This window comes from Vibrio celticus (genome assembly GCF_024347335.1).
GTDB classification, from domain to species: Bacteria; Pseudomonadota; Gammaproteobacteria; order Enterobacterales; family Vibrionaceae; genus Vibrio; species Vibrio celticus.
This window is the reverse complement of record NZ_AP025463.1, coordinates 2,361,829-3,284,574: the sequence shown is the minus strand read 5'-3', so window position 1 is coordinate 3,284,574 and position 922,746 is coordinate 2,361,829. Positions and strand designations below refer to the sequence as shown.

The 922,746-nt window shown below is 44.8% G+C and carries 740 protein-coding genes, 39 tRNA genes, 9 rRNA genes, 3 other RNA genes, 20 pseudogenes, 3 riboswitches and 2 other annotated features (2 of these 816 cut by a window edge); of the genes and pseudogenes, 492 read left to right on the top strand and 319 right to left on the bottom strand.

Going from position 1 to position 922,746, the window contains the following annotated elements:
• The 18 genes and pseudogenes from OCV19_RS14645 to tnpC (OCV19_RS14560) all read left to right on the top strand — a co-directional run.
• Window positions 1-592, top strand: the 3' end of a protein-coding gene (locus tag OCV19_RS14645; protein WP_065677848.1) for an assimilatory sulfite reductase (NADPH) flavoprotein subunit. Its footprint begins 1,274 nt before the window's first position; 592 of the gene's 1,866 nt are visible here — the last part of the coding sequence; its start codon lies off the left edge, out of view; its stop codon occupies window positions 590-592.
• Window positions 592-2,319 carry an assimilatory sulfite reductase (NADPH) hemoprotein subunit gene (gene cysI, locus OCV19_RS14640; protein WP_065677847.1) on the top strand — a complete coding sequence of 576 codons (1,728 nt, stop codon included), beginning with the start codon at window positions 592-594 and terminating at the stop codon, window positions 2,317-2,319. The genes OCV19_RS14645 and cysI overlap by 1 nt, the downstream gene beginning before the upstream one ends.
• Window positions 2,312-3,088, top strand: a complete 777-nt coding sequence (locus OCV19_RS14635) for a phosphoadenylyl-sulfate reductase (RefSeq protein WP_065677846.1) — start codon at window positions 2,312-2,314, stop codon at window positions 3,086-3,088. The genes cysI and OCV19_RS14635 overlap by 8 nt, the downstream gene beginning before the upstream one ends.
• 113 nt (window positions 3,089-3,201) lie before the next feature.
• Window positions 3,202-4,395, top strand: a complete 1,194-nt coding sequence (locus tag OCV19_RS14630; protein ID WP_083994431.1) for an ISL3 family transposase — start codon at window positions 3,202-3,204, stop codon at window positions 4,393-4,395.
• 669 nt (window positions 4,396-5,064) lie between these two features.
• Window positions 5,065-6,618: ribosomal RNA gene (locus OCV19_RS14625) — 16S ribosomal RNA — on the top strand.
• 76 nt (window positions 6,619-6,694) lie between these two features.
• A tRNA-Ala gene (locus OCV19_RS14620) sits at window positions 6,695-6,770 on the top strand.
• Between the two features lie 338 nt (window positions 6,771-7,108).
• Window positions 7,109-9,999 (top strand): 23S ribosomal RNA (locus OCV19_RS14615).
• A 99-nt stretch (window positions 10,000-10,098) separates the two neighbouring features.
• A 5S ribosomal RNA gene (gene rrf / locus OCV19_RS14610) occupies window positions 10,099-10,214 on the top strand.
• A gap of 393 nt (window positions 10,215-10,607) precedes the next feature.
• Window positions 10,608-12,160: ribosomal RNA gene (locus OCV19_RS14605) — 16S ribosomal RNA — on the top strand.
• Window positions 12,161-12,227: 67 nt separating this feature from the next.
• Window positions 12,228-12,304, top strand: a tRNA-Ile gene (locus OCV19_RS14600).
• Window positions 12,305-12,318: 14 nt separating this feature from the next.
• A tRNA-Ala gene (locus OCV19_RS14595) sits at window positions 12,319-12,394 on the top strand.
• Between the two features lie 317 nt (window positions 12,395-12,711).
• Window positions 12,712-15,602 (top strand): 23S ribosomal RNA (locus OCV19_RS14590).
• Between the two features lie 99 nt (window positions 15,603-15,701).
• A 5S ribosomal RNA gene (rrf, locus tag OCV19_RS14585) occupies window positions 15,702-15,817 on the top strand.
• The 16S, 23S and 5S rRNA genes sit together here with 5 tRNA genes alongside, the layout of an rRNA operon.
• Window positions 15,818-15,860: 43 nt before the next feature.
• Window positions 15,861-15,937, top strand: a tRNA-Asp gene (locus tag OCV19_RS14580).
• Window positions 15,938-15,996: 59 nt separating this feature from the next.
• Window positions 15,997-16,073: transfer RNA gene (locus OCV19_RS14575), tRNA-Trp, on the top strand.
• 587 nt (window positions 16,074-16,660) lie between these two features.
• Window positions 16,661-16,960: an IS66 family insertion sequence element accessory protein TnpA gene (tnpA, locus tag OCV19_RS14570; RefSeq protein WP_065677713.1), complete on the top strand. Its 300-nt coding sequence runs from the start codon at window positions 16,661-16,663 to the stop codon at window positions 16,958-16,960.
• Window positions 16,957-17,301, top strand: coding sequence for an IS66 family insertion sequence element accessory protein TnpB (tnpB, locus tag OCV19_RS14565; protein WP_065677712.1), 345 nt, complete (start codon window positions 16,957-16,959; stop codon window positions 17,299-17,301). The genes tnpA (OCV19_RS14570) and tnpB (OCV19_RS14565) overlap by 4 nt, the downstream gene beginning before the upstream one ends.
• 86 nt (window positions 17,302-17,387) lie before the next feature.
• Window positions 17,388-18,916: pseudogene (gene tnpC / locus OCV19_RS14560) on the top strand (IS66 family transposase).
• A 274-nt stretch (window positions 18,917-19,190) separates the two neighbouring features.
• On the opposite strand, the gene OCV19_RS14555 reads toward tnpC (OCV19_RS14560), so the two are convergent.
• Complete coding sequence (locus OCV19_RS14555) at window positions 19,191-20,471, bottom strand: cation:proton antiporter (RefSeq protein ID WP_065676188.1); 1,281 nt, start codon at window positions 20,469-20,471, stop codon at window positions 19,191-19,193.
• Between the two features lie 175 nt (window positions 20,472-20,646).
• On the opposite strand from OCV19_RS14555, the gene metH reads away from it, so the two are divergent.
• Entirely contained in the window at window positions 20,647-24,324 is a 3,678-nt protein-coding gene (gene metH / locus OCV19_RS14550) for a methionine synthase (RefSeq protein WP_065676187.1), read from the top strand.
• A 114-nt stretch (window positions 24,325-24,438) separates the two neighbouring features.
• On the opposite strand, the gene lysC is transcribed toward metH, so the two are convergent.
• Window positions 24,439-25,806, bottom strand: coding sequence for a lysine-sensitive aspartokinase 3 (gene lysC / locus OCV19_RS14545; RefSeq protein WP_065676186.1), 1,368 nt, complete (start codon window positions 25,804-25,806; stop codon window positions 24,439-24,441).
• A gap of 108 nt (window positions 25,807-25,914) precedes the next feature.
• Window positions 25,915-26,092: riboswitch (Lysine riboswitch) on the bottom strand.
• A 176-nt stretch (window positions 26,093-26,268) separates the two neighbouring features.
• Here lysC and OCV19_RS14540 point away from each other — a divergent pair.
• Complete coding sequence (locus OCV19_RS14540) at window positions 26,269-27,408, top strand: pyridoxal-phosphate-dependent aminotransferase family protein (protein ID WP_065676185.1); 1,140 nt, start codon at window positions 26,269-26,271, stop codon at window positions 27,406-27,408.
• A gap of 103 nt (window positions 27,409-27,511) precedes the next feature.
• Here the strand turns inward: OCV19_RS14540 and OCV19_RS14535 are convergent, their stop codons facing one another.
• The 4 genes from OCV19_RS14535 to OCV19_RS14520 all read right to left on the bottom strand — a co-directional run bounded on the left by OCV19_RS14535 (window position 27,512) and on the right by OCV19_RS14520 (window position 34,029).
• The gene (locus tag OCV19_RS14535; protein ID WP_065676184.1) at window positions 27,512-29,275 is read right to left on the bottom strand and encodes a PglL family O-oligosaccharyltransferase; all 1,764 of its coding nucleotides are present in this window, start codon (window positions 29,273-29,275) and stop codon (window positions 27,512-27,514) included.
• Between the two features lie 96 nt (window positions 29,276-29,371).
• Window positions 29,372-32,203 (bottom strand): excinuclease ABC subunit UvrA, encoded by a 2,832-nt coding sequence (gene uvrA, locus OCV19_RS14530; RefSeq protein WP_065676183.1) that lies wholly within the window; start codon window positions 32,201-32,203, stop codon window positions 29,372-29,374.
• 149 nt (window positions 32,204-32,352) lie between these two features.
• Window positions 32,353-33,225, bottom strand: coding sequence for a UTP--glucose-1-phosphate uridylyltransferase GalU (gene galU / locus OCV19_RS14525; RefSeq protein ID WP_065676182.1), 873 nt, complete (start codon window positions 33,223-33,225; stop codon window positions 32,353-32,355).
• 156 nt (window positions 33,226-33,381) lie between these two features.
• Window positions 33,382-34,029: a LuxR C-terminal-related transcriptional regulator gene (locus OCV19_RS14520; protein ID WP_065676193.1), complete on the bottom strand. Its 648-nt coding sequence runs from the start codon at window positions 34,027-34,029 to the stop codon at window positions 33,382-33,384.
• A gap of 278 nt (window positions 34,030-34,307) precedes the next feature.
• On the opposite strand from OCV19_RS14520, the gene OCV19_RS14515 reads away from it, so the two are divergent.
• The 36 genes from OCV19_RS14515 (at window position 34,308) to tldD (ending at window position 77,113) form a co-directional block, all read left to right on the top strand.
• Window positions 34,308-34,865 carry a single-stranded DNA-binding protein gene (locus OCV19_RS14515; RefSeq protein ID WP_017061342.1) on the top strand — a complete coding sequence of 186 codons (558 nt, stop codon included), beginning with the start codon at window positions 34,308-34,310 and terminating at the stop codon, window positions 34,863-34,865.
• A 152-nt stretch (window positions 34,866-35,017) separates the two neighbouring features.
• Window positions 35,018-36,499: a tyrosine-type recombinase/integrase gene (locus OCV19_RS14510; protein ID WP_065676181.1), complete on the top strand. Its 1,482-nt coding sequence runs from the start codon at window positions 35,018-35,020 to the stop codon at window positions 36,497-36,499.
• Window positions 36,499-38,067, top strand: coding sequence for a site-specific integrase (locus OCV19_RS14505; protein WP_083994290.1), 1,569 nt, complete (start codon window positions 36,499-36,501; stop codon window positions 38,065-38,067). The genes OCV19_RS14510 and OCV19_RS14505 overlap by 1 nt, the downstream gene beginning before the upstream one ends.
• Window positions 38,064-40,232, top strand: a complete 2,169-nt coding sequence (locus tag OCV19_RS14500) for a hypothetical protein (protein WP_206377636.1) — start codon at window positions 38,064-38,066, stop codon at window positions 40,230-40,232. Before OCV19_RS14505 ends, OCV19_RS14500 begins: the two co-directional genes overlap by 4 nt.
• Window positions 40,229-40,666 carry a hypothetical protein gene (locus tag OCV19_RS14495; protein WP_065676180.1) on the top strand — a complete coding sequence of 146 codons (438 nt, stop codon included), beginning with the start codon at window positions 40,229-40,231 and terminating at the stop codon, window positions 40,664-40,666. Before OCV19_RS14500 ends, OCV19_RS14495 begins: the two co-directional genes overlap by 4 nt.
• A gap of 11 nt (window positions 40,667-40,677) precedes the next feature.
• Window positions 40,678-41,145: a hypothetical protein gene (locus OCV19_RS14490; protein WP_065676179.1), complete on the top strand. Its 468-nt coding sequence runs from the start codon at window positions 40,678-40,680 to the stop codon at window positions 41,143-41,145.
• Window positions 41,136-43,349: an AAA family ATPase gene (locus OCV19_RS14485; RefSeq protein WP_083994289.1), complete on the top strand. Its 2,214-nt coding sequence runs from the start codon at window positions 41,136-41,138 to the stop codon at window positions 43,347-43,349. The genes OCV19_RS14490 and OCV19_RS14485 overlap by 10 nt, the downstream gene beginning before the upstream one ends.
• 146 nt (window positions 43,350-43,495) lie before the next feature.
• Window positions 43,496-43,714, top strand: a complete 219-nt coding sequence (locus OCV19_RS14480; RefSeq protein ID WP_065676177.1) for a hypothetical protein — start codon at window positions 43,496-43,498, stop codon at window positions 43,712-43,714.
• An 83-nt stretch (window positions 43,715-43,797) separates the two neighbouring features.
• Window positions 43,798-44,358: a hypothetical protein gene (locus OCV19_RS14475; RefSeq protein ID WP_065676176.1), complete on the top strand. Its 561-nt coding sequence runs from the start codon at window positions 43,798-43,800 to the stop codon at window positions 44,356-44,358.
• Between the two features lie 156 nt (window positions 44,359-44,514).
• Window positions 44,515-46,140 carry a DUF4041 domain-containing protein gene (locus OCV19_RS14470; protein WP_065676175.1) on the top strand — a complete coding sequence of 542 codons (1,626 nt, stop codon included), beginning with the start codon at window positions 44,515-44,517 and terminating at the stop codon, window positions 46,138-46,140.
• Complete coding sequence (locus OCV19_RS14465) at window positions 46,133-46,522, top strand: hypothetical protein (RefSeq protein WP_065676174.1); 390 nt, start codon at window positions 46,133-46,135, stop codon at window positions 46,520-46,522. The genes OCV19_RS14470 and OCV19_RS14465 overlap by 8 nt, the downstream gene beginning before the upstream one ends.
• Before the next feature lie 394 nt (window positions 46,523-46,916).
• The gene (csrD, locus tag OCV19_RS14460) at window positions 46,917-48,932 is read left to right on the top strand and encodes an RNase E specificity factor CsrD (protein ID WP_065676173.1); all 2,016 of its coding nucleotides are present in this window, start codon (window positions 46,917-46,919) and stop codon (window positions 48,930-48,932) included.
• Between the two features lie 2 nt (window positions 48,933-48,934).
• Window positions 48,935-50,377, top strand: a complete 1,443-nt coding sequence (locus tag OCV19_RS14455) for an MSHA biogenesis protein MshI (RefSeq protein WP_065676172.1) — start codon at window positions 48,935-48,937, stop codon at window positions 50,375-50,377.
• Window positions 50,377-51,024 carry a type 4a pilus biogenesis protein PilO gene (gene pilO / locus OCV19_RS14450; RefSeq protein ID WP_048614821.1) on the top strand — a complete coding sequence of 216 codons (648 nt, stop codon included), beginning with the start codon at window positions 50,377-50,379 and terminating at the stop codon, window positions 51,022-51,024. The genes OCV19_RS14455 and pilO overlap by 1 nt, the downstream gene beginning before the upstream one ends.
• The gene (locus tag OCV19_RS14445) at window positions 51,017-51,349 is read left to right on the top strand and encodes an MSHA biogenesis protein MshK (RefSeq protein ID WP_065676171.1); all 333 of its coding nucleotides are present in this window, start codon (window positions 51,017-51,019) and stop codon (window positions 51,347-51,349) included. Before pilO ends, OCV19_RS14445 begins: the two co-directional genes overlap by 8 nt.
• 15 nt (window positions 51,350-51,364) lie before the next feature.
• Entirely contained in the window at window positions 51,365-53,002 is a 1,638-nt protein-coding gene (gene mshL / locus OCV19_RS14440; protein WP_065676170.1) for a pilus (MSHA type) biogenesis protein MshL, read from the top strand.
• A gap of 53 nt (window positions 53,003-53,055) precedes the next feature.
• On the top strand, window positions 53,056-53,895 hold the full coding sequence (locus tag OCV19_RS14435) for an ExeA family protein (protein WP_065676169.1): 840 nt from the start codon (window positions 53,056-53,058) through the stop codon (window positions 53,893-53,895).
• 2 nt (window positions 53,896-53,897) lie between these two features.
• Window positions 53,898-55,049, top strand: a complete 1,152-nt coding sequence (locus OCV19_RS14430) for a tetratricopeptide repeat protein (RefSeq protein ID WP_065676168.1) — start codon at window positions 53,898-53,900, stop codon at window positions 55,047-55,049.
• Entirely contained in the window at window positions 55,039-56,763 is a 1,725-nt protein-coding gene (locus tag OCV19_RS14425) for a GspE/PulE family protein (protein ID WP_065676167.1), read from the top strand. Before OCV19_RS14430 ends, OCV19_RS14425 begins: the two co-directional genes overlap by 11 nt.
• Before the next feature lie 12 nt (window positions 56,764-56,775).
• Window positions 56,776-57,999, top strand: coding sequence for a type II secretion system F family protein (locus tag OCV19_RS14420; protein ID WP_048657953.1), 1,224 nt, complete (start codon window positions 56,776-56,778; stop codon window positions 57,997-57,999).
• A gap of 3 nt (window positions 58,000-58,002) precedes the next feature.
• On the top strand, window positions 58,003-58,458 hold the full coding sequence (locus OCV19_RS14415; protein ID WP_065676166.1) for an MSHA biogenesis protein MshF: 456 nt from the start codon (window positions 58,003-58,005) through the stop codon (window positions 58,456-58,458).
• Between the two features lie 79 nt (window positions 58,459-58,537).
• On the top strand, window positions 58,538-59,113 hold the full coding sequence (locus OCV19_RS14410; RefSeq protein ID WP_065676165.1) for a prepilin-type N-terminal cleavage/methylation domain-containing protein: 576 nt from the start codon (window positions 58,538-58,540) through the stop codon (window positions 59,111-59,113).
• A gap of 35 nt (window positions 59,114-59,148) precedes the next feature.
• The gene (locus tag OCV19_RS14405; protein WP_065676164.1) at window positions 59,149-59,616 is read left to right on the top strand and encodes a type II secretion system protein; all 468 of its coding nucleotides are present in this window, start codon (window positions 59,149-59,151) and stop codon (window positions 59,614-59,616) included.
• 144 nt (window positions 59,617-59,760) lie between these two features.
• Window positions 59,761-60,267 carry a prepilin-type N-terminal cleavage/methylation domain-containing protein gene (locus OCV19_RS14400; protein ID WP_065676163.1) on the top strand — a complete coding sequence of 169 codons (507 nt, stop codon included), beginning with the start codon at window positions 59,761-59,763 and terminating at the stop codon, window positions 60,265-60,267.
• Between the two features lie 2 nt (window positions 60,268-60,269).
• A complete protein-coding gene (locus OCV19_RS14395) occupies window positions 60,270-60,656 on the top strand; it encodes a type IV pilus modification PilV family protein (protein ID WP_016797206.1) in 387 nt (128 codons plus the stop codon).
• Window positions 60,656-61,399 (top strand): PilW family protein, encoded by a 744-nt coding sequence (locus OCV19_RS14390; RefSeq protein ID WP_065676162.1) that lies wholly within the window; start codon window positions 60,656-60,658, stop codon window positions 61,397-61,399. The genes OCV19_RS14395 and OCV19_RS14390 overlap by 1 nt, the downstream gene beginning before the upstream one ends.
• Entirely contained in the window at window positions 61,389-61,826 is a 438-nt protein-coding gene (locus OCV19_RS14385; protein WP_065676161.1) for an MSHA biogenesis protein MshP, read from the top strand. Before OCV19_RS14390 ends, OCV19_RS14385 begins: the two co-directional genes overlap by 11 nt.
• Window positions 61,823-66,082 carry a DUF6701 domain-containing protein gene (locus OCV19_RS14380; protein WP_240508198.1) on the top strand — a complete coding sequence of 1,420 codons (4,260 nt, stop codon included), beginning with the start codon at window positions 61,823-61,825 and terminating at the stop codon, window positions 66,080-66,082. Before OCV19_RS14385 ends, OCV19_RS14380 begins: the two co-directional genes overlap by 4 nt.
• Window positions 66,083-66,229: 147 nt before the next feature.
• Window positions 66,230-67,273, top strand: coding sequence for a rod shape-determining protein (locus OCV19_RS14375; protein WP_017068734.1), 1,044 nt, complete (start codon window positions 66,230-66,232; stop codon window positions 67,271-67,273).
• A gap of 94 nt (window positions 67,274-67,367) precedes the next feature.
• Window positions 67,368-68,255 carry a rod shape-determining protein MreC gene (gene mreC / locus OCV19_RS14370; protein WP_065676160.1) on the top strand — a complete coding sequence of 296 codons (888 nt, stop codon included), beginning with the start codon at window positions 67,368-67,370 and terminating at the stop codon, window positions 68,253-68,255.
• Window positions 68,245-68,733 carry a rod shape-determining protein MreD gene (gene mreD, locus OCV19_RS14365; RefSeq protein WP_017061361.1) on the top strand — a complete coding sequence of 163 codons (489 nt, stop codon included), beginning with the start codon at window positions 68,245-68,247 and terminating at the stop codon, window positions 68,731-68,733. Before mreC ends, mreD begins: the two co-directional genes overlap by 11 nt.
• A 7-nt stretch (window positions 68,734-68,740) precedes the next feature.
• Window positions 68,741-69,364 carry a Maf family protein gene (locus OCV19_RS14360; protein WP_065676159.1) on the top strand — a complete coding sequence of 208 codons (624 nt, stop codon included), beginning with the start codon at window positions 68,741-68,743 and terminating at the stop codon, window positions 69,362-69,364.
• A 20-nt stretch (window positions 69,365-69,384) separates the two neighbouring features.
• On the top strand, window positions 69,385-70,854 hold the full coding sequence (gene rng / locus OCV19_RS14355) for a ribonuclease G (protein ID WP_050634998.1): 1,470 nt from the start codon (window positions 69,385-69,387) through the stop codon (window positions 70,852-70,854).
• Between the two features lie 10 nt (window positions 70,855-70,864).
• Window positions 70,865-74,740 carry a YhdP family protein gene (locus OCV19_RS14350; protein ID WP_065676158.1) on the top strand — a complete coding sequence of 1,292 codons (3,876 nt, stop codon included), beginning with the start codon at window positions 70,865-70,867 and terminating at the stop codon, window positions 74,738-74,740.
• A gap of 95 nt (window positions 74,741-74,835) precedes the next feature.
• Window positions 74,836-75,648 carry a carbon-nitrogen hydrolase family protein gene (locus tag OCV19_RS14345; RefSeq protein WP_065676157.1) on the top strand — a complete coding sequence of 271 codons (813 nt, stop codon included), beginning with the start codon at window positions 74,836-74,838 and terminating at the stop codon, window positions 75,646-75,648.
• Window positions 75,649-75,667: 19 nt separating this feature from the next.
• A complete protein-coding gene (gene tldD / locus OCV19_RS14340; protein ID WP_048609636.1) occupies window positions 75,668-77,113 on the top strand; it encodes a metalloprotease TldD in 1,446 nt (481 codons plus the stop codon).
• 108 nt (window positions 77,114-77,221) lie between these two features.
• On the opposite strand, the gene OCV19_RS14335 is transcribed toward tldD, so the two are convergent.
• Window positions 77,222-78,601 carry a PhoH family protein gene (locus OCV19_RS14335; protein WP_017062953.1) on the bottom strand — a complete coding sequence of 460 codons (1,380 nt, stop codon included), beginning with the start codon at window positions 78,599-78,601 and terminating at the stop codon, window positions 77,222-77,224.
• Between the two features lie 467 nt (window positions 78,602-79,068).
• Here OCV19_RS14335 and rapA point away from each other — a divergent pair, with 467 nt between their 5' ends.
• Window positions 79,069-81,978: an RNA polymerase-associated protein RapA gene (gene rapA, locus OCV19_RS14330; protein WP_065676156.1), complete on the top strand. Its 2,910-nt coding sequence runs from the start codon at window positions 79,069-79,071 to the stop codon at window positions 81,976-81,978.
• Between the two features lie 111 nt (window positions 81,979-82,089).
• Here rapA and OCV19_RS14325 read toward each other — a convergent pair whose 3' ends face one another.
• Window positions 82,090-83,367 (bottom strand): NRAMP family divalent metal transporter, encoded by a 1,278-nt coding sequence (locus OCV19_RS14325; RefSeq protein ID WP_065676155.1) that lies wholly within the window; start codon window positions 83,365-83,367, stop codon window positions 82,090-82,092.
• 158 nt (window positions 83,368-83,525) lie between these two features.
• On the opposite strand from OCV19_RS14325, the gene rluA reads away from it, so the two are divergent.
• Together rluA and OCV19_RS14315 are read left to right on the top strand one after the other, a co-directional pair.
• The gene (gene rluA, locus OCV19_RS14320) at window positions 83,526-84,260 is read left to right on the top strand and encodes a bifunctional tRNA pseudouridine(32) synthase/23S rRNA pseudouridine(746) synthase RluA (RefSeq protein ID WP_065676154.1); all 735 of its coding nucleotides are present in this window, start codon (window positions 83,526-83,528) and stop codon (window positions 84,258-84,260) included.
• A 34-nt stretch (window positions 84,261-84,294) separates the two neighbouring features.
• Complete coding sequence (locus tag OCV19_RS14315; RefSeq protein ID WP_050635004.1) at window positions 84,295-85,257, top strand: D-2-hydroxyacid dehydrogenase; 963 nt, start codon at window positions 84,295-84,297, stop codon at window positions 85,255-85,257.
• An 85-nt stretch (window positions 85,258-85,342) separates the two neighbouring features.
• On the opposite strand, the gene OCV19_RS14310 is transcribed toward OCV19_RS14315, so the two are convergent.
• The 4 genes from OCV19_RS14310 to argR all read right to left on the bottom strand — a co-directional run bounded on the left by OCV19_RS14310 (window position 85,343) and on the right by argR (window position 90,504).
• Window positions 85,343-85,780, bottom strand: coding sequence for a universal stress protein (locus OCV19_RS14310; RefSeq protein ID WP_048609641.1), 438 nt, complete (start codon window positions 85,778-85,780; stop codon window positions 85,343-85,345).
• 107 nt (window positions 85,781-85,887) lie between these two features.
• A complete protein-coding gene (locus tag OCV19_RS14305) occupies window positions 85,888-88,467 on the bottom strand; it encodes a TRAP transporter permease (protein ID WP_065676153.1) in 2,580 nt (859 codons plus the stop codon).
• A gap of 255 nt (window positions 88,468-88,722) precedes the next feature.
• On the bottom strand, window positions 88,723-89,691 hold the full coding sequence (locus OCV19_RS14300) for a TAXI family TRAP transporter solute-binding subunit (RefSeq protein WP_017061374.1): 969 nt from the start codon (window positions 89,689-89,691) through the stop codon (window positions 88,723-88,725).
• Between the two features lie 342 nt (window positions 89,692-90,033).
• Complete coding sequence (gene argR, locus OCV19_RS14295) at window positions 90,034-90,504, bottom strand: transcriptional regulator ArgR (RefSeq protein WP_004740827.1); 471 nt, start codon at window positions 90,502-90,504, stop codon at window positions 90,034-90,036.
• Window positions 90,505-90,836: 332 nt separating this feature from the next.
• Between argR and mdh the strand changes: the two genes are divergently transcribed.
• Window positions 90,837-91,772: a malate dehydrogenase gene (gene mdh / locus OCV19_RS14290; protein WP_009847834.1), complete on the top strand. Its 936-nt coding sequence runs from the start codon at window positions 90,837-90,839 to the stop codon at window positions 91,770-91,772.
• A gap of 123 nt (window positions 91,773-91,895) precedes the next feature.
• Window positions 91,896-92,087, top strand: coding sequence for a hypothetical protein (locus OCV19_RS14285; RefSeq protein WP_065676189.1), 192 nt, complete (start codon window positions 91,896-91,898; stop codon window positions 92,085-92,087).
• A gap of 103 nt (window positions 92,088-92,190) precedes the next feature.
• Here the strand turns inward: OCV19_RS14285 and ispB are convergent, their stop codons facing one another.
• Window positions 92,191-93,162: an octaprenyl diphosphate synthase gene (gene ispB, locus OCV19_RS14280; protein ID WP_065676152.1), complete on the bottom strand. Its 972-nt coding sequence runs from the start codon at window positions 93,160-93,162 to the stop codon at window positions 92,191-92,193.
• A 268-nt stretch (window positions 93,163-93,430) separates the two neighbouring features.
• On the opposite strand from ispB, the gene rplU reads away from it, so the two are divergent.
• The 6 genes from rplU to folA all read left to right on the top strand — a co-directional run bounded on the left by rplU (window position 93,431) and on the right by folA (window position 97,600).
• Window positions 93,431-93,742, top strand: a complete 312-nt coding sequence (rplU, locus tag OCV19_RS14275; RefSeq protein ID WP_004740823.1) for a 50S ribosomal protein L21 — start codon at window positions 93,431-93,433, stop codon at window positions 93,740-93,742.
• A 19-nt stretch (window positions 93,743-93,761) separates the two neighbouring features.
• A complete protein-coding gene (rpmA, locus tag OCV19_RS14270) occupies window positions 93,762-94,019 on the top strand; it encodes a 50S ribosomal protein L27 (protein ID WP_004735905.1) in 258 nt (85 codons plus the stop codon).
• Window positions 94,020-94,342: 323 nt separating this feature from the next.
• Entirely contained in the window at window positions 94,343-95,515 is a 1,173-nt protein-coding gene (gene cgtA, locus OCV19_RS14265) for an Obg family GTPase CgtA (RefSeq protein ID WP_017061377.1), read from the top strand.
• Window positions 95,516-95,843: 328 nt separating this feature from the next.
• Complete coding sequence (locus tag OCV19_RS14260) at window positions 95,844-96,611, top strand: threonine/serine exporter family protein (RefSeq protein WP_048657975.1); 768 nt, start codon at window positions 95,844-95,846, stop codon at window positions 96,609-96,611.
• Window positions 96,611-97,084 (top strand): threonine/serine exporter family protein, encoded by a 474-nt coding sequence (locus OCV19_RS14255; protein ID WP_017062945.1) that lies wholly within the window; start codon window positions 96,611-96,613, stop codon window positions 97,082-97,084. Before OCV19_RS14260 ends, OCV19_RS14255 begins: the two co-directional genes overlap by 1 nt.
• A gap of 36 nt (window positions 97,085-97,120) precedes the next feature.
• The gene (gene folA, locus OCV19_RS14250; protein WP_065676151.1) at window positions 97,121-97,600 is read left to right on the top strand and encodes a type 3 dihydrofolate reductase; all 480 of its coding nucleotides are present in this window, start codon (window positions 97,121-97,123) and stop codon (window positions 97,598-97,600) included.
• 56 nt (window positions 97,601-97,656) lie between these two features.
• Here the strand turns inward: folA and OCV19_RS14245 are convergent, their stop codons facing one another.
• The 6 genes from OCV19_RS14245 to lptD all read right to left on the bottom strand — a co-directional run bounded on the left by OCV19_RS14245 (window position 97,657) and on the right by lptD (window position 104,446).
• Window positions 97,657-98,460, bottom strand: coding sequence for a symmetrical bis(5'-nucleosyl)-tetraphosphatase (locus tag OCV19_RS14245; protein ID WP_065676150.1), 804 nt, complete (start codon window positions 98,458-98,460; stop codon window positions 97,657-97,659).
• Between the two features lie 29 nt (window positions 98,461-98,489).
• Entirely contained in the window at window positions 98,490-98,870 is a 381-nt protein-coding gene (gene apaG / locus OCV19_RS14240) for a Co2+/Mg2+ efflux protein ApaG (RefSeq protein WP_004735899.1), read from the bottom strand.
• An 88-nt stretch (window positions 98,871-98,958) separates the two neighbouring features.
• Entirely contained in the window at window positions 98,959-99,774 is an 816-nt protein-coding gene (gene rsmA / locus OCV19_RS14235; protein WP_017062942.1) for a 16S rRNA (adenine(1518)-N(6)/adenine(1519)-N(6))-dimethyltransferase RsmA, read from the bottom strand.
• On the bottom strand, window positions 99,771-100,763 hold the full coding sequence (gene pdxA / locus OCV19_RS14230; protein ID WP_065676149.1) for a 4-hydroxythreonine-4-phosphate dehydrogenase PdxA: 993 nt from the start codon (window positions 100,761-100,763) through the stop codon (window positions 99,771-99,773). Before pdxA ends, rsmA begins: the two co-directional genes overlap by 4 nt.
• Window positions 100,750-102,048: a peptidylprolyl isomerase SurA gene (gene surA / locus OCV19_RS14225; RefSeq protein ID WP_048609649.1), complete on the bottom strand. Its 1,299-nt coding sequence runs from the start codon at window positions 102,046-102,048 to the stop codon at window positions 100,750-100,752. Before surA ends, pdxA begins: the two co-directional genes overlap by 14 nt.
• 43 nt (window positions 102,049-102,091) lie before the next feature.
• Entirely contained in the window at window positions 102,092-104,446 is a 2,355-nt protein-coding gene (gene lptD / locus OCV19_RS14220) for an LPS assembly protein LptD (protein WP_083994288.1), read from the bottom strand.
• A 149-nt stretch (window positions 104,447-104,595) separates the two neighbouring features.
• On the opposite strand from lptD, the gene djlA reads away from it, so the two are divergent.
• Together djlA and OCV19_RS14210 are read left to right on the top strand one after the other, a co-directional pair.
• Complete coding sequence (gene djlA / locus OCV19_RS14215; RefSeq protein ID WP_010434455.1) at window positions 104,596-105,450, top strand: co-chaperone DjlA; 855 nt, start codon at window positions 104,596-104,598, stop codon at window positions 105,448-105,450.
• 57 nt (window positions 105,451-105,507) lie between these two features.
• Window positions 105,508-106,053: a DUF924 family protein gene (locus tag OCV19_RS14210; RefSeq protein WP_065676147.1), complete on the top strand. Its 546-nt coding sequence runs from the start codon at window positions 105,508-105,510 to the stop codon at window positions 106,051-106,053.
• 97 nt (window positions 106,054-106,150) lie between these two features.
• Here OCV19_RS14210 and OCV19_RS14205 read toward each other — a convergent pair whose 3' ends face one another.
• The 5 genes from OCV19_RS14205 to leuA form a co-directional block, all read right to left on the bottom strand.
• On the bottom strand, window positions 106,151-106,933 hold the full coding sequence (locus tag OCV19_RS14205; protein ID WP_065676146.1) for a DUF547 domain-containing protein: 783 nt from the start codon (window positions 106,931-106,933) through the stop codon (window positions 106,151-106,153).
• A 156-nt stretch (window positions 106,934-107,089) separates the two neighbouring features.
• A complete protein-coding gene (gene leuD / locus OCV19_RS14200; protein ID WP_017061388.1) occupies window positions 107,090-107,692 on the bottom strand; it encodes a 3-isopropylmalate dehydratase small subunit in 603 nt (200 codons plus the stop codon).
• A gap of 14 nt (window positions 107,693-107,706) precedes the next feature.
• On the bottom strand, window positions 107,707-109,119 hold the full coding sequence (gene leuC / locus OCV19_RS14195; protein WP_065676145.1) for a 3-isopropylmalate dehydratase large subunit: 1,413 nt from the start codon (window positions 109,117-109,119) through the stop codon (window positions 107,707-107,709).
• A 117-nt stretch (window positions 109,120-109,236) separates the two neighbouring features.
• Entirely contained in the window at window positions 109,237-110,328 is a 1,092-nt protein-coding gene (gene leuB / locus OCV19_RS14190) for a 3-isopropylmalate dehydrogenase (RefSeq protein WP_065676144.1), read from the bottom strand.
• 97 nt (window positions 110,329-110,425) lie between these two features.
• A complete protein-coding gene (gene leuA, locus OCV19_RS14185) occupies window positions 110,426-111,973 on the bottom strand; it encodes a 2-isopropylmalate synthase (RefSeq protein WP_019826902.1) in 1,548 nt (515 codons plus the stop codon).
• Window positions 111,974-112,541: 568 nt separating this feature from the next.
• Between leuA and OCV19_RS14180 the strand changes: the two genes are divergently transcribed.
• From OCV19_RS14180 to OCV19_RS14135, 10 genes are all read left to right on the top strand, one after another.
• Entirely contained in the window at window positions 112,542-113,201 is a 660-nt protein-coding gene (locus tag OCV19_RS14180; protein ID WP_065676143.1) for a TetR/AcrR family transcriptional regulator, read from the top strand.
• Window positions 113,201-114,538, top strand: coding sequence for an efflux RND transporter periplasmic adaptor subunit (locus tag OCV19_RS14175; RefSeq protein ID WP_065676142.1), 1,338 nt, complete (start codon window positions 113,201-113,203; stop codon window positions 114,536-114,538). Before OCV19_RS14180 ends, OCV19_RS14175 begins: the two co-directional genes overlap by 1 nt.
• Window positions 114,535-117,642 carry an efflux RND transporter permease subunit gene (locus OCV19_RS14170; protein ID WP_065676141.1) on the top strand — a complete coding sequence of 1,036 codons (3,108 nt, stop codon included), beginning with the start codon at window positions 114,535-114,537 and terminating at the stop codon, window positions 117,640-117,642. The genes OCV19_RS14175 and OCV19_RS14170 overlap by 4 nt, the downstream gene beginning before the upstream one ends.
• A gap of 294 nt (window positions 117,643-117,936) precedes the next feature.
• Window positions 117,937-118,461, top strand: a complete 525-nt coding sequence (locus tag OCV19_RS14165; protein WP_017068816.1) for a phosphatase PAP2 family protein — start codon at window positions 117,937-117,939, stop codon at window positions 118,459-118,461.
• A 54-nt stretch (window positions 118,462-118,515) separates the two neighbouring features.
• Window positions 118,516-119,571, top strand: a complete 1,056-nt coding sequence (locus OCV19_RS14160; protein ID WP_065676140.1) for an MJ1255/VC2487 family glycosyltransferase — start codon at window positions 118,516-118,518, stop codon at window positions 119,569-119,571.
• Between the two features lie 347 nt (window positions 119,572-119,918).
• Window positions 119,919-120,878, top strand: coding sequence for a transcriptional regulator LeuO (gene leuO, locus OCV19_RS14155; RefSeq protein ID WP_065676139.1), 960 nt, complete (start codon window positions 119,919-119,921; stop codon window positions 120,876-120,878).
• A gap of 202 nt (window positions 120,879-121,080) precedes the next feature.
• Window positions 121,081-122,889 carry an AMP-dependent synthetase/ligase gene (locus OCV19_RS14150; RefSeq protein WP_017066937.1) on the top strand — a complete coding sequence of 603 codons (1,809 nt, stop codon included), beginning with the start codon at window positions 121,081-121,083 and terminating at the stop codon, window positions 122,887-122,889.
• Between the two features lie 460 nt (window positions 122,890-123,349).
• Window positions 123,350-125,107: an acetolactate synthase 3 large subunit gene (locus OCV19_RS14145; RefSeq protein ID WP_019826887.1), complete on the top strand. Its 1,758-nt coding sequence runs from the start codon at window positions 123,350-123,352 to the stop codon at window positions 125,105-125,107.
• A 1-nt stretch (window position 125,108) separates the two neighbouring features.
• Window positions 125,109-125,603 carry an acetolactate synthase small subunit gene (gene ilvN, locus OCV19_RS14140; protein ID WP_008219984.1) on the top strand — a complete coding sequence of 165 codons (495 nt, stop codon included), beginning with the start codon at window positions 125,109-125,111 and terminating at the stop codon, window positions 125,601-125,603.
• A 113-nt stretch (window positions 125,604-125,716) separates the two neighbouring features.
• Window positions 125,717-127,600, top strand: a complete 1,884-nt coding sequence (locus OCV19_RS14135) for a sensor domain-containing diguanylate cyclase (protein ID WP_065676138.1) — start codon at window positions 125,717-125,719, stop codon at window positions 127,598-127,600.
• A gap of 582 nt (window positions 127,601-128,182) precedes the next feature.
• Here OCV19_RS14135 and OCV19_RS14130 read toward each other — a convergent pair.
• A complete protein-coding gene (locus tag OCV19_RS14130) occupies window positions 128,183-128,854 on the bottom strand; it encodes a GntR family transcriptional regulator (RefSeq protein ID WP_080582236.1) in 672 nt (223 codons plus the stop codon).
• A 176-nt stretch (window positions 128,855-129,030) separates the two neighbouring features.
• Complete coding sequence (pykF, locus tag OCV19_RS14125) at window positions 129,031-130,443, bottom strand: pyruvate kinase PykF (protein ID WP_017061403.1); 1,413 nt, start codon at window positions 130,441-130,443, stop codon at window positions 129,031-129,033.
• A 429-nt stretch (window positions 130,444-130,872) separates the two neighbouring features.
• Here pykF and OCV19_RS14120 point away from each other — a divergent pair, with 429 nt between their 5' ends.
• Both OCV19_RS14120 and glmS read left to right on the top strand, forming a co-directional pair.
• On the top strand, window positions 130,873-131,643 hold the full coding sequence (locus OCV19_RS14120) for a DeoR/GlpR family DNA-binding transcription regulator (RefSeq protein ID WP_048614888.1): 771 nt from the start codon (window positions 130,873-130,875) through the stop codon (window positions 131,641-131,643).
• A gap of 107 nt (window positions 131,644-131,750) precedes the next feature.
• Complete coding sequence (gene glmS / locus OCV19_RS14115; protein WP_065676137.1) at window positions 131,751-133,583, top strand: glutamine--fructose-6-phosphate transaminase (isomerizing); 1,833 nt, start codon at window positions 131,751-131,753, stop codon at window positions 133,581-133,583.
• Between the two features lie 102 nt (window positions 133,584-133,685).
• Here glmS and OCV19_RS14110 read toward each other — a convergent pair whose 3' ends face one another.
• The 6 genes from OCV19_RS14110 to rpsU all read right to left on the bottom strand — a co-directional run bounded on the left by OCV19_RS14110 (window position 133,686) and on the right by rpsU (window position 139,896).
• The gene (locus tag OCV19_RS14110) at window positions 133,686-134,954 is read right to left on the bottom strand and encodes an O-acetylhomoserine aminocarboxypropyltransferase/cysteine synthase family protein (protein WP_065676136.1); all 1,269 of its coding nucleotides are present in this window, start codon (window positions 134,952-134,954) and stop codon (window positions 133,686-133,688) included.
• A 203-nt stretch (window positions 134,955-135,157) separates the two neighbouring features.
• Window positions 135,158-135,233: transfer RNA gene (locus OCV19_RS14105), tRNA-Ile, on the bottom strand.
• A gap of 163 nt (window positions 135,234-135,396) precedes the next feature.
• Complete coding sequence (gene rpoD / locus OCV19_RS14100; RefSeq protein WP_048609664.1) at window positions 135,397-137,241, bottom strand: RNA polymerase sigma factor RpoD; 1,845 nt, start codon at window positions 137,239-137,241, stop codon at window positions 135,397-135,399.
• A gap of 99 nt (window positions 137,242-137,340) precedes the next feature.
• Window positions 137,341-139,092 carry a DNA primase gene (gene dnaG / locus OCV19_RS14095; RefSeq protein WP_017069474.1) on the bottom strand — a complete coding sequence of 584 codons (1,752 nt, stop codon included), beginning with the start codon at window positions 139,090-139,092 and terminating at the stop codon, window positions 137,341-137,343.
• A 119-nt stretch (window positions 139,093-139,211) separates the two neighbouring features.
• Complete coding sequence (locus OCV19_RS14090; protein WP_017069475.1) at window positions 139,212-139,655, bottom strand: GatB/YqeY domain-containing protein; 444 nt, start codon at window positions 139,653-139,655, stop codon at window positions 139,212-139,214.
• 25 nt (window positions 139,656-139,680) lie between these two features.
• Window positions 139,681-139,896, bottom strand: coding sequence for a 30S ribosomal protein S21 (gene rpsU, locus OCV19_RS14085; RefSeq protein ID WP_004396009.1), 216 nt, complete (start codon window positions 139,894-139,896; stop codon window positions 139,681-139,683).
• Between the two features lie 258 nt (window positions 139,897-140,154).
• Here rpsU and tsaD point away from each other — a divergent pair, with 258 nt between their 5' ends.
• Entirely contained in the window at window positions 140,155-141,171 is a 1,017-nt protein-coding gene (gene tsaD, locus OCV19_RS14080) for a tRNA (adenosine(37)-N6)-threonylcarbamoyltransferase complex transferase subunit TsaD (protein WP_065676135.1), read from the top strand.
• A 106-nt stretch (window positions 141,172-141,277) separates the two neighbouring features.
• The gene (locus OCV19_RS14075; protein ID WP_065676134.1) at window positions 141,278-142,093 is read left to right on the top strand and encodes an alpha/beta fold hydrolase; all 816 of its coding nucleotides are present in this window, start codon (window positions 141,278-141,280) and stop codon (window positions 142,091-142,093) included.
• Between the two features lie 43 nt (window positions 142,094-142,136).
• On the opposite strand, the gene plsY is transcribed toward OCV19_RS14075, so the two are convergent.
• The gene (gene plsY / locus OCV19_RS14070; protein ID WP_009847793.1) at window positions 142,137-142,733 is read right to left on the bottom strand and encodes a glycerol-3-phosphate 1-O-acyltransferase PlsY; all 597 of its coding nucleotides are present in this window, start codon (window positions 142,731-142,733) and stop codon (window positions 142,137-142,139) included.
• A 138-nt stretch (window positions 142,734-142,871) separates the two neighbouring features.
• Here plsY and folB point away from each other — a divergent pair, with 138 nt between their 5' ends.
• From folB to OCV19_RS14055, 3 genes are read left to right on the top strand one after another with little or no spacing between them, the layout of a single operon-like run.
• Window positions 142,872-143,231, top strand: a complete 360-nt coding sequence (gene folB / locus OCV19_RS14065; RefSeq protein WP_004735969.1) for a dihydroneopterin aldolase — start codon at window positions 142,872-142,874, stop codon at window positions 143,229-143,231.
• Window positions 143,228-143,710, top strand: coding sequence for a 2-amino-4-hydroxy-6-hydroxymethyldihydropteridine diphosphokinase (gene folK / locus OCV19_RS14060; protein WP_048662646.1), 483 nt, complete (start codon window positions 143,228-143,230; stop codon window positions 143,708-143,710). The genes folB and folK overlap by 4 nt, the downstream gene beginning before the upstream one ends.
• A gap of 15 nt (window positions 143,711-143,725) precedes the next feature.
• Complete coding sequence (locus OCV19_RS14055; protein WP_065676133.1) at window positions 143,726-144,529, top strand: undecaprenyl-diphosphate phosphatase; 804 nt, start codon at window positions 143,726-143,728, stop codon at window positions 144,527-144,529.
• Window positions 144,530-144,621: 92 nt separating this feature from the next.
• On the opposite strand, the gene OCV19_RS14050 is transcribed toward OCV19_RS14055, so the two are convergent.
• Window positions 144,622-145,938, bottom strand: coding sequence for a multifunctional CCA addition/repair protein (locus OCV19_RS14050; RefSeq protein WP_065676132.1), 1,317 nt, complete (start codon window positions 145,936-145,938; stop codon window positions 144,622-144,624).
• A 36-nt stretch (window positions 145,939-145,974) separates the two neighbouring features.
• Between OCV19_RS14050 and OCV19_RS14045 the strand changes: the two genes are divergently transcribed.
• Together OCV19_RS14045 and OCV19_RS14040 are read left to right on the top strand one after the other, a co-directional pair.
• The gene (locus OCV19_RS14045; protein ID WP_206377638.1) at window positions 145,975-147,645 is read left to right on the top strand and encodes an ExeA family protein; all 1,671 of its coding nucleotides are present in this window, start codon (window positions 145,975-145,977) and stop codon (window positions 147,643-147,645) included.
• A complete protein-coding gene (locus OCV19_RS14040; protein ID WP_065676130.1) occupies window positions 147,645-148,628 on the top strand; it encodes a general secretion pathway protein GspB in 984 nt (327 codons plus the stop codon). The genes OCV19_RS14045 and OCV19_RS14040 overlap by 1 nt, the downstream gene beginning before the upstream one ends.
• Before the next feature lie 105 nt (window positions 148,629-148,733).
• Here OCV19_RS14040 and OCV19_RS14035 read toward each other — a convergent pair whose 3' ends face one another.
• The 3 genes from OCV19_RS14035 to OCV19_RS14025 form a co-directional block, all read right to left on the bottom strand.
• Entirely contained in the window at window positions 148,734-149,345 is a 612-nt protein-coding gene (locus OCV19_RS14035; RefSeq protein WP_017062917.1) for a TIGR04211 family SH3 domain-containing protein, read from the bottom strand.
• Window positions 149,346-149,550: 205 nt separating this feature from the next.
• Window positions 149,551-150,813, bottom strand: a complete 1,263-nt coding sequence (locus OCV19_RS14030; protein ID WP_048609672.1) for an inorganic phosphate transporter — start codon at window positions 150,811-150,813, stop codon at window positions 149,551-149,553.
• A 128-nt stretch (window positions 150,814-150,941) separates the two neighbouring features.
• Window positions 150,942-151,622: a TIGR00153 family protein gene (locus OCV19_RS14025; protein WP_010434644.1), complete on the bottom strand. Its 681-nt coding sequence runs from the start codon at window positions 151,620-151,622 to the stop codon at window positions 150,942-150,944.
• A 207-nt stretch (window positions 151,623-151,829) separates the two neighbouring features.
• On the opposite strand from OCV19_RS14025, the gene OCV19_RS14020 reads away from it, so the two are divergent.
• Entirely contained in the window at window positions 151,830-153,347 is a 1,518-nt protein-coding gene (locus OCV19_RS14020; RefSeq protein ID WP_065676129.1) for a CYTH and CHAD domain-containing protein, read from the top strand.
• A gap of 51 nt (window positions 153,348-153,398) precedes the next feature.
• On the opposite strand, the gene OCV19_RS14015 is transcribed toward OCV19_RS14020, so the two are convergent.
• Window positions 153,399-154,148: a potassium channel family protein gene (locus tag OCV19_RS14015; RefSeq protein WP_050643150.1), complete on the bottom strand. Its 750-nt coding sequence runs from the start codon at window positions 154,146-154,148 to the stop codon at window positions 153,399-153,401.
• A 97-nt stretch (window positions 154,149-154,245) separates the two neighbouring features.
• On the opposite strand from OCV19_RS14015, the gene OCV19_RS14010 reads away from it, so the two are divergent.
• The 3 genes from OCV19_RS14010 to hldE all read left to right on the top strand — a co-directional run bounded on the left by OCV19_RS14010 (window position 154,246) and on the right by hldE (window position 160,128).
• Window positions 154,246-155,502 carry a methyl-accepting chemotaxis protein gene (locus tag OCV19_RS14010; protein WP_019826853.1) on the top strand — a complete coding sequence of 419 codons (1,257 nt, stop codon included), beginning with the start codon at window positions 154,246-154,248 and terminating at the stop codon, window positions 155,500-155,502.
• Window positions 155,503-155,726: 224 nt separating this feature from the next.
• The gene (gene glnE, locus OCV19_RS14005; protein WP_065676128.1) at window positions 155,727-158,576 is read left to right on the top strand and encodes a bifunctional [glutamate--ammonia ligase]-adenylyl-L-tyrosine phosphorylase/[glutamate--ammonia-ligase] adenylyltransferase; all 2,850 of its coding nucleotides are present in this window, start codon (window positions 155,727-155,729) and stop codon (window positions 158,574-158,576) included.
• Between the two features lie 121 nt (window positions 158,577-158,697).
• Entirely contained in the window at window positions 158,698-160,128 is a 1,431-nt protein-coding gene (gene hldE / locus OCV19_RS14000) for a bifunctional D-glycero-beta-D-manno-heptose-7-phosphate kinase/D-glycero-beta-D-manno-heptose 1-phosphate adenylyltransferase HldE (RefSeq protein ID WP_017061423.1), read from the top strand.
• Between the two features lie 90 nt (window positions 160,129-160,218).
• Here hldE and tolC read toward each other — a convergent pair whose 3' ends face one another.
• Window positions 160,219-161,544, bottom strand: coding sequence for an outer membrane channel protein TolC (tolC, locus tag OCV19_RS13995; RefSeq protein WP_048658014.1), 1,326 nt, complete (start codon window positions 161,542-161,544; stop codon window positions 160,219-160,221).
• Window positions 161,545-161,771: 227 nt separating this feature from the next.
• On the opposite strand from tolC, the gene nudF reads away from it, so the two are divergent.
• The 6 genes from nudF to parC all read left to right on the top strand — a co-directional run bounded on the left by nudF (window position 161,772) and on the right by parC (window position 168,717).
• A complete protein-coding gene (gene nudF, locus OCV19_RS13990) occupies window positions 161,772-162,401 on the top strand; it encodes an ADP-ribose diphosphatase (protein WP_048662651.1) in 630 nt (209 codons plus the stop codon).
• A 4-nt stretch (window positions 162,402-162,405) separates the two neighbouring features.
• Window positions 162,406-162,846 carry a DUF1249 family protein gene (locus tag OCV19_RS13985; RefSeq protein ID WP_004736016.1) on the top strand — a complete coding sequence of 147 codons (441 nt, stop codon included), beginning with the start codon at window positions 162,406-162,408 and terminating at the stop codon, window positions 162,844-162,846.
• Window positions 162,847-162,905: 59 nt separating this feature from the next.
• Window positions 162,906-163,730, top strand: a complete 825-nt coding sequence (gene cpdA / locus OCV19_RS13980) for a 3',5'-cyclic-AMP phosphodiesterase (protein ID WP_065676127.1) — start codon at window positions 162,906-162,908, stop codon at window positions 163,728-163,730.
• On the top strand, window positions 163,730-164,335 hold the full coding sequence (gene yqiA, locus OCV19_RS13975) for an esterase YqiA (RefSeq protein WP_019824174.1): 606 nt from the start codon (window positions 163,730-163,732) through the stop codon (window positions 164,333-164,335). Before cpdA ends, yqiA begins: the two co-directional genes overlap by 1 nt.
• 239 nt (window positions 164,336-164,574) lie before the next feature.
• Window positions 164,575-166,455, top strand: a complete 1,881-nt coding sequence (parE, locus tag OCV19_RS13970) for a DNA topoisomerase IV subunit B (protein ID WP_017061428.1) — start codon at window positions 164,575-164,577, stop codon at window positions 166,453-166,455.
• A gap of 3 nt (window positions 166,456-166,458) precedes the next feature.
• Window positions 166,459-168,717 (top strand): DNA topoisomerase IV subunit A, encoded by a 2,259-nt coding sequence (parC, locus tag OCV19_RS13965; RefSeq protein WP_048658018.1) that lies wholly within the window; start codon window positions 166,459-166,461, stop codon window positions 168,715-168,717.
• A gap of 116 nt (window positions 168,718-168,833) precedes the next feature.
• Here the strand turns inward: parC and degS are convergent, their stop codons facing one another.
• The 3 genes from degS to zapG form a co-directional block, all read right to left on the bottom strand.
• The gene (degS, locus tag OCV19_RS13960; protein WP_065676126.1) at window positions 168,834-169,898 is read right to left on the bottom strand and encodes an outer membrane-stress sensor serine endopeptidase DegS; all 1,065 of its coding nucleotides are present in this window, start codon (window positions 169,896-169,898) and stop codon (window positions 168,834-168,836) included.
• A 158-nt stretch (window positions 169,899-170,056) separates the two neighbouring features.
• On the bottom strand, window positions 170,057-171,412 hold the full coding sequence (locus tag OCV19_RS13955) for a Do family serine endopeptidase (RefSeq protein WP_050053096.1): 1,356 nt from the start codon (window positions 171,410-171,412) through the stop codon (window positions 170,057-170,059).
• 126 nt (window positions 171,413-171,538) lie between these two features.
• Window positions 171,539-171,994, bottom strand: coding sequence for a Z-ring associated protein ZapG (gene zapG, locus OCV19_RS13950; RefSeq protein WP_019824592.1), 456 nt, complete (start codon window positions 171,992-171,994; stop codon window positions 171,539-171,541).
• A 219-nt stretch (window positions 171,995-172,213) separates the two neighbouring features.
• Between zapG and zapE the strand changes: the two genes are divergently transcribed.
• The 8 genes from zapE to sspB all read left to right on the top strand — a co-directional run bounded on the left by zapE (window position 172,214) and on the right by sspB (window position 178,553).
• The gene (zapE, locus tag OCV19_RS13945) at window positions 172,214-173,317 is read left to right on the top strand and encodes a cell division protein ZapE (RefSeq protein ID WP_065676125.1); all 1,104 of its coding nucleotides are present in this window, start codon (window positions 172,214-172,216) and stop codon (window positions 173,315-173,317) included.
• Window positions 173,318-173,564: 247 nt separating this feature from the next.
• Window positions 173,565-173,993, top strand: a complete 429-nt coding sequence (gene rplM, locus OCV19_RS13940) for a 50S ribosomal protein L13 (protein WP_010434689.1) — start codon at window positions 173,565-173,567, stop codon at window positions 173,991-173,993.
• Between the two features lie 13 nt (window positions 173,994-174,006).
• Entirely contained in the window at window positions 174,007-174,399 is a 393-nt protein-coding gene (rpsI, locus tag OCV19_RS13935) for a 30S ribosomal protein S9 (protein WP_004740758.1), read from the top strand.
• Window positions 174,400-174,729: 330 nt separating this feature from the next.
• The gene (gene petA / locus OCV19_RS13930) at window positions 174,730-175,320 is read left to right on the top strand and encodes a ubiquinol-cytochrome c reductase iron-sulfur subunit (RefSeq protein WP_017061434.1); all 591 of its coding nucleotides are present in this window, start codon (window positions 174,730-174,732) and stop codon (window positions 175,318-175,320) included.
• Window positions 175,320-176,585: a cytochrome b gene (locus OCV19_RS13925; protein WP_065676124.1), complete on the top strand. Its 1,266-nt coding sequence runs from the start codon at window positions 175,320-175,322 to the stop codon at window positions 176,583-176,585. Before petA ends, OCV19_RS13925 begins: the two co-directional genes overlap by 1 nt.
• On the top strand, window positions 176,582-177,319 hold the full coding sequence (locus OCV19_RS13920; RefSeq protein ID WP_017061436.1) for a cytochrome c1: 738 nt from the start codon (window positions 176,582-176,584) through the stop codon (window positions 177,317-177,319). Before OCV19_RS13925 ends, OCV19_RS13920 begins: the two co-directional genes overlap by 4 nt.
• 97 nt (window positions 177,320-177,416) lie before the next feature.
• On the top strand, window positions 177,417-178,052 hold the full coding sequence (sspA, locus tag OCV19_RS13915; protein WP_009848943.1) for a stringent starvation protein SspA: 636 nt from the start codon (window positions 177,417-177,419) through the stop codon (window positions 178,050-178,052).
• Window positions 178,053-178,058: 6 nt separating this feature from the next.
• Window positions 178,059-178,553: a ClpXP protease specificity-enhancing factor gene (gene sspB / locus OCV19_RS13910; protein WP_065676123.1), complete on the top strand. Its 495-nt coding sequence runs from the start codon at window positions 178,059-178,061 to the stop codon at window positions 178,551-178,553.
• 77 nt (window positions 178,554-178,630) lie between these two features.
• On the opposite strand, the gene OCV19_RS13905 is transcribed toward sspB, so the two are convergent.
• Genes OCV19_RS13905 through OCV19_RS13890 form a run of 4 tightly spaced genes read right to left on the bottom strand, consistent with a single transcriptional unit; the run spans window position 178,631 to window position 182,048 of the window.
• Window positions 178,631-179,236, bottom strand: a complete 606-nt coding sequence (locus OCV19_RS13905; protein ID WP_065676122.1) for a BON domain-containing protein — start codon at window positions 179,234-179,236, stop codon at window positions 178,631-178,633.
• A 16-nt stretch (window positions 179,237-179,252) separates the two neighbouring features.
• Window positions 179,253-179,843, bottom strand: coding sequence for a phosphoheptose isomerase (locus tag OCV19_RS13900; protein ID WP_004729817.1), 591 nt, complete (start codon window positions 179,841-179,843; stop codon window positions 179,253-179,255).
• Window positions 179,844-179,845: 2 nt separating this feature from the next.
• On the bottom strand, window positions 179,846-180,244 hold the full coding sequence (locus OCV19_RS13895) for a YraN family protein (protein ID WP_050622288.1): 399 nt from the start codon (window positions 180,242-180,244) through the stop codon (window positions 179,846-179,848).
• Window positions 180,231-182,048 (bottom strand): penicillin-binding protein activator, encoded by a 1,818-nt coding sequence (locus tag OCV19_RS13890; RefSeq protein ID WP_050622289.1) that lies wholly within the window; start codon window positions 182,046-182,048, stop codon window positions 180,231-180,233. The genes OCV19_RS13895 and OCV19_RS13890 overlap by 14 nt, the downstream gene beginning before the upstream one ends.
• Before the next feature lie 61 nt (window positions 182,049-182,109).
• Between OCV19_RS13890 and rsmI the strand changes: the two genes are divergently transcribed.
• The 22 genes from rsmI (at window position 182,110) to OCV19_RS13780 (ending at window position 211,094) form a co-directional block, all read left to right on the top strand.
• Window positions 182,110-182,976, top strand: a complete 867-nt coding sequence (rsmI, locus tag OCV19_RS13885; RefSeq protein ID WP_019824587.1) for a 16S rRNA (cytidine(1402)-2'-O)-methyltransferase — start codon at window positions 182,110-182,112, stop codon at window positions 182,974-182,976.
• A gap of 176 nt (window positions 182,977-183,152) precedes the next feature.
• Window positions 183,153-183,592, top strand: an RNA gene (gene rnpB / locus OCV19_RS13880) — RNase P RNA component class A.
• A 228-nt stretch (window positions 183,593-183,820) separates the two neighbouring features.
• A complete protein-coding gene (rsmH, locus tag OCV19_RS13875; protein ID WP_065676121.1) occupies window positions 183,821-184,771 on the top strand; it encodes a 16S rRNA (cytosine(1402)-N(4))-methyltransferase RsmH in 951 nt (316 codons plus the stop codon).
• Window positions 184,772-184,774: 3 nt separating this feature from the next.
• Window positions 184,775-185,092, top strand: a complete 318-nt coding sequence (gene ftsL / locus OCV19_RS13870) for a cell division protein FtsL (RefSeq protein WP_065676120.1) — start codon at window positions 184,775-184,777, stop codon at window positions 185,090-185,092.
• Window positions 185,089-186,846: a penicillin-binding transpeptidase domain-containing protein gene (locus OCV19_RS13865; protein WP_048618225.1), complete on the top strand. Its 1,758-nt coding sequence runs from the start codon at window positions 185,089-185,091 to the stop codon at window positions 186,844-186,846. The genes ftsL and OCV19_RS13865 overlap by 4 nt, the downstream gene beginning before the upstream one ends.
• Window positions 186,847-186,864: 18 nt before the next feature.
• Window positions 186,865-188,349 carry a UDP-N-acetylmuramoyl-L-alanyl-D-glutamate--2,6-diaminopimelate ligase gene (gene murE / locus OCV19_RS13860; RefSeq protein WP_065676119.1) on the top strand — a complete coding sequence of 495 codons (1,485 nt, stop codon included), beginning with the start codon at window positions 186,865-186,867 and terminating at the stop codon, window positions 188,347-188,349.
• The gene (locus tag OCV19_RS13855) at window positions 188,349-189,722 is read left to right on the top strand and encodes a UDP-N-acetylmuramoyl-tripeptide--D-alanyl-D-alanine ligase (RefSeq protein ID WP_065676118.1); all 1,374 of its coding nucleotides are present in this window, start codon (window positions 188,349-188,351) and stop codon (window positions 189,720-189,722) included. The genes murE and OCV19_RS13855 overlap by 1 nt, the downstream gene beginning before the upstream one ends.
• A complete protein-coding gene (gene mraY / locus OCV19_RS13850; RefSeq protein WP_019824581.1) occupies window positions 189,719-190,801 on the top strand; it encodes a phospho-N-acetylmuramoyl-pentapeptide-transferase in 1,083 nt (360 codons plus the stop codon). Before OCV19_RS13855 ends, mraY begins: the two co-directional genes overlap by 4 nt.
• Window positions 190,802-190,858: 57 nt before the next feature.
• On the top strand, window positions 190,859-192,175 hold the full coding sequence (gene murD / locus OCV19_RS13845; protein WP_065676117.1) for a UDP-N-acetylmuramoyl-L-alanine--D-glutamate ligase: 1,317 nt from the start codon (window positions 190,859-190,861) through the stop codon (window positions 192,173-192,175).
• 22 nt (window positions 192,176-192,197) lie between these two features.
• Window positions 192,198-193,394 (top strand): cell division protein FtsW, encoded by a 1,197-nt coding sequence (gene ftsW / locus OCV19_RS13840; protein WP_065676116.1) that lies wholly within the window; start codon window positions 192,198-192,200, stop codon window positions 193,392-193,394.
• Window positions 193,395-193,406: 12 nt separating this feature from the next.
• Window positions 193,407-194,468 (top strand): undecaprenyldiphospho-muramoylpentapeptide beta-N-acetylglucosaminyltransferase, encoded by a 1,062-nt coding sequence (gene murG, locus OCV19_RS13835; protein WP_065676115.1) that lies wholly within the window; start codon window positions 193,407-193,409, stop codon window positions 194,466-194,468.
• Between the two features lie 13 nt (window positions 194,469-194,481).
• Window positions 194,482-195,942, top strand: coding sequence for a UDP-N-acetylmuramate--L-alanine ligase (murC, locus tag OCV19_RS13830; protein ID WP_065676114.1), 1,461 nt, complete (start codon window positions 194,482-194,484; stop codon window positions 195,940-195,942).
• Between the two features lie 278 nt (window positions 195,943-196,220).
• A complete protein-coding gene (locus OCV19_RS13825) occupies window positions 196,221-196,913 on the top strand; it encodes a cell division protein FtsQ/DivIB (RefSeq protein WP_017059290.1) in 693 nt (230 codons plus the stop codon).
• The gene (gene ftsA, locus OCV19_RS13820) at window positions 196,906-198,174 is read left to right on the top strand and encodes a cell division protein FtsA (protein ID WP_010434747.1); all 1,269 of its coding nucleotides are present in this window, start codon (window positions 196,906-196,908) and stop codon (window positions 198,172-198,174) included. Before OCV19_RS13825 ends, ftsA begins: the two co-directional genes overlap by 8 nt.
• Before the next feature lie 31 nt (window positions 198,175-198,205).
• On the top strand, window positions 198,206-199,435 hold the full coding sequence (gene ftsZ, locus OCV19_RS13815; RefSeq protein ID WP_017059291.1) for a cell division protein FtsZ: 1,230 nt from the start codon (window positions 198,206-198,208) through the stop codon (window positions 199,433-199,435).
• A gap of 96 nt (window positions 199,436-199,531) precedes the next feature.
• Window positions 199,532-200,449 carry a UDP-3-O-acyl-N-acetylglucosamine deacetylase gene (lpxC, locus tag OCV19_RS13810; protein WP_010434751.1) on the top strand — a complete coding sequence of 306 codons (918 nt, stop codon included), beginning with the start codon at window positions 199,532-199,534 and terminating at the stop codon, window positions 200,447-200,449.
• Window positions 200,450-200,837: 388 nt separating this feature from the next.
• Window positions 200,838-203,564, top strand: a complete 2,727-nt coding sequence (gene secA, locus OCV19_RS13805; protein WP_065676113.1) for a preprotein translocase subunit SecA — start codon at window positions 200,838-200,840, stop codon at window positions 203,562-203,564.
• 349 nt (window positions 203,565-203,913) lie between these two features.
• Window positions 203,914-204,312, top strand: a complete 399-nt coding sequence (gene mutT, locus OCV19_RS13800) for an 8-oxo-dGTP diphosphatase MutT (RefSeq protein WP_017098312.1) — start codon at window positions 203,914-203,916, stop codon at window positions 204,310-204,312.
• 92 nt (window positions 204,313-204,404) lie between these two features.
• Entirely contained in the window at window positions 204,405-205,229 is an 825-nt protein-coding gene (gene dapB, locus OCV19_RS13795) for a 4-hydroxy-tetrahydrodipicolinate reductase (RefSeq protein ID WP_020628676.1), read from the top strand.
• Window positions 205,230-205,732: 503 nt separating this feature from the next.
• Window positions 205,733-206,872 (top strand): glutamine-hydrolyzing carbamoyl-phosphate synthase small subunit, encoded by a 1,140-nt coding sequence (carA, locus tag OCV19_RS13790; protein ID WP_048609692.1) that lies wholly within the window; start codon window positions 205,733-205,735, stop codon window positions 206,870-206,872.
• Between the two features lie 16 nt (window positions 206,873-206,888).
• The gene (carB, locus tag OCV19_RS13785) at window positions 206,889-210,119 is read left to right on the top strand and encodes a carbamoyl-phosphate synthase large subunit (RefSeq protein ID WP_050622300.1); all 3,231 of its coding nucleotides are present in this window, start codon (window positions 206,889-206,891) and stop codon (window positions 210,117-210,119) included.
• A 195-nt stretch (window positions 210,120-210,314) separates the two neighbouring features.
• Complete coding sequence (locus OCV19_RS13780) at window positions 210,315-211,094, top strand: TSUP family transporter (protein ID WP_065676112.1); 780 nt, start codon at window positions 210,315-210,317, stop codon at window positions 211,092-211,094.
• Here the strand turns inward: OCV19_RS13780 and OCV19_RS13775 are convergent.
• Window positions 211,045-211,890 carry a LysR family transcriptional regulator gene (locus OCV19_RS13775; protein WP_017059296.1) on the bottom strand — a complete coding sequence of 282 codons (846 nt, stop codon included), beginning with the start codon at window positions 211,888-211,890 and terminating at the stop codon, window positions 211,045-211,047. The genes OCV19_RS13780 and OCV19_RS13775 overlap by 50 nt on opposite strands.
• 146 nt (window positions 211,891-212,036) lie before the next feature.
• Between OCV19_RS13775 and OCV19_RS13770 the strand changes: the two genes are divergently transcribed.
• Window positions 212,037-213,060 (top strand): IS630 family transposase gene (locus tag OCV19_RS13770; RefSeq protein WP_139093586.1). Its coding sequence is split into 2 segments (ribosomal slippage): window positions 212,037-212,483 and window positions 212,485-213,060, totalling 1,023 coding nucleotides; the frame shifts between segments, so codons are not numbered across the junction.
• A 111-nt stretch (window positions 213,061-213,171) separates the two neighbouring features.
• On the opposite strand, the gene OCV19_RS13765 is transcribed toward OCV19_RS13770, so the two are convergent.
• The 9 genes from OCV19_RS13765 to gltB (OCV19_RS13725) all read right to left on the bottom strand — a co-directional run bounded on the left by OCV19_RS13765 (window position 213,172) and on the right by gltB (OCV19_RS13725) (window position 229,465).
• The gene (locus OCV19_RS13765; protein ID WP_065676722.1) at window positions 213,172-213,789 is read right to left on the bottom strand and encodes a TRIC cation channel family protein; all 618 of its coding nucleotides are present in this window, start codon (window positions 213,787-213,789) and stop codon (window positions 213,172-213,174) included.
• A 74-nt stretch (window positions 213,790-213,863) separates the two neighbouring features.
• Window positions 213,864-214,733: a vitamin B12 ABC transporter substrate-binding protein BtuF gene (gene btuF / locus OCV19_RS13760; RefSeq protein ID WP_065676723.1), complete on the bottom strand. Its 870-nt coding sequence runs from the start codon at window positions 214,731-214,733 to the stop codon at window positions 213,864-213,866.
• Between the two features lies 1 nt (window position 214,734).
• Complete coding sequence (locus OCV19_RS13755) at window positions 214,735-215,688, bottom strand: cobalamin biosynthesis family protein (RefSeq protein WP_065676724.1); 954 nt, start codon at window positions 215,686-215,688, stop codon at window positions 214,735-214,737.
• A 10-nt stretch (window positions 215,689-215,698) separates the two neighbouring features.
• Window positions 215,699-216,394: a 5'-methylthioadenosine/S-adenosylhomocysteine nucleosidase gene (gene mtnN, locus OCV19_RS13750; protein ID WP_012603226.1), complete on the bottom strand. Its 696-nt coding sequence runs from the start codon at window positions 216,392-216,394 to the stop codon at window positions 215,699-215,701.
• 127 nt (window positions 216,395-216,521) lie between these two features.
• Window positions 216,522-216,950 (bottom strand): DUF1499 domain-containing protein, encoded by a 429-nt coding sequence (locus tag OCV19_RS13745; RefSeq protein ID WP_017059301.1) that lies wholly within the window; start codon window positions 216,948-216,950, stop codon window positions 216,522-216,524.
• 177 nt (window positions 216,951-217,127) lie between these two features.
• Window positions 217,128-218,540, bottom strand: a complete 1,413-nt coding sequence (locus tag OCV19_RS13740; RefSeq protein WP_029405649.1) for an FAD-dependent oxidoreductase — start codon at window positions 218,538-218,540, stop codon at window positions 217,128-217,130.
• A 16-nt stretch (window positions 218,541-218,556) separates the two neighbouring features.
• Window positions 218,557-223,020 (bottom strand): glutamate synthase large subunit, encoded by a 4,464-nt coding sequence (gltB, locus tag OCV19_RS13735; RefSeq protein ID WP_065676725.1) that lies wholly within the window; start codon window positions 223,018-223,020, stop codon window positions 218,557-218,559.
• A gap of 428 nt (window positions 223,021-223,448) precedes the next feature.
• Window positions 223,449-224,918 carry a glutamate synthase subunit beta gene (locus tag OCV19_RS13730; protein ID WP_048606749.1) on the bottom strand — a complete coding sequence of 490 codons (1,470 nt, stop codon included), beginning with the start codon at window positions 224,916-224,918 and terminating at the stop codon, window positions 223,449-223,451.
• Window positions 224,918-229,465: a glutamate synthase large subunit gene (gene gltB, locus OCV19_RS13725; protein ID WP_065676726.1), complete on the bottom strand. Its 4,548-nt coding sequence runs from the start codon at window positions 229,463-229,465 to the stop codon at window positions 224,918-224,920. Before gltB (OCV19_RS13725) ends, OCV19_RS13730 begins: the two co-directional genes overlap by 1 nt.
• A gap of 530 nt (window positions 229,466-229,995) precedes the next feature.
• Between gltB (OCV19_RS13725) and OCV19_RS13720 the strand changes: the two genes are divergently transcribed.
• The 4 genes from OCV19_RS13720 to OCV19_RS13705 all read left to right on the top strand — a co-directional run bounded on the left by OCV19_RS13720 (window position 229,996) and on the right by OCV19_RS13705 (window position 235,787).
• Entirely contained in the window at window positions 229,996-230,949 is a 954-nt protein-coding gene (locus OCV19_RS13720) for a TIGR01212 family radical SAM protein (RefSeq protein WP_017059306.1), read from the top strand.
• 91 nt (window positions 230,950-231,040) lie between these two features.
• Complete coding sequence (locus OCV19_RS13715; protein WP_065676727.1) at window positions 231,041-232,792, top strand: sensor domain-containing diguanylate cyclase; 1,752 nt, start codon at window positions 231,041-231,043, stop codon at window positions 232,790-232,792.
• 174 nt (window positions 232,793-232,966) lie between these two features.
• Window positions 232,967-235,336, top strand: coding sequence for an aerobic respiration two-component sensor histidine kinase ArcB (arcB, locus tag OCV19_RS13710; protein ID WP_048606756.1), 2,370 nt, complete (start codon window positions 232,967-232,969; stop codon window positions 235,334-235,336).
• Window positions 235,337-235,343: 7 nt separating this feature from the next.
• Window positions 235,344-235,787, top strand: coding sequence for a hypothetical protein (locus OCV19_RS13705; protein ID WP_065676728.1), 444 nt, complete (start codon window positions 235,344-235,346; stop codon window positions 235,785-235,787).
• Between the two features lie 136 nt (window positions 235,788-235,923).
• Here OCV19_RS13705 and arcA read toward each other — a convergent pair whose 3' ends face one another.
• Entirely contained in the window at window positions 235,924-236,640 is a 717-nt protein-coding gene (arcA, locus tag OCV19_RS13700; protein ID WP_004741534.1) for a two-component system response regulator ArcA, read from the bottom strand.
• Window positions 236,641-237,069: 429 nt separating this feature from the next.
• Window positions 237,070-237,171: pseudogene (locus OCV19_RS13695) on the bottom strand (ribonuclease activity regulator protein RraA); the annotation flags it as partial.
• A 47-nt stretch (window positions 237,172-237,218) separates the two neighbouring features.
• Between OCV19_RS13695 and OCV19_RS13690 the strand changes: the two are divergent.
• Window positions 237,219-237,704 (top strand): putative 4-hydroxy-4-methyl-2-oxoglutarate aldolase, encoded by a 486-nt coding sequence (locus OCV19_RS13690; protein ID WP_017059310.1) that lies wholly within the window; start codon window positions 237,219-237,221, stop codon window positions 237,702-237,704.
• A gap of 111 nt (window positions 237,705-237,815) precedes the next feature.
• On the opposite strand, the gene OCV19_RS13685 is transcribed toward OCV19_RS13690, so the two are convergent.
• The gene (locus tag OCV19_RS13685) at window positions 237,816-238,274 is read right to left on the bottom strand and encodes a ribonuclease regulator (RefSeq protein WP_065676729.1); all 459 of its coding nucleotides are present in this window, start codon (window positions 238,272-238,274) and stop codon (window positions 237,816-237,818) included.
• 317 nt (window positions 238,275-238,591) lie between these two features.
• Window positions 238,592-238,710, top strand: a sequence feature (Thr leader region).
• Between the two features lie 29 nt (window positions 238,711-238,739).
• Here OCV19_RS13685 and thrA point away from each other — a divergent pair.
• From thrA to thrC, 3 genes are read left to right on the top strand one after another with little or no spacing between them, the layout of a single operon-like run.
• On the top strand, window positions 238,740-241,199 hold the full coding sequence (gene thrA, locus OCV19_RS13680) for a bifunctional aspartate kinase/homoserine dehydrogenase I (RefSeq protein ID WP_065676730.1): 2,460 nt from the start codon (window positions 238,740-238,742) through the stop codon (window positions 241,197-241,199).
• Window positions 241,200-241,216: 17 nt separating this feature from the next.
• On the top strand, window positions 241,217-242,173 hold the full coding sequence (gene thrB / locus OCV19_RS13675; protein ID WP_065676751.1) for a homoserine kinase: 957 nt from the start codon (window positions 241,217-241,219) through the stop codon (window positions 242,171-242,173).
• Window positions 242,170-243,453, top strand: coding sequence for a threonine synthase (gene thrC / locus OCV19_RS13670; RefSeq protein ID WP_017059314.1), 1,284 nt, complete (start codon window positions 242,170-242,172; stop codon window positions 243,451-243,453). Before thrB ends, thrC begins: the two co-directional genes overlap by 4 nt.
• Window positions 243,454-243,530: 77 nt before the next feature.
• On the opposite strand, the gene grcA is transcribed toward thrC, so the two are convergent.
• Complete coding sequence (grcA, locus tag OCV19_RS13665; protein ID WP_017059315.1) at window positions 243,531-243,908, bottom strand: autonomous glycyl radical cofactor GrcA; 378 nt, start codon at window positions 243,906-243,908, stop codon at window positions 243,531-243,533.
• A gap of 324 nt (window positions 243,909-244,232) precedes the next feature.
• Here grcA and nfo point away from each other — a divergent pair, with 324 nt between their 5' ends.
• The 3 genes from nfo to OCV19_RS13650 all read left to right on the top strand — a co-directional run bounded on the left by nfo (window position 244,233) and on the right by OCV19_RS13650 (window position 247,122).
• Window positions 244,233-245,141, top strand: coding sequence for a deoxyribonuclease IV (nfo, locus tag OCV19_RS13660; protein WP_065676731.1), 909 nt, complete (start codon window positions 244,233-244,235; stop codon window positions 245,139-245,141).
• A gap of 662 nt (window positions 245,142-245,803) precedes the next feature.
• Window positions 245,804-246,484, top strand: coding sequence for a uracil-DNA glycosylase (gene ung / locus OCV19_RS13655; protein WP_065676732.1), 681 nt, complete (start codon window positions 245,804-245,806; stop codon window positions 246,482-246,484).
• A gap of 86 nt (window positions 246,485-246,570) precedes the next feature.
• Entirely contained in the window at window positions 246,571-247,122 is a 552-nt protein-coding gene (locus tag OCV19_RS13650; protein WP_050651913.1) for a hemerythrin domain-containing protein, read from the top strand.
• 152 nt (window positions 247,123-247,274) lie between these two features.
• On the opposite strand, the gene OCV19_RS13645 is transcribed toward OCV19_RS13650, so the two are convergent.
• Window positions 247,275-247,463: a DUF3545 family protein gene (locus OCV19_RS13645; RefSeq protein ID WP_017059319.1), complete on the bottom strand. Its 189-nt coding sequence runs from the start codon at window positions 247,461-247,463 to the stop codon at window positions 247,275-247,277.
• Between the two features lie 709 nt (window positions 247,464-248,172).
• Between OCV19_RS13645 and OCV19_RS13640 the strand changes: the two genes are divergently transcribed.
• Together OCV19_RS13640 and yaaA are read left to right on the top strand one after the other, a co-directional pair.
• Complete coding sequence (locus OCV19_RS13640) at window positions 248,173-249,600, top strand: alanine/glycine:cation symporter family protein (protein WP_032545312.1); 1,428 nt, start codon at window positions 248,173-248,175, stop codon at window positions 249,598-249,600.
• 208 nt (window positions 249,601-249,808) lie between these two features.
• Window positions 249,809-250,585, top strand: coding sequence for a peroxide stress protein YaaA (gene yaaA, locus OCV19_RS13635; protein ID WP_048606773.1), 777 nt, complete (start codon window positions 249,809-249,811; stop codon window positions 250,583-250,585).
• 116 nt (window positions 250,586-250,701) lie between these two features.
• Here the strand turns inward: yaaA and srmB are convergent, their stop codons facing one another.
• Complete coding sequence (gene srmB, locus OCV19_RS13630) at window positions 250,702-251,967, bottom strand: ATP-dependent RNA helicase SrmB (protein ID WP_017059323.1); 1,266 nt, start codon at window positions 251,965-251,967, stop codon at window positions 250,702-250,704.
• A 107-nt stretch (window positions 251,968-252,074) separates the two neighbouring features.
• A complete protein-coding gene (locus OCV19_RS13625) occupies window positions 252,075-252,803 on the bottom strand; it encodes a tRNA1(Val) (adenine(37)-N6)-methyltransferase (RefSeq protein WP_065676733.1) in 729 nt (242 codons plus the stop codon).
• Window positions 252,804-253,117: 314 nt separating this feature from the next.
• Here OCV19_RS13625 and brnQ point away from each other — a divergent pair, with 314 nt between their 5' ends.
• Complete coding sequence (brnQ, locus tag OCV19_RS13620) at window positions 253,118-254,431, top strand: branched-chain amino acid transport system II carrier protein (RefSeq protein WP_019820574.1); 1,314 nt, start codon at window positions 253,118-253,120, stop codon at window positions 254,429-254,431.
• A gap of 137 nt (window positions 254,432-254,568) precedes the next feature.
• On the opposite strand, the gene fldB is transcribed toward brnQ, so the two are convergent.
• Window positions 254,569-255,090: a flavodoxin FldB gene (fldB, locus tag OCV19_RS13615; protein WP_048606779.1), complete on the bottom strand. Its 522-nt coding sequence runs from the start codon at window positions 255,088-255,090 to the stop codon at window positions 254,569-254,571.
• A 150-nt stretch (window positions 255,091-255,240) separates the two neighbouring features.
• Here fldB and xerD point away from each other — a divergent pair, with 150 nt between their 5' ends.
• From xerD to OCV19_RS13575, 8 genes are all read left to right on the top strand, one after another.
• Window positions 255,241-256,155, top strand: a complete 915-nt coding sequence (gene xerD / locus OCV19_RS13610; protein WP_017059327.1) for a site-specific tyrosine recombinase XerD — start codon at window positions 255,241-255,243, stop codon at window positions 256,153-256,155.
• 26 nt (window positions 256,156-256,181) lie between these two features.
• Window positions 256,182-256,961, top strand: coding sequence for a thioredoxin fold domain-containing protein (locus OCV19_RS13605; protein WP_017062874.1), 780 nt, complete (start codon window positions 256,182-256,184; stop codon window positions 256,959-256,961).
• A gap of 79 nt (window positions 256,962-257,040) precedes the next feature.
• On the top strand, window positions 257,041-258,777 hold the full coding sequence (recJ, locus tag OCV19_RS13600) for a single-stranded-DNA-specific exonuclease RecJ (protein WP_017059329.1): 1,737 nt from the start codon (window positions 257,041-257,043) through the stop codon (window positions 258,775-258,777).
• Between the two features lie 235 nt (window positions 258,778-259,012).
• Window positions 259,013-260,111 (top strand): peptide chain release factor 2 gene (gene prfB / locus OCV19_RS13595; protein WP_100208942.1). Its coding sequence is split into 2 segments (ribosomal slippage): window positions 259,013-259,087 and window positions 259,089-260,111, totalling 1,098 coding nucleotides; the frame shifts between segments, so codons are not numbered across the junction.
• A gap of 98 nt (window positions 260,112-260,209) precedes the next feature.
• Window positions 260,210-261,742, top strand: coding sequence for a lysine--tRNA ligase (lysS, locus tag OCV19_RS13590; protein WP_017059330.1), 1,533 nt, complete (start codon window positions 260,210-260,212; stop codon window positions 261,740-261,742).
• Window positions 261,743-262,013: 271 nt separating this feature from the next.
• Window positions 262,014-263,348 (top strand): cyclic-di-GMP-binding transcriptional regulator VpsR, encoded by a 1,335-nt coding sequence (gene vpsR / locus OCV19_RS13585; protein ID WP_050053118.1) that lies wholly within the window; start codon window positions 262,014-262,016, stop codon window positions 263,346-263,348.
• Window positions 263,349-263,917: 569 nt separating this feature from the next.
• A complete protein-coding gene (locus OCV19_RS13580; protein ID WP_065676734.1) occupies window positions 263,918-264,169 on the top strand; it encodes a DUF1127 domain-containing protein in 252 nt (83 codons plus the stop codon).
• A gap of 214 nt (window positions 264,170-264,383) precedes the next feature.
• Entirely contained in the window at window positions 264,384-264,695 is a 312-nt protein-coding gene (locus OCV19_RS13575) for a DUF6482 family protein (protein WP_004735016.1), read from the top strand.
• Window positions 264,696-264,783: 88 nt separating this feature from the next.
• On the opposite strand, the gene mutH is transcribed toward OCV19_RS13575, so the two are convergent.
• Complete coding sequence (gene mutH / locus OCV19_RS13570) at window positions 264,784-265,449, bottom strand: DNA mismatch repair endonuclease MutH (RefSeq protein WP_065676752.1); 666 nt, start codon at window positions 265,447-265,449, stop codon at window positions 264,784-264,786.
• 616 nt (window positions 265,450-266,065) lie between these two features.
• On the opposite strand from mutH, the gene rppH reads away from it, so the two are divergent.
• Genes rppH through OCV19_RS13545 form a run of 5 tightly spaced genes read left to right on the top strand, consistent with a single transcriptional unit; the run spans window position 266,066 to window position 271,376 of the window.
• Window positions 266,066-266,584 carry an RNA pyrophosphohydrolase gene (gene rppH, locus OCV19_RS13565; RefSeq protein ID WP_017059335.1) on the top strand — a complete coding sequence of 173 codons (519 nt, stop codon included), beginning with the start codon at window positions 266,066-266,068 and terminating at the stop codon, window positions 266,582-266,584.
• Between the two features lie 2 nt (window positions 266,585-266,586).
• The gene (ptsP, locus tag OCV19_RS13560; protein ID WP_065676735.1) at window positions 266,587-268,836 is read left to right on the top strand and encodes a phosphoenolpyruvate--protein phosphotransferase; all 2,250 of its coding nucleotides are present in this window, start codon (window positions 266,587-266,589) and stop codon (window positions 268,834-268,836) included.
• A gap of 8 nt (window positions 268,837-268,844) precedes the next feature.
• Window positions 268,845-269,636 (top strand): sulfite exporter TauE/SafE family protein, encoded by a 792-nt coding sequence (locus tag OCV19_RS13555; RefSeq protein WP_065676736.1) that lies wholly within the window; start codon window positions 268,845-268,847, stop codon window positions 269,634-269,636.
• Between the two features lie 57 nt (window positions 269,637-269,693).
• A complete protein-coding gene (gene lgt, locus OCV19_RS13550) occupies window positions 269,694-270,515 on the top strand; it encodes a prolipoprotein diacylglyceryl transferase (RefSeq protein WP_017059338.1) in 822 nt (273 codons plus the stop codon).
• 9 nt (window positions 270,516-270,524) lie between these two features.
• Entirely contained in the window at window positions 270,525-271,376 is an 852-nt protein-coding gene (locus tag OCV19_RS13545; protein WP_017056122.1) for a thymidylate synthase, read from the top strand.
• A 429-nt stretch (window positions 271,377-271,805) separates the two neighbouring features.
• Here OCV19_RS13545 and OCV19_RS13540 read toward each other — a convergent pair whose 3' ends face one another.
• Window positions 271,806-272,951, bottom strand: a complete 1,146-nt coding sequence (locus OCV19_RS13540; RefSeq protein WP_017059340.1) for a Na/Pi symporter — start codon at window positions 272,949-272,951, stop codon at window positions 271,806-271,808.
• A 388-nt stretch (window positions 272,952-273,339) separates the two neighbouring features.
• Between OCV19_RS13540 and nhaR the strand changes: the two genes are divergently transcribed.
• Together nhaR and OCV19_RS13530 are read left to right on the top strand one after the other, a co-directional pair.
• Entirely contained in the window at window positions 273,340-274,230 is an 891-nt protein-coding gene (gene nhaR, locus OCV19_RS13535; protein WP_048615016.1) for a transcriptional activator NhaR, read from the top strand.
• A 100-nt stretch (window positions 274,231-274,330) separates the two neighbouring features.
• Entirely contained in the window at window positions 274,331-274,624 is a 294-nt protein-coding gene (locus tag OCV19_RS13530; protein WP_004735028.1) for an ArsR/SmtB family transcription factor, read from the top strand.
• A gap of 320 nt (window positions 274,625-274,944) precedes the next feature.
• Here OCV19_RS13530 and rpsT read toward each other — a convergent pair whose 3' ends face one another.
• The gene (gene rpsT, locus OCV19_RS13525) at window positions 274,945-275,205 is read right to left on the bottom strand and encodes a 30S ribosomal protein S20 (protein WP_004739529.1); all 261 of its coding nucleotides are present in this window, start codon (window positions 275,203-275,205) and stop codon (window positions 274,945-274,947) included.
• Between the two features lie 251 nt (window positions 275,206-275,456).
• Here rpsT and murJ point away from each other — a divergent pair, with 251 nt between their 5' ends.
• The 6 genes from murJ (at window position 275,457) to ispH (ending at window position 283,299) form a co-directional block, all read left to right on the top strand.
• Window positions 275,457-277,019: a murein biosynthesis integral membrane protein MurJ gene (gene murJ / locus OCV19_RS13520; protein WP_065676753.1), complete on the top strand. Its 1,563-nt coding sequence runs from the start codon at window positions 275,457-275,459 to the stop codon at window positions 277,017-277,019.
• A 70-nt stretch (window positions 277,020-277,089) separates the two neighbouring features.
• On the top strand, window positions 277,090-278,025 hold the full coding sequence (gene ribF, locus OCV19_RS13515) for a bifunctional riboflavin kinase/FAD synthetase (protein WP_017088634.1): 936 nt from the start codon (window positions 277,090-277,092) through the stop codon (window positions 278,023-278,025).
• 63 nt (window positions 278,026-278,088) lie between these two features.
• Window positions 278,089-280,947, top strand: a complete 2,859-nt coding sequence (gene ileS / locus OCV19_RS13510) for an isoleucine--tRNA ligase (protein ID WP_065676737.1) — start codon at window positions 278,089-278,091, stop codon at window positions 280,945-280,947.
• Window positions 280,948-281,104: 157 nt separating this feature from the next.
• Window positions 281,105-281,605 (top strand): signal peptidase II, encoded by a 501-nt coding sequence (gene lspA / locus OCV19_RS13505; protein WP_004739521.1) that lies wholly within the window; start codon window positions 281,105-281,107, stop codon window positions 281,603-281,605.
• Window positions 281,606-281,754: 149 nt separating this feature from the next.
• A complete protein-coding gene (gene fkpB, locus OCV19_RS13500; RefSeq protein ID WP_017062866.1) occupies window positions 281,755-282,186 on the top strand; it encodes an FKBP-type peptidyl-prolyl cis-trans isomerase in 432 nt (143 codons plus the stop codon).
• A 156-nt stretch (window positions 282,187-282,342) separates the two neighbouring features.
• Window positions 282,343-283,299 (top strand): 4-hydroxy-3-methylbut-2-enyl diphosphate reductase, encoded by a 957-nt coding sequence (gene ispH, locus OCV19_RS13495; RefSeq protein ID WP_029235087.1) that lies wholly within the window; start codon window positions 282,343-282,345, stop codon window positions 283,297-283,299.
• 156 nt (window positions 283,300-283,455) lie between these two features.
• On the opposite strand, the gene btsR is transcribed toward ispH, so the two are convergent.
• The 3 genes from btsR to OCV19_RS13480 all read right to left on the bottom strand — a co-directional run bounded on the left by btsR (window position 283,456) and on the right by OCV19_RS13480 (window position 287,709).
• On the bottom strand, window positions 283,456-284,187 hold the full coding sequence (btsR, locus tag OCV19_RS13490) for a two-component system response regulator BtsR (RefSeq protein ID WP_017059347.1): 732 nt from the start codon (window positions 284,185-284,187) through the stop codon (window positions 283,456-283,458).
• 105 nt (window positions 284,188-284,292) lie between these two features.
• Window positions 284,293-285,963: a sensor histidine kinase gene (locus OCV19_RS13485; RefSeq protein ID WP_048606801.1), complete on the bottom strand. Its 1,671-nt coding sequence runs from the start codon at window positions 285,961-285,963 to the stop codon at window positions 284,293-284,295.
• Between the two features lie 255 nt (window positions 285,964-286,218).
• A complete protein-coding gene (locus OCV19_RS13480; protein WP_065676738.1) occupies window positions 286,219-287,709 on the bottom strand; it encodes a carbon starvation CstA family protein in 1,491 nt (496 codons plus the stop codon).
• Between the two features lie 332 nt (window positions 287,710-288,041).
• Here OCV19_RS13480 and OCV19_RS13475 point away from each other — a divergent pair, with 332 nt between their 5' ends.
• Window positions 288,042-288,392, top strand: coding sequence for a DUF2799 domain-containing protein (locus OCV19_RS13475; RefSeq protein WP_017098352.1), 351 nt, complete (start codon window positions 288,042-288,044; stop codon window positions 288,390-288,392).
• A gap of 117 nt (window positions 288,393-288,509) precedes the next feature.
• Here OCV19_RS13475 and murQ read toward each other — a convergent pair whose 3' ends face one another.
• Both murQ and OCV19_RS13465 read right to left on the bottom strand, forming a co-directional pair.
• On the bottom strand, window positions 288,510-289,430 hold the full coding sequence (gene murQ / locus OCV19_RS13470) for an N-acetylmuramic acid 6-phosphate etherase (protein ID WP_065676739.1): 921 nt from the start codon (window positions 289,428-289,430) through the stop codon (window positions 288,510-288,512).
• 45 nt (window positions 289,431-289,475) lie between these two features.
• Window positions 289,476-290,591, bottom strand: coding sequence for an anhydro-N-acetylmuramic acid kinase (locus tag OCV19_RS13465; protein ID WP_065676740.1), 1,116 nt, complete (start codon window positions 290,589-290,591; stop codon window positions 289,476-289,478).
• Window positions 290,592-290,712: 121 nt separating this feature from the next.
• On the opposite strand from OCV19_RS13465, the gene nagZ reads away from it, so the two are divergent.
• The 3 genes from nagZ (at window position 290,713) to tyrA (ending at window position 294,267) form a co-directional block, all read left to right on the top strand.
• Complete coding sequence (gene nagZ, locus OCV19_RS13460; protein ID WP_065676741.1) at window positions 290,713-291,702, top strand: beta-N-acetylhexosaminidase; 990 nt, start codon at window positions 290,713-290,715, stop codon at window positions 291,700-291,702.
• 246 nt (window positions 291,703-291,948) lie between these two features.
• On the top strand, window positions 291,949-293,022 hold the full coding sequence (locus tag OCV19_RS13455; protein ID WP_017059354.1) for a 3-deoxy-7-phosphoheptulonate synthase: 1,074 nt from the start codon (window positions 291,949-291,951) through the stop codon (window positions 293,020-293,022).
• 117 nt (window positions 293,023-293,139) lie between these two features.
• A complete protein-coding gene (gene tyrA / locus OCV19_RS13450) occupies window positions 293,140-294,267 on the top strand; it encodes a bifunctional chorismate mutase/prephenate dehydrogenase (protein WP_065676742.1) in 1,128 nt (375 codons plus the stop codon).
• A 161-nt stretch (window positions 294,268-294,428) separates the two neighbouring features.
• Here the strand turns inward: tyrA and OCV19_RS13445 are convergent, their stop codons facing one another.
• From OCV19_RS13445 to ettA, 3 genes are all read right to left on the bottom strand, one after another.
• Window positions 294,429-295,439 carry a M23 family metallopeptidase gene (locus OCV19_RS13445; RefSeq protein WP_048606822.1) on the bottom strand — a complete coding sequence of 337 codons (1,011 nt, stop codon included), beginning with the start codon at window positions 295,437-295,439 and terminating at the stop codon, window positions 294,429-294,431.
• Window positions 295,440-295,488: 49 nt separating this feature from the next.
• Window positions 295,489-295,857 carry a PilZ domain-containing protein gene (locus OCV19_RS13440; RefSeq protein WP_048615035.1) on the bottom strand — a complete coding sequence of 123 codons (369 nt, stop codon included), beginning with the start codon at window positions 295,855-295,857 and terminating at the stop codon, window positions 295,489-295,491.
• Window positions 295,858-295,947: 90 nt separating this feature from the next.
• A complete protein-coding gene (gene ettA / locus OCV19_RS13435) occupies window positions 295,948-297,615 on the bottom strand; it encodes an energy-dependent translational throttle protein EttA (protein WP_017056147.1) in 1,668 nt (555 codons plus the stop codon).
• Between the two features lie 263 nt (window positions 297,616-297,878).
• On the opposite strand from ettA, the gene OCV19_RS13430 reads away from it, so the two are divergent.
• On the top strand, window positions 297,879-299,828 hold the full coding sequence (locus OCV19_RS13430; protein ID WP_065676743.1) for a transglycosylase SLT domain-containing protein: 1,950 nt from the start codon (window positions 297,879-297,881) through the stop codon (window positions 299,826-299,828).
• 172 nt (window positions 299,829-300,000) lie between these two features.
• Window positions 300,001-300,294, top strand: a complete 294-nt coding sequence (gene trpR, locus OCV19_RS13425) for a trp operon repressor (protein WP_048615039.1) — start codon at window positions 300,001-300,003, stop codon at window positions 300,292-300,294.
• Between the two features lie 112 nt (window positions 300,295-300,406).
• On the opposite strand, the gene yjjX is transcribed toward trpR, so the two are convergent.
• The 6 genes from yjjX to OCV19_RS13395 form a co-directional block, all read right to left on the bottom strand.
• Entirely contained in the window at window positions 300,407-300,928 is a 522-nt protein-coding gene (gene yjjX / locus OCV19_RS13420; protein WP_065676744.1) for an inosine/xanthosine triphosphatase, read from the bottom strand.
• Window positions 300,891-303,269 carry a putative bifunctional diguanylate cyclase/phosphodiesterase gene (locus tag OCV19_RS13415; RefSeq protein WP_065676745.1) on the bottom strand — a complete coding sequence of 793 codons (2,379 nt, stop codon included), beginning with the start codon at window positions 303,267-303,269 and terminating at the stop codon, window positions 300,891-300,893. The genes yjjX and OCV19_RS13415 overlap by 38 nt, the downstream gene beginning before the upstream one ends.
• 333 nt (window positions 303,270-303,602) lie before the next feature.
• A complete protein-coding gene (gene pheA / locus OCV19_RS13410) occupies window positions 303,603-304,778 on the bottom strand; it encodes a prephenate dehydratase (protein ID WP_065676746.1) in 1,176 nt (391 codons plus the stop codon).
• Window positions 304,779-304,790: 12 nt separating this feature from the next.
• Window positions 304,791-304,912 (bottom strand) — a sequence feature (Phe leader region).
• Window positions 304,913-305,022: 110 nt separating this feature from the next.
• Entirely contained in the window at window positions 305,023-305,358 is a 336-nt protein-coding gene (hpf, locus tag OCV19_RS13405; protein WP_004735034.1) for a ribosome hibernation-promoting factor, HPF/YfiA family, read from the bottom strand.
• Between the two features lie 414 nt (window positions 305,359-305,772).
• Complete coding sequence (locus OCV19_RS13400) at window positions 305,773-307,197, bottom strand: MltF family protein (RefSeq protein ID WP_311316349.1); 1,425 nt, start codon at window positions 307,195-307,197, stop codon at window positions 305,773-305,775.
• Between the two features lie 138 nt (window positions 307,198-307,335).
• A complete protein-coding gene (locus OCV19_RS13395) occupies window positions 307,336-308,064 on the bottom strand; it encodes an outer membrane protein assembly factor BamD (protein ID WP_065676748.1) in 729 nt (242 codons plus the stop codon).
• Window positions 308,065-308,201: 137 nt separating this feature from the next.
• On the opposite strand from OCV19_RS13395, the gene rluD reads away from it, so the two are divergent.
• The 9 genes from rluD (at window position 308,202) to OCV19_RS13350 (ending at window position 318,685) form a co-directional block, all read left to right on the top strand.
• A complete protein-coding gene (gene rluD / locus OCV19_RS13390) occupies window positions 308,202-309,176 on the top strand; it encodes a 23S rRNA pseudouridine(1911/1915/1917) synthase RluD (RefSeq protein ID WP_065676749.1) in 975 nt (324 codons plus the stop codon).
• Window positions 309,177-309,178: 2 nt separating this feature from the next.
• Entirely contained in the window at window positions 309,179-309,919 is a 741-nt protein-coding gene (gene pgeF / locus OCV19_RS13385; protein ID WP_065676750.1) for a peptidoglycan editing factor PgeF, read from the top strand.
• 142 nt (window positions 309,920-310,061) lie between these two features.
• On the top strand, window positions 310,062-312,635 hold the full coding sequence (clpB, locus tag OCV19_RS13380; RefSeq protein ID WP_048606842.1) for an ATP-dependent chaperone ClpB: 2,574 nt from the start codon (window positions 310,062-310,064) through the stop codon (window positions 312,633-312,635).
• Between the two features lie 586 nt (window positions 312,636-313,221).
• Window positions 313,222-314,773 (top strand): 16S ribosomal RNA (locus tag OCV19_RS13375).
• 65 nt (window positions 314,774-314,838) lie between these two features.
• Window positions 314,839-314,914: transfer RNA gene (locus OCV19_RS13370), tRNA-Glu, on the top strand.
• Between the two features lie 349 nt (window positions 314,915-315,263).
• Window positions 315,264-318,146: ribosomal RNA gene (locus tag OCV19_RS13365) — 23S ribosomal RNA — on the top strand.
• Window positions 318,147-318,313: 167 nt separating this feature from the next.
• Window positions 318,314-318,429, top strand: a 5S ribosomal RNA gene (gene rrf, locus OCV19_RS13360).
• 67 nt (window positions 318,430-318,496) lie between these two features.
• Window positions 318,497-318,573, top strand: a tRNA-Asp gene (locus OCV19_RS13355).
• 35 nt (window positions 318,574-318,608) lie between these two features.
• Window positions 318,609-318,685 (top strand) — tRNA-Trp (locus OCV19_RS13350).
• Between the two features lie 135 nt (window positions 318,686-318,820).
• On the opposite strand, the pseudogene OCV19_RS13345 reads toward OCV19_RS13350, so the two are convergent.
• The 4 genes and pseudogenes from OCV19_RS13345 to OCV19_RS13335 form a co-directional block, all read right to left on the bottom strand.
• A pseudogene (locus tag OCV19_RS13345) lies at window positions 318,821-319,842 on the bottom strand (IS630 family transposase).
• Window positions 319,843-319,870: 28 nt separating this feature from the next.
• Window positions 319,871-320,146, bottom strand: coding sequence for a transposase (locus OCV19_RS24975; RefSeq protein WP_167352298.1), 276 nt, complete (start codon window positions 320,144-320,146; stop codon window positions 319,871-319,873).
• 28 nt (window positions 320,147-320,174) lie between these two features.
• On the bottom strand, window positions 320,175-320,651 hold the full coding sequence (locus OCV19_RS13340; RefSeq protein ID WP_017079558.1) for an IS630 family transposase: 477 nt from the start codon (window positions 320,649-320,651) through the stop codon (window positions 320,175-320,177).
• A gap of 23 nt (window positions 320,652-320,674) precedes the next feature.
• A protein-coding gene (locus tag OCV19_RS13335) for an IS630 family transposase (RefSeq protein ID WP_139093608.1) occupies window positions 320,675-321,737 on the bottom strand; the annotation gives its coding sequence in 2 pieces (ribosomal slippage) (window positions 320,675-321,277 and window positions 321,279-321,737; 1,062 coding nt in all).
• Between the two features lie 157 nt (window positions 321,738-321,894).
• Between OCV19_RS13335 and mepA the strand changes: the two genes are divergently transcribed.
• Both mepA and OCV19_RS13325 read left to right on the top strand, forming a co-directional pair.
• Complete coding sequence (gene mepA, locus OCV19_RS13330; RefSeq protein WP_065677900.1) at window positions 321,895-322,734, top strand: penicillin-insensitive murein endopeptidase; 840 nt, start codon at window positions 321,895-321,897, stop codon at window positions 322,732-322,734.
• Between the two features lie 273 nt (window positions 322,735-323,007).
• Entirely contained in the window at window positions 323,008-323,316 is a 309-nt protein-coding gene (locus tag OCV19_RS13325) for a hypothetical protein (RefSeq protein ID WP_017062536.1), read from the top strand.
• 41 nt (window positions 323,317-323,357) lie between these two features.
• Here OCV19_RS13325 and OCV19_RS13320 read toward each other — a convergent pair whose 3' ends face one another.
• From OCV19_RS13320 to rdgC, 3 genes are all read right to left on the bottom strand, one after another.
• Window positions 323,358-323,612 carry a YfhL family 4Fe-4S dicluster ferredoxin gene (locus OCV19_RS13320; protein ID WP_004735061.1) on the bottom strand — a complete coding sequence of 85 codons (255 nt, stop codon included), beginning with the start codon at window positions 323,610-323,612 and terminating at the stop codon, window positions 323,358-323,360.
• A 34-nt stretch (window positions 323,613-323,646) separates the two neighbouring features.
• Window positions 323,647-325,050 carry a prephenate-dependent tRNA uridine(34) hydroxylase TrhP gene (gene trhP / locus OCV19_RS13315; RefSeq protein ID WP_019823039.1) on the bottom strand — a complete coding sequence of 468 codons (1,404 nt, stop codon included), beginning with the start codon at window positions 325,048-325,050 and terminating at the stop codon, window positions 323,647-323,649.
• Window positions 325,051-325,256: 206 nt separating this feature from the next.
• Window positions 325,257-326,171 (bottom strand): recombination-associated protein RdgC, encoded by a 915-nt coding sequence (gene rdgC, locus OCV19_RS13310; RefSeq protein ID WP_065677899.1) that lies wholly within the window; start codon window positions 326,169-326,171, stop codon window positions 325,257-325,259.
• Window positions 326,172-326,365: 194 nt separating this feature from the next.
• Between rdgC and phoB the strand changes: the two genes are divergently transcribed.
• The 3 genes from phoB to OCV19_RS13295 are packed head-to-tail and all read left to right on the top strand — an operon-like array spanning window position 326,366 to window position 329,361.
• Window positions 326,366-327,055 carry a phosphate regulon transcriptional regulator PhoB gene (phoB, locus tag OCV19_RS13305; RefSeq protein WP_004735064.1) on the top strand — a complete coding sequence of 230 codons (690 nt, stop codon included), beginning with the start codon at window positions 326,366-326,368 and terminating at the stop codon, window positions 327,053-327,055.
• Between the two features lie 33 nt (window positions 327,056-327,088).
• Complete coding sequence (gene phoR, locus OCV19_RS13300) at window positions 327,089-328,387, top strand: phosphate regulon sensor histidine kinase PhoR (protein WP_065677898.1); 1,299 nt, start codon at window positions 327,089-327,091, stop codon at window positions 328,385-328,387.
• Window positions 328,384-329,361, top strand: coding sequence for a PstS family phosphate ABC transporter substrate-binding protein (locus tag OCV19_RS13295; protein ID WP_082153930.1), 978 nt, complete (start codon window positions 328,384-328,386; stop codon window positions 329,359-329,361). Before phoR ends, OCV19_RS13295 begins: the two co-directional genes overlap by 4 nt.
• Before the next feature lie 89 nt (window positions 329,362-329,450).
• On the opposite strand, the gene ppx is transcribed toward OCV19_RS13295, so the two are convergent.
• Both ppx and ppk1 read right to left on the bottom strand, forming a co-directional pair.
• A complete protein-coding gene (ppx, locus tag OCV19_RS13290; RefSeq protein WP_065677897.1) occupies window positions 329,451-330,962 on the bottom strand; it encodes an exopolyphosphatase in 1,512 nt (503 codons plus the stop codon).
• Window positions 330,953-333,049, bottom strand: a complete 2,097-nt coding sequence (gene ppk1 / locus OCV19_RS13285) for a polyphosphate kinase 1 (RefSeq protein WP_065677896.1) — start codon at window positions 333,047-333,049, stop codon at window positions 330,953-330,955. The genes ppx and ppk1 overlap by 10 nt, the downstream gene beginning before the upstream one ends.
• A gap of 200 nt (window positions 333,050-333,249) precedes the next feature.
• Between ppk1 and OCV19_RS13280 the strand changes: the two genes are divergently transcribed.
• From OCV19_RS13280 to phoU, 4 genes are all read left to right on the top strand, one after another.
• Complete coding sequence (locus OCV19_RS13280; RefSeq protein WP_065677895.1) at window positions 333,250-335,466, top strand: ABC transporter permease subunit; 2,217 nt, start codon at window positions 333,250-333,252, stop codon at window positions 335,464-335,466.
• 111 nt (window positions 335,467-335,577) lie between these two features.
• On the top strand, window positions 335,578-337,287 hold the full coding sequence (gene pstA, locus OCV19_RS13275) for a phosphate ABC transporter permease PstA (protein ID WP_065677894.1): 1,710 nt from the start codon (window positions 335,578-335,580) through the stop codon (window positions 337,285-337,287).
• Window positions 337,288-338,106, top strand: coding sequence for a phosphate ABC transporter ATP-binding protein PstB (gene pstB, locus OCV19_RS13270; protein WP_009848269.1), 819 nt, complete (start codon window positions 337,288-337,290; stop codon window positions 338,104-338,106).
• Between the two features lie 74 nt (window positions 338,107-338,180).
• Window positions 338,181-338,879 (top strand): phosphate signaling complex protein PhoU, encoded by a 699-nt coding sequence (gene phoU / locus OCV19_RS13265; protein WP_009848270.1) that lies wholly within the window; start codon window positions 338,181-338,183, stop codon window positions 338,877-338,879.
• Window positions 338,880-338,888: 9 nt separating this feature from the next.
• On the opposite strand, the pseudogene OCV19_RS13260 reads toward phoU, so the two are convergent.
• The 3 genes and pseudogenes from OCV19_RS13260 to OCV19_RS13250 form a co-directional block, all read right to left on the bottom strand.
• Window positions 338,889-339,152 (bottom strand): annotated as a pseudogene (locus tag OCV19_RS13260) (hypothetical protein); the annotation flags it as partial.
• Between the two features lie 141 nt (window positions 339,153-339,293).
• Window positions 339,294-340,037, bottom strand: a complete 744-nt coding sequence (locus OCV19_RS13255) for a copper homeostasis protein CutC (protein WP_065677893.1) — start codon at window positions 340,035-340,037, stop codon at window positions 339,294-339,296.
• 311 nt (window positions 340,038-340,348) lie between these two features.
• Window positions 340,349-340,957 carry a peroxiredoxin C gene (locus OCV19_RS13250; RefSeq protein ID WP_004740353.1) on the bottom strand — a complete coding sequence of 203 codons (609 nt, stop codon included), beginning with the start codon at window positions 340,955-340,957 and terminating at the stop codon, window positions 340,349-340,351.
• Window positions 340,958-341,167: 210 nt separating this feature from the next.
• Here OCV19_RS13250 and OCV19_RS13245 point away from each other — a divergent pair, with 210 nt between their 5' ends.
• Window positions 341,168-342,073 carry a hydrogen peroxide-inducible genes activator gene (locus tag OCV19_RS13245; RefSeq protein ID WP_065677892.1) on the top strand — a complete coding sequence of 302 codons (906 nt, stop codon included), beginning with the start codon at window positions 341,168-341,170 and terminating at the stop codon, window positions 342,071-342,073.
• Between the two features lie 69 nt (window positions 342,074-342,142).
• Here OCV19_RS13245 and OCV19_RS13240 read toward each other — a convergent pair whose 3' ends face one another.
• Window positions 342,143-342,589, bottom strand: coding sequence for a CBS domain-containing protein (locus OCV19_RS13240; RefSeq protein ID WP_017062524.1), 447 nt, complete (start codon window positions 342,587-342,589; stop codon window positions 342,143-342,145).
• Window positions 342,590-342,923: 334 nt separating this feature from the next.
• On the opposite strand from OCV19_RS13240, the gene queA reads away from it, so the two are divergent.
• From queA to secF, 5 genes are all read left to right on the top strand, one after another.
• Window positions 342,924-343,976, top strand: a complete 1,053-nt coding sequence (gene queA, locus OCV19_RS13235) for a tRNA preQ1(34) S-adenosylmethionine ribosyltransferase-isomerase QueA (RefSeq protein WP_048613454.1) — start codon at window positions 342,924-342,926, stop codon at window positions 343,974-343,976.
• 190 nt (window positions 343,977-344,166) lie between these two features.
• Window positions 344,167-345,303 carry a tRNA guanosine(34) transglycosylase Tgt gene (tgt, locus tag OCV19_RS13230; RefSeq protein ID WP_017056177.1) on the top strand — a complete coding sequence of 379 codons (1,137 nt, stop codon included), beginning with the start codon at window positions 344,167-344,169 and terminating at the stop codon, window positions 345,301-345,303.
• Between the two features lie 110 nt (window positions 345,304-345,413).
• Window positions 345,414-345,743 (top strand): preprotein translocase subunit YajC, encoded by a 330-nt coding sequence (yajC, locus tag OCV19_RS13225; RefSeq protein WP_010440492.1) that lies wholly within the window; start codon window positions 345,414-345,416, stop codon window positions 345,741-345,743.
• A gap of 20 nt (window positions 345,744-345,763) precedes the next feature.
• Window positions 345,764-347,620, top strand: a complete 1,857-nt coding sequence (secD, locus tag OCV19_RS13220) for a protein translocase subunit SecD (protein ID WP_081322238.1) — start codon at window positions 345,764-345,766, stop codon at window positions 347,618-347,620.
• A gap of 14 nt (window positions 347,621-347,634) precedes the next feature.
• Window positions 347,635-348,582 carry a protein translocase subunit SecF gene (gene secF / locus OCV19_RS13215; RefSeq protein WP_017062837.1) on the top strand — a complete coding sequence of 316 codons (948 nt, stop codon included), beginning with the start codon at window positions 347,635-347,637 and terminating at the stop codon, window positions 348,580-348,582.
• A 236-nt stretch (window positions 348,583-348,818) separates the two neighbouring features.
• On the opposite strand, the gene suhB is transcribed toward secF, so the two are convergent.
• Window positions 348,819-349,622: an inositol-1-monophosphatase gene (gene suhB, locus OCV19_RS13210; protein WP_017062836.1), complete on the bottom strand. Its 804-nt coding sequence runs from the start codon at window positions 349,620-349,622 to the stop codon at window positions 348,819-348,821.
• A 181-nt stretch (window positions 349,623-349,803) separates the two neighbouring features.
• Here suhB and trmJ point away from each other — a divergent pair, with 181 nt between their 5' ends.
• The 34 genes from trmJ (at window position 349,804) to ureG (ending at window position 381,977) form a co-directional block, all read left to right on the top strand.
• Window positions 349,804-350,532: a tRNA (cytosine(32)/uridine(32)-2'-O)-methyltransferase TrmJ gene (gene trmJ / locus OCV19_RS13205; RefSeq protein ID WP_019822102.1), complete on the top strand. Its 729-nt coding sequence runs from the start codon at window positions 349,804-349,806 to the stop codon at window positions 350,530-350,532.
• Window positions 350,533-350,648: 116 nt separating this feature from the next.
• Window positions 350,649-351,170 carry a Fe-S cluster assembly transcriptional regulator IscR gene (gene iscR / locus OCV19_RS13200; RefSeq protein ID WP_010440512.1) on the top strand — a complete coding sequence of 174 codons (522 nt, stop codon included), beginning with the start codon at window positions 350,649-350,651 and terminating at the stop codon, window positions 351,168-351,170.
• A gap of 27 nt (window positions 351,171-351,197) precedes the next feature.
• On the top strand, window positions 351,198-352,412 hold the full coding sequence (locus tag OCV19_RS13195; RefSeq protein WP_065677891.1) for an IscS subfamily cysteine desulfurase: 1,215 nt from the start codon (window positions 351,198-351,200) through the stop codon (window positions 352,410-352,412).
• Window positions 352,413-352,445: 33 nt separating this feature from the next.
• Window positions 352,446-352,823: a Fe-S cluster assembly scaffold IscU gene (iscU, locus tag OCV19_RS13190; RefSeq protein WP_004740340.1), complete on the top strand. Its 378-nt coding sequence runs from the start codon at window positions 352,446-352,448 to the stop codon at window positions 352,821-352,823.
• 97 nt (window positions 352,824-352,920) lie between these two features.
• Window positions 352,921-353,244: an iron-sulfur cluster assembly protein IscA gene (gene iscA, locus OCV19_RS13185; RefSeq protein ID WP_010440519.1), complete on the top strand. Its 324-nt coding sequence runs from the start codon at window positions 352,921-352,923 to the stop codon at window positions 353,242-353,244.
• Between the two features lie 84 nt (window positions 353,245-353,328).
• Window positions 353,329-353,844 carry a co-chaperone HscB gene (gene hscB, locus OCV19_RS13180; RefSeq protein ID WP_048608145.1) on the top strand — a complete coding sequence of 172 codons (516 nt, stop codon included), beginning with the start codon at window positions 353,329-353,331 and terminating at the stop codon, window positions 353,842-353,844.
• A 22-nt stretch (window positions 353,845-353,866) separates the two neighbouring features.
• Window positions 353,867-355,717, top strand: a complete 1,851-nt coding sequence (hscA, locus tag OCV19_RS13175) for a Fe-S protein assembly chaperone HscA (RefSeq protein ID WP_059021420.1) — start codon at window positions 353,867-353,869, stop codon at window positions 355,715-355,717.
• 20 nt (window positions 355,718-355,737) lie between these two features.
• Complete coding sequence (gene fdx / locus OCV19_RS13170; protein ID WP_017629863.1) at window positions 355,738-356,076, top strand: ISC system 2Fe-2S type ferredoxin; 339 nt, start codon at window positions 355,738-355,740, stop codon at window positions 356,074-356,076.
• Window positions 356,077-356,194: 118 nt separating this feature from the next.
• Entirely contained in the window at window positions 356,195-356,395 is a 201-nt protein-coding gene (gene iscX, locus OCV19_RS13165; protein ID WP_065677890.1) for a Fe-S cluster assembly protein IscX, read from the top strand.
• 206 nt (window positions 356,396-356,601) lie between these two features.
• Window positions 356,602-357,897, top strand: a complete 1,296-nt coding sequence (gene pepB / locus OCV19_RS13160) for an aminopeptidase PepB (protein WP_065677889.1) — start codon at window positions 356,602-356,604, stop codon at window positions 357,895-357,897.
• A 106-nt stretch (window positions 357,898-358,003) separates the two neighbouring features.
• Window positions 358,004-358,438: a nucleoside-diphosphate kinase gene (gene ndk / locus OCV19_RS13155; protein ID WP_016797173.1), complete on the top strand. Its 435-nt coding sequence runs from the start codon at window positions 358,004-358,006 to the stop codon at window positions 358,436-358,438.
• A gap of 290 nt (window positions 358,439-358,728) precedes the next feature.
• Window positions 358,729-359,871 (top strand): bifunctional tRNA (adenosine(37)-C2)-methyltransferase TrmG/ribosomal RNA large subunit methyltransferase RlmN, encoded by a 1,143-nt coding sequence (locus tag OCV19_RS13150; RefSeq protein ID WP_019822113.1) that lies wholly within the window; start codon window positions 358,729-358,731, stop codon window positions 359,869-359,871.
• 440 nt (window positions 359,872-360,311) lie between these two features.
• Window positions 360,312-361,262, top strand: coding sequence for a cytoskeleton protein RodZ (rodZ, locus tag OCV19_RS13145; protein WP_065677888.1), 951 nt, complete (start codon window positions 360,312-360,314; stop codon window positions 361,260-361,262).
• 7 nt (window positions 361,263-361,269) lie between these two features.
• A complete protein-coding gene (ispG, locus tag OCV19_RS13140; RefSeq protein ID WP_009848294.1) occupies window positions 361,270-362,391 on the top strand; it encodes a flavodoxin-dependent (E)-4-hydroxy-3-methylbut-2-enyl-diphosphate synthase in 1,122 nt (373 codons plus the stop codon).
• Window positions 362,392-362,461: 70 nt separating this feature from the next.
• On the top strand, window positions 362,462-363,730 hold the full coding sequence (gene hisS, locus OCV19_RS13135; protein ID WP_017062514.1) for a histidine--tRNA ligase: 1,269 nt from the start codon (window positions 362,462-362,464) through the stop codon (window positions 363,728-363,730).
• Window positions 363,731-363,809: 79 nt separating this feature from the next.
• The gene (locus OCV19_RS13130) at window positions 363,810-364,424 is read left to right on the top strand and encodes a YfgM family protein (RefSeq protein WP_065677887.1); all 615 of its coding nucleotides are present in this window, start codon (window positions 363,810-363,812) and stop codon (window positions 364,422-364,424) included.
• Window positions 364,425-364,434: 10 nt separating this feature from the next.
• The gene (gene bamB, locus OCV19_RS13125; protein WP_048613470.1) at window positions 364,435-365,595 is read left to right on the top strand and encodes an outer membrane protein assembly factor BamB; all 1,161 of its coding nucleotides are present in this window, start codon (window positions 364,435-364,437) and stop codon (window positions 365,593-365,595) included.
• 158 nt (window positions 365,596-365,753) lie between these two features.
• Window positions 365,754-367,235: a ribosome biogenesis GTPase Der gene (gene der / locus OCV19_RS13120; protein WP_017062511.1), complete on the top strand. Its 1,482-nt coding sequence runs from the start codon at window positions 365,754-365,756 to the stop codon at window positions 367,233-367,235.
• A 130-nt stretch (window positions 367,236-367,365) separates the two neighbouring features.
• Window positions 367,366-368,268, top strand: a complete 903-nt coding sequence (locus tag OCV19_RS13115; protein ID WP_065677886.1) for a metal-dependent hydrolase — start codon at window positions 367,366-367,368, stop codon at window positions 368,266-368,268.
• A 289-nt stretch (window positions 368,269-368,557) separates the two neighbouring features.
• Entirely contained in the window at window positions 368,558-369,559 is a 1,002-nt protein-coding gene (locus OCV19_RS13110; protein ID WP_065677885.1) for a sensor domain-containing diguanylate cyclase, read from the top strand.
• A gap of 36 nt (window positions 369,560-369,595) precedes the next feature.
• Window positions 369,596-369,823, top strand: a complete 228-nt coding sequence (locus tag OCV19_RS13105; protein WP_017056199.1) for a zinc ribbon domain-containing protein — start codon at window positions 369,596-369,598, stop codon at window positions 369,821-369,823.
• A gap of 294 nt (window positions 369,824-370,117) precedes the next feature.
• Window positions 370,118-371,404, top strand: a complete 1,287-nt coding sequence (urtA, locus tag OCV19_RS13100) for an urea ABC transporter substrate-binding protein (RefSeq protein ID WP_004735113.1) — start codon at window positions 370,118-370,120, stop codon at window positions 371,402-371,404.
• A gap of 160 nt (window positions 371,405-371,564) precedes the next feature.
• Window positions 371,565-373,193, top strand: coding sequence for an urea ABC transporter permease subunit UrtB (gene urtB / locus OCV19_RS13095; RefSeq protein WP_065677884.1), 1,629 nt, complete (start codon window positions 371,565-371,567; stop codon window positions 373,191-373,193).
• A gap of 10 nt (window positions 373,194-373,203) precedes the next feature.
• Window positions 373,204-374,376, top strand: a complete 1,173-nt coding sequence (gene urtC / locus OCV19_RS13090; RefSeq protein WP_065677883.1) for an urea ABC transporter permease subunit UrtC — start codon at window positions 373,204-373,206, stop codon at window positions 374,374-374,376.
• A complete protein-coding gene (gene urtD, locus OCV19_RS13085; RefSeq protein WP_065677882.1) occupies window positions 374,373-375,215 on the top strand; it encodes an urea ABC transporter ATP-binding protein UrtD in 843 nt (280 codons plus the stop codon). The genes urtC and urtD overlap by 4 nt, the downstream gene beginning before the upstream one ends.
• A gap of 1 nt (window position 375,216) precedes the next feature.
• Window positions 375,217-375,912, top strand: coding sequence for an urea ABC transporter ATP-binding subunit UrtE (gene urtE, locus OCV19_RS13080; RefSeq protein WP_017090946.1), 696 nt, complete (start codon window positions 375,217-375,219; stop codon window positions 375,910-375,912).
• Window positions 375,909-376,856: an urease accessory protein UreD gene (locus tag OCV19_RS13075; RefSeq protein WP_065677881.1), complete on the top strand. Its 948-nt coding sequence runs from the start codon at window positions 375,909-375,911 to the stop codon at window positions 376,854-376,856. Before urtE ends, OCV19_RS13075 begins: the two co-directional genes overlap by 4 nt.
• 132 nt (window positions 376,857-376,988) lie before the next feature.
• On the top strand, window positions 376,989-377,291 hold the full coding sequence (ureA, locus tag OCV19_RS13070) for an urease subunit gamma (protein ID WP_004735119.1): 303 nt from the start codon (window positions 376,989-376,991) through the stop codon (window positions 377,289-377,291).
• Window positions 377,292-377,302: 11 nt separating this feature from the next.
• On the top strand, window positions 377,303-377,638 hold the full coding sequence (locus tag OCV19_RS13065) for an urease subunit beta (protein WP_065677880.1): 336 nt from the start codon (window positions 377,303-377,305) through the stop codon (window positions 377,636-377,638).
• A gap of 39 nt (window positions 377,639-377,677) precedes the next feature.
• Window positions 377,678-379,381 (top strand): urease subunit alpha, encoded by a 1,704-nt coding sequence (ureC, locus tag OCV19_RS13060; RefSeq protein WP_061039913.1) that lies wholly within the window; start codon window positions 377,678-377,680, stop codon window positions 379,379-379,381.
• Between the two features lie 62 nt (window positions 379,382-379,443).
• On the top strand, window positions 379,444-379,896 hold the full coding sequence (gene ureE / locus OCV19_RS13055) for an urease accessory protein UreE (RefSeq protein ID WP_048614367.1): 453 nt from the start codon (window positions 379,444-379,446) through the stop codon (window positions 379,894-379,896).
• 73 nt (window positions 379,897-379,969) lie between these two features.
• A complete protein-coding gene (locus OCV19_RS13050) occupies window positions 379,970-380,566 on the top strand; it encodes a HupE/UreJ family protein (RefSeq protein ID WP_065677879.1) in 597 nt (198 codons plus the stop codon).
• A 42-nt stretch (window positions 380,567-380,608) separates the two neighbouring features.
• Window positions 380,609-381,289, top strand: coding sequence for an urease accessory protein UreF (locus OCV19_RS13045; RefSeq protein WP_065677878.1), 681 nt, complete (start codon window positions 380,609-380,611; stop codon window positions 381,287-381,289).
• A 46-nt stretch (window positions 381,290-381,335) separates the two neighbouring features.
• Window positions 381,336-381,977, top strand: coding sequence for an urease accessory protein UreG (gene ureG / locus OCV19_RS13040; RefSeq protein WP_004735125.1), 642 nt, complete (start codon window positions 381,336-381,338; stop codon window positions 381,975-381,977).
• A 118-nt stretch (window positions 381,978-382,095) separates the two neighbouring features.
• On the opposite strand, the gene xseA is transcribed toward ureG, so the two are convergent.
• On the bottom strand, window positions 382,096-383,442 hold the full coding sequence (gene xseA / locus OCV19_RS13035; RefSeq protein WP_017066420.1) for an exodeoxyribonuclease VII large subunit: 1,347 nt from the start codon (window positions 383,440-383,442) through the stop codon (window positions 382,096-382,098).
• Window positions 383,443-383,711: 269 nt separating this feature from the next.
• On the opposite strand from xseA, the gene guaB reads away from it, so the two are divergent.
• The 5 genes from guaB (at window position 383,712) to OCV19_RS13010 (ending at window position 392,059) form a co-directional block, all read left to right on the top strand.
• The gene (gene guaB, locus OCV19_RS13030) at window positions 383,712-385,175 is read left to right on the top strand and encodes an IMP dehydrogenase (RefSeq protein ID WP_017062496.1); all 1,464 of its coding nucleotides are present in this window, start codon (window positions 383,712-383,714) and stop codon (window positions 385,173-385,175) included.
• Between the two features lie 365 nt (window positions 385,176-385,540).
• Window positions 385,541-387,094, top strand: a complete 1,554-nt coding sequence (guaA, locus tag OCV19_RS13025; protein ID WP_065677877.1) for a glutamine-hydrolyzing GMP synthase — start codon at window positions 385,541-385,543, stop codon at window positions 387,092-387,094.
• 325 nt (window positions 387,095-387,419) lie between these two features.
• Window positions 387,420-389,132: a chitinase gene (locus tag OCV19_RS13020; RefSeq protein WP_065677876.1), complete on the top strand. Its 1,713-nt coding sequence runs from the start codon at window positions 387,420-387,422 to the stop codon at window positions 389,130-389,132.
• Window positions 389,133-389,405: 273 nt separating this feature from the next.
• Complete coding sequence (locus OCV19_RS13015) at window positions 389,406-390,956, top strand: Na+/H+ antiporter NhaC family protein (RefSeq protein WP_065677875.1); 1,551 nt, start codon at window positions 389,406-389,408, stop codon at window positions 390,954-390,956.
• Window positions 390,957-391,465: 509 nt separating this feature from the next.
• Window positions 391,466-392,059: an acetate uptake transporter gene (locus tag OCV19_RS13010; protein ID WP_017056721.1), complete on the top strand. Its 594-nt coding sequence runs from the start codon at window positions 391,466-391,468 to the stop codon at window positions 392,057-392,059.
• Between the two features lie 161 nt (window positions 392,060-392,220).
• Here OCV19_RS13010 and OCV19_RS13005 read toward each other — a convergent pair whose 3' ends face one another.
• The 4 genes and pseudogenes from OCV19_RS13005 to OCV19_RS12990 all read right to left on the bottom strand — a co-directional run bounded on the left by OCV19_RS13005 (window position 392,221) and on the right by OCV19_RS12990 (window position 397,644).
• Complete coding sequence (locus OCV19_RS13005) at window positions 392,221-393,768, bottom strand: alanine/glycine:cation symporter family protein (RefSeq protein WP_017059732.1); 1,548 nt, start codon at window positions 393,766-393,768, stop codon at window positions 392,221-392,223.
• A 455-nt stretch (window positions 393,769-394,223) separates the two neighbouring features.
• A pseudogene (locus OCV19_RS13000) lies at window positions 394,224-395,593 on the bottom strand (MBL fold metallo-hydrolase).
• Between the two features lie 147 nt (window positions 395,594-395,740).
• The gene (locus tag OCV19_RS12995) at window positions 395,741-396,508 is read right to left on the bottom strand and encodes a 1-acylglycerol-3-phosphate O-acyltransferase (RefSeq protein WP_065677874.1); all 768 of its coding nucleotides are present in this window, start codon (window positions 396,506-396,508) and stop codon (window positions 395,741-395,743) included.
• A 197-nt stretch (window positions 396,509-396,705) separates the two neighbouring features.
• Complete coding sequence (locus tag OCV19_RS12990) at window positions 396,706-397,644, bottom strand: hypothetical protein (RefSeq protein WP_065677873.1); 939 nt, start codon at window positions 397,642-397,644, stop codon at window positions 396,706-396,708.
• Between the two features lie 270 nt (window positions 397,645-397,914).
• On the opposite strand from OCV19_RS12990, the pseudogene OCV19_RS12985 reads away from it, so the two are divergent.
• The 4 genes and pseudogenes from OCV19_RS12985 to OCV19_RS12970 all read left to right on the top strand — a co-directional run bounded on the left by OCV19_RS12985 (window position 397,915) and on the right by OCV19_RS12970 (window position 403,505).
• Window positions 397,915-399,622: pseudogene (locus OCV19_RS12985) on the top strand (class I SAM-dependent methyltransferase).
• A gap of 58 nt (window positions 399,623-399,680) precedes the next feature.
• Complete coding sequence (locus OCV19_RS12980; RefSeq protein WP_065677872.1) at window positions 399,681-400,409, top strand: DUF429 domain-containing protein; 729 nt, start codon at window positions 399,681-399,683, stop codon at window positions 400,407-400,409.
• A 100-nt stretch (window positions 400,410-400,509) separates the two neighbouring features.
• Window positions 400,510-401,319 (top strand): M15 family metallopeptidase, encoded by an 810-nt coding sequence (locus OCV19_RS12975; RefSeq protein ID WP_065677871.1) that lies wholly within the window; start codon window positions 400,510-400,512, stop codon window positions 401,317-401,319.
• A gap of 305 nt (window positions 401,320-401,624) precedes the next feature.
• Window positions 401,625-403,505, top strand: a complete 1,881-nt coding sequence (locus tag OCV19_RS12970; RefSeq protein WP_065677870.1) for an ATP-dependent zinc protease family protein — start codon at window positions 401,625-401,627, stop codon at window positions 403,503-403,505.
• A 129-nt stretch (window positions 403,506-403,634) separates the two neighbouring features.
• Here OCV19_RS12970 and OCV19_RS12965 read toward each other — a convergent pair whose 3' ends face one another.
• The 3 genes from OCV19_RS12965 to OCV19_RS12955 all read right to left on the bottom strand — a co-directional run bounded on the left by OCV19_RS12965 (window position 403,635) and on the right by OCV19_RS12955 (window position 406,883).
• Window positions 403,635-404,951, bottom strand: coding sequence for a type II toxin-antitoxin system HipA family toxin (locus OCV19_RS12965; protein ID WP_065677869.1), 1,317 nt, complete (start codon window positions 404,949-404,951; stop codon window positions 403,635-403,637).
• Entirely contained in the window at window positions 404,951-405,199 is a 249-nt protein-coding gene (gene hipB, locus OCV19_RS12960) for a type II toxin-antitoxin system antitoxin HipB (RefSeq protein WP_050651471.1), read from the bottom strand. Before hipB ends, OCV19_RS12965 begins: the two co-directional genes overlap by 1 nt.
• 850 nt (window positions 405,200-406,049) lie before the next feature.
• Window positions 406,050-406,883 carry a hypothetical protein gene (locus OCV19_RS12955; protein WP_065677868.1) on the bottom strand — a complete coding sequence of 278 codons (834 nt, stop codon included), beginning with the start codon at window positions 406,881-406,883 and terminating at the stop codon, window positions 406,050-406,052.
• A gap of 200 nt (window positions 406,884-407,083) precedes the next feature.
• Here OCV19_RS12955 and OCV19_RS12950 point away from each other — a divergent pair, with 200 nt between their 5' ends.
• Complete coding sequence (locus tag OCV19_RS12950) at window positions 407,084-407,419, top strand: hypothetical protein (RefSeq protein WP_065677867.1); 336 nt, start codon at window positions 407,084-407,086, stop codon at window positions 407,417-407,419.
• A 488-nt stretch (window positions 407,420-407,907) separates the two neighbouring features.
• Here OCV19_RS12950 and OCV19_RS12945 read toward each other — a convergent pair.
• Window positions 407,908-408,155: pseudogene (locus OCV19_RS12945) on the bottom strand (transposase); the annotation flags it as partial.
• A gap of 56 nt (window positions 408,156-408,211) precedes the next feature.
• On the opposite strand from OCV19_RS12945, the pseudogene OCV19_RS12940 reads away from it, so the two are divergent.
• Window positions 408,212-408,397 (top strand): annotated as a pseudogene (locus OCV19_RS12940) (IS3 family transposase); the annotation flags it as partial.
• Between the two features lie 108 nt (window positions 408,398-408,505).
• On the opposite strand, the gene OCV19_RS12935 reads toward OCV19_RS12940, so the two are convergent.
• The 10 genes and pseudogenes from OCV19_RS12935 to smpB form a co-directional block, all read right to left on the bottom strand.
• Window positions 408,506-409,684 carry a hypothetical protein gene (locus OCV19_RS12935; protein ID WP_139093607.1) on the bottom strand — a complete coding sequence of 393 codons (1,179 nt, stop codon included), beginning with the start codon at window positions 409,682-409,684 and terminating at the stop codon, window positions 408,506-408,508.
• Between the two features lie 64 nt (window positions 409,685-409,748).
• Window positions 409,749-411,872: a hypothetical protein gene (locus OCV19_RS12930; protein WP_139093606.1), complete on the bottom strand. Its 2,124-nt coding sequence runs from the start codon at window positions 411,870-411,872 to the stop codon at window positions 409,749-409,751.
• On the bottom strand, window positions 411,872-412,495 hold the full coding sequence (locus OCV19_RS12925; protein WP_065677864.1) for a hypothetical protein: 624 nt from the start codon (window positions 412,493-412,495) through the stop codon (window positions 411,872-411,874). The genes OCV19_RS12930 and OCV19_RS12925 overlap by 1 nt, the downstream gene beginning before the upstream one ends.
• A gap of 17 nt (window positions 412,496-412,512) precedes the next feature.
• Window positions 412,513-412,695 (bottom strand): hypothetical protein, encoded by a 183-nt coding sequence (locus tag OCV19_RS12920; protein WP_139093605.1) that lies wholly within the window; start codon window positions 412,693-412,695, stop codon window positions 412,513-412,515.
• A 262-nt stretch (window positions 412,696-412,957) separates the two neighbouring features.
• Window positions 412,958-413,254, bottom strand: a pseudogene (locus OCV19_RS12915) (cytosolic protein).
• Window positions 413,255-413,711: 457 nt separating this feature from the next.
• Window positions 413,712-414,737, bottom strand: coding sequence for a helicase RepA family protein (locus OCV19_RS12910; protein ID WP_240508207.1), 1,026 nt, complete (start codon window positions 414,735-414,737; stop codon window positions 413,712-413,714).
• A gap of 414 nt (window positions 414,738-415,151) precedes the next feature.
• Window positions 415,152-416,396, bottom strand: coding sequence for a site-specific integrase (locus OCV19_RS12905; protein ID WP_065677863.1), 1,245 nt, complete (start codon window positions 416,394-416,396; stop codon window positions 415,152-415,154).
• A gap of 245 nt (window positions 416,397-416,641) precedes the next feature.
• Window positions 416,642-417,931, bottom strand: coding sequence for a site-specific integrase (locus tag OCV19_RS12900; protein ID WP_065677862.1), 1,290 nt, complete (start codon window positions 417,929-417,931; stop codon window positions 416,642-416,644).
• A 96-nt stretch (window positions 417,932-418,027) separates the two neighbouring features.
• Window positions 418,028-418,394: a transfer-messenger RNA gene (gene ssrA, locus OCV19_RS12895) on the bottom strand.
• Window positions 418,395-418,460: 66 nt separating this feature from the next.
• Window positions 418,461-418,946, bottom strand: coding sequence for an SsrA-binding protein SmpB (gene smpB, locus OCV19_RS12890; RefSeq protein WP_004735156.1), 486 nt, complete (start codon window positions 418,944-418,946; stop codon window positions 418,461-418,463).
• 119 nt (window positions 418,947-419,065) lie between these two features.
• On the opposite strand from smpB, the gene OCV19_RS12885 reads away from it, so the two are divergent.
• Both OCV19_RS12885 and OCV19_RS12880 read left to right on the top strand, forming a co-directional pair.
• Entirely contained in the window at window positions 419,066-419,494 is a 429-nt protein-coding gene (locus OCV19_RS12885) for an SRPBCC family protein (protein WP_012603332.1), read from the top strand.
• Window positions 419,495-419,497: 3 nt separating this feature from the next.
• The gene (locus tag OCV19_RS12880) at window positions 419,498-419,809 is read left to right on the top strand and encodes an RnfH family protein (protein ID WP_065677861.1); all 312 of its coding nucleotides are present in this window, start codon (window positions 419,498-419,500) and stop codon (window positions 419,807-419,809) included.
• A gap of 200 nt (window positions 419,810-420,009) precedes the next feature.
• On the opposite strand, the gene bamE is transcribed toward OCV19_RS12880, so the two are convergent.
• The 3 genes from bamE to nadK all read right to left on the bottom strand — a co-directional run bounded on the left by bamE (window position 420,010) and on the right by nadK (window position 423,366).
• A complete protein-coding gene (gene bamE, locus OCV19_RS12875) occupies window positions 420,010-420,369 on the bottom strand; it encodes an outer membrane protein assembly factor BamE (RefSeq protein ID WP_004735159.1) in 360 nt (119 codons plus the stop codon).
• A gap of 167 nt (window positions 420,370-420,536) precedes the next feature.
• Window positions 420,537-422,201, bottom strand: coding sequence for a DNA repair protein RecN (recN, locus tag OCV19_RS12870; RefSeq protein WP_017059862.1), 1,665 nt, complete (start codon window positions 422,199-422,201; stop codon window positions 420,537-420,539).
• A gap of 280 nt (window positions 422,202-422,481) precedes the next feature.
• On the bottom strand, window positions 422,482-423,366 hold the full coding sequence (gene nadK, locus OCV19_RS12865) for an NAD(+) kinase (protein WP_017066747.1): 885 nt from the start codon (window positions 423,364-423,366) through the stop codon (window positions 422,482-422,484).
• Window positions 423,367-423,509: 143 nt separating this feature from the next.
• Between nadK and grpE the strand changes: the two genes are divergently transcribed.
• The 6 genes from grpE to OCV19_RS12835 all read left to right on the top strand — a co-directional run bounded on the left by grpE (window position 423,510) and on the right by OCV19_RS12835 (window position 432,014).
• Entirely contained in the window at window positions 423,510-424,091 is a 582-nt protein-coding gene (gene grpE, locus OCV19_RS12860) for a nucleotide exchange factor GrpE (protein ID WP_048615233.1), read from the top strand.
• A gap of 387 nt (window positions 424,092-424,478) precedes the next feature.
• A complete protein-coding gene (locus tag OCV19_RS12855; RefSeq protein ID WP_017072011.1) occupies window positions 424,479-425,753 on the top strand; it encodes a dicarboxylate/amino acid:cation symporter in 1,275 nt (424 codons plus the stop codon).
• A gap of 258 nt (window positions 425,754-426,011) precedes the next feature.
• Entirely contained in the window at window positions 426,012-427,049 is a 1,038-nt protein-coding gene (locus OCV19_RS12850; protein ID WP_065677860.1) for a polysaccharide lyase family 7 protein, read from the top strand.
• A 389-nt stretch (window positions 427,050-427,438) separates the two neighbouring features.
• Window positions 427,439-429,352 (top strand): molecular chaperone DnaK, encoded by a 1,914-nt coding sequence (gene dnaK / locus OCV19_RS12845; RefSeq protein ID WP_065677859.1) that lies wholly within the window; start codon window positions 427,439-427,441, stop codon window positions 429,350-429,352.
• Between the two features lie 284 nt (window positions 429,353-429,636).
• Window positions 429,637-430,785, top strand: a complete 1,149-nt coding sequence (gene dnaJ, locus OCV19_RS12840) for a molecular chaperone DnaJ (protein WP_048614330.1) — start codon at window positions 429,637-429,639, stop codon at window positions 430,783-430,785.
• 134 nt (window positions 430,786-430,919) lie between these two features.
• Window positions 430,920-432,014, top strand: a complete 1,095-nt coding sequence (locus OCV19_RS12835; protein WP_244499607.1) for an IS4 family transposase — start codon at window positions 430,920-430,922, stop codon at window positions 432,012-432,014.
• Here the strand turns inward: OCV19_RS12835 and OCV19_RS12830 are convergent.
• Window positions 432,004-433,274 (bottom strand): annotated as a pseudogene (locus tag OCV19_RS12830) (IS4 family transposase). The gene OCV19_RS12835 and the pseudogene OCV19_RS12830 overlap by 11 nt on opposite strands.
• Window positions 433,275-433,377: 103 nt before the next feature.
• On the opposite strand from OCV19_RS12830, the pseudogene OCV19_RS12825 reads away from it, so the two are divergent.
• Window positions 433,378-433,659 (top strand): annotated as a pseudogene (locus tag OCV19_RS12825) (IS4 family transposase); the annotation flags it as partial.
• 120 nt (window positions 433,660-433,779) lie between these two features.
• On the opposite strand, the gene OCV19_RS12820 reads toward OCV19_RS12825, so the two are convergent.
• Window positions 433,780-434,262 (bottom strand): type IV pilin protein, encoded by a 483-nt coding sequence (locus OCV19_RS12820; RefSeq protein WP_240508201.1) that lies wholly within the window; start codon window positions 434,260-434,262, stop codon window positions 433,780-433,782.
• 51 nt (window positions 434,263-434,313) lie between these two features.
• On the opposite strand from OCV19_RS12820, the gene OCV19_RS12815 reads away from it, so the two are divergent.
• From OCV19_RS12815 to tadA, 7 genes and pseudogenes are all read left to right on the top strand, one after another.
• Window positions 434,314-434,820, top strand: a complete 507-nt coding sequence (locus OCV19_RS12815) for a GspH/FimT family pseudopilin (RefSeq protein ID WP_065676357.1) — start codon at window positions 434,314-434,316, stop codon at window positions 434,818-434,820.
• Window positions 434,801-435,433, top strand: a complete 633-nt coding sequence (locus OCV19_RS12810; RefSeq protein WP_065676358.1) for a PilW family protein — start codon at window positions 434,801-434,803, stop codon at window positions 435,431-435,433. Before OCV19_RS12815 ends, OCV19_RS12810 begins: the two co-directional genes overlap by 20 nt.
• A complete protein-coding gene (locus OCV19_RS12805; protein WP_065676359.1) occupies window positions 435,430-436,734 on the top strand; it encodes a hypothetical protein in 1,305 nt (434 codons plus the stop codon). Before OCV19_RS12810 ends, OCV19_RS12805 begins: the two co-directional genes overlap by 4 nt.
• The gene (locus OCV19_RS12800; protein WP_065676360.1) at window positions 436,724-437,173 is read left to right on the top strand and encodes a prepilin-type N-terminal cleavage/methylation domain-containing protein; all 450 of its coding nucleotides are present in this window, start codon (window positions 436,724-436,726) and stop codon (window positions 437,171-437,173) included. The genes OCV19_RS12805 and OCV19_RS12800 overlap by 11 nt, the downstream gene beginning before the upstream one ends.
• A 298-nt stretch (window positions 437,174-437,471) precedes the next feature.
• The gene (locus OCV19_RS12795; RefSeq protein ID WP_019823905.1) at window positions 437,472-439,034 is read left to right on the top strand and encodes an AbgT family transporter; all 1,563 of its coding nucleotides are present in this window, start codon (window positions 437,472-437,474) and stop codon (window positions 439,032-439,034) included.
• A 222-nt stretch (window positions 439,035-439,256) separates the two neighbouring features.
• Window positions 439,257-440,546, top strand: coding sequence for a hemolysin family protein (locus OCV19_RS12790; RefSeq protein WP_065676361.1), 1,290 nt, complete (start codon window positions 439,257-439,259; stop codon window positions 440,544-440,546).
• Window positions 440,547-440,636: 90 nt separating this feature from the next.
• Window positions 440,637-441,241, top strand: a pseudogene (gene tadA / locus OCV19_RS12785) (tRNA adenosine(34) deaminase TadA).
• Window positions 441,242-441,302: 61 nt separating this feature from the next.
• On the opposite strand, the gene OCV19_RS12780 reads toward tadA, so the two are convergent.
• Together OCV19_RS12780 and mltF are read right to left on the bottom strand one after the other, a co-directional pair.
• A complete protein-coding gene (locus tag OCV19_RS12780; protein ID WP_017059878.1) occupies window positions 441,303-441,434 on the bottom strand; it encodes a hypothetical protein in 132 nt (43 codons plus the stop codon).
• A 303-nt stretch (window positions 441,435-441,737) separates the two neighbouring features.
• Complete coding sequence (gene mltF, locus OCV19_RS12775) at window positions 441,738-443,306, bottom strand: membrane-bound lytic murein transglycosylase MltF (RefSeq protein ID WP_055318882.1); 1,569 nt, start codon at window positions 443,304-443,306, stop codon at window positions 441,738-441,740.
• Window positions 443,307-443,635: 329 nt separating this feature from the next.
• Here mltF and purL point away from each other — a divergent pair, with 329 nt between their 5' ends.
• Window positions 443,636-447,532 carry a phosphoribosylformylglycinamidine synthase gene (gene purL / locus OCV19_RS12770; RefSeq protein WP_065676363.1) on the top strand — a complete coding sequence of 1,299 codons (3,897 nt, stop codon included), beginning with the start codon at window positions 443,636-443,638 and terminating at the stop codon, window positions 447,530-447,532.
• Window positions 447,533-447,784: 252 nt separating this feature from the next.
• Window positions 447,785-448,318 (top strand): DUF3332 domain-containing protein, encoded by a 534-nt coding sequence (locus OCV19_RS12765; RefSeq protein ID WP_048608024.1) that lies wholly within the window; start codon window positions 447,785-447,787, stop codon window positions 448,316-448,318.
• 104 nt (window positions 448,319-448,422) lie between these two features.
• Here OCV19_RS12765 and dapD read toward each other — a convergent pair whose 3' ends face one another.
• Complete coding sequence (gene dapD, locus OCV19_RS12760; RefSeq protein ID WP_065676364.1) at window positions 448,423-449,454, bottom strand: 2,3,4,5-tetrahydropyridine-2,6-dicarboxylate N-succinyltransferase; 1,032 nt, start codon at window positions 449,452-449,454, stop codon at window positions 448,423-448,425.
• Between the two features lie 504 nt (window positions 449,455-449,958).
• Between dapD and OCV19_RS12755 the strand changes: the two genes are divergently transcribed.
• Window positions 449,959-451,950 carry a bifunctional metallophosphatase/5'-nucleotidase gene (locus OCV19_RS12755; protein WP_065676365.1) on the top strand — a complete coding sequence of 664 codons (1,992 nt, stop codon included), beginning with the start codon at window positions 449,959-449,961 and terminating at the stop codon, window positions 451,948-451,950.
• Between the two features lie 135 nt (window positions 451,951-452,085).
• Here OCV19_RS12755 and OCV19_RS12750 read toward each other — a convergent pair whose 3' ends face one another.
• The 5 genes from OCV19_RS12750 to OCV19_RS12730 all read right to left on the bottom strand — a co-directional run bounded on the left by OCV19_RS12750 (window position 452,086) and on the right by OCV19_RS12730 (window position 456,386).
• Window positions 452,086-452,727, bottom strand: coding sequence for a MarC family protein (locus OCV19_RS12750; protein ID WP_065676366.1), 642 nt, complete (start codon window positions 452,725-452,727; stop codon window positions 452,086-452,088).
• A gap of 242 nt (window positions 452,728-452,969) precedes the next feature.
• The gene (locus OCV19_RS12745; RefSeq protein WP_065676367.1) at window positions 452,970-453,959 is read right to left on the bottom strand and encodes a GGGtGRT protein; all 990 of its coding nucleotides are present in this window, start codon (window positions 453,957-453,959) and stop codon (window positions 452,970-452,972) included.
• Between the two features lie 23 nt (window positions 453,960-453,982).
• The gene (locus OCV19_RS12740; protein WP_065676368.1) at window positions 453,983-454,675 is read right to left on the bottom strand and encodes an iron-sulfur cluster assembly scaffold protein; all 693 of its coding nucleotides are present in this window, start codon (window positions 454,673-454,675) and stop codon (window positions 453,983-453,985) included.
• Between the two features lie 193 nt (window positions 454,676-454,868).
• Window positions 454,869-454,952, bottom strand: a riboswitch (Fluoride riboswitch).
• A gap of 155 nt (window positions 454,953-455,107) precedes the next feature.
• Window positions 455,108-455,401 (bottom strand): YebG family protein, encoded by a 294-nt coding sequence (locus OCV19_RS12735; protein ID WP_008223840.1) that lies wholly within the window; start codon window positions 455,399-455,401, stop codon window positions 455,108-455,110.
• An 88-nt stretch (window positions 455,402-455,489) separates the two neighbouring features.
• Window positions 455,490-456,386, bottom strand: coding sequence for a LysR family transcriptional regulator (locus tag OCV19_RS12730; RefSeq protein WP_050052897.1), 897 nt, complete (start codon window positions 456,384-456,386; stop codon window positions 455,490-455,492).
• A 163-nt stretch (window positions 456,387-456,549) separates the two neighbouring features.
• Between OCV19_RS12730 and OCV19_RS12725 the strand changes: the two genes are divergently transcribed.
• From OCV19_RS12725 to recD, 5 genes are all read left to right on the top strand, one after another.
• Window positions 456,550-457,545 (top strand): TDT family transporter, encoded by a 996-nt coding sequence (locus OCV19_RS12725; protein WP_065676369.1) that lies wholly within the window; start codon window positions 456,550-456,552, stop codon window positions 457,543-457,545.
• Window positions 457,546-457,672: 127 nt separating this feature from the next.
• Window positions 457,673-461,149, top strand: a complete 3,477-nt coding sequence (gene recC / locus OCV19_RS12720) for an exodeoxyribonuclease V subunit gamma (protein ID WP_065676370.1) — start codon at window positions 457,673-457,675, stop codon at window positions 461,147-461,149.
• Window positions 461,150-461,155: 6 nt separating this feature from the next.
• A complete protein-coding gene (locus OCV19_RS12715) occupies window positions 461,156-461,317 on the top strand; it encodes a hypothetical protein (protein ID WP_167352283.1) in 162 nt (53 codons plus the stop codon).
• A 241-nt stretch (window positions 461,318-461,558) separates the two neighbouring features.
• The gene (recB, locus tag OCV19_RS12710; RefSeq protein ID WP_065676371.1) at window positions 461,559-465,248 is read left to right on the top strand and encodes an exodeoxyribonuclease V subunit beta; all 3,690 of its coding nucleotides are present in this window, start codon (window positions 461,559-461,561) and stop codon (window positions 465,246-465,248) included.
• Window positions 465,248-467,458, top strand: a complete 2,211-nt coding sequence (gene recD, locus OCV19_RS12705; protein WP_065676372.1) for an exodeoxyribonuclease V subunit alpha — start codon at window positions 465,248-465,250, stop codon at window positions 467,456-467,458. The genes recB and recD overlap by 1 nt, the downstream gene beginning before the upstream one ends.
• 81 nt (window positions 467,459-467,539) lie before the next feature.
• Here recD and OCV19_RS12700 read toward each other — a convergent pair whose 3' ends face one another.
• Window positions 467,540-467,731 carry a hypothetical protein gene (locus OCV19_RS12700; RefSeq protein ID WP_004735192.1) on the bottom strand — a complete coding sequence of 64 codons (192 nt, stop codon included), beginning with the start codon at window positions 467,729-467,731 and terminating at the stop codon, window positions 467,540-467,542.
• A 283-nt stretch (window positions 467,732-468,014) separates the two neighbouring features.
• Window positions 468,015-469,352, bottom strand: a complete 1,338-nt coding sequence (gene argA / locus OCV19_RS12695; protein ID WP_052879950.1) for an amino-acid N-acetyltransferase — start codon at window positions 469,350-469,352, stop codon at window positions 468,015-468,017.
• A 161-nt stretch (window positions 469,353-469,513) separates the two neighbouring features.
• On the opposite strand from argA, the gene OCV19_RS12690 reads away from it, so the two are divergent.
• From OCV19_RS12690 to csdE, 4 genes are all read left to right on the top strand, one after another.
• Window positions 469,514-469,987 (top strand): DUF2850 domain-containing protein, encoded by a 474-nt coding sequence (locus OCV19_RS12690; protein ID WP_065676373.1) that lies wholly within the window; start codon window positions 469,514-469,516, stop codon window positions 469,985-469,987.
• A gap of 81 nt (window positions 469,988-470,068) precedes the next feature.
• A complete protein-coding gene (mltA, locus tag OCV19_RS12685) occupies window positions 470,069-471,181 on the top strand; it encodes a murein transglycosylase A (RefSeq protein WP_065676374.1) in 1,113 nt (370 codons plus the stop codon).
• 113 nt (window positions 471,182-471,294) lie between these two features.
• Window positions 471,295-472,104, top strand: a complete 810-nt coding sequence (tcdA, locus tag OCV19_RS12680; protein WP_065676375.1) for a tRNA cyclic N6-threonylcarbamoyladenosine(37) synthase TcdA — start codon at window positions 471,295-471,297, stop codon at window positions 472,102-472,104.
• Between the two features lie 37 nt (window positions 472,105-472,141).
• Entirely contained in the window at window positions 472,142-472,570 is a 429-nt protein-coding gene (gene csdE, locus OCV19_RS12675; protein WP_065676376.1) for a cysteine desulfurase sulfur acceptor subunit CsdE, read from the top strand.
• Between the two features lie 69 nt (window positions 472,571-472,639).
• On the opposite strand, the gene csdA is transcribed toward csdE, so the two are convergent.
• The 3 genes from csdA to OCV19_RS12660 form a co-directional block, all read right to left on the bottom strand.
• Window positions 472,640-473,851, bottom strand: a complete 1,212-nt coding sequence (gene csdA / locus OCV19_RS12670) for a cysteine desulfurase CsdA (protein ID WP_065676377.1) — start codon at window positions 473,849-473,851, stop codon at window positions 472,640-472,642.
• An 87-nt stretch (window positions 473,852-473,938) separates the two neighbouring features.
• The gene (gene panE, locus OCV19_RS12665; RefSeq protein WP_065676378.1) at window positions 473,939-474,832 is read right to left on the bottom strand and encodes a 2-dehydropantoate 2-reductase; all 894 of its coding nucleotides are present in this window, start codon (window positions 474,830-474,832) and stop codon (window positions 473,939-473,941) included.
• A gap of 110 nt (window positions 474,833-474,942) precedes the next feature.
• Window positions 474,943-475,770 carry a nucleoside-specific channel-forming Tsx family protein gene (locus tag OCV19_RS12660; RefSeq protein ID WP_065676379.1) on the bottom strand — a complete coding sequence of 276 codons (828 nt, stop codon included), beginning with the start codon at window positions 475,768-475,770 and terminating at the stop codon, window positions 474,943-474,945.
• Window positions 475,771-476,356: 586 nt separating this feature from the next.
• On the opposite strand from OCV19_RS12660, the gene OCV19_RS12655 reads away from it, so the two are divergent.
• The gene (locus tag OCV19_RS12655; protein WP_065676380.1) at window positions 476,357-477,703 is read left to right on the top strand and encodes a DUF4397 domain-containing protein; all 1,347 of its coding nucleotides are present in this window, start codon (window positions 476,357-476,359) and stop codon (window positions 477,701-477,703) included.
• 66 nt (window positions 477,704-477,769) lie between these two features.
• Here the strand turns inward: OCV19_RS12655 and OCV19_RS12650 are convergent, their stop codons facing one another.
• From OCV19_RS12650 to OCV19_RS12635, 4 genes are all read right to left on the bottom strand, one after another.
• The gene (locus OCV19_RS12650; protein WP_050712473.1) at window positions 477,770-479,128 is read right to left on the bottom strand and encodes an AmpG family muropeptide MFS transporter; all 1,359 of its coding nucleotides are present in this window, start codon (window positions 479,126-479,128) and stop codon (window positions 477,770-477,772) included.
• Between the two features lie 53 nt (window positions 479,129-479,181).
• Window positions 479,182-479,730, bottom strand: a complete 549-nt coding sequence (locus OCV19_RS12645) for a peptidylprolyl isomerase (protein WP_019823852.1) — start codon at window positions 479,728-479,730, stop codon at window positions 479,182-479,184.
• Window positions 479,730-480,299: a YajG family lipoprotein gene (locus tag OCV19_RS12640; protein WP_017059907.1), complete on the bottom strand. Its 570-nt coding sequence runs from the start codon at window positions 480,297-480,299 to the stop codon at window positions 479,730-479,732. The genes OCV19_RS12645 and OCV19_RS12640 overlap by 1 nt, the downstream gene beginning before the upstream one ends.
• Window positions 480,300-480,365: 66 nt before the next feature.
• Window positions 480,366-481,517, bottom strand: a complete 1,152-nt coding sequence (locus OCV19_RS12635) for a methyltransferase (RefSeq protein WP_060983357.1) — start codon at window positions 481,515-481,517, stop codon at window positions 480,366-480,368.
• A gap of 174 nt (window positions 481,518-481,691) precedes the next feature.
• On the opposite strand from OCV19_RS12635, the gene bolA reads away from it, so the two are divergent.
• The 9 genes from bolA to nqrM all read left to right on the top strand — a co-directional run bounded on the left by bolA (window position 481,692) and on the right by nqrM (window position 489,811).
• Window positions 481,692-482,000, top strand: a complete 309-nt coding sequence (gene bolA / locus OCV19_RS12630) for a transcriptional regulator BolA (RefSeq protein WP_004737616.1) — start codon at window positions 481,692-481,694, stop codon at window positions 481,998-482,000.
• Window positions 482,001-482,521: 521 nt separating this feature from the next.
• The gene (locus OCV19_RS12625) at window positions 482,522-483,862 is read left to right on the top strand and encodes a Na(+)-translocating NADH-quinone reductase subunit A (protein WP_032545690.1); all 1,341 of its coding nucleotides are present in this window, start codon (window positions 482,522-482,524) and stop codon (window positions 483,860-483,862) included.
• A gap of 5 nt (window positions 483,863-483,867) precedes the next feature.
• Window positions 483,868-485,112, top strand: coding sequence for an NADH:ubiquinone reductase (Na(+)-transporting) subunit B (locus tag OCV19_RS12620; RefSeq protein ID WP_010439046.1), 1,245 nt, complete (start codon window positions 483,868-483,870; stop codon window positions 485,110-485,112).
• A complete protein-coding gene (locus OCV19_RS12615) occupies window positions 485,102-485,869 on the top strand; it encodes a Na(+)-translocating NADH-quinone reductase subunit C (RefSeq protein ID WP_004735209.1) in 768 nt (255 codons plus the stop codon). The genes OCV19_RS12620 and OCV19_RS12615 overlap by 11 nt, the downstream gene beginning before the upstream one ends.
• Complete coding sequence (locus OCV19_RS12610) at window positions 485,869-486,501, top strand: NADH:ubiquinone reductase (Na(+)-transporting) subunit D (protein WP_008223083.1); 633 nt, start codon at window positions 485,869-485,871, stop codon at window positions 486,499-486,501. The genes OCV19_RS12615 and OCV19_RS12610 overlap by 1 nt, the downstream gene beginning before the upstream one ends.
• A gap of 7 nt (window positions 486,502-486,508) precedes the next feature.
• A complete protein-coding gene (gene nqrE, locus OCV19_RS12605) occupies window positions 486,509-487,105 on the top strand; it encodes an NADH:ubiquinone reductase (Na(+)-transporting) subunit E (protein ID WP_009848375.1) in 597 nt (198 codons plus the stop codon).
• A 29-nt stretch (window positions 487,106-487,134) separates the two neighbouring features.
• A complete protein-coding gene (gene nqrF, locus OCV19_RS12600) occupies window positions 487,135-488,361 on the top strand; it encodes an NADH:ubiquinone reductase (Na(+)-transporting) subunit F (RefSeq protein ID WP_010439056.1) in 1,227 nt (408 codons plus the stop codon).
• A 174-nt stretch (window positions 488,362-488,535) separates the two neighbouring features.
• Complete coding sequence (locus OCV19_RS12595) at window positions 488,536-489,540, top strand: FAD:protein FMN transferase (RefSeq protein ID WP_060983358.1); 1,005 nt, start codon at window positions 488,536-488,538, stop codon at window positions 489,538-489,540.
• Between the two features lie 16 nt (window positions 489,541-489,556).
• Window positions 489,557-489,811: a (Na+)-NQR maturation NqrM gene (gene nqrM / locus OCV19_RS12590; protein WP_009848378.1), complete on the top strand. Its 255-nt coding sequence runs from the start codon at window positions 489,557-489,559 to the stop codon at window positions 489,809-489,811.
• Window positions 489,812-489,945: 134 nt separating this feature from the next.
• Here the strand turns inward: nqrM and OCV19_RS12585 are convergent, their stop codons facing one another.
• Window positions 489,946-491,184 carry a GGDEF domain-containing response regulator gene (locus OCV19_RS12585; protein ID WP_065676381.1) on the bottom strand — a complete coding sequence of 413 codons (1,239 nt, stop codon included), beginning with the start codon at window positions 491,182-491,184 and terminating at the stop codon, window positions 489,946-489,948.
• Window positions 491,185-491,348: 164 nt separating this feature from the next.
• Between OCV19_RS12585 and dinB the strand changes: the two genes are divergently transcribed.
• Window positions 491,349-492,425: a DNA polymerase IV gene (gene dinB, locus OCV19_RS12580; protein ID WP_065676382.1), complete on the top strand. Its 1,077-nt coding sequence runs from the start codon at window positions 491,349-491,351 to the stop codon at window positions 492,423-492,425.
• Between the two features lie 108 nt (window positions 492,426-492,533).
• Here dinB and OCV19_RS12575 read toward each other — a convergent pair whose 3' ends face one another.
• Complete coding sequence (locus OCV19_RS12575) at window positions 492,534-494,468, bottom strand: RecQ family ATP-dependent DNA helicase (protein WP_065676383.1); 1,935 nt, start codon at window positions 494,466-494,468, stop codon at window positions 492,534-492,536.
• Window positions 494,469-494,613: 145 nt separating this feature from the next.
• Between OCV19_RS12575 and OCV19_RS12570 the strand changes: the two genes are divergently transcribed.
• The 3 genes from OCV19_RS12570 (at window position 494,614) to OCV19_RS12560 (ending at window position 497,590) form a co-directional block, all read left to right on the top strand.
• Window positions 494,614-495,087 (top strand): GreA/GreB family elongation factor, encoded by a 474-nt coding sequence (locus tag OCV19_RS12570; RefSeq protein ID WP_065676384.1) that lies wholly within the window; start codon window positions 494,614-494,616, stop codon window positions 495,085-495,087.
• Window positions 495,088-495,175: 88 nt separating this feature from the next.
• Window positions 495,176-495,934 carry a YggN family protein gene (locus OCV19_RS12565; protein ID WP_065676385.1) on the top strand — a complete coding sequence of 253 codons (759 nt, stop codon included), beginning with the start codon at window positions 495,176-495,178 and terminating at the stop codon, window positions 495,932-495,934.
• Window positions 495,935-496,228: 294 nt separating this feature from the next.
• Window positions 496,229-497,590, top strand: a complete 1,362-nt coding sequence (locus OCV19_RS12560; protein ID WP_065676386.1) for a sodium-dependent transporter — start codon at window positions 496,229-496,231, stop codon at window positions 497,588-497,590.
• Between the two features lie 159 nt (window positions 497,591-497,749).
• On the opposite strand, the gene lipA is transcribed toward OCV19_RS12560, so the two are convergent.
• The 12 genes from lipA to leuS form a co-directional block, all read right to left on the bottom strand.
• Window positions 497,750-498,715, bottom strand: coding sequence for a lipoyl synthase (lipA, locus tag OCV19_RS12555; protein ID WP_065676387.1), 966 nt, complete (start codon window positions 498,713-498,715; stop codon window positions 497,750-497,752).
• A 4-nt stretch (window positions 498,716-498,719) separates the two neighbouring features.
• Window positions 498,720-499,379: a lipoyl(octanoyl) transferase LipB gene (gene lipB / locus OCV19_RS12550; RefSeq protein ID WP_065676388.1), complete on the bottom strand. Its 660-nt coding sequence runs from the start codon at window positions 499,377-499,379 to the stop codon at window positions 498,720-498,722.
• A gap of 195 nt (window positions 499,380-499,574) precedes the next feature.
• Window positions 499,575-499,853, bottom strand: coding sequence for a DUF493 family protein YbeD (gene ybeD, locus OCV19_RS12545; protein ID WP_026084358.1), 279 nt, complete (start codon window positions 499,851-499,853; stop codon window positions 499,575-499,577).
• Between the two features lie 209 nt (window positions 499,854-500,062).
• Window positions 500,063-501,244 carry a serine hydrolase gene (locus OCV19_RS12540; RefSeq protein WP_017062336.1) on the bottom strand — a complete coding sequence of 394 codons (1,182 nt, stop codon included), beginning with the start codon at window positions 501,242-501,244 and terminating at the stop codon, window positions 500,063-500,065.
• 93 nt (window positions 501,245-501,337) lie between these two features.
• Window positions 501,338-502,177, bottom strand: a complete 840-nt coding sequence (locus tag OCV19_RS12535) for a septal ring lytic transglycosylase RlpA family protein (RefSeq protein ID WP_019820805.1) — start codon at window positions 502,175-502,177, stop codon at window positions 501,338-501,340.
• A gap of 3 nt (window positions 502,178-502,180) precedes the next feature.
• Entirely contained in the window at window positions 502,181-503,302 is a 1,122-nt protein-coding gene (rodA, locus tag OCV19_RS12530) for a rod shape-determining protein RodA (RefSeq protein WP_017062334.1), read from the bottom strand.
• Window positions 503,302-505,194 carry a penicillin-binding protein 2 gene (gene mrdA, locus OCV19_RS12525; protein WP_048607956.1) on the bottom strand — a complete coding sequence of 631 codons (1,893 nt, stop codon included), beginning with the start codon at window positions 505,192-505,194 and terminating at the stop codon, window positions 503,302-503,304. Before mrdA ends, rodA begins: the two co-directional genes overlap by 1 nt.
• Window positions 505,195-505,200: 6 nt before the next feature.
• Window positions 505,201-505,671, bottom strand: a complete 471-nt coding sequence (gene rlmH, locus OCV19_RS12520; RefSeq protein ID WP_004735246.1) for a 23S rRNA (pseudouridine(1915)-N(3))-methyltransferase RlmH — start codon at window positions 505,669-505,671, stop codon at window positions 505,201-505,203.
• A gap of 3 nt (window positions 505,672-505,674) precedes the next feature.
• Window positions 505,675-505,992, bottom strand: coding sequence for a ribosome silencing factor (gene rsfS / locus OCV19_RS12515; RefSeq protein ID WP_004735247.1), 318 nt, complete (start codon window positions 505,990-505,992; stop codon window positions 505,675-505,677).
• Window positions 505,993-506,056: 64 nt separating this feature from the next.
• Window positions 506,057-507,082, bottom strand: coding sequence for a DNA polymerase III subunit delta (holA, locus tag OCV19_RS12510; protein WP_065676389.1), 1,026 nt, complete (start codon window positions 507,080-507,082; stop codon window positions 506,057-506,059).
• A gap of 12 nt (window positions 507,083-507,094) precedes the next feature.
• Entirely contained in the window at window positions 507,095-507,748 is a 654-nt protein-coding gene (locus OCV19_RS12505) for an LPS-assembly lipoprotein LptE (RefSeq protein ID WP_065676390.1), read from the bottom strand.
• 179 nt (window positions 507,749-507,927) lie between these two features.
• Window positions 507,928-510,504, bottom strand: a complete 2,577-nt coding sequence (gene leuS, locus OCV19_RS12500; protein ID WP_065676391.1) for a leucine--tRNA ligase — start codon at window positions 510,502-510,504, stop codon at window positions 507,928-507,930.
• 263 nt (window positions 510,505-510,767) lie between these two features.
• Between leuS and OCV19_RS12495 the strand changes: the two genes are divergently transcribed.
• Window positions 510,768-511,238: a zinc ribbon-containing protein gene (locus tag OCV19_RS12495; RefSeq protein WP_017062329.1), complete on the top strand. Its 471-nt coding sequence runs from the start codon at window positions 510,768-510,770 to the stop codon at window positions 511,236-511,238.
• 88 nt (window positions 511,239-511,326) lie between these two features.
• Here OCV19_RS12495 and lnt read toward each other — a convergent pair whose 3' ends face one another.
• From lnt to miaB, 5 genes are all read right to left on the bottom strand, one after another.
• On the bottom strand, window positions 511,327-512,844 hold the full coding sequence (gene lnt, locus OCV19_RS12490; protein ID WP_065676392.1) for an apolipoprotein N-acyltransferase: 1,518 nt from the start codon (window positions 512,842-512,844) through the stop codon (window positions 511,327-511,329).
• A gap of 32 nt (window positions 512,845-512,876) precedes the next feature.
• Window positions 512,877-513,767 carry a CNNM family magnesium/cobalt transport protein CorC gene (gene corC / locus OCV19_RS12485; RefSeq protein WP_065676393.1) on the bottom strand — a complete coding sequence of 297 codons (891 nt, stop codon included), beginning with the start codon at window positions 513,765-513,767 and terminating at the stop codon, window positions 512,877-512,879.
• A 120-nt stretch (window positions 513,768-513,887) separates the two neighbouring features.
• Entirely contained in the window at window positions 513,888-514,349 is a 462-nt protein-coding gene (ybeY, locus tag OCV19_RS12480; RefSeq protein ID WP_012603383.1) for an rRNA maturation RNase YbeY, read from the bottom strand.
• On the bottom strand, window positions 514,350-515,471 hold the full coding sequence (locus tag OCV19_RS12475) for a PhoH family protein (protein ID WP_017096205.1): 1,122 nt from the start codon (window positions 515,469-515,471) through the stop codon (window positions 514,350-514,352).
• Window positions 515,472-515,634: 163 nt separating this feature from the next.
• Complete coding sequence (gene miaB, locus OCV19_RS12470) at window positions 515,635-517,059, bottom strand: tRNA (N6-isopentenyl adenosine(37)-C2)-methylthiotransferase MiaB (RefSeq protein ID WP_012603385.1); 1,425 nt, start codon at window positions 517,057-517,059, stop codon at window positions 515,635-515,637.
• Between the two features lie 308 nt (window positions 517,060-517,367).
• Between miaB and OCV19_RS12465 the strand changes: the two genes are divergently transcribed.
• Window positions 517,368-518,543 (top strand): 2-octaprenyl-3-methyl-6-methoxy-1,4-benzoquinol hydroxylase, encoded by a 1,176-nt coding sequence (locus tag OCV19_RS12465; protein ID WP_065676394.1) that lies wholly within the window; start codon window positions 517,368-517,370, stop codon window positions 518,541-518,543.
• 77 nt (window positions 518,544-518,620) lie between these two features.
• Here the strand turns inward: OCV19_RS12465 and OCV19_RS12460 are convergent, their stop codons facing one another.
• The 25 genes from OCV19_RS12460 to lolB all read right to left on the bottom strand — a co-directional run bounded on the left by OCV19_RS12460 (window position 518,621) and on the right by lolB (window position 526,969).
• On the bottom strand, window positions 518,621-519,661 hold the full coding sequence (locus tag OCV19_RS12460; RefSeq protein ID WP_065676395.1) for a lactonase family protein: 1,041 nt from the start codon (window positions 519,659-519,661) through the stop codon (window positions 518,621-518,623).
• Between the two features lie 158 nt (window positions 519,662-519,819).
• Window positions 519,820-519,904, bottom strand: a tRNA-Leu gene (locus OCV19_RS12455).
• A 68-nt stretch (window positions 519,905-519,972) separates the two neighbouring features.
• A tRNA-Gln gene (locus OCV19_RS12450) sits at window positions 519,973-520,047 on the bottom strand.
• Window positions 520,048-520,076: 29 nt separating this feature from the next.
• Window positions 520,077-520,161: transfer RNA gene (locus OCV19_RS12445), tRNA-Leu, on the bottom strand.
• Window positions 520,162-520,229: 68 nt separating this feature from the next.
• Window positions 520,230-520,304, bottom strand: a tRNA-Gln gene (locus OCV19_RS12440).
• Between the two features lie 29 nt (window positions 520,305-520,333).
• A tRNA-Leu gene (locus OCV19_RS12435) sits at window positions 520,334-520,418 on the bottom strand.
• Window positions 520,419-520,473: 55 nt separating this feature from the next.
• Window positions 520,474-520,550, bottom strand: a tRNA-Met gene (locus tag OCV19_RS12430).
• A 50-nt stretch (window positions 520,551-520,600) separates the two neighbouring features.
• A tRNA-Leu gene (locus OCV19_RS12425) sits at window positions 520,601-520,685 on the bottom strand.
• Window positions 520,686-520,740: 55 nt separating this feature from the next.
• Window positions 520,741-520,817: transfer RNA gene (locus OCV19_RS12420), tRNA-Met, on the bottom strand.
• Between the two features lie 50 nt (window positions 520,818-520,867).
• Window positions 520,868-520,952, bottom strand: a tRNA-Leu gene (locus tag OCV19_RS12415).
• A 68-nt stretch (window positions 520,953-521,020) separates the two neighbouring features.
• Window positions 521,021-521,095: transfer RNA gene (locus OCV19_RS12410), tRNA-Gln, on the bottom strand.
• Between the two features lie 29 nt (window positions 521,096-521,124).
• Window positions 521,125-521,207, bottom strand: a tRNA-Leu gene (locus tag OCV19_RS12405).
• Between the two features lie 68 nt (window positions 521,208-521,275).
• Window positions 521,276-521,350: transfer RNA gene (locus OCV19_RS12400), tRNA-Gln, on the bottom strand.
• Between the two features lie 29 nt (window positions 521,351-521,379).
• Window positions 521,380-521,464: transfer RNA gene (locus OCV19_RS12395), tRNA-Leu, on the bottom strand.
• Window positions 521,465-521,532: 68 nt separating this feature from the next.
• A tRNA-Gln gene (locus tag OCV19_RS12390) sits at window positions 521,533-521,607 on the bottom strand.
• Between the two features lie 29 nt (window positions 521,608-521,636).
• Window positions 521,637-521,721: transfer RNA gene (locus tag OCV19_RS12385), tRNA-Leu, on the bottom strand.
• Window positions 521,722-521,795: 74 nt separating this feature from the next.
• Window positions 521,796-521,872: transfer RNA gene (locus OCV19_RS12380), tRNA-Met, on the bottom strand.
• A gap of 77 nt (window positions 521,873-521,949) precedes the next feature.
• Window positions 521,950-522,024, bottom strand: a tRNA-Gln gene (locus tag OCV19_RS12375).
• A 29-nt stretch (window positions 522,025-522,053) separates the two neighbouring features.
• Window positions 522,054-522,138: transfer RNA gene (locus tag OCV19_RS12370), tRNA-Leu, on the bottom strand.
• Between the two features lie 67 nt (window positions 522,139-522,205).
• Window positions 522,206-522,282, bottom strand: a tRNA-Met gene (locus tag OCV19_RS12365).
• Between the two features lie 280 nt (window positions 522,283-522,562).
• A complete protein-coding gene (gene ychF / locus OCV19_RS12360) occupies window positions 522,563-523,654 on the bottom strand; it encodes a redox-regulated ATPase YchF (protein WP_010439159.1) in 1,092 nt (363 codons plus the stop codon).
• Window positions 523,655-523,664: 10 nt separating this feature from the next.
• A complete protein-coding gene (pth, locus tag OCV19_RS12355) occupies window positions 523,665-524,255 on the bottom strand; it encodes an aminoacyl-tRNA hydrolase (RefSeq protein ID WP_065675633.1) in 591 nt (196 codons plus the stop codon).
• 222 nt (window positions 524,256-524,477) lie between these two features.
• Complete coding sequence (locus tag OCV19_RS12350; protein ID WP_004739814.1) at window positions 524,478-525,422, bottom strand: ribose-phosphate pyrophosphokinase; 945 nt, start codon at window positions 525,420-525,422, stop codon at window positions 524,478-524,480.
• A gap of 27 nt (window positions 525,423-525,449) precedes the next feature.
• Window positions 525,450-526,325 (bottom strand): 4-(cytidine 5'-diphospho)-2-C-methyl-D-erythritol kinase, encoded by an 876-nt coding sequence (gene ispE, locus OCV19_RS12345; protein ID WP_032545398.1) that lies wholly within the window; start codon window positions 526,323-526,325, stop codon window positions 525,450-525,452.
• Window positions 526,322-526,969, bottom strand: coding sequence for a lipoprotein insertase outer membrane protein LolB (gene lolB, locus OCV19_RS12340; protein ID WP_065675632.1), 648 nt, complete (start codon window positions 526,967-526,969; stop codon window positions 526,322-526,324). The genes ispE and lolB overlap by 4 nt, the downstream gene beginning before the upstream one ends.
• A gap of 160 nt (window positions 526,970-527,129) precedes the next feature.
• On the opposite strand from lolB, the gene hemA reads away from it, so the two are divergent.
• The 8 genes from hemA to ybaK all read left to right on the top strand — a co-directional run bounded on the left by hemA (window position 527,130) and on the right by ybaK (window position 535,373).
• Window positions 527,130-528,389 carry a glutamyl-tRNA reductase gene (gene hemA / locus OCV19_RS12335; RefSeq protein ID WP_019821588.1) on the top strand — a complete coding sequence of 420 codons (1,260 nt, stop codon included), beginning with the start codon at window positions 527,130-527,132 and terminating at the stop codon, window positions 528,387-528,389.
• A 28-nt stretch (window positions 528,390-528,417) separates the two neighbouring features.
• Entirely contained in the window at window positions 528,418-529,506 is a 1,089-nt protein-coding gene (gene prfA / locus OCV19_RS12330) for a peptide chain release factor 1 (protein WP_019821589.1), read from the top strand.
• A gap of 5 nt (window positions 529,507-529,511) precedes the next feature.
• On the top strand, window positions 529,512-530,372 hold the full coding sequence (prmC, locus tag OCV19_RS12325; RefSeq protein WP_065675631.1) for a peptide chain release factor N(5)-glutamine methyltransferase: 861 nt from the start codon (window positions 529,512-529,514) through the stop codon (window positions 530,370-530,372).
• 194 nt (window positions 530,373-530,566) lie between these two features.
• Window positions 530,567-530,950 (top strand): SirB2 family protein, encoded by a 384-nt coding sequence (locus OCV19_RS12320; protein WP_009848726.1) that lies wholly within the window; start codon window positions 530,567-530,569, stop codon window positions 530,948-530,950.
• A gap of 27 nt (window positions 530,951-530,977) precedes the next feature.
• Window positions 530,978-531,787, top strand: coding sequence for a SirB1 family protein (locus tag OCV19_RS12315; RefSeq protein ID WP_017069620.1), 810 nt, complete (start codon window positions 530,978-530,980; stop codon window positions 531,785-531,787).
• A 22-nt stretch (window positions 531,788-531,809) separates the two neighbouring features.
• Complete coding sequence (gene kdsA / locus OCV19_RS12310) at window positions 531,810-532,664, top strand: 3-deoxy-8-phosphooctulonate synthase (RefSeq protein WP_017069619.1); 855 nt, start codon at window positions 531,810-531,812, stop codon at window positions 532,662-532,664.
• Window positions 532,665-533,119: 455 nt separating this feature from the next.
• Window positions 533,120-534,781, top strand: a complete 1,662-nt coding sequence (gene ushA, locus OCV19_RS12305) for a bifunctional UDP-sugar hydrolase/5'-nucleotidase UshA (RefSeq protein WP_017062317.1) — start codon at window positions 533,120-533,122, stop codon at window positions 534,779-534,781.
• 118 nt (window positions 534,782-534,899) lie between these two features.
• Window positions 534,900-535,373, top strand: a complete 474-nt coding sequence (gene ybaK, locus OCV19_RS12300; protein ID WP_065675630.1) for a Cys-tRNA(Pro) deacylase — start codon at window positions 534,900-534,902, stop codon at window positions 535,371-535,373.
• A gap of 107 nt (window positions 535,374-535,480) precedes the next feature.
• Here ybaK and rluF read toward each other — a convergent pair whose 3' ends face one another.
• The 3 genes from rluF to OCV19_RS12285 all read right to left on the bottom strand — a co-directional run bounded on the left by rluF (window position 535,481) and on the right by OCV19_RS12285 (window position 537,683).
• On the bottom strand, window positions 535,481-536,614 hold the full coding sequence (gene rluF, locus OCV19_RS12295; protein WP_065675629.1) for a 23S rRNA pseudouridine(2604) synthase RluF: 1,134 nt from the start codon (window positions 536,612-536,614) through the stop codon (window positions 535,481-535,483).
• 176 nt (window positions 536,615-536,790) lie between these two features.
• The gene (gene smrA / locus OCV19_RS12290; RefSeq protein WP_017062320.1) at window positions 536,791-537,372 is read right to left on the bottom strand and encodes a DNA endonuclease SmrA; all 582 of its coding nucleotides are present in this window, start codon (window positions 537,370-537,372) and stop codon (window positions 536,791-536,793) included.
• 170 nt (window positions 537,373-537,542) lie between these two features.
• Window positions 537,543-537,683 (bottom strand): DUF3149 domain-containing protein, encoded by a 141-nt coding sequence (locus OCV19_RS12285; RefSeq protein WP_017062321.1) that lies wholly within the window; start codon window positions 537,681-537,683, stop codon window positions 537,543-537,545.
• Window positions 537,684-537,938: 255 nt separating this feature from the next.
• Here OCV19_RS12285 and OCV19_RS12280 point away from each other — a divergent pair.
• Window positions 537,939-538,015 (top strand) — tRNA-Pro (locus OCV19_RS12280).
• Between the two features lie 274 nt (window positions 538,016-538,289).
• On the opposite strand, the pseudogene OCV19_RS12275 reads toward OCV19_RS12280, so the two are convergent.
• Together OCV19_RS12275 and OCV19_RS12270 are read right to left on the bottom strand one after the other, a co-directional pair.
• Window positions 538,290-538,711, bottom strand: a pseudogene (locus OCV19_RS12275) (hypothetical protein).
• Between the two features lie 121 nt (window positions 538,712-538,832).
• Entirely contained in the window at window positions 538,833-539,720 is an 888-nt protein-coding gene (locus OCV19_RS12270; protein WP_065675628.1) for a TraB/GumN family protein, read from the bottom strand.
• A 404-nt stretch (window positions 539,721-540,124) separates the two neighbouring features.
• Here OCV19_RS12270 and OCV19_RS12265 point away from each other — a divergent pair, with 404 nt between their 5' ends.
• The gene (locus tag OCV19_RS12265) at window positions 540,125-542,776 is read left to right on the top strand and encodes a beta-N-acetylhexosaminidase (protein WP_065675627.1); all 2,652 of its coding nucleotides are present in this window, start codon (window positions 540,125-540,127) and stop codon (window positions 542,774-542,776) included.
• Window positions 542,777-543,309: 533 nt separating this feature from the next.
• Complete coding sequence (locus OCV19_RS12260; protein ID WP_019824160.1) at window positions 543,310-543,966, top strand: oligogalacturonate-specific porin KdgM family protein; 657 nt, start codon at window positions 543,310-543,312, stop codon at window positions 543,964-543,966.
• Window positions 543,967-544,198: 232 nt separating this feature from the next.
• Here OCV19_RS12260 and OCV19_RS12255 read toward each other — a convergent pair whose 3' ends face one another.
• The gene (locus OCV19_RS12255; RefSeq protein ID WP_065675626.1) at window positions 544,199-544,639 is read right to left on the bottom strand and encodes a DUF411 domain-containing protein; all 441 of its coding nucleotides are present in this window, start codon (window positions 544,637-544,639) and stop codon (window positions 544,199-544,201) included.
• Window positions 544,629-547,442 carry a copper-translocating P-type ATPase gene (locus OCV19_RS12250; protein ID WP_083994266.1) on the bottom strand — a complete coding sequence of 938 codons (2,814 nt, stop codon included), beginning with the start codon at window positions 547,440-547,442 and terminating at the stop codon, window positions 544,629-544,631. The genes OCV19_RS12255 and OCV19_RS12250 overlap by 11 nt, the downstream gene beginning before the upstream one ends.
• A gap of 288 nt (window positions 547,443-547,730) precedes the next feature.
• Here OCV19_RS12250 and gltX point away from each other — a divergent pair, with 288 nt between their 5' ends.
• Window positions 547,731-549,158 carry a glutamate--tRNA ligase gene (gene gltX, locus OCV19_RS12245; protein WP_065675624.1) on the top strand — a complete coding sequence of 476 codons (1,428 nt, stop codon included), beginning with the start codon at window positions 547,731-547,733 and terminating at the stop codon, window positions 549,156-549,158.
• A gap of 89 nt (window positions 549,159-549,247) precedes the next feature.
• Here the strand turns inward: gltX and OCV19_RS12240 are convergent, their stop codons facing one another.
• The 18 genes from OCV19_RS12240 to OCV19_RS12155 form a co-directional block, all read right to left on the bottom strand.
• Window positions 549,248-549,712, bottom strand: coding sequence for an Sbal_3080 family lipoprotein (locus tag OCV19_RS12240; RefSeq protein ID WP_065675623.1), 465 nt, complete (start codon window positions 549,710-549,712; stop codon window positions 549,248-549,250).
• A gap of 8 nt (window positions 549,713-549,720) precedes the next feature.
• Window positions 549,721-550,944, bottom strand: a complete 1,224-nt coding sequence (locus OCV19_RS12235; RefSeq protein ID WP_048611281.1) for a beta-ketoacyl-ACP synthase — start codon at window positions 550,942-550,944, stop codon at window positions 549,721-549,723.
• Window positions 550,941-551,666: a 3-ketoacyl-ACP reductase FabG2 gene (locus OCV19_RS12230; protein ID WP_065675622.1), complete on the bottom strand. Its 726-nt coding sequence runs from the start codon at window positions 551,664-551,666 to the stop codon at window positions 550,941-550,943. Before OCV19_RS12230 ends, OCV19_RS12235 begins: the two co-directional genes overlap by 4 nt.
• On the bottom strand, window positions 551,663-552,127 hold the full coding sequence (locus OCV19_RS12225) for a hotdog family protein (RefSeq protein ID WP_065675621.1): 465 nt from the start codon (window positions 552,125-552,127) through the stop codon (window positions 551,663-551,665). Before OCV19_RS12225 ends, OCV19_RS12230 begins: the two co-directional genes overlap by 4 nt.
• Window positions 552,120-553,319, bottom strand: a complete 1,200-nt coding sequence (locus OCV19_RS12220; protein WP_065675620.1) for a beta-ketoacyl-[acyl-carrier-protein] synthase family protein — start codon at window positions 553,317-553,319, stop codon at window positions 552,120-552,122. The genes OCV19_RS12225 and OCV19_RS12220 overlap by 8 nt, the downstream gene beginning before the upstream one ends.
• A gap of 5 nt (window positions 553,320-553,324) precedes the next feature.
• Window positions 553,325-553,948 carry a DUF3261 domain-containing protein gene (locus OCV19_RS12215; RefSeq protein ID WP_065675619.1) on the bottom strand — a complete coding sequence of 208 codons (624 nt, stop codon included), beginning with the start codon at window positions 553,946-553,948 and terminating at the stop codon, window positions 553,325-553,327.
• Window positions 553,945-556,317: an MMPL family transporter gene (locus OCV19_RS12210; RefSeq protein WP_065675618.1), complete on the bottom strand. Its 2,373-nt coding sequence runs from the start codon at window positions 556,315-556,317 to the stop codon at window positions 553,945-553,947. The genes OCV19_RS12215 and OCV19_RS12210 overlap by 4 nt, the downstream gene beginning before the upstream one ends.
• Entirely contained in the window at window positions 556,289-556,987 is a 699-nt protein-coding gene (locus tag OCV19_RS12205) for a LolA family protein (protein ID WP_065675617.1), read from the bottom strand. Before OCV19_RS12205 ends, OCV19_RS12210 begins: the two co-directional genes overlap by 29 nt.
• Window positions 556,974-557,477, bottom strand: a complete 504-nt coding sequence (locus tag OCV19_RS12200; protein WP_048611296.1) for an acyl-CoA thioesterase — start codon at window positions 557,475-557,477, stop codon at window positions 556,974-556,976. The genes OCV19_RS12205 and OCV19_RS12200 overlap by 14 nt, the downstream gene beginning before the upstream one ends.
• Before the next feature lie 56 nt (window positions 557,478-557,533).
• Window positions 557,534-559,081 carry an HAL/PAL/TAL family ammonia-lyase gene (locus OCV19_RS12195; protein ID WP_065675616.1) on the bottom strand — a complete coding sequence of 516 codons (1,548 nt, stop codon included), beginning with the start codon at window positions 559,079-559,081 and terminating at the stop codon, window positions 557,534-557,536.
• Window positions 559,059-560,864 (bottom strand): glycosyltransferase family 2 protein, encoded by a 1,806-nt coding sequence (locus tag OCV19_RS12190; protein ID WP_065675615.1) that lies wholly within the window; start codon window positions 560,862-560,864, stop codon window positions 559,059-559,061. The genes OCV19_RS12195 and OCV19_RS12190 overlap by 23 nt, the downstream gene beginning before the upstream one ends.
• Window positions 560,857-561,219, bottom strand: a complete 363-nt coding sequence (locus tag OCV19_RS12185) for an ApeI family dehydratase (protein WP_065675614.1) — start codon at window positions 561,217-561,219, stop codon at window positions 560,857-560,859. Before OCV19_RS12185 ends, OCV19_RS12190 begins: the two co-directional genes overlap by 8 nt.
• A gap of 89 nt (window positions 561,220-561,308) precedes the next feature.
• Window positions 561,309-562,691, bottom strand: a complete 1,383-nt coding sequence (locus OCV19_RS12180; RefSeq protein WP_065675613.1) for an AMP-binding protein — start codon at window positions 562,689-562,691, stop codon at window positions 561,309-561,311.
• 6 nt (window positions 562,692-562,697) lie between these two features.
• Entirely contained in the window at window positions 562,698-563,255 is a 558-nt protein-coding gene (locus OCV19_RS12175) for a COG4648 family protein (RefSeq protein WP_065675612.1), read from the bottom strand.
• Complete coding sequence (locus tag OCV19_RS12170; protein ID WP_004739745.1) at window positions 563,255-563,512, bottom strand: acyl carrier protein; 258 nt, start codon at window positions 563,510-563,512, stop codon at window positions 563,255-563,257. Before OCV19_RS12170 ends, OCV19_RS12175 begins: the two co-directional genes overlap by 1 nt.
• 10 nt (window positions 563,513-563,522) lie before the next feature.
• Window positions 563,523-563,783, bottom strand: a complete 261-nt coding sequence (locus tag OCV19_RS12165) for a phosphopantetheine-binding protein (protein ID WP_004736154.1) — start codon at window positions 563,781-563,783, stop codon at window positions 563,523-563,525.
• Between the two features lie 105 nt (window positions 563,784-563,888).
• The gene (locus tag OCV19_RS12160; RefSeq protein WP_065675611.1) at window positions 563,889-564,659 is read right to left on the bottom strand and encodes a lysophospholipid acyltransferase family protein; all 771 of its coding nucleotides are present in this window, start codon (window positions 564,657-564,659) and stop codon (window positions 563,889-563,891) included.
• Complete coding sequence (locus OCV19_RS12155; protein ID WP_170926845.1) at window positions 564,656-565,405, bottom strand: beta-ketoacyl synthase chain length factor; 750 nt, start codon at window positions 565,403-565,405, stop codon at window positions 564,656-564,658. Before OCV19_RS12155 ends, OCV19_RS12160 begins: the two co-directional genes overlap by 4 nt.
• 70 nt (window positions 565,406-565,475) lie before the next feature.
• Between OCV19_RS12155 and OCV19_RS12150 the strand changes: the two genes are divergently transcribed.
• Genes OCV19_RS12150 through OCV19_RS12140 form a run of 3 tightly spaced genes read left to right on the top strand, consistent with a single transcriptional unit; the run spans window position 565,476 to window position 568,232 of the window.
• Entirely contained in the window at window positions 565,476-565,865 is a 390-nt protein-coding gene (locus OCV19_RS12150) for a hypothetical protein (protein WP_048611313.1), read from the top strand.
• Between the two features lie 28 nt (window positions 565,866-565,893).
• Window positions 565,894-566,967 (top strand): methyltransferase, encoded by a 1,074-nt coding sequence (locus OCV19_RS12145; RefSeq protein ID WP_065675609.1) that lies wholly within the window; start codon window positions 565,894-565,896, stop codon window positions 566,965-566,967.
• Between the two features lie 23 nt (window positions 566,968-566,990).
• Window positions 566,991-568,232 (top strand): NAD(P)/FAD-dependent oxidoreductase, encoded by a 1,242-nt coding sequence (locus OCV19_RS12140; protein ID WP_065675608.1) that lies wholly within the window; start codon window positions 566,991-566,993, stop codon window positions 568,230-568,232.
• Between the two features lie 129 nt (window positions 568,233-568,361).
• On the opposite strand, the gene OCV19_RS12135 is transcribed toward OCV19_RS12140, so the two are convergent.
• Both OCV19_RS12135 and OCV19_RS12130 read right to left on the bottom strand, forming a co-directional pair.
• Window positions 568,362-568,868: a hypothetical protein gene (locus tag OCV19_RS12135; RefSeq protein WP_048611319.1), complete on the bottom strand. Its 507-nt coding sequence runs from the start codon at window positions 568,866-568,868 to the stop codon at window positions 568,362-568,364.
• Between the two features lie 139 nt (window positions 568,869-569,007).
• Window positions 569,008-570,141, bottom strand: a complete 1,134-nt coding sequence (locus OCV19_RS12130) for a flagellar assembly protein FlgT (protein WP_065675607.1) — start codon at window positions 570,139-570,141, stop codon at window positions 569,008-569,010.
• 192 nt (window positions 570,142-570,333) lie between these two features.
• Here OCV19_RS12130 and OCV19_RS12125 point away from each other — a divergent pair, with 192 nt between their 5' ends.
• Together OCV19_RS12125 and flgP are read left to right on the top strand one after the other, a co-directional pair.
• Window positions 570,334-570,969: a FlgO family outer membrane protein gene (locus OCV19_RS12125; RefSeq protein WP_017064137.1), complete on the top strand. Its 636-nt coding sequence runs from the start codon at window positions 570,334-570,336 to the stop codon at window positions 570,967-570,969.
• Between the two features lie 9 nt (window positions 570,970-570,978).
• Window positions 570,979-571,410, top strand: coding sequence for a flagellar assembly lipoprotein FlgP (flgP, locus tag OCV19_RS12120; protein ID WP_017062265.1), 432 nt, complete (start codon window positions 570,979-570,981; stop codon window positions 571,408-571,410).
• Between the two features lie 284 nt (window positions 571,411-571,694).
• On the opposite strand, the gene OCV19_RS12115 is transcribed toward flgP, so the two are convergent.
• The 3 genes from OCV19_RS12115 to flgA form a co-directional block, all read right to left on the bottom strand.
• On the bottom strand, window positions 571,695-572,120 hold the full coding sequence (locus tag OCV19_RS12115) for a flagella synthesis protein FlgN (RefSeq protein ID WP_017064136.1): 426 nt from the start codon (window positions 572,118-572,120) through the stop codon (window positions 571,695-571,697).
• 66 nt (window positions 572,121-572,186) lie between these two features.
• The gene (flgM, locus tag OCV19_RS12110) at window positions 572,187-572,504 is read right to left on the bottom strand and encodes a flagellar biosynthesis anti-sigma factor FlgM (protein WP_065675606.1); all 318 of its coding nucleotides are present in this window, start codon (window positions 572,502-572,504) and stop codon (window positions 572,187-572,189) included.
• A 178-nt stretch (window positions 572,505-572,682) separates the two neighbouring features.
• Window positions 572,683-573,429: a flagellar basal body P-ring formation chaperone FlgA gene (gene flgA / locus OCV19_RS12105; RefSeq protein ID WP_065675605.1), complete on the bottom strand. Its 747-nt coding sequence runs from the start codon at window positions 573,427-573,429 to the stop codon at window positions 572,683-572,685.
• Between the two features lie 77 nt (window positions 573,430-573,506).
• On the opposite strand from flgA, the gene OCV19_RS12100 reads away from it, so the two are divergent.
• From OCV19_RS12100 to OCV19_RS11805, 60 genes are all read left to right on the top strand, one after another.
• Window positions 573,507-574,433 (top strand): chemotaxis protein CheV, encoded by a 927-nt coding sequence (locus OCV19_RS12100; RefSeq protein ID WP_019825285.1) that lies wholly within the window; start codon window positions 573,507-573,509, stop codon window positions 574,431-574,433.
• 11 nt (window positions 574,434-574,444) lie between these two features.
• Window positions 574,445-575,272, top strand: coding sequence for a protein-glutamate O-methyltransferase (locus OCV19_RS12095; RefSeq protein WP_065675604.1), 828 nt, complete (start codon window positions 574,445-574,447; stop codon window positions 575,270-575,272).
• 255 nt (window positions 575,273-575,527) lie between these two features.
• Window positions 575,528-575,923, top strand: a complete 396-nt coding sequence (gene flgB / locus OCV19_RS12090) for a flagellar basal body rod protein FlgB (RefSeq protein ID WP_004736175.1) — start codon at window positions 575,528-575,530, stop codon at window positions 575,921-575,923.
• A 4-nt stretch (window positions 575,924-575,927) separates the two neighbouring features.
• Complete coding sequence (gene flgC / locus OCV19_RS12085) at window positions 575,928-576,341, top strand: flagellar basal body rod protein FlgC (protein ID WP_019825280.1); 414 nt, start codon at window positions 575,928-575,930, stop codon at window positions 576,339-576,341.
• A 17-nt stretch (window positions 576,342-576,358) separates the two neighbouring features.
• Window positions 576,359-577,072, top strand: coding sequence for a flagellar hook assembly protein FlgD (gene flgD / locus OCV19_RS12080; protein WP_010439286.1), 714 nt, complete (start codon window positions 576,359-576,361; stop codon window positions 577,070-577,072).
• A gap of 53 nt (window positions 577,073-577,125) precedes the next feature.
• Window positions 577,126-578,430 (top strand): flagellar hook protein FlgE, encoded by a 1,305-nt coding sequence (flgE, locus tag OCV19_RS12075; RefSeq protein WP_065675603.1) that lies wholly within the window; start codon window positions 577,126-577,128, stop codon window positions 578,428-578,430.
• Between the two features lie 253 nt (window positions 578,431-578,683).
• Window positions 578,684-579,433 (top strand): flagellar basal-body rod protein FlgF, encoded by a 750-nt coding sequence (gene flgF, locus OCV19_RS12070; RefSeq protein ID WP_060983620.1) that lies wholly within the window; start codon window positions 578,684-578,686, stop codon window positions 579,431-579,433.
• Window positions 579,434-579,454: 21 nt separating this feature from the next.
• Entirely contained in the window at window positions 579,455-580,243 is a 789-nt protein-coding gene (gene flgG / locus OCV19_RS12065) for a flagellar basal-body rod protein FlgG (RefSeq protein WP_004739713.1), read from the top strand.
• 113 nt (window positions 580,244-580,356) lie between these two features.
• A complete protein-coding gene (gene flgH, locus OCV19_RS12060; RefSeq protein ID WP_065675602.1) occupies window positions 580,357-581,133 on the top strand; it encodes a flagellar basal body L-ring protein FlgH in 777 nt (258 codons plus the stop codon).
• A gap of 94 nt (window positions 581,134-581,227) precedes the next feature.
• On the top strand, window positions 581,228-582,319 hold the full coding sequence (locus OCV19_RS12055; RefSeq protein ID WP_017085296.1) for a flagellar basal body P-ring protein FlgI: 1,092 nt from the start codon (window positions 581,228-581,230) through the stop codon (window positions 582,317-582,319).
• A gap of 10 nt (window positions 582,320-582,329) precedes the next feature.
• On the top strand, window positions 582,330-583,271 hold the full coding sequence (gene flgJ, locus OCV19_RS12050; RefSeq protein WP_065675601.1) for a flagellar assembly peptidoglycan hydrolase FlgJ: 942 nt from the start codon (window positions 582,330-582,332) through the stop codon (window positions 583,269-583,271).
• A 209-nt stretch (window positions 583,272-583,480) separates the two neighbouring features.
• Entirely contained in the window at window positions 583,481-585,361 is a 1,881-nt protein-coding gene (flgK, locus tag OCV19_RS12045) for a flagellar hook-associated protein FlgK (RefSeq protein ID WP_065675600.1), read from the top strand.
• A 10-nt stretch (window positions 585,362-585,371) separates the two neighbouring features.
• Entirely contained in the window at window positions 585,372-586,565 is a 1,194-nt protein-coding gene (flgL, locus tag OCV19_RS12040) for a flagellar hook-associated protein FlgL (protein WP_065675599.1), read from the top strand.
• A 417-nt stretch (window positions 586,566-586,982) separates the two neighbouring features.
• Window positions 586,983-588,119 carry a flagellin gene (locus tag OCV19_RS12035; RefSeq protein ID WP_065675598.1) on the top strand — a complete coding sequence of 379 codons (1,137 nt, stop codon included), beginning with the start codon at window positions 586,983-586,985 and terminating at the stop codon, window positions 588,117-588,119.
• A gap of 648 nt (window positions 588,120-588,767) precedes the next feature.
• A complete protein-coding gene (locus OCV19_RS12030) occupies window positions 588,768-589,901 on the top strand; it encodes a flagellin (protein WP_048611343.1) in 1,134 nt (377 codons plus the stop codon).
• A gap of 600 nt (window positions 589,902-590,501) precedes the next feature.
• Window positions 590,502-591,632 carry a flagellin gene (locus OCV19_RS12025; protein ID WP_048611345.1) on the top strand — a complete coding sequence of 377 codons (1,131 nt, stop codon included), beginning with the start codon at window positions 590,502-590,504 and terminating at the stop codon, window positions 591,630-591,632.
• Window positions 591,633-591,713: 81 nt separating this feature from the next.
• On the top strand, window positions 591,714-592,139 hold the full coding sequence (gene flaG / locus OCV19_RS12020) for a flagellar protein FlaG (RefSeq protein WP_065675597.1): 426 nt from the start codon (window positions 591,714-591,716) through the stop codon (window positions 592,137-592,139).
• A gap of 22 nt (window positions 592,140-592,161) precedes the next feature.
• The gene (fliD, locus tag OCV19_RS12015; RefSeq protein ID WP_065675596.1) at window positions 592,162-594,189 is read left to right on the top strand and encodes a flagellar filament capping protein FliD; all 2,028 of its coding nucleotides are present in this window, start codon (window positions 592,162-592,164) and stop codon (window positions 594,187-594,189) included.
• 3 nt (window positions 594,190-594,192) lie between these two features.
• Window positions 594,193-594,498, top strand: a complete 306-nt coding sequence (locus tag OCV19_RS12010; RefSeq protein ID WP_017060688.1) for a flagellar protein FliT — start codon at window positions 594,193-594,195, stop codon at window positions 594,496-594,498.
• Between the two features lie 12 nt (window positions 594,499-594,510).
• The gene (fliS, locus tag OCV19_RS12005; RefSeq protein WP_004736194.1) at window positions 594,511-594,921 is read left to right on the top strand and encodes a flagellar export chaperone FliS; all 411 of its coding nucleotides are present in this window, start codon (window positions 594,511-594,513) and stop codon (window positions 594,919-594,921) included.
• Between the two features lie 228 nt (window positions 594,922-595,149).
• A complete protein-coding gene (locus tag OCV19_RS12000; RefSeq protein WP_065675595.1) occupies window positions 595,150-596,616 on the top strand; it encodes a sigma-54 dependent transcriptional regulator in 1,467 nt (488 codons plus the stop codon).
• 184 nt (window positions 596,617-596,800) lie between these two features.
• Window positions 596,801-597,841 carry a sensor histidine kinase gene (locus OCV19_RS11995; protein ID WP_065675594.1) on the top strand — a complete coding sequence of 347 codons (1,041 nt, stop codon included), beginning with the start codon at window positions 596,801-596,803 and terminating at the stop codon, window positions 597,839-597,841.
• A 33-nt stretch (window positions 597,842-597,874) separates the two neighbouring features.
• On the top strand, window positions 597,875-599,284 hold the full coding sequence (locus tag OCV19_RS11990; RefSeq protein WP_017064121.1) for a sigma-54-dependent transcriptional regulator: 1,410 nt from the start codon (window positions 597,875-597,877) through the stop codon (window positions 599,282-599,284).
• Between the two features lie 132 nt (window positions 599,285-599,416).
• Entirely contained in the window at window positions 599,417-599,728 is a 312-nt protein-coding gene (gene fliE, locus OCV19_RS11985) for a flagellar hook-basal body complex protein FliE (RefSeq protein WP_017060684.1), read from the top strand.
• Between the two features lie 16 nt (window positions 599,729-599,744).
• A complete protein-coding gene (fliF, locus tag OCV19_RS11980) occupies window positions 599,745-601,487 on the top strand; it encodes a flagellar basal-body MS-ring/collar protein FliF (protein ID WP_065675593.1) in 1,743 nt (580 codons plus the stop codon).
• Window positions 601,480-602,541 carry a flagellar motor switch protein FliG gene (gene fliG, locus OCV19_RS11975; protein ID WP_065675592.1) on the top strand — a complete coding sequence of 354 codons (1,062 nt, stop codon included), beginning with the start codon at window positions 601,480-601,482 and terminating at the stop codon, window positions 602,539-602,541. The genes fliF and fliG overlap by 8 nt, the downstream gene beginning before the upstream one ends.
• Before the next feature lie 125 nt (window positions 602,542-602,666).
• Entirely contained in the window at window positions 602,667-603,467 is an 801-nt protein-coding gene (fliH, locus tag OCV19_RS11970) for a flagellar assembly protein FliH (RefSeq protein WP_017060681.1), read from the top strand.
• Window positions 603,467-604,786, top strand: a complete 1,320-nt coding sequence (gene fliI, locus OCV19_RS11965) for a flagellar protein export ATPase FliI (protein ID WP_065675591.1) — start codon at window positions 603,467-603,469, stop codon at window positions 604,784-604,786. The genes fliH and fliI overlap by 1 nt, the downstream gene beginning before the upstream one ends.
• Window positions 604,787-604,805: 19 nt before the next feature.
• On the top strand, window positions 604,806-605,243 hold the full coding sequence (gene fliJ / locus OCV19_RS11960) for a flagellar export protein FliJ (RefSeq protein WP_017060679.1): 438 nt from the start codon (window positions 604,806-604,808) through the stop codon (window positions 605,241-605,243).
• A 182-nt stretch (window positions 605,244-605,425) separates the two neighbouring features.
• Entirely contained in the window at window positions 605,426-607,555 is a 2,130-nt protein-coding gene (locus OCV19_RS11955; RefSeq protein WP_065675590.1) for a flagellar hook-length control protein FliK, read from the top strand.
• 93 nt (window positions 607,556-607,648) lie between these two features.
• Window positions 607,649-608,137, top strand: a complete 489-nt coding sequence (gene fliL, locus OCV19_RS11950; protein ID WP_065675589.1) for a flagellar basal body-associated protein FliL — start codon at window positions 607,649-607,651, stop codon at window positions 608,135-608,137.
• 7 nt (window positions 608,138-608,144) lie between these two features.
• On the top strand, window positions 608,145-609,188 hold the full coding sequence (gene fliM, locus OCV19_RS11945; RefSeq protein ID WP_065675588.1) for a flagellar motor switch protein FliM: 1,044 nt from the start codon (window positions 608,145-608,147) through the stop codon (window positions 609,186-609,188).
• A 29-nt stretch (window positions 609,189-609,217) separates the two neighbouring features.
• Entirely contained in the window at window positions 609,218-609,628 is a 411-nt protein-coding gene (gene fliN / locus OCV19_RS11940; protein ID WP_065675587.1) for a flagellar motor switch protein FliN, read from the top strand.
• Window positions 609,628-610,068, top strand: a complete 441-nt coding sequence (gene fliO / locus OCV19_RS11935) for a flagellar biosynthetic protein FliO (protein ID WP_065675586.1) — start codon at window positions 609,628-609,630, stop codon at window positions 610,066-610,068. Before fliN ends, fliO begins: the two co-directional genes overlap by 1 nt.
• Window positions 610,055-610,984: a flagellar type III secretion system pore protein FliP gene (fliP, locus tag OCV19_RS11930; protein ID WP_170926846.1), complete on the top strand. Its 930-nt coding sequence runs from the start codon at window positions 610,055-610,057 to the stop codon at window positions 610,982-610,984. The genes fliO and fliP overlap by 14 nt, the downstream gene beginning before the upstream one ends.
• An 11-nt stretch (window positions 610,985-610,995) precedes the next feature.
• On the top strand, window positions 610,996-611,265 hold the full coding sequence (fliQ, locus tag OCV19_RS11925) for a flagellar biosynthesis protein FliQ (protein WP_004736211.1): 270 nt from the start codon (window positions 610,996-610,998) through the stop codon (window positions 611,263-611,265).
• A 6-nt stretch (window positions 611,266-611,271) separates the two neighbouring features.
• A complete protein-coding gene (gene fliR / locus OCV19_RS11920) occupies window positions 611,272-612,054 on the top strand; it encodes a flagellar biosynthetic protein FliR (protein WP_065675585.1) in 783 nt (260 codons plus the stop codon).
• Window positions 612,055-612,063: 9 nt separating this feature from the next.
• Window positions 612,064-613,194 (top strand): flagellar biosynthesis protein FlhB, encoded by a 1,131-nt coding sequence (gene flhB, locus OCV19_RS11915; protein WP_017060671.1) that lies wholly within the window; start codon window positions 612,064-612,066, stop codon window positions 613,192-613,194.
• 210 nt (window positions 613,195-613,404) lie between these two features.
• A complete protein-coding gene (flhA, locus tag OCV19_RS11910; protein ID WP_050635195.1) occupies window positions 613,405-615,504 on the top strand; it encodes a flagellar biosynthesis protein FlhA in 2,100 nt (699 codons plus the stop codon).
• 27 nt (window positions 615,505-615,531) lie between these two features.
• Complete coding sequence (flhF, locus tag OCV19_RS11905) at window positions 615,532-617,094, top strand: flagellar biosynthesis protein FlhF (RefSeq protein WP_048607835.1); 1,563 nt, start codon at window positions 615,532-615,534, stop codon at window positions 617,092-617,094.
• Window positions 617,095-617,107: 13 nt separating this feature from the next.
• Window positions 617,108-617,995 carry a MinD/ParA family protein gene (locus OCV19_RS11900; protein ID WP_017060668.1) on the top strand — a complete coding sequence of 296 codons (888 nt, stop codon included), beginning with the start codon at window positions 617,108-617,110 and terminating at the stop codon, window positions 617,993-617,995.
• Window positions 617,988-618,722: an RNA polymerase sigma factor FliA gene (locus OCV19_RS11895; RefSeq protein ID WP_065675584.1), complete on the top strand. Its 735-nt coding sequence runs from the start codon at window positions 617,988-617,990 to the stop codon at window positions 618,720-618,722. The genes OCV19_RS11900 and OCV19_RS11895 overlap by 8 nt, the downstream gene beginning before the upstream one ends.
• 42 nt (window positions 618,723-618,764) lie before the next feature.
• On the top strand, window positions 618,765-619,133 hold the full coding sequence (gene cheY / locus OCV19_RS11890; RefSeq protein ID WP_016767062.1) for a chemotaxis response regulator CheY: 369 nt from the start codon (window positions 618,765-618,767) through the stop codon (window positions 619,131-619,133).
• 105 nt (window positions 619,134-619,238) lie between these two features.
• Window positions 619,239-619,970 (top strand): protein phosphatase CheZ, encoded by a 732-nt coding sequence (locus OCV19_RS11885; RefSeq protein WP_065675583.1) that lies wholly within the window; start codon window positions 619,239-619,241, stop codon window positions 619,968-619,970.
• A 9-nt stretch (window positions 619,971-619,979) separates the two neighbouring features.
• Window positions 619,980-622,163, top strand: coding sequence for a chemotaxis protein CheA (locus OCV19_RS11880; protein WP_065675582.1), 2,184 nt, complete (start codon window positions 619,980-619,982; stop codon window positions 622,161-622,163).
• A 13-nt stretch (window positions 622,164-622,176) separates the two neighbouring features.
• Window positions 622,177-623,301, top strand: a complete 1,125-nt coding sequence (locus OCV19_RS11875; RefSeq protein ID WP_048607841.1) for a protein-glutamate methylesterase/protein-glutamine glutaminase — start codon at window positions 622,177-622,179, stop codon at window positions 623,299-623,301.
• A 10-nt stretch (window positions 623,302-623,311) separates the two neighbouring features.
• Window positions 623,312-624,094, top strand: coding sequence for a ParA family protein (locus OCV19_RS11870; protein WP_065675581.1), 783 nt, complete (start codon window positions 623,312-623,314; stop codon window positions 624,092-624,094).
• On the top strand, window positions 624,081-625,277 hold the full coding sequence (locus tag OCV19_RS11865; protein ID WP_261875677.1) for a chemotaxis protein CheW: 1,197 nt from the start codon (window positions 624,081-624,083) through the stop codon (window positions 625,275-625,277). Before OCV19_RS11870 ends, OCV19_RS11865 begins: the two co-directional genes overlap by 14 nt.
• 70 nt (window positions 625,278-625,347) lie before the next feature.
• A complete protein-coding gene (locus OCV19_RS11860; protein ID WP_017064109.1) occupies window positions 625,348-625,842 on the top strand; it encodes a chemotaxis protein CheW in 495 nt (164 codons plus the stop codon).
• The gene (locus OCV19_RS11855; protein ID WP_065676650.1) at window positions 625,842-626,354 is read left to right on the top strand and encodes a DUF2802 domain-containing protein; all 513 of its coding nucleotides are present in this window, start codon (window positions 625,842-625,844) and stop codon (window positions 626,352-626,354) included. Before OCV19_RS11860 ends, OCV19_RS11855 begins: the two co-directional genes overlap by 1 nt.
• Window positions 626,355-626,632: 278 nt before the next feature.
• The gene (gene ccmA, locus OCV19_RS11850; protein ID WP_017060659.1) at window positions 626,633-627,250 is read left to right on the top strand and encodes a cytochrome c biogenesis heme-transporting ATPase CcmA; all 618 of its coding nucleotides are present in this window, start codon (window positions 626,633-626,635) and stop codon (window positions 627,248-627,250) included.
• A gap of 1 nt (window position 627,251) precedes the next feature.
• Window positions 627,252-627,920: a heme exporter protein CcmB gene (gene ccmB / locus OCV19_RS11845; protein WP_017060658.1), complete on the top strand. Its 669-nt coding sequence runs from the start codon at window positions 627,252-627,254 to the stop codon at window positions 627,918-627,920.
• Between the two features lie 148 nt (window positions 627,921-628,068).
• Window positions 628,069-628,809: a heme ABC transporter permease gene (locus tag OCV19_RS11840; RefSeq protein ID WP_017064107.1), complete on the top strand. Its 741-nt coding sequence runs from the start codon at window positions 628,069-628,071 to the stop codon at window positions 628,807-628,809.
• 14 nt (window positions 628,810-628,823) lie between these two features.
• Window positions 628,824-629,030 carry a heme exporter protein CcmD gene (ccmD, locus tag OCV19_RS11835; protein ID WP_009848525.1) on the top strand — a complete coding sequence of 69 codons (207 nt, stop codon included), beginning with the start codon at window positions 628,824-628,826 and terminating at the stop codon, window positions 629,028-629,030.
• Window positions 629,027-629,509, top strand: a complete 483-nt coding sequence (gene ccmE / locus OCV19_RS11830) for a cytochrome c maturation protein CcmE (RefSeq protein ID WP_017064106.1) — start codon at window positions 629,027-629,029, stop codon at window positions 629,507-629,509. Before ccmD ends, ccmE begins: the two co-directional genes overlap by 4 nt.
• Entirely contained in the window at window positions 629,506-631,476 is a 1,971-nt protein-coding gene (locus OCV19_RS11825; protein ID WP_017060654.1) for a heme lyase CcmF/NrfE family subunit, read from the top strand. The genes ccmE and OCV19_RS11825 overlap by 4 nt, the downstream gene beginning before the upstream one ends.
• A gap of 5 nt (window positions 631,477-631,481) precedes the next feature.
• Complete coding sequence (locus OCV19_RS11820; protein ID WP_017060653.1) at window positions 631,482-632,033, top strand: DsbE family thiol:disulfide interchange protein; 552 nt, start codon at window positions 631,482-631,484, stop codon at window positions 632,031-632,033.
• Window positions 632,030-632,521 (top strand): cytochrome c-type biogenesis protein, encoded by a 492-nt coding sequence (locus OCV19_RS11815; protein WP_048607850.1) that lies wholly within the window; start codon window positions 632,030-632,032, stop codon window positions 632,519-632,521. Before OCV19_RS11820 ends, OCV19_RS11815 begins: the two co-directional genes overlap by 4 nt.
• Complete coding sequence (ccmI, locus tag OCV19_RS11810; RefSeq protein ID WP_065676651.1) at window positions 632,521-633,741, top strand: c-type cytochrome biogenesis protein CcmI; 1,221 nt, start codon at window positions 632,521-632,523, stop codon at window positions 633,739-633,741. The genes OCV19_RS11815 and ccmI overlap by 1 nt, the downstream gene beginning before the upstream one ends.
• A 118-nt stretch (window positions 633,742-633,859) precedes the next feature.
• Window positions 633,860-634,645 (top strand): MlaA family lipoprotein, encoded by a 786-nt coding sequence (locus OCV19_RS11805; protein WP_065676652.1) that lies wholly within the window; start codon window positions 633,860-633,862, stop codon window positions 634,643-634,645.
• Window positions 634,646-634,738: 93 nt separating this feature from the next.
• On the opposite strand, the gene OCV19_RS11800 is transcribed toward OCV19_RS11805, so the two are convergent.
• From OCV19_RS11800 to OCV19_RS11785, 4 genes are all read right to left on the bottom strand, one after another.
• Window positions 634,739-635,992 carry an outer membrane protein transport protein gene (locus OCV19_RS11800; RefSeq protein WP_065676653.1) on the bottom strand — a complete coding sequence of 418 codons (1,254 nt, stop codon included), beginning with the start codon at window positions 635,990-635,992 and terminating at the stop codon, window positions 634,739-634,741.
• 297 nt (window positions 635,993-636,289) lie between these two features.
• The gene (locus tag OCV19_RS11795) at window positions 636,290-637,546 is read right to left on the bottom strand and encodes an outer membrane protein transport protein (RefSeq protein WP_065676654.1); all 1,257 of its coding nucleotides are present in this window, start codon (window positions 637,544-637,546) and stop codon (window positions 636,290-636,292) included.
• 297 nt (window positions 637,547-637,843) lie between these two features.
• Entirely contained in the window at window positions 637,844-638,572 is a 729-nt protein-coding gene (locus OCV19_RS11790; RefSeq protein WP_065676655.1) for a DUF3379 domain-containing protein, read from the bottom strand.
• A complete protein-coding gene (locus OCV19_RS11785) occupies window positions 638,565-639,113 on the bottom strand; it encodes a sigma-70 family RNA polymerase sigma factor (RefSeq protein WP_017060646.1) in 549 nt (182 codons plus the stop codon). The genes OCV19_RS11790 and OCV19_RS11785 overlap by 8 nt, the downstream gene beginning before the upstream one ends.
• A gap of 552 nt (window positions 639,114-639,665) precedes the next feature.
• Here OCV19_RS11785 and fadI point away from each other — a divergent pair.
• Both fadI and fadJ read left to right on the top strand, forming a co-directional pair.
• Window positions 639,666-640,973 carry an acetyl-CoA C-acyltransferase FadI gene (gene fadI, locus OCV19_RS11780; protein ID WP_048607862.1) on the top strand — a complete coding sequence of 436 codons (1,308 nt, stop codon included), beginning with the start codon at window positions 639,666-639,668 and terminating at the stop codon, window positions 640,971-640,973.
• Complete coding sequence (gene fadJ / locus OCV19_RS11775) at window positions 640,973-643,189, top strand: fatty acid oxidation complex subunit alpha FadJ (RefSeq protein ID WP_065676656.1); 2,217 nt, start codon at window positions 640,973-640,975, stop codon at window positions 643,187-643,189. Before fadI ends, fadJ begins: the two co-directional genes overlap by 1 nt.
• Window positions 643,190-643,490: 301 nt before the next feature.
• On the opposite strand, the gene OCV19_RS11770 is transcribed toward fadJ, so the two are convergent.
• Entirely contained in the window at window positions 643,491-646,268 is a 2,778-nt protein-coding gene (locus tag OCV19_RS11770; RefSeq protein ID WP_065676657.1) for an insulinase family protein, read from the bottom strand.
• 305 nt (window positions 646,269-646,573) lie between these two features.
• Between OCV19_RS11770 and sixA the strand changes: the two genes are divergently transcribed.
• Window positions 646,574-647,038: a phosphohistidine phosphatase SixA gene (sixA, locus tag OCV19_RS11765; RefSeq protein ID WP_017064097.1), complete on the top strand. Its 465-nt coding sequence runs from the start codon at window positions 646,574-646,576 to the stop codon at window positions 647,036-647,038.
• A gap of 111 nt (window positions 647,039-647,149) precedes the next feature.
• Here sixA and smrB read toward each other — a convergent pair whose 3' ends face one another.
• Window positions 647,150-647,680, bottom strand: coding sequence for an endonuclease SmrB (gene smrB, locus OCV19_RS11760; protein ID WP_017064096.1), 531 nt, complete (start codon window positions 647,678-647,680; stop codon window positions 647,150-647,152).
• A gap of 62 nt (window positions 647,681-647,742) precedes the next feature.
• Between smrB and prmB the strand changes: the two genes are divergently transcribed.
• The 10 genes from prmB to hflX all read left to right on the top strand — a co-directional run bounded on the left by prmB (window position 647,743) and on the right by hflX (window position 660,057).
• A complete protein-coding gene (prmB, locus tag OCV19_RS11755) occupies window positions 647,743-648,675 on the top strand; it encodes a 50S ribosomal protein L3 N(5)-glutamine methyltransferase (RefSeq protein ID WP_017060640.1) in 933 nt (310 codons plus the stop codon).
• A 253-nt stretch (window positions 648,676-648,928) separates the two neighbouring features.
• A complete protein-coding gene (locus OCV19_RS11750) occupies window positions 648,929-649,570 on the top strand; it encodes a LysE family translocator (protein WP_065676658.1) in 642 nt (213 codons plus the stop codon).
• A gap of 524 nt (window positions 649,571-650,094) precedes the next feature.
• Entirely contained in the window at window positions 650,095-651,552 is a 1,458-nt protein-coding gene (locus tag OCV19_RS11745; RefSeq protein ID WP_065676659.1) for a protein adenylyltransferase SelO, read from the top strand.
• Window positions 651,553-651,711: 159 nt separating this feature from the next.
• Complete coding sequence (locus tag OCV19_RS11740; protein ID WP_065676660.1) at window positions 651,712-652,440, top strand: response regulator; 729 nt, start codon at window positions 651,712-651,714, stop codon at window positions 652,438-652,440.
• A 72-nt stretch (window positions 652,441-652,512) separates the two neighbouring features.
• The gene (locus OCV19_RS11735) at window positions 652,513-653,958 is read left to right on the top strand and encodes an ATP-binding protein (RefSeq protein ID WP_065676661.1); all 1,446 of its coding nucleotides are present in this window, start codon (window positions 652,513-652,515) and stop codon (window positions 653,956-653,958) included.
• Between the two features lie 111 nt (window positions 653,959-654,069).
• A complete protein-coding gene (locus tag OCV19_RS11730; RefSeq protein WP_048664276.1) occupies window positions 654,070-655,317 on the top strand; it encodes an ABC transporter substrate-binding protein in 1,248 nt (415 codons plus the stop codon).
• Window positions 655,318-655,498: 181 nt separating this feature from the next.
• A complete protein-coding gene (locus OCV19_RS11725) occupies window positions 655,499-656,437 on the top strand; it encodes a carbohydrate ABC transporter permease (RefSeq protein WP_009848503.1) in 939 nt (312 codons plus the stop codon).
• Window positions 656,434-657,291: a carbohydrate ABC transporter permease gene (locus OCV19_RS11720; protein ID WP_017056922.1), complete on the top strand. Its 858-nt coding sequence runs from the start codon at window positions 656,434-656,436 to the stop codon at window positions 657,289-657,291. Before OCV19_RS11725 ends, OCV19_RS11720 begins: the two co-directional genes overlap by 4 nt.
• A gap of 6 nt (window positions 657,292-657,297) precedes the next feature.
• Window positions 657,298-658,410 carry an ABC transporter ATP-binding protein gene (locus OCV19_RS11715; protein ID WP_048616052.1) on the top strand — a complete coding sequence of 371 codons (1,113 nt, stop codon included), beginning with the start codon at window positions 657,298-657,300 and terminating at the stop codon, window positions 658,408-658,410.
• 279 nt (window positions 658,411-658,689) lie between these two features.
• A complete protein-coding gene (gene hflX, locus OCV19_RS11710) occupies window positions 658,690-660,057 on the top strand; it encodes a GTPase HflX (protein ID WP_017056924.1) in 1,368 nt (455 codons plus the stop codon).
• Between the two features lie 98 nt (window positions 660,058-660,155).
• Here hflX and pfaD read toward each other — a convergent pair whose 3' ends face one another.
• The 5 genes from pfaD to OCV19_RS24915 are packed head-to-tail and all read right to left on the bottom strand — an operon-like array spanning window position 660,156 to window position 677,908.
• Window positions 660,156-661,793 carry an eicosapentaenoate synthase subunit PfaD gene (gene pfaD, locus OCV19_RS11705; RefSeq protein WP_065676662.1) on the bottom strand — a complete coding sequence of 546 codons (1,638 nt, stop codon included), beginning with the start codon at window positions 661,791-661,793 and terminating at the stop codon, window positions 660,156-660,158.
• A gap of 38 nt (window positions 661,794-661,831) precedes the next feature.
• Window positions 661,832-667,825, bottom strand: coding sequence for a hotdog fold thioesterase (locus OCV19_RS11700; protein WP_065676663.1), 5,994 nt, complete (start codon window positions 667,823-667,825; stop codon window positions 661,832-661,834).
• The gene (locus OCV19_RS11695; RefSeq protein WP_065676664.1) at window positions 667,822-669,855 is read right to left on the bottom strand and encodes a PfaB family protein; all 2,034 of its coding nucleotides are present in this window, start codon (window positions 669,853-669,855) and stop codon (window positions 667,822-667,824) included. Before OCV19_RS11695 ends, OCV19_RS11700 begins: the two co-directional genes overlap by 4 nt.
• Window positions 669,855-677,717, bottom strand: coding sequence for a type I polyketide synthase (locus tag OCV19_RS11690; protein ID WP_065676665.1), 7,863 nt, complete (start codon window positions 677,715-677,717; stop codon window positions 669,855-669,857). The genes OCV19_RS11695 and OCV19_RS11690 overlap by 1 nt, the downstream gene beginning before the upstream one ends.
• Window positions 677,717-677,908 carry a hypothetical protein gene (locus OCV19_RS24915; RefSeq protein WP_083784101.1) on the bottom strand — a complete coding sequence of 64 codons (192 nt, stop codon included), beginning with the start codon at window positions 677,906-677,908 and terminating at the stop codon, window positions 677,717-677,719. Before OCV19_RS24915 ends, OCV19_RS11690 begins: the two co-directional genes overlap by 1 nt.
• 527 nt (window positions 677,909-678,435) lie before the next feature.
• Between OCV19_RS24915 and OCV19_RS11685 the strand changes: the two genes are divergently transcribed.
• A complete protein-coding gene (locus OCV19_RS11685; RefSeq protein ID WP_065676666.1) occupies window positions 678,436-679,251 on the top strand; it encodes a 4'-phosphopantetheinyl transferase family protein in 816 nt (271 codons plus the stop codon).
• Between the two features lie 29 nt (window positions 679,252-679,280).
• Here OCV19_RS11685 and OCV19_RS11680 read toward each other — a convergent pair whose 3' ends face one another.
• On the bottom strand, window positions 679,281-679,679 hold the full coding sequence (locus tag OCV19_RS11680) for a thioesterase family protein (protein ID WP_065676667.1): 399 nt from the start codon (window positions 679,677-679,679) through the stop codon (window positions 679,281-679,283).
• A gap of 346 nt (window positions 679,680-680,025) precedes the next feature.
• Here OCV19_RS11680 and OCV19_RS11675 point away from each other — a divergent pair, with 346 nt between their 5' ends.
• From OCV19_RS11675 to OCV19_RS11665, 3 genes are all read left to right on the top strand, one after another.
• Window positions 680,026-681,021, top strand: coding sequence for a TRAP transporter substrate-binding protein (locus tag OCV19_RS11675; protein ID WP_065676668.1), 996 nt, complete (start codon window positions 680,026-680,028; stop codon window positions 681,019-681,021).
• Window positions 681,022-681,085: 64 nt separating this feature from the next.
• Window positions 681,086-681,841, top strand: coding sequence for a TRAP transporter small permease (locus OCV19_RS11670; protein WP_065676669.1), 756 nt, complete (start codon window positions 681,086-681,088; stop codon window positions 681,839-681,841).
• Window positions 681,842-681,843: 2 nt separating this feature from the next.
• Complete coding sequence (locus tag OCV19_RS11665; protein ID WP_017060625.1) at window positions 681,844-683,205, top strand: TRAP transporter large permease; 1,362 nt, start codon at window positions 681,844-681,846, stop codon at window positions 683,203-683,205.
• A 45-nt stretch (window positions 683,206-683,250) separates the two neighbouring features.
• Here OCV19_RS11665 and OCV19_RS11660 read toward each other — a convergent pair whose 3' ends face one another.
• The 3 genes from OCV19_RS11660 to OCV19_RS11650 all read right to left on the bottom strand — a co-directional run bounded on the left by OCV19_RS11660 (window position 683,251) and on the right by OCV19_RS11650 (window position 686,702).
• Window positions 683,251-683,424, bottom strand: a complete 174-nt coding sequence (locus tag OCV19_RS11660) for a hypothetical protein (RefSeq protein WP_167352287.1) — start codon at window positions 683,422-683,424, stop codon at window positions 683,251-683,253.
• Between the two features lie 78 nt (window positions 683,425-683,502).
• Entirely contained in the window at window positions 683,503-684,852 is a 1,350-nt protein-coding gene (locus OCV19_RS11655; RefSeq protein ID WP_065676670.1) for a sigma-54-dependent transcriptional regulator, read from the bottom strand.
• Window positions 684,853-684,881: 29 nt separating this feature from the next.
• Window positions 684,882-686,702: a sensor histidine kinase gene (locus tag OCV19_RS11650; protein WP_065676671.1), complete on the bottom strand. Its 1,821-nt coding sequence runs from the start codon at window positions 686,700-686,702 to the stop codon at window positions 684,882-684,884.
• 163 nt (window positions 686,703-686,865) lie between these two features.
• On the opposite strand from OCV19_RS11650, the pseudogene OCV19_RS24910 reads away from it, so the two are divergent.
• The 8 genes and pseudogenes from OCV19_RS24910 to OCV19_RS11615 all read left to right on the top strand — a co-directional run.
• A pseudogene (locus tag OCV19_RS24910) lies at window positions 686,866-687,048 on the top strand (hypothetical protein); the annotation flags it as partial.
• Window positions 687,049-687,342: 294 nt separating this feature from the next.
• Window positions 687,343-688,641, top strand: coding sequence for a trigger factor (tig, locus tag OCV19_RS11645; RefSeq protein ID WP_017106221.1), 1,299 nt, complete (start codon window positions 687,343-687,345; stop codon window positions 688,639-688,641).
• 105 nt (window positions 688,642-688,746) lie between these two features.
• On the top strand, window positions 688,747-689,373 hold the full coding sequence (gene clpP, locus OCV19_RS11640; protein ID WP_004736080.1) for an ATP-dependent Clp endopeptidase proteolytic subunit ClpP: 627 nt from the start codon (window positions 688,747-688,749) through the stop codon (window positions 689,371-689,373).
• Window positions 689,374-689,454: 81 nt separating this feature from the next.
• Entirely contained in the window at window positions 689,455-690,735 is a 1,281-nt protein-coding gene (clpX, locus tag OCV19_RS11635) for an ATP-dependent protease ATP-binding subunit ClpX (protein WP_009847283.1), read from the top strand.
• Window positions 690,736-690,867: 132 nt separating this feature from the next.
• On the top strand, window positions 690,868-693,219 hold the full coding sequence (gene lon, locus OCV19_RS11630) for an endopeptidase La (RefSeq protein ID WP_065676672.1): 2,352 nt from the start codon (window positions 690,868-690,870) through the stop codon (window positions 693,217-693,219).
• 169 nt (window positions 693,220-693,388) lie between these two features.
• Complete coding sequence (locus tag OCV19_RS11625; protein ID WP_012604504.1) at window positions 693,389-693,682, top strand: HU family DNA-binding protein; 294 nt, start codon at window positions 693,389-693,391, stop codon at window positions 693,680-693,682.
• A gap of 219 nt (window positions 693,683-693,901) precedes the next feature.
• Window positions 693,902-695,767 (top strand): peptidylprolyl isomerase, encoded by a 1,866-nt coding sequence (gene ppiD, locus OCV19_RS11620; RefSeq protein ID WP_065676673.1) that lies wholly within the window; start codon window positions 693,902-693,904, stop codon window positions 695,765-695,767.
• A 245-nt stretch (window positions 695,768-696,012) separates the two neighbouring features.
• On the top strand, window positions 696,013-696,312 hold the full coding sequence (locus tag OCV19_RS11615; protein ID WP_048661473.1) for a ComEA family DNA-binding protein: 300 nt from the start codon (window positions 696,013-696,015) through the stop codon (window positions 696,310-696,312).
• Here the strand turns inward: OCV19_RS11615 and rrtA are convergent.
• Entirely contained in the window at window positions 696,303-696,851 is a 549-nt protein-coding gene (rrtA, locus tag OCV19_RS11610) for a rhombosortase (RefSeq protein WP_048664256.1), read from the bottom strand. The genes OCV19_RS11615 and rrtA overlap by 10 nt on opposite strands.
• 9 nt (window positions 696,852-696,860) lie before the next feature.
• Between rrtA and OCV19_RS11605 the strand changes: the two genes are divergently transcribed.
• A complete protein-coding gene (locus tag OCV19_RS11605) occupies window positions 696,861-697,460 on the top strand; it encodes a tRNA-uridine aminocarboxypropyltransferase (protein WP_065676674.1) in 600 nt (199 codons plus the stop codon).
• A gap of 26 nt (window positions 697,461-697,486) precedes the next feature.
• Here OCV19_RS11605 and OCV19_RS11600 read toward each other — a convergent pair whose 3' ends face one another.
• From OCV19_RS11600 to OCV19_RS11590, 3 genes are all read right to left on the bottom strand, one after another.
• A complete protein-coding gene (locus tag OCV19_RS11600; protein WP_065676675.1) occupies window positions 697,487-698,830 on the bottom strand; it encodes an anti-phage deoxyguanosine triphosphatase in 1,344 nt (447 codons plus the stop codon).
• Window positions 698,831-698,885: 55 nt separating this feature from the next.
• Entirely contained in the window at window positions 698,886-699,470 is a 585-nt protein-coding gene (gene yfbR, locus OCV19_RS11595) for a 5'-deoxynucleotidase (protein WP_065676676.1), read from the bottom strand.
• A 169-nt stretch (window positions 699,471-699,639) separates the two neighbouring features.
• Window positions 699,640-700,872: a pyridoxal phosphate-dependent aminotransferase gene (locus OCV19_RS11590; RefSeq protein WP_017060166.1), complete on the bottom strand. Its 1,233-nt coding sequence runs from the start codon at window positions 700,870-700,872 to the stop codon at window positions 699,640-699,642.
• Window positions 700,873-701,168: 296 nt separating this feature from the next.
• Between OCV19_RS11590 and OCV19_RS11585 the strand changes: the two genes are divergently transcribed.
• The 7 genes from OCV19_RS11585 to OCV19_RS11555 all read left to right on the top strand — a co-directional run bounded on the left by OCV19_RS11585 (window position 701,169) and on the right by OCV19_RS11555 (window position 708,878).
• A complete protein-coding gene (locus OCV19_RS11585; protein WP_065676677.1) occupies window positions 701,169-702,476 on the top strand; it encodes an isochorismate synthase in 1,308 nt (435 codons plus the stop codon).
• Window positions 702,473-704,197: a 2-succinyl-5-enolpyruvyl-6-hydroxy-3-cyclohexene-1-carboxylic-acid synthase gene (menD, locus tag OCV19_RS11580; protein WP_065676678.1), complete on the top strand. Its 1,725-nt coding sequence runs from the start codon at window positions 702,473-702,475 to the stop codon at window positions 704,195-704,197. The genes OCV19_RS11585 and menD overlap by 4 nt, the downstream gene beginning before the upstream one ends.
• A gap of 9 nt (window positions 704,198-704,206) precedes the next feature.
• A complete protein-coding gene (menH, locus tag OCV19_RS11575; protein ID WP_065676679.1) occupies window positions 704,207-705,007 on the top strand; it encodes a 2-succinyl-6-hydroxy-2,4-cyclohexadiene-1-carboxylate synthase in 801 nt (266 codons plus the stop codon).
• A 102-nt stretch (window positions 705,008-705,109) separates the two neighbouring features.
• Window positions 705,110-705,976 carry a 1,4-dihydroxy-2-naphthoyl-CoA synthase gene (gene menB / locus OCV19_RS11570; RefSeq protein WP_017060170.1) on the top strand — a complete coding sequence of 289 codons (867 nt, stop codon included), beginning with the start codon at window positions 705,110-705,112 and terminating at the stop codon, window positions 705,974-705,976.
• 75 nt (window positions 705,977-706,051) lie between these two features.
• Entirely contained in the window at window positions 706,052-707,059 is a 1,008-nt protein-coding gene (gene menC, locus OCV19_RS11565; protein ID WP_065676680.1) for an o-succinylbenzoate synthase, read from the top strand.
• Between the two features lie 52 nt (window positions 707,060-707,111).
• On the top strand, window positions 707,112-708,545 hold the full coding sequence (gene menE, locus OCV19_RS11560; protein WP_065676681.1) for an o-succinylbenzoate--CoA ligase: 1,434 nt from the start codon (window positions 707,112-707,114) through the stop codon (window positions 708,543-708,545).
• Window positions 708,546-708,710: 165 nt separating this feature from the next.
• A complete protein-coding gene (locus OCV19_RS11555; protein WP_017056955.1) occupies window positions 708,711-708,878 on the top strand; it encodes a hypothetical protein in 168 nt (55 codons plus the stop codon).
• Window positions 708,879-709,011: 133 nt separating this feature from the next.
• Here OCV19_RS11555 and OCV19_RS11550 read toward each other — a convergent pair whose 3' ends face one another.
• The 3 genes from OCV19_RS11550 to OCV19_RS11540 form a co-directional block, all read right to left on the bottom strand.
• Window positions 709,012-709,932 (bottom strand): YeiH family protein, encoded by a 921-nt coding sequence (locus tag OCV19_RS11550; protein ID WP_048613077.1) that lies wholly within the window; start codon window positions 709,930-709,932, stop codon window positions 709,012-709,014.
• Between the two features lie 146 nt (window positions 709,933-710,078).
• Complete coding sequence (locus OCV19_RS11545; protein ID WP_065676682.1) at window positions 710,079-711,953, bottom strand: MFS transporter; 1,875 nt, start codon at window positions 711,951-711,953, stop codon at window positions 710,079-710,081.
• 17 nt (window positions 711,954-711,970) lie between these two features.
• Complete coding sequence (locus tag OCV19_RS11540) at window positions 711,971-712,561, bottom strand: TetR/AcrR family transcriptional regulator (protein ID WP_017064073.1); 591 nt, start codon at window positions 712,559-712,561, stop codon at window positions 711,971-711,973.
• 200 nt (window positions 712,562-712,761) lie between these two features.
• On the opposite strand from OCV19_RS11540, the gene OCV19_RS11535 reads away from it, so the two are divergent.
• From OCV19_RS11535 to tsgA, 7 genes and pseudogenes are all read left to right on the top strand, one after another.
• The gene (locus OCV19_RS11535) at window positions 712,762-713,670 is read left to right on the top strand and encodes a Tim44 domain-containing protein (RefSeq protein WP_004736112.1); all 909 of its coding nucleotides are present in this window, start codon (window positions 712,762-712,764) and stop codon (window positions 713,668-713,670) included.
• A gap of 267 nt (window positions 713,671-713,937) precedes the next feature.
• A complete protein-coding gene (deoD, locus tag OCV19_RS11530) occupies window positions 713,938-714,645 on the top strand; it encodes a purine-nucleoside phosphorylase (protein WP_061033645.1) in 708 nt (235 codons plus the stop codon).
• Between the two features lie 72 nt (window positions 714,646-714,717).
• Window positions 714,718-714,930 (top strand): annotated as a pseudogene (locus OCV19_RS11525) (MFS transporter TsgA); the annotation flags it as partial.
• 75 nt (window positions 714,931-715,005) lie between these two features.
• Window positions 715,006-715,305 carry an IS66 family insertion sequence element accessory protein TnpA gene (tnpA, locus tag OCV19_RS11520; protein ID WP_065677713.1) on the top strand — a complete coding sequence of 100 codons (300 nt, stop codon included), beginning with the start codon at window positions 715,006-715,008 and terminating at the stop codon, window positions 715,303-715,305.
• Window positions 715,302-715,646: an IS66 family insertion sequence element accessory protein TnpB gene (gene tnpB / locus OCV19_RS11515; RefSeq protein ID WP_065677712.1), complete on the top strand. Its 345-nt coding sequence runs from the start codon at window positions 715,302-715,304 to the stop codon at window positions 715,644-715,646. Before tnpA (OCV19_RS11520) ends, tnpB (OCV19_RS11515) begins: the two co-directional genes overlap by 4 nt.
• An 86-nt stretch (window positions 715,647-715,732) precedes the next feature.
• Window positions 715,733-717,262 carry an IS66 family transposase gene (gene tnpC / locus OCV19_RS11510; protein WP_086738437.1) on the top strand — a complete coding sequence of 510 codons (1,530 nt, stop codon included), beginning with the start codon at window positions 715,733-715,735 and terminating at the stop codon, window positions 717,260-717,262.
• A gap of 11 nt (window positions 717,263-717,273) precedes the next feature.
• A pseudogene (gene tsgA, locus OCV19_RS11505) lies at window positions 717,274-718,257 on the top strand (MFS transporter TsgA); the annotation flags it as partial.
• A gap of 50 nt (window positions 718,258-718,307) precedes the next feature.
• Here tsgA and OCV19_RS11500 read toward each other — a convergent pair.
• The 8 genes from OCV19_RS11500 to OCV19_RS11465 all read right to left on the bottom strand — a co-directional run bounded on the left by OCV19_RS11500 (window position 718,308) and on the right by OCV19_RS11465 (window position 720,353).
• Window positions 718,308-718,982 carry a Crp/Fnr family transcriptional regulator gene (locus OCV19_RS11500; RefSeq protein WP_065677761.1) on the bottom strand — a complete coding sequence of 225 codons (675 nt, stop codon included), beginning with the start codon at window positions 718,980-718,982 and terminating at the stop codon, window positions 718,308-718,310.
• Between the two features lie 163 nt (window positions 718,983-719,145).
• A tRNA-Tyr gene (locus OCV19_RS11495) sits at window positions 719,146-719,230 on the bottom strand.
• Between the two features lie 102 nt (window positions 719,231-719,332).
• Window positions 719,333-719,417, bottom strand: a tRNA-Tyr gene (locus OCV19_RS11490).
• Between the two features lie 102 nt (window positions 719,418-719,519).
• Window positions 719,520-719,604: transfer RNA gene (locus OCV19_RS11485), tRNA-Tyr, on the bottom strand.
• A 102-nt stretch (window positions 719,605-719,706) separates the two neighbouring features.
• Window positions 719,707-719,791, bottom strand: a tRNA-Tyr gene (locus OCV19_RS11480).
• 102 nt (window positions 719,792-719,893) lie between these two features.
• Window positions 719,894-719,978 (bottom strand) — tRNA-Tyr (locus tag OCV19_RS11475).
• A 102-nt stretch (window positions 719,979-720,080) separates the two neighbouring features.
• Window positions 720,081-720,165, bottom strand: a tRNA-Tyr gene (locus OCV19_RS11470).
• A gap of 103 nt (window positions 720,166-720,268) precedes the next feature.
• Window positions 720,269-720,353: transfer RNA gene (locus tag OCV19_RS11465), tRNA-Tyr, on the bottom strand.
• Window positions 720,354-720,904: 551 nt separating this feature from the next.
• Here OCV19_RS11465 and OCV19_RS11460 point away from each other — a divergent pair.
• The 3 genes from OCV19_RS11460 to OCV19_RS11450 all read left to right on the top strand — a co-directional run bounded on the left by OCV19_RS11460 (window position 720,905) and on the right by OCV19_RS11450 (window position 725,555).
• Complete coding sequence (locus tag OCV19_RS11460; RefSeq protein ID WP_065677412.1) at window positions 720,905-721,981, top strand: efflux RND transporter periplasmic adaptor subunit; 1,077 nt, start codon at window positions 720,905-720,907, stop codon at window positions 721,979-721,981.
• Window positions 721,981-725,094, top strand: a complete 3,114-nt coding sequence (gene vexH / locus OCV19_RS11455) for a vibriobactin export RND transporter permease subunit VexH (protein WP_065677411.1) — start codon at window positions 721,981-721,983, stop codon at window positions 725,092-725,094. The genes OCV19_RS11460 and vexH overlap by 1 nt, the downstream gene beginning before the upstream one ends.
• Before the next feature lie 140 nt (window positions 725,095-725,234).
• The gene (locus tag OCV19_RS11450; protein ID WP_004736423.1) at window positions 725,235-725,555 is read left to right on the top strand and encodes a DUF1244 domain-containing protein; all 321 of its coding nucleotides are present in this window, start codon (window positions 725,235-725,237) and stop codon (window positions 725,553-725,555) included.
• A 90-nt stretch (window positions 725,556-725,645) separates the two neighbouring features.
• On the opposite strand, the gene OCV19_RS11445 is transcribed toward OCV19_RS11450, so the two are convergent.
• A complete protein-coding gene (locus tag OCV19_RS11445; protein ID WP_019820402.1) occupies window positions 725,646-726,713 on the bottom strand; it encodes a PLP-dependent cysteine synthase family protein in 1,068 nt (355 codons plus the stop codon).
• A 129-nt stretch (window positions 726,714-726,842) separates the two neighbouring features.
• Here OCV19_RS11445 and OCV19_RS11440 point away from each other — a divergent pair, with 129 nt between their 5' ends.
• Both OCV19_RS11440 and OCV19_RS11435 read left to right on the top strand, forming a co-directional pair.
• The gene (locus tag OCV19_RS11440; RefSeq protein WP_065677410.1) at window positions 726,843-727,316 is read left to right on the top strand and encodes an Lrp/AsnC family transcriptional regulator; all 474 of its coding nucleotides are present in this window, start codon (window positions 726,843-726,845) and stop codon (window positions 727,314-727,316) included.
• An 89-nt stretch (window positions 727,317-727,405) separates the two neighbouring features.
• A complete protein-coding gene (locus OCV19_RS11435) occupies window positions 727,406-728,071 on the top strand; it encodes a hypothetical protein (protein WP_065677409.1) in 666 nt (221 codons plus the stop codon).
• A 133-nt stretch (window positions 728,072-728,204) separates the two neighbouring features.
• On the opposite strand, the gene tesB is transcribed toward OCV19_RS11435, so the two are convergent.
• Window positions 728,205-729,065, bottom strand: a complete 861-nt coding sequence (tesB, locus tag OCV19_RS11430) for an acyl-CoA thioesterase II (RefSeq protein ID WP_065677413.1) — start codon at window positions 729,063-729,065, stop codon at window positions 728,205-728,207.
• A gap of 168 nt (window positions 729,066-729,233) precedes the next feature.
• On the opposite strand from tesB, the gene OCV19_RS11425 reads away from it, so the two are divergent.
• Entirely contained in the window at window positions 729,234-729,674 is a 441-nt protein-coding gene (locus tag OCV19_RS11425) for a YbaY family lipoprotein (RefSeq protein WP_048664235.1), read from the top strand.
• A gap of 59 nt (window positions 729,675-729,733) precedes the next feature.
• On the opposite strand, the gene OCV19_RS11420 is transcribed toward OCV19_RS11425, so the two are convergent.
• Window positions 729,734-730,036, bottom strand: a complete 303-nt coding sequence (locus tag OCV19_RS11420) for an MGMT family protein (RefSeq protein ID WP_048664234.1) — start codon at window positions 730,034-730,036, stop codon at window positions 729,734-729,736.
• Window positions 730,037-730,087: 51 nt separating this feature from the next.
• Between OCV19_RS11420 and OCV19_RS11415 the strand changes: the two genes are divergently transcribed.
• From OCV19_RS11415 to gmtZ, 4 genes are all read left to right on the top strand, one after another.
• A complete protein-coding gene (locus OCV19_RS11415) occupies window positions 730,088-730,831 on the top strand; it encodes a VP0952 family biofilm-associated protein (protein ID WP_017058953.1) in 744 nt (247 codons plus the stop codon).
• A 196-nt stretch (window positions 730,832-731,027) separates the two neighbouring features.
• Window positions 731,028-731,124, top strand: an RNA gene (gene ffs / locus OCV19_RS11410) — signal recognition particle sRNA small type.
• 169 nt (window positions 731,125-731,293) lie between these two features.
• Entirely contained in the window at window positions 731,294-732,769 is a 1,476-nt protein-coding gene (gmtY, locus tag OCV19_RS11405) for a gamma-mobile-trio recombinase GmtY (protein ID WP_065677408.1), read from the top strand.
• Window positions 732,766-734,463 carry a gamma-mobile-trio integrase GmtZ gene (gmtZ, locus tag OCV19_RS11400; RefSeq protein WP_240508231.1) on the top strand — a complete coding sequence of 566 codons (1,698 nt, stop codon included), beginning with the start codon at window positions 732,766-732,768 and terminating at the stop codon, window positions 734,461-734,463. The genes gmtY and gmtZ overlap by 4 nt, the downstream gene beginning before the upstream one ends.
• A gap of 43 nt (window positions 734,464-734,506) precedes the next feature.
• Here gmtZ and OCV19_RS11395 read toward each other — a convergent pair whose 3' ends face one another.
• Window positions 734,507-735,415, bottom strand: a complete 909-nt coding sequence (locus OCV19_RS11395) for an IS5 family transposase (RefSeq protein WP_261875676.1) — start codon at window positions 735,413-735,415, stop codon at window positions 734,507-734,509.
• 164 nt (window positions 735,416-735,579) lie between these two features.
• Here OCV19_RS11395 and OCV19_RS11390 point away from each other — a divergent pair, with 164 nt between their 5' ends.
• Together OCV19_RS11390 and gmtX are read left to right on the top strand one after the other, a co-directional pair.
• Window positions 735,580-736,404, top strand: a complete 825-nt coding sequence (locus tag OCV19_RS11390; RefSeq protein WP_206377707.1) for a hypothetical protein — start codon at window positions 735,580-735,582, stop codon at window positions 736,402-736,404.
• Window positions 736,397-737,035, top strand: coding sequence for a gamma-mobile-trio protein GmtX (gmtX, locus tag OCV19_RS11385; protein WP_065677357.1), 639 nt, complete (start codon window positions 736,397-736,399; stop codon window positions 737,033-737,035). Before OCV19_RS11390 ends, gmtX begins: the two co-directional genes overlap by 8 nt.
• A 285-nt stretch (window positions 737,036-737,320) precedes the next feature.
• Here the strand turns inward: gmtX and OCV19_RS11380 are convergent, their stop codons facing one another.
• Complete coding sequence (locus tag OCV19_RS11380) at window positions 737,321-738,154, bottom strand: AraC family transcriptional regulator (protein ID WP_065677356.1); 834 nt, start codon at window positions 738,152-738,154, stop codon at window positions 737,321-737,323.
• Between the two features lie 223 nt (window positions 738,155-738,377).
• On the opposite strand from OCV19_RS11380, the gene OCV19_RS11375 reads away from it, so the two are divergent.
• The 8 genes from OCV19_RS11375 to OCV19_RS11340 all read left to right on the top strand — a co-directional run bounded on the left by OCV19_RS11375 (window position 738,378) and on the right by OCV19_RS11340 (window position 745,409).
• On the top strand, window positions 738,378-739,517 hold the full coding sequence (locus OCV19_RS11375; protein WP_065677355.1) for a tyramine oxidase subunit B: 1,140 nt from the start codon (window positions 738,378-738,380) through the stop codon (window positions 739,515-739,517).
• 11 nt (window positions 739,518-739,528) lie between these two features.
• Window positions 739,529-739,930: a Rid family hydrolase gene (locus tag OCV19_RS11370; RefSeq protein ID WP_065677354.1), complete on the top strand. Its 402-nt coding sequence runs from the start codon at window positions 739,529-739,531 to the stop codon at window positions 739,928-739,930.
• Window positions 739,931-739,976: 46 nt separating this feature from the next.
• Complete coding sequence (locus OCV19_RS11365; protein WP_065677353.1) at window positions 739,977-740,282, top strand: (2Fe-2S)-binding protein; 306 nt, start codon at window positions 739,977-739,979, stop codon at window positions 740,280-740,282.
• Window positions 740,275-741,669: an FAD-dependent oxidoreductase gene (locus OCV19_RS11360; protein ID WP_065677352.1), complete on the top strand. Its 1,395-nt coding sequence runs from the start codon at window positions 740,275-740,277 to the stop codon at window positions 741,667-741,669. The genes OCV19_RS11365 and OCV19_RS11360 overlap by 8 nt, the downstream gene beginning before the upstream one ends.
• 6 nt (window positions 741,670-741,675) lie before the next feature.
• Window positions 741,676-742,806 (top strand): NAD(P)/FAD-dependent oxidoreductase, encoded by a 1,131-nt coding sequence (locus OCV19_RS11355; RefSeq protein ID WP_065677351.1) that lies wholly within the window; start codon window positions 741,676-741,678, stop codon window positions 742,804-742,806.
• A gap of 217 nt (window positions 742,807-743,023) precedes the next feature.
• Window positions 743,024-744,475, top strand: coding sequence for an APC family permease (locus tag OCV19_RS11350; protein ID WP_065677350.1), 1,452 nt, complete (start codon window positions 743,024-743,026; stop codon window positions 744,473-744,475).
• Window positions 744,476-744,487: 12 nt separating this feature from the next.
• Window positions 744,488-744,835 (top strand): P-II family nitrogen regulator, encoded by a 348-nt coding sequence (locus OCV19_RS11345; protein ID WP_206377705.1) that lies wholly within the window; start codon window positions 744,488-744,490, stop codon window positions 744,833-744,835.
• 25 nt (window positions 744,836-744,860) lie between these two features.
• Complete coding sequence (locus OCV19_RS11340) at window positions 744,861-745,409, top strand: DUF3156 family protein (RefSeq protein WP_065677349.1); 549 nt, start codon at window positions 744,861-744,863, stop codon at window positions 745,407-745,409.
• Between the two features lie 504 nt (window positions 745,410-745,913).
• On the opposite strand, the pseudogene OCV19_RS11335 reads toward OCV19_RS11340, so the two are convergent.
• Window positions 745,914-746,944 (bottom strand): annotated as a pseudogene (locus tag OCV19_RS11335) (IS110 family RNA-guided transposase).
• A 240-nt stretch (window positions 746,945-747,184) separates the two neighbouring features.
• Between OCV19_RS11335 and OCV19_RS11330 the strand changes: the two are divergent.
• The 6 genes and pseudogenes from OCV19_RS11330 to OCV19_RS11305 all read left to right on the top strand — a co-directional run bounded on the left by OCV19_RS11330 (window position 747,185) and on the right by OCV19_RS11305 (window position 755,958).
• Window positions 747,185-747,805, top strand: coding sequence for a hypothetical protein (locus OCV19_RS11330; protein ID WP_065677906.1), 621 nt, complete (start codon window positions 747,185-747,187; stop codon window positions 747,803-747,805).
• Window positions 747,806-747,817: 12 nt separating this feature from the next.
• Window positions 747,818-749,614 carry a hypothetical protein gene (locus tag OCV19_RS11325; protein WP_065677907.1) on the top strand — a complete coding sequence of 599 codons (1,797 nt, stop codon included), beginning with the start codon at window positions 747,818-747,820 and terminating at the stop codon, window positions 749,612-749,614.
• A gap of 452 nt (window positions 749,615-750,066) precedes the next feature.
• Window positions 750,067-751,662, top strand: coding sequence for a site-specific integrase (locus OCV19_RS11320; RefSeq protein WP_065675780.1), 1,596 nt, complete (start codon window positions 750,067-750,069; stop codon window positions 751,660-751,662).
• Window positions 751,659-753,518 carry a hypothetical protein gene (locus OCV19_RS11315; RefSeq protein ID WP_261875674.1) on the top strand — a complete coding sequence of 620 codons (1,860 nt, stop codon included), beginning with the start codon at window positions 751,659-751,661 and terminating at the stop codon, window positions 753,516-753,518. Before OCV19_RS11320 ends, OCV19_RS11315 begins: the two co-directional genes overlap by 4 nt.
• Before the next feature lie 3 nt (window positions 753,519-753,521).
• Window positions 753,522-755,500: pseudogene (locus OCV19_RS11310) on the top strand (hypothetical protein).
• Window positions 755,500-755,958: a hypothetical protein gene (locus OCV19_RS11305; protein ID WP_065675783.1), complete on the top strand. Its 459-nt coding sequence runs from the start codon at window positions 755,500-755,502 to the stop codon at window positions 755,956-755,958. Before OCV19_RS11310 ends, OCV19_RS11305 begins: the two are co-directional and overlap by 1 nt.
• A 295-nt stretch (window positions 755,959-756,253) precedes the next feature.
• Here OCV19_RS11305 and OCV19_RS11300 read toward each other — a convergent pair whose 3' ends face one another.
• The 5 genes and pseudogenes from OCV19_RS11300 to istA all read right to left on the bottom strand — a co-directional run bounded on the left by OCV19_RS11300 (window position 756,254) and on the right by istA (window position 762,051).
• Window positions 756,254-757,306, bottom strand: coding sequence for an IS91 family transposase (locus OCV19_RS11300; RefSeq protein ID WP_065675779.1), 1,053 nt, complete (start codon window positions 757,304-757,306; stop codon window positions 756,254-756,256).
• A complete protein-coding gene (locus OCV19_RS11295) occupies window positions 757,303-758,193 on the bottom strand; it encodes a site-specific integrase (RefSeq protein WP_065675778.1) in 891 nt (296 codons plus the stop codon). The genes OCV19_RS11300 and OCV19_RS11295 overlap by 4 nt, the downstream gene beginning before the upstream one ends.
• 218 nt (window positions 758,194-758,411) lie before the next feature.
• Window positions 758,412-759,395 carry a hypothetical protein gene (locus OCV19_RS11290; protein WP_065677715.1) on the bottom strand — a complete coding sequence of 328 codons (984 nt, stop codon included), beginning with the start codon at window positions 759,393-759,395 and terminating at the stop codon, window positions 758,412-758,414.
• A gap of 375 nt (window positions 759,396-759,770) precedes the next feature.
• Window positions 759,771-760,511 carry an IS21-like element ISVch3 family helper ATPase IstB gene (gene istB / locus OCV19_RS11285; RefSeq protein WP_017102174.1) on the bottom strand — a complete coding sequence of 247 codons (741 nt, stop codon included), beginning with the start codon at window positions 760,509-760,511 and terminating at the stop codon, window positions 759,771-759,773.
• A 10-nt stretch (window positions 760,512-760,521) separates the two neighbouring features.
• Window positions 760,522-762,051 (bottom strand): annotated as a pseudogene (gene istA, locus OCV19_RS11280) (IS21 family transposase).
• A 599-nt stretch (window positions 762,052-762,650) separates the two neighbouring features.
• Here istA and OCV19_RS11275 point away from each other — a divergent pair.
• The 3 genes from OCV19_RS11275 to OCV19_RS11265 all read left to right on the top strand — a co-directional run bounded on the left by OCV19_RS11275 (window position 762,651) and on the right by OCV19_RS11265 (window position 765,321).
• On the top strand, window positions 762,651-764,102 hold the full coding sequence (locus OCV19_RS11275; protein ID WP_261875673.1) for a hypothetical protein: 1,452 nt from the start codon (window positions 762,651-762,653) through the stop codon (window positions 764,100-764,102).
• A gap of 77 nt (window positions 764,103-764,179) precedes the next feature.
• Window positions 764,180-765,064, top strand: coding sequence for a hypothetical protein (locus tag OCV19_RS11270; RefSeq protein ID WP_261875672.1), 885 nt, complete (start codon window positions 764,180-764,182; stop codon window positions 765,062-765,064).
• A gap of 92 nt (window positions 765,065-765,156) precedes the next feature.
• Complete coding sequence (locus OCV19_RS11265) at window positions 765,157-765,321, top strand: hypothetical protein (RefSeq protein ID WP_261875671.1); 165 nt, start codon at window positions 765,157-765,159, stop codon at window positions 765,319-765,321.
• A gap of 644 nt (window positions 765,322-765,965) precedes the next feature.
• On the opposite strand, the gene OCV19_RS11260 is transcribed toward OCV19_RS11265, so the two are convergent.
• The 5 genes from OCV19_RS11260 to rlmA all read right to left on the bottom strand — a co-directional run bounded on the left by OCV19_RS11260 (window position 765,966) and on the right by rlmA (window position 772,223).
• Window positions 765,966-767,543, bottom strand: coding sequence for an alkaline phosphatase (locus OCV19_RS11260; protein WP_065676409.1), 1,578 nt, complete (start codon window positions 767,541-767,543; stop codon window positions 765,966-765,968).
• Between the two features lie 192 nt (window positions 767,544-767,735).
• Window positions 767,736-769,622: a BCCT family transporter gene (locus OCV19_RS11255; protein WP_017063436.1), complete on the bottom strand. Its 1,887-nt coding sequence runs from the start codon at window positions 769,620-769,622 to the stop codon at window positions 767,736-767,738.
• Between the two features lie 128 nt (window positions 769,623-769,750).
• Window positions 769,751-770,104 carry a hypothetical protein gene (locus OCV19_RS11250; RefSeq protein ID WP_048610474.1) on the bottom strand — a complete coding sequence of 118 codons (354 nt, stop codon included), beginning with the start codon at window positions 770,102-770,104 and terminating at the stop codon, window positions 769,751-769,753.
• A 274-nt stretch (window positions 770,105-770,378) separates the two neighbouring features.
• Window positions 770,379-771,332 (bottom strand): ChaN family lipoprotein, encoded by a 954-nt coding sequence (locus OCV19_RS11245; protein WP_065676410.1) that lies wholly within the window; start codon window positions 771,330-771,332, stop codon window positions 770,379-770,381.
• Between the two features lie 75 nt (window positions 771,333-771,407).
• Window positions 771,408-772,223, bottom strand: coding sequence for a 23S rRNA (guanine(745)-N(1))-methyltransferase (gene rlmA / locus OCV19_RS11240; RefSeq protein WP_065676411.1), 816 nt, complete (start codon window positions 772,221-772,223; stop codon window positions 771,408-771,410).
• 204 nt (window positions 772,224-772,427) lie between these two features.
• On the opposite strand from rlmA, the gene OCV19_RS11235 reads away from it, so the two are divergent.
• On the top strand, window positions 772,428-773,396 hold the full coding sequence (locus OCV19_RS11235; protein ID WP_017063437.1) for a nucleoside hydrolase: 969 nt from the start codon (window positions 772,428-772,430) through the stop codon (window positions 773,394-773,396).
• A gap of 86 nt (window positions 773,397-773,482) precedes the next feature.
• Here OCV19_RS11235 and OCV19_RS11230 read toward each other — a convergent pair whose 3' ends face one another.
• Together OCV19_RS11230 and gap are read right to left on the bottom strand one after the other, a co-directional pair.
• Window positions 773,483-774,367: a D-hexose-6-phosphate mutarotase gene (locus tag OCV19_RS11230; protein ID WP_065676412.1), complete on the bottom strand. Its 885-nt coding sequence runs from the start codon at window positions 774,365-774,367 to the stop codon at window positions 773,483-773,485.
• Between the two features lie 242 nt (window positions 774,368-774,609).
• Entirely contained in the window at window positions 774,610-775,605 is a 996-nt protein-coding gene (gene gap / locus OCV19_RS11225) for a type I glyceraldehyde-3-phosphate dehydrogenase (RefSeq protein ID WP_017059382.1), read from the bottom strand.
• A gap of 319 nt (window positions 775,606-775,924) precedes the next feature.
• On the opposite strand from gap, the gene msrB reads away from it, so the two are divergent.
• Complete coding sequence (gene msrB, locus OCV19_RS11220; RefSeq protein ID WP_083994304.1) at window positions 775,925-776,362, top strand: peptide-methionine (R)-S-oxide reductase MsrB; 438 nt, start codon at window positions 775,925-775,927, stop codon at window positions 776,360-776,362.
• A gap of 172 nt (window positions 776,363-776,534) precedes the next feature.
• Here the strand turns inward: msrB and OCV19_RS11215 are convergent, their stop codons facing one another.
• Complete coding sequence (locus OCV19_RS11215; protein WP_029405550.1) at window positions 776,535-777,341, bottom strand: DUF2989 domain-containing protein; 807 nt, start codon at window positions 777,339-777,341, stop codon at window positions 776,535-776,537.
• A 113-nt stretch (window positions 777,342-777,454) separates the two neighbouring features.
• Here OCV19_RS11215 and OCV19_RS11210 point away from each other — a divergent pair, with 113 nt between their 5' ends.
• Window positions 777,455-777,742 carry a YeaC family protein gene (locus OCV19_RS11210; RefSeq protein ID WP_065676414.1) on the top strand — a complete coding sequence of 96 codons (288 nt, stop codon included), beginning with the start codon at window positions 777,455-777,457 and terminating at the stop codon, window positions 777,740-777,742.
• 137 nt (window positions 777,743-777,879) lie between these two features.
• Here OCV19_RS11210 and ansA read toward each other — a convergent pair whose 3' ends face one another.
• Both ansA and sppA read right to left on the bottom strand, forming a co-directional pair.
• The gene (gene ansA / locus OCV19_RS11205; protein WP_019823767.1) at window positions 777,880-778,896 is read right to left on the bottom strand and encodes an asparaginase; all 1,017 of its coding nucleotides are present in this window, start codon (window positions 778,894-778,896) and stop codon (window positions 777,880-777,882) included.
• 118 nt (window positions 778,897-779,014) lie between these two features.
• Window positions 779,015-780,865 carry a signal peptide peptidase SppA gene (gene sppA, locus OCV19_RS11200; RefSeq protein ID WP_065676415.1) on the bottom strand — a complete coding sequence of 617 codons (1,851 nt, stop codon included), beginning with the start codon at window positions 780,863-780,865 and terminating at the stop codon, window positions 779,015-779,017.
• A 279-nt stretch (window positions 780,866-781,144) separates the two neighbouring features.
• On the opposite strand from sppA, the gene OCV19_RS11195 reads away from it, so the two are divergent.
• The 3 genes from OCV19_RS11195 (at window position 781,145) to OCV19_RS11185 (ending at window position 786,020) form a co-directional block, all read left to right on the top strand.
• Window positions 781,145-783,154 carry an NADPH-dependent 2,4-dienoyl-CoA reductase gene (locus OCV19_RS11195; RefSeq protein WP_065676416.1) on the top strand — a complete coding sequence of 670 codons (2,010 nt, stop codon included), beginning with the start codon at window positions 781,145-781,147 and terminating at the stop codon, window positions 783,152-783,154.
• A gap of 207 nt (window positions 783,155-783,361) precedes the next feature.
• Window positions 783,362-783,910: an NAD(P)H nitroreductase gene (locus tag OCV19_RS11190; RefSeq protein WP_065676417.1), complete on the top strand. Its 549-nt coding sequence runs from the start codon at window positions 783,362-783,364 to the stop codon at window positions 783,908-783,910.
• A 115-nt stretch (window positions 783,911-784,025) separates the two neighbouring features.
• On the top strand, window positions 784,026-786,020 hold the full coding sequence (locus tag OCV19_RS11185; protein ID WP_065676418.1) for a DNA topoisomerase III: 1,995 nt from the start codon (window positions 784,026-784,028) through the stop codon (window positions 786,018-786,020).
• Window positions 786,021-786,038: 18 nt separating this feature from the next.
• Here the strand turns inward: OCV19_RS11185 and OCV19_RS11180 are convergent, their stop codons facing one another.
• Together OCV19_RS11180 and OCV19_RS11175 are read right to left on the bottom strand one after the other, a co-directional pair.
• Window positions 786,039-787,040 (bottom strand): DUF3080 domain-containing protein, encoded by a 1,002-nt coding sequence (locus OCV19_RS11180; protein WP_065676419.1) that lies wholly within the window; start codon window positions 787,038-787,040, stop codon window positions 786,039-786,041.
• Between the two features lie 7 nt (window positions 787,041-787,047).
• Window positions 787,048-787,734, bottom strand: coding sequence for an SDR family oxidoreductase (locus OCV19_RS11175; protein ID WP_065676420.1), 687 nt, complete (start codon window positions 787,732-787,734; stop codon window positions 787,048-787,050).
• Between the two features lie 262 nt (window positions 787,735-787,996).
• On the opposite strand from OCV19_RS11175, the gene OCV19_RS11170 reads away from it, so the two are divergent.
• Both OCV19_RS11170 and OCV19_RS11165 read left to right on the top strand, forming a co-directional pair.
• Window positions 787,997-788,917, top strand: a complete 921-nt coding sequence (locus OCV19_RS11170) for a histone deacetylase family protein (RefSeq protein ID WP_065676421.1) — start codon at window positions 787,997-787,999, stop codon at window positions 788,915-788,917.
• A 192-nt stretch (window positions 788,918-789,109) separates the two neighbouring features.
• The gene (locus tag OCV19_RS11165) at window positions 789,110-791,236 is read left to right on the top strand and encodes a methyl-accepting chemotaxis protein (RefSeq protein WP_065676422.1); all 2,127 of its coding nucleotides are present in this window, start codon (window positions 789,110-789,112) and stop codon (window positions 791,234-791,236) included.
• 75 nt (window positions 791,237-791,311) lie between these two features.
• On the opposite strand, the gene OCV19_RS11160 is transcribed toward OCV19_RS11165, so the two are convergent.
• The 4 genes from OCV19_RS11160 to OCV19_RS11145 all read right to left on the bottom strand — a co-directional run bounded on the left by OCV19_RS11160 (window position 791,312) and on the right by OCV19_RS11145 (window position 794,114).
• A tRNA-Ser gene (locus OCV19_RS11160) sits at window positions 791,312-791,402 on the bottom strand.
• 418 nt (window positions 791,403-791,820) lie between these two features.
• A tRNA-Ser gene (locus OCV19_RS11155) sits at window positions 791,821-791,911 on the bottom strand.
• A 138-nt stretch (window positions 791,912-792,049) separates the two neighbouring features.
• Window positions 792,050-793,858 (bottom strand): DUF3413 domain-containing protein, encoded by a 1,809-nt coding sequence (locus OCV19_RS11150; RefSeq protein WP_065676423.1) that lies wholly within the window; start codon window positions 793,856-793,858, stop codon window positions 792,050-792,052.
• A 28-nt stretch (window positions 793,859-793,886) separates the two neighbouring features.
• The gene (locus OCV19_RS11145) at window positions 793,887-794,114 is read right to left on the bottom strand and encodes a YejL family protein (RefSeq protein WP_065676424.1); all 228 of its coding nucleotides are present in this window, start codon (window positions 794,112-794,114) and stop codon (window positions 793,887-793,889) included.
• A gap of 84 nt (window positions 794,115-794,198) precedes the next feature.
• Here OCV19_RS11145 and yejK point away from each other — a divergent pair, with 84 nt between their 5' ends.
• The 3 genes from yejK to OCV19_RS11130 all read left to right on the top strand — a co-directional run bounded on the left by yejK (window position 794,199) and on the right by OCV19_RS11130 (window position 797,967).
• On the top strand, window positions 794,199-795,203 hold the full coding sequence (gene yejK / locus OCV19_RS11140) for a nucleoid-associated protein YejK (RefSeq protein ID WP_017061190.1): 1,005 nt from the start codon (window positions 794,199-794,201) through the stop codon (window positions 795,201-795,203).
• A 105-nt stretch (window positions 795,204-795,308) separates the two neighbouring features.
• Window positions 795,309-796,712, top strand: a complete 1,404-nt coding sequence (locus tag OCV19_RS11135) for an Hpt domain-containing protein (RefSeq protein ID WP_065676425.1) — start codon at window positions 795,309-795,311, stop codon at window positions 796,710-796,712.
• Window positions 796,713-796,788: 76 nt separating this feature from the next.
• Entirely contained in the window at window positions 796,789-797,967 is a 1,179-nt protein-coding gene (locus OCV19_RS11130) for a chemotaxis protein (RefSeq protein ID WP_065676426.1), read from the top strand.
• Window positions 797,968-798,075: 108 nt separating this feature from the next.
• On the opposite strand, the gene nhaC is transcribed toward OCV19_RS11130, so the two are convergent.
• Complete coding sequence (gene nhaC, locus OCV19_RS11125; protein ID WP_065676427.1) at window positions 798,076-799,512, bottom strand: Na+/H+ antiporter NhaC; 1,437 nt, start codon at window positions 799,510-799,512, stop codon at window positions 798,076-798,078.
• Window positions 799,513-800,012: 500 nt separating this feature from the next.
• On the opposite strand from nhaC, the gene asd reads away from it, so the two are divergent.
• Window positions 800,013-801,131: an aspartate-semialdehyde dehydrogenase gene (gene asd, locus OCV19_RS11120; protein ID WP_017629874.1), complete on the top strand. Its 1,119-nt coding sequence runs from the start codon at window positions 800,013-800,015 to the stop codon at window positions 801,129-801,131.
• Between the two features lie 152 nt (window positions 801,132-801,283).
• On the opposite strand, the gene OCV19_RS11115 is transcribed toward asd, so the two are convergent.
• Together OCV19_RS11115 and OCV19_RS11110 are read right to left on the bottom strand one after the other, a co-directional pair.
• The gene (locus OCV19_RS11115) at window positions 801,284-802,126 is read right to left on the bottom strand and encodes an ion transporter (protein WP_065676428.1); all 843 of its coding nucleotides are present in this window, start codon (window positions 802,124-802,126) and stop codon (window positions 801,284-801,286) included.
• Window positions 802,127-802,273: 147 nt separating this feature from the next.
• Window positions 802,274-802,912: a YchE family NAAT transporter gene (locus tag OCV19_RS11110; RefSeq protein ID WP_004734056.1), complete on the bottom strand. Its 639-nt coding sequence runs from the start codon at window positions 802,910-802,912 to the stop codon at window positions 802,274-802,276.
• A 639-nt stretch (window positions 802,913-803,551) separates the two neighbouring features.
• Here OCV19_RS11110 and adhE point away from each other — a divergent pair.
• Window positions 803,552-806,257, top strand: a complete 2,706-nt coding sequence (gene adhE, locus OCV19_RS11105) for a bifunctional acetaldehyde-CoA/alcohol dehydrogenase (RefSeq protein WP_065676429.1) — start codon at window positions 803,552-803,554, stop codon at window positions 806,255-806,257.
• Between the two features lie 190 nt (window positions 806,258-806,447).
• Here the strand turns inward: adhE and OCV19_RS11100 are convergent, their stop codons facing one another.
• The 3 genes from OCV19_RS11100 to sodB all read right to left on the bottom strand — a co-directional run bounded on the left by OCV19_RS11100 (window position 806,448) and on the right by sodB (window position 808,818).
• Window positions 806,448-807,131 carry an SDR family oxidoreductase gene (locus tag OCV19_RS11100; protein ID WP_017080928.1) on the bottom strand — a complete coding sequence of 228 codons (684 nt, stop codon included), beginning with the start codon at window positions 807,129-807,131 and terminating at the stop codon, window positions 806,448-806,450.
• 279 nt (window positions 807,132-807,410) lie between these two features.
• The gene (locus OCV19_RS11095) at window positions 807,411-807,914 is read right to left on the bottom strand and encodes a VC2046/SO_2500 family protein (protein ID WP_004734051.1); all 504 of its coding nucleotides are present in this window, start codon (window positions 807,912-807,914) and stop codon (window positions 807,411-807,413) included.
• Between the two features lie 319 nt (window positions 807,915-808,233).
• Window positions 808,234-808,818 (bottom strand): superoxide dismutase [Fe], encoded by a 585-nt coding sequence (sodB, locus tag OCV19_RS11090; RefSeq protein WP_065676430.1) that lies wholly within the window; start codon window positions 808,816-808,818, stop codon window positions 808,234-808,236.
• Window positions 808,819-809,087: 269 nt separating this feature from the next.
• On the opposite strand from sodB, the gene OCV19_RS11085 reads away from it, so the two are divergent.
• Together OCV19_RS11085 and OCV19_RS11080 are read left to right on the top strand one after the other, a co-directional pair.
• Window positions 809,088-809,426 carry a Grx4 family monothiol glutaredoxin gene (locus OCV19_RS11085; RefSeq protein ID WP_004741702.1) on the top strand — a complete coding sequence of 113 codons (339 nt, stop codon included), beginning with the start codon at window positions 809,088-809,090 and terminating at the stop codon, window positions 809,424-809,426.
• 98 nt (window positions 809,427-809,524) lie between these two features.
• The gene (locus OCV19_RS11080; RefSeq protein ID WP_065676431.1) at window positions 809,525-810,154 is read left to right on the top strand and encodes a DsbA family protein; all 630 of its coding nucleotides are present in this window, start codon (window positions 809,525-809,527) and stop codon (window positions 810,152-810,154) included.
• 193 nt (window positions 810,155-810,347) lie between these two features.
• Here OCV19_RS11080 and OCV19_RS11075 read toward each other — a convergent pair whose 3' ends face one another.
• On the bottom strand, window positions 810,348-811,673 hold the full coding sequence (locus tag OCV19_RS11075) for a Na+/H+ antiporter family protein (RefSeq protein ID WP_065676432.1): 1,326 nt from the start codon (window positions 811,671-811,673) through the stop codon (window positions 810,348-810,350).
• A 65-nt stretch (window positions 811,674-811,738) separates the two neighbouring features.
• The gene (rnt, locus tag OCV19_RS11070) at window positions 811,739-812,383 is read right to left on the bottom strand and encodes a ribonuclease T (protein ID WP_065676442.1); all 645 of its coding nucleotides are present in this window, start codon (window positions 812,381-812,383) and stop codon (window positions 811,739-811,741) included.
• Between the two features lie 188 nt (window positions 812,384-812,571).
• Between rnt and motY the strand changes: the two genes are divergently transcribed.
• Complete coding sequence (gene motY, locus OCV19_RS11065) at window positions 812,572-813,453, top strand: flagellar protein MotY (protein WP_017063457.1); 882 nt, start codon at window positions 812,572-812,574, stop codon at window positions 813,451-813,453.
• A gap of 95 nt (window positions 813,454-813,548) precedes the next feature.
• Here motY and OCV19_RS11060 read toward each other — a convergent pair whose 3' ends face one another.
• The 13 genes from OCV19_RS11060 to OCV19_RS11000 all read right to left on the bottom strand — a co-directional run bounded on the left by OCV19_RS11060 (window position 813,549) and on the right by OCV19_RS11000 (window position 828,832).
• Window positions 813,549-813,983, bottom strand: a complete 435-nt coding sequence (locus tag OCV19_RS11060; protein ID WP_004734047.1) for a DUF2753 domain-containing protein — start codon at window positions 813,981-813,983, stop codon at window positions 813,549-813,551.
• Between the two features lie 200 nt (window positions 813,984-814,183).
• On the bottom strand, window positions 814,184-814,600 hold the full coding sequence (gene gloA / locus OCV19_RS11055) for a lactoylglutathione lyase (protein WP_004734046.1): 417 nt from the start codon (window positions 814,598-814,600) through the stop codon (window positions 814,184-814,186).
• Window positions 814,601-814,725: 125 nt separating this feature from the next.
• The gene (gene nth, locus OCV19_RS11050; protein ID WP_065676433.1) at window positions 814,726-815,361 is read right to left on the bottom strand and encodes an endonuclease III; all 636 of its coding nucleotides are present in this window, start codon (window positions 815,359-815,361) and stop codon (window positions 814,726-814,728) included.
• Between the two features lie 164 nt (window positions 815,362-815,525).
• Complete coding sequence (locus OCV19_RS11045; protein ID WP_012603531.1) at window positions 815,526-816,218, bottom strand: electron transport complex subunit E; 693 nt, start codon at window positions 816,216-816,218, stop codon at window positions 815,526-815,528.
• Window positions 816,218-816,847 (bottom strand): electron transport complex subunit RsxG, encoded by a 630-nt coding sequence (gene rsxG / locus OCV19_RS11040; protein WP_012603532.1) that lies wholly within the window; start codon window positions 816,845-816,847, stop codon window positions 816,218-816,220. Before rsxG ends, OCV19_RS11045 begins: the two co-directional genes overlap by 1 nt.
• Before the next feature lie 13 nt (window positions 816,848-816,860).
• Entirely contained in the window at window positions 816,861-817,907 is a 1,047-nt protein-coding gene (rsxD, locus tag OCV19_RS11035; RefSeq protein ID WP_065676434.1) for an electron transport complex subunit RsxD, read from the bottom strand.
• Window positions 817,907-820,570 carry an electron transport complex subunit RsxC gene (gene rsxC, locus OCV19_RS11030; protein WP_065676435.1) on the bottom strand — a complete coding sequence of 888 codons (2,664 nt, stop codon included), beginning with the start codon at window positions 820,568-820,570 and terminating at the stop codon, window positions 817,907-817,909. The genes rsxD and rsxC overlap by 1 nt, the downstream gene beginning before the upstream one ends.
• A gap of 7 nt (window positions 820,571-820,577) precedes the next feature.
• On the bottom strand, window positions 820,578-821,171 hold the full coding sequence (rsxB, locus tag OCV19_RS11025; RefSeq protein ID WP_004734040.1) for an electron transport complex subunit RsxB: 594 nt from the start codon (window positions 821,169-821,171) through the stop codon (window positions 820,578-820,580).
• Between the two features lie 2 nt (window positions 821,172-821,173).
• Entirely contained in the window at window positions 821,174-821,752 is a 579-nt protein-coding gene (gene rsxA, locus OCV19_RS11020; RefSeq protein ID WP_004734039.1) for an electron transport complex subunit RsxA, read from the bottom strand.
• A 269-nt stretch (window positions 821,753-822,021) separates the two neighbouring features.
• Window positions 822,022-823,026: a substrate-binding domain-containing protein gene (locus OCV19_RS11015; RefSeq protein ID WP_048611573.1), complete on the bottom strand. Its 1,005-nt coding sequence runs from the start codon at window positions 823,024-823,026 to the stop codon at window positions 822,022-822,024.
• A 284-nt stretch (window positions 823,027-823,310) separates the two neighbouring features.
• Entirely contained in the window at window positions 823,311-826,412 is a 3,102-nt protein-coding gene (locus tag OCV19_RS11010) for a beta-galactosidase (RefSeq protein WP_065676436.1), read from the bottom strand.
• Between the two features lie 165 nt (window positions 826,413-826,577).
• Window positions 826,578-827,480, bottom strand: coding sequence for a MalM family protein (locus OCV19_RS11005; RefSeq protein ID WP_065676437.1), 903 nt, complete (start codon window positions 827,478-827,480; stop codon window positions 826,578-826,580).
• Window positions 827,481-827,587: 107 nt separating this feature from the next.
• Complete coding sequence (locus tag OCV19_RS11000) at window positions 827,588-828,832, bottom strand: carbohydrate porin (RefSeq protein WP_065676438.1); 1,245 nt, start codon at window positions 828,830-828,832, stop codon at window positions 827,588-827,590.
• A gap of 846 nt (window positions 828,833-829,678) precedes the next feature.
• Here OCV19_RS11000 and OCV19_RS10995 point away from each other — a divergent pair.
• Both OCV19_RS10995 and melB read left to right on the top strand, forming a co-directional pair.
• Entirely contained in the window at window positions 829,679-831,796 is a 2,118-nt protein-coding gene (locus OCV19_RS10995) for an alpha-galactosidase (RefSeq protein ID WP_065676439.1), read from the top strand.
• Between the two features lie 475 nt (window positions 831,797-832,271).
• Window positions 832,272-833,645 (top strand): melibiose:sodium transporter MelB, encoded by a 1,374-nt coding sequence (melB, locus tag OCV19_RS10990; protein WP_052878989.1) that lies wholly within the window; start codon window positions 832,272-832,274, stop codon window positions 833,643-833,645.
• Window positions 833,646-833,934: 289 nt separating this feature from the next.
• Here melB and OCV19_RS10985 read toward each other — a convergent pair.
• Window positions 833,935-834,010, bottom strand: a tRNA-Asn gene (locus OCV19_RS10985).
• Window positions 834,011-834,519: 509 nt separating this feature from the next.
• Here OCV19_RS10985 and uvrB point away from each other — a divergent pair.
• The 3 genes from uvrB (at window position 834,520) to luxU (ending at window position 838,610) form a co-directional block, all read left to right on the top strand.
• Window positions 834,520-836,550 carry an excinuclease ABC subunit UvrB gene (gene uvrB / locus OCV19_RS10980; RefSeq protein WP_065676440.1) on the top strand — a complete coding sequence of 677 codons (2,031 nt, stop codon included), beginning with the start codon at window positions 834,520-834,522 and terminating at the stop codon, window positions 836,548-836,550.
• 302 nt (window positions 836,551-836,852) lie between these two features.
• Window positions 836,853-838,241, top strand: a complete 1,389-nt coding sequence (luxO, locus tag OCV19_RS10975; protein ID WP_004734031.1) for a quorum-sensing sigma-54 dependent transcriptional regulator LuxO — start codon at window positions 836,853-836,855, stop codon at window positions 838,239-838,241.
• 24 nt (window positions 838,242-838,265) lie between these two features.
• A complete protein-coding gene (gene luxU, locus OCV19_RS10970; RefSeq protein WP_048611583.1) occupies window positions 838,266-838,610 on the top strand; it encodes a quorum-sensing phosphorelay protein LuxU in 345 nt (114 codons plus the stop codon).
• 75 nt (window positions 838,611-838,685) lie between these two features.
• Here luxU and OCV19_RS10965 read toward each other — a convergent pair whose 3' ends face one another.
• Window positions 838,686-839,573, bottom strand: a complete 888-nt coding sequence (locus OCV19_RS10965) for a YvcK family protein (RefSeq protein WP_065676441.1) — start codon at window positions 839,571-839,573, stop codon at window positions 838,686-838,688.
• Window positions 839,574-839,767: 194 nt separating this feature from the next.
• Window positions 839,768-839,920: riboswitch (molybdenum cofactor riboswitch) on the top strand.
• Here OCV19_RS10965 and moaA point away from each other — a divergent pair.
• The 5 genes from moaA (at window position 839,909) to moaE (ending at window position 842,689) form a co-directional block, all read left to right on the top strand.
• Window positions 839,909-840,898 (top strand): GTP 3',8-cyclase MoaA, encoded by a 990-nt coding sequence (gene moaA, locus OCV19_RS10960; RefSeq protein ID WP_026012219.1) that lies wholly within the window; start codon window positions 839,909-839,911, stop codon window positions 840,896-840,898. Its footprint overlaps the riboswitch before it by 12 nt.
• Before the next feature lie 86 nt (window positions 840,899-840,984).
• A complete protein-coding gene (moaB, locus tag OCV19_RS10955; protein WP_010437177.1) occupies window positions 840,985-841,497 on the top strand; it encodes a molybdenum cofactor biosynthesis protein B in 513 nt (170 codons plus the stop codon).
• 12 nt (window positions 841,498-841,509) lie between these two features.
• Window positions 841,510-841,989, top strand: a complete 480-nt coding sequence (gene moaC / locus OCV19_RS10950; protein ID WP_004734026.1) for a cyclic pyranopterin monophosphate synthase MoaC — start codon at window positions 841,510-841,512, stop codon at window positions 841,987-841,989.
• Window positions 841,986-842,231, top strand: a complete 246-nt coding sequence (moaD, locus tag OCV19_RS10945) for a molybdopterin synthase sulfur carrier subunit (protein WP_019823606.1) — start codon at window positions 841,986-841,988, stop codon at window positions 842,229-842,231. The genes moaC and moaD overlap by 4 nt, the downstream gene beginning before the upstream one ends.
• A gap of 2 nt (window positions 842,232-842,233) precedes the next feature.
• Window positions 842,234-842,689 carry a molybdopterin synthase catalytic subunit MoaE gene (moaE, locus tag OCV19_RS10940; RefSeq protein ID WP_017062176.1) on the top strand — a complete coding sequence of 152 codons (456 nt, stop codon included), beginning with the start codon at window positions 842,234-842,236 and terminating at the stop codon, window positions 842,687-842,689.
• A 98-nt stretch (window positions 842,690-842,787) separates the two neighbouring features.
• Here the strand turns inward: moaE and OCV19_RS10935 are convergent, their stop codons facing one another.
• Together OCV19_RS10935 and OCV19_RS10930 are read right to left on the bottom strand one after the other, a co-directional pair.
• Window positions 842,788-843,669 (bottom strand): IS3 family transposase, encoded by an 882-nt coding sequence (locus tag OCV19_RS10935; protein ID WP_261875669.1) that lies wholly within the window; start codon window positions 843,667-843,669, stop codon window positions 842,788-842,790.
• Window positions 843,670-843,781: 112 nt separating this feature from the next.
• The gene (locus OCV19_RS10930; RefSeq protein ID WP_261875670.1) at window positions 843,782-844,132 is read right to left on the bottom strand and encodes a transposase; all 351 of its coding nucleotides are present in this window, start codon (window positions 844,130-844,132) and stop codon (window positions 843,782-843,784) included.
• A gap of 632 nt (window positions 844,133-844,764) precedes the next feature.
• Between OCV19_RS10930 and OCV19_RS10925 the strand changes: the two genes are divergently transcribed.
• The 6 genes from OCV19_RS10925 to OCV19_RS10900 all read left to right on the top strand — a co-directional run bounded on the left by OCV19_RS10925 (window position 844,765) and on the right by OCV19_RS10900 (window position 851,467).
• Window positions 844,765-846,396, top strand: a complete 1,632-nt coding sequence (locus OCV19_RS10925) for an ABC transporter substrate-binding protein (RefSeq protein ID WP_065676818.1) — start codon at window positions 844,765-844,767, stop codon at window positions 846,394-846,396.
• Window positions 846,397-846,510: 114 nt separating this feature from the next.
• On the top strand, window positions 846,511-847,431 hold the full coding sequence (gene oppB, locus OCV19_RS10920; RefSeq protein WP_017062174.1) for an oligopeptide ABC transporter permease OppB: 921 nt from the start codon (window positions 846,511-846,513) through the stop codon (window positions 847,429-847,431).
• Between the two features lie 15 nt (window positions 847,432-847,446).
• Window positions 847,447-848,349, top strand: coding sequence for an oligopeptide ABC transporter permease OppC (gene oppC / locus OCV19_RS10915; RefSeq protein WP_065676819.1), 903 nt, complete (start codon window positions 847,447-847,449; stop codon window positions 848,347-848,349).
• 42 nt (window positions 848,350-848,391) lie between these two features.
• The gene (gene oppD, locus OCV19_RS10910) at window positions 848,392-849,363 is read left to right on the top strand and encodes an ABC transporter ATP-binding protein (protein WP_012603544.1); all 972 of its coding nucleotides are present in this window, start codon (window positions 848,392-848,394) and stop codon (window positions 849,361-849,363) included.
• Window positions 849,360-850,346: a murein tripeptide/oligopeptide ABC transporter ATP binding protein OppF gene (oppF, locus tag OCV19_RS10905; protein ID WP_009848634.1), complete on the top strand. Its 987-nt coding sequence runs from the start codon at window positions 849,360-849,362 to the stop codon at window positions 850,344-850,346. Before oppD ends, oppF begins: the two co-directional genes overlap by 4 nt.
• A gap of 182 nt (window positions 850,347-850,528) precedes the next feature.
• Window positions 850,529-851,467: a glutathione S-transferase family protein gene (locus OCV19_RS10900; protein ID WP_065676820.1), complete on the top strand. Its 939-nt coding sequence runs from the start codon at window positions 850,529-850,531 to the stop codon at window positions 851,465-851,467.
• An 82-nt stretch (window positions 851,468-851,549) separates the two neighbouring features.
• On the opposite strand, the gene pta is transcribed toward OCV19_RS10900, so the two are convergent.
• Both pta and OCV19_RS10890 read right to left on the bottom strand, forming a co-directional pair.
• Entirely contained in the window at window positions 851,550-853,715 is a 2,166-nt protein-coding gene (gene pta / locus OCV19_RS10895; protein ID WP_065676821.1) for a phosphate acetyltransferase, read from the bottom strand.
• A gap of 147 nt (window positions 853,716-853,862) precedes the next feature.
• Window positions 853,863-855,059, bottom strand: a complete 1,197-nt coding sequence (locus OCV19_RS10890) for an acetate kinase (RefSeq protein ID WP_010437209.1) — start codon at window positions 855,057-855,059, stop codon at window positions 853,863-853,865.
• Between the two features lie 341 nt (window positions 855,060-855,400).
• Between OCV19_RS10890 and yfbV the strand changes: the two genes are divergently transcribed.
• The 3 genes from yfbV to OCV19_RS10875 all read left to right on the top strand — a co-directional run bounded on the left by yfbV (window position 855,401) and on the right by OCV19_RS10875 (window position 858,840).
• Complete coding sequence (yfbV, locus tag OCV19_RS10885) at window positions 855,401-855,853, top strand: terminus macrodomain insulation protein YfbV (protein ID WP_017062168.1); 453 nt, start codon at window positions 855,401-855,403, stop codon at window positions 855,851-855,853.
• A gap of 302 nt (window positions 855,854-856,155) precedes the next feature.
• A complete protein-coding gene (locus OCV19_RS10880; protein ID WP_065676822.1) occupies window positions 856,156-857,121 on the top strand; it encodes an ABC transporter substrate-binding protein in 966 nt (321 codons plus the stop codon).
• Window positions 857,122-857,373: 252 nt separating this feature from the next.
• A complete protein-coding gene (locus tag OCV19_RS10875) occupies window positions 857,374-858,840 on the top strand; it encodes a GGDEF domain-containing protein (RefSeq protein ID WP_065676823.1) in 1,467 nt (488 codons plus the stop codon).
• A gap of 125 nt (window positions 858,841-858,965) precedes the next feature.
• On the opposite strand, the gene dusC is transcribed toward OCV19_RS10875, so the two are convergent.
• Entirely contained in the window at window positions 858,966-859,922 is a 957-nt protein-coding gene (dusC, locus tag OCV19_RS10870; RefSeq protein ID WP_083994333.1) for a tRNA dihydrouridine(16) synthase DusC, read from the bottom strand.
• A 176-nt stretch (window positions 859,923-860,098) separates the two neighbouring features.
• Here dusC and OCV19_RS10865 point away from each other — a divergent pair, with 176 nt between their 5' ends.
• Window positions 860,099-860,719 (top strand): YecA/YgfB family protein, encoded by a 621-nt coding sequence (locus OCV19_RS10865; RefSeq protein WP_010437227.1) that lies wholly within the window; start codon window positions 860,099-860,101, stop codon window positions 860,717-860,719.
• Between the two features lie 122 nt (window positions 860,720-860,841).
• On the opposite strand, the gene dsbB is transcribed toward OCV19_RS10865, so the two are convergent.
• Entirely contained in the window at window positions 860,842-861,351 is a 510-nt protein-coding gene (gene dsbB, locus OCV19_RS10860) for a disulfide bond formation protein DsbB (protein WP_016767669.1), read from the bottom strand.
• Between the two features lie 147 nt (window positions 861,352-861,498).
• Window positions 861,499-863,091 (bottom strand): Na(+)/H(+) antiporter NhaB, encoded by a 1,593-nt coding sequence (gene nhaB / locus OCV19_RS10855; RefSeq protein WP_016767668.1) that lies wholly within the window; start codon window positions 863,089-863,091, stop codon window positions 861,499-861,501.
• Between the two features lie 637 nt (window positions 863,092-863,728).
• On the opposite strand from nhaB, the gene fadR reads away from it, so the two are divergent.
• Window positions 863,729-864,568, top strand: coding sequence for a fatty acid metabolism transcriptional regulator FadR (gene fadR / locus OCV19_RS10850; RefSeq protein WP_010437230.1), 840 nt, complete (start codon window positions 863,729-863,731; stop codon window positions 864,566-864,568).
• A 192-nt stretch (window positions 864,569-864,760) separates the two neighbouring features.
• Here the strand turns inward: fadR and OCV19_RS10845 are convergent, their stop codons facing one another.
• Together OCV19_RS10845 and metG are read right to left on the bottom strand one after the other, a co-directional pair.
• Window positions 864,761-865,240, bottom strand: coding sequence for a YehS family protein (locus OCV19_RS10845; RefSeq protein WP_065676825.1), 480 nt, complete (start codon window positions 865,238-865,240; stop codon window positions 864,761-864,763).
• Window positions 865,241-865,460: 220 nt separating this feature from the next.
• A complete protein-coding gene (metG, locus tag OCV19_RS10840; RefSeq protein ID WP_052879003.1) occupies window positions 865,461-867,521 on the bottom strand; it encodes a methionine--tRNA ligase in 2,061 nt (686 codons plus the stop codon).
• 158 nt (window positions 867,522-867,679) lie between these two features.
• Here metG and apbC point away from each other — a divergent pair, with 158 nt between their 5' ends.
• The 3 genes from apbC (at window position 867,680) to OCV19_RS10825 (ending at window position 871,888) form a co-directional block, all read left to right on the top strand.
• Window positions 867,680-868,756, top strand: coding sequence for an iron-sulfur cluster carrier protein ApbC (gene apbC / locus OCV19_RS10835; RefSeq protein WP_065676826.1), 1,077 nt, complete (start codon window positions 867,680-867,682; stop codon window positions 868,754-868,756).
• A 257-nt stretch (window positions 868,757-869,013) separates the two neighbouring features.
• Entirely contained in the window at window positions 869,014-869,655 is a 642-nt protein-coding gene (gene udk, locus OCV19_RS10830) for a uridine kinase (RefSeq protein WP_004734002.1), read from the top strand.
• 106 nt (window positions 869,656-869,761) lie between these two features.
• A complete protein-coding gene (locus OCV19_RS10825) occupies window positions 869,762-871,888 on the top strand; it encodes an AsmA family protein (RefSeq protein WP_065676827.1) in 2,127 nt (708 codons plus the stop codon).
• 220 nt (window positions 871,889-872,108) lie between these two features.
• On the opposite strand, the gene cobO is transcribed toward OCV19_RS10825, so the two are convergent.
• Window positions 872,109-872,714: a cob(I)yrinic acid a,c-diamide adenosyltransferase gene (gene cobO, locus OCV19_RS10820; RefSeq protein WP_048610567.1), complete on the bottom strand. Its 606-nt coding sequence runs from the start codon at window positions 872,712-872,714 to the stop codon at window positions 872,109-872,111.
• An 84-nt stretch (window positions 872,715-872,798) separates the two neighbouring features.
• Here cobO and OCV19_RS10815 point away from each other — a divergent pair, with 84 nt between their 5' ends.
• On the top strand, window positions 872,799-873,248 hold the full coding sequence (locus tag OCV19_RS10815; protein WP_065676828.1) for a low molecular weight protein-tyrosine-phosphatase: 450 nt from the start codon (window positions 872,799-872,801) through the stop codon (window positions 873,246-873,248).
• Between the two features lie 114 nt (window positions 873,249-873,362).
• Here OCV19_RS10815 and OCV19_RS10810 read toward each other — a convergent pair whose 3' ends face one another.
• A complete protein-coding gene (locus OCV19_RS10810) occupies window positions 873,363-874,910 on the bottom strand; it encodes a SulP family inorganic anion transporter (RefSeq protein WP_019823563.1) in 1,548 nt (515 codons plus the stop codon).
• 258 nt (window positions 874,911-875,168) lie between these two features.
• Complete coding sequence (gene rne, locus OCV19_RS10805; protein ID WP_065676829.1) at window positions 875,169-878,318, bottom strand: ribonuclease E; 3,150 nt, start codon at window positions 878,316-878,318, stop codon at window positions 875,169-875,171.
• Window positions 878,319-878,936: 618 nt separating this feature from the next.
• Between rne and rluC the strand changes: the two genes are divergently transcribed.
• The gene (gene rluC, locus OCV19_RS10800; RefSeq protein ID WP_017054981.1) at window positions 878,937-879,881 is read left to right on the top strand and encodes a 23S rRNA pseudouridine(955/2504/2580) synthase RluC; all 945 of its coding nucleotides are present in this window, start codon (window positions 878,937-878,939) and stop codon (window positions 879,879-879,881) included.
• Window positions 879,882-880,132: 251 nt separating this feature from the next.
• Here rluC and OCV19_RS10795 read toward each other — a convergent pair whose 3' ends face one another.
• Window positions 880,133-880,714 carry a Maf family protein gene (locus OCV19_RS10795; RefSeq protein WP_065676830.1) on the bottom strand — a complete coding sequence of 194 codons (582 nt, stop codon included), beginning with the start codon at window positions 880,712-880,714 and terminating at the stop codon, window positions 880,133-880,135.
• A 149-nt stretch (window positions 880,715-880,863) separates the two neighbouring features.
• Between OCV19_RS10795 and yceD the strand changes: the two genes are divergently transcribed.
• The 15 genes from yceD (at window position 880,864) to OCV19_RS10720 (ending at window position 893,969) form a co-directional block, all read left to right on the top strand.
• A complete protein-coding gene (gene yceD, locus OCV19_RS10790; protein ID WP_065676831.1) occupies window positions 880,864-881,391 on the top strand; it encodes a 23S rRNA accumulation protein YceD in 528 nt (175 codons plus the stop codon).
• Window positions 881,392-881,426: 35 nt separating this feature from the next.
• Complete coding sequence (gene rpmF, locus OCV19_RS10785) at window positions 881,427-881,597, top strand: 50S ribosomal protein L32 (protein WP_004737376.1); 171 nt, start codon at window positions 881,427-881,429, stop codon at window positions 881,595-881,597.
• A gap of 9 nt (window positions 881,598-881,606) precedes the next feature.
• A complete protein-coding gene (gene plsX, locus OCV19_RS10780) occupies window positions 881,607-882,632 on the top strand; it encodes a phosphate acyltransferase PlsX (protein ID WP_017062152.1) in 1,026 nt (341 codons plus the stop codon).
• A 5-nt stretch (window positions 882,633-882,637) separates the two neighbouring features.
• Window positions 882,638-883,588, top strand: a complete 951-nt coding sequence (locus OCV19_RS10775) for a beta-ketoacyl-ACP synthase III (RefSeq protein WP_010437276.1) — start codon at window positions 882,638-882,640, stop codon at window positions 883,586-883,588.
• Between the two features lie 80 nt (window positions 883,589-883,668).
• Window positions 883,669-884,592 carry an ACP S-malonyltransferase gene (gene fabD, locus OCV19_RS10770; protein WP_065676832.1) on the top strand — a complete coding sequence of 308 codons (924 nt, stop codon included), beginning with the start codon at window positions 883,669-883,671 and terminating at the stop codon, window positions 884,590-884,592.
• Window positions 884,593-884,617: 25 nt separating this feature from the next.
• Window positions 884,618-885,352 carry a 3-oxoacyl-ACP reductase FabG gene (fabG, locus tag OCV19_RS10765; RefSeq protein ID WP_029235138.1) on the top strand — a complete coding sequence of 245 codons (735 nt, stop codon included), beginning with the start codon at window positions 884,618-884,620 and terminating at the stop codon, window positions 885,350-885,352.
• Window positions 885,353-885,518: 166 nt separating this feature from the next.
• The gene (gene acpP, locus OCV19_RS10760; protein WP_004737381.1) at window positions 885,519-885,752 is read left to right on the top strand and encodes an acyl carrier protein; all 234 of its coding nucleotides are present in this window, start codon (window positions 885,519-885,521) and stop codon (window positions 885,750-885,752) included.
• Between the two features lie 93 nt (window positions 885,753-885,845).
• Window positions 885,846-887,090: a beta-ketoacyl-ACP synthase II gene (gene fabF, locus OCV19_RS10755; RefSeq protein WP_010437291.1), complete on the top strand. Its 1,245-nt coding sequence runs from the start codon at window positions 885,846-885,848 to the stop codon at window positions 887,088-887,090.
• Window positions 887,091-887,194: 104 nt separating this feature from the next.
• Window positions 887,195-888,073, top strand: coding sequence for an aminodeoxychorismate lyase (pabC, locus tag OCV19_RS10750; RefSeq protein WP_065676833.1), 879 nt, complete (start codon window positions 887,195-887,197; stop codon window positions 888,071-888,073).
• Window positions 888,070-889,086 carry an endolytic transglycosylase MltG gene (gene mltG / locus OCV19_RS10745; RefSeq protein WP_017062149.1) on the top strand — a complete coding sequence of 339 codons (1,017 nt, stop codon included), beginning with the start codon at window positions 888,070-888,072 and terminating at the stop codon, window positions 889,084-889,086. Before pabC ends, mltG begins: the two co-directional genes overlap by 4 nt.
• Before the next feature lie 10 nt (window positions 889,087-889,096).
• Entirely contained in the window at window positions 889,097-889,726 is a 630-nt protein-coding gene (gene tmk / locus OCV19_RS10740; RefSeq protein WP_065676834.1) for a dTMP kinase, read from the top strand.
• A 9-nt stretch (window positions 889,727-889,735) separates the two neighbouring features.
• Window positions 889,736-890,701: a DNA polymerase III subunit delta' gene (locus OCV19_RS10735; RefSeq protein ID WP_065676835.1), complete on the top strand. Its 966-nt coding sequence runs from the start codon at window positions 889,736-889,738 to the stop codon at window positions 890,699-890,701.
• Window positions 890,692-891,459, top strand: a complete 768-nt coding sequence (locus OCV19_RS10730) for a TatD family hydrolase (protein WP_065676836.1) — start codon at window positions 890,692-890,694, stop codon at window positions 891,457-891,459. The genes OCV19_RS10735 and OCV19_RS10730 overlap by 10 nt, the downstream gene beginning before the upstream one ends.
• Window positions 891,460-891,903: 444 nt before the next feature.
• Complete coding sequence (ptsG, locus tag OCV19_RS10725; RefSeq protein WP_065676837.1) at window positions 891,904-893,334, top strand: PTS glucose transporter subunit IIBC; 1,431 nt, start codon at window positions 891,904-891,906, stop codon at window positions 893,332-893,334.
• 230 nt (window positions 893,335-893,564) lie between these two features.
• Complete coding sequence (locus OCV19_RS10720) at window positions 893,565-893,969, top strand: hypothetical protein (RefSeq protein WP_048610592.1); 405 nt, start codon at window positions 893,565-893,567, stop codon at window positions 893,967-893,969.
• Between the two features lie 92 nt (window positions 893,970-894,061).
• Here the strand turns inward: OCV19_RS10720 and OCV19_RS10715 are convergent, their stop codons facing one another.
• Complete coding sequence (locus tag OCV19_RS10715) at window positions 894,062-894,655, bottom strand: outer membrane beta-barrel protein (RefSeq protein WP_065676838.1); 594 nt, start codon at window positions 894,653-894,655, stop codon at window positions 894,062-894,064.
• Window positions 894,656-894,800: 145 nt separating this feature from the next.
• Here OCV19_RS10715 and cydH point away from each other — a divergent pair, with 145 nt between their 5' ends.
• Both cydH and OCV19_RS10705 read left to right on the top strand, forming a co-directional pair.
• The gene (gene cydH / locus OCV19_RS10710; RefSeq protein ID WP_100214626.1) at window positions 894,801-894,890 is read left to right on the top strand and encodes a cytochrome bd-I oxidase subunit CydH; all 90 of its coding nucleotides are present in this window, start codon (window positions 894,801-894,803) and stop codon (window positions 894,888-894,890) included.
• Window positions 894,891-894,931: 41 nt separating this feature from the next.
• A complete protein-coding gene (locus OCV19_RS10705; protein ID WP_065676839.1) occupies window positions 894,932-896,131 on the top strand; it encodes a patatin-like phospholipase family protein in 1,200 nt (399 codons plus the stop codon).
• A gap of 159 nt (window positions 896,132-896,290) precedes the next feature.
• Here OCV19_RS10705 and pyk read toward each other — a convergent pair whose 3' ends face one another.
• Window positions 896,291-897,736 (bottom strand): pyruvate kinase, encoded by a 1,446-nt coding sequence (gene pyk, locus OCV19_RS10700; protein WP_065676840.1) that lies wholly within the window; start codon window positions 897,734-897,736, stop codon window positions 896,291-896,293.
• 584 nt (window positions 897,737-898,320) lie between these two features.
• On the opposite strand from pyk, the gene mlc reads away from it, so the two are divergent.
• Both mlc and OCV19_RS10690 read left to right on the top strand, forming a co-directional pair.
• Window positions 898,321-899,538, top strand: a complete 1,218-nt coding sequence (mlc, locus tag OCV19_RS10695; protein WP_048607464.1) for a sugar metabolism global transcriptional regulator Mlc — start codon at window positions 898,321-898,323, stop codon at window positions 899,536-899,538.
• Between the two features lie 167 nt (window positions 899,539-899,705).
• Window positions 899,706-900,647, top strand: coding sequence for a chemotaxis protein CheV (locus OCV19_RS10690; RefSeq protein WP_017062139.1), 942 nt, complete (start codon window positions 899,706-899,708; stop codon window positions 900,645-900,647).
• Window positions 900,648-900,980: 333 nt separating this feature from the next.
• Here the strand turns inward: OCV19_RS10690 and OCV19_RS10685 are convergent, their stop codons facing one another.
• From OCV19_RS10685 to OCV19_RS10670, 4 genes are all read right to left on the bottom strand, one after another.
• Window positions 900,981-904,073 (bottom strand): error-prone DNA polymerase, encoded by a 3,093-nt coding sequence (locus OCV19_RS10685; RefSeq protein WP_065676841.1) that lies wholly within the window; start codon window positions 904,071-904,073, stop codon window positions 900,981-900,983.
• A 73-nt stretch (window positions 904,074-904,146) separates the two neighbouring features.
• Complete coding sequence (locus OCV19_RS10680) at window positions 904,147-905,616, bottom strand: Y-family DNA polymerase (protein ID WP_065676842.1); 1,470 nt, start codon at window positions 905,614-905,616, stop codon at window positions 904,147-904,149.
• Window positions 905,617-905,619: 3 nt separating this feature from the next.
• Window positions 905,620-906,327, bottom strand: a complete 708-nt coding sequence (imuA, locus tag OCV19_RS10675) for a translesion DNA synthesis-associated protein ImuA (protein WP_048659701.1) — start codon at window positions 906,325-906,327, stop codon at window positions 905,620-905,622.
• A 155-nt stretch (window positions 906,328-906,482) separates the two neighbouring features.
• Entirely contained in the window at window positions 906,483-907,223 is a 741-nt protein-coding gene (locus tag OCV19_RS10670) for a YciK family oxidoreductase (protein WP_050621848.1), read from the bottom strand.
• A 137-nt stretch (window positions 907,224-907,360) separates the two neighbouring features.
• Between OCV19_RS10670 and sohB the strand changes: the two genes are divergently transcribed.
• Entirely contained in the window at window positions 907,361-908,428 is a 1,068-nt protein-coding gene (gene sohB / locus OCV19_RS10665; protein WP_170926843.1) for a protease SohB, read from the top strand.
• A gap of 185 nt (window positions 908,429-908,613) precedes the next feature.
• On the opposite strand, the gene OCV19_RS10660 is transcribed toward sohB, so the two are convergent.
• The 3 genes from OCV19_RS10660 to OCV19_RS10650 all read right to left on the bottom strand — a co-directional run bounded on the left by OCV19_RS10660 (window position 908,614) and on the right by OCV19_RS10650 (window position 913,514).
• Window positions 908,614-910,176: a SpoVR family protein gene (locus OCV19_RS10660; RefSeq protein ID WP_065676843.1), complete on the bottom strand. Its 1,563-nt coding sequence runs from the start codon at window positions 910,174-910,176 to the stop codon at window positions 908,614-908,616.
• Between the two features lie 11 nt (window positions 910,177-910,187).
• Window positions 910,188-911,459: a YeaH/YhbH family protein gene (locus OCV19_RS10655; RefSeq protein ID WP_065676844.1), complete on the bottom strand. Its 1,272-nt coding sequence runs from the start codon at window positions 911,457-911,459 to the stop codon at window positions 910,188-910,190.
• 120 nt (window positions 911,460-911,579) lie between these two features.
• A complete protein-coding gene (locus OCV19_RS10650) occupies window positions 911,580-913,514 on the bottom strand; it encodes a PrkA family serine protein kinase (RefSeq protein ID WP_065676845.1) in 1,935 nt (644 codons plus the stop codon).
• Window positions 913,515-913,910: 396 nt separating this feature from the next.
• On the opposite strand from OCV19_RS10650, the gene OCV19_RS10645 reads away from it, so the two are divergent.
• Window positions 913,911-914,624 (top strand): MipA/OmpV family protein, encoded by a 714-nt coding sequence (locus OCV19_RS10645; protein ID WP_086738365.1) that lies wholly within the window; start codon window positions 913,911-913,913, stop codon window positions 914,622-914,624.
• A gap of 144 nt (window positions 914,625-914,768) precedes the next feature.
• On the opposite strand, the gene OCV19_RS10640 is transcribed toward OCV19_RS10645, so the two are convergent.
• The 7 genes and pseudogenes from OCV19_RS10640 to OCV19_RS10610 form a co-directional block, all read right to left on the bottom strand.
• Complete coding sequence (locus OCV19_RS10640) at window positions 914,769-915,338, bottom strand: outer membrane beta-barrel protein (protein ID WP_065676847.1); 570 nt, start codon at window positions 915,336-915,338, stop codon at window positions 914,769-914,771.
• Between the two features lie 161 nt (window positions 915,339-915,499).
• Window positions 915,500-916,769: pseudogene (locus OCV19_RS10635) on the bottom strand (IS4 family transposase).
• Window positions 916,770-917,286: 517 nt separating this feature from the next.
• Window positions 917,287-917,787 carry a YfbU family protein gene (locus OCV19_RS10630; RefSeq protein WP_017066932.1) on the bottom strand — a complete coding sequence of 167 codons (501 nt, stop codon included), beginning with the start codon at window positions 917,785-917,787 and terminating at the stop codon, window positions 917,287-917,289.
• Window positions 917,788-918,007: 220 nt separating this feature from the next.
• Window positions 918,008-918,748, bottom strand: a complete 741-nt coding sequence (gene pflA / locus OCV19_RS10625; protein WP_010437353.1) for a pyruvate formate lyase 1-activating protein — start codon at window positions 918,746-918,748, stop codon at window positions 918,008-918,010.
• A 164-nt stretch (window positions 918,749-918,912) separates the two neighbouring features.
• Window positions 918,913-919,914 carry a lipid A deacylase LpxR family protein gene (locus OCV19_RS10620; protein WP_065677222.1) on the bottom strand — a complete coding sequence of 334 codons (1,002 nt, stop codon included), beginning with the start codon at window positions 919,912-919,914 and terminating at the stop codon, window positions 918,913-918,915.
• Between the two features lie 200 nt (window positions 919,915-920,114).
• Complete coding sequence (pflB, locus tag OCV19_RS10615; protein WP_048607440.1) at window positions 920,115-922,391, bottom strand: formate C-acetyltransferase; 2,277 nt, start codon at window positions 922,389-922,391, stop codon at window positions 920,115-920,117.
• Between the two features lie 307 nt (window positions 922,392-922,698).
• Window positions 922,699-922,746, bottom strand: the 3' end of a protein-coding gene (locus OCV19_RS10610) for a DUF3360 family protein (RefSeq protein ID WP_065677223.1). It continues 1,494 nt past the right edge of the window; the window shows 48 of its 1,542 coding nt (coding positions 1,495-1,542); the start codon falls outside the window, past its right edge; it ends in the stop codon at window positions 922,699-922,701.

Sequence of the window (922,746 nt, the reverse complement as noted above, 5' to 3'; positions counted from 1 at the left end):
AACGGTTGGTCTGGTTGAATATCAAAAAGGCGAAGAGTCTCGCTTAGGTGGAGCTTCTAGTTTCTTAGCTCAACGCCTTGAAGAAGGTGGTGAAGTGAAGGTGTTTGTTGAGAACAACAATAACTTCAAACTCCCACAAGACGACAATACACCAATCATCATGGTCGGCCCGGGTACAGGTATCGCACCTTTCCGCAGTTTCGTTCAAGAGCGTGAAAACAATGATGCTGAAGGCAAAAGCTGGCTGTTCTTTGGTGACCGTACCTTTACTCAAGATTTCTTATACCAAGTTGAATGGCAAAAGTACCTCAAGTCTGGCGCGCTAACTAAGCTAGATGTTGCCTTTAGCCGTGACCAAAAAGAAAAGGTTTATGTTCAGGATCGTTTAATCGAACAAGCAGAGCAGGTGTGGCAATGGCTGCAAGAGGGCGCGTACCTCTATGTCTGTGGCGATGCGACTCGAATGGCGAAAGATGTCCATGAAGCGTTAGTTACTATTGCGGAAAAACATGGCAATCAGAACCGCGAACAAGCTGAACAATATATTAATGATTTACGTAAAGCGAAACGTTACCAAAGGGATGTGTACTAATGAGCAAGCAAGTAATAGAGCAAGAAGTGCTAGGTCAAGTACTTGGACCTTTGGCTGACAATGAGCGTCTGAAGCGTGAAAGTAATAACCTACGCGGTACGATTGAAAAAGATCTCCAAGACCGCATAACCGGTGGCTTTACTGCTGATAACTTCCAGTTGATTCGTTTCCACGGTATGTATCAACAAGACGACCGTGATATTCGTAACGAACGTACCAAGCAAAAGCTCGAACCGTTACACAACGTAATGCTTCGTGCGCGTATGCCTGGTGGCATCATTACCCCTAAGCAGTGGTTGGCGATTGATAAGTTCGCAGACGAAAGCACCTCTTACGGTTCAATTCGTCTAACAACACGTCAAACGTTTCAGTTCCACGGTGTGTTGAAGCCGAACATTAAGTTGATGCACCAAACGCTAAATAACATTGGCATTGATTCCATTGCGACAGCGGGTGATGTAAACCGAAATGTTCTGTGTACGACAAACCCAGTTGAATCTGAACTTCATCAAGAAGCTTACGAGTGGGCGAAAAAGATCAGTGAACATCTATTACCGAAGACTCGCGCTTATGCAGAAATCTGGTTAGATGGTGAAAAACTAGAAACAACGGATGAAGAACCTATCCTTGGTAGTAACTACCTACCGCGTAAGTTCAAGACGACAGTTGTCATTCCTCCACAGAATGACGTAGATGTTCATGCTAACGATCTTAACTTTGTTGCAATTGCTGAAGACGGAAGGCTGGTGGGCTTTAACGTGTTAGTCGGTGGCGGCCTTGCTATGACACACGGTGATACCTCTACTTATGCACGTAAAGCTGACGACTTTGGTTTTGTGCCATTAGATAAAACGTTGGATGTAGCAGCGACGGTGGTAACGACTCAGCGCGACTGGGGTAACCGTTCAAACCGCAAGAATGCCAAAACCAAATACACATTAGACCGTGTTGGTATTGATGTATTCAAAGCAGAAGTAGAAAAGCGTGCCGGCGTTGAGTTCTCTGAAAGCCGTCCTTATGAGTTTACTGGCCGTGGTGATCGCATTGGTTGGGCAGAAGGCATTGATGGTAAGCACCACTTAGCGTTATTCATTGAGAATGGCCGTTTGCTTGATTTTCCTGGGAAGGCTCTGAAAACCGGTGTGGCTGAAATAGCGAAGATTCACAAAGGTGACTTCCGCATGACAGCGAACCAAAATCTAATTGTTGCGGGTGTGTCGACGAGTCAAAAGGCCAAGATTGAAAAACTAGCGCGTCAATATGGCTTGATGGATGATGCTGTTTCAGAGCAACGTAAAAACTCAATGGCGTGTGTGGCTTTCCCAACATGTCCTTTAGCAATGGCAGAAGCTGAGCGCTTTCTTCCTGAGTTTGTAACGGATGTTGAAGACATTCTGAAGAAACATGGATTACCAGAAGAAGATAACATCATCCTTCGAATCACTGGTTGTCCAAACGGTTGTGGTCGTGCAATGTTGGCTGAACTTGGTTTAGTGGGTAAGGCTCCGGGGCGTTACAACATGCACCTAGGTGGCAACAAGGCCGGAACTCGTATCCCTAAAATGTATAAAGAGAACATCACATCAGCTCAGATCTTAGAAGAGATTGATGCGCTGGTGGGACGTTGGGCTACAGAACGCAACGACAATGAAGGGTTCGGTGATTTTACAATCCGAGCTGGCATCATCGAAGAGGTGATCATTTCAAAGAGGGATCTGCATGCATAATTCTGTCGCTTCAAAATTGAAGTTAGCAGAGCTACTCGCATTGACTAAGACGGAGCAAATACTTCGTCTTGGACAAATCAACGCAGAGTTAGAGCAGCTAACCGCATTAGAAAGAGTTAAATGGGCATTAGAAAACTTGGAAGGATCACATGTTGTGTCTTCAAGTTTCGGCATTCAAGCCGCGTTAATGCTGCACTTAGTGACTCAAGCGAAACCAGATATTCCGGTTATTTTGACGGACACCGGGTATCTATTTCCTGAAACATATCGCTTTATCGATGAGTTAAGTCAGAAGTTGACTCTAAACCTTCAAGTCTTTCGCGCCCAACAGAGCCCTAATTGGCAAGAAGCGCAATATGGAAAACTTTGGGATCAAGGTATAGAAGGAATAGAGAAGTACAACAAGCTTAATAAAGTTGAACCGATGAGAAGAGCGCTGGATGAGCTCGAGGCTGGGACGTGGTTTTCCGGTTTAAGAAGAGAGCAATCTCAATCGCGTGCAAACTTGCCAATCTTATCTATCCAAAATGGTGTGTTTAAGTTCTTGCCAGTAATTGATTGGACAAATAAAGATGTTCATTATTACTTAGAAGAGCATGGTCTCAGTTATCACCCACTTCGTGAGCAGGGGTACCTTTCTGTTGGGGATACTCATACGACTAAGAAATGGGAACCGGGTATGACTGAAGAAGAAACTCGTTTTAATGGGCTGAAACGAGAATGTGGTCTCCATGAAGATGATGGAGAGCAATCTGGTTCTGGGATTTAGACTCATTGCCATTTAAAAAGGTTCTTCGCAGATTAGCGGGAACTGAAAACAAAAACGGTAGTTAGTGGTAAGGTTACATCGCCAAACACAACCTTTCACAAACTACCGTTTTCATGCCGAATAATACTTTCCTATCGTCATTCTGGGAAGGCTTTCAGATCGTAAAGTCTTATAAAATTGACTCATTAATCTCTATCACCTTAATTCCTGATACCGCAGCATACTGCTCTTGTGGTCAAGTTTCTGCCTCTATCCATGACACTCAGTGGAGAACGCTTAAGGATGCGATGATGCTAGGCACACCCGTTGAGTTACTCGTTCAGACTCGGCGCATCAAGTGTTCAAATTGTGGTATCAAGACTGAGTCTATTTCTTGGGTTAAGCCATATTCTCGCCTCACTAATCGGCTGATTGATTACATTGATAATCTATTACCATTGCTACCCATCAAACACATTTCAGAGCTTACTGGAGTGCACTGGCACACCGTCAAAGAAATAGACAAGCAACGTCTCAAGCGTGTCGTACCTGAGGTTCCTTGGGGGTGCTTGCGTCAACTGGTCATGGATGAGTTTGCCATATTCAAGGGCCATCGTTACGCCACTGTTATCGCAGATGCACAAACGCATCAAGTACTTTGGATTGGTCTAGGTAGAAGTCGTAAAGACATACGCCCCTTCTTTGAGATGCTTGGAGAGCATGCACAAAATATCGAAGTTGTGGCAATGGATATGAACACCGCTTTTGATCTAGAGGTTCAAGCTCATTGTCCAAATGCCCGTATCGTCTATGATCTCTTTCATGTCGTCGCTAAGTTTGGTCGAGAGGTTATGGATAGAGTTCGAGTAGATCAAGCTAACCAACTTAAAGATGACAAAAGTGCACGACGTTGGGTCAAGCGCTCACGCTGGGTACTACTGAAAAATAGAGAGAATTTAAATACCAAGCAACAAAGCTATCTGGATGAAATACTTGCGATTAACCGTGACTTAATGGTGACCCATTTACTTGGCGCTCAACTCAAGGAACTCTGGTACTGCGAATCGGAAAAACAAGCCCGAGACCTTTGGGAAATATGGTGGCAACAAGTTCATGAAAGCGGAGTAAAGCCACTCATAAACTTTGCTAGAAAGCTGAAACCGTACCTTCATGGGATAGTGTCTTCAGCTTTATATCACTTAAATACATGTAGCTTGGAAGGGATTAATAACAAGATTAAGTTAATCAAAAGAATGGGCTATGGGTATCGAGATACGGATTACTTTTTTATGAAGATAAAAGCGGCCTTCCCCGGAAAGCCGCGATGAACCTTTAAAAAGCTGCCATTAGGCAGCTTTTTTAGTTTCTAGGGGATAAAATTAGAGCGATTGTGGATAAGTCTGTGGTTATTGTGTAGTTACTTTGTAGTTAAAGTTGCATAAATAAGGCTTTGAGTGTTTATTCGTCATGTAATCGTTATTTTTGCATTTTTCTTTAATAAACACTTGCCAATGTGATGAACATCTCTATAATGCCGCCTCACTGACACGGCAGACGCCACAAGGCTTCAGCGTAGAATGTTAGTTAGGCAACTAGCTTTAAGCGATAATTCGCTCCTACTTTTAGAAAGTAGAAATTAATTTTCAAAAGTGTTTGACACTGAGAATTAAATCGCTAGAATGGCCGCCTCTTCCGAAGTGATGTAAGTCACAACGAAGAGAAGCTCTTTAACAATTTAAACCTATCAATCTGTGTGGGCACTCGTTGATGAATATCAAAACGTTTTATCGTTAGATAAAACAGATTCTTCGGAATCAAAATTGATTTCAATGAACTGAGTGACCAATACGTTTAACTACTTGTAGTTATTCGGCACAGTCAATTCATTACCATTCTGTTGGAATGGTAATAGCTTTAGAATTACATGTTTCTGTTCTTTTTCGAAAGAGCGGTAAATATTAGTTTTGAAGTCAGTATTCGTTGAGTCACAAAATCTTAAATTGAAGAGTTTGATCATGGCTCAGATTGAACGCTGGCGGCAGGCCTAACACATGCAAGTCGAGCGGAAACGACACTAACAACCCTTCGGGTGCGTTAATGGGCGTCGAGCGGCGGACGGGTGAGTAATGCCTAGGAAATTGCCTTGATGTGGGGGATAACCATTGGAAACGATGGCTAATACCGCATAATGCCTACGGGCCAAAGAGGGGGACCTTCGGGCCTCTCGCGTCAAGATATGCCTAGGTGGGATTAGCTAGTTGGTGAGGTAATGGCTCACCAAGGCGACGATCCCTAGCTGGTCTGAGAGGATGATCAGCCACACTGGAACTGAGACACGGTCCAGACTCCTACGGGAGGCAGCAGTGGGGAATATTGCACAATGGGCGAAAGCCTGATGCAGCCATGCCGCGTGTATGAAGAAGGCCTTCGGGTTGTAAAGTACTTTCAGTTGTGAGGAAGGGGGTAGTGTTAATAACGCTATCTCTTGACGTTAGCAACAGAAGAAGCACCGGCTAACTCCGTGCCAGCAGCCGCGGTAATACGGAGGGTGCGAGCGTTAATCGGAATTACTGGGCGTAAAGCGCATGCAGGTGGTTCATTAAGTCAGATGTGAAAGCCCGGGGCTCAACCTCGGAACTGCATTTGAAACTGGTGAACTAGAGTACTGTAGAGGGGGGTAGAATTTCAGGTGTAGCGGTGAAATGCGTAGAGATCTGAAGGAATACCAGTGGCGAAGGCGGCCCCCTGGACAGATACTGACACTCAGATGCGAAAGCGTGGGGAGCAAACAGGATTAGATACCCTGGTAGTCCACGCCGTAAACGATGTCTACTTGGAGGTTGTGGCCTTGAGCCGTGGCTTTCGGAGCTAACGCGTTAAGTAGACCGCCTGGGGAGTACGGTCGCAAGATTAAAACTCAAATGAATTGACGGGGGCCCGCACAAGCGGTGGAGCATGTGGTTTAATTCGATGCAACGCGAAGAACCTTACCTACTCTTGACATCCAGAGAAGCCAGTGGAGACACAGGTGTGCCTTCGGGAGCTCTGAGACAGGTGCTGCATGGCTGTCGTCAGCTCGTGTTGTGAAATGTTGGGTTAAGTCCCGCAACGAGCGCAACCCTTATCCTTGTTTGCCAGCGAGTAATGTCGGGAACTCCAGGAGACTGCCGGTGATAAACCGGAGGAAGGTGGGGACGACGTCAAGTCATCATGGCCCTTACGAGTAGGGCTACACACGTGCTACAATGGCGCATACAGAGGGCAGCAAGCTAGCGATAGTGAGCGAATCCCAAAAAGTGCGTCGTAGTCCGGATTGGAGTCTGCAACTCGACTCCATGAAGTCGGAATCGCTAGTAATCGTGAATCAGAATGTCACGGTGAATACGTTCCCGGGCCTTGTACACACCGCCCGTCACACCATGGGAGTGGGCTGCAAAAGAAGTGGGTAGTTTAACCTTTCGGGGAGGACGCTCACCACTTTGTGGTTCATGACTGGGGTGAAGTCGTAACAAGGTAGCCCTAGGGGAACCTGGGGCTGGATCACCTCCTTATACGAAGATACTTACGATGAGTGTCCACACAGATTGATGGTTTAATAAGTTAAGAGTAGGAAATACTTTTCCAGATGGGGCTATAGCTCAGCTGGGAGAGCGCCTCGCTGGCAGCGAGGAGGTCTGCGGTTCGATCCCGCATAGCTCCACCATCTTTAAGTGTTCTTCCTTAAGAATCTTTAAAAATGGTTATTTCTTTTGAAATATCTAGCTCTTTAACAATTTGGAAAGCTGACTGATTGATTACTTACGAGTAATTCAATCAAATTTAAAAGTTCTCAATGTTTATCTTTCATTAGATAAACACAACAAACACATTCAAGTGTCTTGTATTCGATTCAAACCTAGTTTGAATCACAATTGAGTCCGGCAAACAGTTATCAAGAATTAACCCTTCTTGATGACAACCAAAAACCTTGGTTAGTTGCCATACGCTTATTTGTCTTCACTTTTTAAAGTGAAAGCAAATAGAAACCCTTTCGGGTTGTATGGTTAAGTGACTAAGCGTACACGGTGGATGCCTTGGCAGTCAGAGGCGATGAAAGACGTAATAACTTGCGATAAGCCCAGATTAGGTAGTAATAACCTTTTGAGTCTGGGATTTCTGAATGGGGAAACCCACTTACATAAGTAAGTATCCTGTTGTGAATACATAGCAACAGGAGGCAAACCGGGGGAACTGAAACATCTAAGTACCCCGAGGAAGAGAAATCAACCGAGATTCCGAAAGTAGCGGCGAGCGAAATTGGATTAGCCCTTAAGCTTTTAATGAGACAGATGAAGGCTCTGGAAAGTGCCGCAGTAAAGGGTGATAGCCCCGTAATCGACATCTCATCATCAGTGAAAACGAGTAGGGCGGGACACGTGATATCCTGTCTGAATATGGGGACCATCCTCCAAGGCTAAATACTACTGACTGACCGATAGTGAACCAGTACCGTGAGGGAAAGGCGAAAAGAACCCTGTGAGGGGAGTGAAATAGAACCTGAAACCGTGTACGTACAAGCAGTAGGAGCACCTTCGTGGTGTGACTGCGTACCTTTTGTATAATGGGTCAGCGACTTAATTTTAGTAGCAAGGTTAACCGTTTAGGGGAGCCGTAGGGAAACCGAGTCTTAACTGGGCGTACAGTTGCTAGGATTAGACCCGAAACCAGGTGATCTAGCCATGGGCAGGTTGAAGGTTGAGTAACATCAACTGGAGGACCGAACCGACTAATGTTGAAAAATTAGCGGATGACTTGTGGCTAGGGGTGAAAGGCCAATCAAACCTGGAGATAGCTGGTTCTCCCCGAAAGCTATTTAGGTAGCGCCTCGGACGAATACTACTGGGGGTAGAGCACTGTTAAGGCTAGGGGGTCATCCCGACTTACCAACCCTTTGCAAACTCCGAATACCAGTAAGTACTATCCGGGAGACACACGGCGGGTGCTAACGTCCGTCGTGGAGAGGGAAACAACCCAGACCGCCAGCTAAGGTCCCAAAGTATAGCTAAGTGGGAAACGATGTGGGAAGGCTCAGACAGCCAGGATGTTGGCTTAGAAGCAGCCATCATTTAAAGAAAGCGTAATAGCTCACTGGTCGAGTCGGCCTGCGCGGAAGATGTAACGGGGCTAAGCTATACACCGAAGCTGCGGCTACGTACCTTAGGGTATGTGGGGTAGGGGAGCGTTCTGTAAGCCGTTGAAGGTGGTCTGTAAGGACTGCTGGAGGTATCAGAAGTGCGAATGCTGACATGAGTAACGATAAAGGGAGTGAAAAACTCCCTCGCCGGAAGACCAAGGGTTCCTGTCCAACGTTAATCGGGGCAGGGTAAGTCGACTCCTAAGGCGAGGCCGAAAGGCGTAGTCGATGGGAAACAGGTTAATATTCCTGTACTTCTTACAATTGCGATGGGGGGACGGAGAAGGCTAGGTGGGCCTGGCGACGGTTGTCCAGGTTCAAGTACGTAGGCGGGTGGTTTAGGTAAATCCGGACCGCTACTAACGCTGAGATACGATGTCGAGCTACTACGGTAGTGAAGTCATTGATGCCATGCTTCCAGGAAAAGCCTCTAAGCTTCAGATTGTAAGGAATCGTACCCCAAACCGACACAGGTGGTCGGGTAGAGAATACCAAGGCGCTTGAGAGAACTCGGGTGAAGGAACTAGGCAAAATGGTACCGTAACTTCGGGAGAAGGTACGCTCTTATCAGTGAAGTCCCTTGCGGATGGAGCAGACGAGAGTCGCAGATACCAGGTGGCTGCAACTGTTTATTAAAAACACAGCACTGTGCAAAATCGTAAGATGACGTATACGGTGTGACGCCTGCCCGGTGCCGGAAGGTTAATTGATGGGGTTAGACTTCGGTCGAAGCTCTTGATCGAAGCCCCGGTAAACGGCGGCCGTAACTATAACGGTCCTAAGGTAGCGAAATTCCTTGTCGGGTAAGTTCCGACCTGCACGAATGGCGTAATGATGGCCACGCTGTCTCCACCCGAGACTCAGTGAAATTGAAATCGCTGTGAAGATGCAGTGTACCCGCGGCTAGACGGAAAGACCCCGTGAACCTTTACTACAGCTTGGCACTGAACATTGAACCTACATGTGTAGGATAGGTGGGAGACTATGAAACCGCGTCGCTAGATGTGGTGGAGTCGTCCTTGAAATACCACCCTTGTAGTTTTGATGTTCTAACGTTGGTCCCTGAATCGGGATTACGGACAGTGCCTGGTGGGTAGTTTGACTGGGGCGGTCTCCTCCCAAAGAGTAACGGAGGAGCACGAAGGTGGGCTAAACACGGTTGGACATCGTGTGGTTAGTGCAATGGCATAAGCCCGCTTGACTGCGAGAATGACAATTCGAGCAGGTGCGAAAGCAGGTCATAGTGATCCGGTGGTTCTGAATGGAAGGGCCATCGCTCAACGGATAAAAGGTACTCCGGGGATAACAGGCTGATACCGCCCAAGAGTTCATATCGACGGCGGTGTTTGGCACCTCGATGTCGGCTCATCACATCCTGGGGCTGAAGTCGGTCCCAAGGGTATGGCTGTTCGCCATTTAAAGTGGTACGCGAGCTGGGTTTAGAACGTCGTGAGACAGTTCGGTCCCTATCTGCCGTGGGCGTTGGAAAATTGAAAGGGGCTGCTCCTAGTACGAGAGGACCGGAGTGGACGAACCTCTGGTGTTCGGGTTGTCATGCCAATGGCATTGCCCGGTAGCTAAGTTCGGAATCGATAACCGCTGAAAGCATCTAAGCGGGAAGCGAGCCTTGAGATGAGTTTTCCCTGGCGCTATAAGTGTCCTAAAGGGTCGTCGTAGACTACGACGTTGATAGGCAGGGTGTGTAAGTGCTGCGAGGCATTGAGCTAACCTGTACTAATTGCCCGTGAGGCTTAACCATACAACACCCAAGGGGTTTTGTGGACTCAAAGAAAGACCAGACCTTGAATGAGTTTGAAGAGATAGACTTTTAAATCAGTTTTCCGAATTTTAAAATTTGCTTGGCGACCATAGCATTGTGGACCCACCTGATTCCATGCCGAACTCAGAAGTGAAACACAATAGCGCCGATGGTAGTGTGGGGCTTCCCCATGTGAGAGTAGGACATCGCCAGGCTTTAATTTCGACTTTGTCTATTAAATAGACAAGTCACCATAGAGTTCTAAGTTTTCTTAGTATTTTATGTTGACTTTCAAAGTAGAAAGCGTATTATACGCGTCCTGCTTGAGTGCTAAGGCACTGAAAGCAAAGCTCTTTAACAATTTAAACCTATCAATCTGTGTGGGCACTCGTTGATGAATATCAAAACGTTTTATCGTTAGATAAAACAGATTCTTCGGAATCAAAATTGATTTCAATGAACTGAGTGACCAATACGTTTAACTACTTGTAGTTATTCGGCACAGTCAATTCATTACCATTCTGTTGGAATGGTAATAGCTTTAAAATTACACTCTTTATTTATAAAGAATAGTTTTGAAGTCAGTATTCGTTGAGTCACAAAATCTTAAATTGAAGAGTTTGATCATGGCTCAGATTGAACGCTGGCGGCAGGCCTAACACATGCAAGTCGAGCGGAAACGACATTAACAATCCTTCGGGTGCGTTAATGGGTGTCGAGCGGCGGACGGGTGAGTAATGCCTAGGAAATTGCCTTGATGTGGGGGATAACCATTGGAAACGATGGCTAATACCGCATAATGCCTACGGGCCAAAGAGGGGGACCTTCGGGCCTCTCGCGTCAAGATATGCCTAGGTGGGATTAGCTAGTTGGTGAGGTAATGGCTCACCAAGGCGACGATCCCTAGCTGGTCTGAGAGGATGATCAGCCACACTGGAACTGAGACACGGTCCAGACTCCTACGGGAGGCAGCAGTGGGGAATATTGCACAATGGGCGAAAGCCTGATGCAGCCATGCCGCGTGTATGAAGAAGGCCTTCGGGTTGTAAAGTACTTTCAGTTGTGAGGAAGGGGGTAGTGTTAATAGCGCTATCTCTTGACGTTAGCAACAGAAGAAGCACCGGCTAACTCCGTGCCAGCAGCCGCGGTAATACGGAGGGTGCGAGCGTTAATCGGAATTACTGGGCGTAAAGCGCATGCAGGTGGTTCATTAAGTCAGATGTGAAAGCCCGGGGCTCAACCTCGGAACTGCATTTGAAACTGGTGAACTAGAGTACTGTAGAGGGGGGTAGAATTTCAGGTGTAGCGGTGAAATGCGTAGAGATCTGAAGGAATACCAGTGGCGAAGGCGGCCCCCTGGACAGATACTGACACTCAGATGCGAAAGCGTGGGGAGCAAACAGGATTAGATACCCTGGTAGTCCACGCCGTAAACGATGTCTACTTGGAGGTTGTGGCCTTGAGCCGTGGCTTTCGGAGCTAACGCGTTAAGTAGACCGCCTGGGGAGTACGGTCGCAAGATTAAAACTCAAATGAATTGACGGGGGCCCGCACAAGCGGTGGAGCATGTGGTTTAATTCGATGCAACGCGAAGAACCTTACCTACTCTTGACATCCAGAGAAGCCAGTGGAGACACAGGTGTGCCTTCGGGAGCTCTGAGACAGGTGCTGCATGGCTGTCGTCAGCTCGTGTTGTGAAATGTTGGGTTAAGTCCCGCAACGAGCGCAACCCTTATCCTTGTTTGCCAGCGAGTAATGTCGGGAACTCCAGGGAGACTGCCGGTGATAAACCGGAGGAAGGTGGGGACGACGTCAAGTCATCATGGCCCTTACGAGTAGGGCTACACACGTGCTACAATGGCGCATACAGAGGGCAGCAAGCTAGCGATAGTGAGCGAATCCCAAAAAGTGCGTCGTAGTCCGGATTGAGTCTGCAACTCGACTCCATGAAGTCGGAATCGCTAGTAATCGTGAATCAGAATGTCACGGTGAATACGTTCCCGGCCTTGTACACACCGCCCGTCACACCATGGGAGTGGGCTGCAAAAGAAGTGGGTAGTTTAACCTTTCGGGGAGGACGCTCACCACTTTGTGGTTCATGACTGGGGTGAAGTCGTAACAAGGTAGCCCTAGGGGAACCTGGGGCTGGATCACCTCCTTATACGAAGATATGCACGATGAGTACCCACACAGATTGATTAGGTTTAGAAAAGTTAAGAGACGATATTGGGTCTGTAGCTCAGCTGGTTAGAGCGCTCGCCTGATAAGCGGGAGGTCGGTGGTTCAAGTCCACTCAGACCCACCAATATCGACCTAGATGGGGCTATAGCTCAGCTGGGAGAGCGCCTGCCTTGCACGCAGGAGGTCTGCGGTTCGATCCCGCATAGCTCCACCATCTTTAAGCGTTCTTGTTCGATAAAAAGTCTTACGAGAGTCTTTAAAAATGGTTCAATTTATTGAATCAAGCTCTTTAACAATTTGGAAAGCTGACTGATTGATTACTTACGAGTAATTCAATCAAATTTAAAAGTTCTCAATGTTTATCTTTCATTAGATAAACACAACAAACACATTCAAGTGTCTTGTATTCGAATCAATGTTTACATTGATTCACAATTGAGTCCGGCAAACAGTCATTGAGAATTAACCCTTCTTGATGACAACCAAAAACCTTGGTTAGTTGCCATACATTAAGACCCTTTCGGGTTGTATGGTTAAGTGACTAAGCGTACACGGTGGATGCCTTGGCAGTCAGAGGCGATGAAAGGCGTAATAACTTGCGATAAGCCCAGATTAGGTAGTAATAACCTTTTGAGTCTGGGATTCCTGAATGGGGAAACCCACTTACATAAGTAAGTATCCTGTTGTGAATACATAGCAACAGGAGGCAAACCGGGGGAACTGAAACATCTAAGTACCCCGAGGAAGAGAAATCAACCGAGATTCCGAAAGTAGCGGCGAGCGAAATTGGATTAGCCCTTAAGCTTTTAATGAGACAGATGAAGGCTCTGGAAAGTGCCGCAATAAAGGGTGATAGCCCCGTAATCGACATCTCATCATCAGTGAAAACGAGTAGGGCGGGACACGTGATATCCTGTCTGAATATGGGGACCATCCTCCAAGGCTAAATACTACTGACTGACCGATAGTGAACCAGTACCGTGAGGGAAAGGCGAAAAGAACCCTGTGAGGGGAGTGAAATAGAACCTGAAACCGTGTACGTACAAGCAGTAGGAGCACCTTCGTGGTGTGACTGCGTACCTTTTGTATAATGGGTCAGCGACTTAATTTTAGTAGCAAGGTTAACCGTTTAGGGGAGCCGTAGGGAAACCGAGTCTTAACTGGGCGTACAGTTGCTAGGATTAGACCCGAAACCAGGTGATCTAGCCATGGGCAGGTTGAAGGTTGAGTAACATCAACTGGAGGACCGAACCGACTAATGTTGAAAAATTAGCGGATGACTTGTGGCTAGGGGTGAAAGGCCAATCAAACCTGGAGATAGCTGGTTCTCCCCGAAAGCTATTTAGGTAGCGCCTCGGACGAATACTACTGGGGGTAGAGCACTGTTAAGGCTAGGGGGTCATCCCGACTTACCAACCCTTTGCAAACTCCGAATACCAGTAAGTACTATCCGGGAGACACACGGCGGGTGCTAACGTCCGTCGTGGAGAGGGAAACAACCCAGACCGCCAGCTAAGGTCCCAAAGTATAGCTAAGTGGGAAACGATGTGGGAAGGCTCAGACAGCCAGGATGTTGGCTTAGAAGCAGCCATCATTTAAAGAAAGCGTAATAGCTCACTGGTCGAGTCGGCCTGCGCGGAAGATGTAACGGGGCTAAGCTATACACCGAAGCTGCGGCTACGTACCTTAGGGTATGTGGGGTAGGGGAGCGTTCTGTAAGCCGTTGAAGGTGGTCTGTAAGGGCTGCTGGAGGTATCAGAAGTGCGAATGCTGACATGAGTAACGATAAAGGGAGTGAAAAACTCCCTCGCCGGAAGACCAAGGGTTCCTGTCCAACGTTAATCGGGGCAGGGTAAGTCGACTCCTAAGGCGAGGCCGAAAGGCGTAGTCGATGGGAAACGGGTTAATATTCCCGTACTTCTTACAATTGCGATGGGGGGACGGAGAAGGCTAGGTGGGCCTGGCGACGGTTGTCCAGGTTCAAGTACGTAGGCGGGTGGTTTAGGTAAATCCGGACCGCTACTAACGCTGAGATACGATGTCGAGCTACTACGGTAGTGAAGTCATTGATGCCATGCTTCCAGGAAAAGCCTCTAAGCTTCAGATTGTAAGGAATCGTACCCCAAACCGACACAGGTGGTCGGGTAGAGAATACCAAGGCGCTTGAGAGAACTCGGGTGAAGGAACTAGGCAAAATGGTACCGTAACTTCGGGAGAAGGTACGCTCTTATCAGTGAAGTCCCTTGCGGATGGAGCAGACGAGAGTCGCAGATACCAGGTGGCTGCAACTGTTTATTAAAAACACAGCACTGTGCAAAATCGTAAGATGACGTATACGGTGTGACGCCTGCCCGGTGCCGGAAGGTTAATTGATGGGGTTAGACTTCGGTCGAAGCTCTTGATCGAAGCCCCGGTAAACGGCGGCCGTAACTATAACGGTCCTAAGGTAGCGAAATTCCTTGTCGGGTAAGTTCCGACCTGCACGAATGGCGTAATGATGGCCACGCTGTCTCCACCCGAGACTCAGTGAAATTGAAATCGCTGTGAAGATGCAGTGTACCCGCGGCTAGACGGAAAGACCCCGTGAACCTTTACTACAGCTTGGCACTGAACATTGAACCTACATGTGTAGGATAGGTGGGAGACTATGAAACCGCGTCGCTAGATGTGGTGGAGTCGTCCTTGAAATACCACCCTTGTAGTTTTGATGTTCTAACGTTGGTCCCTGAATCGGGATTACGGACAGTGCCTGGTGGGTAGTTTGACTGGGGCGGTCTCCTCCCAAAGAGTAACGGAGGAGCACGAAGGTGGGCTAAACACGGTTGGACATCGTGTGGTTAGTGCAATGGCATAAGCCCGCTTGACTGCGAGAATGACAATTCGAGCAGGTGCGAAAGCAGGTCATAGTGATCCGGTGGTTCTGAATGGAAGGGCCATCGCTCAACGGATAAAAGGTACTCCGGGGATAACAGGCTGATACCGCCCAAGAGTTCATATCGACGGCGGTGTTTGGCACCTCGATGTCGGCTCATCACATCCTGGGGCTGAAGTCGGTCCCAAGGGTATGGCTGTTCGCCATTTAAAGTGGTACGCGAGCTGGGTTTAGAACGTCGTGAGACAGTTCGGTCCCTATCTGCCGTGGGCGTTGGAAAATTGAAAGGGGCTGCTCCTAGTACGAGAGGACCGGAGTGGACGAACCTCTGGTGTTCGGGTTGTCATGCCAATGGCATTGCCCGGTAGCTAAGTTCGGAATCGATAACCGCTGAAAGCATCTAAGCGGGAAGCGAGCCTTGAGATGAGTTTTCCCTGGCACTATAAGTGTCCTAAAGGGTTGTCGTAGACTACGACGTTGATAGGCAGGGTGTGTAAGTGCTGCGAGGCATTGAGCTAACCTGTACTAATTGCCCGTGAGGCTTAACCATACAACACCCAAGGGGTTTTGTGGACTCAAAGAAAGACCAGACCTTGAATGAGTTTGAAGAGATAGACTTTTAAATCAGTTTTCCGAATTTTAAAATTTGCTTGGCGACCATAGCATTGTGGACCCACCTGATTCCATGCCGAACTCAGAAGTGAAACACAATAGCGCCGATGGTAGTGTGGGGCTTCCCCATGTGAGAGTAGGACATCGCCAGGCTTTAAATTTGAACACTTGTCAGCGACGACAAGTATTCCACTGCGGAGTGGTAGTTCAGTTGGTTAGAATACCGGCCTGTCACGCCGGGGGTCGCGGGTTCGAGTCCCGTCCACTCCGCCACTTATTCGATAACCTCGCCTAGTGCGAGGTTTTTTCGAATCTGAAGTAATGAAAGTTTTAGGGGTGTAGCTCCAATTGGCAGAGCAGCGGATTCCAAATCCGCGTGTTGGGAGTTCGAATCTCTCCACCCCTGCCATATTTAAGGCTCTAGCAGAAATGCTAGGGCCTTTTTGCTTTCTGAATCCAATATACGCCATTAGCAAAGCAGCGGATTCCCCGACTTACCAAAACAGCGCGTGCTGGGAGTTCGAATCTCTCCACCCCTGCCATATTTAAGGCTCTAGCAGAAATGCTAGGGCCTTTTTGCTTTCTGAGTCCAATATACGCCATTAGCAAAGCAGCGGATTCTCCGACTTACCAAAACAGCGCGTGTTGGGAGTTGGATCGTCAGCCCGGTCTAATCTCTCCGCCCCTGTCATCTTTAGAAGTAATGCTGAAAGCATCAAGTACTCCTGTAGCTATCTCTACCTACTCAACACTCATTTTACTCTGTAGTTCTGCTAGTTATTAACTAACGCTATTCTAGCGAGAAGTTGAGTCCTGTTATTTTTGTTTCCAGGTGAAAGGTGAAAGGTGAAGCCTTTCGATTGAAGCTTATATAACTTGAGAGCGGGTTATTGGGTAGACTAGCGAGTGTGCAGAAGAACGGTAAGCGTCTAATTAACCACACGTTCTAATTCCAACCAGCCTTTGTCATAGTTTTTCCAACCTAACGGAGGAACTATGACTCAATCTGAAAAACACCAACATTGGACGACCATTGTCTCTAACCAGCAAGAAAGCGGACTTTCTGTTCCGCAGTTTTGCAAAGAGCACGACATCAATTACGCCACTTTTCATTATTGGTTGAAGAAACTCAAACAAACTGATGATGAACAAATCGCCCACCAAGTGGTAATGAATGATCGTCCATCATTAAGTGCAGAGACGGTTGTTGTTCATCTACCGAATGGACTTAAAGCAGAGCTGCCGACCTCGTTATCACTGACACAAATTCAAACTTGGCTTAAGGCGCTGCAATGATCCCAAGTGGTGCCGTTTATCTCGTCTCGGGTATTACCGACATGAGAAAGTCGATTGATGGTCTGTCTCTCATTGTCGCAGACGTGTTAGAAATGGATCCATTAAGCAGCGCGTGGTTCATCTTTTGCAATCGTGGCCGAGATAAAATCAAAATTCTCTTTTGGGACACCAACGGATTTTGGCTCTACTATCGCCGATTAGAGAAAGGCCGCTTTAAATGGCCCAGACCTACAGCAGCGGGTCATATCCATATCTCAACTCAACAACTTAACTGGCTATTATCTGGGCTGAATCTTGAAAACCCTAAGGCTCATCAGCCCCTTTATGGTCGAGAAGTGTGAGCTAGAATACTGATCATCATATTGGGCTTGAACGATCCTTTTTCGCTGTCAGACTAAGTGGAAATGATAGATAACGAGCCCTAACCATGACCGAACTTCCTGATGATGTAGAACAACTCAGAGCGATGCTGCTTAAGCTACAGGAAGAGAACAGTGCACTCAAAAAGACGGTCGACACTCAAGCTGAGGAAGTCGTTGAGTTAGAAAACAAAATGCAGTTGCTCCTTGAGCAGCTTAACTTGAGTAATCCAAACGCTTCTCGGCCAAAAGCGAAAAAGAGCCCAAAGGCACTTTCAACGAAGCCGAGCAGCAGAATGCATTACCAAAACCAGCTCCCAAGCATCATAAGAAGGGCCGAAAAGTGCTCCCTGCAGAGTTAGAGCGTGAAGTACATCAGCACACACTCAATGCCCCTTACTGTGAATGCTGTAATGAACCGCTGCATGAATGCGGTACCGAAGTCTCGGAAGAGCTAAAAATCATCCCTCAGAAAGTCAGCGTCGTGCGCCATGAGCGTACCAAGTACGCTTGCCGTCAGTGTGAAAAGACACAAACCAGCAGCAAAATTATCACAGCGCCTCGACCAGCCAATATGCTCCCGAAAAGCATGGGTAGCCCTGAAGCTTTCGCCGCAGTCGTGACAGCGAAGTATGTTGATGCGCTGCCGCTGTATCGTCAGGTTGAGATTTTAAAACGTTCTGATATTGACTTAAGCCGTGGGACGCTTGCCAACTGGTGTGTGCAACTGGGTAATAAGGTGAATGTCATCGTTGAAGCGATGAAAGCCCATTTACTGAATGAGAAGCTAATCTGCGCCGATGAAACCACCGTTCAAGTACTGCGAGAGCAAGACCGAAGTGCTCAGAGCAAATCTTACATGTGGGTCTATCGTAGCGGCGAGTTCGTCAAACAGCCTGTGGTGATTTACGACTATCAACCAAGTCGAGCGGGACAATGCGTCAAAGACTTCTTAGGTGATTATTCCGGTTACCTGCTTACCGACGGTTATCAAGCTTATAACGGTCTCGACAATGTCAGCCAAGCCGGTTGCTTAGCGCATGTCAGGCGCAAATTTACTGATGCACAAAAAGCCCAACCGAAGAAGAAATCAGGCCGTATTGAAAAGGCAATTAACTTTATCGCCAAGCTTTATGGCATTGAGCAAGAAGCTAAAGGCTTAAGTGCTATCGAAAGGCAGCAGTTACGCCAACAAAAATCAAAACCTATCTTAGACAAGTTCCACGAGTGGTTGCTGGAAAGCCAGGAAAAAGTGCTACCGAAAAGTCAGCTCGGTGGCGCCATCAATTACACGGTCAATCAATGGCCTAAGTTGCTCACCTATCTAGAAGATGGCGACATCAGCATTGATAATAATGTGACTGAGCGAGACATCCGCCCGTTTACAACGGGCCGGAAAAACTGGATGTTCTCAACCTCGGTTGAGGGCGCTACAGCAAGTGCCAACTTGTATAGCTTAGTGATGACGTGTCGGGCGAATAATATCAACCCGTATTACTACTTCGCACACTTGTTCAAAGTGCTACCAACGCGATCCCTTCAAGACGATCTGAACGATCTTATGCCTTGGAACTTAGAAATAGATGAGGTTGAATAAGGCCTCACTGCTTAATTAGACGCTTACGAAGAACGAGTTCTCTGTATTACTTAACCTTCTGAAAGAGTTCTGGCCAAATTTAGTGCTCCTCCCCCCACCACACATTAACGCTTTCGATTACTCAAATACTAGCGGTATCAAATATCGATATAGGCTCTATGTTCACCGCATACCTTTCTGCTAGATCTTCAGTGAGGAAATCGGCGAATCTGACTTTCATTAGGTATAAAAAAGGCCACCTAAATTAGGCAGCCTAGTTTAATATTATGAGATGTTAATCTAGCTCTTTCTCTGCTTGCTTTGCTTTTTCGATCATAGGAGTAATTGTCGAGCCTTGTACTAAAATCGAGAATACAACTACCGCATAGGTCATAACGAGGATAACTTCTTTTACATCGATTAGCTTCTCTTCAATTACCCAAATGCCAGAAGGTATAGAAAGTGCCATAGCGAGTGCTAAGCCGCCACGTAAACCACCCCAAGTTAGAATTTTTATAGACCATGGGTTATAAGTTCTAAAGCGCTTAAACCCGATATAAGACAAGAAGACACTTAGGTAGCGAGCGCTTAGTACTAGAGGAACGGCGAACGCCATTAAGATCCAGTCTTCTTGGTGGAATTTGAATAGCAACATTGACATACCGATTAGTAAAAACAATACACCATTTAAAAACTCGTCTATTAACTCCCAGAAATGGTCTAAGTGGTCTTCACTCTCTTTTGAGAATCCGATAAAGCGAGTCCAATTACCAATCATGATACCTGATACCACCATTGCCAATGGACCTGATACATGTAGAACTTCAGCAAACGCATAACCAGCAGTTGGGATGCCGATGGTTAATAGCAACTCCATAGAGTGGTCATCGGTGTTGCTGATTAGGTAATGGAATACAAGACCTAAAACAAAACCGTAGACGATGCCGCCAATTGCCTCTTGAACGAATAGCATGGTCACACTACCGACGGTTGGCGCTTCTGTGCCGAATGCGATAGTAAATAGGGTTACGAAAATAACTAAGCCAAAACCATCGTTGAATAGAGATTCTCCCTCGATTTGAGTAGAGATTCTTCTAGGCGCGTCGAGCTTTTTTACTATTGCTAAAACGGCAATTGGGTCGGTTGGAGAGATTAGAGAACCAAAGAGTAGGCAGTAAATCAGATCAAATTGAATACCGATGAACTGACAGAACCCGTACAGCACAAAACCGATAAAGAATGTTGAAAACAGCGTAGCACCTAACGCGAGTACTGTTATTTCCCATTTCTGGTCTTTTAGGTTTGGTAATTTGATTCCCAAACCGCCTGCAAATAGTAAGAATCCTAATATCCCTTTTAGAAGGAAATCTTCAAAGTTGATACTGGCAACGGTTTCTGAGGCGATGTCAGCCAGTTGGAACCAATTGTTTTGTCCCGCAATGATAATCAATAGAGATAACATCATTGAGCCAGCTGTGATGGCGATGGTTGTCTGCATTTTACCAATTTTGGTATTAACGAAAGCAATAAGCATGGCTGCAGCGGACAAGAAGCATAAGGTGTAATAGACCGACATTGGGATTCCAACATGTAACAAAGTATGAATATGAATATGAATTTTCGTTGTCTCATGCTCAAATAGCAAACATTTTTTTGTCATGAGTCGGTAATCAATTTCCTTTTTTAGACGTCTAGACTCCTTTTTAATGTGTGATAGGATGGAGGGATAATTAAAGGAATGAGGTTGTACCGTGGGAAGTAATGTAAGGCAAAAGATTGACGCTCTGTTGAAGCAACGAATTTTACTGATTGATGGTGGCATGGGCACCATGATTCAGGATTATAAATTGGAAGAGCAAGACTATCGTGGTGAACGCTTTGCTGATTGGCACAGTGACTTGAAGGGCAACAATGACCTTTTAGTTCTTACACAGCCTAAGCTTATCAAAGATATCCATATGGAGTATTTGGAAGCTGGGGCTGACATCCTCGAAACCAATACCTTTAACGCTACAACCATCGCTATGGCCGATTATGATATGGAAAGCCTTAGTGAAGAAATTAACTTTGCTGCTGCCAAGCTTGCTCGTGAAGCGGCTGATGAATGGACCGCAAAGACCCCAGATAAACCTCGCTTCGTAGCGGGTGTATTAGGCCCTACCAACCGAACTTGTTCTATATCCCCTGATGTAAACGATCCAGGTTACCGTAATGTTAGCTTTGACGAACTGGTTGAAGCTTATTCTGAATCGACTCGCGCGCTCATTAAGGGCGGTTCAGATTTAATTCTTATTGAAACTATCTTTGATACGTTAAACGCGAAAGCGTGTGCTTTTGCGGTTGAATCTGTTTTCGAAGAAGTAGGTATCAGTCTGCCAGTGATGATTTCCGGTACCATCACTGATGCATCAGGTCGTACCCTTTCAGGACAGACGACAGAAGCATTCTACAACGCCCTTCGTCATGTAAAACCAATCTCATTTGGATTGAACTGTGCATTGGGCCCTGATGAACTGCGTGAGTATGTCGGTGAGATGTCTCGTATCTCAGAGTGCAATGTTTCTGCTCACCCTAATGCGGGTTTGCCTAATGCATTTGGCGAGTATGACCTTTCTCCTGAGGATATGGCTGAACATGTTAAAGAGTGGGCTGAAAGTGGCTTCTTGAACCTAATTGGTGGGTGTTGTGGTACTACTCCAGAGCATATCCGTGAAATGGCTGAGGCCGTTGAAGGTATAACGCCGCGTCAATTGCCAGACTTACCAGTTTCTTGTCGTCTTTCGGGACTAGAGCCACTGACGATAGCTAAAGAATCTTTGTTCGTGAATGTAGGTGAGCGGACCAATGTTACCGGCTCTGCACGCTTTAAGCGCCTTATCAAAGAAGAGCTCTACGACGAAGCCTTGAGTGTAGCTCGAGAGCAAGTTGAGAATGGTGCTCAAATTATCGATATCAACATGGATGAAGGGATGCTAGACGCCGAGGCGTGTATGGTTAAATTCCTGAATCTATGTGCTTCAGAACCTGAAATCTCGAAAGTACCTGTTATGGTCGATTCTTCTAAGTGGGAAGTTATCGAAGCTGGTCTAAAGTGTATTCAAGGCAAAGGCATCGTTAACTCCATCTCTCTAAAAGAAGGCAAAGAGAAGTTTGTTGAGCAAGCCAAATTAGTTCGTCGTTATGGTGCTGCTGTCATCGTGATGGCGTTTGATGAAGTAGGGCAGGCTGATACTCGAGAGCGTAAAGTCGAAATCTGTACCAATGCCTACAACATTCTTGTTGATGAAGTCGGTTTCCCACCAGAAGATATTATTTTCGATCCGAACATTTTTGCAGTTGCGACGGGCATTGACGAGCATAACAATTATGCGGTTGATTTTATTGAAGCAGTAGGTGATATCAAACGCGATCTCCCTCATGCAATGATCTCTGGTGGTGTATCGAATGTTTCATTCTCATTCCGCGGTAATAACTACGTCCGTGAGGCTATTCATGCGGTATTCCTATATCACTGTTTTAAAAACGGTATGGATATGGGCATCGTAAATGCGGGGCAATTGGAGATTTACGATAATGTGCCTGAGGATTTACGTGAAGCCGTTGAAGATGTGGTTCTAAACCGCCGAGACGACTCAACTGAGCGCTTACTCGATATCGCGACTGAATATCTAGAGCGTGCTGTTGGAAAAGTTGAAGATAAATCGGCTTTAGAGTGGCGTACCTGGCCAGTAGAAAAGCGCTTAGAACACTCTTTGGTAAAAGGTATTACCGACTTTATTGTTGAAGATACCGAAGAAGCTCGTGTTAATGCCTCTCGTCCTATTGAAGTGATTGAAGGCCCTCTAATGGACGGCATGAACGTTGTTGGTGACCTATTTGGTGAAGGTAAGATGTTCCTTCCTCAAGTGGTGAAATCTGCCCGTGTTATGAAGCAGGCGGTAGCCCATCTAGAGCCATTTATTAATGCAACCAAAGACGTTGGTGCAACTAACGGAAAAATCTTACTTGCGACTGTAAAAGGCGATGTTCACGATATTGGTAAAAATATCGTTGGCGTGGTTTTGCAGTGTAATAACTACGAAATTATCGATTTAGGCGTGATGGTTTCATGTGAAAAAATCCTTAAGGTCGCTAAAGAAGAGAACGTCGATATCATTGGCCTTTCGGGTTTGATCACTCCTTCACTGGATGAGATGGTGCATGTGGCTAAAGAGATGGAGAGACAAGGCTTTAAACTGCCTCTTCTGATTGGCGGCGCAACCACATCTAAAGCTCACACAGCAGTTAAGATTGAGCAGAATTATTCAGAACCTGTTGTATACGTAAATAATGCCTCGCGTGCAGTGGGTGTTTGTACTTCACTACTTTCTGATGAATTGAAACCCGCTTTCGTTGAGAAGCTGGATATCGATTACGATCGCGTTCGAGATCAGCACAATCGTAAGAAACCTCGTACTAAGCCTGTCACGCTTGAAAGAGCTCGTGCCAATAAAGTTGCTATCGATTGGGATGCGTATACACCACCTGCACCCGCTAAGCCGGGAGTTCACATCTTCAATGATTTTGATGTGGCGACTTTGCGTCAGTACATCGATTGGACTCCATTCTTTATGACATGGTCATTGGTTGGTAAATACCCTGCAATCCTTGATCATGAAGAAGTGGGTGAAGAGGCAAAACGTTTATTCAAAGATGCTAATGATTTACTGGATCGCGTAGAGAAAGAGAAGCTGCTTGAAGCGCGTGGTATGTGTGCCATGTTCCCAGCGAACAGTGTTGGTGATGATATTGAGGTGTATACCGATGAATCTCGTACCGAAGTTCTAAAAGTTCTACACAATCTTCGTCAACAAACAGAGAAACCAAAAGGCTTTAACTACTGTTTGTCTGATTACATTGCGCCAAAAGAAAGCGGTAAAGCGGATTGGATTGGTGGCTTTGCGGTTACGGGTGGTATTGGTGAGCGAGAGCTGGCTGATGAATACAAAGCGAAAGGCGATGACTACAACGCGATTATGATTCAGGCGGTTGCTGACCGATTGGCTGAGGCGTTCGCGGAATATCTGCATAAAGAAGTGAGAAAGGATATTTGGGGTTACTCGCCAGATGAGAATTTGTCTAACGACGATTTGATTCGAGAGAAATACCAAGGTATTCGTCCAGCTCCAGGTTACCCTGCTTGCCCAGAGCATACAGAGAAAGGTACGTTGTGGGAGCTGATGGACGTTGAAAAGGCAATCGATATGTCATTAACGACAAGCTACGCGATGTGGCCTGGTGCCTCAGTGTCTGGTATGTATTTCTCACACCCTGATGCTAGATACTTTGCTATTGCACAGATTCAAGAGGATCAAGTGGATAGCTATGCTGACCGCAAAGGTTGGGACATGTTAGAAGCCGAGAAGTGGTTAGGTCCAAACATTAACTAGTTTGAATCTACGACGAGCTTTGATTCGTATAGTAAAAAAGAGAAAGGGTTGCTTAATAGCAACCCTTTTTGTATCTGAGATTTAGTTATTTATCTGTTGGTGATAAACGCATTTTTACTCAAACAATTCTTGGTGCAGTTTTTGAATCGCCAACTTAGAAACAGATTCATCTAGCAAGAAACACAGGTTGTGTGGGCTTGCTCCGTAACAAATCATGCGTAGGTTGAAATCTTCAAGAGTGCCGAATACCTGCTTCGCATAGCCTTTGCTTTCACTCATGTTGTTACCAATAAGTGCAACAAGGCATAGGTCGTGTTCAATATCGACAGAACACAGCTCTTCAAGCTCAAGGCGAGCGGCTTCAGGTAACTCAGGAGCACCACCTGATGTGTCTGTTTGATCCAGAGTAAGTGACACACTGATCTCTGAGGTAGTGATAAGATCGACAGAGATCTTATGTTTAGCAAGGATCTCGAACACTTTTGCTAAGAAGCCATAGGCGTGGAACATGTTAGCACTGCGTAGCGTAACCATGGTTTGGTTGCAGCGTAGGGCAAGCGCTCTAAATAGAGGGGAGCTCTCAACTTCTTGACGAATCCAAGTACCACCTAACTCTGGCGCTTTAGAAGAGCCGACAAATACCGGTATTTGGTGGCGTAGTGCAGGTACTAGAGTCGATGGGTGCAAGATCTTCGCACCAAAGTTTGCCATTTCCGATGCTTCACTAAAGCTGATCTCTGGGATAGGAGAAGCTTTAGGTGCAATACGAGGGTCAGTGGTGTAGATACCCGGAACATCCGTCCAGATTTCTAGACCAATCGCCTGTACAGATTCGGCAATCAGTGCTGCTGAGTAATCACTGCCACCGCGGCCCAAAGTCGTGGTGTTGCCTTCGCTATCAGCGCCGATAAAACCTTGGGTCACGACAACTTGTTGTTGGCAAAGTGGAATAAGTTTCTCTTGCGCTAGAGCGGCAATATCTTCTAATTGAGGTTCGGCTTTACCAAAATCATCATTAGTACGCATCACATCTCTGATGTCAAAACGAACAGCAGGAGTGCCTCGTTCACGGATGATCTGAGCCAAGATATGTGTCGACATCAACTCGCCACATGCGACAAGGTGATCCGTCAGTTTAGTGCTTGTTTGGAATGATGCAGCCTCTGCAGCGCTCGCAATGTCATCAAGAATGCTGTGAACTTCTTTTTCGATGCTGATTGGGTCTGCGAGTTGATCAAGAATTGCGTTATGAATATCCTCTAATTGTGCCATTAGTTCCTGACGACTAGCTTTGTCTTGAACACCATTTGCTAGTTCAACCAGCAAGTTAGTGACACCAGAGCATGCACTACTCACGACCAGTTTCGTGTTTGAGTTGTTTTCAATAATGGCAGCACAACGGCTCATTGCTTCAAAGTTGGCAACACTTGTTCCACCAAACTTAGCGACATTAAAAGAACCAGCTACATTAGATGCACTCACGATATATCTCCCACGACTTCCTAAAATAAAATTACGGTTGGGTAATCCAACGTCCGATGTTTTTCGAAGAGAGTTTTAGAGCAAAAAGAGAGGAATTATTAGAATAGTAACCTCAGAAGCTCTTCACCATATAGAAATGGCGACAGTTGAAGGGATTCAGCCCGCTCAACCGATAATAAAGGTCCTGCATCCTTTTATTATCTCGGCACTGCTCCCCATAAATGTTTTGTATTGGAAATGCGGTTCCACAAAACATCTGCCTGGGCAGTGCTCCTCTTCTGCTAGATAGCCGTTTCATTGAACGTTTTTGTGGTAACAATGTCAATCCGTAACTTGAGATAATTGAAAAATAATTTTAACAATTATGTGACAGTGGTTTGACCTCAATACTTATGGCTAATTGCTGAGGTAATCAATTTGCTTTAGGGTGGATTGTTCACAACATTAACGTAAGGGATGTACATGTCTAATTTAACACTCACTACTGCTATCGATAGCTTTTATCCACCACACCGAACGTTAATGGGACCTGGTCCTTCAGATATCTCACCTCAAGTGTTACAGGCTTTGAGCCGTCCAACCATAGGTCACTTAGATCCGCTGTTTATTGCGATGATGGACGAGCTTAAACAGCTTCTTAAATACGCTTTTCAGACTGAAAACGAATTTACGATTGCCGTTTCTGCACCGGGCAGTGCGGGTATGGAGACCTGTTTTGTTAACTTGATTGAGCCTGGTGAAAAGGTGATTGTTTGTCGTAACGGTGTCTTCGGTGAGCGTATGCGAGAAAACGTGGTGCGTTGTGGTGGCCAAGCCATCCTTGTTGATGACGAATGGGGCAAGCCCGTTTCAGTTGAAAAGGTAGAACAAGCATTGGCAGAAAATCCCGATGCTGTTGCTGTGGCTTTTGTTCATGCAGAGACATCAACCGGAGCGCTATCTGATGCTCAAGCTATCTCAGCTATCGCTCGTCAGTTTGATGCGTTAACGATTGTTGATGCGGTGACATCATTAGGTGGTGTGCCATTGCTGGTTGATGAGTGGCAGCTTGATGCGGTTTATTCTGGCAGCCAAAAATGTCTGTCTTGTGTGCCAGGGCTATCTCCAGTGACTTTCTCTCAGCGTGCGGTTGATAAAATGAAAGCCCGCCAAGCACCAGTACAAAGCTGGTTCTTGGATCAAAGTTTAGTATTGGGTTACTGGAGTGGAGAAGGTAAGCGTAGCTACCACCATACCGCACCTGTGAACAGCCTTTATGCTCTGCATGAGTCGCTGGTTTTGTTGAAAAATGAAGGCCTAGATAATGCGTGGTCTCGTCATCATGCGATGCACCAAGAGCTTAAAGAAGGTGTAGAAGCTCTAGGATTAAAGTTTGTGGTTGATGAAGAGAGCCGCTTGCCGCAGCTGAACGCACTTTATTTCCCAGAAGGAATTGATGAGGCTAAGATCAGAACGCAGCTTTTAGAAGAATATAACCTTGAAATCGGTGCTGGACTTGGCTCTTTGGCTGGTAAGGCATGGCGTATCGGCCTAATGGGCTACGGCGCTCGTAAAGAGAATGTCGCGTTGTGTCTAAAAGCGCTAAAAGATGTTTTGAAATAGCTGTAATAAACTGAAATTAAAAAGAAAAGCGCACGATAGATCGTGCGCTTTTTTGTATCTACCCCAAGCTCCTAAATGATATTTTAGTTTTGAGGTCTAAATATTATTCAGCAGACGAAACGTTATCTTCTGCTTGTGACACTTTCTTATACTGAACCTTTGAAAAGTCTCTGTTAGGGAATAAAAAGTTCGCTTCGCTACGAATTTGTTCGGCTTTACTGTGATCGCCTAGGCCTTGATACGCAAGAATCAGATTGCTGTAGAAAGCCGGTCTTGGTTTGCTCTTTATGATCTCCAGTGACCAATCGATGTAAGGCTGTATAAGGCTCGGGTCGGCTTTGTAGAGACCAATATTAAGGTAAGTGCTGTATATGTCCCAGTCGTAGCGATCTTTCCACACCACTGGGTTCGTTACCTGCTTAAGAATGTCCGGATTTTTAGGTTTAGATAGTTCAAACTTAGTCAGTACATAGTTGGTATGCAGGGCGCTCAACATATAAAAACTGACCAAGATAGGTATCACTAAGCTCGACACTCTAAACAGGGTTTTACTGATGATACTGAACGACTGTTGATAATGTCGGGAAGATCGCTGATCGACCCAGTAAATCAATATAATGAATGTTATCCAGTGAATCGCCGAGTGGTAAAAAGGATACTCAAGTTGAGAGTGCAAAAGGATCGGGATAAATAAAGCGAGCAGGGCTAGACGCGTTCCCTTTGCAGAACTTGCTATGCGTGACATCACCAATATCGCGGCAATCAAGATTCCGATGATTGGCACAATTCCTCCTTCTACTCCCCAAAACAGGAACTCATTGTGCGGGTGATCCATTGAAGGAAGGCCTGGGTGATAGTTCGAATTAAGTTGATGCTGGCGAGCGGTATATAGCGTGTACTCTGATTCAAATTTCCCGTAACCATAACCTGTGAATGGCTTTTCGATCATCATATCCAGAGCTTGTGGGAACGTATAAGCGCGCGGGCTTTCTAGGTTCGCTTTTTTGCTAGCGAGGCTATCAGTCGCACTTAGGCTGATCACCGAAAAAGCGACGACGACACCGACGAGCACTGATGCGCACCATCCGTAGAAGCGTTTCTTGGTCGAGAACTTGTATAGATAGGGCAGAATGCAGATAAAACCAATGACAGCGGCCAACCATCCGGTACGTGATGCAATAATGATCAGCAAAGGTACGGTTAAGGTTGGGGTTAGGTATAGTAAGAATGACTCGCTAATCTTGTGATTATATTTAGCTGGCTGTCTTGCTAAAAGGTAAGCGGACAACACAAAACCAGTAGCAAGAAAGCTTGCCATAACATTCGGTTGTTGGAATATCCCATATGGTCGATTTGCAGCAGTGTTGTAGCCAAATAGGTTGCCAGGCTCTAATAAGAAATATTGCACATAGCCAAATAGTGCTTGTATAACAACAGCAAGCACAATGAACCACAAAATGCGTTGCTTGTGTTTATTGCTGAACTTAAATTGCTGTAGTACGACGAATAAAGCGAAGCCCGCCCACAATCCCAGTAGTCGACCAGATGCGGCTTGAGGAAAGGCGTTACTGTAAAGCGTGGGTAGCGTAAGTATCACGCAACTGATCAGCAAGCCAAGGGTTAACTTGGAATATTTGAGTACTCGGTTAGTCGCGAGTTGGTAGAAGCCAATTGCTAACGTAAAGCTAAGAGCTAACCAAGTGGTTGGGTTAAACGATAAAGCAAGGCCCGAGCCTCCAGGATTAGGCATGAAAAAATGCATGGCTAACAAGAATACAACAGCTAAAGAAGCCAGAAATGCTTTATTGAGTGGTAGCTGAGTGACCTGATTTTCTAGCTGGGTACCGCTAGTGTGTATTGTTGCCATAAATCCCTAACCTTATAAAAACAGAGCTTGTTCCTTCTGAAACAAGCTCTGTTACTTTAACATTTTTCTGTCTGCTCGCAGGGCGCTATTTTACACCTACTTCAAATTTAACATAGGCTTAAGGAAGCGAGCAGTGTGTGAACCTTCGACTAACGCCACATCTTCAGGTGTACCTTCTGCAACAATCTCGCCACCACCTTGACCACCTTCAGGGCCAAGATCTAGGATCCAGTCTGCTGTTTTAACGACATCTAGGTTGTGCTCAATTACGACCACTGTATTACCGTGATCACGCAGTCTATGTAATACCGTCAGTAGCTGCTGGATATCGTGGAAATGAAGTCCTGTTGTTGGTTCATCGAGAATGTATAAAGTTTTTCCCGTGTCTCGTTTAGACAGTTCACGCGCTAATTTAACACGCTGAGCTTCACCACCAGATAAGGTTGTCGCTGCTTGTCCGAGGCGAATGTAGGAAAGGCCAACATCCATCAATGTTTGCAGCTTACGAGCGATAACAGGAACAGGGTTGAAATATTCTCGAGCATCTTCTACGGTCATCTCTAGAACTTCGTCTATGGTTTTTCCTTTGTATCGAACTTCTAGAGTTTCACGGTTATAACGCTTACCTTTACACACATCACAAGGCACATACACATCGGGTAAAAAGTGCATCTCTACCTTGATTACGCCGTCTCCTTGACAAGCCTCACAACGACCACCACGAACGTTAAAGCTGAATCGACCTGGTTTATAACCACGAGATCGTGATTCTTGAGTGCCTGCGAATAACTCTCGGATAGGGGTGAAAATACCGGTGTAGGTTGCAGGGTTTGATCTAGGGGTGCGACCGATAGGGCTTTGATCAATATCGATCACTTTGTCGAAATGCTCTAAGCCTTTTATCTTTTTGTGCTGCGCCGGAACTGCAGTTGTTGCGCCGTTTAATTGAGTGTGGGCGACTTTAAAGAAGGTATCGTTGATAAGCGTTGATTTACCCGAACCTGATACGCCCGTAATACAACTGAACAAGCCAACAGGAATTGTCGCGGTCACATTCTTTAGGTTGTTCCCCGTTGCGCCAACGATCTCGACGACCTTTTTCTTGTCGATAGGTGTTCTCTTTTCAGGTACTGCAATTTCTTTAGCACCGCTCAGGTACTGACCTGTCAATGAGTTCGGGTTGTCGATGATGTCTTGCATGGTACCTTCTGCCACCACGTGACCACCATGAACACCTGCACCTGGGCCGATATCGATAACATGGTCAGCACAACGAATTGCATCTTCGTCATGTTCTACAACAAGTACCGTATTACCTAAGTCTCTGAGGTGTATCAAGGTCTGCAGTAGACGTTCATTATCGCGCTGGTGGAGTCCAATTGATGGCTCATCCAGTACATACATAACGCCCACTAAACCGGCACCGATTTGACTCGCCAAGCGAATACGTTGCGCCTCACCACCAGACAGCGTTTCAGCACTGCGTGATAGGTTGAGGTAGTTCAAACCAACGTTGACTAAGAAATGCAGACGGTCATTGATCTCTTTCATCACTTTATCTGCGATCTGCCCACGCTGACCGTCTAGCTTCAATTCTTGGAAAAATTGTAGTGCGTCAGCAATGCTAAGTTCAACGATTTCTGGCAGTGTGGTATCACCAATGAAAACATTGCGAGCTTCTAATCTCAGGCGAGTGCCATCACAGCTAGAACACGATTTGGTTGAGATATATTTGGCAAGATCTTCACGCACCGTGCTAGATTCAGTATCACGGTACCGGCGCTCTAAGGTATTTAATATTCCCTCGAATGGATGACGCTTAACTCGAATATCACCTCGGTCATTGATGTACTTGAATTCCACTTCAGTACGACCTGATCCTTTTAGAATGATCTCTTGAGTCTTTTTCGGTAGAGAATTAAATGGCGCATACAGATCAAAACCATAATGTTCTGACAGCGACGTTAGCATTTGGAAATAGTAGTAGTTCTTTTGATCCCAACCTTTGATCGCACCTTCAGCAATGCTTAGGTTCTCATCTAAAATCACTCGGCTTGGATCAAAATACTGTTGAACACCAAGACCATCACACGTACCACAGGCTCCTGCCGGGTTATTAAATGAGAACAGGCGAGGCTCAAGCTCTTGCATGCTGTAACCACATTTAGGACAAGCGAAGTTAGCAGAGAATACGATCTCTTCTTGATCCGTTTCGTCCATCCAACCGACGACAGCGATGCCGCCAGATAGCTCTAATGTGGTCTCGAACGATTCAGCCAAACGTTGCTGTAGATCGGGACGTACTTTAAATCGATCAACGACGACCTCAATGGTGTGCTTTTTATGAAGTTCTAAGGCTGGTGGATCGGATAGATCACAGGTCTCACCATCAATGCGCGCACGGATAAAGCCTTGTGCCGCTAAGTTTTCCAGTGTTTTAACATGCTCACCTTTGCGTTCTTTGACGATAGGCGCCAGTAACATCATTTTTGAGCCAGCTGGTAGTTCAAGTACCTTATCCACCATTTGGCTGATAGTTTGTGCAGCTAGAGGGATGTTGTGATCTGGACAACGAGGTTCGCCAACTCGCGCATACAGTAACCTAAGGTAATCATAGACTTCAGTAATCGTGCCGACAGTTGAGCGAGGGTTATGTGAAGTCGACTTTTGTTCTATTGAGATTGCTGGAGACAGGCCTTCAATATGGTCGACATCAGGCTTTTCCATAAGAGATAGAAATTGACGAGCGTAAGCAGACAGAGACTCAACATAACGACGTTGACCTTCTGCGTAGAGTGTGTCAAACGCAAGTGATGACTTACCTGAACCGGATAATCCGGTGATGACAGTCAGTTTGTCACGTGGAATGGTTAGGTTGACGTCTTTGAGGTTATGCGTACGAGCGCCTCTAATTTCTATTTTATCCATCTCAATAGACCATGTAATTTTAAGTGGCTAAAGTATTACATAGAGTGAGATTTGTGCAAAGTTTTACTGGATAAAAAAACAGTAAACAAAAAGGGCAACTCAAAGAGTCGCCCTTCCTAAAATCAGTAACGTTAGTGATAAACCAGTCGTTATGCTTCTTTCTTTGTCGAGTGTTTACCTAGCTCGATTTGCTGCTGGTCTTTCTTGTATAGGTTCTCGAAGCAGTAGTTTGTTGCTTCGATATAGCCTTCAACACTACCACAGTCAAAACGCTGGCCTTTAAATTTGTAAGCCAATACACAGCCTGCTTTTGCCTGTTTTAGCAATGCATCAGTGATCTGGATTTCGCCGCCTTTACCTGGTTCTGTCTGCTCGATTAATTCAAAGATATCTGGAGTCAGAATATAACGACCGATGATCGCTAGGTTGCTTGGCGCAGTGCCTTGCTCTGGCTTTTCTACCATGTCATCCACACGGAAAAGGTCATCTTTGATCATTTCGCCAGAGATAACACCGTACTTGTGAGTCTCTTCTTCTGGAACTTCTTGCACAGCAACAATAGAACAGCGGAACTGTTTGTATAGCGTAACCATCTGAGCTAACACGCCTTGTTGCTCGTTCACACAAAGGTCATCAGCAAGTACTACTGCGAACGGTTCATCACCTACCAGTTCACGACCAGTCAAGATAGCATGACCAAGGCCTTTCATCTCACGTTGACGAATGTAGGTGAAGTTTGCCGCTTCAATCGTTTCACGGATATTAACCAATAGGTCTTCTTTATTGGTGCCGCTAATCTGGTGCTCAAGCTCGTAGTTTTTATCAAAGTGATCCATGATCGAGTGCTTACCACGTCCAGTAACGATGCACATTCCATCCATACCAGCTTCGATAGCTTCCTCTACACCGTATTCAATCAGAGGTTTGTTTACGACAGGCATCATTTCTTTAGGCATTGACTTGGTTGCAGGTAAAAAACGTGTACCGTAGCCAGCTGCCGGGAAAAGGCACTTTTTGATCATGATAAGACCCTTTATCTATAATAATTATTGATTCAACTGAGTTGTTGATATTTCTGAGGGCAACTCTAGCACAAGTTATGTCGAAAATTCAGCAACAATACCTATGGTTTACTAGAGCTTCCCTCAAAATTATCGTCAGATTCAGAGGCCGATCGATTATGCAAGCAGGTTCTGGTTGGCCCAAGCAATGGCTTGAACCCTATTTTTGACCGCCAACTTACGGAATATCTGATAAAGGTGAGATTTAACCGTGAACTCACTAATAAACAAGTCATCAGCGATTTGTGTGTTTGATGACCCTGACTGAAGACAGCGAATTACCTGAATCTCGCGAATGGTTAAATCAACGTTGGTTGGTGTTGTGTTGGTATTGACCATATTACGATAATAAAACAGCAGTTGATTGGTTACCTTCCTCGGTAACCAGTTCTCACCATCGATGACTTCTTGAAGACCACGAGCAATCTTGTCCTTTTGTTCAGTGTTGTAAAAGAGTCCTTTTAGTACCCCATAGGTAAGAAGCTCTGAGGTTGGAAGTTGCTGGGGGACATTGAATAAAATGATTTCGTGATTTTTCCACATAACAGTCAGGTTAGGACAAATAATCCGTAGTTGTGGTACCTCTCTGTAATCGACGAGCAAGATCCGGTTACTCTGCTTTCTATCAACTAGCATTAATTCGTCGGGTGTCATTTTGTAGAGAATAATAGATAAATGCTTTTCTATCTCTTTTACATGTAGATAGGTATCGTTTGGGTCGATGCACAGAAAGTGTAAAGTGCGAGCGTATCTTGATTTTCTCATTGAAACGTCCTGTTTAAGGGGGATTAGATTCCACGTTGTCATGCTGGCTTTAGCTTCTCTAGCGCCTTGATAGTGACTTGCGTTGAATATCAATTATCAAAGTAAATGAGTGGTTTGTAAGTGGAGAAAAAAGCAACATCGCTCTGAATATCATGATTTGTTACGTTTTTATTCTTTGTAGTGAGGAGAGAATAGGAATGCGATTTATCACTGCAGAAAAGCATGCTATTCTTGTGCGCTAAAATTTTCTGAGACTATGAATTTAGACGGAGCAAATCATGGCTAGCCGTGGAGTTAACAAAGTTATATTAGTGGGTAACCTAGGTAATGACCCTGAAATTCGTTACATGCCAAATGGCGGCGCAGTAGCGAACATTACCATTGCAACGTCAGAGTCATGGCGTGATAAAGCAACTGGCGAGCAGCGTGAAAAAACAGAATGGCACCGTGTTGCTCTGTTTGGCAAGCTTGCGGAAGTTGCTGGTGAGTACCTACGTAAAGGTTCTCAAGTTTACATTGAAGGTCAACTTCAAACACGTAAATGGCAAGATCAAAGCGGTCAAGATCGCTACACAACTGAAGTGGTTGTGCAAGGCTTCAATGGTGTAATGCAAATGCTTGGCGGCCGTGCTCAAGGTGGTGCTCCTGCTCAAGGTGGCATGGGTAACAACCAACAGCAAGGTGGTTGGGGTCAGCCACAGCAGCCACAACAACAGCAGCAACAATACAGTGCTCCCGCTCAACAGCAGCCAAAAGCACCTCAACAAGCTCCTCAGCAGGCTCAACCTCAATATAATGAGCCACCAATGGATTTTGATGATGACATCCCATTTTGACACCTCCAATAATGGAAAAACTTGATTTATTATTGAGTGAATAGTTTAAAGCCCCGTTTTTACGGGGCTTTTTTGTTTTCTGCTTAAAAAATAAGCTTGATTTAAAATTGCCACCTTACTACAATAAATTAAGCTTGATTTATGGTGGTGGTATGGAAATTCATCGAGAACAACTCATTTTTCAAAACGGAGAGCGTTTCTCCTGTTTATCGGATGCTAATGGTGTGCCTGATTTCTGGACGACTTTGTTCCTTACAACGCACTATAGAGGGTCAACCCAAGAGACAATGAGGAACATTTCGAATGTTCTCGTTCATTTTCTACTTTGGGATGAAATGCAGGAACAACCTTTCTTTGAAAAGGTTATTGGTATTGCGGATGCAGATGAAGCTGCTCCAGCGAGCCAATTTTCACTACCAGAATTCCTTTCAACGCTTGAAGCTAGATCTCTAGCTCACCATTGCAAACTTCAGACGAAAGCTGTACGGCGTAAGCACACGCAGAAAACTGAAAGCAACGTAATTTCTATGAGAGCACAGTTACCTTCATCTGTGGCTCCAGATGAGGTAGTAGGAGTGAAGCTACACCGTCATCGCCTGAAGGTCGTAGCTGAATTTCTTCACTTTATGGTAGATGTAGGTCTACGCCATTACTCCCATTACGCTTATTACTTAGATGCTGCTGAAAAAGTTAAGCAAGTGATAATTAAACAGCGACCAAAACGACAAGGCGCTCGTGCAAAACGAAATGATCCTGACAAGAAGGCACCACCACCCGAAGTTTTTGAAGAAATTATGCGAATTGCTGAGCCTGAATGTATCGATAACCCCTTTACAGCTTTGGTTCGAGAAAGGAATTATCTAATTATCAGAGTGCTTTATGAAACAGGTATGCGTGTAGGGGAACTACTTCAGTTAAAAGTCGCTGATGTAAATTTCGCGGCGCAAACCATTTCAATCGTTCGTCGGCATGATGATCCTGAGGACATCTGGAGGGGGCTTGAACCAAATGCTAAAACATTGGAGCGCGATCTACCAATATCCCTTGAGCTGACAGATTTGTTGCGCGATTACGTTATAGGAGAAAGGAGGCATATGGTACAAGTACTTCCTGCAAGCCAAAGCCATGGTTTCTTGTTTGTTTCCAGTAAGAATACTGTCGGGCAACCGTTGAGTATCAAGCAATGTTCCAAGCTCCTATTGAAGATTGCTCGTGATAAAGGGCTGGCTTCGTTTATTGAAGCGGAAGGTATTAAGGTGGATAAGTTGGCAAGCGCTCACGCATATCGACATAACCGAAACAATTTAATTTCCAGAATTATCGATATAAATAACCGTTTAGCGCGTGAGGAAGGGCGAATGGATGACATTATATCTGAAAAGAAAGAGATACAAATACGCATGTACATCATGGGACATAGTGATGAGAAGTCTGCTGAAGTTTACAACCTTCGCCATACAAAGGAATCTGCTGAAAAAATCAGTATGACACTTATGAAGGAAGAGTCAGAGAAGATGCGCAAATTCAATGGCAAAGTTAATGAGGTTGCAGAAGACGAGCTTAAGAAGCTTATTCCTAGCGTATTGGGAGTTGCCTATGAGCTTTCTGATAATGCTGAAAAGGAGAATAAATAATGAATGCAGCAGTTGAATTTAAGCTCCCTAAATGTGAACCACTTCATCGAACCTCCAAGGCTGGTTATAAGTTCGATGTACATTCTGAATTTTGGAAACTTGGTCATGATTATACCCTCAATTGGGGACTGTTAAACTATCAGAAGGCTGACTCAGAGCTTTGCCAAGGCTTGAGGTTAACCTTGGCGAGAATGGCTGAGGAAGTATCTGAATCTCATATAAAGGGTTGTTATACCTACATTAGGCGTTATTTTCTTGATACTCCCCATTACACGGGGGGAGAAATTACTGATACACAAATTTTAAATTTGAAAGCGAGTCTAGATAAGGAAAATGAGTATAAGCTAGGTACTATTCGTGCGCTTTTACGTAACTGGATTGACTGGGAATATTCAGGCGTCCAAAAAGGCATGACGCCATTCTTAGATAGTCTCAAGCTTCATGGGAATGTGAAAGGGAAGGCTGTCTTACATAGCTGTCCCCACTCTGGGCCTTGGACTGTTACGGAGCAGCAATTACTTATGAGTTGGGCAGCTAATGCATTCTTAACTGAGCAGCTAACTCTACGTGAATATGCATGGTTCATGATTTGCTATCAGACGGCACGACGTCCGATTCAACTTCGCCAGTTACGGATCTGTGATCTTAATGTTGAAGTCGTCAAAGGAAAACAAATCTACTCAGTTTCTGTGCCTAGAGCCAAAAAACGTGGTGAAGATGGTGGCTTTCGTAAGAGTTTTCGCTCACTCAATATTACTGAAGATTTGTTTCTAATTTTGATTAACTTAGCAGAGCAAGTTCAGAAGCTGGCGAAGAAAAAATTGCCCAAATTGACGAAAGCAGATCTTACAGAATTGCCTCTTTTTGTTGGTAAAGAAGAGCAATTCGATGAGATTTGTACTGTAGATGAGTTTCGTAGCTCCCTAAAAGATGAGCCTGCGAAACTTCACATGAATGTACAGGGTTCATCAGATTTAACTAGAGTTGTTAGCAGAAAATGCAGCGCAATCTCAGAGCGAACTGGTGAAACTATTCATTTTACGCCTACTCGTTGTCGCCGCACGCGTGCAACCAATTTAGTTCGTCATGGTATAAGTGGGGTTCAGCTTGCTTATCTGTTAGATCACGAAGATACCCAGAATATAGGTGTTTATACAGGGTATACCCCAGAACTAGCTCTTCGAATTTTTGCCAAAATGAATGAAGCTATGAGCTTTTTAGCGGCAATGTTTGAAGACCGTCTGATAACTGATGAATCAGGAGCTGTTCGTGGGAGTGATCCTGCGAGTAGACGACACATCAGTGGAATGAAGCATGTCGGAAACTGTGGTGGTAGTGCTTGTGATAGTGGCGTCAAAATCTGTGTGTCATGTGCTCGTTTTCAGCCTCTTTTACATGCGCCATGGGATGAGCTTTTGGTTGATTTAACTGAGGAAATGGAAGACCGTCGAGAGAATGGTGCTAGTGATTTAGTTCTTCAGTCCTATGACCTAGCGATTGTTCATATCGCAGCAATTATGAAAGCTTGTGATAATAAAATTCAAGCGCTGAATGAGGGGGCTGCATGAGTGTCATTCCTTTTAAATCCAGAAAAGAACTCACCTGTGAACAGAACCTCAAAGCTTTTATAGACCGAGCTAAATTCGAGCTAACACTGTATGAAGATCAAGGTGGTTTTAAGTCAGTTAACTGGAAAACAGCTAAGAACCTTGGTATGCAGTTTACAGAATATGAGTCTTCTGCTGGAAAAGGTGATGGCAAACCATTTGAACAGCCTTTCTTAGATTTTTCTCGTGCCTATGTTCGAGAGCAACAGAGTATAAAAGAAATTGCTCCTAGTCATATGATGCGGGCGCTTAAAGCAACATATTGTGGATTGAAGGAAGTTCATGGCATTGCTGACATACTGTTACTTGATGAACCTACAATTACTAAGGCTAGAGAGTCTGTAGAAGCTCGACTGACGCCACAGGCTCGTTATGGCACTGGTGGTCATATGAAGAAGCTTTTTAAGTGGTTAAAAGAAAACAGAATATGTTTGCGCCACACCCCTTGGAAGAAAAGTCCGTGGCCGAGACAGAAAGATCGTTCGGAGGGGACTTCAAAAGATGACAGAGATTGGCAAGAAGAACGCTTGCTTGAAAGCCATGAACTGGCAGCTCTAGCTGATGCTTTTACCAAGGCAAAGACACCTTATGAAGTTTATTGGTCGAGCTGTGCGGTTTTGCTTATGTTTGCACCAAGCCGTGCAGGAGAGCTGTATTTTTTGACTACTAACTGCCTTTTCGAGACAACTGCTATTGAAACCTTTCAAAACTCAGATACGGGTGAAGTCGAAGACAAAGAAACTGAGGTCTTAAACCTACGATGGAAAGCTGCTAAGGGCGGCGGGGTAATCCCCAAACCAGTTCACCCTAAGTTAGAGCATACAGTGAGAGAGGCTGTAAAACGACTAACTAAGCTTGGCTCGTCAGCGCGAGAGGCAGCAGCTTGGGCAATTGAACATCCCAACAAATTCTTTCGTCATTCAGAGTGCATTACCAGTTTGAACCTCGGAGAAAACGAACCTCTGAGTTATGCAGAACTATGTGCGGCCATGGGGCTGACTCTAAGTAATCGGTTTTCATCTGATACGATGGATGTGCAGGAAATGGCACTTGCGCTGAGTAGTCCCAAATGGTTCTTGAACTTGATAAAAGATAAGACCCAAATTACCTATAGCGATCTTGCTGAATATTCCGCGAAAAAGTACTCCAAGCAGTATCCTAGTTGGCCGAACATAGAAGAAGTTGGAGCGCTTGTTAGTACTGCTTTATGTCTTGTGAGAGACAATGAGTTTCATAAAGATTTCTTGGCTAAAGAGTATAGCTGGGTTACTCCGAGCGTAAATGAGTTCAATACTGCTTTGGGATCGTCAGATAGTCGAACAGAAGTTAAAGATTCAATATTTGAACAATTGAATATCCGTAATGAAGATGAATCTCCAATCACTATTTCTACTCACCAAATTAGAACATGGCTATCTACAATGGCTGAGCGCGGAGAAATGGACTCTTTGGATCTCGCGATGTTTGCAGGTCGCACACGAATTCAAGACAACAAAGCATATGATTTGCGTACACCTGAAGAGAGGGAGGCGACAGCTCGTGCTGTTCTCAATATCCCTAAAGCTAGTGTTCTGGGCCTCCCCAAAGATAATGGACTTAGAGCCATTGAAGCAGTGAAAGTAGGTGTGCCAATTACTTATGAAATGTTGGGGAATAAGAATCGTGTTGGAGCAGCGCAGCCTACTGGATGGGGAGTATGCGAGCATGATTGGACGATGGCTCCATGTACAAAAGCGGGTGATTGCGTGGCTTGTAAAGATCATGCCTGCATCAAAGGTCTGCCTAAAAGCTTGGAAAGACTTCGAAATCTGGAAGTGGCTCAAACCAAAGAGTTTGAAATATCGGCAGATGCGTGTCATCGCGGTGAATATGGAGCCGAAGCTTGGCTGAAATTTAATGGTAGACGATTAGCGATCACACGCACGGTGATCAAAATGTATGAAGACGGAAATATTCCTGAAGGAACCGTAATTCGAATTCCGAAAGAGTTAGATCCCACTGAGACACAAATAGCCCTCATCGAAAACGGCTTGAAAGTCGATATTAATGTGCAGGATTCCGTTAGCCAAAGTGTGATTGATCGTACGCAGAACGAGCTATTAGCGCTGTTTGGAGGTGAGGTATGAAAAAGAAGATAATCACAGAAAAAGAGCTTCCAATTGTAGAGGACGTGCTAGCAAAATGGTCGGGTAAACTCACGTGGTTTGCGTTTGCAGAAGCGCTTGCCAAGCGTCTAAATCGCGACTCTATATCGACATTTACTCTTATGGGAGACGATGGGATTAAGCAAGCTTTCAAGCGTCGAAAGAAGACATTGAAAGATAAACCTCAAGTAATGACTGAGACTGGGGACGTCACCATTGACGCTCTTCTTAAAGAAAATGCTGAACTCAAGGGGCAAATTGAGCACCTAAAAGCAGAGCATTCCGTGAAAGAAAAAATCTGGAAAGAGACATTTATTCGCTGGCAATACAACCTATCTCAAATGCCCAATGTAGATATGTCCAAGCTACAGCAAAAGATGAATGAACCGCTACCCCAAACAGATAGGGATGCTTGAGGAAGGCAGCGATGAGTCAATTGAAAGCACAAGAAACAATTAACCGCCTTATAAGTTGGATTGCTGAACGGGATGAGTTGAATGACTTCGGAGAGTACCGCAATGGAGACAAGGTTAACCGAGCAAATCTTATTGATGAAGGTGTGTTGAAACGGTCTCAACTAAGTGTCAATGGAAACCCTAAGCTCAAAGAGCTTCTAGTTGAGGCAGAGATGCGTTGGTATGGGGAGTCTAATGAATCCATTGCTTCTCATAAAGATGCGCGTGAGAGAGCCGAGAGGCGCTCTAATCAGAATTCAGCAGAAATGAGTAGATTAAGGAAAGAATTGGCTGAAGTTAAAGCTGAATTAAGTCCACTTAAATCTGAACTTGCTTCGCTCAGGTCGGAGAACCAAGAGTTACGTCAAGAGCTGGGTATTCAGAAGTCGCGAGAAGCTGCGGTGGTTCGTAATTATGGGGAGTTGTCTGGATGGGATTGATGACAGTCCAAGTAACGAACATTCGTCAATTTCATCAGGCGACAGCGATAGCTGTTTCGCCTGATGGCTCCCAAGTGCCGAGAACTAGAACTTTAGCCATTAGTTTTCCCAAAAACGTTTTTTCTGAGGTGAAAGTTGGCACTCTTTGGGAGGTTCAAGGAGAGTTGACCAGTCAGACGTATGAAATTGAAGGATGGCGTAATACAGAAGATCTGCTAGTCGCTAAAAGTGCTTTGTTTAAAAGGCTTTCTGGAGAAGTATTGGCTTTCTATTTGGCTAAGAATGTCGAAGGTGTAGGTAGTGTCATAGCAAGTAGAGTCGCTCGTACCGAGAATATTGAGCAAATTATCCTCGACAAAGACATCGAGCGGCTTTGTTTGATAAAAGGTGTGGATAAACAACGTGCCTATTCACTTGTCCACTACTGGCCTGATGGTCAAATGATGGAAGCGATTGAATGGGTGCAGAAGTCAAATATGAATCCGCACCTTGGCCGAAGAATGATCGAAGTGTTTGGGCCTAAAGCTATTCAAACCGTCAAACAAAACCCTTTTCTACTACTGGCGCTGGGCGCAACATGGAAAGAAGCTCTGGCTCTGGCGGAGTCGTTGAATATGAGCCTCGATAGCCCCCAAGTGCTTTGTGCTGTAGCTGAACAGGCTGCTGCAAATTTGACTTTTAAAATGGGTGATATTGTCGTTCACGAAGAAGCCTTGTGTGCTGCTGCTTTTAAGCTAATAAGACGCAAGAAAGCGTTGAAGTCCATGGTTGATGTTGCCATAGCACACAACATATTAGTCAGAGTTGGCGATAAAGGGTTAGTTCCGATAGGAAGCGCACTAATCGAAGACAAAGTTGCTCGAACGATCACTGACAAAATCAATAGAAAACGGGGTGAAGGGTCACTCTTAGCGATATGGGAACGATCAGTTACTGAAATAGATGTTCGTGAAGCTTTATCTCAATTTGAGAGTACTCTGCTGTTTGAGCTGACAGAAGAGCAGCGAGAGGCGGTAATTGGTGCAGTCCTTGCTCCAGTTACTTGTATTTCAGGTGGCGCAGGTACTGGAAAAACGACTATTCTTCTGGCTGTTCTGGCTGTTTATCGAGCTGTTGCTAATGGGATAACCATAAAGCAGGTTGCTCTAAGTGGGCGAGCTTCTCAGCGTATGTCCGAGAGCACAGGGTATGAAGCCTGCACTATTGCGAAATTGATTTCTGACCACTTGGGAGAAGGCAAGAAGCGATTGCCAGAGCATATTCTTCTTATTATCGATGAAGCATCAATGATCGATATTTTCTCAATGTATCGGCTGTGTGGAATTTTGCCTGAAGCTACGCGCATTTTATTTGTCGGTGATGTAGCGCAGCTACCACCTATTGGTGCTGGGTTAGTGTTTCATAGTTTAACTAAGCCTAATATGCCCTTGCCAACCTTTAACCTTTCGCAAGTGAAGAGACAGGCTTCGGAGTCAGGAATTTATCGCTTTGCGACCGCTATCAGGAATAGTGAAACCTACCAATTGCCACTGACAAACAGGCTGTTATCAGAGAGTGAAGATGCGAGTCTGGAAACAGAGATGACTCTGGATAGGGCTTATCACCTTTGGTGTCAGGCGGGAGGAAGAGATAATACTGTTTTGTTATCGCCTGTGCGTAAAGGAATACTCGGTGTAGACAGCATTAACTCTGATTTCCAGAAACGTGTAGGTGGGAATCGTAAGTTGGTGAAGAATCCGCTTATTCCTCATTTTGAGTGGCGTAATACGAAGGGACAATGGCTGTTAGAAGGCGATCCTGTGATGGTAAACCAAAATGACTATACATTGGACGTTCGCAATGGAGACTTGGGCTACATTAGTGAGGTGTTTGACTCGGTTTTTGAAGACGGCTCAGTTGGGACTTTGATGTTAGATCGCGGATCGATACCACTCACAATCGAACTCTTAGAAAAGCTTGAATTAGCGTATGCAATTACTGTTCATAAAAGCCAAGGGTCACAGTGGACAACCACGATTATGACCTTACCTGAAGAAGCCAGTCATATGATCGATCAAACTCTCCTCTACACGGGAGCTACTCGTCCAAAGCAACAACTTGTGATTATGGGAACACAGTCTTCAATTGACACAGCGATACGCAAGGGCAATATCGCTTTCAAAAGGAAGGTTTGTTTAGGTGGCTTAATTGCACTGACTACATGAGCAGTTTGAGTTGATTTCGAGTTCATTCTATCAACGTTATTTTAATGTGAAACACAATAGAGAAATAGCATAACCACCTTACACAAGATGTGAGTATTGTGTCATAGTGTTGTGAATGTTAACTCGATGCTATAAAGGAGTGAAATATGGCAGACAAGCCAAGCGCGAAAGAGCTTTCAGACGATGAATTGGTCATTATTAACAATATCTTAGTTAAAGAAATAGTTAGCCTGAAAGCTAAAATAGATGAAGTAGCACCTGAAGATGTAGAGTCAAAAAGCTTAGGTCAGACTTCTTTGAAAGGTTTACTTGCTATGTACAAAGAACATCAAAATGAAATTAGCCAAAGAGGCTTAGGTAAATAGCGATAGTGGTTACTTTCTGCTTACAACTCTATGTGACGTAAGCAGAGAGTTGTTGAGTGCCATTAACCTAAATTGAGGGTGGTATGGATAGGTTACATGTAGCTTTAATATCTCTGTGTTTAGGTTGGGGTCTAGCCCAACTTACTGAGTTTATAAAGAATAAAAGCAAAATAAAAAAGCTAAAGAAGGCTATTTCTACAGAGTTAAGTGATTTAGAAATTCTGCTTACCGAGCGTAAGAGTACAGCTAAGAATTCGGCGTTACAATATGGTCAAAATGGCAATTATTCTTGTTCATTGGGTGCACCCATTTCCTCACCCGTTTTGGATGCTTATTATCATGAAGTAGCGGAATCTTTTACCGCTGAACAGCGTTATAACATTCGGGTTTTTCGAGATCATGTACGTGCCTACAATTCTATTGTGGAGTGGGTCGAGAGACTTGGTTCAAAATCAGCTACTCAGAATGAGGTCGTTTTCAAATTGTTTGAAGCATATAAACAATCCGCTTTTGCCCATGAATATATTAAAGCTGCTAATAGTGTCGGCGGGTATCAGAAAATCGGTGACGATCATGAAGCGCTTGAGACACTCAGGGAGGATTTTAAGAAGTTAACGCCTCAGCTTGCATGGAAGAACAGTTGATTTTTCAAAGTATAAATTTAACGTAGAGATCGCGACTCACCGTACAAGGCTAACACTTTATGGTTTGTTGAATTTTATTACTACGCTATTTAGTGTCTTGGGGAATAGGTTTTTTATCAACGCAATCAATGATTTATATTTTCAGGTTGGAAAGCAATGTTTGGATTAGTCAAAAAGTCCCTCTTGATGGATGCTCAAGCTAACGTTACTGAGCTTGAAAAGCAGTTAAGTGAAGCGAAAGAAGAGTTGTCGAGTATTCAAAAAATTTTAGCCTCCCCTGAATATATGAAGGCTACAGATTTAATGAAGCTCGAAGAGGAGTTGCTCGTACTTAGAGCCACTTGTCATGACGTTAGAGTTCAGTGCGAGAAAGACCGAGAGGCTGCCAAAGAGCACCTTGCTGATATAGAAAAACAGTGTGCACTCGTATTACAAGAGAATGAGAACTCTATAGGACTAGCAAAGTCAGAATTAACTGAAGAAATTGAGAATGCACATAGACAAAAAGACCTAATTCTGACTGAAGCGAAAGCTGAACGTGAAAAAGTTCTTAGTAATGCGGAAGCTGACGCCCAAGCTATCGTTGAGAAAGCAACGGCTCGTGCAGATAGAGCACTAGCGGATGTTGAGAAAAAAATTGAAACAGGAGAAACCCGCGAAAAGGTACTTTCTAGCAGTATTGAGAAGCTCCGAGAAGAGTTGCGTGGCTTGGAGTTAACGAAAGAACATCAGGATCTCCTCTCTACAGTGACGCCATTTGAACACCTTCTTGATGGGCCTACTAGCGATGAAATTAAGGTATCTTTGCAACAAGTAAAAAATAAACAGAAGGAACTGATAAAACAGGGTAACGCATATGACATTCTTCAAGATATTCTTTGGAATGACAATCTTGCCAAAGGAAAGGCAAGGCAAAAGAGACATGGTAAATTTCTGATAACTGCCTTTAATGCAGAAGTAGACAACATTATAGCTAATACTAACGCACGTAACTTCACCGCTAATGCAAAAAAAATAGATAAGTGGTTTCAAAAGGTCAATAAGAGTGGTGATGATAGCTACGTAGAGCTTAATAGAACTCTACTATTTTTGCGTCTGGAAGAGCAGCGCCATGCCTTTGAATATAAGTATAAAAAGGAGATGGAGCTGGAAGAACAACGATTCATGAAAGAGTCTCTGCGTGAAGAAGCCAAAGTTAAAAAAGAGATAGAAAGCTTTGTCACTGCTCGTGAAAAGGAAGAAAAAGCTTTTCAAAAAGATTTGAGTGATGCTCTAGCCAGAGTTCAAACAGCGAACCAAGAAGAAGTAGAAAAGCTCAACTCTCATATCGAAGAGCTGAAGCTTAAGCTAGAACGTGCGACTTCTGAGAAAGAGCGGGCGCTAAGTATGGCTCAGCTCACAAGGTCAGGATATGTTTATGTTATCTCAAATAAGGGATCGTTTGGTGAAAATGTGTACAAGATTGGAATGACACGACGTTTAGAGCCTATGGATCGTGTGAAGGAATTGGGAGATGCATCTGTTCCGTTCTTTTTTGATGTCCATGCTCTTATACCATCAGATGATGCCCCAGCCTTGGAAAACAAACTTCATTCTAAGTTTGCCTCTCGAAGAGTCAACAAAGTCAATCACCGAAGAGAGTTCTTTAACCTGACTTTTGAAGAAGTTGAAGAGGCTTTAAATGAGTTTGTTGAAGGTGACTTTAACTTGGTTCGGGATGTTGTTGCTGCGCAGTATGAAGAGTCCAAGTTTTTAGAGGAAAGGGAAGTGGTTAATGGCTAGTATAATAAATGATCTAAAGCGCATTCAACGAGTATCCTCAGTTGTAACAAGAGCTACTGAGCGCTGCTTTCCTAACGCAGAAGTATCGCGAGTAATGTGCGAATACAGTGATGGAGAGTTTTCCATTGACCTGTCAGCTATAGTTTTGGATTATCACGATATTGATGCGGATATTTGCTGTGTGAATGCTGAGAAATGTACATTAATGTTTATCGAAAGTGTCTTAAACTCGGTAGATAGGATCATTAGAAGACTAGAGAAAGAAGAAAAAGAGTTCCGAAGTGATTTAAATGAGTATGGTGAGGCGTTCTCAGAAAGCCCAGCAGCGCATCTATCTTCTGCACTAATGTTCAAACAGATTGTAACTGGAATTAAACCGTGATGAACTTTGGCTTATACCAGCCAACTCCAAGGCTATGTTTGTAAAAACTTGATTTACTGGATAGATGATTTGATAAAACATGGTATTTCAAGTCTTATTTGGATTTTGCTTGATTTATGTTTTTGATGTTCTGTTTGGGTGCTCGGTGAAAGCTCTATTTAATGGGTCTCTTGAGTTTTTACTCACCCACTCACTCATTGTGGTTGGTTTTTTTGTCGCGGTTTCCATTTTAAGCCCTGTTTTTAATATATTATAAAGATAGTATTAAATTGGAAAAAGCCGCGTTCATCGCGGCTTTTTGTTACCTACAATTCTTAACGCTTTATTTACAACGTCAATTTATAGTATAAGTAGCAATACGGTATAATGTGAGTTGAAAAGGATTTCGTTATTCATGAGATATACCCCGACACTAAAACTGAGCACTCGATTGGTCGCATTTGTCACCGTGATAGTGATCAGCGCGATGTTCATTCTTTTTATTGGTGGCACACTTTCCTTTAAGCGTATTGGACAGGAATATTTAGACCATTATTTGGTTGGCATTGTCGACGTTGTAGATAAAGAGATGGAAGACCCTGATGCCGCGTATTCAATGCAGCGTTGGATGCCTAAGATGTTACAGGCGAGCAATATTGTTGAGATGAAACTCTCGAACAAGACCGGCATCGTTTATCGTTTCAAAGATACCTCCCCACAAATTGATCCCAATCGTCTTTATGAGAAAAGCTTCATTTTAGAGCGTAATGAAGGCTACCGAATCGAATTTAAAGCGCTTCCTCCTTATATTGGCTACAACTACTCAATGGAAGCGATGTGGTCAATTACTTTGGCTGTCGCATTGGTTCTGTTCTGTCTTGCTCGTGGTGTTCGTTGGTTGAAAGAGCAACTCATGGGTTCTGAGATTTTGGAAGAGCGAGGAAGAATGATCTTGGCCGGTCAGGTTGAAGCTCATGCAAAGGGAGATGAGCGAGAGTGGCCTTATACCGCAAGCGAAGCCTTAGATGTCTTGATCGAAGAGCTGCAAGATGCTCGTCAAGAACGAAGTCGCTTTGATACCTTTATTCGTACCCATACTTTCCTAGATAAACTTACAGGAACGGCAAACCGAGTTTTATTCGATAATAAGCTGGAATCGGCACTGCATGAAAGTGGCGCAAGAGGCGGTGTGTTACTGATACGTATCGACGAATGGGAGCAAGTTAATGATGCTAACGACAAGCAAACCACTGACGGCTTTATTATTGAAGTCGGTGAAGTACTGTCGAATATCGTTCAGCGCTATCCCGATGTCATTTTTTCTCGCTATTACGAAGCGGATTTTGCTGTATTTATCCCTCATCAAGGCGCAAAAGATATTGCGACCTTGGCTGCTCAGTGTTTAAGGCAGTTAGATAAGCTAACCCCGCCAGAGCCTTTGGAATCGGATAACTGGTGTCATATCGGTGTGACCATGTATACCGAAGGTGAGCGTCACAGCCAGATCATGGATGAAACGGAAACGGCATTAAAGAGTGCTCAGTTAGAGCGTATTAATAACTGGAGCCGCTACCCTAAACAGAACAAAAATGAGCTTGATAGAGGCAGTGTTCGTTGGAGAACATTACTTGATAAAGCGCTGCTTCCTGAAAATTTAGTAATCTTTGCTCAGCGGTGCTATCTTATGCCGGAGTCTGGTCAAGTTAATGAATTACATAGAGAAATATTTGCTAGGATTCAGGACCCTGATAAAGGTATATTGAAATCGTCTCGATTTATGCCTGCGGTAGAGCAAGTGGGTTATCAAGCTCAAATGGACCAATCGGTTCTAAAGGTTGTGTTGAAATCGCTGAAAGAATCAACTCAACCTATCAACTATTCGGTGAATCTGAATGTTACCCCGTTTGCTAATAAACAGCACTTTAAGTGGTTTAGGAGTGAGTTGTTACAGCTTTCTGCTCAGCACCGCTCTCAGCTTTCTTTTGAGTTTCCAGAAGGGCACTTGATTGCTCATCTTGATTATATGAGACCGGTAGCAAAGATGTTGCGAGGTTTAGGGTGTAAAGTTGTGGTAGGCCAAGCTGGACGAACCATTGTTAGCACCCACTATATAAAGGATTTGAAGGTTAATTATATTAAGCTTCATCGAAGCCTAATAAAGAAAATCGATCAAAGGCATGAAAACCAACTGTTTGTTCGCAGCTTAATTGGGGCGTGCGGTGATTCTCCAACTCAAGTTATTGCCGTTGGAGTCGAGTCAAAACAAGAAAAGAATACCTTGATAGAGTTAGGCATTAACGGCTATCAAGGAAGATATTTCGACGAAGAACAACAAATTATCCCTTTGCCTAATCAAGCAGAAAAGGCCGCGAAAGCGGAATCTGTTGTCAAAGTTGGACGAAGAAATCGATGGCGTAAGAGTAGTAGTTAAGAATGAATTTTAAAGCGATTTTAGACAAGATAAAGCCAACGAATAATAAAGGTAGCTCGCAAGTTGTCATGTTAGGCAACGATGCCATTTATATTTCATCGACAGAGCAAGAGCCTCAAGTAACCAACATTCCCGTGGTTAATGGGGACTGGGAGAGTGCGCTAAAAAAATCGCTTAGCAGTGAGGCGTTTACCAGCAATAGCCTCCAGCTGATTGTCTGTGCGAACTACTACCAAACCTACCAAATTGATAAACCGGACATTCCAGAGAGTGAATGGTCGGTAGCACTGCCTTTTTTACTCAAAGACCTTGTTTCAGAAAGAGTCACGGAAATCACCGCGAGTGCGGTCGCGTTACCGACGTCGAATAAGCTGCAAGTATATGTCCTGCCTAAAAAGCTGTTGGACAAGCTTCTGAATATCACTAATTCGGCTCAGGTTGAATTAATAGGTGTTGCTCCCGAAGATGAAATCTGGGGTTACAGCGCTGGCGAACTGTCTAATTTCATTCTTTTACAGCGCAGCACTAATTCACACTTTAAGTTGGGTGCGTTTGTTGAAAATACCGTTTGTTTTCAAAGAACAATCCGCAGTGTTGTCCCACCGTTAACGGGTGTAGCGTCAAGTGCTCTACAGTTGGATGGTCTCGCTTTAGAGCTTCAACGCTCGATTGATTACCTTTCTTCGCAAATTAAAGGCACCCAGCTTCACCAGCTGAAAATCTGTTGTGACGAAGAAGATGAAGCAGAGTTACAAAGTGCCTTAAACAGTACATTGAGCTCGACAGTTTCATTGTTGGTTGAAGGTGAGCGTGATAATTCAGAGAGTTTACTGGTTAAACTCGCAACTGAAAAAGAGACGTTTAAGGTCAATCTTTACCCTGAACACCTTAAACCTAAAAAAGAATATTTTACGCTGACCAATGTTGTTGCGAGCTGGGGAGTAGTTTGTGTTTTGCTGCTTGGTGGTTACTTCGCAATGCAGTATCAAGTTTCTAATCTAGATAAAGAACTAACAGCCCTGCAACAAGACTCGAATCAACTTAACAAGCAAGTTAACCAATTGAATAGTAAGTTAACTCAGCATAAACCGTCCCCAGAGAAAGTCGCAGCTGTTGCGCGTCTCAAACGTGAGACTGAGGCTAAAAAAGTGGCTTTGAAGGCTGTTGGACAATACGACGAATCCCAACAAGTCGGGTATTCTGGCGTCATGAATTCCTTAGCTAAATTAGGCCGAAATGACATCTCTCTTTCGCACATCTACATGACCCGCGATACTTTAGATCTTAGTGGCCTGGCTCGTAACGCCAATGTCGTTCCGAACTGGATTGGTCAGTTCAAAAGTGAGCTTAATTTAGTTGGACGCACTTTTGAAAAACTAAAAATTGGTCGTAATGATCAGGATGTGGTGACGTTCGAGCTAAGTACTCGTCGGGAGAGTAAATAATGCAGCAGTGGAACCAGCTGAGCGATAAGTTTCTTGCATTAAGTCAAAGAGAAAAATGGCTACTTTTCGTGTGTGGTTTTGTTGGCCTATCGATGTTGTTGTTCACCTTATTGGTTGAGCCAGCGTATCTCGACCTACAAGCTAAAAATGCCAAGGCGACCAGCCTGACCCAATCGAACCAAAGGCAGCAGGGTGAGCTACTTGTTCTGCAAGCTAAGTTAAATAAAGACCCAGACAAAGACATTAATCGAGAGTACAAAAAATTGCTGGTGGAGAGCCAAGATCTCTCACTTCAACTTTCGCAGATTGTCGATGGATTAATCACACCTTCTCAAATGTCGCAGTTATTGGAGAGCGTTCTTAACGCCGGTAATGGGCTAAAGCTTGAATCGCTAGAATCATTAAAACCAGAAGCGATTTCGAACAATAAAGAGACCAGCGAATATTCAGGCTACTTTCTTCATCCCGTAAGAATGGAGCTAACCGGCAGTTACTTTGATATCTCAGCATACCTTCAAGCACTTGAGTCTCTACCTGTGAGTTATTACTGGCGCACATTTGAATACTCAGTAGAAGAATATCCCAAAGCTCGACTGGTGTTCGAGGTTTATACATTAGGTACTAGACAGGAGTTTATCGGTGGTTAGAACTCTATTGTTGGCCTTGCTATTTAGTAGCTCTTTTGTGTGGGCTGAGCAAGATCCCACGGCGCCATTAGGCTGGCTTTCACCTCAACAGAAAACGGCGCCTGCTAAGAAAGCACCAACTCGTTATCGCTTGCCTTCTTTAGAAAGCATCGTGTGCAAGGGAGATACGCCTTGCTATGCGATTATGAATGGTCAGATTCTCGGACAAGGGGAAACGATCAGAGGATACCGAGTTAAGAACATAGATCCAGAATACGTCACTCTGCAGAGAAGCTCTAAGCAGTGGAAGTTAGAGATGTTCTCTTTAGATGTTAAGAATAATTAAGGTTAGAGTGAAGACATGCATAAACTTGTAGTAGCAATCCTAGTGTCATCTTTAGTCGGCTGTTCGATGGGACATCGCGATCCCGTTGAGATAAAAGAGTCTTTGAATGAATCAATCAATGAAGCTAATAGCAGAGCGCTTCATGAGCTCCCTTCATCAGTACAAGATGATCTTATGCCTCAACTCGATTCGGACTCTGCATCACCAGGAATGGAAACGGTTAAGCGTTTTCGTATTCAGGCTAAAGGTGTTGAAGCGAGAACCTTCTTTGCTAGCTTAGTGAAAGGCACAGAATACAGCGCCGCAATTCATCCAAGCGTATCTGGAAACCTTACGCTTAACCTAACCGACGTGACGTTGGATGAAGTGCTGGCTGTTGCTCAAGACATGTATGGCTACGATATCGAAAAGCGTGGCAAGGTGATTCAGGTTTACCCAGCAGGTCTTCGCACTGTAACGATCCCTGTCGATTACCTACAAGTTAAGCGTTCTGGCCGCTCATTAACGACGATAACAACGGGTACGATCTCTAATTCGGATAACAGCTCGTCGAGCTCTTCAAACTCGAACTCAAATTCGTCAAATTCATCTAACTCTTCTAATTCATCAAACTCGACATCGAACGGTGGTACAGAGATTGAAACGACCTCTGAAAGTGATTTTTGGCCACAGCTTGAAGCAGCGGTTGCTCACTTAATTGGTTCGGGTGATGGGCAAAGTGTTGTCGTGACCCCGCAAGCGAGTGTGATTACAGTGCGTGCTTACCCTGACGAAATTCGTGAGGTTCGTGAGTTCTTAGGTATTTCTCAACAACGCCTACAGCGTCAAGTGATCCTAGAAGCAAAAATCATGGAAGTAACCTTGAGTGATGGTTACCAGCAAGGTATTAGCTGGTCTAATTTATCTAAGTCGATTGGTAGTGGTGGTGTGGTTATCGACCGTCCTGCAAGTACATTACCTCCATTAGATGCGATCAGCTCTTTGTTAGGCGGACAAACCAACGTAACGATCTCAGATGGCAGTTTCGAAGCGGTATTGAGCTTTATGGATACTCAAGGTGATCTGAACGTTCTATCAAGCCCACGAGTCACCGCGGCAAACAACCAGAAAGCGGTTATCAAAGTGGGTACCGATGAGTACTACGTAACAGATTTATCAAGTTCGGTAGGCAGTGGTGACAACGCGAATGTGGCGCCTGAGGTTGAACTAACTCCGTTCTTCTCTGGTATTTCTTTAGACGTGACCCCTCAGATAGATGACAAAGGTAGCGTGTTCTTACATGTTCACCCAGCCGTTATTGAAGTAGAGGAAGAAGTAAAAGAGCTCAACCTAGGTTCAACAACGGGCTTGGTGCAACTTCCTTTGGCGAAAAGCTCTATTCGTGAATCTGACTCAGTGATTCGAGCACGAGATGGCGATGTGGTTGTGATTGGCGGATTAATGAAATCCAACACCAGTGATGTGACCTCTAAAGTTCCATTCCTCGGTGATATTCCAGCCTTAGGCCATTTGTTCCGTAATACCAATCAGCTAACGCAAAAAACTGAGCTCGTGATCTTGCTTAAGCCAACGATCGTGGGTGTGAATACTTGGCAAAATGAGTTGGAGCGTTCACGTGATCTTCTTCAACAGTGGTTCCCTGATGAAGAGTAATTGCTTACTTTCTCAATATAGAGTGGCAGTGTCTCACTAAGCTAGGTCGTCGTATGTATCAAGCTCACTTTGGTTTTGAACAACTGCCATTTACCTTAACGCCGAATACCGATTTCTTTTATGGTTTAGCGCCTCATTTCGAAGCGATTCAGACGGTAATCTCGGCGTTGGAAATGGGCGAGGGCGTGATTAAGGTGACCGGTGAAGTCGGCACGGGAAAAACCATGGTTTGTCGGATGCTGGTTAATCATTTAAAGGATTGTACGGCATTAATCTATTTGCCAAATCCTGTGTTGTCTGGCGCTGATTTACGTCACGCTGTCGCTAAAGAACTTGATTTGACCATCGATAATGAAGCCACTTTAGTCGATAACATTCAGCATAAGTTGATTGATTTACACAACTCCGGTTTGAGAGTGGTCGCTATACTGGATGAGGCGCAAGCTCTATCCGATGAGGCTCTTGAAACCTTAAGGCTGTTCGGCAACCTTGAAACAGAAGATAAGAAACTGCTTCAAATAGTGTTACTCGGGCAGCCTGAATTGGACGCTCGATTAGAGGCGTACCACCTAAGACAATTTCGTCAAAGAATTACATTCAGTTCGACACTGAGGCCGCTGACGCTCGATGAGACGGTAGCTTACATTGATAATCGAATTACTAAGTCTGGTGGCAATCCTGAACTGTTCAATTTGAATCAAAAAAAGGCGATTTGCCGTTCTTCATTGGGTATTCCAAGATTGATAAACCAGTTGTGTCATAAGGCTCTTTTGCTCTCGTTTAGTGAAGATAAGAAAAGTATCGACAATCAGCACCTGTTCTCCGCCATGCACGAAACTTACGATGTGTGTAAGCCTAAATTTAAAACGCCAATACTGTGGGGTTGGAATTAATTATGAGCGTCATTAATAACGCCTTGTCTGAATTGGCAAAGAAAAAATCAGCGACTTCAATTGAAGCCGCTGTCGTGCCGAAAGTGAAAACGCGTTCCCCATTGGTTTGGGTAGTTGCAGGCTTTACTTTGAGCTTAGCTATGGGTGGCTGGGCGATCTCACAAGGTCCTGCTGTTGATAGTTCAATATCAACTCGGGACGTTCAAGTTTCTGCTGTTGATAGCACTGAAGGTGAGCCGAAAACGGTAGTGACTCCACTTGTATCGTCACCAACTAAGAAGCTAGTGACGCTAGATTCTGCGAACCTTTCTGCTGACAACACGACGATTGTTAAAAGCACTCAAACTCAGTCTGCTAAGTCCGATTCAGTTGTTGCATCGACTCAGGTAGTGACAAAGCCTCAAGCAACCTCTAAATCTCAAAACGTGCCTAAAGCTGAAGTCGCAAAACCAATCTATGTTGCTAGTGTGGCTAAAAAAGATTCTAAGCCACTCCCTAATGATTCCAAAGCGTCTGGTGATTCAGAAAATAGTGGAATAATGATTGAGCAGGTGGAGTTAACGTCTGAACAACTCTCTGTTAATGCCCAAGGTCGAGCTCAGAAGGCTCTTGATGCGAACGACCTTGCTGGTGCGTTGAAAGGTTATAACGAAGCGCTTCGCTATGCCCCAAGAAATGAAGATGTCCGTCAGAAACTTGCGATTCTCTATTTTGGTAAGGGTGATACGCGTAAAGCCTACGAACTTTATCAGTCTGGTATCAAGCTCAATAACAACAGCGAAAAGCTACGCTTAGGCTTATCAAAACTGTTGGTTAAAGCGGACCAATCAGAAGCGGCTTTGAGTCCATTGATACATTTACCGCCTAATCCAACTCAGGACTATTTAGCGATGCGTGCCGCGCTGAGCCAAAAATCTCAGCAAGAAGAAATTGCATTAGAGAGTTATCAAAAACTGGTCGAAGTTGATTCGGATAACGCTCGTTGGTGGCTAGGTTTGGCTATCCAACAAGAGCGACAGCTTGATTTTACAGCGGCAAAACAATCTTACCAAGGCGCACTAGTCAGAGTCGGCATCTCATCTCAATCGCAAAGCTTTGTGCGAGATCGATTAAAAATAATCAATGCTTTAGAGGAGAGTAGCGATGCAAATTAGATTAAGAAAAAGGCTTGGTGATTTGCTCGTTGAAGAGGGCATTATTACCGAGGCTCAAGTTGAGCAAGCACTGGCCGCTCAGAAAAGTACCGGGCGTAAGCTGGGTGACGCTCTCATTGAGCTTGGCTTCTTGTCAGAACAACAAATGCTGAGCTTTTTGTCGCAGCAGTTAGCGATTCCTCTTATTGATTTAAGTCGCGCTGTTGTCGATGTTGAAGCGGTACAGCTTTTACCCGAAGTACATGCTCGTCGCCTTCGTGCATTGGTTATCGGACGCCAAGGCGATACTTTGCGTGTTGCTATGAGTGATCCAGCCGATCTGTTTGCACAGGAATCTTTACTTGGCCAATTAGGCGATTACGCACTCGAATTCGTTGTTGCTCAAGAGAGGCAATTGGTTGATGGCTTCGATCGCTATTATCGAAGAACCAAAGAGATTGCCTCATTTGCAGAGCAGCTTCACGCTGAACACCAAGTTAATGATGCCTTTGATTTCGATATCGCTGAAGAAGACAGTGATGAAGTTACCGTCGTTAAGCTGATCAACTCGCTATTTGAAGATGCCATTCAAGTTGGTGCTTCGGATATCCATATCGAGCCAGATTCAAACGTACTACGTCTTCGTCAGCGTATTGATGGCGTGCTGCATGAAACTTTGTTGAATGAAGTGAATATTGCTTCTGCACTTGTACTGCGCTTGAAGCTGATGGCAAACCTCGATATTTCAGAGAAACGTCTTCCTCAAGATGGTCGCTTTAATATCCGAGCTAAAGGTCAGTCGGTTGATATTCGTATGTCGACCATGCCAGTACAGCACGGTGAATCAGTGGTTATGCGTCTTCTTAACCAATCAGCAGGCCTACGTAAACTAGAAGAGTCGGGCATACCGAGTGACCTTTTAGTTCGTCTGCGTCAACAACTGCGCCGCCCACATGGCATGATTTTGGTTACCGGCCCAACCGGTTCTGGTAAAACCACAACCTTATACGGCGCGTTAAGTGAGCTAAACGAACCGGGTAAAAAGATCATTACTGCGGAAGATCCGGTGGAATACCGCCTTCCTCGTGTGAATCAAGTTCAGGTAAACCCTAAGATCAACCTCGATTTCTCGACTATCTTGAGAACCTTTCTACGTCAGGATCCCGATATCATTCTTATTGGTGAGATGCGTGACCATGAAACCGTTGAGATTGGTTTGAGAGCTGCACTGACCGGTCACTTAGTATTAAGTACGCTGCATACCAATGATGCGGTAGACAGTGCGTTGCGTATGATGGATATGGGTGCTCCAGGTTACTTGGTCGCGAGCGCGGTTCGAGCAGTAGTTGCACAGCGATTGGTTCGTAAAGTGTGTAACGATTGTAAGGTTGAAGATGAGCTAGATGAACCTCGCAAGCAATGGTTGAGCGTTCGCTTCCCAAATCAGGTGGGCGTGCCATTTATGAAAGGGCGTGGCTGTCAGAACTGTAACCTAACGGGTTATCGTGGGCGTATTGGTGTCTTTGAAATGTTGGAGCTAGAGCAAAACATGATGGATGCACTAAGAGCGAATGATGCGGTAGGTTTTGCTCAAACTGCGAGACAGTCTGAAAACTACAAGCCGCTGTTAGCTTCTGCGATGGAACTGGCCCTGCAAGGTGTCGTGAGTCTTGATGAGATAATGCATCTTGGCGAAGGTGATGCGTCCGGTGCCACTGACCCAATTTATCTGTAGGGGTAGAATGATATGCCAACGTATCGTTATGTAGGTCGCAGCTCTGATGGTAGCCAAGTAAGTGGGCAATTAGACGCGAATAACGAAGATCTTGCTGCTGAAAGCTTGATGAGTAAAGGGATCATTCCAACCTCGATCAAACTGGGTAAAAGTGGTGGTTCAGTCTTAGATATGGATGTATCGAGTCTGTTCTCTCCGAGTGTACCGTTAGAGGTGTTGGTTCTGTTTTGTCGACAGTTATACAGCCTGACCAAAGCGGGTGTACCACTATTAAGATCGATGAAAGGCCTAACTCAAAACTGTGAAAATAAGCAGTTGAAAGCCGCCTTAGAAGAAGTGGTTGCTGAGTTAACTAATGGTCGTGGGCTAGCGGCATCAATGCAGATGCACCCAAAAGTATTCAGTCCGTTGTTCGTCTCGATGATTGGTGTTGGTGAAAACACAGGTCGTCTAGATCAGGCGTTGCTGCAATTGGCTGGATACTACGAACAGGAAGTTGAGACTCGCAAACGAATTAAGACTGCGATGCGTTACCCAACATTCGTGATCAGTTTTATCTTGATCGCAATGTTCATTCTTAACATCAAGGTTATTCCACAGTTCTCAAGCATGTTTGCGCGCTTTGGTGTCGACTTGCCGCTGCCAACTCGTATCTTGATTGGTATGTCTGAGTTCTTTGTGAATTACTGGGGCTTAATGCTTGGCGTGATCTTTGGTCTGATCTTTGCTTTTAAAGCCTGGGTTAAGACAGACAAAGGGCTAGAAAAGTGGGATCGGTTACGCTTAAAAATGCCAGTCATTGGTGGGGTAGTGAATCGAGCACTGCTGTCACGCTTCTCACGTACTTTTGCTTTGATGCTTAAAGCGGGTGTTCCACTGAACCAGTCGCTAGCGTTATCGGCGGAAGCCTTAGATAACCGTTTTCTAGAGTTGCGAGTTCAAGCGATGAAGTCGGCCATTGAAGCCGGTAGTACGGTTTCATCGACCGCGATTAACAGCGAAATCTTCACACCGCTCGTGATACAAATGATCTCCGTCGGTGAAGAGACGGGCCGTATTGATGAGCTCTTACTTGAAGTGGCTGATTTTTATGACCGCGAAGTCGATTACGATCTGAAAACCTTAACCGCCAGAATTGAACCCATTTTGTTAACCATCGTTGCGGGCATGGTGCTGATTTTAGCACTAGGTATATTCTTGCCGATGTGGGGAATGTTGGATGCAATCAAAGGCTAGGGAATGCTAAATAACCTACAACGCTCACGTTTTGTTATTTGGACTGTGGTTATTCTTTTTCTTATTGTCAGTGTGCTTTCGGCATTTAAAACAGTAGAAGAAGAGGCGACTAATACGGCATTTATCGTCGCGAGTAAGCGGATTTTAGAGCAAGCCAATTTGTTCAAACAGCAGTATTTGTTATCGGGTGCAGGGCAAGAAGAAGGCTCAGCACCCCCAAAGATCTACAGTAGAACTGGATGGGTAACACCTATCCAAGGTACGGAGCGAGACTGTAACTATTGGCTAGATCAATTATATCCTCAAGGGAGCATTTTAGGGCTAAGCTCTCCAAGTGTTGAAGATAAAAGTAATAACATACACTTTCATTGTAGTTATCATTATACTGATAAATATCAGCTGGATATATTGCTCGAAAGAGAAAATTTTAGTGTGAAAGCCAATATTTTGGCTTTGTGAAAATATTGACAGTTTTTTTATGGTTTTATACGAACGCGAATGTATAATGCGTGTTAATAATTAGATTAGTAGGTAGAAAATGCTTAAGAATCAAAAGGGTTTCTCCCTTGTCGAATTAGTCATTGTGATCGTAGTCGTTGGTTTATTGGCGGTTGCTGCCCTACCTCGCTTCTTAGATGTGACAGATGAAGCCAAGAAATCAAGCATTGAAGGCGTTGCTGGTGGTTTTGCGACCGCAGTTTTGTCGGCGAGAGCACAGTGGGAAGCAGAAGCTAGGCCATCAGAGAAGATAGGTGTTGAAACATACAATACCGTAAATTATGATGGTGTTGATTTTTGGTTAACAAGATCTAAGAACAGTAGCAACGTCGATACTGATTTTAGAGACGGCTATCCGTGGACTCTGAACAACAATTCGAGCACAGCGCCACAAGATATTTCAGATAAAACATGTTCTGAACTGATGGAAAACTTGCTGCAAAATCCACCTAAAGTGGGTGAGGTTTCAGTTGTTGCTAGTGACTCAAATTACAAATATTCAGCGCAAGCGAATTCTGGCGATGCAACGTGTACTTACGTTCAATTGGAAGGTAGTACAGAGCATGAATTTGTTTACGAAATTAAAACTGGTCGTGTGACCGTAACTTTGCAGTAAGTCTGCGTAAAATTAAACATAGAGAGAGCTAAACTATGAAAAGACAAGGCGGTTTCACCCTAATCGAACTAGTGGTTGTAATTGTTATTCTAGGTATTCTTGCTGTAACTGCGGCACCACGTTTCTTAAACCTTCAAGATGATGCAAAAAATGCAACGCTTGAAGGTCTAGCCGGTGCTATGCAAGGTGCTGCTGGTATTGTTTATGGTAAATCTGCAATTAATGGTACGGAGACAAGCGGTGCATCTTCTATTATTATCGATAACACTACAGTAGCTACAGTTTTTGGTTACCCAGCAGGAACGTCAGCTGCAATTGGTGCTATTGTTCAAGGTGTTGGCGAAGATGAAGATTTTGAATATCTTGGTCAATCCAGTAATGACGACGCGCTGTTTGGTATTGTTGGTTACGTTGATAGTTGTGTTGTATACGAAGAGGCGACCTCTGTTGCTGAAGCAACAGCGAATGCAGTTGTGAGTACTGCTGTTTGTACTACTCCATAAGCTTAAGTACTTAATTTTAAGGCCAGCACCTGCTGGCCTTTTTTCTATCCAAAGCACATAAATATTAAAACTATTCATATACATAAGATAGAAAGCTTCATTATCTTATATAATCAGTATTCGCTAGGTAGTTAGAGGTTCACTATGGATAGCTGTACCATATCTAAAGGCTTTACTCTGGTAGAGCTGATCATCGTTATCATTATCCTCGCCATCGTATCTATTACGGCTGTCTCACGTATGTCGGGTCGAAGTAGCTTTGAACTCTACGCTTTGCAAGATCAAGCCATCTCAGTTGTAAGGCAAGTTCAAGTCAATCGAATGCAATCAAATATTGATTCGTCATCACCTCTAGATCAAGCTAACTTTCAACTATCTGCCAATGGTAATTGCTTGGGCTCTGCTAATGCGTGCTCCTCTGATGAAAATACAGATCCAAGAAGTGATCGTGTGATGGATGACGGATACTCTTTCGAATACCAGCCAAACCTCACCGAGAATATTCTTGAATTTGATCTCCTTGGTAACCCTTTATTTGCAGCTTCCGCCGGAGTAGGCATTGCAATCAGTGAACAAGGAAACACTAGTAACCGTGTTTGGGTATGTATCAATGAACAAGGATTCGTTTCTGCTGAAATAGGAGGGTGTTGATAATGACAACCAATGCCAAAGGATTCACTTTAATAGAATCAGTGATTGTAATCGTCTTACTGGGGTTTGCGGCGCTTACTCTTTCCTCTTTCCTAGCACCGCAGTCAGCTCAATCTGGCGATGCAAGCTACTACAATCGAGCTTCAGCATTAGGTGGTAGTGTTATGTCTAGGTTACTTGCTCAAAGCTATACGGATATTGATACGTTTGATGGTGAAACGGATCTAAGCAACCTGATAAAAGACGCCTCTACTTACTCGAATTTTCAAATAGAGGTATCTATAGAGGCAGTCTCAGGAGCGAGCAATAACCTTAAATCTGTCATTGTTGAAGTTACAGCGAGTACGCAACCAACAGTGAGCTTTAGTGCTTTTAAGGGGAACTACTGATGCGAATCAAAGGTTTTACATTGATCGAACTGATTTTAGCGATCGTTGTATCTAGTATTCTGTTGCTCGGTTTAGCTAATTTCACGGAAGTGGGTGTAAAAGGTTATTTTGGTACGGTAGAACGTTATCGCTTACAAACTGAAGCCAATTTTGTTGTTGAAAAAATATCGCGTGAGATGAGACATGCGGTACCAAATCTATTCCCCTCTGCAGTATCGAGTGGGTGTGTCTCTTTTTACCCAATCGTAGACTCTGGTTTCTATGTGGAGTCTGGGGCAGATATTAATTTTTTAGTAAGCGATTCAGATAGTGATATTCAATCACTGCAAAATTTATCAATGGTTATCAACCCAACGCGCCCTTACGAAGAAATTAATAATATCGATAATGTATTCCCATTAACTAATGTCAGCCAAGCTACAGGTACAAATGTCTCAGGAGCGGCATTTACCTTGGTCGATCAGACAAGTGATTTGGTGGGAGGATCTGTGAGTAATAGGCATTATATTTTTGATGATGCTAACCCTGTTGAATACTGCCTTTCTGGCGATAATTTTTTAACAAGAGCCAATGGTGGAGCGCCAGTTATCATTAGTGATAAATTAAATGTTGCTCAAAGCTCCCTTTTATATTCTCCGGCTACGGTTCAGCAAAACGGAATTGTAGATCTAACCCTTACATTTACTGTTAATGATGAAACCACGACCTTTGAACAAGAAGTGCAGGTGCTAAATGTCCCGTAATTATCAACAGCGTGGTAGTGCACTTGTCATTGTTATTTTTGTGATTGTTATTGTTGGCTTTCTTGCGACAAGTTTAACGCGTACCAGTTGGTCAACCCACGATACCAACACCCGCTCAGTTATGGGAACTCAAGCTTGGCTGTTGAGTCATTCTGTAAATGAGTATGTGATGACTCAGTTCTATCCTGATCCTGCCGCGTCTTCTGCTGTGTCCGCTTCGTGCGCAAAACCAATGCCTGTCGATATTAGTAATTTTGCTGAGAGTTTAGTTGAAAGTGCGACAGTCTCTTGCGAACTATACCGCTTAGAGTGTGAGAATCGTGGCCGGTTAGGTGGTATGAGTTTTTATATTCTTGAGTCCTCGGTTATTTGTGGTTCGGGAGTTAGCCAAGTTCAACGCAATCAAGAAGTGTGGGTGAGAGAATGATCAAGGTGTTCTATGTATGTCTACTTTCATTAATAGTAGTTTTTATACCTCCAACAGCTATGGCAGCATCTTGCACTGTTACTGGACAAAATGATTTTACCATTAGCTTTACTGTTACAGCCTCGCGAACGTGGCAGTATGTTCGTATGTATAAAAATGCTAATCAGCCTAAAGAGTTTATCTGGTATACAAAGACAGAACAGTCGGGAAATAGTTACATATTTAATGAGCCAGAATTAAACGATGGTCATACATATGAAGTGAAAATAACTCACAGTAAAGATACTGGCGCTAGCGATTATTATTTGAGAGAAATTGCACCTACAGTTGGAGGTTGGGAGCATAAAGATACAAGTTACAAAAATATTACTAACGGTTCCCTATATCCTAACGAATCCTCGAATATGACAATTACTAATATTCGCTGCGAATCAATAGTAAATCCTCCACCGATCGAGCCACCTCCAGTCTTTTACCAAGATGCTCGCTTTAAATTTGGTCAAGTACCCGCCGGCGAGTGTTATAACGGTTGTACGATTAACTTTGATGATATTGAATTTCGAACTACGCCGATTGTATTTCTAATGTCATCAATTAACCGTGATAAATTAAGTGATGATAATCCATCTGCTGCGTTTGTTCAGTCTGTAGGAACTGAAAGCGCAACGATTGTACAGAAAATGCCATTAGGGTTTGATAATAATGAATTCGGCATGGAGCCTATATTTTATTTAGTTGCAGAACCTGGTTATGTTCAGTTTGATCCACGTAGCAATCAAAAAGCTTTAGTAAATACTATCGATACTCAACTTTATCAGAAGGCAGGAGGAGGCGATACAGGCTGGGAAAACGTGGTGTTTGACAGTTCATTTGGAAATAATGAAACTCCTATTGTTTTGACTCAAGTGCAAAAGCTTACTCAAAATGATCTATGGGCGACGTCTGCAATTCAAACAAATAGTGTTTCCTCTAGTGGCTTTAAGGCTGCTTTAGAGTTGGGGCGGCGAAATGTATTTCCTTCAGTGTCTCAAACAATTGGTTATATCGCAGCATTGCCGCAAACCGGAACAACAGAAAATAACGAGGCATTTGTCTTTTCGGCGCCAAGTGGAACATTTAGACAACCTAATTTGTTATCTAATTCGTGTAACACTAATTACTTACCATTAGGTGATGATTTTTCATCTTATGGCGTAATCCTAAGTAAACAAAGCCGAACGGGTGGTGATGGTGGTTGGTTGAGGCTGTGTGATTTAACCAAAGATGATCAGTTTAGTTTTATCTTTGAAGAGGATTACACTGATAGAAAGCATGGCAGACCTGAATCTGTAGGGTTCTTTGCTTTTGCAGAGCCAGAGCCTGTCGATTTTGATGTTTGTCAGTACTTCCCCGAGCCCGCGCAAGGGTGGAAGGGGGAAAATAGTACAATAAATATCAATAATAACATGTCTAGGCTATCCAATTGGTCTGATTCATATCGAGAACTATATACTTATAATCATTTAAGCTACGGTGATTTATTAAGATTGGGTTTTGATAATACATCTACTCCTTGGCAATTAAATGCAAATTCCATTTGTGATGGTATAGGTTGTGATGTGGGAAATGATGATAACAAACTGGAACAAAGAAAAGTCGATTCACCAGAAGGTATTAACTATAAAAATATCCTAGAAAATGCGTTAGAGATAGATGCTTATAATTATCAAAACGTATGCTCTATTTACAATCCAACAAGTTCACAAAACGCAAGCTGTAGTTACCTAGGGGATAATATTTATATTCACAAGGATTTTACTAGCTTAACGATAGATGCTTGGAACAAGGATTTTTCAGTTTATCTTGACGGTGAGTTACAAATAAACCACCTCGAACTGAAAGGGAAAGCGACGTTAAATCTAACAAATAACCAAAAGCTTACAGTCGGTGATTTCACGGTTAATGGTAGTGATGTTGTCTCAATCAAGTATGGTGATTTTGCTCGCATAAATGTTGAGAGCTCATTTGGCAACACTAATTTAGTCAAATATATTCAGGCTGACAGTCAAGCTATGTTGGTTCTATATGGGCCGGAAGCTGACTTTTACTTGAAAAGCAGTGATGAATCTTACATGTATGTGTTGGGTCGAAAGGTAACGATGGATAATGGGATGTATATTTATGGTTCTGTGACCAGTAATAACCTTATTTTTCAGTCTGGTAGCGAAAAAATTGAAAAGCCGAATTACTCGTGTGGTTCCACCCTACCTGTTGTTAAGTATATTGAAATTAAGCCTTCCAATCATCATTTGATATGTGAGGGATCGCCACAGAATGAGGTGCAGGTTCATATATTCGATGAGGAAAATAAGTTGATTGGCGGTTACCAACCAACATTGCTTTCTGGTAATTCAGACCTGGATATTACTTTTCTTTCAGAATCTGGAGGGATTGCTAAATATCGAGTTGACAATGCAGTTGATGAGATCGGTAACTTTACTTTAGATGCTTCACTGGTTGTTGATTCAGTACCTATAAATGCAGAGCAAAAGACGATTAGTTACGTACCGTACAAGTTCGATATCAAACCTAGTGACGCGAGTTCTTGGGAACAACAACCTATCAGTATGACAGCAGGAGCTGGACGTAAAATTGATGTGCGCGTGCTTGGTTGTAGTGGCGCTTCTTCAGCGATTGTCTCTAATTACAGGGCGAATTTGGATAACGATAATGTTGAGATAAAAACGGATCCTGTTGGTGGGAATGGTGCACTGAGCGTTGCTGATATGGATTTTTCTGGTGGTAGTGTATCTGATGTCGTGGTTTCTTTTGATAACTCTGGTGAGTTAACTGCAACCATTTTTGACCGAGGGTTTGATTGCTCGACGCAAACTGATGTTGATTGCCCCATTTACAATGGTTATTTGCAGGGCGATTTTACTATTCAAGCACGCCCTTGGAAAATTGCTGTTTGTGATGTTCTAGGAGAGAATGGCGAAACACTGAGTAGTCCTATTTCAGGTTTCGTCTCATCAGGTAAGCCTTTCGATGTTACGTATAAGCCGATTATTTATAGTATTGGTACCCAAGAATGTAGCTACCCTTTAGCGACAAATTATGCGGAAGATAGTGGCCCGCTTTCTGTTGTTAAAGATCTTGTATATCCGGATCCTAAAACGACTAGTGCTATTTTGGGGAGCATAACTCCTGTAACGAGTGAACCAACTAATTTTTCACCAGGAAGACCCACATTAACGGTTAAGTACAATTGGGATGAGGTTGGTACATTGGAGTTTATTACTCCACCGGTGATCTACTTACAATCCGCTATCGAAGGTGAAGGTAGTTCAATGATTGGCCGCTTCTATCCAGACTATTTTCAAGTGATGAGTAACGCATGGAACGATCCAGACAATCAAAGTTTCACCTATATGAATCAAGAGTTCGATAGTGTAAAAGCTGAAGTAGCAGCGCATAGTTTCTTAGAGAATGAGACGACAAACTATGGTGAATTTGCTGCTGGTCACCAAGCTGTCTTTTCTCTAAAAGATAATGATGGCAGATTGGTTAATGCGGATGCGGCGGATCTGGCTATTGCTTCTTCTTACATAGGAAGTCGCTGGCTGTTATCAAGTTCAGTTATTAACTGGTCGAAGAGAGCGGACCTTGTTCCTGATGGTCCATTTAATGTGAACAATGACGAATTCGATGGAAGTAGCGAGCGAATTACTTCTATTGAAGTATTTAAGTCTCTAGCTCAAGACCCAGTTCAGTTCGCTAATGGTGCTGTTATTCAAAAGTTGCCAGATGAACACCCACGAGTTGTATTCGGCCGCGTAAACATGAATGATGTGGGTGGTGTCGAAGGTAGTGATATTACGGTGCCACTGCAAGTCCAATACTGGAATGGTGACGCATTCGTTAATAACGCATCGGATAGTTTTACTGATATTGATTCTGAGATTGATGGAAGCCCCACAGTTATCTGGCCTGAGGGAGCAACAACTTCAGTTACCTTGCAAGGATATGCAGACGTTAAAAGTGGGGTATCAAATGGTTTTACGGCTAAACAAGATCCTAATTTTATAACCAGGGAGCAGGTTGAAATCTGGCAAGAGCTCAATTCTACGACTAACGCCCTGCCTTGGCTTATGTTTGATTGGGATCAAAATGGTACCGATGAAGAAAACCCCTCCACCGTTGTCACATTCGGTATCTACCGCGGTAACGATCGTGTGATCTACCGAGGTGAAAGTGGCTTAACAGGTCAGCAATAATATAATTTTTGCCCCTTAAGTTAGGAATCTGTAAGAAATTGCGGGTTTCAGTCCATGTTTGTACTTCAATGCCTTGCCGTAACAGCAAGGCATTGGTACATTTAAAACAATTTTTGTCTTCTAATTCTTGCAGGATGAGCGAAGAATATGTTTAAAAAACTTCGTGGCATGTTTTCAAACGACCTATCGATTGATTTAGGTACAGCCAATACCCTTATTTATGTAAAAGGCCAAGGCATTGTTCTTGATGAGCCTTCAGTTGTAGCTATTCGCCAAGATCGTGCGGGTTCTGCAAAGAGTGTCGCTGCTGTTGGCCACGCTGCTAAGCAAATGCTTGGTCGTACGCCTGGTAACATCTCAGCGATCCGTCCGATGAAAGATGGTGTAATTGCCGACTTTTACGTAACGGAAAAAATGCTTCAGCACTTCATTAAACAAGTGCATGACAACAGTGTGCTTAAACCAAGTCCTCGTGTTTTGGTTTGTGTACCTTGTGGTTCAACACAAGTTGAGCGTCGTGCTATCCGTGAATCAGCGCTAGGTGCTGGTGCTCGTGAGGTTTACCTAATCGATGAGCCTATGGCTGCTGCGATTGGTGCTGGCCTACGTGTCTCTGAGCCAACAGGTTCAATGGTTGTTGATATCGGTGGTGGTACTACTGAAGTTGCGGTTATCTCACTAAACGGTGTGGTTTACTCGTCTTCTGTACGTATCGGTGGTGACCGTTTTGATGAAGCGATCATCAACTACGTTCGTCGTAACTACGGCAGCTTGATCGGTGAAGCGACAGCAGAGAAGATCAAACACGAAATCGGTTCAGCTTACCCAGGCGATGAAGTCAATGAGATCGAAGTACGTGGTCGTAACCTTGCAGAAGGTGTGCCTCGTAGCTTTAGCCTAAACTCAAACGAAATCCTTGAAGCACTTCAAGAGCCTCTATCTGGCATCGTATCTGCAGTGATGGTTGCACTTGAACAGTGTCCACCAGAGCTGGCTTCTGATATCTCAGAAAACGGTATGGTACTAACAGGTGGTGGTGCACTACTTAAAGACCTTGATCGTCTGTTAACAGAAGAAACAGGTATCCCTGTTGTTGTTGCAGAAGAGCCATTAACGTGTGTTGCTCTAGGTGGCGGTAAAGCTCTAGAGATGATCGACATGCACGGCGGCGATCTGTTCAGCGAAGAATAATATCTAGTGTTAGGCTCTTTTATTATCTAGTTTTATGTAAAGAGCCTAGGACCTTGTCTATAGGATCAAATGTAGCTCTAGGACCAAATATAGAATGAAGCCAATTTTTGGTAGAGGTCCCTCTCTACAATTGCGCCTGTTTTTTGCTGTAATTTTATCAGTCAGCCTTATGCTGGCTGATAGTCGTTTAGATGCTTTCTCAAATGTTCGCTATCTATTAAACAGCATGGTTGCGCCTATTCAATATGCAGCCAACTTGCCTCGCACTATGTTCGATGGTGTTTACGACCGTTTTAGCACTCGCAAAGGGTTAATTGAATCCAACCATAATATTAAACGAGAAGTCTTGCGTCTTAAGAGCGAGCTGATTCTGCTTGAGCAATATCAAGAAGAAAACAAGCGCCTTCGTAAGCTGTTGGGGTCTCCGTTTATCCGTGATGAGAAGAAAGTCGTCACAGAAGTTATGGCGGTAGACACTTCACCCTATCGTCATCAAGTCGTGATCGACAAAGGTCAGATTGATGGAGTGTATGAAGGTCAGCCTGTGATCAATGAAAAAGGCATCGTCGGCCAAGTCACTTTCGTTGCTGCTCATAACAGTCGTGTGTTACTACTCACTGATGCAAACAATGCGATCCCTGTACAGGTTATTCGTAATGACATCCGTGTGATTGCTTCGGGTAATGGCATGATTGATGAGATCCAACTAGAGCACATTCCAACCAGTACCGATATACAAGAAGAAGATCTGTTGGTGACATCGGGTCTTGGTGGTGTATATCCAGAAGGTTATCCAGTCGCCTATGTTACTGCCGTTGATTACGACCCGAAACGTGAATTCGCTGTGATTAAAGCAGAGCCTGTGGTTGAGTTCGATAAGCTCAGATACCTGCTGCTTGTATGGCCTGATGAAAACAAACAGATGCAAGCGGATCAATCGAGCATAGAACAAGCATTGTTAGAGGGCGAAGATGGCCAATAGCGTTTTGAGAAGCAAGGTAGTAATTTTCTGCTCATTTTTAATAGCTCTGATTCTGCAGACGATCCCTTGGCCTGGTAGCTTAGATCTCTTTAGACCATCTTGGTTACTGCTGGTTACGTGTTACTGGGTTTTGGCTCTACCGCATCGTGTTAACGTGGGTAGTGCTTTGATTCTAGGCTTATTGTGGGACCTTTTGATCGGCTCTACTCTGGGTATTCGAGGCATGATGATGGCAATAGTGATGTACATTATTGCGATGAACTTCCTCGTCATTCGTAACATGGCGTTATGGCAGCAAGCGATGATCATTGCCGCGTTAACGGTCTTGTTTGAGGTGTTGATCTTCTTTGGTGAATATTTGATCCAAGATGTTGTTTTCAATCCGTTATCGTTATGGAGCGCATTGATAAACTGTATACTTTGGCCTTGGATGTTTTTATTAATGAGACGCGTGCGTCGTCATTGGCATGTGAGGTAGCGTGACGATGGAAAAGAAACATTTAGTTTTGGCATCCGGTTCTCCGCGCCGCAAAGAATTACTATCTCAACTCGGTTATGAGTTTTCTGTCCTCGTAACCGATGTTGAAGAGTGTAAACACGCTCAAGAAACCGCCGAAGAATATGTTAAGCGACTATCTTTAGATAAAGCTTTAGCTGCGTTGTCTTTATTGAAAGATAACCTTTCTGAAAGGCAGCATGTCGTTCCTAGTTCTGATACTGTAGTTCTTGGCTCTGATATAGTCGTTCTTGGTTCTGACACAGTCGTCGTAAGCCAAGAGCACGTGCTTGAGAAGCCCACCGATTTTGCTGACTCTAAGCGCATGCTTACTCAGTTAGCGAATGAACGTCACCAAGTGATGACTGCGGTTTCTGTGGTTTCAGAAGAAAAACAAAGAACAGAAATCATTATTACCGACGTATGGTTTAAACCCCTCAGTGAAAAAGAAATAGAACAATACTGGCAAACAGGGGAGCCATGCGATAAAGCCGGTAGCTATGGGATCCAAGGTTTGGGTGGACGCTTTGTTACCCGAATCGAAGGTAGTTATTACGCCGTTGTCGGCTTACCTTTATTTGAAACGGACCAGCTACTGCAAGAATTCTTATAATTACTAATCTGAGGTGCACCATGAGTGCTGAATTGTTGCTGAACGTGACCCCGAGTGAAACTCGTGTGGCCATGATTGAAGGGGGGGCTCTTCAAGAGATCCATGTCGAACGAGATGCTCGACGTGGTATCGTAGGAAATATCTATAAAGGACGTGTAAGCCGTGTTCTTCCGGGAATGCAGGCGGCTTTTGTGGATATAGGCCTTGAGAAAGCAGCTTTTTTACACGCCTCTGATATTGTCCCACACACTGAATGTGTCGCTGAAAACGAAAAGAAGCAATTTCAGGTTCGTGATATTTCAGAGCTTGTTCGTCAAGGGCAAGACATTGTGGTGCAAGTGGTCAAAGACCCTCTTGGCACTAAAGGTGCCCGCTTAACCACTGATATTACTCTACCGTCTCGTTATCTGGTATTTATGCCGGGCGCAAGTCATGTTGGTGTATCTCAACGTATCGACAGCGAGTCTGAACGTAACCGTCTTAAAAAAGTCGTGTCTCGTTACTGTGACGAACACGGTGGCTTCATCATCCGCACAGCAGCAGAAGGTGCAGACTCAAATGAGTTGGCACAAGATGCCGCATTCTTGAAGCGATTATGGCTAAAAGTATTAGAGCGTCGTGGTAAACACAAAGCGCGCACTCGTCTTTATGGTGAGCTTTGCCTAAGCCAACGCATCTTACGTGACTTCGTCGGTACTGAGCTGAGCAAGATTCAGGTCGATTCTCGTCTAGAATATGAAAACCTAAAAGAGTTTACCTCTGAATACGTGCCTGAGCTTACAGACAAGCTTGAGCTGTATGAAGGTGATAAGCCTATCTTTGATATGTACGATACCGAGAACGAAATTCAACGTTCATTGGATCGTAAAGTCGAATTAAAGTCTGGTGGATATCTGATTATCGACCAAACTGAAGCGATGACTACTGTTGATATCAACACTGGCGCGTTTGTTGGTCGTCGTAATCTAGAAGAGACGATTTTCAACACCAACGTAGAAGCGACACAAGCAATTGCTCGTCAGCTGCGTTTGCGTAACTTAGGTGGCATCATCATTATCGACTTTATCGATATGTTGTCTGAGGAACATCGTAAGCGAGTACTAACTTCTTTAGAGGCTGCGCTCGACAAAGACCGTGTGAAAACCAATATTAATGGCTTCACACAGCTTGGTTTGGTTGAGATGACTCGTAAACGTACTCGTGAAAGTATTGAGCATATTCTGTGTTCGAGCTGTCCTGCTTGTGAAGGCCGTGGCAGTGTGAAGACAGTTGAAACCGTTTGTTATGAAATTCTTCGAGAGATCACGCGAGTGAACCGTGCGTACGACGCCGATAAATTTGTGGTCTATGCGGCAGCTGCCGTAGCTGAGGCGTTAGAGGGCGAGGAATCTCATGCGCTTGCGGAGCTTGAAGTCTTCATTGGTAAGCAAGTTAAAATCCAGGCTGAGCCTCTGTACATACAAGAGCAGTTTGATGTTGTTATGATGTAATGGAAATTTTGTGAGCTCAAGCGTTACTTTGATTCTACGTGCATGTTTATGGTTAGTGGTTACTCTCTTAGTAACGCTAGCCATTGCCGTTACTACACTGCGTGTAGCCTTACCCAATTTAAACAAGTATCAATCTGAAATTGAGCTTTGGGTAAACCAACATTCCGGTTTTGATTTTTCGATTCAAGACGTGGGCGGTTTTTGGCGTAACACTCACCCCTCTATTGTTCTGCAAGGCGTTAAAGCCAGTCTTCCTAATGCAGAAGATGTGAGCTTTTCTGTCGAGCGTGTTGAAGTCGAGTTTGACTTGATTCAATCGGTTGTGCAGATGCGTCCGGTTGTGGCCGACTTGGTCATGAATCAAATGTATCTTGATATCCGCTCAATTGATCTGTTTGCCGGACAAAACGGAAAAGACGAGCCTAAAGATTCTGGCTCTTCCCTGCGAGCGATGCAAGAGCTCGATAATTTACTGCTAAAAACACTAGTCGATGTAACTGCAAAAGATTCTTCTATTCTTTATCACTCTGTTTCGGGTGAAGAACGTCAGCTCGATATAGAAACCTTAAAATGGCAAAACTCAGACAAACATCACCTTGCGGAAGGTGTGGTGAGTATCAAAGATGCCAATCTAAACTCTCTGTCAGTGAGTGCTAACTTTATTGATGGGGGGTCACTGACTGATGTGACTGGTGAGTTTTATGTCAGTGCCGACAGCATTTCGGTTAAGCCATGGCTTACGCATTATATGCAGGCGGAATCCGGCATTGAAACGGGTACTGTGAGCTTAAATAGCTGGCTTACGCTGCGAAATAGCAAACCAGTAAGCGCTTATGTTGAGGTGTTACCCTCAGAATTGACGTGGAACGAAGATGGCGAGCATGACCTCATGCTTGAGTCCGGTGTCTTTAAGTTATCTCCGACTGATGATGGTTGGCAAGTAAATGGTCACTCACTAAACCTTAGAACGGATGACACACCTTGGCCGGAACTCGACGTAGCGTTCAAGTGGAACCAAGGTCCATGGCAACTCAACGTTTCCGAGTTGGATATTGCGACCATTACTCCGTTGATTAAGCTACTGCCTGACTCTGAACAATCAACCAAAATGATTAACATATTGGCGCCGGGCGGCACTGTTTCTGATATCCGTGTCTCTATGGATTCAGGAATTGACAGTTTACGTTATTCAGCCAGTTTTTCTGATCTTGCTATCGAGCAGTGGGAGTTAGTCCCAGGCTTTAGCCAAGTGTCCGGCAGTGTGTTCGGTTCGACTTCGGAAGCGAAAGCTAGCCTGCACGTTATTGACGATGTGTTTCCTTATGGTGACGTCTTCCAAGCGCCTTTGAATATCAAACAAGGTCAGGTTGATATTGTTTGGCAGCAAGATGAAAACGGCTGGAAGCTTTGGTCGGACAAAATCACAGCGGCAACGCCAGATTTACAAGTACTAGGCGCATTCCGCTTAGACTTCCCAAAAGATGCGAGCCCGTTTTTATCCTTCTACGGCGAAGCGGACGCTTACAATGTCGGTGAAACATGGCGCTACTTACCTACACTGGCTCTTGGGCAAGATCTAACAGACTACCTTTCAACTGCGATTCAAGCCGGTAAAGCGGATACCGTAAAACTGTTGTGGCATGGTGATTTGTCTCAATACCCATACACTAACCACGATGGTATTTTCCAGGTTTGGGTTGGCTTAGAAGATGCGAAATTCAGCTTTGATACCGCGTGGCCATTGATTACTGAGCTTCAGCTTGATCTGTTGTTTGAAAATGATGCGATGCATCTGGATTCTCGTTCAGCTCAACTGATGGATGTGACAGCCGACCGGATCACTGGACGCATTCCTTATTTAGGGGAAGGCGGACATATTGAGATTGAAGCTAAAGCGACGGCGTCAGGCAATGCAGTGCGCGATTACATGACGTCTTCGCCACTGGTGGGTTCAGTAGGCGCAGCGTTAACCGCACTTCAAGTGAGTGGTAATGTCTCTTCTGAGTTTCAGCTGAATATTCCGTTTGATTCTGAAAAAGAAGCAAGAGCGTGGGGTTATGCCGACTTAAGTGGCAACCATGTTGAGATTGAAGCGCCGCCAATGGTGCTTGAGAACACTACGGGTCGCATTGAATTTGATAATGACGTAGTGACGGCAAATGGCCTCGCTGCAGACTTGCTTAACCAAGGTATCTCGCTTGATTTTAAAGGCCTGAATGATGGTCCTGGCTATGCAGTTGATATTGATGTGTTAGGTGATTGGGACGTTAAGCCTCTAGAACCTTACATTGGTGAGCAATGGTTAAGTCGCTTGTCAGGTCATGCGCAATGGCAAAGCCAGATTGATATCCAACTTAATGATATCGGCTTTACTTACCAACTTGATTTACAGTCTGATCTAAAATATCTGGCGAGCGATTACCCGTATCCACTGGCGAAAAAATCACTAGAAAGTGGCTCTGCAAGGCTACAGGCATCGGGCAATCAAGAAGCGATTACCGCGCGTCTGCAATTACCAAACACCAAGTACCAAGCTGAGATTGATATTACAGGTGATGTTCCTGAGTTAACGGCGACCAACTTAGTGCTCGGTCGCGGTGGCTACAAAATTAGCCCGGTTGTTGGCCATCACGCACTGATTCGTACTGACAAATTCAATGCCGATGATTGGTTATCGGTTGTAATTGAACCGGTAAAGCCTTCAACGGCTGTGCTTAGTCAAATGAACACGCCAACCATACCTGCGCCAAGCCGTATTACCTTTGAGAGTAAAGAGCTGATCTTAGGCGGTATTTCTTGGAATGATGTCGATTTTAGTGCTCGTAAGAACAAACAAGCGTGGCAAATGGAAGTGTCTAGCCAAGAGCTGGAAGGGGATATTAACTACCTGCCTCCTTATGATTTGACGGTTTCATTGGATCGTCTGCATCTGTTTGTTCCTGAGTGGAGTGATAAGAACAACCAAGATCAGCAGCTGCTGCAACGTAAAGAACAAGCTGCGCCATTGATCTCCAAATTGGATAGAGAGATCCACGATGCGATGCCAAACCTGACCCTGACGTTGAACGATTTTTGGCTACAAGGCTACAAGGTTGGTAAGGTCGATGTTGAAATGACGAGGAACGAAGACCGTATCGAGTGGAACAAAATCCAGGTTCGAAGCGGCGGCAACAAAGCGGATGTGAGTGGCTGGTGGGAACTGCAAGGTGACAAGAGTCATTCATCGTTAACCGTGGATGTTGAAGGTGAAAACAACAGTGAACTCATGGAGCGCTTCGGTATTACTTCCGGGATTCAAAAGGCGCCATTTGCGTTGGAAGGTCAACTGAATTGGGATGGCTCGCCTTGGGGTATCAAAATGGATACCCTTGATGGCAACGTTAAAACCAAGTTTGGTAAAGGCATTATCTCGGATGTGAGCGGTGCAGCTCGATTGCTTGGTCTGTTTAGTTTAGATTCGATCATCCGTAAGATGCAGCTCGATTTCTCAGACGTGTTTGATAAAGGTATGGCCTTCAATAGCATTACCGGAACGGGCGAGATTCAAAATGGTATCTTTCTGACCAATGATCTGAATATGGATGCGGTCGCCGGTGAGATGAAAATCAAAGGTATCGCTAACCTCAACACGCGTCAGGTTGATGCTGAGGTGAACTTTACCCCAGATATTACCTCGGGTATTCCTGTGTTAACGGCCTTTGCGGTAACCCCTCAAACGGCACTGTACGTATTGGCGGTGACCACAGTTATTTCGCCAGTTGTGGAAGTCTTTACCCAAGTAAATTATTCGGTGAAAGGACCATTGGATTCACCAACGGTGAGTGAGCTTTCTCGTAGCTCTGGCGAGTTCGAGCTACCAGAGAAGCTGAGAAAATTAGCCGAATAAACCTTAAATTAGCCGAAAAGACCTTAGTATCCTAATCAGCTAATATACGGTGAAATGCTGATTTCTGAATCATAATGAATGGAGGAGCGATACACATGGATTGTGTTGGGTTGATTCAAATGACATCTGGCCCTAGCCCTGAGTTGAACTTTGAGTACCTTGCTCAAGAAGTTGCAAAGTGCAAAGGGTTGGGGGCTAAGTGGGTTGTGTGCCCTGAAAACGCGTTAGTCTTTGGCAGTAAAGCCGACTATCACCAGTATGCTGAGCCTTTAAATGATGGTCCACTGCAAAAGAAAATCTCTGAGCTAGCAAAGCTTCACAGAATTTGGATCGTCATTGGTAGCATGCCGATAAGTACAACTAACGGAGTGACGACCACAGCCTTGGTGATTGATGATTTTGGTTGCTTCGTTACTCATTACGACAAGCTACACATGTTTGATGTGGATGTCGCTGACGCCCATAAGTGCTATCGAGAGTCGGATATTTTCACTCCGGGCAACCAAGTTGTGACAGCGGAAACGCCTTTTGGTCGCTTAGGTTTGAGTATTTGTTATGATGTGCGCTTTCCACACTTGTATTCAGAGTTACGTAAGCAAGGTGCACAAATCATTGTGGTGCCTGCGGCTTTTACAGCGGTAACGGGTCAAGCGCACTGGGAAGCATTATTAAGATGCCGCGCGATTGAAACACAGTCGTGGATTGTCGCGGTAGGTCAAGGCGGAAAACACCCTTGCCAAAGAGAGACATGGGGACACTCAATGGTGGTTGATCCATGGGGACGAGTGGTCGCACAGTTAGACCAAGATCCTAAAAGTATGGTGGTTGAGATAGACACATCCAGTTGCGAGTCCATTAGGCAAAATATGCCCATCGCGCAACACTCTCGATTTACCAATCAATTTTAATTACAAACAAGAGCCATCTATGAGCATTAATCAAATTGAAGAAGCGCTACTGAACCCGACAGGGCTTACGGAGCAAAATATCGCAGATACATTGGCGAGCATTGCTACCCGCCAAATTGATTATGCTGATATCTACTTTCAGTCAAGCTGGCACGAATCTTTAGTGCTAGAAGACAGCATTATTAAAGACGGCTCTTTCAATATCGATTGCGGTGTTGGCGTTCGTGCAGTATCTGGTGAAAAAACCGGTTTTGCTTACTCTGACCAAATCCAACTGGATGGTCTTAAGCAGAGCGCAATTGCGGCTCGTGGTATTGCTAAACAAGGTCAAAACGGCAAGGTTCAAGCGTTCAAACGCAACTCTAACCAAGCTTACTATGATGCAGTTAACCCGCTAGCGAGCTGGGAAAAACAGCAGAAAACAGAATTACTAAAATCATTAGATGCTTACATTCGCACTAAAGAACCGATGGTGACTGAAGTATCGGTGAGCCTAAGTGGTGTGCATGAGCAGATGCTGGTTGCTGCTACTGATGGCACTTACGCTGGTGATATTCGTCCGCTGGTTCGCTTGTCTATTAGCGTACTTGCACAGAAGGGTGATCGTCGTGAGCGAGGTAGTGCTGGTGGTGGCGGTCGTTTTGGTTACGACTTCTTCTTAAGTGATGACAAAGGCACTCAAGTTGCTTACCAGTTTGCTGATGAAGCGATTCGCCAAGCATTAGTTAACCTTGAAGCGGTTGCTGCGCCTGCTGGTGCAATGCCTGTGGTTCTTGGTTCTGGTTGGCCGGGCGTTCTGCTGCATGAAGCGGTAGGCCACGGTTTAGAGGGTGACTTCAACCGTAAAGAGTCGTCAGTATTCTCTGGCAAAGTTGGCGAGCAAGTAACCTCAAACCTATGTACGATTGTCGATGACGGCACATTAACTGATCTACGCGGTTCATTGAACGTCGATGATGAAGGTGTTAACGGTCAGTACAATACGCTAATCGAAAACGGCATCCTAAAAGGTTACATGCAAGATAAGCTGAACGCTCGTCTAATGGGTGTAGCACCGACAGGTAATGGTCGTCGTGAGTCTTACGCGCATCTTCCAATGCCACGTATGACGAATACATACATGCTACCGGGCGAACACACGCCGGAAGAGATCATCGCAACGGTTGAGAAAGGTATCTACGCACCGAACTTCGGTGGCGGTCAGGTCGATATCACATCAGGTAAGTTTGTATTCTCAGCTTCTGAAGCGTACATGATTGAAAACGGTAAGATCACTCACCCAGTGAAAGGCGCGACGCTAATCGGTTCTGGTATCGAAGCGATGCAGCAAGTATCTATGGTGGGTAATGACCTAAGCATTGACCGTGGTGTGGGTGTGTGTGGCAAGGCTGGTCAAAGTGTGCCAGTGGGTGTTGGTCAACCAACATTGAAACTAGACTCGCTAACCGTTGGTGGTACTGAGTAATTCAGACTAACCTCTGCTGACTTACTTCAAAATATTAAATTGAAAAGCGCCTCCAATGTGAGGCGCTTTTTGTTTTTAGATTACTGATTCAGTGAGCGTATAGAGTCACTACATGTTCTCTTCCGCAAACTCAGCCAGTCGGCTACGCACCACACCATTGAGGTGGATGTTGGCACTGCCTTCGAAGTTTTTAAAACGCTCAACCATGTAGGTTAAGCCTGAAGTCACAGGGGTTAGGTAGGAAGAATCTATCTGCGCTAGGTTACCTGAGCAGACGATCTTAGTACCTTCACCACAACGGGTGATGATGGTTTTGATTTGTGAAGCTGTGAGGTTCTGACACTCATCCAAGAGCACAAAGGCATTCTGAATCGAGCGGCCACGCATGAAGTTGATTGATTTGAACTGGATATTGGCTTTGTCACAGATGTACTTCATCGAGCCTTCTGTGCAGTGGTCGTTCTTGTGCAGCGCTTCCAGTGTATCGGTCACTGCGGCTAACCAAGGCAACATCTTCTCTTCCTCTGTACCCGGAAGGAAACCTATCGACTCACCAATATCAGGCGTGTTTCGGGTTACGATGATCTTGTCGAATTGCTTACGCTCAATGGTTTGTTCAAGTGCAGCGGCCATGGCTAACAGCGTCTTACCACTACCTGCGGCGCCAGTGAGAATCACAAGATCGATATCAGGGTCTAGCAGTGCATCGATCGCCATGCCTTGATAGACGTTCTTTGGTGTGATGTCCCATGCCCTGCGATTCATCAGCCTTTCGCGGCTGAGGTCTCTCAGGGTAATACTTTCTGGTTCAATCTCCTCGACTCGAGCGGCAAAGTCACTCTCTTCGTCAATCACATATTGGTTGAGGAAGGTCGGTTCGAAAGGTGCTCTTGCGAGGGTGTGCAGCGTCTTTCCGCCTAAACTTCTGCTCTCGACATTGTCGATACCATCCCAAAATGAGCCTTCCAGTTGTTGGAAGCCTTTGGTGAGGTATTGGATATCATCAATCAGTTGGTCGGTTTGATAGTCTTCAACGAAACGGACACCAGCGCCTTTTGCTCGCAAACGCATATTGATGTCTTTGGTGATGAGAACCACTTCGCGTGGTGCGCGTTTATTTTGAAGATAGAGGACAGCGTTGAGGATTCGGTTATCGCCTGCTTTGTCGTCGGCGAAGGCCTTGATGCTTTCTTGAAGTTCGTAATCTGCGAGTATTGAAATACTGCCAGAGGCGTTAATGTCTTTAGAAAATGGAATGCCTTCCGATATTTGGTCTGGTGTGGCTTCCCTGAACAGGTCTTCGAGCGTTCGAATCGCAATTCTTGCATCTCGAGCAACGTCTCTTTTACTGTCTTTGATTCTGTCGAGTTCTTCTAGCACTGTCATGGGGATAACGACATCGTGCTCTTGGAAAGAAAATATAGCGAAGGGTTCGTGAAGTAGGATATTGGTGTCTAAAACAAATAGCTTCCGGTTGGTCTCGCCCATAGCATCTCCTTGCCGACGTGCGGCTTGCCTTGCATTCATTGAACGTAGATAAAGCTCATATAAAGATTAGTATCTGATTCTGGTGATAGTCAACTACTCACCTAAACTTCATCTAGAGGAACAGCGCCATATCGTTACGAGTAAATATCGCGTGTTCGTTTGAGAGCAGCAATCTGCTACCTATAGATTAACCATGAATTTTTGACAGTTTGATTGCACTGGCGAAAACAGAAAAAAAGCATGAAATCATCTCCTTTAGGCGTGACCTAAATCACAGCATCGAGTAAGATTAGCGACCTTTTTCTGCACCATTTTCTCGAGATATTTATTATTGAGAGCGCACTTAAAAAGTGGCTGCAAACTAGACATTTTTGGCTATATTTTTAGTTCAGGAGCGGATAACGTTCTTGTTTGAAACTGCAGTTAAGAAGACCAAATTCCAACTATAAGATTGAGGTAGTCGATTCATGACATTTGCTTTGGGGCAACGCTGGATAAGCGATACGGAGAGCGATTTAGGTTTAGGTACCGTTGTAGCAATGGATGCTCGAACAGTGACAGTAATGTTTGCCGCATCAGAAGAAAACCGTGTTTATGCACGTACTGATGCTCCCGTAACCCGAGTAACGTTTAATGTAGGCGATGTCATTGAATGCCAAGAAGGTTGGTCTCTGTCTGTCGAAGAAGTTATCGAAGACAAAGGGCTGTTAACCTACTTAGGTACTCGCGAAGATACCCAAGAAACAGAAGTGACTCTGCGTGAAATCTTCTTAAGCAACCAGATCCGCTTCAACAAGCCACAAGATAAGCTATACGCAGGTCAAATCGACCGTATGGATAACTTTGTGTTGCGTTACCGCGCGCTGAGCAACCAGTACCAACAACACAAGAGCCCTATGCGTGGCTTGTGTGGTATGCGTGCTGGCTTGATCCCTCACCAGCTATACATCGCTCATGAAGTGGGTCGTCGTCACGCTCCGCGCGTTTTACTGGCTGATGAAGTGGGTCTAGGTAAAACCATCGAAGCGGGCATGATCATCCACCAACAGGTGTTGTCTGGCCGTGCTGAACGTATTCTGATTGTGGTTCCTGAAACTCTACAACACCAATGGTTAGTAGAGATGATGCGCCGTTTCAACCTGCATTTTTCTATCTTCGATGAAGAGCGTTGTATTGAAGCGTTTGCTGAATCGGACAACCCGTTTGATACCCAGCAGTACGTTCTGTGTTCTTTGGACTTCCTACGTAAGAGCCGTAAGCGCTACGAGCAAGCACTTGAAGGCGAGTGGGACTTGTTGGTTGTCGATGAAGCGCATCACCTTGAGTGGAGCCAAGACAAACCAAGTCGTGAATACCAAGTGGTTGAAGGCTTAGCGGAAAATACGTCTGGTGTGCTACTACTAACAGCAACGCCTGAACAACTAGGTCGTGAGAGCCACTTTGCACGTCTGCGTCTGCTTGATCCTGATCGCTTCTACGATTACGAAGCATTCGTTGAAGAAGAAGACCAATACGCACCGGTTGCTGATGCAGTAACGGCATTGTTCTCCGGCGTGAAGCTTGAAAACAGCGCGAAGAACCAGATTACGGAACTGCTTTCTGAGCAAGATGTTGAGCCTCTGTTCCGTGTGATTGAAGGTGATAGCAGCGAAGAAGAGCAAGCGTTAGCTCGCCAAGAATTGATTGATAACCTTATGGATCGCCATGGTACAGGCCGTGTTCTTTTCAGAAATACACGTGCTGCAATCAAAGGCTTCCCTAAGCGTAATGTAAACCTACTGCCGATGGAGATTCCAACGCAGTACACAACCTCAATGCGTGTATCTGGCATGATCGGTGGCAAGATGGCTCCCGAAGCTCGTGCTATGAAGATGCTGTACCCAGAAGAGATCTTCCAAGAGTTTGAAGGTGAAGATTCAAGCTGGTGGCAGTTTGACTCACGCGTTAACTGGTTGATTGAAAAGATCCAAGACAAGCGCAGCGAGAAAATCTTAGTGATCGCCTCTCGTGCAAGTACGGCTCTTCAATTAGAGCAAGCACTGCGTGAGCGTGAAGGTGTACGTGCAACTGTATTCCACGAAGGCATGTCGATTCTAGAGCGTGATAAAGCTGCGGCTTACTTTGCTCAAGAAGAGGGTGGCGCTCAGGTTCTTATCTGTAGTGAAATCGGCTCTGAAGGTCGTAACTTCCAGTTCGCTAACCAATTAGTGATGTTTGATCTACCGTTCAACCCAGATTTGCTTGAGCAACGTATTGGTCGCTTGGACCGTATTGGTCAGCTACGTGATATCGACATTCATGTTCCTTACCTAAAAGGTACATCACAGGCGATTCTTGCGCGTTGGTTTGATGAAGGCCTAAATGCGTTTGCGGAAACTTGTCCAACGGGTCGCACAGTTTACGACAAGTACTCAGATGTTCTTATCGAGATGCTGGCTTCTGGTAACACAGAGCAACTTGATGAAGTGATTGAAGAATCTGCCAAGCTAAACCAAAGCCTGAAATCAGATCTAGAAAAAGGCCGTGATCGCCTACTAGAGATGCACTCAAACGGCGGCGACAAAGCGCATGAAATTGCAGAAAAGATCGCGTCGACTGACGGCGATACTAACCTAGTGACGTTTGCATTGAGCCTGTTCGATACGATTGGCTTGAACCAAGACGACAAGGGTGAAAATGCGCTGGTTGTGACGCCATCTGAGCATATGATGGTACCAAGCTACCCGGGCTTACCATACGAAGGCGCAACCATCACGTTTGATCGTGATACTGCGCTTTCTCGTGAAGACATGAACTTCATTAGTTGGGAACACCCAATGATTCAGGGCGGTATCGATCTGCTACTGAGTGAAGGTGTTGGTGCATCAGCGGTATCGCTACTGAAAAACAAAGCGCTGCCAGTGGGTACTATCCTGCTTGAGTTGGTTTACCTTGTGGATGCGCAAGCACCGAAACGCAGTGGTATCAGCCAGTTCTTACCTAAGACGCCAATTCGTTTGATGATGGATGGCCGTGGTAATGACTTATCAGCTCAGGTTGAGTTCGACAGCTTTAACCGTCAATTAAGCCCTGTAAACCGTCACCTAGCGAGCAAGCTAGTTAACTCGGTACAAGGTGAAATTCACAAGCTAATCGAAGCGGGTGAGACGCACGTACTTCCTAAAGTGGAAGAAGTGCGTGAACAAGCTCAACGAGACATGCAGACTAACCTGAACGGTGAATTAGAGCGCCTACAAGCGCTTAAAGCGGTGAACCCTAACATTCGTGATGAAGAGCTAGAGGTAATCGAAGCTCAAATCAATGAATTGACCGGTTACATCAGCAAAGCTCAGGTTCAGCTAGATTCATTACGCTTGATTGTGGTTTCTCACAACTAGTTTTGAATTAGCGAGATGCTTCAACGAAATAAGGCCTTTATCATGAAGGCCTTATTTTTATCTAGCGTTTGAAAGCTGTTTTCGTTGTTGAAAGATGTATTGGCAGAGGGGTTACATCAACCACTTCCACCAAACAAAGACTGCCAAGAAACCAAACAGGTAAACAAGACCCGCGATAGACAGCCATTTTAGCTTGCTGCCAATGGCTAGGGCTTCTGGAAGCTTAGCCTTGTTCACTAGGATGAAGTTAAGCAGCGCGAAGAATGGCGTAGTCGCAAAGGCAAGCACCATCGCAAAATCAAGCATTGGCATCAGTGCAGCGCTAAAGAACATCACAATCGCTAATGCCGCGAGAGAGACAATGATGATCCAGCCTTGCAGCATTCTTGGGCTTGAATCTTTTTTGAATAATAGACGCTGTGATTCAGCAAGCACGCGTGAGTAGCCGTCGATAACGGTAATCGTGCTACCAAAGATACAGAAGAAAGCGATAAGAGCGATTAATGGGCGAGACCATTCACCAATTGTCGAAGCGTAGATGCCGACCAATTGATGAGTGAAGCCAACACCGGATCGAGACAGTTCAACACCCGAACCGTGAAGTACTAGCGCGCCTAACGCAACAAATACTAAAGCAAGCAATGCAGTACCAATGTAGCCGACATTGAAATCGAACAGTGCTGATTGTGCGGTCACTTCCTGCTTCTCTTTTTGGCTTTTTAGCCACATAGAGGTGATGCTGGATATCTCGATAGGCGCAGGCATCCAACCCATGGTCACCACGATAAAACCAATAGCAGCCAATGACCAAGGCGACGGTGGAACAAAAGCAGCATCAGGTTCGACTGGAGAGCCGATAGCAATGGCGACTGCAGCTAAGGTTGTGATGGTTAAGATCGCCATGATCGCTTTAGATAGTGTATCGAGAGCACGATAGTGGCCAGCAAACAGAATGATCAAACAGGTCGCTAAAACGATCATGCACAAGGTGCTAGTGGCTAAATCGAAAGGAACAAAGTAACTGAGTAGGCTTGCACTGAATAATAGCAGGGCAGCGGTATTCACGACCGCAGATATGGCACTCAAGATCGAAAAGATCACAAGGTATGGTCGGCCTAGGTTAGAGTAACCTTCCACCAAGCTTTGACCCGTTCCTAGCGTGTATTGGATGCCGGCTCTGAAGAATGGGTATTTAAATACGTTAACGAGGATAATAAGCGCAGCAAGCTGCCAACCATAAATCGCACCCGCCTTGGTTGAGGCGACTAAGTGAGAACCACCTACAGCCGCTGCGGCCATCATAATGCCTGGGCCAAGCGACTTGATTAAGCTTGATAGGGGAGCTGAGGCTAGTGTTTTTGTGTTGGTGGTTTTAACCGTACTGTCCATCGTTTTTCCTTTGATGCTGACTTCTTATTATCCGTTACCCTATCAATACCATGTTTTGTAAAGTCGTCAACTTTTATGTACGAAAATGTTGAAAATTGTATTTATTTATAAACGAATCAACCGTAAATTATTTATTCACTAGCAATTAAGAGGCTTCAATGGCGTTAGAACAGTACACACCACCGCGTGAACCGTGGATTGATATTGTTTATCAAGATGACGATATTCTTGTGGTGAACAAGCCTGCGGGTTTGCTTTCTGTTCCGGGTAGGTTGCCAGAACATTACGACAGTATGTGGAGTCGGTTAGTTGTTGAGTTTCCAGAGATTCAAGTCGTGCACCGATTGGACATGTCGACATCGGGCTTGATGCTGCTTGCTAAACACAAACAAGCTGAGCGTCATTTGAAGAAGCAGTTTCAATATCGACTGACACACAAACTCTATTACGCGCGAGTATGGGGTTCAGTAGAAGAAGCAGAAGGTTTGATTGACCTCCCTCTTATTTGCGATTGGCCAAACAGGCCGAAGCAGAAAGTGTGTTTCGAGGGTGGTAAATCATCTCAGACTCGCTATATGGTAGAGCAAGAAGAGGCTCAAACGACATTGTTGAAGCTACTGCCTATCACGGGACGTTCCCATCAGTTGCGAGTGCACTGCATGGAGATGGGGAATCCGATTGTGGGTGATGAGTTTTATGCAACGCCAGATGCTTTTAACTATAGCGATAGGTTGGCTCTGCACGCGTGTGAACTCAGTTTTTATCACCCGGCCAATGATCAGTTATTCAAAGCCTTTGTTCCGTGTGAGTTTTATCCTCAAGCATCGCCACAAATCGAGCAGCACTTTGAAATTGCGCCAGAGCTTCCAGACTACAGTAAGCTAAAAGCTTAGAATGGTCTCATCAATACCAATTCAAGGACGTACAATGCCGAAGTTGAAAGTGGTCTTTCTCGACAGAGCCACCATCCCATCTCAAATCCATTTAAAACCTATTAGCTTTGAACATGAGTGGGTAGAGTATGACTTTACTGCTCCAGAACTCGTTGATGAACGCGTTGCAGGAGCGGATGTTGTTATCACCAATAAGGTTGTGCTCAACGCTGATAATTTAGCTCAAGCACAACAACTCAAGCTGATCGCTGTGTCAGCGACAGGCGTCAATAATGTCGATGTCGACTACTGCAAGAGTAACAATATCGCAGTGGCTAATGTGCAAGGCTATGCGACTCAGTCGGTACCTGAACATGTGATTGCTATGCTGTTTACGCTAAAACGAAATCTTGTTGGCTACCATCAAGACATTGAAGCCGGCGAGTGGCAAAAGGATAAGCAGTTCTGTTTCTTTACTCACCCTATTCAAGATGTGGCTGGTAGTACATTGGGTTTAATTGGTAGTGGCAGTTTAGGGCAAGCGACTGCGATATTGGCTAAAGCGATTGGTATGAAGGTGATTTTTGCAGAGCGAAAAGGAGCGGAGTCTTGTCGAGAGGGGTATATGCCCTTTGATACTGTGTTGCAGCAAGCCGATGCGATCAGCCTGCATTGTCCGCTGACCGAAGCGACTCGAAACCTGATTTCAGAGCGAGAGCTAGCAATGATGAAACCAAGTGCGGTGTTAATCAATGCAGGCCGTGGTGGACTTGTCGATGAACAAGCCTTGGTTGAAGCTTTGAAAAGTAATGAGATCGCAGGCGCGGGCATGGATGTGTTTACACAAGAACCGGCAGACAACTCGAATCCACTATTGGCCAACAGTCACCTACCTAACTTACTGCTGACACCTCATGTGGCGTGGGGCAGTGACAGTTCAATTCAAAAGCTGTCTGATATCTTAATCGATAATATTGATGGGTTTGTCGCGGGTAATCCGCAGAACTTAGTGAGTTGATTGAAGAATTAAATTGCGTGAACGAAAAACAAAAAAGGTTGGCTTTTAGGCCAACCTTTTTAGATCGTTGTGTCGATTAAGTGATTTAGCCTTGCGGCTTAACTACCAATACATTGATTGGTGAGTTCTGTACCACTTTGCTTGCAACAGAACCAAGTACCACTTTGTCGATTTTCGAACGCTTATGGCTAGGCATCACGATAAGGTCAGCGCCCAGTTTTTCTGCGTAATCTAGAATCGTTGTGTAAGTCTTGCCTTCGGCAACGTGAACTTTATACACCACTTCATCGTCAATGTGCTTGTCAGCAAACTCTTTGAGCTGATTTTTCACATCAAGCTTCATTTGGTTCGCTGCATCTTTCGGGAAGTAAGACGCAACCATCGACATGTGAATGCCCGGTAGTACGTTCAGAATGTGGACTTCAGCATTGCTGTGTTTAGCGTGCCATACCGCTAGCTCGACTGCTTTATCAGAAAAGCCTTTGTCGTTAAGATCAACGGGAACAAGGATTTGTCTATACATGTATTCGTCTCTTTTTGAGCAGCGCTTAGTACATACCAAACGCTGTAATTATCTTTTCCATGTAGTAAAAAAGCCAAATAGAGTAGAGCGCTACTTGGCTCTATCCATTACGCGCTAATCTCATCCTTACGAGCACGTCTTCTTTGGTTCATCGCTAAACCAATCAAAATCAGTAGGGCAGGTAAGAATACCCACTCTTTCATTGGTCGTTCTGCGTCTTGGATAACGGATTTAATTTCCCAATCAAAGTCAATGCCAGCGGCTTCTGCAGGGCTACCAAACTCAACCATATCAACTATCATCTTGTCGTCAGCTTGTGTCAGCATTAGGCCCATTGAAGCAATGCGGTCTTCACTTGTTGTCGCAGAATCTTCAAACGGAAGGCGAACTGTTTTCTCAGAATAGTTACCTTCTAAGTTTTCGCCACCTACTCTCAATTCAAGTGATTGTCCCACAGATAGATTTTCTGTGATTTGAGCGATCTCAACTCCAGGTGAAAGAACTTTCTCTGGATAAATCATGTCCCACCAGAAACCTGGGCGGAAGAAAGAGAAGGTCAGAACGATAAGCAGTATAGTTTCCCACCACTTGTTCTTGGTGAACCACCAACCTTGAGTTGCTGCGGCAAAGATAAGTACCGCAGTCACAGAAGAGAAAATCGTTAGTGCTAAGTGCCACCAAGAATCAATGCCCATCAACAGTAGTTGGGTATTGAAGATGAACATGAACGGCAAGATCGCGGTCCGGATATCGTAGGTGAAACCTTGAATACCTGTACGAATTGGGTCTGATTTCGCAATCGCGGCGGCCGCAAAGGCTGCGAGACCAACTGGAGGTGTGTCATCCGCAAGAATACCGAAGTAGAACACAAATAAGTGAACCGCAATCAGTGGAATGATCAAGCCGTGCGCTGCACCTAGGGTCACAATTACCGGTGCCATCAGTGTTGAAACAACGATGTAGTTCGCCGTTGTTGGCAAGCCCATACCTAAGATCAAGCTGATTACCGCAGTGAATAGCAACATAAGAATGATGCTACCGCCTGAGATGAACTCAACGAAATCCGTCATTACAAGGCCGATACCCGTTAGAGTCACCACACCTACAACCGTACCTGCAGCCGCTGTCGCGACGCCGATACCAATCATGTTACGTGCACCTGAAACCAAGCTCTCTGCGAGATCAACGAAGCCAGCTTTAGTTTGCTCTGCAAGATCGTCTGATTTGTTCATCAGAGTCATTAAAGGACGCTGAGTGATCAGAATGAAGATCATGAACACGGTCGCCCAGAATGCCGACAGACCTGGAGAGAAACGCTCGACAGTCAGACACCAAACAAGCACTACGATAGGCAGTAGGAAGTGCAAACCAGATTTAATCGTTGGACCTGGATCCGGAACTTCTTTGAGATCCGCATCGATTTCCATACCACCTTCAGATGCGTATTTTGCTGATACACGAACCAGAGCGACATAAGCGACTAATAGAGCCACCGTTACGATTGGTGTTGCAGCATCGCCAAAGACATCTTTCGTCCAACCGACACCGTAGTAAACAGCTGCACTGATAACACACAGACCTAAAATGGTACCCGTGAAAGACAGTAGGCTCTGTACGATAGTTGGCGTGCGGCGACGAGGTAGGCCAGTCATACCTGCTTTACATGCTTCTAAGTGAACAATGTAAATCAGAGCGATGTAAGAGATAAGAGCAGGCAATAGCGCCGCTTTAATCACTTCTACATACGAGATACCCACATATTCAACCATCAAGAATGCAGCAGCACCCATAATAGGTGGCGTTAATTGACCATTGGTTGAAGCTGCTACTTCTACTGCACCTGCTTTAGTGCCAGGGAAACCAACACGCTTCATAAGCGGGATAGTAAAGGTCCCCGTGGTTACCACGTTAGCGATAGATGAACCTGATACCAAACCAGACAAACCTGATGCGACAACGGCTGCTTTCGCTGGGCCGCCTTTCATGTGACCAAGCAGTGAGAATGCGACCTTAATAAAGTAAGCACCGGCGCCAGCACGTTCTAGCATTGCACCAAACAGTACAAACAAGAATACGAATGACGTTGATACCCCAAGTGCCACACCGAATACACCTTCAGTTGTTAGCCACAGATGCGACATTGCCTTGTTCAGGCTCGCACCTTTGTGGGCAATAACGTCCGGCATGTGAGGGCCGCCAAAGGTATAAAGTAGGAATACTGCTGCCACAACCATAAGAGGTGGACCCAAAGCGCGTCGTGTTGCTTCAAGCAGTAAAACCATACCGAATACAGCCGCAACAATATCGAATGTTGTTGGTGCGCCCGAGCGCTCAGCGAGTTCAGTATAGAAAATATAGATATAAGAAGCTGAAAAGCTACCTACAAGCGCTAATATCCAATCGACAGCGGGGATGCGATCCCTAGGCGAATTCTTCATGGCTGGATAAGCGGTAAAGGCTAGGAAAATAGCAAACGTAAGGTGAATTGCTCGAGCTTCAGTGTCGTTTAAAATTGCGAAGTTAAAAATGAACGGCAGCGGAGATGCATACCAAAGTTGGAACAGTGACCAACATAGAGGCACAAACCATAAAATACGGCCTTGGATACCACGAGGGCTACGCGCACCAGTATCTGATTGTGCCACCATTTCTTGCACATCTGGAGACGGTGATGTTGTCTGCGTCATGTACTTTATCCTTATTATTGATGGTCTGCCTTTTCTTACGAACAACCAAACGTTATTTATTTCCTATCTAGTGTAGTGAATGGATAGGGAAATGCGTTTTTTGTTCGTCTTTGTCTTAGGCTTGATACGAAGGTAAGTCCTCCAAATTGGAGAAACTTAAAGGGCTGTTCTTTTCACTTAAATTATTTTTATAAAACGTGAAAAGCCAATAAGGAGGGCTAGCCTCCTTATTGGTGTAGTAGGCTTAAAGTAGAGTTACTTTAGAAGGCCCACTTCTTTGTAGTATTTTGCTGCGCCTGGGTGAAGAGGGATAGAGATACCCGCTTTAACCATGTCTTCTTTTTTCAGGTTAGCAAATGCTGGGTGTAGGCGTTTGAAAGTGTCAAAGTTTTCAAATACTGCCTTAGCAACGTTGTATGCAACTTCTTCAGAAACGTCTGAAGTTGTTACCATAGTTGCTGCAACACCGAAGCTGTTTACGTCAGCGTCAGTACCACGGTACATACCAGCAGGAACTGTGCTGTAAGCGTAGTATGGGTTTTCAGCTACGATCTTGTCGATCTGTGGACCTGTTGCTGAAACCAGTTTTGCATCACAAGACGTTGTTGCTTCTTTGATTGATCCGTTCGGGTGACCAACCATGTAGATGAATGCATCAATCTTGTTATCACAAAGTGCTTGTGAACGCTCAGAACCTTTAAGTTCAGAAGCAAGCTTGAAGCTGTCGTTAGTCCAGCCCATAGCGTCCATTACAACACCCATCGTTGCACGGTCACCAGAACCTGGGTTACCAATGTTTACACGCTTACCAGCTAGGTCAGAAACATTGTTGATGCCAGCATCAGTACGAGCGATGATGTTGAACGGTTCTGTATGTAGAGAGAACATAGCGCGAAGTTTCTTGTATTCGCCCTGATCTTTGAACTTACTTGTACCGTTGTAGCCGTGGTATTGCCAGTCCGATTGAACAACACCGAAATCTAGTTCACCTGCACGGATGGTGTTAACGTTGTAGATTGAACCACCAGTAGACTCTACAGAACAACGAATATTGTGGTCTTTGCGGCCCTTGTTCACTAGCTTACAAATCGCACCACCAGTTGGGTAGTAAACACCCGTCACTGAACCAGTACCAATCGTGATGAACTCTTGAGCGTTAACAGCGCCAGCGCCCATTACAGCAGCTGCAATAGCACCAACTTTAATAAGTTTGGTAAATGCCATGAATTTCCCTTCCTTTATTCATTATTAACCCTGAAACAAGTGTAGTTGCTTCTGGAGTTTCCTATTTGGAAACGGCACCTTTTTCAATCCATGTGATGAAAAAGTGGCTGAATAATATCAAAAATTGGCAGAAAATTACTCGAATGTTAAAAGATATAGCTAAAAAATCTAACAAATGATGTCTGGATCTCGTGTTTGATTTGCTACTGAGTTTTTTAAAATCAATGATTTAGTGTGATTTTGGAAGAGATATATGGATATTCTAGGATGTGATTTGGATCACGAAGTGAATAGATACTCGTGATCCATTAATAGGGCTGATAATTATGAAGCAGAGATCAATTATCCAGCGTATTCAAACAGTTCGCACACTGAATCAAACAGTTGCTTAGTGGTAACCGATAACGTTGGAGTAATGAAGATAGTGTCATCACCTGCGACTACGCCCAGTATACCTTCCGACTTACCTAGTGAGTCTAATAAACGAGCAATCAGCTGCGCCGCACCAGGGCCTGTGTGTATCACCACCAATGCATTGTTGTGGTCAATATCTAGTACTAATTCTCGTAAAGAGCTAGAAACGGTCGGAACACCAAGTTCAGCAGGAAGACAGTAAACCATCTCCATTTTTGCGTTACGAGTTCGAACGGCACCAAACTTGGTTAACATACGCGAGACTTTAGACTGGTTGATGCTTTCAAAACCTTCGTGTTTTAGGGCATCCACAATTTCGCCTTGTGAGCCAAAACGTTCTTCTTTTAGTAAGGCTTTAAATGCACGAACTAAGTTGTCTTGCTTTTCTGTATTGCGCATATGTCATTCTTATTCATTAACAAAGATGTTTGCATATTCTCGCATACATATTCAATTTTAGCCAAAACATCCCTGTAATTTGTTAGTCATATCACTGTAAATATTTAATAGAATAATGTGTTATTTGTGACGACTTATTTTGTTATTTCAGTCGATTATCGCCATAATGCGAACTTGCTGTGTAGCACGGTTTTATTGACTTGCGCGAAGTCGCAAAGCTAGCGTTAATTGATTGTAATCACTTTGTGATTAATATAGTTTTTTAACTTAGATTTAGCTCAAGAATTACCCTACAAAGAATCTATAAGAGAAAGCTCTCAAGGAGAATAACAATGAAAGTAGCTGTTATTGGTGCCGCTGGTGGCATCGGTCAAGCCCTAGCCCTACTACTTAAGAACCGCCTACCTGCTGGTTCAGATCTTGCACTTTACGACATCGCTCCGGTAACACCGGGTGTTGCTGCCGATCTTAGCCATATCCCAACGCCTGTTTCGATCAAAGGTTACGCGGGTGAAGATCCAACACCAGCACTAGAAGGTGCGGATGTTGTACTTATTTCAGCGGGTGTTGCTCGTAAGCCTGGTATGGATCGTGCGGATCTTTTCAATGTGAACGCTGGCATTGTTAAGTCTCTTGCAGAGAAAATCGCAGTTACTTGTCCTACTGCTTGTGTTGGTATCATTACTAACCCAGTAAACACAACAGTGCCAATCGCGGCTGAAGTACTGAAGAAAGCGGGCGTTTACGACAAGCGTCGTCTATTCGGTATTACGACTCTTGATGTGATTCGTTCTGAAACGTTCGTTGCTGAACTAAAAGACAAAGATCCAGGCGACATCCGTGTTCCTGTTATCGGTGGTCACTCAGGTGTAACGATTCTTCCTCTACTTTCTCAAGTTGAAGGCGTAGAGTTCACTGATGAAGAAATTGCAGCGCTAACGACTCGCATCCAAAATGCAGGTACTGAAGTAGTAGAAGCTAAAGCTGGCGGCGGCAGTGCGACACTGTCTATGGGTCAAGCGGCTTGTCGTTTCGGTCTTGCACTAGTTAAAGCACTTCAAGGTGAAGAAAACGTGATTGAATGTGCATACGTTGAAGGTGAAGGCGAGCACGCTCCATTCTTCGCACAGCCAGTTAAACTAGGCAAAGAGGGCGCTGAAGCGATCCTTAGCTACGGTGAGCTGAGCGACTTCGAACGTAACGCTTTAGATAGCATGCTTGAAACGCTAAATGGCGACATCGAGATTGGTGTTGAATTCGCTAAATAAGCAAAACGCTATTTAACTTAGTCTTAAGCTAATTAATAAGGGCCGGCCATTATGATCGGCTTTTTTGATCCTGAAGTTCAAGCTATTCGTATGTACCTCCAAACCAAGGTGAAGGTAAATGTTATGGCTACTGTTCAGAAAGGTATGAATGTCGAATATATGGGGCACTTAGGAAAAGTATTGGTCATTGATGAGCAAGAGCAGTACGCGTTAGTAGAGACTTACAACGGGCATGATCAATACGCGGTGCCAATGGAAGAGCTTAAAGAGATTGAAGCACAACTGCCGTTATCATTAGAAGCGAGCCGATATTGAATTTGGCGCTCTTACAAATATTTGTTGAAAACCAACAAAAGAGCCCTGAGGCTCTTTTTTGTTATTTATATAGAAGCTAGAAGCGAGTTGTCTATTAACCTGCTTACTTACTGCGTTTAACAGCTAAGTGTGCGAGCGTGGTTAGCGCTTGCTTATATTCTGAGTCAGGAAGTACAGAAAGCTCAGCGATGGCTTTATCGGCCTCTTCGTAGGCTTTATTTGTTGTGTACTCTAAAGAGCCTGTCTCTTTCATTACAGCCATAATATCGTCAAGACGTTCCATGCCGTTCGCTTTCTCAATCGCTTCACGAATCATGCTTGCTTGTTCAGGAGAGCCATTATGCATTGCGTAAAGTAGAGGCAGTGTTGGTTTGCCTTCGGCTAGATCGTCACCAACGTTTTTACCCATCTCTTTACCATCTGCAGTGTAATCCATCACATCGTCAATCAGTTGGAAAGCGGTGCCTAGGTATTTACCATAGTTCTGCATTGCTGTTTCGATCTCTGGTGATGACTCAGTAAGAATCGCACCGATTTGGGTCGCAGCTTCGAACAAACGAGCAGTCTTAGAGTAGATCACCTGCATGTAGCTTTCTTCTGTGGTGTCTGGGTTATTGCAGTTCATTAATTGTTGAACTTCACCCTCGGCAATCACGTTTACCGCTTCACTCATTAGCTCAAGGATCTTTAAAGATCCTAGCGTTGTCATCATTTGGAATGAGCGTGTGTAGATAAAGTCACCCACCAAAACGCTAGCGGCATTACCAAAAGCGGCATTGGCCGTCGCTTTACCGCGTCTCATGTCTGATTCATCGACAACATCGTCGTGAAGCAGGGTTGCGGTGTGAATAAACTCGATAAAGGTTGCAGAGGTGATATGAGCTTCACCTTGATAACCAAGTGCGCGAGCAGATAAAAGAGCAAGCAAAGGGCGTAGGCGTTTGCCACCACCGCTAACGATATAAAAACCAAGCTGGTTGATTAAACTTACGTCAGAATTAAGTTGGGCTTGAATTGTTTCATTCACTTTTGCCATATCATTGGCAGTAAGCGTTTGGATAGCTTTAAAATCCATTGTTCATCCGGCTGAAGTTAGACCCTGTAAGGCTTATACGTTGTATTTAATTGTTGAATAATACACTAAAAAACGTTGATTAATACATCGCTAAAGGGCATGATTGCCGCACTTTTCTTTGGCGAACAGGTTTTCGCCAATTTTTTAAAAATATGGCTTGTCATAGCGCCATGATTCCCGTAGAATCTGCGCCCTATTGATTAGTTTAGCGCACACCCGAGTTGTACAATTAACAACCATAGGCTGTGCGGAAAAAGCGGAGTAAAATATGTACGCTGTTTTCCAATCTGGTGGCAAACAACACCGAGTAAGCGAAGGTCAAACACTTCGTTTAGAGAAATTAGACGTTGAAACTGGTGCAACTGTTGAATTTGATAAAGTTCTTCTTGTTGCTAACGGCGAAGAAATCGCTGTTGGTGCACCTCTTGTTGAAGGTGGCAAGGTTACTGCAGAAGTAGTACAACACGGTCGTGGCGATAAAGTAAAAATCGTTAAGTTCCGTCGTCGTAAGCACTCGCGTAAGCAAGCTGGTCACCGTCAGTGGTTCACTGAAGTGAAAATCACTGGCATTAACGCTTAAGTATTAGGAGAGTTTAACAATGGCACATAAAAAAGCTGGCGGTTCTACTAATAACGGCCGCGATTCAGAAAGCAAACGTCTTGGTGTTAAGCGTTTTGGTGGTGAATCTGTTCTTGCAGGTAACATCATCGTTCGTCAACGTGGTACTAAGTTCCACGCTGGCACAAACGTTGGCATCGGTAAAGACCACACTCTTTTCGCTCTTACTGAAGGTAAAGTGAAATTTGCTGTTAAAGGTCCTAAAAACCGTAAGTTTGTAAGCATCGAAGCTGAGTAATTTAATCTTTAACTAGATTATGTTATTAGCTTTCAAGCTGAATTCAAAAGCCCTGCCGATTCGGCAGGGTTTTTTATTTATAGCAAGAATAAAAAAGCAGACGCTCTTGTTTTGGTTTTGAGAAGCCGTTTTATTTTTGAGAAACAGTTTGGTTTTTAAGAAGCCGTTTGTTTTGTAAAAAATAAGAAGCAAAGAACCTCTCCTTATTTGTTCCTTGGTTGCAGGTCGGCCTAGATCTTAGGTGATCGATCTAAACACGGATCTGCTAGAATTTATATCACTCCTTGATGAGTGGTAACGCAACGTAAGTGCGGAGTTAAAAAATGAAATTCGTTGATGAAGCGGTAGTAAAAATAGAAGCCGGTGATGGCGGTAATGGTACAGTAAGCTTTTGGCGCGAAAAATTCGTCGCTAAAGGTGGCCCTGATGGCGGCGACGGTGGTGACGGCGGTGATGTTTACATCCAAGCGGATGAGAACTTAAACACACTGATCGATTACCGTTTCCAACGTTTTTACAACGCAGAGCGTGGTGAAAATGGTCGCGGTGGTAACTGTACTGGCAAACGTGGTAAAGACATTACGCTGAAAGTACCAGTTGGTACGCGTGCAGTTGATATCCACACCAACGAAATCGTTGCTGAAGTTGCTGAACACGGCAAGAAAGTAATGGTTGGTAAAGGTGGTTGGCACGGTCTTGGTAACACGCGTTTTAAATCGTCTGTTAACCGTGCTCCTCGTCAAAAGACAATGGGTACTAAAGGCGAAGTTCGTGAACTGCGTTTAGAGCTTCTTCTATTAGCTGACGTTGGTATGCTTGGCCTACCAAACGCAGGTAAATCTACTTTTATTCGTTCAGTATCTGCTGCGAAACCAAAAGTGGCTGATTACCCGTTCACTACCTTGATCCCAAGCTTGGGTGTGGTAAGTGTTGTCCCTGAAAAGAGCTTCGTTGTTGCCGATATCCCTGGTCTAATTGAAGGCGCAGCTGATGGCGCTGGCCTTGGCATTCGTTTCCTCAAGCACCTTGAGCGTTGTCGTGTTCTTCTGCATATGATCGACATTATGCCGATCGATCAATCTGATCCTATTCAGAATGCACTAACGATCATCGATGAGCTTGAGCAATACAGTGAAAAAGTTTCACAGAAACCTCGTTGGTTAGTGTTCAACAAAGTTGACCTAATGCCAGAAGACGAAGCAGACGAAAAGATTCAAGAAATCATCGATGCTTTGGGCTGGGAAGGCGAGTACTTCAAGATCTCTGCTGTGAATAAAATCGGCACCAAAGATCTTTGCTTCAAACTAGGTGAGTTTATGGAAAACTTACCTCGTGAAGTTGTAGAAGTTGAAGAAGAAGAAAAAGTAGACTTTATGTGGGATGACTACCATAAAGATGCGATGAGCGGTAAGAATGTTGTTACTGAAGATGACGACGATTGGGACGATTGGGATGACGAAGAAGATGACGGTCATGTTATCTATGTTCGTGACTAATCCCTCTTAACTTCTCATAAATCATCGGTCGCTTTTTCCAAGTACACTGATAGTTTTATTAAACCGCAATGAAAATTGCGGTTTTTTTGTATCTAAATCATTATGTACTGTCGAATTTTAATGCAGACTTTATTTCTAGATAATTAATACCAATCGTAGTAAATAACTGGTCACCCTAGCTTGTTAAAACGCTCGATAACTGCGTTAGAGATTTTGATTGTAGAATAACTACTTATCGAAAATCTCTGCCTTGTTCTCAAGCTTTTTTCCTGCGCTATTTCTGAACACTTACTTACTGTGATGGTATAACGCCTATGGGAAGGAAATCATGGCATCAAAGCAAAGAGCGATCTCAAGACTTGTCGCTCAATCGGGACAAATGTTACTGGCTCACGGGGCTGAGAGCACACTGGTCGGCGATATCATGCGCCGTATCGGCATTGCTTGTGGGGTGAATGAGGTTGAAGTCGCACTGTCAGCCAATGCGCTTGTTGTTACTACTGTGATGGATGATCACTGTATTACCACCACTCGAAGTTGTGCTGATCGTGGCATTAACATGCAGGTTATCACTGACATTCAACGCATTTGCATCATGATGGAGAAGGGAATTCTTGATTATGATTTGGCGTATAAAAAGATTCAAAACATCAGCCCCGAGCGCTACAACCGTTGGCTAGTGGTTGTGATGATAGGATTATCATGTGCCTCTTTTAGCCGTCTTGCGGGCGGAGATTGGCAGGTATTCATGATGACTTTTATTGCTTCAGCCTGTGGCATGATCGTCAGACAAGAAATTGGCCATCGTCATTTCAATCCTTTATTAAATTTTGCGATCACCGCATTCGTTACCACTACCATCTCTGCTCAAGCCGTACTTTACAATATTGGCGGACAGCCCACGATCGTGATGGCTTCATCGGTATTGATGTTAGTACCCGGCTTCCCTCTGATTAACTCTGTCGCTGATATGCTTAAAGGCCATATTAATATGGGGTTAGCGCGCTTTACCATGGCCAGCTTATTAACTTTGGCGACGAGCTTGGGTATTGTGGCAGCGATGAGTTTATCGGATGTTTGGGGATGGGCGAGCTAATGAGTATTTTCGAACTGTTTTTAGGTTTGCTCAATGATATGTTTTTCGCCGCGATTCCTGCGGTTGGATTCGCATTGGTGTTTAACGTCCCGCAACGCGCTTTAATTTATTGTGCACTTGGCGGCTCTATCGGCCATGGTAGCCGTTATCTGATGATGCACTTTGGTATTCCAATCGAATGGGCAACGTTCTTTGCCGCGACGGTGGTTGGCATGATAGGGGTTCATTGGTCACATAAACTGTTAGCGCATCCTAAGGTATTTACGGTTGCAGCCTTGATTCCTATGGTCCCAGGCGTGTTTGCCTTCAAGGCAATGATTGCTATGGTAGAGATTAACAGGGCAGGCTATACGCCTGAGTTACTGGCAATGTTGATGGAGAACTTTTTGAAATCAATGTTTATTATCGCTGGACTGGCGGTTGGCTTAGCTGTACCAGGGCTGTTATTCTACCGACGCAGACCTATCGTCTAGCGTTAATTTTCTTTTTAGGGACAGGACTTTCGATTTATGATCATCAGTATGATTGCAGCAATGGCCAATAACCGTGTAATAGGTAAAGACAACCAGATGCCTTGGCACTTGCCTGCGGATTTTGCATGGTTTAAACGCTCGACTATGGGTAAGCCTGTAGTCATGGGGCGTAAAACCTATGATTCGATCGGGCGTCCTTTACCTGGTCGATTAAACGTTGTGATTAGCCGTGATGCGAGCTTGGAAATTGAAGGGGTGACGACTGTTACTTCGATTGATAAAGCACTAGAGCTGGTCAACGATGTCGATGAAGTGATGATTATCGGTGGTGGTTCAATCTATGAAACTTGCCTACCTAAAGCAGACAAGTTGTATCTGACTTATATCGATTTTGATGTCGATGGTGATACACAATTTCCAGACTGGGGAGAAGGTTGGAAGCAGAGCTTTAACGAGAGCTATCAAGCTGACGAGAAAAACAAACACAACATGGAGTTTGTGATTCTCGAGCGTTAACTCCTAATTTAAAAACACTTGCGCTGCTGCACGAGTAGCGCAAGTGTTTCATATATCTATAACGCTTCTTGAGTAAAAAACTGTTTGTCTTCCCAGCGAAGTGCGGTTAAGTCTCCTCCCCAAACGCAGCCAGTATCAAGTCCAATCACGTCTTTTCCGTTATAGCCTTCAAGTGCAGCCCAGTGTCCAAAAACAACGGTTTTATCGAGCTTTATGCGTTGTGGAAGGTCAAACCACGGTACTAATGGTTCATCGGTAATTTCATTGGGTGGTAGCTTACATGCCATGTCGAGTCGACCGTCTTCAAAACAGAAGCGCATTCTTGTAAAGCTATTGATTGCATAGCGATAGCGCTCAATATCATGTAAATCCTGATGCCATAAATCAGGTGCGTTGCTGTACATGTTTTCGATTAGCCATTGCCACCTGTCCGACTTCAGCAAGGATACGATCTCTCGATTTTCAATACGTGCTCTTTCTATATTCCACTGAGGTGAGATACCCGCATGGCACATCACGAACTCTGGATGTTCCTGAAGCAAAGGCTGTTGTCTTAACCATTCGAGTAGCACTTCACGATCTTCAGCATCAAGAATGGCTTGAGTCTTATCTTTTGGTTTCGCTGGAAATAGCCCTAAGGACACCGCCAAAAGGTGTAAGTCGTGGTTGCCTAATACAACCTTAGCTGCGTCACCAAGGCTACGAATAAAGCGTAGCGTCTCCAATGATTTAGGGCCTCGAGCAACTAAGTCTCCAGCGACCCATAAAGTATCTTGGTGTTTATCAAAGTTGATGGTTTCAAGCAGTAATTGAAGTTCGTCGAAGCACCCTTGGATGTCTCCGACAATATAATTCGACACAATAATTTCCTGTAGATACGGATGTATGGCTAATTAAGAATATTAGGGATTGCGAGTCTGAATGGGTCAACTTCGGTAATAAAATCAATGCCCTTGTTATCGGTCATCACATAGTGACCTTGCATAACGCCAACAGGGGTTTCGATGACAGTGCCACTTGTGTAGGTGTATTCGTCGTTGGCTTCAATCACGGGTTGTTGCCCAACTACACCATCACCCTCAATGGTGAGTTGCTTGCCGTTAGAGTCGGTAATAAGCCAGCGGCGAGACATAAGCTGCACCGTTGTTTTACTGAGGTTTTTGATCGTTATAATGTAGGCGAAGACGTAACGATTCTTGGTAGGCTCAGATTGTTCTTCTATGTACTTAGAGTGAACCTGGCATTTGATACAAGGCGTAGATATATCCATATTCGCACCTTTTGTTGTTGATATACTTAATGTAATTAAAGTATTACATAAAAAAGGCTCCTAACCGAAGTGTAGGAGCCTTTTTTATTTATTTGTCAGCGTTGTGACTGTCGTACAACCAGTTTGCCATGTCGACAAACTGCTCGAGCGTTAAGTTCTCAGGGCGCATGCTTGGGTTGATACCAAGCTCTTCCAGTACTTCCTTATCGATCAAGCTCTTGTAGCAGTTACGAACCGTTTTACGACGCTGGTTAAAGCCTTCACGACATACGCGATCAAGCCATTTCAGATCTTTTGCCGGGTAAGGCAGCACTTCGTATGGCTGTAGGCGAACAACTGCAGAGTCTACTTTCGGTGGCGGAACGAAGGCCGTTGGTGGCACTTCTAGCACAGGTGTCACTTTACAGTAGTACTGAGCCATCACAGTAAGACGGCCGTAAGCTTTGCTGCCTGGGCCAGCGGCTAGACGGTTAACCACTTCTTTTTGAAGCATAAAGTGCATGTCTTGCACGTCTTTATGGAATTCAAAAAGGTGGAACATCAATGGTGTAGAGATGTTGTATGGCAAGTTACCAAAAATACGTAGCTTGTTGTTTGGTTTAACCAGTTCTTGGAAGTCGAACTTCATCGCATCGCCTTCACGGATCGTTAGCTTATCAGCCAGATCCGGATGGTTACGCAGACGTTCTGCAAGGTCTCTATCCAATTCGATAACAGTAAATTTATCGACAAGCTTACCCACAGGCTCAGTAATTGCGCCTAGACCAGGACCGATCTCTACCAAGTTTTGACCAGGTAATGGGTTAATGCTCGATACGATGCCATCAATAATGTATGGATCGTTAAGGAAGTTTTGACCAAAACGTTTACGCGCTTTGTGCCCTAAGTGGACATCATTTCTCATTGCTTTTTCTCTACTAATTCAATGGCGTGCGTGAGCGCTGTTCTAAAGCTCCCTGTATCGGCTTGGCCTTTCCCTGCCAAGTCTAAGGCGGTACCGTGGTCGACTGATGTGCGAATAAACGGTAAGCCAAGCGTGATGTTCACTGAGCGACCAAACCCTTTGTATTTCAATACCGGGAGTACTTGGTCGTGATACATACCTAAAACAGCATCTGCATCTTGCAAATATTTTTCATTAAAGATGGTATCTGCTGGCAATGGGCCAACTAAATTGATGCCATCTTTTTGGCGAATTTTTTCTAGCGTCGGGGTGATGGTTTCAATCTCTTCACGCCCTAAACAACCATCTTCACCAGCATGTGGATTCAAGCCACATACGTAGATAGTTGGTTTCTCAATAGCAAATTTCTCAACCAAATCTTTATTCAGAATAGCAATAATTTGCTCTAATCTGTCTTCGGTCACAGCTTGAGATACATAAGCTAGTGGGATGTGCGTTGTTACTAGCGCAACACGCAGCCCTTCAGTTGCCAACATCATCACCACCAGTGGTGTATTGGACTTCTCTGCAAAGAACTCGGTATGGCCGCTAAAAGCAACGCCAGCTCGGTTAATTACACCCTTGTGAACGGGGCCGGTGACAATAGCATCAAATTCATCATTCATACAGCCAATTGCTGCGGTTTCTAAAGTATTTAATACGTAATGACCATTAGCCTCGTTGAGTTGACCTGCAACTGCCGCTTCAGCAAGTGGAACGTGTTTCACTACCAGCGTGCCAGCGCGTTGCGGTTGCTTAGCTGCGTTTACGTCATAATCTAGCAGATCGACTTCGATACCAAGGATTTTTGCTCGCTCGGATAGCAGTGTTTTATCAGCACAAACCACGAGTTGATGAGGCCAACTTTCTTGAGATAGAGCCAAAGTTAAATCTGGGCCTATCCCTGCTGGTTCACCTGCGGTTATGACAATACGTTTAGTTGTTGTCATCTTGATCGTCCTCAACCATCTCAACAAAGGCACTTGCTCTTACTTCTTGTAGCCAAGCTCCCGCTTCTTCGTTGAATTTACGGTTAAATAGAATTTGGTAAGCCTTGTTTTTCAAAGCCGAATCGGTGCGGTCTACTTCGCGACGGTCTAGTACTTCAACAATGTGCCAACCGTGTACGGTTTTGAATGGCGCACTGATTTTGCCTTCAGGTAGCGTTTCTACTTGGTGTTTGAACTCTGGTACATACAAATCTGGTGTTTGGTAGCCTAGTTCACCATCTTGTACTGCAGAACCTGGATCTTGGCTGTATTGCTGCGCAAGGTCACCAAAGCTAGCTTCACCTGCGTTTACGCGGCGCGTGATCTCTTCAAGTTGCTCCTTCGCGCCATCGTCACTTAGGATCACTGTAGGCTTAATCAAAATATGACGTGCATTCACCTCAGTTACCGCAACAGTTTCTAGGCCTTTCACATCTTCAATTTTCAGGATGTGGAAACCTACACCGCTACGGAAAGGGCCAATGATACTGCCTTTATTTTGCATTTTGATCTGGTCAGCAAAAATGGTTGGCATCTCTTCTTTACGCATCCAGCCCCAATCGCCACCTTGCAGTGCTTTAGGACCCTTAGAGTAAGTATATGCCATGGTGCTGAAATCTTTGCCTGAGTTCAGTTCTTCAACCAATTCGGTAGCTTGCGCTTCTAGCTCTTCTTTGGTTTGGTCATCATTAAAGCGCAGTTGAATGTGGCCAATTTTGTATTGAACGGTCGCATTAGTCTCTTGCGCTAAGATATCCGCTAGGTTGTCTACTTCTGCTGGAAGGATATTAATACGACGACGAACTAAGGCGTTACGAGCTTCACTTGCTGCAATCTCTTTTCTTACTTGCTCACGAAATGCATTGTAGCTAAGGCCTTCTTCCGCAACCGATGCGGTAAGTTGTTCAACTGTTTGGTTGTTGTCTTTCGCGATGCCTTCGATTGCTTGATCAAGTCGAGCATCATCGATACGTACACCAATACGTTCCGCTTCTTGAGTTTGAATAGTATCGATGATCAGTTTTTCTAGTACTTGCTCATTGAGCACATCTTGCGATGGCAATGTTTGCCCGCTTTTCTTAGCGTTTGCACGCAGCGTCTTCATCGAAGCATCGATGTCGCTTTGTAAGATAACGCCTTCGTTAACGATAACTTTTACGCTGTCTAGCTCGACTGGCGCTGCAAAGCTTGTTGATAAAGTACAAGTCGCTGCGATAGCAATTAATGTGCGTTTCCACAATGTCATGTGTAATCCTTTAAATTTACTGATGTTTTATCAATAAAGAAAATTAGTTGTTTAAGAAGAATGGGCGACCGTACTCTAAAGAGTTTCCAGAGCTATCGAAGCCTGAAACGTTTGACCCAGATCCAGCAGATGTACCGAAGCCTACAATACCAAAATTGACACTAAAGTTGTTTTCGTAAACAGGATCAGCATTTATGTCTGAGTAGCCATTACCAGTCCAGCTTCGGAGTTCGTTGCTGTAGGTAACTCCTACATACCAGCAGTCATCTTTGTAGCGTAGGTTTGCTAACCACTCGATAGCGATGTTTTCATTTACATCATGATAGTACTGAGCGCTCGCGTACCATTTTGGAGTGAACTGGTAGCCTGTGACTAAACCTGCTTGTGAGATACCTTCACGTGTTATTTCATCTATATTAGTAATGGTCTCACCGACATTGTCTTCAATGTACTCTTTGGTGACGTAGCGGTAGTTTGCTTGAACAAAACCGTTACTGTCTATTCGATATTCAATTGTACTATTGGCTAGTTGCATTTCTGATGAGTCGATATCGTATTGAACGCCACCATGGTAAAAAAGGTAGTCATCGTAATTAAAGTCGACCTCAACTGCCCAGGATGAATAATTAGATTTATCTGTTGAATCGTTACTGCCAGATGATTGTTTTGTTTCTTTATCGATATAAAAAATTTGACCGAAAGAAATATTAAGACGTTCTTTGTACTCGTCATCAAAGAAGCGAGAAGATGCACCATAGCTTAGCTGATTTGCAGCCGCTATAAAATCAACCCCACTGTATTTCCTACTTCTAAATAAGCCGTAATAATCTGTCTGTAAAAGAGTAGTATCGTAGCGAGCAATGTTATTTTGTTCTTCTTCGGGAACGTAAAGGTATTGAACTTGTGGTTCAAGAGTTTGAGTGTACCCGTTCATTAATGTAGTGTCGCGCTCAAGTACAATACCGGCGTGACTTCTAAATTCGGGTATAACTCTGCTAACACTTTCTTCTAAATCAGCATACTCTGATACCGATGTATCTACACCACTCAGATCTTGGTTGTAGTATGTCCCAAGTAGCCGAGCTTCGGTCGTCCATGTTCCCCAAGTCGTACTTAATGGAACTTTTACCCCTGGCTCTATATGCAAACGTGTTGCTGTCGGTTTTCCTTTTGCATCTGTATCAAATTGAGATATGTGGCTAATCATATCAACTTCTACAGAGTCCCATATAACAGGAGTGTAATAGTTGAACGTTAGCTGTGGCATTAAACGATAGGCTTGGTTATCTCCATCGGTAAGTACTTGGAAGTCACGAACTGCGATGGATGCATCCCAGTTTAGAGATCGGTAAGTAACTTGTCCTGATTGTAAAAGCTGACCATCTTCACGGTTACCGATATTTGAATCTACATCTGAAAAATAATTAACATCACTAACCTTTGAATAGTCGATGTCAAACTTCCATGCTTGTTGATAGATCCCTTCAAAGTTGAACTGCCCGCCCCAACGACTGCCTTGTTCTGGATATTTATCATCACTTTCTAGGAACTCGAACTTTAAGTTACTTTCACCAAAATCACTTAAATGACGGAACTCGTTATTCAGTTGTGTTCCACGTTCTGCCATATATTTAGTTGTGATAAGTAGATCGTAGTTTGGTGCTATATTCCAATAAAATGGCACTTCGGTTTCGAAACCATCACTAGAGCCGTATGAAATCGTTGGGTACAAAAAGCCAGTTTTACGTTTATCACCAACTGGAACGGTGAGATACGGCAGGTAGAAAACAGGAACATCTAGAATTTCAAAGCGCGGATTGTAGAATGTTGCTTCTTCTTCATCTTGATCCAGTTCAATACTAGAGGCTTTTAACCGCCATGATTTATCACCAAGTGGACAGGATGTGATAGACCCGTCTTCCATGGTATAAACCGCTTTGCCAGTGCGAGATATATATTGGGCATCTCCTCGGCCTGGTTCACAAAGAAACTGGTATTGGGTGTTCTCTAGTTCGATTTGATCGGTATTTAGATTATTGGTCGCTCTGTCTGAGATAGATTTGATTTGACCGTCACTAAAGTTTACGTTGCCTTCAGCTACAACGATATTTTCTTGTTGGTGCAGGGTTACGTTATCGGCAAGGATGGTCTTGTTCCCTTGCGTAACGACTACGTCACCTGAATATATTGCCTTGTCACCATTGATAGCTTCTAAGCGATCTGACTCAACATGAGCGGGTAGCTGTGTCTCGTTTTCTGCAGCGGGCTCGATCAAGCATTGATCTATAGAGGGCATTTCCTGCACACTACTATCGGTGATTGTTTCAGCTTGAGTTGTCGACACGTATAACGCCGTACTTATAGACGCGGCTAACAAGGTGCGGGAAAAAGATTGCATGAAGTTGAACTATCCTGTGTCACTAGATGAAGGGTTGATCTAGTATCAATCCAATTAATAAAGCATTCTCCTTATGATAAAGGAAATAATAGCATTCAGCATCATCAGACAGCATTACTCAGATAAAATTCATAGATAGAGAACACATAATGCAAATATTTGGCAAAATTTTGGGCGCGTTTTTTGGCTTTTTATTTGGAGGGCCACTCGGTTTAGTTTTTGGTCTGTTTTTAGGACACCAATTCGATAAAGCTCGCCGATTGAACCAATCAGGCTTCAATAGCTCTGGTTTTGGTCGAGGTCCAAGCCAAGCAGAAAGACAGAACGAGTTTTTTAAATCCGCTTTTGCGGTTATGGGGCACGTTGCTAAAGCGAAAGGGCAGGTAACGCCAGAAGAGATTCAACTCGCTTCTACCATGATGGAGCGTATGAACCTGCATGGCGAACAGCGCAAAGCTGCGCAAGATGCATTCCGTGACGGCAAAGAGAGCGACTTCCCTCTGAGCGACGTACTTGAGCGAGTGAAAATCTCATCGGGTGGTCGTTTTGATCTTCTGCAGTTCTTTTTAGAGCTTCAAGTATCCGCTGCATTTGCGGATGGAAGTTTGCACCCGAGTGAACGTCAAGTTCTGCATAAAATAGCGCAAGGGCTTGGGTTTTCGGCAGAACAACTAGAACGCCGCTTGCAGATGCAAGAAGCTGCGTTCCGTTTCCAACAGCAAGGTGGAAGCTTTGGTGGCCATCAAGGCCATGGGCAATCATCAGGTTGGCAACAGGCTTCGCAACAGAACCAGCTTGGCGACGCATATAAGGTTCTTGGTGTGAGTGAAAGTGCTGACGGTAAAGAGGTGAAGAAAGCCTACCGCAAGCTGATGAATGAACATCACCCAGATAAACTGATGGCGAAGGGCTTACCGCCTGAGATGATGAATGTCGCGAAAGAAAAATCGCAAGAAATTCAAAATGCTTATGACTTAATAAAGAAGGTCAAAGGTTTTAAGTAATCGAACACTAGACCGAGTAATAACAAAGTTACTCGGTTTTTTATTAAAGGGAATTATATGACGGTAATGTATCAGGATGTTCTAGAGTTTTGGTTCGATGAGTTGACGCCTAAAGATTGGTTCACTGGCGGCGCCGAGATTGACACTTTGATAGAGTCTCGATTTTCTGAATTGCATAAAGCAGCCATTCAAGGCGAGCTATTTGAGTGGCGCCAAACTGCGCAAGGGCGATTGGCTGAGATTATCGTACTTGATCAGTTTTCTCGAAATATAGGTAGAAACAGCCCGACAGCATTTTCTTCTGATCCGATGGCGTTGGCTCTAGCCCAAGAGGCGGTAGCGGGTGGTTTTGATCACCAGCTTAACGAGCAACAGAAAAGCTTCCTGTATATGCCTTATATGCACAGTGAATCTTTGTTAGTCCATGAACAAGCCGTGGAACTCTTTTCTCAAACGGGATTAGAACATAATTTGGATTTTGAGTTTAAGCACAAAGTTATCATTGAGCGATTTGGTCGCTACCCTCACCGTAATGAGGTGTTAGGGCGAGCTTCGACTCCTGAAGAAATTGAATTCTTGCAGCAACCGGGCTCAAGCTTTTAATCGTAGAAATACGGTCAAAGAATTGAGAAGAGGTTAGAGGTAAATAAAAAACTCTCGCCTCTTTTTTTTACTTTAGTAATGAATTTTAGCCTTAGAGCTAGTTTGCTTGGTTGAGCGACCAATCGTATTCATAACTGATGTTTTGAGTATTCGTTACAGGTTGAGTTCGATATTGTTCTAAGTGACGAATAAGTTGTTTCTTCGTACCAAAATCCACAGCAAACCATTCGTAAATCGATGATATTTGAAGCTTGTTATTTGTTTCCAGTACGCCTTTGTCACTGCTTACAAACTCAGTTGCAGCTTGCTCTAGCAAGGTTTCAATATTGTCAGAGGTAAAAGCGTCAGGTTGTAAGTTAGGGCAACCTAGGCTGGCACAGTTCACTGCATAATGCGTACGAGGGTCTTGCCAAATCGGTCTGAGGATTCGGTGTTCAATGTCATTGAGTGTCAGTGATTTCCCGTTAACGACTACCACATCATCTCCCCACGGCCCGAAACTAAATAGTCCGCCAAGTTTAGTTATGGATTTGATCGGGTAGGCATCAAGAATCAAATCGACAGTCACGGCGTTATATAGATTAACCCAATAGGCATATTGCTCCGCTTTTGAAAAGTTGAGCGGATTCACCTGTTCGAGTTGCTTGATGTATTGCTTAAGTTTTGTCTTATCGGCAGTGTTCACCGCTTTATAGCGAACTAACGTATTTTGCCCCTGTTTAACCAAGTAGCTATCGAGGAATTGCTGCCAATCTTGATGAGATACCTGTTCTAGATTGGTTTCGTCGCTTTGGTTCCAGTATGGCCAAAGATCGGATTTAGGCGCAGACCAAGCTAAGGTTGAGAAAAGTAGGCTGACAATAAAAAGTAGTTGTTTCATGGCATTCTCCTGATGACTGACTACTAAGACCTTATGGCTTACCATTTTCTTTCAGTGCTCTTCATTTAAATAAACATATGAAGTTAAGTTAAAAGCTTAGACAAATAAAAAAGGTTGGCACTTGGCCAACCTTTAGATTTATTCAGAAACGTCTCATTATTTTAGGAAGCTAGGAATCTTAGCTTCAAACTCTGAAATCTTATCGGCGTGTTGAAGTGTAAGGCCGATATTATCTAAACCATTCAGTAAGCAGTGACGACGGAACTCATCAATTTCAAACGAGTACTCTTTGCCGTTCGCGCTAACTTTCATTGCTTCTAGATCAACCGTAATTTCTGCACCTTCATTCGCTTCAACGAATTGGAATAGCTCATCCACTTCTTGCTCAGTCAATCGAACGGGCACCATTTGGTTGTTGATTGAGTTACCGTAGAAGATGTCAGCAAAGCTTGGCGCAATCATCACTTGGATACCGTAATCGGCAAGCGCCCAAGGTGCGTGTTCACGAGATGAACCACAACCAAAGTTCTCACGAGCCAGTAGAATTGAAGCGCCTTGGTAGCGAGCTTCGTTCATTACAAACTCAGGGTTTGGTTGTTGGCCTGCGTCATCTAGGAAGCGCCAATCGTGGAACAAGTGTTTACCAAAACCGATGCGGTTTACTTTCTGTAGAAACTGCTTTGGAATGATCGCATCAGTATCGATGTTGGCCGTATCTAGAGGAACGACTAATCCGGTGTGTTGTTGAAAACCTGACATGTTAAATCCTCTAATTAAAGTTCACGAATATCGACAAAGTGACCAGCGATTGCCGCTGCGGCTGCCATTGCTGGGCTAACTAGGTGCGTACGACCATCACGGCCTTGGCGACCTTCAAAGTTACGGTTTGATGTAGAAGCACAGCGCTCTTGTGGACCTAGACGGTCGTTGTTCATAGCAAGACACATAGAACAGCCTGGTAAACGCCATTCAAAGCCTGCTTCGATGAAGATCTTATCTAGGCCTTCAGCTTCAGCTTGTGCTTTAACTTGCTCTGAACCCGGAACGATAAGCGCTTGAACATGTTTCGCTACTTGACGGCCTTTCGCTACCGCTGCTGCTGCACGCATGTCTTCGATACGCGAGTTAGTACAAGAACCCACGAACACTTTATCTACGTTGTAATCAGATAGAGATTTACCGGCTTCAAGGCCCATGTAAGCCAGCGCTTTTTCTGCAGATGCTTTTTCAACAGGGTCAGCGAAGCTTTCTGGTGCAGGGATTGGCGTGTCTACCGAGATAACCTGACCTGGGTTAGTACCCCAAGTAACTTGTGGTTTAATGTCTGCTGCTTCTAATGTAACAACCGCATCGAACTCTGCATCAGCATCGGTTTTCAATGTATCCCAGTATTCGATTGCCGCTTCTAAGTCTTGGCCTTGTGGAGAGAACTTACGACCTTTAATGTACTCGTATGTCGTTGCATCAGGGGCAATTAGACCTGCTTTAGCACCAAGCTCGATAGCCATGTTACATACCGTCATACGACCTTCCATCGTAAGGTCTGTAATTGCCTCACCACAGAATTCCACAACGTAGCCAGTACCGCCTGCAGCTGTAGTTTTACCGATGATCGCTAACACGATATCTTTTGCAGTGATGCCTGGAGCAACCTTGCCTTTTACTTCGATCTTCATCGTTTTAGCACGAGCTTGTTTTAGTGTTTGCGTAGCTAGAACGTGCTCAACTTCTGAAGTACCGATACCGAATGCTAGTGAGCCAAATGCACCGTGTGTAGCCGTGTGTGAGTCACCACATACGATGGTCATTCCCGGTAGCGTAATACCTAGCTCAGGGCCCATTACGTGCACAATACCTTGGTATTTGTGGTTTAGATCGTAAAGCGTGACACCAAACTCTTCACAGTTCTTCGATAGCGTTTCCATTTGGATACGAGCCATCTCACCAGAAGCGTTGATGTCTTTAGTTTGTGTCGATACGTTGTGATCCATGGTCGCAAAAGTTTTGCCTACTTGGCGAACTTTACGGCCTTTTTCACGCAGACCATCAAAGGCTTGTGGTGACGTTACTTCGTGGACTAGGTGACGGTCGATGTAAAGGATCGGATTTTCGCCTTCTGCTGCTACTGCAACGTGCGCGTCGTAAACTTTTTCGTATAAGGTTTTTGCTTGCTGGTTTGTCGACATAGCTTTTCTTCCTTGGGAGCATCAGTCCCAGTGTTTGTTTCGAGCCAAGTCATGCGGTTTACGCTGACTTGGCTTGATATTATTCTTATGTACTTGCTTCTAATCGGAGCATTTAGCTTATGAAGCTAAGATGTACTCAGCGATCTTGTCACCCATTTCAGAGGTAGTAAGCGCTTGGTTCTCACCTGCAAGGTCTGCTGTTAGCTCCCCTGCTGAAAGCGCTTTAGATACCGCTGTTTCAATGTCTTGTGCTGCCGCTTCTTCGCCTAGGCTGTAACGAAGCATTAGCGCTGCAGAAAGAATTTGTGCAACTGGGTTTGCGATGTTCTTGCCTGCGATATCTGGAGCACTGCCGCCCGCTGGTTCGTATAGACCGAAGTTACTTTCGTTTAAGCTTGCAGAAGGAAGCATACCCATAGAGCCTGTGATCATTGCGCACTCATCAGAGATGATGTCACCAAAGATGTTTGAACATAGCATTACGTCAAACTGAGATGGGTCTTTGATTAGCTGCATGGTCGCGTTGTCGATGTACATGTGGTTTAGCGTGACATCTGGGTAATCTTTTGCGATTTCTTCAACCACTTCACGCCATAAGATAGAGCTCTGCAGAACGTTTGCTTTGTCGATTGAGTAAACGTTTTTGTTACGTAGACGTGCAGATTCAAACGCAATCTTTGCAATACGTTCGATTTCGTAACGGTGGTAAACCTCTGTATCAAAAGCTTTCTCAGTTGCGCCTTCGCCTTCACGACCTTTAGGTTGGCCGAAGTAGATACCGCCGGTTAGTTCACGAACAACAACGATGTCGAACCCGTTGCCTGAGATATCAGCACGTAGAGGAGAGAAAGACTCTAAACCCTTGTGGATTTGGGCAGGACGTAGGTTACAGAACAGTTGGAAGTGCTTACGTAGAGGAAGTAGGGCACCACGCTCTGGTTGATCGTTTGGTGGAAGGTGTTCCCATTTAGGGCCGCCAACCGAACCAAATAGTACAGCGTCAGATTCTTCACAGCCTGTTACTGTCGCTTCTGGAAGTGGACAGCCGTGGTTATCAATGGCGATACCACCAACATCATACTCTTCACGAGAAAAGCTAATCGCGTGCTTTTTTTCAATCGCGTCTAGCACTTTGTGTGCTTGCTGCATTACTTCTGGGCCAATGCCATCACCAGGTAGTACGGCAATCTTGTATGATTTATCAGTCATGTTAATCCTTTAATTCTTGTTACTGAGCTCTTTCGCTCGTTTTAAATTTTGTCCCTAAAGCCAACAACAGCGGCTCTAGGGCTCTGTTATTGGGTGCTTAAACGGTTGCGATTCTTTGCTGCTTCATTTCAGCGATGGTATCTGCACGTTGAATGCTATTGATAACATGCAATAGCGCTTGACCAGAGGCCTCAACGATATCCGTTGAAACGCCAGTGCCGTGGTACTTGCGGCCTTTATAGTTAGCAATAATATCAGCTTGGCCTAGGCCATCTTCGCCTTCACCTTTCGCGGTAAGGTCGAATTTATCCAATGCAATTTCGTAACCCGTTAAGCGGTAGATACATTGGTATAAAGCATCAACCGGTCCATTACCGACAGCCGCTTCGCATTTCTCTTCATCACCACATTGCAACTTGATGCTGGTGGTAGACATAACACTACCAGATTGTACGCTTAGGTAGTTAAGTTTATAGAAGTCATCTTCGTCACGTAGATTTGCGAAGTGCATTAGTGCTTCTAGATCGTAATCGAATACTTGGCCTTTACGGTCAGCCAGTTTCAAGAAGTCTTCGTACAATGAATCTAGGTTGTACTCATTGTCTTTGTAGCCCATTGCGTCCATGTGGCTCTTAACGGCTGCACGACCACTACGGCTGGTTAGGTTCAAAGCTTTGTTTTTCAAACCAATAGATTCAGGCGTCATGATCTCGTAAGTGTTCTTGTTCTTAAGCATGCCATCTTGGTGGATACCTGAAGAGTGGCTGAATGCGTTAGCACCGACGATTGCCTTGTTGTCTTGAATTGGCATGTGACAAAGCTGGCTAACCAACTTACTGGTACGGTGAATCTCTTTATGATCCAAACCAGTATGAACACCTAATAGCTCTTGACGAGTTTTGATGATCATTGCGATTTCTTCTAAAGAACAGTTACCCGCACGCTCACCAATACCATTAATTGTGCCTTCAATTTGTCGAGCGCCTGCTTGAACGGCAGCAATTGAGTTCGCAACCGACATGCCTAAGTCATCGTGACAGTGAACAGAGATGATCGCCTGATCGATGTTTGGTACGCGATCAAATAGTGTTTGGATAATGCCACCAAACTCATTCGGTACTGTGTAGCCTACGGTGTCTGGAATATTGATGGTTTTTGCGCCAGCGTTGATAGCGGCTTCAACCATGCGACATAGGTTATCGATAGGAGTACGACCGGCATCTTCACAAGAGAATTCAACATCGTCTGTGTAGTTACGAGCGTGTTTAACTGCTTTTACTGCCATCTCGACAACATCGTCGTAGCTGCGGCGTAATTTGTCTTGTACGTGAACCGTCGATGTAGAAATGAAGGTATGAATACGGAACTGATCAGCTACTTTTAGTGCTTCGGCAGCGGCATCGATATCTTTCGCTACTGCGCGAGAAAGCGCACAGATGCGGCTATCTTTAATATTCTTTGCGATGGTTTGTACTGATTCGAAATCGCCTGGCGATGAAACAGGGAAACCCGCTTCAATAACATCTACACCCAGTCGTTCAAGTGCATAAGCGATCTGTAATTTCTCTTTTACCGTAAGGCTTGCTGCCAACGCTTGCTCGCCATCACGTAAGGTCGTGTCAAAAATTATCACTTGATCGTTCATGGGTGCTTCCTTATATCGATAATGAATCGATTGCTATCCAAATTATTATTAAGAATGATGTTCTTTTAAAAGTGCCAGTTACAAAAAAACCCGCTCAGCGCGGGTTTTAATATTTGTGTAGTTCTTGACCCACAACTTACCCGCGCGATTGGTTCACGATAAGGAGAAGTTTCAGCAGTCGAGAAGAAGAAAAAATCATTACACAAATATCCGTAAATAAACTGTTAACACCATATTTACCGCAATTTATTCTGAGCGTCAAACAAGAAAATCCAATATCAGCGTGCTTTGGCGGTGTTTTGGTTTGGTTTGTGCTGCTTGCGTGTTGTTTGTTGGTGTTATCGGCTGAATGAGTATTTCGTACTGGGGGGTTAGTTTATCGTTTGGCTTATGTGTAGGTTAAAACTTTGTAGTAAATCTTTTTGATGGAACGATTCACCAAAAAAATCACAAGCGTGACTAAATTAATTAATCACTTGATTAAATGGTGAGTAATTAATCTTCTACTGTTACGCCTGTTTATCTCTATAATTAATCAGATGATTAATTATAGAGATGGATTTTTGCCATGACGGCACGAAAAGCGGGGCGACCTCAAAAGAACTTAGATGTTCGACAGTTATTGATTGAGCATGCTCGTGATCTGTTTGTCGTTCAGCCATACGACAAGGTCTCGACGCGCCTGATTGCTGAGCGTGCGGGTGTGAACATTGCGATGATCCGTTATTACTTTGGCAGTAAGGCCGGGCTGTTTGAAGCGATGCTGCGTGAAACGCTACGACCTATGCAATTGCAGATGCAGAGGTTGGTTGAAGAAAGCAGTCATGAGAACTTTCTTGATTTAATGCGGACTTACTACAAAGAGATGGTCAAGGTGCCGAAGTTTCCTCGCTTGATAGCCCAAGTGATGAATATGCCTCCTTCTGAAGTGCAAAGAGAGTTGCTCGAAAAGGTTTTCCTCGATGTTGCCAAGCCAGCCCAAGATGTCATTTTTGAAAAGTTGGTTGAACAAGGCATCTTAAAACAGAACATGGATCCAAAATTGTGTCGTGTTTCGTATGTAAGCTTGATGGTGTTTCCTTTCATCGCTCCGCCGCCTTTATTGGCAATCCATGGGATTGAGATTAATGAAGAATTTCTTAATCGTTTAATCGAACACAACATTCAACTGATGACTGAAGGCTTTATCAACGTGCCGAGCCCTTCTTCCGTGCAGGACCAAAGATAATGAAAATAAATAAAAAACTACTCTTCTTTCCAGCACTTGCGGTTGGTGTGATTGGCCTTGTCGCCGCGATTAACTTGAAGCCGGATCTTCCAACCAAACCTGCGGGTGATAGGGCTCGCTTAGTTGATACTGTGAGCCTAGAACAACAACTGATAGCACCGTTAGCGGTTGGCTTTGGCAAAGTGGTGCCTAAAGTTGAATGGAAAGCGATTGCTGAGGTGACAGGACAGATCGTGTATCGACATCCAGATCTTGAAAAAGGCCAGGTGATTCCTGAAGGAACGGTCGTGCTCAAGGTTGATCCATTGGATTATGAATTGAAGCTGATACAAGCAGAGGCGGATCTAAAATCAAGCCAAACTTCATTAGCGAAATTGAATCAAGAAGAAGACAACCTGAATCAGACTCTTAAGATCGAAAAGAATCGTTTGGTGATCAGCAATAAAGAGCTACAGCGTAAACAAGATCTGCGTAAGAAAGGTCTCACTTCTCAGTCTGATGTCGACCTGCAACAACAAAGTGCATTGTCTCAGCAGAAATTGGTATTAGATATTGCGAACCAAATTGCCTTAATGCCAGATGAAAAGCGTGTCGCGGAGGCGGTGATTAAGGTCAACGTGTCTAAGGTAAAAGAGGCGCAGCGCTCTCTCGATAAGACCACTATCACTTTGCCAAGGGCAATGCGAATTGCTCAGGTTGATATCGAACAAAATCAAGTGGTTAATCTTCAACAAGAGATGTTTATTGCTCACGGAATTAATGTCATGGAAGTGGAGGCGCAACTTTCTATTCACGATATGCAAACTTTAGCCTCGAGCTTTAATCAATTCCCTCGCGATGCTGCAGGGATCCCTAATCCTTATGAAGCGCTAATCAAAGCGACGATTCAACTTAACAGCGGCAACCTGAAGCTGAGTTGGCCTGCGAAGGTGGCAAGAATCAGTGAGACGGTTGATGAAAACCAAGCGACAGCCGGAATTATTCTTGAGATCGCTCAAGACTATTCACAACTGCAGCCAAGCAATGCTACCCCTTTGGTCAACGGCATGTTTGTAAAAGCTGAGATTGAAGGTGTCGCGAATCTAAGTTGGGTGGTTCCAGAGCGAGCACTGCACGGTGATAAGGTTTACCTGATGGATGACAATCAGCGCTTGCAAGTGGTGAGTGTTGAAGTGCTTTATCGCAGAGATAACCAAGTGGTTGTGAGTGGCGAGCTACAAACGGGAGATAAATTGGTTCTTAATGACGTCCTGCCAGCTATCGAAGGCATGTTACTGAAAGAGTCGAACTCTACAGAGGTTAAGCTTGAATCGGATACTCAGGAGAGTGCGTCATGATCAAGTTTTTCTCTCGGCACCCTACAGCAGCAAACTTGTTGATGCTTGGGTTGTTGATTTTGGGTATAAGCTCACTATCGACCATCAAACGTGAAACCTTCCCCGCTTACGATCCGCCTTACATTATGGCTGCGATTGTCTATCCCGGAGCTTCTCCACAAGAAGTGGAAGAGAGCTTATGCGTGCGAATGGAAGATGCAGTAGACGGCTTAGCCAACATTGAAGAGACTCAGTGTGAAGCGATCGAAGGCAGTGCTCGTTTAATTCTCAAGTTAAATGAAAAAGCGGACATCGGCCGAATGCTGGTGGATGTGCAAACCCAGATCAACTCGATCAATGATTTTCCGACTGAGATTGAATCGCCTGTTGTTCAAGAGCTAGATTGGAATGAACCGGTTGTTGATATCGCTATAACAGCCGAAACGTCGTGGCCGGAACTTAAGGCCTACGCGGAAGATCTTAAGCGTACCATGAAGCTTGATTACGATGTCTCTTTGGTCGAGGTCAGCGGTTTCTCTGATCATCAATATCGAGTGGAACTGGATACTCAAGCTATTCGTCAGCTGGGCTTGAGTGTCGGTGATATCGCGGATCAAATTAGTCGACAGAATGTAAAACTGCCGAGTGGTAACGTTGAAACACCAGACAAAAACTTCCTGATTCGTTTTGACGAGAGACGAATTACGCCTGTTGAACTGGAAAGCATCGTGGTTGGATCCGCGCCTAATGGCTCGGTGATCCGTTTGAGAGACATAGCCAAAATAACCGACCGCTTTGAGCTTGATGAACAGAAGGTGTTGTTTGATGGCAAGCCATCGGCTCTGTTGAAAATCAGTAAAAACAAAGAAGATGATGCGCTACGAATCAAAGAGAACGTGACGCGTTTCGTTGAAGATCAGAGCGCGATTGCCCCTGATGGCGTGACGCTACAAATGACCAACGATCTCTCCTCTGTGCTGTGGGATCGCCTTACCATGATGGTTCGCAATGGCTGGCAAGGTATTGTGTTGGTATTTGCCACCATGTGGCTGTTCTTCAGCTTACGCTATTCATTCTGGGTTGCAGCTGGCTTACCTGTTGCCTTCCTTGGTGGCTTGTTCTTAATGGCCAACCTGGGTTTGTCGATCAACATTATGTCGTTGGTCGGACTATTGATGGCAATCGGTATTATGATGGATGACGCCATTGTGATCGCCGAATCGATAGCGTCCCATTTAGATAGGGGGCAAAACGTTGATGATGCGGTGTACAACGGCGTTAAGAAAGTGCTTCCCGGAGTGCTGTCTTCTTTCCTAACCACGGTGTGTATTTTCGGTAGTTTACTGTTTCTTGATGGCGAGATGGGCGCGGTGCTTAAGGCTGTTCCTCAAGTTTTGATTTTGGTGCTGTCGTTAAGCTTGATTGAAGCCTTCCTGATCCTACCTAATCACCTATCTCATTCATTACACAAAGAAAAGAATGACAAGCCAGCGCTGCGTTTTAAGGTTGTGTTACTTGAGAAGTTCGAGAACTTTCGTAATACCACTTTGATGAACATGGTTGAGAAAGTCGTGACGTTCCGCTACGCCTTTATGGGCGGAGTGATTACGCTGTTGTTGCTTTCAGTCGCCTTGATTGCTGGTGGCGTTGTTAAGTTTCAACCTTTCCCAGAGCTGGATGGCGATATTGCCGAGGCGCGTATCATTCTTCCGCCGGGCGCATCACTGTCTCAAACCGAGAAAGTGATCGACAAAATTGTCGCGTCTGCTGAGCGCTTGAACAAGCAATGGAGCGAAGAGGTTGAAGAAGGCAATACACTGGTCGAGCACATAACTAGCCAATTCAATGCCAACGCCGATGCCAATGAATCTGGCCCGCACTTAGCCACAGTGCGCTTAGATTTACGCGGAGCAGAGAGCCGTAACACAGTTATTGATGACTTCATTGATGCGTGGCGTGAAGATATTGGCGACTTAGCGGATCCTATTTCATTAGTGTTCAAGCAACCTACCATGGGTCCAGGCGGTCGTGCTATTGAGATCCGAGCCAAACACGATGACCTGAGCGCGTTGAAATCTGCTTCTTTGGATATTCAGGAGTACCTTAATCAGTTTGATGGGGTGCATGGCGTGCTTGATGACATGCGGATGGGTAAAGAAGAGATCTTGGTGAAGCTGCGCCCTGGAGCCGAAACCTACAATGTGAATGGGCAGATGATTGCATCTCAGTTACGGGCGGCTTTCTTTGGGCAAACGGCGGACGAGATTCAAATCGGCGTTGAGAATATCTCGATTGAAGTACGCCTTGATAAGGAGCAAGCGGGCGACATACAGCAGCTAGCTAACTTCCCAATCATTACCGCAGATGGCAGTCAGATCCCGCTAGCAACCTTGGCGACATTAGATTTCCAACGTAACTACGTGCGAATTCAGCGTATTGATGGGTTGAGAACCATCAGTATCTTTGGTGATATTGATAATAAGAAAGCGAGTTCATCCGCGATTCTGGCTCAGTTCCAAAAAGATGAAGCAGCCAAACTTATTCAGAAGTACCCGGGTTTACGCTTTGATTTCGAAGGGGAGGCCAAGGATGCAGCCAAGACGGGCGCTTCGATGGGCAAAGGGTTCTTGCTCGGCTTATTCGGCGTGTTTGCGATTCTTAGTTATCAATTCCGAAGCTACTTAGAGCCTGTGGTCGTGATGTTGGCGATTCCACTCGCCTTTATTGGGGTGGTCGTTGGTCACTGGATACTTGGCCATTCTTTGAGTATGCCAAGCATGATGGGCTTTGTGTCGCTTGCCGGGATTGTGGTTAATGATTCCATCTTGTTGGTGCAGTACATTCGTCACCATGTCGATGAGGGAGATAGCGTGCATGACTCGGTGGTAAAAGCCAGTCGTGAGCGTTTCCGAGCGGTATTCTTGACCTCAATGACGACAGCGGCAGGTTTGCTACCGCTATTGACGGAAACCAGCTTACAGGCACAGGTTATCCAGCCATTGGTTATTTCGATCGTGTTTGGCATATTTGCCTCGACCTTACTGGTGCTGTTTATGATCCCAGCGGCCTACGCGATATTGGCGGATTTCGGTTTGGTGAAAAAGCACGAGCCATTAGCGCTATAGCCTTTAGTGCTATTATCATTTGCGAGTACTACTATTATTAGCGAACGCTATAACCATTAACACGATAGAAGTAGCGTTTGCTTGCTTATATAAAGAAGTGAAAACATAGAAGAATAAAGCGGCCTTGGGTCGCTTTATTTTTATCGGTCGCTTCAATTTCCATCCTGACTTGATCCATTGACCTGCCTATCAAGCATGGGAAATTTCATTTTAGTTCATTCAAAACGTCACTTAACTGTCATTTGTTGAGCATAACTTGAGCCTTAACTGAATAAGGATTGTTAAGGAGATCGTATGCGTACTATCGAACCTATTGTCCGCTGGGATGTGGCATTTTCTGTTTTCTGTTTAAACAACCGCTATGGCGGGCAACATGCAACGCTCAGTAAAGCGGTGTCTCATACTGGAGATGGACACCTTTATGTTTTGATTGCCTTGATTGCACTGCTGGCCGATAGCAACACTGGTCGAGACTTTCTTTTGGTGGGCTTAACCGCCTTCGCAATCGAGTTACCTATTTACTGGTTTGCTAAAAATACCCTCAAGCGCCGTCGACCAGCTGAGTTCTCTTCACTACTTCACTCTCATATTGTGCCATCCGATAAATACAGCCTGCCTTCAGGGCATTCCGCTGCGGCTTTTGTTATGGCGACCCTAATCGGGCATTTCTATCCGAGCTTGTACCTCTTTAGCTTGGTGTGGGCAACTGCGATTGCAGGCTCTCGAATCCTGCTCGGTGTGCACTTTTTAACGGACGTACTGATTGGAGCAGCCTTGGGCATAGCTTGTACCAGCCTCGCTATCAGTTTCATCCTGTAATTATTTTGTTGGCAACCACTGCCGAGCTTAAGTGGTAAATTTAAAGGAACATGCATGAAAATTTTATATGGCGTACAAGGCACAGGAAATGGGCACATCGCTCGAGCGAGAGCAATGGCCGTCGCTTTTCGTCAGCAAAATATTGATGTCGATTTTCTGTTCTCTGGGCGAGATGAGAGCAAATACTTTTCGATGGAAGCGTTTGGCAACTATCAGACCCGCAGCGGCTTAACTTTTTACAGCGAGCAGGGGCAGGTTAAATACGGCAAAACATTCATGAAGAACAACATCTGGCGATTTCTCCGTGAGATTAACCAGATCGATCTTACGCCTTACGACTTAGTGATTAATGATTTTGAGCCTGTCACTGCATGGGCGGCTAAGAGACAAGGTGTGCCATGCATTGGGATAAGCCACCAGAATGCGTTTCGTTATGATGTACCCAAAGAAGGGGGCAACTGGATTGAACATTCAGTGATTCAACATTTAGCCCCAACCGAGCACTCTATTGGCTTGCACTGGTATCACTTTGAACAGCCTATATTACCGCCTATCGTTCACACGCTGGTTGGTGATCAACAAACTAAAACAACACAAGACTTTACGTTGGTCTATTTGCCATTTGAGGATCTTGAGTCGATCTCAGAACTGCTGATGAAGTTCATTTCGCACAACTTTGTCTGTTACCACCCGGATGTTATTGAGCACCGCCGAGTCGAAAATATTGAGTTCAAACCACTCAGTCATGCTGGCTTCCAATTCGACCTCAATCAGTGCTCTGGTGTGGTCGCAAATGGTGGCTTTGAATTGCCATCTGAAGCCCTCACTTTGGGGAAGAAATTGCTTCTCAAACCACTTGAAGGGCAGTTCGAACAACAGAGTAATGTGGCGACGCTAGAGGCTCTTGGGTTAGCTCAAACCATGACCTTTTTAGACGCGGCTATCTTGCGTGCTTGGCTCAGTGAAAAACAGGCCGAAGTGGTCACCTATCCAGACGTGGCAAGTGCACTCGTTGAGTGGGTATTAGCAGGGAATTGGTCTAATCAAGATGATTTAAGAAAGCAACTTTGGGACAAGGTCGACTTTCCAAGTTATGCATCGCTCACCTAACTCATAAGTACTATTTCTGAATTTACCGGTTGAACAATTCACGAGTTCAATAAATTGTAACAAATGTAACCAAACGATAGAACAGCTAAATAAGTCGAAATTAAACTCATAAGTGACGCATTTTATGTTTTTTTATAACTATATAAACAATTGATTTTTTAAATGTTATTTAATCATTAAGGTAAAATAAAATTATTCTTTATCAATCTTGTTGGTAGCTCGAGATGCATTGGTTAATAGTAATATCAATCCGAAAAACATCGGTCTGATAAATATAAGAATTAGTGGTTATCTATTCTCATACCATTACCAATTTAACGCTGTCGAACCGACAAGAGGCAACTTGAATGTTAGATAAGAAAGACGCAATGAGTGCTATTGCAAGCTACAGAATGGAAAGCACACTTCGTGGAGTCGACTTAAATCTTTTGACTGTATTTGATGCAGTTATGCAAGAGCAAAACATTACACGTGCAGCTCACAATCTGGGTATGTCTCAGCCTGCTGTAAGTAACGCTGTTGCTCGTCTAAAAGTGATGTTTAACGACGAACTATTCATGCGTCAAGGTCGTGGTATTCAACCGACTCAACGTGCTCGTCAGTTGTTTGGTCCAATCCGCCAAGCGCTACAATTAGTACGCAACGAACTACCAAGTTCTGTGTTCTCTCCAGAGTCGTCTTCTCGCCTGTTCAAACTTGCGATTTGCAGCCCTTGTGACATGCGTTTTGCTCCTAAGATTATGTCGACAATCAACGACCAAGCACCGAGCGTTAAACTGCACATGGATGCTGAATTCGATCGTCAACTTTCTGAGCGTATGCGCTACCAAGAAATCGACTTCGTTATTGATTACGCTCGTTTTGATGAGCAAGGCTTCTCAAGCACTGAAATCTTCCAAGACGAATTGGTTGTGGTTGCTTCTGCTTCTCACCCACGTATCAACGGTGAAGTTTCTGCGGCAGAGCTGCTTAATGAAAAGCACGCGAAACTGTCTCGCATCCACGGTCAACGTAGCTTCTCTGAGCAAGCTTACCGTGACCTAGATTGCACGCCTTTCTACGAAGGTACGAGCTTGAGCAACGTTCTTTACGTTGTAGGCCAATCTGAACTAGTAACAATTGCTCCTCGTTGGATGGTTGAACATGCAGCAAACAAAGAGCAGCTTCAGATTCTAAATTTCCCATTCGATAATGCGGCGATTTATGGCTTCCTAAGCTGGCACGAATCAAGTGAAAAGGATAAAGGACACATTTGGTTACGAGATCAGTTAATGATGATCTGTGGCGAAGTAGTGGCACTTAACTAGACACTAATCCCTATGATTTATAAGCCCTAAGCTAGGAGACTGGCTTAGGGCTTTTTTATGCGCGCTATTTTAGTGGGTAGAAAACTTAGCGTTAGACGTACTATTACTGATAACTTTGAGCTTCATCAGTTGCCTTTTTCATGATCAGAGGTACACTTGTGCGCTCAAAAAAGCTTACAGGTGTAAGCCTAAAGGTAAAGAGATGGCCAATTTAGATTTTCATATCGTAAAAAGACTTCGTGACCAAATTGCCCAAGGCGGCAACCGTACAGCTTTGAAGCACAAAGTAGACAATGTATGGCAAGGCATTAGCTGGCAGCAGTTTGGACAACAAATCGATACGCTTTCATTAGCACTGTTGGCTCAAGGACTGAGAGTTCAGGATAAGATCGGTATCTATTCGAACAATATGCCTCAATGGACCGTGGCAGATTTTGCATCGTTACAAGCACGCCTTGTGACTGTGCCGATTTATCCAACGAACACAGCAGCACAGTCTTCTTACATCATCCAAAATGCAGATGTGAAGATCTTATTCGTTGGTGAGCAAGTTCAATTCGATGCGGCGGTTAGCCTGTTTGAAGAGTGCGAGCAGCTAGAAGTTGTTGTGGCTATGTCTGATGACATCGACCTACAAGGACACAGCTTTGCCGTCTCTTGGAATGACTTCATGGCGCGTGGCGTTGAAGCACAACAAGCTGAACTTGACGTGCGTCTTGCTGATGCAAGCATGGACGACTTACTGACTCTTATCTATACCTCTGGTACCACAGGTCAGCCAAAAGGCGTAATGCTTGATTACACCAACATTGGCTACCAGTTAGAAGGCCACGATGAGCGCCTTAGCTTAAGCAAAGACGATGTCTCATTGTGTTTCCTACCGTTATCACACGTATTTGAGCGTGCTTGGACGTTCTACGTTCTCTATAAAGGCGCAACCAACTGCTACCTGCAAGATACGATGCAAGTGCGTGATGCGCTAAGCGATGTGAAACCGACCGTAATGTGTGCGGTTCCACGCTTCTACGAGAAGATCTTCTCTGCGATTCACGAGAAGGTATCTAAAGCGCCATTTATTCGTAAAGTGCTATTTACTTGGGCAGTGAACATGGGAGCAAAGCTTTCAGTTTGTCACCAAGAAGGTCGTACTCCATCGTTGATGCTGAAGAAGAGCCATGCGCTAGCCGATAAGCTTGTGCTATCTAAACTGCGCGCTCTACTAGGCGGTAACATCAACTTCATGCCATGTGGTGGCGCGAAACTTGATGAGACGATTGGTCGCTTCTTCCATGCTATCGGCATCAACGTAAAACTTGGCTACGGCATGACAGAAACCACGGCAACAGTATCTTGTTGGGATGACCGCTGTTTTAACCCTGATTCGATTGGTATGTCGATGCCGGGCGCGGAAGTAAAAATTGGTGCTAAGGACGAGATTCTTGTTCGTGGTCCAATGGTGATGCGTGGCTACTACAAGATGCCAGAAGAGACGGCTAAGACATTCGATGAGCACGGTTTCTTGAAAACCGGTGATGCGGGTCATTTTGATGAAAATGGTAACCTGTTCATTACCGATCGTATCAAAGAGCTGATGAAAACCTCTGGCGGTAAGTACATTGCGCCGCAAGTGGTTGAAGGCGCGATTGGTAAAGATCACTTTATCGAACAGATTGCTGTTATCGCTGATACACGCAAATTCGTTTCTGCGCTGATTGTTCCTTGTTATGACTCGCTAGAAGAGTACGCCAAAGAGCTTAATATCAAGTATCACGATCGCGTTGAGCTGGTTAAGCATCACCAAATCGTCGAGATGCTAGAAAAGCGTGTGAATGACCTACAGCAAGAACTGGCTAAGTTTGAGCAAGTAAAGAAATTCAAACTGCTACCAAAAGCATTCTCTATGGATGATGGTGAACTGACACCAACTCAAAAATTGCGTCGTAAAGTTATCAACGATAAGTATCAAGACGAAATCGAAGAAATGTACAACGAAAAGCCTAAAGATAAGTAGTTTTCTGCTTAGATAAATTTTCAGTTGTTTAAAAATCCCCCTACGAATGTGATTGCATTTTTAGGGGGATTTTTTGTATCTAATGACACAGCACAATGTGCGAAAGCGCACACCAGCAAGCTCGCGGTTTATCGATAAATAGCGATCTATTGAAATATTAAGTGCTTTTTTTTATTCGGTAACTAGTGTTTAAACCTAGTATGGTGGGCTGGGTTGGGTTTTATTTAATGCTTTGAGCTAATAGTTGGTTTTTTGGCACAGTTGCCGAATAACAGGTGTTAGACCAGATGATAATAAAGCGTTAAAGTTGTTTCGTATTACTGTTTGTTGTTATCACGACAGACAGCCATAGCCGAAAAAGTGGAAGTATTTCGAATTAGGCTACGAATAAGCCCTAGACTATGAAAAACCAGCCCAACATGTTCACCAAATATGATTGGAAACTGGTGAGGAGAGCAATATGACAACAAAACCTGAAACAGCCATGTCATCCGGCGCTGAAATGTTATCCGGCGCTGAGATGGTGGTGCAGTCTCTAATTGAAGAGGGTGTAGAACAAATCTTTGGTTACCCAGGTGGTTCTGTACTTGATATCTACGATGCGTTGCATGCTAAAACTGCTGAAATTAAACACGTATTAGTGCGACACGAACAAGCCGCTACCCACATGGCAGATGGCTATACTCGTTCTACCGGTAAACCGGGTGTAGTACTTGTGTGTTCTGGTCCAGGTGCGACCAATACCGTTACTGGTATTGCAACAGCCTACATGGACTCAATCCCAATGATTGTTATTTCTGGTAACGTACCAAATAACCTTATAGGTAACGACGCCTTCCAAGAGTGTGACATCGTGGGTGTATCACGCCCGATCGTTAAACACAGCTTCTTAGTTAAGAAAGCGGAAGATATCCCTGAAGTCGTTAAAAAAGCATTCTATATTTCAACGACAGGACGTCCCGGTCCTGTGGTTATTGATCTGCCGAAAGACATCTTAAACCCACAAATCAAGCTTCCTTATGAATACCCAGAAACGATCAAAATGCGTTCGTATAACCCAACGGTTACGGGTCATAAAGGTCAGATCAAAAAGGCATTAAAAGCCCTTCTTGAAGCGAAGAAGCCGGTACTTTATGTCGGTGGTGGTGCGGTTATTTCTGAGGCGGATAAGCCGCTGTTAAAATTAGCAGAGGCACTGAATTTACCTGTGGTAAGCACCCTAATGGGGCTTGGCGCTTTCCCTGGCACCCATAAGAACTCTTTGGGTATGTTGGGCATGCATGGTTTGTATGAAGCCAATATGGCGATGCACAATGCGGATTTGATCTTTGGTATTGGTGTACGTTTCGATGATCGAACGACTAATAACCTAGATAAGTACTGCCCTGATGCGAAGATCATGCACATTGATATCGACCCATCTTCGATCTCTAAGAACGTAAAAGTGGATCTACCGATTGTAGGTTCTGCTGAAAAAGTTCTGGAGAGCATGGTCAACTTGCTCGTTGAGCAAGGCGGCACTAACGATGCAGAAGCGATTGAAAGCTGGTGGAGTGAAATCAAGCAGTGGCAAGAGCGTGACTGCCTAGCTTACGAGAAATCGTCTGAGCGCATTAAACCTCAACAAGTTATTGAAACACTGCATAAAGTAACCAATGGCGATGCTTATGTTGCTTCTGATGTAGGTCAACACCAAATGTTTGCTGCTTTGTACTACCCGTTTAACAAGCCACGTCGTTGGATTAACTCTGGTGGTCTAGGCACGATGGGCTTTGGCCTGCCTGCTGGTATGGGCGTTAAGTTTGCTAAGCCAGATGAAGAGGTGGTTGTGGTAACCGGTGACGGCAGTATTCAAATGAATATCCAAGAGCTGTCGACTGCGCTGCAATACAATATTCCTGTTAAGATTATTAACCTCAACAACCGTTTCCTAGGCATGGTAAAACAGTGGCAAGACATTGTTTATCAAGGCCGTTACTCTAACTCATATATGGACTCTGTTCCTGATTTTGCTGCTATCGCTGAGGCTTATGGCCACGTTGGTATGCGCATTTCATCTCCGGATGAACTGGAATCAGGTTTGGAAAAAGCACTAGCGATGAAAGACCGTTTGGTATTTGTCGATATTAGTGTGGATGACACCGAGCACGTATACCCAATGCAGATCAAAGGCGAGGGTATGGATAACATGTGGCTAAGCAAAACGGAGAGAACATAATATGAGACACATTATTTCACTACTAATGGAAAACCAACCTGGTGCGCTTTCTCGTGTGGTTGGCTTGTTTTCTCAGCGTGGCTACAACATCGAGTCTTTGAACGTATCTCCAACCGATGATCCGACGCTGTCTCGTTTGAACGTCACCACTAACTCGAGCGAAATGCAGCTTGAGCAGATTCAGAAACAGCTACATAAGCTAATCGACGTACTTAAAGTGCAAGAAGTGTCTGAGCTTGAGCACATTGAACGTGAGCTGTTGATGGTTAAAGTTCGTGCGAGCGGCTTTGCTCGTGCAGAAGTGAAGCGCACAGCAGATATCTTCCGTGGTCAGATCGTTGATGTCACGGCTTCTCAATATACGGTTCAAATGGCAGGTACGAGCGAGAAACTGGATGCCTTCATTCAGGCACTGTCTGAAGTGACGGAAGTGCTTGAAGTAGCTCGAAGTGGTGTTGTTGGCATCGCACGAGGCGAACGTGCGTTGAAAGCCTAGACGATAAGTCTTTAAAAAATAACTTTAAAGCCGCTTTTTTAAGCGGCTTTTATTTTGTTAATTTTTTAGAGTGCTATAATCCCGCGCTGCACTTCCATTCATCTGAGTTAGCAATGCGAAATAAAAAATCAATAATTACATTGCTGATTATCTCTATCATATTGTCTTCTGCAGTATGTCTGTATTATTTGCAGCGTTACAAAGAAGTAAAACAGCAGAGTTTTGACTACTCAGCTAAGCAAGCTGTTCATCAGTTGGTGTATGCCAAGCGAGATTATGATCTTCTCAAGACTCAGTTAGTCTCGGTAATGGAGCTACTCAGTCATAGCCAGAGCTTGGTTAACTTTGCTTCTTCTCCCTCAGACCAAACTAAACATCTACTTGAAGAGGTCTGGCAATCTGTTCTCGTGAACCAGAAGTGGTATACACAAATTCATCTGTTAGATGTCACTGGCAAAGAATTGGTGCGTGTTAACTATTCCTCTGATACCGGTAGGGTGACGTTACCCCAGCAACTGCAAGATAGGTCGGATTCTAACTACTTCCAATACGCTCAAAAACTAGAAGGCGAACAGATTGGCGGTTGGGGTATTGAGCTTGAAACGGAGCATGGTGAAGTCACCTTCCCTTATTCGCCGGTAATTCGTGTCTTTACCCCTGTAGAAACCCCTGACAAAAGAGTAGGCTATCTTGTTATCAATCTCGATGTATGGGGCCTATCGTCGCGTCTTAGTTTTTCACCAGATAACGATCTTAGAGCAGAAGTTCTCAATGAAGCGGGCTACTTCATCGCGAGTAACAACAGCGGTAAGTTGTTCGGAGACTCTATTCCTGAAAGAAAAGGCTACAACCTGAAAAATATCGCGCCGAAGACGTGGGATGCGATCTCCAATGATCAGGTGGGATACGTTTTTGAAGATGGTAATTTGTTTGCCTTTAACACGGTTATGCTCGCGAACAGTCAAAAGGTCCATTTACTGATTCAACTTAATCAAAAGCAACTGATGGATCGGGCTGAGCGTGATCTAGGTGATTTGGCCCATGAAGAGATCATTGTTCTGATTACGGTGCTGATATTCGCTTTCCCGTTTGCTTACCTGGTGACGCACTACCGACGCCGAAGCCTAGAGAGTAAATTGGCACGCGCCGCATTGAATGGTATGTCGGCAGTGATGATCTCTGACAAGCAGCACCGCACAATGATGATCAATAACGAATTTGAGAACATGACTGGGTACTGCAAAAAACAAGTGATCGGTCAGAATGCATTGCAGTTGCTGCTTGAGAATACCGACCAAATACTCTCAAGCTCGGCTATCTGGAGTCATTTAGAGCAAGAAGAAGTATGGGAAGGGGAGGTTCAGTGTAAGAACAAACTGCGTATTCCTTTTACTGCGATCATGCGAGTGCATGCGGTCAAAAATAATTCGGGCAAAGTCAGTTACTACATCACCTCGTTGGTTGATATTTCCGTAAGGAAGGAGCTTGAGGTGCGTTTGAGGATCTTAAGTGAACGTGACTCTTTGAGTAACCTCTGGAACCGACGAAAATTCGAAGAGCAGTTGGCCTACTATTCTCGCTTGGTTGAGCGTTATCCGAACGAAGCGACCACTTGCTTAGCCTTAGTCGACATCGATAACTTCAAGCGAATCAATGATGAACTTGGCCACGATGAAGGTGACCGTGTGATTGCTGGTGTTGCTAAGCTTCTGCAAGATAGCCTTCGTGGGACGGACTTTGTTGCACGTGTCGGGGGAGAAGAGTTTGCACTCTTGATGCCACACACCTCACTGCCAGAAGCAAAGCGCGTATTGGATCGCTTACGAATCGAGATTGAGCTAGCCGCCGGAACTAAGGTAACGGTGAGTGTTGGCTTTACGGATTTAACCAGTAACAGTACTCGCTCATACAAGTGTGCGGATGTTGCGCTTTACGAATCTAAATCCTCTGGCCGTAATACGGTATCTATGTGTCCTAGCTATGATGATGTCGCTTAGGTTCGCTTCTATCTAGTCCTGCCTTCTATTTGCTTCACCTCTTCAAGTCGCGCCCCGACTCCTTTTTCCTTTCCCTCTTTTTATTAGGAATCTCACTTTTGAGCGACCTGTGTCACAAAATCTATACAGTTAGACTAAAGTCTAATGTTGGTGGAAATTTGAGCTAAAATGAACGGTAAGTAAACTACTTTGCTTCAGATTACATCGTGTAAAACGATGTAATAAATAGAGTGTTTACCAGATGTAAAAGGATGACACCGTTAACTTAATTCAGCTGGTTAGCTAGCCTTATCAATAACTTGAAAGGCAGCAGTAGAATTAGGTTAGCTGGAGCAAGAGTTTGGGGATCATACAGTCTGGTTAAAAGAGGCGTGGTATGTTTGTCGATTTTTTAGTGAGGTTAACCATAGGCACATTAGCCATTCTTGGCTTTCAGCTTAGTGCATTGTATTTTTTACCTATGGTTGTGCTGCTCAATACTCACCACAAAGAGTTTTTTGGGTGGTAGTTCAGTCGTGGTACTGGAGACAAAAAACGGAGCCGTTGGGCTCCGTTTTTATTTGGTTAGAATCTATCTTGGCATCATGCCGCTTCGATAACTTCTTCAATTCGTTTCATTGAACCTAGTAAGTGTTGATCAAGCAGTTCTGTTGCTTGTTCTACATTCTTAGAGAGTACTAGTTTCATGATCATTTCGTGTTCATCAATATTGAACAGATCATCAGATGCGCTTTCTGCAGACATAGCGAGGAAGCGGTAACGTTTCACTTGGTTAATTAGGTCATCAAAGAACTTAAACATGTTCTCTGAGTCTGCACCTTCAAGTAGTGCGACATGGAATTGCTGGTGGCGCTCTTCCCATTCTACACAATCAAACTCTTCAGATACGTACTGTACTCGCGATAGTTTATGGTAAGACGTTAGTACATCCAGTTCCCAGCTCTCATCACCTGCTGCAATCGCTTTTTTAAGCAGAACCGATGATACAACACGAAGGCTTTCGTATAGGTCATTCAGTTCTTTCTTTGATACAGGAGATACCCAGCAGCCTTTTTGTGGCTCTAGCTTTACGTATTTGCTCCAAGATAACTGTACCAAAGCTTCGCGAATAGGAGATGCGCCGACGTTGTAGCGTGCTTTTAGATCTGCAACAACGAGCTTTTGGCCTGGGGTTAACTCACCATTAAGAATATCTTGGCGAATCATCTTTGATACTTTGTCAGTGAGCGTAGGACTAGACATTACAAACCTCATCTATATATGATTTCTAGTCTGCTATTCCGTCTCTTAGAAAGAGCCAATTGGAAGTTAACAGTACGTAGTTCTATTGTGATTGATAATACAGCGTACTGAAAAGTTAGGCAAGATTTTGTTTCATAAAAAAAGAGGGCCGAAGCCCTCTTTTATATTTTATGCGAATCGGTTCATTCTTATAGAACGTGAACAGATGCCGTGTTTGTAGTACCAGAAGCTACTAGAGCACCAGAAACCATAACTACGATGTCGCCTTTGTTACCTAGGCCAGATTGTAGAGCAATTTCTTTACCGTTGATGTAGAACGCGTCTGTGTTCTCGATAGAGTCAACAAGAACTGGCTTAACACCTTTAGTAAGAACTAGCTGTGCAGCTGTCTTTTCGTTAGTTGTTAGAGCTAGGATGTTTGCAGTTGGGAAGTACTTACGTACTGAACGTGCAGACTTACCGCCTTCAGTTGCAACAACGATTAGAGGAGCAGCTAGCTTCTCTGCTGTGTCTACAGCGCCTTTACATACTGCTTCAGTGATGCGTAGACGTGGGCTGTCTAGACGAGAACCTAGCTCAGCTTTAAGAGCTGAATCAGTACGGTTCGCGATTTGAGCCATGATAGTAACAGCTTCAACTGGGTACTTACCTTTAGCAGTTTCACCAGAAAGCATTACTGCATCAGTACCATCCATGATTGCGTTCGCAACGTCACCCGCTTCTGCACGAGTTGGACGTGGGTTGCTGATCATAGAGTCAAGCATTTGAGTTGCAGTGATAACCATCTTACGTGCACGGTTACACTTCTCGATCATCATCTTCTGAGCGAAGATTACTTCTTCAGCTGGGATTTCAACACCTAGGTCACCACGAGCAACCATGATGCCGTCAGAAGCTTCAAGGATTGAATCGAAGTTATCTACACCTTCTTGGTTTTCAATCTTAGAAATGATGTGGATGTTCTCGCCGCCGTTAGCGTTTAGAAGCTCACGGATTTCTTTAACGTCTTCTTCTTTACGGATGAAAGAAGCAGCAACGAAATCTACGCCTTGCTCACAACCAAACTTAAGGTCAGCTTTGTCTTTCTCAGAAAGAGCTGGAAGTTGAACAGAAACGCCAGGAAGGTTAACACCTTTGTTTTCGCCTAGAGCACCGTTGTTAAGAACTTTACACTTAACTTCAGTTTCTGTTGTTGCGATAACTTCCATTTCGATTAGGCCGTCATCAACAAGGATAGTGTTACCCGCTGTTAGGTCTTTAGCGAAACCTAGGTAAGTTACTGCTACTACGTCTTTGTTACCAACAACTGTTGCGTCAGTTGTGAAAGTGAACTCTTGACCAGCTACTAGATCTACGTCGTTACCATCTTCAAGTTTGATAGTACGGATTTCTGGACCTTTAGTATCTAGAAGGATAGCAAGTTGCTCACCTTTGTTTTCCATTACTTTACGGAAGTTCGCGATACGAGTGCCGTGCTCTGCGAAATCACCGTGAGAGAAGTTAAGACGCATAACGTTCATGCCAGCATCTACTAGTTCAGTTAGCTTCTCTACAGATTCAGTTTTAGGGCCAATCGTACATACGATTTTGGTCTTTTTCATGGAAGGTACTCTCCGGTAAGTATTGTTACAATTTGAAATTTATTTAAGTTCTGAAGATTGGTCCGCTACATCAACATTTTGTGCCTGTTGTGTAAAAGCGCGGGATTTCCAATATGTCCTTCAGAGTTGTAAGTCTTTCATCAATTTTAGTCATTTTATGACTAAAAGATTTTGATTCAATATCGGTTTTCTGTGACTTACCCCACTATATAGGGGGTAAGTTGCAAAAAAATAACAGTCAGTTTTGTAATTTTTTTTCTTTTCGGGTGCGGATTCTACCACCTAATGAGTTCAATATCACTGCTTAACAATTGTCTTAGGACAAGGTTTTATCGCTATTTATTAATTTTTTGGATCAAAATAAATGGACTAAATAGTTTCGTTGTAACTATAATATGTTTCACATCGAAACTTAATGGCCTTTTTTAAATGTCGAAACGAAACACCCAGCTTAGAAGACATGCAATTTCTAACCTAGTGAATGAAAAAGGGGAGGTTAGTGTTGATGAATTATCCGCTAAGTTCGAAACCTCAGAGGTCACTATTAGAAAGGACTTGGCGTCTTTAGAGAAAAACGGTCAGCTTTTACGCCGTTATGGTGGTGCGATTTCGTTACCGAAAGAGGTTGTCAACGAAGAACTGGGTCAACAAGTTTCGACTCGAAAGGTTTCATTGGCAAAAGCCGCTGCAGATTTAATTCGCGACCATAACCGTATCGTGATCGATAGTGGCAGTACTACCGGTGCCCTAATTCAGCAGCTTAATGCTAAGCGTGGTTTGGTTGTGATGACCAACTCATTGCACGTCGCTAATGCGCTTAATGAGCTTGAAAGTGAGCCGACGTTATTAATGACTGGCGGCACTTGGGATACCCATTCGGACTCTTTCCAAGGCAAAGTCGCAGAGTCGGTGCTTCGCGCTTACGATTTTGACCAACTATTTATTGGGGCCGATGGTATCGACCTCGATAGAGGCACAACCACGTTTAACGAACTGGTTGGCCTGAGCAAAGTAATGGCTGAAGTGTCACGAGAAGTGATCGTGATGGTTGAGTCGGAAAAAGTGGGACGAAAGATCCCGAACTTAGAGCTGGCATGGGAACACATTGACATCTTAATTACCGATACAGACTTAGGCGAAGAATCCAAAGCAAGTATCGAATCACATGATGTTCGAGTGATCCTGACCGATCCAGCGTAAAAACAAATTTAAATATTATGCATTTACCTTCCTATAATTGATCTTAATGAAGATCTGGCCTTTGCTTGCTGCCAATAGGAATAAAACAAAATTGATGGAGTGAAACTATGTGTGGAATTGTTGGTGCAGTAGCACAGCGTGATGTAGCTGAAATTTTAGTAGAAGGCCTTCGTCGTCTAGAATACCGTGGCTACGATTCAGCTGGTGTCGCTGTAGTCGATACTGAATCTAACCTAACTCGTGTACGCCGCCTAGGTAAAGTACAAGAGCTAGCTGACGCAGTAGAAGAGCAACAAGTGATTGGCGGTACAGGTATCGCTCATACACGTTGGGCGACACATGGTGAGCCATCTGAAGCGAACGCACACCCACACATGTCTGGTGATATCGCTGTTGTACACAATGGCATTATCGAAAACCACGAAGCACTGCGCGCTATGCTGCAAGAGCGTGGTTACGTATTTACTTCACAAACGGATACAGAAGTTATCGCTCACCTAGTTGAGTGGGAACTTCGCACTTCAGCTTCTTTGGTTGAAGCACTACAGAAAACAGCAAAACAATTAGACGGTGCGTACGGCACGGTTGCGGTTGATCGCAAAGATCCTAGCCGTATTGTTGTGGCTCGTTCTGGTAGCCCAATCGTTATCGGTTTTGGTGTCGGTGAGAACTTCCTTGCTTCTGACCAACTGGCGCTACTGAGCGTAACTCGTCGCTTCATGTACCTAGAAGAAGGTGATGTTGCTGAGGTGACTCGTCGTGATGTTACTGTATTTGATGTCGCGGGCGAGCGTGTTGAGCGTGAAATCGTTGAATCAAACGCTGAACATGACGCTGGTGACAAAGGTCAATACCGCCACTTCATGCAGAAAGAGATCTTCGAGCAGCCAACAGCGCTGATCAATACAATGGAAGGCCGTATCTCTGACACTTCGGTTATCACTAACGCGATCGGCGTTAAAGCTGAAGAGATCCTAAGCAAGGTTGAACACGTGCAGATCATCGCATGTGGTACGTCTTACAACTCAGGCATGGCTGCGCGTTACTGGTTTGAATCTCTAGCTGGCGTAAGCTGTGACGTAGAGATTGCTTCTGAATTCCGTTACCGTGATTTCGTTGTTCGTCCGAACAGCCTATTGGTGACTCTGTCTCAGTCTGGTGAAACGGCTGATACGCTTGCTGCACTTCGTCTTGCAAAAGAGAAGGGTTACATGTCAGCAATGACCATCTGTAACGTTGCAGGTTCTTCGCTGGTTCGTGAATCTGATTTTGCCTTCATGACTCGCGCAGGAACAGAGATCGGTGTTGCTTCTACTAAAGCTTTCACAACTCAACTAGCAGCAATGCTGATGATGGTAACGTCAATTGGTCGTCTACAAGGTCGCATCAATGAAGAGAAAGAAGCGGAAATCGTTCAAGCACTTCACCAACTGCCTGCTGATATCGAGAAAGCATTAGCGTTTGATAAAGAGATCGAAGCGCTAGCACCTGATTTTGCTGATAAGCATCACACACTGTTCTTGGGTCGTGGTGAGTTCTACCCAATCGCGATGGAAGCGTCTCTTAAACTGAAAGAGATCTCTTACATCCACGCAGAAGCATACGCGGCTGGTGAGCTGAAGCACGGTCCTTTGGCTCTTATCGATGCAGATATGCCTGTAGTCGTTATTGCACCAAGCAACGACTTGCTAGAGAAGCTGAAATCGAACGTTGAAGAAGTACGTGCTCGTGGCGGTCTACTTTATGTATTCGCAGACCAAGACGCTGGCTTTGAAAGCGATGAGAACATGAAGATCATCAAGATGCCTCACGTAAATGAAGTAACAGCACCTATCTACTACACAGTACCGATGCAGTTGCTGTCTTACCACGTAGCGCTAATCAAGGGTACCGATGTTGACCAACCTCGTAACCTTGCGAAAGCGGTTACGGTTGAGTAATCGATAGCTTATCTAAGATATAGATAATAAGAAGCCCATCCTGTGATGGGCTTTTTTATGTCTGTTAGTTAACGATCAGTGTTAGAGCTAGCTCTAGCGTCATTAAGCGGTAAGTGCTTGCTCTAGGTCAGCCAAGATATCGTCGATGTGCTCGATACCTACTGATAGGCGAATCATCTCTGGTGACACTCCCGCTTGTTTCTGCTCAGCTTCGCTTAGTTGACGGTGTGTCGTCGAAGCTGGGTGACAAGCGAGAGATTTCGCATCGCCAATGTTAACCAGACGCTTGAAGATTTGCAGTGCATCATAAAAACGAACACCGGCTTCATAACCGTCTTTTAAGCCAAAAGATAGAATAGCCGATGGCTTACCTTGCATGTACTTTTCAGCGAGTGGGTAGAATTCCGAATCAGGCAGGCCAGCGTAACTTACCCAGCTGACTTTCTCGTGTTGTTTTAGGTATTCTGCTACTTTCAAGGCGTTCTCTGTGTGTCGCTCCATACGCAGCGACAACGTCTCCAAACCTTGCATCAACATGAAAGCATTCATTGGTGACAGTGCTGCACCTGTATTACGCAGGGGAACCGTTCTAGCACGACCAATAAACGCAGCCTCACCAAAGGCCTCGGTATAAACCACACCATGGTAAGAGGGTTCTGGCTGATTAAATACAGGGAAGCGGTCTTTGTGTTGTGCCCATGGGAATTTGCCTGAATCGACAATCACGCCACCTAACGTTGTACCGTGACCACCCACGTATTTGGTTAGTGAGTGCACCACTATGTCGGCTCCAAAATCGATAGGTTTACACAGCACAGGCGTCGCCACCGTGTTATCAACAATCACAGGCACACCTTGTGCGTGGGCAAGTTCTGCAACACGTTCTAAGTCGATGATATTGCCAGCAGGGTTACCAATACTTTCACAGTAAACCGCCTTGGTTTTTTCATCGATCAGTGCCGCTAAGCTTTCTGGTTTGTCGTCTTTAGCAAAGCGAACTTCAATCCCTTGGTTTGGTAGCATGTGAGCAAATAGGGTGTATGTGCCACCGTAAAGTTGAGGCGTTGAAACAATGTTGTCCCCGATTTGTGCCAAGGTTTGAATCGCGTAGTTAATCGCAGCACTGCCTGCACTCACGACTAAGCCTGCAATCCCCCCTTCTAAGGCTGCCATGCGTTTTTCTAACACATCATTGGTTGGGTTCATTATGCGAGTGTAGATATTGCCTGGCACCGCAAGGTTGAAGAGGTCGGCGCCGTGTTGTGCGTCATCGAATTCGTACGCGACGGTTTGATAAATAGGAGTGGCAACGGATTTGGTTGTTGGATCAGTGTCGTAACCGAAGTGAATCGAGAGTGTTTCGTCTTTCATGAGTCTTCCCTGAACTATTGAGCGATTTGTGTACTCTCATATTGCCGATTTTTTTATAAAAGAAAAGCATGTTTAGTCACAGAGAGGCAATTGGAATTGTGTGCGGGACAATTCGTTTTGGTTAAGAAGTGTAGGGAGTGATTGGTACTGAACCAGAAAAGCAAAAAGCCAGAGCAGCGTGAACTGTTCTGGCTTTTCTAATTTGGTGGCCCCTCCCAGATTTGAACTGGGGACCGAACGATTATGAGTCGTGCGCTCTAACCACTGAGCTAAGGGGCCGTAGGGCATAGATTATAGGGGAAGCATTCAGTGGTGTCTAGACACTATAAGGGGCAATTCCGCTTACATCTTAGCCACTTAAATCATACGGATAAAAAAAAGGTGAGCCAACGCTCACCTTTTCTTATTTATGCTTAAAAGCTAACCACACTAAAGCGTGTGATTACTCGTCTAGGAAGCTACGCAGAGTTTCTGAGCGGCTTGGGTGACGAAGTTTACGCAGTGCTTTTGCTTCGATCTGACGGATACGTTCACGAGTTACGTCGAACTGCTTGCCCACTTCTTCAAGAGTGTGGTCAGTGTTCATGTCGATACCGAAACGCATACGCAGTACTTTAGCTTCACGAGGCGTTAGGCCAGCAAGAACGTCTTTAGTTGCGCCGCGTAGGCTTGTTGCCGTTGCAGAGTCTAAAGGTAGTTCTAGCGTTGTATCCTCGATGAAATCACCTAGGTGCGAATCTTCGTCGTCACCGATTGGTGTCTCCATTGAGATTGGCTCTTTAGCGATTTTCAGTACTTTACGGATCTTGTCTTCAGGCATTTGCATGCGTTCAGCCAGTTCTTCCGGAAGTGGTTCACGACCCATCTCTTGTAGCATTTGACGAGAGATACGGTTTAGTTTGTTGATCGTTTCGATCATGTGAACCGGAATACGGATAGTACGAGCTTGGTCGGCAATCGAACGAGTGATTGCTTGACGGATCCACCAAGTAGCGTAAGTAGAGAACTTGTAACCACGACGGTATTCAAACTTATCTACCGCTTTCATCAGACCGATGTTACCTTCTTGGATTAGATCCAGGAATTGTAGACCACGGTTTGTGTACTTCTTAGCAATCGAGATTACTAGACGTAAGTTCGCTTCAACCATTTCTTTCTTCGCACGACGAGCTTTCGCTTCACCGATAGACATACGACGGCTGATATCTTTGATGCTTTGAACAGTAAGAGACGTTTCACGTTCGATCATATCCAGTTTTTGGATAGAGCGACGGATGTCGTGCTCGTTACGTTTGATCTTTTCTGCGTATGGCTTGTCTGAAGCAAGAACTTCATCCAACCATGCTTCGCTAGATTCGTTGCCAGTAAATAGAGCAATGAAAGATTTCTTCGGCATTTTGCCGTACTCAACCGTTTGACGCATGATTAGACGTTCTTGAGTACGTACGCGATCCATAGAGTTACGCAGTTCGTTTACTAGGTAATCAAACTGTTTTGGTGTTAGACGGAACTCTTTGAATACGTCTTGCATCATTGTTGTTGCAAGCATTGCTTTCGGGCTTTCATGGCCGTACTCGTTGATCGCTAGCTGACGGTTCTGGTAGCTAGTGCGAAGCGCTGTGAACTTCTCAAGAGCAAGCTCAGGATCGATACCTGTATCTTCTTCTTCCTCTTCCTCGTCGTCTTCAGCTTCTTCTTTGTCTTCGTCTTCCAGATCAGTTTCAGCAAGTTCTGAACCGATGTGAGTCGCCGTTGGCGCAGCTGTGCCATCGTCGTCAGGGTCAACAAAGCCATTGATTAGGTCTGTTAAGCGAATCTCTTCTGCTTGTACGCGGTCAAACTGTTCCAAGATGTATGGAATAGTGCCAGGGTACTCAGCAACCGATAGTTGAACTGTATTGATACCATCTTCAATACGCTTCGCAATGTCGATCTCGCCTTCACGAGTCAGTAGCTCAACTGTGCCCATTTCACGCATGTACATACGAACAGGGTCAGTAGTACGGCCAATCTCGCTCTCTACGCTTGAAAGCGCAGCAGCAGCAGCTTCAGCTGCATCTTCATCTATATTGGCATCGTCATCATTAAGAGCTAGATCATCAGCATCAGGTGCAGTTTCAACTACCTTGATACCCATGTCGTTGATCATTTGAATGATGTCTTCTACCTGTTCAGAATCCACGATTTCTGCAGGTAGGTGGTCGTTTACTTCGGCGTAGGTCAGATAGCCTTGTTCCTTGCCTTTAATAACAAGTAATTTAAGCTGTGACTGCGGATTTTGATCCATAGATGATATCCAACTTCAGGTCTGGTGAAGGACGTTGCATTCTCAAATGCAAACCAATTATGTTAACAAATTTATTAAATGCTGACTAATCAAACAGGGTTACGCTTTTAGATCTAGCATTAAAGCTAGTAGCTCCCTTTTTTCTTCGGCTGATAAACCGACGCTTCTTGCTTTGGCCTGCAGGTTTTCAATTTGTTTTTCAACGCACTGGGCAAGTATATTGTCCAATGAGTCTAAAAATATGTCTTCTTGATTGTCTTCGTCGAGGGGGATTTCCCAGCTCGCGAGACGAGACAGAAGAGCCTCATGTTTATTGTGTCGCCAATGCTCTAATAATTGGCCTGTGTTGATATGGGGATGCGCGTGGCATTTATCAAGTACTTCGACGAATAAACTTAGTCCAGGCAACTGTAAGCCTTTGACACTTGATAAATCCGGTACCATATCAGCATAGCTCGGATTTTGGATAAGCAAAGCGATAACTTCACGCATTGGAGTGCGCTTGAGCTCTTTATGCGGTTGAGGTGTCGGGTTCTGTGTATGAACACGCGCACGTCGCAATTGGTTATCAAATCCAGTTCGCTCATCGAGCAGTTTTTCGAGCAATTCTTGGAAGTAACTGTCAGGGATTTTGTTAATCAAGGCGCTGGCGTGTGCACGCAGTGCTGATTTCCCTTCGGTTGTTCCCAAGTTTAACTTGTGTATTTCAATCAGGTTATCGAACAAATAGGTCGAAAGCGGCGTCGCATTGTGGACTAGCTGTTCAAAAGCGGCTTTGCCATGCTCTCTAATATAGCTGTCTGGGTCTTCACCGTCGGGCAAGAACAGAAACTTAAGCGTGTTACCTGTTTTCAGATACTCAAGTGCGTTTTCTAGTGCGCGCCATGCGGCCTCTTTACCTGCTCGGTCACCATCGTAACAACAAACCACAGTGCTGGTCTGACGGAACAACATTTGAACGTGGTCGCCAGTTGTCGAGGTGCCCAGTGATGCTACTGAGTAATCGACACCATATTGCGCGAGTGCCACGACATCCATGTAACCTTCAACCACAAGAATTTGCGGCGGTTCACGGTAGGCTTGCAGCACTTCATAAAGGCCGTAAAGCTCTTTACCTTTATGGAAGATAGGCGTTTCTGGTGAGTTGAGGTATTTGGGTGTGCCGTCTTCTAATACACGACCACCAAAACCAATCACACGGCCACGACGATCACGAATCGGGAACATTACGCGTCCACGGAATCGGTCGTATCGGTTACCTTTATCGTTCTCAATTAGCATGCCGCCAGTCACGAGCATGTCTTGGGCTTCTTTCTGTTGGCCAAAGTTCTTACGAACTAAGTCCCACTCATCGGCCACATAACCAATACCAAACTTCTGGACAATCTCGCCCGAAAGACCACGATTCTTTAGGTAATCAATCGCAGGTTTGTTGGCTGATATTTTCAGTTGAGAGCGGTAAAAATTACTGATGCCGCCCATCAAATCGTAGAGGTTACGTTTTTGTTCGCTGTTGGCTCTTGGTGCTGTTGATATCTCGCCGCTGCGCTGTTCTCTAGGAACATCGAGGCCTAAGAAAGAGGCTAGCTCTTCAATAGCTTCAACAAAATCGAGACGTTCGAACTCCATAATGAAGTCGATAGCATTACCGTGTACGCCACAACCAAAGCAGTGATAAAACTGTTTTTCTTGGCTTACGCTAAAAGAAGGGGTCTTTTCGTTGTGGAATGGGCAACATGCACCATAGTTTTTGCCTTTTTTCTTAAGTTTCACGCGTGCGTCCACAATGTCGACAATGTCGAGACGCGCTAGGAGATCATCGATGAAACTACGCGGGATGTGTCCTGCCATAAAACCTTAGAAAAATGCACTAACTGAGAGTGTGGATAATAATAGTTTGAATAGGTTACAGATACAAACAAGCCGTGCGTTCCGAAGGATTGCACGGCTTGTTGCAATTTGATTTGGGATTAAGCGAGTTTAGAACGAACTAAACCACTAACTTTACCCATATCTGCACGCCCTTGAATTTGTGGTTTCAAGATAGCCATTACTTTACCCATGTCTTGCATGCCCGCTGGTTGAGCTTCGGCGATTGCGCTATCAAGTAGTGCAATAACTTCTTCATCAGTTAGCGGTTGAGGCATAAAGCCTTCAAGTACCGTAATTTCTGCTTTTTCCACGTCAGCAAGATCTTGACGATTTGCCGATTCATATTGAGCAACAGAATCGCGACGTTGCTTAACCATTTTAACTAATACAGCAAGAATGTCGTCGTCGTTCAGAGTGATCCGTTCGTCAACTTCACGTTGCTTAATTGCTGAAAGAGCTAAGCGGATAGTGCCAAGGCGCGGTTTGTCCTTGGCTTTCATCGCTAATTTTTGCTCTTCTTTGAGTTGTTCAATAAGAGCCATAACTCAGTCCTTATGGATTAAGTTATTAGTACAGGCGAACGCGACGTGCGTTTTCGCGAGCTAGCTTCTTAGCGTGACGCTTTTGAGCTGCTGCTTTAGCGCGTTTGCGAACTGTAGTTGGCTTTTCGTAGTGCTCGCGACGGCGAACTTCAGAAAGGATACCTGCTTTTTCACAAGAGCGCTTGAAACGACGTAGTGCAACGTCGAACGGTTCGTTTTCACGTACTTTAACTATTGGCATATGCCTTTCACCTCAGGGGTTATTCATTATCGCTGGCCACTCAGTACCAAATCAGAGAAGTTACCCATCGAGCTAACTCTCTATTCGCGTTTGGCCATTAACCAGCTTGATCAAAAATGGTGCGGAATTTTAATCCGATCACAGTGGCTTTGTAAAGCACTTTGTCGATTATAGTCTGTACAATATTTGTTTGAAGAGCTTAGGCAGGGTAATATTGCGCTAATTTCCCATTTTAGACGAAAGCGTGCCGAGAAAATTATGCGCATTATTGGTATTGAAACCTCTTGTGATGAAACAGGAATCGCGATTTATGATGATGAGCAAGGGCTGCTTTCTCATCAATTATATAGCCAAGTAAAGCTGCACGCCGATTACGGTGGTGTGGTGCCTGAGCTAGCTTCGCGTGACCACGTGAAAAAAACAATTCCTCTTATTAAAGCGGCATTAGCTGAAGCTAACCTAACGTCGAAAGACATTGATGGTGTGGCTTACACAGCTGGCCCTGGTTTAGTGGGTGCTTTGCTTGTAGGTGCAACGATTGGTCGCAGTATTGCTTATGCGTGGGGCGTGCCTGCTGTGCCTGTTCACCATATGGAAGGTCACCTTCTTGCGCCAATGTTAGAAGACAACCCTCCTCCATTCCCATTTGTGGCTCTGCTGGTTTCTGGCGGCCATACCATGATGGTAGAAGTGAAAGGTATTGGTGAATACCGAATCCTTGGTGAATCGATTGATGATGCAGCGGGTGAAGCGTTTGATAAAACCGCGAAACTGATGGGCTTAGATTACCCTGGTGGTCCACTGCTATCTCGTTTGGCGGAAAAAGGCACTCCGGGCCGTTTTAAGTTCCCGCGCCCAATGACCGATCGTCCGGGTTTAGATATGAGCTTTTCTGGTCTGAAGACGTTCGCAGCGAATACCATTCGTGATAACGATAATGATGACCAAACTCGCGCTGATATCGCTTACGCGTTCCAAGAAGCCGTTTGTGCAACCTTAGTAATCAAGTGTAAGCGTGCCTTGGTTGAAACGGGCATGAAACGTATAGTGATTGCTGGCGGTGTAAGTGCCAACAAACAACTGCGTGTTGAGCTTGAGGCATTGGCTAATAAAATCGGTGGTGAGGTGTACTACCCACGCACTGAGTTCTGTACAGATAACGGTGCGATGATCGCTTATGCGGGCATGCAGCGCCTGAAGAATGGCGAAACGGCGGATTTGTCTGTTCATGCCACACCGCGTTGGCCTATTGACCAGCTAGAGCCAATTGCGTAATTGACTATAGTGTTTCGATAAACGGTCGCCTTGTGCGGCCGTTTTTATATCCTAGCTTACCGACTGTATGTCGATAAATAATTGCTGATAGAGATTAGGGAAGAAAATGAACAAGTTCACAGTAGACAATCAATCGATGGCGTACCTAGATGAAGGTCAAGGCCCTGTTGTTGTACTCGGCCACAGCTACCTTTGGGATAGTGCAATGTGGAAGCCGCAGATCGAAGCGTTAAAAACTCAGTATCGTTGTATTGTTCCAGAGCTTTGGTCTCACGGTGAATCTCAAGCAGCACCCACTTCGATGCGTAACTTGAAAGATTACGCTCAGCACGTTTTGGCTCTGCTTGATCATTTAGAGATCGAAGAATTCTCAGTGGTTGGCTTATCGGTTGGCGGTATGTGGGGGACTGAGTTAGCGGAGCTTGCACCTGCACGTATCAAGTCTCTGGTTCTAATGGATACTTTCGTAGGGCTCGAGCCAGAAGTTGCTCACGCTAAGTACTTCAGCATGTTAGATACCATTACTCAAACCAAAATGGTTCCTCAGCCGATTGTAGAAGCGGTTGTTCCACTGTTCTTCGCCAATGATGCTCAAACTAACTCACCAGCTTTAGTGGAAGGTTTTACTCAGCAGCTATCATCACTTGAGGGTGAGAAAGCAGAAGAAGTGGCACGAATCGGTCGAATGGTGTTTGGGCGTCGCGATATGATTGAAGCGGTAGAGAACTTTGCACTGCCAGTTTTGATTGCTGTAGGACAAGAAGATAAGCCACGTCCGGTACTTGAGTCATACTTAATGCATGATTGTATTACGGGCAGTGAATTAGTGGTGATTCCTGGCGCAGGTCATATTAGCTCGTTAGAGCAACCAGAGTTTGTGAACACAATGCTGAAGACGTTTTTAGATAAACATCTGCTGTAAGGTTTAAATACTAAATATTATGGTTCGGCTTAGACGTGACAGTTTAAGCCGATTTTTTTTGTCCGAGTTTTGGTTCGCTGCCATCGAGTAGGCGGCGGATATTCTGATGGTGACGCAACACGATCAAACAACACAACATGGCTACAGGCAGTGTGTATTGAGGTTTGACTAACCAAGCGTAGAAAGGGGCAAGTAGCACAGTAACCAGTGCCGCTAAAGAAGAGTAACGAAACAAAAACGCGACCACTAACCAAGTCGCCATGATCATTCCTGTTAGATCGAATCCTATTGGGGCGATAGCGCCGAGTGCGGTTGCCACGCCTTTACCACCTTTGAAGTGGAAGAAGATCGGATACATATGGCCCAGACATGCCGCAATTGCCACAACCCCTAGAATGATTGGGTCGATCTTGAGGTAGTAGCCAAGCCAGACAGGGATAGTGCCTTTCAGCATGTCACACAGGAGGACTGCTGCAGCTGCGCCTTTACCGCCAACGCGCAGTACATTAGTGGCACCAGGGTTATTGGAGCCCACCGTTCTTGGATCAGGAAGCCTTAAGACTCGGCATATCAAGACCGCACTAGAGATTGAACCTAGCAAATAGGCTGCAATGATCATGATTAGTGCCAATGGGGTCATGTCTTTCCTTAAACGGTTATAAGCCTAACGATGGGAAAATAATGCTCAATCCAAGAGTAATTGATATCATATCTCGAATTACGCAAATAATACGTTTTTTTCCCCAATATGGGTATCCGACCTCTAAAAGGACAAGTCATGGCACTGGATAAAGTTTTCATTGAACAGCTAGAAGTAATTACAACGATCGGTGTTTACGATTGGGAACAAGAGATTAAACAAAAACTTGTGCTTGATATTGAAATGGCTCATGACAACCGCCCTGCAGGTAAGAGTGATGATGTGGTTGATGCTTTGGATTACTCGACTGTGAGTACTGCCGTGCTTGACCACATTGCGAATGGCCGATTCCTGTTAGTGGAGCGTGTGGCTGAAGAAGTCGCTGAATTGATCATGACTCAATTCTCTGTGCCTTGGATCAAAATCCGCTTGGCTAAACCGGGCGCAGTACCACAAGCAAAAGCTGTTGGCGTGATCATCGAACGAGGCCAAGCATGACAGTAGCCTATGTTGGTGTTGGCACGAACATAGACCGCGACAAGCATGCAAGGGTGGCATGGACAGAGCTTCAATCGTTAGGGACTAACCTTAAATGCTCTAAAATCTATCACTGTGAGCCCGTGGGTTTTAATAGCCATCCGTTTTATAACTTTGTGATAGAGCTCGACACGTCACTCTCATTGACTGAATTTTCACAGCAGCTGCGTAAAATTGAGTTTAAATGGGGTCGCTCTCAAGATGCGCACAAACTTCAAGATCGAAAACTCGATCTTGATATTGTGCTGTTTGGAGAGGTGGTTTCTGAGCGCGAACCAGAATTACCACGCAGTGATATCTACAAATATCCTTTTGTAACACAACCGCTTTATGATCTTTGTCCTGCGAGAGTGATCCCGCAAGACGGAAGAACCGTCAGTGAAATATGGCAGAAGATGCAGCAATTAGACTCGCTCTCTGTCGTAGATATAAAACTATAATTTTTAAGGTAAGTAATGAGTTATTTTGAAGCGTTTATGTTGGCGTTGGTGCAAGGCTTTACTGAGTTTTTACCTATTTCCAGTTCTGCACATTTAATCCTTCCTTCTGCTGTTTTAGGTTGGGAAGATCAAGGCTTGGCTTTTGATGTTGCTGTCCATGTCGGTACTTTAGCCGCCGTCGTTATCTATTTCCGTAAAGAAGTGGTCTCTCTGTTGAGCGCATTCTTTGGTTCAGTGTTTAAAGGCGATCGCAGCAAGGAAGCGAAGTTAGCGTGGATGATCATTCTCGCGACGATTCCAGCGTGTATCTTTGGTTTGTTGATAAAAGATATTGTTGAGCTTTACTTACGCAGTGCGTGGGTGATCGCAACCACAACGATTATCTTCGGTCTGTTGTTATGGTGGGTGGATAAGAATTCAAGCTTGCGTGATGACGAATACCAAGCGGGTTGGAAAAAGGCGCTGTTTATAGGCCTTGCTCAAGCAATGGCGATCATTCCGGGCACGTCTCGTTCTGGTGCAACCATTACCGCGGCGCTGTATCTTGGTTTCACACGCGAAGCAGCAGCTCGATTCTCTTTCTTGATGTCTATCCCAATCATCACTCTGGCTGGTGGTTATTTAGGTCTGAAGTTGGTGACAAGCGGTGACCCAATCCATGTTGGCACTTTGCTAACGGGCGTTGCGGTGTCTTTCATCAGTGCTTACATCTGTATCCACTTCTTCTTGAAGCTTATCTCTCGTATGGGCATGACACCGTTCGTTATCTACCGCCTGATTCTAGGTTGTGGTCTGTTTGCTTTCTTGATGATGCAGTAACAGACACAGGCAACGATCTCGCTGTAAAGATTGAAACAAAAGGCCCGCTTAACTGCGGGCTTTTTAATGCGCTTTAGTTAGTGCGGTGACGATTAACTGCTAGCGAGTTCTGATAGGGCGTTTTCAATTGCGATGGCTCTACGCTTCTCTTGTTCTTCTCGAATATCTTTGCCTTGAAAACCATCGGCAATGATCGCTTTGACTTCGACTTGAAGCGCCGCTTGGTAAGCCACTTCAAAACGCGCTTTTTGAGGATAAGGTTGATCTTCTAATCCTTTTCGGCCAGCGTGATCGGCTTGGCAGCAAAGCAGTATATCGTCGAGCCTATCTGGCTTACGCCAAACATCAAACTTGTTGAGAACCTTGAGAAAGGTGGTTGGCTTTAGTTCACCTGCGCGGTGGATATTAGAATGTTGCTCGCACACTAACAGCGCAAGGTCTCTGAACTCATTGGGTACCCTGACTCGTTCACACAGCTTCTTAATGATTTTTAAGCCTGTATGGCAATGCAATTTGTGGCTTGGCCATTCGCTTTCTGGCGTGACGCCTTTACCTAAGTCATGCACTTGAGCTGCAAATCGTACCGGTAGCGATGGGCTTAATAGTGCGGCTTGCTGAGCAACCATCAGAGTGTGAATACCCGTGTCGATTTCAGGGTGCCATTTTTCAGGTTGAGGGACGCCAAATAGAGCGTCAATCTCAGGTAATACGACTGCCAATGCACCACATTCTTTCAATATAGAGAGGAACACTTCAGGGTGCGGCGTACTAAGAGACTTATGCCACTCTTGCCAAACTCGCTCTGCAGTGAGGTGTGCCAGCTCACCAGATTGGACGATCTCACTCATCATATCCATGGTTTCAGGTGCAACCGTGAAGTTAAGATGGTGAAGCTTGGCGGCGAAGCGAGCCACACGCAGTACACGAAGAGGGTCTTCAACAAAAGCGTCTGAAACGTGTCTTAAGATACGATCTGAGAGATCTTTCTGACCATGATAAGGATCGTGAAGTTGGCCTTTATCATCTTGAGCTATAGCGTTGATGGTCAGATCTCGACGCATCAGATCTTCTTCCAAACTCACGTTTGGAGCGAAGTAGCACTCAAAGCCAGTGTAACCGGAACCGGATTTTCTCTCAGTGCGAGCCAGTGCGTGCTCTTCTTTGGTTTTTGGGTGTAAGAATACGGGGAAATCTTTTCCCACAGCAGTAAAGCCAAGGTTTTCCATCTGTTGAGGGGTACTCCCTACCACGACCCAGTCTCTATCATAACTATCAATATTGAGCAGCTTATCGCGCACTGCTCCACCGACTAGATAGCGTTGTAGCCCGTTGTCTTTTGGTAGGCTATCGTAAATTTGCAACTTATCACCTCGAAATGTTTTATCACTGCTGGACTTTACTGCAAGCAATGGTACTTTCCATTAATCGTAATTATAGGGCAGCACATGTATAAGGAATATTTTGGCTTCGTTGAGATGCCATTTTCGATTGTACCAAATTCTCGCTACTTGTTTTTGAGTCAGCGCCATCAAGAAGCGATGCAGAACCTACAAGCCGGTTTAGGCGAGGGTGGGGGCTTTGCGATGCTTACTGGTGAGGTTGGTACAGGGAAAACAACGGTCGCTAAGGCGATGTTGTCTTCATTGGATAGTCATACTCAGGCTGGCCTTATACTTAACCCTACGTTTTCAAATACGGATTTACTTGAAGCTATCTGCGATGAGTTTGAGGTCGAGTACCCAGAACAGGCATCGTTGAAACAGCTCAGTCAGGCTATTCATTATTTTCTACTGGATAGCCATGCCGAAGGCATTCAAACCCTATTGGTGATCGATGAAGCCCAACACCTCGCTGCCGATGTGTTGGAGCAGTTACGCCTTCTAACAAACTTGGAAACCGACAGTCGCAAGCTGTTAAAAGTACTGTTGGTCGGCCAGCCTGAATTACAACAGCACTTACAAACCACGCAGCTACGTCAGCTAGCACAGCGCATTACTGGTCGTTATCACTTACTGCCTCTTAATACCGAAGAAACGGGCAAGTACATCGCGTTTCGTTTGGAGACGGCGGGTGGCGAGCAGATGTTGTTTTCGAACCGCTCTATCAAGCTGATTGCTCAATATACGCATGGTATACCAAGGCTCATTAACTTGGTGTGTGATAAAGCACTGCAGTTGGCTTTTCATGATGGAGAGCAGCTACCGAGCAATGAAACGGTTAACCGAGCATGTCAGCAGGTTATGTCCTTTCAGGCCGATGTGTATCACGTCGAGAAACCTCGAACTTCTCGTGTTGCGCCCAAGTTATTCCAATACGCAGGGATTGCGACGTTAAGCGTTGGTCTTGCAATTGCGACCTTTAACTTCGCTCCAAGCTATATCAATTCATGGCTATCTGCCGAAACTTCAGGTGAAGCGCAGACTGAAGTGTTAGCACACACTCAGCGTTCATTGGTGGCAGATGTTCCTAAGTTTGTTGCCGAGCCAAAACCTGCCAAGTTTGAATTGCCACAACACATTCAACAACATTTGATGCAGGGGACCAATCGTTCTCTTGCTATCAAAGACTTGTATACGCTGTGGGGATATCAATCTTCACTGCGTGATGGCTTGTGTTTAAGTGAGCCACAAAGTGTCTTTGTATGCGAGCAGCAACAGGCCAATTTGGATACATTGTTAGAACTAGGCGTGCCTGTGGTACTTAATCTCGACATAGACCAAAAGCCAGTGTTTGCTGTGCTGTATGGTGTGTCTGAGGATTCTGTCGAGTTACTGGTGAATGAAAAGTTGTTGGTGATGCCGAAGCAATCCTTAGAGCAAATCTGGCAAGGCGATTATGTCGCTATTTGGAAACAGCCGCTGCGAGAGACCCTCAAAGAGGGCTATCAAGGTGAAGCGGTTGCTTTACTTGATCTACTGCTTTCTGAAGTTTTAGGAGAGGTTGTTTCCGGTAGTGATGTATTTGATTATGAGTTAAAAATGAAAATCGAAGCATTTCAAACGTGGCAGGGTATGTCTGTTGATGGCATTGCAGGTAAGCGCACCTTGGCAAGGTTGCAGAGATTAGCTCAACTCGATTCGCCTAAGCTGATGTCACTAGAAGGGGACGAAAGTTAATGTCACGTATTATGCACGAACTTAAACAGTCGTCTCACAAGCCGTCTTCTATTAATCAGCACTCTCTTAGCAAACTAAACTTCAAAGGCTACCAGAATCATCATGTTCCTAATTCTGCAAAAGGGATGAGCAACAAGCGAGGTTCATCGTTAGCGATGGGGCTACTCTTAATCTTGGTTCCTTCTTTGTTGGTAGGTGGCGTTCTGGCTTATCAATCGTATAGCCAACAACAAGAACCCGTGAACAAAGCTGCCAATGTCGCTCTGCCAGAATTAAAAACTGAATCAGACGTTGAGCCTGAAATTGCGGATGCTGATATAGCAAGCATGGATGCCGTGTTCAGCGTTCGTCCAGCACCGGCGATCCAACCGTTGAAAGCGCTGCCAAGGCAAGAGATGTATGCACAGATTGATTCTGGCGCTAATCGTGCAAACACCGCTGGTGGCTCAGCTGTGATCTTAGCGAATGCTGATAACAACACTCAAATGACAGCCAGCTCTGAGCCATCACCTGTTCAACCAACCGTTCAGTCAAGCGCGAGCGATGAAACGACTGATCGGCAATCAAGCACTGATCAGCAAGCAAATAGTGACTTACAATCGGACAGTGATCTGCTGCAAGGGCTAGACCTCAGTGAGTTGCCTCCTGATTTGGCATTGAAGCTTGAATCCATTATGGGTGAGCAACAAAGCGCTCCTGAGCCAATGGATTCTAGACCCGCAGGGCAAAGAGGCTCTCAGGTTATTGAGTTGGAAACGCACACCAATAGCTTATCAGGAGTCCTTCCTAAGTTAGACCTACAAACCCATATGTACTCGAGTAGCGAGACCAAGCGTTGGGTAAAAGTGAACGGTCAAGAAGTGGCGCAAGGAGATTGGATTGGACAAGACATTCAACTACTGGAGATTAAGCCACAATCGGTGATCATAGAGTTCAATCAACAGAAGATAGAAATCCCGGCTCTGTACGAGTGGAAAGGTTAGCGAGTTCTATACGTATTTAGATAACAGACAAATAAAAAGGAGCACCTCGGTGCTCCTTTTTGATATTCGATACTGAATTTACTGTACCTGATACAAGCGTTAAGTCTACGCCCAACCGTTTGGTGATTTTCTGCGACGAGGCATGATGTGTGGCAGAACAAGGCCTAGAAGTAGACCAATACCCGCAACACCACCACCGTACATGAAGTACTTCAATAGCAGGTCGTCTTTCTGAGTGTCTAGCTTAGCGCGCAGTTCACGGTTCTCTGTTTGAGAACTCGTTAGCTGTTGGCTAATTTCACTGTAGTTCTGTTCTAGTTCAGCAATCTGCTTGTTACGAGAATCTAGAGAGCTTGCTAGGCCAGCTTTTTCGCTGTCAGCACTCTGACGAGCATTCGCTAGCTTGCCTTTAACTTCCGTCAGCTCTTTCTCTAGCTTAGGCATACGCAGTGCCATGCTTTCTTGAGTGCTTACAAACTTGCTTTCAACCCAACCTTTACGGCCACGGTTGTCTTGAATTTGGGTGTAACCCGTACTCTTGTTAGTTTGTAGGAATGTAATCTTTTCACCAGCATCAACACTACCGATGATACGGAATGTGTTGTTTGGGCCAGAATGCATATAAGTAAATAGTTTGTCAGCAATATAACGGTCTTGTGCAAAGGCAGCTGGAGCCGCAAGCATTGCGAACAAAACTAAGCTAATCAGTTTTTTCACAGTAAATCCCTTAACGATTCAAATTGGGTAGGCGTATGAGTCAGCCTCAATCAGCAAATAATATTTAGTTTCTTTATGCGGTGCAACAAAGAAGGGAGGCAAAGCCTCCCTTTCTGTGCGTTTGAGTCAATAATGACATGGCATTTACATATCGCTACTGAAGCTCACACTGTTCTGACGCTAGTATTCACTAACGCAGTCGCGATTACATAGTAAACGCAGCTTGAATTCCGTAGAAGAACACAACAGCAAGTAGAGCACCAGCTGGCAATGTCACAATCCAAGAAGCCACGATATTACGTACAACGCCTAAGTTTAGTGCTGCGATACCACGTGCAAAACCAACACCTAATACTGCACCAACGAGTGTTTGTGTAGTAGAGATTGGAAGGCCAGTACCTGAAGCTAGTACAACCGTACATGCCGTTGCAAGTTGTGCAGCAAAGCCACGGCTTGGTGTTAGTTCTGTAATACCAGTACCAACGGTTGCCATTACTTTATGACCCATTGTTGCAAGACCAACAACGATACCGAAACCACCTAGAGGAAGAATCCACCATGCGATAGTACTCTTACCTGTGATTTCACCCATGTGCTCAACGGTTGATACAACAGCAGACAGTGGACCAATCGCGTTCGCAACGTCGTTTGAACCGTGTGCAAATGCCATTGCACAAGCTGTGATAACCATGAGTACAGAGAAGATGCCTTCAACACCGGCAAAGCCGTGGTCTTCTTCGCGGTTCGCGAATTTCTTCTGGATATATAGGTAACCGCCGACCATAACAAGCGCAGAAACGGCAGCAGCCCAAACCCATGCTTCAGTGTTGCTTAGGTGAAGACCAACGTGCTTAAGACCTTTCTTGATGGTTACAAGTGCAATCACCATCGTTGTGATGAACATGTATACCGGTACAAAGCGTTTCGCGTTGAATAGCGGGTTCTCTGTATCAAAAATCAGTCGTTGAGCACTTACAAATATCACGTAAGCGAAGAAGCCGGAAATAACGGGTGTGATAATCCAACTGCCCACAATACCTTGAACACTGTTCCAGTCTACAGCTTCAGTACCTACAGAAATACACGCAAAACCGATGATTGCACCGATGATTGAGTGAGTCGTAGAAACAGGCCAGCCCATGTAAGAAGCGAGAAGTAGCCATGTACCAGCAGCAAGAAGTGCTGACATCATGCCGTACACAAGTACATCAGGTTGATGAGCGAATAGAGACGTTTCGATAACACCTTTACGGATCGTGTCTGTTACTTCGCCGCCCGCAAGGTAAGCACCTGCGAATTCAAAGATCATTGCGATAATGATCGCTTGTTTAACGGTTAGAGCTTTAGAGCCTACTGAGGTGCCCATTGCGTTCGCAACGTCATTTGCACCAATACCAATAGCCATCAAGAAACCGAAAGCTGCTGCAACAATAATCAGGACAGTGCCGTAGTTAGCAAGGATATCCATCGTAATACCTAGTTGTTTGATAACAAGCGGAACAAATTTAGACGCAAAAAACCGCTCAGCGAGAGAAATACTCAGCGCATAAGTGGTTTGTTCAAAAAATGCTCTTCGTTATATGGTTAACGTATGATTTAAGATCGAGAAAGCATTACTTCAAGACGAGCGCCTACACGCTGTGCTTGATCTGCAATACCACCAACCCATTCAAGAATTTTGTATAAGAACATGATATCAACTGGATTCAGATCGCCTTCAATTGCCATTAGTTGTTGGCGTAGTTCGATCTGCATCGCATCCGTGTCATCTTCAATTACATCTAATTGATGAATCATTTCGGCAACGAGTGTTACTTCACGGCCTTTAAAGCCAGTTTCAAGTAATTCGTCTAATTCATTGATTACGTTTTGTGCTTGGTTCGCTGCATCTAGACAACGTTTAACGTAAGCGATGAAGTTTTCTTGCATTGGAGCAGGAATGACAAGTTGACGACCATATACACGGCCAGCAATGTCTTTCGCTAGGTTTGCGAGTTTGTCTTGTTGCGTTAATAGCTCCAACATATCGGTGCGATCAACTGGCATAAACAAACCACGAGGAAGTTTAAGGCGAATTTCACGTTTTAGTACGTCAGCTTCTTTCTCAAGGTGAGAAATTTGAGCTCGAATTTCTGATGCTTTTTCCCAGTCACCTTTTGAAGAAACTTCAAAGAAATTAACTAGGTGAGAACAACATTCGTTCACGCATACTACGTGACGCTGCAAAGGTTTAATTGGGGACTTTGCAAATAACCCCATAATTGTATTTACTGGCATGGTCATCCAACCTAATAAATAATAACCTTAAAACAACATACACCATATTCATGGTGAAATGTTAAGCGATGGCTACAAAGTCGCGCATGTTAACCTAATCAATCTCTCATTAAAACTGTTTTAGATCATCATAAGGGCGATATTTCTGACTTGCCGACTTTTCAAATTGGCAATATCCTGTCCCTATCTTCACAGAAAGGTATAACTATGGAAACCGAGATAGAACTGAAGTTTTTTGTTTCTCCTGAATTTTCAGAGACTTTACGCAATAAAATTGCTGAAACTAAAGTACTTCAGCACAGTTGTCGTGAGCTAGGTAACATCTACTTTGACACCGCTGACAACTGGCTACGTAAGCACGATACAGGCTTACGCATTCGACGCTTTGATGACGTATTTGTACAAACCGTAAAGACTGCTGGTCGTGTGGTTGCTGGCCTGCACCAAAGGCCTGAATACAATGCAGAGCACTACAGCAACGAACCTAAGCTAGCCTTGCACCCAGAGGATATCTGGCCAGCAGGTAAAGACATCGAAACGCTGCAAGCTGAGCTGACTCCTCTGTTCTCTACTAACTTCACGCGTGAGCAGTGGTTGATTGGTATGCCTGATGGTAGCCAAGTCGAGGTCGCATTCGATCAAGGCTTTGTTGAATCAGGCGACCTGCAAGAACCGATTTGCGAAGTTGAATTGGAACTTAAATCCGGTCAGACGGATGCACTATTTACATTGTCTCGCCAATTCTGCGAACAAGGTGGTATGCGTTTGGGTAACCTAAGCAAAGCAGCTAAGGGTTACCGCCTTGCCCAAGGTTATCAAGGAGATGAAGTCACTCCTTTGACCTTAGTTGATACTGACAAAAGTGATACCGTTGAATCGTGTTTCATTCAATCTTTAGAGCATGCTCTCGCTCATTGGCACTATCACGAGCAGATCTTCACCGAGCGCCAATCGATTGAAGCGCTGCATGAGATCAGTCACTCGCTGAGTTTTATTCGTCAAACCTTCACTATCTACGGTGGCATTGTCCCAAGACGCGCGAGTGCTATTTTACGTCAAGAGTTGAAATGGCTTGAGCAAGAGCTCGACTGGCTGAAAAGCTATGATCACTTCGAAGACTTGCTGGAAGATAAAGGACACGTACTACGTAAACTCGATGCGCGTAAGTTCTTAGTCGCTGAGCTTAAAGAGATGCAAGAGCAACTGCCAGATCGTGAAGATCTGCTTACCTTGCTGAGCTCTGCTCGTTACACCGGTTTATTGTTGGATCTGAGCCGTTGGATCTTGTCTCGTGGCTGGCAGCCTTTCTTAGATGAGAAAGCGCGTGAGCAAATGGGTCGTGGTATTGAATGGTTTTCCGTGCAGCAACTCGATCGCACATGGGCAGACTTGATGGAAGCTTTCCCACCAGAGCGAGTGATGACTAGCCAAGCGTATATTGAGCAGCAATACCGTTTGATGCGAAACCTATATTCTGGTGTTGGTTTCGCGAGTTTGTATGATGACGCTGAGCGAAACAGTTTCCGTTTACCTTGGGCCGATATGGTGCAAGGCATTGATGACTTGCTGGCACTTAAAACATTAGAGCCTTTGACTGAGAAGTTGGAAGGCGATGAGAGGGTTCAGCTAGAGCGTTGGCTGGCTCGTCAAGAAGTGTCCATTCTGCATGCGATGGAACAGACACGCCAAATCAGTGTTGAGGTTGAGCCATACTGGCAAGACTAGATTCAATATCTATATCAATATAAGTATGAATTTGAAAATAGGGCTCCGGCCCTATTTTTTTGTTTGTTGCTCAAGCTTTTCGAGTCGTTCTAAGATCTTCTGTTGTTGCTCGATGATCTTCTCAAGGTGCTTCTCTTTGTTTTCCGCTCGTTGATTCTCATGATGAGTTGGAGAGGTGATCAAAGAAGTAATCAAGCCTGAAATCATACCAAACACACCCACTCCGCAAATGATCACCAGAGAGGCGACTAATTTTCCGGAACTCGTGACTGGATAATGATCGCCATATCCCACCGTACTGATGGTCACAAATGCCCACCATAAAGCATCTTGGCCAGTGGTGATGTTGGCACCGGGATCTTTGTGTTCTAACAGCAATATTGTTCCGGCCCCTATGGTTAGGAGAATGACCAGCAGCAATATAATTGAGGCGAGGGTGGTTTCTTTGCGATTACGAAAGAGCTCTCTGAAAACACGTTTACCCGAGCGAAGCACAAGAATGACACGCAGGATCTGAAAAATGCGAGCGAAACGAAGTGGCTCGATCATTGGGATGCTTGCTAAGAAATCGATCCAGTGTACTTTTAGATATTCTTTTTTGTTTTGTGATCTGAATAGATCAATAGTGAGCTGAAAAAGAAAAACACTACAGATTATAAAATCGAGGCCGATAAGGACTTGTTTCGATTCTTTATCGATCGGTACGAACAATAAGCCTGAGATCACAAATAACGCTAAGAAAGAGAGAATCAGTGACAATAAGCTCATCGGCTTGGTGGCGTCTTTGGTATTATTCAACATTCATACGAGGCTCAAAATAAATCGCGAACTTTGACTGACATAGCCACCTCGCGGATATAGAAGCCATCAATATATAAGAATTAATGGAGAACTGACAATGACTAAACTGTCATTCAAGCCGTGGGAAAGGGTAATCTCTGACGTTCGTCTCGTTCCAAAAATGGTCATGTTGATGATATTCAGCACTATCTTGATCATTTCGAAGCAGCTATGGGACGCAAGTACGTTTTACGATTCATTGCTTGCTGTAACCAATAACGCGCAAGTCGCACAGCAGCATTACGAGACTTACCTTGTTCAAGTGGCTTGGCAAACAGCCTTAATGATCATTGTGTTTGTGGTTCTTCTATTAGCAGCGGCGCGCGTTATGCTGCGTCAGACTCAATACCTTAATGACGCCATTAAAACCATGGCCGACAAGAACTTATCAGTGCCGATTCAAATGGACTGTAAAGATGAATACGGCGATGTGGCACGCGAACTTGAAAAAACTCGCGTTCAACTGAACGATATGATCAAAACTCAGGTGGCCTCTTCTGATGAGCTATTTGCTCTGACGGAAGTGATGACCATCAGCATGTCTGAAACCAAAGATTCAGCTCAAGAAGAGTTCAACGAAATCGATCAGCTGGCAACAGCAATGAGTGAGATGACCTCGACGGTACAAACTGTCGCTGAGCATGCTCAAAGCGCTTCGTCATTGACTGAACAAGCATCAGGCCAAGCTCTGACTGGTCAGAAGTTCGTTCAAGGGTCAGTGTCTAAGATGAGTGAGCTATCCTCAGATATCGCAGCATCTGCAGCAGCAGTAAACCAAGTAGAAGAACGCGTTGACTCAATTGGCAGCGTGGTTGGTACTATCCAAGGCATTTCAGAACAAACAAACCTATTAGCATTGAACGCTGCGATTGAAGCGGCACGTGCCGGCGAAGCGGGTCGTGGTTTTGCGGTTGTTGCCGATGAGGTTCGTAACCTTGCGCAGCGCACTCAGCAAGCGACGGTAGAGATTCAAGACATGATCAGCCACCTACAAAGCAGCGCTAACTCTGCGGTAGAGCTGATGGAGAAAAGTGTTGTTGAAGCGGCAGAAGGTGTTGATCTGGTGACTAACGCGGGAAGTGAGCTTGATGGCATCGTAAGTCAAGTCAATCAAATCAATGATATGAACTTCCAAATCGCGACTGCAGCAGGTCAACAGAGCAGTGTTGCTGAAGAGATGAGTGTCAACCTGACTAATGTACGCGAGCTTGTTGAAGCTTCAGTTGTGGTGGTTGGTGAGCTGCTAGAGACCTCTCAGCTAATGGAAAGCAACGCCCAAGAACTCGACGGTAAGATTAAGCAGTTTAAGGTTTAGTCCAAAGCACCTAATCTTTATCCGTAAAGACTTATTCCCAGACACTTTTTCTCGGTTGTAAGCTCTACCAGATAAGTTAATCGATAAAACGCCCACATTGCTAATGTGGGCGTTTTTTATTGGCGTAACTTTGGTATAACTTATCTTTAGTTATGAAAACTCGTTATTGAAGAACTGAATCGATAAACCGATTGTTCGGCGCGCAGCTTATACAAGGAAGAAACATGCCATTGCCTTCTCAACTCATCACTCACTCCCAATCCGCTTTTGAGCAATTATTAGAGCATCAAAGTGAAGCCATCAATATTTGGTCTGAGCCGCTGACTGAAGATCTTAAACGTGTACTCGGTTTAAGCTGTTTTATTGGTGATTGCCTGCAGCGTGATACGGCTTTATGTACTGACTTACCCGATATGTTGGTAAGTGAAGAGCGTGCTGAAGGGTACCGAAAGCGACTGGCTGAATTACTTTCTGGTTGCATTGATGAAATGAGCGGTCAGCGCTTACTGCGTCAATTCCGTAATCGAGAAATGACCTACATTGCTTGGCGTGATTTTATGGGTTCGTGGGAGCTAGAGCAGAGCCTAAATCATCTATCGATGTTGGCTGAGGCGATGATCTTCGAGATCTATCAATGGCAGTACGATATTTGTTGTAAAGAGTGGGGTACACCTTGTAATGAGCAAGGTGAAGCACAACCGATGCTCATCATTGGTATGGGTAAGCTAGGGGGCGGTGAGCTCAATTTCTCTTCTGATATCGATCTGATCTTTACCTACCCTGAAAATGGCGAAACCCAAGGCGCAAGACGCAGCATTGCCAATGCGCAGTTCTTTACCCGTCTAGGGCAACGTATTATCAAGGCGCTTGATCAGCAAACCTTCGATGGATTCTGTTATCGAGTCGACATGCGCCTACGCCCGTTTGGTGAGAGTGGTCCACTTGTGATGAGCTATGCTGCACTTGAAGACTATTACCAAGAGCAAGGGCGTGATTGGGAACGCTACGCTATGGTTAAAGCGCGCGTGATGGGCAGCGAGATGTATCCTGAGTATCAAGAGCTTCGCCAAATGCTACGTCCGTTTGTATTCCGCCGTTATATTGATTTTAGTGCGATTCAATCTCTGCGCCGAATGAAATCGATGATCAGCAGTGAAGTGCGTCGTCGTGGTCTCTCGAACAACATCAAGCTTGGCTCTGGTGGTATTCGTGAGGTTGAGTTTATCGCGCAAGTATTCCAATTGATTCGTGGTGGACGTGAGCCTAGCTTACGCGGTCGAGGGTTACTGGAAACCCTAACGGCTATCGAGTCATTGCACTTGCTTGAATCAGAAGAGGTAGGGCACCTACGTGAGGCTTATCTGTTTTTGCGTCGCCTTGAGAACCTGTTACAAGCAATGGCTGATAAGCAAACTCAAACCTTACCTGACGGCGAATTCGAACAACTGCAGCTTGCGGTTGCCATGCAATTTTCCGATTGGGATAGCTTGATTGCGGCAACTCGTGCTCATATGGCCAATGTACATACGGTATTTGAAGACTTGATTGGGGTCGATGAAGAAGATGCGAACCCAATCGCGAGTCATTTTAGTGAGCTGTGGGATATGGCCCATAAACCAGACGTGATTGAACATGTACTGGAGCATGATATTGCGGTCGCTAGCCCACCAGAAGCGGCAAAAACCATCATCCAATTTAAAGCTGATCTAGCTAAGAAGACCCTTGGCCCACGTGGGCGTGAAGTCCTCAATCGACTGATGCCAAAAGTCTTTCAAGCACTGTACACAGCTAAGGATGCCGAGTTTGGTTTGTCGCGAGTACTGCATCTACTGCATAAAATCGTTACGCGTACCACTTACCTTGAGCTGCTAGATGAACACCCTGCAGCGTTGACTCAGTTAGTTCGTTTATGTACGGCAAGCCCGATGATTTCGGAGCAGTTGGGTCGTTATCCAATTCTGTTAGATGAACTTATCGACCCTCAGCAACTCTACAATCCAGTGCCTTTAGAGTCTTACAAGACCGAGCTGCGTGATTACCTTGCCCGTATCCCTGAAGATGATATGGAGCAACAGATGGAAGGCCTGCGTCAGTTTAAGCAGACCTGTATCTTGAGAATTGCAGCCGCGGATATTGCGGGTGCTCTACCTGTCATGAAGGTCAGTGATCATTTGACCTATTTAGCCGAAGCGATAGTTGAAGCTGGGGTCAATCAAGCTTGGTTACAAGTATCGGCCAAGTTTGGTGAACCGACCCATGTCAAAGATCGCGAAGGTCGCGGTTTTGCGGTTGTTGGTTATGGCAAAGTCGGTGGTTGGGAGCTTGGTTATAACTCCGATCTCGATATCGTGTTCATGCACGACTGCCCGGTACACATCTATACTGACGGTAAGAAAGAGATTGATGGACGCCAATTCTACTTAAGATTGGCGCAGCGTATTATTCATATTTTCTCGACCAGAACCGCTTCTGGCATTTTGTACGAAGTCGATACTCGCCTACGCCCTTCTGGTGCATCTGGCCTGTTAGTGAGTCCAACCGATGCCTTTGACGAGTATCAGCATAATGACGCGTGGACATGGGAGCACCAAGCCTTGACTCGCGCTCGTATGATTTATGGTGATGAGTTATTGGCTTCGGCATTTAACAAAACGCGCCATGAGGTTTTGTGCTTGGCGCGTGATGAGGCAACACTCAAAAAGTCCGTTGTGGATATGCGTGAAAAAATGCGCGGCCATTTAGGCGGTAAAAAAGCTGATCGATTCATGCTCAAACAAGATGCGGGTGGTATTACTGATATTGAGTTTTTGGCGCAATATTTAGTGCTTCGATACAGCAATGAGAAGCCAAAGCTTACTCGTTGGTGTGACAATGTACGAATCTTCGAAAGCCTGTTGTCACAAGGGATTATGGACGACCAGCAAGGTATGGCATTGACCAATGCGTATACCACATTAAGGGATGAAATCCACCACCGTAATCTACTTAATCTTGATGCGGATGTGGCGATTGAAAAGTTTGAAATGGAAAGAGAACATGTTGTTCAAGCATGGAAGCAGTGGATGGAAGTATAACCCAGTCACACAGTGGTGACGGATGTATCTATCTTGATAGGCTTTTACTCATTTATCTATAGTTTAGCCTCTGTAATCAGTGTGCTAGACTCTAGCCAGATTCGATTTTTGGAGATCCATAATGAAACCAATTCTACCTGACTACAGCCAATCAGGCGTTCTTGTTGTCGGTGACGTAATGCTTGACCGTTACTGGTATGGCCCAACAGGCCGTATTTCACCAGAAGCACCTGTACCCGTTGTAAAAGTAGAAAATAACGAAGAGCGTCCTGGTGGTGCAGCCAACGTAGCAATGAATATTGCTTCTCTTGGTGGCCATGCTCATATCGTTGGTTTGACCGGTAAAGATGAGCCTGCTGAGGTGTTAAAAAATACCTTAGGCGCACTAAAGGTTAAATGTGATTTCGTTGAGTTAGAAGATTACCCAACCATTACTAAACTGCGAGTGATGAGCCGTGGTCAGCAGTTAATTCGCCTTGATTTTGAAGATAAATTTGAGAATACGGATCCTGAGCTTGTTTTGTCTCGCATGGAACAAGCGCTTCCTAATGTACGTTCGGTAATCCTATCTGATTACGCAAAAGGTGCCTTGGAGCATGTGCAAAGTTTTATTCAAAAAGCACGCGCAGCAAAAGTTCCCGTGTTTATCGACCCGAAAGGCGCAGACTTTGAACGCTACCGTGGTGCGACTTTATTGACGCCAAACATGGCTGAGTTCGAGTTGGTTGCTGGCAAAGTAAAATCTGAAGAAGAAATGATCGAAAAAGGACTCGCACTGATCGAAGAGTTTGATTTCGAAGCTTTGTTGGTAACTCGTAGTGAACATGGTATGACACTACTTCGCAAAGGTTTAGAACCATTCCATTTGCCGACTCAAGCGAAAGAAGTGTACGACGTGACGGGTGCCGGCGATACGGTTATCTCGGTGTTGGCGGCTTCGGTTGCTGCTGGTAAGCCACTGGATGAAGCGTGTGCATTAGCGAACGCTGCTGCGGGTGTGGTAGTGGGTAAGCTTGGTACATCTACTCTATCTACGATTGAGTTAGCGGAAGCGATTCATGGTAGCCAAGACACTGACTACGGCGTGATCTCTGAAGCGGCATTGGTTGAAGCGGTGAAACGTGCTCGTGCTAAAGGCGAGAAAGTGGTGATGACCAATGGCTGCTTTGATATTCTGCATGCTGGTCATGTTTCTTACATGAATCATGCGGCTGAGCTAGGCGATCGTTTGATCGTTGCAGTGAATACTGACGAATCAGTGAAACGCTTGAAAGGCCCTGGTCGCCCTGTGAACCCAACTGATCGTCGTATGGCGGTATTGGCTGGCTTAGGTGCGGTTGATTGGGTTGTACCATTCTCTGAAGATACACCTCAACGTTTAATCTCTGAGGTATTGCCAAGCATTCTTGTGAAAGGTGGTGATTACAAACCTGAAGAGATCGCTGGTGGTGCGGAAGTGATTGCCGCTGGTGGTGAAGTGAAAGTACTTAACTTTGAAGATGGTTGCTCTACCACTGAAATCATTAAAGCGATTAAAGGTGGTCGAGGCTAAGTTTTAGCGCTCAATACCAATATTCGACAGAGAATAAAAATGCCGCTCAATGAGCGGCATTTTTGTAACGGCAACTTGAGTAATTAAGAGTTACTTACTTGCTACTTTTAGACCTGCGTTTACATCAACGATGTCTTGTTCGCTTAGCGTACCAACCGCTTGGCGAAGCTGAAGTACACTTAGGATATAGTTGTAGCGAGCATCTGAAAGGTTTTTGTTCGCATCGTATAGACGACGAGTTGAATCTAGTACGTCAACGATAGTACGAGTACCCACATCAAAACCTGCTTCTGTCGCTTCTAGAGCTGATTGAGCAGAAACTACAGATTGTTCGTAAGCGCGTAGCGCACCGATCGAAGCACTGATGTTGTTGTTGAACGCACGTACGTCTTTTACAACGCTACGGTAAGTCGCTTCTAGATCTTCACTTGCTGCAACGTAGTTGTATTCAGCCTGTTTAGTCAATGAAGTTGTGTTGCCACCTGTGTATAGAGGTACAACTAAGTTCAAACCAATGTTTAGGTTGTCTTGGTCGTAATCTTGGGTGCTGTTTGATTGATCTGAAAGAGCGTAGCTACCATCTAGTGTTAAGCTTGGTAGGTGACCAGAGCTTGCTAGAGAGATGTTGTCTTTTGCTACGTCTTGAGAGATACGTGCAGCCAATAAGCTAAGGTTCTTTTGTTCTGCTTGTTCAACAAGCGCAACAGCAGACTCAGAAGATTTGCTTGCTGAGAAACGATCAGTATCTAGGATGCTTAGGTTAGAGTGTTCCTGACCTGTAATCTCACGTAGACCTTCGTAGCTATTCGTTAGGTCGTTCTCTGCAAGAACTTCATCAGCCAAAACGCCATCGTACTGAGCTTGCGCATCATGTACATCGGTGATTGCTGAAAGACCTACTTCAAAACGCTGTTTAGTTTGCTCTAGTTGACGAGCAACTGCTGCTTTCTCTGCACGAACAAATTCTAGGTTATCTTGAGCGCGAAGTACTTCGAAATATGCTGTCGCAACACGAAGAATCAAGGCTTGTTGTTCTGCCGCGTAAGCTGAATCAGATTGACGAGCGGTTTTCTCTGCCGTATCTAGTGTGATCCATGAAGAGCGCTGATAAAGCTCTTGGCTGAAGCCGATAGCAGCTCCCCAAGTGTTGTTATCAATGCTTGAATTACCAACACCTGATGTATCTCGATCACCACGATTAATGTCGTAGTTTGCTGTTAGGTTAATTTGTGGTAGCAAATCACTACGGCTTGACGTTACTGCTTCAAAAGCGGCATCGCGCTGCGCTGCTGAACGAAGAAGTTGTGGATCGTTCTGTTTTGCTTGGTCGTAAACTTCAGCTAGCGTATCAGCAAAAGCTGACGAACTCAGGCTGCCAATTGCTGCACTGATAAATAGTGGAAGCAGTTTTTTCATTTTCCTATTCCTGCCTTTTATGGAATTTTCTTTAAAAGAGTTTAACCCAGTTTGGTGGTAATTTACTCGAAAATTTGCACTTTTTTACAGTTAACTGTCCACTTGTGCAATATTTATTTTTTAAAACTTAACTTTAATGATAAATTTTATATAAAAAGTTGAACCTTATCCTTGGTAGTTAACTCGGACAATGAGTAAACTATAAAGATCACTTAGTGAGGTACCAAATGCAACAGTATGACAATCAACGACATGAGTTTACTCCGCAAGATGTGGAAATAGTCTCAAAAGAGACGCTGTTTCGTGGTTTTTTCAAAATGGTTAAGTACACATTTAGACATAGACTGTTTGAGGGTGGCTGGAGCCAACCAATAGAGCGTGAGATGTTTGAGCGTGGACATGCCGCTGCTTTGCTACCTTATGATCCTGTGCGTGACGAAGTTGTGATCGTCGAACAGATCCGTGTCGGTGCTCTAGAGCATGAGACCCCATGGCAATACGAAATTGTTGCTGGGATCATTGATACCGATGAATCACCACAAGATGTCGCTCGTCGTGAAGCGATGGAAGAAGCTGGAGTCGAAGTCGGATCTGTGTTGCCTATTACTTCGTATTACCCTTCATCTGGTGGTTGCTCAGAAAAGCTCGACGTCTTTGTTGGCTGTGTTGATGCAACGACAGCCAAAGGGGTACACGGATTGGACTACGAAGGTGAAGACATTCGCGTACAAGTGATGAGTCGTGAAACTGCTTATCAGTTGGTAAAAGACGGTGTGTTTGAAAATGGAGCCACGATCATTGCGCTACAGTGGCTACAATTGAACTACCAAGAATTACAGTCAGAGTGGATAGATTAACGTCATGCCAAATATAGCAGTCAAGAAACCGTATCATGTTGATCTTGCTGAATTGATGCGAGTTTACGAGACGAACTATGCCAAACTGAACGCTTTGTTACCGGTTGGACATGAAGTTGGTGACGTTCGCTGTTACCAAGCCGTTAATATGGTGTATCAATTGACAGTGAATGAGGTCACAAAATACACCACATTAATAGATATATGTCAGAGTGACGCGATGCCAGTGTTTCCTTTGCCAAAAATGTCTGTCAGGCTATATCACGACGCTCGAGTTGCAGAAGTGTGCGCTAGCGGGGATTTTTCAAGAGTCAAAGCGAAATATGACTATCCCAACACTAAGCTTCTGCAAAAGGACGAGAAATTTCAATTGAATAAATTTCTTGGGGAATGGTTAACGTTTTGTTTAAAAACGGGTATCAGCCGAACCCCAATTACCTTTTAATTGAGCCTATTTATCAACACTTTTAAAGTCTAAACAGTAACGTATCTGGATTTGTTATTTTGGAATTATCACACACTTCAAAATTTGATGAGAGCACTATTAAGCTTGTGCAGCTAACGGACACGCATTTGTTTGCGCCGAGCAATGGCAGCTTATTAAGCATCAACACTCAAGATAGCTTTCGTGCTGTAGTCGATGGCATTGTTAGTCAGGGTTTTGACTATCAAGCGATTTTAGCAACCGGTGATATCTCTCAAGATCACAGTGCTGAGTCGTACCAGAAATTTGAGTCAGGGATTCAACCTTTGGAAAAGCCATGCTATTGGCTGCCAGGGAACCATGACTTTAAGCCTAATATGGGCAGTGTTTTACCATCACCACAAATACAGTGTGTTGAGCATGTCTTGCTAGGCGATAACTGGCAGATGGTGATGCTAGACTCGCAGGTGGTTGGTGTGCCTCATGGTCGCCTCAGCGATCAACAGCTTGATCTGTTAGAACAGAAGCTGACGGAGTTCCCTGAACGTAATACCTTGGTTCTATTGCACCACCATCCATTGTTGGTTGGCAGCGCATGGTTGGATCAACATAACCTAAAAGACGCCGATCAATTTTGGGATGTGGTTCAACAGCACACCAATGTTAAAGCGGTACTTTGTGGTCATGTTCATCAAGACATGAACCGAGATCATCATGGTGTACAAGTCATGGCAACCCCATCGACTTGTGTGCAATTCAAACCTAACTCAGATGACTTCGCGGTCGATACTTTGTCTCCGGGTTGGAGAGAGATTGAATTACATCAAGACGGAACGGTCAGCACGCAAGTTCGTCGTCTGCCTCATGGGCAGTTCTTGCCTGATTTTAAGGCTTCTGGTTACTAATGCCAGGCTCTGATCAGCAAGCTAATAAGCCATCACTGCTTCTCTATATTCATGGGTTTAACAGTTCATCACGTTCTCATAAAGCGAACGTAATGGCAGATTACTGTGCGGAGCATCGCGCTGATATTAAAGTTGTAACCCCTCAACTGCCGAGTTTCCCTCAGCAAGCGGCACTCCATTTGCAGCAGCTGGTGGAGCAATATAAAGAGCAATATCAAATAGCGTTGGTCGGTAGCTCGCTGGGTGGTTATCTTTCAACATGGCTGAATAGCCACTATGGTTTTAAAGCGGTGGTTGTAAACCCAGCAGTGAAGCCGTATGAGCTTCTTGCTGACTATTTAGGTGAACAAGTAAACCCATACACAGATGAACGGTATGTACTGGAAACAAAACATATTGATGAACTGAAGGCGTTAGAGGTTTCGGCGATCGCTAAGCCGAGCGACTTCTGGTTACTTCAGCAAACGGAAGACGAAGTTCTGGATTACCGACAAGCGGTAGAGAAGTACCAAGGTGCAACACAGACAGTAGAAGAGGGCGGGGATCATAGCTTTGTTGATTTTGAACGCTACCCACAACAAATCATCACCTTTCTAAATCTTTAATCTGTTCCACCAATCAAGTGATTTTCTCTTGTTTGCCTGTTATTTCATCTATCAATGGTGAAATATCATAGTTTGATGTCTTAGTTTTTGAACTAGCTTGACATCATTACTCAGCTTCCAGACTATATTCCCCAATACTTCGCTCGTTCGCTCTACTATGACGGTTCATAGTAATGATTCTGCTTTAGTGAAACTGGAGCCAGCGAACTGACGCAAACTTTTTGAGTAAACTCCGTATTATGACTGAACAATATAATGCAAAAGACCTCGAGGTACTTGAAGGTCTCGATCCTGTGCGACACCGCCCGGGAATGTATACCGAGACAGAAAGACCTAACCACCTTGCCCAAGAAGTCATTGATAACTCGGTCGATGAAGCACTAGCGGGACACGCTAAGAAGATCAAAGTGGTACTTCATGCAGACCAATCGTTAGAAGTTACCGATGACGGCCGTGGTATGCCTGTCGATATTCACCCTGAAAAAGGGATCTCAGGTGTTGAGCTGATTTTAACTAAGCTCCACTCTGGCGGTAAATTCTCGAATAACAACTACAAGTTCTCTGGTGGTCTGCACGGTGTAGGTATCTCGGTCGTAAACGCGCTGTCAAAACGTGTTGAAGTGACTGTACGCCGAGAAGGTCAGGTTCACGAGATCGCACTTGAAGGTGGTCATGCCGTAACAGAGCTTACTGTAACGGGCACTTGTGGTCATCGTAACAGTGGTACATCAGTACATTTCTGGCCTGATCCTAAGTACTTCGATAGCCCTAAATTTTCGACACTTCGTCTGATTAACAACCTACGTGCAAAAGCAGTGCTTTGCCCAGGTTTAGAAATTACCTTTATCGACAAAGTCGGTGGCGAAGAGCATAAATGGTTCTATGAAGATGGCCTAAAAGACTACCTTGCCGAAGGCGTGAAAGGTTACACCTTACTGCCTGAAGAACCGTATGTTGGCGAATTCGTTGCTGAAACAGAAATGGCAAACTGGGCGATCATCTGGCAGCCAGAAGGCGGCGACATGATCACCGAAAGTTACGTGAACTTAGTACCGACTAAGCAAGGTGGTACACACGTAAACGGTCTTCGCCAAGGTCTGCTTGATGCAATGCGTGAGTTCTGTGAATTCCGCAACTTGCTACCACGTGGCGTTAAGCTAACGGGCGACGATATTTTCGATCGCTGTTCGTACGTACTCTCGGTGAAGATGCAAGATCCGCAGTTTGCTGGTCAAACAAAAGAGCGCTTGTCTTCTCGTCAAACCGCTGCGTTTGTTTCTGGTGTAGTAAAAGATGCGTTTAGCCTGTGGTTGAACGAAAAGCCACAATTGGCGGAACAGCTAGCAGAAGCTTGTATTGCGAATGCTCACCGCCGTATGCGCGCAAGCAAAAAGGTTGTGCGTAAGAAAATCGCGTCAGGCCCAGCACTGCCGGGTAAGCTAACTGACTGTTCAGTTCAAGATTTAAGCCGTACCGAAATCTTCTTCGTGGAAGGGGACTCGGCGGGTGGTTCTGCTAAACAAGCACGTGACCGTGAGTTCCAAGCGGTGATGCCACTTCGCGGTAAGATCCTAAATACATGGGAAGTGTCAGCAGACCAAGTATTGGCTTCGCAAGAAGTGCATGACATCTCGGTAGCTCTGGGTATCGACCCGGACAATGATGATTTATCAGGCCTGCGTTACGGTAAGATCTGTATCCTTGCCGATGCGGACTCGGATGGTCTTCATATCGCGACACTGCTATGTGCATTGTTTACTCGTCATTTCCATGCTTTGGTTGAAGCGGGTCATATCTATGTGGCAATGCCTCCTCTGTATCGTATCGATTGCGGTAAAGAAGTGTTCTACGCACTTGATGACGCAGAGAAAGACGGTGTGCTTGAACGACTATCGCAGAAGAAAGCCAAGATCAACGTGCAACGATTTAAAGGTCTGGGTGAGATGAACCCACTTCAGTTGCGTGAAACCACCATGGATCCAAACACTCGTCGTCTTGTGCAGTTAACGATTGATGACAGCGAAGCGACCAACGAGATGATGGACATGTTGCTTGGTAAGAAACGTGCAGATGATCGCCGTACATGGCTACAGACTAACGGTGATATGGCCGAGGTATAATGGATGTCTAACGAAATTACATATGATGGCGTTGAACAGCTGCCAATGCGCAAGTTCACCGAAGATGCCTACTTAAATTACTCAATGTACGTGATTATGGATCGTGCATTGCCGTATATCGGTGATGGCTTGAAGCCAGTACAGCGTCGTATTATCTACGCGATGTCTGAGCTAGGCTTATCGGCTGCATCGAAATACAAAAAATCAGCACGTACCGTTGGTGACGTATTGGGTAAGTATCACCCACACGGTGACTCTGCTTGTTACGAAGCGATGGTATTGATGGCGCAGCCTTTCTCTTACCGCTACCCATTGGTCGATGGTCAAGGTAACTGGGGTGCTCCGGATGACCCAAAATCGTTCGCTGCGATGCGTTATACCGAAGCGAAATTATCTAAGTTTGCTGAGGTTCTTCTAGGTGAACTAGGTCAAGGCACTGTTGACTGGCAACCAAACTTTGATGGCACCATGAAAGAGCCTCAAATGTTGCCAGCTCGTCTGCCTCATATTCTTCTTAACGGTATCACTGGTATCGCGGTAGGTATGGCGACCGATATTCCACCACACAACGTGCGTGAAGTCGCTAATGCAGCCATTCACCTAATTGATACGCCTAAGTCTGAGCTTTCAGACGTGATGGGTTTCATTCAAGGTCCAGATTACCCGACAGAAGCTGAGATTATCTCTCCGAAATCGGACATCGAAAAAATCTACCGTACTGGACGTGGCAGCATCAAGATGCGTGCGGTTTGGCACAAGGAAGGCTCTGATATTGTTATCACGGCTTTACCTCATCAAGTGTCAGGTGCGAAGTTACTTGAGCAAATTGCTAACCAGATGCGCGCTAAGAAGCTGCCAATGGTTGACGACTTGCGTGATGAATCTGATCACGAGAACCCAACGCGTATCGTTGTCGTTCCTCGTTCAAATCGTATCGACTGTGACCAACTGATGAGTCACCTATTTGCTTCGACGGATCTAGAGAAAAACTTCCGCGTTAACTTGAACATGATTGGTTTAGATAACCGTCCTCAAGTGAAAGGCTTAGTTCAAATCCTGAAAGAGTGGATTGAGTTCCGTCGTACAACGGTTCGCCGTCGTTTGCAGTACCGTTTAGATAAAGTACTAGCACGTTTGCACATCTTAGAAGGTTTGCTTGCTGCTTATCTTAATATCGATGAAGTGATTGAGATCATTCGTACAGAAGACGAACCATGTCCTGTCCTAATGAGCCGTTTCAACATTTCTGAAGTTCAAGCTAATGCGATTCTTGATATTAAACTTCGTAACTTAGCTAAGTTAGAAGAGTTTAAAATCCGAGCTGAGCAAGAAGAGCTTGAAGCTGAACGTGAAAAGCTTGAAAAGCTACTCGGTTCAGAGCGTCGCTTGAATACGCTGATCAAGAAAGAAATCCAAGCAGATGCGGATAAATACGGCGATGATCGTCGTTCACCTCTGATTGAGCGTGCTGAAGCGAAAGCGCTAACAGAGCGTGACTTAGTACCAAGCGAACCAATCACAGTTGTGTTGTCTGAAAAAGGTTGGATTCGTCATGCCAAAGGGCATGAGGTTGATGCTGAAGGCTTGAACTATAAATCAGGTGATAAATTCCTAGCGAGCGCTAAGGGTAAGAGTAATCAACAAGCGGTGTTCCTTGGCAGTGATGGCCGAAGCTACTCCCTTGAATCACACTCATTACCGTCGGCACGTAGCCAAGGTGAGCCAATTACAGGCCGCTTGAACGTCAGCCCTGGTACTTCTATTCGCCAAGTGGTGATGGGAGAGAATGAGCAATTATGGTTAGTCGGTTCTGATGCTGGTTATGGCTTTGTTTGTAAGGGTAGCGATCTGCTGTCTAAGAACAAGAGCGGTAAAGCGTTGGTTAACTTGCCACAAGCTTCTGAAGTGATGATGCCAAGCCCTATTGCTGACTTGGACAGTAACCAGATTCTGGCGATTACTAACCAAGGCCGTATGTTGTTGTTCCCTATTAAAGACCTACCTCAGTTGAGCAAGGGTAAAGGCAACAAGATCATCAACATCCCTTCGGCGAAAGCAAAAGAGCGTGAAGAGTTTGTCTCGCACTTGATGGCTATCCCAGAGAATGCGACGCTGACTATCTACGCCGGTAAACGCAAGCTTGGCTTGAAACCAGCAGATCTTGAAAACTTCCGTGGTGAACGTGGTCGCCGTGGTGGCCTACTACCAAGAGGTTTACAGCGAGTGACTCGCATTGATATCGAAGAGCCAAGTGAATCGTAGAGATACCTGATACTATCTTTAGATAAAAGAAAACCCAGCCTGTGAGCTGGGTTTTTTGTATTTGTTTATTAGCAGCTTAAATCTAGCAGCTTGAACCACTGCTAACAGCGTTTGTTCTACAGGCGAGTATCTTCAGCAATTGTCACTTTGAGGGTTTTGTTTTCACCTTGGCGTAAGATTCCCACATCAATCTCGGTACCTGGACGCAAATCAGTAACAGTATCCATCACACTCTGGCGACCACTTACCTGGTTATTATTGATACTGACAATAATGTCTTGAGCTTCAAAACCGGCATCCGCAGCGGGGCCATTTGGATCGATACCTAACACAACAATACCGCCGATATTCTTAGTACCCAACATGCGTGAGGTGACAGAGTTGATGTCTTGTCCATCGATACCGATATAACCACGAATTACACGGCCATCGGCGATGATCTTCTCCATGATTTTATTAGCAAGCGGATAGGGGATAGCGAATGAGATCCCATAGGTTTCCATGTCGGTAGCTTGTTGGAAAGAGGCGGTATTGATACCGACTAGCTCACCTTGTGAATTCACCAGTGCACCACCTGAGTTACCTTCATTGATTGCTGCATCGGTCTGGATAAAGGCTTGATGACCATCAGCACTGATCGAAGAGCGGCCAGTTGCAGAGATGATACCAAAGGTTGTTGTTTGACCTAGGTTATATGGATTACCTATCGCCAGTACCACATCACCAACATTGGCTTTGTAGCTTGGGTTTAATGGGATTACTGGTAGGTTGTCACCGCTGACTCTCAGTATCGCGATATCGGTGCGTTTGTCTGAGCCGACAAGTTGCGCTGCTGCTACTCGGCCATCTTGAAGGGCCACAACTATTTGGTCTGCTTGAGCCACAACATGGAAGTTGGTAATGATGTAGCCTTTCTCGCTAACAATCACCCCAGACCCCAAACCTTGAGTCAGTAGCTTGTTACGATCATTTTCGGCGTATTTACGGCTATAAATATTAACCACAGCAGGTGCCGCGCGGCGTACTGCTTGATTGAATGAAATCTGAAGAGAGCCAATATTGTCGACTTTAGGGTTAGTGACATCTGCAACAATAGCCGGTCTTAAGCTTGGAAAAACGAGAAGAATCAGCGCCGCTGAAACGAGTCCAAGGGAAATAGAACGAAATAGAAAGGACAGCATGTTTCCCTCTTCAACAAGTAAGGTGTGAAGCCTCCATCAATGGATGACTGACTTGATTACAAGTGAAGCATAGCATTTTGATTGATCTAAAGAAAAGGGAGACTGAGTAAGTTTAAAGCAAACTTACTGGGCCTCCCTGTAATTGCGCTGACGTAAGACTATCGAATTACAAGATAGATAGTTCGGTCGCCTCGCTGGATATTAAGCGCCAGTACACCAGGTTGTTTTTCAAGAATCTCTCTAAACTCAGCAAGGTTCTTAACCGTTTGACGGTTTACCCCGATGATGATGTCATCTTTCAGAAGTTGATAGGCTTCGGCTGGTGAGCCTTGAGCAACACTTGAGACCTTGACACCCGTTGCAGAGTCACTCTCTGTTGTGTTGGTTAATTCAGCTCCGGCTAGTCCTTCATGGAGTTTCTCTGCCTGTGTCTTGTTATTGGTGGATTCACCAAGCGTCACATCAAAGGTTTTGCTCTTACCGTCACGAACCACACCCAGCTCAATTTGCTTACCAGCGCCGAGTGTTGCGACCTTAGCTCTTAACTCGCTGAAGGTATCAATGCGTTTGCCATTAATAGAGACAATAATATCGCCCGCTTTCAGTCCGGCTTTATCTGCTGCGCTGTCAGGGACGATTTGGCTAACAAAGGCGCCTTTACTTGATTCATAACCGAGTGCTTCTGCCAATTCGGAGGTCACTTCTCCGCCTTGAACGCCAAGCATGCCGCGTTTTACTTCACCGAAATCGAGAATTTGTTCTGTCAGATTTGTCATCATATTAGAAGGGATTGCAAAGCCGATACCGACATTACCTCCGTTAGGGCCAAGAATGGCGGTGTTGATACCAATCAGCTCACCGTTGAGGTTCACTAGCGCACCACCAGAGTTACCGCTGTTGATTGCTGCATCGGTTTGAATGAAGTTTTCAAAGTTTTCTAGATTCAGGCCGCTACGACCAAGTGCAGAAACAATACCGGATGTCACGGTTTGCCCAAGTCCGAATGGGTTACCGATCGCGACACTAAAATCACCAACTCTTAGTTTGTCTGAGTCTGCGACTTTTATCTGGGTAAGGTTCTTGGCTTCTTCTAATTTTAGCAGTGCGATATCAGACATCTGGTCGCCGCCGATTAGCTCAGCATCGTACTCTCGACCATCATGCAATTTTACTTTGATATCGTCTGCGCCATTAATGACATGGTAATTGGTCACGATATGACCTTTCTTGGCGTCAATGATGACACCAGAGCCTAGCCCGCGGAATGGACGCTCTCGTGTTTGTTCTGGACCAAAAAAGAATTGAAATTGTTCAGGGATTTGCTGACGTTGTACCTGTTTGCCTTCTACGGCAATACTAACCACAGCGGGGGTCACTTGTTCAAGCATAGGAGCAAGGCTCGGTAATTGTTCATTACCCACACTTAATGGCAGTGCGGCTGTTGCTTGAATGGGGGTGATGATTGAACTTAAGCTTAAAGTCAGTACTGATAAAGCAAGCAAAGGTTTTTTCATCATAAACTCCTCTCTAGTTAAGGTCTTAACCCTCTTATACGTTTAATAAGTATGAGAAGTTTCAAATGACCTGAGTGAAAGTTATGACTCAAAAACCTTTGTAAAGTTCACAGAAGTGTTAAATGTTTACGATGCTTTTGCTGTTACAACATCGGGAGCATCCATGATTTCTTTCTTCTGCTCTGTAAATAAACCGGTTGCGCCATTAGCGTAATCTTTCGGTTGTTCCTCAAGTGTCGCCTCTTTTGCTGAAGACTTCTCTTGTGGCTTGTCCGAATGGGCAGCGGCTGTTTTCACAAACGGGTTATCTTGCTCTGGCAGGTTAGGAATCAGCTCTGAGCTTGTTTTTTCCATGTGTTGGTACAGTTTTGTGTAGTCTTTACCTAATGTGTCCAACATTTCTGCTGATTTCGCAAAGTGATCAGCCAGCTCTTGTCGCTGCTGCTCAAGGGCAAACTTTGCGCTATCTAATTCTTTCTGTACGTTCTTTTGTTTTTTGTATTCAGGTGTCATGAGACGAGAAATAGCGACCCCTAAAATAACTCCGACTAGTAAACCGGCAACGGCATACATCCAAGGCATAACAGCTCCTTATTATTGTTTTTTAACATGTTTGTTACTGCTTAGTTACACGTGATACGGCTCCATGGTACTATGAGAAAGCCGCAGTATAAAGAGAAATGCGTGTGCGCTAGTTAGCAGTTTGATGCTGCATTATTCACTACATCACGTTATTCCTCGTACTGTTTGGGCTCATTTTTAGTTGTTGTCTGATATTGCTTTCATTGTGGAAATGTCGTCATGAATCCCATTAAAAAATACGAACAAGATATAAAAGAACATGGATTTCAAAGAGATCCAGCACAAGAGCAAGCCGTTAAATCTTTAGATGAACTCTTTCATCAATTCCAAGATTACATGAATACGCCCATTCCTCAACTGACTCGCTTCCAGAAATTATTGGGCAAAAAGCCAGAGCTGCCACAGCCACCAAAAGGTCTCTATTTCTGGGGTGGCGTAGGGCGAGGAAAAACGTACCTGATGGATACGTTCTATGATGCCTTACCGACCACTAAAAAAATGCGTGTTCACTTTCACCGCTTTATGTATCGAGTCCATGATGAGCTAAAGGCGCTAGGTAATGTGAGTGATCCATTGCCTTTAGTCGCAGACAAGTTGAAGGAAGAAGCGGATATTATCTGTTTCGACGAATTCTTTGTTTCAGACATCACCGATGCGATGATACTAGGAACCTTGTTCCAAGAGTTATTCGCTCGAAACGTTATCTTGGTTGCGACCTCTAATATTCCACCTGCGGATCTGTATCGCAACGGGTTACAGCGAGCGCGTTTCTTACCTGCCATTAAGCTCATTCAAGACAACTGTCATATCCTTAATGTCGATAGTGGCATTGATTATCGTCTACGTACCTTAGAACAGGCTGAGATCTACCATTACCCGCTAGATAGCCAAGCGACTATCAATCTCGAAAAGTATTACGCTCAGCTGGTTGGTGAAGATAAAGAGAAGCTTAAGACAATTGAGGTTAATCACCGCCAGTTAGATGTAGTCGAAGCGAGTGATGGAGTACTGCATGGTACCTTTGCTCAGCTCTGTCAGTCGGCTCGTAGCCAGAACGACTATATTGAGTTGTCTCGGGTTTATCATACGGTTCTATTGGCGGATGTGTTGCAAATGGGTGCGACTTCAGATGACGCTGCGAGGCGCTTCATTGCACTAGTTGATGAGTTCTACGAGCGCAATGTGAAGCTGATTATTTCAGCGGAAGTGGAGCTAGAAAAGCTCTACACCCATGGTCAGTTAGAGTTTGAATTTAGACGTTGCCAGTCACGTTTAATTGAAATGCAGAGTCATGAATATTTGGCAAAAGAACACTTAAGTTAGCTTTGATTATCTCGAATAAGAAATAGAATTAAAAAAATCGTGATTTTGTTCAAAAAGAGGTGATTTTTTCTTCGCTCTTCTCTATAATCCTGCGACCTACCGTTACTGCGGGCCTCTAGCGATGAGTAAAATCACGTTATGCCAAGAGTTTTCCAACACTCGAAGGGGTGATGAATGGTAACTCTTAGACAGTGGGAATACGCGAGTATTCCTTAAGTGTAAATTTTTTAAATAGGTAATTATTAGCATGAAAACTTTCGTTGCTAAACCAGAAACTGTAAAACGCGACTGGTATGTTGTAGACGCTGAAGGCAAAACTCTTGGCCGTCTAGCAAGTGAAATCGCTTCTCGCCTACGCGGCAAGCACAAAGCAGAATACACTCCTCACGTAGACACTGGTGATTACATCATCGTTGTTAACGCTGAGAAAGTTGCTGTAACTGGTAACAAAGCTAAGGGTAAGGTTTACTACCGTCACTCTGAGTTCCCAGGTGGTCTTAAAACTATCACTTTTGAAAAGCTAATTGCTAAGAAACCAGAAATGGTTCTAGAACTAGCAGTTAAAGGTATGCTTCCACGTGGTCCTCTAGGCCGCGCGATGTACCGTAAGCTTAAAGTGTACGCTGGTACTGAGCACAACCATGTTGCTCAACAGCCACAAGTACTAGACATCTAAGGGGATTATGAAAATGGCAGAGAATCAATACTACGGCACTGGTCGTCGCAAAAGCTCAGCAGCTCGTGTTTTCATCAAACCAGGCTCTGGTGAGATCGTAATCAACAAGCGTAGCCTTGATGTTTACTTCGGTCGTCCAACTTCTCGTATGGTTGTTAAGCAACCTCTTGAGCTAGTTGAACTAACTGAGAAACTTGACCTTTACATCACTGTTTCTGGTGGTGGTATTTCTGGTCAAGCTGGCGCAATCCGCCACGGTATCACTCGCGCTCTTATGGAGTACGATGAAACTCTACGTCCTGCTCTACGTGCAGCTGGCTACGTTACTCGTGACGCTCGTTGCGTTGAACGTAAGAAAGTTGGTCTACGTAAAGCACGTCGTAAACCTCAATTCTCTAAGCGTTAATTTTTCTTTACGAAAAAGTACACGCTCCCAGTTTTACGACTGGAATTGTGGTTCAAAGCTCGGCTATATGCCGGGCTTTTTGTTTTTATACCCCCTCTAAACGCTTCCCCTCCCTCGTTTTATTTCCAAATTTTTATATTTTGAAAGCTTTTGTAACCCAATGTGCGCTTTGCCTCATGATTGTTACAAAAAGGTAGCTTTATCTTGTCAAAAAGTAGGGTTTTATTTATCATTTGCCGTCAATAAATAGAACTAAATACATATTTTGTTAGCCATGCTCTTTAATCGGAATTATTTCAATCCACAAGGAGCAAATGGGAGAATGTTTGGATGAGCAACGCGCCTTTAAATAACGGTCGCAGGCGTTTCTTAACCGCAACAACAGCCGTTGTTGGTGGTTTAGGAGCAGCTGCTGTAGCCGTGCCTTTTATTAAATCATGGAATCCGAGTGCCAAGGCGAAAGCTGCGGGCGCGCCGGTGGAAGTGGAAGTCAGTAAGTTAGAACCGGGACAAATGGTTCGTGTCGAGTGGCAAGGTAAACCTGTATGGGTTGTACGCCGTGCTGAGTCGGTACTAGAAAACCTAAAATCGATCGGTGGTCAACTTCGTGACCCTCAATCTGAAGCTGAACAACAACCAGAATACGCACAGAACGAGTTTCGTTCAATTAAGCCGGAATTCTTCGTTGCTGTTGGTTTCTGTACGCACTTAGGTTGTTCTCCAACTTACCTGCCGGATTCTTTTGCAGAACAAGTTCAGGGTGTTAAGTCTGGTTTCTTCTGTCCTTGTCATGGTTCAAAGTTTGATATGGCAGGTCGAGTATTCCAAGGCGTACCAGCCCCATTGAATCTTGTTGTACCAAAGCATATGTATTTGAGTGACACTAAGATCATGATCGGTGTGGACGAGGGAGACGCGTAATGCAAGGATTGCTTGATTGGGTAGAGAAACGTCTACCCGCGATGAATGCTTATAAAAAGCATTTATCTGAATACCCAATGCCTAAGAACTTTAACTTTTGGTACCTTTTCGGTTCTTTGGCAATGTTGGTACTGGTTAACCAAATCCTTACGGGTATTTGGCTAACAATGAACTACGTACCATCAGGTGAGGGTGCATTTGCTTCTGTTGAATACATCATGCGTGATGTGGAATACGGTTGGCTACTACGCTACATGCACTCAACAGGTGCTTCGGCATTCTTCGTGGTTATCTACCTGCACATGTTCCGTGGCCTAATCTACGGCTCTTACCAAAAACCTCGTGAGCTACTTTGGATCTTCGGTATGTTGATCTTCTTAGTGCTTATGGCTGAGGCTTTCATGGGTTACCTACTACCATGGGGTCAAATGTCTTACTGGGGTGCTCAGGTAATCATTTCTCTGTTTGGTGCGATCCCTGTTATCGGTGATGACCTAACGCTTTGGATCCGTGGTGACTACATCATCTCTGGTGCAACGCTGAACCGTTTCTTCGCACTGCACGTTATTGCTCTGCCAATTGTACTTCTGCTGCTTATCGTACTTCACGTACTAGCGCTGCACGAAGTGGGTTCGAACAACCCAGACGGTATCGAAACCAAGCTTCCTAAAGGCACAATGGGCGACGACTACAAAACTCAGTTCCCATTCCACAAGGATTACACTAAGAAATACGACATCATTGACTCTATTCCTTTCCACCCATACGGGACTGTGAAAGATATGGTTGGTGTGGCCGGTTTCCTATTCTTCTTCTGTTATGTGCTGTTCTTTAACCCAGAAATGGGTGGGTTCTTCCTTGAGCCGCCAAACTTTGAAGCTGCTAACCCACTGAAAACACCAGTGCACATCGCTCCGGTATGGTACTTCACGCCGTTTTACGCAATTCTGCGTGCTGTTCCTGATAAGTTGCTAGGTGTTGTAGCAATGGGCGCATCTATTGTTGTGCTATTCCTACTACCATGGTTCGACCGTTGTAAAGTGCGTTCTTACCGTTACCGTAGCAAACTGCATTTGATTAATATCATCCAATTCACAATAAGCTTTATTGCGCTTGGTGTACTTGGTGCGCTTCCAGCAACGCCAACATACACGCTACTGGCTCAAATCTTTAGCTTAGGTTACTTCATGTTCTTCGTTCTACTGTGGTTCTACAGTAAAAATGAAGCGACGAAACCATTACCAGAAAGGGTGACATTCAAATGAAAAAGTGGATTGTAATTTTATTTGCTATGTTGCCGTCACTGGTGATGGCAGCGGGTGCAAACGTACCATTAGACAAAGCGAACAATGATTTAACAGACAAAGCTTCATTGCAAAATGGCGCTAAGATGTTCATGAACTACTGTTTCGCTTGTCACTCAACGCAGTACCAGCGCTATGAACGTGTTGCGAATGATTTAGAGATCCCCGTTGATCTTATGAAGGAAAACCTGATTTTTGACCCTGAAGCGAAAATCGGTGACCTGATGGTTAATGCTATGCCTTCTGATCAAGCGGCAAGTTGGTTTGGTGCTCCGCCACCAGACCTAACATTGGTTGCTCGTGTTCGTGGTGCAGACTGGCTGTACACTTACCTTCGTACTTTCTATGAAGATCCGTCTCGTCCATTTGGCGTGAACAACATTGTTTTCCCAAGCGTTGGTATGCCGCACGTTCTTGAAGAACTGCAAGGTATCCCAACACCTATCTACGATACTCATATGGTAGATGGCGAAGAAGTGACGGTTGTTGTTGGCACTGAGACTGATGGCTCTGGCGAATTAAGTGCTGGTGAATACGACGAAGCAGTTCGTGACCTTGTTAACTTTTTGGTTTACTCGGGCGACCCAGTTCAACTTGAGCGTCACGCTATGGGTTGGTGGGTAATGGCCTTCTTAGTAATCTTCACTATCATCGTGATTTTGCTGAAGAAAGAGTATTGGCGTGATGTGCACTAATTGTGCTATAATACCGTGCTAATTCCCAAATTATGTTAATGTTCAATGGAGGCTTTAGGCCTCCATTGTTTTTATTTAAAGTGTACTGGAGGGCTCCATGGCTGTAGCTGCCAATAAACGTTCTGTAATGACTCTTTTCTCAAGTGCTTCTGATATGTATAGCCATCAGGTGCGCATCGTTCTTGCTGAAAAAGGCGTAAGTGTTGAAGTTGAGTTGGTTGATGAAAAAAATCTACCAGCAGAGCTTGTTGAACTGAACCCGTACAAATCAGTACCGACTCTTGTTGATCGTGAGCTTGCTTTATATGACTCAAAGATCATCATGGAATACCTAGATGAGCGTTTCCCTCATCCACCGTTGATGCCTGTATACCCGGTTGCTCGTGGTAACAGCCGTCTAATGATGTACCGCATTGAGCGTAACTGGTATTCAGTTGCAGAGAAGATCGTTAAAGGCAACGCTGAAGAATCTGAAGCAGCTCGCGTTAAACTGCGCAACGACCTACTGACTCTTGCTCCTATCTTCGCTGAGTATGAATACTTCATGAGCGAAGAGTTTAGCCTAATCGATTGTTACCTAGCTCCGCTATTATGGCGTTTACCTGAGCTTGGTATCGAACTGATTGGTCCTGGTTCTAAAGAGCTTAAGATTTACATGAACCGCGTATTCGAACGTGATTCATTCCTAGCTTCTCTAACTGAAGCTGAGCGTGAGATGCGACTCGTTCGCTAAGCGTTTATGGACATTTCTAATATGACTCCACGCCGACCATACATGCTTCGTGCATTTTATGAGTGGCTGGTTGATAACGAACTAACTCCACACCTTGTTGTTGAAGCAGCATTACCGGGTGTGCGAGTTCCAGAAGAGTTTGTTCAAGATGGTCAGATCATTCTGAACATCGCGCCTCGTGCGGTTGGACAGCTCGAACTGGGTAACGAAGCTGTGACGTTTAGTGCTCGCTTTAGTGGTCGTCCACACTCTGTGATTGTTCCGCTTTACGCAGTACAAGCGATTTATGCTCGTGAAAATGGTGCTGGTACCATGTTTGAACCTGAAGAGGCTTACATGGAAGCGTTTGAAGAAGGGATTGAAGAAAGTCCTTTTGAAGAACCAGAAAAAGGCCCATCTTTGAGCGTAGCAACGGCAGACGTAGATGCTGAAGAGCCTGACTCAGATCCTGAGCCACCTCGTCCAGCGAAAGGTCGCCCAAGCCTTCGTGTTATCAAATAACGAACCAAATAAAAAAGCAGCGACTCGTCGCTGCTTTTTCTTTTCTGCTATATAGCATTTAGTTGACTGGCTTAAGGCTAGTTAACAGCCGTCTCTTCTTCACCGTATTCAAACGCTCGAATAACCTGTTTTACGCCAGAGATATTACGCGCAACTTCTGTCGCGATATCGGCATGCTCTCGAGTTACGAGTCCAAGTAGGAATACTTCAGAATCCTCAGTAATTACTTTTACTTTGATGCCGTTAAGCTCAGCATTCGCAAGCAGAGCTGATTTCACCTTAGTGGTAATCCAGCTGTCTTTACTGATCGCACTCACAGACAATGGCTCTTTCACTCGAACCTGATTGTGGATACTCTCAACGCCAGCCACTTCTTTGGCTTGGTTTTCAAAAGTGCGACGTTCTGAATCTGTGGTCGCTTGGCCCATCAGTACCACCGAACCTCGGTATGAGCTTGCGGTGACACGCACGTTGCCACGGAATGGTTGTTTATTGGTAATCGCAGCAACTTCAAATTCGATGTTGTTGTCGTTCCAAATCTCTTTGGTGGTTCGTGTATCTGTGACTAGGTTTGCTGTGGTTGCAGCACCAGCAATGAAAATGCCAGCACAACCAGACAGAGACAGTGTAAGTAGCGAAACACTAATCAGCTTAAACAGCCTCATAGAGGTTAATGATTTCATTATGATGCTCCGTATATCACTCTTCGTGAGCAGGGAAGAGTACTTGATCGATTAGGTCACATAGGCAGTGTAGTGTCACCATGTGTACTTCATGAATGCGCGCTGTACGGTGTGAAGGGATACGAATCTCTACATCGTGTTCACCAAGCAAGCCAGCCATTTCGCCACCATCTTTACCAGTAAAGGCGATGATTGTCATGTCGCGAGTTACCGCTGCTTCCATTGCCTTAATGATGTTCTTGCTGTTACCGCTAGTCGAGATCGCCAACAGAATATCGCCAGTTTGACCGAATGCACGCACCTGCTTGGAGAAGATCTCTTCATAGTGGTAGTCGTTAGCCACAGCCGTTAGCGTGGTGTTGTCTGCTGTGAGTGCCATTGCTGGAAGGCTAGGGCGCTCTGTTTCAAATCGGTTGAGTAGGCACGATACAAATTGCTGAGCATTCGACGCCGAACCACCATTACCACAACAAAGAATTTTGTTTCCGTTAAGCAAGGTCGCAACCATTGCTTGAGCGGCATGCGTGATTGCGTCAGGCAGAGCTTCTGCAGCCGCAATTTGGATTTGAATACTTTCTGTGAAACTTTCTTTAATGCTGTCTAGCATGTTTATCCTTGGGTAATGGCGTTTTGAATCCAGTCGATAGTGTCATTCGGCCCTTCAATGGCAACAATATCAAACCTGAAATCTGTAGAGTGCACCGACAAGCCTTGCTGCATAAGCCAAACATTGGCTGTTTTGAGCAGTTTCTGTGACTTCTTGGCAGTCACCATTTCAGCGGCATGTCCGTAGCGGGTTTGCTTGCGGTATTTTACCTCAGCAAACACAACCGTATTGTTATGGCGCATTATAAGATCAATCTCGCCACATTTTGCTATGAAGTTTTCTTCTATTAACGATAAACCGTGGTTAATCAGATAAGATTTTGCCACGGTCTCGTATTTATCACCCACTTGCTTGTGGGTGATACTTGGTTTGGATAGGAACTTTCGGCTAAAAAGCCCCATGCTCTGCCCAGCTGATTTCACGTTGAACGACACAGTTGTTATCGATGGTTAGCACACCCGTTTCACCTGGAATGCTGTAACCCTGTACGGCTTTCATCTGTGGCAGTGCATCCATTAGGTAGTATGCATCCATTCCCAGTGCTTGCAGACGCTTTTGGCCGTTTGAGTGTGCAGGCCATAGGTCGTTTAGCTCTTTATTAAGCTCGTTTTTGTTCTCAACCAATAGTGGGATGTCGCTGTAGAACACGCCGGTTAGGTCTTCATACTGCTTATCACCGCTGTTGCTGCGTGAGTTTGAGAAAAGAGCGGGCTGGCTAGCATCAGGGTTAATTGCAACTTCAATGAAGGGTTTGATTAGCGTTAGCTCTGAGTTCTTAGCCACAATGTAAACAGAATCGATATCACGACGGCTGCGTGGCTCTGTTTCTAGGTCTAGGTTCAGTAACCCGTCCATTTGAGCGATACGCTGTTGGCTCTCTTGCAAGCCGAATACCTGATTCACATTACGTTGCAGTTGGCGTTTGTCAGAGAATAAGCTGATAGCAACATCGTTGCTGCTGTATTTTTTCCACTCTTCTTTAAACGCTTGCTCAACACGCTCACCTAAACGTCCTCTTGGCGCAAGGATAAGCGGGTACTTGTAGCCTTGAGCAAATAGGTGTTTCGCTGCCTGAGCAACTTCTTGTTCTGGCGATAGAGCGAGATAACAAATGTTAGTATCAGGTTCTAGTTGTGTTGGAATGTTCAGAGCTAATGCTGGAATCGAGTTTTCGTGGTTTTTCTGTGCTTGCTGAAGTTTAGTGATGTTACTCTTGATCAGCGGGCCAACGATGAAATCAACGTTGTTCTCTTCCAGTGTCGCTTTAATCTCAGCGGCACTTTGCACGTTGGTATCCATTACCGTCAGCGTTGCATCTTCTTCGCGCTCTTTGTCATTCATCATCGCAAAGATGAAACCGTCACGCACAAGTTGTGCCTGCTTGCCGTACTTACCGGTTAGAGGCAGTAATAGTGCAGTGCTGGTTGGCTTGCTGATCTCTAGCGCTAAGATGTCAGTGATCGCTTGAGGTGTGTATGTCGCTGCTGGGTGCTGAGGATTCTCTGCTAGCCAATCAGACAGGGTTTCCTGCAGGTTTGGAAGGTTTGAGTTCAGCGTCTTCATGTAAATCGCCAGCTGTAACCAACCTGCAAGAACGTCTTCTGTAGGCGACGTCTTAAGCTCTAGAATCTCATATTGAGAGTAGCTATTTAGGTTCTGCCAAATACGGTCAGCAGCTTGTTGTTGGAGCTCGTCGTCAGCGTCTAGATACTCTGAATAAAGAACTAACTCACGGCTTGCTTCAAAATACTCGCTTTGCATTTCAGAAATGTTCGCGCGTAGCTCGTGATAATCTTTCCACTGCTCGTTCGGAAGTTTCCACCAAGGCTGGAAGTTCAGTTGGCTATAAGCTTGTTCAGGCTGCGAGTTATTCACCAGCAGTTGAGCGCGCGCTAATTGCCATTCCGCTTGTTGCGTTTCGCTCAGCTCTTGTTTTGCTAAGCGTTTAATAAGCAGAGTTGCTTGATCGGTTTTTCCAGCTTGCACAGAAGCCTTAAGCGCCATGATTAACCAGTCGTTTTGTAGACTTCCTTTGCTACTATCCGCCTGCATCATGTAACTTTCAGTTGATTGCGCTGGATCTAGTGTAATATCAACGCTCGTTGGTGCTTGAGGACCTGAAGAACAAGCCGCCAATGTAATTGCTAATGCAATTGGAGTTAGTAAGCGTGGTACACTGAGTCTCTTATGGTTCATCGTTGCCATGAGTTCTTTAAATTCCGTATAAATTTGTATCTATATTAATCGTTGAAGTGATGGTAAACAAATGACAGATAACAAAACCTTGCTCACAGAGAGCCCAACTCTCTACATTGTGCCAACCCCAATCGGAAATTTGGGAGATATCACTCAAAGAGCAATTGAAATTTTATCAAGTGTCGATGTTATTGCAGCCGAAGACACACGCCACACGGGTAAGCTGCTTGCTCACTTCAATATATCAACCAGAACGTTCGCTTTACATGATCATAATGAACAAACTAAAGCGCAAGTTCTAGTCGAAAGGTTATTAGAAGGTCAGTCTATCGCATTAGTCTCTGATGCGGGTACTCCTTTAATTAGTGACCCAGGTTACCATCTTGTCTCACAATGTCGTCAAGCGGGTGTGAGAGTTGTGCCACTTCCTGGTGCTTGTGCTGTGATTACCGCGTTAAGTGCTTCTGGTTTACCGTCAGATCGTTTCAGCTTTGAAGGCTTCTTACCGCCAAAGAGCAAAGGTCGTAAAGACAAGTTCTTAGAGATCGCAAAGGCAGAGCGCACCTGCATCTTTTATGAATCACCGCACCGTATTTCAGACTCTCTACAAGATATGCTCGAGATTCTTGGCCCTGACCGTGAGGTTGTATTGGCGCGTGAGCTAACCAAAACCTTCGAAACCATCCAAGGGCTGCCACTTGGTGAGCTTATTGAGTGGATTGAAGAAGACGCGAACCGTAAACGCGGTGAGATGGTGTTACTGATTCACGGCCACCGTGAAGAAGCGAGCACAGAATTGCCAGACGAAGCGACTCGCACACTAGGTATTCTAACCAAAGAGCTGCCTCTTAAAAAAGCGGCGGCGATGACGGCAGAAATCTACAATCTGAAAAAGAACGCTTTATACAAATGGGGCCTAGAGCATCTAGACAACTAGAAACCTCTTTATAGAGTAGCTAACCTGTATTGAAAAGCTTGTGAGGAATGATGGTATTGCCGTCATTCCTCTTTTTTTGTCTGAATTGTGTGAATTTCACGCAGTTGCTTAGAGGTTTGCACCATATTTGTGATCTCGCTAGACACTGCCCCCTAATCTCTATACAATCCGCCCTCGGAGTTGAACGGGTAATCGCTGCTTTGCTGATGTCCTTCGGGAGACTGACGTTGAGGTCCTTCGGGAAACTGACGTTGAAGTCCTTCGGGAGACTGGTAGAGGGGAGGAACGTCCGGGCTCCATAGAGCAGGGTGCCAGATAACGTCTGGGGGGCGCGAGCCCACGACAAGTGCAGCAGAGAGAAGACCGCCGATGGCCTCATTTCTTCGGAAGGGGCACAGGTAAGGCTGAAAGGGTGCGGTAAGAGCGCACCGTGCGACTGGCAACAGTTCGTAGCAAGGTAAACTCCACCCGGAGCAAGATCAAATAGGCCCTCACATTGCGTTGCTCGCGTATGGGGGCGGGTAGATTGCTTGAGCCTGTGAGCGATTGCAGGCCTAGACGAATGGTTACCGCCGCGCAAGCGGAACAGAACCCGGCGTATGTGTCAACTCCACCTATATAAAGAACCCATCATTACTTAACGGTAGTGATGGGTTTTTTGCTTTATATTGACGTAAATTATTTAGATTTCCTTAGAATCCTTCACCCTGATATGAGCTTGGGTCAAAAATTCCCAAAGCCTATACACAATATGGTGGAGATACGGCGTGAAATCAGTACACTAAAACGTTAATAGAACAAATTATTGCCGAACTAATGGCTCAATCCACTCACTGAGAAGACTATGACAGAAGCATTCAAACATATTTCAGTATTGCTTAACGAATCTATTGACGGACTTGCGATCAAACCTGACGGTACCTACATCGATGGTACTTTTGGCCGTGGTGGTCACAGCCGTACAATCCTGTCTAAACTGGGCGAGAATGGACGACTCTTTAGTATCGACCGCGATCCACAAGCGATTGCAGAAGCGCAAAAGATTGATGACCCTCGTTTTACGATTATTCACGGCCCGTTCTCAGGTATGGCTGAATATGCAGAGCGTTATGACTTAGTCGGTCAAGTGGATGGCGTGTTACTGGATCTAGGTGTTTCTTCACCACAGCTAGATGACGCTGAGCGTGGCTTTAGCTTCATGAAAGACGGCCCGCTTGATATGCGTATGGATCCAACAACCGGTATTCCTGTTTCTCAGTGGTTAGTTGAAGCGGATCTTGATGATATCACTTGGGTTATTCGTGAGTTCGGTGAAGACAAACACGCTCGTCGTATCGCGAAAGGCATCATCGCTTATCAAGAGAATGAAGAGAACGAACCACTAACGCGCACTGGTCAGTTGGCTAAGCTTATCTCGGATGTAGCTCCAAAAAGCTTCAAAGAGAAAAAGCACCCAGCAACACGTGCTTTCCAAGCCTTCCGTATCTATATCAACAGCGAACTTGAAGAGATCGATACCGCACTGAAAGGTGCAGCAAGCATTCTTGCTCCTCAAGGTCGTATCTCTGTTATCAGCTTCCACTCTCTTGAAGACCGCATGGTGAAGCGCTTTATCCGTAAAGAGAGCCAAGGGCCACAGGTTCCTCATGGTTTACCGCTAACAGAAGATCAAATTAAAGCTTTAGGTAGTGCCGATCTAAAACCAATTGGTAAAGCGATCAAGCCTTCTAAAGGTGAAGTGGATGAGAATACTCGTTCGCGTAGCTCAGTATTACGAATCGCAGAAAAGCTATAGTCAATGAAGACCTCCAAACCGAACTTAGCCAAGATAATATTTTTTGATTTGATCTCCGTGGGCAAGGTCCCATTGATGCTTCTTATCTGTATCTTCGCGAGTGCGATGGGGGTCGTTCTTACGACACATATGTCACGTCAGGCGATCACGCAAAAAGACACGGCGTTGATGGAGCGAGAACAGCTTGATGATGAGTGGCGAAATTTAATGCTTGAAGAGACAGCTCTGGCTGAACATAGTCGCGTTCAAGCATCGGCAAAACGAGAGCTAGACATGAAACGTCCAGACTCTGAAAAAGAAGTTGTGATCACACTGAAATGACCGGTAAAAAGGAAAAAGCACCCGCAAAAACCGTTAAGAAATCAACGAAAGAGCGTGTGACGAGCGAAAAGGATTCGGATCCAATTCTTATTAAATGGCGTTTCAACGTCGTTATTGCTTTCGTGTTTCTTGCCTTTGCTGCGCTGGTTGGTCGTGTGGCTTACATCCAAATTATTGAACCAGATAACTTAATTCGTCAGGGCGACCTTCGCTCAGTACGTGTTAAGGCAATTCCTTCTGCTCGCGGTATTATCTCAGACCGCAATGGCGAGCCGCTTGCTGTGAGTGTTCCAGTTGAAGCGGTATGGGCCGATCCTAAAACGATTTTCGATAAAAACGGCATGGCCCAAATTGATCGTTGGTACGCGTTAGCCGATGTACTTGGCTTAGAGCGACAATCGATGATCGACAAGATCTCTAGCAACAAATCCCGCCGATTTATTTACCTGCAAAGACAAGTTAGCCCTGCAATGGCTAAGTATATCCGTGAGCTTAAGCTGGTGGGTGTTGGTCTGAAAGCGGAATCTCGACGTTACTATCCTGCAGGCGAAGTTAGTGCGCACCTTATCGGTGTTACCGGGATTGATGGACACGGCCTAGAAGGCGTTGAGCGCAGCTATGACAAGTGGCTCACAGGCGAGGCGGGTAAGCGCACGATTCGTAAAGATCGCTACGGACGTGTTGTTGAAAACATTGCTTTGGAAGAGCGTGAAGAAGGCAAACCACTCGAGCTAACGATCGATCAACGATTACAAGCGATCGCCTACCGAGCGATTAAACAGGCGGTGGCCGATCATAAGGCGACTTCTGGCTCTGCTATTTTGTTGGATGTAAAAACCGGCGCTGTGTTGGCGATGGTCAATGCCCCTTCTTATAACCCGAACAATCGTGCCGATTTACAAAGTTTTAAGATGCGTAACCGCGTGCTGACCGATGCGATGGAACCCGGCTCTACCGTGAAACCTTTTGTGGTTTTGGCGGCGCTAGAGAACGGCACGGCAGATCCAGATATCGTTATTGATACTGGCAACGGCATCATGCAGATCGGTGGTAGCCGTGTGCGAGACTCTTCTAAAGTCGGTAAGGCTGATTTAGCGCTGATCCTCAAGAAGTCGAGTAACATCGGTGTGGCGAAGTTGGCACTTAACATGCCTTTAGAAGCTCTGCTTGGGATGTACAGTTCTGTAGGTTTGGGCGAAATGTCCGGGCTGAACTTAATCGGTGAAACGAGCGGTATTTTCCCGAATCGTCGTCGCTGGTCTAAGTTTGAAATTGCAACACTATCATTCGGTTACGGTTTGTCTGTGACACCGATGCAGTTGGCCCATGCGTATGCGACGCTAGCCAACAAAGGCATGTATGAACCGATTCATATTATTAAGAGTAACGACCAAGACTTTTCTAAGCAGATCATCAAGCGCGAGAACGCTGAACTGGTTTTGAATATGCTCGAAGGGGTGACTCAAAAAGGCGGCACAGCAACAAGAGCGGCCGTTCCTGGTTACCGAGTTGCAGCAAAAACGGGTACTTCTCGTAAGGCTGAAGCTGGCGGATACAGTGACGAATACATTGCGATCACCGCAGGTTTTGCCCCGGTTAGTGACCCAAGAGTCGCGCTGGTTGTTGTGGTCAATGAGCCTCAAGGTGACCTTTACTATGGCGGTTCAGTTGCTGCCCCCGTTTTTTCTGAAATCATGAAGGGTGCATTGCAAATACTGAATGTCCCTGCTGATGAAAACAAGTTTCAAGAATAGAGCCAATCAGGATTCAATATGAGTAATAGCCTCACGCTGTCATCTTTACTTTTTCCTTGGGGTGACTTTAGTTCACCTGAGCTGGATGCGATTGCTGTTGAGCAGTTGGAGTTGGATAGTCGTGCCATCAAAGACGGCGATATTTTTGTTGCTGTGGTTGGGCATGCTGTTGATGGCCGTCGTTTCATCGACAAAGCGGTCGCACAGGGAAGCAATGCCGTTATCGCACAAGCTGATGCTGAAAAGGCCCATGGTCTGATTGAGTGGTTGGATGCTGTTCCAGTAATTTACATTAAAGACCTTAACTTGGTGTTATCTGAGTTGGCCGGTCGTGTTTACTCGTCTCAAGCAACTAAGCTGATTGGTGTTACCGGCACCAATGGCAAAACCACCATTACCCAATTGATAGTTCAGTGGCTTGACCTTGTTGGTCAACGCTCTGCGGTAATGGGCACCACGGGTAATGGCTTTTTAGACAATCTAAAAACCGCGGCGAATACCACCGGCAGTGCGATTGAAATACAACGCACACTGAGTGAGTTAGCGGAAGAAAATGCGGCTTACACAGCTATGGAAATATCTTCTCATGGTTTGGTGCAAGGTCGCGTTAAAGCCTTGGACTTTGAAGTCGGTGTATTCACTAATTTGAGCCGTGATCATCTTGATTACCATGGCACGATGGAAGAGTACGCTTTAGCTAAGAAGAGCCTGTTTACTGAGCACAAATGCAAGCACGCTGTCATAAACGTTGATGACGAAGTGGGCAAAGCTTGGATGACAGATTTATCGAATGCGATTGCTGTTTCATTACTTCCATTAACGGGCTACCAACAGTCGGTATGGGCATCTGATGTTGCCTATGCAGAAACTGGGATTAAGCTCTCTTTCGATGGTAATTGGGGGCAAGGCGATCTTTCTGTTCCATTAATTGGTCAGTTCAACGCATCAAACGTACTGGTTGCCTTTGCGACCTTGCTGTCATTAGGTATCGATAAGCAAATCTTGGTCGACACTGCGCCTCAGCTGCAACCTGTGATTGGCCGAATGGAGCTATTCCAAGTGCAGAACAAAGCAAAAGTGGTTGTCGATTACGCACATACGCCAGACGCTTTAGAAAAAGCATTAGCAGCATTGCGAGTTCATTGTTCTGGAAAATTGTGGGCTATCTTTGGCTGCGGCGGTGACCGTGACACTGGTAAGCGTCCTATGATGGCAGTGACCGCAGAGCAGTTCGCCGATAAAATCATTATTTCAGATGACAACCCTCGTAGCGAAGATCCGGCATTGATTGTCAAAGACATGCTGGCAGGCTTAAGCAAACCTGAATCTGCATTTGTGGAACACGATCGCTACCAAGCGGTTAAGTTCGCGCTTGAACAGGCAGACAGCAATGACATTATTCTTTTGGCTGGTAAAGGCCATGAGGATTACCAAGTATTAAAAGACGAAACGATCCATTACTCAGATCGAGAGTCTGCGCTTCAACTTTTAGGTATTTCATAATGATTGATGTATCACTCGAACAGATTTGTTCAGCTGTCAGCGGTGAGTTGATTGAGTCTGGTAACTCAAACAATGCCTTAATTAATGCCGTTTCTACCGACACTCGCACCGTTGAAGAAGGCGCATTGTTTGTGGCTATTGTCGGAGAACGCTTCGATGCGCATGACTTTTGTCATCAAGCGGTTGAGGCAAATGCGAGCGCGTTGTTAGTCGAACGAAAACTTGACCTAAATATTACTCAAGTTGTTGTTGAAGACACTAAACTTGCTTTAGGTCAACTAAGTGCTTGGATCCACAAACAATGTAACGTGCCAACCATGGCGATAACAGGAAGCTGTGGCAAAACGACCGTCAAAGAGATGGTCGCGAGCATTCTGCAGCAACGTGGCAAAGTGCTGTTTACAGCGGGTAACTTCAATAATGATATTGGAGTACCACTAACCTTGCTGCGCAGTGAACCCAATGACGACTATGCCGTGATAGAACTGGGCGCGAACCACATTGGTGAAATTGCCTATACCACGCAGCTTGTGAAACCACAGGTGGCCTTAGTGAATAACGTTGCTGCCGCGCATCTAGAGGGCTTTGGCTCAATTGATGGTGTTAAACAAGCGAAAGGTGAAATCTTTCAGGGGCTTGCTGCTGGTGATACTGCTATTGTTAATTTAGAAAGCAACGGTGGCGACTTTTGGAATGAAGTACTCGCAGATAAAACGGTACTGACATTTTCAGAAAGCGACAGCACGGCAAATTACTTTGCTAAGAATATTCGCATTAATGAGCAGGGCGAAGCGTGCTTTGAGATGCAAACGCCGCAAGGCGCTATGCCGGTTGAGCTTGGCATTATCGGTCAGCATAACGTAGCGAATGCGTTGGCGGCAGCAGCGTTGAGCATTCAGTTTGGTGCCACGCTTGAAGAAGTAAAAAATGGTTTAGCGAATCTTATCTCTGTCAAAGGGCGAGTTGAGGTTCAACAATTAAGTCAGAATATCAAGCTGATAGATGACAGTTATAACGCCAGCGTACCCGCGATGAAGGCGGCAGCCAAACTGCTGTCGAGCTTCAAAGGTCGACGTTGGCTGATTTTAGGCAATATGGCTGAATTAGGCGACGAAAGCCTTGCACTTCACCGTCAAGTCGGTGAATATGCTGCCCCATTCGCTTTTGAGCATGTACTCACTTACGGTGATGATACCAAGGTGATTAGTGAGGTCTGTAATGGTAACCACTTCGCAACGCATCAAGCGATGATCGCGCACATAGAGCAGCACTTATGCTTGCCAGAAAACGCGTCACATACCTTGTTGGTAAAAGGCGCGAATAGTGCAGGAATGAGTAAAATAGCCGCTGCTTTAAAGGAGAACTTTTCATGATAATTTGGCTTGCAGAGCTACTACAGCCACACCTTTCTTTTTTCCGTTTGTTCGAATACCTATCGTTTCGTGCAATCGCGAGTATTTTGACGGCTTTATGCCTGTCGCTGTGGATGGGCCCTCGTTTAATTGAGCGTCTGCAAATGCTACAAATTGGCCAAGTTGTTCGTAATGACGGCCCTGAATCTCACTTTAGCAAACGTGGTACACCAACCATGGGCGGTGTGATGATCCTAGCTGCCATTATTATTACGGTATTAATGTGGGCTGATCTTTCTAACCCTTACGTTTGGGCGGTATTGGTTGTCCTTGGCGGTTACGGTGCGGTTGGCTTTGTTGATGACTACCGTAAAGTGGTTCGTAAAAACACAGATGGCTTGATCGCTCGTTGGAAGTACTTCTGGCAATCGGCTATTGCATTGGTTGTGGCGTTTGCTCTGTATGCTCACGGACACGATACAGCGGCAACCCAACTGGTGGTGCCTTTCTTTAAAGATGTGATGCCACAATTAGGTTTATTGTACATCGTACTGACTTATTTTGTTATTGTGGGTACCAGTAACGCGGTGAACCTAACAGACGGCCTAGATGGTTTGGCGATTATGCCAACAGTGATGGTTGCTGCTGGTTTTGCTGTGATTGCTTGGGCGACAGGTAACGTTAACTTCGCGGCATATCTACACATTCCATACATCCCATACACTTCTGAGCTTGTAGTTGTATGTACTGCTATCGTGGGTGCTGGGCTTGGCTTCTTATGGTTCAACACCTACCCAGCACAAGTATTCATGGGCGATGTTGGCTCACTAGCACTGGGCGGTGCATTGGGTGTGATTGCTGTGTTAGTTCGCCAAGAGTTGGTACTGGTTATCATGGGCGGTGTGTTTGTAATGGAGACCTTGTCAGTTATTCTGCAGGTGGGCTCTTACAAATTGCGTGGTCAGCGTATTTTCCGCATGGCTCCGATTCACCACCACTATGAACTGAAAGGTTGGCCAGAACCGCGCGTAATCGTGCGCTTTTGGATCATCTCAATGGTATTAGTACTGGTTGGCCTAGCGACACTGAAAGTTCGTTAATCTTATGTGAGCCTCTGATTAGAGGCTCTTTAAAACTATTAAGAGCATCTTGTTTAAATGGAACGTTGGCAAAATATTCAAAATGTAGTGGTTGTGGGGCTCGGTATTACCGGGCTCTCTGTCGTTAAACATCTCGTAAAATATCAGCCTCATACTCATGTGAAGGTGATTGATACTCGAGAGCTACCACCAGGAAAGGAATCTTTACCTGAATCGGTAGAACTGCATTCTGGAAGTTGGAATAGCCAATGGTTAGCGGAAGCTGATTTGGTGATTGCTAACCCAGGTATCGCCTTAGCGACGCCTGAAATACAAGATGTTATTCAGGCGGGAACTCCGGTTGTTGGCGATATTGAACTGTTTGGCTGGGCGGTAGACAAACCTGTTGTGGCTATCACAGGTTCCAATGGCAAGAGCACGGTGACCGATCTAACGGGTGTACTTGCAAAGGCTGCTGGTCTTAACGTTGGTGTTGGTGGCAACATCGGTATTCCTGCCTTAGACCTTCTTGAGCTTGATGCTGATTTATATGTCCTTGAGCTTTCAAGCTTTCAGCTAGAGACAACATCCAGTCTAAACCTTGCAGCGGCGGCCTTTTTGAACTTGTCAGAAGATCATATGGATCGCTATCAAGGCATGGCCGATTACCGTGACGCCAAATTAAGAATTTTTAACAACGCTCAGTACGCGATTGTAAACCGCGAAGACAAAGAGACTTATCCTGACCACAGTATGCCATTAGTGACATTCGGACTCGACGAGCAAGAGTTTGGTGTGGCGACGATTGATGGTACTGAATGGCTGGTGGATAACAGCAAGCCAGTACTTGCTACTCAAGATTTAACATTGGTTGGACGTCACAATGTGGCAAATGCGCTAGTCTCGCTAGCACTGCTTAAACAAGTCGGTATTGATTACAGCAAAAGCCTTGAAGCTCTGAAGGCCTACAACGGTTTAACGCATCGTTGCCAAGTGGTGGCTGATAAGCGTTCTATTAAGTGGGTTAACGACTCGAAAGCAACCAATGTAGCCAGTACATTAGCGGCTCTGTCGGGCTTAGAATATCAAGGCACCTTGTATCTTCTGGTGGGTGGTGTAGGTAAGGGCGCTGATTTTAGTGAGCTTGAACCTGTGTTATCACAGCTAGAGCGTGTTCAACTGTGTTGCTTCGGTGAAGATGCCGCGCAATTTATTCCGTTACACCCATCGTCTAAGACGTTTGAAACTATGGGTGACATTATCGAGAGTATCTCGAAGCAGTTAGTGGCTGGTGATATGGTGATGTTGTCTCCGGCGTGTGCCAGCTTCGATCAATTTAATAACTTCATGGCAAGGGGTGATGCGTTCACTGAACTTGCTCATGAGTATGCCTAACGTGTTGAAGGACTAACATTCAGTGCAAAGAGTGAGAGAGATTAATCAATCTATTTGGCAATGGCTTAACCGTGCCACACCAGAGGCGCTTTACGATCGTCAATTGGTATGGATTGCTCTTGGACTGATGCTGACGGGCTTAGTGATGGTAACATCGGCTTCGTTTCCTATCAGTGCTCGTTTAACCGATCAGCCGTTTCACTTTATGTTCCGTCATGCCATCTTCCTTGTATTGGCGTTAGGTGTCTCTAGCGTCACATTGCAAATCCCGATGCAGCGCTGGTTTCAATACAGTATGTATCTACTGGGCTTGTCCTTCTTCTTGCTGATTGTGGTATTAGCCGTCGGTAAGTCGGTTAACGGCGCATCGCGTTGGATCCCATTAGGGCTATTTAACTTACAACCCGCTGAAGTCGCCAAGTTATCGCTGTTTATCTTTATGGCGGGCTACTTGGTTCGTAAACAAGATGAAGTCAGAAAAACCTTCTTCGGTGGTTTTGGTAAGCCTATCATGGTGTTCGGTGCTTTTGCCGTGTTGCTGCTTGGCCAGCCCGATTTAGGTACTGTGGTCGTAATGCTAGTGACCCTGTTCGGCATGCTATTCATTGCGGGTGCCAAGCTTTCACAATTCATCGCCTTGATGGTGGCAGGTATTGCTGCGGTCGTCGGTTTGATTGTTATAGAACCTTATCGTGTTCGACGTGTTACCTCATTCTGGGAACCTTGGAACGACCCGTTCGGCAGTGGTTACCAGTTAACTCAGTCATTGATGGCGTTTGGCCGTGGTGATTGGATGGGACAAGGGCTCGGTAACTCAATTCAGAAACTCGAATACCTACCCGAAGCGCACACCGATTTTGTATTTGCTGTGCTGGCAGAAGAATTGGGTTTTGTTGGCGTGACCTTGGTGTTGATACTCATCTTTAGCTTGGTTTTTAAAGCCATTTTTATTGGCAAAAAGGCCTTTGAAAATGACCAAGTATTCAGTGGCTACCTGGCATTTGGCATCGGTATTTGGTTTGCATTTCAGACGCTTGTTAACGTGGGTGCAGCTTCAGGCATTGTCCCAACCAAAGGTCTAACCTTGCCGCTGATCAGTTATGGTGGTTCAAGTCTTATCGTGATGTCGGTGGCGGTATCTATGCTGCTGCGTATCGATCACGAATGTCGAATGCAACAAAAAGAACAAGCCGATAATCAAAACGAATTAGTAGAATAAGAATATAACGTGATGAAACAAAACAAAAAACTTTTAGTGATGGCTGGTGGTACTGGCGGTCACGTTTTCCCAGGGTTAGCGGTAGCTAAAAAGCTTCAGCAACAAGGCTGGGAAATTCGCTGGTTAGGAACGGCAGACCGAATGGAAGCGGATTTGGTACCAAAGCATGGTATTGAGATCGACTTCATCAAGGTGAAAGGCCTGCGTGGTCAAGGCATTAGCAAGTTAATTAAAGCGCCGTTCCAGATTATTAATGCCATACTTCAAGCAAGACAACACATTAAAGCATGGCAACCTGATGTGGTGCTTGGCATGGGTGGTTACGTGAGTGGCCCGGGTGGTATCGCGGCATGGTTGTCTGGCATTCCAGTGGTTCTGCATGAACAAAATGCAGTGGCAGGTTTAACCAACCAATGGCTGTCTAAGATTGCTAAAAAGGTTTTCCAAGCTTTCCCTGGTGCTTTCCCTACCGCAGAAGTGGTGGGTAACCCAGTACGCGAAGATGTGGTTGCCTTAGCTGAACCCGAGCAACGCATGGCTGAGCGAGATGGTGACATCCGCATCTTGGTTATGGGCGGCAGTCAGGGCGCAAAAATCCTAAACGATACCTTGCCAGTAACAATGGCGCAGCTTGGTGAAGGATTCACTGTGATGCACCAAGCGGGTAAAAACAATCAACAACAAGTTATTGAGCAATACAAATCACATTCTGTTGATAATGTTCAAGTGACTGAATTTATTGATGATGTGGCGCAAGCTTATGAGTGGGCAGATCTATTAGTGTGTCGCTCAGGTGCATTAACCGTATCAGAAGTGTCTGCGGCAGGTGTCGGATCTATCTTCGTTCCGTTTATGCACAAAGACAGACAACAAGCGTTGAATGCCGACCATTTAGTTGAATGTGGCGCAGCGTTAATGATTGAACAGCCTCAACTAACGGCTGATAAGCTAGCGAACACTATCGCGCAGCTTGATAGAAATGAATTAAAAATGATGGCAACAAAAGCTCGTCAAGCCGCCAAGCTTGATGCTGATGTGACCGTCGCTGAAGCGATTAAAGCTTTAGCAAAATAATGAGATTGAATTGATGACGATTGAACATACCCAAGACTTAGCGCAAATCCGTGCAATGGTGCCAGAGATGCGCCGTGTTAAATCTATCCACTTCATTGGTATTGGTGGTGCCGGAATGAGCGGGATTGCTGAAGTCTTGCTAAATGAAGGCTACCAGATCACGGGTTCTGATATTGCTCAAAACCCAGTGACTGATCGTTTAGTTAGCAAGGGTGCGACCGTTTATATCGGTCACCAAGCGAGTAACGTTGCCGACGCAAGTGTGGTGGTGGTTTCAACCGCTATCAACGAAGAAAACCCAGAAATTATTGCAGCTCGTGAAGCGCGCACACCGATCGTTCGTCGTGCAGAAATGCTGGCTGAGCTAATGCGTTTTCGTCACGGCATTGCTGTGGCAGGTACGCACGGTAAGACAACCACGACTGCGCTAGTGACACAGATTTACTCGGAAGCAGGCCTAGATCCAACCTTCGTAAACGGTGGTTTGGTGAAAAGTGCTGGCACTAACGCACGTTTAGGTTCAAGCCGTATTCTTATCGCTGAAGCCGATGAGAGTGATGCTTCATTCTTACATCTGCAACCAATGGTTAGTATCGTAACTAACATTGAAGCGGATCATATGGATACCTACGGCGGCGATTTTGAAACGCTAAAGCAGACGTTTATCGATTTCTTACACAACCTACCATTCTACGGCCAGGCTGTGATGTGTGTTGATGATCCAGTAGTGCGTGAGCTTATTCCTCAGGTAAGTCGCCAGGTGATTACTTACGGTTTCTCAGAAGATGCGGATATTCGTATTGAGAACTACGTACAAGAAGGCCAGCAAGGCAAATTCACGGTGGTACGTGAAGGTAAAGCTAACCTTGATATCACGTTAAACATTCCGGGTCGTCACAATGCATTGAATGCATCCGCGGCGATTGCTGTTGCAACAGAAGATGACATCAGCGATGAAGCGATTCTAAAAGCGATGGCGGGAACCGAAGGCACGGGTCGTCGTTTCGATCACCTAGGTGAGTACGAAACAGGTAAAGGCGTGGCAATGTTGGTCGATGATTACGGTCATCACCCAACCGAAGTTGATGTGACGATTCAAGCTGCTCGTAGTGGCTGGACTGATAAACGTCTTGTTATGATCTTCCAACCGCACCGTTATAGCCGTACTCGTGATCTGTATGATGATTTTGCGAACGTTCTTGAGCAGGTTGATGTCCTAATTCTGTTAGATGTTTATTCTGCAGGTGAGAAACCTATTGCAGGGGCTGACGGACGCTCATTAAGTCGAACTATTCGTGGGCGTGGTAAGATAGATCCAATCTTTGTTGCCGATATCAACGCACTGCCATCGACTTTAGCCAACGTAATTCAAGGCGGTGACCTTGTTTTAACGCAGGGTGCAGGCGATGTTGGTCGAGTAGCGAAGCAGTTGGAATCGTTACAGTTAGACATTAATAAAATGCAGAACGCGTAACAGAATACTGTCTACAGACTGTGGTCAATCGCTCACTTCTTGCGATTGACCTAAAATTGACCAAAAATCTTATTATCAACGTTTGATAGTTTGATTTTGCTCAGTATAATTCATAGGTTAAAGTAAGTGCTTTTACCTCTATTACGAAGATAGGGAATAGAATTGCGAACCAACGACAGGGAATGCGGGCTTTGGTAGAAAGTACTTTTAGCGAAAACCGCCACCTATTCAGTTTACCGTCGCTCAAGAAACACGCCTTAGGCGGGTCTTTTTTTGTCATGGTATTGCTATTCATTGGGTTTCTTTTCTATACCACACTAACTTGGATGTGGGACGATCAGCGATTGCCTCTCTCCAAAATAGTACTTCAGGGCGACTTAACTTACGTAACCGCTGGTGATGTTCAACATGCCTTTAGCGAGCTAGAGCATATTGGAACCTTCATGTCGCAAGACATCGGTGTGTTGCAAGACAGTTTAGAAGCGTTACCTTGGGTTTCAGTGGTCTCCATTCGTAAGCAGTGGCCAGACACAATAAAAGTATTTTTGACTGAGTACCATGCAGCAGCAATCTGGAACGGCAACATGCTGCTGAATGACGATGGTCAGGTGTTTAATGGTGATATCGGCCTGTTGAAGGGTGATAGAGTTAAGCTTTACGGCCCAGACGGCACCAGCCAAGAAGTGATAGAAAAGTGGCGACAGATAACCCCTTTGATTAACAGTCTAGGGTTAACCGTTACCTCTCTCGTTCTCAATGAGCGTCGCGCTTGGCAAATAATCCTAGATAACGGTATCCGTTTAGAACTAGGTAAAGATTCTTTAGATGAGCGTGTTGAACGCTTCATTTCGCTTTACAACGAACTTGGTAGTAAAGCGAATCAAGTGAGCTACATCGACCTCAGGTATGATACGGGAGCCGCTGTAGGCTGGTTTCCAGAGCAAGAGTTAGAAGAGAGCACAGATGACTAAGACCGCAGATGACAACATAATCGTTGGTCTTGATATAGGCACTGCGACCATATCAGCTCTGGTTGGTGAAATATTGCCTGATGGTCAAATCAATATCATTGGTTCTGGGCAAAGCCCATCCAGAGGTATGGATAAAGGTGGTGTAAACGACCTAGAGTCGGTAGTTAAGTCGGTTCAGCGAGCTATTGATCAAGCAGAGTTGATGGCGGAATGCCAAATCAGCAATGTATTTATCTCGCTATCGGGTAAACATATCGCAAGCCGAATTGAAAAAGGCATGGGCACGATCTCTGATGAAGAGGTGTCTCAAGACGATATGGATCGAGCGATCCATACCGCGAAATCAATTAAAATAGGTGATGAGCAGAGAATTCTGCACGTGATCCCACAAGAATTTACCATTGATTATCAAGAAGGGATTAAGAACCCACTTGGCTTATCTGGTGTTCGAATGGAAGTCAGTGTTCACCTAATTTCTTGCCATAGCGACATGGCGAGAAACATTATTAAAGCTGTTGAACGATGTGGTCTCACAGTAGAACAAATCGTGTTTTCAGGACTTGCCTCAAGCAATGCGGTAATTACTGAAGACGAGAGAGAGCTTGGAGTGTGTGTGGTCGATATCGGTGCGGGTACAATGGATATTTCCATTTGGACTGGCGGCGCACTTCGACACACAGAAGTCTTTTCCTACGCAGGAAATGCAGTAACCAGTGATATTGCCTTCGCTTTCGGCACGCCAGTGAGCGATGCTGAAGAGATAAAAGTAAACCATGGTTGCGCTCTGAGTGAACTCGTAAGCAAGGATGATTCTGTTAACGTCCCAAGTGTTGGTGGTCGCCCATCGAGAAGTTTGCAACGACAAACTTTGTCGGAAGTGATTGAACCACGTTACACTGAACTTATGGGTCTCGTTAACCAAACTATTGATACGGTTCAATTACAGCTACGAGATGAAGGTATTAAACACCACCTTGCAGCTGGCGTCGTTCTCACTGGTGGAGCGGCACAAATTGACGGATTGGTAGAGTGTGCGGAACGTGTTTTCCGCAATCAAGTTCGAGTTGGTAAGCCGTTAGAAGTTAGTGGCTTAACTGACTATGTTAAAGAGCCGTATCATTCTACGGCGGTTGGTTTACTTCATTACGCAAGAGATTGTCAGATCAGTGATGAAGGTGATTACAGCGAACCTAAGCGTTCAGCACCTTCTATGTCTGGTTTATTTGGCAAATTGCGTAATTGGATACAAAAAGAGTTTTAACCTGAGTTGCAGGAAAAAACGGAGATAACACATGTTTGAACCGATGATGGAAATGTCTGACGATGCAGTAATTAAAGTCGTTGGAGTTGGTGGCGGTGGCGGTAACGCTGTTGAGCACATGGTACGTGAATCAATCGAAGGCGTAGAATTCATCAGTGTTAACACTGATGCACAAGCACTTCGTAAAACAAGCGTGAGCAGCGTGATCCAAATTGGTGGTGATATCACTAAAGGTTTGGGCGCTGGTGCAAACCCACAAGTAGGCCGTGATGCAGCTCTCGAAGATCGAGAAAGAATTAAAGAAGTTCTAACTGGCGCCGATATGGTATTTATCGCAGCTGGTATGGGCGGTGGTACTGGTACAGGTGCTGCTCCAGTTATTGCTGAAGTTGCGAAAGAGTTGGGTGTGCTAACGGTTGCTGTTGTAACTAAGCCATTTAGCTTTGAAGGCAAAAAGCGTTTAGCGTTTGCTGAGCAAGGTATTGAAGAGCTTTCTAAACATGTGGATTCTTTAATTACGATTCCAAATGAGAAGCTACTTAAAGTACTTGGCCGCGGCGTAACTCTGCTAGAAGCTTTCGCAAGTGCAAATGATGTACTTAAAAACGCTGTACAAGGTATCGCTGAGCTAATTACTCGCCCTGGTATGATTAACGTCGATTTCGCGGATGTTCGCACCGTAATGTCTGAGATGGGTCATGCAATGATGGGTAGCGGTATCGCAAAAGGTGAAGACCGTGCTGAAGAAGCTGCTGAAACGGCAATTTCTAGCCCACTATTAGAAGACATCGACCTAGCTGGCGCGCGTGGCGTTCTTGTGAACATCACTGCAGGCCTAGATATGCGTCTAGATGAGTTCGAAACAGTAGGTAATACAGTTAAGGCATTCGCATCTGATAACGCAACAGTTGTGATCGGTACTTCTCTAGACCCTGATATGACGGATGAGATCCGTGTAACTGTTGTAGCAACAGGTATCGGCACAGAGAAAAAACCAGACATTACTTTAGTTGCTGGTGGTAAAGCTAAGGTTGCACCAACTCCTCAACCACAGGTAGCGGCTCAAACTGCACCAAAAGTGGAAGAGAAAGTGGCACAGCCATTGCAAGAAAAAACTGAGGTTAAACCTCAAGTTAAGCCGCAGCCAACAACGTCACCTGTTTCTTCAGGTACAGGCGCTAGCCAAAGTGCAGCACCTAAGGCTGAGAAAGAGAGTGGATACTTAGATATTCCAGCATTCTTACGACGTCAGGCTGATTAACAAATACCCAAAATTTGACTATCGTCGAATTAATGGTAAAATTCGCGGTCGGTAAATACTGACCGTGATTTGTAGCACTGATAACGAGGCAAGCAGATGATCAGACAACGTACTCTGAAAGAAATTGTGAAAACAACTGGTGTGGGTCTCCACTCTGGTCGTAAAGTCACACTTACTCTTCGCCCGGCAGCTGCAAATACAGGCATTGTTTATCGTCGTACAGATGTAAATCCACCTGTAGATTTCCCAGCTGATCCAGCGTCAGTTCGTGACACTATGCTATGTACAGCTCTTGTTAATGACGAAGGCGTACGTATCTCTACAGTGGAACACCTTAACGCAGCTCTAGCGGGTATGGGCATCGACAACATTATTGTTGAAGTAGATGCTCCTGAGATCCCAATTATGGATGGTAGCGCAAGCCCATTTGTATACTTGCTACAGCAAGCGGGTGTAGAAACACTGAATGCAGCGAAGCGTTTTATTCGTATCAAAAAGCCTATCCGTTTTGAAGATGGCGATAAGTGGGCAGAGTTTGTTCCATTTAACGGCTTCCGTATGGACTTTGAGATCGACTTTAACCACCCAGCAATTGAATCTGATGAGCAACGTTTGTTGTTTGATTTCTCTTCACAAGGCTTTGTGAAAGAAATCTCTCGCGCTCGTACTTTCGGCTTCATGCGCGATATTGAGTATCTACAATCTCAAAACCTAGTACTTGGCGGTAGCTTCGATAACGCTATCGTTCTAGACGAATACCGAATTCTTAATGAAGAAGGTCTACGTTTTGACAATGAGTTCGTAACTCACAAAGTACTGGATGCGATTGGTGACCTTTACATGTGTGGACACGCTATTATTGGTGAGTTCCGTGCATACAAATCAGGTCACGGCCTAAACAACCAACTACTACGTGCAGTACTTGCTGACGCAGAAGCTTGGGAATGGGCAACATTCGAAGAAGAAGTAGGCTCTCCTGTTGCATTTGCTGAGCCAGGAATGGTTCTAGCGTAATTGTTGTTTACAACAATATAAGATTTCGAAAACCAGGTCATTAACCTGGTTTTTTTGTATCTATTTTCCAGATACAGTGTCGTCAACATCCGAAAGTTGACTACCAATGGGCTACAGTCTGGCTAATCCGTCAGCAATTAGAAAGAAAAGTTCCAAGCACATCAAACAAATGGGGTTATAAATGGTCGTTGGTGTGAAAATTACTTACACTAAAGGGCATTAATTTTAACTCAAGCCTTGAAAACTCTACTCTCAAGTACAATATCAAAGATACTAGATTTATCTCAGTATCCTTGGTTAGTAACTGAAGACTAGTTCATAGCTAGTAGAGACTGACGGCATTTAAAATAGATCGCGGACGATCTGAGAACGAAGAGATTCCAAGCACATGATTACTAAGCTGCTGACAAAGGTAATTGGCAGTCGCAATGACAGAACACTGCGCCGCCTTAGAAAAATTGTAAAAGAAATTAATAACTACGAACCAACGTTTGAAGCACTTTCAGACGAAGAGCTAAAAGCAAAAACGGTTGAGTTTCGTGAGCGCTTAGATAAAGGTGAATCGCTAGACCAGCTTCTACCGGAAGCATTTGCTACGGTACGTGAAGCGTCTAAGCGTGTTTACGGCATGCGTCACTTTGACGTGCAAATGATTGGCGGCATGGTTCTAAATGCTGGCCAAATTGCAGAAATGCGTACTGGTGAAGGTAAGACTCTTACAGCAACCTTACCAGCTTATCTTAACGCCCTACCTAGCAAAGGTGTTCACGTAGTAACGGTGAACGACTACCTAGCGAAGCGTGATGCGGAAACAAACCGCCCATTATTTGAATTTCTTGGTATGACGGTTGGCGTGAACGTGCCAAACATGGCTCCGCCAGAGAAAAAAGAAGCGTACCAAGCTGACATCCTATACGGAACAAACAACGAGTTTGGTTTCGATTACCTACGTGACAACATGGCTTTCCGTGCTGAAGATCGTGTTCAACGTGAACGCTTCTTCGCTGTTGTCGATGAAGTTGACTCAATCTTAATCGATGAAGCTCGTACTCCACTTATTATCTCTGGCCCAGCTGAAGATAGTTCAGATCTTTACACGCGTATTAACACGTTGATCCCTAACCTTGAGCGCCAAGATAAAGAAGATTCTGAAGAGTACCGTGGTGAAGGTCATTACACCATGGACGAGAAATCGAAGCAGGTTCACCTGACTGAAAACGGTCAAGAATTTGTAGAAGAGCTAATGGTGAAAAACGGCCTGATGGAAGAGGGTGACACGCTTTACTCTCCAACAAATATCAGCCTATTGCACCATGTTAATGCAGCGCTGCGTGCACACGTATTGTTTGAGAAAGACGTCGACTACATCGTTACTGAAGAAGGCGAAGTGGTTATCGTTGATGAACATACTGGTCGTACTATGCCAGGTCGTCGTTGGTCTGAAGGTTTACACCAAGCTGTTGAAGCTAAAGAAGGTGTGAAGATTCAGAATGAAAACCAGACGCTAGCATCGATTACATTCCAGAACTTCTTCCGTCTATACGAAAAACTGTCAGGTATGACAGGTACTGCCGATACTGAAGCTTTCGAATTCCAGTCTATCTACGGCCTAGAAACTGTGGTTATCCCAACCAACAAACCTATGGTTCGTAACGATATGCCAGATGTGGTTTATCGTACTGAAGAAGACAAGTTCAATGCGATCATTGAAGACATCAAAGACCGTGTAGCAGCTGGTCAGCCATCACTGGTTGGTACGGTTTCTATCGAGAAGTCTGAACTACTGTCTAACGCACTGAAAAAAGCAAAAATTAAGCACAGCGTTCTAAATGCTAAATTCCACGAAATGGAAGCAGAGATCGTTGCACAAGCTGGTATGCCGAGTGCGGTAACTATCGCAACTAACATGGCCGGTCGTGGTACCGATATCGTGTTAGGTGGTAGCTGGCAGGCACAAGTTGAGAAGCTAGAGAATCCAACCAAAGAGCAGATCGAGAAGATCAAAGCTGATTGGAGAGTAATCCACGATAAAGTACTTGAGTCAGGTGGTCTGCACATCATTGGTACTGAACGTCATGAATCTCGCCGTATCGATAACCAGCTACGTGGTCGTTCTGGTCGTCAAGGTGATGCGGGTTCTTCTCGTTTCTACCTATCAATGGAAGATTCTCTGCTACGTATCTTTACATCAGATCGTATGGCTGGTCTTATCCAAAGTGGTATGGACGAAGGCGAAGCGATCGAATCTAAGATGCTTTCTCGCTCAATTGAAAAAGCACAACGTAAAGTTGAAGGTCGTAACTTCGATATCCGTAAGCAGCTTCTTGAGTACGATGATGTAGCCAATGACCAACGTAAAGTGGTTTATGAGCTTCGTGACGAACTGATGAGTTCTGACGACATCAGTGAGATGATCGAACACAACCGTGAAGATGTACTGGCATCAGTCATTGATGAATACATCGCACCTCAGTCTCTTGAAGACATGTGGGATATCGCGGGTCTACAAGATCGTCTGAAGAATGACTTTGATCTAGACTTTGATATTCAAGGTTGGTTAGACGAAGACGACAAGCTTTATGAAGAAGCTTTGCGTGAGCGTATTCTTGGCATGGCGGTTGATTCGTACAAACAGAAAGAAGAAGTGGTTGGTGCTCAAGTACTGCGTAACTTCGAGAAATCTGTGATGCTACAAACGCTAGACGGTCTTTGGAAAGAGCATTTGGCTGCGATGGATCACCTTCGTCAAGGTATCCACCTGCGTGGTTACGCTCAGAAGAACCCGAAACAAGAGTACAAGCGCGAGTCGTTTGAACTGTTTGAAGGCCTACTAGATGTACTAAAAACAGACGTTGTTACCATCCTTTCTAAAGTTCGCGTTCAGCAACAAGAAGAAGTTGAAAAGATGGAAGCTCAACGTCAAGCTCAAGCTGAAGAAGCGGCGCGTCGTGCACAAGCACAACATGCAACGGCTGAAAACCAGCTAGCTGACGATGAAGCTGAAGCGGCATCTCCACAAACGGTAGTACGTGATGAGCGTAAAGTGGGTCGTAACGAACCATGCCCATGTGGAAGTGGCAAGAAGTACAAGCAGTGTCACGGTAAAATCGCGTAAGTTTAATGAATCGTTGTTGTAGCGCATGATAGCTGCGTTGGTGGTACTCACTTACAGTCGTAAGCTCTGTGCCACCGCCTTGCTCTCAAGCACTACAACTTAGCTTCATAAAACTGATAAATAGAATATAAAGAGTCGCCTAGGCGGCTCTTTTTGTATGTAAATTTCGTGGCTTACTTTGTTACGCAAGGAAGTCGTCATTCCCTATAGCGAGGAACGAGCGTAGTAGGGAGTCTCGTTTAGTTAGGCTCACGTTGTTTTATATCCCCAACTCAGTCGTTCCTCCTTCTTGAGGATGACGTATTCAGGGACTATGTGAGTTAAGCGTTTTATTAAGGAACACCAACACATGAAAAGAATCCACATTGTTGCGGGCATTATCTTCAACCAAGATAAGTCACAGGTATTTATCACTAAACGTCCGGACGACAAACACAAAGGCGGTTTCTGGGAATTTCCTGGTGGCAAGGTTGAAGTGGGCGAAACCATTGAACAAGCTATGACTCGTGAGCTTGATGAAGAGATTGGCATCAAGGTGACAGAACAGTCTCTGTTTGAGCACCTTGAGTTTGATTACACCGATAAGTCGCTTAAGTTCGACTTCATCCTTGTGACTGACTTTGAGGAACAACCTTATGGCAAAGAAGGTCAACAAGGTGAATGGGTAAGCCTAGAATCATTGAATCAATACGCCTTCCCAGAGGCAAATGTGCCAATTTTAGAGCGAGTGATAAAAGAGTTTTCGTAATTGCTAGCCTGAGTTTGAGATTGTTGTTAGTTTAAAGAGATTAATCGATTGAACGTTGCTGCAAGAGATAAGCGGCAACCGTAACCAAAACAATGGAGATATTCGCAGTGGTAAGAATTGCAATTGCAGGAGCAGCGGGCCGCATGGGCCGCAACTTGGTGAAAGCCGCTCATCATAATTCAGAAGCAAGTGTTGGAGCCGGTTCAGAGCGTCCAGAGTCATCTTTGGTCGGCGTAGATGTCGGTGAGTTATGCGGTGAAGGTCGTTTTGATGTTGCTCTAGTCGATGACCTGTCTAAAGCCATCGAAGAGTTTGACGTGATCGTCGATTTTACTGCCCCTGTTAGCACATTAGCGAATATTGAACTTTGTAAACGTCACGGTAAAAAACTGATTATCGGTACGACGGGTTTCTCTGAAGAAGAGAAGCAGGTGATTGATGCTGCTTCAAAAGAGATGGCTATCGTAATGGCACCTAACTACAGCGTTGGTGTGAACCTGGTCTTTAAGCTGCTAGAGAAGGCCGCTAAAGTGATGGGCGATTACTGTGATGTCGAGATCGTTGAGGCGCACCACCGCCATAAAGTCGATGCACCTTCTGGTACTGCGATTGGTATGGGCGAAGCGATTGCAGGTGCGATGGGCAACGAGCTGAACGATGTAGCTGTATGGTCACGCGAAGGTATTACTGGCGAGCGTACTAAAGATGAGATTGGTTTCGCGACGATTCGTGCCGGTGACATTATTGGTGAACACACCGCTATGTTTGCTGATATCGGTGAGCGAGTGGAAATTACCCATAAAGCCACTGATCGAATGACTTTCGCTAATGGCGCAATCAAGGCTGCAGTCTGGTTAAATGATAAACCAGCCGGCTTTTATACCATGACTGATGTCCTAGGTTTGAATGACCTGTAAATAGATATTTATGCGCTGGCAATTGCCGGCGCTTTCTTTATTTGATACATTTCCCTTCGTAATATCCCTTTTACAAACCTCCCTATAGTTTCTTCTTATCGTCGATTTTCTCTTATTTAACTGTCTTTTTTAATGCTTATAATGTGTTTTTTGTTTTAGGTCTTTAAATTACGATCTTTTCTCTTTGTATTTATCGATTGCGTTTTGTTGCTGATATTTTTATTACTCTATGGTTGGCTAAAATGAGGGGTGAAAATTAGAAAATCGTAATATTCGGCCGAAATGAGCATGAAAGTTGAACTTTTGAAGCTTTGATGGCATAAATTGAATTAGTCCTTACAAATGTTTAATTTCTTTTGCGTTAAATGTTGACACGTATCACGCACATCACTAAAATACCGCCAATTTGTCTAATTTCCATAAACACGCAGTTTCTGGTGTTGCAGGAAGGTAGATTTGCAAATTAAATCAATTTTAATGCATTTTTATTTCTGGAGGTTGTCTTGAAGAAGTCAGCACTACTCGTCCTAGAAGATGGGACAGTATTTCACGGTGAAGCCATTGGCGCTGTAGGTTCTGCAGTTGGTGAAGTCGTTTTTAATACCTCGATGACGGGGTACCAAGAAATCCTCACTGATCCTTCCTATTCTCAACAAATCGTTACCCTTACTTACCCTCACATTGGCAATACCGGAACCAATTCCGAAGACGAAGAATCTTCTTCAATCCACGCTCAAGGCCTTGTGATTCGCGATCTCCCTCTAATCGCTTCTAACTTCCGTAATGAACAATCCCTTTCTGATTACCTTAAGTCGCAAAACGTTGTTGGTATCGCTGATATCGATACTCGTAAACTGACGCGTATTCTTCGTGAAAAAGGCGCTCAGAACGGTTGTATCGTAGCGGGTAACAATTTAGACGAAGCTTTGGCTCTAGCTAAAGCAAAAGAATTTCCTGGCCTGAAAGGTATGGACCTTGCGAAAGAAGTTACAACAAAAGAAGCGTATCAATGGAAACAAGGTTCGTGGACGCTTACGGGTGGACTTCCTGAAGCGAAAGCAGACTCTGAATTGCCATACCACGTTGTTGCTTATGACTTCGGTGCAAAACGAAACATCCTACGAATGCTTGTTGACCGCGGCTGCCGCCTAACGGTTGTTCCTGCTGAAACTTCTGCTGAAGAAGTACTAGCTCTGAACCCAGACGGTGTTTTCCTTTCAAATGGCCCTGGTGACCCAGAACCATGTACTTACGCAATTGAAGCGACAAAAGTGTTCCTAGAAAAAGGCTTACCAATCTTCGGTATCTGTCTAGGTCACCAGATTCTAGCTCTTGCGTCAGGCGCTAAGACAGTGAAGATGAAGTTTGGTCACCACGGTGCAAACCACCCGGTTAAAGATTTAGATCGTGATGTTGTGATGATTACTTCGCAAAACCACGGCTTTGCTGCTGACGAAGAAACCCTTCCAGAGACACTACGTGCAACGCACAAATCACTATTTGATGGTTCTCTGCAAGGTATTCACCGTACAGACAAACCAGCATTCAGCTTCCAAGGTCACCCTGAAGCAAGCCCAGGTCCAGAAGACGCAGCGCCGTTATTCGACCACTTTATTGAACTAATCAAACAGCACACAGCGTAATTCGGAGTAGTAGACAATGCCAAAACGTACTGACATTAAAAGTATTCTTATTCTAGGTGCTGGCCCGATCGTTATCGGCCAAGCATGTGAGTTCGATTACTCTGGTGCTCAAGCTTGTAAAGCGCTTCGCGAAGAAGGTTACCGAGTTATTCTTGTAAACTCGAACCCAGCGACAATCATGACTGACCCAGACATGGCAGATGCAACTTACATCGAGCCTATTCAATGGGAAGTTGTGCGTAACATCATCGCTAAAGAGAAGCCTGATGCAGTTCTACCTACTATGGGTGGCCAAACTGCATTGAACTGTGCTCTAGACCTAGAAAAGCACGGCGTTCTTGAAGAGTTCGGTGTTGAAATGATTGGTGCAACGGCTGACGCTATCGATAAAGCAGAAGACCGTTCACGCTTCGATAAAGCAATGAAAGCAATTGGCCTTGAGTGTCCAACTGCTGATACAGCGAAAACGATGGAAGAAGCTTACAAAGTTTTAGACATGGTTGGCTTCCCTTGTATCATTCGTCCATCGTTCACGATGGGTGGTACTGGTGGCGGTATCGCTTACAACAAAGAAGAATTTGAAGAAATCTGTCGTCGTGGTTTGGACTTATCTCCAACAAACGAACTTCTTATCGATGAATCACTTATCGGTTGGAAAGAGTACGAGATGGAAGTGGTTCGTGACAAAAACGACAACTGCATCATCGTATGTGCGATTGAAAACTTCGACCCTATGGGTATTCACACAGGTGACTCAATCACCGTGGCTCCAGCTCAAACGCTGACAGACAAAGAATACCAACTAATGCGTAACGCATCTCTAGCAGTACTGCGTGAGATTGGTGTTGAAACAGGTGGTTCAAACGTACAGTTTGGTATCAACCCGAAAGATGGCCGTATGGTTATCATCGAGATGAACCCACGTGTATCTCGCTCTTCTGCACTAGCATCTAAAGCAACAGGTTTCCCAATCGCTAAGATTGCAGCGAAACTGGCTGTTGGCTTCACGCTAGACGAGCTAATGAATGACATCACTGGCGGCGCAACGCCAGCATCATTCGAACCAACAATCGACTACGTAGTAACTAAGATTCCTCGTTTTAACTTCGAGAAATTTGCAGGTGCTAACGACCGTCTAACGACGCAAATGAAGTCTGTTGGTGAAGTTATGGCTATCGGCCGTAACCAACAAGAATCTCTACAAAAAGCACTTCGCGGCCTAGAAGTTGGCGCGACTGGTTTTGACGAAATGGTAGACCTAGATGCACCAGATGCTCTAACGACTATCCGTCACGAACTGAAAGAAGCTGGCGCAGAGCGTATTTGGTACATCGCTGACGCATTCCGTGCTGGTATGTCGGTAGATGGTGTATTCAACCTAACGCAAATCGACCGTTGGTTCCTAGTTCAAATCGAAGACATCGTTAAGCTAGAGCAAGAACTTAAAGCGAAAGGCTTTGCTGGTCTGAACAAAGACGAGCTAAACAAGCTTAAGCGTAAAGGTTTTGCTGATGCGCGCCTATCTAAGATTCTAGGTGTAGCGGAAAGCGAAATCCGTCGTCTGCGTGACCAATACGATATCCACCCAGTGTACAAGCGTGTAGATACATGTGCGGCTGAGTTCTCTTCTGATACAGCTTACATGTACTCATCTTACGATGACGAGTGTGAAGCAAACCCAACAGACAAAGAAAAAATCATGATTCTAGGCGGCGGTCCAAACCGCATCGGCCAAGGTATCGAATTTGACTACTGTTGTGTACACGCATCACTAGCGCTACGTGAAGATGGCTACGAAACTATCATGGTTAACTGTAACCCTGAGACTGTTTCTACAGACTACGATACGTCTGACCGTCTGTACTTCGAACCAGTAACTCTGGAAGACGTACTAGCAATCGCTCGCGTTGAGAAGCCAAAAGGCGTAATCGTTCAGTACGGTGGTCAAACACCACTTAAACTGGCTCGTGCTCTTGAAGCGGCTGGCGTACCAATCATCGGTACTAGCCCTGACGCAATCGACCGTGCAGAAGACCGTGAGCGTTTCCAAGTTGCTGTAGACCGTCTAGGCCTACTTCAGCCAGAAAACGCAACAGTAACAACAATGGAGCAAGCGGTAGAGAAATCTCGTGAAATCGGCTTCCCACTGGTTGTACGTCCTTCTTACGTACTTGGTGGTCGTGCGATGGAAATCGTATACGACGAGCAAGACCTACGTCGCTACTTCAACGAAGCAGTTAGCGTATCAAACGAATCTCCAGTACTACTTGATAGCTTCCTAGATGACGCTGTTGAAGTAGACGTAGATGCGATTTGTGACGGTGAGCGCGTTGTAATCGGTGGTATCATGGAGCACATCGAGCAAGCGGGTGTTCACTCAGGTGACTCAGCATGTTCTCTTCCTGCATACACGCTAAGCCAAGAAATCCAAGACGTAATGCGCGAGCAAGTTGAAAAGCTGGCGTTTGAGTTGGGTGTTCGTGGTCTGATGAACACGCAGTTTGCTGTTAAGAACAATGAAGTGTACCTAATCGAGGTTAACCCTCGCGCAGCACGTACGGTTCCATTCGTATCTAAAGCAACTGGTGCGCCAATCGCTAAGATTGCCGCTCGTGTAATGGCGGGTCAATCTCTAGAGTCTCAAGGCTTTACGAAAGAAATCATCCCACCTTACTACTCAGTGAAAGAAGTTGTACTTCCATTCAACAAGTTCCCTGGTGTTGACCCACTGTTAGGCCCAGAAATGCGCTCTACTGGTGAAGTTATGGGTGTTGGTCCAACGTTTGCTGAAGCATACTCTAAAGCTGAATTGGGTTGTGGCAACATCTACCCAGAAGGCGGTCGTGCACTTCTTTCTGTTCGCGAAGGCGACAAAGAGCGTGTTGTTGACCTAGCATCTAAACTATCTAAGCTTGGTTACCAGCTAGACGCAACTCACGGTACTGCGGTTATCCTTGGCGAAGCGGGCATCAACCCACGTCTAGTAAACAAGGTACACGAAGGTCGTCCTCACATTCTTGACCGTATCAAGAACAACGAGTACACGTACATCGTGAACACTGCAGCTGGCCGTCAAGCGATTGAAGATTCTAAAGTTCTTCGTCGTGGTGCACTTGCTGAGAAAGTTAACTACACGACGACGCTAAACGCTGCATTCGCGACTTGTATGGCGCACACTGCAGACGCGAAAACGTCAGTAACTTCAGTTCAAGAGCTACACGCTCAGGTTAAAGCTTCTCAAGCTTAATCGCCTAAAGTGTATCGTTGATAAGCGGATATAAATGCTCAAAGCCCACTCTTCGGAGTGGGCTTTTTTATGTCTGTTATTCCGCAGTAACTTAATGATGAATATTTGGAATAGGTTAGAATCTTGTGTTTCGTTATTGCTCGTCTGCCGTGAGTGGTAACTTGTCGCTACACAGGACTTTAAGGCGTTGGGTATATGGAAATCACTCTAGAAATATTAGCTATCTTGTTTGTTGTTGCAACGGCAGCAGGCTTTATTGATGCAATGGCTGGCGGCGGTGGGTTACTGACTCTACCTGCATTGCTAGCGGCTGGAGTTCCACCAACGCAGGCATTGGCAACCAACAAACTCCAAAGCTCATTTGGCAGCTTCTCTGCGAGTTGGTATTTCGTGCGCAACGGTATTGTCAGTATCAAAGAGATGCGCCTTGCTATCTTTTGTACCTTTATCGGCTCTGCTATTGGTGCCGAGTTAGTTCAGCACATTGATGCGAGCCTACTGACCAGTGTTATCCCACTGCTGCTTATCGCTATCTCTCTCTATTTTCTGTTGGCACCGCAAACTAGAATATCTGAAGGAAAACAGAAGATCTCTGAGGCGATGTTTGCTCTGTGTATTGGCGGCGGCGTGGGTTTTTATGATGGCTTTTTCGGCCCGGGAACAGGTTCTATCTTTACCGTCTGCTTTGTTGCGATTGGTCACTTCTCGTTAGTCGATGCAACGGCACGTACTAAGGTTCTTAATTTCACTTCGAATATCGCAGCTTTAATCTTCTTTATTTTGGCTGGTTTGCCTATTTGGGAGTTGGGATTAGTGATGGCGGTCGGTGGATTTATGGGCGCTCAGCTTGGCGCTAAAGTGGTGGTGACAAAAGGGCAGAAATGGATTCGCCCCCTTGTGATCGTGATGTCGATGCTAATGGCGTCTAAACTGCTTTGGGAACAGCATCAACAATGGATTCTATCAGTGTTTTAACTCGTGGAGACTGGTAACTATTTGGTCTGACACAGATATGAATCGGCCGAATCAAGCCTGCTAATTCGGTGAAACTATACAGATATTGAGGCTCAATATTGAGTGTTTTTACGATAGAGAGCGGTATTAACGCTGGCCCAGTCCCGCCCAATGCAAGTTGAGCTGCTGCGGTGTAGGCATCCATCTCCATCAAGGGTTTGATACCAAACTTCTCTAATACAGAAAGTTGATAAGAATTGGCAGGATTGGTCATGTCGTTAGTGATGACCATTGGAGGAAGCTCCGTTAGCGGCGACTTGCTCACTATGTAAAACGGTTCATCAAACAGATGGAAGGTCATCAACCCATGATGCGGTGGCAGTAAGCCAGCACACAACCCCAAAGTCGCCTTGCCAGATTGCACTCGCTCTATGATTCTCGGTGTGTGGTTGGTGGTTATGGTGATGTATTTATCTTGCTGGATAAATTGGCCCATCATCTCACCTAAATAACCGGCTATCAGAGACTTAGAGCTGTCTAGGGTGATGAGAGTGGTATCTTCCAACTCTTGCTGTTCATAAATAAGCCCACGAAGTTCATTGAATGTCGGGCCAATACTCTCGATTAATGCTATCGCATCTGGCGTGAGCTTTATCTGTCGGCCACTTGGTTCAATGAGCTTTTTACCTAGCTTCTTTTCTAAATTCGCAATCCGTTTGCTGACCGCTGATTGGCTGATATAAAGCAAACTGCCTGTGCGGCTCATAGTCTTTGCTTTACTCAATACCAGTAGAGTTTCGATTCCTTCGAGTAGCATTGGGTTATATTCATGAAAGTTGGGAATGATTGTTTCAACTTACCTGAAACGCAATCCATTCTCTAGACTTGAAACTAAAGCTTTGAACCAAGTTATACCAATTCCATTAAATTTGTGATCTAATATGGACTCTGAAAGGAGTCTATATGAACTCAGATTTATCAAAACTTATCAGCACAACCTCCAACGCTAGGTTAAGACTAAGATTACTCGCCGCATCTCACTTTATTGATGGTAAAAATCGAACTGAAATCGCTTCATTTCTTAAAGTCAGTCGTCTTAGTGTGAACAAATGGATAAAAGCCTATCTCGATTATGGCGTTGAGGGACTAACAGAAAAACCTCATACGGGAAGGCCTTCCAGACTGACTACTGAGCAAAAAGCACACCTTAAAGAATACGTCACTTCAAATGCGATAAAACCTGAAGGTGGGCGTTTACAAGGGAGTGATATCGCACAATTCATCTTTGATGAATTTGACGTTTCTTACCAACCATCCGGTATATACCGCTTGTTGCATGAACTTAACTTGAGCTGGATAACAACGCGTTCAAAGCACCCAAAACAATCAGAAGAAACCCAAGAGTCTTTTAAAAAAATTCCAAATAGAAACGATCCTTAAGATCCCTGGCCATATCCACTTACAAGAAGTACTTGTTTGGTTTCAAGACGAAGCTAGATTTGGTCAGCGCAATACCACAACCAAGATTTGGGCTGAAAAAGGAACTCGACCTAGAGCCGTTCAACAGCAGCAATTTGAGTACGCTTATTTGTTTGGAGCTATTTGTGTCAATACGGGCGAAGCTGAAGCGATTGTTTCACCGCTAAGCAACATGGAAGCCATGACGAAGCACCTTGAATTGATCTCAACGGCGACACCTATTGGTAAACACTCAGTGATTATTATGGATCAAGCAAGCTGGCATCAAACACACTTAGCCAATCACTTTAAGAACATCACGATAATCCATATCCCGCCCTATTCACCAGAATTAAACCCAATAGAGCAAGTTTGGCAATGGCTTCGTCAGTACAGGTTAGCGAATCGGTGTTTTGAGAACTATAACGATATAGTGAACTCGGTGTGCGAAGCTTGGAACAGTTTTTGTGAAGATAAACGCAGAGTCCAATCTCTCTGCTTTAGAGACTGGACTAGATTGATAAGTTAATTAATGGAATTGGTATTAGGTATTTTTAGCTATGCTCGCACGTGTAACGCGAGAGCATAATAATTGTGTTGGGGAGCTCCTTTGCGGAGCCTTTCACTTTGTAAAGATAGCTTATTTGATGGCGAAGGTCGGCAATGATAAATGCCAACGAATAGCGCCAAGCCTGATCAATAGCGTTGAGAATACGCCGGCCAGAAATGCAGTTTCTGAGTCGTGCCCCATGCTGATCGCCATGGTATGGAAAGCGCCACCAATAATACAAGCGGTCGCGTAGACTTCACTTCTTAAGATCATGGGCACTTCACGAGCAAGTACGTCACGGATAATACCGCCACCGCAACCGGTGATGACACCCATGATGATGGCCACTAATGCTGAATCTTGATAGATAAGCGCTTTTTCTACACCAATGCCAACAAACACCGCTAGGCCAATCGCATCACATACCGGCAATATCCACCAAGCAAGACGTTTCGGGCGTCTTACAATAATCATGGTCAGCAAACAGGTGATGATGATAACCCAAAGGTAGGTGGTATCGATGATCCAAAACACGGGAGTTGCACCCAATGCCATGTCACGAATTGTACCGCCGCCAATCGCGGTTACACTGCCTAGAACGGCGACGCCAAAGGGATCCATCTTAAGACGGCCAGCGACAAATACGCCTGAGACGGCAAAGATGGCAGTGCCAAATAAATCGATAATATAAAGCAGCATGGAGTCCATGATACTGGTGCTCTTATAGTTAAAATTGTAGGGACAGGTCGGTGGCGAATTGTACGAAAAAATGCAGCAAATAGTTAGTGATTTTGCCTAGCTCTATCGAAGAAATCGCACACTTGTTGGATCGCTTTCAAAGTTCTTGTTGTCGGGCGATTAATCCAGTCTGAATTGAGCGACCAAATCTGATTTTGAGCGACTGCTGGGATTTCATCTTCCCATGTTTGCCACATGGTTCCATTCTCAATCGCGTGCTGAGAAGTGAAGATCACTTGCGGTTTTCTTAATACAACTTGTTCAATACCAACTTGCGGATAAGGGGAGGCGCTGTCTTCAAAAATATTGTGTCCACCACAAAACTCAAACACCTCACTTGGCCAGTGTCCTTGAGCAACAGTGATGATCGGCTTTTCACTGAGTTGGTAGAAGTAGTTTACTGGCTCGGCATCTTTGTATTTTAGTCTCAAGGCGTTGAGCTGCTCTCTGTATTGCTGAGCGTTATTTTCGCCAATACTTGGATCGCTAGCGTATTGGCTCAGTTGTTCAATATTGGTTGCGATACTGTCTAGGCTTTTGGTCTTGGAGTAGTAAATATTAAAACCAAATTGCTCTAGTTTCGCGAGCTCTCTGGGCGGGTTCCCCGCTGGCCACGCAAGAATCAAATCAGGTTGCAGTGCGATGATCTTCTCAACCTTGATGCCTTGATAGTTTGCCACTTTTTCAAGCTGGTCTGCTTGTGGTGGGTAATCACTCCGCTCACTTACCGCAACAAGGTTATCACCTAAGCCAGCACTGTACGCGAGTTCAGTGGCGTGAGGAGCAAGGCTTATTACGCGTTGAGCTGGCTGTACTTTTTCTGGAATCAGCGATGTTTCTTGTGCAAATGATAAAGGCAGCCATAAGCTGGAAGACAAAAGAGTAAGGCTTGTAACAAGTGCTGAAGGTTTCACTCTAAATCCCTTGGTGAACAAATAGTAAGACTAGGCTTTGTAAGAATATCCAGATAGCGATGCGGCCAAAAACCAGCTTTTGAACCTGAGACAAATGCAGGGCTGATGGAGCGATTCTGCCGCCTAATTTTGCACGAATGGCTTTGGTATTGTCGTAAATTGCAGGTCCGCCCAATGATAGCTCAAGCTTGTTGCCAACAGCCGTGATCAACCAGGCTGGGCCGGGTAGTGGCCAAGAGCGACTTTGGACTAGCATCATTTTAAATGTGTGCGTTGCTTTATCACCACATACGATCATCAAAGCAAATAAGCGCATGGGTATGAATTCTAGGATAGCGACAATCTTGATTGCCGTTGAGCCGAATGGAGAAAATCGTTTACGGCTTGGTGACCACGCTCGCGCTAATTCGACAATTAGGCGATACATTAAAGCGGCGATTCCACCACCAATGGAGTACCAGAATAAAACACAAACCACATTACGAGCGTAACCCATGATGATAGTTTCAGCAGCGGCTTTGCCAAGCCCAAGTGATGACAGTGATTCAGTTTGACGATTAACAATCGGCGCCAATAACTGGCGAGCCGTGGCTTTATCTTCTCGGCCAAGAGCTTTGATCAACTGATTAGCCAACTTTTCATTGTTACGCCAATCAATCGCCAGTAATAACAGTGCTAATTCAAACAGTTGAGATTGCCAAACCAATGGTTGCAGTGCTAATAGAATTACCAGAGCCGGCAAGACCATTAACCCCCAAGCTAAAGTGCCTGAGATTAAGCTTTGGGAATAATTTTGATTGTTATTAACCTTGCTTGCTAAAAGTTCAGCAAACCTATGCCATAAGGTAGTGGGAAGTGCGGCATGGGGGATAGGTAAAATTAAATGAAAAAGCAGTGCTCCCCACATTACAAGGAGCACGCCATTTGCAAATACCTGATCAAACAGTGTTTGCATGTCTAGTCGCTTACTTTAGTAGGGCAACCATCTTGATAACCATTTCAGAAGAGCTTTGTGCTGCTAGTGGCAGGAACTCTTCGAAGCTCATTGGTGATTCTTTGTCTGCAACGTCAGATATTGCACGAACAACCACGAATGGTACTTGGAATTGGTGACAAGCTTGAGCTATAGCCGATGCTTCCATCTCTACAGCAACCACTGATGGGAAGTGCTTACGGATGAACTCTTGACGTTCTGCTGTGCAAACAAATGCGTCGCCAGTACAGATAAGACCGCGAACAGCGTGCTTATCTTCCATTTGTGCTAGTGCTTGTTCAGCAACAGCCATCAGTTTGTCGTCAGCTTTGAACGCTGCAGGTTGACCTGCCATTTGGCCGATTTCGTAACCGAAAGCTGTAACGTCTGCATCGTGGTGTCGAACTTCAGTTGAGATAACCACATCGCCAAGGTTCAGTGTTGAATCAAAACCGCCAGCAGAGCCCGTGTTGAGAACGACATCTGGTTGGTATTCGCTTAGTAGGATTGAAGTACCAACAGCCGCTGCTACTTTACCAATGCCAGATTGAAGCAAAACAACGTCAACACCATTTAGCTGACCAGAGAAAAAGGTACAACCGCCTTTATTAACTTCAGTAATGTCTGAAATTGCTGCTTTTAGGATCGCAACTTCTTGCTCCATTGCGCCAATGATGCCGATTTTCATGTGTAGTCTCTTAATAAATAATATTTAAACAGTAGAGCGAAATTGTAGCATGGATAAGAAGTGTCGAGCGACTGCCCAGAGGCACTTCTCATCCGAATAGCAGCGATTTATCTGCGTATTCTTTTATCTATTTGATTAGGCCTTCGCTTTTTAAGCTAGCACGAAGTTGTTCAGCTCGTTTTCGGTTTACGCCAAAATCAGAATGGCCAGTACGAGACTCTGAACGCACGATCAATTTGCCATCGGTGATTTTAAGTTCTAAGTCATCGACAAAACGCATGATGCGGGAGGTGCATTCAACACGCAGATAATCTTCTGTTTTACTCGCGGTTTTCGATCCCGGTAAGGTTAGCGCAACCTGCTCAATCGCATCTAAGCTCGCTGAATCTGATAACTCAAACGCGGCCAATGCGTGCTGCTCACGGTCATCTTGAGTTGATACGCAGTTTGGTTTGTCTCCACAAGGTGATGAAGTTCTGTCTTTCATGTCCGTGATTCCTTGGCTGCAAGCGGTTAAAGTCAAAAGAGATAGAGAGAGGAGAGCGGCTTTTTTCATAGTGTTTCCTATGGCGTTGTTTTAGTTTTAATTGTAGTTATAGGTATTGGCTTGTTTGCGATTGTTTTACGTATTTTCGTTATGCTTGTGATAAACGTATCTAATTAAAAAAAGGATCCATCATTGGATCCTTTTTTTATAGTAACGAACTGAGTAATAAAGGAAACCTTAGATTAATCACACTTCTAGGTAATCCAATATCCCTTCTGCGGCTTTACGGCCTTCATCGATAGCGGTCACCACCAAGTCAGATCCTCGAACCGCATCACCACCTGCAAAGATCTTGCTGTTGGTGGTTTGGTATTGAAACTCTTGTTTGTTAGGAGCCTTGATGCGACCCCACTGATCGAGCTCCACACCGAAAGGTTCTAGCCATTCCATCGCATGAGGTTGGAAACCAAATGCCATGATAACGGCATCTGCTTCAAGAACATGCTCACTACCTTCTACAGGTTCCGGGCGACGGCGACCTGCTTCATCAGGTTCACCCAAAGCGGTTTTCACGAATTTAACGCCAACCACATGACCAGCGTTGTTAAGCTCTAAGCCAATAGGTTGGAGGTTGAACTTGAACTTCACACCCTCTTCACGCGCATTCTTCACCTCACGGCGAGAGCCCGGCATATTGGCTTCATCTCGGCGGTAAGCACAGACAACATTAGCTGCATGTTGGCGAATCGAGGTTCGGACACAGTCCATCGCGGTATCACCACCACCGAGCACAACCACTTTTTTGCCTTTCATGTCGATGAATGGTGTTGGGTTATCCAGTTCCATGACCTTGTAGGTATTGGAAACAAGGAATGGCAGTGCATCATAAACGCCCGGTGCGTCTTCGTTATCTAACCCAGCACGCATGTTTTTATAGGTGCCGACACCCAAGAAAACAGCATCATAGTCATCGACCAGTTGTTGTAGTTGAACGTCTTTACCGACTTCGGTATTCATCTTAAATTCGACCCCCATACCGCTAAAGATACGTCGACGGTTTTCCATGATGCCTTTCTCTAGTTTGAACGATGGGATACCAAATGTGAGCAGGCCACCGATCTCCGGGTAGCGATCAAATACTACGGCCTTCACACCGTTTCGAACTAAGATGTCAGCAGCAGCAAGACCGGCAGGGCCTGCGCCAATGATTGCGACCTTTTTGTCGGTCCACTCGACATGCGACATGTCTGGTTTCCAACCCATCTCGAACGCTTTGTCATTGATGTATTTTTCAATGTTGCCGATGGTTACTGCGCCGAAATCGTCGTTGAGGGTACAAGAGCCTTCACACAAACGGTCTTGAGGACAAACTCGTCCGCAAACCTCAGGCAAGCTGTTGGTCTGGTGAGACAGTTCAGCCGCTTCGATAATGCGCCCTTCATTGGCAAGCTTGAGCCACTGAGGGATGTAGTTGTGGACTGGACACTTCCATTCACAGTAAGGGTTACCACAGTCTAAACAGCGATCAGCTTGCGCCTTGGCTTGCTGTTTAGTGAAAGGTTCGTAGATCTCTACAAACTCAATCTTACGTATCTTGATTGGTTTCTTCGCTGGGTCTACGCGATTCACATCAATAAATTGGTATACATTCTGGCTCATTATTGGCTCCTTCCAATTATTGCGCTTGAACACGAAGTTCAGCAGAGCTACGGCTTTGGTGACCGAGCAAGGTGTTAAGATCCGCCGTCTTTGGCTTCACTAGGTAGAACTTCGGAATCCATTCATCAAAGTTCGCCAGAATAGCTTCAGCGTGTACTGAGCCGGTCTCTTCTAAGTGCTCTGCAATCAGGCCGCGTAGATGTTCTTGGTGGATAAATAGATCAGACAGAGAAAGAGCTTCGACCGATTCGTTGTTCACTCGGCCTTGGAAGTCCTCGTTCTTATCCATCACATAAGCAAAACCACCCGTCATACCTGCGCCGAAGTTGACTCCGGTTGCGCCAAGAATCGCCACAATACCGCCCGTCATATACTCACAAGCGTTGTCGCCTGCGCCTTCAATCACAGCGACGGTACCTGAGTTACGTACGCCAAATCGTTCGCCTGCGGTACCTGCTGCAAATAGCTTGCCTCCGGTTGCACCATACAAACAGGTGTTACCGATGATGGTCGCTTCGTTACAAACAAATGCAGTGCCTTGGTGAGGTTTGATCACTACTTTGCCGCCCGCCATGCCTTTGCCGACATAGTCATTGGCATCGCCTGTCAGATATAGCTCGACGCCACCTGCGTTCCAAACTGCAAATGATTGGCCTGCGGTACCATCGAGGTACAATTTAATCGGTGACCCCGCCATACCTTGGTTGCCGTAGAGTTTCGCTATTTCACCTGAGATACGAGCGCCAATTGAGCGATCGGTGTTGATCACGTTGTAGTAGAGGCTGGTGGACTGTCGCTTCTCAATTGCATCGAGTGCATCATCAAGGATCTGCTGGTTGAGCTGAGCCTTATCAAATGGTGCGTTTGGTTCGGTCCAAAACAGTGGGTGACCTTCTGGAGATACCGGAGCTTCGAGTATTGAAGAGAGATCGAGCTTGCTCTGTTTCGCGGTGAGGCCTTGAACGGCTTCAAGTAGATCCGTGCGACCAATCAGGTCTGTGAGTTTTTCGACGCCAAGTTCTGCAAGGTATTGGCGAACTTCATCGGCTAGGCCTGTAAAGTAGTTCACCACCATGTCTGGCAGCCCTTTGAAGTATTCGCGGCGTAGTGTTTCATCTTGAGTCGCAACACCCGTCGCACAGTTGTTTAGGTGACAAATTCGTAAGAACTTACAACCCATTGCGACCATTGGTGCGGTACCGAAACCAAAGCTTTCAGCACCGAGAATCGCGCCCTTGATAACATCGAGTCCGGTTTTTAAACCACCATCGACTTGCAAGCGGATCTTATGACGTAAGCCATTGGCTACCAGTGCTTGTTGAGTTTCCGCTAAGCCAAGCTCCCAAGGGCAACCTGCGTATTTCACTGAAGTCAGCGGGCTTGCCGCGGTACCGCCATCGTAGCCAGAAATGGTGATCAGGTCGGCATAGGCTTTTGCTACACCTGTTGCAATCGTGCCTACACCCGGTTCAGACACTAACTTCACTGAAACCAAGGCTTTAGGGTTCACTTGCTTAAGGTCGAAAATCAGCTGCGCTAGATCCTCGATAGAATAAATATCGTGATGTGGAGGAGGGGAGATCAGTGTTACCCCTTGTACTGAGTATCTCAGTTTAGCGATTTCTGCGGTGACTTTATGACCGGGTAGTTGACCGCCTTCTCCTGGCTTCGCACCTTGTGCGACTTTGATTTGAAGAACATCCGCATTGGTTAAGTAATGTGGTGTCACACCAAAACGACCAGACGCAATCTGTTTAATGCGCGAGTTACGGTCGGTACCAAAGCGTCGAGGGTCTTCACCACCTTCGCCAGAGTTTGAGTACCCCCCCAAGCGGTTCATCGCCATTGCTAATGCTTCATGCGCTTCTGGGCTCAAAGCACCGATCGACATTGCCGCAGAGTCGAAGCGTTTAAACAGATCGCTGTTAGGCTCGACTTTCTCTAGTGGTAGAGGCTGATCGGCTTTTTTGAGGCTCATTAAGTCGCGTAACATCGCAGCTGGTCGGGCATTCACTTGCTTAGCAAAAGAGAGATAATCCGATGTTTCACCTGTTTTTACTGCAGTTTGCAGAGTGCCAACCACATCAGGGTTATAGGCGTGATATTCGCCGCCGTGTACGTATTTGAGTAAACCACCGTGTTCGATCGGCTTGCGCTTAGTCCATGCCTTACGAGATAGGTTATAGATATCTTGTTGGAAATCGCTAAAGCTAGCACCTTGGATTCGAGTGGTAACTCCGCGGAAACAGAGCTCAACTATATCCGAATGTAGGCCAACAGCTTCGAAAAGCTGAGAACAGCGATAAGAGGCAATAGTTGAAATGCCCATCTTCGACATGATCTTGTACAGACCTTTATTGATGCCGTTTTGGTAATTTTGCATTGCGGCACGATAGTCTTTATCTAAAGAGCCATCATCCAACATTTTACCTAACGCTTCATAAGCGAGGTATGGGTAAACTGCGGTAGCACCGAAGCCAAGCAGCACGGCAAATTGGTGTGGGTCGCGTGCAGTTGCGGTTTCAACCACTATGTTGGCATCACAACGTAGGTTGTTGTCAGCAAGTCTGGTTTGCACGGCACCGACAGCCATCGCTGCTGGAACTGGCAGTTTACCTTTTTCTAAACCTTTGTCTGAAAGTACAATCAGCACAGCACCATCACGCACTTCTTCCACCGCACGATCACACAAGTCATTGATGGCTTGTTCGAGATCTTGCTGAGTCGGATCGTAATGTAGGCTTAGAATCGCGTGACCATAATGTTTTTGATTTAACTGCAGAAGTTGCTGCATGTCAGAGTAGAGAAGAACAGGCGAATTAAATGTCACACGGTAGGCGTGACCATCTGTTTCGCAGAACACATTCATCTCTTTACCGATACTGGTCGCTAAAGACATCACGTGTTTTTCACGCAATGGGTCGATCGGCGGGTTGGTGACCTGTGCAAACATTTGACGGAAATAGTCAGTGACGAGACGTTCTTTCGAAGAGAGCACAGCCATCGGCGTATCATCGCCCATCGAGCCTACGGCCTCTTGTCCCATATCACCAAGCACACGCAGTACTTGGTCCGACTCTTCGTTGCTCATCGCAAACTGTTTTTGGTAGGTCTTGAGCGTGTCATCGTCAAAGCTGCGCTTACCGACTTGCTCATCGGGCAGATCGGAAAACGGTGTGAGTTTGTGAACGTTCTTTTCCATCCACTCTTTATAAGGGTGGCGACCTTTAAGGTCATTGTCGATCTCGTTAGATTGCCACAGTTTACCGCGGCGCGTATCTATGACGAGTAGTTCACCCGGGCCGACACGCCCTTTCTCTGCCACTTCGTCTGGCGCGTAATTCCAGATGCCCACTTCAGAGGCCAGAGTGATCAGGTTGTCTTTGGTAATCACATAACGCGCAGGGCGTAAGCCGTTTCTATCTAGGTTACACGCAGCGTAACGACCGTCAGAAAGAACGATACCAGCAGGGCCATCCCACGGTTCCATGTGCTTGGAGTTGAAGTCGTAGAATGCACGCAGATCGGGATCCATGTCTGGATGGTTTTGCCAAGCGGGCGGCACGAGCATACGCATCGCTCGGAATACATCCATACCACCGGCAAGGAACAGGTCGAGCATGTTATCTAAGCTTGATGAATCTGAGCCTGTCTCATTCACAAAGGGTGCTGCGGTTTGTAAGTCTGGCAGCAACGGCGAAGAGAATTTATAGGCACGAGCCTTAGCCCACTGACGGTTACCTTCGATGGTGTTGATCTCACCATTATGTGCCAAATAGCGGAATGGTTGAGCCAGTGGCCAGCGTGGCTGAGTATTGGTTGAAAAGCGCTGATGGAACAGACATATCGCCGATTCCATACGTAAGTCAGCAAGATCGAGGTAAAATCGCGGAAGATCGGCCGGCATACACAGACCTTTGTAGACCATGACTTGTGTCGAAAGGCTACAAATATAGAAATCTTTGTCTTCGGTGATCTGTTTTTCAATTCTACGACGAGCGATATAAAGGCGTCGTTCAATATCGCGTTCACGCCACCCCGCAGGTGCCGAGATAAACACTTGCTGAATATTAGGAACGGAATCTTTGGCAATCGGGCCTAATACGTCGGTGTTGGTCGGTACTACGCGCCAACCTGCAACCGTTAAGGTCTCTTGAGCGAGCTCTTTATTGACGATGTCTTGCGCGGATTGCGCTTTGATTGGATCTTGGCTGAAGAAAATCATGCCGACAGCGTACTGCTTACCGAGCTTGAAGTTATTCTCTTCTGCAATAATTCTGAGATAAGAGTCTGGTTTCTGTAGCAATAAGCCACAGCCATCCCCGGTTTTACCATCCGCAGCGATACCACCACGGTGTGTCATGCGATCTAGGGCTGAAATAGCAGTTCTTACCAACTTATGACTAGGTTGGCCTTCCATTTGCGCTATTAAACCAAATCCACAGTTGTCTTTTTCAAGACTAGGATCATATAGAGCCATTGCAATTCTCCCTTTTGCTTCTCTGTCATCCAGACAGTAAATGACTAACTATTCATATACTTGTTGTTTTTTATAAACTGATAGTTTGCTTTAGCCAGTTAAAACGTTATTGGTTGTGTTAACAAAACCTATTGGTTTTATTTTCACCAGCTTTACAACGTATAGCTAATTGTGTTTAAGGTCAAGTTCATGGTTAATTATCATGCATAAACGCGATTAGCCACTTAATAATCTAAAATAGTCGATGGATATCAATGAGATATATAAGGTGGATGTTAACGAGATTTAACATATACAACAGAATGATTTTGAAAACGACAAATGCCAGATAGAAAAAAGGCTAGCATCGAGTGCTAGCCAAATATAAAAGTTAGGAAGGGTGTTGCTTTTCCTCTAGGTTAACGTCATCGACGTTAGCCCGAGAAATATTATGCGGAAAGCATGAGTGAATCAGCTTTCGCTTCTAAGTTTGAGTTACCCATTAAGAAGTCATCAATGGCAATTGCACATTCACGACCTTCATTAATACAACGTACAACTAGAGATTGACCAGTACGCATATCACCAGCAGCGAAAACGCCTTTCTGGTTCGTTGCAAAACCTTCAGAAGCGACGTTACCGCGCTCGTCCAGTTTAATGTCTAGTTGAGCAAGCACGCCGGTTGGCTCCGGGTGTAAGAAGCCCATTGCGAGGAATGCCATGTCACAAGGAATAACACGTTCAGAGTTCGCTACTTCATCAAAGCCTGGACGCTCACCTGGTTTCGCATCTTGCCAAACGATGTCAGCAATACGTAGACCCGTCACTTGACCTTGCTCGTTACCGATGAACTCTTTGGTTAAGATGTTCCAGTGACGCTCACAACCTTCTTCGTGAGAAGTTGTGGTTTTCATGATCATTGGGTATTGAGGCCAAGGCATGTTTGCAGGGCGCTTCTCTGGTGGGATCGGCATGATCTCAACCTGAGTAATACTTGCTGCCTTATGACGGTTTGATGTGCCCACACAGTCAGAACCAGTATCACCACCACCGATAACCACAATGTGCTTATCTTTAGCGTGAATCTCTTCTGTCTTAAGGTCTAAGTCGTTAGCACGGCGGTTGTTTTGACCAAGAAATTCCATGGCAAAGTGAACGCCTTCTAGCTCACGACCTGGGATTGGTAAGTCGCGTGGAACCGTAGAACCACCCGTTAGCAATACCACATCAAACTCTTGGCGTAACTGTTGAGCATTAACATCAACACCGATGTGTTGGTTAACTTTAAACTCAACGCCTGCTTCAGCCATTAGGTTGATCTTACGATCAATTACGTCCATACCCAGTTTGAAATCTGGGATACCGAAGCGAAGTAGACCACCGACTTTCTCGTCACGTTCAAATACCGTTACAGAGTGACCAGCGCTGTTTAGCTGCTCAGCTGCGGCTAGACCAGCAGGGCCTGAACCGATAATTGCGACAGTTTTACCTGTGCGAGAGCGTGGTGTTTTAGGCTTTGCGTACCCTTCACGGTACGCAGTTTCTACAATCGTTTTCTCGATATTACAGATAGTGATTGGGTCTTGGTTGATACCAAGAACACAGGCACTTTCACAAGGAGCAGGACAAACACGACCTGTAAACTCAGGGAAGTTGTTGGTAGAGCTTAGAATGTTCCAAGCCTCTTCCCAGCTGTCACGGTAAACCGCATCATTGAATTCTGGGATGATGTTACCAATCGGACAGCCGTTGTGACAGAAAGGTACGCCACAGTCCATACAACGAGAGGCTTGAGTATTGATCTTTTCACCAAACTCTTCGTTGAGTACGAACTCTTTGTTGTCTTCAATTCGAACTGACGGGTCGAGCTTCTTTGGAAGCTCACGACCGTGTTCTAAAAATCCAGTAGGCTTACCCATTATACTGCCTCCACTTCTTCCGTTTGTGCCTGTTGTGCTTCAGCTTTACGTTTTTCAAGAACCGCTTTGTAGTCGCGTGGCATTACTTTAACTAGCGATGCAACACTTGCTTCAAAGTTGTCTAGGAAAGACTGAGCAACTTCACTTCCTGTGAATTCAACATGCTTCGTTAGCATATCTAGTAGAAGATCTTTATCTTCTTGTTCAATTGGATCTAGGTCTACAAGTTCAGAGTTAAGCTTGGTTTCGAAATCACCCGCTTTATCCCAAACATAAGCCACACCGCCACTCATACCAGCAGCAAAGTTACGACCTGTTGAGCCAAGGATAATCGCGACACCGCCAGTCATGTATTCACAACCGTGGTCACCAACGCCTTCAACAACAACCTTCGCACCAGAGTTACGAACACAGAAACGTTCGCCAGCCATACCGCGAATGAAAGACTCACCTGAAGTCGCACCGTAGAAACATACGTTACCTACAACGATGTTGTCTTCAGCAACGATAGTAGATTTCGCATCTGGGTACAGTACCAAAGTACCGCCAGACAGACCTTTACCCCAGTAATCGTTCGCGTCGCCTTCTACTTCGAATTTTACGCCTTTCGCAAGGAACGCACCGAACGATTGACCTGCACTACCGTGGAACTTAACGTTCATTGGCTGTGGTAAACCTTGGTCTTTGTAAACCTTCGAGATTTCGTTCGACAGCATGGTACCAGCAGAGCGGTCCGTGTTGATGATAGGGAAGCTCGCATTCACGGCTTCGCCTTTCTCAAGAGCTGGAATCGCAGCTTGAATCAACTTGCGGTCTAGAACGTCTTCTAGGTTGTGGTTTTGTTGCGTCTGGTTGTAGATACCATCTTCTTCACGTGCCTGCTCAATGTGCAGTACAGGTGTTAGATCTAGGTTCTTGTACTTCCAGTGACCGATGTCGTCACGAACTTTAAGTTTGTGCGATTGACCAACCATCTCATCGATAGAGCGGAAGCCAAGTTCAGCCATTACTTCACGCAGACCTTCAGCCATGTATTGGAAGAAAGTGACTACGTCTTCTACGCGGCCGTCGAAACGTTCACGCAAAGTCTTGTTCTGTGTAGCGATACCAACAGGACATGTATTCTTGTGACACTTACGCATCATGATACAGCCTTCAACCACTAGAGCTGCTGTTGCTACGCCCCATTCTTCAGCGCCAAGTAACGTTGCTACTGCAAGATCACGTGGTGTTTTCATCTGACCATCAGATTGAACAACGATACGGTTACGTAGGCCGTTTTTCAGTAGTGTTTGGTGCGTTTCCGCTAGACCCAGCTCCCAAGGCAGACCGGTATGACGGATAGAAGACATCGGAGATGCACCCGTACCACCATCAAAACCTGCGATAAGTACCACGTCAGCTTTCGCTTTCGCTACACCCGATGCAATCGTACCTACGCCAGCTTCTGATACTAGCTTCACGTTGACACGACCGTTACGGTTCGCGTTTTTCAGATCGTAGATCAGCTGAGCCAAATCTTCGATTGAGTAGATATCGTGGTGTGGCGGTGGCGAGATAAGACCTACGCCCGGAGTCGAGTGACGCGTTGCGCCGATCCAGTCATCAACCTTATCACCAGGTAGTTGACCACCTTCGCCCGGTTTCGCACCTTGAGCCATCTTGATTTGTAGCTCATCAGCGTTAGATAGGTAGTAAGACGTTACACCAAAGCGACCAGAAGCCACCTGTTTGATTGCTGAACGTTCCCAGTCGCCGTTTTCTTTACGTTCGAAACGTGCTGGATCTTCACCACCTTCACCTGAGTTTGATTTCGCGCCAATGCGGTTCATCGCAACAGCCAGTGTTGAGTGAGCCTCATGCGAGATTGAACCAAAGCTCATTGCGCCGGTTGCAAAACGCTTAAGGATGTTCTCGATTGGTTCTACTTCTGCTAGAGGAATAGAGCCTGCAGGGTTCTTGATAAAGTCCAGTTGGCTACGTAGCGTTGCTGCGTTGTCGCCTTGGTCATCAACTGCTTTTGCGTACTTCTTGAACTGACCGTAATCTTTGTTACGCGTCGATTCTTGAAGTAGAGAAATCGTTTCTGGGTTGAATAAGTGTTTCTCGCCACGTTGTTTCCATTGGTAAACACCACCAACATCAAGGATCTGAGCTGGGATTTCACGAGCTGGGTAACCAACACGGTGACGAACCAGTACTTCTCGTGCGATATCGTCGATCGTTAGACCTTGGATACGAGAAACAGTACCTGTGAAGTATTTTTCAACCACTGATTTGCTAACACCAAGTGCTTCAAAGATTTGAGCGCCGTGGTAAGACTGCAGCGTAGAAATACCCATCTTCGAGAAGATCTTCAATAGACCGCCGTTAACACCCTTACGGTAGTTATCGAATAACTCACGTGGATGAACGTTTGGATCTAGCTTCTTAGTACGTTGCAGTTCAACAATCGTTTCGATAACTAGGTATGGGTTAACTGCGTTTGCACCGTAACCGATTAAGGTTGCAAAGTGGTGTGTCTCACGAGCATCGCCCGTTTCAACAACGATGTCACACTTAGCGCGTAGCCCTTTACGGATTAGATGGTGGTGAACCGCGCCAACCGCCAACATTGCTGGAATAGCGGCATGGTTAGAGTTAACCGCACGGTCAGTCAGTAGGATGATAGAGTAGCCATCAATAACCGCATCTTCTGCATATTGGCAGATACGTTTAAGTGCGCGCTCTAACTTACCTTGGTCTCCGTTTGCTTGGAATACGATATCCAGCGTCTTCGATTGAAGGTGCTCATTATCGATTGCACGCAGTTTCTCTAACTCTGAGTTAGAAAGAACAGGAGACTCAAGTTCCACTTTTTGACAGTGCTCAGGTGTTTCAGCAAGTAGGTTCTGATCTTTACCTAGGTAAGTGTTCAGAGACATAACCATACGCTCACGAATTGGGTCGATCGGCGGGTTAGTTACTTGTGCAAACAACTGCTTAAAGTAGTTTGAAAGGTGCTGCGATTGATGAGAAAGAATCGCTAGCGGCCAGTCAGCACCCATTGCAGAAAGTGGCTCGTAGCCTGTTTTTGCAAGAGGGAGAATGATTTCGTTTACTTCTTCAGAGCTCACACCAAACGATTGTTGTTTGTGAAGCAGTTTCTCTGGAGAAGGTTGGTTAAATTCGTTGCTCGCATCGGGTAGCTTTTTCAAGCTCAGAAGGTTCTCTTCAACCCATTTTTCGTAGGGTTGCGATTTAGCGATACCGTCTTTCACTTCTTCATCAGAAATGATGCGACCTTGCTCAAGGTCAGCAACGAAGATACGACCAGGCTGTAGACGACCACGATATTCAACGTTTTCAGGTGCGATCTCAACAACACCAGACTCTGACGCCATCACTAGGAAGTCGTCTTTAGTTACTGTGTAGCGAGAAGGACGCAGACCGTTACGGTCAAGAGTTGCACCAACTTGAACACCATCGGTGAAACATACTGACGCTGGGCCATCCCATGGTTCCATTACGTTCGCGTGGTATTGGTAGAACGCACGACGAGTTGGATCCATGTTTTTGTTTTCTTGCCATGCTTCCGGGATCATCATCATCAACGCATGTGGCAGAGTACGACCTGAAAGAACAAGTAGCTCAAGCGCCATATCGAAGTTTGATGAGTCTGAGCTACCTTCTTGACAGATAGGAAGCAGCATGTCGATTTCAGCTTGTGTAAACAGATCCGATTCTAGGATTGCTTCACGTGCTTTCATCCAGTTCAGGTTGCCGCGAACCGTATTGATTTCGCCATTATGCGCGATGTAACGGAAAGGCTGAGCTAGACGCCAACGAGGGAATGTATTGGTAGAGAAGCGAGAGTGTACAAGTGCTAGAGCTGTCACCATAGTTGGGTTTTGCAGGTCTAGGAAGTACTGAGGAACTTGTTCAGTTGTTAGCTGGCCTTTGTACACCAATGTCTTGTAAGACATAGAGTTGATGTAGAAGTCATCACCGATATTTGAAACGCTTTCTAGGCATACACGAACGGTGTAGTTACGTAGAACATACAGTTTACGCTCAAGCTCTTCTGGTGTGATACCAGGGCCGCCAGAAATAAATACGTGTTCAAATTGAGGTTCAGTGCTTAATGGGTCAGCACCAATCATTGAATTGTCAGTTGGAAGTTCACGGTAGCCGATAACTTCTAACTCAAGGCGTTGTGCATTGCGTTCTAGAATGTCACGACACTGTGCACGTTTGTATTCATCTTTAGGGAAAAGTACAACACCAACACCATATTTTTCAAAAGATGGCAGTTTAATTCCAAGCTTTACGGCTTCTTCTAGTAAGAATTCGTGCGGCTTCTGTAGCAGGATACCTGCACCATCACCAGAACACGGATCGCAACCTTGACCGCCACGGTGTTCCATACGTGCAAGCATATCGAGTGCTTGAGTTACTACATCATGAGATTTGCGATTCTTTAGATGCGCAACAAAACCGATACCACAAGCGTCATGCTCCAATTCAGGAGTATACAGACCCTGTGAGTTCTGCTCTTGATCTACCATAGATACATCCTTCCAGTTAAATCTAGGCGCAACTTATTTGTATAAAGTCAGCCTTGTCCTTTTATATTTATGGGTCTAAACCTGCCTATGCTGGCGGTTTGAATCCTTTCCGTATCTCGCAGGAAAAGTATTGCGAGAAAAACAATCCTTAGTGATACCTGTTTATTTTTAACCACAAACTAGTGGTTTATATAGGTAGGAGTTAGATATCACCGACTTATTAGCAAGTTTTCGTTGTAAGTAAATACTCAAAAATAGCCAATATGTGTAAGTATCCTACAATTTTGTCTAGGCGAATTGCAATGAAAGTTGACCCATGTAGACCATTTTTTTCGTTTTATTTTGAATTTAATGCCTAACAAATGTGCAACATTAGGCAAATAGAGCCGATTTTTTGCATGTTTATTGATATTTGTTAGGTTGCTCGCAAAAAGCCTTGAGTAAACTAATTGGTCGAATTTTGCAGGGATGTAATTTTTTTTCAAAAAAAGACTGATATTCATTCTTATTTACTTGAGTGCTTTGAAAATATGCAATTACACGAGTTGGTCAATACTATCGGCCAAGACCTTCAACGCCGTTATGGCGAGAAGGTTCACAAGCTGACGCTTCATGGTGGTTTCAGCTGCCCAAACCGAGACGGGACAATTGGCCGTGGAGGTTGCACGTTTTGTAACGTGGCTTCCTTTGCCGATGAACAAACTCAAATTCAAAGTATTGCTGACCAGCTAAAAGATCGTGCGGGTGAGATTGCTCGTGCCAAGAAGTACCTGGCTTACTTTCAGGCGTACACCAGCACTTATGCTGAGGTGCAAGTGCTCAAGAATATGTATGAAGAGGCGCTAAAAGCACCCGGTGCAGAGATCGTCGGCCTTTGTGTTGGTACGCGACCAGACTGTGTGCCTGATGCGGTGTTGGATCTGTTAGCGGGCTACGTTAAACAAGGCTATGAGATTTGGCTCGAGCTTGGCCTGCAAACCGCCAATGATAAAACCCTCAAGCGAATTAACCGCGGCCACGATTTTGCAGTGTATGAAACGATCACCCAACGCGCACGCGCTTTAGGTATCAAGGTGTGTACTCATCTGATTGTTGGCCTACCAAAAGAAACCAAAGCGGATAACCTTGAAACCTTAGACAAGGTATTAGCCGTTGGCACCGATGGTATTAAGCTGCACGGCCTTCATATAGTAGAGGGCAGTACCATGGCTAAGGCGTGGAAGGCAGGAAAGCTAGAAGCACCAAGCCTTGAAGAGTACATTGATATCGCGAGTGAGATCATTCAACGCACGCCTGCGGACGTGGTTTATCACCGTGTTTCTTCAGCGGCGAGACGCCCAACGTTGCTTTCTCCTTTATGGTGTGAGAATCGCTGGTTAGCGATGACTGAAATAGGTCGTTCGCTCGATAAAACCGGTGCTCAAGGCATCAAAACGGGCTCTGCATTCGAGTACACGTTGCCTGTTTTAAACGCAGCCAATTAATAGAAATGGGTGACTGTAGGTAACAGCAGATAAAACCAACAAATAGTGGTAACATTTCCCTCACAGATTTTATGGTATAGATTGAGAGTAAATGGAACTGGTAATGACTTGGTTGTGGGACAGGGCGTATGGCTACGGTATTTATATCGTTGTTGTATTGCTGATTGCTCTCATCTGCTGGCATCTCTATTCTCGTTATCAGTCGCATATCGAAACGCTTCTACTTGCTACCCCGTCGCCACTCTACTTTGTTGATGTTCGAAGTGGCGAAATACTTTATGCCAATCGCCAAGCCATGCAGTTGCTCGGTATCCGCCAAATCGGTGTTAATTTTCGCTTTCCTACTGTGGAAAGCGAGAACAGCTTTCGTCACTACTTAACCAACCACATCAACTCTCGAGCCTTCGAACAGGTCTCCCTGTGGGCGCTTTCTGAATTTGAGTCGTTCAAGATCAACTTGATCGGTCGTAAGATCCATTTTAGAAATAAGCAGGCTTGGATGATTCACGCCTCACCTTATAAAAACACTAACGAAGAACTGTCCCAAGAAGTTCGAGAACTGAATGTTGCTCGTACCGCTTTGGATTCTTTGTCTGAGCTGATCTACGTGAAAGATCAGAAAGGTCAGTTAGTGACGAGTAATCGCTCGTTTAAAAAGTTTTGGCATGGTCGTGCTGAAGAGGGCACCCTGAGTGTTTCTGGTGGAGTATTAAAAGGTCGTGTAAGTGAACGCTCTTGGACTACAGATCAAGATGGAAAAAGCTGCTTGCTTGAAACCTACCAAAGTGTCTTGCTCTCACAAGACGGATCAACCATAGGTACGCTCTCTATTAGCCATGATGTGACCGATTGGCATGACATGCAGCAGAAGCTGCGTGGCGAAATGGAGAAGCGAAAAGATACCGAAGTGGCACTTGCGCAGCGTGACACCATCTTGCAAAACATCCTGGAGGCCAGCCCAGACTCGATTGGTATCTTTAATGAAAACATGGTTTATCAAGCGTGTAATAAACCATTTGTGGCTGCGCTGGGTATCTCTGAAGTCAGTGACTTGATCGGTAAGCGTTTACAAGATGTGGTGCCACATAGCATCTATACGCGAATATCAGAAACCGATCATCAAGTGCTTCATCAAAGTAAATCGCTGCGTTATATCGACAAAGTGGTCTCAAGTGATGGAGCATTTACTTGGTATGATGTAGTCAAATCACCGTTTAGAGATCCAGCATCGAGCACTAATGGTGTGTTGATCATGGCGCGTGATATTACAGAGCGTTATCTAGCAGAACAAAAGCTTGAAGAAGCCAACCTTGAACTTGAACGCCTCAGCTTTATGGATAGCCTGACTAAAGTTTCTAACCGACGTCGTTTCGATGAACAGCTCTCTACACTGTGGCATTATCATGTGCGTGATAAGCTGCCACTGACGATCATGCTATGTGATATCGACTTCTTTAAAGGCTACAACGACTTTTACGGACACCAACAAGGCGATGATGCTTTGATTCAGGTTTCTCAGGCATTTAAGCAGGTGTTGAATCGTTCATCTGATTGTGTGGCTCGTTATGGTGGTGAAGAGTTCGGCTTTATTCTGCCAAATACAACGACCGAAGGTGCTCAGCTGGTGGCGCAGCGTATTCATGACGAAGTCCTAAAATTGGAACTTGCGCATGAGAAGTCGACAGTCTCTGAATTCATCACGGTGAGTATTGGTATTATCTCTTACATTCCTACACCTGATGATGAAATGGAATCGGCTGTTGCCTTGGCTGATAGTGCGTTGTATCAAGCGAAATCAGACGGTCGCAACCGTTCAATGGTGCATCCATATTCAATTCGCTAACGCTATAAAATTGGCAATTTGATTATCCCCGGCTATTTTTGCTTAGTTAGTATTTGTATTGGTTAATTAACCTTCGAAATTACCGCTGAACACTTGCTGCGTGTGATGTAGCTAGCTTACCTCCCATCTTCAAACAGGGTAGAATGTTGCTAGTCTTATCGCATGGAGCGCTAAATGAAACCCATGAAAAATCTTGCCCAGTATTACGTGGATCTACTCGTAAAACTGGGGATTGTCCGCTTTTCTATCTTACTCGCCCTAGCGCTTGTTGCCCTCGCTGTTGTTGTGCAAGTCGGTATCACCCTCGCACTCAAAGGCAATGTTGATGACATCGACATTGTCCGTTCAGTTTTCTTCGGTTTAGTGATCACGCCTTGGGCGGTTTATTTTCTGTCAGTGGTCGTGGACCAGTTGGAAGAATCACGTCAAAGGTTAGCGAAATTGGTCTCTAAACTTGGCGACATGCGTGAGCGAGACCAAGAACTCAACAATAAAATGCAGCTCAATATCGAGAAGCTTAATCAAGAAATTGAAGAGCGTGAAAAAGCGGAAGAAGCGCGCGCAGAAGCAATGCAAGATCTCGAAAACGAGGTGTTCCAGCGCGAGCGTACTCAGCTTGAACTCGCAGAACGTACTGCACTGTTACGCTCGTTTATCGATGCCTCGCCTGACCTTATTTACTACCGTAATGAAGATGGTGTGTTCTCTGGTTGTAACCGTGCGGTTGAAGAGCTCACTGGTAAAACAGAAAAAGAGCTAGTTGGTTTAACGCCTTGGGATGTTTACAGCAAAGAGGTCGCTCAGCAAGTTGTTGAAACCGATAAGAAAGTATTTGCTGACAACCAAGCACTGACTTATGACCAATGGCTTGAATACCCAGATGGCCGTAAGAGCTACTTCGAACTGCGTAAAGTGCCTTTCTACAGCAAAGATGGTCGTCACTTGGGCTTGGTTGGTTTTGGCCGCGATATCACTGAGCGCAAAGAGCACCAAGAGTCGCTAGAAAAAGCCAGCCGTGATAAGACCACCTTTATCTCAACCATTAGCCACGAATTAAGAACGCCACTCAACGGTATTATTGGCTTGAGTCGCATGTTGCTCGATAGCCAGCTGACCACCGAACAGCGCAAGCAGATGCAAACTATCAAGGTGAGCGCGGTGACACTGGGTAATATTTTCAACGATATTATCGATATGGATAAGTTCGACCGCCGTAAGCTTGAACTCTTCCCTACGCCTATTAACTTTGAAGATTTCGTTGTCGAGATCGAAAGTATCTCAGCATTGATGGCCGAGCAGAAAGGGTTAAGGTTCGATCTAGAAAGGTTGTCTGATCTTCCGGCTGCTGTTGAGGTGGATGGTACTCGTCTTCGACAGGTACTGTGGAATCTTGTTAGTAACGCGATGAAGTTCACCAAAGATGGTGGTGTGGTGATGACAGTCAGCGCCGACATTGATGGTGACTTTGCCAACATTACAATGGAAGTGGAAGATACTGGTATTGGTATCCCTGAAAGTGAAATCGAGAAGATCTTCGCGATGTACTATCAGGTGAAATCGGGCACGGACAACTTGCACGCTGTCGGCACCGGAATTGGTCTTGCTGTCTCTCAACAGCTGATCAATATGATGGATGGCCACATTGAAGTCACCAGTGAAGAGGGCTTTGGTAGTACCTTTACGGTTTCGATTCGAGTTCCAGTGAATCACGATACTCAGGCACTGATCAAAACGCCAAGAAAGCAATCGAATCTTAAGATCTTTATGGTCGAAGACATTGAACTCAATATCACAGTGGCTCGCTCTCTACTTGAAAGCCTTGGCCATGAAGTGACCGTCGTGATGACGGGTAAAGAGGCGCAAATTGCTTTCAACCCTGAAGACTATGACTTGGTACTGCTGGATATCCAATTGCCAGACATGACCGGTTTCGACATTGCGCAATACTACCGCGAGAAATACAGTCAGCTACCACCTTTGGTGGCATTAACTGCGAACGTGTTAAACAACAAGCAAGAGTACTTCCAGAAAGGCATGGACGAAGCGATCAGCAAACCTTTGTCGGTTCGAGCTATTCAAGATGTCATAAGCGAACTTATCGAAGATGCACCAGAGGTAATTGAGAAGGTAGCGGGCACGGATAAGGTTGAGAGCATTGATAAAGTCGACGCGAGTAAGCCTGTTCTTTCAGCAATTGATACCACTTTGCTTGATATTGATATGCTAGAGTCTTATGTTGATATTGTTGGACCTAAACCGGTTTTGGATAGCATCGCGATGTTCGAAGATATGATGCCGGAGTATATGGAAATATTGAACTCCAACATGGTCGCGAAAGATAAAGCCAGTATCGTTTCTGAAGCACATAAGATTAAAGGTGCAGCAGGTTCTATTGGCCTGAAACGCATCCAACAAGTTGCCCAGAAAGCTCAATCTCCAGATATGCCTGCGTGGTGGGAGAACATTTCAGATTGGGTTGATGAGATAAATAACGAATACCAGAATGACATTGAAGTCTTAAAGAGTTGGTTAAACCAAAGGTAGAAGAATAATGAAAAAATTAGCATTCGCCGCATGTGTAGTGGCATTAGCGGGTTGTTCTACGCCACAAGTAGAATGGCAGCAAGATAATCAAGTCGAAGTATCTGCAGCAACAGTTACCATGAAAAGCAACCTTTGGCACAACAAGATGCCAACGATTGGCGAGACTCAAGATAAGACCCTGCATGGTTCTATCTACCTAGAGTCAGACTCACAACTGCCAGCAACGCTTGCGGTTGAGAGTGTTACGGTTAAACAGGGTGCAGACACCTTGTTGGTAACGGCTGACGATCTTGATTTAAGAACACACAGTGAAACTCAATGGGAAGTCGCGTTTGTATGGCAGCTAGAAATCGACAGTGACAAGCTTGTTGATGTAGCGGTGGAACTTAAAGATGGCGAAACCGTGAAGTGGTTAGTAGAGAAAGACGTTAAGGTGGATACGGTTTACTAAAACCTTATCCAATTAAGAACAATAAAAAAGGGAGAATGCGTTGGCATTCTCCCTTTTTAATAACTATTGATGACGCTTCTAATGTTCAAAGTACTTACTGGTGAGTAGTGCTAAATGGTCAGAAGCGCGAATCGAATTAGTCTTCTAGGTCACCACAAAAGCGGTAGCCTTCACCGTGAATCGTTGCAATGATTTCTGGCGTACCAGAAACAGATTCAAAGTGTTTACGAATACGACGGATTGTTACGTCTACAGTACGATCATGTGGCTTAAGCTCACGGCCAGTCATCTTCTTAAGAAGATCTGCACGTGTTTGGATCTTACCTGGGTTCTCACAGAAGTGAAGTAGAGCACGGAACTCTGAACGAGGTAGCTTGTAGCCTTCGCCATCTGGGCTAACCAGAGAACGACTGTTGATATCTAGTACCCAACCGTTGAACTCGTACTTCTCAACGCTACGCTTCTCTTCTTGAACAGAGCTTGTGCTCATTGAACGGTTCAGAAGGTTGCGTGCACGGATAGTCAGTTCACGAGGGTTGAAAGGCTTAGTGATGTAGTCATCAGCGCCGATCTCTAGGCCAAGGATCTTATCAACTTCATTATCACGACCAGTTAAGAACATAAGCGCTACGTTTGCTTGCTCACGTAGTTCACGCGCAAGTAGTAGGCCATTCTTACCTGGAAGGTTGATGTCCATAATTACAAGGTTAACTTGGTTGTCAGACAGCACTTGGTGCATCTCTTCACCGTCGCTAGCCTCAAAAACAGCATATCCCTCTGCTTCAAAAATACTCTTTAGAGTGTTACGAGTTACTTGCTCATCTTCAACGATAAGAATCTGCGGGGTTTGCATTTGGCGGTACCTAAATTTGTGACGAAACTGTGCTAATAGAATAAATTCTAGGCAAAAACATAACATACAGGTAATGTATTTTTGATGATAACTTAAAGTTTTCAAAAAAACACTTACTTCCAGCTATCTGCCTTCCTTGAAGTATTGCCCAATAACGTAGATCCAGTACGCCTTTCAATCATTCTTTTAGTGATTGGAGTGGATTCTATAATGTTAACAGCATGCTAACAACGCGAGAATGTTAATTCCATTCACTTTGTTGATTTACATCAATTGCCGTATCGCAACAAACTTTAATAGTATGGCTACAACTTAACCAATGTTATGGTGACTATTTAGCACCAAAACAAGAATGATTATTCGAGATGCTTCTCACATCTTGCCTGCTAAAGACCGGATTATGAACCAAGGAAGCTGAAAGCTGTCTTAAGAGTCTAGTAGATAAATATGCTCAATCAACTTTTATTGAGTAATAAATTGAGCATAGAACAATGAAAACAAAGGATTAATTTTAATAACATATAAAAGCATAAAGGCTAGCCGGAGATAACCGGTAACGCCTTACTCACGGAGGATATATGCACGATATAACACCCGACTTGTGTGATGAGTTTGAAAGCGAAGTCACCCTACTGAACATGCCATTGCAGAACTTCGGCCAACGTGGTGCGTTCTTTGGAAAAATTGTAACAGTTCGTTGTTATCACGATAATTCCAAGGTTCGCGAGGTTTTAGAGACCGACGGCTGTGGCAAAGTGCTTGTCGTTGACGGAAATGGCTCATGCCAGAAGGCGCTGCTTGGCGATCAACTCGCTATTCTCGCGATAGAAAACGGTTGGGAAGGCGTGATTGTAAACGGTGCGGTGCGTGATGTAGGCATGATGTCGCAAATGGACCTTGGCGTTCAGGCGTTAGGTGCATCGCCATTCAAAACAGAGAAACGCGGTGTTGGCCAAGTGAATGTGACACTCTCTATACATAATCAACTGATTCAGCCTGGTGACTATATTTATGCCGATTGGAATGGCGTGTTAATTTCATCTGAGCTGTTAATTGAATCGTAACTGACTCAAATTGAATGCCGTTGATAGATTAGATCGGGGAATGGTTTGTGATGTGCTGAAAGCTTGGATCTCATCCGCACCAATCAGTTAATAAAGAACAAGCTAAAGACACTAAAAGCGAAACCCTAATCCCACTTCAACACCTTGCTGCCACTCTTCATAATCAAGGGTGGCATGCAAATCTAGGTTATCTGTCAGTTGCACTCGGCTGGAAACCTCTGCGGCTACCGATTTCTCATTGTCTTCGGTTTCGTCTTTATAGGTGTGCAGAGAACTGTTGAAAGAGACTCTTTCTGAGAACTGATAACTGACACCGCTCAAGAATCCACTCTCCTGTTTTAGTGCCGCACTATTGATACGTGTACCGACGTAAAGATCCACATCTGAAAACAAGCTATAAGAGTAGCCACTGTCTATCTTCCAAGTATCGAAGCTTTCACTCGACGCGTTTTGTGTGGAGATAAAGAATCTATGAGAAGAACTATCGATCTGGCTGGGTAGTAGAGGCAAGCTATTCGCTGAACAAACAACAGGCATAGCAAAAGCCAAAAGAATAAGTAATCTCTTCATTTCCCACTCCTGATGTCATTATTATTGTTCTTCGAACGTTATCGTTCAATTAAAGCACAGAACTTGTACGTTCGCTGCACAATCGATATAGCATTTTGTTATGACTATATATGCACCTGATTACTCTTGCTTGTTCAATGAGTAAATCCAGCATCTTAAGTGAAGGTTTATACAGGGTGTTTTATCCCTTAAATGACGGTTTGCTCTGAAAAACGGTGTGAATGTAAAAAAAACGCAACTTTTCATTGACGTCCAGTGGTAAAAATTGATACACGTAGAGTAAAGCACAAGCAGAGAATTTGATATGCAGCACGTAAGCCACCTAGTAATGACCACAACCATTATTATTACCGACATTAACATTGTTGGGGCAGGCTGCTAAGTAACGGATTTTAAAAAAAAGGCCTGTATCCAACAAGATACAGGCCTTTTTTTGTACCATTTTTATGACTTATGGAGAAAGGGATGCGCGTTTTAAAGTTTGGAGGTTCATCATTAGCTGATGCAGATCGTTTTTTACGAGCGGCTGATATCATCGCTAATAATGCCCAGCAAGAAGAGCTAGCCGTTGTACTATCGGCTCCAGGAAAAACAACCAATAAGTTGGTCGCTGTAATTGAAGCTGCACTTAAAAATGGTGAAGCAGACGCACAGATTACAGAGATCGAATCCTCATTCGCTGCACTGTTTGCAGATATTCAAGCCGTTGTTCCTTCTATTGATGGTTCTGCGTTTCAAGAGCAGGTCGATACTTCTCTTGCTCAGCTAAAACAGTTCGTAAACGGCATTAACCTACTGGGTATGTGCCCGAACCATGTTAATGCTCGCATCATCAGTAAAGGTGAGCGAATCTCAATCCAGTTGATGAAAGCGGTACTTGAAGCGAAAGGCCAACCAGCAAGCCTGATTGATCCGGTTCAATACCTATACGCTAAAGGTGATCACCTTGAAGCTATGGTCGATGTGGATGTTTCAACTCAGAACTTCCGTCAGTCGCCACTTCCTAAAGGTCACGTAAATATCATGCCGGGCTTTACAGCTGGTAACGATAAAGGTGAGCTAGTCACACTTGGCCGTAACGGCTCTGATTATTCAGCTGCAGTTCTAGCGGCGTGTCTACGTGCTGATTGCTGTGAGATCTGGACAGATGTAGACGGCGTTTACAACTGTGACCCGCGTTTGGTCGATGATGCTCGTCTTCTTAAGTCATTAAGCTACCAAGAAGCGATGGAGCTTTCTTATTTTGGCGCTTCGGTTCTACACCCGAAAACTATCGCGCCTATCGCACAATTCCATATTCCTTGTCTGATCAAAAACAGCTTCAACCCACAGGGTGCGGGTACTTTGATTGGCCAAGACACTGGCGAAGATAACCTAGCAATTAAAGGTATTACGACGCTAAGCAACCTAACCATGGTTAACGTATCAGGCCCAGGTATGAAGGGTATGGTAGGTATGGCGAGTCGTGTATTCGGCGCGATGTCTTCTGCTGGCGTTTCTATTGTCCTTATTACTCAATCTTCTTCTGAGTACAGCATCAGCTTCTGTATTGAATCCGCTGACAAAGTGAAAGCGAAACAAGTGTTGTCAGACGCGTTTGAACTTGAACTTAAAGATGGCCTGTTAGAGCCGGTTGAGTTCATGGATGACGTTGCGATTGTAACGCTAGTGGGTGACGGTATGCGCACTTCACGTGGCGTAGCATCTCAGTTCTTCTCTTCTTTAGCTGAAGTGAACGTCAACATTGTTGCTATCGCGCAAGGTTCTTCAGAGCGCGCTATCTCAGCGGTTATCCCTGAAGATAAAATCTCTGAAGCCATCAAAGCGTGTCACGAGAACCTATTTAACTCTAAGCACTTCCTTGACGTATTCGTTGTGGGTGTTGGCGGTGTTGGTGGTGAGCTTGTTGACCAAATCCAGCGTCAGCAGGGCAAACTGGCTGAAAAAGGCATCGTGATTCGCGTATGTGGTTTAGCAAACAGTAAAGGCTTGTTGCTAGACAGCGATGGTCTACCGCTAGAGCAGTGGCGTGACCGTATGTCGAGTGCGACTGAAGAATTCAGCCTAGCGCGTTTAGCGGCTTTGGTTCAACGTAACCACATCATCAACCCTGTATTGGTTGATTGTACGTCTAGCGAAGGTATTGCAGCGCAGTACGCTGATTTCCTAGCGGCTGGTTTCCACGTGGTAACACCAAACAAGAAAGCAAACACAGCAAGCATGGCTTACTATCATCAGCTTCGTGAAGTTGCACGTAACTCACGTCGTAAGCTGATGTACGAGACAACAGTAGGTGCTGGTCTACCGGTAATCGAAAACCTACAGAACCTAATCTCTGCAGGTGATGAGCTGGAGAAGTTCAACGGCATTCTTTCAGGTTCACTGTCTTACATCTTCGGCAAGCTTGATGAAGGTATGACACTAAGCCAAGCAACCAATATTGCAAAAGATAACGGTTTCACTGAACCGGATCCTCGTGATGATCTATCTGGTATGGATGTGGCGCGTAAGCTGCTTATTCTTGCTCGTGAAGCAGGCATGGCGCTTGAACTTGAAGATGTTGAAGTAGACCAAGCTCTGCCACCGGGTTTTGATGATTCAGGTACGGTTGAAGAGTTCATGGCTCGCCTACCAGAAGCGGATGCTTACTTCAAAGAGCAGTCAGCTATCGCAGCAGAAGAAGGCAAAGTACTTCGTTATGTTGGCGAAATCGCTGAAGGCAAGTGTAAGGTTCGTATCGCTGCTGTTGATGGCGACGACCCAATGTTCAAGATTAAAGATGGCGAGAACGCATTAGCATTCTACAGCCGTTACTACCAACCAATCCCTCTAGTACTGCGTGGCTACGGCGCGGGTACTGAAGTAACAGCAGCTGGCGTATTCTCTGATGTGATGCGTACTCTTGGTTGGAAATTAGGAGTTTAGGAATGAGTTCAAGTGATATGGATGTTGTCGTTTATGCTCCTGCATCAATCGGTAATGTCAGTGTAGGGTTTGATGTGCTGGGGGCCGCTGTGTCTCCAGTGGATGGCACACTGCTGGGTGACCGAGTTATGGTTAAAGCCGGTGATGAACCATTCTCACTTAAAACAGCAGGCAGCTTTGTTTCTAAGCTGCCAACTGAAGCAAAAGAAAACATCGTCTACGACTGCTGGGTGGTGTTCTCGAGAGAGCTTGATAAAAAAGGCGTTACGCTAAAGCCTTTGGAAATGACGCTAGAAAAGAACATGCCTATCGGTTCAGGTTTGGGCTCTAGTGCATGTTCAATTGTCGCGGCACTGGATGCGCTAAACCGTTTTCACGGTCAGCCACTGAATGAAACTGAACTGCTTGCTCTGATGGGCGAAATGGAAGGTAAGATTTCAGGCGGTATCCACTACGATAACGTTGCGCCATGTTACCTTGGTGGCGTGCAATTAATGCTTGAAGAGCTAGGCATCATTAGCCAAGAAGTCCCATGTTTTGATGACTGGTACTGGGTGATGGCTTATCCGGGGATTAAGGTTTCAACGGCGGAAGCGAGAGAGATCCTACCATCTCAATATCGTCGTCAGGATATCATTGCTCATGGTCGCCACTTAGCGGGCTTTATCCACGCGTGTCATTCAGGTCAACCTGAACTGGCTGCGAAGATGATCAAAGACGTGATCGCTGAACCATATCGTGAGAAACTGCTTCCAGGGTTTGCTGATGCTCGTAAATACGCGCTGTCGGCTGGGGCACTGGCTACTGGTATTTCTGGTAGCGGTCCAACTCTATTTAGCATTTGCAAAGAACTAGATGTCGCCGAGCGTGTTGCACGCTGGTTAGAACAAAATTACGTACAAAATGAAGAAGGATTCGTTCACGTTTGTCGCCTAGATAAGCAGGGTTCGATCGTTACAGGAAGTGAGTTATGAAACTGTACAACATCAAAGAAAATGATGAACAAGTCTCTTTTGGCCAAGCCGTTCGTCAAGGTTTAGGCCGTAATCAAGGTCTATTTTTCCCATCTGAACTGCCAAAGTTTGATGATATCGATGCGCTGCTAGCAGAGGACTTTGTCCCTCGTAGCTCAAAGATTCTGTCAGCATTGATTGGTGATGAATTACCAAAAGAACAGATCGACCAAATGGTGGATGCAGCGTTCCAATTCCCTGCACCAATCAACCAAGTAAAAGATGGCGTTTACGCGCTTGAGCTTTTCCACGGTCCAACACTGGCATTTAAAGATTTCGGCGGCCGCTTTATGGCTCAATCTTTAGCAGCTGTTTCTGATGGTGGTCAAATCACTATCTTAACGGCAACATCAGGTGATACTGGTGCGGCGGTTGCGCATGCTTTCTACGGCATGGAAGACATTAATGTTGTGATTCTTTACCCGAAAGGCAAGATCAGCCCGCTGCAAGAGAAGCTGTTCTGTACGCTTGGTAAGAACATCCACACGGTGGCGATTGATGGCGACTTTGATGCGTGTCAGGCGCTAGTTAAAGACTCATTTGATGACGCTGAACTGCGTAAAGAAATTGGCTTGAACTCAGCAAACTCGATCAACATCAGCCGTTTAATGGCTCAGATCTGTTACTACTTTGAGGCGGCTTCTCAGCTGACTAAAGAGCAACGTGAAAACCTCGTTATCTCTGTACCAAGTGGTAACTTTGGTAACCTAACAGCTGGTCTATTGGCTAAAGCGCTAGGTCTACCTGTTAAGCGTTTCATCGCAGCAACCAATGAAAATGACACGGTTCCTCGTTACCTAGAAACAGGCCAATGGGATCCAAAACCGACTGTTGCGACAACATCGAACGCGATGGACGTAAGCCAACCAAACAACTGGCCTCGTATCGAAGAACTTTGCCAACTGAAAGGTTGGGGCTTAGATACACTAGGCAAAGGTAAAGTATCTGACGAGCAGAGCGCTGAGTCAGTTCGCGACCTAAAAGCACAAGGTTACCTATGTGAACCACATGGTGCGATTGCTTACCGTCTACTGGAAGAGCAACTGCAAGAGAACGAAACTGGCTTGTTCCTGTGTACAGCACACCCAGCGAAATTTAAAGAAGTGGTTGATGACATCTTAGGTTCTGATATCGAACTGCCTGGCCCGCTAGCAAAACACGCGGCGATGGAATTGTTGTCTGAAGATCTTGATAACGATTTTGAAGCGCTAAAAGCTGTGCTTCGTCGAGTTCAACCGTAACGTCCATTTGTTTTTCGAACAAATAAAAACGGCGCTCAATGAGCGCCGTTTTTGTATTCTAATTTAAGCTCTAAAAATTATAGAGACTCAGTGAACGTACGTGCGATAACGTCACGTTGCTGTTCAGTTGTTAGAGAGTTGAAACGTACAGCGTAACCCGATACACGGATAGTTAGCTGTGGGTAGTTCTCTGGGTGAGCAACTGCATCTTCTAGCGTTTCACGCTTAAGAACGTTAACGTTTAGGTGTTGACCACCTTCGATGCGTGGTGCTGCTTCGATAGCAACTTCACGGCTTTCGTACTCGCCTAGGTCTGCAGCTGAGATAACTTGGTCAGCTTCGAAACCTGCAGTAGCAACAACACAACGAGCTTCATTCTTCTCGCTATCTAGTAGCCAGATTGAGTTTAGTAGGTCATCGTTTGCTGCTTTAGTAATTTGAATACCTTGGATCATAACTATCTCCTAGTCCACTGAATGTGGTTTGATTATGGTGTTAACTTTCGATTTTTATTGAGCTGGGTAATATATACCTAATATTAGTAAGGTTAACATTGATTTAAGTCAAAAAAAACCAAAAACCATATTTTTACAAAGGTGATTATATTGAGGTAAATCAATAAAACCTTTGAAAACAAAGTAATTACAAAATATTTTAAAGTATAAAAATATTTAACAGTCATATTTGTTGTAAGTTTACTACATTTGTTGTGTTTTTATTGAACTGCAACCGATACGCCCCTTTATTTATTAAGCATTCTGAAAGTGTAAAGTGATTTAATGACAAACAATAATTCATCCTCAAAACCGGAAACAAATATTAAGTTTATTGGCGCTCATGTGTCGGCTGCTGGTGGTGTTGATCTGGCGCCTATGCGTGCACGTGAAATTGGCGCCAATGCGTTTGCACTGTTTACCAAGAACCAGAGACAGTGGGCGGCAAAACCGCTAGAAGCGAAAACCATTAGTGCCTTTAAAGCTAATTGCAAAATGTTGGGCTTCGGTGCTGAGCACATTCTTCCTCATGACTCCTACCTTATTAACCTAGGAGCACCAGAAGAAGAGAAGCTAGAGAAATCACGCGCGGCTTTTATTGATGAAATGGAGCGTTGTAATCAACTTGGATTAACGCTTTTGAATTTTCATCCTGGGAGTCATTTAAAGAAAATCTCAGAAAGCGAATGTTTGGCGAAGATCGCTGAATCGATCAACCTAGCTCATCAAGCGGTATCTGACGTAATCGCAGTGATTGAGAATACGTCTGGGCAGGGCACTAATCTGGGTTGGAAGTTTGAACATCTAGCAGAGATTATCGAACAGGTAGAAGATAAGTCACGTGTTGGTGTGTGCTTAGACACCTGCCATACGTTTACTGCTGGCTATGACTTACGTACAAAAGAGGCGTGTGAGCATACTTTTGCTGAGTTCGACCGCATCGTGGGTATGCACTATCTAAGAGCAATGCACATCAATGATTCAAAAGCTGAGTTCGCGAGCCGAGTCGATCGACACCATTCTTTAGGAAAAGGCGAAATTGGCTGGGATTGTTTTGAGTATATTGCCTCTGATTCTCGCTTTAATGGTATCCCTCTTATCTTAGAAACCATTGATTCGACCATTTGGAAAGAGGAAATTCAACAACTTAGAATGTTTCATCGCTCAGCAACGCTAGCGAGCGAACAAGCGTAATAATAGAGGGGAAAATTTATTTCCGTCTATTTCTAAAAATTGGCACCTTTCTTTCATAGTATTAAAGTGAATATGTAGTTCACGATGTCTTAGAGGAGGTGCCTTTATGTATTCAATCACCCAAACTTCAACTATTGCTGCCGCACGCCGTTTACCAACACCAAACCGTCACGTGCATAACCACGGCCACCATCGTACACAGCAGAAAAGTGGTTAATCGAGATAAACACAACTTGAACTGATTATTATGATTCATCAACAAGTGAACCCTACACATCATGTTTATTGATAGCTGTATGAGGTATAAATAGGGCGTGTTGATCTTTCGAGCTGATTTTTGCATCGAGTTGCTGGGTATTTATACAAGGCAGAGGCTTTGACGTGTAGCTAGCCTACATGAGAAGCCGCTAACGCAGTAGAAATGACCAGCAAACGCTGCCCGGAGGGTTCGGCTAAAAGCGTTTTACTCTTTGTTGAGGGAGATTTGCTTAGAATGACTATGCTACTTCTCCCTCGCCGCGATTAAAACGCTTTTATCTCGAACGAAATTTAACCACGAAAGGTCAACACGCCCTAAAGCCTTATTTAGGACAGTTAGCCGATACAGCTATTTTTTGTCTGGCGAAAGCCGCTAGAAACCTTGATGATTGGGAAGTAAAACGATGAGCGCACCAAAGACTTGGGAATCCATTATTAATGATGAACGTGATAAAGAGTACTTTCAGAGTGTCCTCGCGTTTGTTGAACAGCAACGTGATAATGGCAAAACCGTCTACCCGCCACAAGATCAGGTGTTCAGTGCCTTTGATATGACGCCTTTCGAATCCGTGCGAGTGGTTATCTTAGGGCAAGATCCTTATCACGGTGCTAACCAAGCTCACGGCTTAGCATTCTCAGTGCTTCCTGGCGTGAAAATCCCACCTTCTCTACGCAATATGTACAAAGAGCTTACACAAGATATAGAGGGCTTTGAGATTCCTAGTCATGGTTACCTCGATTCTTGGGCATCGCAAGGGGTGTTGATGTTGAACACAGTTCTTACAGTAGAAGAGGCAAAAGCACACTCACATGCTAAGTGTGGTTGGGAAACTTTTACCGATGCCATTATTGCTGAGCTTAATCAGCGTTCTGAACCGATCATCTTTTTGTTGTGGGGCGCACACGCCCAGAAGAAAGGCCAAGCGATTGATGAAGGCAAGCATCATGTGTTGGCTGCACCTCACCCATCGCCATTATCGGCGCGCCGTGGCTTCTTCGGCTGTCAGCACTTCTCGACAACCAACAAGCTGCTTTCTTCAATGGATCAACAACCTATAGACTGGCATTTACCAACAGAAGTGTAGGTTGGTGGTTTTCTGAGCAGGGTCAAATCATAAATCAGCATATTCGTATACACTTATAAATAGTAGGTGTAATGGAGTGCAATACTATGATGATTGAAAGGATAAGACGAGAGCATGGCTATATGGCTCGTTTACTCGCGATACTCAACAGTAAGTTAGAGTTTCTGAAACAGGAGCGAGAAATAAACTATAGCCTGATCGCAGAGGTGGTTCATTACTTGATGAACCATTCAGACAAAGTGCATCACCCTAAAGAAGACGTCATTTATCGCTACTATCTTAAGCAATATGGCAGCGAGCAAGCGATTGAAGACTTGGAACTAGAGCATCAATTGCTTTCTGAGAAAACGGCAGACTTTTTAGGTTTGCTTGATATGATTCTCCAAGATGCGGTGGTTCCTCAACAAGTTTTTATTGAGCAACTTGAAGCGTTTGTTAAGGCCCAGCGAAAACACATGGAATATGAAGAGAAGCATGTGCTACCCATGATTATTGAGGCGTTCACGATCAAAGATTGGCAAGAAGTGGAGTCTCAATGGCTTCAACCGGAAGATGACCCTGTCTTTGGAGAGACCATTGCCGATCAATATCGCCAACTCGCGGCTAGGGTTCGACAAAATGAACAAGAGTGCGTTTAGCCTGTTTTAATGTTGAAACGCCCCTATTTTTAGGTGCCCTCTATATTAGAGGGTTGGTTTCCAAATGGCGCTTTGAGCGGATTAACTACCTCAAACAATAAAAAAGGCACCTATATAGGTGCCTTTTGCTATCTGATTTCTTATCGTGCTGATTAAAGCTTTATATCGTCAAGGCTAAAATCAAGACCTAGGTTCATCTCTCTCAGCTCTTTCTCAAGCTGCCTACGATCGTTGATGGCTTCGATTTCACGCCACTTACGCTTGAGTGGTTTCGAGCGTGATTTTTGAGTTACACGAGGCATTTCTAGTTCTGATACTTCATCGAATTGAAAGCTATCCATAAGCCATATCTCCTTCCGTGGGACTAGTTCTTACGAACCAATAAATATCATATTTAGGTTCACAATAACTTTGATTTGTTTCTCATTTGTTTCAAATCCATGAAGCTTTTGTTCTATTTTCTTATGCATGCTCACACATTGTGAGAATTATTATGTATAAAAAACAGGCAAACAAACTTAAGTAAACGATTAAATTGGGGGTTATTGAATGTTAATTCATTGTGCGAATGGAATAGCGTTTTGACTACAATGCATTGAAGTGCACATGGTGCCGTGCGGTATAGGGATCTCATTGGCCTAGAAAAAAACGAAGATCTTCACTATACCTTGTAAAACCTAGGCTGACGTCATTTTTATAGGATGATGTTCTTGTTGGGGTAGTGCCGTGGCTGTTGTTGATATTATGTCCCGATAATGTGACTTTTATTGGGCTGCATTGTTGAAAGTTGTGTTAACAAAAGGTGTGTTATTAGTGAAATGTCATTTTAATATAAGTGCATTTGCATATTGATTTTTAGGCCGTCTCGCTGCATTATCCGCCCGTCAAAAAATACACTGATACGTAAAATGGATGCATGAAGCGACATTTACAGTCTCAATCGCCGCAAGAATATAACAAGAGTGCCGACACAACATTGACAGAGGCATAGGCGATTAAGAGGAAGGCTAGGAAGCATGATCGGTGCTTAAACTCAATTACGAGGTTCACGTGACAGACTTAATCAATTTGATGAACGATCTCCTTTGGGGATCTATCTTAGTTTACTTACTGGTTGGTGTGGGTATCTACTTCACTGTACGACTAGGCTTCATTCAATTCCGCCATTTCGGCCACATGTTCTCTGTTCTTAGAAACAGCCGTAAAGCAGACAGTGCTGGTATCTCTTCTTTCCAAGCTCTTTGTACTAGTCTCGCTGCTCGTGTAGGTACGGGTAACATGGCAGGTGTTGCTGTAGCACTAACCGCTGGTGGCCCTGGTGCTATCTTCTGGATGTGGCTAATCGCAATGCTAGGTATGGCAACATCGTTTGCAGAAAGCACACTGGCACAGCTATACAAAACGCGTGATAACGACGGTAACTACCGCGGCGGTCCTGCATACTACATGGAGAAAGGCCTAGGCATGCGTTGGATGGGGGTTCTATTCTCTATCTTCCTAATCATTGCATTTGGTCTTGTATTTAACGCGGTTCAAGCGAACGCGATTGCAAGCGCAATGAACACAGCATTCGACCTTGAGCGTAGCTACGTTGGTGTTGGTATCGTAATCATCTCTGCATTCGTTATCTTCGGTGGTATCCGTAAGATTGCACGTACAGCAGAAATCATCGTTCCAATCATGGCATTGGCTTACCTAGCGATCGCTATGTACGTGATGTTCGCGAACATCGAGAAAGTGCCTGAAGTACTGGCTCTTATCTTCAAGAGTGCATTCGGTCTGCAAGAAGCAGCAGCGGGTGGCCTAGGTTACGCAATCGCACAAGCGATGATTAACGGTATCAAACGTGGTTTGTTCTCGAACGAAGCGGGTATGGGTTCTGCGCCAAACGCAGCAGCTTCTGCTACGCCTTACCCACCGCACCCAGCATCACAAGGTTACGTGCAAATGCTAGGCGTGTTCATGGACACCATTGTTATCTGTTCAGCAACAGTCGCAATCATCCTGATGTCTGGTGAGTATGTACCACACGGTGAAGTAACGGGTATCGAACTAACGCAACGTGCACTAACAGCACAAGTGGGCGAATGGGGCGGCATCTTTGTAGCGGTAGCGATTTTCTTCTTCGCTTTCACTTCAATCATTGCAAACTACTCGTACGCTGAAACGAACCTTATCTTCCTAGAGCACAACAACAAGAAGGGCCTAGTGCTATTCCGTATCGTTGTTCTGGGTATGGTTATGTTCGGTTCTCTAGCGACGTTACCAACGGTATGGGCACTGGCTGACGTATCAATGGGCCTAATGGCGATTGTTAACTTGGTGGCGATTATCCTGCTATCAGGCATCGTGATTAAGCTAGCGAAAGACTACAACCGCCAACTAGACGCGGGTAAAGTACCAACATTCGATTCGAATGACTTCCCAGAGCTTAAGTCTCAGCTGGAAGACGGTATTTGGGACAACAACAAGAAGTGATCTTGTTGGAGCGATAAACGGTTCATCCTAAAGTGATTAGAAAGGCTAAGGTTTCGACCTTAGCCTTTTTCTTTGCCTGTCATTTGTCTCATTCTGTCTATTGAAGCTCATTCTCCCTATCGAAGTAATAGGAAGAGTCATAAAGACAAGTTGATGTTTTTTCTATACTCTAGCAGCATCCAGTTAGATAACCGATTAGGGTAAAGTTATGTTAGTTGTCGTTTCTCCAGCCAAAACACTTGATTACGAATCACCATTAGCGACGGAACGCTTTAGTCAGCCTGAGTTTGTTGAACACTCTGCTGAGCTGATTGAAGAGTGCCGCAAACTGACGCCAGTCGATATTTCTGCACTGATGAAAGTCAGCGATAAGATCGCAGGGTTGAACGTAGCGCGATTTGAGCAGTGGAGCGAGACCTTTACCCAAGACAACGCACGCCAAGCAATCCTAGCCTTTAAGGGCGATGTATATACAGGTCTAGACGCTGAGACGCTATCGGATGAAGATTTTGATTACGCACAAAACCACCTGCGCATGCTTTCTGGCCTATATGGCTTGCTTAAGCCGTTAGATTTGATGCAGCCGTACCGCCTAGAGATGGGTACACGCTTAGCCAATGCTCGTGGTACTAACTTGTACCAATTCTGGGGCAACATCATCACAGACAAGCTGAATGAAGCATTAAATGCTCAAGGCGACAACGTGTTGATCAACCTAGCGTCTAACGAATACTTTAAGGCCGTGAAGCCGAAGAACTTGGATGGCCAAGTGATTACCCCTGTATTCAAAGACTGCAAGAACGGTCAGTACAAGGTGATCAGTTTCTACGCGAAGAAAGCGCGTGGCATGATGGCTCGCTACATCATCGAGAACAAGATCGACTCGGTTGAGGCGCTGACCCAGTTTGATACGGCGGGCTACTACTTCGTTGAAGAAGAGTCGAACGCGAAAGAGCTTGTCTTTAAGCGCGAAGAGCAAAACTAGTAGTCCTTGGCTAACGAGGAGCTCTCGGTTTTAGCCTAGATAACAGACCAGATAGAGAAAAGCCCCATGCAGCGAACTGCATGGGGCTTTTTTATTGAATCGTTGAAGCTGGTAGATTACTTCTTCTTTGCTGCTTTCTTTTTCTTCGCGATTTTTTTCTTCTTCGCGATTTTTTGTTTCTCTACCGCTTTCTTATCTTCTTTCTTCGGCTTCTTCTTCTTAGTCACGGCCGCTTTCTTATGCGTAGGGCGCATGCCTTCGATGAAGCGCTCTTTGATTGGTTCGTCTGTGTAACGAGCCACACGCTCAATCATTAGTTGATCGTGCGCTTCAATGATAGAAACCGCGTTACCTTTTTTACCAGCACGAGCCGTACGGCCAATGCGGTGTAGGTATACGTCAGCCGTACGTGGCATGTCGTAGTTGATTACGTGGCTTACGTCTGGAAGGTCGATACCACGAGCAGCAACGTCAGTCGCTAGTAGTACGTTTACAGAACCGTCACGGAAACGAGCAATCGCGTTGTTACGACGATCTTGAGGCATTTCACCTTGGATCCACGCACATGGGATTTGCGCGCTTTCAAGTTGAGCTCGTAGATCACCTAGACGATCACGCGTCTTCAAGAACACGATGCTGCGCTCAGCTTGCTCTGTGATGACGTGCTTTAGGATGTTCAGCTTGTGCTCTGCTGTGTCTGCACGGTGGTACCACTGAGTGATCTTCTTACGCTCACGAAGTGATGATTTCGCATCGATCTCCGCTGGGTTTTTCAGTAGATCTTCAGTGAAGCCTTCAATGCCTTTACCTTCTAGCGTTGCTGAGAACAGTAAAGTTTGTTTACGCCAGCGACACTCTGCAGACAGACGGTCAACAACAGGACCAAAGCCCATGTCTAGCATGCGGTCGGCTTCATCTAGAACCAGCCATTCAATCGCACGACAGTCAAAACGCTCGCCTTCAATGTATTCCATCAAACGGCCAGGTGTTGCTACTACGATATCTTGAGTTGTACTTAAGATATCTGCGTGCTCTTGGTACATCACACCGCCCGTGATCGTGAAGATATTTAGGCTGGTGTATTTAGCAAGTTCACGTGCTTGTTCGGTGATCTGCATTGCAAGCTCACGCGTTGGCGTCAGGATAAGCATACGTGCAGGGCCAGATTTCTTACGTGGGAAATCCAGTAGGTATTGCAGTGCTGGCAATACAAATGATGCTGTTTTACCAGTACCTGTTGGCGCAGAAGCCAAAACGTCTCTTCCATCTAACGCTTGTGGGATTGCTTCAGCTTGTATCTGTGTTGGGCGTTCGTAGCCCATTTCGTCAATTGCTTTAAGCAGCTCTTGGTTTAGATCGAGTTCTGCAAAGGTTCTGATCACTGTTGTTTCTCCACAAGCAATAAATGTTTCTGCCTCAAAAAGCAGACGATAAAAAAGAGTAGTCGGACATTATAGAAGCATTAGTGATTAGGATCACATGGTATTTGCTACATCTTGAGATAAAAATCTTTAGTGAGCGCAATAAATGCTTCGCTATAACCACCTTGATGGTGAATTGTAAGCGATTCGCGCTGCAAATCTTGCTCGCAAGCAGGATCTTTAGATAACTCAAATAGAATTCGGCTAGCTGGCTTTTTATCTGTTGTTTTCACATCAAGGCGTTTTGCTAGATACCAACCACATTGCTCGGCAAGCTTGATAAAACCTTCCCCCTCAGGCGTCGGTAGGATGAAACTGGCAGTCGCGGTGTCGGTTGTTATCGCGAAACAACGCTGGGCAAGCGCTAAATGATCCAAGCTGTCGGTGTGCCTGGCGGTGGCTCTTTGGCTTTGCTGCGCCTGTTCTCCAGAGTTGAAGTAGGGCGGGTTACAGATGATCGCATCAAACCTTTGTGGAAAGTCGGCTGTTAACACGCTGCCGTGATCAAGGGAGATACGATTTTGCCAAGGCGACTGCTCAATATTGACAGTGGCAGCATCAATAGCGTGTTGATCAATATCTATCGCAGAGATTGAAGCATCTTCAAAACGCTGCGCAGCCATCAAAGCCAGCAGACCTGTTCCGGTTCCAATATCGAGTACACATGATCTTTGTGGCAGGCTTACCCACGCGCCAAGTAATACGCCATCGGTACTGACTGGCATACCGCTTTTCCCGCCGTAAATTGAGAATTGCTTAAAATTGAAGCTTTTAGTTTGCACTGTTTTGTCTTTCATTAATGTTCTGATTATCGAGATATTTTAAGTGATTAGCTCTAATGTTAACCGCTTGTATGAATCAATGTTCTGCTTGGGAAACTATTGTTGTGAATTATAGTTAGTTTATAATTGCGGCTATTTTTCTATAACTAGTGGAATCCACTGCTTTTTGTTCTCATATGCAAATTTATATGGTGTTTTTGTGTGGTGACTTGCAGCTAGCCAGTTGTTTCGTCATTATGCGCGACTATTTTATAGATTGATTGGCAGCTTTGAGCTGTAACATTCATGTAAGCACAACATAAATTCATAAATATAATTAAGGATTATCTGTGAAACAGAGTCTAAAACTAACAGATATAATGGCATTGGGCTTTATGCTTTTTGCGTTTTTCTTGGGTGCGGGTAACATCATCTTCCCACCTCTAGCTGGCCAATTAGCCGGTGATCACTTCCTTCCAGCGATGTCTGGTTTTCTGCTGACTGCCGTTGGTCTGCCGTTAATCACTATCGTCGCGGTCGCAGTGGCTGGTGGCTCTTGGGGTCACTTAACTAAAGATCTTCCTAAGAAAGCTGCAACCATCATGGCTGTGCTGATCTTTATCATTATCGGTCCTGCATTTGCTGCACCGCGTACCGGCCTTGTTGCCTATGAGATGGCGGTGAAACCGTTCTTCATCGATGCCTCTCAAGCTCACCTAACTCTCTTTTCGATTGCATTTTTTGTCGTAGCGATGTTCTTCTCATGGTCGCAAGGTAAGCTTATTGACGTCATTGGTAAGGTGCTAACACCTGCACTGTTCGTTGGTTTGGTTGTGCTGGCGATTGCTGTATTCGTTAACCCTCAAGGCGATATTCTTGCGGCTCACGGTGAGTACATCACTCAACCACTGACCAAAGGTTTCCTTGAAGGCTACAACACCATGGATACTTTTGCTTCTTTGATGTTTGGTATGCTGATTGTTGATGCGATTCGTAGCAAGGGCATTACTGACCGTGCAGCGACGACTAAGTACCTAATTAGCGCGGGTTGTATTGCCGCAGCGGGTCTAGCGTTTGTTTACATCTCTCTATTCTTCCTAGGTGCAACAAGTGCAACAGTTGCAGCTGGTGCAGACAATGGCGGCGCTATCTTAAGCCTATACGTTCAATCGTTGTTTGGTCCTTCTGGTCAGCTAGTGCTTTCTGTGATCGTACTATTAGCGTGTCTAACTACGGCGATTGGCCTTGTGTCAGCGTGTTCTGATTACTTCAGCTCGCTAACGCCTCTGTCTTACAAGACTTGGGTAATCATCAACGGTGTGGCTTGTGCAACCGTTGCAAACGTTGGCCTTTCTCAACTGATTTCTCTGTCTGTTCCAGTACTGTTTGCACTGTACCCAGTCGCTATCGCGTTGGTTGCTCTGACGTTCTTGCGTAGCCGTTTCCCTAATCCAAAAGCGGCTTACCGCGTAGTGGTATTAGTGTCACTGCTGTTTGCTCTTATTGATGGCGCTAAAGTAGCGGGTGTAGATGTGTCTGCACTTAAGATGCTGCCACTGTTTGAGATTGGTATGGGTTGGTTGCTTCCAACAACGGCTGCAATCATCTGTATGTTCTTCGTTGGTAAATCAACAGAACAAGAGATGGCTGAAGAGACTGTTTAATCTTCCGTTGAGATTCGATTGTCCTTCGAGATGAAATAGAAAAGGCCTCATTACTTCGCAGTAATGAGGCCTTTTTGTATTCTGTGGTCTTTTTATATTCCGCTACTTAGCTAAGTAGCCGGGGCATTTCTGTTTGGTTATAGCTTTTCGCTGTACTCAACTAGTACTTGCTCAACCCAGCTTGCGATACGGTCGTCGCTAAGCTCGTATTGTGAATCTTCATCAAGCGCCAAACCAACGAATTGAGATTTGTCTTCCGTTAACGCTTTAGACGCTTCGAACTCGTAGCTGTCATCGTTTGGCCAGAAGCCAACAAACTCTGCACCCGCGGTTTTCAGTTCATCATGCAATAGACCCATCGCATCTAGGAACCATTCGCCGTAGCCTTCTTGGTCACCTAAACCAAACAGAGCCACAACCTTGCCTTTCATTGGCGTGGTTGCGATGTCTTCCCACAGTTCATTCCAATCTTCTTGGATTTCACCGAAGTCCCAAGTTGAGATGCCTAGCAATAAAAGGTCGTAGTCCGCCATCAATGAAAGAGGGGTTTCTTTCACGTTATGGATATCAACTAGGTCTTCACCAATAATGCCGCGAATTTTCTCTGCTGCCATTTCTGTGTAGCAGGTGGTTGAGCCGTAAAATAATCCAATTTTCATAGCAAACGTTCGATTTTAATTTCAGATGGCGAATTCTAACCATAAATCGACTTCGATTGCAGCGATTATCCGCTCAAGTCGTAATTTTTATGGCATTCATATTTGCTCTGGCATACTCTCAAAACAGTTTCCAATATTGTGAGTAACACTATGCAGTCGCCTCAAGGGCAGAGCGCAGACCACGGTCTCGTTGAGCAGTTTTTAGATGCTATGTGGATGGAGCGAGGATTATCGGAGAATACGCTTGTCTCGTACCGTACCGATTTATCCAAGTTATTAGCGTGGATGGAAAAGAACAATTACCGCCTCGACTTCATTAGCCTTTCAGGTTTACAGGATTATCAAGGCTGGTTAGCCGATGCCGATTTTAAGCAGACCTCTCGTGCCCGTATGTTGTCGGCGATTCGTCGCTTGTTCCAATACTTACACCGCGAGAAAATCAGAGGTGATGATCCAAGTGCCTTGTTGATCAGCCCTAAGCTGCCGCAACGCTTGCCGAAAGATTTGAGCGAAGAGCAGGTTGATGCTTTGCTTGATGCGCCAGATCCGAACGATCCGATTGAGCTTCGCGATAAGGCGATGCTTGAGTTACTTTATGCAACTGGTTTGCGAGTGACAGAACTGGTTAGCTTGACGATGGAAAACATCAGCCTAAGACAAGGCGTGGTGCGTGTTATTGGTAAGGGTGGCAAAGAGCGCTTAGTACCCATGGGCGAAAATGCAGTGGATTGGATAGAGACTTTTATTGAACAAGGTCGTCCACATTTACTTGGCGAAAACAGTTCTGATGTGGTTTTTCCGAGTAAACGCGCCAAGCAAATGACCCGTCAGACGTTTTGGTATCGTATCAAGCACTACTCGGTCGTCGCTGGGATCGACACAGAATTGTTGTCACCCCACGTATTGAGACACGCTTTTGCGACGCATTTACTGAACTATGGCGCAGATCTCAGGGTCGTACAGATGTTACTTGGGCATAGTGACTTATCGACAACCCAAATTTATACTCACGTGGCGACTGAAAGGCTGAAGCAAATTCACGCGCAGCATCACCCACGTGCTTAAATCCATTTATTTTTAAGGTGAACTTAATGAGCGTATTACGCCGTCTTCCTCTACTAGCGCTTCCTCTTATGATTACTGCATGTAATGCATCAGAAGCGAAAGTAGAAACAACATCAACAGCCGTAGAAGCTGCTCCAGCTCAAGCTATTGATACAGCTGCGTTAACTAAGCGTTTTGAAAAAATCGGTATTAAGGTCGATAAGATTGTTCCTTCGGATATCGATGGTTTGTTAGAAGTTCAAACCAACAGCGGCATTATATTTTCTTCTCCAGAGGGCGATCACTTTCTAGCCGGTACACTTTACTCTTTAGATGAAAACGGTAAGTTCAGTGATGTTTTGGCTGAGCGTCAAGCTCCGCTGAATGCTGAAAAAGTCGCAGCGATGTCGGATACGGTTATTGAATACAAAGCCGATAACGAAAAGTATGTTGTGACGGTATTTACTGACATTACGTGTGGCTACTGTGTTCGTCTGCACAGCCAAATGCAGGGCTACAACGATCTGGGTATCACCGTTCGTTACATGGCTTACCCGCGCCAAGGCGCGACAGGGCAAGTTGCCGATCAAATGGCAGCCATCTGGGCTTCAGATGATCCAAAAACAGCGATGCACGATGCTAAAGTAAACCGTCAAATGCCAGCGTCTGGTAAAGACCTAGCAGAGCAAAAGCAGATCATTGCTAAACAGTACCAATTGGGTCGTGAGCTTGGCATCAATGGCACACCGGCTATCGTGCTAGCAAGTGGTGAGTTGGTGAGTGGTTACTTACCGCCAGCGCAACTTCTTCAACGTTTAGAGCAATAATTTCGTTTCTGTATTGCCAATTTATCCCCCATGTTTTTGATTTAAGGAGTGGCCTGATTGATATCGGGCCCATTTTTATATGATAGAGATCCAACGCCGTCCTGAGGTCGACATTTCAGTCTTACCTGCTCACTTACCTGACTTGTTAAAGCGCATTTATGTGAGTCGCGGAATCGACAGTGCCGACCAACTAGAGACAGCTGCGAAAGGCTTGCACTCTTATCAAAAGCTGGGCGGTATTGATGCTGCGGTTGAGCTGTTGTTCAAAGCGATTCAGCAGCAAAAACGCATCATCATTGTTGGTGATTTTGATGCCGATGGTGCGACCAGCTCGGCGTTGTCTGTTTTAGCGTTACGTATGCTCGGCAGCTCTAACGTCGATTATCTAGTACCAAACCGTTTTGAAGATGGCTATGGCTTGAGCCCGGAGGTTGTCGAACAGGCAATCGAGCTTGGTGCTGAAGTGATCATGACGGTCGACAACGGTGTCTCTTCGATTGAAGGTGTTCGCTTTGCTAAAGAGAAGGGGCTAGAGGTTCTGGTTACCGATCATCACTTGCCGGGCAATGAACTGCCAATGGTCGATGCGATGGTTAACCCAAACCTTGAGAGTTGTGCTTTTCCTTCTAAAGCCTTAGCGGGTGTAGGTGTGGCTTTCTATCTGATGATGGCACTGTGTGTTCACATGCGTAAGTTGGGTTGGTTTGCAGAGCGCGGCATGACAGAACCTAAGTTGATGGAACTGATTGACCTTGTGGCGCTGGGTACGGTTGCCGACGTGGTTCCACTCGATGAAAACAACCGAATTTTAGTTCATCAAGGTTTGCAACGCATTCGTGCGGGTAAAGCTCGCCCGGGTATTCAAGCCTTGATCGAAATTGCTAAGCGAGACGCTAAACGTTTGGTGGCGTCTGATTTTGGCTTTGCTCTTGGCCCTCGTATCAATGCAGCCGGCCGACTGGACGACATGTCTTTTGGTGTTGAGCTGCTAATGAGTAACAACATCCATGCGGCGCGTCGAATGGCGAGTGAACTGGATGGTTTGAACCAAACACGTAAAGAGATCGAAGAGGGCATGAAGCAAGAAGCGATGGCTTTTTGTGAACGCCTTGAGTTTGGTAAAGACGACCTACCTTCTGGCTTAGCCCTGTTCCAACGTGATTGGCACCAAGGTGTGATTGGTATTTTGGCTTCGCGTATCAAAGACAAATACCACCGCCCAGTGATTGCTTTTGCTGATGGTGGGGAAGGGAGTATTAAAGGCTCTTGTCGTTCGATCCCGGGTCTGCACATGCGTGATGCATTAGACCGAATTGACACTCAAAACCCAGGCTTGATTCTTAAGTTTGGTGGCCACGCAATGGCGGCTGGCTTAACCATTATGGAAAAGGACTTTGAACGCTTCAGTAAGCTGTTCAATGATGTTGTGAAGAATGAACTTGGAGAAACAGCACTGAAGGGCATTATCTTATCTGATGGTGAGCTGTTACCTGAAGAGTTCTCGATGCACACCGCTGAAACGCTGCGTTCAGGTGGCCCGTGGGGACAAGCTTTCCCTGAGCCAATCTTCGATGGTGAGTTTAAAGTTCTGCACCAAAAGCTGGTGGGTGAAAAACACCTTAAGCTGATGCTCGAGCCGCTCTACAAAGGTCACCCTACCAATGTGATGATTGATGGTATTGCCTTTAACGTCGACCTACGTCGCTGGCCTGATGCCTCGGTGAAAACCGTTCACCTTGCATTTAAGCTCGATATAAACGAATTTCGCGGCAACCAATCGTTGCAGCTAATGATTGATCATATCGAAGCCAAATAGTTATTTTGGGCTCAATAATGCTCATCATATAGCGCTAAATTCAACAAGCTCTGTTCAAAAACAGGGCTTGTTTTCCTTCCTGCCCTTACAAAATTTACGTGTTTTTTCTGCCTGTCAATTTTATATCCCATTAAGTTGTTGAATCTTGGTTCACCACTCTAAAAAATTCTGTATCTCCGTCACACTTTTGAGTACAATTCTTCGGTTAAATTCTACTCATAAATGATGAGCTAAAATGTTTGAAATCAATCCTATAAAAAACCGTCTGCAGGATGTGTCTGAGCGCACAAATATCCTGAGGGGGTATCTTTGACTATGACGCTAAGAAAGAGCGTCTAGAAGAAGTAAACGCAGAATTAGAACAACCGGATGTATGGAACGAACCTGAGCGTGCTCAAGCGCTAGGTAAAGAACGTTCTGCATTGGAAGCGGTAGTAGAAACGATCGACCAACTTGACCAAGGTGTTGAGGATGTTGATGGTCTATTAGAGCTTGCGGTTGAAGAAGAAGATCAAGAAACGTTCGATGAAATTGAACCAGAACTGGCCGAGCTTGAAGCTAAGCTAGAGAAGCTGGAATTCCGTCGTATGTTCTCTGGTGATCACGATGCATCAGATTGCTACATCGATTTACAGTCAGGTTCGGGCGGTACAGAAGCTCAAGACTGGACTTCAATGATGTTGCGTATGTACTTACGTTGGGCAGATTCGAAAGGCTTCAAGACTGAAGTTATCGAAGTGTCGGATGGCGATGTTGCTGGCCTTAAAGGCGCAACGGTACGTATCTCTGGTGAGTATGCTTACGGTTGGTTACGCACAGAGACTGGTGTTCACCGTCTGGTTCGTAAGTCTCCATTTGATTCAAGTGGTCGTCGTCATACTTCATTTGCATCTGCGTTTATCTATCCTGAGATTGATGACAACATTACGATCGACATTAATCCTTCTGACCTACGTATTGACGTATACCGTGCCTCTGGCGCTGGTGGTCAACACGTAAACACCACGGAATCGGCGGTACGTATTACTCACGTTCCGACCAACACTGTGGTTCAGTGTCAGAATGACCGTTCGCAGCATAAGAACAAAGATCAAGCGATGAAGCAGCTACGTGCTAAGCTTTTTGAACTTGAGATTCAAAAACAAAATGCTGAAAAACAAGCGAGCGAAGAAACGAAATCAGACATCGGTTGGGGCAGTCAGATCCGCTCTTACGTACTGGATGATTCTCGTATCAAAGATTTACGCACCGGCATCGAAAACCGTAATACTCAAGCGGTTCTAGACGGTGACTTAGACAAGTTTATTGAAGCTAGCCTGAAATCAGGTCTGTAAGCTTTATCAACTATTAAGCTTTACCAATAATATTGGTAAAAATGCCTATATTTGCAAAAATATAGCGGTCCAAATTTTAAAAGCAGGGTACATCTCTAATGACTGATGCTGTTCAAAACGAAAACGCACAAGAAGCTTCTTCACCTGAAGAGAACAAACTAATCGCTGAGCGCCGCAGCAAGCTGGATCACATCCGCCAAAACTGCAAAGCTAACGGTCACCCAAATGACTTCCGTCGTGAGCACCTAGCTGGCGATCTTCAAGCGGAATTCGGTGAGAAGACTAAGGAAGAGCTAGAAGAGCTTAACCACATCGTTGCGATCGCTGGTCGTGTTATGGCGAAGCGTGGTCCATTCCTTGCGATTCAAGAAACTTCTGGTCGTATCCAAGCATACGCAGCGAAAGACGTACAAAAAGTACTGAAAGAGAAGTACCAAGGCCTAGATATCGGTGACATCATCGGTGTTAAAGGTGCGCTTCACAAATCAGGTAAAGGCGACCTTTACGTGAACATGGAAGAGTTTGAATTGCTGACTAAAGCACTTCGTCCTCTACCAGAGAAGTTCCACGGTCTAACTGACCAAGAGATGCGTTACCGTCAGCGTTACGTTGACCTAATCGTGAACGAAGATTCTCGCAATGCATTTATCGTGCGTTCTAAGCTTGTATCTTCAATCCGTAACTTCATGAGCGCGAAAGGCTACCTAGAAGTTGAAACGCCAATGATGCACGTGATCCCGGGTGGCGCAACTGCACGTCCATTCATCACTCATCACAATGCACTAGACATCGACATGTATCTACGTGTTGCACCAGAGCTTTACCTTAAGCGTCTAGTGGTTGGTGGTTTTGATCGTGTATTCGAGATCAACCGTAACTTCCGTAACGAAGGTCTATCTCCACGTCACAACCCAGAATTCACAATGATGGAATTCTACCAAGCGTACTCTGACTACAAAGACCTTATGGATCTGACAGAAGAGATGCTAAGCACGGCAGCAATGGACGTTCTTGGTTCTACTTCTATGCCTTACGGTGACGAAACGGTTGAGTTCGGTGGCACTTACGCTCGCATGAGCATGTTCGATGCAATCAAACACTACAACCCTGAGCACGCTGAGATTCAAGCGCTAACAGAAGCAGACCTACAAGACCGTGAGAAGATGGTTGCTATCGCAAAATCTGTACACGTAGACGTAGAAACGTTCTGGACATGTGGTCAGCTTCTAGAAGAGATCTTTGGTGAAACGGCTGAGCCTCAGCTAATTCAACCAACGTTCATCACTGGCTACCCAGCGGACATCTCTCCTCTAGCACGTCGTAGCGATGACAACCCATTCTTCACAGACCGTTTTGAGTTCTTCATCGGTGGCCGTGAAGTTGCGAATGGTTTCTCTGAGCTTAACGATGCACAAGACCAAGACGAGCGTTTCAAAGCGCAAGTTAACGCGAAAGACGCGGGTGACGACGAAGCGATGTACTACGATGCAGACTACATTACTGCACTAGAGCACGGCCTACCGCCAACAGCAGGTCAAGGTATCGGTATCGACCGTCTAGCAATGCTATTTACAAACACGCACACAATCCGTGACGTGATCTTGTTCCCGGCAATGCGTCCACAAGCGTAATTCTCGCTTATAGGGCGTAACAGCCTATGTAATTAAAAAGCCACCTTCGGGTGGCTTTTTCTGTTTTTGGGCTTCAAAACCTAGTCTGTACCGCACTCTTGATTCGAAAAATCGTTATTTCTGACATAGTCTTACTATTGAGACATAAAATCTAAGATAGTCTCACTACTATACGCCTCTGCGCTGAATACGATCTCGCGGCATTTTGTCGAACGATGAAGCAGTGACTCGTATTAGCCTGATTTAAATAAAAATAGAATAAGGAAGAAGGATGGGAACTCAATTTAAGATGGATTCCTTACCAGGTTCTCTTATCGTCGTTGGTGGTGCGTACGAACCCTGGTTATCAGTGTTAGAACAAGTGGGTTGGCAGTGTACCCAGTGTGCAGATTTACGAAAAGCCGATGCCTTGATTGCTGATATTGGCCCATGTATTGGTATTGTCGATCTTAGTCATGATGAGTTCAGCCTCAACGGTATTGCTAACCTTGTGAGCAATAACAAGCAGGTGAGATGGCTCGCCTTTATCCGTGAATCTCAATTAAGCTCTGATACGATCTGCCAGTTTATCGTTAACTTCTGTATCGACTTTTTCACGGCGCCAATCCCAGACGCTCAGTTACTGAGTACCATTGGTCACCAATTGGGTATGCTTAAGCTTGAGCAGAAGGTATGGCCAAACTACGGCATCAATAACAACATGGGTCTTCTAGGCGATTCTGTGGCCGTGAAGCGCTTGAGAGACCAAGTGAAGCGTATTGGGCCGACGGATGTCAGTATCTTGATTTATGGCGAGAGTGGGGCTGGTAAAGAGACGATTGCACGCTCGATTCATCAAAATTCGTCGCGAGCACAGAAACCATTTTTAACGGTTAACTGCCGTGCCTTGTCTGAAATGAGAATAGAGGCCGAGGTCTTTGGTATTTCAGCACAGCCAGCGACAGCGCCTTGTATGTTGGAAGAAGCCGATGGCGGAACCATCTTACTTAATGATGTTTTAGCGATGCCACGCAATCAACAACTGAATCTGTTGCGCTTTTTACAAGAGGGTAAGATTGAAACCGCGAATGGACCTAAATCCGTTGATGTGCGTATTTTGGCCGCGAACTCCTCTGATATCGAGAAGGCGTTGATCGAGGGCGATTTTAATGAAGAGCTCTATCACTACATCAATGTTCTGCGTATTCATGTTCCGAGCTTAAAAGAACGTGTGAGTGATATTTCAGTACTGGCTAATCACTTTCTGCGTGAGTACTCGAAAGAGTTTAATGCTCAAGCGAAGAGCTTTTCAGACGATGCTATCCGTTCGATGAATCGCTACCATTGGCCTGGAAATGTGCGTGAGCTGATGAACCAGATTAAGCGTGTTGTGTTAATGTCTGATGCGGTGATCATTGAGGATCACCAACTCGATTTACCAAAACAGAATGATGAACGCCGAAGTTTGAAGAGTATTCGTGAGCGTTCAGAGCGCGATGCACTGCTGATTGTATTGGAGTCTTACGGCGGTCAGGTTTCGTTGGCAGCTAAAGAACTTGGCGTATCACGAGCAACTATGTACCGATTGCTCAATAAACACAGCCTAATCTCTGAGGGGGTTGTTTAGACTCTTTTCTACATGACTTTATTCAGTCACTGTAAACGAAAGGCCACGTATCTACGTGGCTTTTTTGTTTCTGAAGGATAGTCAGTTCTTTTCTAGCTCAGCCCGAAGATAGATATGCTGTGATTTTATATAATCATAGTGAATATGTTATATTTAAATGAATATGCAACTGATATTTTAGGTAAATGCATTGTTTTGAAAATGTTAACCAATTATCGGTTGAATAATATACTCACTTGGTTAGACTTTACCCGTGTGAAAGCAGATATTTAACAAAGACTTGTCTGCTTTACTTCCCCATTTCTTTTTGGATTTTTTAGTTAGTTTGGAGGCGCAAATGAAACATTTCGATTTTATACAGCATATTTGCGCGTCGTTTGATCCGTGTACTGACATGGTGACTGATATGTCACTCACATCAGCCATGGCCGATCGAAACACCCAAGATAAACCTAACTAATAGATCCGTACCCTTATTTGGCTGCGGAAAAATAGCAGCTAAGTGAGAAGCCCTCATACTATCTAACACGCTATTTTTCCTCAGTTGATTCAACAACTGGAGAGTTATTATGCGTCACTCAGTATATTTAAAATTAGCAACAGTCCTTATCCGTGCCGATGTTCGTCGTGAAGAGCGTGAATGGCAACGAAAAGTTCGTCGTAGTTCATATGAGCTGCCATGGAACAATACTCACTTATTAAGAGATATTGGTCTTGAAGCTGACGGTCGACCGATTGGTTTTTCTGAACCAGAAGTCGTCACGATTGAACGTCGAGTACGTCACCTTCGTCGTGTCTTAAGTGCGCGAATACCGACGTAATCTGCGGGGTTGATAGCACCTTTCGACCCCTAAGATAATTAACAGTGATAGTTATGGCGTCGAAAGTGCAAACTTTTGAACTAGAACTGGCCAAAAAAGAGAAGCGCTTGCTTCTCTTTTTTGCTTTTTTAAGCCGAGATTTGTGCTTTTTTAAGTCGTTATCTAGTAAAGGAAAAGAGTTCTACTAAGCTTTATAGAGCAAGGGAGGCCGGCTATGCAAAAGCATCAATTAGACATGTGGTTACATGGAGAGCACAAAGACTCTTATCAAACACCGAAAGTGTACGTTATTGGCTGTTCTGATATTTCAGAATATCTATTGGCGGTGGAGTACAAACACAAGCTAGAACCGGTAAAGCAAGACGGCGAGCCGCTTCACTTTGGATCCTTGGATCAAGTGAAAGAGGAGTTACTCCGACTCGGCTTTGAAAAGGCGTATCTTCGCTTACACAACGCCTATGATGAGTTTGGTAATGAGCCAAGCCAAAGCTACTGCGATATTGAACTGGCGCTCAAACCTCATTAAGAGGCGTTTGTAGCGCGAGATTAATTCTAATTACAGACTGTTTTGTAACGCACTGATAGTTTTGGCTATCGAGGCTAGATTTAACGATCTATGCGTAATGTGTTGTCAGCAATTTGTGGGTGAATTGAGTTCGTAGATAGAAACCGCGTGGTTTGGTTTTGATAGGTTTTCCACTTGCACCGTAAGCTTCCGTTAACACACGACTGTTAGCAGCCTTCGGACGTAAATGCAGTGCTTCACCGTGTCTTGCTGTTATCTGTTCAACATTGCCTAACACGATCAACTCCATCAGTTCTTCCCAATCTCGTTTCAAGAGTTCATCTTCCGCTTGGCTAGGTGTCCATAATAATGGGAATCCTACATGCCTCTCCGCTAGCGGGATCTCTCTTTCTCCCTCGACAGGGATCCACAGTACCTTGGACAGCTTGTTTCGAACGTGACTGGTTTCCCAAGTTATGCCTTGCACACCCATCAAAGGCGCAACACACACAAAGGTGGTTTCGAGTGGCTTGCCAGAGTAGCCAATCGGAATGCTTTTTAGCTCGATCCCGAGCTTGGCAAAATCTTGCTCTGGTTTACTGCCTGCAGGTGCACCCAAGTGCCATTCCAATAGCTGCCCAACCCAGCCTTTATCACGCTTAAGGTCGTTTGGCATCACCATCTCGGCTTCGTCGGCGAGTTCTTTAAAGGTCATTCCGGCGATGGCATACGCGCGCTCTAACAGCTCTTGTTGTGTTTGTGGTTCTGGTTTCATAATAAAAGGTATGATCAAAAAAACGATTTTATCAGAAGTTATCACCAAATGACGACTGGTTAAGAAATGATCTCCTTGCGAGAAAAGGGATCAAACTCAGGGTTATCCACAGGACATAAAGGTAATTAATTGAAATATTAATTTAGTGGATAAATAAACAGGGGTTTATGGTGGATAAAATGCTTGCCAAATGGGGTTCAAAATGAATCTTTCACTTGGTAGTGTGGATAAACATCGGAGTGGTTGATCTTTAACCATGTCGAATTTCTGAAAGATCTTTTACATTTCCAATGTTTTTTAAAACTAAGATATTATTTTAATTGATTGATTTATATGAAGATAAATTAAGTTTTATTGATTTGTCGTTTTTTGTGTTGATGAATCTATGGATTAAAAAAAACGATTGCGGGTAATTCTTCACATAGTTATTCACAGAAAAGGTGAATAAATGTGGTCTATGTCTCACTATTGTGTGGGTAACTAGAATTTGAGCAAAACTTATCCATATCTTTAGTTATTATTCATAAATATAGCGCTTATCACGTCACTAAGTTTGCTCCGATTGGGGATATGTGGAAAAATCAGAGTAATTAAAAATTTAGATAGAGGTTGGCCAGTGATAGATGGCGATGGTTACCGATTAAATGTTGGTATTGTAATCTGTAACAACCATGGTCAGGTCTTCTGGGCTAAACGATACGGGCAACATTCATGGCAATTTCCTCAAGGGGGAATAGATGAAGGTGAGACTCCGGAACAGGCAATGTACCGCGAGTTGTATGAAGAGGTTGGCCTTACTAAAAAGGATGTAAAGATCGTCGCGACAAGTCGTCATTGGTTACGCTATAAGCTACCCAAACGACTGGTTCGGTGGGATTCTAAACCTGTCTGTATTGGACAAAAACAGAAGTGGTTTCTTTTGCGCTTAGATTGCGATGAATCGCATATCAATATGCAGCGTGGAAGTACACCTGAGTTTGATGGTTGGCGTTGGGTGAGTTACTGGTACCCAGTTCGACAAGTTGTTTCTTTCAAGCGAGATGTTTACCGTCGAGCGATGAAAGAGTTCGCATCTTTAGCAATGCCGTTTAAAGAGCGAAAAATAAAAGGAAAGCGCAAATTGCGTAGAGGTTAAGCATGCTCAGTCAACTAAGGGAAATAGTTGAACACGTATCAAGAGTTGAAGATGTGTCGACGGCTCTTGATGTTTTGGTGAAAGAGACATGCAGTGCGATGCAGACGGAATGTTGCACCGTGTATTTGGCAAATAATGATATGCAGCGCCTTGAGTTGATGGCAACTCAAGGCCTGATCTTCAAAGGCAATAGCATTCACATTGGTTTTGACGAAGGTCTGGTTGGCCTTGTTAAAAGAAGTGCTGAACCTATCAACCTTGCACAAGCATCTGCTCACCCTGCTTATAAGTTTTTTCCAGAGCTTGGAGAAAACGTCTATCACTCTTTTCTCGGTACTCCGATTATCCACCGCAAGCAAGTACTCGGTGTATTGGTCATTCAACAGAAGACTCCGCGTTTATTCAGTGAGATGGAAGAATCTTTCCTTGTCACGCTCTCAGCACAACTTGCCGTTATTGTGGCGCACGCCCAAACTCAAGGTCATTGGCTGTTAGAGCAACAGAAGCTACCTGCGACTAAAGGTATTGCAGCTTCATCGGGCGTGGCGATTGGTGATTTATGGTGGGACAACACCCAGCCTGAACTTACCGATGTTTATCCTGCTTCGACGCTCAATGTAGAGAGAGAGCATGAGTTGTTGGCGGTAGCGGTTGAAAATGCCCTCAATGACTTTAAGCGCATGCGAAAGCGCTTAGATAGCGAAATCAATAAAGACGCATTAGCGATCTTTGACCTGTTTACTCACTTACTCAACGATCCTATGTTGCGTAAGGATCTAAAGAGTCAAATTCAGAAAGGCGATAAAGCCGATTGGGCATTAAGACAAGTGGTTGAGAGCTATTCGAACCGCTTTGCTCGTATGTCTGATGTGTACCTTCGTGAGAGAGCACAAGACATCCGAGAGCTCGGACAAAGGTTGCTCTATTTCCTCCATAACTCTGAACATGAACTCCGCACATTAGATAAGCCGATTATTCTAGTGGTTCGTGAGTTAACCGCTTCGGTATTAGCGTCTATTCCAAAAGAAAAGCTATTAGCTGTTATTTCCTTGGAAGGGGCGGCGAACTCGCATGCAGCGATTTTGTCTCGAGCGCTTGGCATACCTTCAGTCATGGGGGTAAATCTCAATCTAGCTCAAGCTAATGGCAAGCAAGCGATTGTAGATGGGTACAGCGGTGAGATCTTTATTGAGCCGACGAAGAACCTACTCAAAGAGTATCAAGGGCTGATTCTGGAAGAGAGTGAGCTCTCTTCTATGGTCAACCGAGAACTGTATCTTCCGGCAAAAACCCAAGACGACAAGCAAGTCGAAATTCTGCTTAATGCGGGTTTGAGTGCAGACACTAACATCGCTATCAACCAAGGTGTTGATGGAGTAGGGCTGTATCGAACTGAAATCTCTTTCTTGTTGCAGCAAAGGTTCCCGTCAGAGGACGAACAATTCAAGCAGTATCGTTCTGTGCTGGCAAGCTACCCAGAGAAACAAGTGGTGATGCGTACACTCGATATCGGTGGTGATAAGGCCTTACCTTATTTTCCTATCGAAGAGGACAATCCATTCCTTGGTTGGCGTGGTATTCGTTTTACGCTCGATCATCCAGACATCTTTATTATTCAGTTACGTGCCATGCTACGTGCGAGTTGTGAAAGCCATAACTTGAGTATTTTGCTGCCGATGATCTCAGGTGCTCAGGAATTGGATGACGCGCTACAGCTGATTGAACAAGCGTATGATGAAGTGCATGAGCTTGATAGCCGAGTGCGTATGCCTCGCGTTGGTATCATGATTGAAGTGCCATCGATGCTTTACATACTGCCGTTGATTGCGGATAAGGTCGATTTCGTTTCAGTCGGTACCAACGACTTAACCCAATATTTATTAGCGGTTGATCGGAACAATTCACGAGTATCCGATGTCTACGAATCCATGCACCCTGCGGTGATCATGGCATTAAAACAAATTCATGATACTTGTAAGCAATATCAATTACCTGTGTGTATTTGTGGCGAGTTAGCCGGTGACCCGATGGGCGCGCTGCTATTGATTGGATTGGGGTATGAGACGCTAAGTATGAATACCTCGAATGTCGCAAGAACCAAATATTTGATTCGTCAATCGAACTTGGCTGAATTACAGGATTTGGCAAATAAGGCACTTTCAAAACCGTATGGTAGTGACATCTATAGTATGATGCTGAACTATTTCGAAGAGCGTGAATTTACAGGCTTCATTCGAGCAGGTAAAAAATAGGATTTAACGTGTCATATGAACTGATAGGCTTGTTAGCAGGCCTTGGTGCTATTGTTGGTGTTTTAGCTGGCTTGCTAGGCATTGGTGGTGGTTTGCTGGTGGTTCCTGCCTTACTGTTTTTGCTTCCTAAAGCGGGTATTCCTCAAGAGTTTGCGATGCAAATGGCATTGGCTACTTCGCTATCAACCATCATAGTTACGTCAGGATCGTCTGCGATTAACCATTTAAAGTTGGGTAACGTAGAGATGTTTGTCGTTAAATGGTTGATGCCAGGTGTGGTGATAGGTGGCTTCCTCGGTTCTTTTGTGGCCGATGTGATTCCAGCTCAATACCTACCAAAAGTCTTTGGTGTGATTGTCTTGGTGTTGGCGTTGCAAATGCTGTTGTCGATTCGCTCTAAGAGCCAAAAGTCGATGCCAGGTTCAGCTAAAACCGTGTTGTGTGGTGGCGGTATTGGTTTGGTATCAAGCTTAGCGGGCATTGGCGGTGGGTCTTTATCGGTACCTTTCCTTAACCATCACGGTGTGGAAATGCGTAAAGCCGTCGGCTCATCTTCGGTATGCGGTTGTGTTATCGCGATTTCGGGAATGCTAGGTTTCATTTGGCATGGAGCTTCTGTCGATGATCTTCCTGCGTATAGCTTAGGTTATGTTTATCTGCCGGCTTTGATCGCGATATCTTGTACCTCAGTTTTGACCACTCGAGTAGGTGCGAAACTGGCCACTCAATTGCCAACCCCTGTGCTGAAGAAATTCTTTGCGGTATTTTTAATGTTTATAGCAGCCACAATGCTGCTGTAGTGTCTTTTCTGTTAGCCATTGAGCTAACCGTTAATCAATTTAGATAGAGAGCCAAGTATGTCTCAGGGTTTTATCGAATTCCCAAATATCGATCCTGTTCTTATTGAACTAGGACCAATCTCAGTTCGTTGGTACGGCCTAATGTACCTTGTCGGTTTTATGTTTGCTCTTTGGTTAGCAAATCGCCGAGCTGATCAACCGGGTAGCGGTTGGACTCGAGAGCAAGTATCAGACTTACTGTTTGCTGGCTTTCTGGGTGTGGTGTTGGGTGGTCGTATTGGCTACGTACTTTTCTACAACTTTGACCTTTTCCTAGCAGACCCACTGTACCTATTTAAGGTATGGACTGGCGGTATGTCTTTCCACGGTGGCTTGCTTGGTGTTATTACTGCCATGTTTTGGTATGCCAAAAAGAACGGTCGAACCTTCTTTGGTGTGGCAGACATGATTGCACCATTGGTGCCATTTGGTTTAGGCATGGGACGCTTAGGTAACTTCATGAACAGCGAGCTTTGGGGCCGTGTGACTGATGTGCCATGGGCGATTGTGTTCCCTAACGGTGGTCCACTTCCTCGTCACCCATCTCAACTTTACGAGATGGCGCTTGAAGGTATTGTGCTGTTCTTCATCTTGAACTGGTTTATCAAAAAGCCGCGTCCTCTTGGTTCTGTATCAGGGTTATTCCTAGCTGGATATGGTACATTCCGCTTCTTAGTAGAATACGTACGTGAACCTGATGCTCACCTAGGTTTGTTCGGTGGATTTATCTCTATGGGACAAATTTTGTCACTGCCAATGGTTATCATCGGTGTGCTGATGATGGTGTGGGCATACAAGCGTGGTCACTACAAAGACGAATTACCACAACAAACGAAGTAAGGAATTGGTGTGAAACAGTATTTAGATCTCTGTCAGCGTATCGTTGATGACGGTACTTGGATTGAAAATGAACGCACGGGCAAGCGCTGCCTAACCGTGATCAATGCTGACCTTGAATATGATGTTGGTAATAACCAATTCCCACTGGTAACAACGCGTAAGAGCTTTTGGAAAGCCGCAGTAGCTGAACTGCTTGGTTATATCCGTGGTTACGACAATGCTGAAGATTTTCGTAAACTAGGAACTAAAACTTGGGATGCGAACTCGAACCTGAACGAAGCATGGCTGAATAACCCTTACCGCAAGGGTGAAGATGACATGGGCCGTGTTTATGGCGTTCAAGGACGTGCATGGGCAAAACCTGACGGCGGTCATATCGACCAATTGAAGAAGATTGTTGATGATCTAACGAACGGTATTGATGACCGTGGCGAGATCTTAAACTTCTATAACCCAGGTGAGTTCCACATGGGTTGTTTGCGTCCGTGTATGTACAGCCATCACTTCTCTCTACTTGGTGATACTCTGTACCTAAACAGCACTCAGCGCTCTTGCGATGTACCACTAGGCCTGAACTTCAACATGGTTCAAGTGTACGTCTTCCTAGCTATCATGGCGCAAATCACGGGCAAGAAAGCTGGCGTGGCTTACCATAAGCTTGTGAATGCTCATATCTACGAAGATCAACTTGCACCTATGCGTGATATCCAGTTAAAGCGTGAGCCGTTAGCTGGCCCAACATTCCACATCAATCCTGAGATTAAGTCTCTAGAAGATCTGGAAACGTGGGTAACGATGGATGACTTCTGGGTTGAAGGTTACGAATGCCACGAAGCGATTAAGTACCCATTCTCGGTTTAATCTCACTCGCTTTGTTTGATTGAAAGGCTGCCTCTGTGCAGCCTTTTTTGTATCTAAGTTACAGTGACGAGTAATCGAGATTCGTCATTCCCTAGACTGACGAAGGAAGGAGTAGGGAATCTCTGGGCGTTGTGCACTAGGTAGATTCCCTATCACGCTCGTGCCTCGCTGTAGGGAATGACGGGTGTTTAGATACGAGTAGACGAGATGCGAGATACGAAGAGCGTTTTTAGATTTGAGTCAGTAAGATACGATATATAGAAACGCAGCTAATGAGAGGAAGTCGCTTTTCGTTACTCGTTTACCCGAATCTCGTATCTGCTTTTGCTCTCGTTACTCGTTCACTCGCATCCCGTACTGCTCTTAAAAAGAAAAAGCCCGCAACCTAGGAGGTAGCGGGCTTTGCTATAAGCGATGTTTATTTTGCTATTAAGCGGTAAGCGCTAACACGCTACCAGGCAGTACAAGGAATACCGCAACAAGGTAACCAGCCACTACAGCTTTGTTCTTCACAGCCATGTCTGAAATCATGTCTGCCGCTTTAACTGGAAGTTCACGTAGGAACGGGATACCGAAGATGAATACCGTTGACATGATGTTGAACACCAAGTGTACTAGAGCAATCTGTAGTGCGAATACTGCGAACTCACCAGATACTGCTGTTGCTGCAAGTAGAGCCGTAATACATGTACCGATGTTTGCACCCAGAGTGAATGGGTAAACGTCACGTACTTTAAGAACACCTGAACCTACTAGTGGAACCATCAAGCTTGTTGTCGTAGAAGAAGACTGAACAAGGATAGTCACGATAGAGCCAGAAGCGATACCGTGGATTGGACCACGACCGATTGCGTTCTTTAGAATCTCACGAGCACGACCAACCATTAGGCTCTTCATCAGCTTACCCATTACAGTGATAGCTACGAAGATAGTTGCGATACCTAGAGCGATAAGCATGATACCGCCAACAGTGTCGCCAAATGTTGATAGAGGCTCTTTAATCGCACTTACTACTGGTTTAGTGATTGGCTTGATGAAGTTAAGACCACCCATGCTCATATCACCTGTTGCTAACATCGGAGATACCAACCAGTGAGAAATCTTCTCTAGAATACCAAACGCCATCTCTAGTGGTAGGAAGATAGCAACGGCTAATAGGTTAAAGAAGTCGTGGATTGTCGCACTTGCGAATGCACGTTTGAACTCTTCTTTACAACGAACGTGACCAAGGCTAACTAGCGTATTGGTTACCGTAGTACCAATGTTAGCACCCATGATCATAGGAATTGCTAGCTCAACAGGTAAACCACCTGCCACAAGGCCAACGATAATTGAAGTAACTGTACTTGATGATTGAATAAGCGCTGTTGCTACTAAACCAATCATTAAGCCTGCAACTGGGTGTGAAGCAAATTCGAAAAGAACCTTTGCTTGCTCGCCTGTTGCCCATTTGAAGCCTGTACCAACCATTGAAACTGAAAGTAATAGTAGGTAAAGCATGAATGCCAAGTTAGCCCAGCGTAGCCAACGAGTAGTGCTCGAGATAGGCGCTGCTGCAGTAGTAGCTTGGTTCATATGTTTTCTCCATTGGACCGTTTAAGTCTGTGTTTGGTCTGTTTGTTTAATCTGAGCGTGATGTTAGAGGGGAAATATTTCAGTAATATTACATTTTGGTTTAGGTCGGACTTTTTTGTGATGATTTACTCTTTAAATATTCTCATAGCTAATGTGGTTGTTTTAACTTTTTGTTTTTGTTTGATTTTTAATGGTAACTCTATAGGTGATATAGATCTTAAAAGTTAGAAAAAAATTGAAAATAATCGCTGAAATATTACATTATGAAATCAGACACTTCGAAAAAATAAGTGATAAATGCATATTTTGTTAGGTTTTTCCGAGTTTGTTGAGTGGCGGTGTCATATTTGATATAAAAGGGTATCTACTCTTTTATTACGGCACATCTATGTCGCATCTCAACTACAACCATCTGTATTACTTCTGGATGGTTTGCAAGCAAGGCTCTGTTACTAAAGCTGCAGAAGCCCTATTTCTAACACCACAAACGGTAACGGGGCAGATAAAAGCCTTGGAAGAGCGCATGGATGGCAAGTTGACCAAGCGTAATGGCCGAAGTGTGGAGCCTACAGAGCTTGGGCAACTGGTCTTTAAATATGCCGATCGTATGTTTGGCCTGAGTTACGAGATGCTGGATATCGTGAATTACAGCCAGCACTCCAATATTCTGTTTGATGTTGGCGTCGCGGATGCGCTCTCTAAAAGACTCGTCAGTAAGATACTGATGTCGACCATTCCTCCAGATAACAGCATTCACTTGCGCTGTTTTGAATCGACCCATGAAATGCTACTTGAGCAACTATCTCAACATAAGCTCGATATGATTTTGTCTGACTGTCCGGTGGACTCTAGTCAAAGCCCGGGCCTGTTCAGTAAAAAGTTGGGTGAGAGTGGAATGAGCTTTTTTAGTTCAGGTCAGGTTGAAGGTGTTAATTTCCCTGCTGTATTGGAGCAAAGAAAGCTTTTGATCCCTGGTAGCCGAACCTCAATGGGGCGTAAAGTGCTGCAATGGTTTGATAGACAAGGGCTAAAGCCTGATATTTTAGGTGAGTTTGATGATGCCGCATTGATGAAGGCTTTTGCTCGTTACCATCATGACGCGATATTCTTAGCACCGACGCTTTATATGTCTGAAGTTGAAGAAGACACATCACTGCAACTATTAGGCGGTATTGAAGAGTTAAAAGAGGAGTACTACGTCATATTTGCTGAGAGGATGATCCAACATCCAGCAGTAAAAAACGTATGTGACGCAGATTTTAGCAAATTGTTCGAATGAGTTAGTTTGTTAATGAATTGATATCGATTATCATAGTTCCACCATATGCCGGAAATACTGATAGCCCGTAGTTGGCGTAAAGGTTGTAGGGAGCCAAACTATGAACTTAAAAGAGATGGAGAAGAACTCAGCACAAGCTGTGATTCTACTTAAAGCCATGGCTAACGAGCGTCGCTTACAGATTTTGTGCCTATTACATGGTACTGAACTGTCGGTTGGGGAGTTGTGTGGCAAGTTGGAACTGAGTCAGTCTGCTTTATCTCAACATCTTGCTTGGTTGAGAAGAGATGGTTTGGTCGAAACTCGCAAAGAAGCTCAAACTGTGTATTACACATTGAGTAGTGAAGAAGTAAAAGCGATGATTAACCTACTGCATGGTATTTACTGCAAGTAGCTTATTGCTGGTGGGAGGGGGATTTCTTATCAGCGATAGAATGACACAAGGAAGTGTTAGTATTTCACATTGAACGTTAATGTTTTCCTACTTTCCTACTTTCCTACTTTCCTACTTTCCTACCTACTTATCTACCTATCTACGTACCAATTTGCTTCTCTATTTATTTTCCTGATTGTTTGTTTTATCTATCTGCTAAATTTTTTATCGGTCAGAAAAACGGCTGTTAGCACGTAAAATAAAAGCGTTACTCAAAATTTAAATATAAAAAAACCGGCCTAGGCCGGTTTTTTTCGTTTTGCGTTGTAATCAAATTTCTATTAAAGAGCTTTGATTGCAGCAGCGAAACGAGACTTATGACGTGCAGCTTTATTCTTATGAATAAGGCCTTTAGTCGCCATACGGTCAAGAAGTGGTGTAACTTCTACAAGAGCAGCAGTTGCAGCTTCTTTATCACCAGCTGCGATAGCTGCGATAGTCTTTTTCATGTAAGTGCGCATCATAGAACGACGGCTAGCATTGTGCTGGCGACGTTTCTCAGCTTGGATAGCGCGCTTCTTAGCAGATTTACTGTTTGCCAAGGGTCTAACTCCCAAAAACTTAGTTCGGTGACAATTTAAGGGCGAGGACTATCCCTCATTAGCGCTTAATTGTCAAATGATTTGTGCAAAAACCAATCGTAGCCAAACAAACTTTGGTATGGAAAGGTCATCGCGGTTAAGATGGCGGGGATTCTAACAGCATTTTTAGACCAATGCTAATAAATATGCTTCTTAGGACAGGATAGTATTTATCCTCGCTTGAAAGTAATCAACCAGTGTCAGAGGTTTCTGTGAGTAAACGACTATTAAAGTCAGGGCTGATTGTCAGCGCAATGACTTTTGTTTCCCGTGTGTTGGGGCTAGTACGTGATGTAGTAGTAGCAAATTTGATGGGGGCAGGAGCGAGTGCCGATGTATTTTTCTTCGCTAATAAAATTCCTAATTTCTTACGTCGACTTTTTGCAGAAGGTGCGTTTTCTCAAGCGTTTGTTCCTGTATTAACGGAATATCACGCCGCAGGCGATAAAGATAAGACACGAGATTTAATTGCTAAGGTGTCGGGTACGCTCGGGGTTTTAGTTTCTATTGTCACCATTGTCGGGGTATTGGGCTCTGGAGTGATCACCGCGATGTTTGGTGCGGGTTGGTTTATCGACTGGCTAAATGATGGCCCATCAGCACCCAAATTTGAGCTAGCGAGCTTTATGCTCAAGATTACCTTTCCTTATTTATGGTTTATCACCTTCGTTGCTTTATCTGGGGCCATTCTTAATACATTAGGTAAGTTTGCGGTCTCTTCTTTTACGCCTGTGTTCTTGAACGTGATGATCATAGGCGCTGCGTGGTTTATCTCTCCTAATTTAGAACAACCAGAAATTGGTTTAGCCATTGGTGTGTTTCTTGGCGGCTTAGTCCAATTCCTTTTCCAAATGCCTTTCTTGATCAAAGCGGGCGTGTTAGTTAAGCCGAAATGGGGCTGGAGAGATCCGGGCGTGGTTAAGATCCGCACATTAATGATCCCTGCTTTGTTCGGTGTATCGGTCAGTCAAATCAACTTATTGTTTGATACCTTTATTGCCAGCTTCCTCGCAACAGGCTCTATCAGTTGGTTGTACTACTCAGACCGACTGCTTGAATTTCCTCTCGGTTTATTCGGTATCGCGATTGCGACCGTGATTCTTCCTGCTTTATCTCGTAAACACGTAGATGCTCAAGGGGAAGGGTTCGCGCATACTATGGATTGGGGCGTACGCATGGTGTTGCTGCTTGGTATTCCTGCGATGTTAGGTCTTATCGTTTTAGCTAAACCAATGCTGATGGTGTTATTCATGCGCGGTGAGTTTTCTCCACATGATGTACAGCAGGCATCGATGTCATTGGTGGCTTACGCGTCAGGCTTGCTTAATTTCATGCTGATTAAAGTTTTAGCTCCGGGCTATTACTCTCGCCAAGATACCAAAACACCGGTTAAGTACGGCATTATCGCTATGGTGACCAATATGGTGTTTAACGCGATCTTTGCTTATTTCTATGGTTATGTGGGTTTGGCGATAGCGACGGCACTGTCTGCCTTTGTGAATATGGCATTGTTATATCGTGGATTACACCTTGCGGGTGTGTATCAATTAACTAAGACAACCTTGTTGTTTAGTGCCAAATTGATTATCTCAGGTGTGGTGATGGTAGCGGCTATTTTATGGCAGCTGGATAATATGCAACATTGGCTTGAATGGAGCTTCAGTCAGAGAGCGCTGACATTAACAGGCTTGATTGGACTTGGTGGCTTTGTTTATATTGTTTCGGTACTGATTTTAGGTATCCGAGTAAAACATTTAAAAGCAGCGACAGATTAATACTGATTAGTATATAATCCGTCGGTTTCACACAATAAATGATGCAAATAACAGGTTTTAGCTGATCATAATGGAACTGATCCGAGGTATACACAATATTAAAGCGCAGCATCATGGCTGTGTATTAACCATAGGTAACTTCGATGGTGTTCATTTAGGACATCAAGAGGTTCTGAGTCAGGTTTCTAAACAAGCTGCAGCATTAGGGCTACCTTCTGTTGTTATGACGTTTGAGCCGCAGCCTATGGAGCTGTTTGCCCGAGATAAAGCGCCAGCACGTTTAACTCGCTTACGAGATAAATACGTGCAACTGAGCAAGCTAGATATCAGTCGCTTATTGTGCGTTAATTTTAATCAGTATTTTGCAAGTTTATCCGCGGAAGCATTCATTAAGGATCTTTTGGTTGATAAGCTTGGTGTGAAGTTCTTGGTGGTTGGTGACGATTTTTGCTTTGGTAAAGGTCGCACTGGCAATTTCGCTATGCTCAAAGAGGCGGGCGAGAAGTACGGTTTTGAGGTGGTAAGCACCCAAAGCTATTGCTTAAACCAATTACGAGTAAGCAGTACTGAGATACGAAATGCATTAGCGGTCGATGACTTGGCTGCAAGTGCTACCATGTTAGGACGTGATTACAGTATTAGTGGTCGAGTGTCCCATGGTCGAAAACTAGGGAGAACTATCGGTTTCCCTACCGCTAATATTCCATTAAAGCGTTGTGTTTCTCCTGTATCGGGAGTGTATGTTGTTGAAGCTTTGGATATCGACGGTGTTCCTGTCGGTGGCGTTGCTAATATTGGACAACGACCAACAGTTAATGGGGTAAGGCAGCAATTAGAAGTGCATTTTTTTGACTTTAAAGCCAATTTATATGGTAAACAGTTAGAAGTACGACTTTTGCACAAACTGCGCGACGAGATAAAATTTGAATCGTTCGACGCACTAAAGAATCAAATAGAATTGGATGCTGAAGCCGCAAGGGTGTGGCTGCTTCAGCTAAAGAATTAATCGGATGATTCCACCGATTAACATAATGTCTAACTTCGCCCAATATAACGGAATTAAGAATCGATGAGTGATTATAAAGATACCCTGAACTTACCAGAAACAGGGTTCCCAATGCGCGGCAATCTGGCAAATCGTGAGCCAGAAATGCTGAAGCGTTGGTACAAAGAAGATCTTTACGGCGAAATCCGTAAGGCAAAGAAAGGTAAAAAATCTTTCGTACTGCATGATGGCCCTCCATACGCGAACGGCGACATTCACATTGGCCACGCGCTGAATAAGATTCTTAAAGACATTATTATCAAATCTAAGACCCTTTCTGGTTTTGATGCACCGTACATCCCTGGTTGGGACTGTCACGGTCTTCCAATCGAGCTAATGGTTGAGAAGAAGAAAGGTAAGCCTGGTCAGAAGATTTCGGCTGCTGAATTCCGCGAAGAGTGTCGTAAGTACGCTGCGGGTCAAGTTGAAGGTCAGAAAGAGAGCTTCAAACGTCTTGGCATCATGGGCGAGTGGGACAAACCTTACCGCACTATGGATTTCGGCACTGAAGCGAACATCATTCGTTCTCTTGGCAAAATCGCAGATAAAGGTCACCTTCTTAAAGGTTTCAAGCCTGTTCACTGGTGCACTGACTGTGGTTCTGCTCTGGCTGAAGCTGAAGTTGAATACAAAGATAAAGTTTCTCCATCTATCGATGTGAAATTTACAGCAGCTGACGAAGCGGCGCTTCTAGAGAAATTCACTCTAGCTGAAGGTCATGCGGGTCAAGGCGAAATTTCTATCGTTATCTGGACGACAACACCATGGACTCTGCCAGCTAACCGCGCAGTATGTCTACGTGATGATCTTGAATACGTGCTTATCCAAGTTGAAGCGAATGGCGACCAGCCTGCTCAACGTATCGTTGTTGCTTCTGAACTAGCAAAAGACGTAATGGATCGTGCAGGTATCGAGCACTTCCACAACCTTGGTTTTGCTACAGGTGCTGATCTTGAGCTTTCTCAGTTCAACCACCCGTTCTACGACTTTACTGTTCCTGCTGTTCTTGGTGACCACGTTACAACGGATTCAGGTACTGGTGTGGTTCACACTGCGCCTGGCCACGGTCAAGAGGATTTCGTGGTTGGTAAAAAGTACAACCTAGAAATCGCTAACCCAGTTGGTTCAAACGGCGTTTACCTGCCAGATACTGAGCTATTTGCCGGTCAGCACGTATTCAAAGCGAACGACTCTGTTTTAGAAGTTCTAAAAGAGAAAGGTGCACTTCTACATCACCACGCTTACGAGCACAGCTACCCACACTGTTGGAGACACAAAACTCCAATCATCTTCCGCGCAACACCACAATGGTTCATCTCTATGGATCAAGCTGGCCTACGTGCTAAAGCACTAGAGTCAATCAAGAGTGTTGAGTGGTTGCCTGAATGGGGTCAAAGCCGTATCGAAGGCATGGTTGAAGGTCGCCCTGAGTGGTGTATTTCTCGTCAACGTACTTGGGGTGTGCCAATTGCTCTGTTCGTTCATAAAGAAACAGCAGAACTTCACCCAGAAAGCCCTGCACTTATTGAAAAAGTAGCGAAGCTAGTTGAAGAGAAAGGCATTCAAGCTTGGTGGGATGTAGACGCTGCTGAACTTATGGGCGCAGAAGACGCTGATAAGTACGAAAAAGTAATGGATACGCTAGACGTATGGTTCGACTCAGGTGTTACGCACTTCTCTGTTGTTGATTCTCGTGAAGAGTACAACTTCCCGAACGAAGAGCGTACTCACAGTGCTGATCTTTACCTTGAAGGTTCAGACCAACACCGTGGCTGGTTCCAGTCTTCTCTAATTTCATCTATCGCGATGAAAGACGAAGCACCGTACAAGCAAGTACTAACACACGGTTTCGTGGTTGATGGTAACGGCCGTAAGATGTCTAAATCTATCGGTAACGTTGTTGCTCCTAAAGACGTAACTAACAAGCTAGGTGCAGATATCCTGCGTCTATGGGTTGCTTCTACAGACTACACGGGTGAAGTTGCGGTTTCTGATGAAATCCTGAAGCGTTCAGCGGATGCTTACCGTCGTATTCGTAACACAGCGCGTTTCTTCCTAGCGAACTTGAACGGTTTCAACCCTGAAACTGACCTAGTTCCTGCTGAAGAGATGGTTGCACTTGATCGCTGGGCTGTTGGCCGTGCTCAAGCTGCACAAGAAGAGATTATTAAAGCATACGGCGAGTACAACACTCACGGTGTGACTCAACGTCTAATGCAGTTCTGTTCTATCGAAATGGGTTCTTTCTACCTAGACGTAATTAAAGACCGTCAGTACACAGCGAAGCAGGGCAGCCATGCTCAACGTAGCTGTCAAACGGCGCTTTACTACATCGTAGAAGCTCTAGTTCGTTGGATGGCACCTATCATGTCGTTCACTGCAGATGAAATCTGGAATGAAATGCCGGGTGAGCGCGACACGTTCGTATTCACAGGTGAGTGGTTCGAAGGTCTATTTGGTCTTGCTGAAGGCGAAGAGCTAAGCAACGAATTCTGGACTGAGATCCAGTCTGTTCGTGGTGCAGTGAACAAGCTTCTTGAAGATGCTCGTAAAGAGAAAACGATCGGTGGTGCACTGCAAGCTGAAGTTACTCTATACGCTGACGATGCACTAGCGGCTAAAATCAATAAGCTAGAAGATGAGCTACGTTTCGTACTTATCACTTCTGCAGCTGTTGTTAAGCCACTGAGCGAGAAGTCTGATACAGCTCAAGCGACAGACGTTGAAGGTCTATACGTTGAAGTTGCAGCAACTGAAGCTGAGAAGTGTGACCGTTGCTGGCACCACACTCCAGATGTAGGCACAATTGAAGGTCACGAGAAAATTTGTGGTCGTTGTGTGTCGAACATCGACGGTGAAGGCGAAGTGCGCAAGTTCGCATAACGACTCAGAGAAAGACTGAACTTTTTGTAAAAATCATAGCCCCAGTATCAACTGGGGTTATTTTTAGTTATAGGAAATGTGTTTAACCAAGTTGGTAATCAAGGTCACTTAAAGTGACTAACAATGAATACCAACTTCGTAAATACTAGGAATAGAAATGAGTGAAGTTTCGTTAAAACAATCTGGTGTACGTTGGTTATGGCTGGCTCTATTGGTCTTCTTGGCTGATATCGGCATTAAACTCTTTGTCATGGACAACATGGGTTATGGTTGGGCAAACCGTATTGAGGTGCTGCCATTCTTTAACTTTCTGTACGTGCATAACTACGGTGCAGCGTTTAGCTTCTTGAGTGATCAAAGTGGTTGGCAGCGTTGGTTATTTACGGGTATCGCATTTGCGGTAACAGGTATGCTGACGTACTGGATGAGCAAACTACCAGCAACAGAGAAGTGGAATAACATTGCTTATGCGATCATCATTGGTGGCGCGGTAGGTAATGTGTTTGACCGAGTCGTACACGGCTTTGTTGTCGATTACTTAGACTTCTACTGGGGCACTTACCACTGGCCTGCATTTAACTTAGCGGATATGGGAATCTGTATCGGTGCTGCGATGATCATCTTAGATGGTTTCCGTAAGAAAGACGAAAGCAAATAGCTTGCCTCAAAGTCAGTCTATGACTCACAGAATAGAATAGCCCTAAGCGCTGTCGGTTGATTCCGACGGCGCTTTTTTTTATGCTTCAGTCAACAAGGAAGCAAAGCATAGCTCATCCTCAAATAATAAAGAAATCTAAGGAAAGTAACGTGGCAGCAATTAAAAATGATTCAGCAGTAACTCTACATTTTACGATTAAAATGAAGGATGGTTCAGTTGCCGATAGTACGGAGAACATGGGCAAACCAGCGAAGTTCGTCATGGGCGATGGCAGCCTAAGTGAGAACTTTGAAGCGTGCTTACTTGGACTTGAAGCCGGCACTGAAAAGTCTATCGAACTGAAAGCGGAAGACGCGTTTGGTATGCCAAACCCAGATCATATTCACTATATGGATCGTGCTAAGTTTGTTGGCGACTCTGAAGTTGAAGTGGGCACTATCATGGCATTCTCTGGTCCTGACGGTATGGAAATTCCAGGTATTATTACTGAGATCGCAGGTGATTCAGTGACGGTTGATTTTAATCACCCACTCGCTGGTCAAGATGTTACCTTTGACGTCAATATCTTAACGGTAGAATAACTCTCTTAACGTTAGAATCGCTGTCGTCACGCTAGAATAAGATAGCCTTACAGCTGTGATCTCACCCAGAGCTTCACTGTCTAGACGCTTCACTGTAGAATGCGAACCTCGCTGACGGCGAACTCTATAGAAACAACCTTAGTACCGCGGTAAATGATGAGCAATGAAATGAAAATAATGTTAGCTAACCCTCGTGGCTTTTGTGCCGGTGTGGATCGTGCGATCAGCATCGTAGAGCGTGCACTCGAAATGTATCAGCCACCGATCTATGTTCGCCATGAAGTGGTACACAACCGCTTTGTTGTTGAGGGGCTCAAGCAGCGTGGTGCTATTTTTGTCGAAGAACTGAGTGAGGTGCCAGACGACAACATCGTGATCTTTTCGGCTCACGGTGTTTCTCAAGCGGTTCGTAAAGAAGCGAAAGAGCGTGAGTTAACGGTATTTGATGCGACGTGTCCTTTGGTGACTAAAGTTCATATGGAGGTTGCTCGTGCGAGCCGCAAACATATGGAAGTGGTACTGATTGGCCACGCAGGTCACCCTGAAGTGGAAGGCACTATGGGTCAGTACGCGAGCCAAACTGGTGGTATGTACTTGGTTGAAAGACCAGAGGACGTACAGAACCTCGTGGTGAACGACCCGAGTAACCTGCACTACGTTAGCCAAACTACGCTATCAGTAGATGAAACTGCTGATGTGATTGAAGAGCTACGTCGAGTGTTCCCTGAGATCCAAGGCCCACGCAAAGACGACATTTGCTACGCAACTCAAAACCGTCAAGACGCAGTGCGTGAGATGGCGAATGACGTTGATGTAGTGATTGTGGTTGGTTCTAAGAACTCATCTAACTCAACTCGTCTAAAAGAGCTGGCTGAGAAGCTAGGCACGCCAGGTTATCTAACAGACTGCCCTGAAGACATTCAAACCGAGTGGGTTGAAGGTAAAAAGAAAATCGGTGTAACAGCCGGTGCTTCTGCTCCTGAAGAGCTGGTAAACCAAATTCTAGATCGTATTCGTGAGCTAGGTGCGACTGACGTTGAAGAGATTCAAGGTCGCGAAGAGAACATGTTCTTCGAAGTACCTAAAGAGCTGCAGATTAAGCAAGTCGACTGATCTCTATTGACTGGTGACACCATCGATTCGTGATATTAGCGATTCGTAACACTATCGATTTGTAAACACTATTGATTTGTAAACAGCAGGAAGCCAACGTTGATACGTTGGCTTTTTTGATCGTGCTTTGGAACAAGGCGTCTAACTTCTAACGCGTTACTGGAGACCGAGCTGTTCTTTTAAAGTCTTTAAGTAACGACGACTGACAGGCACTTCAAAGCCAGTCAGGGTAATGATCTCCGCTAATCCATTCTCTAGCAATTTGATCTCTTGGATCGATTTTATGTTGATCAAATACTGGCGATGACAGCGGATCAAATCGGTTTTTTCTTCTAAGATCTTTAGCGTTAACTGTGAAGTCGCGGTTTGCGATGAGCTACGTACATGCACCCCACTGATATCGGAATAGGCGCACTCGACCGTTTGGCTTGCCATGATCACAATGCGGTTATGACCAATACATGGAATCTGCTCTAAGTGACAGGGAGCAATCGCAGAGATGTCTTGTGCTGGCGCTTTCTGATTTTGTTTGATGACCTTATTCAGGCGGCAAACGCTCTTGTTTAATCGACAAGGCTCGACTGGCTTAAGCAGGTAATCAAAAGCGTTATCTTCAAAGGCTTGAATCGCATATTGGTCGTAGGCGGTGACGAATACCACGTAAGGCATGGTATCTGGGTCAAGCATGCTTAACAGCTCAATCCCGGTAACCTGCGGCATTTGGATATCCAAATACACGACATCAGGCTTGAGTAGGTTGATCTGTTTCAGTCCTTCGATCGCGTTACTCGCTTGGCCTATGATTTCCACTTCTCCGGTTTCGGTCAGCAGCTCAATCAGCTCTTCGCGAGCAAAAAGTTCATCATCGACAACTAATGCTTTTAACATCCTACAATCTTCATCTTGGTTCTATCCCTGCTTGGTTCACGCTTATCTTTTAAATGTCTGTTTCTAAATGTTTCAACTCGGAGCGATCCGTCCCCGAAAATACCATTATTTGAGTATAGGTATGATAAAGCTCATTCGAGTAAATTGCTGTGGTTGAGATTCTATTTTTAGTGCTGAATCTTGTCCAAAGAAATTAGTGAGTCGTTTATCAACAATTTCCATCCCTAAACCTACATGATCTTGAGATGGCTTCTGATAATTACCTGCATTGTCTTCAACGGTTAACTTGAACCCACCCTCGAAAGCCTCGCTAGAGATCTTCACTTTACCGCCTTCCAACATATTAGATATCCCATGTTTGATGGCGTTTTCTACCAGCGGTTGCAGGGTAAAGCTCGGCAATTGTGACTCATAAAGTTGCGGGTCGATATCCCATTCCACTTCTAGTCGATCGGTAAAGCGTGCTTTCTCTATGGTCAGGTAAGCGTTGACGTGTGCCAGTTCGTCTTTGAGTTTCACGGTGTTGATGTTCTGCTTTAGGTTGCTTCTAAAGAAGTGAGATAGGTGCTGAATCAACTCTCGAGCTTTATCTGGGTCACGACGTGTTACTGCGCTGATGGTGTTAAGCGCATTGAACAAGAAGTGTGGATTCACTTGAGCGTGCAGCAATTTGATTTCCGCTTGTGTCAGTAGCGTTTGCTGCTGCTGATAGTTGCTAAATAGGATCTGGCTCGATAATAGCTGAGCGATACCTTCACCCATCGACATATTGATGGTTGAGAACAGCTTTAGTTTTGGCTCATACAGTTTGATGGTGCCGACCACTTCGTTACCCGCGCGGAGTGGAATAATTAGCGCAGAGCCCAATTTACAATCCTGCGATAGGGAGCATTGGTATGGGTTCTCTTTGCCATCAAGATAGATGATGTCGTTCTGTTCCATCGAAGTGAGCGTGCTTTGCGATGAAATCGGGGTATTTGGAATATGGTGTTCATCGCCAATGCCGACGAACGCAAGAATTTTTTCTCGGTCGGTAATCGCTACCGCACCAACATTGGTCTCTTCATAAACGATACGTACGATTTTTTGTGCGTTATCAGAATTGAATCCGCCATGTAAAATACCCACCGAACGCTCGGCGATGGTCAATGCGCGGCGTGAGAAGGTAGCCGAGTACTTTTCGAAGATGGTTTTCCTGTCTTGGATGATGCTCATGAACAGCGCGGCACCGACCGAGTTAGCGATGATCATTGGCGCCGCAATATCGGAGACCAGAGCATAGGATTGTTCGAAGGGTTTTGCGACCGCCAGCAGAATCAGCATCTGAATGATCTCTGCAAACAGGGTTACCGAGAAAACCACCAATGGATTAAACAACTGGCTCGCTTTGTTCTTTCTGACTAAGTAAACGTGCAATAGGCCGCCAATCAAGCCTTCTGCTGTGGTGGAAATAGCACAAGCTAAGTCTGTGAAGCCGCCTAATGAGTAACGGTGAATACCGCCAGTAAAGCCGACGGCAAAGCCAACCACGGGGCCGCCAAACAGACCCCCCATTACCGCACCCATCGCACGAGTGTTGGCTATCGCGTCATTAATCTGCAGTCCAAAATAGGTGCCCATAATACAGAACAGAGAAAACAGAACATAACAGCTGACTTTATGGCTTAAGCGTGAAGAGATGCTCAACAAAGGGAGAATCAATGGCGTTTTACTTAGCATGTAAGCAATCACTAAGTAGACACAGGTTTGTTGCAGCAGAGAGAGAATGAGTTCCATATTTTCACCTATTGAGACGCTTGTTAAGTGTAAAGCTCATTGCGTGGTAACGGTAGCTTTGCTTGTGTTTTCGTTGGTTATATCGAGTGACGATTGCTTCTCAATGCTGAGATACAGTAAAGCCCATCACATAGGACGGGCTTTAGTCTTAATATCCACGAATCACTGGGTGATTACGGGAGCAAGCGAAGTGTGTTTGGCTGTTCTTTTGCCTCTCTATGAAGACGTGCCTCTTTTATTAAGAGTCTGAAAGAACTAGGCAGTTTTGGTTACGCCGTTTGCTTCTTTCTCTTCTTCATCAGCAAGGTCGATATCGCCTTTGCCTTTCGAAATCTTGATAACGTAAGCCGCAACACCAAGTGCACTCACCACACCAATGATGGTTGAGATTTGCATTGGTAGACCGAAGCCTAGCTGGCTGTTGTTCAGAATGAATGTGATACACACAGATGTCATGAACACAGCAGGAACCGTGGTTACCCAGTGCAGCTTGTTGTGACGAAGTAGGTAAGCCGAAGCTGTCCATAGCATCATGACTGCTGTTGATTGGTTAGCAAAACCGAAGTAGCGCCAGATGATACCGAAATCAACTTGAGTCAAGATGCCACCGATAACGAACAGTGGTAGAGCCATCAGCAGGCGGTTACGCAGTGTTTTCTGTTCCATGTTGAAGTATTCAGCAAGGATAAGACGGCTTGAGCGGAATGCAGTGTCACCAGAGGTGATTGGTAGGATAACCACGCCAAGGAAAGCAAGGATACCGCCGAATACACCCAGTAGACCAAATGAAGCGCTGTATACCACGTTACCAGGGCCGCCGTTTGCAATTGCGTCAGATAGAGACTCAACTGAACCGAAGAATGACAGAGCAAGTGCACACCAGATTAGAGCGATGATGCCTTCACCAATCATTGCACCGTAGAATACGAAGCGACCGTTCTTCTCGTTTTCCATACAACGCGCCATTAGTGGAGACTGAGTTGCGTGGAAGCCAGAGATAGCACCACAAGCGATAGTGATGAATAGAGCAGGCCAAAGTGGTAGGTCATTCGGGTTCATGTTGGTGAACATGTCCTTCATCTCGAAGCCACCCATGATTTGGTGCTCGTCAGAAAGACCAATCGCAGTGATTAGGCCAACAGACATGAAGATAAGCAGTGCGCCGAACAGTGGGTAGAAGCGACCAATGATTTTATCGACAGGGACAATCGTTGCGATGATGTAGTAAGCAAAGATGATAACAACCATGGTTGTTGCAGACATCGCGAAATCAGTTTGGTCGTTCACTAGGTTAGTGATCATGCCTGCAGGAGCAGATACGAATACCACACCAACGAGAAGCAGTAGAACAATGGCAAAGATGTTCATAAAGTGTTTTGCGCCATTGCCTAGGTAACGTCCAGTGATGGTTGGAACTGAAGCACCACCATTACGGATAGATAACATACCTGAGAAGTAGTCGTGTACTGCACCTGCGAAGATACAACCTAGCACGATCCAAAGCATCGCTGCTGGGCCGTAAAGGGCACCCATGATAGGGCCGAAGATTGGACCTACACCTGCAATGTTAAGCAGCTGAACTAGGTAAACCTTTGGCGTCGACATTGGAACGTAGTCCACGCCATCTTGTTTGGTGTGAGCAGGTGTTTGACGCTTTTCATTGATACCGAAAATCTTCTCGATAAAGGCACCGTAAATAAAGTAGCCACCAATGAGTGCTGCAACACAGGTAAGAAACCACATCATAATTTGTTATCCCTGAATGTATTAATTAAGTCAGGGTGTATATTAAAGAAGAGTATGAGAAGAAACTCCCGCTATGAGAGTGAGTGGTCGAATAGTCAATTAAGTGGTGTTATAACTGATTGAGTGGTTTGCTACGTTTGTAGAGCGGTTGGTTATTCGTGTTGAGAAGTGTCTTGCTTCTGATAAGTGGTGACTTATCTGCTTTAAGTGGTAACCAATAGATATCAGTGGCAGATAACAGACATAAGTGGACATCAGCCAGTGTTCAGCGGAGAATCAGCACAAAGGCAACGCTTCGTCAGGAAGTGGCTAGGTAAATATAAAGGACTGAAATGAAAAAAATAATCGCACTATTCGCCGTGGCATTTAGCCTTGCAGGATGCAGCGCCAATGTTCAAGATTTAGCAGCTGAAGGCAATTGGCAAGAGATTGGCTATCGTGATGGTATTAAAGGTCACACTCAGCGTTCGTATTCAGAGATGACTGAGCTTGGCGCAGTCGATCAAGCGAGTTACACAGAAGGTTATCACCTAGGTGTGACTGAATATTGTAATCCGAACCATGCTTATCAGATTGGTTTGTCTGGTCAGGTGTATGAAGGCGTGTGTTCTGGTACGGAAGACGCTCAACGTTTCCGTATGGAATGGCAACGCGGCTGGGACGAGTTCTCAAACGACTATTAAGCCCAAGCTAGCCATAAAAAATTAAAACTAAAAAAAGACCAGTACCGCGTGTGTGCTGGTCTTTTTGTATGTCGTTGAAGTAGCTGTCTAAATGAGAAGCTACAAGCCAAATTAAGATTACTGATTATTCTCGACTGCTTTTCTCAAGAAGCCATTTTGCTTATCAAGTTGTGCCTTGGCTAACTCTAAATCTAGCCCTGTTAGAATCATCAAAATAGATAACTTCACATCGTAATCAGTCGTTTTAAGTGTCGAAACTGCCAGAGCTTTGTCGCACTCCGTTGCTTGGATAACGATACGAGCAGCGCGGGCAACCAACTTTTCATTGGTCGCTTTTACGTCGACCATCAGATTTTGGTAGCTCTTACCTATACGAATCATGCTGGCTGTGGTCAGCATATTAAGCACCAACTTTTGCGCCGTACCTGATTTGAGTCGTGTTGAACCTGTTAATGCTTCTGGGCCAACCACCGGGCTAATTGCGATTTGAGCGACTTCAGCAATTGGAGAGTCAGGGTTACAAGACAATGCAACCGTTACTGCGCCAAGCTGATTGGCATAGTTGAGTGCACCAATCACGTAAGGTGTACGACCGCTCGCAGCAATGCCCACCACGACATCATTTTCTGAAAACTGAATCGCTTTCAGATCTTCAATACCGAGAGTCAGCGAGTCTTCTGCACCTTCTTTGGCTTTTAAAATCGCCTCTGGTCCGCCAGCAATTAGGCCGATAACCATCTTGTCTGAGACGCCGAAAGTCGGTGGGCATTCTGAGGCGTCTAACACACCTAATCGACCACTGGTGCCTGCGCCCATATAAATCAGTCGACCACCGTTTTGAAATGCATGAGCAATTTTATCTACCGCTTTCGCGATCTGTGGCAGTTCAGCTTCAATTGCCAGTGGGACTTGCTTGTCTTGTTGGTTAATCTTTTCAACCACTTCGAGAGAGGTGAGCAGATCAATATCCATAGTATCAGGGTTTCTCCCCTCCGAAATGAGGTGCGAGAGCGCTGATATGAGAGCGTCGTTACTCATAATGATCCTTAAATGGTGATTCTAAAATGATGGTTCTAAAGCTGTTTAGTCAGCACGATAGAGAACGCCTAGAGAGGCTGCTCTGCTTGCGCCAGTCACTTCTGGTAAATTGCTTGGCAGTTGGTGAATATGACGTTGAGCAAGCCACGCAAAAGCCATCGCTTCCATGTAATCGGCATCCACGCCTTTACTGGTGGTTGAATCCACATCCCAACTTGGAAGCAGTTCAGACAGTCTCTTCATCAACAATGGATTTCGTGTCCCACCGCCACACACATACAGTGCAGGCTGGTTACCCAAGCGATAAGTCTCCACTTCATTGGCTATCGTCAATGCGGTGTATTCACAAAGCGTGCGCTGAACATCTTCTACTGCAAGATCTTTAAATTCTGTTAATTGTTGCTCTAGCCAAGGTAGGTTGAATAGTTCTCTACCGGTACTTTTCGGTGGCATTTGAGATAGATAAGACTCATTTAACAACTGTTCGAGTAAAGCTTGATTGAGTTGACCTTTAAGCGAAAATTGCGCATCACGGTCAAACTTCTCACCCGTGTGTTTATCAACCCAAGCGTCCATCAACATATTGCCCGGACCTGTATCATAACCAAGCGTTGGCTGATTAGGGCGCAGCACTGAAATATTCGAGATACCACCAATATTCAACACCACAACCGAGCTGTCTTGCGGGTGGAAAATCGTATGGTGGAAGGCTGGGACTAATGGCGCACCTTGTCCGCCTAATGCCATGTCTTTACGTCTAAAATCAGCGACGGTTTGAATCTGTGTTTTAGCGGCAATGATGTTGGCATCACCCAGCTGTATGGTAAATGGAGATTCGCCTGTTGGCTGATGAAACACCGTTTGGCCATGATTACCAATCGCAGTCACAGAAGATGCAGGTGTGTCTGACTTGTCGAGAAGTTGCAGAACCGCATCAGCAAATAGATGGCCAAGCTGGTGGTCGAGTTCTCCAATGGCAATCAAATCGGTTTTCTGACCAATACAAACTTCAAGCAGACGTGCTTTGAGGTCATCGGGCATTGGAAACTCATCATGAGCAAGCAATGTGATGCGCGTATCTTCAATCGACACTAAGGCTGTATCAACGCCGTCCATGCTCGTCCCTGACATCACACCGATATACAGTTCTTTATGATCCATTTCTAAGCTCTTGCACTGCATTCTTAAAGTCTTCCACAGATTGGTTTAAAAACATTGTAAAGCAAATTTAAAGAGAATAATCTCGGGAAGTTTATGAAATTAGGTTTAATAAGGGATAAATATGGGACCGTTGTGGGTTGATGTTGCAGGCTACGAGCTGACAGCTGAAGACAGAGAAATTTTAGAGCACCCAACTGTTGGTGGTCTCATCTTGTTTGCTCGAAACTACCACGATAGCAAACAGCTATCGGCGTTAAACAAAGAGATCCGCAAGGTAGCGAAACGTCCTATTTTGATTGGTGTCGATCAAGAAGGTGGCAGAGTTCAGCGCTTCCGCGATGGCTTTTCAATTATCCCAGCTGCTCAAGAATTCGCGACCAAGAATAATGGCGAACAGCTAGCAGAACAAGCGGGTTGGTTGATGGCGGCAGAATTGATTGCCCATGATATCGATCTGAGCTTTGCACCTGTATTAGATAAAGGTCACGATTGTAAAGCGATTGGTAGCCGAGCGTTTGGTGAAGATGTTGATACCATTGTTCGTCATAGCAGCGCGTTCATCAAAGGCATGAAGTCGGTTGGCATGGCGACAACAGGAAAGCACTTCCCTGGACACGGTGGTGTAATTGCTGACTCTCACTTAGAGACGCCATATGACCCTAGAGACGACATCTTTGAAACCGACATGGCAATCTTCAAGGCTCAAATTGAAGCGGGAATCTTGGATGCCATGATGCCTGCGCACGTGGTTTTCTCTCACTATGATGATCAACCAGCGAGCGGTTCACAGTATTGGCTACAGAAAGTATTGAAGCAGCAGCTTGGTTTTAAAGGTTTAGTGTTCTCTGACGATTTAACGATGGAAGGCGCTGCCATAATGGGCGGACCAGCCGACAGAGCGAAAGCGGCTTTGAATGCAGGTTGTGACATGGTGTTGATGTGTAATAAACGAGATGCACAAATTGAAGCTCTGGATCACTTAGCGATTCAAGAGGTGCCTTTAGCCAACTCATTGCTTAAAAAACACAGCTTTGATTTGTCGACACTTCACTCGGATGCTAGGTGGAAAGAGACCTCGGAGACGATTAAGCGAATGCTAGGCAGTGAGTGATAAATAAACACATAATAATTTTAGATAAGGCGATATGATAAATATCGCCTTTTTTGTATCTGCGATCCGTGGTTTAAACCTATTTATCCCTTAGAGTGAGTTAAAGTTGGTGTGTAAATTAAATTTTACGGTGAATGTTTTTTATTGTTTACACTTGCAATCGTTTTTTTAGCTGTTATTGTGTTTTTAAAGATTGTTAGCCCAAATGGAAATGTTGGGTGTAAAAATAAATATACAGGTTGAGTTATGCAGAAAAGTGAATTAAGCAATGTCAATATCATCGACGAACAGGTACTGATTACTCCTGAAGAGTTAAAAGCAAAACTGCCTTTGAGTGATAATGCTCGTCGTTTCATTCAAGAGTCTCGTCAAACTATCGCAAACATCATTCATAAGAAAGATCATCGCATGCTTGTTGTATGTGGCCCATGTTCTATCCATGACATTGAAGCTGCGAAAGAGTACGCGAAACGCCTAAAAGCCTTATCTGAGCAACTTAGCGACCAACTGTATATTGTTATGCGTGTTTACTTTGAGAAACCTCGTACCACTGTGGGTTGGAAAGGTTTGATCAATGACCCGCATCTAGACGGCACTTTCGATATTGAGCATGGTCTGCATGTTGGCCGTGAGCTACTTGTTGAACTCGCTGAGATGGAAATTCCATTGGCGACAGAAGCGCTAGATCCAATTAGCCCGCAATACCTAGCAGATACCTTCAGCTGGGCGGCGATTGGCGCACGTACTACTGAATCTCAAACTCACCGTGAGATGGCAAGTGGTCTTTCAATGCCAATCGGTTTTAAAAACGGTACCGATGGCAACCTAGGCACTGCAATCAATGCAATGCAGGCGGCTTCTTCTAGCCACCGTTTCATGGGTATCAGCCGCGAAGGCCAAGTTGCACTATTAACTACGCAAGGTAACCCAAATGGTCACGTGATTTTACGTGGCGGTAAGCAGACGAACTACGATTCAGTATCGGTACACGAATGTGAGCAAGAGCTGGGTAAATCTGGCTTAGAGGCAGCGCTAATGGTCGACTGTAGCCACGCTAACTCTCGCAAAGATTTCCGCCGCCAACCTTTAGTTGCAGAAGATGTGATTCACCAAATTCGTGAAGGCAATAAATCGATTATCGGCCTGATGATTGAAAGCCATATTAACGAAGGAAACCAATCTTCGGATATACCTCTCAATGAGATGAAATACGGCGTTTCTATTACCGACGCGTGTATCAATTGGGATTCAACTGAGGCACTATTGAAACATGCACATACGGAATTAGTCCCGTTCTTAGAGAACCGCTTGAAAGGTTAGTTAGAGTTTAAATTTAAGTGCCTCATCTAATGGGGCATTTTAAGATCTGTTGCTAGCGAACCTACGTGATTGTGGGCTGATAGATTGGCACGGGCTTATAGATTAGTAAGGAATAAAATGGCCGTTGAACTGAACGAATTACGCGACCAAATCGATGCTGTCGATAAACAAATGTTGGATTTACTGGCTCAACGCCTTGCTCTAGTAGAGAAAGTAGGCGAAGTAAAAAGTGAACATGGTTTACCTATTTATGTACCAGAACGTGAAGCTGCGATGCTGGCATCTCGTCGTCAAGAAGCCGAGAAAATAGGGGTTCCACCACAGTTAATCGAAGATATTTTGCGTCGTACTATGCGTGAGTCTTATGCCAGTGAGAAAGATTCTGGTTTTAAGTGTCTTAACCCAGAATTACGTTCGGTAGTTATCGTTGGTGGTAATGGTCAACTTGGTGGCTTGTTTGGTCGTATGTTCAAACTGTCTGGCTACGAAGTAAAAATCCTTGGCAGCCAAGATTGGGATAAGGCCGACGAAATCTTAGATAATGCTGGGCTTGTGGTTGTTACGGTTCCAATTCACCTAACAGAAGGTGTGATTGCGAAACTAGGTAATCTACCAAGCGATTGTATTTTATGTGATTTGACGTCAATTAAATCTAAACCTCTACAAGCAATGATGAACATGCACCAAGGCCCAGTGGTTGGATTGCACCCAATGTTTGGTCCTGATGTTCCAAGCCTTGCTAAGCAGGTGATTGTGTACAATGATGGTCGTGGTGCTGAAAGCTACCAATGGTTACTGAATCAATTTGGTATTTGGGGCGCGAGCCTTTGCCAGATGGATGCAGCTGAACACGATCACGGCATGACATTGATTCAAGCACTTCGTCACTTCACCTCTTTTGCTTACGGCTTGCACCTGAGTAAAGAGAACCCGAATATCGATCAGCTTCTGAAGCTAAGCTCACCAATCTACCGACTTGAGATTGCGATGGTTGGTCGTCTGTTTGCTCAAGACCCGAATTTGTACGGTGATATCATTCTGTCTTCGGATGAGAATATAGAGATGATTCGACGCTTCCATAGCTGTTTCGGAGAAGCGTTAGAAATTCTAGATGGCAAAGATAAGGCTAAGTTTGTTGAGAGCTTCAACCAAGTGAGTGATTGGTTTGGTGACTACTCACAACAATTCTTGCAAGAGAGCCAAAGTCTTCTAAAACAAGCACATGACTCGATTCATCGTGGTTAATACTGATTTGAAATCATAAAAAAGAGCGACCATCTGGTCGCTCTTTTTGTTTGTGCTGAACGCTATGAAAGCATTTGGCCTACAGTAGACTAAAAGCAATTAGATCATCATAGGCCAAATCAACAGCTCTTAGCTCTTAACAACTAGCTAGCCAGTAACAACTAGTTAGTCGTAATAGGCTTCTTACTCTCTTCACTCGATACGGTGTCGATGGTCGAGCTAATGTAAGGCACGTTAGTCAGGTTGATCTGCAAGCGAACCACATTATCAATCAGTTGAACCAGTGGGCCCCACTTAACCTTTTTCTCTTTCTCGAACACGTAGTTGAAGTTTTCCGGTGTCCAATCCATCAAGTATTGAGGGTTCAATGAACGACCAAGGAAGCGTACTTCATAATGCAAGTGTGGGCCGGTTGAGTTACCTGAGTTACCACAGCTCGCAATCACATCACCTTTACTCACAAACTGACCGCTACGTACCTTGAACTTCTGTAGGTGCGCATAAGAACTCATGAAACCAAACGAGTGACGCATAGTAATAAAGTTGCCGAAGCCTTTTTTACTTGGGCGTACCGTTTCAATGACTCCATCTGCAGGCGCCACAATATCTTCACCACGCTTACACGTTAGATCGATACCAGTATGTACATGGCGTTTGCCTGAAATAGGGTTAGTGCGGCTACCATAAGAAGAAGAGATACGTTGATAAGCCATCGGACTGTCGTTTGGAATCAAACGGAACATCGTGGCTCTTACTGCTGAATCGACTGCAGCCGCATCAATGCGATCTTCTAAAGAAATATCATCGGTAAGCAGTTCTTCATCAGCAAGACCCAGTACTGATTCCACATCGAATACACGCTTACCAAGTAGCTGAATCGTGCCTTCTTTCTCGGTCAGTGTTTGCGATAGCGAATGGTTGGTTTCTACTTGCTCAGCATAAAGAAACTCAGTTTGTTCTTTTTCAACAATCAGCGTTTCAATCAACTGTTGGGCATCACCCGCTTGTAGCGCGAGTTCTTGTTTACTCTCGAAGTGCATGTACGCCGCTCCGCCAATTAATAGCGGTACTGAAAAAATGGCAGTAGTGCAAATGAGTACAGCCTTACGGCCGAAGTAAAACGTCTGTTCCCCCTGACTGGAGGGAATAGTAATGGATAGTTTTTTAGACATGGTTCTGTATTAACTAAATGCTTCTAATAGAAAAAGGGTAATGGAGATGTCACTCACTACCTAAATCGGTAAGGTGTTCAATCTCTCTATAAAGCAGTTCATCGTCGCCAACATTAAGCTCCACAAGGCGCTTAAGGTGGCTGATACTATCAATATCTAAATGCTCTATGCGTAAACGCATTGAGGTATTGATGGTAGAGACTATCGTTGCTTCTAACTGAATATTGATATCACTGTTTTCGAGTTTAAAGCTCACTTGAACAGGGACATCATGGCTAAGTTGTTTTGATTCATTGCATTGAATGAGTAAACCATGGAGTGATAAGTCTTGCACTGAGCCTGATACATTTACGTGTCCTTGTGAGATCTCAGTCGGAACTTGATAAATAACTCGTGAAAATTGACGTCTTTCAACCATAAGTAATCTCTCTATATCGATGCATTACACGTAAGCCAGATACATCAAAGGCCGCTATTATCGCGGCCTTTGTTCAAAATACAAGCTTATTTACTTAGCGATACGCTTGTACTTGATACGGTGCGGTTCTGCCGCTTGTGCGCCTAGAGTCTGCTTAAGCCACTCAGTGTACTCAGTATAATTACCTTCGTAGAAGTTAACTTGACCTTCATCACGGTAGTCTAAGATATGGGTCGCAATACGGTCAAGGAACCAACGGTCATGCGAGATAACCATTGCACAGCCAGGGAATTCAAGCAGTGCTTCTTCAAGAGCACGTAGCGTTTCAACGTCAAGGTCGTTGGTAGGCTCATCGAGTAGCAGTACGTTACCGCCCGCTTTTAGCAGCTTCGCTAAGTGAACACGGTTACGTTCACCACCAGAAAGCTCACCGATGATCTTCTGTTGGTCGTTGCCTTTAAAGTTGAAACGAGAACAGTAAGCACGCGCAGGGATTTCGAAGTTGTTGATCTTAATGATATCAGCGCCTTCAGAGATCTCTTGGAATACTGTCTTAGTGTCGTCCATGCTGTCACGGAACTGATCAACAGAAGCAAGTTTAACGGTTTCGCCTAGTTCAACTGTACCTGAATCTGGCTGTTCTGCGCCGCTTAGCATCTTGAATAGTGTTGATTTACCTGCACCGTTGGCACCAACGATACCGACGATAGCGCCCTTAGGCATGCTGAACGATAGGTCGTCGATAAGAACGCGATCACCAAACGATTTAGTTAGGTTGTTCACTTCAAGAACTTTGTCACCTAGACGCTCACCTGGCGGGATGAACAGTTCGTTGGTTTCGTTACGCTTCTGGTATTGGCCAGTCGTCAATTCTTCAAAACGAGCCATACGAGCTTTAGACTTAGCTTGACGGCCTTTAGGGTTTTGACGAACCCATTCAAGTTCTTTTTCGATTGTCTTTTGACGTGCGCTTTCGCCCGCTTTTTCTTGCTTAAGACGCTCGTCTTTTTGCTCTAGCCAAGACGTGTAGTTACCTTCCCATGGGATACCTTCACCACGGTCAAGCTCTAGAATCCAGCCTGCAGCGTTGTCTAGGAAGTAACGGTCGTGGGTAATCGCCACAACAGTACCGCTGTAATCGACTAGGAAGTGCTCAAGCCATGCTACTGATTCGGCATCCAAGTGGTTGGTTGGTTCATCAAGAAGCAGCATGTCTGGCTTTTCAAGAAGTAGACGACAGATAGCAACACGACGACGCTCACCACCTGATAGGAATTCAATTTTCGCATCCCACTCAGGAAGACGAAGTGCGTCAGCAGCACGCTCTAGAGCTGTTTCTAGGTTGTGGCCGTCTTTTGCTTGAATCAGCGCTTCTAGTTCGCCTTGCTCTTTTGCAAGTGCATCGAAATCTGCGTCTGGCTCTGCGTAAGCTGCGTAAACCGCATCGATACGCTTAAGTGCGTCAGCAACGTCAGAAACCGCTTCTTCTACGATCTCACGAACGGTTTTTGATTCGTCTAGTACAGGTTCTTGCGGTAGGTAACCTACTTTAAGGCCTTGCTGTGCACGAGCTTCACCATCAATATCAGTATCAATACCAGCCATGATACGTAGTAGGGTAGATTTACCTGAACCATTTAGACCCAAAACACCGATTTTAGCGCCAGGAAAAAAGCTAAGAGAAATGTCTTTAAGAATTTGACGCTTAGGTGGAACAGTTTTGCTCACCCGAGACATGGTATATACGTATTCAGCCATTGCCGATCGATCCTAATTATTGTTCAAAATTGTCTGCTATTTTATACCAATATCCCTAAAGATGTTACTCCTAGGTCAGAAAAGCCATTCTTGAACTAATCCTTACCTATTATTGTCACATTGGTCATTAAAACTATATTTAATAAGCTTCTGAGGCGAAGTGTTAAATATTAATAGTATTTACACTCAAATCCTTTACATTTGATGTGATGTCGGGCGTAAATAGACTTCACGTATTCATACACGCACTAAGGAAAGAGCGAATGTTTTTCCGCATTGGTAATACGAAAATTGCTGTGGCTGCATCAGCAATTTTGTCTTCATTTTCACAGGCTCCGATGGCTATGGCTAGCAACGCCTCTGAGCTTGAAATGCAGCGTGATGTTTATGATAGAGCGCAAGAGGTTTTAGACAACCGTGATCTAAAAGCTTACTCCGCGCTGCGCAACAAAATTCAAACATACCCTTTAACACCTTACACCGATTATCGAGCCTTTCTGATTGGCTTAGGTGATCGCACACCTGCTGAGGTGGATGCTTTCATTGAAGAGAATAGGGCACTGCCATTTTCTAATCGAATGCGCGCACCTTACCTGGATTCATTGGCTTCTCAAAAACAGTGGAAGACCATCCTTGAATTTCAAACTAAAGAGCCTGTCGGTGAAAAATATCAATGCATCTATTATCGAGCGCATTACGAGCAAGGTAACAAAGAGCTCGCCTTTAAAGGGGCGAAACAGCTTTGGTTGAGTGGTAGTGGTGTTGACGACGCTTGTGACCCTCTATTTAAAAGCTGGGATCATGCAGGGTTAAGAACCGATGAGCTGATTCTGGATAGAATGCTGTTAGCGTTCGAGGGTCGTAACGGTAAGTTAATGAGCTATCTGATTAAGCAATTGGATCATGATGAGTCAATTGATCAAGCGAAGCAGATGAAGGCGTTGTACAACAAGCCTGAAAATGTACTCGCGTTTGCTAAGAAACACCCAGCGAATGAATTCTACCAAGCTCAAACCGAGTTTGGTTTTGAGAAACTGGCAAGGAAGTCAGCAAGCAGCGCTCAAGAGATTTTTGATGATGTTGTGAAAGCTCAAAAGTTATCGAAAGAAAAATCTCAAGAGTTAGCGGATTACCTCACGTTCCGTTTGATCAATACTGATTCTGAAGAGCTAATGGCGTGGCGAGACAAAATGCTCGCGAGCTCATCAAAGCAAGTTCTGCTTGAGCGACGTGCTCGTTTAGCGATTCAGCATGCCGATTGGACTGGCTTGAAAGAGTGGATTGCACGCTTAGATGATAAACATCAAGCTTCGCTTCGTTGGCAATATTGGCAGGGCAGAGCTGAAATCGCGACGGGCGATACTGACAAAGGCAATAAGCGACTGTCAGATATCTTGGGTCAGCGTAATTTCTACAGTGTGGCTGCGGCTAAGCAGTTAGGTAAGCCTGTCGAATACCCAACATCGACACTTAAATACAATGCTGAAACAGTGAAGCCATTCGGCACCTCTTTGGTGCGTATTGGTGAGCTAATTGACCGAGATAAAATTGCGGCAGCGAAGAGTGAGTGGCGTTGGTTATTAACTAATGCAGATAAAGAGCAAAAAGCGATGCTTGCCGCTCATGCTGCGACACAGCGATGGAATCACTTTACCGTAACAGCGAGTATCTCTGCGAAGATGTGGGATAACATTGCGCTGCGCTTCCCTGTTGCTCATAAGTGGTGGTTTAACTTCTACGCTGAAAAGCACGATCTCGACCCGATCACCTTGATGTCTTTAGCAAGACAAGAGAGTGCGATGGACTCAGAAGCTCGCTCTCCTGTTGGCGCGCGAGGCATCATGCAAATTATGCCAAAGACGGCGCAATACACGGCGAACAAACATAAGATTAGGTATCAGGGCAGCGATGACCTTTATGATGTCGGCAAGAACATTGAGATTGGCAGTCACTACTTAGATGGTTTACTCGCTCAATATGATGACAACCGTATCTTTGCGTTTGCGGCTTATAATGCTGGACCTAGCCGTGTCAAACAGTGGCGTTCACGTAGCGATGAAAAACTTGATGCCTTCGCTTTTATTGAGATGATTCCATTCAAAGAGACTCGCGGTTACGTTCAGAATATCTTGATGTTTGAGACCTATTATCGAGATATCTTGGGTGAGAAAGGGACGTTTTTAGCGCCCCATGAGGCAAAAACGAAATACTAAGCCTTCGGCATTTTGCCCGAAACTGAGTAAGAATAAAGGCAGTGAGTGCGAACCATTTCCACTTACTGCCTTTTTACATTGGATCGCATCAAGTGTTTCGGTATAAAGTGTTAAACGCTTTCAATCGTTAAGCGACTCTTTAAAGTCAGAATTTAAAAGTAAGTGTAGAGATATGGCATCACAACCTGAATATGATAATTGGCAACAACTGATGGACTTGGTAAAGACGGCTGTCGAAAAAGATCAGCACGAGCTGTTGTTGACCATGATGATGACACCAGACGAGCGAGATGCTCTGGTTGCTCGAATTAATATCTTCTGTGAGCTGATGAAAGGCGATATGTCTCAACGACAGGTGAGTCAAATGCTGGGCGTAGGCGTAGCGACGATCACCAGAGGCTCAAATGAGCTAAAGGCCAAATCTGAACAAGAGAAAGCCGTGATCGCCGACCTATTGCTAAAGTAATAACGGAATTAAGCTATCACGCGAATACGAATTCGATAAAAACGCTAACTGAATGTTAGCGTTTTTTGTTTCTGAAGATTGTTCTTTGAACCTTTCTAAATTTAACGAAGAACTAAATAGGAAAGTGCTCAGGATTCACAAATGGGATCAGCGCTAAAATTAAAGCTTGGTGGTAGACAGAACTGCGCGACAGTTGGTTATGTGTCAGTAGGCCAATGGCACCACCTTTCTGTTTGATATTGTCGGTACCAAACACTTCATCCATCACATCCCCTAACTCGTTTGCATGCTCTAGTTTCTCAAGCACGGCTGGTGGCAGCATCAGGCTTGCTGAACGAGACTCTCCACGTTGACCATTCGCTTCGATCACCATCCAAGCAAAGGTGACGTTTATTTCTATTCCCGCTTCTAGACCAACATAGAAGTCTGCACCGGGCTGAGCTTGAGTTGCGTTGTGAACACGATTCACGGCACCTTGATAGGTTTCATCATTGCTCATCGGTTGTTCGGCGACACCACTAGGGACGCTGATGCCTTTGAAATCAAATTCAGTATCAGGAAAAGCAGATAAGAACGCACTTTTAACGGCGTTAATTTTAGCTGGGTTCAGCGATGCGATGATTACAGATTTCATGTGTCGGATTCTTTTTGTTGTCGATTAGATTGAGTTGATGCTGTCGGTACCATTCACTCAATTCTTCTAGTGGCATGGGTTTACCAAAGTAATAGCCTTGCAGCATATCGCACTGTGCATCCTGTAACCACTGGTGCATGCCTTGAGTTTCAATCCCTTCGGCGGTGACCTTTTTCCCTTGAGCATGACACAACCCGATAACCGGTTTTACGATGTTCTGGTTATTGGTCTCAATCAAGGTATCCAAAAACGCTTTATCCAATTTAATTTTTTGAGTTGGATACTGCACCAGTTGAGTGATAGAGGTATAACCGGAACCAAAGTCATCAATTGCTAATCGATAGCCCATACCCGCCAATTCGTTGAGCAATGGAAAGCCTTCCGAATTCGAATAAAAGGTTTCGGTAATTTCAAAATCAATCAAACTTGGTGGAATATGATTGATTTTTGCGTGTGTTTTAATGAAATCGGCAAGGTGTGTGGTTTCAATCCCAGCAGAAGATAAGTTAATCGACAGCTGAATTGAGTGGTCAAATTGAGCCTGAAGTCGATGGAATGAAGCAAACGCATTCTGTATTACCCAGCGGTCAACATGTTCGAATAGCCCGGTTTGTTCGGCAATTGGAATGAACTCATCGGGTGGAACCAAGCCAAGTTGCTTCGAATTCCAACGTAATAACACCTCAACGCCAATAACATCAGTCCCGGTTGAATCCATGTATGGCATGTAAACGAGTCTAAACTCTTCATCAAAATTCTTGTCTCTAAGCGCACGTTCAATGTTTGCTTGGCGTTGAATCGCTTTGTCTAAATCCCGTGAATAGTCAGCAAATTGGTTTTTGCCTGCACGCTTTGCTTGATACATTGCGGTATCCGCGTTCGACAGTAGCTTCTCGATTGAATCGCCATCATTAGGGTAGGTCGCAATACCAATACTGACCGTGATCGGAAAGCTTCCTGATTCGGTTATAAACCCTTTTTGTAAGGGAGTCAGTAAATCACTCGAAAATCGATGCGCGATATTTCCTCGGTGACTAGGAGCGTTAATGTAAACCACGAATTCGTCACCAGAAAGTCGGGCTGGCATGCAATGAGCATCGAACTCCGTTTGATAGTGGCGACAAATATCTGAAATACGCTGAGCAAAAGAGACCAGAATCGAGTCGCCGATTTGATGCCCATATTTATCGTTCACAAACTTGAAGTTATCCAAATCAAAGTAGAGAACCCAAGTTTCGGTATTTGAACTCGGTTTTGGCAACGATTGCTGAACGAAGGTTTGAAACTGATGCCTGTTGGCGATTTGAGTTAACTGATCATTCTCGGCCAAGAGCTTGGTTTGTTGGTAGGTGTTATCTAGCTCTTGGTACATGTCATAAAAACGCTGTGATAGTCGGCCAAGCTCATCTCGAGTGCCTAAGCGTTCAATGTTCTTCCGTTGTTTTTTTTCTACTTGCTGTAGTTGTCGATCAAGCCGTGTTATCGGAGTAATCACAGTGCGAGACAGAAGTATGAGTAGTAAAGCGACAGTCACAAACGCAGACAGTGCAAACGATAAACTCAGCTTGTTCCATATGGAATCGAGCTTGTTTTCCAACAGGAATTGCGCCGGATCGACCGTGGCGTATAGTTCTGGAGCAAGCTTGACTGAATGGGTGACATCATTTCCCAAAGAAACCGCTATGGATGTGAAAAACAAGCTGGTTTGGTAGTCGAACTCTATCTGTTTTCTAAGCGCATTAAACTTGTCGAGAGAAACAGATACAACAACAAAGAATACATCGCTTGGTTGATTACTTTCGGTTGGAAAAATCGCTTTTCTATCTACCTTTTCATAGTGAACCAACATCCCTTCGCCTTGGGAGTTTTGAATATAGTTGGTACTCGATGTTGCTAGGGTGTCTTGATAGTGCTGGTCAACATACTCCAATATCTTACTGTCAATCTGAGTGCGTGAGTCGTTGCTATTATCTGCGTAGTAACGCAGTTTTCGGTCAGCATTAAGAAGTGCTAAACCCGTATAGCTCTCATCGTCATCTTGCAGGAAATCTATAGCTTCTCGAAGGTTACTAACCAGTTCAAGATCGCGAGATAGATTTTGGTCAGTGAGAAAATAACCTTTCACCATATCGCTTTGAGTCAAGGTGTAAGAGTAGCTATTGAGAAACGAACGAGATTGACGAAAGTATCCGGCTAGTTTTTCCATGTTCAGCTGAAGTGAGTTGTCTTCGCGTTTGATGAAGCTGCTTTTTTGCGTCGAATAAATAATATAGCTAGAAGCCGCGGTACTGATCAGTATCACAGGGGTTATCAGTAGTAAGATTTTAGTACTTAGCTTCATAGTTAATGACAACACTATTTATAATTTAAGCGCGTAAGTTTATGTTACTTAATGCTTACTCGCTATTAATTACACGTAGTTCGATGATTTCCTGTGAAGGGTGTAAGGTTTTGTCTTTATTGATAAAAAAGCCACTAATGAGTTTTTTGTTAGAAATACTTAAGCAGTGGAGGGGATAAGCGTGCCGAATGTGCGAAACAAGTGAATTGTGTTTTAGGCATGCTAGGGTAAGTGCTCTTAAACCGAATGGTATTCGACTAAATGGTGATTTAAGTATTTGGCCTACTGTAGGCCAAATACTTATGTTAGCTAAAAGCTGATACTCGCTCTCAGCTATGACAACTTAACTTGAGTCGCTTTGATATTCTCACTCGGGTAGCAACCTAACACTTTCAGGTGACGAGTAATGGCTGTTAATTCAGTGATTGCTTGCTGCATATTATCTGAATCCAGGTGTGCTTCTAAATCGACATAGAACATCTCTTCCCAAGGGTTACCCATAATAGGACGAGACTCTAGCTTGGTCATGTTGATACCCAAGTGTTGCAGAATCAGTAGTGTCTCGACCAAAGAACCTGCTTCTTGAGAAGTCGACATGATGAGCGTCGTTTTTGCAGGTATTTGAGTGGACACTTCAACAGGCTTACGAGCTACCACGATGAAACGTGTGTGGTTCTCTGTTTGGTTTGCAATGTTGCCCTGAATTGGCTGAAGTCCATAAAGCTTGCCGCTAGACGCATTACCAATTGCAGCAACATCATCACCGTCCAGATCTTTCACCTTCTTCATAGCGTCAGCTGTGCTGGCACAAGACTCAAGGGTTACATCTTTAAGACGGCTCAAGAACTCGCTGCACTGCTGATGTGGTTGTGGGTGCGAGTAAAGTGTTTTGATGTCTTCTAAACGGATATCACTTTTCGCCACTAGGCAGTGTTCGATTGGTTGAGAAAGCTCACCAACGATGTAAAGCGTTGTGTGTTGAAGTAGGTCATACACTTCGTTAATCGAACCTGAGCTGGTGTTCTCAATAGGCAGTACACCGTAGTCGGCATGGCCAGATTCTACCGTAGAGGCTACTTCTTTGAAGTGATTACAGTTTAACTCAATCAACTCCATATTCTTACGACTGAAGTATTCGCGACTCGCAAGGTGAGAGTACGACCCCTTAGAGCCCAAGAATGCAACGCGAGCCAATGGTTTACGACTTTGCGGGTTCGCTAGATTTTGTAAGTATGACTGCTGTAGTAAAACGGAATCTTCGATGATGGTGTGAAACAGCTTGGTAATGTACTGCGCATCAAGTTCGTATTTATCTTTGCCATTGTTGATCAGCTTAACTAATAGTTGTTGCTCTCGTACTGCATCACGAACTGGTTTTGATGTCTCTACCTTGCTTTTAGCAACTTCGATACTTAGCTTGCGACGCTCCGAAAGTAACTTCAGGAGTTCGTCGTCTAAATCATTAAGACGAAGGCGGATATCATCCAGTGAAATTGAGCTGTCAGTCATAAATGTGTCCTTATAAAAAAGCCTCCCTAGTGTGGGAGGCTTCTTGTTCGTTTTTGACTTGTTTTTCTAAAACGACTTAGCCTCCGATTTACGGAAGAAAAAAGAAGTCAAAAATAAACAAAGATTGAGTGTGCATAAAAAGTGATTGTTTTATGAATGTTTAAACACAATAAGCAAGCGAGCTACGAGCGTCAAGCAAAAAAATAGCGCCCTGAGGCGCTATTTTTTAATCTGTTCTCTTTCCTTATTCTACTTCAGCTTCTAGCTCTTCGATTTCAGGCTTTTCAGCGCGGCGCGCTTCTGGTTTATGGCGTAGCTTGTTGAGTTGACGCTCTAGTTTTTGTTCTACTTCGTTGATAGCTACGTAGAGATCATCATGGATTGATGAAGCAACAAGTTGGCCTTTTGGTACGGTTAGTACCGCTTCAAATTTCTTCTTCTTGTTTGGTTCTTCGCTAAAGCTCGCTTGGCAGCCAATGATGTCTACTTGCCATTTATCCAGCTTTTTAAATTTGCTTTCTATGTGATCACGGATTGCAGAGGTAATGTCGATGTTTTTACCAGTGATGTTCATTTTCATAGAAGTTTTCCTCTGTTGTATCCCTCATGGGTTAACTTCAGATTACGACTTTTAGGAATAAAGAATGTGATCTAGAACTTGTTTTGGTTGGGTGGAGTGAGCATTAAAATCAAATGTGATCTCACGCAAGTCTTGATATCTTTTTGGTGAAAAATGCTTGTTATCCTTATGAAAAACGATAACTTGGAGGCAAGGCTTCGCTAAAAATTAAACCAGTTTTTAGGGGCGTCCTACAGCTTATTGAAAGTGCTTGATTGAAAATTGCTCAATAGTGTTTTGTGATATAGGTCTCGTGATATATATCGCTACGTAAGCTTCTTCTGAATTAGATAAGCAAAAGCCGCATAAGTCTTCTTATGCGGCTTTTGTGTTTTTAGACTTAGCTCTCCAACTGTGGGATTGATTGAGGCGATCCTAATCGTTAGCGTTCAGTAATCTCGCTGTACCGTCTTCTCGGATGGCATTGATAGCTTGTAATTGTTTATAGATTACGAAGTAGCGATTGATGTTGGCAACATAGGTTACAGGTTCTTTACTCACGTACTTGCGAGTGATGATTTCTACGTTTTTAAACCAGATGTTTGGGTTGTAGCCTTTCTGCTTAGCAAGGCGCCTCATCTTTCTGATCTTAGCGGGACCTGCGTTGTAAGAAGCCAAGGTAAAGTAGATTTGATTGTCGGGTGATATTGCCGGGTCGTCAAAATATCGGTCTTTGATAAAACGCATGTATTTCACACCCGCATGGATATTGTTATCCACCTTATGGATGTTCTTTATGTTGACGTTTTTATCTTTGGCGGTACTTGGTAATACCTGCATCACACCAATAGCCCCACGATGAGAAACTCTGCTTTGATCCAACCCAGACTCTTGGAAACCTTGTGCAGACATCATCAAAGGGTCGAATTCGTATTTACTCGAATACTTTTCAAAGACATCTGACAGCTTAGCCACTCGGTCTATTTTATTTGGGTTGAGTGCTCTACCTAACCAGCGAGTGTTGTCGATGTATTTCTGATAGATAACATTTCCAAGTAGGGTACCTGTTCGTGCAGTCTTAACGTATTTGTTTATCTCTTTCTTTAACTGAGGGCTGTTTTTTCTCAATGCCCATGCTATTTGGCCATTTTCACGTAAGGGCAAATCATGATGCACTTGAATGTTTTCCATTACGTCGGTCCACAGCTTTGCTTTATGGCTGTCCAGAATTGTGCCCTGAATATAACCTTGGTTGACTAGCTCTATCAGCTCGTAGTCTTGCAGTGATTCTTCAATGAAGTGGACATGCAGTGGTGGTAAACCTAATTCGTTAAGCTCTTTATTGACTCTTTGTACACTCTCGAAGTAACTCGAGCTTGCACGGATCCATACCTCTTTGCCGCTTAATTGCTTGATCTCGGTGATTGGTTCGGCCTTTTTCCCTGTGATAATGAGTTCTTTACCATCTTTAATCATTGGATCTGAAAAATCGATGGTTCGTAATCGTTTGTCAGTGATCGTTAGGTTAGCAACAGCGACGTCACCATAACCAGACTCTAAAGAGGGAAGCAGATCATCTCGCTGCACGGGGATGATTTGAACATTGAGATAGGGATGTTTCTTACGAAGGCTTTTCTCAAAGTGGTAGAGCATTTCTGCCACGATGCCTTTTGGCTTGCCATCCTCGATATAATAGAAACCAAGATCGGCAGATACGAGCACTCTAACCGTTCCTTTGGTTTTGAGCACATCCAAATCACCCATGTAAGGCTTATTGCTTAATGGGGACAGTTCTAATGCGTAGGATAATTGGCTAAATAGCGATATCCAGATAAATAATAACAACCTACTCACATCCACACTCCATGTTGATGTTTTGTTAAAAGTTATCTTTTGAAGATACCGTGTATTATGCGATTCATCAAGTTTGCGATATGTGGTCAAAAAAAACGCGCTAGTAAACTAGCGCGCTTTTTAGGTTGAGATGTAAGAAGTTGATTAAGGTAGTGGGTTTAACTCAATCAACTTTTCAGTTCTTAACACAGCATCATCTAGGCCTAGTTGTTTATAAGCTTCTAGCTGAATCTCTAAAGATTTACGCGCAGCAACGGTATCTGGGTAAGTCTTTTGCAACTCTTGTGTTCTGTTAATAGCAGCAATCCACGCTTCGCGACGTAGGTAGAAGTCCGCAGTTGCTAAGTCATATTCTGCTAGGCGGTTCTTAAGTGCGAAGATGCGTTTTTGTGCATCTTCAGCATAAGGGCTGCTAGGGAAACGTTCGAGTAGTCGCTTGAAATCTGCAAAAGCGAGTTTCACTGGCTCAGGGTCTCGGTCACTACGGTCGATATTGAAAATATCGTGCATGAAGTTTCGGTCTTGCGCCATGTGCGTTAAGCCACGCATGTAAAGAACCCAGTCTTGTTTCTCATGAGTTGGGTTCAAACGTAGGAATCGTGAAATGGTAGCGAGGCCAAGTGCCAAGTCATCATTTTTGTAGTAAGCGTAAATCAGATCGAGCTGTACTTGCTCAGAATAGGCGCCGAATGGGTAACGTGAGTCTAGGGCTTCTAGCTTTTCTATTGCTGAAAGCCAGCTACCGCTCTGCAGTGATTCTTGAGCGTCAGAGTAGAGAACCGATGGTGGTACATCTGGCACTATCTCTTCACTACTTGAACAACCAACCAAGAGTGATACGGCTAATAGACCCGATAAAGTAAGGTGTTTCATGTCAGGCGTCGATTCCTTGAATTAAATATTTCGTAAGCTTCCGTTACTTTCTAACCAGTAACAGATACAATGATGCAATTATTCTATTTTATCCATACTAATGGGTATTAGTCTCACGGTTTTTAAAAAAGTTCGATATGGCTCAGCAGATCACATTAACAGACACAGTAAAAAGCAGCCAGTTAGGTCAACGTTTAGACCAAGCTGTCGCTGAACTATTTACCGATTTTTCTCGCTCTCGCATTAAAGAGTGGCTTCTTGACGGCAAAATCCAAGTGGATGGCGAAGTTATTACTAAGCCGCGCGTTAAGGTTTTGGGCGGTGAAGAGATCATCTTGCAAGCTGAACTTGCAGATGAAGAGCGCTGGGAAGCACAAGATATTCCTCTAGACATTGTCTATGAAGATGATGACTTATTGGTTATCAATAAGCCTCGCGATCTGGTTGTACACCCAGGCGCAGGCACACCGGATGGAACCATACTAAACGCATTGCTTTTCCATTACCCACAGATTGCAGAAGTGCCTCGTGCAGGTATTGTGCACCGTCTGGATAAAGACACAACAGGCCTTATGGTTGTGGCTAAAACGGTTCCAGCTCAAACTCGTCTTGTGCGTGCTCTTGCTAAGCGTCGTATTACTCGTGAATATGAAGCAATTGCAATTGGCAAAATGACCGCTGGTGGAGTGGTAGAGAAAGGCATTAGCCGTCATGCAACTAAGCGTACTTTGATGGACGTAAATGAACTAGGAAAGCCAGCGGTAACTCACTACCGTGTTGCTGAGCACTTCCGCGAGCATACTCGTATTCGTCTACGCCTAGAAACGGGTCGTACTCACCAAATTCGTGTTCACATGTCATACCTTCAGCATCCGCTGCTAGGTGACGTTGCATACGGTGGTCGTGCTCGTATTCCAAAAGGTGCATCTGAAGAACTAACAACAATGATTCGTTCTTTTGATCGCCAAGCACTACACGCAGTTATGCTTAAATTTGTTCACCCAATTACAGGTGAAGAAGTTGAGTTCCACGCTCCTGTGCCAAATGACATGGTTGTGATGGCTGAAGCGTTACGTATTGATGCTCGCGAAAACTTGGAAGACGACATTTAATTATGTCGATGATCATCCCTAACTGGAATGCACCAAAAAACGTGAAAGCATTTGCTTCGACACGTTTTGATGGTTTTTCTACTGGTGCGTATCAAGGGTTAAACCTAGGTACGCATGTTGGGGATGATGCTTCGCTTGTTGAAAACAACAGAGCCTGGCTCAAGCAACACGCTAATATGCCTACAGTTCCGGTATGGCTAAATCAAACTCACTCAACAGATGTCGTTACTGTTTTACAACCTACGGCAGATATTCTTGATGCGGACGGTGCATTTACTACAGCTAAAGGTGTTGTTTGTTCTGCGATGACAGCCGATTGCTTACCTGCAATCCTTACTGATACCAAAGGCACTCAAGTTGCTGCTGTTCATGCTGGTTGGCGTGGTCTTGCTGGTGGAATTCTTGAAAATGCCGTCGCAAAGTTTTCAAACTTAGGTTCAGAGAATAAGATCATTGCTTGGCTTGGTCCTGCAATAGGCAAACAAGCTTTTGAAGTAGGCGATGATGTGTTGGAAGCTTTCGTTAGTTTTGACCCTCAAGCTAAGCTCGCATTTGAAGCCAAAGCTGAACCGGGCAAATGGCTAGCGAATATGTCTCATCTTGCAACGCAACGACTGAACAAAGCTGGCGTGACTTCTGTGACAGACTCTAATCTATGTACCTTCGCTGATGCAGATGCGTTCTATTCTTATCGTCGTGATGGTATTACTGGACGCCAAGCTACTTTTATTTGGTTAGAGTAACCTTTAGCTAGTGCAACCAGTCATCCAGCTCATTTATATTTTTATAACAGCTCTATTCTTCATTCTTATCCCTTGAAAATCCGCATTACCGTATCCATCTTCTAAGCATAAGATAAACATATCTAAGAGTAGGAAGGTTGGCATGCGTCTCGATCGATTCACTAGTAAATTCCAAATTGCGATATCTGATGCTCAGTCGCTCGCATTAGGTCGTGATCACCAATATATAGAACCTGTGCACCTAATGGTGTCTTTGCTTAATCAAGATGGTAGTGCAATTCGTCCATTGCTCACCATGCTGAATATTGATGTGGTTCAATTGCGTTCTAAATTGAGCGAAATATTAGACCGAGTGCCTAAAGTAAGCGGCATTGGTGGTGACGTTCAGCTATCGAATGCGATGGGAACGCTGTTTAACCTATGTGATAAGGTCGCGCAAAAGCGTCAAGACAGTTACATATCTTCAGAAGTATTCCTACTTGCTGCCATTGAAGACAAAGGCCCTTTAGGAAACCTACTTAAAGAGCTAGGTCTTACCGAGCAAAAATTATCTCAAGCAATTGAACAAGTTCGTGGCGGCCAAAAGGTCGATGACCCGAATGCGGAAGACAGACGTCAAGCACTAGAGAAGTTCACTATTGATCTGACCGAAAGAGCAGAGCAAGGCAAGCTGGATCCGGTGATTGGCCGAGATGACGAAATTCGTCGCACTATCCAAGTACTTCAACGCCGTACTAAGAATAACCCTGTCATTATCGGTGAACCTGGTGTCGGTAAAACAGCGATAGTCGAAGGTTTAGCGCAGCGTATTATCAATAATGAAGTACCGGAAGGTTTGAGAGGCCGGCGTGTACTTTCGTTAGATATGGGCTCTTTGATTGCCGGTGCTAAATATCGTGGTGAATTTGAAGAACGTTTGAAATCAGTTCTTAACGAATTATCAAAAGAAGAGGGCAACATCATTCTCTTCATCGATGAAATTCACACCATGGTAGGTGCGGGCAAGGGTGAAGGCTCTATGGATGCGGGTAATATGCTGAAACCAGCATTGGCTCGTGGTGAACTTCACTGTGTAGGTGCAACGACACTCGATGAATATCGCCAGTATATAGAGAAAGATCCTGCGTTAGAGCGTCGATTCCAAAAAGTGATAGTCGATGAGCCAACTGTGGAAGACACAGTCGCAATTCTCCGCGGTTTGAAAGAGCGCTATGAACTTCACCATCATGTAGAAATTACCGACCCAGCGATTGTCGCAGCGGCAACCTTATCTCATCGATACGTTTCTGACCGTCAGCTGCCAGATAAGGCGATTGATCTGATTGATGAAGCGGCTTCGAGTATTCGTATGCAGATCGACTCAAAACCTGAGTCACTAGATAAGCTCGAGCGTAAGATCATTCAGTTAAAGATCGAGCAGCAAGCTCTTACTAATGAGAATGACGAAGCCAGTGAAAAACGCCTTCGAACATTACAAGAAGAGCTTTCTGACAAAGAACGAGATTTCGCAGAGCTCGAAGAAGTGTGGAATGCAGAGAAAGCCGCACTTTCTGGCACACAACACATCAAGTCCGAGTTAGAACAAGCTCGTATGGATATGGATTTTGCAAGACGTGCTGGTGATCTTAACCGAATGTCTGAATTGCAATATGGTCGAATCCCAGAATTAGAGAAGCAGTTAGATCTTGCGACTCAAGCTGAGATGCAAGAGATGACCTTACTACGTAATAAGGTCACGGATGCAGAAATTGCAGACGTACTATCGAAGCAAACAGGTATCCCTGTTTCTAAAATGCTAGAGGCTGAGAAAGAGAAGCTTCTTAAAATGGAAGGTGTTCTGCACAAGCGTGTTATTGGTCAAGCGGAAGCAGTAGAAGTGGTATCGAACGCGATTCGTCGTAGCCGTGCTGGTTTATCTGATCCGAACAAGCCGATTGGCTCCTTCTTATTCCTTGGCCCAACTGGTGTTGGTAAAACCGAGTTATGTAAAACACTCGCAAACTTCATGTTTGATAGTGACGATGCAATGGTGCGTATCGATATGTCTGAGTTTATGGAGAAACACTCTGTTGCTCGTTTGGTTGGTGCTCCTCCAGGTTACGTTGGATATGAAGAAGGTGGCTACTTAACAGAAGCGGTACGCCGCAAGCCCTATTCGGTGATTTTGCTAGATGAAGTAGAGAAAGCGCATCCTGATGTATTCAATATATTATTGCAGGTGCTTGATGATGGACGCTTAACTGATGGACAAGGTCGGACCGTCGACTTTAGAAACACGGTAGTGATCATGACTTCGAACCTTGGCTCTTCGAGAATTCAAGAGAACTTCAATACGCTCGATTACCAAGGAATAAAGAATGAGGTGATGGAAGTAGTAGGCAAACATTTCCGTCCTGAGTTTTTGAATCGAGTTGATGAAAGCGTTGTGTTCCACCCATTAGGTCAAGAGCACATTCAATCGATAGCCGCTATTCAGCTTGAGCACCTCAAGAAGCGAATGGAAGACAATGGTTATGAGCTTGAAGTCTCGGATAAAGCACTCAAGTTAATTTCTCAAGTCGGTTTTGACCCAGTATATGGTGCACGACCTTTGAAAAGAGCGATTCAACAAAGTGTCGAGAACCCTTTAGCGAAAGCAATATTGGCAGGAAAAATTAATCCAGATAAAAAAGTACAACTATTAGTAAACAACGACCGCATTATTGCTCACCAGTAGTTTAAGTAAGAATTGTAGGTACGATTGGCCAAAATCAAGGTGTAATCGTACCTATTTTGAACGCTTTGTGTGAATAGTGTTCGAACGGTCGCCTGTGGCGGTTTTTTTTCGTTTTTGGCCTTGTGCAAAGGATTATTCTCTCTATAATGCGCCTCCGTTGCCAAGGATAACCAAGCGGTTTGAACTGAATGACGAGACGGTGATAAGCATTTAAGATGCTTTGAAAAAATAGCTGGAAAAAGTGTTTGACACTGGAACCCAATTCGCTAGAATAGCCGTCCACTTCGAGAGGCTCCTTATTAAAAGGAACGCTCAACAAGTAAAGCTCTTTAACAATTTAAACCTATCAATCTGTGTGGGCACTCGTTGATGAATATCAAAACGTTTTATCGTTAGATAAAACAGATTCTTCGGAATCAAAATTGATTTCAATGAACTGAGTGACCAATACGTTTAACTACTTGTAGTTATTCGGCACAGTCAATTCATTATCATTCTGTTGGAATGATAATAGCTTTAGAATTACATGTTCATTTTCGAATGAATATTAGTTTTGAAGTCAGTATTCGTTGAGTCACAAAATCTTAAATTGAAGAGTTTGATCATGGCTCAGATTGAACGCTGGCGGCAGGCCTAACACATGCAAGTCGAGCGGAAACGACACTAACAATCCTTCGGGTGCGTTAATGGGCGTCGAGCGGCGGACGGGTGAGTAATGCCTAGGAAATTGCCTTGATGTGGGGGATAACCATTGGAAACGATGGCTAATACCGCATAATGCCTACGGGCCAAAGAGGGGGACCTTCGGGCCTCTCGCGTCAAGATATGCCTAGGTGGGATTAGCTAGTTGGTGAGGTAATGGCTCACCAAGGCGACGATCCCTAGCTGGTCTGAGAGGATGATCAGCCACACTGGAACTGAGACACGGTCCAGACTCCTACGGGAGGCAGCAGTGGGGAATATTGCACAATGGGCGAAAGCCTGATGCAGCCATGCCGCGTGTATGAAGAAGGCCTTCGGGTTGTAAAGTACTTTCAGTTGTGAGGAAGGGGGTAGCGTTAATAGCGCTATCTCTTGACGTTAGCAACAGAAGAAGCACCGGCTAACTCCGTGCCAGCAGCCGCGGTAATACGGAGGGTGCGAGCGTTAATCGGAATTACTGGGCGTAAAGCGCATGCAGGTGGTTCATTAAGTCAGATGTGAAAGCCCGGGCTCAACCTCGGAACTGCATTTGAAACTGGTGAACTAGAGTACTGTAGAGGGGTAGAATTTCAGGTGTAGCGGTGAAATGCGTAGAGATCTGAAGGAATACCAGTGGCGAAGGCGGCCCCCTGGACAGATACTGACACTCAGATGCGAAAGCGTGGGGAGCAAACAGGATTAGATACCCTGGTAGTCCACGCCGTAAACGATGTCTACTTGGAGGTTGTGGCCTTGAGCCGTGGCTTTCGGAGCTAACGCGTTAAGTAGACCGCCTGGGGAGTACGGTCGCAAGATTAAAACTCAAATGAATTGACGGGGGCCCGCACAAGCGGTGGAGCATGTGGTTTAATTCGATGCAACGCGAAGAACCTTACCTACTCTTGACATCCAGAGAAGCCAGCGGAGACGCAGGTGTGCCTTCGGGAGCTCTGAGACAGGTGCTGCATGGCTGTCGTCAGCTCGTGTTGTGAAATGTTGGGTTAAGTCCCGCAACGAGCGCAACCCTTATCCTTGTTTGCCAGCGAGTAATGTCGGGAACTCCAGGGAGACTGCCGGTGATAAACCGGAGGAAGGTGGGGACGACGTCAAGTCATCATGGCCCTTACGAGTAGGGCTACACACGTGCTACAATGGCGCATACAGAGGGCAGCAAGCTAGCGATAGTGAGCGAATCCCAAAAAGTGCGTCGTAGTCCGGATTGGAGTCTGCAACTCGACTCCATGAAGTCGGAATCGCTAGTAATCGTGAATCAGAATGTCACGGTGAATACGTTCCCGGGCCTTGTACACACCGCCCGTCACACCATGGGAGTGGGCTGCAAAAGAAGTGGGTAGTTTAACCTTTCGGGGAGGACGCTCACCACTTTGTGGTTCATGACTGGGGTGAAGTCGTAACAAGGTAGCCCTAGGGGAACCTGGGGCTGGATCACCTCCTTATACGAAGATATTTACGATGAGTACCCACACAGATTGATATGTTTAAACAGTTAAGAGTAACCTATGTCCCGTTCGTCTAGAGGCCTAGGACACCGCCCTTTCACGGCGGTAACAGGGGTTCGACTCCCCTACGGGATACCATCTTTAAGCGCATTTATTTAAGTGTTTTTAAAAATGGTTCATTTTATTGAATCAAGCTCTTTAACAATTTGGAAAGCTGACTGATTGATTTACTTACGAGTAATTCAATCAAATTTAAAAGTTCTCAATGTTTATCTGCTCTTAGTTAATAAGAACGGTATAAACACAACAAACACATTCAAGTGTCTTGTATTCGATTCAAATTCGTTTGAATCACAATTGAGTCCGGCAAACAGTTATCAAGAATTAACCCTTCTTGATGACAACCAAAAACCTTGGTTAGTTGCCATACGCTTATTTGTCTTCACTTTTTAAAGTGAAAGTAAATAGAAACCCTTTCGGGTTGTATGGTTAAGTGACTAAGCGTACACGGTGGATGCCTTGGCAGTCAGAGGCGATGAAAGGCGTAATAACTTGCGATAAGCCCAGATTAGGTAGTAATAACCTTTTGAGTCTGGGATTCCTGAATGGGGAAACCCACGTGCATAAGCACGTATCCTGTTGTGAATACATAGCAACAGGAGGCAAACCGGGGGAACTGAAACATCTAAGTACCCCGAGGAAGAGAAATCAACCGAGATTCCGAAAGTAGCGGCGAGCGAAATTGGATTAGCCCTTAAGCTTTTAATGATGCAGGTGAAGAGTCTGGAAAGTCTCGCAATAAAGGGTGATAGCCCCGTAACCGACACATCATAATCAGTGAAATCGAGTAGGGCGGGACACGTGATATCCTGTCTGAATATGGGGGGACCATCCTCCAAGGCTAAATACTACTGACTGACCGATAGTGAACCAGTACCGTGAGGGAAAGGCGAAAAGAACCCCTGTGAGGGGAGTGAAATAGAACCTGAAACCGTGTACGTACAAGCAGTAGGAGCACCTTCGTGGTGTGACTGCGTACCTTTTGTATAATGGGTCAGCGACTTAATTTTAGTAGCAAGGTTAACCGTTTAGGGGAGCCGTAGGGAAACCGAGTCTTAACTGGGCGTACAGTTGCTAGGATTAGACCCGAAACCAGGTGATCTAGCCATGGGCAGGTTGAAGGTTGAGTAACATCAACTGGAGGACCGAACCGACTAATGTTGAAAAATTAGCGGATGACTTGTGGCTAGGGTGAAAGGCCAATCAAACCTGGAGATAGCTGGTTCTCCCGAAAGCTATTTAGGTAGCGCCTCGGACGAATACTACTGGGGTAGAGCACTGTTAAGGCTAGGGGTCATCCCGACTTACCAACCCTTTGCAAACCCGAATACCAGTAAGTACTATCCGGGAGACACACGGCGGGTGCTAACGTCCGTCGTGAGGGAAACAACCCAGACCGCCAGCTAAGGTCCCAAAGTATAGCTAAGTGGGAAACGATGTGGGAAGGCTCAGACAGCCAGGATGTTGGCTTAGAAGCAGCCATCATTTAAAGAAAGCGTAATAGCTCACTGGTCGAGTCGGCCTGCGCGGAAGATGTAACGGGGCTAAGCTATACACCGAAGCTGCGGCTACGTACCTTAGGGTATGTGGGGTAGGGAGCGTTCTGTAAGCCGTTGAAGGTGGTCTGTAAGGGCTGCTGGAGGTATCAGAAGTGCGAATGCTGACATGAGTAACGATAAAGGGAGTGAAAAACTCCCTCGCCGGAAGACCAAGGGTTCCTGTCCAACGTTAATCGGGCAGGGTAAGTCGACCCTAAGGCGAGGCCGAAAGGCGTAGTCGATGGGAAACGGGTTAATATTCCCGTACTTCTTACAATTGCGATGGGGGGACGGAGAAGGCTAGGTGGGCCTGGCGACGGTTGTCCAGGTTCAAGTACGTAGGCGGGTGGTTTAGGTAAATCCGGACCGCTACTAACGCTGAGATACGATGTCGAGCTACTACGGTAGTGAAGTCATTGATGCCATGCTTCCAGGAAAAGCCTCTAAGCTTCAGATTGTAAGGAATCGTACCCCAAACCGACACAGGTGGTCGGGTAGAGAATACCAAGGCGCTTGAGAGAACTCGGGTGAAGGAACTAGGCAAAATGGTACCGTAACTTCGGGAGAAGGTACGCTCTTATCAGTGAAGTCCCTTGCGGATGGAGCAGACGAGAGTCGCAGATACCAGGTGGCTGCAACTGTTTATTAAAAACACAGCACTGTGCAAAATCGTAAGATGACGTATACGGTGTGACGCCTGCCCGGTGCCGGAAGGTTAATTGATGGGGTTAGACTTCGGTCGAAGCTCTTGATCGAAGCCCCGGTAAACGGCGGCCGTAACTATAACGGTCCTAAGGTAGCGAAATTCCTTGTCGGGTAAGTTCCGACCTGCACGAATGGCGTAATGATGGCCACGCTGTCTCCACCCGAGACTCAGTGAAATTGAAATCGCTGTGAAGATGCAGTGTACCCGCGGCTAGACGGAAAGACCCCGTGAACCTTTACTACAGCTTGGCACTGAACATTGAACCTACATGTGTAGGATAGGTGGGAGACTTTGAAACCGCGTCGCTAGATGTGGTGGAGTCGTCCTTGAAATACCACCCTTGTAGTTTTGATGTTCTAACGTTGGCCCCTGAATCGGGGTTACGGACAGTGCCTGGTGGGTAGTTTGACTGGGGCGGTCTCCTCCCAAAGAGTAACGGAGGAGCACGAAGGTGGGCTAAACACGGTTGGACATCGTGTGGTTAGTGCAATGGCATAAGCCCGCTTGACTGCGAGAATGACAATTCGAGCAGGTGCGAAAGCAGGTCATAGTGATCCGGTGGTTCTGAATGGAAGGGCCATCGCTCAACGGATAAAAGGTACTCCGGGGATAACAGGCTGATACCGCCCAAGAGTTCATATCGACGGCGGTGTTTGGCACCTCGATGTCGGCTCATCACATCCTGGGGCTGAAGTCGGTCCCAAGGGTATGGCTGTTCGCCATTTAAAGTGGTACGCGAGCTGGGTTTAGAACGTCGTGAGACAGTTCGGTCCCTATCTGCCGTGGGCGTTGGAAAATTGAAAGGGGCTGCTCCTAGTACGAGAGGACCGGAGTGGACGAACCTCTGGTGTTCGGGTTGTCATGCCAATGGCATTGCCCGGTAGCTAAGTTCGGAATCGATAACCGCTGAAAGCATCTAAGCGGGAAGCGAGCCTTGAGATGAGTTTTCCCTGGCACTATAAGTGTCCTAAAGGGTTGTCGTAGACTACGACGTTGATAGGCAGGGTGTGTAAGTGCTGCGAGGCATTGAGCTAACCTGTACTAATTGCCCGTGAGGCTTAACCATACAACACCCAAGGGGTTTTGTGGACTCAAAACTATTTGTCTCCGCTTTTTAAAAGCAGAAACAAAGTACAAACGCTTGAATGAGTTTGAAGAGATAGACTTTTAAATCAGTTTTCCAGATTATTTTGCCTTCAGTTTTTAAAAAACTGAAAGTAAAAGCAAAATTTGCTTGGCGACCATAGCATTGTGGACCCACCTGATTCCATGCCGAACTCAGAAGTGAAACACAATAGCGCCGATTGTAGTGTGGGGCTTCCCCATGTGAGAGTAGGACATCGCCAGGCTTTAAATTAAATCTTTAGGTTGACCGACCTGGGGATATGGACGCTCACTTAGTGAGTTGACCACTGCGGAGTGGTAGTTCAGTTGGTTAGAATACCGGCCTGTCACGCCGGGGGTCGCGGGTTCGAGTCCCGTCCACTCCGCCACTTATTCAGAGTTTCAGCTCTTTAAAACTGAAAATAGGGGTGTAGCTCCAATTGGCAGAGCAGCGGATTCCAAATCCGCGTGTTGGGAGTTCGAATCTCTCCACCCCTGCCATATTTAAGGCTCTAGTCGAAAGACTAGAGCCTTTTTGATTTCCTGGAGTTTGATAAATTACAGAAAGTAGTTTGGTATAAACAGCCCATTACGCTTTATCATACCAATCCGGAAAATTAATACCAATTCCATTAATTAACTTATCAATCTAGTCCAGTCTCTAAAGCAGAGAGATTGGACTCTGCGTTTATCTTCACAAAAACTGTTCCAAGCTTCGCACACCGAGTTCACTATATCGTTATAGTTCTCAAAACACCGATTCGCTAACCTGTACTGACGAAGCCATTGCCAAACTTGCTCTATTGGGTTTAATTCTGGTGAATAGGGCGGGATATGGATTATCGTGATGTTCTTAAAGTGATTGGCTAAGTGTGTTTGATGCCAGCTTGCTTGATCCATAATAATCACTGAGTGTTTACCAATAGGTGTCGCCGTTGAGATCAATTCAAGGTGCTTCGTCATGGCTTCCATGTTGCTTAGCGGTGAAACAATCGCTTCAGCTTCGCCCGTATTGACACAAATAGCTCCAAACAAATAAGCGTACTCAAATTGCTGCTGTTGAACGGCTCTAGGTCGAGTTCCTTTTTCAGCCCAAATCTTGGTTGTGGTATTGCGCTGACCAAATCTAGCTTCGTCTTGAAACCAAACAAGTACTTCTTGTAAGTGGATATGGCCAGGGATCTTAAGGATCGTTTCTATTTGGAATTTTTTTAAAAGACTCTTGGGTTTCTTCTGATTGTTTTGGGTGCTTTGAACGCGTTGTTATCCAGCTCAAGTTAAGTTCATGCAACAAGCGGTATATACCGGATGGTTGGTAAGAAACGTCAAATTCATCAAAGATGAATTGTGCGATATCACTCCCTTGTAAACGCCCACCTTCAGGTTTTATCGCATTTGAAGTGACGTATTCTTTAAGGTGTGCTTTTGCTCAGTAGTCAGTCTGGAAGGCCTTCCCGTATGAGGTTTTCTGTTAGTCCCTCAACGCCATAATCGAGATAGGCTTTTATCCATTTGTTCACACTAAGACGACTGACTTTAAGAAATGAAGCGATTTCAGTTCGATTTTTACCATCAATAAAGTGAGATGCGGCGAGTAATCTTAGTCTTAACCTAGCGTTGGAGGTTGTGCTGATAAGTTTTGATAAATCTGAGTTCATATAGACTCCTTTCAGAGTCCATATTAGATCACAAATTTAATGGAATTGGTATAACCACGGAATGTTTACCTCTAGGGGTCGCCGTTGAGATTAATTCAAGATGCTTCGTCATTGCTTCCATGTTGCTTAACGGTGAAACAATAGCTTCAGCTTCGCCTGTATTGATACAAACGGCTCCAAACAAATAAGCGTACTCAAATTGTTGCTGTTGAACGGCTCTAGGTCGAGTTCCTTTTTCTGCCCAAATCTTGGTTGTGGTATTGCGTTGACCAAATCTAGCTTCATCTTGAAACCAAACAAGCACTTCTTTTAAGTGAATATGCCCAGGGATCTTAAGGATCGTTTCTATTGGGAATTTTTTTAAAAGATTCTTGAGCTTCTTCTGATTGTTTTGGGTGCTTTGAACGTGTCGTTATCCAACTCAAATTAAGTTCATGCAGCAAGCGGTATACACCCGATGGTTGGTAAGATATATCAAATTCATCAAGGATGAATTGTGTGATGTCACTCCCTTGTAAGCGCCCACCCTCAGGTTTTATTGCATTTGAAGTGACGTATTCTTTAAGATGTTTTTTTTGCTCAATAGTGAGTCTGGAAGGTCTTCCTGTATGAGGTTTTTCTACTAACCCTTCAACACCAAAATCAAGATAGGCCTTGATCCATTTATTCACACTGAGACGACTGACTTTAAGAAATGACGCGATTTCAGTTCGATTTTTACCATCGATAAAGTGAGAGACAGCGAGTAATCTTAGCCTCAACCTCGCGTTGGAGGTTGCGCCGATAAGTTTTGATAAATCTGAGTTCATATAGGCTCCTTTCAGAGTCTATATTAGATCATGAATTTAATGGAATTGGTATAACTGATCAGGTCAATCCAATCTCTTGTACACATTTTTGTGACGCGATCTTTGCACTCAAGAAATCCATTCCAGGCGCTACAGACCTTCGAAACAATATCGTTATAATCAATGAAGTTTTGGTTTGCTAGATAGTGTTGCCTTAACCAACTCCACACTTGCTCTATAGGGTTAAGCTCTGGTGAGTATGGCGGCAATTTGATAATACTGACATTATCAAATGGGTTAGCAATATCATCGGTATGCCATCCTGCTCCATCCATTATTACCACTGAATGACGGTCTTTTTCTGTGACTTTAGATATCTGCTCTAGATGGTTTATCATGATGTCTTTGTTAACCCAAGGGACGACCATTGCCTCACCAATCCCTCTCGATGGGCACACTGAGCCAAACAAATAAGCGTATTCAAATTGCTGCTGTTTTACTACGCGAGGTCTCGTTCCACGAGTAGCCCAAAGACGTGTTGTTGTGTTCTGCTGACCAAACCTAGCTTCGTCTTGAAACCAGACATCAACACTCTCTAGCCCAATATGCCCGGGGATCTTAAGGATCGTTTCGATTTGGAATTTTTTTAAAATCGTCTTGTATTTGCTGTGATTGTTTAGGGTGTTTGGAACGAGAAGTTATCCAAGAAAAACCCATGTGGTCGAGGAGATAATAGATGGAATTAGGGTGGTAGTGCTTGTCAAAGTGTTTAACGATGTAGTCATGAATATCGCTTCCAACAAGGCGGCCACCAGAAGGTGATTCAGCTTCTTTTTTTATGAAGGCACTGAGTTGAGCCCGCTGCTCATCGGTGAGGTATGCAGGCCTACCAGTCCGAGGTTTTTCTTGAAGTCCTTCTAGGCCTTCTTCAAAAAAAATCCGAACCCATTTATTGACACTGATTCGACTGACTTTGAGAGATTTTGCAATTTGTGTACGAGAGAGGCCGTCTTTAAAGTGTGCGAGCGCAAGTAAACGCATCTTCATCTGAATGGTTTTTTGCTGGCTCGCAAGCTTTTTGAAGTCAGTGTTATTAAGGCTATCCATGGCTAAATTTCACAATAATTCATCAATCTTAATTAGATCACATTTTTACTTTAATTGGTATAATTCACTAGCTACCACCAAAAACTTAAGTACGATATGCACCTAATCCTAAATGGCGACTAATATAATGAGTAAGCGTCAGTAATTTGGGATTATTATGAGGTTCTTTTTTGCACTGGTTGTATTCTTTTGTTCATTTTCTCTATCAGCAACTTCGTGGGAAAAAGAGAGTCACCCTACTAAAAATTCACCCTCATCAATTGGAAGCTATGCCAATGGCTGTCTAGACGGCGCGCAGGCTTTGCCTATTAATGGTTTGGGGTATCAGATCATTCGCCCTCAAAGAGAGCGCTACTATGGCCATACAGAAGCTATAAAGTTTATTGAGAGGTTAGGTGTCACGACCAGCGAGAAACTCAATACTAATTTATTGATCGGTGATATTTCTCTTCCTAGAGGAGGGCGCTTTTCTTCGGGTCATTCAAGTCATCAAACAGGGTTAGATATCGATATATGGTTAAGGTTAACCAGTAAGAGGTTGTCAGAGAACGAGTTAGCTGTGCCTAAACCTGTGAGCGTTGTGGATCTTACCAACTACAAATTGCGTGAATCGAATTGGAGCGATGATCATTTTCAAGTTATTCGTTATGCAGCGAAAGATGAAAAAGTGGTGCGTATTTTTGTTCATCCAGTGATTAAGCAAACCCTTTGTGAACAAGAAAAACCTGAAACTAATGATAGAGCTTGGTTAGGTAAAATAAGACCTTGGTGGGGACATCATTCCCACTTTCACGTTCGTTTAAAGTGTCCTGAAGGCAGCTCAAACTGCATAGCTCAAGCGAGCCCTCCTAAAGGTGATGGTTGCGGAGATGAACTTGCAAGTTGGGCTCCACAGACTGTTCCAGTTCCACCTCCTAAAAAAGTAGCGAAAACTAAGAAAAAGAAAAAAGTTAAAGTGATGCCAAGTCAATGTTTTTCCTTGATATCTGAGAAGTAACCCTATTTATCGAGGCTTTTTACAGTGGTACTGCCACTGGTTTTTTCGATTCTAAAACTGGAGAAACATCACACTTTTGTCTAGAGTTTATAAACACGAGATTAAGAACATCGTTTGATATTAATAAAAGCAATAACGGTATCAGTAAGGGCGATGGCGAATTTGACAAGGTTTGGTCAGGGATTGAGTGTTTTGGGGTGAAAGATGCGGCTTATATGCAGTATGCGAAATCAGAGTCTGATACCCGTCGATAGATAATTCAAGGATAAGACTATGACTATGATTTGTGCGAAGGAATTTTCAGAATGGTTAAGACATAGGTTCAACGCTGAAAGCTCGGGTATTTCAATTTCAAGAGATGACATCAATCAGCTAACAGGCAGACAACGTTTAGATCCTAGTTTCGTCAACGATGTTCACTATGAATTGATGCAGTATGGAATGGCATTTGTGACCGATACCAGCAGGGAAAACTTTTATCTTGTTCCGATAGCTCAATCAATAAACTGGCGAGAACGACTCGAATATCAATTTGAAAAAGAGCTCTTCTGCAATATTTATCCAATCGGAAAATCAGGATGAAAAAAAGGTTCAACTTATGGTTAAGTTGAACCTTTCTTCTTTTAGGTCAAGCCTTGAATGATAACAAACTTCTCGAGTAGCTCGTCATCAGTTTCAATATGGTTTGGGTCAGTGATTATGCATTTTGTAATCGGGCACACTGACTGACATGTCGGCTTTTCATAGTGACCTTTACACTCTGTACATAAATCTGGATCGATCTCGAAGATACTGTCACCCATAGTGATTGCACCATTTGGGCATTCAGGATCACACATATCGCAGTTTATGCACTTGTCAGTAATTAACAGAGCCATTGTTTTCTTCTCAAGTAAGTCGCTTAAGTGAAAATTATTTGCCTGATGCGTTACGTGTATCTTGGCCTTCGCTCAAGTTGCGCATCAGCAAGCCGTACTCTAGATCTAGATCTGCTGGTACAGGAATAAATACAAAGTGACCGTTACCTTTCGCATCATCTACCGCTTCAGATTTGCGGTTTTCCATAACTTCCAGTTTGAAAACAACGTTACCTTTCGGTGTCATCATCTCTAAGCTATCGCCTACTAGGAACTTGTTCTTCACCTCTACTTCCGCTAGATCGCCACGGCGTTTACCTGTGAATTCACCAACAAATTGTTGAGTGTCAGAGATAGAGTAACCGTACTCGTAGTTTTGGTAAGTATCGTGAGTATGACGACGTAAGAAGCCCTCAGTGTAACCACGGTGAGCTAGGCTCTCTAGTGTACCCATTAGGCTTTCATCGAATGGTTTGCCTGCCACTGCATCGTCAATAGCTTTACGGTAAACCTGAGCAGTACGTGCACAATAGTAGAAAGACTTAGTACGACCTTCAATCTTCAGAGAGTGAACACCCATCTTCGTTAGGCGCTCAACGTGTTGGATTGCACGAAGGTCTTTTGAGTTCATTATGTAAGTACCATGCTCATCTTCAAACGCTGCCATTTTCTCTTCTGGCTTGTGTGATTCAGAAAGCAGAACCACTTCGTCTGTTGGTTTACCAAGACCTAGAGTGTTGTCTGGACGTTCATCTTGAACTTCAACTTCTTGAATAGCGACACCAGTTGGATTAGCTTCAACGATCTGACCGTTTTCGTCTTCTTTCGCTGCTTCTGTTTTGTATTCCCAACGACAAGCGTTAGTGCAAGTACCTTGGTTTGGATCGCGTTTGTTCATGTAACCAGAAAGCAGACAACGGCCTGAGTAAGCCATGCAAAGAGCACCGTGAACAAAGATCTCTAGCTCTGTTTCTGGGCAGTGTTCGCGAATCTCTTCGATCTCTTCAAGCGATAGCTCACGAGATAGGATTACACGCTCAACGCCTTGGGTTGACCAGAACTTAACGGTCGCCCAGTTTACTGCGTTTGCTTGAACCGAAAGGTGGATTGGCATTTCAGGGAAGGCTTCACGAACCATCATGATAAGACCAGGATCTGACATGATAAGCGCGTCAGGGCCCATATCTACAACTGGTTTAAGGTCGCGAATGAATGTTTTTAATTTAGAGTTGTGCGGCTGAATGTTACATACAACATATAACTTTTTGCCTTGAGCATGAGCTTCATCGATACCAATTTGTAGGTTTTCGTGATTGAACTCGTTGTTACGAACGCGAAGGCTGTAACGTGGCTGGCCTGCGTATACTGCATCTGCGCCGTAGGCGAATGCGTAACGCATGTTTTTGAGGCTTCCTGCCGGTGATAATAGTTCAGGTACAAATGGTTTTTGTGTAGTCATTGCTTCGTTCTCTAATCTGATCTCAAGTCAGGTTGATACCACCAAGTGATATCAAAGGGGCGCAAATTTTACGCTAAAATGAGTTTGGTTGATAGCCCTAAAGATAGCAATGACATTAACAAGAGGGTAGAGAGGCCGATATAAGTGAGAACTTAGTGAGAAATAAGCCCAGATACCGTTAGCACCTGAGCTTATAGTTTGACTGATTAAGCGTTAGGTTGAGTTAACCCGCCTAATGATTCAAATAGGTTTGGAAGGAAAACACTGAACTCACCACAAAGTAGAGAGAAGTCTGCATCAAAACGCGCAGCTTGATCTTCACGAGGAATATCGTCGTTTTCGTCTTTGAGCTCATCACTGAATTTTAGGCGTTTGATGCTGCCATCTTCTGCAAGAATGAACTCAATACGGTCTTGCCAGTTGATAAGAAGTTTCGTCACCATCTTATTGGCTTCGATGTGGTTTTTAATCTCATCAGCTTCTAGTTCTTGTTTCTTAACTCGAACAATACCGCCGTCTTCTTGAATAGATTTTAGTTCTGCTTCATCAAGCATAGTGATGCCTTGAGGCGTATCACCTGATTTCACCCATTCTGTAAGAGTCGTTTCGATCGCTTGCTCTGGAATAGCTGGCACTACGGGCAGGCTACCCATTGTCTTACGTAGCAATGCTAATACATCTTCTGCTTTTTTGTAGCTGCTCGCATCAATCACAATGAAACCTTCTTTTGGCATGATCAGCGCGTAAGTGAAGTTGCTGCGGCTAAATGCACGAGGAAGTAGGTCAATGATGATGTCTTCTTTTAGGCTGTCTTTCTCTTTCTTTTTCAGAGGTGTACCAGACTCTGCCTCAAGCGTTTCTACTTTTGTGTTCAATGATTCTTTGATCACAGAAGCGGGTAGCATTTTCTCTTCTTTCTTTGCACAGATAAGAATGCGGTTTTCTGATACGTGCGTCATCATATCGCCATGTCTACCCATTGCGTGTACCCAACCAAACTTCTGTTTGTCTTGGCTACCACAAGGAGTAAAACGGAATTCTTCAAGTTGTTTCTCTAGCTGATCTGCGTTGAAATCAATATCACGGTTGAAGCGATAGACTAGGCAATTTTTAAACCACATAAATTTTTCTCATACCTTTTTAGAAGTGCTTCATGATATGAGATCTAATTCGATTTGTCCCTAGCTCTGTATCAAAAGTTATAAAGTGAAATGTTTGAGACAGTTATATGAAAATTTGTTTTCAAAGGTCACAAAAGTGTCATAATTAACTCAGATAATGCAATGCGTTGATTAAATACAAAGGCTATTCAATTATGTCGAGAAGGATTCTGGTCGTTGAAGATGAAGCACCTATTCGTGAGATGCTGTGTTTCGTGCTTGAACAAAAAGGCTACCAAGCAGTAGAGGCTGAAGATTACGATACAGCGGTAAACAAGCTATGTGAACCTTTCCCAGATCTAGTATTACTAGATTGGATGCTACCTGGTGGTAGCGGGATAAACTTTATCAAGCACATGAAGCGTGAAGAGTTAACTCGCAACATCCCAGTGGTGATGCTAACGGCTCGTGGAGAAGAAGAAGATAAGGTTCGTGGTTTAGAAGTAGGCGCTGATGACTACATCACCAAGCCATTTTCTCCAAAAGAGCTTGTCGCTCGCCTGAAAGCGGTTATTCGCCGTGTAACGCCTACCGCACTGGAAGACGTGATTGATGTGCAAGGCCTTAAGTTAGACCCTGTTTCTCACCGCGTTACTGCAAGCGAAGGTCCGGTTGATATGGGACCAACAGAGTTCAAAATGTTGCACTTCTTTATGACACACCAAGAGCGTGTGTACAGCCGAGAGCAACTGCTGAATAACGTTTGGGGCACCAACGTTTACGTTGAAGACCGTACCGTTGACGTACATATTCGACGCCTGCGTAAAGCACTTGAATCTGCAGGTCACGACAAGCTAATCCAAACGGTTCGCGGCGCGGGCTACCGTTTTTCTACAAAGGCTTAGTGTGGCTTCGCTACCCAGTTTACGGAGTCCTGAATGGTTGAAAAGTTAACCTGGAAAAAGCTGGCTTGGGAGCTGGCTTTTTTTTACGCACCTTGGATTTTAGTTGGATGGATATTCGGCTACCTACCTTGGTTACTGCTGGCTGCTACGGTGTTGCAGCTCGGCTGGCATCTACATAATCAAATGCGTTTGTCCGCATGGTTGTGGGATGAGAAGCGTCTAACGCCACCATCAGGTTCTGGGAACTGGGAATCTTTGTTCAACGGTATTTATCGTATGCAGCAGAGACAGCGTCGCAAACGTAAAGAGCTGACCAACCTAATCCGCCGTTTCAGAAACGGTGCAGAATCCCTTCCCGATGCCGTTGTGGTATTTCGTGGAGAAGGGAATATTGTTTGGTGTAACAAGCTAGCTCAGTACTTACTTGGGTTTCGCTGGCCAGACGATTCAGGGCAACCGATTTCTAACTTGATCCGCACGCCGGACTTCATCAAGTATCTTAATAAACAAGATTTTTCAGAACCGTTAGAGATGCCTTCGCCACTTAACGTGGAACGTATGCTTGAGCTTCGTATCGTGCCATATACTGAAGGTGAACACCTAATGGTGGTACGTGATGTTACTCAGCTAAAGCAGCTAGAAGGCATGCGTCGTAACTTCTTTGCTAACGTTTCTCACGAGCTACGTACTCCAATGACCGTACTTCAGGGTTACCTTGAAATGACGGAAGATCCAGACATGGTCGTTGGCCCTATGTGGCCTAAGGCTCATGGTGTGATGACCGAGCAATTGAATCGTATGAACAGTCTGGTCAATCAGCTATTAACACTTTCAAAAATCGAAGCGGCGCCGATGCATGAGCTCGATGAAGTGGTGAACGTTCCGGCGATGCTTGAGGTTCTTGAAAAAGAAGCGGCAAGCCTAAGTGGTGAGCGAGAGCATAAGCTTGAGTTTGATATCGATAAGAGCCTACGCGTTCTCGCTGATGAAGATCAGTTGAGAAGTGCGATATCGAATCTGGTTTACAACGCAGTGAAATACACACCACCGGGCGCGACGGTGAAAGTGCGTTGGTACCAGACCAGTCAAGGTGCGTGTTTGGATGTGTCAGACACCGGAGACGGTATCGAACCACAACACTTACATCGACTCACAGAGCGTTTCTATCGTGTAGATAAAGCACGCTCACGTGATACAGGTGGTAGTGGTCTTGGATTGGCGATTGTGAAACATGCGCTTAGTCACCATGACTCACATTTAGAAATTCAAAGTGAGGTGGGTGTCGGTAGTCGATTTCATTTCACATTGCCAAATCGACTGACAGTGTCATGAGTTGTTTGACACGCAGGATGCGTTTGCCAGTCAGCTCATTATTAGCGTTTGCTTTGGTTAACCCTGCTCATGCAGAACAGAGTGTCGATTCTCTTCCTGATTATTCTAAGGTTCCGGGGATTTCTGGGAGCTTATTATCGGTAGGTTCGGATACCTTAGCGGGTATGACGACGTTATGGGTGGAAGAGTTTAAATCTTACTATCCAAATGTTAACGCTCAAGTCCAAGCATCCGGTTCTTCTACTGCGCCTCCAGCCTTAACAGAAGGTACTGCTCATCTGGGGCCTATGAGTCGTCCGATGCGCTTGCGAGAAATTGAAGCGTTTGAAAGAGAGCATGGTTATAAGCCGACAGCACTGCGAGTGGCGATCGATGCGATTGGGCTTTTTGTGCACCGAGATAACCCTATTGAGGGGCTCAATTTTCGCCAGATTGATGGCATCTTTTCAGAGACATTACGCTGTGGTGCGACTAAACCACTGAACGATTGGCAAGATCTAGGCGTCGACCAACCTTGGGCGAAACATCGATTCCAACTGTTTGGACGTAACTCCGTTTCGGGAACCTATGGCTATTTCAAACAAAACGCATTATGCGGTGGTGACTTTAAAAACCGAGTCAATGAGCAGCCAGGTTCCGCATCGGTTGTACAGTCGGTCGCATCATCAATCAGCGGCATAGGTTACTCAGGCATTGGTTATCGTGTCGCTGGCGTTAAGCTAATTCCTATTGCTGAGTATGGCTCTGATTATGTAGAGCCGACTCGAGCGAATATCTTAAGCGGTGATTATCCTCTTTCGCGCTTTCTTTACGTATACGTGAATAAGCACCCAGATAAACCACTTTCTCCTGTTGAGAGAGAGTTCCTCACTTTTGTGTTCTCAAAGCAAGGGCAAGAACTGGTAGAGAAAGATGGTTATTTAGCGATACCGTCTGAGTTCGCTGAGCAAGAACTGGCAAAAATCGGACTTTGATTTAGGTACTATGAACGTAGAAATTTAACGCAGAAACCTAACGTATGAACAGCTTGCTAGCCGCAGGCTGTTTTTATTTTGTCGGCGCATTATTCAAGCTTCAACGACCATCCAGTATCTTGCCAGCGTCGTTGTTCTTCTTTGAGTTCATAATCAAGCAGTTGATTTTCAGCTAACCAGTCGATTGTGTCTCCTTCTAAACACCAATTCTCATCTTGCTCAATGGTTAACTTTACATTCGGTATTGGCGATTGGCTTCGCTGTCGATTGAGTAGGATTGCTATCCTCAGTATTCGAATTAACAACGCTATCTGCCCTGAATTGAATAGCATGAAATCCGGTAAGTCATTAAGCTTTATAGTTTTTCTTTGATAGCGAACTAATGTTGAGATCAGACGCTGCTGCTCAGTATTGAAGCCTGGCATTGTCGTATGCTTAAGCAGATAGGCCGAATGGCGGTGATAGCCTTGAAATGCAATGCTTTGTCCAACCTCATGAAGCAATGCTGTCCAACCAACCAGATCATACAGCTCATTAGTGACTGTAGTAGTCACTTGAGGCTGCACTTGTTTCAATAATGCAAGTGCGAGTACTTTGACTTTCTGGCCATGAACTACGTCAACATGGTATCGAGAGACAAGCGTTTCGGCGGTTCTTGTTCGAACATCAATATCTTTAAACCGATCTTCCATGTCATAAAGCACCCCTTCTCTTAAGGCGCTATCGGAGAAATGCAATTCATTGATGTTTAGCATATCCATAGCTGCTGAAAGAATCGTGACTCCAGCGGCAAACACCGGCTTTCTTTCATCGCTTAAACCTGAAAGGTCTAATCCCTTAGATGATGGAAATTCACATAAGTGGTTCTTCAAATAGGATAGGCGTTGCGGCGTAATGAGACCATCGGTGAACCCTAAGCCAATGAGTACCTCTTTTATTGATTTGGCGGTACCTGATGAACCAAAGGCAACTTCCCAAGAGATTTGTTTGTATTCTTCAATTAATGGCATCAACAGGCGAGTAGCAGAGACATAAGCATCGGAGAAGTGCTGTGATGTCAGCCCTCCATCGGCAAAGAAGTGCTGAGTAAAACTGACGCATCCCATCGGTAAGCTACGCATTATTTGGGGTGTAAAGCCTTGCCCTGCGACGAGTTCGGTACTCCCTCCACCGATATCAATAACTAATTTGGATTCGGAAGCGGCTTGAGTGTGCTCTACGCCGTTATAGATAATTCGAGCTTCTTCTTGACCTGAGATGATCTCTATTGGAAAAGGAAACAATGGTTTAGCTTGCTCTAAGAAGTCTTTGGTATTTTTGGCCTTTCTTAGGGTATGAGTCGCGACGACTCTGACATCATCAAGTTCAAAATCCGCTAGTCGTTCTGCGAATACCTTGAGGCACTCCAAACCTCGCTCGATAGCGCTTTCGGATAAGAAGTTACGCTCATCCAACCCATCGCCTAATCTCACTTTCTGTTTATGTCTGCTGACTAATTGCAGGTGTTGATCGAATACTCGGGCAACCACCATGTGAAAGCTGTTCGAACCCAAGTCGATAGCGGCAATACATCGAGAATGTTTGTTATCAATTAGCGGCATGATTTCTTCTCTTGTTTGTACTTCTTGCGAGCAAGTTTCTCCATACGTTTAATATAGTGGTAAGTGGAGAGTTGTGACGTCGGGTAATCAAGTGGGTTTGCTGGTGGTTGTATGTAAGGGTTGCTCATCGCTTGGTCTAGCACTCGAGCTTTGTTGCTGTCATCAAAATGAAACTCAGTGATATCGATAATGGTTTGCTTGATCTTTGGATCTAAAATTGGAGTGGCGACTTCGATCCGATGATCGAAGTTTCGCGTCATCCAGTCAGCGGAAGATATATAGACTTTCGGCTTTCCAGCGTTACCAAAGATCATCACTCTTGGGTGTTCGAGAAAACGATCGACCACACTGACAATCTCAATATGGTCACTGATGTTGGGTATGCCAAGGACAAGAGAGCACATGCCACGAATGACCATTCTCACTTTTACATTGGCTTGGCTGGCCTGATAGAGCTTCTCAATGATCTCTCGGTCGACCAAATTGTTGAGTTTTAGAGTGATGCTTGCAGGCTTGCTCTCCATCGCGTTTTGTACTTCATTATCTATCAACTGATACAGACGTTTTCTTGTATTCTTCGGTGACACAATCAGTTGTTTGAACTGTGATTTTTGATAAGGGTTTTCAATATACTTAAAGACTTGTCTCACCTCTTGGGTCAAATCTTCATTCGCAGTGAGCAGAGAAAAATCGGTATACACGCGCGCTGTTACTTCATGAAAGTTACCGGTGCCAATATGGGCGTAATGCGCCGTATGCTTGCCTTCTTTCCGTTTAACGAGCAGCAGTTTGGAGTGGACTTTCAAACTTGGGATGCCATGGATGACTTTTATACCGGCTTCTTGAAGTTTCTTTGTCCACTGAATATTGGCTTGTTCATCAAAGCGAGCTTGCAGCTCGACAACCACTGTGACCTTTTTTCCATTGTGCGCCGCATCGATGATTGAGCTAAGGAGTTTTGAGCCCTCTGCAACACGATAAACGTTTATTTTGATGGAGGTTACCTTCGGGTCAAAGGAGGCTTGCCTAACCAGTTCAGTGATGTGACTAAAGGTGTGATAAGGGTAATGGAGTAAAATGTCACGAGCTTTGATCGCTTCGAAATAGTTTGGGTAATGGCTGAAATGCGCGCACTTAATCGCGGGTAGCGAGCGATTAACTAAATCACGTCGGTTAAGACTTGGGAACTCAGAGAAATGTTTGAAGTTGTGGTAGCGACCTCCGGCGATAACACTGTCGTAGTCAGATAGTTTTAGTCTGACTTGTAAGAAACTGAGCATTTCAGCTGGCATCTCTGACTCATAGATCAGACGTATCGGCAGTGCCGTTAAGCGCTGTTCTAAACCTAAAGACATCGATTCTAATAGGTTATTTTCATTGTCCTCTTGCAGATCATAATCGGCATCACGTGTCATTTTTATCGCAAAACAACGCAATGAGTCATACTCAAAGAATCCTTTAAGCAAGTCATCCAAACAAAATCGAACTATATTATCTAACAAGATCAGAGTTGTACGCTGCGAACCCGAAGCTTCCGGTAACTTAACAAATCGAGGGAGTGTCTCTGATGGGATTTCGAGTAAGACATATTGAGATGATGTCTCACGCTCGATGTCGATGGCTAAGTAACTTTGTTCATCTTTGAGAATATTGAGTAACGGGCTATCTTCGTTCAAGAGAAGAGGAGTTAAGTGTGGCAGCACTTTTTTCTTAAAGTACTTTTTTATCCAGCCACTTTGTTCTTCACTTATTTGCTTTTCGTTGACCAGAAAAATACGATTGCGTGCCAATTCCAGTAGCAAGTCGTTATACAGTTCATGGAATTGAGCATCGAGCTTGCTCGCTTTACTCTGCATTTGAGTAAGTAAGGTTTTTGGCGAGTTGGAGGTTAGTTGTGGATCTTGGAGTAAGATCTTTCGCTTCACATCAGCAAATCGGACTTTGTAAAACTCATCGAGGTTTTTCGAGTAAATACCTAAAAAACGAACTCTTTCGATTAAGGGAACTGACTTGTCTGCCGCTTCTTGGAGAACTCTTTCGTTGAAGGATAACCAGCTAAGTTCTTTTGTGACATAGTCTTTTTTCATCGAGATGAGAATCCTTGAGTACTGGCTATAGAGCTGATTACTTTAAATTAGAATGGCAAAATGCACAAAATCTATGATCTTACTTTAGGAAATATGGCTAACAAACTTGTTATTAGTTTCAGTTGTTTAACGTAACTTGTAATATAATTGTCATCTAACGTACATATTATGTCAGTAGCTAAAAAAAGGTAGATAAACAGATGGCTTCAGCCCAATTTTCATTGAAAGAGCGCGACAAAAAAAGATGGTTGAAAGATCGTCTCGTCCGTTTTTCGGTGACATGCGGCGCGGTCAGTGTTCTAGCTGCCCTAGTATTGATCTTTGTTTACTTGGCAATGGTCATTTTACCGGTATTTTCAGATACTGGTTTAGAGACAGACCAAGCCGTGAAGAGCGTTGCCGTAGAAAAGCCTATCGTCTTATCGGTTGATGAATATGGTCAGCATGCATTTACTATCGAAAAATCTGGCTTGGTACAGTTTTGGGACTTAGAGTCTCAAAATACACACTCTTACTTTGAGCGTGATATTGTAGCCAACCCCATCGCCTTTTCTCGAAATACCCCATCTGAAAATTGGTTTGCCTTTGCCGACAGCGCAAGCAATCTTACTTTTTTCTATCCTGAGTATAGTGCGCCTGTGCTGAAAAAGGGCAGCGAAGCCGAGCCTAAAATTGAGCAAATCACTCTCCCTGAACCGTTTTTAAATGATGAGTCATCAAATGAGGCAACGATCGACAAATTCGCGTTCTCTAAAAATGGACGTGGAATTACGGTTGTCGCTCAGTTAAGTGACCAACGAGTCTTGGTTAAGTGGTATCAGAGTGACCTTACTGGTCAGTATGTTTTTCAGAAGAGCCAATGGCTTTCGGATAAACTGGGTTTGCAACAGCAACTGCTTGTCACACCTGATGGGCAAACTTTATACCTACGAGCACAATCGGACTTGGTTGTTTTGAAACTATCAGATAACGGTTTTGATGTTCGTGAAGTGATTGATCTTAGCTTAAATGATGCAAAGCATTCTGTGAAAAGTATCGATTTACTGTCTGGAGCTTATTCGTTGTTGGTTACGCATGAGGACGGACAGGTTTCTCAATGGTTCGATGTACTCAAAGATGAAAAACGTAGCCTGACCCATATTCGAGACTTCCAACTTGCAGAACAAGTGCAATTTATTCTTCCTGATACTTATAGAAAGGGTTTTTATAGTTTCTATAAGAACGGCACATTACAAAGCCACTATACGACCAGTGAAAAGCTGTCGTTGTTTGAACGAGCCTTTGATAAATCACCACAATTAGCCGCTATGTCTGCTAATGAACTGCATCTGGCGACCTTGATTGATGGCACCATCAGTGTGGCTAAAGTCGACAATGAATATCCACAGATCTCATTCTCATCGCTTTGGCAAAAGGTCTGGTATGAAAGTTACCCGGAACCGCAATACGTTTGGCAATCAACGTCGGCGAACGATGACTTTGAAGAGAAATTCAGTTTAGTCCCTATCACGTTCGGTACTATCAAAGCCGCTCTGTTTGCGATGATGTTTGCTGTGCCAGTTGCTGTGCTCGGAGCTATTTACACCGCTTACTTTATGTCTCCACGCATGCGAAGAGTGGTGAAGCCTTCGATAGAGTTGATGGAAGCACTTCCAACTGTGATCATCGGATTCTTGGCCGGGCTTTGGTTTGCTCCAATCGTCGAGACACATTTAACAGCTGTCTTCTCATTAATGGTGCTATTGCCACTTAGCACACTGTTGACTGGACTTGTTTGGTTCTGTTTACCGAAGATGGTAACGGGTCGCTTCTCTAATGGTTGGCACGCGCTGATATTGATTCCAGTATTGGTGATTACAGTGGTTGCCGTGTTTGCTGGTGGAAGCAACATTGAAGCCTTATTATTCGGTGGTGATATTCGTACCTTCTTGGCCAGCTATGGCATCGACTTTGACCAACGCAATGCGCTGGTGGTTGGTTTTGCTATGGGCTTTGCGGTCATCCCTACGATTTTCACTATTGCGGAAGATGCTATTTTCTCTGTACCTAAACACTTATCTGATGGCTCATTAGCGTTGGGTGCGACGGCGTGGCAGACGCTTATTTATGTGGTGTTATTGACGGCGAGTCCAGGTATCTTTTCTGCAGTTATGATGGGCCTAGGGCGAGCAGTTGGTGAAACCATGATCGTCTTGATGGCGACAGGTAACACTCCAATTCTTGACTGGAATATTTTGGAAGGGATGAGAACGTTATCGGCAACGATTGCTGTCGAACTACCAGAATCAGAGGTGGGTGGTTCTCACTTCCGCTTGTTGTTCTTAGCGGCACTCTTGTTGTTTATTTTCACGTTCGCGGTGAACTCAGTCGCAGAGTGGGTTAGACAAAGATTGAGAGATAAATATCGTGCGCTGTAGTTTTCAAGGTTTACCTCAATGTGTATCAATGGCTTTTAGTCGCTTGACTAGCGTGTCCCGTGATCTTTGCTGCTCCTTGATTTCAGCACGCCAAGAGCAAGGTCGATCATGATGAATAAACTGAAGTCATTATTATCTTGGGTTAAATCGGGCTCTCCGTGGATCTGGCTTACGGGCGGGGCGGTGAGCATCAGTATGCTTTCTGTTCTTGGCCTAATGCTGCTGATTGGTTGGAAGGGCTTAACCTATTTTTGGCCCGCACCTTTGTATCAATGGCAAGTTGACTCCAAAGACTTATCGCTAGTGGTCGATCTTGACGAAACCGTATCAAAACAAGATGTATTGGTTGGTCAGTTATATGAACGAAAATACATCCCGATAGAGCAAGTTCCACAAGTCCATGATCTCTTGTCACCTCAAAATTTGTCTACTGGGCTAATACAGCGCTTAAGCATTAAAGTTGCCAACAGAGAGCTGTACCCTGCGGACTTTGTTTCCATACTGGATGTTAACTTACGTGAACCAACCACCCCGCTTGATTGGGTTGTGATTGAACGAAGTCGAGGTGGCTATTTCTTTGGTAAGCCGGTGGGTTTTAAAACTGCTTCTGGCACTTTTGACTCGAACATAGACCAAAAGCTCTCACAAGGTTTGGCGTTCGCTGATACATTACGTAAAGAAACGTCGCGTGTTGTGAACCAAGAAATTCGCAATATCAGCTGGCAATTGGAAAACCTGCGCTTAGAAAAGCGTAAGCTTGAACTCAATGAATCAGTGAGCGATGAATACCTTACAACCTATACTCAAACTAAACTGGAATTAAACCGCCAGTTAGGTGAAGCCGAAGTTAAGCTTGAGCACCTTAGAACGCAGCTTAATGTCGAAAGCTTGCTGGTTGAGGATATGACAGGCGAGCTGGTCGAGATTTCGCTCAGTCACATTCTGGATTATTGGTACCCAAATAATATGTCTTACCTAGAAAAGGTTGGGCATTGGGGCAAACAAGTTTGGAAGTTCTTATCAGAGAACCCTCGAGACTCAAACTCTGAAGGCGGTGTGTTTCCTGCGATCTTCGGCACTGTTCTGTTGGTTATTCTCATGTCGATCGTCGTGATGCCTCTTGGCGTGGTCGCTGCGATATATCTTCATGAGTACGCAAAAAACAACGCACTAACACGTTTGATTCGTATTGCTGTTATCAACCTAGCCGGTGTACCGTCGATTGTGTATGGCGTTTTTGGTTTAGGCTTTTTCGTTTATACCATTGGTGGCTCGATTGATACGTTGTTTTATGCAGAGCGATTACCCGCTCCGACATTTGGCACACCGGGTCTACTTTGGTCAGCACTAACCTTAGCGGTATTGACGCTTCCAGTGGTTATCGTAACTACTGAAGAGGGCTTAACGCGCATTCCTAGTGCAGTGAGGCACGGTTCATTAGCGCTTGGTGCGACTCAATTTGAGACGCTTTGGCGCATCGTTTTACCGATGGCAAGCCCAGCGATTATCACTGGTTTAATTTTGGCAATCGCGAGAGCCGCGGGGGAAGTTGCTCCACTCATGCTGGTGGGCGTTGTGAAATTAGCATCCAGCTTGCCAGTCGATGGTCAGTTCCCGTATCTACACTTAGACAGAAAGTTCATGCATTTAGGCTTCCATATCTATGATGTTGGTTTTCAAACTTCTAATATTGAAGCAGCACGACCTTTAGTGTATGCGACTTCATTTTTACTGGTTACGGTGATTGTTGGGTTGAACTTAACCGCTATCAATATCCGTAATAACTTGCGTGAAAAATACCGAACCTTAGGACAAGATTAGATGTTCTCGATTAATGAAACCTTGGGTTACCAAGCACCACTTGATGTACACAACCTGAAGGATGAGCAAATCGCTATCTCGATTGAAGGGCTGAATCTTTATTATAAAGAGAGCCAAGCACTCGATGATATTTCAATGCAGATCCCTAAGGGGCAGGTGACCGCGTTTATCGGCCCATCAGGGTGTGGTAAGTCGACTCTTCTGCGCTGCATTAATCGCATGAATGATCTTGTTGAAGGCTGTAAGGTTTCCGGGAAAGTGAAGCTTCATGGCAAGAATGTGTATCACCCTAAGGTGGATGTCGCGACTTTAAGACGCCGTGTCGGCATGGTATTCCAGCGACCGAACCCTTTTCCTAAATCTATCTATGAGAATGTGGTTTATGGTTTGAGGCTACAAGGCGTGAGTAACAGTCGAGACCTTGATGATGCGGTTGAGCGCTCTCTGCGTGCTGCTGCATTATGGGATGAAGTGAAAGACCGTTTGCATGAGAACGCCTTTGGTTTATCGGGTGGTCAACAGCAGCGTTTGGTTATCGCTCGTGCGGTTGCGATTGAACCTGAAGTGCTGTTGTTAGATGAGCCGACATCGGCACTGGATCCTATTTCTACTTTGACGATTGAAGAGTTGATCAACGATCTCAAAACCCAATACACAGTGGTGATTGTTACTCATAACATGCAGCAGGCAGCTCGCGTGAGTGACCATACTGCCTTTATTCATATGGGAAAATTGATCGAGTACTCAGATACGGACTCAATTTTTACGTCTCCATTGAAAAACCAGACAGAAGACTACATTACTGGTAGATATGGTTAACCTCTGCAAAGGTGTCATATAGAGCTAAGTCACTCTACAAAAATGGCTTTCTTCATTTCTTTAAAGGAGCAAGTATGCATTTCGGTCGCCACATTTCAGGGCAATTCAATGTCGAGTTAGAATCGATCCGTACTCATGTATTGACCATGGGCGGGTTAGTGGAGCAGCAACTCTCGTTTGCAATGCAGGCGCTTCATAAAGACGATGTTGAACTGGCTAAAAAAGTGATTCGTGATGACCATAAAGTGAATGCGATGGAAGTGTCGATTGATGAGGCCTGTACTCGAATCATTGCAAAGCGTCAGCCGACCGCAAAAGATCTGCGTTTGATTATGGCGATCATCAAAACGATTACCGACTTAGAACGTATTGGCGATGTTGCCTCTAAAATTGCGCAAGGTGCTATTGAGATCCCTTCAACCAAAGAGCAGAAATTCCACGTTTCGTTAGAGCCTCTTTGCCGTCAGGCTATCACCATGCTTCACCAAGTATTAGATGCTTTTGCTCGTATGGATGTAGATGCGGCAGCAGAAGTTCACAAACTTGATGACAAGTTGGATGCGGAGTACGAGGCTGTTATTCGTCAGTTAATGACGTATATGATGGAAGACCCTAAGAACATCCCTAATATTTTGCAGGTGATGTGGTCAGCGCGTGCGATTGAGCGAGTGGGAGACCGCTGCCAAAATATCTGCGAATACATTATTTACTTTGTGAAGGGTAAAGATGTACGCCACCTAGGCGATCAAAGCCTTGATGACGCACTCAAATAGAGCTTATCTTTAGAAGCTTATAATGGCACCAAGATTGAAATTGACCGTTGTGTCGTAAGGCACAAAGGTTTTATTGTGATCAAAAATATTCATATCAACACCAGCACGTAATCCAAGCATGGGTGTCGCTTGATAAACGTAGGCACCGCCTAGGCTTATACCATGTGTTGTTTTCTCTTCTACTTCGCCTGAGCGAGTTTTTGTACCGTCATAACTTGCCACACCAATCTCAGCTTGAAAGCCGTGGATTTGGTTTCTTCCAAACAAGTTTTGGTTCGTAACAGGTTTAAATCAAGAGAGCTGAATAAGTCTTTAGCCATATCTATCCATGAAAGTTATCTGCGCTATTAAATCTAATATACGTCAGTTAGATTAGTCAGCGAGGTTCTCTGGATTTATGTTAGTGGCTACCCCCTAGGCGATAAGGGCGGTTCTCACATCAGATATCTTACTCGTATCTGTCACTGGGATCTGATAATCATCAATATCATCACTGCCCATTTGAGCACTCGAGTTATTTTCCATTAGGCTCGGTCTTGTTGATTTACCTGAAAGGTGAAGTGCAGGTACTTGGGTAGCGCTTTGAATCATTTTGGCATTCGCAGCGTTAACGCCTGCCCCCGCCATGATATCAATTCGTCCATCGGCTTGTTTGACCATTGCTGCTAATACATCGATGCCTTGTTCGGCATTCACAGCAAGCCCTGATGTCAGGACTCTTTCGCATCCAAATGTAATCACCTGCTCTAATGCTGCTTGGTAATCAGAGCTTTGATCGATGGCTCTGTGGAAGGTAATCCCAAGCTTTAACGAGTGCGCTTTGTCAGCCAGTTGTTGCATTTTTGGCATATCGATACTTCCGTTAGGCGCTAACACACCAAGTACGACCCCATCCAATCCTGCATTTGCACAAGCTTCAATATCTTCAAGCATACAGAGCATATCGTCATCATCGAAAATGAAGTCGCCTTGTCTTGGGCGTATCATAGCGTAGACCGGAACCGACGAAATTCTTGCCGCTTGCTTCATCATTCCGAAGCTTGGAGTTAATCCGCCAAGTGCCAATGAAGAGCAAAGCTCAATTCGATTCGCGCCACCAGATAGTGCGTTATGAAGAGATTCTAAGTTATCGATACAGACTTCAATTTCGGTGTTCATCGTGTTTATCCGTTCAAAAAGATACTGATGAAATAATAGCAATCTAGATACGGACATGAATAGGCAGTACTAGAGGAAAATAGGGGTAAAGTTTGGGTTTAGAGCTACCTCAATTATGTATCACAAGAGACAGCTTACGGTGAAGGCTAGTGAGAAAACAAAAAGCCCGAAGCGTTAACGTCGGGCTTTTAATAGGACTTTACTTCTTAACTGATTGGCGGTGCGCTTTGCGCTATTAGCTTATGCTTTATGTCTCTTTATAGAGAGTCTTCCAACCATTAACCCGCGTTGAGTTCGGGCTTAAGAGGTAATTACTTGCTTAGGTCGTCAGCGTGCTCAGATAGGAATGCTGCAACACCTTTTGGAGATGCGTCCATACCTGATTTACCTTCTTCCCATTGTGCAGGACAAACTTCACCGTTCTTCTCGTGGAAGTTTAGTGCGTCTACCATGCGTAGCATTTCGTCGATGTTACGACCTAGTGGAAGATCGTTAACTACTTGGTGACGTACAAGACCGTCAGCGTCAATTAGGAAAGAACCACGGAAAGCAACGCCTGCTTCTGGGTGCTCAACATCGTATGCTTTGCAGATCTCGTGCTTAACGTCAGCAACTAGAGGGTATTTAACTTGACCGATACCGCCATCAGCGATAGCAGTGTTACGCCATGCGTTGTGAGAGAATTGAGAATCGATAGAAACACCGATTACTTCAACGCCTTTAGCTTGGAAATCTTCAAGACGGTTGTCGAAAGCGATTAGCTCTGAAGGACAAACGAAAGTGAAGTCTAGTGGGTAGAAGAAAACTACAGCTTTCTTACCTTTAGTGAATTCTGCGAAGTTGAAGTTATCAACGATCTCACCGTTACCTAGAACAGCTGCTGCAGTAAAGTCAGGGGCTTGACGACCTACTAGTACCATTTTGGAATCTCCTAAAAAATTAGTTGGCCCAACACATCTTTGTTTGGGCTCCGTTTCTACGGGACAAACTATAGTACAATCGGTACTATAGAAAAAAGCGAATTAAATAGATTAAGTTAATCGAAAAAAGCGATAAGCTTATTCTTTGTCCTGCCCTTAGGTCTTATGACCTTTACGTAACTTATCCTACTCATATTACAAAGTAATTTCATGAATAAATGGCCAAGTCTTAAGCAACTTCACTATCTTGTTACTCTTCACGAAACTCGTCATTTCAGTGATGCCGCAGATCGCTGCTTCGTCAGTCAATCTACGCTAAGTAAAGGCATTCAAAATCTGGAAGAACTCATCGGTTGCCCGCTTTATGAGAAGAAAGATAAAAAGAGCCCGCTGGTTTTCACGCAAGCCGGTGAGCTGGTGGTAAAGCACGGTCGAGAGCTACTAGCGAAAGGACAAGATCTCGTAGAGCTTGGAAATCTATGTAACGGGGATGCGATGCAAGGGCAGTTGCGAGTTGGGTGTATCCCTACTATTGCTCCTTTTCTTTTGTGCGATTTGGTACAAGAAGCGAACCAGCGCTTTCCACAATTAAATTTGCTGTTACGTGAGGATACAACAATCAACCTATTGGCTGCGCTGCGTCATGGAGACTTAGATGTGCTGATTCTGGCTTTGCCTGTTGATATCGACAATATGGAAAGCCAAGTTGTTGGGCAAGATCCGTTTAGAATGGTGATCAGTCGTAATCAAGCTGATGGTATTCGTGTTCCGATTAAATACGATGACCTGCCAGACGAATCTGTATTTTTGTTGGAGAACGAGCATTGCTTAACCGAGCATGCTGTGTCAGCTTGTAAGTTAACGGACAAAGAGAAGATAAACCCGTTCACAGCGACGAGCCTTCACACATTGGTGCAAATGGTCGCCAATGGCTTAGGAACCACCTTTATTCCTCAGATGGCGATCGACCATGGTTTATTGGAAAACCAAAATCTCGTTGTGATCGATCCTCCTGGTCAACAGGCCTACCGAGATATTGGCCTTGTCTGGCGACCAAGCTCTTCGCGTCGTGAGACATTCCATCAATTAGCGGATGTGGTGTCTGAGCTTTTATAATAACTCGCTTCGACAACAATCCCTCTGAGCGGCTGAATTGGCCGCTCTTCTTTATATCACTTCCGAGCGTTACTCTACTTCCGCTTCTTCTGGCTCGACTTCTTCTTGCAGCTCCAACAAATTGATCGCTATCGTGACAAAATCGCTGTCTGTAATAATGCCTACTAGTTCGTGGTTTTCTACGACAGGTAAACAGCCCACTTTATGTTTCTGCATATAGATAGCCGATTCTTTTAATCCTGCACGTGGCTCTACCGACATAACACTTTTGTGCATGATGTCGTTGAGGGGAGTAGCAAGAGTAAAAGATTGAGCTTGTGGGATGTTTTGTAGGCTGGATTCTTGAGCGGCTAGAACGTCTCGTTGTGTGACGACACCTAGTAGTTGCCTGTCGGAATCGACGACCGGAATATGGCGGATATCAAGTGCTTCCATCATGTGCTTAGCATCGGCCAGTGAGTGTGAGCGCAATAGGGTATGAGGGTTGCGAGTCATCATATCTTCAACCTTGATCATACGAACCTCCTTCTTTTTTATTTGTTGCTATTACTATAGTTTTTTATCCAAAAAATAACTGAGATCTGACGCATTCTTGGGTGAGTTTTATGCAACTAATTCTTTAGCTTGAGGAGGTGAATCAGTCGCATTATTTTACGCCTCTTTACAATAATCCAGTGCTGTAAACCTTGCTATTGCGGCTCGTGTGCCTATACTAACCCACTGCGAAATTTTTAGTCGTGTTTGCGATGTGTTTCTGGTAACGATTGACTTACCGTAACGATTATCCAGCAACTACGATTTATGATTCGTCAACGGCACAAATCTCATCAACTAAGACAAGACTAGACAAATGCAAGTTTCAGATTTTCACTTTGACCTACCAGATGAACTCATTGCTCGCTACCCTCAAGAGGAGCGCACAGCAAGCCGCCTGCTTAAATTAGATGGCAACAGCGGTAACCTAGCTGATGGTTCGTTTAAAGACGTTTTAGACTTGGTTGAGCCAGGCGATCTTGTTGTTTTCAATAACACTCGAGTGATTCCAGCTCGTGTATTTGGTCGCAAGGCATCAGGCGGTAAGCTTGAAGTGCTGGTTGAGCGTATGCTTGATGAGAAAAGCATTCTTGCGCATGTTCGTTGTTCTAAATCACCAAAGCCGGGTACTAAGTTGTTCCTTGGTGAGAACGATGAATATGAAGCTGAAATGGTGGCGCGTCACGATGCGTTATTCGAAATCCATTTCACATCCGATCAAAGCGTTTTAGAGATTCTTAACAGTGTTGGTCACATGCCACTGCCTCCTTACATCGATCGTCCTGATGAAGATGCAGATAAAGAGCGCTACCAGACTGTCTATAATGAAAAGCCGGGTGCGGTTGCAGCGCCAACAGCAGGCCTTCACTTTGATGACAAGCTAATGGCTGACATGAAAGAAAAAGGTGTTGAGTTTGCTTACGTAACGCTTCACGTTGGTGCTGGTACGTTCCAGCCAGTAAAAGTTGATAATATTAACGATCACCACATGCATGCTGAGTACGTTGAAGTGCCGCAAGAAGTGGTTGACGCCGTAGCTGCAGCAAAAGCTCGTGGCGGCCGTATTATTGCTGTTGGTACAACATCAGTACGCTCACTAGAAAGTGCAGCGCAAGATGCAGTGAAGAAAGGCACCGAACTCGTTCCTTTCTTTGGTGATACAGAAATCTTCATCTTCCCTGGCTATGAATACCAGTTGGTGGATTGCTTGATTACCAATTTTCACTTGCCAGAATCAACGCTGATTATGTTGGTGAGTGCATTTGCTGGCTACGACAATGTGATGGGCGCATACGATCACGCCGTGAAGAGCGAATACCGTTTCTTCAGCTACGGCGATGCTATGTTCATCAATAAGAAAACGAGCTAAGTTAAGCTGGTTTAAGCGATACAAAAATTTACGGGTGCTAGCAGTAAGCTAGGAGTCGGGCAGGGTGTCTGTCTAATCTCTCGCAAGGAATACGCGACCGCTCCTCATAGAACCCACTAGACTGAACTTTTGTTTGGCCTAAGGTTCTGAATTAACAGTCAGATTGTTTCTCTGGCATATTGGAGGCTTCGTGAAATTAAAATACGAACTTAAAAAAACTAATAGCGGCGCACGTCGTGGTCAACTTCAGTTTGAACGCGGTACCGTTGAAACCCCAGCATTCATGCCTGTAGGTACTTACGGTACTGTTAAAGGTATGACACCTGAAGAAGTAAAAGACACAGGTGCTGAAATCCTATTAGGTAACACATTCCACCTATGGCTACGTCCTGGCCAAGAAATCATGAAAATGCACGGTGACCTGCACGATTTCATGAACTGGCACGGTCCTATCCTAACTGATTCAGGCGGCTTCCAAGTATTCAGCCTAGGTGCAATGCGTAAAATCACTGAAGAGGGTGTTCATTTCCGTAACCCTGTAAACGGTGACAAGATCTTCATGGACGCTGAGAAGTCTATGGAAATCCAAAAAGATTTAGGTTCAGACATTGTAATGATCTTCGATGAGTGTACGCCTTACCCTGCGACACACAAAGAAGCAAAAGACTCAATGGAGATGTCTCTTCGTTGGGCTGAGCGTTCACGTAACCACTTCGACAAACTTGAAAACCCGAACTCACTGTTCGGTATCGTTCAAGGTGGCGTGTACGAAGACCTTCGTGATGTATCCGTTAAAGGCCTAACTGAAATTGGTTTTGACGGTTACGCAGTAGGCGGCCTAGCAGTAGGCGAACCAAAAGAAGATATGCACCGCATTCTTGAGCACACATGTCCTCAACTGCCAGAAGATAAGCCACGTTACCTAATGGGCGTAGGCAAACCGGAAGACTTAGTTGAAGGTGTTCGTCGTGGTATCGACATGTTTGACTGTGTAATGCCAACGCGAAATGCACGTAACGGCCACCTGTTTGTGACTGAAGGTGTGATCAAGATCCGTAATGCGAAGCATAAAACCGATACAACACCACTAGATTCAGAGTGTGACTGTTACACTTGTAAGAACTACAGCAAGTCGTACTTACACCATTTGGATCGTTGTAACGAAATCCTAGGTGCTCGACTGAACACGATTCATAACCTGCGTTTCTACCAACGAGTAATGTCAGACATTCGTCAGTCTATCGATGAAGACCGCTTTGAAGAGTTCGTTGCAGAGTTCTACGCAAGAATGGGGCGTGAAGTGCCACCACTAGGTAAAGAATCTTAGTATTTCTTTTTTGCGAGCCCTATCTCTCTTCCGAGTGATGGGGCTTGAAAATAAAGGGATGCGACCCAATTAGACAAACAATTACGAAAATATAATAGAGGATGTTTTAAATGTTTATTTCTCAAGCTCACGCAGCAGCAGAAGGTGCACCAGCAGGCGGCGGTTTCGAAATGCTTATCATGCTAGGTATGTTCGCTGTGATCTTCTACTTCATGATCTACCGTCCACAAGCTAAGCGTGTTAAAGAGCACAAGAACCTTATGTCTTCTATGGGCAAAGGCGATGAAGTTCTTACAAGCGGCGGCCTAATCGGCAAGATCACTAAGATTGCTGAAGACAGCGACTACGTTGCTATCGAACTGAACGCAAACAACGAAGTAGTTATCAAGAAAGACTTCGTTACAGCAGTGCTACCAAAAGGTACTCTGAAATCTCTATAAACAGCTAGAGGATCCTCGCTGTGCTAAACCGTTACCCGTTATGGAAGTATTTGATGGTGGTGTTTGCCATCGCTATCGCTGCGTTGTACGCACTTCCAAATATATACGGTGAAGATCCGGCAGTTCAAGTTACAGGGGCGCGCGGCGCCTCTGTAGATATGTCTACGCTGGATGCTGTCACCAATGCTCTTGAAGCAGAAAACCTTTCTACTAAATCCGTTGCTCTCGAAGACGGTTCCATTCTTGTTCGCTTTAACGACACAGATACGCAAATTAGTGCCCGTGATATCATCACAGAAGCACTAGGCGATGACGTTATCGTTGCTTTAAACCTAGCGGCTTCAACTCCTAATTGGCTTGAATCTATTGGTGCTGCACCAATGAAACTTGGTCTTGACCTACGTGGTGGTGTTCACTTCTTAATGGAAGTGGATATGGACGCTGCGATGGAAAAGCTGGTTGGCCAACAAGAAGAAGCATTCCGTAGTGAACTTCGTGAAGAGAAAATCCGTTACCGTGCGATTCGCCCATCTGGTAAAGATGCGGTTGAAGTTATTCTACGTAACGAAGAGCAGCTTGCTGAAGCGAAATCGCTACTGCAATCTAAGCACCAAGATATGACGTTTGTAGATTCTGAATCTAACGGCCGTTTCTCTTTGGTTGCAAGCTTTACAGAGGCTCGTCTTCAAGAAATCCGTAACTACGCGGTTGAGCAAAACATTACCATTCTACGTAACCGTGTTAACGAACTTGGTGTTGCTGAACCTTTGGTTCAACGTCAAGGCTCTAGCCGTATCGTAGTGGAATTGCCTGGTGTTCAAGACACGGCTCGCGCTAAAGAAATACTTGGTGCTACCGCGACGCTTGAGTTCCGTGAAGTGGATAGCAGTGCTGACTTAGCCGCTGCCGCTTCTGGTCGTGCCCCTGCGGGCAGCGAAATCAAGCAAGATCGTGATGGTCGTCCTGTGGTACTTAAGAAGCGCGTTATTCTAGGCGGTTCAAGTATTACTGATGCAAGCTCAAGTGTTGATGAATATGGTCGTCCTCAAGTTAACATCTCGCTAGACAGCGAAGGTGGTAGCAAGATGTCTGCATTCTCTCGTCAGAATATCGGTAAGCTAATGGCAACGGTATTTGCAGAGTACAAAGACAGCGGTCGTAAAACACCGGAAGGTCGAGTTATCTTAAGTAAGCACGAAGAAGTGATTAACCAAGCGACGATTCAATCTGCGCTAGGCCGTAACTTCCGTATTACTGGTATCGATTCAACGGCTGAAGCTCATAACTTGGCACTTCTACTGCGTGCTGGTGCATTGATTGCGCCTATCTCGATTGTAGAAGAACGTACCATTGGTCCATCTATGGGGCAGCAAAACATCGATATGGGTATCATGGCGATGGTTTGGGGTATGGCTGCTGTAATGCTGTTTACGCTGCTTTACTACCGTAGCTTTGGTCTGATTGCGAACGTTGCGCTAATGGCTAACTTGGTGTTGATTATCGGTGTTATGTCGATGATTCCGGGGGCTACCATGACCCTACCAGGTATTGCCGGTATCGTATTAACGGTTGGTATGGCGGTTGATGCGAACGTTCTGATCTTTGAGCGTATACGTGAAGAGCTTCGAGATGGACGCAGTCCACAACAAGCGATTCACCAAGGTTACGCGAACGCATTCAGCACAATCGCCGATGCCAACATCACCACACTACTAACAGCAATCATTCTATTTGCTGTGGGTACGGGTGCTATCAAAGGCTTCGCGGTAACGCTGTCTATCGGTATCTTGACTTCAATGTTTACAGCTATTATCGGAACACGTTGTATCGTGAACCTGATGTATGGCGGCAAACGCGTTAAAAAACTGTCGATCTAAGGCTAGGAATTAATATGTTTCAGATTCTAAAAGCAGACAAAATGATCGACTTTATGCGTTGGTCAAAGGTTGCCTTTGTTTTTTCTATCTTGATGATTGGTACTGCTATCTTCACCCTAACAACGAAATCGTTGAACTGGGGTCTAGATTTTACTGGCGGTACTCTGATTGAAGTTGGTTTTGAACAACCGGCACACCTTCCTGATATTCGTAGTGCACTAGAAGCCGAAGGCTTTGGTGATGCAACGGTACAGAACTTCGGTTCAGCTCGTGATGTGATGGTTCGTTTACGTCCACGTGATGGCGTAGCGGGCGAAACGCTTGGTAACCAAATCCTTTCTGCTATTGAGAATGGTACTGGTGAGCAAGTTGAAATGCGTCGTATCGAGTTCGTTGGTCCTAACGTGGGTGACGAATTAACAGAAGCGGGTGGCCTTGCTATCCTTGTTTCTCTTATCTGTATCTTGATCTACGTATCAGTGCGATTCGAATGGCGTTTGGCTGCGGGTGCAGTATTGGCACTGGCGCACGACGTTATCATCACTCTGGGTGTGTTCTCTCTAATGCAAATTGAGGTCGACCTTACAATCGTAGCAGCCTTGCTAACGGTCGTCGGTTACTCCCTCAACGATACCATTGTTGTATTCGACCGTATTCGTGAGAACTTCCGTAAGATGCGTAAGGGTGAAGCACCTGAAGTACTGAACAGCTCAATCACACAAACATTGAGCCGTACATTGATCACTTCTGGTACCACGTTATTCGTAGTTATCGCACTGTTCGTTCAGGGCGGCGCTATGATCCACGGCTTCGCGACTGCACTTCTATTGGGTATTACGGTTGGTACTTACTCTTCTATCTACGTTGCATCTGCACTAGCTATGAAGTTGGGTATTACGCGTGAACACCTAATGCCACCACAAGTGGACAAAGAAGGTGAAGAGTTTGACGAGATGCCTTAGGCCTTAGCTTAATACGTTTCGCTAAACCAAAAAACCGCTAGGCAACTAGCGGTTTTTTTACGTCTGTATCTTGTCGATAAGCTCAACACAATTTATTGGCGAATTGAGTTGCACATACTGTTAAGAGTCATATCTCGTATCTCTCAAATCGCAGATACAAAAAAGCCTCGCTATATAGCGAGGCTTTGGAATTTCTACTCTCCCTTGAAACAGGGAGCGTTAACGTAAGGTCTGAATTACTTCAGCATACCTTCGTTAGCGTTCTCACGAACGTGCTTAAGAATAGACTTAACACCACGTGCGCTTGAAGCAACAACATTACCAGAAGTCATGTAATCAGTACCGCCAGCAAAGTCAGTCATGATAGCACCAGCTTCACGAGCGATTAGATCGCCAGCCGCTAGATCCCATGGCTTAAGGCCAAGTTCTAGGTAACCATCAACACGGCCAGCTGCTAGGTAACATAGGTCAAGAGCAGGAGAACCTGTACGACGGAAATCAGCACAGTCGATGAATAGACCAGAGATGATCTTCATGAAAGATTCAGAGTGTTGTTTTTGCTTGAATGGGAAACCAGTCGCTAGAACAGTACCTTGAAGGTCTTTTAGTTGAGTAACACGCATACGAGCGTTGTTAAGTTGAGCGCCAGCGCCACGTTGAGCTGTGAATAGCTCGTTTAGCATTGGGTCATAAACACAAGCAACTTCTGTACGACCGTTCATGCGAACAGCGATAGATACAGAGAAGTGAGGGAAACCTTTTACAAAGTTGTTGGTGCCATCTAGTGGGTCAACGATCCATTGTACATCAGAGTCTTTACCTTCAGTCAGGCCTTTCTCTTCAGAAATAATGCTGTGCTCTGGGTAAGATGCTTTGATTGTCTCAATGATCATGTACTCAGCTTCTTGAGCAATGTTAGTAACGTAATCGTTGTTACCTTTTAGAGACGATTCGATCTTATCAGTTGTTTCTAGAGATTTAGCAATATGGTTGCCAGCTTTACGCGCAGCGCGTATCGCAATGTTTAGCATTGGATGCATATGGTTTTTCCCACAAGATGTTAAAGAACAATTTAAAGCGGCGGCGAGTATACCAAAGTTTCCGTAAAAGGGAAGTGGTTATTTTTTGAACTCTTGGTTTCACATTCCGTTAAGGGTCTGACCATTTTACTTTGCTATGTGTTAATATCTCGCGATTATTTTTAAAGTGGTGTCATATAGCATGTTAGACAATGTAAAAGTCGTTCTGGTTGGTACGTCTCATTCGGGAAATATCGGATCAGCAGCTCGCGCAATGAAAGTGATGGGTTTGAGTCAATTAGTTCTTGTAGACCCTCAATGTGAAGTTGACGAGCAGACCTTAGCACTGGCTGCGGGTGCAGGTGACATCGCAGAAAACGCGACCATCGTTTCTACATTAGACGAAGCCGTAAAAGACTGTGGTTTAGTGGTTGGTTCGAGTGCACGTTCACGTACGCTTGAATGGCCAATGCTTGAGCCTCGTGAGTGTGGACAAAAGTTTGCGATTGAAGGCCAAAAGCACCCAGTCGCATTAGTGTTCGGCCGTGAACGTACTGGCTTGACTAACGATGAGCTTCAGAAGTGCCACTTCCATGTATGTATCCCAGCTAACCCTGAATACAGCTCGCTAAACCTAGCAATGGCAGTGCAGACTCTGAGCTACGAAGTGCGTGTAGCTCACCTTGATATGGTCGCTAGCCAATATCAGCCACAGCAACAAGATGAGTACCCTCGTCACGAAGAACTAGAAATGTTCTATGAGCACCTTGAAAAAGTGATCATTGATACCCAATTTATCTCTAAGGATAAGCCGGGTCAGGTGATGAATAAACTACGTCGTCTGTTCAGTCGAGCTCGTCCAGAGTTGCAAGAGATCAACACTCTACGCGGCATTTTGACTTCAATTGAGAAGAGCAAAAGCGACAAATAAAGCCCGCACAAACAATAAGGGTGAATACCTGACTAAAATAGTCAACTAAATACTTGACCAATTTAGTCGGGTATGGGAAGATTCCAACCACATAAACAATGTGGATACGGTGTGATATGAAACTTACATCTAAAGGAAGATATGCGGTAACAGCTATGCTAGATGTAGCACTGCATTCGCAAAAAAGCCCAGTTCCTCTGGCTGATATTTCAGAGCGACAAGGCATCTCGTTATCTTACTTAGAACAGCTATTTTCTAAGTTACGTAAAGCTGGCTTAGTTGCTAGTGTTCGTGGTCCTGGCGGTGGTTACCGTTTAGGTGCTGAAGCGAGCGACATCGCTGTCGGAACTGTAATTGCTGCAGTAGACGAATCAGTTGATGCAACTAAGTGTCACGGTCGAGCAGATTGCCAAGGTGGCAGTCGTTGTTTAACTCACACTTTATGGCGTGATTTAAGCTCCCGAATCAGCAGCTTCTTAAACGACATTACGCTCGGTGAGCTAATGAAAGATAACGAAGTTTTAGAGATTTCTGATCGTCAAGATATCGATCTTGCGGTTAATAATGGTTTTGCACATAAAAATACGAGCACTACAACGATTAGTGCAGCACCTCACGGTGTTAATGCCCGCTCTTAGCGGTCAGTTTTTACATTGGAGTAGAAAATGAAACTGCCTATTTACTTTGACTATTCAGCTACATGCCCAGTCGATCCACGTGTTGCTGAAAAAATGGTTCAGTGCATGACGATGGACGGTAACTTCGGTAACCCTGCATCTCGTTCACACCGTTACGGCTGGCAGGCAGAAGAATCAGTAGATAATGCTCGTGAGCAAATTGCCGATCTACTAAATGCAGACCCACGTGAGATTGTTTTTACGTCAGGTGCTACAGAGTCAGATAACCTTGCTATCAAAGGTGCAGCGCACTTTTACGAGAAGAAAGGTAAGCACGTAATCACGTGCAAAACAGAACACAAAGCGGTTCTTGATCCATGTCGCCAACTAGAGCGTGAAGGTTTTGAGGTTACATACCTTGAGCCAGAAGCTAACGGCATCATCTATCTAGACAAGCTACAAGCTGCAATGCGTGAAGATACTGTTCTAGTTTCTATCATGCACGTAAACAACGAGATTGGTGTAATCCAAGATATCTCTGCAATCGGCGAATTATGTCGTGCACGTAAGATCATCTTCCACGTTGATGCGGCGCAGTCTGCGGGTAAAATCCCACTAGACGTAAAAGAGATGAAAGTAGACCTTATCTCTATGTCTGCACACAAAGCATACGGCCCTAAAGGCATCGGCGCTTTGTACGTTCGTCGTAAGCCACGTATTCGCCTAGAAGCGCAAATGCACGGTGGCGGTCATGAACGTGGTTTCCGTTCTGGTACTCTTGCTACTCACCAAATCGTGGGTATGGGCGAAGCTTTTGCCATCGCTAAACAAGACATGCAGAAAGATTACGATCACGCACTAGCACTTCGTGAGCGCCTATTGAAAGGTGTTCAAGATCTAGAAGCGGTAACAGTAAACGGCGACCTAGACCAACGTGTACCACACAACCTAAACGTGAGCTTCGCTTTCGTTGAAGGTGAGTCTCTGCTTATGTCTCTAAAAGACCTAGCAGTATCATCAGGTTCTGCATGTACATCAGCAAGCCTAGAGCCTTCATACGTTCTACGTGCTCTTGGTCTGAACGATGAACTGGCACACAGCTCAGTACGTTTCTCATTCGGCCGTTTCACAACGGAAGAAGAAATCGACTACGCGATTGCACAAATTCGTGTAGCGGTAAACAAATTACGCGACATGTCTCCTCTATGGGATATGTATAAAGAAGGGATTGATTTGAACACTGTTGAGTGGGCTCATCACTAATCTCACGGAAATAGAGGATTCGAGGTAACTATCATGGCATATAGCGAAAAAGTAATTGATCACTACGAAAACCCACGTAACGTAGGTTCGTTTGATAAAGAAGACCCAAGTGTAGGTAGCGGCATGGTTGGCGCACCAGCTTGTGGTGACGTAATGAAACTGCAAATCAAGGTAACGCCAGAAGGCATTATCGAAGATGCAAAATTCAAAACTTACGGCTGCGGTAGCGCAATCGCTTCTAGCTCACTAGTAACTGAGTGGGTTAAAGGTAAAAGTATTGATGAAGCAGCAGCTATCAAAAACTCTGAAATCGCAGAAGAGCTAGAGTTGCCACCAGTGAAAGTGCACTGTTCAATTCTTGCTGAAGATGCAATCAAAGCAGCAGTTGCGGATTACAAAAAGAAGCGTTAATCGTTTCATTAAGTAATCACAAAAAATAAGCAATATTTGGGAGCATCCTTTGTGCTCCCCCTGAGTTCTCAATTTATATAAAACACAAGGTTGTAGTATGGCCATCACCATGACAGATACGGCAGCAAGCCGAGTTCAAGCTTTCCTAGATAACCGAGGTAAAGGTATCGGGTTGCGCTTAGCGGTAAAAACTACTGGCTGTTCGGGTATGGCGTATGTACTGGAATTCGTTGACGAGCTTAACGAAGAAGACGAAGTGTTTGAGCATTCAGGTGTTAAGGTCATCATTGATCCAAAGAGCCTAGTTTACCTAGACGGTACTGAGCTTGATTACGTAAAAGAAGGCCTAAACGAAGGTTTTGAATTCAACAACCCTAACGCGAAAGGCGAATGTGGTTGTGGTGAGAGCTTCAACGTATAAACGCTTCAATCGTTAAGCGTTTATAGTGAGCGAAGAATAAAATTAGGCTCTGATTGAAGAGCCTAAACTTAGGACCACCGTTACATGAATCATTTCGAATTATTTGGGCTACCACTTCAGTTTCAACTGGATGGTAGCCTTCTTTCTTCTCAGTTTAGAGATCTGCAACGCCAATTCCACCCTGATAAATTTGCTACAGCTTCTGAGCGTGATCGCCTATTAGCCGTGCAAAAAGCTGCGCAAATTAACGATGCGTACCAGGTGTTGAAGAATCCAATCAGCCGAGCTGAATACCTGTTAGTGCAACATGGTGAGGATATTCGTGGTGAGCAGCAGACCCTGCAAGATCCTATGTTCCTAATGGAGCAAATGGAATTGCGTGAAGAGCTTGAAGACATCGCCGACAGTTCTGATCCTGAAGATGCTTTGTTTGCATTTGAAGGAAAGGTTAGCAAAATGTATAAACAACAATTAAGCGCTATCCAACAAGAACTAGACAGTGAGGCTTGGTTAGAAGCTGCAGACCGAGTAAGAAAGCTTAAGTTTATTGCAAAATTAAAGAATGAAATCGAGTTAGTTGAAGATCGTCTGATCGGCTAGTTCGTATAACAAGGACACATCCATGGCACTACTTCAGATTGCAGAACCAGGGCAAAGCGCCGCTCCTCACCAGCACAAGCTTGCTGTGGGTATTGATTTAGGTACAACAAACTCATTGGTTGCGGCAGTGCGCAGTGGTGAGGCGAGCACACTGGTTGATCAACAAGGTCGCAGTATTCTTCCTTCCGTTGTTCACTATACGTCAGAGTCGTACACGACTGGTGATGAAGCTCGTGCAAATGCACAGACAGATCCTAAAAATACCATTATCTCAGTTAAGCGACTAATCGGTCGTTCACTGTCAGATATTCAACAGCGATACCCATCTCTGCCATATCAATTTGAAGAAAGTGATAATGGTTTGCCTGTGATTCGCACAGAGCAAGGTAACAAGAACCCAATTCAAGTATCTGCAGACATTCTGCGAGCGCTAGGTCAACGTGCTGAGTCAACACTCGGTGGTGAGCTGTCTGGTGCTGTTATTACCGTTCCTGCTTACTTTGATGATGCACAGCGTGCTGGTACTAAAGACGCGGCGCAACTTGCTGGTCTTCACGTGTTACGTCTTCTTAATGAACCGACTGCTGCTGCGATTGCTTACGGCCTGGATTCAGGTAAAGAAGGAGTAATTGCTGTTTATGACTTAGGTGGTGGTACATTTGATATCTCTATCCTACGCCTATCGAAAGGCGTCTTCGAAGTTTTAGCAACAGGTGGTGACTCTGCATTAGGTGGCGACGACTTTGACCATTTAGTTGCGGATCATTTCCAAGAACAAATGGGCTTATCTGAGCTAACAGCAGAGCAGAATCGTATTCTTCTAGACGCCGCAACGGAAGCGAAGATTGGCTTATCTGAAGCGGAAAGCGTTGATGTTGACGTACTAGGTTGGTCTGGTTCATTAACTCGTGAAGAGTTTGAAGAGATCATCAAACCGCTGGTTAAGAAAACACTGCTTTCATGCCGTCGTGCACTAAAAGATGCGGAAGTAGACGCGGATGAAGTACTAGAAGTCGTGATGGTTGGCGGTTCAACTCGCACATTACTTGTACGTGAAATGGTCGGTGACTTCTTTGGTCGTACGCCACTAACCAGCATTAACCCTGATGAAGTGGTTGCGATTGGTGCATCGATTCAAGCGGATATCTTAGTCGGTAATAAGCCTGACTCAGAAATGCTACTACTTGACGTTATCCCTCTGTCTCTAGGTATCGAAACCATGGGCGGCTTGGTAGAAAAGATCATCCCTCGTAATACCACGATTCCAGTTGCTCGCGCACAAGAATTTACCACGTTCAAAGACGGTCAAACTGCAATGACAGTACACACCGTTCAAGGTGAACGTGAGATGGTTGACGACTGTCGTTCACTGGCTCGATTTGCTTTGAAAGGCATTCCGCCGATGACTGCAGGGGCAGCTCATATTCGTGTTACTTACCAAGTAGATGCTGATGGCCTGCTATCGGTTACCGCAATGGAGAAGAGCACTGGCGTTCAAGCTGAAATCCAAGTTAAGCCTTCTTACGGTCTAAGCGACAACGAAGTGGCTAGCATGCTGAAAGACTCGATGACGTTTGCAAAAGAAGACATGCAAGCGCGTGCTCTTGCTGAGCAACGCGTAGAAGCGGATCGCGTGATCGAAGGCCTTATCGCTGCAATGCAAGCCGACGGTGACGAGCTGCTTGATGAGCAAGGCAAACAACAACTTGTTCAAGCGATTGAAGCACTGATTGAAGTGCGTAATGGCGACAACGCTGATGCCATTGAACTAGAAATTAAGAATACCGACAAAGCGAGCCAAGACTTTGCTTCTCGTCGTATGGATAAATCAATTCGTGCTGCACTGTCAGGTCAGTCAGTCGATAATATTTAATAGTTAGAGAATAGATAAACATGCCAAAGATTATTGTTTTACCTCACGAAGATCTATGTCCAGAAGGCGCTGTTTTAGAAGCAAAAACTGGTGAGACGGTTCTTGATGTTGCATTGAAGGCCGGTATTGGTATTGAACACGCATGTGAAAAATCGTGTGCATGTACAACATGTCACGTCGTGATTCGTGAAGGCTTCGATTCTTTAGAAGAGAGTGATGACCTAGAAGACGACATGCTAGATAAGGCATGGGGCTTAGAGATGGAATCTCGCCTTGGTTGCCAAGCAAAAGTGGCTAACGAAGATCTTGTAGTAGAGATTCCAAAGTACACATTGAACCTAGCGTCTGAAGATCACTAAGAACTTCTCTACAGTCATGGTGGTTTCGCCATGACTGAGATAACGGTTTAAAAAAACTGGCCTAGAATATAGATCATAAAAGGTGACAGAGCGTCGCTAATAAATATAAGGAAGTGTTATGAACTTGAAGTGGATTGATTCGCGAGACATCGCAATTGAGCTATGTGATTTGTACCCTGATACTGATCCTAAAACGGTACGTTTTACCGATCTGCATCAATGGGTGCTAGACCTTGAAGAGTTTGATGACGAGCCTAACCACTCGAATGAAAAAATCTTAGAGGCTATTATTTTGTGCTGGATGGATGAGATGGATTAATCCTCTTATCTGATGATTTGGTCGCGGGTTGGCATCAGTCCAATATAAAACGCAGCCAAGTTAACAATTCTTACTAAAAAAAGCGGACCTTATGGTCCGTTTTTTTATCAAAATGACATTTTCCTCCTACATAATGCTAACATCAGTGCACTAATAAAAAATAATCAGAATCACACTCTCGAAGTGGTTCATGACAAGGAGAAATCATGTCTACACAGATGTCAGTATTTTTAAGTCAAGAAGCTGCCCAGCCTCAGTGGGGAGTAAGAGCTATTTTATCGTTCTCAGAAGCGGGAGCGACAATTCACATTGGTGAAGGCCACGATCTAGGCGCAGTTCAACGTGCGGGTCGTACGCTTGACGGACAAGGTATCGCATTCGTTTCACTTCGTGGTGAAGGTTGGGATCTAGAAAGCGTTTGGGCTTTCTACCAAGGCTACCGTGGACCAAAGAAAAAGAATGCATTGGAATGGGATGCACTTTCAGAAGCCGATCAAACAGAGCTTGAAGCTCGTATTCGCGCAACTGACTGGACGCGTGACATTATCAATAAAACCGCTGAAGAAGTGGCACCTCGCCAACTTGCGACCATGGCTGCTGAATACATCAAGTCAGTGGCGCCAGCGGGCACTGTTAAAGCGAAGATCGTTAAAGACAAAGATCTACTAACAGAAGGTTGGGAAGGCATCTACGCGGTCGGCCGCGGCTCTGAGCGTACATCAGCAATGCTGCAACTGGACTTCAACCCAACTGGCGACGAAAACGCACCTGTATTTGCTTGTTTAGTCGGTAAAGGTATTACGTTCGATTCGGGCGGTTACAGCATCAAACCAGGCCAATTCATGACAGCAATGAAAGCTGACATGGGTGGTGCAGCAACGATTACGGGTGGTTTAGGTCTTGCGATTGAACGTGGTCTGAACAAGCGCATCAAGCTTATCTTATGTTGTGCAGAGAACATGATCTCTGGTCGCGCATTGAAGCTTGGCGATATCATTACCTACAAAAACGGTAAGACAGTTGAGATCATGAACACCGATGCGGAAGGTCGCTTGGTGCTGGCTGATGGCCTAATGTACGCAAGTGCACAAAGCCCAGAGCTGATCATCGATTGTGCAACACTAACAGGCGCGGCTAAAAACGCACTAGGTAACGACTACCATGCACTATTAAGCTTTGATGATGAGTTATCTCACCAAGCGCTAACGGCGGCAAACCAAGAGAAAGAAGGCTTATGGCCGCTGCCTCTTGCTGATTTCCACCGTGGTATGTTGCCTTCAAACTTTGCTGATCTTTCAAACATCAGCACGGGTGATTACACACCGGGTGCAAGTACAGCAGCGGCATTCCTTTCTTACTTTGTAGATGATTACAAAAAAGGTTGGATTCATATGGATTGCGCGGGTACTTACCGTAAGTCAGCAAGTGACAAGTGGGCGGCAGGCGCAACGGGTATGGGCGTTCGCACACTGGCTCGTCTTCTTATCGACCAAGCAAAATAATAATAAGGATGAGCGGTATTTTGTGCCGCTCATTCATAAAGCTCAGATCGAAAGATCTCAGTAATTTCAGTATTTAATAACAAAAAAATGAAGTGAAGGAATCCCTATGGCTCTAGAAAGAACGTTCTCAATTGTTAAGCCGGATGCAGTTAAGCGTAACCTTGTTGGTGAAATCTACCACCGTATCGAAAAAGCAGGCCTAGAAATTATTGCTGCTAAGATGGTTCGTCTAACTGAAGAGCAAGCGAGTGGCTTCTACGCTGAACACGAAGGTAAAGAGTTCTTCCCGGCTCTTAAAGAGTTTATGACTTCTGGTCCTATCATGGTTCAAGTGCTTGAAGGCGAAAACGCTATCGCTCGTTACCGTGAGCTTATGGGTAAAACAAACCCAGAAGAAGCGGCATGTGGCACTATCCGTGCTGACTACGCAATCAGCATGCGTTACAACTCAGTACACGGCAGCGACAGCCCTGAGTCTGCAGCTCGCGAAATCGAATTCTTCTTCCCAGAATCTGAAATTTGCCCACGCCCAGCTCAATAATCGGCACAGCAAATGATTCTAAAGGCTTCACTTCGGTGAGGCCTTTTTTGTAAGTGGATTTACGCTCTCGATAATCAATTTGGTCGTCATTCCCGAAAGCGACGAAGGAGCGTAAACGGGAATCTTTTGTTTAAATTGGCTAATATCAGGCCGATAAGCACAATTGTTCAAGTTTTAATCGCTTAAGTTTGAATGTCTTAATAAACACAGGGTTTTACAATGCTTGTTGAAGTTGCGTAAAGCCTGTACAATTCGCGCCCTTAATTATTGTTCCGTCATTGAGAGGCATCATGACCACAGCTAAAGTCAATCTACTCGATTTTGATCGTAAAGGTCTTCGTAAATTTTTCACAGAAGAACTGAATGAGAAAGCGTTTCGAGCAGAGCAAGTGATGAAGTGGATTTATCACTTCGGTGTCGATGACTTCGAACAAATGAACAACATCAACAAAAAGTTACGTGAGAAACTTCAACGTCGCTGTGAAATTGTGGCACCTGTTGTTTCTGAAGCTCAACACTCTTCAGATGGCACAATTAAATGGGCGATGAGCGTTGGCGACCAAGACGTTGAAACGGTATACATCCCAGATGGTGACCGTGCGACGCTGTGTGTATCTTCACAGGTTGGTTGTGCTCTTGAATGTAAGTTCTGCTCTACAGCTCAACAAGGCTTTAACCGTAACCTAAAAGTTTCAGAGATTGTTGGCCAAATCTGGCGTGCATCTCGCGAAATCGGCTTAGAAAAAGAAACCGGTCGCCGTCCAATTACTAACGTTGTAATGATGGGTATGGGCGAACCTCTATTGAACATGAAGAACCTAATGCCATCATTAGAAATCATGCTTGATGATCTAGGTTTCGCACTGTCTAAGCGTCGTGTAACCGTATCAACTTCTGGTGTTGTTTCTGGCCTTGACCAAATGACAGACAACATCGATGTCGCATTGGCTATTTCTCTACATGCGCCAAACGATGCACTACGTAGCCAAATCATGCCGATCAACGACCGTTGGGATATCCAAGACTTCCTAGCATCTGTTCGTCGTTACATTGCATCTTCAAATGCTAACCGCGGTAAAGTAACGGTTGAGTACGTGCTATTGGATCATGTGAATGACGACATGGACCACGCACGTGAACTTGCAGAGCTAATGAAAGAGACGCCTTGTAAGATCAACTTGATTCCATTCAACCCTTACCCGGGTTCGCCTTATAAGAAGCCAAGCAACTCTCGTATTGATCGCTTCCAAAAAACGCTGATGGAATACAACTACACAGTAACCGTTCGTAAGACTCGTGGTGATGATATTGATGCCGCGTGTGGTCAGTTAGTCGGTGATGTGATTGATAGAACCAAACGCACCAAAATGATCAAAGCAGCCTCTGAAGCGAACTTGATTGCCGGTGGTGTGATTGAAGTAAAAGCGGTATAAAACGCGATTAGAACCTAAACAAGCCAGAAGTCTTACTTCTGGCTTGTTGCTTTTCTGGGGTACAGTTTTTGATTTTTTGGACTTCTTGCCCACGCTTTCTTACATTTTTCGTCAAATTTTGGACAAAACCATGAGCTGACGGTAAATTTTGTTTAAAGTGTTTTTGCCTTGTAATGGCATTAGCTTATGATTAACTAATCTTAAATTAATTTAAGTGCTCGCTTGCTACTGATCATCAATATGTCTATTTAGGTTGGCTACTTGATAAACTAGCTTCCTGAGAAGGTCATCCATAACAAATGAATGATGTTCGCCTTTAAGGGTTGATGATTTAGATAGCAGGAAAAATTCCACATAACGTGGGTTGTTAGATTGAGCTTAAACGACAATAAGAAAACGCTCTCCTCAACCTGCGATAATACTTTAGAAGTTCACTCTCTATGAACACAGAACAAGATACACAAACGCAAGAAACCGTAGCTCCAGCTTTGGAAGCGGGAACGCTGCTTAAGAACAAACGAGAATCTCTTGGTTTAACGCAAAAGCAGATTTCTGATCGCTTAAAACTTCGCGTTACGCTGATCCAACAAATTGAAGAAAACCAATTCGAGTCAGATCAAGTGGCGACGTTTATGCGTGGCTACATTCGTTCATACGCGAAATACGTCAATCTTGACGAAAAAGTCGTATTGAGTGCGCTGCATCATGCCGGTGATGCTCAGCATCAAGAGCAAGAAATGCTGAGTTTTTCTCGTAAGACCAAAACCGAGAAGCACAACAGCCGTATTATGATCCTGACTTGGAGTATTTTTGCGGTCATTGCGGGTATCTCCTCACTTTGGTGGTGGCAGAACCAACAGCAAGACACCCTATCTCAATCTTTAGCGAATACTGAAAGCTCAGAAGAGCTAGCGGTAGAAGAATCACTTGCCCCTGAATTCACCTCTTTGGAAGTGATTGAAGCTGAACAAAACGAAGCGGGTGCTTCTGTTGTTGAAGGTGCAGAAGGCCTTGCTGCGATAAGCGATGCGGAAGAAAATTCAGATGCTGTTACTCCAGCTGACGAAACTCCTGCACAACAAGCAACAGAGACAACTGCTGAAGTTGCTGCGAATGCAGAAGCAGCTGAAGCTAGCACGGCTCCTGAAGCTGTGGCCAACGAACTAGTGATGCAGTTCTCTGCTGATTGCTGGATCCAAGTTAAAGATGCAACGGGTAAAACCTTGTCGACTGGCATCAAAAAAGCAGGTCAGTCGTTAAATCTATCAGGAACTGCGCCATATAAAGTGATTCTAGGTGCGCCAGAAGGCGTATCAATGACATTTGCAAGTGAACCTGTCGACCTTTCTGGGTATACTTCAGGCAAAGTAGCTAGAATAACCTTACCTTAGAGTTAATATGCAACACGAATCTCCTATTATTCGTCGCAAATCAACCCGTATTTATGTGGGTGATGTGCCGATCGGTGATGGTGCACCAATTGCTGTGCAATCCATGACCAACACAAGAACAACAGATGTAGCCGCGACCGTTGCTCAAATTAGAGCTCTGGAAAAAGTTGGCGCTGATATCGTTCGCGTATCTGTACCGACTATGGATGCCGCTGAAGCCTTTAAGCTAATCAAGCAGCAGGTCTCTGTTCCTTTGGTTGCTGATATTCACTTCGACTACCGTATCGCACTTAAAGTGGCGGAATACGGCGTTGACTGTCTGCGTATCAACCCAGGTAACATCGGTAACGAAAGCCGTATCCGCTCAGTTGTTGATTGTGCACGCGATATGAATATTCCGATTCGTATTGGTGTTAACGGCGGTTCTCTTGAGAAAGAGATCCAAGAGAAATACACAGAACCTACAGCTGAAGCGCTTGTTGAATCAGCAATGCGCCACGTCGATATCCTAGATCGTCTGAACTTTGATCAATTCAAAGTTAGCGTTAAGGCGTCTGATGTCTTCCTTGCTGTCGGTTCTTACCGTTTGCTGGCTAAGCAGATTGATCAACCTCTTCACCTTGGCATTACCGAAGCGGGTGGTGCGCGTGCAGGCTCTGTGAAGTCAGCGGTAGGTTTAGGTATGCTTCTTTCTGAAGGTATCGGCGATACGCTGCGTATCTCGCTAGCGGCAGATCCTGTTGAAGAGATCAAAGTTGGCTTTGATATTCTTAAATCTTTGCGCATTCGTTCGCGTGGCATCAACTTCATTGCGTGCCCGAGCTGTTCTCGTCAAGAATTCGATGTTATTAACACCGTTAATGCCCTTGAAGAACGCCTAGAAGACGTGATTACTCCAATGGATGTATCTATCATCGGTTGTGTGGTTAACGGCCCTGGTGAAGCTGAAGTGTCTCACTTAGGTTTAGCTGGTAGTGCTCGTAAGAGTGCCTTCTACGAAGACGGTAAGCGTCAGAAAGAGCGCTTCGACAACGATGACCTTGTCGACAAACTTGAAGCTAAGATTCGTGCAAAAGCGTCAGTGCTTGATAAAGCAAATCGCATAGATGTAGAAAACTTAGAAGATTAATACAACGCGATGGGGTGTGATTGTCTATTCGCACTAACACCTGGTCGTGAGAAATTACGGAATAAATACTGTGGCTAAAAATATCCAAGCAATTCGAGGCATGAACGACTGCCTTCCAACTCAATCACCACTGTGGCAGAAAGTAGAAAGCGCAGTTAAAAACGTGGTGAGCGCATACGGTTACAACGAAGTACGTATGCCTATCGTTGAAGAAACAAACCTATTTAGCCGTGCAGTTGGTGAAGAGACAGACGTTGTTTCTAAAGAGATGTACACCTTTGACGACCGCAATGGCGATAGCCTAACGCTGCGTCCAGAAGGCACAGCAGGTTGTGTACGTTCATGTATTCAAAACAGCCTTATCAACCGTGATGAACAGCGCCTATGGTACATGGGCCCTATGTTCCGTCACGAGCGCCCTCAAAAAGGTCGTTACCGTCAATTCCACCAATGTGGTGTTGAAGTGTTTGGCCTAGACGGTCCAGACGTTGACGCAGAACTTATCATGATGACAGCACGTCTATGGCGTGAGCTAGGCATCGATAAGCACGTTCGCCTAGAGCTGAACTCAATCGGTTCTCAAGAAGATCGCGTAAGTTACCGCACTGCGTTAGTGGCTTTCCTTGAGCAACACATTGATGTGCTTGACGAAGACTGCAAACGTCGCATGCACACTAACCCACTACGTGTTCTTGATACTAAGAACCCTGATGTTCAAGCTATCTTAGGTGACGCACCTCGACTATCTGAATATCTAGGTGAAGAATCGAAGCAACATTTTGCTGGTTTGTGTGAACTTCTTGACGCTGTTGGTATCGAATACCAAGTTAATGAGCGTCTAGTACGTGGCCTAGATTACTACAACCGCACTGTATTTGAGTGGATCACAGACAGCCTTGGTGCTCAAGGTACAGTATGTGGCGGCGGTCGTTACGATGGTCTTGTTGAGCAACTAGGCGGCAAAGCAACCAATGCAGTTGGCTTCGCAATGGGTCTAGAGCGTCTGGTTCTGATGATGGAAACGCTAGAGCTAACAGAAGTTCGCCGTAGCGTTGATGTATATGTAGTTGCTGCTGGCGAAGGCACAATGATCGCGGGCATGCAGTTAGCGAATCAATTACGCGACACCGTTGAAGGCGTGCGTGTAATGAACCACTTCGGTGGTGGTAACTTCAAGAAGCAATTCAAACGTGCTGACAAAGTAGGTGCTGTTGTGGCGCTGGTACTTGGTGAGAACGAAGTTGCTGACAATACAGTTGTGCTAAAAGATCTGGTTGGCGGCGAGCAAGAAACCGTGTCTCAAACGGAAGTTGCAGAGAAAGTTGCTGCGCTAATCTAATTAGCCATTGAGCAAACGCTCATAATGAATACTAACGTCAGCACTATGCTGGCGTTTAAAGAATTAAAGAGGACAGGAAGTGGAACTTTACGATAGCGAAGAGCAACAAGTTGAAGCCATTAAAGATTGGTGGAAAGAGAACGGTAAAGCCGTAATCTTTGGTGCGGTTATTGGTTTAGGTGGTCTATTTGGCTGGCGCTATTACCAAGATTCAGTAGTTGAAGCGCGTGAAGCAGCTTCAGAAGGCTACACCTCTGTAATTTCAGCTCTTGATACTAAGGGCGTTGATGCTCAATCTGATATTCAAGCTTTCATCGACGCAAACAAAGACGCTGAGTACTCAGTACTTGCAGCTATGCAATTAGCAAAAGTACAAGTGCAAGCGGGTGAGCTAGCAGCAGCACTTGAACAGCTAGAGTGGGCAAAATCGGCAACTAAGGATGCGGCACTTGCGCCACTACTTACTTACCGTGTTGCACGCATTAAAGCTGAGCAAGGTGAATTTGACGCAGCATTGATTGATCTTACTGCTATGACTGATGAATCTTGGAAAGGCCGTGTTGCTGAACTGCGTGGTGATATCTCACTTCGTAAAGGCGACACTGACGCAGCATACAGTGCTTACACAGAAGCACAGCAAGCTGTTGACGCTAGCCAAACGCTTCAAATCAAACTTGACGACCTAGCTAAATAAGGCGCTTTGAATGAAGAAGATGTTTCCAAAAGCGGCGTTGTGTGCGATTGCTCTTGGCCTACTAGCTGGCTGTGCGGGTGAAGAAGACACCGTAATCATGGCTCCAGTACCAACGGTAAACAGCGAGTTCACTCCTAGTCAGGAATGGTCTACGTCGGTTGGTGATGGTGTTGGTCACTACTTTTCAAAACTAACGCCAGAATTGGCTTACGACAAAGTGTTTGTTGCAAGCCGTGAAGGTATGGTTAAAGCGCTTGATCCTGATACAGGTAAAGAGCTGTGGAAAGTCGATCTTGAGAAAGACGTACTGGCTCGTTTATCGGGTGGCTTAACGGCGGCTTACGGTAAAGTATTTGTTGGTTCTGAAAATGGCGAAGTGATCGCACTGGAAGAATCGACCGGTGAAGAGCTGTGGCGTGTATCAGTGAATGGCGAGGTGCTTGCATCCCCAGCAACTGATAGCAACATGGTCATTGTTCATACCAGTCGCGGTATGTTGATCGCGTTAGATCAAGCAAGTGGCGAACAAAAATGGACCATCAGTACTGAAGTACCAAGCCTAACACTCCGTGGCGATAGCTCACCGGTTGCGGTTTCTGGTGGTGTATTCTGGGGTACAGCAAATGGTCGTCTAGCTGCAGCTATCGTTGACCGTGGTCAGCTTATTTGGCAACAGCCAGTAGGCACACCAAAAGGTGCAACGGAAATTGATCGTTTGGTTGATGTTGATGCATCTCCAATTGTTCTTGGTGGCACCCTGTATACCGTAGGTATCAATGGTCAGCTGATTGCTATCGACCTTCGTTCTGGTAAGCCAATTTGGAAACGTAACTACTCATCAGCGATTGATTTAGCAAGTGATGGTAGCCGTTTGTTCGTTGTTACCGACAAAGACCATGTGGTTGCGGTTGATGCGCGCAGTGGTACTGAACTGTGGAGCACTCCATTGTTAGAAAACCGCTTACTGACAGCACCTGCTATTATTAATGGTTATGTAGTCGTGGGTGATACAGAAGGTTATCTGCACTGGTTAGATCGTTCATCGGGTGAGTTTGTTGCTCAACAGCTTGTCGATGATAGCGGCTTTGCGGTTGCACCAATTGAACTGCCTGAAGGCTACTTAGTGACGACTCGCAATGGCGATGTAAAGAAACTAACGATTAGCCAATAAAAGCGTGATATAATTCACAGTCGGCTCCTGGTTGGTAACAGCCAGGAGCCGTTTTGTTGTTAAAAATTAATAAACCGTGTGGTTATAGGTAAGAGTTTAAACTTGCGAACAAGTGCTTACCTATAACTACATTTAGAGAAGAAATTGTAGAGGTTGTTATGGTACCTGTTGTTGCTCTAGTAGGGCGTCCGAACGTAGGTAAATCTACGTTATTTAACCGATTGACTCGAACTCGTGATGCATTGGTTGCGGATTTCCCTGGCTTAACGCGTGACCGTAAATACGGTCATGCTCATTTTAGCGAGCATGACTTTATTGTTATTGACACTGGCGGTATCGACGGTACTGAAGAAGGTGTTGAAACTAAAATGGCTGAGCAGTCGCTAGCGGCGATTGATGAAGCTGATGTCGTTCTATTTATGGTAGATGGCCGTGCGGGTCTAACACCTTCAGACGTGGCGATTGCTAAGCACCTACGTCAACTAGAAAAGCCTTCAATGCTAGTAGTAAACAAGGTTGATGGTATCGACCCTGATGCTGCAAGTGCTGACTTCTGGCAACTAGGTGTAGAAGACATGTACCAAATCGCTGCGGCGCATGGTCGTGGTGTTACTGCACTTATTGACCTTGCTCTTAACCCATTCGCAGAAGCGTTAAAAGCTGAGAATGGCGAAGTAAGCGATTTAACTGAGTTTGAAGACGAAGAAGAAGAGCAGGTTGAATTTACAGAAGAAGAAGCTGAAGCAGAATTCAAGCGTCTTCAAGATCAACCGATCAAGCTAGCGATCATTGGCCGTCCTAACGTAGGTAAATCAACGCTAACTAACCGTATTCTTGGTGAAGAGCGTGTGGTTGTTTACGATATGCCAGGTACGACTCGTGACTCTATCTACATCCCAATGCAGCGTGATGAGCGTGAATACGTTCTAATCGATACTGCGGGTGTTCGTCGTCGTAAAAACATCAACGAAACGGTAGAGAAGTTCTCAGTGGTTAAAACACTGAAAGCGATTGAAGATGCTAACGTTGTATTGCTGCTTATCGATGCTCGCGAAAACATCTCTGATCAAGATCTAAGCTTGCTAGGCTTTGCGTTGAACGCTGGTCGTTCAATTGTTATTGCCGTAAACAAGTGGGATGGCCTAGATAACGACGTTAAAGAACGCGTTAAGAAAGAGCTAGACCGTCGCTTAGGTTTCGTTGACTTCGCACGTATTCACTTTATCTCTGCACTTCACGGTACAGGTGTTGGCCACTTGTTTGAGTCTGTACAAGAAGCTTACAAGTCAGCGACGACTCGTGTTGGTACTTCTGTTCTAACTCGTATCATGAAGATGGCGACTGATGATCACCAACCGCCTATGGTTCGTGGCCGTCGTGTGAAACTGAAATACGCGCACGCTGGTGGCTACAACCCACCGATTATCGTTATCCACGGTAACCAAGTTCGTAACTTGCCAGATTCATACAAACGATTCTTGATGAACTACTACCGTCGTTCACTAGAAATTATGGGTACACCTATTCGCATTCAATTCCAGAACAGCGAGAACCCATTTGAAGCTAAGACAAACAAGCTGACAATTTCTCAAGAACGTAAACGTAAGCGTATGATGAGCATGGTTAAAGGTCGTAAGTAAACCTTTCCAATAGATTTGATACCCGAGCCTGTCTCGGGTATTTTTTTAAGCAAAATTCACGTTAAGCCATAGCAATAGTTTTTATCATCATGGCTTAACGAATCAGACTAGATTCCAAAAGAAGAATGATATGACTACTAGCGATTTGATTACACCTGCGTCAGCAATCACACCAACCATCACTCAATTTTGTCATCAGGCTTGGCAGCTCAACGCAAAGGCGCTGCATGTTGAAAGTGACGACAGCAAAACTTACCTGATCACCGAAGTAACACCTTTCCACCCTGTGAGTCATATTTGGCCAGATCACCCTGCAGACCAAGGCTTTGTGAATGTCGGTGACGTGCAATATCCCGTTGAAGACTGTCTTGTTGGTACAATAGAACAATCTACTGGCAAGCTTCATATCGCAGCAGATATCCCTGTTAAGCGTGATACAGAAGGGTGGGCGTTTGTGGTTGTCCACCAGCTACCCGCATCTGCTTCTATGATTAAGGTTAGCGACGAAGTGGTGTTGTCGGTTGATAAAGAGTATCAAGCCAGTTTGAGCCGTGGTCACAGTGCTGGCCACATCGCTTTTCTAGCCCTGAATAAAGCATTGGCTGAAAGCTACTGGCGTAAAGATGCGGACAGAAAAGATCCGCTTGGCAGCTACGATTTCAATAGCTATGCACAGGTGACGAGCTTTGTGACTCCAGAGCTGTGTACCGATAAGTATCGTTTAGGCAAAACCCTGAAGAAGCGCGGTTTGAACGTTGCAGACATGCTAGCAAACCTAGATGGCATTGAAGCTGACATCAACCAGATGATTGCGGGCTGGCTTGCAGAGCCGACACCAGTTGCGATGCGACTGGAAGGCGAGACATTAACAGACTCTCGCTATTGGGAATGGCAGTTGGATGCCGACACTTTAGTGTCTATTCCGTGTGGTGGTACTCACATTGAGAACACCTCAGAGCTTAAGGCATTATCCGTTAAGTTAACCCAGTTAGATGACCAGCATATTGAAATGCTGACGCATGTAATTCGATGATTTAGACTACAGATCGAAATGACTTGTGCTGTTTATTTTGTTTTTGTATGTCACTTTTAATATAAATGACTATTTAAAATTGAAATGCAGCACATGTAACTTATGCTTTCGGTGTGTGGTGATATAAATATTCTTTTTGGGGTAGATCGCTGATCAAAATAGATAAAGCGAAAGATCAACCTATGATCTTCGATTGTGTGTCGTACTAATTTAGTGTGTTATTATTAATCAACAACAAGCTTGCATAAGAACAGGCTGTACCCGATTACACAATTGAAAGCCTTAGTGAATGGAACAACAATTTTTATTAGAAGGCCATCGAGCCGTCAATAGTTTGCTGCGGAAGCTTGCGCTTGGGATGGATCGCAAAGATTTAAATCACAAGATTATTCAGCTTACCGAGCAGCTTTTTGGGCAGCGCATGGCTTCAATTTTACTGCTCAACTCAGAGTCTAAAACGTTACACCTTGAGTATGCCCCAAACCTGCCTGATTTTTACAATCAACAGATTGAAGGGATAGGTATTGGTGCGGGGATAGGCTCTTGTGGCGAGGCAGCTGCGCTTAAGAAAGCAGTGATGGTCTCCAACATAAATGCACACCCAAACTGGGCACCTTTTCTGGTCTTAACCAATCAAGCGAATTTACATGCCTGTTGGTCGGTCCCCATTATCTCGTCGCGCGGTAATGTGTTGGGTACCTTCGCTATTTATAGCCAGTACATCTCTGAACCACATGAATTTGAGCTCGAGATCTTAGAGCTACTGGCTTCCCTGTATTCGGTAGCACTAGAGAAGTTTGAGCTGGAGAACCAGCTAAACTTTTTCGCTAATCGAGATTCTTTAACCCATTGCTTGAATCGTCGCGCATTGTTTAATGAAGCGGAGAAAGTGTTGGCCAAGCGATGCTTTTCTGAAAAGGTGATGGCGTGTTTGTTTGTTGATGTCGATAAGTTCAAATCGATAAATGATACCTATGGCCATAGTTTTGGTGATGATGTGCTGTTGGCGGTTGCCGAAGTTCTTGATGAGGCAACCACAGCATGTGCCAAGATAGGCCGTTATGGTGGCGATGAGTTTGTGGTGTTCTCATGTTTTGATGATCAAGAAAGCGTTGTTAGCTTCTACCACAGCTTAGAGAAAGCACTGCAACAAGCGCTTTATATCAATGATGTGCAGTTCTCAGTGAGTGTCGGGCTATCTTGTGACAAAGATCCTCAAGGATTAGACCAGTTGATCGCACAAGCTGATAAGAACATGTATCAAATCAAGCAAGCCAAGTCTCAGCAGTAGTAGATTGTAAAAATAGTCGTAAATTAGGAAGTGCTAATGAGTGAAAATATCTGCCCTAAGTGCCAGTCTGAGCTAGCTTGGGATGGCAAGTATCACTGTGAAAGTTGTCAGGCTCACTTTACTAAAGTTGGGTTTTGCCCTGAGTGCAGCAGCCAACTTGAGAAGCTTCAAGCTTGTGGTGCGGCGAGCTATTTTTGCAACGGTGATTGCAACGAGTTGAAATCAAAGTCGAGAGTAAAATTCGAATTTCAACCTGCGGAATAGCCTTAAACTACATGGTTTGAACGACCATCGGTGATGTTATACCAGAGACTCAATACTAAAGTGTTGGGTCTTTTTTGTATCTGAAGAACAGGAATGTGTCATCTTGGTTCATTCCCACCGTCACTGCACCAGTATGAAACATAGTTACGTGATTGCTATGCACTCTATTGGTGTGAGTTTCTTTTAAACTCTATTAATACAATTACTTATAAATAATTTCGTTGGTTTGTAAGTTTGGCACTCTTCTTGTAACTCTGTAATTGAATAACAAAAATACAATTATGGAGTAATATCATGAACAAGGTGTTCAATTTATCGCTAGCTGCACTGTGCACAACACTTTCATTTTCTTCTGCAACGGTGTTTGCTGCTGATGAGACCATCAAGGTCGGTGTTCTACACTCACTCTCTGGCACCATGGCGATCAGTGAGACAACGCTAAAAGATACCGTGCTAATGCTCATCGAAGAGCAGAACAAAAAGGGCGGTTTGCTTGGTAAAAAGCTAGAGCCTGTCGTGGTTGACCCTGCGTCAAACTGGCCGCTATTTGCTGAGAAAGCGCGTGAGCTTATCGAAAAAGAGAAAGTGGATGTGGTGTTCGGTGGTTGGACGTCGGTATCACGTAAATCCATGCTACCTGTCTTTGAAGAACTCAACAGCATCCTTTTCTACCCAGTACAGTATGAAGGTGAAGAGTCTTCTAAAAACGTTTTCTACACCGGTGCCGCGCCAAACCAACAAGCGATCCCAGCAGTGGATTACTTGATGGAAGAGCTTGAAGTTGAGCGTTGGGTACTTGCAGGTACCGATTACGTTTACCCACGTACTACCAATAAGATCTTAGAAGCCTACTTAAAAGATAAAGGTGTCGCAGAAGAAGACATCATGATCAACTACACGCCATTTGGTCACTCTGATTGGCAATCTATCGTTTCAGACATCAAAAAGTTCGGCGAAGCAGGCAAGAAAACCGCTGTGGTTTCTACTGTAAACGGCGATGCGAACGTACCTTTCTATAAAGAGCTAGGCGCTCAAGGCATTTCATCTGAAGACATCCCAGTTATTGCATTCTCTGTTGGTGAAGAAGAACTGTCAGGCATGGACACAGAACCATTGGTTGGTCATCTAGCGGCATGGAACTACTTCATGAGTGTTGATACTGAAGCTAATGAAGAGTTCGTTGAAACGTGGCAGTCGTTCATCAAGAGTGAAAAGCGTGTCACCAATGACCCAATGGAAGCGCACTATGTTGGCTTCAATATGTGGGCTCAAGCGGTTACTAATGCGGGCACAACCGATCCTGAATCTGTGCAAGATGCCTTGATTGGCGTGTCTGTACCTAACCTTTCTGGCGGCTACTCTACCATGCTGCCAAACCACCACATTACTAAACCAGTCCTGATCGGTGAAATCCAAGACGATGGTCAATTCGATATCGTTTGGGAAACCACTGGACTAGTGGCGGGTGATGCTTGGTCGAGTTACTTACCTGAATCGGCAAAACTGTTCTCTAGCTGGTCGAAGCCATTCTCATGTGGTGCGTTTAACGTCGAAACGAAGAAGTGTTCTGGCGGTAACTAGATCGTCAATTCAGGAATATTGAGCCTTCCGGTTTGGGAAGAACGCGTCTGTTTAACGGGCGAAGCGAACGGAAGGCTCATCGTTTCAGGTAACAACCACTATCCACACATCCTCCAAGTAAAAATAACAATATCTAACTTGGTTGGTTAAGGAAGCAGGGATGAAAAACGTATTAAACGTATTTAAAGCGCTGTTGCTCATGGCAGTCAGTGCTCAGTTGGCTTTTGCTGGAATAACGGATGAAGCTAGCTTTACCAAGGCGCTAGTTGGTAAGAAAACATCGGATAAAGAATTAGCTATCGATTGGGTGATTGAAACGCAAACGGAAGATGTGTCGAAACCTATTTTAGATGGCTGGTTAAACGGAAACCTTTACTACTTCAATGAGAAACAGAGCGAGCAGTACAAACAGCTCTACCTCATTCAAAGCATCAAAACAGCGACGTCAGCTCAGTCAGTATGGGGTGATTCAACGCTTAATATCGAGAATGCGAGACAGTTTAAAAAGGTTCGTGTGAATAACAAACTTCGCGGGATATTAAGCGGTGAAATAGCCTCGATTGGACTGAACAGCGGCAACCCTGATGTGCGTTATAAGGCGGTTTTGGATTTGTTAGGAACCAAAGACACTGACATTATCGAACGACTAACTGAACTCAGAGCCAATGAATCAGATGGCAAAGTAGCTGAGCTAATGGATTTGTCGTTAGCGATTGCCACTTCTCTTAATAACAGTGCCACCATTGAAGATCGTGTGGCTTCAATTGAACGAGTTGGCGACTTCAAACACTCGGTCGTTCTGCAAACACTGAATCAACTGTTAAACACTGAGCAAGATCCAAGCATTACCGCTGCAGCAGAACGTGCGATGGATAGCTATCAACAAAGCCAAGCACTCTATTCGGGTGTAGAAACAGTATTCTTCGGTTTGAGCTTAGGCTCGGTATTGGTACTGGCAGGCATTGGCTTAGCGATTACCTTTGGTGTGATGGGCGTTATCAACATGGCTCATGGCGAGCTGATCATGATTGGCGCTTATACCACCTACGTATTGCAGTTGTTGATGCCGAATCATATTGGCCTAGCGCTGATACTTTCCATTCCAGCGGCATTCATTGTTTCTGGCTTAGTGGGCATTGCGATTGAGCGAAGTGTGATTCGTCATCTTTATGGTCGCCCATTGGAAACCTTACTCGCCACCTTTGGTATTAGCTTGATCTTGCAGCAAGCCGTTCGTTCTATTTTCTCTCCTTTGAATCGCTCAGTGAGCACGCCTGAATGGATGTCTGGCGCACTTCAATTGAACCCAATGTTGTCTCTGACTTACAACCGACTTTACATCATTCTCTTCTGTGGTTTGGTGTTTATGGGCTTATTGATGGTTCTGAAAAAGACACCACTAGGCTTGCAGGTTCGTGCGGTTTCTCAAAACCGTGGCATGGCTCGTGCGATGGGTATTCGTTCAGAGCGAGTTGATGCGATGACCTTCGGTTTAGGCTCTGGCGTTGCGGGTGTTGCAGGCGTGGCACTGTCTCAACTGACCAACGTTGGCCCTAATATGGGACAGGCGTACATCATCGATTCGTTCATGGTGGTGGTGTTCGGTGGGGTTGGCAACTTGTGGGGCACGCTAGTCGCAGGCTTAAGCCTTGGTCTGTTCAATAAGATTTTAGAACCATGGGCTGGTGCGGTTCTCGCCAAGATTCTGGTACTGGTTTTCATCATTCTATTTATTCAAAAACGCCCACGCGGACTCTTCCCGCAACGTGGTCGTGCGGCTGAAGGTTAAGGACAACATCATGCAGTCAAAATCATTTGTACTTTCGGCAATGCGTGGTGACAAAGGTGGCCAACTGACCATCCTTGCCATTCTAGCGGCCGTTATTCTTATCCCACTGGCTAACACCATGTTACCAAGTGGGCACCCGCTCCATGTAGAGACTTTTACTATCTCGCTGATGGGCAAATATCTGAGCTACGCAATGTTGGCGTTGGCGCTCGATCTGGTGTGGGGCTATCTCGGAATCTTGAGCCTTGGCCACGGTGCTTTCTTTGCGCTTGGTGGTTATGCGATGGGCATGTACTTGATGCGTCAGATTGGTGACCGTGGGGTTTATGGTGATCCAGTCTTACCAGATTTCATGGTGTTCCTTGATTGGTCTGCGTTGCCGTGGTTCTGGCAGGGCTTTGATCAGTTCTGGTTTGCTTGCCTGATGGTGGTGCTAGTGCCGGGCGCATTGGCTTACTTGTTCGGTTATTTAGCTTTCCGCTCTCGTGTGTCCGGGGTGTATCTTTCTATCATGACTCAGGCGTTAACTTACGCATTGATGCTGGCATTTTTCCGCAACGAAATGGGCTTTGGTGGCAACAACGGACTGACAGATTTCAAAGACATCATTGGCCTGAGCTTGCAGAGTGATGCGGTCAAGATAGGCCTGTTTGTCGCGACTGGTATCTCGGTCATCCTCAGCTACATCGCTTGTCGTATGGTGGTGACCAGTCGACTAGGTCGTGTGGCATTAGCGATTCGTGATACGGAATCACGCACTCGCTTTATGGGCTACGACGTCGATGGCATCAAGCTGTGGGTCTTTGTTCTTTCTGCGGTTATCGCTGGTATTGCTGGGGCTTTATATGTTCCTCAAGTTGGCATCATTAACCCGGGAGAATTTGCTCCGCTCAACTCGATTGAGATTGTGGTTTGGGTTGCCTTAGGCGGACGTGCCACTCTGTTTGGTGCCATTGTCGGTGCATTGATCATCAACTACGCCAAGAGCTGGTTTACGGTTGAGTTCCCAGAGGTATGGTTATTTGCTCTGGGTGGACTATTCGTACTCTCAACCATGTACTTCCCACAAGGTGTGATTGGCTTTGTTAGTGAAAAGTGGCGGCAGCTGCGCAAGGCATCAAATGGGAAAAACCAAGATAAAGATAAGGATGATCAGCATAAGGCCAAGGAGGTGATCGCATGACCACATTTAATAGCGTAAAGGAATCGGTTCAGGCGTTCACTCGTCGAGACGAAGTCTTTGATTACCTCAAACCCGATATTCATCCTGCCATCGATACTCGACATAACGTGCTGTTGTATGTCGAAGGCGTCAACAAAAGCTTTGATGGTTTCCAAGCGATAAACGACCTCAACCTCTACATCAAAGAGGGAGAGCTACGCTGCATTATCGGTCCTAATGGCGCAGGTAAAACCACCATGATGGACATCATCACAGGTAAAACTAAGCCGGACACTGGCGAGGTGTGGTTGGGTTCGAACATCAACTTATTGAAGAAGAATGAGGCTGAAATTGCCAATGCAGGCGTTGGGCGTAAATTCCAAAAACCGACCGTGATTGAGTGTTTAACTGTGTGGCAGAACCTTGAATTAGCCATGGCCGGTGACCGTTCAGTGCGGGCAACTTTCACTGCTGTGATGTCTGGTGAACAGAAAGACAAACTGACCTCTGTGCTTGAGTTGATTCATTTAAAAGACGAAGCGGCGAATTTGGCAGGTAACCTGTCTCACGGACAAAAGCAGTGGTTAGAGATAGGCATGTTATTGATGCAAAACCCTAGGCTATTGCTGGTGGATGAACCCGTTGCAGGGATGACTCACCAAGAGATGGACCGTACTTCTGAGTTACTTAACTCACTGGCAGGCAAGCACTCAGTGGTAGTGGTTGAACACGATATGGATTTCGTTCGTTCAATTGCCAGCCATGTCACCGTGCTTCATCAAGGTCATGTGTTGGCTGAAGGCACGATGGATCAAGTGCAGGCTCACCCTGAAGTTAAACAAGTTTATCTCGGAGAATAGGATGCTAGAGGTTAAATCAGTTAATCAATATTACGGTGAGAGCCATACGCTGTGGGATTTGGATATGCAGATCCCAGAAGGAAAATGCACAGTGCTAATGGGGCGAAATGGCGTCGGTAAAACCACGTTGCTGCAATGCATCATGGGGTTGGTTAAGGTCGAAAGCGGTGACATCTCATTGTCGGGCGAGTCGCTTTTGAAAACCGATGCTGAAGATCGTGCTCGCCAGGGAATCGGTTATGTGCCGCAAGGTCGTCAGATCTTTCCGATGCTCACGGTTCAAGAAAACCTAGAAGTAGGCTTGCCGATTCGAGAAAAGGGCGACCGTAAGATCCCAGAGTTCATCTTCGATATATTCCCAGTGTTAAAAGAGATGCTGCATCGTCGCGGTGGTGACTTATCTGGAGGTCAACAGCAGCAACTCGCGATTGGGCGTGCGTTGGTGGTTAATCCAAAGCTATTGATCTTGGATGAACCTACAGAAGGTATTCAGCCCAATATCGTGCAAGAGATTGGTGACATCATTCGTATGCTCAACGAGAAGATGGGACTCACAGTACTGCTTGTTGAGCAGAAGCTGCCATTTGCGAGAAAGGTCGGTGACCGATTTTGCATTCTCGACCGTGGTCGTCAGGTAGCAGAAGGTGAAATGAAAGGGCTCAATGAGTCTTTGATTAAGGAGTACCTAACCGTATGAGCTCTCTATATTCTTCGAGTGAAGCAATAAACCCTTCTTTAGCGGGAGTGTTGTCTCTGAATGAGACCATCGAGCAAGATATCCGAGACGGTTGGCAAGCGAGTTTAAACCTCACTTTTGTCGACCGCGGTGATAAAACCGTATTAAAGAATCGTCAGCAGTCTGGTCCGCTTGCGGTGCAACGCCCCTTGTATCCTGATGGGGAAACGTGTCACACCTACTTACTCCATCCCCCCGGCGGAGTGGTAGGTGGTGACACTCTCAATATTGAAGCGACCATCGAAAGCGGTGCGCATGCGTTGATCACTACACCCGGTGCGACCAAGTTTTATCGCTCAAACAACAAGTACGCCAAGCAGAAGCAGACCTTACGAGTGAAGAAAGATGCTCGCTTGGAATGGATGCCGCAAGAGAACATCTTTTTCCCGAATGCACACGTTCGTTTAGACACTGAAATTCGCCTAGAAAAGGGTGCACAATTTTGGGGTTGGGAGATGCACTGTTTTGGACGCCCTGCACAGAATGAGGGATTCGAGCATGGTCACCTCGTTGGGAAAACAGAAATCTATCTTGATGATCAAAGGCTTCTGACTGAAGGTTTTAATTTTCACGGTGGCGATAAGTTAATGATAAATATGGGGTTACTTGATTATTCAATGATGGGAACCTTTTATATTACCTCAAATGAGAAGCAAGATTTAGAGTTGGTACAGAGCTTGCTCTTATCTATTACACAGCAAGCTTCACAGCAATCAGTTCCATCAAAAACGTCGAGTGAACCCACATTAATATTGGGCGCGACTCAGATAGAAGGATTGATTGTGGTGCGAGCCTTGGGTAATTGGAGTGAAGATATCCTCCAAGCCTTTGGTCAGATTTGGCAAGCAACTCGCTCTCATTTATGTGGTACGACTCCTGATTTACCAAGGATTTGGGCGACTTAGCGATTAGCCCTTTTTGTACCTAGGGTGACTTCCGACCCTAGGTACATTTTTTAAGCTTGCTGTGATTGAATCCCACTTACTGCTCATGCGTTTTTGAGCAATAAGAAAACAACACTAACAGCGGGCGGCTAAATGGAATTAACACCAAGAGAAAAAGATAAGCTACTTATCTTCTGCGCAGGAATGCTGGCACAGCAGCGCAAACAAAAAGGCTTAAAACTCAACTACCCAGAATCTATCGCACTGATCAGCAGTGCCATTCTCGAAGGTGCCCGCGAGGGTAAAACCGTTTCAGAATTAATGGATTTTGGACGCACACTTCTTACTGTCGATGACGTTATGGAGGGGATCCCTTCCATGATCCCTGATGTACAAGTCGAAGCCACTTTTCCTGATGGCACCAAGCTGGTGACCGTTCATGAACCTATCGTGTAGGGAGAAGTAATATGGCTGGTTCCACAAAACAATACTCAGGATTCGTTCCCGGAAAAGTCGAAACCGCTCCCGGTGACATCATTCTCAATGAAGGTCGCGACACAACGTCCGTTAAGGTGCAAAACATTGGCGATCGTCCTGTCCAAATTGGCTCTCATTACCACTTCTATGAAGCAAACCCTTCGCTGATCTTTGACCGAGAAGCCACTAAAGGCTTTCGACTCAATATCCCTGCGGGTACTGCAACCCGCTTTGAGCCGGGTCAGTCGCGCAGCGTTGAGTTAGTGCGTTACGCCGGTAAGTTAGAGATCTATGGCTTCCAAGGAAAGGTGATGGGCAAGCTCTAAGCGCTCCCACGGAATAATGAAAATAACAAAGGATTGAACATGGCGACGATATCCAGACAGGCTTATGCCGAAATGTTTGGGCCAACAGTCGGTGACCGAGTGCGTCTTGCTGACACTGATTTATGGCTAGAAGTTGAAAAAGATTACACCGTATACGGCGACGAAGTGAAATTTGGCGGCGGCAAAGTTATCCGTGATGGACAAGGGCAAAGCCAACGTCCAAGTGCCGAAACTCCAGATTTGGTGATCACTAATGCGATTGTGTTGGATTACTGGGGCATCGTAAAAGCCGATGTCGCCATCAAAGATGGTCGAGTTCAGGCATTGGGTAAAGCGGGCAACCCAGATGTTCAACCGGGCGTTGATATTGTGATCGGCCCGGGCACGGAGATTTTAGCAGGTGAAGGTTCAATCTTGACTGCTGGTGGCATTGATTCACACATCCACTTTATTTGCCCACAACAGATTGAAGAAGCACTGGCGTCGGGTGTGACAACCATGATCGGCGGCGGCACGGGGCCAAATACCGGCACCAACGCAACCACATGTACGCCGGGGCCTTGGAACATGCACCGCATGCTAGAGTCACTCGATCAATTCCCGATGAACTTTGGTTTGTTAGGCAAAGGCAATGCAAGTCAGCCTGAAGCATTGCGTGAACAAGTAGCTGCAGGCGCAGTGGGTTTGAAGTTGCACGAAGACTGGGGAACCACACCTGCTTCCATCGATACTTGTTTAAGTGTTGCTGACGAGATGGACGTACAAGTCGCGATTCATACCGATACCTTGAATGAATCTGGTTTTGTTGAATCAACACTTGGCGCAATCGGTGATCGCGTGATTCATACCTATCACACCGAAGGTGCGGGCGGTGGTCATGCTCCCGACATTATCCGTGCGGCAGGCGAACCAAACGTTCTGCCTTCTTCGACTAACCCAACACGACCTTACACGGTCAATACGGTCGATGAACATTTAGACATGTTGATGGTCTGTCATCACCTTTCACCATCGATTGCTGAAGATGTCGCGTTTGCTGAATCACGTATCCGCCGTGAAACCATTGCCGCAGAAGATATTCTTCATGACTTAGGTGCGTTTTCGATGATCGCCTCGGATTCTCAAGCGATGGGGCGAGTGGGTGAAGTAATAACTCGAACTTGGCAAACCGCACACAAGATGAAAGTTCAGCGCGGCAGCCTAAAAGAAGATTCAGACTACAGCGATAACTTCCGATTAAGACGCTATGTCGCTAAGTACACCATCAACCCAGCGATCACTCATGGTATGTCTCATGAAATCGGCTCTATTGAAGCAGGAAAGCTGGCGGATTTAGTGTTGTGGAAGCCCGCTTTCTTTGGTGTGAAACCAAGCGTGATTTTGAAAGGCGGCATGATCGCCATGGCGCCGATGGGTGACCCAAATGCTTCAATCCCAACACCTCAGCCAGTTCACTACCGTTCAATGTTTGGTAGCTACGGCAAGGCATGTCAAAACACATCAATGTTGTTTGTTTCTAAGGAAGCCAAAGCGCAGAACATCGATAAGCAATTGGGTTTGCAGAGCTTGATTGGTGTTGTGAGCAACTGCCGGAACATCAGTAAAGCCGACATGAAGCTGAACGATTGGATGCCAAAAATTGAGGTCGATTCTCAGACGTATCAAGTGCGCGCCGATGGTGAATTACTCACGTGTGAGCCTGCTGAAGAGCTGCCAATGGCTCAAAGATACTTTTTGTTTTAACTGTGAGCTGAAGGCTCTTATTTTGAACGTTATAAATCTCACAAGGAGATTGAGGTAATAGCATGATTGAACTGACTCAACTGAATACTCAAATACAAAATGCACCGGACGGCTATTTAAGCCTGCCGATTGATAGCCGCATCAAAAGCCGCCTTAAGGTGATGCTAGATGACGGGCGCAATGCAGGGCTGTTTCTACCACGAGGTCATATCTTGCGTGGTGGCGAACAACTCTCAAGTGAATGCGGTTTAGTCGTAGAAGTGAAAGCAGCACCAGAAACCGTTTCGACTGTTTATTGTGAAGACCCACACTTGCTAACGCGAGTGGCGTATCACCTTGGCAACCGTCATGTTCCGCTGCAAGTGGAAGCTGGTTGGGTTCGTTACCAACACGACCATGTTTTAGATGAAATGGTTGAAGGCTTAGGCGCGAAGGTGACCACCGAGAAACAACCGTTTGAACCTGAAGGTGGCGCTTATGGCGGTCGCTCAGGTGGACATCATCACCATCATTAATCGAGTCATTTGAGACTCACCCATTAATAGATACAACCACGATATTAATAATTATAAACGCAAGGAACTCGCGATGAACTTTAAAACAGCTGCAGGCTTATGCACTTTCACACTGGCTTCTCTAACAACATCGACATTGGCATTGGCTCACCCGGGGCACGGTTCGCATTCGGTTCATGAGTCTCACTCATTTATGTCTGGCTTAACTCACCCAGTGACAGGTATGGATCACCTGATCATGCTGATCGCTTTCGGTCTGTTAATTGGCGCACTTTCATTTTCCACCAAGACAAAAGCCGCTCTGATTGGCGGCGGGCTGGCGTCTTTGGTGGTAGGACTTATTGCAGGCCAAGCCTTAGGTTTCTCTGTAATTGTTGAACCTGCAATCATCGCTTCTCTATTCGTTGTCAGCTTATGCTTATGGCACGTGTTCTCACCATCGACTAAGCGTGTGAACAGCGTATTAGTCGCTTCGATTGCTATGTTGTTTTTCCATGGTTACGCACACGGCGTTGAAGCCGCGAGCAACCTGATTCAGTTCGCAACCGGTATGAGCATCAGTGCCTTAGCGCTAATGGTTGTCGGTACATTGGTTGGTCGCGCAGTTTACTCTAAATGGTTGTCAGTCGGCGTGGCTTCAGCAAGCGCACTATTACTGCTAGGCGCATAAGCTCTCGAACTTTTTCGATTCTAGAAAGTTGAGGGCACGATTATGACCACAACAGAAAATGTCGCCATCTATCGTCTGTTTCAATTGATCAGTCCGTCATTGCCAATTGGTGGGTTCACATATTCGCAAGGCTTAGAGTTGGCGGTTGAAGCGGGTTGGGTGACCGATCGCAACAGCATGGAACAGTGGCTCAATACCATCGTCAACTCCAGTGTCGCGACCTTGGAATTGCCCATCTTAGAGCGTCTTTATCACGCTCTAGAAAAGGGTGAACTCGATGAGATTGAGCACTGGTGTAATTACCTGTACTCAAGCCGTGAAACCAGTGAATTACGAGCCGAAGAGAAGCAACGTGGGCAGGCATTAAATACTTTGTTGAAGCGCTTAGATATCGATATTTCGCTGGTGGACTCTGTTGATAGTCACCCAAACCAATTGTTGGGCATGTGTATGGCAGCCCAGCATTGGGGCATTGATTTAGAAAGTCTCAAGCAGGGTTATTTATGGAGTTGGCTTGAAAATATCGTTACCGCAGGCGTGAAACTGGTGCCTTTAGGGCAAACCGACGGGCAGTTGGCATTGATCAATATCACCAACACCTTTCCTGAGGTGATCGAAAAGGCCCGCGTGATAGAAGATTGGATGGTAGGCAGCTTTTCGCCATCAATGGCATTAGCAAGCTCACTGCACGAAACACAATACACGAGACTATTTCGTTCGTAGCGGTCAGCTCGAACGATGTAGTGAAAAGAATATAAGGAAGTAGACAATGGAAAGTTATAAGCAACCCCTTCGAATTGGTATTGGCGGCCCAGTAGGGTCTGGTAAAACAGCGCTGTTAGAGGTGCTATGTAAAGCTATTCGCGACAAGCTCAACATTGCTGTGGTAACCAACGACATCTACACCCAAGAAGATGCCAAGATACTCACGCGAGCAGAAGCGCTAGAACCGGATCGTATCATTGGTGTTGAAACGGGTGGCTGTCCGCACACGGCGATCCGTGAAGATGCATCGATGAACTTAGCTGCGGTAGAAGAGCTGGCTAAGCTGCACAAAAACCTCGATGTGGTATTCGTCGAAAGCGGTGGTGATAACTTGAGTGCGACGTTCAGCCCTGAGTTAGCCGACCTGACCATCTACGTGATTGATGTAGCGGAAGGGGAGAAGATCCCACGTAAAGGCGGGCCGGGTATTACGCGTTCTGATCTGCTGGTTATCAACAAGATCGATTTAGCACCGTATGTGGGTGCGTCACTTGAGGTGATGGAGCAAGACACACAACGCATGCGACCAACCAAGCCATACGTGTTCACCAACCTCAAAGAGAGCCAAGGTTTAGATTTCATCATTAACTTTATTGTGACGGAAGGGATGCTGACCATGAAGGAGCCTTCTACGACTGAGTCGTGAGTAGGGAGTAAGGTTTGAATCCGTTCGTTTGCTTTTGAAGCCAATAGACACAAAAAAGCCCTGTCGATTATCGATAGGGCTTTCTGGTTTTAAATGATTTTTAACGTTTTAGTCGAACCTAAAGCTCGCTCTTAGCGACTCTTGTTGTCACTTGCGATTCAATCACACCATCTTCTACTTGAGTGGTGATCACTTCGCCCACCTCAACATCGTTAATCGATGACACCGTTTTGCTCGATGCGGAATGGGTAATGCTGTAACCACGCTTTAGCGTTGCCAGCGGGCTCACTGTTTCTAACTTCTCGGCAGCCATGGCTAGCTGGTGGCGAGTGGTCAGTAATGTCTTATCCATCGCATCCAATAGTTTTTGCTCTGAACGTTGTAGATGCAGTTTTTGTTCACCAAGGCGTTTCACTGGCGAGTTCAGCTGAAGCTGGTGCTGTTTGCGTTCAACACGCTGCGCATGTTGCTTTAGGTATTGAGTCATACCACGACGCAAACGCATGTCTAGGTCATCAAGCTGCTGACTCTGCTTTTGCAGTTGGTAGCTCGGGTGTTGTTTCTCTAAGCGGTATTTCAACGTCTGAGTTGATTGCGCTTGTTTGATTAACACATGACGAATCGCACTCACTAAACGAGCACGTTTAGAGGCATAAGCTTGCTCTTTATGACTGTTGTCACGGCTAACCAATTCTGCAGCTGCTGACGGCGTTGGAGCTCGCATATCTGCGACGAAATCGGCGATAGTGACATCAACTTCATGGCCAACGGCGCTGATAATCGGGATTTGGCTTGCAGCGATTGTGCGAGCTACGATCTCGTTATTGAAGCACCATAAGTCTTCTAACGAACCGCCGCCACGACCCACGATCAACACATCACACTCATTGCGTTCGTTAGCTCGTCCAATCGCTTGAGCAATCTGAATTGCCGCCTCTTCGCCTTGAACCATGGTCGGGTAAACCACAACAGGTAATGAAGGATCGCGTCTTTTCAGTACATCAAGAATATCAAACAGTGCTGCGCCTGTTTTCGAGGTGATAACGCCAACACGCTTTGGGTGTTCAGGAAGCGGTTGCTTACTCGATTGAGCAAACAGGCCTTCAGCTGCAAGGTTCATCTTCAGCTTTTCAAACTCTTGCTGAAGCTTACCGTCACCTTCTGGCTGCATGCTTTCGATGATCAGTTGATAGTCACCGCGTGGCTCATAAAGAGACAAACGTGCTTTGACTAAAACTTGATTACCGTTCTGAGGCTTGAAAGTCACACGGCGGTTATTGCCACGAAACATGGCACACTTAACTTGAGCGCGAGAGTCTTTAAGCGTGAGGTACCAGTGACCAGATACAGGTGCAGAGAAGTTTGAGATTTCACCAACGAGCCAGACTATTCCCATTTCGTTTTCTAATAGGAGACGAACCTCTGAGTTGAGGCGAGAAACAGTAAAGATGTTTGGATTAGTCATAGAAGCACTATCTTTCCTTGAAGGAAGGTCTTTCTTGGAATCTCACAGGGCGTGAGTATGGAAGATAGCGGCAATATAATACATAGCAAGGGGGTAAATGCAAATTAAAAATACAAAAATGTGTAGCCAAGCGATTTCGTTGGCCGTATAATCCGTCCGCAATATCTAATCCAAATGCAGTTTGATTTTCCTTAATTGGCTGCCCTCATTAGGCGAAACGATGAGATTGGATTGTTTCTTTTTACTCCTATTATTGTGAGATATTGCAAATGCTAAGAATTGCCAAAGAAGCGCTGACATTCGACGACGTACTGCTAGTGCCAGCACACTCCACCGTTCTCCCTAATACAGCTGATCTTCGCACTCAGCTGACGAAGAATATTTCCCTAAACATCCCAATGATATCTGCATCTATGGATACTGTGACAGAAGCTCGCCTAGCGATTGCACTGGCACAAGAAGGCGGAATAGGCTTCATTCACAAGAACATGTCTATTGAACAGCAAGCTGAAATGGTTCGCCAGGTTAAAATTTACGAAGCTGGTGTGGTTTCTCACCCAGTAACTGTAAGCCCTGACGCGACAATCGCTGATGTTGTAGCCCTTACCCAAAAACACGGCTTTGCCGGTTTCCCTGTTGTTACTGAAACAAACGAACTTGTTGGTATTATTACTGGCCGTGACGTTCGCTTTGTTACTGACCTTTCTAAGAAAGTTGATGTAGTAATGACGCCTAAAGCTCGCCTTGCTTCTGTTAAAGAAGGTGCAACTCGTGAAGAAGTTCAAGAGAAAATGCACGAAGCGCGTGTTGAAAAAGTTCTTGTTGTAAATGATGACTTCCAACTTACTGGAATGATCACTGCAAAAGATTTCCACAAAGCAGAACGTAAACCAAACGCTTGTAAAGATGAGCGCGGCAGCCTACGTGTAGGTGCAGCTGTTGGTGCTGGCGCTGGTAACGAAGAGCGCGTTGCTGCTCTAGTTGAAGCTGGCGTAGACGTTCTACTTATTGACTCTTCACACGGTCACTCTGAAGGCGTACTTAACCGTATCCGCGAAACTCGCGCTGCATACCCTGATCTACAAATCATCGGTGGTAACGTAGCAACTGGCGCTGGCGCTCGTGCTCTTATCGAAGCAGGTGTTAGTGCGGTTAAAGTAGGCATCGGCCCGGGTTCAATCTGTACGACTCGTATCGTTACTGGTGTTGGTGTTCCTCAAGTAACAGCAATCGCAGACGCAGCTGAAGTAGCTAACGAATACGGTATTCCAGTAATCGCAGATGGCGGTATCCGCTTCTCTGGCGATATCTGTAAAGCTATCGTTGCTGGCGCATCTTGTGTGATGGTTGGTTCAATGTTCGCTGGTACTGAAGAAGCACCGGGTGAAGTTATTCTTTACAACGGTCGTTCTTACAAGTCTTACCGTGGTATGGGTTCTCTTGGCGCTATGTCTCAAGGTTCTTCTGACCGCTACTTCCAATCTGACAACGCTGCAGACAAGCTTGTTCCAGAAGGTATTGAAGGTCGTATCGCATACAAAGGTCGTCTAAAAGAGATCGTTCACCAACAGATGGGCGGTCTACGCTCAAGCATGGGCCTAACGGGTTCTGCAACTGTTGAAGACATGCGTACTAAAGCTGAGTTTGTTCGTATCTCTGGTGCGGGCATGAAAGAATCTCACGTACACGATGTTCAAATCACGAAAGAAGCACCTAACTACCGTTTAGGTTAATAATACGTCCAAACGTTTGAATAATGTGCTGATTTAGTCGGCACATTAATATACCAATCGTAGTAAATAACTGGTCATCCTAGCTTGTTAAAAACCTCGATAACTTCGTTAGAATTTTTGATTGTAGAATAACTACTTATCAGAAAATCCTGCCTTGTTTTCAAGCTTTTTTCCTGCGCTATTCCTGAACACTTACTTACTGTGATTGGTATTATATCTAAAGCCTGTTTTGTTGAACGTATGAATTTTGCAAAACATCGCCTTACAGATAACCAACGAAAACGTTTGCTTTATTTCTTGAAGAGTTAATCAGAGGTGAGTAAACTCGCCTCCGTTTTATCACATAGCCAATAAGACTGCTTAAAATGACTAAAAATATTCATGACCAACGTATTCTAATTCTGGACTTCGGTTCTCAATACACACAGCTAGTAGCTCGTCGTATTCGTGAGATCGGTGTTTACTGTGAACTTTGGAGCTGGGACGTAGAAGAAGCGGATATTCGTGAATTCAATCCAGACGGCATCATCCTATCTGGTGGCCCTGAAAGTGTAACGGAGAAGAACTCTCCACGTGCACCTCAGTACGTATTTGATTCAGGTGTTCCTGTCTTCGGTATCTGCTACGGCATGCAAACTATGGCTGAACAACTTGGCGGTAAAGTAGCAACGTCTACTGAGCGTGAGTTCGGCTACGCAGCGGTACAAGTGACTGGCGAATCTGCACTTTTCGCAGACCTTGAGTCTACTCAAGATGTTTGGATGAGCCACGGTGACAAAGTGGTTGAGATCCCAGCTGATTTCACAAAGATCGCTGAAACAGACACTTGCCCATACGCTGCAATGGCAAACGAAGAGAAGAAGTACTACGGCGTACAATTCCACCCAGAGGTAACACACACTAAGAACGGCCTAAAAATGCTTGAGAACTTCGTTCTTAATGCATGTGGTTGTGAAGGTCTGTGGACTTCAGCTTCAATCATTGAAGATGCAGTTGCACGTATTAAAGAGCAAGTAGGTGACGATGAAGTTATCCTTGGTCTTTCTGGTGGTGTTGATTCATCTGTAGTTGCGATGCTTGCTCACCGCGCTATCGGCGACAAACTAACATGTGTATTTGTAGATAACGGCCTTCTTCGTTTAAACGAAGGTGAGCAGGTTATGGAGATGTTCGGTAACAAGTTTGGCCTAAACATCATCAAAGTAGATGCTGAGCAACGTTTCCTTGATGCTCTTGAAGGCGAAGCTGAACCAGAAGCTAAGCGCAAGATCATCGGTCACGTATTCGTAGATATCTTCGATGAAGAGTCTAAGAAACTGAAGAATGCTAAATGGCTTGCTCAGGGTACTATCTACCCAGATGTAATCGAGTCTGCAGCATCTAAGACAGGTAAAGCACACGTAATCAAATCTCACCACAACGTTGGTGGTCTTCCTGATGATATGGAAATGGGCCTTGTTGAGCCTCTACGTGAGTTATTCAAAGATGAAGTACGTAAGATCGGTCTAGAGCTTGGTCTTCCATACAACATGCTTTACCGCCACCCGTTCCCGGGTCCAGGTCTAGGTGTTCGTGTACTTGGCGAAGTGAAGAAAGAGTACTGTGATCTACTGCGTCGCGCAGATGCTATCTTCATTGAAGAGCTTCACGCTGCTGACCTTTACCACAAAGTATCTCAAGCATTCACGGTATTCCTACCAGTACGTTCAGTTGGCGTAATGGGCGATGGCCGTAAGTACGATTGGGTTGTATCTCTACGTGCAGTAGAAACTATCGACTTCATGACTGCTCACTGGGCACACCTACCATACGACTTCCTAGGTAAGGTTTCTAACCGTATTATCAACGAAGTTAACGGCATTTCACGTGTTGTTTACGATATTTCTGGTAAGCCACCAGCAACTATCGAGTGGGAATAATCTCGTAGAGATTTAACCAGCTTTGATTAAGATCTTAAGCCTCGAACTCAGTTCGGGGCTTTTTTCTTTGTCGATTCATTATATTGATTCATTGCATTAAAGGCTTATGAGCAATACCTCGAAATCAAATGAACAATACCTAGAAACCAAATGAGTTGGAAACTAGATATCAGCTCAAGAAACCATGAGACGCTTTGTTGTGTTGAGCCATATATCAAAAAGATCACTCGCACTTTTTATAAATTCACACAGCTACAGCTAGGCCATTTAACATGTGAAGCATACTCTTTGATGGACTTATTAAGGACAGATAAGAGAATCCATCATGTTAAAAATCAAATATTTGGCGACAGTACTGGGCTGCACATTAGCAGCGCAAAGTCATGCGTCTTTGAACATTCAACCTGATCCGCAAAATCCGAATGGTTACCTTGTTGAAAAGTCGGCCCTACAAGCTGCTGAACAAGCGAAAACATCCGATCCTATGTATGCGATCTGGTCACAGGCCCTTCAAACTCGCCCGAACACCATCGTTGAAGCGATTGACCCCGGTTCACCTTCGAATCCTGAAAACGTAAAGCGTGTAGAGCGCGTGTTCCCTCAATCTGAATGGGATTTCCTCACTCAGATGGCAGCGCCAGAATACACCTACACTCGCTTCTTACGTGCGATCGGTAAATTCCCAGCGTTCTGTGGAGAGTACACAGATGGCCGTGACTCAGACGCCATCTGTAAGAAATCCATCATCACGGCCTTTGCTCATTTCTCACAAGAGACGGGCGGTCATATCGCGATAGACAATACTTCTGACAATCCATTAGCTCTCGAAGAATGGCAGCAAGCGTTGGTGCATGTTCGTGAAATGGGCTGGTCTGAAGGCCAAGAAGGTTACACCACAGGTTGTGGCCAGAACGATTGGCTGAATGCCCGTTGGCCATGTGCCGCGGGGCAGGGTTACTTCGGACGTGGTGCTAAACAGCTTTCTTACCATTTTAATTACGGCGCGTTCTCGGAAGTGATGTTCGATGGCGATGCGACGGTGCTTCTCAACAATCCGGGCTTAGTAGCGGACTCTTGGTTGAACTTAGCTTCTGCTATCTGGTTCTTCTTAACACCACAAGCGCCTAAACCAGCCATGCTGCATGTGATTGACCGTACATGGACACCCTCTCAGCGCGAATTGGATGCAGGAATTGGCTATGGATTTGGTACCACGATCAACGTGATTAATGGCGGTATCGAGTGTGGTGAGCAAAATAAAGACAAAGGCCAGCCAGTTAACCGTATTCGTTATTGGGAAGGGTTAGCAGCGCATTATGAAATTCCTGTAGAGGCGGATGAAGCTAATACATGTTGGCAACAAACGCCTTATGGAAGTTTGAATCTCAACGGAGCAACGGATGTGTTGTACACCAACTGGGATGGCAACTGGAAATACTACGCAGACCGTCCTGAAGGATACTCATTTGAATGTGAGCTTGTTGGTTTCCAAACTGCATACTCAGCCTTGGTTGCTGGAGATTACGAGAAGTGTGTGACCAACTTTTATGGGTCTCATGCGAGCTGGCCTGAAGTAAAAGTGGTCGATAAGCTTGATCCGGTAGACCCTGGGACAGATCCGGGTGGTAACGGTTGGAGTGCGACTAAGGTTTACAACGCTGGTGACCAAGTTACTCACAACGGTGCAACCTACGAAGCGAAATGGTGGACACAAGGGGATGACCCTGCCAATGGCGGCCCTTGGAAATTAGTAGCAGGTGAGCCAACCCCACCCGTAGTGACAGATCCATCGCCAGTTGACCCTGCACCGGTTGATCCTGCTCCGGTAGACCCAACCCCAGTTGAACCACCAGTAACCGAGCCACCTGTCGTTGTTGACCCATCGGTATTTACTACGTGGCAAGCGGGTGTTAGCCAAGTGAGTAACGGTGACAAAGTGACGCATAACGGCAAGTGCTTCGTGGCTAAAAACGGCCCGGGCGTATGGGAAAGCCCTGTTCAATCGAATTGGTTCTGGGATGAAATCAGTTGTAATTGATAGTCTGAATACTGAAGAGGTGGCCTAAGTTACGAGCTCAGTAGTACGACCATAGTGATATAAATAATCAAAAGCCGAAATTTCTACTTTCGGCTTTTTTCCGTTTCGAACTTGGCTATTTAAGCAGGGCGATTGGTCTATTTGGCTATGTTGAAGCGCATTTAAAGACTAATTATCCAGTTAGAGGATAAAGTTCTGTACAAATGCTTGATGTGAATTTATATTCAAATTTAATTTATATTTATTCTTTTATTTTAGGGTTAAGGTGTACCTATAGAACAGACAGATATCACGTCACTCATCCCCATTGTGATTACTTTGGTGTTGTCGTTGGCGACAAGGAATGTAGTGATAGGCCTATTTGCAGGCGTGCTGAGTGGTGTGGCAATGCTCACTGGTATGTTTAGCGAACTTAACCCGCTTGATACGTTTGGTACCATGGTGAAAGGTTACTTAGTCCCTCAACTTACCGACAGTTATAACGCTGGTGTGATCATGCTGTTGGTATTCATTGGTGGCTTTGTCGCATTGATGGAAAAGTCCGGTGGTGGCGTTGCATTTGCTAAGCGTGTTACCCAATGGGTAAGCAATAAATGCCAAGCTCAATTGTCAGCATGGTTGGGTGGAATGGTTATATTTTTCTCAGATTTAGGTACTCCGTTAATTGTTGGCCCTGTTTTTCGTCCTCTTTTCGATAAACTGAAACTCTCAAGACAGAAGCTAGCATTCATCATTGATTCAACCTCGTCGCCTGTCGCTATTCTTATCCCTTTCATTGGGTGGGGAGTTTACATCATGAGCCTGATCCAAAAAGAGTTTACGGCGTTGAATGTCAACATGTCTGACTGGGATGCGTTCATTGGTGCAATTCCTTTTCAGTTCTACGCATTCCTCGCGATTTTCATCGTTCCGTTAGTGTCCGTTAAAGGTTTAGACTTTGGACCAATGGCAAAAGCCGAGCGTGATTGCCAAGCGGGAATTAACTCTGGCGTGAATAACGAATCACTAAATCCGTTCTCGCATAAAAATGCAAAGGCATCTTTTGTCTGGGCACCGCTGTTAGTGATGCTGGTGGTGTTGTGCGCCATGTTGGTTCCACAAGGCTTCCCGTTCCAAAAGGTCGCAGGTTCATCATTTAGAGCGGCATTATCATCGGCTTATTTCTTTGCGGCGATTACCTTAATTTCGCTAATGGCTTACTACGGTGTAAGAAAGTTGTCTGATGGTGTTTCTGTGTACTTAAAAGGTATGGGAAACATGATGCCAGTCGCGATCATCTTAGTATTGGCTTGGGCATTAAGCACCGTTGGCAAAGAGTTGGGTGCAGCTGCTTATATTGCTGAGCAAGCACAGAGTGGTTTTCCATACTGGTTAGTACCTGCGGTCGCGTTCTTGCTGTCTGCCATTATTTCATTCGCTACGGGCTCATCGTGGGGAACCTTCGCGATAATGATGCCATTGGTTATTCCAACCGCGATTGCGATAGATGCACCGCTACTCGTCGCAATTGGCGCTGTGTTGTCTGGTGGCTTGTTTGGTGATCACTGCTCACCGATCTCTGAAACCACAATTCTTTCTTCAACCGGGGCAGGGTGTGATCAGTTTGAACACTTTAAGACGCAGCTCCCTTACGCATTAATGAACGGCTCTATCGCTTTGGTTAGTTTTGTAGTCGCAGGCTTTACTGGAAGTGCATTGGTTGTGTTGGGCGCTCTTGTTGTTCAGTTGATTATCGTGACGTTGTTAGCCAAGCGCGACGCGAGTAAAAACGCTTCTTCAGAAGTTCAATCTCAAGTGCCTGAATCTAAACCACAACAAGCGTAATTTAAGATTACAAATGAGAGAATAGATACGGGATGCGAGTAAACGAGTAAACGAGTAGCGAAAAGCTCGCTCCTTATTGTTCTTCAGTTCATATCTCTCATCTCACTAACTTCAATCTAAACATGCTCTTCGTATCCCGTATCTCGTTTACTCGCATATGTCTAAGGGCGAGATTCCTGATATCTCGTTCCTCGATTCTGGAATGACGACTGAGTGAGTAGATGCGGGATGCGAGTGAACGAGTAACGAAAAGCTCGCCCTATGTTGCCTGCGTTTGCTATTAAGGGGGCGCTTACTCGCATCTTTTTTATAACGTGATAGGGAACCTGCTTACTTATAGTTTCTGTGAATTGATTGGTATTGTTATGAAACTAATTTTCCATAAGATCATTTACAAAATCTTAGTTTTCGATAACTGGATTACCTAGTTGTACGATTTATAGATTAAAATTTTCTGATAATTCTTATCGTTTTTTTTTAATCAACCACTTTAATAAGGTAAATTCGCAATGTCGACCAAACTAGCTAACCCAGCGCCACTAGGCTTAATGGGTTTCGGTATGACCACTATTCTTCTTAATATCCACAACGCAGGTTTCTTTCCAATCGATTCAATGATTCTTGCTATGGGTATTTTTTACGGTGGTTTGAGCCAAGTTATCGTGGGCACAATGTGTTTCAAACGTGGTGACACGTTCGGTACAACTGCATTTACTTCTTACGGCCTGTTCTGGTTGTCTTTGGTTGGTTTGATTGTAATGCCTTACATGGGGCTACCAGCAAGCCCTGCTGCATTCATGGGTTGGTACCTACTTCTATGGGGCATCTTCACTGGCTTCATGTTCATCGGTTCTCTATGCTACCCAGTAGCGAAGCAAGTAGTATTCGGTTCACTAACTATCTTGTTCTTCCTACTTGCAGCTCGTGATTTCACTGGTAGCGAACTCATCGGCACTATCGCTGGTTTTGAAGGTATCTTCTGTGGCGCTTCAGCTATCTACTTTGCAATGGCACAAGTAATCAACAACGAATACGGCCGCACAGTTCTGCCTATCGGTGAGAAGAAAGCACCTCAACTGGCAACACAAGAAATCGCTGCTTAATACTCTAACTCGGGAACAGTTAGTTTGTTATAAGCCGTTTATTGGTTATGAATAAAACAAAAGGGGTTAGCCGAAATGGCTAACCCCTTTTTTATGCGTTATTAATAGCGCGAGTTAAAGCGAGCTACTTGCTAAAGCAATCCATTTGTTAAGGCACAAGCTTAAGCTGAAGGTTGCTCTACAGGTTTAGTGTCTGCAGCTTCTGCTTCAGGAGACTTGCCTGTTTTACGCTTGTACTTTTCTTCCCAGTAAGTAGCACCTTTAATGCCTAGTTTTACAGGGTTGAATGTGTACTCAGTTACGCCTTGTTTCTGCTGTTCTTCGTAGTCAGCTAGAGCTTTAAGCGCAGGCTTAGACATGAAGAATATGATCAGAATACCAACGATGTTTAACCATGCCATCAAGCCAACACCAACATCACCCATTGCCCATGCAAGGTTCGCTGTTTTAACTGTGCCATAGAAAACTGCAGTGATAAGAACAAGCTTAAGTACGAACATCATGCCAGGGATCTTGATGGTACGACGTAGGTAAGCAATATTCGTTTCTGCGATGTAGTAGTAAGCAAGAATCGTTGTAAATGCGAAGAAGAACAGAGCAAATGCGATGAATGGCTTACCAATGCCTGGTAATGCGCTTTCAATAGCAAGCTGTGTAAATACAGGACCATTCGCACCGATGTTTGCTGCTAGGTTCTGAACAAGGAACACGCCTTCAGCGCCGCCGTGAACGTTGTAAGCACCAGTGATGATGATCATGAACGCTGTAGCAGAACATACTAGAAGTGTATCGATGTAGATAGAGAACGCTTGTACCAAACCTTGTTGAGCTGGGTGATCAACACTTGCAGCCGCTGCCGCGTGAGGACCGGTACCTTGGCCCGCTTCGTTTGAGTAAACACCACGCTTAACACCCCAACCAATTGCAGCGCCGAAGCCTGCCATAGGTGTGAATGCATCGCCGATGATCATTGCGAAAACAGTTGGCACTTGGCTGATGTTTAACAGAATGATAACGAACGCGATGATGATGTACGCCAATGCCATGAAAGGAACAACGATTTGTGTGAAGTTCGCAATACGTTTAACACCACCAAAGATGATGAAAGCAAGGATGATAGCAACAACAGTACCGGTGAAAATTTTAGCGAAACTGAATGTACCGACAGCTGTTTCAATCATATCACCTGAGCCAAATGCAGCTTCTACAGCATTACCAATACTGTTTGACTGAACACCTGGAAGCAAAATGCCACATGCAAAAATAGTCGCGATAGCGAAGATCCATGCGTACCACTTCTGACCCATTGCTTTTTCAATGTAGTAAGCCGGACCACCACGGAACTGGCCTTCGTCTTCTTCTTTGTAGATTTGCGCTAGCGTAGATTCTGCGTAAGCAGTTGCGGCGCCAAAGAAGGCTACAACCCACATCCAGAATACTGCACCTGGGCCACCGAAACCGATAGCGGCAGCAACACCAGCAATGTTACCTGTACCTACACGGCCAGATAGCGAAACGGCTAGAGCTTGGAAAGACGAGATGCCTTTTGATGAGCTTTTACCTGATAGTAGCAAGCGCCACATTTCAAAGAAGTGACGGATTTGAACAAATCGAGTCATGATGGAGTAGAACAAACCTGCACCTAAACATAGGTAGATAAGTACTGGGCTCCAGATTATTCCATTCAAAAAATCAACGAATGACTGCATGAGTATTTTCCCTGTTAGTTTTGCTTATGATTGTTTTTCGAACAACACAATACTTCACTTGTAACCCAAGTGTTAAATTATTTAACTGCGCATTAGGATTACTGTGATATAAAGCAAGTTATAGAGAGGGTTTGTTAATGCTTAGTGCTAATTTGATGATCGTCCTATTTAACCTGATATGCAACTGGTTTTGTTTTCTGGTGTTTTGCAAAGTGAATAAATAGTGATTAATACAAAAAGGGGGATTTGAGATGCGAATAAAATACGAAATTAATAAAGAGCAGCGGTTAAAGCCGCTAGCATAAACGGCTGATATAGGAGTTGTGGGATAAGTAGATTGGAATCTATCACCTGCATCGTGTGAACTAGCAGATATAAGAAACTGTGTTTTTTGAAGATTCGATAATTGCGGCTTTAAGAATTACTTAGTGAAAGTTGTTAGTTTGATGACTGTTTCAAACAACTACGAACCCTCGCTCTTGTAATTCTTGAGCGAACTCCGACTGAGTATTTGGCTCGCCGTGAATCAAATGCACCTCTTTCGGTGGAGTCGCGATACCCTCTATAAATCGGTAGAGCTCCTCTTTATCAGCATGAGCAGAATAGCCAGACATGCCATGAATTTGAGCATTAACCTCAACGTCTTTGTTATCAATAGAAACCTGCATTTCGCCTTGTTGCAGCTCTCGTCAGAGCGTTCCGTGCGCTTGATAGCCAGCTAAAATTACATCAGTTCGTTTATCGGGAAGCAAGGCGGATAAGTAGTTCATGATCCTGCCGCCCTGACACATTCCAGAAGCTGCGACCACAATCGCGGGTTCACCTGTCGACTTAAGGCGATTAACGATTTTCTTGTGCATTCTATGCCCATCAACAGTAATGCACTGCTCAAATGCAAGCGGGTGACGTTTCAGTTCTAGCCGTTGCTTTGCTTCTTGTCCCCTGAGTTCTTTAAAGCGTCGATAGGAACGTGTCACTTTCTCTGCCATAGGAGAATCGAGGATGATAGGAATATCGGCGCTGAGCTGATGCTCAAAGATCAGGTGTTCGATATCAAATAGCAACTCTTGTGTTCGACCGATACTGAAGGCCGAAATTAGGATAACACCCCCATCAAGTAGCGAACGATCTATGATGCTTTTGAGGAGCTCTGCTCGTGTCGCAATATCATCATGTGTACTGGTGCCATAAGTGGATTCGATAAACAGATAGTCGGCTTGTTGTGGTGGCTTAGGATCGGGCAGTAGTGGTGTGTTACTTGGGCCCAAATCGCCAGAGAAGACTACCACCTCTTGGTGGGTAATTTAATCTCGATATAGGCAGAACCTAAGATGTGCCCAGCGGGTTGAAAGCGGGCATGCAAAGTATTTGGCCTATGAGGATCCTTTCCGTTTTTTTGCTGTTTAGACTTGATTGGAAACCATTCCCCGTAAGGATTGGGAGCAATTAACGAATGAATCTTTTTGAGTATCAGCTTCGACTGTTTATTACTGAGTCCTTGCAGCTTTAAGCCATCCTCAATCATTAAAGGGGCGAGTTCAGCGGTGGCTTGCGTGCAATAAATCGGTTGGTTAAACCCACTGGCGAGTAACCAAGGTAATCGGCCAATATGATCAATGTGAGTATGAGTCAGCAGCAGAGCGTTGAGGTGGGATGTTTCAAATTCAATATCAAGAGGGTGGGTGTCCGCACCTTGAAGCTTTTTACCTTGAAGATCTAAACCTTGAAACAGGCCACAATCGATGAGCACCGCTTGGCCTGAATCTCTTAGCTCGTGACAAGATCCTGTGACAGTATGTTTGCCACCATGGTGAATCACTTCCATCGTTTACTCCCATTGCTCTATAAAGCCGATAACGCCGGTTTTTATTTTGCGGATAAGCGCCAGCAAGTAAAACAAGAACAATGAGAGTTGCGATCGTTGAGTGTCTTTTTAAGTAACTGAGCGATGACTCAGTGGTTTCGTTGCGAGTTAGTTCGTAGAAGAACGATCTGAATCCAACTCTGGTTTTTGCTGCGCCTCTAAACGAGCCACTTCGGCATCAAGCTCTGCAATTTTCTCTGCCATGAGTGCGTGACAGCGATTGGCCAGCTCCCTTACATCACTAAGCTTGTATTCAGACACATCGATAGGTTCCAGCATCTCGGTGATCACAATGCCATTATTGACACGATTAAAGTCGATCTTATTGTGTGTGGTGCTGGTACACATCGGGGTGATAGGCACGCCAGCTTCAATCGCCATTCGGAAAGCGCCCGTTTTGAATGGCAGTAGTCCACGCCCTTTACTTCGGGTTCCTTCTGGGTAAACCCAAACAGACAGATCTCTCTGATGAATCGCTTCCGCCACTTGCTTGATGGTATCGCGTGCTTTGGACTTGTCTTCGCGGTTAATCATGATGTTACCGGTGATCCAATACAGCAGGCCAAAGAAAGGCACGTACAACAAATCGCGCTTGCCCAATGAAACGGTGCGCGGTCTTAGCATTCCTGGGTCAGTTACAAAGTCTAATATGCTTTGGTGGTTAGAGATGTAGACGCTGTTTTCTGGTGTAGGCGCATTATCTAGGCCGCGCTGCACCAGTTTTACACCGATGATCTTTTGGAGTTGGTTGAACCAACGACAGAAAACGTACACATGCTTGGGGTTCTTGGGGCTAAACAAGCAGTAAACAAAAGCACATAGAGTGGTGAAAATAATAAACACCGTAGCCAAAATAATACGAAGAACAGCCAGCACAATTCACTCCTTACTCACCGCAAGATTGCAGTGATTAAATAGTTTTAGATGCTTGAAGTTTTCACTCTATTTAACCGAATTGCAACAATTAACTGTGATAGGGGGCTGTTTTTAGATCTTTATATAAAACAATGACTAACAATGGGTGTTTGACACGATCATCGAGCTTACACGTGTTCACCAGTAGGTAGGTATGTTCACCAATACTGTTTATTTGGATCCGATTTTTCTACCCATTCAGGATCTTGACGAGATTCTAAGTAGAGTTGTAGGCCGTTATAAGACATGAAAGCTGCAGGTCCGCCGAGGTGCTCGAAATAGTCAAAATACTCATCTTCGAGAGCACAAAGGTGGGCTAAATCTTTAACCTTGTTAGCCAGCGCCCACTGAATGGCAAATACAGGCGCTATTGAGCCTGAAATATTCACCTCTTCGACGTTTGGGTTAAACATTGAATTAACTTGCTCAAGCAATATCTCTTCTTGTTCAGACTCTTGCTGTAACACCTCTTCGATGATCTCTGAGCGTTTGGTATTCGAGACATTCTTGTTTAGCTTGGAGATTCGCAGTGCGTAGCTAAATCGGTCTGATGAAACGATGTCGACAAGCTGCGACAACAGCTCTTTGTCTACGCCTGCTGCTTTGGTGAAATAGTCGATACATGAATTGATTGAGGTATAACGAGTACCGTCAAACTCAAAGCCACTGGTTTCGTCGTATACCTCAAGTGGGATGTCATCAACCGACAAAGGCCAACCTTTATAATCGACGCGTTGCTTGGCGATTTGATACATCTTCCAAGCGCTGCGCCCAAACCCGCCAAGTGTCGAGCCCGAGAAATCAGAATCAATAAGCTCTTGCTCCGTCCAGTTCTCACCGATGCCAAGGTGCTTAGCGTACTTGTCTATGAGCGTGTGTTTTATCTGATCGCGCACAGACCAAATTGAGGTCAGATTCTTTGAATAGTTAATTCTCGCACACTCATTACAAGCCGGCAGTGCTATCGGTGAATGGCCTATCTTGGCAACAGGCTGCGCTGTCTTAGGAAATTCAACAACATCATTGGAAGGTTCACCACAAAACCAACAGGTGTGGCGCAGGTTGAATGGGGTATCTATGTGTGAGTATGTGTTCATTAGTCTTTATCAGCTAGGTGCTTGAGGCGAGTTAATCATCTTCAAACAATTATCTCTGTTCGCACGTCAGCTTGCACCTTGTTTGTTTTTATTTTGCTGACGAAACTGATTCGTGATGTGACTCGCCTGATGAACTCATTAGGTGGATATTGATATAAAACAGTCACTAACGATAAATACTGCTCGGTGTGGCTGAACTTGCATGAGCTGCTAGCAATCGCCTAAGCTCCCCATTACTATTGAGATAGGCTCCTTACCCTAATAACGCATATGTCCTCATCGATTCCTTTTTACGATAAAAATGCTCACATACTTTGCCAGCAGTACAACTCAGTGACGTTCGAGACGGTGCATAAAAGCTGGCAAGCTTATTGGCCTTTAGTGGGCGATAAAGTACTAGATGTTGGTGCTGGATGCGGTCGTGATGCTCTATGGATGCACAAAGCCGGAGCTGATGTTATTGCGATAGAACCAAGTGTTTCATTACGCGAACAAGGCTCGAAATATACAGGCCCAAGTGTTACCTGGATTGATGATTCACTTCCCTCACTTAGCCGCACTGAAAACCTCGGAATGCGTTTTGACTTGATATTGGTCAGTGCTGTTTGGATGCACTTAGCCCCGTCTCATCGAGAACGAGCATTTAGAAAGTTGTCTAACTTGCTGGCTCCAAATGGCAAGCTGGTGATCACTCTGCGTCATGGGGAGTTTCAAGACAGTCGACAAGGGTACGAAGTCTCGGTTGAAGAGCTTGAGCGTTTATCAAAAAACAGCGCCTTGTTGGTTCGTCATGTTGATGATAGCCAAGATACATTGAACCGCAGTGAAGTGTGGTGGCAAACCGTGGTGATGACACTGCCAGACGATGGCTCCGGTGACTTGAACAAGGTGCGCCACATTATTGTGAATGACAACAAGTCGGCCACATACAAGTTGGCTTTATTGAGAACTCTACTGAGAATTGCTGATGCGCATTCAGGCGCTGTGATTGAACGAACTGATGGGAAATCTACCAGTGGGCTTGGTCGCGCTGTATTGGGTTAGGCAGTTTAAGCGACTGATTGATATCGACATAGAAGGCGCTGGGATTCAGCAAAATAGCAACACAACGAAGGGACTTGGGTTTGTAAAAGAGGATGGGTGGAATAAACTCAAACACCTAAGTGCTGATGATCTAGCGATAGGCGCTATGTTTCTCGGCGATGAAGCCAAGGCTCTACAAAAGCTAATTTCACAAACGATCAGTACCATTAAATCAGGGCCTGTGACTTTTATTTATCAAGGCTCGAAAGACAACCGACTATTCGATATATACCCACCACAAAAACGACGGAAGAGCCGAGAATCACTGGTCATTGATAGTGAGTTCTTAGAAAGCTTTGGTTATTTTACTCTCGATGAAAGCCTGTGGGAGTGCTTTAGAATCTACCACTCTTGGATTGAACCGCTGGTGGTGAATCAATGGGTCATGGAGATGCAGCGTTTCGAGTTGAACCGACAGCGAAGTATCTCACTACAGACGTACCACGACTGCTTGGTATGGATCGATCAAAACCACGATACTCGCGATGTGCGTAAACGTGTCGAGCAACTTAGATCTGATCGTGCCGACATTGTCAGCGTCTGGAGTCGAAAAACATTGAAAAATGAGTATCACGTTGATCATTGTTTGCCTTTCGCTTTCTGGCCAAACAACGATAAGTGGAATCTTTTTCCAACTACAAGCAAAGAAAACTTAAGTAAAAGTGACAAAGTTCCTACGGCTGAAAAGCTGCGCTCGTCTAAGTCGCGGATTCTAGAGTGGTGGCAACTCGCTTGGAACGATTCGGCTCATTTTGAACAACAATTCTTTTCAGAAGCCGCGCTTTCGTTACCTAACATCCCAGCGCAGTGTCGAGACTTTGAAGAGGTGTTCGATGCAATGAGCTTGCAGGTACGTGGTGTAAAAAGCAGACTGCTGATTAGTGAGTGGTACTGATCATTAAGTGGGCTAGTTATCCCAAATAACCCTCAACAAACCAATCATCGAGAACATAATGAAATACATCGGAATTGATGGCTGCAAGGCAGGTTGGATCGCTTGGGTTGTCTCTGGCAATGAGCCACCTACGTTTAAAGTGGTAAACACGCTCGATGAGTTGGTTGATGATCTTACGGGAGCAACAACGTTAATCGACATGCCGATTGGCTTTAGCGATTCGCTTACTCCAGATAGATTATGCGATAAAGCGGCAAGACGTTTTCTAACCAGCAAGCGTGGTTCCTCCGTGTTTCCAGTGCCGTGCCGAGAGGCGGTTTACCAAACCGATTACGTTGCAGCGTGCAGTGCCAATGTGGAGCAGCTTGATAAGAAGTTTTCTAAACAGACTTGGGGAATTGTGCCCAAGATCCGTGAGCTTGATGAGCTCATTGAAACTCATCCCAATCTTTCTATCAGGGAATCACATCCTGAGGTGGTGTTTGCAGCTTTGAAAGGCGAACCGCTGACCTTTTCCAAACGAACTCAAGAGGGCAAAGAAGAACGGCTTTCTATTATTCAGCAACTCGCCCCTCAATGGTGTGAAGGCTTGTCGTTGGCCATTTCAAACACTAAACGTAAAGACGTTGCGATAGACGACATCTATGATGCGTTTGTGCTTATGTTAGTTGCCTATTACGCTCCGCAATTATCGACCTTACCAGAGCCTTTTGATGTTGGTGGAGAAGCGGATGTCGACCAGAACGGACGAGTTCGAGAGATTGTTTATTGGAACAAAACGCGCTAACAAAGCGTGCGCTCAACTTGGCTTAATATGTTACTTTCCAACTTATGCTATTTTCCAACATCTGCTACTTTTCACTCTTACTATTTTTTGAGTCTTTGATATGAAACGTTTTATTGTCGGCTGGCTGGTCACTGTGCTCAGTGCTGCTAGTTATGCCCAAGTTGCTCCTATATCTCAATGGCAATGCGACATGATGAAAAAGAACAATGTCTTGAGCAGTGGTGCGCCTGTTGGTTGTGAGCGATTATCCAAAGTGGACTTCGATTTCATCAATTTCAAAGGGGAAACGCAACAGGGCAATATGATCGTGCTTGATGTGGTTGCACCTGCGGTTGAACAAATCTTTTCAGAACTCAAACAGCGTAATTTTCCTCTTCATTCTGCTCGCCTTATGCGTGAATTCAGAGGTGACGATAACGCCTCAATGGACGCGAACAACAGCAGCGCGTTTAATGCTCGTCCTATTACCGGCGGAGGTGGTTGGTCGAAACATGCTTATGGCGTGGCGATAGACATCAACCCAGTTCAAAACCCTTTCTTAGAGTTCGATAGCAACGGCAGAATCACGGTAAAGCCTTCACAATCTGCGACTCGCTATGTGAACCGTACTCGCTTTCGGGCGCGTGATGAAATAGAACGCCGCGGCATGGCAGAAGATGTGGTGGAGCTGTTTGCCCATCACGGATTTATGATTTGGGGAGGGGACTGGAACTCTCCAATTGATACTCAGCATTTTGAGGTCGGCTCAAGAAAGTTTGTTAACCAACTGCTCTCTAAACCACAACCTGAAGCCGAGGTGTTATTTGAGCGCTACGTCGAATCTTATCGACAGTGCTATCTCAAAAATAAAGGTGAGGACGCAGAAAAAGCTCGAGCTGTCTGCGCAAAGAAAACAGTCGGGACTTTTTAGTGCTATGTTTATCTAGAACCGTTTGTGTTTTAGCAAGTTAAACTCGCTTCAGGTGTGTTTTGAATCGCTAAGGTCAGCGCTCGTCGTTGGCCTTTTTTGTATTCATTTCTTCAATAGAACACCGAGTATTGAAAAGGTTATTGGGTGTCCATTAGTCAATAATCGATAAGCGAATGCAGCGTAAAGTCATCGGTTTGTCATTTAAAAACTCATAGCGTTAACGTTATGTGAGAACCATTGCTGGTGGGGGAACTCTTTGCGGAAACGCCAGTATTATTAGTGAACTGATCACAACGGACCAACTAATGAAAAAGATACCTTTGGCTCTAACTCTTTTAAGCACTCTACTTTTTTCACAATACACTTTGGCTACTGACACTTCACCTACCACTCAAAATCCCACTTACGAACTCGATGGTAAGTCGGTACTTGGTCGCACTGAGAACGTGTACCTATCAAGCGTTAAAGGGCTAAAAGACGTTCCTTTCATTGGTAAAATTGATACCGGTGCGGAAACCACTTCTATGCATGCTGAAGACATTCATGTGAAGAGCTCTAATCCCGACTACCAAAACCTCAAAGACAAAGAGTTGATGGCGGCGTTAACCGAAGACCTGTTGAACAATTCTGATGTTGATTACGATGATTGGGATGGCAGCACCTTTGCGAAATATGAAGCTGTGGTGTCTTTTAAGGTTCAAAATCCACGCACGGGAGACATGGTATTAATCGAAGCGCCTTTAGAGCGTGTCAGCATGATACGCAGCCGCACTAGCAGCACGCCTTTACTTCGTCCTACCGTGAAAATGTCGCTTACCATTGCAGACCAAGAGCTAAAAACAGACGTTAACCTGACTGACAGAAGCCATTTCTCTGCACCAGTATTGATCGGCAAAACCTTCCTTGCGGATAACGCGCTGGTGTTTGCGGGTTATGACTACTTGCAAGAGCAAGAGAACGCAACGGTGGTAGGCCGTAAAGAGGTGGTATTTATCTCGGGAATGGCGATGAATGCAACCTTCTCTTTAAAGAATCGCTACAGCATTTTGCATGCAAAAGACATCGACATAGACAAAAAGAACAAAGAAGTGACGTTTGATATGTTCGACAACGACGGTAAGCAAAAAGAGATGACGTTGCCGTTGGTTCGTATGTTAAGCGTGAGCGGTAAGAAGAGACCTTTGGTGTATGTGCCTGTTCAACTCGATGAAAACACAACTAAAGACGTTCTGGTGTACCTACGTGAGCGCTCGAGTAGTGAATCGCAGTTGAGATTTGGAACCAACACAGCCAGCGAACTCTTCATGATTGATACCAGTGCTGAGAATATTTTATCCGAAGGTTCAGAGAACTTTAGTGATGTGGTTGAGTCTGGTGAGCCTATGATTATCTCGCCGGAAGAGGACATCACCCTAGATGACTTCCCGCTTAAGGCGGTGGCTTCTTTCACTGTCAATACGCCTTTGTTGAAGGTCGACAGTTTTGAAATGACAGGTAAAGGCAAAGATGCTTCCGTTGAATTTTATCTTACGGATGTAAATGGTGAGAAGCAGAAGGTGACCAAGCCAATTATTAAGAAGCTTAAAGTCGGGGATGATACTCGTCCGGTTGTAAGTGGTGAGTTTGCGGTGTCTGGAAAAGTGCGTACGCAAGAGTTTGCCATCGACGTGCTCAATACAAATGAGAAAGAAGCGTACTTTATTTTAGGTAAGAAGATGGCAAAAGAAGGCGTTTACGTTAATACACGTTCTGATTACCTTCTGAAAGCTGAGCCACTGTTTAAAGTTGGGCACATCGAAGTCGTTGAAGTGAACGGCATGAAGTTCCCGGCCAAGCTCGACACTGGTGCGGATGTAAGCTCAATGAACGCAGTCAACATCAAACGATTTAAGAAAGATGGTCAAGACATGGTGAGCTTTACCTATCAAAACAACCAAGGCGATAAGCAAGATTTCACCAAGCCAGTGATTGATGTAATGCGCATTAAAGCCAAGAAAGGTGAGAAGGTGAACATTCGCCCTGTGGTAGAAATGAAGGTTAAGCTTGGAGACCTAGAGAAAGAGGTGAGGGTAAACCTTCAAGACCGCTCTCGTTTTGAATACAGCATGATCCTAGGTAAGAACTTCTTGAAGCACGGCGCAGTAGTCAGCAGCGATGAAGATTACTTGCTGGGTGATATGGAGTAACACCTAAACTTATCTAAGTTCGTATCAGAACAGCTCTAAACAGCCACACATTTCAGTATTGGGATGTGTGGCTTTTTGTTGAGTGCTCTATAAAGCACATCAAGTTCTATCTTCTCTAAGGGGGTTGGTCTAGTTCTTGCCCAAATTCAATTTGTTAAGCATGGCAATAGAGTTATCAAAGATAGCTTCGGTTATGTGTTTTGGGAAACCTTCAGGTAAGCGTGCGGCGAGGCGCTCAATTGCTTTGGGTAATTCAGTTTGCATGTCATCCAATATGCTTTGCATGCTATCAGAATTAAAGCCAACTGAATGGGCTGTATCAAGAAAGTGGCGGGAGTAGATCTTGCTTATCTGGTATTTCTTACCACGGCTTGCTTTTAACCCCATTGCTAACTTTAACTTTCTGATGTTTAGTCCTTTTTTTTCGGTGATAGGGTAAGCAGACAAAATGTCATAAAATGGTGTTAAGCGGTAACTACCTTGCTTTTCAATAAATATTGAATAGTTCTTTGCATGCCCATCAATAGCGCCTATAGCCCATTGGAAAACTTGAAACTTCATGAAGTTATATCTGTCTTCCAGTGCATTTGATGAGCCTTCAAGTAGCTTCATGATATCGGCGATTCCGGGGCCTCCATCACTTTCGTATTTTATCGATGAAGGGATTCCTTTGGCTTGACAGATATCTTCCTGAGGAAGGCGCAGTAGGTGTGTACGATCCTTAATCCAACGTCTATCAAAACGCTCAACAGCAATGGCTTTATAATTATGGGTTGTGATGATCTCGACTGTCGGAACATCAAACCCCAACTCTCTAGCTAACTCAATACATATGAACTCATTCTCGACACTTTCAGTCAGATCTAGAATAGAGGTGGGCTGCTTAATCTCACCAATAGGTAGCTTAATGATATGGCTTGTAGGTGTATTCCCTTTAGGCAAACACCAATCTCCATTCAACCTTAGTAATGCTGTTTTTTCTTGAGCGCCAGCAACCGATATTCGGAAATCATCTTCTTCCTTAATCATACCTAATGGAATATCGGAATGATGGGCTGCTAAGATTTTTTCAAGCCGAGATTCATCAAGAAGTTCGTATGACAGTTTGTTCTCGATATAGGGTTGACTTGGAGGGAGCAGAGCAATGGCACCAACGCTGTCTTTGCCAATTTCTTTTAGAAGATCAAAAGGTTGATTTGAAGCCGTTTGATAGCGTGCAACAATCCTATTACGTATAGCAATATTGTCTGGTAGCAGGTTGTCAAAGTAGTTGATAACGGCATCAGAAGTTATCGTAGGTATTTGTAGTTTAAGGGATAAAGACAATGGGCGAGATTTGTCGCTACTTAGCCAAGACTCATTATATTTAAATTCATGAGAGCCATTGTTTTGCTTTGTTAGAGTACCGACCAACTCACCATTCATATAGGCATTAAGTAGTTGCATTACCAATCTTCCTCATCAACAGTGCTTTGACTATTTTTTACATCTTTGGGTTCTATTTTAAGGGTGAGATCTAATGCTTGTATGAGCTTGAACATTGTTGAAATAGTGGCCTTTTCTGGTCTATTTTCAAAGTTCGAAATGGTTGCTTGTTTTATCCCTACTTTTTTTGCCAGCTCAGACTGAGTCCATCTATTCTTTTGGCGTATTAGCAGTAAAGTATTAGCTAATTGTTGTGGGCTATAAATCACAAGTTGTCACTCCTTACTATGAGGTTTCATCCCCATGAGAGGATATTGGTCATGCTATCCCAACAAAGGGATATATGTAACTTTATACCTTATAGGAGATATTGCAAGCTATATACCTTGTAGAGGATAAAGTAGGATTATTAAAGCCTTTAGCTTAAAGAGGTATTGCAAGAAGGTGGATACCAGCCTTTGTTGGACTTTTCGCTAAGCTCTTCTGTCGACTAGCGATTATCCGTGCGGGTAAGGTGAGATGATGGTTACACGTAAGTAGATCAAATATGCCACACAAAGTTGATTAGAAATACTGACTTTGAAGCGCAATGAGATGGTTCGAAACTAAAGTTATGGCAATCAAAAGCACTTACACTGTGAGTGAAAGCACAGGTGATTAAGAAATAAATAATGGTGACGCAAGGCATTATCATCATCCAAGCTGGATGTGCGGAGGTTGCGTTTGATTTATTTACGACTTTTGAAGGTGTGTTGAAAGCGAGAGGGAGCTTGAAAGCGAAAGTGCAAGGTACCTTTTACCGGGAGTGAAAGGTGGCGCGTTTAGTACCTGCTTTTAGTACTAATAGCATAATTAATGATTATAAATACAAAAAGGGCGATAACTCAATGAGATGTCCCGTTCCAAACGTTTGGTGGAGCTGGCGGGAGTCGCCTTCAAGTCCCTTAAAAATCAGTGACTTCAATATGTTAGGGTGTTTGTGTTTTTTGAGAATAACCCTTTAGTACCGCATCTTAGTACCATATGAAGTTAGTATCAACATCTAAGCGCATATTCAAAAATATGGATGCCAGTTCAGCTCCTCACTTGGGGGTTGAACCGATATCTATACTCAGCTAATCATTTAATCTGACTCTTAACGATGTTAATCCTTTCCAACTGCGATGTACTGAGTGAGCGCTGTTTCAATTGTTCATAGTTTTTTAATAGTCTGTTTTGTTGACGTCGAATCTGTCGCTCATTTGATTCTTTTTTTGCGTTTGACCACTTTTCAAACTGCGTTTGCATTTGCTTGATGAGTTTTTCAATTTCGAGTGCTTCAGTGGCTTTTTGGTGTTGGTATTGCCAAGTTGATAGCCTGCGTCCTTTTTCTTTTTCAATTGGCTCATAGCTCCGGTAGTCTATGCCGACATGTTGCAGCACTGCACTGTTGAATGTTTGTTTAATGACTTTTGTAGCTTTTTTCTGTTGTAGCTCAGTGAGGACACGATTACCGACAACTTTACCAATCATTAAATGCACATGGTCGCCACTACCTTTGTTTCCTTGTTGCTCCTGCTGATGCAATACTGCTCGAATTTGTTGTCTGTATTGGGCAAATTCAGATTTGTTGAGTTGACACAGTTTTGCTAAAGCTAATGCGCACTCTTTGACAATGGATTGCCACTGACTTTTAGTAGGTCGGTAGCCTTTTGGTAGTGTGAGGCAATATTCCATTGCATAGGTCGCTAGAGGTCGTCCTCCACGATGATTGTAGAGTTGTTGGTTGAGTCGAAATTGCTCACCAGCAATTGCAACTCGATTTGATGTTTCGGCACAACCGAAAAGGGATATGAGTGCTTCAGTGTGTTTGTGGTTCACGTGCTTCGGGTTTAAATAATAACGTTCTCTGATTAACACGCCGTCACAAGCGAGGCGCACGGGTTGTGTCGTTACAGTCCAGTTTTTAAGCATATTGATATGTTTTCCATAAGCTTAAAAACTAAATTCAGTGATTTCAAACAACCAGCATCTAACCTGTATACCCGATGGTTGGTTCCAGATAGGACAACCCACTTCGTTCCTTCGTTGTCCACTGGTAAGAAGGGGATTCCCTTCTTAACTACCCTTCATTTGTAGTTGATGATTTATGTTATTACACTTGAAGAAAAACTATGAATCATAATTCTCCAATAGCACTGGCTGTAAAGCTTGAAGAATGCCGACAAACAACGATAGACGATTTAGTTATCAACTTGTGCATCAAAGCTGCGTTCTTAACTAATCAAGATATCAAAAAAAACTCAAGCCGATACCAATGGGTTGTCAAACTTACAGAGCACTGTAAAGATGCGATGGCGTTGGAAGACGTGATAGAGGGGGAAGTTAGTGAGCCTCTTAACCCCTCAAATTGGGATTCTATTATGGCAAGTAAGAAGAAACAGGCTGATGAAATCGTCGAGATAATAGCTAAGCAGGTTATGTTAGCAATCCCTAATTATAGAGACTAATAGGTTGGTTGATGCAATAGTTTGCAGTGACTCATACCCGATCTGACGATGTGGATGGTGTAATTCGACCTGAGCTAGCCGTTACCGCCTTCAGAAGCGTTAAAGTGGCCGCTTTGGTTTGTCGGTCGAAATCTACCTATCGGCGAACTTTCCTCAGTCTGAACAGTAATGCGGCACCACTTATCAAGGTGTCGCAGATGGAAACTTTTGAATATAATGTATGATACGCCCCGATTTTAAAGCTGATAACTCAAAAATAACGGAGCTGATTTGCGCCAATGTATTCAGAGTCTGATAGAGGCCGTTCATCAGGCTCAGCTCTACGATGAGACCTGCGCCAGATTGTCCTCAAAAGCGTGAAAGCACTGTGGATGCTGTTATGTCCATAAGGTCTTCAATTTGGCGGTTTAACCGTTTTGTCATCTTTAAATATCATTTGCAAATCTAGACTAGGTTCTTATTTCAAAGGCCTTGTGGGATACTATAAATTACCAAGCTATCCTAGCGAGCTTTTTTGCCAAAGATACAAGCGCTACATTAAATGGTTTTCGCTGTTTTAGTTCGAGCAGCCAAGAGCCAAAGTACTTTTCTGCTGATACATCTCGCCACATGACAGCTCTCGAAGCTCTTTGTTCCCGTACTTGGATATTCCGAGCATGCGCGGCTATTCTCCCGTAGAGTACTGGTATGGAAGCAAGCCTAGCCAAGCGGCAAAGTTGCGACCATTTTTAAATTCACCGCATAAGACCTATTTGCGTGAAATCATCCACGGTATTAAGTAAGGGTTTGACAGTCAATGGCATTCTCAAGCAAGATTTCTTGCTCTATCTATGCAAGAACAGAGGGGAGTTGTCAGACTTGGTAAAGGAGAGTGTCGATATTTACAACACACTAAGGCCGCACCTTAGTCTAGGAATGAAAACCCTAAATGAGATGCATAAAAAAGCCAGTAGGCAGTACCCACTGGCTGCTGTTTAAAACCGTCAACGTATTTAGGATGGGTCACATTCGCAATGAACATCAGATCATAATTAAACCCATTTTTGTATCTAAATGGTTATTTAGTTCTTAAGAACTTGTATTTTATTAGAAGTTCATTGTACCCCAAACCACGAATAGAGTCGGTGCGATGTAAATCAGTGGCTTTAAACCTCGCGCAATACCAAAACGGCCCTCTTGAACTTCTTCAAAAGAAATATTGGCAATCACCGCACAAATGGTTTGCACTGCGATAGCTGCAACAGCAAATGACAAAATGGCGGCAATGGCACTGTCAAATGAAATTCCCATCATTTGCCACGCCACATACGTCATTGCGCCCACATTTGCTCCACAAACAAAAAACGACACCTTAAGCTGTTCTTTCACAGCCGCAATTTCTTCGGCTGACATTTTTTCAAAGACAGTGACTTCTTTTGTCGACGTGAAAAACAACCCCTTTACCGTTCGCGTGCGTCTTTTCGGGTTGGTGAAATGCAGAAGATAGAAAAGCACAACCGCACACAAACAAGTTATGCTATATCCCGTCATGATGTTTTGCTGTTGCCTATTCGGATCAATACCAAACTTCACAGCTTCAATCGCGCAACCCAACCAAAACAGAGCACAAATTCCTAGTAGAACTTTCCCCCCCAAGTTCGAAGTAATCTTGGGGTCAATGTGCTTTTCTAGCGAAGTCTTAGAGTTTGACAACGAAGAACGCGCAAAACCAATTACTCCAAAGAGCACTGTAACCAGCGTTGTGTAAAAAGGCACAACAAAGAACGCATATAAAGCTGTCAGGAAACAGAACATTTCCAAACCCTTGTCAACTCTAATACTAAAAGACATCAGGGCTAAGAATATAAAGGCTAAAGGCAGCGCCACAATTGTGCATACCGCATAGTAAGTCGTGTTACGTTCGGCGGAACCATCAAGAATGGCCTTTACGTATGGTGAGTAACATCGGATACAAACACCTATCACAGCCAAAAATAACCAAACGCCAACTCCACCAATAACTTGAGCCGGAAGCCATGCAATAATCTCATAGGCGCTGGCGTTTGAAAAATCTATGTAGTCCCAGCCTCTGGGTAAGCGGATCTTGAACAGTTCCTCGACAAGGAATGGATTCATCGCTGTATAGGAGGTTGTGAGCGCTACAAGCACTAGCCCAATAATGCCGGACAACATATTGCCTCGCGTCATTGATTTCCTTGCCATGTTGAAAACTTCCCCAACGATTGGGATTCCTGAAAAAATGGTAAAACGTTTTGAGTAGAACACGATGAAAGCCCCTTTGTTCTTTGATGAAAATCTTTTGGCCGCCACTTGAAATTAGAATCAACGGCTACTCTGGCCAAAAGTAAGAGTCGAATGCTTTTAGAGGCGCACTGATTGAATCAACAAGATGTGGTAAATGAGCAATGTCATTTAAAAACTGCCCCTGTAAATAAACCACAGGCTGAACGCTAAGCAGCCACTTGTAGGTCCCATAAGCGATCACTGCCGCCTGCGTATCACTCGGTTGACCGAGTAGATAGAAGATTGGTACAAACATTAATGCGGCAAACCATATTGTCTTGATTGACGTTCGTAACAGTAAGTCTCGATTAGCCCAAGGCCAACCGTCGAAAGAAGAAGCCTTATGCGCGAATCCAAACTCGGTTAAACGTATCAATACAGCCCATCCCAATAACCAGTACAAATAATTATCAAGAAGATTAAGAAGTACTTCTACTGAAGGCGACACCGCGTTAACGAAGTTAATCGCAATAGATGTATTTGCAGGCACCATTGGCAGAACCTCAGCATGCCAGCCCAACAAACGAGGCGCGTTTAAGACTAGAAGCAGAATAGCTAACAAAATTAATGTGTTCAGAATAAATTTAGATTCAAGCGCAAATGCCCTTTGGACCATGAAGCCGTTTAACTTGGCTCGGTAAACAGCCTTAATCCCTTTTGATATTGGCGCTTCTCCGCCACCTTGAATTGGACCACGAACTAGGACCATAGACAGTAGTTTCACAACTGAGAACACCGAAAGCACAACCGACAAAACGAGTGCGATACACGGAATCAAAATGGCGCGAAGTGCATTTTTTCCGATCGTTTCAAGCTCTCCTCCGTCTTCGAATGAGGACAACTGCCCCTTAATATTGTCATTCATATGATCGACTTCGGTTTCAATAAAAGCGTCTCTTAACGCAGCATAAAGTTCAGCATCGCCCCAATTGAAGCTAAAGCCAGTGACATAGTAATCCCCCATCGCAGCTTTAGCTTTCTTTTGTATGTCGGCATGCCTTTCGAAGGTTGAGAAACGACGAATGTTTGGCTTCATTGATTTAATGCCAACATCAGATAGCTGATTTCGTAGTGTTTTTTCAAACTCAATTATCGTCAGGTGTTCTAGCCATGCATGCGCCTTAGCTGCTGGGTAAAGTTGAAAAGATCCTTTAGGAAGATCCATTTCTTTTTGCATGCTACGGTTAAGGTCTGAATATCGATTTCTTGCTTGCTCAATGAATCTTTTAGCTGAACCGCGAGTCAAAGCACTGCGACCATTTGTCGTTAGATAGCGTCTGAGTTCTACGAGGCTTCGCTCTACATTTGCTTCGTACTCTCGTTTCACGCGGCGATTGCGCAGCGAATACCCAGCCTTTTCTACCTGAGCTTCAACATCTTTTCTGACATATTCAGTACTTGCTTGTTCATAGAGTTCGCGCCACTTATCATCAATAACAAAGTGCCTTAGGTTACGATCTCGCTCTTTATGTGCTTCTGCGTACTGGCTAAAGGCCTGCTCGATATCTTGCTTGCTACGGTAAAACGTTGGGAGGACGTCTGAATAGAAAATAACGTTGTAACTGTTGCTCGCAATCGATAATAAAATGGATTGAAGCTGATCCATCGCACCTTGTTTGAAGTCTTGATTGTAAAGGAATCCTGCAGAGAGCAGCGATAACATCACTTTCTGCTCAATTTGCTCATCCACAGATTCACTAAACGAAAATGACTTGCTCGCCAGATCTTGGTTATACAGTCCTTTCTTTACGGTGTTGACCAGCACGGCGTCTCTTCGAACTTCTGCGGAACTCGGCTCAATTAGCAATCGTTCGATAGCGGCCTTTTGGCCAAAATAGACCGTAGAAAACACCAATAGGAAAGTAACACTTTGGCCACTCCAACTAATGGGCTTTCTCAATTTGTTCGATAAAATAGAAACAAGGAGTTTTGTAAACAACAAACCTGAACCAAATCCGGATATCAAACGCCCGTAGATTTCTACTCGATGAATGTCGTCCATGTTTGAGGAGGGGTCGATCACCGTTGACGTTAATATTGCATGGAAGCTCGATTCGAAACCGAGATAAGCCAGTAGTGCTAGAACAAATAGCGTTTGCTTGGTCGCAATGTGATTTTTTAGTTTTCCTGTAATCGACTTAAGGGTTGAGTGCGGCATTGTATTTGTCATTACTCACCCGGAAAAACCAAGATAACTTGAGATTTTTGCGCTTCTATCACACCACCTCTTTCGGTTTTCACCCCTTCTTCAACATGGTATGTGCCTTTACTCGACCTAGGTATTAGCCCTTCGGTCCTTTGTTTTGGCGCTTCATTGCTGGGATTACCGCGTTTGTTTGAGCTTGGTGGCTTGGCCTTCGACATCAGGTCATCAAGCCTCTTCTTATTAATGTACTCACGCTCATAACCTTGAATAATAGGAATGTATTTCCCGGCATCGATCGCCCTCATGTAATCCCAGAATGAGTATTCATAAGGAAAAACCTGATCATTGTTGGCTGTATCCGTCGTTTGGTATGCATACATAAAGCAGTATCCTGCTACCTGCTCTTTCATTTCTCTACAGGTTTCAAAGCGCTGTTTTCCGCTTGTATTCAGTTCCGGGATCAGCTCCGCCAAGGTTTTATCGGCAAAGTTCTCAGGAAGATGTTCATACCATTTAGACTGGCTAGGTTGTGTGCTTGCACAACCTGTAAATAAGAATGTGAGAGCCAGAGCTGAATAAAAACGTAGATGTTGACCCAGCGAACACAATTGCGTAATCGCTTTGAACTCAATTGAAGATAAAGTCATTAGAACCCTGCTTGTTACTACCAGCTATTCGGGCTGATAAGATCAGACGCTGTGCCGCCACCCAATGCGTAGAATATCGAGAAAAACGACCACACAACCCCCAACCCGCAACATATGACGACGATGTTCATTATGTCAGTTAATAAAATCCAAGGGTTATCGATAACATCTCGGATGTAGTTTGAAAGTTTACTGATCATCTTACCTCTTACTTATACGTGACTGCTACGTGTAGTCATGGAGTGTGTTGGATTGCATATACTAATGGCTGGCCAAAGAAAATCAAGGGTAAACTGATGATAAATAGCGAATTTTTAACAGTAAGAATGGTCTTTGTTAATGTTATTACACAAGCGTCTAGTGGGGCGTTCAATCCGATCAATTCATTGCCCCGATTGCAAACCATAATGAAGGTTTAGATATCGTAAATATCGGAACAGACACTTGTAAACTGAATAATTTTCACTCCATTCGGGTGATAAAGGTTTGCTCGTCATCCACAAAACCCACCGTAATAGATAAACACTCGACCACGCCCCTCAGCTAGGCAGGTAAACTATGGATTCAAATCTTCTTCGTTATCCGGGCTTTGAAAAGTGCCAGTATAGGTACTTACGCCGTTGAGTGTAGGCAAATATCCATAGGTGCGCTTGGCTTGAACAATCAGGCTCAACTCGTTGGCGTTAGAGAAGCAAGAGGGGATCGCACCAGTTTCTTCGATAAACATAGTTTTCAGGTCTTCAAAGCTGTAATCACCAGCTAGTCGATGCCGTTAACATGATGGATAACAAAGAGTTTCTCGGTAATTCTAATGCGGAGATTTTATCACTATCAGGAGTCATGAAAATCATCCGCAGACATTATTGCCACGCAGCGTGTTGGCAATGTTCTAGAGCTGTTTTTGTAATTCTTGTTGGTGTTGTTGAACCATTATGTGCCTACGGATTTGGTTATGATATTAATTGCCCATATCTTGCCCAAAATCTAGGTTTTTGTCTTTTATCACCTAGCATAATCGCAGTGTGAAAACGCTCTGGATCAGAGAGTTATAAGTAGTTGTGATAGATTGTTAGGAGTAGGGAAGCGGAAGAGTTGAAAGGAATGGTATTTTTGGGGAGAAGGTGAGCCAGTCTTTATCGCTGGCTCAAGCTCTAGGACATTCCGTTCTTTCAGTTTATTGAATAAACGTAAAAAACGGAATCAACGGATACTAAAGTTAGGCTTTGGTGATAAGAGAGTAGACTTTTTTCCGCCCAGTTTTTCCGCCCACCTTAAAATCAATGAGCTTGCCTGAAAGTTTATCAATGATTTCAATGCACTTGTCACGACCGTAGTCGGTATTTTTGACTAAATAGTCTCTTAGCTCGGTCTTGTCTGTTTCGGTACTGCATAATAGTTTTGTAATGAGTGAAACGGCATCTTGATACTGATTGATAAAGTTATAGAACTTGCTCTCTTCGTCACGCAAAAACTTCTCTTTAGAGTAGGTATCAGAGTCGACATTATAGACAGAGTTAACCATGTCGACGTAAGACATACTCTCAGACTTATCATAGGCGTAAGTGAGTTCTAATGCGTTATTACCTCGGAGCTTTTGGTTAGTGAGTTTGATGTACTTCGTTTGTTGTCCAGAGTGATCCATTTTTTCATCTTCAATGTCCATCATGTAGATACAATCGACATCTTCCATGAGATCTGATGTTCCAGAGTAGACAAGATTGTTATTCATATCTCGATTTTTGTTGGTATGGCCTAGGCCGATAAATGTGCCACCTTTGAGAATGAATTCGCTCACTTTGATACCAAATGTACGCATGTTCTTTTTATCCATGGTATCGGCAAACTTTTTCAGTGTATCGACAATGATAACGACATTCTTTGCGTCATTATCGGCAGCCAATCCATCCAAAACACCAAGTAGTGAATGCGATTTGAAGCCGTTGTAGCCGGGAACGAGCGAGTGAACCCCAATACTTGCTAAGATTTCGGTTTTCTCAATAATGCCAGTCTGAGAATCATCAGCATTGACGTAGAAGACAGATAATTTTTTAAGAAGACCAGCGCAATGGGCCTGTTTTAGGTGATGGATTATCAGCAGGGTTTTGCCAGCATTCGGCGGTGCAAACAGGATATTTGATTGCCCCTTGAGGACGAATCGATCAAAAACAAAGGAGCTTTCAGCTACTTCTTGTTTGATTTGTGCTAGGTCTTCGTTAATAGAAAACGCCGTAAGCAATTCCATTGTGTTTGTTTGGATGTTTTTCATTTTAGCTATATGTAATATCAATCTTTAAGAAATGGGCAGCCTCTGAATGAGACCGTTTTTGTGAGGTAGGAAGTAATTTGCTGTATCTCAAACTAAGCCGAGTTCAGCGACTCACCATATCTCTCTGATAATTCCGGACTAGCGAACTTTGTGTGGGAAATCTTTGAAGCCGTTCTCCATCACAAATACCTTGTCTTCACTGTTGATGCTCCACTGAGAGGATAAAAGAAAGGTAGTTGCCATTACGGTCTGTGTAAGCACGTTCTAGCGGGTATTTGGTGCGGATATTGCCGTGAGTGCTGTATGTATACATATTATTTTCCTTTACTTAGGTAATAGTGATCCCTCCCCAGTTTGGGGATAGGATCAAATAGGTTTTTAAATTAAGAATTAAGCGGTGTTTTTTTGCTGCGAATAAGGAAGTACAGAAGCTGTATGTGATGTATCGATCATATTCACAATAGGTGCAAGTAGGCCAGGGTTATATTGGTAGCTATAGGTATCGAATGACTCTGAGTTGTGCTCTAGGCCAATGACAGACTTAACCAGTTCGTTTGATACTTTTGCTAGTTTTTCTGCGTTTTCATGCCCAACGATAGACTCGACAAGTTCCATCGAGACCAACTTTTGTTTCAATTCATTCACAAAATTATGACGAAATGAGTGAGCAGTAAACCCTGTATGTGCTTGGATACCGATCTTTTCACGACGGCGTGAAAACCACTTTGAGGCGTCATGTGAAAAATACCCACTAGTGGGTTTCAGCTCAGAAAACAACTGACCACTCTTTTTCGAATTAACAAATTCAATAAAACCTTTCTTTAACAGTTCATCATGTATAGGGACAAGTCTAGTTACACCTGTTTTTACGCTCTGATCTTCATAGGTTTCACGAATGATGATGCAATAGAACCCGTCAGCGATAACGATATCTTCGACTTCAATCTGGCATAGCTCATTGAGCCTTGCTCCTGTATATCTGAGTAGCAGAGGAATCCAATAGTAATATGGATGTAGGTACTTATGGTTCGTGTAGTCAGAAATTGAAAAAATATCTAGTAAGTGCTGTTCTGTGAAAGGGAAGCGCTTTTTTTCCTTACTGAGCTTTTTAGTCTCCAGCTTGTAAAAAACATTATCAGAAACATAGCCTCGAGCCTTTGCCCAGCTCAAAAAGGTCGACATTTTTTGGAAGTGACCTTTAGCAGTAGCTAATGAAATATAGGCTTTTGGCTCTAATAGAGATTCGTTTTTTGCGATTAGATCAAAACCATCTAACCCACTAAACTCTTTATACTTTTTGGGGTTTTTAGGTCTGTAGCAATAGGCGTGGGCAATTTGTTCTGCGCCCAAGCGATCAAGCTCATTGAGATCTAGAAACCCCATAAAATGGAGAATAATCTTGATTACACTACTATCTTGGTGGATGTTTTTAGGCTTTGATTTTTTGAGCTTAAGACGGTACTTAGTGTATTCATCCAGAATCTCAAAGCATGTCTTACGTTTCACCACCCTTTGAGTTTTGCGAGTTGGACGCTCGAATGTTACCGATTCAGTTCCTGAATTGGTCATGATGTTGTAGTTGTGGACTACTTGCTGTGAAGCATCACTAGCCGAAGATGAAGTCGCTAAATACATTGCTTATCCTTGAATTTACTTAATTAATGTGTCTCCAATTAATGTAAAGATAAGGGATGTAAGCTGTAAATAGGCTAATTGGTGTGTTTAAATTGTTGATTTTAAAGTGTTTTTAAAAATCAATAATTATCTTTCTTATTGTCCTGTTGCAAGTATGTGTTTTACATAGACTCTGTAAAAAACGTTGGGCGTGAATTCACGCCCGAAATTTGAATAAAAATATTATTTGTTGAAATTTCTTAGGTTTATGTCGTTTTATTAACCAATTTTGCTACTGCTTCTGTTTCGATTAAGTCAATCACCTCTTTAAGTTGACTTAGGTCGAGTTCTTTTCCGTAGCGATCGTACGTGATGTTATTCAAGGTATGTCCCAAGATCGCACCTGCGGCAACATGAGAAACTTGTTGGCGTTTGAACTGTGTGGCAACGGTATGACGGAAGGAATGAAAGTCATGGCCTTTTCCAAAACCGAGCTTGGTCTTAAATCGGGCATACCATTTTGAAGCAGCACTACCAAAGCCGTCCCTTGAATCCTTCAGCTCAGGGAATACTCTGTCGTGTTTAACGGAATGAAGGTACTCAATGAAACCGAGTTCTAGTAGTTGTTGGTGAATAGGTATAATTCGACGGCTTGTTAAGTTTTTGAGTTTCTGCCCCTTATATCTGTCATCGATTTGAATAACCCAGATTCCCTCCAGTTGGTAAATGTCTGCTTTGTAGAGCTGGCAAAGCTCATTTTGTCTAGCTCCTGTAAAGTAAGCTAAGAGAGGGAGCCAATAATAGTAGGCGTGTTTGAACTGTCGCTTAGTATGAATCTCGGTACAAAAGATTCTCTGTAAGTCTGTTTTTGTGTATGCGTTTTTTGCTTCACTGTCTCTACGCTGTTTGCGAAAGCGGATTGCCTTAAATGGGTTGATGTCAGTGAATTCGTTCAAGTGGCACCACTCAAAGAATCCCGACGTCTTCTGACAATAGTCTTTTACTGACTCTTCACTGAGAGTGGGCATTTTGAGTTTGTCATTGAGTTTAACTGCCTGCTTGGCTGTCATCCCTTTGAACTGAGGTTTTTTCTTCATATTGACAGGGTACTGTCGTAATAGCTGCACTGCATCTTCAGCATCACGTCTGCGAATTTCCGGAAGATCGGGTTTCCCAAGCAAATCAAGAACGGTTTGACACTTGGCTCTCAGCATTTCAACGGCCTTTGGCGATATATGTTGCGCTTTATAGAGGCAAAAACGCTCTAGCAGTTTTTCTGGGAGAAGTGCCTTTGTTTGTTTTGGTTGTGCTGATAGATGCTGTTTTTTATGGTGAACAGGTTTTACTTGCCTTGAATTGGCGGTGGTAGTTGGAGATGAAATGGTGCGACGAACTTCTATCTCTAGTTCTAATGCTAAGAGAATCGCCTTATCTTTGTTTGATGTTTTCAGCGAACGTTTGACTTCACGAAGTCCATTGAATAGGTGTCGATGTTCAGAGGGGATCTGATATCGGAACTGCCAAATGCCAGATTTGGATATAGATAAATAGCGCATGCTTTAGTACCAAAACGTAGTACAAACAGCCTAATATCGAAGCTTTAGATACAAAAAGGGCGGTAAATCAGTGACTTACCGCCCTTTCCAAACGTTTGGTGGAGCTGGCGGGAGTTGAACCCGCGTCCAAAAATCATTCATCATTGGTACTACATGCTTAGTCGATCTTTAATTTCACCAGCAACCTGCGAACCGACACGCTAGTTAAAGGCTAACCTGAATTATAATTCGCGCTTTTCCTCTCAGGTGGGAGAAGCCACGCTAGCTAGTTTGGGTTTGATCTCTTATTGGTCCCCGTCTTACGAGCGGAAGCTAGGGTAAGAGAGCTCTGAGCAGGTTATTAAGCTGCTAGTGCGTAGTTTTCGTCGTTTGCGACTATTTTTTTGCGGCTTTTAACGTGGCCAACCGCCCCACGGCATGCACCTCAGACTTCAAAATTCCTGTCGAATCCTAAATCAGCCCCAAGTGTTATTTGCATAGTACCAGAAAAGCTTACCCTGTCTAGCACTGTGCGTTTAAGTGCTTAAAATTAACGCAAATTACTCTTCATAATTCGTGCTTTATCTCTCGCCCAATCTTTTTCTTTCATATCAGTACGTTTATCGTGCAGCTTTTTACCTTTCGCTACGCCAACTTTAATCTTCGCCCAAGAGCGAGACCAGTAAAGTGCGGTTGCGACAAGTGTCATGCCTTCACGGTTAATACGACCGATAAGGTTATCGAGTTCTTTTCTCGACATCAGGAGTTTACGGATACGTGTTGGGTTCGCCACGATATGAGTACTCGCTTGAGTAAGCGGAGTGATCGTCATACCACTGATGAATGCTTCGCCATCTCGGATGTAAACGTAGCTTTCTGCGATATTGGTTTTGCCTTCACGTAGGGATTTTACTTCCCAGCCTTGTAGCTCAAGCCCCGCTTCTATCTCATCATCGATGAAATATTCGTGGCGAGCTTTCTTATTAAGCGCAATGGTATTACTACCGGCTTTTGATTTTGATTTATTCTTTGCCATAATGGCCTCATTATACGGATTGCGCCCTAGTTGGGGAATCCTTTTTATTTGCGCTCTGGCCCAATACAATTAAAATTGCAGTTTGTGTTAATGTAACGCTGTCTTTAACAGGAGTCTATATGCCAAAGGTTACTCGTTCAGCATTAGTGTCGTTTAGTGCCGACCAGATGTTCAGCTTGGTCAATGATGTTGCTCGTTATCATGAGTTTTTGCCAGGGTGTTCTGGTTCACGTGTGATCGAATCTTCAGATTCAGCTATGGTGGCTTCGGTTGATGTATCTAAAGCCGGTATCAGCAAAACATTTACTACGTCTAACCGCTTAGCGGATGGCGCTGAGATCTTGATGGAGCTGGTGGATGGCCCATTTAAGAAACTGCAGGGTGGTTGGTATTTCACTCCGCTCGACGATCAAGCGTGTAAGGTTGAGCTTAAGTTGGAGTTTGAATTCTCTAGCCGAATGATCGAAATGGCATTTGGTAAGGTTTTCAATGAGCTGACGAGCAATATGGTCAGTGCTTTTACTCAACGCGCGAAACAGGTTTACTAAGCCATGACTATTGAATCAGATATGATCCACGTAGAGGTTGTGTTTGCACTTCCGCACGAGCAGCGTGTGTTTACCTTGATAGTGAACAAGAACGCAACCGTTGAAGAGATTATTGCGCAGTCTGGCGTTTTGGATCTGTATCCAGAGATCGACTTAGCGAAAAATAAGGTTGGCGTGTTCAGTCGTAACGTTAAGCTTGATGCGACGGTTCGCGATAAAGATCGTATCGAAATCTACCGCGCATTGTTGGCTGATCCAAAAGAGATTCGTCGTAAGCGCGCTGAACAAGCAAAAGCGGCCGCAGCTAAATCGTAATGCTAAACAAGTTTGACTAAGAAGAGAGCTCGCTATATTGGCGAGCTTTTTTGTGCCTGCGGATTAGACAACGGACCTAATTTGTTAGCAGATATTAAAAAGCCTGCTCATTTGAGCAGGCTTTTGCGATTCTGGCTCTGTCGACCGATAGCTTTATCGGCTGAGAGCTTTGTTGACTGGAAAGCTTTGTTGGTAGAAAGCTAGCGAAGGCTTTCGAAGAACTCATCACTGGCTTCAAAATCACCATTGATCGTTACTAGAGTGCCAGTGGCATCAAAGTTCACGACTAGGTTTTTCTGAATCGGGTCTTCATGGCCTTTTTGGTGGTGGTAAATGTAGTACCACGTATCTGGGTAGCCATTTTCGATAAGCATAGGTGAGCCCATAACGTAACGAACTTGTGTTTTTGTCATGCCAAACTTGAGCTGATCGACAGCTTCCTGTTCAACATAGTTACCCTGATTGATGTCAATTCGATAAACCAACTTCTCTAATAGAGAGCAACCGGTCAACATTGTTAGTGCAAGTGGAACTGCAACTAACCACTTTTTAATTCGCATAGTTTGAGATCTTTCTTCGCTAAAATACTGCCTGATAATAAACAAGCTCCAGCAAGAAGTAAAAAGCTCCTTGCGCTTTGAGCTTGTTATGACTGGCAATTTTGAATTAAGTTGCAAAATTGCCAAGATTCTTCGGTAAATTATCAGAAAGTTGCTGAATATGTAACCTAAGCTGCGATTAATAACTCTTTTGCGTTGGCAAGCGTCGATTCGGTAATCTGGCTGCCACCAAGCAGTCGAGCAAGCTCTGAAACGCGTTGTTGCTCATCAAGCGTGTGCATTTGAGTTTCGGTTTTACCTGATTTCGTGTTCTTCGCTACAAAAAGTTGTTGGTGACCGCAACCGGCAACTTGAGGTAAGTGAGTCACACACATCACCTGCGTAGATTCCCCCAGCTTACGTAGCATTTTTCCGACAACCGCAGCGGTTGGTCCACTGATACCTACATCGACTTCATCGAAAATCAGGCTTGGTGTGTCCACTTTTTGCGCTGTGATCACCTGAATCGCTAATGAAATTCGTGATAACTCACCACCAGAGGCCACTTTCGCAATCGGCTGCATTGGTTGGCCTGGGTTGGTCGAAACAATGAAGGTCACGTTATCCATACCCAATGGAGAAGGGTGTGTGTTGGTGTTGTTCACTTCAATGGCAAACTGCGCTTTTTCCATGCTCAGTTCGTGCATGCTTTGCGTGATCAGCTTGTTGAGCTCTTTTGCGTAACGAGTTCGAGATTTATGAAGCTTCTCGGATTTCGCAACGAACGACTGGTATTGGTTTTCTACCTCGTTTGCCAGTTCTTCCAATTTTTCATCAGAGCAATCAAGCGCTTCAACTTGTTGTAGCAAGTCTTGATGGTGCTTATACAGTTCTTCAGGTAACACGTGGTGTTTACGAGACATCGACATCACTTTAGAGAAGCGCTCCTCAACGTAAGCCATACGACCGGGATCAACATCAATGCTGTCTAGGTATGTTCTTAACTCGTTGTTGGTCTCTTCAATCTGAATAATGGCTTCAGAAAGTAAATTCGGTAACTCAGCCAGTCTTTCATCTAGCTCAGCTAACTGAATTAAGGAGTTATTGGCCGATTGCAGAATACCAAGCGCATTAACTTCTTCGCCTTCATAAATAAGCTCGATAGCTTGCTGACAGGTTGTGGCCAGTTCTCCGCTATTGGAGAGGCGCTTATGCTCTTGTTCGAGGTCTTCATATTCTTCCTCCCCAATAGACAGCTCATTTAACTCTTTGATTTGGTATTCAAGAAGTTGTTTTTGAGCTTGGTTTTGCTGGCTATTTTCACGTAACTCTTTTAAGTGGTTATCCGCTTGTCGCCACGCTTGATAAGCATTACGTGTCGATTTCAATAGGTTCAAGTGGCCTGCGTATTGATCAAGCATGGCCATTTGGTAATCGCTTTTCATCAACTGGTGATGCGCGTGTTGACCATGGATGTTGATCAGCAGTTGTCCTAGCGATTTCAATTGCGAAAGAGGGACAGGGCTACCGTTGATGAATGCACGAGAACGACCTTCTTTTGAGATGGTTCTGCGCAGGATGCACTCACTGCCATCAAGTAGTTCGTTGTCTTCTAACCAGCGGGTAGCATGCAGATTGTTCTCAAGTAAAAAAGCGGCACTGACTTCGGTTTTTTCTTCACCTTGTCGAACCATTCCTGCATCGGATCTTCCTCCAAGGCATAAGCCTAAAGCATCGATAGCGATAGATTTACCCGCACCAGTTTCCCCGGTGATTGTTGTCATGCCTTTAGAGAGTTCTAGCTGTAAAGACTTAACAATAGCGAAATTATTAACACTTAAATGAGCCAGCATTTTTATTTACCTGTATAACTGAATAATACTGTATATAAGCTCAGTATATACTGTTTCTTTATACAGTAAAGTCGACAGGTGAAAATTTTTTGTGACAGCTCTCAGAATTGAGCTTGTCTGTAGATCACTGAAACCGCTATAGATTCCCAACTCAGTCGTCCCTCCCTCTTGGGAATGACGGTGTGGTGGATTGGTATAAAGGTAGAGATTGTGGGCTTCTAATCGGCAATAAAAAAGGCTGACGAATGTCGTCAGCCTTTTAAAATAGTTCGCTTTTCACTTAGAACAGCTTACTCGACCAGCCTAGCTTGTTACGTAGGACGTGGTAGTAGTTGTAGTCTTTAGGGTGGATCAGTTTGAGCACATTTGGGCTTTGGTAAATGTGGATCTCATCGCCAGGAGAAACAGGCAGTGAGATTTGACCATCGCAGCTTACTTCCTGAGTTCCGCGGTTATCAGGCGATACGATAAGCTTAATACGACGCTTGCCATCCACCACAAGTGGGCGGCTTGAAAGGGTGTGCGGGAACATTGGCACGAGTGAAATTGCATTTAGACTTGATGACAGGATAGGGCCGCCGCCAGAAAGCGAGTAGGCGGTAGAACCTGTCGGTGTTGAGACGATTAAGCCATCAGAGCGCTGTGAGAAGGCGAAGCTGTCATCGATATACACTTCGAACTCGATCATGTGAGCAACTTGTCCGGGGTGCAGTACAGCCTCATTAAGGGCTGCATTGTGGCTTTTTATCTGGCCGTGACGATGAATTTCCGTTTCAAGTAGGAAGCGCTCTTCTTCCATGAACTCGCCTTTGAGTACATCAGTAAGCGCGCTCTGGAAGTTTTCAGGGTTAAGATCTGTGAGGAAACCAAGGTTGCCTCGGTTAACACCAATCACTGAAATGTCGAAACGTGACAAGATTCTAGCGGCACCGAGCATATTTCCGTCACCACCGACCACAATAGCGAGATCGGCGCGTTTACCTAATTCAATCAGGCTAGAAAAATGTTCTTTTGGTATGTCGTCCAAAATAGTGGCGAGTCTGTCATCAACAAACACTTGATAACCCTCAGCACTTAACCACTGATAGAGCTCTCTATGAGTCTGAATTGCTTGCTGATCTCGAGGTTTACCGATAATGGCGATGACTTCAAATGGCTTTTTCATAACGTTTCCAAACGAATTAGGCTTGAATCAAAATTCTTCATCCCCATAATAAAGGCAAGTTGAACGTCTATGCGAGTGTTTTATATCAATTTGGGGCGCAAACACGCCTGTCACTTGTATTGAAAACGAATTCTGGAGATATCATGAGCAACGAAGAAAACAAAGTAACCGAAGCAGAGCTAGATCAGATCATCGCTGAAGCTGAGAAAGTTGAAGAAGCTGAACTGAATGAAGACGCTGCTGATGAGCAGGAAGCAAAAATCGCTCAACTGGAAGCTGCACTGCTTTCTAGTGAATCTAAAGTGAAAGAGCAGCAAGATTCTGTTCTTCGCGCGAAAGCTGAAGTTGAAAACATGCGTCGCCGTAGCGAACAAGAAATTGATAAAGCGCGTAAATTCGCTTTGAACAAGTTTGCTGAAGGTCTGCTTCCTGTAATCGACAACCTAGAGCGTGCAATGCAAGCGGCGGACGCTGAAAACGAAGTGGTTAAGCCACTGTTTGAAGGTGTTGAGCTAACGCACAAAACGTTCGTAGACACAGTTGCTAAGTTTGGTCTTAAAGAGATCAACCCTGAAGGTGAAGCGTTCAACCCTGAATTCCACCAAGCGATGTCTATTCAAGAAAGCCCAGATCACGAATCAAACACGGTTATGTTTGTGATGCAAAAAGGCTATGAACTAAACGGTCGTGTGGTTCGCCCAGCGATGGTTATGGTTGCTAAGTAATGACGAATTACGTTGCCAAGTGATTGACTGGCGCATTGACTGAGTTGGTCACAGCGACAAAATAAATCACTGGTTTACGTAAAATAAAAAGAGAGGCATAGGCCTCTCTTTTTTGTGCCTATAACTTGAGAGTCCACGTAAATAAGCATCAAAACCGCATTAAGAATGTCGTTCTTTTTATTTCATTCAGATCAGCAATTTAGAGTTTTGTGTTATGAAACTTGTTGTGATTGAGTAAATGTTTTGATGTCACATTTGTGATGTTTTTGTAAATAAATACTTTTAATTGTTATCTTTGTATGTAAAATCCACTGCCATATAGCGATTTTGGTCGCATATATAACTATAAAAGTACAAATTTTAAACACAACAAACTGGAGAAGAACGATGGATAAATCGCTCTCAAGTAAAATTTTTGTAGGCTTGTTCGCCGGTCTACTTATTGGTACTGCTATTCAGTACCTATTCAGCGGTATTGCTATTTTTGATACGTATCTACTTGGCGCTGCCGAAGGTGCTGGTGGTATGTTCGTATCACTTATCAAATTGCTTGTAGTTCCTCTTGTGTACGTATCTATTGTTTGCGGTATTGTTGAGCTAAAAGATATTCGTTCATTTGGTCGTCTTGGTGGTAAAACCTTTGGTCTTTACATTATTAACACCATCATCGCGATTTCAGCAGCGCTAACGATTGGTCTTATTTTCCAACCAGGTGCAGGTGCGAACCTTGCGGGTACGGTTTCTGAGACAATTGCGCTTACAACAACTGAAACACCAGACATCTTCTCTCTTGTTGTTAACATCGTTCCTAGCAACCCTGTAGAAGCGTTTGCAAGCGGCGACATGCTACAAATTATCTTCATGGCAATTTTGACAGGTCTTGCTATTCAAGCGCTTGATTCTCGTGGTGGCCCAGCTATCAAGACATTCAAGATGGCTAACGAAATCATGATGAAGCTTATCGGCCTTGTAATGAGCTTGGCGCCTTACGGTGTATTTGCTCTGATGATTCAACTGGGCGCAACACTGGATGCAGACACGCTAATGTCAGTTGCTGGCTATGTGGCGCTTGTGGTTGCAATGCTTGTGTTCTGGATTTTCTTCTTCTACCCAATGATGGTGGGTTCATTCACTGGTATTTCTCCAAAGCAGTTCCTACGTGCAACGCGTGAGCAAGTTCTATTCTCACTATCTACAGCAAGTTCGAATGCAACAATCCCAGTAACAATGCGTACTCTTACTGACAAACTAAACGTATCTAAGTCAGTAGCTGGTTTCGGTGTACCACTGGGTGCAACAATGAACATGTCTGGTGTATCTATCTACATCGCACTAGCAACTATGTTCGTAGCAAACGCATTCGGTCAGCCAATCAACACTGCTGACATCTTCACTCTAGGTCTAACTATCTTGCTACTGTCTATCGGTGCTGGTGGTGTTCCTGGTGGCGGTGTTGTGATGGTAGGTGTTCTATTGCACCAACTAGGTTTGCCACCAGAAGGTCTAGCGATTGTTGCTGCTGTTGACCGTATCTGTGACATGTTCTGTACCTCTTCAAATGTAGTCGGTGATACAGCGGTGAACACTATCGTTGCTAAATCTGAAAACGAAATTGGCGTTGAAGCTAACGAAGAAGCTGAGCTAAAGAAAGCAGAAGCTTAATTCTTAATTAAGACTCGATAATTGCGAAGCCCCGCTCAACCAGAGCGGGGCTTTTTTATTTCTGCTGTTCGGTACTTTCGGCTGTCTGCTGCTGAGTTAAAAGAGGGGGCTGTGTTGGTGCGAAGTCTCATTTTTTCTTTTTACTCGCGCTGAATTGGTCATCAGTTTTCAATATTTAATATAGATCACATATAATAATACAATATTATTTTATTGTTCTGGCAACCTACATTATGACGACATAAAGGAAACCAAATAATGAAGTTGTCTTACCTTAGCCTACTGACTGCTAGCCTCTTAGCGGCTCCCGCTCTTGCTTCTAATCACGATATTGGTCAACAGTTCAATCTTGATCCAGCAAAAGCACCTGCACAAAACTTCGATTTATCTAAATGGAAAATTAACCTACCGGAGCTAACAACAGAAGGCTCTAGAAAAGGCAAAACATTGGAGATCGGTAAGCAAGAATTGTCGAATGTAGACACGCCTTACGTTCATCCTAAATGGTTCTACACCGATGCAGGATCTGGTGCGATGGTGTTTGTGGCTCCGAATACGGCACCAACGACACCAAATAGTAAGAATACGCGTAGTGAGCTAAGAGCGATGCTGGCAGACAGCTACTCGGCGCCGAGCAACAACTTCGCGATTTCAAGCCATAAGAACGCAGAAGAGTTTGGTTCTATCGGTGGTCAAATGACGGCAACACTTTCTGTTGATCAGGTGAGTACCAGCGGTAGCTACAAAAAAACAGGCGCATTCTCGGTAGTGATCGGCCAAATTCATGGTTCAGACAATGAGCCACTGAAAATTGTTTACCGCAAGTTGCCAGAACATGAGCATGGTTCGTTAACGTGGAACTATGAGTTAAACCCGCCGACAGAGATGAAAAACGCGAAGGATGAAAACGGAAAGAAACTTCGTAAAGACATTCGCCATGATGTATTTGGTCAATACAATCTGAAAAAAGGCAGCTCGGATCCTGCTGATGGTATCAAGCTAGGTGAAGTGTTCTCATACGATGTGAATATCAAAGATAACATCATGCACTTAACATTTACTAAGAATCCAAACTCAGCCGATCCTATTGTGAAGACGTATGATGTTGATTTGGCTAAGGGTAAATATCAGGGGCATGATATCGACCTTGGTTATGGACAGGACTGGATGTACTTCAAGGCGGGCGCATACAATCAATGCAACACTAAGAAATCGAGCTCAGCCTGTGAATGGCGTGGTATGGAAGCGGGTGATTACACTCAAGCGAGCTTCTACCAGTTAGTGCTTAATCAATAACATGGCTGAATCAGTAATCATTTGAATAATATTTAACTGATTAATATCTATTTGAAAAAGACCTTCTACATGAAGGTCTTTTTTTATGGCATCTGGAATAGGGTTGAGGTTTCAATGTGGGGACAAATGCGAGACTTTCTCAACATCGGAGCCTTAATTGGCAAGGGATCGGTCACTTTTTACCTTTATGTAAAAAGATACGGGAAAAAATAGATTTTTTTTACTTATTCCCTTGAAAACCAGTTTGCAGCCCTTATCTATGGTGCATACGAAAGCAAATTACATTTGCACTTAAATTTTGTGTATTAGGGTTGAATCCCTGATTACCGCCCCCCACATATGTGGGTATAGCAAAAAACTAATATAGATTATATTTCGGAGATAGCCTGATGGGTCGAATCATTGGTATTGATTTAGGTACTACTAACTCTTGTGTTGCTGTTTTAGACGGCGACAAACCACGCGTACTAGAAAATGCTGAAGGCGAACGCACAACAGCATCGGTAATCGCATACACTGACGGCGAGACGCTAGTTGGTCAACCTGCGAAACGTCAAGCAGTTACTAACCCTCAAAACACGCTATACGCAATTAAGCGTCTAATTGGTCGTCGTTTTGAAGATGAAGAAGTTCAACGCGATATCGAAATCATGCCTTTTAACATTGTTAAAGCTGATAACGGTGATGCATGGGTTGAAGCGCAAGGCCAAAAAATGGCTGCTCCTCAAGTATCTGCTGAAGTTCTTAAGAAAATGAAGAAAACAGCTGAAGACTTCCTAGGCGAAGAAGTAACTGGCGCAGTTGTTACTGTTCCTGCTTACTTCAACGATGCTCAACGTCAAGCAACGAAAGATGCTGGCCGTATCGCTGGTCTAGATGTTAAACGTATCATCAACGAACCAACTGCTGCTGCTCTAGCTTACGGCCTAGACAAGCAAGGTGGTGATCGCACTATCGCTGTATACGACCTTGGTGGTGGTACATTCGATATCTCTATCATCGAAATCGATGAAGTAGAAGGCGAGAAGACTTTCGAAGTTCTTTCAACTAACGGTGACACTCACCTTGGTGGTGAAGATTTCGATAACCGCATGATCAACTACCTAGTAGATGAGTTCAAGAAAGAGCAAGGTATCGACCTTAAAGCTGATCCACTAGCAATGCAGCGTGTTAAAGAAGCAGCAGAAAAAGCGAAAATCGAGCTTTCTTCTACTACTCAAACTGACGTAAACCTACCTTACGTTACTGCTGATGCGACTGGTCCTAAGCACATGAACATCAAAGTGACTCGTGCGAAGCTTGAGTCTCTAGTTGAAGACCTAGTTCAACGTTCTCTTGAGCCACTAAAAGTTGCTCTAGCAGATGCTGACCTATCTGTAGGCGAAATCACTGACGTTATCCTAGTTGGTGGTCAAACTCGTATGCCTATGGTTCAAGCTAAAGTAACTGAATTCTTCGGTAAAGAGCCACGTAAAGACGTGAACCCTGACGAAGCTGTTGCAATGGGTGCTGCTGTTCAAGGTGGTGTACTAGCTGGTGACGTTAAAGACGTTCTACTACTAGACGTTACTCCTCTATCTTTCGGTATCGAAACGATGGGCGGCGTGATGACTAAGCTTATCGAGAAAAACACAACTATCCCTACTAAAGCGGATCAAGTGTTCTCTACAGCTGAAGACAACCAAAACGCAGTAACTATCCACGTTCTTCAAGGTGAGCGTAAGCAAGCGACTTACAACAAGTCTCTTGGTCAGTTCAACCTAGAAGGTATCCAACCAGCACCACGTGGCATGCCACAAATCGAAGTAACATTCGACCTAGATGCTGATGGTATCCTGAACGTATCTGCTAAAGATAAAGCAACAGGTAAAGAGCAGAAGATCACTATCCAAGCATCAGGCGGTCTGTCTGAGGAAGAGATCGAAGCAATGGTACAAGAAGCAGAAGCTAACAAAGAAGCGGACAAAAAGTTCGAAGAGCTAGTAACTGCACGTAACCAAGCTGACCAAATGATTCACGGCACTAAGAAGCAAGTAGAAGAAGCTGGTGAAGCTCTACCTGCAGACGAGAAAGCTAAAATCGAAGCAGCTATCGAAGCGCTAGAATCAGTTAAGTCTGGTGACGACAAAGAAGCTATCGACGCTAAAGTTCAAGAACTTATGCAAGCAGCTCAAAAGCTAATGGAAATCGCTCAACAGAAAGCTCAAGCTGAACAAGCTGGTGCTGACGCTGGTGAACAGCCTAAGCAAGACGACGATGTTGTAGACGCTGAGTTTGAAGAAGTTAAAGAAGACAAAAAATAATTTCGTTGCAGAGTAGCCTGATTTCGTTGTCGGAAGTGCTCACCTACTAACGTAGGCTCCGCGCTTCCTCCTATAACTCAAGCTATCTGCTTAGAAATTTGTCTCAAAGACTTATTATTGCGGGCGTCAGAGGTAACTCTCACGCCCGTAAATTTGTATTTAGACTTGTCGATCTAGATAATAGCTTTATTCGGCATTTCAGCAGGCAGAACTTTTATCTAGATTGATACACAGACTACTGAAGTGATCATTCGGTAGTAGCAATTATTTTGGTGACCTAGAACATGTCAAAACGTGATTTTTACGAAGTATTAGGCGTAAGCCGCGATGCATCAGAGCGCGATATTAAAAAAGCGTACAAACGCTTAGCGATGAAATTCCACCCGGACCGTAACCAGGGTGACGAGACCGCAGCAGATAAGTTTAAAGAAGTAAAAGTAGCGTACGAGATCCTAACCGATGCTCAAAAGAAAGCAGCTTACGACCAATACGGTCACGCAGCCTTTGAACAAGGTGGCATGGGCGGCGGCGGCGGTTTCGGCGGCGGTGGCCAAGGTGACTTCGGCGATATCTTCGGTGACGTATTTGGCGACATCTTCGGCGGCGGTCGTCGTGGTGGCGGTCAACAGCGTGCACAACGTGGTTCAGATCTACGTTACAACATGGAACTTTCTCTAGAAGAAGCGGTTCGTGGTGTTTCTAAAGAAATCGAAGTACCAACACTTGTAGAGTGTGATACTTGTGACGGCAGCGGCGCGAAAGCGGGTTCTTCTGCACAAACGTGTGGCACTTGTCATGGCCACGGCCAAGTACAAATGCGCCAAGGTTTCTTTGCGGTTCAACAGACTTGTCCTACTTGTAACGGTAAAGGCAAGATCATCAAAGACCCATGTAACTCATGTCATGGTCAAGGTCGCAAACAGAAGACGAAAACACTTAACGTTAAGATCCCTGCTGGTGTTGATACTGGCGATCGTATTCGTCTATCAGGCGAAGGCGAAGCGGGAGAGCAAGGCGCTCCGGCTGGCGACCTGTACGTACAAGTACACGTAAAAGAGCACAACATCTTTGAGCGTGACGGCAATAACCTTTACTGTGAAGTTCCAGTAAGCTTCTCTATGGCTGCTTTAGGCGGTGAAGTTGAAGTTCCAACACTGGATGGTCGTGTAAACCTTAAAGTGCCAGAAGAAACACAAACGGGCCGTATGTTCCGTATGCGTGGCAAAGGCGTGAAAGGCGTTCGTGGCGGCGGTGTGGGTGACCTAATCGTTAAGCTAGTGGTTGAGACTCCAGTTAAGCTAAGCTCTCGTCAGAAAGAACTACTGCGTGAATTCGAAGAAACATGTTGTGGCGAAGCGGCAAGCAAGCACAAGCCAAAGTCTGAAGGTTTCTTCAGTGGCGTTAAAAACTTCTTCGATGACCTAACTAAGTAATTAGGTTGTTGATAAAATTAGAAAAGCCTGCTCATGTAGCTAACACTGATCATTTAAGCATTTTCCTGATCAGTTGAACGATCCTACAGATGGTTAACAATACCCTTAAGCACTTTTGTTTAAGGGTATTTTTTATGCTGTCACACTGGTTAATCGATGTTGACGACTTTGCTAATCCAGAATCTCTTTCTTTGTTCCAAAAAGACCTTCCGTTAGATTGGATAAACCAAGCTTTATCTGAAACGAACAAAGCGAGTATGCGGCGTAGAAAATTACCTGCCGAACTTGTTGTATGGTTAGTCGTTGGTATTGGTCTATATCGAGATAGACCGATTACCGATGTACTCGATAAACTCGACCTCAAATTATCTAATTCATTGGGTGAAACGATTGCACCTAGTGCAATTCCTCAGGCAAGAAAACGCCTCACTGCTAAGCCTTTAAAGTCATTATTCTCAATCACAGCAAAGCACTGGACCCAGTCGGAAGATGCGGGTGATAAATGGAATGGTTTGAGCCTATTTTCAATCGATGGCACACAGTTTAGAACTCACGATAACCCAAGCTTAGCTGAGCATTATCAATATGTTTACTATCGAAAAGACAGGCACACTGAGTACCCAATCGTTCGAATGTGCGCGCTCACATCACTACGGAGTCGACTTATTCATGATGTGGCTTTTGGGGAAAGTTCTAAAGGAGAAATCAGCTATGCAAAAGATTTAATTTCATCAGCAGTTCCGAATTCATTGACCATTTTTGACTGTTGCTACTTGAGCGCAGAACTTATGCTTAACTGGCAACAAGAGCATGGAACAAGCCACTGGATGACGCCAATAAAATCGAATGTGAAATATGAAATCATCGAGCAGCTCGATGATGAGGGGCGAGATCTGATTGTGGAGATGAAAGTCTCTCTCCAGGCTAGAAAACAAGACCCGAGTCTCCCTGAAACGTGGAAAGCTAGGTTAGCTCTATATCCCGATGACGTTGAACAACAACCAAATCATATACAAGGACTGCTGACTTCTCTTACCGATAGAAAATACAGTTTAAAATCATTATTAGATGTGTACTTCGAAAGGTGGGAAATCGAGAATAGCTATGGCGAGATTAAGCATGACATGCTTGAAGATGAAATCCTGCTCCGCAGTCAATCTGTAGAAGGTGTAGAGCAAGAGATATGGGGTATCCTTATCGCGTATCATAGACTGAACCTTAAGCATTAAGACCAGCATAAATCCCGTCTAACGTGATGTTTTTCTTTGACTTCCTCTGGGCGGACTTTTGTGCGTTCTTAAATATATAGCTAGAGGCCCATTCCAGTTTATTACCTATTTCTGACCATGCCTTGTGGCTGATACATTCAAATATGGGCAACAGCCACACATCCACATTTTTTGCCGCCTTAAACAGCGAGACCGATGGCATTATCTGAAGCGCAGTACTGCGCCTGATGATCAGCGAGAGTAAACTGGCCCAGATAAGCCCATCAACGATGGCCTTTTGTGCGGTGACAAATCGTTGCCAGTTTGTGTGAGATTTTAATTCTTTAAAAAGCAACTCCACCTGCCATCGACAGCGGTAGATCGCCATTATGTCATCAGCAGTATAGGTACCTGAAGGCAAGTTAGTTAACCAAATACAGAATCGCTTTTCTTCGACAAACCAACGTCTTACCACTCTAAATTCTTGCTTACCACTACGAACTTTAAGGTCGAGTACCTGTGAGCGATTAGTACCTCGAGTGATGTCTTTGAGCTTCTTTCCTTCTAGTTTAGATAAATGCCGGCCCTGACCGTTTCTCGCTTCTATAACATGAGGATTCAGGGACTTTGCTCCTCGAAAAAATATAGAAACCACCATACAGTTCAAGCTCAGTAAAGAATTGGAAGTCAGGGTACCCTGCGTCAGCCAACAACAATTTGTTACTCATTGTTTTGGGGGCGGGCAAAAAGTCTCTTTCTGATGCTGTATCAGCGCTGATGCTCATTGCGACTGGAGAAAAGCTTTTTTAAAGACATTGTCATATGGCATTCAACTGCGGCTGGATTGCGTTTAAATCGGCTCGGGTAAACGTTCGAAAGGTCACGATGAATGTGGAAAGAGCTACCATCTTGAAGCAGCACATCATCAAAGGTGGCGAGTTTATCTGGTAGGTTGGCACTCTGCTGGCGAGCAAACTGAGCTATCGCTCGCATGGCCAATTGGCGCATGAATATCGGAAATTCTTCTTTTCTTAACTGGTTATGGTAGGGCTTATAAGCCACAGTATCTTTAGCGCTTAAGCACATCCCATTGAATTGCCTTAGTAAATCGGCAATAGATGAGCAGTTTCCTTTGCTCAAAGCGGCCACTAGGCTTACTACTAGCTGGTCGGGTAAGATAGCCCGACATCGCTTCATAAGTCCTGTACTTTTCGCCATTTTTTGAAGGCTATCAGCATTAAAGAATTGCTTAAACTGTTTTTGTAGGGAGATAATCGTCATCGGCTTCACGGTTGATATGGGTGGTTTGTTTGGCGACGATTATCTGATCATAAATGAAGCCTTTTTTCTATCTAAATAAATAGCTTAGAGCTTAAGAGCCTGTCTATGTATCGCGTATAACTTAATCCGTCTGGAGATTAGCCGAATAGCAAAAGAGGCTGAAGTCTCGCCACTAAGGATAAGCTTTACGATGGCACTTCGAGATATTCAAGATGAGTTAATGTGGTGTGCTATTGCCTCCCCAGGTTCGGTTCCCAAGAAGCTACGAGCTATGAGAGAGCGAGTGAAACGTTATATTTTGCCCGAAAAACAAAAACGGCCCAAAGATAGGACCGTTCGTTTTAGTAAGACTCGCTACACTGTGAAATCTAAACACCTTAAATGATAGGTGTTGGCTCATGTAGCAGGCTTTTTTGTATCTGTAGATTAGGGGGAAAAGAATCTCGAGAAGAAAGAGAACGAGGTTTCTCAGATAAATTCTAGAGCCCTTTGGCGGTTGCTCTTGCTACTTCCAACACGCTTCTGGTTCTGAAACCCCTGAGTGGTGTAATTCCAAGATATCGGTCGTTGAATCTAAGCACTCATCGTTTGTTTGTGGTGAAAGTGGTTCAGCCTGAATCGAATAGGTGGTGCTACTCGCAGAGATCGCTAGCGTGTACCGGCTAGTATCGGTATCGCAAAACAAGCATGTCCCTCCTGAAATAATACTCTCCGCTGCCGACGCGTAGTTTCCCGTGTATAGCGTTTCTATCTCCAATTGTATCTTGGTCATATCAGCCATCGCTGTGACTCGATGCGCCTTGATTACATGGTTTGTATAACTTGGATAGGCAATAGCACCGAGTATCCCCACGATGGCGACAGCGATCAATAATTCGATCAATGTCATTCCTTTAATGCTTAAGTTGTTGCTGTTGCATATATTTCTTCGAATCATCGCGAGTAGTTTCCTTTCATAGCTCTGCCCATTTTTCTCTGGTGGTAGCATCGGCGCAAGATTAAATACGGTTACGCATCAGATTACATAGGAATTTGGGAAATGACTCGCGGGTTTACTTTATTAGAGCTGTTAATAACAGTATCGGTTTTGTCGATACTGATAGCGACGGCTGCCCCGAGTTTTAGCTCGGTGACTCAAACCGTCAAGATGCAGCGACTCGCTAGTGAGTTGAATGGTTTTTTAATTCAAGCTAAGTCTGAATCGGTGAAAAGGAATCAAGATCTTTGGGTTCATTTCTCCATGGATAAAAATGAAGAGCAATCTACAGGGGAGTGGAGTTTGTTGCTGAAGCCGTCCGAAGATCTCTCCGGCGAAACGCTGATGATGTTATCGGGTCAACCGTTTCGAGATGTCTCGTTTTCTCATAACTACACAGGCGCAAGAATTAGCTTTGAGAGTGTGAGAGGGCGGCCAGCCAGAGGGACGATTTATCTTTCTCCAAACACAGCGTCCACAGACAGATTGTTGGTTAAATTATCCAGCCCTCCTGGGCGAATTAAGGTGTGCGGTGAGTCGAGTGCGCAGTATGGCTATGATGCGTGTTAGACCGATTGTGGTAGCGCCTAGTAAACAGCAAGGCACATCATTAATTGAGTTAATGGTGGCGTCTGTGATTGGTGTGTTTGCGATTTCGATTATTGGCAGTGTCTTTATAACAGGGCAGAGAATTGCCAAAGACAAAGGCATTGAATTATTGCTGCTACAAAATCTAACAAGCACCATGCAGGTCATGAAAGAGGATATCCAACGAGCGGGTTACGATGGTTCAAACGGTTACTCAATCAAGTTATCTGGCGCGAGTGACACCATTCAAGTCAGTGGCGGTGTGGCGGTGGGTTTTGTTTATTTCCGAGAAGGGTCGAGTAGCGATAAAGATCATCGACATATCGTTTACCGCAAGGATGGGACTCGGCTACAAATATGTGAAAAAGGCATGCTTGTTTCAGATGACCTCCTTTCGTTCAATGAAGTCACATCGTGTTATTCATTGTTCGATGACAGTCTTATCGAAGTGGACGAGTTCAAGATTAATTCTCAGGCATTAGGGCAAAACTCTATCAAGACCATGCTCACTGATATCAATATCACAGCTTCAATTCCAACCGCGGGTGTTTCTAAATCGCTTTCGGTCTCCATTAAACAAAGGAACTGGCAATGATGATGTTGAGAAACCAGCGTGGTGTGGTGACCTTGTTGATTACATCTGTGCTTTTAATTGGTGCGCTGGTGGTGACGCTAGGTTCATACCGCAGTGTTTTTCATCAGATCAAAGTGGCTCAAAATGAGGTCGAAGGTCGCAAAGCCCACTGGCGCTCGGAAGGTGGCTTGGAGTGTGGCTTCACTTACATCGCTGAAAATGATCTGACTGCTATTCCCAATGATTTAATGGATTATTGTCAGCAGTCGAAAGTCGTTACGTTGGGATCAGAAGCACTCACGCCGAATATATTGGTGTCGAGTTCTGAGTCTTTATCGCTGAACAAAGAGATTAGTTTTGAAGACGCTTCGGGATTAGGAGTAATGCAAACAAATTCGAGTTTAGAATTTATTTCTGATCACAATATCGATATTAATCCTGATATTGGTCTTACTGCTGTTGATGGTATTAACGAGTGTGTCTCGGTTCGATTTTTAGATAGTGTCATCTATAAGCAAAATGGAGGAGGACGTTTGAAGACCATTACTCCAGAGTCACCTCCTTTTCCTACGTTTGAGTCTTGCCAACAAACCACCAATATTAGCAATGATGCAACCATCGACTCCGTTGGGGCGCTGCCTTCAAACTCTTTTCAATCAGATTTCAAATTCGATCCGGATATCGATACGTTCTCTAATTACTTTGGAGTGCCAAAGACGTCGGAGAACATTGACCAAATTAAGCTTGATTATCATGTTATAGACCTTATTGATCGGACAGTTGCCCCCCCTAAGCATATTGATTTGGTTGATGGTGAATATGAAGGAAATAAGTGTAGCAAAGCCATTAATGATGCCTTTTCAAGTGGGGAGAATAAGGTATGGGTTATAGGTGATTGTGTCGTTTATTCACCTGCGATTAATGTAGTTGAACCTATCCCAGGGGTTATTACGCCTCGCTCTTTAGTGATTCAGGACGGCATCGTTGCGAATGGTAACGCGAGCGTATTTGACGGGTCTTTCTATCATCTAAATGATATGACCGTATTCGATAACACTAACTCTCCCGATACTGATACCGACCTACTGAGTGGTTTATGGGCTAAAGTTCCAGATACAATTCCTATTACTGATTTAGTTCAGAGTAATTCGGTTTATATTGGATTTGCTTCTTTTTTCCCTAAAGGAGGGATGTTCTTTGATTCCGTTGGTGGGTTATCGACAATTCAGGGTTCAATCAATTTGGATTATACCGGTGAATACAATCCTCATAGTGCTCCTTTGAAAGCGAAGTGGAAGCGAGGATCATGGAATGATTTCTAAGAACTCAGGTTTTAGCTTGATAGAGGCTCTTATCTCTTTTCTGTTGATTGGTGTTGCCTCACTAGGGCTGGTTAAATTGCAGGTCTACGCTGAACAAAAATCGGATTTTGCGCTCCACAGCGTAGAGGCGCTGCATTTTGCTGAAAGGCAGATGGAGTATTATCGAACTCGGGCGTCTAATGTGAGTGGGGCGGTAGGTCTAATTCCTTTCTCGGAACTAAATCAGGCGAGTCATTGTCTCAACACAGCAAGTTCAGAACCTTTATCTGGTTTGTCGGGTTCTGCCTATGCCATGACTTGTGAAGTGACTAATGCAAACGGTGCTCTGTCTAGCGCATTAAAAAGCATTACTGTCACAATTGCATGGCAAGATCGTATGAACCACGCACAAAGTATTTACCTCGAAACTATGCTCTCCAAATACAGTGAGTTTGATTGACCCTCAAGCAAACGTTTACTGCATGCCAAGGCTCATGCCACCCCTTTTACTGATAATTTTCACTCCTCGGACATTGTTTACGTGCTAGTTAAAACTCTGTATATGGAATGGTGTTTTTTGTGTTTTTATATTGTTGTGGTTGTATGGTATTTTTGCAAAATATGTCTCCATTTATGGAAAATTAGGTGGAATCTTGTGCTTTTTAATAACGACTTTAATAGAATATATGCTGTACCAATAGGCCGTGGTCAAAACTTATATTAGGCCTAAACAAAACAACATCACATATGGAGTTACCATGAGTAACCAAGCCGTAAAAAAAGCACCATCGACTGACAAGATCAGTGGTATGGACCGCTTTCTAAACTTCATTGAACGCGCCGGCAACAAAATTCCAGATCCAGCAATCCTGTTCTTCTGGGCTCTAGTTATTGTATGGGTAGCATCTGCACTTTTATCGAATCTTTCATTCGACTTAATCAACCCTCAAACGGGTGCTGCTCTTGAAGTAAACAACCTACTAACTGGTGAAGCGCTTGCTAGCTTCCTAGCGAATATGGTTACCACGTTCACAGGCTTCGCACCTCTAGGCATCGTACTTGTTGCTATGCTAGGTGTGGGCGTTGCTGACTCTTCAGGCTTCATTACGACTGGCCTTAAGAAGATGCTTAACTTCACGCCAGCTAAGCTACTAACGCCAATGCTAATCCTCGTTGCTATCGTGTCTCACACAGCAGCAGATGCAGGTTACGTTCTAGTAATCCCTCTTGGCGGTATCATCTTCCACGCTGCGGGTCGTCACCCTCTTGCGGGTATTGCAGCAGCGTTTGCTGGTGTATCAGGTGGTTTCTCTGCAAACTTCATCCCTTCAGGTATTGACCCGCTACTAGCTGGTTTCACTCAAACAGCGGCAAACGTTCTTGACCCTGCATATGTGATCAACCCTCTAGCGAACATCTTCTTTACTGGTTTGTCTTCAATTCTAATTGTGGCAATTGGTTGGTACGTTACAGAGAAAATTATCGAGCCTCGTCTTGCTAATACGCCTGTAGATGAAGATGCAGAACAAGCACCTGATCTAGGTACGTTCACAGCCATTGAATCTAAAGCATTCAAATTCGCTGGTTGGGCAATGGTTGCCGGTATTGGTCTGCTTATCGCGGCTCTAATGCCTGAAAACTCAGCACTTCGTTCACCTGAAGGCGAACTAACGGCGTTCTCAGCACCAGTGATGAAGTCTATTGTTCCTCTGATCTTCATCCTGTTTATTATTCCGGGTATCGTCTACGGCCGTGTAGCGGGTACATTCAAGAATAGTAATGATGTTATCAAAGCAATGTCTGAGACGATGGCAACGATGGGCGCATACATTGTAATGTCGTTCTTCTGTGCTCAGTTCCTATCTGCATTCGCTCAATCAAACATCGGTACTATGCTGGCACTTTACGGTGCTGAAGGCTTGAAAGCGATGGACCTTCCAGGTGAAGCAACGGTTGTTGGTATGATTCTACTAACGGCTGCAGTTAACCTTCTTGTTGGTTCTGCTTCAGCTAAGTGGGCACTGATTGGTCCTATCCTAGTTCCAATGCTAATGGTTGTGGGTATCTCTCCTGAGCTATCTCAAGCGGCTTACCGTGTAGGTGACTCAGTGTCTAACATCATCTCTCCACTAATGGTGTTCTTCCCACTGGTTGTTGTTTACTGTCAGCGCTACGTTAAGTCGACAGGTATCGGTACTCTAGCTTCTCTAATGATGCCATTCTCGATTGCTATGCTAATCGGTTGGTCTATCTTCTTGCTAGCTTACTGGGCTCTTGGTATCCCACTAGGTATCCAAGCACCTTACACTTACACAATGTAAGCGAAGTAAGAAAAGCAAAAGTAAGTAACATAAAAATCATCGAAGCCCGCACCGAAATGTGCGGGCTTTTTTTTCGCTATTTTTTCCGTTTTTTTATATCCAAGGTTTTTATATCCAAAACTTTCTATATCCAAAAATTTTTATATTCAAAATAATGGCACTCAGCTTATACTCCGGATTACGGCTAATTGTTGGCCGGTAAATTTAGGAAATCCAAGCCACATGAAGATTCTGCTTTTAGTAGGGTTAATTGTTTTAAATGGTCTGTTTGCCATGTCAGAGATTGCATTGGTAGCAGCAAAAAATAGTCGGCTGAAACGCTTAGCCGAAAAACACCGCTCCGCTCAGGTTGCTCTAGAGCTCAAAGAAAACCCAACCCGCTTCCTTTCTACAATCCAAATCGGTATCACGGTAATCGGCCTACTCAGCGGTATTGTTGGCGAGGCGACGCTATCGGCTCCACTGGCCGCTCAACTTGAATTGTGGGGATTAGACCCAACACAAGCGAACATATTGTCTACTGCGGTTGTGGTGGTGGGTATTACTTATTTCGCCATCGTTGTCGGTGAGTTGGTACCAAAGCGTTTTGCTCAGTCTCAAGCTGAAAACATTGCTGTGTTAGTCGCGCTGCCAATCTTCTGGTTATCTAAAATCGCGACGCCGTTTGTGTTTGCGTTGTCGGCTTCAACGGAAGGTATTCTTAAGTTGATGGGCCGAGGCGGTGAAGAAGATAGCGTTACTGAAGATGATATCCATGCACTTGTGAAAGAGGGCTCTGAATCGGGTGTGATTGAACGCGGCGAACAAGAAATGATTCGTAATATCTTGCAGCTTGATGATCGCCTTGTGAGCTCATTGATGACTCCGCGTCGAGACATCGATTTTCTGGATGTCGACCAACCCGTTGAGCAAATCTTAAAGAAACTGCGTTCATCAAAACACAGTGTGTTTCCATTGTGCCAAGATCACCTCAATAAAGTGGTGGGTACAGTATCAGCTAAAGCTTTGCTGAATCAGGCGGGCAATTTGAGCATTCAAGTGATCATGGGGCTGTCTCGCTCGCCGATCTATGTTCCAGAATCGATGAAAGCTCTGCGTTTACTTGGCTACTTTAAAGAGTCGGGTACCGAGATGGCTTTCATTGTCGACGAGTATGGTGATGTTCAAGGTCTTGTTACTCACTACGATATTCTTGAGGCGATTGCTGGCGAGTTATCGAATAACCCGAACGATCTTTGGACCGAGCAAGTGGAAGACGGTTTGTTGGTGGATGGATTGATTCCTATCAGTGAACTGAAGAACCGTTTAGAGCTGTCGGATTTTGAGGGTGAAAGCGAGAGCTTCCAAACGTTGAATGGCCTTGTGACTTGGTTAATAGGGCGTTTACCTGATGCAGGCGAAGTTGTTCAATACCAGCAGTGGCAGTTTGAAATCATCTCTGTTGAGAACAATCGCATTGTGAGTATCAAAGCGACGCCAATAGTCGATGACACAGAAGACGCTAATAGCTAACAGTTCGACCAACCAACCAGCAAGCGGCAATGGTTCATTGTCTCTTGTTGTTTATTATCTCTTTATTGTTCATTATCACGAAGATTAGGTATGCTTCACCGCATACCTATTTTCGTTTTTATCCTTTGTTTCTGGAGTTCCCTTTGTCAAACCATCAATTCACCCCTCAAGATGAAATCTTCATGCGACGCGCCATTGAGGTAGCTAAGCAAGCAGAGAGTGAGGGAGAGGTTCCTGTGGGTGCTGTATTAGTGAAAGATGAGGAGATTATCTCTGAAGGATGGAACCGTTCGATTGGCAGCCATGATGCAACGGCACACGCAGAAATTGAAACCTTGCGTAAAGCCGGTCAAACCTTAGAAAACTATCGGCTACTCGATACCACTTTATACGTTACGCTAGAACCTTGCCCAATGTGCGCAGGTGCCTTGCTACACAGCCGAGTAAAGCGAATTGTGTTTGGTGCTCCAGACTTAAAAGCGGGCGCTGCAGGTACAGTGTTGAATTTGTTTGAAAGCCAAGCCTCATACCACTATGCCGACGTTGAACATGGTTTGTTAGAGGAAGAGTGCCGTGAGCAATTACAAGCGTTTTTCAAGCGTCGTAGAAAAGAGATAAAAGAGAAGCGAAAGCAAGAACGTCTGTTGGAAGAGCAGCGTTTAGAAGCGGAGATGAAGGCTGGCAATAAGAAATAGCAGCGTGCTTTCGGCACTCTCAATCGCAAGAGTGCCAAGCAAACTGACTTGGTAATTACATTTACTCAGCAATCATCTGCATGAAAGCGCGATTGCGCCAAATGATCTTCTTCTTATTATTTGAAAGCATACGCTTACGACGGTTTGCAGCAACGGTCTTATCAAGGCGTTTCGATTTCAGTTTCTTCATCATTTCAATGATTTCCTATTTGTCGTCTGACTTTTTAGTTTGGACTAACGATTTAATTATAGTGTTATTCGTTTGTTTGGCTTGTCGTACGCTTGGCTTAAATAGAAGAGCAGTTCTAGTCTAAAGCCAGCACTGATGTGCAACAGAACGTAATTTTTGATTATGGTGTGCCGTTATAAAGTTCGATTGTTACTGCAATATGACACATCGAGTTTCATGGCCTTTTGTCGAGCTTGTTCTTTTTCGCGCAGTTATAAAAAGCACAATAAAAAAGAGCAATGCTTAATGGCATTGCTCTTTTAGTATCTACTGCGAAGGTTCCGAACTGCTTACTGTCGATTGAGCAGCACTAATGCTTGATTCAGCACCTGAGGTTTCTAAAGGCGGGATCACCACCAAACCTTCAAGGCTCGCTTCTTGCTCTTTATTGCGCTTATTGACATGGCCAATGATGCTCTGGTAATAACGGCGAATGTTCTCAACGTAATTCCTTGCTTCATCACCACGCGCATACCCATAACGAGTCTTACTGTAGTACTTCTTCTGTCTCAATAGAGGCAACCGGTCTTTTACATCGCCCCAAGCATCAGGATCTCCGCCTTGTGCCTTCGTGAGACGACGCGCGTCCATCATGTGCCCGTAACCGACATTGTATGAAGCAAGGGCGAACCAGATCTTTTCATGTTGTGTGATTGAATCTGGTACTCGGTTCACGATACGACGCAGGTATTCAACACCGCCTTGTACTGACTGTTTCGGGTCAAGACGGTTGGTTACACCAACACTCTTCGCAGTAGGCAGTGTTAGCATCATCATGCCTCGCACTCCAGTTGGCGAGCGCGCAACAGGGTTCCAGTGTGACTCTTGGTATGCCAATGCAGCAATCAAACGCCAATCAAACTCTTGTGAGTACTTCTGAAACAACGGCGACCATTTTGGTAGTTTGCTGTCCAGTGCGCGGATAAAGGCGCGAGTATCAACGTAGTCAAAAGTACCGATGTGGCCGATGTATTTCTCTTCCAGTGAAGCGAGTTCACCAGACTGTTTTAGGTTACCGAAGAACTCAATCAACAGAGCATAAAGGCTTTCATCTTCAGACTTCTGCAAATACCAAGAGATAGGTTGGTCTTCTGTCAGTTCAAAAGCCAAAGCTACGTCTGGGTATAAACGTTGTGCCAGTGACAGCTCAATTGAGTCAGCCACAGTGAATAAGCGCTCCCCAGTCGAGACTTCTTTAAGCAGGTCATTGATATCAGCATTGCCGACCGCATCATAGATAAAGTCATCGTGTGTTTTTTGCAGCTGCTTTAGTGTTGGCTCAAAGTGTGAGTCTTTCACTACAACCAAAGATGGCGTTAATGTGTCAGTAGACGCCGCCTCTTCTGATTCAGTTTGCGCTTTTACAAACTCAGCCTGACGCTCATTCTCAAACTTGATCAGTTGTTCAAGGTTTCTTGGTCGCCACTGGCCTTTTTTGTATACGACCTGTTGGCTTACATAATAATAAGCAGGTGCGGCGCGATAAGCGCGTGTCAGTTTATTGTTTTGCGTTAAGCCGGTTGCGATAAGATCGATTTCGCCTTTCTGCAGGGCAGGGAACAGGCCAGATAAACGGTAAGCGGGTTTAACCTCAAGCTTTACACCAAGCTCCTGCGCAAATTCACGAGCTAATTCGTAATCCAAGCCAGCAGGACCATCAGGACCGATGTAATAAGAGAGTTGGTTATTTAGGGTGCCGACACGAAGAACGCCACGATCTCGTATCTGCTCAAGGACACTTTTAGGTTCAGATTCAATCTGACATCCAGCCAACCCAAATAGGGCGATGGCGAGCAGAAGGAACTTAGACGAAAAGATGAGCGTAAATTTAGGCATCAAAATGAAATCTCGAAAAGTGGAAGCCCCTTTATACCAAACCCCGCAAGGCTGGCAAAGCAGGTTTAATTAAACAGTTGTAAAAGTGGTGATAAATGCAGCAAAAGTACCATTTACGCAGAAAGATAAAAAAAATCACGCAAACGGTTGCTTTTGGTGTTACGTCACAAAAAGAAATGCTTTATAATGCGCTCGCATTGAAGAGGTGGAATCGGCATAGGTTTGGCAACCTTCGGGAATAGCTTCGAAGAAAACAGTTAGGTTGTTCCTATAACCCACTGAATTTATTCCAATACTACCTTAATCAACTGCATAAGAGACGTAAGCACATGAGAATTTTGCGTGGCTCCCCAGCTCTATCTGAGTTTCGTGTTAACAAGCTTTTAGAGCTTTGTCGTGAATTAAGCTTACCTGTAACAGGTATTTACGCTGAGTTTGCCCACTTTGCTGATCTAACGGCAGACCTAGATGAGTCTGAAGTTGAGAAGCTAGAAAAGCTACTGACTTACGGTCCAACGATTGAAGAGCATGAACCTGAAGGTTTACTGCTGCTTGCAACGCCACGCCCGGGCACTATCTCGCCTTGGTCTTCAAAATCAACAGATATCGCACACAACTGCGGACTGGCTAAAGTGTCACGTCTAGAGCGCGGTACTGCTTTCTACATTGAAACCTCTGCTGAACTTTCTGAGCTTCAACTTGTTGAGCTGAAAGCAATCCTGCACGACCGTATGATGGAAGTGGTTTTCACTGACTTCGAATCAGCGGCGGCACTATTTACCGTTGCTGAGCCTGCTCCTTATGCGGAAGTTGACCTACTAACTGGCGGACGTAAAGCGCTTGAAAAAGCAAACGTTACCCTAGGTCTTGCACTTGCAGAAGATGAGATTGATTACCTTCTTGAAAGCTTCACTGAGAAGCTAGGTCGTAACCCGACTGACATCGAGCTAATGATGTTTGCACAAGCGAACTCAGAGCACTGTCGTCACAAGATCTTTAACGCTGATTGGACTATCGATGGCGTTAAACAAGAAAAATCATTGTTCAAGATGATTAAGAACACCTTTGAAACGACACCAGAGCACGTTCTGTCTGCTTATAAAGATAACGCAGCGGTAATGACTGGTTCTGAAGTCGGTCGTTTCTTCCCAGATCCAGAAACTCGCCAGTACAGCTACCACCAAGAGAAAACACACATCTTGATGAAAGTTGAAACGCACAACCACCCAACGGCAATCTCTCCGTGGCCGGGCGCATCGACAGGTTCAGGCGGTGAAATCCGTGATGAAGGCGCAACCGGTATTGGTGGTAAGCCAAAAGCGGGTCTTGTTGCTTTCTCTGTATCTAACCTTAAGATCCCGAACTTCGTTCAACCTTGGGAAACTGACTTTGGTAAGCCAAGCCGTATCGTTACTGCTCTGGATATCATGCTTGAAGGTCCTCTTGGTGGCGCGGCATTCAACAACGAATTTGGTCGTCCAAACCTACTTGGCTACTTCCGTACTTACGAAGAGAAAGTAAACTCTCACGCAGGTGAAGAAGTGCGTGGTTACCACAAACCAATCATGCTAGCTGGTGGTCTTGGCAACATCCGTGATGAGCACGTTCAGAAGAAAGAGATCCCGGTAGGTGCAAGCCTAATCGTTCTTGGTGGTCCTGCGATGAACATCGGCCTTGGCGGCGGTGCGGCATCTTCAATGGATTCTGGTTCTTCTTCTGAAGATCTTGATTTCGCTTCTGTACAACGTGAAAACCCAGAGATGGAGCGTCGTTGTCAGGAAGTTATTGACCGTTGTTGGCAGCTAGGTGATGCGAACCCAATCGCATTCATCCACGATGTGGGCGCGGGCGGTATCTCGAACGCACTTCCTGAGCTAGTAGACGACGGTGAGCGTGGCGGTATCTTCAACCTACGTGACGTACCAAACGATGAGCCGGGTATGAGCCCACTTGAGATCTGGTGTAACGAATCTCAAGAGCGTTACGTAATGGCGGTTGCTGATAAAGACATGGCAACATTCGACGCGATTTGTAAGCGTGAGCGTGCACCATACGCAGTCGTAGGTAAAGCAACGGAAGAGCGTGAACTTAAACTAGAAGATTCACACTTCGACAACACGCCAATCGACATGCCAATGGACATCCTATTAGGTAAAACACCTAAGATGCACCGTGATGCGAAAACGCTAAAAGCGAACAACCCTGCGATTGACCGTTCTGGCATCGAGATGAACGAAGCGGTTGACCGTGTTCTTCGCTTGCCAACCGTCGCTGAGAAAACATTCCTTATCACCATCGGTGACCGCTCGGTAACAGGCCTTGTAGCTCGTGACCAAATGGTTGGCCCATGGCAGGTTCCTGTTGCTAACTGTGCTGTAACAGCGGCAAGCTACGACTCTTACCACGGTGAGGCTATGTCTCTTGGTGAGCGTACGCCAGTTGCACTTCTAGACTTCGGTGCATCGGCTCGTCTAGCGGTTGGTGAAGCAATTACTAACATCGCAGCGACTAACATTGGCGATATCAAACACATTAAACTGTCGGCTAACTGGATGTCTCCAGCGGGTCACCCAGGTGAAGATGCAGGTCTTTACGAAGCGGTTAAAGCGGTGGGTGAAGAACTATGTCCAGCACTAGGTCTAACTATCCCTGTGGGTAAAGACTCAATGTCGATGAAGACTAAGTGGGAAGAGAACGGCGAGCAGAAAGAAGTAACCTCTCCGCTATCTCTTGTTATCACAGCGTTTGCACGTGTTGAAGACGTTCGTAAGACGATTACTCCTCAGCTTCGCACTGACAAAGGTGACACTTCACTGGTTCTTATCGACCTAGGTAACGGCAAAAACCGTATGGGTGCGACAGCACTTGCACAGGTTTACAAGCAGCTTGGTGATAAGCCAGCAGACGTAGACAACGCAGCGCAACTAAAAGGTTTCTACGAAGGCGTTCAAGCACTTGTAGCGAACGACCAAGTTGTCGCTTACCACGATAAAGGCGATGGTGGTCTATTCGTAACGCTAGCAGAAATGGCGTTCGCAGGTCACTGTGGTGTTAACGCTGATATTGCGGCGTTAGGCGAAGATACGCTTGCGGTACTATTCAACGAAGAGCTGGGTGCTGTAATCCAAGTTCGCAACGATGACCTAGACGCAGTACTTGCTACTCTTACAGAAAACGGTCTAGAAACGTGTTCACATGTCATTGGTTCTGTTGAAGCTTCTGATGAGCTAGTGATTAAGTCTGGTGAGTCTGTAGTAATTGAACGTAACCGTACTGAACTACGTACTATCTGGGCTGAGACAACGCACAAGATGCAAGGTCTACGTGATAACCCAGTGTGTGCTGACCAAGAACACGAAGCGAAGAAAGACAACTCAGACCCAGGTCTGAACGTGAAACTAAGCTTTGACGTAAACGAAGACATTGCTGCTCCTTACATCAACACGGGCGCTAAGCCTAAAATGGCGATTCTACGTGAGCAGGGTGTTAACTCTCACGTTGAAATGGCAGCCGCATTTGACCGTGCAGGCTTCGAAGCAACTGACATTCACATGAGCGACATCCTAACGGGTCAAGCGGTACTTGAAGAGTACAACGGCCTTGTGGCTTGTGGTGGTTTCTCTTACGGTGACGTACTAGGCGCTGGTGAAGGTTGGGCTAAGTCGGTTCTGTTTAACGACTCTACGCGTGACCAGTTTGAAAACTTCTTCAAGCGTGAAGATACCTTCTCTCTAGGTGTGTGTAACGGTTGTCAGATGCTGTCTAACCTGCGCGAGCTAATCCCTGGTGCTGAGTACTGGCCACGTTTCGTTCGCAACGAATCTGAGCGTTTTGAAGCACGTTTCAGCCTCGTTGAAGTTCAGAAGTCAGATTCTGTGTTCTTCAACGGTATGGAAGGTTCTCGTATGCCAATCGCTGTTTCTCATGGTGAAGGCCGCGTAGAAGTTCGTGACAACGACCACCTAAACGCGATTGAAAACTCAGGTACAGTTGCACTACGTTACGTTGACAACAACGGTAACCAAACGCAGCAATACCCGAATAACCCGAACGGTTCGCCAAACGCTATCACAGGTCTAACGACTACTGATGGTCGCGTAACTATTATGATGCCTCACCCAGAGCGTGTATTCCGTACGGTTGCTAACTCTTGGTCTCCAGAAGGTTGGGGCGAGAATGGCGCTTGGATGCGTATGTTCCAAAACGCACGTAAGAATGTGGGTTAATCTGGTACACAAAACCGAATAGTTTTAAAAACTAATAAAAGCGCAGATCGAAAGGTCTGCGCTTTTTTATTGGCAACTCTTTAGGAACCAGAGCGAAACAATTAACGTTTGCAGTTTGCTGTTCTAAAAAACTCCACTACGCTAAATGTTATGGAATCAATTTGTTAGGCCATGAATTTCTGTACGTGAACAGGAAGACTGCTGTTTGGCTATGCAAAAACCGAATCAATCATCGTGGCATAAGAGGGATCTATGAAAACAACAATCACAAAAGCAGTTGCAGTGGCAGCGATTGTCATGTCGTTAGCTGGGTGTGTCGGTAGTAATGCCGTTACTGGGAAATTAATGAAGTTCAACGTTGAGGTTGTAGATAACCGTTACGCTCGTGCTGGGGTCAACTTCTTACTTGCTCCGGTTTATGCACTAACAACCGCAGCCGATTACATCGTATTCAACTCGATCGAATTCTGGGCGGGTAAAAACCCACTGACTGGTGCGCCTCACATCTTCGATAGTAAAGTCGATACCATGATTGATGTGAACGACAGCCTTGATGATTCACTGAAAGATGCGCCACTTGGCTTCAACAATCGTCAGATTGAATGGGGTGAGATGCAGCAAATCGACGAGAACACCATTCGTATGGACATTACTTACAACGATGGTCAAAAAGCAGTACTTACAGGCGTTCGTGATGGTGACAAGGTCAGCTACTACATGGATGGCACACTAGTTTCAGAGACTTCTATTCAAGCTCTTGAGCAGCTAGCCGCAGAGAAAGCATAACCCACTCTGATCTGCAGATATAAAAGAAAAGCCGTTGGATTTAACCCCAACGGCTTCGTACTTTTTAGCATTTAGCATTTAGCATTTAGCATTTAGCGCTTAGATTAGTTGTTGCTGTGTAGCTCGCTGTTTAGCTCAACAGCAGACTTGTTCGCAAGACATTCAATTTGGCCAGTGATTGAGTTACGACGGAACAGAAGATCCGAAACGCCAGCTAGATCGCGAGCTTTAATGATTTCTACTTCGTTGCCTTCTTTATCTAGCATGCGAACCTTAGTACCCGCAGTCACGTAAAGACCAGATTCAACCGTGCAACGGTCGCCCATAGGGAAGCCAAGACCAGCGTTTGCGCCTAGTAGGCAGTTTTCGCCGATAGAGATAACCATAGTACCGCCACCAGACAGAGTACCCATGATAGAAGCGCCGCCGCCGATGTCTGAACCGTTACCTACAACAACACCCGCAGAGATACGACCTTCAACCATACTCACGCCAGTTGTACCAGCATTGAAGTTGATGAAACCTTCGTGCATTACTGTTGTGCCTTCGCCTACGTGTGCGCCAAGACGAACACGAGAAGTGTCAGCAATACGAATACCTGTTGGTACTACGTAGTCCACCATTTTAGGGAACTTGTCTACGCAATCTACAGACAGAGCACGACCTGCAAGGCGAGCTTCGATTTGACGCTCAGCCAGCTCTGGTAGGTCGATAGGGCCTTCGTTTGTCCATGCGATGTTGTGCAGTAGACCGAAGATGCCGTCCAGTACCGTACCGTGTGGTTGTACTAGGCGGTTAGAGATAAGTTGTAGCTTTAGGAAGCCTTCAGCAACCGATGTTGGTTTCTCGTCAGTAGCAAGAACAACAAGAACAAGTGGCTGTTCAGACGCTGCCGCTTTTTCTGCGAAAGATGCGTTAGCTGCATCATCGTTTGCTGCGAATGCCTTCGCCAGTTCTGCGCTTTGTGCAGCAGAGATTTCGATAGCTTGGTTGTCTTCAGAGTAACCTGATACTTCTGCCACAGCCGCTACAAGAGCGTCGCTTGGGTTTAGAAGTGGGTTAGGGAAGAACGCTTCAATGATTTTATTGTCGCGATTTTTGGTTGCCGTACCGAAGGCTAGTGAAAAGTAAGCCATGTTGAATCTCCATGTGTTGAGTCTTGATTTTACTATTCCCAAACAGCGGCTCGAATAACTAGCGCTGCCGTTAGCAAAGTTAATTTAATTGCGTTCATCATAAAGAGAGCGCCCTCGTTATGAAAGGGCGTATCGGGATAAAGTCTGTAAAATGATATTGCTTGTCTTTCTAGCGATAGTTTTCATTATCCGGATACTGCACCATGTTCTTAATCTTACGGCGTTTTATTTAACTAATCAGTATGCTTTCATTTCCATATCTGTCATTCATATCTAACTCACCTTCTTGTTAGCAGTATCAATAGAGTGAGTCACACTTTCTCTATAAATTCATGTTTATTATCAGAATTATTCGACTTCTGTTGATTAATCGCTTGTGCCTACAGTTAGGGTAAATACTCAACTTTCCAGACATGTAATTAAGAGAACGATCACTAAAACCCTGCAAGATGTCAGTATATTGCCTGCCATAACGACATTAAAACGATTAATAAAGGATCTTCTATGAATTTTACTAAGTCTTTACTGGTGTTATCTATCGGCGTAGCGATGGTTGGTTGTGGCTCGGACAGTGACGATATTATTGTTCCCGATATGACATTACGCATTGCACATGTGAATGACACTCACTCAAACTTTGATCCTGTAAAATCAAGTTTTACTATGGGTGATGATGGCAAGAAGGTTTATAACGAATTTGGCGGTTATCCTCGCCTATTGAAAGCCGCTGATGATATCAAAGCGGGTGCTAAAGCTGACAAAGAACCTTTGTTATTCTTGCATGGTGGTGACGCATGGCAAGGTACCGCTTACTTTAAGCTAAATGAAGGTGCCGCAAACGCAGACTTGTTGTCACAGATGGGGTTAGATGCAATGGTACTTGGGAACCATGAATTCGATTTAGATACTGACAAGCTCGCATCGTTCATCAATACAGTTAGTTTTCCCGTGCTAGCAAATAATATGGATACATCAAAAGATCAGTCTTTAAGTAATGTAGATAATTTATACCCTTATCAATTGTTCGCATTTGAAGGCTCAGAAAAAAGAGCAATTACCTCTGTTTCTGATGCAAATGATGATGAGAAAGTTGTCGCTGTAATCGGTGTTGTTTTGGGGGATATGCCAACGATAGCTACCGGAACTGGTGATGTGACATTTAGTGACCAAATTACAGCAACTCAAGCCACTATAAATGATTTAAAAACCAAGGGTGTGAATAAAATCATTGTTCTATCACACATAGGGAATGCTGCCGATAAGGAGCTTGCTGCCAATACAACGGGTATCGATATTATTGTTGGCGGTCACTCTCATACTTTACTAGGTGACTTTACCGACCTTGATCAAGGTAATAATGGTATTTATGCCGAAATGATTCCACAAAAAGACAAGGTACAAAAGACTTGTGTGGTTCAAGCTGGTCAGTATGCGGAAGCTATCGGAGACGTTGATGTATCATTTGACATAAATGGTAATCTTCTCTCCTGCGTTGGGAACAATACTCTATTATCAAATGATGAGTTTTATCACGATTCTCATCGAGAACATCAAATGATTAGTTCTGATAAAGATGATGTAACTTCGTTTATTGATAATAACGACAAAATTACGATAAAAGATGAAGATATAGATTTAAGAACCCGTATCGACGCAACTTATAAGCCAGCTCTTGAAGCTGCGTATGGTGATGTTGTTGCAGCTGCACCGACTGAAATCGGTCATGAGCGTCGTCCTGGTGACGCTGGAACTGATAAGCACGGTTCAGATGTTGCTCCGATGATTGCTCAAAGTATGATTTATTGGGCAAATCAACCGTCGGTAACAGCGGTTACCGGTAAAAATGTTCAGATTGGTTTGGTGGGAGCTGGTGGTGTTCGAACGGATATCGCGTCAGGTGATTTCAGGGAAGGAAATGCGACGTTAGAATTATTACCATTCTCGAACTACTTGTCTATTTTAACCGTTAAAGGCGAAGTGATTCGAAATCTTATCGACACCACAATTGAGCCGACACTTGCGGAAGGTGCTCATGCTGGTAAGTTCCCATATGTATCGGGTATGCGTTACACGTTTACAGAAGATGTGAAAGGTGTATCAGGTACAGTGACGAGCCTGGAGGTTAATACTGGAACTGAAGAAAACCCAGTATGGACGACAATGAACGATGCTGATAACTACACTGTTATCGTTAATAACTATAATGCAAGTGGTAGTGATGGTTGGAATGTATTAGGCGATGCTCAGTTAACATCAACAGATCGTCAAGATATTGTGATTTCAGGCAATGGTTTTAAAACTTACAAAGTTAATAACCTGACATACGATGGAAGTACCGAGAAATATAGCGTCAACTATGATGGTGGTATTAAACCATGTGCGGAAGGCTCAGGTGACGTATGTAATACTGATGCAGAATCATTTATTTCTTGGGCTGAGCATAAGAAAGTATTAGAGCCACTAGGATTTGAAACAACAACGATTGAATATAAATAGTATTGATACGCTCTTATCGGAGTGTCATGTATTGTTAATTAAAGCCTTCAAATACAAGGTTATAGATTAACAATAAAATAAAAATAGCCAGCGAATCGCTGGCTATTTTTGTATCAGAAATTTGTTGTTCTGAGCTTAAACAAACAGCGCTTTATGAGCTTGCTCGATCCCTTCAATCAGCATCTGCATACCGATAACTGCGAGTATTAAGCCCATCATTCGAGTAATCACGTTCAGTGCACTTGGTCCGACCGCTTTAACGAAGCGTTCGCCGAATACAAATAATACATAGGTTAAAGTACACAGTAGACCAAAGGCGACGATGGTGATGATGGTTTCGTAGATGCCTTCGGTGCTGGCAAAGTTCATCGCGGTGGCTATAGTGCCGGGGCCGGCCAGTATTGGCATAGCTAAAGGTGAAACTGCGATACTTAGCGCCGCGTCTCGTTGGGCATCTGAGTTGACTTTCTCTTTCGCTTTGGCGTGTGTTGAGTCGCCTTGTAGCATGTGAAAGCCAATCAAAAAGACCAGAATACCGCCCGTGATACGCAGTGCGTAAAGCGTGATACCAAAGAGGTCAAAGATCAGTTTGCCAGAGAGTGCAAACGTACTGACGATGACGAATGCGATAAACACTGAACGGAAGGCGATGGACTTGACCGTTTCCCTGTCATTGTCACCAGTTAATCCAAGAAAGATTGGGGTGTTGGCGATTGGGTTCATGATGGCAAAAAATCCCATGAACACGGTAATGGTATGAATGATGAGCTCTTTCATATTATTCCTTTGAAAGTATGCAGTTAAATACCAATGGTTGGTGTATTTAACCTTAGATACAAATAATTATTAGAAATAGATAGTAGAGCAAGTATGAATAAAAAACAGCCAGCACAAGGCTGACTGTTTGATTTTAGTGATAGGTGTAGAGTTTTGGTCGCGCGTTATTGCGAGTTTCTCAATTATTAAGCTCGACACAACGGCCTCTATATAACAGGCCGACGGTGGAGCTCGTTTTGGCGCTATGCGTTTTGAGATTCACTCACTGCGACAGCCAATGCAACTGTAGCACCGACCATTGGATTGTTGCCCATGCCGATGAAGCCCATCATCGCCACGTGAGCAGGAACAGAAGAGCTACCTGCGAACTGGGCGTCAGCGTGCATTCTGCCCATGGTATCTGTCATGCCGTAAGACGCTGGGCCTGCTGCTACGTTATCTGGGTGTAATGTTCGACCTGTACCGCCGCCTGAAGCTACTGAGAAGTATGGCAAACCTTGGCGAGTACGTTCTGCTTTGTAGATACCCGCTACAGGGTGTTGGAAGCGAGTAGGGTTGGTTGAGTTACCCGTAATACTGACATCCACTTCTTCTCTGTGCATGATAGCCACACCTTCACGTACATCATCAGCGCCGTAACACAAGATGTCGCCGCGAGGGCCTTGTGAGAAACGGCGACGTTCAGTTTCAACAAGTTCACCTGTTTGGTAATCGTATTGAGTGCGCACGTAAGTGAAGCCGTTGATGCGCGAGATAAGATAAGCCGCATCTTTACCTAGGCCATTTAAGATCACTTTCAATGGGTTTTTGCGTGATTTGTTGACGTTCAGTGCGATTTTAATTGCGCCCTCAGCGGCAGCAAAAGACTCGTGACCCGCAAGAAAAGCAAAGCAGTGACTCTCTTCATTCAGAAGACGAGCAGCAAGCGCACCGTGGCCGATCCCCACTTGGCGTTGCTCAGCAACACTGCCAGGTTTGGTGAATGCTTGAAGGCCTTCACCAATGATATTTGCTGCTTGTTCTGCGCTGGTGGCTTTGCGAAATAGCGCCAGTGCTGAGCCAAGGATATAAGCATCGGCAGCGCTTTCAAAAGCAATAGGTTGGGTATCCATCACTAACGCTTTTGGGTCGACATTGTGTGATAGACAGTATTGGTTCGCTTGCTCTAAAGAGTCGAAGTTCATTTCTGCCAATACGCGAGTTACTGATTCATTAAATTGAGTGTTCATCATATCTTTCCTCTAAATTGGCAAAATTACTGTTGGCGTGGGTTAATAGTGGTCACGGCTTCATCGAAGCGGCCATAGGTCCCTGTCGCAAGGTCGGCCGCTTCATTCGCTGGCACACCTTGGTTAATCGCCTTCATCATTTTGCCGAGGTTGATATACTCGTAGCCAATCACTTCGCTGTGATCATTAAGCGCTAGCTTGGTCACATAACCTTCTGCAAGCTCTAGGTAACGTACGCCTTTTGCTGCGGTTGAGTAACTGGTACCCACTTGGCTGCGCTGTGTTTGACCTAAGTCTTCTAATGCAGCGCCAATTTCTAGACCGCCTTCAGAGAAAGCTGATTGAGTTCGACCGTAAACAAACTGCAGGAAGATTTCACGCATGGCTACGTTAATAGCGTTACACACTAAGTCAGTATTTAGGGCTTCAAGAATGGTTCTTCCGGTGAGGATTTCTGCTGCCATCGCGGCTGATTGAGTCATGCCTGAACAACCAATCGTTTCGATTAGTGCTTCTTCGATGATGCCGTTTTTTACGTTCAGCGTTAGTTTTGCTGCACCTTGTTGTGGTGCACAAGTGCCGACGCCATGGCTTAAGCCAGAAATAGCGATGACATCTTTTGGACTAACCATAGCGCCTTCAACTGGAATTGGTGCTGAAGTGTGTAGATCACCCCTTTGAATAGGGCACATTGATTGAATTTCTGAAGAGTAGTGCATAATGTTTTCTCACAGTTAGAGTCGTTGAAGACCTAGGGCGTTGAGAAAACAGGACGTGTTGGAAGAGGTGCGGCTAATTCACTACAGATCTTGAGTATCGATAATCCAAAGGTGTCATGGAACTTGGTCTTATAGACTAAGTCCATTTCAAAATGGAGGAATAGCGATACATCCAACAGTATTACCTGTTTTCGATTCTGTAGGAGTCATTAGCACTGTTCGGAAGAACGGGCGGTTGAAGCAAAAGCTTAGGTGGAACCCCATCACCTGATGGCTATAAATTAGATCTTTATCACACTTTCATGCAAGCGAATGTTTAGAGCAATTTCGACTATAAACAAGCTTCATTATATTTCGATAAGTATAAAAAAACGCCAATAACGAACTCTGATTAGAGGCGTCATTGGCGTTTTTTAGAAAGCGATCAGCTAGTTACGCTGCATCTTCTTCTGCGTCTTCAACAGCTTCAAGCTTCTTAGCTTTTTTCGGAGCTGGTTTACGCTTAGCACCTAATGCGTAAAGAACTTCTTCTTTGTTCTTCGCTAGGTACATTGCAAGTTCTTCTTGCTTGCCTTCATCTTCAACTAAATCGCTTTTGCCTAAAAGTTCAAAAAGCTCATCAGCCATATCCAGCATTTTGTCGTATGCGTCGGCTTCGGCTTTAGAGGTAAAAGTCATTTTCTCTTCTCCGTTGCGTTCCACCACGTACTTGACGATAACAGCCATGGTTAATCCTCTAAGTTTGATAAATTTTACTGGCTTTTTATACAGTTTCTGATGTTAAAAGTCCAGTTGGAGCCCTAACAATGCGGCCTCAATCTTGATGTGTAGCCCAGTCTTCACAATAACTCATGAAAGATTTCAGCAGCGGGCTCTGGTATTTGTCTTTGTGTACCAGCATCCAGAAACGTCGTTTCATGTCGAGTGGCACATCGAGCGCTTTTACTCGGCCTGAATCAATCGCTCGTTGTGCCGCCAGTCGTGATAGACATGCGAATCCAAGATTGGCGGAAACTGAATTGATGATCGCCTCTGTGGTGTTGAGTTCAAAAGATTCATACCAATGTTCGATGCGCGGTGCGACGGCACGAAGGAAAAACTCGCGAGTCCCTGAGCCTGATTCACGTAAAATCCAATGGCTGTCTTCTAAATCGCTTAAAATCACTTTTTCTTTGGCAACGAGAGGATGTTGATTACTAACAATAATGCACATTTCATCGCTGCTAAACTGACTCGAAATGAGTTCAGGGTGTAATGTTTTTCCTTCAATTAGCGCGATATCAAGTTCATAATCCACCAACTTTTGGCAGATCAGTGCACTGTTTGAAATGAACAAGCTTTGATCCTGATGCTGTGTTCGTTCGCGAAAGCCTGACAAAATAAACGGTGCGACCTGATTACCAATCGTGTCACTCGCGCCGACCTTTAGATTGCCACTTAAAGGCTGATCATCACGGAACAAAACATCAATACCAGCAGCACGATGTAATATTTCATCCGCCAATGGAAGTAACTTATGTCCCTCTTGGTTGAGAATTAATCGGTTGTTGACCCGGTCAAATAGAGAGTGGCCGAGTTGTTTCTCCATTTCGCCTAGTGCCATGCTGACCGCAGCTTTAGACAGAAACAGAGCCTCAGAGGCAGCAGTCAATGTCGAGTGCTGAGTAATAGTGACGAACACTTTGAGCTGTTTTATTGAAATATTAGCCATCAGATTCCTAGTTTTGCTCTGCTGGTGAAAATGGGTTCTGTTCAGTATTGATGAACACTTGTCATATATAATTGGATATTGTTTAACGAAGCGCAAGCGTATTATGGCTTCAACAAGCTGATGAGTTCACAAGTTTAGTGAATTAAGTTTAAGAGAGGCTGACATGATTCAACGTATTAAATATAGATTAACAGGAGCCCCAACACCCATTGCAGGGTTAGCACTAGCAATCGCAAGCTTAGGCTGGTGCTGGGATGGTGTTTTAGTCGCACAAGGTATTTTGCACACCCCAGGCTTAGTCCAGTGGTTCAGTGCAGCTATTGCAGCGGTATTGCTTCTTGTTTTAGCTGTGAAATTTTTGATTCATGGTCACCTATTGCGCGCAGATCTTGCTCACCCTGTTGTCGGCAGTGTGGTACCAACATTTGCAATGGGGTGTATGGTGGTGTCAGCGTCTTTGGCGCCAATCTCTCAGTTCTTACAAGAAGCTATGTGGTTGGCTTCTGTGGCTTTGCACGTTGTGTTTCTAATGAGCTTTTTGTACCACAGAGCTAAAAACTTTGAGATTCACCACATGGTGCCAAGCTGGTTTGTGCCACCGATCGGTATTATCGTCGCTGACGTCTCTTTCTCAGGTAATCCAGTTTTAGAGCCAGTAGCTAACGCGACTTTGGTATTCGGCTTATTGGTTTACGCAGTAATGCTACCAATCATGGTTTACCGTTTGATCTTCTCTCACGAAGTGCCAGATGCTGCAAAACCAACCATTGCGATTATGGCAGCACCGGCAAGCTTATCTCTGGCGGGTTACTTAACCGTTACTGCTAGCCCTTCACCTGTGATCATTGGTTTACTATTTGGTATTGCAGTGTTGATGACGTTTATTATCTATATGGCGTTTTTCAAACTACTTCGTCTTCCATTTAGCCCTGGTTATGCAGCGTTTACCTTCCCAATCGTGATTGGTGCAACAGCCTTGTTCAAACTGGCTGCGTGGATGCAAGCACAAGGTATTGAAGCGCATTACATCAATCAAGTGTTTGGCTTAGCGTATCTAGAATTGATTGTGGCAACGTTTGTAGTGGGTTATGTGGCGGTTCGTTATTACATGAATTACAAACCTCACCGTGTTCTAAGCGCGGTAGGCAGTAGATTGTAAGAAGCAATAGTTCAAAAGATAAACGGACCTTAAGTTTTCAGTATTTCATAAGCTTATATTCCTAATCCAAACACGGCACTTATGCTAATCTGGCTTTATATTTTGGCAAGATTAGCGTGAGTGCACTTTGTTTACTGTTTACCATTCCAATAAAGTTGATACTTTAAAAATCCTTCTCGTTCACTTAATCAAAAGTGATCCTTTAGCCAATCCTTTCGAAAAAGAGCAGATCTTGGTTCAGAGCCCAGGTATGTCTCAATGGCTTAAGATGGAACTCGCCAAAGAGTTTGGTGTAGCAGCAAATATAGACTTTCCTCTTCCAGCAACCTTCATTTGGGATATGTTTACCCAAGTGCTTCCTGATGTGCCTAAACGCAGTGCTTTTAACAAAGAAGCGATGACGTGGAAGCTGATGAGTTTGTTACCCGCTAAGCTTGACCACCCTGATTTTTTACCTCTACAACGCTACCTTGAAAACGACGAAGATGATTCGAAGTTGTACCAATTGGCAGAAAAAATTGCCGATATCTTCGATGGTTACTTGGTGTATCGACCTGAATGGATGGCGATGTGGGAAGCGGGAGAGCCCGTTGCAGAACTTATCGATGATGAGGGACAACAAGAGCACCCTTGGCAACCGATTTTGTGGCAAGCACTCTATGAGCAAACCCTGTCTCAAGGCCAATCAAAATACCACCGTGGCAATTTGTACCACGACTTCATTGAAGCGCTAGCTAATCAACAAGGTAAATTGCAACATCTGCCTAAACGCTTATTTGTGTTTGGTATCTCTTCGTTGCCTCCTCGTTACATGGATGCGTTGAAAGCACTCGGTGAGCAGATTGATGTGCACTTGATGTTTACCAACCCTTGCCAACATTACTGGGGCGATATTCGCGACCGTAAATATTTGGCAAGAGTTGAAGCCCAGCGTCGTAAGCAGTTTGCGTTGGTTGATGGTTTACCTAAATTGGAGGGTGAAGCTTCACCATTGAAAGATGGCATTGAAGCTAATATTGAAGACGAACTGCATACCAGCCAAGCCGTGGGTAATAGTTTACTTGCGTCTATGGGGAAACTGGGCAGAGATAACCTGTTTTTACTATCTCAATCAGACTGCGAAGAGCATGAGTTCTTTATTGATGTTGAGAGAGATAACCTATTGCATCAACTGCAAGCCGATATTCTCCAGTTAGAAGAACATCAAGACGACCACATATTAGATTCCAGTAACCATAAACAGGTTGTTGAACTTGGCGATCGCTCTCTGACCGTACATGCGTGTCACAGCCCAATGCGTGAGGTTGAAGTCCTTCATGATCAGCTGTTGGCGATGTTTGATGCCAACCCGACCCTGAAACCACGCGATATCATCGTGATGGTGTCTGACATCAATGCCTATAGCCCAGCGATTCAGGCAGTATTTGGTAATGCCCCGGGTGAGCGTTATATCCCTTACTCGATCTCAGATAGAACCGCCGACCAAGAAAGCCCAATCCTGACCGCCTTCATGCAGTTGGTCGCACTGCCGAATACGCGTTGTTTAGCGTCTGAGTTGCTAGAGTTGTTAGAAATCCCTGCAATGATGGCACGCTTTGGTATTGATGAATTTCAATTTGAGCAAGCCAAGCAGTGGGTTGAAGAAGCGGGTATCCGTTGGGGCGTCGATTCTTCTACGGCAACCGAGTTTGATTTGCCTGCCACGGAGCAAAATACTTGGCTGTTTGGTATCCAGCGCATGCTATTGGGCTACGCGATGTCGGATTCTGCAGGTTTGTTTGAAACTGAACACTCTCCAATTGCTGCTTATAACGAAGTTCAGGGCATTAACGCCGAACTTGCAGGTAAGTTAGCGCACTTTATCGATCGTATCGCTCATTACCGTCAACGCCTTACTGAGACCCAATCTATCGACATGTGGCGTGAAACCTTGCTGCAAATGATTGATGATTTCTTTGCGGTTGAGTTAGAAGGTGAGGTGGTGCTTAAGTCGATTCGCGATGCACTTTCTCAACTGAATGAACAGCTTGATGATGCCTTGTACGAACAAGAGCTATCGCCAAGCATTATCTATCAGTACTTGAATAATAAACTGTCGGGCGCGCGTATTAGTCAGCGTTTCTTAGCGGGACAAGTTAACTTCTGTACCCTGATGCCGATGCGTTCTATTCCGTTCAAAACCGTTTGTCTATTAGGCATGAATGATGGTGTTTACCCGCGCTCAATGCCACCAGAAGGGTTTGATTTGATGAACGGGCGCACTCGTCCCGGAGACCGTTCTCGTCGTGATGATGACCGCTACCTATTCTTAGAGGCGATGTTGTCAGCGCAAGAATGTTTGTACATAAGCTATGTCGGCCGTTCGATTCAAGATAATACTGAGCGAGTGCCGTCGGTATTGGTTTCAGAGTTGATTGAGTACTGCCAGCAGAACTATTGCCTAAGTGCAGATCAAGCGCTACCAAGTGATGATTCTGGTATCAAGCTGACTCAAGCGATCAGTTTTGAACACACCATGACGCCATTTAGCCCGGCTGCCTTTACTCAAGGTGATTCAAGCCATGTGCTGAGTTACGCCAAAGAATGGCTTCCTGCGGCTAACCGTTCCGGTGAACGCAGTGGTGAATTCAATCGTGCCTTGGATGACTATTTGCTTGGTGCGACCTATCCATTGGAATTGGATTTGGTTGAGCTGCAGCGTTTCTGGCGCTTGCCAGTGCAATACTTCTTTAATCGCCGCCTAAAAGTGGTGTTTGAGCCCCCGCTTCCGGTAATGGAAGACGATGAACCGTTCGTGCTTAATGGTTTAGAAAGTTTCCAACTAAAAGACGCTTTGCTTCAAGTATTACTCGATCATCCTGAAGGGGCGGATGAAGCGGTTCGCTTGTTTGTCTCTGAGCAAAAAGCTCAAGGTCGATTACCGGTTGGCGCTTTTGGTGATATCGAATTTGAAACCAACCGCGTTCAAGCAGAAGACTTAGCCAAAGAGATTCGATTTGTAAGTGGGCAGCCACAACAAGATCTCGAGGTAAATATTGAATTTGACGTACTAGGTGAGGGCAAACCGGTTCGTTTGATGGGTTGGCTGACTCAAAACTATCAATCGGGTTTAGTGCGTTTCCGTAGTGGCAAAATTCGCTCGCAAGATTACTTGGCTGCGTGGGTCGATCACTTGTGTTGTGCGGTGATGGGGCACGGCAAAACGACTCATATTATTGGCTATGACAGAAAAGAAGGCGTGGTTCACCAAACGCTACAACCTATCGGCGATGCGCAGCAGGCGAAGAGTTTATTAGCTGAGTTAGTGCGACTGTTCTATCAAGGTATGACTGCACCACTGCCGTATTTCCCGAAAACCGCCTTAGCCGGCGTTGAAGCGGGCTTTAGCCGTGGTAAATGGGTCGATGATGAAGAGAAGTCGCTCAAGAAAATGGCCGATACTTTTAATGATAGCTTCGCTTTCACGGGCGAGGGTCGAGATACCTACATCTCGCGTATTTGGCCTAAGTGGGACGAGGAGCTGGCGGCTGAGTCGCGTATGTATTCAACGCTTGTGTTACAGGCGGCTAGGTTGGCGGCTGCCGATCTGGAAGATCAGGAGTAAGTGGCTGTGATCGACAAGATCAGTAGCGTGTGCGCTGAATTAATGAAAAACGAAAGAGAGTCGCTGGTAAGCATTTGGGATGCTTACTTTCCTGGTGAAGGGAATCAAAGTGAAGAGAAGCAAGGTACAGGAAATAAAGTGGCCGCCAGTAAATCATTATTAGTGTAGGGCGTTCGCTGTACGGCCACAGGTCAGAGGGACCATTATTCTGTGGTTCAAAGTAACGCCATAAAGTACAAAACTCGTACGCGCTCCTGAACTCGTGGGCGCATAGTAGCGAGGCGATCTGAATTGATCCGTGAGAGAGATCGCACAAACTATTAACAAATTAGCGTAGGACGTAAATTGAATGACGTTTTCCACGCTAGGTCACATTTGTAACAACATATCTATCAGAAGGCAGTAAGGCATGACGACCACAAGCAGTGTTCAGGTAATTGCTCCACAGACACTCAATACCATGACGTTTCCACTTCATGGCGCGCGTTTAATTGAAGCATCGGCGGGTACAGGTAAAACATTTACCATTGCTGGCTTGTACTTACGCCTACTGCTTGGGCACGGCACGGCTGCACCACAAGGTGAGCTTACAGAAGCTACCCGACACCACGAGCCGTTAACCGTAGACCAAATTCTGGTGGTGACCTTTACCGAAGCGGCAACTGCAGAGCTCAAAGACCGCATAAGGAAAAAAATACGCGCTGCATATATATCATTTCGTAGAGGCGTTTGCGTTGACTCTAAAGATCAATTTATCAAAGACTTACTTGAAGAATACGATGATGCCAAGAGAGCATCCGCAGCCATAACATTGCTTAATGCCGAAAGGCAAATGGACGAAGCCGCGGTATACACCATTCACGGCTTCTGTCAGAGAATGTTGACTCAAAATGCCTTCGAGTCTGGAAGCCGTTTTGATAATGAATTTGTGACCGATGAAAGTCATTTGAAAGCGCAAGTGGTTGCTGACTACTGGCGTAAGCAGTTTTACCCGCTGCCGATTCAACTGGCAGGTGAGGTTCGTAATATTTGGGGCTCACCGGCTGCGTTATTAGCTGACGTAAATCGTTATCTGACGGGTTCTCCATTGAAGCTAACCGTAGAAGCGATGTCGGGTGACTTACAAACTCTGCACAAGCAGAACCTAGACAAAGTGAAGCAACTCAAAGCGCTGTGGTGTGAGTCTGCTGCGGACTTTTTGGCTTTGATCTCAAGTTCAGATGTGAACAAGCGCAGTTACACCAAGAAGTCTCTGCCAACATGGTTAGAAGCGGTCACAGCATGGGCGCAGAGCGACACCCATGATTACCAGTTCCCAGATAAACTAGAGAAGTTCTCTCAAGCTACTCTAATTGAAAAAACACCGAAAGGCACTGTACCTCAGCACGCAGTTTTCGAAGCGATTGAGGACTTCTTAAATTCTCCTGCAAACCTGAAAGCCCCGTTATTGGCGCATGCGATTACTCACTGTCGAACTATTCTAGCCAAGGCTAAACAGCAGAAGCAGTGGTTATCATTTGATGATTTGCTGACTCAGTTATCTGCATCGATTGATGTCGATGAGCAATCCTTGCTGGTGGAAAGAATTCGCACCTTATACCCGGTGGCGATGATCGATGAATTCCAAGATACCGATCCGCTGCAATACAGTATTTTTAGCCGAATCTACCTCGATAACCCGCAGTGTGGTCTGTTTATGATCGGTGACCCGAAACAGGCTATCTACGGTTTCCGTGGCGCGGATATCTTTACTTACATCAAGGCAAGAAACCAAGTTAGTGCTCACTATACGTTAGGGACTAACTGGCGTTCGAGTGCTGATATGGTCAGCGCGGTAAACCAAGTGTTTATGAATTCGGACAGTCCGTTTATCTACGACCAAGACATTCCATTCTTACCCGTTGCTGCCAGTCCATCGGCTGATAAGCGCCAATGGGTAATGAATGGTGAAACTCAGCATGCACTCACCTTTTGGCTACAAGAGGCTGAGGGCAAGCCGTTACCAAAGGGCGAATATCACAAGGCAATGGCTGAGGCGACGGCGAGTCAAATTCAAACCATTCTGACCGCTTCTCAAAACCAGCAAGCCTATTTTGATAACGGCAAAAAACAGCATGCCGTGAATGCGGGTGATATTGCTGTCTTGGTTCGAACCGGCAGTGAAGGTCGTCTGATCAAGAACGCGCTGTCTGAGCAAGGCATTGCAAGTGTGTATTTGTCTAACCGAGACAGTGTATTCACCAGCTTGGTTGCGCAAGATATTCAACGCTTGCTGCAAGCGGTGCTGACACCTGAAAATGACCGTGCATTGCGCGCGAGTCTAGCCTTCGAGTTATTTGCTCTAGATGCGGCTTCATTGGATGAGCTTAATAACGATGAAGTGGTGTGGGAAAACGTGGTTAACGAATTTCGAGAATATCGTAAGTTGTGGCTGCAGCGTGGCGTGCTACCAATGCTTCGTAGCGTCATCAGCAAGCGACATCTCGCGGAACGTTTACTGGAAGAAGAAAATGGTGAGCGCTCACTTACCGATTTAATGCACATTGGCGAATTGCTGCAACAAGCAAGACAAGAGCTCGATAGTGATTATGGTTTGTTGCGTTGGTTAGCAGAAGCGATTTCCGATGCTCAAAATGGTTTAGGCGGCAGTGAGGATGACATTCAGCGTCTTGAGTCAGAGAGAAACTTGGTTCAAATCGTTACTATTCACAAATCGAAAGGTTTGGAATATGACTTAGTATTCCTCCCATTTGTCGCGAGTTACCGAGAAGCGAGCGAAGGCAAATTCTACGATCATGATTCAGATACCACAGTACTGGATATTACAGGTAGTGATAGTGCTTTAGCGCAAGCCGACAAAGAGCGACTGGCGGAAGATTTACGTTTGATTTATGTAGCGTTGACTCGTGCGGTTTATGGCTGTTTCATTGGTATGGCGCCACTGCGTAAAGGGCGTTCAACCAAAGAGCCGACCGGCGTGCATTTGAGTGCGATGGGCTATTTGGTTCAAAACGGTCAAGAGCAAGGTATTGCCGAATTGCATCAGGCTCTTGCAGCCATTGAGGACAAGAACTCCAGTGTGCTGCTAGCCGAAACTCCAACCGCTCACGAGCAAGTGTTTGTACAAACCGAGCAAGTGAGCGAAGACTTACATGCGAACGAGCTCAAGGCTTCAATCGACAGGGCTTGGCGTATCACCAGTTACTCGGGGCTTGTAAAGCAAGGCAGTCACGGTGCGAGTCATGACGCGACCATTGAGGTGTCTGGCTTTGATATTGATTCGGCTGATGAGCAGGATGAGTCTGAGTTGATTGAGCCTGAACGCTCTATATTTACGTTCCCTCGTGGTGCTCGTCCGGGTACTTTCTTGCACACCTTGTTTGAGGAGGTTGAATTTACCGAGCCAGCAACCAGTGAACATAACACGCAAGTAATCACTCACTTATTAGAATCAGAGCAATATGAATTAGAGTGGCTACCTGTGCTTCAGCAACTGGTCGATACAGTGCTGAACACCGCATTAGACGGCAAGAACTTAAAACTAAGCGAGAAAGACTCAACACAACGCTTAGTTGAGATGGAGTTCTTACTGCCAATTGAAGTATTGGCCTCATCAGAGTTGAATCAAACCATTCAATATCATGATCCATTGTCAGCCAAAGCGGGCGACCTAGGTTTTCAAACCGTGCAAGGTATGTTGAAAGGCTTCATCGATTTGGTGTTTGAGCACCAAGGTAAATACTATGTACTCGACTGGAAATCGAATCACTTAGGAGATGATGTTGCTGTCTACCATGGCGAGGCATTGAAATCGGCGATGGCCGACCATCGCTATGATTTGCAATATCAAATTTATGCATTGGCGTTGCACCGTTTCTTACGCAGCCGCGTTGCCAATTACAGCTACGAACAACATTTTGGCGGCGTGTACTACTTGTTCTTACGAGGAATAGACGGCCAATCTCAGCAAGGTATTTTCTCGGCGAAACCAACACTGGCGTTACTTGATGAAATGGATCAATTGATTGACGGTAAAGTGATAGACAGACGTTCAGCACAATTGAATGACGATGAAACTGGTCAGATGGGGCTTTTATAATGACAACAACGACCACTAATACCAGCATAGAAACAGCGAACACAACGAAGCCAGTTTCACTTATTCCTGAGCAACTTATGGATGTACTCAAGTTTCTTGCAGATAAGGGTTCGATTCGTCAGTTGGATTATCAGTTTGCCCGTTTTATTGCTCAGCAAGCCACGAGTTACTCTCAAGAAATCGGTTTTCTCGCTGGGGTAGTGAGCCATGAATTAGGCAAAGGGCACATTTGTTCTCAGCTTATACAGCAGCATACGATAGGCCCTGCACAAACGGCAGATCTAGCCCAGTTACTTGGGTTGTATGGTGAAACGGCGCTGCAATTGAATCAAAAGCTGTTAGGTATTGATTGGTTGGCGGTACTTCAATCGTCCAATTTAGTTGGAGCAACCAATGACTGTGTTAAGCCGCTGATGTTTGATGGACAGCGTGTCTACTTACAGCGTTACTGGAACTACGAGGTTGTACTGGCAGACACGTTAAACCGTTTAAGTAAGCCAGTAGAGTTCAATATTGAACAGAAAAAGGCGCTGACGGAAACACTCAATCAGCTCTTTGCACGCAGCTATCACTTCCTGTTTAACGCCTTAGCCAAGGCTGAAGCAAGCCAACAAACGTCTCAGGTGTTACGCCAACAATTGGTGTGTGATCATCTTGATATTGTGAATGAGCAGGCTCTAGATTGGGGAGCAATCGACCAAGCGATTGTGCAAGCTAAGCAAGTGACAGACTTAGATGTGCTAGATAGCTTGGTATCGTTATCGGCATGTTTGAACTGGCAAAAAGTGGCGGCAGCGGTGGCGTTAAGTCGACGTTTTGCGGTTATTTCTGGCGGACCGGGCACCGGTAAAACGACCACGGTAACTAAGTTACTTTCGGCGATGGTCGAGCAATCGCTAAGCCAAGGTAAAACACCGACGATCAAGCTGGTGGCACCGACAGGTAAAGCGGCGGCACGTTTAACTGAGTCGATTGGTAAAGCGATTGAGCAGCTACCATTAACACCTGAAGTAAAGGCCAACATACCGACTGAATCCAGTACTTTACATAGGTTACTCGGCGCGATTCCTAACCGTGCTGAGTTTAGACATAACCGACGTAATCCACTTCACCTTGATATATTGGTAGTGGATGAAGCATCGATGGTTGATCTGTCGATGATGTATAAGCTGGTGGATGCACTTCCTGAGCACGCAAGGCTCATCTTATTGGGTGATAAAGACCAACTCGCTTCAGTAGAGGCAGGTGCTGTGCTCGGTGATATATGTTCATTCAACTCTGCAGGGTACAGCACAGCGCAAGGCAATTTGGTTGCGGAGATGACAGGTTTTGATGCGATAGCTAAACCAAGACAAGTCAAAGCTGGATCGGTGAATCCTCCTGCGATTGCAGACAGCTTGTGTATGCTGCAGAAGAGTTACCGTTTCGATGCGCGTTCTGGTATTGGTCAGCTGGCAAAAGCAATCAATAATGGTTCTGCGAATCAAGTAGACCAAGTGTTTGCCAAAGGTTTTGGCGATATCGAAAATCATCCTCTATCGAGCGACAGCTATAACTTGATGCTGCGTACCTTGGTTAATGAGTATGGCGCGTATCTCAATCGAATGAATGTGCCATTGGAAGAGTTAGAAACTCAAGAAGCGAGAGCCAAATCGGTACTCGATTTGTTCAGCCAATGCCGACTGTTGTGTTCTATTCGTGAAGGGGACTTTGGTGTTAAAGGTCTCAACCATAGAATTGAAAGGGCGCTTGCCGCAAGACGTTTGGTGAGCCCTCATAATGATGAACTGTGGTATCACGGGCGTCCTGTAATGGTGACGCGAAATGATCATGGCTTGGGTTTGTATAATGGTGATATTGGTATCTGTATGCTTGAGGTGGATTCAAGCCAACCTGATTCAGTACCTCGCTTGAAGGTCTATTTTGAGTTGCCGGATGGTAGCGTGAAAGCTGTGTTACCAAGCAGAGTGCCCGATCATGAAACGGCTTATGCAATGACGATACACAAATCTCAGGGTAGTGAGTTTGATCTGACCTTAATGATCTTGCCGCCGGATTTCAGCCCTATTTTAACGCGGGAGCTTATCTATACCGGTATTACACGTGCCAAGAAACGACTGATGATGTTCAGTGATACCAACGTGTTGAAGCGTGGGATTAAGGTGAAAACAGAGCGAGTGAGTGGTTTAGGCAGTCGTTTAACGAATTAGTCGATAATGGACGCTAGAGAAGGGCTTGCACTTAGAGCTAGATAAACACAAAGCAACCATCCCTGGTTGCTTTGAACGTTATTAAGACTCTTTGCTTAAAAACGCTCGAGTAAACGATATGTGGTTTATCTTGTACTTTGCTTGGCAATTCAAAATAAACTCTTTTAGATTCTCGCTCACAGGGAACACGCAGTGTACGTCTAGCCCTTCTAAGAATTGGTTATCAGCCATATCCCAAAAACTTTGCAGCGAGTTACAAACAATGGTTCTCATATCAATGTTGCTCTTTTTGCTGTTTATATTAACGAGCAGAGCTAATGTTAGCGTGCTGACCGTCAACGGGTATAGCAATCCGTGCAGTGACCACCTCAATGCATGTGATATGACAACCGAGATGGTAATTCCAATAAAAACATTTGTTATTTTGTTAAAGCGACTAAATTCTATACAATTTCACGTGTGAGTTAAAGTGCATAGTTAATAAATCTCATATAGAAAACGATTACGTTTGCAAATATTTTTATTTTGAAGTGAGATTCCGCTCCAAAAACTTTATTTATACGTTGAGCGCCAGGATCTTTGAGTTTCTCTGATAGTTGTATAGCCCTTGTTTTTCCATCGGTAACTCATCAACTGCTATCTCGTAAAAACCTTGTTCACGAAACCAATGAAGGCTGTGTGTCGTTAGGACAAATATTTGGTCGATATCGCGAGATTTTGATTGGTGGCGCATGTAATCCAGCAGTAATTGCCCACGATTTCCATCACGATAATCAGGGTGGATTGCAACACACGCCATCTCTGCCATGTGATCTTCCGGGTAGGCGTATAGCGCCGCGCAACCAATGATCAGTCCGTCTTTTTCGATAATGGTAAAGCGGTGGATCTCCTGCTCTAATTGCTCTCTTGAACGACGAACCAAGATGCCTTGTTCTTCTAAAGGACGAATGAGATCAAATATGCCACCAATATCGTCAATCTGAGCTTGTCTTACTTGCTCTGCACTCGCCATGACCACTTGGGTGCCAATACCATCAAAAGAGAACAATTCTTGGATTAATGCTCCATCCACTTTGTAACTGATTAGATGACAACGAGGCACACCAGCACGACAAGCGGAGATCGCTCCTTTCAAGAAGCGCAGTGTTCCTGTGCTCATGTCTTCGGCCGGGTTTTGAGATTCCGTTAAGCGTTCTAGAATTTGCTTGGCATCTTTAGGGAAGAGTTCGGCGAGCACGTTACCGCGTTCATCTGTTACCCCTTGTTCGGAGCAAAAGCCAATCAGCTTGTCGGCCTTTAGACGAATAGCTACTTGGGTAGCGACCTCTTCAGAAAGTAGGTTAAAGCTTTCGCCTGTCACGGAGCTGGCAATAGGGCCAAGCAGTACAATTGAACCTTGGTCAAGCGTGCGATTGATTCCTTCGATATCGATTCGACGAATACGCCCGCTGTGGCAATAATCCGTACCGTCATCCACGCCAAGCGGTTGAGCCGTAATGAAATTGCCGCTCATAACATTGAGTTGAGTGCCTGCCATCGGGGTGTTGTTCAAACTCATCGAAAGTCGAGCTGTGATGGCAAGTTGTAGTTGGCCTGCAGCCTGCATAGCGACGCCCAAAGAATATTCATCAGTGACCCTAATATTCTTGTGATAAGGCGTATGGCAATCTTGCTTGGCGAGCAATTGGTTGATCTGCGGTCTTGCCCCGTGAACGAGAACAATCTTTACTCCAAGGCTGTGGAGCAAGGCTATATCACTAATAATGTTACCAAAGTTTTTATCGGCAACTGCTTCACCTCCCAGCATAATGACCATGGTTTTGCCACGGTGAGCATTTACGTATGGGGTTGATTGTCTGAAACCTTTTACTAGCGCTGTACTTCTTAATTTCACAGAACAAGTCCGTTTTGTTTATTTATTCGATAATTTAGCATTTAAATTCAAATGTAAACAACACCTTTTTGGAATAAAGCGCAAACTATTATTATCTAGGCTTCAATATATAAACTGTCTCAGTGTAGAATGCGCATAGCATCCTTATGAGTAGTCACCGAATGCAACAAGCTCCAGCAACAAAGAACAAAATCGATGAGATAACCAAAGGTCTCTACAGCGAAGCTGATCAGCGCAATCAATCTAAGTTGAAGCGTAAGATCATTGAACGTTGTTTAATGGTTCTAGCCTTAGTGGGTTCGTTTGCGGTGGTTTCTTTGTTCGGCGATGTGCTTTCCCGAGTGCAAGATGCGGCGACACCCAACAATCTGATATACGGCACTTGGATAGAGCAAGATGTTGCACATTATGCGACCGATGAGTTTGTTCTGAATGCTAATGGTGTGTCAGTTCGTGGATCTGTTGTTTCGACGAGCTTTGACTTTGATGGTAACTACTTTGAATACAAGGCGGGTGATAAAACCTATCGCTTCCGCATGACCAATTCTGACAATACAGAAATGGTGCTCGATTCTGACAGTCACTACAATCCCATCTTCCGCCTTAAGGGCCATATCGATAACTCCGTCCGATAGGTTATCTTCTTGTAAACTCTTACAATCTAAGATTGTGTTATCTGACTGTTTTTGTCATCCTCGATGCATAGAATTTTTAGGATGACTCTTGTGATTAAAAAATGGCTTCCCCTTGTCGCTGCCTCTTTGTTATTTGGCTGTGCTCAACCCACTGATCTTGCTCAGCAACACCTTGATGACGAATTTCCTCGCACCTTGAATAAGGTCGATCAGGTTGAATCCAATAAACCAAGAGACTACACCGCATTTGCAGAACAAGCTGAGATGGTGGTTTCTAAATCCCCTTCGATGGCTAAAATCTATGAGCCGCTTTATCAACAACTCAATGAGTGGGCGATGCTGAGTGGAGATCCAAGCGAGCTAGCGAATTTTGGCGTTCAAACCGCTCAACTAGGTGGTGGTGATAAACAAGGCAATGTTTTGTTCACGGGCTACTTTTCTCCTGTGATGGAGCTGCGCCACGAAGCGAATGAAGAATATCGTTATCCTGTTTACGGGCTTCCTGAGTGTGGTAAAGAGTGTCCAACACGCCAAGAGATTTACAACGGCGCACTAGAAGGTCAGGGCCTTGAGTTAGGTTACTCAGCAAACCGTATCGACCCATTTATGATGGAAGTACAGGGCAGTGGATTTGTACACTTCGGTGATGATGACACGCTGCAGTATTTCGCCTACGCGGGTAAGAACAATAAAGCTTATGTGAGCATTGGCCGTGTTCTGATTGAACGAGGCTTAGTTCCACGCGAAAAAATGTCGCTAAAATCAATCAAAGAGTGGGTATTGGCAAACGATCCTGAAGTGGTCAAAGAGCTGCTTGAGCAAAACCCATCTTTCGTGTTTTTTGAAGCGAGAGACGACCTATCTGTGATGGGTAGCGCGGGCATTCCTCTATTACCTATGGCGGCGGTTGCGGGCGATCGCTCTATCTTGCCTATGGGGACGCCGATTCTTGCTGAGGTTCCATTATTGAATGCTGATGGTACTTGGAGCGGCGCTCATCAACTAAGACTGCTATTGGTTTTGGATACGGGCGGCGCGGTTAAGCAAAACCATTTGGACCTTTACCACGGTATGGGCCCACGTGCAGGCACTGAAGCGGGTCATTACAAGCATTTTGGTCGTGTGTGGAAGCTTGGCTTAGATGGCAGCGCAACCGAAGCGCCTTGGGCTTTGCCTCCTGAAAAGGTTGAGTAAGCGACAATAAAATAGGGCATTGAAAGCGAATCGCTAATCCCCTAGACTTTTTATTCAAGAGTGCGTATAAAACGCACTCTTTTCTTTTTCTCAGAAATAAATTGGCGGCAACAATGCGTGAATTGACCACTCCAGCTTCAGAAAACTATGACCAACGATTTGGTGGCACCCGTCGCCTATATGGCAATAGTGAAGTCGACATACTTAGAGCAGCACACGTGTGTGTGATCGGTATTGGTGGTGTCGGTTCATGGGCGGTTGAAGCGCTTGCTCGTACTGGTTTAGGTGAGCTGACTTTGATCGATATGGATGATGTGTGTGTGACCAACATCAACCGTCAGATCCACGCAATGTCGGGTACCGTTGGTAAAAGCAAAATTGAAGTGATGGCAGAGCGCGTTAAGCTGATTAACCCTGAGTGTAAAGTTAACCTGGTTGACGACTTCATCGGCCCAGACAATCAGGCTGAATACCTATCGAAAGAGTTCGATTTTGTGTTAGATGCGATTGACAGCATGAAAGCTAAGGCTTCACTGTTGGCATATTGTCGTAGCAACAAAATCAAAGTGATCACTACCGGTGGTGCGGGTGGTCAAATCGATCCGACTCAAATCAAAGTGGCTGATCTGACTAAGACGATTCAAGATCCGCTAGCGAAGAAGCTAAAAGATACCCTTCGTCGTCATCATAATTTCCCTAAGAACCCTGCGCGTAAGTTTGGTATCGATTGTGTGTTCTCAACTGAACAGCTGAAATACCCTCAAGCTGACGGCAGCGTATGTGCTGCGAAAGCGACAGCAGAAGGTCCAAAACGCATGGATTGTGCGACGGGTTTTGGTGCGGCAACCGTGGTAACGGCGACGTTTGGTTTTGTGGCTGTTTCGCGTATCGTTGAAAAGCTGATTCAAAAGCACGCTAAGTAACGTCTTCTATTCAATTAATAATCGACTGGATATTAAAATGACCACATTCCCAAGCTCTCCATTCGGCACTGAAATTACCAGTGATGATATCGTCGCGAAAATGCAGACGTTCAGCGGCTGGGAAGATCGTTATCGCCAAGTCATTCAATGGGGTAAGAAGCTACCAACTATGCCTGACGAACTGAAAAGTGAGCTGGTGATTGTCTCTGGCTGTGAAAGCCAAGTGTGGTTGGTTTCTCAAAATATCGATGGTATTTGGCACTTTTGTGCTGATTCTGATGCGCGTATCGTTCGCGGTCTGATTGCATTAGTGATGGCTGCGTATGATGGAAAAACATCAGAGCAGGTTCAAGCGTTCAATATTGATGGTTACTTTGAACAAATCGGTCTAATTACCCACCTTAGCCCATCTCGCGGTAATGGATTAAAAGCGATTGTTGCTCAAATCCAAGAGCTAAGTGCTTAACATCTCTTAGGTACACAGAAGCAAAAAGGGTTGACGTTAAACGCCAACCCTAAATAATTTCGCTACACGCTAAAGCATATCAACAGCTTTTTCTATCGCCGCTCCGAGCTTTACAACATCATCCATGTTGTTGTAAATACCAAATGAAATTCGAACCGTTCCTTTCACATTAAGTGCATCCATTAATGGGTGAGCACAATGATGTCCTGCACGTACTGCGATACCTTGCTGATCCAGTAGAGTCGCTATATCTTGATGGTGAACACCATTCATCACAAAAGTAATCACACTTGCGTTAGGTTGATACCCTAAAATCTGAATGTCATCCAGTTTACTGAGCGCAAGATAAGTCTCGTGCTGTAGCTGGTGGATATGATTTTCGACATCTTGTTGTACAAAACCACTTGACCATTCTATTGCGGTGCTTAGTGCTATGGCTCCCGCCACATTTGGCGTGCCCGCTTCGAATTTACCAGGCAGTTCTGAAAAAGTAGTGCCAGAGAAAGAGACGCGCTCAACCATTTTGCCGCCGCCATGCCAAGGTGGCATCGCTTCTAAAAGTTCAAGTTTACCGTAAAGCACACCGATACCCGCAGGGGCATAGAGTTTATGGCCTGAGAAAACGTAGAAATCAGCGCCTAAAGCAGCAACATCAACCGATTCATGAACGATCCCTTGCGCGCCATCAACCACCACAACCGCATTCATCTTGTGTGCTTTCTCGATGACGGCTTCAATCGGCTGACGAGAACCTGTCACATTGGTTATCTGAGCCAATGCAACAATCTTGGTTCGTTCATTTAAAAGTGTATCAAACGCAGTGAGGTCAAACTCGCAATCTGATGTCATCGGTACTTTAACGACTTTAGCGCCGGTTTGTTCTGCCACAATTTGCCAAGGCACAATGTTGGCGTGATGCTCCATTTCGCTAACCAAGATCTCATCGCCAGTCTGAAGGGTACTTCTTGCGTAGGTTTGAGCGATCAGGTTAAGTGCTTCGGTGGCACCGCGAGTCCAGATGATCTCTTTTGAAGAGCTTGCACCAATAAACTGAGCGACCTTATCTCTGGCAGCTTCAAACTGACTGGTCGCGTTCGCTGTTAAGCTGTGGCTACCACGGTGAACATTGGCATTTTGTTTGGAGTAATATTGGCTAATGGCATCAATAACTACCTGAGGTTTTTGTGTGGTTGCCGCGCTGTCTAAGTAAATCAATGGTTGTTGATTGATGGTTTGTGATAGCGCAGGAAACTGCTCTCGGATGTGATTGATATCAAGCATCTATTCTTACCTAAAATCTTGGAAATTGGTGCCAGCGTTATGCTTAGCGGTATTGTTATTTTATCGCGACTTGTTGACCGTTGCTGACTAATCTTGATGATTCCAGCTATTTTCTTGCTCTTTGACCTGATCGAACAGCTTTTGGTTAACGGGAACTTCTATCTGATGCTTAAGCGCTGTTTTTATTAGGTGTCCAGTGATGAAGTCGATCTCTGTCTTACGTTGGTAAAACATATCCTGCTTCATGGATGAGTTGTTTTGAGCTGTGGCTTGGATGACCTGTTTGACGCTTGCTTCTAACTCGTCGAGTGAACAAGCGATCTCTTCGGCCTGCATAACTTGTGTGAGCTCTTCAACGATAGAACTTAAAATACCCTCAAACTTTTGGTCTGCAAGTTCACCATTCTTGATTTGTTCCAACCCAGTAAGTGGGTTGATAGCACAATTGATGGCGAGCTTAGTCCAAAGCGCAGTTTTTATTTGTGGGTTCCAATTCACAGTCGGTAGGGCGTGTTCCAATACATCAACTAAAAACGTGCACTGCTGACCCGTTTGGTTAAAAGCACCCAATTGAGTTTGGCCCAATCCAGTATGAGACACATTGTTTCGGTTGGGTTTGAATGCTGCTTGAGTTGTCGTCGCCAATACTATCGGGTGAGCATTAATTTGAGTGATAATGTTATCGACCGCACCCATTCCGTTGTGCATGAACATGAGAATGGTGTCAGAGTCGAGATATTGAAGTAACGGAATAGTGGCTTCTTCTACTTGCCAAGCCTTGACTGTGAAGATAACCAAATCACTCGTTGATAGCTTGTCGATATTGTTATTGTTGAAGGAAAGTGAAGTTTGCTCATCAAGTGTTAGGTCAATTGAGGTTTCAGGGGAGCGACTCCACAAAGAGACATTATGACCCGCTTGAAGCAATTTAATCGCCCATAAAGAGCCGATAGCTCCAGGTCCAACAATAGTGATGTTCACAGCAATACCGAGATAAGAAAGTGATGCTGCAAGGATAGCGAGGCATTAAATGAAAGCAATAAAAAATGGCACCCGAGGGTGCCATTTTGGAAACTTTCTTAGGAGTTCTATTAGAACTTGTAAGTTACTGCTAGGTAGTGACCTACACCTGAAGTACGACCAGCGAAACCGCCATCTTCTAAGCCGTAAATAGTTTCGTATGCTTTTAGGCCGTAACCTACAGCGTAACGATCTGAGTGCCAGTAGATACCGTTATACATAGCACCGCCACTGCTTTCTGCACTGTATTCATCTTTCATACCAAATTGCCAATCGATGTAACCTTGGTAAGAGATGAATGAACCATTTTCGAAGAAGTAGAATGGTTTGAACCAGTTTGCAGAAACTTGGTAGCCGTTCCAGTCTTTAATGTTTGAATCGTAGTTACCATAAAGGTTTAGGCCAATTTTACCTAACCAAGGAACCATTACGTCAGAACCTAGACCGATTTTTTGTTGGTTAACACCAAATGTACCATTGTCACCATTTGCATCCGGTGCAATTGTATTCACACCATCCCACGTAATTTCAGATGCAACGTAAAGCTCTTGTACTGGACCAAATGAAAGGTCTTTACCTGTTAACCCGTCAAGAGACATACGTGGAGCAAATTTCATGAACATTTTTGCTTGTTCGTCTGCTTTATCGCTGCCTGGATCTGAAAGTAGGTTAAACACATCAACATAGCCATATAGGTCGAAGATTCCTGAACGACCGCCAAATTCCATTTCCATGTAATCATGGCTAGAGTTACCAGGCTTCTCGTTGAATGCACCCATAAGGTTGAACTGCATCCACTTGTAATCGTTTTTGTGGATGTCGCCGTCAGAATAATCCGCTGCCATTACAGGAGCAGAAGTTGCTGCAAGTAGGCCAAGAGTTAAAAGTGATTTACGCATAATGGAACTCTCTATGTTTGAAATAAGTAACCCGCTAATCCGTGCGTGTTTATGATGTCCGAATGCCGAGCATAATAGCGATTTTGTTCTCAAATAAAAGTGAGACAGAGTGAAAACTACAATTATTAAGGTGAGGTTGATCACACTAATGATCTAAATGATGGAACTTTAAGGTGGCAATGCATCTTGATGCACCTCTAATTCTATTGATTTTGTGAAATTCGATTATTTTGTGGATAAATAGGTGAAATACTGCGCTAAGCAAACGATTCTACTAATTAGAGTGACATGCATATCAAAATCAACAGTATTCCTTTCTAAGCGTTTTCTCTTAAAAAATGACTCATTCAAACCACCTCTTAATCTTGTCTTTGATCTATTTTTGACCAGCAGCGTAATGGAGTTGGAATCAATTGATGGACAACTCATGTGATGACTGCCTAGGGATTTGAACCTAGCTACTTTTTGAATCACGGAGAATTAAAGACAGTTCACTGCACTAGATTTTGAAATACTTTTTAAAGATTAGTTATTGGACTAATCATTTGTGTGACGAGCTGGTCTAACTTTTTTGGAGAGAAGACCAATGAAATATTCACCTATACTCGCTGTAGCAATTTCAGCCCTATTTATTGTTGGGTGTGATGACGACGATGAATCAACAACTCAACTACAAGCTGTACATGCATCGCCAAATGCTCCTTTAGCTAACGTTCTAGTCAATAGTCAGGCTCGTTGGAGCGATGTCGATTATGCTCAAGCATCCGGATACGCCTCCGTAGGTCAAGGACAGACAACTCTTCAAGTCGATGTCCAACTCCCAGGTGACGAAGTGGCCACTGTTATCCCTCAAAGCCAATTCGATTTAAGCGGTGACTTAGATTACACCGTGATGGTTGTAGGCGACGCCGATGGATCCAACAATCCTGTAGAGGCTTTGGTTGTTACTCGCCCTGCTGCAGGAACGGCAACAAGTTCAAGCCTAGATGTGCAAGTAGTACACGCGGCAACAGGTGTTGGCGATGTAAACCTATATGTGACAGGGCCGAGTGATCCATTGGGCGCACCGTTAGGGACTTTAGCTTATAAAGATTTTACTGACGTACTCAATATCCCTGCAGGACAATATCGTGTGAGATTAGAAACCGTGAGCGGCAGTGCTATTGCTTTTGATTCTGGAGAAATCACTCTGTCTGGCGGCAGCGAACTGACGATTGCGGCTGTGCCAAGAGCTGACTCCAATAGCGCTTCTCCAGTAAAATTGATGGTGATGGACGGTAGTGGATCATCGTTAATCTATGACATGGCAGAAACAGCAGAAGTAAGAGTCGGTCATCTTGTTGATGGCGCCCCGGACGTAGATCCATTTGTGAACGGAGCTGCATTTGCACCTCTTGCTGATTTGATGTTCAAGGAAATCCGTGGATTTATCGATTTAGCTGCAGGAAGTTATGACATTGACATCTTTGCTGACGGCACCACAACTAATGCATTAATTGATGCGGATGGTGTCGCGGTATTTGCCGGTATGGATTACAGCATCTATGCGGTAGGGACAGTAAGTCCGCTCAACTTGGAACCTTTGGTTGTTCCTGAAAACCGTCGCCCGGTTGCGACCAGTGCAGTGTTAAACATTACCCACGCGGCGGCTAATCCAATTGCGGCTTCGGTTGATATCTACTTAACAGAAAACGCGGGGATCTCTGGTAGCACTCCAGCATTAAGTGATGTGAAATTCAAAGATTATGCGAATGGCATTTATGTTGCGGCGGGGTCTTACTTTGTGACGATTACTGTAGCGGGTCAGCCTTCAGTTGTGGCTATCGACTCTGCGCCCGCAACCTTAGCTGATGGTGTGGTGTATCAAGTCGTGGCGATTGATGATTCGATGGGTACGGGGTTTAACCTAATTGTCAGTGAAACAACAGACTAGATCTGAAGACAGAACGTAGAAGAGGGTAGATCAATGCTACCCTCTTCTTATTTGTTTTCTTTGACTCTATTCTTGGTTAGTTTTGGCTTTCTCTAATAAATCCGTGAAAAAGTGGCGTAACGAGTAGAGCATGATCAAACTTGGAATCACCATAAGTGCGGTCAGTATAAAGAAGGTTGACCAATCATTGAGGTAATCGACCAATTCACCACTAAATGAAGCCAGTGTTGTTCGACCGAAGTTACCCAAGGATGCGAGTAATGCATATTGGGTTGCAGAGAAGGCCTGCCCAGTTAATAACGTTAAGAAAGAGACAAAAGCTACTGTTGAAAAGGCGGTCGTGAAGTTATCGACAATAATCGTTGCCAAGAACAGTGTTTCACTTGGGCCTGCTTGAGCGATCCATGCAAACATTAGATTACTGGCTGCCATGGCAACACCGCCAATCATCAGTCCGCGTACAATGCCGAATTTTACATTGAAGACGCTGCCTACCAAAGTGAAGAATATGGTTGCGCCCCAACCAATTAACTTCGAATAGTGGCCGATCTGTTCGTTACTGAAACCTATCTCTTTATAGAAGGTGATCGACATGCGACCTAGGAAGGCTTCACCTATCTTAAATAGGAATACGAACAGCAGTAGTGTAATGGCAACTTGAACTCCGTTTCGTTTGAAGAAGTCATAAAACGGTTCTAACACGGTAACACTGAACCAAGCCACGATTTTCGAACCGACAACCTTATTGTGACGTTGCTGAGCCTGTTCTTGCAGGGCTTCGCGTTGTGTATTTGGCTCTCCGACAAAAAGAGTAAACAGCATTAGTACGACAACGACGCCTGCCATTCCGTAATACACGCCATTCCAACCGATTGAGTCTGCGTTAATAAAGGCAAGGTAGCCTGGTAGAGAATACCCCGTCCACCAACCAATTACGGCCATTGCAGAAGCTTGCGGCAGTTTTGATGCTTCGGATTTTGGGAAGGTATCAATACGAAATGCATCAATCGCGATGTCTTGCGTGGCTGAGGCAATGGCAATAGCGAGCGCCAACATTGAAGTAAACGCCAAGTTCTCTGCGGGATTGACGCCTGCGATGAATAAGGTACCGATTAAAACAATGGTTTGGCAGAAAAAGATCCAACTGCGTCGCTGGCCGAGTATTGCGTGAAGCACCGGCAGTTTTACTCGGTCGACCAATGGTGCCCATAGAAAGTTAATCGCATACACGGCAAACACACTACCAAAGTAGCCGATGGCAGCACGCGTTAAACCTGCATCTTTTAGCCAACCAGACATATTGGATCCAATAAGAACCCATGGGAAGCCACTCGAACAGCCGAGCATAAACACCCAAAGTAGGCGTTTATCTAGGTAGCTGCGGAAAGTCTGCATCCAAGAAAGAGAGGGAGTGCCTGATGACATAGGGCGTCCTTGTATAGAAAAACGCCCTTAAGAAATAAGGGCGTTAGATTGGATTACTTAAGAAGGGTCACTTTAGTGATGACGATTGGGTCGACTGGGATGTCTGACATGCGGCCCATTCGCTTGGTTGGAATCGTTGCCATCTTTTGAACAACATCAAAACCTTCAGTTACTTTGCCGAATACAGCGTAGCCTGGGTTGCCACCTTTGGCGTTCAAGAAATCATTATCAGAGAAGTTAATGAAGAACTGACGAGTTGCAGAATCTGGCGCATTAGTACGAGCCATCGCGATTGTTGCTGTATCGTTCTTCAAGCCATTGCTGCCTTCATTCTTGATAGGAGCGTAAGTTGCTTGTTGATTCATCTCTTGATCGAAGCCGCCACCTTGCGCCATAAAGCCAGGAATAACACGGTGGAAGATAGTGCCTTCGTAGCTGCCGTCAGCAACGTATTTTAGGAAGTTCTCCGCACTAACCGGTGCTTGTTCTTGGTTAAGCTCAATAGTGAAGTCGCCTAATGTTGTTTCCACGTTTACTTTAGGACCAGCCCAAACGCTTACGCTCACTAGCATTAATGCGATAGAAGATAAAATACGACCCATTAGAAACGTTCCTTCATGTAAGTTTGTAGCTCTTGGTCGTTAGCGATCTCAGTAAGAACCAAGTTGATCACGTCATTAAGAACCATAGAGATGTCGTCGTTAGATGCACTCAATGCACCAGTGCGTGTTGCAGTGCCGTTGAATGTTTTAACTAGTTTGCCTTCAGGCGTTTCAGCGGTAACTTCAAGCGTTACTTTACCGTCCATTTTGTTTTCCATAATGGTATGCTCTACGGTAACGAGTGCTTCTTGAATCTCTAAAACAATCGAGTTTTCACTGTTTACGCTCGCACGAAAACCTTGAGACTCTAACTGCTGTGCAACAGCATTTTCTAGAGAAATACGCATGTTTTGCTTAGCGTGAATTGGCTGAATGTTTGAACGGCCACTATCAACCAATGCAACATATTGAGCGGCACGAACATCTTTACTGGTTAGTGTGTATGTTTTGCCTTGTACAAGGTTGCTTGAGCTTAGTGAAGCTTCTGGCATTACATTGATTTGTTCTTGCTGAGGGGCTGAACATGCTGTCAAAGCCATAATAGAAGCAGCCAAAATCAGTTTTTTCATTCCTTTATCCTTTCTAAATTCACACCAGAAGCTCGGTATCTTAAATTCTTGTGAAGTCGTTTCTGCTTATTTATTAAAATTCGCAGGCTCTCTTGTTGCTTGTAATATCTCAAATTTTTGGTTTAGTTCAAGCGTTTCAACGTTAGCTTCACCAAATAGTCTTGCTAGTTTGACATCGTATCCGAGGTGTCGGTTGCCAATAACAATTAATTTGCCTCCATTGCTAAGAACATGCTTTGCATCACAGAACATTTGCCATGCAATGTGATCAGTAATCGCTTGTTGCTGATGGAATGGAGGATTACACATCACTAAGTAGGTGCTGTTTTTCTTAAAGCCATCTAAACAGTTGTTGGCGATGAACTGGAAGTTGCCGTCTTCACCAAGGTTATCCTTGACGTTTTGGCGTGCTGACTCCACAGCCATAAAGCTTTCATCCACACAGGTAATACGAGCTTGTGGGTTCAATTGCCCTGCTTTTACGCTCAATACACCGTTGCCACAGCCTAGGTCGATGATATGACGAAGCTCTGGATCTTGAGGAATATGCTCTAGCATATAGCGAGCGCCTTGATCGAGTGCTTCCCCTGAGTAAACATTTGGTAAATTTTTCAGGCGGATATCTTCACCGTCTACATCCCACTCAACAAAAGGCTCTACCGTTTGAACAGGCTGGCAATTTGGAGAAGAGAATACTAAGCGGTGTTTTTTCTTCGCTAGTGATGTTTTGGTTTCGCCTAGGTACTTTTCGAAAAGGTTAAGCGTAGATGTGTGAATCTCTTTTACCTTGTTGACGCCGATCACTTGGCAGCTTTCAGGCAAAGCTTGGCGCAGTTGGCTCAATTGCCAAATTAGGTGACGATTTGTTTTTGGCAACTGCATGATCACAAGATCGATACCGTGTGGGATATCATCCATTGTGTTCAAGAAGTTTACTCGGTTACTTTGATTGCGCTGTAAGTTTTTCAGGGCACCACGGTGAGAGATAAATGAGTCACTCATCATTGTGACATCATGATCTTTCGAGAACCAAGCCGATAGAGCACCAAAACTATCGTTCATGATCAGAATGTGTTTACCAGGTTCAAGGTTCATCTCTTCAACGTGACTAATGATGTATTCGTCGCCCGCATCCCAAGCTTGAAGGGTTTCATTTGAACGTTTTGGGAAACGATGTAAGGTCAAAGTTCTGTCGTGAAGGGTAAGTTCGGTTTTCATTGCTTGAGATACTTATATAAGAAATAACAAAGATATTGTCTCAAATGCAGCCTGAACAAGATAGAAAAAACTCAACCAAACCTATGCCGTTCGCTATTAAATACTCAGACACTCGACCTATTAGGGTTTATACTCACCCCACGGATAATGCCAATACGTTATTAAGGAATCACAATGATCCAAGAAGTTATCGAAACAAAATTGCACAATGAGTTTTCACCAAGTCATTTAAACGTGATCAATGAGAGCTATATGCACAATGTTCCGGCTGGTTCTGAGAGTCATTTTAAAGTGATTGTTGTCAGTGATGCGTTTGAAGGTTTACGCCTTATTGCTCGTCATCGAGCGGTAAATAAAGCTCTTTCAGAAGAGCTTGCGAACAATATTCACGCACTGTCCATTCACACTTATACAAAAGATGAATGGTTGAAGCAGCTAGATAACGTGCCAGATAGCCCAATGTGTATGGGCGGTGGGAAATAGTAGAGTAATCGAATATAGAAGAGGTGGCGATGCCACCTTTTTTGTTGCCAAATACATCTGTTTTTCGTTGTTATATCACTCAAACTGATGGTAAATCGAGCGGTTGAAAATACCCACAACGAGTAGTGTTTTTATTAACAGTGTTTCAACATAACTCGAAAAATATGAGTTTGTGACAGAGTATTAATCTCTTGTTTAAAACACGATTCAAAAGCCATTTTATCTGTGCGGCTCGTCAAATTTATACATATTTTAGAGTCCATATGCTTCAAATCTCACCAAATATAGGCCGTATTCAAGTTATTGGTCATGGCATCAAGTTGTCAAAAAATGCTAGAATACGGCACCTGATAAATCTCACATAATCTTTGTGGTGAATTTATTAATGTAATGTTGCGATTTTGGTATCTCAAATTTACCAAAACCGGACACTGTAATGTCGTGTCTAAGGGCGATTTTAAAACGTCCTGAATTTACGCAATTAAAAGAATCTTTTTCCCGATAAAGTAGTGCAAGTGCGTATGATTACAATAAAGAAGGGTTTGGATCTTCCTATCGCAGGAACTCCATCCCAGGTGATTAATGATGGTAAGTCCATCACTAAAGTCGCCTTGCTTGGCGAAGAGTACGTTGGTATGCGTCCTACGATGCATGCTCGCGTTGGTGATGAAGTGAAGAAAGGCCAAGTTCTTTTTGCAGATAAAAAGAACCCAGGTGTTGTATTTACTTCTCCAGCAAGCGGTAAAGTTATTGAAGTGAACCGTGGTGCTAAGCGTGTTCTTCAATCAGTAGTGATTGAAGTAGCAGGCAATGAGCAAATCACGTTCAATAGCTATGAAGCTAACCAACTAGCAAGTCTTGACCGTGAAACGGTTAAAGCTCAGTTAGTTGAGTCTGGCGCATGGACCGCTTTGCGAACTCGTCCGTTCAGCAAGGTTCCAGCAGTTGATTCTGAAACTCAGGCTATTTTCGTTACTGCTATGGATACTAATCCGCTAGCAGCTGAGCCAGAATTAATCATTAACGAGCAGTCTGATGCTTTCGTTGCTGGTTTAGATCTTCTTTCAACTCTGACTAACGGTAAAGTGTACGTTTGTAAAAAAGGTACTAGCTTACCTCGTTCAGCTCAGTCTAATGTTGAAGAACATGTTTTTGATGGCCCACACCCTGCAGGTCTTGCAGGCACGCATATGCATTACCTATACCCGGTAAATGCACAAAATGTAGCGTGGAGCATTAACTACCAAGACGTTATCGCATTCGGTAAGTTGTTCCTTACTGGTGAGATTTACTCTGAGCGTGTTGTTTCTCTGGCTGGTCCAGTAGTTAATAACCCACGTCTAGTTCGTACTCAAATTGGTGCTAGCCTTGAAGAGTTGACGGACAGCGAGTTGATGCCAGGTGAAGTTCGCCTGATCTCAGGTTCAGTATTATCTGGTGTTCACGCTTCAGGTCCACATGCTTACCTTGGCCGTTACCATCAACAGGTTTCGGTTCTTCGTGAAGGTCGTGATAAAGAGCTATTTGGCTGGGCTATGCCTGGTAAGAACAAGTTCTCTGTTACTCGTTCATTCCTTGGTCACGTGTTTAAAGGTCAGTTGTTCAACATGACAACGACAACAAACGGTAGTGATCGCTCTATGGTTCCAATTGGTAACTACGAGAAAGTAATGCCATTAGATATGGAGCCTACTTTGCTGCTTCGCGATCTATGTGCTGGCGACGTTGATAGTGCACAAGCACTTGGTGCGCTAGAGCTAGATGAAGAAGATTTAGCACTGTGTACCTTTGTATGTCCTGGTAAGTACGAGTACGGTCAGTTACTTCGTGAATGCCTAGATACAATTGTGAAGGAAGGGTAATTTTCATGGGCCTTAAAAAGTTTATTGAAGACATCGAGCATCATTTTGAGCCAGGTGGTAAACACGAAACGTGGTTTGCGCTTTACGAAGCTGCAGCAACACTTTTCTACACACCAGGTACAGTTACAAAGAAAAGCTCGCATGTCCGTGATAGCGTTGACTTAAAACGTATCATGATCATGGTTTGGCTTGCGGTATTCCCAGCAATGTTCTGGGGTATGTACAACGCAGGTGGTCAAGCTATTGCAGCACTAAACCACATGTATTCAGGTGCAGAACTAGTTTCTATCATTGATGGTAACTGGCACTACTGGCTAACCGAAATGCTTGGAGCCTCCTTAGGAGCCGATGCAGGTTGGGGCAGTAAGATGCTCTTGGGTGCGACTTACTTCTTACCTATCTACGCGACGGTCTTTATCGTTGGTGGTTTCTGGGAAGTACTGTTCTGTATGGTGCGTAAGCACGAAGTTAACGAAGGTTTCTTTGTTACTTCCATCTTATTCGCGCTTATCGTTCCGCCAACACTTCCTCTATGGCAAGCTGCACTAGGTATTACCTTCGGTGTTGTTGTTGCTAAAGAGATCTTTGGTGGTACGGGTCGTAACTTCCTAAACCCTGCACTTGCTGGTCGTGCGTTCCTATTCTTTGCATACCCTGCTCAGATTTCTGGTGACGTAGTTTGGACTGCAGCTGACGGTTTCTCTGGTGCAACAGCGCTTAGCCAATGGGCTCAAGGCGGTGGTAGCGCGCTAATGAACACGGTATCTGGTGAGACGATCACTTGGATGGACGCATTCATTGGTAACATTCCAGGTTCTATCGGTGAAGTATCAACGCTTGCACTTATGATCGGTGCTGCAATGATCGTATACATGGGCATTGCTTCATGGCGCATCATTGCTGGTGTTATGATCGGTATGATTGCTGTATCAACATTGTTTAATGTGATCGGTTCTGACACGAACGCAATGTTCAGCATGCCTTGGCACTGGCACCTAGTTCTAGGTGGCTTCGCGTTTGGTATGTTCTTCATGGCAACAGACCCTGTATCAGCGTCATTTACCAATGGTGGTAAGTGGTGGTACGGCATCCTAATCGGCGCAATGTGTGTAATGATTCGTGTAGTTAACCCTGCATACCCAGAAGGCATGATGCTTGCGATCCTATTCGCAAACTTATTTGCTCCTCTGTTTGACCACGTTGTAATCGAGAAGAACATTAAGCGGAGACTAGCGCGCTATGGCAAGTAATAACGATAGCATTAAAAAGACGCTGTTTGTTGTTATCGCATTGAGCTTAGTGTGCTCAATCATCGTTTCAACAGCTGCAGTTGTTCTTAAACCTAAGCAACAAGCTAACGCAGTTTTGGATCAGCAAACTAAGATCCTTGAAGTTGCGGGCATTGAGCTTGCGGGTAATATTCCAGCACTGTACGCAGAGAACATTGAACCTCGTCTAGTTGATTTCGCTACTGGCGATTTCGTTGACGGCGACGCTGCTGCATACGACCAACGTAAAGCGGCAAAAGATCCAGCTCAGTCAATCAAGCTTTCAGCTGAAGATGACATCGCTAAGATCATTCGTCGTGCTAACACGGGTACGGTATACCTAGTGAAAGATGGCGCTGAAACTTCTAAAGTTATCATCCCTGTTCACGGTAACGGTCTATGGTCAATGATGTACGCATTCGTTGCGGTAGAAACTGATGGCAACACAGTTTCTGGTATCACTTACTACGAGCAAGGTGAAACTCCTGGACTTGGTGGGGAAGTTGAGAACCCAACTTGGCGTGCTCAATTCGTTGGTAAGAAATTATTCGACGAAAACCACAAACCTGCTATTCAGGTTGTTAAAGGTGGCGCTCCTCAAGGTTCTGAGCACGGTGTAGATGGCCTTTCTGGTGCGACACTGACTAGCGTTGGTGTTCAACATACATTTGACTTCTGGTTAGGTGATATGGGCTTTGGTCCGTTCCTAGCAAAAGTTCGTGACGGAGGTCTGAACTAATGTCTAGTGCAAAAGAAATTAAAAAGAGCATCTTAGCGCCGGTGTTGGACAACAACCCAATCGCGCTACAGGTTCTTGGTGTGTGTTCTGCTCTTGCGGTAACCACTAAGCTAGAAACAGCATTTGTTATGACTATCGCGGTAATGTTTGTTACTGCTCTGTCTAACTTCTTCGTTTCTTTGATCCGTAACCACATTCCTAACAGTGTGCGTATCATCGTTCAGATGGCAATTATCGCATCACTAGTAATCGTGGTAGACCAAGTGCTTAAAGCATACCTATACGATATCTCTAAGCAGCTATCTGTATTCGTTGGCCTAATCATTACTAACTGTATTGTAATGGGTCGTGCTGAAGCATTCGCAATGAAGTCTGCGCCAATCCCGTCTTTAATCGATGGTCTTGGTAACGGTCTTGGTTACGGTTTCGTTCTTATCACTGTTGGTTTCTTCCGTGAGCTTCTAGGCTCTGGCAAACTATTTGGTATGGAAGTACTACCTCTAGTGAGCAACGGTGGTTGGTATCAGCCAAACGGCTTGATGCTTCTAGCACCTTCTGCATTCTTCCTAATTGGTTTCTTGATTTGGGCAATTCGTGTGTTCAAACCAGAACAAGTAGAAGCGAAGGGGTAAGGTAGTCATGGAACATTATATTAGTCTGCTAGTTAAATCGATTTTCATCGAAAACATGGCGCTTTCTTTCTTCCTAGGTATGTGTACATTCCTAGCGGTATCTAAGAAAGTTAAAACTTCTTTTGGTCTTGGTGTTGCGGTAGTTGTAGTACTTACAATCGCTGTTCCTGTAAACAACCTTGTTTACACACATATCCTGAAAGAAAACGCGCTTGTTGAAGGTGTCGATTTAAGTTTCCTTAACTTCATCGCATTCATCGGTGTTATCGCGGCACTTGTACAAATCCTAGAGATGGTTCTAGACCGTTTCTTCCCACCTTTGTACAACGCACTAGGTATCTTCCTTCCACTGATCACAGTTAACTGTGCAATCTTTGGTGGTGTATCTTTCATGGTAACTCGTGACTACAACTTTGCTGAATCTGTTGTTTACGGCTTTGGTTCTGGTGTGGGTTGGATGTTAGCTATCGTTGCTCTTGCGGGTATCCGTGAGAAGATGAAGTACTCTGACGTACCTCCAGGTCTACGTGGCCTTGGTATCACGTTCATTACTGTTGGTCTGATGGCGTTAGGCTTTATGTCTTTCTCTGGTGTTCAACTGTAGGGTAAGCACCCAGTAATAAGGAATAACAAATGCAAAGCATTATTCTTGGCGTAGCGATGTTTACCATTATTGTATTGGCTCTAGTACTAGTGATTCTTTTCGCTAAGTCTAAGCTGGTACCATCAGGTGACATCACTATTTCAGTAAACGGCGACCCTGAAAAGGCGATCGTTACTCAACCTGGTAGCAAGCTACTTGGTGCCCTAGCTGGCGCTGGTATCTTCGTATCTTCTGCTTGTGGTGGCGGTGGCTCTTGTGGTCAGTGTCGTGTAAAAGTTAAGTCTGGTGGTGGCGACATCCTACCAACTGAACTTGATCACATCACAAAAGGTGAAGCTCGCGAAGGCGAACGTCTTGCATGTCAAGTTGCTATGAAAACTGACATGGAGATTGAACTAGACGAAGATATCTTTGGTGTTAAAAAGTGGGAATGTACTGTTATCTCGAATAACAACGAAGCTACTTTCATCAAAGAACTTGCTCTAGCAATCCCTGAAGGTGAAGAAGTACCGTTCCGCGCGGGTGGTTACATTCAGATTGAAGCTGAACCACATCACGTGAAATACGCAGATTACGATATTCCTGAGGAATACCGTGGTGACTGGGATAAGTTCAACTTGTTCCGTTACGAGTCTATCGTTAAAGAGCATTCGATCCGTGCTTACTCTATGGCTTCATACCCAGAAGAGAAAGGCATCATCAAGCTTAACGTGCGTATCGCAACTCCGCCGCCAAACAACCCTGACGTAGCTCCTGGTGTGATGTCTTCATACATCTGGTCTCTTAAAGAAGGCGACAAATGTACTATTTCTGGTCCATTTGGTGAGTTCTTTGCTAAAGACACAGACAATGAAATGGTATTCATCGGTGGTGGTGCAGGTATGGCGCCAATGCGTTCACATATCTTCGACCAACTTAAGCGTCTTAACTCTACTCGTAAGATGTCTTACTGGTATGGTGCACGTTCTAAGCGTGAGATGTTCTACATTGAAGATTTCGATGGCCTAGCGGCTGCAAACGAGAACTTCGTGTGGCACTGTGCACTGTCTGATCCTCAACCTGAGGACAACTGGGACGGTTACACAGGTTTCATCCACAACGTATTGTACGAGAACTACCTGAAGGATCACGAAGCTCCTGAAGACTGTGAGTACTACATGTGTGGTCCACCAATGATGAACGCGGCTGTTATCGGCATGCTAAAAGATCTTGGTGTAGAAGATGAAAACATCCTACTAGATGACTTCGGTGGTTAATCCATTTAAGTGATTGATATTATGGCTGACTCTCACGAGTCAGCCATTTGTTTTTCTAAGACTGTTTTTGACAACATACTGGCTTATATAAGAAAGAGTAAGGCATTCAAAATACCTATTTTTTACTCTTATTTTTCCTTATATAAATCCTCAACATTAGACAGGAGTAAGCAAGTGAGAATTTGGCTTGTTGCATTAACTTCTTTAATTTTTCTTGCTGGCTGTGAACAGCCAAGAGAGCAAGTGCATTTAAGTGGCCCGACAATGGGCACCAGTTACAATATTAAATACATCAATGGTGATGAATTTCCGGAGTCTAACGAAGTTCATACTGAGATCGATCGTCTACTTGAAGAAGTGAATGATCAAATGTCGACTTACCGTGAAGACTCAGAGCTGAGCCGTTTCAACCAACACAAAGGTGCGGAAGCATTCGAAGTCTCTGAGCAAACCGCTATCGTTGTGAAAGAAGCCATTCGTTTGAACGGTCTTACTGAAGGTGCGCTGGATGTTACTGTTGGTCCATTAGTTAACCTTTGGGGTTTTGGACCCGAAGCTCGCCCAGAAGTGGTTCCATCAGATGAAGAGCTTGCTGCTCGTAAAGCTAAAGTTGGTATTCATCACTTGAGCGTTGAAGGCAACAAGTTAACTAAAGACTTGCCTAATCTGTACGTCGACTTGTCAACCATTGCAAAAGGTTGGGGCGTTGATGTTGTTGCTGATTACCTTGATTCAATTGGTATTCACAACTACATGGTAGAAGTAGGCGGTGAAATCCGTTTGAAAGGCCTAAACCGAGAAAATGTAGGCTGGCGTATTGCCATCGAGAAGCCAAGTGTTGATGAACGCAACATTCAAGAGATCATTGAACCTGGTGATATGGCGATTGCAACGTCTGGTGACTACCGCAACTATTTTGAGCGTGATGGTGTTCGTTACTCACACATTATCAACCCAGAAACAGGAAAGCCTCTTCATCATAAAGTGGTTTCTGTGACTGTTTTAAACCCGTCTTCAATGACTGCAGACGGCTTATCTACTGGCCTTATGGTCTTAGGTGAGGAAAAAGGAATGGAAGTCGCAAACCAACATAACATTCCAGTGTTCATGGTGGTAAAAACAGCAGATGGCTTTAAAGAAATTGCTTCTGAAGCATTTAAGCCATACTTAGGTAAATAAGGTAAGCGAGATAATTATGAATACATTTCTGATTACATTTGGTGTTTTTCTTGCAGTAATCGCAGCGATGTCAATTGGCTACATTATCCAAAAGAAAGTTGTGAAAGGTAGCTGTGGTGGCTTAGGTGCTGTTGGTATTGATAAAGTATGTAACTGCCCTGAACCTTGTGACGCGCGTAAGAAGCGTGAAGCTCGTGAAGCTTACCGTGAAGAGAAGCTGGCTGAGCGTCAACAAAAAGAAGCGGCTTGGAGTAAAGACCGTATCGCCTAATTGGTGACAGTCATAGGGATAGAGTTATCTGTGCCCTTAAATTGAAAAGCTCAAGATTCTCGTCTTGAGCTTTTTTGGTTTTGGGGCTTAGTCATTTATCTTGGCAGATTAACGATGGAAACAAAAACGAATGACTATTGTTCGATTTGCATGCTGTTACGCGCAAACACTAGCTGGTTTCTACCTTGCTCTTTTGCCGTATAAAGAAGCTCATCAGCGGCTTTGATCTGTTCATCTAACTTCGCGTCTAAATCGGTTACGCCGATACTGATACTGACCTTGATTTTTTGAGAGTCATGCTCAACTACATGGCTTTCAATGGCTTCTCTCATGGACTCTAAGTTGTCAACGAAGCTCTCAAACGCGCCGCACGACTGAATACAAAACTCTTCGCCGCCGAAGCGCACAGCGACATCGTCTTTGAAATGATCTTTGATGATTTTCCCTACATCGATCAGCACGGCATCACCACCATCGTGGCCAAAGGTATCATTCACTTTCTTAAAGAAGTCGATATCCATCATCGCGATGTTTCGTTGATCGCAGCCCTTACAAGTATGATTGAATAGGTAGCGACGATTCCATAAGCCAGTAAGAGCATCCTCGTTAGCATGTCGAAATAGCTCATTGGTCGCTTCTTTCATATCAAGCAGTTGATGGATACGGCAGAAAAATTCTTCTTGGTTAAAAGGTTTGTAAAGGAAGTCGTTAGCCCCCGCTTTAAGGAATCGAGCTGTCATGGTGCGATCATCGCTGCCTGATAACCCGAGAATAGCCAACTGGTTTCTGTCGTGATCGCGTCGAATCTCCCGGATCATCGCTATACCGTCTTTCTTCGGCATATCATGGTCTGTAACAACGAATGTAATATCGGGGTCGTTATGAAGAAGCTTTAATGCTTGTTCGCCATCTTCGGCTTGAGTAGTTTGGATATATTGGTGTTCTAGAAGTTGAACTATGTAACGGCGAACGACCGCTGAATCATCGACAACCAATGCTTTGTGGTAGCGATTATTCGAAATTCTTTGAACCAGAGGGAGTAGGTAGCTGACTGATGACATACTGTCTTTAAGTATGTAATCGATAACACCTTTGGCTAGGACTTGTTCTCGCAGTTGATTGTCGAACATCCCGGTCAGAACAATTATTTTCTGTTGATAGCCTAAGACGAGATCAATGATCTCACCGTCTTGCCCGTCAGGTAAGCAGTAATCCAATACGGCACACAAGAAATCCGTCTCTTGTTCCAAGATGTTTTTTGCTTCTGCAATAGATTCAGCAAGTGCGACCTCATAACCGCTATTTTTAAGCTGTTGGTACAGGTAGTTGCGGAATGCTCGACTATCTTCCACCACTAGTATTTTTTCACTCACAAGCGATCCCTACTTATAGACTAAATACTCGTTAACAATAGTATCAGAAGAGCTTATGACTATTGAAGCGAAACCTTTTTAGCTGGACTCGAGATCGTTTTAAATCTGATAAAATTTGGATTATACTGTTTATTGATACAGTTGTAAGGTCGAGTCATTCCTAGATGTGTAGCGCAGGCGAAGAGAAAATAAGAAAAATAATTCATGTCGATATGGATTGTTTTTATGCGGCTGTAGAAATGCGTGATAACCCTGCTTACCGAAATCGCCCGTTAGCTGTTGGTGGGCATGAAAAGCAACGCGGTGTTTTGAGTACCTGTAATTACGAAGCCCGCAAGTTTGGTGTTCGCTCTGCAATGCCGACCGGAAAAGCCCTACAGCTTTGTCCTAATCTATTGGTTGTGCCGGGAAGAATGTCGGTCTATGTCGAGATATCTAAAAAGATCCGCGAAATCTTCTCTCGATACACATCAATCATTGAACCTCTTTCCTTGGATGAAGCTTTCCTTGATGTCACCGATTCTAAGCAGTGCCATGGTTCGGCCACTCTGATTGCCGAGTCGATTCGCCGTGATATCTGGAATGAGCTTAACCTGACCGCTTCCGCAGGAATTGCGCCGATTAAATTCTTGGCGAAAGTGGCCTCAGATCTGAATAAGCCAAATGGTCAGTTTGTTATCCCTCCACAGGACGTGCAATCAGTGATTGATGAGCTACCACTTGAAAAGATTCCCGGTGTCGGCAAGGTGAGCATTGAAAAGCTGCATCAAGCGGGTTTCTTTACTTGTAAGGATATCAAAGAGTCTGATTATCGAGACTTGCTAACCAAGTTTGGCCGTCAAGGCGCATCACTCTGGAAGCGCAGTCATGGCATTGATGATAGAGAAGTTATCATCGAGCGCGAGCGAAAATCGGTAGGCGTAGAGCGCACCTTCACCCAAAACATTTCAACCTACGCAGAATGTTGGCAGGTAATCGAAGACAAGCTGTTTCCTGAACTTGAAACTCGCTTAGAAAAAGCCAGCCCAAGTAAAGCGATCATCAAGCAGGGTATTAAGCTCAAATTCGCCGACTTTCAACAAACCACGATTGAACACATCCATGCCTCTCTCGATCGTGAACACTTCAAAGAACTGCTCAGTGAAATACTGAAAAGACAACAGGGGCGAGAAATACGCCTGCTTGGTTTAAGCGTAATGCTGCAACCTAAAGACCAAATGCGTCAGCTGAGTTTCTTTTAGGGAAAGGCGCTGAGAATTTAGGCTCAGAGGTGTTACTGGAAGTGTTGGTGTTTGAATACCGACTAGGTTTGATAACCTAGTCGGTTTTTTCTAAACAAGGAAGTTGGGTTACCTAGGAAGCTGTTTAACTCGCGCTAAGGTATCACTGAATGGTTGTTGCTCTAGCTTACCGTAGCCAACCATTTTACTGGCTTTCAGTTTTGTTGAAAGCGGGGTGGCGATTCCACATAAGAAGCGAGTAATTGCCTCGTCGGTAATCAATTGTTGACTAGCAGAAATGAACTCATGTATCCATGTCATCACCGTCTCATCATCGACAGGTTCAACATCAACGGTTGGTAAGATTGCCACTTCTCCTCGACATACAGAGCAATGACCGCAGTTTGTTGGCGCTTTATCATCGGCAAAGTAACTCGCAAGGCGTGAACTTAGGCAAGTATCCGCCTCAAAGAAGTTCAGCATCTGGTTAAGACGGTTTATCTCGCTGTTTTCTTTTGCTTTAAACAACTCAGTTAGACGCTCTGACAGTTGCATCATATCTTCAGAAGTATTGTGGATCGCGTAGACATCGGTGATCTGCTTGCTTTCTAGTTCAATCCAACCTTGTTCATTGAAGTAGTCGATAGCCGCAATCACACGCTGACGATCGGCTTGGAAGTGAGTCCAAAGTGCATCGAAGTCGACTTGGCACCACACTCTTGCTTGAGGAGAGCATTGGAAAATAGCTTCGACAAATTGACGACGTTCACTTTGGAACTGTTCGGTGATTTGTTGTTTTGGACGAATGAACTTAAATTTGTAGTCTGCGAAGTAGCTGTACTTAGGCTCGATCACGCCTTCAATTTCCAGATACACCAGCAGTGTTTTTAGCGGTAACTGACGAATGTTGGATTCACGTGATAGTTGGTTAAGCATGATCTCCCATTGGTTCCAACCAGAAGCGCCAATGTTTTGATTTTCGTAGATCTCTTTTAATACTGCCTGGATCGATATGTTGTCTGGAGTATCGCCAAATACAAAGTTCTCTAGTGTGCTCAAGCCGTGTTTGTTCGCGAGTAGAATACATTCAGACGCTTGCCCATCTCGACCAGCTCTGCCGATCTCTTGTGAGTAGTTCTCTATCGATTTTGGTAAGTCAAAGTGAATCACTCGGCGAATGTTGGACTTATCTACGCCCATACCAAATGCAATGGTTGCCACGATACAACTCACTTCATCACTCATGAATTGATGTTGAATTGCATCTCGGTTTTCAGGCTTAAGACCCGCATGGTAAGCCACGGCATTAACGCCAGCGTTACGAAGTTGCTGAGCTACCATCTCTGCTGTTTGCTGAAGAGTGACATAAACAATAGTAGGAGCGAGAGAGGCTTGGTTAACCACATTGCACAAGGTTTCTAACTTGCTGGTTTGTTCACAAGGTTGAATCGACAGATCGAGGTTTTGACGATAGAAGCCCGTCACCACAACGCGCTCCTCATCAATTTCAAACTTTGACTTCATATCTTGGATAACCGATGTGGTCGCAGTGGCTGTCAGTAGCAGAACCTGAGGAATATTGAGCTGCTTTTGGTATTGAGGAAGCTTCAGGTAATCGGGTCTGAAGTTGTGCCCCCATTCTGAAATACAGTGCGCTTCATCGACCACAAGCAGTGAGATCGGCACTTGGGAGATAAACTGGCGAAAGCGTTCGTTCTTCAAGCGCTCAACGGAGATCATGAGGATCTTGGTGTCTCCGTTACGTACAGACTGCATCACCTGTTGAGTGGTTTGTCTGTCTTGGCTAGATTCTATCGCAGCGGCGCTGATCCCTTTACTGTGTAAGAAGCTTAATTGGTCTTTCATTAAGGCTAACAGTGGAGAAATAACCAAGGTTAAATGAGGAAGTTCTAACGCGGGTAACTGGTAGCACAGCGATTTACCCGAGCCCGTTGGGAATATCGCGGCAGTCGAGTGACCAGATAGAACGTTATCAATGACTTGCTTTTGCCCATTACGCAGTGAGTCGAATCCGAATACTTGTTTTAGCTTCTGCTCAATCATTTATGTTCTACCTGAGTTATTAAGTGTCGTATTGATGCTAAAGCGGGCGCCTATTCATGATAGCGTCGCTTGATGAATCAAATGTCTTGCACCTGATTGTACCTAATTCTATTCTGTAGCTCCTATAGAAAAGCACCCCAATAGTATGAATAAGTCTGAGCTTCGCCAAATAATCATAGAGCAACTCGAATCCCGATTACGTATCGCACAATCTGCGACTCAGCGTGCGATTGATGCTGCGACCGATGAAGAGACTGTGCCTGAACATAAGTACGATACATTGGCATTAGAAGCTTCGTATCTTGCTCATGGCCAAGCCGTAAGAGTGCAAGAGTGTGAAGACGACATTCAGTGTTATCGTAACTTAGTGCTGCGCGACAGTGAGCGAATTACGGTGAGCAGCTACGTTGTGGTCATTGACGAGCATGATAAATATAAACACTTTTTTATGGGGCCGAGAGTCGGGGGACTTTCTGTCACGTGGAATGACAAGGAAGTGGCTATTGTGACGGCAAATGCACCTTTTGGTCAGGCTCTAATGGGTAAAGAAGTCGGTGATGAGATTGAGTTTAAGGTCGCAGATAAACAGTTTTGCTACGAAGTTATCTCTATCGACTAACTAACTGACTAATAGATATAAAACGTTTCTTTGACAAAGAAGCATAATCCAAGGGTATAGTAATCTGTCAGATTGATGAGAGGATGTTATGAAAAACAATGTATTAATTGCATCACTAACAGCGGTTATCGCAGTTGTGAGCCTGCCAACGTTTGCTGCTCAGTGTCGAGTTGATTTGAAAAATGAGCTACGAATCGATGACCAAAAAGTCGAAATCCATCAAGTGAATGGTGATACGGCCGTTTTTGATGATAACAACGAGCTCTATATCCATGGTGAGAAGGTTGAGCTTGATGCCGACCAACAAGCGGCGATTGAGAAATACCGCGAAAACATGAGTGAGTATTTACCTCGAGCGAAACAAATGGCGAACGATAGCTTAGCGCTAGCTAATGACGTGATTGATGATATCGCGGCTAGCCTAGATTCACCTGAGTCATTTGATAATGTAAAAGAATCAATGAAAACCTACTTTGCAGAACTGGAAGCGCGTTACTACAAAGATGGCGAATTAGTGTTGCCTGCAGAAAGCTTTGATTCGATGGCCAATGGCTGGTCTGAAGATTTCGAGAAGGCGAAAGAAATCTTTAACCAAGAATTTATCTCTAGCGCTTTTAATGCGATGTCAGAAAAAATGAAACAAGACGGTGGCCTAAACCTGACTGAATTGGCTGACAGCATGGCTGAATTAAAGCTGAAAGTTGAAGAGCGAATGAAAGAACACTCTCAACAAGTACAAGAAGAAGCGAATGAGTTCTGTGATTCACTTGATGAGATGGCAGAACAAGAGCAAGAACTGCATGAAATCATTCCGAACTTAAAAGATTACCAAGTATTCACAATTTAATTCGAGTCTAGTGATTAATAGCAAGAGCACCGGTTGGTGCTCTTTTTGTTTGTATAAATGGAACCACACGGCGAGTATTTATCTCAATTCAATTCAATCCATTTCCTTCTTAAGCCTACTACTTCGCTTTGTTGATTGTAATTGAACGATAAGACTGGTTGTTTGTTAATTTTGTGGTTCCAAATAGCGCATTGATTGTAAAAATCAGAGAATTGTTCATTTATTAGTTGTGCCTATCATTGCTTTTTATTACTGTACTTCTCAACTAGTTCACTGATTTTTAATGCGGGCGATATGGACCAACAATCTTCCTCTTCAAGAGAGCACTTTAGCTCTCGTTTAGGCTTTATTTTAGCAGCGGCTGGTGCAGCGGTTGGCTTGGGTAATATTTGGGGTTTCCCGACTCAAGTTGCCAGCAACGGTGGCGGTGCTTTCCTTTTAGTCTATTTGATCATGATCTTCGTGGTTGCTTTTCCTATGCTGGTGGTTGAGATGGCTATAGGCCGTCACGGCCAAGCAAACCCAGTTGATAGCATGCGATCTTTGACGACAAACCCTTTGGGTAAGAAAGTCGGTGAGTTTATCGGTTGGATTGGACTGAGTGTACCAAGCGCTGTGTTGGCGTTTTACAGTATTGTTGGTGGCTGGTTAATCTGCTTCCTAATTGGTGCCGTCGCTGATCTTATCGGCCTAGAAGCGATTGCTGATTGGTTTAAAGGTTTCAGTGTTGAGCGCAACGTATTTGGTACCGTCGCGTTCTATGTACTGACTATCTTGATTGTGCAGGGTGGTGTTAAGCAAGGCATTGAGAAGTGGTCGACTCGTTTGATGCCTGCGCTGTTTGTTTTATTTGGCTTATTGTTTGTTTACATCATGACGCAATCTGGCGCGATGGAAGGCCTAAAACATTACCTAGTTCCGGACTTTGAGAAAGTGTGGGATAGAAAACTGATTCTGGCGGCAATGGGACAGGGCTTCTTCTCACTCACCATTGGTGGTTGCTCGATGTTGGTTTATGGCTCTTACTTAAGCAAGAAAGAGAACCTGCCCAAAATGGCGATGAACGTGACTCTGGTGGATACTGCTGTCGCTTTTATTGCTGGCCTAGTGGTGATGCCAGCCATGTTTGTTGCGATGCAAAAAGGCGTACAAATCTATGCGGAAGACGGTTCACTATTAAGCTCTGACACGCTCGTATTCACGGTTTTGCCGTTGATGTTTGATAGTTTAGGTGTGCTTGGTCAGATCTTTGCGATTGTGTTCTTCTTACTACTAACGATTGCGGCGCTGACTTCGTCGATTTCGATGCTCGAAGGCCCAGTGGCGCTAGTGAGTGAGCGTTTCAATACTAGACGAACGCCAACAAGCTGGGTGATTGGTGGTGCTATCGCGCTGTTTAGTGTAGTGATTGTTTACAACTTTTCTGCGATGTTTGGCATGGTTGCGATGATTGCGACTCAGTACCTTCAACCAGTCGCTGCACTGATGTTCTGTGTGTTTGGTGGTTGGGTATGGAGCCGAGCTTCAAAAGTGAAAGAACTTGAGCAAGGTTGTCCTGACTTTCAGCTTGGTTGGTTTGGTAAAGTGTGGCCAATGTATGTGAAGTTCGTGTGCCCAATCTTGGTGGCAACAGTTATCTGGGCTTCATTTGGTTAGTAGACCATTTAGCATCTAGATGATTAGATTTGTAGTTCAAGGTCACTCTTAATGAGTGGCCTTGTTGTTTTTGTATCGAATAAGCTTGTTTTACTCGATAGAAAAAAGGCGCTGAACATAAAGTTCAGCGCCTTTTCAATTTTGGCTTAAGCAATGTGGTTACTTAATTTCCATACCTTGAGCTTGTAGATCTGCATGGTAAGAAGAACGTACAAACGGGCCACAAGCTGCATGAGTGAAGCCTAGTTCAAGAGCAATCTCTTTCAGCTCATCAAACTCTGAAGGCGGCACGTAGCGTTCTACTGGTAAGTGGTGACGGCTTGGTGCTAGGTATTGACCTAGTGTCAGCATCGTTACGCCATGTTCGCGAAGATCTTTCAATACTTGAACGATCTCTTCTTTCGTTTCACCAAGACCCATCATCACACCTGATTTCGTTGGGATGTCTGGGTGTTGCTCTTTGAATTTTCTCAACAGATCAAGAGACCACTTGTAGTTCGCGCCTGGGCGAGCTTTACGGTATAGACGTGGCGCTGTCTCTAGGTTGTGGTTGAAAACATCTGGCGGGTTGTCTTTCATTAGATCAAGTGCAACGTCCATACGACCGCGGAAGTCTGGAACCAGTGTTTCGATACGAATATTTGGGTTTAGTTCGCGAATCTCACGGTTACAGTCAGCAAAGTGCTGAGCACCGCCGTCACGCAAGTCATCACGGTCAACTGAAGTGATTACAACGTACTTCAGTTTCATGTCTTTAATCGTCTTAGCCAGTTTCTTCGGCTCTTCAGCTTCAGGAGCAACAGGACGACCATGGGCAACATCACAGAACGGGCAGCGACGAGTACAGATAGCGCCAAGAATCATAAACGTTGCCGTACCGTGGTTGAAACACTCGGCTAGGTTAGGGCAAGACGCTTCTTCACAAACTGAGTGCAGGTTGTTTTTACGCATTGCTGATTTGATTTCTTGAATACGATGACTGTCTGAAGGAAGTTTAATCTTCATCCATTCAGGCTTACGTAGAACTTCTTTCTGTTCAGCAGGCATATTCTTTACGGGAATTAATGCCATTTTGTCAGCGTCACGATATTTAACGCCTTTTTCCATTTGGATTGGTTTGCTCATGATTTTATGCTTCTGCTGTAATGTTACTGGTGGCTTGAATGTCTACTTGGTCATAGCCGAGTAGCTCTACGAGCTCTTGTATTAACTGTTGCTCAACGTTTTCTAGTTCACTTGGTCCGCCGAGTTGGCTTACCTGCGCCATTTCCATACCTTGGTAACCACATGGGTTAATACGTAGGAATGGAGACAGGTCCATATCGACGTTGAGTGCTAGCCCGTGGAACGAGCAGCCACGTCGAATACGTAATCCGAGTGAACAGATTTTCTTGCCATCGACATAAACACCAGGAGCGTCAGGTCGGGCAGTTGAATCTATATTGTAAGCTTTCAGAGTATTGATTACGAGGTTCTCGATATGAGTCACCAAATCACGCACTCCGAATTTCTTGCGGCGGATGTTAATCAGAAAGTAAGCCACTAATTGGCCTGGGCCGTGGTAAGTCACTTGGCCACCACGATCGCTTTGTATTACAGGGATATCACCGGCATTTAATACATGCTCGGCTTTACCTGCTTGTCCTTGAGTGAAGACAGGGTTGTGTTCAACCAACCAAATTTGGTCTACGTCTTCTTCCGTGCGTTCGTCTGTGAACTTATGCATGGCTTTCCATACAGGTTCGTAATCCTGACGGCCTAATTTTTTTACGATTAGCTTATTTTGCAAAGCTGCACTCCCTCAAGGATTAATAAAGTGAACGCATTATAAACGCGAAACATGATTCTAACTACAGACGGACTGCAAGGTTTTTCAACTTTCTTTGTATTTATTGAAAATTAAGTTGAATGAATTTGAGCTAGATAGGGTGCTTTAAACAAAAACAGCGGCAATAAGCCGCTGTTTTTCATGTGTAATCGGAGATTACAGAACCATACGAACGATTTCGATCTCGCCCAGTTCTTTATAAAGAGTTTCTACTTGTTCAATTGAAGTCGCAGTAATATTGATAGAAACAGAGTGGTAGTTACCTTTCGCACTCGGTTTTAACGTTGGGCTGTAGTCACCAGGAGCATGACGCTGGATCACTTCTAGTACTAGCTCAGTCAGTTCTGGCTTAGCGTGGCCCATTACTTTGTAAGTGAATGAACAAGGGAACTCTAAGAGGTCTTTTAGTTTTGCATCAGAATTGATGTTCATGATTAGCTCCAAAAGGCTAGACTCTCGCAAATTGGCGAAATGTCGATAAAAGCGTGTTCGGTCAACAGACACGAGTAATAAGGCAGAATATTACGTGTAAATATCACCGAACTCAAGATCAACAAAAGCCGCACATGGCGGCTTTTGGTTCGCTAATAAGTAAATCATGAATTTACTCATTAGGTTAGCTATACAACAAGCTTAGGTTTTACCTAGAACAAACCCTTGAATAGAAGAACTAGGTAGTCCCATAGACGGCTAAATAGGCTGCCTTGGTCTACATCTTCAAGTGCTAGTAGTGGGTATTCAGCAACGTCTTCACCGTCTACTTGGTAGAATAGTTTACCAACCACATCGCCTTTGCTGATTGGCGCTTCTAGTTCTTTCTCAAGAACGAAGCTTGCCTTCAGGTTCTTAGCTTGACCACGAGGTAGCGTTACGAACGTATCTTCGTCGACACCTAGTGCAACTGTGTCCTTGCTACCCATCCAGATCTTCTCTTCTACGAAGGTTTCACCGGCTGTGTGTGGTGCCACTGTTTCAAAGAAGCGGAAGCCGTAGCTAAGCAGCTTTTTGCTTTCTGTTTTACGAGCATTCGCATTCTTGGTGCCCATTACTACGGCAACTAGGCGCATTTTGCCTTCTGTCGCTGAGCTTACTAGGCTGTAACCTGCATTGCTTGTGTGACCCGTTTTGATGCCATCAACGTTCATGCTCTTATCCCATAACAGACCGTTACGGTTGTATTGGGTGATGCCGTTGTATGTAAATTTCTTCTGTGAGTAGATACGGTACTCGTCTGGTACGTCGCGAATCAGCGCCTGACCAAGTAGTGCCATATCGTAAGGCGTTGAGTATAGGTTCGGGTTGTCTAGACCGTGCACGTTAGCAAAGTGCGTGTCTTTCATGCCGATAGAGCTTGCCCAAGCGTTCATTAGGTCAACGAATGCATCTTCAGAGCCAGCGATGTGTTCAGCCATAGCAACACATGCGTCGTTACCTGATTGAATGATGATACCGCGGTTCAGTTCTTCAACTTTAACCGTAGTGCCAACTTCAACGAACATCTTAGATGAATCTGGGAAGTTTTTAGCCCAAGCATTTTCACTGATTACAACATCGTCGTTTAGGTTGATGTTGCCACGATCAAGCTCTTGGCCGATCACGTAGCTCGTCATCATCTTGGTTAAACTTGCTGGAGAAAGTTGAGTATTCATCTCTTTCTCTGCTAGTACTTTGCCTGAATGGTAATCCATCAGAACAAAACCTTTAGCGGCGATTTGAGGTGCATCAGGAACAACAATAGGAGCGGCGAATGACGATGTAGCTATCGTTGCAGAAAGAGCAACAGAAGTAGCAAAAATCGATTTAACAAGTTTATTAGATTTAATCATTTTGAATGCAATTATTTGGTGAACTATTCATATATTAACAGAATCACTCTGTCACACCAGAGCGCTGATTACCAGAAGTAACTGTTAGATTAATTAGCGAGTTAGGGTGTGTTTTTTTATATAAGCTGACGGGTAACCCATTAGCTTAACTTGTTCTAATTTCTCTTGAGTCAGAGCATAGTCATGAAATGGCCCAATCATCAGACGGTAGTTGTCATCATTTGGCTGCAAGAACGTTGCTACTTCTAGCTTTTCGGCTAGATCTTTCGCTAACTTCTCTGTTCTATCTTCATGCGGAGATGTCGCGACTTGAATAATAAATTGCGGTAAAGCAGCCTTTTTATTTGCGTCGGTTGGCATAGCCACAGTAATGACTTCAATCTCAACATTTGCTGTGCCGGTTCTCAACACATCGAGCTTGTAAGCTGCCGCATAACTAAGGTCAATGATTCGGCCTTCATGGAATGGACCGCGGTCATTGATACGAACAATTGTCGTTTTGTTGTTGTCAGTATTCGTCACTTTTACATAGCTTGGAATTGGCAATGTTTTGTGCGCCGCAGACATCGAATACATGTCGTAGATCTCGCCGTTCGACGTTAAGTGGCCATGAAATTTCTTACCGTACCAAGAGGCTTTGCCTTTCTCAGTAAACCCTTCGGTCTTCTTTACGATCTTGTAGTCTTCGCCACGCAAAGTGTAATCCGTGTTACCACCTAAACTATAAGGTTCATATTGAGGGTGAGCATCCTCGAGATGCTCTACTGAGATAGGTGCATCTGGTGCTATATCTGAATCAATATCGTAGCGGCCTGTTGGCTGTTTTGAAGAACAACCATTGATTAAAATCGCTAGCCCCAAGATAGAGACTATTTTTTTGATTGGCAGCTCTTCAACCAAGGATGCTTTTTTTGGAAACGTTGTAATAGACATCGATTAGGTCGCCTTTGAGAATGCTTTTCTGTGTGTATGGATCGACATTAAAATACCAAAACCAGCCATAAGGGTAACCATTGAAGTACCGCCATAACTGACTAGAGGAAGAGGAACACCAACCACAGGTAGAATGCCACTTACCATGCCAATGTTTACAAAAATATAAACGAAGAAGCTCAGGACAATACTGCCGCCCATCATTCGACCGAATGCGGTTTGAGCTTGGCTCGCAAGCACCAAGCCACGTCCAATAATAAACAGGTAGATAGCAAGCAAGAACAAGATACCAATCATGCCCCACTCTTCGGCGATGACCGCAAAAATGAAGTCGGTATGACGCTCAGGGATGAACTCTAGTTGAGATTGAGTGCCTTGCAGCCAACCTTTTCCTGATATACCACCCGAACCTATCGCAATCTTACTTTGAATGATGTGGTAACCCGCACCTAATGGATCTGATTCAGGATCAAAAAGGGTTCTTACACGTACTTTTTGATATTCACGCATCAGGAAGAACCATAAGATTGGAATAAATGCCCCCAACGCGATTGCCGCGCTAGCAATGATTTTCCAACTGATACCTGCCAGGAATATCACGAAGATACCGGATGCGGCGATAAGGATAGATGTACCTAAGTCGGGTTGCTTTGCGATTAGAATTGTCGGTACAAACACCATCACTAGCGAGATCGCTAATGTTTGGAAGGTGGGCGGAAGTGAGCGCTTACCGATAAATCGTGCCAGCATCAAAGGCACCGCCAGCTTTAACAGCTCGGAGGGTTGGAATCGAACAAAGCCGAAGTTTAACCAACGCTGTGCACCTTTAGAGGCTTCACCAAAGAACAACACGCCCAATAGCAAGATGACGCCACCTACAAATAGCAGTGGTGCCAAGGTTTCATAAGTACGAGGTGAGATCTGCGCTAGGAAGATCATCACACCTAAAGACAGAGCCATGCGCATCGCCTGGCGATCCATCATCGCAAGGCTTTGTCCGCTTGCGCTGTACATGATCAGTAGGGCAAAGCCCATTAAAACCAGAATGCCAAGCAATAGCGGCAGGTCGATATGCAGCCTTTCGAATAGGGCTCTATTTCGTCCCGTTGAAGGATCAAGTTTCATTATTTAATTGGCTCACTTTGATAATCTTCTGCAAGGATAATATGGTCTAAAATCCTTCTTACTACTGGTCCGCCGTTAGAAGAGCCACCACCTGCGTTTTCTAGAACGATAGTCACGACGGCTTCAGGATCTTCAAAAGGCGCGTAACCCGTAAAGAGAGCGTGATCGCGTAAGTGCTCTGCGATTTCATCCGCGTTGTACTCTTCATCTTCTTTTAAGCCGAATACCTGCGCGGTACCCGATTTCCCCGCGGTTTGGTAAGACATCTTCTGGAATGAACGTCTTGCGGTGCCTTTCTTACCGTGGTTAGCCAGTCTCATACCTTCTTGAGCGATATCCCAATACTTCTTCTTAACCCCGGTTAGCGGTGGGTAAGTTTCAATGTCCGACATGATTTGTTCATCGAATGGACGACCGTTATCAATGGTTGAACGAAGTAGGTGAGGTGCTGTTACTTCCCCTTCATTGACCAAAACTGATGTGGCTTTTGCAATCTGCATGGGTGTTGCAGTCCAGTAGCCTTGGCCAATGCCAACTGGAATGGTGTCACCTTGGTACCAAGGCACACGGTGTCTTGCCATCTTCCAATCACGAGTTGGCATATTGGCTTTGCTTTCTTCATAAATATCGATGCCAGTATAGTCACCAAAGCCGAACATCATCATCCATTTGGATATGCGATCAATGCCGAGATCATAAGCAATTTGGTAAAAGAAAGTATCCACTGACTCTTCAATCGCTTTCTCTATATCAACGACGCCGTGTCCCCAACGCAACCAGTCACGAAATGGTCTCGTTTTTGAATTAGGGATCTTCCAATAACCTGGGTCATTACGCGTTGTATTAGGTGTAATCACACCTTCTTGCAGAGCCGCAACCGCAATGAATGGCTTGATCGTCGATGCTGGTGGATAAATACCTAGCGTTGCACGGTTAACCAAAGGGCGGTCTTTGTCTTGAAGCAGGGCGTTATAACCTTTAGACGAAATACCATGTACGAATGCATTTGGGTCGTAGCTTGGGCTAGATACCATCGCTAACACGCCATTGTCTTTCGGGTCGAGAACGATAGCTGAACCGCGGCGGCCATCAAGCAACTTATGTACGTATAGTTGTAGCTTGATATCTAAGTTGAGCACGATATCTTTGCCCGGAACCGACGGTACAAACTTAAGGGTACGGATCACTCGTCCACGGCTGTTAACTTCGACTTCTTGATAGCCAGCGGTACCGTGAAGCATGTCTTCGTAGTAGCGCTCAATACCAAGTTTACCGATGTCGCGAGTGGCTTGGTAATTGGCGTCTTTCTCTTCGCGAACCAAGCGCTGCATATCACGGTCATTGATGCGCGATACGTAGCCAATCACGTGAGTTAACACATCACCATAAGGGTAGAAACGTTTTAGCGTACCTGTAACTTCAACACCTGGGAACTTATGTTGATTTACAGAAAAGATCGCAACTTGTTCTTCGGTAAGCTGATTCAGGATAGGTACTGACTTGAAGCGTCGTGAATTGCGACGATCACGATCAAATCGTTCAATACGCTCAGGCGGAATTTCGATTAATTCTTGTAGACGGACGAGCGTGTCATCCATATCTTTGATTTTTTCTGGCGTGATTTCTAGGTTGAAAACCGGGCGATTTTCGGCAAGAAGTACACCGTTGCGATCGTAAATCAAACCACGGTTAGGGGCGATTGGAACGACCTTGATGCGGTTATCGTTAGAGCGAGTTTTATAGTCTTGATATTGATTGACCTGAATGTTGTACAGGTTAACAACCAACATCGATATCATGACTATGATCCCCGCAAACGCAACAAAAGCACGATTAGTAAATAGTCGTGCTTCTGCTTTGTAATCACGGATTTGGCTACGTTTACGTAACATTAACGCTTATTCTCGATGATAAGGGTGGTTAGCAGTGATGCTCCAAGCTCGATACAAGCTTTCAGCCATGATAACGCGTACTAATGGGTGAGGGAGAGTAAGCGCAGACAGAGACCAACTTTGGTCTGCAGCCGCTTTACATGCAGGTGCTAATCCTTCAGGCCCGCCGATAAGGATAGAAACGTCGCGTCCATCCAACTTCCAACTTTCCAATTGCTCTGCCAGTTGTGGGGTGTCCCACTTTTTACCTGGGATATCAAGCGTGACAATGCGGTTGCCTTTTGGAACCGCTGCCAACATTGCTTCGCCTTCTTTTTGAAGAATGCGTGCAATATCCGCATTTTTACCGCGCTTTCCCGCAGTGATTTCAATGAGCTCTAATGGCATATCATGAGGGAAGCGGCGTTTATATTCTTTAAAGCCTTCTTCAACCCACTTCGGCATTTTTGTGCCAACTGCGATTAATTGGATCTTCAAAGCTTAGCCCCAAAGTTTTTCTAGTTGGTACAGTTCACGGTGTTCTTCTTGCATAACGTGAAGCATGCTTGTGCCCATATCTAGAACAACCCATTCACCTTCTTGCTGGCCGTCCATGCCTAATGGCTGCATACCTGCTTTACGTACTTCATCAGCAACATGCTGTGCAATAGAAGCAACATGGCGCTTAGAGGTACCAGTACAAACAATCATGTAATCAGTAACGCTTGATTTGCCTTCTACATCGATGGTCACAATCGATTCTGCTTTCATGTCGTCGGCTTTGTCTGCAAGAAAATCTTTTAGTTCTTCACGTAACACGGGGTGTTCCTTTAATCTGAATTTAGCTTTTTAGGGGCTGTCGACCCTAGAATATACCACGCTTTTATGCGTGAAATGGTATTGAAGCTGAAGGGATACAAAACTCTACGCTTAACTGATGAATTAGTGGCCAAGGCGACTGCTCATATTGAGTTTTTGTCATCAATTCAGCTTGAGTGAGTAACGCGAACAAAGAGTGTAATTGAGAAATCGAAAATCTTGTTAGCGCGGCGTTATAAAGAGGCTTTTTAGATTGCCAGATACGGTGTTTCTCGAAGACCTGACCAATCGGCATTTGTTTCATTTGTTGCTGCATCTGTAACAGCAGAGCAAGCTCACGTTGTATGCTACGCAATAAAATGACGGGTTCGATACCTTCGGCTTCTAGTTGACGTAGGATTCGTTGTGCACGGTTTCCTTTGCCTGCCAATAACGCATCACTCCAATGGAATGGAGTAAAATGGTTGTGACGACTCAGCGATTCTTCTAAGCGTACTAATGTGAGCTTTCCATCTGGGTATTGGAGAGCCAGTTTTTCTAGGCTTTGGGTGAGAGCAAATAGATTACCCTCATGCCATTGCGCCAGCATTTGAATCGCTTCAGGATCTGGTGTTAAACCGATTTGACGGCAGCGTGCTTGGACAAACTGAGGTAATCGGCTGACATCTGGCGTTAGGCAGCTGACCCAGTGACCCTGATTCGAAAGTGCCTTAAACCACTTAGCGCTTTCTTGAGCTTTAGTGAGCTTAGTACCTACTAAAATCAACAAGATATCACTGTGGATATGCTCGGAGATTGCGAGTAGCTCTTTCGCTATTGCGGCATTGACGCCTGACTCTGGCAGCTCAAGCTCGATGACCTGACGGCTAGAGAATAGGCTCAGTGCTTGAGTGCAGTCGTAGACTTGATTCCAGTCGAGACTGCTATCAATCGCAAAGCGATGACGTTCTTCAAAGCCTTGCTGTTTTGCAGCCTTTTGAATCGCTTCTCGGCTCTCTTGCAGCAGTAGAGGTTCGTTACCAAAAATTAGGTAAACACTACTCAACTGTTTAGCCAGTTGCTCTGATAAGCGGTCAGCAAAAATACGCATCAAATAAACCTATTACTCAGCCGAATTACTAAGTGTTGGTTGTTCTTCTGAAGCTGGTACGGTCTCAACGTCGTCAATTTGAACATTCTTGATGTTGTATTGCTTTTCAAGTTCTTTTACTTGAACGTGCTCTAGTTCTTCTAGGTTCATGTTACCAGCGGCAATAGTCGCTTTAAGGCGAGCCATTTGGCGAAGAATTTGGCTTGTTGCCAGCTTACGCATTTCATCTTCGATCATGTCGCGTTCAACCGATTTCGCAAGTGCTGTTAACGGGTTATCTAAATAGCTACGGGTTACGCTAGTAGAGAATGTCTTGGAGCCAATTTCAGGGATAGTTACACGATAAGAAGAGCGGAATGTCAGCTCTTTTTCTGCTGCACGAGTATTTTGGTATAGAGATAGAGTTCGCTCACCAACACTCTCACTAATAATGTGCAGGTTAGGTGTATTCTCAGCCGGTGGCACAATTTCTACATCATTCATACGCAGTTGACCTTTCATCATACGTGTAAACGTACTGTATTGGTCGTAGCTGGTTACGGAGATCTTGTTAAGTTCTTCTGGTACGGAGTAATCACCACGCAGGTGGAAACCACAGGCACTTAAGAGGCTGACGGTTAAAACAACAACAGTAACTTTCAATGAAGATAGTGAAATCAGGCGCATTATTTGATGGCTCTCATGAAGGTAGAATACTTATTTAAAGGCTTTAGTTCGTTTGAGTGGTTAGGCTCAAGTCTAAAGCGCTTAAATAAGTAGACAGGGCAATTCGCTACCCTGTCTACAGACTGCTTTTGATGAATTAAGTTCGTTAATTCTTTAGCAATTGCATTGTGCTAACGAAATTAGTTAGCAACGATGTTTAGAAGCTTACCTGGTACGAAGATAACTTTACGGATAGTTAAGCCATCTAGGAACTTCTTAGCATTCTCATCGTTTAGACCAAGCTCACGAACTTGCTCTTCTGTTGCATCAGCAGCAACGGTTAGTTTCGCACGTAGCTTACCGTTGATCATGACAACGATAGTTTTCTCGTCTTCAACTAGCGCTTTCTCATCGAAAGTTGGCCATGTTGCTGAGTCTACGTTTGATTCACCAAGTGCAATCCACATTTCGTAAGAGATGTGCGGAGTCATTGGGTAAAGCATACGTACTACCGCTTTTAGTGCTTCATCAAGGATTGCACGATCTTGTACAGATTCTTGAGGTGCTTTCGCTAGCTTGTTCATCAGTTCCATGATTGCAGCGATTGCCGTGTTGAACGTTTGGCGGCGGCCAATATCGTCCGTTACTTTCGCGATAGTCTTGTGGATATCACGACGAAGTGCTTTTTGGTCGCCAGATAGCACAGAAGCATCAACAGATTCAGCAGCACCCTTAGAAGAGTGAGTGTGAACCAGTTTCCAAACACGTTTAAGGAAGCGGTTAGCACCTTCAACGCCAGACTCTTGCCACTCAAGCGTCATGTCTGCAGGTGATGCAAACATCATGAATAGACGTACTGTATCAGCGCCGTACTTGTCTACCATCTCTTGTGGATCGATACCGTTGTTCTTAGACTTAGACATTTTGATCATGCCTGAGTGTTCAACTTCACGGCCTTGATCGTCGACTGCTTTTTCGATGCGACCTTTACCGTCACGTTCAACCGTTACGTCAGTCGGTGCAATCCACTCTTTGGTGCCTTTTTCGTTTTCGTGATAGAACGCGTCAGCTAGAACCATGCCTTGACATAGTAGTTGCTTGAACGGTTCATCAGACGTCACGTAACCAGCATCACGTAGCAGTTTGTGGAAGAAACGAGAGTAAAGCAGGTGCATACAAGCGTGCTCGATACCACCAACGTATTGGTCAACTGGCAACCAGTAGTTTGCTTTCTCTGGATCTAGAATGTCGTCTGCTTGCGGTGAACAGTAACGTGCGTAGTACCAAGAAGACTCCATAAACGTATCGAACGTGTCAGTCTCACGTAGAGCTGGTTCGCCGTTGAATGTTGTTTCAGCCCAAGACTTGTCTGCTTTGATTGGGCTAGTTACGCCATCCATTACTACATCTTCAGGAAGAATGACTGGCAGTTGGTCTGCTGGTACTGGGTGAACTTCACCATCTTCAGTGGTTACCATTGGGATTGGAGCGCCCCAGTAACGTTGACGAGATACACCCCAGTCACGTAGACGGAAGTTTACTGTCTTCTTACCTTTGCCTTCAGCTTCAAGCTTCGCAGCAATTGCATCGAATGCTTCTTGGAACGCAAGACCATCGAATTCACCGGAGTCAAACAGTACACCTTTTTCAGTGTAAGCCGCTTCAGACACGTCTAGTTCAGAACCATCTTCAGGTTTGATTACTGGGATGATATCGATGCCGTACTTAGTTGCGAACTCGTAGTCACGTTGATCGTGAGCAGGAACCGCCATTACCGCACCTGTGCCGTAATCCATAAGTACGAAGTTTGCTACGTATACAGGAACAACACGACCGTTAAGAGGGTGGATAGCCGTTAGGCCAGTATCCATACCTTTCTTTTCCATCGTTGCGAGTTCAGCTTCAGCAACTTTAGTGTTACGACACTCTTCAACGAATGCAGCAAGCTCTGGGTTGTTCTTCGATGCTTTCTCTGCAAGAGGGTGACCTGCAGCGATACCAACGTAAGAAACACCCATTAGAGTATCTGGACGTGTTGTGTACACTTCTAGTGGTGCTTCTTCGCCGTTAACAGCGAAAGATAGCTCAACACCTTCAGAGCGGCCGATCCAGTTGCGCTGCATGGTCTTAACCATTTCAGGCCAACCTTCAAGGTTGTCTAGGTCGTCGAGTAGCTCTTGAGCGTACTCAGTGATTTTAATAAACCACTGTGGAATTTTCTTTTGCTCTACTGGAGTGTCACAACGCCAGCAACAACCGTCTTCTACTTGCTCATTTGCCAGTACTGTTTGGTCGTTTGGACACCAGTTCACTGAAGACGTCTTCTTGTAAACCAGGCCTTTTTCGTAAAGCTTAGTGAAGAACTCTTGTTCCCAACGGTAGTACTCTGGAGTACATGTTGCGAATTCACGGTTCCAGTCGTAACCAAAGCCTAGAAGTTTAAGCTGGTTCTTCATGTACTCAATGTTTTCGTAAGTCCATGGTGCAGGCGCTGTATTGTTTTTAACAGCGGCGTTTTCTGCTGGTAGGCCGAATGCATCCCAACCAATGGGCTGCATTACGTTTTTGCCTTGTAGACGTTGGAAACGAGATACCACATCACCGATGGTGTAGTTACGCACGTGACCCATGTGCAGTCGGCCACTTGGGTAAGGGAACATAGAAAGACAGTAGAATTTTTCTTTGTTTGGATCTTCACTTACAACGAAAGTCTCGCTGTTATCCCAGTGTTGTTGAACCTTTTGTTCAATCTCTTGCGGGTTATATTGTTCTTGCATCGATGGTATCCGGTTATCTTGGAATTTGTGAGTTCGGTTAGAACAGAATCTTACAGATCGTCATAGAATACCTAAAGGAGCTGAGTACAACAATAGTTATACCCTTCATACTTGCAGTTGCTGCCTAGTAGATTGTGTAATTTTTACTGAATTTCGCAGGGCAACTATACTTAAGAGTATGAATTGCATTTGTTTGTAAGCGGGAGTGCATTGCAGCGCATCCGTTTGCTCACTAATAGGTTGGTTATCTTAAGGAGGTTGTTATGCCGAAGAAAAAAGCGCTCTATGAAGAAGTCGTCGAAGAGGTGATTGAAACGCTGAAGCATAGCCCTGAAGAGCTCAACAACAAAATCGAAACGTCGGGCAAGTTTGCGAAAGCAGCCAATGATATGACTAAAGATGAGCTTTCATTAATCTCTGCCTACGTGAAGTCGGACTTAAAAGAGTTTTCCGAAAGCTATGAAGAGAGTAAAAGCGGTCCATTCTATTTGATGATTGCAGACTCTATTTGGCAAGGGCTGTTGGATATTACTGATCGTACTAAGGTGGAGTGGGTTGAACTGTTCCAAGACTTAGAACACCAAGGCTTGTATCAAGCGGGTGAAGTCATTGGCCTAGGAACTCTAGTATGTGACGAGTGTGGTCATCAAACCGAATATAACCACCCAACCAATATCATTCCATGTATTAAATGTGGTTCTAAAGGGTTTAGTCGTAAAGCCCTTAAACCGTAAGCTCTGAACCATAACGTATCAACGTAAACCGTAGCAACGAAAAAGGGTTGACCCAATCAGTCAACCCTCAAATCACTTTTCGTCGAATCTAGCTTTTTGGCTTTCTAATTACCCAACCAATCACCAAGCTGAGCATCGCCCAGATATACAGTGGCCAAGTACCTACTGTGTGATAAGGCGTTTGACCATCCGTTGAAATGAGTTCAGCTTTTAATACGGCCGTTTCAAACTGAGGCACTTGTTTGATGATGTTGCCTTTGTAATCGGTAACTGCGGTCACACCATTGTTGGTCGAGCGAATAACCGGCTTACCAAGCTCCAGAGCACGCATCTGTGCAATTTCCATATGTTGCAGAGGGCCAATCGAACGACCAAACCACGCATCGTTAGAGAGCGTTAAAATAAAGTCAGTCTCGTCGGTTACGTTCTGTCTAACTTGATCATTAAAGATGATCTCATAACACAGTGCCGGCGCTAAGTGACGACCATTTGCCACTATGTTTGGTTGAACAAAGTCGCCACGGCTAAATGATGACATTGGCAAGTTAAAGAAAGGTGCTAATGGACGCAAGATATCTTCAAACGGCACAAACTCACCAAATGGTAACAGGTGGTGTTTATGGTAGCGTTCGTCTGGATCGTAGCTGTACTCACCGTATGGATTCACACCGAGAGAAAGAACACTGTTGTAGTATTTCTTATCTTCAGACTGATTCAGCACACCGGTAATGATCGAACTGTTGTTCATCTTCGCTGCGCTATCCAAGTTACGTAGGAAAGATGGGATCTCAACTTCGAATGCGGGAATAGCAGCTTCAGGCCAGATGATGATATCCGCTCCCCAGTTTTCTCTGCTTAGGTCGGTGTACTTCATCATGGTTGGCCAGCGATGACTCGGTAGCCATTTACTGTCTTGATCGACGTTGCCTTGTATCAAGACGACTGACGTGGTTTTTTCAGGGTTCGGCGTGACCCAGTCGATGTTGCGAATACCAAAGCCTGCGCTAAATACGACAGCGGGAATGATAGCGATGCTCCAAGCCCGGTTAACAATCGCATAAGTGAATGCAGAGGCTGAAACAATGATCGCTAAAGTTACTAGCTCTACGCCGCTAATCGGTGCAAATGAACCCAATGGCGAATCGATTTGGCTGTAGCCTAACCAAAGCCAAGGGAAGCCCGTCATTACCCAGCCACGCAGCCAATCACAGACTAGCCAGAATGCAGGAGCTGCAAGGAAAAAGCGGCTTAGGTTATTGGCAGGGAAGAATTTATTCAAACCCCAGGTAAATAGCCCTGAATAAACGGCTAGGTAGCCAACAAGCAATGCCATCAAAAATAGGTTGGCTGCCAGTGGCATGCCGCCAAAACCATCAATGCTGACGTATACCCAGCTGATACCTGTGGTGAATTGACCTAAACCCCATGCGTAGCCAATCCAAAGCGCACTTTTAGGAGAGCGGTTGTGGATCAGTAACAGCAACAAAGCTGGGCTGAGAATAGCAAGAGGCCATATAGAGTATGGAGCGAATGAAAGTGTGGTTATAGCGCCAACAAAAACGGCCGCAAGCGGCCGTAATAGGCGATGAATAAATGTCTTAGTCATCTAATTTCTGTCATCTCTTTAGAGAGAAGTTGTTATTCTTCGATAGTCGGAATAGGCTGTTCGTCAGGAATGGTTACCTGTAGCTGAATCACACGACGGTTATCTGCTGATGTTATTTTGAAATGGTAGTTTTCGATTTCTACAATTTCGCCACGAACCGGCAGGTGACCGAGTGCTGTCATAACCATGCCGCCTACCGTATCCACTTCATCGTCACTAAAGGCAGTGTTAAACGTATCGTTGAACTCTTCAATAGTGGTTAAAGCTTTTACAGAGAAGGTATGCTTACTCAGCTTACGAATATCTAGCTCTTCTTCATCGTCGAACTCGTCTTCAATTTCACCAACGATTTCTTCGAGGATATCTTCAATGGTTACCAGGCCAGAAACTCCGCCAAACTCATCGACAACGATAGACATGTGGTAACGCTCTTCTTGGAACTCCTTAAGCAGGCGATCAACTCGCTTACTTTCAGGAACAACCACGACAGGGCGAATCACTTGTTCGATATCAAATGGGGCACTTTCTGAACCCAAATACTTAAGTAGGTCCTTCGCTAATAGAATGCCTTCAACATGGTCTTTATCTTCACTGATCACTGGGTAGCGAGAGTGTTGAGCATCAGTAATGAGCGCAATCAATGTATCTAGATCATCGGTGCGTTCAACTGTAACCATTTGAGAGCGAGGCAGCATGATATCGCGTACTCGCATCTCTGAAATTTCCATAACACCCTCGAGCATGTCCCGTGTGTCGTGGTCAATTAGGTCATTAATTTCTGAGTCGCGGATTACATCTACGAGCTCTTGGCGATCTTTTACTTCACCTTGAAATAGTTGGCCTAGGCGTTCAAAGAAGGACTTTCTACTCGGACCTTCAGATTTTTTACTTCCCTCAGAAGTGGGGGGGTTACCTTCGTTCATGATTTCTCAAAAAATAACGCTATCAGAAGTGTGATAGCACACGTTACAACTCAGATTCCTGCGAAAATCACAGGTTCGATGAGTTATTGTTTCTCTGCAACCTACTTTACTAGAATCAATTTACTTTTCTAGAATGTAAGGGTCTTCAAACCCCATAGATTGCATGATTTCTGTCTCGAGTGACTCCATCTCTTCAGCTTCATCATCTTCGATATGATCATAACCTAGCAGATGCAGACTGCCATGTACAACCATATGAGCCCAGTGTGCTAGCAGAGGCTTACTTTGTTCTTCTGCTTCTTTTTCGACAACTTGGCGGCAGATAATGAGGTCGCCCAGTAGATCTAACTCGATCCCTGGAGGAGCCTCGAATGGAAAAGACAACACGTTAGTTGGCTTGTCTTTGCCACGATATTCATGATTGAGCTGGTGGCTTTCTTGCGTATCAACGATACGAACCGTCAACTCAGCATTCTCTTGAAACTGAGGAATGGTCTTGTCCAACCAAAGCTGAATATCTTGCTCAGTTGGAAGACCTTGCTCATTTTCGACCGCTAATTGTAGGTCTAGTTCAATAGACATCTATTTATCACCTTGTTCTGCAATTACAGAACTATTTTGTGTTGCTAATTGTGTCGTAACTGCCTGCTGAGCCTCAAGAAGTTTGGCTTCGCGCTCTTCACGTTTACGCTTTTCAAACTCTTTGCGCTCTTTCTGGTCTTTTGCTTCCCACTTCTCGTACGCGTTGACGATACGGGCTACCACAGGGTGACGAACGACGTCTTCAGACATAAAGAAGTTGAAGCTAATGTCGTCGACTTCATTGAGCACTTCAGTCGCATGGCGTAAGCCTGATTTTGCACCACGAGGTAAATCGATTTGCGTAATATCACCAGTGATCACAGCGCGTGAGTTAAAACCGATACGAGTTAAGAACATCTTCATCTGTTCTACCGTGGTGTTTTGGCTTTCATCAAGAATGATAAACGCATCATTCAATGTACGACCACGCATGTAAGCCAGTGGCGCAACTTCAATTACGTTACGTTCAATCAGCTTCTCAACTCGCTCAAAGCCAAGCATCTCAAACAGCGCATCGTAAAGTGGACGCAAATATGGGTCTACTTTCTGGCTTAAATCACCCGGTAGGAAACCAAGCTTCTCACCGGCTTCAACAGCAGGACGAGTCAGTAGGATTCGGCGAACCTCTTGGCGTTCAAGTGCATCAACTGCTGCCGCAACGGCTAAGTAGGTTTTACCTGTACCTGCTGGCCCAATACCAAAGGTGATGTCATGAGTCACCATGTTCATTAGGTACTGTGCTTGGTTTGGCGTTCGAGGTTTGATAACGCCTTTTTTAGTTTTAATGGTCACTTCTTTGCCGTAGTCAATTTCAGACTCGACGTGTTGATCCAAAATGCCAGATTCGGTGATCGCCAGATGTATTTGCTCTGGTTCGATATCGATTATGTTGCCTTTAACTGGAGCCGTTTCAACATAGAGGTGTTTGATGATGTCTAAAGCTGCGGCTGTAGTGTGAGGCTTACCGACAATGGTGAAAAAGTTGCTACGGTAATTAATCTCAACGCCCAGACGACGCTCAAGATGCTTGATGTTGTCGTCAAATGGTCCGCATAAACTTGCCAAGCGCTTGTTGTCTGCTGGCTCTAGATTTATCTCTAAGGTAACGATTTTATTGCTCAAATTAGCCTCTCATTTTGTGCCACTCACTCTTAAATAAAACAAAGAGCAAAAAGCCCGATTTAGACCGGGCTTCTGATGGTGATATCCCTATTTCTAAGATGGTCACTTAGTTAGGTAATTTCAAGCTTTGTGTTTGCGCTTTGTGCTCAAACAGTTGTATTGCCTATGGCGTAAATGTTGCTACACCTAGCTCGTCTTCACGTTTAGTTTTTTCCATCATTTCTGCTGGAGTCATAACAACGCGTAGACCCATGTCTTTTTCTGTGCGAACTAGCTCACCACGTAGTGAGTTGGTGTAAACCTCAGTGATCTTCACATCTACGAACTGGCCGATTAGGTCTGCAGAACCTTCGAAGTTCACAACACGGCTGTTTTCTGTACGGCCGCGAAGTTCCATTAGGTTCTTTCTTGATGGACCTTCAACAAGGATACGTTGCTCTGTGCCTAACATTAGACGAGAGAAACGCATAGCTTGTGTGTTTACCGTTTGCTGCAGTTCGTACAGACGATCTTTCTTCTCTTGTGCTGGTACATCACATGGGTAATCTGCCGCTGGCGTACCTGGACGTGGAGAGAAAACAAAGCTGAAGCTCATATCGAAATCAACTTCTTTAATTAGCTTCATTGTATCTTGGAAGTCTTGCTTAGACTCACCAGGGAAACCAACAATAAAGTCAGAGCTGATTTGAATGTCAGGACGAGCTTTACGCAGTTTACGGATAATAGATTTGTACTCGATAGCCGTATGCGGACGCTTCATCATCGTAAGAATACGGTCACTACCACTTTGTACTGGTAGGTGAAGGAAGCTCACTAGTTCTGGTGTATCTTTGTAAACTTCAATGATGTCGTCACCAAACTCAAGCGGGTGGCTTGTTGTGAAACGAATACGGTCGATACCGTCGATAGAAGCAACAAGACGAAGCAGTTCTGCGAATGAACAGATATCACCTTCGTGAGTTGGACCGCGGTATGCGTTTACGTTTTGACCTAGCAGGTTAACTTCACGTACGCCTTGCTCTGCAAGTTGAGCAACTTCGAAAAGTACATCATCCATTGGACGGCTAACTTCTTCACCACGTGTGTATGGTACAACGCAGTAAGTACAGTATTTAGAACAACCTTCCATGATAGAAACGAACGCCGTCGCGCCTTCAGCTTTTGGCTCGGGCAGGTTATCGAACTTTTCGATCTCTGGGAAAGAGATGTCCATTACTGGCTTTTCGTTAGACAGTGATGACTTAATCATCTCTGGCAAACGGTGCAATGTTTGTGGGCCAAAGATAACGTCTACGTATGGTGCACGTTGACGAATGTGATCACCTTCTTGAGTCGCTACGCAGCCACCCACACCGATCACCACACCTTCTTTTTTATCTTTAAGCGTTTTCCAACGACCAAGCTGGTGGAATACTTTTTCTTGCGCTTTTTCGCGGATAGAACAAGTATTCAATAGTAGTACGTCTGCTTCCTCAGGTACTTCAGTTAGCTCATAGCCATTTGCAGCGTTAAGCAGGTCGGCCATTTTTGATGAATCATATTCATTCATCTGACAGCCCCAAGTTTTAATTAGCAGTTTCTTACTCATTATATGTTCGCTCGATCGTTAGTTTAATTTAAGGGAGCAAATCGCCCATTATTCATCCGCTAGCCCCGTTTGTCATAATTCGGTATTCAATTTTATGACAGGCTCTAGCGGCAAGCGGCGTATTGTACTGGTTTCAAAACCGACTGACTAGTAGTCTGAACAAATCTCTTATGTAGTGGTTTTTATTATCGTTAACGCCATATGCCATAAGGGATAACCCTTTTTTCGAATAAGGTTTTTGGTTACAAGTTAGTTATGAAAAAGTACAATCAAAAACAGTCAAAGAATCAAACTGATAAGTACAAAATATGAACAGTTACGATATTGTAGTAGTCGGTGGTGGCATGGTTGGCGCAGCAACAGCAATCGGTTTTGCAAAGCAAGGTCTGAGTGTTGCGGTGATCGAAGGTTTTGCCCCACAAGCTTTTGATGAGTCGCAAGCGATGGACATTCGTGTGTCAGCGATTTCTCAAGCATCGGTCGATTTGCTTGAAGATCTTGGCGCATGGCAAAGTATTGCAGCAATGCGAGTGTGTTCTTATAAGCGTTTAGAGACGTGGGAGCACCCAGAGTGTCGTACTCGATTTGATGCTGTATCACTAGACCTTCCTCGTTTGGGCTATATCGTTGAGAACAGACTCATTCAATTAGGTTTATGGTCTCAATTTGATGCCTACGACAATCTCGAACTGTTATGCCCAGAAAAGCTCGATAAGATTGAGTTTGGTGAAACCAATATCGTAAAGCTTCAATCAGGGGCTGAGTTATCTGCGAAGTGGGTAGTTGGTGCTGATGGCGCTAATTCAACCGTCCGTCAACAAGCTGGAATTGGCATCACGGCTTGGGATTATCGACAGCACTGTATGCTGATCAATGTGGAAACTGAGCTCCCTCAGCAAGACATTACCTGGCAACAGTTTCTACCAAGTGGTCCTCGTTCGTTTCTGCCTCTGTGTTCTCTAACCTCTGACGATCAACAAGTCGGGCAGGGCTCGTTAGTTTGGTATGATTCTCCGCTGCGTATTAAGCAACTGTCAGCAATGACCCCTGAAAAACTACGTAACGAAGTGCTTACTCACTTTCCTAAAGAGTTAGGTGATATCAAAGTCTTGAATTCGGGTTCTTTTCCTCTGACACGACGTCATGCTCAATCATACTCGAAGAACAACTGTATTTTAGTCGGGGACTCTGCGCATACGATTAACCCTTTGGCTGGACAGGGTGTTAACTTAGGCTTCAAAGATGTATCAGTACTGTTGAATGTCACCAAAGAAAAGGGTGAATTAAATCAGTCTGTAGCAAGACACTATGAAGTGATGAGAAGAGGCGACAACCTAATGATGCAGAGTGGTATGGATTTCTTCTACAAGACATTCAGCAACGACATTGGCCCGCTTAAGTTTGTACGTAATGCCGCACTAAAACTCGCAGAGAACTCTGGGCCGATTAAAACTCAAGTCTTGAAATACGCCTTGGGTCTTTAATTCTCACTAGTTCCGGTTGCTTATATAGAAAAGGAGAGCAGATGCTCTCCTTTTTTGTATGGTGTTGAATGCTATAACTACTGCATAACGCAAACCGGTGCATCGATCTCTAAAGAGTACCCTGTATAAACCAAAGACCCATCCTCATTATTTCGCTTGAATGAGGTGATGTTGTTGGAGTGCTGGTTTGCGACGATAAGCCATTTCCCATCGTTCGTTATGTGGAAGTCTCTTGGGAATTTGCCTTTAGTGTCGTAGCTATCAATGAAAGTCAGCCTTTGAGTCTCAGAGTCGATTTTGAAGCTGCTGATTCTTGATTGGTGTCGACATGACACATAAAGGAATTGCTCATCAGGCGATAGCTTAATCGCAGCTGCGGCTTCTCCCTTCTCCATATTAGGCAATGCATCGATCTCTTCCACTGCATTCCAAATGCCTAAAACCTTTTCCAAAATCAGTAATGTTTCAGAGAGTTCACAGACCACATAGGCTCTGTCTTCAACTTTGTTAAAGATTAAATGGCGAGGTCCATTGCCGGCGGGCACCTTAATAGACTGCATTGGCTCATCAAGGAACTCTTCTTGCTCTTCATCAAAGCAATAGAAGTTGATGCGATCGGTGCCGAGATCGACAGTCACAAACTGTGGTGAGTTTTGTAGGAACAGACATTGATGGGTGTGTGGGCTTGTTTGTCTCTCTTTGTTTGGTCCGGAACCAACCATCTTGATTGTTTTGAGTCGTTTATCGATGCTGCCGTTGATACTTAAGCTAAAAATATCGAATGTGCCTGATGAGTATTGCGACGTGATAGCAAACTTATTGTGTGGATCTATTGCGACGTGACAAGGGTGATCTCCCGAGATGAGGCTTGTATTGGGTGTTAGCTGTGAATCAACATTAGGTATATGAATGAGCTGGGGCTGTTTTTGCTGGTCAACTTCTGATGCAGTATAGATCCCAGTCTTTGTTACAGTAACAAAAGAGGGGTTAGTACATTTGATGATCAGCTCTAGAGGTAATAGTTTTCCTGTTTCTAGATCTAACTGAGTTTGATAAACACCTTGGCTTTTACTTGGCGTATCTGTGTAGCAACCGATCGTTAAGGGGAGGGTTTTCATAGGCTAGTCATACTCAATTAGAAAATGGAGCTGACATTGTCTTATAAAATCGTATTAAAAGTGAGGTTATAGAAGAGAATACTTGGTGACTTGGCTAGCAGATTTGCATATTCCAGATAAAACAAAACCCAGCTAAAAAGCTGGGTTCTATTTAATGATGGTGCGGTCGGAGAGACTTGAACTCTCACACCTCTCGGCGCCAGAACCTAAATCTGGTGCGTCTACCAATTCCGCCACGACCGCAGCAAAGCTTTTACTCTAGCGAAGAGTATAGTTAAGAAGACTTATGGTTTGTCTAAGTAACGTTGTAATGGCTGGGCTACCTGGATTCGAACCAGGGAATGCTGGCATCAAAAGCCAGTGCCTTACCGCTTGGCGATAGCCCAACAGGATATCATTTAAGATATCTAAATAATGGTGCGGTCGGAGAGACTTGAACTCTCACACCTCTCGGCGCCAGAACCTAAATCTGGTGCGTCTACCAATTCCGCCACGACCGCAGCAAAGCTTTTACTCTAGCGAAGAGTATAGTTAAGAAGACTTATGGTTTGTCTAAGTAACGTTGTAATGGCTGGGCTACCTGGATTCGAACCAGGGAATGCTGGCATCAAAAGCCAGTGCCTTACCGCTTGGCGATAGCCCAACAGGATATCATTTAAGATATCTAAATAATGGTGCGGTCGGAGAGACTTGAACTCTCACACCTCTCGGCGCCAGAACCTAAATCTGGTGCGTCTACCAATTCCGCCACGACCGCAGCAAATCTTTATAGTCATATCGAATATTGGTGCTTCAATAAGACGTTGTATAAGTGGTGGCTACTGCGGGATTTGAACCTGCGACCCCATCATTATGAGTGATGTGCTCTAACCAACTGAGCTAAGTAGCCATAATAAATCTCATAGATTCACTATTTGTTCTCTAATGAAAGAGAAATAATGGTGCGGTCGGAGAGACTTGAACTCTCACACCTCTCGGCGCCAGAACCTAAATCTGGTGCGTCTACCAATTCCGCCACGACCGCAGCAAATCTTTATAGTCATATCGAATATTGGTGCTTCAATAAGACGTTGTATAAGTGGTGGCTACTGCGGGATTTGAACCTGCGACCCCATCATTATGAGTGATGTGCTCTAACCAACTGAGCTAAGTAGCCATAATAAATCTCATAGATTCACTATTTGTTCTCTAATGAAAGAGAAATAATGGTGCGGTCGGAGAGACTTGAACTCTCACACCTCTCGGCGCCAGAACCTAAATCTGGTGCGTCTACCAATTCCGCCACGACCGCAGCAAAGCTTTTACTCTAGCGAAGAGTATAGTTAAGAAGACTTATGGTTTGTCTAAGTAACGTTGTAATGGCTGGGCTACCTGGATTCGAACCAGGGAATGCTGGCATCAAAAGCCAGTGCCTTACCGCTTGGCGATAGCCCAACAGGATATCATTTAAGATATCTAAATAATGGTGCGGTCGGAGAGACTTGAACTCTCACACCTCGGCGCCAGAACCTAAATCTGGTGCGTCTACCAATTCCGCCACGACCGCAGCAAAGCTTTTACTCTAGCGAAGAGTATAGTTAAGAAGACTTATGGTTTGTCTAAGTAACGTTGTAATGGCTGGGCTACCTGGATTCGAACCAGGGAATGCTGGCATCAAAAGCCAGTGCCTTACCGCTTGGCGATAGCCCAACAGGATATCATTTAAGATATCTAAATAATGGTGCGGTCGGAGAGACTTGAACTCTCACACCTCTCGGCGCCAGAACCTAAATCTGGTGCGTCTACCAATTCCGCCACGACCGCAGCAAAGCTTTTACTCTAGCGAAGAGTATAGTTAAGAAGACTTATGGTTTGTCTAAGTAACGTTGTAATGGCTGGGCTACCTGGATTCGAACCAGGGAATGCTGGCATCAAAAGCCAGTGCCTTACCGCTTGGCGATAGCCCAACAGGATATCATTTAAGATATCTAAATAATGGTGCGGTCGGAGAGACTTGAACTCTCACACCTCTCGGCGCCAGAACCTAAATCTGGTGCGTCTACCAATTCCGCCACGACCGCAGCAAATCTTTATAGTTATATCGACATTGGTAATTCAATATAACGTTGTTTGTTCTTCTTTCATAAAGAAAGAATGGTGGCTACTGCGGGATTTGAACCTGCGACCCCATCATTATGAGTGATGTGCTCTAACCAACTGAGCTAAGTAGCCATCTGAGAGCGAAGTAATATAATATAATCTCGCTTCCAATGCCATTATCTTTTTAAAGATAATTACACTTTAAATTGTGGCTGGGCTACCTGGATTCGAACCAGGGAATGCTGGCATCAAAAGCCAGTGCCTTACCGCTTGGCGATAGCCCAACAATGATATCAATTAAGATATCTCAATATGGTGCGGTCGGAGAGACTTGAACTCTCACACCTCTCGGCGCCAGAACCTAAATCTGGTGCGTCTACCAATTCCGCCACGACCGCTTTACTTTCCTAAAAACTCTTGTCGTTAATAAACATGTGTTTAATAACAAACAAAGTGCTTAGGAAATGGTGGCTACTGCGGGATTTGAACCTGCGACCCCATCATTATGAGTGATGTGCTCTAACCAACTGAGCTAAGTAGCCATTTCCAAATTGTCGTTCATTTCGAGACGTTGCCGCTTCGTTGTGAACGGGGCGCATTATGCGTAGTTGAGCGAAACCCGTCAACTTTTTTTTTGAATAAATCGCGAATAAACATCTGTTCGGTTTCTTTTTAGGCAAAGAGGCGTATTTGTCGACAAAAAATAGCTCTAAAAGGCGATATATATAGGAAGTTAAGTTTCTGATGAGGGGCAATTTAGAAACGAGAAAAACAAAAAGGCCAGTGAATTCACTGGCCTTTTTTCTAGATGTTTAATCAGAATTATACGTTGAAGCGGAAGTGAACAACGTCACCATCTTTAACGATGTATTCTTTACCTTCAAGGCGCCATTTACCTGCGTCTTTCGCACCGCTCTCACCGTTAAATTCGATGAAGTGATCGAATCCAACAACTTCAGCACGGATGAAACCTTTCTCGAAGTCTGTGTGGATCTTACCCGCTGCTTGTGGCGCAGTTGCACCTACAGGGATTGTCCAAGCGCGAACTTCTTTAACGCCCGCTGTGAAGTAAGTTTGAAGAGTCAGTAGTTCGTAACCAGAGCGGATCACTCGGTTAAGACCTGGCTCTTCGATACCCATATCCGCTAGGAACTCTTCGCGATCTTCGTCGTCAAGTTCAGAAAGCTCAGATTCGATTGCTGCACAAACAGCAACAACTACGTTGTTTTCGTTTTCAGCGTATTCACGAACAGCGTCTAGATATGGGTTATTTTCAAAACCATCTTCTGCAACGTTTGCGATGTACATTGTTGGCTTAAGTGTTAGGAAGTTTAGGTAGCCGATTGCTGCCGCTTCTTCTTTGCCAAGTTCAACAGTACGCGCCATACCACCTTCAGTGAGAACTGGAAGTAGCTTTTCTAGTACAGTGATTTCGAATTTAGCGTCTTTGTCGCCGCCTTTCGCTTTCTTCGCGTTACGTTGAATTGCACGCTCACAGCTGTCTAAGTCAGCTAGTGCAAGTTCAAGGTTGATCACTTCGATATCTTCGATTGGAGATACTTTGCCAGCAACGTGAACAATGTTTTCATTTTCAAAGCAGCGTACAACGTGACCGATAGCGTCAGTTTCACGGATGTTAGCTAGGAATTTGTTACCAAGACCTTCACCTTTAGATGCGCCAGCAACTAGGCCCGCGATATCTACGAATTCCATTGTCGTTGGAAGGATCTTCTGTGGATTAACAATTTTTGCTAATGCATCTAAGCGTAGATCTGGAACCGGAACGATACCTGTGTTTGGTTCGATCGTACAAAATGGAAAGTTTGCTGCTTCGATGCCTGCTTTAGTCAGTGCGTTAAACAGAGTTGACTTACCAACGTTTGGTAGACCAACGATGCCACATTTAAAACCCATGATATAAACCTTATTCTGCTTTGAACGTATGTAAGCGATTTTGTGCTTTTGGTAGGCCATCTTTTAATAAGATGTCTAGGCTGCGAACCGATTCGTCAACGACGGCCTCGATACACTCTTGCTCTTTTTGAGGAGCTTTGCCTAATACATAACCTGCAACTTTATCTTTGTGTCCTGGATGGCCAATGCCTAATCTAAGACGATAGAATTCTTTATTGTTACCCTGCTTGCTGATGATGTCTTTCAGACCATTGTGTCCACCATGACCACCACCTTTTTTAAACTTTCCAATACCAGGAGGCAGATCTAACTCATCGTGAGCGACCATGATCTCTTCTGGTTTAATTTGGTAGAACTTTGCTATGGCTGCAACTGCTTTGCCTGACAAGTTCATAAAAGTCGTTGGGATCAGCAAACGAAGATCTTCACCGTGAACCATGATACGACCCGTTAGGCCAAAGAACTTTGGTTCGTTCTTTAGTGTCACGTTATGTACACGCGCTAATTCTTCAACTACCCAAGCACCCGCATTGTGGCGAGTTTTGGCGTATTCTGGACCTGGATTAGCCAGTCCAACGAGAAGTTTTATTTGTTGGCTCAAGGTATGGATCTCTCTTGGGATTTCAAAAAGCGCCGTATGATATCACAGTTTATGAAAAAGGTGCGAGCTAGCTGATAGCTGCGCGATTATTCCTGTTTGTGATAACTAGCAGTGCAATATTACTCAGACATAAAAAAAGCACTTCATTGACTGAAGTGCTTAATATCTTTCTCTCGCGTGTTTCTAAAACCAAGCTTTTGTAAAAAAGCTATTGGGCTTTGATTAATTGAACATCGCTGAGATTGATTCTTCGTTGCTGATACGACGAATCGCTTCAGCAAGCATGCGAGAAAGGCTAAGTGTTGTCACTTTACCAGTCGCAGCCATCTCTGGAGATAGAGAGATAGAATCCGTTACGATAACTTGGTCTAGAACAGAGTTCTTGATGTTGTTCGCAGCAGTACCAGAGAAAACAGCGTGAGTTGCGTAAGCGAATACACGCTTAGCACCGCGCTCTTTAAGCGCTTCAGCTGCTTTACATAGTGTGCCACCCGTATCGATCATGTCATCAACGATAACACAGTCACGGCCTTCAACATCACCGATTAGGTTCATTACTTCAGAAACGTTAGCACGTGGACGACGCTTATCAACGATAGCGATGTCAACATCACCTAGCGCTTTAGCCGTTGCACGAGCACGTACAACACCACCAAGGTCTGGAGAAACCACAACTGGGTTTTCTAGGCCACGGTTAGCCATGTCTTCTAGAAGAACTGGAGTGCCGAAGATGTTATCAACAGGTACATCGAAGAAGCCTTGGATTTGCTCTGCGTGTAGGTCGATAGTAAGAACGCGGTCAACGCCAACGTTAGAAAGGAAGTCTGCAACAACTTTTGCAGTAATTGGCACACGAGCAGAACGTACACGACGATCTTGACGGGCATAACCGAAGTAAGGGATTACAGCAGTAATACGGCCAGCAGAAGCACGGCGCATTGCGTCAATCATTACCACCAATTCCATAAGGTTGTCATTGGTTGGTGCACAAGTTGATTGAATCAGGAATACATCGCTACCACGAACGTTTTCATTGATTTGAACAGCGACTTCGCCATCAGAAAAACGGTCTACAGTAGCATCGCCAAGAGAGATGTATAGACGATCAGCAATACGTTGGGCTAGTTCAGGTGTTGCGTTACCAGCAAATAGCTTCATATCAGGCACGGTGGAAACCTCGGGTTGCGTCCAGTTTTAAATAGATTGTGGGTGGGCTGATTGGTATTCAGCCAGAGTTTCTTTTAAAGGAGAAATGTTTCTTCCTTTCGCTACGAAAGCGGAAACTGTGTCAGGCAGTTGTTCTCGCACCAATTCGGCTTCTTTTTTGCTGTTAAATTCAGCAAAAACGCACGAACCTGTGCCAGTCAATCTCGACGGCGCGTATTGTAGCAGCCATGAAAGTTGCTTATCAACCTCTGGGTACAGCATTCGCACAATTTTTTCGCAATCGTTTACGTATTCTTGCTCTAGAAGCGTTGATAGCGCTCGCTTTGGCGTGTTTCGAGTTAATTCTGAATGTGTGAATATGTCTACAGTTGCTATGCTCACTTGAGGCTTAACCACAAGATACCATTTTTCATCCGGATTAGCGGGCTGTAGCTGTTCTCCAACCCCTTCAGCAAAGGCGGCGTGGCCTCGAACGAAGACAGGAACGTCAGCACCAAGCTTCAAACCGATCTCGGCGAGTTGATCGTCTGACAGGTTGAGTTGCCATAAATAATTCAGAGCGACCAATACGGTTGCTGCATTTGAAGAGCCTCCGCCAATACCGCCACCCATAGGCAGTACTTTCTTGAGTTCAATATCGGCACCGAAACAGGTTGAGGTATATTGCTGTAGCGCAGTAGCGGCTTTCCAGATCAGGTTGTCTTCAAGTGCTACCCCAGGAATTTCTGGTGTGATTGTTATTGAGTTAGTTTCTGAGTTTGCGGTCACCGTCAGTTCATCACCAAAATCGACAAACTGAAATAAAGTTTGAAGTTCGTGATAGCCATTGTCACGTCGACCAGTGATATAGAGAAATAAATTCAGTTTAGCCGGAGAAGGCCAATGGGTTGGCGTTGTTATCATTTTTTCAGTGTCCACTTCGAAACTACAATGTTAATTTTGTTATTGTCTTGCTTGAATGACAATCGAGTAGGGAGTGGGATTGTCTCTACCTTAGTGTTGTCTTCATCCGATAGTTGCTTATTCGGAATCTCTGTATTGCGATAGTTAGCAAAACTCAGTGTCCATAGTTGGTTGCTGACTTGTTTGGTGAGAGATTCAAGCGTGTTGGTGGTGTTCAATTGGTAGTTATCGGCTTGGTCTGGAATGCCAAGGAACCATTGTGGTAGATGATCAATAGGGATCTGTAAGCCTGTCAGCTGCTCAACCAAGACTGAAGCGCTCGCATGAGTAAATACTTGATCATCATAGGTCACGACTTTTGCACCCGATGGATCTATGGTTAGGTTCAATGCAGTTTGACCGAGAAAAGTCGTAAGCCTTAATTGACTTTGATTTGGTGAATGCTTCCAAATGAAATTTAGGCTTTGGCGTTGCTCTGGGGAAATGTAAGCGAGCTTGCCTGAGGCTTGATAGTTGTCTATCTGTAAAAGCCGATCTTGATGACTTTGCCATTCAACGCTGGTTGGTTGTTCAGGGATAGACGAGCAACCCACCATAATTATGGCCATAAAAATAAGAGACGCGATTTTGAGAAGCTTGCTCATATTTGCTCACAACTTGTTCAAATTTATCTAAAAAACGCTTCAACTATAGCATTGAATTCACGAAGTCAGGAAAACAAATCCCGCTTGCTCTTTAAATAGAGCCATGCATCAAGTAAAATTCGCCCCTTGTTTCCATTCCCTGATCGAGAACTTCTGATACATGTCTTTGCTTGCCGTAGGTATCAATCACAATACAGCGTCGGTTGAATTGCGAGAAAAAGTCGCTTTTGGTCCAGATAAATTATCTGAGGCACTCAAGCAACTTAACGCAAATGCACACGTAAATGGAAGTGTCATACTTTCTACCTGTAATCGAACTGAATTGTATTGTGACGTCAAAGGCGTGGCAAAAAACAAGCTCATCGATTGGTTGTCAGTTTTCCATCAAGTGAGCCCTGAAGAGCTAAAACCGAGCATTTATGTCCATGAAGAGCAGGCGGCGATTAAACATTTAATGCGCGTAGCTTGTGGCTTGGACTCTTTGGTATTGGGTGAACCACAGATCTTAGGTCAGGTGAAGCAAGCTTATACAGACTCGCGAGAGAACAAATCTGTTGATGCTTCAATGGAAAAGCTGTTCCAGAAATCATTCTCTGTCGCGAAGCGTGTTCGAACTGAAACAGAGATCGGCGGAAGCGCAGTTTCGGTTGCTTACGCAGCTTGCACGTTAGCCAAGCACATCTTTGAGTCGATTGCCGATTCAACTGTGTTATTGGTGGGTGCGGGTGAAACCATTGAGTTGGTGGCTAAGCATCTCTCAGCGAATGGCTGTACCAAGATGATTGTGGCTAACCGAACTCGTGAGCGTGCTTTAGGGCTGGCTGAAGAGTTTGGTGCTGAAGTGATCAGCCTCAATGAGATCCCTGATCATCTGCATCGAGCGGATATCGTAATCAGTTCAACCGCAAGTCCGTTACCTATTATTGGTAAAGGCATGGTTGAAACTGCACTGAAGACAAGAAAACATCAACCTATGTTGTTGGTTGATATTGCGGTTCCGCGTGATGTGGAATCTCAGGTTGGTGAGTTGAATGACGCCTACCTTTATTCAGTGGATGATCTGCAGTCGATTGTTGATGGCAACATTGAACAGCGCAAAGTGGAAGCGATTCAAGCGGAAGCAATAGTTAGCGAAGAAAGTGCGGCATTCATGAGTTGGATGCGTTCACTGCAAGCTGTAGACAGTATTCGTGACTACCGTAAATCGGCTAACGAAATCCGAGAAGAATTATTAAGTAAGAGTTTACAATCACTTGCCGCTGGCGGTGACCCTGAGAAAGTCTTACTTGAGCTAAGTAATAAGCTCACAAACAAATTGATCCATGCTCCAACGCGCGCACTTCAAAGTGCAGCTGAGCAAGGAGAACCTGCAAAATTAATGGTCATTAGACAGAGTTTGGGCTTAGAAAACCCTCAATAATATTAGACCTCCAACAGAATAAGACATTATGAAAGCCTCGATTCTAGTAAAGCTTGAAACACTTGTTGAACGCTATGAAGAAGTTCAACATCTACTTGGTGATCCAGATGTAATCGGGAATCAAGACAAATTCCGTGCACTTTCTAAAGAGTACTCTCAACTAGAAGAAGTGACGGCTTGCTTCCAGTCATACCAGCAAGCTCAAGAAGATTTAGAAGCTGCTGAAGAGATGGCAAACGAAGATGACGCTGAAATGCGTGAAATGGCTCAAGACGAAATCAAAGACGCAAAAGCGGCGATTGAACGTTTGACTGATGAGCTACAGATCCTTCTGATTCCAAAAGATCCAAACGATGAGCGTAACTGTTTCCTTGAAATCCGCGCAGGCGCGGGTGGTGATGAAGCGGGTATCTTCGCGGGCAACCTGTTCCGTATGTACTCTAAGTTTGCTGAGAAGAAAGGTTGGCGCGTTGAAATCATGAGCAGCAATGCTTCTGAACAAGGCGGCTACAAAGAGATGATCGCTAAGGTTAGTGGCGACGCTGTTTACGGCACAATGAAGTTTGAGTCGGGCGGTCACCGTGTACAACGTGTACCTGAAACCGAGTCTCAAGGCCGTGTTCACACGTCAGCATGTACGGTTGCGGTTATGCCTGAGATCCCAGAAGCGGATCTTCCAGAAATCAAAGCGGGCGACCTTAAAATTGATACTTTCCGTGCATCAGGCGCAGGTGGTCAGCACGTTAACACCACGGATTCAGCAATCCGTATTACTCACTTACCAACGGGTACAGTAGTAGAGTGTCAGGACGAGCGTTCTCAGCATAAAAATAAAGCGAAAGCGATGGCTGTTCTTGCTGCTCGTATTGTTCAAGCAGAAGAAGAGCGCCGTGCAGCAGCGGTTTCTGATACACGTCGTAACCTTCTAGGTTCGGGTGACCGTAGTGACCGTATTCGCACGTACAACTACCCACAAGGTCGTGTTTCTGATCACCGTATCAACCTTACAATTTACCGTCTTAACGAAGTACTTGAAGGTGACATGCAAAGCTTGCTTGATCCTGTACTTCAAGAGCACCAAGCCGATCAGCTTGCTGCACTTGCAGAGAACAACTAACCCGTATGCAGTCAGCATATACGGTTGAAAGTGCTTTAAAAGCAGCAATCGTAAAGCTTCAAGAGGGTGATAACACATCACCCTCCATTGATGCAGCGGTACTGCTTTGTCACGCCTTAGATAAACCAAGATCTTACCTACTGACTTGGCCTGAGAAGCACCTCACCTCAGAGCAAGAGTCTGAATTCAACGCCCTTCTAAAACGTCGCTTAACCGGTGAGCCTGTGGCTTACATTATCGGTGAGCGTGAGTTTTGGTCACTGCCGTTAAAAGTTTCCCCTTCTACATTAATCCCACGCCCAGATACCGAGCGTTTGGTTGAAGTAGCGTTGGATAAAACCTATGGCAAGCAAGGCGCGATTCTCGATTTAGGGACAGGTACAGGTGCTATCGCGTTAGCATTGGCGTCTGAGATGCCGAATCGACAGGTAACGGGTATTGATCTTCGCCCTGAAGCGCAGCAGCTTGCTACAGAGAATGCACAACGTCTCAATATCACCAATGCGACTTTTTTGCACGGCAGTTGGTTTGAGCCTTTGAGCTCTGAAGAAACTGTGAAGTTCTCTCTGATTGTTTCTAACCCGCCATACATTGAGAAGAATGATCCTCATTTGTCTCAAGGCGATGTGCGTTTTGAGCCAATCACAGCACTGGTTGCTGAGGAGAAAGGGCTTGCAGATATCCGATACATTTCTGAAAACGCTCGCGGCTTTTTGGAAAATGAAGGTTGGTTAGCATTTGAACACGGCTATGACCAAGGTTTGGCAGTTCGTGAGATTATGCAGGCGCTCGGTTATCTCGATGTTGTCACAGAGAAAGATTACGGTGGTAATGACCGAGTGACATTGGGTCGTTACTGTTCATAGTTAGTGATTGTTAATCGTCTTGTGAGCAATGGATGATGAACTTGCTAAATTGATACCTTTAACTCGACAATACATTTAACTCGGTAATGCATTTAACGCAGAAATACAGAGATTTTATGCGGAACTACAGAGCATTAACGGGTATTGTGAGGCTCGTGTTAACGAAAGCACATATAAAAATATAAAGGAATACCATGTACGAAGGTCTAAAACATTTTCACCTATTAACGATTGCTATAAGTGCGCTACTTCTTTCGATTCGTTTCGCTCTTATGATGGCTAACTCACCTAAGCTTAAGCATCCTTTCTTGCAGCGTTTCCCTCATATCAATGACTCGTTGCTATTGCTATCGGGTATTGGTTTGATTTTCATCACTGGCTTTATTCCATTCACACCAGCAGCACCATGGTTAACCGAAAAACTAACTTGTGTTATGGCTTACATCGCATTAGGTTTCTTTGCGCTTAAGCTAGGTAAAAACAAGCTACTGAGAGTATTCTCTTTCTTTGGTGCGCTTGGCTGGTTAGCGATGGCAGGCAAAATCGCAATGACCAAGACACCAACATTTTTCGGTTAATTCTCTCCTTATTTCGGTTAACTATCTATGTACGAATTTTTTGATGAAGACTTTGACCAGCTAGAATTAGCTGAAGGTGCATTGATCTTAAATAAAGCGATTAACCCAGAAACTCAAGACAGTTGGGCTGAGCAAGAGCTGGCAAGATTGTTTAAAGAAGCTGAGTTTGCTTTGGTTCATGAAACCGACGAACAGCAGAAGTTTGAGTCTTTTATTCGACTATTCTTCTACGAGTGGGGTTTTGCTGGCGATAAGGACGCGTACTTCTCTTCAGAAAACGCATTCATTGATAAAGTGCTTGAGAGAAAGAAAGGCATTCCAGTGAGTCTGGGGGCGATCTTTCTTTTTCTAGGTCGCAAGCTAGGCTTTCCTGTAGAGGGCGTCTCTTTCCCGACTCAATTCTTACTTAAAGTAAGCTGGTACGGGCAAGCTGCAGCCTATATTAACCCTTATAACGGCGAGTACGTTGGCGAACAAACGCTGCGAGCATGGTTAATTGGCCATGATGGCCCATTAGCTAAGGTGAAACCTGAGCACTTAGAAGTTGCCGACCACCCAACAATTATTGGTAAGTGGTTAGCACTGCTCAAGAGTGCACTGCTGCGAGAAGAGCGTTATACACTTGCATTGAAGTGTACTGACCTTGCTTTGACGTTTGTGCCGGATGACCCGTATGAAATCCGTGACCGCGGTTTTATCTATCAGCAGCTAGACTGTCATCAAGTGGCTGCAACGGATTATCAATACTTTATCGACCAATGCCCAGATGACCCGGCATCTGAGTTACTGAAATCTCAAGTGAACGTCATGAACGAAAAGACAGTGGTTGTTCACTAATTAATAATTATTTAGAGAGAATATGATGGAACAGAAAACAGTTCACATTGGCGATATGCCAATTGCTAACGACAAGCCATTTACGCTATTTGCAGGCATGAACGTTCTTGAATCTCGCGATCTCGCTATGCAGATCTGTGAGCACTATGTAAAAGTAACAGAGAAGCTGGGCATCCCTTACGTATTTAAGGCGTCTTTCGATAAAGCGAACCGAAGCTCAGTTCATTCATACCGTGGCCCAGGCATGGAAGAAGGTCTTAAAATCTTCCAAGAGCTGAAAGACACTTTCGGCGTGAAGATCATTACTGATATTCACACAGAAGCTCAAGCTCAGCCTGTTGCGGATGTGGTTGATGTAATCCAACTACCTGCATTCCTAGCTCGTCAAACTGATCTTGTTGAAGCAATGGCTAAGACTGGCGCGGTAATCAACGTGAAGAAGCCTCAGTTCATGAGCCCGAACCAAGTTGGCAACATCGTTGATAAGTTCGCTGAGTGCGGTAACGACAACATCATCCTTTGTGAGCGTGGCGCTTGCATGGGTTACGATAACCTAGTCGTTGATATGCTTGGCTTTGGCGTAATGAAGAAGTCTTCAAACGGCAGCCCAATCATCTTCGACGTGACGCACTCTCTACAAATGCGTGACCCATCGGGTGCTGCATCTGGCGGTCGCCGTGAGCAAACGGTTGAACTTGCTAAAGCTGGCCTGGCGACAGGTATTGCGGGTCTGTTCATTGAAGCTCACCCGAATCCAGACCAAGCTCGTTGTGATGGCCCATCTGCGCTACCTCTAGACAAACTAGAGCCGTTCTTGAAGCAGATGAAAGCACTTGATGACCTTATCAAAGGCTTTGAGCATATTGATATTAAATAATTGAGATGGATGTGAAGTAACGGAAACGTTATTTAACAAAGTTGATCTAAGAAAGCCCAGTTCTCTGAATTGGGCTTTTTTTAATCTCGTAAAAGCAGCCGAATATAAACCGTTCATTTAAAGAATTGTTAACGTGGCGGGTTATTACCTAAGAAACTCGTATATGAGTGTGAGGTCAGTCCTGTTTGCAGTAAATTACTGATGTTTATCACACTTTGTAAGTAAACGATTGCTTGTGATGCAGGGGAAGTTTGAGTGTAATCTCATAATTTTGTTACACTTAACTGTTGATCTATGCGTGACCAATTCGACATAAATATGAAATCGTCGTGTTACATCTAGAATGTTAATTTAAGATTAGTCATGTTGAAGTCTTATTGTTCGAACTCCAAGAAAGGGGTCGCAATAGATTATAAAAAGCAGTGGATTCCCCTAAAAAGTTCAAAGGTATGACAATGAAGCAACGCCTTATTCTAAAGACAGCACTAAGTGCTGCAATCCTAGCTACTCTAGCTGGGTGTGCGTCTCAATCAGCTCATGATTGGAACCAAGATGAAACTTACAAGCTAACGATTCTTCACACAAACGATAACCATGGTCGTTTCTGGCAGAATAAATACGGCGAATACGGCATGTCTGCGCGTAAAACGCTAGTTGACCAACTTCGTTCAGAAGTTGAAGCAGAAGGCGGTAGCGTGTTGCTTCTATCTGGCGGTGACATCAACACGGGTGTCCCAGAGTCAGACCTTCAGGACGCAGAACCTGATTTTAAAGGTATGAACAAAATTGGTTACGATGCAATGGCATTGGGTAACCACGAGTTTGATAACTCTTTAGACGTACTACAAAAGCAGATCGACTGGGCTAACTTCCCAATGCTATCTGCAAACATCTACGATAAAGCGACAGGCGAACGTAAGTTCCAAGCTTACGAGATGTTCGAAAAGCAAGGCATCAAGATTGCGGTTATTGGTTTAACAACGGAAGATACCCAAAAGATTGGTAACCCTGAATTTATCGCGGGCATCGACTTCCGTGATCCAAAAGAAGAAGCGAAGAAGCTAATCGCTGAACTTAAAGAAACAGAAAAACCGGATCTAATCTTTGCTGTGACTCACATGGGTCACTACGAAAATGGCCAACGTGGTGTTAACGCTCCGGGTGATGTCGCACTTGCTCGTTACCTAAACGAAGGCGATCTAGACATGATCGTTGGTGGTCACTCTCAAGAGCCTGTATGTATGGAAGGCCCTAACGTTGCGAAGAAAAACTTCAAGCCGGGTGATGAGTGTAAGCCTGACGTACAGAACGGTACCTACATCGTTCAAGCTCACGAGTGGGGCAAGTACGTAGGTCGTGCTGATTACGAATTCCGTAATGGCGAGCTAGAGATGGTGAGCTACGACCTGATTCCAGTTAACCTTAAGAAGAAAGTTAAGATTGACGGTAAGAAGCAACGTGTTCTTATTCAAGATGAAATCGCACAAGACCCAGAGCTACTTGAATTCCTACGTCCTTTCCAAGAGCAAGGTCAGGCACAGCTAGAAGTTCAAATCGCAGAGACAAATGGTAAGCTTGAAGGCGATCGTAACGTCGTTCGCTTCCAACAGACCAACCTAGGTCGTTTAATTGCGACTTCTCACATGGAGCGTGCAAAAGCAGACTTCGCAGTGATGAACTCTGGTGGTGTACGTGACTCAATTGAAGCCGGCAATGTTACTTACAAAGACGTGCTAACAGTACAACCTTTTGCGAACATCCTGACTTACACAGACATGACGGGTAAAGAAGTTCTAGATTACCTAAATGTAGTGGCGACTAAACCAATCGATTCTGGTGCTTACGCTCAATTCGCTGGCATTTCAATGACAGTAGCGAACGGTGAAGTATCGAATGTATTCATCGGTGGCAAGCAGCTTCGTTTAGACGAAACATACCGTTTCACGGTTCCAAGCTTTAACGCTGCTGGTGGTGACGGTTACCCTAAACTGTCTGACCACCCAGGTTACGTAAATACTGGTTTTGTTGATGCTGAAGTACTGAAAGAGTACCTAGAAGCAAACAGCCCGGTTGATGTGAACAAGTACGCGCCTTCAGGCCAAATGGTTTACAAGTAATTGAATCTACGCAATTGTATCAATAGGTGCTAAATTAGATTGACTCTAGCACCATGATAAATTTAACTAAAGCGACGCCTCGGCGTCGCTTTTTGTTTATCTATCGTTTGGATTTGTTATGACCCCTGCAATCAATCTTGCCAAGAAAAAGAAAATCGCTCATAGCGTGCATCAGTACCATCATGATGCCAATAATACCAACTATGGTTTAGAAGCCGTTGAAGCGCTTGGTCAAGATCCCAAACGTGTATTCAAAACGCTGTTATTCTGCTTGAATGGTGTGGCGAAAGATTTGGCGGTTGCCGTTATTCCTGTCGACCAGAAGCTAAATCTAAAGCTGGCAGCAAAAGCGGCGAAAGGCAAAAAAGCAGAGATGGCTGATCCTGAGATTGCACAGAAAACCACGGGTTATGTTGTTGGTGGAATTAGTCCGCTTGGTCAGAAGAAAGCACTGCCTACTTTTGTTCATTCGAGCGCTACCGATTTTAAAACGATATGTGTGAGTGCAGGAAAGCGCGGGCTAGAAATTGAATTAGACCCAAAAGACTTAACACTGCTCACTCGCGGCCAGTTTGCTGATCTATGTTTATAGATTGTCGTTGTCATGAATGATAAAACTATCGAATGACAAACAAAAACGCCCGCTAGACTAATCTAGCGGGCGTTTTTATATCGAGTGTCTCGTCTTACTGATTCAGACTACTTCTTCAGACCTAAAGTACCACTAACACGCTTTGGTGCAGGTTTGTTCGGTCTGTTTGAATCTTGGCTGCGGTTTGCCGGCTTACCGCTTCTACGATCGTTATTGTCGCGATTTGTGCGATTGCGATCAGAACGGTTTCTATCTGAATTAGAACGCTCTGAACGAGAGCTCGATTTCCAGTTCTCGGTATTACCACCGCTTTCACCGTTCGATGAATTGCGGCCACGCTTTGAGTTAGGTGCATGACGGAATTCATCCGCATTGTTACCGCGGTAAGTGCGAGTACGGTTCTCGTTTTGATTACGGCGCGCTGTTGAAGCTTGGTTCTCTTCACGGCTATCAAAAAGTTTCGCGTCAGTCGCTTTGCGAATGCGTTGACCTTTCGCGTTCATTTTTGACGCATCTTCCGTACTTACTGAGCCTTCACACATCGCTAAAATTTCAGTGATCTCTTCGTCGCTCAGGTAGCGCCATTTGCCGTTAGGAATACCGTCTAGTGAGATGTTCATGATACGAACACGACGCAGTTTAAATACTTCATAACCGAGCGCTTCACACATACGGCGAATTTGGCGGTTAAGGCCTTGTGTTAGCGTAATTCGGAATGAGAACTTAGTCTCTTTCTCAACCTTACATGGCAAGGTGACTGTATCAAGGATATGAACGCCAGCGCCCATTTGCTTCAAGAATTCCGTCGTAATCGGCTTATCTACACGCACCACGTATTCTTTCTCGTGGTTGTTACCTGCACGTAGGATCTTGTTTACGATGTCGCCATCGTTGGTCAAGAAGATAAGACCATCAGAAGGCTTATCTAGACGACCAATCGGGAAAATACGTTTGTGGTGGCCGATAAAGTCGACGATGTTGCCAGGAATATCACGCTCAGTCGTACAGGTGATACCTGTTGGTTTATTAAGAGCAATGTAAATCGGCTTCTCTTTTGAGCGAACAGGCTTATTGTCGATCTCAACATCATCACCTGGCAAGACTTTAGTACCCATTTCAGGGATCTTACCGTTAATAGTAACTCGGCCTGCATCAATGAGCTTATCGGCTTCGCGGCGTGAGCAAAAACCAGTTTCACTGATGTATTTATTAAGGCGTTTAGCTTGGGATTCTTGTGACATGATATTCTCTTAGCGTTTCACAACGGAAATATAGATAAACAAAAAGCAACCTTTGGATAGTTGCTTTGAGTTGGGATTCGTTAACTGAGGACAATTTTAGCACTTGGTGTGAGTCTAGGCACGAAATATCGATCTTGATGCAATTCGCTATCAGTGTACTTGTCTGCTTCAACCAGTTAACTGGTGCGTTTTTGATGGCGCTCTCTGTTCTCTAGCTTTTTCTCATTACTCTTTCTGAGCATAACGTAGACTGCGCCAGTACCACCATGAAATTGCTGAGCAGAATGAACACATTGAACGTCGTTAATTTGCGTGAGCCAATTCGCCACGTAGCTTTTCATCATTGCTGGTGGGTTCGAACGCTCACCCTTACCGTGAACAATGATGACGGTACGAACATCCATTCTTAAACACTGACGCAAGAATGAAAGCACTTCGTTACGTGCGTCTTTCAGTGTTTTCCTATGAAGGTCGAGCTTGGCTTGAATAGGGTATTTGCCTAGGCGCAGCTTTTTGTATACGCCTTCTTGTACGCCGTCTTTTTTATAAGCAACGACATCATCTGGCTTGATCATTGGCGAGTAATCTAATGATAAGTAGTCTTTCTCGTCGTCAGACAGCCACATAGCAGCTTCACGCTTAGCAAGGTGAGATTCGGTGACTCGGTGTACTTTCTGGTGTTCAGCGGTGTCATGGTCGATACGTTTAACATCGCCCATCATTTCTTGGAATAGATCTAAGTCGTCATCATGAGACATAGTGTGTATCTCAAGTTGGAGAAGGATAGGGTAAGTATACCTAAGTTGAGGCTGGGTTTAAAAATGAAAAAACCGGAGAAGACAATAAGTCTGCTCCGGTGCAAAGCGTTTTGACACTTACTTATACAATAAAAGAATACTTAAAAGTAAATGATGTAGGCTGAGCGATTCTAGTGAGGAGATTTTTCAGTCATAACTTTGTAGATGAAGAAGCCTCCATAAAACATCATGAGACCCAGAGCCCCGAAGATTACTATCATTGAAGATAGTCCCACCGCATTACCAAATAGGAGATCTAGCCAAAAGTCCATGTGTATACCTCAAAGTTATATGACACGGGTTAGTGTATTAACTGGTGTTATCAATTTACTGATCTGGATCAATCCTGTTTTATAAGTTAAATACTTGTTGGTAACTGTGTGTTTTTCGTCACATCAAGCGTGTTGTTGTATGTCTTTTGTTCGAACGATTCGAATTCACAATAAATATGAGAAAAAGCGCTTGCGGATAAATTCAGAATCCGTATTATACGCTCCATCGACAGGCAATCAGTCAGTTAGATATCTCGGTGAATAGCGCAGCTTGGTAGCGCATCTGGTTTGGGACCAGAGGGTCGGGGGTTCGAATCCCTCTTCACCGACCACATTAAGAAAGCCTGCTCATTGAGCAGGCTTTCGTCGTTTCAGGGGAAGGAAAATGGGATTTGAACCTAGGTGGGGTTCGCCTGATGTTCAAAATAGCTCTTCACCGACCACATAAAAGAAAGCCGTAGCACTCTTTGTAGTAGAAGGTGCTACGGCTTTTTTTGCTTTCCGGTATGTACGTCATTCCCTAGAGCGAGTCGGGAATCTCTTGTTGTTCTAAATGCCCTTTATAGAGACAAGGGTTGACCCAATAGCCAGTAGCCCCAAACCTGTTTACTTGACATCACAGGTGATGTTTTTGATTGGAGTCTCTGAAGTGACAAAGCAAACATACGCTTCAACAGGGTTATTTGGACCAATTCGAATGTAACCTGCTTGTACTTCATCTTCGTTAAAAGTCACCGAGTGAGAGTTACCCGTCTTGCCATCGTAAAGCTTGCTTCAAAATTACTATTCATTTGGCTTGCGATACGGTTGCGTGTTGTAGACGTCGTGAACGTAATGTTCGCGCATCGCATTGGTGGCTTCTCAGTAATCAAGAACTGTCCGCTTTCTTTATCTAAGACACCGCCTTTAGCATCTGGTTGAATATCTATAGCCTGAAACTGTTCAATGGTGCACGTTTCTTTGGCTGAGGCTATTGAGGGCATCAGCATCGTGAGGGCTAAAGGGAAAGCAAAAAGTACTGGTTTCATTCGAACAACGCCGTAGGTAGAAAGAGCGAAAGATAATAGCACCCCAATGGTGCTATTAAATGTAATGATTCTGTTATTAGATAATGCTTATATTAGGAGAAGGTCATGGCTTCGAGTTGAACTAGCTGTCGTCACTAATCTCAAATTGACACTGAGCCTGTTGGCTTTGTGATTGTTGTGTGACATTAAAACCTTTCTCTTTTAACAACTGCAAAAGGTTACCTTCGCCAACTAGGTGCAAGGCACCAACCACAATCAAGTAGTTCCCTTTTGAGTCGAGTTTCCAATCATTGGCTGCTAGTTTGTTTGCCCAGTCTATGTTTCGATCGGCTAAAAATGCTTTCTCTAGTTCAGGCGACATCTCAGAGAGCTTTGCGAAGGCTTCCAGTTTTGCTAAATCACCCGCCTTCCAGCTTTCTATTAGGCAATGAACCACACGATCAGTTTGGTCAAATTCCTCAAGGCTACTGACTAACCACTCCTTACCGTCGTCCTTCTGTTTTGTCATCAAGTCTAATTGGAATTGAAGAGGCTCTAAGCTGATCACCGGGACATCTTGGATAGTCGCTTTGTAAGCTAGCGTCGCATCAACGCCTCCTGCGGACCCATAACCAAGATTTTTTAACTGCTGCATCTGTATGGAAAGAGATGTCGCCCAAGGCGGTGAGCTAAGCAGTTGTTGCGTCGGCATATCCAATGATTTTGAGATGTCGATTAATAATTGCAGCTGTTCTTCATTGAGTACATCGGCTGTAGTGAGTTTGTTGCGGGGATATACAACGCCATCAGATTTTCTGATATCCGTTTCGATAACTAACCCATCACTGTTTTTTAGCGTGTCGGTGATCGCTGAAGGAAGTGGGTACATACTCTCGTCCCCAACGTGCACAGAACCTAAGATAGTGAGTGTCAGTTCATCCTTTTTTGCTTGCCAATAAAGAGGCTCGGCGAGCGCTTGCCTTGCTGAAAAAGTGAAAACGAATAAAACCATGTACCAGAGTGGGCGCAAAGGGAGCTCCTTTAGGAAGTATTAAACTCGTTAAAATCGATTTTGACGGTGTTTTTTAACGGTTTTTTTTGAGAACGATGTCACGTTGTTTGTACGAAAAGTATAACAATACGCTGAAACTCTAAATCCTTTCTGACTACCAATGACACGATTTTATGAAATCGGTAAAAAAGATTGTGATTCATTTCTCAAATTTTACGTCAAAATTAAAATGACGGAAGTGTCGATGCTTGTAACTTGATGATTTTATTTAAATTAAATTTTTCAATATTTTTGAGATTTGAAGCCGATCACTTTATTAGCTCGATTTAATTCACGGTAAAAAATAAGCCCATATAGTTTATCTAACTTTCGAAGCGCTCCATTTTGCTTCTTACTCAATTTTTAATTTATGGGTGAATACGATGTTGAAGAGAAACTTACTATCTGTAGCGGTATTGGCTGGCCTAACAGGTTGTGCAGTAACGCAAGCACCAGAACAAAAAGTAGTGAATGCACTGGCTGATAATCTTGATGTTCAGTACGAAATTCTAACTAACCATGGTGCGAATGAAGGCTTGGCTTGCCAGGACCTAGGTGCTGAATGGGCGTCATGTAATAAAGTGAACATGACGCTAACCAATGACGGTGAAGCGATTGACTCTAAAGATTGGAGCATCTACTTCCACAGTATTCGTCTTATTTTAGATGTTGATAATGAGCAATTTAAGATCACTCGCGTTACTGGTGACCTTCACAAGCTAGAACCTACTGAAAAATTTGACGGCTTTGCGGCTGGTGAAGAAGTGGTTCTTCCGTTAACGAGTGAATACTGGCAACTGTTTGAAACTGACTTTATGCCAGGTGCATTCGTGACGGCGCCAAACGCAGAACCTAAGATGATTGCATCATTGAATACAGAAGATGTTGCATCGTTCGTAACCGGCCTTGAGGGTAATAATCTTAAGCGTACGCCTGATGATAATAACGTAATGGCGACAGCGGTGACGCGTTTTGAAAAGAATGCTGATCTAGCAACTCAAGATGTATCAACAACGCTATTGCCAACGCCAATGTCGGTAGAAGCGGGTGAAGGTTCAGTAAGTATTGCTGGTGGTATTGCTTTACCAAAAGAGGCATTCGACGCTGATCAGTTCGCTGCAATTGAAGAACGTGCAGATGTGGTAAACGTAGATGTGAGTGGTGACCTTCCTGTAAGTGTTGCCGTTGTTCCTACTCAGTTTACGGGTGATTTAGCAAAATCTGGCGCTTATGAACTAAGCATCTCGGAAGAGGGGATTGCGATTAAAGCGTTTGATAAAACGGGTGCTTTCTACGCAGTTCAGTCTATTTTTGGCCTAATAGATAGTCAGAACGCTGAATCATTACCACAACTGTCAATTAAAGATGCGCCGCGCTTTGATTATCGTGGTGTGATGGTGGATGTTGCTCGAAACTTCCACTCAAAAGATGCCATCCTAGCAACGCTAGATCAAATGGCGGCATACAAGATGAATAAACTGCACCTTCACCTAACGGATGATGAAGGTTGGCGTTTAGAAATTCCAGGTTTACCAGAGCTAACGGATGTAGGGTCTAATCGTTGTTTTGATTTGGATGAACAAAGCTGCTTACTGCCTCAGCTAGGTTCTGGTCCAACAACAGACAACTTTGGCTCTGGTTTCTTTAGTAAAGCGGATTACGTCGAGATCCTAAGCTACGCTAAAGCGCGCAGCATCGAAGTTATCCCTGAAATTGATATGCCAGCACACGCTCGTTCAGCTGTGGTATCAATGGAAGCGCGTTACACGCGTCTCATGGCGGAAGGCAAAGAAGCAGAAGCGAACGAATACCGCTTGATAGATCCACAAGATACATCGAACGTAACCACGGTTCAGTTCTACGATAAGCAAAGCTTCATTAACCCATGTATGGAGTCATCAACTCACTTCGTCGATAAAGTAATCTCTGAAGTGGCGGCAATGCACCAAGAAGCGGGCGTTCCGCTAACGACTTGGCACTTTGGTGGCGATGAGGCGAAAAACATCAAGTTAGGTGCAGGCTTACAAGATATTAATGCAGAAGATAAAGTGGCTTGGAAAGGCAATATCGATTTGTCTAAGCAAGATAAGCCGTTCCAACAATCACCACAATGCCAGTCATTGATCGCTGATGGTACTGTAAGCGATTTCGGTCATCTACCAAGCCACTTCGCAGAACAGGTTTCTAAGATTGTTGCTGAGAAGGGTATTCCACACTTCCAAGCATGGCAAGATGGTCTGAAATACAGCGAAGGTGAAGAAGCATTTGCAACCGACAGCACTCGCGTGAACTTCTGGGACGTTCTTTACTGGGGCGGAACTTCATCAGTATACGATTGGTCAGCAAAAGGGTATGACGTGATTGTCTCTAACCCAGACTACGTATACATGGATATGCCATACGAAGTTGATGCAGCTGAGCGCGGTTACTACTGGGCAACACGTGCAACCGATACTCGTAAGATGTTTGGCTTCGCACCAGAGAACATGCCACAAAACGCAGAAACATCATTAGACCGTGATGGTAATGGCTTCTCAGGTAAAGGTGAGATTGAAGCGAAACCTTTCTACGGTCTGTCAGCTCAACTTTGGTCTGAGACAGTACGTAACGATGAGCAATATGAATACATGGTGTTCCCTCGCGTACTAGCAGCAGCAGAGCGCGCATGGCACCGAGCAGATTGGGAAAACGACTACAAGGTTGGCGTTGAATACTCTCAAGAAACTAACCTAGTGAATAAGCAAGCGCTAAACAGCGACTTCAATCGCTTCGCCAATATCGTGGGTCAACGTGAACTGGCTAAGCTTGAAAAAGCGGGCATTGATTACCGACTACCCGTGCCGGGCGCTCAGGTTGTGGATGGTAAGTTAGCGATGAACGTTCAATTCCCAGGTGTAGAGCTTCAATACTCAGCAGATGGTGAAAAGTGGCTAACGTATGATGAGCAACAACGTCCATCGGTCTCTGGTGAAACTTACATCCGCTCTATTTCAGAAAGTGGTGAGAAAGTAAGTCGAGTTACCTCAGTTAAATAATCGATAAGCACTATTAGTAAAAGAGCTTCTGACCTTTATCTTATTCAAGATAAAACGGGAGCTCTTTTTGTTTGATGCGAATTAGGTGTTTATCCAAAACTGAAACATATAGAAATCGCCTTTGTTTATATCGTCAACAATGCACATAAGGTGACTTTAATCCCAAAAGTGACGCGCTTCTCATTATTCTCTTCAAAAAATAAGTCCCCTGTAAAAAACTCTAAATCAGATGTGATTCAACTATCTGAATCTAATTTTTCTTCATGAAATAACGTGATCCCGATCTGTATATTTTTCCATCTTGAGTTTTTTATCAATTTTTATGTTTTTAAATTATTGATTTTAAAGAGTTAAATAACTTGTCTTTTTTTGATAGTGAGAGGGATCACTCTGTCGCCCCTTTTATTTTGAAACGCAAATTAATTCGAGCAACATAGATTTCATGCCAGGGAGGCGACCAACTACTCAAGCGGTGAAGGTGAATGATGTACCGAAGATATGCCGCTGAAAAAATCAAACTAAGGCAGTTTACTATGAAAAAAATTATCGCTCTAAGTGCTCTTTCTCTTGCTTTCGCTTCTAGTGCTTTTGCTGGTTCTTCTTACGTTACAGGTAACGTTCAATTTCACTCTGATTTCCAACCAAACGCTACGTCTACGCTAGAAGCGGGCCACACGTTTGATTCAGGTACAACGCTACTAACAGAGTTTGATGGTATCTCTCTTGGTAAGTACGACAACGACGCAATCCAAGATAGCGGTCTAGGTAACTCTCCATACATCACTCTTGGTGTTGAGCAGATGTACAACATCAACGACAACCTATGGGTTGCTGCTGGTTACCACCACCTACTAAACAACGGCGAAACGGTTCAGTATCGTCCATTAGTTAAGATCGGTTATAACTTCGACAACGGTATCTCTATCAGCAACCGTACTCGTTACCACGCAATGGAAGACAGCAAAGCTGACGACCAAACTCGTTTTGATAACCGTATCGGCTATGCAGTAAATGCTGAACTAGCGCTTAGCTACAACAACGTATACGTAATCAGCGATGCTGACAACACAATGGACCACGAGCTTCGTGCTACATGGACTCGTCAAGGTGTTCAACCTTACTTTGAGTACCGTAACCAAGCTGATAATGCTAACAACGCATTCGTATTCGGTGCTTCTTACGGCTTCTAAGCTGATTCGCTTAGCTGCTTAAGCTGAGTGAACTTCTTTGTTAAATAGCTTGCTAGCTAATTAGCGAGGGGAACATAGCGGCACTAACAGCCCGGTTAGTGCCGCGACAAGATTTGCTTTACTGTCCAAAAGCAAAGAGCCTAGCAAGTAAACCACAGTCTTGGGTTTACTGAATGCTAGGCTCTATTTTTATGACTTCTTTTTTATAGTTGTGTGTTGGTCTGTTTAGGTTCTATTTCCCGTTGTAGTGACGGTATTCAAACACCTGACCTTTTTCATTAAACGCATACACAGAATACTCGTCTTTCTTATCGCCATACTCCATGCCCGGTGAGCCCATTGGCATACCCGGAACCGCTAAACCAATCGCATTACGTGGTGGGTTTTCTAAAAAGGCTTTTACGTCTTCTGCTGGAATGTGACCTTCAAATACATAACCGTCGATCTCTGCGGTGTGGCAAGAAGCCAGCTCTTGTGTTACGCCTAACTTTTGCTTGATAGGGTTCATATCATCGTGGAGCTTCTCTGTTACATCGAACCCGGAATCACGCATATGCTCTGTCCATTCAGTGCAGCAGCCGCAATATGGAGATTTATGGTTTAGCACATCAGTAGCCAAAGCCTGTCCTGAAATTGCAGCAAGTGCAGTAAGAGTCATAACTTTACGAATCATAGTTAACCTCATGAATATGGTTATTATTGATATTAGAATGAGTGGGTTTGAACAATCTCAGCCTGTTGGCGTTGCTTACCACAGTAATTGACGACATCGCCATTGCTGCACCTGCAACTACTGGGCTAAGCAAAAATCCAAAAAACGGGTAGAGCAGACCGGCCGCAATAGGAATGCCAAGCGAGTTGTAGATGAAGGCACCAAATAGGTTTTGCTTCATGTTTCTCACGGTCGCTTGGGACAGTTCTATCGCGTTACTTACAGACAGTGGCGACGAGTTGAGGAGTGTCATTTGTGCACTTTCAATCGCAACATCACTGCCACTGCCCATTGCGATACCTATGTCGGCCTGAGCAAGCGCTGGTGCATCGTTAATGCCATCTCCAACCATAGCCACACTCTTATATTGTTGTTGAAGCTGAACAATATGCTGAGCTTTCTGCTCTGGTAGTACTTCCGAGATAACCTCATCAATACCGACGCTTTTGCCAATCGCTTGAGCAACAGAATCGTTGTCGCCTGTTAATAGCACAGTGTGAATTCCGGCGGATTTTAGTTGAGCAATGGCTTGTGTGCTATCTATTTTTAATGCGTCTGAAATGCCTAATATGCCTACCAGTTTTTGGTCGATGACTACGAAGATTGGCGTCCATGCTTGTGTACGGCAAAGTTCGATAAAGTCACGGCCTATTTGAGTATCAATACCAAGTTGGGTTAGGTATTTAAGAGAGCCGACTTGGACGTGTTTTCCGTTAATGTTGGCTTGTACTCCAAGGCCTCGGCGGTTTTCAAAGTCGCTGTGTGGGAGTGCTGAAACTTCTAGGTTTTCGGCATACTGACAAACGGCTTTCGCAAGTGGGTGTTCTGAACCGACTTCAACCGAATAGGCGTAAGCCAGCAGTTCTTGTTCTGATAGGTTGTGATAAAACGCCTGCTGAACGCTTGGTTTGCCTTGGGTTAGAGTGCCTGTTTTATCAAACACGACAGCATCGATTTTGCTGGCTGATTGCAACACATCGGCGTCTTTGATTAGAACACCAAGCTCAGCGGCTTTACCTACGCCGACGGTAATAGAAAGCGGAGTCGCTAGGCCTAAGGCACACGGACAAGCGATGATCAGCACGGTAGTCGATACCACAAGCATATAACTTGCACTTGGTTGTGGGCCAACAAAAAACCAAACTAGGGCGGCAACAGCTGCGATCGCGACCACAACGGGTACGAACACGGCAGAAATAGAGTCGGCTAGTTTCGCAATCGCAGGTTTGCTGCTTTGTGCTTGGCGAACCATTTGAATGATGCGTGCCAACATAGTGCTTGAGCCAATTCCTGTCGCTTCAATAACTAAGCTGCCATCACCATTAATAGTGCCCGCTGAAACGCCATCACTCATCGATTTAACGTTGGGAAGTGGTTCACCGGTCAACATGGATTCATCGATGTAAGACTCACCCGATACCACAACACCATCAACTGGCACTTTCTCACCCGGTTTGACGCGTACTTGCATGCCTACTTGGATAGCTTCTACAGCAATAGTTTGTTCTTTGCCATCGACAATCACCACCGCTTTTTGAGGTTGTAGGTTAATCAAAGCTTGTAGTGATTTTGTGGTGCGAGCTTTGGCTTTGGCTTCAATGTAGTGACCCAAAGAAATTAGACCAACGATCATCGCACTCGCCTCAAAGTAGACATGGCGAGAGGCCTCAGGGAACCATGACGGAATCAACACAACTAGCATGGAGTAGAACCATGCTGCGCCTGTACCCAAAGCAACTAACGTATCCATGGTCGCGCGCTTGTGCATCAGTGATTGCCAAGCATTGGTGAAGAAGCTACGACCTGAAGTGGCTAGCAGTACCAAACAGACGACACCGATTAAGCCCCAAGCCAATTGGTCGTTAAATGTAGCAATAGTCATGCTGCCACCAAACAGACCCCACGCCATCAGCGGAGCACCGATAAGCAGCGCGCTTACCGAATTTTTTAGGAAAGCTTTTTGGGTACGAAGTTGTTGTTCTTGCTGTTTTTGTTGTTGAGTCGCCGCGTCATCAACGAACTCTGCACCATAACCTGCGGTTTTTACGGATTCTATTAGCGCGCTTTCGATGACGTCTCGTGTTTTAGAGGTGAAAACTAAGGCTGTCTGTTCTGCGAGATTGATCTGAGCTTGGTCGACGAACTCATTCTTTTTCAGTGCTTTCTCTACCGAAGAAACACAACTCGCACACGTCATACCTTCAAGAACAAGGTGATAGGTATATTGGCTAGCTGTGGTTTTATCTTCAGTATCTGCAATCTTTTTATCTGCTTGTTCGTTTTCTGAATCTGAACTAGATAAAAGGTTATCGGCTTCAGAGTAGGGAGCTGCGTGATAACCCACATTTTCGACCAGCTCAATAAGCTCTGATTCTTCAATCAGAGTAACCAACGACAATTCATCTTTGGTGACTTCTAGATTTGAGGCTTGCTCGGTTTGTTCAAGCGCTTGAGTCAGTTTGTTCACGCACTTGCCGCAGTTAAGGCCGGATAGCGAAAGGTGCAGCTTGTTACCCATGCTGTAGCCAAGTGTCGCTAACTGTTCATTGAGCTCAACATAACTAAAAGGCGTCGAAATATCGATGTACGTCGGCGATATGTCATTGATCGTCGTATTGTCGAGATCATCAAACAGTGTGCGAACTTTCTTCGCACACCCCATGCAATTTAGGCCGTTGAGCGCAGTTGTGTAATGGTTCATATCGATACTCCAATTCTCATCTAGCCTTAACATAAACCTTCCCGTAAGGGTAAGGTCAAACATAAATTCAAGAATTTAATATTTGTTGGAATATTGAGTGATGTAATGGATGAGGTTTATCGCGAGCGTGACGAGAATTTGCCTTTTTAGAGCGTATGACATGTACTTGAGCTATTGGTTTTCTCCTTCTACGATAGCTTTCGTACAAGATCAGCACATTAATCATTCACTACTGATTGTAGATTTAAGCGGTGGTGATAAAATAGCGCCCAAAATTTAGTGATATTTGTCCGTTACAGGCTTTGTAATGGCGAGCACTAAAAGAATCACCTACATAATCAAGGTATTTAAATGACGGTTAAAACTCGTTTTGCTCCTAGCCCAACTGGCTATCTTCACGTTGGTGGTGCACGTACTGCACTTTACTCTTGGCTATTCGCTAAGAACCAAGGTGGTGAATTCGTTCTACGTATCGAAGACACGGACCTTGAGCGTAACTCTCAAGAAGCAGTTGATGCAATTCTAGAAGGCATGAAATGGATGGGTATGGAATGGGATGAAGGTCCTTACTACCAATCTAAGCGTTTTGACCGTTACAACGAAATGGTTGATAAGCTACTTGCTGAAGACAAAGCATTCAAATGCTACGCGTCTAAAGAACTGCTTGATGAAATTCGTGCAGAGCAAGAAGAAAACAAAGAAATGGCTCGTTACGATGCTAACCACCCTAAAATTGTTGCAGCAAACGAAGCAGCAAAAGAAGGCGATGCATGTGTTATCCGTTTCCGTAACCCTAAAGAAGGCAGCGTAGTATTTGATGACCAAATCCGTGGTCGCATTGAAATCGCGAACAGCCAACTTGATGACCTAATCATTCGTCGTACAGACGGTGCACCAACATACAACTTCGTAGTTGTAGTGGATGACTGGGATATGGGTATTACACACGTTGTTCGTGGTGAAGACCACATCAACAACACACCTCGTCAAATCAACATCTATGAAGCACTAGGCGCGCCAGTTCCAACTTTCGCTCACTGTGCAATGATTCTTGGTGATGACGGTGCGAAACTTTCTAAGCGTCACGGTGCTGTTTCAGTAATGCAATACCGCGACGAAGGTTACCTACCAAATGCGCTAAACAACTACCTAGTTCGTTTAGGTTGGTCTCACGGTGACCAAGAGATCTTCTCTCAAGAAGAGATGATTGAATTCTTCAGCCTGAACGCTATCAGCAAGTCTGCTTCTGCATTCAACACTGATAAACTGCTTTGGTTGAACAACCACTACATCAAGACTTCTGAGCCTGAGTACGTTGCTAAATACCTGCAATGGCACCTAGACGCACAGAAGATCGATACAACAAACGGCCCAGCGATCACTGAAGTGATCAAGCTAGTTGGCGAGCGTTGTAATACGCTTATCGAACTTGCTGAGCAATCTCGCTACTTCTACGAAGATTTCTCTGAGTTTGAAGCCGGCGCAGCTAAGAAGCACCTACGTGGTGTTGCTAAAGGCCCACTAGAGCTTGCTCTTGCTAAGGTTGAAGCACTTGATGATTTCACTACTGCAAACATCAAAGATGGTGTAATTGCAGCAGTATGTGAAGAGCTAGAGATCGGCATGGGTAAAATCGGTATGCCACTTCGCGTAGCAGTAACAGGCGGCGGTCAGTCTCCTTCTGTTGATGCAGTGATGGAGCTTGTTGGTAAAGAGCGCGTAATCGCTCGTATCAAGATGGCTCTTGAGTTCATCGCTGAGCGCGAAGCTAACGCTTAATTGAGCGATTGCTAGAATCAAAAAAGGGTCAGTAACTTGGTTACTGACCCTTTTTATTTGTCTCGATTTTTACTATCTGAACGATTTCGTTAGAGCTTGTCGTCGGCAATCATTTGAGTCGCTTGCGCGGCTGTTTTCTTATCGAACAAGATATCCATCATCGCTTTGATGCGTTCCATATCGTCACCAAACTTAGAAAAGTTTCCGCTGTTTGGCGCTTTAAATTCGACATTGCCTACGCGCTGTTGATCTTGATAAGCCGAGATCTTAGCGTCTGCCACAAAGGTTCTGAAATCCCAACTCCAACGAGAGATATAATCCAACGTGATGTCCTCTGGATTATGTTCTGAGCCGTCGGCAACGACTTTACATTTAACCTGATTATTCAGGCACCAGTCGAGCATGGAATCGAGGAAAACCGCACGAGTTTTCTCGTCTTCAACAATCGTTACTTGTTCGATTGTATTTGCTTCTGGTAGTGCGTTTCCTGAATATTTCGGAGCACTACAACCTGCGAGTAAAACGACAACAGCAGCAACTAACCAGTTTTTCATTATCTATCCTAGATTTTTTTGAAGATGATTGAGGTGTTGATTCCGCCAAAAGCGAAGTTGTTGCTCATCAGATATTCAACGTCCAATTCGCGACCTGAACCTGTGATGTAATCGAGCTTGCCGCACTGTTCGTCGATATTCTCAAGATTCAATGTTGGGCTGAACCAGCCTGAATGCATCATCTCTAGGCTCAACCAAGCTTCAATCGCACCACACGCACCAAGCGTATGGCCAAAGTAGCTTTTCAACGAACTGATTGGCACTTCACCAAAAATGTTCGCGGTCGCGTTACTTTCCGCAATATCGCCTTTTTCAGTCGCCGTTCCGTGCGCAGAAACATAACCGATTTTTTCAGCCGGAAGTTGCGCATCTTTCAGCGCTTTTTCCATACAAATTTGCATGGTTTCCATCTGAGGTTGGGTAACATGAGCGGCATCGCAGTTACTGGCAAAGCCGATGATCTCTGCGTAGATCTTTGCGCCACGAGCCACAGCATGTTCATACTCTTCAAGAACAAGCGTGCCAGCGCCTTCACCGATAACAAGGCCATCGCGCCCACTGTCGTAAGGGCTAGGAGATTTTTTTGGTGTGTCGTTTTTTAAACTGGTAGCAAAAAGGGTATCGAAAACGGCAGACTCAGTTGGGCATAGCTCTTCACCACCACCGGCAACCATCACGGTTTGGTAGCCGTGCTTAATCGCTTCATAGGCATAACCAATCGCTTGGCTTCCTGAAGTACACGCACTGCTGGTGGGAATCACACGGCCGCGCAAACCGAAGAACAGACCCACGTTTACCGCGGCTGTGTGTGGCATCATTTGAACGTAAGTGGTTGCTGTGATTGCTCGTGTCGACTTCTCGTTCAGCATCACGCCGAACGCACCAACGGCATCGGTACTGCCGGTTGAAGAGCCGTAAGCAATACCGGTTTCACCATTGGTTAAAATATCGTGGCCGATCAGCCCTGCTTGCTCTAATGCATTTTCTGTCGCAACGGTGGCTAGGCGGGATACCCTTCCCATGCCACGCACTTGTTTACGCTTATAGTGTTTTGGCAATTGGAAGTCATCAATAGGTGCAGCAAGCTTAGTGTTGAGACCATCGTACTGCTCAAAGCTTGGCATATATTGAGTCGCATTTTCACAGGCTTTTAGTTTCGGCTCGATCTGCTGCCAGTCATTACCAAAGGCAGTAACACCAGACATGCCAGTTACAACAACGCGGCGGGTCATACTAAGCCTCCATTAACTGAAATTACTTGGCGCGTCACGTAAGCCGCAATATCAGACATGAGATAGCTGACTAAGCCTGCCACTTCTTCTGGTTCACCCATGCGACGTAGCGGGACTTGAGGAAGCGCATGTTCTTTTACGTGCTCGTCGACCATGCCGGTATCAATTAAACCTGGAGCGACACAGTTTACCGTGATCTTGCGTTTCGCTAACTCTAAAGCTAGAGACTTAGTTGCGCCAATCACGCCGGCTTTTGCTGCTGCGTAGTTGGTTTGACCGCGGTTACCCATGATGCCTGATACAGACGCTAGAGTGACGATACGACCGCCTTTGCGTTTCTGAACCATTGGCATCACGCACGGGTGAAGTACGTTGTAGAAGCTGTCGAGGTTGGTATGGATAACGCCATCCCACTCTTCTTCCGTCATGGCTGGGAATGCTGTATCACGAGTAATACCGGCATTATTTACAACACCATAGTAAGCGCCGTACTCCGCAATATCAGACTCAAGCTTTTCGCGACATTCGCTGCGATTGCTGATATCAAATTGGATAAGACGACCTGCGCCACCCTGTTCGGTGATCGATTGCAGCGTCTCTTCTGCACCTTGCTTGTCACCCATGTAATGAACGGCGATTTCAAATCCGTCTTTCGCGAGTTGAATAGCGATCGCTTTACCAATGCCTTTGCTGGCACCAGTGACTAAAACCTGACGGCTCATGATGGGCTCCTAGTTTTCATTTCTTGTAATTTTTGTTCGGTCGGCACGTAGACATTGAGTTGGCATTGAGCCACTAACTCGCCTTGGTCTTCGACTCTAGCGGTAAACACGGCCATGCCACTGTCTTCCATCAGTTGCTCGGCATAGATATCAAGGGTCTGACCTTGAGTAAATTTATCACACAATGATTTGTAGCGACGAGAACCGAGTAAGAAACCGATTGGAGGAGTGGTGCCATTTTTCAGTGCATGGTATCCAGACCAAGCAGCAACAGACTGCGCCATAAACTCGATACCAACATAAGAAGGTACGGTTCGAGATTGGGCGTCAAAGAACAGATTATGGTCACCAATATCGACCTGACAGTGGATCGACAACGCCTCTACGCTGATCGCACGATCGATTAATATCATCGGATCATCGTGAGGGAGGAGTTGGTCTACAGAAGGGATATCAGTCATTTACTACACCAAAAATCAGGCTAATGTTGTTACCACCAAAAGCAAACGAGTTGCTTAAGATGTTCTTTACTTTAAGTTTCTGGGTACAGTTTACCAAATCAATCTCAATATCTTCAGCTTTATCCTGACATTTTTGTAAGGGAAGCGGTAAGTCATATTTTAAAATATGCCATGCAATCGCCGCCTCAATCGCACTTGCAGCTCCTAGAGTATGCCCGGTAAGCGGCTTGGTTGAGCTAACGGGAACCTTGTTTGCAAAAATACGATGGATGGCTTTGCTTTCCATTGAATCGTTGAGTGGCGTTGCTGTGCCATGGGCATTGATATAACCGATGTCCTCTGCTTGTAACTGTGCAGAATATAACGCTTTTTTCATCGCTTGCTCGGCGCCATTGCCTTCAGGGTGGGGCGCTGAAATATGGTGTGCATCAGAGCTATCACCACAGCCTAATAAGGCAATGTTTGACGTGTCTTGTGCTGCATTAACACCGGCTAGTTTTGTTCTGCTGAGCAACATAAATGCCGCCGCTTCGCCGATATTGATACCATCACGAGAGGCGCTAAACGGCTTACAATGTGTCGTTGAGAGTGCTTCTAGGCCATGAAAACCGCTGAGTGTCAGCTTACATAAGGTGTCCACACCACCGACTAACACAGCATCAGCCATGCCTGAATCTAGCAAACGTTGCGCAGTGAGAAACACACGACCACTGGATGAGCAAGCCGTTGAGACCGCATAGCTTGGCCCGGTTAATGAGCAGTATTGGCTAACGAACTCGGAAGTGTTTCCTAGCTCTTGTTTTGAGTAGTGGTAATGTTCGGGAAAAGAACCTTGATCGAGTTTGTGCTTAAAAGCGGCCTCACCGTCCGAAATTCCCGAAGTACTGGTGCCTATAACCACTGCAATTCTATCTGCGCCAAACTGAGATTTGGCTTGCTCGATAGAGTCTTCAATTTGATTTAGAGCCGACAGCGCCAGTTGATTGTTACGAGTGGTGTATTGCGTAAGATCTGAAGGAATCGGTGGCAGTTCACCCGCGATTTGACCAACGACAGTATGTTTACCATCGTTCAGCATATCGTTCACTTCGACCATATTTGATTCACGCTCGTCTTTCAGGCAGCCATGAATGTCCGCAATCTCTGAACCTAGCGCTGAGTGGAAACCACAGTCTTGGATGTAAATAGGCATAGTGTTCAACTCTTACTTGGGGTGTCGACAATCGTTGAGTTCAACGTTTGTATGGTGATGGTGTAGCCTTGGATTAGATGCTTGAAAACAATCTCTCCAGATGTCTTTGGTTCGCCGACTTTTGCTTGGTATTCAATACTAATGATGGCTTGTTGGTTGTCGTCAAAAACGGTTCTTGTTTTGTCTGTATCGACCAAATGCCAACCGATGCCTTGCAGAGGCTGAGCCCATGCTTCAATTGGCCATAGAGTCAGCATTAAATTAAATAACACCTGCTCAGGTTGTGGCAGGGTTGCGCCAAGACCGGATAGAACTTGAGTCTCAATGGCTTGATTCTGATATTGCAGCGATAAGATGCGCGTTCCCCAAGAGGAAAAGCCCGCTAACACGACTTTATCTGGTGTGACTTCGACTTGAACAGGCAGTTGCTGCGTATCGTCCTGCCATGTTGCGCTGATCAGCTGGCTCGCCGTAAATGAGTACCCCAGTTCAGCAGGCAGCGGCAAGGCTAGCTCGGTATCTTTGTCGATTGCGACAATTGCGCCTGTAGGCTGTTGAGACACCATCGAACAAGCGCTAAGTAATAAGCTCAATCCAACGGTGAGCGCTATCTTGATTGTTTTGTTCATCTAAAAGCCTCTCGAGAGTTTGATTTTTCCGCTGCTTGTTGGTTGTTAATCGCGAGTGGTGAAAGTAACCATGCTACGAAAATACCAGTCAGGACGGTAACACCGAAGCTATGAATGGCATGAGTCTGACTCAGTGACAGAAGGCCAAATGAAAGCAGCGTTGTGAGACCAGACAAGGTGATCGCCAATAACGTACTCAGTGACTTCTTCTGCTCAGCAAAGAACAAGGTATAGTCGATACCAATCCCTAAAATCAGAATCAAGCCTAGCAGATTAAACAGGTTTAACGTTGAGCCTAAAATGCCCGTTATCGCTAAACCAGCGACTCCGGCAATTAATGAAGGCAACAGCATTAACAGGCTTTGCTTCACACCGTAGCGCCAACCTAACACCATCCCAATAGCGGCTAACGCTATCAATAATAGTTCGGTGATCTTGACTCTGTATTCCGCAAAGAGAGCGGAGATTTCATCGGCTTTATTTAGGTATTTAACACCTTGTTGCTGAGCAAAGCTTGAATCGAGCCATTGAGAGAACTGTTCTGAATCTGTGACGTCTTTGATCAAAATGACCGACGCGGCTTGCCCATCGATCGGTTTTAACCAAAGTGGTCGAACAGGTTCTGACACTGGTGATTCTAAAAATCCAGATACCGTGATTGCCTCGAACTTAGGTAGCTCTGGAAAGCTAGGCCAACCAAGAGTGTTCTGTAAGATATGGCTTTGCTGGCTATAAAGTTGTTCAACCAATTGATAGTTATCATGCTGTTGTTGTTTGCTTAACAATTGTTGATTAATGCTGCGATATCCGGAGATACCTTGGTTATCGACCAAAGAATCTAAGCTCGTGGTGATCTCTGCCAGTTTATTTAGCAGTTTTTGGTCGCTCTTGGCGGTCACCAGCAGCATATTTTGACCACTGCCTAATCCTGATATCTCAGTAATGGCTTGTTCTTGCTGTTTGAGTTGATCAGGCATCGCTTGAAGTTGACGAATATCGTCGTCGTAGCGAATTTGGCTGAGTGATATCAAACTAACGACAGTCACTATTAATGGTAAGCCAATTCTAAATTTTTGGTTGCTCCAGAGGCTTAGCCAAGTATGCCAAAGCTTCGACAAGGGAAGAGGGCGTTCTTGGCTTGGTTTTGCCGCTAAAATCGGATACCAACACACCACACTGGCGTAAGCTGCGATCAGTCCAATCGACGAAAACAGAGCAAGTTGCTGCAATCCCGGGAAAGGTGCCACCAACAGACCTAGGTAGCCAATCAAGCTAGTGATCAGACCCAAGGTGATCGCAACGATAATATGTTTCAACCCTTTGTCGCTTTGCCATTGATTACCAGCCGCCAAACGATCGGTTAGGTAATGGAAAGAGTAGTCGATGGATACGCCAATTAAGCTGGCACCGAATACCAAACTAAACAGGTGAATCTTGCCGAAGATAGCGACGGTGCTTGCCAGCGCAACCAATAATCCGGTACTGATTGAAAGCAAAGACAAGGCAAGTGGGAGGGCGCTACGAAATGTCAGCCACACCAATAAAATTACACCGGCCAATGAGCCCAAACCAATGGTACTGATTTCTGATTTCGCGCTTTCGGTACCGTAATTGGCGTAGAACACCACACCGGTATGCTGCACTTTGACGTTAAATTGTTTTTCGACTTCGCGCTCAATTGAATCAAGATCGGGAAGTTGCTCTTGAATGGCCAAGCTATAAGGTGAACCCGCCAAAGTCGCCGTGACCAAAATATGAGTTTGGTCATTAGATTGAGCGGTGAGGTATCCCTCTTTCAGAACAAAGTTACTTGATTGAACGCCAACAGCGCTGATGTAGTCGCGAAATAACAAAAATGGGTCGAGAGATAGCTCTGCGGCAGTGACGCCTGAGAACGGATTGTACAGAGACTGAATGACATATTGAGCTCGCGAATCTGGCGAGTGTGTCAGCGTCTCTTTTTGTTGTTGGGTTAGAAGTTGAGCTCGGTGACGAAAATAGAAATCGCTCCACTGGCTTTGAGTACTGGCGTTGATTTTGCCTTGAACTTGCTTAAATAGAGTTGGCTGATTTGAGAAAGCTCTTTGGTTAAGTTTTTTTTCAAAAGCGTCAGTCGCTGTCATGGCTTGTTCGACGTCGGAGGCACTTATGATAAACACCACTTGCTCGCTCATCGAGCTGGATATCTGCTGAAAGGCTTGCTCTACCATGGGATCTTGCTGGTTTTCTGGCAGCAATTTCATGATGTTGCTTTCAATGGGTACCGACGAAGAAAAAGCGAATTGTTTGATCAACAATCCGCTAAATAGCATTACGACAACAAGCCAAGCAAGGGCTAGGCTAGAATTGGAATTGTTGCGCTTCAGCATCTGATAATACTTCCGGTAGATGGCTTAACTGGCTAAATTCGATCACTGTGCTGTCCCCACGAACTTCTCTAAGTTCGATGCGTTCAATGTCACCTTGTCCTTGCAGTATGATGGCTTCAAACACCGCGTTCATTGGCGCATTCTTTGGCTTTAGAGTGAGTGTCCATCGTGTGTATTCTGAACTTGAGTTTGCACTTTCATCAGAATTTTTCGCAGTCGCTGGTTCAAATGACAGTGAGAATTGCTCTTGAAGTTTTTGCGTGTCGCCGTGAAACACTGACAAGAAGATATGGCTGAAATAAAACGCCATTGGGTTTTCTTTGTCGGTGATGATTTTAGCGGGTTGATCGGCAAACCTTTGGCTCAGTTTGTTATCCGTGAGCACCAAGCTTACAGGAAAGGGGGTAGCTTGTGTCCAAAGCAAACCATTCGACTTGTCTAACAGGAAAGTACCTTGTGATGTTAGAGGCTGAGCGAACATTTCCATGTTACGTGTTTGAGTGAACTCTCCACGAACGATACTATTTTCGCTTAACACGGTTTGTAGATCTGAAATAGAACCGACAGCAATCGTGTTCTCGCTAGCGCCAGAAAAGTGACTCGCCATCATTGAGGCAAGCCCTAGCAGTGCGATGCTAATGTGTTTGCGGCTGCGTTTAAACAGATTCATGATTCACCTGCTGTGGGCTAGTGGCCTGAGATTGATGCCCATCGGCTAGAGGTAAGCAACCAAACTGGTGCCAGTGCTCGACTTTATCGGTAAACACTTTCGGCGAAGCGAAGCACATCTCTTGCTCTTCAATGGTTACCGCAACCTGCATGGTGTGGGCGCGCGTCATACGAGCACCTGTGTTGGCGTCGTGAATTTCGTAGTCAACACGCAAGCGGTTTTCCCATTCAGTTAACTTAGCGGATACCTTGATCTGATGATTAAACGGTATCGCTTTGATGTACTTTACGCGCGTGTCGATGATCGGCCACATGTAGCCAGAATCCTTCATCTCATGGTAGTTGTACTCAATCTTATCCATCATTATGCGCCTAACTTCTTCAAAAAATCGGAAGTAGTTGCCATGGTAGATCACGCCCATTGGATCGGCGTCTTGGAATGAGGTGATAAGCGTCACCTCAGATTGTAATGGATGAAGGATTTCAGACATAAATCGCTCTCAACAATATTGCGTAAAGGGTTGGCTACTTTATGAAGTTAGCTACTCTATGAGTAAAGTGACCAGTGCTGACTTTGAATACGAGCCATGAAGTGGCGTAGATCGCCTTCAAGTGGTCGATCTTCTACGATAAATTCAAACTCTTTAAGTACTTCATCGCGAATGTGCTTTAGGTTTTCACTCATGTGGTGCTCATCAAGCTCATTGTGGCGTTTACGAAGCTCAAGCGCTTGTGTACCCGCCAGAAGTGACGCTGCCGCTACTTGTTCAGTCAGTTCAAGAACACGCAGACAATCACGAGCCGCAATGGTGCCCATGCTGACTTTGTCTTGGTTGTGACACTCGGTTGAACGAGAGAACACGCTTGCTGGCATGGTGTGTTTCAATGCCTCTGCTGTCCAAGCTGAAACGCCAATCTGTACCGCTTTGAAACCGTGGTTGATTGGTTTACGTTCGCCTTCAACACCCGTTAGGTTAAATGGTAAGCCGTTGTTGAACTTGTAATCCATCAACTGCGCCATTTGGCGATCAAGCAGGTCAGCAAGGTTGGCTACCGCTGTTTTTAGTGTATCCATTGCCATTGCGATATGGCCACCGTAGAAGTGTCCACCGTGCAGTACGCGTTCATTGTCGCCATCGATAATCGGGTTATCGTTAGCGCTGTTTAGCTCGTTCTCAATCATTTGGCGTAGCCAAGGTAGTGAGTCTTGAACGACACCGATAACGTGCGGTGCACAACGCAGTGAGTAACGATCTTGTAGGCGATCACTGTTGCGTGGCGGGCGATCCGCTTGCAGGTCATCACGCAGCCATGCCGCAACTTGCTGTTGACCTGGATGAGGCTTAACAGCAAATAGCGCTTCATCGAAGTGGAAATCGTTACCTTGCATACCCACAGATACCATAGCGGTGATCTTAGTTGATAGCTGCGCTAGATATTCCGCACGTTTGTAGGCGATACAAGCCAAAGCCGTCATTACTGACGTGCCATTCATCAATGCTAAGCCTTCTTTTGGCTTAAGCTTGATAGGGCTAATTCCTAGTTCTTTGTAGACGTCACTTGTAGGGCGAACTTCGCCTTTGTAGATAACATCGCGCTCACCAATCAGTGCAGCCGCTAAGTAAGACAGCGGCGTTAAATCGCCACTGGCGCCAACCGATCCTTCTTGAGGAATACGCGGTGATATATCTTGGTTGATCAGAGTAACGATCTGGTTGAGCAAATCGTGAGTCACACCAGAGACACCTTGCGATAAAGAACAAAGGCGCGTTGCTAATACCGCACGAGATTGTCCGTGAGACAGTATTTCGCCTAAACCACAGCCGTGAAAACGTGTTAAATGCAGTGGTAGTTCATCAACTAGGTTTGGCGGAATCGCAACGGTACATGAGTCACCGTAGCCCGTTGTCACACCATAGATCACGCCTTCTTCTTTCAATAGGCGTTCTAAAAAAGCGACACCACGGTCGATTTTTGATGTGAATGCTTCACTTGAGTTCATCGAGGCTTTTGCGCCTTGTGAGATAGCGACAACATCCTCAATCGTGAGGCGTTCGGCACCAAAGGTGATGCTATTTGGATTCTTTTTCGTCATGGTGCTTGCTCAATGTCCAAAAATTAAAAAAGTTGTACCACTGAAGCGGTGCTTTCAGTGTGTAGTGCTCAAGTCGATTTGCGTATTTTTGCACGACTTGCTGTAAAGATTGTTCGCGTGTCTTTCTTGGTAGCTCGATCTTGTCGCTAAAATGCTCGAAATAGACATTAAAGTGCGGTTTAGATTGTGAGTCGTCACGTAGCCCAAATAATAGGAATACTGGCGCTTTGAGAACCGAGGCTAACATAAATGGCCCTTGAGGGAAGGGTGCTTCCTTACCCAAGAACTCAGCCCATACTGAACGGCTCTCTTTGCTGGTGGAAGTTCTATCACCAACAATCACAATCCACTCGCCTTGCTCTAACTTTTGTTGCAATAAGATGGCGGTGTCTGGCCCCATTGAAGTTACTTGAATCAGGTTTAAATCAGACTGCGGGTTGACCGCTTTCATCACTGAATTAAAACGTTCAGCGTGCTCTGTGAATACCAGCGCATTGATTTTGATGTTCGAGTGTCTGCGGCCTAAGGCGCGGCACAGTTCGATATTGCCAAGGTGAGATCCTAGAATCAGCACACCTTGTTGGTTTTCCACCATGCTTTCGAATTGGTCTTGGCCATGAATCGTCAAATTATCTACCGAGAAATCACCTTTCCATGCCGCTAACTTATCTAGCATCGTATGACCAAACGAGAGCAGATGGTTATAACTGGTTAATTCAGCGGGTAACTCAATATTCTGTTGCTCTGCGTACGCCTTAAGTTGAAATAGGTACTGTTCTGAGGCGTTTCGCGCACGCTTACCCGTTAGATGGTAGTAACGCATCACACCGCGCAAAATAAGATTAAATACGCCTCGGCCTAACAAGGTATAAACAGCCAATAACAGTTTGATGCCCAGTACAGTGCCGCGTTCTTGAGTGCGAGACCAATGGGGTTGTTCTGACTCGCTCTTGTTTGATTCAGCCAAGGAATCTTGGTTTTGCCCACTTTTAACTGAATCTGTCTTGAAATGGCGAGCAATCAATTTTGGTGCTCTCGGCAGCATGCCGAAAAACAGTCTCGTGTGCATCCAGCTGATTTTCACGTTATCCCAAAGCGCATCGAAATGAGATATGCCGTTTTCAGGATAGATGACTCGCGTTTCAACGAAGTCGATGTCACAGCCTTCCCAATACAAGCGAACCAGAATCTCGATATCGAAGTCCATTCTCGAACCTACATCGTATTTATTCAGTACGGTTTGCGTCTTATCGATTGGATACGCTCTGAAGCCACACATGCTGTCTTTAATCGATAGAGATAGAGTTTCTATCCATACCCAGATGTGCGTCGCGTAGCGCCCGTAGAGCCTTGCTTTAGGCACGCTCTCGTCGTAGACAGGCTGGCCTGATATCAGACGTTGTGGCTTAGCTTGTGAGGCCTCAACTAATGCTGGCAAGGCTTCAAGGTCGTGTTGCCCGTCAGCATCAATTTGAATGGCATGACTAAAGCCGAGCTCTTGTGCTCGCTTGATGCCAGCCTTTACTGCGCCGCCTTTGCCTTGGTTTTGTTCAAGTGTCACCAAGGTTACGTTTGAGTTCTCTGCAAGGGGAGCCAGAAACTGTTTTGTGGTGAGTTCACTGCCATCGTCGACGATGATGATCGGCAACTCAAAGTGATGGAGTGACGACACCACAGCAGGCATGGTTGCACCGTGATTAAAGCACGGGATTAGGAAGCAAGCGTTGTAGTTGCTTTCTTTTAGAGTTGGTTGAGAAACAGCCTCGATGGGAGCGCTATTCACTTTTCTCTCCCAGCTTCATTTTGCCTGAAGAGTGAATCTGTTCGCCGTTGTTTGAGGTGTAACTAAAGCTCAGTTTGTCTTTGTCAGCGTCCCACTTTAATGACAACTGAATGGTCGAGTCTGGCAGGATCGGTTCTTGGAATTTGATGACTTCCATGCCTTTAAAGAAACCAGGGACACTCAGTTCTTGGACTGCATAGTAAAGCGCCCAATCAATCTGTGTAACACCCGGAAGAATAGGGAAGCTTTTGAAGTGCCCCTTAAAATCGGTGATGTCTCCAGTTACATGGAGGGTCAGGGTCGATTCATTCTCTGCAGTGTCAACAGCAATGATGTTTGGCTTTCTCTTATCCATAGCGTGTGCTTAGAATCCTTGGGCTGAAAATAGGTGTTTTGACAAAAATATAAAAAGATAAACTCAGTGTAAAACACGATAAGCGATTTCTATGATTTTATTAGCTGTTCGATATGAGAGGTTAATCGCTTGCCTTGGCTGTTGAGGGAAATCTCATCAACCACACGATACTTTCTCGGGATGGCGATTGGCTCTAACCATTTTCTGAGTTCTGAACGCAGCATCAACCAGAACTTGCCTCTGCTCATGGTCGCGAGTGTCGCTTGGCCTTCGTCTGATAATACCAAAACCGACGCTAAGATTAAGCGCTCAGGTTCTTCAAATGGAATCACCACGCATTCACTTACCCAAGGCAGTTGCTCTAGTCGTTTTTCGACTTCAACCAGAGATACTCGTTTTTCTTCTATCTTGATCACTCGGTCGGTTCGGCCTTTCAATATAAATTGATTCTCCGAGACCATTTCGCACTCATCGGCGGTTTGGTACCAGTTATTGTTATCGATGTAGGGCGACAATAACTTAATGCAATTCTCACTGTTGAGACTTGCCTCAATACAGTCAAAAAGTTGCCAAGGTGTTTGAGCGCTCTCTTGCTGGCGAAATGCGATACCACCAGTTTCTGTGCTGCCAAAAACCTCGATAGGTAAATGACCAAGCAGATTCTGTGATTGGTGAGCCGATTCAGTCGGTAATGGGCCACCTGAAGAGAACACACCAGCAAGCTGCGCGGTATTGGTCTCATGCTTTAATCGTTTGAGTAGAGCTGGGCTGCTGATCAGCACACAGTTTTTATTGGCGTGAGAAAGGATCTGCTCAGGGTACTCAAGGTTGTTTCTCGCAAATGGAACGCCAGAACAGAGCGGCCATAAGATTCTAAACAGCAAACCATAGATATGTTGATGCGAAACCGTGCTGTGAACTCGATTGCCTTTGATCAACTCTCCCCAGTTCTTATCTAGCTGAGCTGTTTCAATATCTAGGTGTTCTAGTGTTTTATTGATTGCCTTCGGCGTACCGCTTGAACCTGAAGTAAATAGGGTCAATTGGATTGCTGCTAACACAATGGCGGGAAGATTATCGGTTAGAGGATCGCGGGTTTCGGTGTCTAATAAGGTTTGGATATTGCGAACTTCACTTACTTCCACTGCACCAATCGCTTCATCAACCAACAGACAGTCAAAATGTTCACTCAGCTCGGCAAGCGCACAAGGTTGATAGTTACCTGGCAAAATGATGTGTTTGCGGCTGACGGCACATGCCAAAAAGGTCACCGAAAATAGGTAGCTGTCTTGGGTACAAATCGCAACTCGTTGAAAAGGGGATGAAGATAAAAGGTGCACGAGTTGAGATAAGTCGGCGTTAAAGGTTTGCCACGTAATCTCGCTATTGTCGTCAAAGCAGACAATCGATTCAGGGGCTCTTGTTTGGCTGAGAAGTTCAGACAACGAGATGTAAGATACGGTTTGTGTCATAACAATTTAACTCTGACGAATGCGCTGTCTTACTACCCACTCTCCTGCAAAGAGTAACCCTGCGAATAAATAGCTGAGTAAGCCATTGTATAGGGTCCATATTTCAAGAGGTTGGAAGCAGGTATAAAGGGCAATAGAGCCATTAACAACAAAGAACAAACACCAAACTTTGGTGACTTTTCGTGTGTAATCAATGCCACTTTGCGGAAGTTCAGGCTCTTGGAGTCGAGCAAGACGCTCGATAATCGTTTGCGGTTGCCAAAGGCTTGAAGCGAACACAACCAACATACAAACGTTAACGATGACGGGGTAATAAGTTAACCAGCCATGCTGCTTGAAGGTTAATCCTAATGCCAGCAGAACAATCCCGGCACTACCACTGATCCAAGCTAAGTGTTTTAGCTCTTTGATTTTAGCCTGACCGCCAGTGAAAATACGGACAGCAAAGATAACGGCCAAGACGATACCAACGGTTTGTAGGCCAAACTTGTTGAGTCCAAAGTAAACCGCTATTGGATAAGTGAAAAGTATGATTGCCGACAGTAAAGTCAGCAGAGGACGCATTATGCGTCCTTCAATAGTTCAACCACAGACTCTACAACGTCATTAACGGTGCGTACTGCTTTGAACTCTTCAGGTTTGATCTTCTTACCTGTTACGTTCTGTAGGTGAACGACCAAATCAACCGCATCAATGCTGTCTAGGTCTAGATCAAGATAAAGGTGTGCTTCAGGCGTGATATCTTCAGCATCAAGCTCGAACAGCTCAATCAGCGCATCTTTAACCTGGTTGTATACTTCTTGTTGGTTAGCTTGTGTCATAAAGATCTGTCTAGTTGTTCGTTTGAGATGAGATGTAATTTGCTAGGTTTTCAACGGATGCAAAGTGCTGGCGAGTGTTTGAATCGTCGGCATCGATAACGATGTTGTACTTCTTCTTGATAGCAAGACCAAGCTCTAGCGCATCAATAGAGTCTAATCCAAGTCCATCACCAAATAGTGGAGCTTCCGTTTCAATCTCATCAATACTCATGTCTTCAAGGTTCAATGCGTCGATGATCAGTTGTTTCAGTTCGTTGTGTAATGTTTCCACTTTGGCCTACTTAATGCTTTATCTGAATGCTGCTTTAAGGGGGCGATTCTACATTATGCGATGTATTTTCGAAATGCTGATATCGCCAGTTGCTTTATTGATGAGCTAAATACTTTCTTCGGAAGGGAAAATAGAGTGTGCAAGGTGATGATTAAGGCGCCTTGCTGCCGAAGTTAAGTTATTTGAATTATCAATAAATGGTGCGACTTCTATTTTACCTTTCACCGCGATATGAAAAAAGGGTTTCGTCGCAGGAACTTGATACCATTTTTTCTCTTTCGTTAAGAATGTCGGAGAAACCGTAATATGAATCACGCGTAAATCGGTCTGTGTTCGCGTGGCTATTTGCGCCGCACCACGTTGTAAGGATGGTTCAATTCCTGGCGTTGTGCGAGTGCCTTCGGGAAAAACCAGCAGCACATTGCCACGTGAGAAACGTTCTTCACAGCGCTCTAAAAGATCGTCAGGGGCTTGGTTGGGGATATAACCCGCCGCTTTGACAATCCTTTTCATAAAAGGGTTTTCCCAAATAGCGGCCTTAACGAGGCAATCACATTGAGGAAGTTGAGAAGCGATCAGCACATAGTCGATCAAGCTAGGGTGATTAGCGACGATTATGCAGTTACGATCTTCACGTAATAGATCCGCGCCATCAATTCGGTAATCAATCGCGCCGGTGAACTTCATGATTTGGCAAAAGGCGTTGAATGAGAAACGAATCAATCGCTGCGCTTTAAGCTCTCTTTTGATGATATTGGGAGTCGTTAGCGCGATAGTGGGTAAGATTAAGAAGCTCAATACTAGGCCACCAAAACCAAAGATGGTAAAGCACAACCCTGTCGCGAATACTCGCCAATATTGGTCCACTTTACTCATGACTGTGGGCCTGTCTCGGTGTTATTTACCCATGACCAAGTTTGGTGCTTGCCAGCTATAGCCCACTTATTTGTACCCAATAAGATATGTTGGAGCGTTTGTAGCCCTTGTGGTAACACGGAAGCTGCTTGGTTGGCTTCTACTGTTCTAGTAATAGAGTATTCACTGCCAGCGGTAAGCACGAAGCCCAGAGCGTAATCAGCATAGTGTTGTGTTTCGTATTCTTGGTAAAGCTCAGGCAAAGGCTGGTCGAAGTCAATGACGAGTACACGATGTGACGGGTACTGATGTAGGTAAAGATAAGCTTCGATTAGAGCATTGTGGAAAGTATCTTGCCCTGCGGCGATTGAAGTCAGTGGAATCGGCGCTTTGGCGGCAATTGTGGTTAGACCGGCAGCGGTATTATGTACCGACTGTGAGAACGCCATCGGCGAGGCATCGTCACCTTCTAATATCGACTGAATCAAAGTGGCGGTTCGGTGCAGCTCACCATGTCGGCTAGCAAAAACCAGATAATCAATCGCGGTGTCTTTTAATAGGGTTAACGCGGTTTGGACGGCAAGTTTGCTTTGCACACTCATTCGGCGACGCATCATTGGAGGAATAGCTTTAAATTCAGTCGAACCATCTTGTGGCCAATCTAAATTAGTGCTCCACGTTTGCCATTGGGCAACAGAATTGAGACCAGCCGAATTTGCAGACCATTTCTCAATATTAAACGACATTAATTGGGATTGATTTGACATAGAGTATTGATTTGCTTTGGGTCTAACTAAATACTATGCGCTTATAAATAAACACAGATAAGGAATTTAAATGAAATTACTAAAAATAGCGGTTTCAATGTTATTCATATTCGTTCTTGCAGGATGTGGACGCGTCCAACCTGTAATGAATGTTGAGGATACTCCAGTTGCACTGAATCTTCAAAGTAAACAGGTTAAATCAGCTATTTATGAATCCGCTGAAAATCGAGGCTGGTTGGTTTCAGAAATAAAGCCTGGCTTGATACGTGCTGAGTTGTATGTTCGTTCGCACCACGCTGTGGTTGAAATTCCTTATAGTAATAAGTTTTACTCTATTCTTTACGTTGAGTCAGAGAATTTGAAGTACGACGATGGTGAAATACACCGTAATTACAACCGTTGGGTTAATAACTTAAACGTTGATATTAAACGTAAGCTTGCACAAATGGCAGCTGAGTAACTCTCTATTATTTAAAGTTAGGTTTTTCGTGTCGGAATATAAATTAGATCCATTCAACGCATTAGAAGCAAAAACAGAAGCGCAGAAATTGTCTTTCGCTCCTATTGTTTTTCATACTGCTCGTACACTTCGTGATTTAGGCATCTTGAAAGCGTTAGATGACGCGGACAACGAGGGTTTGCCAGCAGGGTGCATCTCTGAATCAACCGGTGTCTCTGAGTACGGCGTGAAAGTTCTGCTCGATATGGCGTTAAGTGCGCATATTGTTACTTGGGACAAACCTAACTACAAAATGGCCAATCTTGGGTTCTACCTTCTGCACGATGGCATGACCAACGCAAACATGGATTTTACGGCCGATGTTTGTTACGCCGCGATGATGCATCTAACCGAAGCGATTGAAGAGGGCACACCTGCTGGTTTGAAAGAGCTTGGAGATTGGGAAACCATTTATCAAGGTTTGTCTCAACTGCCAGAAAAAGCCAAAGAGAGTTGGTTCAAGTTCGATCACTTCTATTCTGATCGCTCGTTCCCAGTATTACTTGAAAAAGTCTTCAGCAAGAAACCTAAATCGCTGGTGGATATTGGCGGCAATACAGGCAAGTGGGCAATGCAGTGTTGCAACCACAATTCTGATGTTGAAGTGACGATTGTTGATTTGCCACAGCAGTTAGAAATGGCAATGGCAAACGCAACGCAGCATGGTCATCAAGACCGAGTAACGCCATTCCCAGCGAATATGTTGGATAAGCAGCAAGCGCTGCCAATGGGCGCGGATGTGTGGTGGATGAGCCAGTTCCTTGATTGCTTCTCGCCAATGGAGATTCTGAGTATATTAAAGCGTGTTCGCTCTCATATGTCAGAAGACGCGACTGTCTATATCCTTGAACTGTTTTGGGATGCACAGAAATACGATGCGGCTTCTTATAGCTTAAACGCGACGTCTCTCTACTTTACCTGCTTGGCAAATGGCAACAGCCGTTTTTACCGCAGTGAAGATTTCTTAGAGATCGTTGAAGAAGCGGGCTTTGAAGTGGTAACTCGCACCGACGATATCGGTCTTGGTCACACGCTTCTTGAATTGAAAGCTGGCGCGCAATAAAAATAACAAACATGGCTTAAATAATGAAAAAACTATCAACTCAAGTGGTGATTATCGGAGCTGGGCCGTCAGGTTCAATTGCAGCGTCTTTGCTTCATAAAAAAGGCATCGATGTTCGAGTGATTGAAAAGAGCGTATTCCCTCGCTTTTCTATTGGTGAAAGCCTATTACCCGCTTGCATGGAAGTGATTGAACAGGCTGGGATGACTGACGCAGTAATCAACGCCAACTTCCAATACAAAGATGGCGCAGCCTTTCGCAAAGATGGTGTTTATACGGCGTTCAATTTTGAAGACAAGTTCTCTTCTGGTCCAGGAACCACGTTTCAGGTTCAGCGAGGTGCCTTTGATAAGGTTTTGGCAGATACGGCTGAGTCGCAGGGTGTCAGCATCGATTACCAACATGAGTTGATGGGTATTACTTTCACCGACGACAGCACCATCTTAGATGTGCAAGTGTTGGATGGAGAGCGCTATCAGCTAGAAGCGCAATACGTTTTAGATGGCAGTGGTTTTGGCCGAGTGCTACCGAAAATGCTTAACTTGGAAGAGCCGTCATCACTTCCTCCACGCAAAGCTATTTTTACGCACATTAACGATCATATTGCAGAGGTTGATACCGACCTTGAATATGACCGCAATAAAATCTTGATCTCAGTGCACCCAACTAATCCTGATGTTTGGTATTGGTTGATCCCGTTTAGTAACGGTGTTTCTTCGTTTGGTATTGTCGGGGAGCCTAAGTTCTTTGAATCATACCCACAAGATAAGATTGCCGCGATTAAGCAACTGGCAACAGAAGAGCCGGGTTTGGCTGAGATACTGGCAAATGCAGAGTATCCGAACCCTGCGGGCGAAATCGGTGGTTATTCTGCCAACGTAAAGCACCTGGCAACAGACAAGTATGCGCTGCTGGGTAATGCCGGTGAGTTTCTTGACCCCGTATTTTCATCCGGCGTGACGATTGCGATGAAGTCAGCTCAGTTTGCGGTTGAGTGTGTTGAAAAGCAGCTTAACGGTGAACACGTCGATTGGGAGCGCGATTATGCCGATCCGTTGATGGTTGGCGTAAACACCTTTAGAACGTATGTTGAGGGGTGGTACTCAGGTACTTTGCAGGATGTGATTTTTTATCAAGATCCAAACCCAAAGATTAAGCAGATGGTGTGCTCAATTCTGGCGGGTTACGCATGGGATCAAGCCAACCCTTATGTGAAAGAGTCTAAGCGCAGACTTAAGACATTGGCAGAGATATGCCGAAGCTAGATGGTCTATTTAGTGTGTGGACAACACGCTAAAGCGCCAGGATGCCTAGCCTAAAAATAAAAACAGCCGCAATGTGCGGCTGTTTTTGTATGTGAACAATACAGGTAATCAACCTAATTGCATTCTAGATTACTTCAGATCGATGCTGTTCAATCGTCCCATAAAGACAAGTAGATCAATCACGTCTTTGTGGGCATCAAGCAGGGCGCGTTTGGTTTGGCTATAAGCGGCAAGTCTGCCGTGCTTTCTAATGGAGCACACCTTGGTTTTGTATTTGTAGTCGCCGTTTTCTGAGAATACACGCCACTTAGCGATGTAACACTCGTCGCGGTGTTCAGGATCACTCTGAGTTGGATTTGGCTTAAATACAATTTTGGGTTCTAGACTATGAGGTAGACGCGTCATCAGGTAGGGCTCTTTGAGGACTTTGGGCCAAAACTTACCCCAAAGCTGTCTGCCTAGTTCATCTCTTAATTTAATGGTTTTCTTCAGTGCTTTGTCTTCACCCATACGAACAAAACCGACCGACCGATGCAACACCGTATCTTCGGGAGTATGGATGTGGATCTTAAAAGCGGTTTTACCTTTCGAGATAAAGCGGTAACCGGTAGCACCAATTAGATTATTCTGACTCATAGTTTGCTAAGTGATGATTATGTTATTAATAAGATTACGCCAAATACTGCAAAACCGAAACTAATACCCATGAAAAAAATAAAGCCTTAACAAAAGTGCTAAGGCTTTATTAGAAACTATGAGACGGGCGTGTCGCTAACTACATGATTTTCTGCATCACATCACCAATTTGAATGCTTCCTGCAAGGCTTGGTTGGTCGATAGTTAGTTCTGCTTCGTTTTCATAAACGCGAGAAACCGTCAGCGTGATATCGCTTTGAGATACCTTATTACGTGGTAAACCGCGTTGGTCAATAAACGAACCGGTGTGCCATAGCTGCAGCTTGTCACCTTGTTGAACACCATGCATTCGACCTAAATCAATGGTCACAGTGTTACCAAATACTGCAGCCACCTCTGGAAGTGTGATCTTACATGACACTTCAGATTCTAAGTCCAACATAATATTGCGGCTAACACGCAGCATCATACTGCCGTAGGTTGATGCCCAGAAACGAGCACTGCGGGTGTCCACTTCACTGGTCTTAGCAAATGGCCACTTTGCCACTTCACGATAGCTACGGTTGTAAACCTGATGTCCTGTTTTGCCATCGAAGACTTGCATCTCTAACGCAAACTGACGATTGATGATGTCATCTTTCAAAAGCTTGGATTCGATGGTCGCGGTTAAATCGGTAATGTCGCCACCAATGATGTACTGCGCGCCAGTATCTTGGGCGATCATCTTGATCACCTCTGGTCGACGCTTGTCGATATCGTAATTGGTCGTGCCAACGGAAACAAAGCTGCGAGATTCTTGCGCCAGCTGTCGATCCACGACATGGCCAAAATCATCACCAATGTTATAGATTCTGCCCATCACTGCTTGTTGAGGGGAGGTCACATCAATGTTGCCGACCAAAAATGTCTTCTTGTATTGGCTCTCATGGCAAGCATTTGCCGAAGGATAGATGTCGATCCTTGCAGTGATCATTATATTGCCACTGCGCTTTTTCTCTTTTTCTACCAAGATGTAGCGCACTTCATGATTGGTAAATTGAAATTCTTTCTTGTTTGCGTCGAGGTACGGCGTGAGGTTGGAGATACTACCAATATCAGCACCTGAGAACTGGATCGCTTTATATACCGCGTCTTCTAGAGCATGGACCCTTGCCGTTTCTTCTGACGATACGATGGCTGCGGTACCGGTAACTTCATACCAAGAGGCATGAGCACTGAAGCATATGGTTATCAGTGAACTTATTGAAAATAAGTAAGAAATTATTTTTTTCATCTATTCGTTACCAGTTGGGTATAAATATTGCTTAACAAATAACTATAAGCTTGAAGCTGACTTAAGTGCGTTTTTCTTAATCTGAACCATTAATGAAAAGCAAAGACTGTTCCAACATTGTAATCCATTGAAAAGAATAATGGTGAGAACATATTGGAACAGGAAGCACTAAAACTATCTGGAGATAAGAGAATGAAAAAATGGCTCGTAGTAATGAGTGTCATGTTATTGACCTCATGTGCTTATTCGCCAATCTATAACGGCAAGTCTGAGTATTCAGGCAGTCAGTTTATGTTGATGGATAGCCCTCGTCATACCATGGATTTCTTCGTGGAAAGCATGACCGAAGATCTGATCATTTCGAATACGAGTATCTCAGCAAGAACTCCGATAGCGATTACTTCGTTTGTTGACCTACAACACATGGACACAACGAACTGGCTAGGAAACTCGGTATCAGAAGGTTTCATTCATCAGTTTCAGCGTCGTGGCTTCAAGGTTGTTGATTTCAAAACAACAGGTTCTATTCAAGTGACTCACCAAGGTGACTTCGCGTTAAGCCGCGATTGGAAAGACTTAGCTCAAGAGCAAGACGTACAGTACGTACTAACAGGCACTATGCTTCGCCAAGAAGGCGGTGTGTTAGTCAATGCTCGTGTTGTTGGCATGCAAACTCGGATTGTCGTGGCGACGGCACAAGGCTTCTTGCCTGCAGACCGTATTGGTCGTGACCTAGATACTCTAAACAGTATTCGAACTCAAGATGGCGTTATTATTCGTTCTGACCCAACGATCAGCCAGCCTTATACTGTTATTCTTCGCCCTTAGGAGTTCGAGATGAAGAAGTTAATATTTGTTGTTGCCGCTTTACTGCTCGTTGGCTGTCAGCCACTGCAAAACATGAGGCCAGACGACTACTTAGTTGCCGTTGGCTACGCGAGTATCAGCGAGCAGAAGGGACGTAACGACGAAGAAAGACGTATCCGTGCGATGAGAGCTTCCAAGATCGACGCCTATCGTGAACTTGCAGAACAAGTTTACGGTATGCGAGTGAGTGGTCGAGCAGAGCTTGAAGATCAACGCCTTGGTACGGAACGTACTTCTGGTGCGGTTGATGGCGTAATCCGCGGTGCAGAAGTGGTACGCAGCTACCCAGTGGGTGATAGCTATGTAACAGAGCTTCAGCTTGATATCCGTAAGATGGAGCAGCTACGTAATTACGGTGAAGTACAACCCGTACCTGAAAAGAGACAACAAACGTTGTTCTAGCCTAAGGGGCGTCTAGCTATAGGACTATCCAGTTATATTGGCTGCTTTCGTTTTCCAGATGGCGTATCGGCAACCAATAACTAATATGAATGTAAAAGCGGCAAGTATGAAAATACTTGCCGCTTTTTTGTGTCTGTCGATTTGTTCGGCGCATTTACCGATCTAGTGGGAGCTTTGACGGATGTCATGTTAAGGATAGGCTGAGATACAGATACAGATACAGATACAGATACAGATACGAGCAGGAAGGTGACTAAAGATATTATTGAATAGAGGGAGTTTAACTATGCTTTTACGTTGGTTCCCAGCGTAGAGATAGTATGCGTTTGACCACCGGCATTGTAGGTCATGCCAATTTTTCCGTGGCTTTGCTGCATCATATTGCTGAGTTTTTTGAAGCTAAGGTGTGCTCGATTCAAGGCTTCGCCATTAACAAGGTTCGCTTGCTGGCAATCGTGCACTATCGACTGGATCTTAGTGACTAACTGAGCAAGTTCAGGATTCTCGGTCAGCTCTGAGATATTGGTATGGGCTGCGATTCGCTGATCGGTTGATCTTAGTTGTTCAACTAGGACCACTTTTTCTTTGGCGATTCGCTCAATATCGTTTGATTGTCGGCTCGTAATAGCGGTTTTCTCTGAACTTAATAATTCAGATAAGGCTTTGGCATTTTGAAGTTGGAAATTAACTAAATCTGCTAGTGCCGCCATAACGTAAACCTATTTATAACCTCGTGTGCTTTAAGACAATCACTTCAATCAAAAGTGAGTGCTGACTTAAAGACCTTTTAATTCATCTTCGAACTTGATCATGTTGTCTGCCAGTTTTTCTGGATCGACAGTGTATGAACCGTTCGCAATTGCTTCTTTGATCGCTGCTACTTTCACAGAATCAAAGCTTGGCTGTGCTGCCATATCTTGGTGGAGCTGACCAATCGCTTTGCCTTGTTGGCTAAGTGAAACCGCATCTTTGCTTGCTGGTGATTTAGTTGATACATCAGAGCGTGATGCCTCAGAACTAGAATCAGAGCGTACTGCTGATCGGTTAGTGGTCGTTAGGGGTTGCCCTGAACGAATATTATCAATGCCTGCCATAGTTAAGCCTTTTTCTTCAAAAATGGGAACCTGTACAGTCAATATCGACCAAGGGTTCGAATACTTTAGCAATTTTTAGCTCAATAGTCGAAAAGGGACCAAACACCGCAGCCGTTATATTTGGCGTTAGAGTTGAGGCTGAAATCGCTAACGATACCGTCAATTTAGAAGTAAAGAGTTAAAAGTAAACCGTGACTTCAGACATGCTGGTAACAATCCCTTCAATTATACGCTGTGATTTATCATTTTTCACTCTTACTTGATCACCCATAGAGCCATCGGTAAGCGCAGTTCCTTTGGTGGTAATGGTCATGCCACCTTTTACTGCCTGTATGATAACCTTCTCGTTTCGGCACACGACACAGATATCACCTCTTTCTACAACATCGCCCGGTCTTAGGTTCTTTTTTACCTTAGCGCCGATGACCTGATGTGGAGCTGTGAAACCTTGGCGACGAAACTTGTTAAGAGAAATCATAGCGGTGGTGACATCGTATTGACCGACGATTTCGCCTCTCGCGAGTGAGCGAGTGGTGGTGACAAGAGGCACCGACATCGAAAGGCGAACGGGTACATAAACTCGCCACTCATCAGGAACACATTGCACTAAAACCGTAATACTGCTGCGGGTATTGGTGGTCGTTGAAGCGCTGGTCTCTAAAGGCACTGGGCAGTCTGTCGCTTTGATTCTTGAGTCAACATTTGCTGAATTAACAAAGAGTTCGCCACCTTGTGGCTGCTCAACCGTATCAAGGATATGTTGCTCCGCTGCAGACTGAATCATCTCAATTTGTTCTGGGGTCGCAGCTTGTACAAAAAAACTAAACAATATTGATAAAATGCCGATAAACTTAGCGACAGTTTTAAAAGTAGCTCTACACATTGCTATGGAAAGAGGTGGCAAATTTATTTTATAATACGTCATTCCGTTTCTCTGGTGGTTCGTAGCCTGCAGTAGACTAACACTTTTTATACAAAAAAGTTTGATATGGAGATGAGCTCATGACGGGTATTCTTGATTCGGTGAATCAGCGTACGCAACTCGTCGGTCAAAACCGATTAGAATTACTAACCTTTCGCCTAATGGGGCGTCAGCGTTACGGCATTAATGTCTTTAAAGTAAAAGAAGTGCTTCAATGCCCTAAGCTGACAAAGATGCCAAACTTGAACCCACTGGTTAAAGGTGTAGCACACATTCGTGGCCAAACGATCTCTGTGATCGACTTGAGCTTAGCGATCGGTGGCCGTCCTACAACGGATGTTGAAAAGTGTTTTGTGGTTATCTCTGAGTTTAACCGAACCATTCAAGGTTTCTTGGTAAGTTCAGTAGAGCGCATTATTAACATGCACTGGGAATCGATTCTTCCGCCGCCAGATGGCGCAGGTCGGGCTAACTACCTGACAGCGGTAACCAACATTGATAATGAATTGGTAGAAATTCTTGATGTTGAGAAGATCCTTGCAGAAATTTCTCCTGTTGATGAAACAATGGACAGCAAGATTGCTGAAGATATTGCGAAAGTAGAACAAGAGAAAGAATTGGTTCGCCGCATCTTGATTGCTGATGACTCGACCGTTGCTCGTAAGCAGGTTCAGCGTGCTATTGAGTCGATTGGTTTTGAAGTTATCTCGGTGAAGGATGGTAAAGAAGCCTATGAGAAGCTGATGCAGATGTCATCAGAAGGCAGTATTTACGATCAGATTTCATTGGTGATTTCTGATATCGAAATGCCAGAAATGGATGGATACACGCTGACTGCTGAGATTCGTCGTCACGCCGAACTTAAAGATTTATACGTAATTTTACACTCATCGTTGAGTGGTGTATTTAACCAAGCCATGGTTGAGCGTGTTGGAGCTAACTCCTTCATCGCTAAATTCAACCCGGATGAGCTTGGTGCAGCGGTAAAAGCTGCGTTAACTAACTAAAAGAGACATTAATGACTGCTATAACAATAAGTGATCAAGAGTATCGCGATTTCAGCCGTTTCTTAGAATCTCAATGTGGCATTGTATTAGGTGACAGCAAGCAGTATTTAGTGCGCAGTCGTCTAAGCCCATTAGTAACGAAGTTTAAGTTAGCTTCGTTGTCTGATTTGTTGAGAGACGTAGTAACAGGTCGAAACCGTGAGCTGCGTGTGGCTGCTGTCGATGCCATGACGACGAACGAGACACTTTGGTTCCGTGATACTTACCCGTTTGCTGTGCTGGCGGATAAGCTTCTACCGGAAATAGCGGCAAATAAACGTCCTATTAAGATTTGGTCTGCGGCAAGCTCTTCAGGCCAAGAAGCATACTCAATGGCAATGACGATTCTTGAAACTCAAGCTCGCAAGCCAGGTTTGCTGCCAAATGTATCGATTACCGCAACTGACATCTCAGCAAGTATGTTGGATATGTGCCGTACTGGCGCTTACGACAACCTTGCATTGGGACGTGGACTTTCTCCAGAGCGCCGTCGTACTTTCTTTGAAGATGCGGGCGATGGCCGTATGAAAGTGAAAGATAACGTCAAGCGCATGGTGAACTTCCGCCCTCAGAATTTGATGGACAGCTATGCATTGTTAGGCAAGTTCGACATCATTTTCTGTCGTAACGTGCTGATTTACTTCTCGCCGGATATGAAGTCAAAGGTACTTAACCAGATGGCAAATAGCCTGAACCCTGGTGGTTACTTACTATTGGGTGCGTCTGAATCGTTAACAGGCTTAACCGATCGTTTTGAAATGGTTCGCTGTAATCCAGGCATCATCTACAAATTAAAGTAACGAGCGGCACCCATATTAGGTGTAACGTTACCGTCTAAATTTAAAACCCAGCCAAGTGCTGGGTTTTCTTTTTCCTGCTTAAGCTATATCTTTAAGTCAGAGTGACATTCCAATTTACTCTATTTTTTGGCTTGTATATTGCAAGTTTACCCACGAGTAACCTGTAAAAGCATTGATAGACCGCCTTGTTTCAAAAGTTGGTATATATATTGCTTTGGTTATTTCATAACAGTCAGTTCTTGAGTTGAGGTTTACATGGCTATTTCTTTTGACAATGCTTTGGGCATTCACCAGCACACAGTTGGTGTACGTGAGCGTAACGCTGAGGTGCTTTCCACCAATATCGCGCAAGCAAACACGCCTGGGTATAAAGCAAAGGGACTAGACTTTAAGAAATCATTGCAAGCGGCAAGTTCTGGGGCAAGCATTGGTCTTAGCCGTACAGATGGTCGGCACATTTCTGCCTCAACAACGGTGAACGGGGAAACGAAGTATCGAATTCCTACACAACCTGATACAGGAGATGGCAACACGGTTGATTTGGATTTGGAAAGAAACCTTTTCATGCAAAACCAAATTAGGCATCAAGCCTCTCTCGACTTCCTAGGAAGTAAGTTCAAGAATTTAACTAAAGCGATTAAAGGGGAATAATTAGATGAGCTTATTTAATGTATTCAATGTGACTGGTTCTGCGATGAGTGCTGAATCTGTTCGTCTAAATACGACCTCGAGCAACCTTGCAAACGCGGACAGTGTAAGTAGTTCTGCTGAAGAAACTTACAAGGCTCGCCACGCAGTGTTCGGCGCTGAGTTAAATAAAGCACGCAACAGTGACCACACTGTGCCTGTGAAAGTACTAGGTATTGTAGAAAGCGATAAACCGCTGAGCGCGGAGTACAACCCGGATCACCCATTAGCGAACAACGAAGGCTACATCTACAAGCCTAACGTGAACGTTATGGAAGAGATGGCAAACATGATTTCGGCATCACGTGCGTACCAAACGAACGTACAGGTTGCTGACTCGAGTAAACAAATGCTGCTGCGTACGCTGCAGATGGGTCAATAAGGATAAGGAGGTAGCACATGGCTGGAATCAACAACAATGTTGGTCAAAGCGGCTTGTCCTATGTTGACCAGCTGAAGAGTCTTCAAGATGGCGCTAAGAAGCCCGACGAAACAACAGGTAAGCAGGATCTTAAACAAGAAGACTTCTTATCTTTGTTGACTAAGCAACTAGCACAACAAGACCCTTTCAAGCCGGTTAGCAATGACCAGATGATTGCGCAAATGGCTTCATTTGCGACCGTAGATGGCATTGGCAAAATGAATACACAGTTTGAAAGCTTGAATTCATCAATGACCTCTAACCAAGCACTTCAGGCATCCTCTTTGGTTGGCCGTGATGTATTGGTTCCTGGTGCGGCAGGTGTAAAACCCGGTGATGGCGGTATGGCGGCAATGGTTAAGCTTCCTCAGGCAATGGACAATGTAATGGTCCGTGTTGAGAACGAAGTTGGCCAATTAGTTCGCACATTTGATATCGGCTCTAAACCATCTGGTGATACACGTGTTGAATGGGACGGAAAAGACGAAGACGGTAACCCATTGCCGGCCGGTAAATACAACGTGAAAGCGTCAGGTTTGCTGGATGGCGAGAACACAGAGTTCCAAGTTTCCAGTTATGCGAACGTGAACAGTGTGCTTCTTGGTAAGGGCGATGGCAACGTACTACTCAATCTGGCTGGTTTCACATCGCCAGTACGACTTGCTGAAGTACTAGAAGTTGGTAAAGCGTAGCTCTTTATTGAGTGACTATGCTAGCTAGCTAGATAGATTAGGAGAATAATGGAATGTCATATGTAGCTTTAAGCGGCCTATCCGCTGCACAATTAGACCTGAATACAACCAGTAACAACATTGCGAACGCAAACACATTTGGTTTTAAAGAGTCTCGTGCCGAGTTTGGTGATGTTTATTCAAGCTCGTTGTTCACTAACGGAAAAACCACCCCTGGTGGTGGTGCGCAAGCTAGCCAAGTGGCGCAACAGTTCCACGAAGGTTCAAGTATTTATACGAACAACCCAATGGATTTGCGTGTAAGTGGTACAGGTTTCTTTGCAGTATCGAAAGATCGCATGGTGCCAGAGATTAACGAACTAACGCGTAATGGTGCATTTCACCTAAACAAAGACAACTACATGGTTACGGCTAATGATGAGTTTCTTTTAGGTTACGATGTGGATCCAAACTCGGGTGAAGTTCTTTCTTACGCGCCAAAGCCTCTCGACATTCCTGCTGAGTTTGGTAAGCCAAAACAGACAGAAAACATTGAAGTAGGGGTCAACCTTCCTGCAAATGGTGATCTTAAAGACCCGGCTGCATTTAACTACCAAGATGCTGATACTTATAACCGTGCAACGTCTTCGACGGTATACGATTCTATGGGTCAGTCTTACAAGTTAACGACTTACTACCTCAAAGATCAGACTCAACCAAACACTTGGCAAACGTACTACACCATGTCAGATGAGAATGGTGAGAAGCCATTGAACATTACTGGCGGTGATGCGACGAATGCAACAGGTCATGTTGGTCACACAATGAAGTTCAACAATGATGGTACGTTAGCAAGCCTAAACAGTGGTCAGCCAATTAACTCTGATCCTCTAGGGGCAGGTGCGAACCCAATTGACTTGAACGGTGCCGATCCAACACAGGTGCTTAAGTTTGGTCTGGATTCTTCAACTCAGTTTGCTGCTCCGTTTGAATTGACTAAGTTTGATGAAGATGGTGCGACAACAGGTTTCTTAACTAAAATCGATTTCGATGAGTACGGCAGTGTTCTAGGTACTTACTCAAATGGTGAAAACGTGATGCTTGGCCGTGTAGGCTTAGTTCGTGTACCAAATGAGCAAGGTCTAGATAAGAAAGGTGGCACTCAATGGGATTCTACTAATGACTCAGGTGACAAGATCTGGGGTGAATCGAACAAAGGTTCATTTGGTAGTATCAACAACGGCTCTCTAGAGCAATCGAACATCGATATGACTCAAGAATTGGTTGATTTGATTTCTGCTCAACGTAACTTCCAAGCGAACTCGCGTTCTCTAGAAGTACACAACCAACTGCAACAAAATATTCTTCAGATTCGTTAATCGTTTCGAACGTTTGAATCATCTGCGAATACCCAATTCAATGTTATTGAATTGGGTATTGTTGTTTGCTTTTTTGTTTGCCGCCTTTATTGCCGCCCGGTAATGCCTCTGGCAACAATGACTCCTCAATGATCCTTTAATGATCACCCCTCTTTGTTCTTTTTCTATTTAAGTTTCTGATAAATAACAGTTAAAAATATTGGCACAGTGTTTGCTTTATAAGCTCTAGAAAATGATTTTTTGGAGCAAAATTATGGATCGCGCACTGTTTCTTGCCATGAGTGGCGCTAAGCAAAATATGCAGGCTTTGCAGCTACGTGCAAACAACCTTGCCAACGTGAGTACAACGGGTTTCCGTGCTGATTTAGCACAAGCACGTTCAATGCAAGCGTATGGTGAAGGCATGCCTACTCGTGTTTTCAGTATGACAGAGCGTCCGGGCCATAATTTCTCGCAAGGTAGTGTGGTTACCACTGGCCGAGATCTCGATGTTACCGTTCAAGGTGATGGTTGGATTTCAGTTATGGATAACACAGGCCGCGAAGGTTTAACACGTAACGGCAACCTTAAGGTTGACCAAAATGGTTTGCTAACTAATGCAAGTGGCCATTTGGTGCTGGGTGAAAACGATGCGCCAATCACACTGCCCATCCCAATCAGTAAAGTAGAAATTGGTACTGACGGTACGATTTCGGTGATTCCTCAAGGCGCTCCAGCTGAAGAATTGGCCGTAGTTGATCGTATTAAGCTTGTACGTCCAGACAACCAAACTTTGTTTAAAGATACGAATGGTCTATTCCGTTCGAAAAACCCAGATCAGGCATACGAAGCAGATGCAGCGGTAACGTTGCTAAAAGGTGCTATCGAAGGCAGTAACGTAAATGCCGTAGGTGAAATGACCAGCTTAATTGACTTACAACGTCAGTTTGAAATGCAGGTCAAGATGATGAGCACAGCAGAGGAAATGGACAAGTCGTCTGATTCACTGCTTCGTATGAGCTAATAGAATTTAAAGGAAATTGCTATGCATCCAGCACTATGGGTAAGTAAAACAGGTTTAGACGCCCAACAAACCAATATCTCAACGATTTCGAACAACCTTGCCAACGCCTCGACCATTGGTTTTAAAAAGAGCCGCGCGGTATTTGAAGATCTGTTCTACCAGAACATCAACCAACCGGGTGGTCAATCGTCTCAGAACACTGAGCTGCCAAGTGGTTTGATGTTGGGTGCTGGTTCTAAAGTTGTTGCTACTCAGAAAGTGCACACGCACGGTAACGCACAAACAACGTCGAACAGCCTAGATATGATGATCGAAGGTGACGGCTTCTTCCAAGTTGAGATGCCAGACGGGGAAACGGGTTACAGCCGTAATGGTCAGTTTACTCTGAACGGTGACGGCGCAATCGTAACATCGGGCCAAGGTTACCCTCTACAACCAGAAATCGTGATTCCTGAAGACGCGATCTCAGTAACGGTTGGTAACGACGGTGAAGTATCGGTTCGTCTACGTGGTGAGCAAAACAACGTCGTAGTTGGCCAAATCACGATTACAGACTTCGTAAACCCAGGCGGTTTAGAGCCAGTCGGTCAAAACCTTTACTTACCGACTGGTGCGAGTGGTGACCCGCAAGAAGGTGTACCGGGCTTCGATGGCCTAGGTAACATTCGCCAGTCGATGCTAGAAACATCGAACGTAAACGTAACCGAAGAGCTGGTAAACATGATTGAAGCTCAACGTGTATACGAAATGAACTCAAAAGTTATCTCGTCAGTAGACAAGATGATGAGCTTTGTTAACCAACAGCTGTAATTGGTTTATTAGCCGTTTACTTATTCGAATTCATCAACGTGTTTCTACTAATTGATCCATTGATCCATTGATCCATTGATCCATTGACCACTGCCTGCTGAGAGTATATCGCCATGAAACGTATTTTTTGTTTAGCTCTGTTTATGTCTATGACGGGTTGTGCTGTGTTGGACCCGATAGAGACTCCAGCAGAAGAAAACGCAACCACAGTAGTTGATGCAGTGGAAGGTGATAAGTCGGCTGAAGAGAGCTCAGGCATTATCGACACGCTTCGTGGTAGAACCGATCCAATTGCAGGTGACCCTGCATGGGCGCCAATCAATCCAAAGCAGAAACCAGAGCATTACGCAGCGGCAACGGGTTCACTATTCAATGTTAATCATATTGGCAGCATGTACGATGACTCAAAACCGCGTGGTATTGGTGACATCATTACTGTGGCGCTAGATGAGAATACTCGAGCGACCAAAAAAGCCAACGCAGACATGTTTAAGTCGAACGATGCATCGATGGAGCCTTTGGCAGTTGGTGGTCAAGAGCTAACGATCGATAAGTACAACTTCTCTTACGATCTGAGCAACACCAATACCTTCGCTGGTGACGCATCAGCCAACCAAAGTAACAGCATCAGCGGCTACATTACCGTAGAAGTTATTGAAGTATTAGCCAACGGTAACCTAGTGGTTCGTGGTGAAAAGTGGATGACATTGAACACAGGCGATGAGTATATCCGCCTGAGTGGCACTATCCGTCCAGACGATATTGATTTCGAAAATACCATCGCTTCAAACCGTGTTTCTAACGCAAGAATTCAGTACTCGGGTACGGGCGTGCAGAAAGATATGCAAGAGCCTGGATTCTTGGCACGATTCTTTAATGTATCTCTGTAGGGCTTGAGAGGGTGTCGACATACTGATAGCCTCTATCACTCAGCCATATTTAGCTAAGCTATTATAAATTACAGCAATACAGACAGGTTACTCAATGAAAAAACTAACACTCGTACTATTCGGCATGCTATTTCTTGCCACCAGTGCCCATGCTGCGCGTATTAAAGACGTGGCAAAAGTGGCGGGTGTTCGTAGTAACCAACTTGTTGGCTACGGTTTGGTGACAGGTTTGCCGGGTACAGGTGAGACAACTCCCTTTACCGATCAAACGTTTAACGCAATGCTGCAAAATTTTGGCATCCAATTGCCGCCCGGCACTAAGCCAAAAACCAAAAACGTAGCGGCTGTTATTGTGACTGCTGAACTACCAGCTTTCTCTAAGCAAGGTCAGGAAGTTGACGTAACCGTGTCTTCTATCGGTTCGGCAAAAAGCCTACGTGGTGGTACGCTGCTACAAACCTTTTTAAAAGGTCTTGATGGCCAGGTGTATGCCGTAGCGCAAGGTAACTTGGTAGTAAGTGGTTTTAGCGCGCAGGGTAACGACGGTTCTAAGATTGTCGGTAACAACCCTAACGTTGGCATCATCTCTAGCGGTGCAACGGTTGAACAAGAGATTCCAACCCCATTCGGTCGCGGTGACTATATTACCTTCAACCTAATCCAATCAGATTTTACAACGGCTCAGCGTTTGGCTGATGCGGTTAACAACTTCTTAGGCCCACAAATGGCGTCTGCGGTAGACGCGACGTCAGTAAAAGTTCGTGCACCTCGAGAAATCAGCCAACGTGTGGCTTTCCTGTCTGCAATTGAAAATATCGAATTCGACCCTGCAGAAGGTTCTGCAAAAATCATTGTTAACTCTCGTACCGGTACGATCGTGGTTGGTAAGCACGTTCGCTTAAAAGCGGCGGCGGTAACGCACGGTGGTATGACGGTTGCAATCAAAGAAAATCTCAACGTAAGCCAACCTAATGCGTTCTCTGGTGGCCAAACGGTAGTGGTCCCTGATTCAGATATCGAAATCACGGAAGGCGATGGCAAGATGTTCAAATTTGAACCTGGCCTAACGCTGGACGATTTGGTCCGCGCAGTCAACGAAGTGGGCGCTGCACCTTCTGATTTAATGGCAATCCTTCAAGCACTGAAACAAGCGGGTGCGATTGAAGGCCAGTTGATCATTATCTAAGGGGTAAAGCATGATTAAGAATAACAATGACATCGGCTTTATTCACGATATCGGCAGCCTAGACCGCCTTCGTCAACAAGCAGTAAACGGTGAAGAAGGCAGCGAGAAAGAAGCATTAACCGCTGCGGCAAAACAGTTTGAATCGATTTTTACCTCGATGTTGTTTAAGTCGATGCGCGATGCTAACTCGAGCTTTAAGTCAGATATGCTGAACAGCCAGAATGAGCAGTTCTATCGTCAGATGCAAGATGACCAAATGGCGAGTGAATTGAGCGCTTCAGGTTCGTTAGGTCTTGCGGATATGATCGTGGTACAGCTAAGCGCAGGCCAAGCAAGCGATGCGTCTGAAGAGAAAGTTCGCAGTGAAGGCTTTGATGCTTCATTGCAACGACCTCAATACTCAGGCCGTTCGGAAGAGCGAGCGTCAGACGTTCAATCAGCGCAAGCTATGTCAGCAACAAATGTGCAAGCAGCAAAACAGCCAGTATCCTTTGATTCTCCAGAATCGTTTGTGACCTCAATGAAGCCTTACGCAGAAAAAGCAGCAAGCGCGCTTGGTGTCGATTCATCTCTACTATTGGCACAAGCGGCACTGGAGACAGGTTGGGGTTCTAAAATGGTTAAGAACTCATTGGGCAACAGTAATAACCTATTTAACATCAAAGCAGACAGAAGTTGGAAGGGCGATAAGGTTGCTACGCAGACTCTTGAGTTCCATGGTAAAACTGCGGTTAAAGAGTCGGCTTCTTTCCGTTCTTACTCAAACTTTGAAGATAGCTTTAACGACTATGTGAAGTTCTTGAACGAAAACCCAAGATACGAAACAGCATTACAGCATCAAGGCAACTCAGAGAATTTCATCAAAGGTATTCACCAAGCAGGTTACGCAACCGACCCTAACTATGCAGACAAGGTTTTGCGAGTGAAAGCCAAGATTGACGAGATGAACTAACGTTATTCAATATACTCGGGAGCTTGCCATTGGCAGGCTCTTTCTTATCTATCCTTCTCAATGTTTGTAGCGAAGCCCTTAGTTATCTCCTTACACTTCAATAAATTATTGTCTTTTAGCTCTCGCTTATCCCTATTGGCACATATATTGCTTTTTAAACTGGTAGTTAATCAGTTTATCCTGATTTTGTTAAGTTTTTTGGGGGCATTATGGCGTCGGATCTTCTGAATGTAGGGGCACAAAGTGTTCTTACTGCTCAGAGACAGCTAAACACCACAGGTCATAACATTTCTAACGCCAACACAGAGGGCTATAGCCGCCAATCTGTGATTCAAGGTGTGAATGACCCGCGTCAGTACGGTGGCCAAAGCTACGGTATGGGTGTGCATGTGGAAAATGTTCGCCGCTCTTGGGACCAATTTGCCGTCAACGAACTTAACTTATCGACAACCAATGCCGCCAATAAAGGCGACACTGAAGCGAACCTCGATATGCTGTCGAGTATGCTGTCATCGGTTGCTTCGAAGAAGATTCCAGAAAACCTTAATGAATGGTTTGATTCGGTTAAAACATTAGCCGATACACCGAATGATGTCGGTGCTCGAAAAGTTGTACTAGAAAAGGCTGGACTACTCAGCAAGACGTTAAATGAATTCCATGAAACGGTTCGTCAACAGTCTGACTCTACGAATAAAAAACTAGATATGGGTATCGAGCGAGTTAACCAACTTGCGTACGAGATCCGTGATGTTCAGCGTTTAATGATGCGAACTCCTGGGCCTCACAATGACCTACGAGATCAGCATGAAAAGTTGATTAATGAGCTTTCTGGTTACACCAAAGTAACGGTGACACCACGCTCAAATGCCGAAGGGTTTAATGTCCATATTGGTAATGGCCACACCTTGGTCTCAGGTAGTGAAGCGAGCCAATTAAAAATGGTTGATGGTTTACCTGATGCACATCAGCGCCGCCTAGCGATTGTTGAAGGTAAGTCTTTAAAACCGATCACCAGCAGTGATATCGACGGAAAAATCGGCGCCATGCTAGACATGCGTGACGAACATATCCCGGCAATCATGGATGAGCTTGGTCGTTTGGCGACCGCGTTTTCATATGAGGTAAATAGTCTTCAAGAACAAGGTTTGGATCTTAACGGCAACGTGGGTAAGAACCTGTTTACCGATGTGAACTCAGAGCTGGTGGCAAAATCTCGTGTCACGGCTAGCGGGCAATCGAAAGCCGATGTTGCTGTATACATTGATGATACTTCTGCCTTAAAAGGCGGTGAGTATGGCCTGAAATACGATGGCAGTGATTATGTCGTGACTAAGCCGAACGGTGAGACCGTTAAGATGGCGACCGACTCTAGCGGTAGTGCTTTTTATCTTGATGGCATGCGAGTGGAAGTACGTACCCCTCCTGAACTGGGAGAGAAACTGTTACTGCGTCCAACGCGTAATTTTGCTGCTCAAATGCAGATGGAAACCAAAGACCCGAAAGACATTGCTGCGCAAAGTTATGAGGCGTCGACCACGTTTGCCAAGGGTACAGCGGGATTCAAAATCCTAGAAGCAGGTCAATTGCGTGAGTTTGAAGTGATTGTCTCACCAAAAGGTGAGCAGTTTGCTGTGACGGATCCGAAGGGTAACATTTTAATGCAGCCTCAACCGTATCCGCCACAAGGGCCAGTGACCATCAACGGTACAACGTTTGAGCTCACACCCGGCGCGGTGGCAAACGATAAGTTTACGGCAAACCTTGTCCCATCAGAAGGTGATAACGGTAACCTGCGTAAGCTGCAAGATCTTCAAACAGGAAAGCTGTTGAATGAGGGTGAGTCTACGATTTTAGACCTTTACCACAACTTGAATACTAATACGGGTTTGAAGTCTTCAACGGCAAATCGCTTGAGTGATATTGCGACGTTAGAAAAACAGTCGGCTCAAGAACGTATAGCTTCTATCTCGGGAGTAAACCTCGATGAAGAAGCGGCAAATATGATGAAATTTCAGCAAGCGTATATGGCTTCTTCACGCATCATGCAAGCAGCCAACGATACGTTTAACACGATTTTGGCTCTGAGATAGGAAGGTATAAATGTTGAATCGTATCTCTAGCTTCCATAATTATCAGTCAGTACAAAATGACTTGCGCCGCCAAGAGAACAAGGTGCATCACAACCAAGCGCAACTTGCTTCCGGTAAGAAGTTACAGTCGCCAAGTGATGACCCATTGGCGACGCACTATTTGCAGAACATCGGTCAGCAGTCAGAACAACTAAAGCAATATAGCGACGCAATAGTCTTGGTTCGTAATCGATTAGAACATCAAGAAGTTATGATTTCTAATTCAGAGGATTTTGCTGATGAAGCAAAACGTACCGTGATGGAAATGGTTAACGGTTCATTATCTCCAGAAGACCGCCTTGCAAAGAGACGTGAAATTCAAGAGTTAGCTAGTAATTTTTTGCATATGTCTAACTCCCAAGATGAGTCAGGTAACTATACATTTGCAGGTACAAAACCTAAGAATCAGCCATTTTTCCGAGATAACAAGGGCCATGTCAGTTATGCCGGAGACGATTATCAACGCAAGATGCGTGTGGCAAGCAGTTTTGAAATGGCGATGAATGATCCGGGCAGCAAGTTGTTTATGGAGATCGATAATCCATTCGGTGATTATGAACCTCAATATGATTTGCAGCCAGCCTCCGCCTTGCTACTTGAAAGAGCAACAAATGAATCTTTTCAAGACGAATCAACCTACAAAATTACTTTTGTAGATATGCAAAATGGCAAATTTGCTTATCAACTCGAAAAAGATGGCAGCACGGTGTCTGTAGAAGATTTTGAACCATCTAAAGGTATTGAATATGAAGGTTTGAGTATTCAAATCAAAGGCCAAATAACCAAAGGTGATTCGATTACTTTGGAGCCAAGAAGCTCATTTTCAATATTTGACACCTTCCAAGATGCAGCAGAACTTGCAGAATCATCAGTGTCTGACGCATCAGCGACGGCAAAGTTGCAACAAGCAACTGAAGAGTTCCATGCTGCGTTTATTCATTTGACCAAAGCGAGAACGGATGTCGGTGCGCGATTGAATACGCTCGATATCCAAGAGCAGCAGCATGAAGATTTTAAGCTGTCTTTAGCGAAAGCAAAAAGCAACTTTGAAGACTTGGATTACTCGAAAGCGATCATTGAGTTCAATGAAAACTCTCGAGCATTACAAGCTTCTCAACAAGCGTTTGGCAAAACCAAAGACCTGACCTTGTTTAACTATATTTAATGTTCAATCGACATTTAATGGTGACTTGTCGATCACCATGGCGTTGATTCCTTGCCGTATGTGCTATGCCATACGAGCGAATGACGCCACATTTTGCCGCTTTTTTGTACGGAGCGTGATGTTTCTAAAATAGCGGCAAAAAACGGCAATAAGGAAGGTGAATATTTTTCGCTTTCTAATAGAAAAAAGTAATAATTGCACAGTGTCGTGTGTAAGTTTTTGATTTTTAGATAATTAAAAAATTATTTATAGGAGATTAAACTTGGCATATAACTTGTAACTGTGTTGGTTGTAAATGATTAATACAGATCTTAAACCTTGTATAGGTTTATCGAGTAATACACGGTCAGTGCTTATCCATATGAGAGTAAAGCTGGCCGCTTCGCAGAAACTTTGCGGACTCATAAGGAGAGCAAAATGGCTATCAATGTAAGCACTAACGTTTCTGCTATGACAGCACAACGTTACCTGAATAAAGCGTCTAATGATTTAGCGACCTCTATGGAACGTTTGTCATCAGGGCATAAAATCAACAGCGCGAAAGACGATGCAGCCGGTCTGCAAATCTCTAACCGTTTAACGGCGCAATCACGTGGTTTAGACGTTGCAATGCGTAATGCCAATGATGGTATTTCAATTGCACAAACTGCTGAAGGCGCGATGAATGAATCAACCAACGTACTGCAACGTATGCGTGATCTGGCGATTCAATCATCAAACGGAACTAACACCGCAGCTGAACGTACCGCGCTCAATGAAGAGTCTTCGGCACTTCAAGATGAGCTTAACCGTATCGCAGAGACAACCTCATTTGGTGGTCGTCGTCTTTTGAATGGATCATTTGGTGAAGCATCATTCCAGATTGGTTCTAGCTCTGGTGAAGCGATGATTATGAGCCTTACTAGTGTTCGTGCTGATGATTTCCGTATGGGTGGTACAACGTTTGATTCTGAAAATGGTAAAGATAAGAGTTGGGAAGTGCCTGCTCAAGCTAGCGATCTTAAGCTCGAATTCAAAACTAAAGCGGGTGAAGACATCGTTTTAGATATCAATACCAAAGCGGGTGATGATATCGAAGAGCTTGCTACTTACATTAATGGTCAATCTGATCTTGTGAACGCATCGGTTACCGATGATGGCCGCATTCAACTGTTCGTTGCTGAACCTGACCTTGAAGGGGCTATGTCTATTTCTGGTGGCTTAGCTTCTGAGTTAGGAATCAAGAGTGAAGGTCGTGCAACATCGGTTCAAGATATTAGTTTGATGAGCGTAGCAGGATCACAGAATGCTATTAGCGTGATTGATTCTGCAATGAAATACGTAGATTCACAACGTGCTGATTTGGGTGCAAAACAGAACCGTCTAAGCCACAGTATTAATAACTTGGCAAACGTACAAGAGAACGTAGACGCTTCAAACAGCCGAATCAAAGATACGGACTTTGCGAAAGAGACGACGCAAATGACCAAATCACAAATTCTGCAACAAGCAGGTACTTCAATACTTGCTCAAGCAAAACAGTTGCCTAACTCTGCGATGTCACTATTGCAATAGTTATTGGTTGAACTTGCTGCTCGTGTTCAGACGTGAGCCATGCAGCAAGGGAAACTGGCAAGCATACTTACTATTGAATGTTTAGCTCTCTCATCTCTCACCTGCTATCCATTTTTACAGTAAGAATGCAACGGCAAGTCGGAAATGTGTTCATTTCTCGATGATCTCCACACAGGCTCTGACGCGCCAACTAGCCCCGGTTCTCTCAAAGGAAAAGGGGCTTTTTCCTTTCTGTGTTTCTTGTTTTTTCTATTTACTTTCCTGTGAATTTTCTCGAGCTACCTTTCTCAAATCTCTATTTGACGGTTCTTCTTCACGATAAATAATTTCATCTATTACACAAGATCTGCCTAAGTCAGAGATCTTTGGCAATTGATCATTTCTCCACCTTGAGCAATTTAGATGGCGATTCGTACGTTTTTCAAACAGGTTAAGATCTTTTCTCAATTGAAATCTATCGCTGCATTAGAAAATGATGAAAATTAAGCTGTTGATAAATATTAAATTAATAAATTTTTTGTGGTTTTTTAAAAGTTTTTCTAAAGCTTCTGATTTTCGCGCCGTTATTAAAAGTAACTTTGAGAGAACTACTTGGTTTTCCGAGACGTCGGAAACCGCTATACCGGAAAATCAATTGGAGAAATCACCATGGCAGTGAATGTAAATACAAACGTTTCAGCGATGACAGCGCAACGTTACCTAAACAACGCAAACAGCGCACAACAAACATCAATGGAGCGTCTAGCTTCAGGCTCAAAAATCAACAGCGCAAAAGATGACGCTGCGGGCCTACAAATCTCGAACCGTTTGAACGTTCAAAGCCGCGGCCTTGACGTTGCTGTACGTAACGCGAACGACGGTATCTCTATTGCACAAACTGCTGAAGGTGCAATGAACGAGACAACGAACATCCTGCAACGTATGCGTGATTTGTCTCTACAATCTTCAAACGGCTCAAACTCAAAATCTGAGCGTGTAGCGATTCAAGAAGAAGTAACAGCACTGAACGACGAACTAAACCGTATCGCGGAAACGACGTCTTTTGGTGGTAACAAACTGCTTAACGGTACTCACGGTACTAAATCATTCCAAATCGGTGCGGATAACGGTGAAGCGGTAATGCTTCAACTGAAAGACATGCGCTCTGATAACGCTCAGATGGGTGGTAAGAGCTACCAAACTGAGAACGCGAAAGACAAAGACTGGAACGTTCAAGCAGGCTCTAACGACCTGAAAATGACGTTTACAGACAACTTTGGTCAAGCTCAAGAAGTCGACATCAGCGCAAAAGCAGGTGACGATATCGAAGAGCTAGCAACTTACATCAACGGTCAACAAGATTCTGTTAAAGCGTCGGTAACTGAAGATGGCAAGCTACAAATGTTTGCAGGTAACAACAAAGTTGAAGGTAGTGTTGAATTCTCTGGTGCACTTGCTGGCGAACTAGGCATGCAAGCTGGTAAAGAAGTGACGGTTGATACTATCGACGTTACTTCCGTAGGTGGCGCACAAGAGTCTGTAGCTATTATCGATGCGGCACTTAAGTATGTAGATAGCCACCGTGCTGAGCTAGGTGCTTTCCAAAACCGTTTCGACCACGCTATCAGTAACTTAGACAACATTAACGAGAACGTTAACGCATCTAAGAGTCGTATTAAAGATACCGATTTCGCGAAAGAAACGACTCAGATGACTAAGTCTCAGATTCTTTCTCAAGCTTCAAGCTCGATCCTTGCTCAAGCGAAGCAAGCGCCGAACTCGGCACTTAGCCTACTAGGTTAATCGATTAAAAAGCCACGTTGACTATAATCTTTGTTGATCATAAGCGTTAACGTAGGGCCTCCACAAATTAGCTCGTGGTGAGAGATGAGCGCTAAACAAACCCAGCTTCGGCTGGGTTTTTTATTGCCTGCAATTTGGCAAAGCGGAGAATTTAGGACAGTGGGAAAGGCAAAAAGCGAGATTCTCTATCATATACGTTCCTCACTGTAGGGAATGACGGGAATTGGGAAATGATGATTTCCTCGCTTACTACATCGAAGCAGTCTTTCGTAATCCCAGAATCGAGTAGAACGAGATATCAGGGATCTCTTTTGATTTCATATTCACACAATGCTCAATAATCAAAGAAACGGGGAACTTTAACGAATGCTGCTCTATTAATTGAAGCCCGATCACACTTTTCTTTGTTGTTGAAAAGAATACGAAAAAAATCGCATTTTTTATTAAAGCTTCTAATTAAGGGGCCGTTAAAGGGATTGAGAGAAATGATATGTACCAATGTAAGGTGAGAGAGACACTGGTGCATAAACAAATTGACATGTATTTGTGTGAGGTGAGAGTCACATAAATGCATTAAAAAATGCCTAAAGGAGATCAACTATGGCGATTAATGTAAACACTAATGTGTCTGCAATGACGGCTCAGCGCTACCTGAATAGCGCGGCTGAAGGTACTCAAAAATCAATGGAGCGTTTGTCTTCTGGCTATAAAATCAATAGCGCAAAAGATGATGCTGCGGGCCTACAAATCTCTAACCGCTTAACGTCGCAAAGCCGTGGCCTAGACATGGCTGTGAAAAACGCGAATGACGGTATCTCTATTGCACAGACAGCTGAAGGTGCAATGAATGAGTCAACCAACATTCTGCAACGTATGCGTGACCTTTCTCTTCAATCTTCAAATGGTTCAAACAGCAAATCTGAACGTGTTGCGATCCAAGAAGAAGTCTCTGCTCTAAACACAGAACTTAACCGTATTGCTGAAACGACCTCTTTTGGTGGTAACAGGCTTCTTAACGGTACTTACGGTAGCCAATCTTTCCAAATTGGCGCAGACTCTGGTGAGGCGGTAATGCTCTCTATGGGGAACATGCGCACTGACACTAAAGACATGGGCGGCAAAAGCTATGGCGTAGAAGAAGGCAAAGATGCTTCTTGGCGTGTAGGTGCTGGTTCTGATCTAACGATTAAGTACAATGATAAGTTTGGTGAAGCTCAAGAATTGTCCATTTCTGCGAAAGAAGGCAACGATATTGAAGAGCTAGCAACTTACATCAATGGTCAAAGCCAAGACGTTAAAGCGTCTGTAGGTGAAGGCGGCAAACTGCAACTTTTCGCTTCAAGCCAAAAAGTTGAAGGTGATGTTGAGTTTGGCGGCAGCCTTGCGGGCGAACTAGGTATCGGTGCTGGTAAAGACGTTACTGTTAACGATATCGACGTAACTTCTGTTGCAGGTGCAAACGAAGCAGTATCTATCATTGATGGTGCTCTAAAATCAGTGGATAGCCAACGTGCTTCTCTAGGTGCTTTCCAAAACCGTTTTGACCACGCAATCAGTAACTTAGACAACATCAACGAAAACGTTAATGCGTCTAAGAGCCGTATCAAAGATACCGATTACGCGAAAGAAACAACAGCTATGACGAAGTCTCAAATCCTACAACAGGCGAGTACTTCTATCCTAGCTCAAGCAAAACAGTCACCATCAGCAGCTCTAAGCTTATTGGGCTAAACTTACCTCGGTAAGTAGCGGTAAACTCTACTCTGGGTAGAGTTTTACTGTTTGGCTCATAAAGGAGGGAGGGAGAGTGTTATGGAAATATCATCCAACGCATCGAACATCCAGCCTTATGGCTCACCTAATGGCATTAAAATTGCAAGCGATGAAGGTAGTAGTGCGTCGAGTATTTCGCGACTAAAAGAAGCAACATCTTATGCCAAGGTAGAGAAATCGAAAGAGGAAGCTACCGAAGCGGCGATTCAATTAGCTCAACATAGACAAGAGTTAAATGATGAAGAGCGAGTCAAAATGGTGGAGAAGGTCAACGAGTTTGTCTCCTCTCTCAATAAGGGTGTGGCTTTTAAGGTCGATGAAGAATCTGGGAGAGATGTGGTTACCATTTATGAGACCACAACTGGTGATATTATTCGCCAGATCCCTGATGAAGAAATGCTTGAAATTCTAAGACGCCTAGCAGCCCAAAACTCGAATAGTCGAATATTTGAGGTGAAGGTTTAAGTCGTATTATTGAGGTGATTTAATGAGTTTTGGCCCAATGGGGATTTCGTCTGGCATGGATATTAATTCCATGGTCAGCAAAATTGTTGATTCGGAGCGTGTACCTAAACAGCAACGAATCGACAATGAACGAACGCGAATCGATACCAGCATTAGTGCCTATGGAAGACTCAGAGAATCCCTTGATTCGATGAAAAACCTGATGACAAACTTTCGTCAGGAAAAAGCTTTTGCTGTGCGAACAGTCGAAAGTACCGATGAAGGTCTTGTCTCTGCAACCGCGACTACCGAAGCGATCGCTGGCAAATATGCCATAGATGTGTTGCAGCTTGCCCAAAGCCATAAAGTGGCTTCTGATGTACTGTCAGAGGACATGAAATTTGGCCCAGGTAAGCTGCAGGTTTCGCTTGGTGATGACAGCTTTGACGTGCAAGTTGGCGACAGATCGAGACTTATCGAAGTTGTTCGTGGTATCAACGGTGCAGATAGCAACCCAGGCGTTCGTGCCTCTATTATCAATGATGTCGAAGGTCCAAGACTTATCATTGCCTCGAACCAGTCTGGTTCAGACCAGCAGATCAGCATTAGTGTTGAATCAGATGCTGCCAATCCCTTAAAAAAACTCGAATACAAAACGCTTGAAGAACGTGTTAAAGCGCTAGAGAAAGCACGCGTTGCTGCTCAAGATATTATAGCTCTAACCCCTGCAGGAAAAGCCGCCGAACTCATCGATGAAGTGATCGCTAGCGATGACCCAAATGCGAATGAAACACTCGATAAAGATGGCAATATCATCCCTGCAGCCCAAACTGATTCTACTTCAGATGTTGACGGCAACTCTCAAAGTCTCAGCTACGGTGAGCAAGCCGCAGCCGACGGCCAAGCTGCCCTAGACGTAGCTCAAGCGGCAAAGTCGGTGATGCCTGAAGACAATATCCCTGGCTGGACTGAAACCGCGTCAGGTACGCTTTTAGATTCTTACTACACACCAGAACTTGAGCTTGATGAAAAAGCGATAGAGAAGGCACCCAATGTGCCGGGGTGGTCAAATGCTGCCTCAGGTACTCTGACCGATTCATACGTGACACCGAAAGAAGCCCAACAAAAGCTTGAGGCTGAGCAAGCGCGTATCGAAGAGAAGATCTCACAAGAAAAAGCAGAGTTGGCTGAGAAAGTTCAAAAAGGCGAACTCACCGCAGAACAAGCGAAGAAAATTGAGCGTGCTAAATTAGAACCTGAAGAGCGTGAGCTTTTAGAGAAGGTCGATAAAGCGCAAGCAGACCTCGAACAAGCACAACAATCTTTTGATACCTATAGTGGTATGACCGAAGTTCAGGCTGGCCAAGATTCTATGGTTGTCCTAGATGGTGTTGCTCAGCTTTCTAGTAATAACAATGTGATTGAAGATGCCGTTGAAGGTATTGATATTACGGTGAAAGGAAAAACGCCAAAAGATAAGCCGCCGGCAGAAATTGGTGTGGAGTACGACCGTAACAGTGTTCGCCAAGATATCGAATCTTTTGTGAGCTCTTATAACCAATTCTATCAAGTGTCGAAAGACCTCGCGGGTGTTGATCCAACAACAGGCCAAAAGGGACCGCTTTCTGGTGACAGTACAGTGCGTAACGCCGACTCTAGACTGAAAGGGGTGTTCTCATCAAGTATCGAAGGTGCGCCAGACAACCTTAAGTCTTTGACTGAATTCGGCATCACCACCACAAGACAAGGCTCGCTAGAAATCAACTACGACATGCTTGATCGTCAACTCAACAACAACTTCGATAAGTTGGGAGAGTTCTTTGGTGGCAACAATGGTTTCGCCAAAAAAGTGGAAGATGCGATTCAAGGTATCACAGGTATCACGGGTTCAATCCGTACTAGAGAGAAGAGCTTGGTCGAGCAAAACTACCGTTTGGTTGATGACCAAAGCGCGCTCGACCGCCGCATGGACAGCCTAGAGAGCCGTACCCACTCTAAGTTCACAGCCATGCAAGATGCGACCAGTAAGATGCAATCTCAGCTGGGCAGTATGATGAATGCGTTGGGCTAATAGATGAATAGCCAACTACAAGAGCTTTGTGAACTCGATCAACTAATTATCTCTAAACTGGAATTTAGTGAAATTAATGCTGAAGAAATAACGCAGCTTGTCGATAACAGAGAACAGTTATTGCAAAACGTGCTTCAAATAATCGACTCACATCCCGACGTTAAGCAAAGTTCTGAATGGTTTGAAGCCATTACCAGAACCAGAAAATTAGTCGAATTGATGCAGTCTGAGACGAGTCGAGTAGGTAAGACCCTACATAAATACCGTCACGGCGCTAAATCAGTTCAACAATACAAAAAGTTTTTATAGAAGAGGTTTACTATGCGCGGTTCTTTACAGGCATATAAAAAGGTATCAGTGGATAGTCAGCTAACGGCTGCCTCACCGCATAAGATTGTACAAATGCTAATGGCCGGTGCTATCGAGCGTTTGATTCAAGGCAAAGCGGCAATGCAAGCAGGCAACATCCCAGTGAAAGGTGAGCGACTTGGTAAGGCTCTAGATATCATTATTAGCCTACGTAGTTGCCTATCTATGGACGATGGTGGCGATATTGCGAAAAACCTAGATCAACTTTATGAGTTCATGATCACGCAAATTTCTGCGGCAAATCACAAAAATGACCCACAGCCTATTGATGATGTTATCGATATTATTCGCGAAATTAAGAGCGCTTGGGACCAAATTCCGAACGAATATCACAACTTGACGTCCGCTGACGTAGGTATTTAAAGAAAAATTGCAGTTTTAACCAATCTCATATCCCTTAATTGGTTGGTTGCCTTATTTTTTTAATCAAATAAAATAGAAGCCATTAGATAGCCTAATGGCTTTTTTCGTTGCTGATTTCCTAAATTTGTCCACGTAGACCATAATCATTGATACATCTCACTGTTTTATAGACTACGTTGCTCACCGTTTTTCCGCATCGCACCAAAATAAAGGCAATAATTCCTACTTATGCAAGGTTTGGCAAAACTGCTTGTCGTCGACGATAACGCTCAAGATCGTCACAATTTAAGCACAATATTAGAGTTTGTAGGAGAGAGCTGCGAAGTAATCAGCTCTGAACAAGCACGTAAAGTTGACTGGTCACTACAGTGGGCCGGCTGCATTATTGGTACCATTAAAGGTAAAGGCTTCAACGCATTACTGAATGAGAAGCTTGTTCACGCCAATCACATCCCTTTACTGGTGATTGGCAAAAACAATCACCCGGTTGAAGAGTTGACTAACTATGTTGGTGAGCTTGAACTTCCTCTTAACTACCCGCAATTAAGTGATGCATTAAGACACTGTAAAGATTTCTTAGGCCGCAAAGGTGTTCAAGTTGTGTCTTCGGCACGCAAGAACACACTGTTTCGCAGCCTAGTAGGACAAAGTGCTGGCATTCAAGAAGTACGTCACTTAATTGAACAAGTCTCTTCTACGGAAGCGAACGTGCTGATTCTTGGTGAATCTGGTACAGGCAAAGAAGTCGTAGCGCGTAACATTCACTATCACTCTAAACGTCGTTCAGGGCCTTTTGTTCCTGTAAACTGTGGCGCGATTCCACCTGATTTGCTTGAAAGTGAACTGTTTGGTCATGAGAAGGGTGCATTTACTGGGGCGATTACCGCACGTAAAGGCCGTTTTGAATTGGCTGAAGGTGGCACACTGTTTCTTGATGAAATTGGCGATATGCCGATGGCTATGCAAGTTAAACTGCTACGAGTACTTCAAGAGCGATGCTTTGAGCGTGTAGGTGGCAACAGCACCATACAAGCTGATGTTCGAGTGATTGCGGCAACGCACCGCAACCTTGAAGATATGATCGACGATGATTCGTTCCGTGAAGACCTTTACTACCGCTTGAATGTATTCCCGATTGAAATGCCGGCGCTTCAAGATCGCAAAGAAGACATTCCACTGTTGCTTCAAGAGCTGATGACTCGAATGGAAGCGGAAGGCAGCATGCCTATCTGTTTCACGGCTCGTGCTATCAACTCTTTGATGGAGCATTACTGGCCGGGCAACGTTCGTGAACTGGCGAACCTGGTTGAACGAATGGTTATCTTGTATCCAAACAGCTTGGTTGATGTGAATCACCTGCCAACTAAATATCGATACAGCGATATCCCTGAGTTCCAGCCAGAGTTTAATAGCTTTGGATCTGAAGAGGAGCAAGAGCGTGATGCACTTGCTGACTTGTTCTCAGAAGATTTCAGCTTTGATCAGCAAGATGATATTGCCGACAATGCCAATGCTCCTCAAGAGTTACCGCCAGAAGGGGTTAACTTGAAAGAGCTCCTCGCGGATATGGAAGTGAATATGATCAATCAAGCGTTGGAAGCGCAGGGCGGCATTGTTGCTCGTGCTGCTGACATGCTTGGAATGCGTAGAACCACTCTGGTTGAAAAAATGCGGAAATATAACTTGCAGCGATAGTATCCAGTTTTCGATGAAAACGAAAAACTAGCACACACTTTTTAGCTATTTGGTAACTCTAGCTAAGTGAACAGATAAACCATAGTCGAGTTGTTGCTTGCTTAACTATGTGATAAATATAGCAAATAGCCTGACTCGTGTTGTACGTCTCAGGCTGTTTTAGTATTTGAGGCAAATTTTTGACATGCACGTATCTAACGAACCAGAAAATCAATCACACCTAGATTCTGTTGAACAGCAGGTTGAGCGCTATAAGCAAGTACTCGACGTGATGCCAGCAGGGGTCATCTTGTTAGATACACACGGCGAAGTGAGAGAAGCGAACCCTGAAGCACACCGTATTCTGGGTGTTGAGTTAGTTGGCGAGAAGTGGTTTTCAGTGATTCAAAGTGCCTTTGACCCAAAAGACGATGACGGTCATGAGATCTCATTGAAGAACGGGCGAAAAGTACGTTTGGCGATTTCAGCCTCTACCACGGGTCAGCTGATTTTGATTACCGATTTGACCGAGACCCGACTATTGCAGTCTCGCGTAAGTGATCTTCAGCGTCTGTCTTCATTAGGCAGAATGGTGGCCTCGCTTGCCCATCAGGTTCGTACGCCACTTTCAAGTGCGATGCTGTATGCATCAAACCTTGCCGCGCCAAACCTGCCGCTGGCAACAAAGACACGTTTTCAATCTAAGCTTATGGATAGATTGCATGACTTAGAGAAGCAAGTGAACGACATGTTGTTGTTTGCCAAAGGTGGTGACAACAAAGTCGTTAAGCCATTTACTGTGGCTGAATTGATCACCGAATTTCACCCTATGGTGGAAGCGGCATTGAAAACTAACCAGATTGATTATTGCCAAGAAGTTGAGGGCGAACAGACTCAAATGTTCGGCAACGCCAATGCTATCGCCTCAGCGTTAAGCAACCTAGTGTTGAATGCGGTTCAAATTGCGGGCAAGGAATCGCAGATTGATGTGTTTTTTAGGCCCGTAAACGGCGAGCTTAAGATATCAGTGCAAGACAGTGGTCCCGGCGTACCGAAAGAGCTTCAAGGTAAAATTATGGAACCCTTCTTTACCACTCGTTCACAAGGTACAGGTCTGGGCTTAGCGGTTGTACAAATGGTCTGTCGAGCACATGAAGGCCGACTGGAATTGATATCAGAAGAAGGCGACGGCGCATGCTTTACTATGTGTCTACCGCTTGAAAGAAGTCCTTCTTCTGAAGACTAATAAGTTTTAACTGAATTTACACTGGAGAATCCTATGGCTCAAAGCAAAGTGTTAATCGTCGAAGATGATGAAGGTCTACGCGAAGCCCTTGTCGACACTCTCGCGCTTGCTGGCTATGAATGGCTGGAAGCGGATTGTGCGGAAGATGCTCTGGTCAAATTAAAATCAAACTCCGTTGATATTGTCGTATCTGACGTGCAGATGGCGGGCATGGGAGGCTTGGCGCTATTGAGAAACATCAAACAGCATTGGCCAAATTTGCCGGTATTGCTAATGACAGCGTACGCCAACATCGAAGATGCCGTTGCTGCTATGAAAGAGGGCGCTATCGACTATATGGCAAAACCATTTGCGCCAGAAGTACTGCTCAACATGGTCAGCCGTTATGCGCCTGTAAAGTCGGACGACAATGGTGACGCTATCGTTGCTGATGAAAAAAGTATCAAGCTAATGATGCTGGCTGATAAAGTTGCGAAAACCGATGCCAACGTCATGGTGTTAGGCCCGAGTGGTTCTGGTAAAGAGGTGATGTCTCGCTACATTCACAATGCTTCTAGCCGAAAAGATGGCCCGTTTGTCGCAATTAACTGCGCGGCGATCCCAGACAACATGTTAGAAGCGACCCTGTTTGGTTATGAAAAAGGCGCATTTACTGGCGCTATTCAAGCTTGCCCGGGGAAATTCGAGCAAGCGCAGGGCGGTACGATTCTGTTGGATGAGATCAGTGAGATGGATCTTAGCCTACAAGCCAAACTACTGCGTGTTTTGCAAGAGCGCGAAGTTGAGCGATTAGGTAGTCGTAAGAGCATCAAATTGGATGTTCGTGTATTAGCGACCAGTAACCGAGACCTTAAACAGTATGTTTCTGAAGGGAATTTCCGTGAGGATTTATACTACCGCTTGAATGTATTCCCAATTTCTTGGCCACCACTGTGTGAGCGAAAAGGTGATATTGAGCCTTTAGCCAAGCACTTAGTTGAGCGTCATTGCACCAAACTTGGTATGCCTGTACCGGTTATGTCAGCGCAAGCAATCAGCAAACTCGTCAATTATCCGTGGCCGGGCAATGTTCGCGAATTAGACAATGTGGTACAGCGTGCGTTAATATTGAGCGAACAAGAGAACATCTCTGGTGAGCACATTCTTCTTGAAGGTGTCGATTGGCAAGACGCAAGCAGCCTACAACAAATCGTCGAAGGCACTGACGTCGCTGCGCCAGAGATCAAGCCGATTGCCGAAGCAAACCCAATCAATAAAATCGCGGCTAGCAGCGAAGGGTTAGGTAATGAGCTTAGAGATCAAGAGTATGCGATCATTCTTGAAACCCTGATTGCATGTAATGGTCGACGCAAAGACATGGCTGAAAAACTGGGCATTAGCCCTCGTACACTGCGTTACAAGTTGGCTAAAATGCGCGATGCTGGAATAGATATCCCAAACTGAGGATAGATTAGTAGTGTCAGCTTTCTGACTAGTGTAATACGATATCTAGTCAATTTAATGTGTGGCACGCTAATTGCTCTGTCAATAATATAGCTAAATAGATGGTCATAATTTTGACTCCTGAGGTAGTAGATGAGAATAGATGGTTTACAAGGCGAAATGCAGGCAATGATGGTCGAAGCTGCCAGCGCTCGTCCCGCAGCAACGGGGCAAGCGGTCGGTGCAGATTTTGGCAACATGCTGACTAATGCCATCAATAATGTGAACTCATTACAAAAGACCTCAGGTGATCTTCAAGCTCGTTTTGATAGTGGCGACCAAAGCGTATCCCTATCGGACGTGATGATTGCTCGTAATAAATCTAGTGTGGCTTTTGAGGCGACGATCCAAATTAGAAATAAATTGGTCGAATCGTACAAAGAGCTGATGAATATGCCGGTATAAGTTGGGTAGTTAAATAGTGGCAGATAATAGTCAAACAACAGATTTAACCGTAAGCGATAGCAACGATCATGCACTGATTGCAGGCTCAGAGCTAGACGGAGAAGGGCAAAATCCCGATCTAGGTGAACGCAGTTCATCGAAGTTCGATATGGCTGTCGGTGATCTTGATTTACTTCGTCAGGTCGTCTTAGTCCTTTCTATCTCTATCTGTGTAGCGCTGATTGTGATGCTGTTTTTCTGGGTAAAAGAGCCAGAAATGCGTCCATTAGGGGCTTACGAAACAGAAGAATTGATCCCCGTTCTTGATTACTTAGATCTGCAAAAGATCGATTACACGCTTGAAGGCAATACCATCTCAGTACCGGCGAGTGAGTACAACTCATTAAAGCTTAATATGGTACGAGCGGGTTTGAATCAAGAGCGAAACGCGGGTGATGACATCCTCATGCAAGACATGGGTTTTGGTGTATCACAACGTTTAGAACAAGAACGCCTTAAATTAAGCCGCGAAAGACAACTTGCCAAAGCCATTGAGCAGATGAAACAGGTGCGTAAAGCTCAGGTTTTATTGGCCCTGCCGAAGCAGAGTGTTTTTGTACGTCATAATCAAGAAGCCTCTGCTTCTGTATTCCTAACTCTAAAAACAGGCACTAACCTCAAGCAGCAAGAAGTTGATTCTGTTGTGGATATGGTGGCAAGTGCCGTTCCGGGAATGAAAACCTCACGTATTACGGTGACCGATCAGCATGGCCGATTGTTGAGCTCAGGCTCTCAAGACCCTATGTCAGCGGCGCGTCGTAAAGAACACGAGTTAGAGCGCAATCAAGAACAAGCGCTGCGTGAAAAAATTGACTCCATCCTGATTCCTATTCTTGGGTTTGGTAACTACACCGCTCAGGTTGATATCCAGCTCGATTTCAGTGCTGTGGAGCAAACCAGAAAACGTTTTGATCCGAATACACCGGCGACTCGAAGTGAATACACCTTAGAAGATTACAACAATGGAAATACGGTGGTGGGTATTCCGGGTGCGTTGAGTAACCAGCCTCCAGCGGATGCCTCAATTCCACAAGATGTGGCTCAGATGAAAGACGGCGCGATGACAGGTCAAGGCTCTGTTCACAAAGAAGCGACTCGAAACTTTGAGCTAGACACCACCATCAGTCATGAACGTAAACAGAGCGGCACGGTTAATCGTCAGACGGTTTCTGTTGCGATCAAAGACCGCCAATCCTTGAACCCAGATACGGGTGAAGTGGTTCATACGCCAATCCCGGCGAGCGAAATCAATGCGATTCGCCAAGTACTGATTGGTACGGTGGGCTTTGATGAAACTCGTGGTGATTTGCTCAACGTATTAAGCATGCAGTTTGCACCTCAAGTAACAGATGTTGTTGCTGATGTGCCAATCTGGGAGCATCCAAACTTCAATGATTGGGTTCGTTGGTTTGCAAGTGCCTTGGTTATCATTGTGGTGGTGTTAGTACTTGTTCGCCCTGCAATGAAGAAACTGCTTAACCCAGCAGCAGACAACGATGAACAGATGTACGGACCTGATGGCATGCCAATTGGTGCCGACGGTGAAACCAGCTTAATTGGTGGTGATATTGAAGGTGGTGAGCTGTTTGAATTTGGTTCAAGTATCGACTTACCAAACCTTCATAAAGACGAGGACGTGCTGAAAGCAGTACGTGCACTTGTAGCGAATGAACCAGAGCTAGCAGCTCAAGTAGTTAAGAATTGGATGGTAGATGGCTAACGAAATAGTTCCACAACAAACTGAAGGCGGTGAAGTGCTTGATGTCTCTAGCGTGGATATCGGCTCTATCTCAGGCGATGAGCGCGCTGCGATCTTGTTGCTCAGTTTAAATGAAGAAGACGCTGCTGGTATTATTCGTCACCTAGAGCCAAAGCAGGTTCAGCGTGTGGGTAGTGCGATGGCGCGAGCTACAGACCTATCCCAAGAGAAAGTAGGCGCTGTGCACCGTGCTTTCTTAGATGATATTCAGAAGTACACCAACATTGGTATGGGCAGCGAAGACTTCATGCGTAATGCGTTAGTTGCTGCTCTGGGTGAAGACAAGGCGAATAACCTTGTTGACCAAATCCTTCTCGGCACAGGTTCGAAAGGTTTGGATTCGCTTAAGTGGATGGATCCTCGTCAGGTGGCGAGCATTATCATCAACGAGCACCCTCAAATTCAAACTATTGTGTTGTCGTACCTCGATGCCGATCAATCGGCTGAGATCTTGTCTCAGTTCCCAGAGCGAGTTCGTCTGGATCTGATGATGCGTATTGCCAACCTTGAAGAAGTTCAACCTTCGGCGCTTGCTGAGCTGAACGAAATCATGGAGAAACAGTTCGCTGGTCAAGCGGGTGCTCAAGCTGCCAAAATTGGTGGCCTGAAAGCCGCGGCTGAGATCATGAACTACATGGATAACAACGTGGAAGGTGTCTTGATGGATCAAATCCGTGACCAAGACGAAGACATGGCAACACAGATTCAAGATCTGATGTTTGTCTTTGAAAACCTTATTGAAGTTGATGACCAAGGTGTTCAACGACTACTACGTGATGTTCCACAAGATATTCTACAGAAAGCACTTAAAGGTGCCGATGAAGGTCTACGTGAGAAGATCTTCAAGAACATGTCTAAACGTGCTTCCGATATGATGAGAGACGATATTGAGGCGATGCCGCCAGTCAAAGTCTCTGATGTTGAAGCGGCTCAGAAAGAGATTTTGGGTATCGCGAGGAAGATGGCAGACAGTGGCGAAATTATGCTGTCTGGTGGCGCCGACGAGTTCCTTTAATACAGAAACCTCAAAAGCCCCACACTGTTGGGGCTTTTCTTTATCCAATCTCGAACCACAGATTAACTCAGTTTAACTGCTTGAATTCACAATACAGTTAAGCCACTCATAGATAGGTACTTGATATGTCAGGTGATAGAAAACGCGGCTTCCTTCGCCCTGAAGAAGATAATACGGTTGCCCAACCTCAGAAATGGGGGCTGCCTGACTACACCTCTGACGTGAGCAAACAAGCCAAAGAAACCGCTTTTAACTACGACCCTAGTTGGATGCCAACGGTTGAAGAAGCCATTGAAGATGAAGAGCTGGTTCTGACTGAAGAGCAAATCGAGCTGATTAAACAAGGCGCTTATCAGGAAGGGCTGCATCAAGGCCAAGAGGCGGGCTTTAAGCAAGGCTATGAAAAAGGCAAAGAAGAAGGCTTTGCCGCAGGTCACGAAGAAGGCAACGAAGCCGGCAAGCTTGAAGGCGTAACCGCGGGTCAAGAATACATTCAACAACAAGTGGCCGTTTTCATGGGGCTGGCAAACCAGTTCGCTCAACCATTAGAGCTGATGAACGCTCAGGTGGAGAAGCAATTGGTCGACATGGTGCTTACCATGGTCAAAGAAGTGGTTCATGTTGAAGTGCAAACCAACCCACAAATCATATTAGATACCGTTAAAGAATCGGTAGAGTCGTTGCCGATCTCTGGTCACGCAATCACATTGAAGCTTAACCCAGAAGATGTGGCGATCATTCGCTCTGCGTATGGCGAGACTGAATTGGACTGCCGCAATTGGACGCTGGTCGCAGAGCCTGCACTCAACCGTGGTGATGTACAAATTGAAGCGGGTGAGTCGAGCGTTAACTACCGCATGGAAGATCGTGTGAAGAACGTCATTCAAAACTTCTGCGGCGCAAATCGTCACCAAGGTCATGAGTAATGCTTGAGTTAGCGAATCGTCTCAGTCAGTACAAAGTCGAGGGGCTAAAATCGCGACCAATTGCCTCTGGTAAATTAGTACGCGTTGTTGGCTTAACGCTTGAAGCGACCGGCTGTAAAGCGCCAATCGGCAGTTTGTGTTTAGTCGAAACCATGTCTGGTCAGATGGAAGCCGAAGTCGTCGGTTTCTCTGGCGATAACCTATTTTTGATGCCGAGTGAGCAAATCACTGGGATCTTACCGGGCGCTCGCGTCACACCAATGACCACCGAAAGTGGTATCCCTGTTGGAATGGAACTGCTCGGTCGAGTGATCGACGGCGTCGGTAATCCACTCGACGGATTAGGTCCAATCTATACCGAGCAACGCGCTTCCTTTAATGCGGAACCAATCAACCCGTTAGCTCGTAAACCGATTTCTGAGCCACTCGATGTTGGCTTGAAAGCGATTAATGGTTTGCTAACTGTGGGTAAAGGGCAACGTATCGGTCTGTTTGCTGGCTCTGGTGTCGGTAAATCCGTAACTCTGGGTATGATGACTCGAGGCACAACTGCGCAAGTAGTAGTTGTAGGCCTAATCGGTGAGCGTGGACGAGAAGTTAAAGAATTTATTGAAGAGATTCTTGGCGAAGATGGCCGTAAGCGCTCGGTTGTTGTTGCCGCTCCTGCCGACTCATCACCATTGATGCGCTTAAAAGGCTGTCAAACCGCGTTGGCTGTCGCCGAGTACTTCCGCGACCAAGGCTTAGATGTTCTGCTACTCATGGATTCATTGACCCGTTTTGCTCAAGCTCAGCGTGAAATTGCTCTGTCTGTGGGTGAGCCGCCAGCAACCAAGGGCTATCCGCCATCAGTCTTCGCTAAGCTTCCTGCGCTGGTGGAACGAGCAGGTAACGGCAATGATGAACAAGGTTCTATCACGGCTTTCTTTACCGTGTTAACCGAAGGCGATGACTTACAAGATCCGATTGCGGATGCGTCGCGAGCAATTCTCGATGGTCACGTTGTGTTGTCGCGTGAAATGGCCGATGCCGGTCACTACCCAGCGATTGACGTTGAGAAATCCGTCAGTCGTGTTATGCCGCAAATCACCACTGAAGAACATGTCTTGATGTCGAAAGCGGTAAGGCAAGTGCTGTCTATCTGCCGTAAAAACCAAGATTTGGTGTCGATTGGTGCTTACAAGCCAGGAACGGATCCAGCAATCGATAGTGCCTTCACGTTGAAACCAAAACTGGATGAGTACTTGCAGCAGAAGATAAAAGAAACGGTCCCATATGACATGTGCGTCAACATGTTGAAACATGTATTGGGTGGCTAACGGGTGAATAAGGTTAGTCATGGATAACGCATTAGAATTTTTGCTCGATCAAGCCAAAGATCAAGAGAACCAAGCGGTACTTGCGCTCAACAAAGCGAACTCTGAGCTGCAAGGTTACTATGAGCAGGTTGCGCAGATTGAAAAGTATCGACTGGATTACTGTCAGCAGCTCGTTGACCGCGGCAAGGCAGGCTTAACGGCGAGCCAATATGGTCACTTGAACCGCTTCTTAACTCAGTTGGATGAAACATTATCCAAACAGAGAGAAGCCGAGCACCACTTTAAAAATCAAGTCGACAACTGCCAAAGCTACTGGATGGAGTTACGCAAAAAACGTAAATCCTACGAGTGGTTGATGGAGAAAAAGCAGAAAGAGAAAGCAAAGCTGCAAGATCGAAGAGAACAAAAGCAAATGGATGAGTTTTCGACTCTGTTATACAGCCGAAAGAAGATGTGATCCTAAGCCACGAATGACGTCAGTGCTGTTCTCTATATTGTGAAAACCGAACTTATAGGCATGTTTCTTGCTCCGTTTTATATAAAATTGCGCGTTATGCCCACCAAAGGCATGAAAAGCATCCGACTTTCTTTTTGTTGCCTGATTCATGGCAGCAAAGCTAGTAGATAGAGCTTGTATATATGAATGTTAGTCTTTCCTCAAATTCAGCGACCAACAAAACGTCATCGTTGTTGGACACCGGTTCTGCCTCTTCCAAGGTAGAAGAAACCGGCGACTCTAAAGGTTTCTTTGAGTCCTTTAAAGAAGCGATCGGCTTTGAAGAAAGTGACAGTAAAGTCGCAGCAAAAGACACAGAAAGCACTGCGAAACCTGATACTAAACAGACATCTACCGAAGGTGAAGCGTCAGCCGAAGCGAACAAAGGTGATTCCGCTGAATCAAAGGTTACTGACGAAGTGAGCGAAGCGCAAAGTAAGCAAGCAGCTTCAGAAGTAGAAGGCGAGAAAGCTGCTGATAAAACATCAGCAGAGGCTGCGTCTGGATCTGAGGCTAAGCTCAAAGCCAATTCGGGCACTGATAGCACTGTTGCAGATAAGACTGTCGCAGATAAGGCAGATGGTAAAGATGCGCAGGCTACAACTAACGAATCTAAAGAGCAGGTTGCTCAATCCCAGACTCAGGGTTCATCAGCGGTAGATGGTGCTACGCAGGCATCGCAAGCCAATGCAGCGATGAGTCAAGGTAATAAATTGCTTGGTCAATTGGACGAGGCAAACAAAACTCTAAATCAAGCGCCAAACGGCAAAGGCTTGCCTCAGCAAGGTCAGGTAGAACAAGCCCAAGGTCATATCACCGGTGCTTCTGTTGCAGGAGCTTCCGTTACGGATAAGGCGACACAACAAGCTAATGCTGCAAATCAAGAGAAGAGCCTTGAAGTCGATTCTGAAATCGCTGTACTTACCGGAGGTAAGGGTGTTTCTCAGCTGACTGATGTTGAAATTCGACAGTTAATGGATAAAGGCGTCACTCCAGAACAAATTGAAGCCAGTATGAGCCGAGAGCTGAGCCAAAAGAATGCTGCTAGTGCGGTTACTGCCGATCAGAGCCAAGCATTGTCAGCCGCGGATATTGAACTGGCAAAGCAAGTAGATGCCCATACCAAAGCGCTAAACCAATTGAATGGACAAATCGAATCAGAGCAGTCTGTTGTCGATAGCTTGCTTGAGAAGCAACAAAGTGGCGCTAAGTTGACGGTTGATGAGCAAGCCGCTTTGGCTAAAGCGACCTCTAACCTAGACCTGTTGAATCAACAGCTTGCTAACGTTCAACAACAAGCAACGGCTTTGCTAAGTCAAGCTCCGGCTGCGAACAGTGCGTCTGGTGAACCCGCTGCTATCGATTGGGATAATACGGATTCAAGCGAAACTAAAGCCTTAGCTGCGACAGCATCAACAGCCGCTGTAGCGACGGCGGCACAACAAGTGTCAGCGCAGGCCGCTTCTCAATCAGCAAACAATGCTCTTACGGAAAAGGCGGCAATGCTGCACGCCAATAATGCACATGCAGCCCAACAGGCAGCTGCTCAACAAGCTAATGTGGCTTCACCTCCGCAGCAAGCAACGTTGGATCCAGCTTTAACCGCGCAAGGTATGGCGATGAATGCAACGCCAGCTGCCACAAAAGCAGGCTCGACTGATACGCTTCTTAAAGCGGGCGCCGGTGCCGCAGCACTGTCTGGTTTGGGTAAAGCGGGTGCTAAAGAAGATTCTAAAGATTCGATCTTTGCTCAGCAGATCGCTTCTGCGGCTGGTGCACAAGGTACGGCAACGGTGGGTTCAGCACCTACGCGAGCTGAAATTCAAGCTGCTCAACAAGCGCCCTTACAGCTCACCAAAGAGCTAGCTAATGAGCAAGTGGCTGAAAAAGTACAAATGATGATGTCTAAGAACCTTAAGAACTTGGACATTCGTCTCGACCCACCAGAACTGGGCCAAATGAAAATTCGCATGACCATGAATAATGACGTGGCAAACGTGCACTTTACGGTGAGTAATCAGCAAGCGAGAGATGTGATTGAACAAACCTTACCTCGCTTGAGAGAGATGCTTGCTCAGCAAGGTCTGCAGCTTGCCGATTCGTCTGTTCAACAACAGAACTCCGGTCAAGGACAAGATAGATACAACTATGGTGAGCAACAATCCGGCGCTAACCGCACAAATGATACACAAGGTGATGAAAACCTTGATAGTGGCAGCAATCTTGAATTGAATGTCGCATCAAAGCGTGATGGAATTAGTTATTATGCCTAATATCAGGCTAAGAACACTTGGTTAATAGAAAGAACCATCAGTTAATAGAAAGTACTGTTAGTTAATCGAGAGAACAGGAAATTAGAGTAAAATATGGCAGAAGAACAAGATGCACCTAAAGGGAAGAGCAAGCTCCTTATAATCATTATTGCCGTAGTCGTGTTACTGCTTGGTGTCGGTGGTGCGCTGCTCTTTTTCTTAGGCTCTGATGATAGCGCCTCTGAATCTCCGTCTCAGCCAGCCACTGCTGTGGCCGCTACAGAGCCAGTTATGTATGTTAATATTCCTCAGCCTTTTTTGTTCAATGTGACAGGTGATAAAAAAGATCGCCTAGTTCAGATAAAAGCACAAATGATGGTTCGGGGCAGCAAGAATGAAGACCTGGCTCGTTATCACTCTCCACTCGTGGAAAGTACGTTATTGGCGACGTTCGCTTCGGCAACGGTTGATCAATTGCGCTCACCAACTGGACGAGTTGAACTGCGTAACAAGGCAACGGAAGATATCAAAGCAAGTCTGACTCAAGCTGTTGGGCAGCCTGTGATTGAAAAAGTGCTATTCACTGACTTCGTAATTCAATAGGTAATTTGTGACCGATTTATTAAGCCAAGACGAAATTGATGCGCTACTACATGGCGTTGATGATGTTGAAGAAGTTGAAGATATTGTAGAAGCTGATAACGATAATGCTGTCAATTTCGACTTCTCATCTCAAGATCGAATTGTTCGTGGTCGAATGCCGACCCTTGAACTTATTAACGAGCGATTCGCTCGTCATTTGCGTATCAGCTTGTTTAATATGCTGCGTAAAACGGCTGAAGTGTCGATAAACGGCGTACAGATGATGAAATTTGGTGAATACCAAAACACACTGTATGTACCCACCAGTTTAAACATGGTTCGTTTCCGTCCATTGAAAGGTACGGCACTCATCACCATGGAAGCTCGTCTGGTTTTCATTCTCGTAGAGAACTTTTTTGGCGGTGATGGTCGTTTCCATGCCAAGATTGAAGGCCGTGAATTCACACCAACCGAAAGACGTATTATTCAGTTACTGCTGAAAATTGTCTTTGAAGATTACAAAGAAGCTTGGTCTCCAGTGATGGGGGTTGAGTTTGAATACTTGGATTCTGAAGTGAACCCAAGTATGGCGAACATTGTGAGTCCAACCGAAGTGATTGTCGTGAGTTCATTCCACATTGAAGTCGATGGTGGTGGTGGTGACTTCCATGTGGTTATGCCTTATTCCATGGTAGAGCCGATTCGCGAACTGCTTGATGCGGGCGTTCAATCAGACAAAATGGAAACCGATGTTCGTTGGAGCACCGCACTGCGTGATGAGATCATGGATGTGCCCGTCAATTTCCGTGTGAACTTGTTAGAGCAAGACATCTCCCTGCGAGATCTGATGGAGCTGCGTCCTGGTGACGTTATCCCCATGAACATGCCTGAGCACGCGACGATGTTTGTCGAAGAACTGCCAACGTATCGTGTGAAAATGGGACGTTCAGGTGAAAAACTTGCGGTACAGATTTCGGAAAAAATTCGAAGACCGAGTGTGGTCAAAACTGATCTCGCTTTTCTAGGTAAAGACTTAATGTCTGAACTCGAAAACAGCGATGATGACGAATAGCAAAATAGATAAAAGTATAGGAATTGGTAATGGAACCTAGTGAAGATCAAAAGCTAGCAGACGAATGGGCTGCAGCACTTGGTGAAGATCCTTCAGCGCCGTCAATTGATGTTGATAATGTGCTTGCGGCACCACTTGATGAGCTAACCGATTCATCATCTCCGATTTCTGAAGATGAGCGTCGTAAGCTGGATACCATTATGGATATCCCCGTGACTATTTCGATGGAAGTTGGCCGCTCTCAGATCAGTATCCGTAACCTACTTCAATTGAACCAAGGTTCGGTTGTTGAGCTTGATCGAATCGCTGGTGAGTCATTAGACGTGATGGTCAACGGAACTCTGATTGCTCACGGTGAAGTGGTTGTAGTAAACGACAAATTTGGTATTCGTTTGACTGACGTTATTAGCCAAACAGAACGAATTAAGAAGCTGCGTTAATGAGCTTTTTGTCTCAAAGATTGGCGGGCTCTTCTCTCGGAATGACAGGTTTGTTACGAGGAATCTTGGGAGTAGGGCTATTAACGGCTCCTTCCTTTGCCTTTGCAGCAACACCGCCTTCTCTCGATTTAGCGACCACCTTTGGGTCGCTAATTTTCGTTATAGCCTTCATTTTATTTATTGCTTGGCTACTCAAGCGAATGCAAGTACCTGCGATGTCGAATCAACAAGGTTTGGCGATTGTTAGGCAAATCCCTGTTGGTACTAAAGAGCGTATCGCTATTGTGCAAGCGGGTGATGAGCAGTTCTTGGTAGGGATTACCACACAATCGATTCAGCTGATCTCTAAGCTTGATAAACCTCTTACTCAGGAGATGCTGGAAAAAAGTACATTTTCAAGTCAGCTTTCCCAGCTAATAAAAAAAGATGCAAACAAGTAACGGACTTTTGAACTCATCTTACTTTCACCAAGTCGGAGCTTTCCGAGCGGTGAAAGAGTGGTTGGTTCAGCTCATTCTCCTATGCTCAATCGTATTCAGTGTGTCGGTATTTGCACAAGCTGAAGACGGCACCGTCATTCCTGCGAATACCGCTGGCTCGGAATCGGTGACTATCAGCACGATGGAACAAGACCAAGCCAAATCGACAACCATGACCACGGGCAGCTTAACTGGCAATGGTGGCGGTATTCCTGCCTTTACCATGACAACCAATGCCAATGGCGGCGAAGACTACTCGATTAACCTGCAAATTCTTGCGTTAATGACCATGCTTGGCTTCTTGCCGGCGATGGTGATTTTGATGACATCGTTCACTCGTATTGTGGTTGTGATGTCTATCTTGCGTCAGGCGATGGGTCTACAACAAACACCGTCTAACCAAGTCATTATTGGTATCGCGATATTCTTGACCTTCTTCATCATGTCGCCAGTGATTAATCAAGTTAACGAACAAGCAGTTCAGCCTTATCTTAATGAACAGATATCGGCACGACAGGCATTTGATGTTGCCCAAGAACCGATTAAATCTTTCATGCTCAAGCAGACTCGAATCAAAGATCTTGAAACCTTTGTTGAGATTTCTGGTGCGGAAGTGACTAACCCTGAAGATGTTTCGATGGCGGTTCTGATTCCAGCATTTATCACATCGGAATTAAAAACGGCTTTCCAAATCGGATTTATGCTGTTCTTGCCTTTCCTAATCATCGACTTGGTGGTGGCATCGGTATTGATGGCTATGGGTATGATGATGTTGTCACCGATGATTGTATCGCTGCCGTTTAAGTTGATGCTGTTTGTTTTGGTTGATGGCTGGAACTTGATACTCTCCACACTCGCCGGCAGTTTTGCCTTGTAGCTGGGGGAATAATGAATCCTGAAATATTCGTAGAGTTGTTCCGAGATGCCCTTTGGATGGTATTAATCATGGTTTGCGCCATCATTATTCCTAGCCTGCTGATCGGTTTGGTTGTGGCTGTTTTCCAAGCCGCGACCTCAATCAACGAACAAACACTGAGTTTTCTGCCGCGTTTGATCGTGACGTTATTGGCGTTGATGATGTTTGCTCACTGGATGACTCAGATGATGATGGAGTTCTTTTTTGAGCTCATCGAACGCTTGCCGCAAGTTCTGTATTAAACCGATATGGAATACCCAACGAGCCTTGTACTAGAGTGGTTAGCCAATTATTTTTGGCCATACACTCGCATCTCAGCGATGCTGATGGTGATGACGGTAACAGGGGCACGCTTCGTGTCGCCGCGTATTCGTCTGTATTTAGGCTTGGCGATTACTTTTGCGGTGATGCCTGCGATTCCGGCCGTTCCCAAAGATATTGAACTTCTGTCCTTTCAAGGCTTCCTAACAGTCTTTGAACAGATCGTGATTGGCGTGGCCATGGGTTTTGTTACCCAGTTCATGATTCAAACCTTTGTTATGCTGGGTCAGATCCTCGGTATGCAATCGAGCTTGGGTTTTGCATCAATGGTCGACCCGGCTAACGGGCAAAACACGCCGGTACTTGGTCAACTGTTCATGCTGCTTGCGACCATGTTTTTCTTGGCGACCGATGGTCACTTGAAAATGCTGCAGCTGGTGGTGTTTAGTTTTAAGACCTTGCCGATTGGCAGTGGATCGTTGACCTCTGTTGATTTTCGAGAGCTCGCGTTGTGGCTCGGTATCATGTTCAAAACGGCATTGGCGATGTCCTTGTCGGGCATTATCGCGCTGTTAACAATTAACTTGTCGTTTGGCGTAATGACGCGTGCGGCACCTCAGTTAAACATCTTTTCTTTGGGTTTTGCATTTGCGCTACTTGTGGGTCTGTTGCTTTGTTGGTACATCCTTGGCGGCTTGTATAGTCACTATGAGCTATTTTGGATGCAGGGCGAACAACAGATATGTCGTCTAATCCGGTTAGATTGCTAGGAGACTGAAATGGCAGAGTCAGACGGTCAAGAACGCACAGAAGACGCCACGCCCAAACGCTTGCAACAGGCCAAAGAGAAAGGGCAGGTTGCAAGGTCAAAAGAGCTAGCGTCAGCATCGGTACTAATTGTCGGTGCGATTGCATTAATGTGGTTTGGCGAATCGATGGCGAAGGCTTTGTTCGAGGCGATGCAACGTCTGTTCTCTTTGAGTCGCGACGAAATCTTTGACACCAATAAGCTGCTTGAAATCGCTGGTGGCGCACTGGTGAACCTGCTTTTTCCGCTGTTTTTGATACTGATAACCTTATTTGTTGCTGCCGTCATCGGCGCTGCGGGTGTCGGTGGGATTAACTTCTCAATGCAAGCGGCGATGCCAAAGGCGTCTAAGCTCAACCCACTGAGTGGTATCAAGCGTATGTTTGGCCTGCAAAGTTGGGTTGAACTGCTCAAGTCTATTCTTAAAGTAGCGCTCGTATCGGGGATGGCGATTTATCTGATTCAAGCCTCTCAGCATGATTTAATGCAGCTGAGTATGGATGTGTACCCGCAGAACATCTTTCATGCCTTGGATATCTTGCTCAATTTCATCCTGTTGATCAGCTGCTCACTGCTGATTGTGGTGGCGATTGATATCCCGTTCCAGATCTGGCAACACGCCGATCAATTGAAGATGACCAAACAAGAAGTCAAAGACGAATTCAAAGACACTGAAGGTAAGCCGGAAGTGAAAGGCCGAATTCGTATGCTTCAAAGGGAAGCGGCTCAGCGTCGCATGATGGCTGATGTCCCTCAAGCGGATGTGATTGTGACCAACCCGGAACACTTTTCAGTGGCGCTGCGCTACAAGCAGAATCAAGACAAAGCACCAATTGTGGTTGCTAAAGGTGTCGACCACATGGCGATGAAGATCCGAGAGATTGCGCGTGCAAACGACATCTATATAGTTCCAGCGCCGCCATTGGCGAGGGCGCTTTATCACACCACTGAGCTAGAACAACAAATTCCTGACGGTCTGTTTACGGCAGTTGCACAAGTGCTTGCATATGTTTTCCAGCTTAAACAGTACCGAAAACGAGGTGGTGAGCGACCAAAACTGCAAGATTCTAATATGCCGATCCCACCTGATTTACGTCATTAGATCAATTGCTTGAGCTCTGCGTGATGAACCCTGATAATAGCGAGCTAGCTAATCTTCCTTTTATAGAGGTGATGGCGATAATTTGACGTGAGATGTTGGTACAGTGTTTGCTGTAGTAGCCTGAACATTATAAGCCCATAGCAAACAGCCCTGACTAAGACCTAATCCACTTGTTCAGAGAGCTACAACATAGCGAAACTGTCTAGATTTATGAAATTCTCCCTGCCTTTTGCGGACAAGCTACCTAAAATCCCTAACCGTGCCATGCCTGCGATTGGTGCACCTGTTATGGTACTTGCAACGCTTGCTATGGTGGTGTTGCCCATTCCAGCTTTCTTGTTGGATATGTTCTTCACCTTCAACATTGCACTGTCTATGGTTGTGCTACTGGTCTCGGTATATACCCGCAGGCCTTTAGACTTCGCTGCATTCCCAACCGTCCTGCTGATTGCGACTCTACTTCGGTTGGCCTTGAACGTTGCTTCGACACGTGTGGTATTGCTCCATGGTCATGAAGGTGGCGACGCGGCCGGTAATGTGATTGAAGCCTTCGGTAACGTGGTTATCGGTGGTAACTATGCGGTAGGTCTAGTGGTGTTCTTGATTCTTATGATCATCAACTTCATGGTTGTAACAAAAGGTGCGGGTCGTATCTCGGAAGTAAGCGCGCGTTTCACGTTAGACGCCTTACCGGGTAAACAGATGGCAATCGATGCCGACTTGAACGCAGGTTTGATCGACCAAGACCAGGCGCGTCTGAGACGTTTTGAAGTAACCAAAGAAGCTGACTTCTACGGTTCGATGGACGGTGCTTCTAAGTTTGTTAAAGGCGATGCGATCGCTGGTATCTTAATCTTATTCATCAACATCATAGGTGGCTTGAGCATTGGTATGGCACAGTTTGACCTTGGTTTTGGCGAAGCAATCGAAATCTATACACTACTGACTATCGGTGATGGTCTGGTAGCACAAATTCCGTCTCTATTATTGTCTATTGCAGCTGCGATGATGGTAACGCGCCAAAATACTGATGAAGATATGGGTGAGCAACTTGTCTTCCAAATGTTCGACAACCCTAAAGCCCTTATGATCACTGCCGCCATCCTTGGCATTATGGGTATTGTTCCTGGCATGCCGCACTTCTCATTCTTGAGCCTTGCCATCGTTGCAGGAGCGGGGGCGTATTACATCGATAAAAAGAACAAGAAGAAGGCTGAACAACCCAACCTTCCGGCGACGGTTGAAGCGAATGGAGAAACGGGCTCTCAGAAGGAGCTCTCTTGGGATGATGTTCAACCTGTCGATATTATTGGTTTAGAAGTGGGTTACCGTTTAATTCCTTTGGTTGACAGAGACCAAGGTGGTGAATTGCTTGAACGCGTTAAAGGTGTGCGTAAAAAGCTGTCTCAAGACTTTGGTTTCTTGATCCCAGCAGTACATATTCGCGATAACCTAGAACTGACACCAAACAGCTACCGAATTACCCTTATGGGTGTTGCTGTGGGTGAAGCTGAGATTAAGCCAGACATGGAGCTCGCGATTAACCCAGGTCAAGTCTACGGTATGATCGATGGCGAGCCGACGATTGATCCTGCCTTTGGCCTTGAAGCGGTTTGGATTCGTGAAGAGCAGCGTGAACACGCACAAGCTCTAGGTTATACCGTTGTAGATTCTTCTACCGTACTGGCGACACACCTTAGCCAGCTGCTAACTAACAATGCATCACAGCTCATTGGCCACGAAGAAGTTCAGAACTTGCTTGAGATGCTCAGTCGCTCAACACCTAAGCTGGTGGAAGGTTTTGTACCGGATCAATTGCAGTTGGGTGTGGTCGTGAAAGTGCTACAGAACCTGTTGAATGAAGCCATTCCAATTCGTGACATTCGAACCATAGTCCAAACTTTGTCGGAGTATTCTGGTAAGAGTCAAGAACCTGACATACTTACTGCGGCGGTTCGTATCTCATTGAAACGATTAATTGTTCAAGAAATCAATGGTATAGAGCCAGAGTTACCAGTGATAACCTTGATTCCAGAGCTGGAACAAATCTTGCATCAAACCATGCAGGCATCCGGCGGAGAATCTGCTGGTATTGAACCTGGTTTAGCCGAACGTTTACAGACCTCCCTCAGCCACGCTACACAAGAGCAAGAGCTGAAAGGTGAGCCCGCGGTACTATTGACCTCTGGCGTGTTGCGTTCGACTCTGGCTAAGTTCGTGAAGAACACGATCCCAAGCTTGCGAGTCTTGTCTTACCAAGAAATACCGGACGAAAAGCAGATACGTATAGTACAAGCTGTTGGTAATTAAGCCGCCTAATTAGAACGGACAATCGAATTGAAAATTAAACGATTTTTTGCAAAAGATATGCGAACTGCTCTGCTCCAAGTTAAAGAAGAACTTGGTTCAGAAGCGGTGATCATGTCTAACAAAAAGGTCGCAGGTGGCGTGGAAATTGTTGCCGCTATTGATGGCGAATCCAGCCCGTCGACAGCGAGCCAGAGACTAAATAAACCTCAGCAGCCTGCCCAAAGCCAATATACGCAAATGGCCGCGCCCGCAGCTCCTGCTGGGCGACGTCAATTAGACGATGATAAGGTTAGCCTACAGTCGAATGCTGAAGGTGGACGCTCAATGACCAAACGCTTTGCGAACATGCTAAAGCAATACAGTCATGGCGCCGATGATGAGCCACAGCATCGTGCTGAAAATGAAGATTCATTGTCAGCATTGCTCAATCGCCAATCAAGCACGGGTCATAAGCCTCATAGTCATCAGAGTCAAAGCAATTTGCAGTCTCATGGCCATCAGCAATCTCACGGAAACCAACAGTCTCACGGCAATCTTGATTCAGCATTTGCTCGTGAAACGGGTTTGTCTAAGTTGATTGCTGAAGACCGTAGAGTAGAGCGTCCGGCACCTCGTTTGGACCCTACACGTTATGATCGTGGTCGAGAGAACACTCAGTCCAAAGGTTCTGATACTGAAATGGAAACGATGCGCGAAGAGATGACCTCAATTCGTCGTCTGTTAGAACATCAAGTTTCCGGATTAATGTGGCAAGAAGTTGAGCGTCGTGAACCGCTCAGAGCGATGCTTATTAAGCGTCTTGAGCGTATGGGTGTATCTGCAGAGCTTGCCGATCAGATGGCGTGTTACATTCCTGAAGATACTAAACCTGCACGTGCATGGAAGGCTTTGTTAGCCTTGGTTGCTGACCAAATCTCCGTTACACAAAAAGATATTTTAAAACGCGGCGGTATTGTGGCTCTACTGGGCCCAACCGGCGTGGGTAAAACAACGACTGTTGCAAAGCTAGCTGCACGTGCTGCCATGGAATATGGCGCCGATAACGTCGCACTAGTGACAACTGATACATATCGTATAGGTGCACATGAGCAGTTATCGATCTATGGTCGAATTATGGGTTGTCCTGTAAGAGTTGCTAAAGATTCTAGCGAACTGGCCGATGTAATATATCAGTTACGTAATCGTCGCCTGATTCTGGTCGATACTGCAGGCATGGGACAACGAGATGTTCGCCTATCTGAGCAGCTAGACACATTGATGCAAGAGAGTGGTTCCGTTATCAATAGCTACCTTGTGTTGCCTGCAACCGCGCAACGCAAAGTGCTGCAAGAAACAATTGAACACTTTAGAAGAATCCCGTTGTCGGGATGCATCATGACTAAGCTGGATGAATCCCTAAGTCTAGGTGAATTCATCAGTGTCGTAATACAAAATGCATTACCAGTTGCTTACATAGCAAATGGTCAACGAGTTCCTGAAGATATCGTTATAGCTCAGCCAAAGTACATGATTGCTAAGGCTAATGAGCTATTAGAAAAATCTACAGAGAATGAACCTCATTACTGGAATAGCGATTCTGAAGGGCTCTAGGCGGCGGATAAATATGAATGAAAATATGATACATGATCAAGCTAGCGGCCTCCGTCGCTTAACCAAGCCTTCACTCACAAAAGTTATCGCTGTAACCGGTGGTAAGGGAGGCGTTGGTAAATCTAATGTGACGTTAGGTATGGCTATTTGCATGGCGCGCCAAGGCAAAAAAGTTATGGTGCTAGATGCCGATTTAGGGCTAGCGAACGTCGATATCATGCTAGGTATTCGTTCTAAACGAAACCTTGGGCATGTGTTGGCTGGCGAATGTGAACTTAAGGATGCGATTGTCGAAGGGCCGCACGGAATTAAAATTATTCCAGCGACATCGGGCACTCAAAGCATGACTGAACTTTCACACGCACAGCACGCAGGTTTGATTCGCGCATTCGGTTCGCTTGAAGACGAGATGGACATCTTGTTGGTTGATACCGCAGCCGGTATTTCGGACATGGTGATCAGCTTCTCTAGAGCGGCACAAGACGTGGTTGTCGTGGTATGTGATGAACCTACCTCGATCACGGATGCATATGCTTTGATTAAGCTTTTGAGCAGAGAACACCAAGTTCAGCGATTCAAAGTTGTTGCAAATATGGTCAGAAGCTACCGCGAAGGCCGAGAATTATTTGCAAAGTTGACTTTGGTCACAGAGCGCTTCTTGAATGTGAGCCTCGAACTCGTAGCATGTATTCCTTTAGATGATAAAGTACGTCAATCAGTCAAGAGACAGAAAATCGTAGTCGATGCGTTTCCTCGCTCTCCAGCTGCATTGGCAATCAGCTCTTTGGCTAACAAAGCATTGACCTGGCCAATACCAAAAACACCGAGCGGACACTTGGAGTTCTTTGTTGAAAGGCTGCTGAATCGTACTGAATTTATAGAGGAACCATTTGGTGAATAAAGCGCTTACTTACGACCAACACGCTAATCACAATAGCCAACAGGCTTTTTTTGAGAAGTACTCTGTGTTGGTTAAACGTATCGCTCATCACTTGTTGGGGCGATTACCGCCTAATGTATTGGTTGATGACTTAATTCAAGCCGGCATGATCGGCTTGATTGAAGCGCAACAAAACTATGATGGTACCAAAGGCGCAAGCTTTGAGACGTATGCTGGTATTCGAATTCGCGGGGCAATGTTGGATGACATTCGCCGTGGGGATTGGGTGCCGAGATCGGTTCATAAAAACAATCGAGAAATCAGCAGTGCAATCGCGGAATTAGAGGGTATCCTCAACCGCGACCCAAGTGATGCCGAAGTGGCAAAACACATGGGGCTCAACTTAGAGCAGTATCACAGTGCTTTAACTGACATTAATTGCTCAAGACTGGTTGGAATCGAAGATTTAGGCGTCTCAGATGATGTAATATCTCCGAATGAAGACTCTCAAGATAATACGCCTTTTCAAGGGGTTGCTGATGATTCATTCCGCCAAGCTTTGATCGATTCGATAAAACAACTTCCGGAAAGGGAAGGCCTTGTGCTTTCGCTTTATTACGACGAAGAACTCAATTTAAAAGAGATTGGGGAAGTGTTAGGTGTCAGCGAATCTCGTGTCAGCCAAATACTGAGCCAATCTATGCAGCGTTTACGCACTAAGTTAAGTGCTTGGACACAGAACGACTAACAACACTGATCCTATTCAGTGGAGGCTAATTTGAACAAAAACATGAAAATTCTCATTGTTGATGATTTTTCAACGATGCGCCGAATTGTTAAAAACCTACTTCGCGATTTAGGTTTCAACAACACTCAAGAAGCAGATGATGGCTTGACCGCGTTACCTATGCTGAAAAAAGGCGAATTTGATTTCGTGGTAACTGACTGGAACATGCCAGGCATGCAAGGGATTGACCTGCTTAAACACATTCGCGCAGACGCAGAACTTAAGCACCTTCCAGTGCTTATGATCACAGCTGAAGCGAAGCGTGAGCAGATCATCGAAGCTGCGCAAGCGGGTGTTAATGGTTACATTGTGAAGCCTTTCACTGCTGCAACGCTGAAAGAGAAACTTGATAAGATTTTTGATCGCTTATAAGCATCAATAAATTTAGGCACTTCTAGGTAAACACTGACTGATAAGTTATCTGTTTATCTCGATAGCCTAAGCGCACAAAGTATGCGGAGTAAGGCCGAATTCAGGATGATTTCATTAGAACAAGCAAAAAAATTAGTAGAGCTGCTTGAGAACGATGAGCAGCAACATGCTGATTCTCTTGTGAGAAGCATTTATGAAGATAACTTTAGTCTTCAAGACAATCCAATGCTTCAAGAAATAGGAAGTCTGACACGCGACCTCCACGACTCTTTGACTCAATTCAATTTCGATGAACGCATCAGCGTTATCGCAAATGACGAAATCCCTGATGCAAGGGATCGCCTTCAGTATGTCATTGATAAAACGGAAGTTGCGGCAAATAAGACGATGGACGCTGTCGATCGCTGTATACCAATCGCAGACAACCTACACGAGTGTTTACTTCAAGTAAGGCCTCAATGGAATGAACTGATGCATGGCCGCATTGAGCTGGCACAATTTAAAGCTTTATGTCACCGCATTGATGGATTGCTTGTCCAAGTAGAAGGCGATAGTACTGAACTACGCGGACAATTGACTGAAATCTTGATGGCTCAGGATTTCCAAGATTTAACTGGGCAGATAATCAGCAAAGTTATTACCTTGGTGAATGAGGTGGAAGGACGTTTGGTCGAGATTCTCACGGTATTCGGTGCGAATCAAAAAGAGCCAACTCCAGAGTCAGAGAAGAAAGCATCGATTGCGCCTGAAGGTCCAATTATGAACCCAGAAGAGCGCGAAGACGCTGTCGCATCTCAAGATGAAGTCGACGATTTGTTATCCAGTCTTGGATTTTAAAGGTAACGTATGAGCTACGATTTAGACGAAGATATTCTTCAGGACTTTTTAGTCGAAGCAGGAGAGATCCTTGAACTCCTATCAGAACAACTGGTAGAGCTTGAGAATAACCCTGACGACAAAGACCTATTAAATGCTATTTTCCGTGGTTTCCATACAGTAAAAGGTGGTGCTGGTTTCCTAGCATTAACTGAGCTGGTGGATACTTGTCATGGTGCTGAGAATGTGTTCGACATTCTGCGAAACGGCCAACGCAGCGTAACATCAGGTTTGATGGATACCATGCTGCAGGCGCTAGATACAGTCAATGTACAGTTTCGCGCCGTGCAAGATCAGGAACCTTTAGTGCCAGCCGACCAATCTTTATTGGATGAACTTCACCGTCTCTGTAAACCAGAGTCTGCGGATGAAGTGGCACCAGTAGAAGCGCCTGCACCTATTATCCCTGAATCTGTTGTTGCAGCGCCTGAGCCTGTTATTGCTCCGGAACCTACTGCTGAAAGCTCAAACATCAATGCATCTTCAGTCGATGATATCTCTGAAGATGAGTTTGAACGCTTGCTTGATGAGCTTCACGGTAAAGGTGGTTCACCAACAGCGCCTTCTGTACCTACACCGCCGCCAGCACCCGCTGCACCTCAGTCTGTTGCTGACAGTGGTGATATTACTGATGACGAATTTGAAAAGTTATTAGATGAATTGCACGGTGCGGGTAAGAGCCCGACAGCGGCAAGTTCAACGCCTCCTCCACCGCCAGCAGCACCTGTTTCGGCGATGTCTGAAGGCGATGATCTGATGACTGACGAAGAGTTCGAGAAGTTACTTGACCAACTACATGGCTCAGGTAATGGACCTTCGATTGAAGAATTGGATGCCGCGACTAAGCCAGCAGAAGTTAAGGCAGTAGCACCTCAAGCTGCGCCTAAACCTGCCGCGCCAGTTGCCGTTAAAGCTGAGCCAAAACCGAGCGCTCCAGCAAAAGCTGAAGTTAAAGTGCCGGCTAAGAAGCAGCAAGCTGAAGCGACAGTTCGCGTTGATACATCAACACTGGACACCATCATGAACATGGTGGGTGAACTGGTATTGGTGCGTAACCGACTAGTCAGCCTAGGCCTCAACAGCAACGACGAAGAAATGTCGAAAGCTGTCTCTAACTTAGATGTTGTTACTGCAGACCTACAAGGTGCGGTAATGAAGACTCGTATGCAGCCGATCAAGAAAGTATTTGGTCGCTTCCCACGAGTTGTCCGTGACCTTGCTCGTAGCTTGAAGAAAGACATCGTTCTTGAAATGCGTGGCGAAGAAACGGATCTTGATAAAAACTTAGTAGAAGCACTTGCTGATCCCCTGATTCACTTGGTGAGAAACTCTGTCGACCATGGTATTGAAATGCCGGACGACCGTGTTGCAGCAGGTAAATCTAGAACGGGTAAAGTGATTCTGTCTGCCTCTCAAGAAGGTGACCACATTGAGCTAGCTATCGTTGATGACGGTGGCGGTATGGACCCTGATAAGCTTCGTGCTATCGCGGTTAAACGTGGCCTGATGGATGAAGATGCAGCGTCTCGTTTATCAAATAAAGAGTGCTTCAACCTGATTTTTGCTCCTGGCTTCTCAAGCAAAGAGCAGATCTCGGATATCTCTGGTCGTGGTGTAGGTATGGACGTTGTGAAAACAGCGATCAACACACTGAACGGCTCTATTGATATTGATTCAGAAATGGGACAGGGCACCAAGATCACCATCAAGGTTCCACTAACCCTAGCGATTCTATCAACCTTAATGGTCGGTGTTGCGGGTCACCCATTTGCGTTGCCATTGGCATCGGTTAACGAGATCTTCCACCTAGATTTAAGCCGCACAAACGTGGTTGATGGTCAGCTGACGATCATCGTTCGCGATAAGTCTATTCCGTTGTTCTACTTGCAAAACTGGCTTGCTCCTAAAGCGGGTATTGTTGAACTGCGTAAAGGGCATGGCCATGTTGTTATCGTACAACTTGGTAGCCAACGTGTTGGTTTTGTTGTCGATACGCTTATCGGTCAAGAAGAAGTCGTGATCAAGCCGCTTGATAAGCTTCTGCAAGGCACGCCAGGAATGGCAGGCGCGACAATTACAAGTGACGGACACATTGCATTGATTCTAGATGTGCCGGACTTGTTGAAGCAGTACGCAGCTGCGTCAAGAATTTAATTTAAGGATAAATATGGCGATTAAAGTATTAGTCGTTGATGATTCGAGTTTTTTTCGTCGTCGCGTTAGCGAGATCATCAACTCAGAGGCTCGCCTAGAAGTCATTGATGTCGCAGTAAACGGTAAAGAAGCCGTTGAGAAAGCGAAACAGCTAAGACCTGACGTAATCACGATGGACATTGAAATGCCTGTCATGGACGGCATCACTGCCGTTCGTGAGATCATGGCTGCGTCTCCAACGCCTATTTTGATGTTTTCATCGTTAACGCATGATGGAGCGAGAGCAACGTTAGATGCGTTAGATGCAGGTGCTCTCGACTTCCTACCTAAGAAGTTTGAAGACATTGCACGTAACCGCGACGATGCAGTTGCATTGCTTCAACAGCGTGTGATTCAGATTGCTGCAAAGCGTGCATTTATGCGTCGTGCTCCTATTGCGCCGAGAGCGACAACAACGACTTCAACATCTACGCCATTGCGCCAGCCGATTTCAACAACAGCTGCGACTTCCACAGCGAAGCCTGCAGTTGCATCAACGGCGAAATTCAGAGCGTCAGGTAAGAAGTATCAATTAACAGCCATTGGTACGTCGACTGGCGGCCCTGTTGCTCTACAGAAGATTTTGACTCGCATCCCTGCACACTACCCACATCCAATTGTGTTAGTTCAGCATATGCCAGCAACATTCACAGCGGCTTTTGCTAGTCGCTTGAACACCTTGTGTAAGATTGAAGTTCGTGAAGCGCAAGACGGTGATGTGTTAAAACCTGGCGTGGCGTATCTTGCTCCGGGTGGTAAACAGATGATGGTTGATGGCCGCGCAGGGTCTGCACGCCTAAGAATTATCGATGGCGGCGACCGCATGAACTACAAGCCTTGTGTGGATGTCACATTTGGCTCTGCAGCGAAGATCTACGGTGACAAAGTGTTGTCTATGATACTGACCGGTATGGGCGCAGATGGTCGAGAAGGTTCGCGTATGTTGAAAACTGCGGGCTCGACGATTTGGGCACAAGACGAAGACAGTTGTGTTGTATATGGTATGCCTCAAGCTGTAGCAAAAGCTGGCATTTCTACTGAAGACCTACCTCTAGACCGCATCGCGGAAAGGATCTTGGTTGAAGTTGGGTTAGCTTAGGTAAATCGAAATGATTGTTTGGAGTGTTGCAAACCAAAAAGGTGGTGTTGGTAAAACGACCACGACCGTGACTCTAGCAGGTTTACTTGCGTTGAAGGGGCACCGTGTTCTATTGGTTGATACTGACCCACATGCATCACTGACCACCTATCTGGGGTACGACTCAGATACGGTGGAATCGAGCCTGTTTGATCTGTTCCAGTTGCGTGAGTTTAACGCGCAGAGGGTAAGACCTTTGCTTTTACAGACGGAAGTCGAAGGTATCGATATTATTCCTGCCCACATGTCTTTGGCGACATTAGACCGTGTAATGGGAAATCGAAGCGGCATGGGGTTGATCTTGAAGCGTGCTTTGGCCGCTTTAAAAGATGACTACGACTATGTGTTGATCGATTGCCCGCCAATTCTGGGTGTGATGATGGTCAATGCATTGGCTGCTAGTGATCGTATTTTGATTCCGGTACAGACTGAGTTTTTGGCTATGAAGGGCTTAGAGCGTATGATTCGCACTTTGACCATCATGCAGAAGTCTCGCAAAACACCGTTTAAGGTGACGATTGTCCCGACGATGTACGACAAGCGAACCAAAGCCTCACTGCAAACATTAACGCAGCTCAAAGATGATTATCCAAACCAAGTTTGGACATCTGCTGTGCCGATAGATACTAAGTTTCGAGATGCGAGCCTAAAGCGCTTGCCAGCCTCTCATTTTGCATCGGGTAGCCGTGGTGTATTTGCTTATAAACAGTTGCTTATTTATCTCGAAAGGTTGGCGATAAATGAGCGCGAATAAAGAATCAACATTGGCGCAGCCAAGTCTCTCCAGTGAACAAGCTCTGGATGATTACTTTACTGCGTTATTAGGCGATGAAAGCTTTGAATCTGAAGACTTTTTTGTTGACGAGTCGAGCGACGAATCACAATCTGAAGAGCCAGAGCCAGAGCCAGAGCCAGAGCCAGAGCCAGAGCCAGAGCCAGAGCCAGAGCCAGAGCCAGAGCCAGAGCCAGAGCCAGAGCCAGAGCCAGAGCCAGAGCCAGAGCCAGAGCCAGAGCCAGAGCCAGAGCCAGAGCGCCAATTTTCGAGTCACCACTCAAGCTACGCAGAAATACGCGCGGCTGAGTTTGAGGTTCCTAACCTTGAGGATGTTCAGAAACTACTGAGTCGTTTAGAGGCGACCAATGTTGTTGATGAACTGAACCTTGATGAGTTGATGGATCAGAACACCCAGAAAATCGCCCAGCAAGCTGACATGCAAATGTTTGATGCTGCGGTTGAGTCTGTTCAAGTGTTTGAAGAGCCAGAGATTCAAGATTGGAACCTTCCACAACCCGATTTATCCATTGCTGCAGAGCCACCGGTTGAATTACAGCAAGTTGAAGAGCTACAAGCTGAACCGTTAGCGACAGAACAAGTAGAAGTTAAGGCTGTTGAGTCGGAACTTGACGTTCCTGAGGTCGAGACAGCGATTGAACCCGAAACTCAAGCAGGTGGAGCTGGCCAGTTTACCTCTTGGGAAAGTACGGTTCGCAAAGAAGACTTTCAAGTCTTGTATTTTGATGTCAACGGCGTGACCTTTGCGGTGCCACTTGATGAACTCGGTGGTATCCATCGCCTAGAAGAGGTCAATCACATTATTGGTAAACCGACTTGGTATTTGGGGTTACAAACCAACCGTGATAGTCAGCTAGATGTGGTCGATACCGCAAAATGGGTGATGTCTGAGAAACTATCAGGTGACGAATACAAAGAAAACTATCAATATATAGTGATGCTTGGAGAAAGCTTGTGGGGCCTTGCGGGCACTGAGCTCAAAGGCACCGAGTTGCTGAATACAGATAAAGTACGCTGGCGAGAAACGGCGGGAAAACGCCCTTGGCTCGCTGGGATGGTAAAAGAAAAAATGTGTGCTTTGATCCATGTCGAAGCATTAATCGCCATGCTAAACGCAGGGCTAGATGTAAAAGCATTGAGCTAGTACTACGATTGGTACAACAAAAGCATCAAGTTAATAATAGTGGTCGGTAACGACGGCAAGAGGATTATCTATGTCTCATATGAGTGAAGTTGAAGTAAGAAAAGAGCAAACGAATGATGAAGTACTTCAATGGGTGACTTTCCAGCTAGAAGAAGAAACTTACGGCATCAACGTAATGCAAGTACGTGAAGTACTGCGTTACAGCGAAATTGCTCCAGTACCGGGTGCTCCAGATTACGTTCTAGGTATTATCAACCTACGTGGTAACGTTGTTACTGTTATCGACACTCGTTCTCGCTTTGGTTTGATGCAAGGTGAAATCACAGATAACACTCGTATCATCGTTATTGAATCTGAGCGTCAAGTAATTGGCATTCTAGTGGATAGCGTTGCTGAAGTGGTTTACCTACGTTCTTCTGAAATCGACACAACGCCAAGTGTTGGTACTGATGAAAGTGCTAAGTTCATCCAAGGTGTAAGTAACCGAGATGGCAAGCTGCTTATCTTAGTAGATCTAAACAAACTACTAAGCGAAGACGAATGGGATGAGATGGCTCACCTGTAATGTTTGAAGCGCTTCCTTTAACCCCTGTTGCTCTGATTGCTGGAGTAGGGGTTTTTACGTTATTCATCGTGATTTTGGTCAGCAAAGTAAAACGTGCGATTCAAAAGCAGCTTGATCAGTCACGCCTTCAAGTTCGTAACTTGGACAAAGAGCTTCAGAAATCGAGTAAGCAATTACTTGAAGTTCGCTCTGTTGTGGTTGGTCTTGGTCAGAAAGTGACTGAGCAGCAAGATCTGATCAAGCACTTGAACGAACGTATTGTTGAGTTGGAACATGCGGATACTGATGGACGTTTGTACACGCGTGCAACGAAAATGGTTCAACTTGGTGCCGGGATAAACGAACTGATCGAAGAATGCGAATTGCCAAAAGCGGAAGCTGAGCTAATGATGTCTCTGCAGAATAAGCTTGCTGGTAAGGAAAAAATCCCTTCGTTGAGAAGTGACCCTTCATCGTACGATGAGCAACCCGGTGCCTCTCGCGATCGCAGAGACCCGCCTCGACGTCGTTAAATTGAGCGCTTAATTCGTATTGAACAATTAATGTTTATTACGTATTCCTCTTAAAAGAAGCTTCGGCTTCTTTTTTTATATCTGTCCGATCTATATAGAACGATGTTTATAAGTGCTTGTATCTACGACAATATCTTGTTTGTTGATGAAAATGTGTAAATTGTGATGCGGTGGTAACAGTTTCTTACCGACTTTGTTCTATCGAAAACGCCTAGTCCTGTTTTGTCACCATGTTGGTGTGCTACTATAGCGCTCTCATTACTCGACTAAATTTACCTATGCTAGAAGTCTCAAATTTAACTGCTATTCGTGACGACAGGATTCTGTTTGAATCGTTGTCTTTTCAATTGAAACCAGGTGAGCTGGTTCAAGTTGAAGGTCGTAACGGTACCGGGAAAACGACACTCCTTAGGATTATTACTGGTTTAGGCGATCGCGATGACGGCACCATCTCTTGGGATGGTGAGTCTATTGAATCGAGTCGAGATGTGTATCATCAAAATTTACTTTTTCTTGGTCATCAAACAGGTGTAAAGCGCGAGCTTAGTGCTTATGAGAACCTGAGCTTTTATCAGTCGATTCACAGTGGCGGTACTAGCAAAGAAGAGCTTTACCACGCGCTGGCTCAAGTTGGGCTTGCGGGCAGAGAAGACGTACCTGCGGGGCAACTTTCAGCAGGCCAACAGCGCCGAGTTGCGTTGGCTCGCCTTTGGTTGAGTAAGCAAATGTTGTGGATTCTCGATGAGCCGCTGACTGCGATTGATAAGCAAGGCGTGAAAGTTCTCGAATCTCTTTTTTCTCAGCATGCAGACAACGGTGGCATTGTGTTATTAACCACACACCAAGATATGTTTGCTGATAGCCCGAAACTAAGAAAAATAAAGTTGGGTGAGTAATATGATCTCTTCAATGACCACGATTATCCGACGCGAACTGCTTATCGCATTTCGACGTCAAGCAGATATCTTTAACCCTTTGTGGTTCTTCATCATTGTTATCACTCTATTCCCTTTGAGTATCGGCCCCGAGCCAAACCTACTTGCGCGTATTGCTGCGGGTATAGTTTGGGTGGCCGCTTTGCTATCTGCACTGCTCTCTTTAGAGCGTCTTTTCCGCGACGATTTTCAAGATGGCGCCCTCGAGCAGATGATGCTGATGCCCATCCCGTTGCAGTTGGTAGTATTGTCCAAGGTCATAGCACACTGGTTGTTGACCGGGTTACCATTGATTTTAATCAGCCCATTATTGGCTGTTTTGTTGTCTTTAGATTTTGATACATGGCTCTCAGTTGTGTTGACCTTGCTGGTAGGAACACCCGCATTGAGTTTTATTGGTGCGATTGGTGTTGCGTTAACCGTTGGGTTACAGAAGGGCGGAGTCCTGTTAAGCCTGTTAATCTTGCCGCTTTACATCCCCATTTTGATTTTCGCGACGTCAGCGATTGACGCTGCGGCTTTGGGCGTTGCGTACAACGGCCAATTGGCGGTGCTTGGGGCAATGTTAATGGGTGCGATGACTATGACGCCTTTTGCGATCAGTGCCGCACTTAGAGTGAGTGTGAACTGATTGGGGTTCCGTTATCGTATAGCCAATGTGAACCAAACGTGTCGATTGGACTCATAGAGTCAGTAAAACTGAAAGCAAGACAAATAAAATTATTATAATTATAGCTTTAATAGCTGTAAGCAATATGAAGTAAGAGTGAGATTACAACATGTGGAAATGGCTCCATCCCTATGCCAAAGCAGAAACCTCTTATCAGCTTGCTGGTAAACTTTTGCCATGGTTTTCGATCCTAGCGCTATTGTGTCTATCCGTCGGTACCGTGTGGGGGCTTGCATTTGCGCCTTCTGATTACCAACAAGGCGATAGCTTCCGTATCATCTACATCCATGTTCCGTCTGCAATTTGGTCGATGGGCGTATACATGTCGATGGCGATTGCTGCCTTTATCGGTTTGGTATGGCAGGTAAGGCTATCAGATATGGCTGCACTGGCGATGGCACCGATTGGTGCTGTGTTTACCTTCATTGCGTTACTTACCGGCGCGGTTTGGGGTAAACCAATGTGGGGTGCTTGGTGGGTTTGGGATGCGCGTTTAACCTCAGAGCTGATTCTTCTATTCTTATACTTAGGTGTGATTGCACTTCACCACGCTTTTGACGACCAAAAAACAGCAGCCAAAGCGGCAGGCATTTTGGCTATCGTTGGTGTCATCAACCTACCTATCATTCACTTTTCAGTAGAGTGGTGGAACACACTTCACCAAGGCGCGACGATCACTAAGTTCGACAAGCCTTCTATTTCAAGTGACATGTTATGGCCGCTTCTTCTTAACATCTTCGGCTTCGCTTTTTTCTTTGGTGCTGTGACTATGGTTCGTTTCCGTAACGAAATCATCAGTAAAGAAAGTCACCGTCCATGGGTTCGCAAGCTTGCGGCTGAAAAAGCGTAGTAGGGTAGGTAATTATGTATTTTGAATCTTTGAGTGATTTCTTTGCCATGGGAGGCTATGCCTCGTATGTATGGAGTGCATTTGGAATCACATTCCTCGCGATGATCATTTTACTGGTCGTAAGCGTTCGTCGTGGTAAGCAATTACTAAATGAAGTACAAGCTAAGATTGATCGTCAAGCTCGTATCGATGCAGCAAAAAATATGGAGAACACTCTATGAACCCAAGACGTAAAAAGAGGCTGGGCATTGTCTTAGCGATCTTTTTTGGTATCAGTGCGACTGTTGGATTAATGGTTTACGCACTTAACCAGAACATGGATCTGTTCTACACACCAACTGAGCTGGTCAACGGCAAAGATGGTAAGAAACCTGAAGTTGGTCAACGCCTACGTATTGGTGGCATGGTCGTAGTCGGCTCTGTAAGCCGTGACAATGAATCACTACGTGTAAGCTTTGATTTGCAAGATGTAGGCCCTAAAGTAACAATTCTATACGATGGCATTCTTCCTGATCTTTTCCGTGAAGGCCAAGGTATTGTTGCTCAGGGTGTTCTTAAAAATGCAACGACAATCGAAGCGTTTGAGGTGTTGGCAAAGCACGATGAAGAGTACATGCCTTCTGAAGTTGCGGAAGCAATGAAGAAAACCCATGAGCCTTTGCAATACACGACTGAACAAAAAGAAGGAAATGCTCAATGATAGCCGAGATCGGCCATTTTGCGATGATCCTGTCCTTGGGACTTGCATTGCTGCTAAGCGTGCTCCCATTGTACGGAGCCGCTCGAAATAACACATTACTGATGAACAGCGCACGACCGTTGTCGTGGGGTATGTTCGGATTCTTAGCGATTTCGTTCTTTATATTGTGTTACGCGTTCTATACAAATGATTTTACGATTCAATACGTAGCAAGTAACTCGAATAGCCAACTGCCTTGGTACTACCGAATTACGGCGGTTTGGGGCGCTCACGAAGGCTCATTACTGCTTTGGGTTCTTATCCAAGCGGGTTGGACGGTTGCAGTAGCGACGTTTAGCCGTGGTATGCCTCAAGAGTCTGTGGCTCGCGTACTGGCTATCATGGGTTTGATTACGGTCGGCTTCTTGCTGTTCATTATCGTAACGTCTAACCCGTTCCTACGTACATTGCCTTTCTTCCCTGTAGATGGCCGAGACTTGAACCCACTATTGCAAGATCCGGGTTTGATTATTCACCCGCCAATGCTTTACATGGGTTATGTAGGTTTCTCGGTAGCGTTCTCTTTTGCAATCGCTTCTCTAATGAGTGGTCGTTTAGATACGGCATGGGCTCGTTGGTCTCGTCCTTGGACAATCGCTGCTTGGTTATTCCTAACGGTAGGTATCGCACTAGGTTCTTGGTGGGCTTACTACGAACTTGGCTGGGGTGGCTGGTGGTTCTGGGATCCAGTAGAAAACGCTTCATTCATGCCTTGGTTGGCAGGTACTGCATTAATGCACTCACTTGCGGTAACCGAAAAGCGTGGCACATTTAAAGCTTGGACAGTATTGCTGGCTATCTCTGCATTCTCGCTAAGCTTACTAGGTACATTCCTAGTTCGTTCGGGCATCTTGGTATCGGTTCACGCATTCGCGTCGGATCCTGCTCGTGGTATGTTTATTCTAGGTTTCCTAGTCTTTGTTATCGGTGGTTCACTGCTGTTGTTCGCTGTTAAAGGCGCATCGGTTCGTGTTCGCGGTAACTTCGATTTGGTTTCTCGTGAAAACGCATTGCTTGGTAACAACATCTTATTGATTGCAGCGCTTGTCGTTGTATTAGTCGGTACGCTACTGCCATTAGTTCACAAACAGTTAGGCTTGGGCTCGGTATCTATCGGTGCACCATTCTTTGATATGTTGTTCTTCTGGTTAATGATCCCGTTCTCGTTCTTACTGGGTATCGGTCCTCTGATCCGTTGGAAACGTGACAACCTGTCTAAGCTTGTTAAACCAATGCTGATTTCAGGTGCATTCTCACTTGGCTTGAGTGCGCTAATGGTTGCTCTACTGGCTGACCGCTTCAGTGGTACTGCTTTTGCTGGTTGGGTAATGGCGTTCTGGATCATCTTCATGCACGGCTTTGAGCTGCATGAGCGTGCGACTCACCGTCATACATTCCTGAAAGGTCTAACTAAGCTACCTCGTAGCCACTGGGCAATGATGTGTGGTCACATTGGTTTAGCCGTGACAGTGATTGGTATCGCGATGGTGCAAAACTACAGCATCGAACGTGATGTACGTCTGGCGCCAGGTGAAAGCTACCAGCTTGAAGAATACAGCTTCCTGTTTACAGGGGTTCGTGACAAAGATGGTCCTAACTACGATGGTTATATTGCTGACTTTGAAATTACTAAAGAAGGTAAATACATCAACACGCTCCACGCTGAAAAACGTTTCTACACCACAGCTAAGTCTATGATGACAGAAGCAGCGATTGACCGCGGCGTAACGCGCGACCTTTACATCGCAATGGGTGAACGTTTAGACGACAACAAATCTTGGGCTGTTCGTATCTACTACAAACCATTTGTACGTTGGATCTGGGCAGGTTCTTTGATCATGTCGATTGGTGGTGCTATTGCAATCAGTGACCGTCGTTATCGTTTCCGTAAGCCAACAAAAAAGTCGGCTGAAGAGCAGGAGGCTTAATTCGAATGAACAAGAAGATTTTATTCATTCCATTGATTGCGTTCATGGTTCTAGCTGGAATCTTTGCAACGCAATTAATGCGCAACCAGTCGGGCGATGACCCGACTAAGCTTGAATCTGTATTGATTGGTAAGCCTGTTCCTGAGTTCGGTCTAGAAGACTTAGAACAACCAGGTAAGTTTCATGACCAAGCAATCTTTAAAGGTGAGCCACTGCTTCTTAACGTGTGGGCGACTTGGTGTCCTACTTGTTATGCAGAGCACTCTTACCTGAACAAGCTTGCGGATCAAGGCGTTAAGATCATTGGTCTTAACTACAAAGATGATCGCAACAAAGCGGTTGGTTGGTTAAAAGAGTTGGGTAACCCGTACCTAATTAGCCTGTTTGATGGTAATGGCATGCTAGGTCTTGACCTTGGCGTGTATGGCGCGCCTGAAACTTTCCTAATCGATGCTAACGGCGTAGTTCGCTACCGCCATGTTGGTGACGTGAACCCAACCAACTGGGCATCGACGCTTGAGCCGATGTATCAAGAGTTGTTGGAGGAATCGAAATGATTAGAAAAGCACTGATTACTCTATTCGCTACGTTCGCAATCTCAGCGACTGTTTCTGCTGCGCCTATCGAGTTCCATGAATTTGAAACCGTGGATCAAGAACAGCAGTTTAAAGAGCTGAGCAATACGCTACGTTGTCCTAAATGTCAGAACAACACGATTGGTGATTCGAACGCTGAGCTAGCGGTCGACTTACGCCAAAAAGTGTACGAGATGACAAAAGACGGTAAGTCGAAGCAAGATATCATTGATTACATGATTGCTCGCTACGGTAACTTTGTGACTTACAATCCACCACTGACACTAGCTACATCGATCCTTTGGATTGGACCGTTTGCGGTTGTTGTGTTTGGATTTGGTTTGATTATTTTACGAAGCAGAAAGTCAAAATCAAAAGCAGCAGTAGAGTCAGATAAAGACTGGGATGCAGACAAAGAAGCTCGCTTAAAAGCGTTACTCGATGAAGAGAACGACGGAGATAAGAAGTAATGACTCTATTTTGGATTTCTACCATTATCCTTTCGCTAGCGGCAATTTTCTTAATTGTTCTGCCTTTCATTAATAAGAAGGCAAATAATGATGAAATGCTTCGCGACGAGTTGAATAAAGCATTCTATAAAGACCGTCTTGTCGAGTTAGAAGTAGAAGCAGAGGAAGGTCTTGTTGATAACCAACAAGAACTGATCGCTGATTTGAAACAGTCTCTGCTTGATGATGTTCCTGCACAAGAAGAGATGAAGAAAACTCAAATCTCTACGCTTGGTGTGGTTGTACCGTCGATCATTCTTGTCGTCGCTGTGACTTATGGTATGTACTTTAAGTTCGGTGCATTGGACAAAGTTCAACACTGGCAAGAAGTGAGCTCGAACCTTCCTGAATTGTCTAAAAAGCTGATGTCATCGGAAGGTGGTGCACTAACGGATGATGAGCTGGAAGATTTGACTCTGGCGCTTCGTACTCGTCTGCATTACCAACCAAAAGATTCAACAGGTTGGTTGCTACTCGGTCGTATTGCACTGGCTAACCGTGATGCTGAAACAGCAAAAGATTCTATGGAGCGAGCTTACAAGCTTGAACCTAAGAATGAAGATGTTCAGTTAGGTTTCGCACAAGCACTGATGCTTTCACCTGATGAAACTGATCAAAACCAAGCTCGTTTGATTTTGAGCCGTTTGATTCAAAACGATTACGTCGACCTTCGTGTGTTCTCACTGCTAGCGTTCGATGCGTTTGAGCGTCAAGACTACCCGGGTGCTGTGAAGTACTGGAGTATCATGCAACAGATGATTGGTCCACAAGACAGTCGCTATGAAATGCTTTCGCGCAGTATTGAAAGTGCTCAGAAGAAAATGGGCGACACTATGGGTGTCGACCAAGGTAAGACTGTTGCTGTAACGCTCGATCTATCTGCAGACGTGAATGCAGATCCTAACTCAGTGTTAATTGTGTCAGTACACAGAGCAGATGGTTCTCCAATGCCTATCGCAGCCGCTCGTTACCCACTAGGGACTTTCCCTCGTACTGTTGTGCTAGATGACGGTAACAGCATGCTGGAAGGACAAGAGTTGTCTAGCCTTGAAACTCTGATGGTTAGAGCTAGGCTTGATACAGACGGCAACGTTTCAACTCGCGAAGGCGATTGGTACGGTGAAAGTGAAGTGGTTGAATTGGGCGCTCCAGTCACCATTGATATCAATAAGCAATATTAATCATCACTTTGCATAGGTGTTAGCTATTCCGATTTGTAGATAAACGGTATAGACTTAGCCAAACAATTGAGGCCAGCGATTGCTGGCCTTTTTTATTATTCCTTATGGAAAAGGTGATATGTCTGCCAGTGTTTTAAGATTCTCGAGTTTACTTTTTATCGCAAGCTTAACGGTGGGCTGTTCAAGTGCGCCGGACGAAAGTGTTAACGATGATAACCTCGAAACCTCTGAATACGTCGAAGAGTCCCACCCGAATGATCCTTTTGAAGGCTTCAACCGCGCGATGTGGGATATTAACTACGAATATCTAGATCCTTATTTGGTTCGCCCAGTTTCCCTTGCTTATGTTGACTACACCCCTGTGCCAGTGCGTTCTGGTATCTCCAATTTTCTAGCCAACTTAGACGAACCATCAAGCATGGTGAATAACCTTATTATGGGCAATGGTGAAAAAGCACTCGATCATTTTAATCGTTTTTGGATTAACTCAACGATTGGTTTGTTAGGCTTGATCGATATTGCCAGCGAAGCAGGGATCACCAAGTACGATGACAAGTCGTTCTCTGATGCGATTGGTCATTACGGGGTAGGGAATGGTCCTTACTTCATGGTGCCGGGTTATGGCCCAATAACAACGCGCGAAGTGACTGAAACCGTTGATGGTATGTATGTGCCTCTGTCTTTCTTGAACTTCTGGGCTAGCTTAGGCAAGTGGGCATTCGAAGGCATGGAAACACGTGCTCAGTTAGTGTCACAAGAGGCGCTGTTGGATAACTCTCCAGATCCATACGCATTAACGCGTGATGTTTACATTCAACGTCGTGATTTCAAAGCCGAGATAGAACCTGAAGAGGTCGACCTTGAAGAAGAAGATTTCATCGATGGTTATCTAGAAGATTACTAGAAACACGATTTAGAGAACTGATAAAAGAAAGGCTCGATGTTGATGCAACATCGAGCCTTTTTAATGTTTGTTACTTAGATTAAGTAAAACAGATTAGAAGCGGTAGTTCGCTTGGATACCAACTAACCAGATGCTACCTGTCACTTCACCTTCGAAGTTGCCACCAAATAAATCCGCTGCAGCATCGGTTTCATGCATCTTAGCGTCTTTCGCTAGAATGTAAGTGAAGCCTGCATCTAGAGTTAGTTGCTCAGACCATTGGTAGCCTGCACCAATACTCAACCAAGTACGGTCTGTTTCTGGGATCGTTGCTGTACGGTGCTCTTCGCTTACCGCTGACGTGTCGTAGGCGATACCAGAACGTAGAGCCAGTTTAGGTGTCATTTGGTAAGTGGTACCAATCGCAAAACGGTAGTTGTCTTCCCAATTTTCTTCTTTGATCGGCACCGATTCAGTTGGGAAATCAGCAACAAGTTCTTTGAAGCTGCTCCAGTTTGTCCAGTTAACACTCGCGTGAACCGCGACTTTTTCTGTCAATTGGTGGAAACTAGCAAGTTCTGCTGTTGCTGGAAGAGCAAGGTCCATTGAGCCACTCTTGTGAGCCGTAGGATTTGTCGGGTTAAAGCCGATGCCTTTAGCATAGCCTTCTAAAGTCAGGTCTACTTCCGATTTGTAGGTAAAGCCAAGGCGGTTATTTTCATTGATCTGCCAAGCAGTACCCACTTGCCAACCCCATGCAGTGTCTTCACCTTCCATGTACTTTAAAGTGGTACCAGCTAATGGCGATTGAGGGCTAGCAACAGCACCAAAGCTACCTTCTGCCATGATATAGCGAACACCACCACCAATAGATACGTTTTCAAGTACTTGGTAAGCAGCATTTAAGTTGAGTTCCATGCTGATAACGCTTGCTTCATTGCCGTGGTTTGCACCAGCAAAGTCAGTACCTAGGTCGGTTTCCATGCCGTAGTTGGTGCCTGCAGCAAATCCGATTGCTAACTTTTCTGAATACTTGTGAGATACGTAAAAGTTAGGAATCACAGCACTGTGGGCGAAATCTTTGCTATTTGCTGGAGTATTTCCGCCAGAGGTACCTTCGATATCAATGTTCGGGTCAACATAGATAGCGCCAACAGAAACTTGTGTGCCTTCTAGGTAAGTCAGCATGGCAGGGTTGCGCCATTGTGCGTCTGCGCCGTCAGCCATTGCTGCTTCACCCGCGTATGCGCGGCCAAGACCGGTTGCTGAGTATTCTGCTAGTTGAAAACCTGCCGCGTGAGTCACAGTAGAAGTCGAAAGTAGTCCAACTGCCACTGCAGCAGATAGAAGAGTCTTATTCATTTTCATTATTATGTTCGCTGAATCATAAGTATTTAGTGGCGTGATTCTACTTTTAGAGTCATTACTTTAAAAATGAAATTCGAATAAAACAATGTTTTAGGGATTTAATGAGTAAATGTGTTTAATTATTAGAGAAATAGTCTGAATGTTTCGGCTGTGTTGCGAAATTTGAGCGTACACTTGTAGTCATATATTGACCTTGCAGGCTACAACTGTAAGCTTAAATTGATGTGAGTCAGTGGTTTAGGCAATGAAAAAGGGTCGCGTAATGCGACCCTTTGGAGATTTATAACCTAGCTTATATTAGAAGCTACGGCTGTACTGCAGACCCATTAGGATTGCATCTGCATGTGTCGTTGCGGTGACTGTTGATATATCAGAGCCAGGCAGTAGTGGGTTAGGTGTACTTTCAGATACTTCTACGTCATCACCCATAAGATAAGTGAAACCGAAGTCTATGTTTGACTTGTCATCAATATGGTAAGTAAAACCAGCAGATAACCATTGACGATCAGAGTCAGGTACTGAGATCGACGTTAACTCATCTTGAGCACTTGTATCGTACATGTAACCTGCACGTAGAGTCCATGTACGGTTTAGGTAGTATGTACCACCGATAGCATAGTGCCAACCATCTTTCCATTGATATTCTTTATTATAAGCGCCAGGCAATAAGCCTTGAGAAAGGTTGTCAAACTCGATTTGATCAAATGCGCTCCAGCCGATCCATTGTACAGAGTAGTGAACAGCAAATTTAGTGTCTTCAATTTTGTGGTAACCGGAGAACTCAGCAATGTCTGGTAGAGGAAGTGTGATCTCTTGATCTTTGTCATCCTCGGCAGTGATCTCAGGGCTATAACGATAAGATAAACCGAATCGGTTATTATCATCTAGCTCATAAACAGTTCCGACATTGAAACCGACAGCCCAACCATCAGCTTTGTCTACATCAAGTAGAGGGCCTAAAGTATCATGTTCACGTTTCATCGTGCCTTGGCCATAAATTAAATCAAGGCCAGCACCAAAACTCCATTGTTCATTGAGTCGGTATGAGCCGGATAGACCAAAGTTGATACTCATTACATCAGTTAGGCCTCCGTACTCCTTTGCGCCGGAAGAGTCACTAAACTCAGTTTTTGTTCCGAAATTGGAGTAAGCGTTCACACCCCAAGCAAACTGCTCATTAACTGGTACGATAAGGTGGATATTAGGAGCAACTGAAGTATCACCAGCATCATCGTAATTAAAGTTACTTGTTGCTGCAGGAACATTACAAAGCCCACCACTACAGTATTGGCCATCTTTAACTTCAATCATTGAAGTAATGGTTTCAAAACCAAGAGAAAGCTCAGTTTTGTCAAATAGTGCCATTGCTGCAGGGTTACGTGCCATTACTGACGCGTTATCTGCGATTACTGCATCACCAGCGAAAGCACGGCCGATGCCGGTTGCTGATTGTGCGTTAAGTTGGAAACCTGCTGCCATCGCTTGCGAAGACGCCAGTGTAATTGTTACTGCTAAAAGAGACTTTTTAAACAGACGCGTGTTGTTGGTAGTCATTCATTTATTCCTTTATATATCCGCCTCTACAGGGCGATTAATTTGAGCAATTGCTCAATGGTGGCTGATCCTATTCGCAAGTATACGATATACAAATCCGACCATTGGAAATTTTGAGTGGAAAATTATGGAAATGACGCCTATCTGGCACGAAAATGGTGTGAAATGTTGTTTTTTAGAGTTTTAACTCTAGAGGTATTGGTGGTGTGAATGGTTTTGCGGTTTATTTATAAATAAAGCCCAGCAATATCAGTAATATAATTGCTGGGCCTGTTGTGACGGGGTTTTAAGAGCGAATTAGCTCATTGGTTTGATCATTTTTGTCAGCTTTTCAGCGATTTTGGAAACATCCTCACCATTTTCACCCACAAGGATTAAGCTGCTGCCATCTACGGGTGTTACCGAGCCGGACATGCCTTTTTCATCAAAATCGATAGGTTTGTCTGTTGGAATACCGGTTAAAAACAGTGTTACTTTGCCTTTTGCGCCTTGGAAGACCATATGTACTGCGTTGGATTTACCAAAGCCACAGTGGTTTAGGTAATAAACATGGTAAGGGAAAGCGTCATCAAACTGAAAAGCAAATGGGTTCATTTTTGCGTTGATCTGCTGCGATGTAACCTGTTCATCGATGCTACTAACAAAGCTCTTCTCATCAACAACATGCTTCATCGCCGTATCAACTAAACTAGCTTGCGCAGGTGAAACGAATGCATTTCCCCAATTCACTTGGCCAACTAATAAACCAGCAACAAACGCCACCGAGGCAGCCATTGCCATTGCTCGTCTCGCAAACGTAGGCCTTACTACTTTGCTTTCTTCGCTTGAGGTCTGGTTGAACAGAATACGATCTGCAAGATCGTCTGGCACATCCACATTCATCGCAGAGTGGATCTGCTTATCAAGCGCTAGTACATCGTCTAAGAAGTTACTATTGGTTTCGCTATTCGCGGCTGCATCAACAATATCTTGTGTACGTTGTTTAGGTTCCGACAATACACGACGACGAAATTCCAAATCATCCATTATGTTGCCCCCTCTCTGCCTCTTCTGTATCCAACAGCTCTTTCAACTGATTTCGAGCTCTGAATAAACGTGTCATCACCGTGTTTTTGTTGAGATCGAGAATATCGGCAATCTCATCACCACTAAAACCACCAATCACTTGCAAGAAGAGAGGTTCACGGTAATCAATTTCAAGTTTCATGATCTGAGCTTGCAACCACTGATGCTGATGGTGCGGGTCATCACTGACACTAGCATCGTTACCGTGATCGTCGATATCAACCAGATCAAACTGTTTGCGTTCAAAACGTCGAGCGTTTTCGCGTCTCAATATGGTAATTAGCCAAGATTTAGCGGCTTTTTCATCTTGAAGGCTATCGAGTGACTTCCATGCACGAAGGCAAGTTTCTTGAACTAAGTCTTCGGCAATGCTTTTGTCTTTGCATAACCAATAGGCGTAGCGAAAGAGGTCACGATGATAGGCACGCACGAGTGCTTCGTATTTTCTTTGTTTGTCCATATCAGAGTTGACCGGACGCTTGGCTGTTTTCTTTCCAAACATTTTTATTATTGACACACGAGCCTCCATAATTGCTCTGCGTATAGCTGTCCTCTATACGTTGTGCTTCGTTTTTATATTTTTAGAGCTAACGATCGGCAGGAAATCGTAAAATCACATTAAAATTGATCTACTTCAAAATCTAAGGCCTCGAACCCGTTATAGTACACCTTGTCGTCTAGTTAGTCATTCGTGGCTAGCATGTTGAGCAAGACGACACTTCCTTTTGAAGGCTGACTTTACTTTCTCCTAATCAGGAAACTGATTATTTCAATTGGCGCTAAGTTAATTGCTTTATATACATTCCGACCACACAGCTTTGTGTGGTTTTTTTTTGCCTCAAGAAAACCATTCTCTACATTGCGATAACAGTCTTGGCTTACAATAGTTTAGTCTCTTACGACAACCTTTCCCCCAAAAAGGTTCGCCTGAATGTGCCGTTATATTTTCAAACAGTGAGATACTCGTATCACGTTTATTTAAACGCTCGTTTGATTTAATTAACAACTTCTTTACAATGTTTCAGGTCAGACCTCTTAACTTTAAGGAGAAACCATGGGCAAACAGGAAGTCAAAACGCGTTCTGGAGAACGTGTTGCCGTTGTCGCTGGATTACGAACCCCATTCGCTCGTCAGAGCACAGAATTTAGCCAAGTGCCTGCGGTTGACCTAGGCAAAATGGTTGTGAGCGAAATGCTTGCAAGAACGGATGTCGATCCTGCGCTTATTGAACAAGTTGTGTTCGGCCAAGTAGTGCAAATGCCAGAAGCTCCGAACATTGCGCGTGAAATCGTGTTGGGCACAGGCATGGATATCAATACCGATGCCTACAGTGTGACACGAGCATGTGCGACCAGCTTCCAAGCGGCAGTTAACGTGACCGAAAGCATTATGGCTGGCACGATTGATGTCGGTATTGCGGGCGGTGCGGACTCTTCTTCTGTATTGCCTATCGGTGTTTCGAAAAAGTTAGCGGCAAATCTATTAGCGCTGAGCAAAACGAAAACTATGGGTCAAAAGCTCAAGATTCTTAAAACGCTTTCCGTAAAAGATTTGATGCCAGTACCACCTGCAGTTGCTGAATACTCGACCGGTTTATCCATGGGACAAACGGCTGAGCAAATGGCTAAGACGCATGGTATTACTCGCGAAGCTCAAGACGCACTTGCTCACCGTTCTCATTCTTTGGCTTCTCAGGCATGGAAAGAGGGCAAGATTAAAGACGAAGTGATGACGGCATTCCCGGCGCCTTACAAAAAGTATCTAGCGGAAGACAACAACATTCGCCACGACTCAACGGTTGAAGGTTACGCTAAGCTGCGTCCTGCTTTTGATAGAAAGTACGGCAGTGTAACGGCAGCCAATGCTACACCGCTTACTGATGGCGGCGCTGCGGTGATGTTGATGCGCGAAGGTAAAGCGAAAGAACTAGGCTTAGAAGTGCTTGGTTATATTCGTGGTTATGCGTTCTCAGCGATTGGTGTTGAAACAGATATGCTGATGGGCCCGACTTACGCGACCTCACAAGTATTAAAGAACACCGGTTTAGAGTTGTCAGACCTTACACTGATCGAAATGCACGAAGCATTCGCTGCCCAAGTTTTGGCTAACGTTAAAATGTTTGCGAGCGATGAGTTTGCACAGAAGAATCTTGGCCGCGACAAAGCGATCGGTGAGATTGATATGGAGAAGTTCAACGTGCTGGGTAGCTCGATTGCTTACGGACACCCGTTTGCAGCGACTGGCGCGCGCATGATGACTCAAACATTACGTGAACTGAAACGTCGCGGTGGCGGCTTGGCACTGAACACAGCTTGTGCGGCTGGTGGTTTAGGTGCAGCAATGATCTTGGAGGTAGAATAATGTCTACGACTCTTGATACAACAACAGAAAAAGAAACAGTCGCTCAACCAGATTCAACCTCTGCGACTGAATCAACCAAAAAGAAAGCGACAGCATTTACTCTTAATATCGATGAGCAAGATATTGCTTGGTTAGCGATTGATGTGCCCAACGAGAAAATGAACACGCTGCAGGCGGCTTTTGCTGAAGAAATGAAAGCTATCTTCGAGCAACTCAAAGAAAAGCAGAGCCGAGTTAAGGGCCTAATTGTTCATTCTCTTAAGCCAGATAACTTTATCGCTGGTGCCGATGTAAGAATGCTTGATGCGTGTAAAACGGCTGACGAAGCACAGTCTCTGGCTCGCCAAGGGCAGGAGATGTTCCAAACTCTGTCTGAACTGCCGTACCCAGTGGTCGCAGCGATTCATGGACCATGTTTAGGTGGTGGTTTAGAGCTCGCACTGGCATGTGATTACCGTGTATGTACCGATTCAGATAAGACTCGTCTTGGTCTGCCAGAAGTACAACTTGGCTTATTGCCGGGTTCTGGCGGTACACAGCGTCTGCCTCGCCTTATCGGTTTGTTACCATCGCTCGACCTAATCCTTACGGGCAAGCAACTGCGCGCTAAGAAAGCGAAATCGCTCGGTGTTGTGGATGCTTGTGTGCCTGAAACTATCCTGCTTGAAGTCGCTAAAAGCTTTGTTGAAAAGAATACGGGCAGTAAAAAAGGGAAGCGTTTTGCGTCGAAAAGCCAAGCGTCGACTAAAGAAAAGCTGATTTCACGTAACGGCCTTGGTCGTAAAGTGATTTTTGAGCAAGCTTCTAAGAAGACCAATCAGAAAACACGCGGTAATTACCCAGCAGCAGATGCGATTTTGGACGTCATTCGTTATGGCCTTGAGAACGGCTTTGACAAAGGCCTTCAGTATGAAGCGAAGCGTTTCTCAGAACTGGTTATGACTTCAGAGTCTAAAGCCCTTCGTTCGATTTTCTTTGTAACTACGGAAATGAAAAAAGAACACGGCGCAGACGCAGAACCAAAAGCGGTTAAGCGTGTTGGTGTGCTTGGCGGTGGTCTTATGGGCGCAGGCATCAGCCATGTCAGTGTTGCTAAGGCGAAAGTACCAGTTCGCATTAAAGACGTATCCAATGAAGGTGTGTTGAACGCGCTTAACTACAACTTCAAGTTGTTCGATAAGCAGCGTAAGCGTCGCATTCTGAGCAGAGCGGGTCTCGAAAGTAAGATGCTTCAGCTATCTGGTGGTATCGACTTTACGAGTTTCAACCACACCGATGTGGTGATTGAAGCGGTATTTGAAGACCTCGACCTTAAGCAGTCAATGGTTGCGGATATCGAAGCCAATGCCAAGCCAGAGACTATCTTTGCAACCAACACGTCTTCACTGCCAATCCATAAAATTGCGGAGAAGGCGCAGCGACCAGAAAACGTTGTCGGTCTTCACTACTTCAGCCCTGCCGAAAAAATGCCGCTGGTTGAGGTTATCCCCCATGAAACAACCTCTGAAGAGACGATTTCTACGGTTGTCGCATTAGCGAAGAAGCAAGGCAAAACACCGATTGTTGTCAAAGACACGGCTGGTTTTTATGTGAACCGTATTCTTGCTCCGTACATGAACGAAGCAGCGCATTTACTCCTAGCGAACGAGCCGATTGAAAAGCTCGACAGCACGTTATTGGACTTCGGTTTCCCGGTTGGTCCTATCACTTTATTAGATGAGGTGGGTGTTGATATCGGTGCGAAGATCATTCCGATTTTAGTGAATGAGCTTGGCGATCGTTTCCAAGGCCCTGATGTGTTCGACATTCTTTTGAATGACAACCGTAAAGGTCGTAAGAGTGGTAAAGGTTTCTACACTTACAAAGGCAAGAAGAAGGAAGTCGATAAGTCAGTTTACAAGCTGCTTAAGCTGCAACCAGATCCTAAGTTGAGCGATAACGATATCGCGATGCGCTGTGTGTTACCTATGTTGAACGAAGCGGTTCGTTGTTTAGATGATGGCATTATCCGCAGCCCTCGTGATGGTGATATCGGTGCGATTTTCGGTATCGGTTTCCCGCCATTCCTCGGTGGTCCGTTCCGCTACATGGATCAAATCGGCATTAAGTCACTGGTTGAGATGATGAACGATTTCGCTAAGAAATACGGTGACCGTTTTGCGCCATGTGATGGCCTACTGACACGCGCTGGTTTGGGTGAGTCTTTCTACAAGTAACTCTCTAATTCATTGATTAAGAAGCCCGCATCAAGCGATTGATGCGGGCTTTATTTTTATGGAGATATGCTAAAGGAGTGAGATTCCCGACTCAGTCGTTCCTCCTTCTCGGGAATGATGTTCGAGAGATAAAAAGTAAGTTATTGCGTTGATTAGAAAGGTGGTCAAACACACCTCAATCAAAACTACCGTCATCTCCTAAAGCGACGAAGGAGCGTAATAGGAGATCTGATTTTGTGCTTCATCCAAGAAAAAAGGTTGATGCTTTCACATCAACCTTATGATTTTCATTCCAGCTTTATCAGCCAAGCTCACAGTCTTTAGGGCGTAACTGAAACTCATCAATAGAGCCAATTTCAACACCTGCTGACAGCTTATCTTCCTCATTATGAGCATTACCGTGAGCATGCATAATCAAACGATTTGCAGTACGTGGTTTTAGCTGACTGACCACAAAACGCATCATGTCAGAGCGAGTTAACCCTTTAAGGTCTTCTAATACGCGCTCTCTTTGATTGAACTCAACATCCTTATTGCCTATCGCAACCCATAAGCGCTGAGCACGCCCTCGCAAAGTCGTATCTGGTGTCGAAATCTGATTCCATAGGCCGCGCTTACTGCTGTGCCATTGATAGTCGTTAAGCTCTAACAGCACCATGTAAAAGGCATTGAGGAACTCATCTATCGAGGCTAACAAGTCAGCAGGGGCTGCATTCGGTGATTGCACGTACAACACAATTCCAGGGTGTCGGTTGAGCGGCATATTGCCAGTACCGACCATGTAACCTAGCTGCTGCTTGGTACGTATCTCATGGAAGAAAGTGGCCGACATCAAATGGTTTGCCAGTGAATACAGCGCGATGTTTTTAGGCGAAATATCAGGGCATTGGTAATAAACCACGATGGCCGAATCATCTTGGTTACACACCACTTCACGTTGGAAGCTGCCGTTTTCACCCAGCATGATGAGCGGGCGCAGTGATTCTTCGTAAGCCTGATCTTGAATACGCAGTGCATCTTTTAGCGTTTCAGCCATCTTGTGTGCATCGGCTTTTTTCCAGTCGCCATACACAAACATCTCAACATGAAGTTCCGCCAAGATTGCTTGAACAAATGAAGAGAGCTCATCGACTTCAATCGTTTCCAGCGCTTCAATTAACACAGAATAGGGTGGGTTGTTGGGCTGTAAAATACCCGTCATTGCGTTAAACAGTTGCGAAATTGGACGATCTTGCGACGCGTTATTCCAGTTTCTGAGAAGTTGATGCTTAATGGTTTCAAAGCGTGTTGGACTAAAGTCTCGTGCCTGAAAGCGCTCTAGGATCATATTGAGTAGTTGTGGTTGCTTTTCGCTGAATCCAGAGAGTGTCAGTGTCACGCCACCTTGATGGGTGTACATGTTGTAACCCATGCCCGCGATTTCAGCTTGATAGGTCTCTTTTTCAAGAGAATCTAAGAACATCTCAACACATAAGCGTGTTTTTACGATATTTCTTGGGCTAGCGACTGAGTGCGGGCTATCGATTGCAACATACACCACACCTTTAGGTACTCGAAATTGATGGTCTTGCAGGTGCCATAACTTAAAACCATCGAGCTCTTGCAATAGCTGTGGATATTCAGCGTCACCTTCAAGTTCTGCTGGGTCTAAGTCGTAGCAAATAAACGGGTTTTTACCGGGTAGCTCAAACTGCCAACCGGGATTGATGCAGGTGAAGCATTGAACTTGCTCAGCTGTAAAAGGAGTAACCGAGTAGGGCGTAAAGTACCACTTAGCTTCTCTGTCATACTCGAACCCCTGAGCAACAATGGTCGCTCGCATGTTGTCTACGGTTAAGTAAGGTAGCAAAGAACGCTGTAATTCGTCATCGAAATGCGACATTTTGTAATCGCCATACACCACATCTTGCTCTTGGTAGTGCTGCATGTTGATGACGAGGTGGCTGACGACATCAAGCGGTCTTGCTGGCTCTTGAAAGCGGAAAGCAGACTCTAAAACGGCGCGTTTTTCTAGGTAGCGCCACTCTTCTATGCCTTGTTGTTCGACTAACTTGATGTACTGAAATATCGCTTGGATGATGTTATCGGTTTTGGTTAAACCTTCAATGGTCAACGAGCAACTGACTGTGAAATCACGGTAGTTACTGCCACTCGCGCCACCACCTGCCGAGAGGGATGTTATCCAGCCTTTCTCTTTGAGTTGCATCATCAAACTGCCTTCACCTTCGTAACCTAAAAGGTGGGCAAAGAACGACAATGGCTTAACGCCGTAGTGTTCGTCCATGCTTGGCATAGGGAAGGTTAAGATAAGTTTGCGTACTTCTTTAATTGGCTCAACACGCACTTGTACGCTTGTGCTCAACTCGCCAACAATCGGTACTTCAACCTTTTTGCCTTGTAGGTTGTGATTGGTGATCGAGCTAAAGCGATCCTCAACCCAGCTTTGCATCTCATCTAATGACTGATTGCCAGACAGTGTCAGCGTCATCAAGTCAGCAGAGTATTGTTGCTGGTGGAAAGCCAAGATCTCTTGTCGAATCGTCTCGCCGTTTCTATCACCCAACGTATCGATATTACCGACAGAAAACTTCGAGAATGGGTGATTGTGATTCACCAGCTCTTTGGTAACTTGGTACAAGCGTCGTGAGTCGTCGTTGAGTTTCATCTTGTATTCGGAATCAACGGCTTGGCGTTCTTTGTCTAACGCTTCTTCGTTGAACAGGGGAGCGGTAAAAAATTGGCTGAAGCGATCGAGTGCGGTTTCAAAGGCATTCAATTCAACATCAAAAAAGAAGCAGGTGTGCTCTGTTCCTGTCCAAGCATTGTTGCTGCCGCCATGCTGGCTGATAAAACTTTGGAACTCTCCGACCTTTGGATACTTTTCAGTTCCTAAAAATAGCATATGCTCTAAGTAGTGAGCCAAACCCTCTCGGTCTGTAGGGTCATCAAAATGCCCCACATTGACGGCTAATGCGGCTGCTGCTTTTTGAGCATTTTGATCCTGAACTAACAGTACACGTAACCCGTTATTTAAGGTTATGTAGCGGTATTGATGTTCATCATTTGGGCTTAAGTGCACAGGAGCATCTCCAGAGAAGGTGGTTTTTAAATTATGCACCCGATGATTCGGCGTGCAAACCTTGTGATCATATTTTGGGATATGAAGTGCTTTTTGGCGATTTCTAAATCACTTTTATCGATTTTTATCAGTAATTTATTTTCTTTTAACAAGATTGTTAAGAAAGTCGAACTCTTTGGCAAGTGACTTGATATAATTATTTATATTGACTGCGGTTTCTCTGGATTGAGAGCCAAACCTAAGTAGCGTTTCGCTGATATATGGGATATATCGACTTTCGACATGTTACGAAGACAGGATTGAACATGAAAATATTCATTATGCGCCACGGTGAAGCAGAACATTTTGCGAACTCGGATGCAGAACGAGCGTTGACCAAGCGCGGGAAAATGGCTTCTCTTGCAGTGGCACAAGCTGCAAATGAGCAGGGGATTAGTCAATTCGATAAAGTGCTGGTGAGCCCATATTTAAGGGCACAAGAAACGTGGTTAGAGATCTCTCAGGCGTTTTCTGGAAAGAAAGTAGAAACCTGTGATGATATTACGCCTTATGGAATGTCCGACGATGTGTTTGATTTGACCTTAGCAATGGCTGAAGTAGAAAAACTAGAGACCATTTTATTTGTTTCTCATTTACCTCTAGTGGGCTACCTAACGGCAGAATTTGCAACAGGCATGGCGCCGCCGATGTTTCCCACTTCGGGCTTAGCGTGTATCGACTTCAACCTTGAGACACAAAAAGGTGAGTTGCTTTGGAACATCAATCCATAAGCTCGTTGAACTCTGTTTGATGACAAAGTTGCAGACAAATAGAAAGGGCATCTCAATATGATTGGGATGCCCTTTGTTGTTTTTTGGTGAGAGAGAATTCGTTAACCAGAATTATTTCTCAGGAACCGAAAGCAAGACTAACAGCGCGCCATTGCCGCCAAACTCTAACGGCGCTTGGTGGAAAGCCATCACATCTGGGTGCTGTGCTAACCACAAAGGCACCTTCTGTTTAAGGATGTGTTTACCGATACCATGTTGAACACAGGCACAAGCCACGCTCTCTTTCACGCAGTGCGCAATCATCGCGCCAAGCTCACGTTTAGCTTCTTGTTGAGTCATACCATGCATATCGAGATACACGTCAGGCACGTAGACACCACGACGTAGGCGCTTGACCTCATATTTAGAGACATCATCACGCGCATAACGTGTCGGACCGTCTTCGCTAAGATGCGGAATGAACTCATCCGAGAAATAAAACTCGCTATCACTGGCTTGTCTTGCCGTTCGAGTAATTTCTTTTTGCTTGGCATTTCTTTTTGGCTGCTGGACTATGGTATCCTGTTGCAACTTTTTAACGCCCTTTACTGCATCGTTGAACAGGGCGAAATCGTCATCGAAGTCGGTGTCTTTTTTGCTCATCAGGTTATGAATTCTAATTAGAAACGTAATTAGCAGTATTGTAGCGCTTTTCGGAGACAATTTTGGATAAGATTTTTGTAGAAGAAGCGGTATCAGAACTACACACGCTTCAAGATGTGATTCGTTGGACTGTTAGCCGCTTTAACGCAGCGGGCCTATTTTATGGTCACGGCACTGATAACGCGTGGGATGAGGCAGTACAACTTATCTTACCTACTCTTTATCTGCCGATTGATGTTCCTTCGCATGTGATGAACTCTCGTCTAACGAGCAGCGAACGTCTGCGTATTGTTGAGCGAGTAATCAAGCGTATTAATGATCGTACACCAACGGCTTACCTAACCAACAAAGCTTGGTTCTGTGGTCTTGAGTTCTTCGTTGATGAGCGCGTTCTTGTGCCTCGTTCTCCAATTGGTGAGCTGATCGAAGCTCAATTCCAACCTTGGTTAACTGAAGAGCCAACTCGCATCATGGATATGTGTACGGGTAGTGGTTGTATCGCTATTGCTTGTGCTCACGCATTCCCAGACGCTGAAGTAGATGCGATTGATATCTCTACTGACGCATTGCAAGTTGCAGAGCAGAACGTTCAAGATCACGGCATGGAGCAGCAAGTGTTCCCAATCCGTTCAGATCTTTTCCGTGATTTGCCAAAAGAGAAATACAACCTGATCGTATCTAACCCACCTTACGTGGACGAAGAAGATATGAACAGCCTGCCAGATGAGTTTACTCACGAGCCAGAACTTGGCCTAGCAGCGGGTACAGACGGTCTGAAATTGGTTCGTCGCATCTTAGCTAACGCACCAGACTACCTAACTGACGACGGTATCCTTATCTGTGAAGTAGGTAACTCAATGGTTCACATGATGGATCAGTACCCAGAGATTCCATTCACTTGGATTGAATTCTCTAACGGTGGTCATGGCGTATTCATGATCACTCGTGAGCAGCTTGTTGCTTGCGCTGATGAGTTCTCTATCTACAAAGACTAGGTTTCAATTATTAGGTTAGTGCCCCTATCTTAGGGCTGTAAGCTTAGAACCTGACATCTAGTAAGACGTTCGATTTGAAACGTTTTTATTTAAACGCCATGCAGCAATGCATGGCGTTTTTTATTGCCTAGATTAAAGATGTTTGCGTTTATATCGAAGAAGTTCAGTGCAATATTTAGTTGATTAATATGAGGGCTTATTACATATTGGTGTTTAATATTTAGTCGTTTTAGTGAGTTAAGGAGAATTCACGATGAGCTTTGATACATGGATTTATTATTTACTAGCGGTGCTGATCTTAACGGCATCACCAGGCCCAAGTTCTCTATTGTGCATGACCAAAGGTGTGCAATCAGGCTTTAAATTATCGATATTTACCGCCTTGGGGAGCTTAACTGCGATTACTGGCATTCTAACCTTATCGTTTACCGGACTAGGGGTAATTATTGCTTCGTCTGAAGTGGTATTTAATGTCATAAAATGGACTGGTGCGGCTTATCTAATCTTCCTCGGCTGGAAATCACTGCGCTCTAGCCAACAAGATTATGACAAGTTATCGAATCAACAAGGCGGTGCTCAATCTGTCAAAGAAAGCGCTGCGCAGCATTACCTAAGTGGCTTTATTGTTGGCGCGAGTAACCCCAAAGCTATCCTGTTTTTTACCGCACTTTTCCCTCAATTTATTGACCCATCAATCGCTCTGATCCCGCAGTTTACCGTGTTTGCTTTGACCTTCGCAGTGATGGAATTGTCTTGGTTACTGGTGTATGCCTACTTGGGGGCGAAGTCGTCAAATTGGTTGTTTGCGAAAGGTCGAGCCAAGGTCTTTAATCGTGTCACTGGAGGTGTCTTTATTGGGGCTGGCGCACTGCTTTCGACGACCAGTCGAGCATAACTTTCTGTTTTATCAGAGAGGTGAATGATTACAGAATATTCTTGATGCTGTCATAAAAGGTTAATATTAATGTGCTTGCTGCTTTTGGCGAAAAGCCGATATATTGTAGTTACACCATCACGTTCTCAAGGAGAGACATATGCAGCATCAAGAAATGATTCAACACAGTAACTTTGGCGTAATCAGTCGCACTTGGATTTTCTCTACCCTTTCTCTAGTGGGTATTCTTGCTCTAATGTAGTCAGTTTTATGGCTCAATATTTTCAGTTTTTATTATGAATACACTTGTTAAAAAGTCTTCAAAGTCAGAACTCTTATTCTCGTAAATGTGGCTCTTCTCATCAGTCTAGCCACTTAGCTTTTCCTCTTCTTAGCAGTACCTTTCTCTCAGTAACCTTTTTCTCTGAATAATCTATTTGTCTGATTAACCCCTTTATCTCAATAGACTCACTGCATAACCTGATCTGAAGTTGTTATCAAACTGTGATAATCTTGAATCATCTTTTATCTACAGTGTGCCTCTCATGTCTGTCTGGGATTCTATTTCATTTAACAATCGATTTACCGCATTACCTCGACTGTTCTATACCCCAATTCAACCTACACCGCTCAGCAATGTCCAATGGATCGCATGGAACCATAAGCTTGCGGATGAACTCGGTTTTCCGTCATTTGATGATGCTTCCGAGGAATTGCTTGAAACGTTATCTGGCAATGTTGAACCTGAGCAGTTTTCGCCTGTAGCAATGAAATACGCAGGCCACCAGTTTGGTTCTTATAACCCGGATTTAGGTGATGGAAGAGGGCTATTATTAGCTCAAATTGTCGCGAAAAGTGGCGAAACTTTCGATTTACACCTCAAAGGTGCAGGTAAAACGCCTTATTCTCGCATGGGCGATGGACGCGCTGTTATTCGATCAACGGTTCGTGAGTACTTATGTAGCGAGGCGATGGCGGGGCTTAACATCCCAACCACACGTGCATTAGCCATGATGACCAGTGACACGCCAGTTTATCGTGAGAAGCAAGAGTGGGGGGCATTACTGGTGCGTGCTGCAGAATCCCACATTCGATTTGGTCACTTTGAACATCTGTTTTACACCAATCAGTTGGCAGAACATAAATTACTGGCTGATAAAGTGATTGAATGGCACTTCCCGAAATGCCTTGATCAAGAGAAGCCCTACGCTGCCATGTTTAATGAGATTGTCGATCGCACTGCGGAAATGGTCGCGTTGTGGCAAGCCAATGGTTTTGCTCATGGCGTGATGAACACCGATAACATGTCGATCATTGGGCAAACTTTCGATTATGGTCCATTCGCATTTCTTGACGAATACGACCCTCGCTTGATCTGTAATCACTCGGATTACCAAGGTCGTTATGCTTTTAACCAACAGCCAAGAATAGGGCTTTGGAACCTGTCGGCACTGGCTCACTCACTTTCTCCGTTGGTGGATAAGGCCGATTTAGAGGCGGCGTTAGAGCAGTACGAACCACAAATGAACGGTTATTTCAGTCAGATGATGCGTCGTAAGTTAGGGCTGCTTTCGAAACAAGAGGGCGACAGTCGTTTGTTTGAATCTATGTTCGAGCTGATGTCGCAAAACAAAGTCGATTACCCAAGGTTCTTTAGAACGCTGTCGAACCTAGATACCTTGCAGCCGCAAGACGTGATTGATTTGGTTATCGATCGCGAGGCCGCGAAGCTATGGGTAGATAACTATTTACAGCGCTGCGAATTAGAAGAGAGTTCAGTGGTAAAGCGCTGCGAAAAGATGAGACAGGTAAACCCGAAATACACCCTCAGAAACTACCTAGCTCAGCTAGCGATAGACAAAGCAGAGCGCGGTGATAGCAGCGATATTGACGCTTTGATGGTGGTACTGGCTGACCCTTATGCGGAACACCCGGATTATGAATACCTTGCGGCTCTACCTCCTGAGTGGGGTAAAGCCATGGAGATCAGCTGCTCTTCATAACCAACCAATAGCGGATTAAGCCCTAAAGATTCAGATAGAGGTCACTAAGTTGTGATCTTTATCTGTTCGTTCTTCTAACTTTACAAACATGTCAATAATCAAACAATCGGCCAGCCTATACACTATGTGAATAAGTTGTAAATTTAATAGGTTTGGGCGATGCCAACAAATACTCGAATTCTCGTGGTGGATGATGATCAAGAAATCCGCGAGCTGCTGGAAGAGTACCTCACAAAATCTGGTTTCGATGTTTCTTCGGTGGGAGATGGTGTTGAACTTGAAACTCATCTGCAAAGCAATGGTTATCCAGATCTGATTCTGCTTGATGTGATGCTACCCGGTGACGATGGTTTTACCTTGTGTCAACGCGTCCGTAAGCAATCGAATGTGCCTATCATCATGCTGACTGCCGTATCGGATGAAACCGACCAGATTATCGGCTTAGAAATTGGTGCTGATGATTACATTGCCAAGCCGTTTAGCCCTCGTCAATTAATGGCGCGTATCAAAGCGTTATTACGCCGCGTTCAAGTGGTGGATGACAAGCCAAGTGATGCACTGCCAAAGCAGATTATTTTTGGTGATTGGACGCTTGATACGTTAGCGCATCGAATTTCCCACAATGAACATTCGGAAGAGATGGATTTGTCGGGCAGTGATTTTTCTCTGTTGATGTTGTTCTTAACTCGCCCCAACGAAGTTCTCGACCGTGACACCATCTCTTTCGCTACCAGAGGCCGTGAAGCGTTGCCTTTTGAACGTGGCATTGACGTGCAGCTTAGTCGCCTAAGAAGCAGATTGGGCGACAGTGGTAAATATCCCCATTACATCAAAACCATGCGCGGCAATGGCTATATTCTCGCTGTGCCTGTTCAGTATGAACACTAAGCATGACCTACTGTTAATGAAGTAATGCTAATAAAGTATTTCCAATGAAGTATTCCGGATGAAATATCTCGTATGAACTGGATGAGTTGGTTGAAACCAAATTCGTTAGTCGCAAGAACCTTATTGTTGACGCTGTTAGCCGTGGTGATAGCTCAGGGCATCGCAACGTCTATATGGTATAGCGAATCAAAACACAAAGAGCTGGAAGGGATTCGTTCTGCTTCGTCGAGCATGGCGAACATGTTTGCTTCAACGGTGACTTTTTTCCAATCTCTACCCGTCAAATATCGTCATATCGTGCTGGATCAAATACGGAATATGGGGGGAACGCGTTTCTTCGTTTCTTTCAATAAAGAGGCTTTGATTGTCGAACCGATCCCCGATACCCGCTTAAAAACCGCCTCGATTGAAGCGATAGAAAGTGTTTTGAGTAGCAAACTCAATAAAGTGGCGTCAGTGCGGGTTGATTTCTCTCGCCCTGAACACCTTCGCTTGCTCAAAAATGACATATATTTAAGCGATCTCCCGCGATCTTGGGCACATCATACTTTAACGTTAGAACCGCTGAATCCACCCATTCTGGTTGTACAAATCGAATTGACCAGTCACGAATGGGTATACATTGCGGCATTGTTGCCTGCTCCATATGTGAAACTCGACGATACGATTCTTGGCAGAGAGCAGGTGATCTTCTTAGTTTCTTCAACGCTTATTCTGCTGGTTCTAACTTACTTGATGATTCGTCGCCAAGTGCGTCCTCTGAAAAAGTTAGCAAGAGCAGCTAATGAGATGAGTATGGACATTCAGCAACCCCAACTGAAAGAAGAAGGGGCGACTGAACTGGTCACCGCAACCCGAGCCTTTAATCGCATGCAGCAACGGATTCGTCGCTATGTTGCCGACCGAGAGCACCTTTTTTCTGCGATCTCCCATGACTTAAAGACACCAATAACACGGCTTAGATTGCGTGCAGAGTTGTTGGAGAGTGAAGTAAAGAAAGACAAATTCAATAAAGATCTCGATGAGCTCGAGATGATGGTTAAAGGTGCTTTGCAAGCGGTAAGAGACACCGATCTACACGAGAATAATGCCATTATTGACCTCAATGAAATGGTGCTCTCTGTGATTGAATCTCATAACCAGTACCAAACAAAGGTAGAGTTCGAGCCGGTCGTCATTGAGCCATTGGTCGCGAAACCACTGGCGATTAAGCGTGTACTGACCAACTTAATCGACAACGCAGTTAAGTATGGTTCATCTGCCGTAGTGGAAGTTAGTGGCGATGAGCTTTGGGTGATCGTGACTATTCAAGACCGTGGCAATGGCATCCTAGAAGACAAATTAGAGATGGTCTTTGAACCTTACTTTAGGCTTGCAACTGACGACCAAGGACACGGACTTGGCCTCGGGATCTGCCGAAATATCCTGCACGGACACGGCGGAGATCTCATTATTCGCAACTCCTCTCAAGGCGGCTTAGAAGCCAAAGTCTATATCCCAACAGGCCTAGAAGTGTAATGTAACAATTGTGTTACATAGGGCTTACCTTTTGTTTCAATCTTATCAATCAGAATAAGTAGACTCTTTATTGAACCGGACGTCGAGTCCGCTAAAACATGGAAGATAATAATGAAAATCAATAAAACCCTACTTACTCTATCTCTTCTTGCTGCCTCAACATTTTCTCAAGCTGGTGAAGTGGAAGTGCTTCACTGGTGGACTGCCGGTGGCGAAGCGAAATCCGCAGCGGTACTGAAAGAGATGATTGAAGAACAAGGCCATACTTGGAAAGATTTTGCTGTTGCTGGTGGCGGCGGTGAAAGTGCGATGACTGTTTTGAAAACTCGAGCAGTATCGGGCAATCCTCCATCTGCCGCGCAGATCAAAGGTCATGATATTCAAGAGTGGGGTGGTTTAGGTTTTCTAACGTCTCTCGATGCGACTGCTAAACAAGAACAATGGGATGAGTTACTGCCAGAGGTGGTGACTAAAGTGATGAAGTGGGATGGCGAATATGTGGCGGTTCCTGTTAACGTTCACCGTGTTAACTGGCTTTGGGCTAACCCTGTTGTTTTAGAAAAATCGGGCGTGACGGTTCCAACTACGTTAGATGAGTTCTTTGTTGCTGCAGACAAGATTAAAGCAGCTGGCTTCATTCCACTGGCTCACGGTGGTCAACCTTGGCAAGACGCTACGGTATTCGAAGCTGTAGCACTTGATGTACTAGGCAGTGAAGACTACAACAAAGCGTTTGTTGATCTGGATATGGACGTGTTATCTGGCGACAAAATGGTGGAAGTGTTCACCAAGTTCAAAAAGATGCGTGACTACATCGACAGCAACTCTCCAGGTCGTGATTGGAACGTAGCAACGTCAATGGTTATCAATGGTGAAGCCGCGATGCAGATCATGGGTGACTGGGCGAAAGGCGAGTTTACAGCTGCAGGTAAAGTTCCGGGTAAAGACTACATCTGTGCTCCAGCTCCAGGTACTGATGGCCAGTTCACTTTCAACATCGATAGCTTTGCGTTCTTTGAGCTGAGTGACAAAGAGAACCAAAAAGCGCAGCAAGACCTAGCGAAAACCATTCTTACCAAAGATTTCCAAGAAGTCTTCAACCTTAACAAGGGTTCTATCCCTGTGCGCCTAGATATGGACATGTCTAAGTTTGACCAATGTGCGTTGGATTCAATGGCAACCTTCAAAGCAAGTGCGGAGTCTGGCGATCTTGTTCCGAGTATGGCTCACGGCTTAGCGACAACAAGCTACGCTCAAGGCGCGATTTACGACGTGGTAACCAACTTCTTCAACGAGAAAGATGCCGATCCAAAAGAAGCGGCAGCCAAGTTAGCGAAAGCTGTGAAAGCGGCTATCTAATCTAACTTGATAAGCGACACACAACGCACATGAGTGACGGGTTGTGTTGCTTTACCAAACCCCCAGGGTGGGTAGGCTCGTAGGGAGCCTATCTACTCTTCACTCCCAATTCTGAAATGCGTGATGCTGATGTGGTGCCGAAAGGTAAGCCATTGGCTCGATTGTGCAACAAGGATAAGTTATGGAGCATGTTTTGACTGAGTCGACTCCAAAACCCACAAGGAGCCAGCCTGCACCGAAACCAAGTTTTGCTGACAGGTTGCAACATTGGTTACCTAAAATAGTACTGGCGCCGACCGCGTTAGTGACCGTGGTTTGTATCTACGGCTATATATTTTGGACGGCAGCGCTGTCGTTCACCAACTCTCGATTTCTGCCGAGCTTTAACTTCGTTGGTTTAACCCAATATGAAAAGCTGATGGATAACGATCGCTGGATCACCTCAATCACCAACCTCGGTGTGTTTGGTTTTCTATTTATGGCGATTGCCATCTTACTTGGTGTTGGTTTAGCGGTATTGCTTGACCAGAACATCCGCCAAGAAGGGGCGATTCGTACTATCTATCTCTACCCAATGGCGTTGTCATTCATTGTGACAGGTACGGCGTGGAAATGGATTCTTAATCCAGGTCTTGGTATTGAAAAGCTGATGCAAGATTGGGGATTCACTGACTTCAAATTTGATTGGCTAGTCGACTCTGAAATGTCGGTGTATACCTTGGTTATCGCGGCACTTTGGCAGTCTTCAGGGTTTGTGATGGCGATGTTCTTAGCCGGTCTGCGTGGCATCGATTCATCAATCATCAAAGCGGCACAAATTGATGGAGCAAGCTTACCCACTATCTATCTCAAAATCATTCTGCCTTGCTTGCGCCCTGTGGTTTTCAGCGCGGTGATCATCACGTCACACATTGCGATTAAGAGCTTCGACCTTGTGACCGCAATGACGGCGGGTGGCCCGGGCTATTCATCGGATCTACCTGCACTATTCATGTACGCCCACTCTTTTACTCGTGGTCAAATCGGCCTTGGTGCTGCCAGTGCCATGATGATGCTTGCTGGTATTTTAGCGATTCTCGTGCCTTATCTTTACTCTGAACTTAGGGAGAAAAAGTCATGATGAATAACGTCAACTTTGCTCGAATCTTTATCTATTCAGCACTGCTTTTCTTCTGTTTAGTGTATCTAATGCCATTGTTCGTGATGGTGCTGACCTCATTCAAAACTCTGCCTGATATCAAGGCGGGTAACTTGATGAGCTTGCCGAAAGAGTGGGTGTTCGATGCTTGGTATAAAGCGTGGGATACGGCTTGTACGGGCGTGAAATGTGAAGGCATCAAAGGCTACTTCTGGAACTCATTCCAAATGGTGATTCCTGCGGTTGCGATTTCAACATTGCTCGGTGCATTCAATGGTTATGTGGTGACGAAATGGCAATTTAGAGGTTCAAACCTGTTCTTTAGTTTGTTGCTTTTTGGCTGCTTTATTCCATTCCAAGTGGTGCTACTACCAATGGCAACCATGCTTGGCAAGATGGGTTTAGCGAACACCACGATTGGCTTGGTGATTGTCCACGTTATCTACGGCATGGCGTTTACCACACTGTTTTTCCGTAATTTCTACATTTCGATTCCCGATGAATTGATCAAGGCGGCAAAGCTCGATGGTGCTGGCTTCTTTACCATCTTCTTCAAGATCTTATTACCGATCTCAACGCCAATCATCATGGTGACGGTGATCTGGCAGTTTACCGCTATCTGGAATGATTTCTTGTTCGGGGTGGTGTATTCGGGCTCAGAAACTCAGCCAATCACCGTGGCATTAAACAACTTAGTCAACACCAGCACTGGCGTTAAAGAATACAACGTCGACATGGCTGCCGCGATCATCGCCGCACTGCCAACGCTGTTGGTGTATGTCTTCGCAGGAAAATATTTTGTTCGTGGCCTAACGGCAGGATCAGTAAAAGGATAATTACCCATGGCAACATTAGATTTAAAACAGATCCGTAAAACCTATCGCAACGCGGACAACGAAACGTTAAAGGGCATCGACATCAGTATCGATTCGGGGGAATTTTTGATACTTGTCGGCCCTTCGGGGTGTGGAAAATCCACACTAATGAACACCATCGCTGGGCTCGAAAATATTAGCTCGGGTGAGATTGTGATTGATGGTGTAGATGTAGCGCAGGTTGAACCTAAAGATCGCGACATCGCGATGGTATTTCAGTCTTACGCGCTTTATCCAAACATGACGGTACGCGGCAATATAGCTTTCGGTTTGAAGATTCGCAAGATGCCTCAGAACGAGATCGATGCAGAAGTAAATCGAGTCGCTGAAATGCTGCAAATCGAACAGTTGTTGGATCGTAAACCATCGCAGCTTTCTGGTGGTCAGCGTCAACGTGTCGCTATGGGACGCGCTCTAGCTCGTCGCCCTAAGCTTTATCTATTTGATGAGCCACTTTCGAACTTGGATGCTAAGTTACGTGTTGAGATGCGTCATCAGATTAAGCGCTTGCACCAGAAGCTCAATACCACGATCGTTTATGTAACCCATGATCAGATTGAGGCAATGACTCTTGCGGATCGCATCGCGGTAATGAAAGATGGTGAGCTGCAGCAGCTCGGCACGCCACAAGAGATCTACACCAAACCCAACAATATGTTTGTCGCTGGCTTTATGGGTTCACCGTCAATGAACTTCATTAAAACCATGGTGGACTTAGATGAGGAACAGAATCCGATTATTAAAGTGGTCGGCACCGCAGATCAAGAACACCATATTCGTTTGCCACAAAGTATGCGTGACCAAGACGGCAAAGAGTTGGTGATTGGGCTGCGTCCTGAGCATATTACCGAACAGGAAGGCGATGATGTTTCTGCCTCGACAAAGCTGGACTTACAGCTGGAGGTATTGGAACCGACAGGGCCAGATACTATCGCTATGGTCAAAGTGAATGACCAAGAAGTCGCGTGTCGCTTGTCTCCGGAATTTGAGGTGTCGGTTGGGCAAATGGCGCCGCTGCATTTTGACCTATCCAAAGCCGTATTCTTCGATGCTCAAACCGAAGCGAGAATCGATTTCTAACCTCTAGTTGCTGAGTTAGTTTAACAATCAAAGTTCATGTCAAAACCAAAGGCAGTATCACCAACGAGTAATAAGTAAGGTGATGCTGCCTTTTTTGTTGTTTTAGCCGCTTTTTATTCCTCACAAAAACAGAGGGATAACCAAGTTAAATGCTTTAACAGCAATAATATCGCGATTTAGTATCTCTTAGCCCTATAAAGCTGACGTAGAACAGCGTAGGATCGACTCAACTTTAGACCAAATACTAGGTTGCACTTTGGTGCATAAACAGAAGAATACATGAAACTAACAGCAAAACCCTCAGCTAGTAACGCTTTACTTATTTCTATTACGACACCGGACTTCAAAGGTGACGAAGCAAAAGAGTCTCTTGCCGAACTTGCTCGCTTAGTAACAACCCTAGGGTTTAAAGTGGTTGGTACTCAATCGCAGCACCACAGTTCAGCTCAACGACAAAACGTGTTGGGTGCTGGTAAGCTTGCGGAAATTGCTCATCTAACCGGTTACCAAGGTTCGATTGAAGAAGCAGAAGATGAAGACTTCCTTGATGAATCTGGTCTGTTTGATTCAGAAATAGACGAACTAGATTTTGATGATCTTCCAACGGGCAATTTCCAATACGGCGCCGCTGATGTTGTGGTCTTTGACTGTGATTTAAGCCCATCTCAACTGCGCACTGTTGAGGCGAGTTTGGGGGTGGAAGTATTTGACCGTACTGGCATCATCATCGAAATCTTCAGCCGTCACGCTCGTACTCGTACTGCTCGTCTGCAAGTTGATATCGCTCGTCTAAACTACTTAGTGCCACGACTTCGTGAAACGGCTGAGGGTGATAAAGAGCGTCAAATGGGTCAGGGCGCCGGTGAAACTTCACTAGAGCTAGACCGTCGTAACGTACGTGACCAAATTGCTGCGCTTAAGCGTGAGCTAGTAAGCGTACAAGACGAAATGAAGACCCGACGCACAAGGCGCGCGGAGCTTTTCACTGTTGCTTTAGTTGGCTACACCAATGCCGGTAAATCTTCGATGATGCGAGCAATGACCGCAACCGAAGTGGTAGGTGAAGATAAACTGTTCGCAACGCTAGACACCACGGTTCGTGCGCTTCAACCAATTACTCAACCGCGTATCCTTGTTTCAGATACAGTGGGTTTCATCAAGAAATTGCCACACGATCTGGTTGCTTCGTTCCACTCAACGCTAGCAGAAGCGCATGATGCTTCATTGCTACTTTATGTCGTTGATGCTTCTGACGTTTCATTCCGCGCACAACTTGATGTGGTACACGATGTATTGGCACAAGTGGGCGTTGAAGGCAGCGAAAAACTATTAGTGCTGAATAAGTGCGATAGATTGACTGAAGAGCAGCAATTAGAGCTGATCGAAGAATTCCCAGATGCGATGCTAACGTCAACTCGTGATCCTCTGGATATCACGAAACTGCACAAGTACATCGTTGGTGTTGCTGAAGAAGGAATGATCGAAGAAGAGATCACGATTCCTTATTCTGGCCAAGGCATCATTGGTGAGATTCGCTCAAACATGAGTGTGGTAAAAGAAGAGTACGACTACGAGTGTATTAAGTTGACCGTTCGCTCTAGTGAAATTGACTTAGCTCGACTGAAAAAGCGTATGCAGAAATCTTAATCTCTTAGCTAGTTTAAGAAGAATAACCAAAAGAAAAGCGACCCGTTAAGGTCGCTTTTTTTATTCGTTGAGCTTAATTAACCGCTGTATTGAAATGCCTAGGCCATTCTTTGCGTTGGCTTCCAGCGTGCTAGTTCCGGATCAAGCTTGATACCTTGCGAAGTCAGCAGGTTAACACGAGCCAAGTAGGCTGCGCCGTGCATTAGGTGTTTTGCTAGGTCGACTGCATTACGCTGCTGGTAATCATCTAGGTAGCTGTCTTTCGCCCATGCGTTGAATGCGCCAAGTGCAGGACCAGCCCATACTTGATAATCCATCTCACGACCTTGTTCGCCCGTGTTTGACCAACGGCTAGAAAGACCCAAGTACCAACGGAAGATCAACGCCATTTTACGCTTTGGGTTGCCTTCAGCGCGTTCGATCTGTTTAGGATCGCGCTCGTTAAAGTGTGCCACAGTCCCCGCCCAAATATCATCCAGTGTTGAACGGAAGACTTGCTTCTCAAGCTTCAGACGCTCTTCTACTGGAATCGCTTCAATCGAGTCGTAACGTGTGTATAACTCATACAGTTTGTTGGCACGCATTGGGAACAAGGTGCCACGTTTAACCACTTGCAGTTTCACGCCCATTTCGAACATGTCTGCTGCCGGAGCCATAGTCACGTCAGCCATTTCGGTTGTCGAAAGCAGCTTACGAGTGTGTTCGCTCGCGCCAGCCTCAACACACGCTTGGTTGATAGAGCCAGTAACAATGTAAGCTGCGCCCATGTTAAACGTCGCTAGAGCAGCGTCAGGCGTACCTACGCCACCACCACAACCGACACGTAATGGTGTTTTGAATTGGTATTGTGCTTGGATTTGCTCTTTCAACGCTAGAATGGTAGGAAGCAGAGTAACAAGTGGTCGGTTATCTGTGTGCCCGCCAGAATCGGCTTCAGCAGTAATATCGTCAGCCATAGGAACCAGCTGTGCTAGCTCCATCTGTTCTGCTGTGATTCGACCTTCTTCAACCAAAGCTTGCAGCATTTTCACAGGAGCCGGCTGCATGAATTTGCTTGCGACTTCAGTACGGCTCACCTTTGCGATGACTTTGTTACCGACCTGGATTTCACCTTGCGCATCACGGCTAAGGCCAGCGGCACGGTAGTGAACGATTTGCGGTGTTAAACCTAAGAAGGCTGAAGCCTCAACGGTTTTCACTTTGTGCTTCAAAAACAACTCAACACTGCCGCGCTCTAGCGCAGGTTCACTTGGGCTGTGAATCAGGTTAAACGCGTAAGGACCGTTTGGTAGTGCCGTTTGGATGCGGTTGATCGCTTGTTCAACGCGAGACGGGATTAAGCCCGCCGCGCCAAATGAACAAAGAATACCAGCCTGACCCAATGCAATTACAAGCTCTTCAGATGAGATGCCGTTGGCCATTGCGCCTGCGTAGTACGCGTATTTTACGCCGTGGCAACGACGAAAATTTTCGTCGCCTAGGCTTTGTGTACCAAGAGCGGGAGCAAAGGCGCTAACAGGCTGGCTGTTCGCAGAGCTTGCTGAATCGCCCGATGCAATCTCTGCTTGTTGACTTACGCCTAAGCCTTTTTCTGGGTGGTTCACTACGTAACAAGCAAGGCTTAGATCTTTCAAGATTGTCGACATTGCCGCGCTATCGAAACGCGTTGTGTTCTCTTCGATCTGCCAAGGCCACGGAGATAGCTTTTCGTTATTGATTGTAGTTTGAGTTGTCATACTAAATTCTTTCCTAATTCTCTGTCTCTAATGGCGGCTTATGCTTTCTTGATACCTGGAGCTTTATCGGTAGCAGGGGCTTCTTCGATACAAATTGCGATGTCTTTCACTTCGTAAATACGCAGACCATCTTTGCTCAGGTTTGCGTCGCCAACGATGATGCGTTTGCCGTCTTCGTCTTTAACCGCAGTGATATGTACATCCAGAGACATCTGTTTGTTCAGAGGGTTAATCTGACCACGGTATTTCCATTTCACTTCAGATTGGATTTGACCGAACTTCGGATTGCGGAAGCCAGCGCCAAGATCTTTGTTTAGCGCATAGGCTTGCATCAGCTCGATGATCGCTTCGACACCTAGAGAACCTGGCATTACTGGGTCTTGATGGAAGTGGAATTGGAAGAACCAATCGCTTGGGTCAATCGTACGCTCAGCGTATAGGTAACCAAGGCCGTCTTTACCACCATCGCTTGTGATCTGCACGGTATCGATAAAGTTCAAACGACCGCCAGCCAATTGGTAATGCTTTTGCACTTCACCAGTAGCAGAAACAGGTGCATTGAAGTAACGCGTCGTTTTATCTAGTAGGTTGATGTTTACATCCGGAGTGCGGTTGTTATCAACGTGCCAAGGGTGAGTCACTTTACCGTTGTCCAAACCAAGTTGATCTTTCAGTGCTGCGCCCTTGAAGTAACCAAATACCGCCGTACCTTGGTAGAAAGGCACGCCGTCAGTACTCAGTTCGAAGCTGAAGCTCTGTACGATGTTAGTACCCATCATTACCGTTGAAAGCAGACGAGAATCGTTGGTAATCGTTTTGCCACGCAAGTCGACGTTACGCAGCATTTTGCCGCTGCCATCTAGGTTACGGAAAAACAGTTCTTCACCTGGGAAGCCAAGCGTGGTGCCCATGTAGCCAGAGATAAAGCCGTTTGGCTGCAGTGAGATCTCCATCAATACCGAATAAGGCATCAAGGTGTGGTGGCTGTTTTCATCAAAGTACCATGCATTTTCTGGCACTTCGTATTCTGCGATACACGATGAAGGCTTCTTGAAGTCGCCACGCTTGCCATCAATCTCTACGACACGAGTGGTTAGCTGCAGATCGCCACACGGAGTACGTGGTGGGATCATTCCACGATAGATTGAGAAATCAGGACCGAAACATTTCTCGATGTCGCCAGTCGCGAATTCGAACATGTGATAAGGCGTGAACGGAACCGTATCTGGAGTGCGATTTGGGTAGTCTGGAGTCACCGGCGCTTCAACGTGTTGAAGAGGAATCACGCCTTTATTTGGCGCTGTTTCTAGGTCTTCAATTTGAGCCATAAGTGGCGCATTTGCTGAAGCTTGTTGGTTCACTGCTAGCGTATGACCCAAGTTTTCAATAACAGGAGTCGCGACAGCTGTTTCTAAAGAAGGTAGGTAACGAGTACATTCGTCGTCTTCTTTGATCATCACACCCAAGTTTTGGAAATCAACAATCACTTTGCCGTTCAGTAAAATATCGATGTTAGCTTTCGCGTATGGGCGAGGGCTTAGACCAATCTCAGTCACTTCCATGCGGTAAGTCAGTTCTGCCGATTGTGGTAGAACTTGACCACGACAGCGTACTTGTTGAGGGGCATTTTCAAGCGGTTGGAAACGACCATTTTGAACAAGCGTGTGCATGCCAAGGTGCATCATGAAGAACTGAAGCAGTTGACCACAACCTTCTGCCATTAAAGAGCCGGCCATTACTGAGTCATCTTTGAAGTGACAAGGGAAGTACCAGTGTTCAGGCTCTAGTTGTTTATGACCTTCAATCAGACCAAGCCCCCATGTGCCACCTTGTGGTTCAACACGGCTAACCTTTTCGATCATCATGAACTTCTCTGAGCTGAAGCACAAAGAAGGCTGGTGGCTATCAGATTGGTGAGTCGGGCCAAAACACTCTGCGATGTTGGCAGTCAGCAGGTGGCGCAGTTCTTGGTGGTTAAACTGGGTTTTAGGACAATGCAACATAGGGTCGAAGCGTTGCTTAGTTGCCAGCTTACGAGCCTTGATTTCATCTTCAGTGTGAATCACACCTTTGCCGTCTGCTAGCTCTTCGTCAGTGAAGAAGCCTGCACAACCGTTATCCATTTTAAGGATCATCTTGTCGCCAACGAAACATTCGTACGAGAAGAAGAACAGTAGCGTGTCGCCATTGCGAGCAAAGCTGTTGATTGAGATGTCGTAACGCAGCGTATCGCCACCACGAGGCAAGTCGCCAAGGAAGGTCAGCGTACAGTCAAGCAGGCGATAAACACGCTCGCCTTTGTTTTCAAAATCGATACCTAAGTAGCTGATCAGCATTAGGTCGCACTGACCTGATTCAACTGCAACAGCCCAAGGGATCTGACCATCTACAAGGTACGGCGCATCAACTGGGATGTCGTACTCTGTGGTCATTGTGCTTGGTTTGTACTCGTTGACTGTCGCGTTGAGCTTAGTGACACGAGATACCAATAGGTAATCGGTGGTTGGCAAGCGAACGCGACGCGAGTAGCTATCGATGATCGCGTAATCAGGACCAAATACGTTAGCGATGTCGCCTTCCGCGTATTCAACCAGATCATCGTAATCCCAGATGCATGGCTTACGGATAGGTTTTACTGGTGCTGGCGTCGCAAGTACGTTTACTTGCACTGACTGAACCTGAGCCGGTTGAGCTTGAACAGGCTGAGCTGATGTTTGCTGACCATTCGTTTGTTGAGAAATGGCATTGTTCTCTAAACTTGAGCTATCTAAACCAGACGTAATTGCGTTTAACTGTGCTTTCAACAGTGCATCAGCCATCTGCATGCCTTGGGCACGAGTGTGCAGGAATGCTTTGTGTACTTGCTGCGCCGCTTGCTGATTTTGAGCAAAAGCTTGGTTGTGTGGTGTTACAGACGGCTTTAATGCTGCATCCGTATTAGCGTTGATTTGAGACGTGCCATTTTTAGCGGATAGGACATGAGTCATATTGCTGTGGTTACCTGTTAGCTGACTGTGGCGAGTTGGCGCCAGAGTAGGGGATACTGATGTAGGAGTTTCGATTACTGGCTCTACCGAGTTCTGCGTTAGTGCTTTCTTCTCTAACTCTTTTTGCGCAAGGGCTGCTTGAATGCTTGCTGTCGTTGGAACCGACGCCACTCTTGCTGCTTGTTTACCAGAAGCTTTCTGTTGAATCGTTGCTAAGTTGGTCACTGGGGTTTGGGCAATATGTTGATAGATATCGCGACCACCGAGAGTGACTTGCTTAACCAATTGACGCTTAGCATCACTCGCCAGTTCACTGCTTAAACGAACGGAAAGTGATTGAGATTCAGCATTCGATTGGCTTAGTAGTAGCTGTGAACATTGTCCTTCGCTGATGTTGGCAACAATCGCGCTCTTAGAGCGGACATTTGGATTCAGTGGCTCATGGTTCAGGTTGAGCAGACCGTGTAGCAGGCTTGCCATACCAGAGGCTGCAGAGCAGTGACCCACACGCTGGCTCGCTTGAGTCGTCTTTGTGTTCCCTAGGCTGAGAGGCGAAGACTGATGTGATGAGAACTGATGAGATGAAGACTCTGGTGCATGGTTAAGTTCAAGCAGAGAAACATCGTTCGAGCTCATACCGACTTGAGTCAGTAACTCATCAACAACGGCGTTGTTATGCTCACTTGAACCAAAAGCCAAGGCGTTGATGCTGCCGTAAGCCGCATCTTGGTTGCTCGCTACTCGACCTTCTTCCACAAGAACAATTGCACCTGCGCCTTCGCCCACATTCCAACTGCCGTCTTGCGATTGTCCGAATTTTGGAGCAAGTGACACTGGGCTCATGCTGTTCTTCAGAATCACATGTTCCGCACTACCGCTTAGGTCAACGGCTGCAATCACAACGGCGTCCATTGATTCTTGCGACATCAGGTTTTGCGCGACATCGATACAACGTGCAACTGATTGTTCAGCGGCTGAAATCGTAAAGGCAGGGCCGTTAAAGTCCCACAATGAAGAGATACGCGAAGCCATGATGTTGCCGATGAAACTGGTGTATTGGTTCAGCTTGGCTGCGTCCATCACACTGTCCATCGCAATGGTTTCTAGCGATTGGTATTCGTCTTGTGTTAGCTCAATACCCATGTTGGCAAAGCTGTCCGCCAGTTGGCTATGCAGGTTTACGCGTCCACGGAATTGGTGCATCTCAAGCTCAGTTTCCATCGCAACTAAAACTGCAACCTTTTGGCCAGCCACAAGCTTGGCATCTTTGATCGCTTCGTCTGCAACTTTCATCAGTAGCAACTGCTGAGAGATCAAACGGTCATCTTCATTCGGCGGCACTTTAAAGCGTAGGAAATCGAGATCGAATTGATCGATGTACGCTCCGTTTGGAATGCCGTGTAAACCAAACTGATTCAGTAGTTCTGGATGTTGGTCTAAGCCTTTCCAGCGTTTCTTAGGCAAAGCAATGAAAGCATCGTTGTTGGTTTCAATTGCAGTGCTCAGCGCGTTGATACTTTGCAGAGAACCGAAGTGAGACGCTAGGCCAGTAATGCTTAAATTAGACGGTTGTAGGCTTGGAGATGCCGACTCTAAAGTCTGGGTTACATGACTCGTGTGTGAATACGCTTCAAGCAGTAAGTGAGCGTTACAACCACCGAAACCAAATACAGAAACACCCGCGCAGCGCTCTGAGTTACCCGCTTTACTTGGCCAAGGTTGAACCTGCGTTGGCAGAGTCTGTGGGCCAAATAAACCTTCAGGCGACGATAGTGGCTTGTCCAAATTAATACTTGGAGGAAGCCCGCCTTCTTTCATCGCAAAGATCATTTTCATAATCCCCGGCATACCCGCAGCAGTCAGTAAGTGGCCGAGGTTTGACTTCGCAGAGCCAATCAATGGCGGGTTAGAACCATTCAATTTGTCAGCAAAGAAACGCTCCATTGAGGTTAACTCAACCTTGTCACCTAATGGTGTGCCGGTTGCGTGACACTCAATCACTTCAATGCTGTCTGGTGATAGGTTTGAAGCCTCGTAAGCGCGTTCAAAGGCTTGTACTTGTCCTTTGCTATTTGGGCTTAATACGAACTGGCCACGGCCATCGTTCGACAAGCCAATACCGCTGACGACTGCGTAAATGTTATCGCCATCACGCTCTGCATCAGCTAAGCGCTTTAGGACTAAAACACCGGCACCTTCGCCAGCAAATAGACCTTTACTATTGCTATCAAACGGAACCGAAACACCGTGGTCAGGGTAAGCGTGGAAGATGGAGAAACCCATGTTGATAAAGAATGGGTCAGCACCTGATACCGCGCCTGCCAACATCATGTCGGCTTTGCCCGTGTTCAAGTAATCACACGCTAACTTCAATGAATACACTGAGCTTGCACATGCCGCATCTAGGCTAAGTTGCACGTTGCCTAAACCTAGCGCATCAGCCACTAACTTCGAGGCGTTGTGTGCTGCAGCACCATTGATCGGATTAAGGTCTTGCGCGGTTTCATTGGTTGGTAGCAGTGAAAACTGGTCATTAGCCAATTTAGCTTGTAGTGCCTTTTCGACGACCGAGTGATACATCGGCAGAAACAGGTCGTTCGAGCGTGTGGTTGGGAACGAAAGGGCCCCCATGATCACGCCTGTACGCTCTAAAACATCGGCATTCAGATCAATGCCGGCGTCAACTAACGCCTTACGACTGGTATCCAAAGCCCATAGGAAACTCTGGTCAACACCGTTGAATGATTCTGCTGTCAAGCGGTAGCCATTGCTGTCGAAATTGAAGTTTTCGATGTAGCCGCCTTTATCACAGTAAAAGCGGTCTGACTCACCTTGCACGCCCTGATAGCTTTCAGGTTCAGCACCTAATTTTTCAGCGCTTAATGTGGTTCGAGAATCTTTTTTATCCAGCAAGTTTTGCCAAAAGTCTTTTGGCGTATCGGCTTCTGGGTATTGGTTAGCAATACCGACAATCGCGATCTTATTGCACTTCACTTGCTGCTTATTCTTAGTTTGAGCCTGATACTGGTTCGATTGAGAACTCATACTAGCTCTCCTTGATGATTCACTGCGCTGCCTTGAGACAAACCGCTTAATTGCTTAGCTGCGGTGATCTGTTGTTCTAGCCCTTGGATAAGAGGCTCGACAGACAATGGAATTTGATGAGTAATGAGCTGACCAATGCATTTGATGAGCGTGACAACATCGTCACCGCCTTTGGCATTGGAAGCGATTGTGCAGTATTGGTCTGCTACGTTGTCGCTACGATTGATCTTGTCGATCAATGTGCTGGTTTGACGATCGGCACCCACTTCGACAAACAGACGCGCACCTTGTTGACGCGCACTCTGGATCAACGCGGTGAAATCCAGCGTCGAACAGAAAGTGTCGGCAATCGAAAGGGCGATACTATCGCTGTCGATATTGATTGGTGCGCCAGTCGGTAGACCTGCTGCGCTGATAAAGCGGATATGCTTTGGCAACTCGTCGAACAGTGGTTGAGTGTAAAACTCCTGCACTTGGCTATGCTGGCTCAACGCTGGCGTGGTGTGCATTGCAGTAACACGGTTCGCGGCAATGCCACGTTTACCCAGTTTCTTGAGCAGAGCACGACAGGTGCTTTCACAGCCTGCCAGTACGCAAGTATCACCTTGGATGATAGCGAGATAAGCGCGTGGGAATTCTGGTAACAGAGCTTCAATCGCTTGTGCATCACTTCGAACCACAAAGCTGTTCCATTGGATGCTTTCGTCGCTGTTCAGCTGCCAATCTTGACGTACGGCTGTGAGCTCACCAGAAATAGCCGTGGTGAAAATAGGGCTAGTTTGAGTCATCTCGATCAGCGCATGTGGGTTCTTCCAAACATTTAAGCTGGCCCACATTGAGGCTTCACCCTTGGAGTAACCCAAGGCGAAATCTGGCTGCACTTTGAATTCATCACATAGCAGTTGTGTTAACAGATAACTACTGCCTACACCTGCAATGGCCAATTCACTAAGCGACATTTCTTGCGAGTCTTCAGCGTAGGTTTTCTCTGCCTGCAGCATCTCTTTCAAGTTACCTTCTCGCTCTAAGCGGGCAAATAACTGTGGGAAATGGTGGTGAAATTCGCGCAACATACCGGGATAAACCGTGCCAACACCAGGGTAAACAAATGCAACGCCACCTTTACTTTGAGGCTTCGGTGAGAAACAACTGCCCGCTGGCGTTTTGTATTGGCTATTGTCAGCCATTACTTTTGGCAACGCATTTTCTAGCGCTGTGATCTCTTGTATTGCAGCATCAATTGAAGCGGCTTGAATCACGATGTTCGCCCCACGGCCAACATTGTGCTGAACGCTTTGGAAGTGACTTAGGTTTGAATGCATCAAGGTGGCGATAGCAAGTTTGCTGTCTGCCGCTTCGTTACTGCATTTAAGCTCTTCTCTTAACGAGGTTAACTGAGAAACTAATTCAGCTTGGTCATTGCCAGAAACCACAAACATCAAACGCTCGCTGGATAGCAATGGTTTTGGTTCGTGCAAACCGGTCGCTTGAGTCAATATCAGGCTGGTGGATTTCTGGTTTTCTTCGCTGAAGGTTAACGCAGCAACACGCGCTTTGTTCGGCTCAGTGAACCAGTAATGGTTAGGTAATGAACGGCTCGATATCGCATTCACCATATTCAACAATTCATCAAACTGCTGCGAAGCAGATAGGGCAGAGTATTGCTGTTGATGGTTTAAATCTGTCGCGGGGCGGCGTGACATCTCTAGAGCTAGCTGAATGCTATTTCCGGTAGCTGTATCTACAAAGCCCGCCAAATTCGCGTGTGGATGAATCTTATTCTGAGCTGCATTCAGCGCACTCAGCATCAACAATGATGGTGAGTGAGAATCCAAACAAAGCTTAACGACATTACCTTGATTGACTGCCTCAATCGCTTGAGTAAGTGCTTGATTAAAATTGCCATCAACCACAACAGGCATTATGTCTGGGAACGAGGGGAATAAGTCGGCAGAAAGCTCAGCCGCATTTGCTGGCTGAGCTAAAAGAGCGATGCGTAATGGCATCGCTTTATTAGTAGGAACAGTCACTATGACAATTGCTCCTTTTCTGGGTTCTTAGTCGCCTCTTTCTTCGATACTACTGAGCTAGATTTTGGCGAAAATGCGTCATTTAAGCTCTTGCTGATGGTGACTTTGGCACCTTTCATTACTGCGCTTAAACGACCATCTTGGTGGTAAAGCGAGATATCAGCTTGCAGCGAACGAGCCGTGCTTTTTATCACGCTCAGCTCTAGCCAACCTTGGTCACCATTGTGCATCGGTGCGTAACAAATAAACTCACCGATGGCTGACGGTAGGCTTGCCGCACCGTATTTCAATCGAGCCCATACCAACATGGCTTGCAACAGATAATCTTCAGCAAATGGTTGGCTATCGCCAAAACCTTGCTTAGGAATAAATGATCCGCAGTCGCTGTTTTCAATCTGAGGCAACTGGCATTGAGCCAATAAGCCTAAGTCGTCAAAGCGTTCAACTGAGGTAATACCTTGCAATCTTGGTCCGTGAAACAGAGTGCCGTCACTGTATAGAGCTTGTGCCGTTGTTACAGGTGCTGACGTGTTGGCTTCAAAGCGCTTTTCTGACGCTTGTAGAGCATCTTCAGACACTTGCACAGAGGCAACTTGCAACTGAGCTTGATACTGTGGTCGCCCTTGGCTACTGATCACTGCTTTTAGCTGATCTTTTGATTTAGCATCAGAAGAAAGAACCAGTTTTAGCTCTTGCACTTCATCAGTATCAAAAATCACACCCTTAAGCAGTTTGTAATTGTGAACGCTAACGTTCACTCCTAACAGTTGCTCTGCCACCTCACGCATCCATTGGATGGCACACACTGTCGGTAACACAGGGTTACCGGCAATGCAGTGATCTTGAATGAAAGGCAATGCCTTTGGATCAAGATGACGTGTCACAGTGATGCTTGTATTCAGCGGACTCTTTGCAAGATGCACAGACTCCGCATTAAGCTTTTTTACAGCAGCTTCCTTGTTGTCAGAACCTTGCATGCTCGTACCAACCAGCAGTTGAATGCCAGTTTCGTTCAGTAGTTGAGAACTAAATAGCTCTGCACCCGCCTGAAGAGGAATCACGTACACACCGCGCTCTGTAAACATACGTTTCAGTGCTGCGTTGACCATGCCACCGTCCCACGGTCCCCAGTTGAAGCTCATCACTTTCGCTTGAGGGTTACGCGCAGACAGCTGCAGAGCCGCTTTGTTTAGGATCTCGTTAGACATCGAGTAGTCACTTTGGCCTGTGTTTCCGTAGAAACCCGCTGCCGAAGAGAACATCGCAATCAGTTTTAGCTTGCTGCTATCAAGACCACCAAGAACGGCTTCTAATCCGCCTACTTTCGTGCCGTAAACCATGTTTAGTTCATCAAGCGTTTTGTCTTGAATGTGTTTGTCAGCCAGTACACCTGCGCCGTGGATAAGACCTGTAATGTCGTCGAAATTTGCCAGTGTTTTCGCTACTGACTCATGGTTCGAAACATCTAAGCTTAGGTATTCAGCGCTCGCGCCAATCTCGTTGAAAGCGGTAAGTGCTGCGTTGATTTCAAGGCTACTCAATACAGGTTTTAGCAAGGCATCAACTTTCTTCGGCGTTGGTTTGTCACCTGTTGCTTGTAGGTGAGCGATAGCCGCTGGTTTTAGCTCTTTCTCTTGCTTGCCTTGAGCCCACTGAGGTAGCTCAGCTGAAGTAATATGCTTACTACGACCTGCAAGAATGAAATGAGACTTACATTGCTTAGCAAGCGTCAGTGCACATTCAAACGTCACGCCTTTAGCGCCACCCGTCACGAGAACTTTGTCGCTCTTGGTGAGTTGAGCGCCTGTGTTTTTGGTTTGTGCAGCACCTGGTGTTGCAGCAATCAATGTTGCACGACCAGATTCACCGTTTTCTGCATGGCTAAGGCCGATTTCAACCGTGTTGGTATCGATATCGAACAGTTCGCCAGTGATAGCTTCAGCTAGGTGACGAGCATCAATCGAAGCGTCAGCATCCAATGCACGGCAGAACACGTTTGACCATTCATGGCTCAGTGTCTTAGTGAGACCAGACAGCGCGGCTTGGTTAAGTTCTGCATTCGCTAATTGCTTAGTATCTAGGTAACCAAAGCCACCATCGATACGGCTTAGTGTGAAGAACACGCTACGACCAGAAACTGCATTCAGTTGACCATTTAGGTGCTTGGCGAATAAGAACGCTGTCGTCAGCGAAGTTCTTGAGTCTGCATTCAAGTTAACCGCTTGCTCGTTGCTTTGTTTTGCATCAACGATAGCTTGTAAATGAATGAAGCCAGCAATCACTTTGTTCGACGTTTTAAGGTCTGCTTCGATGTCGTTAATAACCGCAGTCACACCAGCATCATCGATACTGTTGAGGGTGTAGCTTGCGATCTCACTGTTTAAAGGTGACGCGGCAGAAAGAGCACTACGCACTACAGCAACTTGAATGCCGTTAGCGGTCAACTTTTCTGCTAGAACACCGGCGTTGTGACCATCATCTGTGATCACGACACAAGCGTCTTTTGAGAAACAATCGACGAGTTTATCTGCCGCTGGTAGCTTTTTTAGCGCTACCTCATTGTGTGGAGGAAGTTCCGCTGTCGCTGTTTCTGCGATAGGCGTTACTGATTCAGCTTTAGGAGTCGCTACGGGTGCAGCAGCGGATAGCTTGCTTTGCATGTAAGTAACGATTTCACCAAGCGTACGACACTCAGCTAAGTCTTCAGGGTTTAGCTCTGGCAGCGTTGGTAGTTGGTCTTGAACTGTACCTAGAATTTCAACGCGTTTGATAGAGTCGATACCAAGGTCTGCTTCCATGTCCATCGCTAGGTCGAGCATTTCTGCTGGGTAACCTGTTTTGTCGGCAACCACTTCCATCATGGTTGATTGAACATGAGCAGGGTTTAGGTCATTGCTTGCGCTTTCTACAATTGCCTCTACTTCTGCAGCAGGAGCTACTGTCGCTGCTTCCGAACTAGGAGCTAACTTGCTATTCATGCCTTTAGTATTCATGTAAGCAACGATTTCACCCAGAGTACGGCACTCCGCTAGGTCTTCAGGGTTCAGCTCTGGCAATGTTGGTAGCTGGTCTTGAACCGTTCCAAGGATCTCAACACGTTTGATTGAGTCGATGCCAAGGTCTGCTTCCATGTCCATTGCTAGGTCTAGCATCTCTGTTGGGTAGCCCGTTTTATCCGCTACTACGCTCAACATTGTGCTTTGAACTTGTTCTGCGTTTAAACCGTTTGATACTGCTTGCGCTGGTGCGGATACTTGAGCCGCTACTGGAGCAGAAGCTGGAAGTTTGCTGTTCATGTACTCGACTATCTCGCCTAGAGTACGGCACTCAGCGAGATCTTCAGGGTTCAGTTCTGGAAGAGTCGGTAGCTCGTCTTGAACTGTACCTAGGATTTCAACACGTTTGATTGAGTCGATACCAAGGTCAGCTTCCATATCCATTGCTAGATCTAGCATCTCAGTCGGGTAGCCCGTCTTCTCTGCGACTACTTCTAGCATCGTTTTCTGAACGACAGCGGCATCTAGACCATTGCTAACTGTTGACGGAGCAACTACTGCTGCTTCTGAAGACACGGGAGCAGAAGCTGGAAGCTTGCTGTTCATGTAGTCAACGATTTCGCCAAGAGTACGACACTCAGCCAAGTCTTCAGGGTTTAGCTCTGGAAGAGTAGGCAGTTCATCTTGAACCGTACCAAGAATCTCAACACGCTTGATTGAATCGATACCAAGGTCAGCTTCCATATCCATTTCTAGATCAAGCATTTCCGTTGGGTAACCTGTCTTCTCAGCAACCACTTCTAGCATGGTTTGTTGAACGACTTTCGCATCAAGACCATTTGCTGCTTGAACAGGAGCAGTTGCGCTTGGCTGTGCTGCCACAGGCGCTGATGCTGGCATCTTGCTGTTCATGTAGGTAACGATTTCACCAAGAGTACGACACTCAGCTAAATCTTCAGGGTTCAGCTCTGGTAGGTTTGGCATTTCGTCTTGAACGGTACCAAGGATCTCTACGCGCTTGATTGAGTCGATACCAAGGTCTGCTTCCATGTCCATTTCTAGACCAAGCATTTCCGTTGGGTAACCCGTTTTCTCAGCGACCACTTCTAGCATCACTTTTTCAGCATCGGCTGATTGTACTGCTACTGGTGCAACCACTGGAGCTGGTTGCGCTTTAATTGGCAAAGGTTGAGCAGCAACAGGCGCTGGCGCTTGAGTCGCTACTTTTGGAGCAGGAACGGCTTTCTGGACTGGAGCTTGTTGAGCTGCTGTCTTTTGAAGCGGTGCAGCTTGAACTGGCGCCGCTTGTACAGGAGCAGCTTGTACTTGAGCTACAGGCTCTTGAACGATAGCTGTTGGAGTAGCTTGAATTACTGGCTGAGCATTTACAGACGCAACGAAGGTTGGTTGTGCCGTTTGTACTGAACCTTGCGTCAGCATATTAAGTGCTGAGTTGTTGCTGTGCGCTTGCATTTCTAGGTAATGAGCGTGCGCTTTTAGCGTTTCAGCTTGGTGCTGGTGGAACATTTCCATAGAACGCTGTAGGTTGTCAGGAATTGCTACGCCTGCTGTTGCCATTTTCGCTTGCTCAGACATTAGGGTGTTGAATGTGTCACCGTATTGCTGAGGAATCGCCAAGAATTGCTGATGTACTTCCACTGCTTGTTGTTGAGCATTGAAGAACGATTGCAGTGAAGATTCATCAACTGTTACTTGAGCTGCTGGCTGAATAGTCGCTGGTGCAGGTTGCGCCATTTGAGGCTGCTGAGCTGCTGTTGCTACTTGCACACTTGGTGCTGGAGCAACTGACGGTTGTACATTTGAAGCTTGAGGAGCAGCCACAGGTACTTCAACGATTTCTGTTTTGATCACTTCTTTTTCCACGATTTTCTCGACTTCAACTTTCACTTCAACAATCTCAGTCTTCTCGGTGACGTTGCCTGAAGCCAATGATTGATCCATTTTCTTACGAGTAGCAGGGCTGATGTAGTTGGTTGCATTCAGCTTGATGTTCATTGGTGATGCCTTTGCAGGTTCAGCAATGTCAGCTTGGTAAGGGTCAATGTTGTCTAATGAAACACCAGCCACACACAGTTGAACCGCAGCTAAGCGAAGTTGTTGGTCACTGTCGCCTTTAGGGCTTGGGTTGATGCTGATTGCGTAAAGTTCTTCGTTCTTATCAGCCAATGTTTTCTCAACCAGCTTTTGAAGAATGTTCTTAGGACCGAACTCAACGAATACGCGCGCGCCTGCTTCATACATCGCTTCAATTTGCTCGCTGAAACGAACCGATTGCAGCATGTGTTGCTTGAACGCTTTCTTGATCGCTTTCGCGTCTTTGCTGTGAAGTTTGCCTGTTGCGTTTGAGTAAAGCGGCAGCGTTGGCGCGCTGAATGAAGCTTTATCAATTGCAGAAGCAAATGGTTTTTGAGCGTGGGCAACAAGCGGCGTGTGGAACGCGCCAGAAACAGGCAGAGCAATTGCTTTGAAGCCTTGTTCTGTTAGCGCTTGTGCTGCTTGTTGAACCGTCGCAGTTGGACCTGCAATAACCAGTTGAGTCGGAGCGTTGTAATTGGCAATACTTACGCCTTCGAATTGGCTGATACAGTTTTCAACGGCTGGAAGTTTGTCTGCGTCTAGGATGACCGCAAACATAGTACCGCTGTCACCTTGTTCAGGTGTCGCTGCCATCGCATCGCCACGAGCGAAAGCTAGCTGGTAGTAATCGTCTTGCGAGATAACACCCGATGCACATAGTGCACTTAGCTCACCAAAGCTGTGGCCTGCAACCATGTCTGCTTTGAAGCCTGCTTGAGTCATGATGTCGAACTGACCCATAGACACAGTACCAATCGCACTCTGCGCATTGGCCGTGTTGGTTAACACAGCTTCTTGGGCTTTGGTTGCTTCTGGTGTGAAAGTTGGAATTGGGAACAGAATTTGCGACAGAGCCGTTTTCTTGTGTTGACCAAATACCTGATCCGCTTGAGCAAGCTGTTGGCGCATTTCAGGGTAATGACAAGCAAGCTCGCGACCCATGTTGAGGTATTGCGACCCTTGACCTGCAAATAGCGCTGCCACTTTACCCGCACCGTTTTCAGCAATCAGTGCCGACTCACGGTAGCTAGTACCGTTTGGCATCTGCCAATGTGTTTTGGTTTGGCTCTCAAGCATAGAAACCGCTTGAGTCAGTTGCGCTTGAAGGTCTGCTTGGTCAGTCACGACTAAACCAAGGCGAGCATGTTTCGCGTTAACTTCACGCAGAGCGTGTTGATCAGCAAGCGCTTCTAGTTTGAACGCAGCGTCTGCAGCTTGAGTTGAAACCTGCTTGAGCTCATTGATCAGTGCTTGACGAGATTCCGCGCTGAATAACAGAGTTTGCGGCACTTGGCGTTGACGGTATTTGTCACCGCGAGCGTGCTCTGGTGTGTACTCTTCCAATACAACGTGGAAGTTAGTGCCACCAAAACCGAATGAGCTGATACCTGCACGGCGTGGGGTGCCGTCGACACGTTTCATCCAAGGACGCGTTTGTGTGTTTAGGTAGAACGGTGAGTTCTCGATATCCAGCTTAGGATTCGGAGCCGATACGTTGATCGTTGGCGGCAGTACTTTGTGGTGCAGTGCTAATGCAGCTTTGATTAAACCTGCAGTACCCGCAGTTGATTTGGTGTGACCAATTTGAGATTTCACAGAGCCTAACGCAATGTGTTGCTTCTCTTCATTGTTTTCACTGAATACCGAGTTTAAGCCACCAAATTCAGCAACATCTCCTGCCGCTGTACCTGTGCCGTGCGCTTCTAAAAGGCCAAGCGTGTGCGGTGCGAAACCAGCATCATCGTAAGCACGTTTGAGTGCTTTTGCTTGTCCTTCAGGGCGAGGTGCGTAAATACTCTTGAACTTACCATCCGAAGAAGAACCGACACCTTTAATCACTGAATAGATTCTGTCGCCATCGCGCTCTGCATCTTCAAGACGCTTAAGAGCAACCATGCCGATGCCTTCACCAATCATCATCCCTTTTGAATCGATATCGAAAGGTTGAATGGTTTCATTAGTAGTGAATGCTGGAGTTTTAGAGAAGCTCATGTACATGGTTGGTGAGTTATCAGTACACACACCACCTGTGATCATCATTTCACTGCGGCCTTCAACCAGCTCACTTAGAGCCATACGCATTGCGGCTAGAGACCCCGCACACGCAGCATCTACTACGCAGTTGATGCCACCAAGGTCAAAGCGGTTAGCAATACGACCTGAAATTACGTTACCCAATGAACCAGGGAATGAGTTCTCTTCCCAGTGGATGTATTGGTCTTGGAATTTTTTGATCAGCATTTCGCTGTCGTCGTCGCTGATACCACTGCTCTTGAAGACTTTTTTCAAAACAGGGTATTGAAGACGAGCATTTAGGCTTTGAGCGATCTTCTGACCACCACCAACACCTAGCGTGATACCGATCTTATCGCGATCGTAGCCTTCAGGTAGCTTGGCATCTTCAAGTACTTCTTTAGCAACGATCAGAGAAAGCAGCTGTGAAGTGTCTGTCAGTTCTAGGATATTTGGCGGAAGACCGAACTCCATTGGATTGAAGTCCACTTCAGGGATGAAACCGCCGCGCTTACAGTAAGACTTGTCTGGCGTAGTACGATCTGAATCGTAGTAATCTTCTGGACGCCAGTGCGTATCTGGTACTTCGGTAATTGCATCGATCTTTTCGCTGATAAGATCCCAAAATTTATTCAGGTAGCGAGAGTTTGCAAACATGCTCGCCATACCAACGATAGCGACAGGCATATCTTTAAGGCGTTTATTCAGTCGAGAATCGTCGACTGATTCCGGTGTATTTGTCTCGGGTTGGCTCATTATGAGTCTCCACTAGAAATCACAGAAAGTGATGTCGTGTTTTGAGGCTGCGCTTTTAAAGCTATAGAAAGAAAATCTGAAACAGACTTAGGGAAGCGCAGCTGAAAATTCAGGTTGCTGAGTGGCGGCAACCAGATAGAAATTAGTTTTACGAAGTGCGTTGACTTACGAGAGTAGGGGAGGTGTTTCATGCGCGACGGTGGCATTCAAATGTTGAGGCGATGTCCATTAAAATCCTGTTCAAAGTCTGACTAAACGACAAGTCGGTATCCGCAAAGAAAACGTGTGAATTTGTTTAATGGTTGAGCAGGCTACCCGAGGTGAGTGGTCGATACAATGCTCCCAGAGGCCACTATGATCTGTTCAGACCAGATGATTTTGCTGAACTTTTGTTTTTTGTATTTTTAATGCAATTAACTTATTGATAATTAACGGGTATGGGTGGTTTTTTAGTGTTTATACTCTATTTTTTGACTTGGTGGGATCTATGTCAGATTTTTGTAAGTAACATTTAATAGATGCCTGTTCTGTAAGGTGGAGTGTGATCTGTGTTTTAATTTGTTATTATTTGAAAAATTAGTTTTAAGTCCTCATATGAAGGGGGTTTCCCTCCCGTATTCTCTAGGTTCCACTTAATTCATAGGTGAGTTAAATTTGTTCGATTGGGTTGTTCCAATCGTGTTTTGAAGAGTGATTTATAGAAGTGAGTTCGAGTTAAATGAAAACTCCCGTTGTTGATTTGTGGCTATGTTCTCTGAGTAACTTGAATGACCAGCCAGACATTGTATCTCAGCTCAAAAAGAGACTGACAACCGACGAGATAGCCAAAGTTGAACGCTATCGAATGCCCTCATCTCAGACTCAAGCTTTGTATGTTCGAAACTACCTAAGAAAGGTGCTGTCTAGCTATTCTGATTTGATGCCTGAAGCGTGGCGCTTTGAATATGGTGAGAAAGGGAAGCCAAGATTAATTGAGAAACAACAAATAGAAACCGGCCTGAATTTCAATATCAGTCATAGCAAAGAACATTTGTTAATCGCAGTTTGCCAGAGAGAAGGGAAGTCACTTCAATTAGGCGTCGATATCGAACATGCCAGAAGCTCGACCAATATCGACTCGATCATGAAGCACTACTTTTCAGATACGGAATTGACGGATTTACTTGAGCTCAGCAAAGAAGAACAAAGAGAGCGCTTTTTCGATCTGTGGGCGTTGAAAGAGTCGTACATCAAAGCGACGGGCAAGGGGCTAGCGACATCATTGCGAAGTTTTTCGTTCGATTTCTCTAATTTGACCAAGCAAGTAGTGGAACTCGGCTCATCGGATGCTAAATCAGGCTTGGATAGCGAAATCAGGCTACATAGCGGGATTGGGTTGAATTTGGATTCTGCTCAACAAGATGATAGTTCTACAGATTGGCAGTGTTGCTTAGGGCGGCTGGATGAACAGTATCGGTTTGCGGTGACGCTTGGCGGGAATTTGCTACCCATGCAGATAGAGATGAGAACCTTTTCGTCGTCTCACCTCTTTTAAGCTAGCTTGGTTAGACGAAGTTAGCTCGTTTATCCAAGCATCGCTTTTAATACTTCAGCGGGTACAGGCTGCAGTTGTTTGTCTTTATCTAGGCAAACCATCTCGATATCACCAATCACGGCGGGTTTGGTCGCATCTTTACGCCATACCTCTTGTCGCCATAAGGTTTTGTATTTGCCATCGAGTTCAAAAGAGGTTCGGATGTCGCAGATCTCAGCGAACTCAACCCCATCTTGAAAAGTCATGTTGGCTTTATAGACTGCAAAACCTAGTCCATGCTCATTCCACAATTCCGCCAGTTTATCGCTGCCCAAGACATGTTCGCGTGCCCGCTCGAAGTATTTAAGAAAGTTAGGGTGATAAACCACACCAGAGTGATCGGTATCTTCATAGTAAATTTGTACTGGGTGATGGTAGATCTGACTCATTAGTATCAACTCTTGGTAAGTAGTGGGACAGTAAATCTGGCTAAGTTGTGCAGCACTCTACAGGATAGGTCGAAATTACTTCAAGACATCATCGGTAATGTGGCTTTTGGTCAGACCTCATTCATTACTATTACATTGGTCAGCTTCCACCCATTTACCAATATTCTATGTGTCATTTTCCACCCATTAATTTTTGTAGCGAGTTAGCGACAACTGCAAGCAGATCTGATGAAGCCTTGTGGTTAAAGGCTTGTTAATGAATTGTGTTAATGTGGCGCGCTAATTGCCTTAGTGAAAGCACGCAGTTCCCATTGAAGGGCTGCTTTGTTTACTAAGGAGAATAATAATGTTTAAGCCTCTTACCCTGCTGTCTGTATCTGCTCTGGCGCTCACAAGTTTTAATGCTGCTGCAAACTGTGACCCTAGTGAAATAGTGATTAAATTCAGTCACGTAACCAATACCGATAAGCACCCGAAAGGCATCGCCGCTTCTTTACTGGAAGAGCGAGTAAACACGGAGATGAATGGCAAAGCTTGTATGCAAGTCTTCCCTAACTCAACACTTTACGATGATAATAAGGTACTGGAAGCCCTGTTAAATGGTGATGTTCAAATGGCGGCGCCATCGCTGTCTAAATTTGAGAAATTCACTAAGAAATACCGCATTTTTGACCTTCCTTTCCTATTTGAAGACGTAGAAGCCGTTGACCGTTTCCAAAACTCAGAATCTGGTGAAAAGCTGAAGAACGCGATGAAGCGTCGTGGCCTGCAAGGTCTTGCGTTTTGGCACAATGGCATGAAACAGATGTCGGCGAACAAACCTCTTATCAGCCCTGAAGATGCAAAAGGTTTGAAATTCCGTGTTCAAGCATCGGATGTATTGGTGGCTCAGTTTGAACAACTAGGCGCTAACCCACAGAAGATGTCTTTCAAAGAAGTGTACGGTGGCCTGCAAACCAAGGTTATCGATGGCCAAGAGAACACATGGTCAAACATCTACGGTAAGAAGTTCTTTGAAGTACAAGACGGCGTGACTGAAACCAATCACGGTATCTTGGATTACCTAGTTGTAACGTCAAACGACTTCTGGAAAGACCTACCTGAAGATGTACGCACACAGCTTGGCACTATCGTTCAAGAAGTGTCTGAGACGCGTAATGCAGAATCTTCAAAAGTTAACCTAGCGAACAAAAACAACATCATCGAAGCGGGTGGTGAGGTTCGTACACTTACGCCTGAACAGCGTGAAGCATGGGTAGCTGCACTTCAACCAGTATGGAAGAAGTTTGAAAAAGACATCGGTTCAGACCTTATCGATGCAGCGTTAGCTTCAAACCAATAACACCGCTAAGGGAGTGGCGAGTATTCGTCACTCCTTATTAAAACAATTATAAGCGGAGTCAATTATGGAAAAGCCTCAAATGGAACAACCAAATTCTAGCGAATCAGCACTGGAAACCTCTCTTTTTTCCAAAGTCGGAAGAGTTACGGATGTGATTGAAGAGTCATTAATCGCATTTTTTCTTGGCGCAATGACGCTACTTACTTTTGCCAACGTGGTATTTCGATACGCATTCAATGACAACATCTTATGGGCTCTGGAACTGACTGTGTTCATGTTTGCTTGGATGGTGTTAGTGGGCGCATCTTATGGTGTTAAAAAACACTTCCACATTGGTGTTGATGTGATCATCAACCTTGCCCCAGAAAAGCTACGCAAAGTGTATGCGCTAATCGCTGTGACAAGCTGCCTAGCATTTTCAATCTTACTTCTTATCGGTTCTTGGAATTATTGGTACCCATTCGCGACCGATCGCGCATGGTACGAGACCGACGATATTCCAATGCCAGAGATGCTTCAGTTTCTTGCTGACTGGCTGAATGAAGGCGAGCGATACGAGAAACTGCCACGTTTTATTCCTTATATGGCGCTGCCGATTGGTATGGCAATGCTGACGTTCCGTTTTGCTCAAGTTGCTTACCAAGTCGTCACAGGCAAGCTTGACCGCATGATTGCAGGACATGAAGCCGAAGAAGAGCTGGATGCGTTGAAAGCGGACGTGCTAGCGGGCTCTGACGAAGATGCGACAGCGGTATTGAATTCGACTCTGCAGAACAAAGCGAATGCGTCGAGTACAAAATCTAACGGTAAGGAAGACTAATCATGGCAATGTTATTTCTATTTTTAATGGTAATTGCTTTCATGTTGGTCGGTGTACCAATTGCAATTTCCCTCGGTTTATCGAGCGTAATATTCTTATTGATGCATTCAGATGCGTCATTAGCTTCAGTCGCACAAACGCTGTTTAATGCATTTGCAGGTCACTACACACTCTTAGCGATTCCTTTCTTTATCTTGGCCTCTAGCTTCATGTCTACTGGTGGCGTGGCGAAACGTATTATCCGCTTTGCTATCGCGATGGTGGGTTGGTTCCGCGGCGGCTTGGCGATGGCGTCGGTTGTGGCATGTATGATGTTCGCAGCCCTTTCTGGTTCATCTCCTGCAACGGTAGTGGCGATCGGTAGTATCGTTATCGCAGGTATGATCAAAAACGGTTACTCAAAAGAGTTCGCGGCAGGGGTTATCTGTAACGCGGGTACCTTGGGGATCTTGATTCCACCGTCAATCGTGATGGTGGTATACGCAGCGGCGACCGATGTATCGGTAGGTCGTATGTTCTTAGGTGGCGTGATTCCTGGTCTGCTGGCGGGTGTGATGCTGATGATTGCTATCTACATTGCAGCTCGTATTAAGAAGATTCCGGCGCAGCCATTTGTGGGCTGGGGCGAGATGTTCGCAGCCGCGAAAGATGCGAGCTGGGGCTTGTTGCTGATTGTTATCATTTTAGGTGGTATCTACGGTGGTATCTTTACTCCGACAGAAGCGGCGGCAGTGGCAGCGGTGTACGCGTTCTTCATTGCCAACTTTATCTACAAAGATATGGGCCCGTTTGCGGACAAGAACAATACAAAGCCTGCTTTGGTGAAAGTGTTCCAAACGTTTTTCCATAAAGACACCAAAGACACGCTCTATGATGCGGGTAAGCTGACCATCATGTTGCTGTTTATCATTGCCAATGCTCTGATTCTTAAGCATGTACTGACAGAAGAACGTATTCCTCAGATGATCACTGAGTCTATGCTATCTGCGGGCTTAGGTCCGATCACCTTCTTGATTGTGGTAAACGTTTTACTCTTGATTGGTGGTCAGTTCATGGAGCCATCAGGCTTGCTGATCATCGTTGCACCATTGGTATTCCCAATCGCTATTGCGCTCGGTATCGACCCAATTCACCTTGGTATCATGATGGTGGTGAACATGGAGATAGGGATGATAACGCCGCCTGTCGGGCTCAACTTGTTTGTGACCGCAGGGGTCGCGAAGATGTCGATGATGAACGTAGTAAAAGCCGCACTGCCATGGGTTGGCGTGATGTTCTTATTCTTGATTATCGTAACTTACGTGCCTTGGGTATCAACATGGTTGCCGACCACATTGATGGGACCGGAAATCATAACCAAGTAGTTATTTGGTGACATGGAATTTAACCCATAAAAAATGAGGAGGTCACTAGACCTCCTCATCTATATTTCTGCCACGATTTGAATGATGGTCTATCTGCTCATACAGAGCACGTTTTGCCTCTAATTCTGGCGTGTGTAGATCGACATGATTATCAGTATAAAAAATACCATCTATCTCGAAAGTATCGGTAATCGATGGCACTTTTGTTTTCTCACCCATAACGACTTCCTTATTATATTTATTGCATAACATCCTGTTGTCGAAATAAGTATAGGTGATCTTGCTCCCAAATCTAATTTAGTTTGGTTCTACCTTATAAGATTCTTTCGTGAGCTGGTGTTTTTGCATCTTATCGTAGAGGGTTTTCCTCGGTAATTGCAGCCTCTCCATGGTCTCTTTTATACTGCCATTGCATTCAATAAGTGCCTGCTTCAACGTGTTTTTTTCAAAGTCAGATACCAATTCTGCCAAAGACAGTTCTTGAGTAGTTTCAGTGGCGCTGTCTGATAAGTGAGAAAGCTTTCCTAAAAGCACAAAACGCTCTGCAGTATTACGTAATTCTCGAACATTTCCTGGCCAATCATGAGCCAAAAGCGCGTGCAGCTCCTTTTGTGGAAGGGCAGGGGCTGTCTTGCCATAACGCGCCGCAGCGACCAGTAAGAAGTGGTGGAAGAGTGCTGGGATATCTTCTTGTCGGCTTCTTAACGGTGGTAAATCTAGGGTCACAACATTGAGTCGGTAATAGAGATCTTGGCGGAAAGTGCCTTCTTCAGCGGCTTTCTTTAGGTCGACTTTAGTTGCCGCAATCACTCGAATGTCTAGAGGGACTAAACCATTAGACCCAACCCTTTCGATGACACGCTCTTGCAAGACGCGCAACAAGCGAATTTGTGCCTGCATTGGCATAGACTCAATTTCATCTAAGAATAGAGTTCCGCCTTGAGCAAATTCAAATTTACCCACTCGTTTGCTTTCCGCGCCAGTGAATGCCCCTTTCTCATGGCCATACAGTTCACTCTCAATCAGGTTTTCAGGGACCGCACCGCAATTGACCGCGACGAAGTTTTGTTCTCGCCTACTGCTTTGTTCATGCAGAGAACGTGCAACTAATTCTTTGCCTGTACCTGTTTCGCCAAATAGCAATATGTCGGCATTGGTATCGGCAACGTGAGTGATGATAGATCGCAGCTCCGTCATTGATTGCGTGTCACCAATGATCCTTGGACCAAGTGCTTGGCTGGCCTTAAGTGAACGTTTTAACTCAAGGTTCTCAAGGGTGAGCTGACGTTTTTCTATCGCTCGCTTGGTGGTTTCGACTAGGCGTTCATTAGCGAAAGGTTTTTCAATGAAGTCATAGGCGCCGTATTGGATGGCTTGAACGGCCATTGAAATATCGCCGTGACCAGTAATCATGATCACGGGGATCTCTTTGTCTTTGTGCATTACTGTGTTGAGCAGATCATGCCCGGATAGACCCGGTAAACAGATATCAGTGATGATCACGTGAGGTAAGCCGTTTTCTTGAATCGCGAGCAGAGCAGACTCCGCGTCGGGAAAGAATTCGGCATCAATGTCGGCGAGCTCGAAGCTCTGTTCAATCGCCATTCTTAGATCGGATTCATCATCAATGAAATAGACGTGACACATAGTGATTCCTTTACTTCTTTGTATTCTGGTTATTGCTGAGTTTTTGCTTGCTGTTCATGTCCAACAAGGGGCAACTCTATGCTGAATCGAGCCCCGCCTTGAGGGCTACTACCGGTAACGAGCTTGCCATTTATTCCGCTGATTATTTGTTGAGAAATCGATAGTCCAAGTCCAAGTCCGTTTTTCTTGGTGGTATGAAAGGGTTCAAAAAAGTTTCCGTTCGAAGGGGAGGTGAAGCCGGGGCCGTTATCATCGACATGAATCAGCAAGGTATTGGCTTGTTGATGGTCGGACTCTCTAATCTCTAACAGAATAGCTAATTGTTTGTCGTCTTGTTGTTCCATCGCCTGAATCGCGTTGGTCAGCAGGTTAATGATCACCTGTTCCAGTTGAATGGCGTTGGCGAGCACGCAAGCATCAAAGGTTTCAGGGAGCTCGTTGACCTTAACTCGTTCACTCTTAAGTTGTGGCTTCATCAACTCTTTCGATGAATGTAAAACTGGGAGTATTTGTAATGTGTGTAGCTCTTCTGCGGTGGATTTCTTGGCGAAGGAGCGAAGCTGGTGGCTGATTTTCGCCATACGATCAGTGAGTGCTGAGATTCGCGATAGATTGTCATCGACACGATCGGTTTTTTCTTTGGCAAGAAACAGTCGGCCGTTGTCGGCATAACTGCGAATCGCGGCAAGCGGGTTATTCAGTTCGTGACTGATGCTCGCTGACATCTGCCCTAGCACTGCCAGTTTGGCGGCTTGGATGAGCTCGTCTTGGGTTTGCCTCAGAACATGCTCGGTTTCGATACGGTGTTTGATCTCAACATGCAACTCTGATGTACGTTCAAGCACTTGAAATTCGAGTTTTTGCTTGGCTTCGGATTGCAGCCTGTCTATCTGTGCTCGTCTTTGTTGTCGATGGTGGTTGAGCTGCATTGTTAGATAAATAATCGCAAAGATTAGGCTCAAAACCACAAGGTAAGCAACCAAGTCCCACCAAACTAAGTGGGTCGGAGAAAATACCCGTATGGTGAGTTTTGGCTCGGCTAGGAAGCGAGAAGAGCTAAAGAACTGCTCTTGGACGAGTTTGTGTGGCGACTCAATACGACTGGTGACATTGTCTAAATCACCAGAGAAGTGCAGGCTTTCTATTTTTGTATCGAGGTACTGCCTGCTTTCTTGAATTCGAGTGTGTTGTGTTTCGCTTAGCGGCTGAAGGCTTTTGAACAGCCATTCAGGGTTACTCGACATAAATACGATCTGGTCTTTATCGTCAGCAACAAAAAAACTCTGTTTGCCTTTCCAACTTGCTTCAATCAGCGATAAATCCATCTTTACGACAATGACGCCAATAATCTCGGCGGCATAGGAGACAGGGTAAGAATAATAATAGCCTCGCTTTCCTGAGGTTGAACCTAGCGCAAAATATTGATTTTCATTACCAATAATCGCTTCTTGGAAGTAAGGACGGAAAGCAAAATTACGACGAATAAAAGAACGCGGTTGATTCCAGTTACTGGCTGCAATGGTGGTGCCGATACTGTCTAGTAGGTAGGTGTCGGATGCTTGAATCACCGAGTTTACGTGCTCTAGATAACGATTAGTGAGTTCGATTTGCGCAGAGTTACTTGGAGAGTGCAGGGCATCGACCAGCTCTTTGTCTTTTGAAAGCAGCTCGGGAATGTGCGCGAACTTATCCAATTGGCTTGAAATATGAACAGAAAAGCGGTCTAGCTTAGATTGATGATCATTTAACAAACTTTCATGGCTCGTGCTCCACACCCAATGACCGCCAAACACCATCAGTAAACTGTATGTGACCATTAACAGTATTGGGATTCTAAAAGCTTGAAACATGAAGGCTCTCCGCTGATTTCTTTGGTAAACAATCAAGCCTGTCTTCTCTCGTTTATGGTAGCAAATAGCGGTAGTTTTTGCTGAAAGCAGAGAGTGAACAGATGGATGTAGGTTAAGGGTTTGTAACGGGGATTGTTGAAAAAGTTATCGACTCTGAGGGGTAAAACAAGAGCAAGATCTCTTTTTAAGGTTTTTAGCAAAAAAAGCCCTCGATTCCCTTGAAAAAGTCGCTATTGTCCCCATTTCTGTTGTGCTAAGTGATGATTTGATCGTTTTTGTATCACTTAGTTGGACGAATTTAGAGCATTCATCATCATGCAGAGGTGAACGGCTCGACAGAGATTAAACAGATCGCTAGAATGTCGCGTCTAAAATTTCTGTCCTGAGGCTAATCGGAGATACCTTTCTTGTTTCTGAAAACAAGCTTTATTGCGTTTTAATCGACGTATAAAGAACGAAGATATCGCTGATTAGTCTGGTGTTTGGTTGAATAATCAATTCAGACATCAATGCTCGATTTTAAATTAGGTGTTCGGATAGAGCACTACACAAGGATGCAGCCAACAACGTCTGCTTTTGAATTAAAGCTAAGTTACGGCTCATATGCTCAGATTACTGAGCCAGTTTTGAGGTTTATATAATGCAAGTTACTGTTGAAACGCTAGAAGGCCTAGAGCGCCGTCTTAATATTACTGTTCCTGCTGCTAACATCGAAGATGCAGTTACAGCTGAACTACGCAACATCGCGAAAAACCGTCGTTTCGATGGTTTCCGTAAAGGCAAAGTGCCAATGAAGATGGTTGCTAAAATGTACGGCAAAGCAGTACGTCAAGACGTGATGGGCGAAGTAATGCAACGTCACTTCATCGAAGCGATCGTTAAAGAGAAAATCAACCCAGCTGGCGCACCTACTTTCGCACCAGTTGAAAACAACGAAGGCGCTGACCTAGTATTCAACGCAACTTTTGAAGTTTACCCAGAAGTTGAGCTGAAAGGTCTAGAAAACATCACTGTTGAGAAACCAGCAGTAGAAGTTAAAGAAGCTGACGTTGAAGAGATGATCGAAACTCTACGTAAGCAACAAGCAACTTGGACTGAAGTTGAAGCTGCTGCTGACGCTGGTTCTCGTGCAACTATCGACTTCGTTGGTTCTATCGACGGTGAAGAGTTTGAAGGCGGCAAAGCTGAGAACTTCCCACTAGAGATGGGCGCTGGTCGCATGATCCCTGGCTTCGAAGACGGTATCGTTGGTAAAACAGCAGGTATGGAATTCGAAATCGACGTAAACTTCCCAGAAGATTACCACGCTGAAAACCTAAAAGGTAAAGCAGCTAAGTTCTCTATCAAGCTGAACAAAGTTGAAGCTCGTGAACTTCCAGAACTAAACGAAGAATTCGTTTCTAAGTTCGGCGCTGCTGACGGCGTTGAAGGTCTTAAAGCTGAAGTTCGTAAGAACATGGAGCGTGAGCTTAAGCAAGCTGTTAAGAACCGCATCAAAGAGCAAGCTATCGACGGTCTAGTTAACGAAAACAACATCGACGTACCTTCTGCTCTTATCGATCAAGAAATCGGTGTTCTACGTCAACAAGCTGCTCAACGTTTCGGTGGCAACACTGAAGCTGCTGACCAACTTCCACGTGAGCTGTTCGAAGAGCAAGCTAAACGTCGCGTAGTTGTAGGTCTTCTTCTTGGTGAAGTAATCAAGACTGAAGAGCTAAAAGCTGACGACGAGAAAGTTAAAGCTATCATCGAAGAGATGGCTACAGCATACGAAGATCCAACAGAAGTTATTGCTTACTACGAGCAAAACGAGCAAATGATGAACAACATGCGCAATGTTGCTCTAGAAGAGCAAGCTATTGATGCAATCATCGCTAAAGCTCAAGTTTCTGATAAAGAAGTTAGCTTCAACGAGCTAATGAATCAGCAACCTGCTTAATATAGTAATATCTGACGTAGAAGGTTGACGTACGGTCAACAATTCTGCTAACAATGGTCCGTATGATTTAATCATTCGGGCCATTTATTTTAGGGACATAAGAATATGAGCTACCAAGAAAAAAATACAATGCCATCGATTATGGACGCACTAGTTCCTATGGTGGTTGAACAGACTTCCCGTGGTGAACGTTCTTACGATATTTATTCTCGTCTATTAAAAGAACGTATCATTTTCTTAACAGGTCAAGTGGAAGACCACATGGCAAATCTTGTCGTGGCTCAACTGCTTTTCTTGGAATCAGAAAACCCAGACAAAGATATCTATCTTTACATCAACTCACCTGGCGGTAGCGTAACAGCAGGCATGTCTATCTACGACACAATGCAGTTCATCAAGCCAAACGTGAGCACAGTATGTATGGGTCAAGCTTGCTCTATGGGTGCATTCTTACTAGCGGGTGGTACTCCTGGTAAGCGTCACGTGCTTCCAAACTCACGTGTAATGATTCACCAGCCACTTGGCGGCTTCCAAGGCCAAGCGTCTGATATTCAAATTCACGCGCAAGAGATCCTAACGATCAAACAAAAGCTAAACAAACTATTGGCAGAGCACACTGGTCAGCCTTTAGAAGTTGTTGAGCGCGATACAGATCGTGATAACTTCATGTCTGCTGATCAAGCAGTAGAATACGGCTTGGTGGATTCAGTTCTTAATCACCGCGGTCAATAATTGCAGGGCAATTGTTTAACGCAAAGTGATTCAAATTGATATACACTCAAGCATAGAGAGTTAAGGCTAAGAGGTTAGCGAATGACAGATAAAAGCAAAGAGGGTGGTAGCGGTAAACTGCTTTACTGCTCTTTCTGTGGCAAAAGCCAACACGAAGTTCGCAAGTTAATCGCAGGTCCTTCTGTTTACATTTGTGATGAATGTGTCGATCTTTGTAACGACATTATTCGTGAAGAAATTAAAGATGTTCTTCCTAAGAAAGAATCGGAATCGCTGCCAACGCCGCGTGAGATTCGTGAGCATCTTGACGACTATGTAATCGGTCAAGAATACGCGAAGAAAGTGCTAGCAGTTGCAGTTTATAACCACTACAAGCGTTTACGTAATGGTGATACGACAGCTGAAGGCGTAGAGCTAGGTAAGAGTAACATTCTTCTTATCGGTCCTACTGGTAGTGGTAAAACACTACTGGCTGAAACATTGGCTCGTTTCCTAGACGTTCCTTTCACAATGGCAGACGCAACAACACTAACCGAAGCAGGTTACGTGGGCGAAGATGTTGAAAACATCATCCAGAAGTTGCTTCAGAAGTGTGATTACGACGTAGCGAAAGCGGAACGCGGCATTGTTTACATCGATGAAATCGACAAGATTTCTCGTAAAGCTGAAAACCCATCAATCACGCGTGACGTGTCTGGTGAAGGTGTACAGCAAGCTCTACTAAAACTTGTTGAAGGTACAGTTGCTTCAGTTCCACCTCAAGGTGGTCGTAAGCATCCACAGCAAGAGTTCTTGCAAGTGGACACGTCTAAGATCCTATTTATCTGTGGTGGTGCGTTTGCAGGCCTAGATAAAGTGATTGAACAGCGTGTAGAAACAGGTTCAGGTATCGGCTTTGGCGCAGAAGTGCGTTCAAAAGACGAAACCAAAACTATCGGTGAATTGTTCACTCAAGTAGAACCTGAAGATCTAGTGAAATATGGTCTTATTCCAGAATTCATTGGTCGTCTACCTGTGACAACAACACTGACAGAGCTTGATGAAGAAGCGCTAATCCAAATCCTATGTGAGCCAAAGAATGCACTGACAAAACAGTACGCAGCATTATTTGAGCTTGAGGATACAGAGTTAGAATTCCGTGAAGACGCCCTACGCGCAATTGCTAAGAAAGCAATGAACCGTAAAACAGGTGCTCGTGGTCTACGCTCTATCTTGGAGGGTGTTCTACTAGAAACTATGTACGAACTGCCATCTTCAACTGATGTAAGCAAGGTTGTGATTGATGAGTCGGTAATTAATGGTGAGTCAGAACCACTGTTGATTTACAGCAACTCAGATAATCAAGCAGCTGTTGCAGAGTAGGTCTTTTTTAGACAAGTCACTCAAATTGAAAAAGGAGGTAAGCAATTACCTCCTTTTTTTTATTCTTCCATTGAATCCAGTCGTTTAAGCCCCATATACTGCTTTATAAGTTAAAGCGGAAGAGAGAAATATATGAACTTGGAACGTTCCGAGCGTATCGAAATCCCCGTGCTACCTCTACGTGATGTAGTGGTTTACCCACACATGGTTATTCCATTGTTTGTCGGTCGTGAAAAATCGATTACATGCCTTGAATCGGCAATGGAAGCTAGCAAACAAGTACTACTTGTAGCGCAGAAAGAAGCGGACACTGATGAGCCTTCAATCGACGACCTATTTAACGTAGGTACAGTCGCTACTATTCTTCAGTTACTAAAGCTCCCTGATGGTACGGTTAAAGTACTTGTTGAAGGTCAGCAGCGTGCAAAAATTCACCAATTCAAAGAAAGTGAATTCTTCCTAGCGGATGCCGAATACGTTGTTACCTCAGAACTTGACGAAAAAGAACAAGAAGTGGTTGTTCGTAGTGCGATCAATCAATTCGAAGGCTTTATTAAGCTGAACAAAAAGATTCCACCAGAGGTTTTAACCTCTCTGAACGGTATTGATGAGGCGGCTCGCCTTGCTGATACGATTGCTGCGCACATGCCACTTAAACTGGTAGACAAGCAGCACGTTCTAGAAATCTTAGATGTAACTGAACGTCTGGAATTCTTGATGGGCCAAATGGAGTCAGAAATTGACATCCTGCAAGTTGAAAAACGCATCCGTGGCCGCGTTAAGAAGCAGATGGAAAAATCTCAGCGTGAGTACTACCTGAATGAGCAAATGAAAGCGATTCAGAAAGAACTTGGCGAGATGGACGACGCACCTGATGAATTCGAGACTCTGAAGAAGAAGATCGAAGATTCTAAGATGCCTCAAGAAGCTCGTGAGAAAACTGAGCAAGAACTGCAAAAACTGAAAATGATGTCGCCAATGTCTGCTGAAGCAACAGTAGTACGTAGCTACATTGATTGGATGGTTGGCGTTCCTTGGGCTAAGCGTTCAAAAGTTAAAAAGAATTTAGCGAAAGCGGAAGAGATCTTAAACGAAGATCACTACGGCTTAGAGCGTGTTAAAGAACGTATTCTTGAGTACTTGGCAGTACAAAACCGTATCAACAAGCTAAAAGGCCCAATCCTTTGTCTTGTAGGTCCTCCTGGTGTAGGTAAAACCTCACTAGGTCGTTCGATTGCTGCGGCAACGGGTCGTAAGTACACACGTATGGCACTAGGTGGCGTTCGTGATGAAGCTGAGATTCGTGGTCACCGTCGTACGTACATCGGTTCACTTCCGGGTAAATTAATCCAGAAGATGTCTAAAGTTGGCGTTAAGAACCCACTGTTCCTATTAGATGAAATCGATAAGATGTCTTCTGATATGCGTGGCGACCCATCTTCAGCGCTTCTAGAAGTTCTAGACCCTGAGCAAAACAATGCATTCAACGATCACTATCTAGAAGTCGATTACGATCTGTCTGATGTGATGTTCGTGGCAACGTCTAACTCGATGGACATTCCTGGCCCACTACTGGACCGTATGGAAGTAATTCGCCTGTCTGGTTACACAGAAGATGAAAAGCTGAACATTGCTAAGAGCCACCTATTGGACAAGCAAGTTCAACGCAACGGTCTTAAGCCTCATGAGATTGAGATCGAAGACTCTGCAATCATCGGCATCATTCGTTACTACACACGTGAAGCGGGTGTACGTAGCCTAGAACGTGAAATCTCTAAGATCTGTCGTAAAGCAGTGAAGAACATCTTGCTAGACAGCGACCTTAAGTCTGTAACGGTTAACATTGATAACCTGAAAGAGTACTTAGGCGTTCAACGTCATGACTTCGGTAAAGCGGATGAAAGCAACCGTATTGGTCAAGTAACTGGTTTAGCTTGGACTCAAGTCGGTGGTGATCTACTGACTATCGAAACTGAAGCAATGCCGGGTAAAGGTAAGCTAACGCAAACCGGTTCACTTGGCGATGTGATGAAAGAATCGATCCAAGCGGCAATGACTGTGGTTCGTTCTCGTGCAGAAAAACTGGGTATTAACTCAGATTTCTACGAAAAGCGCGATATTCACGTTCACGTACCAGAAGGTGCTACACCGAAAGATGGCCCGAGTGCGGGTATCGCAATGTGTACTGCCTTAGTGTCTAGCTTGACGGGTAACCCTGTTAAAGCTGAGGTCGGTATGACAGGTGAAATTACCCTTCGTGGTGAAGTTTTGCCTATCGGTGGCTTGAAAGAAAAACTGCTTGCAGCACACCGTGGCGGCATTAAAACTGTACTGATTCCTAAAGACAATGAGCGTGATTTGGAAGAGATTCCAGACAACGTAATCGCTGACTTGAAGGTGATCCCGGTTCAGTGGATTGATGAAGTACTCAAAGTCGCGCTAGAACGAGATCCGTCAGGGGTCGAGTTTGACGTGAAAAAATAGTGATGCATAGCAAAAATAAGTAAAGAATTACGCTGATAGGCTCGAAAAGGCTTGTCAGCGTTTTTTTTGGACGCTAAGTTATTGATCAAAGCGGCAGCCCTTTTGCAATAAGGCTTGCGGCTAAATTAAAACCAAAATGGAACGTACAGTCATCGAGAAGTAGTCACAGATGACACATAGGGGAAAAACAGTGAATAAAACACAACTAGTAGAATCAATCGCAGAAAACGCAGACATCTCTAAAGCTTCAGCTGGCCGCGCTCTAGACGCATTCATCGAAGCAGTTGGCACAACGCTACAATCAGGCGACCAAGTTGCACTTGTTGGCTTTGGTACTTTCAGTGTTCGTACTCGTGCTGCTCGTACAGGTCGTAACCCAAAAACTGGTGAAGAGATCCAAATCGCAGAAGCTAAAGTACCTGGCTTCAAAGCGGGTAAAGCACTTAAAGACGCATGTAACTAATTTCTACGGCTGAAACCTCGGTTTTGCGAGGGGAAGGCTGTAAAATGCGTTTACTGTTTGAAAAATGATGTTTCATTCTTAAACAGTATGTGTACAAAGCACATTGAACTTATTTAAATTATGCGCATCCTACTGATGCGCATTTCTTTTTCTGATAATATCGCGTGAATAGATTTTTATTTTGAAGCCAATGCTTCATATCCGGAGAGCACTTAAATTATGATGGATCGATTACGCGAAGGCGTGAATAGCATCGCGGTAAAAATTATCCTTGGGTTGATTATCCTGTCATTCGTATTCGCAGGTGTAGGCAGCTACATCACCGGTGGCGGTAACAACGCAGCAGCTAAAGTTGGCAACACAGAAATTGCTCGTGGTGAGTTCGAACAGGCTTACCAAAACGAACGTAATCGCATGCAGTCTCAACTTGGCGATTACTTCGCTCAAATGCTTGCAGACCCTGCATACGTAGAGTCTTTCCGTAAATCAGTACTTGATCGCATGATCAACGATGTACTGCTTGAGCAGCAAGCTGAGTCTTTAGGCCTACGAATCAGTGATTCTCAAATCCGTACCATGATTCTAGAAATGCCTCAGTTCCAAACAGCTGGTCAATTCGACCAAGAAGTTTACCAATCGGCACTACGTCGTGCAGGTTTCAGCGCAGAGAGCTTCGCTGAATACATGCGTCGTGACCTAATGCGCAACCAGCTTGTGACTGCACTTCAAGGCAGTGAATTCGTTCTTCAAGGTGAAATCGATACTCAGAGCAAGCTTATCGCACAAACTCGTGACATTCGCACAGTGACACTGTCTGTTGCTGACCTTGCGAAAGGCATCGAGCTAACTGACGAACAGATCGAACAGTACTACCAAGAGAACCCTGCAGCTTACACTCGTCCAGAGCAAGCGAAGGTATCTTACATTGAGCTTTCTGCTGAAGCACTTAAGTCTCAGCTTGAAGTAAGCGATGAAGAAGCGCAGAAGTACTACCAAGAGCACCTAGATAAGTACTCAACTGAAGAGCAACGTAAAGTTAGCCACATCTTAGTTCAAGGCGATGACGAAGCGAAAGCTCAGTCTATCCTAGACGAACTAAATGCAGGCGCTGATTTTGCTACGCTAGCGGAAGAGAAATCTGACGACTTCGGCAGTGCTGACGTTGGCGGTGACCTAGGTTGGATCGAACGTGATGTGATGGACCCAGCATTCGAAGACGCGGCTTTCGCTCTTGAGAATATTGGTGACACGACTGGTCTAGTTAAATCTGATTTCGGCTACCACATCATCAAGCTCGACGAACTAAAAGCGTCTCAAGCTCAGCCTTACACTGAAGTAGCGGCAGAGATTAAGCAAGAGCTTCTAGACCAGCACGCTGTAGACCAGTTCTACGAGCAACAAACTGAGCTAGAAAAAGTAGCGTTTGAATTCCCAGATTCTCTTGATGATTCTGCAGAAGCTATCAATGCGAAGATCACAACAACAGATTTCATCTCTCAAATTGACGCTCCAGAAGTTCTGATGACGCCTGCAGTTATGCAAGCTATCTTGAGCCCTGAAGTGAAAGAAGACGGTCTAAACTCTGAAGTTATCGAAGTGGCTCCTGAGCACGTGATCGTTGTTCGTGTAGAAGAGACTCGCGACGAGACAGTTCTTCCTCTAGCTGAAGTGAAAGATCAAGTTGTCGCTGCATTGTCTGCTGTACAAGCTGAGCAACAAGCGGTTGAACTAGGTGTTTCTCTAGTGAACGAACTAAAGCAAGGCAATGAAGCAGTGCTAGCGGACAACAATCTTGAGTTCACTGAACTTGAAACGATTGACCGCAACTCTCCGTTAGCAGCATCTGTATTCGCTCTAGCGAAACCAGAAGCAGGCCAAGCTGTGTTCGGTCAATCTAAAGACCAAGACGGTAACATCGTTGTTGTTGAGCTTTCTAAGGTAACGACTGAAATCAACCCAGCTTACAGCACTCAAATTGGTGCACAGTTGGAACGAGTTGGTAACCAACAAGATCTGACTAACGTACTAAACGTACTTCGTAAAAACGCAGACGTTGAATACTACGTAGTAGGCCAAGGTCAGTAAGCATCGATTAGCCCGGTAGTTAAGCCTGTTTGGTTACTGACTACCGAGAGTCACATGCGATGGTTGTTGTTTTTCAAATTAGGTTTATTCGATAAATCAGATTTGTGAGCCAACAAACACACTGATGAAAACAAGATGTATAACGAAGCGGGTCACTTAGGTGACCCGCTTTATTTTTGTCTGGTGATTGTGTTATCTAGTGCGGCAAATGCATAAGTTACCTTTTTTGTACAAAGGAACGATTTATGCGCACGATATATTCAACACTACTTCTTTCATTTCTGATGCTCTTAAGCCCTGCAGTGTTTGCAGACAGCCCAACTAAAGCTGAGCTTTACGATGGCATTGAGATTACGGTTAACATCAATACCGCGACAGCAGAAGAGCTATCAGCACTGCTGGTTGGTGTTGGTGACAAAAAAGCCCAAGAGATTGTCGACTACAGAGAGCAGAACGGGGCGTTTACAACTGCTGATGGCTTGGCGAGTGTCAAAGGGATAGGTGAAGCGACAGTTAAAAAGAACCGCGAAAGAATTCAGCTTTGATCCGTTTCTTTATTGGTTAGGTATAGAACGATAGCTATGAAGCCCCCGACCAGAGCACCTGCTAGGTGGGCTTCAATTGCGACACGAGCGTTAATCAGTTCGCCAGTCGTGCTAGAGGGGCCAACAAGCTGCTCCCAAGCGATTTTAGCTACTAACCCCAACACTAATAGCCAACTAGATTTCCTGCCGTTTAAAGCCTCTCTGAGCGCGAATAAGCCAAACAACCCATGCAAAGTGCCAGATAGGCCAACATAGATCTGAATACTCGAAAACAACAGAGCGATCCCAGTCACTAGACTAATCACAAGCAGAGCAAGAACAAGCTGTTTTTTACTCGGTTGAAACAGATAGCTGATGATCCATAAGCCTGCTAGATTCATCAGAAGGTGCGAGTAGTTGGTATGTGAAAAGTTTCCTGTTAGGATCCGCCACCATTGCCCCTCGGCAATCGCATTGCTATCCCATACGACCCAAGCTTGTATTGGCTCAAATTGGAATAAGACGCATAAAAGTGAAGTGAAAATTAAAACAGGGTACACATTAAATCCATGTCTCGTTATTGCCCCCAATGCAGCAAGGCTTTGAAAGCTTGTATTTGTCAGTGGGTTACACCACTCGAATCGAATGTTGAGCTTATCATTCTTCAGCACCCATCAGAAGAGCACCGTCCGAAGGGAACCGCGCGTATTCTCTCGTTATCTCTAAAAAACAGCGTGACGCTTGTTGGTGAAGACTTTTCAGACAACGAACAACTGAACGCATTGCTGGCCGATGAACAGTACCAACATGTGATTTTATACCCAAGTGAAAATTCTGTGCCTGTTGAGTCGGCAACATACCCAAGCAAGAAGCTACGTGTGATTTTATTGGATGGGACGTGGAAGAAAGCATTCAAGATGTGGCAAGTGTCGAATAACTTGCATGCGTTGAACACGGTCCACTTACCCAAAGATCTCAAGGGTAATTACCGAATTCGCAAAGCACCCAGTGAAAACAGCCTTTCAACCGTTGAAGCTGGCTATCATTTGCTTAGCTTGTTAGAGAGTGATGGCGAATTTAGCCCTTTGCTAACGGCATTTGATCAAATGATTCAGTTTCAAATCAATCAAATGCCGCCGGGTGTGTTTGAGAAAAACTACTTAGATTAAGCCGTTTCAGTAAAATGAGTCAGGAATTAAAACTCGGTATGAGCCGAGAACAGTTGCTGATGCATTTTCTGCGCAAGATCATCAGTCATTGATGAAATGTAATCCGCAATCACGCGCATTTTTCGAGACTCATCTTGATGCTGTAGCCATTGCTTCTTGATGGGCAGTGGCAGCAAGCGTTCAGGATCAGCGCTGAATGTTTCAAACATATCCATGATGATCTGTTGGCCTTTGTATTCGATGACTTGAACCTGAGGCACTTGAATCACAAACTCGCTGACAAAGTGTTTCAGTTTATCAAGCGTGCCGTCCATGCTTGGTTCAAGCACCGCATTGTAAGCCAAAAGCACATTCTCAAAGCTAGCATCCACTCGCTTAATTGAAATACTGGTCAACAATGCGTTGACGATTCCACCAATCGCATCCTTTCGACGATACTGTTCACCAGAGAAAAGCATCTCTGTAATTGAATCTAGGTGTTCACAAATCCAAGGGTCGGCCATCTCTTTCAGCTGAGGGTAAGCCGATTCGATCCACTGAGCTTTGGTCACAGAACCAAGCACAATCGCATCTTCTAAATCGTGCACGCCATACGCGATGTCATCAGCCAGCTCCATGATCGAACAGTCCAGTGACTTATATTTGGTCTTATTGTGCTCAAGTGGCTCGGTATGCGTTTTTCTTTTCTGTTTTAGGAGCTGTTGGTCGCTGCTTGAAAGCGGTTCAAGCACCCAGTTAAACAACTCTTCATCATGATCGTAGATGCCTTTTGCCGGCATCCAATCTTTGGCTCGGAGCTGTCGTTGATGCTTTACAGGTTCAGACTGTAATCTCGCTTGGACTTGACTGAGCAGCGAAGGGTACTTAATTAACCCCAGTAGCGTGCGTCGAGACAGGTTCATCCCGTGATTCTCAGTGTAAGGTTCTAGCTGAGTGACAATGCGAAACGTTTGAGCGTTGCCTTCAAAGCCGCCGTGGTCGCGCATCATATAGTTGAGTGCGACTTCGCCGCCATGTCCGTATGGTGGATGACCGATGTCGTGAGCTAAACACAGTGAATCAATCAAGCTGTCTGAGGGTAATAGGTCTCGAAATTCGGGCTGCTTTTTCTTCAGTTGAGCGACGATACCGGTGCCAAGCTGAGCGGCCTCAAGAGAGTGAGTAAGGCGCGTTCGGTGAAAGTCGTTGACCGTGGTGCCATGGATCTGGGTTTTCGCTTGTAAGCGGCGGAAGGCAGCAGAGTGAAGCACGCGTGCACGGTCACGCTGATACGGGCTGCGATGATCATCACGTCTTATTTTGTGTTCATCGTCATTTCGATGCTGCCATTCTTGTTCGAGTACAAAGGGGGGTTCGAGTAGAGAATTCAAAATAGCACCTATCAAATTGATTTTATTTAGCTAATTAAAAACAACTTATACCCAGCTAGCTTATCTCGTCTAGTGATAATTCAAAGCTCGGCGCAAATGTGGTGAGAAAATAGTCCATTTCTGGGCTTTTGCGTTGTTCGAGTGTCTCTTCCAGTCGGCGCTTGGCTTGTTCGTATTCATGATTGCCCGCACTGAGCTCTTCCAAGCATTTCAGGTAAGCACAGATAGTATCTGCCTGCTTGACGATGCTTTGCTCTTCTTTACTCGCAGTACCAGATATTAAGAAGGGGGCGAAGTCGTCTCGGAACTCTTCTGGCAGCATCGAAAGTAATCTTTGCTCTGCTGCGGCTTCTATCTTTTTATATTCTTGGGCAATGTCTGGATTGTAGTATTTAACCGGCGTTGGTAGATCTCCAGTCAGCACCTCACTGGTGTCATGGTACATACCAAGCAGGGCTATGTGCTCTGGATTGAGTTTGCCATCAAATTTCTTGTTTTTGATAAGTGCCAAGGCATGGGCGACGAAAGCGACCTGTAGGCTGTGTTCTGAAATGTTCTCGCTTGAGACTGAGCGCATCAAAGGCCAGCGTTGGATAAGCTTCATGCGTGCGAGATGGGCGAAGAAATGGCTCTGTTTCATAAATGTCCTATCTAGAGAGTGCTCCACTCGTATTTTGTGTTTGCGCAGGCATACGAGACAGCGGATACAAAAAAGGCTCCTAAACAGGAGCCTTTTAAGCATAGAAGTGAATGAATACAAGTTAAAGTCTTTTAAAACAGCAAATTGTAGCCATCTTTCTTTGTGCTTATTAACCTTCGATGAGGTCGTCTTGGCTGTAAGTCTGTAAGAAGCGCTCTAGACGACCAATCGCGATTTCTAGATCTTCGATGTGCGGCAGAGTCACGATGCGGAAGTGGTCCGGTTTCGGCCAGTTGAAGCCAGTACCTTGAACCAATAACACTTTCTCTTGCTTAAGGAAGTCGAGTACAAACTTCTGATCGTCTTTGATGTTGTACATGTTGGTGTCGATCTTAGGGAACAAGTACATTGCGCCTTTCGGTTTCACACAAGAAACGCCAGGGATCTTGTTGATCAGTTCCCATGCACGGTCGCGCTGTTCAAGCAGTCGACCACCAGGAAGAATCAGCTCATTGATACTCTGATAACCACCGAGTGCGGTTTGGATAGCGTGTTGCATCGGAACGTTGGCACACAAACGCATTGAGGCCAGCATTTCTAGCCCTTCTACATAGCCTTTTGCTAGGTGTTTAGGGCCTGTTAAGAACATCCAACCACCACGGAAACCACACACACGGTAAGCTTTAGATAGGCCGTTGAACGTCACCATTAATACATCTTCAGCAAGCGTTGCCACTGAAGTGTGTACCGCACCGTCGTAAAGTACTTTGTCGTAGATTTCATCGGCGAAGATGATCAAACCGTGCTCACGAGCAATCTCAACCACTTGCAGTAGGAAATCACGGCTGTATACCGCGCCCGTTGGGTTGTTCGGGTTGATAAGAACGATGCCGCGCGTCTTTGGTGAGATCTTCGCGCGCATGTCGTCTAGATCTGGATACCAATCAGCATCTTCATCACACATGTAGTGAACCGGTGTGCCACCAGAAAGCGCAACAGACGCTGTCCATAGTGGGTAGTCCGGAGCGGGAACTAAGATTTCATCACCATTATCCAGTAGCGCCTGCATAGACATAACGATAAGCTCTGATGCGCCGTTACCAATGTAAACGTCTTCTACATCAAGGTTACGTAGGCCTTTTTTCTGGTAGTGCTGAACAACCGCTTTGCGGGCTGAATAGATGCCTTTTGAGTCGCAGTAACCTTGAGATGTCGGTAGGTTGCGGATTACGTCAACAAGGATTTCATCAGGGGCGTCAAAACCAAATGGGGCGGGGTTACCAATATTAAGCTTCAGTATTTTATGCCCTTCTTCTTCCATGCGCTTAGCATGTTTGAGTACAGGCCCCCTGATTTCGTAGCATACGCTGTTGAGTTTTGACGACATCCCGATATTTTGCATTGCCGATTTCCTGAAATTAATTTAAATACTTTATTAAAGTACCGCAAAATGGCGTTTGATAGAATAAAAATCTGATGAATGTCGCATTTCAGTGTCACGTTTAGCCTTTTTGTTGTCACTCTTTTCTAAATTTTAATTAATCGCTTTCTTGGTTATTGGTTAAGATGAATAAAGGGGCGGGATCGCTTAAAATCACAGGAATGTTGAAAAGATATAGTACATTCTTGATCTAAGTGGGTACTGCCCATAAAGTATCAAACTAATATAATAATAATTTAGATGTGAACGAGGTCGATTTGTCACATTTCCAGCAAACTATCTCCGCTTTGATTGAGCGAGTACAAAATGCCCAAGCAAGCGAAGTTCGTTGTGTTGAAGTTCTAACGCAAAAACCATCGTTTGCATTTATAGAATGGCTTCATGCTCAACCGCTCTTTCCAAAGTTCTACTGGCAGTCACGTGACACTCGTGAAGAGGTCGTCGCGCTCGGTCAACTGCACACTTTTTCTGATCCTGCTCCCGCGTACGCAATTCTTGGTGAAGACCAACGAATCTGGGGTGGACGTTCATTTGATGGACATACCGCAAAGAACCGTCGTTGCATGGAATCGTTTTTCTTCCTTCCTCAGGTTGAATTGATTCGCTTTGACAATACGTGGTCGCTGGCGGTTAATTTGTCCCCTGATCGCGTTTCTTCTATCAATGCTTTGAATAAGCTTTCTGTGGAAGCCGCGATATTGGCGCCTTTGTCTGCCCATATTGAACAGATCAATCACGTTCCAGAAAGAGAACAGTGGGGTAACCTTGTCGATAAAGTGCTGCAAGGCATTAGCGACGAAGAGTATAAAAAAGTCGTTTTAGCGCGTAAAACCACATTGCAGCTCGATGCGCCTATCTGCGCAGCTCAATTACTTAAAGCCAGCTATCTGCAAAATCACCACAGTTTCCACTTTATGTTGGTACTGGATTCTAAACACAGTTTCATTGGTTCGACACCAGAGCGCTTATATAGCCGACATGGTACTGAGCTCGATACCGAAGCTCTAGCGGGAACCATTGGTCGCGGAGAAAACGCGACAGAAGATATGGAGTTAGCGAACTGGCTTTCTCAAGACAGCAAAAACCTCAATGAGAACCAGTATGTGGTAGATGACATCATTGAGCGCCTCACTCCTCATTCTCAAAAGGTCCATGTTGAAAAGGATACGCGTCTTGTGCGCTTGCGTAAGGTGCAGCATCTTAAGCGTAATATCCACGCTCAGCTTAATAATGGCGTTAACGGTGTGCAGTTGCTTGCTGCATTGCAACCTACTGCTGCGGTAGCGGGTTTACCGCGTAAAGAGGCGATGGATTTCATTCTTGAACACGAACCGTTTGCTAGAGGTTGGTATGCAGGGTCTGTAGGCTATATCAGTCATCAGCGAGCGGAATTCTGCGTGGCGATTCGAAGCGCCTTGATTGTAAACGATCAAGTACAACTGTTTGCTGGCGCGGGGATCGTGCCGGGATCGGTTGCCGAACATGAATGGCAAGAGCTGAACAAGAAGATGTCTACTCTGCTTAGCTTAATTTCAGATCACCCTCCATTGGGTGTCGCGTCATGAATCACGACCAAGCCGTATTAAACAGAGTTTGGTGTCACACGTTACTTGAAGAGCTTGCACGCAATGGCGTTGAACATGTTTGTGTTGCGCCGGGCTCTCGCTCAACGCCATTAACTCTCGAAGCTGAAGCCAACTCCAAGTTAACCTTACACACGCACTTTGATGAGCGTGGTCTTGGATTCTTAGCTTTAGGTTTAGCAAAAGCAAGTGATAAGCCAGTTGCGGTGATTGTGACATCAGGAACTGCTGTGGCGAATTTGCTTCCTGCGACGGCTGAATCTGGGCTGACACGAGAGAAACTGATCTTACTGACCTCTGATAGACCCATCGACTTGGTCGGCTGTGGTGCTAATCAAGCGATTCAGCAGCATGGTATCTTTTCTTCCCATGTAGAAAGTGCTTTAAACCTGCCAAGCCCAACCACACAGATTTCTTTGAATTGGTTTTTGACATCGGTTGATAGCGCGCTTGCGAAACAACGCAATCTGGGCGGTGCGATTCACATCAATTGTCCGTTCCCAGAGCCGCTCTATTCTAAGAACAGTGCTGACATGTATGCTGACTACACTAACAGTATCGCTGGGTGGAGCTCGTCAACAACCCCGTATTCTAATACCTGTTTACCCAACCATTTGACTGTACAGCCGATAGCGCCGGGCGATTACCTAGCGCGTAAAGGTGCGGTGATTATTGGTTCTATTGATAAAGAAGCGGCAACAAAAGCGCAGCAGTTTGCTTCGGCTTTGGGCTGGCCAATTTTCTGTGATCCTCAATCGGGCGTGAGCAGTAATTGGAAGCATTATGATCTGTGGTTACAGAGTGACTCAGTCAAAGAGCAACTCAACCAGTGTGATTTCATTCTTCAGTTTGGTGAGCGCATTGTTTCTAAGCGATTAAACCAATGGGTTAAGTCACAAGCGGCTTGGTTCGATTGCACGCAATATGTCGTGGTTTCACCTGATGCGCACCGTATAAATCAAGACCATCTGCCTCAAACTCATATTGTTGCCAATATTGAGTCATGGATAACCGATCAACACCTGCCAACGTTGTTGGGCAAACACTCGGGTTGGGCGACGCCTTTAATCGAGGTCGCAAATACTGTTCAGCAACTCGCCCTCGCGCAAATATCCAACAATGACCAATTGACGGAACTCAGTGTTGCCGTTGACTTGTCGTCTAGACTTAAAGGTAGAGAGCTATTTGTGGGAAATAGCTTGATGGTAAGGCTGGTGGATATGCTGTCATCAATATCTGCGAATCAAGTTTACAGTAACCGTGGTGCATCGGGCATTGATGGTTTGGTGGCGACGGCTGCGGGCGTGGTGAAAGCCAACCAGAATCCTTTGTTGATGTTGATTGGTGATACCTCTTTGTTGTACGACCTCAATTCACTGGCTCTGCTGACTCATAATTTAACGCCGATGGTTATTGTTGTGACCAACAATGACGGTGGTGCGATCTTTGACTTGTTGCCGGTACCAGAGCAGCAGAAACAGTCACTTTATCAAATGCCTCATGGTTTCAGTTTTGAACACGCTGCTGCGCAATTCCAGCTTGGTTATGCGGTGCCAGAAACTTTGAATTGCTATCAAAACATTATCGAACAACATTTCGAACAGGGTCAGGGTACCTTGCTCGTGGAAGTTAAGACGCCTCCCGAACAAGCGTCTACTTTGCTGAAACAATTCAGTTCAATGCTCACCGAGGCATTAGCCTAAGGACTTTACATGCTTTACTCTGATTATTACCCAGCTGTACAAGATTCTTCTGACAAACCTTTGCTTGTTTTCTTACATGGTTTACTCGGAAGCGGGGATGATTGGAGTGCATGTCATCCATTCCTCGAGAATTTTCCTCTCCTTTGCATCGATTTACCCGGACACGGACAAAGTCGCTTTATCGATCCGGTAGGGTTTGATCATTGCTGCAAGAAAATTGTCCAGTGCATCACATCCCAACTGGCTCTCAACGATCTTCCTGCCGATTATCCTATCGTGGTGATTGGGTATTCTATGGGTGGAAGGCTTGCTATGTATGGGGTGACAAGCCCTTGCTTTGAGACGCTCAATCTAGAGAAAGTCATCATTGAAGGTGGCAACTTTGGCTTGGAATGTGATGAAGAAAGAGCACAAAGGTTAGTACACGATACACAATGGGCTGTTCGCTTTGCACAGCAGTCGATTGAAGATGTTTTAGACGATTGGTATCAACAAAGCGTCTTTTCTTCACTAAATCATGAGCAAAGACAAACTTTGGTCATAAAGCGTAGTGGTAACCTTGGAGTATCCGTAGCAAATATGTTGTTATCTACTTCGTTAGCTAAGCAACCGGATTTACGTGCCACATTGAAATCTCATGAGCATTTATTGCATTATGTATGTGGAGAAAAAGATCGTAAATTCATGGAGCTAGCTGAGAATAGTGGCTTTGAATATAGTCAGGTGGATTACGCGGGTCATAATGTTCATTTTGAGCAACCTGAGCTGTTTTCTAACCTGATAATCCAATGTATCGCCAGTCGTCGTTAATCTGACTGAGCGATTCTCTCGTATCAAGCACTATCAAAAGCAGAGCAACACCGTCACGACTATTCGTTAGTCGTGGTCTCTAATAGAACAATGGGAATCACCATGGCTAAAACAGTAGGCATCACAGAAGAAGAACTTTACGCGGCAGTTAACTGGAGCGATGAAAGCAGTCAATACGAAGATATTCAATACCACAAATCTGACGATGGTATTGCAAAAATCACGATTGCACGTCCTCAAGTCCACAATGCGTTCCGTCCACAAACCGTAAAAGAGATGATCAACGCACTGGCTGACGCTCGTTACGACGAGAAAGTAGGCGTGATCATTTTGACGGGTCTTGGTGAGAAGGCGTTCTGTTCTGGTGGTGACCAAAGTATTCGTGGTGACTACGGCGGCTACCAAGATGATTCAGGTACACACCATCTGAATGTACTTGATTTCCAACGTCAAATTCGTACTTGTCCAAAACCAGTTATCGCAGCAGTATCGGGTTGGGCAGTAGGCGGCGGTCATGTACTTCACATGATGGCAGACCTTACTATTGCCGCTGAAAACGCGCAGTTCGGTCAGACGGGTCCTAAAGTGGGTTCATTCGATGGCGGTTGGGGTGCTTCTTACATGGCTCGTATTGTTGGTCAAAAGAAAGCGCGTGAAATCTGGTTCTTGTGCCGCTTCTACGATGCACAAGAAGCACTGGACATGGGCCTTGTAAACACTGTTGTTCCTGTTGCTGACCTAGAAAAAGAGACCGTTCGTTGGTGTCGTGAAGTGCTTCAACACAGCCCAATGGCACTGCGTTGCTTGAAAGCGGCACTGAACGCTGACTGTGATGGTCAAGCAGGCTTACAAGAGTTGGCTGGTAATGCAACCATGATGTTCTACATGACAGAGGAAGGCCAAGAAGGCCGCAACGCATTCAACGAGAAACGTCGACCGGACTTCGACAAGTTCCCGCGTAATCCATAGTCTTTCTCCTCTTCAAAATGAGTCGCTAATAGCGGCTCGTTTTGTTTTGATGTTCCCCGTTTTTTAGGAAACTTTATGAACTCAGTGAATTCTCAGCGTCACGCTAAACTCTACCGTTATCAATTATCTATGGATAGTGGCGTGGTTCTTCGTGACAACAAGTTGAACGAACGCGTTGGCTATATCATCCAACTTGAGTGTGATGGTAAAACTGGTTTTGGCGAAGTTGCGCCTTTGCCCGGTTTTAGCCAAGAAGATACCGAACAAGCTGGCATTCAGCTTCAACACGAATTAGAGCTTTGGAGCCACAATAAGTCTCAAACGCCTCTCGACGAGCTGTATCCTTCTGTCGCGTTTGGCTTTTCAATGGCGATGATGGAATTGCGAGGCGATCTTAACGCTCAAGGAAACTACCAAGCGGCGCCTTTGTGTACAGGCGATCCAGATGAACTGATTCCTGTATTGAATGAGATGCAAGGCGAGAAGGTCGCGAAAGTGAAAGTCGGCCTCTACGAAGCGATTCGTGATGGCATGCTTGTCAGCTTATTTCTTGAGTCGATCCCTGATTTGACCCTAAGACTTGATGCTAACCGTGCGTGGAAGCCAGAGAAAGCGAAGCAATTCATTAAGTACATTTCGCCGTCACTGCGTCAGCGTATTAGCTTTATTGAAGAGCCTTGCCAAAAACCAGAAGACAGCTTGGCATTTGCCATTGACCATGGCATAGCGATTGCGTGGGACGAAACATTGCAAGAAGCGGTGCGAAGCCCAGAGTTTGATCTTAGCGACCTTACTGGTGTTAAAGCTGTCGTGATCAAGCCAACTCTTATTGGTTCTGTCGAGCGTTGTGTGGCAATCATTGAGCGTGCACAGCAACTCGGTATCAAACCAGTACTAAGCTCAAGCATAGAGTCTAGCCTTGGCTTAACTCAGATTGCTCGATTAGCACAACAATACTTGCCTAATGAAGTTCCAGGACTTGATACAATTGGCTTGTATCAGCAACAGCTAGAGGTTTCTTGGCCGGGTTGTCAGCTTCCGGTTTCTACTCTTGAACAGCAACAATTGATTTGGTCTTCTTAGGCTGATCGTTCGATTGGCTTAGACCGTTTTCAATCTATAACTTGGTTATCTTATGATGCGCCCACAATCTAATCATCACCCGCTTTGGGTACAGTGGGCGCAGCAAAACCCACATCAAACAGCGTTAGTGACTACTCACCACACTTATACTTGGCAGCAAGTGTCTGTGCTAGTGAGTGAGTACCAGCAACAGCTATCTCATCAAGGCCTATCTGAAGGTGATGTACTGACGATTGTTGGTAAGAATCAAGCTGAAGTGATTCCTGCTTATCTTGCCGCACTTAATTTGGGTGTTATTTGCGCTTTCACCATGCCTCAACCTCGCTTACGCCTGAAGCAAAAGCTCGATTCCTTATATCAAGCGGGTCAACAAAGCTACCTTTGGCTTTTGGACAGTAGCGGGATAGAGCAATCAGAGACTGTCGATTTAAATACTCAGTTGGTGACCTTGTCTTGCTTAAATGAAGTGAAGGTCGATGGTGATGATAATCGGATAACGACATCTCAAGACTCCAACTTCAATCCGCAAAATCTAGCAAGCATCGTATTCACTTCTGGCTCTACTGGAAACCCGAAAGCGGTGGCTCACACGTTGCAGCAACACTTATGTTCAGCTCAGGGTTTACTAGACGTTTTCAACTTTGAACAAACCGACACTTGGTTACTGAGTTTACCTATGTACCATGTGTCGGGGCTGGCGATAGTTCATCGTTGGTTAGCGGCTGGTGGCTGCATCAAGATAGGCACAGGTCAGCTTGAGTCAGACATCGAAGGTTGCAGTCATGCCTCTTTAGTGGCTACTCAACTACATAGGTTATTGCAGAGTAAGCAAGCACTTACTTTAACTCATGTGCTTTTAGGCGGTAGCCATATCCCAGAAGCGCTAGGGCTTGAAGCTCAACAAATGGGCATTGAAACTTGGCTTGGATACGGCATGACAGAAGCGGCTTCAACAGTGACCGCGAAGCCAGTCGATTCTAGTAATACTGCAGGTTTTGTTCTCGACCAACGCCAGTTAAAAATTGAAGACCAACGTATCTTTATTGGCGGTAATACGCTTGCTTCAGGTTATTACTATCAGGGCGAGTTAACACCGTTGGTGGATGAGAACGGTTGGTTCGACAGTAAAGACCTCGGCGAATGGGATGGCGAACAAGTGTCGATTATTGGTCGCGCTGATAATCAGTTTATTTCTGGGGGAGAGAATATCCACTGTGAAGAAATTGAACGAGCACTGAATCAGTTATCTTTAATCAATCAGGCGTTTATCGTTCCAATTGAAGATGATGAGTTCGGGTTTCGACCTGTCGCTATTGTGGATTGTACGGATTTACCAACCAAAGAATGGTTTACCGAGCAATTAAATGGCCGTCTGGAACGGTTCAAATTTCCTGTCGAGTACTATCGAATGCCTCATCAAGAACAGCTAGGCATTAAGGTTTCACGCGCAGGATTGGCATATTGGTTGTCTCAGCATAGGAGTTAAAGGTAAGCGCTTACCTCGACGTTATTTGCGAAGTTGTTAGGTGACTAAGCTGTCAGGCGGTTAGTTAATTTAGCAATTAGATAGTTCAAAACAGAATTTATTATCTTTATAACCATCCATCATAATAAGCCATATAAACAACGGATTATAGAATAAGGTCTTATTATGAAAATTGCCCTCATCATTGCGGTTTTACTGCAGATAGGCCAAGCGGTCATCTCGTCAGGGTTGACTCGTTCGTTGGCTGAGCTCACCGCATTTGTGTTGGTTGTGGTACTTGTTTTAATGAAAAGAGAGAGTAAGAAGAGTGATAAGCCCCTGTTTGATTCGTGATTGTTACAACAAAGAATACCCTTACCACAAACGATAAAGGCAAAGCCCATTGGAGCTTTGCCTTTTTGTTTTGTTGCTCGCTAACCTGAGTGTCTAGGTAACCGAACAACCATCTAAAGCATTTCTATGCGGGCTAGGCGAGAGTTAACCACGCCAAAGAACCTGTTGAGATCATGACCCACATTGTAATACCAAACATCAGTGGTTTCGGCCCTGCCGCTTTTAACTTTTCAACTGAAATACCACAGCCAATTAAGAACAAACACACCACCAGTGCTCGCTTAGACACATCAAAGATCCCTTGATACACCATCTCAAATTGTGGCAGTAAGTCACTCACCGCGATAGCGGCGCAATAGAAGAAAATGAAGTAAGGAACCGTAATCTTCTTTTGATCGTTCTTGAAGATCATCGCACTGATTAAAGCGATTGGGATGATCCAAAGTGCGCGAGCGAGCTTCAACGTTGTCGCTGTCGTCAGTGCTTCTTCGCCATACGCTGAAGCTGCACCTACTACAGAAGACGTATCGTGAATCGCAATAGCTGCCCAAGTACCAAATGTTTGTTGGCTGAGTTCAAGCGCGTGACCAATCATCGGGAATAAGAACAGAGCAACCGAGTTCAACACGAATACAGTGGCTAATGCCAAGCCAATCTGTTCATCGTCTGCTTTGATCGCGGGTGCCACTGCTGCTATCGCGCTACCACCACAAATCGCGGTACCAGAAGAGATAAGATAGCCCGTAGTGCGGTCTAGCCCCATTCGTTTAGCCAAGAACCAACCAATGACTAATGTACCAATGATGGTCGTTACAATGAGCCCAATACCATCGCCTGTTACTGCTAATGCTTTTTCAAACTGAATACCAAAACCCAAGCCAACAATAGAGTAGGCCAGTAGCTTTTTGGTAAGTTTGCCGACTTCCAAGTGTTCAGGGACTAATCCTAAACTAGCAAGCAGGAAACCGATAACCAGGGCTGTCGGTGAGCTAACCCAAGGCGTTAAGCAAAACAGTGCAGCAAGATAAAATGGAACGGACTTTTTTAGGTTCATTGTATTTAGAGTCTTGTTTTGTTGTGGTGTTATTGTGATGAGACCACTATACGTTCAATAAAATGATAAGTAAGTCTAAATGAATTGAACAAACGTTAAGGAAAACTTAACGCTTGTTCAACTGATATGAATAAAAGGCTGGTTAACTAGCGTAGTGATCCGCGAAGGTCAGAGACTGACTGTCGAAGCGTTTCACAAGAGGCTTGTTTAGGTGAAATCGGCTCGCCAGCTTCTATCTCTAACTTGGTCCAGAAGCGAGTCGGTAACCCTTTGCAGGCACGGCCTTTGTAACGACTAAAGTAGCTGCCCCATAACCCTTTGAGAGCCATTGGAATCACAGGGACAGGGGAACGTTTGATGATCAGCTCCATACCACGCATGAACTCAGCCACTTCGCCATCAGAGGTGAGCTTTCCTTCTGGGAAAATACACACGATGTGACCTTCATGTAGCGCACGCTCTACTTCTTTGAAAGCGTTTCGAATCGAGTTGCGGTTGGTCGCGGAGATTGGAATCACCCCAGCTCTTTTCAAGAAGCGTCGAATTGGCGGTAACTTGGTGTAATCCTCTTCCATCACAAAACGGATCAAGCGAGGGCAAACCGCACTCAGCAGCAGTGCATCCATATAACTCACATGGTTGCAGACAATCAACGCACCGCCTTTTTCTGGCAGGTGATGTAAGTTCTTGTTTTTAACCCGGTACATGGTGTGAGTGACCACCCACGTAAAGAAGCGGAAAGCGTAGATAGGCACCTGATAAAACAGGTACAGCATCACCAAAGTGTTGCCTACTGCGAGCAAGATAAACAGCTGTGGAATTGAAAGATCTAGAACACTAAGGCAAACAATACCTAATACCGCACTTCCCACCATGAACAGTGAGTTGTAGATATTGAGCCCGGCAATCACTTGGGCACGCTCGTCGGGCTTGGCGCGTAACTGCATCAGTGAATACAGAGGAACGATAAAGATACCGCCAGAGATACCCAGAAGCAGAAGGTAAGCAAATAGCGGCCACAGCTCTGAATAGGTTACGAATTGATGGAAAGAGCTAAAGTCAGGCAAAGACTCCGGGATGGATATCGCCATCAAAAGGCCGAATATCGAGATACCTAAGCTGCCCATTGGCACGATGCCGATTTCAATTCGGTGATTCGATAACTTATCGCAAGCCAAAGAGCCGATCGCGATGCCTACCGAGAACAGCGCCAGTAAAAAGGCGACCGAGCTTTCAGTGCCATTGAGGTGCAGTTTGGTGAAGTTGGGAAACTGAGTTAGGTAAGCCGCCCCAAGGAACCAGAACCAGCTGATAGACATCAGAGCTTGAAAGGTCGGGCGATCTTTTTTGGCAATCGCCAGTGTCGCGCGGGTCAGTTTTACAGGTTGCCACTTTACTTTAAGATCTGGTGCATTGCTTGGTGCTTGTGGGATAAAGCAACTTGATACATAGCCAAGTACGGCGAACGAAACAATACACACCGCAGCAATGAGCTTCGCGCCTTCTTCAGATGCAATAATGCCTGCGCCTAGAGTACCAATCAGGATCGCTAAGAATGTACCTGTCTCGACGAGAGCGTTACCAGATACCAGTTCTTTTGTTTCTAACTGCTGTGGAAGCAGGGCGTATTTCACCGGACCAAAGAAAGCACTCTGCGTTCCCATAAGGAACAGAAGCAGAAGTAATATTCCGTAGCTTTCGTAGATGAATCCGATCGCACCTAGTGACATGATCACTACTTCAAGGAGCTTAACTTTACGGATAAACCACGATTTTTCGTATTTGTCGGCCAGTACACCGGCCAAAGCTGAAAATAAGAAGAAGGGCAGAATAAAAAGGCCAGCGGCCAAATTAATGAATAGATTGCTGGAAATAGGCAGCGTGTCTACGCTTGCGAAAGCAACAAACAGTAACAGGACATTTTTGAATATGTTGTCGTTAAAGGCTCCTAGAAATTGGGTAATAAAGTAGGGTAGGAACCTTTTTTGCGTTAACAGCGAAGATTGGCTGCTGTTGTTCATTATCTTTCCTTGGATGATTACCAGTTGGTTAAGTAGTTTGAGACTAGGTTATTGATCAGCTCTTTACCATCAATAGGCTCAGAGGCGAAAAATTTATCATCAACGCTAAGTAGAGTAATTCCGTGTACTCCAGACCATAATACACGGCTGGCTTTAACGACTTCGCTTTTCGTATGTTCAGGAGCAATCGCTACGAGCAACTGCTCTAGCATGCCTGTCATTCTATCGATGCGGTTTGATTGCCATTCAGGAAGGTTTTCACCGTTCATGTTGTGCTCGAAGATAAGCTGCCAGCGGTGTGGGTGTCTCTGTGCAAAATCGTGGTAGCAGTAGGCAAGGTTGAATAGAGCTTGTTGAGGGTTGCTCGATTGTTCAACAGCTGCAGCCGATTCTGACGCCAGTTCATCTAATGTTTGAGCGACCACATGCAAAAGCAGTAGGTTGTAGTTACCAAATACATTTACTAAGGTACTTGGAACGTAACCAATCATATTGGCGATTTTACGTAGACTTAGCTCGTGATAAGAGTGCTCTTCTAAGAAGTCGGTTACCGTTTTTAAGGTTAATTGCACTAATTGCTCGCGAGTATGATCGTTTCGTCTTGCCATGGGTACTTTCTATTAAATGAACATCGTTCAATATTTTAATGCTGCCCCTGAGTGCCGTCAATCCCTTCGCTAGTTTAGTAATCAATTAATAGCTGCAATATTATGATACATGTGTAAGCACGGTGAATATTTCATTGTTCTTTGTTAACGAGTATGATTAAGGTGTCGAAAGATAAAGAACCCTATTATAAAGGATAATAATGAAACGATTTTTCTCACTAGTCGCGATCCTGTTGGTAACAGTCGCGGTGACGCCAATCGCGGAAGCGAAAAAGTTTGGTGGTGGTAAGTCATTTGGCAAAAGCTTTAAAACGGCTCCAGCACCAAAACAACAAAACACGAATTCGATCCGTCAAGATCAAACAGGTAAGAACACAGCAGCTAACTCTAGCAAGAAAGGCCTTATGGGCGGTCTGCTAGGTGGCTTACTTGCTGGTGGTCTTTTAGCTGCATTCTTTGGTGGCGCATTTGAAGGTATCCAGTTCATGGATATTCTGATCATGGGTCTGATTGCTTTCCTAGCGTTTAAATTCCTACGTGGAATGTTGGGCGCGAAGCAGGGCTCAATGAATCAGCAGAATGCACGTGGCCAACAGCCAGCATTCGGCGGCATGGGTCAGAACAAGTTTGAACAACCTAAGCAACAACCAAATGTTCATAACTTCGAGCAAGCACAACCTCAATCACAAGGCGCTGCTGGTGGTTTCGGTTTTGGTGCACAAAGCGATGTTCCACATAACTACCCACCGGGCTTTGATCAAGCGGCATTCATCAATGGTTCTCGTGAGCACTACCGTACACTGCAAGGTGCATGGAATCACAACGAACTAAACACAATTGAAGAATACGTATCTCCAAGCCTATTTGAAGACCTAAAAGCTGAGCGTAATAAGCTAGACGGTGATCAGCACACTGACGTAATGTACGTTGATGCTGAAATCGTTCGCGCAGATCACGATGGTAGCAAAGCACAGCTAAGCCTTCAGTTTAGCGGTCGTTACCGTGACACAGCGGATGGCGTTGAAGAAGATATCACTGATATCTGGCACCTAGAGCGTGACCTAACAACTAACAATGCACCTTGGTTAATTGTTGGTATTCAAGGTTAATTCCAGGATTTAACTCAGCATCAATAGGATGTAGTTATCCGGAATGACACCAAATAATAGAAAGCCCCTGCTGAGAAATCAGCAGGGGCTTTTTTGTGTGCTGAGGGTAGCAAGCCAATCATAACTAGGTTCTTAGAACGGCTACTTCTCTGTTTTGATAGAGAGATTCAAATTTGAGAGGCAGTACTTTGAAAGCGGACATTTGTCCTCAATGCTTTGTGCCATTACTCCTTATGATTGCGCCAACAAAACAAATAAGGAAACATTATGACTGCACATATTGCTGGCACTGCTGAGGATTTCGCATCTACAGTAATTATGCCGGGTGACCCACTACGAGCGAAATACATTGCTGAAACCTACTTAGAAGACGCAAAACTCGTGACTGATATTCGAAACATGCTTGGATACACTGGCTATTACAAAGGGCAGCGCATCTCAGTTATGGGGCATGGCATGGGTGTACCATCAATGGTTCTCTATGGTCACGAACTGATTAATGACTTCGGTGTTAAGCGCATTATTCGTATCGGCAGTGTTGGTGCAACGCAGAAAAATGTCATGATGCGTGATGTGATTTTGGCACAAGCCGCCGGTACAGACTCTCCAACTAATGCCAAGCGCAGCAGTGGCTATCACATGGCGACATCGGCAACGTTTGAGCTTTTACATAATGCTTACCTTTCAGCAAAAGAGAAGAATATAGATGTTAAAGTTGGCAACGTGTTTACTGGCGACCTTTATTACGATCCTGATGAAGATCTTATCCCTGCCTTAGAGCGTTTTGGGGTGCTTGGTATCGATATGGAAGTTGCAGGCTTATACGGGCTAGCACAACAATTTGGTATTGAGTCATTAGCGATCCTGACGGTGTCTGATCATTGTATCACGGGTGAGGAGACCACCGCAGAAGAGCGTCAGCTTTCATTCAACAACATGATTGAAATTGCTCTAGAAACGGCAATCAAAGCTTAAGCCTGTGTGGAGGGCTTAAAGTTAAGCTCTCCCAAATTAAAACATCTAACCTACGAGCCCTTGGAGTGAACAATGAAAAATAAAATGACACTCACTGCTATCAGTTTCCTCGCTAATTTCGTTATGGCGGGCTTTGCGACACAATTTGGTATGTTGGTCGAGCCAATAGCTAATGCATTTAACGCGAATGTAAATGAAGTAGCATCAATATTTTCTTTATTAAATGGTGGAGCACTAGCCGGCACTATTGCGGCTTTCTTCTTAATTGAAAAAGTCGGTATTAAAGTAAGCGTCTAATTAACCACACGTTCTAATTCCAACCAGCCTTTGTCATAGTTTTTCCAACCTAACGGAGGAACTATGACTCAATCTGAAAAACACCAACATTGGACGACCATTGTCTCTAACCAGCAAGAAAGCGGACTTTCTGTTCCGCAGTTTTGCAAAGAGCACGACATCAATTACGCCACTTTTCATTATTGGTTGAAGAAACTCAAACAAACTGATGATGAACAAATCGCCCACCAAGTGGTAATGAATGATCGTCCATCATTAAGTGCAGAGACGGTTGTTGTTCATCTACCGAATGGACTTAAAGCAGAGCTGCCGACCTCGTTATCACTGACACAAATTCAAACTTGGCTTAAGGCGCTGCAATGATCCCAAGTGGTGCCGTTTATCTCGTCTCGGGTATTACCGACATGAGAAAGTCGATTGATGGTCTGTCTCTCATTGTCGCAGACGTGTTAGAAATGGATCCATTAAGCAGCGCGTGGTTCATCTTTTGCAATCGTGGCCGAGATAAAATCAAAATTCTCTTTTGGGACACCAACGGATTTTGGCTCTACTATCGCCGATTAGAGAAAGGCCGCTTTAAATGGCCCAGACCTACAGCAGCGGGTCATATCCATATCTCAACTCAACAACTTAACTGGCTATTATCTGGGCTGAATCTTGAAAACCCTAAGGCTCATCAGCCCCTTTATGGTCGAGAAGTGTGAGCTAGAATACTGATCATCATATTGGGCTTGAACGATCCTTTTTCGCTGTCAGACTAAGTGGAAATGATAGATAACGAGCCCTAACCATGACCGAACTTCCTGATGATGTAGAACAACTCAAAGCGATGCTGCTTAAGCTACAGGAAGAGAACAGTGCACTCAAAAAGACGGTCGACACTCAAGCTGAGGAAGTCGTTGAGTTAGAAAACAAAATGCAGTTGCTCCTTGAGCAGCTTAACTTGAGTAAATCCAAACGCTTCTCGGCCAAAAGCGAAAAAGAGCCCAAAGGCACTTTCAACGAAGCCGAGCAGCAGAATGCATTACCAAAACCAGCTCCCAAGCATCATAAGAAGGGCCGAAAAGTGCTCCCTGCAGAGTTAGAGCGTGAAGTACATCAGCACACACTCAATGCCCCTTACTGTGAATGCTGTAATGAACCGCTGCATGAATGCGGTACCGAAGTCTCGGAAGAGCTAAAAATCATCCCTCAGAAAGTCAGCGTCGTGCGCCATGAGCGTACCAAGTACGCTTGCCGTCAGTGTGAAAAGACACAAACCAGCAGCAAAATTATCACAGCGCCTCGACCAGCCAATATGCTCCCGAAAAGCATGGGTAGCCCTGAAGCTTTCGCCGCAGTCGTGACAGCGAAGTATGTTGATGCGCTGCCGCTGTATCGTCAGGTTGAGATTTTAAAACGTTCTGATATTGACTTAAGCCGTGGGACGCTTGCCAACTGGTGTGTGCAACTGGGTAATAAGGTGAATGTCATCGTTGAAGCGATGAAAGCCCATTTACTGAATGAGAAGCTAATCTGCGCCGATGAAACCACCGTTCAAGTACTGCGAGAGCAAGACCGAAGTGCTCAGAGCAAATCTTACATGTGGGTCTATCGTAGCGGCGAGTTCGTCAAACAGCCTGTGGTGATTTACGACTATCAACCAAGTCGAGCGGGACAATGCGTCAAAGACTTCTTAGGTGATTATTCCGGTTACCTGCTTACCGACGGTTATCAAGCTTATAACGGTCTCGACAATGTCAGCCAAGCCGGTTGCTTAGCGCATGTCAGGCGCAAATTTACTGATGCACAAAAAGCCCAACCGAAGAAGAAATCAGGCCGTATTGAAAAGGCAATTAACTTTATCGCCAAGCTTTATGGCATTGAGCAAGAAGCTAAAGGCTTAAGTGCTATCGAAAGGCAGCAGTTACGCCAACAAAAATCAAAACCTATCTTAGACAAGTTCCACGAGTGGTTGCTGGAAAGCCAGGAAAAAGTGCTACCGAAAAGTCAGCTCGGTGGCGCCATCAATTACACGGTCAATCAATGGCCTAAGTTGCTCACCTATCTAGAAGATGGCGACATCAGCATTGATAATAATGTGACTGAGCGAGACATCCGCCCGTTTACAACGGGCCGGAAAAACTGGATGTTCTCAACCTCGGTTGAGGGCGCTACAGCAAGTGCCAACTTGTATAGCTTAGTGATGACGTGTCGGGCGAATAATATCAACCCGTATTACTACTTCGCACACTTGTTCAAAGTGCTACCAACGCGATCCCTTCAAGACGATCTGAACGATCTTATGCCTTGGAACTTAGAAATAGATGAGGTTGAATAAGGCCTCACTGCTTAATTAGACGCTTACGTATTAAACGCATGACGGTGTTGTGCTATGGCATTATCGCACTGTCCTCATTAGGCCTTTACATTGCACCTTCGTTATCGATCGTGATGTTATGTATGGCTATTATTGGTTTTTGTGGAGGTGTTGGTCTGTGTATCGCTGGTACTATTGTCGTTTCATTATGGAAAGACAAAATTCAGAGCACAATGTTAGTGGTACAAGACGCGACATTTAACATTGCAGGTGTTGTGTTCCCAATGATCACCACTTACGCACTTACTAATGCAATGAATTGGAGCATCAGTTACTTGAGTGTTGGCGTGGTTGCATTGGCAACAATGTTTATCGCTTTGCTGACTAACTTCAATCAATGTGGTGATGAAAGCGCAACACAAACTGAATCAAAGTCTGAATGGAACTTCGGCATTATTAGTGGTGGTATCGGACTATTCTTAGGAATGCTTGCCCTTTATACTTTCTTAACTTGGGCTCCAATGTTTGTGAAAGAGAAGTTCGATATTCCATTTGAACAAGCGGGTAACATTATTACTCAGTATTGGTCAGCAGCGTTGGTTGGTGCTTTAGTTTCGACTGTCATTGTGTCGCGTATGAAGATTCAGTACTTCTTATTGACGATCATTACACTTGCAATGGTGATAACGAGCGTCATCGTTACTACAAATCAACTAGAATGGCTCTCTTACCTGACTTATGGTTACGGGTTTGCTTGTGCTGCACTTTATAATGCTTTCATTGCTTATGGTGTGTCATTTGTGCGCAATGCATCAAGTAAGAATGTTTCTTATATATTGGTTAGCGGCAGTGCTGGTGCAATGTTTAGCCCTGCGATTAGCTCTATGATGGAAAGTATTGTTGGCTTACAAACAGTTATGTATGCCATCCCTGCAATATATGCTGTTGTGTTGGTGATGCTTATTGCATCTACAAAGTACAAAGCAAGCCAATCCAATCAAACTCAAACTGCATAAATAGTTATCGGTTTAAGCGACACTGAAAAGGTCTGTATTTGTGCAGGCCTTTATTGCTCCGCAAATTTTCTAAGCCCTTCTAGATCAAGAATCCTTAGTCCTTTCTTTTCTTTAGCAATAAAACCTTTGCTCTCAAGCTCTTTCACTGCGCGGCGGTAGACTCTATCAGTTGTAGCAAAACGTTCTGCTTCGAGGTAATTTTTTTGAAAGCCATCGACGGGTAAGTCATTCAAATATTGATGATAAATATCGTAGGCAACATTATAAGTAATCGGATATAGAAGACGCCTTGTTAGGATCTCGACCGTGTCTTGATAGTCAATAGCGATAGCGCTAGCGAAATAGAGAGAAAGCCTAGGTTGTTCTAACAAGTACTTCTTTAGCTTTTGAGCATCAATGATAGATACGTTAACGGGCTCGATTGGCATAATATCCATTTGGCAGCGGTATCCGGTAAAGAATTCCATTTCCCCGAAGACTTGTTGCTCACACTCAAGAGTACCTAACAAAAATGTTTTACCGTTGCGAGCTGTCATTCCCATAGAAACTCTTCCAGAATCAACAAGGTAAAGGTTATCTACATGCTCTCCTTGAGTTAATAACTTTTCATTTTCCTCAAATATTCTTCTCGTACAAATACAATCACGAATGGTTTGTTCGATTAGTTGCTTGTCTTCAGTCCACTCAGTTTCGAAGCGTCCTTTTCCTAGAGTTTGTAGCTGCATATTTGACTTTTATTCAGTTGTTGAGAGAAGTTTCTCAACTTGGATGATAGGTTATCAAGATCGTTGAACGAGAAAGGTAACGGGTACAGAGAAATATTATACACAGAAACGAAAAAAGCCAACTCAATGAGTTGGCTTTTCGATTTTCCAATTAAGGAGAATATGGTGGAGGGAGACGGATTCGAACCATCGAAGGCAGTGCCGGCAGATTTACAGTCTGCTCCCTTTGGCCACTCGGGAACCCCTCCAGGGTGTGTCTTACTTTTCACAAAGTAAGCCTAAATTGATGTTTTCCCATAAGCCCATCAATCAGGTTGTTCTCTTAACTCTTAAAAGAGGTAAGAAGAATATGGTGGAGGGAGACGGATTCGAACCATCGAAGGCAGTGCCGGCAGATTTACAGTCTGCTCCCTTTGGCCACTCGGGAACCCCTCCAGGGTGTGTCTTACTCTTCACAAAGTAAGCCTAAATTGATGTTTTCCCATAAGCCCATCAATCAGGTTGTTCTCTTAACTCTCAAAAGAGGTAAGAAGAATATGGTGGAGGGAGACGGATTCGAACCATCGAAGGCAGTGCCGGCAGATTTACAGTCTGCTCCCTTTGGCCACTCGGGAACCCCTCCAGGGTGTGTCTTACTTTTCACAAAGTAAGCCTAAATTGATGTTTTCCCATAAGCCCATCAACTAGGTTGTTCTCTTAACTCTCGAAAGAGGTAAGAAGAATATGGTGGAGGGAGACGGATTCGAACCATCGAAGGCAGTGCCGGCAGATTTACAGTCTGCTCCCTTTGGCCACTCGGGAACCCCTCCAGGGTGTGTCTTACTTTTCACAAAGTAAGCCTAAATTGATGTTTTCCCATAAGCCCATCAACTAGGTTGTTCTCTTAACTCTCGAAAGAGGTAAGAAGAATATGGTGGAGGGAGACGGATTCGAACCATCGAAGGCAGTGCCGGCAGATTTACAGTCTGCTCCCTTTGGCCACTCGGGAACCCCTCCAGGGTGTGTCTTACTCTTCACAAAGTAAGCCTAAATTGATGTTTTCCCATAAGCCTATCAATCAGGTTGTTCTCTTAACTCTTAAAAGAGGTAAGAAGAATATGGTGGAGGGAGACGGATTCGAACCATCGAAGGCAGTGCCGGCAGATTTACAGTCTGCTCCCTTTGGCCACTCGGGAACCCCTCCAGGGTGTGTCTTACTCTTCACAAAGTAAGCCTAAATTGATGTTTTCCCATAAGCCCATCAATCAGGTTGCTCTCTTAACTCTTAAAAGAGGTAAGAAGAAATATGGTGGAGGGAGACGGATTCGAACCATCGAAGGCGGAGCCGGCAGATTTACAGTCTGCTCCCTTTGGCCACTCGGGAACCCCTCCAGGGTGTTTTTTCCTAACTCATAATGGATAGGCTAAAGAGATGTTTTTCCCAACGCATCTCTCAAGTGCGGAGCGCATCATAGCAAACACGCTAAACCTGTAAAGGGTTTTTCTTATGGTTTTGTGTTAAATGCTGCCTTTTTGGGCAAAGATGGCGAAAAGTACGCATATTGCTCGTGAAGTGAACATCTGTACTAAGGTTTACGTACTGATAGATAACACCTTGAGGTAATTGGCTTTCTGTATTCTATTCAATGTGTCTAGAACGTGAAGAAACGTAAATGGAATTTAATCTAGATTTACACTTCTTGACGTTACAGCATTCATCAGTTGATAGAATACGGTTAATTTCATTTATAGGTAATAATACCAATCGTAGTAAATAAAGGTGTCATCCTAGCTTGTTAAAATGCTCGATAACGGCGTTAGAATTTTTGATTGTAGAATAACTATTTATCGAAAATCCTGTCTTGTTCTCAAGCCTTTTTCCTACGCTATTTCTGACCACTTGCTCATTGTGATTGGTATAACCTTACTTGCAGACCATTATTATGAAGCATAAATCTGTTTTAACCCTGCTTAGCTTGTCTATTCTTATGGCGTCTCCAGCCGCACTTGCTAAGCGTATGGGCCCTAGCACTGTCACTGTTGTTACTGAGCAAGTTGATATCCACCAAGTTAGCCAATCTCTTTCTTTGGTCGGCAAGTTAGAAGCCGAGCAATCTGTCATGATTACTTCTGAAGTGGCTGGCAGAGTGGACTCTATCAACATCAAGGCCAATCAAGATGTCACCAAAGGGCAGATGTTGGTCCAGCTCGACGATGATAAAGCGAAAGCGGCGGTTGCAGAGGCGCAAGCGTATTTAAAAGACGAGAAACGTAAGCTAGCGGAATTCCAACGACTAGTGAAACGCAACGCGATCACGCAAACTGAAATTGACGCTCAGAAAACTAATGTAGAGATCGCCAATGCTCGCCTAGCTGCTGCGAATGCTAATCTTAAAGACTTACACATTAGCGCGCCTTTTTCTGGCACGGTCGGCTTTATCGACTTTAGCCGCGGTAAAATGGTGACAGCAGGTACTGAACTAGTGACCTTAGATGACCTTTCAGTAATGCAGTTAGACCTCCAGATCCCTGAGCGTTATCTTTCCAAGCTATCTAAAGGCATGAAAGTGACGGCTCGCACCAGTGCATGGGGAGATACTCAGTTCACTGGCACTGTAGTGGGCATTGATTCTCGTATTAACGCTGAAACCTTGAACCTTCGAGTTCGAATTCACTTCGACAACAATAATGATTACTTAAAGCCGGGCATGTTAGTGGCAGCTGATATGGACTTTCCACCGGTGGAAGCACCCATTATTCCAGTTCAAGCACTTGAATACTCAGGTACTAAACGTTTTGTTTATGTCATTGGCGAAGATAACAAAGCGACACGAACCGAAGTGTTCCTTGGTGCTCGTATCGACAACGAAGTCGTGATCGACAAAGGCATCGACATTGGTCAGAAAATTGTAGTGCAGGGCATAGTGAATATGCGTGATGGTGTTTTGGTTCAAGAGCTTGCCGTCAATCGCCCAGCTGATGCAGCAAGTGAAAAAAAAGCACAAGAAGGCGCTAACTAATGTTGTTATCTGATTTTTCTGTAAAGAGACCAGTAGCGGCTGTCGTATTGAGCCTATTATTGGTTGTGTTTGGTATTGTCTCTTTCAATAAGCTTGCGGTTCGTGAGATGCCAGATATTGAAAGCCCGGTGGTATCGATCAGTACTCGTTATGAGGGGGCGTCTGCCACCATCATTGAAAGCCAAATAACCTCCAACCTTGAAGACCAGTTATCCGGCATTAGTGGTATCGATGAGATCGAATCCACAACGCGTAACGGTATGTCGCGTATCACGATTACTTTTGAGCTTGGTTACGATCTCAATACCGGTGTGAGTGATGTTCGTGATGCGGTAGCTCGTGCGCAGCGTTCATTGCCCGATGAAGCCGGTGACCCGATTGTTTATAAGAACAACGGCAGTGGTGAAGCCTCGGTCTACATCAACTTAAGCTCGACGGAGATGGACCGAACGCAGTTAACCGACTATACAGAACGTGTGTTGATTGACCGCTTTAGTTTGATCTCAGGCGTGAGCTCGGTGGATATCTCCGGTGGCTTGTACAAAGTAATGTACGTGAAGCTGAAACCTGCTCAGATGGCTGGTCGCGGTGTTACTACCTCGGACATCACTTCTGCGTTGAACAGTGAGAACATTGAAAGCCCAGGTGGTGAAGTACGTAACGATGCAATTGTGATGTCGGTTCGTACCGCTCGTTCTTACACTGAAGCGGAAGATTTCGAATACTTAGTGGTAAAACGCGCTTCTGATAACACACCTATCTACTTAAAAGACGTAGCGGATGTTTACATTGGCGCAGAAAACGAGAACTCGACCTTTAAGAGTGACGGCGTTGTTAACGTCAGTATGGGTATTGTGCCTCAATCAGATGCAAACCCGCTTGAAGTGGCTGACCTAGTACATAAAGAAGTCGAAGCAATTCAAAAGTTCTTGCCAGATGGCACTCGTTTAGCTGTCGACTATGACTCAACAGTCTTCATCGATCGTTCTATCTCAGAGGTTTACAGCACGCTCTTTATCACGGGCGGCTTGGTTATCCTTGTGCTTTACATCTTTATTGGTCAAGCACGTGCAACACTTATTCCAGCGGTAACCGTACCTGTATCTCTGATCTCGTCGTTTATTGCCGCGTACTACTTCGGTTTCTCTATCAACCTGATTACCTTGATGGCACTTATCTTGTCGATTGGTTTGGTGGTCGATGATGCGATCGTGGTGGTTGAGAACATTTTCCACCATATTGAACGTGGTGAGTCACCGCTGCTTGCTGCCTATAAAGGTACTCGTGAAGTAGGCTTCGCGGTAATCGCAACAACGCTTGTATTGGTAATGGTATTCCTACCAATCTCGTTCATGGACGGCATGGTAGGTCTGCTGTTTACCGAGTTCTCGGTATTGCTTGCTATGTCGGTGATCTTCTCGTCGCTAGTTGCATTGACGCTAACGCCAGTGCTAGGCAGTAAAATCCTAAAAGCGAACGTGAAACCAAACCGCTTTAATCTGTTTGTTGAACGTGTATTTGGTAAATTAGAGTCTGGATACCGCTCGGTATTACGCCGCGCGTTAAATTGGCGTTGGGCTGCTCCTATCATCATTATCGCATGTTTGGGTGGTAGCTATGGTTTGATGCAACAAGTGCCAGCACAGCTTACTCCGCAAGAAGACCGTGGTGTTATCTTTGCGTTTGTTCGTGGCGCAGATGCAACCAGTTACAACCGCATGTCTGCCAACATGGACATTGTTGAAGAACGTCTAATGCCATTGCTTGGTCAAGGCTTCTTGAAGTCATTCAGTATTCAATCACCAGCATTCGGCGGTAATGCCGGCGACCAAACAGGTTTCGTCATCATGATCCTAGAAGATTGGAATGAGCGTGACGTTACCGCACAAGAAGCGTTGAACGAAGTTCGTAAATCGTTGAACGGCATTCCAGATGTGCGTGTATTCCCGTTCATGCCGGGCTTCAAAGGTGGTTCAAGTGAGCCTGTTCAATTCGTACTTGGCGGTTCTGATTACTCTGAACTTCAGAAGTGGGCAGAGCTCTTAAAACAAGCGGCTGAAGACTCTCCAATGATGGAAGGCGCGGACATTGATTACTCTGAGAAAACACCAGAGCTATTGGTAACTGTAGACAAACAGCGTGCAGCAGAGCTAGGTGTTAGCGTTTCAGACATCTCAGATACCTTAGAAATCATGCTTGGCGGACGCAGTGAAACCACCTTCGTTGACCGTGGTGAAGAGTACGATGTTTACCTGCGTGGTGATGAGAACAGCTTCAACAACGCCAACGATTTAAGCCAAATCTACATGCGAACTCAGTCAGGCGAGCTAGTAACGCTTGATACACTGACACACATTGAAGAAGTGGCATCATCGATTCGTTTGTCGCACTACAACAAGCAAAAGTCGGTGACCATCAAAGCTAACCTAATGGAAGGTTACACACTGGGTGATGCTCTGGATTTCCTTGATGAGCAAGCGATTGAACAGCTACCGGGTGACATCTCTGTGAGCTACTCAGGTGAGTCTAAAGACTTCAAAGAGAACCAATCAAGCATCTTAGTGGTGTTTGCGTTAGCGATGTTAGTTGCGTACTTGGTACTTGCAGCGCAGTTTGAGAGCTTTATTAACCCGCTGGTGGTGATGTTCACCGTACCTATGGGTATCTTTGGTGGCTTCTTAGGCTTGGTAGTGATGAGTCAAGGGCTCAACGTCTACAGCCAGATTGGTATGATCATGTTGATCGGCATGGTAACTAAAAACGGTATCTTGATCGTTGAGTTTGCTAACCAACTCCGTGACCGTGGTATTGAGTTTGAAAAGGCGATCATTGATGCTTCGGCTCGACGCTTGCGTCCAATCATGATGACGGCATTTACGACACTAGCGGGTGCAATCCCATTGATTACTTCAACGGGCGCAGGCTATGAAAGCCGAGTGGCAGTGGGTACGGTTATCTTCTTCGGTATGGGCTTCGCGACATTGGTTACTCTGTTTGTTATCCCTGCGATGTACCGACTGATTTCTGGCTCAACACGCTCTCCGGGTCACGTGGAAGCGGAGCTTAATAAAGAGCTTAGCCATGACAACGTGGGAAGAACCTCTCACGGTTAATGAACACGCACGGCTAATGAACATGCAATAGTGTAACAATATTGAAAAGCCTGCGTTTGCTCCTAGCGAATTGCAGGTTTTTTTGTATAACAAACAGAGCTCAACGAATTAATACAATAAATCGAATAAAGGAAAGTAAAGTGGCTGAATTTAAATACAAAGATCTTTCTCAAGAAGAACAAGATAAGCTGGATGCAGCAACCTTTCGTCGTCTGCTAGCACACTTAGACAATAATAAGGATGTGCAGAACATCGACCTTATGATCTTGGCGGGCTTCTGCCGTAACTGTTTCAGCAAGTGGTATAAAGCGGAAGCTGAGCAACAAGGCCTAGACTTGGATATCGATGACGCTCGTGAGCGCGTATATGGCATGACTTACGATGAGTGGAAACAAAACCACCAACCAAAAGCGACACCTGAGCAACTAGCGGCGTTTGAAGCGAAGCAGAAGCCAGAATAATTTGTTCTCGCTAGAAATTGATGAATAGAACAAACCAAAAAAGAGCCCATCAGGGCTCTTTTTATTTTTGCGTCGCTGTTTGTTCTGTGGTTAAGCCAGTTCACCCGTTTGCGAGAAAGCTTCTAGCTTCGCCGCATAAGGTTGTAGGTCACCGATATTCAGGTTTACCCACTCGTCATTGAAGTAAGTGTCTAGGTAACGCTCACCGCTGTCACATAGCAAAGTCACGATAGAGCCTGTTTCGCCACGCGCTTTCATTTCACTGGCTAGCTGAAGCACACCGTACATGTTAGTACCGGTTGATGCGCCGACCTTGCGACCAAGAATGTCAGATAACCAATGTGTCGTTGCGATACTTGCTGCATCTGGAATTTTACGCATTTCGTCAACCACACCAGGAATGAAGCTTGGTTCTGCTCGTGGGCGACCAATGCCTTCAATCTTGCTGAATGTACTGCCTTTCACGTTCGCATTGCCTGTTTGGAAGTATTCGTGGAATACAGAGTTTTCAGGGTCGACAACACAAAGCTTAGTTTCATGTTGTTGGTAGCGAATGAAACGGCCAATCGTCGCTGAAGTACCGCCAGTACCTGGGCTCATTACTACCCAAGCCGGAACTGGGTGATCTTCCATCTGCATTTGATTGAAAATCGAGTTCGCGATGTTGTTGTTACCACGCCAGTCGGTTGCGCGCTCAGCGTAAGTAAATTGGTCCATGTAGTGACCGTTCAGTTCTTCTGCTAAACGACGAGACTCATCGTAAATTTCATCTGAGCGGTCAACAAGATGCGCTTGGCCGCCGTAGAATTCAATCTGCTCAATCTTCTTCTTCGCTGTGCATTTTGGCATTACCGCAATAAACGGCAGGCCAAGTAGGCGAGCAAAGTACGCTTCAGATACGGCAGTGCTGCCTGATGAAGATTCAATGATTGTTGTTTCTGGGCCAACCCAACCGTTACAGATAGCGTATAAGAAGAGAGAACGCGCTAAACGGTGCTTTAAAGAGCCTGTAGGGTGTGTGCTTTCATCTTTAAGGTAAACATCAATGCCTTCGATACTTGGTAGATCGAGCTTGATAAGGTGCGTATCCGCTGAGCGTTGGTAGTCCGCTTCAATTTTACGAATCGCGTTGTTAATCCATTGATGGTCAGTGCACATAAGCGTTCTCCTGATCGAGTGTAGGAATTCTTTGTAATTGGTATGGTTCTAATTTATCTATAATCCTAGAGAAAAACTTTGCCATATTTGCTTTGTTTTGCTTAAATTGTAGAAAATTATTCTCTTTAAATGCGACTTGGTGAAAGTGTGATAGATGCCGTAGATAAAAAAATATTAGGGTTACTGCAAGAAGACAGCACCCTGTCATTGAACGATATTTCTGAAGCGGTCAATCTCACCACAACGCCTTGTTGGAAAAGGCTTAAGCGCCTCGAAGAGAACGGCATTATTGAGAAAAGAGTCGCACTGCTGAACCCAGAAAAACTGGATCTTTCCTTTACTGCGTTCGTATTAGTGAAAACCAGTAATCATTCTCATGAGTGGTTCGGTCGTTTTGTGAATACTGTGTCGGAATTTCCAGAAGTGATGGAGTTCTATCGCATGGCTGGCGAATATGATTATATGATGAAGGTTCAGGTTAAAGATATGAAGTGCTTTGATGATTTCTATAAGCGCTTGGTGAATAGCATTGATGGTATCTCTAATGTGACCTCGACGTTTGCGATGGAACCATTGAAGTATACGACAGCATTGCCGCTTTAAGCTACGCCTAGTTACGCATTAACAATCGTCTGAGTTTAACTATCGTCTCAGTTTAGATCTCGCCTCTGCGATAAAGAAAAGGATTATTCATGTTTGCAAAAGTATCTACCGCTATCCAGCTGGTATTGGCGGTCGCCATTTTTTACTTGGGTTACACCATTTACTCATTGACCAATAAAGTCGGTGAAATCGTTGATACTTACCCGCAAGTTATCGAAGACATATCGGGCCTCACCAAAGGGCTCAAAGTAGAAGAGCTATTAGCGCTTGCTGAACATGTCAGCGATCTTGCTCCTCAGGTGTTAAACACTGTCGAAGAAGTTAGAAAGACGATCGATGACGTGAATCAAACCGTAGCCTCGGTCGACAATAAAATCCCAGCGATATTAGATGAAGTAAAAAATGTTAGAACGGAAGTCGAGCAGGTAAGAACCGATGTTATTCCTCCTACATTAACGGAATTAAAGAGATACCGCGTAGACGTAATGCCACCTATGCTCGCGGAAAGTAAATCGTACCGTGAGCAAACTATCCCCGCTGTTGTTACTGAATCTGAAATGCTAAGAGCGGAAGTGCCGAATATTTTGGTGCAAGCTAATTTGTTGGCAGATAAGAGTCAAGCTTTGGCTCAGGACGCTGCAGAAGGCGCTGTGAAAGGTGTGATGTTATCGCCATTTAACCTTCTGCGAGATGCCGGAGATGGCATCAAAACGCGAGTACAAAGCGAGTTTGAGCCTACGCTAGAAGCAGAATAGATTTTAGTCACTCTTAAGTGACGGATTTTCGTAAGTGTTATAAAAAAGAGAGGCTAGGTATTAAACCTAGCCTCTTTTTGTTTGTGCGTATTTGGGGCTTGTAAGAAGCGTTTATCCGCTATTAATTTGAGCGCTACTTAGTAAAACGCATCACACCTTCTTGTACTGCCGTCGCTACCAGTTCACCTTTCTGGTTGAAGATCTCGCCGCGCACTAGGCCGCGAGTGTTCGCTGCCGTTGGGCTTTCAATCGCATAAAGCAGCCATTCGTCCATTTTGAATGGGCGGTGGAACCAGATTGAGTGGTCAATCGTCGCCACTTGAAAATTTGGTGTCATGATAGAGACTTCATGAGGGTGAAGCGCCGTCACCAAGAATCCCCAATCCGATGCGTAAGCAAGCAGGTATTGGTGGATCAATTGGTTGTCTGGCATCGCGCCATTCGCTCTTACCCAAAGGTATTGTTTCGCTTCCGTCTTCTTAGGTTTCAGTGGATTTACCACCGTCACCGGGCGCATTTCAATCGGCTTTTCGCCACAGAAGGTTTTGCGCAGTTTCTCTGGTAAGAATTCTGCAATGTGGCTCGCTAATTCAGTTTCTGAAGCAAAGTTCTCTGGTCCAGGAATATCAGGCATTGCAATCTGGTGCTCAAAACCTGGCGCATCGCCATGATAAGAAGCGGTGAGATAGAAAATAGGGCGGCCATTTTGAATCGCTTTCACACGGCGCGTGCTAAAGCTGCGTCCATCTCGTAGGTTCTCAACATCGTAAATGATTGGCTTTTCAGGATCGCCGGGAAACAGAAAATAACTGTGGAACGAGTGAACACTACGGTCGTCTTGAACGGTATAACGAGCAGCAGAAAGCGCTTGTCCCAATACCTGACCGCCGTATACCTGTGGTAGGCCTAGGTTCTCACTTTGCCCACGGAATAAACCTTCTTCCAGTTTTTCTAGCTGAAGTAAACTTAATAATTCTTGTAAAGGTTGACTCATCGCCAGCATTCCTCTTCGTAAAATGGGTGTCAGATTATGGTGTTAATCATTTAGCTTAGTCAGATATCTGTCAATAAATCATAGGGTTTCAAGACAGAATATGAAAGCTCTCTTATAATTGCTGAGTAGATTTGCCGAGTCCGGCAAACATGTTGAGAGAAATTGAATATGAAAAAGGCTCTAATTCTTATTACGTCTTTAGTATCGTTTGGCCTACTTGTTGGTTGCCAAGCAACATCAGAAACGAATGCTTCTCAAGAAGTGGTTGCAGAGAACACTCAAGTGATTTCAGGAACAGTTAGCTACCGTGAAAGAATTGCATTGCCAGAGAATGCAGTAGTTACCGTTACGCTAGAAGATATCTCACTGGCTGACGCACCATCGACGGTTATCGCAACTCAAGAGTTCACTACTGATGGTAAGCAAGTACCGTTCGCATTCGAACTGAGCTACGACAACAACAAGATTAAAGCTAACCACCGCTACAACATGCGTGCGTCGATTCATGTCGATGGCAAACTGCGTTTCACAACTGACACGATTAAGTCAGTGATTACAGACGTAGAAAACACGCAACAAGCAGACCTACGCTTGGTTGGTGTTCGTTAATTAGAAATAGATGCCATTGTTAAGGCATCTTAATTAACGTCTTTCGATAAATGGCAGCTCTAGGGCTGCCATTTGTATATTCTTAGTTTGATCTTTCCGGCATCACTCACTTCAACCCCTTCTTTAACCAAATGCCGCTTTTGTCGGTCGAATGAATCGCCCTTTAAAGAGATCTCTCCCTTGCTGTTTATCACTCGATACCAAGGCAGTTTGCTACCTTCTGGTAGGTTACCCAACGCTTTACCAACATGGCGCGCATAGCCCGGAAATCCTGAAAAACGTGCTATGTCTCCATAAGTTGTTACTTTCCCATATGGAATTTGGTGAATCACAGCAAAGATTTGGCTCAAAAATTGGTCCATACTAAATGTTCCTAGTTCATAAATACCACGGATCGGTAGAAGGAGAGGGCTATGGTATTTACAACGTTTCAGTTCTTGATCACCACATTATTAGCGGTTGTTTGCGCGAGAGCAATCAGTTTAAGTGAGGGAGATATCCCGGTGCTTGCAATGGTCATTCCTGCCTTATGGATTTTACCGCAGGGGGGCATAGCTGGATTAGCTTTGCTTGTTTCCATGACTACTTATGGTCTAACCCTTCCTTTGCAGCCCATCACGCTGTCTGTCAGTGCGTGGGTACTATTCCCGCTATTGATGGTGGTCTTCTCAAGACGCAGTAGTTTGTCGGTCGTGATTATTTCTGGCTTGATCGTGACTACGTTGCAGGTCGGAATCATGGTCACGCAATCAGCAGGCAAGCTTGAAGGCGTCCCGTGGGTTACCACACTTCAAACCTTATCTATCATCGTAATTTGGTGGGCGGCAAATCACCTTAAGCCAGCCAGCCGACACAGCTGGTGGTCATTAGGCTTAATACTTCCATTATGGATAGCCGATTTACCTTATGCTGCTTTGGTGGCCTTGTGTATAACGGGCATCATGGCATCGATGGAAACGCTGACGCGCTTGAAAACCTTTCGCTGGAATAAACTACTGTGTTGGACACTGCCAACGGTCGGTTTTGCGGCTCTGGTGATTACTCCAAGCATCGAAGTGCCAAGCCCAGTCTTTGTGGTGTGGTTGTGTCTATTAGGTACCGCGTGGATGACAGACTACATCATTCGCACAGAAGATAACGAAGACATCGATATCTAGTACTCCAGCAATCCAAACCTTCCAAATGCAGGTAAATGGTGAATTTACCTGCGATTTTCTAATGGTTTGAATAAAGGATAAGCACTTAGACCGCAATTGTTCAAAAATAGGGTGGAAGGGCTTGCAATGGTTGCTGTGATGCTTAATAATCCAATCACTCTTTGAGGCAAGCCTCATAGAAAACGAATCTATGGGGGCCTGGTCCTCCCGCAACAATAGCTCGTGAACTCGGTCAGGCCTGGAAGGGAGCAGCCGCAGCGAGTGACTTGTGTGCCGGGATGTGGCTGGGTTCCCACCCCTTATGAAGCCTGCAATATATGTTATATCTATAGCACTTCTTTCTATACTAAATCCCCTTAAAGTACGCAGTTTCATCTTCTACCCTTAATCTCTATTCCATTAGATCAATAGCAATTCCTCTACTATACCTACTAATACCAGTTTCGTTTGATGTGGTGTTGGATGTCTGCGATCGTCAAAGTTCAAGCTCAGGTTAAAATTGATCACTCAGGTTTAATGCTCGACATCCCTGTATTAATGACAGATCAGGGCGTATTCGAACCTTTGCTTGATTACGTCATTAGCCAATCTCATATAAAAAGCCTTCCTTGGATGAACCGAGTTGTGTTTGCATGCCAGTTATTATTGGAATACATGGAAGCCAATCGGGGACTATTCTCAGAGCCAAGCCTTCTATTTCAATCTTTTGTGCAACGACTCTCATCAGGCACTATCGACAAAGAAGGATTTGATTCCTCAGGTTTGTTTTGGTTGCCGAGATCAGTTTCTAACGTCAACCAACTTCTGTCGGCATTGAACGGCTTAACAGATTGGCTCTCTATCCATAAAAATACAAGCAGTCTTAACGGCTTTGAAGAAGCAACCACTCACCAAGAGCGACTGAATTACGCGGCGTGGCATAAGAGAAATCAACATGATTTTCTTGGTCATATCAAAAAAAATGCGCCTTCAGAGCTACTGAAAAGAGTGAGGAAAGTTCGCGGAAAAAAAGATGTGATTAAAGTGGATGGCGATGCGATTTCGTTTCCCGAACAGCTATTTAAAGTATTTTTTATCGACGGTGTCGGTAGTGCGAGAGATTCAAGAGTGGCTATTCGTGATCAATTGATTTTACTGTTGATGCACGGGGCTGGGGTTAGAGAAAGTGATGCCCTGCACTTGTGGGTTGATGATGTGTTTCTTGATCCAATGAATTCTGACAGTGTGACCGTTCGTTTATACCATCCTGAAGATGGCAAAGCTCCCAACCATTGGGTCGGCAGAAAACGGCAAAGTACCCGCTCGGCCTATCTCGCTGAAAAGTACCATCTAACACCACGAAATAAACTCACGGGCACCGCCAGAGTCGGTTGGAAAACCAAGGTGGTCGATCATGATGATAACTACATTCAACTTCATTGGTTTCCTTCCTATTACGGGGAAGTGTTTGCTTATTTATGGCAGCAATACTTAATGGCCTTGCTTCCTATTCAGCGAAATCACCCTTACGCCTTTGTTTCTTTTGCTAGAAAGCAACTGGGTAACGCATTAACACTCAATGCATTTAATCAAAGCTATGCGGCGGCTATGGGCAGAATTGATCAACTAGCATCAAAGCCAGAAGGTCGCTCGCCTCATGGTCATCGTCATGCCTATGGAAGACGGATGTCGAATGCCGGGGTGGATGTGCGATTCATCAAGAAAGCACTGCATCATTCTTCTCTCTTATCTCAGTCGATTTACACGCAACCAGGCGTTCGTGATGTCACACTTGCTTGCGAGCGTGCCACGCAGAAACTCGATGGTCAGCAGTATGCGAACTTTAAGCGAGATGTGGAGTTGAGCTGGGAAATCATTATGGAATCTGGGTTTGAAGATATTGATCCTGATGGTTTATTTTCAGGTAGAGCACCTAAGTTTGGGAAGCGAGCCTCATGAAATCAACAGACTATGAATTTAATTGGTTCACCGAAAAGAATGGTACGGGTTGGGATACGTGGCGAGAAGTTGCGGCGACATGGTTGCATCACAACAAATATGGCATTGATCATAAGAAGAATGCGTTGGACCGGTTTTTGGATGAATACTTAGTTCCGAAATTCATTGTTGATCCCGTCGAGTTTTTCGAAATGGGTCCGCAAAATTATGATCAGTTTCTCGGTCAATTCGAATTGTCGGAAGGCTACAGGATTCGACAAAACAATGAGGTGTGCTCGTTCATTGATTGGGTAATAACCACCTATTATTCTCAACCTGATGATGACGGTGAGTTGGTTGCCATGTTTAAGAACCCTTTTCAAAAAGGGTCTAATCCAGTTAAAAATCAAGAAACGGTCTACAACGCTTTACCTTATACCTACATTAAACGGTTGCGAAAAATTCTTTGCCCGATGGAAAGGGGCAACTTTTCAGACTGGGAATGGGCGGTTGAGCAAAGTGACGCATTTATATTAAATGGCCGGCATCAAAGAGACTGGTTTATGGTTGACGACTCTGCCATTGATAAGGATGACCCTGACTGTGTGTGGCGGAAAATCAAAGTAGATAAGCCTCGCAGTATTAGAATTGATGGAGTGTTAACGCCGTTTAAGGAAGGTGACCACTTTTATGTGATTTGGTCACCCGTCCGCGCAATGGCGCTGTACCTAAAATTACAGCTTCCATTACGCACTTTTCAGGTTCGCATGCTTGATTCTGGTGAAGCCGATACGTGGCGCTACGAGAGTGGAAGCTGGGTTGCCAATGAAATGATTGAGTTTGTTGAAGGCAGTGAAAAGCGCCCTTGGCAAAAAGGTATTTTTCACCGAATTATCACACCCGATATTGGTGATGTGATGACTGGTCTTTATATAAATACTAATAAGACCGCCGATAAAAATAAGGATGAAATCACGCGAGGTTATGTGATCCCTTGGCAGCATGAAGAAGTCTTATATTGGCTAGAAAAGCTGCGAAACTGGCAGCAGAAATACAACCCCATTACTAAAACGACTTCTATCCATAAGCTTGATTATAAACATTTTGGAAGTACCAAAACGGATATTCAACGAAATGAGATTGGTGATATTTGTTTTTTGTTTCGTAATGCCGCCGCCGCTCAGCACAGTGAAAAGGAGATGCCGATTACTCAAGGGTATTTGAACACGCTTTGGGTCAGTTTGATGGCGGAACTTGAAACCAAGATTCAAAAAGATGACCACACACTCATGGATGGCAGCAAAATTCACTTCATTGACCCAGCTAATCATCGTAAGACACTATTTCCGTTACATTCGTTACGCGTTTCTTTGATCACCTGCTACACCATTGAAGGTGAAATCCCAGCTCCGGTGTTATCCAAGCTATTGGTCGGTCACAGTCGGCTTATCATGACCATGCATTACACAAAAGTATCCCCCGTGATGATGGCAAAAAAGATGAAGGCAGCGGAAAACAAAATTGAAGAACAAAACGACGCGACATTGCATTCATTCTTGATCAATAAATCGATAGAAGAGATTGGCTTACAATCCGCTTATACCGATATAGAGTCCCTTCGAACAGTACTAAGAGTGCGAAACCCCGCAGGTTGGCAAGAAAAGGCGATAGGTATTTGTTTAGCTGGAGGGAACACTACGCCACGGCGTTGTTGATCAAATCAGCTTGAAGATCAACGAAGCCATATATGACAAGCCGTTAACTTCTAACAGGCATACCTAGTCCTATGACTTTGTTTATAGCTTTGACATTCGCCATGATTTCTCCCACTTGAGCGTTGTAACATCTCAAGCTCAATTTACCGCTGGTTAGTCCTTTATATCGAGACATTGCGGTCTCAGATATTGAGCGATAGTGGTAACCAGACTCCGATTTCCACTCCGCTATTGTTCCATTTTTCAGAGCCTCTACAGCTTCGTTTCTGGGATGCCCATCTTCCCAAAGCGCCGCATTCTTTCGAGGCGGTATTAGCGGAATACATCCCTTATTTTTCAGAGTCTCATGGCAGTTTTTAGTGTCATATGCTCCATCGGCAGATACGGCAATGACCTTTCTGCGTAGTGGATTGAGCAACGTCGGTAGCACTTCACTATCGCCAACATTTACAAGGCTGACTTCCGCACTAATCGTTTCGTGAGTATCTACATCAACAGCTAAGTGCAGTTTGCGCCATGTTCTACGTTTTTCTGCACCATGCTTTTTCACTTTCCACTCACCCTCGCCAAAGACTTTAAGACCAGTCGAATCAATGGCTATATGGCGAATAGCTCCTCTGGATTTATTACGATATTTGACCTGAACTGTCTTCGAACGTTTACTGATACAGGTGTAATCAGGGGATGTCAGCGGAACATCTAATAACTCAAAGATAGAGTCGATAAAGCCTTGAAGAGCACGCAATGGCAGAGAGAAGACCCCTTTAATCATCAAGGCGGTTTCAATCGCTGTATCAGAGTACTGAAAGCCTCTACCACGCTTGCCATGATGGGTTTTGCATTTCCATGCATCTATGGCTGAGTCATCTATCCAGAACGTAACCGAACCACGTTTACACAGAGCCTTATTATACTCCGCCCAGTTAGTAATCTTCTTTTTCGCTTTGCCCATGTCACCACCATTCTAATCATCACAAAGGATCAGATCGCAGATCTTGGAAAAGGTTCAACTGATTTAGGCAACAACGCCCTACGCCACTAGTAGAAAGTACTTCCACTGCAGGGTGTTGGAACGGAGGTGAAAAACTAAAAAAAGCGAATCGTAGCCAGGCGGATTTGTATGGCCCCGTTCCTCATGGTATCGAAAACTGCGTCCGTTGCCGTTGGTTCATTACCGACATTAAATACATCCATTCTTTAACCGCCCATTTCAATAATCTTAGCTATCACGCGTCAGAATCAGCCAAAATTGCCGCAGAGTTAGAAGCCGAACAAGCCGAATTACTAGACGAAGAATACTTCTGTGAAGTGAACAACGAGCCGTTCCAGAAGTATGAATACTTACATCAAATAGACCGCAGAATTGAAAAACAAAAAATTGATGCGGATGAATACTGCAAAGATTTGGTCGCCTGTTTTCAGATAATTCGTAAGCTTATTCGTATCGAAGAACAGCGGCTCCCTGAAGACACCGTCGATAAAGTCATCGCAATAGGATCATACACGGAAATCTCCCCGTTCTTTAGCTTTGTTGATACAGAGTCAGAGTTTAGACAATTGATACAGTTATGCGATGACGCCGAAATTTACGCGGATCTACGAGATGATTTAAGAAAAACGCCAGCAATCAGTCATCGATCAAACAAGTTAAATTCAATGCTCATGCAGTCGGGTTACATGCCATTTTTGATGCAGCTTGATGATGAAACTCAGCTCTTAGCGGGTAATGCAATGATTAATGCCATGCTCAAAGCGACAGGAGAGCTTGATAAAACCAAAGCGATGGGTCTCATCGCATCGTATCTTGATACGGAAACGTATTTACAAGATGCGGGTTTATTAGAGGTAGGCGTAAAGGCTATTGAGGCGCAAACGGGAATCAATATGTTACGACTTGCCGACTTGTCGAAAAATAAAATGGGAGTAATTAAAAATGGCTAACCCAGTGGACCCGTACATTATTCTGGAAGAACTGTGTTCCAGCGCGACTGCCCGCACAACGACAGCGCTAAGAACATTGCACAACATTCTAGAACAACAAAGCCAGACCAAGTCATTGGACTTCTCTATCGTGACGATTGGAAAGTTATCTCAAGAACAAGGCGGACCTTCGACACAGACCATTCGTAATCGAACAGGAAAGCATTTTCAGCAATTGATTGATGCGTGGGCAGCCTATTCAGGAACGACTCGTAAGAAGCCACTCTCGGTGCGTCAGAAGCAGCTTCTCAACAATAATGACCAACACATACTGGAGTCTATCGATGATCCAGTCATTCGAGCGGTTGTTGGCTCGTTAATTGCTGAGAGGAACAAATACAGGGATCAGCTTAACGTACTAAAAGCGAATGCCGATATTGTCATTGACCGAACTACTAAATCTCAGCCTCAGGTGGCGGCTACTTCAAATCAGCTGACGCCAATAGAAGTGGAGGCTCTGAGGGCTGCCGTTTCTGACGAGTTTATGGATGAAAAAAGATGGGTTGTGATGCCGACTGGGCAAGTTAAAGATGAAAATGGCATAGAGGTTTACCGGCGTGGCTATGTGAATGGGGTGCTTAAGTTAATTTGAGAGTGAAAAAGTAGGACTGTTGATGCGAAACAAGTTGTTTTGTAAATCATCTTTGCCCCTTTGTGTGACAACTCGATTCTCAGCCGATAGATTTCACCCCTACCTTCTCGGCGTCCTCACCTGAAAGTAAGCCGAGATGCGGGTGGAAGTCTCCCAAAGCTTGTCACTTTTTAACATTATTAATCAATTTCTACGTATGCATAATCATGCATTAAGTGCACCTAACGCTCGCTAAACTTTGTGAATGAAGTCAATATTGGTGCAACTTGCACCAATATTGAGCCCTCAGTAGCAATGGATACGTTCACGGTAGGTCTTTTCTTTGACCTTATTGTGATATTCCTGTGGGGTAAAATTAACTAGCTTTTTAAACTCTCTGAGGAAATGGGATTGGTCACTGAATCCAAGATCAATCGCAAGATCGGAAAAAGTGAGATCTTCACGGTGGTTAATATCATAAACCGCTGATTGGCAACGAATTGCACGACTAAACCCTTTAGGAGTCAAACCGATATCATTCTTGAAAGTACGCTGCAAGGTGCGGGAGGTATAACCTGAAAATCGTTCCAGATCCTGAATTTGAATATTTCCTTTGTGTTGACGAATTTTTGCAATCACCTGATTAGTTAACTCAGAGGTTTTTCGTCGCTGCTTTTTCTTCAAAAACTGACTTACCACATCCACTTTTTGCGAAAAATTCTCGCTGTATATTACTTGTTCAAGCAAGCGATCGGAACCTGCTATTACATCATGTAAATCAAGTTCATGTTCAATAAGTTCTTTCGCTGAGATAGCTAAAAAGTCAGGAAATACACCGGGAACAAAACGAACGCCAAAGTACTGATGGCCAGGATCAAATGAGACCGCTCCTGCTTCTAGTCTTGTGCCACAGACCTGCCCAACAGGTGATGCCGAATTACAGTCAAACACGATATCAATACAGCCGTCCGGGATTGCTATCGTTGATTCTTGAGAGCGACCAGCTTTAAAACTATAGAAGTGAGAAACCTCTGGGATATCTGGTGCCAGATGAGTAAGAAATTGCTCTGAACTCAAGACAAAAAAAGGTTGCTTAGAGTGAATCCCAGAAATATTCGAGAACAGTGATGAAGCAGACATAGCTAGTCCTTTAATGCTTGAGTGTTAGGTACGCTAAGCAAGGTGAATGCCAAGTCAGCTACCCATATCGGATTATGACCAATGTCGCAAAATTACAATACACATCTATATGCGAGCAATAGTATCGAAAGCAGTGACTCATCCCCTGGTAAACGTTGTTACCAACACGGGCATATGAGTAGAGCAAGAAGCTAAAACAGACAATATGGATATAGGTAACGATATGTCAGACAGCACAAAAATAGATTTTATATACCTTTCTGAACAGGACATGATTAAGGCTGGTGCAACCGACATGCCTGGTTGCGTCGATACAATGGAGGAGATGTTTGTTCTTCTTCAAAAGGGAGACTACCGTATGGCGGGTCCAAACAGTGACTCACACGGTGCAATGGTTACATTCCCTGAAGAATCACCTTTCCCGAATATGCCAAAACCAACCGCCGATCGTCGCCTGATGGCGATGCCTGCTTACCTTGGTGGCGACTTCCAAACTTGTGGTGTTAAGTGGTACGGCTCCAATATTGCCAATCGGGAGAAAGGGCTGCCTCGCTCCATTCTCATGTTCATCCTTAACGATATAGAAACTAGCGCACCACTTGCCTATATGTCGGCCAATTTACTTTCCGCTTATCGTACTGGTGCTATTCCGGGTGTAGGCGCTCGCTACCTTGCCCGTAAAGACTCTAAAGTCATAGGTCTGCTTGGGCCTGGTGTGATGGGTAAAACGACTGTGGCTGCATTTATGGCTGCATGCCCAAGTATAGACACGGTCAAAATTAAAGGGCGGGGTAAAGCGAGCTTAGACAGTTTTATTACCTGGCTCGCGGTTGAATATCCACAGATCACCAATGTGCAAATCGTCGATACTGTTGAAGACGTCGTGCGCGATTCAGATCTGGTTACCTACTGTAATTCCGGCGAAACCGGCGATCCGATGACTTATCCGGAAGTAAAACGCGATTGGGTAAAACCAGGTGCATTTCTGGCGATGCCTGCAAGCTGCCGACTTGATGAGGGTATGGAAGCTTCCGATGTTCGTAAGGTTCTGGATAACACAGGCTTATATGAAGCATGGTTTGAAGAAGTGCCGAAACCTGCGCATAACATTATTCCTCTGGTAGGGGTGCGTTATATGGACATGATCGAAGAGGGGACATTGACCAAGGGTGAATTGGAAGATCTTGGCGAGATCGTTGCCGGCGTCACTCCAGGTCGTAAAAACGAAGAAGAAATCATAGTGATGTCCGTGGGTGGTATGCCAGTAGAAGACGTTGCTTGGGCAACCAAAATTTATCGAAACGCGATCGAAAAAGGTATTGGTGTTTCACTGAATCTTTGGGATGAACCGGTACTTAAATAAGGAAACGCATTATGCAACGCATTAACTATTCATCTGGCTCGCCACTCGAAGATTTCGCAGGTTATTCACGTATGGTGAAAGTCGGCAACCAGATCCATATCGGCGGCACAACCGCTGTTCTGCCGGATGGTTCCGTCTCTGGAGATACTGCTTACGAACAGGCTCAGTTTATTTTTAGCAAATTTACTGATCTGCTTCAGCGCGCAGGGGCCGAAGCTAAAGATGTTTACAAGGTGAAGGCCTACGTGACCGATATGGCGATGGCCAAAGATGTTGGCGTCGCTTACAGCGAGTATTTTAAAGAGTTCCGCCCACTGTTCACTCAGGTTGAAACGCCGAAGCTCAACCGTCCCAGTCAACTGGTTGAGATTGAGCTCGAAGCAATGCTTGGCTGCAAAGTTTGCGCCGAATAGATAACAGCGGCTGCAAACCTCCCCTTGTAGCCGCAAGGAGTTAAATATGTTGAAAAGGTTGCATGAAAGCAGTCCTGCTACCGAGTTTGTAACTATCACCTTTGAGGGAGAACAGTTACAGGTTCCGGCTGGTGAAACGGTTTTAGCCTCTGTGATGGCCGCAAGTGCAGGCTACAACCGTACCTCACCCATTAGTGGGGCCCATCGGGCGGGATACTGCCAGATGGGAGTTTGCTTTGAATGTTTAATGGAAATAGATGGTATCCCCAATCAGCAGGCCTGCGCTATCCCGGTGCACGACGGTATGGTTGTCAATCGTCAGGAAGGTAAAAAGGTGTTGGTGAATGGATAAAATCTACGACCTTATCATTATTGGATCTGGCCCTGCCGGAATAGCGGCCGCGGTCACGGCAGACAGCCTCGGGGTTAACACGCTAGTGGTGGATGAACAGCCGGAACCAGGCGGGCAGATCTATCGCTCTATGGAGCGTAGCCGTTCAGAAAATGCTCATGTACTTGGTAAGGACTACTTTGCAGGAAAAACGCTTATAGAGGCTTTCCGTGCTTCGGGTGTTACCTATATGCCAAGCACCACGGTTCTGAATATCTCCGATGACTTCAATGTAGACCTCTTGTCCTCCGGGGCAATAAAGCGAGTGAAGGGACGGCGCATGCTGCTTGGTATCGGAGCTGTCGAGCGCCCTGTACCGATGAAAAACTGGACACTGCCTGGTGTGATGGGGGCGGCTGCCGCAGACATTTTATTCAAGTCTGCCAACATGGTTCCAGATCAGCCTGTGGTTATTGCGGGAAGCGGGCCTCTGTTGTTGCTGGCTGCCTGCCACCTGGTAGACAACGGTGTCGAAATTGCGGCGATGGTCGAAACTGCTGGCTTTAAAGATTACTTTAAGGCTGTTCCCTTCTTGCCCAAAGCCTTACTCAGATCCAGTTACCTTATTAAAGGGATGCAGATGAGATGGAAGTTGAAACGTGCGGGTGTGCCTCTCTATATGGGTTGCCGGGATCTCGAAGTTATCGGTTGTGAGCGAGCTGAAGGGCTGCGTTTTACCCACAATGGGAAGCAGATCGATATCGCCGCAAAATCCGTTTTACTGAATGAAGGCGTTATTCCCAATCTGCGATTGAGCCAGGCCCTTAACTGCGAGCATGAATGGTATGAGTCACAACGTTACTGGAAACCTGTACTCGATCTTTACGGACAAACCAGCGTAGAGGGAATCTCCATTGCGGGCGACTCCTCCGGTATTGGCGGTGGCCCTATGGCAGCAGTCAAAGGCCACTTAGCTGCTCTCGACAGTGCATACAAGTTACAGAAAATCAGTGTAAGCGAACGAGATAACCTGGCGGTGAAGCACAAGAAAAACCTAAAAAAAGAAAAATCGATTCGCCCATTTCTCGATCACGTCTTCCCCCCAAACCGCCAGACTCTGGTTCCTAAAGACAATGAAACAATGGTCTGTCGCTGTGAGGAAATTACAGCGGGTCAAATTCGCGAAGCCATCGCTCAGGGCGCACGTCATCCGACGCAGATCAAAGGTAAAACCAGAGCCGGGATGGGGCCCTGTCAGGGCCGTATGTGTGCTGTAACAATTTCCGAAATCATTGCTGATAGCTGCTCAATGGATATCACTGAGGTTGGAGCTATGCGTATTCGGACACCACTAAAGCCCTTGAGTATAGGGCAATATGCCAACATGGAATTTGATGAGAAGGAGTGAGACATAATGAAGACAAGAGCTGATGTCATCATTATAGGAGGCGGAATTATCGGATGTTCAACCGCCTACTACCTGGCAAAAAAAGGAAAATCAGTCATCGTTCTTGAAAAGAGCAAGGTATTTGGTTACGGGGGTTCGGGGCGCAACGGTGGAGGAGTACGTCAGTCAGGACGTGATAAGCGCGAGCTTGCGTTAGCTATGTACGGAGTAAAGAACCTTTGGCCACACCTTTCCGAAGAGCTCGGGACAGATGTTGAATACTATAAGCATGGAAATTTGCGCTTAGGCAAAACAGATGAACACATCGATATTCTGGAGGGCCTGACGGCTACTGCTGTTGGTCAGGGACTCGATGTGAAGATGATCAGTGGTGAAGAAGTCAGAGAGATCTGTCCACACCTATCCGATGAAGTGATTGGAGCGAGTTGGTGCCCCTCTGACGGTCATGCTAACCCACTGCAAACAACTCTGGCATTCCATAACGCCGCCCGCCAACTCGGTGTTCAGTTTTTGACAGAGCAGCATGTGCTGTCTTTACAAACGGTAGCGGGCGAGGCACGCAAGATCGTTACTGCTGGAGGAGTGTTTGAAGCAGACAGAGTAGTTCTGGCTGCTGGCCTGGAGAGTCGGAGAATATCTCAGAGTGTTGGTGTTGATGTGCCCATGAAGCCAATTGCTTTGGACACCTTGGTTACTGATGCGCAGCCACCAATGTTTTATCAGATGCTTGGTACTGCGATGGCTGATTTTTATGGTCACCAGACAACCCACGGCTCTTTTGTTTTTGGAGGCGGGTCACCTCTTAATTCCGATGTCATTAGTAGTACTGAAGACCATACGCCAATAGAAGCTACTGCTGCAACATGCCAGGGAATTCTGAGCTACCTCCCTGCGCTTAAACACGCAAAAGTTGTACGTAGCTGGGTTGGCGTTATCGATTGGTGTGAGGACAAGGTTCCTGTTCTAAGCAAAGTGGGAGACGTCCCCGGACTAATTCTGGGATGTGGTCTTTCCGGACATGGCTTTGGGATTGCACCTTCTGTGGGCACGGTTTTAGCAGAGCTGACATGTGACGAAACGCCTTCTATAGATATTAGCGAACTAGGGTATGAGCGTTTTGCCGATCGAAGCTTATAAAGCTGTTTTGAAAATGGTATGTCGCAAAAATTCAATACAAGAACCATTGCGACCAATAGTATGAAAGAAAGCTGTTATTCACAGAACTGGCGCTTGGAAACAACCTAAGCGTGTCGATGCCCATAGATAGGGCCACAAGCTGCGCTAAAGCTTTTTGATTTAGTGGCTTGTAATACGAGTGTTTGAGAACACTCAAAAATGTAAAGGAGATACAAGGATGGGTACTAACCTCAAAAAGACTCTAGGATTTTGGTCTTGTTTCGCGGTTGCAGTAGGCTGTGTGGTTGCTTCGAGTACGCTAGTTTCACTGGGGCAAGGAATGGGTATTGCCGGCGGTGGCTTTGTTATTGCAATGATCGCGGCTTGGTTGCTGCAACATTTTTCTGCCCAGAGCTATGCTGAGCTCGCATGTATGATGCCAGCATCCGGTGGTATTCGTACATATACACGTGTTGCGATGGGAGCTTTACCTGCAGTCGTCGCAACCTTACTTGGCTACTTGGTGCCAAATTTGCTAGCTGCACCGGCCGAGCTTACCGTTGCAGGAGCAGTATTAAGCGAAGCCTTTTTCCCTAGCTTGTCTCCGGTTTTACTTGGAGGGCTAATTCTAGGGTTTCTTATGGTAATGAACATCGTAGGGGTTGATATTTTTGCTCGCCTACAGATTGTATTCACTCTTACCATGATTGTTTCGATTGCACTTTTAGGTTTTATTGGGCTTACCGGAATAGGCGCTCTACCGGCCCCGGAAATTGCTGAAATACCATTTAATGCTATGGGTACAGGGGTTTTCAGCTTAACGGCGTTAGCTATTTGGCTGTATATAGGTATTGAGTTTGTGACTCCTTTAGCTCAGGAAACCAAAAAAGCTGAGAAGAATATTCCACGCGCTATGATTGCAGGCCTTGTCGTTATCTTTGCTGTTAACCTTGTATATGGGTTTGCTTTATTAAAATACGTGCCGGCTGAACAACTTGCAACTTCGAATCACCCACATGTAGATATGGCCCTGGCTGTACTTGGTAAACCCGGTATGATTTGGATATCAATCGTATCCATTTTTGCCAGTGCCAGTACCATTAACACCGTGATTGGCGTTGTTCCACGTATGCTTTATGGAATGGCTTTAAGTCATGAGCTTCCTAAAGTTTTCCGTAAGATTCACCCAAGGTTCAGAACCCCGTGGGTTGGCATCCTATTTATGTCTGGTGGTATCGCAGCTTTCTTTTTCGGAGGCATTGTTAACTCGCCAAACCTAATTGTATACATTTTATCTGCGTGCTGTGCCTGGTTGTTCTGTTACATCATAGCTCACTTAAATGTCATCATTTTACGGTTCCGATATCCAAAGACTCGTCGTCCATATAAGGCTCGCTTCTATCCTGTTCCGCAGATTATAGGTTCGTTAGGTATTGGCTACGCAATCTTAAATATTGCTCCGGTACCTGAAATGGCAGATGCAATCTATAACTTAGTTGGAATCATGGTTGTATTGGCCCTTGTATATGCCGTGGTTTGGCTTAAGTTTGTGGTCAAGCAACCTTTGTTCCAGCCATTAGGCATCAAAGAGGCTCAGGTTGAGTGGAGAAGAGTTAATGATGATCTGGTGCCTACTGGTATTCAAGCGACATTTGTGATTGAACCGGATTCGCACACCAAAACTGCGTAATCTTGGATATAAATGAATAAAGAGGATGACATTATGTTTTTAATTCAAGCGATTATTCGCCCAGAAAAAATGGCAGAAGTAACAGACGCGTTAGCAGAAGCAGATATTCAGGCGCTCACTAAAGTGCCTGTAATTGGTCGGGGCCGACAAAGTGGGCTCAAGGTTGGCGACATTTGTTACAAAGAACTTCCAAAAGAGATGATCATGACCGTAGTCGAAGATTACATGAAAGATGATGCAGTTCAGACGATTATAAAAACTGCCCGAGTAGGGGAAGGTAATCGTGGTGATGGTCGTGTGTTTGTCATTCCAGTAGCGGAGTCCTATAACATTCGTACCGGGGAACAAGATGACGAATAGCAGATAAAAAAGCAGGAAGAACTTTATGAGTGTAAAACCCAATACCCTTAGCATGGCGCAGTCTGCCCTTTATAATCATGCGTTGGCATTTTCCCCTTATTGGGGAGATGCAGAGCAGTCAGACGAAGGAACCGTACATTTTAGTCGCTTGCCCGATGGCCTGGAAAACTTGCAAATTAAACCGGGATTCAACAAGCGTTGGATGGGTGGCACGTGTGCGATGAATATTGTTTTTTCCCATAACACGGCTCATTCGTATCAGGGTAAAATTGTGTTCAAAGGCGCTCGTGGGGGAACGTTTACTGGCAAAACAAGCGGAGATTTTTGCGCTCGACTTCTATCTGCTTTAGATACAGATAATGAACTAAAAAAAATGCTGCTTACCGTCGATCTTGATAGCTTATCTATTGATGTAAAAGATGGTGCAGTTGAATGTACTTTAACTCCGTATGGAGGTGGTATGGCCTATTTGATTATACCTCCAATTCGAACTGCTATACCTCTACCGTCCGAGCAAGTTTTACCCTTGACCAAAGCGATTAAGGCAATTAGCAATCATATTGGGCAAAGTTAGCTCCACGCTCTCCCTGACAGACCACGTCTTATCTTTAGGTTGACCTACTAACTTCAGTGATAGATGAGGTATTGCATAATTTCTACGAATTACTGCATAAAGTAAAACTAATTACGTAGGGCAAAGGTGAAAGCTTTTGTCCAGTTTCTATCACCAGCGGCACCGATTCATGAGGTGCCGTTTTACTATCTGGGAGTTGAGGAAGGTAGATAACGCCCGAAGCTTGTAAAACGTTTATGTCCATCTTCGAGCTAGCTCGTCTTTGCCCCATTCCATATATGGAATCCACGTATTTACAAAGTAATTTGGCAATAAAAGTTAAGATGCGGTCGTATATTCGGCTTCTTATTGAAGGAGCTACCTTCTAGCCTTTGATGTTTTGCGCACCTACTGTCCTTATCGTGTTAGCAGCTTGCTTAGCATGACAGAATGGTCAGGTTTTCAGCAGGTTGGTCTTACCTTTTATGCTTCATCATTTTGTAAAATTTATGAATTTGTTATTAATTAATCGGTGAGTAAAACAGGTCTGTATTCAGTTTCATACCGAAGCATTGCCCAGGCAGTTCGTACCACCTTGTTAGCCAATGCAATACAGGCTTTCTTGAAGCCAATACGGTCAATGATGCTCCTCAACCAAGCATCTTTCTGAGTTCTTGGCTTTTCAGGCAGCCGTCCAACGTAAGACATTGCACCAAGATAGAGAAGGAGCGTAGCTCCTTCACACCACCGCATTTATCGATCCCAATCATAAATACCTTACCACCTGAACTGTGTTGTTTGGGCGTAAGGCCAACAAACGCGGAAGCTTGCCTTCCATTCTTGAACTGCTTTCCATCACCAAGAGTTGTATAGAGCATCGCGGCCGTTGTTTCACCAACACCTTCAATTTCCAACAATCGTTGGCATGGTTCTATCTGACGCGTTAAAGCATTTTTCTCTTTCTCGAATGCAATGAGTTTTGCTTTCATTTCTTTATATTGCTCCCATAGCATAGACAGAACGGACACAACATTAGCGGGTATTGAAGTATCACCATCAAGCACTGTTTGAACCGACGCCTTTAAACCTTTTTCACCTCTAGGGTTTGCTATGCCGTAGCCCAAAATCGTTCCTCGAATGTGAAGCGCTAGGGAAACCACACTACGAGATAAGAATCTACGACTGGTTTCTAAAGAATGCATAGACTGTTGTTCTAATGACTTTGGACGGCTGAACTTGATACCAATTTGCATTGCGGCATTAGCGATGGCGAGAGCATCATTATGATCCGTTTTATGACCTTCTAGATATCCTTTCACCTTCTTAGGGTTAATAATTCGGACTTCATGGCCAAATTTTTCTGCTAATTGTCCCCAGTAGTGGCAACCGCAACAGCCTTCCATAGCGACAATCGAAGGCTTAGCCTTTACCAGAAACTCTTTCATTTTCTGGCGACTCAGAGGTCTATTGGACAATAGCTCACCATGAATGCTGATATGACAGGCTTGGAGAACATTTTTTGCTAAGTCGATGGCGATAACATTTTTAGTCAACATATTGGAACCCTCAGATTTGTCTCACTCTCCTAAGTCTAGATTGGCAGAGGAGGGAGTGGATTCCATACATCAAGTTACAAATCAATCACGCAGTTGTGTGATGAACTTAGTTTTACCCCATTAGACCCGTAAAGTGTGACGAATAACGATAAACTGTTTCAAGATATTGCATATCACGCAGTTTTACATAAATCTGAACTCACATTTTAGTCACTTAGTTTATTACATAAGGAATTTAATATGAGCTTTTGGAAAGTTTTGGGTGGTGCTTGTGCTGGTGTGGCAGCAGTCGTTGCTTTACCTGTTGCGGGTCCCATTGGTGCAGTTACTGCTGTTGGAGCTGCTGTTGCGGCAGGTGTCGGAGCCGCTGCTGGCGGGGTCGCTGAGTATTACGATGACTCAGAAAGTGAATCTGTCGCTAAAGGAAAGCGCATGGGAAAACAAGAAGCTGAGGCGAGTAAAAACATAGAAATGGAAAAACTCCGGGATGAACTAGCTAGCAAACTATCTGATATAGAGGCTCGGGAAAACTTCCTCGTTACAGCTTTTGCGGTAGGAGTTTGCGCAGCAAATGCTGATCATGAGATTTGTGGTGATGAGCGTGAAGAATTAGAGGTATTAGTTGCCGGTATTGGTAAGTCAAATAAGCTTTCTCAAGCGACGAAAGATAGGGTTGAGGAGTGGTTCAACAATCCACCGAACTTGAATACTGTATGGGAATTGATCAAAAAGAATGGACTCAATACGCCTGAGGATATTGCTATTCTCGATACCGTGATAAAAATGGTCATTTGGGCCGATGACGAACAGAATGATCATGAAGTAGAGTTTATTGATGCTTGGAATAGCTTGGTTGCCTAACTAGGGGTATTTATGAGTGATTTACAAAAACTAAAAAATAGACGAGCAAAGTTGAGAAAGTTTAAAGAACGTTCTCATATTCGCTCTGTCCCTAAAATGAACGAAGGCAACCGCCATTTACAAGGTGATGCTGATATTGGAGCACTTACGTTCGCAGATATGTCTCAAGAATACTCTGAGCATATTCGTAACTTTGACACGTCGGCTTCAAACGAGGAAGTAAATGCGCTTCTAAAGGTTTTAGATGACCAGATTGATCCAATGGAACATATCTTAGAACCAGTATTTCTTAGTTTATTTGACGGAACAATGCGTGCGTTCAAGATTGGAACTAAGCAAGGAATTACAGCATCTCGTCTATATAATGAGTGTAAATCATTCAGTTATAACACCTCTTCTAACGGTAGTTTAATGCTTGACAGTTATACTGAGCATTTGAATGAGCGAGAAAATATCACCAAATATAATGAAAGAGCTGACTATAGGAAGGGTAAGCTAGATTATGGCTCGTCTGATACGTCACAAAATTTGAATATGCGTGATGGTGGAAAAATGAGTGCTGCTAAGAAAGAGCACTTTAACGGGGATTCAACCGCTTCTGATGGGTACGGTGGACAAAATGAGATTTACGAAAACAGTACACATGCAAAAGGTGTAGATAAAGAAAGTCAGCGAACAGAAATAGATCATATTGTCCCCTGTGCAGAAATATGCAACAACTTAAAGAAAAACAAAGGATTAAGTGACTCTGATATTAAGGATATCATTAATATCGAAGAGAATTTAACCGCAACAAGTTTTGAAAATAATCGTGGTAAAGGCATAGGAAAGTTCGATAAGTCACGAGATGAGCTACAAAAAGAAATTGACCAAGGGTATATCAAAGAGGAAGGCGACCTTTCTAATGAGAACCTAGAAGTAAGAAAAAATATGGTCAAAGAAATGGATAGTGCTCAACAGGCTATCGATACTAAAACCAATCAAACTGTAATTACTAATTTTGTAGAAAGTGAAAAAAGTTTTCAGAATCGAACAGAAAAAGAATACAGAGCTTTAAAGGCTAAACAAGGAAGAGAAGTAGACGAAAAAGAACTGAAACAGCATGTTGATGAGAAGCTTAAAGGACGTAAAGAAGTTCGTAGTAACATCTCAAATGATGCATATAACTCTGCGGCAAACCAATCGCTTGGAGATGTAATCATCTTTATGATTAAGCCATTATATTACGAACTAAAAGATTGTTTTATTAATGGTATAGAAGAAGGTGTGAATGTGAATTCATTTAAATCAGCGCTTTCAATCAGAGTCAATCGCATAAAAGCATTTGTTATGAAGAAAGCAGGAGATACACTCAAAGATGGATTGTTTTCTTTCTTTAAAAATTTTTTATCGATGTTACTTGAAGGTATCGTAAACTGTTTCGTAGGCGTGTTCAAAAGCATATTCCGAATGATCAAAGAAGGCTTTAAAGTATTGATGCAGATAGCTCCGATCCTTCAGGACAAGAGTAAAACAATGGCAGAAAAAGGTGACGCTATTTTAAAACTAGCTGCTACTTCTCTAAGTATTTTCGCCAGCATTGGGATTGAGTCTTGGTTAAATTCAACAGGTATTGGTGAGCCTTGGTCAATTATGATTTCATCAGTACTCACTGCTGTTCTCACATCACTTGTTCTGTACCTACTTGATCAATTGGATTTATTCGGTTTGAAAAAGGAAGCGAGGCTGAACCGTATAGATGAAATTTTGGAATTGCGGGCTGGTAAAACCAAAGAAGAGATGTTCTCAATGGTGCGAGTACTTAGTTGATTTGGCTGCTTGTCTGATTATGTGTCTGAGCTATGTTTCTTATCTCAGATTTACTTACTTTGCTTCAATGTTTTTATGTAGTGGCTGGGTTAATTTGGCCACTAGAGTAGAGGTTTTGTAATACCTTTAGTAATACATGAAATACTAATTTAGTGCAGGATGTAACTCAGAATTGTCCAACGATGTTTCGACATTGAGTGGTGTTGGACAAAGGTCACTTGGCATTAGCGTATCTGGGGGCCTTAACTCAAAGCTGCCCCAAAGCTGTTTAGAGCATTTGTTCATTCGTATTCTGTTAATAATGGTTTGCCATAGATTTTGTCATGGCAGGATAGAGTGACTGTGACCGAAATTCTGAGACAAAACTTACCTGATAGACTAAAACCTCACAATTAACTTTCAAAGTTGAGAATGCTGTATATACTGATTGTATGTACAGTATAAGGTTTAGTATGTCAGATAAAGATGCAAATAAGAAAAAGGTCATACGAAAAGAAGTAGAAATTTCGACTATACCTAACTTCGTTTACGAGAAACCATTAGTATCTATTGATGAGAATGGCGAGCCTCAGATTACCTACCGTGCCAATGGCAATAAAACCCTCATCAAAAAGCTCCCTTTACTCCATATTGCTGAGTATGACGATAAAGACAAACTAATCAGCTATCAATCATTAGACATGGTTAATGAGTTCTTATTGTCGAAAGCAATCGATGATGGCGTGCTTGAGCTTGGTACAGATGCACAAGGGCTTGCTCATTACTTTAGTTTTGTATTGGACAAGCAGGCTGAGTGGGATGCTGAATACGATGAAGGGGACTTTGACCCTCTCTATGATGACCCCCGTCCAGAATGGAGTATCTTTCCTCGCAACAAACAAGAACGGGTAACCTACCAATATCGAGATGGAATAAAGCAGCTCGCTATTAATGGCGTATTGGCTAAAACAACGGCTAGGCAATATATGAGTAGTGTCGTTGGTTTCTACAAACATTGTCTTCGTCAAGGTATCCGCTTCAATAATCCGCCCTTCCAATTTGAGACAGTTAACATCCATTTCGAAGCGTCTGCATCAAGTATGAAAGCTTACCAACGTAAGCAGGTACACACGACGGATATGCGGATTAAGTTTTCTAAGTCATCACGCAGTGGCGGCACAAACCTCAGCAACCTGCGCCGTGATCTAAAGCCGTTTACCAATAATGAATGGAACATCCTGCAAAACATATTAATGAAGTCTCGTAGGGTGGTTCGTCATGGTGACAATAATAAACTGCATTCACTGCCGATTGAGTTTTGCCTGCACCCAATGATTTGCCGTAATACGGGGTTACGCCGAGAGGAAGCAGCGAGCCTTCATTTAGGACAGATTGTTAACCCCGAAACCATGATTCAGGGCGGCAAAGAGGTGTTTAAAAAGCCTGTGATGGATTTGGGTGTCGGTGATAAGTATCAATCACTCACAAAGACTGCTGAGGGCTTCGCAGAGAAGAATAAAAGCCGCGAAACCATTATCCCCGCCACATTGATGAAGATGCTTTACGATTACTCGCAGTCTGATAGGTATCAAAAGCGCCTTGAGAAATTCAAAGCATGGTGCAAGGAGCAGGCTGAGGCAGGTAATACGCATTTCTTTGAGGGTGATGATGCAATCAACCCTGAACTGGAATACCTGTTTATTACCCAGTCCGGGAAACCGATGTTTAAGCGGTTACAAGACTTTACTGGGCGCTGGGTGGAAATACGTAACACTGCAAACCTAACCCAAGGTCTTGACCAGCCTATTGTCGGCTCTATACATAATCTGCGTTCAACATTTGCCGTGAATATATTCCGCCACCTTTTAAATAAAAAGGATGAGCATGGCAACCCGTCAATCACACCCGATGAGGCATTGGATAGGGTGTCAGTGTTGCTAGGCCATGAAGATAGGGCGACGACGATGGAATACCTGAAAATTGCACAGGATATGCCTTCTGCCGATGAAATCTACGAGGACGTACTGGACTATATTGGCGCGTTTGATGATTTAGAGGGGTCATTATGATTCAAGGACGAAAGCGCACCAAAATTAAGATAAAGAAGACCAGCGCGCCAATTATTCCACTTTGCTTTGAAGAAATGGTTTTAGACTGCGGCAATGGAGTTCAATCTTACACATACCGTTTACGCTACCGCAATGTTCCAACAGTAAAGCAAATAAAGTCAGGGAGTGAGGTCTTAGCTAATCGGGATGGTATCGTTAGGGACATTCACCAACGACTAAGCCTCTTACCTAAAAACAAGTCAAAGCAGAATTATTTGTCTGGGCTTGTAATCTACTTCCAATATCTTGATGGTATTGGACATCACGGTGACTTTTTCGCTAATGCCGTCATGATTGATTGCTTAAAGCACTTCAATAAATTACGCGAGAAAGGTGAGCAGGTATCAAAAGCAGCGCAAATTAAAATCAGCTTATCTTTCCTGTTAAGGCTGTGGAATAGAGAGTCTGACCTTAATGTATTGCCAGAAGTTGCAGCACGCCCTTTGGCTGCGAACAAAGCGTTCCATGTGGAAACAGAGTTGAAGCCACTATCCAAGGTCTTGGTTAAAGGTGCACTGGCCTTTCAGGAGGCGATTGAGAACAATGAGTTGTTATATATCCATCCGTTTTTTGATGAAGAGCGGTTTGATGAACAAGCAAAGCGTAATAGCTGGACACCAAAGCAAATTAGTTTTAAGAAATATGGCCTCAAGAAATGCATGAAACCTGCGGCTGGAACAATAAAGAGTAGCTCGCTTCAACTTGAGCAGCTTAATCGTCAGGTATTTTATAATCAGGCTTCACGCAATTGGTTTTTCATATTCTCAATGCTGACAGGCATGAATACATCGGTGCTTGCTAATGTGCGCCACAAGGACGTTTCATTTAAAAGTATTGGCAGTGGGCGGTTTGTTTTTGACGGTGAGAAATTCAGGGCAGGCTATAAAGGCTTGGATAATAGCGCTGGCTTTAGTCAGCGAACTAAAGAGTTGATTACCCGATGGCTAAAAACCTCTAAAGCGATGTACCAGTCACTAGGCATCCCGCTGTCAAACGAGCTACCACTTTGCCCTTTCTTTAGTGCCAGCGGTGAGGTTTGGACATTCAATGCCCAGAGTTCACATATTGGCTACATCAATACTCAGCTTGAGAAGATAACTGGCTTAACGGTTACGACAAGTCGATTCAGGGCGACAAAATCTGATGTACTGATGCGAGTCACTGAGGATATCTTCCTTGTGTCACAGGGGCTGAATAATGAAATAAATGTTGTCGCCCAACGCTACTCTAGTGGTGTTCAGGCAGACCATGATAACAACCTTAATGCCACGATGGACGCACAATACGCGGTTGCCAAGGGCGAGGAGATAGGCAAAGCCATCGAGGATGCAAAGGCGATGCGCAGCGATATTTTGTCAGATTATGATTATAAGAATTTGCGCAGCCGTGAAAGCAAAGAGCAGCCATTAATGACCACGCCCAGTGGCATCAAATGCGCAGGGGCAACACCAGAGAAGCTTATTGCGGAAGCAAGGCGCATGAAGCAGTCGGGCATCGATTTTTCGAAAGATACGGGACGTTGCACGGATTTTCTTGCTTGTTTTGATTGTGACAGCCATAAATTGGTGGCGTCAGAAAATGACATCTGGTTGATGTTGTCATTTTTAGAACAAATCGAAGACCTCAAAGAGATGGTGGCAAGTAATTCCGCACCGAAGGATGAGTATTTTGTGGTGGAGGGTGTTGAAAAAGTCCTTATCAGGCTGAAACAAAAAGCACCCAAAAATTACGCTCAAGCAAAACAAAAAGTGGATGATGGCGACTACCACCCGCTTTACCAAGACCGAGCCAGTGCAAGCCAATTCTTTAAGGGGTAATTTATGTCTAAACAGCTTATACAGCTTCGCCAAGAACTCGCTGAAAATCCGTATGTGACGTTTGACTCTGACGGGAAAGGTGTTTCTCGTGTCTTCGATGCAAAGTGGGACTTTCACGCCCTGAACCAGAATGAAAAAACATTGTCTTTTGGGCATACTGATGAGAAGTACCGCCACGATATTCAGTCTTACCTTTATGCACTGATTCAATACCAAAAGGAAACATCAAACTCCAATTCCCATAAGGCTGTTAGCTCGCTGAGAACGATTAGGGATAAATTAAAAGGCATCGCCACACGTTGGGGTAAAAGTGACTTCAGCTTACTTTCGAGCGAGCGAGAGTGGAAAAGATGCAGTAAAACATTGCATGGGGTTGGCAGTGAAGGTACGTGCCGACAACTTGCCTCGGGCATTAATTCACTGAATAAAGCGGGCCTTGTAACGCGTTATGTCCATAAACGAGAGTATAGCCAGTGGGTTAACCCTGATGCTGGTGATGGTCAGGCCATCGCATTTCCTGAAGCGATTCATGTCAGTATTTTAAAAACTGTTGTTGAGTTTGTGGAAACCTATCACCCCTATCGCCATCAGATTTCAGAGGCGATGGAAAAGCTTTACACCTATCAGGATGAAATGTTCAACGCTGAGCTAAAAGCGCTAGGTGTCAGTGTCCTAAGCGATAGGCAAATGATGACATTTAGCAAAAGGATGTCTGATAGAACAAAGAAATGGCCTGAACGAAAAGCCATTCCTAACTTCTCCTTTTACAGGCGAGGAAGCTGGTTAGGAGCAATGCTCAGGATGTGCTTTATCTGTGTCGGCTTATTCTCCGCCGCCCGAAAGGAAGAGCTGCTCTCCATGAACAAAGAGAGCTATGACGATACATTAGCTGCTGTGCCCAAGGTCTCAGGGTTTTCGACAAAGGGAAATAAGGGTGAAAGAATTTATACGACGTGGAATACTGCCCCTATCGCAAAACTGGCACTGGAGCTAGCTTATGACGCCACGCAAGCCGCGAGAAAATACAGTTTAGAACGACTGGATGACTGCTATCAAAATGGTCTGTTAACCCAAGACCAATATAATGCAAAGAAACAAGACCTTGAAAGTGCCTTTATTTCTTCTGATTTCTCTTATGACCGTGAAGCTCTCGTAAATAAAGCATCGTTAAAATACGGTATTGACGGGGCTCGTGATGCATTGAATATGAAAGAGTTCAACATTACTGCGACCGCCGAAGACGTTGACGAATTCGACCTGTTAAATCCAGAGCGAGCAGGAAGTTTAAAGATTGGAGGCGGTTTACCAAAGCTTAGTCCACATGACTTACGAAGGAGTTTTGTGGTCTTTATGGTGAAAAACCGGCTGGGCAATGCGCTTACAGTAAAATACCAACTTAAACACCGCAATATTAATATGTCCAACTGGTACGCGAATTATTCCGAACTGGCGCGTACCAACCAACTGCTGATGGATACAAAGTTAATGAGTGAAGTTGATGAAGCCATTGAAAACTCAGCAGTGGACGCATGGGATGAGATTTACAATGTATCCGATACCTTAAGTGGTGCTGAAGGCGAGCGCATAGCCCAAAATAAAGCAGAGCGGCTAGCACAAGGGAAGAAATTGTTATGTCCCGAAGTGAGTTGCTCGCTTTGGTAAGGTCTGGTGACAAATCCATTGTGTTGCTTCCTACAGGTGGCTACTGCACCAATCGTAATTGTGAGCGGCTTTGCTCATTGATGGATATTGTTGAAGCCCCCTGTGAGCATAAGGTAATCACTGATAAAGCGGCTAAAAGGCTTTCAAAGGAGCGGGACAACCTCATTGCTTCGTTCCGGGCAATCAATGATATGGGTGATTATGCCAATGAGTTGATTCTGGATGCCAGAAAAAAGAAGATTCAGTCCATTGAACCTACATTGGTCAAACACAGCATCCCATTTGATGGCTTCAATGATGATATTAAGGCGGTATGGTGATGAAAGTTGAGTATAAGGCAACCTGCAAGGCAGAAGGGTTACTGGTCAATGCATTTCAGCGCTTATTAGATGGCAAGCCGCTTCATGTTAAGGCGACTGGCAAGCTGACGTTGAACCGAATCAATAATGAAGCCCAACTTGGCAATAGCTATGTCCATAAGTTCAAAGAGTTCGTGGCCTATGCCAAACCTGTTCTCGATGAATACAACCTCAACCGCGATAAGGCGATGACAACAGGCTTAGATATTGAGCTAGATGTCCCTTTGTCTGAGCTTGATAGGCTAAAACACGAATTAAAAAAAGCAAATGAGCTTAAGGATAAATACAGGGTGCAACGAAACAATGCAGTTGAGGCCCGGAAGCAGTTAGAGGCTGAAAATGCCAGGCTCCGTTTCAGGGTGTTTGAGCTACAACAAGAGCTGTTAGATGAAAACTCAGTTGTGACACCCATAAAGTAACACTTTCCCACGCTCAAAGTGTAATGGGGTAAAGGGACGTAACAAACAAGAATAGCTGTCGCGTAGCCGACAGTTTTATTCAGAGTTGAACAAGCCCGTGCTTCTTCTTTATTAGTAATTTTCGGCTAGGGGTGAGAGGCTTCTTTTGAGTAGTGTCTTTCTTAAGGGCGAGTAAATCTAGAGCGTGATTCATTGTAGCATCACACCTTTAGTTTTCTGATTTATATCATATATTTACACCCTCCCTTTTTAGTTATAGTTAATGCTATTCTCCTTATTATCGTTTGCCTTTCGGCTAGATCGGTCGAGTTATCCCCACACAAGCCATCGTGCTCTGACAGCAAGGGCATGGCCGTACAGCTCGAGGTTTTTTAGGTGTGGCTTCTAATTCAGAAGCAATGCTCTCTGGTAAAAAGAATAATTGGATTTGAACGCATAGCTGTCTAGCATTGCCTCGAAGGAAGCCATAATCTCGTACTCGTTGCATACCCCTAGGAAGCACATGTTGTAAAATAAGCCATAAAAACTCAAGTATGGGGAGCGTACGTGTTTGTCGCTGCTTCGTTTGACTGTCTTGATACTGGAAAGTGACATCACTTTCAGTGATGTTGAGGATATCGTTATCTGGAAGGACGCCTCGATAAAGGTATCGTGACAGATATTCTAAGGCATGAAGTCCATACCCGACACATCGACAATCAACAACCCATGTTTTAGGCACATTTTGAGGCAGCATCATCTCTGCATCGTGATGAATCATGTCTAACAACCTAGCTCGCCATACTTTTGCCAATGCGAATTCATTATATAAGTAGCCCTTTTTCCCCTTATGCCACTCATGCCTCTTTGAATCATATTGCCCCCCTGCAACAATGACATGGAGGTGAGGGTGTAACTCTCTTTTTCGACTGTGTGTATGAAGGACAATGGTAAACCCTAGTTCACCTTTTGATTGCCGACGAGCAAAGTCTTTCAATGTTGAGGACGCAGCAGTGAACATCGCTTGATAAAGAGCCTTTGGATTTCGACGAGCCAAAGACCTAAGCTCATAAGGCACAGTAAACGTCACCATATAATAGTGAGTGGGTAACAGTTTTCGCTTCTGTCTTTCAAGCCAACCTGATGTGGTACTGTGCTGGCATTGGGGGCAATGCCGATTACCACACGATAAGGCCAGTCTGTCATCATGATGACAGTGTGAGCAATACCATTGTGATAACCCTTGCTTCTCAGTCTTGCAGCGTAACATCGCTGCAATCGCCTTTCTGGTGTCAGTGCTAAAACGATAGCCGTATTTATACTCAAGTTGATTCTTGTATTGGCGAAGTAACTCAATAAAAGTGCTCATACATTCAGCTCCCAATCGAGGCGAAGCTTATCGGCCAACTGGTTGAGTGCCTGATTCGCATCGTGCAATTTCAATTGAGTCATTTGTGTGTAGCGAGCGGTGGTATTTAGGCTGCTATGGCCCAGTAGTATTTGCAGCGAACGCAGATCTAACCCTTGCTCTAGAAGGTGTGTCGCAAAGCAGTGACGTAAAGAGTGAGGTGTAATTCGTTTGTAGATACCACATTCGTTGATGACCTTCTTTAGTGCTTTTTGAGCACCTTGATCGTTAGGGCTAACATCACAGCACTTCCCTTTACTTGGGAAAAGAAGATTAGGGTGTCGATGGGTGCACCAGTAGCGACGAAGCGCATGCAGGGTTCGATTTGGGATTGGAACCAGCCTATCTTTACCTCCCTTAGCATGACGAATATGGACTCGCATGGTATGGCTATCAATATCAGGAATAGTAATGTGAAGCGCTTCATTGATTCTTAGCCCCATTGTATAAATGGTGAGAAACAGCACTTTGTAGCGGGTCTCTCGAGTCGCGTTGATGACTTGAGCGACTTGCTCTGGGGATATGATATTAGGGAGCCGCTTTACTTTAGGTGGCTTAACAATACCTATCCATTCCCATTGTTTATCCAGCGTATGTTTATAGAAGAATTGAAGCCCACAGCGGTCAAGCTTAATGGTACTCCATGAGACTTGTCCTATAAGTTGACTGAAGTATCGTCGTAAATCTTCAATCGTTAGCGTGTCAGGGCAGCGGTCAAAGTACTGTGTTATTCGTCTAACTGCGAGTGAGTAAGCTTGGATCGTTTTTGGACGTTTTCCTTGAAGCTTTAATTGAGTAAGGTGTTGTTGATGTAGATCGTCGAAACGTAGTTGTTCGGAAGGCGTCATAATATACTCTCCAGTAAAGCACCATCGATATGATGGTGGTACTAAAGAGTATGGTTATCAGAAGAGTATCTTTTCTGCCGCAGAGCGGCTTCGTTCAACACGTTTCTGCCCTTTATGAGTCAGGAAAGGAAAGATGTAGCAGAATTAACGATTGAAAAAGTAAGCAGCTATGCTTTATCAACTGATAACATAACTGCTTTTTGAGGCTAGAGAAAAAGCTATTTCACTTCGTATCTTAGTAGAACTTCATTATCCAAAACAACATTTGTTGACCAGATGAAGCTTGCCCCAGCACCGCTAAATTTATCAATAAAGTTCATGTAAGATTTTTTATTATTTACACCAATTTCATCTTCTGAATACTCAGTCGCTTGGGGCCATGAAGCTGCATCGAAATCTTTTGCCATCCAGTTACTTGGAGTTTCCCAATGAGCGGCATAAGCATTTGCACCGTTATCAGTGCCCTCAGTTGTGCAATTCTCCGATAAGCGCTTACCATCAATCTCACTTAAGCAGCTAAGATCATAGATTGGTGCAGTATAGAATGTCTGTGCTTGCCAGTCGGAACCCGTCACAGTGCCGTCACTAAAGCTTGCGATAAAGCCACCATCACCGGGATGGAATGCTTTGCCACGGTTATCTTCTGTACCTAAACCTAAGTTTTCTTCCCAATCGATTACTTTTACAGCAATCGTGTATGGTTTATTTACTTTGAACTTGACGATACTAGAGTTAAACGGTGTGAAAGGTACCGTGTCTACTGCAACAAGCTGATCATTAACATATAACTCGAAATAGTTGTCAGCAAAGATGTAACCTGTGATCTCTTCACCGTCTGAGTCAATAACAGCCACAGGGACAGACTCTTCATCCACATCAGCTATACTATCAGGCGTGATATTGGCGCACTCTTCATAAAGATCGACAGCTTTTGGTGCAGTTGTGAAATGGTTTTGAGCAGGAACTGTCCATACTTTCCCGTCAGCATCAGCAATCTCACCGATGCCTGCCACACGACTTCGACCATTTGCACACTCAAAAAGATTCGTTTCTACTGTTTTTGCAAGACCTTGAGTAATGCTAGCTGATCCCTTGTAATCATTGATGTTTTCACTAACCATTGGGTCTGAGGATGGAGAACAACCCGTCAAAAGCAGGGCAATGGATGAAAGAGCGAATACTTGATTATTTATATTAATCATCAATAAAGATCCAGTAGTAAGTATGAAAGTTGAGTATAGTTTTTAATCTTTGTAAATCAATGTGCTGAGCTGGTTGAGTTACTGGTGCATATACTAGGTCGTGTAATGTAAATCAACGCAAACGATATGTGATTATTAGTAAATGAACCCTTAGCTTGAATTTTTACCAATTCCCCCGTTTGTAACTCGGAATTGTCCAGAGGCTTCTCAGCGCGATCATCGTGCCCCATTGTGAGCTAACGTAGTTACTCATTCATAGACTGTTAACATCGGTTTTCCCTAATTTCTCTCATGATTGCGTATTTCGGTGATTGCGATCGGCTGTTTCGGTTTATTCCGATCGCCTGATCCTACCGTTTTTCTCTCTTCTTATTTTTACTCTAAGTGATCGGATTGCGCCAGTTTTCTCATTGACTCACCTCCCAGTTCTAGTCGATGACTATTGTGTACTAGCCGATCCATTAGCGCGTCGGCAACGGTCGCGTTGCCGATCATGTTGTACCACTCCTTTACAGGTAACTGACTGATGACGATTGTACTGCTGTTTTGATAACGATCTTCAAGCACTTCTAATAAGTGACCCGCATGCTCTTGTGTCAGTTTTTCCATCCCCCAGTCGTCGAGGATCAGTAAGGCTTTCTTAGCCAGTGATTGGAGTTGCTTTTGATAGCTGCCATCCATACGACCAGCGGTCAGGTCGTCAAGCAAGCGAGTTAATCGGTAGTACCTAACCGTTTGTTGTTGGTCACAGGCACTGGTGGCCAGTGCGCAGCCAAGATATGTTTTGCCTGCGCCCGTTGGGCCTGTGATCAAGATGTTTTGGTGTTTATATAGATAACTGCCAGTCAGAAGTTCGCTCATCTGTTTGCGATTGAGGTTTCGTCCCTCTTTGTAGATGAGTTGGCTCGGCTGTGCATCCACTCTTAGCTTGGCTTGTCGTTTTAAGCGTTGGATTTTGGTCTGATTGCGATTCAAGATCTCGCTTTCCAGAAGTAAACTTAACCGTTCCTCGAAGTCCAACTCTGCGTAAGTAGTCAGTTGCTCTTGTTGCTGCTCTAATGCTTTCGCTACATGGCTCAAGCGTAGGGTTTTGAGTTGGTCGTTCAGTGTATTCATATCCTTTCTCCTAGTGATAACTGTTCGGGCCACGAACATTGCTATGAACAAGGTTCGGCGTGCTCGTGTTGTCTTTGCTCAGCTGTCCTTCACGATTGTTTTCAGCAAATTACTGATGAAGGTGTAATTGGATTTTGTCAGCATCAGCGCATCTTTACAGGCTTGTTCAAGGCGCGGTTCGCCATAGGTTTTACTCAGACTGAGCAAGCCAAGACAGGAACGATAAGACTGCTCTGGATGAGGCTTGGAGTTCAGCATTTTATTGACGACTTCTCGTGTGGCTGCGCCGATATTGGCCCCAACTAAGCAAGCGCTCTGGTGACCACTTCTGATGTTGATGGTTGCTTGGCATGTGCTCTGGTTGGGTGCTGTTTCCGCGATCTCTTTGGCTACGTGGATGCTGGGCGACCACGTTACCTTTATGGTAGATCTGCACCAGACGATTAGAGGCTTCTAGTTCGACATGATGACCGACAAGTTGATGGGGAACTGAGTAGTAATGACGGCGATATTCGATGTGATAGTCAGGGCCAACTTTGGCTCGTTTAGTTTCGGTATACAGGTAACGCTGCTTAGGCAATGGCCTTAATGCAGGTTTGTCGAGTTTATCGAACAACGCTTGGCGGCTAGCGCCATACTGTTTCATCTTACGCTGATTTAACTCATTCATGAGTTCGCGGATGGCGAGATTCAACTCTTTGAAGGTATGGAAGGTTTGGTGTCTCAGCCGCATCATGATCCAGCGCTCTACTAAGAGCACGGCATTCTCTGCCTTGGCTTTGTCTTTCGGTTTGTAGGGGCGAGCTGGCATCACAGCGGTTTGATAGTGATTAGCCAGTTTTTGATAGCTGTCGTTCAGCCTCGGCTCATAACGATTCGCTTTAGTGACAGCGCTGCGTAGGTTATCGGGAACTAAGAGTTGTGGTACGCCACCGAAGTGCTCGAACGCATTTGCATGCGCCTCTAACCAGTAAGGCTTCCCTTGGCTGGGGAAGGCTTCAACATAGGTGTAATTGGACGCGCCTAAAGTCGCGACGAACACCTCCGCTTCGCGCACTTCCCCTGTGTCAGGGTTGACCACCTGAAGCCGAGGCCCACAGTAATCGATAAACAGTTTATCACCTGCGACATGAAGCTGGCGCATGCTGCGTTTTTGGGTTTTGAACCAACGAGTGAAGTGCTCGCAGAACTGAGTGTAAGCGTAAGCTTGCTCTTGATATTGCTCATGATACTCCTGCCAGAGCAGCATCTTTGTCATACCTTTACGCCTGAGTTCGACTGCGTATTGAGTGAAGTCTGGCATAACTTTATCTCGACTGGCTTTCTTGCCGTGATACAGCGCCTGTGTGAGATCTGCATCGCTGCAACTGTCGGGTAGAGGCCAACCAAGTTGGCTTTGTTTAAAGCGAGTAAGGAGTTCTGATACGGTGGATGGGCCGAGTTTAAGGCAAGAAGCGATACCACGATTTGAGAGACCGCAGTCGTATTTAAGGCGTAATACCTCTTTGATTTTGTTCATTGGAGTTCTCTTTTTGGCCATTGTCGCTTCCTTTCCTTCTTGTTTAAGAAGTAAAGAATAGCGAGCTATTGATTTAAAAGAGAAAAAGGAAGGGTTTCGGCCATTACGATCGCGGTTTTCGCTATTCCGATCACCGATTTCGGAGTTAGACTAAAAGTGATCGGATAATCGCGGAATCAGTGATCGGTTTAAACCGAAATGGGTGATCGGATAATCCCGAAATGACTGATCGGAATACTCCGAAATATGCACATGATATGTCATGGTCAGTATTACGTTCGTTTTCTCCCAATAGCGAGCTAAATCAGGGTTAGTAGCCATCAGAGCTGAAGTGAATGGTCATGCTGTCAAATTACTCGCAGTACAGTACGTCAGTCTCAAAAGTGTCTTAGAGAAATATACTTTTTACCGTCTATTCCATTCCTTTGAGGTGCTGTGGTGGTGTGTAATACCTAGTCGGGTCGAGGCATCTTTCTGCCACATAGAGTGGCCTGTAAAAAAGATAGTTGTGTCAAATAACCAATTGCTTTTTAATGAATTGTTAATCTCTAGCCTAGTTTGAGCATCCACTCACTGTTACTATTTCCACCTAGTTAGCACACTTGAGATATGTGAATTGTATGAGTCAGAATAAGATACTAGCGGAAATATTTAATGTACTAGAAAAGCTGTCTGCTCGGTATTTCTCTATTACAATCGGATTTTTGACGGCAGGTATAGCGTTTAAACTCCTTTCTCATTCTACAAACATCTGGTGGCTGCGTTTTTTGTTTTCACCACATCCATTGTTCGGCGAACAGATATTTACACTTTGGGCAGCCTTGCTTGCCATACATGGGACAATCGCTGCGTTATCCTTAACTTTGAATGGAGCACTGATTGACCGTGTTGCAGAAGCTTTTAATCCATCTCTAGAGGGTATCGCACGTCAAGCTGTATTTAAGCGACTTCGTTTCCAAAGTTTTTCTAATTGGTCTATCAGTAGCCTGACAATCGGTATTGGGTGGTTTGCTATTAAAGGGGGGATTATTCTTTACATCATATCAATGATGATGTCCTTTTCATTCTTGATTTTCTATGCCTATGTCTACCGCTATCTACAAAAAGTTAGCATCTCACCCGGTGTAATGAAAGAGTTTGTTGAAGCTGAAATAAAGGATACCAAAGCCCGTGCTAAATCCTTAAATGATAAGATCGAAAGAGTGGCTAGCAACAACTCTAATACACTTATATCACTTAATATTACACAAGAGCCACATCGAAAGTTTCGCCCACGAGCAATTTCACTTCCAGAGTCTCACTCAGGCTTAATATATAGCTATAATGCGGCTAAGCTAAAAGCTTTTATTGACACTATGCACCAAAAAGGGCTTTTTGATTTTACGATAAGTGTGCGCCCCGGACGGTTGGATTCTGATGCGCCTGTTCGCTATTCCATTAACACATTGTTAGACGCTGACAGAGCCAGTTTGGAAACTGCATTCTTGGCAACACTTGGTGATAGTATTATGGAATGCGATCTAGTCTTGTATGATGACTTAGCTTCTCAGCTACAATTTAACGTCTATGATCATGCGATTAGACTTGCCAGTCAGAAAGATCTTGGCGAATCACTTAAATGGCTGTTTTTATTAACAGATGAAGATGAGATAGAAAGAACATTTAACGGTTTGCTTCATTTGTTTTACGAAAATCGTGCGACCTTGTCTCAAAGAGCGAGCATAGTTTCCAACTTAAAGAGCGCGATGGTTACAAGTTTCCATTACAGTGATACCTCACTCTTGTGTACTTTTATATTTCGAATAGCGCAAGACTTGCTGGATATTGATAGCTATGTCGAATTTATTAAAAATGAGAGTGAGTTTTTCGTTAACTTTGTAATCGATTCCGTTGGAAATGAAAAACAGCTCAAAAGTGTTCTTTATGAGCCTCTAGTTGATATTAGTCAACATCGACTAGCTGCCGCGTCCGAATTTATTCAGGTACTGTCCGTTAGAGATAAATATTATGATTTAGATTCTGATACCTCCACCACCAGTGGAATGCGACTGTCAGGGTGGCCTTTTATCTAGAAGCTCTCGCATTACTGACATTACGTTTAGATGCTATCAGCATACAGGATGGCGCGGATAGAGAACGAGTACTCATAATGGACACCATTCGCTCTATTTTAAATGCTGTGGTATTCCGCGAGCTTTATTATCATGAATTTATCTACCATGAAATATTTAAATTACGTCACGGTTTTTCCTACCATTCAGCAGAGTCTGACTTGCGATACATAAAAGATGGCGACGTTTATACGAATACATCAAATGAGTTTTTTAATCGAGCACGAGCTTTGTTGTTGTTTGGTATCCCCGGAGGTAGTCAGCCATTCTCGATAGATTTCATCAGAAATATGGAGTTGCTGATCAGCAAGACAAGTTTCACTACTTGGGAAGCCAAAAATCTCCTAGATTATGTAAGCTCAGACGACTATCAACAGCAGTTCTCATTGTTAACGAAGGGTACGGCTACGAATAGAGGGGAGATTAAACAGTTTGTTGATCAAGCTGTGGGTAAATTAAACACTTTTTATGACCAGCTTCAGGCACTAGTACATCGTCAAATTGTTAATGCTGATCTAGATCCTTCTATAACGCGTGAGATCACCAAAGAAGTTACAAAACGATTTACGAAGGAAATTAGCAACGTATTCCCTGAGCTTGAATTACTTGATAACAATAGCAACATAAAAGATTCATTTATAGCGAAGATAGATAAACGCACATTCTTAAAGCCAATTGATAGCGTTTCGGCAGCTAATCCTTCTCGACATTTGGCGAAGCAGCTGATGCGAACCTTTCTCTTGTCGATGGCTGAGCACTTAAACGATACTGAACGCACCTTGATACAACGTTTGCCGGAGGAGGTTGAACAGTTTACAGGTCACTGGATAACGGTAATAAATGGCGAGATGCAAAGTGACAAAACGACGCCTGTAGGGCATACCTCAAGGGATATAAACTTCGTGATAAGAACAACACGTTAGGCTTGTGTGATGCTGGGCTTTACTATTTCCAGATCAATTCAACGTCTCTTTCACTTTCTAAAACGGAAAATAACCCGATATCTTTGGAGATCGTGACTGCTGATTCACCTGACTTCAGTGAACTGTTTGGAGATAACTTTGACTTGATGAACAAGGAGCAGACTGTAGTTGTGAAAGCGAAATTTAATTTGGCATTACGTTATGTGTCACCATTACCGATCTATTTTCTTCCAGTAACAGAAATGTTGTCTGCTTAGTTTTGTCAATATGGGATATGGAGGGTGTTTGTCTTTCACATTCAAATCACAATACCGAAAGACCAAGCGTTTACTCATAGGCGCTATGTAGTGGTACGGTGAAATTGGAACGGTTTTAGAGTTTTCCCAATAGAATCACATTAAATCATAAAAAAATCATCATGCGAATGACTGTTAGAATTTTAACTCTAAGAAGGTTTTGTCCAAAAGTTTCTAACGCAGAGTTGTGGTTGTATGTTGTGGTTGTATGAGAGGCATGTATGATGCAACGGAGGATTGCTTGCTTGTATCGCAGAGCGCTGGTTAGTAACAAAATGTTGAGAATTGCTTTGATCGACTTGATGGGATAGTTGAGAATTTTTGGATGAATTTCTCAGGTTTTGCTTAGAGAAAGGGCTTTTTGTTGAGAAAGTCATGAACCCATTGGTATTGCTGGTCTCTCTCATGATTCATAAAAACAAAAATTAATTCTTGAAGATTTTAAATCACCCAAACCGTTAAGTATTATAAAAACAGCCGTTCTTTAGCGGCTGTTTTGCTATTTGGCGCCGCCTAAAATTAAAAACTAACTTACTTAACTTAAAGGCTTATAACAAAAAACGCCCCGGAGGGCGCTAAAGTTAAACGAGCAAAAATGATTCAGGCTAGTTTACTTGTTGTTTAATGTACTCACCCAGTTCTGAGTGGTGCATGATTTTCGAAACTGGCAGTATCTTTTCAGCAGGACCCCAAGCAAACACGTTCACTGGTGTGTGAGTGTGTGTACCTGTACCCCAAACGATGTTTTGACCAGTTGCTTGTTCTCGAGCAAGTAGGTTGCCACGGTCGTTATATGGGAAGAAAGCATCGAAATCGTTGATAGCAGGCACTTCTTCTGCCGATAAGTATTTGTGCTGAGCCAATCGGTATGGGTTCGGTTTACTGGCTAATACGTTTTTCGCTTGTTCCGTTGTGATAGGGAACTCACTGTTTTTGTTCACGATCTCAGCCAGCTTTTCAGGTGTTTGCAGCGCTTTATCCAGCTTCTGAAATTCGCTGATCATGCCGTAGTAGCTTTGCTTCTGATTGTATAGACCATCAAGAATATCGAATGCGCCAAAGTTAAAGTTAGGTGCATAGTCGCGATCGGCGAAGGCTTCGCCAGAACGTTTCTGAGGTTTTGGTAGGTCGTTAGAAGAGTAGCTGAAACCGAAAGAGCCTGTTTCGTGGTCTGCGGTCACAATCACGATCGTGTCTTCACGATCTTTTGCCCATTCGTACACCGTTTGTATCGCTTCATCAAACTTGAGCAATTCATGCAGCATGGTGCCTGCATCGTTGCTGTGTCCCGCCCAGTCGATTTGGCCACCTTCGACCATTAGGAAAAAGCCATCTCCATCTTTAGATAGGATGTTGAGCGCTTTTTGTGTCATCTCTTTCAGGCTTGGCTGAGTTCGTTCGCCACTCTTTTTCTTGTTGCTGTAAGCGATGCCATCATCCATACCTGAGTAGGCGAATAGACCAAGTAGTTTATCGCCCTTAGCGTCGTCTAGCATGTTGCGATTAAACGCCAGTTGGTAGCCGTCTGTCTCTGCTTCAGTCAGCAGGTTACGGTCGTCTTTGCGCTTCGATTTGAGATAAACATCACCTTGAGTCAGTTTTTCAAGTTGCTTATAGGTTTCACCTTTGTCGTTGGTCGATTTAGGGATCCAATGACGCAGTCCTCCAGAGAGCATCACATCAGCGCCCGTTGCTAACATATCAGATGCAATTTGATTCTCTAGAGAACGGTGAGGTTGGTGAGCGGCGAAAGAAGCAGGGGTCGCGTGAGTTAAGCGTGTGTCTGAAACTAAGCCGGTCGCTTTGCCTGCTTTTTTCGCTTTCTCAAGTACTGTCTCAACATGGTTACCCTGGGAATCGATACCGATCACTTCTGAACCGCTGTAGATACCCGTTGCGAGCATGGTCGCAGAGCAAGCTGAATCCACTACGATTGCGTCTTCCGGATGCGTTAGGGATGAACCAATAACCCCTTCTTGAGCAAGTTGATAAATGGCCGTTTTGTTTCCTTTATAGATGGAATTTGGCGCTTGATTTGCGTAGGTTTCCAATAAGCCAACTTGTTGAGGTCCCATGCCGTCACCGATCATCAGAATGACATTTTTGATTTCTGCTGAAAGTACGTTGAATGAGAGTGTAGAGGTTACCATTGCGGTAACAATTGGTTTCATAAAGTGCTTCATTAGTTGTCCTTTTTATATAAGCGGGATGATTAGAACACCTATTTGTGTCAAAGTTGTTTCATGTTTGTTTCATTAATATAAAATTGAGCAATAACTCAAGCTTTTAGAAAAGCATAAAAAAAGGCTCACATTTCTGTGAGCCTTTGTCGTATTTAGGAGGGTCCAAATCAATGGACTGTGTCATGGCTAATGTCAAGCAAGCGGTAAGTCTGCAACCACCTGGTTGAACGTGATACGAGCATTCTGAGCTTGCTCAGATAACTCGATCTTTTTCGCTTGTGCGGCACTAAGATTACTCTCGGCCTGCTCAAGTGCTTGTTGTAGGTTCTCTGGTAACTCGTGAGTTTCCATTTGTGAACCTTGTTCTAGCACATAAGCGCGAATTTCTTTCTTCACTGCGGCAAGTTCTGTGTAAGCAACACGCTCAAGTTCTGCAGCTTCTTGTGCTGCATCTCTTTCTTTCTCAAATTGAGCCAGCGCCATACCTTCAGCAGACCAAGGGTCCATGTCTGGCAGTTCTTCGATGTTGATCGTTGGCTCGATGTACGCATCTTGATGGCGTAGGTCGAGGTTAGTCGCACGAACCGCTGAAATCATCAACATGACAGAGATAGCAAGCAGCGGTAAGCCACCAACAATCGCTGCGGTTTGTAGCGTACTTAGGCCGCCCAAGAACATCAGAATCGTTGGCAAGAACGATAGAGTGAATGCCCAGAACATACGGTTCCAGCGCATTGGCTCTTCGGTCACGTTGTTTTGTACAACAGACGCCAGGATGTATGAGATCGAGTCAAATGTCGTTGCCGTGAAGATAATACACAGCATTGTAAATACAGCGATAACCAGCGTGCTCATTGGCAATTGTGCAAGCATCGAGAAGATAGCTTTGGTTGCGCCTTCAGCATTCAAAATCGCAACGACATCCAGCTCACCAGAAAGCTGAAGTGATAGGCCGTAGTTACCTAAGATCATGAAGAATAGGAAACAACCTAGAGAACCAAAGAAGATCGAACCTGACACCATTTGTTTGATGGTTCTGCCGCGAGAGATACGCGCAACAAACAGACCCATACTCGGTGCAAATACTAGCCACCATGCCCAGTAGAAAATCGTCCAGTCTTGTGGGAAGTGAGTGTTTTCGAATGTACCGTAGCCACCAAATGGTTCAGCCCACGTTGCCATCACGAAGAAGTTAGACAGTAGACGACCAATTGAGTCTAAACCTGTTTCTAACATGAAGATTGTTGGACCCGCGATCAGAACGAAAGCTAACAGACCCATTGCACCCCAGAAGTTGATGTTACTTAGGATCTTGATGCCTTTTTCCAATCCAGCATAAGATGAGTAAGCAAAAATCGCAGTACACACTAAAAGCACCATCACTTGCGTTAGGTTATTTTTAGGTAGACCAAATAGGTGATTCAGACCTTCAGTGATTAGAGGTGCAGCTAAACCTAACGTTGTTGCAGCGCCGCCTAATAGACCGAAAATGAAAAGGATATCGACGATTTTTCCAGGTACGCCTTTACTGCGGTGTTCACCAAGAACAGGCATTAACGCACTAGAGATCTTTAGAACTGGCTGTTTACGTACATAGAAGAAGTAAGCGATAGGAATCGCAGGGATCAGGTAGATAGACCACGCGATTGGTCCCCAGTGGAACAAACCGTAAGTTGCAGCCCAACGAACCGCTTCTTCACTGCCCGGCTCTAGTTGGAAAGGCGGTGATTGGTAGTAGTAAGCCCACTCAATACAGCCCCAGTACAAGATACTTGCACCGATACCGCCACAAAATAGCATTGCAGCCCATGATGCTGTTTTGAATTCAGGCTCTTCATCAGCTTCGCCCAGTTTAATTTGTCCCATATCACTGAACACAACGTAAACCATAAATGCACAGGCAGCGAGGCCTAGCGCAAGATATAAAAATCCAAGTTGGTCCGTCATGAATGTTTTCGCAACCGCAATCCAGTCTGCGCCCTGTGCAGGGAACAAAATGAGCGGGAAAACTATCGTGAGTAGGAGTGCAATCGCACCAAAGAAAGTAGGCTTATCAATAAGCTCAAAAGTGTTTTTCACGAGTATTATTCCATTAAAATGAGAGCGGAATTATGGAATGAACTCGTTTTTTAGACCAAATCGGGTCTGTTGTCGTGACGACAAATCGCTTTAATGCAGAGAGGAAAGTGCAGTAACAGAGGGGAAAGTTAGATTAAGGCAAGTAGAATGCCACCAACGGTTGCCGCTGCGGATAAGTATTGCCCAGCTGAATAAGAACCATCGTCCTCTTCTTCAATCTTATCTGGGTGATCCATACCTAAAGCGCCATGAGCAAATGACTCAACCTTATCGGTAACGGTCTCGTTTTCAGCTTCGACTTTCTTGGCTTCTTTATCGATTTCTTTAAGTGCAGATAATAGGGCTTTGCCTTCATCAGAAAGCTTCACGGTATTTTGCTCAACCTTAAGCGGCGCAGGCTTTTCAGCTTCAGTGCTTTTAGCTTGTGCATTCATTTGCGAAGGTGAATACAGCTGAGTATTACTCGTTCCTACTGGCGTCATATCGCTCTCCTTACCTATCCTTAAATATAGTATCGGCAGAGGTGTGAAAAACTTGTGCAATTAATCATCGATAGTGATGTTTTTTATTCGCACATTACATTTTCGTCTGCTTGGTTAAATCGTCTATTTACTAAGCAAGTCTTGTGCCGATAAGAATGTTTGATTTAGATAGAGTTAGGATGAATGACGGGAACGTGGTCAAGTTTTGACGATGGGCTAATTATCTAGGATTAGCCCATCGACTCTTTAGCTTAGAAGAGTGGATCAACAGACCTTACTCACACTCTAGGCTAGCGCTGCGTTTTGACAGGTGCTTGTATGCCTTCATTCGGTTCTCTTTCTTAACAAAGCGAGCCGGCGGTGAAAGTACTTTTAGCTGGTAGTTATTGCTATCTGATGAAACCTCTTCAACTGGGCTGATGATGGCGATTCTCAAATCAGGGTTACGACGTAGAATTGATGCCGCCGTCCCTAAACCACCCTCGGTGTGGAACTTGCCAGCCACATGAATTACTTGTTTATCAGGGTTTGATGCTAGGTAATCCACAATCGACTCAGCCATGGTTTCATCCCAGGTTACCTGAGCGGCAAACTGTTTTTCTGTTTGCTCTGGCGTACCGTGGTGCATAGAAGCCATGAACTTTTCTTTGTAAGGGCTATCGCCAGTATTCACTTCGGCAGCAATCCATTGGCGTTGCTCGGTCGATAATTGGTCTAGGTAAGGCAATCCTTTACGGCCAATACACTGCACGAATGGCTTTGGTGCATTTGCCGCAATAACATCGACGTCGTTGGCTTTTGCGAACTCAACTAACGCGCGATAATCACTTTCGTAATTTGGCCAAGCTGCCGCTTGAGACATGAGAATTTGTTCGCCAATTTCGCCGTTTAAGTATTGGTCAAGTGTGGCTTGGTGCTCTCGAGTGAACTGTTCCATTGAAAGCGCAATGTTTGATGTTGCGTTGCGGCGCGCTTTTAAGAAGTCGGTTTGGAAGCGGTGAATGGCAGAATGCGTGTGCCATTCGCCAATTAGAACCACATCAGCGTCAATCAGCTGCTCGGGTAATGCATCGAGAGAAAGTGTTTCGCCTTGTGGAGAAGCGAACTGGTAGTCATAGAATGTGGAAACGGATTCCGTTTGAGCCACTTTTTGAGAAGTGTCTTTTGCAGGTTGACTAGCACAAGCCGTGAGAAGAGTAGCTAATCCGATAAGAATAATACGTTGCATGAAATGCCTCCTTGAAGAACACGCATACTAAAGGAGGCAAGATAAGATTTCAATGCAAACGATAATCAATATCAATTAAATTTGTTTGCGGTACACTCGCAGCATAAAGTCAGCTTCACAGTTGAATTGCTCTGCCTCGGTGAGTTGTTGTTTAAACTCTTCACTCGCCTTCCAAGCAAACGGCGTCATCTGTAGCAGGTCGAATGCATCTGACCCCGATAGTTCCATCATATAGTTTAGTTGCTCTTGATGCTCAAGCGTAAAACCTTCGACCACTTCTGGATCTTCGTCGTGCAAGCGAACGCCATCATAAATTGCATCACGCAGTTGATACAGGTGTCGGCTAGCTGGTGTCACGGTGATCACCACACCATTGTCTTTGATGGTGCGTTGTAACTCTTCAGCCTTGCAAGGCGCGTAAATGCGTAGAATGCCGTCTAAGCTTTTTTCAGCAAAGGGTAGGCGATGGCTTGATGCAACTGAGAAGTCGACAGAAGGGTAGCGTTTAGCGGCGTATTTGATAGCAATCTTAGAAATGTCTAGGCCAAAAGTAGCACCATTCTTTTCTTGAAGATTCACTGCAATTTCGTTGGTGTAATACCCTTCGCCACAACCAATATCCAATAGGCTAGGTGTCTCAGCTGGTAGATAGCGAGAACACAATGTCACCACCGCTTGGCGCATTGGGTCATAGTGGTTACCTTCAAGGAAACGACGACGTGCCTGCATCATCTCTTTGTTGTCACCTGGATCTTTTGAGCGTTTGTGGTGCGCAGGCATCAAATTGACATAGCCTTCTTTCGCTAGGTCGAACTGATGGTTCTTTTCACACTTAAACGTACGATCGTTTTGAGATAAAGGTTGGTGACACAAAGGGCATTGGTAAGTCATGACGATCTCAGAGGCATAGAGTTGGGCGAAGATTCTATCAAAAAGGTCTGCATCAGGCTAAATAAAAAGGCGAGAATATCCGCTTCTAGAATAGTGAGCTTATGGCTTATTACAATAAAAATCAGAGCTTAGGTTTAGGTCACGTTTATCTGCGTTTTTTCTGGGTATCGTCTACGCTTTCCTACTGTTTAATTAGAAGCTGATATGACAAAGAAAATCATTCTAGATACAGATCCGGGCATCGATGATGCAATGGCCATCCTATTTGCGGAAGCACATCCTGATATTGAGTTAGTGGGCATCACTACTGTTTATGGTAATGCGACGATAGACAACGGGACTCAAAATGCCCTTTATCTGAAGCAGAAGTTTGGAATGAAGGCGCTTGTGGCTAAGGGAACGGATAAGCCGTTAATAAGAGATCCTGTTGGAGCCACGGTTGTGGTGCATGGCGAGGCTGGATTTGGGGATGTGAAAGCGCCAAGTTCATTAGATGTTACAGCGCTTGATAAGCCGGCTTACCAGTTCATTATCGATAGTGTTCGAGCTGAACCGGGAGAGATCACTCTTGTGGCGGTTGGCCCTCTTACTAACCTCGCGCTCGCTCTGGAAGCGGATCCTGAAATTGTCGACTTAGTAAAAGAAGTGGTCATTATGGGGGGCGCGTTCGGTGAAAATGACCATCGAGGTAACGTGACGCCATTTGCTGAAGCGAATATCCATGATGATCCTCACGCTGCGGATAAGGTGTTTACGGCATCATGGCCTGTCGTGATTATCGGATTAGATGTCACTGAGGAGAGCTTCTTTACTGGTCAATACCTTGATGATTTACGAGATGATGCTGGAGAGGTAGGGCAGTTTATCTGGGATGTTAGCCGTTACTACTTAAAGTTCTATTCTGAAAAAGTAGGAATGGAGGGTTGTCATGTTCACGATCCTTCAGCCATTGCTTATGTTATCCAACCATCTCTATTTACCTGTCGTAGTGGCTCAGTCAGAGTAGTGACTGATGGCCCCGCTGAAGGGATGACAATTCAGAAAGTTGATCAACGTAAATATATGAATGATGAGTGGAGTTCATTCCCTGCACAAAAGGTCGGCGTTCAAGTGGACAACAATGCTCTATTGTCACTCTATAGAGAAACTTTAGTTCACTATTCACAGCAGTAAAGCTAACTAATCGTCATCGTAGTGTTATAAAAAATAGCTGTAAAAAAGGCCGGATAAACCGGCCTTTGAAGAGTTTTTTGAGTCGCTTACTGAGCTGAAATCACCGTAATCAACTGGTGGTTTTCGCCAGGCTGCAATGTTTTGCCTGCTTCTAGGCTTGGTGCGTGCAGCGTTGATTCAACACATAACATGGTTAGGTAACCGTCGTCTTGCATATCACCCATACCAGCAGCGCCTTCTGCCCACGGGTTCCACAGTACTGCAGAGTTATGACCGTGGTTTTCAACTGTTAGCGTGCGATCCAACTTCTTGTCAGCAACAAAGATTTTCGCTTCTGGTTGCGTGTAAACGCGGTCAATCGTGTCGGTCAGTACCAGTTCAGAACCGCCTTGGCAGGTTTTGCCACCTTGTAGGCTATCAATGTACTCAGCACCCATACTTGTTGTGGTTGTGGTGTGAATATCACCAACGTTTAGGTAAGTGTGTAGTGCACCAGAGAAAGTCCATGGTTGAGAGTCAGTATTCTTCACGTTCAGCGTTACTTTTAGCTGCTCGCCGATCTCAACATTCAAACGTGCATCAAACTGATGAGGCCATACTGCTAGCGTCTCTTCGCTTGCCTTCAGACCTAAGCTTACAATCACGCCAGCTTCGCTTTCACGGTGCTCAACCAATTGCCATTCACTTGAACGGGCAAAACCATGTGCTGGTGCTGCAATGCGACCAAACCAAGGCCAACATACTGGAATACCACCACGCAGAGCCGTTTTACCGTCGAATTTAGCTTGTTGGCTCATCCAAATCAGGTCTTCTTGACCTTGCGGTTGGAATGACACCACATGGCCGCCAAACAGTGAAATCGCTGCGTTTGCTTTATCGTGGATAACGCGAACCAGTTTTACACCTTCGTTTTCAACGATAGTCACGTTGTCAGAAAGTACCGCCAGTGCAGGTAGAGTAGATAAATCCATTACATGATCCTTCTAAGGAAATTGAATTCAAATGCTGACTAGAGTGATGCTTGATTTTTCATGAGTAACCAGCAGAGTCAGTATTAGAATTGAATTTTGCGTTTGGGCTATCTTTATGGGCTTAGATAGACGCGGTTTAAAAGATAGCAGGTATTAAAAAGGCGACACTAAGGTCGCCTTTTTCAAAGTCTGCTCAAAACAGTCTTCGCTAATGCTTATCTAAAGCGATTTCTAAAAAGAAATTACTTAGAGATGTGAGCGATTAGGTCTAGAACTTTGTTTGAGTAACCGATTTCGTTGTCGTACCAAGATACAACTTTAACGAATTTGTCAGTTAGAGCAACACCAGCTTTAGCATCGAATACTGAAGTTTGAACTTCACCGATGAAATCTTGTGATACTACTTGGTCTTCAGTGTAACCAAGAACGCCAGCCATTTCGCCTTCAGAAGCTTCTTTCATTGCAGCACAAATTTCTTCGTAAGATGCAGCTTCTTTTAGGTTAACTGTTAGGTCAACTACAGATACGTTAGCAGTTGGTACACGGAAAGCCATACCAGTTAGAAGGCCGTTTAGTTCTGGAAGAACAACGCCTACAGCTTTAGCAGCACCAGTTGAAGATGGGATGATGTTTTGAGAAGCACCACGGCCACCGCGCCAGTCTTTAGCAGAAGGGCCATCTACAGTTTTTTGAGTTGCTGTAGTAGCGTGAACTGTAGTCATAAGACCAGATTCAATGCCCCACTTATCGTTAAGTACTTTAGCGATAGGTGCAAGACAGTTAGTAGTACAAGAAGCGTTAGAAACGATGTCTTGACCAGCGTAAGATGCTTGGTTAACGCCCATTACGAACATTGGAGTTGCATCTTTAGAAGGACCAGTAAGAACTACTTTCTTAGCGCCAGCAGTGATGTGCTTACGTGCAGTCTCGTCAGTTAGGAAAAGACCAGTTGCTTCAGCAACTACGTCTACGTCGATAGCATCCCACTTAAGGTCTTCTGGGTTACGCTCAGCTGTAACACGTACAGTTTTACCGTTAACGATTAGGTTACCGCCTTCAACTTCAACAGTACCGTTGAAACGGCCGTGAGTTGAGTCGTACTTAAGCATGTATGCCATGTACTCTACGTCGATTAGATCGTTAATACCTACTACTTCGATGTCTGCACGCTCTTGAGCTGCGCGGAATACGAAACGGCCGATACGGCCAAAACCGTTAATACCTACTTTGATAGTCATTGTAGTTGCTCCACAACTTAATTTCTGATTAAAGATAACTGGTAGTAAAATTACAGAATCCAGTATACATCTGCAATAGATAATCCGACTTAACTTGTTTAATGTCAAAAAAAAGCGACGCTTTTCTTAACAATTGGGTGTAAGTGGTTGAAAATTGACCATTGCAAGTGGCTCTGTACCCTTCCAGTTGGGTAAAATACCCCTAAATGATGATTCACTTATGAGTGTATATGTACAATGTTTCCTGGTGAGAAAGTATGTGCTACAAAACGACTGATATGCAAGCCTTTATAGAAAAAAGTAAATATAATAACTGAGAATGTGGAGAGATATTAACGTGATTCAAAAGGGAGGAAATATGATAAAGCCTGATGAATACTGGCGTGAACGCCTAACAGACGACGAATTTGCAGTGTGTCGTGAACGTGGTACTGAAGCCCCATATAGCGGTAAGTTACTGCACAACCATAAGACTGGCGTCTATAGCTGCACATGCTGTGAAAGCCCTTTGTTTCTGTCGGATAACAAATATGACTCTGGGTGTGGTTGGCCAAGCTTTGATGCCCCAGTGAATGATGAAGCTGTACGCTATATAGAAGATCTAAGTCACGGAATGAAGCGTGTAGAGATCCGTTGTACCGCCTGTGATAGCCATTTAGGTCACGTTTTTCCTGATGGTCCGAAGACCACAGGTGAACGGTTCTGTGTTAATTCAGTGTCGTTAATTTTCAACAAAAATGACAAAAGTGAGAAATAACTTGTAACTATTGTCTAATCCTTACAGGTCGCATTTGTCGATTTAGGAATGCTGAAACGCCCAAGATTTCAGATTTAACTCTAGTACAAATAAAAACAGCTACCAAAAAGGTAGCTGTTTTTTAAAAGCAGGTGAATAAGAAGCTTAAGTTAGAACACTATAAATGAGGCGATCAGTAACTCGGGACGATTGAAGGGCTGTAAATTCCATCCTCAATCGCTTCGACGATGTTGTCTGCGTCTTTATTTAGCTTCTTATAGGTTGCCTTGTCGAAATGGTACAGCACAGTTAGCTCTGCTTCAGAAGCAATCGGCACGTCAAAGTCTTTGGCAACCATCGCCCAAACGTACGCTTTTTCCATATGGCCAAGGCTGTGGTTGATACTTGCCATCGACTTGAAGATTTCAGTGTTGGCTACTGAGCCATTAGAAAGCGTTAGCGCATTATTGAGTAACTTAAGTGTCTTTGCATGATCGCGGGTAGTATAGAAGGTTGCCAAGGCATATTGCATCTCGGCTGTGTTTAACGCTTCAGAGCCTTCTAGTTGTAGGAAGCTGCGTCTGGCATTGGTGTCCCCAGTTTGCGACCACAAGAAGTAAAGCGTTTCCGGTGTATCGGATTTCGATAGCTCATCAACAATGCGCTCAGACTCTTCGATACTGTGCATTAAAGAGGTAAAGCGACGCTCTTGCAGCTTAGATTGATCGATCGTTTCGATCTGTGCCGCGAGCTCTAGGCACTTTTTGTAGGCAGTGACTAATTCGAATTCTTTAATTTTGTTGATTTCGGTGGGTTGCTTCTGAACTTCAAATCGATGCCAGATGAGGTCGGTACGTGCGACACGACATTGCCCATCGTTCATGTTCAATTGTTCACACTGAAGACCCGGGTTGCTTTGGCACAGTTGATCGGTATTTTTGTTCCCTTCAAGACACCCAACCAGAGTGAAAGGCAATAGGCTAATCGCCAACCATTTCATAATTTTCATATTCCTTCACTTGTGATCAGATGCACTTATTATTGGTCAGGTTCTTGACTCAATTCTGTTACGGGTTATTTTCTGGTGAAAATTGTTAAAACTAAGGCTTTACCATGGATGCAGAACAACTTCTTAGCGCAATGACACCCGAGGTCTACGAACGTTTAACCTACGCAGTTGAAACGGGTAAATGGCCAGAAGGTACGGCGCTCTCAAAAGAACAGCGCGACTCGTGTATGCAAGCGGTTATGTTATACCAATCTAAACATAACTCTGAAGCTCAACATATGACAATTGCAGCTGGTGGTGAGATTAGCTTTAAATCTAAGTCTGAACTAAAGAAACAGTTTAAGTCAGATCAAGAAGACATTGTTAGGGTTAACCCGAATCATTCAGCTTAAATTACAACAAAGGGGTGGCAATGTGCCACCCCTTTTAGTTTAACTCGTTTATTTATAAGCAATAAAACGATTTAGTTCACGTTAAGCCGCCGTTACTTTCATAGAATAACTGGCTTTAACGTGAATCCTTGAACAGGTTATAAGCTCATCTCACCGCGTAATACTTGTTGCATCTGAGCCTTCACTTCTTCGTAGCCTAGGTTTTGGCTTAATAGATAATGCAACTTCGCCAGTGCCGCTTCTGGTGTCATATCGTAACCACTCACCACGCCCGCTTCTGCTAGTGCACAACCTGTCGCGTAACCACCCATGTTGACTTTACCAGCCAAACATTGAGTTAGGTTCACCACAATAACACCGCGCTCTGAAGCATCTTTCAGGTGCTGAAGCAGTTCTGGGTTTTGTGGTGCGTTACCCACACCAAAAGTAAGCAGAATCATCGCGTTAACAGGTTGTAATAGCGTGTTACGGATCACTTCGTGTGAGATGCCTGGGTACATTGTGATTACGCCGATAGGTTGCGGAGTAATGTTATGAACCTTGAAAGCACCTTCAGGTTGTTCGTTTACCTTGACGTTATTGCTAAGTTGGATATTGATACCCGCTTCTAGCAATGGATTCAGGTTTGGAGACGTAAACGCATTGAAGCCATCTGCGTGTGATTTTGTGCTGCGGTTACCACGCATCAACTTGTTGTTGAAGAACAGTGTCACTTCGTTGATAGGGTAGTTTGCGGCAATGTGCAGAGCATTCAGCAGGTTTGCTTGTCCGTCTGAACGAAGCTCTGCTAGTGGGATCTGAGAGCCCGTAACAATCACAGGTTTGCCGAGGTTTTCAAGCATGAAAGACAGTGCAGAGGCAGTGTAAGCCATAGTGTCTGTACCATGCAGGATAACGAAACCATCGTACTTATCGTAGTTCGCGCGAATGTCATCAGCGATAGTCTGCCAATCAAGTGGCGTCATATCTGAAGAGTCCATTAATGGAGAGTATTCGTGAATGGTGTACTCAGGCATCTCTGGGCGATGGAATTCAGGCATGCCAGCTAGCTGCTTATCCATGAAACCTGCGACAGGAACATAGCCGTGGTCAATAGACTTCTGCATGCCAATTGTGCCGCCGGTGTACGCGATATAGATGTGTTTTCTTTCCATGGCGATTAATACTTAGTGTGATGTGGGGAACAGGGGGGCGATTATAGCGAATTATCATGCAATAAAAAGAGGCACCTCACACAGAGGCACCCCTTAGTTATTGAGTTATTGGCTCAACTTATTGAACTTGGCAATTTAAGCAGAAAGCGTATCGGCCTTGTGGGTCGTTAAAGTTGCCTAACAGCTGGCTATCTTGAGCTAACTGCTGAGTAACAGGCTGTAAACTGCTTGGTATCATCGATTGAATATCTAGACCTATCGACATCTGAACTTGGTTCATAAATTCTTGAATAAATTGTTCAGTGGCCGAAAGTGGCTCTTCTACCCAGTAGATGTTGTAACTTTCAAGCTCTGCAAGTGAAGCCGCAGCCGCAACCGCATCATCGAAATCACCAATCTCATCGACTAAGCCTTTCTGAATCGCATCTTGACCTGTCCAAACTCGGCCTTGAGCAATCTTGTCGACAGCATCGACTTCCATACCGCGATTTTCTCCAACTAGGCTGATGAATCGGCGATATCCGTTTTCAATGCCCATTTGGAACGCGTCTTTCGCGCCATCGCTAAGGCCAGTTGTAATACCAAGACCAGAGAAAGGTGAGGTGCCAACGCCATCAGTGTAAACACCAATATCATTAAGCCCTTTTTCGAAGGTCGTGATAACACTGAAGATACCAATCGAACCCGTTAGTGTGGTTGGTTGAGCTAGGATCTTATCCGCGCCCATCGAGATCCAGTAACCACCCGAAGCAGCAAGGCTCGACATCGACACAACAACCGGCTTACCCGCTTGCTTGATCGCTTCTATTTCGTTACGAATAACTTCAGAAGCAAAGGCACTGCCACCTGGGCTATCGACACGAAGTACAACGGCTTTCACTTTGTCGTCGTTACGTGCTTGGCGAAGTAGGGCTGCAGTGGTGTCTCCGCCAACGGTGCCACGTGGTTGCTTGCCATCCATAATAGCGCCGCTCGCTACAATCACGGCAACGTCGTGTGATTCACTGGTCATGTCTGGAAGCATGGTTGCACGGTATTCGTAGTAACCAAACGCGTTGTAGCTGTCTTGGCCATCACTGCCGAAAACATCAGCAAGCTCTAGTCGAACTTGTTGGCGTGTCGCTAGCTCATCCACTAAGCCAAGTTTCTCGGCCAGTTTTGCAATGTCACCGTCCACAGACTCAAGCTCTTTCAAGAAGGTGTCCATGCTTGGGTTCAGTGTTTTAGCATCGATCTGACGGTTGTTGCTGACGTCATCAACGTACGCACCCCATAGTTGGCTCAACCAACGAGAAGCGGACTCTTTCGCTGCGTCTGACATGTCATCACGAATGAAAGGCTCGATAGCTGACTTATAAGTGCCCACGCGGAACACGTGCGTGTTTACGTCTAGCTTCTCTAATAAGGTTTTGTAGTAAAGTGAGTAAGCGCTATAGCCTTTAAGAAGAACCCCACCATCTGGTGACAGGAAGACCTTAGTTGCGTAGCTGGCTAGGTAGTATTGGCTTTGATTGTAAAAGTCACCTACCGCATAAATTGGTTTGCCTGTTGCTTTGAACTCATTCAATGCTTTAGCAATGTAGCGTAGCTTGGTCAGGTTGGTTTCTGGCAACTCTTTGAGTGCTAAAACGATACCAGTAACCTTGTCATCGTCTTTTGCGTAGCGAATCGTTTCAACGATATCAAACAGGATGTTCTCTTTTGGAAGGTCTTTGCCAAGCAGTGAACCTGTAACCGAATCCATCGGATTGATATAGCGGCTTTGTTCCACAATAGGGCCAGATAGATTAAGCACTAAAGCTGAGTCCTGTGGAACCGTCGGTTGAGCCGTATCTGAATGGAAGTACACAAAGTAGATGATGGCGATACTGAGTAAAAAGAAGAGGTTAACCAGCGCAAGACGTACAAACGTGATGAGCTTCCAAATCCCTTTAAAGATCATGCCTATAAATTTGAATATTTTTTTCATTCTGTCTCCGCAGTGAGATTACATCGCTTTAACAAGCCGTAGTACCATTAATCTCAATAATATGAACTGCTTAGTATCCTACGATAATTCCCAAGTTCAAACTACACCAAGAATTGTTAATCGATATATATTCTCATTAAGTGTAGTCAAATTAAGGGTTTCTGAACGATTAATACCTTCAGCATTATGATCGGTGTTACAAAAATGTAAACGGTTGTTTGAACTTTTGGTAATTGAACTATACTGTGGTCAGACCACAAGGATAAAATAATAGAAGTGATGTCTGCCATGTACCCACATTTACTTGAACCACTCGATCTTGGATTTACCCAGTTACGTAACCGTGTATTGATGGGATCAATGCATACAGGTTTAGAAGAAAATAAAGAAGGTCTCCACAAACTCGCCGCGTTTTATGAAGAGCGAGCAAAAGGAGGCGTTGGCCTTATTGTTACCGGTGGTTTCTCTCCTAATTTACGTGGCAGATTAACCCCATTCAGTGCTGAATTCAGTAAAGTAAAGCACGCCAAAGCGCACCAAGTTGTTACTGAAGCCGTCCACAAGCACGGCGGTAAAATTGCGCTTCAACTATTGCATGCTGGTCGCTATGCCATGCACCCATTCGCGCAAAGTGCGTCGGGCATTAAAGCGCCAATCGCTAAGTTCGCACCGAGCGAAATGAACCCTCGTCAGATCAAAAAGACCATCGAAGCCTTTGCCAACAGTGCCGAGCTCGCTCAAGTTGCTGGCTATGACGGCATTGAGATAATGGGCTCTGAAGGTTACTTGATTAACCAATTCATCTGTAAACGTACCAATATGCGTTACGACGAATGGGGCGGATCTTACGAGAAGCGTATGCGTTTCCCGCTAGAGATCGTTAATTCGATTCGCGAAGCGGTGGGTAAAGATTTCATTATTATTTTCCGACTGTCGATGCTGGATTTGGTTGAACAAGGCAGCACCTTTGAAGATGTTGTTCTTTTGGCTCAGAAGCTAGAAGAAGCGGGCGTGACTATCATCAACACTGGTATTGGTTGGCATGAAGCTCGTGTTCCGACTATCGCGACGCAAGTGCCACGAGGCGCATTCTCTTGGGTGACGGAAAAAGTGAAACCATACGTGTCGATCCCAGTGGTGACTTGTAACCGAATCAACACACCAGAAGAGGCTGAACGCATTCTTAGTTCAGGACAGGCTGACATGGTATCAATGGCTCGCCCATTCTTGGCAGACCCGGATTTTGTTAATAAAGCCGCTCAAGACCAAGCTCAGTTCATCAATACCTGTATCGGTTGTAACCAAGCTTGTTTAGATAACGTGTTTAAAGGTAAACGTGCGAGCTGTTTGGTTAACCCACGAGCTTGTTACGAGACTGAAATTGTTGTTCAACCTGCTCAAGCCACCAAGACCATTGCGGTTGTCGGTGCAGGCCCTGCAGGCTTAGCTTGTGCGACGACCCTAGCTCAACGTGGGCATAAGGTTGACTTGATCGAGAAGAATGACCGTATCGGCGGCCAGTTTAGATTGGCAATGCAGATTCCGGGTAAAGAAGAATTCAGAGAAACGATTCGTTACTTTGCTAACCAAATCGATGCATCAGGCGTGAACCTGAAACTGGATACTGAAGCAACGTTTGAGATGTTGTTGAAGTACGATGAAGTGGTGATGGCTGCGGGTGTTGAACCAAGAAAGCTCGATATTGAGGGCATCGACCAAGAAAACGTGGTCGATTATCAAACCTTGATTCGCGAAAAGACACCAGTAGGCGAAAAGGTCGCAATTGTTGGTGCTGGTGGTATTGGTGTCGATGTGGCAACCATGCTAACTGAGCCTACCTCGCACAGTTTAGATGACTGGCTGCATGAGTGGGGCATCGATAAGAATATGGAACACCCGGGTGGGCTTTACCCTTACCCTGATTCGTTCAGCGATAAAACGGTTTGGGTGATGCAACGTAAAGCGGGTCGTGTTGGTAAAGGGCCGGGCAAGACTACAGGCTGGATTCATAAGCGAACCCTAGAAAAACGCGGTGTGAACCTTTTAGGCGGCGTAAGCTACAACAAGATTGATGATAAAGGTCTGCATATCAGCGTTGGTAAGAAAGATCAGGTGCTGGATGCTGATTCGGTTATCGTATGTGCAGGTCAGGTGTCAGTTCGTCCATTCGAAGATATGTGGCAAGAGTTTGGTGGCAAACTGCACGTGATAGGCGGTGCCGATTATGCCGGTGAGCTGGATGCCGTACGTGCTATCCGTCAAGGTGTTGAGCTAGCGATTAAGTTATAGAATCATCTATCAAACTGTAATCTTATCGGTAGATATTGTTACTTAGTTTGCTGAGCTAGATTTTTAACAAGGCTCCTAAGTCATAGATTTAGGAGCCTTTATTGTTTCTAATCTAGGCCAAATGGCTAGTCGTTGAGATTTATTATCGTTTGTATTCTGTGCTAAAGTTCAAGTATACAAATAATAAAGAAATAGTAAGGACTTCAAATGGATGCTTTGGATCTATTGCTCAACAGACGCTCAATCGCAAAACTCTCTGATCCGGCACCAGAAGGTGTGGCGTTAGAAAACATCATCAAAGCAGGGCTGCGCGCTCCAGACCACGGTGCACTAACACCTTGGCGCTTTGTTATCGCGCAAGGTTCAGGCCTACAAAAGCTTTCAGACATCTTGGTGCGCGCCGCTGAAGCGGATGACAGCGAAGAAGCGGTCATTGAGAAAGTTAAAAAAGTGCCGTTTCGAGCTCCGATGGTGATCACTATCATCGCAAAGGTAACTGAGCACGAAAAAGTGCCCGCGTTCGAACAACACCTATCTGCGGGTTGCGCTGCACAAGCCATGCAAATGGCTGCCGTTGCTCAAGGTTTCCAAGGTTTTTGGCGCTCAGGTAAGTGGATGTTCCACCCTGAGGTTCACCAAGCTTTCGGCCTAGAAGGCGACGATGAAATTGTTGGTTTCCTATACTTAGGTACTCCTGGCTGCACACCAATGAAAGTGCCAGAGCGCGACTTCTCTAAGTTCGTTGAGTTCTTATAAAGAAAGCTGAAGCTTGAATAGTGGAATGTTAACTGTATAAACAACCAGTTTTTCTTGATTTATTAGGGCTACATTAGATAATGTGGCTCTAATTGTTTGTAGCATCTGGAAAAACATGTCTCGTCTTATCATTGCTGAAAAACCAAGCCTAGGCCGCGCCATTGCCGCCGCACTACCGAATCCACAAAAGAAAGACCAAGGGTTTATCAAATGTGGCAATGGGGATGTGGTGACTTGGTGTATTGGACACTTATTGGAGCAGGTTGAGCCGGACGCTTATGACGACCGATATAAGAAGTGGAACTTAGCCGATCTTCCTATCGTGCCAGCGCAATGGCAACTAAGACCTCGTAAGACGTCAAGCAAACAGCTCACGGTGATCCGAAAGCTATTGAAGGGCGCGACCCAAATTGTCCATGCGGGTGACCCGGATAGAGAAGGGCAGCTGCTAGTCGATGAAGTGATCGACTACTGCAAGGTATCTAAGGCCAAGAAAGAGTCGATGGACAGGCTGCTGATCAGCGATTTGAACTTACCAGCGGTGAAGCGTGCGCTCTCTCAGATGCGCAGTAACCGAGATTTTATTCCACTGTCTATTTCTGCTTTAGCACGCTCTAGAGCCGATTGGCTGTATGGCATGAACATGACCCGAGCTTACACCTTGCTTGGTCAAAAGGCGGGTTACCAAGGCGTGTTGTCGGTAGGGCGAGTGCAAACGCCAGTACTTGGTTTGGTGGTAAGACGTGATGAAGAAATCGAGAATTTCATTCCTAAAGATTACTTCACTCTGCACGCTTTGATCCCTTATCAAAACAACGGCCAGAGCTTTGATATTCGAGCGCGTTGGAAACCAAGCGAAGCATGTAAACCATGGCAAGATGAAGAAGGCCGAGTGCTCAATCGAAAGCTGGTTGAGAACGTGGCTAACCGAATTGCGAATCAACCTGCGACGGTGACGGAATCAGAGCAAAAGCAAAGTAAACAAGCTGCGCCACTGCCTTACTCGCTGTCAGCTTTGCAGATTGATGCGTCTAAACGTTTTGGTATGAGTGCTCAGCAGGTGTTGGACACCTGTCAGTCGTTGTACGAGAAACACAAACTCATCACTTACCCGCGTTCTGACAGCCGCTATCTACCTAAAGATCACTACTCACAAAGAGAGTCGGTCGTGGATGCTATCGCTAACAATGCGAAAGAGCTGCAAAGTGGTGCTCAAGGTGCGGATCTTTCTCTTAAATCCAAAGCATGGAACGACAGTAAGGTCGATGCTCACCACGCGATAATTCCTACTCCGAAAAAGTCATCGGTGAACGGCCTGTCTGCCAACGAGATGAAAATCTATCAGCAAATCGCTCGTCAGTATCTAATGCAGTTTTATCCGCCGGCCATTTTTGCTGATGCCAAGCTTGTGTTTGATATTGCTGGTGGTGTGTTCATCGCAAAGGGGCGTCAGCTTATCAACCCTGGTTGGAAGGTGTTGATGGGCAAAACAGATACCGAAGAGAAGGGGGATGGAACTGATGCGGTTCCACCGCTAGATAAAGGTTCTGTGTTGACGTGTCGTGAAGGTGTGATTGGCGATAAGAAAACCGAGCCGCCAAAACACTTCACGGAAGCGACCTTGCTACAAGCGATGACAGGTATCGCGCGCTTTGTCGCGAACAAAGACCTTAAAGCCATTTTGAAAGAGACCGACGGCCTTGGCACAGAAGCAACCCGTGCGGGCATTTTAGATACTCTATTCAAAAGGCAACTGCTAACGCGCCAAGGTAAGAGCATTCACAGTAGCCCTGCGGGCAGAGGCTTGATTCATGCCTTACCTGAGGATTCTACTTTCCCAGACATGACGGCACACTGGGAGCACCAGTTGCAAGGTATGGCTGAGCGTAATCAAGCGTATCAACCTTTCATGCAAGCGTTAGAAAGCAAGATTGATGGTTTGATGGGCAAGGTAAAAACCGGCGAAGTTCCTGAGTCTCTGCGTCATCTTCCTAAAGTCGAAAGGCCAGCCTTTAAACGCCGTAAAGGTGGCGGTGCGAAGAAGTCTTATGCCAAGACAGGTACCTATGCTAAGAAAGGTACTTCCGCTAAAAAAGGCACCAAAAGCTAAGATTTATTGAGGTTAGGATTAACGTCCGACTTTACGGCCACAACGTTTAAACAGCTGCTGCCAATAGTCGACATGGCGACGAGTTGATGCTCGAAAGGCGTGATGCGCATCTTTGATGGGAAAGTAATAACTGTGTAGGTCAGGTTGCGCGTCAAACATACTAAGTTGCGGGGCTAAATGCTGATAGTAGCCATCTAATTGCGCCATGTACGGCTGAACTTTGTCTATGTATTGCAGCTCGAACACATTGTTGAGATAACGAAACTTGGTCGTGTCTCGTTGTTTACCACAGATGATATTGTGATCAAAAGTTGTCAGCTGTTTGGTGATGGTATCAAGTTCGGCCGAAGCTCGCGTGAGCGAGTAGTATAAATCCCCGAGCGTAGAGCTCTTTTCTAATACTTCTTGAACCTCAGTAGTCTTTTCCGAAACGAGCGGAACGTTTAACGCTTGATTGATATGTTCTAAGGCATCACTGGTTTGTCGTACCTGATCGCCGATATCAGCGTGTAACCACTGGCTACCACGCATCTGAGACTGCATCGCATCGCTGGCATAGATTAGATTCCATTGATGCAGTGGAAACTGTGCGAGTTTCTGCTGCTCGATTTCTTTCAGTAGTTCTACGATCTCAGGGTCTAATTCGCTAGCGGATAAACATTTTCCAACACCTGCAAGTAGTGCGACTTGATAATCGTAATTACGAAACTCATCCGAAACCTTGCCCAGAACTGAATTTCTTTCTGCAATCAGATTGAACAATCCACACTGACGAAGTTGGTAACTGTCGATGAGACCGATAGAGAGTGAGGGCACGTCAAGCAGCAGTTCTCGTTTTCTCGGTAGGCTTTCAAACTCCCAATCTTCTTTGAGTTCTTCAGCATCTTGTACTCTGGCTATCTTGGTTTGATAGTCGTCAAACAAGTCGCCGGGGCCTTCACCAAAACAGCCAGCTAGCATCACTGTCAGACAAAACAGTGTTGAGTGCTTAACTAGATTTGAGAGAGGGCCTAAATTCATCTGCGGGTTACCAGTCTATTTCGCTGCCATCGAAATTGAAGAAGTGACCACTTACTTCAGTATTCGCGGACTCGATGACTTCAATCAGGCCAGAAGCTGAAGTGTCGGTGTCGATCAGAGCATTAGGGCCGCCCATTTCGGTCTGTACCCAACCTGGATGCAGTGCTAACACCGTAAAGCCATTCTCGGTTAAGTCGTTGCTTAGGCTCTTCACCACGGAGTTTAGAGCGGCTTTAGAGGAGCGATAGATATAACCGCCGCCTGAGGTGTTTTCGGTCATGCTGCCGACTCTAGAGGATAGACAAGCGACCTTTTTGATATGGCTGTCTTCTAGTAGCGGCAATAGCGTTTCGACAAGCTTTAGTGGAGCGATGGTGTTGACTTCGAATACACGACGCCACTCTTCAACATCGGTATTACCCAGCCCATAGCCTTTTGGTCCATAGTAGCCAGCGTTGTTGATCAAGATATCAATCGACTCTATTTGCGAAGGGAGTTGGCTTACTGCTTGGTAATCGGTTATCTCTAATTGAATACAGGTCAGGTTAGTGTTGTGGCCTGCGAGTGAGAGCAATTCTTTTGCTGAATTGTCGTCACGATAAGTCGCGTACACCTTGTGGTTACCTTCCAGGTATTGTTGAGTCAGGCTTAAGCCAATGCCGCGGTTCGCCCCAGTAATAAAAATAACGCTCATGGTGATTCCTTTTCAGTTCAATTAGTTAAGTTTGATGGCTTAACACGAGAAAATCAACGCTCCACCAACTGGCCATTAGCATTCCTACAAAAATCATTACTGCTGCCGCTGAGCCGCAGATCACCCCAAAGATGAGTATTACGCTTTTCATTGTTGTCTCTTTCCGTTAATTGATATTAACGATAATCATTATCATTAATTCAGGTTGTCGCCAAGTCTGAGACTGTTATGATTTTGAGAAAGATACGCAATTAACCTGATTATGATTCCTTTAATTTACCACCCAATCTATTCACAGTTACCTTTACCAGAAGGTCATCGCTACCCAATCAACAAATATCAGCTGTTGCATAGTGCTGTTGAGGCGCTGATGGATCGTGAACCTCGATGGAAAAGCAAGTTTGAAGTGTGCCAACCAACGCCGGTTTCGGTTGAACAGGTAAAACAGGTTCACGATAGCGAATATGTCGATTTGCTCGTGTCTGGTAATTTGCCTGCGGCTAAAATGAGACGCATCGGTTTCCCGTGGAGCGAGCAACTTATTGAGAGAACACTCTACTCAAGTGGTGGAACCTGCTTGGCCGCTGAAATGGCAATAGAGAGTGGTTTAGCGATTCATTTGAGTGGTGGTTATCATCATGCGCATCATGATTTTGGCAGTGGCTTTTGTTTGTTGAACGATCTGGTTTTAGCGGCAAAACACGCGCTGACCTTTGAGCATATCGATAAAGTGCTTATCGTCGACAGCGATGTTCATCATGGTGATGGCACAGCGACTCTTTGCCAAGATAGCGATGAGATTATTACTCTGTCTTTCCACTGTGACAAAAATTTCCCTGCACGAAAGCCATTATCGGATTTAGATGTGCCATTAAGCCGTGAAACTGAAGATGAAGAGTTTCTAAGGTGTTTCGAACAAGTCACTAAGTTAGCGATTGCTCACCATCAACCTGATCTGATTATTTATGATGCGGGGATCGATATCCATCAAGACGATGAACTGGGTTATTTGAATGTCTCGACACAAGGGATATTTGAACGCGACTGTTTCATGATTGAATTAGCAAAATCAGAGTCTATTCCGATGGCCTGCGTAGTCGGTGGCGGATATCGAACTCAACATCAAGATTTGGTGCCGATTCACATGCAGCTGTTAAAAGCGGCTTATCATGTTTACGGTTAACCTCTCAAATTGGCGACTGATAGCTCATTGAATTGATGGTGTGAAATAAGGTCTCTTGCACCATAAAAGACACGGTTGCACCATTATGATTCATATAAAGTACTTTTTTATTAATTAGTTACGTATTTGTGTGATTAATTGTGGTCTGTAAATTGCTTTACCCATGTGTCTATAAAAACACAAGGGATAAAAATGAACCTAACGGACAAGGAACGTAGTTGGCTTAATTGGTTTGGCGCAACAGGAAAACTGGCTATGCGCAGAGCTTGTTTCCTCAATCGAAGTAGGACGGAGGAGCTTGAACAAGCTTTTGAAAGTATTGCTCACACGCGAGTTCAACTTCTGCATAACTGGGTCAAGAATCAATGGGATTTTTTAGAAGACTCTGCGGTTTATTTAGCAAGTCGAACGGAAGAACAAGCTCAGGGGACGTTAGCTAGCCTTCTTAAACGCAGTACGGATTTTTCTGAGTTGGCGATCGTCGATGCTAAGGGGGTAGCACAAGCATCGAGTTATCATGAGCATGTCGGGGTTACTCTTGGAGATAAGAAGGCTTTAGTTGAAGGAGCTTCAAAGCGTTATCTTCATGGGCCGTATATGGATCCACGCACATTGAACGTGGGAGCGTCGAGTTCATCGTTTCATGATCAAGTAACGCTGATGTTTTATGTCCCCTTTTCTAGGGATGAAGGGGCGCAACAATTCCTATGTGGCCGAGTTCCAAATGATGTTATTGGTGACATTATTCAGAGAGAAGCGGGGCATATTTATAGCGAGTCAGGTGATAACTATATCTTTATGGTCGACTCCATTCATGATCCTCATACTCAGCCGGGTGTTGCGCTCTCTCGTTCTCGCTTTGAAGATAATACCTTTTCACACGGCGAGAACTTAAAGCAAGGGATTCATACTGATTGGGGAGCGGTTAAGATCCAGCAGCATACCGAATTTGAGATTCGCTTTACGGACCCAGCCACTAATCAGCTTCACCCAGGCGTAAGAGAAACCATCAAAAATGGCAGTAACCTGTTTATAGGTTATCCGGGGTATTCCGACTATCGCCACATACCCGTTATTGGCAAAGGTATCACCTTTCAATTAGATGGTTCGCCAGATACCTTTGGCATGATGTGTGAGTCCGATTTAGAAGAGGTCTACAGAGACCGAAGCCTAAGTTATACCTTATCTAAACACTTCATCAGCTGCATGCTACTGCCTCTATTTGTTCCATTACTGTTTGCCAACCTTTATACACTCACACCTTTTATGCAGAGTGGCATTATGTTCGCTTGCGCGTTGCTTTCATTGGGCTTATTCCGTTTAGTTAGCGCCAAACCATTAGTTAAGAAGATTCACGAAATGACCGGGGTAATGCAGACCTTAGCCGAAGGTGATGGCAATTTAAGTCGGAGACTTGATCCCACCACATTCAGTCATAATGAACTTGGCAACTTAGGGCGCTGGACTAACAGTTTTATCGACAATTTAGATAACACGGTGAGTGAGTTGATCCATGCGAGTCACGAAGTCAGAGAGGTTTCGGAATCGATGTTTCGTCGCAGTGTCGTGATGAAGCAAACCAGTGATGATGCATCACAAGCGTTAAGCAATATGCTTCAGTTGAGTCAGTATCAACAGAGCGAAATTACTCATGCGAGTGTTTCAGCAACGCAAATGGATACGGTGATGAAACAAGCCGTCCTGAGCGCGGAAAAGGAATACAACCAGTCTGTCGAAGGCATGGAGATTGTTCGCAATATCGTAGAAAGCTCGGCGCATAGCGTGAATGAGGTGAATAATGAAATGACCAAGGTGTCTGACATTATAGATATCATTACTGACATTACCGCGCAGACTAACCTTTTGGCCTTGAATGCGGCCATCGAGTCGGCAAGAGCAGGTGAACACGGGAGAGGGTTCTCTGTCGTCGCTTCTGAAGTAAGAACTCTGGCTGATCGTACTTCACAAGCCGCTAATCATATTAGTGACCTAATGAAAGAGCTGCATAGTAAGTCTCGCAGTGCTGTTGAGTCCATGGAGCGAGGCGTTGAGAATGTGAGTAAAGGAAACTTAACAGTCGACTCAAATGCTCGCAGTGAACAAATTCAAGCCGCGGTGAGTGATCTCTTTACCACGATGTCCAATCTAGATGAGAACAGTCAGAAAAACGGACAAACGGCAGATAAAGCCCAACGTTCAATATCTGACTTACAACTGTCTACTAAGCAACTCGCACGTCGAGTTTCTTTGATGGGTAATTCATTGAGCCGCTTAGACCAATTGATTGGACGCTTTGAAGTGAGTCGAAAGGTGGTGTAGTAGAAACTACGTAAGCTCTTTACGCAAACGCCAGATACAAAAAAGCCGCTGATTTCTCAGCGGCTTTCTTTAATGTGGTGGAGGGATAGGGATTTGAACCCTAGAACCGCTATTAACGGTTGCCGGTTTTCAAGACCGGTGCTTTCGACCACTCAGCCATCCCTCCAATGGCGCGTATAATATAAGGGTGGCTTTCGCTTGTAAATACCCTTATTAACTGACTGCTTTTTTTATGAACGCTTTTTGGTGTTTTTGTTCTGAATGATTATTTATTGTTCGGTTTATTAAGAAGCTGACAAAATCTAATATTCAACAAACCAAGTATTTCCAACTTTTGTTATACGCGCAGTGTTTCTGTGCTATTAAAAAAGAAAGTATCTAATTGGCTTGCAGGTAAAGTTATGAGGGGAGTGGCTTAGGCGCATGAACTTTTAGTTTAGAACGGTGAGATCGGAATTTAAAACTAGGTATAAAGTGAATGGGTTTGAAACTGGGACTGTAGAGAGTTTTGTTAGATGAGCTTTATATTTTAAAAAGCTTCAGATGCAAAAAAGCCGCTGATTTCTCAGCGGCTTTCTTTAAAGTGGTGGAGGGATAGGGATTTGAACCCTAGAACCGCTATTAACGGTTGCCGGTTTTCAAGACCGGTGCTTTCGACCACTCAGCCATCCCTCCAGTGGCGTGAATAATATAAGGGGTGGAGGATCTTGTAAACCCTTAATTTTCATAATTTTGTTTTGTTGCTTGTTTTCTAATCATTCACGGCAATAAAAAAGGGAAGCCATTGGCTTCCCTTTGCTGTTTGCTGATTATTTAGTCATTTTTTGTGTAGAAACGCTGTAGCTCAGTCAGGCCTTGCATCAACACAGGTAAGCGAGGGCTTACGTTTTTCAGGCGCTTGTAATTCTGGTCGTACAATTTGAAGTTACCAAATTTATCTAACACCGTTGTTTGCTGGTCAGTAACAAGAGCAAGTTCACGAGAGTCGCCCGCGAGAATCCACTTTCTATTACGTTCATTAAACAGGCTGCGACCACTACTGAAATCCGTTGGGTTCGAAGATACACCCAATAGCTCTTGCATCAGTGTTACTGACACGTCTAGATGACTAGAACGGTGGGTGTATTCAGAAGCAGACTTGCCAGGCCAGCTGATAAACAGTGGTACTTGTAACTGATAACGACTGTAGTTGGAGTTTGCACCCCAGCTGTTGGTTTTGGTTTCGTTAAACTCAGTACCGTGGTTAGAGGTAATGATAACCACCGTGTTATCGGCAAGCTCTAAGCGTTCCAGTTCAGCGTAGATAGTTGCTAGCTGAGCATCGGCCGCTGTCGCCGACTTTTGATAGTCTGTTGCAAAACGCTCTGCTGTCGTTAGCGTAGAGTCCGACTCTGAACTTGAATCGTAGCTGGCGAAGTTATCCAGTGTAGTTAGTTCAATAAAGTTAAACCAAGGACGCTTAGCTTGCGGTGATTGAATCCAGTCAGACCAAGCTTTTATGGCACTCTGGTCATCATAAGTTGCTTGCTCTGGCATCACATCACGGCCTCGGAAGATGATATCCGAGTACAGTGCATCACTAAAGTTGTCGCCACTGAAAGCAGCGAACTTGTAATCGTGATTCTCTAAAACATCGAGCAATACTGCGCTTGACCCTTGAGCTTCAATGCTGCTTGCGTAGCTGCTCGGTAGGCCGTAGAACAAGCCAAAAATACCAAACATATCGTTGCTTGAACTGTAGTGGTTGGTGAAGTTGATCGACTGTTGCGCGTAGGCATAGCTGTTTGGCATCGCCGTCGCATTAAGTGCGTCAGAGCGAAGGTTGTTCACACTCACCATCAGGATATTAAGATCATCACTGCGGCGGTTGTATTGAATTTTTTCTAGCGGGTAGCTAACTAGGTTTACGTTCTCTTTGTTCGCTTCTAAACGCTCAAGGTACTCTTCACGGTCTAATAGGCCATGTTTTTCCATAAAGCTTTTCGCTGTCATTGGGTAAGACAGTGGGAAGTTCGCTTTCTGGCTAGTAATTGGGTTATAGAAGTACGCATCAGCCCACATGTAGGTCAAGTGGCTGCTGATGAAACACAGGAAGAAGACGGCAGTAATCGGACGGCCAATGTGTTTATGAGACAGTTTACGCTGCTTACGCCAAACCCACTCAGACAGACCAAGCTGTAGTAAGAAGATAAATGGCATAACAATGAAGAGGTGCTGCAAATCAGACGTGAATGCAGATTCCTCTCCACTGAATAAAACCTCCCACACGACAGGCGTCAGGTGGAGGTTTATATTTTGATACGTTTGGGTATCAATCAACAGGACAGTTAAACCTATGGTCGCGAAGATAACGGCAACCAAACGTAATAACTTCCTCGACGGAAGAACAAAAGTGAGCGGGAACAGCACTAATAGATAGAGCGCGAACACTAAAAAGCCAAAATGACCAACCCACGATGCAGCCAAATAGAATTGGCCTAGCAAGGTTTCTGGCCAAGCAGATTGAGTAATATAACGAGTACCAATCAACATCGCAGCAATGATGTTGAAAAATGCAAACCAGTGACCCCAACCAACCAGTCGAGATACACGATCGCTATATGAGTTTGCGCTGTCTACCATTTATAATTCTTTTATCCGTCAATCAAATTTAGTGAGACTTTTTATCTTCAAGAGAAGAAATTAAAGCCTCGGCAAATTTTTCAGCAATTCCTTTGCGTTGTGAAGCAGCAACATTCTGATTTAAGACATTGGTTGCGATATTTCCAGCGATCATCAGTGAAAGTTCTGGCGAAGCTTTGTGCTTAGTTAGTACAGCACTTACTTCAGCTAGGATTTTTTCAACTTGATCATCTGTGTATTTAGATATAATCGGCATAAGGACTCTAATAATGATAGTAAAAGCGGCTTATGATAACCTACTATGCACGACAACTGAAACCTGAACGGTAATATTTTCACTATGAGCCTTCACCTTTCCAACGTAATTTTACACCAGCTGAGCAAGAACGATCAGGATGAGCTGATTGTTAACTACCGTGCTGAATCTCTAGAAAACGATGCTTCATCTGAAAGCCTAGTTGCTGAACTTCACCGTGTTTTTAATTCAAAAGCAGGCAAAGGGTTTGGTTCTTTCAAATCTGACAGCGAATTCCAGCAGTGGTTGCATCAACTTCGTGCTGGTGAGACAAACTTTTACGATTTTTCTCAAAAGAGTGCGCAACGTCTAAAAGACGAACTATCAAAGTATCCATTCGCTGACGAAGGTATCTTGGTAATGGCTGAATATCAGTCACTTGCAACAGATTACCTTTTCATTGGTTTATTGCCTTCAAACCAAAGCCTAAAGGTTACTGAAGGGCTTGATATTAGTGCGACTGACTACCTTGATATCTCAAAAATGGATATCGCGGCTCGCCTAGACCTTTCAACTTATGAGACTGACAAAGAGTCAAACCGTTACTTAACTTACATTAAAGGACGTGTTGGCCGTAAAGTCGCGGATTTCTTCTTAGATTTCTTACAAGCTGAAGTTGGTTTGGATGCGAAACAGCAAAACCAAGTACTGATGCAAGCGGTAGAAGACTTTGTTTCTGACTCTAAATTGGAGAAAGAAGAAGCGATCAGCTACAAAAAACAGGTTGCGGATTACTGTAACGAGCAGCTTAAAGCGGGCGATGAAGTGCAAGTTCGTGAACTTTCTGGTGAGTTGCCAGCAAGCACAGATGGCACAAGCTTCTTTGACTACACTAGTGAGCAAGGCTACGAGTTAGAAGACAGCTTCCCAGCCGACCGCGCAACTATGCGTAAACTAACAAAATTTGTTGGTGCTGGTGGCGGTTTGAATGTTAGTTTTGATAGTCTGCTTCTAGGCGAACGTATCTTTTACGATCCGGAGACAGACACGCTAACGATTAAAGGCACTCCACCGAACTTACGTGACCAACTGACTCGCAATAAGTCATAGTCCGAAGTTAACGGATAAAAGCGGCAGTAGGACGTTGTCGCTTATTTTGTGCTTAATCTTTTAGCTACGGTCATGGCTTCAAGTTAACACGCACAAGGAATATAGATGGAACAATCAGTAGCAAAGCCCAAACGCTTTAAAAAACCAGCCACCTTTTTGGTTGTGCTCTTGGCTCTGTGGTTACTTCCTTCATTGGCTCTTCTTAATCTAAGCCGTTCCTACACCAATTCTCTTGCTCAAATCGAAGAGCTCGGTATTCGAGTCAACGAGTTGAGGCAATCGCTTTATTTCTCAGAACCACTTCGAGTCTCTCGTATCAATGATCTCGCACTCGATGCTCAATTGGTTTATTCGATCCGACTGCAGATTGAATCTGATTTCCAACACGCCTTGTTTCGTCCTGATGTGAAACAACTGTTGTACGTAGCTGATCAGTTCCTTGAAAAGTTCGATGAGTTCATTCCAATCGAAAGCCAAGTTCAAGACATCGTTGATAACATTAAGATTTTGCGTGCTGATAAAGAGCTTTCCCCTAAGCTCAAACCACTCCTCAACGAATTCGGTGTTGTGGTATTTGAAGCCATGTATTCTGACAATCAAAGTTCGTCAGCGACTTATCGCGCCTTTGATTCCATTTTGGACAAATCTTATTCGCTAGAAACCGAAGAGCAAGATGCACTCCAGCAGTTACTGGCTGATGCGTCAGCATTGTTGAGTGATTATGCTCAACTTAACTATTTGGTTGATAAAATTAAGAAAAACTCTGTGAATGAGCAGATCATAAAACTCGAAGCTGAGTTCCATGACCGTCAATTCAACCTATTGTTGGTGATGCTGGGCTTAAGCTTGGTAGCGATGAGCGGGATAGTGTTTTGGGGCGCTAGGTCCACAAAAACGATGAAAGAAGCAGACCAAGAACTCAGCTCTGAACTCGAAATTAATTCAAGTAAGGAGGACGCTTCTTCTAGCGATGTTGTTTCCTCAGCAGTGAAACAAGCAGATAGCGACGCTTATGTATCCGAAAACAAGTCAACGAGCCAGTATTCCGCCTCTCAACCTATGCATAGCGTTAACGTTACAAGCCAACCAATTGTGCAGCAAGACTCTATTCAGCAAGCCTCTGAGCAGGTACCAGTAGCAGAGAAACACGTTGCCAGTGTCACAGATTCTAAGCCTGCGATTGATATCGAAGACATGTTAGAAACGCTCGACGGTGATGCTGAATCTGTCGAACTCTTGCTTGGTGTGTTTGTACAAGATCACGCAGGAGACTACGAGAAGTTTAAGTCTTTGTTGACCAAAGATGAAACCTCCGCCGCTCGCATTGTGCATAGCTTAAAAGGTGTGGCTGGCAGTATTAAAGCGTCTCGGTTAGCCATCATTGCCGCAAGTATTGAAATGACAATGAAGCAGTCTAGAGCGATCAGTGAACATGATTTAGCTGAACTAGAGCAGGCTATAAAAGCCACTGTGGATTCTGCTCATGAATATTTAGATAGTCAGCGTTAACTTTTACAGGATTTTTGACAATACTCTGACGAAGCGCTCATACAATCCGCGCCCTTAGTCTTTGTCAGAGGTTTATATGTTACGAGTTTCGAGTCGAAGTTGGATGGTGTTGGTGCTTAGCATTGTGCTAAGTGGTTGTTCTCTCTTAGAAGTTAAGTTAGATAATCAAACGACGCCTCTCACTCAACAAGAGTTAAATGCTCGGATCATGACGCGTGAATACGCCAAGATGTTCTTTACTCGAGTAGAAGACTCGGCCGATCTCATCGCGCAATCTTACCATGCTGATGACACCTTACATCAATCTTATGTGTTGCTTTGGAAGATCCATGCAGAGCAGGGCTTACAACAAGCGGCTTACCAAACTTCTCCAATGTCTGCGTTAATTGACTCATGGGTTTTCACTGCCCAAATGAATCAGTTTTATAGCCAAGGCGACGGCGCGGATCTGTTCGCCACGGATGATGCGGTAGAGACTGCTCGTTTTCTTGATCAAGAAGCTGAGAAACTGGCAAAGGGTGTATTGAGCTCCAGTGATTTCAAAAGCAGCAAAGCGTTCGTTGCTCAGTTTGCTGCTAACCACCCATTTAAAGACCTCACATTCAGAAGCACACCTGCTTACCGTGAATGGCTAAGTTACCTTGGTAAAGACGAATCGCAAATCGTCCAGAGCTTAGGCACCATGCCCGAAGCCATGAGTGACGCATCTGATCGTTTAAGCCTTATGGCTGACCAGACACCGAAACTGATGTCGTGGAAGGCGGAGCTGGTTGCATTGAATAGCTCGCTAACGGGTGAAGACCTATCGATGACGCTGGAAAGCCTTCGTCAAACATCAGCAAGCATGCAAGATTTCATTGAGAATAATCCGGAATACATGCAAACACTGGCTTCTATTATGTCGACAGAAATGCAGCCAGTGCTCAACGACCTGAGCGACAAGACAGACCAAAAATTAGCGATGTTGAGCGATGAACGTGTGGCGTTAGAAAAAATGGTGACGCGAGAGAGAGAAGCGCTGGTAGAGATGATTGCCAAAGAGCGCATTGAGATTGCCGGCATTGTGACTTCAGAAAGAGAACTGTTCACGCAAGACCTTGATCGGGTCTCTCAAGAGGTGGTCGTGCTTGCGATTGATAAACTGATGGAGTTAATCAAAGGTGTGATTATTTACTTCATTCTGTTTATCTTAGTGGTGTTCTTTGCACCGTTAGGCATCGGTTACTGGTTGGGTAAACGAACCGCCAATAAATAGATAGATAAATAAGTAAATCAGCAGATCAAAAAAGAGCGCTCTAGGGCGCTCTTTTTGCATTTATCTATTAACGTTTTGAGTTAAGTTCGAAAGCGTTAGCTCCTGAACTTAAGCTTGTTGCTTGCTTAACTCTGTCGCTTCTTCAGCTTCAAACGCTGGTGCTGTTGGTTCACACTTATCAACGAACCAACCCATGTAAGATGTCACGATAGTCACGATGATACAGATGAAGCTTAACCACATGAAGGGTGCGTAAGACAGCGTTGCAACACCAAGAATACTCGCCATGTAGATACCGTTATCACTCCAAGGAACCATGCCTGACGTTAGCGTGCCACCAAACTCAGCGTTACGAGAAAGGTTCTTACGTTTGTAGCCTAAGCGGTCGTAGTTTTTCGCACAGATTTTTGGTGTAAGGATGAGCGATACGTACATTGCAGAGCCGAACACGTTACCCATGAAAGCCGTACCAATTGTGCTCGTCGCTAGTGAACCTGAGCTATTTACGCGGCGCTCAAACACCTTAGCGATTGTCTCTAGTACACCCACTTTATCCAGTAAGCCACCGAAACCTAGACCAAATACGATAACCGCAACTGAACCTAGCATTGAAGACATGCCGCCACGGTTAAGAATTGAATCAATAAACTCTACGCCAGATGAGATTGAGAACGGTGCCCAAGCAGTGTTGAATGCCGTTAGGAAGTCGATATCTTGGATCATGACTGCCCAGATAATACCCAGCAGAGAACCAAAGCTGATGACCGGGAATGAAGGCATACGGAAAGCCAACAGACCAAGCACGATAAGTACCGGAACGAATGAGTAAGGCGTGATGTAGAACTGAACTTCCATCGCTTTGATGACAGAGTCAACTTGGCTCATGTCAACGTTGCCCGCGTAGTGGAAACCAAACGCAGTGAACATGATGCCTGTAATCACGTAGCTGATTAACGCAACTGGCAACATGCCCTTGATGTGTTCAACCACTTCAACACCAGACATTGAAGAAGCCAGAATCACTGAATCAGAAAGCGGAGACATCTTGTCACCGAAGTAACAGCCTGACAGCACGGCACCTGCAGTAACCGGTGCTGGAACACCTAGACCTTGGCCGATACCCATCATCGCGATACCTGCTGTACCCGCAGCACCCCAAGAAGTACCGGTCGCCAATGCAGTTAGAGAACAGATGATCATGGTCGCTAAAAGGAAGATAGAAGGGTGGATAGCTTTCAGACCATAGTAAATGATAGTAGGTACGATCCCGCCTGAGATCCAAGTACCAACAAGAGCGCCAACGGCTAAAAGTATTAAAACCGCGCCTAAGCCATTGGATATTCCTTTGAGTGCTGCTTTTTCTAAGTCTTTGTATTGGTGTCCAAGACGAATACCAAGAACCATGATAATGAACCAGCCAATATACAAGGCAAGTTGAATTGGAAGGTCAAGCTTTGCAGTAAAGGAAAAAGCAAGGGATAGAAATAGTCCTAACGCGATGAATACCTGCAATAGGTTCGGTAGGCGAGTTTTACTCTGCTTCATAAAAGCCTCTTGTGATTTCGAGCATTTATAGTGCTTCGTTATAGTGTGTGGTGCAAAACGGACACTACAGTAATTAGTTTATTATATCGAAAAAATACGTCCAAGTTGTGATATTTGACTGTTAACTCAATCAATTGTGGTTTCATAACCTAAAATTTTGTTAAATTCATGATTGTTACATGTTGAAACTTGTCGCACGTTGTTTTCGTTTTGTAAAATAAAATTCTGATTAACCTTGGTTTAAAAGAGGGATTTACTGTTTGTGATGAGCGTCGATTGAATCGATTTTGGCGATGTAAATGTTTGAATTTGACGATAATGGGCGCCTAATCAATGAGGTGGAGATGGAATGTCGATACAGAGATAACTGCACGATTCATTACGTTCACTTAAAAGAAACGAAAAAGTTACACTTTTTGACAAAAAGCACTTGAGTTCTGTTTCTGAAAAACTTATAGATGGGGGAGAGCAATTTTTAATTTATACATGGAGAGTGAGCGATGAGAGTAGGTCTAGTTGGTTGGCGCGGTATGGTTGGTTCTGTACTGATGCAACGTATGGTTGAAGAGAAAGACTTCGACTTGATTGAGCCTGTTTATTACAGCACATCTCAGATTGGTATTCCTGCCCCTGTTCTAGGTGGTAAAGATGCGGGTCTACTTCAAGACGCTTTTGATATTGATAGCCTAAAACAGCTTGATGCTGTGATTACCTGTCAAGGCGGCGATTACACATCAAAAGTATACCCAGCACTGCGTCAAGCAGGTTGGAAAGGTTACTGGATTGATGCAGCTTCTACTCTGCGTATGGACGCTGATTCAATCATCACTCTTGATCCTGTTAACTTGGCTCAAATTCAGCAAGGCATTCACAGCGGCACCAACACGTTCGTTGGCGGTAACTGTACTGTGAGCTTAATGCTTATGGCTCTAGGTGGCCTATACGAGAAAGGCATGGTTGAGTGGATGAGTGCCATGACTTACCAAGCCGCTTCTGGTGCAGGTGCTAAGAACATGCGTGAGCTGATCTCACAAATGGGTGTGATCAACGACAGCGTAAGTTCTGAGTTAGCAAACCCTTCAAGTTCAATTCTTGATATCGATAAGAAAGTTGCTGATACGATTCGTTCATCTTCATTCCCAACCGACCAATTTGGTGCTCCGCTTGCAGGCTCACTGATTCCTTGGATCGATGTGAAGCGTGAAAACGGTCAGAGCAAAGAAGAGTGGAAAGCCGGTGTTGAAGCAAACAAGATTCTTGGTCTAGATGGTCAGCCAATCCCAATTGATGGTACTTGTGTACGAATCGGTGCAATGCGTTGTCACGCTCAAGCACTAACGATTAAGCTTAAGCAAGACGTGCCAATGGATGAGATCGAAGAGATCATCGCAACGCACAATGATTGGGTTAAAGTGATTCCTAATGACCGCGACATCACGGCACAGGAGCTAACACCAGCGAAAGTAACAGGCACAATGTCTGTACCAGTCGGTCGTCTGCGTAAGATGTCGATGGGTAACGATTTCCTAAACGCCTTCACTGTTGGTGACCAACTGCTTTGGGGGGCTGCAGAACCACTACGTCGTACTCTACGCATTATCCTTGCTGAGAAAGCGTAATAGGCAAGATTGCTTAAATTCTATTAGCTGATAAACCGAAAGGGTTGACGACAAACGTCAACCCTTTTTAGTTTATTGCTACCTCGTTATTCGGCCCTCGAAACTGCCCTTAAATATCTTCGCATCTCGCTACTCGAATCTCGTGTCTGCTTTTATTTCTTGTCGGAGACGACTCGCTTGTCTGGATCAGCCAATTCGCTAGCACAGTGCTTGCAATACATGGCGTCCGAATCATGGCCCGCTCGGTTGCAGTTAGGGCACTTAACCAATTCTTTGTGCGAGTTCATCTCATTACTAAGTTCTGCAGTAATGATTCCGGTCGGCACCGCTAAGATAGAGTAACCCAATAGCATGGTCAGTGATGCTATGGCTTTACCAAGCGCGGTCTGCGGCACCATGTCACCATAACCAACCGTAGTGATAGTCACGATCGCCCAATAGATACTGTGAGGGATACTGGTGAAGCCATTGTCAGGGCCTTCAATAACAAAGATCAGTGCGCCAAAGATAACCACTAAGATGCCGACGGTGCTAAAGAAGATAAGTATCTTTCGTCGTGCCATTAATAGTGAGCGCAACAGAATATTGGAATCTTGCAGGTAGCGAACCAGCTTTAGGATTCGGAAGATACGCATCACACGCAGCAGTCTCACTACGCCCATAAACGAAGCACCTGGGAAGATGATCGCAAGGTAGGTTGGAAGAATCGCTAATAGATCAACGACACCGTAAAAGCTGGTGGCGTAGGATTTTGGTTTTGGAGAGCAATAGAGCCTCAATAAATACTCAACAGTGAAGAGGGCTGTAAAAGTGTATTCGATATAACGCAGCTGTTGTGACCATTCGGTCATGACATTTGGGATGGACTCTAGAATAAGTACCAACAGCGAAGCCAAGATTGCAACGATCAGTGATATATCAAATGCACGGCCAGCTGGCGTGTGAGTACCAAAGATAATGACGTATAAATGATGCTTGAGTGGCTTGCGTGACATAAGGAGAAGTTCATCTTCTGTTAAAGGTATTAACAGTCATTATACAAGCTTGATAATAACGAGGCGAGTGAAAGCCTATTTGCTTTACTCGCCTCACAATAATCAGTTTTAGTTTCACTTTTTTAATGGGCTAAATGCCCCTGAGTCTTATGCCAAGCCAGGGAACAAGTTGCGAAGCCCGTTAGCTATAAATTCGATACCTAGTGCACCAAGAATCAAGCCCATGATACGCGTGATAACGTTGATCCCTGTTTGACCTAGAAAGCGAACGATAACCGGCGCTGAACGGAACAGAAGCCAAGAGCACGTTGCGAAAGCGATGATACTAATGCCAATGCCTACCGTATCGATTGCGGCTGGATAACGAGAGCCATAGACAATCGTTGAACTAATGGCACCTGGGCCTGCCATTAGCGGCATAGCCAGTGGAACAACACCGATTTGCTCTTTGCTGATGTATTCAGATTTTTCTTGTTTGTTCTGCTTATCTTCACCGAGCTTACCGCTCATCATCGAAAATGCGATGCTCAGTAATAGTAAACCACCTGCAACACGGAATGAGTCCAGCGAGATACTAAACATATCAAGCAGCATTTGCCCCGCAACAAGCGACACAATCAAGATCACGGCAACAGCAATGTTTGCTTGTAAGGCTGTCCTGTTCCTCTCTTCTGGCGGCATATGAGCAGTAAGAGAAACAAAAACAGGCATGATGCCGATAGGGTTTACGGCAGCAACAAGCCCAAGGAAGAATTGCATAAAGATTGCGAGTTCTAAGCCTTGCATGAGAGTGATCTCCAGTTAGCGTACTTTAAGGTTGAAGGGTTGATCTGTGAATAGTCTAGGCGCGTAATGTAAGGGACAAACTACATTTTCACGAATGAAAAAAACTAACTTGAAATGGGTGATTCTTTTTAGAAAAACTAATTGAATCTCACTTTTGTTTTAGGCTTGTTGCAAGCTAGTCGGTAGTGTTTCATTTTGTAATTTCTTATTGAGTAACTGTTAACCGACGCACGAAATTAATAAAAATTATGTCAGAATCTAGCCCGTGCAACGGTATAGATATACTCTCAGTAGCACGAATATAGCTGTATACATGTAATTTAACGGACTAAAAATGAAACTTTTTTACAGTTTATTACGCTATGTAGAAAAAAGTTGTCTGTTTGCTTGTTTTTTGCGCGAACGAAAAGTGTGATTTTAATCTATATAAATCATGCTCTTAAGTTAATTTTTGCGATTGCCTTACTACTTTCTGGTTAATTCTTTTTTGGTAACTGATCTGGGTCAATTTTTTTCACACAGTGAAATAATATACTCAGCCCTGAAAGCAATTTACTAAGAACGCTGGTGTTTAAGGTTAACGGCAAGCAGCGAATTTAATAAAAAGTTTTTAATATTTATTATTTTAGGAGATCCACCATGCCTGTAACTAACTTAGCGGAACTTGATGCTCTAGTAGCTCGCGTTAAAGCAGCACAAGAAGAGTTTGCAACATTCTCTCAAGAGAAAGTAGACGCAATCTTCCGCGCAGCTTCTCTTGCTGCTAACCACGCTCGTATTCCACTTGCTCAACAAGCAGTTGCTGAATCTGGAATGGGTATTGTTGAAGATAAGGTTATCAAAAACCACTTTGCATCTGAATTTATCTACAACAAATACAAAGACGAAAAAACATGTGGCATCTTAGAAGAAGATGACAACCTAGGTACAATGACTATCGCTGAGCCTGTAGGTATCATCTGTGGTATCGTTCCAACAACGAACCCAACTTCTACAGCAATCTTCAAATCTCTAATTTCTCTTAAGACACGTAACGGCATCATCTTCTCGCCACACCCACGTGCAAAGAACTCAACTAACGACGCAGCGAAACTAGTTCTAGACGCAGCTGTTGCAGCTGGTGCTCCAAGAGACATCATCGGTTGGATCGACCAACCATCTGTAGAGCTTTCTAACGCGCTTATGAAGCACGACGGTATCGCACTTATCCTTGCTACTGGTGGTCCAGGCATGGTTAAAGCAGCATACTCTTCTGGTAAGCCTGCTATCGGTGTTGGTGCTGGTAACGTTCCTGTAGTTATCGATGAAACAGCTGACATCAAACGTGCTGTAGCATCTATCCTTATGTCTAAGACTTTCGATAACGGCGTAGTATGTGCTTCTGAGCAAGCTGCAATCGTAGTTGGTGAAGTATACGACGAAGTGAAAGAGCGTTTCGCTTCTCACAAAGCTCACGTTCTATCTAAAGCTGACGCTGATAAAGTACGTAAAGTTCTGCTTATCGACGGCAACCTAAACGCTAAAATCGTAGGTCAACCTGCTCCAGCAATCGCTGAAATGGCGGGTGTTAAAGTTCCTGCTGATACAAAAGTACTTGTAGGTGAAGGTCTTGGTAAAGTTTCTTACGATGACGAATTCGCTCACGAGAAACTATCTCCAACTTTAGGTCTATTCCGCGCAGACGACTTCGAAGACGCAGTTGCTCAAGCGGTAACTATGGTTGAAATCGGTGGTATCGGTCACACATCTGGTCTTTACACTAACCAAGATACTAACGCAGACCGCATCCGTTACTTCGGTGACAAGATGAAGACTGCTCGTATCCTAATCAACATCCCGACTACTCACGGTGGTATCGGTGACCTGTACAACTTCAACGTTGCACCTTCTCTAACTCTAGGTTGTGGTTCATGGGGTGGTAACTCTATCTCTGAGAACGTAGGTCCTAAGCACCTTATCAACAAGAAAACTGTAGCGAAGCGAGCTGAAAACATGTTGTGGCACAAACTACCTAAGTCTATCTACTTCCGTCGTGGTAGCCTTCCAATCGCAATGAGCGACCTAGAAGGTAAGAAACGCGCATTCCTAGTAACTGACCGTTTCCTATTCAACAACGGTTACGCAGATGACGTAGTTAGCCTGCTTAAAGCACAAGGCATCGAAGTTCAAACTTTCTTCGACGTAGAAGCGGATCCAACGCTATCTGTTGTTGAGAAAGGCGCTGAAGCAATGAAGAGCTTCCAACCTGACGTAATCCTTGCTCTAGGTGGCGGTTCTCCAATGGATGCTGCTAAGATCATGTGGGTTATGTACGAGCACCCAGAAACTCACTTCGAAGAACTAGCAATGCGCTTTATGGATATCCGTAAACGTATCTACAAGTTCCCTAAAATGGGTCAAAAAGCTGAGCTTGTATGTATCACTACAACTTCAGGTACGGGTTCAGAGGTTACTCCATTCGCTGTTGTTACAGACGACAAGACTGGTGCTAAATACCCACTAGCTGATTACGAAATCACGCCAAACATGGCTATCGTTGATGCGAACCTAGTTATGAACATGCCTAAGTCTCTAACAGCGTTCGGTGGTTACGATGCAGTAACTCACGCTCTTGAAGCTTATGTATCTGTTCTAGCGAACGAGTACTCAGACGGTCAAGCTCTTCAAGCACTTAAGATGCTTAAAGAATACCTACCATCAAGCTACAAAAATGGTGCGGCTGACCCAATCGCTCGTGAGAAAGTACACAACGCAGCAACTATCGCTGGTGTAGCATTTGCGAACGCATTCCTAGGTGTGTGTCACTCAATGGCTCACAAAATTGGTGCTGAGTTCCACCTACCACACGGTCTTGCTAACGCACTACTTATCTCTAACGTTGTACGTTACAACGCGAACGATAACCCAACTAAGCAGACTGCATTCTCTCAGTACGACCGTCCACAAGCACGTCGTCGTTACGCTGAAGTTGCTGACCACCTAGGCCTAAGCCAAGCTGGTGACCGTACTGCTCAGAAGATTGAACGTCTACTGACTTGGTTAGAAGAGCTTAAAGTTGACCTAGACATCCCACTATCTATCCAAGCTGCGGGTGTTAACGAGTCTGACTTCATCGCTAAACTAGACGAGCTAGCTGTTGAAGCGTTCGATGACCAGTGTACAGGTGCTAACCCACGTTACCCACTAATCACTGAGCTAAAAGAAGTACTAACAACGTCTTACTTCGGTACTCCTTACGTTGAAGGTGAAACTTTCGAAGGCACTACAGTGATTCTTAAGAAAGCTGACCAAAAGCCAGCTGACGCGAAAGCGCCAAAAGCTAAAAAAGAAAAAGCTAACGCGTAATAAGTAAGCATTAGTTTTGAGATAAGTTTTCGCTAGCACGAACCTTATCTATCGGGAAAAGATCAAAGCCCTAGTCGAGAGACTGGGGCTTTTTTTATGTTTGTTGCCTGATCTACGCGGCTTGAAAGGCTAGAGAAATGTCACTCGATTAGAAATGAATGGCTCAAATGTGCTTGGCATCGGGGAAGAACTAAACCTCAGCAGCGACCACTCGTCCACTAAAGTAATCATTAGAGACGATGTATTCCGTTGTTCTGGTCAGTTCATCTTGCAGCTGAGCCCAGTGGCATCGGTTGAGCTTGCCATCGGAGTTATGGATTGCAGGGACAACACCGCCGACTCGAATACCAAATGGAGTCAGTTCTTTGGCCCAGCTATGGGTAAAGCCAGTAATCATTGAGTTCGCACTTTCTAGGCCGGACACGTCATGGAAGTCATCGTGAGAGATCACATTCACAATAACGCCTTCTTTATCCTCCTCTCGCAATCTCTCGGCACTGATTTGCCCAAATGCGAAAAGAGTCGTAGCCATAGAAGAAAGATCATTGATAAAGCTACTGACAGGTTGATCGCCAATTAGGCTTGGCATCGGGGAGCTTATCCAATTATTGACCAGTACATCGGGTGTAGTGTTGAAGGTGGTTTGAATAAAATCAAACACGCTGAGAATTGCTTGGTTGTCATTACTTTTGAGTGTGTAGTGGTAAACCGAGTCAGAAAAACGAGCACATTGTAAATAGGTCTCTTGAAGTGCTTCCGTGTCTTTATCACAAAGGATGACGGTGGCTCCAAGGTTAACAAAGTGGTTCGCAATCGTCCCTCCGAGTTGTGAGCCTGCAGATGTCACCAATATGATTGAGCTTTTTATTTCCATCCCAGCACCTAAATAAATCGTCCATGTCGGATAAGGATGGGTTAAATTTCATACAATGGGTGTGAAGAGGTTCAAACTAAGGCGTGCCAATTGATAAGTTTTTATGAACTTAGTGGCAGCTCACATTTCGCAGTAACTTCAAGTAGTAATCGACAATTCGTATTTCATGTTCACCCAAGGCTGGTGGTTCATATCACGCATGTGAATGATTTGAAATGCGGCGAACTAATCAAGAATAGCAGTGGATAGAGAACGAAAAAGAGGAAAGGTAGGTGACCGCTATACTTGAGCTTGAATTTGGTACTGACGCTGGGCTGTTGATAGTTCATTGTAGAGCGTAGCAAGTGGCAAATCAGGTACCTGTTTGTTTGCCAATTTACGTCGGTCATGACCAGAAAGGTTTTGGTAAACCTCTTCGGGTAAGTCGGCTGTATCTTCAGGCATGAAGGCAAGCGCTTCCGGTTTCAAGTAATGGCTGAGTTTTGCGCTGGCAAGGCTAGCTTGATGAAAATGATTAGATTGCTGAGCTGAAATTTCATAAGAAGATTGGTTCGAACGCAGCTGCTGCGGTTCTGCCACGCCGAAGTGTTTACGCAGGCGATCTTCAGTTGTCTCTGTGACTTCAATGGTGTCAATCGGCGTGCAATCACGAACGTCATTAGAAAACATAGACAACAGCAACGCGAAATCTGCACGGCGACCTTGCTCAACCGCTTGGCTGATCCCGATGCCGAACTTCAGTTCGTTGATGATTCCTGCTTTGTCTAAAGTATGTATTTGCATGCTGCCTCTCATTGGATACACCTTTAACGGCATGGAGTCGGCAAACTTTAGTGTTTAATTACAGGCAAATAGAGAATTTATGCAGGGCGGGGAAGAGTGCTAGGAATTGGTCGAGAAGTAAGCTCTCTTGGCTAACTGGCTAACTGGCTAACTGGCTAACTGGCTAACTGGCTAACTGGCTAACTGGCTAACTGGCTAACTGGTTAATAGGCTAAGAAAGGCCTAGATTTTGTGGAATACGACAGATACAAAAAAGCTCACGCCGGGGCATGAGCTCTCAATAGACAACTCGCTATAAATAGCGCAGCGTAAGCAATAATTACTTAGCTAGGTTCTCTTCTACGAAAGACCAGTTTACTAGGTTCCAGAATGCAGCCATGTAGTCAGGGCGAACATTGCGGAAATCGATGTAGTAAGCGTGTTCCCATAGGTCAACAGTTAGAAGTGGAGTAACACCTTCTTCTGTTAGAGGAGTAGCAGCGTTAGAAGTGTTAACGATGTCTAGAGAACCGTCAGCTTTCTTAACTAACCAAGTCCAAGAAGAACCGAAGTTGTTGATTGCTGAATCAGTGAATTTCTCTTTGAATTCTTCGAAAGAACCGAATGCAGCGTTGATAGCTTCTGCAACAGCGCCAGTTGGCTCGCCGCCTGCTTTAGGAGCAAGACAGTGCCAGTAGAACGTGTGGTTCCAGATTTGAGCAGCGTTATTGAAAACACCACCAGTAGAAGTCTTAACGATCTCTTCTAGTGTTTTGTCTTCAAACTCAGTACCTGGGATAAGACCGTTTAGCTTAACAACGTAAGTGTTGTGGTGCTTACCGTGGTGGAAATCTAGCGTTTCTGCTGAGATGTGTGGTTCTAGCGCGTCTTTCGCGTAAGGAAGAGCCGGTAGTTCAAATGCCATTGCTCAATTCTCCATTGATATGAAAGAGTTAACTCTTTCGATTGCTTCCAGTGATATTATTATTCATGGCTCGCTATACTGCCAACCATGGTCAATTTGCTGACTTGCGATATAGTTTAGCAAGTTTTTACTTTATTAAAAGCTTATTTCATTACTTTTGTGTGAATTGTTAGCTTAGCTTGTTAACCGCTTTTTTTATATGGTTTTTATTCTTTTAGTTTGGGGTAGAATAAAGGCAATAAAAGCCGTAATCCATTAACGAGGAAGCAATGGAAACTATCGATAAAATCAAACAGCAAATTGAAGAAAACACTATTCTACTGTACATGAAAGGTTCTCCTAAGCTACCTAGCTGTGGTTTCTCTTCTCAAGCGTCTCAAGCTCTAATGGCATGTGGCGAGAAATTTGCTTACGTAGATATCCTACAAAACCCTGATATCCGTGCAGAGCTTCCTGCTTACGCACAATGGCCAACTTTCCCACAACTTTGGGTTGAAGGTGAGCTAATCGGTGGTTGTGACATCATTCTTGAGATGTTCCAAAAAGGCGAACTTCAGCCGATCATCAAAGAAGCAGCGGCTAAAGTTGCTGGCGATGACGCTGAATAAGTTCTAGCCTTTGCGCTGAATAGTTAAAATGAGGGGCCTTAATCAGGCTCCTTTTTTGTTTGAATTGATCGAATCATTGACTCGATAAGGAATGAACAATGAACGTAAAACTTCATTATGTGCATGATCCAATGTGCAGCTGGTGTTGGGGTTACAAGCAAACACTTGAGTTATTGAAACAACAATTGCCTGCGAGCATTGAGTTTAACTATGTAGTGGGTGGTTTAGCCCCGGATTCTGATGAGCCAATGTCAGAAGAGATGAAAGGCAAGCTGCAAGCGATTTGGAAGCAGATCGAAGCTAAGCTAGGTACTGAGTTTAACCATGATTTTTGGACTGAGTGCCAACCTGTTCGCAGTACTTACCCTGCGTGCCGCGCCGTGATTGCCGCTGGTTTTCAAGACCATTACGAAGCGATGCTTGAAGCGATTCAACATGCTTACTACCTTCGTGCGATGCTGCCTCATAGCCAAGACACACATTTGCAGTTGGCTGAAGAGCTAGGTATGAATGTTCAACAGTTTGAAAATGACCTTTCTAGCAAGTTATTGGAAAGTGAGTTAGATGACCAGCTAGGCTTTAAAGAAGCGATGGGTGTATTTTCTTACCCGACCTTAATGCTTGAAGTGAACGGCATCTTTAGTGAAGTTGAATTGGATTACCATTCAACGGAAGCGACGCTTAAGTCTATTCGCGAAATTCTTGTGAGTAATGCTCCCGCTGCATAATTCAGCGAGAGTTGTCTGTATTGACGCAATGATTTCTAAGGCTTACTCATAAGAGTAAGCCTTTTTTGTTTGGTGTCGCTAGTTCAATGAGAGTGAGCGGAAGGAAGAGTAGAATGAATCCCAGAGACAAAAAAGACCGCACGAGGCGGTCTTTATAAAAGTTAGCGCAGGGCTCTTTAACTATAGAACCTAATTACAGAACCATGGCTGCAATCCAACCGAATACGATCAGTGGGATGTTGTAGTGCAGGAACGTCGGTACTACTGTTTCCCAAACGTGCTCGTGTTGACCATCGGCATTTAGACCAGACGTTGGACCTAATGTTGAGTCAGAAGCCGGAGAGCCCGCATCACCAAGTGCTGCAGCTGTACCCACTAGAGCGATTGTTGCCATAGGCGAGAAGCCAAATGCTGCTGCTAGTGGAACGTAGATAGTTGCAAGGATTGGAATCGTAGAGAACGAAGAACCGATACCCATTGTTACCAATAGGCCAACGATTAGCATAAGCAGTGCTGCTAGAGGCTTGTTGTCGCCAATGCTTGTTGAAAGTGCTTCAACCAGAGATTCAACGCCACCTGTTTGCTTCATAACTGCCGCGAAACCTGCCGCTGCAATCATGATGAAACCGATCATTGCCATCATGTGAACGCCTTTAGTGAAGACATCGTGTGTCTCTTTCCAAGCGATTACACCACCGAAGGTGAATACCATGAAACCAGCCAAAGCACCGATGATCATAGAACCCGTCGATAGCTGAACCGTTAGCGCAGCAACAATACCAGCAGCAGCCACTAGGATGTGCTTCTTGTTGATCTCTTTCACTTCGGTTGAAACAACAGTATGAGACGTTTCTTTGTATTGGCGAGGCTTACGGTAAGTAAAGAATACTGCAGTAAGAAGACCGAAGATCATGCCTGCTGCTGGTAACAACATTGCCATAGGTACTTGGCTTGCTACAACGTTTTCAAGACCATTGTCGTGAAGGTTTTTAAGCAGGATGTTGTTTAGGAAGATGCCGCCAAAACCAATTGGTAACACCATGTAAGGCGTAATCAGACCAAAAGTAAGTACACACGCAACTAGACGACGGTCTAGGTTCATTTTTGCGAATACGCCTAGTAGAGGTGGGATTAAGATTGGGATGAAGGCGATATGTACCGGAATCACGTTTTGCGAAGACATGGTCACTAAGATCAACGACGCAAGCATGCCGTATTTAAGACCAGTCGATGCTGCACTGTTCTCTTTGCCGTGAATGCGTTTGATAACACTTTGAGCAAGGAGATCTGTGATACCAGAACGTGAGATAGCAACAGCGAATGTACCAAGCATAGCGTAGCTAAGTGCAATCGTTGCACCGCCGCCTAATCCACTTTCGAAAGCCGCGACTGCGTCGTTCAAGCTCATACCAGAGGCTACGCCACCGATAATTGCACTGAACGTCAGAGCAACGACTACGTTTACACGCATCAAAGCTAAAACAAGCATGATGCAAACTGAAATTACAACAGGATTCATATTATTCTCGGGATGTTGTGTTTTTTATGAAGGCAATACGAAAAAACGTTTACCGACTCTATTTTTTATTCTTCGTCAACAAGAGGCCAACCACCAAGGGCTTTCCATTTGTTTACAATGCCGCAAAATAACTCTGTGGTTTTTTGCGTATCATACAAAGCAGAGTGTGCTTCTTTGTTGTCAAATTCCATCCCTGCAGTGCGGCAAGCTTTAGCCAAAACGGTTTGACCGTAGGCAAGACCACTAAGAGCTGCAGTGTCAAAAGTAGCAAATGGATGGAAAGGGACGCGTTTAAGCTTACAGCGCTCACTTGCCGCATTAACGAAGTTCAAATCGAATGTAGCGTTGTGAGCAACCATGATTGCGCGACTGCAATCTGAAGCTTTTTGTTCTTTTCTCACTAGCTTGTAGATTTCTTTAAGGGCTTCTTGTTCCGACACAGCACAACGTAATGGGCTAAATGGGTCTTTAATTCCGTTAAAGTCTAATGCTGCCTGCTCTATATTTGCGCCTTCAAAAGGCTCAATGTGAAAATGAAGCGTTGATGCAGGGTGCAGATCTCCGTACTCATCCATTTTTAATGTAATGGCGCAGATTTCTAATAATGCATCGGTTTCAGCGTTAAACCCTGCGGTTTCCACGTCGATGACCACTGGAAAATAGCCGCGAAAGCGTTTTTTTAGGGTCAGAGCTTCGTTTTCTACAGTCATGTTAGCCCAAATAAGTGTGATTAAGGCTGCATTATTGCAGATAATAGCAGTGATAAAAACTAGGGAAGGGCAATAAATCATAAATTACCTAACCCATTACGGCTTGATAATTGCATATTTAAACGTGAGAGAAAAATGCGGCAATTGGCTGCATTGTTAAACGAATTGCTTAAGAGATACTCCACTTTATGAAGAAACAACTCATAACAGGTTCAATGCTATTTTCGCTACTTGTGTCATCATCGGTCATGGCACAAGAAAAGCGTTACGGAGCATCTCCTCAACAGTCGACGTGGGAGATGGTGGCCAACACGCCACTAGAATGTCGCTTGGTTCACCCAATTCCAAACTTTGGTGATGCTGAGTTCTCATCTCGCGCAAGTAAAAAAATTATTTTGGACTTTGAGCTTAAAATGCGCCGCCCAATGGGTGCGACGCGCAATGTAAGCTTGATCTCTATGCCGCCACCTTGGCGTCCGGGTGAAAGTGCTGATCGCATGACAACCATTAAGTTCTTCCAGCAATTTGACGGCTATGTCGGCGGTCAAACAGCTTGGGGCATCTTGAGTGAGTTAGAGAAAGGGCGTTATCCGACATTCAGCTACCAAGAGTGGCAGAGCCGAGATCAACGTATCGAAGTGTCGTTGTCGTCAGTGCTATTCCAAGAAAAATACAATGTGTTCAGTGACTGTGTTGCTAACCTGCTGCCTTACAGCTTTGAAGATATCTCTTTCACTATTTTGCATTACGACCGCAACAGCGATCAATTGAACAAGTCGTCACGTAAAAGGCTGAGTCAGATTGCTGATTATGTTCGTTACAACCAAGACATCGACCTTGTGCTGGTGGCAACGTACACCGATTCTGTCGACAGCAAAGGTATTAGCCAAAACCTTTCAGAGCGCAGAGCGGAATCGTTAAGAGAGTACTTCAAATCTTTAGGCTTGCCAGAAGATCGTATCCAAGTTCAGGGCTATGGTAAACGTCGCCCGATTGCAGACAACAATTCGCCAATTGGTAAAGACAAGAACCGACGCGTTGTTATCTCTTTAGGTCGTACGCAGGTTTAATCAGAATAATTGCTTGTTTTGAAATCAGATAGCCCGTCGTAATGACGGGCTTTTTTGTCTTTAAAATTTGGAGCCATTGTCTAAACGTAACTCGTTTAGTTCAAGCGGAAACGAGCGATCATTTCACAGTTGGTCGCGGTATCGATCTTTTCTACCATAGAAGCAATTTTAGGATTGGGATGGCGTTTCATGAAATCGATCAGCGCTTTCTTACAGCAACCAATAGAATCGATAAAGCTGGAACATTGAGTGTTAGGGCACTGCGGGATCAGTGTCAGCACTTTTTCTGAAGCCAATTGAAGATACTTGAGCTCGTATTCGGTATCACCAGCCCAACGCCAGAATTGCGCGAGATTGTGGCAAGAAATCACTGAGATCAGTAGGCGTTCGTCAGCCTGAATATCGGTACGCTCAGTGATTTCTTCGCTCAAGTTCAATGCTTGCTGATAGTGAAGAATACTTCGTACAGGATCGTCGAGCTGCAATGCAGTATCGGCAAGTAACGTGTGTTTTTCCCATTCGCTAATCATTGTATTACCTCACTAATCAATAGGTGGTTAATTTAAATGATAATCATTATCATGTAAAGTTTCATTGGTGAGATTGTTAATAATAATTGGTGAAGGGTATTGTTCGTGCGTGGAAACATAAAAAAGAAGCGAGCACAGTGCTCGCTTTTTTTTTCATTTCATCAGGCGTTCAAGCCCAACTTCGCAAAGAGGTTGAGGGATTAACCTTCTAGACCTGCGCTTGCTTGTTTGTTCTGAATAAGCTCAATCATGTAACCGTCAGGATCTTTAACGAATGCGATGTGAGTAGAGCCGCCTTTTACAGGGCCAGCTTCACGCGTTACGTTACCGCCTGCTGCTTTAATTGCATCACACGTTGTGTAGATGTCATCAACACCGATAGCAACGTGACCAAAAGCTGAGCCAAGGTCGTATTCAGTCGTGCCCCAGTTGTAAGTCAGCTCAATCACAGCGCCTTGAGATTCGTCACCAAAGCCAACGAAAGCCAGCGTGTATTCGTACTCTTTGTTTTCGTTCTTACGTAATAGCTGCATGCCCATTACATTGGTGTAGAACTCGATAGACTTGTCTAGATCACCAACGCGTAGCATGGTGTGTAAAATACGACCGTTTGACATGATTTGCTCCTAGCTTTAACTATGTATACGTTTTTGTAATTCTGTTTTATGCCGCGAGATAAACGCGGCGCTTTTGGCCAATAGGCTTGTTAGCTTCTTTCGCTTAGGGCTAACAGCTTATGAGCCTAGACGTCCGTCTTCTCTTTGAAATAGCATAGGTCTTCTATGATACAGCTGCCACAGCGTGGTTTACGCGCGACACAGGTGTAACGTCCATGAAGAATGAGCCAATGGTGGACATCCAGTTTGAATTCTTTTGGGATAACTTTAAGTAGTTTTGCTTCGACATCGTCGACGGTTTTACCCATCGCTAGCTTAGTGCGGTTTGATACACGATAGATGTGAGTATCAACGGCAATCGTTGGCCAACCGAATGCGGTATTTAACACTACGTTTGCTGTTTTTCGTCCAACACCTGGAAGGGCTTCTAATGCAGCGCGATCTTCCGGTACTTCACCATTATGTAGGTCAAGCAGCATACGACACGTTTTGATGGTGTTTTCTGCTTTTGAGTTAAATAGGCCGATGGTCTTGATGTACTCTTTTAAACCATCAACACCTAGGTCGAAAATAGCTTGTGGAGTATTGGCTACAGGGTACAGTTTATCCGTCGCCTTGTTCACGCTGACATCGGTTGCTTGTGCAGACAATAGAACGGCAATCAGCAGTTCGAATGGGCTGTTCCAGTTAAGCTCAGTCTCTGGCTTTGGATTGTTTTCTCTTAAACGCTCAAGTATTTCTACTCGTTTTACATTGTTCATAGCGACATTACTTTCAAATAGTTAGGGCATGAAGCTTGGATTGCTTCTGTTTTATCATCGGTTACGCGCTCTTATGAGCGTCATTATTATATGTACTGTTTAGATCTGATTTTTCCCGCTGGGTGATTGAGCTAACTCAGCGGGGTTTAAGTTAATTTAACTTATTAAGCATTGGTAACGCGAGCGCGTTCAATGACTGGTTTTTCTTGTTTTGGTTGTCTAGATTTTGCTTGGTTATCGATGATGTTTTTCAAAGCAATTAAGAAACCAACACCAATAAAGGCACCCGGTGGAAGCAGGGCTAACAAGAAGCTGTTGTCAAATTGGAAGATCTGGATTCGTAACACCGAAGCCCAGTCACCAAGCAGCAGGTCTGCGCCATCAAATAGAGTGCCGTTACCAATAATCTCACGCATCGCACCTAACACAACCAATACCGATGTCATGCCTAGACCCATCCAGAAACCATCTTGAGCCGCTGGTAGCACTTCATTCTTTGAAGCGAAGGCTTCCGCACGACCAATGATGATGCAGTTGGTTACGATCAGTGGGATGAAGATACCTAAAGATAGGTAAAGCCCATAGGCGTAAGCGTTCATCAGCAATTGAACACACGTTACTAGCGAGGCAATGATCATTACGAATACTGGGATACGCACTTCTTTTGGCACATGGTTACGAACCAAAGAAACAGAAACGTTTGAGCCGACCAGTACAAGCAAGGTAGCAATACCTAGCCCAAGTGCGTTAGTGACTGTTGACGATACAGCCAGCAGCGGACATAACCCAAGAAGTTGCACTAGGGCAGGGTTATTGGCCCACATGCCATTTTTGATCAGTGTTTTATGGTCACTCATTATTCACCACCACAATTTAGAGGTTGAGCAAGCAATGCTTGGTTGTTTTGGTTAACGTATTGAACCGCTTGTTTGACTGACTTCACGACCGCTCTTGGTGTGATGGTTGCACCAGTAAACTGGTCAAAGTCACCACCGTCTTTACGAACCTTCCAACGGTCAAGATTAGAATCTGTAACTTGTTTGCCTGCAAACGAAAGAATCCAATCACTTACACGCAAATCAATCTTATCACCCAAACCTGGCGTTTCTTGGTGAGAAAGCACGCGAGTACCTAAAATAGTACCGTCGATCTTCATTCCAACAATCACTTTAATCGCGCCGTTGTAGCCGTCTGGGGCAATCGCCTCGATCGCAATCGCACTCGGCTCACCATTGATTTTAGCAATGTAAGCAGGCATCGCTTGCTCAGTTCCAAGCTCTTCTGCTTGAACCAAAGTACAAGACGAAAACAGCTCGTTGTCGTGCAGATCGTGCGGGATCACTTGGTTAAGAACAGACAGTAACTGAGCCTGTTCTTGTTGTTTGATCTGATCTTTGGTCAGGTAGTGAGTTACCGCGACCAAACCCGTCGAAGCACACGCAAAAATCGCGAGTACAAGGCCGTTTTTCTTAATTGCATTTAGCATGGTATCCGCTCCCTTAGTGGCCGTATGTACGAGGTTTGGTGTAGTAGTCAATCAGTGGAACACACATGTTGGCTAACAATACAGCAAACGCCACGCCATCAGGGAAACCACCCCAACTGCGGATGATAAATACCAAACCGCCGATCAGAGCGCCAAACACTAAGCGACCTTTCACTGTTGTTGATGCTGAAACTGGGTCGGTCGCAATGAAAAATGCGCCGAGCATAGTCGCACCAGACAATAGATGAATGGTCGGTGATGCGGTTTCGCCGGGAGTAAACATCAAGAACACTAGGCTAAATAGGGTCAAGCTGCCCAGAAACGCGACTGGGATATGCCATTGAATCACGCGTTGCTTGATAAGCACCAAGCCACCAATAAGGTAAGCAAGGTTTACCCATTCCCAACCCACGCCAGCTAACCAGCTGAATTGCGGTTGAGACAGTGCTTCAGAAGCGGTGTTGCCTGCTGTTAATGCGGTTTTGAAGGCATCGAGTGGCGTCGCCATTGTGGTGCCATCAATCCCTAAACGAGCTTGCTGTAGAGATAACCCTTCATTATTGAAACCTGTAAAGATCATCAAGAATGAGTCAACAAAACTGGTTGCTTCAGCCGTTAAGCTCGCGGGTGCATTCCAACTGGTCATCTGAACTGGGAACGAGATTAGCAAAACAACGTAAGCGACCATCGCTGGGTTAAATGGGTTTTGCCCAAGGCCGCCGTATAGGTGTTTCGCGATGACAATTGCGAAGAACATACCTATCACTAGAATCCACCACGGAGAGTGTGGAGGAATCGCGACACTGAGTAGCCAAGCGGTGACAACAGCACTGTAATCACGTAGTGCCATCACTGGTGGTCGTTTTCTTAGCAGCATTACAGCGGCTTCAAAGGTAACAGCAAGTGCAATAGCGAATACTAACTGGATGAGCGTACCCCATCCAAAGAAGTAGGTTTGAGCTAGTAGACCTGGCAATGCACAAATAGCGACCCATTTCATGAGATCAGGGGTGCTTCTACGATTGTGTGCGTGCGGTGAGCTGGCGATAAAGAAGGCCACTACTCTTTCTCCTCATTATTCTTTTTGTCTTGCTCTTGCTGCGCCTTTCTTGCTTTAGCACGAGCAATTGCGGCAGCAACAGCTGCTTTTTTAGGATCGACTGGTTCTGATCGAATCTCAGCTTCCACTTCAATTTCAACTACAGCTTCAGGAGCGGTTGCTTCTGCTTCGACCTGCTTAGCTTGCTGTGCTTTCTTCGCTTTAGCGCGAGCTATTGCAGCGGCAACGGCAGCTTTCTTAGGATCGACTGACTCTTGTTGAGTTTTAGCTTCAACTTCAATCACTGGCTCAGGAGTTTCTGCTGCTTCGTCTTGCTTAGCTTGCTTAGCTTGCTGTGCTTTCTTGGCTTTAGCACGAGCAATGGCTGCAGCGACAGCATCTTTCTTAGCATCGCCAGAACTTTTAACCGGAGCTTCACTTTCGGTTTGAGCAGTTGATTCTGCTTGTTGTGCTTTTTTCGCTTTAGCGCGAGCGATAGCTGCAGCAACGGCGTCTTTTTTAGCATCACCAGTACTTTCAGCCGGAGCGTCAGAAGCTGATTCCGCTTGTTGAGCTTTCTTGGCTTTAGCGCGAGCAATGGCCGCAGCGACAGCATCTTTCTTGGCATCGCCAGAGCTTTCTGCCGGAGCGTCAGAAGCTGATTCCGCTTGTTGAGCTTTCTTGGCTTTAGCGCGAGCAATAGCCGCAGCGACAGCGTCTTTCTTAGCGTCGCTTGATTTTTCAATCGGAGCTTCAGAAGCCGATTCCACTTGCTGGGCTTTCTTCGCTTTAGCGCGAGCTATAGCAGCAGCGACAGCATCTTTCTTGGCATCACCAGTACTTTCAGCCGGAGCCTCGGAAGCTGATTCCGCTTGTTGAGCCTTCTTGGCTTTAGCACGCGCGATAGCTGCAGCGACAGCATCTTTCTTGCCATCACCTGAGCTTTCTGCTGGAGTCTCGGCTGCTGCTTGTTGTGCCTTACGCTCTCGAGCTTGTCGTTTGCGTTCTTCACGCAGTTTCGACATTTCAGAATTGTCTGGTTCAGCGCCATCCGCTTTCTGAGCCGCAGCTTGTTTTGCTTTTGCCTTGGCAATAGCAGCAGCTACCGCAGGTTTCACTGCTGGTTCTGCATTAGGTGTTTGGTCTGCCGCGGCTTTTTGCGCTTTAACGCGAGCAATCGCAGCTGCAATCGCATCATCACCATTGGCTGATTTCATGTCTTTACGACGGTTGTCAGCAGCTTTCTTGAAGCGGTTTTCACGTTCTGCTTTGTCACGCTCCATACGAGCGTTTTTCTCTTCGAAACGAATCTTGGCGCGCTCTGCAGCTGTCGCTTCATCTTTTCTTGTTTTGATTTCGGCTTTCGCTTGGCGATAGTACTGAACAAGAGGAATTTCACTTGGGCAGACAAACGCACAAGCACCACATTCAATACAGTCCTTAATATTCAGCTCTTCACACTTATCCAACTCGTTGGCTTTCGCATGCCATTGCAGTTGTTGAGGAAGTAGAGACGCAGGACAAGCTTCAGCACACGCGCTGCAACGAATACATTCCATCTCGTAAGTGCTTGGTGAGATCTCACGACGCGTTGGCGCTAAAATACAGTTCGACGTTTTAGTGATTGGCACATTGGCATGCGGCAAGGTAAAGCCCATCATCGGGCCGCCCAAAATCAAACGTGGCAGTTTTTTATCCGCTTTGTAGCCAAATTCCTCTAGTAACTCGTGTACTGGTGTACCTAATAGCGCCCAAACGTTACGAGGTTGCTTAAAGGTTTTACCAGTTAAAGTCACCACGCGGTTAATCACTGGTTCACCGTCGATTACTGCTCTCTTAATTGAGTAAAGCGAGCCGACGTTTTGAACCAAAACACCAATGTCTGCAGGAATGCCGCCAGCCGGAACCTCTTTGTTGGTGAGGATCTTGATTAGCTGTTTCTCACCACCAGAAGGGTATTTAGTTGGGATAACACGAATGACGATATCTTTGTCTTTCGCTGCAATCTCAAGTGCTTTTATCGCGCCTGGTTTATTGTCTTCAATGCCGATAACCGTCAGCTTTGGTTGAAGAATGTGTTCAACGACTTCGATGCCTTTTAATACTTCGTCGGCATGTTCTTGAAGCAACTTGTCATCAGAGGTGATGTAAGGTTCACATTCCGCAGCATTGACGATCAAAATGTCGGTACGACCTAAGCCGGATTGAAGCTTCTTAGCCGTAGGGAAGCCTGCGCCGCCCATGCCTGAAATACCAGCTTGGCGAATCACATCTAGCAGTTCGTCAGAAGTCTTTGTCGAAAAATCTTCAACTGGATTTTTTTCAATCCAAGTGTCTAGGCCATCAGGTTTAATAACCACGCACATTTCGCTCAAGCCTGAAGGGTGAGCGGTAGTTCGCGGTTCGATAGCGGTAATCACACCCGATGTTGGTGCGTGTACTGGCAAAGTAAAACCTGTATCTAAAGCCGTAAGTTGCTGACCTTTTAACACAGTGTCGCCAGCAGCAACCAATAGGTTACCTGGCTTACCGATGTGCTGTTTCACCGGAAGAACGATTTCTTCTGGAAGCCTTGCATGGACGATATCAGTAGTATTCGACTGTTTCTTGTTTTCAGCAGGGTGCACGCCGCCAGGGAAGTTCCAAATCGAGCCCGTGCGAATTTGTTCAATTAAAGAGATCATACTAACCCTATGCTTTAGGCTCTGACGCAGTCGCATCAGTCGCTTGGTTAGTGATATCAGTAACAGGAATGATGTTCATCTGCCATTTCCAATTTTCAGTCGTTGTTGCCACTGGAATCATTTCAATACAGTCAGTAGGGCACGGTGCGACACATAGATCACAACCTGTACATTCATCTTTAATTACTGTGTGCAGTGCCTTGGTGCCACCAACAATGGCGTCAACAGGGCAGGCTTGAATACACTTGGTACAGCCGATACACATATCTTCGTGAATGAAGGCAACGGTTTTTACTTTGTTATCTAAGTCATGAGCGGAGTCTTCAACTTCTACGCCCATTAAATCTGCTAGCTTCTCAATGGTTGCTTGGCCGCCCGGAGGACATTTGTTGATCTTGTCTCCGTTAGCGATCGCCTCTGCGTATGGGCGACAACCGGGGTAGCCACACTGACCACATTGAGTTTGCGGTAAAATGGTGTCGATTTGATCGACGATAGGATCGGCTTCAACTTTAAAACGGATAGAAGCAAAGCCCAAAATAGCGCCAAAAACAGCGGCTAAAACGGCTAGCGCAATGATCGCAATTAAAATGGTACTCATGCTTATTTCACCAACCCAGTAAAGCCCATAAATGCCAGAGACATTAGGCCTGCTGTGATCATCGCAATCGATGCGCCTTTGAATGGCATTGGAACATCAGCAACCGCAATACGTTCACGCATTGCAGCAAATAGGATTAATACAAGAGAGAAACCAACCGCTGCGCCGAAACCATAGATGATCGACTGAATGAAGTTGTGGTTTTCATTGATGTTCAGAAGTGCCACACCTAATACCGCACAGTTGGTGGTGATAAGAGGCAGAAAGATACCCAGCAGGCGATAAAGAGTCGGGCTGGTTTTGTGAACCACCATTTCCGTAAATTGAACAACCACCGCGATAACCAAGATGAAACTCATGGTACGCAGGTATTCAATACCCAGAGGGGTAAGGATGTAGGTTTCTACTAGGTATGCAGAGACCGACGCTAACGTTAGAACGAAAGTCGTCGCGAGGCCCATGCCAATCGCAGTCTCCAGTTTCTTGGAGACTCCCATAAATGGACATAGTCCTAAAAACTTCACTAGCACAAAGTTATTGACCAGCACTGTGCCAACCAACAACAAAAGGTATTCGGTCATAATGGATTAATTCTTGAGATTCCGATCCCGATATTATCCTGCTTTGCTCACCTAATAACAACCAAGGATCACTAGGGATTTAGACACTTGGTGAAAAAATCAACGGGTAACCGTTTGATTAAGATGGATCAGGTTAAGTATAGGTGGGTATTTGCGGGGAATGAAAAATAAGATCAACTCAATGATAACTCATCGAATCAATCCTATTTTCTTTGTTGTAAAAAGTATCGAGGAACGAAATGACTTAGTTTTTATTACCCTGAGCTTTCTCAATTAATGTTTCGAACAGAGGCTCTGCGCACCAAAATTGGCATAAATAGCTTATGTTCCGGGTGCTCTTTTGGCTCGTCACTTGCGAGTTGCAGAGAGAGCTTTACCGCTTGGTTAGCCATAACTTGGATTGGATAACGAATGGTGGTCAATCTAGGGTAGATGAAGCGAGCAATGTGGCCGTCATCGAAACCAATAACTGACATATCTTCTGGAATACGAACGCCATTTTCTTGTAATAACGCCAAACAGCCTGCTGCCATGTAATCGTTATACGTTGCAATAGCAGTGATATCTGTGTTTTTTGCCATTAAGTTAACCATGGCTTGCTCACCGCCTAGCTCGTCAGGTTCACCATATTCGATGTACTCATCGTTTGATTCAATACCGTGATCTTTCAATGCATCCAAATAGCCACCTAAGCGGTCGTGAGCATCTTCAATATCGTGACTCGAGCAGATGTAACCAATGTGTTTGTGGCCGTTTTTAATCAAATACTCTGTCGCGATGTAAGAGCCGCGGCGGTTGTCGAGAGCAATACAGCGGTTTTCGATATCGGGAACAATGCGATTGATCAGCACCATGCCGGGTACTTCATTGGCTAGCTTGACCAACTCTTCGTCGCTAATGCCTTTGCTATGAACCACAAGTGATTCGCAGCGGCTGTTGATAAGCAGGTTAATCGCATTACGCTCTTTGGTGGCGTCATGGTAGCCACTGCCAATCAGTAACTGCTTTTCTTGCTCACTTGCCACGGTATCAATGGCTTTGATCATCGAACCGAAGAACGGGGCAGAAACATCATTAACCAGTACACCAATCGCGTTTGAAGATTTGCTGACCAATGCACGAGCGTTGGCATTTGGGCGATAGCCGAGTTTTTCCATAGCGGCTTTTACCGCCGCAATTGCGGTTTCACTGGTGTGAGGTGCATTGTTGATTACTCGAGAGGTGGTCGCGATTGATACGCCTGCTTCCTTCGCAACATCTTTAATGGTAGCCATTCCGCTCTCTTATTCTGAATATAATGCTGTGTGCTGGTGGTTGGATATTTAACAACGGATAGTTAGCCAATTCAAATACTAAACATCAAATATGACGAGGTTTGATGGTTTATTTTTAGTTGGCTGATTAGTTTGAAAATAAAAAGCCAAGCTCTAGATTTGAGCGTGGCTTTTGAGTCACATTGGCGTGTGAGCTGTTGTCGCGTGAAGTAAGGCAATCACAGGTAACCCAAAGTAATAGGGAACCAAGTGGCTTTAGAGTAAAGCACTTGGTCCGAATCTACTTACGATACGCTTGTTAGCGTAACCTGATAACGATATTGATTGTCGGTGAGTTGAAACTCTTGGTGAACACTTGGACTCCAAGAATCATCACCACCAACGCCCATATGTTGGTGATCTACGCGTACATAGATTTTCTCTTCACGAGTCAGGTCATTGGTATGCTTAGCATCCGTTAATTGTTGCTGGCTGTACTGACTCACACTGAATGAAAAATCGCCTTCGATCCCGATATTTCCCACATTCAAGTTTTTGGTTCCGCAACGTAACCCGCTATCAGTTGGGAATATATACGGCGTGTGCATCTGATCCAGTGTCTGTTTGTGTAAACCGAATCGTGCAGCAGCCAAACGGTCTGGATAGTTTTCAAAAGGACCTAATCCCTGCCACGAAACCGGAGTTTCATTGGCTGTTTCGAGTGGTAAAGGCAGCTCCATTTCAAGGCCAATGCGCGGCATCGGTGGTAAGTGATCGGCTAAAGTGACATCAACTGCGATAATCATTTCGCCTAGGTTATTTAAGGTGTATTGCCATTTTGTAATCGCTTGGATTTGGCCATTAAATTGGTAGGCGAATACTGACGTCACTTGTACTGAGTCTACGAGTGCTTGCACGGCACAACTTGTACACTGGCGTTCCCATTGACCAATGCCTGCAAGGTCCCAGCGACAAGCCCATGCATTTGGATCGATGTTGTCTATCTCACTGATACCAATATCGTTATCAAGTGGTGCGCGATAGAAGTTATCGACAGGTGCCTTGATAACTTGCGGTTGCCCATCAACGATCCAGTGGGTCAACAATCCACTCTCTGTATCCCATTGCCATTGATGTGTTTCATCTAAGCTAGACACGACCACTTTATTGTCTTGCTGATGTAACTGAGGAGCCAAAGCATTTGCCGTGCTAGGGAATTGCAAGCCAGCATGGTTACGTAAAGCAAACTGCTCCGTTGCACAAACATGGCCTTCTTCTGCCCACTTGGTTGAATGAGTCAGGGTAATATCGGTATTGAGATGATATTCGACTTGTGCTTTTGGCGTGAAAGCAAGGTCAATGACCAGCTCTTGTTTACTATCTTCAGCAACGGATAATACTTGTTGCCCCGATTGAATCACGATGCCATTTTCGAGCAATTGCCAGCGTAAGATTTCATTGTCAGTCGCTCGGAACAGGTTCTCATTGGTTACCGTTAGGCGGCATTGATCTTCAGTTTGCTCTGCTAACGTCACAGTGATCATTCTCTGGCAGTATTTCGCCTCTTCCAAGGTCGGGTGTACGCTGCGATCTGGGAATATCAAACCGTTGATACAGAACTGACGGTCGTTGATGATGTCGCCAAAGTCTCCACCGTAGGCCCAGAAGTGTTCACCGTTTTCATCCCACTGACTTAATCCTTGGTCAACCCAATCCCAAATGAAACCGCCTTGTAGGCGAGGGTATTCTCGGAATGCATTCCAGTAATCATTAAAGCTACCTAAACTGTTACCCATTGCGTGTGCGTATTCACAAAGAATAAGCGGGCGTTGCTCGTTAGGCAGAGAAACCCATTTCTTGATAGACCATTTTGGAACGGCATCGTCTTCGATAGTGCTGTTAACGCGTGCGTACATTGGCGCAATGATATCGGTCGCTGTGGTATTTGAACCACCGCCTTCATACTGTACCGGGCGAGAAGGGTCGTACTGTTTCGACCAAGCATACATCGCATTGTGGCTGCTGCCGTGCCCTGACTCGTTGCCCAAAGACCAAATGATGATAGAAGGGTGGTTCTTATCACGCATGACCATTTGCGTATAGCGACTCATATAAGCGTGTGCCCATTGCGGATCCGCAGACAAGCGATTCATAGGCTGCATGCCATGGGTCTCGATGTTCGCTTCATCACACACGTATAAACCGTATTCGTCACACAGCTCGTACCATCGTGGGTGGTTAGGGTAGTGAGCGGTGCGCACAGCATTGAAGTTGTACTGCTTCATTAGACAGATATCGCGGATCATGTCTTCTTCTGTCATCACATGCCCCAACTCTGGGTGATGCTCATGACGGTTGACGCCGCGAATCAATAGCGGTTTGCCGTTTAGCTTTAGCTGACCGTCTGTCATTTCGACTTTACGGAATCCAACTTGATAAGCTTCACTTTCTATGTGGTTACCTTGCCTATCAAGCAATGACACGACAATTCGGTAAAGGTTAGGAACTTCTGCGCTCCATTTCTTCGGATCTCGAACATGAAGAGTTTGGAATACCACATCGTCGTAGGTGCCACGCTCGTCAATGCGGCGATTATGAGGGCGATCGATAAGCGGTTCAGTCACCGCGTTTTCACCGTCAAACAGTTGAACCTGAACTTGGTAAGTGTCTGGTGCCGTAATTTTGGTGACAATAGACAGTGAACCATCGCGATAGCATGCGTCTAAATTAGGCGTAACGAACACATCTTCAATGCACTGCTTCGGTTTAGCTAGCAAGGTCACATCACGGAAAATACCGCTTAGCCACCACATATCTTGGTCTTCTAAATAACTACCATCACACCAACGTATCACCATAACAGACAGCGTATTATCGCCAACAGTTAGATACTGAGTTAAGTCGAACTCGGCAGGTAAGCGGCTATCTTGGCTGTACCCAACCCAATTGCCATTACACCAAAGATGAAAAGCGGAATTGACGCCATCAAAGATAATACGCTGGGTGTTCTTTAGGTCATTTTTAGTCAACGTAATTTGAGTGCGGTAACAACCGGTTGGGTTTTCTGCCGGAACAAACGGAGGGTTCACTTCAAATGGGTATTTTACGTTGGCGTAGATAGGTTTATCGTAGCCTTGCATTTGCCAGTTCGATGGTACGGTAATCTCGTCCCATTGTGAGTCATTGAAACTTGTTTCGATAAATTTACCGTCAACTTGTTCAGGTGCATCAAAGTATTTGAACTTCCATTGTCCATTAAGAGATTTGCGTTGTGATTCACTGCCGTCGCGAGCGTGCTTGAGGTTGCGGTAGCTTGATAATGGGCTGTGCGCATTAAGGCAGTGGATATTCACAGACTGTGGGTTTTCCCAATCGCGTCTTTGGATGATGTTTGAAAATGCCTTCATGGTATTCCTACTCTTAAAGTGTTCAATATGGGTCATAATTCTAGTAAGTCATCGGTTTTTTAAGCCGTGATGACCGTTATCAAATCGTTGGTTTTGCGTATTGTTCTGCGTATTGCTCTGTTGGCTTATTGAGCTATTGAGCTATTGAGCTATTGAGCTATTGAGCTATTCAGCGAGCTGTTTTAATAAATAATCTTTTGCTTCGGGCATGCCCTGTTCGGCCGCTTGATTAGCAATAAATGCGGCTTGTTTGATGTCGTTGTTGTTTAGGGCTTGGTCAATGTCCTTTTGGATATTCAGCCATTGCGCCTTTTGATTGGTTTCAACTGTCTGAGTTGATGGTTGAGAAACTTGCGTTGAACCTAAGGTTTCGGGCTCATTGTTGGATGAAACGCCAAGCTCAGCCAATAGAGTCAAAACCGCACTGTTTGTTGATTTGCTCGCCGTAACATCAATGACACCTACGTTGCTCAACGTCGCAGTCAACGGCAGTTGTTTATTGCCAATAATCTGCTGAGATTCTGAATACAGATCTTCAGGATGAATTCGATTGATGGCGCTATCTAACTTAGTGCTATCGGCGCTGACCACAATAAATTGCGCGTTGTCTCGTTGAGGTTCGAGTGCAATTGATGCTTCAATTCTTTCTAACCCTTGCATCGCTGTCGGGTAGTAAGTGAAGTCGTTAGTACTGTATTGACCAAGCAGTCGCCATTGTTTGTCAAAGACGTAGATAGACGGTGCGAATAGCGCATCATTTTTAATGTATGAACGAATGAGTAAGGACAGCGATTGTGTCGTGTCACTGATTTGGTACGCGATGGTCGGAAAGCGTTGGCTATCCGCTTGTGTATTGTCATTTAACAATGAAGAGGAAAGGGTCGGTAAATGACCGTCCATAATCACTTGTTGGTGGAATGGAACAGACAATTGCGTCATTGGCAGCGCACTTAGCTGAGAACAGCATGCACTGTCATTGAAATCAGTCTTAAGTTCCTTTTCAGGTATTCCGCTGCATGCGCTAGCGGTGAGTGCCGCGACAATGATCACCAATGATTTTAATTTCATCTGATTGCTACCTTAGTAAAGGGGAAAACATCGGCTTTCCCCGTTAAATTGCTATTCCAGTGTAGAGCGTCAATTCGTTAATTGAATAGACGCTCGGAGGTTGTGGTTTACCACCAAGTTTCTACGTTGAAACCAAAGGTAATCTCATCGACGGTCTCTGCGTTTATGCTCGTCGCCGTGCCATACACTTCGTTACCACGATCCCACTCGTTATTTGATTCAGAGTAAGTTGCAAAGATACGGATTGATGGGCGAGCCCATACCCCTTTGCCAGCTTGGAACATTTGAGCCACGGTCACTTTATACATATCGTTGGTGCCGGCTCCGTTTTGAGCTTCTACCGTTTCGTAACCCACCTCTAATGCTGTCGACATGTAATCTGTCCAAGCATATTGAGGGCGCGCACCCACACTGAACCACTTCTCACCATCGTTGTTATCTAGGTTTTTGTCTTGATAAGCGATGGAGTACATCACTTGAACATCTTCACTGATATTCAAGTCACCGTGGTTAAACAGTCGCCAGCTAGAGCCATCGTGTTCAACGCCCGTGCTGTATTTTCTGTTTGAGCCACCTTCAGCACTCATTAATCCGCCTGCCAACGCATCGGTACCATATTGGAAGGCCAAGGTGTTTGAACCGTAGTTCCAAGCTTGACGGTAAAGAGCAGAGAGCATTGCGCCAGAAGTAGTAATGTCTTTATCGTCGTAGCTCGAGTTTTGCGTGGTCACGTAGTTCAAACCAAGAGTAAGATCCGCTGTGTCACTCAATTCAATCCCGCTTAAGCGAGCATCAATATTGTGAAGACTACGCCCATCGTCACTTGAAGAATTTGGCGCCATCCAGGCCAAATGTGCATCCGCAAACCCTAGATCCCAATCTTCAATACCTAAACCCGTACTGGATGTATCCCAGTACTTAACATCAATCATGTGGACTTCATGGCGACGATAAAAACGTTCTCCGGCCCATACTTTCGCGTTAGGTTGTCCTTCGATAAGGCCATGGCCTGCTGACCAAAGCTGAATCGTACTTACGTCTCCCCAGCTATCACCACTACCTAGATAAATCGTGGTATCAAAATAAGCGTCATTGTCACGCCATACATCGGCTTTCACACCCGCTTCCCACCAGTTCAGTTCATTACCTAAACGGTAGTTACCGTAACCTTGACCAGCTCGAATAACGTCGTTCCGTTCTCCTTTGCCATCGTTATGTTGGTCATTGTCGGTGTAGATGTTGCCCCATTTCGCATAACCAAAATACGTTACGTTTTCCACTGCAGCGAAGCTGATTAATGGGGTGAGGGCCAGAGTGAATCCTAATGCTTTAACTAGCATTTTTTGTTTCATGAAATGTCTCCATTATTTTTTATTTATGGATATTTTTATGTTTGAGTCCTAACTCGAGCGAGAGTGTAAATGAACAATGGAAACGTTTTCATGATGAGGTTGGCATTTTTACGCTATTGATGGGTTTGTGATTATTTTGTGTGATTTTGATCTGGTTCTTGAGCTTGTATTGGCGGTTTTATAGAGATTTCTGTGGGTTTTTAATGGAATCGTTTTCTATTTTAGGGGTATTGAGGGGGGAACGTGCGCTAAAGTTGAAGTTGCTCGTTGTGTTCGAACATAGGTAACAATGATGTAAGGCTAGAGCTATCAGTGTCTTGGGGATTTTTTGAGGGGAAAAGCAGCCCAGTCAATGATAACTGGGCATGTGAGACAAGGAAGCAAGTATCAAATTCAATGCTGAAGCTAGGCTACAGGCATTGAGTTCTATACCGTCAAGCTGGAATGTAAAAGTTAGGACCCAGGGAGACACTTCATAGTTGTACTCTAAAGGTTAAGAATACGAGTGTGGTGTGGTGAGTTCAAGAGGAAATGTGTGTGACCCAATTTTCAAATTACAGATCCACCACAACGTAATGAATTTTAAGGGCTTAATTGTTGTTAAACTCCTATTAATTTTAACGTTATAGCGCTTTATTTAATGTGGAATATCCCTATTCTTTGGGATTAGGAGTATATGCGTTGAGATGGTGGTTGGCATAAATCTTTGAATTAGGAGGTATTGTTTGAATCTATTAATCTCAAAATATTTAATGGAAACGTTTTCATGATTTTGGGTTTGATCACAGAAACTCTCAGCTCAATAATTATGATACGGGGTAATTAAACGCGTTAAGGTTAAATAAAATGACGAATAAATCCCTAATAGAAATTACGGGTAAAGACTCGCAACTGATCGTTGAACTTGGTGATTTCGCCGAAATTCTGCATTGGGGAGTTCCAGTTCGTGGCGATCTAACGAACTTTCGTGTTTCTCTTCAAAGGCCAGTTCCTTACGGTCGCCTTGATAATGATGTCGCTATGTCGCTGAGCCCAGAGCTCGGACGCGGTGTTTTCAGCAGTCCGGCATTAGAAGGGCACCGAGATGGGTTGGACTGGGCGCCTGTTTTCTCTATTACGGGTATTCAACAAACACCATCTAGCTTAATAATTGAGAGTGAAGATGTGCGTGCAGGCTTACATTTAACAACTGAGTTATGCCTTGATAAACATGACGTTGTGAAATCTCGTCACACCTTAACCAACGTTAAAGCCGGCCTTTATCAGGTGAACCGTCTCGCTAATACTTTGCCATTACCAACAAGAGCTAATGAGTTGATGACGTACTACGGCCGCTGGGTACATGAGTTCCAAACGGTGCGTCAGCCCTTACAACAAGGGGGCTATCAACAAGAAAATCGTCGCGGACGAACGTCTCATGAACATTATCCAGCGATGGTTGTCGGTACCGCCAACTTCAATGAAATGGCAGGTGATGTGTGGGGCGTTCACTTCGCTTGGAGTGGTAACCACAGATTGCGCGCTGATGTAAAAGCAGACGGTCGTCGCTACGTGCAAGCGGAAGTTATTTATCTACCGGGCGAGATTGCATTGGATGAAGGTGAAAGCTTAACGACACCTTGGTTGTATGCCAGTTTCAGTTCGGAAGGCCTAAATGGAATGAGCCACCAGTTCCATTCCCATGTGCGTGGTTCCATCTTGCCGGAGTCTTTCGCACAAAAGCCTCGACCTATCCATCTTAATACATGGGAAGGCATCTATTTTGACCATGATCCTGATTATATTATGTCGATGGCTAGCCAAGCCGCTGATATGGGAGTAGAGCGCTTTATCATTGACGATGGCTGGTTCAAAGGGCGCTGCGGAGACAAGGCTGCGCTAGGGGATTGGTTCTTAGATGAAGAAAAGTACCCAAATGGTTTAGAGCCGATAGTTGAACACGTTAATCAGTTGGGTATGGAGTTTGGATTGTGGTTCGAACCTGAGATGATCAATAAGGATTCTGACTTATACCGAGCCCATCCAGACTGGTTACTTGCGGTTGACGGCTATGACCAACCAACGGGTCGCAATCAATATGTTATCGATCTTCAGAATCAACAAGCATTCGACTTTCTGTTTGAGCGCCTTGATCACTTCTTAAGTCAGTACAACATTGCTTACATTAAGTGGGATATGAACCGAGAGGTTGTACAACCTGCACATCTAGGCAGGGCTGCGGCTCATCAACAAACCGCTCGTTATTATGAGTTGGTCGATAAAGTCCGAGAGAAGCACCCAATGGTTGATATTGAATCTTGTGCGGCTGGTGGTGGTCGTATCGATTTTGAGGTTCTTAAGCGTACGCAACGTTTTTGGGCTTCAGATAATAACGATGCCTTAGAAAGACAAACGATTCAGCGCGGGATGAGTTACTTCTTCCCTCCTGAGGTAATGGGAAGTCATATTGGCGCGAGCCACTGCCACAGCACTCGTCGTCGTCATAGTATTGAGTTTCGTGGCCTAACAGCACTGTTTGGTCATATGGGAATTGAATTAGACCCTGTGAAAGAAATTCAAGAAGAGAAACAGGGCTTTGAACACTACATTAAGCTACATAAGATGCTGCGTCCGTTACTGCATAGCGGGAGAACTTGGCGAGTTCCAACGGATGATAGTGCCCATCAGATCCATGCGGTCGTTTCCGAAGATGTGTCAGAAGCGGTGGTGATGATTGCACAGCTGGCGATGCCAACCAATTCGTTGAGTGGTCATTTGCGCATACCTGGGCTAGATCCACAAAGCCTATACAAGGTCTCCGTGATTGATAAACCGTCAAATTACGATGATATTGTGAATTATCAACCGCCATGGACAGAGTCTGGCTGTGAATTATCAGGTGCTTGGTGTGCCGAGGTGGGGCTGACGATGCCAATACTTGACGCAGAAACAGCGATGCTGATTAAATTTGAACGTATCGAGTAAGTTTTAGCATAGACCTTATATTTGACGAACCGCGTAGGTGAAATTACGCGGTTTTTTATTGCCTTCAATAAGCCGTCATGAACTATCTAATCAATTTGATTTGCCCTTATAGATTGGAGAACTGTAGGTATTCCCAGCGTGATACTGCACTTATGTAATCGTTTTCATGCGTTACTTCACACTACGAACTGTTTTGAGCACTTTAATTAGCGATATTCTCTATCAATTCGAGGGTTTTCTTGTTCGATCTCTCACTTTAGATATTTGACTGAAAACGTTTCCATTGAGTGGTTGTTGATCACAGTATCTGTGCGTTGGAATGGTTACATTAGCGTCGGACTTGATACTTGAGTGTTTTAAGAAGCGACCATAGAGTGGCTCTAAAACAGAACTTGAGTGGATAAATTATTATAAATAAAAGGTAAGCGTTTCAACGTCTGTTAGGAGATGAAGTTACGCGCCTGAAGGAAATACTATGTCTGATCAAATTACTCTACAAACCAAATTATCGTATGGACTTGGGGCTTTAGGTAAAGACTTTGCCTGTGCTCCAATCTACATCTTTTTAATGTTTTACTTCACTGATGTTGCTGGGCTGTCAGCGGCATTTGTGGGTACTATCTTTTTGGCCGCGCGCATTGTCGACGCGGTGACCGACCCAATGATGGGCGTTATCGTTGATAACACGCGCTCTAAGTTTGGTAAATTCCGTCCTTGGATAGTGATTGGAACTCTGTTAAATGCTGTAGTGCTTGTTGGCCTTTTTAGTACGCATATGTTTGAAGGCACTACGTTATACATTTATGCAGCGGCTGCTTATATTCTGTGGGGCCTTACCTACACTATTATGGATATTCCATACTGGTCTTTGATTCCTGCACTATCGAGCTCTCGTCAAGAACGTGAAAAGCTGGTTGTTTGGCCACGATTGTTTGCTAGCTTGGCGTGGTTTATTACGGGTACTTACGGGCTACACATTGTCGGTAAACTGGGTGATGGCGACCAAGGACAAGGTTTCTTCAACGTTGCTATGTTGATTGCTGTTCTGTTCGTGATGAGTGCATTCTTGATTGCTCGCAACGTAAAAGAAAAATCTGCACCAGCAAATGCGAAACCAGCTGAGCGTTTCAGCTTTAAAGATGTAATGGTTATCATTGGTAAGAATGACCAACTAAAAGCACTTATTGGTACCGTATTGTCGTTCCAAATAGCAAACTTGCTGGTGGGTGGTTTTGCGATTTACTACTTCTCTTACGCTTTAGGCAACGCTGACTTGTTCCCCGTTTATATGATGGTGGCAGGTATCGCTGAAGTTGCAGGCGTATTCTTGTTCCCTCGTATTGCATCAGTGTTACCACGCAAGCACCTATGGGTTATCGCTTGTGGCTTTCCAGTGCTGTCTTGTATCACTCTACTTATCATGGGCTTTATCGCTCCAGGTAACGCGATTCTAATCGGTATCGCAGGTGCTGCAATCAAGTTTGGTGTGGGTATCGCTAACGCACTGCAAACTGTAATGCTTGCCGATGTTGTTGATTACGGTGAACACAAAACAGGTCGTCGCAGTGAGAGTGTTATCTTCTCTGTTCAAACGATGCTTGTTAAGTTTGCAGGCGCGGCTGGTGGTTTTATTGTTGGTATGGGTTTGTCTGTGGTGGGTTATGTACCAAACGTGGAACAGTCTGACAGCACTATCATGGGGCTGCAGTTTATGATGGTAGGTTTACCAGCGATTCTAATGACGGTAAGTGCTCTTGTTTATAAGCGCTACTACCACCTGCATGAAGGATTTGATCAAGACCAAGCCGGTAAAGAGACTCAGACAAATGTTGTTACAGCAGAAGCATAACCGCTAAAACGACGTCTCATCTAGAATAACGCTCAGTTTAGTCACTAAGCCCAAACGCCTCCTTGTGAGGCGTTTTTTATGGATGTTAGCTAATCAAAGCTGTGCCTGTAGAGCTTTTGTTTCGACTAAAACGCAAAAAGCCGCATCGAGTGATGCGGCTTCTTTAAATTTGGCCCCCTTGTCGAGACTTGAACGCGGGCGGCTAGGTTTGTGACATTAACTTGGAACAAGTTAGTCGCAGTTATATACGAAAAAAGCCCAATCTTTCGATTGAGCTTTTTTCTGAATTTGGCTCCCCTTGCAAGACTTGAACTTGCGACATACGGATTAACAGTCCGCCGTTCTACCAACTGAACTAAAGGGGAATTGCTTGTTAGCGACGCGAATTCTAATAATTGTCCGGATTTCTGTCAATAAAAAATATCAGAAAAAAGTAAGATAAAAAACTTTACTTTCTTGAACGCCTTATAGGATTTAGCTTTGCTTTAGTTATCCACCAAAATTGTGGATAAGTGTGTGTGTGAAACTTTAACAACAATAATTGGGATAAATCGAAAAATGTAAAAATCTTATCTAACGTAATGTATTTAAAAGATTTATAGCAAAAAATCGCAATTGTATAACTTTTGTAGATTATAAAACGAACAGTAAAACAAGCGGTATTTTTAGGTTTTTTGGGGAAAAGTAGTGGATTAAAATTCGAGTAATTTAGCTGGGGAAACTTTGCAGGGGCACGGATAATACCAAGTTCTAAAAATAAAAGCTATAACTGATATCTGATCTTAAGATGCATTTCTCTAGATAATAGTTGCAACGACACTCCACCTAGAGTGACAATGACCTGATTAAAAAAACAGTATGGAAATGGCGACCTATGAGCAAACTCTTTGACTTGGTATCGGACTACAGCCCGTCCGGTGACCAGCCGACGGCGATAACCAAATTACTAGATGGACTAGATTCTGGTTTGGCACATCAAACTCTATTAGGGGTAACGGGCTCTGGTAAAACCTTTACCCTTGCCAACGTCATTTCCCAATCTCAAAGACCTGCGATCCTGTTAGCGCCTAACAAGACACTGGCGGCTCAACTTTACGGTGAGATGAAATCTTTCTTTCCAAACAATGCCGTTGAGTATTTTGTTTCTTACTACGATTACTACCAACCAGAAGCTTACGTTCCGACAACAGACACATTCATCGAGAAAGACGCGTCTGTGAACGCCCATATCGAACAAATGAGGCTTTCGGCAACCAAGGCCTTGCTAGAACGAAAAGACGCCATCATTGTGGCTTCTGTGTCGGCTATCTACGGTCTTGGTGATCCTAAGTCTTATTTGAAGATGATGCTTCATTTGAGTCGTGGTGAGGTGATGGATCAGCGTGATATTTTGCGCCGTTTGGCTGAGCTGCAATATTCAAGAAACGATGTCGCCTTTGAACGTGGTCAGTTCCGAGTTCGTGGTGAAGTGATCGATATCTTCCCGGCTGAATCTGACCAAGATGCGGTTCGAATTGAGATGTTCGATGACGAAGTCGATTGCATTAGTATTTTTGATCCTCTGACTGGTGCGGTGAAACAAAGAGACTTGCCGCGCTTTACGGTTTATCCAAAAACTCACTACGTAACCCCAAGAGAAAAAATCCTTGAGGCGATTGAGAACATCAAAGATGAACTGCGCGATCGGGCGCAATATTTAAAAGACAACAATAAGCTTTTGGAAGAGCAGCGTATCTCTCAAAGAACTCAGTTTGATATTGAGATGATGACTGAGCTCGGCTTCTGTTCTGGTATCGAAAACTATTCACGATACTTGAGCGGCCGTGCGGAAGGGGAAGCGCCGCCAACGTTATTTGACTACCTGCCTGATGATGGTTTGCTGATCATCGATGAGTCACACGTGACTGTGCCGCAAATTGGTGCGATGTATAAAGGTGACCGTTCTCGTAAAGAAACCTTGGTCGAGTTTGGTTTTAGACTGCCTTCTGCATTGGATAACCGTCCAATGAAGTTTGAAGAATTTGAGTCTATCGCCCCACAAACGATTTTTGTGTCGGCAACGCCAGGTAATTACGAGGTTGAAAAATCAGATGGCGAGATTGCTGATCAAGTGGTGCGTCCTACTGGCTTACTTGACCCAATCATCGAAGTAAGACCTGTCGCGACTCAGGTGGATGACTTGTTATCTGAAATCAGAATCCGTTCAGTGAAAGAAGAGCGCGTATTGGTCACTACGTTGACTAAACGAATGGCAGAAGACTTAACCGAATACCTTAGTGAGCATGGTGTTAAGGTTCGTTACTTGCACTCAGATATCGATACCGTTGAGCGTGTAGAGATCATCCGAGACCTACGTTTGGGCGAGTTTGACGTGTTAGTGGGCATTAACTTACTTCGTGAAGGTTTGGATATGCCTGAAGTGTCGCTGGTGGCGATTCTTGATGCTGACAAAGAGGGCTTCTTGCGTTCTGAGCGTTCTCTGATCCAAACCATTGGTCGTGCTGCGCGTAACTTGGAAGGTAGAGCGATCCTTTATGGTGATTCGATTACTAAGTCGATGAGAAAAGCGATTGATGAAACCGATCGTCGTCGCGAGAAACAGCAAGCCTACAACGAAGAGCAAGGTATCACGCCGCAAGCGTTGAAACGCAATATCAAAGACATTATGGAACTGGGTGATCTAACCAAGTCGAAGCAGCAGCGCCAATCGAAGCAAGTTCCACTATCTAAGGTGGCAGAGCCTTCAGAAAGTTATGCAGTACTTACGCCGCAACAGCTTGATAAAGAGATCAGCAAGCTAGAAGCTGCGATGTATCAGCATGCTCAGAATCTGGAATTTGAATTGGCCGCGCAGAAGCGTGATGAAATTGAGCAGTTAAGAAAGCAGTTTATTACCAACAGCTAATCTCACTTTTCAATCAAGAAGTTGAGCCCCTCAATACAAGAATTGAGAGTGTTTCAGACAAAAAAACAGCCAGTAGTAAATGTTCTACTGGCTTACGTTTGTGAACACTCGGTCCACTAACAACGTCAGTTGGCTAGGTGACCCGAAGGTCATTCATACCGTTGCATCGTTCGTGCCAGATAGATAAAACATTGATTGTTTGAAGTAAGTAAAAAAACACACTACAAATATTGTGGCTAATTTGCATAATGCAAAGCGGAATGCGACTATAATAAGAAATGCAAATTATAAATGGCTAGGATATGCAATCAAAAACGCTAGATAACAAATCGAAGTATTTGTTGATGGTCGAGGATACCGCTTCGGTAGCAGCTTTATATCGCTCGTATCTTACACCGCTCGAAATTGATATCAACATTGTCGGCACTGGCCGCGATGCAATCGAGAGTTTGAATCATCGAATCCCAGACCTTATTTTATTAGATCTACGTCTACCTGATATGACGGGTATGGACGTGCTATTTGCTGTAAAACAGAAGTACCCTGAAGTTCCGGTTATCTTCATGACGGCTCATGGCTCTATCGATACCGCCGTAGAAGCGATGCGTCATGGTTCTCAAGATTTCCTTATCAAACCGTGTGAAGCCGACCGACTCCGTATTACGGTGAACAACGCGATCCGCAAAGCCACCAAGCTTAAAAATAGCTCGGAACACCCGGGAAACCAAAATTACCAAGGCTTTATCGGCAGTAGCCAAACCATGCAGCAGGTTTACCGAACGATTGATTCTGCTGCATCGAGTAAGGCGAGCATTTTCATTACTGGTGAAAGTGGTACCGGTAAAGAGGTATGTGCAGAAGCCATTCATGCGGCGAGTAAGCGTGGCGATAAGCCTTTCATCGCGATTAACTGTGCCGCTATCCCTAAAGATCTGATTGAAAGTGAATTGTTTGGTCACGTTAAAGGTGCCTTTACCGGTGCGGCGACCGATCGCCAAGGTGCTGCTGAGCTTGCTGATGGTGGAACACTGTTTCTTGATGAACTGTGCGAAATGGACTTAGAGCTGCAAACTAAGCTGCTGCGCTTTATCCAAACCGGTACTTTCCAAAAAGTCGGCTCTTCGAAGATGAAGAGTGTCGACGTTCGTTTTGTGTGTGCGACCAACCGTGACCCTTGGAAAGAAGTACAAGAAGGTCGCTTTAGAGAAGATTTATACTATCGTTTATACGTGATTCCATTGCACTTGCCGCCATTGCGTGAGCGTGGTGAAGATGTCATCGAGATCGCGTATTCTCTGCTAGGCTATATGTCGGTCGAGGAGGGGAAGGCGTTTGTACGTTTTGCTCAGGAAGTACTTGATCGCTTTAATCAATATGAGTGGCCGGGTAACGTTCGTCAGCTACAAAACGTGTTACGAAACGTGGTGGTATTAAATAACGGTAAAGAGATTACTCTCAACATGCTTCCACCACCGTTGAACCAACCGATTGAAAACAGTCTGCGATTGAAAGAGAAGCAGAATGAAGACATCACGGTAAAAGATATTTTCCCATTGTGGATCACTGAGAAAACGGCTATCGAACAAGCCATTAAAGCGTGTGATGGCAACATCCCCCGTGCGGCAGGTTTCTTAGATGTCAGTCCATCGACGATATACCGTAAGTTGCAAACGTGGAATGCGAAGCAGTAATCATCAAACAATAAGAAAATAATAATGACGAAAGTATTAAATCAGCAAAAAGTTGATGAGCTTGCCGGCGAAATAGGCCAAGAGAATGTCCCGGTTTTACTGGAAATCTTTTTAGGTGAGTTGAAAGGCTACTACGAACACCTAGAGATAAATAAAGAGTCGGATACCTCTAAGTATTTGGCTGATATCAGTCATGCACTTAAGAGCAGCGCAGCAAGCTTTGGCGCGGATTCTTTGTGTAGTTTTGCGATTAGCTTAGATGCAAAAGTGAAGCAAGCGTTGCCGGTGACAGAAGTTGATTTTCAAGATATGCAAGAGCTCCTGTTGTCAACATACACTGAATATCAGCAGTTGATGACGGACCTCTAAAACGGCGAGTTATTACTGAGATTAAAAAAGGAGCGCGATGCTCCTTTTTTGTTGTCTGTCGCTTTAACTGACGGCTTAAGTTAACTGGGTTTCAATGGCTTGTTGAAGCTTCACACGGTCGTGTCGCCAATCTCGGTTTGCCGATGCAAGATCTGTGGTCACACAATTCCATTGCCCTTCTAATTCAGGGTGTGGTTCATTGCCCAGTACAATGTCTATTTTTCTTGCCTTACAGGTACGTTCACACCACTCCAATTGCTCTTGAAGCGTCATTTTCCCTGCAGGGCCGTGCTCTGGTGAAAGGTTTTCAACGAAGATAACTTTTGCCTTGGTATTTTCAGCGATTGCTTTCCCAATCTCTGGAAGGAGAAGAGGAGGCATCACACTGGTTAAAAAGCTTCCAGGGCCAAGGACAATGCAGTCTGCTTGCTCAACGGCAGCAACGGCTTCTTTGGTTGCTGGCACTTCTGGAGACAAGTCCATCATGCGCAGCTTTTCCGTCATGTCATCAACGTTGGTTTCGCCGGTTACCCAGCGGCCGTCCATTGATAGAGCGGTGAGGTCTGAAGGATGCTCTGTCATTGGGACGATATTGACATCGACCTTGAGCATATTTCGAATTAGGTTAATTGCTTCCAATGGGCGAACCGAGAGGTTGTCTAATGCAGTGAGCATCAGGTTACCTAGGTTATGACCATCGAGTTCACCTTGGCCGCGAAAGCGGTATTCAAACATCATCGAGCTGATTGAAGGTTCAGTGATCAATTGGTTGATACAGTTACGAGTATCTCCCCAAGCGATACCACCTTGGCAGTCTCGGATTCGTCCGGTGGAACCGCCGTTATCTGTCGTTGCAACAATGCCAGTTGCGTTGTTACCAAAGTCTTTTAATGCAGCTAACATGCGACCTAAGCCATGGCCACCGCCGATTGCTACGACTTTCTTTGAAGAGTAAATATTCATTTATTGTTCTTGTTAGGTTATTACCAACTATAATTTAGGTTAAATGCTTCTCGCTATATACTCAACAAGAGTTATTTTGAGCGTTTGATACGTTTTTTTTGCCGATGTGACCCGTTTTTTACCATCAGAGCTAGATTCACGTACAAATATTAAGTATTTTATAACTCAGCTACTGCGCGTGTGAATATAACGTGCAGTTGCCATAACTCCGAGCTCTCGCATGCTAAGTCGCACAGTGGTATTTGCTGTACCGATACGCATCAAGAGCCAGTGACATGTTGTCACAAGGGCTTAATTGGAAATGATTATGCCTCCCGTGTTTGGAAAGGTGTTCCGTGGCGCAACAATTCGAAGATAGATTCCATCGCAAGTTTTATTACTTGCGCTTGTCGGTTACAGACGTCTGTAACTTTAAATGTACTTACTGCTTGCCAGATGGTTATAAACCGTCAGGGCAAAAAAACTCGTCTTTTTTAAGTGTTCCCGAGATCAAACGTATTGTTAAAGCGTTTGCAGATTGTGGTACCTCAAAGATCCGCATTACAGGCGGAGAGCCGAGCCTGCGTAAAGACTTTCCTGAAATCATACATACTGTTGCTTCTACTCCAGGCATCGAAAAAGTAGCCACGACAACGAATGGCTACCGCATGGAGAAACAAGTAGGGCAATGGCGTGATGCTGGTTTAACCCATATAAACGTGAGCGTGGATAGTTTAGATTCGCGTATGTTCCATCAGATCACTGGTGAGAATAAGTTTACTGAGGTTATGCGAGGCATTGATAAAGCGTTTGAGGTTGGCTTTGAACAAGTCAAAGTCAACGTCGTATTAATGAAAGACCTTAACAGTCAGGAATTACCAGCCTTCCTTAATTGGATCAAAGACAAACCCATTCAATTACGTTTTATCGAGCTGATGAAAACCGGCGAGATGGACGAGTTGTTCGATAAACATCATGTGTCTGGCGTTGCGATTCGCAACCAGCTGATTGCTAATGGTTGGCTGCTAAAAGTCAAAGCCGTTAACGATGGTCCGGCGCAAGTGTTTGTCCACCCAGACTACAAGGGTGAAATCGGTTTGATCATGCCTTACGAGAAAGACTTTTGTGAGAGTTGTAACCGTCTGCGCGTTTCTGCGACCGGTAAACTTCACCTATGTCTGTTTGGCGACCATGGTGTTGAACTGAGAGATCTGATTCAAGAAGATCAACAAGAGCAAGAGCTCATTGATCGAATTCAGGCTCAGCTTCAAACCAAGTCCGTTAGCCACTTCTTACACGATGGCAACAGCGGCATGACTCCAAACTTGGCGTCAATCGGCGGTTAACCCGCTATATACTCTAAAGCATTTTATCGCTCAGCTTCTTTAGGCTGGGCGAATCAGTCTAATGAAAAATTTATATAGGTGAACAAATGGGTCACGCAGAAAGCAAATTTCAAGCAGCAAACATCGCAGTACTAACCGTTTCAGATACTCGTACAGAAGAAAATGACACGTCAGGTGGTTACCTAGCTGAGCATGCTAAAGAAGCAGGCCACAACGTGGTTGATAAGCAAATCGTTATCGATGACATGTACAAGATCCGTGCGATCGTATCTCAGTGGATTGCTGATGACAGCGTTCAAGCGATCATGATCACGGGCGGTACGGGTTTTACATCTCGTGACAGCACGCCTGAAGCACTTAAGCCACTGTTCGACAAAGAAGTAGAAGGCTTTGGTGAACTTTTCCGCCAAGTGTCTTACGAAGAGATTGGTACATCGACGATTCAATCTCGTGCGATTGCGGGTTTTGCTAACCACACAGTAATCTTTGCGATGCCAGGCTCTACAGGCGCTTGCCGTACAGGTTGGACTAAGATCATCAAGCAACAGATGGATGCTAGCCACCGCCCTTGTAACTTCATGCCACATCTTTCTGTATAAGGTGGTTTGAGTATGAGCCAATTTACACACATTAACGCGTCTGGCGAAGCAAACATGGTCGATGTATCGGCTAAAGCTGAGACAGTACGTGAAGCGAGAGCAGAAGCTTTCGTTCAAATGTCGGCAGAAACGCTAGAGTTGATTGTTTCTGGTAGCCACCATAAAGGTGATGTTTTCGCAACGGCACGCATTGCGGGTATCCAAGCGGCGAAGAAGACGTGGGATCTGATTCCACTGTGTCATCCTCTACTACTGACGAAAGTAGAAGTGCAACTTGAAGCGATCGAGTCTGAAAACAAGGTACGTATCGAGTCGGTATGTAAGCTTGCGGGTAAGACAGGCGTAGAAATGGAAGCGCTAACGGCTGCTTCTGTTGCTGCACTGACGATTTACGATATGTGTAAAGCTGTTCAGAAAGACATTGTTATCGAGAACGTACGTCTGTTAGAGAAGACGGGTGGTAAATCAGGACACTTTAAGGTGGAATCATGATTACTGTACTTTTCTTTGCTCAAACTCGTGAACTTGTCGGTGTTGATAGCCTAGAAGTCGACGCGCAATTCAGCACTATCGAAGCGATTCGCAGCCACCTTGTCACGCAAGAAGGCAAATGGGATATCGCATTGGAAGAGGGCAAGCTTCTGGCGGCGCTTAACCAATCTATTGTGCCTTTGACGACTGAAGTGAAAGACGGTGACGAAGTGGCATTCTTCCCACCAGTGACCGGAGGCTAAGCATGGATCCAAGAGTATTAGTGACAGCAGAGGACTTCTCTGTAGGCGACGAATACGACTACTTGGCTCAAGGTACAGCTGCCGGAGCGATTGTGACGTTCGTGGGTAAAGTTCGCGACATGAACCTTGGCGACAACGTGATTGGTTTGTCTCTGGAGCATTATCCGGGTATGACAGAGAAATCACTGAGCGAGATCTGTGATCAAGCTGAAGCGCGCTGGCCTATTCAGAAGATGCGAGTGATTCACCGCGTGGGTGACCTAGATATCGGCGACCAGATTGTTTACGTTGGTGTTTCCAGTGCACACCGCGGTGCGGCCTTTGAAGCCTGTGAGTTTGTGATGGACTTTCTGAAAACCAAAGCGCCGTTTTGGAAAAAAGAACGTACCACTGAAACAACTCGCTGGGTTGATTCTCGCGATTCAGATACAAAAGCTGCGGAGCGTTGGGAGAAATAATTCTCGTAATAGGATGTTGCTTCAAAACTTCGCTCTGTTGATTGAGACAGTAAAAAGCCGACTATCATGAAGTGACCCCATAAAGTTGGACATTTCTGTTAAGCGGCTTTCAAGGCCTGAGTTCGATATTCTATCGGAGTCAGGCCTTTTAGTTTCACTTTTATACGTTTGGTATTGTAGTACTCGATGTATTCTTTAATTTGCTCTATCAGAGCATCTGCATCTTCAAAGCTTTGGTTGTGATACATCTCGGTTTTGAGTAAAGCAAAAAAGTTTTCAGCAACAGCATTATCCAAGCAGTTACCTTTTCTCGACATGCTTTGCGTTAACCCACTCTCCGCTACCTTTTTCTGATACTGTCGATGGCGATATTGCCAACCTTGATCGCTGTGTATAATTGGCTTTGAGTTGGGTTTAAGCGTTGATATAGCCTCCGTCAGCATATCCGTGACAAGCGGCAAGCAGGCATTTTTGGCCACTCTATAAGCTACCACTTCCTGAGTAAACAAGTCGACAACTGGAGACAAGTATACTTTCTGCTCTTTGACTTTGAACTCCGTGACATCAGTTACCCACTTTTCATCGGGTTGAGTCGCACTAAAATCTCTTTCAAGCACGTTGGGAGCAGCTGTTCCAGACTCTCCTCGGTATGAACGGTACTTTTTAATCCTGACCGTCGATTTAAGGTTGAGCTGAGCCATAAGCCTTTGAACCGTTTTGTGATTAAGCGCGACCCCCTGATTTTTTAGTTCTAAATGAATACGACGATAACCGTATCGGCCCTTATGTTCATGATAAATTGACTTTATCAACCGCAGCTCACGTTCGTAGCTATTTGGGCGCTTGCTCGTTTGAGCCTGATAATAAAAGACACTTTTTGCCAGCTGTAGAGTCTGCAGTAAGTGCTTCAACGGGTACTTGCCTTTAAGAGTTAGAGCTATGACCGCTTTTTCTTTGTTCGACGGTTTTTCCTGCTCCAACTCTTCCAACTTTTTAAAACAGCATTCTCGGTTCGTAAGTAGACTAACTCCTCTTTTAGCTCCTCAAGTGTCATTTCATTATCAGGCTTAGTGGTTCGTTGAGGTTGCTGTTTCATTGAGGGTCTTCCTTTCTGGCGCATTTTGAGCCCCTTGATACCGAGCTCATTAAATCGTTTGAGCCAGACAGAGAGTATCCCAGGGATGAGAGGTTTAATACTGCGCTAGTGTGCGTGAGAGACCATTCATTCGTCCACATTAAATTCAATGCTTTTCGTTTTGTTTGAGCAGTCGCGGCATGCTTAGTTGGTAAAAATGAATCAGTACCATGGATGGCAAAGACTTGAGCCCAATACCGTATCTGCCTTGAAGAAATTGAATATTGTTTTGCTAAGTAGAGAGATGACGTGCCATCTAAGTATTGCTTAGCAATGATACATTTTAGCTCTCGGCTATATTTGGACATAAAAAGACCCCCAATAATTGGTGTCCAACTATTGGGGGTCAGTTCATCAAGGTCGGCTTTTTTGTGCGTGCTACAAAGTCATTTATAAATAAGCGCTGTATTAATAAATGGTTAGTCATTCAGGGTGCATATAAATTCGGAGCGTGATTTTGTCTGTCTTGGTGCATTGCTAAATCTGTTTTGGTGCAGTGCTTTATGCTGTTTTGTATAAAGTGATAATCCTCACAAATAGTAGAGTCTATTTAGGGGATATGTGATGTGCAATTAGATTTAATGTGGCATTAATGTTAATTTGCTGACCGTGTTCTAGCATAAGATGCTAAAAAAAAGTATCAATACAGATACATCATCACTAAAGGCTGTTTTTTAATTAATCCCTATGTGTAACTCACTATTCATTAGGTTTTTATTAGAGATTTACACTGTTACCTTAAGTAATTCGGAGAATTATCCGATTTTTTGCCACTTGTTTATGGCAAATTACTTCAATGGTTGATAGTGTGTGCCTCAATCTTTGTAAGGTTTTAGATTTTTATGCTTAAATTTTGAGCTAAATAAATCTAAATCACTGCCGTTCAGTGAACCTAGCAAAGAAGTCATGGATGCAATACGAAAAACTTGGAGTTTATTAAATGTACAAGAATAAAATCACTCAGGCCCTTCTTCTAGGTGCTGGTTTGGCAGTGGCTGCCACTTCTACTCTTTCTATCGCTGCTGAAGTTCCAGCAGGTACAGAACTAGCAAAAGTTCAGGAACTTGTTCGCGGTAACGGTACTGAAGTTGCGACTATCGACCCACACAAATCTCAAGGTGTACCAGAATCTCACGTAATTCGTGATCTTCTAGAAGGTCTAGTGAACCAAGACGGCGACGGTATTACTATCCCTGGAGTTGCTGAAAGCTGGGAAACGACAGACAACAAAACATTCACTTTCCACCTACGTAAAGACGCAAAATGGTCTAACGGCGATCCTGTAACAGCTGAAGATTTCGTTTACAGCTGGCAGCGTGCAGTTGATCCTGCAACGGCTTCTCCATACGCTTGGTACATGGAATATACCAAGATGGCGAATGCGAAGGACATCGTAGCGGGTAAGAAAGACAAGAGTGAGCTAGGCGTTAAAGCTGTAGATGCAAACACGCTTGTTGTTGAATTAGAAGCAGCGGTACCATACTTCGTAATGATGATGGGCCACACAACAATGAAGCCAGTACACAAGGCGACTGTTGAAGAATTCGGTGATCAATGGACTAAGCCTGACCACTTCGTTGGTAACGGTGCATTCTCTGTTGATAAATGGGTTGTTAACGAGCGTTTAGTTCTGAAGCGTAACGATCAATACTGGAACAACGATAAGACGGTTCTAAATAAAGTAACCTTCCTACCAATCGAAAACCAAGTAGCGGAAATGAACCGCTTCCTATCTGGCGAAATCGATTTTACAAACGAACTTCCAACTGAGCACTTCAAGCGTCTTCAAAAAGAGTACGCGGAAGATGTATCTGTAGCGGGTAACCTATGTACTTACTACTACATCTTCAACACGAAGAAAGCACCATTTGATGATGTTCGTGTTCGCCAAGCAATCTCTTACGCAATCGACCGTGATATCGTAACAGGTGCTATCCTAGCGCAAGGTCAAAAACCTGCGTACTTCCTAACGCCTGAAATCACAGCTGGCTTCGATCCTGAGCTACCAGCTTACGGTAAGATGTCTCAAAAAGAGCGTAACGCAGAAGCAGAACGTCTTCTTGAAGAAGCAGGTTACGGCAAAGATAACCCACTTAAATTCAACCTACTTTACAACACTTCAGAGAACCACAAGAAGATTGCTGTAGCGCTAGGTTCTATGTGGAAGAAAACACTGGGTCTTTCTGTAACACTAGAGAACCAAGAGTGGAAAACGTACCTATCTTCTAAAGATTCTGGTGACTTCGAAGTAGCACGTGCTGGTTGGTGTGGTGACTACAACGAAGCGTCTTCGTTCCTAACGCTAATGAAGAGTAACAACACTACCGGTGGTGTTCACTACGACAGCGCGGCTTACGATAAGATCATCGATAAAGCACTTAACTCAACTTCAGAAGAAGAGCGCAAAGCACTTTACCTAGAAGCTGAGGCGCTAATGGCAAACGACATGCCAATCGCTCCTATCTACCAATACGTGAAATCACGTCTACTTAACCCGCATGTTGGTGGTTTCCCAATCAACAACGCGGAAGACAAGATCTTCTCGAAAGACCTATACATCAAAGCTCAATAATAAGCTTCGATTCTAAAAAGTTAATATAACTATAACGATACAGACACTACATGCGCAGGGCGCGCATGTAGCGTCTTTCTAATTTTAATTGTCACAGACTGAAAGAGTGAGTTTATGCTTAAATTCATTATGAAAAGGATATTTGAAGCGATTCCAACTATGTTGGTGTTGATCACTATATCTTTCTTTCTCATGCGTTTCGCACCGGGTAACCCGTTTTCAAGCGAGCGTCCATTACCACCAGAAGTTATGGCTAACATCGAAGCTAAATACGGCTTAGATAAACCAGTATTTGAACAATACACCACGTATTTGACAAATATCTTACAAGGTGACTTCGGTCCCTCTTTTAAATACCAAGATTACACAGTAAATGAGCTGATCGCGGTTGCACTTCCAGTATCTGCGAAGGTAGGTTTCGTTGCCTTTATCTTCACACTATTGATGGGGGTCACCGTCGGCACGATTGCCGCCTTGAAGCACAATACCTGGGTCGATTACACCATAATGTCGACCGCCATGCTCGGGGTGGTGATGCCATCCTTCGTGTTGGCACCGGCGCTTATTTACCTTTTCTCCCTGCACTGGAACATATTCCCAGCAGGTGGTTGGCATGGCGGTACATTTATGTACATCGTGCTGCCTGTTATCGCGATGTCTCTTCTTTACGTAGCAACCTTTGCTCGTATTACTCGCGGTAGCATGATTGAAACGCTAAACAGTAACTTTATCCGAACTGCTCGTGCAAAAGGTCTAAGCTACCGTTATATCATTCTAAAACATGCACTTAAGCCAGCAATGCTGCCTGTTGTTTCTTACATGGGACCTGCGTTCGTAGGTATCATCACAGGTTCTGTTGTTGTTGAAACCATCTTCGGCCTACCAGGTATCGGTAAGCTGTTTGTTAACGCCGCGTTTAACCGTGACTACTCGCTAGTAATGGGTGTAACCATCTTGATTGGTTTCCTATTCATCTTGTTCAACGCAATTGTTGATATTTTGCTAGCGCTGATTGACCCGAAAATTCGCTACTAACAGGGACGCATGGTTATGTTGAAGAAAAAAGAAAATTTAGAAGCGATCGAAAAGTTCTCTGAGAGCTTAGAGATTGAAGGTCGTAGTTTGTGGCAGGACGCGCGCATTCGTTTCATGCGAAACAAAGCTGCGATGGTGAGCCTGTTCATTCTTACGCTTATGGTACTGGCAGTTATCTTCTTACCGATGCTGGCTCAGTACACTTATGACGATACTGATTGGTACGCAATGCACGTTGGTCCGAATGCGGATCACTGGTTCGGTACAGATAGCTTAGGCCGTGATTTGTACGTTCGTACTCTTGTCGGTGGCCGCATCTCATTGATGGTTGGTGTGATGGGTGCCTTCGTAGCGGTATTGATTGGTACGCTTTACGGTGCAGCTTCAGGCTTCATCGGCGGTCGTACTGACCGAGTGATGATGCGTATCCTAGAGATCTTGTACGCAGTACCATTCATGTTCCTAGTAATCGTACTGGTAACGTTCTTTGGTCGTAACATCATCCTGATCTTCGTTGCTATTGGTGCGATTGCTTGGCTAGATATGGCGCGTATTGTACGTGGTCAAACGTTGAGCCTACGTAGTAAAGAGTTCATTGAAGCTGCACACGTATGTGGTGTAAGCAAATGGAAGATCATTACACGTCACATCGTACCGAACGTACTGGGTATCGTAGCGGTTTATTCTACGCTGCTTATTCCAAGCATGATCCTTACAGAATCATTCTTATCTTTCCTTGGTCTTGGTGTTCAAGAGCCTATGACAAGCTGGGGCGCATTGCTTCAAGAAGGTTCGCAAACAATGGAAGTTGCAATCTGGCAATTAACATTCCCTGCGGCATTCATGGTAGTTACGCTGTTCTGCTTTAACTACGTAGGTGATGGTCTGCGCGACGCGCTTGATCCAAAAGACAGATAACGAAATAGCAATTAAAAGCTATAAAAGATTAAGGAAGCAATAATGAGCTTATTAGATGTCAAAGATCTGCGCGTCGAATTTACCACACAAGATGGTATCGTAACCGCAGTAAACGACTTGAACTTCTCACTTAACCAAGGCGAAACGCTGGGTATTGTTGGTGAGTCGGGTTCAGGTAAATCACAAACGGTATTTGCACTGATGGGACTGCTGGCTAAGAACGGCATCATCTCAGGCAGTGCAAAGTTTGAAGGCAATGAAATCCTCAACCTGCCTGAAAAAGCGCTGAACAAGGTTCGTGCCGAACAGATCGCGATGATCTTCCAAGATCCAATGACCTCACTGAACCCTTACATGAAAGTAAGTGATCAATTGATGGAAGTACTTATGCTGCATAAAGGCATGGGTAAAGCAGAAGCGTTTGAAGAATCAGTACGCATGCTTGAAGCGGTGAAAATCCCTGAAGCACGCAAGCGTATCACCATGTACCCACACGAATTTTCGGGCGGTATGCGTCAGCGTGTGATGATCGCAATGGCACTGCTGTGTCGTCCTAAATTGCTTATCGCTGATGAACCAACAACGGCACTGGATGTAACCATTCAAGCGCAAATCATGGAATTGCTGAACGAACTTAAAGATGAGTTCAATACGGCAATCATCATGATCACCCATGACTTGGGTGTTGTTGCTGGCTCATGTGACAAAGTACTTGTGATGTACGCGGGTCGTACAATGGAATACGGCACGGTTGATGAAATCTTCTACGAGCCAAGCCACCCATATGCGGAAGGCTTGCTTAAAGCTATTCCTCGTTTGGATACCGAAGGTGAAATTCTACCGACGATTCCAGGTAACCCACCTAACTTACTTCGCCTACCAACAGGTTGTCCTTACCAAGACCGTTGTCACCGTGTAATGGACCGTTGTAAGCAAGAAGCACCGATTTTGCAGCCATTTGCTAAAGACCGTCAGCGTGCTTGTTTTTCAGATTGGGAGACTTGGACAAAATGAGTAAAGAATTACTATTAGATATTAAAGACCTGAAAGTTCATTTTAGCATTGCAGCTAAGTCTGCTTGGCCTTGGGCAAAACCATCAAACCTTAAAGCGGTTGATGGCGTTGATGTTCACCTTTACGAAGGCGAAACGCTCGGCGTAGTAGGTGAGTCTGGTTGTGGTAAATCAACTTTTGCCCGTGCGATTATCGGCTTGGTTGAAGCAACTGAAGGGCAAGTGATGTGGTTAGGTCAAGACCTAACTAAGATGCAGGAAGTGAAGCGTCGTGAGACTCGTAAAGAGATTCAGATGATCTTCCAAGACCCGCTAGCATCGCTCAACCCACGCATGTCAGTAGGTGATATCATTGCTGAGCCTCTAGAGACTTTCTTCCCTGAACTTTCTAAACAAGAAGTGAAGGACAGAGTTAAAGAGATGATGGCAAAGGTTGGTCTACTACCAAACGTAATCAACCGTTACCCACATGAATTCTCTGGTGGTCAGTGTCAGCGTATTGGTATTGCACGTGCGCTTATCTTGAAACCTAAGATGATCATCTGTGATGAGCCAGTTTCAGCATTGGATGTATCTATCCAAGCTCAAGTAGTTAACCTTCTGAAAGAGCTGCAGAAAGAACTTGGTTTGTCTTTGGTATTCATCGCGCACGATTTGTCGGTTGTTAAACACATCTCTGACCGTGTCTTGGTGATGTACCTAGGTAACGCGGTAGAGCTTGGTGAATCAGATGCCTTATTCTCTGACCCTAAGCACCCGTACACCAAAGCGTTGATGTCTGCAGTTCCGATTCCAGACCCTCGTCTAGAGCGCAACAAAACGATTCAGATGTTGGAAGGCGATTTACCTTCACCAATCAATCCACCATCAGGTTGTGTGTTCCGTACGCGTTGCCCACAAGCAACAGAGGCGTGTGCGCAAACTAAGCCAACCATTCAAGGCGATGACGTACACGCAGTATCTTGCTTGCACGTACAAGTCTAGAGCCTATTTAAACCGGTTCAGCCTGTGACAGGCTTAAGCGCAACTTGTTTATGAGTTGCGCTTTTTTTGTGTCTGAACAAGCCTCCTTCAAATAATTCGAACAACTAGGCCAACTTCTTCTAGTTTTGAAAAAGTTGGCTTTTTTTATACTAGAGAAAAGCTTGGATGACAGAGATTTGGATATGGGTAAGTTAGTTGAAGGTGTTTGGCACGATGTGTGGTACGACACCAAAGAAAGCGGCGGTAAGTTTGTTCGTGAAGATGCAGGTTTTCGTCACTGGGTAGAGAACAAACCGGGCGCGCAGTTTGAGCCGGAAAGCGGCCGTTATCACTTATACGTATCATTGGCTTGCCCTTGGGCGCACCGAACCCTTATCTTCCGTGAACTGAAAGACCTGACCGATCACATCGATGTGACAGTAGTTTGCCCCGACATGATGAGTGAAGGGTGGCAAATGGGCTTGCCTGAGCCTCTGTTTGGTCACACTCGCATGCACCAAATCTACACTCAAGCCAAACCGGACTATTCAGGTCGAGTAACGGTTCCTGTTTTATGGGATAAGAAAACCAACACCATCGTGAGCAACGAGTCGTCTGAAATCATCCGCATGTTCAATTCAGAATTTAATGAGTTAACAGGTAACACCGATGATTACTATCCATGGGAGTTGTCCAAGAAGATTGATGAGTGGAATGATTATATCTACCCGAACATCAACAACGGCGTTTATCGCACTGGCTTTGCGACAACACAAGAAGCGTACGAAGAAGCGTATGACGCCTTGTTTGAAGCCTTAGACAAAGTAGACGCTCACCTTAGCGAACATCGCTATTTAGCGGGTAGCGAGATTACAGAAGCGGATTGGCGGTTGTTTACGACCTTGGTTCGATTCGATGCAGTGTATGTGGGTCACTTCAAGTGTAACAAGCAGCGAATAGCGGACTACGCAAATATTCAGGGTTATCTAAAAGAGCTGTATCAGATCGAAAGCATCAAAGAGACGACCGATTTCTATCATATCAAGCGTCACTACTACTACAGCCACACTGATATCAATCCGACTCAAGTGGTACCCAAAGGGCCAGAGCTAGACTTAGAATCGCCACATGGCCGAGGCTAGGGTTACCAGTCAGTTCCTTTACTCCAGACATAAAAAAACCCTAGATAAACATCTAGGGTTTTTGCTTTCTACTAAAGAAAAATTAGTTAATTACTTTTTCTTCAGCTTGAGCAGCTTGGTCTGCTTGGATAGCCGTTAGAGCTACTGTGTAAACGATATCGTCTACTAGAGCGCCACGAGACAAGTCATTTACTGGCTTGCGCATACCTTGAAGCATTGGACCGATAGATACTAGATCTGCTGAACGCTGTACAGCTTTGTAAGTCGTGTTACCCGTGTTTAGATCTGGGAATACGAATACTGTCGCTTTACCTGCAACTGGAGAGTTAGGCGCTTTAGAAGCGGCTACGTTTTCCATGATTGCTGCATCGTACTGTAGAGGACCGTCGATCACTAGATCAGGACGTTTCTCTTGAGCAAGTTTGGTTGCTTCACGTACTTTATCTACGTCTGCACCCTTACCAGACTCACCAGTAGAGTAAGAGATCATAGCAACGCGTGGGTCGATACCGAATGCCGCAGCAGAATCTGCAGATTGGATAGCGATTTCAGCAAGCTGTTCAGCTGTTGGATCTGGGTTGATCGCACAGTCACCGTATACAAGAACTTGATCAGGCAGAAGCATGAAGAAAATTGAAGATACGATAGAAGCATCAGGAGCCGTCTTGATGATCTGGAACGGAGGAACGATTGTGTTCGCCGTTGTGTGAACAGCACCAGAAACTAGGCCGTCAACTTCGCCAGCTTCAAGCATCATAGTACCTAGGAATACTGAATCTTCTAGCTTCTCACGAGCAACAACTTCAGTCATACCTTTAGCGCCACGAAGTTCTACTAGACGAGCTACGTAGTTTTCGCGAACTGATGCAGAATCGATGATCTCAACGCCAGCGCCAAGCTCAACACCTTGCTGTGCAGCAACGCGACGGATTTCTTCAGGGTTACCTAGAAGTACACACGTTGCGATACCGCGCTCAGCACAGATAGCCGCAGCTTTAACTGTACGTGGCTCATCACCTTCAGGAAGAACGATGCGCTTAGCCGCTTTACGAGCAAATTCAGTTAGCTGGTAACGGAATGCTGGTGGGCTTAGACGACGGATGCCTTGAGTACCTTCAGATAGAGAATCAATCCAAGGGCCATCAATGTGGCTTGCAACGTGATCGTTAACGAACTCGATACGCTCTTTATCGTCTGCAGGAACTTCTAGGTTGAAGCTCTGTAGGTTTAGAGATGTCTGCCAAGTGTTACCTTGTGCTTTGAAGATCGGTAGACCTGAAGCGAATGCTGGTGCACAAAGGTTAGCAATGCTTTCTGGGATGTCGTAACCGCCAGTCAGTAGGATTGCGCCAATCTCAACACCGTTTTTCGCAGCAAGAGCCGCAGCAACGATAACGTCAGGACGGTCTGCAGAGGTTACTAGCAGTGAGCCTGGTTTAAAGTGCTCAATCATGTGCGGTAGAGAACGTGCACAGAAAGTGATGCTCTTAATACGACGAGTCGCGATTTCACCTTCGTTGATGATTTCAGCGTTAAAGTGCTTAGCCATATCAACCGCACGAGTTGCGATTAGGTCGATGCTCCATGGCACACAGCCAAGAACACGGATAGGGCTAGAGTTGAAGATTTGCATTACTTCAAGGTTCGCTTGCTGAGCTGTATCTGCATCGTCGAAGATTTCAGATAGGTCAGGGCGAGTACGGCCAGCTTCATCAACAGGAGCGTTAAGCTTGTTAATGATTACGCCTTTGATGTTCTTGTTCTTAGTACCGCCGAAGTTAGAACATGCTACTTCGATACGCTCTTTAAGTTGCGTAGGGTTGTCAGTACCAGGAGTCGCAACGAATACGATCTCCGCGCCAAGTGTCTTCGCGATTTCCGCGTTTACTTGGTTAGCAAATGGGTGCTTACGAGTAGGTACTAGACCTTCGATTAGCGTTACTTCTGCGTCTTTGTTGATCTTGTTGTATTGTTCAACAACAGACTCAAGAAGTACGTCCATTTTTTCGCTACCGATCAAAGCTTCAGCTTTAGTCATTGCGATTGGTTCACCAATCTTAATGTCGCTGTTTACGCTGATAATAGTAGACGTTAGATCGGGTTGATCACCACCGCTGCGAGGTTGAGCGATTGGCTTGTAGAAAGAAACACTTACGCCCTTACGCTCCATAGCGCGAAGAACACCCATGCTTACACTAGTAAGACCAACACCAGCGCTTGTAGGGATAAGCATAATAGTACGTGACATTGACGAACACCTTTGACTATTGGAAATAAAAAAAGCTCAACTGCTATTCCCACCGATATTTAAATTGGGGTAGGAATAGAAGTTGAGCCCCATTTTCTTGATATGAAAAACTGACTAGCTTCGAGTGAAGCTAGTCAGGAAAATCAATTAAAGACCTGCTAGTTTCGCAGTGTCTTCAGCAATTACTAGCTCTTCGTTAGTAGAGATAACCATTGCTGGGATACGGCTGTTAGCTGTAGTGATAGTACCTTCGCCGCCGAAACGAGCTTTAAGGTTTGCTTCACCGTCAACTTCGATGCCGAAGATGCCTAGGCGGTTAAGAACCATTTCACGGATTGGGCCAGAGTTCTCGCCGATACCGCCAGTGAAAGTGATTGCGTCTAGACGACCTTCTAGAGTTGCAGTGTAACCAGCTACGTACTTAGCTAGACGGTGACAGAACACGTCCATTGCACGAGTTGCTTCTTCTTTCTCACCGTAGTTGTCTTCAACGAAACGACAGTCAGAAGTCACTTCAGTTAGACCAGCAAGACCAGACTCTTTAGTTAGCATGTTGTTGATTTCTTCAACAGAGTAACCAAGAGCGTCGTGTAGGTGGAAGATGATCGCAGGATCTAGGTCACCACAACGAGTACCCATTACAAGACCTTCAAGAGGAGTAAGACCCATAGAAGTATCTACAGATTGACCGTTCTTGATAGCACATACAGAAGCGCCGTTACCTAGGTGACAGTTGATGATGTTAACTTCTTCAACTGGCTTGTTTAGTAGGCCTGCAACTTCACGAGTGATGAATAGGTGAGAAGTACCGTGCATGCCGTAACGACGGATGCCGTGCTCCTTGTACAGGTTGTACGGTAGAGCGTATAGGTAAGACTCAGAAGGCATTGTTTGGTGGAACGCAGTGTCAAATACAGCAACGTTTTTAAGGCCTGGGAAGTTCTGTTGAGCCGCTTCGATACCGATAAGGTGAGCTGGGTTGTGAAGAGGTGCGAAAGTCGCAGCGTCTTGAATACCCTTAAGAACTTCATCAGTGATAAGTGCAGAAGAAGTGAACTGCTCGCCACCGTGTACGATACGGTGACCGATAGCGCCAAGGTTAGCTTTAAGCTCAGGCTTAGAAGCAAGAATAGTTTCTACCATGAAAGATAGTGCTTCTACGTGAGCTGCGCCCGCGCCTAGTTGTGCTTCATGCTTGCCATCAAGTTTCCACTTCATACGAGCTTCTGGAAGACCTAGACACTCAGCAAGACCAGTTAGGTGCTCTGCACCTGTTTCTGCATCAACAACAGCGAATTTAAGAGAAGAACTACCACAGTTTAAAACTAAAACTAGCTTAGACATTAATGACTACCTGTTTATTTTTCTGATCGAAATCAGTTAAGGATGAAAATTAATCTCAAGAATAGTCGAAGCACATAGGCTTGCGTACTAACCTTGGTCAAAAAAAAGTTAATTTCCGTATAAAGTGAAAGCGCTCTTTATCAAAAAGAGGCTTGTGCATTCCTTGCAGAAGTCTTCTCAAAGTTGCTTAAATTGTAAATAAGGGCAACAATGAGATTGAGGTCTGCAAATAATAGCGATATTGTGCAAATATAACAAAAAAATTTGAAAGAATATTATTTTTCGTCAAATTTTTGTGTTTTTAGTTGATGATTTCAACTTTTTTTTAATGGGAGACTCATATGAGCAATAGAGTTGGTTTAGCTAGTAGTTTAAAAGATGGCCAAAAGTACATGGATCTCTGGCCCGTTCGAAAAGAGTTAAACGCGATCTTCCCAGAACAGCGCATTATTAAAGCGACCCGTTTTGGCGTGAAAGTGATGCCTGCGATTGCCGCTATTAGTGTTCTTACACAAATGGTCTTTAATAATTACCAAGCGATGCCACAGGCTGTGGTTATGGCTTTGTTTGCGATCAGCTTGCCGCTTCAAGGTATGTGGTGGTTGGGCAATCGCTCAAATACACAACTTCCGCCGGCGCTAGTATCGTGGTACCGCGAACTGCATGAAAAGATCACTGAAACGGGTTTTGCGTTAGAGCCTATGAAGCCGCGCCCTCGCTATAAAGAATTGGCAATCATTTTAAATCGTGCGTTTCGTCAGTTAGATAAATCCTCAATGGAGCGTTGGTTCTAAAGAATCCCTGCGCTTCGTCTCGTCTGAGAGCAACTATTCATCTTCTATAGCTTGTTCTCAGATTTGCTTCTCTCTTTGTTAGCCCGCTTACTTTCCGTTTAGCTTACCTGTCCTTATTCACTTGGTTTCTTACCCTCCTCCGAAGTCAATATAACCTTTCTCACATAACTCGAGCCTTGTTGTATTTTTGTTAAATATCACTTCAAATTATCAATGGTTACTGGTAATAATGTCAATAGTGATTTTGATGTTGTTCTCTTTGAGCGAGTAATGACGGGTAGAGCTTGATTCAGGGAGCGATAATGAGTTCTGTAAGAAAGGTATTGGCAGCGGTTTTAAGTTGCTTGATGTTGCTATGGACTGGCAATGTAATGGCAAACGTTGCCAAAGTGTCGGTTTCACAAGTTGTTGACCATCCAGATTTGAATGCGACACGTCTAGGGCTTCTTGAAGGATTGAAAGCCAAGGGTTATGAACCCGGTAAGAACTTAGAATTCTCCTATGAAATGGCGAATGGTAACCCGGCTCAGGCTGCCAAGATTGCCAGAGAGCTCGTCAGTGAAAATCCTCATGTACTTGTTGGTATCGCGACACCGACTTCACAAGCTTTGGTTTCGGCAACCCGTTCGATACCGATTGTGTTTACAGCGGTAACCGATCCCATTGGTGCAAGGCTGGTTAAACAGCTAGAAAAGCCGGGCCGAAATGTCACGGGTCTTTCTGACCTCTCTCCAATCATTCAACATGTCTCTTTGATCAAAGAGCTTCTTCCTAAGGCAAGTTCAATCGGTGTGGTTTATAACCCTGCTGAAGCGAATGCCGTTGCGTTAGTTGGGTTATTGAGAAAGGCAACTCGAGATTTCGGTTATACACTTCACACCGAAAAAGCGCTGACCGTTGACGATGTCGAAGCAAAAGCAGAATCCATTGCTAAGAAGTCCGATGTTATCTATGCCTTGACCGATAACACGGTTGCAAGCGGCATGGAGGGGTTGATAGACGCTGCAAATCAAGCTGGTACACCTGTGGTTGCAGGAGCAACGTCTTATGTCGGGAAGGGCGCGATTGCTGGTTTAGGTCTAGATTATTATGATGTTGGGGTTCAGACCGCGGATTATGTCGCAGCCATTCTGGACGGACAGAAGCCCGGGAAGTTGAGTGTCAAAACTGCGCAGAGTTCTCAGCTGGTGGTCAACCTAGATGCTGCACGTGAGCTTGGCGTGACAGTGCCTCAGTCTGTGATTGATCGTGCGGTCATTAGCCGGTGAATTGAGTTTGGTGTTAGGTGAGCTAATAGGCCATAAGTCATATTATTAACAGCATTGAAATGGGCTCAGATAACAGAACTAACCTGCTCTCTATGTTGGTGCTTCTCTATTTTATTCATTTGTAAGCGGTTATTTGACCGTTAGGTGTGTCGTTAATATCAATTTACATTATTTTACGTCGAGCGAATTGCCGATTAATGTAATAATATTAATGGGGCAAATGAAAATAGCTGAACGCTAAGAGCACATTATATGAGAGTAAATAGGCACTTTAGCCTAACCTTTGTCTTCGGGTTTCCCGCTGTGATCGCCGCGATGTTACTTGGCCTAATAGGAAAGAATCATTTTGACGCGGTAGAAAAAGATATCAGTAGTGAGTTTCATCGTATTGAAGAGGTGTTCAAAAGAACCACAAAAGTGGTGACAGCCCTAGATTACAGCTTCTCAAATTACTACAAATCAGGAAACCCTCTCTTTCTTGATCACAACAAACAAGTTGTGGATGGCCTTTGCCAAATTTGGCCGATCGACGTGTTACTTCTCGCTGATGGTAAAACCTCAGACATTCCCTCTGTCGATATCGACTATATGCTAATCGGTCAAGAGTCTCTTTGTTCTGAAAGCAGTGATAGTTATAAGAGCGCGTCAGAAAAAATAGCGTTAGCTCCTATTCTTTCATTTTTATCCCAGCTTGATGAATACCATGCCGGCGTGCACTTTATTGATACGAGCGGCTATGTGATCTCGTCGCCTGAAGGCTTTGCTAAGAAACTGAGCAAGGAATTGCTTTCGACCATAAAAAGTCGTCCCTATTGGCAAAAAACAGCCAACAATCCAGAACAATTAACACTAACAGGCCCTGGTTATCGTTTTGATTCCCTTGACCGTATAATCAGTATGACGATCCCTGTATTCCATAAAGGTGTTCACCAAGGGATGCTGTCGGTGGATATTAATGCTGACAAGCTGCTCGCAAACTCGAATGAGCATCTTGCAGGTCGGATCGATATCATTGATACCACTTTAGCGACTCCGGTAGATTCTGCGGCTTTTTATCACGAGATCAAACTGGATGGTGTCTCGTCTCACCATGCGATGTATTACGAATTAGACATCGCGAAAGAGGTTGAGCACTTTTTCGTCTATGAGAAAGACAGCCTTATTGTTGCCATCATTGTGTATCTGTTCTCTGTAACTATCTTTTTCTACGTTAATTCCAATATTGAACGTGGCTACTTCAAAGATCTCGCAGCCAAAGACCCTATGACAGGGTTATTGAATCGTCGTGGCTTAGAAGCGTTCTGGCGCAGCGTAGAGCACGATCAACTGTTTGCTTTAACCGTCTTCGATATCGATGATTTCAAGTCAATTAACGACACCTACGGCCACGATAAGGGTGACGATGTGATCCGTTATATGTCGCGTCAGATCAGCAACAGTATTCGAAGCAGTGACGTTGCAGCACGGTTTGGCGGTGAAGAGTTTGTCGTTTACATGAAAGGCGAAGATTGTGAAACTCTGATGAGAACATTAGAGCGCGTGAAGAATGCGATTTGTACCACTTCAGCCGACATTATTCCAAATGGGTTTACGGTGTCTGGCGGTGTCTGCATTGTTGAAACTGAGCAAAGTAAACTTAACTTCGATGAGATATTTAAGTACGCCGATGAAAAGCTGTACGTGGCTAAGACGACGGGCAAAGACCGTCTTAAATTTTAACCACGTTATTGAATCGATGCTTTGTATGAAAATGAAAGAGGGAAGAGCCAACGTGTCTACCAAGCGAAGCTTATTTGCACCCGTAAACACGTTTGTATCGTTAGGGGTTAACCCTAAACATAATCTTAAACAGGTTGGCGGCGTTCTTCTTGATAACGCTGAAGGCGTTCTACAATCGGCGGCGCCTTCTTGAAAGTACGAATTTCTTTAAACAGTTCGTTTGCTTCAGGGTAGCCTTTACTTAGATAAACAAACCACTGCTTCACTCTATTGGGGTAGTACATGCCTTTGTCCCCTTTGATTTGAAACTCTGAATAGCGCAGCAAAAGTTCAATGACTTTATCCCACGGCATTTTTTGGTGGTTGTGCTTAACGACGTTGCCAAGGTTTGGAATATTGAAAGCACCACGGCAGACCATCAATGAATCGACGCCTGTTGCTTCTATGCAATCTTGACCATCTTGATAGTTCCAAATTTCTCCATTCGCAATCAACGGTAAAGAGGTCCGCTCTCTTATTTGATTGATGTAATCCCATTTGATTTCGCTGGCTTTGTAGCCGCCAACTTTGGTACGAGCATGTACAGTCAGTTCATCCGCTTTCGCTTGTTCGATAGCGTCGACAATCTCAAAGCACTCATCCGGGTGCTCCCAACCCAAGCGAATTTTAGCTGAAACGGGAATATGCTCAGGCACTGCTTCTCTGCATGCTTTTACTACTTGGTAAATAAGTTCTGGCTCTTTGAGCAATGAAGCCCCACCATTACTTTTGTTTACCGCTTTGGCTGGACAACCGAAGTTTAGATCGATCCCTTTCGCGCCAAGATTTGCTGCTTGAATAGCATTCTCTGCCATCCATTTAGGATGTTGACCCAGTAGCTGAACATGGACAGGCACACCAGACATGGTTTGAGAGCCCTGAAGTAATTCTGGACAAATACGGTGGAAAACATGCGGGGGAAGAAGTTGATCAACGATACGCACAAATTCTGTGACACAGAGATCGTAATCATTGATCTCTGTAAGAATTTCACGCATTAGGTGATCTAGAACGCCCTCCATAGGGCCAAGTATTACTCGCATATTGCTCTACCGAAACTGAGTGTATCGAAAATTAAGAGGCGTGATTGTACGGTTTGATCATAGAGATGTCACTATGCGTGTAGTAGGTGTCGGCATAACGGCTTCAGCGGTTAATAGCGACAGGTTAAGCCTGATAACGTTATAATGGGATAAATGATCTAATAAATAGAGCTTTCATGACATATCAATTATTAAACTTACCTGAATCTACGACTGACATTACTCCTCAATTTATCGAAGGGGCAATTCTTGCTTCTAACCTTGCGACTAAGCCATTAGATCCAGAAGCGTGGCTGGCTGTCATTGCTCCTGAAGCTGGCAAAGAATTGGTTTCAATGGTGACTGAGCAAATTAACCGTCAACATAATCTAATTCAGCGTAATGAATATTTACTGACTGATGTGTTGGCTGATGGCGATTTTAATGAGCAGTTCGCCGATTTCGCTGAAGGTTTTATGATGGTTTGGCCTACTGTGGAAGAGCAATGGCAAACAGTGACGATGGCTGATGGCACTCTGCGTATGTTACAAGCGCTCCTAACAACTCTCATGTTAGCGATTGATGAAGAACAAACTCAGCAGCAAATGATTGCGGCTGGGCTTGAAAACCCACCATCACTTCAAGATTTAGTGGGGCAGGTTGATCTAATGATTTCAGAGGTGGCATTGGCGGCTGATGAAGCTATGTTAGGCAATAAATCGCAGAGCGTGAACCCATTCAAAGGTATTGGTCGTAACGACCCTTGCCCATGTGAAAGTGGCAAAAAGTTTAAGCAGTGCTGTGGCAAAAACAGCTAATCACGGCTTGTTGAGTAACTCAGCTTGAGTGAGTAGTTAACTTCCTTTAAGTGATGAAAAGCTTAAGCGATAAAAAAGTCGACCTTGTAGTCGACTTTTTTGTTCTATTTTAAAGGTCTGTATTAGTCGTTTTTCGATTTGAAAAATTGAGAAATGATAACAAAACCACAAGCAATTAAGTTACCGGCAAAGATAATCACTAGCCATTGAGGCATCGACAGGTCTAAGAGTTGCCAAACGACTTTACTGCAGTCGCCGTAAGCTTCGAACATCCACGGGGCCCATTGGTTTAATGGTGCCCAACTAGGGAAGGTTACGAATAAATCACAGGTAGCGAAAGGAGACGGATTAAACTGGTAGTCAACGTGCTCTAACGCAAGCATTAAACCTTTATAAGCACCAAATCCCCAACCAGCAAGGCCTAGCCAGCGTGATACTGGGTTATTAGGAGCAACAGCGCCAATGATTGCCGCGACGCCGATAGCAAGCATAGCAACGCGCTCATAGATACACATTACACAAGGGCCAAGCATCATCACATGCTGAAAGAAGAGAGCGCATGCTTCAAAAAATACAATAAAAGCCAGCAATAAAAGCCAAGATAAACGTCCCTTAGAGAAGTCTTTGAGCATTATAAAAAAATTCACGAATTTAATCCTGTCTATAAAATAAAAAAGCCCTGAATACTCAGAGCTTTTTATCTTGGATAAGTTTCCTAATCAACTAATATTTTTGATTAGTTAGTTATACTTGTTGTGGTTTTTGACACAGTGTTTAGCTTAGTGACCGCCAGAGATAACTGGAGCAATGACTTCACCAGTTCGGTGAATAATCCAACCTGCATCATAAAACCATGCTGTCATTGGTTCAACGAAGAACACAATACCGGCAAGGCCAACCAGTGCCAACACGATAGTATATGGCAGAGCCATGATGACCATGCGGCCATAAGACAGTCGAATTAACGGAGCAAGTGCTGATGTTAATAGGAATAGGAATGCAGCTTGGCCGTTTGGTGTAGCAACCGAAGGTAAGTTAGTACCTGTGTTGATAGCAACAGCAAGTAAGTCAAATTGGTCACGAGTTATGATGCCTTCAACCAAAGCAGTTTTCACTTCGTTGATGTAAACCGTACCTACGAACACGTTATCCGAAACCATCGATAAGATACCGTTGGCTACATAGAAGAGGGCTAACTGTGCGCCTTTATCTTCAACGTGAAGTACTGCATCGATCACTGGCTTAAATAGTGATTGGTCGATGATTACCGCAACTACAGCGAAGAAGACAGCCAGAAGTGCTGTAAATGGTAGCGCTTCTTCAAAGGCTTTACCCATTGAATGCTCTTCGATAACGCCAGTAAATGCCGTTGCTAAAATAATAACTGAAAGACCGATCAAACCCACTTCAGCGACGTGAAGCGCCAAGCCTACAATAAGCCAAACTGCGATTGCACCTTGAACCCATAGTTTTGCAACGTCTTGCTTGGTACGATTTGCTCGTTCTTTGTTGTCGAACTCAACTAAGATTTGGCGAACGTTATTTGGCAATTTTGCACCGTAGCCGAACACTTTGAATTTCTCTACAAGCGCACAAGTTAGAATACCGCAGACGAATACAGGCAGTGTTACTGGTAGCATACGGATAATAAACTCACCGAATTCCCAACCTGCTTGTTTAGCAATTACTAGGTTTTGCGGTTCGCCTACCATAGTCATTACACCACCTAACGCGGTACCAACACCAGCGTGCATAAGCAGTGAACGTAAGAAAGCGCGGTAGTTTTCTAAATCATCACGTGTTAGTTCGGAGATCTCTTCATCATGAGTATGATCGTGCGCAGACGTTGTGCCTTTACCTGATGCTACTTTGTGGTAGATAGAGTAGAAGCCAACTGCAACGCTAATAACGACCGCGATTACTGTCAGTGCATCTAGGAAGGCAGACAAGAAAGCAGCGGCAACACAAAACGCAATAGAGAGTAAAACTTTGGACTGGATGCCGAGCAGTATCTTCGTGAAAATGAACAGAAGCAGTTCTTTCATGAAGTAGATACCAGCAACCATGAACACCAATAAGAGTAATACAGGAAGGTTTGCTTGTAGCTCGTGATAAACCATTTCAGGCTTGGTCATACCAATGGCGATGGCTTGAATTGCTAATAAACCACCAGGTTGAAGAGGGTAGCATTTTAGCGCCATAGCTAGCGTGAAAATAAACTCAACCACCAATAGCCAGCCCGCAACAAATGGGTCAACTAGGAAGAAAACAAACGGGTTGATGATTAAAAAGGAAATGATGGCAAGTTTATACCAATCAGGAGCCTTACCAAGGAAGTTCTTGATAAAAGCGTTTCCGAGAGACATCGGCATGTTAATACTCTTTTATGTTGATTATGAATAGACAAGCAATACAACATTTGAGAATCGAGTTATGTATTTGTTAAAACACATAACTAACAGTGACTTAGAAAAACTACATTCCATGTAATGTTCTGTGGTCTTGCCAAGTCACTCCCTTAGAAACTCAAGCACTGCTAATTTTTGAGCGCAACTCTACTCTTAGATAACATTTAGTCAACAGGAAAAGCCCTGCTGCACTAAAAATACCCCTTTTTTATCGAGAAACGCGATCAAAGTAGCGCAAGCATACCACTTAAAATGTGATAAAAACCGACTAGAATCAATATTTGAGCGAAATGATTGAAATTTACATGATAGAAGCGGTTTATATATGATTATTACAACTTAACATTGCAATTTAGTGGTTTTAAAAATATGACCAACATCATTGATTTAAAAGGAAATTTGTTGTGTTAATAATTTGTTGAAATGGTGGTTTGTAGTTGCTTGCTTTCTAAAGCTAAGTTGCAAACGTGTGCTGAACTTTAGAGTTTTAACTCTACTCGTGTTTTGGGGGAGTAAAACTTTTGAGGGTGTTTCCGCTAGGTGTGACTAGTGGTATGATGAGTAAATTAAAACAGAATAATTAAATTGGATTGAAGTGTAGATGGTCATTAAGGCGAAGAGCCCGGCAGGATTTGCAGAGAAGTATATTATTGAAAGTATTTGGAATGGCCGTTTCCCTCCAGGTTCTATCTTGCCAGCAGAGCGTGAGCTTTCCGAGCTGATTGGCGTTACACGGACTACGCTTCGTGAAGTACTTCAGCGTCTTGCACGTGATGGTTGGTTGACAATCCAACATGGCAAGCCAACGAAAGTTAATCAGTTTATGGAAACCTCAGGTCTTCATATTCTCGATACATTGATGACGTTGGACGTGGATAATGCAAGTAAGATGGTAGAAGACTTGCTTGCTGCTCGAACGAATATCAGCCCTATCTTTATGCGTTACGCATTCAAATCAAATAAAGAAGCTTCAGAGCGTACGATCAGTAATGTGATTGAATCTTGCGAAGCGCTACTTGCGGCACCAACGTGGGACGAGTTTTTAGAGTCTTCACCTTATGCTGATAAGATCAAACAATCAGTGAAAGAAGATGTAGAAAAAGATGAAGCGAAACGTCAGACGATACTAATCGCGAAGACTTTTAACTTTTATGACTACATGCTTTTCCAACGCCTGGCATTCCATTCAGGCAACCAAATCTATGGCCTGATTTTTAATGGTGTGCGTAAATTGTATGACCGAATTGGCAGTTACTACTTCTCTAACCCAGAAGCTCGACGCTTGGCGATGGACTTCTATAAAGAGTTGTTCATTATCTGCGAGAGCGGCCAACGTGAAAACTTGCCATTAGTGATTCGTAACTACGGCATCGCAAGTGCACAAGTTTGGAATGAAATGAAAACGACATTACCAACGAACTTCACTGAAGACGACAGCTAAGCCATAGGTTTCTAGTGTTGTTCCTGTTTAGTCGGTGACGTAAAGAAAACGAAAAAGCGGCGAGATAAGTCAATTATCTCGCCGCTTTTTATTTATCTGTCGTTGCTAGAAAATTATCCGTGAGTCAGTTACTTACCTATGACGAGTAATTTATCTATGTGTAGCGACTTAAAATTTATCTAGGATAGTAACTTACCCCGCAAACTCTTCTGAGTCTGGACGGTTGGTAAATTGCACACCGTTTAGAAAATCGCAAAGTAGTTGGTCTTCACACACTTTGTAGTTTTTGTTTTCTGGCTTGCGGAAGTAAGCGCCGATTTCGTACTTGCTCAAGCTAATGCCAACCACTTCTAGTACGTCCAAAACATCTTCTGCTTTCATGTTTAATGCGATACGAAGCTTCATGAAGATCATGTTGTTGGTAAGTGCAACTTCAGGTTTAGGTTGCTCGCCTTCTTTTTTGCCACGCTTAAAGTTGATGAAACCATTTAGGAATACCGCTAACTCTTTATCTTTCATCTTAGAGCATGACTTGTCGTTGTCGTCTTTTAGCCAGTTTATCACTTGGTCATGAGCAACGGTCACATCAGCTTGTTCGATAGCTTTGATGATTTGTGCATTTTTAAGGTTTAGTGCGTGTTGAATACGACGCAAGATTTCGTTGTTAGTCACTGGGAATTCCTAAAAAGGGTTTTAGAGTAAAGAGGTGCTGGTTTCGCCTATTTTTTTCGACGAACCAATTTCTACTCTACATAGCATAGTTGACGGCGACTCTAACAGAGAACGCTAATTTTCGGTAGATATAAAAAATCCCCAATGCTGATTCACTCTTTCAAGTCAAAATGCATTAGGGATTTAGTGATGAGTGCTTGTTATCTGACAGGAGCTAGAATTACATTACACGCATACCAGGTTGAGCACCTTCGTGTGGCTCAAGGATCCATAGGTCGCTGCCGCCAGGACCCGCTGCTAGGATCATGCCTTCAGACATACCAAACTTCATCTTACGAGGTTTTAGGTTTGCTACCATTACAGTTAGCTTGCCTTCTAGCTCTTCAGGTTTGTATGCTGATTTGATACCAGAGAATACTTGGCGAGTCTCACCACCGATGTCCAGTTGGAACTTCAGTAGTTTGTTCGCTTTTGGTACTTCTTCACAAGAGATGATACGAGCAATACGCATGTCTACTGCAGCAAAGGCATCGAACTCAATCTCGTCTGCGATTGGCTCTTTGTCTAGCTCAGTTTGGCTTGCTTGTTCTTTTTCAGCTTCTGCTTTTTCTTTCGCTGCTGCTTCAGCGGCTGCATCTTCTTTAGAAGACTCAACCATGGCTTCCACTTTCTTAGGGTCAATACGGTTGAATAGCGCTTTGAACTTAGTGATCTCGTGATCAGTTAGCGGAGTAGCAATCGCTTCCCACGTTAGCTCTTCGTTTAGGAAAGCTTCAGTGCGAGCGGCAAGCTCTGGCATCACTGGTTTCAGGTAAGCCATCAGTATGCGGAATAGGTTAATACCTACAGAAGAAACTTGTTGAAGCTCAGCTTCTTTGCCTTCTTCTTTTGCAAGAACCCAAGGTGCTTTTTCGTCGATGTACTGGTTAGCTTTATCCGCTAGTGCAGTGATTTCACGGATAGCACGGCTGAATTCACGAGTTTCGTATAGCTCACCGATACGCTCAGCAGCAGCAACGAATTCGTTGTATAGCTCAGGCTCTGCAAATTCAGCAGCTAGCTTGCCTTCAAAACGCTTAGTAATGAAGCCAGCGTTACGAGAAGCTAGGTTAACAATCTTGTTTACTACGTCAGCGTTTACACGTTGAGTGAAGTCTTCAAGGTTAAGATCTAAGTCATCGATGCGGCTGTTTAGTTTCGCAGCGTAGTAGTAACGTAGACACTCAGGGTCTAAGTGGTTTAGGTACGTGCTTGCTTTGATGAATGTGCCTTTCGACTTAGACATCTTCGCACCGTTCACTGTTACGTAGCCGTGTACGAATACGTTGTTTGGCTTACGGAAACCTGCGCCGTCTAGCATTGCTGGCCAGAATAGGCTGTGGAAGTAAACGATGTCTTTACCGATGAAGTGGTAAAGCTCAGTTGTGCTGTCTTTCTTCCAGTATTCATCGAAGTTTAGATCGTCACGTTTGTCACATAGGTTCTTGAAAGAAGCCATGTAGCCAACAGGTGCGTCTAGCCATACGTAGAAGAACTTGTCTTTTTCGCCTGGGATTTCAAAGCCAAAGTAAGGTGCATCACGTGAGATATCCCACTGTTGCAGACCAGACTCAAACCATTCCTGCATTTTGTTTGCAGTTTCATTCTGTAGAGAGCCAGAACGAGTCCATTCTTTAAGCATACTTTCGAACTGAGGTAGGTCGAAGAAGAAGTGCTCAGAGTCTTTCATTACTGGAGTTGCGCCAGAAACCGCTGATTTAGGGTTAATCAGTTCAGTTGGGCTATATGTCTCACCACAGTTATCACAGTTATCACCATACTGGTCTTCTGATTTACACTTAGGGCAAGTACCTTTTACGAAGCGGTCTGGTAGAAACATCTCTTTCTCAGGGTCGAAAAGCTGAGAAATAGTACGGCTAGAAATGAAGCCGTTCTTTTTAAGTTCTAGGTAGATGTGAGAAGCCAGTTCACGGTTCTCTTCGCTGTGTGTGCTGTGGTAGTTATCAAAGCTGATATCAAAGCCAGCGAAGTCTTTTTGGTGCTCTTCACTAACAGCAGCGATCATCTCTTCTGGTGTGATACCCATCTGTTGAGCTTTAAGCATAATTGGCGTGCCGTGAGCATCGTCAGCACAGATGAAGTTTACAGTGTTGCCACGTAGACGCTGGTATCGAACCCAGATATCAGCTTGGATATGCTCAAGCATATGACCAAGGTGAATAGAGCCGTTAGCGTACGGAAGCGCACAAGTTACCAAAAGTTGTCTTGGATCAGTTGCCATACTTAATAATTCGCTTTTTTGATAGGTATAAATTTTGAGAGGTAATACTACTTTATAACGTGTGATACGCCAAGGTATCAGACAAAGGATTCCCCTAGTTTTTTAGGGGTTCAGTCTTTATCTCGTGGGTGATAGCATAAATAAAAAAAGGAGCCCCAATGCGTAACTTTACTTCTAAGCAAGATTTCTGTTCATGGTTGAATGAGTTCGAGTCACCAATCCTCATCCCAGAGTGGGCGCTACACCAAAATATTGTATCGGTTGATCCGCGTGGATCATTTGTTATCACCTTACCTTTTGCCGCTAATCAGCTTGCGGTTGAATTGGAACAGTGGATTCACTCTCAGATTGAACAACAGCTTGTTAGCGCTTTTCAGTTTGAAGTAAAAGTGAAACCGTCTGCGCTGGAAACCACAGTGGCGACGCCATTGAAGGGTGTTAAGAATATTATTGCCGTGACGTCGGCAAAGGGTGGGGTGGGTAAATCAACGACTTCAGTAAACCTTGCGCTCGCGCTATCTAAGTCAGGTTCAAAAGTGGGTTTGTTGGATGCGGATATCTACGGCCCATCAGTGCCTATGATGCTCGGCCAACTAGACGCGAAACCAGAAGTACAGAACAACAAATGGATGATGCCCATCGAGGCACATGGCATTTTTACCCACTCAATTGGCTATCTTGTTTCGAAAGATGATGCGGCAATCTGGCGTGGCCCTATGGCAGCGAAGGCTTTGGGGCAGCTTGTTAATGAAACAGTATGGCCAGAGTTGGATTACCTTGTGATCGACATGCCACCGGGCACGGGTGATATTCAGTTGACGTTGTCGCAACAGATCCCGGTGACGGGCGCAGTAGTGGTGACCACTCCTCAAGATTTGGCATTAGCGGATGCGCGTAAAGGTGTCGCAATGTTTGATAAGGTAAGCGTGCCAGTGGCAGGCTTAGTTGAAAACATGAGCTATCATATTTGTAGTCACTGTGGTGAGAAAGAGCATATCTTTGGTGCTGGTGGTGCAGAAGCGATGTCAGAAGAATTTTACCTCGATATTTTGGCACAGATCCCTCTTCATATTGGTGTGCGAGAAGACATCGACGCAGGTTGCCCTACGGTGATTCGTCGTCCAGATAGTGAACATACACGTCACTACTTAGAGCTTGCAGAGAATGTGGCTGCGAAGATGTTCTGGACCGGCAAGGCGAGACCAGAAGCGATTAACTTTTCTTTGGTTGAATAGCGAAAGATAATCAAAAAGTTGTGTTAATCATGTTGGATTAGATAAATAGCGGTTGGATTTAGGCTGATCGCCATTGGGGTTGTGCAAATAGTTGTAGGCAAGTTATTTGAAAGCAAACGATTGCATTCATTAAATGCATTGATATCATCAATTTGACTGCAATTAGCTAAAATGGCGACTAGAATCTATGTGCTTTAGCCCCTATAATCAGGCGGTTTATCTCTTCCCACCACCAAACCATATCGGGTGCAAAATTAATGTCTGATAATAATCAATGTGTCATCGTAGGTATCGCTGGCGCTTCAGCTTCAGGAAAAAGTCTGATTGCTAGTACAATTTATAATGAATTGCGCGAAAAAGTAGGCGACCATCAAATTGGTGTTATCACGGAAGATTGCTATTACAGCGACCAAAGCCACTTGAGTATGGAAGAGCGTGTTAAAACTAACTACGATCACCCAAATGCACTAGATCATGATCTTTTATGTGAACATCTACAGCAGCTAATGAGTGGCAACGCCGTAGAAGTTCCTGAATACAGCTACACAGAGCACACACGTACTTCTGAAACGACTACACTTACTCCAAAGAAAGTGATCATTTTAGAGGGTATTCTGCTTCTAACAGACCCGCGTCTTCGTAAACTAATGCACGCAAGTGTGTTTATGGATACACCATTAGACATCTGTCTACTACGCCGTGTTAAGCGTGATGTAGAAGAGCGTGGTCGCACAATGGACACTGTACTTAAGCAATACCAAGAAACAGTACGTCCAATGTTCATGCAGTTTATCGAGCCTTCAAAACAACATGCAGACATCATCGTTCCTCGTGGTGGTAAAAACCGTATTGCGATTGATGTGCTAAAAGCGCACATTGCGAAGTTGTTGAAGTCTTAATCGAATAAAATTTTGCCTAAGTGACTCACTTAGCTTTATTTTTTACCGAATCAGTGGCACTTTTATAGTGCCACTTTCTTTTGGAATCTAAGCAAGGAATATGCGGATGAAGAAACTACTCATTTTCATAGCTGTACCAGTGTTTGTTGTAATTGCAGCAATTCTGGCACTAGTGCTGTTAGTGAATCCCAACCAATTTAAGCCATTAATTGTCGAACAAGCTCAAAAACACACCGGCCTAGAGCTCGTGATCGAGGGTGATATCAGCTGGCAATTTTTCCCATCCATTGGCTTTGAACTTGGTCAAACTGAATTACGTAACCCAGAAGGGTTCACCCAACCGAACCTATTCAAGGTTGATACCGTTGGCGTTGATGTTTCGGTTACTCCGCTATTTAGCAACCAACTAGAGATCGGCAACATTACTCTAGATGGTGCAGAATTCTATTTAGAAACGCTTAAAGATGGTCGCAAGAACATTGATGCACTAACGCAAGCGTCAGCGCCTCAAGAATCTGAGCCAGTAGCAGACACAAGTTCTGAATCAGCGCCTGCCCCTCAAGAGCAAACTACCACAGACGCATCGGGTTGGACGATCAACCTTGCAGGTGTCACTGTATCAAACGCATTGTTTGAAATGGACGACAAGCAAGCGGGTTCATTCACTAAGTTGTACGATGTGTCTTTGAATCTTTCTGAGTTTGCCGTTGATACATGGACAACCGCGACGTTTGCGGCTTCTGGTGAAAACAATCAACAGAAGTTCTCTGCGGAAGGTAGCGCAGAGTTCAAGTTAGCTGAAGGCTTCGCAAGTTACGCACTTCGTAATATCGACTTAAACGCTAAGTTCAATGATCCAGCGACGTCGATTGAGTCAGCAAAAATTGGCTTGAATACGTTCGAGTTCGATAAGGTAAACCAACTGACTTACGCTGTAATCGGTAACGCGGCTGGCCTTGACCTTGATCTTAAAGGTGGCGGTGAACTTACGGTTGATAGCGCGATTTCAAAAGTAACGCTGAACAAATTAACGTTAGACTCAACATTCAAAGGCGACACGCTTCCTCAGTCTCCAATGAAAGTCGACATGCTGTCTGACTTAAGCTTCGATCTGAACAAGAGCCACCTGAGCTTTGTGTTAGAGAAGCTACAAGCTAACGCTATTGCATTAGACGGTAAAGCAGACGTAACCCTATCTGAAATACCAAAGGTTCGTTTCTCTCTTCATAGCCCGAATATTGATTTGGACGAGTTCCTAGGCTTAGGCAATACAACAGAAACAGCAAGCACTGCTCCTTCTGGTTCTGCTGGTGGCTCAACGTCAAACTCTGGTAGTTCAGCTCCTGCTAAAGAAGTGGAACCTGATCTGTCGGCTCTGAAAACGTTAGACGTGAAAGGTGACATTACGATTGATAAGTTCAAGGCGAACAACGCGAAAATGCAGAATGTTAAAACGGCATTTTCGGTTAACCGTGGTATCGCAGAGCTAACTTCATTCACATCGAATCTTTACCAAGGCTCTATTTCAGCTACGGCTAAGCTAGATGCTCGTAAAACACCGGCGACTTACACGGCTAAGAAGAAAATTAAAGGCGTGAAAGTACAACCGTTACTGGTTGATGTTGCAGAGAACGATATGCTGGAAGGTACCGGTAATATTGATGTCAACGTGAAAGGTAAGAGTCTAACTCCGACGGGTATCAAGAAAAACCTAGTCGGTACTATCGCGATTAACTTTGAAGATGGTGCAGTTAACGGCATTAACGTAGCTCAACTGATTCGAGAAAACTACGCTAAGATCAAGGGCGAGAAAGTTGAAAGCACAAATGAAGCTCAAAAAACGGACTTCAGTGCAATGAAAGCGACACTGAAAGTGGACAAAGGTTGGGTTTCAACGAACGACTTATCTGCACAGTCGCCACTGTTACGTGTGACAGGCCAAGGTAAAGCGAACTTCATTAATGAGACTGTAGACTTCCTTGTTAGTACATCGATTGTGGGTTCACTTGAAGGTCAGGGCGGTAAGAGCATCGATGATCTGAAAGATGTGACTATCCCAATTAAGGTAACCGGCCAATGGGCTGACCCGAAATTTGCACTTGTTTTTGATGATGTATTGAAACAGAAAGCACAGAAAGAAATTGACCGTGGTGTGAACAAGCTAACGGACAAGATCAAAGACGAGAAAACCAAAGAAGCCGTAGATGGTTTATTGAAAGGTTTCTTTAACTAAACGTTTTTAACTCGTATATAAAAGAAGCGCTATTCCTATTGTAGGAGTGGCGCTTTTGTTTGGATGCTTATAATACTTTCGAGAGATTCCCTATGACACGCGTCACTCGCTCTAGGGAATGACGATAGGTTTCGTCCTTTGTTCAAGGGAGTGACAGTCTAGTGATCGTCATCCTTGAGAGGGAAGAATGACCGAGTCGGGGAGCTCTGGTTGAATGCGATTACCAATCCACGCCTTGAAGCGCTTTTACACCAGATTCGAAAGCGTGTTTAACGTTACGAACTTCAGACACGGTATCAGCCATGTCGGTTAAAGTGCGGTGCGCTCCACGGCCAGTAATGATCACGGACTGCATTTTCGGACGGTTGTTTAGAGCTTCTACCACTTCATCCAGTTCAATGTAGCCGTAACTCACCATGTAAGTCAGCTCATCAAACAGAATCACATCAATCGACTCATCGGCTAGCATACGCTGACACTCTTTCCACACGCGCTGTGCGGCTTCTATATCTTGAGCTTTGTTTTGAGTTTCCCAAGTAAAGCCGGTGCCCATTACTTGGAACTCTACGTCGAGCTTTTGGAGAACGTTCTTTTCACCGTTATCCCATGTTCCTTTTACAAACTGAGCGACGGCACATTTCTTACCATGACCGACTGCACGTGTAATCGTACCAAAACCGGATGTTGATTTACCTTTACCGTTACCAGTAATGACCAGCAATAGGCCTTTTACTTCTTGTGCTGCAGCGACACGTGCATCGACTTGTTCTTTTACTTTCTGTTGTCTTGCTTTGTGGCGTTGTTCTTTGTTGTCTTCAGTCGACATAACAAATCCTTTTAAGTTGTGATTGCGCCTATCATAGCCTAACTTAACGATAGCAAAAACCATCGGAAGAACAGGTGATTAGGGATGAAAAAGATACTCGTAGTTTGTATGGGGAATATTTGCCGTTCGCCAACAGTTGAAGCGGTGTTAAGGAAGAAAGCCCAACAGTTGGATATTGACGTTGTGGTCGACTCTGCAGGGACGATTGGTTTTCATCAAGGCAACCCGCCAGACTCACGTTCCAAATCTGTAGGAGAGAAGCGAGGCTACAGCTTTAAGGGGATTACTTCTCGTAAAGTGGTAGATAATGACTTCGAAGAATTTGACCTGATACTCGCGGCCGATAGGGCGAATCTAGATGACTTAATGAGCCAGTGCCCAGTTCACCTCCAATACAAGCTTGCGCTATTTTTGAGCTTTGGAGAGTCACAATATCAAGAGATCCCCGATCCGTATTATGGTGAGGGAAATGGCTTTGAATTGGTGTTGGACTTAATCGAAGAGTCTAGCGAAGCGATACTGCGTTCAATGTAGTGTAGGAACAATGTTCGTCGTTTGGTGATCAGCGCAAGGGCTGACCGATAGGTATAAAAAAGGCCGACATTGAATGTCGGCCTTTCTAAATCTAACTTAAAGCTACAGCTAAGATTACTTAGACATTACTTTGTAGATTGGGTCTTCTGCAACGTTAGCTTCAACTAAGCTACCTGCCTTGTGCAGCATAGCAACACAGTCTTGGCTTAGGTGGCGAAGGTGAAGTGTTTTACCTAGCGCCGCGTAACGGTCAGCAATCGTGTCGATCGCTTCAATAGCAGAGTGGTCAGTCACGCGTGAGTTTGCGAAATCAACGATTACATCTTGTGGATCGTTGTATGCGTCAAACAACTCTAGGAAGTTAGCCGTTGAACCAAAGAAGATTGGGCCGTTAACTTTGTACTCTTTTGAGCCTTCAGCGTTTACAGACGTGTCTGCGTAGATGTGTTTAGCATGTTGCCAAGCGAACATTAGCGCTGAAGCTACAACACCAACACCTACTGCTACAGCAAGGTCAGTCAGTACGGTTACCACGGTAACAAGAACGATAACGAAGAAGTCTTGCTTAGGAACGCGACGCGCAAGCTTGAAGGTTGCCCATTCAAATGTGCCGATAACAACCATGAACATTACGCCCACAAGTGCTGCTAGAGGAATCATTTCAATCAGTGCAGAACCGAACAGGATGAACATCAGTAGTGCAACTGCGGCTACGATACCTGAAAGACGACCACGACCACCTGAGTTTACGTTGATCATCGATTGACCGATCATCGCACAACCACCCATCGCGCCGAATACAGAACACGTTACGTTAGCCATACCTTGACCAACACATTCACGGTTAGATTGACCACGAGTGTTTGTCATTTCGTCTAGTACTGTCAGTGTCAGCAGAGATTCAATCAGGCCGATAGCCGCAAGGATAATTGCGTAAGGCAGGATGATCTGTAGTGTCTCTAAAGAAAACGGAACAGCAGGAATTGAGAATGTTGGAAGAGAGCCCGCTAGCGTAGCAGCTTCGTCACCAGACATTGTACGCAGGAAGTCGACAACAGTGCGAGTTTCAAGGTCAAGACCCACAACCAAAGCCGTTACTGTAACAATAGCAACCAATGAAGATGGTACCGCTGTTGTTAGCTTAGGTAGGAAGTGGATGATAGCCATTGTAAGGGCTACTAGACCTAGCATTAGTGTCATTTGACCGCTTGGTAGCCAAGTCAACGCACCTGTTACGTCTGGCGCTTTAAATTGACCAAGCTGAGCTAGGAAGATAACAATAGCCAAACCGTTCACGAAACCAATCATTACTGGATGTGGAACGATACGGATAAATTTACCTAGTTTAAATACACCCGCTGCAATTTGCAGAAGGCCAGCCAGCATAACGGCTGCGAATAGGTATTGAACGCCATGGGTTGCCACTAGGCTCACCATTACCACCGCCATTGCGCCAGTTGCACCAGAAATCATACCTGGACGGCCGCCAAAGACAGAAGTGATTAAACCTACGATGAATGCTGCGTAAAGACCGACCATTGGGTCAACGCCAGCAACAAAGGCGAATGCTACAGCTTCAGGTACCAGAGCTAGGGCTACTGTAAGACCTGAAAGCACGTCATTCTTTACAGAGTGCTTTGAAAATTGTGGGAATTCGAACATGTTTGCTCAGCTATGCTTAAGATGGATTTACCGACACGGGTGTATTGCGTAGCCAAACAGTGATGGAAAAGAGCGGCAATAGCGAAATGTCGAAAAGATAAGTGCGCGAATGCTACCCAAAAATGTGATTAAGTTCAAGGTTGAACCTAACTTTGAGTAATATATCTGTTAATTTCTATTCGATTAGTAGATATGAAAAAGGCTGCTTTAATAAGCAGCCTTTGATTCTATTTACCTGCGATTATCTATCAGCAATCACTAGTAGTTTGGCTTAGTCATCGCCGCGCCAGCTTTGTTCGACGCTGCCTGACTGCCTGCACCTTTCGATACAAAACGTTCAGTGCGGAACGGAGCTGCAATCACTTCAATCTCTTTGATCTCTTGAGGACCAGGAGCTTTAGTCATTGGTGAACCGGCTTGCTTCTTAGCAACAGCTGCCTTTGGTGCCGCTTTAGGAGCTTCTGCTTTAACAACAGGTGCTTCTTCAACTTTTGCACTTTCAGCTTTAGGCGCTTCAGCTTCAACAACTGGTGTTGCTTCTGCTTGCACAGCTTCTGCTACAACAGGCGCTTCAACTTTCGTCGCTTCTGCAATCACTGGAGCTTCAACTTTCGCGGTTTCAACAACCACTGGTGCTTCTTCAACGACTGCAGGAGTCTCAGCTACCTGAGCTTCAACAGCAGCTTCTTCGCGACGGATAATCACTTTGCCCATAGCTAGTTCAGGACATGCGAAGCCGCCAGCCATTGCTACGTTGCTTTGTGCTGCCGTCTCAAGAGCAACATTCTGCTCTTGAACCGATGTTTGAGCTTCAGCTGCTACTTGAACTTCAGCCACTTCAGGTTTTGCCTGCTTGTGGTGAGGTTTTGGAATGAAGCGAGGCATCACTTTACCCATAGCCATCTCTGGAGAAGCTACACCACCTTTACGTAGGCGGAATGGGTTAGGGCGACGATCACGACCGCGACGACGACGTTGACCACTTGCACGTAGGTGACGTGGAGAACGACGGTTACGACGTTGTTTCGGCTCTTCCTGTTCAGTTTGCTTTGCATTCGCTTGAGTCGCTTCTACTTGTTCCGCAACTTTTTGCTCTTGAGCTACTGACTGTTCTTTTGAAACAGATAGTTCTTTAGCTGCAACTTGCTCTTTTGAAGCATTATCTTCAGCTTGAGCTTGCTGGTCTTTAACACGAACTTGCTTGTTCAGTTTACGACGCTGACGACGCTCTTTAATCTTAGCTGCTTTCGCTTCAGGCTTAGCCTTAGGCACTTCCGGTTTTCCAGCTTGTGCTTCTGCCGCTAGCTGTAGACCTTCTTCTGCTAATTTAGATGGTGCTTGCTCTTCGCGTTGCTTCTGCTCATCACGTGGCTTGTTGCGACGGTCTTGCTTAGGCTTGCGAGGCTGACGAGTTTGCTGTGGAGCTGCTTCTTTTTGCTCTTCAGGCTTCTCATCACGAGCTGGCTTACGACGGCGTTTGTTGTCACGGTTTTCGTTACGATTGTCGCCACGTTCACCACGGTCGTTACGCTGTTCGCCACGCTCACCACGTTGGTTACGACGACGGTTATCGTTACGATCACGGCGTTGACGGTTGCCGTTGTTGCGATTGTTTTTAGGTTTTTCTTCTTCTTTCTTCTCTTCTTCTTTTTTCTCTTCTTGAGTTGAAGAGCCAAATAAGAAGCTACCGATAGCTTTGAAGAAACGACCAATTAGGCCTGGTTCTTGAGTCGCGGCTGGTTCAGCTTTCTTCTCTTCTACAGCTTTAGGTGCTGGAGCAGGAGTTGGTGCTGATTGAGCAGGAGCTGCGAAGCCTTTCAGAGCAGGTTCTTCGATCTTCTTAGGACGAATAGTCTGTTCAGCAGGCTCTTTGCTTTCCGCTTCTTTTAGAGCTTCTAGCTTGTTAGGCAGCAAGTAAGATAGTAGATCGAACTCTTCACCTTCACGAACACGGATAACCTCAAAATGCGGCGTTTCCATGTCTGAGTTAGGAACAACAGTGATCTTAACTTCTTGGTTCTTCTCGATGTGGTTTACTGAGCGTCGTTTTTCGTTCAGAAGGTAAGAAGCGATTGGAACAGGCACAACAGCAAGCACTTGTGCTGTGTTGTCTTTTAGAGCTTCTTCTTCAATCAAACGTAGAACAGAAAGTGCTAGAGATTCGTTATCACGAACAACACCAGTACCTGTACAACGAGGACAAATGTGGTGGCTTGCTTCTGCTAGTGATGGGCTCAAACGTTGACGAGACATCTCTAGAAGACCAAAGCGAGAAATACGACCAATCTGAACACGTGCGCGATCTAAACGAACGGCATCACGTAGACGGCTTTCTACTTCGCGTTGGTGGCGAACCGGAGTCATATCGATAAAGTCGATTACAACAAGACCACCTAGGTCACGTAGACGTAATTGACGTGCAATTTCATCGGCAGCTTCTAGGTTAGTGTTCAGTGCTGTTTCTTCAATATCGCCGCCCTTTGTTGCACGAGCAGAGTTGATATCGATAGAAGTCAGTGCTTCTGTTGGGTCGATTACGATAGAACCACCAGATGGAAGACGAACTTCACGTTGGAAAGCAGATTCGATCTGGCTTTCAATCTGGTAATGGCTGAATAGTGGCACTTCACCATCGTATTTTTTAACGCGATTCATGAAATCTGGGCGTATTAATTGAATGTGCGCTTGTGCACGTTCAAAAATAGTATTGCTGTCGATTAGAATCTCGCCAATATCACGACGTAGGTAGTCACGAATTGCGCGAACAATAACGTTACTCTCTTGATGAATTAGGAAAGGAGCTGCATTTGAATCAGAAGCTTGCTTGATAGCGCCCCAATGATTCAATAGAACATTCAGGTCCCACTCTAGCTCTTCTGCGCTTTTGCCAACACCCGCTGTACGCACGATTAAGCCCATGCCTTGAGGAAGCTCAAGAGTGCTTAATGCTGCTTTCAGTTGAGTGCGTTCATCACCTTCGATACGACGAGAAATACCGCCAGCACGAGGGTTATTAGGCATAAGAACTAAGTAACTACCAGCTAAAGAGATGAAAGTTGTCAGTGCAGCACCTTTGCTACCACGTTCTTCTTTCTCTACTTGTACGATTACTTCTTGGCCTTCTTTTAGCACTTCTTTAATGCTAGGACGGCCTTGGTATGTATAACCTTCAGGGAAGTATTCGCGGGCAATTTCTTTAAGAGGGAGGAAACCGTGACGTTCTGCGCCGTAATCAACGAATGCCGCTTCTAGGCTTGGCTCAATACGGGTAATACGTCCTTTGTAGATATTCGCTTTCTTTGACTCGTGACCTGGACTTTCGATATCTAGATCGAACAGTCGCTGGCCGTCAACCAAAGCGACACGCAACTCTTCTTTTTGAGTTGCGTTAATTAACATTCTTTTCATTTAGAAATTCTCATTGTCTTTTCTTATTTTCATCATTGTTCTTATCGCTTTATTTCGTTTCTCATGGTGCCAGATCCCATGGCTTTATCGGTGCAGCCTCCCGGCTGGAGAGGGATGCTCTGGGGCACGTCAGTCATCATAGGGAGTTAGCCTATGATCCGCGATGTGGCGGTGAATACTCAACATGAGTGTACGTGAGTAGAGCGATAAGGAACTCAGTTGACCGTGTCTTACGCCGATTGCAGCACTGTCTAATCTGAGTTATCTACTCATTTACTTGCTTATGAATGGTTGGCTGTTTAAATAATAGTCAAACCACTGATAGCAGCTGTGAACTATAGCAGCGGTCGGTAAACACAGCAATCTGCTTTGTCGGAATGCTGTAAAAAAAACAGTTTTTGTTTGGGTTTTGATAGCTCTAACTCACTGTCTATAAATAATTTATCAATTGATATTTTAATTTGCAGGAATCTTGGTGCTTTTTTGTTCGAAGAATCAAAGAAATATAGAACTTCAACGACCATTTTGGGATAGATCGGTAAGGATTAGGGATAAATAAGTTCGGAATAGGGCTAAGAAAATCTCAATTATCAAAAGTGACAGTGATACAATAGCGCAATGAGCGAAATTAGAACCCAAGTCCAATTTGTCGACATTGACGAAGATATGGCTGGTCAGCGTATTGATAACTTCTTACGCAACCAATTAAAAAACATCCCGAAAAGCATGATTTACCGAATCGTGCGTAAAGGCGAAGTCCGCGTAAATAAAAAACGCATTAAGGCTGAGTACAAACTAAAAGCTGGCGATTTAGTTCGTATCCCTCCGGTTACTATTGAAGAGAAAACAGAAGAGAACGTGCCGAGCACGAAACTCAACAAGGTTTCAGAATTAGAACAGTGTATCATCTATGAAGATGATCACATGCTGATTCTTAACAAACCGTCTGGCACTGCTGTTCATGGTGGTAGCGGATTAAAGTTTGGCGCGATTGAAGCATTACGTGCGCTTCGCCCTGATGCTCGTTTTCTTGAATTAGTGCACCGTATCGATAGAGATACGTCTGGCATTTTGCTTGTTGCTAAGAAGCGCTCGGCGCTAAGACACCTTCAAGCACAGTTCCGTGAAAAAACGGTTCAAAAATACTACTTCGCTTTAGTCATGGGCGAATGGAAAAACAGCTGTAAAGTCGTCAACGCACCTTTGTTAAAAAATGAAGTGAATAGCATTGTACGAGTGAACCCGAATGGTAAAGCTTCTGAAACCCGTTTTAAGGTTTTAGAAAAATTCCAAGAAGCGACGTTGATTCAAGCTAGTCCAATTACAGGCCGTACACACCAAATTCGTGTGCACGCGCAGTATACTGGTCACCCAATTGCTTGGGATGATCGCTACGGTGATCGTCGTTTTGACGCTTACACGGGTAAGGTTGGTCTTGATCGTCTGTTCCTACATGCAGCAAACATCAAGTTCACACACCCAGGTAGTGAAGAGAAGATGGATATCTCGGCGCCAATGGAAAGAAGGCTAGAGAAAGCCCTAACCGGTTTACGTAAGCTTTAAGAAGATACGAGATTTTTCGTGAATTGAGTATCAGACGCATCAAATGAAAAAGGTTGACGAATATCGTCAACCTTTTTTGTTTTCATCTGTTGTAGAAGATCCCCAAGCCGCTCGTTCCTCGTTCTTGAGGATGACGATTTTTTAAAATCACGTTCTATATCATTAGCTGATTAGATAAAATTGCGTGTTCCGTCATTCCCTAGACTGGCGAAGGAAGGAGTAGAGAATTTCTAACAAAGAGATCGTATCCGTTATAGTACACTCATTCCTTGTGTTTCTAACATATCGACGAGATCGATCAGCGGTAAGCCGATCAAAGTATTCGGATCTTTACCTTCCATCTGTTTAAACAACGCGATGCCTAACCCTTCACACATAAAACTGCCCGCGCAGTAATAAGGTTGTTCTTTCTCGACATAACTCATGATCTGTTGCTTAGTTAAATCGCGGAAATGCACAACAAAGGTGTCGAGACGCGTGTCAGCTTCATTGGTCTCGTTGTTCCAAACCGAAAGCCCAGTATAAAAAGTAATGCTCTTGCCGCTTTGACGAGATAACTGCTCGATCGCTTTTTCTCGGGTATGAGGCTTACCTATGATCTCTCCATCAATCACACAAACCTGATCAGAACCGATGACTAAGCTAGGTTGCTCCAATGCACAAGACTTAGCTTTTGTCTCAGCAAGGCGCATCACCAGCTGTTGAGGCGTCTCTTCAGGAAGCGGCGTTTCATCGCAGTCTGGCTTGGCTGTAATGAAGCTTAACTGTAGTTTTTTGAGGATCTCTTGCCTAAATGGTGATGTAGAAGCTAAAACTAGTTGGTAATTTCTCATTTTAATTTACAATTCAAGGAAGCATTTATCTCAGGATAACGTAACTTGTCCTGCTATTCATAATGCTCTGAATAGGAAAGGCAGGAAAGTACATTTTTTTTGCCATTTCCTTTGACTAAACACGATTTGGAAGATAAGATTCGCGCCCTATGCAAAAGGAAAAAATACCGCGTACAGTTGATCCGGCAAGAACGGCTCAAAAACGACTCGATATGGATGGTATCATTCAGGTCAGTCTTTTGAAGCGTTTAACTGAAGCAACTGAAGGCGTAAAACGTGACGCGCAAGTCTCAATGTCATTTGGGCTTGATGAACAACGATTAGTCGTTATCTCTGGTAAAGCTAACGTCGAAGTCGATTTAGAGTGTCAACGTTGTAATGAGGTTTTCGCACATGAGTGCGATGTCCAATTTTCTTATACTCCTGTTTACAGTGAGAAAAGTGAAGAGGAAGCACCGGAAGAGTACGATTTGGTAGATCTGAACGAGTACGGTGAGTTAGACCTGATTCAATTAGTTGAAGACGAGTTCATCCTTGGATTGCCACAAATAGCAATGCACGACGATGCGAAATGTAGCGTTAACTCAAATAACTTGGTGTTTGGTGAACTTCCTGAAGAAATTGAGGAAGACAAAAAGCCGAATCCATTTGATGTTTTAAAAAGCTTAAAGAAGTAATTGCTTCTTTAAGAATTTACATAGGAGTAGGGTCAATGGCCGTACAAAAGAGCAAGAAATCACGTTCAATGCGTGGCATGCGTCGTTCACACGATGCGCTAACTACAGCTGCACTTTCTGTAGACGCAACTTCAGGTGAAACTCACCTACGTCACAACGTGACTGCCGAAGGTTTCTACCGCGGCAAAAAGGTTATCAACAAGTAAGGTTGACCTTTGCAAAATCTAACCGTTGCGCTTGATGCAATGGGCGGGGACTTCGGTCCTCGTGTAACAGTGCCTGCCGCCGTGCAGGCACTGTCGTATTTCCCAGAGCTAAAAGTCATTCTAATAGGTGATCGAAACGCGATCACATCTCAATTATCTTCATTAGGTCGAATGCCTGATTCTCGTTTGAGTATCCAGCATTGTGATCGAGTCATTTCCAATTCTGAAAAACCTTCACTAGCCTTACGTAATAGTCAGGGTAGCTCTATGCGTGCCGCTATCGATCTGGTTGCCGAATCACAGGCTGATGCTTGTGTGAGTGGTGGTAACACTGGCGCACTGATGGCTTTATCCCGTTTCAGACTCAAGCTTCTTCCCGGTATTGATAGGCCTGCATTGGTTTCAGCTTTGCCTACTGCATCCGGAAATCGCACATGGATGCTTGATTTAGGGGCGAACGTTTCTAGTGACGCAGATTCACTGTTTCAGTTTGCTGTCATGGGCAGTGCATTAGCAGAACAACATTTAGGTCGCGCACCACGTGTCGCTATCTTGAATATCGGTGCTGAAGAAATTAAAGGCAATGACCTTGTAAAACGATGCGCTGAAATGTTGTCTAATACTCAGTCTGTGAACTTCATAGGCTATATTGAAGGTAATCAATTACTTCAAGATGCTGCTGATGTCGTCGTATGTGATGGTTTTGTGGGCAATGTCTGCTTAAAAACGTGCGAAGGTACGGCTCAGCTCTTTATTGATAAGCTAAAAACGCGCATGATGGCTTCAACAATAAAGGGGTGGATAGCCAGAATGCTGTTTTCTGAGCTATTTACTGAATTAAAAACCTTGAACCCCGACCAGTATAACGGCGCAAGTTTGTTAGGATTGCGCGGCATTGTCATTAAAAGTCATGGAAGTGCTGATGTGTCTGCAGTCGTCAACGCGATTGGTGAAGCAGTACACGAGGTCAAACGACAAGTCCCCAGCCGCATTAGCGATCGTTTGGAAGCGGTTTTACTCGAGAGGCATTATTAGTCTTCATGTATAGCAAAATTTTAGGTACTGGCAGCTACTTGCCATCTCAGGTGCGTACTAACGCAGACTTAGAGAAAATGGTAGAGACTAGCGATGAGTGGATCGTTGCTAGAACGGGTATTAAAGAGCGTCGTATTTCAGCGGAAAACGAAACCGTTGCTGATATGGCGTTTTACGCTGCTGAAAATGCCATTGAAATGGCAGGTATCGACAAAGAAGATATTGATTTAATCATCGTTGCGACAACCAGCAGTAGCCACACATTCCCGTCTTCGGCATGTCAGGTACAAGGCAAGCTTGGTATCAAAGGCTGCCCTGCGTTTGATTTGGCTGCGGCGTGTTCTGGTTTTGTCTACGCACTGTCTGTTGCTGATCAACACATTAAGACTGGCATGTGTAAGAACGTTTTGGTAATTGGTGCTGATGCACTGTCAAAAACCTGTGATCCGACTGACCGCTCTACTATCATCCTATTTGGTGATGCAGCAGGCGCGGTGGTTGTAGGCGCAAGCGAAGAGCCAGGTATTTTGTCTACTCACATTTACTCTGATGGTAAATATGGTGAGCTTCTAAGCCTAGAAGTTCCAGAGCGTGGCGGTGATGCAGACAAGTGGCTGCACATGGCGGGCAACGAAGTATTTAAAGTGGCGGTAACTCAGCTTTCTAAGCTAGTTAAAGACACATTAGCGGCGAACAATATGGATAAGTCAGAGCTTGATTGGTTAGTTCCACACCAAGCGAATTACCGTATTATCTCGGCAACCGCTAAAAAGCTGACGATGTCGCTTGACCAAGTTGTGATTACTCTTGATAAGCATGGCAATACGTCGGCAGCTACCGTACCAACGGCCCTTGATGAGGCTGTTCGCGACGGACGAATTAAACGTGGTCAAACGCTTCTACTTGAAGCATTTGGCGGCGGCTTCACTTGGGGTTCTGCGTTAGTTAAATTCTAACCCCAAGCGATAATCAACAAACAAGGCACATAACTTATGTGCCTTATTCAATTTTTTGCTTTGCTTAAAGGAAAATTACAATGAGCAAATTTGCTATCGTATTCCCAGGCCAAGGCTCTCAAGCTATCGGTATGCTTGCTGACCTAGGCGAACAGTATGATGTTGTTAAAAAGACATTTGCTGAAGCTTCAGAAGCACTTGGTTACGATCTATGGGCATTGGTTCAAGATGGTCCTGTAGAAAATCTAAATGAAACTTTTCGCACTCAACCGGCTCTATTAACAGCGTCTGTTGCAATTTGGCGTGTATGGCAAGAGCTTGGCCTAGAGCAACCTGTAAATCTAGCAGGTCACAGCCTAGGTGAATATTCTGCACTTGTATGTGCCGGCGTTATCGACTTTAAAGAAGCGATCAAGCTGGTTGAACTACGTGGTCAACTGATGCAAGAAGCGGTTCCTGCAGGTGTTGGTGCAATGTACGCAATCATCGGTCTAGACGATGAAACGATTGCTAAAGCGTGTGAAGAAGCTGCGCAAGACGAAGTTGTGTCTCCAGTTAACTTTAACTCTCCTGGCCAAGTTGTTATCGCGGGTAACAAAGCGGCAGTAGAGCGTGCTGGTGCACTTTGTAAAGAAGCGGGCGCTAAGCGTGCACTTCCGTTACCTGTTTCTGTGCCGTCTCACTGTGCACTGATGAAGCCAGCAGCAGATAAGCTATCAGTGGCTCTAGAAGCTCTAGAGTTCAACACGCCAGCATTGCCTGTTATCAATAACGTTGATGTTATTGCTGAAACAGACCCTGCAAAAATTAAAGACGCACTTGTTCGTCAGCTATACAGCCCAGTTCGTTGGACTGAAGGTGTACAAGCGATGAATGAGCAAGGCGTTGAGAAGCTACTTGAATTAGGCCCTGGTAAAGTTCTTACTGGTCTAACAAAACGAATCGTAAAAACTATGACAGCTGCTGCAGTTAATGACACTGCATCACTAGAAGCTGCTAAGTAAATAACCACTTAATAGAGAAGTTATGATGAATTTAGAAGGCAAAGTTGCACTAGTTACAGGCGCAAGCCGTGGCATCGGTCGTGCAATCGCTGAACTTTTAGTTGAGCGTGGTGCTAAAGTTATCGGTACTGCGACATCTGAAGGCGGCGCAGCTGCAATCAGCGAGTACCTTGGTGAGAACGGTAAAGGTCTTGCTCTTAATGTAACGGATACTGACTCAATTGCTGCTACACTGAAAACCATCAACGATGAATTCGGTGCGATTGACATTCTAGTTAACAACGCAGGTATCACTCGTGATAACCTACTGATGCGTATGAAAGACGACGAATGGAATGACATCATCGATACTAACCTAACGCCTATCTTCCGCATGTCTAAAGCTGTATTGCGTGGCATGATGAAGAAGCGTCAAGGTCGTATCGTAAACGTTGGTTCTGTAGTAGGTACAATGGGTAACGCTGGTCAAGCAAACTACGCAGCTGCAAAAGCAGGCGTAATTGGTTTTACTAAATCAATGGCTCGTGAAGTTGCGTCTCGTGGCGTTACAGTGAACACTGTAGCTCCTGGTTTCATCGAAACTGACATGACTAAAGCGCTAAATGATGACCAACGTGCAGCAACTTTGGCGAATGTACCAGCAGGTCGACTAGGTGACCCTCGCGAAATCGCTGAAGCTGTGGTATTTTTGGCGTCACCTGCGGCAGCTTATATCACAGGTGAAACACTTCACGTCAATGGCGGTATGTACATGGTGTAAATTATGTGCAACATATGTGCATGATTTAAGTCAAGATCATACGTAATTTCGGTTAAAATCGTGAAAATTGTGGTTTGACCAGAAAAGTTGACCTTGCAACTTTCAATAGATTGAATAAACTACGGAAAACATCGCATAAAGCGAACTCTGTAAAGGAAAAGAAAAAATGAGCAACCTCGAAGAACGCGTAAAGAAAATCATTGTTGAACAGCTAGGTGTAGACGAAGCTGAAGTTAAAAACGAAGCTTCTTTCGTTGATGACCTAGGTGCAGATTCTCTAGACACAGTAGAGCTAGTAATGGCTCTAGAAGAAGAATTCGACACTGAAATCCCAGATGAAGAAGCTGAGAAAATTACTACTGTTCAAGCAGCTATCGATTACGTAACTAGCGCTCAGTAATAATCTCTCCCAGGCGGTCACCTCGACCGCCTGTGTTTTATCTAACTCATCTATCCTCATCTTAAATCACCTCAATCCCCGGAGTGTAAAATCGTGTCCAAGCGTCGTGTAGTTGTCACTGGCATGGGTATGTTGTCACCGGTAGGCAACACTGTAGAATCTTCTTGGAAAGCCCTGCTAGCTGGTCAAAGTGGTATCGTTAATATCGATCATTTTGATGCAACCAATTTCTCAACTCGTTTTGCAGGTCTAGTTAAAGACTTTAACTGCGAAGAGTATATGACTAAAAAAGATGCTCGTAAGATGGACTTGTTCATCCAGTACGGCGTCGCAGCAGGTATTCAAGCTTTAGATGATTCAGCCCTAACTATTACTGAAGAAAACGCTCCACGTGTGGGTGTTGCTATTGGTTCTGGTATTGGTGGTCTTGGTTTGATCGAAGCCGGTCACCAAGCTCTAACTGAAAAAGGCCCTCGTAAGATCAGCCCGTTCTTCGTACCGTCGACGATCGTGAATATGATTGCTGGTCACATGTCTATCATGCGTGGCCTACGCGGTCCAAACATCGCGATTTCTACTGCATGTACGACTGGCCTACATAACATTGGTCACGCGGCTCGTATGATTGCATACGGCGATGCAGACGCAATGCTAGCGGGTGGTGCTGAAAAAGCATCAACTCCACTAGGTATGGGCGGTTTTGGTGCGGCTAAAGCACTTTCTACTCGGAACGATGAGCCTCAAAAAGCTTCTCGTCCATGGGACAAAGGCCGTGATGGCTTCGTTCTTGGCGACGGTGCAGGCATGATGGTTCTTGAAGAGTACGAACATGCGAAAGCTCGTGGCGCTAAGATTTACTGTGAGCTAGTTGGCTTCGGTATGTCGGGTGACGCTTACCACATGACATCTCCAAGTGAAGATGGTTCAGGTGGCGCACTAGCAATGGAAGCGGCTATGCGTGATGCTGGCATTACTGGTGAACAAATCGGTTATGTAAACGCACACGGTACTTCGACTCCTGCAGGTGACGTAGCGGAAGTTAAGGGCATCAAACGTGCTCTTGGCGAAGCAGGCAGCAAGCAAGTATTGGTTTCTTCTACGAAATCAATGACAGGCCACCTTCTAGGTGCTGCTGGTTCTGCTGAAGCTATCATCACGGCTATGTCTCTGGTTGACCAAATTGTTCCACCAACAATCAACCTAGATGATCCTGAAGAAGGCTTAGATATTGACTTGGTACCTCATACTGCGCGTGAAGTTAGCAACATGGAATATGCTGCATGTAACTCATTCGGTTTCGGTGGTACAAACGGCTGTTTGATCTTCAAAAAGATTTAATCATCTTATTAAAGACGTAAACACTCGTAGATAGTCACAATTAGACTTGTTTTTAAACGGCTTGATGCTTTAGCATTGAGCCGTTTCTTTTTATGGGGAAAAACATGTTTTGGGTTGATGGAGAAAGCCAGCAAACTGTCGATATTTTGGATCGCTCGTTTCAGTACGGAGACGGCTGTTTTACGACAATGCTCGTGAGTGATGGTGAGATACAACATTTTCACGATCATCAGCACCGTGTCGACGAGTGCCTTAAAGCGCTACGCATTTCTGCTCTTGATTGGGATGTTGTTAGTCTTTGGCTCGACACTGCGCTTCAACACATCCAACATAACGTTCTTCATGGCACAAAGAGCTTTGATGGTTCAAAGAAGCTCCATAACGCCAACAAGCCTCATAATCAAAAAGCAGGGATCAAGCTGCACGTTAGCCGTGGAGCGGGTGGGCGTGGCTACAGTACCAAGAATATCGCCAAGCCGACAATCACCATCAGTACCTTTGATTACCCAAGCCATTATTCAGCGTGGCAAGACTCCGGTGTTGAACTCGGTATCTGCCATCAAGCGCTAGGTTTGAGCCCACTACTGGCTGGCCATAAGCACAATAATCGCCTTGAGCAGATTTTGATGAAAGATGAAATGGATCAAGCTAATGAAGTGGATGGTGTGGTTCTTGATATATCGGGCAATGTGATTGAAACCACTATGGCCAATCTGTTTTGGCGCAAAGGTCAGTCGATATACACACCTCAACTCACTCAAAGTGGTGTCGCGGGGGTTATGCGTAAGCAAGTGTTAACCGCGCTGAATCAGGCTGAACTTTCCGTTACAATTAGTGACTACTGCTTATCTCAACTCATGCAAGCTGATGAGGTTTTCATGACAAACTCCATTTTAGGGGTTGCCCCAGTTACCCGTATTAGTGATACCCAATTTAATATTGGAACCGTTACTCGTAGCCTTCAAGGACAACTAAACTCGTGATCAAAAAGTTATTTATTTTTATTATCTTGTGCTTAATTGCAGCCGGTGCTGCTGGTTTTTATGTTTACAACCAAGCGCAAGATAACCTGAAACAAGTTATTCAATTAGAAAAACCACAAGTCGTGACTGTTGCTTCAGGTAGCAGCTTTAACCGCGTTCTAGCCCAGTTGATTAACGAGGGGCTGTTTGAGGCTTCTCCTTACGAGAAATTAATCCGTAAGTTACATCCTGAGCTTGTAGACGTAAAAGCGGGTACTTTCCTGCTTGAACCAGGTTTAACCTTAGAGCAAGCGCTACAGGTGCTTGTAGAAGGGAAAGAACACCAGTTTACTATTACCTTTGTTGAAGGCAGTCGTTTTGACGAATGGCTTGTTCAGCTAAAAGACAACGAATTCATTCAACAGACATTGGATGGCGTTTCTGAAAAAGAGATCGCTGAAAAGTTGGGTATTGAAAACGAAAAGCTAGAAGGTCTCTTCTTAGCAGAAACGTATCACTACACCTACGGCACCACTGATTTAGATTTGTTGAAGCGCGCGCATCGAGACCTAATGAGCGTGGTGAATGAAGAGTGGGAAAATCGAGCGGATAAGCTGCCTCTTAAATCGCCATACGAAGCGTTAATTCTTGCATCTATCATTGAGAAAGAGACCGCTGTTGCGTCAGAACGTGAGCGTGTTTCTTCTGTGTTTGTTAACCGTCTGAATAAGCGTATGCGTTTGCAAACTGATCCAACGGTTATCTATGGCATGGGTGACAGCTACGATGGCAACATCCGTAAGAAAGACTTACGCACGCCAACGCCTTACAACACCTATACAATGAGTGGCTTGCCACCGACACCTATCGCTATGGCAGGCAAAGCGTCTATCAACGCGGCGTTGAATCCAGAGAAGAGCAACTACTTGTATTTCGTTGCGAGTGGAACAGGTGGTCACGTATTTTCAAAGAGTTTGACTGAGCATAACCGTGCAGTGCGAGCTTACTTAAAGCAATTAAGAAAAAACAGATAAAGAAATAATTATGAATCAGTCGAAATTTATCGTGGTTGAAGGCCTTGAAGGCGCTGGCAAAAGCACAGCAATCAATGCCATCGTTGAGACATTAAAAGCATCGGGTGTTGAGGATATTGTTAATACTCGCGAGCCGGGTGGTACTGTCTTAGCTGAAAAGATGCGTTCATTGGTTAAAGAAGAGCACGAAGGCGAGAAGCTTCAAGACATGACTGAATTGCTGCTGATGTATGCAGCACGTGTTCAATTAGTCGAGAACGTCATCAAGCCGGCACTCGACAATGGTCAATGGGTATTGGGTGATCGTCATGATATGTCTTCACAAGCATACCAAGGAGGTGGTCGCCAGATCGCGCGCACGACTATGGAATCACTGAAATCAACCACGCTAGGCGGCTTTAAACCCGATCTAACGCTATATTTGGACCTAGACCCTAGAGTAGGGCTAGAACGTGCTAGAGGCCGTGGTGAGCTTGATAGAATTGAAAAGATGGACATCTCATTTTTCGACCGCACGCGTGAGCGCTATCTAGAAATTGCAGAACAAGATGATTCAGTACTTGTGATTAACGCGCAGCAAGAAATTGAGCAAGTAGCCGCTGATATTAAAGTCGCGCTAACTGCTTGGCTCGACAAATAGTAGGTAGTCATGGCTGAAGTGTATTCTTGGCTCACACCGGTATGGAGTGAGTGGAAAAAAAGTCTCGATGCGGAGCGTTTTCCTAACTCTGTGATTGTTAATGCACCGGAAGGTCTCGGCGTTGATGCGTTGATTAGCCAACTTACCGACGCATTGATGTGCACGAATTATGAAAGCGAGTCGTGCGGGTTTTGCCACAGCTGCGAATTAATGAAGTCGGGCAGTCATCCTGATTTTCATGTGATCTCACCAGAGAAAGAAGGTAAGTCGATCACGGTTGATCAAGTGCGTGCCAGTAACCGTTGGGCTCAAGAGTCTTCTCAGTTAGGTGGTTTGCGCGTTATTTTGCTTAACCCTGCTGAAGCAATGAACGAATCGGCTTCCAATGCACTATTGAAAACTCTGGAAGAGCCATCAAGCAAGTGCATCTTCATTCTGTCTACTCGCAACAGCAATCGCTTAATGCCGACTATTATTAGCCGTTGTCAACAATTCACTGTGGTTAGCCCGCAGTTGGAGACAGCATCGGCGTGGTTAGATAGTGAAGTGGGCAAAGCGGTACCGCAGTATATTTTAGCACTCAATGACAACGCGCCTTTAAAAGCAAAAGCGATGTTTGAGCAAGGTGGCGTGGAAGCCTCAACAAAAGCGCTCGATGGCTTTGTGAATGTGATAAAAGGCACTCAACCTGACATGCTAAAGTTCTCTACAGAGCTTAGCAAAGAGCCTTTGATTCAACTTGGCTGGCTTTGGCATCTATTGTCAGATGTACAGAAGCTGCATTTTGGTTTGGCGAACCAGGCTTTCATTCCGAGTGCGAAATCACTGTGTGAGGTGATGTCTTATCAAAGTGCTTATGCAGCATCGAATAAACTACTGATATTGATTGAGCAGTTAAAGCAACACCCTGGACTCAATACGGAGCTACTCATAATGAATTGGCTAATAGCCACTTGCGAGGAAACATGTTCGTAGATTCCCATTGTCATTTAGACAAACTGGATTACCAAGATTTGCACACTAGCGTAGAAGATGTGGTTAACAAGGCGAAGGCTGCTAACGTAGACCAGCTGCTTTCTGTTGGTGTGACACTCGATTCGTTTGAAAACATGCTCGAGATGATCTCGCCGTTTGATAACGTTAAAGCCTCTTGTGGCGTTCACCCTCTCGATGTTGAAAGTGATTTCAGCCTAGAGACAATGCGAGAATACGCGAGCAACCCTAAGGTTGTGGCGATTGGTGAGACAGGTTTAGATTATCACTACCAACCAGAGACGGCGGAGCTGCAGCAGCTACGATTTAAGCAGCATGTTGAGTTGGCCGTTGAACTGAATAAACCTTTGATCATTCACACTCGTAACGCACGTGAAGATACATTAGCTATTTTACGTGATGGCGGAGCTGAGAAGTGTGGTGGTGTGATTCACTGCTTTACCGAAGATCAAGCGTTCGCAGAAGCAGCAATGGAACTAGGTTTCTATATCTCAATTTCAGGTATTGTGACCTTTAAGCAGGCTACAGAACTTAAAGAAGTTGTTAAGAACCTACCATTAGAAAGGTTGCTGATCGAAACGGATTCTCCATACTTAGCACCCATTCCATATCGTGGAAAGCAGAATCAGCCTGCATATGTCGTCGAAGTGGCGGCTTACATTGCGCAATTAAAAGGTGTGTCGATGAAAGAGGTTGCCGAACAAACGACCAAAAATTACCAAAAACTTTTTTTGCGATAAAAATCTAAGTAAACAAATAAAAGGGAGCGAAAGCTCCCTTTTTGTGTTTTTGATCATCAAAAATACGTTTTTTTTTAATGTTTACGAATTATGTTGAACTTGAGAGCGCTAATTATAACATTTGTAATTTCGTTACTAAAAATAACATTCTCTCCTATTTTATTTACTCAGTAAAATAATAGGGATCTTGAGAAATACTTATATATTTCAAATAATTAAGCGCTTGTAAAGCATTGCATTTCTAGATTTGACATGTGATCCAAGACGTGTTTTGAAACTAAATTTCGTAAGTGACTAGAAAGTTAGTTCCCCATCAATATATATTTAGCGGCAGAAAATATAATGCAATACATGGTTACATTTTCGCAGGGTGCTAACATATAAGCTACGGGGGTGTGCCGTTAGAACCCATATAATTATTTTATCTTTATCAGGAGCATAAACATGTTTAAGAACCTTTTTGCTAACCTGCAGAAAGTTGGTAAGTCTCTGATGCTTCCAGTATCAGTTTTACCAGTTGCGGGTATTTTGCTAGGTGTCGGTGCAGCAGATCTTCCTTTCATTCCAGAAATCGTTTCAAACTTAATGGAACAAGCTGGTGGTTCAGTATTTGGTCAAATGGCACTGTTGTTCGCAGTAGGTGTTGCACTTGGCTTTACTAACAACGATGGTGTAGCGGGTCTAGCTGCTATCGTTGGTTACGGCATCATGACTGCTACACTTGGCGTAATGGCTGGTGTAATGGGCGTTGATAACATCGATACTGGTGTACTAGGTGGTATCCTAGTCGGTGGTGTTGCTGCTTGGGCATTCAACCGTTTCTTCCGTATTCAACTACCAGAGTACCTAGGCTTCTTCGCTGGTAAGCGTGCTGTGCCAATCATCACAGGTTTCGCAGCGATTGGTCTAGCAATCCTACTATCTATCGTATGGCCACCAGTTGGCGGCGCTATCTCTGCGTTCTCTGATTGGGCTGCTCACCAAAACCCACAAGTGGCGTTTGGTATCTACGGTATCGTTGAGCGTTCTCTAATTCCATTTGGTCTTCACCACGTTTGGAACGTACCTTTCTTCTTTGAAGCTGGTACTTGTGTAAACGCTGCTGGCGAAACTCAAAACGGTGTTCTTACTTGTTACCTAGTTGCTGATGACGCATCTCGTGCAGCGGGCAATGGCTTCGGTCAGCTAGCTGGTGGTTACATGTTCAAGATGTTCGGTCTACCTGCTGCTGCAATCGCGATTGCACACTCAGCTAAGCCTGAAAACCGCGCTAAAGTAATGGGCATCATGGCTTCTGCTGCGTTGACTTCATTCCTAACGGGTATCACTGAACCAATCGAATTCTCTTTCCTATTCGTTGCTCCAGTACTGTACGCAATCCACGCTCTACTAGCTGGTTCTGCATACGTTCTTGCGAACACTCTAGGTTTTGTACATGGTACATCTTTCTCACACGGTCTAATCGACTTCCTAGTTCTATCTGGCAACGCGTCTAAGATGGGCCTAATGGTTGTATGTGGTATTGCTTACGCTGCAATTTACTACATCGTATTCCGCACTGTGATTAAAGCTCTAGACCTTAAAACTCCAGGCCGTGAAGACGAGTCAGAAGAAGAGTCAGTTGCGACTGGTTCTGAACTTGCTGGTGAGCTAGTTGCTGCATTCGGTGGCAAAGCGAACATCACAGGTCTTGACGCTTGTATTACTCGTCTACGTGTTGCAGTAGCTGATACAGCTCTTGTTGACCAAGACAAGCTGAAGAAACTAGGCGCTGCAGGTGTTGTTGTAGTTGCTGGTGGCGTACAAGCTATCTTCGGTACTAAGTCTGACAACCTTAAGACAGACATGGATGAGTGGATCCGTAACAACGGTTAATTCACTGATTCAATAAATTGAAAGGAGGCCGAAAGGCCTCCTTTTTTGTTTTCTGTTCTATGAAAGATCTTTCCGCGTCTAATCCTCTCTAACTCAGAGAGTTACCATTCAACTCGATCATTTGATGGTCGTTCCCAAATTTTTCGTGTCTTTTATCTTTTACCCAGCGATGACACCTTTTGCTGAGATTCCAGTAGACTTCCGTTTTTTAAATACAGTCTGAGAATATTATGAAACATCGTTACTTGATCGGCCTTATGTGCTGCAGCGGAGCCTCGTTTGCTCAAGCTTCTGAAGCTCCAGCTTTGGAAGTGGGACTCGCCATTGACCAAGACCTGAGTGTCGTTGTGGAATTTGATCAGAAATACCGTGCTACGATTGGCAATGACGGCGCTGCCTTTGATTACATTTTGAAGCGTGGTCAGTTCGAGACTGAAGCTCCGTTGAGCTGGTACGTCGGTGCTGGTGCTTGGGCTGAATGGAATGACGACTTTGGCTTGCGCTTGCCCTTAGGCGTGAAAGTGAATTTCTACGAAGGTTGGAATGCTTACGCTCAAGTTCATCCTGAACTCGATATGTATAAAGGTGTTGAGTTGCAAATAGGCGGCGCTTTAGGTGTTACCTATAAGTTCTAACCTGAACTAAAACCGTTTTAATAATGAAAAAACCAGCATTTAGCTGGTTTTTTCGTTTGGGCCGATCTTATATTTTTGCTTCATTGAGCCGCTTAGAAAGTAAAACTCAGCCCGACATTGGCTTGGAATTGGTTCATCCAGTCGGTATCAAAGCGAATGATGCACTCTTGCCCGTTACTTGGGATGTTACACACACCGGAGGTATCGTTGTCGACAACCGTGCCTAACCAACGTACTTGTGTGTTCAACGCTAGTCGGTCACTAAATTTGTACTCTAAGCCACCAAAGATAGAAGTTGAGAATCCATACTTATCTTTTGCCCAGTCTACATCGACGTAAGAAGCACCCAGGCCTAGCCCTAGATAACCCGACAACACAGGCGAAGCAGGGTAGTAGATGCTGCTTTGAAGGTGCAGGTATTGGATGGAGGAGCTTAGGTTGAGTGTTTCTAATTCCGAGCTCTGATTGGAGTAGAAGAAGCCGATGCGTCCTTTTTCAAGTGGCGTTTCAATGGCAAAGGTGTAGTTTTCAGAGCCTTTCATGTCATAGGTTTTACCGTCCTGGTCTTCGACACTGCCACCGCCGGTATAACCTACCATAGGTGTAATGATGATCTCCGGCGAAGCATACGCGCTTGAAACGGAGAGAAGCGTAATCAGTGCCATCATATTTACTTTGTTATTCATGAGTATATCCTTATCCATACACATACTAATTGTGATGGTTACATCAATATTGTGCGACTAATTTCGACGATTCTTGAAGATACTTCACACACCTGATAGTACTTAAATAGAGACTCGACAAATTAATAATAAGCCAGAGGTGTCTATGGACCATAATCTGAAAAATGCCCTACAAATTACCGTGTTTATCTACATGATCATTCTTTCATTTGGCTTTATTGCGATTGGTAGTTAATACCATCGATTGCGAGGCTGAGTTTTTATACTCAGGGAATAATGAATAGTGGGATTATAACCAATATTGATACAGCAATAGACTTGGATTACTACGCTAAGTTTATTGCTGGAAAAACAGCACTGGTCGCTCAAGGTGGCGGACAGAGAAGTATTTTTACTTCTGGAGTGCTGGATGCCTTTCTTCTCTCAAATTTTGACCCCTTCGACGAGTTTTTTGGTACCTCGGCAGGTGCTCTAAACTTATGTGCTTATCTGTGCCGCGATAAAGGCCTTGGCCGTTCTTTTGTTCTCGACCTGACAACCTCACCAGAGTTCTTCAATCTCTTTTCCTATATACGACACAGGAAGAACCTAGGATTAGAGTGGGCGCTAGAACAAATTATGGCTTACCCATATAAGCTCGATCTGGATTTAGGGCGACAAACGCTAGGCGATCGCCACTTCTATGCGGCTGTAACGGATTCCAAAGATTTACGAGACCACTACTTCCCATTATTGGGCGAAGATTGGTACAAGGTGATGATTGCGACCTGCGCCATTCCTCGTTTGTACAATGATGAAGTCTTTATTGGTGACAGTGCTTATGTGGACGGTGGTGTATCAGCATGTATCCCGGTTCAGGAAGCGTGGCGAAGACAAGCTCGTTCTATTGTGGTGATTCGTACTGAGCCTGTGGTGGAGGAAGGTAATACCCATTTGGTTGAAGCACCAGTCAAAGCGCCCAAACCAATCTCTGCCGAAGAACTGGAGTGGTTCCGCGAATCTTTCGACAGTGTTCAAGGTCATTGGCAACAGAAAGTGGAACAGTGGAAAACCGACTGGACCTCTTTCTTCCAACAACAAATTATGCGCTCAAAAGAGCAGAAGCGTGACCGTGGGCATTTAGACCTGCTGAACGGTGGTCGCTGGCTATTTGGTGCAGATGATATTTATCGCTTAAGTCATTTAATCGGGGATAAGTTTGATTCAGGCTTGGCTGACATGCTGATGGTGCATTATCAGACCTACTCATTGACTCAGGATTTTTTGAATTCGCCACCAGACGACGCGTTTGTGGTTCAGATAGCGCCAAGTCAGCCGCTAAAATCGAGTTCATTAATGAGCGACAAAGAAGACCTGTTGCACGATTACGAAATGGGCTTAGAAGCCGGTTACCGATTTGTAGAAACCTACACCTCAACGGAAAACGCGCGCAATTCTCATATGCCACAGTTAGCCACCATTGCTGCTGGCAAGTAATTCTCGAAGTTGATGAGCTAGCATACTGTGAGCTCGTTATGCTGTTTAAGCAGATTGTAGTGAATCGTGTTCTGAAATGAAAAAGGGTTATTGAACTTGGTTCGATAACCCTTTTAAGCTTTTGAAATTAGGAAAATCGTTTCGCCTTAAGGTCAAATATTAGGTGACAGGCAAGATTCTCATACAGTTGGTTGACCCTGCTACATCCATAATGTCGCCTTGAGTGACGATCACTAGGTCGCCAAATTTAAGGTGTCCTTTCTCTTTCAGGCAAGTGAGTGTAGATAGTGCAATGTCAAAGCTGTCTTCGGCTTCTGTCTCGAAGTAGATAGGCGTCACACCTCGGTATAAGGTACAGCGATTAAGCGTTCCTTCGTTACGAGACAGCGCGTAGATAGGCATGTCAGCACTTAGGCGAGACATCATCAGTGCAGTGCGGCCTGATTCGGTGAGAGTGACAACGCCTTTAATGCCTTCCATATGGTTTGCGGAGTAGATGGTCGCCATCGAAACGGTTTCTTCTGCCGTCACAAAGGTACGGTCAATACGGTAGTTCGATTGGTTAATACCCGCCATCTTTTCAGCACCGATACACACTTCGGCCATCGATTTCACTGTCTCGACTGGGTAAGCACCCGCAGCGGTTTCACCAGACAGCATCACAGCATCGGTGCCATCGAGTACGGCGTTGGCAACGTCCATGACTTCGGCACGGGTTGGCATTGGCGCAGAAATCATTGATTCCATCATCTGAGTTGCGGTGATGACAGTTCGGTTAAGCGCTCTAGCACGGCGTATAAGCTGTTTTTGTACTCCGACCAACTCAGGGTCGCCAATTTCCACTCCGAGGTCACCACGAGCCACCATGACGACATCTGAAGCCATTATGATGTCATCCATGTTCTCAACAGTAGCGACTGTCTCTGCTCGCTCCACTTTTGCGACGAGGTGAGCTTCTAAGCCTGCTTCTCGTGCGAGCTGACGAGCATAGTGCATGTCTTCCCCATTACGTGGGAAAGACACCGCTAGGTAATCCACTTTGATTTGTGCGGCGGTGACGATGTCGCGCTTGTCTTTTTCTGTTAGTGCTTCTGCGGAAAGGCCACCACCTTTTTTGTTGATGCCTTTGTTATTTGAGAGTGGGCCGCCAATGATGACTTCGGTATGAACGCGACAGCCTTCTACTTTGGTGACTTTGAGTTGAACACGACCATCGTCAAGCAACAGGATATCGCCGGCGGATACGTCGTTAGGCAGTTCTTTGTAATCAAGGCCAACGGCTTCTTGATTGCCTTCGCCTAAACCTAGGCTGCTATCGAGAGTGAATAGGTCGCCTACGGCAAGTTGGATTTTTCCATCTTTGAATGTCGACACACGAATCTTGGGACCTTGTAAGTCTCCGAGAATGGCGATTTGAGTGCCGTGTCTTTTGGCTATTGCTCTGACTTTTTCTGCGCGTTGTATATGGTCGTCGCTGGTGCCGTGAGAGAAGTTCATACGAACGATATTGGCACCGGCTTTGATGATCTCTTCAAGCACGTTACCTTTATCAGTAGAAGGGCCTAGCGTTGTGACGATTTTCGTTTTTCTTAATTCGGCTGTCATGAATACTCCTAGAGTGAGGCCAAGTAATCTTTTAAAAGACTAGGGCGTGTTGATCTTTCGAGCTGATTTTTGCAGCGAGTTGCTGGGTATTTATACAAGGCAGAGGCTTTGATGTGTAGCTAGCCTACATGAGAAGCCGATAACGTAGTAGAAATGACCAGCAAACGCTGCCCGAAGGGTTCGGCTAAAAGCGTTTTACTCTTTGTTGAGGGAGATTTGCTTAGAATGACTAGGCTACTTCCCCCTCGCCGCGATTAAAACGCTTTTATCTCGAACAAAATTTAACCACGAAAGGTCAACGCGCCTTAATTAAGTATATGCATTAATTGATAATTTATTGGGAGCTAGGAGGATATTTCTTGATTTGCCTTTAATTATTGAATTCAGGGCTCAAACGCGATGTTTTATTCTGAAAATTAAGTCGCAAATTATCGATGTGGGTGTTAATTTTCCTCGAACTATTTGACTCGATACACAAAGATTCATGTATATACGTGATACTGGTCACGGCGATATACCAAGTGACTTCACAATTACTTCGCAAAGTAAAAAAATTACCTCGTTGATGATTTCTGGAGCGTAAAATGTACATGGCTCAACCGGGCCATATTGATCATATCAAACAGGTCAATGCTGGTCGTGTATATAAACTAATTGACCTTAAAGGTCCTATTTCTCGTATCGATCTGTCCAAGCAAAGTGAGTTGGCTCCGGCGAGTATTACTAAAATTACCCGTGAACTCATTGAAGCTCACCTTATTCACGAAACGACGGTTCAAGAAGCCACGACTCGTGGGCGTCCTGCTGTCGGTCTGCAAACCAATAACGAAGGTTGGCAGTTTCTGTCGATGCGTCTTGGTCGTGGATACTTGACGATCGCGCTCCATGAATTGGGCGGGGATGTGCTTATCGATACCAAGATTGATATCCATGAACGCGATCAAGATGATGTGCTTGCGCGTCTTCTCCATGAAATCGATGAGTTCTTCCAAACCTATGCCGAGCAACTCGACAGGGTGACGAGTATCGCTATCACACTGCCAGGTCTGGTTAATTCAGAGCAAGGTATTGTGTTGCAGATGCCGCACTACAACGTTGAAAACTTAGCGTTGGGGCCGGAGATCTACAAAGAAACCGGTCTACCAGTTTTTATTGCCAATGATACCCGAGCGTGGGCGTTAGCAGAGAAGCTGTTTGGTAACTCACAAGACAACGACAACTCTGTTCTTATCTCGATTCACCACGGTTTAGGTGCCGGGATCATTCTTGACGGTCGCGTTCTGCAAGGGCGTCACGGTAACATCGGTGAGTTGGGGCATATCCAGATCGATAAGGAAGGCAAGCTTTGTCACTGTGGAAATCGAGGCTGTTTAGAAACGGTGGCGAGTTCTCAGGCAATCCGTGAGCAAGTCAAAGAGCGATTGGCAAATGGTGAAGAATCAACGCTAACGGTGTTTGAAGACGTCACTATTGAACAGATCTGTGCTGCCGCTGCGGATGGAGATCCGCTGGCTGTCGAAGTGATTGAACAGTTAGGCCGTTACCTAGGCTCTGCGATTGCGATTGTGATTAACCTGTTCAACCCAGAGAAAATCTTGGTGGGTGGTGTTATCAATCAGGCGAAGAGCGTGTTATACCCGGCGATTCAAAAGTGTATCGAAGAGCAGAGTCTATCGGTTTACCATAAAGACTTAGAGCTGGTGGAATCTCGTTTTTATAAGCAGGCAACCATGCCAGGTGCTGCTCTCATCAAGCAGGCTTTATATGATGGTCAACTGCTAATGAAAGTTATTGAAGGCTAACTCTTTTTCTCTTCTTTAAGCCTTACCCCGAACCTTTCCATGTACTTAAGCTTTGTATAACATCATTTGTTGTACTTAGTTTAAGCATTCTGTGCATTGGCGCTTTGCTTTAACCTATTGAAGTAGGCTATTGTAGCCACAGTTATTATTTGTCACTAAGGTGTTGTATGTCTGGCGTTTTAAATTCGGTTGATCAGAGAACCAAACTGGTCGGTGAAAACCGTCTGGAACTCTTGTTATTCAGCTTAAATAGTCGTCAACTATTTGCGATTAACGTATTTAAAGTGAAAGAAGTCCTCAAAGTGCCAGTACTCACTCGCTTACCGGGCTCTCATCATCATATTACGGGTGTTGCGTCTTTACGTGGTGAATCGGTGCCTGTTATCGATTTACGCAGTGCCATTGGCTTTCCGCCATCTCGTGCGGAGTCTCAAGAGAGCAACCTGATTATTACGGAATACAACCGAACCGTACAAGGTTTCTTGGTTGGGCAAGTTCGTAATATCGTGAACACGACATGGACAGAAATCCAGCCGCCGCCAAAGACAACAGGCCGTGCAAACTACCTAACCGCTATTACGCATATTCAAGAAGAAGAGCAGCACAAGATCGTTGAGATCATCGATGTTGAGAAAGTGTTGGCTGAGATCATTGATTACGATGTCTCGATCTCTGAAGGCGTTTTAGATGAACAATTAGCTCAGGAGATGATAGGACGCAATGTGCTTATCGTTGATGACTCTTCAACAGCGCGTAACCAGATCAAAGGCACCTTGTCGCAGTTGGGTTTGAACATTATTGAGTGTTGTGATGGCTTAGAAGCACTGACCTTACTTAAGGGCTGGTGTGATGAAGGCAAAGACATCAATCAAGAAATATTGTTGATGATCACCGATGCTGAAATGCCTGAAATGGACGGCTACAAGCTGACACACGAAGTACGTACTGACCCAAGAATGCATGACCTATTCATTACGCTAAATACTTCATTAAGTGGAAGTTTTAATGAAGCTATGGTTGAGAAAGTAGGGTGTAACCGCTTTATTTCTAAGTTCCAGCCAGACCTCTTGGTTGAAGTGACTCAAGAGCGAATGCGTCAGATTTTATAATTAACGCTGCTGTACGGTTTGTTTTGAGTGACCTTATAGAAAGCGTTTGCTAATATTCACGCAGCATATTTTTCTTAACGAAATATGCTCAACTACTAGCGTAACTTTTCACACACAATTTAAGGTAGTTCCTCTTAATGATATGGTTAACGTCTAAAGTCGTTATGACTTTGAGCTTATTACTGTATAGGGAATTTAAGAAAAGACGTACGGAAGCTGAAGTTGAGTCATAACTCAACAACTGGAATTGAAGGGAAGCGGATGCTTCCCTTTTTCGTTTTTCTTTCTCTCGTTTCTTTAGCCAATGATCGATTGAGAACAGTTGGTACTTCGTTAATGAAAATCCCGAGATTTGGTTTTCAAGCCAACAATTTCATCGGTAATATCGATAAGTTTTCCTGCGATAACATGAACGACTTCTCCTTCTTTTTCTAATATCCCTTGTACCTTTAACGCCTTGGCTGTGAGATAAGCTTGCTGTTGAGCGCGCGCGGTTGCTCCCCATACCACGACATTAATATTACCAGTACTATCCTCTAGTGTGACAAAGGTGACACCTGCCGCGGTTCCGGGAGATTGTTTGCCTGTGACTAATCCGACAACGGTGACCATAGATTTGTGTCTTTGTTGTATTAAATCTTTCATGTGTGTGAATCGGCCTAATCGTCCCGCTTCTTCGAGCAAAGTGATTGGATGTTTGTTCAATGAAATTCCGACACTGGTGAAGTCTTCGAGTAGATCTTGCATCTCATTGGGCTTGTGCAGTGCATGTTCGTCATGTCCTGCCTCTGCATAGTCATAGGCTTGGCTAAACAGAGGTAGATCAGACGCCGAGTCCATGATCGCCCAGCGAGTCTGGAAGCGGTCTCCAGAAACGTTATGTAGCGCATTGGCCGATGCCAGTAGCTCGATATCTTTCTTATTCATCGATAACTGTTTCACTTGACTAGGGTGGCGATAACCGGATTGTGGGCGATTGGCGAGCACGCTTTGAATTCCATGCTCGCTGAATCCTTTGATTTGTCGCAGCCCTAAGCGAATCGCTAAACCATTCTGATGAGAGACAACCGTGTGGTCGTTTTGAGAAGCGTTCACGCATACCGGAAGTATCACCACATTATGTCGTTGTGCGTCTTGTACCAACTGTGAGGGGCTATAAAAGCCCATGGGTTGGCTATTCAACAGAGAAGCGTAGAAACATTCAGGGTAGTAGCACTTCAACCAAGCTGAGCAATACGCTAACACCGCAAACGAAGCCGAGTGGCTTTCAGGAAAACCGTACTCGCCAAAGCCGCATATCTGTTTAAAGATCTGCTCAGCAAACTCTGTCTCATAGCCGCGCTTTTGCATTCCCTCGATAAGTTTGTTTTTAAACTTAAAGACGTTGCCATTTTTCTTCCAAGCGGCCATCGCGCGTCTGAGTTGATCCGCTTCTCCGCCTGTGAAGCCTGCGGCCACCATCGCGAGTTTGATCACTTGCTCTTGGAATATCGGTACACCCAAGGTGCGCGACAGTACTGATTCCACGTCTTTAGATGGATAACTGATTGGCTCAATGCCATCTCGACGCTTGAGAAACGGATGCACCATATCGCCCTGAATAGGGCCTGGACGAACGATAGCGATTTGAATCACCAAGTCGTAATAAGTCTTCGGTTTAAGCCTTGGCAGCATGCTCATTTGTGCGCGTGACTCAATTTGGAATATCCCGACTGTGTCTGCTCGTTGAATCATGCCGTAAACCTGAGGATCATCCTTAAGGCGAGTGATCTCAGCAATGGTCAGTGATCGCCCGTGAATACGTTTGATCAGGTCGAAACATTTACGAATCGCAGAGAGCATACCAAGCGCGAGCACATCAACTTTCAGCAAGCCTAAGGTTTCAAGATCATCCTTATCCCATTGAATAATGGTTCGCTCGTGCATTGCGGCATTCTCGACGGGAACCAGTTCATATAAAGGCCCTGAAGATATGACAAAGCCACCAACGTGTTGAGATAGGTGACGTGGAAAGCCGATGATCTCATTCACCAAGTGGATAAATTGTTGCCCCTTCAAAGAATCAGGTTGCAGCCCCAATTGAGTTAACTGAGCCTGCCAACCTAGGCTTTTGTCCCTGCGATTGGTGTTCTTGATGAAGTAGTCGAGCTGAGTTTCTTGTAGCCCTAATGCTTTACCGACATCTCTTACCGCACTTTTAAAGCGATAAGAGATCACAGTTGCAGCAAGCGCAGCCCTTTCTCTACCGTATTTTTGGTAGATGTATTGGATAACTTCTTCACGGCGTTCGTGTTCAAAATCGACATCAATATCAGGCGGCTCATCGCGCTCTTTACTGATGAAACGTTCAAATAGCACCGAGATCTGCCTTGGGTCGACAGAGGTGATTTCTAGACAGTAACAGACCACTGAATTAGCCGCTGAACCTCGATCTTGGTAAAGAATGCCTTGGCTTTTGGCAAACATGACGATGTCGTGAATGGTGAGAAAGAAGAAAGGGTAGTCAAGCTCGCTAATCAGCCCCAGTTCTTTTTCTATGATCTGTTGGATGTCGTTAGGTACACCTTGTGGGAAGCGAGCCCGTTTTCCCATTTCGACCAACATGCGCAGATAACTCATGGGTGTCTCACCTTGAGGAATCAGTTCACTGGGATATTCGTATCGCAAGCTATCTAAATTAAATTCACACAACTCAGCGATGCGGTTGCTCTCTTCTAGCCACTCAGTTTTGAAGATATGAGAGAGCTTATTGATACTCCGTAAACAACGTTCTGCATTAGCGAGTAAGTGACTGCCCACTTCGGTAATTGGCTTTTGATATTGAATCGCAGTAAGTGAGTGCTGCAAGGGTAAGCGATTCGCGTTGTGCATCAGTACACCACCACAAGCTGTTATTGGCAGTTGATGATGTTGTGACAGCTCAACGCAGTAATCTGTGTACTGCTGGTCGGTTTGTTTTAGGTGTCGTTGTAAGCCAATCCACAACCGACCTGAATGATGCTGGGAGAGCCATTGCCCCCAGTGTGCGTCTTCATTTTTCTGTTGAGGAAGCCAAAGAATAAAGCAGTGCTTAGCCGACATGATGTCCCACTCAGAGAGCTGATAATGTCCCTTGCTGCTACGACGTCTCGCGTTAGTAATAATACGGCACAACTCTGCATAGGCTTGTCTGTTTGGGCATATCAAGATCACTTGGCACTCTTCATTTAACCAAAACATGCTCCCGACAATTTGCTTGAGCGACAGTTTATGTTGCTTGATTGCAGAGTGAACCTTAACGATGCCCGCGATTGAGCACTCATCAGTAACAGCGAGTGCTTTGTAACGTAAGAAGTCGGCCTGTAAAACCAGCTCTTCCGCATGCGAAGCTCCCTCTAGAAAGGAGTAATTACTTTGACAGAAAAGCTCTGAGTATTGCTGAGACATAAAGTAATCTCACTTAACCATTGCGAGTGAACATGATTGAAAAGGGACGCTGAAATTGAATCAGTAGAACAGACTAGCTAAATAAGCCGTGCAAAAACCACTGTTTATCTGGTGTTCTAAAGACCCATAGCCACCGACCGTTTTCACTGTGAGCAATAAAGTAGTCACGAATGATCTTCTCTCCATCCCACCAGCCAGACACAATGCGTTCAGGGCCTTGAGATAAGGTGACGCTTTCGGTTAAGGCTTCGGGCTCTGGCAGTAAAATACTGGGCCTGAGTCGTTGTTGATTGACGTTGAGAGCTACGGTTTGTTGCTCGATCCCTGGGGGAGCTTGCCTCTTTGCCACAGATTTACTCATTGTTGGGAGCGAATACTGATTGGCCTTTTCTGGCCTTGGGTCGTGCTGTATTTTCGGTGTTTGAATGCAGGCTTGTCCAAGCTTTGCTTGCAGTAGTGAGAGCAAATCTAACGCGGCAAGTGTTCCGGTATTACCATCAAAAAGATCATGGTAGGCCATTTGCGGTTCTCCATGACGAATCAAGCTGAGAGTTAGCCCCTGAACCGGTGCTGTGAGCTTTAGTGACTCTAAGGTGAGATGAGTCAGGTTCGCCCATTTTTCAGCAAGGTAGTCACCTTGTGCCGAATAAAAAGAGACAGGGTGATCGTCTTTATCTCTTAGGTGTAAAGTCAGCGTTAACTCGAAAGCCACTCGGTCGCGTAGCTTCAAAAAACACTCGAGTTGATTCAGTAATTTCAGCAACGGCTTTTCGATAAATAGGATGTTTTCAATATCAAACAACAGCTCCAAATATTGCTGGAAATTCTCTGGTGGGTGATAGAAATCAATCGGGTGCTTGAACTGGCCGTTAAGGCGGCCGACATAATTCACCAGGTCGATATCAAAGCGACGCGCGACCTCTTGTAAAGGCAGCTTTAATAGATCTTCAACGATATTGATACCGACACGGTTCAGGCGCTCCACTTGCTTGGTCGGTAGCTCGCTGGAATTCAATGCTTGTTGGTTAACCCAAGCTTTCATCTGCTCAACATTGTTTGTTGCTTGGTTGATCGCTTGCTTACCCAAAAGGATCGCAGAAAGCGGCGAATAACCCGTAGCGAAGCTGAACTGGATATTTAGCGTTTCTAAGTGGCTTTTGAGTTCATGCCAGTAGTTATCTAGCCCGTCGTAAAGTGACAGCATGTTAGAGGCTTTAATTAGCAAGCCATTAGGTGGCAATAATGTCATGTCGGAAGTGACTAGATACGCCCATTGAGCGATCTCTTTGAGCTTACTTTTCTCCAGTTCAATACTGTAAGGGTGGACGTGTAAATTGTGACACAGCGCCGCCGCAGAACCTAAGCCCATACCAAGCGAAATTCCCGATTGTAGCGCAGCTGGATTAGCTTGCAGGACACGATGATCTTTTTCATCCACGATGATAATAGGTTGTTCGCGTGAGTCTTCGCTCGAACCCAATTCATTAGAGTTAAACAAGGTATCCAGCTGCAGAGATGGAAAGTGAATATAAAGCCACAACATACGCTAGCCTTGCTTCGCAATAGGAAAAGCCAGCACAGTGTTACCAGACAAAGCGCGGTCTGAATTGTCTTCATAAACGACTTTCTCTGTGAGTAACGGCCAGTTGTGTGTCATGTCTAGAATAAAGCTGCCATATGACCAACTGCCTTTTCTTTTTGTTACCTCTACCTTCAATCCTTGGGCGTGAGAAGACAGCTTCATGCTCAAAGAAACGGGTAGGGATAGTTGATTATGGCTGGTGGCTTTAAAGTGAAACTGCAGGCACTTACCAGTTTCACTGGCTGCTTGTAAGCGCTTGGTTTGGTGGATTTCTAGATCGGCTCCCCATAGCAATACAGAGTGACAAGCGCCGCTTTTGAGGCACTGCTCAGCCGCCCACAACGCATCGAGTTCGCGTTGCGGCTGGATAATGAGAATGTTCTCTAATTCAATGCCTTGGCTGCTAAAAAACTCGGCACAAATCTTCCCTGGCGGGTTAATGAATATGGCCAGTTTTTGCGAGTTTTTCTGAGCTAAATAGGGCGTAAGAAGGCGAAGTTCACCGATCCCTTGCTGTGATTCAACTTCAATAACGCCGTGTGTCGGAAAGCCACCATCAAGCTGTTTATCCAATTGCGGATAGCCTGTAGAAGTGGTACTTCCTAGCGTTGTTGATTGTAGCCCTTTCCAGATTAGCTGGCGGTCTTGTAAGTTTTTTATTAGTTCATGCATAATTAAACACCTGTATATTTATACAGTATATTTAACAATGAAAAAGATGCAAAGCAAAATGATGAAAATCAGGTGAACTAAATATTAGATGGTTGATTTAGATACAAAAAAAGCCGCTATGGAAGCGACTTTTTACTATTGGTTAATGATATCAGTTACTTAGGTTGAGCATCGATACATTGACCATTAATGTCTGTCACACTTGGGTTCATTAAGTGTAGGTACAGTGGGATGATGTCGAGTGGCGTTTTTAGCTTATTCGCATCTTCTCCTGGGTACGCTTTTGCACGCATGCGTGTTTGAGTGCCGCCCGGGTTGATTGCGTTAACACGGATGTTCGTGTCTTCAAGCTCGTCTGCTAGGATTTGCATCATACCTTCGGTAGCAAACTTAGAAATCGCGTAAGTGCCCCAGAATGCACGGCCTGAGTGACCAACCGTTGAAGAGGTAAATACGATGCGACCTGCTTCTGCTTTTTTAAGTGCAGGCAGTAATGCTTGAGTCATCAAGAACTCAGATTTCACATTGATCTGCATAACATCATCAAAGGTTTCTTCATCAATCTGCTCAAATGGACTCAGAGTGCCGAGAACACCAGCATTATGAAGTAGACCGTCTAAACGGCCGAACTGTGATTCAATGGTTTCAGCCATATCAACGTAGTTCTGCTTTGTCGCACCTTTTAAATCCAATGGGATAATCGCAGGTTGTGGGTAACCAGCGCTTTCGATTTCATCGTAAATGAATTCAAGGTTTTTAACATTGCGGCCTAACAGAATGACAGTTGCACCATGTTGAGCGAAGCTTAGTGCTGCTTGGCGACCAATGCCAGCACCGGCACCTGTAACCAAAATTACTTTATCTTTGAGGGCATCTGTAGAGATTGGGTAATCCACTGTGCTTATCCTTCTTTCTTTTATTATGTTCGTCATTCCATTGATGTTTAATCACACAGATAACCGCAGGAATGATGAGAAATTCTTGGTAATCGTGACAAGATGGTTACAATACACTAATTCATACAATAGGGGATATGACATTGGAATTTTTGTTGGACTACGGCTTGTTTTTAGCCAAGATTGCGACCGTTGTAATCGCCATCATCGCAATTTTAGTGATTGCTAAATCTGTGGGTGGGAAATCAAGCGCGATTAAAGGTGAGCTGGAAATCACGAACCTATCTGAACATCATAAACAGACGATTGAACAACTAGAGCACCATCTACATGATGATGCTTTCATCAAAGCCCGTGATAAAGCAGAAAAGAAAGCGGAAAAAGAGAAAGTAAAATCACGCGGTAAAGAAGTGAAGAAAGCAGCGAAAGAGGGTGAGCTTGATAGTAAGCGTGAACCACATCTATTCGTTCTTGATTTTAACGGCAGCATTGATGCGAAAGAAGTGGCTTCATTACGTGAAGAGGTAACGGCGGTTCTGGCTGTGGCTCGTGAAGGTGATGAAGTATTGCTAAAACTTGAGTCTGGCGGTGGCATGGTTCACGGCTATGGTTTGGCGTCTTCTCAACTTGATCGTATCAAAACGGCAGGTTTGCCTCTGACTATCTCGGTAGACAAAGTCGCCGCAAGTGGCGGTTACATGATGGCATGTATCGCAGACAAAATTGTATCTGCACCGTTTGCTATTGTTGGTTCTATTGGTGTTATCGCTCAACTGCCAAACTTCAACAAACTGCTTAAAAAGCATGATATTGAGTTCGAACAGTTAACGGCGGGTGAGTACAAACGCACGCTTACTATGTTTGGTGAGAATAACGATAAAGCACGCGAGAAGTTTAAAGAAGAGCTAGAAGAGACACATGGCCTATTCAAAGACTTCATTCGTGACCATCGTCCTGCGTTAGATCTTGAAAAAGTAGCAACGGGTGAGCATTGGTTTGGTACACAAGCACATGAACTTGGGCTGGTGGATGAGATCTGCACTTCTGATGACTTAGTCGTAGCGGCATGTAAGGACAAAACGGTTCTAGCGATTCATTACGTACAGAAGAAAAAGCTTTCAGACAAACTAGCGGGCGTGGCAGGTAAATCTGCAGACAGCGTGCTGATGAAATTGATTGAACGCGGCCAAAAGCCGATTGTTTAAGCTTATTGAGTTCTAGTTCTAGGTTTAGTGCCTTACGTTCATTTGCAGACGTTTGAGCCTTAAAAAGAAAGCGCATAAGTCATCAGACTTATGCGCTTTTTTATTGCTCCACTTCCGAGCGGGTGACCACTATGTTGTAGGGGGAGCGGAGTTTTATACCAAACACTAACTTACTGTGATTGATATTAAATCTTGGCTCCATAATCATTACGTTTTGGACAAGTAGTCAAAATCTCTCTATGACCCGTATCTTTGAGCTCTTCCAAAATCACATCAAAGCCCCACAAGCGATAAAGATGCTTCATCACTTCGTCGTAGCCTTTATCAAGCGGGATGCGGTCGTGAGGCACATATTGCAGTGTCATTGAGCGGTCACCACGAATATCGACATTAAACACCTGAATGTTTGGTTCAAGGTTACTTAGGTTGTATTGCGCCGCAAGCTTCTCACGAATCAGGTGATAGCCCGGATCGTCGTGAATAGCACTTATCTCAATGGTATTTTTTCGGTCGTCGTCGAGCACAGAGAACAGCTTAAAGTCTCGAATGATTTTTGGTGAAAGGTATTGGCTGATAAAGCTTTCATCTTTGAAATTGTGCATGGCAAAGTGCACCGCCTCTAACCAATCACTTCCGGCTAACTCAGGGAACCATTCTTTGTCTTCATCGGTTGGTTCTTCACAGATACGTCGAATGTCTCTAAACATTGCAAAGCCAAGCGCATAAGGGTTTATCCCACTGAAATAAGGGCTGTTGTAGGCGGGTTGTGCGACCACGCTGGTGTGGCTGTGTAGGAATTCTAAGATGAACTTATCACTCACCAAGCCTTCGTCGTAAAGATGGTTAAGAATGGTGTAATGCCAGAAGGTTGCCCAGCCTTCGTTCATTACTTGAGTTTGTTTCTGAGGATAGAAGTATTGACTTACCTTGCGAACAATACGAACACACTCTCGTTGCCAAGGTTCAAGCAGTGGGGCGTTCTTTTCAATAAAGTAGAGAATGTTTTCTTGAGGCTCGCTAGGGAAGCGGATCTTGGTCTCCTCTTCCTTACTTTTATTTTGAGGAACGGTTCGCCACAGCTCATTCACTTGAGATTGCAGATAAGCTTCGCGTTCTTCTTGTCTTGCTGTCTCTTCTGCAATGGAAATCTTCTCAGGGCGTTTGTATCGGTCTACGCCGTAATTCATCAGTGCGTGACAAGAATCAAGGAGCTGCTCGACTTCAGCAACACCATATTTCTCTTCACAACCACTGATGTACTTCTTAGCGAACAACAAGTAATCGATGATGGAACTGGCATCGGTCCATGTTTGGAACAGGTAGTTGCCTTTAAAGAAAGAGTTGTGACCATAACAAGCGTGAGCCATTACCAGCGCCTGCATTGTGACTGTGTTCTCTTCCATCAGATAAGCGATACAAGGATCGGAGTTGATCACGATTTCGTATGCCAAGCCCATTTGGCCATGCTTGTAGTTTTGCTCGGTTTGAATGAATTTCTTACCAAATGACCAGTGGTTGTAATTTATCGGCATACCAATGCTCGAGTAGGCATCCATCATCTGTTCTGAAGTAATCACTTCAATCTGGTTTGGGTAAGTGTCTAAACGGTAATGCTGCGCCACACGCTTAATTTCTACGTGGTATTTCTCCAAGAGGTTGAATGTCCAATCTGGACCATCAGGCAGCATCTTGTCGTTTTTCTTCTTTGCAGCTTTGTCTTTCTCTGCAACGTTTGATTTCGCTGTCATGGCAAACTCCCTTACGCTGTCTCTTTCTGGAACAATTCTCTAAACACAGGAAAAATATCATCCACCGTTTTAATGTTTTTCATGGCGAAGTTGTCAAAGCTACTCTCGAGTTTTTCGTATTCGTGCCAAAGCGTTTGATGAGAGCGGCGTGTTATTTCGATGTAAGAGTAATATTGGCAAGTTGGCAGAAGCGTATTAACCAGTAACTCTTTACAACGAGGAGAGTCATCAGCCCAGTTATCGCCATCAGAGGCTTGTGCTGCATAGATGTTCCACTCATTCGCAGGGTAGCGGTCTGCGACAATTTCCTTCATCAGTTTCAATGCACTCGAAACAATGGTGCCACCCGTTTCTTGTGAGTAGAAAAACTCATGTTCATCGACTTCTTTAGCCTGAGTATGGTGACGAATAAACACAACATCGACGTTTTCGTAGGTGCGGTTTAGGAACAGGTAAAGCAGCACGTAGAAGCGTTTTGCGATGTCTTTGGTAGCTTGGTCCATTGAGCCGGACACATCCATCAAGCAGAACATTACCGCTTGGCTAGATGGAATAGGGCGCTTCTCATAGTTTTTAAAACGTAAGTCGAAGGTATCAATGAATGGCACGTTTTCAATTTTTTTGCGTAGCTCGGCAATCTCTTCTTTTAAGCGACTTTCTTCGAAGGGTTGTGCCGGTTCCGTCATTTTAACTTGGTCAAGTTGCTCCATCAGTAGGTTAAGCTCGCGCTTTTTACCTGCTGTCATCGCGGTTCTACGAGCTAGAGATTGCTGCAGTGAACGAACAATAGCTATGTTGGATGGAATCCCCGCACTTTGGTAACCAGAGCGGTGGGTTTTCCATTCGGTGATTTTGTTGACCTGATTTTTCTCTAGATTAGGCAGAGCTAAATCTTCAAAGAGAATATCAAGATACTCATCTTTTGAAATTTGGAAGGTAAATTCATCTTGGCCTTCGCCATCAGGGCTTGCATCGCCTTGGCCAGAACCACCACCTTGACCGCCACCTTTAGGGCGCTCAATTTTGTCGCCAGTGATGAACTGATCATTACCAGGGTGAACACGTTCTCTTACGCCGCCTTGACCTTGGTGAAAGCTTGGCTCTTTGATGTCTTTATGAGGAATAGTAACGTCTTCACCAGTTTCAGTATTGGTGATTGAACGTCGGTTGACTGCATCGGCCACAGATTCTTTGATTTGCTCTTTATGGCGTCGTAAGAATCGCTGTCTATTTACAGCACTCTTATTCTTGCCATTGAGCCTCCGATCGATAAATTGTGCCATAAGAACTCCCTCTCAGCTGATGTCACGATCCTACTTTTTATTAGTGTATAAGAGTTATTAGGATATAAGAGTTATTGGTTTGTACGAGCTGCTCACGTGAGCAGCTCAATACAGTTTGGTTTATGAGGATTTACGAACTCTTAGATACCACTCAGATAGCAGTCTAACTTGTTTCTCGGTGTAGCCTTTTTCCATCATACGAGCAACGAAGTCGTCGTGTTTTTTCTGATCATCCGTTGAGGTCTTAGCATTGAACGAAATAACAGGAAGCAGCTCTTCTGTGTTAGAGAACATTTTCTTCTCAATCACAGTGCGCAGTTTCTCGTAGCTTGTCCAAACTGGGTTTTGACCGTTATTGTTTGCTTTGGCACGAAGCACAAAGTTCACAATCTCATTTCGGAAGTCTTTAGGGTTACTGATACCTGCTGTTTTTTCGATTTTCTCGAGTTCACCATTTAGAGAAGCACGGTCAAATAGCTGGCCTGTTTCTGGATCGCGGTACTCTTGGTCTTGAATCCAGAAATCAGCATAGGTTACGTAACGGTCGAAGATATTCTGTCCGTACTCAGAGTAAGACTCTAGGTAAGCGGTCTGAATTTCTTTACCAATGAACTCTACGTAGCGTGGCACTAGGTATCCTTTCAAGAACTCTAGGTACTTCTCAGCGGTCTCTTGAGGGAATTGCTCTCGTTCGATTTGCTGCTCAATCACGTAGAAAAGATGCACTGGGTTTGCGGCCACTTCGGCTTGGTCGAAGTTGAATACTCGAGACAGAATCTTAAAGGCGAAACGCGTTGATAGCCCAGACATTCCTTCGTCAACACCAGCATAATCTCGGTACTCTTGGTAGCTCTTCGCTTTTGGATCGGTGTCTTTTAGAGTCTCACCATCGTAAACCCGCATTTTTGAGAACAGAGACGAGTTCTCAGGCTCTTTCAGTCTAGATAAGATACTGAATTGCGATAGCAGATCGAGTGTGCTTGGCGAACAAGGGGCTTTGGATAGCTCACTGTGCTCAAGCAGTTTTTGGTAGATCTTAACTTCTTCAGAGACGCGTAGACAGTAAGGGACTTTTACAATGTACACACGGTCGAGGAAGGCTTCGTTGTTTTTGTTGTTACGGAAGGTCTGCCACTCGGATTCGTTCGAGTGAGCCAGAATCATGCCGTCAAATGGCAGTGCAGAAAGCCCTTCGGTACCGTTGAAGTTACCTTCTTGTGTGGCCGTTAGTAGTGGGTGTAATACCTTGATTGGCGCTTTAAACATCTCCACGAATTCCATAACACCTTGGTTAGCTTTACATAGCGCACCAGAGTAGCTGTAGGCATCAGGATCATCTTGAGAGAAGTGCTCAAGTTTACGAATATCTACTTTACCAACAAGAGATGAGATATCTTGGTTGTTTTCATCACCAGGCTCTGTTTTCGCGATCGCAACTTGATCGAGGATAGAAGGGCGCAGTTTGATGACTTTGAATTTGGAAATATCACCGCCAAAATCGTGCAGTCGTTTCGCTGCCCACGGAGACATAATTGAGCGAAGATAGCGTTTCTCAATACCGTATTCGTTCTTCAATAAGTCGCCGTCTTCGTTTACATCGAATAGACAAAATGGGTGATCGTTTACTGGGCTTCGTTCGCCGTCAGCAGACAATACATAGATTGGTAATTTCTGCATCAGGGCTTTGAGTTTTTCAGCAAGAGATGATTTACCACCGCCCACAGGGCCAAGTAAGTAAAGGATTTGTTTACGTTCTTCTAAACCTTGCGCAGCATGTTTTAAGTAAGAAACAATCTGTTCAATCGCATCTTCCATACCGTAGAAATCTTTAAATTCGCTGTAGCGTGAGATGACACGGTTAGAGAAAATACGACTTAGTTGAGGGTCTTGAGCAGTGTCAATGACCTCCGGTTCGCCAATGGCTAGTAGTAAGCGCTCGGCAGCATTCGCGTAAGCACTTTTATCGTCTTTACACAGCGCTAAGAACTCTTGCAATGTCAGCTCTTCTTCCTTGGCTGCTTCATAACGTGATTGATAGTGGTCAAAAATACTCATAGTCACATTCCCCTTGTTAACCAGTTAAAACTGACGAGCGATTGAAAAATAGGCTCTCCCTACATTTTAAGGTTAGACCCGCTTCCACAATTTTGCTTAACAATTATGTATTTATTTACAATTTTGCGTGTGAAAAACGTAGCGAGCGCAATAGGCAACTTGAGGCGTGTAGAATCAAATTATTTTACATTCGAGCAGATCTAGCCGTTTGTTTTGTGATTTTAGGTCGCTTAATAATTCGCACACTGGATTTATGTGTATTAAATGTATAACTGAGCTCTATTGATTATTTGGAACGAAGTGCCATATAATGCGCGGCGTTATCAGAAATCGCTTAAAAAATAGGTAGAAACAGTGAAGAGTCTTTGGTTAAAAATCGCCATTGTTGGAACAACAATGTTCATGGCGACCGCTACGCACGCAAAAATATCACAATGGTCATTGGGTGTGGCTGCTTCTTATTCTCCTGCGGTGTACAAAGACACGCCGTCAAATCGCGCAGTCATTCCTATGATTGGTTACGAAGGCGAACACTTTTTCATGCGTGGATTTAGCGCAGGCTATCGTTTGTTACCAGCCGGCTCACCTCAGAATATTGTGTTTCGAGCGGTTTATGATCCAAGAACATTAAAGCCAGGTGACTCAGACAATGTGGACATTCAAAAACTAGATGAACGTAAAGCTTCGGTATTAGGTGGCGTTAGCTATCAAGTGATTACGCTGGTGGGTATGTTTGAAGCAACAGCGGGCTCCGACTTAGGTTTTAGGCATAACGGTATTTACGCTGAAGCGGCTTGGCGCCTACCTATTCGCCGCAATGGCTGGGCGCTTACGCCTTCGATTGGTTACGCTTACAACAGTGAACGCTTGAATAACCACTTGTACGGTGTGAGTTCAGCGGAAGCTGCAAGAACGAATCTAAACGAATTCGATGCTGACTGGGATGGCCAATACTTTATTGGTTTAGGTGGTTACTTACATGTAACGCCGAATGTTCGAGTAACTGGTGGCGTTCGTTACACCAACCTAGAGGGCGATATCGAGAACAGTCCAATCTTAGAAAGCGGCATTAATATGGCGGCAAACGTCGGTGTTGCTTACGTTTTCTAGTTAAAAAGAAGAAAACATAAAAGGGTTACTCGTGATGAGTAGCCCTTTTATTTATGCGAAGTACAGAGCGGTTAACGTCAAGACACCAAAAATCGTAATTACGATGATCTGTTCAACGACTGTAAAACTTTTCTACTTAATACCTTAGAAAGTGAAACCGGCTTGTAGGCCAAAAGTCTCCTCATTGATTAGGCTTATGCTACCGGAGTTGAAGTCGTAGAAATCGAAACCAACACGAGCCATAAACTTCGAGTTACCAAACATTGGTTGTATAGACTTAAACTCAGCACCGATGCCGTAAGTTGCGCCCCATTCGCTATTTGAATGTTTATTATTCACTGACCAATCTTTGTTAGTAATTGTTGATTTAACATTTACGTTTGAGTAAGCAAGACCAACTTTTCCGTAGATAGCAAAAGACTCATCGAAGCTATATTTATACATTGGAGCTAAAGACATTTTGAAGTGTTTGAAATTGTCTTTGTACTTAGTTAGGTCACCGTGTACATCCGATGTAACCATTTTGCTGTCGGAATCTATGTAATTCATTGTTGATTCAATATGAAAATGGGTATCAAGAATTTGTGAGCCAGCAGTGAATTGTAGACCTCCGTCATCTCGGTTAATGCCAACGCCCCCAAGTACGTACATGTCGTTAGCTGCGAAAGATGAAGTCGACAGAATAGCTAGTGATGCAAGGATGAATTTTCTCATTTTTATCGCTCTGGTTAATAAATTTCGGTGAGCATTCTAGCGATTTCTTTCAAATAAAAAACACCGTTCAAAATGGATGTGGCGATTTTTAATTTGTATTAAAAGCTCCAAAGTAAAATTAATAAAGATGAATGATCTAATGGGTTATCATAGACTGAACCTTAAGCATTAAGACCAGCATAAATCCCGTCTAACGTGATGTTTTTCTTTGACTTCCTCTGGGCGGACTTTTGTGCGTTCTTAAATATATAGCTAGAGGCCCATTCCAGTTTATTACCTATTTCTGACCATGCCTTGTGGCTGATACATTCAAATATGGGCAACAGCCACACATCCACATTTTTTGCCGCCTTAAACAGCGAGACCGATGGCATTATCTGAAGCGCAGTACTGCGCCTGATGATCAGCGAGAGTAAACTGGCCCAGATAAGCCCATCAACGATGGCCTTTTGTGCGGTGACAAATCGTTGCCAGTTTGTGTGAGATTTTAATTCTTTAAAAAGCAACTCCACCTGCCATCGACAGCGGTAGATCGCCATTATGTCATCAGCAGTATAGGTACCTGAAGGCAAGTTAGTTAACCAAATACAGAATCGCTTTTCTTCTGCAAACCAACGTCTTACCACTCTAAATTCTTGCTTACCACTACGAACTTTAAGGTCGAGTACCTGTGAGCGATTAGTACCTCGAGTGATGTCTTTGAGCTTCTTTCCTTCTAGTTTAGATAAATGCCGGCCCTGACCGTTTCTCGCTTCTATAACATGAGGATTCAGGGACTTTGCTCCTCGAAAAATATAGAAACCACCATACAGTTCAAGCTCAGTAAAGAATTGGAAGTCAGGGTACCCTGCGTCAGCCAACAACAATTTGTTACTCATTGTTTTGGGGGGCGGGCAAAAAGTCTCTTTCTGATGCTGTATCAGCGCTGATGCTCATTGCGACTGGAGAAAAGCTTTTTTAAAGACATTGTCATATGGCATTCAACTGCGGCTGGATTGCGTTTAAATCGGCTCGGGTAAACGTTCGAAAGGTCACGATGAATGTGGAAAGAGCTACCATCTTGAAGCAGCACATCATCAAAGGTGGCGAGTTTATCTGGTAGGTTGGCACTCTGCTGGCGAGCAAACTGAGCTATCGCTCGCATGGCCAATTGGCGCATGAATATCGGAAATTCTTCTTTCTTAACTGGTTATGGTAGGGCTTATAAGCCACAGTATCTTTAGCGCTTAAGCACATCCCATTGAATTGCCTTAGTAAATCGGCAATAGATGAGCAGTTTCCTTTGCTCAAAGCGGCCACTAGGCTTACTACTAGCTGGTCGGGTAAGATAGCCCGACATCGCTTCATAAGTCCTGTACTTTTCGCCATTTTTTGAAGGCTATCAGCATTAAAGAATTGCTTAAACTGCTTTTGTAGGGAGATAATCGTCATCGGCTTCACGGTTGATATGGGTGGTTTGTTTGGCGACGATTATCTGATCATAAATGAAGCCTTTTTTCTATCTAAATAAATAGCTTAGAGCTTAAGATCCTGTCTATGAATGGGTTATAGATCCTTGATTTACGTTTGTTGGTCAATGGACGATATCAGAGAAATTAATGGGAAACGGTTCAATGTTTAATATCTTATCGTCATGTTTTATTTCAATTTTCTGTACGTAAAGCCCACTTCATATCCATATCGTTTCATTATTCCCGTTTTTTGTTGGTGATCACTCACTAGCTCTAGGCGTAGATAACATAATGACGTGCCCTTAGGTACAAACAAGCCCACTTCTCAAAGTGGACTCTCTACATGCGGCGTCAAATACTCGATTAACTGATGGAATCATTTGTGTTTCTAGTTGCTTGTTTTCTTTCTTTATATTCAGACATTAAAAAGGGTTACTCGTGATGAGTAACCCTTTTTGAAATTTTTTAAGCCAAGCTAAGGCTTATCTTTTCATGCATTAAGCACTAAAGATTTGAGATAGCTCTGTCGCACATAGGTGGTACTGGCGAGGGCAGTTGCGCCATGTTGTTAACATGCGACGGTACTTCTCTAGCATTGGCATTTGGCTATTGAAGTGGTGATCTGCTTTGTCGAATTGAGGGTAAAGACCTTCAGAATCAACAAGGAAACGCACGTAATGTACGATCTGCGCTTCAGAAGCGATATCAAAACCTAAGAACTGCAGGCGACGTTGGTCTACTTCAGCACGTTCTTGTTCTGCAAGCATTTTGTTCGATTCTTGCATTGCATGGTACATCTCCATGATGTCGATAATTTCGCGACATTCTGCTTCAGTCAAACAACCAAACTCTTTGTTAAGCTCACGCATTTGGAGTTCGTAACCACGTTCTACAATCGTTTGTAGACGTTGGTATTTAGCGGAGTTCTCAGGATCCATTTGAGACATTAGGTAGTATTGATTTGATAGAATTAGACGCTGAGCATTGGTCATTTCCATGGGAGGAGCCTCACTAAAAAACTAAATGTTGTATTTTTTGTTGCAGTAAGAGTAACAGCATTCCTACGAGTGGAAACATGATCTCAACACGGATTTAATATGATTTTTTGAATTGATAAACAAAAGTTGTAAAGAAAAGTGAAAGGATTGGTATAACCATAAAAGAAAACGCCCCAATCGAAATTGAGGCGTTTGAAAACACTATGAACGTAAGTCTAGATTAGTATTTTACGTTTGAATGGTACTGGCTTAGAACAGCAACAATCTCGTCCATTTTCTCTTTGCTTGGCGGGTTTGTACCTTCAAGAGGGTAATCAAAACCAAGCGCTTCCCACTTATGTGCACCAAGCTTATGGTATGGAAGCAGTTCTACTTTCTCGATGTTATCCATGTCTTTGATGAATTCACCTAGCAGATGAGCATCTTCAGGCGTGTCCGTGTAGCCAGGGACAATCACATAACGAATCCAGGTTTTCTTACCAATTTTGTGCAAGTAGCGTGCGAAATCAAGAGTACGTCTGTTTGATACACCAATGAAATCGTGGTGAATCTCATCTCGCATGTGCTTAAGATCGAGCATCACTAGATCAGAGGCTTCTAGTACTTCATCAACCACTTCAGTGTGCTTACGAATGTAGCCATTAGTATCAAGGCAAGTGTGGATACCTTCAGCTTGAGCTGCGCGGAAAAAGTCACGAACAAACTCAGGTTGTAGCATCGCTTCACCACCAGAACAGGTGATACCACCGCCCGACGCTTTCATGAAATGACGGTATGATTTTGCTTCGTTGATGATCTCTTCGACCGTTACTTCCTTTCCGTCATGAAGATCCCATGTATCACGGTTATGACAGTACATACAACGCATTAAGCAGCCTTGAAGAAACACAATAAAGCGGATACCAGGGCCATCGACAGTACCACAAGATTCGAATGAGTGAATGCGACCAGTTGTAGACATGAGCTATTCTCGTAGAGGAATTTATACCGTTTATTTTATTACAAAAACGGTACATAAAATAGGGTCAAATGGTAACGAGACCTTTAAAAATAAAGGCAACCACCTGTGAAGATGATTGCCTTTATTAAACTTGAAAAGTAAAGGACGAAAGCCCTTACTGGTGGCTAGAAGAAAGCAAACATTGTGATACCGCCAGTGGTGTACACTGACTCTTTTGCTTCTTCGTAATCCGATGTTTTTGCTGTTAATGCGAAAGAGGCACCAACGTATTGGTTATACCAAGCGACACCAAGCACAGCAGTCGCTTGAATGTTCTCTAAAGTCACATCGTATATAGCAGGGTCTTCGTTGTTTTTATTAGCGTACTCATCAACACCTGAGCGATCGCCTTCGATAGTCAGGTCGTTGAATCGGTAGCGACCTTCAAGGCCTGCATAGGTAAACCAACCAGCGTTTGATGCGCCGATCATGCCCGGTTTGAATGGGTTTTCTGTGGTGATGTTAGCTGCACCAAAGTTACCGCCTAAGTCCGTACCCCAACGGAACATGAAGCCAGTCGAGATATCACTTCTAAAGTTACCCACGTTGATTTCTGAAACGTTAGAGATTTCGTAGTCAGTATTCGCAAGAGCTTGATTACGCATTAGGTTGAAATGGCTTAGGTAACCAACGCTTCCCGCCCACTCATCATCGACTTGGTATTCCCAACCCATCGGCTCATCCGACTTAGTGATCGAGTGAACCAGCTTCTGAGCGTCTTCTGAAAGTGCACGTTCGCCCGTAGTACCAAACGTGATATTAAAACGCTGGGCTTGCTGTGGGTTTAAGCTGATGTAGTTGAATTCAGTGTGTAGGTAACCTGCGTATGGGCGATCATTAGCCGATGGCGTTTCTAACTCAATGTCAGAAGGCGTATACATCTTGTGGCCAATGGTGATTTCCCACTTATCTAGAGAGCTTGCGCCCCAGTAAGAAAGACTCAGTGGTTTTGCCCAGTTGTATGGCGTAATACTTGATGATGTGTAACCCAGAAATAAGCCGTTGGTATAGTCTTGGTCGACACCAAAAATACCATCATTATCTAAAGCAAAAGTCAGCGTAGAACGCTCAGAGGCTAAAGATGAGAAAGAGAGAAGAATCAGGGGTAAACAACGCAGGTATTTCATGGAGCAGTTACTCTTAAATTATGAACCGCGATATTACCGTAATTTGACAGAATTTGTGGAAAAAAAGTGAATGGCAGGGTGCTTTTTTGCTCAACCTAACATTTCGCGGGATAGGTGAGTGCAGTGCGATTTACTTCAGATATAAAAAAGCCCCGCACATTGGCGAGGCTAATATTATTTACTGTCTATTGAGCGTGAGCTTATAGAGACTCAGTAAATGTACGTGCGATTACGTCAGCTTGTTGCTCTGCAGTTAGAGAGTTAAAGCGAACAGCGTAACCAGATACACGGATTGTTAGCTGAGGGTATTTCTCAGGGTGCTTAACTGCGTCTTCAAGAGTTTCGCGGTTAAGAACGTTAACGTTAAGGTGTTGACCACCTTCAATGCCAGCTTCGTGGTGGAAGTAACCATCCATTAGGCCTGCAAGGTTAGCACGTTGGCTGTCTTGTTCTTTACCTAGTGCGTTTGGCACGATAGAGAACGTGTAAGAGATACCATCTTGTGCGTCAGCAAACGGTAGTTTACCTACAGACGTTAGTGAAGCTACAGCGCCTTTCTCATCACGACCGTGCATTGGGTTTGCACCAGGAGCGAAAGGAGCGCCAGCACGACGACCGTCTGGAGTGTTACCTGTTTTCTTACCGTAAACCACGTTAGACGTGATAGTAAGAACTGACTGTGTAGGGATAGAGTTACGGTAAGTCTTAAGCTTACGGATCTTGTTCATGAACGTAGAAACTAGTTCACAAGCAATATCATCTACACGAGAGTCGTTGTTACCGTATTTAGGGTAATCGCCTTCGATTTCGAAGTCAGTTGCAATGCCATCTTCGTCGCGGATTGGTTTAACAGTCGCGAACTTGATTGCAGATAGTGAGTCAGCTGCAACAGATAGACCAGCAATACCACAAGCCATTGTACGACGAACGTCACGGTCATGAAGAGCCATTAGAGACGCTTCGTAGCTGTACTTGTCGTGCATGTAGTGAATGCTGTTTAGTGCAGTCACGTATTGCTTAGCTAGCCAGTCCATGAAGTGATCTAGACGGTCCATTACTTTATCGTAATCAAGAACAGCGTCAGTCATTGGCGCTTCTTTAGGACCAACTTGCATCTTAAGTTTTTCGTCCACACCGCCGTTGATTGCGTAAAGCATTGTTTTCGCAAGGTTAGCACGAGCACCGAAGAACTGCATTTGCTTACCAACGATCATTGGAGATACACAACAAGCGATAGCGTAATCATCAGACTCAAGGTCAGGACGCATTAGGTCATCATTTTCGTACTGGATAGAAGAAGTATCGATAGATACCTTCGCACAGAAACGTTTGAAGCCGTCAGGTAGTTGCTCAGACCAAAGAACAGTGATGTTTGGCTCTGGAGAAGGACCCATAGTGTATAGAGAGTTTAGGAAACGGAAGTTCGAACGCGTTACTAGCGTACGACCGTCGATACCCATACCACCCATAGACTCTGTTGCCCAGATTGGGTCGCCAGAGAATAGCTCATCGTACTCAGGAGTACGTAGGAAACGAACCATACGCAGCTTCATTACGAAGTGGTCGATCATTTCTTGTGCTTGGTCTTCTGTGATTTTGCCAGCAGCGATATCACGCTCGATGTAGATGTCTAGGAAAGTCGAAGTACGACCTAGAGACATTGCAGCACCGTTTTGAGATTTAACAGCAGCTAGGTAGCCGAAGTAAGTCCACTGGATAGCTTCTTGAGCAGTTTGAGCTGGCTCAGAGATATCGAAACCGTATTTCTCAGCCATTTGCTTGATTTGACCTAGAGCACGATGTTGCTCAGAGATCTCTTCACGCAATTGCATTGTTGCAGCAAGATCTTCGCCGTTCTCGAAACGCTCTTGTAGAGACGCGAATTGAGCAGCTTTGTCTTTCATTAGGAAATCAATACCGTAAAGTGCAACACGACGGTAGTCACCAATGATACGACCACGGCCGTAAGCATCAGGAAGACCTGTCAGAACACCAGACTTACGACATTTTAGGATATCAGGAGTGTAGATATCGAAAACGCCAGCATTGTGTGTTTTGCGGTATTCTGAGTAGATTTTTGAAACCATTGGGTCAAGAGTTTCACCGTATGCTTTACAAGAACCTTCAACCATACGTACACCACCGTTAGGGATGATTGCACGTTTTAGTGGCTTCTCAGTTTGTAGACCAACGATAGTCTCAAGATCTTTCTCAATGTAACCTGCATCGTGAGCAGTAATGGTAGAGATAACAGAAGTATCGAAATCTACAGGTGCTTTAGTTGCGTTTTCCTGTTTGATACCTTCCATTACCGAAGACCAAAGCTTGTTAGTTGCTTCAGTACCCTCAGAAACTAGGAAAGACTCGTCGCCTTCATACGGCGTGTAGTTCTTTTGAATGAAATCACGAACGTTTACTTCGCTTTGCCACTCACCTGCAGCAAAATCTTCCCAAGCTTTAGCAAATTGCTCTGCCATGACATACCTACCTTTTTAGTAGAAAAAATACGTACATTAACACTGTTGAGCCAGCGCCCCTCGTAAGGGTAGTACACTCTTATTAATAACAATATATATGAGCATATAAGCGTCATATGGTTATATATATTGTCACTACCTTTTATATGTTGTCTTTACTCTATGAATTCAAGACTACGCTAAAAAATTCCTGCAAACCTTAAACTAAATCAATAAATGCCAAAAAAAGTTGAAAAAATTTGAGTGACAGGGGTTGCCACCCAAACTTTTTTTTAATTCGAATACTACTTTTGTGTAGTAAGGACTATTATAGCCAAGCTTTTAGACCATATTGGCTTTCTAGCATACCAACTGC

What these genes read in the sequence shown, in the direction of transcription:
- cysI (WP_065677847.1), top strand. Translation starts at nt 592, where the DNA reads ATGAGCAAGCAAGTAATAGAGCAAGAAGTGCTAGGTCAAGTACTTGGA.
- OCV19_RS14635 (WP_065677846.1), top strand. Translation starts at nt 2,312, where the DNA reads ATGCATAATTCTGTCGCTTCAAAATTGAAGTTAGCAGAGCTACTCGCA.
- OCV19_RS14630 (WP_083994431.1), top strand. Translation starts at nt 3,202, where the DNA reads ATGCCGAATAATACTTTCCTATCGTCATTCTGGGAAGGCTTTCAGATC.
- tnpA (WP_065677713.1), top strand. Translation starts at nt 16,661, where the DNA reads ATGACTCAATCTGAAAAACACCAACATTGGACGACCATTGTCTCTAAC.
- tnpB (WP_065677712.1), top strand. Translation starts at nt 16,957, where the DNA reads ATGATCCCAAGTGGTGCCGTTTATCTCGTCTCGGGTATTACCGACATG.
- OCV19_RS14555 (WP_065676188.1), bottom strand. Translation starts at nt 20,471, where the DNA reads ATGTCGGTCTATTACACCTTATGCTTCTTGTCCGCTGCAGCCATGCTT.
- OCV19_RS14540 (WP_065676185.1), top strand. Translation starts at nt 26,269, where the DNA reads ATGTCTAATTTAACACTCACTACTGCTATCGATAGCTTTTATCCACCA.
- OCV19_RS14535 (WP_065676184.1), bottom strand. Translation starts at nt 29,275, where the DNA reads ATGGCAACAATACACACTAGCGGTACCCAGCTAGAAAATCAGGTCACT.
- uvrA (WP_065676183.1), bottom strand. Translation starts at nt 32,203, where the DNA reads ATGGATAAAATAGAAATTAGAGGCGCTCGTACGCATAACCTCAAAGAC.
- galU (WP_065676182.1), bottom strand. Translation starts at nt 33,225, where the DNA reads ATGATCAAAAAGTGCCTTTTCCCGGCAGCTGGCTACGGTACACGTTTT.
- OCV19_RS14520 (WP_065676193.1), bottom strand. Translation starts at nt 34,029, where the DNA reads ATGAGAAAATCAAGATACGCTCGCACTTTACACTTTCTGTGCATCGAC.
- OCV19_RS14515 (WP_017061342.1), top strand. Translation starts at nt 34,308, where the DNA reads ATGGCTAGCCGTGGAGTTAACAAAGTTATATTAGTGGGTAACCTAGGT.
- OCV19_RS14510 (WP_065676181.1), top strand. Translation starts at nt 35,018, where the DNA reads ATGGAAATTCATCGAGAACAACTCATTTTTCAAAACGGAGAGCGTTTC.
- OCV19_RS14505 (WP_083994290.1), top strand. Translation starts at nt 36,499, where the DNA reads ATGAATGCAGCAGTTGAATTTAAGCTCCCTAAATGTGAACCACTTCAT.
- OCV19_RS14500 (WP_206377636.1), top strand. Translation starts at nt 38,064, where the DNA reads ATGAGTGTCATTCCTTTTAAATCCAGAAAAGAACTCACCTGTGAACAG.
- OCV19_RS14495 (WP_065676180.1), top strand. Translation starts at nt 40,229, where the DNA reads ATGAAAAAGAAGATAATCACAGAAAAAGAGCTTCCAATTGTAGAGGAC.
- OCV19_RS14490 (WP_065676179.1), top strand. Translation starts at nt 40,678, where the DNA reads ATGAGTCAATTGAAAGCACAAGAAACAATTAACCGCCTTATAAGTTGG.
- OCV19_RS14485 (WP_083994289.1), top strand. Translation starts at nt 41,136, where the DNA reads ATGGGATTGATGACAGTCCAAGTAACGAACATTCGTCAATTTCATCAG.
- OCV19_RS14480 (WP_065676177.1), top strand. Translation starts at nt 43,496, where the DNA reads ATGGCAGACAAGCCAAGCGCGAAAGAGCTTTCAGACGATGAATTGGTC.
- OCV19_RS14475 (WP_065676176.1), top strand. Translation starts at nt 43,798, where the DNA reads ATGGATAGGTTACATGTAGCTTTAATATCTCTGTGTTTAGGTTGGGGT.
- OCV19_RS14470 (WP_065676175.1), top strand. Translation starts at nt 44,515, where the DNA reads ATGTTTGGATTAGTCAAAAAGTCCCTCTTGATGGATGCTCAAGCTAAC.
- OCV19_RS14465 (WP_065676174.1), top strand. Translation starts at nt 46,133, where the DNA reads ATGGCTAGTATAATAAATGATCTAAAGCGCATTCAACGAGTATCCTCA.
- csrD (WP_065676173.1), top strand. Translation starts at nt 46,917, where the DNA reads ATGAGATATACCCCGACACTAAAACTGAGCACTCGATTGGTCGCATTT.
- OCV19_RS14455 (WP_065676172.1), top strand. Translation starts at nt 48,935, where the DNA reads ATGAATTTTAAAGCGATTTTAGACAAGATAAAGCCAACGAATAATAAA.
- pilO (WP_048614821.1), top strand. Translation starts at nt 50,377, where the DNA reads ATGCAGCAGTGGAACCAGCTGAGCGATAAGTTTCTTGCATTAAGTCAA.
- mshL (WP_065676170.1), top strand. Translation starts at nt 51,365, where the DNA reads ATGCATAAACTTGTAGTAGCAATCCTAGTGTCATCTTTAGTCGGCTGT.
- OCV19_RS14435 (WP_065676169.1), top strand. Translation starts at nt 53,056, where the DNA reads ATGTATCAAGCTCACTTTGGTTTTGAACAACTGCCATTTACCTTAACG.
- OCV19_RS14430 (WP_065676168.1), top strand. Translation starts at nt 53,898, where the DNA reads ATGAGCGTCATTAATAACGCCTTGTCTGAATTGGCAAAGAAAAAATCA.
- OCV19_RS14425 (WP_065676167.1), top strand. Translation starts at nt 55,039, where the DNA reads ATGCAAATTAGATTAAGAAAAAGGCTTGGTGATTTGCTCGTTGAAGAG.
- OCV19_RS14420 (WP_048657953.1), top strand. Translation starts at nt 56,776, where the DNA reads ATGCCAACGTATCGTTATGTAGGTCGCAGCTCTGATGGTAGCCAAGTA.
- OCV19_RS14415 (WP_065676166.1), top strand. Translation starts at nt 58,003, where the DNA reads ATGCTAAATAACCTACAACGCTCACGTTTTGTTATTTGGACTGTGGTT.
- OCV19_RS14410 (WP_065676165.1), top strand. Translation starts at nt 58,538, where the DNA reads ATGCTTAAGAATCAAAAGGGTTTCTCCCTTGTCGAATTAGTCATTGTG.
- OCV19_RS14405 (WP_065676164.1), top strand. Translation starts at nt 59,149, where the DNA reads ATGAAAAGACAAGGCGGTTTCACCCTAATCGAACTAGTGGTTGTAATT.
- OCV19_RS14400 (WP_065676163.1), top strand. Translation starts at nt 59,761, where the DNA reads ATGGATAGCTGTACCATATCTAAAGGCTTTACTCTGGTAGAGCTGATC.
- OCV19_RS14395 (WP_016797206.1), top strand. Translation starts at nt 60,270, where the DNA reads ATGACAACCAATGCCAAAGGATTCACTTTAATAGAATCAGTGATTGTA.
- OCV19_RS14390 (WP_065676162.1), top strand. Translation starts at nt 60,656, where the DNA reads ATGCGAATCAAAGGTTTTACATTGATCGAACTGATTTTAGCGATCGTT.
- OCV19_RS14385 (WP_065676161.1), top strand. Translation starts at nt 61,389, where the DNA reads ATGTCCCGTAATTATCAACAGCGTGGTAGTGCACTTGTCATTGTTATT.
- OCV19_RS14380 (WP_240508198.1), top strand. Translation starts at nt 61,823, where the DNA reads ATGATCAAGGTGTTCTATGTATGTCTACTTTCATTAATAGTAGTTTTT.
- OCV19_RS14375 (WP_017068734.1), top strand. Translation starts at nt 66,230, where the DNA reads ATGTTTAAAAAACTTCGTGGCATGTTTTCAAACGACCTATCGATTGAT.
- mreC (WP_065676160.1), top strand. Translation starts at nt 67,368, where the DNA reads ATGAAGCCAATTTTTGGTAGAGGTCCCTCTCTACAATTGCGCCTGTTT.
- mreD (WP_017061361.1), top strand. Translation starts at nt 68,245, where the DNA reads ATGGCCAATAGCGTTTTGAGAAGCAAGGTAGTAATTTTCTGCTCATTT.
- OCV19_RS14360 (WP_065676159.1), top strand. Translation starts at nt 68,741, where the DNA reads ATGGAAAAGAAACATTTAGTTTTGGCATCCGGTTCTCCGCGCCGCAAA.
- rng (WP_050634998.1), top strand. Translation starts at nt 69,385, where the DNA reads ATGAGTGCTGAATTGTTGCTGAACGTGACCCCGAGTGAAACTCGTGTG.
- OCV19_RS14345 (WP_065676157.1), top strand. Translation starts at nt 74,836, where the DNA reads ATGGATTGTGTTGGGTTGATTCAAATGACATCTGGCCCTAGCCCTGAG.
- tldD (WP_048609636.1), top strand. Translation starts at nt 75,668, where the DNA reads ATGAGCATTAATCAAATTGAAGAAGCGCTACTGAACCCGACAGGGCTT.
- OCV19_RS14335 (WP_017062953.1), bottom strand. Translation starts at nt 78,601, where the DNA reads ATGGGCGAGACCAACCGGAAGCTATTTGTTTTAGACACCAATATCCTA.
- rapA (WP_065676156.1), top strand. Translation starts at nt 79,069, where the DNA reads ATGACATTTGCTTTGGGGCAACGCTGGATAAGCGATACGGAGAGCGAT.
- OCV19_RS14325 (WP_065676155.1), bottom strand. Translation starts at nt 83,367, where the DNA reads ATGGACAGTACGGTTAAAACCACCAACACAAAAACACTAGCCTCAGCT.
- rluA (WP_065676154.1), top strand. Translation starts at nt 83,526, where the DNA reads ATGGCGTTAGAACAGTACACACCACCGCGTGAACCGTGGATTGATATT.
- OCV19_RS14315 (WP_050635004.1), top strand. Translation starts at nt 84,295, where the DNA reads ATGCCGAAGTTGAAAGTGGTCTTTCTCGACAGAGCCACCATCCCATCT.
- OCV19_RS14310 (WP_048609641.1), bottom strand. Translation starts at nt 85,780, where the DNA reads ATGTATAGACAAATCCTTGTTCCCGTTGATCTTAACGACAAAGGCTTT.
- OCV19_RS14305 (WP_065676153.1), bottom strand. Translation starts at nt 88,467, where the DNA reads ATGACGCAGACAACATCACCGTCTCCAGATGTGCAAGAAATGGTGGCA.
- OCV19_RS14300 (WP_017061374.1), bottom strand. Translation starts at nt 89,691, where the DNA reads ATGGCATTTACCAAACTTATTAAAGTTGGTGCTATTGCAGCTGCTGTA.
- argR (WP_004740827.1), bottom strand. Translation starts at nt 90,504, where the DNA reads ATGCGCAATACAGAAAAGCAAGACAACTTAGTTCGTGCATTTAAAGCC.
- mdh (WP_009847834.1), top strand. Translation starts at nt 90,837, where the DNA reads ATGAAAGTAGCTGTTATTGGTGCCGCTGGTGGCATCGGTCAAGCCCTA.
- OCV19_RS14285 (WP_065676189.1), top strand. Translation starts at nt 91,896, where the DNA reads ATGGCTACTGTTCAGAAAGGTATGAATGTCGAATATATGGGGCACTTA.
- ispB (WP_065676152.1), bottom strand. Translation starts at nt 93,162, where the DNA reads ATGGATTTTAAAGCTATCCAAACGCTTACTGCCAATGATATGGCAAAA.
- rplU (WP_004740823.1), top strand. Translation starts at nt 93,431, where the DNA reads ATGTACGCTGTTTTCCAATCTGGTGGCAAACAACACCGAGTAAGCGAA.
- rpmA (WP_004735905.1), top strand. Translation starts at nt 93,762, where the DNA reads ATGGCACATAAAAAAGCTGGCGGTTCTACTAATAACGGCCGCGATTCA.
- cgtA (WP_017061377.1), top strand. Translation starts at nt 94,343, where the DNA reads ATGAAATTCGTTGATGAAGCGGTAGTAAAAATAGAAGCCGGTGATGGC.
- OCV19_RS14260 (WP_048657975.1), top strand. Translation starts at nt 95,844, where the DNA reads ATGGCATCAAAGCAAAGAGCGATCTCAAGACTTGTCGCTCAATCGGGA.
- OCV19_RS14255 (WP_017062945.1), top strand. Translation starts at nt 96,611, where the DNA reads ATGAGTATTTTCGAACTGTTTTTAGGTTTGCTCAATGATATGTTTTTC.
- folA (WP_065676151.1), top strand. Translation starts at nt 97,121, where the DNA reads ATGATCATCAGTATGATTGCAGCAATGGCCAATAACCGTGTAATAGGT.
- apaG (WP_004735899.1), bottom strand. Translation starts at nt 98,870, where the DNA reads ATGGATATATCTACGCCTTGTATCAAATGCCAGGTTCACTCTAAGTAC.
- rsmA (WP_017062942.1), bottom strand. Translation starts at nt 99,774, where the DNA reads ATGAGAAATGATGTCCACTTAGGGCACAAAGCGCGTAAACGTTTTGGT.
- pdxA (WP_065676149.1), bottom strand. Translation starts at nt 100,763, where the DNA reads ATGACAACAACTAAACGTATTGTCATAACCGCAGGTGAACCAGCAGGG.
- surA (WP_048609649.1), bottom strand. Translation starts at nt 102,048, where the DNA reads ATGACATTGTGGAAACGCACATTAATTGCTATCGCAGCGACTTGTACT.
- lptD (WP_083994288.1), bottom strand. Translation starts at nt 104,446, where the DNA reads ATGCAATCTTTTTCCCGCACCTTGTTAGCCGCGTCTATAAGTACGGCG.
- djlA (WP_010434455.1), top strand. Translation starts at nt 104,596, where the DNA reads ATGCAAATATTTGGCAAAATTTTGGGCGCGTTTTTTGGCTTTTTATTT.
- OCV19_RS14210 (WP_065676147.1), top strand. Translation starts at nt 105,508, where the DNA reads ATGACGGTAATGTATCAGGATGTTCTAGAGTTTTGGTTCGATGAGTTG.
- OCV19_RS14205 (WP_065676146.1), bottom strand. Translation starts at nt 106,933, where the DNA reads ATGAAACAACTACTTTTTATTGTCAGCCTACTTTTCTCAACCTTAGCT.
- leuD (WP_017061388.1), bottom strand. Translation starts at nt 107,692, where the DNA reads ATGTCAGGTTTTCAACAACACACCGGATTAGTCGTTCCTCTAGATACG.
- leuC (WP_065676145.1), bottom strand. Translation starts at nt 109,119, where the DNA reads ATGTCGACAAACCAGCAAGCAAAAACCTTATACGAAAAAGTTTACGAC.
- leuB (WP_065676144.1), bottom strand. Translation starts at nt 110,328, where the DNA reads ATGACTGATAAATCATACAAGATTGCCGTACTACCTGGTGATGGCATT.
- leuA (WP_019826902.1), bottom strand. Translation starts at nt 111,973, where the DNA reads ATGAACGATCAAGTGATAATTTTTGACACGACCTTACGTGATGGCGAG.
- OCV19_RS14180 (WP_065676143.1), top strand. Translation starts at nt 112,542, where the DNA reads ATGACGGCACGAAAAGCGGGGCGACCTCAAAAGAACTTAGATGTTCGA.
- OCV19_RS14175 (WP_065676142.1), top strand. Translation starts at nt 113,201, where the DNA reads ATGAAAATAAATAAAAAACTACTCTTCTTTCCAGCACTTGCGGTTGGT.
- OCV19_RS14170 (WP_065676141.1), top strand. Translation starts at nt 114,535, where the DNA reads ATGATCAAGTTTTTCTCTCGGCACCCTACAGCAGCAAACTTGTTGATG.
- OCV19_RS14165 (WP_017068816.1), top strand. Translation starts at nt 117,937, where the DNA reads ATGCGTACTATCGAACCTATTGTCCGCTGGGATGTGGCATTTTCTGTT.
- OCV19_RS14160 (WP_065676140.1), top strand. Translation starts at nt 118,516, where the DNA reads ATGAAAATTTTATATGGCGTACAAGGCACAGGAAATGGGCACATCGCT.
- leuO (WP_065676139.1), top strand. Translation starts at nt 119,919, where the DNA reads ATGTTAGATAAGAAAGACGCAATGAGTGCTATTGCAAGCTACAGAATG.
- OCV19_RS14150 (WP_017066937.1), top strand. Translation starts at nt 121,081, where the DNA reads ATGGCCAATTTAGATTTTCATATCGTAAAAAGACTTCGTGACCAAATT.
- OCV19_RS14145 (WP_019826887.1), top strand. Translation starts at nt 123,350, where the DNA reads ATGACAACAAAACCTGAAACAGCCATGTCATCCGGCGCTGAAATGTTA.
- ilvN (WP_008219984.1), top strand. Translation starts at nt 125,109, where the DNA reads ATGAGACACATTATTTCACTACTAATGGAAAACCAACCTGGTGCGCTT.
- OCV19_RS14135 (WP_065676138.1), top strand. Translation starts at nt 125,717, where the DNA reads ATGCGAAATAAAAAATCAATAATTACATTGCTGATTATCTCTATCATA.
- OCV19_RS14130 (WP_080582236.1), bottom strand. Translation starts at nt 128,854, where the DNA reads ATGAGGTTTGTAATGTCTAGTCCTACGCTCACTGACAAAGTATCAAAG.
- pykF (WP_017061403.1), bottom strand. Translation starts at nt 130,443, where the DNA reads ATGAAAAAGACCAAAATCGTATGTACGATTGGCCCTAAAACTGAATCT.
- OCV19_RS14120 (WP_048614888.1), top strand. Translation starts at nt 130,873, where the DNA reads ATGTCGAAACGAAACACCCAGCTTAGAAGACATGCAATTTCTAACCTA.
- glmS (WP_065676137.1), top strand. Translation starts at nt 131,751, where the DNA reads ATGTGTGGAATTGTTGGTGCAGTAGCACAGCGTGATGTAGCTGAAATT.
- OCV19_RS14110 (WP_065676136.1), bottom strand. Translation starts at nt 134,954, where the DNA reads ATGAAAGACGAAACACTCTCGATTCACTTCGGTTACGACACTGATCCA.
- rpoD (WP_048609664.1), bottom strand. Translation starts at nt 137,241, where the DNA reads ATGGATCAAAATCCGCAGTCACAGCTTAAATTACTTGTTATTAAAGGC.
- dnaG (WP_017069474.1), bottom strand. Translation starts at nt 139,092, where the DNA reads ATGGCAGGACACATCCCGCGTAGTTTCATCGATGATCTCCTAGCGCGT.
- OCV19_RS14090 (WP_017069475.1), bottom strand. Translation starts at nt 139,655, where the DNA reads ATGGCTCTTATTGAACAACTCAAAGAAGAGCAAAAATTAGCGATGAAA.
- rpsU (WP_004396009.1), bottom strand. Translation starts at nt 139,896, where the DNA reads ATGCCAATAGTTAAAGTACGTGAAAACGAACCGTTCGACGTTGCACTA.
- tsaD (WP_065676135.1), top strand. Translation starts at nt 140,155, where the DNA reads ATGCGCATTATTGGTATTGAAACCTCTTGTGATGAAACAGGAATCGCG.
- OCV19_RS14075 (WP_065676134.1), top strand. Translation starts at nt 141,278, where the DNA reads ATGAACAAGTTCACAGTAGACAATCAATCGATGGCGTACCTAGATGAA.
- plsY (WP_009847793.1), bottom strand. Translation starts at nt 142,733, where the DNA reads ATGACCCCATTGGCACTAATCATGATCATTGCAGCCTATTTGCTAGGT.
- folB (WP_004735969.1), top strand. Translation starts at nt 142,872, where the DNA reads ATGGCACTGGATAAAGTTTTCATTGAACAGCTAGAAGTAATTACAACG.
- folK (WP_048662646.1), top strand. Translation starts at nt 143,228, where the DNA reads ATGACAGTAGCCTATGTTGGTGTTGGCACGAACATAGACCGCGACAAG.
- OCV19_RS14055 (WP_065676133.1), top strand. Translation starts at nt 143,726, where the DNA reads ATGAGTTATTTTGAAGCGTTTATGTTGGCGTTGGTGCAAGGCTTTACT.
- OCV19_RS14045 (WP_206377638.1), top strand. Translation starts at nt 145,975, where the DNA reads ATGTATAAGGAATATTTTGGCTTCGTTGAGATGCCATTTTCGATTGTA.
- OCV19_RS14040 (WP_065676130.1), top strand. Translation starts at nt 147,645, where the DNA reads ATGTCACGTATTATGCACGAACTTAAACAGTCGTCTCACAAGCCGTCT.
- OCV19_RS14030 (WP_048609672.1), bottom strand. Translation starts at nt 150,813, where the DNA reads ATGGATATCCTTGCTAACTACGGCACTGTCCTGATTATTGTTGCAGCA.
- OCV19_RS14025 (WP_010434644.1), bottom strand. Translation starts at nt 151,622, where the DNA reads ATGCCAGTAAATACAATTATGGGGTTATTTGCAAAGTCCCCAATTAAA.
- OCV19_RS14020 (WP_065676129.1), top strand. Translation starts at nt 151,830, where the DNA reads ATGGAAACCGAGATAGAACTGAAGTTTTTTGTTTCTCCTGAATTTTCA.
- OCV19_RS14015 (WP_050643150.1), bottom strand. Translation starts at nt 154,148, where the DNA reads ATGTTGAATAATACCAAAGACGCCACCAAGCCGATGAGCTTATTGTCA.
- OCV19_RS14010 (WP_019826853.1), top strand. Translation starts at nt 154,246, where the DNA reads ATGACTAAACTGTCATTCAAGCCGTGGGAAAGGGTAATCTCTGACGTT.
- glnE (WP_065676128.1), top strand. Translation starts at nt 155,727, where the DNA reads ATGCCATTGCCTTCTCAACTCATCACTCACTCCCAATCCGCTTTTGAG.
- hldE (WP_017061423.1), top strand. Translation starts at nt 158,698, where the DNA reads ATGAAACCAATTCTACCTGACTACAGCCAATCAGGCGTTCTTGTTGTC.
- tolC (WP_048658014.1), bottom strand. Translation starts at nt 161,544, where the DNA reads ATGAAAAAACTGCTTCCACTATTTATCAGTGCAGCAATTGGCAGCCTG.
- nudF (WP_048662651.1), top strand. Translation starts at nt 161,772, where the DNA reads ATGCAACAGTATGACAATCAACGACATGAGTTTACTCCGCAAGATGTG.
- OCV19_RS13985 (WP_004736016.1), top strand. Translation starts at nt 162,406, where the DNA reads ATGCCAAATATAGCAGTCAAGAAACCGTATCATGTTGATCTTGCTGAA.
- yqiA (WP_019824174.1), top strand. Translation starts at nt 163,730, where the DNA reads ATGCCAGGCTCTGATCAGCAAGCTAATAAGCCATCACTGCTTCTCTAT.
- parE (WP_017061428.1), top strand. Translation starts at nt 164,575, where the DNA reads ATGACTGAACAATATAATGCAAAAGACCTCGAGGTACTTGAAGGTCTC.
- parC (WP_048658018.1), top strand. Translation starts at nt 166,459, where the DNA reads ATGTCTAACGAAATTACATATGATGGCGTTGAACAGCTGCCAATGCGC.
- degS (WP_065676126.1), bottom strand. Translation starts at nt 169,898, where the DNA reads ATGCTGTCCTTTCTATTTCGTTCTATTTCCCTTGGACTCGTTTCAGCG.
- OCV19_RS13955 (WP_050053096.1), bottom strand. Translation starts at nt 171,412, where the DNA reads ATGAAAAAACCTTTGCTTGCTTTATCAGTACTGACTTTAAGCTTAAGT.
- zapG (WP_019824592.1), bottom strand. Translation starts at nt 171,994, where the DNA reads ATGCCTTGGATGTATGCCGTTGCCGGTTTACTAGTCGGAGTTATTTTA.
- zapE (WP_065676125.1), top strand. Translation starts at nt 172,214, where the DNA reads ATGAATCCCATTAAAAAATACGAACAAGATATAAAAGAACATGGATTT.
- rplM (WP_010434689.1), top strand. Translation starts at nt 173,565, where the DNA reads ATGAAAACTTTCGTTGCTAAACCAGAAACTGTAAAACGCGACTGGTAT.
- rpsI (WP_004740758.1), top strand. Translation starts at nt 174,007, where the DNA reads ATGGCAGAGAATCAATACTACGGCACTGGTCGTCGCAAAAGCTCAGCA.
- petA (WP_017061434.1), top strand. Translation starts at nt 174,730, where the DNA reads ATGAGCAACGCGCCTTTAAATAACGGTCGCAGGCGTTTCTTAACCGCA.
- OCV19_RS13925 (WP_065676124.1), top strand. Translation starts at nt 175,320, where the DNA reads ATGCAAGGATTGCTTGATTGGGTAGAGAAACGTCTACCCGCGATGAAT.
- OCV19_RS13920 (WP_017061436.1), top strand. Translation starts at nt 176,582, where the DNA reads ATGAAAAAGTGGATTGTAATTTTATTTGCTATGTTGCCGTCACTGGTG.
- sspA (WP_009848943.1), top strand. Translation starts at nt 177,417, where the DNA reads ATGGCTGTAGCTGCCAATAAACGTTCTGTAATGACTCTTTTCTCAAGT.
- sspB (WP_065676123.1), top strand. Translation starts at nt 178,059, where the DNA reads ATGGACATTTCTAATATGACTCCACGCCGACCATACATGCTTCGTGCA.
- OCV19_RS13905 (WP_065676122.1), bottom strand. Translation starts at nt 179,236, where the DNA reads ATGAAATCATTAACCTCTATGAGGCTGTTTAAGCTGATTAGTGTTTCG.
- OCV19_RS13900 (WP_004729817.1), bottom strand. Translation starts at nt 179,843, where the DNA reads ATGCTAGACAGCATTAAAGAAAGTTTCACAGAAAGTATTCAAATCCAA.
- OCV19_RS13895 (WP_050622288.1), bottom strand. Translation starts at nt 180,244, where the DNA reads ATGGGGCTTTTTAGCCGAAAGTTCCTATCCAAACCAAGTATCACCCAC.
- OCV19_RS13890 (WP_050622289.1), bottom strand. Translation starts at nt 182,048, where the DNA reads ATGGCAACGATGAACCATAAGAGACTCAGTGTACCACGCTTACTAACT.
- rsmI (WP_019824587.1), top strand. Translation starts at nt 182,110, where the DNA reads ATGACAGATAACAAAACCTTGCTCACAGAGAGCCCAACTCTCTACATT.
- rsmH (WP_065676121.1), top strand. Translation starts at nt 183,821, where the DNA reads ATGACAGAAGCATTCAAACATATTTCAGTATTGCTTAACGAATCTATT.
- ftsL (WP_065676120.1), top strand. Translation starts at nt 184,775, where the DNA reads ATGAAGACCTCCAAACCGAACTTAGCCAAGATAATATTTTTTGATTTG.
- OCV19_RS13865 (WP_048618225.1), top strand. Translation starts at nt 185,089, where the DNA reads ATGACCGGTAAAAAGGAAAAAGCACCCGCAAAAACCGTTAAGAAATCA.
- murE (WP_065676119.1), top strand. Translation starts at nt 186,865, where the DNA reads ATGAGTAATAGCCTCACGCTGTCATCTTTACTTTTTCCTTGGGGTGAC.
- OCV19_RS13855 (WP_065676118.1), top strand. Translation starts at nt 188,349, where the DNA reads ATGATTGATGTATCACTCGAACAGATTTGTTCAGCTGTCAGCGGTGAG.
- mraY (WP_019824581.1), top strand. Translation starts at nt 189,719, where the DNA reads ATGATAATTTGGCTTGCAGAGCTACTACAGCCACACCTTTCTTTTTTC.
- murD (WP_065676117.1), top strand. Translation starts at nt 190,859, where the DNA reads ATGGAACGTTGGCAAAATATTCAAAATGTAGTGGTTGTGGGGCTCGGT.
- murG (WP_065676115.1), top strand. Translation starts at nt 193,407, where the DNA reads ATGAAACAAAACAAAAAACTTTTAGTGATGGCTGGTGGTACTGGCGGT.
- murC (WP_065676114.1), top strand. Translation starts at nt 194,482, where the DNA reads ATGACGATTGAACATACCCAAGACTTAGCGCAAATCCGTGCAATGGTG.
- OCV19_RS13825 (WP_017059290.1), top strand. Translation starts at nt 196,221, where the DNA reads ATGGTATTGCTATTCATTGGGTTTCTTTTCTATACCACACTAACTTGG.
- ftsA (WP_010434747.1), top strand. Translation starts at nt 196,906, where the DNA reads ATGACTAAGACCGCAGATGACAACATAATCGTTGGTCTTGATATAGGC.
- ftsZ (WP_017059291.1), top strand. Translation starts at nt 198,206, where the DNA reads ATGTTTGAACCGATGATGGAAATGTCTGACGATGCAGTAATTAAAGTC.
- lpxC (WP_010434751.1), top strand. Translation starts at nt 199,532, where the DNA reads ATGATCAGACAACGTACTCTGAAAGAAATTGTGAAAACAACTGGTGTG.
- secA (WP_065676113.1), top strand. Translation starts at nt 200,838, where the DNA reads ATGATTACTAAGCTGCTGACAAAGGTAATTGGCAGTCGCAATGACAGA.
- mutT (WP_017098312.1), top strand. Translation starts at nt 203,914, where the DNA reads ATGAAAAGAATCCACATTGTTGCGGGCATTATCTTCAACCAAGATAAG.
- dapB (WP_020628676.1), top strand. Translation starts at nt 204,405, where the DNA reads ATGGAGATATTCGCAGTGGTAAGAATTGCAATTGCAGGAGCAGCGGGC.
- carB (WP_050622300.1), top strand. Translation starts at nt 206,889, where the DNA reads ATGCCAAAACGTACTGACATTAAAAGTATTCTTATTCTAGGTGCTGGC.
- OCV19_RS13780 (WP_065676112.1), top strand. Translation starts at nt 210,315, where the DNA reads ATGGAAATCACTCTAGAAATATTAGCTATCTTGTTTGTTGTTGCAACG.
- OCV19_RS13775 (WP_017059296.1), bottom strand. Translation starts at nt 211,890, where the DNA reads ATGCTACTCGAAGGAATCGAAACTCTACTGGTATTGAGTAAAGCAAAG.
- OCV19_RS13765 (WP_065676722.1), bottom strand. Translation starts at nt 213,789, where the DNA reads ATGGACTCCATGCTGCTTTATATTATCGATTTATTTGGCACTGCCATC.
- OCV19_RS13755 (WP_065676724.1), bottom strand. Translation starts at nt 215,688, where the DNA reads ATGCAAACACTGTTTGATCAGGTATTTGCAAATGGCGTGCTCCTTGTA.
- mtnN (WP_012603226.1), bottom strand. Translation starts at nt 216,394, where the DNA reads ATGAAAATCGGCATCATTGGCGCAATGGAGCAAGAAGTTGCGATCCTA.
- OCV19_RS13745 (WP_017059301.1), bottom strand. Translation starts at nt 216,950, where the DNA reads ATGAAAAAAGCCGCTCTCCTCTCTCTATCTCTTTTGACTTTAACCGCT.
- OCV19_RS13740 (WP_029405649.1), bottom strand. Translation starts at nt 218,540, where the DNA reads ATGAGCCAGAATGTATACCAATTTATTGATGTGAATCGCGTAGACCCA.
- gltB (WP_065676725.1), bottom strand. Translation starts at nt 223,020, where the DNA reads ATGGCTCTATATGATCCTAGTCTTGAAAAAGACAACTGTGGATTTGGT.
- OCV19_RS13730 (WP_048606749.1), bottom strand. Translation starts at nt 224,918, where the DNA reads ATGGGTAAGCCTACTGGATTTTTAGAACACGGTCGTGAGCTTCCAAAG.
- gltB (WP_065676726.1), bottom strand. Translation starts at nt 229,465, where the DNA reads ATGGTAGATCAAGAGCAGAACTCACAGGGTCTGTATACTCCTGAATTG.
- OCV19_RS13720 (WP_017059306.1), top strand. Translation starts at nt 229,996, where the DNA reads ATGCAATTACACGAGTTGGTCAATACTATCGGCCAAGACCTTCAACGC.
- OCV19_RS13715 (WP_065676727.1), top strand. Translation starts at nt 231,041, where the DNA reads ATGGAACTGGTAATGACTTGGTTGTGGGACAGGGCGTATGGCTACGGT.
- arcB (WP_048606756.1), top strand. Translation starts at nt 232,967, where the DNA reads ATGAAACCCATGAAAAATCTTGCCCAGTATTACGTGGATCTACTCGTA.
- OCV19_RS13705 (WP_065676728.1), top strand. Translation starts at nt 235,344, where the DNA reads ATGAAAAAATTAGCATTCGCCGCATGTGTAGTGGCATTAGCGGGTTGT.
- arcA (WP_004741534.1), bottom strand. Translation starts at nt 236,640, where the DNA reads ATGCAAACCCCGCAGATTCTTATCGTTGAAGATGAGCAAGTAACTCGT.
- OCV19_RS13690 (WP_017059310.1), top strand. Translation starts at nt 237,219, where the DNA reads ATGCACGATATAACACCCGACTTGTGTGATGAGTTTGAAAGCGAAGTC.
- OCV19_RS13685 (WP_065676729.1), bottom strand. Translation starts at nt 238,274, where the DNA reads ATGAAGAGATTACTTATTCTTTTGGCTTTTGCTATGCCTGTTGTTTGT.
- thrA (WP_065676730.1), top strand. Translation starts at nt 238,740, where the DNA reads ATGCGCGTTTTAAAGTTTGGAGGTTCATCATTAGCTGATGCAGATCGT.
- thrB (WP_065676751.1), top strand. Translation starts at nt 241,217, where the DNA reads ATGGATGTTGTCGTTTATGCTCCTGCATCAATCGGTAATGTCAGTGTA.
- thrC (WP_017059314.1), top strand. Translation starts at nt 242,170, where the DNA reads ATGAAACTGTACAACATCAAAGAAAATGATGAACAAGTCTCTTTTGGC.
- grcA (WP_017059315.1), bottom strand. Translation starts at nt 243,908, where the DNA reads ATGATCCAAGGTATTCAAATTACTAAAGCAGCAAACGATGACCTACTA.
- nfo (WP_065676731.1), top strand. Translation starts at nt 244,233, where the DNA reads ATGACAAACAATAATTCATCCTCAAAACCGGAAACAAATATTAAGTTT.
- ung (WP_065676732.1), top strand. Translation starts at nt 245,804, where the DNA reads ATGAGCGCACCAAAGACTTGGGAATCCATTATTAATGATGAACGTGAT.
- OCV19_RS13650 (WP_050651913.1), top strand. Translation starts at nt 246,571, where the DNA reads ATGATGATTGAAAGGATAAGACGAGAGCATGGCTATATGGCTCGTTTA.
- OCV19_RS13645 (WP_017059319.1), bottom strand. Translation starts at nt 247,463, where the DNA reads ATGGATAGCTTTCAATTCGATGAAGTATCAGAACTAGAAATGCCTCGT.
- yaaA (WP_048606773.1), top strand. Translation starts at nt 249,809, where the DNA reads ATGTTAGTTGTCGTTTCTCCAGCCAAAACACTTGATTACGAATCACCA.
- OCV19_RS13625 (WP_065676733.1), bottom strand. Translation starts at nt 252,803, where the DNA reads ATGAAAGACAAAACAGTGCAAACTAAAAGCTTCAATTTTAAGCAATTC.
- fldB (WP_048606779.1), bottom strand. Translation starts at nt 255,090, where the DNA reads ATGAAAATTGGATTATTTTACGGCTCAACCACCTGCTACACAGAAATG.
- xerD (WP_017059327.1), top strand. Translation starts at nt 255,241, where the DNA reads ATGCAGTCGCCTCAAGGGCAGAGCGCAGACCACGGTCTCGTTGAGCAG.
- OCV19_RS13605 (WP_017062874.1), top strand. Translation starts at nt 256,182, where the DNA reads ATGAGCGTATTACGCCGTCTTCCTCTACTAGCGCTTCCTCTTATGATT.
- recJ (WP_017059329.1), top strand. Translation starts at nt 257,041, where the DNA reads ATGATAGAGATCCAACGCCGTCCTGAGGTCGACATTTCAGTCTTACCT.
- lysS (WP_017059330.1), top strand. Translation starts at nt 260,210, where the DNA reads ATGACTGATGCTGTTCAAAACGAAAACGCACAAGAAGCTTCTTCACCT.
- vpsR (WP_050053118.1), top strand. Translation starts at nt 262,014, where the DNA reads ATGGGAACTCAATTTAAGATGGATTCCTTACCAGGTTCTCTTATCGTC.
- OCV19_RS13580 (WP_065676734.1), top strand. Translation starts at nt 263,918, where the DNA reads ATGCGTCACTCAGTATATTTAAAATTAGCAACAGTCCTTATCCGTGCC.
- OCV19_RS13575 (WP_004735016.1), top strand. Translation starts at nt 264,384, where the DNA reads ATGCAAAAGCATCAATTAGACATGTGGTTACATGGAGAGCACAAAGAC.
- mutH (WP_065676752.1), bottom strand. Translation starts at nt 265,449, where the DNA reads ATGAAACCAGAACCACAAACACAACAAGAGCTGTTAGAGCGCGCGTAT.
- ptsP (WP_065676735.1), top strand. Translation starts at nt 266,587, where the DNA reads ATGCTCAGTCAACTAAGGGAAATAGTTGAACACGTATCAAGAGTTGAA.
- lgt (WP_017059338.1), top strand. Translation starts at nt 269,694, where the DNA reads ATGTCTCAGGGTTTTATCGAATTCCCAAATATCGATCCTGTTCTTATT.
- OCV19_RS13540 (WP_017059340.1), bottom strand. Translation starts at nt 272,951, where the DNA reads ATGAACCAAGCTACTACTGCAGCAGCGCCTATCTCGAGCACTACTCGT.
- nhaR (WP_048615016.1), top strand. Translation starts at nt 273,340, where the DNA reads ATGTCGCATCTCAACTACAACCATCTGTATTACTTCTGGATGGTTTGC.
- OCV19_RS13530 (WP_004735028.1), top strand. Translation starts at nt 274,331, where the DNA reads ATGAACTTAAAAGAGATGGAGAAGAACTCAGCACAAGCTGTGATTCTA.
- ribF (WP_017088634.1), top strand. Translation starts at nt 277,090, where the DNA reads ATGGAACTGATCCGAGGTATACACAATATTAAAGCGCAGCATCATGGC.
- ileS (WP_065676737.1), top strand. Translation starts at nt 278,089, where the DNA reads ATGAGTGATTATAAAGATACCCTGAACTTACCAGAAACAGGGTTCCCA.
- lspA (WP_004739521.1), top strand. Translation starts at nt 281,105, where the DNA reads ATGAGTGAAGTTTCGTTAAAACAATCTGGTGTACGTTGGTTATGGCTG.
- ispH (WP_029235087.1), top strand. Translation starts at nt 282,343, where the DNA reads ATGAGCAATGAAATGAAAATAATGTTAGCTAACCCTCGTGGCTTTTGT.
- btsR (WP_017059347.1), bottom strand. Translation starts at nt 284,187, where the DNA reads ATGTTAAAAGCATTAGTTGTCGATGATGAACTTTTTGCTCGCGAAGAG.
- OCV19_RS13485 (WP_048606801.1), bottom strand. Translation starts at nt 285,963, where the DNA reads ATGGAACTCATTCTCTCTCTGCTGCAACAAACCTGTGTCTACTTAGTG.
- OCV19_RS13480 (WP_065676738.1), bottom strand. Translation starts at nt 287,709, where the DNA reads ATGATGTGGTTTCTTACCTGTGTTGCAGCACTCATTGGTGGCTACTTT.
- OCV19_RS13475 (WP_017098352.1), top strand. Translation starts at nt 288,042, where the DNA reads ATGAAAAAAATAATCGCACTATTCGCCGTGGCATTTAGCCTTGCAGGA.
- murQ (WP_065676739.1), bottom strand. Translation starts at nt 289,430, where the DNA reads ATGAGTAACGACGCTCTCATATCAGCGCTCTCGCACCTCATTTCGGAG.
- OCV19_RS13465 (WP_065676740.1), bottom strand. Translation starts at nt 290,591, where the DNA reads ATGGATCATAAAGAACTGTATATCGGTGTGATGTCAGGGACGAGCATG.
- nagZ (WP_065676741.1), top strand. Translation starts at nt 290,713, where the DNA reads ATGGGACCGTTGTGGGTTGATGTTGCAGGCTACGAGCTGACAGCTGAA.
- OCV19_RS13455 (WP_017059354.1), top strand. Translation starts at nt 291,949, where the DNA reads ATGCAGAAAAGTGAATTAAGCAATGTCAATATCATCGACGAACAGGTA.
- tyrA (WP_065676742.1), top strand. Translation starts at nt 293,140, where the DNA reads ATGGCCGTTGAACTGAACGAATTACGCGACCAAATCGATGCTGTCGAT.
- OCV19_RS13445 (WP_048606822.1), bottom strand. Translation starts at nt 295,439, where the DNA reads ATGTCTAAAAAACTATCCATTACTATTCCCTCCAGTCAGGGGGAACAG.
- OCV19_RS13440 (WP_048615035.1), bottom strand. Translation starts at nt 295,857, where the DNA reads ATGGTTGAAAGACGTCAATTTTCACGAGTTATTTATCAAGTTCCGACT.
- ettA (WP_017056147.1), bottom strand. Translation starts at nt 297,615, where the DNA reads ATGGCTGAATACGTATATACCATGTCTCGGGTGAGCAAAACTGTTCCA.
- OCV19_RS13430 (WP_065676743.1), top strand. Translation starts at nt 297,879, where the DNA reads ATGTTTTTCCGCATTGGTAATACGAAAATTGCTGTGGCTGCATCAGCA.
- trpR (WP_048615039.1), top strand. Translation starts at nt 300,001, where the DNA reads ATGGCATCACAACCTGAATATGATAATTGGCAACAACTGATGGACTTG.
- yjjX (WP_065676744.1), bottom strand. Translation starts at nt 300,928, where the DNA reads ATGAAATCTGTAATCATCGCATCGCTGAACCCAGCTAAAATTAACGCC.
- OCV19_RS13415 (WP_065676745.1), bottom strand. Translation starts at nt 303,269, where the DNA reads ATGAAGCTAAGTACTAAAATCTTACTACTGATAACCCCTGTGATACTG.
- pheA (WP_065676746.1), bottom strand. Translation starts at nt 304,778, where the DNA reads ATGACTGACAGCTCAATTTCACTGGATGATATCCGCCTTCGTCTTAAT.
- hpf (WP_004735034.1), bottom strand. Translation starts at nt 305,358, where the DNA reads ATGAAAATGAACATCACTGGTAAAAACATCGACATTACCTCTGCAATC.
- OCV19_RS13395 (WP_065676748.1), bottom strand. Translation starts at nt 308,064, where the DNA reads ATGAAACACCTTACTTTATCGGGTCTATTAGCCGTATCACTCTTGGTT.
- rluD (WP_065676749.1), top strand. Translation starts at nt 308,202, where the DNA reads ATGGCTCAGCAGATCACATTAACAGACACAGTAAAAAGCAGCCAGTTA.
- pgeF (WP_065676750.1), top strand. Translation starts at nt 309,179, where the DNA reads ATGTCGATGATCATCCCTAACTGGAATGCACCAAAAAACGTGAAAGCA.
- clpB (WP_048606842.1), top strand. Translation starts at nt 310,062, where the DNA reads ATGCGTCTCGATCGATTCACTAGTAAATTCCAAATTGCGATATCTGAT.
- OCV19_RS13340 (WP_017079558.1), bottom strand. Translation starts at nt 320,651, where the DNA reads ATGAACTCAGATTTATCAAAACTTATCGGCGCAACCTCCAACGCGAGG.
- mepA (WP_065677900.1), top strand. Translation starts at nt 321,895, where the DNA reads ATGAGGTTCTTTTTTGCACTGGTTGTATTCTTTTGTTCATTTTCTCTA.
- OCV19_RS13325 (WP_017062536.1), top strand. Translation starts at nt 323,008, where the DNA reads ATGACTATGATTTGTGCGAAGGAATTTTCAGAATGGTTAAGACATAGG.
- OCV19_RS13320 (WP_004735061.1), bottom strand. Translation starts at nt 323,612, where the DNA reads ATGGCTCTGTTAATTACTGACAAGTGCATAAACTGCGATATGTGTGAT.
- trhP (WP_019823039.1), bottom strand. Translation starts at nt 325,050, where the DNA reads ATGACTACACAAAAACCATTTGTACCTGAACTATTATCACCGGCAGGA.
- rdgC (WP_065677899.1), bottom strand. Translation starts at nt 326,171, where the DNA reads ATGTGGTTTAAAAATTGCCTAGTCTATCGCTTCAACCGTGATATTGAT.
- phoB (WP_004735064.1), top strand. Translation starts at nt 326,366, where the DNA reads ATGTCGAGAAGGATTCTGGTCGTTGAAGATGAAGCACCTATTCGTGAG.
- phoR (WP_065677898.1), top strand. Translation starts at nt 327,089, where the DNA reads ATGGTTGAAAAGTTAACCTGGAAAAAGCTGGCTTGGGAGCTGGCTTTT.
- OCV19_RS13295 (WP_082153930.1), top strand. Translation starts at nt 328,384, where the DNA reads ATGAGTTGTTTGACACGCAGGATGCGTTTGCCAGTCAGCTCATTATTA.
- ppx (WP_065677897.1), bottom strand. Translation starts at nt 330,962, where the DNA reads ATGCCGCTAATTGATAACAAACATTCTCGATGTATTGCCGCTATCGAC.
- ppk1 (WP_065677896.1), bottom strand. Translation starts at nt 333,049, where the DNA reads ATGAAAAAAGACTATGTCACAAAAGAACTTAGCTGGTTATCCTTCAAC.
- OCV19_RS13280 (WP_065677895.1), top strand. Translation starts at nt 333,250, where the DNA reads ATGGCTTCAGCCCAATTTTCATTGAAAGAGCGCGACAAAAAAAGATGG.
- pstA (WP_065677894.1), top strand. Translation starts at nt 335,578, where the DNA reads ATGAATAAACTGAAGTCATTATTATCTTGGGTTAAATCGGGCTCTCCG.
- pstB (WP_009848269.1), top strand. Translation starts at nt 337,288, where the DNA reads ATGTTCTCGATTAATGAAACCTTGGGTTACCAAGCACCACTTGATGTA.
- phoU (WP_009848270.1), top strand. Translation starts at nt 338,181, where the DNA reads ATGCATTTCGGTCGCCACATTTCAGGGCAATTCAATGTCGAGTTAGAA.
- OCV19_RS13255 (WP_065677893.1), bottom strand. Translation starts at nt 340,037, where the DNA reads ATGAACACCGAAATTGAAGTCTGTATCGATAACTTAGAATCTCTTCAT.
- OCV19_RS13250 (WP_004740353.1), bottom strand. Translation starts at nt 340,957, where the DNA reads ATGGTACTAGTAGGTCGTCAAGCCCCTGACTTTACTGCAGCAGCTGTT.
- OCV19_RS13245 (WP_065677892.1), top strand. Translation starts at nt 341,168, where the DNA reads ATGAATAAATGGCCAAGTCTTAAGCAACTTCACTATCTTGTTACTCTT.
- OCV19_RS13240 (WP_017062524.1), bottom strand. Translation starts at nt 342,589, where the DNA reads ATGATCAAGGTTGAAGATATGATGACTCGCAACCCTCATACCCTATTG.
- queA (WP_048613454.1), top strand. Translation starts at nt 342,924, where the DNA reads ATGCAAGTTTCAGATTTTCACTTTGACCTACCAGATGAACTCATTGCT.
- yajC (WP_010440492.1), top strand. Translation starts at nt 345,414, where the DNA reads ATGTTTATTTCTCAAGCTCACGCAGCAGCAGAAGGTGCACCAGCAGGC.
- secF (WP_017062837.1), top strand. Translation starts at nt 347,635, where the DNA reads ATGTTTCAGATTCTAAAAGCAGACAAAATGATCGACTTTATGCGTTGG.
- suhB (WP_017062836.1), bottom strand. Translation starts at nt 349,622, where the DNA reads ATGCATCCAATGCTAAACATTGCGATACGCGCTGCGCGTAAAGCTGGC.
- trmJ (WP_019822102.1), top strand. Translation starts at nt 349,804, where the DNA reads ATGTTAGACAATGTAAAAGTCGTTCTGGTTGGTACGTCTCATTCGGGA.
- iscR (WP_010440512.1), top strand. Translation starts at nt 350,649, where the DNA reads ATGAAACTTACATCTAAAGGAAGATATGCGGTAACAGCTATGCTAGAT.
- OCV19_RS13195 (WP_065677891.1), top strand. Translation starts at nt 351,198, where the DNA reads ATGAAACTGCCTATTTACTTTGACTATTCAGCTACATGCCCAGTCGAT.
- iscU (WP_004740340.1), top strand. Translation starts at nt 352,446, where the DNA reads ATGGCATATAGCGAAAAAGTAATTGATCACTACGAAAACCCACGTAAC.
- iscA (WP_010440519.1), top strand. Translation starts at nt 352,921, where the DNA reads ATGGCCATCACCATGACAGATACGGCAGCAAGCCGAGTTCAAGCTTTC.
- hscB (WP_048608145.1), top strand. Translation starts at nt 353,329, where the DNA reads ATGAATCATTTCGAATTATTTGGGCTACCACTTCAGTTTCAACTGGAT.
- hscA (WP_059021420.1), top strand. Translation starts at nt 353,867, where the DNA reads ATGGCACTACTTCAGATTGCAGAACCAGGGCAAAGCGCCGCTCCTCAC.
- fdx (WP_017629863.1), top strand. Translation starts at nt 355,738, where the DNA reads ATGCCAAAGATTATTGTTTTACCTCACGAAGATCTATGTCCAGAAGGC.
- iscX (WP_065677890.1), top strand. Translation starts at nt 356,195, where the DNA reads ATGAACTTGAAGTGGATTGATTCGCGAGACATCGCAATTGAGCTATGT.
- pepB (WP_065677889.1), top strand. Translation starts at nt 356,602, where the DNA reads ATGTCTACACAGATGTCAGTATTTTTAAGTCAAGAAGCTGCCCAGCCT.
- ndk (WP_016797173.1), top strand. Translation starts at nt 358,004, where the DNA reads ATGGCTCTAGAAAGAACGTTCTCAATTGTTAAGCCGGATGCAGTTAAG.
- OCV19_RS13150 (WP_019822113.1), top strand. Translation starts at nt 358,729, where the DNA reads ATGACCACAGCTAAAGTCAATCTACTCGATTTTGATCGTAAAGGTCTT.
- rodZ (WP_065677888.1), top strand. Translation starts at nt 360,312, where the DNA reads ATGAACACAGAACAAGATACACAAACGCAAGAAACCGTAGCTCCAGCT.
- ispG (WP_009848294.1), top strand. Translation starts at nt 361,270, where the DNA reads ATGCAACACGAATCTCCTATTATTCGTCGCAAATCAACCCGTATTTAT.
- bamB (WP_048613470.1), top strand. Translation starts at nt 364,435, where the DNA reads ATGAAGAAGATGTTTCCAAAAGCGGCGTTGTGTGCGATTGCTCTTGGC.
- der (WP_017062511.1), top strand. Translation starts at nt 365,754, where the DNA reads ATGGTACCTGTTGTTGCTCTAGTAGGGCGTCCGAACGTAGGTAAATCT.
- OCV19_RS13115 (WP_065677886.1), top strand. Translation starts at nt 367,366, where the DNA reads ATGACTACTAGCGATTTGATTACACCTGCGTCAGCAATCACACCAACC.
- OCV19_RS13110 (WP_065677885.1), top strand. Translation starts at nt 368,558, where the DNA reads ATGGAACAACAATTTTTATTAGAAGGCCATCGAGCCGTCAATAGTTTG.
- OCV19_RS13105 (WP_017056199.1), top strand. Translation starts at nt 369,596, where the DNA reads ATGAGTGAAAATATCTGCCCTAAGTGCCAGTCTGAGCTAGCTTGGGAT.
- urtA (WP_004735113.1), top strand. Translation starts at nt 370,118, where the DNA reads ATGAACAAGGTGTTCAATTTATCGCTAGCTGCACTGTGCACAACACTT.
- urtB (WP_065677884.1), top strand. Translation starts at nt 371,565, where the DNA reads ATGAAAAACGTATTAAACGTATTTAAAGCGCTGTTGCTCATGGCAGTC.
- urtC (WP_065677883.1), top strand. Translation starts at nt 373,204, where the DNA reads ATGCAGTCAAAATCATTTGTACTTTCGGCAATGCGTGGTGACAAAGGT.
- urtD (WP_065677882.1), top strand. Translation starts at nt 374,373, where the DNA reads ATGACCACATTTAATAGCGTAAAGGAATCGGTTCAGGCGTTCACTCGT.
- urtE (WP_017090946.1), top strand. Translation starts at nt 375,217, where the DNA reads ATGCTAGAGGTTAAATCAGTTAATCAATATTACGGTGAGAGCCATACG.
- OCV19_RS13075 (WP_065677881.1), top strand. Translation starts at nt 375,909, where the DNA reads ATGAGCTCTCTATATTCTTCGAGTGAAGCAATAAACCCTTCTTTAGCG.
- ureA (WP_004735119.1), top strand. Translation starts at nt 376,989, where the DNA reads ATGGAATTAACACCAAGAGAAAAAGATAAGCTACTTATCTTCTGCGCA.
- OCV19_RS13065 (WP_065677880.1), top strand. Translation starts at nt 377,303, where the DNA reads ATGGCTGGTTCCACAAAACAATACTCAGGATTCGTTCCCGGAAAAGTC.
- ureC (WP_061039913.1), top strand. Translation starts at nt 377,678, where the DNA reads ATGGCGACGATATCCAGACAGGCTTATGCCGAAATGTTTGGGCCAACA.
- ureE (WP_048614367.1), top strand. Translation starts at nt 379,444, where the DNA reads ATGATTGAACTGACTCAACTGAATACTCAAATACAAAATGCACCGGAC.
- OCV19_RS13050 (WP_065677879.1), top strand. Translation starts at nt 379,970, where the DNA reads ATGAACTTTAAAACAGCTGCAGGCTTATGCACTTTCACACTGGCTTCT.
- OCV19_RS13045 (WP_065677878.1), top strand. Translation starts at nt 380,609, where the DNA reads ATGACCACAACAGAAAATGTCGCCATCTATCGTCTGTTTCAATTGATC.
- ureG (WP_004735125.1), top strand. Translation starts at nt 381,336, where the DNA reads ATGGAAAGTTATAAGCAACCCCTTCGAATTGGTATTGGCGGCCCAGTA.
- xseA (WP_017066420.1), bottom strand. Translation starts at nt 383,442, where the DNA reads ATGACTAATCCAAACATCTTTACTGTTTCTCGCCTCAACTCAGAGGTT.
- guaB (WP_017062496.1), top strand. Translation starts at nt 383,712, where the DNA reads ATGCTAAGAATTGCCAAAGAAGCGCTGACATTCGACGACGTACTGCTA.
- guaA (WP_065677877.1), top strand. Translation starts at nt 385,541, where the DNA reads ATGACTAAAAATATTCATGACCAACGTATTCTAATTCTGGACTTCGGT.
- OCV19_RS13020 (WP_065677876.1), top strand. Translation starts at nt 387,420, where the DNA reads ATGTTAAAAATCAAATATTTGGCGACAGTACTGGGCTGCACATTAGCA.
- OCV19_RS13010 (WP_017056721.1), top strand. Translation starts at nt 391,466, where the DNA reads ATGTCGACCAAACTAGCTAACCCAGCGCCACTAGGCTTAATGGGTTTC.
- OCV19_RS13005 (WP_017059732.1), bottom strand. Translation starts at nt 393,768, where the DNA reads ATGCAGTCATTCGTTGATTTTTTGAATGGAATAATCTGGAGCCCAGTA.
- OCV19_RS12990 (WP_065677873.1), bottom strand. Translation starts at nt 397,644, where the DNA reads ATGAACACATACTCACACATAGATACCCCATTCAACCTGCGCCACACC.
- OCV19_RS12980 (WP_065677872.1), top strand. Translation starts at nt 399,681, where the DNA reads ATGAAATACATCGGAATTGATGGCTGCAAGGCAGGTTGGATCGCTTGG.
- OCV19_RS12975 (WP_065677871.1), top strand. Translation starts at nt 400,510, where the DNA reads ATGAAACGTTTTATTGTCGGCTGGCTGGTCACTGTGCTCAGTGCTGCT.
- OCV19_RS12970 (WP_065677870.1), top strand. Translation starts at nt 401,625, where the DNA reads ATGAAAAAGATACCTTTGGCTCTAACTCTTTTAAGCACTCTACTTTTT.
- OCV19_RS12965 (WP_065677869.1), bottom strand. Translation starts at nt 404,951, where the DNA reads ATGCAACTACTTAATGCCTATATGAATGGTGAGTTGGTCGGTACTCTA.
- OCV19_RS12955 (WP_065677868.1), bottom strand. Translation starts at nt 406,883, where the DNA reads ATGCTTAAAAACTGGACTGTAACGACACAACCCGTGCGCCTCGCTTGT.
- OCV19_RS12950 (WP_065677867.1), top strand. Translation starts at nt 407,084, where the DNA reads ATGAATCATAATTCTCCAATAGCACTGGCTGTAAAGCTTGAAGAATGC.
- OCV19_RS12930 (WP_139093606.1), bottom strand. Translation starts at nt 411,872, where the DNA reads ATGACAAATACAATGCCGCACTCAACCCTTAAGTCGATTACAGGAAAA.
- OCV19_RS12925 (WP_065677864.1), bottom strand. Translation starts at nt 412,495, where the DNA reads ATGACTTTATCTTCAATTGAGTTCAAAGCGATTACGCAATTGTGTTCG.
- OCV19_RS12920 (WP_139093605.1), bottom strand. Translation starts at nt 412,695, where the DNA reads ATGATCAGTAAACTTTCAAACTACATCCGAGATGTTATCGATAACCCT.
- OCV19_RS12910 (WP_240508207.1), bottom strand. Translation starts at nt 414,737, where the DNA reads ATGGAATTGCTTACGGCGTTTTCTATTAACGAAGACCTAGCACAAATC.
- OCV19_RS12905 (WP_065677863.1), bottom strand. Translation starts at nt 416,396, where the DNA reads ATGTATTTAGCGACTTCATCTTCGGCTAGTGATGCTTCACAGCAAGTA.
- OCV19_RS12900 (WP_065677862.1), bottom strand. Translation starts at nt 417,931, where the DNA reads ATGCGCTATTTATCTATATCCAAATCTGGCATTTGGCAGTTCCGATAT.
- smpB (WP_004735156.1), bottom strand. Translation starts at nt 418,946, where the DNA reads ATGGCAAAGAATAAATCAAAATCAAAAGCCGGTAGTAATACCATTGCG.
- OCV19_RS12885 (WP_012603332.1), top strand. Translation starts at nt 419,066, where the DNA reads ATGCCAAAGGTTACTCGTTCAGCATTAGTGTCGTTTAGTGCCGACCAG.
- OCV19_RS12880 (WP_065677861.1), top strand. Translation starts at nt 419,498, where the DNA reads ATGACTATTGAATCAGATATGATCCACGTAGAGGTTGTGTTTGCACTT.
- bamE (WP_004735159.1), bottom strand. Translation starts at nt 420,369, where the DNA reads ATGCGAATTAAAAAGTGGTTAGTTGCAGTTCCACTTGCACTAACAATG.
- recN (WP_017059862.1), bottom strand. Translation starts at nt 422,201, where the DNA reads ATGCTGGCTCATTTAAGTGTTAATAATTTCGCTATTGTTAAGTCTTTA.
- nadK (WP_017066747.1), bottom strand. Translation starts at nt 423,366, where the DNA reads ATGAAAAAGCCATTTGAAGTCATCGCCATTATCGGTAAACCTCGAGAT.
- grpE (WP_048615233.1), top strand. Translation starts at nt 423,510, where the DNA reads ATGAGCAACGAAGAAAACAAAGTAACCGAAGCAGAGCTAGATCAGATC.
- OCV19_RS12855 (WP_017072011.1), top strand. Translation starts at nt 424,479, where the DNA reads ATGGATAAATCGCTCTCAAGTAAAATTTTTGTAGGCTTGTTCGCCGGT.
- OCV19_RS12850 (WP_065677860.1), top strand. Translation starts at nt 426,012, where the DNA reads ATGAAGTTGTCTTACCTTAGCCTACTGACTGCTAGCCTCTTAGCGGCT.
- dnaK (WP_065677859.1), top strand. Translation starts at nt 427,439, where the DNA reads ATGGGTCGAATCATTGGTATTGATTTAGGTACTACTAACTCTTGTGTT.
- dnaJ (WP_048614330.1), top strand. Translation starts at nt 429,637, where the DNA reads ATGTCAAAACGTGATTTTTACGAAGTATTAGGCGTAAGCCGCGATGCA.
- OCV19_RS12835 (WP_244499607.1), top strand. Translation starts at nt 430,920, where the DNA reads ATGCTGTCACACTGGTTAATCGATGTTGACGACTTTGCTAATCCAGAA.
- OCV19_RS12820 (WP_240508201.1), bottom strand. Translation starts at nt 434,262, where the DNA reads ATGCTACCACCAGAGAAAAATGGGCAGAGCTATGAAAGGAAACTACTC.
- OCV19_RS12815 (WP_065676357.1), top strand. Translation starts at nt 434,314, where the DNA reads ATGACTCGCGGGTTTACTTTATTAGAGCTGTTAATAACAGTATCGGTT.
- OCV19_RS12810 (WP_065676358.1), top strand. Translation starts at nt 434,801, where the DNA reads ATGGCTATGATGCGTGTTAGACCGATTGTGGTAGCGCCTAGTAAACAG.
- OCV19_RS12805 (WP_065676359.1), top strand. Translation starts at nt 435,430, where the DNA reads ATGATGATGTTGAGAAACCAGCGTGGTGTGGTGACCTTGTTGATTACA.
- OCV19_RS12800 (WP_065676360.1), top strand. Translation starts at nt 436,724, where the DNA reads ATGATTTCTAAGAACTCAGGTTTTAGCTTGATAGAGGCTCTTATCTCT.
- OCV19_RS12795 (WP_019823905.1), top strand. Translation starts at nt 437,472, where the DNA reads ATGAGTAACCAAGCCGTAAAAAAAGCACCATCGACTGACAAGATCAGT.
- OCV19_RS12790 (WP_065676361.1), top strand. Translation starts at nt 439,257, where the DNA reads ATGAAGATTCTGCTTTTAGTAGGGTTAATTGTTTTAAATGGTCTGTTT.
- OCV19_RS12780 (WP_017059878.1), bottom strand. Translation starts at nt 441,434, where the DNA reads ATGATGAAGAAACTGAAATCGAAACGCCTTGATAAGACCGTTGCTGCA.
- mltF (WP_055318882.1), bottom strand. Translation starts at nt 443,306, where the DNA reads ATGCCTAAATTTACGCTCATCTTTTCGTCTAAGTTCCTTCTGCTCGCC.
- purL (WP_065676363.1), top strand. Translation starts at nt 443,636, where the DNA reads ATGAGAATTTTGCGTGGCTCCCCAGCTCTATCTGAGTTTCGTGTTAAC.
- OCV19_RS12765 (WP_048608024.1), top strand. Translation starts at nt 447,785, where the DNA reads ATGAAAACAACAATCACAAAAGCAGTTGCAGTGGCAGCGATTGTCATG.
- dapD (WP_065676364.1), bottom strand. Translation starts at nt 449,454, where the DNA reads ATGGCTTACTTTTCACTAGCCTTCGGTACGGCAACCAAAAATCGCGAC.
- OCV19_RS12755 (WP_065676365.1), top strand. Translation starts at nt 449,959, where the DNA reads ATGAATTTTACTAAGTCTTTACTGGTGTTATCTATCGGCGTAGCGATG.
- OCV19_RS12750 (WP_065676366.1), bottom strand. Translation starts at nt 452,727, where the DNA reads ATGAAAGAGCTCATCATTCATACCATTACCGTGTTCATGGGATTTTTT.
- OCV19_RS12745 (WP_065676367.1), bottom strand. Translation starts at nt 453,959, where the DNA reads ATGATGAACACTCAATTTAATGAATCAGTAACTCGCGTATTGGCAGAA.
- OCV19_RS12740 (WP_065676368.1), bottom strand. Translation starts at nt 454,675, where the DNA reads ATGCACTACTCTTCAGAAATTCAATCAATGTGCCCTATTCAAAGGGGT.
- OCV19_RS12735 (WP_008223840.1), bottom strand. Translation starts at nt 455,401, where the DNA reads ATGGCTGTTATCGTCAAGTACGTGGTGGAACGCAACGGAGAAGAGAAA.
- OCV19_RS12730 (WP_050052897.1), bottom strand. Translation starts at nt 456,386, where the DNA reads ATGGCTAATATTTCAATAAAACAGCTCAAAGTGTTCGTCACTATTACT.
- OCV19_RS12725 (WP_065676369.1), top strand. Translation starts at nt 456,550, where the DNA reads ATGATTCAACGTATTAAATATAGATTAACAGGAGCCCCAACACCCATT.
- recB (WP_065676371.1), top strand. Translation starts at nt 461,559, where the DNA reads ATGACGACCACAAGCAGTGTTCAGGTAATTGCTCCACAGACACTCAAT.
- recD (WP_065676372.1), top strand. Translation starts at nt 465,248, where the DNA reads ATGACAACAACGACCACTAATACCAGCATAGAAACAGCGAACACAACG.
- OCV19_RS12700 (WP_004735192.1), bottom strand. Translation starts at nt 467,731, where the DNA reads ATGAGAACCATTGTTTGTAACTCGCTGCAAAGTTTTTGGGATATGGCT.
- OCV19_RS12690 (WP_065676373.1), top strand. Translation starts at nt 469,514, where the DNA reads ATGCAACAAGCTCCAGCAACAAAGAACAAAATCGATGAGATAACCAAA.
- mltA (WP_065676374.1), top strand. Translation starts at nt 470,069, where the DNA reads ATGACTCTTGTGATTAAAAAATGGCTTCCCCTTGTCGCTGCCTCTTTG.
- tcdA (WP_065676375.1), top strand. Translation starts at nt 471,295, where the DNA reads ATGCGTGAATTGACCACTCCAGCTTCAGAAAACTATGACCAACGATTT.
- csdE (WP_065676376.1), top strand. Translation starts at nt 472,142, where the DNA reads ATGACCACATTCCCAAGCTCTCCATTCGGCACTGAAATTACCAGTGAT.
- csdA (WP_065676377.1), bottom strand. Translation starts at nt 473,851, where the DNA reads ATGCTTGATATCAATCACATCCGAGAGCAGTTTCCTGCGCTATCACAA.
- OCV19_RS12660 (WP_065676379.1), bottom strand. Translation starts at nt 475,770, where the DNA reads ATGCGTAAATCACTTTTAACTCTTGGCCTACTTGCAGCAACTTCTGCT.
- OCV19_RS12655 (WP_065676380.1), top strand. Translation starts at nt 476,357, where the DNA reads ATGAAATATTCACCTATACTCGCTGTAGCAATTTCAGCCCTATTTATT.
- OCV19_RS12650 (WP_050712473.1), bottom strand. Translation starts at nt 479,128, where the DNA reads ATGTCATCAGGCACTCCCTCTCTTTCTTGGATGCAGACTTTCCGCAGC.
- OCV19_RS12645 (WP_019823852.1), bottom strand. Translation starts at nt 479,730, where the DNA reads ATGGGTCGTATTTTATCTTCTATCGCATTAATGCTAGTGAGCGTAAGC.
- OCV19_RS12640 (WP_017059907.1), bottom strand. Translation starts at nt 480,299, where the DNA reads ATGAAAAAACTGATTTTGGCTGCTTCTATTATGGCTTTGACAGCATGT.
- OCV19_RS12635 (WP_060983357.1), bottom strand. Translation starts at nt 481,517, where the DNA reads ATGAAAACCGAACTTACCCTTCACGACAGAACTTTGACCTTACATCGT.
- bolA (WP_004737616.1), top strand. Translation starts at nt 481,692, where the DNA reads ATGATCCAAGAAGTTATCGAAACAAAATTGCACAATGAGTTTTCACCA.
- OCV19_RS12625 (WP_032545690.1), top strand. Translation starts at nt 482,522, where the DNA reads ATGATTACAATAAAGAAGGGTTTGGATCTTCCTATCGCAGGAACTCCA.
- OCV19_RS12620 (WP_010439046.1), top strand. Translation starts at nt 483,868, where the DNA reads ATGGGCCTTAAAAAGTTTATTGAAGACATCGAGCATCATTTTGAGCCA.
- OCV19_RS12615 (WP_004735209.1), top strand. Translation starts at nt 485,102, where the DNA reads ATGGCAAGTAATAACGATAGCATTAAAAAGACGCTGTTTGTTGTTATC.
- OCV19_RS12610 (WP_008223083.1), top strand. Translation starts at nt 485,869, where the DNA reads ATGTCTAGTGCAAAAGAAATTAAAAAGAGCATCTTAGCGCCGGTGTTG.
- nqrE (WP_009848375.1), top strand. Translation starts at nt 486,509, where the DNA reads ATGGAACATTATATTAGTCTGCTAGTTAAATCGATTTTCATCGAAAAC.
- nqrF (WP_010439056.1), top strand. Translation starts at nt 487,135, where the DNA reads ATGCAAAGCATTATTCTTGGCGTAGCGATGTTTACCATTATTGTATTG.
- nqrM (WP_009848378.1), top strand. Translation starts at nt 489,557, where the DNA reads ATGAATACATTTCTGATTACATTTGGTGTTTTTCTTGCAGTAATCGCA.
- dinB (WP_065676382.1), top strand. Translation starts at nt 491,349, where the DNA reads ATGTGTAGCGCAGGCGAAGAGAAAATAAGAAAAATAATTCATGTCGAT.
- OCV19_RS12575 (WP_065676383.1), bottom strand. Translation starts at nt 494,468, where the DNA reads ATGATTGAGCAGAAGCTAAAACAAGTATTCGGATTCGACTCACTGCGT.
- OCV19_RS12570 (WP_065676384.1), top strand. Translation starts at nt 494,614, where the DNA reads ATGAATAAGTCTGAGCTTCGCCAAATAATCATAGAGCAACTCGAATCC.
- OCV19_RS12565 (WP_065676385.1), top strand. Translation starts at nt 495,176, where the DNA reads ATGAAAAACAATGTATTAATTGCATCACTAACAGCGGTTATCGCAGTT.
- OCV19_RS12560 (WP_065676386.1), top strand. Translation starts at nt 496,229, where the DNA reads ATGGACCAACAATCTTCCTCTTCAAGAGAGCACTTTAGCTCTCGTTTA.
- lipA (WP_065676387.1), bottom strand. Translation starts at nt 498,715, where the DNA reads ATGAGCAAACCAATCCAAATGGAAAAAGGCGTTAAATATCGTGACGCT.
- OCV19_RS12540 (WP_017062336.1), bottom strand. Translation starts at nt 501,244, where the DNA reads ATGATTAAATCTAATAAACTTGTTAAATCGATTTTTGCTACTTCTGTT.
- OCV19_RS12535 (WP_019820805.1), bottom strand. Translation starts at nt 502,177, where the DNA reads ATGTCTATTACAACGTTTCCAAAAAAAGCATCCTTGGTTGAAGAGCTG.
- rodA (WP_017062334.1), bottom strand. Translation starts at nt 503,302, where the DNA reads ATGAAACTTGATCCTTCAACGGGACGAAATAGAGCCCTATTCGAAAGG.
- mrdA (WP_048607956.1), bottom strand. Translation starts at nt 505,194, where the DNA reads ATGTTACGTAAACGTAGCCAAATCCGTGATTACAAAGCAGAAGCACGA.
- holA (WP_065676389.1), bottom strand. Translation starts at nt 507,082, where the DNA reads ATGCGTATTTTTGCTGACCGCTTATCAGAGCAACTGGCTAAACAGTTG.
- OCV19_RS12505 (WP_065676390.1), bottom strand. Translation starts at nt 507,748, where the DNA reads ATGCGCCTGATTTCACTATCTTCATTGAAAGTTACTGTTGTTGTTTTA.
- leuS (WP_065676391.1), bottom strand. Translation starts at nt 510,504, where the DNA reads ATGCAAGAACAATATAACCCGCAAGAGATTGAACAAAAGGTTCAACAA.
- OCV19_RS12495 (WP_017062329.1), top strand. Translation starts at nt 510,768, where the DNA reads ATGCCGAAGAAAAAAGCGCTCTATGAAGAAGTCGTCGAAGAGGTGATT.
- lnt (WP_065676392.1), bottom strand. Translation starts at nt 512,844, where the DNA reads ATGACTAAGACATTTATTCATCGCCTATTACGGCCGCTTGCGGCCGTT.
- corC (WP_065676393.1), bottom strand. Translation starts at nt 513,767, where the DNA reads ATGAACGAAGGTAACCCCCCCACTTCTGAGGGAAGTAAAAAATCTGAA.
- ybeY (WP_012603383.1), bottom strand. Translation starts at nt 514,349, where the DNA reads ATGTCTATTGAACTAGACCTACAATTAGCGGTCGAAAATGAGCAAGGT.
- miaB (WP_012603385.1), bottom strand. Translation starts at nt 517,059, where the DNA reads ATGAGTAAGAAACTGCTAATTAAAACTTGGGGCTGTCAGATGAATGAA.
- OCV19_RS12465 (WP_065676394.1), top strand. Translation starts at nt 517,368, where the DNA reads ATGAACAGTTACGATATTGTAGTAGTCGGTGGTGGCATGGTTGGCGCA.
- OCV19_RS12460 (WP_065676395.1), bottom strand. Translation starts at nt 519,661, where the DNA reads ATGAAAACCCTCCCCTTAACGATCGGTTGCTACACAGATACGCCAAGT.
- ychF (WP_010439159.1), bottom strand. Translation starts at nt 523,654, where the DNA reads ATGGGTTTTAAATGTGGCATCGTTGGTCTACCAAACGTTGGTAAGTCA.
- ispE (WP_032545398.1), bottom strand. Translation starts at nt 526,325, where the DNA reads ATGATAACAACGCCAACCCATTGGCCTTCTCCGGCTAAACTGAATTTA.
- lolB (WP_065675632.1), bottom strand. Translation starts at nt 526,969, where the DNA reads ATGAGCAAGCTTCTCAAAATCGCGTCTCTTATTTTTATGGCCATAATT.
- hemA (WP_019821588.1), top strand. Translation starts at nt 527,130, where the DNA reads ATGTCTTTGCTTGCCGTAGGTATCAATCACAATACAGCGTCGGTTGAA.
- prfA (WP_019821589.1), top strand. Translation starts at nt 528,418, where the DNA reads ATGAAAGCCTCGATTCTAGTAAAGCTTGAAACACTTGTTGAACGCTAT.
- prmC (WP_065675631.1), top strand. Translation starts at nt 529,512, where the DNA reads ATGCAGTCAGCATATACGGTTGAAAGTGCTTTAAAAGCAGCAATCGTA.
- OCV19_RS12320 (WP_009848726.1), top strand. Translation starts at nt 530,567, where the DNA reads ATGTACGAAGGTCTAAAACATTTTCACCTATTAACGATTGCTATAAGT.
- OCV19_RS12315 (WP_017069620.1), top strand. Translation starts at nt 530,978, where the DNA reads ATGTACGAATTTTTTGATGAAGACTTTGACCAGCTAGAATTAGCTGAA.
- kdsA (WP_017069619.1), top strand. Translation starts at nt 531,810, where the DNA reads ATGATGGAACAGAAAACAGTTCACATTGGCGATATGCCAATTGCTAAC.
- ushA (WP_017062317.1), top strand. Translation starts at nt 533,120, where the DNA reads ATGAAGCAACGCCTTATTCTAAAGACAGCACTAAGTGCTGCAATCCTA.
- ybaK (WP_065675630.1), top strand. Translation starts at nt 534,900, where the DNA reads ATGACCCCTGCAATCAATCTTGCCAAGAAAAAGAAAATCGCTCATAGC.
- rluF (WP_065675629.1), bottom strand. Translation starts at nt 536,614, where the DNA reads ATGTCACAAGAATCCCAAGCTAAACGCCTTAATAAATACATCAGTGAA.
- smrA (WP_017062320.1), bottom strand. Translation starts at nt 537,372, where the DNA reads ATGTCTCATGATGACGACTTAGATCTATTCCAAGAAATGATGGGCGAT.
- OCV19_RS12285 (WP_017062321.1), bottom strand. Translation starts at nt 537,683, where the DNA reads ATGGACTTTTGGCTAGATCTCCTATTTGGTAATGCGGTGGGACTATCT.
- OCV19_RS12265 (WP_065675627.1), top strand. Translation starts at nt 540,125, where the DNA reads ATGTTGAAGAGAAACTTACTATCTGTAGCGGTATTGGCTGGCCTAACA.
- OCV19_RS12260 (WP_019824160.1), top strand. Translation starts at nt 543,310, where the DNA reads ATGAAAAAAATTATCGCTCTAAGTGCTCTTTCTCTTGCTTTCGCTTCT.
- OCV19_RS12255 (WP_065675626.1), bottom strand. Translation starts at nt 544,639, where the DNA reads ATGATTCGTAAAGTTATGACTCTTACTGCACTTGCTGCAATTTCAGGA.
- OCV19_RS12250 (WP_083994266.1), bottom strand. Translation starts at nt 547,442, where the DNA reads ATGTTTGACCTTACCCTTACGGGAAGGTTTATGTTAAGGCTAGATGAG.
- gltX (WP_065675624.1), top strand. Translation starts at nt 547,731, where the DNA reads ATGACGGTTAAAACTCGTTTTGCTCCTAGCCCAACTGGCTATCTTCAC.
- OCV19_RS12240 (WP_065675623.1), bottom strand. Translation starts at nt 549,712, where the DNA reads ATGAAAAACTGGTTAGTTGCTGCTGTTGTCGTTTTACTCGCAGGTTGT.
- OCV19_RS12235 (WP_048611281.1), bottom strand. Translation starts at nt 550,944, where the DNA reads ATGACCCGCCGCGTTGTTGTAACTGGCATGTCTGGTGTTACTGCCTTT.
- OCV19_RS12230 (WP_065675622.1), bottom strand. Translation starts at nt 551,666, where the DNA reads ATGAGCCGTCAGGTTTTAGTCACTGGTGCCAGCAAAGGCATTGGTAAA.
- OCV19_RS12225 (WP_065675621.1), bottom strand. Translation starts at nt 552,127, where the DNA reads ATGACTGATATCCCTTCTGTAGACCAACTCCTCCCTCACGATGATCCG.
- OCV19_RS12220 (WP_065675620.1), bottom strand. Translation starts at nt 553,319, where the DNA reads ATGCCTATTTACATCCAAGACTGTGGTTTCCACTCAGCGCTAGGTTCA.
- OCV19_RS12215 (WP_065675619.1), bottom strand. Translation starts at nt 553,948, where the DNA reads ATGAACAAAACAATCAAGATAGCGCTCACCGTTGGATTGAGCTTATTA.
- OCV19_RS12210 (WP_065675618.1), bottom strand. Translation starts at nt 556,317, where the DNA reads ATGCTGAAGCGCAACAATTCCAATTCTAGCCTAGCCCTTGCTTGGCTT.
- OCV19_RS12205 (WP_065675617.1), bottom strand. Translation starts at nt 556,987, where the DNA reads ATGAATCTGTTTAAACGCAGCCGCAAACACATTAGCATCGCACTGCTA.
- OCV19_RS12200 (WP_048611296.1), bottom strand. Translation starts at nt 557,477, where the DNA reads ATGTCTGAAATCCTTCATCCATTACAATCTGAGGTGACGCTTATCACC.
- OCV19_RS12195 (WP_065675616.1), bottom strand. Translation starts at nt 559,081, where the DNA reads ATGACGAAAAAGAATCCAAATAGCATCACCTTTGGTGCCGAACGCCTC.
- OCV19_RS12185 (WP_065675614.1), bottom strand. Translation starts at nt 561,219, where the DNA reads ATGGATAAGAGAAAGCCAAACATCATTGCTGTTGACACTGCAGAGAAT.
- OCV19_RS12180 (WP_065675613.1), bottom strand. Translation starts at nt 562,691, where the DNA reads ATGACACAAACCGTATCTTACATCTCGTTGTCTGAACTTCTCAGCCAA.
- OCV19_RS12175 (WP_065675612.1), bottom strand. Translation starts at nt 563,255, where the DNA reads ATGCGTCCTCTGCTGACTTTACTGTCGGCAATCATACTTTTCACTTAT.
- OCV19_RS12170 (WP_004739745.1), bottom strand. Translation starts at nt 563,512, where the DNA reads ATGACACAAGCTAACCAACAAGAAGTATACAACCAGGTTAAAGATGCG.
- OCV19_RS12160 (WP_065675611.1), bottom strand. Translation starts at nt 564,659, where the DNA reads ATGAGTAAAGTGGACCAATATTGGCGAGTATTCGCGACAGGGTTGTGC.
- OCV19_RS12155 (WP_170926845.1), bottom strand. Translation starts at nt 565,405, where the DNA reads ATGTCAAATCAATCCCAATTAATGTCGTTTAATATTGAGAAATGGTCT.
- OCV19_RS12150 (WP_048611313.1), top strand. Translation starts at nt 565,476, where the DNA reads ATGAAATTACTAAAAATAGCGGTTTCAATGTTATTCATATTCGTTCTT.
- OCV19_RS12140 (WP_065675608.1), top strand. Translation starts at nt 566,991, where the DNA reads ATGAAAAAACTATCAACTCAAGTGGTGATTATCGGAGCTGGGCCGTCA.
- OCV19_RS12135 (WP_048611319.1), bottom strand. Translation starts at nt 568,868, where the DNA reads ATGAGTCAGAATAATCTAATTGGTGCTACCGGTTACCGCTTTATCTCG.
- OCV19_RS12130 (WP_065675607.1), bottom strand. Translation starts at nt 570,141, where the DNA reads ATGAAAAAAATAATTTCTTACTTATTTTCAATAAGTTCACTGATAACC.
- OCV19_RS12125 (WP_017064137.1), top strand. Translation starts at nt 570,334, where the DNA reads ATGAAAAAATGGCTCGTAGTAATGAGTGTCATGTTATTGACCTCATGT.
- flgP (WP_017062265.1), top strand. Translation starts at nt 570,979, where the DNA reads ATGAAGAAGTTAATATTTGTTGTTGCCGCTTTACTGCTCGTTGGCTGT.
- OCV19_RS12115 (WP_017064136.1), bottom strand. Translation starts at nt 572,120, where the DNA reads ATGGCGGCACTAGCAGATTTAGTTAATTTCCAACTTCAAAATGCCAAA.
- flgM (WP_065675606.1), bottom strand. Translation starts at nt 572,504, where the DNA reads ATGGCAGGCATTGATAATATTCGTTCAGGGCAACCCCTAACGACCACT.
- flgA (WP_065675605.1), bottom strand. Translation starts at nt 573,429, where the DNA reads ATGACGTATTATAAAATAAATTTGCCACCTCTTTCCATAGCAATGTGT.
- OCV19_RS12100 (WP_019825285.1), top strand. Translation starts at nt 573,507, where the DNA reads ATGACGGGTATTCTTGATTCGGTGAATCAGCGTACGCAACTCGTCGGT.
- OCV19_RS12095 (WP_065675604.1), top strand. Translation starts at nt 574,445, where the DNA reads ATGACTGCTATAACAATAAGTGATCAAGAGTATCGCGATTTCAGCCGT.
- flgB (WP_004736175.1), top strand. Translation starts at nt 575,528, where the DNA reads ATGGCTATTTCTTTTGACAATGCTTTGGGCATTCACCAGCACACAGTT.
- flgC (WP_019825280.1), top strand. Translation starts at nt 575,928, where the DNA reads ATGAGCTTATTTAATGTATTCAATGTGACTGGTTCTGCGATGAGTGCT.
- flgD (WP_010439286.1), top strand. Translation starts at nt 576,359, where the DNA reads ATGGCTGGAATCAACAACAATGTTGGTCAAAGCGGCTTGTCCTATGTT.
- flgE (WP_065675603.1), top strand. Translation starts at nt 577,126, where the DNA reads ATGTCATATGTAGCTTTAAGCGGCCTATCCGCTGCACAATTAGACCTG.
- flgF (WP_060983620.1), top strand. Translation starts at nt 578,684, where the DNA reads ATGGATCGCGCACTGTTTCTTGCCATGAGTGGCGCTAAGCAAAATATG.
- flgG (WP_004739713.1), top strand. Translation starts at nt 579,455, where the DNA reads ATGCATCCAGCACTATGGGTAAGTAAAACAGGTTTAGACGCCCAACAA.
- flgH (WP_065675602.1), top strand. Translation starts at nt 580,357, where the DNA reads ATGAAACGTATTTTTTGTTTAGCTCTGTTTATGTCTATGACGGGTTGT.
- OCV19_RS12055 (WP_017085296.1), top strand. Translation starts at nt 581,228, where the DNA reads ATGAAAAAACTAACACTCGTACTATTCGGCATGCTATTTCTTGCCACC.
- flgJ (WP_065675601.1), top strand. Translation starts at nt 582,330, where the DNA reads ATGATTAAGAATAACAATGACATCGGCTTTATTCACGATATCGGCAGC.
- flgK (WP_065675600.1), top strand. Translation starts at nt 583,481, where the DNA reads ATGGCGTCGGATCTTCTGAATGTAGGGGCACAAAGTGTTCTTACTGCT.
- flgL (WP_065675599.1), top strand. Translation starts at nt 585,372, where the DNA reads ATGTTGAATCGTATCTCTAGCTTCCATAATTATCAGTCAGTACAAAAT.
- OCV19_RS12035 (WP_065675598.1), top strand. Translation starts at nt 586,983, where the DNA reads ATGGCTATCAATGTAAGCACTAACGTTTCTGCTATGACAGCACAACGT.
- OCV19_RS12030 (WP_048611343.1), top strand. Translation starts at nt 588,768, where the DNA reads ATGGCAGTGAATGTAAATACAAACGTTTCAGCGATGACAGCGCAACGT.
- OCV19_RS12025 (WP_048611345.1), top strand. Translation starts at nt 590,502, where the DNA reads ATGGCGATTAATGTAAACACTAATGTGTCTGCAATGACGGCTCAGCGC.
- flaG (WP_065675597.1), top strand. Translation starts at nt 591,714, where the DNA reads ATGGAAATATCATCCAACGCATCGAACATCCAGCCTTATGGCTCACCT.
- fliD (WP_065675596.1), top strand. Translation starts at nt 592,162, where the DNA reads ATGAGTTTTGGCCCAATGGGGATTTCGTCTGGCATGGATATTAATTCC.
- OCV19_RS12010 (WP_017060688.1), top strand. Translation starts at nt 594,193, where the DNA reads ATGAATAGCCAACTACAAGAGCTTTGTGAACTCGATCAACTAATTATC.
- fliS (WP_004736194.1), top strand. Translation starts at nt 594,511, where the DNA reads ATGCGCGGTTCTTTACAGGCATATAAAAAGGTATCAGTGGATAGTCAG.
- OCV19_RS12000 (WP_065675595.1), top strand. Translation starts at nt 595,150, where the DNA reads ATGCAAGGTTTGGCAAAACTGCTTGTCGTCGACGATAACGCTCAAGAT.
- OCV19_RS11995 (WP_065675594.1), top strand. Translation starts at nt 596,801, where the DNA reads ATGCACGTATCTAACGAACCAGAAAATCAATCACACCTAGATTCTGTT.
- OCV19_RS11990 (WP_017064121.1), top strand. Translation starts at nt 597,875, where the DNA reads ATGGCTCAAAGCAAAGTGTTAATCGTCGAAGATGATGAAGGTCTACGC.
- fliE (WP_017060684.1), top strand. Translation starts at nt 599,417, where the DNA reads ATGAGAATAGATGGTTTACAAGGCGAAATGCAGGCAATGATGGTCGAA.
- fliG (WP_065675592.1), top strand. Translation starts at nt 601,480, where the DNA reads ATGGCTAACGAAATAGTTCCACAACAAACTGAAGGCGGTGAAGTGCTT.
- fliH (WP_017060681.1), top strand. Translation starts at nt 602,667, where the DNA reads ATGTCAGGTGATAGAAAACGCGGCTTCCTTCGCCCTGAAGAAGATAAT.
- fliI (WP_065675591.1), top strand. Translation starts at nt 603,467, where the DNA reads ATGCTTGAGTTAGCGAATCGTCTCAGTCAGTACAAAGTCGAGGGGCTA.
- fliJ (WP_017060679.1), top strand. Translation starts at nt 604,806, where the DNA reads ATGGATAACGCATTAGAATTTTTGCTCGATCAAGCCAAAGATCAAGAG.
- OCV19_RS11955 (WP_065675590.1), top strand. Translation starts at nt 605,426, where the DNA reads ATGAATGTTAGTCTTTCCTCAAATTCAGCGACCAACAAAACGTCATCG.
- fliL (WP_065675589.1), top strand. Translation starts at nt 607,649, where the DNA reads ATGGCAGAAGAACAAGATGCACCTAAAGGGAAGAGCAAGCTCCTTATA.
- fliN (WP_065675587.1), top strand. Translation starts at nt 609,218, where the DNA reads ATGGAACCTAGTGAAGATCAAAAGCTAGCAGACGAATGGGCTGCAGCA.
- fliO (WP_065675586.1), top strand. Translation starts at nt 609,628, where the DNA reads ATGAGCTTTTTGTCTCAAAGATTGGCGGGCTCTTCTCTCGGAATGACA.
- fliP (WP_170926846.1), top strand. Translation starts at nt 610,055, where the DNA reads ATGCAAACAAGTAACGGACTTTTGAACTCATCTTACTTTCACCAAGTC.
- fliQ (WP_004736211.1), top strand. Translation starts at nt 610,996, where the DNA reads ATGAATCCTGAAATATTCGTAGAGTTGTTCCGAGATGCCCTTTGGATG.
- fliR (WP_065675585.1), top strand. Translation starts at nt 611,272, where the DNA reads ATGGAATACCCAACGAGCCTTGTACTAGAGTGGTTAGCCAATTATTTT.
- flhB (WP_017060671.1), top strand. Translation starts at nt 612,064, where the DNA reads ATGGCAGAGTCAGACGGTCAAGAACGCACAGAAGACGCCACGCCCAAA.
- flhA (WP_050635195.1), top strand. Translation starts at nt 613,405, where the DNA reads ATGAAATTCTCCCTGCCTTTTGCGGACAAGCTACCTAAAATCCCTAAC.
- OCV19_RS11900 (WP_017060668.1), top strand. Translation starts at nt 617,108, where the DNA reads ATGAATGAAAATATGATACATGATCAAGCTAGCGGCCTCCGTCGCTTA.
- cheY (WP_016767062.1), top strand. Translation starts at nt 618,765, where the DNA reads ATGAAAATTCTCATTGTTGATGATTTTTCAACGATGCGCCGAATTGTT.
- OCV19_RS11885 (WP_065675583.1), top strand. Translation starts at nt 619,239, where the DNA reads ATGATTTCATTAGAACAAGCAAAAAAATTAGTAGAGCTGCTTGAGAAC.
- OCV19_RS11880 (WP_065675582.1), top strand. Translation starts at nt 619,980, where the DNA reads ATGAGCTACGATTTAGACGAAGATATTCTTCAGGACTTTTTAGTCGAA.
- OCV19_RS11875 (WP_048607841.1), top strand. Translation starts at nt 622,177, where the DNA reads ATGGCGATTAAAGTATTAGTCGTTGATGATTCGAGTTTTTTTCGTCGT.
- OCV19_RS11870 (WP_065675581.1), top strand. Translation starts at nt 623,312, where the DNA reads ATGATTGTTTGGAGTGTTGCAAACCAAAAAGGTGGTGTTGGTAAAACG.
- OCV19_RS11865 (WP_261875677.1), top strand. Translation starts at nt 624,081, where the DNA reads ATGAGCGCGAATAAAGAATCAACATTGGCGCAGCCAAGTCTCTCCAGT.
- OCV19_RS11860 (WP_017064109.1), top strand. Translation starts at nt 625,348, where the DNA reads ATGTCTCATATGAGTGAAGTTGAAGTAAGAAAAGAGCAAACGAATGAT.
- OCV19_RS11855 (WP_065676650.1), top strand. Translation starts at nt 625,842, where the DNA reads ATGTTTGAAGCGCTTCCTTTAACCCCTGTTGCTCTGATTGCTGGAGTA.
- ccmA (WP_017060659.1), top strand. Translation starts at nt 626,633, where the DNA reads ATGCTAGAAGTCTCAAATTTAACTGCTATTCGTGACGACAGGATTCTG.
- ccmB (WP_017060658.1), top strand. Translation starts at nt 627,252, where the DNA reads ATGATCTCTTCAATGACCACGATTATCCGACGCGAACTGCTTATCGCA.
- OCV19_RS11840 (WP_017064107.1), top strand. Translation starts at nt 628,069, where the DNA reads ATGTGGAAATGGCTCCATCCCTATGCCAAAGCAGAAACCTCTTATCAG.
- ccmD (WP_009848525.1), top strand. Translation starts at nt 628,824, where the DNA reads ATGTATTTTGAATCTTTGAGTGATTTCTTTGCCATGGGAGGCTATGCC.
- ccmE (WP_017064106.1), top strand. Translation starts at nt 629,027, where the DNA reads ATGAACCCAAGACGTAAAAAGAGGCTGGGCATTGTCTTAGCGATCTTT.
- OCV19_RS11825 (WP_017060654.1), top strand. Translation starts at nt 629,506, where the DNA reads ATGATAGCCGAGATCGGCCATTTTGCGATGATCCTGTCCTTGGGACTT.
- OCV19_RS11820 (WP_017060653.1), top strand. Translation starts at nt 631,482, where the DNA reads ATGAACAAGAAGATTTTATTCATTCCATTGATTGCGTTCATGGTTCTA.
- OCV19_RS11815 (WP_048607850.1), top strand. Translation starts at nt 632,030, where the DNA reads ATGATTAGAAAAGCACTGATTACTCTATTCGCTACGTTCGCAATCTCA.
- ccmI (WP_065676651.1), top strand. Translation starts at nt 632,521, where the DNA reads ATGACTCTATTTTGGATTTCTACCATTATCCTTTCGCTAGCGGCAATT.
- OCV19_RS11805 (WP_065676652.1), top strand. Translation starts at nt 633,860, where the DNA reads ATGTCTGCCAGTGTTTTAAGATTCTCGAGTTTACTTTTTATCGCAAGC.
- OCV19_RS11800 (WP_065676653.1), bottom strand. Translation starts at nt 635,992, where the DNA reads ATGAAAATGAATAAGACTCTTCTATCTGCTGCAGTGGCAGTTGGACTA.
- OCV19_RS11795 (WP_065676654.1), bottom strand. Translation starts at nt 637,546, where the DNA reads ATGACTACCAACAACACGCGTCTGTTTAAAAAGTCTCTTTTAGCAGTA.
- OCV19_RS11790 (WP_065676655.1), bottom strand. Translation starts at nt 638,572, where the DNA reads ATGGATGATTTGGAATTTCGTCGTCGTGTATTGTCGGAACCTAAACAA.
- OCV19_RS11785 (WP_017060646.1), bottom strand. Translation starts at nt 639,113, where the DNA reads ATGTTTGGAAAGAAAACAGCCAAGCGTCCGGTCAACTCTGATATGGAC.
- fadI (WP_048607862.1), top strand. Translation starts at nt 639,666, where the DNA reads ATGGGCAAACAGGAAGTCAAAACGCGTTCTGGAGAACGTGTTGCCGTT.
- fadJ (WP_065676656.1), top strand. Translation starts at nt 640,973, where the DNA reads ATGTCTACGACTCTTGATACAACAACAGAAAAAGAAACAGTCGCTCAA.
- sixA (WP_017064097.1), top strand. Translation starts at nt 646,574, where the DNA reads ATGAAAATATTCATTATGCGCCACGGTGAAGCAGAACATTTTGCGAAC.
- smrB (WP_017064096.1), bottom strand. Translation starts at nt 647,680, where the DNA reads ATGAGCAAAAAAGACACCGACTTCGATGACGATTTCGCCCTGTTCAAC.
- OCV19_RS11750 (WP_065676658.1), top strand. Translation starts at nt 648,929, where the DNA reads ATGAGCTTTGATACATGGATTTATTATTTACTAGCGGTGCTGATCTTA.
- OCV19_RS11745 (WP_065676659.1), top strand. Translation starts at nt 650,095, where the DNA reads ATGTCTGTCTGGGATTCTATTTCATTTAACAATCGATTTACCGCATTA.
- OCV19_RS11740 (WP_065676660.1), top strand. Translation starts at nt 651,712, where the DNA reads ATGCCAACAAATACTCGAATTCTCGTGGTGGATGATGATCAAGAAATC.
- OCV19_RS11735 (WP_065676661.1), top strand. Translation starts at nt 652,513, where the DNA reads ATGAACTGGATGAGTTGGTTGAAACCAAATTCGTTAGTCGCAAGAACC.
- OCV19_RS11730 (WP_048664276.1), top strand. Translation starts at nt 654,070, where the DNA reads ATGAAAATCAATAAAACCCTACTTACTCTATCTCTTCTTGCTGCCTCA.
- OCV19_RS11725 (WP_009848503.1), top strand. Translation starts at nt 655,499, where the DNA reads ATGGAGCATGTTTTGACTGAGTCGACTCCAAAACCCACAAGGAGCCAG.
- OCV19_RS11720 (WP_017056922.1), top strand. Translation starts at nt 656,434, where the DNA reads ATGATGAATAACGTCAACTTTGCTCGAATCTTTATCTATTCAGCACTG.
- OCV19_RS11715 (WP_048616052.1), top strand. Translation starts at nt 657,298, where the DNA reads ATGGCAACATTAGATTTAAAACAGATCCGTAAAACCTATCGCAACGCG.
- hflX (WP_017056924.1), top strand. Translation starts at nt 658,690, where the DNA reads ATGAAACTAACAGCAAAACCCTCAGCTAGTAACGCTTTACTTATTTCT.
- pfaD (WP_065676662.1), bottom strand. Translation starts at nt 661,793, where the DNA reads ATGACAACTCAAACTACAATCAATAACGAAAAGCTATCTCCGTGGCCT.
- OCV19_RS11700 (WP_065676663.1), bottom strand. Translation starts at nt 667,825, where the DNA reads ATGAGTTCTCAATCGAACCAGTATCAGGCTCAAACTAAGAATAAGCAG.
- OCV19_RS11690 (WP_065676665.1), bottom strand. Translation starts at nt 677,717, where the DNA reads ATGAGCCAACCCGAGACAAATACACCGGAATCAGTCGACGATTCTCGA.
- OCV19_RS24915 (WP_083784101.1), bottom strand. Translation starts at nt 677,908, where the DNA reads ATGAAACACCTCCCCTACTCTCGTAAGTCAACGCACTTCGTAAAACTA.
- OCV19_RS11685 (WP_065676666.1), top strand. Translation starts at nt 678,436, where the DNA reads ATGAAAACTCCCGTTGTTGATTTGTGGCTATGTTCTCTGAGTAACTTG.
- OCV19_RS11680 (WP_065676667.1), bottom strand. Translation starts at nt 679,679, where the DNA reads ATGAGTCAGATCTACCATCACCCAGTACAAATTTACTATGAAGATACC.
- OCV19_RS11675 (WP_065676668.1), top strand. Translation starts at nt 680,026, where the DNA reads ATGTTTAAGCCTCTTACCCTGCTGTCTGTATCTGCTCTGGCGCTCACA.
- OCV19_RS11670 (WP_065676669.1), top strand. Translation starts at nt 681,086, where the DNA reads ATGGAAAAGCCTCAAATGGAACAACCAAATTCTAGCGAATCAGCACTG.
- OCV19_RS11665 (WP_017060625.1), top strand. Translation starts at nt 681,844, where the DNA reads ATGGCAATGTTATTTCTATTTTTAATGGTAATTGCTTTCATGTTGGTC.
- OCV19_RS11660 (WP_167352287.1), bottom strand. Translation starts at nt 683,424, where the DNA reads ATGGGTGAGAAAACAAAAGTGCCATCGATTACCGATACTTTCGAGATA.
- OCV19_RS11655 (WP_065676670.1), bottom strand. Translation starts at nt 684,852, where the DNA reads ATGTGTCACGTCTATTTCATTGATGATGAATCCGATCTAAGAATGGCG.
- OCV19_RS11650 (WP_065676671.1), bottom strand. Translation starts at nt 686,702, where the DNA reads ATGTTTCAAGCTTTTAGAATCCCAATACTGTTAATGGTCACATACAGT.
- tig (WP_017106221.1), top strand. Translation starts at nt 687,343, where the DNA reads ATGCAAGTTACTGTTGAAACGCTAGAAGGCCTAGAGCGCCGTCTTAAT.
- clpP (WP_004736080.1), top strand. Translation starts at nt 688,747, where the DNA reads ATGAGCTACCAAGAAAAAAATACAATGCCATCGATTATGGACGCACTA.
- clpX (WP_009847283.1), top strand. Translation starts at nt 689,455, where the DNA reads ATGACAGATAAAAGCAAAGAGGGTGGTAGCGGTAAACTGCTTTACTGC.
- lon (WP_065676672.1), top strand. Translation starts at nt 690,868, where the DNA reads ATGAACTTGGAACGTTCCGAGCGTATCGAAATCCCCGTGCTACCTCTA.
- OCV19_RS11625 (WP_012604504.1), top strand. Translation starts at nt 693,389, where the DNA reads ATGACACATAGGGGAAAAACAGTGAATAAAACACAACTAGTAGAATCA.
- ppiD (WP_065676673.1), top strand. Translation starts at nt 693,902, where the DNA reads ATGATGGATCGATTACGCGAAGGCGTGAATAGCATCGCGGTAAAAATT.
- OCV19_RS11615 (WP_048661473.1), top strand. Translation starts at nt 696,013, where the DNA reads ATGCGCACGATATATTCAACACTACTTCTTTCATTTCTGATGCTCTTA.
- OCV19_RS11605 (WP_065676674.1), top strand. Translation starts at nt 696,861, where the DNA reads ATGTCTCGTTATTGCCCCCAATGCAGCAAGGCTTTGAAAGCTTGTATT.
- yfbR (WP_065676676.1), bottom strand. Translation starts at nt 699,470, where the DNA reads ATGAAACAGAGCCATTTCTTCGCCCATCTCGCACGCATGAAGCTTATC.
- OCV19_RS11590 (WP_017060166.1), bottom strand. Translation starts at nt 700,872, where the DNA reads ATGCAAAATATCGGGATGTCGTCAAAACTCAACAGCGTATGCTACGAA.
- menD (WP_065676678.1), top strand. Translation starts at nt 702,473, where the DNA reads ATGAATCACGACCAAGCCGTATTAAACAGAGTTTGGTGTCACACGTTA.
- menH (WP_065676679.1), top strand. Translation starts at nt 704,207, where the DNA reads ATGCTTTACTCTGATTATTACCCAGCTGTACAAGATTCTTCTGACAAA.
- menB (WP_017060170.1), top strand. Translation starts at nt 705,110, where the DNA reads ATGGCTAAAACAGTAGGCATCACAGAAGAAGAACTTTACGCGGCAGTT.
- menC (WP_065676680.1), top strand. Translation starts at nt 706,052, where the DNA reads ATGAACTCAGTGAATTCTCAGCGTCACGCTAAACTCTACCGTTATCAA.
- menE (WP_065676681.1), top strand. Translation starts at nt 707,112, where the DNA reads ATGATGCGCCCACAATCTAATCATCACCCGCTTTGGGTACAGTGGGCG.
- OCV19_RS11555 (WP_017056955.1), top strand. Translation starts at nt 708,711, where the DNA reads ATGAAAATTGCCCTCATCATTGCGGTTTTACTGCAGATAGGCCAAGCG.
- OCV19_RS11550 (WP_048613077.1), bottom strand. Translation starts at nt 709,932, where the DNA reads ATGAACCTAAAAAAGTCCGTTCCATTTTATCTTGCTGCACTGTTTTGC.
- OCV19_RS11545 (WP_065676682.1), bottom strand. Translation starts at nt 711,953, where the DNA reads ATGAACAACAGCAGCCAATCTTCGCTGTTAACGCAAAAAAGGTTCCTA.
- OCV19_RS11540 (WP_017064073.1), bottom strand. Translation starts at nt 712,561, where the DNA reads ATGGCAAGACGAAACGATCATACTCGCGAGCAATTAGTGCAATTAACC.
- OCV19_RS11535 (WP_004736112.1), top strand. Translation starts at nt 712,762, where the DNA reads ATGAAACGATTTTTCTCACTAGTCGCGATCCTGTTGGTAACAGTCGCG.
- deoD (WP_061033645.1), top strand. Translation starts at nt 713,938, where the DNA reads ATGACTGCACATATTGCTGGCACTGCTGAGGATTTCGCATCTACAGTA.
- tnpA (WP_065677713.1), top strand. Translation starts at nt 715,006, where the DNA reads ATGACTCAATCTGAAAAACACCAACATTGGACGACCATTGTCTCTAAC.
- tnpB (WP_065677712.1), top strand. Translation starts at nt 715,302, where the DNA reads ATGATCCCAAGTGGTGCCGTTTATCTCGTCTCGGGTATTACCGACATG.
- tnpC (WP_086738437.1), top strand. Translation starts at nt 715,733, where the DNA reads ATGACCGAACTTCCTGATGATGTAGAACAACTCAAAGCGATGCTGCTT.
- OCV19_RS11500 (WP_065677761.1), bottom strand. Translation starts at nt 718,982, where the DNA reads ATGCAGCTACAAACTCTAGGAAAAGGACGCTTCGAAACTGAGTGGACT.
- OCV19_RS11460 (WP_065677412.1), top strand. Translation starts at nt 720,905, where the DNA reads ATGAAGCATAAATCTGTTTTAACCCTGCTTAGCTTGTCTATTCTTATG.
- vexH (WP_065677411.1), top strand. Translation starts at nt 721,981, where the DNA reads ATGTTGTTATCTGATTTTTCTGTAAAGAGACCAGTAGCGGCTGTCGTA.
- OCV19_RS11445 (WP_019820402.1), bottom strand. Translation starts at nt 726,713, where the DNA reads ATGTGCACTGACCATCAATGGATTAACAACGCGATTCGTAAAATTGAA.
- OCV19_RS11440 (WP_065677410.1), top strand. Translation starts at nt 726,843, where the DNA reads ATGCGACTTGGTGAAAGTGTGATAGATGCCGTAGATAAAAAAATATTA.
- OCV19_RS11435 (WP_065677409.1), top strand. Translation starts at nt 727,406, where the DNA reads ATGTTTGCAAAAGTATCTACCGCTATCCAGCTGGTATTGGCGGTCGCC.
- tesB (WP_065677413.1), bottom strand. Translation starts at nt 729,065, where the DNA reads ATGAGTCAACCTTTACAAGAATTATTAAGTTTACTTCAGCTAGAAAAA.
- OCV19_RS11425 (WP_048664235.1), top strand. Translation starts at nt 729,234, where the DNA reads ATGAAAAAGGCTCTAATTCTTATTACGTCTTTAGTATCGTTTGGCCTA.
- OCV19_RS11420 (WP_048664234.1), bottom strand. Translation starts at nt 730,036, where the DNA reads ATGGACCAATTTTTGAGCCAAATCTTTGCTGTGATTCACCAAATTCCA.
- OCV19_RS11415 (WP_017058953.1), top strand. Translation starts at nt 730,088, where the DNA reads ATGGTATTTACAACGTTTCAGTTCTTGATCACCACATTATTAGCGGTT.
- gmtY (WP_065677408.1), top strand. Translation starts at nt 731,294, where the DNA reads ATGTCTGCGATCGTCAAAGTTCAAGCTCAGGTTAAAATTGATCACTCA.
- gmtZ (WP_240508231.1), top strand. Translation starts at nt 732,766, where the DNA reads ATGAAATCAACAGACTATGAATTTAATTGGTTCACCGAAAAGAATGGT.
- OCV19_RS11395 (WP_261875676.1), bottom strand. Translation starts at nt 735,415, where the DNA reads ATGGGCAAAGCGAAAAAGAAGATTACTAACTGGGCGGAGTATAATAAG.
- gmtX (WP_065677357.1), top strand. Translation starts at nt 736,397, where the DNA reads ATGGCTAACCCAGTGGACCCGTACATTATTCTGGAAGAACTGTGTTCC.
- OCV19_RS11380 (WP_065677356.1), bottom strand. Translation starts at nt 738,154, where the DNA reads ATGTCTGCTTCATCACTGTTCTCGAATATTTCTGGGATTCACTCTAAG.
- OCV19_RS11375 (WP_065677355.1), top strand. Translation starts at nt 738,378, where the DNA reads ATGTCAGACAGCACAAAAATAGATTTTATATACCTTTCTGAACAGGAC.
- OCV19_RS11370 (WP_065677354.1), top strand. Translation starts at nt 739,529, where the DNA reads ATGCAACGCATTAACTATTCATCTGGCTCGCCACTCGAAGATTTCGCA.
- OCV19_RS11365 (WP_065677353.1), top strand. Translation starts at nt 739,977, where the DNA reads ATGTTGAAAAGGTTGCATGAAAGCAGTCCTGCTACCGAGTTTGTAACT.
- OCV19_RS11360 (WP_065677352.1), top strand. Translation starts at nt 740,275, where the DNA reads ATGGATAAAATCTACGACCTTATCATTATTGGATCTGGCCCTGCCGGA.
- OCV19_RS11355 (WP_065677351.1), top strand. Translation starts at nt 741,676, where the DNA reads ATGAAGACAAGAGCTGATGTCATCATTATAGGAGGCGGAATTATCGGA.
- OCV19_RS11350 (WP_065677350.1), top strand. Translation starts at nt 743,024, where the DNA reads ATGGGTACTAACCTCAAAAAGACTCTAGGATTTTGGTCTTGTTTCGCG.
- OCV19_RS11345 (WP_206377705.1), top strand. Translation starts at nt 744,488, where the DNA reads ATGAATAAAGAGGATGACATTATGTTTTTAATTCAAGCGATTATTCGC.
- OCV19_RS11340 (WP_065677349.1), top strand. Translation starts at nt 744,861, where the DNA reads ATGAGTGTAAAACCCAATACCCTTAGCATGGCGCAGTCTGCCCTTTAT.
- OCV19_RS11330 (WP_065677906.1), top strand. Translation starts at nt 747,185, where the DNA reads ATGAGCTTTTGGAAAGTTTTGGGTGGTGCTTGTGCTGGTGTGGCAGCA.
- OCV19_RS11325 (WP_065677907.1), top strand. Translation starts at nt 747,818, where the DNA reads ATGAGTGATTTACAAAAACTAAAAAATAGACGAGCAAAGTTGAGAAAG.
- OCV19_RS11320 (WP_065675780.1), top strand. Translation starts at nt 750,067, where the DNA reads ATGTCAGATAAAGATGCAAATAAGAAAAAGGTCATACGAAAAGAAGTA.
- OCV19_RS11315 (WP_261875674.1), top strand. Translation starts at nt 751,659, where the DNA reads ATGATTCAAGGACGAAAGCGCACCAAAATTAAGATAAAGAAGACCAGC.
- OCV19_RS11305 (WP_065675783.1), top strand. Translation starts at nt 755,500, where the DNA reads ATGAAAGTTGAGTATAAGGCAACCTGCAAGGCAGAAGGGTTACTGGTC.
- OCV19_RS11300 (WP_065675779.1), bottom strand. Translation starts at nt 757,306, where the DNA reads ATGAGCACTTTTATTGAGTTACTTCGCCAATACAAGAATCAACTTGAG.
- OCV19_RS11295 (WP_065675778.1), bottom strand. Translation starts at nt 758,193, where the DNA reads ATGACGCCTTCCGAACAACTACGTTTCGACGATCTACATCAACAACAC.
- OCV19_RS11290 (WP_065677715.1), bottom strand. Translation starts at nt 759,395, where the DNA reads ATGATTAATATAAATAATCAAGTATTCGCTCTTTCATCCATTGCCCTG.
- istB (WP_017102174.1), bottom strand. Translation starts at nt 760,511, where the DNA reads ATGAATACACTGAACGACCAACTCAAAACCCTACGCTTGAGCCATGTA.
- OCV19_RS11275 (WP_261875673.1), top strand. Translation starts at nt 762,651, where the DNA reads ATGAGTCAGAATAAGATACTAGCGGAAATATTTAATGTACTAGAAAAG.
- OCV19_RS11270 (WP_261875672.1), top strand. Translation starts at nt 764,180, where the DNA reads ATGGACACCATTCGCTCTATTTTAAATGCTGTGGTATTCCGCGAGCTT.
- OCV19_RS11260 (WP_065676409.1), bottom strand. Translation starts at nt 767,543, where the DNA reads ATGAAGCACTTTATGAAACCAATTGTTACCGCAATGGTAACCTCTACA.
- OCV19_RS11250 (WP_048610474.1), bottom strand. Translation starts at nt 770,104, where the DNA reads ATGACGCCAGTAGGAACGAGTAATACTCAGCTGTATTCACCTTCGCAA.
- OCV19_RS11245 (WP_065676410.1), bottom strand. Translation starts at nt 771,332, where the DNA reads ATGCAACGTATTATTCTTATCGGATTAGCTACTCTTCTCACGGCTTGT.
- rlmA (WP_065676411.1), bottom strand. Translation starts at nt 772,223, where the DNA reads ATGACTTACCAATGCCCTTTGTGTCACCAACCTTTATCTCAAAACGAT.
- OCV19_RS11235 (WP_017063437.1), top strand. Translation starts at nt 772,428, where the DNA reads ATGACAAAGAAAATCATTCTAGATACAGATCCGGGCATCGATGATGCA.
- OCV19_RS11230 (WP_065676412.1), bottom strand. Translation starts at nt 774,367, where the DNA reads ATGGATTTATCTACTCTACCTGCACTGGCGGTACTTTCTGACAACGTG.
- gap (WP_017059382.1), bottom strand. Translation starts at nt 775,605, where the DNA reads ATGACTATCAAAGTAGGTATTAACGGTTTTGGCCGTATCGGCCGTTTC.
- msrB (WP_083994304.1), top strand. Translation starts at nt 775,925, where the DNA reads ATGTGGAGAGATATTAACGTGATTCAAAAGGGAGGAAATATGATAAAG.
- OCV19_RS11215 (WP_029405550.1), bottom strand. Translation starts at nt 777,341, where the DNA reads ATGAAATGGTTGGCGATTAGCCTATTGCCTTTCACTCTGGTTGGGTGT.
- OCV19_RS11210 (WP_065676414.1), top strand. Translation starts at nt 777,455, where the DNA reads ATGGATGCAGAACAACTTCTTAGCGCAATGACACCCGAGGTCTACGAA.
- ansA (WP_019823767.1), bottom strand. Translation starts at nt 778,896, where the DNA reads ATGGAAAGAAAACACATCTATATCGCGTACACCGGCGGCACAATTGGC.
- sppA (WP_065676415.1), bottom strand. Translation starts at nt 780,865, where the DNA reads ATGAAAAAAATATTCAAATTTATAGGCATGATCTTTAAAGGGATTTGG.
- OCV19_RS11195 (WP_065676416.1), top strand. Translation starts at nt 781,145, where the DNA reads ATGTCTGCCATGTACCCACATTTACTTGAACCACTCGATCTTGGATTT.
- OCV19_RS11190 (WP_065676417.1), top strand. Translation starts at nt 783,362, where the DNA reads ATGGATGCTTTGGATCTATTGCTCAACAGACGCTCAATCGCAAAACTC.
- OCV19_RS11185 (WP_065676418.1), top strand. Translation starts at nt 784,026, where the DNA reads ATGTCTCGTCTTATCATTGCTGAAAAACCAAGCCTAGGCCGCGCCATT.
- OCV19_RS11180 (WP_065676419.1), bottom strand. Translation starts at nt 787,040, where the DNA reads ATGAATTTAGGCCCTCTCTCAAATCTAGTTAAGCACTCAACACTGTTT.
- OCV19_RS11175 (WP_065676420.1), bottom strand. Translation starts at nt 787,734, where the DNA reads ATGAGCGTTATTTTTATTACTGGGGCGAACCGCGGCATTGGCTTAAGC.
- OCV19_RS11170 (WP_065676421.1), top strand. Translation starts at nt 787,997, where the DNA reads ATGATTCCTTTAATTTACCACCCAATCTATTCACAGTTACCTTTACCA.
- OCV19_RS11165 (WP_065676422.1), top strand. Translation starts at nt 789,110, where the DNA reads ATGAACCTAACGGACAAGGAACGTAGTTGGCTTAATTGGTTTGGCGCA.
- OCV19_RS11150 (WP_065676423.1), bottom strand. Translation starts at nt 793,858, where the DNA reads ATGGTAGACAGCGCAAACTCATATAGCGATCGTGTATCTCGACTGGTT.
- OCV19_RS11145 (WP_065676424.1), bottom strand. Translation starts at nt 794,114, where the DNA reads ATGCCGATTATATCTAAATACACAGATGATCAAGTTGAAAAAATCCTA.
- yejK (WP_017061190.1), top strand. Translation starts at nt 794,199, where the DNA reads ATGAGCCTTCACCTTTCCAACGTAATTTTACACCAGCTGAGCAAGAAC.
- OCV19_RS11135 (WP_065676425.1), top strand. Translation starts at nt 795,309, where the DNA reads ATGGAACAATCAGTAGCAAAGCCCAAACGCTTTAAAAAACCAGCCACC.
- OCV19_RS11130 (WP_065676426.1), top strand. Translation starts at nt 796,789, where the DNA reads ATGTTACGAGTTTCGAGTCGAAGTTGGATGGTGTTGGTGCTTAGCATT.
- nhaC (WP_065676427.1), bottom strand. Translation starts at nt 799,512, where the DNA reads ATGAAGCAGAGTAAAACTCGCCTACCGAACCTATTGCAGGTATTCATC.
- asd (WP_017629874.1), top strand. Translation starts at nt 800,013, where the DNA reads ATGAGAGTAGGTCTAGTTGGTTGGCGCGGTATGGTTGGTTCTGTACTG.
- OCV19_RS11115 (WP_065676428.1), bottom strand. Translation starts at nt 802,126, where the DNA reads ATGTCACGCAAGCCACTCAAGCATCATTTATACGTCATTATCTTTGGT.
- OCV19_RS11110 (WP_004734056.1), bottom strand. Translation starts at nt 802,912, where the DNA reads ATGCAAGGCTTAGAACTCGCAATCTTTATGCAATTCTTCCTTGGGCTT.
- adhE (WP_065676429.1), top strand. Translation starts at nt 803,552, where the DNA reads ATGCCTGTAACTAACTTAGCGGAACTTGATGCTCTAGTAGCTCGCGTT.
- OCV19_RS11100 (WP_017080928.1), bottom strand. Translation starts at nt 807,131, where the DNA reads ATGGAAATAAAAAGCTCAATCATATTGGTGACATCTGCAGGCTCACAA.
- OCV19_RS11095 (WP_004734051.1), bottom strand. Translation starts at nt 807,914, where the DNA reads ATGCAAATACATACTTTAGACAAAGCAGGAATCATCAACGAACTGAAG.
- sodB (WP_065676430.1), bottom strand. Translation starts at nt 808,818, where the DNA reads ATGGCATTTGAACTACCGGCTCTTCCTTACGCGAAAGACGCGCTAGAA.
- OCV19_RS11085 (WP_004741702.1), top strand. Translation starts at nt 809,088, where the DNA reads ATGGAAACTATCGATAAAATCAAACAGCAAATTGAAGAAAACACTATT.
- OCV19_RS11080 (WP_065676431.1), top strand. Translation starts at nt 809,525, where the DNA reads ATGAACGTAAAACTTCATTATGTGCATGATCCAATGTGCAGCTGGTGT.
- OCV19_RS11075 (WP_065676432.1), bottom strand. Translation starts at nt 811,673, where the DNA reads ATGAATCCTGTTGTAATTTCAGTTTGCATCATGCTTGTTTTAGCTTTG.
- rnt (WP_065676442.1), bottom strand. Translation starts at nt 812,383, where the DNA reads ATGACTGTAGAAAACGAAGCTCTGACCCTAAAAAAACGCTTTCGCGGC.
- motY (WP_017063457.1), top strand. Translation starts at nt 812,572, where the DNA reads ATGAAGAAACAACTCATAACAGGTTCAATGCTATTTTCGCTACTTGTG.
- OCV19_RS11060 (WP_004734047.1), bottom strand. Translation starts at nt 813,983, where the DNA reads ATGATTAGCGAATGGGAAAAACACACGTTACTTGCCGATACTGCATTG.
- gloA (WP_004734046.1), bottom strand. Translation starts at nt 814,600, where the DNA reads ATGTCAAACGGTCGTATTTTACACACCATGCTACGCGTTGGTGATCTA.
- nth (WP_065676433.1), bottom strand. Translation starts at nt 815,361, where the DNA reads ATGAACAATGTAAAACGAGTAGAAATACTTGAGCGTTTAAGAGAAAAC.
- OCV19_RS11045 (WP_012603531.1), bottom strand. Translation starts at nt 816,218, where the DNA reads ATGAGTGACCATAAAACACTGATCAAAAATGGCATGTGGGCCAATAAC.
- rsxG (WP_012603532.1), bottom strand. Translation starts at nt 816,847, where the DNA reads ATGCTAAATGCAATTAAGAAAAACGGCCTTGTACTCGCGATTTTTGCG.
- rsxC (WP_065676435.1), bottom strand. Translation starts at nt 820,570, where the DNA reads ATGATCTCTTTAATTGAACAAATTCGCACGGGCTCGATTTGGAACTTC.
- rsxB (WP_004734040.1), bottom strand. Translation starts at nt 821,171, where the DNA reads ATGAGTACCATTTTAATTGCGATCATTGCGCTAGCCGTTTTAGCCGCT.
- rsxA (WP_004734039.1), bottom strand. Translation starts at nt 821,752, where the DNA reads ATGACCGAATACCTTTTGTTGTTGGTTGGCACAGTGCTGGTCAATAAC.
- OCV19_RS11015 (WP_048611573.1), bottom strand. Translation starts at nt 823,026, where the DNA reads ATGGCTACCATTAAAGATGTTGCGAAGGAAGCAGGCGTATCAATCGCG.
- OCV19_RS11010 (WP_065676436.1), bottom strand. Translation starts at nt 826,412, where the DNA reads ATGAAGGCATTTTCAAACATCATCCAAAGACGCGATTGGGAAAACCCA.
- OCV19_RS11005 (WP_065676437.1), bottom strand. Translation starts at nt 827,480, where the DNA reads ATGAAATTAAAATCATTGGTGATCATTGTCGCGGCACTCACCGCTAGC.
- OCV19_RS11000 (WP_065676438.1), bottom strand. Translation starts at nt 828,832, where the DNA reads ATGAAACAAAAAATGCTAGTTAAAGCATTAGGATTCACTCTGGCCCTC.
- OCV19_RS10995 (WP_065676439.1), top strand. Translation starts at nt 829,679, where the DNA reads ATGACGAATAAATCCCTAATAGAAATTACGGGTAAAGACTCGCAACTG.
- melB (WP_052878989.1), top strand. Translation starts at nt 832,272, where the DNA reads ATGTCTGATCAAATTACTCTACAAACCAAATTATCGTATGGACTTGGG.
- uvrB (WP_065676440.1), top strand. Translation starts at nt 834,520, where the DNA reads ATGAGCAAACTCTTTGACTTGGTATCGGACTACAGCCCGTCCGGTGAC.
- luxO (WP_004734031.1), top strand. Translation starts at nt 836,853, where the DNA reads ATGCAATCAAAAACGCTAGATAACAAATCGAAGTATTTGTTGATGGTC.
- luxU (WP_048611583.1), top strand. Translation starts at nt 838,266, where the DNA reads ATGACGAAAGTATTAAATCAGCAAAAAGTTGATGAGCTTGCCGGCGAA.
- OCV19_RS10965 (WP_065676441.1), bottom strand. Translation starts at nt 839,573, where the DNA reads ATGAATATTTACTCTTCAAAGAAAGTCGTAGCAATCGGCGGTGGCCAT.
- moaB (WP_010437177.1), top strand. Translation starts at nt 840,985, where the DNA reads ATGGGTCACGCAGAAAGCAAATTTCAAGCAGCAAACATCGCAGTACTA.
- moaC (WP_004734026.1), top strand. Translation starts at nt 841,510, where the DNA reads ATGAGCCAATTTACACACATTAACGCGTCTGGCGAAGCAAACATGGTC.
- moaD (WP_019823606.1), top strand. Translation starts at nt 841,986, where the DNA reads ATGATTACTGTACTTTTCTTTGCTCAAACTCGTGAACTTGTCGGTGTT.
- moaE (WP_017062176.1), top strand. Translation starts at nt 842,234, where the DNA reads ATGGATCCAAGAGTATTAGTGACAGCAGAGGACTTCTCTGTAGGCGAC.
- OCV19_RS10930 (WP_261875670.1), bottom strand. Translation starts at nt 844,132, where the DNA reads ATGTCCAAATATAGCCGAGAGCTAAAATGTATCATTGCTAAGCAATAC.
- OCV19_RS10925 (WP_065676818.1), top strand. Translation starts at nt 844,765, where the DNA reads ATGTACAAGAATAAAATCACTCAGGCCCTTCTTCTAGGTGCTGGTTTG.
- oppB (WP_017062174.1), top strand. Translation starts at nt 846,511, where the DNA reads ATGCTTAAATTCATTATGAAAAGGATATTTGAAGCGATTCCAACTATG.
- oppC (WP_065676819.1), top strand. Translation starts at nt 847,447, where the DNA reads ATGTTGAAGAAAAAAGAAAATTTAGAAGCGATCGAAAAGTTCTCTGAG.
- oppD (WP_012603544.1), top strand. Translation starts at nt 848,392, where the DNA reads ATGAGCTTATTAGATGTCAAAGATCTGCGCGTCGAATTTACCACACAA.
- oppF (WP_009848634.1), top strand. Translation starts at nt 849,360, where the DNA reads ATGAGTAAAGAATTACTATTAGATATTAAAGACCTGAAAGTTCATTTT.
- OCV19_RS10900 (WP_065676820.1), top strand. Translation starts at nt 850,529, where the DNA reads ATGGGTAAGTTAGTTGAAGGTGTTTGGCACGATGTGTGGTACGACACC.
- pta (WP_065676821.1), bottom strand. Translation starts at nt 853,715, where the DNA reads ATGTCACGTACTATTATGCTTATCCCTACAAGCGCTGGTGTTGGTCTT.
- OCV19_RS10890 (WP_010437209.1), bottom strand. Translation starts at nt 855,059, where the DNA reads ATGTCTAAGCTAGTTTTAGTTTTAAACTGTGGTAGTTCTTCTCTTAAA.
- yfbV (WP_017062168.1), top strand. Translation starts at nt 855,401, where the DNA reads ATGAGCAATAGAGTTGGTTTAGCTAGTAGTTTAAAAGATGGCCAAAAG.
- OCV19_RS10880 (WP_065676822.1), top strand. Translation starts at nt 856,156, where the DNA reads ATGAGTTCTGTAAGAAAGGTATTGGCAGCGGTTTTAAGTTGCTTGATG.
- OCV19_RS10875 (WP_065676823.1), top strand. Translation starts at nt 857,374, where the DNA reads ATGAGAGTAAATAGGCACTTTAGCCTAACCTTTGTCTTCGGGTTTCCC.
- dusC (WP_083994333.1), bottom strand. Translation starts at nt 859,922, where the DNA reads ATGCGAGTAATACTTGGCCCTATGGAGGGCGTTCTAGATCACCTAATG.
- OCV19_RS10865 (WP_010437227.1), top strand. Translation starts at nt 860,099, where the DNA reads ATGACATATCAATTATTAAACTTACCTGAATCTACGACTGACATTACT.
- dsbB (WP_016767669.1), bottom strand. Translation starts at nt 861,351, where the DNA reads ATGCTCAAAGACTTCTCTAAGGGACGTTTATCTTGGCTTTTATTGCTG.
- nhaB (WP_016767668.1), bottom strand. Translation starts at nt 863,091, where the DNA reads ATGCCGATGTCTCTCGGAAACGCTTTTATCAAGAACTTCCTTGGTAAG.
- fadR (WP_010437230.1), top strand. Translation starts at nt 863,729, where the DNA reads ATGGTCATTAAGGCGAAGAGCCCGGCAGGATTTGCAGAGAAGTATATT.
- metG (WP_052879003.1), bottom strand. Translation starts at nt 867,521, where the DNA reads ATGGCAACTGATCCAAGACAACTTTTGGTAACTTGTGCGCTTCCGTAC.
- apbC (WP_065676826.1), top strand. Translation starts at nt 867,680, where the DNA reads ATGCGTAACTTTACTTCTAAGCAAGATTTCTGTTCATGGTTGAATGAG.
- udk (WP_004734002.1), top strand. Translation starts at nt 869,014, where the DNA reads ATGTCTGATAATAATCAATGTGTCATCGTAGGTATCGCTGGCGCTTCA.
- OCV19_RS10825 (WP_065676827.1), top strand. Translation starts at nt 869,762, where the DNA reads ATGAAGAAACTACTCATTTTCATAGCTGTACCAGTGTTTGTTGTAATT.
- cobO (WP_048610567.1), bottom strand. Translation starts at nt 872,714, where the DNA reads ATGTCGACTGAAGACAACAAAGAACAACGCCACAAAGCAAGACAACAG.
- OCV19_RS10815 (WP_065676828.1), top strand. Translation starts at nt 872,799, where the DNA reads ATGAAAAAGATACTCGTAGTTTGTATGGGGAATATTTGCCGTTCGCCA.
- OCV19_RS10810 (WP_019823563.1), bottom strand. Translation starts at nt 874,910, where the DNA reads ATGTTCGAATTCCCACAATTTTCAAAGCACTCTGTAAAGAATGACGTG.
- rne (WP_065676829.1), bottom strand. Translation starts at nt 878,318, where the DNA reads ATGAAAAGAATGTTAATTAACGCAACTCAAAAAGAAGAGTTGCGTGTC.
- rluC (WP_017054981.1), top strand. Translation starts at nt 878,937, where the DNA reads ATGAGCGAAATTAGAACCCAAGTCCAATTTGTCGACATTGACGAAGAT.
- OCV19_RS10795 (WP_065676830.1), bottom strand. Translation starts at nt 880,714, where the DNA reads ATGAGAAATTACCAACTAGTTTTAGCTTCTACATCACCATTTAGGCAA.
- yceD (WP_065676831.1), top strand. Translation starts at nt 880,864, where the DNA reads ATGCAAAAGGAAAAAATACCGCGTACAGTTGATCCGGCAAGAACGGCT.
- rpmF (WP_004737376.1), top strand. Translation starts at nt 881,427, where the DNA reads ATGGCCGTACAAAAGAGCAAGAAATCACGTTCAATGCGTGGCATGCGT.
- OCV19_RS10775 (WP_010437276.1), top strand. Translation starts at nt 882,638, where the DNA reads ATGTATAGCAAAATTTTAGGTACTGGCAGCTACTTGCCATCTCAGGTG.
- fabD (WP_065676832.1), top strand. Translation starts at nt 883,669, where the DNA reads ATGAGCAAATTTGCTATCGTATTCCCAGGCCAAGGCTCTCAAGCTATC.
- fabG (WP_029235138.1), top strand. Translation starts at nt 884,618, where the DNA reads ATGAATTTAGAAGGCAAAGTTGCACTAGTTACAGGCGCAAGCCGTGGC.
- acpP (WP_004737381.1), top strand. Translation starts at nt 885,519, where the DNA reads ATGAGCAACCTCGAAGAACGCGTAAAGAAAATCATTGTTGAACAGCTA.
- pabC (WP_065676833.1), top strand. Translation starts at nt 887,195, where the DNA reads ATGTTTTGGGTTGATGGAGAAAGCCAGCAAACTGTCGATATTTTGGAT.
- tmk (WP_065676834.1), top strand. Translation starts at nt 889,097, where the DNA reads ATGAATCAGTCGAAATTTATCGTGGTTGAAGGCCTTGAAGGCGCTGGC.
- OCV19_RS10735 (WP_065676835.1), top strand. Translation starts at nt 889,736, where the DNA reads ATGGCTGAAGTGTATTCTTGGCTCACACCGGTATGGAGTGAGTGGAAA.
- OCV19_RS10730 (WP_065676836.1), top strand. Translation starts at nt 890,692, where the DNA reads ATGTTCGTAGATTCCCATTGTCATTTAGACAAACTGGATTACCAAGAT.
- ptsG (WP_065676837.1), top strand. Translation starts at nt 891,904, where the DNA reads ATGTTTAAGAACCTTTTTGCTAACCTGCAGAAAGTTGGTAAGTCTCTG.
- OCV19_RS10720 (WP_048610592.1), top strand. Translation starts at nt 893,565, where the DNA reads ATGAAACATCGTTACTTGATCGGCCTTATGTGCTGCAGCGGAGCCTCG.
- OCV19_RS10715 (WP_065676838.1), bottom strand. Translation starts at nt 894,655, where the DNA reads ATGAATAACAAAGTAAATATGATGGCACTGATTACGCTTCTCTCCGTT.
- cydH (WP_100214626.1), top strand. Translation starts at nt 894,801, where the DNA reads ATGGACCATAATCTGAAAAATGCCCTACAAATTACCGTGTTTATCTAC.
- OCV19_RS10705 (WP_065676839.1), top strand. Translation starts at nt 894,932, where the DNA reads ATGAATAGTGGGATTATAACCAATATTGATACAGCAATAGACTTGGAT.
- pyk (WP_065676840.1), bottom strand. Translation starts at nt 897,736, where the DNA reads ATGACAGCCGAATTAAGAAAAACGAAAATCGTCACAACGCTAGGCCCT.
- mlc (WP_048607464.1), top strand. Translation starts at nt 898,321, where the DNA reads ATGTACATGGCTCAACCGGGCCATATTGATCATATCAAACAGGTCAAT.
- OCV19_RS10690 (WP_017062139.1), top strand. Translation starts at nt 899,706, where the DNA reads ATGTCTGGCGTTTTAAATTCGGTTGATCAGAGAACCAAACTGGTCGGT.
- OCV19_RS10685 (WP_065676841.1), bottom strand. Translation starts at nt 904,073, where the DNA reads ATGTCTCAGCAATACTCAGAGCTTTTCTGTCAAAGTAATTACTCCTTT.
- OCV19_RS10680 (WP_065676842.1), bottom strand. Translation starts at nt 905,616, where the DNA reads ATGTTGTGGCTTTATATTCACTTTCCATCTCTGCAGCTGGATACCTTG.
- imuA (WP_048659701.1), bottom strand. Translation starts at nt 906,327, where the DNA reads ATGCATGAACTAATAAAAAACTTACAAGACCGCCAGCTAATCTGGAAA.
- sohB (WP_170926843.1), top strand. Translation starts at nt 907,361, where the DNA reads ATGACATTGGAATTTTTGTTGGACTACGGCTTGTTTTTAGCCAAGATT.
- OCV19_RS10660 (WP_065676843.1), bottom strand. Translation starts at nt 910,176, where the DNA reads ATGACAGCGAAATCAAACGTTGCAGAGAAAGACAAAGCTGCAAAGAAG.
- OCV19_RS10655 (WP_065676844.1), bottom strand. Translation starts at nt 911,459, where the DNA reads ATGGCACAATTTATCGATCGGAGGCTCAATGGCAAGAATAAGAGTGCT.
- OCV19_RS10650 (WP_065676845.1), bottom strand. Translation starts at nt 913,514, where the DNA reads ATGAGTATTTTTGACCACTATCAATCACGTTATGAAGCAGCCAAGGAA.
- OCV19_RS10645 (WP_086738365.1), top strand. Translation starts at nt 913,911, where the DNA reads ATGTTCATGGCGACCGCTACGCACGCAAAAATATCACAATGGTCATTG.
- OCV19_RS10640 (WP_065676847.1), bottom strand. Translation starts at nt 915,338, where the DNA reads ATGAGAAAATTCATCCTTGCATCACTAGCTATTCTGTCGACTTCATCT.
- OCV19_RS10630 (WP_017066932.1), bottom strand. Translation starts at nt 917,787, where the DNA reads ATGGAAATGACCAATGCTCAGCGTCTAATTCTATCAAATCAATACTAC.
- pflA (WP_010437353.1), bottom strand. Translation starts at nt 918,748, where the DNA reads ATGTCTACAACTGGTCGCATTCACTCATTCGAATCTTGTGGTACTGTC.
- OCV19_RS10620 (WP_065677222.1), bottom strand. Translation starts at nt 919,914, where the DNA reads ATGAAATACCTGCGTTGTTTACCCCTGATTCTTCTCTCTTTCTCATCT.
- pflB (WP_048607440.1), bottom strand. Translation starts at nt 922,391, where the DNA reads ATGGCAGAGCAATTTGCTAAAGCTTGGGAAGATTTTGCTGCAGGTGAG.